Origin of the sequence: Staphylococcus haemolyticus (assembly GCF_006094395.1) — a bacterium.
In the GTDB taxonomy this organism is placed as follows: domain Bacteria; phylum Bacillota; class Bacilli; order Staphylococcales; family Staphylococcaceae; genus Staphylococcus; species Staphylococcus haemolyticus.
Window position 1 is genome coordinate 922,747 of sequence record NZ_CP035291.1, and the last position, 922,746, is coordinate 1,845,492.

At 32.3% G+C, this 922,746-nt stretch carries 854 protein-coding genes, 39 tRNA genes, 3 rRNA genes, 2 other RNA genes, 18 pseudogenes, 7 riboswitches and 4 other annotated features (1 of these 927 only partly in view); of the genes and pseudogenes, 509 read left to right on the forward strand and 407 right to left on the reverse strand.

What is annotated here, in order from left to right:
- The first annotated feature begins 469 nt into the window (after positions 1-469).
- Positions 470-2,147, forward strand: a pseudogene (locus EQ029_RS04395) (IS1182 family transposase).
- Positions 2,148-2,154: 7 nt separating this feature from the next.
- Here EQ029_RS04395 and abc-f read toward each other — a convergent pair.
- Positions 2,155-4,098: a ribosomal protection-like ABC-F family protein gene (gene abc-f, locus EQ029_RS04400; protein WP_011275293.1), complete on the reverse strand. Its 1,944-nt coding sequence runs from the start codon at positions 4,096-4,098 to the stop codon at positions 2,155-2,157.
- A gap of 240 nt (positions 4,099-4,338) precedes the next feature.
- On the opposite strand from abc-f, the gene EQ029_RS04405 reads away from it, so the two are divergent.
- The 7 genes from EQ029_RS04405 (at position 4,339) to EQ029_RS04435 (ending at position 11,477) form a co-directional block, all read left to right on the forward strand.
- On the forward strand, positions 4,339-4,977 hold the full coding sequence (locus EQ029_RS04405) for a redox-sensing transcriptional repressor Rex (protein ID WP_011275294.1): 639 nt from the start codon (positions 4,339-4,341) through the stop codon (positions 4,975-4,977).
- A gap of 195 nt (positions 4,978-5,172) precedes the next feature.
- Positions 5,173-6,270 carry a YeeE/YedE family protein gene (locus tag EQ029_RS04410; protein ID WP_011275295.1) on the forward strand — a complete coding sequence of 366 codons (1,098 nt, stop codon included), beginning with the start codon at positions 5,173-5,175 and terminating at the stop codon, positions 6,268-6,270.
- Positions 6,271-6,289: 19 nt separating this feature from the next.
- Positions 6,290-6,514 (forward strand): sulfurtransferase TusA family protein, encoded by a 225-nt coding sequence (locus EQ029_RS04415; RefSeq protein WP_011275296.1) that lies wholly within the window; start codon positions 6,290-6,292, stop codon positions 6,512-6,514.
- Between the two features lie 121 nt (positions 6,515-6,635).
- A complete protein-coding gene (locus EQ029_RS04420; RefSeq protein WP_053024112.1) occupies positions 6,636-7,880 on the forward strand; it encodes an ammonium transporter in 1,245 nt (414 codons plus the stop codon).
- Positions 7,881-7,979: 99 nt separating this feature from the next.
- Complete coding sequence (locus tag EQ029_RS04425) at positions 7,980-8,939, forward strand: LacI family DNA-binding transcriptional regulator (protein WP_016931061.1); 960 nt, start codon at positions 7,980-7,982, stop codon at positions 8,937-8,939.
- Between the two features lie 84 nt (positions 8,940-9,023).
- Positions 9,024-10,508, forward strand: coding sequence for a glycoside hydrolase family 32 protein (locus EQ029_RS04430; RefSeq protein ID WP_057504816.1), 1,485 nt, complete (start codon positions 9,024-9,026; stop codon positions 10,506-10,508).
- A 3-nt stretch (positions 10,509-10,511) separates the two neighbouring features.
- On the forward strand, positions 10,512-11,477 hold the full coding sequence (locus EQ029_RS04435) for a carbohydrate kinase family protein (protein ID WP_016931059.1): 966 nt from the start codon (positions 10,512-10,514) through the stop codon (positions 11,475-11,477).
- 116 nt (positions 11,478-11,593) lie between these two features.
- Here EQ029_RS04435 and agrA read toward each other — a convergent pair whose 3' ends face one another.
- The 6 genes from agrA to EQ029_RS04465 all read right to left on the reverse strand — a co-directional run bounded on the left by agrA (position 11,594) and on the right by EQ029_RS04465 (position 16,681).
- Complete coding sequence (gene agrA, locus EQ029_RS04440) at positions 11,594-12,310, reverse strand: quorum-sensing response regulator AgrA (protein ID WP_011275301.1); 717 nt, start codon at positions 12,308-12,310, stop codon at positions 11,594-11,596.
- 18 nt (positions 12,311-12,328) lie between these two features.
- A complete protein-coding gene (gene agrC / locus EQ029_RS04445; protein ID WP_029376653.1) occupies positions 12,329-13,612 on the reverse strand; it encodes a quorum-sensing sensor histidine kinase AgrC in 1,284 nt (427 codons plus the stop codon).
- A 31-nt stretch (positions 13,613-13,643) separates the two neighbouring features.
- Positions 13,644-13,781, reverse strand: a complete 138-nt coding sequence (gene agrD, locus EQ029_RS04450; RefSeq protein ID WP_011275303.1) for a cyclic lactone autoinducer peptide AgrD — start codon at positions 13,779-13,781, stop codon at positions 13,644-13,646.
- A 2-nt stretch (positions 13,782-13,783) separates the two neighbouring features.
- Complete coding sequence (locus EQ029_RS04455) at positions 13,784-14,350, reverse strand: accessory gene regulator AgrB (protein WP_011275304.1); 567 nt, start codon at positions 14,348-14,350, stop codon at positions 13,784-13,786.
- 729 nt (positions 14,351-15,079) lie between these two features.
- A complete protein-coding gene (locus tag EQ029_RS04460; RefSeq protein WP_011275305.1) occupies positions 15,080-15,865 on the reverse strand; it encodes a carbon-nitrogen family hydrolase in 786 nt (261 codons plus the stop codon).
- A 192-nt stretch (positions 15,866-16,057) separates the two neighbouring features.
- The gene (locus EQ029_RS04465) at positions 16,058-16,681 is read right to left on the reverse strand and encodes a nitroreductase family protein (protein WP_011275306.1); all 624 of its coding nucleotides are present in this window, start codon (positions 16,679-16,681) and stop codon (positions 16,058-16,060) included.
- A 185-nt stretch (positions 16,682-16,866) separates the two neighbouring features.
- Here EQ029_RS04465 and EQ029_RS04470 point away from each other — a divergent pair, with 185 nt between their 5' ends.
- Positions 16,867-18,549 carry an SdrH family protein gene (locus EQ029_RS04470; protein ID WP_057504815.1) on the forward strand — a complete coding sequence of 561 codons (1,683 nt, stop codon included), beginning with the start codon at positions 16,867-16,869 and terminating at the stop codon, positions 18,547-18,549.
- 61 nt (positions 18,550-18,610) lie between these two features.
- Here EQ029_RS04470 and mroQ read toward each other — a convergent pair whose 3' ends face one another.
- Positions 18,611-19,351 (reverse strand): intramembrane glutamic endopeptidase MroQ, encoded by a 741-nt coding sequence (gene mroQ, locus EQ029_RS04475; protein WP_016931054.1) that lies wholly within the window; start codon positions 19,349-19,351, stop codon positions 18,611-18,613.
- Positions 19,352-19,527: 176 nt separating this feature from the next.
- Here mroQ and groES point away from each other — a divergent pair, with 176 nt between their 5' ends.
- Positions 19,528-19,815, forward strand: a complete 288-nt coding sequence (gene groES / locus EQ029_RS04480) for a co-chaperone GroES (RefSeq protein WP_016931053.1) — start codon at positions 19,528-19,530, stop codon at positions 19,813-19,815.
- Between the two features lie 61 nt (positions 19,816-19,876).
- The gene (gene groL, locus EQ029_RS04485) at positions 19,877-21,496 is read left to right on the forward strand and encodes a chaperonin GroEL (RefSeq protein WP_011275310.1); all 1,620 of its coding nucleotides are present in this window, start codon (positions 19,877-19,879) and stop codon (positions 21,494-21,496) included.
- 68 nt (positions 21,497-21,564) lie between these two features.
- On the opposite strand, the gene EQ029_RS04490 is transcribed toward groL, so the two are convergent.
- Positions 21,565-22,740: a tyrosine-type recombinase/integrase gene (locus tag EQ029_RS04490; RefSeq protein WP_011275311.1), complete on the reverse strand. Its 1,176-nt coding sequence runs from the start codon at positions 22,738-22,740 to the stop codon at positions 21,565-21,567.
- Between the two features lie 1,118 nt (positions 22,741-23,858).
- On the opposite strand from EQ029_RS04490, the gene EQ029_RS04495 reads away from it, so the two are divergent.
- Positions 23,859-24,560: a DUF3800 domain-containing protein gene (locus EQ029_RS04495; RefSeq protein WP_011275313.1), complete on the forward strand. Its 702-nt coding sequence runs from the start codon at positions 23,859-23,861 to the stop codon at positions 24,558-24,560.
- Positions 24,553-24,993 carry a hypothetical protein gene (locus EQ029_RS04500; RefSeq protein ID WP_011275314.1) on the forward strand — a complete coding sequence of 147 codons (441 nt, stop codon included), beginning with the start codon at positions 24,553-24,555 and terminating at the stop codon, positions 24,991-24,993. Before EQ029_RS04495 ends, EQ029_RS04500 begins: the two co-directional genes overlap by 8 nt.
- A gap of 494 nt (positions 24,994-25,487) precedes the next feature.
- On the opposite strand, the gene EQ029_RS04505 is transcribed toward EQ029_RS04500, so the two are convergent.
- Complete coding sequence (locus EQ029_RS04505) at positions 25,488-26,369, reverse strand: hypothetical protein (protein WP_011275315.1); 882 nt, start codon at positions 26,367-26,369, stop codon at positions 25,488-25,490.
- A 27-nt stretch (positions 26,370-26,396) separates the two neighbouring features.
- On the opposite strand from EQ029_RS04505, the gene EQ029_RS04510 reads away from it, so the two are divergent.
- Positions 26,397-26,600, forward strand: coding sequence for a hypothetical protein (locus tag EQ029_RS04510; RefSeq protein WP_011275316.1), 204 nt, complete (start codon positions 26,397-26,399; stop codon positions 26,598-26,600).
- A gap of 78 nt (positions 26,601-26,678) precedes the next feature.
- On the opposite strand, the gene EQ029_RS04515 is transcribed toward EQ029_RS04510, so the two are convergent.
- From EQ029_RS04515 to EQ029_RS04530, 5 genes are all read right to left on the reverse strand, one after another.
- Complete coding sequence (locus EQ029_RS04515; RefSeq protein WP_011275317.1) at positions 26,679-27,296, reverse strand: DUF4352 domain-containing protein; 618 nt, start codon at positions 27,294-27,296, stop codon at positions 26,679-26,681.
- A 191-nt stretch (positions 27,297-27,487) separates the two neighbouring features.
- Entirely contained in the window at positions 27,488-27,652 is a 165-nt protein-coding gene (locus EQ029_RS12545; RefSeq protein WP_011275318.1) for a hypothetical protein, read from the reverse strand.
- Between the two features lie 66 nt (positions 27,653-27,718).
- Positions 27,719-28,057, reverse strand: a complete 339-nt coding sequence (locus EQ029_RS04520; RefSeq protein WP_011275319.1) for a hypothetical protein — start codon at positions 28,055-28,057, stop codon at positions 27,719-27,721.
- Positions 28,058-28,331: 274 nt separating this feature from the next.
- Complete coding sequence (locus tag EQ029_RS12550) at positions 28,332-28,493, reverse strand: hypothetical protein (protein WP_011275321.1); 162 nt, start codon at positions 28,491-28,493, stop codon at positions 28,332-28,334.
- A gap of 58 nt (positions 28,494-28,551) precedes the next feature.
- Entirely contained in the window at positions 28,552-28,953 is a 402-nt protein-coding gene (locus EQ029_RS04530; protein ID WP_011275322.1) for a sporulation protein, read from the reverse strand.
- Between the two features lie 898 nt (positions 28,954-29,851).
- On the opposite strand from EQ029_RS04530, the pseudogene EQ029_RS04535 reads away from it, so the two are divergent.
- Positions 29,852-30,364: pseudogene (locus EQ029_RS04535) on the forward strand (ClbS/DfsB family four-helix bundle protein).
- 398 nt (positions 30,365-30,762) lie between these two features.
- On the opposite strand, the gene EQ029_RS04540 reads toward EQ029_RS04535, so the two are convergent.
- Positions 30,763-32,049 (reverse strand): aminotransferase class I/II-fold pyridoxal phosphate-dependent enzyme, encoded by a 1,287-nt coding sequence (locus EQ029_RS04540; RefSeq protein ID WP_011275324.1) that lies wholly within the window; start codon positions 32,047-32,049, stop codon positions 30,763-30,765.
- 193 nt (positions 32,050-32,242) lie between these two features.
- Here EQ029_RS04540 and EQ029_RS12745 point away from each other — a divergent pair, with 193 nt between their 5' ends.
- The 7 genes from EQ029_RS12745 to pmtD all read left to right on the forward strand — a co-directional run bounded on the left by EQ029_RS12745 (position 32,243) and on the right by pmtD (position 36,433).
- Positions 32,243-32,338 carry a Trp-rich small protein gene (locus EQ029_RS12745; RefSeq protein ID WP_011275325.1) on the forward strand — a complete coding sequence of 32 codons (96 nt, stop codon included), beginning with the start codon at positions 32,243-32,245 and terminating at the stop codon, positions 32,336-32,338.
- A gap of 175 nt (positions 32,339-32,513) precedes the next feature.
- A complete protein-coding gene (locus EQ029_RS04545) occupies positions 32,514-32,690 on the forward strand; it encodes an SE1626 family protein (RefSeq protein WP_029376652.1) in 177 nt (58 codons plus the stop codon).
- 188 nt (positions 32,691-32,878) lie between these two features.
- Entirely contained in the window at positions 32,879-33,259 is a 381-nt protein-coding gene (gene pmtR, locus EQ029_RS04550) for a PSM export ABC transporter transcriptional regulator PmtR (RefSeq protein ID WP_011275327.1), read from the forward strand.
- Positions 33,256-34,155: a phenol-soluble modulin export ABC transporter ATP-binding protein PmtA gene (pmtA, locus tag EQ029_RS04555; protein WP_011275328.1), complete on the forward strand. Its 900-nt coding sequence runs from the start codon at positions 33,256-33,258 to the stop codon at positions 34,153-34,155. Before pmtR ends, pmtA begins: the two co-directional genes overlap by 4 nt.
- Positions 34,152-34,835 carry a phenol-soluble modulin export ABC transporter permease subunit PmtB gene (pmtB, locus tag EQ029_RS04560; RefSeq protein ID WP_011275329.1) on the forward strand — a complete coding sequence of 228 codons (684 nt, stop codon included), beginning with the start codon at positions 34,152-34,154 and terminating at the stop codon, positions 34,833-34,835. The genes pmtA and pmtB overlap by 4 nt, the downstream gene beginning before the upstream one ends.
- Positions 34,832-35,704, forward strand: coding sequence for a phenol-soluble modulin export ABC transporter ATP-binding protein PmtC (gene pmtC, locus EQ029_RS04565; RefSeq protein WP_011275330.1), 873 nt, complete (start codon positions 34,832-34,834; stop codon positions 35,702-35,704). Before pmtB ends, pmtC begins: the two co-directional genes overlap by 4 nt.
- Positions 35,705-36,433, forward strand: a complete 729-nt coding sequence (gene pmtD / locus EQ029_RS04570; protein WP_011275331.1) for a phenol-soluble modulin export ABC transporter permease subunit PmtD — start codon at positions 35,705-35,707, stop codon at positions 36,431-36,433.
- A gap of 79 nt (positions 36,434-36,512) precedes the next feature.
- On the opposite strand, the gene EQ029_RS04575 is transcribed toward pmtD, so the two are convergent.
- The gene (locus tag EQ029_RS04575) at positions 36,513-37,073 is read right to left on the reverse strand and encodes a thioredoxin family protein (protein WP_011275332.1); all 561 of its coding nucleotides are present in this window, start codon (positions 37,071-37,073) and stop codon (positions 36,513-36,515) included.
- Positions 37,074-37,285: 212 nt separating this feature from the next.
- Between EQ029_RS04575 and EQ029_RS04580 the strand changes: the two genes are divergently transcribed.
- The 3 genes from EQ029_RS04580 (at position 37,286) to EQ029_RS04590 (ending at position 39,252) form a co-directional block, all read left to right on the forward strand.
- Positions 37,286-37,771, forward strand: coding sequence for a hypothetical protein (locus EQ029_RS04580; RefSeq protein ID WP_011275333.1), 486 nt, complete (start codon positions 37,286-37,288; stop codon positions 37,769-37,771).
- 84 nt (positions 37,772-37,855) lie between these two features.
- Complete coding sequence (locus EQ029_RS04585; RefSeq protein ID WP_011275334.1) at positions 37,856-38,413, forward strand: HAAS signaling domain-containing protein; 558 nt, start codon at positions 37,856-37,858, stop codon at positions 38,411-38,413.
- The gene (locus EQ029_RS04590; protein WP_011275335.1) at positions 38,410-39,252 is read left to right on the forward strand and encodes a DUF4097 family beta strand repeat-containing protein; all 843 of its coding nucleotides are present in this window, start codon (positions 38,410-38,412) and stop codon (positions 39,250-39,252) included. Before EQ029_RS04585 ends, EQ029_RS04590 begins: the two co-directional genes overlap by 4 nt.
- A 71-nt stretch (positions 39,253-39,323) precedes the next feature.
- Here EQ029_RS04590 and EQ029_RS04595 read toward each other — a convergent pair whose 3' ends face one another.
- Positions 39,324-40,364, reverse strand: coding sequence for a C45 family autoproteolytic acyltransferase/hydrolase (locus EQ029_RS04595; RefSeq protein ID WP_011275336.1), 1,041 nt, complete (start codon positions 40,362-40,364; stop codon positions 39,324-39,326).
- A gap of 336 nt (positions 40,365-40,700) precedes the next feature.
- Between EQ029_RS04595 and EQ029_RS04600 the strand changes: the two genes are divergently transcribed.
- Positions 40,701-40,874: a hypothetical protein gene (locus EQ029_RS04600; protein WP_011275337.1), complete on the forward strand. Its 174-nt coding sequence runs from the start codon at positions 40,701-40,703 to the stop codon at positions 40,872-40,874.
- Between the two features lie 141 nt (positions 40,875-41,015).
- A complete protein-coding gene (gene pglS, locus EQ029_RS04605) occupies positions 41,016-42,050 on the forward strand; it encodes a 6-phosphogluconolactonase (protein WP_011275338.1) in 1,035 nt (344 codons plus the stop codon).
- 51 nt (positions 42,051-42,101) lie between these two features.
- Here the strand turns inward: pglS and EQ029_RS04610 are convergent, their stop codons facing one another.
- The 3 genes from EQ029_RS04610 to EQ029_RS04620 all read right to left on the reverse strand — a co-directional run bounded on the left by EQ029_RS04610 (position 42,102) and on the right by EQ029_RS04620 (position 45,191).
- A complete protein-coding gene (locus tag EQ029_RS04610; RefSeq protein ID WP_011275339.1) occupies positions 42,102-43,484 on the reverse strand; it encodes an aldehyde dehydrogenase in 1,383 nt (460 codons plus the stop codon).
- A gap of 166 nt (positions 43,485-43,650) precedes the next feature.
- The gene (locus EQ029_RS04615) at positions 43,651-44,580 is read right to left on the reverse strand and encodes a manganese-dependent inorganic pyrophosphatase (protein ID WP_016931031.1); all 930 of its coding nucleotides are present in this window, start codon (positions 44,578-44,580) and stop codon (positions 43,651-43,653) included.
- Positions 44,581-44,630: 50 nt separating this feature from the next.
- Complete coding sequence (locus EQ029_RS04620) at positions 44,631-45,191, reverse strand: cysteine hydrolase family protein (RefSeq protein WP_011275341.1); 561 nt, start codon at positions 45,189-45,191, stop codon at positions 44,631-44,633.
- A gap of 168 nt (positions 45,192-45,359) precedes the next feature.
- On the opposite strand from EQ029_RS04620, the gene EQ029_RS04625 reads away from it, so the two are divergent.
- Positions 45,360-46,442 (forward strand): glycosyl hydrolase family 28-related protein, encoded by a 1,083-nt coding sequence (locus EQ029_RS04625; protein ID WP_011275342.1) that lies wholly within the window; start codon positions 45,360-45,362, stop codon positions 46,440-46,442.
- A gap of 158 nt (positions 46,443-46,600) precedes the next feature.
- Here the strand turns inward: EQ029_RS04625 and EQ029_RS04630 are convergent, their stop codons facing one another.
- Together EQ029_RS04630 and EQ029_RS04635 are read right to left on the reverse strand one after the other, a co-directional pair.
- The gene (locus tag EQ029_RS04630; protein ID WP_011275343.1) at positions 46,601-47,401 is read right to left on the reverse strand and encodes a prephenate dehydratase; all 801 of its coding nucleotides are present in this window, start codon (positions 47,399-47,401) and stop codon (positions 46,601-46,603) included.
- A gap of 29 nt (positions 47,402-47,430) precedes the next feature.
- Positions 47,431-48,498 carry a nitric oxide synthase oxygenase gene (locus EQ029_RS04635; protein WP_016931030.1) on the reverse strand — a complete coding sequence of 356 codons (1,068 nt, stop codon included), beginning with the start codon at positions 48,496-48,498 and terminating at the stop codon, positions 47,431-47,433.
- A gap of 179 nt (positions 48,499-48,677) precedes the next feature.
- On the opposite strand from EQ029_RS04635, the gene EQ029_RS04640 reads away from it, so the two are divergent.
- The 10 genes from EQ029_RS04640 to EQ029_RS04685 all read left to right on the forward strand — a co-directional run bounded on the left by EQ029_RS04640 (position 48,678) and on the right by EQ029_RS04685 (position 60,163).
- The gene (locus tag EQ029_RS04640) at positions 48,678-50,147 is read left to right on the forward strand and encodes a nicotinate phosphoribosyltransferase (RefSeq protein ID WP_016931029.1); all 1,470 of its coding nucleotides are present in this window, start codon (positions 48,678-48,680) and stop codon (positions 50,145-50,147) included.
- Complete coding sequence (gene nadE / locus EQ029_RS04645) at positions 50,140-50,961, forward strand: NAD(+) synthase (RefSeq protein ID WP_011275346.1); 822 nt, start codon at positions 50,140-50,142, stop codon at positions 50,959-50,961. The genes EQ029_RS04640 and nadE overlap by 8 nt, the downstream gene beginning before the upstream one ends.
- 84 nt (positions 50,962-51,045) lie before the next feature.
- Positions 51,046-51,654 carry a DUF2179 domain-containing protein gene (locus EQ029_RS04650; RefSeq protein WP_011275347.1) on the forward strand — a complete coding sequence of 203 codons (609 nt, stop codon included), beginning with the start codon at positions 51,046-51,048 and terminating at the stop codon, positions 51,652-51,654.
- Positions 51,635-51,805, forward strand: a complete 171-nt coding sequence (locus EQ029_RS04655) for an NETI motif-containing protein (protein ID WP_011275348.1) — start codon at positions 51,635-51,637, stop codon at positions 51,803-51,805. Before EQ029_RS04650 ends, EQ029_RS04655 begins: the two co-directional genes overlap by 20 nt.
- Before the next feature lie 276 nt (positions 51,806-52,081).
- Positions 52,082-53,377 carry an adenylosuccinate lyase gene (gene purB, locus EQ029_RS04660; RefSeq protein ID WP_037551163.1) on the forward strand — a complete coding sequence of 432 codons (1,296 nt, stop codon included), beginning with the start codon at positions 52,082-52,084 and terminating at the stop codon, positions 53,375-53,377.
- 94 nt (positions 53,378-53,471) lie between these two features.
- Complete coding sequence (locus EQ029_RS04665) at positions 53,472-53,774, forward strand: YerC/YecD family TrpR-related protein (protein ID WP_011275350.1); 303 nt, start codon at positions 53,472-53,474, stop codon at positions 53,772-53,774.
- 276 nt (positions 53,775-54,050) lie between these two features.
- Positions 54,051-54,746: a heptaprenylglyceryl phosphate synthase gene (gene pcrB / locus EQ029_RS04670; RefSeq protein ID WP_037558839.1), complete on the forward strand. Its 696-nt coding sequence runs from the start codon at positions 54,051-54,053 to the stop codon at positions 54,744-54,746.
- On the forward strand, positions 54,743-56,938 hold the full coding sequence (pcrA, locus tag EQ029_RS04675; protein ID WP_037558840.1) for a DNA helicase PcrA: 2,196 nt from the start codon (positions 54,743-54,745) through the stop codon (positions 56,936-56,938). The genes pcrB and pcrA overlap by 4 nt, the downstream gene beginning before the upstream one ends.
- 3 nt (positions 56,939-56,941) lie before the next feature.
- Complete coding sequence (ligA, locus tag EQ029_RS04680) at positions 56,942-58,945, forward strand: NAD-dependent DNA ligase LigA (protein ID WP_057504814.1); 2,004 nt, start codon at positions 56,942-56,944, stop codon at positions 58,943-58,945.
- Between the two features lie 12 nt (positions 58,946-58,957).
- A complete protein-coding gene (locus EQ029_RS04685) occupies positions 58,958-60,163 on the forward strand; it encodes a CamS family sex pheromone protein (RefSeq protein ID WP_053021661.1) in 1,206 nt (401 codons plus the stop codon).
- Between the two features lie 58 nt (positions 60,164-60,221).
- Here EQ029_RS04685 and putP read toward each other — a convergent pair whose 3' ends face one another.
- On the reverse strand, positions 60,222-61,760 hold the full coding sequence (putP, locus tag EQ029_RS04690) for a sodium/proline symporter PutP (RefSeq protein WP_016931028.1): 1,539 nt from the start codon (positions 61,758-61,760) through the stop codon (positions 60,222-60,224).
- Positions 61,761-62,225: 465 nt separating this feature from the next.
- Here putP and gatC point away from each other — a divergent pair, with 465 nt between their 5' ends.
- The 7 genes from gatC (at position 62,226) to dinB (ending at position 69,992) form a co-directional block, all read left to right on the forward strand.
- Positions 62,226-62,528 (forward strand): Asp-tRNA(Asn)/Glu-tRNA(Gln) amidotransferase subunit GatC, encoded by a 303-nt coding sequence (gene gatC / locus EQ029_RS04695; protein WP_011275356.1) that lies wholly within the window; start codon positions 62,226-62,228, stop codon positions 62,526-62,528.
- A 1-nt stretch (position 62,529) separates the two neighbouring features.
- Positions 62,530-63,987, forward strand: coding sequence for an Asp-tRNA(Asn)/Glu-tRNA(Gln) amidotransferase subunit GatA (gene gatA, locus EQ029_RS04700; protein WP_053021660.1), 1,458 nt, complete (start codon positions 62,530-62,532; stop codon positions 63,985-63,987).
- Between the two features lie 12 nt (positions 63,988-63,999).
- Positions 64,000-65,427, forward strand: a complete 1,428-nt coding sequence (gene gatB, locus EQ029_RS04705) for an Asp-tRNA(Asn)/Glu-tRNA(Gln) amidotransferase subunit GatB (RefSeq protein ID WP_016931027.1) — start codon at positions 64,000-64,002, stop codon at positions 65,425-65,427.
- Positions 65,428-65,675: 248 nt separating this feature from the next.
- Positions 65,676-66,668, forward strand: a complete 993-nt coding sequence (locus EQ029_RS04710) for a diacylglycerol kinase (protein ID WP_011275360.1) — start codon at positions 65,676-65,678, stop codon at positions 66,666-66,668.
- 102 nt (positions 66,669-66,770) lie between these two features.
- Entirely contained in the window at positions 66,771-68,135 is a 1,365-nt protein-coding gene (gene rlmD / locus EQ029_RS04715; RefSeq protein ID WP_011275361.1) for a 23S rRNA (uracil(1939)-C(5))-methyltransferase RlmD, read from the forward strand.
- A gap of 126 nt (positions 68,136-68,261) precedes the next feature.
- Positions 68,262-68,810, forward strand: a complete 549-nt coding sequence (locus EQ029_RS04720) for a DUF3267 domain-containing protein (protein WP_011275362.1) — start codon at positions 68,262-68,264, stop codon at positions 68,808-68,810.
- A 105-nt stretch (positions 68,811-68,915) separates the two neighbouring features.
- The gene (dinB, locus tag EQ029_RS04725; protein ID WP_016931026.1) at positions 68,916-69,992 is read left to right on the forward strand and encodes a DNA polymerase IV; all 1,077 of its coding nucleotides are present in this window, start codon (positions 68,916-68,918) and stop codon (positions 69,990-69,992) included.
- A gap of 57 nt (positions 69,993-70,049) precedes the next feature.
- Here dinB and EQ029_RS04730 read toward each other — a convergent pair whose 3' ends face one another.
- Both EQ029_RS04730 and ftnA read right to left on the reverse strand, forming a co-directional pair.
- On the reverse strand, positions 70,050-70,601 hold the full coding sequence (locus EQ029_RS04730; RefSeq protein ID WP_029376651.1) for a 3'-5' exonuclease: 552 nt from the start codon (positions 70,599-70,601) through the stop codon (positions 70,050-70,052).
- Between the two features lie 243 nt (positions 70,602-70,844).
- Positions 70,845-71,345, reverse strand: a complete 501-nt coding sequence (gene ftnA / locus EQ029_RS04735) for an H-type ferritin FtnA (RefSeq protein WP_011275365.1) — start codon at positions 71,343-71,345, stop codon at positions 70,845-70,847.
- A gap of 195 nt (positions 71,346-71,540) precedes the next feature.
- Between ftnA and murT the strand changes: the two genes are divergently transcribed.
- Positions 71,541-72,851 carry a lipid II isoglutaminyl synthase subunit MurT gene (gene murT / locus EQ029_RS04740; protein ID WP_037558845.1) on the forward strand — a complete coding sequence of 437 codons (1,311 nt, stop codon included), beginning with the start codon at positions 71,541-71,543 and terminating at the stop codon, positions 72,849-72,851.
- A 2-nt stretch (positions 72,852-72,853) separates the two neighbouring features.
- Positions 72,854-73,573: a lipid II isoglutaminyl synthase subunit GatD gene (gene gatD / locus EQ029_RS04745; RefSeq protein ID WP_011275367.1), complete on the forward strand. Its 720-nt coding sequence runs from the start codon at positions 72,854-72,856 to the stop codon at positions 73,571-73,573.
- Between the two features lie 63 nt (positions 73,574-73,636).
- Here the strand turns inward: gatD and EQ029_RS04750 are convergent, their stop codons facing one another.
- On the reverse strand, positions 73,637-74,626 hold the full coding sequence (locus EQ029_RS04750) for an FUSC family protein (RefSeq protein ID WP_011275368.1): 990 nt from the start codon (positions 74,624-74,626) through the stop codon (positions 73,637-73,639).
- 151 nt (positions 74,627-74,777) lie between these two features.
- Here EQ029_RS04750 and map point away from each other — a divergent pair, with 151 nt between their 5' ends.
- The gene (map, locus tag EQ029_RS04755; RefSeq protein WP_011275369.1) at positions 74,778-75,530 is read left to right on the forward strand and encodes a type I methionyl aminopeptidase; all 753 of its coding nucleotides are present in this window, start codon (positions 74,778-74,780) and stop codon (positions 75,528-75,530) included.
- A 124-nt stretch (positions 75,531-75,654) separates the two neighbouring features.
- On the opposite strand, the gene EQ029_RS04760 is transcribed toward map, so the two are convergent.
- Both EQ029_RS04760 and EQ029_RS04765 read right to left on the reverse strand, forming a co-directional pair.
- A complete protein-coding gene (locus tag EQ029_RS04760; RefSeq protein ID WP_011275370.1) occupies positions 75,655-76,512 on the reverse strand; it encodes an SDR family oxidoreductase in 858 nt (285 codons plus the stop codon).
- Between the two features lie 71 nt (positions 76,513-76,583).
- Positions 76,584-77,596, reverse strand: a pseudogene (locus EQ029_RS04765) (HoxN/HupN/NixA family nickel/cobalt transporter).
- Positions 77,597-77,808: 212 nt separating this feature from the next.
- On the opposite strand from EQ029_RS04765, the gene EQ029_RS04770 reads away from it, so the two are divergent.
- The 4 genes from EQ029_RS04770 to vraR are packed head-to-tail and all read left to right on the forward strand — an operon-like array spanning position 77,809 to position 80,583.
- Positions 77,809-78,195 carry a hypothetical protein gene (locus tag EQ029_RS04770; protein ID WP_011275373.1) on the forward strand — a complete coding sequence of 129 codons (387 nt, stop codon included), beginning with the start codon at positions 77,809-77,811 and terminating at the stop codon, positions 78,193-78,195.
- A gap of 24 nt (positions 78,196-78,219) precedes the next feature.
- A complete protein-coding gene (vraT, locus tag EQ029_RS04775) occupies positions 78,220-78,921 on the forward strand; it encodes a cell wall-active antibiotics response protein VraT (protein WP_011275374.1) in 702 nt (233 codons plus the stop codon).
- Positions 78,918-79,964, forward strand: a complete 1,047-nt coding sequence (vraS, locus tag EQ029_RS04780) for a sensor histidine kinase VraS (protein WP_011275375.1) — start codon at positions 78,918-78,920, stop codon at positions 79,962-79,964. Before vraT ends, vraS begins: the two co-directional genes overlap by 4 nt.
- Positions 79,954-80,583: a response regulator transcription factor VraR gene (gene vraR / locus EQ029_RS04785; protein WP_011275376.1), complete on the forward strand. Its 630-nt coding sequence runs from the start codon at positions 79,954-79,956 to the stop codon at positions 80,581-80,583. Before vraS ends, vraR begins: the two co-directional genes overlap by 11 nt.
- A 63-nt stretch (positions 80,584-80,646) precedes the next feature.
- Here the strand turns inward: vraR and EQ029_RS04790 are convergent, their stop codons facing one another.
- The 3 genes from EQ029_RS04790 to EQ029_RS04800 all read right to left on the reverse strand — a co-directional run bounded on the left by EQ029_RS04790 (position 80,647) and on the right by EQ029_RS04800 (position 82,809).
- Positions 80,647-81,858, reverse strand: coding sequence for a YihY/virulence factor BrkB family protein (locus tag EQ029_RS04790; RefSeq protein WP_011275377.1), 1,212 nt, complete (start codon positions 81,856-81,858; stop codon positions 80,647-80,649).
- 196 nt (positions 81,859-82,054) lie between these two features.
- Positions 82,055-82,339: a YtxH domain-containing protein gene (locus EQ029_RS04795; protein WP_011275378.1), complete on the reverse strand. Its 285-nt coding sequence runs from the start codon at positions 82,337-82,339 to the stop codon at positions 82,055-82,057.
- A 5-nt stretch (positions 82,340-82,344) separates the two neighbouring features.
- Positions 82,345-82,809 (reverse strand): low molecular weight protein-tyrosine-phosphatase, encoded by a 465-nt coding sequence (locus tag EQ029_RS04800; RefSeq protein ID WP_011275379.1) that lies wholly within the window; start codon positions 82,807-82,809, stop codon positions 82,345-82,347.
- 141 nt (positions 82,810-82,950) lie between these two features.
- On the opposite strand from EQ029_RS04800, the gene EQ029_RS04805 reads away from it, so the two are divergent.
- The 4 genes and pseudogenes from EQ029_RS04805 (at position 82,951) to EQ029_RS04820 (ending at position 86,994) form a co-directional block, all read left to right on the forward strand.
- Positions 82,951-83,160, forward strand: a complete 210-nt coding sequence (locus EQ029_RS04805) for a DUF1128 domain-containing protein (RefSeq protein ID WP_011275380.1) — start codon at positions 82,951-82,953, stop codon at positions 83,158-83,160.
- 13 nt (positions 83,161-83,173) lie between these two features.
- Positions 83,174-84,421, forward strand: a complete 1,248-nt coding sequence (locus EQ029_RS04810) for an aminopeptidase (protein WP_011275381.1) — start codon at positions 83,174-83,176, stop codon at positions 84,419-84,421.
- 32 nt (positions 84,422-84,453) lie between these two features.
- A complete protein-coding gene (locus tag EQ029_RS04815) occupies positions 84,454-84,987 on the forward strand; it encodes an acyl-CoA thioesterase (RefSeq protein WP_011275382.1) in 534 nt (177 codons plus the stop codon).
- Between the two features lie 329 nt (positions 84,988-85,316).
- Positions 85,317-86,994, forward strand: a pseudogene (locus tag EQ029_RS04820) (IS1182 family transposase).
- Positions 86,995-87,015: 21 nt separating this feature from the next.
- Here EQ029_RS04820 and yfkAB read toward each other — a convergent pair.
- Positions 87,016-88,155, reverse strand: coding sequence for a radical SAM/CxCxxxxC motif protein YfkAB (yfkAB, locus tag EQ029_RS04825; RefSeq protein ID WP_172458790.1), 1,140 nt, complete (start codon positions 88,153-88,155; stop codon positions 87,016-87,018).
- 153 nt (positions 88,156-88,308) lie between these two features.
- Between yfkAB and EQ029_RS04830 the strand changes: the two genes are divergently transcribed.
- The 7 genes from EQ029_RS04830 (at position 88,309) to EQ029_RS04860 (ending at position 93,825) form a co-directional block, all read left to right on the forward strand.
- Positions 88,309-88,470, forward strand: a complete 162-nt coding sequence (locus EQ029_RS04830; protein WP_011275386.1) for an SE1561 family protein — start codon at positions 88,309-88,311, stop codon at positions 88,468-88,470.
- Between the two features lie 89 nt (positions 88,471-88,559).
- The gene (locus EQ029_RS04835; RefSeq protein ID WP_016931358.1) at positions 88,560-89,078 is read left to right on the forward strand and encodes a type 1 glutamine amidotransferase domain-containing protein; all 519 of its coding nucleotides are present in this window, start codon (positions 88,560-88,562) and stop codon (positions 89,076-89,078) included.
- 290 nt (positions 89,079-89,368) lie between these two features.
- Positions 89,369-90,181, forward strand: a complete 813-nt coding sequence (gene sgtB, locus EQ029_RS04840) for a monofunctional peptidoglycan glycosyltransferase SgtB (RefSeq protein WP_016931357.1) — start codon at positions 89,369-89,371, stop codon at positions 90,179-90,181.
- A 206-nt stretch (positions 90,182-90,387) separates the two neighbouring features.
- Positions 90,388-91,191, forward strand: a complete 804-nt coding sequence (gene recX / locus EQ029_RS04845) for a recombination regulator RecX (RefSeq protein WP_057504939.1) — start codon at positions 90,388-90,390, stop codon at positions 91,189-91,191.
- On the forward strand, positions 91,184-91,498 hold the full coding sequence (locus tag EQ029_RS04850; RefSeq protein WP_011275391.1) for a YfhH family protein: 315 nt from the start codon (positions 91,184-91,186) through the stop codon (positions 91,496-91,498). Before recX ends, EQ029_RS04850 begins: the two co-directional genes overlap by 8 nt.
- A gap of 15 nt (positions 91,499-91,513) precedes the next feature.
- Positions 91,514-93,025, forward strand: coding sequence for an ATP-binding cassette domain-containing protein (locus tag EQ029_RS04855; protein WP_011275392.1), 1,512 nt, complete (start codon positions 91,514-91,516; stop codon positions 93,023-93,025).
- Between the two features lie 8 nt (positions 93,026-93,033).
- Positions 93,034-93,825 (forward strand): hypothetical protein, encoded by a 792-nt coding sequence (locus EQ029_RS04860; protein WP_016931355.1) that lies wholly within the window; start codon positions 93,034-93,036, stop codon positions 93,823-93,825.
- A 56-nt stretch (positions 93,826-93,881) separates the two neighbouring features.
- Here EQ029_RS04860 and EQ029_RS04865 read toward each other — a convergent pair whose 3' ends face one another.
- Positions 93,882-94,859, reverse strand: a complete 978-nt coding sequence (locus EQ029_RS04865) for a metal-dependent hydrolase (protein WP_057504938.1) — start codon at positions 94,857-94,859, stop codon at positions 93,882-93,884.
- A gap of 143 nt (positions 94,860-95,002) precedes the next feature.
- Between EQ029_RS04865 and mutY the strand changes: the two genes are divergently transcribed.
- The 3 genes from mutY (at position 95,003) to EQ029_RS04880 (ending at position 98,615) form a co-directional block, all read left to right on the forward strand.
- Entirely contained in the window at positions 95,003-96,049 is a 1,047-nt protein-coding gene (gene mutY, locus EQ029_RS04870; RefSeq protein ID WP_011275395.1) for an A/G-specific adenine glycosylase, read from the forward strand.
- Between the two features lie 122 nt (positions 96,050-96,171).
- Positions 96,172-96,714, forward strand: a complete 543-nt coding sequence (ntdP, locus tag EQ029_RS04875; RefSeq protein WP_011275396.1) for a nucleoside tri-diphosphate phosphatase — start codon at positions 96,172-96,174, stop codon at positions 96,712-96,714.
- A 164-nt stretch (positions 96,715-96,878) separates the two neighbouring features.
- The gene (locus EQ029_RS04880; protein WP_011275397.1) at positions 96,879-98,615 is read left to right on the forward strand and encodes an ABC transporter ATP-binding protein; all 1,737 of its coding nucleotides are present in this window, start codon (positions 96,879-96,881) and stop codon (positions 98,613-98,615) included.
- 188 nt (positions 98,616-98,803) lie between these two features.
- On the opposite strand, the gene EQ029_RS04885 is transcribed toward EQ029_RS04880, so the two are convergent.
- Together EQ029_RS04885 and EQ029_RS04890 are read right to left on the reverse strand one after the other, a co-directional pair.
- Positions 98,804-99,898 (reverse strand): FUSC family protein, encoded by a 1,095-nt coding sequence (locus tag EQ029_RS04885; protein WP_011275398.1) that lies wholly within the window; start codon positions 99,896-99,898, stop codon positions 98,804-98,806.
- Between the two features lie 156 nt (positions 99,899-100,054).
- On the reverse strand, positions 100,055-101,344 hold the full coding sequence (locus EQ029_RS04890; protein ID WP_057504937.1) for a glutamate-1-semialdehyde 2,1-aminomutase: 1,290 nt from the start codon (positions 101,342-101,344) through the stop codon (positions 100,055-100,057).
- An 81-nt stretch (positions 101,345-101,425) separates the two neighbouring features.
- Between EQ029_RS04890 and bcp the strand changes: the two genes are divergently transcribed.
- The 45 genes from bcp (at position 101,426) to fumC (ending at position 120,524) form a co-directional block, all read left to right on the forward strand.
- Positions 101,426-101,881 (forward strand): thioredoxin-dependent thiol peroxidase, encoded by a 456-nt coding sequence (gene bcp, locus EQ029_RS04895; protein ID WP_011275400.1) that lies wholly within the window; start codon positions 101,426-101,428, stop codon positions 101,879-101,881.
- 5 nt (positions 101,882-101,886) lie between these two features.
- Positions 101,887-102,837, forward strand: coding sequence for an NAD(P)-dependent oxidoreductase (locus tag EQ029_RS04900; RefSeq protein ID WP_057504936.1), 951 nt, complete (start codon positions 101,887-101,889; stop codon positions 102,835-102,837).
- Positions 102,838-102,930: 93 nt separating this feature from the next.
- Complete coding sequence (perR, locus tag EQ029_RS04905) at positions 102,931-103,383, forward strand: peroxide-responsive transcriptional repressor PerR (RefSeq protein ID WP_011275403.1); 453 nt, start codon at positions 102,931-102,933, stop codon at positions 103,381-103,383.
- Positions 103,384-104,130: 747 nt separating this feature from the next.
- Positions 104,131-105,681 (forward strand): 16S ribosomal RNA (locus EQ029_RS04910).
- Positions 105,682-105,774: 93 nt separating this feature from the next.
- Positions 105,775-105,851 (forward strand) — tRNA-Ile (locus tag EQ029_RS04915).
- Positions 105,852-105,868: 17 nt separating this feature from the next.
- A tRNA-Ala gene (locus EQ029_RS04920) sits at positions 105,869-105,944 on the forward strand.
- 190 nt (positions 105,945-106,134) lie between these two features.
- Positions 106,135-109,056 (forward strand): 23S ribosomal RNA (locus EQ029_RS04925).
- Positions 109,057-109,127: 71 nt separating this feature from the next.
- A 5S ribosomal RNA gene (gene rrf, locus EQ029_RS04930) occupies positions 109,128-109,242 on the forward strand.
- Together the 16S, 23S and 5S rRNA genes with 30 tRNA genes alongside form the textbook arrangement of a ribosomal RNA operon.
- Positions 109,243-109,252: 10 nt before the next feature.
- Positions 109,253-109,328 (forward strand) — tRNA-Val (locus EQ029_RS04935).
- Between the two features lie 20 nt (positions 109,329-109,348).
- Positions 109,349-109,424, forward strand: a tRNA-Thr gene (locus tag EQ029_RS04940).
- Between the two features lie 8 nt (positions 109,425-109,432).
- Positions 109,433-109,505 (forward strand) — tRNA-Lys (locus EQ029_RS04945).
- A gap of 9 nt (positions 109,506-109,514) precedes the next feature.
- Positions 109,515-109,596 (forward strand) — tRNA-Leu (locus EQ029_RS04950).
- A 3-nt stretch (positions 109,597-109,599) separates the two neighbouring features.
- Positions 109,600-109,674: transfer RNA gene (locus EQ029_RS04955), tRNA-Gly, on the forward strand.
- A 16-nt stretch (positions 109,675-109,690) separates the two neighbouring features.
- Positions 109,691-109,779: transfer RNA gene (locus tag EQ029_RS04960), tRNA-Leu, on the forward strand.
- 11 nt (positions 109,780-109,790) lie between these two features.
- A tRNA-Arg gene (locus EQ029_RS04965) sits at positions 109,791-109,864 on the forward strand.
- An 8-nt stretch (positions 109,865-109,872) separates the two neighbouring features.
- Positions 109,873-109,946: transfer RNA gene (locus EQ029_RS04970), tRNA-Pro, on the forward strand.
- 27 nt (positions 109,947-109,973) lie between these two features.
- Positions 109,974-110,049, forward strand: a tRNA-Ala gene (locus tag EQ029_RS04975).
- Between the two features lie 24 nt (positions 110,050-110,073).
- Positions 110,074-110,147, forward strand: a tRNA-Met gene (locus tag EQ029_RS04980).
- 28 nt (positions 110,148-110,175) lie between these two features.
- Positions 110,176-110,249: transfer RNA gene (locus EQ029_RS04985), tRNA-Ile, on the forward strand.
- A 9-nt stretch (positions 110,250-110,258) separates the two neighbouring features.
- Positions 110,259-110,348, forward strand: a tRNA-Ser gene (locus EQ029_RS04990).
- A gap of 9 nt (positions 110,349-110,357) precedes the next feature.
- Positions 110,358-110,433: transfer RNA gene (locus tag EQ029_RS04995), tRNA-Asp, on the forward strand.
- A 35-nt stretch (positions 110,434-110,468) separates the two neighbouring features.
- Positions 110,469-110,561, forward strand: a tRNA-Ser gene (locus tag EQ029_RS05000).
- An 11-nt stretch (positions 110,562-110,572) separates the two neighbouring features.
- Positions 110,573-110,646 (forward strand) — tRNA-Met (locus EQ029_RS05005).
- Positions 110,647-110,657: 11 nt separating this feature from the next.
- Positions 110,658-110,733 (forward strand) — tRNA-Asp (locus EQ029_RS05010).
- A gap of 11 nt (positions 110,734-110,744) precedes the next feature.
- A tRNA-Phe gene (locus EQ029_RS05015) sits at positions 110,745-110,817 on the forward strand.
- Between the two features lie 9 nt (positions 110,818-110,826).
- Positions 110,827-110,902, forward strand: a tRNA-Thr gene (locus EQ029_RS05020).
- Between the two features lie 6 nt (positions 110,903-110,908).
- Positions 110,909-110,992 (forward strand) — tRNA-Tyr (locus tag EQ029_RS05025).
- Between the two features lie 9 nt (positions 110,993-111,001).
- A tRNA-Trp gene (locus tag EQ029_RS05030) sits at positions 111,002-111,075 on the forward strand.
- A gap of 2 nt (positions 111,076-111,077) precedes the next feature.
- Positions 111,078-111,150: transfer RNA gene (locus EQ029_RS05035), tRNA-His, on the forward strand.
- Positions 111,151-111,164: 14 nt separating this feature from the next.
- Positions 111,165-111,236: transfer RNA gene (locus EQ029_RS05040), tRNA-Gln, on the forward strand.
- Positions 111,237-111,241: 5 nt separating this feature from the next.
- Positions 111,242-111,315: transfer RNA gene (locus EQ029_RS05045), tRNA-Cys, on the forward strand.
- Between the two features lie 8 nt (positions 111,316-111,323).
- Positions 111,324-111,397: transfer RNA gene (locus tag EQ029_RS05050), tRNA-Gly, on the forward strand.
- Positions 111,398-111,411: 14 nt separating this feature from the next.
- Positions 111,412-111,486, forward strand: a tRNA-Gly gene (locus EQ029_RS12555).
- A gap of 14 nt (positions 111,487-111,500) precedes the next feature.
- Positions 111,501-111,575, forward strand: a tRNA-Gly gene (locus tag EQ029_RS12560).
- A 104-nt stretch (positions 111,576-111,679) separates the two neighbouring features.
- A tRNA-Gly gene (locus tag EQ029_RS12565) sits at positions 111,680-111,754 on the forward strand.
- 44 nt (positions 111,755-111,798) lie between these two features.
- Positions 111,799-111,882, forward strand: a tRNA-Leu gene (locus EQ029_RS05055).
- A gap of 265 nt (positions 111,883-112,147) precedes the next feature.
- Positions 112,148-113,206 carry a PTS sugar transporter subunit IIC gene (locus EQ029_RS05060; RefSeq protein WP_016931347.1) on the forward strand — a complete coding sequence of 353 codons (1,059 nt, stop codon included), beginning with the start codon at positions 112,148-112,150 and terminating at the stop codon, positions 113,204-113,206.
- Positions 113,207-113,437: 231 nt separating this feature from the next.
- Positions 113,438-114,892 carry an ABC transporter substrate-binding protein/permease gene (locus EQ029_RS05065; RefSeq protein ID WP_053019944.1) on the forward strand — a complete coding sequence of 485 codons (1,455 nt, stop codon included), beginning with the start codon at positions 113,438-113,440 and terminating at the stop codon, positions 114,890-114,892.
- The gene (locus tag EQ029_RS05070) at positions 114,885-115,607 is read left to right on the forward strand and encodes an amino acid ABC transporter ATP-binding protein (RefSeq protein WP_016931345.1); all 723 of its coding nucleotides are present in this window, start codon (positions 114,885-114,887) and stop codon (positions 115,605-115,607) included. The genes EQ029_RS05065 and EQ029_RS05070 overlap by 8 nt, the downstream gene beginning before the upstream one ends.
- A gap of 177 nt (positions 115,608-115,784) precedes the next feature.
- Positions 115,785-116,912 (forward strand): tRNA epoxyqueuosine(34) reductase QueG, encoded by a 1,128-nt coding sequence (gene queG, locus EQ029_RS05075; RefSeq protein ID WP_011275407.1) that lies wholly within the window; start codon positions 115,785-115,787, stop codon positions 116,910-116,912.
- Positions 116,913-117,383, forward strand: coding sequence for a tRNA (uridine(34)/cytosine(34)/5-carboxymethylaminomethyluridine(34)-2'-O)-methyltransferase TrmL (gene trmL / locus EQ029_RS05080; RefSeq protein ID WP_016931343.1), 471 nt, complete (start codon positions 116,913-116,915; stop codon positions 117,381-117,383).
- A 171-nt stretch (positions 117,384-117,554) separates the two neighbouring features.
- On the forward strand, positions 117,555-118,154 hold the full coding sequence (locus EQ029_RS05085) for a 6-phosphogluconolactonase (protein ID WP_011275409.1): 600 nt from the start codon (positions 117,555-117,557) through the stop codon (positions 118,152-118,154).
- Positions 118,155-118,176: 22 nt separating this feature from the next.
- A complete protein-coding gene (locus EQ029_RS05090; RefSeq protein WP_011275410.1) occupies positions 118,177-118,326 on the forward strand; it encodes an SAS053 family DNA gyrase inhibitor in 150 nt (49 codons plus the stop codon).
- Positions 118,327-118,536: 210 nt separating this feature from the next.
- Entirely contained in the window at positions 118,537-118,932 is a 396-nt protein-coding gene (locus tag EQ029_RS05095) for a hypothetical protein (protein ID WP_057504773.1), read from the forward strand.
- A gap of 206 nt (positions 118,933-119,138) precedes the next feature.
- Positions 119,139-120,524: a class II fumarate hydratase gene (fumC, locus tag EQ029_RS05100; protein ID WP_011275412.1), complete on the forward strand. Its 1,386-nt coding sequence runs from the start codon at positions 119,139-119,141 to the stop codon at positions 120,522-120,524.
- Positions 120,525-120,589: 65 nt separating this feature from the next.
- On the opposite strand, the gene EQ029_RS05105 is transcribed toward fumC, so the two are convergent.
- Positions 120,590-121,414 carry an RluA family pseudouridine synthase gene (locus tag EQ029_RS05105; protein ID WP_011275413.1) on the reverse strand — a complete coding sequence of 275 codons (825 nt, stop codon included), beginning with the start codon at positions 121,412-121,414 and terminating at the stop codon, positions 120,590-120,592.
- Between the two features lie 187 nt (positions 121,415-121,601).
- Here EQ029_RS05105 and EQ029_RS05110 point away from each other — a divergent pair, with 187 nt between their 5' ends.
- From EQ029_RS05110 to yhaM, 8 genes are all read left to right on the forward strand, one after another.
- The gene (locus tag EQ029_RS05110) at positions 121,602-122,711 is read left to right on the forward strand and encodes a GAF domain-containing sensor histidine kinase (RefSeq protein ID WP_011275414.1); all 1,110 of its coding nucleotides are present in this window, start codon (positions 121,602-121,604) and stop codon (positions 122,709-122,711) included.
- Positions 122,712-122,733: 22 nt separating this feature from the next.
- A complete protein-coding gene (locus tag EQ029_RS05115; RefSeq protein ID WP_011275415.1) occupies positions 122,734-123,357 on the forward strand; it encodes a response regulator in 624 nt (207 codons plus the stop codon).
- Between the two features lie 264 nt (positions 123,358-123,621).
- Positions 123,622-124,086: an XRE family transcriptional regulator XdrA gene (gene xdrA / locus EQ029_RS05120; RefSeq protein ID WP_011275416.1), complete on the forward strand. Its 465-nt coding sequence runs from the start codon at positions 123,622-123,624 to the stop codon at positions 124,084-124,086.
- Between the two features lie 370 nt (positions 124,087-124,456).
- Positions 124,457-125,587, forward strand: a complete 1,131-nt coding sequence (locus EQ029_RS05125) for a DUF445 domain-containing protein (RefSeq protein WP_033079568.1) — start codon at positions 124,457-124,459, stop codon at positions 125,585-125,587.
- 68 nt (positions 125,588-125,655) lie between these two features.
- The gene (locus EQ029_RS05130) at positions 125,656-126,000 is read left to right on the forward strand and encodes a YlbF/YmcA family competence regulator (RefSeq protein ID WP_011275418.1); all 345 of its coding nucleotides are present in this window, start codon (positions 125,656-125,658) and stop codon (positions 125,998-126,000) included.
- A gap of 146 nt (positions 126,001-126,146) precedes the next feature.
- The gene (locus EQ029_RS05135) at positions 126,147-127,343 is read left to right on the forward strand and encodes a metallophosphoesterase family protein (RefSeq protein WP_016931342.1); all 1,197 of its coding nucleotides are present in this window, start codon (positions 126,147-126,149) and stop codon (positions 127,341-127,343) included.
- Entirely contained in the window at positions 127,333-130,269 is a 2,937-nt protein-coding gene (locus EQ029_RS05140; RefSeq protein WP_016931341.1) for an ATP-binding protein, read from the forward strand. The genes EQ029_RS05135 and EQ029_RS05140 overlap by 11 nt, the downstream gene beginning before the upstream one ends.
- Positions 130,266-131,207 carry a 3'-5' exoribonuclease YhaM gene (gene yhaM / locus EQ029_RS05145; protein WP_016931340.1) on the forward strand — a complete coding sequence of 314 codons (942 nt, stop codon included), beginning with the start codon at positions 130,266-130,268 and terminating at the stop codon, positions 131,205-131,207. Before EQ029_RS05140 ends, yhaM begins: the two co-directional genes overlap by 4 nt.
- 163 nt (positions 131,208-131,370) lie before the next feature.
- On the opposite strand, the gene prsA is transcribed toward yhaM, so the two are convergent.
- The 4 genes from prsA to EQ029_RS05165 form a co-directional block, all read right to left on the reverse strand.
- Positions 131,371-132,345, reverse strand: coding sequence for a peptidylprolyl isomerase PrsA (prsA, locus tag EQ029_RS05150; protein WP_011275422.1), 975 nt, complete (start codon positions 132,343-132,345; stop codon positions 131,371-131,373).
- 172 nt (positions 132,346-132,517) lie between these two features.
- Positions 132,518-133,075: a DUF3267 domain-containing protein gene (locus EQ029_RS05155; protein WP_011275423.1), complete on the reverse strand. Its 558-nt coding sequence runs from the start codon at positions 133,073-133,075 to the stop codon at positions 132,518-132,520.
- A gap of 161 nt (positions 133,076-133,236) precedes the next feature.
- Positions 133,237-133,611 carry a YtxH domain-containing protein gene (locus tag EQ029_RS05160; RefSeq protein ID WP_011275424.1) on the reverse strand — a complete coding sequence of 125 codons (375 nt, stop codon included), beginning with the start codon at positions 133,609-133,611 and terminating at the stop codon, positions 133,237-133,239.
- 142 nt (positions 133,612-133,753) lie between these two features.
- Positions 133,754-134,179 carry an HIT family protein gene (locus tag EQ029_RS05165; RefSeq protein ID WP_016931389.1) on the reverse strand — a complete coding sequence of 142 codons (426 nt, stop codon included), beginning with the start codon at positions 134,177-134,179 and terminating at the stop codon, positions 133,754-133,756.
- A 130-nt stretch (positions 134,180-134,309) separates the two neighbouring features.
- On the opposite strand from EQ029_RS05165, the gene ecsA reads away from it, so the two are divergent.
- Positions 134,310-135,050, forward strand: coding sequence for an ABC transporter ATP-binding protein EcsA (ecsA, locus tag EQ029_RS05170; RefSeq protein ID WP_011275426.1), 741 nt, complete (start codon positions 134,310-134,312; stop codon positions 135,048-135,050).
- Entirely contained in the window at positions 135,043-136,266 is a 1,224-nt protein-coding gene (gene ecsB, locus EQ029_RS05175; RefSeq protein ID WP_057504774.1) for an ABC transporter permease EcsB, read from the forward strand. Before ecsA ends, ecsB begins: the two co-directional genes overlap by 8 nt.
- A 59-nt stretch (positions 136,267-136,325) precedes the next feature.
- Here the strand turns inward: ecsB and EQ029_RS05180 are convergent, their stop codons facing one another.
- Positions 136,326-136,826, reverse strand: coding sequence for a hypothetical protein (locus EQ029_RS05180; protein ID WP_011275428.1), 501 nt, complete (start codon positions 136,824-136,826; stop codon positions 136,326-136,328).
- Positions 136,827-137,113: 287 nt separating this feature from the next.
- Between EQ029_RS05180 and hemE the strand changes: the two genes are divergently transcribed.
- The 14 genes from hemE to menC all read left to right on the forward strand — a co-directional run bounded on the left by hemE (position 137,114) and on the right by menC (position 145,508).
- Positions 137,114-138,148, forward strand: a complete 1,035-nt coding sequence (gene hemE, locus EQ029_RS05185; RefSeq protein WP_057504775.1) for a uroporphyrinogen decarboxylase — start codon at positions 137,114-137,116, stop codon at positions 138,146-138,148.
- Positions 138,149-138,184: 36 nt separating this feature from the next.
- Positions 138,185-139,108: a ferrochelatase gene (hemH, locus tag EQ029_RS05190; RefSeq protein ID WP_011275430.1), complete on the forward strand. Its 924-nt coding sequence runs from the start codon at positions 138,185-138,187 to the stop codon at positions 139,106-139,108.
- An 18-nt stretch (positions 139,109-139,126) separates the two neighbouring features.
- Complete coding sequence (gene hemY, locus EQ029_RS05195; protein WP_016931387.1) at positions 139,127-140,521, forward strand: protoporphyrinogen oxidase; 1,395 nt, start codon at positions 139,127-139,129, stop codon at positions 140,519-140,521.
- A gap of 99 nt (positions 140,522-140,620) precedes the next feature.
- On the forward strand, positions 140,621-141,181 hold the full coding sequence (locus tag EQ029_RS05200; RefSeq protein WP_016931386.1) for an RBBP9/YdeN family alpha/beta hydrolase: 561 nt from the start codon (positions 140,621-140,623) through the stop codon (positions 141,179-141,181).
- 394 nt (positions 141,182-141,575) lie between these two features.
- Positions 141,576-141,649, forward strand: a tRNA-Met gene (locus EQ029_RS05205).
- Between the two features lie 15 nt (positions 141,650-141,664).
- A tRNA-Asp gene (locus EQ029_RS05210) sits at positions 141,665-141,740 on the forward strand.
- 11 nt (positions 141,741-141,751) lie between these two features.
- A tRNA-Phe gene (locus EQ029_RS05215) sits at positions 141,752-141,824 on the forward strand.
- Positions 141,825-141,837: 13 nt separating this feature from the next.
- Positions 141,838-141,913 (forward strand) — tRNA-His (locus EQ029_RS05220).
- A gap of 14 nt (positions 141,914-141,927) precedes the next feature.
- Positions 141,928-142,001 (forward strand) — tRNA-Gly (locus tag EQ029_RS05225).
- Between the two features lie 9 nt (positions 142,002-142,010).
- Positions 142,011-142,085: transfer RNA gene (locus tag EQ029_RS05230), tRNA-Asn, on the forward strand.
- Between the two features lies 1 nt (position 142,086).
- Positions 142,087-142,158: transfer RNA gene (locus EQ029_RS05235), tRNA-Glu, on the forward strand.
- 59 nt (positions 142,159-142,217) lie between these two features.
- Positions 142,218-142,307, forward strand: a tRNA-Ser gene (locus EQ029_RS05240).
- Positions 142,308-143,104: 797 nt separating this feature from the next.
- Positions 143,105-144,499 carry an o-succinylbenzoate--CoA ligase gene (gene menE / locus EQ029_RS05245; RefSeq protein WP_016931377.1) on the forward strand — a complete coding sequence of 465 codons (1,395 nt, stop codon included), beginning with the start codon at positions 143,105-143,107 and terminating at the stop codon, positions 144,497-144,499.
- A 1-nt stretch (position 144,500) separates the two neighbouring features.
- The gene (gene menC / locus EQ029_RS05250) at positions 144,501-145,508 is read left to right on the forward strand and encodes an o-succinylbenzoate synthase (protein ID WP_016931378.1); all 1,008 of its coding nucleotides are present in this window, start codon (positions 144,501-144,503) and stop codon (positions 145,506-145,508) included.
- Here menC and yidD read toward each other — a convergent pair.
- Positions 145,505-145,741, reverse strand: coding sequence for a membrane protein insertion efficiency factor YidD (yidD, locus tag EQ029_RS05255; RefSeq protein ID WP_016931379.1), 237 nt, complete (start codon positions 145,739-145,741; stop codon positions 145,505-145,507). The two genes, menC and yidD, sit on opposite strands and share 4 nt — an antisense overlap.
- 66 nt (positions 145,742-145,807) lie before the next feature.
- Here yidD and ytkD point away from each other — a divergent pair, with 66 nt between their 5' ends.
- Positions 145,808-146,281 carry an RNA deprotection pyrophosphohydrolase gene (gene ytkD / locus EQ029_RS05260; RefSeq protein WP_016931380.1) on the forward strand — a complete coding sequence of 158 codons (474 nt, stop codon included), beginning with the start codon at positions 145,808-145,810 and terminating at the stop codon, positions 146,279-146,281.
- Entirely contained in the window at positions 146,262-147,032 is a 771-nt protein-coding gene (locus EQ029_RS05265) for an alpha/beta hydrolase family protein (protein ID WP_016931381.1), read from the forward strand. Before ytkD ends, EQ029_RS05265 begins: the two co-directional genes overlap by 20 nt.
- 63 nt (positions 147,033-147,095) lie before the next feature.
- Here the strand turns inward: EQ029_RS05265 and pckA are convergent, their stop codons facing one another.
- Positions 147,096-148,688, reverse strand: a complete 1,593-nt coding sequence (gene pckA / locus EQ029_RS05270; RefSeq protein ID WP_037558865.1) for a phosphoenolpyruvate carboxykinase (ATP) — start codon at positions 148,686-148,688, stop codon at positions 147,096-147,098.
- A 164-nt stretch (positions 148,689-148,852) separates the two neighbouring features.
- Positions 148,853-148,963: riboswitch (SAM riboswitch) on the forward strand.
- Between the two features lie 115 nt (positions 148,964-149,078).
- On the opposite strand from pckA, the gene metK reads away from it, so the two are divergent.
- The 3 genes from metK (at position 149,079) to EQ029_RS05285 (ending at position 152,392) form a co-directional block, all read left to right on the forward strand.
- Positions 149,079-150,275: a methionine adenosyltransferase gene (gene metK, locus EQ029_RS05275; RefSeq protein ID WP_011275440.1), complete on the forward strand. Its 1,197-nt coding sequence runs from the start codon at positions 149,079-149,081 to the stop codon at positions 150,273-150,275.
- A gap of 93 nt (positions 150,276-150,368) precedes the next feature.
- Positions 150,369-151,277 (forward strand): hypothetical protein, encoded by a 909-nt coding sequence (locus EQ029_RS05280; protein ID WP_016931383.1) that lies wholly within the window; start codon positions 150,369-150,371, stop codon positions 151,275-151,277.
- Between the two features lie 278 nt (positions 151,278-151,555).
- A complete protein-coding gene (locus EQ029_RS05285; RefSeq protein ID WP_011275442.1) occupies positions 151,556-152,392 on the forward strand; it encodes an aldo/keto reductase in 837 nt (278 codons plus the stop codon).
- A 64-nt stretch (positions 152,393-152,456) separates the two neighbouring features.
- Here the strand turns inward: EQ029_RS05285 and EQ029_RS05290 are convergent, their stop codons facing one another.
- From EQ029_RS05290 to EQ029_RS05300, 3 genes are all read right to left on the reverse strand, one after another.
- Positions 152,457-152,810, reverse strand: a complete 354-nt coding sequence (locus tag EQ029_RS05290) for a fluoride efflux transporter FluC (RefSeq protein ID WP_057504776.1) — start codon at positions 152,808-152,810, stop codon at positions 152,457-152,459.
- Positions 152,807-153,172, reverse strand: coding sequence for a fluoride efflux transporter CrcB (crcB, locus tag EQ029_RS05295; RefSeq protein ID WP_011275444.1), 366 nt, complete (start codon positions 153,170-153,172; stop codon positions 152,807-152,809). Before crcB ends, EQ029_RS05290 begins: the two co-directional genes overlap by 4 nt.
- 92 nt (positions 153,173-153,264) lie before the next feature.
- Positions 153,265-153,570: a hypothetical protein gene (locus tag EQ029_RS05300; RefSeq protein ID WP_011275445.1), complete on the reverse strand. Its 306-nt coding sequence runs from the start codon at positions 153,568-153,570 to the stop codon at positions 153,265-153,267.
- A 263-nt stretch (positions 153,571-153,833) separates the two neighbouring features.
- On the opposite strand from EQ029_RS05300, the gene EQ029_RS05305 reads away from it, so the two are divergent.
- Positions 153,834-154,547, forward strand: a complete 714-nt coding sequence (locus tag EQ029_RS05305; protein WP_011275446.1) for a transaldolase — start codon at positions 153,834-153,836, stop codon at positions 154,545-154,547.
- Between the two features lie 220 nt (positions 154,548-154,767).
- On the forward strand, positions 154,768-155,238 hold the full coding sequence (locus EQ029_RS05310) for a membrane protein (RefSeq protein WP_011275447.1): 471 nt from the start codon (positions 154,768-154,770) through the stop codon (positions 155,236-155,238).
- On the opposite strand, the gene EQ029_RS05315 is transcribed toward EQ029_RS05310, so the two are convergent.
- Both EQ029_RS05315 and EQ029_RS05320 read right to left on the reverse strand, forming a co-directional pair.
- A complete protein-coding gene (locus tag EQ029_RS05315) occupies positions 155,222-155,668 on the reverse strand; it encodes a competence protein ComK (protein ID WP_011275448.1) in 447 nt (148 codons plus the stop codon). The genes EQ029_RS05310 and EQ029_RS05315 overlap by 17 nt on opposite strands.
- A 1-nt stretch (position 155,669) precedes the next feature.
- Positions 155,670-156,146 carry a sigma-70 family RNA polymerase sigma factor gene (locus tag EQ029_RS05320; protein WP_011275449.1) on the reverse strand — a complete coding sequence of 159 codons (477 nt, stop codon included), beginning with the start codon at positions 156,144-156,146 and terminating at the stop codon, positions 155,670-155,672.
- Between the two features lie 256 nt (positions 156,147-156,402).
- On the opposite strand from EQ029_RS05320, the gene EQ029_RS05325 reads away from it, so the two are divergent.
- The 8 genes from EQ029_RS05325 to ribH all read left to right on the forward strand — a co-directional run bounded on the left by EQ029_RS05325 (position 156,403) and on the right by ribH (position 164,790).
- Positions 156,403-156,624 carry a hypothetical protein gene (locus EQ029_RS05325; protein WP_011275450.1) on the forward strand — a complete coding sequence of 74 codons (222 nt, stop codon included), beginning with the start codon at positions 156,403-156,405 and terminating at the stop codon, positions 156,622-156,624.
- A gap of 207 nt (positions 156,625-156,831) precedes the next feature.
- Positions 156,832-157,683 carry a peptidoglycan release complex glucosaminidase SagB gene (gene sagB / locus EQ029_RS05330; RefSeq protein WP_011275451.1) on the forward strand — a complete coding sequence of 284 codons (852 nt, stop codon included), beginning with the start codon at positions 156,832-156,834 and terminating at the stop codon, positions 157,681-157,683.
- Between the two features lie 207 nt (positions 157,684-157,890).
- Positions 157,891-159,207 carry an ISL3-like element ISSha1 family transposase gene (locus EQ029_RS05335; protein WP_058646542.1) on the forward strand — a complete coding sequence of 439 codons (1,317 nt, stop codon included), beginning with the start codon at positions 157,891-157,893 and terminating at the stop codon, positions 159,205-159,207.
- A gap of 308 nt (positions 159,208-159,515) precedes the next feature.
- Complete coding sequence (locus tag EQ029_RS05340; protein ID WP_053038324.1) at positions 159,516-161,006, forward strand: FAD/NAD(P)-binding protein; 1,491 nt, start codon at positions 159,516-159,518, stop codon at positions 161,004-161,006.
- Positions 161,007-161,159: 153 nt separating this feature from the next.
- Positions 161,160-161,301, forward strand: a riboswitch (FMN riboswitch).
- 139 nt (positions 161,302-161,440) lie between these two features.
- Positions 161,441-162,484 carry a bifunctional diaminohydroxyphosphoribosylaminopyrimidine deaminase/5-amino-6-(5-phosphoribosylamino)uracil reductase RibD gene (gene ribD, locus EQ029_RS05345; RefSeq protein ID WP_011275454.1) on the forward strand — a complete coding sequence of 348 codons (1,044 nt, stop codon included), beginning with the start codon at positions 161,441-161,443 and terminating at the stop codon, positions 162,482-162,484.
- A 6-nt stretch (positions 162,485-162,490) separates the two neighbouring features.
- A complete protein-coding gene (locus tag EQ029_RS05350; RefSeq protein ID WP_053031463.1) occupies positions 162,491-163,123 on the forward strand; it encodes a riboflavin synthase in 633 nt (210 codons plus the stop codon).
- A 15-nt stretch (positions 163,124-163,138) separates the two neighbouring features.
- The gene (locus tag EQ029_RS05355; protein ID WP_037559454.1) at positions 163,139-164,320 is read left to right on the forward strand and encodes a bifunctional 3,4-dihydroxy-2-butanone-4-phosphate synthase/GTP cyclohydrolase II; all 1,182 of its coding nucleotides are present in this window, start codon (positions 163,139-163,141) and stop codon (positions 164,318-164,320) included.
- 11 nt (positions 164,321-164,331) lie between these two features.
- Positions 164,332-164,790 carry a 6,7-dimethyl-8-ribityllumazine synthase gene (gene ribH / locus EQ029_RS05360; RefSeq protein ID WP_011275457.1) on the forward strand — a complete coding sequence of 153 codons (459 nt, stop codon included), beginning with the start codon at positions 164,332-164,334 and terminating at the stop codon, positions 164,788-164,790.
- Positions 164,791-164,841: 51 nt separating this feature from the next.
- Here the strand turns inward: ribH and EQ029_RS05365 are convergent, their stop codons facing one another.
- Positions 164,842-165,843, reverse strand: coding sequence for a proline dehydrogenase family protein (locus EQ029_RS05365; protein ID WP_011275458.1), 1,002 nt, complete (start codon positions 165,841-165,843; stop codon positions 164,842-164,844).
- Positions 165,844-166,068: 225 nt separating this feature from the next.
- Between EQ029_RS05365 and EQ029_RS05370 the strand changes: the two genes are divergently transcribed.
- Positions 166,069-166,896: an alpha/beta fold hydrolase gene (locus tag EQ029_RS05370; protein WP_011275459.1), complete on the forward strand. Its 828-nt coding sequence runs from the start codon at positions 166,069-166,071 to the stop codon at positions 166,894-166,896.
- Positions 166,897-167,364: 468 nt separating this feature from the next.
- Complete coding sequence (locus EQ029_RS05375) at positions 167,365-167,766, forward strand: transcriptional regulator, SarA/Rot family (RefSeq protein WP_053038666.1); 402 nt, start codon at positions 167,365-167,367, stop codon at positions 167,764-167,766.
- Positions 167,767-167,908: 142 nt separating this feature from the next.
- Here EQ029_RS05375 and mnmM read toward each other — a convergent pair whose 3' ends face one another.
- Together mnmM and mnmL are read right to left on the reverse strand one after the other, a co-directional pair.
- Positions 167,909-168,469: a tRNA 5-(aminomethyl)-2-thiouridylate-methyltransferase MnmM gene (mnmM, locus tag EQ029_RS05380; RefSeq protein WP_011275461.1), complete on the reverse strand. Its 561-nt coding sequence runs from the start codon at positions 168,467-168,469 to the stop codon at positions 167,909-167,911.
- A complete protein-coding gene (gene mnmL / locus EQ029_RS05385) occupies positions 168,466-169,425 on the reverse strand; it encodes a tRNA modification radical SAM protein MnmL/YtqA (protein WP_011275462.1) in 960 nt (319 codons plus the stop codon). The genes mnmM and mnmL overlap by 4 nt, the downstream gene beginning before the upstream one ends.
- A gap of 110 nt (positions 169,426-169,535) precedes the next feature.
- Here mnmL and EQ029_RS05390 point away from each other — a divergent pair, with 110 nt between their 5' ends.
- The 8 genes and pseudogenes from EQ029_RS05390 to EQ029_RS12915 all read left to right on the forward strand — a co-directional run bounded on the left by EQ029_RS05390 (position 169,536) and on the right by EQ029_RS12915 (position 187,887).
- A complete protein-coding gene (locus EQ029_RS05390) occupies positions 169,536-170,723 on the forward strand; it encodes an MDR family MFS transporter (RefSeq protein WP_011275463.1) in 1,188 nt (395 codons plus the stop codon).
- 66 nt (positions 170,724-170,789) lie between these two features.
- Positions 170,790-170,975 (forward strand) — a binding site (T-box leader).
- A 46-nt stretch (positions 170,976-171,021) separates the two neighbouring features.
- The gene (gene leuS, locus EQ029_RS05395) at positions 171,022-173,436 is read left to right on the forward strand and encodes a leucine--tRNA ligase (protein WP_053031456.1); all 2,415 of its coding nucleotides are present in this window, start codon (positions 171,022-171,024) and stop codon (positions 173,434-173,436) included.
- A 20-nt stretch (positions 173,437-173,456) separates the two neighbouring features.
- Positions 173,457-173,768: a rhodanese-like domain-containing protein gene (locus tag EQ029_RS05400; RefSeq protein WP_016931328.1), complete on the forward strand. Its 312-nt coding sequence runs from the start codon at positions 173,457-173,459 to the stop codon at positions 173,766-173,768.
- 226 nt (positions 173,769-173,994) lie between these two features.
- Complete coding sequence (locus tag EQ029_RS05405) at positions 173,995-179,466, forward strand: SasC/FmtB family protein (protein WP_230197448.1); 5,472 nt, start codon at positions 173,995-173,997, stop codon at positions 179,464-179,466.
- 80 nt (positions 179,467-179,546) lie between these two features.
- Positions 179,547-180,464 carry a DUF1542 domain-containing protein gene (locus EQ029_RS12750; protein WP_230197447.1) on the forward strand — a complete coding sequence of 306 codons (918 nt, stop codon included), beginning with the start codon at positions 179,547-179,549 and terminating at the stop codon, positions 180,462-180,464.
- A gap of 287 nt (positions 180,465-180,751) precedes the next feature.
- Positions 180,752-180,842, forward strand: a pseudogene (locus EQ029_RS12905) (YSIRK-type signal peptide-containing protein); the annotation flags it as partial.
- A gap of 350 nt (positions 180,843-181,192) precedes the next feature.
- Positions 181,193-185,248 carry a SasC/FmtB family protein gene (locus EQ029_RS12910; RefSeq protein WP_428843962.1) on the forward strand — a complete coding sequence of 1,352 codons (4,056 nt, stop codon included), beginning with the start codon at positions 181,193-181,195 and terminating at the stop codon, positions 185,246-185,248.
- Positions 185,245-187,887 (forward strand): DUF1542 domain-containing protein, encoded by a 2,643-nt coding sequence (locus tag EQ029_RS12915; protein WP_115172237.1) that lies wholly within the window; start codon positions 185,245-185,247, stop codon positions 187,885-187,887. The genes EQ029_RS12910 and EQ029_RS12915 overlap by 4 nt, the downstream gene beginning before the upstream one ends.
- 96 nt (positions 187,888-187,983) lie before the next feature.
- On the opposite strand, the gene EQ029_RS05420 is transcribed toward EQ029_RS12915, so the two are convergent.
- Positions 187,984-189,234 carry a BaiN/RdsA family NAD(P)/FAD-dependent oxidoreductase gene (locus EQ029_RS05420; protein WP_046464602.1) on the reverse strand — a complete coding sequence of 417 codons (1,251 nt, stop codon included), beginning with the start codon at positions 189,232-189,234 and terminating at the stop codon, positions 187,984-187,986.
- Positions 189,235-189,507: 273 nt separating this feature from the next.
- Here EQ029_RS05420 and EQ029_RS05425 point away from each other — a divergent pair, with 273 nt between their 5' ends.
- The 8 genes from EQ029_RS05425 (at position 189,508) to EQ029_RS05460 (ending at position 197,811) form a co-directional block, all read left to right on the forward strand.
- A complete protein-coding gene (locus EQ029_RS05425) occupies positions 189,508-191,145 on the forward strand; it encodes a putative polysaccharide biosynthesis protein (RefSeq protein ID WP_016931417.1) in 1,638 nt (545 codons plus the stop codon).
- Positions 191,142-191,834 carry a pseudouridine synthase gene (locus EQ029_RS05430; RefSeq protein WP_011275470.1) on the forward strand — a complete coding sequence of 231 codons (693 nt, stop codon included), beginning with the start codon at positions 191,142-191,144 and terminating at the stop codon, positions 191,832-191,834. The genes EQ029_RS05425 and EQ029_RS05430 overlap by 4 nt, the downstream gene beginning before the upstream one ends.
- A 20-nt stretch (positions 191,835-191,854) precedes the next feature.
- A complete protein-coding gene (locus EQ029_RS05435) occupies positions 191,855-192,280 on the forward strand; it encodes a YtxH domain-containing protein (RefSeq protein WP_011275471.1) in 426 nt (141 codons plus the stop codon).
- 290 nt (positions 192,281-192,570) lie between these two features.
- On the forward strand, positions 192,571-193,980 hold the full coding sequence (locus EQ029_RS05440) for a Cys-Gly-3M3SH dipeptidase (RefSeq protein ID WP_011275472.1): 1,410 nt from the start codon (positions 192,571-192,573) through the stop codon (positions 193,978-193,980).
- Positions 193,981-193,983: 3 nt separating this feature from the next.
- Positions 193,984-194,832 carry a D-amino-acid transaminase gene (gene dat, locus EQ029_RS05445; RefSeq protein WP_011275473.1) on the forward strand — a complete coding sequence of 283 codons (849 nt, stop codon included), beginning with the start codon at positions 193,984-193,986 and terminating at the stop codon, positions 194,830-194,832.
- Between the two features lie 454 nt (positions 194,833-195,286).
- Positions 195,287-196,078, forward strand: coding sequence for a phosphotransferase family protein (locus tag EQ029_RS05450; protein WP_016930811.1), 792 nt, complete (start codon positions 195,287-195,289; stop codon positions 196,076-196,078).
- A gap of 14 nt (positions 196,079-196,092) precedes the next feature.
- Positions 196,093-196,737, forward strand: a complete 645-nt coding sequence (trmB, locus tag EQ029_RS05455; RefSeq protein WP_016930812.1) for a tRNA (guanosine(46)-N7)-methyltransferase TrmB — start codon at positions 196,093-196,095, stop codon at positions 196,735-196,737.
- Positions 196,738-196,989: 252 nt separating this feature from the next.
- Positions 196,990-197,811, forward strand: a complete 822-nt coding sequence (locus EQ029_RS05460; protein WP_057504924.1) for a YtnP family quorum-quenching lactonase — start codon at positions 196,990-196,992, stop codon at positions 197,809-197,811.
- 116 nt (positions 197,812-197,927) lie between these two features.
- Here EQ029_RS05460 and EQ029_RS05465 read toward each other — a convergent pair whose 3' ends face one another.
- On the reverse strand, positions 197,928-198,248 hold the full coding sequence (locus tag EQ029_RS05465) for a hypothetical protein (RefSeq protein ID WP_029376628.1): 321 nt from the start codon (positions 198,246-198,248) through the stop codon (positions 197,928-197,930).
- An 83-nt stretch (positions 198,249-198,331) separates the two neighbouring features.
- Here EQ029_RS05465 and EQ029_RS05470 point away from each other — a divergent pair, with 83 nt between their 5' ends.
- The 10 genes from EQ029_RS05470 to ccpA all read left to right on the forward strand — a co-directional run bounded on the left by EQ029_RS05470 (position 198,332) and on the right by ccpA (position 211,503).
- On the forward strand, positions 198,332-199,405 hold the full coding sequence (locus EQ029_RS05470; protein WP_029376629.1) for a M42 family metallopeptidase: 1,074 nt from the start codon (positions 198,332-198,334) through the stop codon (positions 199,403-199,405).
- A 13-nt stretch (positions 199,406-199,418) separates the two neighbouring features.
- The gene (locus EQ029_RS05475; RefSeq protein WP_011275479.1) at positions 199,419-199,730 is read left to right on the forward strand and encodes a thioredoxin family protein; all 312 of its coding nucleotides are present in this window, start codon (positions 199,419-199,421) and stop codon (positions 199,728-199,730) included.
- A gap of 110 nt (positions 199,731-199,840) precedes the next feature.
- Positions 199,841-200,698, forward strand: a complete 858-nt coding sequence (locus EQ029_RS05480) for a DUF1444 domain-containing protein (RefSeq protein ID WP_057504925.1) — start codon at positions 199,841-199,843, stop codon at positions 200,696-200,698.
- Positions 200,699-200,719: 21 nt separating this feature from the next.
- Entirely contained in the window at positions 200,720-201,316 is a 597-nt protein-coding gene (gene ytpR / locus EQ029_RS05485; RefSeq protein ID WP_016930816.1) for a YtpR family tRNA-binding protein, read from the forward strand.
- Between the two features lie 20 nt (positions 201,317-201,336).
- A complete protein-coding gene (locus EQ029_RS05490) occupies positions 201,337-205,230 on the forward strand; it encodes a DNA translocase FtsK (protein ID WP_053022792.1) in 3,894 nt (1,297 codons plus the stop codon).
- Positions 205,231-205,250: 20 nt separating this feature from the next.
- A complete protein-coding gene (gene murC, locus EQ029_RS05495; protein WP_011275483.1) occupies positions 205,251-206,564 on the forward strand; it encodes a UDP-N-acetylmuramate--L-alanine ligase in 1,314 nt (437 codons plus the stop codon).
- An 81-nt stretch (positions 206,565-206,645) separates the two neighbouring features.
- Positions 206,646-207,152, forward strand: coding sequence for a DUF948 domain-containing protein (locus EQ029_RS05500; protein WP_011275484.1), 507 nt, complete (start codon positions 206,646-206,648; stop codon positions 207,150-207,152).
- Between the two features lie 71 nt (positions 207,153-207,223).
- On the forward strand, positions 207,224-208,816 hold the full coding sequence (locus EQ029_RS05505) for a YtxH domain-containing protein (protein WP_011275485.1): 1,593 nt from the start codon (positions 207,224-207,226) through the stop codon (positions 208,814-208,816).
- Positions 208,817-209,098: 282 nt separating this feature from the next.
- Positions 209,099-210,190 carry a bifunctional 3-deoxy-7-phosphoheptulonate synthase/chorismate mutase gene (locus tag EQ029_RS05510; RefSeq protein ID WP_011275486.1) on the forward strand — a complete coding sequence of 364 codons (1,092 nt, stop codon included), beginning with the start codon at positions 209,099-209,101 and terminating at the stop codon, positions 210,188-210,190.
- Between the two features lie 320 nt (positions 210,191-210,510).
- Positions 210,511-211,503 (forward strand): catabolite control protein A, encoded by a 993-nt coding sequence (gene ccpA, locus EQ029_RS05515; RefSeq protein ID WP_016930820.1) that lies wholly within the window; start codon positions 210,511-210,513, stop codon positions 211,501-211,503.
- A 146-nt stretch (positions 211,504-211,649) separates the two neighbouring features.
- On the opposite strand, the gene EQ029_RS05520 is transcribed toward ccpA, so the two are convergent.
- The gene (locus tag EQ029_RS05520; RefSeq protein ID WP_016930821.1) at positions 211,650-212,807 is read right to left on the reverse strand and encodes an acetoin utilization protein AcuC; all 1,158 of its coding nucleotides are present in this window, start codon (positions 212,805-212,807) and stop codon (positions 211,650-211,652) included.
- Between the two features lie 34 nt (positions 212,808-212,841).
- The gene (locus EQ029_RS05525; RefSeq protein WP_057504711.1) at positions 212,842-213,474 is read right to left on the reverse strand and encodes a GNAT family N-acetyltransferase; all 633 of its coding nucleotides are present in this window, start codon (positions 213,472-213,474) and stop codon (positions 212,842-212,844) included.
- 164 nt (positions 213,475-213,638) lie between these two features.
- On the opposite strand from EQ029_RS05525, the gene acsA reads away from it, so the two are divergent.
- On the forward strand, positions 213,639-215,348 hold the full coding sequence (gene acsA / locus EQ029_RS05530; RefSeq protein ID WP_016930822.1) for an acetate--CoA ligase: 1,710 nt from the start codon (positions 213,639-213,641) through the stop codon (positions 215,346-215,348).
- Between the two features lie 333 nt (positions 215,349-215,681).
- Positions 215,682-217,349, forward strand: a complete 1,668-nt coding sequence (locus tag EQ029_RS05535; RefSeq protein WP_011275491.1) for a formate--tetrahydrofolate ligase — start codon at positions 215,682-215,684, stop codon at positions 217,347-217,349.
- 142 nt (positions 217,350-217,491) lie between these two features.
- Here the strand turns inward: EQ029_RS05535 and EQ029_RS05540 are convergent, their stop codons facing one another.
- On the reverse strand, positions 217,492-218,406 hold the full coding sequence (locus EQ029_RS05540; RefSeq protein WP_011275492.1) for a biosynthetic peptidoglycan transglycosylase: 915 nt from the start codon (positions 218,404-218,406) through the stop codon (positions 217,492-217,494).
- A 382-nt stretch (positions 218,407-218,788) separates the two neighbouring features.
- On the opposite strand from EQ029_RS05540, the gene tyrS reads away from it, so the two are divergent.
- From tyrS to EQ029_RS05555, 3 genes are all read left to right on the forward strand, one after another.
- Positions 218,789-220,051: a tyrosine--tRNA ligase gene (gene tyrS, locus EQ029_RS05545; RefSeq protein ID WP_011275493.1), complete on the forward strand. Its 1,263-nt coding sequence runs from the start codon at positions 218,789-218,791 to the stop codon at positions 220,049-220,051.
- A 124-nt stretch (positions 220,052-220,175) separates the two neighbouring features.
- Positions 220,176-220,646 (forward strand): MarR family transcriptional regulator, encoded by a 471-nt coding sequence (locus EQ029_RS05550; protein ID WP_016930823.1) that lies wholly within the window; start codon positions 220,176-220,178, stop codon positions 220,644-220,646.
- Between the two features lie 119 nt (positions 220,647-220,765).
- Positions 220,766-222,175, forward strand: coding sequence for a DHA2 family efflux MFS transporter permease subunit (locus EQ029_RS05555; protein ID WP_037558113.1), 1,410 nt, complete (start codon positions 220,766-220,768; stop codon positions 222,173-222,175).
- 79 nt (positions 222,176-222,254) lie between these two features.
- Here EQ029_RS05555 and EQ029_RS05560 read toward each other — a convergent pair whose 3' ends face one another.
- A complete protein-coding gene (locus tag EQ029_RS05560) occupies positions 222,255-223,532 on the reverse strand; it encodes a S1C family serine protease (RefSeq protein WP_016930825.1) in 1,278 nt (425 codons plus the stop codon).
- A 167-nt stretch (positions 223,533-223,699) separates the two neighbouring features.
- On the opposite strand from EQ029_RS05560, the gene EQ029_RS05565 reads away from it, so the two are divergent.
- The 3 genes from EQ029_RS05565 (at position 223,700) to EQ029_RS05575 (ending at position 227,463) form a co-directional block, all read left to right on the forward strand.
- Positions 223,700-224,323, forward strand: coding sequence for a lysophospholipid acyltransferase family protein (locus EQ029_RS05565; RefSeq protein WP_011275497.1), 624 nt, complete (start codon positions 223,700-223,702; stop codon positions 224,321-224,323).
- Between the two features lie 335 nt (positions 224,324-224,658).
- Positions 224,659-226,122, forward strand: a complete 1,464-nt coding sequence (gene nagE / locus EQ029_RS05570) for an N-acetylglucosamine-specific PTS transporter subunit IIBC (protein ID WP_046464762.1) — start codon at positions 224,659-224,661, stop codon at positions 226,120-226,122.
- A gap of 216 nt (positions 226,123-226,338) precedes the next feature.
- The gene (locus tag EQ029_RS05575) at positions 226,339-227,463 is read left to right on the forward strand and encodes an HAD family hydrolase (protein WP_049426362.1); all 1,125 of its coding nucleotides are present in this window, start codon (positions 226,339-226,341) and stop codon (positions 227,461-227,463) included.
- Between the two features lie 128 nt (positions 227,464-227,591).
- Here EQ029_RS05575 and serA read toward each other — a convergent pair whose 3' ends face one another.
- The 3 genes from serA to EQ029_RS05590 form a co-directional block, all read right to left on the reverse strand.
- The gene (serA, locus tag EQ029_RS05580) at positions 227,592-229,190 is read right to left on the reverse strand and encodes a phosphoglycerate dehydrogenase (RefSeq protein ID WP_037558120.1); all 1,599 of its coding nucleotides are present in this window, start codon (positions 229,188-229,190) and stop codon (positions 227,592-227,594) included.
- Positions 229,180-230,340 (reverse strand): pyridoxal-phosphate-dependent aminotransferase family protein, encoded by a 1,161-nt coding sequence (locus EQ029_RS05585; protein WP_037558122.1) that lies wholly within the window; start codon positions 230,338-230,340, stop codon positions 229,180-229,182. Before EQ029_RS05585 ends, serA begins: the two co-directional genes overlap by 11 nt.
- A gap of 115 nt (positions 230,341-230,455) precedes the next feature.
- Positions 230,456-230,896, reverse strand: a complete 441-nt coding sequence (locus EQ029_RS05590) for an OsmC family protein (protein ID WP_011275502.1) — start codon at positions 230,894-230,896, stop codon at positions 230,456-230,458.
- Between the two features lie 78 nt (positions 230,897-230,974).
- Between EQ029_RS05590 and EQ029_RS05595 the strand changes: the two genes are divergently transcribed.
- Positions 230,975-231,721: a glycerophosphodiester phosphodiesterase gene (locus EQ029_RS05595; protein ID WP_011275503.1), complete on the forward strand. Its 747-nt coding sequence runs from the start codon at positions 230,975-230,977 to the stop codon at positions 231,719-231,721.
- Between the two features lie 73 nt (positions 231,722-231,794).
- On the opposite strand, the gene rpsD is transcribed toward EQ029_RS05595, so the two are convergent.
- Positions 231,795-232,397 (reverse strand): 30S ribosomal protein S4, encoded by a 603-nt coding sequence (gene rpsD, locus EQ029_RS05600; protein WP_057504710.1) that lies wholly within the window; start codon positions 232,395-232,397, stop codon positions 231,795-231,797.
- A 224-nt stretch (positions 232,398-232,621) separates the two neighbouring features.
- Positions 232,622-233,089, reverse strand: a complete 468-nt coding sequence (locus tag EQ029_RS05610; protein WP_011275506.1) for a GAF domain-containing protein — start codon at positions 233,087-233,089, stop codon at positions 232,622-232,624.
- A 130-nt stretch (positions 233,090-233,219) separates the two neighbouring features.
- Here EQ029_RS05610 and ezrA point away from each other — a divergent pair, with 130 nt between their 5' ends.
- The 7 genes from ezrA to EQ029_RS05645 all read left to right on the forward strand — a co-directional run bounded on the left by ezrA (position 233,220) and on the right by EQ029_RS05645 (position 241,411).
- Positions 233,220-234,914: a septation ring formation regulator EzrA gene (gene ezrA, locus EQ029_RS05615; RefSeq protein ID WP_011275507.1), complete on the forward strand. Its 1,695-nt coding sequence runs from the start codon at positions 233,220-233,222 to the stop codon at positions 234,912-234,914.
- A gap of 375 nt (positions 234,915-235,289) precedes the next feature.
- Positions 235,290-236,426, forward strand: a complete 1,137-nt coding sequence (locus tag EQ029_RS05620) for a cysteine desulfurase family protein (RefSeq protein WP_011275508.1) — start codon at positions 235,290-235,292, stop codon at positions 236,424-236,426.
- On the forward strand, positions 236,427-237,650 hold the full coding sequence (gene thiI / locus EQ029_RS05625) for a tRNA uracil 4-sulfurtransferase ThiI (RefSeq protein WP_057504709.1): 1,224 nt from the start codon (positions 236,427-236,429) through the stop codon (positions 237,648-237,650).
- A 41-nt stretch (positions 237,651-237,691) separates the two neighbouring features.
- Positions 237,692-238,468, forward strand: coding sequence for a sulfite exporter TauE/SafE family protein (locus tag EQ029_RS05630; protein ID WP_011275510.1), 777 nt, complete (start codon positions 237,692-237,694; stop codon positions 238,466-238,468).
- Between the two features lie 90 nt (positions 238,469-238,558).
- Complete coding sequence (tpx, locus tag EQ029_RS05635) at positions 238,559-239,053, forward strand: thiol peroxidase (RefSeq protein ID WP_011275511.1); 495 nt, start codon at positions 238,559-238,561, stop codon at positions 239,051-239,053.
- 132 nt (positions 239,054-239,185) lie between these two features.
- Positions 239,186-240,133, forward strand: a complete 948-nt coding sequence (locus tag EQ029_RS05640) for a class I SAM-dependent methyltransferase (protein WP_011275512.1) — start codon at positions 239,186-239,188, stop codon at positions 240,131-240,133.
- A gap of 81 nt (positions 240,134-240,214) precedes the next feature.
- Positions 240,215-241,411 (forward strand): acetate kinase, encoded by a 1,197-nt coding sequence (locus EQ029_RS05645; RefSeq protein WP_011275513.1) that lies wholly within the window; start codon positions 240,215-240,217, stop codon positions 241,409-241,411.
- A 74-nt stretch (positions 241,412-241,485) separates the two neighbouring features.
- On the opposite strand, the gene EQ029_RS05650 is transcribed toward EQ029_RS05645, so the two are convergent.
- Positions 241,486-242,802 carry an ISL3 family transposase gene (locus EQ029_RS05650; protein WP_011275929.1) on the reverse strand — a complete coding sequence of 439 codons (1,317 nt, stop codon included), beginning with the start codon at positions 242,800-242,802 and terminating at the stop codon, positions 241,486-241,488.
- Positions 242,803-243,055: 253 nt separating this feature from the next.
- Complete coding sequence (locus EQ029_RS05655) at positions 243,056-243,553, reverse strand: universal stress protein (protein ID WP_011275514.1); 498 nt, start codon at positions 243,551-243,553, stop codon at positions 243,056-243,058.
- A 143-nt stretch (positions 243,554-243,696) separates the two neighbouring features.
- Here EQ029_RS05655 and ald point away from each other — a divergent pair, with 143 nt between their 5' ends.
- Positions 243,697-244,818, forward strand: a complete 1,122-nt coding sequence (gene ald, locus EQ029_RS05660) for an alanine dehydrogenase (RefSeq protein WP_011275515.1) — start codon at positions 243,697-243,699, stop codon at positions 244,816-244,818.
- A gap of 73 nt (positions 244,819-244,891) precedes the next feature.
- Here ald and EQ029_RS05665 read toward each other — a convergent pair whose 3' ends face one another.
- The gene (locus EQ029_RS05665; protein ID WP_011275516.1) at positions 244,892-245,947 is read right to left on the reverse strand and encodes a M24 family metallopeptidase; all 1,056 of its coding nucleotides are present in this window, start codon (positions 245,945-245,947) and stop codon (positions 244,892-244,894) included.
- Between the two features lie 154 nt (positions 245,948-246,101).
- On the opposite strand from EQ029_RS05665, the gene EQ029_RS05670 reads away from it, so the two are divergent.
- Entirely contained in the window at positions 246,102-246,791 is a 690-nt protein-coding gene (locus tag EQ029_RS05670; protein WP_011275517.1) for a metal-dependent hydrolase, read from the forward strand.
- Between the two features lie 123 nt (positions 246,792-246,914).
- Here the strand turns inward: EQ029_RS05670 and EQ029_RS05675 are convergent, their stop codons facing one another.
- Positions 246,915-247,328 carry a universal stress protein gene (locus tag EQ029_RS05675; protein WP_011275518.1) on the reverse strand — a complete coding sequence of 138 codons (414 nt, stop codon included), beginning with the start codon at positions 247,326-247,328 and terminating at the stop codon, positions 246,915-246,917.
- 228 nt (positions 247,329-247,556) lie between these two features.
- Here EQ029_RS05675 and EQ029_RS05680 point away from each other — a divergent pair, with 228 nt between their 5' ends.
- The 9 genes from EQ029_RS05680 to EQ029_RS05720 all read left to right on the forward strand — a co-directional run bounded on the left by EQ029_RS05680 (position 247,557) and on the right by EQ029_RS05720 (position 260,682).
- On the forward strand, positions 247,557-248,861 hold the full coding sequence (locus EQ029_RS05680; protein ID WP_016930827.1) for a DRTGG domain-containing protein: 1,305 nt from the start codon (positions 247,557-247,559) through the stop codon (positions 248,859-248,861).
- Between the two features lie 37 nt (positions 248,862-248,898).
- The gene (locus EQ029_RS05685; RefSeq protein ID WP_016930828.1) at positions 248,899-249,837 is read left to right on the forward strand and encodes a DHH family phosphoesterase; all 939 of its coding nucleotides are present in this window, start codon (positions 248,899-248,901) and stop codon (positions 249,835-249,837) included.
- Positions 249,838-249,858: 21 nt separating this feature from the next.
- The gene (locus EQ029_RS05690) at positions 249,859-253,062 is read left to right on the forward strand and encodes a DNA polymerase III subunit alpha (protein WP_016930829.1); all 3,204 of its coding nucleotides are present in this window, start codon (positions 249,859-249,861) and stop codon (positions 253,060-253,062) included.
- 156 nt (positions 253,063-253,218) lie between these two features.
- Positions 253,219-254,448 (forward strand): NADP-dependent malic enzyme, encoded by a 1,230-nt coding sequence (gene ystJ, locus EQ029_RS05695; protein WP_016930830.1) that lies wholly within the window; start codon positions 253,219-253,221, stop codon positions 254,446-254,448.
- 126 nt (positions 254,449-254,574) lie between these two features.
- A complete protein-coding gene (accD, locus tag EQ029_RS05700) occupies positions 254,575-255,441 on the forward strand; it encodes an acetyl-CoA carboxylase, carboxyltransferase subunit beta (protein WP_011275523.1) in 867 nt (288 codons plus the stop codon).
- Positions 255,434-256,381 (forward strand): acetyl-CoA carboxylase carboxyltransferase subunit alpha, encoded by a 948-nt coding sequence (locus tag EQ029_RS05705; protein WP_011275524.1) that lies wholly within the window; start codon positions 255,434-255,436, stop codon positions 256,379-256,381. Before accD ends, EQ029_RS05705 begins: the two co-directional genes overlap by 8 nt.
- A 286-nt stretch (positions 256,382-256,667) precedes the next feature.
- Positions 256,668-257,636 (forward strand): 6-phosphofructokinase, encoded by a 969-nt coding sequence (pfkA, locus tag EQ029_RS05710; protein ID WP_057504841.1) that lies wholly within the window; start codon positions 256,668-256,670, stop codon positions 257,634-257,636.
- An 18-nt stretch (positions 257,637-257,654) separates the two neighbouring features.
- Positions 257,655-259,415 carry a pyruvate kinase gene (pyk, locus tag EQ029_RS05715; RefSeq protein WP_016930832.1) on the forward strand — a complete coding sequence of 587 codons (1,761 nt, stop codon included), beginning with the start codon at positions 257,655-257,657 and terminating at the stop codon, positions 259,413-259,415.
- A 289-nt stretch (positions 259,416-259,704) separates the two neighbouring features.
- Positions 259,705-260,682: a tRNA dihydrouridine synthase gene (locus EQ029_RS05720; protein WP_011275527.1), complete on the forward strand. Its 978-nt coding sequence runs from the start codon at positions 259,705-259,707 to the stop codon at positions 260,680-260,682.
- A 111-nt stretch (positions 260,683-260,793) separates the two neighbouring features.
- Here the strand turns inward: EQ029_RS05720 and EQ029_RS05725 are convergent, their stop codons facing one another.
- Together EQ029_RS05725 and EQ029_RS05730 are read right to left on the reverse strand one after the other, a co-directional pair.
- On the reverse strand, positions 260,794-262,110 hold the full coding sequence (locus EQ029_RS05725; protein ID WP_011275929.1) for an ISL3 family transposase: 1,317 nt from the start codon (positions 262,108-262,110) through the stop codon (positions 260,794-260,796).
- Positions 262,111-262,296: 186 nt separating this feature from the next.
- Positions 262,297-263,655 (reverse strand): amino acid permease, encoded by a 1,359-nt coding sequence (locus EQ029_RS05730; RefSeq protein ID WP_011275528.1) that lies wholly within the window; start codon positions 263,653-263,655, stop codon positions 262,297-262,299.
- A 349-nt stretch (positions 263,656-264,004) separates the two neighbouring features.
- On the opposite strand from EQ029_RS05730, the gene EQ029_RS05735 reads away from it, so the two are divergent.
- The 28 genes from EQ029_RS05735 (at position 264,005) to EQ029_RS05870 (ending at position 296,198) form a co-directional block, all read left to right on the forward strand.
- Positions 264,005-265,123 (forward strand): citrate synthase, encoded by a 1,119-nt coding sequence (locus tag EQ029_RS05735; protein WP_057504827.1) that lies wholly within the window; start codon positions 264,005-264,007, stop codon positions 265,121-265,123.
- Positions 265,124-265,166: 43 nt separating this feature from the next.
- A complete protein-coding gene (gene icd / locus EQ029_RS05740; protein WP_016930833.1) occupies positions 265,167-266,435 on the forward strand; it encodes an NADP-dependent isocitrate dehydrogenase in 1,269 nt (422 codons plus the stop codon).
- Positions 266,436-266,804: 369 nt separating this feature from the next.
- Positions 266,805-267,515, forward strand: a complete 711-nt coding sequence (locus EQ029_RS05745; RefSeq protein WP_011275531.1) for a response regulator transcription factor — start codon at positions 266,805-266,807, stop codon at positions 267,513-267,515.
- Positions 267,515-269,212 carry a two-component system histidine kinase PnpS gene (gene pnpS, locus EQ029_RS05750; protein WP_011275532.1) on the forward strand — a complete coding sequence of 566 codons (1,698 nt, stop codon included), beginning with the start codon at positions 267,515-267,517 and terminating at the stop codon, positions 269,210-269,212. Before EQ029_RS05745 ends, pnpS begins: the two co-directional genes overlap by 1 nt.
- Before the next feature lie 243 nt (positions 269,213-269,455).
- Positions 269,456-272,086: a DNA polymerase I gene (gene polA / locus EQ029_RS05755; RefSeq protein ID WP_037558148.1), complete on the forward strand. Its 2,631-nt coding sequence runs from the start codon at positions 269,456-269,458 to the stop codon at positions 272,084-272,086.
- A 15-nt stretch (positions 272,087-272,101) separates the two neighbouring features.
- Positions 272,102-272,974 (forward strand): bifunctional DNA-formamidopyrimidine glycosylase/DNA-(apurinic or apyrimidinic site) lyase, encoded by an 873-nt coding sequence (gene mutM, locus EQ029_RS05760; protein ID WP_011275534.1) that lies wholly within the window; start codon positions 272,102-272,104, stop codon positions 272,972-272,974.
- Between the two features lie 16 nt (positions 272,975-272,990).
- A complete protein-coding gene (gene coaE, locus EQ029_RS05765; RefSeq protein WP_011275535.1) occupies positions 272,991-273,599 on the forward strand; it encodes a dephospho-CoA kinase in 609 nt (202 codons plus the stop codon).
- A gap of 220 nt (positions 273,600-273,819) precedes the next feature.
- Positions 273,820-274,845, forward strand: coding sequence for a type I glyceraldehyde-3-phosphate dehydrogenase (gene gap, locus EQ029_RS05770; protein WP_016930835.1), 1,026 nt, complete (start codon positions 273,820-273,822; stop codon positions 274,843-274,845).
- Between the two features lie 255 nt (positions 274,846-275,100).
- On the forward strand, positions 275,101-275,571 hold the full coding sequence (nrdR, locus tag EQ029_RS05775) for a transcriptional regulator NrdR (RefSeq protein WP_011275538.1): 471 nt from the start codon (positions 275,101-275,103) through the stop codon (positions 275,569-275,571).
- Complete coding sequence (gene dnaB, locus EQ029_RS05780) at positions 275,572-276,957, forward strand: replicative helicase loading/DNA remodeling protein DnaB (protein WP_011275539.1); 1,386 nt, start codon at positions 275,572-275,574, stop codon at positions 276,955-276,957.
- Entirely contained in the window at positions 276,958-277,878 is a 921-nt protein-coding gene (gene dnaI, locus EQ029_RS05785) for a primosomal protein DnaI (protein ID WP_011275540.1), read from the forward strand.
- A 303-nt stretch (positions 277,879-278,181) separates the two neighbouring features.
- A complete protein-coding gene (gene thrS / locus EQ029_RS05790) occupies positions 278,182-280,119 on the forward strand; it encodes a threonine--tRNA ligase (RefSeq protein WP_011275541.1) in 1,938 nt (645 codons plus the stop codon).
- Between the two features lie 49 nt (positions 280,120-280,168).
- A riboswitch (Lysine riboswitch) is annotated at positions 280,169-280,344 on the forward strand.
- 159 nt (positions 280,345-280,503) lie between these two features.
- Complete coding sequence (locus tag EQ029_RS05795; protein ID WP_016930836.1) at positions 280,504-281,997, forward strand: amino acid permease; 1,494 nt, start codon at positions 280,504-280,506, stop codon at positions 281,995-281,997.
- Between the two features lie 63 nt (positions 281,998-282,060).
- Positions 282,061-282,188 (forward strand) — a sequence feature (ribosomal protein L20 leader region).
- Positions 282,189-282,210: 22 nt separating this feature from the next.
- Entirely contained in the window at positions 282,211-282,738 is a 528-nt protein-coding gene (gene infC / locus EQ029_RS05800; protein ID WP_029376631.1) for a translation initiation factor IF-3, read from the forward strand.
- Between the two features lie 27 nt (positions 282,739-282,765).
- The gene (rpmI, locus tag EQ029_RS05805; protein WP_002448990.1) at positions 282,766-282,966 is read left to right on the forward strand and encodes a 50S ribosomal protein L35; all 201 of its coding nucleotides are present in this window, start codon (positions 282,766-282,768) and stop codon (positions 282,964-282,966) included.
- Between the two features lie 54 nt (positions 282,967-283,020).
- Positions 283,021-283,377 (forward strand): 50S ribosomal protein L20, encoded by a 357-nt coding sequence (gene rplT / locus EQ029_RS05810; RefSeq protein ID WP_011275545.1) that lies wholly within the window; start codon positions 283,021-283,023, stop codon positions 283,375-283,377.
- A gap of 150 nt (positions 283,378-283,527) precedes the next feature.
- Positions 283,528-284,136 carry an NUDIX domain-containing protein gene (locus EQ029_RS05815; RefSeq protein WP_037558152.1) on the forward strand — a complete coding sequence of 203 codons (609 nt, stop codon included), beginning with the start codon at positions 283,528-283,530 and terminating at the stop codon, positions 284,134-284,136.
- A 12-nt stretch (positions 284,137-284,148) separates the two neighbouring features.
- Complete coding sequence (locus EQ029_RS05820) at positions 284,149-285,072, forward strand: hypothetical protein (RefSeq protein WP_057504826.1); 924 nt, start codon at positions 284,149-284,151, stop codon at positions 285,070-285,072.
- A gap of 158 nt (positions 285,073-285,230) precedes the next feature.
- Positions 285,231-286,535: a trigger factor gene (gene tig, locus EQ029_RS05825; RefSeq protein ID WP_016930839.1), complete on the forward strand. Its 1,305-nt coding sequence runs from the start codon at positions 285,231-285,233 to the stop codon at positions 286,533-286,535.
- Positions 286,536-286,692: 157 nt separating this feature from the next.
- Entirely contained in the window at positions 286,693-287,955 is a 1,263-nt protein-coding gene (gene clpX / locus EQ029_RS05830; protein ID WP_016930840.1) for an ATP-dependent Clp protease ATP-binding subunit ClpX, read from the forward strand.
- 207 nt (positions 287,956-288,162) lie between these two features.
- Positions 288,163-288,750, forward strand: a complete 588-nt coding sequence (yihA, locus tag EQ029_RS05835; protein WP_011275552.1) for a ribosome biogenesis GTP-binding protein YihA/YsxC — start codon at positions 288,163-288,165, stop codon at positions 288,748-288,750.
- 170 nt (positions 288,751-288,920) lie between these two features.
- Entirely contained in the window at positions 288,921-290,267 is a 1,347-nt protein-coding gene (gene hemA, locus EQ029_RS05840) for a glutamyl-tRNA reductase (RefSeq protein ID WP_016930841.1), read from the forward strand.
- A 21-nt stretch (positions 290,268-290,288) separates the two neighbouring features.
- On the forward strand, positions 290,289-291,101 hold the full coding sequence (locus tag EQ029_RS05845; protein WP_057504825.1) for a cytochrome C assembly family protein: 813 nt from the start codon (positions 290,289-290,291) through the stop codon (positions 291,099-291,101).
- 30 nt (positions 291,102-291,131) lie between these two features.
- Complete coding sequence (gene hemC / locus EQ029_RS05850) at positions 291,132-292,064, forward strand: hydroxymethylbilane synthase (protein WP_011275555.1); 933 nt, start codon at positions 291,132-291,134, stop codon at positions 292,062-292,064.
- 26 nt (positions 292,065-292,090) lie between these two features.
- Positions 292,091-292,771, forward strand: a complete 681-nt coding sequence (locus EQ029_RS05855) for a uroporphyrinogen-III synthase (RefSeq protein ID WP_011275556.1) — start codon at positions 292,091-292,093, stop codon at positions 292,769-292,771.
- On the forward strand, positions 292,761-293,735 hold the full coding sequence (hemB, locus tag EQ029_RS05860) for a porphobilinogen synthase (RefSeq protein WP_011275557.1): 975 nt from the start codon (positions 292,761-292,763) through the stop codon (positions 293,733-293,735). Before EQ029_RS05855 ends, hemB begins: the two co-directional genes overlap by 11 nt.
- A gap of 22 nt (positions 293,736-293,757) precedes the next feature.
- Entirely contained in the window at positions 293,758-295,041 is a 1,284-nt protein-coding gene (gene hemL, locus EQ029_RS05865; RefSeq protein ID WP_011275558.1) for a glutamate-1-semialdehyde 2,1-aminomutase, read from the forward strand.
- Between the two features lie 80 nt (positions 295,042-295,121).
- Positions 295,122-296,198: an AbrB family transcriptional regulator gene (locus tag EQ029_RS05870; protein WP_033080135.1), complete on the forward strand. Its 1,077-nt coding sequence runs from the start codon at positions 295,122-295,124 to the stop codon at positions 296,196-296,198.
- Positions 296,199-296,324: 126 nt separating this feature from the next.
- Here the strand turns inward: EQ029_RS05870 and EQ029_RS05875 are convergent, their stop codons facing one another.
- Complete coding sequence (locus EQ029_RS05875) at positions 296,325-296,879, reverse strand: DNA-3-methyladenine glycosylase I (RefSeq protein ID WP_011275560.1); 555 nt, start codon at positions 296,877-296,879, stop codon at positions 296,325-296,327.
- A gap of 56 nt (positions 296,880-296,935) precedes the next feature.
- Positions 296,936-297,154 (forward strand) — a binding site (T-box leader).
- A 43-nt stretch (positions 297,155-297,197) separates the two neighbouring features.
- Here EQ029_RS05875 and EQ029_RS05880 point away from each other — a divergent pair.
- The 4 genes from EQ029_RS05880 (at position 297,198) to radC (ending at position 302,693) form a co-directional block, all read left to right on the forward strand.
- The gene (locus EQ029_RS05880; RefSeq protein WP_011275561.1) at positions 297,198-299,828 is read left to right on the forward strand and encodes a valine--tRNA ligase; all 2,631 of its coding nucleotides are present in this window, start codon (positions 297,198-297,200) and stop codon (positions 299,826-299,828) included.
- Positions 299,829-299,839: 11 nt separating this feature from the next.
- Positions 299,840-301,102 carry a bifunctional folylpolyglutamate synthase/dihydrofolate synthase gene (locus EQ029_RS05885; protein ID WP_011275562.1) on the forward strand — a complete coding sequence of 421 codons (1,263 nt, stop codon included), beginning with the start codon at positions 299,840-299,842 and terminating at the stop codon, positions 301,100-301,102.
- 192 nt (positions 301,103-301,294) lie between these two features.
- Positions 301,295-301,492 carry a prepilin peptidase gene (locus EQ029_RS12920; RefSeq protein ID WP_080388604.1) on the forward strand — a complete coding sequence of 66 codons (198 nt, stop codon included), beginning with the start codon at positions 301,295-301,297 and terminating at the stop codon, positions 301,490-301,492.
- Positions 301,493-302,006: 514 nt separating this feature from the next.
- Positions 302,007-302,693, forward strand: coding sequence for a RadC family protein (gene radC / locus EQ029_RS05895; protein WP_011275564.1), 687 nt, complete (start codon positions 302,007-302,009; stop codon positions 302,691-302,693).
- A 406-nt stretch (positions 302,694-303,099) separates the two neighbouring features.
- Here radC and EQ029_RS05905 read toward each other — a convergent pair whose 3' ends face one another.
- Complete coding sequence (locus EQ029_RS05905) at positions 303,100-303,279, reverse strand: hypothetical protein (protein ID WP_011275566.1); 180 nt, start codon at positions 303,277-303,279, stop codon at positions 303,100-303,102.
- A gap of 168 nt (positions 303,280-303,447) precedes the next feature.
- On the opposite strand from EQ029_RS05905, the gene EQ029_RS05910 reads away from it, so the two are divergent.
- From EQ029_RS05910 to EQ029_RS06025, 24 genes are all read left to right on the forward strand, one after another.
- Positions 303,448-303,924: a DUF4930 family protein gene (locus EQ029_RS05910; RefSeq protein WP_011275567.1), complete on the forward strand. Its 477-nt coding sequence runs from the start codon at positions 303,448-303,450 to the stop codon at positions 303,922-303,924.
- Positions 303,925-304,004: 80 nt separating this feature from the next.
- Entirely contained in the window at positions 304,005-304,127 is a 123-nt protein-coding gene (locus EQ029_RS12755; RefSeq protein ID WP_011275568.1) for a hypothetical protein, read from the forward strand.
- Positions 304,128-304,323: 196 nt separating this feature from the next.
- Positions 304,324-305,160: a rod shape-determining protein MreC gene (gene mreC, locus EQ029_RS05920; RefSeq protein ID WP_011275569.1), complete on the forward strand. Its 837-nt coding sequence runs from the start codon at positions 304,324-304,326 to the stop codon at positions 305,158-305,160.
- Positions 305,160-305,669, forward strand: a complete 510-nt coding sequence (mreD, locus tag EQ029_RS05925) for a rod shape-determining protein MreD (RefSeq protein WP_011275570.1) — start codon at positions 305,160-305,162, stop codon at positions 305,667-305,669. Before mreC ends, mreD begins: the two co-directional genes overlap by 1 nt.
- Before the next feature lie 46 nt (positions 305,670-305,715).
- Positions 305,716-305,793: a sequence feature (ribosomal protein L21 leader region), on the forward strand.
- A 13-nt stretch (positions 305,794-305,806) separates the two neighbouring features.
- Complete coding sequence (gene rplU / locus EQ029_RS05930) at positions 305,807-306,115, forward strand: 50S ribosomal protein L21 (protein ID WP_011275571.1); 309 nt, start codon at positions 305,807-305,809, stop codon at positions 306,113-306,115.
- Positions 306,116-306,118: 3 nt separating this feature from the next.
- Positions 306,119-306,439: a ribosomal-processing cysteine protease Prp gene (locus tag EQ029_RS05935; RefSeq protein WP_011275572.1), complete on the forward strand. Its 321-nt coding sequence runs from the start codon at positions 306,119-306,121 to the stop codon at positions 306,437-306,439.
- A gap of 11 nt (positions 306,440-306,450) precedes the next feature.
- Positions 306,451-306,735 (forward strand): 50S ribosomal protein L27, encoded by a 285-nt coding sequence (rpmA, locus tag EQ029_RS05940; protein WP_011275573.1) that lies wholly within the window; start codon positions 306,451-306,453, stop codon positions 306,733-306,735.
- A 152-nt stretch (positions 306,736-306,887) separates the two neighbouring features.
- A complete protein-coding gene (gene obgE / locus EQ029_RS05945) occupies positions 306,888-308,180 on the forward strand; it encodes a GTPase ObgE (RefSeq protein WP_011275575.1) in 1,293 nt (430 codons plus the stop codon).
- Between the two features lie 11 nt (positions 308,181-308,191).
- Positions 308,192-308,647, forward strand: coding sequence for an ACT domain-containing protein (locus tag EQ029_RS05950; protein ID WP_011275576.1), 456 nt, complete (start codon positions 308,192-308,194; stop codon positions 308,645-308,647).
- A gap of 12 nt (positions 308,648-308,659) precedes the next feature.
- A complete protein-coding gene (gene ruvA / locus EQ029_RS05955) occupies positions 308,660-309,265 on the forward strand; it encodes a Holliday junction branch migration protein RuvA (protein WP_011275577.1) in 606 nt (201 codons plus the stop codon).
- A gap of 54 nt (positions 309,266-309,319) precedes the next feature.
- The gene (gene ruvB / locus EQ029_RS05960; protein WP_011275578.1) at positions 309,320-310,315 is read left to right on the forward strand and encodes a Holliday junction branch migration DNA helicase RuvB; all 996 of its coding nucleotides are present in this window, start codon (positions 309,320-309,322) and stop codon (positions 310,313-310,315) included.
- Positions 310,316-310,325: 10 nt separating this feature from the next.
- The gene (queA, locus tag EQ029_RS05965; RefSeq protein ID WP_011275579.1) at positions 310,326-311,351 is read left to right on the forward strand and encodes a tRNA preQ1(34) S-adenosylmethionine ribosyltransferase-isomerase QueA; all 1,026 of its coding nucleotides are present in this window, start codon (positions 310,326-310,328) and stop codon (positions 311,349-311,351) included.
- Positions 311,352-311,370: 19 nt separating this feature from the next.
- A complete protein-coding gene (gene tgt / locus EQ029_RS05970) occupies positions 311,371-312,510 on the forward strand; it encodes a tRNA guanosine(34) transglycosylase Tgt (protein WP_037558157.1) in 1,140 nt (379 codons plus the stop codon).
- Between the two features lie 15 nt (positions 312,511-312,525).
- Entirely contained in the window at positions 312,526-312,786 is a 261-nt protein-coding gene (gene yajC, locus EQ029_RS05975; protein WP_011275581.1) for a preprotein translocase subunit YajC, read from the forward strand.
- Between the two features lie 224 nt (positions 312,787-313,010).
- Positions 313,011-315,296, forward strand: a complete 2,286-nt coding sequence (gene secDF / locus EQ029_RS05980) for a protein translocase subunit SecDF (protein ID WP_057504824.1) — start codon at positions 313,011-313,013, stop codon at positions 315,294-315,296.
- A 141-nt stretch (positions 315,297-315,437) separates the two neighbouring features.
- Positions 315,438-317,711 (forward strand): single-stranded-DNA-specific exonuclease RecJ, encoded by a 2,274-nt coding sequence (gene recJ / locus EQ029_RS05985; protein ID WP_033080139.1) that lies wholly within the window; start codon positions 315,438-315,440, stop codon positions 317,709-317,711.
- A gap of 21 nt (positions 317,712-317,732) precedes the next feature.
- Entirely contained in the window at positions 317,733-318,251 is a 519-nt protein-coding gene (locus EQ029_RS05990; protein ID WP_011275584.1) for an adenine phosphoribosyltransferase, read from the forward strand.
- A gap of 368 nt (positions 318,252-318,619) precedes the next feature.
- Positions 318,620-320,809, forward strand: coding sequence for a RelA/SpoT family protein (locus tag EQ029_RS05995; RefSeq protein WP_011275585.1), 2,190 nt, complete (start codon positions 318,620-318,622; stop codon positions 320,807-320,809).
- A 15-nt stretch (positions 320,810-320,824) separates the two neighbouring features.
- Positions 320,825-321,277 (forward strand): D-aminoacyl-tRNA deacylase, encoded by a 453-nt coding sequence (gene dtd / locus EQ029_RS06000; protein ID WP_011275586.1) that lies wholly within the window; start codon positions 320,825-320,827, stop codon positions 321,275-321,277.
- Positions 321,274-322,149, forward strand: coding sequence for an N-acetylmuramoyl-L-alanine amidase family protein (locus EQ029_RS06005; RefSeq protein WP_037558159.1), 876 nt, complete (start codon positions 321,274-321,276; stop codon positions 322,147-322,149). The genes dtd and EQ029_RS06005 overlap by 4 nt, the downstream gene beginning before the upstream one ends.
- A gap of 360 nt (positions 322,150-322,509) precedes the next feature.
- Entirely contained in the window at positions 322,510-323,781 is a 1,272-nt protein-coding gene (hisS, locus tag EQ029_RS06010) for a histidine--tRNA ligase (protein ID WP_011275588.1), read from the forward strand.
- A 17-nt stretch (positions 323,782-323,798) separates the two neighbouring features.
- Positions 323,799-325,565 carry an aspartate--tRNA ligase gene (aspS, locus tag EQ029_RS06015; RefSeq protein WP_011275589.1) on the forward strand — a complete coding sequence of 589 codons (1,767 nt, stop codon included), beginning with the start codon at positions 323,799-323,801 and terminating at the stop codon, positions 325,563-325,565.
- Between the two features lie 228 nt (positions 325,566-325,793).
- Positions 325,794-325,984: non-coding RNA, 6S RNA (gene ssrS / locus EQ029_RS06020), on the forward strand.
- A 91-nt stretch (positions 325,985-326,075) separates the two neighbouring features.
- Complete coding sequence (locus EQ029_RS06025) at positions 326,076-326,852, forward strand: tRNA threonylcarbamoyladenosine dehydratase (RefSeq protein ID WP_011275590.1); 777 nt, start codon at positions 326,076-326,078, stop codon at positions 326,850-326,852.
- Between the two features lie 62 nt (positions 326,853-326,914).
- Here the strand turns inward: EQ029_RS06025 and EQ029_RS06030 are convergent, their stop codons facing one another.
- Positions 326,915-328,183 (reverse strand): replication-associated recombination protein A, encoded by a 1,269-nt coding sequence (locus EQ029_RS06030; RefSeq protein ID WP_011275591.1) that lies wholly within the window; start codon positions 328,181-328,183, stop codon positions 326,915-326,917.
- A gap of 85 nt (positions 328,184-328,268) precedes the next feature.
- Between EQ029_RS06030 and cymR the strand changes: the two genes are divergently transcribed.
- Together cymR and EQ029_RS12760 are read left to right on the forward strand one after the other, a co-directional pair.
- The gene (gene cymR, locus EQ029_RS06035; protein WP_033080142.1) at positions 328,269-328,691 is read left to right on the forward strand and encodes a cysteine metabolism transcriptional regulator CymR; all 423 of its coding nucleotides are present in this window, start codon (positions 328,269-328,271) and stop codon (positions 328,689-328,691) included.
- A 141-nt stretch (positions 328,692-328,832) separates the two neighbouring features.
- On the forward strand, positions 328,833-328,967 hold the full coding sequence (locus tag EQ029_RS12760) for an SAS049 family protein (RefSeq protein WP_011275593.1): 135 nt from the start codon (positions 328,833-328,835) through the stop codon (positions 328,965-328,967).
- Positions 328,968-329,188: 221 nt separating this feature from the next.
- Here the strand turns inward: EQ029_RS12760 and EQ029_RS06040 are convergent, their stop codons facing one another.
- Positions 329,189-330,202: an LLM class flavin-dependent oxidoreductase gene (locus tag EQ029_RS06040; protein ID WP_080388603.1), complete on the reverse strand. Its 1,014-nt coding sequence runs from the start codon at positions 330,200-330,202 to the stop codon at positions 329,189-329,191.
- 280 nt (positions 330,203-330,482) lie between these two features.
- Here EQ029_RS06040 and EQ029_RS06045 point away from each other — a divergent pair, with 280 nt between their 5' ends.
- The 33 genes and pseudogenes from EQ029_RS06045 to holA all read left to right on the forward strand — a co-directional run bounded on the left by EQ029_RS06045 (position 330,483) and on the right by holA (position 361,043).
- Entirely contained in the window at positions 330,483-331,622 is a 1,140-nt protein-coding gene (locus EQ029_RS06045; RefSeq protein ID WP_016930850.1) for a cysteine desulfurase family protein, read from the forward strand.
- 2 nt (positions 331,623-331,624) lie between these two features.
- Positions 331,625-332,737: a tRNA 2-thiouridine(34) synthase MnmA gene (gene mnmA / locus EQ029_RS06050; protein WP_011275596.1), complete on the forward strand. Its 1,113-nt coding sequence runs from the start codon at positions 331,625-331,627 to the stop codon at positions 332,735-332,737.
- A 201-nt stretch (positions 332,738-332,938) separates the two neighbouring features.
- Positions 332,939-333,610 (forward strand): tetratricopeptide repeat protein, encoded by a 672-nt coding sequence (locus EQ029_RS06055; protein WP_172458791.1) that lies wholly within the window; start codon positions 332,939-332,941, stop codon positions 333,608-333,610.
- Position 333,611: 1 nt separating this feature from the next.
- Entirely contained in the window at positions 333,612-336,050 is a 2,439-nt protein-coding gene (gene recD2 / locus EQ029_RS06060) for an SF1B family DNA helicase RecD2 (protein WP_011275598.1), read from the forward strand.
- Between the two features lie 298 nt (positions 336,051-336,348).
- On the forward strand, positions 336,349-338,979 hold the full coding sequence (alaS, locus tag EQ029_RS06065; protein ID WP_057504822.1) for an alanine--tRNA ligase: 2,631 nt from the start codon (positions 336,349-336,351) through the stop codon (positions 338,977-338,979).
- Between the two features lie 66 nt (positions 338,980-339,045).
- Positions 339,046-339,306 (forward strand): IreB family regulatory phosphoprotein, encoded by a 261-nt coding sequence (locus EQ029_RS06070; protein ID WP_011275600.1) that lies wholly within the window; start codon positions 339,046-339,048, stop codon positions 339,304-339,306.
- A gap of 3 nt (positions 339,307-339,309) precedes the next feature.
- Positions 339,310-339,738, forward strand: coding sequence for a Holliday junction resolvase RuvX (gene ruvX, locus EQ029_RS06075; RefSeq protein ID WP_011275601.1), 429 nt, complete (start codon positions 339,310-339,312; stop codon positions 339,736-339,738).
- Between the two features lie 14 nt (positions 339,739-339,752).
- Complete coding sequence (locus EQ029_RS06080; protein ID WP_011275602.1) at positions 339,753-340,067, forward strand: DUF1292 domain-containing protein; 315 nt, start codon at positions 339,753-339,755, stop codon at positions 340,065-340,067.
- Between the two features lie 399 nt (positions 340,068-340,466).
- A complete protein-coding gene (locus EQ029_RS06085) occupies positions 340,467-341,102 on the forward strand; it encodes an O-methyltransferase (protein ID WP_037558167.1) in 636 nt (211 codons plus the stop codon).
- Positions 341,103-341,104: 2 nt separating this feature from the next.
- On the forward strand, positions 341,105-342,028 hold the full coding sequence (locus EQ029_RS06090; RefSeq protein ID WP_016930855.1) for a peptidase U32 family protein: 924 nt from the start codon (positions 341,105-341,107) through the stop codon (positions 342,026-342,028).
- A gap of 17 nt (positions 342,029-342,045) precedes the next feature.
- Complete coding sequence (locus EQ029_RS06095; RefSeq protein WP_011275605.1) at positions 342,046-343,314, forward strand: peptidase U32 family protein; 1,269 nt, start codon at positions 342,046-342,048, stop codon at positions 343,312-343,314.
- A complete protein-coding gene (gene udk, locus EQ029_RS06100; RefSeq protein WP_011275606.1) occupies positions 343,314-343,937 on the forward strand; it encodes a uridine kinase in 624 nt (207 codons plus the stop codon). The genes EQ029_RS06095 and udk overlap by 1 nt, the downstream gene beginning before the upstream one ends.
- A 75-nt stretch (positions 343,938-344,012) precedes the next feature.
- The gene (gene greA, locus EQ029_RS06105) at positions 344,013-344,489 is read left to right on the forward strand and encodes a transcription elongation factor GreA (protein ID WP_011275607.1); all 477 of its coding nucleotides are present in this window, start codon (positions 344,013-344,015) and stop codon (positions 344,487-344,489) included.
- A gap of 534 nt (positions 344,490-345,023) precedes the next feature.
- Positions 345,024-345,752 (forward strand): 5-oxoprolinase subunit PxpB, encoded by a 729-nt coding sequence (pxpB, locus tag EQ029_RS06110; RefSeq protein WP_033080144.1) that lies wholly within the window; start codon positions 345,024-345,026, stop codon positions 345,750-345,752.
- Positions 345,742-346,746 (forward strand): 5-oxoprolinase subunit C family protein, encoded by a 1,005-nt coding sequence (locus EQ029_RS06115; protein ID WP_011275609.1) that lies wholly within the window; start codon positions 345,742-345,744, stop codon positions 346,744-346,746. Before pxpB ends, EQ029_RS06115 begins: the two co-directional genes overlap by 11 nt.
- Before the next feature lie 3 nt (positions 346,747-346,749).
- Positions 346,750-346,860: pseudogene (locus EQ029_RS12925) on the forward strand (acetyl-CoA carboxylase biotin carboxyl carrier protein subunit); the annotation flags it as partial.
- Positions 346,861-346,968: 108 nt separating this feature from the next.
- A pseudogene (locus EQ029_RS12930) lies at positions 346,969-347,199 on the forward strand (acetyl-CoA carboxylase biotin carboxyl carrier protein); the annotation flags it as partial.
- Between the two features lie 14 nt (positions 347,200-347,213).
- Entirely contained in the window at positions 347,214-348,575 is a 1,362-nt protein-coding gene (locus EQ029_RS06125) for an acetyl-CoA carboxylase biotin carboxylase subunit (protein WP_011275611.1), read from the forward strand.
- Entirely contained in the window at positions 348,575-349,327 is a 753-nt protein-coding gene (gene pxpA, locus EQ029_RS06130; protein ID WP_011275612.1) for a 5-oxoprolinase subunit PxpA, read from the forward strand. Before EQ029_RS06125 ends, pxpA begins: the two co-directional genes overlap by 1 nt.
- A 12-nt stretch (positions 349,328-349,339) precedes the next feature.
- Positions 349,340-350,596, forward strand: a complete 1,257-nt coding sequence (locus tag EQ029_RS06135) for an NRAMP family divalent metal transporter (RefSeq protein WP_011275613.1) — start codon at positions 349,340-349,342, stop codon at positions 350,594-350,596.
- Positions 350,597-350,839: 243 nt separating this feature from the next.
- The gene (locus tag EQ029_RS06140) at positions 350,840-351,526 is read left to right on the forward strand and encodes a 5'-methylthioadenosine/adenosylhomocysteine nucleosidase (RefSeq protein ID WP_016930856.1); all 687 of its coding nucleotides are present in this window, start codon (positions 350,840-350,842) and stop codon (positions 351,524-351,526) included.
- A 23-nt stretch (positions 351,527-351,549) separates the two neighbouring features.
- A complete protein-coding gene (locus tag EQ029_RS06145; RefSeq protein ID WP_011275615.1) occupies positions 351,550-352,077 on the forward strand; it encodes a YqeG family HAD IIIA-type phosphatase in 528 nt (175 codons plus the stop codon).
- Positions 352,078-353,178 (forward strand): ribosome biogenesis GTPase YqeH, encoded by a 1,101-nt coding sequence (gene yqeH / locus EQ029_RS06150; RefSeq protein WP_037558169.1) that lies wholly within the window; start codon positions 352,078-352,080, stop codon positions 353,176-353,178.
- 12 nt (positions 353,179-353,190) lie between these two features.
- The gene (aroE, locus tag EQ029_RS06155) at positions 353,191-353,997 is read left to right on the forward strand and encodes a shikimate dehydrogenase (protein ID WP_011275617.1); all 807 of its coding nucleotides are present in this window, start codon (positions 353,191-353,193) and stop codon (positions 353,995-353,997) included.
- A 1-nt stretch (position 353,998) separates the two neighbouring features.
- On the forward strand, positions 353,999-354,289 hold the full coding sequence (gene yhbY, locus EQ029_RS06160; protein ID WP_037558171.1) for a ribosome assembly RNA-binding protein YhbY: 291 nt from the start codon (positions 353,999-354,001) through the stop codon (positions 354,287-354,289).
- Positions 354,290-354,868 carry a nicotinate-nucleotide adenylyltransferase gene (locus tag EQ029_RS06165; RefSeq protein ID WP_011275619.1) on the forward strand — a complete coding sequence of 193 codons (579 nt, stop codon included), beginning with the start codon at positions 354,290-354,292 and terminating at the stop codon, positions 354,866-354,868.
- Entirely contained in the window at positions 354,858-355,442 is a 585-nt protein-coding gene (gene yqeK, locus EQ029_RS06170) for a bis(5'-nucleosyl)-tetraphosphatase (symmetrical) YqeK (protein ID WP_011275620.1), read from the forward strand. The genes EQ029_RS06165 and yqeK overlap by 11 nt, the downstream gene beginning before the upstream one ends.
- Positions 355,443-355,796, forward strand: a complete 354-nt coding sequence (rsfS, locus tag EQ029_RS06175; protein WP_033080146.1) for a ribosome silencing factor — start codon at positions 355,443-355,445, stop codon at positions 355,794-355,796.
- Complete coding sequence (locus EQ029_RS06180; RefSeq protein ID WP_016930859.1) at positions 355,797-356,522, forward strand: class I SAM-dependent DNA methyltransferase; 726 nt, start codon at positions 355,797-355,799, stop codon at positions 356,520-356,522.
- 43 nt (positions 356,523-356,565) lie between these two features.
- Entirely contained in the window at positions 356,566-357,279 is a 714-nt protein-coding gene (locus EQ029_RS06185; RefSeq protein ID WP_029376636.1) for a helix-hairpin-helix domain-containing protein, read from the forward strand.
- A gap of 70 nt (positions 357,280-357,349) precedes the next feature.
- A complete protein-coding gene (locus tag EQ029_RS06190; protein ID WP_011275624.1) occupies positions 357,350-357,808 on the forward strand; it encodes a ComE operon protein 2 in 459 nt (152 codons plus the stop codon).
- 316 nt (positions 357,809-358,124) lie between these two features.
- Positions 358,125-359,993: a DNA internalization-related competence protein ComEC/Rec2 gene (locus EQ029_RS06195; RefSeq protein WP_227528410.1), complete on the forward strand. Its 1,869-nt coding sequence runs from the start codon at positions 358,125-358,127 to the stop codon at positions 359,991-359,993.
- Between the two features lie 75 nt (positions 359,994-360,068).
- Positions 360,069-361,043, forward strand: a complete 975-nt coding sequence (gene holA / locus EQ029_RS06200) for a DNA polymerase III subunit delta (protein WP_033080148.1) — start codon at positions 360,069-360,071, stop codon at positions 361,041-361,043.
- A gap of 118 nt (positions 361,044-361,161) precedes the next feature.
- Here the strand turns inward: holA and rpsT are convergent, their stop codons facing one another.
- Positions 361,162-361,413 (reverse strand): 30S ribosomal protein S20, encoded by a 252-nt coding sequence (gene rpsT, locus EQ029_RS06205; protein ID WP_011275628.1) that lies wholly within the window; start codon positions 361,411-361,413, stop codon positions 361,162-361,164.
- Between the two features lie 336 nt (positions 361,414-361,749).
- Here rpsT and lepA point away from each other — a divergent pair, with 336 nt between their 5' ends.
- The 19 genes from lepA to recO all read left to right on the forward strand — a co-directional run bounded on the left by lepA (position 361,750) and on the right by recO (position 379,836).
- The gene (gene lepA, locus EQ029_RS06210) at positions 361,750-363,573 is read left to right on the forward strand and encodes a translation elongation factor 4 (RefSeq protein WP_011275629.1); all 1,824 of its coding nucleotides are present in this window, start codon (positions 361,750-361,752) and stop codon (positions 363,571-363,573) included.
- A gap of 132 nt (positions 363,574-363,705) precedes the next feature.
- Positions 363,706-364,827, forward strand: a complete 1,122-nt coding sequence (hemW, locus tag EQ029_RS06215) for a radical SAM family heme chaperone HemW (RefSeq protein WP_011275630.1) — start codon at positions 363,706-363,708, stop codon at positions 364,825-364,827.
- A 101-nt stretch (positions 364,828-364,928) separates the two neighbouring features.
- Positions 364,929-365,906 carry a heat-inducible transcriptional repressor HrcA gene (hrcA, locus tag EQ029_RS06220; protein ID WP_053019541.1) on the forward strand — a complete coding sequence of 326 codons (978 nt, stop codon included), beginning with the start codon at positions 364,929-364,931 and terminating at the stop codon, positions 365,904-365,906.
- Positions 365,907-365,937: 31 nt separating this feature from the next.
- Positions 365,938-366,564 (forward strand): nucleotide exchange factor GrpE, encoded by a 627-nt coding sequence (grpE, locus tag EQ029_RS06225; RefSeq protein ID WP_011275632.1) that lies wholly within the window; start codon positions 365,938-365,940, stop codon positions 366,562-366,564.
- 50 nt (positions 366,565-366,614) lie between these two features.
- Positions 366,615-368,450 carry a molecular chaperone DnaK gene (gene dnaK, locus EQ029_RS06230; protein WP_037558181.1) on the forward strand — a complete coding sequence of 612 codons (1,836 nt, stop codon included), beginning with the start codon at positions 366,615-366,617 and terminating at the stop codon, positions 368,448-368,450.
- Between the two features lie 152 nt (positions 368,451-368,602).
- On the forward strand, positions 368,603-369,736 hold the full coding sequence (gene dnaJ, locus EQ029_RS06235; protein ID WP_029376661.1) for a molecular chaperone DnaJ: 1,134 nt from the start codon (positions 368,603-368,605) through the stop codon (positions 369,734-369,736).
- Between the two features lie 4 nt (positions 369,737-369,740).
- Positions 369,741-370,679: a 50S ribosomal protein L11 methyltransferase gene (gene prmA, locus EQ029_RS06240; protein WP_011275635.1), complete on the forward strand. Its 939-nt coding sequence runs from the start codon at positions 369,741-369,743 to the stop codon at positions 370,677-370,679.
- Position 370,680: 1 nt separating this feature from the next.
- Complete coding sequence (locus tag EQ029_RS06245; RefSeq protein WP_011275636.1) at positions 370,681-371,433, forward strand: 16S rRNA (uracil(1498)-N(3))-methyltransferase; 753 nt, start codon at positions 370,681-370,683, stop codon at positions 371,431-371,433.
- Positions 371,434-371,438: 5 nt separating this feature from the next.
- The gene (gene mtaB / locus EQ029_RS06250; RefSeq protein ID WP_033080110.1) at positions 371,439-372,785 is read left to right on the forward strand and encodes a tRNA (N(6)-L-threonylcarbamoyladenosine(37)-C(2))-methylthiotransferase MtaB; all 1,347 of its coding nucleotides are present in this window, start codon (positions 371,439-371,441) and stop codon (positions 372,783-372,785) included.
- A gap of 129 nt (positions 372,786-372,914) precedes the next feature.
- Entirely contained in the window at positions 372,915-373,091 is a 177-nt protein-coding gene (gene rpsU, locus EQ029_RS06255) for a 30S ribosomal protein S21 (protein WP_000048060.1), read from the forward strand.
- 157 nt (positions 373,092-373,248) lie between these two features.
- On the forward strand, positions 373,249-373,959 hold the full coding sequence (locus EQ029_RS06260) for an NfeD family protein (RefSeq protein WP_011275638.1): 711 nt from the start codon (positions 373,249-373,251) through the stop codon (positions 373,957-373,959).
- A 12-nt stretch (positions 373,960-373,971) separates the two neighbouring features.
- Positions 373,972-374,958 (forward strand): flotillin-like protein FloA, encoded by a 987-nt coding sequence (floA, locus tag EQ029_RS06265; RefSeq protein ID WP_011275639.1) that lies wholly within the window; start codon positions 373,972-373,974, stop codon positions 374,956-374,958.
- A gap of 18 nt (positions 374,959-374,976) precedes the next feature.
- Entirely contained in the window at positions 374,977-375,666 is a 690-nt protein-coding gene (locus EQ029_RS06270; RefSeq protein ID WP_016931117.1) for a hypothetical protein, read from the forward strand.
- A gap of 312 nt (positions 375,667-375,978) precedes the next feature.
- Positions 375,979-376,926 carry a PhoH family protein gene (locus EQ029_RS06275; protein WP_057504821.1) on the forward strand — a complete coding sequence of 316 codons (948 nt, stop codon included), beginning with the start codon at positions 375,979-375,981 and terminating at the stop codon, positions 376,924-376,926.
- The gene (gene ybeY / locus EQ029_RS06280) at positions 376,927-377,388 is read left to right on the forward strand and encodes an rRNA maturation RNase YbeY (protein ID WP_011275642.1); all 462 of its coding nucleotides are present in this window, start codon (positions 376,927-376,929) and stop codon (positions 377,386-377,388) included.
- A gap of 4 nt (positions 377,389-377,392) precedes the next feature.
- A complete protein-coding gene (locus EQ029_RS06285; protein WP_029376660.1) occupies positions 377,393-377,728 on the forward strand; it encodes a diacylglycerol kinase family protein in 336 nt (111 codons plus the stop codon).
- A 19-nt stretch (positions 377,729-377,747) separates the two neighbouring features.
- A complete protein-coding gene (gene cdd / locus EQ029_RS06290; RefSeq protein WP_011275644.1) occupies positions 377,748-378,152 on the forward strand; it encodes a cytidine deaminase in 405 nt (134 codons plus the stop codon).
- The gene (gene era, locus EQ029_RS06295) at positions 378,153-379,052 is read left to right on the forward strand and encodes a GTPase Era (RefSeq protein WP_011275645.1); all 900 of its coding nucleotides are present in this window, start codon (positions 378,153-378,155) and stop codon (positions 379,050-379,052) included. It abuts the gene before it with no gap.
- A 31-nt stretch (positions 379,053-379,083) separates the two neighbouring features.
- On the forward strand, positions 379,084-379,836 hold the full coding sequence (recO, locus tag EQ029_RS06300) for a DNA repair protein RecO (protein WP_011275646.1): 753 nt from the start codon (positions 379,084-379,086) through the stop codon (positions 379,834-379,836).
- A gap of 77 nt (positions 379,837-379,913) precedes the next feature.
- On the opposite strand, the gene EQ029_RS06305 is transcribed toward recO, so the two are convergent.
- Entirely contained in the window at positions 379,914-381,305 is a 1,392-nt protein-coding gene (locus tag EQ029_RS06305; RefSeq protein WP_011275647.1) for a glycine--tRNA ligase, read from the reverse strand.
- Between the two features lie 338 nt (positions 381,306-381,643).
- On the opposite strand from EQ029_RS06305, the gene ccpN reads away from it, so the two are divergent.
- The 30 genes and pseudogenes from ccpN to gcvPB all read left to right on the forward strand — a co-directional run bounded on the left by ccpN (position 381,644) and on the right by gcvPB (position 409,158).
- Complete coding sequence (gene ccpN / locus EQ029_RS06310; protein WP_075140644.1) at positions 381,644-382,267, forward strand: transcriptional regulator CcpN; 624 nt, start codon at positions 381,644-381,646, stop codon at positions 382,265-382,267.
- 11 nt (positions 382,268-382,278) lie between these two features.
- Positions 382,279-383,094, forward strand: a complete 816-nt coding sequence (locus EQ029_RS06315) for a pyruvate, water dikinase regulatory protein (RefSeq protein WP_011275649.1) — start codon at positions 382,279-382,281, stop codon at positions 383,092-383,094.
- 59 nt (positions 383,095-383,153) lie between these two features.
- Complete coding sequence (gene dnaG / locus EQ029_RS06320) at positions 383,154-384,959, forward strand: DNA primase (protein WP_016931115.1); 1,806 nt, start codon at positions 383,154-383,156, stop codon at positions 384,957-384,959.
- A 300-nt stretch (positions 384,960-385,259) separates the two neighbouring features.
- On the forward strand, positions 385,260-386,366 hold the full coding sequence (gene rpoD, locus EQ029_RS06325; protein ID WP_011275651.1) for an RNA polymerase sigma factor RpoD: 1,107 nt from the start codon (positions 385,260-385,262) through the stop codon (positions 386,364-386,366).
- Between the two features lie 188 nt (positions 386,367-386,554).
- Positions 386,555-387,244: a tRNA (adenine(22)-N(1))-methyltransferase gene (locus EQ029_RS06330; RefSeq protein WP_011275652.1), complete on the forward strand. Its 690-nt coding sequence runs from the start codon at positions 386,555-386,557 to the stop codon at positions 387,242-387,244.
- Positions 387,234-388,334 (forward strand): Nif3-like dinuclear metal center hexameric protein, encoded by a 1,101-nt coding sequence (locus EQ029_RS06335; protein ID WP_011275653.1) that lies wholly within the window; start codon positions 387,234-387,236, stop codon positions 388,332-388,334. The genes EQ029_RS06330 and EQ029_RS06335 overlap by 11 nt, the downstream gene beginning before the upstream one ends.
- 47 nt (positions 388,335-388,381) lie before the next feature.
- Positions 388,382-389,728 (forward strand): DEAD/DEAH box helicase, encoded by a 1,347-nt coding sequence (locus EQ029_RS06340; RefSeq protein ID WP_016931113.1) that lies wholly within the window; start codon positions 388,382-388,384, stop codon positions 389,726-389,728.
- Positions 389,729-389,737: 9 nt separating this feature from the next.
- Positions 389,738-390,628, forward strand: a complete 891-nt coding sequence (locus EQ029_RS06345) for a deoxyribonuclease IV (protein WP_011275655.1) — start codon at positions 389,738-389,740, stop codon at positions 390,626-390,628.
- 248 nt (positions 390,629-390,876) lie between these two features.
- Positions 390,877-391,653: a metal ABC transporter ATP-binding protein gene (locus EQ029_RS06350; RefSeq protein WP_011275656.1), complete on the forward strand. Its 777-nt coding sequence runs from the start codon at positions 390,877-390,879 to the stop codon at positions 391,651-391,653.
- Between the two features lie 62 nt (positions 391,654-391,715).
- Positions 391,716-392,578 (forward strand): annotated as a pseudogene (locus EQ029_RS06355) (metal ABC transporter permease).
- Positions 392,565-392,987: a Fur family transcriptional regulator gene (locus EQ029_RS06360; RefSeq protein ID WP_011275658.1), complete on the forward strand. Its 423-nt coding sequence runs from the start codon at positions 392,565-392,567 to the stop codon at positions 392,985-392,987. Before EQ029_RS06355 ends, EQ029_RS06360 begins: the two are co-directional and overlap by 14 nt.
- Positions 392,988-393,442: 455 nt before the next feature.
- Positions 393,443-394,042, forward strand: coding sequence for a superoxide dismutase (locus EQ029_RS06365; protein ID WP_037558187.1), 600 nt, complete (start codon positions 393,443-393,445; stop codon positions 394,040-394,042).
- A 127-nt stretch (positions 394,043-394,169) separates the two neighbouring features.
- Positions 394,170-396,215 (forward strand): peptidoglycan D,D-transpeptidase FtsI family protein, encoded by a 2,046-nt coding sequence (locus EQ029_RS06370; protein ID WP_011275660.1) that lies wholly within the window; start codon positions 394,170-394,172, stop codon positions 396,213-396,215.
- 116 nt (positions 396,216-396,331) lie between these two features.
- Positions 396,332-396,481, forward strand: a complete 150-nt coding sequence (gene rpmG / locus EQ029_RS06375; protein WP_057504820.1) for a 50S ribosomal protein L33 — start codon at positions 396,332-396,334, stop codon at positions 396,479-396,481.
- Positions 396,482-396,717: 236 nt separating this feature from the next.
- Positions 396,718-397,254 carry a 5-formyltetrahydrofolate cyclo-ligase gene (locus EQ029_RS06380; protein WP_011275662.1) on the forward strand — a complete coding sequence of 179 codons (537 nt, stop codon included), beginning with the start codon at positions 396,718-396,720 and terminating at the stop codon, positions 397,252-397,254.
- Between the two features lie 15 nt (positions 397,255-397,269).
- Positions 397,270-398,727: a rhomboid family protein gene (locus tag EQ029_RS06385; RefSeq protein WP_011275663.1), complete on the forward strand. Its 1,458-nt coding sequence runs from the start codon at positions 397,270-397,272 to the stop codon at positions 398,725-398,727.
- Complete coding sequence (locus tag EQ029_RS06390; protein ID WP_011275664.1) at positions 398,711-398,914, forward strand: YqgQ family protein; 204 nt, start codon at positions 398,711-398,713, stop codon at positions 398,912-398,914. Before EQ029_RS06385 ends, EQ029_RS06390 begins: the two co-directional genes overlap by 17 nt.
- Positions 398,911-399,897 (forward strand): ROK family glucokinase, encoded by a 987-nt coding sequence (locus tag EQ029_RS06395; protein WP_037558191.1) that lies wholly within the window; start codon positions 398,911-398,913, stop codon positions 399,895-399,897. The genes EQ029_RS06390 and EQ029_RS06395 overlap by 4 nt, the downstream gene beginning before the upstream one ends.
- On the forward strand, positions 399,897-400,220 hold the full coding sequence (locus tag EQ029_RS06400) for an MTH1187 family thiamine-binding protein (protein ID WP_011275666.1): 324 nt from the start codon (positions 399,897-399,899) through the stop codon (positions 400,218-400,220). Before EQ029_RS06395 ends, EQ029_RS06400 begins: the two co-directional genes overlap by 1 nt.
- 1 nt (position 400,221) lies before the next feature.
- Positions 400,222-400,848, forward strand: coding sequence for an MBL fold metallo-hydrolase (locus tag EQ029_RS06405; protein ID WP_011275667.1), 627 nt, complete (start codon positions 400,222-400,224; stop codon positions 400,846-400,848).
- Positions 400,849-400,899: 51 nt separating this feature from the next.
- Entirely contained in the window at positions 400,900-401,874 is a 975-nt protein-coding gene (comGA, locus tag EQ029_RS06410) for a competence type IV pilus ATPase ComGA (RefSeq protein WP_011275668.1), read from the forward strand.
- On the forward strand, positions 401,846-402,910 hold the full coding sequence (comGB, locus tag EQ029_RS06415; protein ID WP_037558195.1) for a competence type IV pilus assembly protein ComGB: 1,065 nt from the start codon (positions 401,846-401,848) through the stop codon (positions 402,908-402,910). The genes comGA and comGB overlap by 29 nt, the downstream gene beginning before the upstream one ends.
- 13 nt (positions 402,911-402,923) lie before the next feature.
- Positions 402,924-403,244 (forward strand): competence type IV pilus major pilin ComGC, encoded by a 321-nt coding sequence (comGC, locus tag EQ029_RS06420; protein WP_057504819.1) that lies wholly within the window; start codon positions 402,924-402,926, stop codon positions 403,242-403,244.
- 64 nt (positions 403,245-403,308) lie between these two features.
- The gene (comGD, locus tag EQ029_RS06425; RefSeq protein ID WP_123955564.1) at positions 403,309-403,677 is read left to right on the forward strand and encodes a competence type IV pilus minor pilin ComGD; all 369 of its coding nucleotides are present in this window, start codon (positions 403,309-403,311) and stop codon (positions 403,675-403,677) included.
- On the forward strand, positions 403,658-403,957 hold the full coding sequence (locus EQ029_RS06430) for a hypothetical protein (RefSeq protein WP_037558199.1): 300 nt from the start codon (positions 403,658-403,660) through the stop codon (positions 403,955-403,957). Before comGD ends, EQ029_RS06430 begins: the two co-directional genes overlap by 20 nt.
- Positions 403,896-404,366 (forward strand): prepilin-type N-terminal cleavage/methylation domain-containing protein, encoded by a 471-nt coding sequence (locus EQ029_RS12935; RefSeq protein ID WP_046464809.1) that lies wholly within the window; start codon positions 403,896-403,898, stop codon positions 404,364-404,366. The genes EQ029_RS06430 and EQ029_RS12935 overlap by 62 nt, the downstream gene beginning before the upstream one ends.
- A gap of 159 nt (positions 404,367-404,525) precedes the next feature.
- Positions 404,526-405,044: a shikimate kinase gene (locus EQ029_RS06445; RefSeq protein ID WP_037558203.1), complete on the forward strand. Its 519-nt coding sequence runs from the start codon at positions 404,526-404,528 to the stop codon at positions 405,042-405,044.
- A riboswitch (glycine riboswitch) is annotated at positions 405,041-405,156 on the forward strand. Its footprint overlaps the gene before it by 4 nt.
- A 76-nt stretch (positions 405,157-405,232) precedes the next feature.
- Positions 405,233-406,324 (forward strand): glycine cleavage system aminomethyltransferase GcvT, encoded by a 1,092-nt coding sequence (gene gcvT, locus EQ029_RS06450; RefSeq protein ID WP_011275675.1) that lies wholly within the window; start codon positions 405,233-405,235, stop codon positions 406,322-406,324.
- Positions 406,325-406,340: 16 nt separating this feature from the next.
- Positions 406,341-407,693: an aminomethyl-transferring glycine dehydrogenase subunit GcvPA gene (gcvPA, locus tag EQ029_RS06455; protein WP_037558205.1), complete on the forward strand. Its 1,353-nt coding sequence runs from the start codon at positions 406,341-406,343 to the stop codon at positions 407,691-407,693.
- Positions 407,680-409,158, forward strand: coding sequence for an aminomethyl-transferring glycine dehydrogenase subunit GcvPB (gene gcvPB, locus EQ029_RS06460; protein ID WP_037536554.1), 1,479 nt, complete (start codon positions 407,680-407,682; stop codon positions 409,156-409,158). The genes gcvPA and gcvPB overlap by 14 nt, the downstream gene beginning before the upstream one ends.
- Positions 409,159-409,334: 176 nt before the next feature.
- Here the strand turns inward: gcvPB and EQ029_RS06465 are convergent, their stop codons facing one another.
- Positions 409,335-409,721 carry a rhodanese-like domain-containing protein gene (locus tag EQ029_RS06465; protein ID WP_011275678.1) on the reverse strand — a complete coding sequence of 129 codons (387 nt, stop codon included), beginning with the start codon at positions 409,719-409,721 and terminating at the stop codon, positions 409,335-409,337.
- A 151-nt stretch (positions 409,722-409,872) separates the two neighbouring features.
- Between EQ029_RS06465 and EQ029_RS06470 the strand changes: the two genes are divergently transcribed.
- Complete coding sequence (locus EQ029_RS06470; protein ID WP_011275679.1) at positions 409,873-410,703, forward strand: lipoate--protein ligase family protein; 831 nt, start codon at positions 409,873-409,875, stop codon at positions 410,701-410,703.
- 43 nt (positions 410,704-410,746) lie between these two features.
- On the opposite strand, the gene EQ029_RS06475 is transcribed toward EQ029_RS06470, so the two are convergent.
- Both EQ029_RS06475 and EQ029_RS06480 read right to left on the reverse strand, forming a co-directional pair.
- Complete coding sequence (locus tag EQ029_RS06475) at positions 410,747-410,962, reverse strand: SA1362 family protein (protein WP_011275680.1); 216 nt, start codon at positions 410,960-410,962, stop codon at positions 410,747-410,749.
- Positions 410,963-410,976: 14 nt separating this feature from the next.
- Complete coding sequence (locus EQ029_RS06480; RefSeq protein ID WP_011275681.1) at positions 410,977-411,558, reverse strand: putative periplasmic lipoprotein; 582 nt, start codon at positions 411,556-411,558, stop codon at positions 410,977-410,979.
- A 103-nt stretch (positions 411,559-411,661) separates the two neighbouring features.
- Between EQ029_RS06480 and EQ029_RS06485 the strand changes: the two genes are divergently transcribed.
- The 18 genes and pseudogenes from EQ029_RS06485 to EQ029_RS06570 form a co-directional block, all read left to right on the forward strand.
- Positions 411,662-412,720: a M24 family metallopeptidase gene (locus EQ029_RS06485; protein WP_011275682.1), complete on the forward strand. Its 1,059-nt coding sequence runs from the start codon at positions 411,662-411,664 to the stop codon at positions 412,718-412,720.
- Between the two features lie 27 nt (positions 412,721-412,747).
- Positions 412,748-413,305, forward strand: a complete 558-nt coding sequence (gene efp / locus EQ029_RS06490) for an elongation factor P (protein ID WP_011275683.1) — start codon at positions 412,748-412,750, stop codon at positions 413,303-413,305.
- A gap of 216 nt (positions 413,306-413,521) precedes the next feature.
- Positions 413,522-414,007 carry an acetyl-CoA carboxylase biotin carboxyl carrier protein gene (gene accB, locus EQ029_RS06495; protein WP_011275684.1) on the forward strand — a complete coding sequence of 162 codons (486 nt, stop codon included), beginning with the start codon at positions 413,522-413,524 and terminating at the stop codon, positions 414,005-414,007.
- Positions 414,007-415,362: an acetyl-CoA carboxylase biotin carboxylase subunit gene (gene accC, locus EQ029_RS06500; RefSeq protein WP_011275685.1), complete on the forward strand. Its 1,356-nt coding sequence runs from the start codon at positions 414,007-414,009 to the stop codon at positions 415,360-415,362. Before accB ends, accC begins: the two co-directional genes overlap by 1 nt.
- Before the next feature lie 13 nt (positions 415,363-415,375).
- Positions 415,376-415,735 (forward strand): Asp23/Gls24 family envelope stress response protein, encoded by a 360-nt coding sequence (locus EQ029_RS06505; RefSeq protein ID WP_011275686.1) that lies wholly within the window; start codon positions 415,376-415,378, stop codon positions 415,733-415,735.
- 31 nt (positions 415,736-415,766) lie between these two features.
- Positions 415,767-416,153, forward strand: a complete 387-nt coding sequence (gene nusB / locus EQ029_RS06510) for a transcription antitermination factor NusB (protein WP_011275687.1) — start codon at positions 415,767-415,769, stop codon at positions 416,151-416,153.
- A gap of 18 nt (positions 416,154-416,171) precedes the next feature.
- A complete protein-coding gene (gene xseA, locus EQ029_RS06515) occupies positions 416,172-417,509 on the forward strand; it encodes an exodeoxyribonuclease VII large subunit (protein ID WP_037558207.1) in 1,338 nt (445 codons plus the stop codon).
- The gene (locus EQ029_RS06520) at positions 417,502-417,732 is read left to right on the forward strand and encodes an exodeoxyribonuclease VII small subunit (RefSeq protein WP_011275689.1); all 231 of its coding nucleotides are present in this window, start codon (positions 417,502-417,504) and stop codon (positions 417,730-417,732) included. The genes xseA and EQ029_RS06520 overlap by 8 nt, the downstream gene beginning before the upstream one ends.
- Positions 417,710-418,591: a polyprenyl synthetase family protein gene (locus tag EQ029_RS06525; RefSeq protein ID WP_011275690.1), complete on the forward strand. Its 882-nt coding sequence runs from the start codon at positions 417,710-417,712 to the stop codon at positions 418,589-418,591. Before EQ029_RS06520 ends, EQ029_RS06525 begins: the two co-directional genes overlap by 23 nt.
- 296 nt (positions 418,592-418,887) lie before the next feature.
- Positions 418,888-419,340, forward strand: a complete 453-nt coding sequence (gene ahrC / locus EQ029_RS06530; RefSeq protein WP_011275691.1) for a transcriptional regulator AhrC/ArgR — start codon at positions 418,888-418,890, stop codon at positions 419,338-419,340.
- Between the two features lie 15 nt (positions 419,341-419,355).
- On the forward strand, positions 419,356-421,041 hold the full coding sequence (gene recN, locus EQ029_RS06535; protein WP_057504818.1) for a DNA repair protein RecN: 1,686 nt from the start codon (positions 419,356-419,358) through the stop codon (positions 421,039-421,041).
- A 176-nt stretch (positions 421,042-421,217) separates the two neighbouring features.
- On the forward strand, positions 421,218-422,642 hold the full coding sequence (lpdA, locus tag EQ029_RS06540; RefSeq protein ID WP_011275693.1) for a dihydrolipoyl dehydrogenase: 1,425 nt from the start codon (positions 421,218-421,220) through the stop codon (positions 422,640-422,642).
- A 17-nt stretch (positions 422,643-422,659) separates the two neighbouring features.
- Positions 422,660-423,661, forward strand: coding sequence for a thiamine pyrophosphate-dependent dehydrogenase E1 component subunit alpha (locus EQ029_RS06545; RefSeq protein WP_011275694.1), 1,002 nt, complete (start codon positions 422,660-422,662; stop codon positions 423,659-423,661).
- The gene (locus tag EQ029_RS06550; RefSeq protein WP_011275695.1) at positions 423,654-424,637 is read left to right on the forward strand and encodes an alpha-ketoacid dehydrogenase subunit beta; all 984 of its coding nucleotides are present in this window, start codon (positions 423,654-423,656) and stop codon (positions 424,635-424,637) included. The genes EQ029_RS06545 and EQ029_RS06550 overlap by 8 nt, the downstream gene beginning before the upstream one ends.
- A gap of 12 nt (positions 424,638-424,649) precedes the next feature.
- Positions 424,650-425,978, forward strand: coding sequence for a dihydrolipoamide acetyltransferase family protein (locus EQ029_RS06555; RefSeq protein ID WP_011275696.1), 1,329 nt, complete (start codon positions 424,650-424,652; stop codon positions 425,976-425,978).
- 102 nt (positions 425,979-426,080) lie between these two features.
- Positions 426,081-426,518, forward strand: coding sequence for a bacilliredoxin BrxB (gene brxB / locus EQ029_RS06560; RefSeq protein WP_011275697.1), 438 nt, complete (start codon positions 426,081-426,083; stop codon positions 426,516-426,518).
- A gap of 12 nt (positions 426,519-426,530) precedes the next feature.
- Positions 426,531-427,508 carry an aromatic acid exporter family protein gene (locus EQ029_RS06565; protein WP_011275698.1) on the forward strand — a complete coding sequence of 326 codons (978 nt, stop codon included), beginning with the start codon at positions 426,531-426,533 and terminating at the stop codon, positions 427,506-427,508.
- 410 nt (positions 427,509-427,918) lie between these two features.
- Positions 427,919-428,416 (forward strand): annotated as a pseudogene (locus tag EQ029_RS06570) (transposase); the annotation flags it as partial.
- A 20-nt stretch (positions 428,417-428,436) separates the two neighbouring features.
- On the opposite strand, the gene prli42 reads toward EQ029_RS06570, so the two are convergent.
- Positions 428,437-428,532, reverse strand: a complete 96-nt coding sequence (gene prli42, locus EQ029_RS12570; protein WP_011275700.1) for a stressosome-associated protein Prli42 — start codon at positions 428,530-428,532, stop codon at positions 428,437-428,439.
- 158 nt (positions 428,533-428,690) lie between these two features.
- Here prli42 and EQ029_RS06575 point away from each other — a divergent pair, with 158 nt between their 5' ends.
- From EQ029_RS06575 to EQ029_RS06595, 5 genes are all read left to right on the forward strand, one after another.
- Positions 428,691-429,818: a M20/M25/M40 family metallo-hydrolase gene (locus EQ029_RS06575; RefSeq protein ID WP_011275701.1), complete on the forward strand. Its 1,128-nt coding sequence runs from the start codon at positions 428,691-428,693 to the stop codon at positions 429,816-429,818.
- Positions 429,819-429,891: 73 nt separating this feature from the next.
- Entirely contained in the window at positions 429,892-431,298 is a 1,407-nt protein-coding gene (gene gndA, locus EQ029_RS06580) for an NADP-dependent phosphogluconate dehydrogenase (protein WP_011275702.1), read from the forward strand.
- 176 nt (positions 431,299-431,474) lie between these two features.
- Positions 431,475-432,470, forward strand: coding sequence for a LacI family DNA-binding transcriptional regulator (locus tag EQ029_RS06585; protein ID WP_029376657.1), 996 nt, complete (start codon positions 431,475-431,477; stop codon positions 432,468-432,470).
- A gap of 12 nt (positions 432,471-432,482) precedes the next feature.
- Entirely contained in the window at positions 432,483-434,129 is a 1,647-nt protein-coding gene (locus EQ029_RS06590) for a glycoside hydrolase family 13 protein (RefSeq protein WP_011275704.1), read from the forward strand.
- 173 nt (positions 434,130-434,302) lie between these two features.
- Positions 434,303-434,398: a type I toxin-antitoxin system Fst family toxin gene (locus tag EQ029_RS06595; protein WP_011275705.1), complete on the forward strand. Its 96-nt coding sequence runs from the start codon at positions 434,303-434,305 to the stop codon at positions 434,396-434,398.
- Between the two features lie 161 nt (positions 434,399-434,559).
- Here EQ029_RS06595 and EQ029_RS06600 read toward each other — a convergent pair whose 3' ends face one another.
- Both EQ029_RS06600 and zwf read right to left on the reverse strand, forming a co-directional pair.
- A complete protein-coding gene (locus EQ029_RS06600; protein WP_011275706.1) occupies positions 434,560-435,423 on the reverse strand; it encodes an AraC family transcriptional regulator in 864 nt (287 codons plus the stop codon).
- 281 nt (positions 435,424-435,704) lie between these two features.
- Complete coding sequence (zwf, locus tag EQ029_RS06605; protein WP_011275707.1) at positions 435,705-437,189, reverse strand: glucose-6-phosphate dehydrogenase; 1,485 nt, start codon at positions 437,187-437,189, stop codon at positions 435,705-435,707.
- Between the two features lie 235 nt (positions 437,190-437,424).
- On the opposite strand from zwf, the gene rnz reads away from it, so the two are divergent.
- On the forward strand, positions 437,425-438,345 hold the full coding sequence (gene rnz / locus EQ029_RS06610; protein ID WP_011275708.1) for a ribonuclease Z: 921 nt from the start codon (positions 437,425-437,427) through the stop codon (positions 438,343-438,345).
- Between the two features lie 113 nt (positions 438,346-438,458).
- Here the strand turns inward: rnz and proC are convergent, their stop codons facing one another.
- Positions 438,459-439,274 (reverse strand): pyrroline-5-carboxylate reductase, encoded by an 816-nt coding sequence (gene proC, locus EQ029_RS06615; RefSeq protein ID WP_011275709.1) that lies wholly within the window; start codon positions 439,272-439,274, stop codon positions 438,459-438,461.
- Positions 439,275-439,477: 203 nt separating this feature from the next.
- On the opposite strand from proC, the gene EQ029_RS06620 reads away from it, so the two are divergent.
- Entirely contained in the window at positions 439,478-440,233 is a 756-nt protein-coding gene (locus tag EQ029_RS06620) for an SDR family NAD(P)-dependent oxidoreductase (protein WP_011275710.1), read from the forward strand.
- A 14-nt stretch (positions 440,234-440,247) separates the two neighbouring features.
- Positions 440,248-440,490 carry a hypothetical protein gene (locus EQ029_RS06625; RefSeq protein WP_011275711.1) on the forward strand — a complete coding sequence of 81 codons (243 nt, stop codon included), beginning with the start codon at positions 440,248-440,250 and terminating at the stop codon, positions 440,488-440,490.
- A 98-nt stretch (positions 440,491-440,588) separates the two neighbouring features.
- Here EQ029_RS06625 and EQ029_RS06630 read toward each other — a convergent pair whose 3' ends face one another.
- Positions 440,589-441,497 carry an aldo/keto reductase gene (locus tag EQ029_RS06630; protein ID WP_016931103.1) on the reverse strand — a complete coding sequence of 303 codons (909 nt, stop codon included), beginning with the start codon at positions 441,495-441,497 and terminating at the stop codon, positions 440,589-440,591.
- An 81-nt stretch (positions 441,498-441,578) separates the two neighbouring features.
- Between EQ029_RS06630 and EQ029_RS06635 the strand changes: the two genes are divergently transcribed.
- The 3 genes from EQ029_RS06635 (at position 441,579) to xerD (ending at position 443,659) form a co-directional block, all read left to right on the forward strand.
- Entirely contained in the window at positions 441,579-442,121 is a 543-nt protein-coding gene (locus EQ029_RS06635) for an NUDIX domain-containing protein (RefSeq protein ID WP_011275713.1), read from the forward strand.
- 104 nt (positions 442,122-442,225) lie between these two features.
- Positions 442,226-442,672, forward strand: coding sequence for a ferric iron uptake transcriptional regulator (gene fur, locus EQ029_RS06640; RefSeq protein WP_011275714.1), 447 nt, complete (start codon positions 442,226-442,228; stop codon positions 442,670-442,672).
- 99 nt (positions 442,673-442,771) lie between these two features.
- Positions 442,772-443,659, forward strand: a complete 888-nt coding sequence (gene xerD / locus EQ029_RS06645) for a site-specific tyrosine recombinase XerD (RefSeq protein ID WP_037558723.1) — start codon at positions 442,772-442,774, stop codon at positions 443,657-443,659.
- A 102-nt stretch (positions 443,660-443,761) separates the two neighbouring features.
- Here xerD and EQ029_RS06650 read toward each other — a convergent pair whose 3' ends face one another.
- Entirely contained in the window at positions 443,762-444,283 is a 522-nt protein-coding gene (locus tag EQ029_RS06650) for a DUF309 domain-containing protein (RefSeq protein ID WP_037558725.1), read from the reverse strand.
- A 93-nt stretch (positions 444,284-444,376) separates the two neighbouring features.
- Between EQ029_RS06650 and EQ029_RS06655 the strand changes: the two genes are divergently transcribed.
- The 6 genes from EQ029_RS06655 to EQ029_RS06680 all read left to right on the forward strand — a co-directional run bounded on the left by EQ029_RS06655 (position 444,377) and on the right by EQ029_RS06680 (position 449,871).
- Positions 444,377-445,108: a segregation and condensation protein A gene (locus EQ029_RS06655; RefSeq protein WP_011275717.1), complete on the forward strand. Its 732-nt coding sequence runs from the start codon at positions 444,377-444,379 to the stop codon at positions 445,106-445,108.
- A complete protein-coding gene (scpB, locus tag EQ029_RS06660) occupies positions 445,101-445,640 on the forward strand; it encodes an SMC-Scp complex subunit ScpB (RefSeq protein ID WP_011275718.1) in 540 nt (179 codons plus the stop codon). The genes EQ029_RS06655 and scpB overlap by 8 nt, the downstream gene beginning before the upstream one ends.
- On the forward strand, positions 445,637-446,374 hold the full coding sequence (locus EQ029_RS06665; RefSeq protein ID WP_011275719.1) for a pseudouridine synthase: 738 nt from the start codon (positions 445,637-445,639) through the stop codon (positions 446,372-446,374). The genes scpB and EQ029_RS06665 overlap by 4 nt, the downstream gene beginning before the upstream one ends.
- 151 nt (positions 446,375-446,525) lie before the next feature.
- Positions 446,526-447,251 (forward strand): response regulator, encoded by a 726-nt coding sequence (locus EQ029_RS06670; RefSeq protein WP_011275720.1) that lies wholly within the window; start codon positions 446,526-446,528, stop codon positions 447,249-447,251.
- A complete protein-coding gene (locus EQ029_RS06675; RefSeq protein ID WP_037558727.1) occupies positions 447,232-448,989 on the forward strand; it encodes an ATP-binding protein in 1,758 nt (585 codons plus the stop codon). Before EQ029_RS06670 ends, EQ029_RS06675 begins: the two co-directional genes overlap by 20 nt.
- A gap of 148 nt (positions 448,990-449,137) precedes the next feature.
- Positions 449,138-449,264, forward strand: a riboswitch (FMN riboswitch).
- 64 nt (positions 449,265-449,328) lie between these two features.
- Positions 449,329-449,871, forward strand: coding sequence for an ECF transporter S component (locus tag EQ029_RS06680; protein WP_016931096.1), 543 nt, complete (start codon positions 449,329-449,331; stop codon positions 449,869-449,871).
- Positions 449,872-449,942: 71 nt separating this feature from the next.
- Here the strand turns inward: EQ029_RS06680 and EQ029_RS06685 are convergent, their stop codons facing one another.
- Positions 449,943-450,191, reverse strand: a complete 249-nt coding sequence (locus EQ029_RS06685; RefSeq protein ID WP_002449743.1) for a ferredoxin — start codon at positions 450,189-450,191, stop codon at positions 449,943-449,945.
- 109 nt (positions 450,192-450,300) lie between these two features.
- On the opposite strand from EQ029_RS06685, the gene EQ029_RS06690 reads away from it, so the two are divergent.
- The 4 genes from EQ029_RS06690 (at position 450,301) to ypdA (ending at position 455,552) form a co-directional block, all read left to right on the forward strand.
- On the forward strand, positions 450,301-451,254 hold the full coding sequence (locus EQ029_RS06690) for a YpbB family protein (RefSeq protein WP_037558731.1): 954 nt from the start codon (positions 450,301-450,303) through the stop codon (positions 451,252-451,254).
- Positions 451,247-452,626, forward strand: coding sequence for a RecQ family ATP-dependent DNA helicase (locus EQ029_RS06695; RefSeq protein ID WP_016931095.1), 1,380 nt, complete (start codon positions 451,247-451,249; stop codon positions 452,624-452,626). The genes EQ029_RS06690 and EQ029_RS06695 overlap by 8 nt, the downstream gene beginning before the upstream one ends.
- A 143-nt stretch (positions 452,627-452,769) precedes the next feature.
- A complete protein-coding gene (gene ebpS, locus EQ029_RS06700) occupies positions 452,770-454,404 on the forward strand; it encodes an elastin-binding protein EbpS (RefSeq protein WP_230197441.1) in 1,635 nt (544 codons plus the stop codon).
- Positions 454,405-454,565: 161 nt separating this feature from the next.
- Positions 454,566-455,552 carry a bacillithiol disulfide reductase YpdA gene (ypdA, locus tag EQ029_RS06705; RefSeq protein WP_011275727.1) on the forward strand — a complete coding sequence of 329 codons (987 nt, stop codon included), beginning with the start codon at positions 454,566-454,568 and terminating at the stop codon, positions 455,550-455,552.
- A 177-nt stretch (positions 455,553-455,729) separates the two neighbouring features.
- On the opposite strand, the gene EQ029_RS06710 is transcribed toward ypdA, so the two are convergent.
- Complete coding sequence (locus EQ029_RS06710; protein ID WP_011275728.1) at positions 455,730-456,704, reverse strand: asparaginase; 975 nt, start codon at positions 456,702-456,704, stop codon at positions 455,730-455,732.
- A 75-nt stretch (positions 456,705-456,779) separates the two neighbouring features.
- On the opposite strand from EQ029_RS06710, the gene cmk reads away from it, so the two are divergent.
- The 25 genes from cmk to EQ029_RS06835 all read left to right on the forward strand — a co-directional run bounded on the left by cmk (position 456,780) and on the right by EQ029_RS06835 (position 481,871).
- Complete coding sequence (gene cmk / locus EQ029_RS06715) at positions 456,780-457,436, forward strand: (d)CMP kinase (RefSeq protein ID WP_011275729.1); 657 nt, start codon at positions 456,780-456,782, stop codon at positions 457,434-457,436.
- A gap of 311 nt (positions 457,437-457,747) precedes the next feature.
- A complete protein-coding gene (rpsA, locus tag EQ029_RS06720; protein ID WP_011275730.1) occupies positions 457,748-458,926 on the forward strand; it encodes a 30S ribosomal protein S1 in 1,179 nt (392 codons plus the stop codon).
- A 224-nt stretch (positions 458,927-459,150) separates the two neighbouring features.
- Positions 459,151-460,461, forward strand: coding sequence for a ribosome biogenesis GTPase Der (gene der / locus EQ029_RS06725; protein WP_011275731.1), 1,311 nt, complete (start codon positions 459,151-459,153; stop codon positions 460,459-460,461).
- A 15-nt stretch (positions 460,462-460,476) separates the two neighbouring features.
- A complete protein-coding gene (locus EQ029_RS06730) occupies positions 460,477-461,475 on the forward strand; it encodes an NAD(P)H-dependent glycerol-3-phosphate dehydrogenase (RefSeq protein ID WP_011275732.1) in 999 nt (332 codons plus the stop codon).
- A gap of 168 nt (positions 461,476-461,643) precedes the next feature.
- Complete coding sequence (locus EQ029_RS06735) at positions 461,644-461,916, forward strand: HU family DNA-binding protein (protein WP_011275733.1); 273 nt, start codon at positions 461,644-461,646, stop codon at positions 461,914-461,916.
- A gap of 210 nt (positions 461,917-462,126) precedes the next feature.
- Positions 462,127-462,714 (forward strand): heptaprenyl diphosphate synthase component 1, encoded by a 588-nt coding sequence (locus EQ029_RS06740; RefSeq protein WP_037558735.1) that lies wholly within the window; start codon positions 462,127-462,129, stop codon positions 462,712-462,714.
- Positions 462,707-463,426, forward strand: a complete 720-nt coding sequence (locus EQ029_RS06745; RefSeq protein ID WP_011275738.1) for a demethylmenaquinone methyltransferase — start codon at positions 462,707-462,709, stop codon at positions 463,424-463,426. The genes EQ029_RS06740 and EQ029_RS06745 overlap by 8 nt, the downstream gene beginning before the upstream one ends.
- A 12-nt stretch (positions 463,427-463,438) precedes the next feature.
- Entirely contained in the window at positions 463,439-464,395 is a 957-nt protein-coding gene (locus EQ029_RS06750) for a polyprenyl synthetase family protein (protein ID WP_011275739.1), read from the forward strand.
- A 147-nt stretch (positions 464,396-464,542) separates the two neighbouring features.
- Positions 464,543-464,992 carry a nucleoside-diphosphate kinase gene (gene ndk / locus EQ029_RS06755; protein WP_016931256.1) on the forward strand — a complete coding sequence of 150 codons (450 nt, stop codon included), beginning with the start codon at positions 464,543-464,545 and terminating at the stop codon, positions 464,990-464,992.
- 312 nt (positions 464,993-465,304) lie between these two features.
- Positions 465,305-466,471 carry a chorismate synthase gene (gene aroC / locus EQ029_RS06760; protein WP_037558737.1) on the forward strand — a complete coding sequence of 389 codons (1,167 nt, stop codon included), beginning with the start codon at positions 465,305-465,307 and terminating at the stop codon, positions 466,469-466,471.
- Positions 466,472-466,503: 32 nt separating this feature from the next.
- A complete protein-coding gene (gene aroB / locus EQ029_RS06765) occupies positions 466,504-467,568 on the forward strand; it encodes a 3-dehydroquinate synthase (RefSeq protein ID WP_053020444.1) in 1,065 nt (354 codons plus the stop codon).
- A 12-nt stretch (positions 467,569-467,580) separates the two neighbouring features.
- On the forward strand, positions 467,581-468,879 hold the full coding sequence (aroA, locus tag EQ029_RS06770) for a 3-phosphoshikimate 1-carboxyvinyltransferase (RefSeq protein WP_011275743.1): 1,299 nt from the start codon (positions 467,581-467,583) through the stop codon (positions 468,877-468,879).
- 6 nt (positions 468,880-468,885) lie between these two features.
- Positions 468,886-470,130, forward strand: coding sequence for a tetratricopeptide repeat protein (locus tag EQ029_RS06775; protein WP_033079942.1), 1,245 nt, complete (start codon positions 468,886-468,888; stop codon positions 470,128-470,130).
- A 35-nt stretch (positions 470,131-470,165) separates the two neighbouring features.
- Entirely contained in the window at positions 470,166-470,681 is a 516-nt protein-coding gene (locus EQ029_RS06780; protein WP_011275745.1) for a YpiB family protein, read from the forward strand.
- A 22-nt stretch (positions 470,682-470,703) separates the two neighbouring features.
- Entirely contained in the window at positions 470,704-471,303 is a 600-nt protein-coding gene (locus EQ029_RS06785) for a DUF1405 domain-containing protein (protein WP_033079941.1), read from the forward strand.
- A 44-nt stretch (positions 471,304-471,347) separates the two neighbouring features.
- The gene (locus EQ029_RS06790) at positions 471,348-472,046 is read left to right on the forward strand and encodes a zinc metallopeptidase (protein WP_029376682.1); all 699 of its coding nucleotides are present in this window, start codon (positions 471,348-471,350) and stop codon (positions 472,044-472,046) included.
- A 290-nt stretch (positions 472,047-472,336) separates the two neighbouring features.
- The gene (locus tag EQ029_RS06795) at positions 472,337-472,654 is read left to right on the forward strand and encodes a nucleotide pyrophosphohydrolase (protein WP_011275748.1); all 318 of its coding nucleotides are present in this window, start codon (positions 472,337-472,339) and stop codon (positions 472,652-472,654) included.
- A 27-nt stretch (positions 472,655-472,681) separates the two neighbouring features.
- Positions 472,682-473,812 carry an N-acetyl-alpha-D-glucosaminyl L-malate synthase BshA gene (bshA, locus tag EQ029_RS06800; RefSeq protein WP_011275749.1) on the forward strand — a complete coding sequence of 377 codons (1,131 nt, stop codon included), beginning with the start codon at positions 472,682-472,684 and terminating at the stop codon, positions 473,810-473,812.
- Between the two features lies 1 nt (position 473,813).
- On the forward strand, positions 473,814-475,016 hold the full coding sequence (locus EQ029_RS06805) for a CCA tRNA nucleotidyltransferase (protein ID WP_037558740.1): 1,203 nt from the start codon (positions 473,814-473,816) through the stop codon (positions 475,014-475,016).
- Positions 475,003-475,974, forward strand: a complete 972-nt coding sequence (locus EQ029_RS06810) for a biotin--[acetyl-CoA-carboxylase] ligase (protein ID WP_011275751.1) — start codon at positions 475,003-475,005, stop codon at positions 475,972-475,974. The genes EQ029_RS06805 and EQ029_RS06810 overlap by 14 nt, the downstream gene beginning before the upstream one ends.
- A 32-nt stretch (positions 475,975-476,006) precedes the next feature.
- A complete protein-coding gene (locus EQ029_RS06815; protein ID WP_011275752.1) occupies positions 476,007-478,709 on the forward strand; it encodes a helicase C-terminal domain-containing protein in 2,703 nt (900 codons plus the stop codon).
- A 110-nt stretch (positions 478,710-478,819) separates the two neighbouring features.
- Positions 478,820-480,112, forward strand: a complete 1,293-nt coding sequence (gene asnS / locus EQ029_RS06820) for an asparagine--tRNA ligase (protein WP_011275753.1) — start codon at positions 478,820-478,822, stop codon at positions 480,110-480,112.
- 89 nt (positions 480,113-480,201) lie between these two features.
- Positions 480,202-480,888: a DnaD domain-containing protein gene (locus tag EQ029_RS06825; RefSeq protein WP_011275754.1), complete on the forward strand. Its 687-nt coding sequence runs from the start codon at positions 480,202-480,204 to the stop codon at positions 480,886-480,888.
- Positions 480,878-481,537, forward strand: coding sequence for an endonuclease III (nth, locus tag EQ029_RS06830; protein ID WP_011275755.1), 660 nt, complete (start codon positions 480,878-480,880; stop codon positions 481,535-481,537). Before EQ029_RS06825 ends, nth begins: the two co-directional genes overlap by 11 nt.
- A 4-nt stretch (positions 481,538-481,541) precedes the next feature.
- Positions 481,542-481,871, forward strand: coding sequence for a YpoC family protein (locus tag EQ029_RS06835; RefSeq protein WP_011275756.1), 330 nt, complete (start codon positions 481,542-481,544; stop codon positions 481,869-481,871).
- A gap of 162 nt (positions 481,872-482,033) precedes the next feature.
- Here the strand turns inward: EQ029_RS06835 and EQ029_RS06840 are convergent, their stop codons facing one another.
- Together EQ029_RS06840 and recU are read right to left on the reverse strand one after the other, a co-directional pair.
- Positions 482,034-484,313 (reverse strand): transglycosylase domain-containing protein, encoded by a 2,280-nt coding sequence (locus EQ029_RS06840; RefSeq protein ID WP_016931250.1) that lies wholly within the window; start codon positions 484,311-484,313, stop codon positions 482,034-482,036.
- Positions 484,310-484,936 (reverse strand): Holliday junction resolvase RecU, encoded by a 627-nt coding sequence (gene recU / locus EQ029_RS06845; protein WP_016931249.1) that lies wholly within the window; start codon positions 484,934-484,936, stop codon positions 484,310-484,312. Before recU ends, EQ029_RS06840 begins: the two co-directional genes overlap by 4 nt.
- Before the next feature lie 304 nt (positions 484,937-485,240).
- On the opposite strand from recU, the gene EQ029_RS06850 reads away from it, so the two are divergent.
- The 10 genes from EQ029_RS06850 to EQ029_RS06895 all read left to right on the forward strand — a co-directional run bounded on the left by EQ029_RS06850 (position 485,241) and on the right by EQ029_RS06895 (position 509,365).
- A complete protein-coding gene (locus EQ029_RS06850; RefSeq protein WP_011275759.1) occupies positions 485,241-485,579 on the forward strand; it encodes a DUF1798 family protein in 339 nt (112 codons plus the stop codon).
- Positions 485,580-485,589: 10 nt separating this feature from the next.
- The gene (locus EQ029_RS06855; protein ID WP_011275760.1) at positions 485,590-486,153 is read left to right on the forward strand and encodes an SLOG family protein; all 564 of its coding nucleotides are present in this window, start codon (positions 485,590-485,592) and stop codon (positions 486,151-486,153) included.
- Positions 486,154-486,163: 10 nt separating this feature from the next.
- Positions 486,164-486,502 carry a cell division regulator GpsB gene (gene gpsB / locus EQ029_RS06860; RefSeq protein ID WP_011275761.1) on the forward strand — a complete coding sequence of 113 codons (339 nt, stop codon included), beginning with the start codon at positions 486,164-486,166 and terminating at the stop codon, positions 486,500-486,502.
- 133 nt (positions 486,503-486,635) lie between these two features.
- An RNA gene (gene rnpB / locus EQ029_RS06865) (RNase P RNA component class B) lies at positions 486,636-487,019 on the forward strand.
- A gap of 116 nt (positions 487,020-487,135) precedes the next feature.
- Positions 487,136-488,269, forward strand: a complete 1,134-nt coding sequence (locus EQ029_RS06870) for a THUMP domain-containing class I SAM-dependent RNA methyltransferase (RefSeq protein WP_037558748.1) — start codon at positions 487,136-487,138, stop codon at positions 488,267-488,269.
- A 165-nt stretch (positions 488,270-488,434) separates the two neighbouring features.
- Entirely contained in the window at positions 488,435-489,073 is a 639-nt protein-coding gene (locus tag EQ029_RS06875; RefSeq protein ID WP_011275763.1) for an SDR family oxidoreductase, read from the forward strand.
- A gap of 232 nt (positions 489,074-489,305) precedes the next feature.
- Positions 489,306-492,749 (forward strand): dynamin family protein, encoded by a 3,444-nt coding sequence (locus tag EQ029_RS06880; RefSeq protein WP_016931247.1) that lies wholly within the window; start codon positions 489,306-489,308, stop codon positions 492,747-492,749.
- Between the two features lie 16 nt (positions 492,750-492,765).
- Entirely contained in the window at positions 492,766-493,644 is an 879-nt protein-coding gene (locus EQ029_RS06885) for a 5'-3' exonuclease (RefSeq protein ID WP_057504885.1), read from the forward strand.
- A 387-nt stretch (positions 493,645-494,031) separates the two neighbouring features.
- Positions 494,032-505,965: a YSIRK-type signal peptide-containing protein gene (locus tag EQ029_RS06890; protein ID WP_115172238.1), complete on the forward strand. Its 11,934-nt coding sequence runs from the start codon at positions 494,032-494,034 to the stop codon at positions 505,963-505,965.
- 568 nt (positions 505,966-506,533) lie between these two features.
- Positions 506,534-509,365: a YSIRK-type signal peptide-containing protein gene (locus tag EQ029_RS06895; RefSeq protein WP_037570636.1), complete on the forward strand. Its 2,832-nt coding sequence runs from the start codon at positions 506,534-506,536 to the stop codon at positions 509,363-509,365.
- 81 nt (positions 509,366-509,446) lie between these two features.
- On the opposite strand, the gene EQ029_RS06900 is transcribed toward EQ029_RS06895, so the two are convergent.
- Both EQ029_RS06900 and EQ029_RS06905 read right to left on the reverse strand, forming a co-directional pair.
- On the reverse strand, positions 509,447-509,848 hold the full coding sequence (locus tag EQ029_RS06900) for a ribonuclease HI family protein (RefSeq protein ID WP_011275768.1): 402 nt from the start codon (positions 509,846-509,848) through the stop codon (positions 509,447-509,449).
- A 118-nt stretch (positions 509,849-509,966) separates the two neighbouring features.
- Entirely contained in the window at positions 509,967-510,671 is a 705-nt protein-coding gene (locus tag EQ029_RS06905; protein WP_011275769.1) for a queuosine precursor transporter, read from the reverse strand.
- A 204-nt stretch (positions 510,672-510,875) separates the two neighbouring features.
- Between EQ029_RS06905 and EQ029_RS06910 the strand changes: the two genes are divergently transcribed.
- The 27 genes and pseudogenes from EQ029_RS06910 to brnQ3 all read left to right on the forward strand — a co-directional run bounded on the left by EQ029_RS06910 (position 510,876) and on the right by brnQ3 (position 534,719).
- Complete coding sequence (locus EQ029_RS06910) at positions 510,876-511,070, forward strand: zinc-finger domain-containing protein (RefSeq protein ID WP_011275770.1); 195 nt, start codon at positions 510,876-510,878, stop codon at positions 511,068-511,070.
- Between the two features lie 12 nt (positions 511,071-511,082).
- A complete protein-coding gene (locus tag EQ029_RS06915) occupies positions 511,083-511,334 on the forward strand; it encodes a NifU N-terminal domain-containing protein (protein ID WP_011275771.1) in 252 nt (83 codons plus the stop codon).
- A 24-nt stretch (positions 511,335-511,358) separates the two neighbouring features.
- On the forward strand, positions 511,359-512,471 hold the full coding sequence (locus tag EQ029_RS06920) for a conserved virulence factor C family protein (RefSeq protein ID WP_011275772.1): 1,113 nt from the start codon (positions 511,359-511,361) through the stop codon (positions 512,469-512,471).
- Positions 512,472-512,507: 36 nt separating this feature from the next.
- Positions 512,508-512,942 carry a bacilliredoxin BrxA gene (gene brxA / locus EQ029_RS06925; RefSeq protein ID WP_011275773.1) on the forward strand — a complete coding sequence of 145 codons (435 nt, stop codon included), beginning with the start codon at positions 512,508-512,510 and terminating at the stop codon, positions 512,940-512,942.
- Positions 512,943-513,178: 236 nt separating this feature from the next.
- On the forward strand, positions 513,179-514,135 hold the full coding sequence (locus EQ029_RS06930; RefSeq protein ID WP_016931303.1) for a thymidylate synthase: 957 nt from the start codon (positions 513,179-513,181) through the stop codon (positions 514,133-514,135).
- 60 nt (positions 514,136-514,195) lie between these two features.
- Positions 514,196-514,675, forward strand: coding sequence for a dihydrofolate reductase (locus tag EQ029_RS06935; protein ID WP_011275775.1), 480 nt, complete (start codon positions 514,196-514,198; stop codon positions 514,673-514,675).
- 26 nt (positions 514,676-514,701) lie between these two features.
- Positions 514,702-515,547: a fatty acid kinase binding subunit FakB2 gene (gene fakB2 / locus EQ029_RS06940; RefSeq protein WP_011275776.1), complete on the forward strand. Its 846-nt coding sequence runs from the start codon at positions 514,702-514,704 to the stop codon at positions 515,545-515,547.
- A gap of 113 nt (positions 515,548-515,660) precedes the next feature.
- The gene (gene msrA, locus EQ029_RS06945; RefSeq protein ID WP_011275777.1) at positions 515,661-516,188 is read left to right on the forward strand and encodes a peptide-methionine (S)-S-oxide reductase MsrA; all 528 of its coding nucleotides are present in this window, start codon (positions 515,661-515,663) and stop codon (positions 516,186-516,188) included.
- The gene (gene msrB / locus EQ029_RS06950; protein ID WP_011275778.1) at positions 516,181-516,609 is read left to right on the forward strand and encodes a peptide-methionine (R)-S-oxide reductase MsrB; all 429 of its coding nucleotides are present in this window, start codon (positions 516,181-516,183) and stop codon (positions 516,607-516,609) included. Before msrA (EQ029_RS06945) ends, msrB begins: the two co-directional genes overlap by 8 nt.
- Positions 516,610-516,621: 12 nt before the next feature.
- On the forward strand, positions 516,622-517,122 hold the full coding sequence (locus EQ029_RS06955) for a PTS sugar transporter subunit IIA (protein ID WP_016931302.1): 501 nt from the start codon (positions 516,622-516,624) through the stop codon (positions 517,120-517,122).
- The gene (locus tag EQ029_RS06960) at positions 517,122-517,343 is read left to right on the forward strand and encodes a YozE family protein (RefSeq protein ID WP_011275780.1); all 222 of its coding nucleotides are present in this window, start codon (positions 517,122-517,124) and stop codon (positions 517,341-517,343) included. The genes EQ029_RS06955 and EQ029_RS06960 overlap by 1 nt, the downstream gene beginning before the upstream one ends.
- 278 nt (positions 517,344-517,621) lie before the next feature.
- On the forward strand, positions 517,622-519,094 hold the full coding sequence (locus EQ029_RS06965; protein WP_057504843.1) for a S41 family peptidase: 1,473 nt from the start codon (positions 517,622-517,624) through the stop codon (positions 519,092-519,094).
- An 18-nt stretch (positions 519,095-519,112) separates the two neighbouring features.
- The gene (locus EQ029_RS06970) at positions 519,113-519,616 is read left to right on the forward strand and encodes a GNAT family N-acetyltransferase (protein WP_011275782.1); all 504 of its coding nucleotides are present in this window, start codon (positions 519,113-519,115) and stop codon (positions 519,614-519,616) included.
- A gap of 18 nt (positions 519,617-519,634) precedes the next feature.
- Entirely contained in the window at positions 519,635-520,702 is a 1,068-nt protein-coding gene (locus EQ029_RS06975; RefSeq protein ID WP_011275783.1) for an undecaprenyldiphospho-muramoylpentapeptide beta-N-acetylglucosaminyltransferase, read from the forward strand.
- Between the two features lie 18 nt (positions 520,703-520,720).
- Positions 520,721-521,344, forward strand: a complete 624-nt coding sequence (locus EQ029_RS06980) for a phosphatase PAP2 family protein (protein ID WP_016931301.1) — start codon at positions 520,721-520,723, stop codon at positions 521,342-521,344.
- A 235-nt stretch (positions 521,345-521,579) separates the two neighbouring features.
- A pseudogene (locus tag EQ029_RS12765) lies at positions 521,580-521,686 on the forward strand (hypothetical protein); the annotation flags it as partial.
- 191 nt (positions 521,687-521,877) lie between these two features.
- Positions 521,878-522,537 carry a response regulator transcription factor gene (locus EQ029_RS06985; protein ID WP_011275785.1) on the forward strand — a complete coding sequence of 220 codons (660 nt, stop codon included), beginning with the start codon at positions 521,878-521,880 and terminating at the stop codon, positions 522,535-522,537.
- Positions 522,534-523,895 carry a HAMP domain-containing sensor histidine kinase gene (locus EQ029_RS06990; RefSeq protein ID WP_016931300.1) on the forward strand — a complete coding sequence of 454 codons (1,362 nt, stop codon included), beginning with the start codon at positions 522,534-522,536 and terminating at the stop codon, positions 523,893-523,895. Before EQ029_RS06985 ends, EQ029_RS06990 begins: the two co-directional genes overlap by 4 nt.
- A gap of 282 nt (positions 523,896-524,177) precedes the next feature.
- Positions 524,178-526,986 (forward strand): annotated as a pseudogene (locus tag EQ029_RS06995) (2-oxoglutarate dehydrogenase E1 component).
- An 11-nt stretch (positions 526,987-526,997) separates the two neighbouring features.
- Positions 526,998-528,269, forward strand: a complete 1,272-nt coding sequence (gene sucB / locus EQ029_RS07000; RefSeq protein WP_011275788.1) for a dihydrolipoyllysine-residue succinyltransferase — start codon at positions 526,998-527,000, stop codon at positions 528,267-528,269.
- A gap of 170 nt (positions 528,270-528,439) precedes the next feature.
- A complete protein-coding gene (locus EQ029_RS12820; protein WP_255201528.1) occupies positions 528,440-528,568 on the forward strand; it encodes a hypothetical protein in 129 nt (42 codons plus the stop codon).
- Positions 528,569-528,665: 97 nt separating this feature from the next.
- On the forward strand, positions 528,666-528,878 hold the full coding sequence (locus EQ029_RS07005; RefSeq protein ID WP_011275790.1) for a hypothetical protein: 213 nt from the start codon (positions 528,666-528,668) through the stop codon (positions 528,876-528,878).
- Positions 528,879-529,361: 483 nt separating this feature from the next.
- A complete protein-coding gene (locus tag EQ029_RS07010) occupies positions 529,362-530,168 on the forward strand; it encodes a VOC family protein (protein WP_037559239.1) in 807 nt (268 codons plus the stop codon).
- Positions 530,169-530,204: 36 nt separating this feature from the next.
- Entirely contained in the window at positions 530,205-530,408 is a 204-nt protein-coding gene (locus tag EQ029_RS07015; RefSeq protein ID WP_029376685.1) for a DUF6501 family protein, read from the forward strand.
- Between the two features lie 145 nt (positions 530,409-530,553).
- Complete coding sequence (locus tag EQ029_RS07020) at positions 530,554-531,345, forward strand: ATP-binding protein (RefSeq protein WP_011275794.1); 792 nt, start codon at positions 530,554-530,556, stop codon at positions 531,343-531,345.
- 12 nt (positions 531,346-531,357) lie between these two features.
- The gene (locus tag EQ029_RS07025) at positions 531,358-533,247 is read left to right on the forward strand and encodes a vWA domain-containing protein (RefSeq protein ID WP_057504842.1); all 1,890 of its coding nucleotides are present in this window, start codon (positions 531,358-531,360) and stop codon (positions 533,245-533,247) included.
- Between the two features lie 128 nt (positions 533,248-533,375).
- Positions 533,376-534,719 (forward strand): branched-chain amino acid-like transporter carrier protein BrnQ3, encoded by a 1,344-nt coding sequence (gene brnQ3, locus EQ029_RS07030; RefSeq protein WP_037559230.1) that lies wholly within the window; start codon positions 533,376-533,378, stop codon positions 534,717-534,719.
- 75 nt (positions 534,720-534,794) lie between these two features.
- Here brnQ3 and EQ029_RS07035 read toward each other — a convergent pair whose 3' ends face one another.
- From EQ029_RS07035 to EQ029_RS07045, 3 genes are read right to left on the reverse strand one after another with little or no spacing between them, the layout of a single operon-like run.
- Positions 534,795-535,964 (reverse strand): toxic anion resistance protein, encoded by a 1,170-nt coding sequence (locus EQ029_RS07035; RefSeq protein ID WP_011275798.1) that lies wholly within the window; start codon positions 535,962-535,964, stop codon positions 534,795-534,797.
- 26 nt (positions 535,965-535,990) lie between these two features.
- The gene (locus tag EQ029_RS07040) at positions 535,991-536,617 is read right to left on the reverse strand and encodes a 5-bromo-4-chloroindolyl phosphate hydrolysis family protein (RefSeq protein WP_011275799.1); all 627 of its coding nucleotides are present in this window, start codon (positions 536,615-536,617) and stop codon (positions 535,991-535,993) included.
- A gap of 21 nt (positions 536,618-536,638) precedes the next feature.
- Complete coding sequence (locus EQ029_RS07045; protein ID WP_011275800.1) at positions 536,639-536,908, reverse strand: acylphosphatase; 270 nt, start codon at positions 536,906-536,908, stop codon at positions 536,639-536,641.
- 163 nt (positions 536,909-537,071) lie between these two features.
- Between EQ029_RS07045 and msaA the strand changes: the two genes are divergently transcribed.
- Both msaA and cspA read left to right on the forward strand, forming a co-directional pair.
- On the forward strand, positions 537,072-537,380 hold the full coding sequence (gene msaA, locus EQ029_RS07050) for a regulatory protein MsaA (protein WP_011275801.1): 309 nt from the start codon (positions 537,072-537,074) through the stop codon (positions 537,378-537,380).
- A gap of 204 nt (positions 537,381-537,584) precedes the next feature.
- Positions 537,585-537,785: a cold shock protein CspA gene (gene cspA, locus EQ029_RS07055; protein WP_002433901.1), complete on the forward strand. Its 201-nt coding sequence runs from the start codon at positions 537,585-537,587 to the stop codon at positions 537,783-537,785.
- A 105-nt stretch (positions 537,786-537,890) separates the two neighbouring features.
- On the opposite strand, the gene EQ029_RS07060 is transcribed toward cspA, so the two are convergent.
- The 10 genes from EQ029_RS07060 to EQ029_RS07105 form a co-directional block, all read right to left on the reverse strand.
- Positions 537,891-539,207 carry an ISL3 family transposase gene (locus EQ029_RS07060; protein ID WP_103416051.1) on the reverse strand — a complete coding sequence of 439 codons (1,317 nt, stop codon included), beginning with the start codon at positions 539,205-539,207 and terminating at the stop codon, positions 537,891-537,893.
- Between the two features lie 176 nt (positions 539,208-539,383).
- Positions 539,384-540,649, reverse strand: coding sequence for a diaminopimelate decarboxylase (lysA, locus tag EQ029_RS07065; protein WP_011275803.1), 1,266 nt, complete (start codon positions 540,647-540,649; stop codon positions 539,384-539,386).
- 1 nt (position 540,650) lies between these two features.
- Positions 540,651-541,727, reverse strand: coding sequence for an alanine racemase (locus EQ029_RS07070; protein ID WP_011275804.1), 1,077 nt, complete (start codon positions 541,725-541,727; stop codon positions 540,651-540,653).
- 6 nt (positions 541,728-541,733) lie between these two features.
- Positions 541,734-542,885, reverse strand: coding sequence for an amidohydrolase (locus EQ029_RS07075; protein ID WP_011275805.1), 1,152 nt, complete (start codon positions 542,883-542,885; stop codon positions 541,734-541,736).
- Between the two features lie 312 nt (positions 542,886-543,197).
- A complete protein-coding gene (gene dapD / locus EQ029_RS07080) occupies positions 543,198-543,917 on the reverse strand; it encodes a 2,3,4,5-tetrahydropyridine-2,6-dicarboxylate N-acetyltransferase (protein WP_011275806.1) in 720 nt (239 codons plus the stop codon).
- A gap of 39 nt (positions 543,918-543,956) precedes the next feature.
- Positions 543,957-544,682, reverse strand: a complete 726-nt coding sequence (gene dapB, locus EQ029_RS07085; RefSeq protein ID WP_057504810.1) for a 4-hydroxy-tetrahydrodipicolinate reductase — start codon at positions 544,680-544,682, stop codon at positions 543,957-543,959.
- Positions 544,682-545,566 carry a 4-hydroxy-tetrahydrodipicolinate synthase gene (gene dapA, locus EQ029_RS07090; RefSeq protein ID WP_037558089.1) on the reverse strand — a complete coding sequence of 295 codons (885 nt, stop codon included), beginning with the start codon at positions 545,564-545,566 and terminating at the stop codon, positions 544,682-544,684. The genes dapB and dapA overlap by 1 nt, the downstream gene beginning before the upstream one ends.
- 1 nt (position 545,567) lies before the next feature.
- Complete coding sequence (locus EQ029_RS07095) at positions 545,568-546,557, reverse strand: aspartate-semialdehyde dehydrogenase (protein ID WP_011275809.1); 990 nt, start codon at positions 546,555-546,557, stop codon at positions 545,568-545,570.
- Positions 546,558-546,622: 65 nt separating this feature from the next.
- On the reverse strand, positions 546,623-547,825 hold the full coding sequence (locus EQ029_RS07100) for an aspartate kinase (RefSeq protein ID WP_016931092.1): 1,203 nt from the start codon (positions 547,823-547,825) through the stop codon (positions 546,623-546,625).
- An 81-nt stretch (positions 547,826-547,906) separates the two neighbouring features.
- A riboswitch (Lysine riboswitch) is annotated at positions 547,907-548,083 on the reverse strand.
- Between the two features lie 195 nt (positions 548,084-548,278).
- Positions 548,279-549,883 carry an ABC-F family ATP-binding cassette domain-containing protein gene (locus EQ029_RS07105; protein ID WP_037558087.1) on the reverse strand — a complete coding sequence of 535 codons (1,605 nt, stop codon included), beginning with the start codon at positions 549,881-549,883 and terminating at the stop codon, positions 548,279-548,281.
- Between the two features lie 153 nt (positions 549,884-550,036).
- Here EQ029_RS07105 and cvfB point away from each other — a divergent pair, with 153 nt between their 5' ends.
- The 6 genes from cvfB (at position 550,037) to phoU (ending at position 555,931) form a co-directional block, all read left to right on the forward strand.
- Positions 550,037-550,936 (forward strand): RNA-binding virulence regulatory protein CvfB, encoded by a 900-nt coding sequence (cvfB, locus tag EQ029_RS07110; RefSeq protein WP_037558084.1) that lies wholly within the window; start codon positions 550,037-550,039, stop codon positions 550,934-550,936.
- 370 nt (positions 550,937-551,306) lie between these two features.
- Positions 551,307-552,257 carry a PstS family phosphate ABC transporter substrate-binding protein gene (locus EQ029_RS07115; protein ID WP_033080051.1) on the forward strand — a complete coding sequence of 317 codons (951 nt, stop codon included), beginning with the start codon at positions 551,307-551,309 and terminating at the stop codon, positions 552,255-552,257.
- A 185-nt stretch (positions 552,258-552,442) separates the two neighbouring features.
- Positions 552,443-553,369 carry a phosphate ABC transporter permease subunit PstC gene (gene pstC / locus EQ029_RS07120; RefSeq protein WP_011275815.1) on the forward strand — a complete coding sequence of 309 codons (927 nt, stop codon included), beginning with the start codon at positions 552,443-552,445 and terminating at the stop codon, positions 553,367-553,369.
- Position 553,370: 1 nt separating this feature from the next.
- Positions 553,371-554,291, forward strand: coding sequence for a phosphate ABC transporter permease PstA (gene pstA, locus EQ029_RS07125; RefSeq protein WP_011275816.1), 921 nt, complete (start codon positions 553,371-553,373; stop codon positions 554,289-554,291).
- A gap of 110 nt (positions 554,292-554,401) precedes the next feature.
- Positions 554,402-555,277 (forward strand): phosphate ABC transporter ATP-binding protein PstB, encoded by an 876-nt coding sequence (gene pstB, locus EQ029_RS07130; protein WP_011275817.1) that lies wholly within the window; start codon positions 554,402-554,404, stop codon positions 555,275-555,277.
- A gap of 12 nt (positions 555,278-555,289) precedes the next feature.
- On the forward strand, positions 555,290-555,931 hold the full coding sequence (phoU, locus tag EQ029_RS07135; RefSeq protein ID WP_029376655.1) for a phosphate signaling complex protein PhoU: 642 nt from the start codon (positions 555,290-555,292) through the stop codon (positions 555,929-555,931).
- Between the two features lie 111 nt (positions 555,932-556,042).
- On the opposite strand, the gene pepF is transcribed toward phoU, so the two are convergent.
- Positions 556,043-557,854 carry an oligoendopeptidase F gene (pepF, locus tag EQ029_RS07140; RefSeq protein ID WP_016931089.1) on the reverse strand — a complete coding sequence of 604 codons (1,812 nt, stop codon included), beginning with the start codon at positions 557,852-557,854 and terminating at the stop codon, positions 556,043-556,045.
- A 170-nt stretch (positions 557,855-558,024) separates the two neighbouring features.
- Here pepF and EQ029_RS07145 point away from each other — a divergent pair, with 170 nt between their 5' ends.
- On the forward strand, positions 558,025-558,366 hold the full coding sequence (locus EQ029_RS07145) for a membrane protein (protein ID WP_011275820.1): 342 nt from the start codon (positions 558,025-558,027) through the stop codon (positions 558,364-558,366).
- Positions 558,367-558,470: 104 nt separating this feature from the next.
- On the opposite strand, the gene EQ029_RS07150 is transcribed toward EQ029_RS07145, so the two are convergent.
- The 4 genes from EQ029_RS07150 to EQ029_RS07165 all read right to left on the reverse strand — a co-directional run bounded on the left by EQ029_RS07150 (position 558,471) and on the right by EQ029_RS07165 (position 563,757).
- Positions 558,471-559,487 (reverse strand): siderophore ABC transporter substrate-binding protein, encoded by a 1,017-nt coding sequence (locus EQ029_RS07150; protein ID WP_037570776.1) that lies wholly within the window; start codon positions 559,485-559,487, stop codon positions 558,471-558,473.
- An 88-nt stretch (positions 559,488-559,575) separates the two neighbouring features.
- A complete protein-coding gene (locus EQ029_RS07155; protein ID WP_011275822.1) occupies positions 559,576-560,352 on the reverse strand; it encodes an HAD-IIB family hydrolase in 777 nt (258 codons plus the stop codon).
- Positions 560,353-561,217: 865 nt separating this feature from the next.
- On the reverse strand, positions 561,218-562,477 hold the full coding sequence (locus EQ029_RS07160; RefSeq protein ID WP_016931087.1) for an aminoacyltransferase: 1,260 nt from the start codon (positions 562,475-562,477) through the stop codon (positions 561,218-561,220).
- A 17-nt stretch (positions 562,478-562,494) separates the two neighbouring features.
- Positions 562,495-563,757, reverse strand: coding sequence for an aminoacyltransferase (locus tag EQ029_RS07165; RefSeq protein WP_057504809.1), 1,263 nt, complete (start codon positions 563,755-563,757; stop codon positions 562,495-562,497).
- Positions 563,758-564,095: 338 nt separating this feature from the next.
- On the opposite strand from EQ029_RS07165, the gene EQ029_RS07170 reads away from it, so the two are divergent.
- Entirely contained in the window at positions 564,096-564,416 is a 321-nt protein-coding gene (locus tag EQ029_RS07170) for a nuclear transport factor 2 family protein (RefSeq protein ID WP_016931085.1), read from the forward strand.
- On the opposite strand, the gene trpA is transcribed toward EQ029_RS07170, so the two are convergent.
- From trpA to EQ029_RS07210, 8 genes are all read right to left on the reverse strand, one after another.
- Complete coding sequence (gene trpA, locus EQ029_RS07175) at positions 564,413-565,144, reverse strand: tryptophan synthase subunit alpha (RefSeq protein ID WP_011275827.1); 732 nt, start codon at positions 565,142-565,144, stop codon at positions 564,413-564,415. The genes EQ029_RS07170 and trpA overlap by 4 nt on opposite strands.
- Positions 565,137-566,348 (reverse strand): tryptophan synthase subunit beta, encoded by a 1,212-nt coding sequence (gene trpB, locus EQ029_RS07180; protein WP_011275828.1) that lies wholly within the window; start codon positions 566,346-566,348, stop codon positions 565,137-565,139. Before trpB ends, trpA begins: the two co-directional genes overlap by 8 nt.
- A gap of 1 nt (position 566,349) precedes the next feature.
- Positions 566,350-566,976 carry a phosphoribosylanthranilate isomerase gene (locus tag EQ029_RS07185; protein ID WP_011275829.1) on the reverse strand — a complete coding sequence of 209 codons (627 nt, stop codon included), beginning with the start codon at positions 566,974-566,976 and terminating at the stop codon, positions 566,350-566,352.
- Positions 566,973-567,755 (reverse strand): indole-3-glycerol phosphate synthase TrpC, encoded by a 783-nt coding sequence (trpC, locus tag EQ029_RS07190; RefSeq protein ID WP_011275830.1) that lies wholly within the window; start codon positions 567,753-567,755, stop codon positions 566,973-566,975. The genes EQ029_RS07185 and trpC overlap by 4 nt, the downstream gene beginning before the upstream one ends.
- Complete coding sequence (gene trpD / locus EQ029_RS07195; RefSeq protein WP_011275831.1) at positions 567,739-568,755, reverse strand: anthranilate phosphoribosyltransferase; 1,017 nt, start codon at positions 568,753-568,755, stop codon at positions 567,739-567,741. The genes trpC and trpD overlap by 17 nt, the downstream gene beginning before the upstream one ends.
- Positions 568,730-569,329 carry an anthranilate synthase component II gene (locus EQ029_RS07200; RefSeq protein WP_011275832.1) on the reverse strand — a complete coding sequence of 200 codons (600 nt, stop codon included), beginning with the start codon at positions 569,327-569,329 and terminating at the stop codon, positions 568,730-568,732. Before EQ029_RS07200 ends, trpD begins: the two co-directional genes overlap by 26 nt.
- Positions 569,326-570,735 (reverse strand): anthranilate synthase component I, encoded by a 1,410-nt coding sequence (locus EQ029_RS07205; protein ID WP_011275833.1) that lies wholly within the window; start codon positions 570,733-570,735, stop codon positions 569,326-569,328. The genes EQ029_RS07200 and EQ029_RS07205 overlap by 4 nt, the downstream gene beginning before the upstream one ends.
- A gap of 502 nt (positions 570,736-571,237) precedes the next feature.
- Positions 571,238-572,275: a M42 family metallopeptidase gene (locus tag EQ029_RS07210; RefSeq protein WP_057504808.1), complete on the reverse strand. Its 1,038-nt coding sequence runs from the start codon at positions 572,273-572,275 to the stop codon at positions 571,238-571,240.
- 152 nt (positions 572,276-572,427) lie between these two features.
- Between EQ029_RS07210 and EQ029_RS07215 the strand changes: the two genes are divergently transcribed.
- Complete coding sequence (locus EQ029_RS07215) at positions 572,428-573,519, forward strand: prephenate dehydrogenase (protein WP_011275835.1); 1,092 nt, start codon at positions 572,428-572,430, stop codon at positions 573,517-573,519.
- Between the two features lie 73 nt (positions 573,520-573,592).
- Here EQ029_RS07215 and EQ029_RS07220 read toward each other — a convergent pair whose 3' ends face one another.
- Entirely contained in the window at positions 573,593-574,855 is a 1,263-nt protein-coding gene (locus EQ029_RS07220; RefSeq protein WP_011275836.1) for a Y-family DNA polymerase, read from the reverse strand.
- 152 nt (positions 574,856-575,007) lie between these two features.
- On the opposite strand from EQ029_RS07220, the gene EQ029_RS07225 reads away from it, so the two are divergent.
- Positions 575,008-575,196, forward strand: coding sequence for a 2-hydroxymuconate tautomerase (locus EQ029_RS07225; RefSeq protein ID WP_011275837.1), 189 nt, complete (start codon positions 575,008-575,010; stop codon positions 575,194-575,196).
- A gap of 87 nt (positions 575,197-575,283) precedes the next feature.
- On the opposite strand, the gene EQ029_RS07230 is transcribed toward EQ029_RS07225, so the two are convergent.
- Complete coding sequence (locus EQ029_RS07230) at positions 575,284-576,261, reverse strand: LCP family protein (RefSeq protein ID WP_057504807.1); 978 nt, start codon at positions 576,259-576,261, stop codon at positions 575,284-575,286.
- Positions 576,262-576,407: 146 nt separating this feature from the next.
- Here EQ029_RS07230 and msrA (EQ029_RS07235) point away from each other — a divergent pair, with 146 nt between their 5' ends.
- On the forward strand, positions 576,408-576,914 hold the full coding sequence (gene msrA / locus EQ029_RS07235) for a peptide-methionine (S)-S-oxide reductase MsrA (RefSeq protein WP_011275839.1): 507 nt from the start codon (positions 576,408-576,410) through the stop codon (positions 576,912-576,914).
- 73 nt (positions 576,915-576,987) lie between these two features.
- Here msrA (EQ029_RS07235) and mprF read toward each other — a convergent pair whose 3' ends face one another.
- The 6 genes from mprF to parE all read right to left on the reverse strand — a co-directional run bounded on the left by mprF (position 576,988) and on the right by parE (position 588,144).
- Positions 576,988-579,510, reverse strand: a complete 2,523-nt coding sequence (gene mprF, locus EQ029_RS07240) for a bifunctional lysylphosphatidylglycerol flippase/synthetase MprF (RefSeq protein WP_011275840.1) — start codon at positions 579,508-579,510, stop codon at positions 576,988-576,990.
- A gap of 241 nt (positions 579,511-579,751) precedes the next feature.
- The gene (locus tag EQ029_RS07245) at positions 579,752-580,981 is read right to left on the reverse strand and encodes an AI-2E family transporter (RefSeq protein ID WP_049395760.1); all 1,230 of its coding nucleotides are present in this window, start codon (positions 580,979-580,981) and stop codon (positions 579,752-579,754) included.
- Positions 580,982-581,057: 76 nt separating this feature from the next.
- On the reverse strand, positions 581,058-581,912 hold the full coding sequence (gene glcT / locus EQ029_RS07250; RefSeq protein ID WP_011275842.1) for a glucose PTS transporter transcription antiterminator GlcT: 855 nt from the start codon (positions 581,910-581,912) through the stop codon (positions 581,058-581,060).
- A gap of 161 nt (positions 581,913-582,073) precedes the next feature.
- Positions 582,074-583,531 carry a glutamine transporter AlsT gene (gene alsT / locus EQ029_RS07255; protein ID WP_011275843.1) on the reverse strand — a complete coding sequence of 486 codons (1,458 nt, stop codon included), beginning with the start codon at positions 583,529-583,531 and terminating at the stop codon, positions 582,074-582,076.
- 216 nt (positions 583,532-583,747) lie between these two features.
- On the reverse strand, positions 583,748-586,147 hold the full coding sequence (parC, locus tag EQ029_RS07260) for a DNA topoisomerase IV subunit A (RefSeq protein ID WP_057504806.1): 2,400 nt from the start codon (positions 586,145-586,147) through the stop codon (positions 583,748-583,750).
- The gene (gene parE, locus EQ029_RS07265; protein ID WP_053021270.1) at positions 586,144-588,144 is read right to left on the reverse strand and encodes a DNA topoisomerase IV subunit B; all 2,001 of its coding nucleotides are present in this window, start codon (positions 588,142-588,144) and stop codon (positions 586,144-586,146) included. Before parE ends, parC begins: the two co-directional genes overlap by 4 nt.
- A gap of 202 nt (positions 588,145-588,346) precedes the next feature.
- Here parE and plsY point away from each other — a divergent pair, with 202 nt between their 5' ends.
- Entirely contained in the window at positions 588,347-588,955 is a 609-nt protein-coding gene (gene plsY / locus EQ029_RS07270) for a glycerol-3-phosphate 1-O-acyltransferase PlsY (protein ID WP_011275846.1), read from the forward strand.
- A 166-nt stretch (positions 588,956-589,121) separates the two neighbouring features.
- A complete protein-coding gene (locus tag EQ029_RS07275; protein WP_011275847.1) occupies positions 589,122-589,421 on the forward strand; it encodes a HesB/YadR/YfhF family protein in 300 nt (99 codons plus the stop codon).
- Positions 589,422-589,669: 248 nt separating this feature from the next.
- Here EQ029_RS07275 and menI read toward each other — a convergent pair whose 3' ends face one another.
- The 3 genes from menI to EQ029_RS07290 form a co-directional block, all read right to left on the reverse strand.
- The gene (menI, locus tag EQ029_RS07280; RefSeq protein WP_011275848.1) at positions 589,670-590,140 is read right to left on the reverse strand and encodes a 1,4-dihydroxy-2-naphthoyl-CoA hydrolase MenI; all 471 of its coding nucleotides are present in this window, start codon (positions 590,138-590,140) and stop codon (positions 589,670-589,672) included.
- Positions 590,141-590,234: 94 nt separating this feature from the next.
- Positions 590,235-592,940: an aconitate hydratase AcnA gene (gene acnA / locus EQ029_RS07285; protein ID WP_011275849.1), complete on the reverse strand. Its 2,706-nt coding sequence runs from the start codon at positions 592,938-592,940 to the stop codon at positions 590,235-590,237.
- Positions 592,941-593,235: 295 nt separating this feature from the next.
- Positions 593,236-594,873 carry a BCCT family transporter gene (locus EQ029_RS07290; RefSeq protein WP_011275850.1) on the reverse strand — a complete coding sequence of 546 codons (1,638 nt, stop codon included), beginning with the start codon at positions 594,871-594,873 and terminating at the stop codon, positions 593,236-593,238.
- Positions 594,874-595,061: 188 nt separating this feature from the next.
- Here EQ029_RS07290 and mscL point away from each other — a divergent pair, with 188 nt between their 5' ends.
- The gene (gene mscL / locus EQ029_RS07295) at positions 595,062-595,415 is read left to right on the forward strand and encodes a large conductance mechanosensitive channel protein MscL (RefSeq protein WP_011275851.1); all 354 of its coding nucleotides are present in this window, start codon (positions 595,062-595,064) and stop codon (positions 595,413-595,415) included.
- A gap of 54 nt (positions 595,416-595,469) precedes the next feature.
- Here mscL and sbcC read toward each other — a convergent pair whose 3' ends face one another.
- The 7 genes from sbcC to sosA form a co-directional block, all read right to left on the reverse strand.
- On the reverse strand, positions 595,470-598,505 hold the full coding sequence (gene sbcC / locus EQ029_RS07300) for an exonuclease subunit SbcC (RefSeq protein ID WP_057504805.1): 3,036 nt from the start codon (positions 598,503-598,505) through the stop codon (positions 595,470-595,472).
- Positions 598,506-598,509: 4 nt separating this feature from the next.
- The gene (gene sbcD, locus EQ029_RS07305) at positions 598,510-599,634 is read right to left on the reverse strand and encodes an exonuclease subunit SbcD (protein WP_011275853.1); all 1,125 of its coding nucleotides are present in this window, start codon (positions 599,632-599,634) and stop codon (positions 598,510-598,512) included.
- 360 nt (positions 599,635-599,994) lie between these two features.
- Complete coding sequence (locus EQ029_RS07310; RefSeq protein WP_011275854.1) at positions 599,995-600,462, reverse strand: CcdC family protein; 468 nt, start codon at positions 600,460-600,462, stop codon at positions 599,995-599,997.
- Between the two features lie 158 nt (positions 600,463-600,620).
- Positions 600,621-600,863: a YneF family protein gene (locus EQ029_RS07315; RefSeq protein WP_011275855.1), complete on the reverse strand. Its 243-nt coding sequence runs from the start codon at positions 600,861-600,863 to the stop codon at positions 600,621-600,623.
- Positions 600,864-601,083: 220 nt separating this feature from the next.
- Positions 601,084-603,072 carry a transketolase gene (tkt, locus tag EQ029_RS07320; protein ID WP_011275856.1) on the reverse strand — a complete coding sequence of 663 codons (1,989 nt, stop codon included), beginning with the start codon at positions 603,070-603,072 and terminating at the stop codon, positions 601,084-601,086.
- A gap of 103 nt (positions 603,073-603,175) precedes the next feature.
- Complete coding sequence (locus EQ029_RS07325) at positions 603,176-603,409, reverse strand: DUF896 domain-containing protein (protein ID WP_011275857.1); 234 nt, start codon at positions 603,407-603,409, stop codon at positions 603,176-603,178.
- A gap of 123 nt (positions 603,410-603,532) precedes the next feature.
- A complete protein-coding gene (sosA, locus tag EQ029_RS07330) occupies positions 603,533-603,766 on the reverse strand; it encodes a DNA damage-induced cell division inhibitor SosA (protein WP_057504804.1) in 234 nt (77 codons plus the stop codon).
- A 142-nt stretch (positions 603,767-603,908) separates the two neighbouring features.
- Here sosA and lexA point away from each other — a divergent pair, with 142 nt between their 5' ends.
- Positions 603,909-604,532 carry a transcriptional repressor LexA gene (lexA, locus tag EQ029_RS07335; protein ID WP_011275859.1) on the forward strand — a complete coding sequence of 208 codons (624 nt, stop codon included), beginning with the start codon at positions 603,909-603,911 and terminating at the stop codon, positions 604,530-604,532.
- Between the two features lie 229 nt (positions 604,533-604,761).
- Here lexA and EQ029_RS07340 read toward each other — a convergent pair whose 3' ends face one another.
- From EQ029_RS07340 to EQ029_RS07360, 5 genes are all read right to left on the reverse strand, one after another.
- Positions 604,762-605,787, reverse strand: coding sequence for a CAP domain-containing protein (locus EQ029_RS07340; RefSeq protein WP_016931076.1), 1,026 nt, complete (start codon positions 605,785-605,787; stop codon positions 604,762-604,764).
- Between the two features lie 14 nt (positions 605,788-605,801).
- Positions 605,802-606,779, reverse strand: coding sequence for a GMP reductase (gene guaC, locus EQ029_RS07345; protein ID WP_016931075.1), 978 nt, complete (start codon positions 606,777-606,779; stop codon positions 605,802-605,804).
- A 146-nt stretch (positions 606,780-606,925) separates the two neighbouring features.
- Positions 606,926-607,195, reverse strand: a complete 270-nt coding sequence (rpsN, locus tag EQ029_RS07350) for a 30S ribosomal protein S14 (protein WP_011275862.1) — start codon at positions 607,193-607,195, stop codon at positions 606,926-606,928.
- Positions 607,196-607,375: 180 nt separating this feature from the next.
- Entirely contained in the window at positions 607,376-607,525 is a 150-nt protein-coding gene (rpmG, locus tag EQ029_RS07355; RefSeq protein WP_001265708.1) for a 50S ribosomal protein L33, read from the reverse strand.
- Between the two features lie 92 nt (positions 607,526-607,617).
- Positions 607,618-609,129 (reverse strand): catalase, encoded by a 1,512-nt coding sequence (locus tag EQ029_RS07360; protein WP_016931074.1) that lies wholly within the window; start codon positions 609,127-609,129, stop codon positions 607,618-607,620.
- Positions 609,130-609,342: 213 nt separating this feature from the next.
- Here EQ029_RS07360 and EQ029_RS07365 point away from each other — a divergent pair, with 213 nt between their 5' ends.
- Entirely contained in the window at positions 609,343-610,797 is a 1,455-nt protein-coding gene (locus EQ029_RS07365; RefSeq protein ID WP_057504803.1) for an amino acid permease, read from the forward strand.
- Between the two features lie 140 nt (positions 610,798-610,937).
- Positions 610,938-611,252 (forward strand): hypothetical protein, encoded by a 315-nt coding sequence (locus EQ029_RS07370; RefSeq protein ID WP_016931073.1) that lies wholly within the window; start codon positions 610,938-610,940, stop codon positions 611,250-611,252.
- 87 nt (positions 611,253-611,339) lie between these two features.
- Here the strand turns inward: EQ029_RS07370 and EQ029_RS07375 are convergent, their stop codons facing one another.
- The 4 genes from EQ029_RS07375 to EQ029_RS07390 are packed head-to-tail and all read right to left on the reverse strand — an operon-like array spanning position 611,340 to position 615,460.
- Positions 611,340-612,143 (reverse strand): Cof-type HAD-IIB family hydrolase, encoded by an 804-nt coding sequence (locus EQ029_RS07375; RefSeq protein ID WP_016931072.1) that lies wholly within the window; start codon positions 612,141-612,143, stop codon positions 611,340-611,342.
- Positions 612,144-612,195: 52 nt separating this feature from the next.
- Positions 612,196-613,113, reverse strand: a complete 918-nt coding sequence (thrB, locus tag EQ029_RS07380) for a homoserine kinase (protein WP_016931071.1) — start codon at positions 613,111-613,113, stop codon at positions 612,196-612,198.
- A 2-nt stretch (positions 613,114-613,115) separates the two neighbouring features.
- A complete protein-coding gene (gene thrC / locus EQ029_RS07385) occupies positions 613,116-614,177 on the reverse strand; it encodes a threonine synthase (RefSeq protein WP_011275868.1) in 1,062 nt (353 codons plus the stop codon).
- A gap of 5 nt (positions 614,178-614,182) precedes the next feature.
- Positions 614,183-615,460 (reverse strand): homoserine dehydrogenase, encoded by a 1,278-nt coding sequence (locus EQ029_RS07390; RefSeq protein ID WP_011275869.1) that lies wholly within the window; start codon positions 615,458-615,460, stop codon positions 614,183-614,185.
- A 198-nt stretch (positions 615,461-615,658) separates the two neighbouring features.
- On the opposite strand from EQ029_RS07390, the gene EQ029_RS07395 reads away from it, so the two are divergent.
- Positions 615,659-617,041, forward strand: a complete 1,383-nt coding sequence (locus EQ029_RS07395; RefSeq protein WP_053021263.1) for an aspartate kinase — start codon at positions 615,659-615,661, stop codon at positions 617,039-617,041.
- A gap of 65 nt (positions 617,042-617,106) precedes the next feature.
- Here the strand turns inward: EQ029_RS07395 and EQ029_RS07400 are convergent, their stop codons facing one another.
- Complete coding sequence (locus tag EQ029_RS07400) at positions 617,107-617,688, reverse strand: hypothetical protein (protein WP_011275871.1); 582 nt, start codon at positions 617,686-617,688, stop codon at positions 617,107-617,109.
- A 285-nt stretch (positions 617,689-617,973) separates the two neighbouring features.
- Between EQ029_RS07400 and EQ029_RS07405 the strand changes: the two genes are divergently transcribed.
- On the forward strand, positions 617,974-618,831 hold the full coding sequence (locus tag EQ029_RS07405; RefSeq protein WP_011275872.1) for a hypothetical protein: 858 nt from the start codon (positions 617,974-617,976) through the stop codon (positions 618,829-618,831).
- Positions 618,832-618,892: 61 nt separating this feature from the next.
- On the opposite strand, the gene nucI is transcribed toward EQ029_RS07405, so the two are convergent.
- The gene (gene nucI, locus EQ029_RS07410) at positions 618,893-619,429 is read right to left on the reverse strand and encodes a thermonuclease NucI (protein WP_011275873.1); all 537 of its coding nucleotides are present in this window, start codon (positions 619,427-619,429) and stop codon (positions 618,893-618,895) included.
- A 167-nt stretch (positions 619,430-619,596) separates the two neighbouring features.
- Between nucI and EQ029_RS07415 the strand changes: the two genes are divergently transcribed.
- Both EQ029_RS07415 and EQ029_RS07420 read left to right on the forward strand, forming a co-directional pair.
- Positions 619,597-619,788: a hypothetical protein gene (locus EQ029_RS07415; RefSeq protein WP_037558044.1), complete on the forward strand. Its 192-nt coding sequence runs from the start codon at positions 619,597-619,599 to the stop codon at positions 619,786-619,788.
- A gap of 239 nt (positions 619,789-620,027) precedes the next feature.
- Positions 620,028-620,207, forward strand: coding sequence for a hypothetical protein (locus EQ029_RS07420; protein WP_011275875.1), 180 nt, complete (start codon positions 620,028-620,030; stop codon positions 620,205-620,207).
- A 153-nt stretch (positions 620,208-620,360) separates the two neighbouring features.
- Here the strand turns inward: EQ029_RS07420 and EQ029_RS07425 are convergent, their stop codons facing one another.
- From EQ029_RS07425 to EQ029_RS07450, 6 genes are all read right to left on the reverse strand, one after another.
- Positions 620,361-620,963 (reverse strand): response regulator transcription factor, encoded by a 603-nt coding sequence (locus EQ029_RS07425; RefSeq protein WP_011275876.1) that lies wholly within the window; start codon positions 620,961-620,963, stop codon positions 620,361-620,363.
- Positions 620,960-622,057, reverse strand: coding sequence for a sensor histidine kinase (locus EQ029_RS07430; RefSeq protein ID WP_057504802.1), 1,098 nt, complete (start codon positions 622,055-622,057; stop codon positions 620,960-620,962). The genes EQ029_RS07425 and EQ029_RS07430 overlap by 4 nt, the downstream gene beginning before the upstream one ends.
- The gene (locus EQ029_RS07435) at positions 622,058-622,795 is read right to left on the reverse strand and encodes an ABC transporter permease (protein ID WP_011275878.1); all 738 of its coding nucleotides are present in this window, start codon (positions 622,793-622,795) and stop codon (positions 622,058-622,060) included. It lies immediately after the preceding gene.
- 3 nt (positions 622,796-622,798) lie between these two features.
- A complete protein-coding gene (locus EQ029_RS07440; protein ID WP_011275879.1) occupies positions 622,799-623,665 on the reverse strand; it encodes an ABC transporter ATP-binding protein in 867 nt (288 codons plus the stop codon).
- A gap of 188 nt (positions 623,666-623,853) precedes the next feature.
- The gene (cls, locus tag EQ029_RS07445; protein WP_011275880.1) at positions 623,854-625,335 is read right to left on the reverse strand and encodes a cardiolipin synthase; all 1,482 of its coding nucleotides are present in this window, start codon (positions 625,333-625,335) and stop codon (positions 623,854-623,856) included.
- A 38-nt stretch (positions 625,336-625,373) separates the two neighbouring features.
- On the reverse strand, positions 625,374-625,568 hold the full coding sequence (locus tag EQ029_RS07450; RefSeq protein ID WP_011275881.1) for a hypothetical protein: 195 nt from the start codon (positions 625,566-625,568) through the stop codon (positions 625,374-625,376).
- A gap of 212 nt (positions 625,569-625,780) precedes the next feature.
- Between EQ029_RS07450 and EQ029_RS07455 the strand changes: the two genes are divergently transcribed.
- Entirely contained in the window at positions 625,781-626,806 is a 1,026-nt protein-coding gene (locus tag EQ029_RS07455) for a threonine aldolase family protein (RefSeq protein WP_011275882.1), read from the forward strand.
- Positions 626,807-627,369: 563 nt separating this feature from the next.
- Here the strand turns inward: EQ029_RS07455 and EQ029_RS07460 are convergent.
- From EQ029_RS07460 to hflX, 10 genes and pseudogenes are all read right to left on the reverse strand, one after another.
- Entirely contained in the window at positions 627,370-627,612 is a 243-nt protein-coding gene (locus EQ029_RS07460; protein ID WP_041615161.1) for a hypothetical protein, read from the reverse strand.
- Positions 627,613-627,995: 383 nt separating this feature from the next.
- Positions 627,996-628,169, reverse strand: a complete 174-nt coding sequence (locus EQ029_RS12940) for a capsid assembly scaffolding protein Gp46 family protein (RefSeq protein WP_080366936.1) — start codon at positions 628,167-628,169, stop codon at positions 627,996-627,998.
- Positions 628,170-628,287: 118 nt separating this feature from the next.
- A complete protein-coding gene (locus EQ029_RS07470; protein ID WP_011275886.1) occupies positions 628,288-628,506 on the reverse strand; it encodes a hypothetical protein in 219 nt (72 codons plus the stop codon).
- Positions 628,497-628,590: pseudogene (locus EQ029_RS12945) on the reverse strand (hypothetical protein); the annotation flags it as partial. The gene EQ029_RS07470 and the pseudogene EQ029_RS12945, both read right to left, overlap by 10 nt.
- Positions 628,591-628,666: 76 nt before the next feature.
- On the reverse strand, positions 628,667-628,861 hold the full coding sequence (locus EQ029_RS07475; protein WP_011275887.1) for a hypothetical protein: 195 nt from the start codon (positions 628,859-628,861) through the stop codon (positions 628,667-628,669).
- A pseudogene (locus EQ029_RS12775) lies at positions 628,858-630,149 on the reverse strand (minor capsid protein). Before EQ029_RS12775 ends, EQ029_RS07475 begins: the two are co-directional and overlap by 4 nt.
- Before the next feature lie 291 nt (positions 630,150-630,440).
- A complete protein-coding gene (glnA, locus tag EQ029_RS07490) occupies positions 630,441-631,781 on the reverse strand; it encodes a type I glutamate--ammonia ligase (RefSeq protein WP_011275890.1) in 1,341 nt (446 codons plus the stop codon).
- Positions 631,782-631,801: 20 nt separating this feature from the next.
- Complete coding sequence (locus tag EQ029_RS07495) at positions 631,802-632,167, reverse strand: MerR family transcriptional regulator (RefSeq protein ID WP_011275891.1); 366 nt, start codon at positions 632,165-632,167, stop codon at positions 631,802-631,804.
- A 202-nt stretch (positions 632,168-632,369) separates the two neighbouring features.
- Positions 632,370-633,608, reverse strand: a complete 1,239-nt coding sequence (locus EQ029_RS07500; RefSeq protein ID WP_011275892.1) for a methionine gamma-lyase family protein — start codon at positions 633,606-633,608, stop codon at positions 632,370-632,372.
- 19 nt (positions 633,609-633,627) lie between these two features.
- The gene (hflX, locus tag EQ029_RS07505) at positions 633,628-634,866 is read right to left on the reverse strand and encodes a GTPase HflX (RefSeq protein ID WP_033079987.1); all 1,239 of its coding nucleotides are present in this window, start codon (positions 634,864-634,866) and stop codon (positions 633,628-633,630) included.
- Positions 634,867-634,975: 109 nt separating this feature from the next.
- On the opposite strand from hflX, the gene EQ029_RS07510 reads away from it, so the two are divergent.
- Positions 634,976-635,452 carry a glutathione peroxidase gene (locus EQ029_RS07510; protein ID WP_033079986.1) on the forward strand — a complete coding sequence of 159 codons (477 nt, stop codon included), beginning with the start codon at positions 634,976-634,978 and terminating at the stop codon, positions 635,450-635,452.
- A gap of 192 nt (positions 635,453-635,644) precedes the next feature.
- Here EQ029_RS07510 and hfq read toward each other — a convergent pair whose 3' ends face one another.
- From hfq to EQ029_RS07595, 17 genes are all read right to left on the reverse strand, one after another.
- Entirely contained in the window at positions 635,645-635,887 is a 243-nt protein-coding gene (gene hfq, locus EQ029_RS07515) for an RNA chaperone Hfq (RefSeq protein WP_011275895.1), read from the reverse strand.
- Positions 635,841-636,839 (reverse strand): tRNA (adenosine(37)-N6)-dimethylallyltransferase MiaA, encoded by a 999-nt coding sequence (miaA, locus tag EQ029_RS07520; RefSeq protein ID WP_011275896.1) that lies wholly within the window; start codon positions 636,837-636,839, stop codon positions 635,841-635,843. The genes hfq and miaA overlap by 47 nt, the downstream gene beginning before the upstream one ends.
- 15 nt (positions 636,840-636,854) lie before the next feature.
- Positions 636,855-637,778, reverse strand: a complete 924-nt coding sequence (locus EQ029_RS07525; RefSeq protein ID WP_011275897.1) for an alpha/beta fold hydrolase — start codon at positions 637,776-637,778, stop codon at positions 636,855-636,857.
- A gap of 292 nt (positions 637,779-638,070) precedes the next feature.
- Entirely contained in the window at positions 638,071-639,744 is a 1,674-nt protein-coding gene (locus EQ029_RS07530; protein WP_011275898.1) for a glycerol-3-phosphate dehydrogenase/oxidase, read from the reverse strand.
- 152 nt (positions 639,745-639,896) lie between these two features.
- Complete coding sequence (gene glpK, locus EQ029_RS07535; protein ID WP_138927305.1) at positions 639,897-641,396, reverse strand: glycerol kinase GlpK; 1,500 nt, start codon at positions 641,394-641,396, stop codon at positions 639,897-639,899.
- Between the two features lie 130 nt (positions 641,397-641,526).
- Positions 641,527-642,345 (reverse strand): MIP/aquaporin family protein, encoded by an 819-nt coding sequence (locus EQ029_RS07540; protein ID WP_011275900.1) that lies wholly within the window; start codon positions 642,343-642,345, stop codon positions 641,527-641,529.
- Positions 642,346-642,571: 226 nt separating this feature from the next.
- Complete coding sequence (locus EQ029_RS07545; protein ID WP_011275901.1) at positions 642,572-643,105, reverse strand: glycerol-3-phosphate responsive antiterminator; 534 nt, start codon at positions 643,103-643,105, stop codon at positions 642,572-642,574.
- A 15-nt stretch (positions 643,106-643,120) separates the two neighbouring features.
- Positions 643,121-645,148: a DNA mismatch repair endonuclease MutL gene (gene mutL, locus EQ029_RS07550; RefSeq protein WP_016930677.1), complete on the reverse strand. Its 2,028-nt coding sequence runs from the start codon at positions 645,146-645,148 to the stop codon at positions 643,121-643,123.
- 12 nt (positions 645,149-645,160) lie between these two features.
- Positions 645,161-647,812 carry a DNA mismatch repair protein MutS gene (gene mutS, locus EQ029_RS07555; RefSeq protein ID WP_011275903.1) on the reverse strand — a complete coding sequence of 884 codons (2,652 nt, stop codon included), beginning with the start codon at positions 647,810-647,812 and terminating at the stop codon, positions 645,161-645,163.
- Between the two features lie 266 nt (positions 647,813-648,078).
- A complete protein-coding gene (gene thiW, locus EQ029_RS07560; protein ID WP_011275904.1) occupies positions 648,079-648,570 on the reverse strand; it encodes an energy coupling factor transporter S component ThiW in 492 nt (163 codons plus the stop codon).
- 21 nt (positions 648,571-648,591) lie between these two features.
- Positions 648,592-648,957 carry a YlbF/YmcA family competence regulator gene (locus EQ029_RS07565; RefSeq protein ID WP_011275905.1) on the reverse strand — a complete coding sequence of 122 codons (366 nt, stop codon included), beginning with the start codon at positions 648,955-648,957 and terminating at the stop codon, positions 648,592-648,594.
- Positions 648,958-650,502 (reverse strand): tRNA (N6-isopentenyl adenosine(37)-C2)-methylthiotransferase MiaB, encoded by a 1,545-nt coding sequence (miaB, locus tag EQ029_RS07570; protein WP_011275906.1) that lies wholly within the window; start codon positions 650,500-650,502, stop codon positions 648,958-648,960.
- Between the two features lie 298 nt (positions 650,503-650,800).
- The gene (locus tag EQ029_RS07575; RefSeq protein ID WP_011275907.1) at positions 650,801-651,097 is read right to left on the reverse strand and encodes a thiamine-binding protein; all 297 of its coding nucleotides are present in this window, start codon (positions 651,095-651,097) and stop codon (positions 650,801-650,803) included.
- A 60-nt stretch (positions 651,098-651,157) separates the two neighbouring features.
- Complete coding sequence (locus EQ029_RS07580) at positions 651,158-651,769, reverse strand: poly-gamma-glutamate hydrolase family protein (protein WP_011275908.1); 612 nt, start codon at positions 651,767-651,769, stop codon at positions 651,158-651,160.
- Positions 651,770-651,995: 226 nt separating this feature from the next.
- Positions 651,996-652,862, reverse strand: a complete 867-nt coding sequence (locus EQ029_RS07585) for a 2-oxoacid:ferredoxin oxidoreductase subunit beta (protein ID WP_011275909.1) — start codon at positions 652,860-652,862, stop codon at positions 651,996-651,998.
- Positions 652,863-654,623 carry a 2-oxoacid:acceptor oxidoreductase subunit alpha gene (locus tag EQ029_RS07590; RefSeq protein ID WP_011275910.1) on the reverse strand — a complete coding sequence of 587 codons (1,761 nt, stop codon included), beginning with the start codon at positions 654,621-654,623 and terminating at the stop codon, positions 652,863-652,865.
- A 134-nt stretch (positions 654,624-654,757) separates the two neighbouring features.
- Positions 654,758-655,552 carry a TIGR00282 family metallophosphoesterase gene (locus EQ029_RS07595; RefSeq protein ID WP_011275911.1) on the reverse strand — a complete coding sequence of 265 codons (795 nt, stop codon included), beginning with the start codon at positions 655,550-655,552 and terminating at the stop codon, positions 654,758-654,760.
- A 158-nt stretch (positions 655,553-655,710) separates the two neighbouring features.
- On the opposite strand from EQ029_RS07595, the gene EQ029_RS07600 reads away from it, so the two are divergent.
- Positions 655,711-655,926 (forward strand): hypothetical protein, encoded by a 216-nt coding sequence (locus EQ029_RS07600; RefSeq protein ID WP_011275912.1) that lies wholly within the window; start codon positions 655,711-655,713, stop codon positions 655,924-655,926.
- Between the two features lie 271 nt (positions 655,927-656,197).
- Here EQ029_RS07600 and rny read toward each other — a convergent pair whose 3' ends face one another.
- The 43 genes from rny to ylqF all read right to left on the reverse strand — a co-directional run bounded on the left by rny (position 656,198) and on the right by ylqF (position 708,141).
- A complete protein-coding gene (gene rny / locus EQ029_RS07605; protein ID WP_011275913.1) occupies positions 656,198-657,757 on the reverse strand; it encodes a ribonuclease Y in 1,560 nt (519 codons plus the stop codon).
- Between the two features lie 386 nt (positions 657,758-658,143).
- On the reverse strand, positions 658,144-659,190 hold the full coding sequence (gene recA / locus EQ029_RS07610) for a recombinase RecA (RefSeq protein ID WP_011275914.1): 1,047 nt from the start codon (positions 659,188-659,190) through the stop codon (positions 658,144-658,146).
- Positions 659,191-659,365: 175 nt separating this feature from the next.
- Positions 659,366-660,508: a CinA family nicotinamide mononucleotide deamidase-related protein gene (locus EQ029_RS07615; protein ID WP_011275915.1), complete on the reverse strand. Its 1,143-nt coding sequence runs from the start codon at positions 660,506-660,508 to the stop codon at positions 659,366-659,368.
- A 154-nt stretch (positions 660,509-660,662) separates the two neighbouring features.
- On the reverse strand, positions 660,663-661,238 hold the full coding sequence (gene pgsA, locus EQ029_RS07620) for a CDP-diacylglycerol--glycerol-3-phosphate 3-phosphatidyltransferase (protein ID WP_011275916.1): 576 nt from the start codon (positions 661,236-661,238) through the stop codon (positions 660,663-660,665).
- Positions 661,239-661,271: 33 nt separating this feature from the next.
- On the reverse strand, positions 661,272-661,664 hold the full coding sequence (locus tag EQ029_RS07625; RefSeq protein ID WP_033080070.1) for a helix-turn-helix domain-containing protein: 393 nt from the start codon (positions 661,662-661,664) through the stop codon (positions 661,272-661,274).
- A gap of 21 nt (positions 661,665-661,685) precedes the next feature.
- Entirely contained in the window at positions 661,686-662,516 is an 831-nt protein-coding gene (locus EQ029_RS07630) for a YmfK family protein (protein ID WP_016930681.1), read from the reverse strand.
- Between the two features lie 173 nt (positions 662,517-662,689).
- Positions 662,690-663,394, reverse strand: coding sequence for an elongation factor P 5-aminopentanone reductase (ymfI, locus tag EQ029_RS07635; RefSeq protein WP_011275919.1), 705 nt, complete (start codon positions 663,392-663,394; stop codon positions 662,690-662,692).
- Positions 663,394-664,683, reverse strand: coding sequence for an EF-P 5-aminopentanol modification-associated protein YfmH (yfmH, locus tag EQ029_RS07640; protein ID WP_016930682.1), 1,290 nt, complete (start codon positions 664,681-664,683; stop codon positions 663,394-663,396). Before yfmH ends, ymfI begins: the two co-directional genes overlap by 1 nt.
- Entirely contained in the window at positions 664,683-665,957 is a 1,275-nt protein-coding gene (gene yfmF / locus EQ029_RS07645; protein WP_011275921.1) for an EF-P 5-aminopentanol modification-associated protein YfmF, read from the reverse strand. The genes yfmH and yfmF overlap by 1 nt, the downstream gene beginning before the upstream one ends.
- Positions 665,958-665,982: 25 nt before the next feature.
- Positions 665,983-666,699 (reverse strand): GntR family transcriptional regulator, encoded by a 717-nt coding sequence (locus EQ029_RS07650; RefSeq protein ID WP_011275922.1) that lies wholly within the window; start codon positions 666,697-666,699, stop codon positions 665,983-665,985.
- A gap of 3 nt (positions 666,700-666,702) precedes the next feature.
- Positions 666,703-669,120 (reverse strand): DNA translocase FtsK, encoded by a 2,418-nt coding sequence (locus EQ029_RS07655; protein WP_011275923.1) that lies wholly within the window; start codon positions 669,118-669,120, stop codon positions 666,703-666,705.
- A 235-nt stretch (positions 669,121-669,355) separates the two neighbouring features.
- Positions 669,356-671,029 (reverse strand): ribonuclease J2, encoded by a 1,674-nt coding sequence (gene rnjB, locus EQ029_RS07660; protein WP_016930684.1) that lies wholly within the window; start codon positions 671,027-671,029, stop codon positions 669,356-669,358.
- A 207-nt stretch (positions 671,030-671,236) separates the two neighbouring features.
- Positions 671,237-673,339 (reverse strand): polyribonucleotide nucleotidyltransferase, encoded by a 2,103-nt coding sequence (gene pnp / locus EQ029_RS07665; protein WP_016930685.1) that lies wholly within the window; start codon positions 673,337-673,339, stop codon positions 671,237-671,239.
- 135 nt (positions 673,340-673,474) lie between these two features.
- Complete coding sequence (gene rpsO, locus EQ029_RS07670; RefSeq protein WP_011275926.1) at positions 673,475-673,744, reverse strand: 30S ribosomal protein S15; 270 nt, start codon at positions 673,742-673,744, stop codon at positions 673,475-673,477.
- Positions 673,745-673,857: 113 nt separating this feature from the next.
- Positions 673,858-674,829 (reverse strand): riboflavin biosynthesis protein RibF, encoded by a 972-nt coding sequence (gene ribF, locus EQ029_RS07675; RefSeq protein WP_057504883.1) that lies wholly within the window; start codon positions 674,827-674,829, stop codon positions 673,858-673,860.
- Positions 674,830-674,843: 14 nt separating this feature from the next.
- Entirely contained in the window at positions 674,844-675,761 is a 918-nt protein-coding gene (gene truB / locus EQ029_RS07680; RefSeq protein WP_011275928.1) for a tRNA pseudouridine(55) synthase TruB, read from the reverse strand.
- Between the two features lie 228 nt (positions 675,762-675,989).
- Positions 675,990-676,340, reverse strand: a complete 351-nt coding sequence (rbfA, locus tag EQ029_RS07685; protein ID WP_011275930.1) for a 30S ribosome-binding factor RbfA — start codon at positions 676,338-676,340, stop codon at positions 675,990-675,992.
- A 161-nt stretch (positions 676,341-676,501) separates the two neighbouring features.
- On the reverse strand, positions 676,502-678,652 hold the full coding sequence (gene infB, locus EQ029_RS07690; RefSeq protein WP_053017402.1) for a translation initiation factor IF-2: 2,151 nt from the start codon (positions 678,650-678,652) through the stop codon (positions 676,502-676,504).
- A 4-nt stretch (positions 678,653-678,656) separates the two neighbouring features.
- Complete coding sequence (locus EQ029_RS07695; RefSeq protein WP_011275932.1) at positions 678,657-678,974, reverse strand: YlxQ family RNA-binding protein; 318 nt, start codon at positions 678,972-678,974, stop codon at positions 678,657-678,659.
- Complete coding sequence (rnpM, locus tag EQ029_RS07700; RefSeq protein ID WP_011275933.1) at positions 678,971-679,255, reverse strand: RNase P modulator RnpM; 285 nt, start codon at positions 679,253-679,255, stop codon at positions 678,971-678,973. The genes EQ029_RS07695 and rnpM overlap by 4 nt, the downstream gene beginning before the upstream one ends.
- 25 nt (positions 679,256-679,280) lie before the next feature.
- Entirely contained in the window at positions 679,281-680,513 is a 1,233-nt protein-coding gene (gene nusA, locus EQ029_RS07705) for a transcription termination factor NusA (RefSeq protein ID WP_011275934.1), read from the reverse strand.
- A 20-nt stretch (positions 680,514-680,533) separates the two neighbouring features.
- Positions 680,534-681,001, reverse strand: coding sequence for a ribosome maturation factor RimP (rimP, locus tag EQ029_RS07710; protein WP_011275935.1), 468 nt, complete (start codon positions 680,999-681,001; stop codon positions 680,534-680,536).
- 168 nt (positions 681,002-681,169) lie between these two features.
- Complete coding sequence (locus EQ029_RS07715; protein ID WP_016930687.1) at positions 681,170-685,486, reverse strand: PolC-type DNA polymerase III; 4,317 nt, start codon at positions 685,484-685,486, stop codon at positions 681,170-681,172.
- Between the two features lie 260 nt (positions 685,487-685,746).
- Complete coding sequence (locus EQ029_RS07720) at positions 685,747-687,447, reverse strand: proline--tRNA ligase (protein WP_011275937.1); 1,701 nt, start codon at positions 687,445-687,447, stop codon at positions 685,747-685,749.
- Positions 687,448-687,465: 18 nt separating this feature from the next.
- Positions 687,466-688,752, reverse strand: coding sequence for an RIP metalloprotease RseP (gene rseP / locus EQ029_RS07725; protein WP_011275938.1), 1,287 nt, complete (start codon positions 688,750-688,752; stop codon positions 687,466-687,468).
- Positions 688,753-688,962: 210 nt separating this feature from the next.
- Entirely contained in the window at positions 688,963-689,745 is a 783-nt protein-coding gene (locus tag EQ029_RS07730) for a phosphatidate cytidylyltransferase (protein ID WP_037537321.1), read from the reverse strand.
- A gap of 3 nt (positions 689,746-689,748) precedes the next feature.
- The gene (uppS, locus tag EQ029_RS07735) at positions 689,749-690,519 is read right to left on the reverse strand and encodes an undecaprenyl pyrophosphate synthase (RefSeq protein ID WP_011275940.1); all 771 of its coding nucleotides are present in this window, start codon (positions 690,517-690,519) and stop codon (positions 689,749-689,751) included.
- 225 nt (positions 690,520-690,744) lie between these two features.
- Complete coding sequence (frr, locus tag EQ029_RS07740) at positions 690,745-691,299, reverse strand: ribosome recycling factor (protein WP_011275941.1); 555 nt, start codon at positions 691,297-691,299, stop codon at positions 690,745-690,747.
- A gap of 17 nt (positions 691,300-691,316) precedes the next feature.
- Positions 691,317-692,039 (reverse strand): UMP kinase, encoded by a 723-nt coding sequence (gene pyrH, locus EQ029_RS07745; protein ID WP_011275942.1) that lies wholly within the window; start codon positions 692,037-692,039, stop codon positions 691,317-691,319.
- Between the two features lie 136 nt (positions 692,040-692,175).
- Positions 692,176-693,054, reverse strand: coding sequence for a translation elongation factor Ts (tsf, locus tag EQ029_RS07750; RefSeq protein ID WP_011275943.1), 879 nt, complete (start codon positions 693,052-693,054; stop codon positions 692,176-692,178).
- 157 nt (positions 693,055-693,211) lie between these two features.
- The gene (rpsB, locus tag EQ029_RS07755) at positions 693,212-694,000 is read right to left on the reverse strand and encodes a 30S ribosomal protein S2 (RefSeq protein ID WP_011275944.1); all 789 of its coding nucleotides are present in this window, start codon (positions 693,998-694,000) and stop codon (positions 693,212-693,214) included.
- A 266-nt stretch (positions 694,001-694,266) separates the two neighbouring features.
- Entirely contained in the window at positions 694,267-695,040 is a 774-nt protein-coding gene (codY, locus tag EQ029_RS07760) for a GTP-sensing pleiotropic transcriptional regulator CodY (protein WP_011275945.1), read from the reverse strand.
- 21 nt (positions 695,041-695,061) lie between these two features.
- Positions 695,062-696,465, reverse strand: coding sequence for an ATP-dependent protease ATPase subunit HslU (gene hslU / locus EQ029_RS07765; protein WP_011275946.1), 1,404 nt, complete (start codon positions 696,463-696,465; stop codon positions 695,062-695,064).
- 58 nt (positions 696,466-696,523) lie between these two features.
- The gene (hslV, locus tag EQ029_RS07770; protein WP_011275947.1) at positions 696,524-697,069 is read right to left on the reverse strand and encodes an ATP-dependent protease subunit HslV; all 546 of its coding nucleotides are present in this window, start codon (positions 697,067-697,069) and stop codon (positions 696,524-696,526) included.
- On the reverse strand, positions 697,070-697,933 hold the full coding sequence (gene xerC / locus EQ029_RS07775) for a tyrosine recombinase XerC (protein ID WP_222127965.1): 864 nt from the start codon (positions 697,931-697,933) through the stop codon (positions 697,070-697,072).
- Between the two features lie 174 nt (positions 697,934-698,107).
- On the reverse strand, positions 698,108-699,415 hold the full coding sequence (gene trmFO / locus EQ029_RS07780; protein ID WP_011275949.1) for an FADH(2)-oxidizing methylenetetrahydrofolate--tRNA-(uracil(54)-C(5))-methyltransferase TrmFO: 1,308 nt from the start codon (positions 699,413-699,415) through the stop codon (positions 698,108-698,110).
- Between the two features lie 23 nt (positions 699,416-699,438).
- The gene (topA, locus tag EQ029_RS07785) at positions 699,439-701,508 is read right to left on the reverse strand and encodes a type I DNA topoisomerase (protein ID WP_011275950.1); all 2,070 of its coding nucleotides are present in this window, start codon (positions 701,506-701,508) and stop codon (positions 699,439-699,441) included.
- A gap of 178 nt (positions 701,509-701,686) precedes the next feature.
- Positions 701,687-702,553 (reverse strand): DNA-processing protein DprA, encoded by an 867-nt coding sequence (dprA, locus tag EQ029_RS07790; RefSeq protein ID WP_011275951.1) that lies wholly within the window; start codon positions 702,551-702,553, stop codon positions 701,687-701,689.
- Positions 702,554-702,771: 218 nt separating this feature from the next.
- Entirely contained in the window at positions 702,772-704,001 is a 1,230-nt protein-coding gene (locus EQ029_RS07795; protein ID WP_011275952.1) for an aminoacyltransferase, read from the reverse strand.
- Positions 704,002-704,300: 299 nt separating this feature from the next.
- Positions 704,301-705,206: a succinate--CoA ligase subunit alpha gene (gene sucD / locus EQ029_RS07800; protein WP_011275953.1), complete on the reverse strand. Its 906-nt coding sequence runs from the start codon at positions 705,204-705,206 to the stop codon at positions 704,301-704,303.
- 21 nt (positions 705,207-705,227) lie between these two features.
- Positions 705,228-706,394 carry an ADP-forming succinate--CoA ligase subunit beta gene (sucC, locus tag EQ029_RS07805; RefSeq protein WP_011275954.1) on the reverse strand — a complete coding sequence of 389 codons (1,167 nt, stop codon included), beginning with the start codon at positions 706,392-706,394 and terminating at the stop codon, positions 705,228-705,230.
- Between the two features lie 111 nt (positions 706,395-706,505).
- Positions 706,506-707,273, reverse strand: a complete 768-nt coding sequence (locus tag EQ029_RS07810) for a ribonuclease HII (RefSeq protein WP_033080068.1) — start codon at positions 707,271-707,273, stop codon at positions 706,506-706,508.
- Positions 707,257-708,141 (reverse strand): ribosome biogenesis GTPase YlqF, encoded by an 885-nt coding sequence (gene ylqF, locus EQ029_RS07815; protein WP_011275956.1) that lies wholly within the window; start codon positions 708,139-708,141, stop codon positions 707,257-707,259. The genes EQ029_RS07810 and ylqF overlap by 17 nt, the downstream gene beginning before the upstream one ends.
- Before the next feature lie 242 nt (positions 708,142-708,383).
- On the opposite strand from ylqF, the gene EQ029_RS07820 reads away from it, so the two are divergent.
- Together EQ029_RS07820 and EQ029_RS07825 are read left to right on the forward strand one after the other, a co-directional pair.
- The gene (locus tag EQ029_RS07820; RefSeq protein WP_011275957.1) at positions 708,384-710,978 is read left to right on the forward strand and encodes a YfhO family protein; all 2,595 of its coding nucleotides are present in this window, start codon (positions 708,384-708,386) and stop codon (positions 710,976-710,978) included.
- A gap of 1 nt (position 710,979) precedes the next feature.
- Entirely contained in the window at positions 710,980-713,589 is a 2,610-nt protein-coding gene (locus EQ029_RS07825; protein WP_037557998.1) for a YfhO family protein, read from the forward strand.
- Positions 713,590-713,746: 157 nt separating this feature from the next.
- Here EQ029_RS07825 and rplS read toward each other — a convergent pair whose 3' ends face one another.
- From rplS to EQ029_RS07915, 18 genes are all read right to left on the reverse strand, one after another.
- Entirely contained in the window at positions 713,747-714,097 is a 351-nt protein-coding gene (gene rplS / locus EQ029_RS07830; protein WP_037537864.1) for a 50S ribosomal protein L19, read from the reverse strand.
- Between the two features lie 104 nt (positions 714,098-714,201).
- Complete coding sequence (trmD, locus tag EQ029_RS07835) at positions 714,202-714,939, reverse strand: tRNA (guanosine(37)-N1)-methyltransferase TrmD (RefSeq protein WP_037557997.1); 738 nt, start codon at positions 714,937-714,939, stop codon at positions 714,202-714,204.
- A complete protein-coding gene (gene rimM, locus EQ029_RS07840; protein WP_037557996.1) occupies positions 714,939-715,442 on the reverse strand; it encodes a ribosome maturation factor RimM in 504 nt (167 codons plus the stop codon). The genes trmD and rimM overlap by 1 nt, the downstream gene beginning before the upstream one ends.
- A 118-nt stretch (positions 715,443-715,560) precedes the next feature.
- Positions 715,561-715,836: a 30S ribosomal protein S16 gene (gene rpsP / locus EQ029_RS07845; RefSeq protein WP_011275962.1), complete on the reverse strand. Its 276-nt coding sequence runs from the start codon at positions 715,834-715,836 to the stop codon at positions 715,561-715,563.
- Between the two features lie 245 nt (positions 715,837-716,081).
- Complete coding sequence (ffh, locus tag EQ029_RS07850; protein WP_037557994.1) at positions 716,082-717,452, reverse strand: signal recognition particle protein; 1,371 nt, start codon at positions 717,450-717,452, stop codon at positions 716,082-716,084.
- A gap of 25 nt (positions 717,453-717,477) precedes the next feature.
- Complete coding sequence (locus EQ029_RS07855) at positions 717,478-717,810, reverse strand: putative DNA-binding protein (protein ID WP_037537868.1); 333 nt, start codon at positions 717,808-717,810, stop codon at positions 717,478-717,480.
- Complete coding sequence (gene ftsY, locus EQ029_RS07860; protein ID WP_053017389.1) at positions 717,797-719,020, reverse strand: signal recognition particle-docking protein FtsY; 1,224 nt, start codon at positions 719,018-719,020, stop codon at positions 717,797-717,799. Before ftsY ends, EQ029_RS07855 begins: the two co-directional genes overlap by 14 nt.
- Positions 719,017-722,586 carry a chromosome segregation protein SMC gene (gene smc / locus EQ029_RS07865; protein ID WP_053017387.1) on the reverse strand — a complete coding sequence of 1,190 codons (3,570 nt, stop codon included), beginning with the start codon at positions 722,584-722,586 and terminating at the stop codon, positions 719,017-719,019. The genes ftsY and smc overlap by 4 nt, the downstream gene beginning before the upstream one ends.
- A gap of 84 nt (positions 722,587-722,670) precedes the next feature.
- On the reverse strand, positions 722,671-723,423 hold the full coding sequence (gene rnc / locus EQ029_RS07870; protein WP_210423027.1) for a ribonuclease III: 753 nt from the start codon (positions 723,421-723,423) through the stop codon (positions 722,671-722,673).
- 70 nt (positions 723,424-723,493) lie between these two features.
- Positions 723,494-723,727, reverse strand: coding sequence for an acyl carrier protein (locus tag EQ029_RS07875; RefSeq protein ID WP_001830184.1), 234 nt, complete (start codon positions 723,725-723,727; stop codon positions 723,494-723,496).
- Positions 723,728-723,839: 112 nt separating this feature from the next.
- A complete protein-coding gene (gene fabG / locus EQ029_RS07880) occupies positions 723,840-724,577 on the reverse strand; it encodes a 3-oxoacyl-[acyl-carrier-protein] reductase (RefSeq protein WP_011275968.1) in 738 nt (245 codons plus the stop codon).
- Positions 724,567-725,496 (reverse strand): ACP S-malonyltransferase, encoded by a 930-nt coding sequence (fabD, locus tag EQ029_RS07885; protein ID WP_011275969.1) that lies wholly within the window; start codon positions 725,494-725,496, stop codon positions 724,567-724,569. Before fabD ends, fabG begins: the two co-directional genes overlap by 11 nt.
- A complete protein-coding gene (gene plsX / locus EQ029_RS07890; RefSeq protein ID WP_011275970.1) occupies positions 725,489-726,475 on the reverse strand; it encodes a phosphate acyltransferase PlsX in 987 nt (328 codons plus the stop codon). The genes fabD and plsX overlap by 8 nt, the downstream gene beginning before the upstream one ends.
- A gap of 1 nt (position 726,476) precedes the next feature.
- Positions 726,477-727,037, reverse strand: a complete 561-nt coding sequence (gene fapR / locus EQ029_RS07895; RefSeq protein ID WP_011275971.1) for a transcription factor FapR — start codon at positions 727,035-727,037, stop codon at positions 726,477-726,479.
- Positions 727,038-727,172: 135 nt separating this feature from the next.
- The gene (recG, locus tag EQ029_RS07900) at positions 727,173-729,224 is read right to left on the reverse strand and encodes an ATP-dependent DNA helicase RecG (protein ID WP_016930693.1); all 2,052 of its coding nucleotides are present in this window, start codon (positions 729,222-729,224) and stop codon (positions 727,173-727,175) included.
- A 154-nt stretch (positions 729,225-729,378) separates the two neighbouring features.
- Positions 729,379-730,179, reverse strand: a complete 801-nt coding sequence (locus tag EQ029_RS07905) for a thermonuclease family protein (protein WP_011275973.1) — start codon at positions 730,177-730,179, stop codon at positions 729,379-729,381.
- Positions 730,180-730,364: 185 nt separating this feature from the next.
- The gene (fakA, locus tag EQ029_RS07910; RefSeq protein ID WP_011275974.1) at positions 730,365-732,023 is read right to left on the reverse strand and encodes a fatty acid kinase catalytic subunit FakA; all 1,659 of its coding nucleotides are present in this window, start codon (positions 732,021-732,023) and stop codon (positions 730,365-730,367) included.
- Positions 732,024-732,043: 20 nt separating this feature from the next.
- A complete protein-coding gene (locus EQ029_RS07915; protein WP_011275975.1) occupies positions 732,044-732,412 on the reverse strand; it encodes an Asp23/Gls24 family envelope stress response protein in 369 nt (122 codons plus the stop codon).
- A gap of 282 nt (positions 732,413-732,694) precedes the next feature.
- Here EQ029_RS07915 and rpmB point away from each other — a divergent pair, with 282 nt between their 5' ends.
- Entirely contained in the window at positions 732,695-732,883 is a 189-nt protein-coding gene (gene rpmB, locus EQ029_RS07920) for a 50S ribosomal protein L28 (RefSeq protein ID WP_011275976.1), read from the forward strand.
- Positions 732,884-732,943: 60 nt separating this feature from the next.
- Here rpmB and EQ029_RS07925 read toward each other — a convergent pair whose 3' ends face one another.
- From EQ029_RS07925 to EQ029_RS07965, 9 genes are all read right to left on the reverse strand, one after another.
- Positions 732,944-733,585 (reverse strand): thiamine diphosphokinase, encoded by a 642-nt coding sequence (locus EQ029_RS07925; protein ID WP_011275977.1) that lies wholly within the window; start codon positions 733,583-733,585, stop codon positions 732,944-732,946.
- 7 nt (positions 733,586-733,592) lie between these two features.
- A complete protein-coding gene (rpe, locus tag EQ029_RS07930; protein ID WP_011275978.1) occupies positions 733,593-734,237 on the reverse strand; it encodes a ribulose-phosphate 3-epimerase in 645 nt (214 codons plus the stop codon).
- Positions 734,237-735,112 (reverse strand): ribosome small subunit-dependent GTPase A, encoded by an 876-nt coding sequence (gene rsgA, locus EQ029_RS07935; RefSeq protein WP_011275979.1) that lies wholly within the window; start codon positions 735,110-735,112, stop codon positions 734,237-734,239. The genes rpe and rsgA overlap by 1 nt, the downstream gene beginning before the upstream one ends.
- Before the next feature lie 198 nt (positions 735,113-735,310).
- The gene (gene pknB / locus EQ029_RS07940) at positions 735,311-737,338 is read right to left on the reverse strand and encodes a Stk1 family PASTA domain-containing Ser/Thr kinase (RefSeq protein ID WP_011275980.1); all 2,028 of its coding nucleotides are present in this window, start codon (positions 737,336-737,338) and stop codon (positions 735,311-735,313) included.
- A complete protein-coding gene (locus EQ029_RS07945) occupies positions 737,335-738,078 on the reverse strand; it encodes a Stp1/IreP family PP2C-type Ser/Thr phosphatase (protein ID WP_011275981.1) in 744 nt (247 codons plus the stop codon). The genes pknB and EQ029_RS07945 overlap by 4 nt, the downstream gene beginning before the upstream one ends.
- A 5-nt stretch (positions 738,079-738,083) precedes the next feature.
- Positions 738,084-739,178: a dual-specificity RNA methyltransferase RlmN gene (gene rlmN / locus EQ029_RS07950; protein WP_011275982.1), complete on the reverse strand. Its 1,095-nt coding sequence runs from the start codon at positions 739,176-739,178 to the stop codon at positions 738,084-738,086.
- A gap of 1 nt (position 739,179) precedes the next feature.
- Positions 739,180-740,487 carry a 16S rRNA (cytosine(967)-C(5))-methyltransferase RsmB gene (gene rsmB / locus EQ029_RS07955; protein ID WP_011275983.1) on the reverse strand — a complete coding sequence of 436 codons (1,308 nt, stop codon included), beginning with the start codon at positions 740,485-740,487 and terminating at the stop codon, positions 739,180-739,182.
- Positions 740,484-741,416 carry a methionyl-tRNA formyltransferase gene (gene fmt, locus EQ029_RS07960; RefSeq protein ID WP_029376616.1) on the reverse strand — a complete coding sequence of 311 codons (933 nt, stop codon included), beginning with the start codon at positions 741,414-741,416 and terminating at the stop codon, positions 740,484-740,486. The genes rsmB and fmt overlap by 4 nt, the downstream gene beginning before the upstream one ends.
- Positions 741,409-741,897, reverse strand: coding sequence for a peptide deformylase (locus tag EQ029_RS07965; protein WP_016930694.1), 489 nt, complete (start codon positions 741,895-741,897; stop codon positions 741,409-741,411). The genes fmt and EQ029_RS07965 overlap by 8 nt, the downstream gene beginning before the upstream one ends.
- Before the next feature lie 177 nt (positions 741,898-742,074).
- Here EQ029_RS07965 and EQ029_RS07970 point away from each other — a divergent pair, with 177 nt between their 5' ends.
- Positions 742,075-742,278, forward strand: coding sequence for a TM2 domain-containing protein (locus EQ029_RS07970; protein WP_011275986.1), 204 nt, complete (start codon positions 742,075-742,077; stop codon positions 742,276-742,278).
- A 62-nt stretch (positions 742,279-742,340) separates the two neighbouring features.
- On the opposite strand, the gene priA is transcribed toward EQ029_RS07970, so the two are convergent.
- The 4 genes from priA to gmk all read right to left on the reverse strand — a co-directional run bounded on the left by priA (position 742,341) and on the right by gmk (position 746,946).
- Positions 742,341-744,749 carry a primosomal protein N' gene (gene priA, locus EQ029_RS07975; protein ID WP_016930695.1) on the reverse strand — a complete coding sequence of 803 codons (2,409 nt, stop codon included), beginning with the start codon at positions 744,747-744,749 and terminating at the stop codon, positions 742,341-742,343.
- The gene (gene coaBC, locus EQ029_RS07980; RefSeq protein ID WP_011275988.1) at positions 744,749-745,948 is read right to left on the reverse strand and encodes a bifunctional phosphopantothenoylcysteine decarboxylase/phosphopantothenate--cysteine ligase CoaBC; all 1,200 of its coding nucleotides are present in this window, start codon (positions 745,946-745,948) and stop codon (positions 744,749-744,751) included. Before coaBC ends, priA begins: the two co-directional genes overlap by 1 nt.
- A 162-nt stretch (positions 745,949-746,110) precedes the next feature.
- Positions 746,111-746,323: a DNA-directed RNA polymerase subunit omega gene (gene rpoZ, locus EQ029_RS07985; RefSeq protein WP_011275989.1), complete on the reverse strand. Its 213-nt coding sequence runs from the start codon at positions 746,321-746,323 to the stop codon at positions 746,111-746,113.
- Complete coding sequence (gene gmk / locus EQ029_RS07990) at positions 746,323-746,946, reverse strand: guanylate kinase (RefSeq protein WP_016930696.1); 624 nt, start codon at positions 746,944-746,946, stop codon at positions 746,323-746,325. The genes rpoZ and gmk overlap by 1 nt, the downstream gene beginning before the upstream one ends.
- 158 nt (positions 746,947-747,104) lie before the next feature.
- Between gmk and EQ029_RS07995 the strand changes: the two genes are divergently transcribed.
- Positions 747,105-748,802, forward strand: coding sequence for an Rqc2 family fibronectin-binding protein (locus tag EQ029_RS07995; RefSeq protein ID WP_016930697.1), 1,698 nt, complete (start codon positions 747,105-747,107; stop codon positions 748,800-748,802).
- Between the two features lie 77 nt (positions 748,803-748,879).
- Here the strand turns inward: EQ029_RS07995 and EQ029_RS08000 are convergent, their stop codons facing one another.
- From EQ029_RS08000 to bshC, 32 genes are all read right to left on the reverse strand, one after another.
- A complete protein-coding gene (locus tag EQ029_RS08000; protein ID WP_011275992.1) occupies positions 748,880-749,284 on the reverse strand; it encodes a VOC family protein in 405 nt (134 codons plus the stop codon).
- A 336-nt stretch (positions 749,285-749,620) separates the two neighbouring features.
- Positions 749,621-749,851, reverse strand: coding sequence for a hypothetical protein (locus tag EQ029_RS08005; RefSeq protein ID WP_057504813.1), 231 nt, complete (start codon positions 749,849-749,851; stop codon positions 749,621-749,623).
- Positions 749,852-749,878: 27 nt separating this feature from the next.
- Positions 749,879-750,487 carry an orotate phosphoribosyltransferase gene (gene pyrE / locus EQ029_RS08010; protein WP_011275994.1) on the reverse strand — a complete coding sequence of 203 codons (609 nt, stop codon included), beginning with the start codon at positions 750,485-750,487 and terminating at the stop codon, positions 749,879-749,881.
- Between the two features lies 1 nt (position 750,488).
- Positions 750,489-751,181: an orotidine-5'-phosphate decarboxylase gene (gene pyrF / locus EQ029_RS08015; protein ID WP_057504812.1), complete on the reverse strand. Its 693-nt coding sequence runs from the start codon at positions 751,179-751,181 to the stop codon at positions 750,489-750,491.
- A gap of 96 nt (positions 751,182-751,277) precedes the next feature.
- A complete protein-coding gene (carB, locus tag EQ029_RS08020; RefSeq protein ID WP_011275996.1) occupies positions 751,278-754,451 on the reverse strand; it encodes a carbamoyl-phosphate synthase large subunit in 3,174 nt (1,057 codons plus the stop codon).
- Positions 754,444-755,544, reverse strand: a complete 1,101-nt coding sequence (locus tag EQ029_RS08025; RefSeq protein ID WP_011275997.1) for a carbamoyl phosphate synthase small subunit — start codon at positions 755,542-755,544, stop codon at positions 754,444-754,446. Before EQ029_RS08025 ends, carB begins: the two co-directional genes overlap by 8 nt.
- A complete protein-coding gene (locus EQ029_RS08030) occupies positions 755,545-756,819 on the reverse strand; it encodes a dihydroorotase (protein ID WP_011275998.1) in 1,275 nt (424 codons plus the stop codon).
- Between the two features lie 3 nt (positions 756,820-756,822).
- Positions 756,823-757,716 carry an aspartate carbamoyltransferase catalytic subunit gene (locus EQ029_RS08035; RefSeq protein ID WP_016930698.1) on the reverse strand — a complete coding sequence of 298 codons (894 nt, stop codon included), beginning with the start codon at positions 757,714-757,716 and terminating at the stop codon, positions 756,823-756,825.
- Between the two features lie 32 nt (positions 757,717-757,748).
- Positions 757,749-759,059, reverse strand: a complete 1,311-nt coding sequence (locus EQ029_RS08040) for a uracil-xanthine permease family protein (protein ID WP_011276000.1) — start codon at positions 759,057-759,059, stop codon at positions 757,749-757,751.
- A gap of 232 nt (positions 759,060-759,291) precedes the next feature.
- Positions 759,292-759,819, reverse strand: a complete 528-nt coding sequence (pyrR, locus tag EQ029_RS08045) for a bifunctional pyr operon transcriptional regulator/uracil phosphoribosyltransferase PyrR (protein WP_011276001.1) — start codon at positions 759,817-759,819, stop codon at positions 759,292-759,294.
- A 445-nt stretch (positions 759,820-760,264) separates the two neighbouring features.
- Positions 760,265-761,182 carry an RluA family pseudouridine synthase gene (locus tag EQ029_RS08050; protein WP_011276002.1) on the reverse strand — a complete coding sequence of 306 codons (918 nt, stop codon included), beginning with the start codon at positions 761,180-761,182 and terminating at the stop codon, positions 760,265-760,267.
- 11 nt (positions 761,183-761,193) lie between these two features.
- On the reverse strand, positions 761,194-761,670 hold the full coding sequence (gene lspA, locus EQ029_RS08055) for a signal peptidase II (protein ID WP_011276003.1): 477 nt from the start codon (positions 761,668-761,670) through the stop codon (positions 761,194-761,196).
- Positions 761,671-761,785: 115 nt separating this feature from the next.
- Positions 761,786-762,265 carry a CHAP domain-containing protein gene (locus EQ029_RS08060; protein ID WP_011276004.1) on the reverse strand — a complete coding sequence of 160 codons (480 nt, stop codon included), beginning with the start codon at positions 762,263-762,265 and terminating at the stop codon, positions 761,786-761,788.
- 4 nt (positions 762,266-762,269) lie between these two features.
- On the reverse strand, positions 762,270-763,064 hold the full coding sequence (locus EQ029_RS08065) for a VOC family protein (RefSeq protein WP_011276005.1): 795 nt from the start codon (positions 763,062-763,064) through the stop codon (positions 762,270-762,272).
- Between the two features lie 436 nt (positions 763,065-763,500).
- Positions 763,501-765,006 carry an NAD(P)H-binding protein gene (locus EQ029_RS08070; protein WP_011276006.1) on the reverse strand — a complete coding sequence of 502 codons (1,506 nt, stop codon included), beginning with the start codon at positions 765,004-765,006 and terminating at the stop codon, positions 763,501-763,503.
- A gap of 358 nt (positions 765,007-765,364) precedes the next feature.
- On the reverse strand, positions 765,365-768,115 hold the full coding sequence (gene ileS / locus EQ029_RS08075; protein ID WP_011276007.1) for an isoleucine--tRNA ligase: 2,751 nt from the start codon (positions 768,113-768,115) through the stop codon (positions 765,365-765,367).
- Positions 768,116-768,339: 224 nt separating this feature from the next.
- Positions 768,340-769,032: a DivIVA domain-containing protein gene (locus EQ029_RS08080; protein ID WP_016930700.1), complete on the reverse strand. Its 693-nt coding sequence runs from the start codon at positions 769,030-769,032 to the stop codon at positions 768,340-768,342.
- A 42-nt stretch (positions 769,033-769,074) separates the two neighbouring features.
- Entirely contained in the window at positions 769,075-769,902 is an 828-nt protein-coding gene (locus EQ029_RS08085) for a YlmH family RNA-binding protein (protein ID WP_011276009.1), read from the reverse strand.
- Between the two features lie 33 nt (positions 769,903-769,935).
- Positions 769,936-770,226 carry a YggT family protein gene (locus EQ029_RS08090; RefSeq protein ID WP_011276010.1) on the reverse strand — a complete coding sequence of 97 codons (291 nt, stop codon included), beginning with the start codon at positions 770,224-770,226 and terminating at the stop codon, positions 769,936-769,938.
- 12 nt (positions 770,227-770,238) lie between these two features.
- A complete protein-coding gene (locus tag EQ029_RS08095) occupies positions 770,239-770,832 on the reverse strand; it encodes a cell division protein SepF (RefSeq protein ID WP_011276011.1) in 594 nt (197 codons plus the stop codon).
- 11 nt (positions 770,833-770,843) lie between these two features.
- The gene (locus EQ029_RS08100) at positions 770,844-771,512 is read right to left on the reverse strand and encodes a YggS family pyridoxal phosphate-dependent enzyme (protein WP_011276012.1); all 669 of its coding nucleotides are present in this window, start codon (positions 771,510-771,512) and stop codon (positions 770,844-770,846) included.
- A gap of 98 nt (positions 771,513-771,610) precedes the next feature.
- Positions 771,611-772,402 carry a peptidoglycan editing factor PgeF gene (gene pgeF / locus EQ029_RS08105; protein ID WP_011276013.1) on the reverse strand — a complete coding sequence of 264 codons (792 nt, stop codon included), beginning with the start codon at positions 772,400-772,402 and terminating at the stop codon, positions 771,611-771,613.
- A gap of 232 nt (positions 772,403-772,634) precedes the next feature.
- A complete protein-coding gene (gene ftsZ / locus EQ029_RS08110; protein WP_011276014.1) occupies positions 772,635-773,816 on the reverse strand; it encodes a cell division protein FtsZ in 1,182 nt (393 codons plus the stop codon).
- 29 nt (positions 773,817-773,845) lie between these two features.
- On the reverse strand, positions 773,846-775,279 hold the full coding sequence (ftsA, locus tag EQ029_RS08115; RefSeq protein ID WP_011276015.1) for a cell division protein FtsA: 1,434 nt from the start codon (positions 775,277-775,279) through the stop codon (positions 773,846-773,848).
- A 103-nt stretch (positions 775,280-775,382) separates the two neighbouring features.
- Positions 775,383-776,711 (reverse strand): cell division protein FtsQ/DivIB, encoded by a 1,329-nt coding sequence (locus EQ029_RS08120; protein ID WP_011276016.1) that lies wholly within the window; start codon positions 776,709-776,711, stop codon positions 775,383-775,385.
- A gap of 15 nt (positions 776,712-776,726) precedes the next feature.
- Entirely contained in the window at positions 776,727-778,076 is a 1,350-nt protein-coding gene (murD, locus tag EQ029_RS08125; protein WP_011276017.1) for a UDP-N-acetylmuramoyl-L-alanine--D-glutamate ligase, read from the reverse strand.
- Position 778,077: 1 nt separating this feature from the next.
- Complete coding sequence (gene mraY / locus EQ029_RS08130) at positions 778,078-779,043, reverse strand: phospho-N-acetylmuramoyl-pentapeptide-transferase (RefSeq protein WP_011276018.1); 966 nt, start codon at positions 779,041-779,043, stop codon at positions 778,078-778,080.
- Positions 779,044-779,335: 292 nt separating this feature from the next.
- The gene (locus EQ029_RS08135) at positions 779,336-781,654 is read right to left on the reverse strand and encodes a penicillin-binding protein (protein ID WP_037557958.1); all 2,319 of its coding nucleotides are present in this window, start codon (positions 781,652-781,654) and stop codon (positions 779,336-779,338) included.
- Positions 781,635-782,036, reverse strand: coding sequence for a cell division protein FtsL (gene ftsL, locus EQ029_RS08140; RefSeq protein WP_016930703.1), 402 nt, complete (start codon positions 782,034-782,036; stop codon positions 781,635-781,637). The genes EQ029_RS08135 and ftsL overlap by 20 nt, the downstream gene beginning before the upstream one ends.
- A gap of 13 nt (positions 782,037-782,049) precedes the next feature.
- Positions 782,050-782,985, reverse strand: a complete 936-nt coding sequence (gene rsmH / locus EQ029_RS08145) for a 16S rRNA (cytosine(1402)-N(4))-methyltransferase RsmH (RefSeq protein WP_033080059.1) — start codon at positions 782,983-782,985, stop codon at positions 782,050-782,052.
- Between the two features lie 14 nt (positions 782,986-782,999).
- Positions 783,000-783,431: a division/cell wall cluster transcriptional repressor MraZ gene (mraZ, locus tag EQ029_RS08150; protein WP_011276022.1), complete on the reverse strand. Its 432-nt coding sequence runs from the start codon at positions 783,429-783,431 to the stop codon at positions 783,000-783,002.
- Between the two features lie 141 nt (positions 783,432-783,572).
- Positions 783,573-785,186 carry a bacillithiol biosynthesis cysteine-adding enzyme BshC gene (gene bshC / locus EQ029_RS08155; protein WP_057504811.1) on the reverse strand — a complete coding sequence of 538 codons (1,614 nt, stop codon included), beginning with the start codon at positions 785,184-785,186 and terminating at the stop codon, positions 783,573-783,575.
- Positions 785,187-785,376: 190 nt separating this feature from the next.
- Here bshC and EQ029_RS08160 point away from each other — a divergent pair, with 190 nt between their 5' ends.
- A complete protein-coding gene (locus tag EQ029_RS08160) occupies positions 785,377-785,820 on the forward strand; it encodes an N-acetyltransferase (protein WP_011276024.1) in 444 nt (147 codons plus the stop codon).
- An 82-nt stretch (positions 785,821-785,902) separates the two neighbouring features.
- Here the strand turns inward: EQ029_RS08160 and EQ029_RS08165 are convergent, their stop codons facing one another.
- The 6 genes from EQ029_RS08165 to EQ029_RS08190 all read right to left on the reverse strand — a co-directional run bounded on the left by EQ029_RS08165 (position 785,903) and on the right by EQ029_RS08190 (position 787,612).
- A complete protein-coding gene (locus tag EQ029_RS08165; RefSeq protein WP_011276025.1) occupies positions 785,903-786,595 on the reverse strand; it encodes a YjjG family noncanonical pyrimidine nucleotidase in 693 nt (230 codons plus the stop codon).
- A gap of 110 nt (positions 786,596-786,705) precedes the next feature.
- Entirely contained in the window at positions 786,706-786,840 is a 135-nt protein-coding gene (locus EQ029_RS08170) for a phenol-soluble modulin PSM-beta-1 (protein WP_011276026.1), read from the reverse strand.
- A 63-nt stretch (positions 786,841-786,903) separates the two neighbouring features.
- Complete coding sequence (locus EQ029_RS08175) at positions 786,904-787,038, reverse strand: phenol-soluble modulin PSM-beta-2 (protein WP_011276027.1); 135 nt, start codon at positions 787,036-787,038, stop codon at positions 786,904-786,906.
- Between the two features lie 56 nt (positions 787,039-787,094).
- Positions 787,095-787,229, reverse strand: a complete 135-nt coding sequence (locus tag EQ029_RS08180) for a phenol-soluble modulin PSM-beta-3 (RefSeq protein ID WP_011276028.1) — start codon at positions 787,227-787,229, stop codon at positions 787,095-787,097.
- A 54-nt stretch (positions 787,230-787,283) separates the two neighbouring features.
- Positions 787,284-787,418, reverse strand: a complete 135-nt coding sequence (locus EQ029_RS08185) for a phenol-soluble modulin PSM-beta-2 (protein ID WP_011276027.1) — start codon at positions 787,416-787,418, stop codon at positions 787,284-787,286.
- 59 nt (positions 787,419-787,477) lie between these two features.
- Positions 787,478-787,612 (reverse strand): phenol-soluble modulin PSM-beta-3, encoded by a 135-nt coding sequence (locus EQ029_RS08190; protein ID WP_011276028.1) that lies wholly within the window; start codon positions 787,610-787,612, stop codon positions 787,478-787,480.
- A gap of 828 nt (positions 787,613-788,440) precedes the next feature.
- Between EQ029_RS08190 and EQ029_RS08195 the strand changes: the two genes are divergently transcribed.
- A tRNA-Arg gene (locus EQ029_RS08195) sits at positions 788,441-788,514 on the forward strand.
- Between the two features lie 215 nt (positions 788,515-788,729).
- Here EQ029_RS08195 and EQ029_RS08200 read toward each other — a convergent pair.
- The 30 genes from EQ029_RS08200 to EQ029_RS08330 all read right to left on the reverse strand — a co-directional run bounded on the left by EQ029_RS08200 (position 788,730) and on the right by EQ029_RS08330 (position 817,927).
- A complete protein-coding gene (locus EQ029_RS08200) occupies positions 788,730-789,128 on the reverse strand; it encodes a hypothetical protein (protein WP_080388597.1) in 399 nt (132 codons plus the stop codon).
- Positions 789,118-789,651: a Panacea domain-containing protein gene (locus EQ029_RS08205; RefSeq protein ID WP_057504744.1), complete on the reverse strand. Its 534-nt coding sequence runs from the start codon at positions 789,649-789,651 to the stop codon at positions 789,118-789,120. Before EQ029_RS08205 ends, EQ029_RS08200 begins: the two co-directional genes overlap by 11 nt.
- 221 nt (positions 789,652-789,872) lie before the next feature.
- Complete coding sequence (locus tag EQ029_RS08210; protein ID WP_057504743.1) at positions 789,873-791,582, reverse strand: N-acetylmuramoyl-L-alanine amidase; 1,710 nt, start codon at positions 791,580-791,582, stop codon at positions 789,873-789,875.
- Positions 791,582-791,881, reverse strand: coding sequence for a hypothetical protein (locus EQ029_RS08215; protein WP_057504742.1), 300 nt, complete (start codon positions 791,879-791,881; stop codon positions 791,582-791,584). Before EQ029_RS08215 ends, EQ029_RS08210 begins: the two co-directional genes overlap by 1 nt.
- 136 nt (positions 791,882-792,017) lie before the next feature.
- Positions 792,018-792,317 (reverse strand): DUF2951 family protein, encoded by a 300-nt coding sequence (locus EQ029_RS08220; RefSeq protein WP_057504741.1) that lies wholly within the window; start codon positions 792,315-792,317, stop codon positions 792,018-792,020.
- A 53-nt stretch (positions 792,318-792,370) separates the two neighbouring features.
- On the reverse strand, positions 792,371-792,643 hold the full coding sequence (locus EQ029_RS08225; RefSeq protein WP_057504740.1) for a hypothetical protein: 273 nt from the start codon (positions 792,641-792,643) through the stop codon (positions 792,371-792,373).
- Between the two features lie 4 nt (positions 792,644-792,647).
- A complete protein-coding gene (locus EQ029_RS08230) occupies positions 792,648-794,630 on the reverse strand; it encodes a phage tail protein (RefSeq protein ID WP_057504739.1) in 1,983 nt (660 codons plus the stop codon).
- 47 nt (positions 794,631-794,677) lie between these two features.
- Entirely contained in the window at positions 794,678-796,465 is a 1,788-nt protein-coding gene (locus EQ029_RS08235) for a hypothetical protein (RefSeq protein WP_057504738.1), read from the reverse strand.
- A gap of 11 nt (positions 796,466-796,476) precedes the next feature.
- On the reverse strand, positions 796,477-797,313 hold the full coding sequence (locus EQ029_RS08240; protein WP_057504737.1) for a phage tail domain-containing protein: 837 nt from the start codon (positions 797,311-797,313) through the stop codon (positions 796,477-796,479).
- Positions 797,314-797,315: 2 nt separating this feature from the next.
- The gene (locus EQ029_RS08245) at positions 797,316-803,708 is read right to left on the reverse strand and encodes a phage tail tape measure protein (RefSeq protein WP_428843963.1); all 6,393 of its coding nucleotides are present in this window, start codon (positions 803,706-803,708) and stop codon (positions 797,316-797,318) included.
- Between the two features lie 85 nt (positions 803,709-803,793).
- Positions 803,794-803,961: a phage tail assembly chaperone GT gene (gene gpGT, locus EQ029_RS12580; RefSeq protein ID WP_154392159.1), complete on the reverse strand. Its 168-nt coding sequence runs from the start codon at positions 803,959-803,961 to the stop codon at positions 803,794-803,796.
- Between the two features lie 35 nt (positions 803,962-803,996).
- The gene (gpG, locus tag EQ029_RS08250) at positions 803,997-804,359 is read right to left on the reverse strand and encodes a phage tail assembly chaperone G (protein WP_037557862.1); all 363 of its coding nucleotides are present in this window, start codon (positions 804,357-804,359) and stop codon (positions 803,997-803,999) included.
- A gap of 61 nt (positions 804,360-804,420) precedes the next feature.
- A complete protein-coding gene (locus EQ029_RS12585) occupies positions 804,421-804,588 on the reverse strand; it encodes a hypothetical protein (RefSeq protein WP_170177295.1) in 168 nt (55 codons plus the stop codon).
- Positions 804,589-804,604: 16 nt separating this feature from the next.
- Positions 804,605-805,222 (reverse strand): major tail protein, encoded by a 618-nt coding sequence (locus EQ029_RS08255; RefSeq protein ID WP_037557860.1) that lies wholly within the window; start codon positions 805,220-805,222, stop codon positions 804,605-804,607.
- Complete coding sequence (locus EQ029_RS08260) at positions 805,223-805,630, reverse strand: hypothetical protein (protein ID WP_037557857.1); 408 nt, start codon at positions 805,628-805,630, stop codon at positions 805,223-805,225.
- A complete protein-coding gene (locus EQ029_RS08265) occupies positions 805,627-806,049 on the reverse strand; it encodes an HK97 gp10 family phage protein (RefSeq protein WP_037557855.1) in 423 nt (140 codons plus the stop codon). The genes EQ029_RS08260 and EQ029_RS08265 overlap by 4 nt, the downstream gene beginning before the upstream one ends.
- Positions 806,039-806,410, reverse strand: a complete 372-nt coding sequence (locus tag EQ029_RS08270) for a hypothetical protein (RefSeq protein ID WP_057504735.1) — start codon at positions 806,408-806,410, stop codon at positions 806,039-806,041. The genes EQ029_RS08265 and EQ029_RS08270 overlap by 11 nt, the downstream gene beginning before the upstream one ends.
- Positions 806,394-806,690 (reverse strand): phage head-tail adapter protein, encoded by a 297-nt coding sequence (locus tag EQ029_RS08275; RefSeq protein ID WP_053040410.1) that lies wholly within the window; start codon positions 806,688-806,690, stop codon positions 806,394-806,396. The genes EQ029_RS08270 and EQ029_RS08275 overlap by 17 nt, the downstream gene beginning before the upstream one ends.
- Before the next feature lie 17 nt (positions 806,691-806,707).
- A complete protein-coding gene (locus EQ029_RS08280) occupies positions 806,708-807,895 on the reverse strand; it encodes a phage major capsid protein (RefSeq protein WP_053040409.1) in 1,188 nt (395 codons plus the stop codon).
- A 63-nt stretch (positions 807,896-807,958) separates the two neighbouring features.
- On the reverse strand, positions 807,959-808,822 hold the full coding sequence (locus tag EQ029_RS08285; RefSeq protein ID WP_057504734.1) for a head maturation protease, ClpP-related: 864 nt from the start codon (positions 808,820-808,822) through the stop codon (positions 807,959-807,961).
- The gene (locus EQ029_RS08290) at positions 808,803-809,969 is read right to left on the reverse strand and encodes a phage portal protein (RefSeq protein ID WP_057504733.1); all 1,167 of its coding nucleotides are present in this window, start codon (positions 809,967-809,969) and stop codon (positions 808,803-808,805) included. Before EQ029_RS08290 ends, EQ029_RS08285 begins: the two co-directional genes overlap by 20 nt.
- An 18-nt stretch (positions 809,970-809,987) precedes the next feature.
- Complete coding sequence (locus tag EQ029_RS08295; protein ID WP_057504732.1) at positions 809,988-811,649, reverse strand: terminase TerL endonuclease subunit; 1,662 nt, start codon at positions 811,647-811,649, stop codon at positions 809,988-809,990.
- A complete protein-coding gene (locus tag EQ029_RS08300) occupies positions 811,646-812,005 on the reverse strand; it encodes a hypothetical protein (RefSeq protein ID WP_011276054.1) in 360 nt (119 codons plus the stop codon). The genes EQ029_RS08295 and EQ029_RS08300 overlap by 4 nt, the downstream gene beginning before the upstream one ends.
- Before the next feature lie 211 nt (positions 812,006-812,216).
- Positions 812,217-812,543 carry an HNH endonuclease gene (locus EQ029_RS08305; RefSeq protein ID WP_057504731.1) on the reverse strand — a complete coding sequence of 109 codons (327 nt, stop codon included), beginning with the start codon at positions 812,541-812,543 and terminating at the stop codon, positions 812,217-812,219.
- Between the two features lie 138 nt (positions 812,544-812,681).
- Positions 812,682-813,080, reverse strand: coding sequence for a hypothetical protein (locus EQ029_RS08310; RefSeq protein WP_048668027.1), 399 nt, complete (start codon positions 813,078-813,080; stop codon positions 812,682-812,684).
- A 13-nt stretch (positions 813,081-813,093) separates the two neighbouring features.
- Positions 813,094-814,461 carry an SNF2-related protein gene (locus EQ029_RS08315; protein WP_103261990.1) on the reverse strand — a complete coding sequence of 456 codons (1,368 nt, stop codon included), beginning with the start codon at positions 814,459-814,461 and terminating at the stop codon, positions 813,094-813,096.
- Positions 814,454-814,732: a VRR-NUC domain-containing protein gene (locus EQ029_RS08320; protein ID WP_057504729.1), complete on the reverse strand. Its 279-nt coding sequence runs from the start codon at positions 814,730-814,732 to the stop codon at positions 814,454-814,456. The genes EQ029_RS08315 and EQ029_RS08320 overlap by 8 nt, the downstream gene beginning before the upstream one ends.
- A 356-nt stretch (positions 814,733-815,088) precedes the next feature.
- Positions 815,089-817,536, reverse strand: coding sequence for a virulence-associated E family protein (locus EQ029_RS08325; RefSeq protein WP_057504728.1), 2,448 nt, complete (start codon positions 817,534-817,536; stop codon positions 815,089-815,091).
- Positions 817,537-817,550: 14 nt separating this feature from the next.
- Positions 817,551-817,688, reverse strand: coding sequence for a DUF1514 family protein (locus EQ029_RS12590; RefSeq protein WP_154625793.1), 138 nt, complete (start codon positions 817,686-817,688; stop codon positions 817,551-817,553).
- A complete protein-coding gene (locus tag EQ029_RS08330) occupies positions 817,688-817,927 on the reverse strand; it encodes a hypothetical protein (protein WP_053016403.1) in 240 nt (79 codons plus the stop codon). The genes EQ029_RS12590 and EQ029_RS08330 overlap by 1 nt, the downstream gene beginning before the upstream one ends.
- A 71-nt stretch (positions 817,928-817,998) precedes the next feature.
- Between EQ029_RS08330 and EQ029_RS08335 the strand changes: the two genes are divergently transcribed.
- On the forward strand, positions 817,999-818,214 hold the full coding sequence (locus EQ029_RS08335) for a hypothetical protein (protein ID WP_048668022.1): 216 nt from the start codon (positions 817,999-818,001) through the stop codon (positions 818,212-818,214).
- Positions 818,215-818,281: 67 nt separating this feature from the next.
- On the opposite strand, the gene EQ029_RS08340 is transcribed toward EQ029_RS08335, so the two are convergent.
- The 21 genes from EQ029_RS08340 to EQ029_RS08435 all read right to left on the reverse strand — a co-directional run bounded on the left by EQ029_RS08340 (position 818,282) and on the right by EQ029_RS08435 (position 827,532).
- Complete coding sequence (locus tag EQ029_RS08340) at positions 818,282-818,515, reverse strand: hypothetical protein (RefSeq protein WP_057504727.1); 234 nt, start codon at positions 818,513-818,515, stop codon at positions 818,282-818,284.
- A gap of 16 nt (positions 818,516-818,531) precedes the next feature.
- Positions 818,532-818,948 carry a hypothetical protein gene (locus EQ029_RS08345; protein WP_057504726.1) on the reverse strand — a complete coding sequence of 139 codons (417 nt, stop codon included), beginning with the start codon at positions 818,946-818,948 and terminating at the stop codon, positions 818,532-818,534.
- A gap of 3 nt (positions 818,949-818,951) precedes the next feature.
- On the reverse strand, positions 818,952-819,131 hold the full coding sequence (rinB, locus tag EQ029_RS08350) for a transcriptional activator RinB (RefSeq protein WP_057504725.1): 180 nt from the start codon (positions 819,129-819,131) through the stop codon (positions 818,952-818,954).
- Complete coding sequence (locus EQ029_RS08355) at positions 819,124-819,402, reverse strand: hypothetical protein (RefSeq protein ID WP_057504724.1); 279 nt, start codon at positions 819,400-819,402, stop codon at positions 819,124-819,126. Before EQ029_RS08355 ends, rinB begins: the two co-directional genes overlap by 8 nt.
- Positions 819,395-819,544: a DUF1381 domain-containing protein gene (locus tag EQ029_RS08360; protein ID WP_115172240.1), complete on the reverse strand. Its 150-nt coding sequence runs from the start codon at positions 819,542-819,544 to the stop codon at positions 819,395-819,397. Before EQ029_RS08360 ends, EQ029_RS08355 begins: the two co-directional genes overlap by 8 nt.
- 15 nt (positions 819,545-819,559) lie before the next feature.
- The gene (locus EQ029_RS08365; RefSeq protein ID WP_057504723.1) at positions 819,560-819,763 is read right to left on the reverse strand and encodes a hypothetical protein; all 204 of its coding nucleotides are present in this window, start codon (positions 819,761-819,763) and stop codon (positions 819,560-819,562) included.
- A gap of 36 nt (positions 819,764-819,799) precedes the next feature.
- Positions 819,800-820,222 carry a dUTP diphosphatase gene (dut, locus tag EQ029_RS08370; protein WP_048668103.1) on the reverse strand — a complete coding sequence of 141 codons (423 nt, stop codon included), beginning with the start codon at positions 820,220-820,222 and terminating at the stop codon, positions 819,800-819,802.
- Entirely contained in the window at positions 820,223-820,522 is a 300-nt protein-coding gene (locus EQ029_RS08375) for a hypothetical protein (RefSeq protein ID WP_057504722.1), read from the reverse strand.
- Entirely contained in the window at positions 820,519-820,917 is a 399-nt protein-coding gene (locus EQ029_RS08380) for a hypothetical protein (RefSeq protein ID WP_057504721.1), read from the reverse strand. Before EQ029_RS08380 ends, EQ029_RS08375 begins: the two co-directional genes overlap by 4 nt.
- Complete coding sequence (locus EQ029_RS12780; RefSeq protein ID WP_057504720.1) at positions 820,904-821,101, reverse strand: hypothetical protein; 198 nt, start codon at positions 821,099-821,101, stop codon at positions 820,904-820,906. The genes EQ029_RS08380 and EQ029_RS12780 overlap by 14 nt, the downstream gene beginning before the upstream one ends.
- Positions 821,098-821,562, reverse strand: a complete 465-nt coding sequence (locus tag EQ029_RS08390) for a nucleoside 2-deoxyribosyltransferase (protein ID WP_057504719.1) — start codon at positions 821,560-821,562, stop codon at positions 821,098-821,100. Before EQ029_RS08390 ends, EQ029_RS12780 begins: the two co-directional genes overlap by 4 nt.
- A gap of 2 nt (positions 821,563-821,564) precedes the next feature.
- Positions 821,565-822,026, reverse strand: a complete 462-nt coding sequence (locus EQ029_RS08395) for a DUF3310 domain-containing protein (RefSeq protein ID WP_057504718.1) — start codon at positions 822,024-822,026, stop codon at positions 821,565-821,567.
- Positions 822,027-822,030: 4 nt separating this feature from the next.
- Complete coding sequence (locus tag EQ029_RS08400) at positions 822,031-822,255, reverse strand: hypothetical protein (protein ID WP_048668014.1); 225 nt, start codon at positions 822,253-822,255, stop codon at positions 822,031-822,033.
- Entirely contained in the window at positions 822,230-822,559 is a 330-nt protein-coding gene (locus EQ029_RS08405; protein ID WP_057504717.1) for a hypothetical protein, read from the reverse strand. The genes EQ029_RS08400 and EQ029_RS08405 overlap by 26 nt, the downstream gene beginning before the upstream one ends.
- An 11-nt stretch (positions 822,560-822,570) precedes the next feature.
- On the reverse strand, positions 822,571-824,523 hold the full coding sequence (locus EQ029_RS08410; RefSeq protein ID WP_103261992.1) for a DNA polymerase: 1,953 nt from the start codon (positions 824,521-824,523) through the stop codon (positions 822,571-822,573).
- A gap of 63 nt (positions 824,524-824,586) precedes the next feature.
- Complete coding sequence (locus EQ029_RS08415) at positions 824,587-825,141, reverse strand: DUF2815 family protein (protein WP_057504716.1); 555 nt, start codon at positions 825,139-825,141, stop codon at positions 824,587-824,589.
- Positions 825,142-825,162: 21 nt separating this feature from the next.
- Entirely contained in the window at positions 825,163-826,329 is a 1,167-nt protein-coding gene (locus EQ029_RS08420) for a DUF2800 domain-containing protein (protein ID WP_048668010.1), read from the reverse strand.
- The gene (locus EQ029_RS08425) at positions 826,326-826,703 is read right to left on the reverse strand and encodes a hypothetical protein (protein ID WP_048668009.1); all 378 of its coding nucleotides are present in this window, start codon (positions 826,701-826,703) and stop codon (positions 826,326-826,328) included. Before EQ029_RS08425 ends, EQ029_RS08420 begins: the two co-directional genes overlap by 4 nt.
- Positions 826,704-826,788: 85 nt before the next feature.
- Positions 826,789-826,962: a hypothetical protein gene (locus tag EQ029_RS12595; RefSeq protein ID WP_154392785.1), complete on the reverse strand. Its 174-nt coding sequence runs from the start codon at positions 826,960-826,962 to the stop codon at positions 826,789-826,791.
- A 5-nt stretch (positions 826,963-826,967) separates the two neighbouring features.
- Positions 826,968-827,279, reverse strand: coding sequence for a DUF771 domain-containing protein (locus EQ029_RS08430; protein ID WP_053025720.1), 312 nt, complete (start codon positions 827,277-827,279; stop codon positions 826,968-826,970).
- A gap of 40 nt (positions 827,280-827,319) precedes the next feature.
- Complete coding sequence (locus EQ029_RS08435; RefSeq protein ID WP_053025721.1) at positions 827,320-827,532, reverse strand: helix-turn-helix transcriptional regulator; 213 nt, start codon at positions 827,530-827,532, stop codon at positions 827,320-827,322.
- Between the two features lie 151 nt (positions 827,533-827,683).
- Here EQ029_RS08435 and EQ029_RS08440 point away from each other — a divergent pair, with 151 nt between their 5' ends.
- The 5 genes from EQ029_RS08440 to EQ029_RS08460 are packed head-to-tail and all read left to right on the forward strand — an operon-like array spanning position 827,684 to position 830,830.
- Positions 827,684-827,998, forward strand: a complete 315-nt coding sequence (locus EQ029_RS08440) for a helix-turn-helix domain-containing protein (RefSeq protein WP_053025722.1) — start codon at positions 827,684-827,686, stop codon at positions 827,996-827,998.
- A 13-nt stretch (positions 827,999-828,011) separates the two neighbouring features.
- Positions 828,012-828,476, forward strand: a complete 465-nt coding sequence (locus tag EQ029_RS08445; RefSeq protein ID WP_053025723.1) for an ImmA/IrrE family metallo-endopeptidase — start codon at positions 828,012-828,014, stop codon at positions 828,474-828,476.
- Positions 828,477-828,491: 15 nt separating this feature from the next.
- Positions 828,492-829,094, forward strand: a complete 603-nt coding sequence (locus EQ029_RS08450) for a hypothetical protein (protein ID WP_053025724.1) — start codon at positions 828,492-828,494, stop codon at positions 829,092-829,094.
- Between the two features lie 43 nt (positions 829,095-829,137).
- Positions 829,138-829,746, forward strand: coding sequence for a hypothetical protein (locus EQ029_RS08455; RefSeq protein WP_057504715.1), 609 nt, complete (start codon positions 829,138-829,140; stop codon positions 829,744-829,746).
- 58 nt (positions 829,747-829,804) lie between these two features.
- The gene (locus EQ029_RS08460; protein ID WP_057504714.1) at positions 829,805-830,830 is read left to right on the forward strand and encodes a tyrosine-type recombinase/integrase; all 1,026 of its coding nucleotides are present in this window, start codon (positions 829,805-829,807) and stop codon (positions 830,828-830,830) included.
- Between the two features lie 496 nt (positions 830,831-831,326).
- Here the strand turns inward: EQ029_RS08460 and EQ029_RS08465 are convergent, their stop codons facing one another.
- From EQ029_RS08465 to zapA, 12 genes are all read right to left on the reverse strand, one after another.
- The gene (locus EQ029_RS08465; RefSeq protein ID WP_011276086.1) at positions 831,327-831,836 is read right to left on the reverse strand and encodes a YfcE family phosphodiesterase; all 510 of its coding nucleotides are present in this window, start codon (positions 831,834-831,836) and stop codon (positions 831,327-831,329) included.
- The gene (locus EQ029_RS08470; RefSeq protein WP_011276087.1) at positions 831,836-832,417 is read right to left on the reverse strand and encodes an XTP/dITP diphosphatase; all 582 of its coding nucleotides are present in this window, start codon (positions 832,415-832,417) and stop codon (positions 831,836-831,838) included. Before EQ029_RS08470 ends, EQ029_RS08465 begins: the two co-directional genes overlap by 1 nt.
- Positions 832,418-832,433: 16 nt before the next feature.
- Positions 832,434-833,234 carry a glutamate racemase gene (racE, locus tag EQ029_RS08475; RefSeq protein WP_011276088.1) on the reverse strand — a complete coding sequence of 267 codons (801 nt, stop codon included), beginning with the start codon at positions 833,232-833,234 and terminating at the stop codon, positions 832,434-832,436.
- A 175-nt stretch (positions 833,235-833,409) separates the two neighbouring features.
- The gene (gene sdhB, locus EQ029_RS08480) at positions 833,410-834,258 is read right to left on the reverse strand and encodes a succinate dehydrogenase iron-sulfur subunit (protein ID WP_016930705.1); all 849 of its coding nucleotides are present in this window, start codon (positions 834,256-834,258) and stop codon (positions 833,410-833,412) included.
- Entirely contained in the window at positions 834,258-836,024 is a 1,767-nt protein-coding gene (sdhA, locus tag EQ029_RS08485; protein ID WP_011276090.1) for a succinate dehydrogenase flavoprotein subunit, read from the reverse strand. Before sdhA ends, sdhB begins: the two co-directional genes overlap by 1 nt.
- A 124-nt stretch (positions 836,025-836,148) precedes the next feature.
- Positions 836,149-836,763 (reverse strand): succinate dehydrogenase cytochrome b558 subunit, encoded by a 615-nt coding sequence (locus EQ029_RS08490; protein WP_011276091.1) that lies wholly within the window; start codon positions 836,761-836,763, stop codon positions 836,149-836,151.
- 381 nt (positions 836,764-837,144) lie between these two features.
- Complete coding sequence (gene uvrC / locus EQ029_RS08495; RefSeq protein ID WP_057504746.1) at positions 837,145-838,932, reverse strand: excinuclease ABC subunit UvrC; 1,788 nt, start codon at positions 838,930-838,932, stop codon at positions 837,145-837,147.
- Positions 838,933-839,029: 97 nt separating this feature from the next.
- Positions 839,030-839,344 carry a thioredoxin gene (trxA, locus tag EQ029_RS08500; RefSeq protein ID WP_011276093.1) on the reverse strand — a complete coding sequence of 105 codons (315 nt, stop codon included), beginning with the start codon at positions 839,342-839,344 and terminating at the stop codon, positions 839,030-839,032.
- 198 nt (positions 839,345-839,542) lie between these two features.
- A complete protein-coding gene (locus tag EQ029_RS08505) occupies positions 839,543-841,894 on the reverse strand; it encodes an endonuclease MutS2 (RefSeq protein ID WP_037557943.1) in 2,352 nt (783 codons plus the stop codon).
- A 9-nt stretch (positions 841,895-841,903) separates the two neighbouring features.
- Positions 841,904-843,616: a DNA polymerase/3'-5' exonuclease PolX gene (gene polX / locus EQ029_RS08510; protein WP_033079885.1), complete on the reverse strand. Its 1,713-nt coding sequence runs from the start codon at positions 843,614-843,616 to the stop codon at positions 841,904-841,906.
- Between the two features lie 74 nt (positions 843,617-843,690).
- Entirely contained in the window at positions 843,691-844,212 is a 522-nt protein-coding gene (locus EQ029_RS08515; protein ID WP_011276096.1) for a CvpA family protein, read from the reverse strand.
- A complete protein-coding gene (zapA, locus tag EQ029_RS08520) occupies positions 844,213-844,479 on the reverse strand; it encodes a cell division protein ZapA (RefSeq protein ID WP_011276097.1) in 267 nt (88 codons plus the stop codon).
- A 280-nt stretch (positions 844,480-844,759) separates the two neighbouring features.
- Here zapA and rnhC point away from each other — a divergent pair, with 280 nt between their 5' ends.
- Entirely contained in the window at positions 844,760-845,692 is a 933-nt protein-coding gene (gene rnhC, locus EQ029_RS08525) for a ribonuclease HIII (protein WP_011276098.1), read from the forward strand.
- A 51-nt stretch (positions 845,693-845,743) separates the two neighbouring features.
- Here rnhC and pheT read toward each other — a convergent pair whose 3' ends face one another.
- From pheT to EQ029_RS08555, 5 genes are all read right to left on the reverse strand, one after another.
- The gene (gene pheT, locus EQ029_RS08530) at positions 845,744-848,146 is read right to left on the reverse strand and encodes a phenylalanine--tRNA ligase subunit beta (protein ID WP_057504713.1); all 2,403 of its coding nucleotides are present in this window, start codon (positions 848,144-848,146) and stop codon (positions 845,744-845,746) included.
- Positions 848,146-849,204, reverse strand: coding sequence for a phenylalanine--tRNA ligase subunit alpha (pheS, locus tag EQ029_RS08535; RefSeq protein ID WP_011276100.1), 1,059 nt, complete (start codon positions 849,202-849,204; stop codon positions 848,146-848,148). Before pheS ends, pheT begins: the two co-directional genes overlap by 1 nt.
- Before the next feature lie 363 nt (positions 849,205-849,567).
- Positions 849,568-850,308 carry a TrmH family RNA methyltransferase gene (locus tag EQ029_RS08540; RefSeq protein WP_011276101.1) on the reverse strand — a complete coding sequence of 247 codons (741 nt, stop codon included), beginning with the start codon at positions 850,306-850,308 and terminating at the stop codon, positions 849,568-849,570.
- Between the two features lie 202 nt (positions 850,309-850,510).
- On the reverse strand, positions 850,511-850,684 hold the full coding sequence (gene rpmF / locus EQ029_RS08545) for a 50S ribosomal protein L32 (RefSeq protein ID WP_002435373.1): 174 nt from the start codon (positions 850,682-850,684) through the stop codon (positions 850,511-850,513).
- 82 nt (positions 850,685-850,766) lie between these two features.
- Positions 850,767-851,321: a YceD family protein gene (locus tag EQ029_RS08555; protein WP_011276102.1), complete on the reverse strand. Its 555-nt coding sequence runs from the start codon at positions 851,319-851,321 to the stop codon at positions 850,767-850,769.
- Between the two features lie 126 nt (positions 851,322-851,447).
- On the opposite strand from EQ029_RS08555, the gene EQ029_RS08560 reads away from it, so the two are divergent.
- A complete protein-coding gene (locus EQ029_RS08560; protein ID WP_011276103.1) occupies positions 851,448-852,590 on the forward strand; it encodes a nucleotidyltransferase in 1,143 nt (380 codons plus the stop codon).
- Between the two features lie 125 nt (positions 852,591-852,715).
- On the opposite strand, the gene coaD is transcribed toward EQ029_RS08560, so the two are convergent.
- Both coaD and rsmD read right to left on the reverse strand, forming a co-directional pair.
- Positions 852,716-853,201 (reverse strand): pantetheine-phosphate adenylyltransferase, encoded by a 486-nt coding sequence (coaD, locus tag EQ029_RS08565; protein ID WP_011276104.1) that lies wholly within the window; start codon positions 853,199-853,201, stop codon positions 852,716-852,718.
- Entirely contained in the window at positions 853,194-853,745 is a 552-nt protein-coding gene (gene rsmD, locus EQ029_RS08570) for a 16S rRNA (guanine(966)-N(2))-methyltransferase RsmD (protein WP_037557937.1), read from the reverse strand. The genes coaD and rsmD overlap by 8 nt, the downstream gene beginning before the upstream one ends.
- 69 nt (positions 853,746-853,814) lie before the next feature.
- On the opposite strand from rsmD, the gene EQ029_RS08575 reads away from it, so the two are divergent.
- Complete coding sequence (locus EQ029_RS08575) at positions 853,815-854,204, forward strand: DUF7147 family protein (RefSeq protein ID WP_011276106.1); 390 nt, start codon at positions 853,815-853,817, stop codon at positions 854,202-854,204.
- Positions 854,205-854,206: 2 nt separating this feature from the next.
- Here EQ029_RS08575 and EQ029_RS08580 read toward each other — a convergent pair whose 3' ends face one another.
- Positions 854,207-854,458 (reverse strand): DUF2129 domain-containing protein, encoded by a 252-nt coding sequence (locus EQ029_RS08580; protein ID WP_037536213.1) that lies wholly within the window; start codon positions 854,456-854,458, stop codon positions 854,207-854,209.
- A gap of 169 nt (positions 854,459-854,627) precedes the next feature.
- On the opposite strand from EQ029_RS08580, the gene EQ029_RS08585 reads away from it, so the two are divergent.
- Entirely contained in the window at positions 854,628-855,557 is a 930-nt protein-coding gene (locus tag EQ029_RS08585) for a lysophosphatidylglycerol phospholipase D (RefSeq protein ID WP_053021124.1), read from the forward strand.
- 60 nt (positions 855,558-855,617) lie between these two features.
- Here EQ029_RS08585 and EQ029_RS08590 read toward each other — a convergent pair whose 3' ends face one another.
- The 4 genes from EQ029_RS08590 to cyoE form a co-directional block, all read right to left on the reverse strand.
- A complete protein-coding gene (locus tag EQ029_RS08590; protein WP_011276109.1) occupies positions 855,618-856,055 on the reverse strand; it encodes a YlbF/YmcA family competence regulator in 438 nt (145 codons plus the stop codon).
- A gap of 27 nt (positions 856,056-856,082) precedes the next feature.
- The gene (locus EQ029_RS08595) at positions 856,083-857,141 is read right to left on the reverse strand and encodes a CAP-associated domain-containing protein (RefSeq protein WP_011276110.1); all 1,059 of its coding nucleotides are present in this window, start codon (positions 857,139-857,141) and stop codon (positions 856,083-856,085) included.
- Between the two features lie 195 nt (positions 857,142-857,336).
- Positions 857,337-857,798 (reverse strand): DUF420 domain-containing protein, encoded by a 462-nt coding sequence (locus EQ029_RS08600; protein WP_011276111.1) that lies wholly within the window; start codon positions 857,796-857,798, stop codon positions 857,337-857,339.
- A gap of 29 nt (positions 857,799-857,827) precedes the next feature.
- Positions 857,828-858,739, reverse strand: coding sequence for a heme o synthase (gene cyoE / locus EQ029_RS08605; protein ID WP_057504712.1), 912 nt, complete (start codon positions 858,737-858,739; stop codon positions 857,828-857,830).
- Positions 858,740-858,986: 247 nt separating this feature from the next.
- On the opposite strand from cyoE, the gene EQ029_RS08610 reads away from it, so the two are divergent.
- On the forward strand, positions 858,987-859,901 hold the full coding sequence (locus EQ029_RS08610; protein ID WP_011276113.1) for a COX15/CtaA family protein: 915 nt from the start codon (positions 858,987-858,989) through the stop codon (positions 859,899-859,901).
- A gap of 167 nt (positions 859,902-860,068) precedes the next feature.
- Here the strand turns inward: EQ029_RS08610 and EQ029_RS08615 are convergent, their stop codons facing one another.
- The 3 genes from EQ029_RS08615 to EQ029_RS08625 form a co-directional block, all read right to left on the reverse strand.
- A complete protein-coding gene (locus EQ029_RS08615) occupies positions 860,069-863,518 on the reverse strand; it encodes a pyruvate carboxylase (protein ID WP_037557933.1) in 3,450 nt (1,149 codons plus the stop codon).
- A 346-nt stretch (positions 863,519-863,864) separates the two neighbouring features.
- Positions 863,865-865,091, reverse strand: coding sequence for a cell division peptidoglycan polymerase FtsW (gene ftsW / locus EQ029_RS08620; RefSeq protein ID WP_011276115.1), 1,227 nt, complete (start codon positions 865,089-865,091; stop codon positions 863,865-863,867).
- Between the two features lie 325 nt (positions 865,092-865,416).
- Positions 865,417-865,695 carry an Fpa/YlaN family protein gene (locus tag EQ029_RS08625; RefSeq protein WP_011276116.1) on the reverse strand — a complete coding sequence of 93 codons (279 nt, stop codon included), beginning with the start codon at positions 865,693-865,695 and terminating at the stop codon, positions 865,417-865,419.
- Positions 865,696-865,835: 140 nt separating this feature from the next.
- Here EQ029_RS08625 and EQ029_RS08630 point away from each other — a divergent pair, with 140 nt between their 5' ends.
- Both EQ029_RS08630 and EQ029_RS08635 read left to right on the forward strand, forming a co-directional pair.
- Positions 865,836-866,321 carry a hypothetical protein gene (locus EQ029_RS08630; RefSeq protein ID WP_011276117.1) on the forward strand — a complete coding sequence of 162 codons (486 nt, stop codon included), beginning with the start codon at positions 865,836-865,838 and terminating at the stop codon, positions 866,319-866,321.
- A gap of 1 nt (position 866,322) precedes the next feature.
- Positions 866,323-866,514 carry a YlaI family protein gene (locus EQ029_RS08635; RefSeq protein ID WP_011276118.1) on the forward strand — a complete coding sequence of 64 codons (192 nt, stop codon included), beginning with the start codon at positions 866,323-866,325 and terminating at the stop codon, positions 866,512-866,514.
- A gap of 119 nt (positions 866,515-866,633) precedes the next feature.
- On the opposite strand, the gene typA is transcribed toward EQ029_RS08635, so the two are convergent.
- Complete coding sequence (typA, locus tag EQ029_RS08640; protein WP_011276119.1) at positions 866,634-868,478, reverse strand: translational GTPase TypA; 1,845 nt, start codon at positions 868,476-868,478, stop codon at positions 866,634-866,636.
- Between the two features lie 97 nt (positions 868,479-868,575).
- On the opposite strand from typA, the gene EQ029_RS08645 reads away from it, so the two are divergent.
- Complete coding sequence (locus EQ029_RS08645; protein ID WP_011276120.1) at positions 868,576-868,767, forward strand: DUF5325 family protein; 192 nt, start codon at positions 868,576-868,578, stop codon at positions 868,765-868,767.
- A gap of 71 nt (positions 868,768-868,838) precedes the next feature.
- Here the strand turns inward: EQ029_RS08645 and EQ029_RS08650 are convergent, their stop codons facing one another.
- Positions 868,839-869,654, reverse strand: a complete 816-nt coding sequence (locus tag EQ029_RS08650; RefSeq protein ID WP_011276121.1) for an inositol monophosphatase family protein — start codon at positions 869,652-869,654, stop codon at positions 868,839-868,841.
- 179 nt (positions 869,655-869,833) lie between these two features.
- On the opposite strand from EQ029_RS08650, the gene EQ029_RS08655 reads away from it, so the two are divergent.
- Together EQ029_RS08655 and EQ029_RS08660 are read left to right on the forward strand one after the other, a co-directional pair.
- Positions 869,834-870,445 carry a YktB family protein gene (locus tag EQ029_RS08655; protein ID WP_011276122.1) on the forward strand — a complete coding sequence of 204 codons (612 nt, stop codon included), beginning with the start codon at positions 869,834-869,836 and terminating at the stop codon, positions 870,443-870,445.
- A gap of 350 nt (positions 870,446-870,795) precedes the next feature.
- Positions 870,796-872,136, forward strand: coding sequence for an Nramp family divalent metal transporter (locus EQ029_RS08660; protein ID WP_011276123.1), 1,341 nt, complete (start codon positions 870,796-870,798; stop codon positions 872,134-872,136).
- A gap of 57 nt (positions 872,137-872,193) precedes the next feature.
- Here the strand turns inward: EQ029_RS08660 and EQ029_RS08665 are convergent, their stop codons facing one another.
- Positions 872,194-872,679: a DUF4064 domain-containing protein gene (locus EQ029_RS08665; RefSeq protein ID WP_011276124.1), complete on the reverse strand. Its 486-nt coding sequence runs from the start codon at positions 872,677-872,679 to the stop codon at positions 872,194-872,196.
- Positions 872,680-872,891: 212 nt separating this feature from the next.
- On the opposite strand from EQ029_RS08665, the gene EQ029_RS08670 reads away from it, so the two are divergent.
- Positions 872,892-874,208, forward strand: a complete 1,317-nt coding sequence (locus EQ029_RS08670; protein ID WP_011275929.1) for an ISL3 family transposase — start codon at positions 872,892-872,894, stop codon at positions 874,206-874,208.
- A 108-nt stretch (positions 874,209-874,316) separates the two neighbouring features.
- Here the strand turns inward: EQ029_RS08670 and auxB are convergent, their stop codons facing one another.
- The 12 genes from auxB to EQ029_RS08730 form a co-directional block, all read right to left on the reverse strand.
- Positions 874,317-875,519 (reverse strand): lipoteichoic acid stability factor AuxB, encoded by a 1,203-nt coding sequence (gene auxB, locus EQ029_RS08675; RefSeq protein ID WP_046464737.1) that lies wholly within the window; start codon positions 875,517-875,519, stop codon positions 874,317-874,319.
- A 72-nt stretch (positions 875,520-875,591) separates the two neighbouring features.
- The gene (locus EQ029_RS08680; RefSeq protein WP_037557927.1) at positions 875,592-876,665 is read right to left on the reverse strand and encodes an ABC transporter substrate-binding protein; all 1,074 of its coding nucleotides are present in this window, start codon (positions 876,663-876,665) and stop codon (positions 875,592-875,594) included.
- Positions 876,662-877,474: an ABC transporter permease gene (locus EQ029_RS08685; RefSeq protein ID WP_046464736.1), complete on the reverse strand. Its 813-nt coding sequence runs from the start codon at positions 877,472-877,474 to the stop codon at positions 876,662-876,664. Before EQ029_RS08685 ends, EQ029_RS08680 begins: the two co-directional genes overlap by 4 nt.
- A 5-nt stretch (positions 877,475-877,479) precedes the next feature.
- Positions 877,480-878,283, reverse strand: coding sequence for an ABC transporter permease (locus tag EQ029_RS08690; protein ID WP_037535609.1), 804 nt, complete (start codon positions 878,281-878,283; stop codon positions 877,480-877,482).
- Positions 878,276-879,370, reverse strand: coding sequence for an ABC transporter ATP-binding protein (locus EQ029_RS08695; RefSeq protein WP_011276129.1), 1,095 nt, complete (start codon positions 879,368-879,370; stop codon positions 878,276-878,278). The genes EQ029_RS08690 and EQ029_RS08695 overlap by 8 nt, the downstream gene beginning before the upstream one ends.
- 15 nt (positions 879,371-879,385) lie before the next feature.
- A complete protein-coding gene (locus EQ029_RS08700; RefSeq protein ID WP_011276130.1) occupies positions 879,386-879,925 on the reverse strand; it encodes a helix-turn-helix domain-containing protein in 540 nt (179 codons plus the stop codon).
- 170 nt (positions 879,926-880,095) lie between these two features.
- Entirely contained in the window at positions 880,096-880,368 is a 273-nt protein-coding gene (locus EQ029_RS08705) for a UPF0223 family protein (protein WP_011276131.1), read from the reverse strand.
- A gap of 188 nt (positions 880,369-880,556) precedes the next feature.
- Positions 880,557-881,963, reverse strand: coding sequence for a dihydrolipoyl dehydrogenase (gene lpdA / locus EQ029_RS08710; RefSeq protein ID WP_011276132.1), 1,407 nt, complete (start codon positions 881,961-881,963; stop codon positions 880,557-880,559).
- 3 nt (positions 881,964-881,966) lie between these two features.
- Positions 881,967-883,268: a dihydrolipoamide acetyltransferase family protein gene (locus EQ029_RS08715; RefSeq protein ID WP_011276133.1), complete on the reverse strand. Its 1,302-nt coding sequence runs from the start codon at positions 883,266-883,268 to the stop codon at positions 881,967-881,969.
- Between the two features lie 202 nt (positions 883,269-883,470).
- Complete coding sequence (locus tag EQ029_RS08720) at positions 883,471-884,448, reverse strand: alpha-ketoacid dehydrogenase subunit beta (RefSeq protein WP_011276134.1); 978 nt, start codon at positions 884,446-884,448, stop codon at positions 883,471-883,473.
- Positions 884,449-884,451: 3 nt separating this feature from the next.
- A complete protein-coding gene (gene pdhA / locus EQ029_RS08725) occupies positions 884,452-885,564 on the reverse strand; it encodes a pyruvate dehydrogenase (acetyl-transferring) E1 component subunit alpha (protein WP_011276135.1) in 1,113 nt (370 codons plus the stop codon).
- Positions 885,565-885,736: 172 nt separating this feature from the next.
- Positions 885,737-886,360, reverse strand: a complete 624-nt coding sequence (locus tag EQ029_RS08730; protein ID WP_057504917.1) for a YkyA family protein — start codon at positions 886,358-886,360, stop codon at positions 885,737-885,739.
- 130 nt (positions 886,361-886,490) lie between these two features.
- Between EQ029_RS08730 and def the strand changes: the two genes are divergently transcribed.
- The 4 genes and pseudogenes from def to EQ029_RS08750 form a co-directional block, all read left to right on the forward strand.
- Complete coding sequence (def, locus tag EQ029_RS08735; protein ID WP_011276137.1) at positions 886,491-887,042, forward strand: peptide deformylase; 552 nt, start codon at positions 886,491-886,493, stop codon at positions 887,040-887,042.
- Positions 887,043-887,531: 489 nt separating this feature from the next.
- Positions 887,532-887,750: a DNA-dependent RNA polymerase subunit epsilon gene (locus tag EQ029_RS08740; RefSeq protein WP_057504916.1), complete on the forward strand. Its 219-nt coding sequence runs from the start codon at positions 887,532-887,534 to the stop codon at positions 887,748-887,750.
- Positions 887,750-889,429, forward strand: a complete 1,680-nt coding sequence (gene rnjA, locus EQ029_RS08745) for a ribonuclease J1 (protein ID WP_011276138.1) — start codon at positions 887,750-887,752, stop codon at positions 889,427-889,429. The genes EQ029_RS08740 and rnjA overlap by 1 nt, the downstream gene beginning before the upstream one ends.
- A 310-nt stretch (positions 889,430-889,739) precedes the next feature.
- A pseudogene (locus EQ029_RS08750) lies at positions 889,740-889,919 on the forward strand (transposase); the annotation flags it as partial.
- Positions 889,920-889,937: 18 nt separating this feature from the next.
- Here EQ029_RS08750 and EQ029_RS08755 read toward each other — a convergent pair.
- The 4 genes from EQ029_RS08755 to EQ029_RS08770 form a co-directional block, all read right to left on the reverse strand.
- On the reverse strand, positions 889,938-890,333 hold the full coding sequence (locus EQ029_RS08755) for a YbaN family protein (RefSeq protein ID WP_057504911.1): 396 nt from the start codon (positions 890,331-890,333) through the stop codon (positions 889,938-889,940).
- A gap of 159 nt (positions 890,334-890,492) precedes the next feature.
- The gene (locus EQ029_RS08760; protein WP_011276142.1) at positions 890,493-891,152 is read right to left on the reverse strand and encodes a potassium channel family protein; all 660 of its coding nucleotides are present in this window, start codon (positions 891,150-891,152) and stop codon (positions 890,493-890,495) included.
- Positions 891,153-891,277: 125 nt separating this feature from the next.
- A complete protein-coding gene (locus tag EQ029_RS08765) occupies positions 891,278-892,294 on the reverse strand; it encodes a cytochrome d ubiquinol oxidase subunit II (RefSeq protein WP_011276143.1) in 1,017 nt (338 codons plus the stop codon).
- Positions 892,294-893,646: a cytochrome ubiquinol oxidase subunit I gene (locus tag EQ029_RS08770; protein ID WP_016930740.1), complete on the reverse strand. Its 1,353-nt coding sequence runs from the start codon at positions 893,644-893,646 to the stop codon at positions 892,294-892,296. Before EQ029_RS08770 ends, EQ029_RS08765 begins: the two co-directional genes overlap by 1 nt.
- 203 nt (positions 893,647-893,849) lie before the next feature.
- Between EQ029_RS08770 and EQ029_RS08775 the strand changes: the two genes are divergently transcribed.
- Positions 893,850-894,083 (forward strand): glutaredoxin family protein, encoded by a 234-nt coding sequence (locus EQ029_RS08775; RefSeq protein ID WP_016930741.1) that lies wholly within the window; start codon positions 893,850-893,852, stop codon positions 894,081-894,083.
- 191 nt (positions 894,084-894,274) lie between these two features.
- Here EQ029_RS08775 and tnpA (EQ029_RS08780) read toward each other — a convergent pair.
- A pseudogene (tnpA, locus tag EQ029_RS08780) lies at positions 894,275-894,757 on the reverse strand (IS200/IS605-like element ISSep3 family transposase).
- Positions 894,758-895,172: 415 nt separating this feature from the next.
- On the opposite strand from tnpA (EQ029_RS08780), the pseudogene EQ029_RS08785 reads away from it, so the two are divergent.
- Positions 895,173-896,895 (forward strand): annotated as a pseudogene (locus EQ029_RS08785) (IS1182 family transposase).
- Here the strand turns inward: EQ029_RS08785 and ptsP are convergent.
- The 5 genes from ptsP to auxA all read right to left on the reverse strand — a co-directional run bounded on the left by ptsP (position 896,853) and on the right by auxA (position 902,431).
- A complete protein-coding gene (gene ptsP, locus EQ029_RS08790; protein ID WP_057504945.1) occupies positions 896,853-898,568 on the reverse strand; it encodes a phosphoenolpyruvate--protein phosphotransferase in 1,716 nt (571 codons plus the stop codon). The pseudogene EQ029_RS08785 and the gene ptsP overlap by 43 nt on opposite strands.
- Positions 898,569-898,570: 2 nt before the next feature.
- On the reverse strand, positions 898,571-898,837 hold the full coding sequence (locus tag EQ029_RS08795; RefSeq protein ID WP_011276148.1) for a phosphocarrier protein HPr: 267 nt from the start codon (positions 898,835-898,837) through the stop codon (positions 898,571-898,573).
- A 334-nt stretch (positions 898,838-899,171) separates the two neighbouring features.
- Positions 899,172-899,714 carry a DUF697 domain-containing protein gene (locus EQ029_RS08800; protein ID WP_011276149.1) on the reverse strand — a complete coding sequence of 181 codons (543 nt, stop codon included), beginning with the start codon at positions 899,712-899,714 and terminating at the stop codon, positions 899,172-899,174.
- Between the two features lie 57 nt (positions 899,715-899,771).
- Complete coding sequence (locus EQ029_RS08805) at positions 899,772-900,944, reverse strand: class I SAM-dependent rRNA methyltransferase (protein WP_057504946.1); 1,173 nt, start codon at positions 900,942-900,944, stop codon at positions 899,772-899,774.
- A gap of 191 nt (positions 900,945-901,135) precedes the next feature.
- Positions 901,136-902,431 (reverse strand): lipoteichoic acid stability factor AuxA, encoded by a 1,296-nt coding sequence (gene auxA / locus EQ029_RS08810; RefSeq protein WP_011276151.1) that lies wholly within the window; start codon positions 902,429-902,431, stop codon positions 901,136-901,138.
- Positions 902,432-902,580: 149 nt separating this feature from the next.
- Between auxA and graF the strand changes: the two genes are divergently transcribed.
- The 4 genes from graF (at position 902,581) to EQ029_RS08830 (ending at position 905,969) form a co-directional block, all read left to right on the forward strand.
- Complete coding sequence (gene graF / locus EQ029_RS12675; RefSeq protein ID WP_011276152.1) at positions 902,581-902,700, forward strand: glycopeptide resistance-associated protein GraF; 120 nt, start codon at positions 902,581-902,583, stop codon at positions 902,698-902,700.
- Between the two features lie 289 nt (positions 902,701-902,989).
- A riboswitch (TPP riboswitch) is annotated at positions 902,990-903,089 on the forward strand.
- 86 nt (positions 903,090-903,175) lie between these two features.
- Positions 903,176-903,751, forward strand: a complete 576-nt coding sequence (locus EQ029_RS08820) for an ECF transporter S component (RefSeq protein ID WP_011276153.1) — start codon at positions 903,176-903,178, stop codon at positions 903,749-903,751.
- A 12-nt stretch (positions 903,752-903,763) separates the two neighbouring features.
- Positions 903,764-905,167 (forward strand): ABC transporter ATP-binding protein, encoded by a 1,404-nt coding sequence (locus tag EQ029_RS08825; RefSeq protein ID WP_053022617.1) that lies wholly within the window; start codon positions 903,764-903,766, stop codon positions 905,165-905,167.
- Positions 905,160-905,969 (forward strand): energy-coupling factor transporter transmembrane component T family protein, encoded by an 810-nt coding sequence (locus tag EQ029_RS08830; protein WP_011276155.1) that lies wholly within the window; start codon positions 905,160-905,162, stop codon positions 905,967-905,969. The genes EQ029_RS08825 and EQ029_RS08830 overlap by 8 nt, the downstream gene beginning before the upstream one ends.
- 49 nt (positions 905,970-906,018) lie before the next feature.
- Here EQ029_RS08830 and purD read toward each other — a convergent pair whose 3' ends face one another.
- Genes purD through purE form a run of 11 tightly spaced genes read right to left on the reverse strand, consistent with a single transcriptional unit; the run spans position 906,019 to position 917,257 of the window.
- Positions 906,019-907,260 (reverse strand): phosphoribosylamine--glycine ligase, encoded by a 1,242-nt coding sequence (gene purD / locus EQ029_RS08835; protein ID WP_011276156.1) that lies wholly within the window; start codon positions 907,258-907,260, stop codon positions 906,019-906,021.
- 33 nt (positions 907,261-907,293) lie between these two features.
- Positions 907,294-908,772 carry a bifunctional phosphoribosylaminoimidazolecarboxamide formyltransferase/IMP cyclohydrolase gene (purH, locus tag EQ029_RS08840; RefSeq protein WP_011276157.1) on the reverse strand — a complete coding sequence of 493 codons (1,479 nt, stop codon included), beginning with the start codon at positions 908,770-908,772 and terminating at the stop codon, positions 907,294-907,296.
- Between the two features lie 15 nt (positions 908,773-908,787).
- On the reverse strand, positions 908,788-909,354 hold the full coding sequence (gene purN / locus EQ029_RS08845; protein ID WP_011276158.1) for a phosphoribosylglycinamide formyltransferase: 567 nt from the start codon (positions 909,352-909,354) through the stop codon (positions 908,788-908,790).
- Positions 909,354-910,385: a phosphoribosylformylglycinamidine cyclo-ligase gene (gene purM / locus EQ029_RS08850; RefSeq protein ID WP_011276159.1), complete on the reverse strand. Its 1,032-nt coding sequence runs from the start codon at positions 910,383-910,385 to the stop codon at positions 909,354-909,356. Before purM ends, purN begins: the two co-directional genes overlap by 1 nt.
- Positions 910,378-911,862: an amidophosphoribosyltransferase gene (gene purF, locus EQ029_RS08855; RefSeq protein ID WP_057504947.1), complete on the reverse strand. Its 1,485-nt coding sequence runs from the start codon at positions 911,860-911,862 to the stop codon at positions 910,378-910,380. Before purF ends, purM begins: the two co-directional genes overlap by 8 nt.
- Positions 911,841-914,030: a phosphoribosylformylglycinamidine synthase subunit PurL gene (gene purL / locus EQ029_RS08860; RefSeq protein ID WP_057504948.1), complete on the reverse strand. Its 2,190-nt coding sequence runs from the start codon at positions 914,028-914,030 to the stop codon at positions 911,841-911,843. Before purL ends, purF begins: the two co-directional genes overlap by 22 nt.
- Complete coding sequence (gene purQ / locus EQ029_RS08865; protein WP_011276162.1) at positions 914,023-914,694, reverse strand: phosphoribosylformylglycinamidine synthase subunit PurQ; 672 nt, start codon at positions 914,692-914,694, stop codon at positions 914,023-914,025. The genes purL and purQ overlap by 8 nt, the downstream gene beginning before the upstream one ends.
- Before the next feature lies 1 nt (position 914,695).
- Positions 914,696-914,956, reverse strand: coding sequence for a phosphoribosylformylglycinamidine synthase subunit PurS (gene purS, locus EQ029_RS08870; protein ID WP_011276163.1), 261 nt, complete (start codon positions 914,954-914,956; stop codon positions 914,696-914,698).
- Complete coding sequence (gene purC, locus EQ029_RS08875; RefSeq protein ID WP_011276164.1) at positions 914,956-915,660, reverse strand: phosphoribosylaminoimidazolesuccinocarboxamide synthase; 705 nt, start codon at positions 915,658-915,660, stop codon at positions 914,956-914,958. The genes purS and purC overlap by 1 nt, the downstream gene beginning before the upstream one ends.
- 3 nt (positions 915,661-915,663) lie before the next feature.
- Positions 915,664-916,788: a 5-(carboxyamino)imidazole ribonucleotide synthase gene (purK, locus tag EQ029_RS08880; RefSeq protein WP_029376687.1), complete on the reverse strand. Its 1,125-nt coding sequence runs from the start codon at positions 916,786-916,788 to the stop codon at positions 915,664-915,666.
- Positions 916,775-917,257, reverse strand: a complete 483-nt coding sequence (gene purE, locus EQ029_RS08885; RefSeq protein ID WP_011276166.1) for a 5-(carboxyamino)imidazole ribonucleotide mutase — start codon at positions 917,255-917,257, stop codon at positions 916,775-916,777. Before purE ends, purK begins: the two co-directional genes overlap by 14 nt.
- 211 nt (positions 917,258-917,468) lie before the next feature.
- Between purE and folD the strand changes: the two genes are divergently transcribed.
- The gene (gene folD / locus EQ029_RS08890; RefSeq protein ID WP_016931330.1) at positions 917,469-918,326 is read left to right on the forward strand and encodes a bifunctional methylenetetrahydrofolate dehydrogenase/methenyltetrahydrofolate cyclohydrolase FolD; all 858 of its coding nucleotides are present in this window, start codon (positions 917,469-917,471) and stop codon (positions 918,324-918,326) included.
- A 194-nt stretch (positions 918,327-918,520) separates the two neighbouring features.
- Here folD and tnpA (EQ029_RS08895) read toward each other — a convergent pair.
- The 3 genes and pseudogenes from tnpA (EQ029_RS08895) to EQ029_RS08905 all read right to left on the reverse strand — a co-directional run bounded on the left by tnpA (EQ029_RS08895) (position 918,521) and on the right by EQ029_RS08905 (position 922,278).
- Positions 918,521-919,003: pseudogene (gene tnpA / locus EQ029_RS08895) on the reverse strand (IS200/IS605-like element ISSep3 family transposase).
- 74 nt (positions 919,004-919,077) lie between these two features.
- Positions 919,078-920,809 (reverse strand): annotated as a pseudogene (locus EQ029_RS08900) (IS1182 family transposase).
- Positions 920,810-921,132: 323 nt separating this feature from the next.
- Positions 921,133-922,278 (reverse strand): globin domain-containing protein, encoded by a 1,146-nt coding sequence (locus tag EQ029_RS08905; protein WP_037557890.1) that lies wholly within the window; start codon positions 922,276-922,278, stop codon positions 921,133-921,135.
- Positions 922,279-922,542: 264 nt separating this feature from the next.
- Between EQ029_RS08905 and EQ029_RS08910 the strand changes: the two genes are divergently transcribed.
- Positions 922,543-922,746: the 5' portion of a DUF5011 domain-containing protein gene (locus EQ029_RS08910; protein ID WP_011276172.1), read on the forward strand. It continues 114 nt past the right edge of the window; only the first 204 of its 318 coding nucleotides appear in the window; it begins with the start codon at positions 922,543-922,545; the stop codon falls past the right edge of the window.

Consider the following 922,746-nt stretch of genomic DNA (forward strand, 5'->3'; position numbering starts at 1 on the left):
AACGTTTGTACTTATCAACATTAAGTGTATAAGTTGTGGATAAACCGTTCTTAACAATGTGGATATGAATTTAATTTTGTGTAAAAATCTTGTAAATGAATTTAAAATAAGTTGTGGATAAGTGGGATAACTATGTGGATAGCTGATAATATCGTATTTTAGCTGTTTATAACTTTTGTTGAAATTTGTATAAAAAAATGAGTCTGGGACATAAACCCTAGAGAAATAGCCAGTAAATGAGTTTTAACAAATTCATTTACTGGCTTCTTTATTTACAATACTCCGTATTGTTGGCTCGCTTTCTTAGGGGACAGCTTCAGCCTGTAGTCTTCAGCTTGTCCTGTTCCCTCAAGAGTCTCGCCAAAATACTTTGTATTTATATGTAATTTTACATTGTAATACTTTAAAAAAATAAAGCACTTTCGTATAATTTAATAAACATCACTAAACTAAATTAACGAGGTGCCTTATGTATAAAAATTATAACATGACTCAACTTACTCTACCAATGGAAACTTCAGTTCTTATCCCCACAAATGATATTTCACGACATGTAAATGATATTGTTGAAACAATTCCTGACAATGAATTCGACGAATTCAGACATCACCGTGGTGCAACTTCGTACCATCCTAAAATGATGTTAAAAGTGATTCTATATGCCTACACACAATCTGTATTCTCAGGTCGTAAAATAGAAAAAATGCTTAATGATAGCATCCGAATGATGTGGCTATCACAAAATCAAAAACCTTCTTATAAAACAATTAATCGATTTAGAGTAAATCCAAAAGTAGATGCTTTATTAGAATCTTTATTTATTCAATTTTACAGTCAGTGTGTAAAACAAAATCTTATAGATGATAAAGCTATTTTTATTGATGGTACAAAAATTGAAGCAAATGCCAATCGATATACATTTGTATGGAAAAAGAGTATTCAAAACCATGAATCAAAGATGAATGAGGATTCTAAAGCCCTCTACCATGAATTGGTAACCAATAAAATCATACCGGAAATTAAAGAAGATCATGATAATGAATTAACAAAAGAAGAAATAGATTTGATTGGTAGTCACTTAGATAAAGAAATCGAAGATTTAAACCAACATATCAACAATGAAAAATGTACTAAAACAAGAAAACAAATACGTCTCAAAAGAACTAAAATCAAAAAATACAAAAAGCAAATCAATGATTATTTTGAGCGAAAGTATCGATACGAATTTCAAAAATCTATTTTAAAGGATAGAAATAGTTATTCTAAGACAGATCATGATGCGACATTTATGAGAATGAAAGAAGATCACATGAAAAATGGACAACTTAAGCCAGGGTATAATTTACAAATAGCGACAAATTCCCAATTTGTTTTATCTTATAATGTGTATCAAAATCCAACGGATACTAGAACGATGATTCCATTTTTAAATTCAATTCAAGAGACCTACGGTCATTTACCTGAATATATTGTAGCTGATGCAGGTTATGGTAGTGAATCAAATTATAAGGCAATTATAGATGACTTTAATCGAACGCCACTCATAACATATGGAATGTTTATAAAAGATAAAACTAAAAAATATAAAAGTGACATCTTTAATACTCAAAATTGGAACTATGACGAAATTAATGACGAATTCATTTGTCCGAATAATAAACGGCTAGGTTTTAAAAGATATGCCTATCGTCATGATAAGTATGGTTATAAGCGAGACTTCAAATTATATGAATGTGATGATTGTTCAGAATGTCCTCTGAAAAATCAATGTATGAACTTCAATTCAAAAACAAACAAAAAAATAATGAAGAATTATAACTGGGAATATTTTAAATCCCAAATTAACAAAAAGCTTTCAGAACCAGAAACAAAAAATATCTACAGTCAAAGAAAAATTGATGTGGAACCTGTTTTTGGATTTATGAAGGCTATTTTGGGTTTCACTCGGATGTCTGTCCGAGGACTCAATAAAGTCAAAAGAGAACTTGGTTTTGTATTAATGGCACTTAATATAAGAAAAGTAGTAGCTCAACGAGCTGAAAATAATCAAAAAATTTATAAAAAAGACAATTTCTATATTATTTCAATAGAAATTGTCTTTTTTTCACTTATCCAAGAACTTTATGTCCCGGACTCTGGTAAAATAATGAGTCTTTAGATATTTTCTTGTAAATTTTCCCATTCCGACATAACCTGTTCTAACATTTGTTCGGTTTCAAGTTTCTGATTCGCTAATGATGAGGCTTTTTCAGGATTATTGAATACGTCAGGCTGAGTGAGTTGTTCATCAATGCGTGCTATTTCATTCTCAAATGCTTCAATTTTGGCTTCACAGTTCTCAATGAGACGTTCTAATTTTCTTTGCTCACGACGTTGTTGCTTTTGAGAATCATAGGTATTTACATTTTCATTAGCTTCATTTTGATTTGAAGTATCCTCTTTACTAAAATCATTGCGCTCATTTTTAAAAGCTTCAAGTGCCGCTGCTTCTTCTGTTTTCTCGATGTAATATTGATAATCTCCCAAATACATTTGGCCACCGTCATAATTTAAGTCGAATACTTTATTTGCCAATTGATTAATAAAGTAACGATCGTGTGATACAAAAAGAATGGTTCCTTCAAAATCTTTTAGCGCTTGTTCTAACATCTCTTTAGAATCTATATCAAGATGGTTTGTTGGTTCATCAAGAATTAATACATTATCTCTTTGAAGCATAAGTAGCGCTAATTGCAAACGAGCTTTTTCTCCACCAGATAAATCATTGATTACTTTCTTTACATCATCTTGCACGAATAAGAAACGTCCGAGTATAGCGCGAATATCTTTTTCATTCATTGTTGGATATTGATCCCAAACATAGTCGATAATTGTTTTATTAGATTTAAATTCAGCTTGCTTTTGATCGTAATAACCAATTTGAAGATTTGCACCAAAGGTAATTTCACCTTCTAATTGATTTTGACGTTGAGCGATGGTCTTGATTAGAGTAGTTTTACCTACGCCATTTGGGCCAATAATGGCAATATGATCCCCCTTACTTACTTCAATATTAATAGGAGATGTAATAGGCGAGTCATAACCAATTTTCAGATTACGTATATTCATAACGTCATTACCTGTATTACGATTAAAGCCAAATTGAATGTTAGCACTTCTTGCGTCCAACATAGGTTTGTCAATACGTTCCATTTTTTCTAGTGTTTTTCGACGACTTTTTGCCATTCCACTAGTTGAAGCACGTGTTATATTTTTCTCTACAAATGTTTCTAATCTTTTAATTTCATCTTGCTGACGTTCATATTCTTGCATTCTGCTTTCGTAATATTTATCACGTTGCTCAATAAATTGTTCATAATTTCCGACGTAACGTTTAACATCGCCAAGTGCAACATCATATATTTGAGTGACTATTTTATCTAGGAAATATCTATCGTGACTGATAATAACAATGGCACCTTTGAAATATTTTAAATAATCTTCTAACCACTTCGTCGTTTCTAAATCTAAATGGTTTGTAGGTTCGTCTAGTAGTAATAAATCTGGCTCATTCAATAGCATTTGGGCTAAGGATAATCGCGTTTTTTGACCACCACTGAAATCATTGATAGGTTTATCGAAATCATCTTCATTGAAATTTAAACCATGTAGAACAGTTTTGATTTTACTTTCATACTGATAACCATCAAGTTGTTCGAATTGATTAGTTAAAGATTCATAGCGTTCCATATGTTGTTGATATTCTTCGGAATAGTAGTTAGATGCATGATCAGCTAGCCAATTCGTTTCTTCTCTAATTAGAAGTTCCATTTTTTTTAAATGTTCAAACGGTTTTGACATTTCTTCGAAGACTGAAGCAGATGAATTAAGTGTCATTTGCTGTGTTAAATAACCCATACGTAAATTTTTGATTTTTGATATATGACCGCTATCATAGTCTTCAACACCGGCAATGATTTTCATTAAAGTCGATTTACCAGCACCGTTTCTGCCTACGACACCAATTCGTTCGCCTGTTTTTACTTCGAAATTCACACGCGTGAAAATATCTTCGCCATCAAATGATTTCGAAATATCGTTTAATTGCAAGAGTATCATTCAGGTTTCACCTTTCTATTTATAAGTTTATTACTCGAAATTAGATTGTATATTACTCTATATTTTACCGTATTACTTAGTTTCTTGAAACTAAGTTATTTATTTTTAAAATATGTTAGGGTATAATATTCCAGTATTCATAATAGGACATAACGACATTTTTAAATTTAAAACGTATAGCACTCAAAATAGTTTGGATACATAGATTATAAAATTCAAACATAAAGGGGGGCATTTTAAATGGCTCATAATAAATCTAAAATTCCACGGGCAACTTTGAAGCGATTACCTTTATATTACAGATTCGTTAACACACTCAAGTCAAAAGGCATTGATAGGGTTAATTCTAAGGCTATTAGTGAGGCACTCAATATTGAATCAGCAACCATCCGAAGAGATTTCTCTTATTTTGGAGAATTAGGCAAAAAAGGCTACGGTTACAATATAGATAGTCTATTAGAATTCTTTAAAACAGCATTAAGTGATAGTGATAATATACACATAGCTTTAGTAGGTGTTGGTAATTTAGGTCGAGCACTTTTGACATATAACTTTTCAATTCATGATGAAATGACAATAACTGAGGCTTTTGATATAGATGAACAGATTGTCGGAACAGAGATTGGTGATGTATCTGTGCATCATATGAACGATTTGAAGAAAGTACTCAATGCTCAAAATATCAATGTTGTAATATTAACTACACCAGAGGAAGCAGCACAACGCGTTGCAAATCAGTTGGTTGAAGCTGATATTCAGGGTATACTAAATTTCACACCAGCTAGAATAGAAGTACCTAATACCGTACAAGTGCATCATATTGACTTGGGCATAGAATTGCAATCATTGCTATTCTTTATGAAAAACTATTCTAATTAATTTTTATATTTATATTCTTGCATCCTTCTTTATAAGAGGGGTGTTTTTAATTTGCGTTTAACATTCATTAATTTCATTTAGTTTTTAAAACATCATATTATTAAAATCAAAAGCGTTTAATTTTAAGATGTTGCAAAATTTAGTACAATTGATTATAACACCTTAGTAAAACAATCGGGAAAGGATGAATTGATAGTGATATGGATGATCATTAGTGGTCTTATAGTAGGTATATTATTAGGGTTTGTGATGCAACGTACACGCTTCTGTTTAGCTGGTGGCTTCAGAGATATGTACGTTCAAAAAAATAATAAAATGTTTTATGCCTTATTAGTTGCTATTACTGTCCAAAGTATTGGACTACTTATTTTAACTGGATTAAATGTTATATCTATCCCAGATAGTACATTTCCAATTATAGGTACAATTATTGGTGCTTTTATATTTGGAATCGGTATTGTATTAGCAGGAGGATGTGCTACAGGTACATGGTATCGAGCTGGTGAAGGTTTGATTGGCAGTTGGGTAGCGCTCGTACTATATGCTGTAACTGCTGCTATTACTAAAACTGGTATATTACTTCCAGTAATGTCATGGATTAATAAACCTACAAACATTAATGCAAATATGTCTCAGACTACCGGTATTCCTATGTGGGTGTTTACGTTAGTATTAACAATTATAACTATCATTTTTGTAACTAAAACATTACGTAAACCAAAACCCAAATTTGCAGTTCCAAAGCTTAAACAAAAATATAGTGGCTTGAGACACTATTTATTTGAAAAACGATACCATCCATTTGTAGCTGGTATTGCAGTAGGATTAATTGCTTTGATAGCTTGGCCAATGAGTATTTCTACTGGAAGAGATTACGGCTTAGGCATTACCACACCTTCAGCAAATTTAATTACTTTTTTAATAACAGGTGATACTAAGCTAATTGATTGGGGAGTTTTATTAATTTTAGGTATATTCTTAGGTTCTTATATTGCTGCTAAAGGATCACGTGAATTTAAATGGCGATTACCTGATAAAAAGACCATTCGCAATAGTGCTATTGGTGGTATTTGTATGGGATTTGGTGCTTCAGTAGCTGGAGGATGTTCAATTGGAAATGGTTTAGTAGAAACTGCTATCATGTCTTGGAAAGGATGGATAGCACTTGGTTCTATGATTTTAGGTGTATGGTTTATGAGTTACTTTATATTTATAAGACCAATGAAAAAATTAGAAAAACAAACATCTAAGTCTCAAGCAACAACAGCGACAAAACAAGTACAAACAACTTAATTAATTTGGAGGTAATACAATGTTATATGAATTAGGTACTGTAGGTATGGTTTGTCCATTCCCATTGATAGAAGCGCAAAAGAAAATGCAAACACTAGATAATGGTGATGAACTTAAAATTGATTTTGATTGCACACAAGCAACAGAAGCTATTCCTAATTGGGCAGCTGAGCAAGGTTATCCAGTTACGAATTATGAACAATTAGACGATGCTTCATGGACAATTACAATTCAGAAAGCTTAAAACAAAATAGGCATGCAAAATGTCTTTGTTATATTATGTAACATATTGTGTCATTTTATCTTACACATTTTTGCTATTTCAATTTAGTATCATTATGATATTTTTAAAGGAAGTGGTAATTATGAAGATGGATGACACAATTTTTTTATTTCTTTGCACTTTACTTGTATGGATTATGACACCAGGTCTTAGCTTGTTTTACGGTGGTCTAGTTCAATCAAAGAATGTTTTGAATACAGTAATGCAAAGTATGGCAGCAATGGTTATCGTGACTTTCACATGGGTTGTATTAGGATTTTCATTAAGTTTTGGAACGGGAAATGCTTTGATAGGAAATTTCGATTTAATTGGACTACAGCATGTCGGATTTGCAGTTAATGATCAATTAAGTCCACATATTCCATTTGCATTATTTATGCTATTCCAAATGATGTTTTGTACAATTGCAGTTTCAATACTTTCAGGTTCAATCGCTGAACGTATGAAATTCTTTCCATTTATTATCTTTATCTTTTTATGGGTGATTTTAATATATAGTCCAGTTGCACATTGGGTGTGGGGCGGAGGTTGGATTCAACAACTTGGTGCCCTTGATTATGCAGGTGGTACAGTTGTACATATCACATCTGGACTCTCAGGACTTATTTTAGCTATCATGATAGGTAATGGTAAAAAAATTGAAAAAATACAGCCACATAATCTTTTAATCACTTTAATTGGCGGTATTTTAGTATGGATAGGTTGGTATGGCTTTAACACAGGTAGTGCTTATACTTTAAATGATGTCGCATTAACATCATTTGTAAATACGATTATTGCTGCAAGTGGTGGTGCTTTTAGCTGGTTAGTAGTTGAGTACTGTATTACTAAGAAATTAAGTTTACTTGGGTTGTTATCAGGCGTGTTAGCAGGGTTAGTCGCTATTACACCGGCAGCAGGCTACGTTAGTTATTTCAGTGCTTTTATTATTTCATTTGCAGGTGGAATCGTTTGTTATCTTGTTATTAATGTAATCAAAGTGAAGTATAAATATAACGATACACTTGATGCATTTGGTATCCATGGCGCTGGAGGCATTGTTGGTGCTATTCTTACCGGTGTTTTTCAATCACAACATGTTAATAATGATGTATCAAATGGTTTAATTTATACAGGAGATGTACACTCTGTCTTAATTCAAATACTAGCTGTAATCGTGGTATTGTGTTATACCATTGTTTTAACATGGATTATAGGAAAAATTTTACAGAAAATAATGCCTATCGCTACTACGGAAGAAGAAGATAAAGCAGGTTTAGATCAACTTGTTCATGGTGAGAAAGCCTATTTTTATGGAGAACTAAACAAATTAAATAAGAGATATTGATAATATTATTAGTCTAATACATATTAAAAAGTTACTTTGAGAGATTATTTCTGTGATAAAATAATTCTTAAATGAAAACTAATTTAGGTGATTAATCTAATGAAAAATATATCAGATATCGCAAATTTAGCGGGAGTATCTAAAAGCACGGTCTCCCGCTTTTTAAATGGTGGCTCAGTAAGCCCCCAAACTAAAGAAAAATTAAGTCGAATTATTGAAGAACATGATTATCAGCCAAATCAGTTTGCTCAAAGTTTAAGAGCTAAGCATACGAATCTAATTGGTGCTATCATTCCAAGGATGAATTCACATGCGGTTGATGAAACTGTGAAAGGAATTGTATCTGTATGCCATCAACATCAATATCAATTATTACTTAACTATACTGGTTTAGATATACGTGCTGAAATAGAGGCCTTGGAGACATTTTCAAGAAGTAAAGTGGATGGCATCATATTAATGGCTACTACTTTGACTGATGAACACTTGGAAGTAATTGAAAAATTAAATGTACCGGTAATTCTAGTTGGACAATCCTATCCCAATTTACATAGTATAATTCATGATGATTATCAAGCAGGTTTTATAGTAGGGGAACAGATAGGGAGTAAAAAGCATAAAAACGTTGTATTCTTTGGTGTAAGTGAGGAGGACGTTGCTGTAGGCGTCAAACGTAAACAAGGTATTATTGATGGTTTAAAAAAATACGATGTTTATCCTGAAATTTATTTAACTTCTTTTAAATATGAAGAGGCAAAAAATGATGTTTCTGAGAAGTTAAAAAATGCTAGTGGTATCGATGCGTTAATTGGAGCAACAGATCCTATTGCATTAGCAATTCATAAATTTTATTCTCAACAAAACAATGCTACTGGAAATTATCAAATTTTTGGATTTGGGGGAGACCCAATGACACAACTTGTTACACCCGCTATTACGACAGTTAAATTCAATTATTTTAAAGCTGGCACGTATGCTATGAACCAATTGAATGAATTAATTTTTTCTAAAAATGCAGTATCTAAAACTGTCATTCCTGTTGAAATAGAGAATTTTTAAAAATATTTAAAACTATGGAACCGATACCATAATCAATGATAAAATTATATTAAATTTAGATTTAAATTATTTTGGAGGAATAATATGGCTGAATGGTCAAGAGAAGAACGTTATCGTTGTATTGAAGACGTTGATAAAAAGTACTTAGAAATTCTCAAGCAACAAGTTAAAGCGTCAAGATTTCGTCAAACATTTCATATTCAACCTGAAACTGGTTTGCTAAATGATCCTAATGGATTAATTTATCATAATGGCAAATATTATATTTCACATCAATGGTTCCCATTAGGAGCAGTGCATGGATTGAAATATTGGTTTAATTATACTAGTGATGATTTAGTGACGTTTGAACCACAAGATACCTTAATTAAACCCGATACATATTATGATAGCCATGGTGTTTACAGTGGTAGTGCTTTTGAGCATAATGGAGATTTATATTACATGTATACAGGCAATCATCGTGATGAACAATGGAATCGATATGCTAGTCAGATGATCGCTAAAGTTCAAAATAACGGAGCGATTACTAAATTTGATGCACCCGTAATTCCTTCACAACCTGAAGGGTACACAAGTCATTTTAGAGATCCTAAAGTATTTGAATTAAATAATGAATATTATGCGATTATAGGTGCTCAAACAAACGAGGAACTTGGTTGTTGCCTAATTTATAAAACGAATGATAAGCAACTAAATCAATGGTCATATTGTGGAGAAATTGATACTAAATTAAAAAACTTTGGTTATATGTGGGAATGTCCCGATTATTTTAAATTAGATTCTAAGGATATCTTACTTTTCAGCCCTCAAGGAATAAAACCACAAGGGGATCAGTTTAGAAATATATATCAATCAGGCTATTTAATTGGGGATTTAAATTTTGATTCATTATCCTTTGATCATAGTGAATTTGTAGAACTGGATAATGGTTTTGATTTTTACGCACCCCAAACTTTTTTAGATGAAAATGGCAATCGAGTTTTAATAGGTTGGATGGGCTTACCAGAAATAAATTATCCTACTGATGAAGAAGGATGGGCACATTGTTTAACGATACCTAGAGTACTATCAATAGAGAATGATCAATTACGACAACGCCCGTTTAAAGGTCTTGAACGATTACGTAAAAATAAAGAAACGGCATTAGGTTATGCAAATAAATTTAACCGAAAATTACATCCATATGAAGGCAAACAATATGAACTAATTATTGACGTTATTGAAAATGATGCTTCAAAAATTTATTTTGAATTACGTACCTCAAAGCAAAATAACACCAAAATTATATATAATACAGGGGATCAAAAAATTACATTAGATCGCTCAGAAAGTGGATTATTGCCTGAAAATGTTCAAGATTTAACGAGAAGTACCGTATTGGATTCTCCTCTTACACGTTTGCAAATATTTGTTGATACATCTAGTATTGAAATATTCTGTAATGATGGGGAACGTGTTTTAACATCAAGAATATTTCCAAATGAAAATGCTACAGGTATAGAAACTTCAACAGAGACTGGACAAGTATATTTAAAATTCACTAAATATGAACTTAAGGATGAGTAAAAAATGAGAAAGTTATATGGGATAGGTGAAGCATTAATAGATTTTATTCCAAATGTTAAGAACTCTGAACTTAAAGATGTTGAACAGTTTAGTAGGCAGGTTGGAGGTGCACCAGCTAATGTTGTGAGTGTAGCTCGTAAAATGGGTGCCTCCACTGAAATGGTCACTCAATTAGGTAATGATGCATTTGGAGACATTATCGTAGAAACTTTAAAAAATATTGGTGTAGGTACTCAATTTATAAAGCGAACAGATGAAGCTAATACTGCACTAGCATTTGTGAGTTTAAAAGAAGATGGGCAAAGAGATTTTTCATTTTATCGTAAACCCTCAGCTGATATGCTTTATAAAGCTGAATATCTAAATGAAATTACAATCAATCCAAACGATGTATTACATTTCTGTTCTGTTGATTTAGTTGAAAGTAATATGAAAGAAGCTCACAAAGCTATGGTAAATAAATTTAAGTCAGCAAATGCAACCATTGTTTTTGATCCTAATGTTCGTTTACCTCTTTGGCAAAATGCTGAAGCATGTAAAGAAGCAATACATGAATTTTTACCGAAAGCTAATGTGATTAAAATTTCAGATGAAGAGCTAGAATTTATAACTGGTGAAGCGGATGAAGATAAAGCTATTCAATCATTATTTGAGGGTTCTGTAGAAGCAGTTATATATACTCAAGGTGCTGCAGGTGCAAGTATCGTTTTAAAAGATGGGACTAAGATACATCATAAAGGATTTAAAGTAAAAGCAATTGATACAACTGGCGCAGGGGATGCCTTTATAGGAGCTGCAATAAGTAGAATGCTATTGAGTGACGAATTAAATATTACTAAGTTGCTTAAAGAAGAAGGACAGGACATTCTCAGATTTAGCAACATGGTTGCCGCACAGGTTACAACTAAATATGGTGCAATAGAGAGTATTCCTACAATTGAAGATGTTACAACTGAATTAAATAAATGATAAAAATTGCCAGCAAATGATTTTAGTAATTCATTTACTGGCTTTTTTATGCCTGATATTCTCAATTATTTTTGCTTCTCTGATGAAGTTATAATTAAATAGTTTGATAGACATAACTATATTTTTTTTACATTACGAACGGAAGCAAAACAGTGCTCACCGTTTTTAAAATTGACAATACGTTCTTTTGAATCTATGGATTCAATATTATGTCTATTAACAACGAAGCTGTTGTGACATCTAAAGAACCGCTCATCAAGTTGTGCAAGTTCTTTTAAATTGCCATAGAACTCAATTTGACGATTATCTAAATGTGCGATTAACCGATGTGATTTTGTAGATGATTCGAAAAACATTACGTCATCATATTGAACATAAATTGAATTACTTCCTCGTTTCAATTCAATCGTCTCAACAGTACTTTCTTTAGATAATAATTTTAAGCGGGTATGTGCAGTTTCTAAGCAATCAATAATTCTGGACTGTAATTGGCTTGGATCATCTTTAAAGATAAAATCCATCGCTGACACTTTGTAAACAAAGGTTAGGTACGTTAACTCACTATGACTTGTAACGAATATGATATTCCCAATTGGGTCATACTTACGAATTTCACTACCTAATTTAATACCGTTGATATCAGCCTCTAATTGAATATCTAGAAAGTAACATCCGACATCATTCATCTCTTTAGATTTTTCAATGACTTCATAAGGATCGTCTGTTGCAAGCGCAATCTCCATAGGTTTTTCTTCAATCATAATGTAATTATTAATAATTGAAACCATATTTTCGCGTTGTTTTACATCATCTTCACAAATGAATATTTTCATGATTACACATCCTTATGACTATTTGTTAATGATTTCTACTTTTTGTATAAAGTAGCCATTTTCTATTGTAGTATCTAGTAATACATTTTCGGTAGAATCAGTAATCTCCTTTAAAGTACTTAATCCTAAACCTCTATTTTCACCTTTAGTTGAAAAGCGCTCTTGAAATAACTCATGAATACGTGGCATATCTTCTTTACATTTATTCATAACAATAAACATGACGGACGAGTCTGTATTAATAAAAGCGATACGTATTAACGCATCTTCAAGTGCTTCAGATGCTTCAATTGCATTATCAGTGATAATTCCAATAATACGACTAAGGTCAATCGTGTTCATTTCAATATGTTCTACTAACTCAGGAACTTCTATACTAATCGGAATATTTTTCTCTTGAGCTTGTAAAATTTTAGTGGTAACCAAGCCTTTAATCGCACGTACTTTTAAATTCTCAGTTCCATTAATTTTAATAGACTTCATTTGAAGGTTATCTTTCATAGGTACGATATTTTCATTAAAATATTGTCTTAATCCTGGCATATCATCTTCTCGAATATATTCAGACATTGTCGTTAAGATGTTCACATAATCATGTCTAAACTTACGCATTTCATTGTTAATTGATTCAATTTGTAACGTATATTCATAGTACGTTTCAATCTCTTCCATATTGCGTTTATAACGAAGTTCTTTAATCATGTAGTTAGATATGAAAATAATTAGAACAGTAAAGAAAAGAATAATTCCAATAAAAATTAAACCGTACATTTTTAAAGACGAAGTATCTAGCTTCGGTGTTTGAGAGTAAACGTATAATATTATAAAAGATAAAATCAAGACAAGCGAAATAATTGTAAGATACGTTTTGTTGATAGATAAATATGATTGTTTTAATTTATTTAATAAAAAGCGGAAAAAAACACCAAACAGAATTGAAAAGCTGCTAAATATTGTTATGTATACAATAAATATTAAAAATTTAGTGTTTAAGTAATTTTCAAAAAGCACAAATGTAATAACTGTTACAAAATTACTAAAAAACATTATGATAGCACAACTTAGTACAGTCAAAATAGAATAAAATTGAACTTTTGAATATAAAAAAATGGCACATCCTACTAATAAAATAATCAATGCAAAGCTATCAAAAAAATAATATAGAATAGAAGAAGGGATTATTATTCCTGCAATTAGTAAATAATCCCTTAATGAGTATTTTAAATTTAAAATTATATTTGAAACTATAAATAGTAGTATTCCTTGGAAAACTGCTAATGGCACATTTGATAAAAAATCCATACTTATACACACTTTCTACACTTTTTTATCATTATTTAGCGTTTGTTAGCTCCTCAGGTACTTCTGGTTCATCAAAATAAGTAGTACAAGGAGTGAATGAAGCTATTGTACCAATTGATTGTAAAAGAAATGTAAATAATTTAATGATTAAATCTACTAATACTGTCATAATTAATTATCCTCCCTAGGAAAAAAGATTGGTAATAATGTAATGCTCTCAAGTGTAATTCCTAATAAAATTAATTGCTTAAACGGTTCTGGTGCTAAAAATGAAATTATTAATAAAACCATTGTTATGATGATTGATAATAACTTCTTTTTCATTTTTAAGTGACTAGGAATTGGTTGTTTCTTAGTTGCTGAAGGAGCATAGTAAATAATTAAAACCGTCCCAATTGCAACTACAGAATACATAATACCCAGATTCACTTGAAAATATACTAGCAACCAGGGTAACGCTACAAATAAAGCTAAATTTTGAACATGACATAGCAATGATGATTTTGCATGTGCACCGTGTGCATAACGTCTAACTAAAAAATAACTAACATGTGTAAATAAAGTGTATAGAAATGTATGGAAGATAAGTGCAACACCATATGTCACAATTGTTTTTGCTAGATTGCTTACAACAACTTGTAATCCCAATCTTACTTTCAAAAATTGAATATGATCAAGATTATTTTTGCGTTGTAAATATAATGCGAATTGCTCAATCTTATTATCAATTGCTTTCAATGGTGTGCCACTCTCCTTATATCAATTATACAATTTAGTGCAATTGGTCTGGGTACTTATGCTTAACTGTTCAAAATAAATACTTAACTGTTATATTGAAATTACAAGTAATATTTTAACATATAAAATATTACAGTTATGTATAAAAAAATGCGATTTAAGAAATAATTAATTATTTATTAATAGGTTGTGTTTAAATAGACTCATATCACTTACAAGTGATAAAAACTTAATAATCTTAGTCTTTAAATTTAATAGTTATTGTTTGGTAATTGAGTTAAATAATTTTGTTTGTAGTTGCGAAATTATTGACACCTTTACCATATGTTGTAAGTGTTATTAATGGTTATGAAACCATTGCAATAGTAGTAATGTCCCATTGGTTATTATTACTAAAGTGACTTCTTGTTTATATGAAGTTTCTTAGTTTGTTTTCTTCGTGTAGTTAAAAGAGTTAATTAATAAGCCATCCCAACTTATTAATTAACAAAGTAAAGTTACTGAAGTTTAAACTCAGTGGAAAGTGTTTAACTTAGCTATTGTAAGATATAGAAGTTAAATATTTTCAGGATGTAAGCTATAGTAAAATTTTCATAATTAATAACATCCCCAAAAGATTGAAATAACTGTAAAAACATTCCCTTAATATGAAAGTCGCGAGTTCCTCCCAAGCTCGTGACTTTTTTTGTAAAAAAAACTGTATCCATAAAATTGGATACAGATTAGTAACTATTTATATAGATTTGGTTTTAAATTTTTGAATACAGGAATATTTTCACGTTGAACATCAACTTCATTTAAATCAATATTAAATGCGATTGTGTCCTCATCCTGGCCTAATTCAGCTAATATATCACCATTTGGATTGATAATCATTGAATGACCAGCGTAATCAGTATTACCGTCATTTCCAGTACCGTTACAAGCAATAACAAACATGTCATTTTCAATTGCACGTGCTTGAAGTAAGACTCTCCAGTGATTCAATCTAGGTGTTGGCCATTGAGCTACAAAAAAAGCTATCTGCGCACCATTACGCGCGGGATATCTTAATAACTCTGGAAATCTTAAATCATAACAAATAATTTGTGTAGCTTGAGTACCTGAAGATAGAGGAAATGGTTCTGGTACCGCTTTGCCATCTTCTAAATATGTCGGCTCATCTAGCATAGGGACTAAGTGAACTTTATCGTACTTATTTATTCTATGTCCGTTTTTAGAAACGGTAAATGCAGTATTATAAACTTTGCTATTTCTAATATTTGATACAGATCCAGCTACAATATCGACGTTATATTGTTTAGCTAAGGATTGAATAAAGGGAAAGCTTCTACTAAGTTCTCTATCTGCTTTCTCATTTAATTCATCTAATGCATATCCGTTATTCCACATTTCAGGAAGAACAACAACCTCTGTATCTTCCTCCAACTTATTTTCGAACCAATTTTTTATTTTATTTTCATTTTTTTCTACATTGCCGTATGATACATAAAATTGAAATAATTGTATTTTCATTTAAAAATCTCCTCATCCCATGATTATCTCTAATTTACTAAAATAGAATAAGAAAATCAAAATTTGAAAGTCATGATTAAAATGCTTTATTTTTGAAAATAAATATAAAAAGGACTCAATTTCAACATAGAAATGAATCCTATAGAAACTGAGTCTTGAATTGTTGATCTAATCGATATCAATTAATGTAGATTATTTTTTAACTATTAATCTATTGTTAGTTGGTTGTATTTCTTTTTCACCAGCTTTTTCACGGATGTCACCAAATGGCATTTGAGCAACAAGTTTCCATGAAGCAGGGATGTCAAATTCTTGTGTAGTGATTTGATCTACTAAAGGATTGTAATGTTGTAATGAAGCGCCAATTCCTTTTGAACTTAATGCAGTCCAAATTGCAAATTGATGCATTGCGTTTGTTTGAACTGACCAATTAGCAAAGTTATCAGCATAATTTGGCATTTGTTCTTGTAAACCTTTAATAACATCTTCGTCTTCGAAATAAAGAATTGTGCCATATGCATGTTTAAATCCGTCGATACGTTGTTCAGTTGGAGTGAAATCACGGTCAGGTCCCATAACATCTTTTAATACTGTTTTAGTATTGTCCCAGAATTTGTGATGTTGGTCATTTAATAACAATACGATTCTAGTAGATTGAGAATTAAAAGCTGAAGGTGTGTATTTAATAATATGTTCTATCATATCTTCTAGTTCTTTATCACTAATTGAAATTGTTGTTTCAGTGCTATAGATAGTACGTCTATCTTCGATTTCTTGTAAAAATGGTTTTGTTTTTGATTTGCTAAATAAGCCCATATTAAATCTCCTTTGTTTATATAAGTTATATCTCTAGTATAAATATTATACTTAAATATGTAAAATGTTTTTTAACAAAAAATGTCAAATATATTAATATTTTTTATCATTAACCTTATTTCAATGCATTATATGTAAATATTCTTTATACTGTAAGTGTTATAAAACAAGGAGGTGGAAGATTGATGAAAAAGAAAATAGCTCATACAGGTCTCATTTTAGCTATAGGCACATCTATGCTAGGGCATGAGAGCATCGTAAAAGCTGCAGAAAGTAATCAACAAGCTACGAATGAAGTTGATAGTAGTAATGTTAGTTCTGATACTGATACCCAAGAACGTCAAAATAGTAGTAATGACATCAATGAAAATCATCAATCTGATACCCAAGATTCAACTGAATTAGGAAAAAATAATAATAATCAAAATAGCGATGAAAGCAATTCATCATCAAATAACGAGAATGATGCTAATGAAAATAGTGATAATACTGTGGATCAAAGTGACTCATCTGATAATAGTAACTCAGGCAGTAATACTGATTTAAATAATGGTGATGACACAAATAATTCTGGAGACAACGATACAAGCAATCCGGATAACGGAGAACAACCAGGAGATAATGATTCATCAAGTAATCCTGATGATGGAGAACAACCAGGAGACAATGATTCAGGCAACCCAGATGACGGAGAGCAACCAGGAGATAATGATTCAGGAAAACCGGATGACGGAGAACAACCAGGAGACAATGATTCATCAAGCAATCCAGATGGCGGAGAACAACCTGGAGATAATGATTCAGGCAAACCCGACAATGGAAACAATCCAGGGAATAATGACTCAGGCGAGCAAGATGATGGAGGAAATAAACTAGGAGACAGTGGTAATCATCAACAACCACCTAAACATGATGGGAATTCTCGTTCGAATCAAGGTGATCATCATTCAAATTCTGGATCAAATGGATCAAATAATGGTTCGCAAAATAATTCCAATAGCAATTCAAATAATAATAGTAATTATCCTGGCAATCATTCAGGACACTCAAGTACCAATGATACAGTAAAACCTAATAAACCCGTTTTTAATAATAATAATGGTTCAACAAACGGAAACCATTCAACTGGTTCTAATCACCACAACAACAGTGTATCTGATTCTATAATTCATCAAATTTACCCACATAAAAATAATGGCAACTCGACATCTCATTCTAACAGAAATCAAAATCAATCAATTATGAGTGGGTCTAATACTAATCAATGGCACTATGGCGATAACTTACAACAAAATCATCGACAAAGTCATATTGAAACTTATTCAAATAATGACAATATGCAAAGTGAAGTTCCGTTTTATAGCAAGTCAATGCTATTAAATAGACTAAATAGTTTAGCAACTGGTTCATATAAATACAATCCATATATTATAAATCAGGTAAACCGGTTGGGAAATAATAATGAGTATATCTCGAATCAAGATTTTTACAGGCTTTTCCGAAAACAATCATTTAATAATGAATACTTAGATTATTTACAAAAAGGCTCTAACTATTTCAGATTTGAATATTTTAACCCTTTAAATTCGAAAAAGTATTATAAAAATTTAGATGAGCAAGTATTGGCACTTATAACTGGAGAAATCGGATCTATGCCTGAATTGAAAAAGCCAAGTGATAGAGAAAAAAAAGAGGATGCAGATTTTCAGAGCCATGATGATGATAAAATTATAGATACCAATGAAAAAAGTAAAGAAGCGGAAAATAAAGCCAAATATAAAAACATAAATATTGCTTTAATTACATCTATAATTATGATTTTCGTAGGTGTTACAGGTAGGTTTATTTATAGGAAAATTAAAAACTAAAATAGAAAACGCATCTATTATTGTCATTTGAAATGATGAGATTAATAGATGCGTTCATTTATTAAAATAGAAAATGAATTATAAAATTACTTTGTTCTTGTAAATGTTTAACTGTGTCACCAAAGAAAAATTGGACTGCCACTACAAAACCATTTTGTAACATATGAATGATAATTGGAACCGCAATACGTCTAGTTAAAACATAGGCAAGAGAGAATAACATACCCATACCAAAATATATGAAGAAAAATTTAATATCGTTATGTGCTATCGCAAATAAAATTGAACTTACTATTGAAGCGATTAAGAACGCAACAATTCGATTTCCTTTAATTTTATTATAGATTTCACCAAATATAACTTTTCTAAATATGTATTCCTCTAGAATTGGGCCAACTATTGAGATTAATAATATGAAAACTGGAAGCTGTTTTGCAATTGCCATAATTCTTTCAGTATTTGGACTTTGTTGTGGTTGTCCAACTAACCACATAGTGATTAGACTAGCTACCATTTGATAAATCATCACGACAACAAATCCTAATAAAGCCCAAGGTAAAATGTAGCGTTTAGGTTCTTTATAACCTCGCTCCAGTGCTGTTGGATTTTTTATAATACTATTTAACCAAATTATTAATAATGCTGCTATTACAAATAAAATAACCTGAGTGTATACGCCAGCTTTTGCAAGTTCCATCCCTTTTAAATCTTTAAAGAAAGGTAATTGCTGTGCAAGTAAGGGTAAGAACTGTGCTAATGCATAAATAACAATGGTAAGAAATGCTACCCAAATTCTCTTCATTCTATTCCTCCAAAAATAATAATCAACATTAGTTAGTTTATCGTAAATTTGTATGTTATACAAAATATAGATAACCTTTTCGCTTGAAAAATTGACCAAATTTGATTAATATAAAATATAGATTAGCACTCATTATATTTAAGTGCTAAAAAGGAACCTGTTAAGGAGGAACGATCATGCTTAAACCATTAGGAAATCGTGTGATTATTGAACGCAAAGAACAAGAACAAACAACTAAAAGTGGTATTGTACTTACTGACAGTGCAAAAGAAAAGTCTAACGAAGGTATAGTAGTAGCTGTTGGAACTGGACGAGTTTTAGACAATGGTGAAAAGGTTGCTCCAGAGGTTAAAGAAGGAGATCGAGTTGTATTCCAGGAATACGCTGGCTCAGAAGTTAAACGTGGAGATGAAACATACTTAATTTTAAATGTTGAAGATTTACTTGCTATAATTGAAGACTAAAATTTATAAATAATAATTAATAAGTAATAATAAACTATTTTAAACAATGGAGGTATAATCAATGGCTAAAGACCTTAAGTTTTCTGAAGATGCAAGACAAGCTATGTTACGTGGTGTCGATAAATTAGCTAACGCCGTTAAAGTTACAATCGGACCTAAAGGACGTAACGTTGTATTAGATAAAGAATATGTAGCACCATTAATTACAAATGATGGTGTCACAATTGCTAAAGAGATTGAATTAGAAGATCCCTATGAAAATATGGGAGCTAAATTAGTTCAAGAAGTTGCTAATAAAACAAACGAAATTGCTGGTGATGGTACAACAACTGCAACTGTATTAGCACAAGCAATGATTCAAGAAGGATTGAAGAACGTAACAAGTGGTGCTAACCCAGTAGGATTACGTGAGGGTATTGATAAAGCAGTAAGAGTAGCTGTACAAGCTCTACACGATATTTCTCAAAAAGTTGAAAATAAAAATGAAATCGCACAAGTAGGTGCAATTTCTGCAGCAGATGAAGAAATTGGTAAATACATTTCTGAAGCAATGGATAAAGTTGGTAATGATGGTGTTATTACCATTGAAGAATCAAATGGACTAGATACAGAATTAGAAGTTGTTGAAGGTATGCAATTTGATAGAGGGTATCAATCACCATACATGGTTACAGATTCAGATAAAATGATTGCTGAGTTAGAAAGACCATATATTTTAGTAACAGATAAAAAAATCTCTTCATTCCAAGATATCTTACCTTTATTAGAACAAGTTGTTCAATCTAGTCGTCCAATCTTAATTGTAGCAGACGAAGTTGAAGGAGACGCTTTAACAAATATCGTATTAAACCGTATGCGTGGAACATTTACTGCAGTTGCAGTAAAAGCACCTGGATTCGGTGATAGACGTAAAGCAATGTTAGAAGACTTAGCTATTTTAACTGGAGCTACAGTTATTACAGATGATTTAGGTTTAGAATTAAAAGATGCTTCAATTGATATGTTAGGTAGTGCTAATAAAGTTGAAGTAACAAAAGATAATACTACAGTTGTCGATGGTGATGGAGATGACAATAGTATTGATGCACGTGTGAGTCAAATTAAAGCTCAAATTGAAGAAACTGATTCTGATTTTGACAGAGAGAAATTACAAGAACGTTTAGCTAAATTAGCTGGTGGCGTTGCAGTCATTAAAGTAGGTGCTGCATCTGAAACTGAATTGAAAGAACGTAAATTACGTATTGAAGATGCCTTAAACTCTACACGTGCTGCAGTTGAAGAAGGTATAGTTGCTGGCGGTGGTACTGCATTAGTAAATATTTATAATAAAGTAGATGAAATCGAAGCTGAAGGTGACGTTGCAACAGGTGTTAACATCGTACTAAAAGCTTTATCTGCTCCTGTACGTCAAATCGCTGAAAATGCTGGGCTAGAAGGTTCAGTTATTGTTGAAAGATTAAAACATGCAGATGCAGGTGTTGGATTTAACGCTGCGACAAATGAATGGGTAAACATGCTTGAAGAAGGTATTGTAGACCCAACTAAAGTTACACGTTCAGCTTTACAACATGCGGCAAGTGTTGCTGCGATGTTCTTAACTACAGAAGCAGTAGTTGCAACTATCCCTGAACCAGATAATAATGATAATCCAGGTATGGGTGGCATGCCAGGCATGATGTGAAAAGACCAATAAACACCGTTATATCAACGTTTGAATTGTTTAATGGTCATAATTTGGTCGTAGAAATTTTAAAATAATCCTTTTGAGACGTTTTCCATGAGTTTACTAAACTTTTGGGAAGCGTCTTTTTTGTATGAGTTGGTAATCTTTGCGTATATGTTCATTGTGGTATTTATATCTTTGTGGCGTAAGCGTTCTTGTATTTCTTTGATGTGTACGCCAGCCTCAATAAGTAGGGCGTAATGTGTGTATCTGAACGAGTGGGTACTTATTTGCTTGTTCGTTATGTCAGTCTTTTTAAGTATAGCTTTTATCCATAATTGCAGTTTTTTAATTACAAGTGGATAACCATTCACATCAGTAAACACAAAATTATTATCTACATAAAGCTCATTTTTCCATGTGTCCTGGACGTTTACCTTATAATCTTTGAGTAATTGAATCACGTGGGGATCGACTGTGATTTTACCGATTGAGCTTTCAGTTTTCCGTGTAAGTATCTGATAATGCTTTTTATTATTATTCGGATTGTAATAAGTCTTAGTAATGCTAATCGTGTTGTTCTCAAAGTCTATATCAGACCATTTTAACGCTAATAATTCGCCTGCTCTCATGCCTGTATATGCCAATGTGGTAAATACTTCAAAGCTATTTTGTGGTGAATGGTGATACTTAGCAACCTTCAGGAATTGAAATAACTCATCTTTTTCAAGAAACTTTTTGTGTATCTCAATATCTTCTAATTCTTCCACGCTTACTTTCTTTTTAGGTCGTTTAATACCCTCACTAGGCATAGCTTTTATTAATCTCGTATCATACGCATACTTAAATATCATATTTGTAGAAGCCACAATACTATCAACATAATTCTTGCTATACTGTGCGCTTATATCGTCTACAAAGCGTTGATAATCATGTTTCTTGATAGTTTGTATTGGTTTAGTATTAAAACGCTCTATGGCGTGTTGTATGGCTTTCTCACGTGCTCTCACACTACTTACTTTTACATCATTAGCATACTGTTTAAGCCAATCATCAGCTACTTGTTTAAACGTGCTAGAAGAAGGGGCAATATAGTCACCATTTCTTAATTGACGCCCTATCATCTCAGCTTGATGTTTAGCGTCTGATTTACGTTTAAAGCCAGTCTTAGAGATGTATTCATATTTGCCAGTTTCTGCATTTTTACCAAGTGAAATACGATAACGCCAATTGTTTTTAGATATCTGATCGTAACTTGCCATAGGAACACCTACTTAATATATCGCTTAATAGTTTCTATCTCATCAAGTATCTTATTGTACTTGTCTTCACTTATAGTTTCACTATTATATAAAGCGTTTAATTGCGACTTTAAAATATCATATTTTGTATTTAGATAGTTATATATCAATAGTTTAATTCGTTGACTATCTTCAGCATCTAGAGGGACACGACCATAATAGGTTGTGTTTTTTTCATCTTCAAGATGATATTTCAAATCATTAACTGAAAAATCATAATAGTTACCATTATGCGTATGTGATTCAGTTAGGACATAATATTTAAGCGAATTTGAAACGAGTTTCTTCTTATCTTGATACTATATAGAAATAATGCAAAGTTGAAAAATAATGTAAGTATGACGTGAAAAATTTTTACTTATAAAAAGTAAGCGTTTGCTATTTGCATTTGGAGCCATTTATAAGATAATTTATATAGCTACTAAAATTTACTATTCAAAATGAGTATCCTTTAATAAATTGACTGTATCCTTTGGGTGCAGTTTTTTTAATTTATAACTTGTCAAAACTTTATATTTCATAAAGTTACAAACGGACTTAAAAGTACTCTTGTAAGCAGTACCTTAAAATAGGGAAGTAGTTTGATAAAAACAAAAAGAATACCCCACAGATATGTAAATGAAACTTTCCTCATATGTCGCAACTTGCGACGTTAGGTAAATGAATATAGCAACCGCTTCGATATTCACAAAAAAAGATGTAGCTCTGAACTGGGACTACATTTATTAACGAACAACTCATATTATTTACGTTATTAAATATTTAGGTTAAAAGTAAAGAACGATATAACATAGTAGGAAGAACTCATAAATAAGGTTCTAAAACTCATCAAATTTATATGAAATAGTACTAAATAAATGAAAAGGAGTTAACAAAATAACATAATGGTTATATCAAAATTAAAACATCTTTTATTTGACAATACATATTTACAACAATTATTTAAATAAAAGTTTAAAAAATATGATTAAAGTGAGTAAGAAAATGATAGAAATTGCTAAATAAGGTTTAGTTATATTTATTATTTTTATTATACTTGATATAATATTTAAAAGATTTATATTAAAGTGGTGAAAATTATGGTTAGTAGGAATCTTGAAGTTTATTGTGATGAAAGCAGTTTAGAAAATTTATTTAAAGATAATAAAAGTGGATATATAGTAATTGGTGGTATATGGTTAGATAAAAAAGATCATAAGATAGTAAAAAAAGAAATTGACCATTTAAAGCGAAAACATTCAATAGGTGGAGAATTTAAATGGAATAAAGTTTCATATTCCAGAAAGCAATTCTATTTTGAAATCTTAGACTACTTTTTTGGCAATAGGAAGATTAGATTTAGATGTATTGTAGTAAATACAAAAAAAGTTAACACAGAGAAATATCATAATTCTGATAATGAATTAGGTTTTTATAAATTTTATTTCAATTTACTGGATAAATGGTGTATGAGTAATGACAATTATTATATTTACTTAGATTATAAAAGTAATAAAGATAATAATAGACTACCAAAGTTAAAAGAAATTTTGAATTATGTGTCTGAAGGAGAAATAATAGATGTTTTACCAATCCGTTCAGAAGAATCAGTTTTTATTCAATTAGCAGATTTGTTAAGTGGTGTTGTTAGCTTTCATTTTAATAATAATGATGTAAAAGATAATACGAAATATGAATTTAAAAAAAGATTAGAGGAACATATTGGTGAGAGTATTAAATCTAGTCCTTCGAGTGAAAAAAAGTTTAATGTATTTCAAATAAGGTTGAATGAAAATGTATAGCGAACTTACTTACTTAAAAAACGAAGAAAAATATCGAAATTTATTTGAAAGAGAATATTGTCAAAAAGAAATTATAACTTGTCATAATATTGTCGTTAAATTCTATGCTAGACATTTTGACCATGCTTTTTTTAGTAGAAGTAATAGAAGAAGTAATAAGAAAGATGTATTTGACTCAAATAGAGCACAAAGAATATTATGGATAAAACAAGTTTTACAAGATAATAATATACCAATTTATCAGGGACATAATAGTAAAACCAAAAAAAGCGATAAGAGTAGAAGAGTTTCTTTATTAACACCAGATGGATATGTCGTGGTGATACGTATGACTGGTGAAGATAAGGCAGAATTTTTAACAGCATTTGTAATAAATGATTCTGCTGTAATAGGTAAAATAAGAAGTAATCCTTTGATATATGATCCAACCTAATAAATATTTTACTTGTCATTAGTTGTCTGTAATGATAATATATATTTGAAATACGTCCTTTACTTATGGTTTGGGATACACAAAGGCTTTGTGTAATGAGCCCGATAATCAGTGCACAAAAGGCCCTTTAAGGGTCTTTTTTATTTAGAAAGTATCTTAAATTCTATATAAAACTAAAATTTAAAAAATTAATTTATTTTTAATCTAGTATTTTTTATTATTTCCTTTGTTTTCAAACAATTTTTCTTAATGTATTATATGTTCTTAATTTCTGTTTATTTATTAAATTGTATTATTTTTCTCCATTACTCGATAATAAAGAAAATAGTTTATGATAAATATATTAATAACTTAATTACATTTTAGTAATTTATAGTTAGCATGCAAGCAAGCAAGTTAAATATCTCATTTCAAACGTCACTTTTAAAGTGGCGTTTTTTTGATAATTAGAAAGGTAAAAAATAATAAGGGTAGGCGGACTACCCCGAAATTCATTAAATGTTACTGTAAATTAAAATAGGTTTGAAATAATATATTGATTCATTCGGTAACAATTCATTTAATAATGGTCCTTGTAATGAAACGTCTAATTGTATAACTTCAAACACATTTTCATATTCAAATTTATTGAATTCGATTTTGCTAGCTTTTATTCCGACAACGTTTAATTTACTTTGAGCATAAAAGTATTTTAGCTCTTTAAATGGCACGTTTAAATTTTCTTTGTAAAGTGAACCGATTAAAGATTGTTTGTCGTGATCGAGTATTATTTTATAATCTCCAGGAACCAATTTATCTATAATCGCGCTCATTTTTTCTAAGGGTTTCAAATCTTTTTTCATACCTGTGAATTCTTCTCGGGTGTTTTTATCGATACCAATAAAACTTGATGTTTCAGATTTTATATAAATATCCATTAATTGTTCTAAAAACTTGAAATGATTGCCATCCAATTCAGCAATTGTTAATTTTTTGTCTGGATATAAAGAAATTTTATCACCTTTACCCATAGCGGTATTTTCAAATATTTCATAAAGATAATCGTGCAATTCAATTTTATACAATTCTGATTGAGCTTCACTTTTCGAATCAATAAAATTTAAAGTTTCTCTCAAAGAATTTTTATTGATTTTTAGTTTATAATTAGTACCATCTGAAAATGAGCCTTTTGCAATACCCGCACTTATTTCTAAACCAAACTCTCCTGTTGAATTTCCATCAATTTTATCTTTTGATTTTGTGTTAGCAGTGCTTTTACTTTCGCTCTCTGTACTTGTGTTTTTGTTCATTTGACTGTAAGATAGATTTAAACCTTTTCCGTGTTGACTTAAATAAGAATATATAAATTCTTTGTCGGTATATAGATAATGTTTCAATAAGATTCCTCCTTAGGTGGTGATTGTATGTTTAAAACTTTAAAAAAAATGAAAATTAAAGACGATATTGAATTCAAACAATTTTCAAATGAAGTCGATTATTGTTATCGTAAATTCAGTGAAGAAAATGATAAAAGAATGAAAGACCTCAACAACCAAAGAAAATTAGATAACAAGAATAAACAGCAATCATCTTTATGGGCAAATGCAATTAAAAATGGTAAATTTTAACGTCTACTTATGTAGGCGTTTTTTTATACCAAATCGTCCCAGATTGGAGGGAAAAATAGGGCAAGTGAATGCCCTCAATTATTCTGGTTTAACATCATAAATATAACGTTTGTTAGAAAATGACGTTAAAGGTTGGAACTCTAACTCGATTTTTTCTGGGTTGCCATTGATTGCAAAACCTTCAGAACCGCTAATTTCTCTATTAGGTGATAATGAATCCATCAATCCGTCAGTGATAGGGTAAGATTTAGCTTGTTTTCCATCTACATAAACTTTTACATCTCCGCCCACTGGAATTTCTTCTTTAGAGTTGTTTTTAATAGTCATGTCTACTTTTAAGACTTTATCAGCTTGAACTTCTGCAAATTCATTTCTTTCATCTGTATAAGAAGCACTGTCTAATGTGAATGACACTCCATCTATTTCAGTAGTTTCACCTACAGATTTAATTTTTGTATCCTTATCTTTGTCAAGCTTACCTTCTTCATTTATTTCTTTATCGACCTCATTCACGAAGGATCCAGTACACGCAGTTACGCCAATAATAATTAATATTAATAAAACTAAACAACCACCGCAGCCGAATAGCCAACTTTTTTTACGTTTTTTCTTTTTCTCTTCTTCTTGTTGTTTTTGGTATTCTTGAAATTGTCTAAATTGTCTTTCTTCTTGTTCGTTATTAAATTTTTCTTCCATGATTTTTCTCCTATATGTAGATTAAGTCTTTATATTCATTTGTATTCTAAGGTGCATTGTCCATTTGTTTATAGCACCACCGCCTTTAAATATGTAATATTCATATATCTTTATATTCAAACACTCGTAAAGACTCAAACGTAATAGCGTATTACCGTAATGAATAAGGGTAAACCTGCTACCCTGGAATATTAATCTTCGTCTTCATCTACTTTGCTCTCAATAATTTTAAGCACCTTTCTTACTTTATAAGATGTGATATCTTTAGGTAAAGAATAGGTGAAGCAATTATTTTTATTCGTTTTAACTTCGTAAACAATTTCATTTAATTTTATTTTGCAATTTAAAATTATCATCCATTGTCTCCTTAAAATAGATAAATTTAATACACCTTATATAACCTAAATACTCGCAATGAAATATTAATATCCGTTTTCTTCATACGCTTCATCAACAAGTGCGTTATATTCTTTAAGCAAAGTGTTATATTTAGACTGAGAAACACTATTTGATACTTTTGATTTACTTTCTGGTTTGTTTATCATAGTATTATAATCATCTACTAACGCGTTATATTGTTGAGCGGTATACGTACGGCTTTGTTTTTTACTAGATTGATTTTCTGATTTAGCATCTGAGTCCTTATTTCTCTTCGGAGCGTTTGACTTCTTATTATCATTTTTAATCGAGTTATCCCCGACTTGTCCACATGCGCCTAATATTAATAAACTTGAGAAAATTAAAAACAAAACCCTTTTCATTCTAAATTTCTCCCTTTATTTAATATTTTTATATTCAAACACTCGTAACGGTTCAAACTGAATAACATATTTACCATACCGAGTGGAATAATCATATTTTTGAGCTTCTTCTTTGGAACGTCATTTAAATCGTTATAGTTCAAACTTATATTACTAGTGTGTTGACTATGTTGATTAGAAGCATTTGTTGCTTCTGGTTCTGTTTCTACTTCTGAATTTTCATTTCTCTTTTATCCCACCATTGGTATAGTAAAATAATTAATTTGTGTAAATGTTATTTTAGCTCTTTTTCAATCTTTTCTCCCTTAACTCTACCTTTATCATCTACTTCAGTTTTAGGATCTTTCCTTTTCTTTGCGCTCTCTTCTACATCTTTAGTGCCACATGCTCCTAAAATTAATGTGCTTGCGAAAATTAATGCTAAGAATTTTTTCATAATATATATCCCCTTTGGTTTGTTTTTAATAATAAGATTTTATAAAAACATCAATTTCTTATTTGAAAACAATTTTATCTTCATCATAAGCATCAACTGAATAACCTACATATGCATGTGTTTTTAATATTAAATGTTTTGGTTCGCTTTTAAATTCATATTCATAAATATTAAATTTGAATTCTTCTGTTATTGTTTGGTGTTCTTTTAATTCAACATTTGTGTGTAATGTAAATGTTTGTAATTCATTTTCTAAAACAGGAAATTGACTATTTTTATCAGGATTTTCATATCTTTCTACTAAAGTTAATGAAATTTTGTTAATAGTTTGAGCAGAACTACCACCCTCTATTCTTACAATTCCTTCCAAAGTATCATTACTATGAATACTTTTGTTTTTTACTAAAGTTTCAACCTTCACAGAGTTTATTCCAATAGAAGCAAGAATGTTTTCAAACATAGAATCAAATCCTTTCTGATTAAATATTTTAATTAAACAATTACCATAACACTAATCCACTCTATGCAATTTAAAAACTCTCAATGGCTCAAACTGAATAACGTATTTGCCATATCGAATATATAAATAATTCTATCATTTTACTAATTTAAAATGTATAACGTATATAAAATATTAAGTTATTAATTATTTTAAGACGCTGATAGAAGCTCTGTGTTGCATTGAGAAATGCAAAGACGGATAACTTAATCACAAAAGGTTTAGTATAGTGAATGCATATAACTAAATTATTCAAATATAGATAAATATTTACAATTTAAAGAATGATGAAAACTTTTAACTAACATCAGATATAAGTCAGTTAGTCCAAGACAAAATATACATAACAATCTTTCATTGATCGGTACACCTTAAAAAGGATATATTGATACTAAAGAAGTTAAATATGCATATCCACATTCTGAAAGAGTAACAAATGTTAAAGTAGATAACATACATATGATTTAATAGTTTCTGACGGTGCAAATTATGTATTTGTTGGTAAAACAACTGTGGTAGTTAAGGGCAGCGACATCTTTTACTTAGAGTTTATGTCATGACATAATTATGACATAACGGATTGGAAAAACTAAAAAATATGGTATAATAAAATTACGGAAACGGCTTTAAATAGGGATTGTTAAGAGTTATTTTATAGTATTTTTAGGTGTACTTAATGCCAGGCATGATGTAAGTCATACAAACTTAACTAAATTAATTAATTTAGACGCTTTTCGAAAAATAATCACATTCGAAAAGCGTCTTTTTTAATGGGAAATCTTAATATAAATGTTTATTTAAACTGAGTAAATGTGCATTACAATATATAATAAATATATAAATGCTAGGCGGTGATAACATGCAGACTTATTCAAATAAAGATGATTTAATATTTGAAATTAGTAAGAGGGCTGAACTTTTTATTAATGAATTTAGTGATGTATCAGAATCAGATAAGGATGTATATAAAATTGGTGTCAATAGAACACCTGCACAGATGATCGCATACCAGCTTGGATGGTTAAATTTAATTCAATCGTGGGAGAATGATAATAAAAATAATATACCAGTTGTAACTCCCAGTCCTGACTATAAGTGGAATAATTTAGGAGGATTATATCAAGAATTTTATAAAACTTACTCAAATTACACATTAGAACAACTTATTAATCAGTTCAATAAGGAAGTAGATAGCATTATTGATTTAATTAAAAGTTTAGATAATGAAACATTATTTGAGAGTGGAAAAAGGCAATGAGCTTCATCAACGCCTTCCAAATGGCCAGTTTGGAAATAGATTCACATTAACACCGTAGCACCATTTAAGTCATTTAGAACTAAAATTAGAAAATGGAAGAAAACAGAAATATAAAGATAACTTAACTTTCGAAAGATTATAACAATATGAAAAACCATATTATCTAAAAATAAAAACGAGTCTAGGAATTATATCCAAGACTCGTCTTTTAATTAAGAACTATAATCCGAAAATTTATAATAAATCTAATAACCATGCTCCAAATAAGATAAATAGAATGAGTAATCCTATGAACAAATATAAATTTTTGGATACATGTCCTTTCGAAGTAAAAGCGTAAAGATACAAATAATACGAAGTGGAGATTAATGTAATAATAAGCAATATTGAAAAAATAATTACCATTTAGATCACAGCTTTCGAGTTATTTTTAATTTCGATAGAATGAATAAATCGAATATAAATACTTCTTCAATGTCATCCTAATTACTCTTTTTATTTATATCAATCGCTTACTTTAAATCATCGATTGCTTTTGCGATTGATTCAAAAACATGTGGAATGTCATCTTTTTCAATGCAACTAAAAGCAATACGGATATCTGAGTCATTTAACGCTATAATACCGATTGAATATTCGTTAATTAAATGGGTACGTAGTTCTTCAGGATTTACGCCATTGACTTTGACTGCCATGAAATAACCAGAATTAAAATCATAGGCTTGCCAATGATTTTTATATTTATCGTCATAAACAACAGATTTTGTAACTTCATATCTTTCTTGTAATGTATCTATATTTTGTTGAATTTCTTTATCAAATTCATCATGATTTTCTAAAACGTATTTAATAGCACTTTGAGAAGGCATTGGTCCACTTGAAATATTACTTCTTATTAAACCTTTAACTTTCGCTTCTAACACTTCTTTAGCAACATTATTATTTAATCCAAATGTAAGGAAACCAACACGTAGCCCCCACGCAAAGAATTCTTTAGTAGCACCATCTAAACGAATTGGTAAAATATTGCTTGATTCAATTTGATTTAGTGCAGTAAAAATAGACTGACGATAAACATCTTCATAGAATAAACCATAATATGCATCGTCTACTACAGCTATAACTTTTGTTCCTTTTTCAGCTAGTGAACGAACCGCTGAAACTATAGTTGTAACTTCATCGTTGTTCGGTGTATAGCCGGTAGGATTGTTTGGATAATTTAAAATTAAAATGACTTTGTCTTGATTGAAATTTTCTAAAGTAGTAACTAAATCATTTGTTGTGTAATGTCCTTCTTGGTTAAAGATTGAATATGTCTCAATATTTGCAGAATGACGTGTTTCATAAATTAGTTTGTAGTTACCCCAATTATGTGTTGGTACTAAAACAGTATCTCCACTCTCTACAAATAAATCAGCTATTAAAGATAACCCGTGAGTTAACGCATTAGTGACAATAGGTCTAGTAATTGTCTCTTTCGATAAATCAGGGTTTTCTTTTAGCATTTTGTCTTGCCATAAATCCCTTAAAGCTTCTAATCCTTGAGGTGGGGCGTATGGAAAGACTTCATCTGGAGATAAATGATTATAGACATCAAATAAAGTATCAGCATACATTTTCCCGTTTTTATTAGTAGCCATTCCAATTGTAGCGTTATATTTAGTTTTTTTAGCATCAGCAGATTGAGATAAAATGCCTTTTGGATAATACATTGATTGACCTAGATTTGATAACATACTTAATATTTCTGGACAATGATCAACAAGTTGATTATTTAAATTTTGTGCTAATGGGTTCATTTATTTAACCTCACTTTATTTTAGTGTTTAATAATATATTATCTTTAAATGCCTTAAAGATAAAGTGTTCCTATAATGATTACAAAGAATTGCTAATTAGGTTTATAAAAAGCGAACGTTTGTTCGTTTTTTATGTTAGAATAATGTCAGGTCATCATAAGATATGACACTTTTCATTTGGAGGTGTAGTGTAATGTCGTGGCTATTAGATGGTATGGTGACATTAATTTCGGGTGGTATACTCGTTATATTTCGTGTTTGGTTAGAATCTAAGTGGAAAGATAAATAGATGACCATACACAAAAACCCCTAACTTGCCGTCACAAGTTAGGGGTTGTGTAATGTAATTCGTGGATACAATTAAATTGTAACACATGGATTAATATTTTCAATTTTAAATGTATTTAGTAAGCAAATTTATAATTTTAATTTGTTATAATACATGTATTGAGGTGTTGATTATGATGAAACATTTAACTAAGATTTTCGTTAGTTTGGCAATTATCTTATTTGTTATTGGATATTATTTACAGGCTACAGGACACGAGAATCAAGGTGTTAAATTATTATTAGCAGCAATTATGTTTATCATATGTGCTTTTATTAATCGTAATAATGATAGAAAGAAAAACAGAAAATAACATTTTAGACTCTATATTAGCGTTTGACGTTAGATATAGAGTTTTATTTTTTAAATAGAATTGTATCTATAATGTATATACAGTTTGTAGCTTTAATACCATCAAATACAAGTATTTGCAAAATTACCTTTACAAAAGTATATATAGTGTGTATACTATTTATATACAGTTATAAAAGGGGGACATCAATGAAAATTATATTGAAGAACACCAGTGAACAACCCATTTATGAACAAATCAAACAACAAATAAAAGAGAATATTTTAAAGGGGTATGTTGAAGCTGGTAGCCACTTACCTTCGATGCGTGAGCTTGCAAAAGATTTACAGGTGAGTTTAATTACAACTAAAAGAGCTTATGAAGATCTTGAGAAAGAGGGATTCGTAACAACTGTCCGAGGAAAAGGTACATTTGTTAAAGAACAAGATAGTTCCATATTAAAAGAAAAGCAATTCTTTGTAATTGAAAATCTTGCTCGATTAATGATTAAAGAAGCTAAAACAATAGATATGCCTCTCAAGGAATTAAAAGAAATACTAGCTTTAATTTATGAGGAGGAAGAAGAATGAATGTCATTGAAGTAAAAGATGTATCGTTTCAAAGTAGTGCATTTTCAATAAACAATCTTTCATTCAGTATTCCTCAAGGATTTGTAACTGGATTCATTGGGGCTAATGGGGCAGGGAAAACAACGATAATTCGTATGATAATGGATATTATAGAACCTAAGCAAGGTCATATATCAATATTTGGTGAAAAAATAGCAAATAAACCGAAATGGATAAAAAATAAAATAGGTTTTGTTTATTCAGAAGTTTATTTTAACCAACAATGGACTGCAAAAAAACTTGAAAAAATGGTTTCACCATTTTATACCGATTGGGACTCACAAGCATTTAAAAATTATTTAGAAAAATTCAATTTACCTTTCGATGAAAAAATAAAACATTTTTCTACAGGTATGAAAATGAAATTGTCTTTAGCACTAGCTTTGAGTCACCATGCTGAATTGTTTATATTAGACGAACCAACTGCGGGGTTAGACCCTATTGTTCGTAATGAAGTGTTAGAAATTTTACAAAGTGAATTACTCGACGAACATAAGACTTTATTTATTTCAACCCATATTATTTCGGATTTAGAGAAAATTGCTGACTATCTTGTACATATAAAAGATGGAGAAGTTATTATGCAAGGTTTTCGTCATCAACTTCAAGAACAATACTCAATTGTACAAGGTGATAATCAAGATTTAGACGAGGAATTAAATCGCTTGTTCCTTTATAAAGAAGTGAAGTCGACAGGTTTTGTTGGTTTTACTAAACAGGCCCAAGTGTTTAAAGAATTGTTCGGAAAAAAAGTTAATATTAAACAACCTACGATTGAAGAACTTATGATCTACATCGAAAAGTCTAAAAGTAATGACAATCAAATAGATTTTCAGCAAAGTAGGTTGATAAAATGAAGCAATTACTAATTAGAAATTTTAAATGTAGGAGTATAACGATTGCCATTTATATCTTATTACTTCTATTAAATCCGTTATATGCTTTCGTATTTTCTAAAACAGAACTTTATTTTTTATTCTATGCACCGATTGCAATCACATTAATGGCGGTTAGCATATTAGACTCTGGACACTTGTTTAGACTACATAGAAGATTAGGAGGTAAAAGTTCATATTTGTTTTACGAAAGTTTACCTGTCTCTAAAAAAGACATGCTTAATGCGAATTACATTACCTGTATCGTATTAACACTTTTTGGTGGTTTTATTATCGCTTTGTACAATTTTCAATCTTCTAATATTGATTTTGGGGATTTAAGATACTCAACTGCGATTGCTTTTATATTTGTAAATTTTTTAAGTATTCCAATTGCATTTAGTAGGAATACTGAAAAGAAACGCGAAGGGATATCATATGCACCTTATATCTTGATAATGATGTTAGTTATTCCATTTGCTATTACAATAGTTTTTACACTAATTAATGCATTCGTTTTTCATCATCATATTTCTTATAATATCTTTGGCATATATTACAATTATGGTTTATTAAGCTTAAGTATTGTTTGGATGATTTTAAATTATTTGATTCAATTAAAACGTATAATTCAGCGTGAAAATAAAGGAGGGCCTATATGAAATTAGAAAATATTACAAAAACATATGGAGATAACAATGTTTTAGATAATATCAATTTTGATTTTGGAAATAGCAAAATTGTAGGTTTAATTGGTAAAAATGGTGTTGGTAAAACAACATTAATGAAAGTCATGAATGGCAATATTATTAATTTTAAAGGAAAAGTTCAATTAAATGATAACGAGAACGTTGGCTATCTTATTGAACATCCGAAATTATATGATAATAAAACAGGATTAAATAACTTGAAATTATTTGCTCAAGTTCTAGGCAAAGGTTTCGACAAGGAATATACAGATAAAATCATAGACGCATTTGGCATGAGACCTTACATTAAGAAAAAAGTGAAAAAGTATTCAATGGGTATGAAACAAAAACTTGCGATTGCAGTTTCATTAATGAACAAACCCAAATATCTAATTCTTGATGAACCGACAAACGGTATGGATCCAGATGGCTCAATTGATGTATTAGAGACAATTCAATCATTAGTGAATGATTTAGAAATGAAAATTCTAATTTCAAGTCATAAATTGGAAGATATTGAATTGATTTGTGATAGAGCTGTCTTTCTACGTGATGGAAACTTTGTACAAGATGTCAATATGAAAGATGGTAGTGCGCAAGATCATACATCGATTAAATTTGAAGTTAGTGAATTTAATACAGCACTAGATTATTTAACAGAACATTTTAACGTGCTTCAATCACACAAAGATAGTGGAGAAATAATGATTAAAGCACAAAAAGATTATAAACAATTACTCAAATCTTTAGCACAAAAAGATTTATATCCTAAGTATATTGAAACAAGAAAAAGTTCGCTTCGTGATACGTACTTTAATATTAATCAAAGAGGTGACAAATAAATGAGAAGTTTACAATTAGTTAAATATGATATATTGAGTTTTTGTAAAAGCTATTTAACATATATAGCACTAATTTTAATCTGGTTAGTATTAGGATTAATAACGTTCTTAATGGCACGAAATAATGATCAAGTAAATTATTCATCTATTTTATCTATGGCAAATTGGATGTTCTTATTCTTTGGCTTGTTAGTAGTGATTAAGACAATTACACGCGATTATTCACAAGGTACGATTCAACTTTATATGAATAAAGTGAAAAATAGAATTGGGTATATTATTGCTAAAACAATTTCAATTATTTTATTTTCATTCATTTTTGCATTCATCACATATATCACATTAATGTTAGTACAAGCATTTACAGAAGGAAAAAATTTAGACGGAGATAAGTTCTTAACGAACATTTGGTTCTATCTTATCTTCTTACTGTTCTTTGGTTTACTCTTATTCTTAGTTACATTAATTGTTCAAAAACCGGCAGTAATCTTTACACTAGGTATATTCTTAGTATTTATAGTTCCATTTATTCAACCTTTTATTGGTTTGATTCCTGACTGGGGAGAAAAAATTCAAAAATCATTAAAGTATATTCCGTTTAGTTATTTAACTGAGAAATCTCAAACGGATAGTATTAAATTTTCAAATTGGCAATGGTTTATTTCTTTAGCATCAATTGTTATTTTATTCATTGCGAATATTGCTTATGCAGCTAAAAGGGATATATAATATATGCCAAGAAATTGATATCCAAAAAAGAGGGTAGTAAAACAAATTTTGTTTTATTACCCTCTTACTATATATACTTTTATAGCATTAACTTACTGATTATAGAGTCATAAACTTGATTCCATAAGTCAGTATCTGATTTATATTTAGAAGTGATTTCATGATGTACTTCTTTTTCTTTATCCTCATAATTGTGTGCATCTTTAGGTGGTAGTTTTTCAGCTCTAAGTTGAGTAACAAATTCTTGGGCTTCACGAGCTCTAGGGCCCCAAACACTCACCTGTTCAAATTGATCATTCATAAAGATAAAGATTGGAATCGAGCGTGCTGTACCATTTGTTAAATATTGATCAATGAGATTTGTGTCTTCATCTCTATGGAATACGCGTACTTCTAGCTGTAGTGATTCACTTATACGCTTTAATATAGGTAAGTTCATCATAGCGTCGCCGCACCAATCTTCACTTATAACCAAGACTTTAGAATAAGAACTATCTTTAAGTTGATTGATTCTATCGTCAGACGAAGGTAGTGTGAATGCATTGTAAATTGTTAGTACATTATCTTTATTCACAGTCATGCTATCGATATATTCATCAAGTGGCTGACTATTATTAAAATATGTTTCTAAATTAGCCATAAATAAAACCTCCCCGTTAAATTTATATCATTATAACAATTTTTACTAAGAATGAATAATTATAAAACTTAAAATATATTAGTTTTATCACAATTAATAAGAACGTTAAAACAACGTTACAATTCTGTAAGAAATGATTGTAGTGGTTTAGATGTTTCTCAGTAAGTGGTTATGATATATTTAAGTTAATAAGAATAGAAGTGGTGGTACGGTTGCGCATTCAAAATCGATGGATAATCTTTAGTATTTTTACAATAATAGCTTTTATAGTGGTTACGTGTCTTACAATCTATAAAAATGAAAAAACAATTAATCTTACTGAAGTGAAGATAAATGATATTCAATTAAATGAACCATTTAATGAAAATGATTATGAGATAAATCATCACATAAAGTTGGATAGATACAAATTCTATAATGATAAAAAACATAAAGATTTAACTGTAAAAGTAAAAAATAAACACCAAACAGTAAAAGGGATCGTATTGATTAATGATCATGATGTAACAACAAACTTTGGTGTTAAAATTGGAGATAGAGTGGATCATGCAATCAATTATTTAGGTGATAATTATCGTAAAGATAAAGTAGGTAAGGGATATGATGCGTTAATTTATGTTGATAAAGAGCACCATATGAAGCTATCCATTTTATATAAGGATAATGTGGTTAAACGAATAGAATTTTTTAGTCGTTAAAAAGTGATACTTTTACAATGCACTTCAAAATAAGCTACTTTTCGATAAGATAGAGATAATTCAATTAAGAAAGTAAGTGAAATAATGGATAAGATTACCTTTTTAAATGAACTTGAATTAGAACTTGATGAATTACCAAGAAAAGAAAAAGATAAACTCATGGATGATTATGAAAATCATTTCTATGAACAAGAATCGAAAGGGAAATCAGAAAAAGATATTATATCGGATTTAAGAGAACCACATGATATAGGTATAGAAGTTAAAGCCAAAGAAGCAATATCCTATGCTAAAGTAACACCTAACCTACGTAATATTATTAGGGCTATAATGGCTTCATTAAGTCTTGGCGTGCTTTCTTTTTTCTTCATCATCATCCCTATTGTAATATTTATAGCATTATTGATTGTAGTGTTTATATTCTCTGTTTTTTTAATTTCTCTTCCATTAATAATAATATCAATGAGTATCATTAAAGGGATTGTTGATTCGTTTAGCAATTTCTTATTTAGCATTTCATATGCCGGATTAGGTATCGTCTTATTTGTAGTTACCATGAAAATTACACAAAATTTATATCGACTTGTATTAAAATATTTAACTTGGTATATCCAAACGGTTAAAGGAAGAATTAAACAATGAAGAAGGCAATGATAACAGGCATAGTAATATTTGTAGGATTTTTCTTAGCAGCAACTTTAGTCTGGTTTGTGCATGATAAAGATGAATATAAAAAGCTAAAATATGATAGAGCATACAGTAATGTGAAAATGAATAATTTAAATATTGACAGCTATAATTCAGAACTCACAATTAAGCAAGGAGAACATTGTGGTGTTAAATATTATGGTGATAATGATGTTAAGGTATATCGCACAAAAGATACATTATATATAAAAGAGCATAAATCTGATAAGAGGGGTTATAGCGTTAATATTAATCCTTTTAATCAAAGTAAATCAAAAATTGAAGTTACACTTCCAAATAAAAACATTAATAATTTAGATGTATATTCAGGATTTGGAAATGTGAATCTTGATGGCATTAACGCGAAGAAAGGTTCGATTTATCAAGACAATAAATATTTAAAAATTCAAAATTCAAAATTTGATAATCTTTCCTTCAAGAGCGATGCTGGTGGAGTAAAAATTAAAAACAGTGATATCTTTAATAGTGAATTTAAGACAGGGGTAGGTAACGTCGAAGTAAATAATTCAAAGTTAAAAAAATCGTTATTTGTAAGTGAACTTGGTTATCTTAATTTCACAAACATGAATAGTGAAACAGATGTAAAAGGCTCAAGTAAGCTTGATTATATTCATTTGGACTATAAAGATGAACCTAAAAATACTTTATTAAAATTACACCCAGGTACAGGAGAGGCAAAAGTTGAAAATAAAGCTTTTAATAAAGGTAAGGTAGGAAATAGTAATAATGTAATTGAATTTTACACGGTAAAAGAAGATATCACAATAAAGTAAAATGATTGCCTACACAATAAGAGGCAATCACTTATATAAGTCGACGAACGATTTTAAAGTTCGTCTATTTTTTAATAATTTGCGAATGTTAAATCGGTATCAATTAGACCATTAAATTGTTGGATAGTTAACTCATTTCCATCTAACCAAGATTGAAAATTTATTGATGTGGGTGATTGATTTTCACCTAGTGTCATCCAAGCGGTTAAGTTTTGCGGTTCATACATTGAAGTGTGTATCGTACCTGACCAACTTTTAAATAATTTGCTATATATTTCGAATTTTGGATCATTAAATAATTTAAAAGCTGTATGTTTATCTAAGCTTTGTGAAGTTTGTGAGACAGTACGTTCTAGACGTTCACGTGATTCTTTTGTGTAATTTCGGTTTTCATGCGTTAAGATTTCGAAATGATTTGTACATACTTTATCATATCTGACATCAAAAGAACGTGGTGTAACCTCAACGATTGCGTGATTAAGCTTTCTATCCATTAAAATATAACTGAAAGAGCTTCTATGAGGGAGTTCTTTCAAGAATCTAACGGCTTCATCAACGTCTTTACAATATTCTAAAACAAGACGACCAATCATATAACATACAAAGCCATTAGCAGGGTGTTTACGATGCATAAAGTTATAGCCCATCGTCAAACCAGCTTCATTCATACCATCCATACGACCTGTTACTCTAGACGTAGGCCCAATTTGCGCTAGCCCTCCGTCATTAGGTTGGAATAATAAATATCTCCCATCGTATGTGGCAGGATGATAATCATAATTGCGCACCATAAAATCCTTACCTTGAAATACAGTACATCCACTTTCTTTTAAATCTGTGAAACGATAATGTGCAAAATTTAATATCATTTGTTTTGTAGGTAAGTTCAGTACTTCTTGCATACCCATTAACTCTTCCCATATTTCTGGCGCGTATGTTTGAAATACTTGATACGTTTCGTTAACATCTATATCAAATCGGGGCATACGTTTTTTCCATTCACGTTCACGATTTTGCAATAAGGGTGTTTGTTTTAGCCATAGCGCTGTTATGACCCCTAAATCATAATGCGATCCTCTAAACGTCATTATATCTGATTTCACTTGTTGCATGAGAAGGCCTCCTGAAAATTCTAAATATTGTAAAATAGCATTAATTGAAAACTAATATAATTATTATTATACTGAACATGATAGCAAGAAAAATTTAAAAAACAAGGAGGGGTACTATGTTTCAAGACGCTTATTTAAAAGTATATAACAAAGTAAAAGCTTGGTGGTTGTATTAAACTAATTTACAATTGAAAATTTATGAAGTTTTTGAATTTTGAAATTTATTTTATAGTTATTATTATAAGACGAAAAAAGGTATCTATTTAACCATAACAGTAAGTATGATAATATATAATATTGTAAACATACTTATATCTATTTAGAGGTGAAACATACATGTGGGATTTAATTAAAGGTTTATTCAAATTCTTATTAAGCTTAGTAGTTATTACATCAGTAGTAGTTGGTGTAGGTGTTGTAGCATTTGCTTACATCTTCAAGAAAGACTTTGAAGATATCGAAAGAAAAACTAAAGAAATCGTTTCAGATATCGAAAGTAATAACGCGTAATAATAGTAATTTAACCAGTGACTTCCGTTTTGAAGTTACTGGTTTTTTATTTCAATAAATTCAAACAATGATTAAGAATAATTGTCATAGACACCAATCTTTTAATAAAATAAAGGTAATTAGACAATAGGAGGTATTCTGATGACGACGAAGGGTTATATTGGTTCATACACAAAAAAAGAAGGTAAAGGTATTTACTTATTCGAATTAAATGAAGATAGTGGACAAATTAGTTCTGTTAATACTGGTTATGAGATTGAAGCATCTACTTATCTTGCTCAAACAGATGATTATTTATACGCAATCACTAAAGAAGGTGAACACTGCGGGGTAGCTGCTTTTAAAAAAGAAGCTTCTGGTTCGTTAACATTAATTAATAAATGCTTAGAATCTGTAGAGGGTACAGGTTGCTATATATCGGTATCATCTGACCACAATTTTTTATTTGAAGCAGTGTACGGCGCTGGTATCGCTAGAATATATCAATTGAATAAAGATACAGGTGAGATCATTAAGTTAATTCAAGAATTAAATCACGACTATCCACTTGGAAGTCATGAACGTCAAGAGCATTCACATGTCCACTATATAAATGAAACACCCGATTGCAAATATGTTGTAGCTACTGATTTAGGTACAGACAGAGTTGTAACTTATGAATTCAGTAATGAAGGTCTTAAAGAATACAAAGTTTCTAAATTTAAAGATCAAGATGGTCCAAGACATATTGCATTTCACAATAATGGTGAATATGCCTACATTGTTCATGAATTATCTAATTATGTTAGCGTAGCTAAATATAAAGATGGTCAATTTGAAGAACTAGAACGTCATTTAACTGTTCCTGAAGATTTTAATGATGACACTAAATTAGCGGCTGTTCGCTTATCGCATGATCAACAAACTTTATATATTAGTAACCGTGGTCATGATAGTATTGCGGTATTCACGATTACAGAGAATGGCGCGGGACTAAACCCTGTAGAAATCGTTAAAAGTGGGGACCAATTCCCAAGAGATTTTAATATTACTGAATCAGATGACTATCTAGTTTGTGCCCATCAAGAGGGTAATTATGAAATTACAGTTTTTAAAAGAGACACAAATACTGGTAAATTAACGCCAACAGATAATCAACAAATTGCACCTGAAGGTGTACATGTTAGTTTTATTTAAGTAAAATACTAAGCCACGGCAGTGTAAAATGTCGTGGCTTTTTGCAAATTTTTATAAGTTTTTAAAAAATGTTCTAATATATTTAAATTTACCTTTATAAGGCGGATACATAACACTTGAATCTAATCGCGTAGACCTAAAGATGTATGACTTGCTATGGCTAAAGGTTTGGAAAGTATATTTACCATGATATTGTCCAATGCCAGACATTCCGACACCACCAAATGGTAAATTAGGATTAGCAAGATGCATTAAAGTATCATTAATTGCACCGCCACCGAAAGATAATTCGTTTAATACACGGTGTGTAGTATTCTCATCTTCACTAAATAAATATAAACTTAACGGTTTAGCTTTACTCTGAATAATATCTACTGCCTCATTAAAATCATCATAAGTAATAATAGGTAATATAGGTCCAAAGATTTCATCTTGCATGATTTTAGAACTTGACGTAATACTATCTAAAATAGTTGGTTCTATATAGCGTGTTGTAGCATTTGCATTACCACCGAAAATAACATGGTTTTGGTGCACGTTAAGTAATTCATTTAAGCGATTAAAGTGTTTATCATTAACTATGCGACCAAAATCTGGACTTTCCTCTATGTTAGTACCATAAAATTCTTGAATACTTTGTTTAAGTGCTTCAATCAATTCGTTTTTGACCTTCTTATTAACTAATATATAATCCGGAGCCACACATGTTTGTCCTGCATTAGTAAATTTACCGAAACTAATACGATCACTAGCAACTTTAATATTAGCAGTATCATCTACAATAACTGGAGATTTACCGCCTAATTCAAGGGTAACAGGAACTAAATTTTTGCTTGCTGCTTCATACACGATTTGACCAACCTTGTCACTACCTGTAAAGAATATGTAGTCAAATGGCAGATTAATTAATGTTTGTGTTTCTTCTATACCACCCTCGATAACACCTATATAATCAGTAGTAAATACGTCTTCAATAATTTGACGAATGACCGTGGCAACGTGAGGTGTTAATTCAGATGGTTTTATAATAGCAGTATTTCCAGCTGCAATAGCCCCAATTAAAGGTTCAAATAGTAACTGTACAGGATAATTAAATGGACCAATGATTAATACTGTGCCATATGGTTCTTGTTTGATATAACTTTTTGCCGGAAACATAAATAGAGGTGTATCAACTTGTTTTGTTTTAGACCAATTTTTAAGTTCTTTTCTCGCAGTTTTAATACTTTTTAGTGTGATACCAATTTCTGTGGCATATGCTTCAACAGGACTTTTTCCCAAATCAGTCTTTAGAGCATCTAGTAAATCATTTTCATGATTTTTAATACTTTTACTTAGAAGTTTTAATTGATGTTTTCGAAATTTTAAATCTTTCGTTTTATGTGTTTTGAAAAAAGCTTTACTTTCTTCAAATTGTTGCTCAATGCTTGGCAATGTGTGATACCTCCTAAATAGTAAAATCTATATTAAAGAATTAAATTAAAATAAATGATGTAATTCATCATATCTATACCCTAAATATTTTTCAATAAAAAACAGTTGAATGAAAAGATTCATTCAACTGCGTATATAAAGGCGATAACTAAATTGCCAATATGTTTTATTTAATTAGAGCATCTGTGATTTGAGGTACCACTTGTTTTTTACGTGATACAACGCCTGATAAGAATGCCATGCCATCATCTAATTGAACTTTAAATGCCTCGCCGACTTTATCTTTTTCAGCACCTACTACTAAGATTTTAGAATCACTATTAATAATGTCAGTAACTACTAATACAAATAAATCATACTTTTCATTAGCACTTGTTTCTAACATTGCTTTTTCAAGATCTTCTTTACGATTTAATACTTCATCAATGTCGACAGTATTTACTTGGGCAATGCGTGTAACATAGTCGCCCATATTAAATGATTTAGCATCCATGTCTAATAATTCCTCTGCAGATTTATCAGTAGTTGATGCACCAGCTTTTAACATTTCTAAGCCATATTCATCTAAATCAACATTTGCTAAATCTTTTAAATCTTTAGCAGCATTTACATCCTCATCAGTACAAGTAGGAGATTTGAATAATAAGCTATCAGAAATAATTGCTGAAATCATCAAACCTGCGATATGCGGTTTAATTTCAAAGCCACGTTCTTTGTACATTTTGTAAAGAATAGTAGCAGTACAACCAACTGGTTCTGCGCGGTACCAAAGCGGTGAAGCAGTTTCGAAATTAGCGATTCTATGATGATCCACAACGTGTTTAATCTCTGCGTCAGAAATTGTTTCAGCACTTTGTTGGAACTCATTGTGATCGACTAAGATTACTTCTTGACCATCTAAATTATCACTTAATAATTCTGGTGCTTTAACTTCAAAATGATCTAAAGCAAATTTAGTTTCAGGATTAATATCTCCTAAACGATATGGCGTCGCTTCAGAGTTACCAGTTAATTGTTCAAAATCAGCCATGATGATAGCTGATGCTATTGCATCTGTGTCTGGATTTTGATGTCCAAAAATATAAGTTTTTGCCATTGTTATTATCCACCCTTATCATTTAATTTTTCATCTTATTTTATCATGTTTCATTTAGCTACATCTACCTCTGCGCCTAATGAGTTTACAAAATGTCCTAAAGCCCATTTATGACCACTCTCATTGAATGAAGCAACACCATCTTTCGGAATAGTAATGTTATACCCCAAATTATAGGCTGAAACAGCAGTGTGTAAAATACAAATATCTGTACAAACACCCACAATTTCAATATCTTTTATATTTCTCTCTCTCAATAGACTATCTAGAGGTGTACCATAGAATGAATCATAACGACGCTTATTTAAATAATGAATATTACTGTTTCCACTAATGTTATTATAAAAGGCTTTAATCTTACCATATAATTCACGTCCTGCTGTGCCCTCAATATTGTGAGGAGGGAATAACTTTGTCTCAGGATGGAACATATCGTTCTCATAATGTAAATCCATCATAAAGAAAATATCTTGGCCTTCAGACTGATATGTCTCTAAACGTTTCAGTATAAAAGATTCAATATCTTGCCCAGGTTTACCACATGTTAATCGACCATCATCTGCAATGAAGTCATAAGAATAATCTACTACTATTAGTGCTTTTCTAGTCATAATCAATCTTCCTCTCTATTAAATGTTTGAGCTATTTAAAAATTGTATAATTATATAGAAACGATTAAATTATTACCTCATTAATCATTATATATATTATAGCTAATCCCATTCTAAAATGGTATATAGCAATAAAATAGGTTTGAAAGTTTAGATAGGGGATACGTTATGTTAATAAATGCTCAAGATTATGGATTAAAAGGATGTAATAAACGCAAAGACACTAAAGCAATACAACGAGCACTGAATAAAGCAAGATATGGTGAACACACTGTACTTATACCTAGCGGTACATATTATATTTCGAAAGCACTCATCATTTATGACTCAACAACTTTATTACTAGAAGATGATACGACATTACTAAGATGTGGTAAGGATGCACTTTTAAAAAATGGCCATCGTTTTGGTTTTTATAAAGGATATCAAGGTAATAGTCATATTTATATTAAAGGTGGAACGTTTGATATGAATGGCTCTAAATATCCATACAATAATACTGCGATGTCAATTGGACATGCAGAAGATATTCAATTAATAGGTGTAACAGTATTAAACGTAGTTGGCGGACACGCTCTAGACGCTTGTGGTATCAATGGTTTGTATATCAAAAATTGCAATTTTAAAGGTTTTAATGATTTTGATGGGGATCGTTCATTTTCTGAAGCAATTCAATTAGATATTCAAGTACCTGGTGCGTTTCCTAAATTTGGGACGACAGACGGAACCATCACTAAAAATGTAGTCATTGAGAATTGTTATTTTGGGAATTCAGATGACCATCAAATGCGTCCATGGAATAGAGCAATTGGCTCACATGCAAGCAGGTATAATAAGTTCTACGAAAATGTGCATATAAAAGATAATTGTTTTGAGGGGACTGAAGACTATGCACTAACACCCCTAAAAGCTAAAAATATGATTATTTCACGCAATAAATTCAAAAATTGTAAAGGTGGTATTCGATTTTTAGGGGTAAAAGATGGAAAAAATGCTGCTGATCCTGTTACTGGCAAAGTCATGGAATCTCAAGCTGGTGAGAATTTCAGTGTGATTGGTAATCACTTTATTGGAGAAATGAAAAAAGATGCCATTCACATTAGAAGCTATAATAATGTAAAACATCAGCAAGTGTTTATCGCCGGTAATACTTTTGATAAAGCATCACAAACTATACATTTAGAAGATATAGAAGATTTAACCCTAAACCAGGGTGAAGATGTTACCATTAAAAAAATTAATGTAGACTGAGTAGAGATAATGTTTTCGAACACAACCCAACAATAAATAGCCAGTAAATACGTTTTGAAGACGCATTTACTGGCTATTTAATTTCGATACATCAGTGTTAAATAAGGACAAGACAGCAAATTTTTTATAATTTCGTCATAATGCCTTTCGATATTTATCTAATGGTGATTAAATGCACCTATAATTTTAACTTCAAAATCTAAAGTCTGTAATATTGTGATAACCTTATTGAGTTTTTCATTTTTCCCAATATCGGTTTGAACAAAAAATCTGTACATACCTAACTGCGTCTTAAGAGGTCTAGACTCAATCCATGACAAGTTAATATCAAATAAAGCAAATGTGTTAAGTATACTAGCTAATAATCCAGCTTTATCGTGTTTAGGTGTTATCAGTAATAGCGTACTAGAAGCAGATTCATTGTAGTGCTCGTTACTTTTTACTACTAAAAAACGAGTGACGTTATGTGGATAGTCTTGTATATGTGTATCTATCGGTTCGAAACCATATGACTCTCCGCTTCCTAATGGTGCAATAGCAGCGACATGTGTGTCAATTTTTTCTAAACTTTGAATCGTACTATCAACATAATCATATAAGAAATGATGTCGATGGATATATTGACTCGTTTGACTTATTGCAGGTGCAATGGAATAAACCTTTTTAATATCATCCAGTGAAGTACCTTTATTAGCGTATAAACCAAAATTAATATCTAAATGGATTTCGCCATGAGCGTATATATCTTCTTGTGCAAGTGCATCCGCAACAATATTAATAGTACCTTCAATTGAGTTCTCAATAGGTACGATACCTACAGCATCACTATGACTATTAACGGCTTTAATTACTTCATAAAGATTTGATTTAGGTGAATATGTAACTTCTTCCTCAGATAAATAAGTTTTTGCAGCTAAATAAGAAAATGTTCCCTTAGGGCCTAAATAATATAAACGCATCTTTGTTCGTCACCTCGTATTATCGAACACTAGTGAAATGGACATTTCATTGACTGTTTCTTTTTATAATGAAAATTAGGATCCTTGATTTCATTATTATAACCATGATGATAATTTGAAGTTAGGGTCGGTGAAAGTGGTGGGGCTAACCAAGACCATTTACCTGTGACATCACGGTTATTTGCTAGTTCCTTTTCTTCAAATAATTGAAATTGTTTTGATGCAGTAAGGTGATCAACAATAGAAACACCTTGAGATTTAAATGAATGGTATACAGCATAATTAAGTTCAACGAGTGTTCGATCTTTATTAAAAGAATTATTTTTTAGTGTACCAAATTCAAACGCTTCTGCAATACTTTCCAATAAATTATAGCGGTAAGAGTCAGTGAAATTGCGTACTGCAATTTCTGTTACCATATACCATCCATTAAACGGGGCAGTTGGATAAGTAATGCCACCAATTTTCAAATCCATATTAGAAATGATTGGAACACCATACCATTTTAAATTTAAATCCTTTAACTTTGGATAATGTTCATGTTCTATTTCAACTTCTTTTATTAATTCATGGGGTAACTCAAACCATTTTATAGAATCATTAGGTAATTGATAAATGAGTGGTAGTACATCGAAATCAGTACCTTTGCCTTTCCAACCTAAATGCTCAGCTAATTGTGTGATTTCACGTTCAGATGGATCACCGGCATGTTCATAACCAGCATATCTAATAAGTTGATTATTATAGATACGAGGTGCTTGATTAGGTGAAAAAATCGTTATATAAGGCTTGATCTTACCATTATTCGTCGCATGTTCAAGATGATGATTGATTGTATCTATAAAATCACGCTCATTATCAACGTTTCTAGCATCTTCTACATTTAAAGAATCCCAAAATAAGCGTCCAATACAGCGATTAGAGTTACGCCAAGCAAGTTTAGCGCCATACGACAACTCTTCCAAAGTATGCGTATATGTACCAGTATGTTCAATTTCTTTTTCTATCTCTTTTATTCTTTTATCAAAAATAGATGGATTGTAATTAAGTTCACGATACATCGTTTCGATAAAACTTCTTGCTTCTTCCAATAACATATAACCACCTCGGTTCATATTATAATCTAGACAATAAATTAACTCATTCAATTACATAGATTGTCACGAATTTGTCTTATTGATACTTATTTAAATTTTAATTGTATCAATAGGATGTGAATACGCACTTCTACTGAATTATGATAAAATGTACTAAAACATCGTTAGGAGAGATTGTGGTGTATCGTTACGAAGATGACAGTTTAATGTTACATAATGACTTATACCAAATTAACATGGCAGAGAGCTATTGGAATGATGGTATTCATGAACGAAATGCAGTATTTGATTTGTATTTTAGAAGTATGCCATTTGAGAGTGGATATGCAGTTTTTAATGGTTTAAAAAGAGTAATTCAATTTATTGAACATTTTCATTTTAGTGATTCTGATATTGAATATTTACAGTCAATAGGTTATAAAAATGATTTCTTAAACTATTTAAAAAATTTAAAGTTCACTGGTAATATTCGCTCAATGCAAGAAGGTGAATTGTGTTTTGGAAATGAACCATTACTTAGAGTGGAGGCACCATTAATTCAAGCGCAACTTATAGAAACCGTATTACTTAATATAATCAACTTCCATACATTAATTTCGACTAAAGCAAGTAGAATTCGTCAAGTAGCACCTGATGATACATTAATGGAATTTGGAACTCGCCGTGCACAAGAGTTAGATGCTGCGTTATGGGGGGCTAGAGCTGCTTATATCGGTGGTTTTGATTCTACTAGTAATGTGCGTTCCGGTAAATTATTTGGTATACCCGTTTCTGGTACGCATGCACACGCTTTAGTTCAAACATATGGTGATGAATATAAAGCTTTTAAAATTTATGCAGAACGCCATAAAAATTGTGTGTTCTTAGTTGATACGTTCCACACGCTTAAATCAGGTGTTCCTACAGCTATTAAAGTAGCGAAAGAACTAGGGGATAAAATCAATTTCATTGGTATCCGTTTAGATTCTGGAGATATTGCTTATTTATCTAAAGAAGCACGCAGAATGTTAGATGAAGCGGGATTCAAAGATGCTAAAATCATCGCATCTAATGACTTAGATGAACAAACGATAATGAGTTTGAAATCTCAAGGAGCTAAAGTTGACTCATGGGGTGTAGGTACGAAATTAATTACTGGTTATGACCAACCAGCACTTGGTGCAGTATATAAACTAGTAGCAGTTGTAGATGACAACGGCCGATATGTTGATAGAATTAAACTGTCCAACAATGCAGAAAAAGTGACAACACCTGGTAAGAAGAAAGTGTATCGCATTATAAATACTAAAACAGGTAAAGCAGAAGGCGACTATATTACTCTAGAACATGAGAATCCTAATAATGAAAAACCTTTAAAAATGTTCCATCCAGTTCACACGTATAAAATGAAACATATCAAACACTTTGAAGCGATTGACTTGCATCATTCAATCTTTGAAAATGGGAAACTTGTTTACCAATTACCGAGTGAAAAAGAGGCACAAGAATACTCTAAAAAGGCATTATCTAAATTATGGGATGAAAATAAACGTTATTTAAATCCTCAAGAATACCCTGTGGATTTAAGTACAGCTTGTTGGGACAACAAACATAAGCGTATTTTCGAAGTTGCAGAACACGTAAAAGAGATGGAGGAAGACAATGACTAATTTACAAGATATTGTAGTCAATGAAATGAAAGTGAAGAAACATATTGATAGTGAACAAGAGTCACGTGAAATTATTCAATTTATTAAAAGCTATGTGCAATCACATTCATTTATTAAATCTTTAGTGTTAGGTATTTCTGGTGGTCAAGATTCTACTTTGACTGGTAAATTAGCTCAGCTAGCAGTTGAAGAATTACGTAATGAAGGGCGAGATTGTCAATTTATTGCTGTGAAATTACCATATGGTGTGCAGAAAGATGCAGAAGAAGTTGAAGATGCATTAAACTTTATTCATCCCGATGAAATCATTACTGTCAATATTAAACCTGCTGTTGATCAAAGTGTTAAATCTTTAAACGAGGCTGGTATTGAATTAACAGATTTTCAACGTGGTAACGAAAAAGCACGTGAACGTATGAAGGTTCAATTTTCAATCGCATCAAATCGTAGTGGTATTGTTATTGGTACGGATCATTCTGCAGAGAATATTACAGGATTTTATACTAAGTACGGTGATGGTGCTGCTGATATCGCACCTATCTTTGGTCTAAATAAAAGACAAGGAAGACAGCTACTTAAATATTTGAACGCACCAAAGCATTTATACGAAAAAGTTCCCACAGCAGATTTAGAGGATGATAAACCACAATTACCTGATGAAGAAGCTTTGGGTGTTACTTATGATCAAATTGATGACTATTTAGAAGGTAAACATATATCTAGTGAAGCCCGTGATACGATTGAAAATCACTATGTCAAAAATGCACATAAACGTGAATTAGCCTATACGCGTTATACTTGGCCTAAAAATTAAAAAAAGATTTTCTAGTGACAAAATAAAAATTCACTGATAAAATTATTTCGATTTTAGATATCCATGTAAGAAAAGGGGATTAGTATGTCAGTGATAACTTCAAATCCATGGTCAATGGTATTAGCGATATTCGTCATCAACGTTTTTTATGTTACATTTTTAACAATGCGTACAATATTAACGTTAAAAGGTTATCGTTATATGGCGGCTGCAGTAAGTTTCCTTGAAGTGTTAGTATATGTAGTTGGTCTTGGTATGGTAATGTCTAGTTTAGACCAAATTCAAAATATCTTTGCTTATGCGTTTGGTTTTTCGATTGGGATTTTAGTAGGTATGAAAATTGAAGAAAAACTCGCATTAGGTTATACAGTCGTAAATGTAACCTCATCAGAGTATGAAATTGATTTACCAAATGAGTTAAGAAATTTAGGTTATGGTGTTACACACTATGCAGCACATGGTCGCGATGGTAGTCGAATGGTAATGCAGATTTTAACGCCAAGACGTTATGAACGTAAATTAATGGAGACAGTACGAAATTTAGATGAGAAAGCGTTTATTATAGCGTATGAGCCAAGAGCGATTCACGGCGGTTTCTGGACTAAAGGCGTTCGAACTCGAAAAGTAAAAGCATACGAAGTAGAAGAAATAGAAAGTGTTGTGGAGCATGACGATGAAGTTCAAAGTAAATGAAAATGAAACAATCTCAGAATGTTTAACACGTATGCGTGAAGAAGGCTATATGCCAGTTAAACGAATTGAAAAACCTATATACACTGAAGATGAAAAAGGTAATGTAGTAGTATTAAGACAGGATATTCAATTTGTTGGTAAAAAGCTTTGATTTAATAATATAAATTACAACTCAAATTAATTTTATTAAGAGTGAAAAGAAGCTAAAGTACAACTTCTTTTTACTCTTTTTATTATCGGATTATTGTTAGATAAGTGTATTATTTAGATAAAATCCATTATACTAAGTTTGTAAAAAAAGATTTATACATTTGATTAATTATCTGTTAAACTAAAAATGAAGTTTTAAAAACGAACTTTTCCCAATAATTTACGTTTAATGTACAGTTTTGAATTATAAATTTATACATAGAATAGGAGATTAGAAATGATTGATCGTTATTCAAGAGAAGAAATGGCAAATATTTGGACTGATCAAAATAGATATGAAGCTTGGTTAGAGGTTGAAATCTTGGCCTGTGAAGCTTGGAGTGAATTAGGCCACATTCCTAAAGAAGATGTAAAAAAAATAAGACAGAACGCTAAAGTAGATGTGAAACGTGCTCAAGAAATCGAACAAGAAACAAGACACGATGTTGTGGCATTTACTAGACAAGTATCGGAAACGTTAGGTGACGAACGTAAATGGGTTCATTATGGCTTAACTTCTACAGATGTAGTTGATACAGCGCTAAGTTATGTTATAAAGCAGGCCAACGAAATTATTGAGAAAGATATTGAACGTTTCATAAAAGTTTTAGAAGAGAAAGCTAAAAATTATAAATACACATTGATGATGGGGCGTACACATGGTGTACATGCTGAACCGACTACATTTGGTGTTAAAATGGCATTATGGTATACAGAAATGAAACGTAATCTAAAGCGTTTCAAAGAGGTACGTAAAGAAATAGAAGTTGGTAAAATGAGTGGTGCAGTTGGTACATTTGCTAACATTCCTCCTGAAATAGAACAATATGTATGTGACCATTTAGGCATTGATACTGCACCCGTTTCTACTCAAACATTACAACGTGACCGTCATGCATACTATATCGCTACACTAGCACTAGTAGCTACATCTCTTGAAAAATTTGCGGTAGAGATACGTAATTTACAAAAAACAGAAACACGTGAAGTTGAAGAAGCATTTGCAAAAGGTCAAAAAGGGTCATCAGCTATGCCTCATAAAAGAAATCCTATTGGTTCAGAAAATATAACAGGTATTTCAAGAGTGATTCGAGGTTACATTACAACGGCTTATGAAAATGTGCCTTTATGGCACGAACGTGATATTTCTCACTCTTCAGCTGAACGTATCATGTTACCAGATGTTACAATTGCTTTAGATTATGCTTTAAATAGATTCACTAATATTGTTGATAGACTAACTGTTTTTGAAGACAACATGAGAAATAATATCGATAAAACATTTGGACTAATCTTCTCACAACGTGTATTACTAGCGTTAATTAATAAAGGCATGGTTCGTGAAGAAGCATATGATAGAGTGCAGCCTAAAGCAATGGAATCTTGGGAAACTAAAACACCATTCCGTCAATTAATAGAAAAGGATGAGTCTATCACTAATGTGCTTTCTAAAGAAGAATTAGATGAATGTTTCAACCCTGAACATCATTTAAATCAAGTTGATACAATCTTTAAACGTGCAGGTTTAGAGTAATAAGTTAACGGTTTTCAATAAAAATACTACACTTTAACTATTTAATGCGTTAAAATGAGATTATATTGAAAACGGATTATAGGGGTTGTTTGAGATGCAAATAGAGAAATTACGAGGACAAGCGTTAGATGAACTTTTTGATGCGATTCTTACACTTGAAAATAGAGAAGAATGTTATCAATTCTTTGATGATTTATGCACTGTCAATGAATTACAATCATTATCTCAAAGATTACAAGTTGCTAAGATGATTAAACAAGGGTATACTTACGCAACAATCGAAAAAGAATCTGGTGCTTCTACAGCAACAATATCTAGAGTAAAACGATCATTACAATGGGGTAATGACGCATATACAATGATATTAGAACGATTAAATATAGAAACAAAAAAATAATATTACGTTTAACATATATTTATAAATTGAAATGCTCCCTTCAAAATTGACAATAATTTGGATATTTTGATGGGAGCGTTCTGTTTTATATTGAATTTATACAGGCTAATAGTAAGTAAACAACTTTTAATTTACTTAATTTTTAACAAATAAACTTATAAGATATTAGGTCTTTCGTTCTTTAATAGACAGTATAGATTCTAATGATTCTGTTTAGAATTGGTACACTAAAAATGATATAATTTAGTGTATGTTAAAAAAAGGAGTTAAAGGATTATGTATGACATTAAAGCGTGGCAACATGTGTTTAAATTAGATCCCGCCAAAGAAATAAGTGATAATGATTTAGATGCACTATGTATGTCAGATACTGATGCTATCATGATTGGTGGCACAGATAATGTTACCGAAGATAATGTCATTCATTTGATGAGTAGAGTAAGAAGATATCCATTACCATTAGTCCTCGAAATATCTAATATTGAGAGTATTATTCCTGGTTTCGATTTTTATTTTGTACCAACAGTTCTAAATAGTCAGGATACTACATATCATAATGGAATGATGCATAAAGCTCTAAAGCAATTCGGATTCATGGTTAATTTTGATGAAGTCGTATTAGAAGGGTATTTAGTTTTAAATCCTGATAGTAAAGTAGCAAAATTAACGCAATCAAATACTAATATAGATATTGAAGATGTAGAGGCATATGCGCAAATGGTTAATGAGATGTACAAACTACCGTTGATGTACATAGAATATAGTGGTCAGTATGGCGATGTTGAAAAAGTGGAAGCCGCATCCAGATTATTAACGAATACACAATTGTTTTATGGCGGTGGCATTACATCTATAGAACAAGCCAGAGAGATGGCACAATATGCTGACACTATTGTAGTAGGTAATATTATTTATGACGATATTAAAAAGGCTATTAAAACAGTAAAAATAAAAAAGGAGTCTAATAAATGAATTCATTAGTTAATAATATGAATAAAGAGCAAAGTGAAGCGGTAAGAACTACAGAAGGTCCATTACTAATTATGGCCGGCGCTGGTTCAGGTAAAACGAGAGTATTAACACATCGTATAGCCTATTTATTAGATGAAAAAGACGTTTCTCCTTACAATATATTAGCAATTACTTTTACAAATAAAGCAGCTAAAGAAATGAAAGAACGTGTTGAACAATTAGTAGGTGAAGAAGCACAAGTGATTTGGATGTCTACATTCCATTCTATGTGCGTAAGAATATTAAGACGTGATGCAGATAGAATAGGCATTGAACGTAATTTTACTATTATTGATCCTACTGACCAAAAATCCGTCATAAAAGACGTTCTAAAAAATGAAAATATTGACAGTAAACGCTTTGAACCAAGAATGTTTATTGGGGCGATTAGTAACTTAAAAAATGAACTTAAAACACCAGATGATGCAATTAATGAGGCTAATGACTTCCATTCGCAAATGGTAGCTACTGTTTATAGTGGATATCAACGTCAATTGACTCGAAATGAAGCACTTGATTTTGATGATTTAATTATGAAAACAATTCAGTTGTTCGAACGCATTCCAGATGCACTTGAATATTATCAAAACAAATTCCAATATATTCACGTAGACGAATATCAAGATACAAATAAAGCACAATATACATTAGTAAAGTTGTTAGCTAGTAAATTTAAAAATCTTTGTGTGGTTGGTGACTCAGATCAGTCAATTTATGGTTGGAGGGGTGCAGATATACAAAATATCCTATCTTTTGAAGAAGATTACCCTGATGCTAAAACGATATTTTTAGAACAAAATTATCGTTCTACAAAGACCATCCTAACTGCTGCAAATGAAGTCATTAAACATAACTCAGAAAGAAAGCCTAAAGGCCTGTGGACTGCAAATACAGGTGGTGAAAAAATTAAATATTACGAAGCAATGACTGAGCGTGATGAAGCTGAGTATGTGGTTAGAGAAATAATGAAACACCGTAAAGCTGGAAAAGATTATAGTGATATGGCAATACTTTATAGAACCAATGCACAGTCACGTGTTTTAGAAGAAACATTTATGAAATCTAATCTTCCTTATACGATGGTTGGAGGCCAAAAATTCTATGACAGAAAAGAAATTAAAGACTTATTAAGTTATTTGAGAGTAGTAGCTAATAGTAATGATGAAATTAGTTTACAACGCATAATCAATGTTCCAAAACGAGGGATAGGACCTTCATCAGTTGAGAAAATTCAACGCTATGCGAATGATAACAATATAAGTATGTTTGACGCATTGGCAGAAGTAGATTTTATTGGTCTTTCAAAAAAAGTAACTCAAGAGTGCATTAAATTTTATGAACTAATTCAAAACTTAATTAAAGAACAGGAATTTTTAGAGGTAAGTGAAATTGTTGTTGAAATATTAGATAAATCTGGGTATAGAGATATGCTTGAACGTGAACAAACACTGGAATCACGTAGTAGACTTGAAAATATAGATGAATTTATGTCTGTGCCTAAAGATTATGAAGAGAATACACCATTAGAAGAACAATCCTTGATTAACTTTTTAACGGATTTATCACTAGTAGCAGACATCGATGAAGCTCAAATTGAAAGTGGCGTAACCCTTATGACAATGCACTCGGCGAAAGGTTTAGAATTTCCAATTGTGTTCCTTATGGGAATGGAAGAATCGCTATTTCCACATATACGTGCAATTAAGAGTGATGATGACCACGAAATGGAAGAAGAACGTCGGATTTGTTATGTAGCAATAACAAGAGCTGAAGAAGTTCTATATATTACGCACGCAACGTCTAGAATGTTATATGGACGCTCACAATCTAATATGCCTTCTAGATTTTTACGTGAAATCCCGGAAGATCTATTAGAAACACCATCTAAGCAGCAGCGTCAAACGATTACCCCAAAAACTTCAACCAAACAACCTAAGCGTGGATTTAGCAAACGTACAACGTCTTCTAAAAAACAAGTTTCTGCTTCTGATTGGAAAATAGGAGATAAAGTTACGCATAAATCATGGGGTGAAGGCATGGTAAGTAACGTTAATGAGAAAAATGGCTCAGTTGAATTAGATATTATATTTAAATCAGAAGGACCAAAGCGCCTGTTAGCTCAATTTGCTCCAATCGAGAAAAAGGAGGATTAATTTATGGGCAATATCAAAAGTCGTGTGAATGAATTACATGATTTATTAAATCAATATGGTTATGAATATTATGTACAAGATAATCCTTCAGTGCCAGATAGTGAATACGATAAATTATTAAGAGAATTAATAGATATAGAAGAGGCACATCCTGAATTTAAGTCACCTGATTCTCCTACTGTACGTGTAGGAGGAGAGGTGCAATCTTCTTTCGAAAAAGTCAACCATGATACACCAATGTTAAGTTTAGGTAATGCTTTCAATGAACAAGAATTACGTCGTTTTGATCAACGTATTCGTGAACAAGTCGGTAGTGTTGAATATATGTGTGAATTGAAAATTGATGGATTAGCTGTGTCTCTTAAATATGTAGAAGGTCGCTTCGTTCAAGGTTTAACTCGAGGTGATGGTACTACAGGTGAAGATATCACTGAAAATTTACGCACCATTCATGCTATTCCATTAAAGATTAATGAACCATTAAGTTTTGAAGTGCGTGGCGAAGCTTACATGCCTCGTAGTTCTTTTATAAGACTAAATGAAGAAAAAGAAAAGAATGAAGAACAACCATTCGCTAATCCACGAAACGCAGCAGCGGGATCGTTAAGGCAACTTGATCCCAAATTGGCAGCTAAACGTAAATTAAGTGTATTCTTATATAGTGTTAATGATTTTACAGATTTTGATGCAACTACTCAGAGTGGTGCGTTGGATGAATTAGATCGTTTAGGATTTAAGACAAATCATGAGCGTATGCGTGTGGGTGATATTGAAGGTGTATTAGAATATATTGAGAAATGGACAAAACAACGTGAACAATTATCCTATGATATTGATGGCATCGTTATAAAAGTGAATGACATTGAACAACAAGATGAAATGGGATACACGCAGAAATCTCCAAGATGGGCGATTGCATATAAGTTTCCTGCCGAAGAAGTGGTAACAACATTACAAGATATTGAGTTAAGTATTGGTAGAACAGGTGTTGTAACACCAACTGCGATTCTTGATCCTGTAAGAGTTGCTGGGACAACTGTATCTAGAGCATCTTTACATAATGAAGATTTAATACATGAGAGAGATATCAGAATTGGGGATAGTGTAGTAGTTAAAAAAGCTGGCGATATTATACCAGAAGTAGTGAAAAGTATTACGGAACGCCGACCTGAAGGTACATTACCGTATTCAATGCCAACACATTGTCCGAGTTGTGACCATGAGTTGGTAAGAATTGAAGGGGAGGTTGCATTACGTTGTATAAATCCAAAGTGTCAGGCTCAACTTGTAGAGGGGTTGATTCACTTTGTATCACGTCAAGCCATGAATATTGATGGCTTAGGAACTAAAATTATACAACAACTCTATCATCACAATGTGATTAATGATGTGGCCGACATCTTCTACCTAACTGAAGACGATTTATTACCTTTAGAGCGTATGGGTTCCAAAAAAGTTGAAAATCTACTAAAAGCGATTGAAGATGCTAAAGCCAATTCTCTAGAGTATCTATTATTTGGTTTAGGAATACGTCATCTAGGAGTTAAAGCAAGTCAAGTTCTAGCTGAAAAATACGAAACAATGGATAGACTACTTGAAGTAACTGAAGAAGAACTTATTAGTATTCATGATATTGGAGATAAGTTAGCTCAATCTGTTGTAACATATTTAGAAAATGAAGATATTAAAGCATTAATTGAAAAATTAAAATATAAAAATGTCAATATGGTTTATAATGGAATTAAAACTTCTGATATAGAAGGTCACCCTGATTTTAAAAATAAAACAATTGTTTTAACAGGTAAATTACAACAACTGACACGAAAAGAAGCATCTGCCTGGTTAGAATTACAAGGCGCAAAAGTTACAAGTAGTGTAACTAAAAAAACAGATTTAGTAATTGCTGGTGAAGATGCAGGTTCTAAATTAACTAAGGCAGAAAAGTTTGGTACTGAAATTTGGACAGAAGAGCAATTCGTGGCTAAACAAAATGAAATATCTAGTTAGAGGAGAACGGCAATGAAGCGGACCCTATTCTTAATTATAACGTCGATTGTGTTGTTAACGGCATGTGGCAATAACAATGATAATAAAAATAACCAATCTGTGAATAAACAAGAAACTAAAACTGACTCAAATAATGTGAAAACAATAGCAACAGATAAAAACGTACAAGGTGATAATTACCGCACGATTTTGCCATTCAAAGAAAGTAAGGCCCGTGGTGTATTACAAGATAACATGGCAAATAGTTACAATGGTGACGATTTCGAAAGTGGTTTATTGACACTAAGCAAAGATGTATTTCCAACTGATGATTACCTTTATCAAGACGGCCAATATCTAGATAAAGATACTCTTAATAGTTATTTAAATCCCAAATACACTAAAAAAGAAATAGATAAAATGAGTGAAAAAGAGAAAGAATCCAATAAAGCGAGTGAGAATTTAGGATTAAATCCATCACACAAAGGTGAGGATGATCCAGAAAAAATCGCAGAACAATCTCCAGCTTATTTATCTAATATTCTTGAACAAGATTTTTACGATAGTGGGGATACTAAAGGAAAAAATATTAGAGGTATGACAATTGGCTTAGCCATGAATAGTGTTTATTATTATCAAAAAGAGAAAGATGGAGAGACTTATAGCAAAGAACTTGATGATAAGGAAATTGAAAAACAAGGTAAACAAATGGCTTCAGAAATCTTAACAAGATTAAGAGCCAATGATGATTTAAAAGATATTCCTATTCATTTTGCAATTTATAAACAATCCGATCAAAATTCAATTACACCAGGAGAATTTATTGCTAATACTACAGTTGATGATGATCAAACTAAAATTAATAAATGGAAAAAAATTGATCAAGTGTTAGCATTATTACCATCTTCAACAGCAAAAAAATACAATGAAAATTTGAATAATAATTTTAAACAATTCAATGACAACCTACAATCTTACTTTACTAACTTCACTCAAGCAGTAGGTAAAGTTAAATTTGACGGTAAAAAACCAACACAATTAACTATAGATTTACCTATTGATTATTATAGTCAAGCTGAAACGATTGGTATTACCCAATATGTTACAGAACAAGCTAGAAAATATTTTGACAATATCGATAGCTATGAAATTCGAATTAAAGACGGAAATACACCAAGAGCTTTGATTAGTAAATCTAAAGAAGATAAAGAGCCTCAAGTTCATATTTATAATAATTAACATAAAACTACGGATAACGCCTACAAGTTGGGTTATCCGTAGTTTTTGTTTAATATTATTATTTTTCACGAACAATAGATTTAACTTTTTCAATATCTCTTTCAACAAAGTCACCTGGATGTTGAGTCAATAAACTCACTACATATGTAACGATGACACTAATAATGAATCCTGGAATAATTTCATACATTCCGAAAATTTCATTTATACTCGCTAAAGGTTTAATCCAAGCAATCCATATAATTACCACAAGGGCACCTGCTACCATACCGCTGATAGCACCAGCTCGTGTAAGCTTTTTCCAATAAAGTGAGAATAATACTAATGGACTGAAAGAAGCTCCAAAGCCGGCCCATGCGTTACCAACTAAGTTAAGTATTGTATCATTTGGAGACCAAGCAATCGCAATTGCTACAATTGCCACAACTAATACAGACAATCTACCAACTAACACGAATTCTTTTTGATGTGTTTTCACACGCTCTTCACCACGTATTAATTTATAAAAGTCTTCAGTTAATGAACTTGATGTTACTAATAGTTGTGATGAGATAGTGCTCATGATAGCTGCAAGAATGGCAGCTAATAAGAACCCGCCTACTAAAGGATGAAATAAAATTTGACTCATAATGATGAATAGTGTCTCAGGATCATCCATCTTAATATGATTATCTGGAATGAATGCGATACCAGTTAACCCTACGCCTACAGCACCAAGTAACCCTACAGTCATCCAACTTATACCTAAACGGCGAGCTTTGGGTAGCATTTTTTGTGACTTTATAGACATAAATCTTACGATGATATGAGGTTGTCCAAAATAACCTAGACCCCATGCAAATAATGAAACAATGCCAAGAAAAGTTGTCCCTCTAAATAAATCCATATTTGTTGGCTTCATTTCAGCAACTCGAGAAAACGTATCCCACCCATTAAGTTGTAACATTGCAACAATAGGGACCATAACCATTGCAATTAACATGATTACACCTTGGAAGAAATCAGTTATAGATACGGCTAAATATCCTCCGAAAAAAGTATAAGCGATAACGATAACTGCAACTAAAATTAATCCAAAATGGTAATTTAGTCCAAACGCACTTTCAAATAGTTTACCACCTGATACAAACCCAGAGTGTGTATAAAGAGTAAAGAATACAACTATTATTAAACCAGAAATGATTTTAATAATATTTTCTTTATCGTTAAGTCGATTTTTGAAGAAATCAGGAAGGGTGATTGCATCACCTGCCACTTCAGTATAAACTCTCAACCTTGGTGCAACGACAAGATAGTTAACATATGCACCTAATGTGAGACCAATTGTTATCCATATTGCTGATAAACCAGTGCTATAGACAGAACCAGGTAGTCCCATTATCATCCAGCCACTCATATCTGATGCACCTGCAGATAAAGCAGTGATATATGGTCCGATACTACGTCCACCAAGCATATATTCACTTAAATTACCTGTAGCTTGTTTGTAGCCGTAATATCCAATGATAAGTAAAATAATAAAATAAATCGCAATCATTATGTATGTTTGCCAATTGGTATTAACTTGACTAGGCAAGCTTGCTCCTAAAATAAGCATAAAGAAATACCCCCTTTTTTTATATGGTGTAAAGACTTAGATGACTTATAAACATTAGTAAATTTCAATTACATGAGTATGCAACTTTTTTAAATAATTTAGTTACATGTAATATTATACAATGTGGTGAATGGTTTAGAGAAGTATAAATTTTAAATTTTAAAAAGAAAAATACTTTCAAAGCAGAGTAGTAAGCGTTTTCAAAATGTAAAAAAGTTTATTGATTTTATTATACGTAATATGCATATAAAAGATTATAAATATTTTTTATATATAATTTAGGTCAGTATTTTCGTTAAATTAATAATTGAGTTACATTATTTATAAAGCGTTTATTAATTACTTATCTATGAATTAATCATCAATAATGTCATGAAGTTATGTTGTCTCAATAAATATTTAGATTTTTAAGTGAAAATTTGATACAATTTTATGATGAATGAGTAATAAGGAGGCTTTTAATAAATGACTAAAGTTACACGTGAAGAGGTTGAACATATAGCACATTTAGCAAGACTTCAAATTTCTGAAGAAGAAACTGAAGAAATGGCTAATACACTTGAAAGTATCTTAGATTTTGCTAAACAAAATGACACAGCAGATACAGAAGGTATTGAACCAACTTATCATGTATTAGATTTGCAAAATGTGTTACGTGATGATGAAGCAATCGAGGGCATTCCTCAAGAACTTGCATTAAAAAATGCTAAAGAGACAGAAAATGGTCAATTTAAAGTACCAGCTATCATGAATGAGGAGGAAGCTTAAGATGAGTATTCGTTATGAATCAGTTGAAAAATTATCAGAAATGATTAAAAACAATGAGATTAAGCCTTCAGAAATTGTCAAAGACATCTATGATGCAATTGAAGAAACGGATCCTACTATTAAATCATTTTTAGCACTAGATAAAGATAATGCTATTAAAAAAGCGAAAGAATTAGATGAATTACAAGCAAAAGGTCAAATGGAAGGTAAATTGTTTGGTATTCCTATGGGAATTAAGGACAACATCATTACTAAAGATGTGGAAACAACATGTGCTAGTAAGATGTTAGAAGGATTTGTTCCAATCTATGAATCTACTGTAATGAACAAACTACATGATGAAAATGCGATTCTAATCGGTAAACTGAACATGGATGAATTTGCTATGGGTGGTTCAACTGAAACATCATATTTCAAACAAACTGTTAACCCATTCGATCATACAGCTGTACCAGGTGGTTCGTCAGGTGGTTCAGCAGCAGCAGTTGCAGCAGGTTTAGTACCATTTAGTCTAGGTTCAGATACTGGTGGTTCAATTCGACAACCAGCAGCATATTGTGGTGTAGTTGGTATGAAACCAACTTACGGACGTGTATCACGTTTCGGTTTAGTTGCTTTTGCATCTTCATTAGACCAAATTGGTCCAATTACAAGAAATGTTAAAGATAACGCTATCGTTCTAGAGACAATTTCAGGCGTTGATAAAAATGATTCTACAAGTGCACCAGTTGAAGACGTTGACTTTACTTCAGAAATTGGTAAAGACATTAAAGGCTTAAAAGTTGCTTTACCAAAAGAATATTTAGGTGAAGGTATCAATGAAGATGTTAAAGAAGCTGTTAAGAATGCAGTTGAAACACTTAAATCTCTAGGTGCAGAAGTTGATGAAGTATCACTTCCAAATACGAAATATGGTATTCCATCATATTATGTTATCGCGTCATCAGAAGCATCAGCGAACTTAGCTCGCTTTGATGGTATACGCTATGGCTACCATTCAAAAGAAGCCCAATCATTAGAAGAATTATATAAAATGTCTAGATCTGAAGGATTTGGTGCTGAAGTTAAGCGTCGTATCTTCCTAGGTACATTTGCATTAAGTTCTGGTTATTATGATGCTTACTATAAAAAATCACAAAAAGTTAGAACATTAATCAAGAATGACTTTGATAAAGTTTTTGAAAACTATGATGTTGTTGTAGGTCCAACTGCACCAACTACTGCGTTTAACTTAGGTGATGAAATCGATGATCCATTAACTATGTATGCTAATGACTTATTAACTACACCTGTTAACTTAGCTGGTTTACCAGGTATTTCTGTTCCTTGTGGGCAATCAAACGGTAGACCAATTGGCTTACAATTTATCGGTAAACCTTTTGATGAAAAGACGTTATATCGTGTGGCATATCAATATGAAACACAATTCAATTTACATGACGCATATGAAAAATTATAAGGAGTGGAAATAATGCATTTTGAAACAGTTATCGGACTTGAAGTTCACGTTGAGCTAAAAACAGACTCAAAAATGTTCTCTCCATCACCAGCACACTTTGGAGCTGAACCTAACTCAAATACAAATGTTATTGATTTAGCATATCCTGGTGTATTACCGGTTGTTAATAGACGTGCTGTAGACTGGGCTATGCGTGCATCAATGGCTTTAAATATGGATATCGCTACAAATTCTAAATTTGACCGTAAAAACTATTTCTATCCAGATAATCCTAAAGCTTATCAAATTTCTCAATTTGATCAACCAATTGGTGAAAATGGTTATATTGATATTGAAGTAGATGGTGAAACAAAACGTATCGGAATCACACGTCTTCACATGGAAGAAGATGCTGGTAAATCAACACATAAAGATGGATACTCTTTAGTAGACTTAAACCGTCAAGGTACACCATTAATTGAAATTGTATCTGAACCAGATATTAGATCCCCTAAAGAAGCTTATGCTTATTTAGAAAAATTACGTTCAATTATTCAATATACAGGTGTATCAGACTGTAAAATGGAAGAAGGCTCATTACGTTGTGATGCCAACATTTCATTACGTCCTTATGGACAAGAAGAGTTCGGTACAAAAACTGAATTAAAAAACCTAAATTCATTTAACTATGTTAGAAAAGGTTTAGAGTACGAAGAAAAACGCCAAGAAGAAGAATTATTAAACGGCGGTACAATTGGACAAGAGACGCGCCGCTTTGATGAATCAACTGGTAAAACAATCCTTATGCGTGTTAAAGAAGGCTCAGATGACTACCGTTACTTCCCTGAACCTGACATTGTACCTTTATACGTAGATGAAGAATGGAAAGAGCGTGTACGTCAAACAATCCCTGAATTACCAGATGAGCGTAAAGCTAAATATGTAAATGATTTAGGTTTACCTGAATACGATGCGCACGTATTAACACTTACTAAAGAAATGTCTGATTTCTTTGAAGGTGCTATTGAAAAAGGTGCAGACGTTAAGTTAACTTCAAACTGGTTAATGGGTGGCGTTAATGAATATTTAAATAAAAACCAAGTTGATTTACAAGATACTAAATTAACACCAGAAAACCTTGCTGGTATGATTAAACTTATTGAAGATGGTACGATGAGTAGTAAAATCGCTAAAAAAGTTTTCCCAGAATTAGCTGAAAATGGTGGCGATGCTAAACAAATTATGGAAGATAAAGGTTTAGTTCAAATTTCTGATGAAGCTACTTTAACTAAATTCGTCACTGAAGCTTTAGATAATAATCCTCAATCTGTTGAAGATTATAAAAATGGTAAAGGGAAAGCAATGGGCTTCTTAGTTGGTCAAATTATGAAAGCATCTAAAGGCCAAGCTAATCCTCAAAAAGTAAACCAAATATTAAAACAAGAATTAGATAAACGTTAATTAAAGATTTAAACATAATGAATTAAAGCATCATTTAAGGTTTGTTTCCTATCATGGTTAGGGAACAAGCCTTTTAATTTTGGTGTGTGGTGTTTTTAGTTCAATTATTTTTAATGTTATAACTGCTTTGATTATTTAATTGTAAATAGTGTAATAAATGTATTTTAAAGATTATTGATTTAAATACTTCCAACTCTCCTATAAATCATTTAATATAAGAATATGTATAAAAAGATGAGGGATAATTTATGAGAAAATGTGCAAGAATCATTTATAATCCAACTTCTGGAAAGGAACTTTTTAAAAGAACTTTACCAGATGTTTTAATTAAATTAGAACGTGCCGGTTATGAGACAAGTGCTTATGCTACTGAGCGTGAAGGCGATGCAACGCTTGAAGCTGAACGTGCACTTAAAAGAGATTATGATATTATTATAGCAGCTGGTGGAGATGGCACACTTAATGAAGTTGTTAATGGCATAGCTGAACAACCCAATCGTCCTAAATTAGGTATCATCCCTATGGGGACAGTGAATGATTTCGGTAGGGCCTTACACTTACCAAGTGATATTATGGGTGCTGTTGATGTTATTATTGATGATCACACGACAAAAGTTGATATAGGAAAAATGAATAATCGTTATTTCATCAATTTAGCAGCTGGTGGTCAATTAACTCAAGTTTCATATGAGACGCCAAGTCGATTAAAATCAATTGTAGGTCCCTTTGCGTATTACATTAAAGGATTTGAAATGTTACCTCAGATGAAAGCTGTAGATTTGCGTATAGAATATGATAATCAAGTTTTTCAAGGTGAGGCATTATTATTCTTATTGGGACTGACAAACTCAATGGCAGGATTTGAGAAATTAGTTCCAGATGCTAAGTTAGACGACGGGCATTTCACATTAATTATTGTAGAAAAGGCTAACCTTGCTGAATTAGGACACATTATGACTTTAGCATCTCGCGGAGAACACATTAAACATCCAAAGGTTATTTATGAGAAAGCTAAATCAATTAATATCTCATCCTTTACTGAAATGCAACTGAATGTAGATGGTGAATATGGTGGTAAATTACCAGCTAATTTCTTGAATTTAAAAAGACATATCGAAGTATGTACGCCAAAAGATATATATAATGAAGAATTAACTGAAGATCAACAAGTCGAAGATGGCATTATTGAAGAGAAGCCATCGAATGAAGAAATTATTAAAAACAATGAAATATCAGAGTAAATTATACAGTTGAAGAGGTTGAGCAATAGTTTTGATGTCTTAGGTATGAAAAACAAAACCAAGATTAAACTACTCTAACCTCTTTTTATGTGGGGTGAAATAATGGAAACCATAAATAAAAATGAAATAAAACAAGGTAACGTTGTTGATTTAACACATGAAGGGCATGGTGTCATTAAAATCGACCGTTATCCGATATTTGTGCCAAATGCGTTAATTGGTGAAGTAATTAAATACAAAATTATTAAAGTGAAGAAAAATTTTGCTATTGGTAAGCTTCTTCAAGTTATTAAACCAAGTGAGCAACGCGTGGAACCGCCATGTAAATACTATTGGAAGTGTGGTGGTTGTCAATTGCAACACATGACTTATGATGCCCAATTGGCTATGAAGCAGTCACAAGTTACCAACTTATTCCATAGAAAAGCACAATTTAGCAATACAATCATTAACAAAACTATCGGTATGGATCATCCTTGGCATTACAGAAATAAATCACAGTTGCCAATTGGTAAAGATAGAGATGGAAAAGCAATTATAGGATATTATCGACAAAGAAGTCACGATATTATCGATATGGATAGTTGCTTAATTCAAGATGATGTACACCAAGACATTATGAATCACGTCAAACAATGGATTATTGATTACGATATTAGTGTTTATAATGAGAGTACAAAAAAAGGACTTTTAAGACATTTAGTTATTCGCACAGGTTATTATTCTGATGATAAGATGGTAGTTTTTGTAACAAATGGTAAAAATTTCCAGCAAGCTTCAATTTTAGTTGAAAAACTGAAAGAAACTTTTCCTAACATAACTAGCATTAAACAAAATATTAATAAAAGTCATTCTAATGTTATTATGGGGGAACAGTCTGTAACGTTATACGGCAAAGATAAGATTGCAGATCAACTTAGTGATACTACATTTAAGATAAGTGACCAATCATTCTACCAAATAAATTCTTCACAAACTGAAAAATTATATCAACAAGCAATAGAGTATGCGCAATTGACAGGTGAAGAAACAGTTCTTGATACATATTGCGGTATTGGTACGATAGGTTTATATATGGCTCCAGTAGCGAAACATGTTTATGGTGTTGAGGTTGTACCGTCAGCGATTAAAGATGCACAACAAAATGCGACTTTAAATGGATTTGAAAATACAACTTTTGTCTGTGGTAAAGCAGAAGAAGTCATTATAAAATGGAAACAACAAGGTATCAAACCAGATGTTGTTATGGTAGATCCACCTAGAAAAGGGTGCGATGAAACCTTCTTACAAACACTGCTCAAACTAAATCCTAAGCGTATTGTCTACATCTCTTGTAATCCTTCTACGCAACAAAGAGATGCTCAAATATTAGATTCACAATATGAATTGCAAGAAATTACACCTGTCGATATGTTTCCTCAAACAACACATGTAGAGACAGTTGCATTATTTGAAAGAAAATCTTAAACGTGAAATTTTAATACAAATATTAAGAAATGGTTACAGAGCATTAAATCTTATAAAAAAGTTTTTTTCTCAACATCGACTGTGTATACTATGGTTGAAAATTAACAGAGATTGGAGGTTATTATTGTGCAGAAAATTGATTTTTCACCAAATAGAATCAACTTACCTAAATTTATGGCAACTCAATTAGTAGTAATTTTATTTATGATAGTGTTTACTTATAAATGGGCATTTATGTTTACAACTATTCATGAACAAACATTTTTAGCTAACTTATTATACGGTATTTTAGGGTTTATAGTTATTTTAGGACTACATGAACTCATTCATAGAATTTCATTTTTTATTTTTTCAAGAGGGGAACAGCCTCATTTTAAATATAAAAAAGGTTTTCTTTTAGTACATATTTCCAAAAAATATTTTAATAAATGGCAATTTTGCACAATAATGCTAGCTCCAATGTTTATATTAACAGGATTATTAATGTTTATATTCAGTATTTACGCATACTCCTCAATTATTATTATGTTAAGTATACATATTGGATATTGCTTAATCGATTTATATTTAGTAGGTATTACATTTACTAATAAATTTGAATATGTACATCCATCAGATGAAGGTTTAATTATGTATCATCAACGACCAATACAAGCTAATAACGAATTTGAATAAATAGTGAGTCTCAATATAATTATTTATGTGCACATTTCATGAGTTTTGTTGCTAGTCACATTATAATTATATTGAGGCTTATTTTATTTTAAAAGAGGTGAGACTATGGCTGAAAGAAGGATTATTCATATTGATATGGATTACTTTTTTGCACAAGTAGAAATGCGAGATAACCCTACATTAAAAGGTAAACCTGTAATTGTAGGTGGTAAGGCAAGTACTCGTGGCGTGGTTTCTACTGCTTCTTACGAGGCTAGAAAATATGGGGTTCATTCTGCAATGCCAATGTCTCAAGCGCATAAATTATGTCCTAATGGATATTATGTAAGAGCAAGATTTGACGCTTATAGAGAAGCCTCTGCCGTGATTATGTCTATATTTAAAAGTTATACAGATATTGTAGAACCAATGTCATTGGATGAAGCGTATTTAGATATTACTCACCTTGTTAGACCTGACTTGTCTGCATCTAAAATCGCAACGTTTATTCGACGCGATATATTTGAACAAACTGGTTTAACTTCTTCTGCAGGTGTATCTTATAATAAATTTTTAGCAAAATTAGCAAGTGGTATGAATAAGCCTAATGGCATGAAGGTTATCGATTATAATAATGTAAACGATATTTTAATGAATCTAGATATTGGTGACTTTCCAGGTGTGGGTAAAGCGTCGAAAAAAGTCATGCATAACCATGATATTTATACAGGTAAAGATTTGTATGATAAAACTGAATTTGAATTAATACGTTGGTTCGGAAAAAGAGGTCGTGGCTTATATCTTAAAGCGCGAGGAATTGATCATAGTGAAGTAAAAGCAACGAGAGTGCGTAAATCTGTGGGTACTGAACGAACATTTTCAACTGATGTGAATGATGATGAAGAAATTTTACAAAAAATATGGGAACTATCTGGCAAGACAGCAGAACGTTTATCCAAGTTACAAAAATCAGGTAGTACGGTAACAGTTAAATTAAAAACTTATCAATATGAAACATTTTCTAAACAAAGAAGTTTAAGAGAGGCAGTAAGTAGAGATATTGATATATATAATGTAGCTTATGATTTGTATAATGATTTGAAGGATCCTGATGTTCCAATAAGGTTAATCGGTGTAACGGTTGGCAATTTAGAACAGTCAACATATGAGAATATGACGATTTATGATTTTATAGAAAGATAAAAAGGTTCATGATGACATTAGCAATTAAACTAAACCAGTAATTGCAATTCATGTGGGTTAACCTTTATCTTTTAAATTTTTGCCATAAATTTGGAGCATACTTTGTAAATTGTCATAGTGTTTTAATAATCTAAACGTAATCATTGCACATGCTTTAGCATCGTTGAGTGCATCATGATGACCGTGAAAATCTAATTTATAATGTTTCATTAAATGTTTTAGTCCGTAACGATATGCATCAATTGTACGTTTAGCAAGTTGATATGAACAGAAATAAATCATGGAGGGTGTTTCTATATTTAACTGTTTTAAACTTTGATGAAGTACATTCATATCAAAAGCAGCATTATGAGCAACAACAGGTAATTTATCAATAAATTGCATCATATAGGGAAATACATATTCAAAACTGGGAGCATCGATTACGTCTTCAGGTGTAATACCATGAACCTCAATATTCGTCTGAGAGAAATAATCAAAAGGGTTAACTAAAGTATAAAAAGATTCCACAATCTCATTGTTAACTACTTTGACCATACCAACAGAGCAAATACTTGTACGTTTACCGTTTGCAGTTTCGAAGTCTAATGCAATAAAGGCATTTTCCATTCCTAACACTGTCCTTTCAAGTATTGATTCTTTTATTTTAGCTAAAAATATAAATATTTTTCCAGAATGTTGCATTCTTAAAATAAAATAGAGTGGAAATGAATTCATTTCCACTCCAGTTATATTTATGAGTATTGAGAATAGCTAGCATCATACCTTTTTGTGCATGTTAGTTACTTACAATTTACTAAGCAAGCACTAAAAATCATTTGTCTCAATCATAATTAAAACTTGAGATAAAAGTTATTCTTCATCAAATGAACGAGCTGCTAATTCTTTTTCATATAAATATAAAGTATTGCAGTCATCGCCAATACGGTTTAAATAATCAATATGTGTTTCAAATGTTGATTCTTCTTCAACTTGCTCATCTAAGAACCAGTTTAAGAAAGAAATCGTAGCATAGTCTTTATCTTTTTGAGCTATTTCAGATAAATTGTAAAAACGACGAGTAACATCTTGTTCCTGTGCTAATCCATCTTTAAATGTTTCAAGGATAGATTTAAATTCAGTTTTAGGAGCTGGTATTGATTTAAATTCAGCATGTTCACCACGATCGTTGATATAATCATAGATTTTTTTACCGTGGAAACGTTCTTCTTTAGCTTGTTGGATATAGAAGTTAGCGAAACCTTCATATGAAGCATCATCGCAATAAGCAGCCATTGCCATATAAGCATGAGCTGCGAAATATTCATGGTTCATTTGATCATTAAGTGCTTCTAACAAGTCTTTACTTAGCATAATTAAGTCACCTCTATTAAAAATTTTATAATTGATTTTGACTTTGTTCATTAAGAGTATAACAAATCTATTCTCATTAGTAAATAATAATTATTATAATCTAGAATGTAACTTGTTATTTTTAATTGAGAATGTTTTTTGTTATACCCTTTACGTGTTATAATTATTCAAGTGATTTATATGAGGAGGAAGCACATGAGACAATGGACTGCAACGCACTTAGCGAAATTGGCTCGTAAGGCTAGTATCGCTGCTGGGAAAAAAGGTACAGATTTACCTGGACAAGTTGCCCGCAAAGTGGATCAAAATATATTAAGAAAATTAGCTGCACAAGTAGATGACATCGTTTTTATTAGTGGGACTAATGGTAAAACGACGACATCTAATCTTATAGGACATACATTAAAAGCAAATCATATTGATATTATACATAATAATGAAGGTGCTAATATGGCAGCAGGCATCACATCTGCCTTTATCATGCAAAGCACTAAAAATACTAAAGTAGCGGTTATTGAAATCGATGAAGGATCTATTCCTCGAGTTTTAAAAGAAGTCACTCCATCAATGATGATATTTACTAATTTCTTCCGTGATCAAATGGATCGCTTTGGCGAAATAGATATAATGGTAAATAACATAGCTAAGTCAATTAGTAATAAAGGAATTAAATTGTTACTCAATGCGGATGATCCTTTTGTAAGTCGACTTAAAATAGCTAGTGACTCTATCGTTTATTATGGTATGAAAGCACACGCGCATGAGTTTGAACAAAGTACTATGAATGAGAGTAAGTATTGCCCAAATTGTGGCAAATTATTAGTATACGATTACATTCATTATAATCAAATCGGTCATTACCATTGTTCATGTGGATTCAAACGTGAATTACCTAAATATGAAGTTTCATCATTCACAGTATCTCCGTTCTTAGCATTAAATATAAATGAAACAACATTTAACATGAAAATTGCCGGAGACTTCAACGCTTATAATGCATTAGCTGCCTATACTGTGTTGAGAGAATTAGGACTCAATGATGAGTCTATTCGAATTGGTTTCGAATCATATACTTCAGATAATGGTCGTATGCAATATTTCAAACTTGATCATAAAGAAGCCATGATTAATTTAGCTAAGAATCCTGCAGGTATGAATGCTAGTTTATTAGTAGGAGAACAGTTAGTAGGTAAAAAAGTATATGTCATTAGTCTAAATGATAATGCAGCTGATGGTCGTGATACTTCTTGGATTTATGATGCCGATTTCGAGAAATTAAGCGAACAAAATATTGAAACGATTATTGTTACAGGGACTCGAGCTGAAGAATTACAATTACGTCTGAAATTAGCCGAAGTAAATGTTCCAATTATACTTGTAAAAGATATTTATAAAGCAACTGCGATGACAATGAATTATGAAGGTTTCACGGTAGCTATTCCTAACTACACATCTTTATCTCCAATGTTAGAACAACTTAATCGTTCATTTAAAGGAGGGCAATAAATATGAATGAATTAACCGTTTATCATTTTATGTCAGATAAATTAAATTTATATAGTGATATAGGAAATATTATTGCACTCAAACAAAGAGCAAAGAAACGTGGTATTCAATTAAATGTAGTAGAAGTTAACCAAACTGAAGGTGTGACGCTTGATAATTGTGATATATTCTTTATCGGCGGTGGCAGTGATAGAGAACAAAGTATTGCTACTAAGGAATTAAGCAAGATAAAGACTACACTTAAAGATGCTATTGAAGATGGTATGCCAGGATTAACGATTTGTGGTGGTTATCAATTTTTAGGAACAAAATATATTACGCCTGATGGAACTGAACTTGAAGGTTTAGGTATCTTAGATTTCTATACTGAGTCACGAACTGAACGATTAACTGGTGATATAGTAATCGAGAGTGACACATTTGGAACGATAGTCGGCTTCGAGAATCACGGTGGTCGTACACATCATAATTTTGGTACGTTAGGACACGTTACGGTTGGTTACGGTAATAATGATGATGATAAACAAGAAGGTATTCATTATAAAAATTTATTAGGAACATATTTACATGGACCTATCCTTCCAAAGAATCATGAACTGACTGATTATTTATTAGAAAAAGCCTGCGAACGTAAAGGTATACCTTTTGAACCTAAACAATTAGATAACACTGAAGAAGAAGCAGCTAAACGAGTTATTATAGAAAGATCATCAAAAAAGTAACAAATATAATAAGCAATTAAAAATGACGTACCGGATCTATAGAATTTTCCAGTACGTCATTTTTTATTTGTCATTATATCTACTATCTAATAATTTATAGATTAGAAGTATTTCATAAATAACATGACTTTTGATTTGATTCTGATCAAATTCTTCTAAGCGTTTGACAGAAGATTTAAGTGTTGATGCAGATGAGCGGTGAGGTTCAAAATGATTGCTTTTGATAATATTATTGACGCTATTACTAATTTTAATAATAGCTATCTTTTCCTCAGGCGTAAAAACTAAATGTATGTGCTTAGGTAAATATATAATATTTGATAGGTGAGTAGCCAGTAATCTATCGATATAGGAACGGTTCGAAATATTTTTTAATCGTTTCCATTCATCTTCTTTGTTTTTATGATAACGTAATTCGTCTTTTTGATAACCGGTTAAAGTTTCAGTCTTGTTTATAACACCCATCAACTTATTTAAAAGATCATTACTATGATCAGAATCAAATTTTCCTAATAATAATTCGTTACATCTTGAAGAGAACAACTCATACATTTTATATTCAGATTGCGTTAAATTATCTTCAATTTGTTGATAATATTTAGGAGGCAGAACTATAAAATTGACCAATCCTGCTGTAACCAAACCGATTAATGCAGTTAATAACCTTGAAAAAAAGTTGAATAAATAGGCGTCGTGTATGCCAGGAATCATGGCAACTGATGTTAACACCGCAACAGTAGTACCAACTTGTAAGTTTAATTTAGTACAAACTAAGATAGTAAAAAGTGCACTGAACGTATACGTTAAAGCCGATGGGTCACCAAAAATAAAAGTAAAAAGTACAGCAAATAGTGCACCAATTACAGTTGCGGGCAATCTTCTATAACCTTTTTTTAATGATGCCTTTGCAGTAGGTTCGATAGTTACAATAGCAGTTAATATAGCGAAGATTGGAGTGAGATCAAGCATTAAACAAAATAGCGATGTTAAAAAGGTTGCTAAGCCAGTTTTGATTGTTCTCGCTCCTATAATTTTCTTGTACCATTTATCCATATGATAAATCCTCTCGTTGTACGAAAATAACAATTAAAATTTTATCTTTTGAACAGAAATTATTTTGCGCTTCATTTTTTGTATGTTTAGTATATCAAAATTTTTTTGGTATAATAAGATGTAATCACAATTTAAAAAGGAACGGGATATTATGATTGTAAAAACAGAAGAAGAATTACAAGCCTTAAAAGAGATAGGTTACATTTGTGCTAAGGTTAGAGATACTATGCAAGAAGCTACTAAACCAGGTATTACAACTAAAGAATTAGACAATATAGCTAAAGATTTGTTTGAAGAACATGGTGCTATTTCAGCACCTATTCATGATGAGAATTTCCCTGGACAAACATGTATTAGTGTTAATGAAGAAGTAGCGCATGGCATTCCTGGCAAACGAATCATTCGTGAAGGAGATCTAGTTAATATTGATGTATCAGCTTTGAAAAATGGTTATTACGCTGATACAGGTATTTCTTTTGTTGTGGGTGAAGCAAGTGACCCACTTAAACAAAAAGTATGTGATGTTGCACTAATGGCATTTGAAAATGCAATGGCAAAAGTTAAACCTGGAACTAAATTAAGTAATATCGGTAAAGCAGTACATGCAACAGCACGTCAAAATGATTTAACTGTAATTAAAAATCTAACTGGGCATGGTGTAGGTCAATCATTACATGAGGCGCCTAACCATGTTATGAACTATTATGACCCTAAAGATAAAACTTTACTTAAAGAAGGAGTTGTAATTGCAGTAGAGCCATTTATTTCATCTAAAGCAACTTTTGTAACAGAAGGTAAAAACGAATGGGCCTTCGAAACTAGAGATAAGAGTTTTGTCGCTCAAATTGAACATACGGTTATCGTTACTAAAGATGGACCATTATTAACTACAAAAATTGATTAATTTCATATTAAACTAATATTAATTAAAAATTCGATATCTAAAATATATATAATGAAAACCAGTAAAATGAGATGACAACGCTCATTTACTGGTTTTTTAGTTTATACTAGTTAGTTTTATAAAGTTATTTACCTAATAATTTATAGACTTGTTTCTGCTGTTGTTTGCCATCTGGGTCTAGTTTGATTTTAATATTTGTGAAAGTTTCAGACCAATCAGACGTACGAGTTCTAATAGGTGGTTCTTTCATTTCAATTGTTTTTAAAATGACTTGCGCAACTTCATGTGTACTTTGAGAAGCATCATGCCCATAATTTTCTTTAATATCACTAACATATGAATTGTATAAGTGCGTATATTCATCTTCTTGTATGCCACCAGTTTGAGTTAGGTGGTTCATAATGTTGGGCATAAATTCAGATTGTATGCCACCGGGTTCAATAATAGTAAATTTAATATTGAATTCAGGTTGAATATAACTTGCTAAAGATTCTGTATAACCTTCAACACCAAACTTAGCGGCACAATATATTTCATTGAAAGGTTGTCCAACTAGGCCTCCAACTGACGAAATATTGATAACACGACCTTCTCTTTGTGATCTCATGATTGGTAATACAGCTTTGGTCATTCGAATAACACCCATTAAATTTAAATTAAGTTGCCAATTTATTTCTTCATCTGTTGCTTGTTCTGTAGTTTTATTAAAGCCGGCGCCAGCATTGTTAATCAAAATATCTATACGACCTTCTTCTTGTATGATGAATTCAACAGCAGATTTAATACTATCTAATTTGGTTACATCCAATTCTAAAATGGTTAGGTCTACATTTCTTTTAGTCGCTTCAATTTTTAAATTCATTTGATTTTCTAAGTTACGCATCGTGGCATATACTTGAAATCCTTTTTCAGCAAGCATGAGCGATGTTTCAAATCCTAGTCCTGATGAAGCACCAGTAACTAGAGCAATAGTTTTATTCATATCATAATCTCCTTTTTGAAAGTCACTAAAGTATTAACTATTCTACGAATAATGTTAAAGAAATGAATCTATTAAGACCATCGTTGTTCAACTTTGCCAAATTTCCAAATTAAAGTGGAAATGAGCCAACTAATAATAAATAAAATCACTAAAATATAACCTATATTATCAAATTGTATGTTTTCAATAAATTCCCAGAAAGAACCTTTCAATTGAAGCTTATCAACTAGTATTTGTAGTAATTCAACAGTGCCAATTAATAGCGCAGCGATAATAGATATTGCAGTAATTGTAATATTGTAATATTGTAATAAATTTTTCGAATAGGATTGAAGAATGCCCAATTATAAGCAGAAGTCATCAGTATACCGTCCAATGTATCTAGCAAACTCATACCGGCAGCGAACAATATAGGTAAAGATATTATACCTACGAATGAAATTGCTTTCTGTGACGCACCTGAAGATAAAGCTAGCAATGAGATTTCACTAGCAGTATCAAATCCTAAACCGAATAGAAAGCCTAGTGGCAAGACATGCCAACTATGACTAATGAATTTAAAGTATGGTCCGACCATACGAGAAACAAAGCCGCGTGTATCTAATAAATCATTTAACTTCTCATCATTAATTTTGTCTTTGCGAAACTTTAAAAATAAAGTTATTAAAGAAATTAATATCATTAGATTTAATATACCTATGAGAATTAAAAATGTTCCTGAAACGAGAGTGCCAATAATTTCACCAATTTCTTGAAAGTGGGGTAATGCATCTTTAGCCCATTTAATTGAAATGCCTAAAAAGGCAGCCATAAAAAAGACTACTGTAGAATGTCCAATTGAGAAGTAGAAACCTACACCTAATGGATTACGTTGTTGTTGGATTAATTTACGCACTGTATTATCAATAGCAGCAATATGGTCTGCATCAAAAGCGTGTCGTAGTCCTAGTGTATAAGCAAGTAGTCCCATACCTAGTAGTAGATGATTAGTATTTGCTAAATAGAGGAGGCCAAAACCCAGAATGTGAAGTGAAATCACAATAAGCACATAAGGAAGCCAATTAAGACGATGTGTGTTAATCATTGATGTTACCTTCTTTCAAAAATAAATATAATTAATCATACACCTGTTTAAGTTGAATATAAAATTTGAGGTATAACTTACATGAATTTATATAAATTCTATAGAAATAATAAACATCGTACTAAAGTATGAGAGTAAGATGGTCCTAGAGCCTATATGAGTTTAAGCTATTTTAAATTATAATTGAGCTTAATCAAGGACGAGGTGGTTCTATGAATTATATGGACTTATATTTACAACACTTTCTTAAAGTAGTTATTAAACGAAACATTAATGATTACAAAATCAGTTTAGATCGTAAATTAAAGAGCATTGAAAATTATATTGAATATTTAAAAGAAAAGAAAACACAAATGAATAAGTTGATTGACAGTTTAACTGCAACATTAGAAAATAAATATATTGATATTACTAATACGTATAATATTAAACATGCACAAGAAATTAATAATTATGAAATTGAAGGTCTTAAAAGACAGCTTGATTTATTTGAAGCCTATTGTGCAAGAATTGAAGCGGATATTCATCGTTGCTCAAAAGAAAAGATCACAACACAAGGGCAATGTGACATAATTGAACAAATGAGTGTAGTAGCTTAATTGAGAGGAATAGGGGGCGACACATTGACTCGAAAATATATATCGACAGAGTTATTAATCATATTTACGGCATTAATGATTATTGCCAATTTTTATTACATCTTTTTTGAGAAAATAGGCTACCTATTTGTATTACTTTTAGGATGTATATTAGTTTATGTAGGCTACCTTTACTTTCATAAAGTAAGGGGTCTCTTAGCGTTTTGGATAGGTGCATTGCTTATAGCATTTACTTTATTGTCGAATAAATATACCATCATAATATTATTTGTCTTTCTAGTTATCGTAATCATTAGATATCTCATTTTTAAGTTTAAACCTTTAAAAGTGATTGCTTCAGAAGATGAAGTTACATCACCTCAATTTATTAAACAAAAGTGGTTTGGAGAGCAACGCACACCAGTATATGTTTATAAATGGGAAGATGTACAAATTCAACATGGTGTTGGTGATATACACATCGATATGACAAAAGCTGCAAATATTAAAGAGAATAATACAATAGTAGTAAGACATATTTTAGGGAAAATTCAGTTAGTGGTACCATTGAATTATAATATTAATTTACACATGGCTGCTCTATATGGAAATGCTTATTTAAATGGCCAATCTTATAAAGTTGAAAATAATCATATCCAAGTTGAAGAGAAGCCTAAAGAAGAGAATTATAATGTCAATGTTTATGTTTCAACATTCATAGGAGATGTTGAGGTGATTTACCGATGAACCACTACTTAAGAGCTATCGGTTCAATGCTTATACTAGTTTATAGCATGTTAACCGCGTTCTTATTTATAGATAAAGTATTTGTTAATATTATCTATTTCCAAGGTATGTTTTATACTCAAATTTTTGGGATACCTGTTTTTCTATTTTTAAATTTAGTCATCATTTTACTTTGTATTATAGTAGGTTCAATTCTCGCATATAAAATTAATCAACAAAATCAGTGGATTAAGTCGCAAATTGAGCATGCCATTGAAGGAGAAACAGTAGGTATCAATGATCAAAACATTGAGCTCTATAACGAAACCATAGATCTTTATCAAACATTAGTTCCTCTAAATCAAGAGTTGCACCGTTTACGAATGAAAACGCAAAACTTAACTAATGAAAATTACAATATGAATGATGTCAAAGTTAAGAAAATCATTGAGAATGAACGACAGAGATTAGCTCGCGAGTTACATGACTCTGTAAGTCAACAACTTTTTGCAGCAAGTATGATGTTATCTGCTATAAAAGAAACAAAATTAGAGGCACCGCTTGATCAACAAATACCAGTTTTAGAGAAAATGGTTCAGGAATCTCAACTTGAAATGCGCGCATTATTACTTCATTTGAGACCTTTAGGACTAAAAGATAAATCACTAGGTGAAGGTATCAAAGATTTAGTTATTGATTTGCAAAAGAAAGTGCCTATGAAAGTCATACACGATATTCAAGATTTCAAGGTTCCTAAAGGTATAGAAGATCATTTATTTAGAATTACACAAGAGGCTATATCAAATACGTTAAGACATTCTAATGGAACTAAAGTCACAGTGGAATTATTTAACCAACAAGATTATCTATTACTTCGAATTCAAGATAATGGTAAGGGATTCAATGTTGACGAGAAATTAGAACAAAGTTATGGATTAAAAAATATGAGAGAACGCGCATTAGAAATTGGTGCGACATTCCATATTGTTTCGTTACCGGATTCTGGAACGAGAATAGAAGTTAAAGCACCATTAAATAGGGAGGATGATAATAATGACGATTAAAGTTTTGTTCGTTGATGACCATGAAATGGTTCGAATTGGGATATCAAGTTATCTATCAACACAATCTGACATTGAGATAGTTGGAGAAGGGGAATCTGGTAAAGATGCCATTGCAAAAGCTCATGAATTAAAACCTGATTTAATTCTTATGGATTTATTAATGGATGATATGGATGGCGTTGAAGCAACTACTCAAATCAAAAAAGATTTGCCACATATTAAAGTTGTAATGTTAACTAGTTTTATTGAAGATAAAGAGGTATATAGAGCATTAGATGCTGGTGTAGATAGCTATATTTTAAAAACGACTAGTGCTAGTGATATAGCCGACGCAGTACGCAAAACTTTTAATGGTGAATCCGTATTTGAACCAGAAGTTTTAGTTAAGATGCGTAACAGAATGAAGAAACGTGCAGAATTATATGAAATGCTGACTGAGCGTGAAATGGAAATTTTATTATTAATTGCAAAAGGTTATTCAAATCAAGAAATAGCGAGTGCTTCTCATATTACAATTAAAACCGTTAAAACTCATGTAAGTAATATATTGAGTAAATTAGAAGTACAAGATAGAACACAAGCCGTAATTTATGCATTCCAACATAATTTGATTCAATAAAAAAAGGTTGAGGCAATAAACCGATGCCTCAACCTTTTTTTAATTTAATTAGTCATTAAACACTTATTTTTTATTATCATCGTCATTATTAGTAAATTTATCTTTAATTTTCTCAGTTAATGAAGCATCTTCTTCATGTTTATCTTCAGGATCTTTATCGACTTTATAGTCTTCATCTTTGCCAGTAGCTGTATGTTTATATTCATAAGTAGTATCTTCATTATAGTGGTTTTGGTTATTATCATCATGGTCGAGCGCTGCTTCTTCAGGAGTTTGTCCATTAATGACATGTCTTTGGTGGATGATTGCATTAATTTCAGCACCAATAATAATGATAAAACTTGTTAAATATAACCAAATTAATAAGATAATAATACCTGCGATACTGCCATAAGTCTTAGAGTAGTTTCCAAAATTTGAAATGTAGAAACCAAATGCGAAAGACCCAAGTAACCAGATAACTGATGTAAATATAGCTCCTGGTAATACTGATTTTAGTTTAGTTTTAACGTTTGGAGCTACTGAGTATAGAATTGTAAATAGAATCAAAATAATAATTAATGGTAATACAACTCTTATTAAACTAAAGATCCATTTAACTTGACTATCCAATCCAAGAGGACCGAATAAGAAATGAGCAATAACTGACCCCATAGTAGGTAATGCCATCGCAACTAAAAATACGACGCCTAACACAATTGTGAAAATAACACTTAGTATCTTTAAAAGAATACCATTTCTATTATCTTCAACATCATAAGCTACATTGAATGAATTCATAATTGCAGTCATACCATTTGAAGCTGACCAAATTGCTAAGATTAACCCGATAGAAAGTAAACCGCCACTAGAATTTTTAGTAACATCGCTAATTACACCTTTAATAAGACTCGATGTGTCAGCAGGTGCATTACTTAATAAACCGGTGATTTGGCTTTGGTCTAAGTTAAATAATGGTAACAATGTTAATAGGAAAATTAACATTGGGAACATAGCTAATACAAAATGGTAAGTCATTTGTGCTGCTAAACCTGAAGCGTCATCTTTGCCTATTCGATAAATTAAATAAGAAAGAAAATTAGATTTTTTTGTATACTTAGCTGGTTTGTTTAACCGTGAAACGAAAAAGACTTGATTGTCTTTTTTTGGTTCTTTAGATTGAAATTCTTGAGGCTCTACATATGTACGATCAACATTTATTTTATCTTGGTTCTTCTCTTGCTCGTCTTTAATAGAGTTAAGATACTTCGAGTTTGATTTATTTTCTTTTGACATAACAATCTCCTTTGCTTTAACCACATACATTAATTTAAATAGTAAAATAAGCGGGACAGAAACCTGTTATATAATAAAGATTTCATTGTCCCGCCTTACTATGAGTGAAAAACAAAAATATTTTACTTTTCACTTTCAGTTAGTTTCTATTTTAACTAAAGTTATAAAAAAAGATTTAGCTAAAATAAACAATCAATTATTGACCAATGCGGTTATTCTTACGTTCAACGAAAGTATCTTTAGCATCTTTAATTGATTTTTCTAATTCTGGGTTATTACGACGAATTTCTTCAATTGTATCTTTCCAATATAAAACTTCGTCTTTAATAGAATTGAATTTAGAAGGTTTGCGTGAACGATTACCTTCTTTAACATCTTTTACAGATTGAACTAAAGCGTTACGTGTTGATTTATCAGCTAAAGTAGCAGCACCACCAACAATAGCGCCAATTAAAATACCAGGAATTAATTTGTTTTCCATTTTATTTACCCCTCTTTCAAATTTGCATCTTTGACGATGAAATCAATTAGATTGTCACAAGATGATTGTACCATTTCATATACACCTTCAAAATTATTAGTGTAATAAGGATCTGGCACATCACTCTCTTCCATGTTACTAAATTCGAGCAATTTGAACAATTTTCCTTTTATATTAGGATTGATGTTTTGGATATTATCAACATTGCTTTGATCCATAGCAATAATATAATCAAAATCATCACTTGATTCAAATAACTCACTAATCATACCATCAAAAGGTATATTATGGCGATTAAGAATATCTTGAGTCCCTTCATGGGGAGGTTCTCCAAGGTTCCATTTACCTGTTCCTTTTGAGTAAACGTTAACGCCTGAAATGTTTCTATCTATCAAACGTTGACGCATGATTGCTTCAGCCATAGGAGAGCGACATATGTTTCCTAGACATACAAATGCTACATCTACCATATTCTATTCCCCCTATTTAATCCTATATAAACCATTTTATAGTTATTTTAAAATTTTATAAAGACATAATAATACTATATCCGATAAAAGTTTGTTAAATTATCATACTTTGATAGAATATTGTATTAAAGAGGTGATAACGTGAGTCAAAATAATAATGAAACAATGATTGCAGATATTAGAAAAAAATTAAATATTGTTAATCAAGGTTTGTTAAATCCAGATAAATTTAAAAATGCTAATCAGCAAGATATAGAAGAAATTCATAATTTTGTTATGTCTAAAGATTCTTTTTCACCAAGCGAAGTTACAGCAATTGCTGATGAGTTGGGGAACTTACGTCAAGATTAGGGAGGATGATGATATGACTTCATTAAGTTATAACGAGAAATTACAACAGTATGCAGAATTATTAGTTAAAATAGGTATGAATGTACAACCTAAACAACCTGTTTTTATTAGATCTTCAGTTGATGCCATCGATTTAACACGTTTAATTGTTGAAGAATCATATAAAGCTGGAGCTTCAGACGTAAAAGTAAATTATTCAGATTCTAAATTAAATAGACTTAAATTTGAGTATGAATCAGTAGATTACTTTGAAAATCAGGCAGTTAAATCGTATGAAGTAGATGAACGAATGGATTATGCTAATCGTGGCGCTGCAAATTTAGCTTTACTTAGTGGTGATCCAAACTTGCTAAATGGTATAGACCCTGAAAAACTCAAAGCCAATCAAATAAGTTATAGTCAAGCATTCAAAGGATATATGGAAGGAAGTCAGAAGAATCGATTTCCATGGGTTGTTGCTGCTTTTCCTTCTAAAGATTGGGCTAGACGTGTTTATCCAGATTTAGATGAAGAAATTGCATTAGAAAAGTTTATTGATGAAGTGTTTGATATCGTAAGAATTGATGGGAACGATCCTATTGAAAATTGGAAAAAACATATAGAAAACTTAAGTGTACATGCTAAATTGATGCAAGAAAAAAATTATAAAGCGTTACATTATCAATCCGAAGGAACAGACTTAGTTGTAGGACTTCCTAAAGGACATATTTGGGAAGATGCTACGAGCTATGTTAATGGTAATCAACAAGCTTTTATAGCTAATTTACCAACTGAAGAAGTTTTTACAGCTCCTGATCGTAACAACGTTAATGGATATGTAACAAATAAATTACCATTAAGTTATAATGGTACAATCATTGATGGCTTTACATTAACGTTTAAAGATGGACAAATCGTAGATTTCAAAGCAGACAAAGGCGAAGATATGCTTAGAGATTTGATCAATACTGATGAGGGTTCTAAGCGACTAGGAGAAGTCGCTTTAGTACCTGATGATTCTCCAATTTCAAATCGTAATACTATTTTCTACAACACGTTATTTGATGAAAACGCATCATGTCATTTAGCTATTGGTTCGGCATATGGCTTTAATGTTGAAGGTGGTACTGAAATGACGACTGAAGAAAAAATTGCCAGTGGTCTTAATGATTCAAATGTCCATGTTGACTTCATGATAGGAAGTGCAGATTTAACGATTTATGGAATTAAACAGGATGACACTAAAGAATTAGTGTTTAAAAACGGCAATTGGGCTCAATAAAAATAGAAATTAAAATAAAAGGGGTATAACGCATGTCAAATTCTCAAGGTATTCGTAAATCAATGTCTGAATCAAAAAGTTATAAAGCTAAACAAGTATTTCCTCAAGACACCAATCATCACCACACAATGTTTGGTGGTTCATTGATGGCTAACATAGATGAAATTGCAGCCATTACTGCAATGAAACATGCTAATGCCCAAGTAGTTACAGCATCAACTGATTCTGTAGATTTTTTAAGACCAATTAAAACAGGTGATATTACTTCTTATGAAGCGATGGTTAGTTATGCAGGTACAAGTTCAATGGAAGTTTGTGTTCAAATAATTATTGAGGATGTATTAAATAAAGAAAGACATTTAGCAGCCTTAAGTTTCTTAACTTTTGTTGCATTAGATGATAATGGTAAGCCAGTCCAAGTACCAGATGTCTATCCGGAATCAAAAGTTGAAAAATGGTTCTATGAAAGTGCGCCTAAGCGTGTACAACGTAGAAAAGATAGAAGAGAAGAAAGTAAAAATACGATTGAATTTTTATCAAATGCACAACATATTGAAGAATTATAAATCACGGACAAGTTAAACGTTGTAACTAGTATATTATAATTCTCATAAAACAGAACTAAGAGTCTGGGACATAAACCCTAGAGAAATAGCCAGTAAATGAGTTTTAACAAATTCATTTACTGGCTTCTTTATTTACAATACTCCGTATTGTTGGCTCGCTTTCTTAGGGGACAGCTTCAGCCTGTAGTCTTCAGCTTGTCCTGGTCCCTCAAGAGTCTCGCCAAAATACTTTGTATTTATATGTAATTTTACATTGTAATACTTTAAAAAAATAAAGCACTTTCGTATAATTTAATAAACATCACTAAACTAAATTAACGAGGTGCCTTATGTATAAAAATTATAACATGACTCAACTTACTCTACCAATGGAAACTTCAGTTCTTATCCCCACAAATGATATTTCACGACATGTAAATGATATTGTTGAAACAATTCCTGACAATGAATTCGACGAATTCAGACATCACCGTGGTGCAACTTCGTACCATCCTAAAATGATGTTAAAAGTGATTCTATATGCCTACACACAATCTGTATTCTCAGGTCGTAAAATAGAAAAAATGCTTAATGATAGCATCCGAATGATGTGGCTATCACAAAATCAAAAACCTTCTTATAAAACAATTAATCGATTTAGAGTAAATCCAAAAGTAGATGCTTTATTAGAATCTTTATTTATTCAATTTTACAGTCAGTGTGTAAAACAAAATCTTATAGATGATAAAGCTATTTTTATTGATGGTACAAAAATTGAAGCAAATGCCAATCGATATACATTTGTATGGAAAAAGAGTATTCAAAACCATGAATCAAAGATGAATGAGGATTCTAAAGCCCTCTACCATGAATTGGTAACCAATAAAATCATACCGGAAATTAAAGAAGATCATGATAATGAATTAACAAAAGAAGAAATAGATTTGATTGGTAGTCACTTAGATAAAGAAATCGAAGATTTAAACCAACATATCAACAATGAAAAATGTACTAAAACAAGAAAACAAATACGTCTCAAAAGAACTAAAATCAAAAAATACAAAAAGCAAATCAATGATTATTTTGAGCGAAAGTATCGATACGAATTTCAAAAATCTATTTTAAAGGATAGAAATAGTTATTCTAAGACAGATCATGATGCGACATTTATGAGAATGAAAGAAGATCACATGAAAAATGGACAACTTAAGCCAGGGTATAATTTACAAATAGCGACAAATTCCCAATTTGTTTTATCTTATAATGTGTATCAAAATCCAACGGATACTAGAACGATGATTCCATTTTTAAATTCAATTCAAGAGACCTACGGTCATTTACCTGAATATATTGTAGCTGATGCAGGTTATGGTAGTGAATCAAATTATAAGGCAATTATAGATGACTTTAATCGAACGCCACTCATAACATATGGAATGTTTATAAAAGATAAAACTAAAAAATATAAAAGTGACATCTTTAATACTCAAAATTGGAACTATGACGAAATTAATGACGAATTCATTTGTCCGAATAATAAACGGCTAGGTTTTAAAAGATATGCCTATCGTCATGATAAGTATGGTTATAAGCGAGACTTCAAATTATATGAATGTGATGATTGTTCAGAATGTCCTCTGAAAAATCAATGTATGAACTTCAATTCAAAAACAAACAAAAAAATAATGAAGAATTATAACTGGGAATATTTTAAATCCCAAATTAACAAAAAGCTTTCAGAACCAGAAACAAAAAATATCTACAGTCAAAGAAAAATTGATGTGGAACCTGTTTTTGGATTTATGAAGGCTATTTTGGGTTTCACTCGGATGTCTGTCCGAGGACTCAATAAAGTCAAAAGAGAACTTGGTTTTGTATTAATGGCACTTAATATAAGAAAAGTAGTAGCTCAACGAGCTGAAAATAATCAAAAAATTTATAAAAAAGACAATTTCTATATTATTTCAATAGAAATTGTCTTTTTTTCACTTATCCAAGAACTTTATGTCCCGGACTCTTAGTTTATAGATATATGTGAATTATTGATGCTTAACTAAAAATATTTTCTGTGTGCATTTCTATTTCTTTCTGTTTGAAATCAGTGTTTGGATAATACATGTTTTTCACTAATACATTAGGGCCTAAACAATGAAATGCCTCACAATGACAATTTAACGATTTTGCTAAATCTGAAGTGAGCCATTTATTAAATACATCAGTCAATTTGTCTGTTTTTATATTTGAGATGGTACCATTTTCATCTCCAAAGTCTGTTACAATGACATCTCCGCTAAACACATTTACATTTAAGCGACTTCGTCCATCTGGATCATTTCGTGTTGTCACATTTTTTGCATCTCTTAAGCGTTGTAATAGTGCTTGATCATTTTCGTCATTAATACATGGATAGATAGGTAACGTACCAAACAGCATCCATACATTCTCATCTCGAATATCTAATAAATGATGAATTGCTTGTTTCATTTCTTTTAGAGAAAGCACATTTAATTGACTTGCGAAATCCGCTGGGTACATAGGATGAACTTCATGACGACTGCATTTCATATCATTAACGATTTCTTTATGAATTTTATCTAAGTAAGGTAAAGTACTCTGATTTAACATCGTTTCAGCTGATACAAACATACCTTGACTTGATAGGGTGCTCGCATTGTCTAACATCTGTTCATATAATTTTAATTTTGCTTTTAAAGGTGGTTGTTTTTTCATGGCGCCAAAGCCAACATCAGTAAATTCTTGTATAGTTCCCCAATTATGTGAAATGTGCATAACATCTATGTATTCCGCGATATCTAAATAACGATCTTGTGGCAACGTTAAATTAGAATTCATTTGAACATAAATACCTCGATCTTTCGCGTATTTTAATAAGGGTTTAACGATATTTTTAATTGATTTCTTTGAGAACATTGGTTCTCCGCCCGTGATTGATATTGTTCTTAATTGAGGTATTTCATCTAAACGACGATAAATAATATCCATAGGTAATGCATCCGGATCTTTGGTTTGTAATGTATAACCAACTGCACAATGGCTACATCTCATATTACATAGCGTTGTGGTTGTAAATTCTATATTACTCAACGTCAACTGTCCGTAGTCTTCAATATCGTTATAAGTTTCCCAAGGATCATTTGAAATTGAAATGGGTTTTTTCTGATTTGTCATCCACATATTTATTACTCCTAAACTAAAAAAATTCCTCTATTCGTTGCAAAAGTACAGTAAACATTATTAAGATTATATCCCTTTTTGTCAAATTCTGTTAGGATAAAATTAACGTATTGTTAAATAAACTCATATAAAAAAGGAGAAACATTTATGAATGAACAACAAACAATGGAACAAATTAAAACGAGATTATCAAAATTCTTAGAAGATATTGATCATGTTAATCCTGATGAAGTAAGTGTTGAAGACATTGATGAATGGATTGGCTTACTAGATCAATTAGAAGAAAAAGTAAAGCAAGTGTCTAACTAAATAATAGCCGTTTAAGTTCAACTATGTTTAATATCCTTCTATTTCGTCTATATAATAAATATAATTCGAACAAGAAAGGTGATTAATACATGACTAAAAAAGTAGCAATTATCTTATCAAATGAATTTGAAGATATTGAATTAACTAGCCCTAAAGAAGCAATTGAAGAAGCTGGTTTTGAAACAGAAATCATTGGTGATACTGCAAATGCTGAAGTAGTAGGTAAGCATGGTGAAAAAGTTACTGTAGACGTAAGTATTGCTGATGCTAAACCAGAAGATTATGATGGACTTCTAATACCAGGTGGATTCTCACCAGACCATCTTCGCGGAGATGCAGAAGGTCGATATGGTACGTTTGCTAAATACTTCACTAAAAATGATGTTCCAGCATTTGCAATTTGCCACGGACCTCAAATATTAATTGATACTGATGATTTAAATGGACGCACGTTAACAGCTGTACTTAATGTACGTAAAGATTTATCAAATGCTGGTGCAAACGTAGTAGATGAATCAGTTGTAGTTGATAAAAATATCGTAACTAGTCGTACACCAGATGACTTAGACGATTTTAACAGAGAAATTGTTAAACAACTTCAAGCATAAATCTTGTTGATGTAAAGCTTGAATATTATTCGATATATTCTTATACGTCAATTTTACAAATTCGCAATATTTAATGAACTGAGAAGAGACTTTAATATGTCTTTTCTCGGTTCTTTTTTGTATTCAAAAATTTAGTTATAGTAATTTAATGACTTAACTTCAGATATAGGTCTCATAGCCATATATTCTCATACACCCTGGGACCGATTTTTCACTTTAAGTATGGCTTATTATAAGAACTACTGTTAAACTCTCAAATATAGAGTGAGTTTAAGTAAAGGAGCTACCGCATGAAAAGAAGCCAAAGAATGAACAACTCGCCTGAGAGACATTCACAATACCGTAATGAACCACATTACAATACGTATTATCAACCTGTAGGTAAACCACCTAAAAAGAAAAAGAATAAACGTATATTTTTACGTCTGTTTATTATATTTGTCTTCATATTTGCATTGTTTATCGGATTAATGTATTACTTATCTTCTAGAGCAAATGTTGATGACCTTAAAACTATTGAAAATAAAAGCAGTTATGTATCTGCAGACAATATGCCTGATTATGTAAAAGGTGCATTTATTTCAATGGAAGATGAACGTTTTTATAAACACCACGGTTTTGATGTAAAAGGTACAACACGAGCATTGTTTTCAACGATTGGGGATAGAGATGTTCAAGGTGGAAGTACAATTACGCAACAAACTGTGAAAAATTATTATTATGATAATGAACGTTCTTTCACTAGAAAATTAAAAGAATTGTTTGTAGCACATAAAGTAGAACAACAATATAGTAAAAATGAAATATTGAGTTTCTATTTAAATAACATTTATTACGGTAGCGATCAATATACAATCGAAAGTGCCGCCAATTACTATTTTGGTACGACAGTAAATAAAAATAGTGATAGTATGTCTCAAATTACAGTATTACAAAGTGCGATATTAGCTAGTAAGGTCAATGCACCTAGTGTTTATGATATAAGTAATATGTCTGATAACTTTAAAAATAGAATTAAAACAAACCTTGAAAAAATGAAACAACAAGAATATATATCTGATAGCCAATATCAAGAGGCATTAAGTCAACTAAATAACTATTGATTTGTTTTGCATGCGTACAGACAAAATTCGTAATTATAATTTAGTCTTCATAAAGTATTCATTATATAAATGAACTTTATGAGGACTTTTTATATAGGTAAAACATTTTGTGTAATGCGATAAGTGATATAAAATAATGTTTGTTAGAATATCTTAAACTGAATGAGTTAATAGAGAACATATTTATAAGTGAAGGTGGTGGGTGTATGACAAAAATTACGAAAATAGAAGTACAAAAGAATAATAAAGAGCGATTTAATTTATTCTTAGATGAAGTATTTGAAATGGGAATAGATATTGATACACTTGTAAGGTTCAATTTAAAAAAAGGTCAAATTCTTGAGCCATCAGATATGGAGAATATTCAAAAATATGAGCATTATCGTTTAGGTATTAATATGGCAATCCAATACTTATCATATAAAAAAAGAACTGAAAAAGAAGTGCGACAACATTTGCAACAAAATGAAATAAGTGACATAGTAATCCAACAAGTTATAGATTATTGTTACAGAGAATCGTATATTAACCATGAAGATTATGCTGAAAGCTTAAAGAATACGATGATAAACACTACTGACAAAGGTCCTGAAATTTTTAGACAGAAATTATATCAAGTTGGAATTGAACCTAATATTATAAATACATATGTTCCGATTTACGAAGAAGAGCAATCATTTGAAGCAGTTATTGAGGTTGCCAAAAAAATTATGAAAACTAAAAAAGGCCCTGAAATTAAAATACGTCAAAAGGTACTTCAAAGTCTAATTCAAAAAGGATATTCTATGGATGTTGTACAACAGGCAATAGCTGAATTAAATTTTGAACAAGATGAAAATATATTAGATGATTTATTGCAAAAAGATCTTGAAAAAGTATATACAAAGCAAAGACGTAAGTATGACGGACAACAATTAGTAATGAAGACGATAGAGTCACTTATGAGAAAAGGATATAAATATGATAAAATTAAATCAAAATTAGAAGAAAGTGGTATTTTAGATGAATGATAAAAAGCTAAGTGAAATGTCTGAGCAAGAATTAAGACATGAAATACAAACATATAAAGAAAAAATGCGTAAAGCTGAAATGAATGGCATCATGAATGAGTACGATGTATATCAAAGTAAAGTCATCATTGCTGAAAGTTACTTAGTCGATCGTACTAAGGTAGTGCTTGGTAGAATGTATAAACTTAATGATGGAAGCGACCAATACTTCAAAGTCGAACGATTAAAAGGTGTATTTGCATGGGGATATAGAATTAATAGTAAGATCCCTGAAGAAGGATTGCCACTCGCTTTATTAAAAATTTAGAAGGATGTAACATGAATGGGAAGTTCAATAGTCTTAAAAATGCTCAATGTCACGCATTATTATAGAAGTAAGAAAAATAGAAAGTGGTATTTACCATTTGGTTATGCCGCAGAAGACATAGAATTAAACAATATTTCACTACATATATATCAAGGTGAGGCTTTAGCCATTATTGGCGAGCCGGGGGCTTCTAAAACTTTATTAGGTAGGATAATTGCTGGTGACATTAAACCTGATAGAGGTAAAATTAATAAATCGGTCTCTACTTATTATGGTGATATAAAAGACAAACATTTAATACATTTAACAGTGCGACAATATGTAAAAGAAATTCAAAGATTATTTTCTTACGAAACAACATCACACAGTGTTGATCAAATTATCAAATTTGCACATTTAGATGATAAGTCTACGTTTAATATAAATATGCTTAGTCATTCTGATTTTGCACAATTAATCTTAAGCATTGCACGTGTATGTCGAAAAGAATTGATTATTTTGAACCATATCATTGAACATCTTGATGAAGATTTTTTAGAAAAAGCAAAACAATTATCGAAAGACTATGTTAACGATAATAATTCGTTAGTATTCATCGATAATGATCTTGAAAAAGTTGAAAAAGTAAGTAATTATGTAGCATGGATTTCACATGGCCAAGTGAGGATGGAAGGTTCACTAAATCAAGTTTTACCTGTGTTTAAAGAACATGAGCAAGATCGAATGAGTATAGGAAATGATGAAGAACAGCAAAATTTTGATTTAGATTGGAAAGAAAGTCGTAGTAGACTCCCTGAAATGAGCTATAACTTTAAAAGAGTAGAAAGATATAGACATGCGAAAGTTCCTGATTTTGTCGTGAGGTTTTGGACGATTTTAATTGCAAGCTTGATTTGTTTGGCCATCGTTGGAGCATTAGTCGTTAACAACATTGGACGCTTTGATGTTCCTATAATAGAAGCTCAAAAGAAAGTTGAAAATAAAGACCCATTTGAGGAAAAATTGGCATATGGAATCGTATTAGACGACTCGATAACGTTAAATGGTGATTCTAATACAAAAGTTCCTAAATACGCATTTTTAACAATAACAGGTGAAAATTCAAAAAAATACCGTGTTAATATCGATAATCAAGATTATGTTGTAGAAAAACATAAACTACAATATTTTAACCCAGCAGCTTTATATGAGTCGCATTCATTTAAAAAATTATCTCCATATATGAAATCAAATTATAGTAATTTTGTAGATTATTATAATAGCCATTTACATAAAAAACATGATCGAGTTAAAAAAACACTTGTTCCCAATAAGGATTCTAGATATGTTGTAGGAGTAACGCAACAACCAGTAGAAATGTTATTTAATGATCAAGATAAATTAACAGGATTTGTTTTTCCAATAATTAATAAAGACGAACTTAAAGATAAATATCATATTAATCAAGATTTATGGATTGTTAAGTCAGGTGATGGATATTTAATCGCGGATATGAAAAATAGTAAGTGGATATACATTGAATTGTAGGTGTAAAAATGATAGATAACATTTTATTATATATAAAACTTTTCCCATCACTAATAAAGTTTACTAAGCAACGTATAATAGATACTTGGAAACGGTTTGCAATTCTCTTCATTGCTGAACTTGTCTTAGTATTAATAGCACTAATTACGTTGTCGTTTATCGAGATTGAAGATATTAGTAAAGCTAGGTGGTTATATAGAATTGTTGCTATGATTACATTTGCTACAATGTTTGCAACAATTTTTAAATCTTTTAAAGAGTATAGTCAAGATTATTTAATAACTAAGTCGTTTCAATCAACACCATTGATAACAACAGTTGCGAACGCACTTATCGGAAGTTCTATTTGTTGTATATTATCAATTATTACTTTATTGTTTAAACCAGTGAATTTCGATGCATCTTTCACTGCATTTATTGTATTTTATATAATGATGATTCTATTTATAATATTCATATCTGTTACTTTAGGATTGTTAGATATTATATATAAAAATATGACTATGATATTCTGGTTAGCTGTAGTTATAAACTTTTTTATAGTACCTATTATTTTTATTCCTTCTGCAAATGAGAATTTAATGATTCAATTGTTAAAGTTAAATCCTCTGTTTTATTTAATTGATGGATTAGCGACTTCTACGATTTATGGTGTAGTGAATATGTATAATATTTCATATCATATCTATTTTATTTTAATAATAGTAACGATTGGAGCAATTAATTTTATGCTTATGAGATATGTAGCACATTCAAAATATAAATATTCTTCTAATATAATTGCGACAAAAAATAAATAAAAGAGTGAATCAGAATCATAGTGTAGTTTATGGTTCTGGTTCACTCTTTTTAAAAATTATTTAGAATATAATTTTTTTTGTAATTTTTCTTCAGTGAAAACCCATCCTATATATGAGTGATCTATATTGTTATCATTATCGACATGTGCTATTGCAGCAAAACTATAATGCCCTTTATTTAAATAGCGTAAATCTATTAGACGAACTTCTGTAGTGTCGTCATCTAGCTTACGAGTTTGCCATCGATAAATTGATGAGAAGTTCAGAAATGTTCTAATGTCGTTATTACTTTTAATCTGCCAGAGTAGAGTGTCTGGAGAAAATTTCTGTCGTTTAACTTTATCACTAAAGACAACATTTCGACCAAATGCTCTTCCAACATAATCATGTTCTTCAGTTTGAATAGCAACGCGCCATTCCATGAATTTCATCGTAGGTGCCACAAATATTTTAACAGGATTATGCTGTGCTTTAATCTGGCTTAATGCTTGCTTTTTAATGATACTCTGCATTTTGAAACGAATAATATAATAAATGATGAGTATACTAATAATTGGAAAGAATACTACGAATGGATGTACACCGAATAACCAAACGACAATCCCTGCACAAAGTATAATAAATATGATTGGATCGAAAGTATTAATAACACTTAATTGAATCCACTTGTTTGTGAGTGGACGCAAAGCTTGAGTACCATAAGAATTAAATATATCAACAAATACATGTAAAAATACTGCTAACTGTGCCCATAACCATATATGCGTTGTATCTACTCCTGGGAATAAAACATAAATAATAAATGTGATCAGTATAGGCCACAAAATTGTAAATGGTATAGAATGAGTGATACCACGATGGTGTGAAATATATGTGGCGTTATTTTTCAATTTTAAAACGGTGTCACCATCTGGAATTAACGATCCGGCAATTAATGTTGTAGCAGTAGCTGCCATAGTATTTGCCATAGCTGGATCTTGACTAGCTAGAGCAGTTAATCCAACACCTATTGCTATATGCGTGGCTGTATCCATAACGTTCACTCTTTTCATGTTAATTTAATATATATTATAATCTAAAAATTGAAATAACGAAATTAAGAAACTTATTAAAATACTATTAGTTTGCTATAAACCGATTAGATGAAATAAATAATGAGAGTGGAAAGGATGTAAGTATGTTAAATGAATCTACATTTAAAAAGAATTTAATAAAGTGGTTTAATGAAAATCAAAGAGAAATGCCTTGGCGTGAGACTTCTAATCCTTATTATATTTGGTTAAGTGAGGTTATGCTTCAACAAACACAAGTTAAAACCGTTATTGACTACTATCACAAGTTTATTAGCCGTTTTCCAACTATAGAAGACTTGAGTCAGGCAAATGAAGATGAAGTGCTTAAATATTGGGAAGGTTTAGGTTATTATAGCCGTGCACGTAACTTTCATACTGCTGTAAAAGAAGTGGCATCTGAATACAAAGGCGTCGTTCCTTCAACACCAGATCAATTTGGAAAACTTAAAGGCGTTGGTCCATATACACAAGCAGCTGTATTGAGTATAGCGTTTAATAAACCTTTAGCAACCGTTGATGGTAATGTCTTTCGAGTATGGTCTAGATTAAATAATGATCAACGAGATATTAAATTGCAATCAACACGAAAGGCATATGAAAAAGAATTACAGCCCTATGTTTATCATCATTCAGGTACTTTCAATCAAGCAATGATGGAATTAGGCGCATTAGTTTGCACACCTAAGAACCCATTGTGTTTGTTCTGTCCTGTTCAAGACAATTGCAGTGCTTTCAAAGAAGGCACTGTGCTAGATTTACCAGTAAAAACTAAAAACATAAAGAAGAAAACGATTCAGCAACATGTGTTTTTACTTAGAAATGCAAAAGGGGAATATTTAATTGAGCAACGACAAGAGAGATTGTTAAATGGTATGTGGCAATTTCCTATGTTTGAAGCACCAAATACATTGGAACAATTAGAGAATAAATTAGGAATGTCACTGTCAATAGCTGAGGAAATAGTATTTAAGCTTAAACATCAATTCACTCATATGACTTGGGATATTAGTGTATTTAGTGTAATTGAGACAGTATCTCTTTCTAAAAAAATGATGGAAGACTATAAACTTGAGTGGATGAATTTAAATCGCCGTGATGAATATACATTACCTGTATCAATGGATAAAATATATAAACATATAAATGGTTGAAAACTTAAATTTATAAGTAATTTTTGGAAGCTATATTAAAAATAGTAACGCTTCTTTAAAGACTTAATTAAAATTATGATATAATCTAAAGTGCGAAAATTACTAAAAGGGTGGTGTGGAGTATGGTAAAAGAATCCATACCTAAAGAAGGCGAAAATATAAAAATTCAAAGTTACAAACACGATGGTAATATTCATAGAGTATGGTCAGAAACGACGATTTTAAAAGGAACAGATCATGTTATTATCGGTGGAAATGATCATACTTTAGTTACTGAAAGTGATGGTCGCACGTGGATTACTCGAGAACCGGCAATCGTTTATTTTCACTCAGAATTCTGGTTTAACGTTATTTGTATGTTTAGAGAAGATGGTATTTATTACTATTGTAATCTTTCATCACCATTCGTTTGTGATGAAGAAGCTTTGAAATATATTGATTATGATTTAGACATTAAAGTTTATCCTAATGGTAAATATCATCTGCTAGATGAAGATGAGTATGAACAACATATGAATCAGATGAATTATCCACACGATATCGATGTTATTTTACGCCGTAATGTAGATATTTTACAGCAGTGGATAGAACAAAAGAAAGGTCCGTTCGCCCCTGATTTTATAAAAGTTTGGAAAGAGCGTTACAAAAAAATTAGAAATTACTAAGCATAAAAGATGTAATTGCTACATATATGTTTTATAGTACTTGAGTAATAATAAGCAGAGGTTGAATTTACTTTAAAGTTGCAAAAGGAAATGCTTGCAATTGAAAGTTTCAACCTCTATTAATTTTCTAAAAAATTGAATTGAAAATTATAGGGGGGACTAGTATGATACGACGCTATTTAGAATTTGTTAAACCTTACAAATATCGTATAATAGCGACGATAATTATCGGGATTATAAAATTCGGCATTCCTATGTTAATTCCTTTACTTATCAAATATGCAATTGATGGCGTTATTAATAATAGTGCACTTTCTACGAATGAAAAATTTCAACATCTAAGTGTAGCTATCGGCATAGCTTTATTTATATTCTTGATTGTGAGACCACCAATTGAATACTTACGTCAATATCTTGCACAATGGACGAGTAACAAGATTTTATATGATATTCGAAAACAATTATATAATCATTTGCAAGCTTTAAGTGCTAGATTTTATGCGAACAATCAGGTAGGGCAAGTTATTTCAAGAGTGATAAATGACGTAGAACAAACTAAAGATTTTATTTTAACCGGTTTAATGAACATATGGTTAGATTGTATAACAATTGTCATTGCACTATCCATCATGTTTTTCCTAGATGTTAAGTTAACTTTCGCAGCTATATTCATCTTTCCATTCTATATTTTGACAGTGTATTTCTTCTTCGGTCGTTTAAGAAAATTGACTCGTAAACGTTCGCAAGCTTTAGCTGAAGTACAGGGCTTTTTACATGAACGTGTACAAGGTATGTCCGTCATTAAAAGTTTTGCGATAGAAGATAATGAAGCTAAAAACTTTGATCATAAAAACCAACATTTCTTAAATCGAGCATTTCAACATACGTCATGGAATGCCTACTCATTTGCAGCAATTAATACTGTGACAGATTTAGGACCAATTATCGTCATTGGCTTCGGTGCCTATTTAGCCATTAATGGTTCAATCACTGTTGGTACACTTGCTGCATTTGTAGGATACTTGGAACAATTATTCGGACCACTGAGAAGATTGGTTTCTTCTTTTACGACACTAACTCAAAGTTTTGCATCAATGGATAGAGTATTCCAATTGATGGATGAAGATTATGATATAAAAAATGGTATTGGCGCTCAACCTATTGAAATTAAACAAGGACATATTGAGTTGAAGAATGTAAGTTTTAAATACAATGAAGATGAATCAACTATACTAAAAGATATAAATCTTAATATTAATAAAGGTGATACAGTAGCTTTTGTTGGTATGAGTGGTGGTGGTAAGTCAACCTTAATTAACTTGATACCTCGCTTCTATGATGTGTCTGAAGGTGAAATATTAATAGATGATTATAATGTTAAAGATTTTCTTACTGGTAGTTTAAGAAATCAAATTGGTCTAGTCCAACAAGATAATATTCTTTTCTCAGATACAGTGAGAGAAAATATCTTACTAGGTCGCCCAGATGCTACTGAAGAAGAAGTTATTGAAGCGGCTAAAATGGCAAATGCGCATGAATTTATAATGAATCTTCATGATGGCTATGATACTGAAGTAGGGGAGCGAGGCGTAAAATTATCTGGTGGTCAAAAACAACGTCTCTCAATTGCAAGAATCTTTTTAAATAATCCACCAATTTTAATTTTAGATGAAGCCACATCAGCATTAGATTTAGAAAGCGAAGCAATTATACAGGAAGCATTAGATGTATTAAGTAAAGACAGAACTACACTCATTGTTGCGCATAGACTATCAACAATTACACATGCAGATAAAATAATTGTAATGCAAAACGGTGAAATAGTAGAAACAGGAACGCACAAAGAGTTGATTGAAAAACAAGGTGCTTATGAGCATTTATATAGTATACAAAATTTATAGTAAAAAAATGAGCCTGTGGCATAATTCAATGCCTCAGGCTTCAAATATATATTGGCAGTAGTTGACTGGCTAAAAATGCACTTGTAACAATCTTTTTTAATTCTAGTCAACCTTGCCGGAGTGGTCGGGGGTCAGCAAAGAGAATTTCATAAAGAAAATTTTACAAGCTTCGTAACCCCATTTTTTTGTTATAAATCAAAATCCTCATCAGCAATATCTATATCAGTGTCATTGCGGTGATAAGTGAAGAAACTTAATCTTAATCGATCTAAATGTTCTAAATAATAACGATATTCTTCTATTGTAGCAATGATTTGCATGATATTTGAATATGAATATTCTACTTGATAAGGGTTTTGAATTAACTGTTGTTGAAAAGCATCCATTAGGTCTTTCTTTTGAGGATTCATGATTTGATTATCAAAATGTTCCACATTGTAACGAGCTTTTTTCGACAAGCTTTTTAAAATTTGTTCGTGATAGGCTGTTAATGAATCTAATTCTAATTTTATCTGGAAAATTAAATTGTAATTTAGATTGTGAAGATCATTCTGATATCTAGCCATACGATTTAGTACTTCATAAGCTTGTCTTGTAGTGCCTACAACTTCTTTAAATAAGATTTTCTTTCTATTTTGTTGGAAGGCAGCCTTTCTAGTTAATGCTTTTTCTTCATTATAGTAATTAAAAATCTGTTCGAGTTTTGATATACGTGATTCAATTTGTTCTCCATCTTCTTTTATCTGATGATAGTCAGATGCGTCATTTAATACGAGTTTAAACCAAATGAAAATATCAGAAGCAATATTCACTGAGTTGTGATATATCTTAGTTTCAAATTTGGGTGGTAAAAATATTAAGTTAACTACAGAAGCGCTGACAACACCAATCATTACTAGTATAAATCTAAATGCTGCAGTGACATAGAATGACCCAGTATGTTGTCCCATTATAATAAGCGCTGTTACGCCAGCTAATGTAGCAACGTGTGCTAAATTTAATTTATATAAGATGGCAATTAATAAAATGACAGTAACACCCATAATAACGATATTCTTCCCAAATATTGTCACCATTATGACTGCTAATAAAGCACCAATGACATTACCTGTAGCTTGTTCTGAAATAGTTTTAATAGAACGGTAGATATTAGGTTGCATAGCAACAATCGCACTAATTCCTGCTACAGATTTTAAACCGACATTATCAGGTAAGAATGACGCTATAAACAAAGCAAGAATAATTGCAATACCAGTCTTTAGTATACGAGCTCCTAGCCTCAACTATAACGCTCCTTTAAATATATTTTTTATAATAATATTTTAAACTAGTATACACTTGAAGACTGAATAGATACAAGTTTTTGTTTTGATTAATAAAAAAACTACAATAAAGGCAACGTTATAATTCACGCTCCTTTATTGTAGGTTATAAATTTACTATTTCATTTGACTAAACGCATAATCAACAGCTTTAAGTGTCTCATCAATGTCTTCTTCAGTATGCTCTGTAGTTAAGAACCATGCTTCAAATTTTGATGGAGCTAAATTAATACCTTGGTTCAACATTAATTTAAAGAACTTAGCAAATGCTTCTCCATTTGAATTCTCAACTTGCTCATAATGTGTGATTTTTTCATCTGTGAAGTAAAGTGTTAAAGAGCCATATACTCTATTAATAGTTGCTGTAATATTATGTTTATCAATTAGCTCTAATAGACCATCTTCAAGTCGTTTTCCTAATTGATCTAATCTTTCATAAACACCATTTTGTTCTAGTACTTCTAGTAATGCGATACCTGCTCTCATAGAAAGTGGATTACCTGCCATCGTTCCAGCTTGGTATGCCGGACCTAATGGGGCAACGTGTTCCATGATATCTTGTCGGCCACCATAGCCTCCAATTGGAAGGCCACCTCCAATTATTTTTCCGAATGCAGTTAAGTCTGGGTATACATTTAATAGATCTTGGGCTGCACCATAATGGAAGCGGAATGCAGTAATAACTTCATCATAAATCACCAATGCACCATAATCGTGAGTAATTTCATTAACTTTTTCCAAGAAACCTGGTTGTGGTTCAACCATTCCAAAATTACCAACAATTGGCTCAACTAGCACAGCAGCTACTTCATCTCCCCAATGTTTCATAGCTTCTTTATATGATTCAATATCATTAAACGGTACTGTAATTACTTCTTTAGCGACACTTTCAGGAACACCTGCAGAGTCAGGAGATCCTAATTGTGATGGACCACTACCAGCAGCTACTAATACTAAATCAGAATGACCGTGATAGGAACCTGCAAATTTAATAATTTTATTTCTCTTTGTATAAGCTCTAGCAACACGAATCGTTGTCATAACTGCTTCAGTTCCAGAGTTTACGAATCGTATTTTTTCAAGTGACGGAATAGCTTCTCGTAATTTTTTACTAAATTCAATTTCTAATTCTGTTGGCGTGCCATAAAGTACACCTTTAGCTGCTTGATCTTGAATAGCTTTAGTTATATGAGGGTGAGCATGACCTGTGATAATAGGACCATATGCTTGTAAATAATCAATAAATTTATTGCCATCAACATCATACAAGTATGCGCCATGTCCTTCGCACATTACAACAGGAGCACCTCCACCAACTGCTTTATAAGAGCGTGATGGTGAATTAACGCCACCCAAAATATATTCATTTGACAATTGTTGTAGACGTTCACTCTCAGTGAATTTCATCTTATTTCAACCTCTCTTATTTTAATATTATTCCTTACTATCGTATCATATAATTAATATAATTAAGAAATAGGTGATATGATGCTTAAAAAGGGACAAAAATTTCCAGAATTTAAATTAGAAAATCAGAATGGTGAATGGATTACTAATGAGACAATAAAAGGAAGCAAAACAATTATTTATTTTTATCCACGTGATAATACTCCAACTTGTACAACAGAAGCATGTGACTTTAGAGACAACATAGAACAATTTAATGACTTGAATGTTCAAATATATGGAGTCAGTGGTGATACTAAGAAAAAACATCAAAATTTTATTGCAAAACATAATCTTAATTTTGATTTATTAGTTGATGAGGATTTTCAATTATCTAAAGCAATAGGTGTCTATCAATTGAAAAAATCATTTGGTAAAGAATCTATGGGTATTGTTCGCACAACATTTATTATTGATGAGGATGGCGTTATCATCGATGTCATTGAAAAGGTTAAAGTAAAAACACAAATTGAAGAACTAAATCAAATTTTGGGGTGAAATCAATGAAAATAGTTAGTTTAAAGCGATTAGGAGAAATAGAAGCTTCACTTATAAACAGCTACCCGGATTTAGATTTTTATTTTTTCAAGAAAGCAGTAGATATACCGACAGAACTTAAAAATGAATTAGAGATATTGATTGGCTATGATAGTGGCGTTGATAAGAACTTTATTAATGCTTGTCCAAACTTAAAATGGATCTCCTGGTATGCTACAGGTGTTAATAATCTACCATTAGAAGTTATTAAAGAAAGAAATATTATTTTAACTAATACTAGGGGAATACAGGCTAAACAAGTTTCAGAATTTGTTTTATCCTTCATACTTAATGACTATAAGAAAATGCGCACATCATATGTTAATCAAGTAAATAAAGTGTATGATTCTAAACTAACTGGTAAACGATTGAGCGATGAAAAAGTATTAATACTAGGAACAGGATCGTTAGCTCAACAAACCGTCAAATTACTCAAACCGTTTGAATTGGAAATAATCGGTATAAGTAAATCCGGTCATCATAAAGATGGTTTCGATAATATTTATACAATAGAAGATTTAGAATCACATTTAAATAAAGCTGATATTATTATTAATACATTACCTGAAACTCAAGAAACATATCATTTATTGTCGGAAAGACATTTCAAAATTATGAATGATAAATGTTTATTTATTAATGTAGGTAGAGGAACAATTGTTGAGGAAAAAATACTCATAAAAGTATTAAATCATAACTTAATTCGCCATGCATATTTAGATGTATTTGAAAATGAACCATTAGATGCAAACAATGAATTATATAAATTAGATAATGTGACGATTACAGCACATATAACAGGAAATGACAAAAATATAAAAAGTGATGCTACAAAACTATTTGAGAGGAATTTGAATGATTTTCTCAATAAAAATGATGTAATTGAGAATAGAGTCGATTTATATAAAGGTTATTAACGGAAATCGTTCGTACTTATTGACATCACACTTTTGAAACAGTTATATTAATATCAAGTAATAATTATTATTAAGTAGAAAGTGGTGAATCATATGAGTGCAGAACTGGAGTCTATTGATCATGAGTTAGAAGAGTCAATTGCAGCCCTAAGAAGAGCTGGTGTAAGAATCACACCACAACGTCAAGCCATCATTCGTTATCTCATTGCATCTCATTCACATCCAACTGCGGATGAAATTTATCAAGCACTTTCACCTGATTTTCCAAATATTAGTGTTGCGACTATATATAATAATTTAAGAGTGTTTAAAAGTATTGGCATAGTTAAAGAGTTAACATATGGAGATGCATCAAGTCGATTTGATTTTAATACTCATAATCATTATCACGTTATTTGTGAGAAATGTGGCAAGATTGTAGACTTCCATTATCCTCAACTTGATGAAGTTGAACAACTTGCACAGCATATCACAGAGTTCGACGTAACACATCACCGTATGGAAATATATGGTATTTGTAAAGAATGCAAAGATAAAGAAGAATAATAGAATGGAAGAAATAGTGGGAGTGGGACAGAAATAATATTTTCTCAAAATTTATTTCGTTGTCCTACCCCGGCAAGGATGACTAGGTTTGAAAAAAGCTTGATTCAAGCGCATTTTCAAATCAGTCAGCTACTGACAAAATGATAAAAGAGGCTGAGACATTTTATTTTGTCCCAGCCTCTTTTTTATTAATCTAGCTATAAGTGAAAAATAAACACACTTTAAATGATTTATTAAGCACGAAAATCATATACACTAGTATTAAAAATAGATCTCTCGACAAAATAATGCTAAAAAATATGTAAATTATACTCTTAATTCAAAACAATACATTAGAGGTGAAAATTTAGCCATTATTATGATACAAAAATGATTGACGCTCCTTTGCAAACTTGCTATTATATAAAAGTCGTCAAAAACGAATGTAAACTTTCTTGTTTCAGAAATTAATTTCATTAAATTAATGTTAAGAAAGTGTAATTTTGACTATTGAAAAACTTTGCAAGACAATATAAGATATTATTTGTTGAAATAATCAATTAAGTTTTGAACAGAAGGATTTTTGAATAAAATAAAATTTAAAAAGTTCTTGACATGATATAAAGATTATTGATATAATTAATAAATGTAATTGCTTTAAATGAACATTGAAAACTGAATGACAATATGTCAACGTTAATTCCAAAACAGTAACTTAAATGTTACAAAAACTATTTAGTATTATGAGCTAATCAAACATCATAAATTTTTATGGAGAGTTTGATCCTGGCTCAGGATGAACGCTGGCGGCGTGCCTAATACATGCAAGTCGAGCGAACAGACAAGGAGCTTGCTCCTTTGACGTTAGCGGCGGACGGGTGAGTAACACGTGGGTAACCTACCTATAAGACTGGGATAACTTCGGGAAACCGGAGCTAATACCGGATAATATTTCGAACCGCATGGTTCGATAGTGAAAGATGGTTTTGCTATCACTTATAGATGGACCCGCGCCGTATTAGCTAGTTGGTAAGGTAACGGCTTACCAAGGCGACGATACGTAGCCGACCTGAGAGGGTGATCGGCCACACTGGAACTGAGACACGGTCCAGACTCCTACGGGAGGCAGCAGTAGGGAATCTTCCGCAATGGGCGAAAGCCTGACGGAGCAACGCCGCGTGAGTGATGAAGGTCTTCGGATCGTAAAACTCTGTTATTAGGGAAGAACATACGTGTAAGTAACTATGCACGTCTTGACGGTACCTAATCAGAAAGCCACGGCTAACTACGTGCCAGCAGCCGCGGTAATACGTAGGTGGCAAGCGTTATCCGGAATTATTGGGCGTAAAGCGCGCGTAGGCGGTTTTTTAAGTCTGATGTGAAAGCCCACGGCTCAACCGTGGAGGGTCATTGGAAACTGGAAAACTTGAGTGCAGAAGAGGAAAGTGGAATTCCATGTGTAGCGGTGAAATGCGCAGAGATATGGAGGAACACCAGTGGCGAAGGCGACTTTCTGGTCTGTAACTGACGCTGATGTGCGAAAGCGTGGGGATCAAACAGGATTAGATACCCTGGTAGTCCACGCCGTAAACGATGAGTGCTAAGTGTTAGGGGGTTTCCGCCCCTTAGTGCTGCAGCTAACGCATTAAGCACTCCGCCTGGGGAGTACGACCGCAAGGTTGAAACTCAAAGGAATTGACGGGGACCCGCACAAGCGGTGGAGCATGTGGTTTAATTCGAAGCAACGCGAAGAACCTTACCAAATCTTGACATCCTTTGACAACTCTAGAGATAGAGCCTTCCCCTTCGGGGGACAAAGTGACAGGTGGTGCATGGTTGTCGTCAGCTCGTGTCGTGAGATGTTGGGTTAAGTCCCGCAACGAGCGCAACCCTTAAGCTTAGTTGCCATCATTAAGTTGGGCACTCTAAGTTGACTGCCGGTGACAAACCGGAGGAAGGTGGGGATGACGTCAAATCATCATGCCCCTTATGATTTGGGCTACACACGTGCTACAATGGACAATACAAAGGGCAGCGAAACCGCGAGGTCAAGCAAATCCCATAAAGTTGTTCTCAGTTCGGATTGTAGTCTGCAACTCGACTACATGAAGCTGGAATCGCTAGTAATCGTAGATCAGCATGCTACGGTGAATACGTTCCCGGGTCTTGTACACACCGCCCGTCACACCACGAGAGTTTGTAACACCCGAAGCCGGTGGAGTAACCATTTGGAGCTAGCCGTCGAAGGTGGGACAAATGATTGGGGTGAAGTCGTAACAAGGTAGCCGTATCGGAAGGTGCGGCTGGATCACCTCCTTTCTAAGGATATATTCGGAACATCTCGTAGAGATGAGGAATAACGTGACATATTGTATTCAGTTTTGAATGTTTATTTACATTCTAATATTTAATGGGCCTGTAGCTCAGCTGGTTAGAGCGCACGCCTGATAAGCGTGAGGTCGGTGGTTCGAGTCCACTCAGGCCCACCATTAAATAAAATAGTTATGGGGGCTTAGCTCAGCTGGGAGAGCGCCTGCTTTGCACGCAGGAGGTCAGCGGTTCGATCCCGCTAGTCTCCACCATTAATTATTTGTACATTGAAAACTAGATAAGTAAGTAAAAATAGATTTTACCAAGCAAAACCGAGTGAATAAGAGTTTTAAAAAAGCTTGAATTCATAAAATATAATCGCTAGTGTTCGAAAGAACACTCACAAGATTAATAACAGGTTTCTTAAGATTAGAACTCACGTTCTAATATGGTGGAAACATAGATTAAGTTATTAAGGGCGCACGGTGGATGCCTTGGCACTAGAAGCCGACGAAGGACGTTACTAACGACGATATGCTTTGGGTAGCTGTAAGTAAGCGTTGATCCAGAGATTTCCGAATGGGGGAACCCAGCACGAGTTATGTCGTGTTATCGACAAGTGAATTCATAGCTTGTCAGAAGGCAGACCCGGAGAACTGAAACATCTTAGTACCCGGAGGAAGAGAAAGAAAAATCGATTCCCTGAGTAGCGGCGAGCGAAACGGGAAGAGCCCAAACCAATAAGCTTGCTTATTGGGGTTGTAGGACACTCTATACGGAGTTACAAAGGAATATATTAGACGAATCATCTGGAAAGTTGAATCAAAGAAGGTAATAATCCTGTAGTTGAAAATATATTCTCTCTTGAGTGGATCCTGAGTACGACGGAGCACGTGAAATTCCGTCGGAATCTGGGAGGACCATCTCCTAAGGCTAAATACTCTCTAGTGACCGATAGTGAACCAGTACCGTGAGGGAAAGGTGAAAAGTACCCCGGAAGGGGAGTGAAAGAGAACTTGAAACCGTGTGCTTACAAGTAGTCAGAGCCCGTTAATGGGTGATGGCGTGCCTTTTGTAGAATGAACCGGCGAGTTACGATCTGATGCAAGGTTAAGCAGGAAATGTGGAGCCGTAGCGAAAGCGAGTCTGAATAGGGCGTTGAGTATTTGGTCGTAGACCCGAAACCAGGTGATCTACCCATGGTCAGGTTGAAGTTCAGGTAACACTGAATGGAGGACCGAACCGACTTACGTTGAAAAGTGAGCGGATGAACTGTGGGTAGCGGAGAAATTCCAATCGAACTTGGAGATAGCTGGTTCTCTCCGAAATAGCTTTAGGGCTAGCCTCAAGTGATGATTATTGGAGGTAGAGCACTGTTTGGACGAGGGGCCCCTCTCGGGTTACCGAATTCAGACAAACTCCGAATGCCAATTAATTTAACTTGGGAGTCAGAACATGGGTGATAAGGTCCGTGTTCGAAAGGGAAACAGCCCAGACCACCAGCTAAGGTCCCAAAATATATGTTAAGTGGAAAAGGATGTGGCGTTGCCCAGACAACTAGGATGTTGGCTTAGAAGCAGCCATCATTTAAAGAGTGCGTAATAGCTCACTAGTCGAGTGACACTGCGCCGAAAATGTACCGGGGCTAAACATATTACCGAAGCTGTGGATTGTCCGTAGGACAATGGTAGGAGAGCGTTCTAAGGGCGTTGAAGCATGATCGCAAGGACATGTGGAGCGCTTAGAAGTGAGAATGCCGGTGTGAGTAGCGAAAGACGGGTGAGAATCCCGTCCACCGATTGACTAAGGTTTCCAGAGGAAGGCTCGTCCGCTCTGGGTTAGTCGGGTCCTAAGCTGAGGCCGACAGGCGTAGGCGATGGATAACAGGTTGATATTCCTGTACCACCTAGCATCGTTTTAATCGATGGGGGGACGCAGTAGGATAGGCGAAGCGTACGATTGGATTGTACGTCTAAGCAGTGAGATTGAGTGTTAGGCAAATCCGGCACTCTTAAGATTGAGCTGTGATGGGGAGAGGAAATTGTTTCCTCGAGTCGTTGATTTCACACTGCCGAGAAAAGCCTCTAGATAGATAATAGGTGCCCGTACCGCAAACCGACACAGGTAGTCAAGATGAGAATTCTAAGGTGAGCGAGCGAACTCTCGTTAAGGAACTCGGCAAAATGACCCCGTAACTTCGGGAGAAGGGGTGCTCTTTAGGGTGCAAGCCCAGAAGAGCCGCAGTGAATAGGCCCAAGCGACTGTTTATCAAAAACACAGGTCTCTGCTAAACCGTAAGGTGATGTATAGGGGCTGACGCCTGCCCGGTGCTGGAAGGTTAAGAGGAGTGGTTAGCTTCTGCGAAGCTACGAATCGAAGCCCCAGTAAACGGCGGCCGTAACTATAACGGTCCTAAGGTAGCGAAATTCCTTGTCGGGTAAGTTCCGACCCGCACGAAAGGCGTAACGATTTGGGCACTGTCTCAACGAGAGACTCGGTGAAATCATAGTACCTGTGAAGATGCAGGTTACCCGCGACAGGACGGAAAGACCCCGTGGAGCTTTACTGTAGCCTGATATTGAAATTCGGCACAGCTTGTACAGGATAGGTAGGAGCCTTTGAAACGTGAGCGCTAGCTTACGTGGAGGCGCTGGTGGGATACTACCCTAGCTGTGTTGGCTTTCTAACCCGCACCACTTATCGTGGTGGGAGACAGTGTCAGGCGGGCAGTTTGACTGGGGCGGTCGCCTCCTAAAAGGTAACGGAGGCGCTCAAAGGTTCCCTCAGAATGGTTGGAAATCATTCATAGAGTGTAAAGGCATAAGGGAGCTTGACTGCGAGACCTACAAGTCGAGCAGGGTCGAAAGACGGACTTAGTGATCCGGTGGTTCCGCATGGAAGGGCCATCGCTCAACGGATAAAAGCTACCCCGGGGATAACAGGCTTATCTCCCCCAAGAGTTCACATCGACGGGGAGGTTTGGCACCTCGATGTCGGCTCATCGCATCCTGGGGCTGTAGTCGGTCCCAAGGGTTGGGCTGTTCGCCCATTAAAGCGGTACGCGAGCTGGGTTCAGAACGTCGTGAGACAGTTCGGTCCCTATCCGTCGTGGGCGTAGGAAATTTGAGAGGAGCTGTCCTTAGTACGAGAGGACCGGGATGGACATACCTCTGGTGTACCAGTTGTCGTGCCAACGGCATAGCTGGGTAGCTATGTATGGACGGGATAAGTGCTGAAAGCATCTAAGCATGAAGCCCCCCTCAAGATGAGATTTCCCAACTTCGGTTATAAGATCCCTCAAAGATGATGAGGTTAATAGGTTCGAGGTGGAAGCGTGGTGACACGTGGAGCTGACGAATACTAATCGATCGAAGACTTAATCAATTTATTTCAATGTTTTGCGAAGCAAAATCATTTACTTACTATCTAGTTTTGAATGTATAATCATTCTCTTGTCTGGTGACAATGGCAAGGAGGTCACACCTGTTCCCATGCCGAACACAGAAGTTAAGCTCCTTAGCGCCGATGGTAGTTGGATTTACGTTCCGCTAGAGTAGGACGTTGCCAGGCATAATATAATGGAGAATTAGCTCAGCTGGGAGAGCATCTGCCTTACAAGCAGAGGGTCGGCGGTTCGAACCCGTCATTCTCCACCATTTTATCAAAACAATATATTGCCGGCCTAGCTCAATTGGTAGAGCAACTGACTTGTAATCAGTAGGTTGGGGGTTCAAGTCCTCTGGCCGGCACCATCTATTTTGAGCCATTAGCTCAGTTGGTAGAGCATCTGACTTTTAATCAGAGGGTCAGAGGTTCGAATCCTCTATGGCTCACATGTATACGCGGGTGTGGCGGAATTGGCAGACGCACTAGACTTAGGATCTAGCGCCTTACGGCGTGGGGGTTCGACTCCCTTCACCCGCATACGCGGAAGTAGTTCAGTGGTAGAACACCACCTTGCCAAGGTGGGGGTCGCGGGTTCGAATCCCGTCTTCCGCTCCATTATTTTTAATATAGTGCCGGGGTGGCGGAACTGGCAGACGCACAGGACTTAAAATCCTGCGGTGAGAGATCACCGTACCGGTTCGATTCCGGTCCTCGGCACCATATATAATTTTGCGCCCGTAGCTCAATTGGATAGAGCGTTTGACTACGGATCAAGAGGTTATGGGTTCGACTCCTATCGGGCGCGTTCTCTTACGGGAAGTAGCTCAGTTTGGTAGAGCACTTGGTTTGGGACCAAGGGGTCGCAGGTTCGAATCCTGTCTTCCCGATAGGAACTTTAATTATATAAAAAATATGGGGGCTTAGCTCAGCTGGGAGAGCGCCTGCTTTGCACGCAGGAGGTCAGCGGTTCGATCCCGCTAGTCTCCACCATATTAAATTTACAAACTAGATAACGGCGGTGTAGCTCAGCTGGCTAGAGCGTACGGTTCATACCCGTGAGGTCGGGGGTTCGATCCCCTCCACCGCCACTACTTATTAGTTGTAGAATTATAATTTGGACCTTTAGCTCAGTTGGTTAGAGCTAACGGCTCATAACCGTTCGGTCGCAGGTTCGAGTCCTGCAAGGTCCATATAATTTTGGAGGAATACCCAAGTCCGGCTGAAGGGATCGGTCTTGAAAACCGACAGGGGCTTAACGGCTCGCGGGGGTTCGAATCCCTCTTCCTCCGTATTTTATTGGTCTCGTAGTGTAGCGGTTAACACGCCTGCCTGTCACGCAGGAGATCGCGGGTTCGATTCCCGTCGAGACCGCCATTTAATAATTTTATAGTAATTTACATTTAATTAGTGGAGGAATACCCAAGTCCGGCTGAAGGGATCGGTCTTGAAAACCGACAGGGCCTTAACGGGCCGCGGGGGTTCGAATCCCTCTTCCTCCGCCATTAATTATTATCGCGGGATGGAGCAGTTCGGTAGCTCGTCGGGCTCATAACCCGAAGGTCGGTGGTTCAAATCCGCCTCCCGCAATTTATCTTTTAGGTCTCGTAGTGTAGCGGTTAACACGCCTGCCTGTCACGCAGGAGATCGCGGGTTCGATTCCCGTCGAGACCGCCATTACAAATAATGGTTCAGTAGCTCAGTTGGTAGAGCAATGGATTGAAGCTCCATGTGTCGGCAGTTCGACTCTGTCCTGAACCATTTTGTTATGCCGGCCTAGCTCAATTGGTAGAGCAACTGACTTGTAATCAGTAGGTTGGGGGTTCAAGTCCTCTGGCCGGCACCATCTCATGGAGGGGTAGCGAAGTGGCTAAACGCGGCGGACTGTAAATCCGCTCCTTCGGGTTCGGCAGTTCGAATCTGCCCCCCTCCACCATCTTAATTTAGGGACATAGTTCAACGGTAGAATAGAGGTCTCCAAAACCTTTGATGTGGGTTCGATTCCTACTGTCCCTGCCATGGCGGTTGTGGCGAAGTGGTTAACGCATCGGATTGTGGTTCCGACACTCGAGGGTTCGATTCCCTTCAACCGCCCTTAATTTTATTAATGGGCTATAGCCAAGCGGTAAGGCAACGGACTTTGACTCCGTCACGCGCTGGTTCGAATCCAGCTAGCCCAGTTATTGGCGGCATAGCCAAGTGGTAAGGCAGAGGTCTGCAAAACCTTTATCACCGGTTCAAATCCGGTTGCCGCCTCCATGCACGATGCGGGAGTAGTTCAATTTTAGAACACATTCCTTCCCGGAATGAGGTATAGGTGCAAGTCCTATCTTCCGCTCCATAATTCTTAATAATGCGGGAGTATTTCAACTGTTAGAATATGTTCCTTCCCGGAACAAGGTATAGGTGTAAATCCTATCTTCCGCTCCATAATTCTTAATAATGCGGGAGTATTTCAACTGTTAGAATATGTTCCTTCCCGGAACAAGGTATAGGTGTAAATCCTATCTTCCGCTCCATAATTCTTAATAATGCGGGAGTATTTCAACTCTTAGAATATGTTCCTTCCCGGAACAAGGTATAGGTGTAAATCCTATCTTCCGCTCCAATAAATTTTAATAATGCGGGAGTATTTCAACTTTTAGAATACGTTCCTTCCCGGAACGAGATATAGGTGCAAATCCTATCTTCCGCTCCATGTTTTTGCTTCCAAATGGAAGTTTTTTATTTATCAAAAATTGAGCCGGCGTGGCGGAATTGGCAGACGCGCGGGACTCAAAATCCCGTTCCTGTATTGGAGTGTCGGTTCGACCCCGACCGCCGGTATAATTCTTAATGTGGAAATGTTGTTTTAGCAACGTTTCCACTTTTTTTGTTTTTTAATTGATTTCAATTTTTCAATTTTCTAGTCAGTGGTTAAGTATCAGTTATTGAACTATTATATTTATAATTGTTTAACTTCTTATGTTAAGTTTTAGCAATGGTATTTTTTAAAATTAGCATTAATTTTTGATTAAAAAAGAAATGTTCATATTGTTAAACACATTAGTTTGTACTAAGATAAAGCTAATGTTTAAAAACGGAGGCTACTATGAGTAAACAACGTGTAAGTTTAAAGTATTTTTTTAGTAATATTCTAAATGCGGTAGGTGCTGGAGTAGTATTAGCTTTATTGCCAAATGCGTTATTAGGAGAATTTTTGAAATTATTTATGGATGCACATCCAATGCTCGAAACTGTGTTTCAATTAGTAATGATAATTCAATCATTCATGGCATTTATTATCGGTGTTTTAGCTGCACATCAATTTAAGTTTAATGGGGCAGGTTCTTGTATGGTAGGCATAGCCGCAATGCTTGGATCTGGAGCGGTTCAATTTACAGCTAAGGGCATTGTTTTAAAAGGGATTGGAGATATAATCAATATCATATTAGTTGTAATTATAGCTTGTGCAATATATATGTTTTTACAAGGAAAATTAGGCTCACTTGAAATGATTATATTACCGGTTGTAATACCTGTATTAAGTGCATTAATTGGTTTATTAACTTTACCTTATGTACAAACAATTACTAAAGGACTTGGCCATATGGTAAATTCATTCACTGATCTTAATCCTTTAATTATGTCTATACTAATAAGTGTGACTTTCTCATTGTTAATGGTTACACCTATTTCATTAGTCGCCATAGCAACAGCTATAAGTTTAACTGGTTTGGGAAGTGGTGCTGCTAACATGGGCATTGTCGCAGCTTGTGTGACTTTTATATTCGGTTCAATAAGAGTTAACTCTATGGGGGTTAATATTGTTTTACTTATAGGTGCAGCGAAGATGATGATTCCAGTCTATTTAAAACATTTAATTATTGCAGTTCCTTTAACTTTAAATGGTATCGTTTCTGGTGTATTGGCATATGCTATAGGTATTAAAGGCACACCTTTATCTGCCGGATTTGGTTATACAGGCTTGGTAGGACCGATTAATGCATTTAATAGAATGTCTGGAGACGCTACTATAATTATTATTTTGCTCGTTTTCGGCTATTTTGTTATTCCATTTGTGAGTGCATTCATTATACATGAAATATGCAAAAAATTAATACCAAGCTATCATGATGGTATATACAAATTCGAAATTCCTAAGCAATAATAGCAATTAAGATGTATGTACAAAAGTTTAATTTATATAATGAAATAAATTTAATTCAAAGCTTTTAACTGAATTGAGAAAGTGTTTATATTGACCTTTTCTCAACTCTAGTTAACCTGTCAGGGTGAGACAAAGATTCAAATCGAATTTTGTTTCACTCTTTTTTAAAATTTTTATTGTATATTAATGCGATTATGTGTATAATAATGAATTAATTAAAGGAGGTTGCTTATGAAAAAATTAACAAAAGTACTTGCGATAGCAATCTTAATTAGTTTGACATTGATATACATACAACCAATGGCATTAGCTGATGAAGATGCAACTTGGAATAAAATTAAAGATAGGGGTGAATTAAGAGTAGGATTATCAGCTGATTACGCACCATTAGAATTTGAAAAAACTAAAAATGGTAAAACAGAGTATGCTGGTGTAGATATTGAATTAGCAAAAAAAATTGCCAAAGATAATCATTTAAAGTTAAAAATAGTGAATATGCAATTTGATAGCCTACTTGGAGCTTTGAAAACTGGAAAAATTGACGTAATTATATCAGGAATGACAACAACACCTGAAAGAAAAAAAGAAGTTGATTTTTCCGAGCCATATATGGAAACAGGAAATGTTATGTTAATTAGAAAAAATAATAATGATACCTACCATAAGTTGAGTGATTTTAATAATAAAAAAATAGGAGCTCAAAAGGGAAGTGAACAAGAAAAAATTGCACAGCAAGAAATAGAAAATGCACAAATAAGTTCATTAAATCGTTTACCAGATGCAATTTTGGCACTTAAAAGTAAAAAAATTGATGGTTTAGTAATCGAAAAACCAGTAGCAGATGCTTATGCTAAGCAAAATAAGGATTTAAATATTGCCCATGTTTCTTTCAATGAAGAAAAGAAACCCACAGTTATAGCACTACCGAAAGACTCACCAATTTTATTAGAACACTTAAATCACTCTATTAAAGATGTTAAAGATAAACATTTAATTAATAAATATATGGATATTGCTTCAGAACAAATGGTTAATGATGGAAGCTTTATTCAAAAGTATGGAACTTTTTTCTTAAAAGGATTACAAAACACTATAATAATCTCTTTAATTGGTGTTGTATGTGGAGCAATAATCGGGTCATTTATTGCACTTGCAAAATTAAGTAAGTTTAAAATTATTTCTTTACCCGCAACAATATATATAGAATTTTTAAGAGGAACACCGATGTTAGTGCAAGTGTTTATCGTATTTTTTGGCACTACCGCGCTTTTAGGATTAGACATTTCTGCTTTAATTTGTGGGACGATTGCCTTAGTTATTAATTCTTCAGCCTATATTGCTGAGATAATTAGAGCTGGAATTAATGCAGTTGATAAAGGCCAAACTGAAGCTGCACAATGCTTGGGGTTAAACTACTCAAAAACAATGATTCATATCATATTGCCTCAAGCTTTTAAAAATATATTGCCAGCGCTAGGAAACGAATTTGTAACTTTAATAAAAGAATCATCAATCATATCTACAATTGGGGTTGGTGAAATTATGTTTAATGCACAGGTTGTTCAAGGTATTTCATTTGATCCATTTACGCCATTAATCATAGCAGCATGTATGTACTTTGTATTAACTTTTTCATTATCAAGATTAATGAGTTTAATCGAAGGGAGACTGAAAGCAAGTGATTAAAATTGAAAATTTAAATAAAAAATTTGGAAAAAATGAAGTGCTTAAGGATATTAATTTAGAGATTAAAAAAGGTGAAGTATTAGCGATTATAGGACCATCAGGAAGTGGAAAAAGCACTTTATTAAGATGTATGAATTTGTTAGAAACACCGACAAATGGAAGGGTTATATTCGAAGGTAATGAACTCTCTAATCACAAAAATAACTTAAATAAATTACGTCAAAAAATGGGCATGGTCTTTCAAAATTTTAATCTATTTCCACATAAAACTGTATTAAATAACATCATATTGGCACCTAAGTTATTAAATAAAAGCGATTTAAATCAATTGAAACAAGAGGCATTAACTTTATTAGAAAAAGTTGGACTTGAAGATAAGGCAAATGTATATCCTTCTCAATTATCTGGAGGACAAAAACAAAGAGTTGCGATTGCAAGGGCACTGGCTATGCATCCAGATATTATATTGTTTGATGAACCTACGTCTGCATTGGATCCAGAGGTAGTGTATGATGTGCTAAAGGTAATGAAAGATTTAGCTAAAGAAGGAATGACAATGGTTGTTGTTACACACGAAATGGGATTTGCAAAAGATGTGAGTGATAAAGTTATATTTATGGCAGATGGGTATGTTATTGAAGAAGGTTCACCTCAGCAAATATTTCAATCACCAACACATCAAAGAACGCAAAACTTTTTATCAAGAGTTTTATAATAAGTAAACAAATAACAGCGAGTCTGAGACATTATTTCATGTTTCAAACTCGCTATTTTTAAATTGAACTGGAATATTTACTAGGAAAGTGTTCAATTATTATATAAATAAATAACGATTTCATAATGTGGATTATGTTAAAATGTCATATGTATCATTTTTAAGGAGGCAAATAAATTGGATTATAATTGGCTTAAACAAGAAATCATCGATTATGCATATTCAATAGGTATTGATAGTATAGGTTTTACTACTGCCGATCCATTTGATGAACTTAAAAAGAAATTAGAAGATTATCATGCAAATGGCTATGCTTCGGGTTTTGAAGAGTCAGATATTTCATTAAGAACTGAGCCAAAATTAAGTTTGCCTACCGCACGCTCAATTATAGCAATTGCTGTTGGATATCCGAATAAGCTTAAAGGTGCGCCTAAAAGTGTCAGAGGTGATCGCCGAGGTATGTTTGCTCGTGCCTCTTGGGGGCAAGACTATCACTCTATTATGCGTAAACGTTTAGATAAACTTGCTGATTTTATTCAATCTAAAGTTCCTGATGTAGAATTAAAAAGTATGGTTGATACTGGTGTATTATCAGATAGGGCCGTTGCTGAACGAGCAGGTTTAGGATTTGCTGGACGTAATGGTTTTATTATTAATCCAGATTTAGGAACATGGAGTTATTTAGGTGAATTGTTAGTGAGTATCCCATTTGAACCTGATGATCCATTACTTGATAGCTGTGGAGATTGTACAATTTGTGTAGATAGATGTCCTACAGGGGCGCTTGTTGGAAATGGTCAATTGAATTCTCAAAAATGTATTAGTTTTTTAACTCAAACTAAAGGATATTTGCAAGATGAATATAGATATAAGATAGGCAATCGCTTATATGGATGTGACACGTGCCAACAAGTTTGTCCTAGAAATAGGGGAATCAATACAACACATGATGACATTATACTAGAACCTGAGATTCTAAAACCAAGATTGGTACCGTTATTACAAATGAGCAATAAAGAATTCAAACAAACATATGGGCATTTAGCTGGTGCTTGGCGAGGTAAAAAACCAATTCAACGTAATGCAATCATAGCTTTAGCACATTTTAATGAAGAGACAGCAATACCAGAACTTAAGGAAGTTGCATTAAATGATCCAAGACCTATGATAAGAGGGACGGCATACTGGGCGATTGGCCAAATTCAAGGTGAAGATGCACGTGAATTTATAGTTGCAAACTATGAAAATGAAATTGAGGAAGTTCAAAATGAAATGATAAAAGGACTAGAAATGAGGAAACTTTAAATGACAAACCATATTGTTTTATTTCAACCAGAAATTCCTGCAAATACTGGTAATATTGCACGTACCTGTGCAGGAACGAACACACATTTACATTTAATTAAGCCTTTGGGCTTCAGTACTGATGATAAAATGTTAAAACGTGCTGGCCTTGATTATTGGGAGCATGTAAATATTACTTATCATGAGAGTATTGAAGACTTTTTCGATGCTACTCAAGGTGAGTACTACTTACTAACTAAATTTGGAAAACAAACGTATAGTGATTTTGATTTTTCTAAAGAAGATACAGATTATTATTTTATATTTGGAAGAGAAACGACTGGATTACCGGATTGGGTAAAAGACAAATACGCTGACACGGCATTAAGAATTCCTATGAGTGAAAATATCAGATCGTTAAATTTATCTAACACAGCCGCTTTATTAATTTATGAAGCATTGCGACAACAAAATTTCCCAGGCTTATCCTAATAAGTAGTTTGTTAGTTAAAATTCAATGCATCTATTTAATAAAAAATGTTATATTTATTAGTGATTTATAATAACATTTTTAAAATAGTTTCATTTAGTGTCTAATAGGGTAATTTAACGAATAATACGTTATTTATATGACATTGATGAACTAAGAGGAGTGTAATGACAATGGCAATGAACTTTAAAGTATTTAATGATGTAGAACATGTAGCTGAGTACACAGCAGATATCATTAGAAAGCAATTTAATAATAACCCTACAACTATTGCGGGAATTCATTTAACAAAGGATGCTGCACCTGTTTTAGATGAGTTAAAGAAAGATGTAGATCATAATGCGGTTGATTTTAGTCAAGTAAATATCTTAGATTATGACGATAATCGCTCTTACTATGAAGCATTAGGTGTACCTGCTAGTCAAATTTATCCAATTAATCTTGACGATGATGCAGAATCTTTAATTGATGACAAAATTAAAACTAAAGAAAATAAAGGTAAATTAATTTTACAAGTTACTTCTATTGATGAATCAGGTAGTTTAAATGTAAATGTAAGACAAGGATTATTAAAAGCGCGTGAAGTAGTATTAGTTGTGACTGGTGCTAATAAACGTGAAGTTGTTAAAAAACTTTATGAAGAAAATGGTAAATCTAGCTTTGAACCATCTGATTTAAAAGCTCATAGAATGGTAACAGTTGTTTTAGATAGAGCAGCTGCAGAAGGTTTACCTGAGGATGTTAAAGAATATTTCACTGCTAGATTTGCTTAAATTTAAAAGTGAGGTCTGAGTTATGACTAAAAATAAAGATTCAGAATTAAATTATCATGAGGAAGAAAATGCGATGGTTCAAGATTTAGATGACTTGAAAACCTTGGGTAAAGAAATGGAACAAATTTCTGAAGAAAACGACGAGGACAAGTTGAATCAATCGCATGAGTAAATTAAAACTTGATGATAATTAACAAAATAAATATTAGTTATGAACTAAGTAACCTAAGATGTTAAAGATGTCTTAGGTTATTTTTTTAATGAAGCAATATATATTGTCATTTGAGTGCGTAATTTGATCAATCAATCATTTAATTCAATTTAATGCTATAAAAATTATGGTAAAATAAAATTCAATGAAAATGTATAAGGAGAGCTTAAAATGTTACATAAATATTGGCTTCCACTTACGATTGCCACAATTATAATTAGTTTACTTTCTATCAAAGGATTTCCAATAGCATTCGGTGCACTTTACTTACCTATTTTGTTTAAAATCATAAAATTACAATTAAATTTATCTAAAGGCTTAATTGATAATATTAGTGCTCAGCCTTTTATTAAGAGTAATCAAACAGGAGTGTTCATAAGTGTGTTGTGTTGTATTTTAATAACTGGTATTTTAATTTATTCTTTAAATGATATTTATACGCAATTCACTGGTTTTATAGGATTTCTAGTTCAAATAAGTCCTATTACAATAACTTTAAGTATTATATTTTATATTTTGAGTGCTTTAGCTGTTATTAAAGTAGTAAAAGTTAAATATCAAGTCTAACTTAAGCGAGCAACGGTCAATTACGATAAGACAAAATTTTTTCAAAGATAGTAGCGATTGGGACATTAAATCATTGTTTCAATCGTTATTTTTTTATATCTATGATATAAATTTGTATTATTGAAACCGCTTTAGTAATGCATTGCCCCTTTAATTTAAATAATGCTATACTATGAATAAATAATTGTATAAGGGGAGATTATCGCATGTCAGTAAGAATTGAACACGATACATTCGGAGAAATTGAAGTACCTGGTGATAAATATTGGGGTGCACAAACGGAGAGAAGTAAACGAAACTTTCCTGTAGGTAAAGAACGTATGCCAATTGAAGTAGTATATGGATTTGCTCAATTAAAACGAGGTGCAGCATTAGCAAATCATGAACTAGGAAAACTAAGCGATGCTAAAAAAGATGCAATCGTTTACGCTTGTGATTTAATTTTAAAAGGGGAATTAGATGAACATTTCCCACTAGTTGTTTGGCAAACAGGAAGCGGTACGCAAAGTAACATGAACGTTAACGAAGTAGTCAGCTTCGTAGCAAATAAATATTTAAAAGAACAAGGTATCGATGAATCGATTCATCCTAATGATGATGTGAATAAATCTCAAAGTTCAAATGATACATTTCCAACAGCAATGCATGTTGCATTATATCATGAAGTTGAAACAAAACTTGAACCTGCATTAAAACATTTACGTGATACTTTTAAAGAAAAAGAAGATAAATACCAATCAATTATTAAAATTGGACGTACACACTTACAAGATGCGACACCAATTAAATTAGGTCAAGAAATTAGTGGCTGGCGTTATATGTTAGATAAATGTGAAGAATTATTAGCTGAATCAAAAAAACATATCTTAAGTTTGGCTATCGGTGGAACTGCCGTAGGTACAGGTATTAATGCACATCCAGAATTTGGTAATAAAGTTGCTAAATTTATCTCAGAGAATACTGGATATAACTTTGTATCATCTGAAAATAAATTCCATGCGTTGACTTCACATGATGAAGTCGTGCAATTACATGGTACGTTAAAAGCCTTAGCAGCAGACTTAATGAAAATCGCCAATGATATTAGATGGTTAGCTTCTGGTCCTAGAGCGGGACTTGCAGAGATTTCAATTCCTGAAAATGAACCAGGATCATCTATCATGCCTGGTAAAGTAAATCCAACACAATGTGAAATGTTAACTATGGTTGCAGTACAAGTTATGGGTAATGACACTACAGTTGGTATTGCAAGTTCTCAAGGTAATTTTGAATTAAATGTATTTAAACCAGTAATTCTTCATAATACATTACAATCAATTTACTTACTTGCAGATGGTATGCAAACGTTTAATGATAATTGTGCAGTCGGCATTGAACCAATTGAAGAAAACATTAATAATTATTTAAATCAATCATTAATGTTAGTTACTGCACTAAATCCACACATTGGTTATGAAAAAGCTGCTCAAATAGCTAAGAAAGCACATAAAGAAGGGTTAACTTTAAAAGAATCTGCTATTCAATCTGGTCATGTTACAGAAGAGCAATTTGAAGAATGGATTAAGCCTGAGGATATGGTTGACCCACACTAAAAAGCAACCACATATAACTAATAAAAGGAGTAACTGTCTATGAATCGATAGTTACTCCTTATTAATTATTCATCATCCAAACTAACTGATATTAATTCTTGAGTGAGTGGATGTTTAAACTCAATTTTATGACTATTAAGTTCTAGTTGGCGTAATGTAGAATCACCATACAAAGGATCGCCTATAACAGGATGACCAATTTCAGCTAAATGAACCCTAATTTGATGGGTACGACCCGTATCTAGTTTAATATCCAATTGACATACGCCTTCTTTAATCATTTTAGAGGAAAGAATATGCGTAATCGCTCGTTGACCTGTATTAGAAATTCGTCGTTTATTAGGATGGAATTTATCCTTACCTATAGGACTATCAATAGTTTGAGGTTTAATTGGTAATAATGACTTAACATTAGCCTTATATATTCTAGTAATTTCATTTTCTTCCAACATACGATCTAGAATTTTTTTCATTAGAGGATTCTTAGCTACAATGAGTAAACCAACTGTTTCTTGGTCTAAGCGATGAATAGGTTCGACATAATCACTTTCTAATGTATAAATAACATGATTCATTAAAGTGTTACTCTCTTTTAAATCATTTGGATGCGTCTTAACGCCTTTAGGTTTCATGACAATAGCTAAATCATCATCTTCATAACTAATTTGTGCGTAACGATAACTAGGTAAGTAATTACTTTTTTCTACTGGTGTTGGAATGTAGATATCATCCCCGATAACCACTTTATCTGTTAATTTCGCAGGGTGATTGTTAATAGTTATATCTTTTGACATATTTAACTGATGTAAGTCTTTCTTAGGCAATTTCAATGATTGAAAAATTTCTCTCAAAGTATTTTGATTATAATTCTCATGTATTTTAAACTTCATAATTTCCTCCTAATAGCATTCGCATTAATCATACCATATCTCAGATTGCTAATAACGTATATTAATCACAATCTTACGAATTTCATAATAAATAATAATATGTAACTTAAACATTTTTACATTTTTAAAAATGTAAATCTCACTGTATAATAAGACTAATGCAAATATGAGTAACTGAGGCGATTTCATGGAAAAACCAACACGCTTAGCATTATTAAAAGAAATAGCAGAATATCTCAATGAGGAAACAGAATTATATAATATGATGCACGGTGCTTTAAATTATTTAATAAATGGTAGTAACTTTACAACTGGTTGGATCTTCTTTATAGATAATAATGGCCATCATGAGATGGTAGCTGATGTTGATCTTCCAGGTGCATTAAAGAAGGATAATTGCTGTTATATGAAAGAGGGATCTTGTTGGTGTGTCACTGCGTATCATAATGAGCGTTTAACGAAGGCTTCTAACATAATCAATTGTTCTAGAATAAATTTAGCAAATCAAGCATATAAAGCAGAAACGGAAGGTGTAACACACCATGCTACAGTGCCACTACGCTCTGGCACAGAACAATATGGTTTACTCAATGTTGCATCACCATATACTACGCGTTATAGTGAACAGGATTTAGCCCTATTAGAATCGGTCGCTTTACAGATAGGCTCTGCAATTAAACGCATATATTTAACTGATCAAGAAAAAGAGGCAGCTAGATTAAATGAACGTAATCGTTTAGCAAGAGACTTACATGATTCAGTAAACCAATTATTATTTTCATTAAAATTGACCGCTCATGCAGCACATGACATAACGACAGATGAAATTGCGAAAAAAGCTTTTAAGACAATTGAAGAAACAAGTCAAAATGCGGTTAATGAAATGCGTACACTAATTTGGCAACTTAAACCAGTAGGTCTTGAGCATGGTTTGGTGCAGGCATTAAATCAATATGCGCAAATTCTAAATATAAAACTAACAATAAATGTTGAGGGAATTATTAGTTTATCGAATATCGTAGAAGAGAACGTTTATAGGATATTACAGGAATGTATAAATAATACTAAAAAACATGCTAAAACTAATTCAGTGCATATTATTTTAAAACAAGATAAAGAAAAGTTGATCATTATTGCAAAAGACGAAGGAATTGGTTTCGATATGAACAAAGAAACTAATACTTCATCACAAGGGTTAAAAAATATAAGTCAACGAATTTATGCATTAAATGGACAAGTTAAAATAGATACAATGCCTAACAAAGGAACAACGCTTTCTTTAAAGCTTCCTTTGTAAATTGGTGAAAGGAGAAAAAATTGTGGCTAAGGTCATATTGATTGATGACCATCATATTGTAAGACAAGGATTGGAATTCCTTTTATCGACGGTGGCTGATTTGGAAGTTTTGGCAAGCTTATCGGATGGTCAATCTTTAATTAATTATTTAAATGAAAATGATATACCAGATATCATCCTTCTTGATTTGGTAATGCCTGAAATGAATGGTATTGAAGTGACAGAATACGTGAAATCTCATTTCCCTGATATTAAAGTATTGGTATTAACAAGTTATGTTGATGATGAACATGTTATTTCAGCTATTAATAAAGGGGCTGATGGATATGAAATGAAGGATGTTGAGCCTCAAAAATTAATTCAAACCATACATGACGTTTTAAATAATAAACGGATTATTCATCCAGAAGCACAAAGTGTAATAGAGACCGTGTCTTCAAAACCTCATAACACTAATAAGCTATCTAAACGAGAAATAGAAGTATTAGCTGAAATGGTAAAAGGTAAAACGAACAAAGAAATTGCAAATACGTTATTCGTTTCTGAAAAAACAATAAAAACACATGTTAGTCATATATTTAATAAGTTAAGTGTAACAGACCGTACACAAGCAGCAATTTATGCTATTGAAAATAAACTTGTATAGAGTGTAATATAATAAATCGTGAAAGAGGTAGGAATGAAAATACAATTAAAATGTAAAGGCTTATTAGAAGTGAGTTAGCAAATAAATTAATTTAATTATTTTGATAATTTCGCCATTAATGAAATTGTATACAAAAACAAAAATTCCTCTTTTCATTTTATTGAAAATATATTAAGATGTAATTTGTGTTTCAAGAAATGTGTATTATTGCAATTTCTTGTGTCCGGATAAATTAACCCCTATTAGAAAGGTAGAGAATAAAATATGGATAGACAGAGTTTCACAGATTTAATTCAAACAAAATTTAAAATGGTAAGAATTGAAGCGGGCTATACGCAAGATACTATGGCTCAAACAATTGGCCTTTCAAAAAAAACATTAGTTCAAATTGAGAAAGAACGTGTGTTACCAAACTGGACAACATGTGTTTCAATTTGTGCATTATTCAGAGATTCAGATGTTTTAAATAATACGTTTGGTTGCGATCCTTTAGAAATTGTTCAAACTATTTCACGTAATCATTGTGCATATCCAAATCATTCAACAACAAGTGATATTTATTGGAATACTATCGAAACACGTAATGGTTTTATGTTACAAAGTAATAAAGTAAGCAACATATATAGAGTTTTAAATTCTGAAAAGCAACCTATCTTTGGCACTTCAAAATTAAGAGAAGCTGAAACATACTTTAACAGAAATGCTAAAGAAGAATTAATGCACGTTTAATAGTAGTTAAAATATTATGATTTAATATGAAAGTGATAGAAGAATCACACCAGATTTAATCACTTTTAATTTATATACATTCAAGGTGTGTGGTTATTACTTATGGCGAACATAATGTTCTGAGACTACATAGCTTAGTTGTAAAACTGACTGAACTGAGATTAATCTTATATCAAGAAATTCTCAGCTTAAGTTTAACTTGATATTAATTAAAAGACGAGCCTAAGATATTTGATATCGCGGCTCGATTTTTTTATTTTCAAAACAATTCAGCATTTTCAATTTTAATGAAAAGTAAAATTAAGGAACCATATATTCTAAAATGATATAATCATCATATTGTGAAAATAATTTTTAAGGAGAAATCGAGATGCAAGCTTTTTTAGTTATCCTATTTATGGTAGTAGTAGGGGCTGTAATTGGAGGTGTAACAAATGTAATTGCAATAAGAATGTTATTCCATCCATTTAAACCATATTATATATTCAAGATGCGTATACCATTTACACCTGGTCTAATTCCTAAAAGAAGAGAAGAAATTGCTACTAAGATAGGTCAAGTGATTGAAGAACATTTGATAACAGAGTCAGTTATACTTCAAAAGTTAAATGAACCAAATACGCGTGAAGCAATCAATGATTTAGTAATAAAGCAATTGTCTAAACTAAAAAGTGACGATGCTACAATACGAAAGTTTGCAAATCAATTTGAGTTTGATCTTGATGACCTCATTAACAATAAGTTAGATAAAACTATAATAAATAAATTGAATAATTATTACTATGATAAACAGGCAACATCAATTAATGAAATTCTTCCTGCAGACGTAATAACTATGGTCGATGAAAAATTAGACCAAGCAGGAGATTTAATTCGAGAACGTGCACGTAATTATCTTTCTTCAGATAAAGGTGCTAGAGATATTTACGATATGCTAGATACATTTTTTGCTGAAAAAGGTAAAATCGTTGGATTATTACAAATGTTTATGACTAAAGAAAGTATTGCTGAACGTGTTCAACATGAATTAATACGTTTAACAAGACATCCTAAAGCAAAAGTTATTATTGACAAAGTGATTCGAGATGAATATGAAACATTAAAATCTCAACCTTTAAGTCATGTTGTTAAAGAAGAACAATTTACAAATATAAGTGAATCCTTGGTGCATTTAGTCATTACAAATATACAATTAAATGAAAAAATGGATACTCCAATCAGTAAGTTAACACCAAAATTAGTTGATCAAATTCAAGTAGGAGTTGCTAATACAATTACTGATTTAATAATTAAACAAGCATCTAATCATTTATCAACGATAATGACAAAAATAAATTTACGTCAGATGGTTGAAAATCAAATTAATACCTTTGACTTAGATTATATTGAAAGATTAATTATTGAAATCGCTAATAAAGAGTTAAAACTTATCATGTCTTTAGGTTTCATTTTGGGTGGTATTATAGGATTCTTCCAAGGTATAGTCGCAATCTTTGTCTAACTATAAATAATATGTTATGGTAATAAAGAGTTGTCAAAATTACTTTTCACTAAGGAGTGCAAACAAACATGGCAGTAAATTTATATGATTATGCAAATCAACTAGAACAAGCATTAAGAGATAGTGATGAATATAAAGCTATTAAAGATGCTTTTTCTAAAGTTAAAGATAATGAAGAATCAAAAAAATTATTTGATGAGTTCCGTGAAACTCAATTAAGTTTCCAACAAAAACAAATGCAAGGTGAAGAAATTCCTGAAGAAGATTTAGCAAAAGCTCAAGAACAAGCTCAAGCAATTGAAAAAGATGAAAATATTTCTGAATTAATGCAAGCTGAGCAAAAAATGAGTCAAGTATTCCAAGAAATTAACCAAATCATTGTTAAACCTTTAGATGAAATTTACGCTGACTAATTGTTAGCACAATAAGCTACAAAGCTTTCAATTGAAAGCTTTGTAGCTTTTTTAATATATAAGTTCATCGACCCAAATAAATAAGTTATGGTAAAATATAGGAATACATAAAGATAAACGAAGATGCAATTAAGGAGCTAATTTCAATGATAAAATTTATTCACTGTGCAGATTTACATCTCGACAGCCCCTTTAAATCTAAAAGTCATTTGGCGCCATCAATTTTTGAAGATGTTCAAAACAGTGCTTATGAAAGCTTTAAGAAGATTGTCGATACAGCATTAAAAGAAGAAGTTGATTTTGTTCTCATCGTTGGAGATTTATTTGATAGTGAGAATCGTACGTTGCGTGCTGAAGTATTCTTGAAAGAACAATTTATGCGATTAGAAAAAGAACAAATTTTCGTTTACATAAGTCATGGTAATCATGATCCACTTACTGAAAAAATTACTAATGATTGGCCAGATAATGTTTCGGTCTTCTCAAATAGAGTAGAAACATATCAAGCTATCACTAAAGATGGAGAGACAATTTTTGTACATGGTTTTAGTTATCAACATGATACAAGTTATGAAAATAAAATTGATGAGTATCCATCTAGCCAAGGTAAAAAAGGTATTCATATTGGAATGTTACACGGTACTTATAGTAAATCTTCAACTAAAAATCGCTATACTGAATTTATTTTAGAAGATTTGAATCAAAAACTATATCATTATTGGGCACTTGGCCATATTCATGAAAGACAAGAATTAAGTGATATGCCTCCAATTTACTATCCTGGAAACATTCAAGGACGTCATTTTGGTGAGCAAGGACCTAAGGGATGTTTATTGGTAGAAGGCGACCATTTACGATTAAACGCTACTTTTATTCCAACGCAACAAATTAGATTTGAAGAAGCTACTATCAAAACTGACAAACTTACAAAACAAGGTATCTATGAAGCAATTCAATCCTTCAAAGAAAGTGTACGTTCTGATGGAAAGGCTTTTTATAGATTAACTGTAAATGTTGACAGTGATAGACCCATTTCTTCACAAGACATTAGTCAAATTAAAGAAATGATTGATGACTATGAAGAAAATGAACATCATTTCGTAATCATAGAAACGCTCACATTTAATTATATGCAAATGGATGAAGTACCTCTTGTAAGAGAATTTTCAGCTGATTTAATCAAAGATAATAAAGTGTTTGAAGAGGCGATGACTGAATTATATTTAAACCCTAGAGCATCCAAATATTTAGAAGATTATACTGAGTTTGATACTGTTGAACTTGTTAATCGCGCTGAGAAAATTTTAAAGGCAGACATGAGAGGTGAAAGTGATGATCATTAAATCTTTAGAGATTTACGGCTATGGCCAATTTGTGCATCGCAAAATAGAGTTCAACCGTGAATTTACTGAAATTTTTGGTGAGAATGAAGCTGGTAAATCAACGATTCAAGCTTTCATACATTCTATACTTTTTGGCTTTCCAACGAAAAAAGAAAAAGAACCTCGACTTGAACCCCGTATGGGTAATCAGTATGGGGGAAAACTTACGCTTATACTAGATGACCAATCAGAGATCGTAGTAGAGAGAGTTAAAGGTAACATTTCAGGTGATGTAAAAGTTTACCTAGAAAATGGTTTGATTCGAGACGAAACTTGGCTCAAGAAAAAATTAAATTACATTTCTAAGAAAACTTATCAAGGTATATTCTCGTTTAATGTGCTTGGATTACAAGATATTCACCGTAACTTAGATGAGGACCAATTACAAAGTTATTTACTTGAAGCAGGTGCATTAGGTTCTTCTGAGTTCACAATGATGAATAAAATGGTCAGTCAAAAGAAAACCACGCTTTATAAAAAGGCTGGAAAAAACCCAATACTCAATCAACAGCTTGATGAATTGAAAAGCCTTGAAGCCCAAATAAGAGAAGAAGAATCTAAGTTAGATGAATATCATCGTTTAGTTGATGATAGAGATAAATCACAACGTCATTTGGAACATTTAAAAGCCAATCTAAACCAATTATCAAAAATGCATGAAAGTAAACAAAAGCAACTTGCTATTCATGAACAAGCCCAAGAATGGAAAGATTTAGAGCAAAAACTTAATATTGAGCCATTAAGTTTTCCGGAAAAAGGGATCGAGCGTTATGAAACAGCTTCAAATTACAAACAATCTCTAGCAAGAGATATAAGTTTGCGTGAAGAGAAATTAAAACAATTAGAGAATGAATTTAATGCAATTCCTGCTTTGAACGAAGATACAGCTAATCATATTTATCATTTAACTCGTGATGAAAATGAAATTCAACAAGCTGAAATGAAATCTTCTTCACTTAAGCAAGAAATTGATGATTACGAGCGTCAAGAAGCTGATTTGAAAACAAGTATTGGTTGGCAAGAAGTTTATCACAATACAGATACCTCTGAATCTATGAAAAATTATGTTAGTAAAACCATCAAGACGCGAAATGAGCAAAAAGTGTTAAAACAACAAATTGAAAGAGCTATTGATGAAAACCAAATTGAACAAAATACGCTATCTCAGGAAATAGAAAACTTGGAAAAAGATTTGGTTTCTGAAGATTCACTGGATAAAAAGAAACATTATAATCAACAAAAGTTAGAACTACATGAGAAAGAGAATCTGTATAACAAACTTAAAGATACTTTTAATTCTGATAAAGAAAGAAAACAAAAGCGAAATTGGTGGCTTAGATTAAGTTTTATAGTGTTATCTATAGTTGGTCTGGGTTTAACACTATTCTCATTTGTGACTCAAAATTTAATTTTCGGAGTTATATTTGCAATCTTAACTGTCATATTTATTGTTGGTACTTTCTTGGTTAAGACAAAAGAAATTGATTACAGTGAATCAATTAGTGAAGAGATTAATGATTTGGAACAACAAATTAATGATTTGGAATCTAATTACGATTTAAACTTCGACTTAGATCAACAATTTCAACTTCGTGAACGTTGGAGTAATGCAAGTAACAATAAGAGTGTATTAGCTAATAAATTAAATCATCAAGAGAATTTACTGCAAAATACAGAACAACAAATCAATGACTTAACTCAAAAATTAAATGCAGTTAAAGAAAATGTGAAAGTACCTAATGAAATGACAGATGATTTATTAATAGATAGCTTTAAAACAATGAATCAACTTAAATCAAATGACAGTTACCGTAGTAAATTATTGGATCAACATCAACAAGTAAATCAAAAATTGACGCATTTTTATGATAAAGCGCTTAAAAATACTGAAAATGAGATCACACCATTTAATAAAGCTTCACTATTTAATGATATGAAGAACTGGATTTCTAAATACGAAAGTAATAAAGAGAAGAAAGAACAACTTAAAAGTCAAATTGAGTTATTAAGTAATGAATTGAAACAATTAAAAGAACAATTAGAAGAAAATGAAAAAACTATTAATACATTATTTACTTATATCAATGTTTCAAGTGAAGAAGCATATTATCAATCTTACGAGCAATATCAATTGTATCACCAACAACTTGCAAGATTTAATGATTTAACTGCGTATCTCGAAAATCAAAATTTCTCTTACGAAGATAGTTCGAATTTGAGCGAAAAAACAACTGCTCAATTGGAAGAAGAAGATGCGCTTCTTGCTAAACAAGTTGATGCATATAACGATCAGTATTTAGATAAACAAACTGAAGTTAGTGACTTAACCGCTCAAATTAATTACATGGAGACAGATAAAACATTATCTAAGTTAAGACATGAGTATTATAACTTGAAGAATAGAATGAATGATTTAGCTAAAGATTGGGCTAGTTTAAGTTACTTAGAAGCATTAATAAATGAACATATTAAGCAAATTAAAGATAAACGATTACCTCAAGTTATAAATGAAGCTGTAAATATATTTACGGCTCTTACACAAGGGAATTATAATATGATAACTTATGAAAATGATACAATAATGGTTAAACATAATAATGGCCAAATGTATCATCCACTTGAACTAAGTCAATCAACGAAAGAATTATTATATATTGCACTTAGAATTAGTTTGATTAAGATTTTAAGACCTTATTATCCATTCCCAATAATTATTGATGATGCTTTTGTTCATTTTGATAAACAAAGAAAATCAATGATGTTAAACTATTTAAGAGAATTAGCGAAAGATTATCAAGTGTTATACTTCACTTGCATGAAAGATACTGCAATTCCTTCTAAAGAGATGCTAATTTTAAATAAACTAGAGGAAGGCGGAAAACGATGAGAAATGTAGAAAAGTTAAATCCAGGAGACTCGGTTGAAAATTTCTTCTTAATTCATAGAGCTACACAAGGTGTTACTGCTCAAGGAAAAGACTATATGACTTTATTCTTACAAGATAAAAGTGGTGATATTGAAGCCAAACTATGGACTGTTAGTAAAGAAGATATGCAGATTCTTAAACCTGAGACAATTGTTTGGGTTAAAGGTGACGTGATTAATTATCGAGGTCGTAAACAGATGAAAGTCAATCAGTTTAGATTAGCTAAACCAGAAGACGGATTTAAGACTCAAGATTTCGTTGCTGGTGCACCTTTATCTCCGGATGAAATCCAAGAAAACATTTCACACTATATATTAGATATTGAAAATGCTAATTTACAACGTATAACACGTCATTTATTGAAAAAATATCAAGATAAATTCTTTACGTATCCTGCAGCAAGTTCACACCATCATAATTTTGCAAGTGGACTAAGTTATCACGTGCTTACAATGCTAGAAATAGCTAAGTCATTATGCAACATTTATCCATTGTTAAACCGTAGTTTGTTGTATAGTTCAATTATTTTGCATGATTTAGGTAAAGTAAGGGAATTAAGTGGTCCAGTGGCTACAACATATACAGTTGAAGGTAATTTGTTAGGACATATATCAATTGCAAGTGATGAAGTTGCGGAAGCGGCGAAAGAGTTAGGAATTGATGGTGAAGAAGTGATGTTACTTCGTCATATGATTTTAGCACATCACGGAAAAATGGAATTTGGATCACCTAAATTGCCACATTTAAAAGAAGCGGAAATATTATTCTTTATCGACAATATTGATGCAAAAATGAATATGTTTGAAAAAGCATTTAAGAAAACAGATAAAGGTCAATTTACTGAAAGAATTTTTGGTATGGAAAATCGACAATTCTACAATCCGGAAAAATTAGACTAATTTAAAAGCGTTTTTACCTTACAATGTCAATTAATGAATAGACAATGTAGTGGGTAAAAACGCTTGTTTTATACAATTTTGAACACGAGAAAGGGAGCAAGTCAATCAATTCGTTAAGAATTAAGACTTGCTCCCTTACGATTTAATGTTAATACTATGAAAATTATGAAGATAAACCTGATGCAGCTGAAGAACTATCTGAAGATGACTGTTGTTGTTTAAGTTTCTCAGGATTTAAAATAGTGTTTTCTACAGCTTTCTTGATATCACTGTCTTTATAATCTACATCATATTCTTTCAATAAATCTTTATACGCATTTGTTAAAATCTTAGGATCTTTTTGTACCTTTTGTTCGATTAGTTTAGCTTTAAGTTTAGATTTTTGTTTATCAAAATCACTCTCTTTATCGGCTTTAATGACATGGTAACCATAGTCCGTTTTAACCACATCTGAAACTTGACCTTCTTTTAGTTTAAATAGTGCTTTTTCAAATTTACTTACCATTTGTCCTTTAACTACATAACCTAGAGAACCATCTTTTTTGGCACTTGAAGAATCCATAGATTCTTTCTTAGCAATTTCTCCAAATTTATCTGGGTTCTTTTCAACTTCTTTTTGAATTTTTTCAGCTTTCTCTTTAGCTTTTTTGTCTGATAAACCTTCTTTATCACTACTGCTTGATTTAACTTTTATTAAAATATGAGAAGCTTTTTTAGTGTTTTCTTTAAGTTCTTTGTCTGACACTTTAACTTTATCAGCTAATAATTGTTTTTGATATGCGGCAAGTTTTTTCTGTTCTTTATAATCATCTAAAGACATACCTTGCTGTTTAAGCATACTTTCAAATTGATCTTTGCCACCATATTGTTTTTGTTCTTTTTTAATTTCATCATCGATATCTTTTGTATCGACTTTATCTTTATATTTATCAGCTAGAATTTTATTCAACGCAATGCTAAATGACGTACTAGCAATTTGTTCGTCACCAATTTTATTCATTACATCTTTTACTTTTACATCTCCAGCTTTAGAAGAGATTAATGTATTACTTTCTGAATCTGTTGCATTTGAACCGCATGCACCTAAAAGTAAAGCACTCGCAGTTACTGGAACAATTAATTTATTCATAATTTTCATAGTTGATAGCTCCTTTTACATTAATAACAACGTTACTATAACATATTATGAAAACATCACCAATTAGAAATAGGCTAGATACTGCCAAAGTATGAGATTAAGTAGGGCTTAAGCATTAAAAAAGTATCGAACTTGAGGCATTATATATGTTTCAAGCTCGATACTATGATACTCAGTGAAAAGATTGATAAGGCACTTTATTTAATATATTTATACCTGTTTGATGTTCCTCGATAAAATGACCTTCATTTGAAAAAATAATAATTTTAAGATATAAAAAATCCATTACAGATATGCCAAAATTTAACGCAAGTAAAAACATAAAATAATGTCCATATTGCGGAAAATGCATCGTTAGAAAAATCAAAAATATAGTTATTAAAATAAAAGGTAAAATTAAATTAATACAAAAGTATATCTTATGTACAGGCGTACTTACATACGTATTAAAATAGGGTAACCAGCGCTTTTTGTTTAATTTATGAATTCTAAATGAATTAACATAAGGTAAGAAAAAGAGAAGGTGTAATGCTTTATGGATAGGGTACATAAGTGCAACAATTATTAATAAGATAATAAAATGTCGATCTGACAAAGGTGTATTTACAAAATAATACATTATTTCATAACTAATTAAAAATGCAATGACTGTAATAGTAAAACTTAAAAATGCAATTCTTGGTACACCAAATCGTGCATGAATATCAATTTGACGTTTACATAGAAACATACTGACACCTCTTAATAGGTCTTATTTATATACGCTACGTATTATCTAACTATCAGTAAAAACAGTCAAGTCAATTTTGGCATTAATAAAGAGAGTAGCGAAATATTCATAATGAATTCAACGCCACTCCCGTATCACAGTTTAATCTAATGATTAAAACTTTATTTATTATCTTTTGAAAAAGTATTACTTATTTCTTCGCCACGATTTTGTAGATTTTCAATGTGTGATTGTAATTTTTCGATATTAGGATTAATATCCGATTTAAAATCACCAATTAGTGTTTTAAATTCATCACCAATTTCGCTACCATATGAGACACCATCATTTTTAACTTGCTTGCCATAATCAATAATATTAAAGAAATTACGTTTAAGTGACTCAATTTCACGTTCTAATTCAGAGCGAGACCCAGTAGGTTCTTTAGCATCAATCGTGTTATTTTTTACGCTTTGATCATCACGGTTTAACCAAGAAACAGCAATTCCAGATGCTACTCCCGCAGTAATACCAAATAATACGCGTGATATTTTCATGTTCTATTCTCCTCACTTATTATGTCGTTACAGGATAATAATAGAATAAGAAATGAAATAAATTTCAGATTCTACAACAATCATATTTCGACAAGTTAATTATAATTGTATATTACCCTATAATGACATTCAATATGCAGAATTAATCAAATTGCGCTTTGATTTGATTGGCGATAGCTTGTTTTTGTTCATCATTAATTTCGTTCTCATGTGTTTCCCAATGGTATCCGAAACCGTCGATATCATTTTCGTATCGTGGCAAGAAATGGAAATGAATATGGAATACTGATTGATCTGCGAACTCACCATTATTTTGTATGATATTTAGACCATCAGGATTAAAAGCTTTCTTAATTGCATTAGCGACTTTAGGTAAAGCTGCACCAATATGAGCCATTGTCTCTTCATCAGTTTCAAAAATATTTGGTGACGCTTTTTTAGGAATTAATAGCGTATGACCTTTAGTCACTTGTGAAATATCTAAAAATGCATAAACAAAGTCATCTTCATAAACTTTAAAGCTTGGAATCTCTCCAGATAAAATTTTACTAAATACAGTTTCAGCCATTTGAATGCACTCCTTTTACGTATTTATAGCTTATTATAGCATTAGTAAAATAAAATTTCGTTAGTGAAGTAAATGTAATTTTAGTAGTTAAAAGCTAATTTTGGTACAATGTTATTCATGGAGGTGCCTTATGACAGTAAAAGTTGAACATTTAACAGGTGGTTATGGAAAACGTCCTGTTATTGAAGATATAAATTTTGAATTAAAAGCAGGGGAAATTGTTGGTTTAATTGGATTAAATGGTGCAGGCAAAAGCACAACTATTAAACATATGCTAGGTTTATTAACGCCAACTGAGGGTAATCTCTCTATCTCAAATACAGAAATTACAGATGACATCGAAGTTTATCGAAAAAAGTTATCTTATATACCTGAATCACCAATTATTTATGAAGAATTAACATTAGAAGAGCATATTGCGATGACTGCAATGGCATATCAATTGAGTAAAGAAGAAGCAATGAAACGTGCAAGACCTTTACTTAAAACATTTAGATTAGAGAATGAATTAAAGGTCTTTCCTAGTCATTTCTCTAAAGGTATGAAACAAAAGGTGATGATAATATGTGCATTTATTGTCAATCCAGAATTATATATTATTGACGAACCATTTTTAGGACTTGATCCACTAGGGATTCAATCCATGTTGGATTTAATGGTAGAAAAGAAAAATGAAGGACGTACTGTTTTAATGAGTACGCATATTTTGGCAACTGCAGAACGTTATTGTGATCGTTTTATTATTTTAGATAAAGGTAAAGTGGTTGCTTTCGGTGATTTAGAGGAGCTACGTAAACAAACTGGTTTAAGTGGTCACACACTTGATGACATCTATATACATGTCACACAAGGTGGTCAAGAAAATGGATAATTCAGCTACTTCATTATTTAAATCTAGATTAAACACCATTCAAAAAGAAAAGCGTTATTATAATAAATTTATTTTTAATGGCCATTTTTCAGTATTTTTATTAATTTTATTGGGAGCATTTATATTAGGTTATGGTCAATGGTTGCAACATATACCTAAACATATAGATTATACGTTATGTGCAAGTATAATATTAGCTGTAACATCTATCTTTCCAATACGAACATTTTTAAAAGATGCGGATAGAATATTTTTATTGCCTTTTGAAAAACATATGAAAAATTATATGAACCTAAGCATTCGCTACAGCTATTTTAATAGAATAGCGATACAATTAGTAATACTCATTATCTTGTTTCCGTTATTTTCTAAATTAGATGGTGATTTCATAACACCATTTATCATTTTGAGTATTTTAACATTGATACATCCATGGATTGGATTGAAAGTGAGATGGCAATGGTATCAACTAAAGCAATCAAGTTGGAGTATAAGTTTAATTTTATTTTTGATTAATTTAGTAACATATGACTTAGTATTGGGTTACCAAATGTACTGGGGAGTTATCTTTACGTTTATATTACCTGGTGGAATGTTAGCGTTACCTAAATTAAATCGAGTTAATTTATATCCATGGGAACGAATGATAAATATTGAAGAAAGACACCATACAAATTATTATAAATTCGTAAATATGTTTACGGATGTTAAACATTTAAAAGAGTCTGCAGTTAGACGTAGATATTTAGATTTCTTATTACCTACACCTAAAGGCCGGAAATTTAATTCTAAAAATATGTATTTATATCTGTTTACACGTAGCTTTGTAAGAGGTAGAGATGCTTTTAGTATTATATTTAGACTGATTGTCATTGCTTTAGTGCTAATGATTTGGCTATCGTTTCCGATTGTTTCAGCAATTATTGGATGTCTGTTTATGTACATTACATTATTGCAAATGTCTCAATTTTATACGCAACAAGCCTATGGATTATGGCCTCAAGTTTGGCCAGTATCAGATGTCGAAGTGATTAAAGGCTATGAAAAATTTCTTTATCGCTTGATGTTAATTATAGGAATAATTTTTTCAATTGCATTTATCAGTATTTACCCACAATATTTCTTTTTCGCTCTAATCTTCTTTATAGTAGGGTGGTTAACGATTAGAAGCACAATTAAGAAATTACAATATCAAGAATCACTACTTAAAGATTAAAAAGGTTGCCTATGACTAGAACAAGTTAAACTAAATCTAGTTAACAGGCAACCTTTTTATTATTCCTTGATTGGATATAAATATCTCTCAAAGTAGCTAGAATGTTGACTACTAGAACCAAAATAATGTCTTAATGCATCTTTTGAAAAATAATCCTTAAATGTATCTGTTTCTTTAAAATCTTCGTAAGTTTGGCGATTAGCAAAACCAAAATAAACTTTGTAAGTTGTTCCTTGCACTGGCTTTAAAAAACGATAACTCTTAAAACCGGCAAACTTATCGAAATTTAATTCCAAATTTGCAATACGTTTTTCTAATTGATGGACATGATCATCAGAAGAAGGGATAAATATTGCTGAGTAAAAATGTGTTTGATCTAAGTCATTAATAGCATTAACAGTTGTATAAACAGTTGGATGTTTTAAAATTGATTTTTCATCAGATTCTTCAATAATTACAGAAGAATCATTTGTTGAAAATAAAAATAGATTTCTATCAGTATTATTTGTTCGGATTTGATTTAAATAACCATAAGTCCCATAAGTTGTATATATGTTCATGACTCATACCTCCTTTATTGTTTATATTATACGATTAATTAATGATACTAGCTATAATAATTGTATGTATTGTTTAAATATTTTAAAAATTCATTTAGTCTTATTGAGGGATATTTTTAAGCATATAAATATACTATAATTTTGTTTAATAAATTATTATAATTTAATGAATTGAAATGTACATTTATGCTTTGTCTTTTTTATGACATTTAAGTGTAGATAAACGATAATTATATCAGCATATGATATTATAGATAAGAATGATTTTAATTTAGGAGGACTATAAGGTGCATAATAAAAATAATTCAATTTTACAAACAATTAAAGGTGAAAAAACATCTCATACACCTGTATGGTTTATGCGCCAAGCTGGCCGTTCACAACCAGAATATCGAAAATTAAAAGAGAAATACTCACTTTTCGACATCACACACCAACCTGAATTATGTGCTTATGTAACTCAATTACCAGTTGATAATTACAATACTGATGCAGCAGTTTTATATAAAGATATAATGACACCTTTGAAACCAATTGGTGTTGATGTTGATATTAAATCAGGTATTGGACCAGTGATTAGCAATCCAATTAAATCTGTATCTGATGTAGATAAATTAACTCAAATTGATCCAAAACGTGATGTACCGTATGTACTTGAAACAATTCAATTGCTAACACAAGAGAAATTGAATGTACCATTAATTGGGTTTACAGGTGCGCCATTTACATTAGCTTCCTATATGATTGAGGGCGGCCCTTCAAAAAATTATAATTATACTAAAGCAATGATGTATGGGGATGAGGCAACATGGTTTGCTTTAATGAATCATCTCGTACAAGTATCAATTGACTATGTGGTTGCTCAGGTGGAAGCGGGCGCAGAGCTGATTCAAATTTTCGACTCATGGGTTGGAGCTTTAAATGTTCAAGATTATCGCTATTATATTAAACCCTCAATGGATAAATTAATTAACGGAATTAAAGCTAAATATGATGTTCCTGTCATAATGTTTGGAGTGGGTGCAAGCCATTTAATTAATGAATGGAATGACCTAGCAATAGATGTCCTAGGATTAGATTGGCGTACGTCTATCTCATCAGCTACAAAAATGGGTGTTAATAAAACGTTACAGGGTAATTTAGATCCGTCATTGTTACTCGCGCCTTGGGACGTAATAGAGCAAAGAGTACGTGAAATTCTGGACGAGGGCATGGAAAGAGGTAAACACATTTTTAATTTAGGACACGGTGTTTTTCCTGAAGTACAACCTGATACATTAAAGCGAGTTACTCAATTTGTTCATGATTATACAAGTAAATAGTATTAAGAATACAAAGATTAAGGAAGGTTTTATTTAATGACTAAGACAGTAGGTTTATTAGTTATGGCATATGGAACACCATATAAAGAGAGTGATATTGAACCATATTATACAGACATTAGACATGGTAAGAGACCAACTGATGAGGAATTACAAGATTTAAAAGACCGATATGAATTTATTGGTGGTCTTTCTCCTTTAGCTGGCACTACTGATCGTCAAGCTGAAGCATTAAAAGATGCTTTAAATCAAGTTTATGAAGATGTGGAATTTAAATTGTATTTAGGTCTAAAGCATATTTCTCCTTATATTGAAGAAGCTGTAGAAAAAATGTATAAAGATGGTATTAAAGAAGCTGTTACTGTTGTTTTAGCGCCACACTATTCTAGTTTCTCAGTTGGATCATACAATAAACGTGCTAAAGAAGAGGCCGATAAATACGATATTGCTTTACATCATGTTGAACATTATTATCACCAACCTAAATTTATTGAGTATTGGACTAATAAAATTAATGAAACTTTAGAGCAAATTCCTCAAGATGAACATGATGAGACAATCTTAGTTGTATCAGCTCATAGTTTGCCTAAAGGTTTAATTGAAAAAAATAATGATCCATACCCTGATGAATTAAAAGATACAATGAATCGTTTACAAACATCTTCAAATATTAAACACGTTGCTCAAGGCTGGCAGTCTGAGGGTCACACAGGTACACCTTGGTTAGGACCCGATGTACAAGATTTAACAAGAACGTTGTACAACGAACATCAATATAAACACTTTATCTACACGCCAGTAGGTTTTGTATGTGAGCATTTAGAAGTACTGTATGATAATGATTATGAATGTAAAGTTGTTTGTGATGAGATAGGAGCAAATTACTACCGTCCAACAATGCCTAACACGAATCCATTATTTATTAATGCTATCGTGGATGAAATAAAAACAGTTTTTTAATAAAGGAAGGGACTCAATGTGAGTAAAAAAGTTGCAATTATTGGTGCAGGAATAACTGGCCTCTCAAGCGCATATTATTTAAAACATTATAAACCAGATATAGATGTAACCATTTTTGAAGCGACAAATCGACCAGGTGGAAAGATACAGACGTATCGTAAAGATGGATATACTATAGAACTTGGCCCTGAATCTTATCTTGGACGAAAAACAATCATGACTGATATAGCAAAAGATATTGGACTTGAAGATGATTTAATTACTAATGAAACAGGTCAATCATACATTTTCGCTAAAAATAAATTGTATCCTATACCAGGTGGTTCGATTATGGGCATCCCAACTGATATTAAACCGTTTTTAAAAACAAGACTTATTTCACCAATAGGTAAGCTAAGAGCGGGACTAGATTTGGTAATACCCCCAATAAAAATTGAGGATGATATATCAGTTGGAGCGTTTTTTAGAAGACGATTAGGAAATGAAGTGCTTGAAAATTTAATAGAACCCCTCATGGGTGGTATCTATGGTACCGATATAGATCGATTAAGTTTAATGAGTACATTTCCTAATTTTAAAGAACAAGAGGAAAAGTATGGTAGTTTAATCAAGGGTATGCAACACGAAAAGGCTGAACGTATTAAACAACGTCAATTATATCCTGGTGCCCCTAAAGGTCAGTTTAAACAATTTCGTCACGGATTAAGTTCATTTATTGAAGCATTAGCTAAAAATGTACAAGATAAAGGCGTAAAGATGAAATATCAAACACATGTAGAAGATATCATTATTAAAAATGACAATTATGAAATAGTAACTGATCAATACAGTGAACAATTTGATGGTATTTTAATTACTACGCCTCATCAAACATTTATGAAATGGTTCAATCACGATCAAGCTTTTAAATACTTTAACGAGATGGATTCTACTTCAGTTGCAACGGTTGTATTTGCATTTGATGAGAAGAATATTGAAAACACATATAACGGTACTGGTTTTGTCATCGCGAGAACAAGTAATACAAATATTACAGCTTGTACTTGGACTAGTAAAAAATGGCCTTTTACTACACCGCAAGGAAAAGTTTTAATTAGAGCATATGTAGGTAAACCAGGTGATACGGTTGTTGAAGATCATACTGATGATGAAATTGCGACTATCGCACGTCGTGATTTAAATAAAATGATGACTTTCCATGGAGATCCGGAGTTTACAATTGTCAATCGTTTGACTAAAAGCATGCCTCAATATCACATTGGTCATATTGGTCAAATAAGAAAAATTCAACAACACGTTAAAAATAATTATTCTGCACTCAGAATTACAGGTGCACCATTTGAAGCGGTTGGGCTTCCAGATTGTATTCAACAAGGTAAAAATGCTGTGGAAGAATTGCTTGATGAAATATAATAATTTAAACACTTTTTTTGAGGTGAAATTGCCTCTTTAAAAGTGTTTTGTTATATAAATTGAGAATTATTATTTAAGTTTGAGGAGGTAAAAATATTAATGACTAATGTAATTATAGTTCATTCACAATTAGGGAATTCTCATAACCACTGGTATAAGTGGTTGCAACATAATTTAGAACTAGAAGGTTACGATGTTCAATTATTCCATTTAGATGAAAGTAAGAATGATAATATAGACAATTGGGTCTTCGAATTAAATCAACAAATTGAACTTTTATCTAAAGATACTTATTTTGTCACTCATGGGTATGGTTCATTGGCTACTTTGAAATACATTGAAGGTCTATCAATTGACGGACCATTTGAGGGGTTCTTCAGTATAGCAGGATTTAAAGAAGATGCGAAGAAAATAGACGATTCAATAAATGTAGGGGAGTTTAATGTTGATTATGATTTAATTAAAACTAAAGTTAATCACTTTTATGGACTAGCTTCAAAAGATGATTCTTATGTTTCTTACATAGAAACCCAAAACTTAATTGACGAATTAGGTGGTAAGACTAAAATTGTTGATGAAGGTGGACATTTCTTAGAAGAAGAGGGCTTTGTATCTTTTACTGAATTACAAGAAAAAATGCAACATTACATGACTAAATAATAAAACATATGATTTTATTATTAATACGTTCTACATTTAAACTAATTTAAGTAGGGAGTTAAAGCTACCTACTTTTTATTATTAATAAGGTTGATAATTAAATATAGAGATACTTTCAAGTGTAATTAGATATCCAATTGGTATCTTTAATTAAAATATTTTAAATGTAGCGTTTTTTTACACAAAATAGTTTAGAATACTTATTGACTAAGTTAATGATACTATATATACTAATAAAGTATTCGAAAGGCGATTACTATTAGTCAATTGTCCCATTTCAATATGAAGATTCGATTAAATGAATGTAAAATTTATTTAAAATTATTATTGACATTAGATAATATAAAATGATATACTTGTTAAGTACTGATTTTTGAGACGTAAATAATATTAGCGCGGGATGGAGCAGTTCGGTAGCTCGTCGGGCTCATAACCCGAAGGTCGGTGGTTCAAATCCGCCTCCCGCAATACATAGTTTTAATAGGTCTCGTAGTGTAGCGGTTAACACGCCTGCCTGTCACGCAGGAGATCGCGGGTTCGATTCCCGTCGAGACCGCCATTACTTATTACGGTTCAGTAGCTCAGTTGGTAGAGCAATGGATTGAAGCTCCATGTGTCGGCAGTTCGACTCTGTCCTGAACCATTCAATCATTTTGGCGGTTGTGGCGAAGTGGTTAACGCATCGGATTGTGGTTCCGACATTCGAGGGTTCGATTCCCTTCAACCGCCCCATAATCGTTTACTACGCGGGTGTAGTTTAATGGCAAAACCTCAGCCTTCCAAGCTGATGTTGTGGGTTCGATTCCCATCACCCGCTCCATCATATTATTCCGCAGTAGCTCAGTGGTAGAGCTATCGGCTGTTAACCGATCGGTCGTAGGTTCGAATCCTACCTGCGGAGCCATGGCTCCTTGGTCAAGCGGTTAAGACACCGCCCTTTCACGGCGGTAACACGGGTTCGAGTCCCGTAGGAGTCATACAAACAGAAGTGAAATATCGCTTCTGTTTTTTTATGTAATTTAGTTATTAATATTGAGGAGAACTGTCCGAGTCTGGCCGAAGGAGCACGCCTGGAAAGTGTGTAAGCGCCACAAGCGCTTCAAGGGTTCGAATCCCTTGTTCTCCATTATAAAAGTCTATCATAATATGGTTTAGAGTGAGCAAGTGTCAAAGAAGTGTCTAGAAAATAAAATTTCTGGCACGTTGACCTTGCTTTTTTTATCGTTAATAAGTGATAATACATGCTACTTAAATTAATTAGAATCTATGTGATTAGTTATTATAAAAATTTTGATTTTATTGTATAAATATATTATAATATTCATAGGTAAACGACAATGCGTGGAGCTTATAAAACGAAATACATTGAATTTCGAGGATTTGAAATGAAAATTTCAACACAAGCAGAAAAAAGGAGCTAGAGTAGTGGATACGCTAGCTCTTTTCTCATATCATATTAATATTAAAAAGTATTAAAAAATTAGATAAATGCAATAAACATGTTCAGTTTTTAATCATGTTGCTGTCATTCAACTATTAGATTATGGATCGAGATACGAAAATTTAAGAACAATCAAATTTTTATACTTACATTATTATATAAATATATTATAATATTATTGGGTCAACGACAATGCGTGGAGCTTATAAAACGAAATACATTGAACACAGTAGCCAGCCTGCTATGAGGCTTGGCAATAATTGAATATCATAGTTTATCAGAGTTTGAAGTGGTGATTATCACTTTAAACTCTTTTTATTTTTTAAATAAAAAGTAGCTTATTATTTAATAGTTGAAATGCACTTTAAATCTTTATACTTATAAGTTAACGTCATTTAAATATGCTACTTCTTAAACACAACCAATGCTAACTAACTCAAATATCGTTATAATTAGAATGTATCTATATGGAGGAATGAATAGTGGATTTTTGGTTAAAAGAACAAAGTATTAAAAATAGAGATAAGGTAGCAGTTACAGATGGAAATCATTCTATAACTTTTAAGGAATTGTATGATAAAGCATTTTCAATATCAGAACAAATTCTTTCTTTAAATAATAATAGAGTAGGATTGTATATTAAAAACGATATTGCGTCTATCACGCTGATTAACGCTTGTTGGTTAGCTAATGTTGAAATAGCAATGCTAAACACGCGATTAACAGAAACTGAAATGATAAATCAAATGAATTCCATCAATGTATCAACAATATTAACGACGCAACCATTTCACTTGTCGGATTTTAATGTAATACATATATCTGAAATAGAACAATATTCAAAACGTATCAATAATCAAACATGTAATTATGATCGAATTGCTTCGATTATGTTTACATCTGGAACGACAGGTCCTCAAAAAGCAGTACCACAAACCTTTAAAAATCATTATGCAAGTGCAATTGGGTGTAAAGAAAGTTTAGGATATGATGAAACCACTAAATGGTTATCTGTTTTACCGATATATCATATTTCAGGTCTTAGTGTTTTATTACGTTCTATAATTGAGGGTTTTACGGTACGTATATTGGAAAAATATAATACACAAACGATGTTATCGATCATTAAGGAAGAAGGACCTACCCATATATCACTAGTCCCACAAACGCTTAAATGGCTTATGGATGCAGGATTAAACCAACCGTTCTCAATTGAGAAAATATTACTTGGAGGTGCCAAATTATCAACTACATTAATTGATGAAGCCCTAAATTATCAGTTACCGATATACAATTCATTTGGAATGACAGAAACGTGTTCTCAATTTCTAACTGCTACACCCGAGATGCTTGCACAACGGTATGATACTGTCGGCAAACCAAGTGAAAACGTTAATGTACGTATTAAACATCCAAATAGTGAAGGTCATGGCGAACTTCTCATAAAAGGGAATAATGTAATGAACGGTTATTTATATCCAGCAGGGTTGAGCGATACTTTTGAGGATGGATACTTTAAGACTGGTGATATAGCAGAAATTGATGAGGAAGGATTTGTGATGGTTTATGATCGTCGCAAAGATTTGATCATAAGTGGTGGGGAAAATATTTATCCATATGAGATTGAATCAATTGCTAAAACACATTCAGATATTAATGACGCTGTATGTGTAGCGCAAGAGGATGAGACATGGGGTCAAATACCAGTACTATATTATGTTTCGGATGATACAATTCCAGAAATAGAATTAACTAAATATTTGAAAACGTATTTGGCAAAATATAAAGTACCCAAAGCCTTTCATCAGGTTGAAAGTTTACCGTACACTTCTACAGGTAAATTACAACGCAACAAAATGATTAATAAAGGACAATAATATGAGGATTAAAGCAGTAAATTTTTATCTTTACAATCATGAATTTAGAGATCCAATTGTAACTCCCAAAGTTAAATTGACATACCGAAAAGCACTTATTGTTGAAATTTTAAGTGAAGAGGATCAATCTTTTTTTGGAGAGTGCAATGCATTTGAAACAAATTGGTACAACGAAGAAACGATTGAAACTGTACAAGAAATACTTTCACAATGGTCAGAAAGTATTGTTAAAAAGTCTGTTCATAAATATGAAGATTGGAAACCATATTTAGATATACTTGACAATTATCCCACAGCGAGAAGTACTGTAGTTATGGCGATTTATCAGATGTATCATGATTTACCGAAGTTTAAAGTAGCGTATGGTGCAACGATAAGTGGCATAAGTGCACAACAACTTGATTATTTAAAACAAACTCAACCCAAACGTATAAAGTTAAAATGGACAGGTCAACTGAATGATGACATCTCACTTTTAGATGACATATTGCCTTATGATTTTGAATTAGCATTAGATGCTAATGAGTCACTAGATGTTTCTGATTTTCAAAAATTAGAATCTATAAATGACCAAAATATACTTTATATAGAAGAACCATTTAAATCGCTTTCTTCAACTTTACACATTGATCATACACAATACCCTGCAATTGCACTCGATGAAAAAGCTACTGATATCAATAGTATTATTTCAATTGTTAACCAATTCCCGGTTAAAGTAGTGATTGTTAAACCATTTAGAGTTGGTGGTCTTGATAGAGTACAATCATTGATTCGTGAATTGAAATCAATTGATATTAAAGTGGTTATAGGTGGAATGTACGAATATGGACTAAGTCGTTACTTTACTGCATTATTAGCTCGAGAAGGTGATTATCCTGGGGATGTAACTCCAGATGGTTATTATTTTACTGACGATTTCACGCAAGGTGTCGGTAAATTAAAAGAGGGGATGATTTCATTTTCCCCCCCTCAAATCGATAAATCAAAATTACTTAAATTAAATTAGTGTCTATGTTTATCCTTTTTTAAAGGAACTGGATCAAATCCACCTTTATGTAGTGGATGACATTTAAGAATGCGACGTATTCCCATGTAGCCGCCTTTGAGTGGGCCGTAAACTTCAATCGCTTCTCGTGTATATTCTGAACACGTAGGATAAAATCGGCATGTGGGTGGTGTCATAGGTGAAATATAGCGTTGATATATATGGATTATTCCAAGAAATAATTTTTTTAACATTATAGGCCTCCAACAAGTAATACGATTATAAATAAGTTTAACATATTGAAGGGAGTAGTATGGAACATGGAGTTTCTAGATAAAGATAATAGACGTGTCACAATGTGTTACAAAACGAACAACGACCATCCAGATGGTAATCATGTTTTAGCTATTCCGTTATATCAGAGTCAGTTACTATTTACCCATCATAAATTACGTGGCATCGAGTTCCCGGGTGGTAAGGTTGAAAAAGGAGAAGAAAGCATACAAGCTATCAAGAGAGAGCTTTTTGAAGAAACAGGAGGCATACCTGAAACGATAGATTATATTGCTCAATATCAGGTTCATACATTCGATAACTCAATTTTCAAAAAAGATGTATATATCGTGAAGGTTAAATCATTTAAAGAGAAAAGTGATTATTTAGAAACGAGAGGGCCATTATTATTTGATAATATTAATTCTATTCCATTAGATAAACAAAGTTATTTAATACAAGATAATGCAATTCTTAAATGTGTTGAGAGGATGATAGAACTTGGATATTATCGTGACTAAGAAAATGCCTATAGCATCAAGAACACACCAATTCGATGAAATTACTTATAAAGTTGATGGCTTAAAAGTAAAAGCATTACAGATGTGTCCTTTAACGAAGACAGTAAAAAGAATCGTAGTATATTTGCGAGGAGGTAAGGGACAAGTCGGACGTGTACGTGCAGCAAGACTAATGCAGTTTGCAAATGATAATACCTTAGTTGTAGGTCCTTATTATAGAGGAAGTAATGGAAGTGAAGGTAGAGATGAGTTTGCTAACGCTGATTTAAAAGATGTTACCTATCTCATAAAGATACTTAAACAACGATTTCCTAATGCATATATACACATGATTGGTTTTTCAAGAGGTGGAATACAAGGACTACTTACATATCAAGATTACCCAGTCGATAGTTACATCATCTGGGGTGGTGTATCAAGTATGCACTTGATGTATGAAGAACGTACTGATTTAAGAGGGATGTTGCGTCGAATGGTAGGACATCCTTCCAAAAATAAAGAATCTTATGACCAAAGAGATGCGATAAAACTTATTGATTCTAATAGTCCACCAATTTTAATCGTTCATGGTGGCAAGGATAAACAAGTAGGTATTCATCATGCCAATTACTTGGAAGAACAATTGAAATTAAAAGGTGTTGTTCATGATACATTTTATCAACTTGATGAAGGGCATGTACCTAGACCACAAGCAATGAAATTAGCGCTCGATTATGTGCATCAATGGATGACGAAATGTGAAGAAATATAATAAGACAACGTATAAGGTTTCAGTATAGTATGCCTTATACATTGTCTTTTTAATAAATATTAATTATTTGTTAAAGCCACCAGTGTTAGCAATTTCTTCAACTTCTGGACCGAATTTCTTGAAGTTTTCTTCAAAACGTTTAATTAAGTCATCCGCTTGAGCGCGATATTTATCAGAATCACTCCAAGCATTAATTGGATTCAGTATTGTTTTTGGAACATCTTCCATTTCAGTAGGAATACTTAAACCAAATTTCTCATCTTTTGTGAACTCTGCATTTTTCAATTTACCTTTAATTGCTTGATCTACCATATAACGAGTGTAATGTAGACTAATACGTCTACCTACGCCGTATTTACCACCAGTCCAGCCAGTGTTAACTAAATATACATCAACCTCATGTTTATCTATTAGCTCACCTAATAAATCTGCATATTTAATAGGATTAAGTGGTAAGAAAGGTGCACCAAAACAAGTTGAGAATGATGGTTCTGGTTCAGTAACGCCACGCTCAGTTCCAGCTAATTTAGAAGTGAAACCACTTAAGAAATGGTACATCGCTTGAGATTTAGTTAATTTAGCAATAGGTGGAAGTACACCAAATGCGTCAGCAGTTAAGAAAATTATTGTATTAGGATGTGCTGCTTTAGATGGTAATACAATATTATCAATGTGATGAATTGGATAAGCAGCACGTGTATTTTCAGTATATGAATTATCATCGAAATCAACAACACCACGCTCGTTAACCACAGTATTCTCTAATATAGTACCGTATTGAATCGCGTTATAAATTTGAGGTTCTTTTTCTTTAGAAAGGTTGATTGCTTTTGCGTAACAACCACCTTCAATATTGAAAATACCGTTTTTATTCCAACCGTGTTCATCATCACCAATCAATTTTCTATCAGGTGCTGCTGATAAAGTTGTTTTACCTGTACCTGATAATCCGAAGAATAAGGCTACGTCTCCTTTATCTCCAACATTCGCAGAACAATGCATACTCATAATATCTTGCATTGGAAGCAAATAGTTCATTACTGAGAAGATACCTTTTTTCATCTCACCAGCATACTCTGTACCACCAATTAAAATGGTTTTATGTTTGAATGAAATGATAACAAAAGTTTCAGATTTAGTTCCATCAACTTCAGGATCAGCTTTAAAGTGAGGTGCTGAAACAATTGTGAAGTTAGGTTTTATATTACTAGCTTCTTCTTTAGAATCTGGGCGGATAAACATGTTTTGAGCAAAAAGGTTGTGCCATGCAAGTTCATTGATAACTGTAAGTTTCAATTGTGTGTCTTTGTCACTACCTGCATAACCATTAAAAACGTAAAGTTCGTCTTTTTTATCAAGATAGTCTAAAACTTTAGAGTAGAGATTTAAGAAAGTTTCTTCATCGATAGGTTGGTTGATATCTCCCCAATGAATATTATCTTTATAAGAAGGTTCTGTAACAATGAATTTATCTTTAGGTGAACGTCCAGTGTATTTACCTGTGCTCGCATTGATAGCACCAAGTTCAGTTAATTCTCCTTCATTATTATCCATAATTTTGTAATAAAGTTGAGTTGTTGAAAGCTGAAAAAGAGAGCTTTCTTTTTCCAATAATTTTTTAATTTTAGGTGTTTCGCCGTATGTATCTACTGACATACCCAATCCCTCCAGCGTGTGTTATAGAAATTCAATATTGTAAGCCTTTACATGAAAATAGTATAACATAATGCCGTAATTATTCCACCTGGAAAAAACAAAAACCATTTAAAAACAAAATTGACATTAATAAATGAATTAGGTAGTATAGTTCTTAACGGATTCTCTTATCCTGAGTGGTGGAGGGACATGGACCCAATGAAACCCAGCAACCTCTTTTTTAAAAGAAAGGTGCCAAACCGTTTGCAGACATATATTCGTCTGAACGATAAGAGCGAATGGACGTTTAAGAGCCTTCTCTCTGTCTTGAATAGTGAAGAAGGCTCTTTTATTTTTGAGCTCACATTTAAAAGAGAATTTTCGTAAATATAGTTATAAAAGGAGCAAATCATGACTTACAATAAACGTTTATTTACTTCAGAATCAGTGACAGAAGGACATCCAGATAAGATTGCTGACCAAGTATCTGATGCCATTTTAGATGAAATCTTAAAAGATGACCCCAATGCACGTGTTGCTTGTGAAACTACTGTAACAACTGGAATGGCTCTAATTTCAGGTGAAATATCTACATCAACCTATGTAGATATCCCTAAAGTTGTAAGAGAAACAATTAAAGGTATTGGCTATACTCGTGCTAAATATGGCTATGATTACCAAACTATGGCAGTTTTAACTGCAATCGATGAGCAGTCACCTGATATTGCACAAGGTGTTGACAAAGCACTTGAATACAGAAATGATATTTCAGAAGAAGAGATTGAAGCTACTGGTGCCGGTGACCAAGGTTTAATGTTCGGATATGCTACAAATGAAACAGAAACATATATGCCTTTACCTATCTTTTTATCTCATCAATTAGCTAAACGTTTATCTGATGTACGTAAAGATGGAATTTTAAACTATTTAAGACCGGATGGTAAAGTTCAAGTAACAGTTGAATACGACGAATCAGATAAACCTAAGCGTATTGACACGATTGTAGTATCATCTCAACATGCGGATGATATTGAATTAGAACAAATTCAAAGTGACATTAAAGAACATGTCATATACCCAACAGTTCCTGAAGGATTAATTGATAATGAAACGAAATTCTTTATCAATCCTACTGGAAGATTTGTTATCGGTGGACCTCAAGGTGATGCTGGATTAACAGGACGTAAAATCATTGTTGATACTTATGGTGGTTATGCACGTCATGGAGGAGGTTGCTTTAGTGGTAAAGACCCAACTAAAGTAGACCGATCAGCAGCTTATGCGGCAAGATATGTAGCTAAAAATATTGTTGCTGCAGGACTAGCAGACCAATGTGAAGTACAACTTGCTTATGCTATTGGCGTGGCTGAACCAGTTTCAATTTCAATTGATACATTTAAAACGGGCAAAGTTTCTGAAGCTCAACTTGTTGAAGCTGTTAGAGCTAACTTTGATTTACGTCCAGCAGGTATCATTAAAATGTTAGATTTAAAGCATCCTATATACAAACAAACTGCTGCTTATGGTCACTTTGGTAGAACAGATGTATTGTTACCATGGGAGAAATTAGATAAAGTCAATGTATTAAAAGATGCTGTTCAAGCTTAATAAACGCTTTAAATAATATAAAGAAATTGTCGAAATTATAGATAGTTTCCATTATAATTAGATTTACTGATAGATTAAAGGAGCGTTGATTTAATGAATTCATTTGGACCAATCGAAATTGGTTTAATCGTAGCAATTGTAGTTGCAATTATCTGTTTAATATTATTCTTAGTTACACTTAAAAGTAAAAACAATATTAAACAGAAAACAAAAGAAGAATACGACTTAAAAGAAAAGCAAATGAAAGCGTCACATGACGAAGCCCTAGAGAAAGAACGCATACAAAATAAAAAGCAAGTTACTAAACAAAAAGAAGATTTTGATGCAACTGTAAGCGGTAAAGATCGTGAAATTGATGCATTGAAACTATTCTCAAAAAACAAAAGTGAATATGTTACGGATATGCGCTTAATTGGAATTAGAGATCGTTTAGTGAAAGAAAAACGTATTAGACCTGAAGATATGCATATTATGGCAAACATCTTTTTACCAAGTAATGAATTCAATGATATTGAACGCATTAGTCACCTTGTACTTACGCGTACAGGCCTATATATTATAGATTCTCAACTATTAAAAGGGCATGTTTATCAAGGTATAAGTGGTAAGCAATTTAACGAATTGCCTATGATGGAACAAGTATTTAGTACTTTGGATTTAGATGTTAAGTCACCTCAAACACTAGTACTCGATCAAAATGAAGATAAATCTTCATTGTCATTCGTTAATTACTCAGAACAACTTACTTCAATTGAAAAGCTAGCGTCAGACTTGCAAACACAATTAGGGGCTAAATATACGCCAACTGCGATTTTATACTTTAATCCTAAACACGATGGAGACGTAACGATTTCAAATTATGCACAAAGTTCAAGTGTTAAAGTTCTAGTTGGACCTGATCAATTAGATGAGTTCTTTAATAAATTTGTATTCCATGGACGTATTCAATATAACGTAGATGAATTACAAAATGTTATGGATAAAATTGAATCATTTAATTAGTATTAGAGCCTGGGACATAAATAATATGATGATGCTATTTTGCAAATTCGCAGTAGCTGACTGAACTGAAAATGCGCTTAACTCAAGCTTTTTTCAGTTCTAGTCATCCTTGCGGGGGTGGGACGACGAATTTAAAAAGAATTCTGTCCCACTCCCTTTTTAATTTTGAGGAGAAGCTTATTAAAATAATAAACTAAACTAATATTAAAGTTTTCAATAATGACAATTATGGGAATAGAGTAGTAATTATTAAAATATAAAGAAAAGAGGTTTCTTTTATGGAAACAATTGAATTTTATAATGGTCACACAATGCCTAAAGTTGGAATTGGTACTTTTAGAGTAGAAAATAACGATGAATGTAAGGAGGCAGTTAAGCATGCAATTGTCTCAGGTTATCGTAGTATTGATACAGCTAAAGTATATGGTAATGAAGAACAAGTTGGTTTAGGAATTAAAGAAGGTCTAGAAGCTACTGGGTTAGAACGTAAAGATTTATTCATTACATCAAAACTATATTTTGAAGATTTTGGGCGCGAAAATGTTGCAAATGCTTATGAAACAAGTATCAATAAATTAGGACTAGATTATTTAGATTTATATCTTGTTCATTGGCCTGGTACTAATGAAGCAATAATGATTGATACATGGAAAGGTATGGAAGATTTATATAAAGATGATAAGGTTAAAAATATTGGTGTAAGTAACTTCAATGCAGAACACTTTGAAGCATTATTAGCTCAAGTTTCTATTAAGCCAGTCATCAACCAAGTAGAATTTCACCCATATTTTACTCAAAATAAACTACGTAAATATTTAGAAGTACAAAATATCCATATGGAGTCATGGTCACCATTTATGAATGCCCAAATCTTAGGTGATGAAACACTTAATCAAATTGGCAAAGAAGTTAATAAATCGGCAGCACAAGTCGTCATTCGTTGGAACATGCAACATGGTGTCATCGTTATTCCTAAATCAGTTACACCTCAAAGAATAGAGGAAAATATTAATGTTTTTGATTTCGAACTAACAGATGAACAAATGGAACAAATTGATTCTCTAAACAAAGATCAACGCATTGGTCCTGATCCAGCAACATTTGAGGGACATTAATAAAAATATAAAAATACACTTCATAGTTGCAAGATTTAATCTTAAAACTATGAAGTGTATTTATTTATATCGAATAACCAATAAAGCAAGAGATAAACCCTATTACAAATTGTAAAATAGAATAACTAAAAAATTGAACAGGTTTAAAACTTGGTGAAATAAATTGGACGATTTCATAAGACAGAGTTGAAAAGGTTGTTAATCCTCCAAGAGCGCCAGTTATAAAAAACAGTGAAAATAATTGATAATCTTGAGCTATCCCATACACGAAGCCAATTAAGAAACTACCAACGAGATTGACTATTAAAGTTGCAATCGGTATAGGTGACGTTATTTTACTTTTAAAGACATCTGTTAACCAAGCTCTGATAACAGCACCAATACCACCACCTACCATAATAAATAGTATATGTATCATGTAGGTTGCCCCCCTAATTTAACACCAAACCAGCAGAAAAGAATGCCTCCTATATAACTGGTTAAGCCATAGATAAAGAGCAAAGCGATACTATTATTTTGCGACATTGTAACTAACTCAAATTGGAAGGTTGAAAAGGTAGTTAAAGCACCTAGTAATCCCGTTGTGACACCTTTTTTAATTAATGGGTTATTTTTAAAAAAATGAATGGATAAAGAAGATAAATATCCCATTAAAAATGCACCCACAATATTCGCAATTAATGTACCGAGTGGTAATCCAGAATCGACATTAAGAGTTGATAAGACATATCTTAGTAATGCTCCAAATAAGCCCCCAATAAACACAAATAAATATTGCATTTTGTCACACCTATTCATTATTTTTATTACGATAAACACTAATCGATAATTATTTTTTAACTTAGAAAGTTAGTTCTGGTATTTAAAAAAGTTTACGACAATATACCAAATGTCTTAATTGAGGCATAGATATGGAATAAGATAACAAACAAGATAATTATTGGCAAAATTTTACTCGCAATTCTTATCCATCCTTGTTTATCACCTAAATGTTTAATCGCTTTATCTGAAAATATAATAGAAGCAATTAATATAATCACATTAATGATACTGCACGCAATAAGTAAATATTTAACAGAAGTAATTTGCTGACTTAATAGTGGGTTGAATGTATTAAAATAAAAACTTATGATGAGTAAAATTATTGAGATATAGAAGTATTTTTTTGGCTTAGACATAATGTTCCTCCTACCTAATATCATATAATCATATTACCATATTTTAATTAACATTTAATAGTGACTAGTGAATTTGACAATTAATTTTGTTAAAAAGCAAAACATTCGCCAAGTGTTTCTAAGAATGATATAAATAATTTATAAATATTTTATTGATGCGGAATAGTCTGATCATCATATGAAAAGAAGCATATACATATAAGAAATCTATTGTGATGTAATTTAACTATCATCGTAATCGAACTTAAAGGAGGAAGAATGAAATGGCAAAATTAAATGTCGAAGTATTTGCAGATGGCGCAGATATTGAACAAATGAAAGCAGCATATAAAAATAAAGAGGTAGACGGATTCACTACTAATCCTAGCTTAATGGCTAAAGCGGGTGTAACAGACTATAAATCATTCGCTGAAGAAGCGGTTAAAGAAATTCCAGATGCATCTATTTCATTTGAAGTATTCGCTGATGATTTAGAAACTATGGAAAAAGAAGCTGAAATATTAAAACAATATGGTGATAATGTTTTTGTCAAAATTCCAGTTGTGAATACTAAAGGCGAATCAACAATTCCGTTAATAAAAAAATTATCAGCGGACAATGTGCGTTTAAATGTTACTGCAGTTTACACTATTGAGCAAGTAAAAGAAATTACTGAAGCGGTAACTGAAGGAGTACCTACATATATTTCAGTATTTGCAGGTAGAATAGCTGATACTGGTGTTGACCCATTACCTTTGATGAAAGAATCAGTAGATGTGGCGCATAGTAAAGAAGGCGTTAAATTATTATGGGCAAGTTGTCGTGAACTATTTAATGTTATTCAAGCAGATGAAATTGGTGCCGACATTATTACATGTCCAGCAGATGTAGTTAAGAAAGTAAATACTAATTTAGGTCGAGATATTAATGAATTATCAGTTGATACTGTAAAAGGTTTCGCTAAGGATATTCAAAGCTCAGGTTTATCTATTCTTTAAGATTTAAAAATTAAAATAACTCCGTTCTATAAGATATTGCTTAGAACTTCTACACACAATTAACACTTTCATGTCTATGTGTAGATTCTCTAAATCAATCTCTTTCATATAGAAACGGAGTATTTTTATATAGTAAAGCTTTTGATTTTTAACTTGTAAGTAAATGAGAACTTCGCTAAAATTTAAAAGAAATAATATTAGAAGGAGATAACCACATAGTATGAAACATACAGAATTTGAAGAGAAAGTTAAAAAGCAATTGTGGTTTTTAAATAAAAAGGAAAAAAAGCTATTACAAAATAATTTAACGCATTACCATAATGAGGTAGAGGGTAATGAAGGGGATATTCAGTCAAAGAAATATCGCAAACCAATTCAGTACGCAAATCAATTTTTAAAAAATAACATATTTAAACAAAAAGAAGTAGCAAGTTCCACATTGTTATTTTTACTAATAGGAATGGTACTCATTTATGCTTTCTTGCTAGGGTTATTTTTAACAGGATTTATTACAAGTCTTACTGCAGTGAATTATTTTATAAATCCACAAGTTTCAATGCCAGTTATAAATGTGATCTTAATTTTAATAGGTGCAGTACTTCTTGCAATCGTAAGTTTATTACTCATTAAATCAGTTACTGCATTTTTCACAAAAAAATTGTTAGAATACAAATTTAATAAATCTGCATAGTTTTTTGTACTAAATGATACAATAATGTACTTTCTTGCCATTTTTTATAAATTAACGAATAGGGTTCATCAACATGTAATTGAATATTATTTTCAAAAGTAATGATAACGCCATTTGTAGTAGATGTTAATCCAATAATTGTTAATGCGTTGATGTAAGTTTGTAAAGGTGCACGTTGATGTTTAATAGGGAAGAGGACAACCTGGTCAGATATATATAAAGGTACTAATTTATTAATTGCTAATAATCGTTTTGCCAACTTTAGCCTTTGCAAATACGATTGATTATGCTGTTCGAAATAATAAATTAGTACCTTTTTAATTGGAAAAGGTAGCACCATGTCATAAGTCGAAAAGCAGCATTTAGTTTTATGTTCACTATGTTGCAATGTTTGAATATAAAGCAAATGGTAAGAATTGTGTGGAATCATATTATTCACCTTTAAAATAATAATCGGTGAGCTTTTTTATAGAAGAGGATTTATACTTTTTAATACTCGATAAAGAGACATGCATTAAGTCGGCAATTTCGAATTGTTTATAGCCTTGGATAAAATAGTTATACCATGCCAGTTCTTGTGTATTTAAAATTTTGGAAATGTCATTATAGTTGAAGAAAGTTGTCTCTGTATTAATAGAAGTAATTTGAGGAGTTTGCAAATCATCGACTTCAACTAATTCTGGTTTTAAATTTTCTTTTCTAAATAAGTCAATTAAGTAAAAATTGAGCCGCTGATAGAGATAAGAGGATAAACAAATATTTGAATTCTTATTGTAATTCTTAGATAATTGCCACAGTTTAATTAGCAATAACTGATAAAATTCATCATAATTATACTTGACGTAATAACGCTTTAACAAATAATGAATAAATCTATGATATTTATGATAAATCTCGTCAAAATTCATTTTGATTGGAATTCGCTCCTAGTTTAAGTACTTAAACAAAATTTCCGGATATCTAAAATTTAAACTAACTTATATAAATTATCATTTGCGTAATTTGAAAAAAGGGTGTTAAATAGTAAACATAGAATAATGAAAGTATGCAAAATAATGATTTAAGACATAAGTAACTCAGTAATGCGACAATTAATTATGAACATACCTAACATTCATAAATATATTTAAGTTCTAGTCAATTTGTAACGTGGGAGGTATAAATTTGGATTACGCACATTTAAATCTAGAGCATTTTTTTGCAAGAAATGATGATTTAGACATAATTAGGGATCGTTCTGAATTTGTAATGATTAATAATTTCACAAATGAAATGATGTATCGAGATGGTGAAATAGAAGGAACAGTTGATTTAAATCAATATTATTACAAGAATAGATCTCAAGCAGCTAGTTTTATCATGATGGATTATCGCAAAGATAACTAACAATTACTAGTTATGCTTTATAGAATCAAGTAATGAAATTCTATAGGTTTCATTACTTTTTATTTTGCAAAGTTTCATTTTGATTACTTTTATTTTATGAATATGTAACATTGCAAGTATAAAATTGTTTATAAGAATTAATAATGTTAAACTTTATTATCATAAAGATTTTAAAGAAAAAACAACATTGACCTAAGAGGTGTGAATATGACGAAGCACAAAAAAGGCTCAATTATTAGCCTAGTGGGGTTATTGATTGTTTTAGTCGCAGCAGGTTTTATTTTCTTTACTATGATTTCAGATCAAATATTCTTTAAAAAAGTAAATGAAGAAGAAAAAGTAGAGCATTTAAACGTTACACTAAATAAAGCTGCCGATAAACAAATTGATAACTACACAAGTCAACAAGTCTCTAACAAGAATAATACTGCTTGGAGAGATGCTTCAGATAATGAAATAAAAGCTGCAATGGACAGTAGTAAGTTCATTGATGATGACAAACAAAAGTATCAATTTTTAGATTTATCTAAATATCAAGGTATTGATGAAAACCGTATTAAGCGTATGTTATTCGATCGACCTATGTTATTAAAGCATACTGATGCATTTATTAGTGCTGCTAAAGAGAAACATGTGAATGAAGTTTATTTAATTTCTCACGCTTTATTAGAAACTGGTTCAGTTAAAAGTGAATTAGCCAATGGTGTAGAAATTGATGGTAAAAAATATTATAACTTCTATGGTGTAGGTGCTCTTGATAGTGATCCTATTAAAACTGGTTCAGAATACGCAAAAAAACACGGTTGGGATACTCCAGAGAAAGCTATCAAAGGTGGGGCTGATTTTATTCACCAACACTTCCTATCACATGATGATCAAAATACGCTATACAGTATGAGATGGAATCCTAAAAATCCAGGTGAACATCAATATGCTACTGATATTAAATGGGCAGAAAGTAATGCTCAAATCATCGCAGATTTCTATAAAGAGATGAAAACAGAAGGTAAATATTTTAAATTATACGTATACAAAGATGATAATAAACATCAAAAATAAATAATTGTAAGTAAACTAAAGCCAACGATCACACTGATTCAAGCAAGTGATAACGTTGGCTTTTTCTTTAATATAATGGCTCTATAATAAATTGGACTGATGACTAAAAATCATCAGTCCAATTTTTATGTTTGAATACAAAAATGGCGCAATTACCTCTATAATTATTAGCTACCAAACAAAATAAAAAAGAAAGGTAATGCGCCTATGTGTAAGTCTATATTAAATACATTAAGAATTAAAGATAAAAATCTAAATTTTTCAGATGAAGTGATTGAGAAAAAACATAAAGGACGAATGAGCTTGTTTTACTATGCCGAGCTCACTTATCAACCTACACATTGTGAAAATTGTTCAACTAAAAATGAAAATTTCTCAATAGTAAAAAATGGTAAGAAAACCTCAACGATTACTTTACTTAAAATTATGGAAATGCCCGCTTATTTAGAACTTCAAAAACAAAGATTTTATTGTAAATCATGTGACAGTCATTTTACTGCTAAATCTAATATTGTCGACGCTCATTGCTTTATTTCTAATAAAACAAAACTTGCAGTTTTAGATAAAGCACAAGAATACCGCTCTCAAAAATCTATCGCTAAGTCATGCTTAGTATCATCAATGACTGTGTCTAGAGTGATTAATCAAGCGGCAAGCGACGTAGGTCAGTCTTCTTTTGATGCTTTACCTGAACACTTAATGATGGACGAATTTAAAAGTGTTAAAAATGTTATCGGAAAAATGAGTTTTATTTATGCAGATGCTGTATCGCACCGCATCGTAGATGTGGTAGCGGATCGTAAGTTAAAATCGCTAAAAGATCATTTTTATCGCTATTCTTTGAAACTCAGACAAAAAGTCAAAACAGTCACGATTGATATGTATGAACCATATATGTCACTAATCAAACAATTATTTCCTAACGCGAAGATTATTATTGATCGTTTTCATATTGTTCAATCTTTAAATCGAGCGTTAAATATGTCTAGAGTTCATGTAATGAATTGTTATAGAACCTCTAATAGACCGCTTTATAATAAATATAAAAGTTATTGGAAACTATTTCTTAAACCTTTTGAAACGCTAGAAGCATTTAATTATCATAAAGTCCATTTATTTAAAGAGTGGAAAACCGAAAAAGGCATTATAAATTACTTATTAGGTGTAGATGTAGAACTATTTAATACATATCACTACGTTCATGAGCTAAGAAGATTATTAAAAGAAAATCAAATAGAGAAATTTAATCATAAACTCTTTTCTATTCATCTTTCAGATGTGTGTCCTAAATTACGCCCAGTCATTAGAACTTTAAGACGATTAGCTACTTTCATTGAAAATACTATGACATATTCTAACCTGACCAACGGCCCGTTAGAAGGAATTAATAATAAAATCAAACTCATTAAAAGGGTATCTTTTGGTTATAGAAATTATGATAATTTACGTAATCGAATTATTATAACTTCGCGACTATTTGTCTCAACAACAAAAAAAGAGATTAAACAACTTAAAGTTGCTTAATCTCAATATTTGGACTCATCAGTCCGATTTGACGTAGAGCCAATATAATTTGTGTTCACAAATAGTTATTCGGCTTTATTTTTTCGAGTTATCCAACTAAATGCTATAACAAATACGACGACAACTTTTAAGAGAAATTTCATTTTAGTTCACCTCAATAACTTAATACTAACATATAAATATAGGATAAATAAAAATAGGGAATGCTAATTGCATATAAGTATAAATTATTTTAAGCAAATTATGATATTGATATAATAAAATTATTAAAAATTCTTGATAGAGAAAATTAGAAGGATGATGAATATATGCGTGTAGCAATTATAGGAGTGGGTACAGCTGGTGTTAGTGTACTAAGGCAATTAGTCAAAAATGAAGCGTTTAAAAATCTTGAGGTTGATGTATATGATCATGATAAGAATATGGGGCAGGGTGTACCTTTTCAAAATGACAGCAGCCAATTATTAATTAATTTGCCAACTAAGCAAATGAGTTTAAATTTGGATGATGATGAAGAGTTCTGGAAATGGTATCAAGAGCAATCAGAATTTAAATTCGATAATCCAAAATATCTTCCTAGGTTTGTATTTGGTCATTATATGAAGTCATACCTATCTAACTACGACTTGTTGTTTGATAATTTAACCATTATTAAGCATCCAGTTCGCGAAATTTTTACAAATTCAGAAATTGATGAGACTACATTAAAATACTATGTATGTACTTCAGAAGATATGAGTGAATGGAAAGAGTATGATTATATATTTTTAACGACTGGCACATTTGCTTATCATGACCCATATAATCTAAAAGGGAATAAAGGTTATATTCAAACACCTTATCCTACATATAATACATTAGATGAAGTGTCTCAATCAGACGATATTGCAATTATAGGCACCGGATTAGCCAGTTTAGATGTAGTTAGATACGTGGCTACACATCATCCTAAATTACCAATAACTATGACTAGTCGCTCAGCACATTTACCTAGTGTTAGAGGAAATATGATAGATGTTGAGTTTAAACATTTAACTAAGCAAAAGTTTAATGAATTGAAATCGCAATATTATGGAAATGTACCTTTAGAATTAGCTTTTGAATTATTCATATTAGAATGTAAAGATCATAATATTGATTTAGAGAAACTAGTATATCGTCGCACAGGAAATACAATTCAAGATTTACAGTATGATCTTGATAGACCTGATGAAATTGGTGTGTTTCAAAGTTTAATTGAAAATATTAAAGAAAATCTAAACTGGATATGGAATAGCTTTAGTCGAGAAGATCAGAAAGACTTTGATAAACGTTTCTCAAAAATTATTCAATTAAATTCTAACCCTATGCCACCTCGTACTGCAGAGTTAATTATAGACTTAATAAATAATCAATCATTAATTGTTAAAAGCGGAATAGAAGATATTACTTATAAAGACAACCATTATTTATTGAAATTCAACAATGATGATTATTATTATCAATATGATGTCATTATTAATTCGACTGGATCAAAAACACATTTATCAGATTTAGATGAGGAAGATCAGCTTATTCTTAACCTCCAAAACAGACAAATTGTTCAACCACATCCAATGGGAGGTATACAAATTATTCCAGAAACCAATCAAGTCATAAGTCCAAGATATGGAACTCTTAACAATATGATAGCTATTGGACAAGTAACTAATGGCGTTAATAAATTGCGTAACGGAGTGAAGATGATCGTTGATCAAGCGGTCAATTCTGTAAATTATTTATATGAAAACCAAAGTAAATTTGACCATTTTAATTCATAATGTAGACATTTACACTTAAATAACCCAATTCCGTTATTAGTTACTCTATTTAACAATATACAACGTTCAAGGTTTGTATTTTTTAAACAATAAGCGTATGATAAATGTTGTAGTTATTAAACTACGTTAACTCAAACAATCACAATTTCATATGAATTCTTTCGGGGCGGGGTGCAATTCCCAACCGGCAGTAATATAAGCCTGCGACCTGTCAAAGTGAAAGGTAATAACTTTGATGGCTGATCTAGTGAGATTCTAGAGCCGACAGTGAAAGTCTGGATGGGAGAAAGAATGAGACGTCTTTATTTGATAATTATGACGGTTATTTAGCATACACATTTCTAATGTTGTAAGCTTATTTGAATATACATTTGGTCTCCCTATGCCTTTAAGCACTTTATTGGTATAGGGAGTTTTAATTTTGAGGTGATTTATTGAGTAATTTTATGGAATACGCTATACAACTCGCACAAATGGTTAAAGGACAAACGGGTATCAATCCTCCAGTTGGTGCAGTCGTTGTTAATAACGGCCGAATAGTTGGACTCGGTGCTCATCTAAAACAAGGTGAGAAACACGCAGAAGTACAAGCACTTGATATGGCTGGAAAGGAAGCAAAAGGTGGAATAATCTATATTTCGCTAGAACCATGTACCCACTTTGGCTCAACACCACCATGTGTGAACAAAATTATTGAATTTGGACTTAGCAAAGTTATTTATGCTGTTAAAGATACGACATTACCGTCTGAAGGTGATGCTATATTAGAACAAGCTGGGATTGATGTAGAATATCAATACTCTGAAGAAGCAGCTGCCTTATATAAAGACTTTTTTAAAGCTAAGTCAGGGCAAATCCCTGAAATAACGATGAAAGTGTCTGTGTCATTAGACGGTAAACAAGCAACAGATTTAGGTCAGAGTAAATGGATTACTAATTCAGAGGTTAAACAAGATGTCTACCATTTAAGACATACGCATGATGCTGTGTTGACAGGAAATGGCACAATTAATGCTGATAACCCACTTTACACGACTCGTATTCCGAATGGTAAAAATCCAATCCGAATAGTGTTGGCTAAAAGTGGCAATGTTGATTTTACGAAACAACTTTTTCAAGATTCGTCGAGTGAAGTGTGGATTTACACTGAAAATCAAACGCTTGAAAGTCCAAATCGAAACATAAAGGTTATCTGTATAGATAAATGCTATTTAAAAGATATACTTAAAGATATTTATAAGCGAGGTATTGGTTCATTATTAATAGAAGCTGGTCCTCGTATAACTTCCAAATTTCTTCAAACTGATTTTATTAATCAACTTATTATTTATTACGCCCCGAAAATAATAGGTGGTTCTGGAAAAAATCAATTCTATCAAACTGCGGATATTATTGATTTAAATGAAACCACGCAATTTGAAATTTCTTCTACTGAGTTAATTAATCAAAATTTAAAAATGATTTTGCGAAAGAAGTGACAACTTATGTTTACAGGTATTGTTGAAGAAATAGGTACCGTCAAAAATATTCGTACTCATCAATCGGTTAGAACATTGGATATAGCTTGTCAAACTATCACAGAAGACATGCATATCGGTGACTCTATCAGTGTGAATGGAGCTTGTTTAACAGTGATTGACTTCACAAGTAATTATTTTTCTGTTCAAGTCATAAAAGGTACTGAAGATAAAACATATCTATCTCAAATCAATAAAAATGATGAAGTCAACTTAGAAAGAGCAATGTCAGGAAATGGACGTTTTGGAGGTCATTTTGTTTTAGGTCATGTTGATGACAAAGGTGTTATAACACAAGTTAAAGAAACTCCTAATTCTAGAATAGTTTCGATTAGAGCATCTTCAACTATCATTAATCAAATGGTCAAACAAGGATCAATCACTGTGGATGGTGTGAGTTTAACAATTTTCGATTTACGACATGATAGTTTTGATATTCATTTAATACCTGAAACAAGACGTTCAACGATTTTATCTTCTAAACAAAATGGCGACCAAGTTCATTTAGAAACGGATGTTCTTTTTAAATATGTTGAACGAATGGTAAGTAGAAATGAGTCAGAGCTTACATTAGATAAGTTAAAAGCATTTGGCTTTTAGGAGGCGTAATTATAGATGGAATTTGACGAAATTAAGGATGCATTAAATGCTTTAAAACGTGGTGAAAGTATTATTGTTGTGGATGACGAGGATCGTGAAAATGAAGGAGATCTTGTAGCTATAACACAATGGATGAATGATAATACTATTAATTTTATGGCTAAAGAAGGTAGAGGGCTAATTTGTGCACCAATTAGTAAAGACTTGGCACTCAAATTTAATCTAATGCCTATGGTAGAACATAACACAGATGGTTTTGGAACTAATTTTACAGTAAGTATCGATCACGCTACAACGTCAACCGGTATAAGTGCATTTGATAGAATGGCAACGGCACGCGCTTTAATTAATCCAGAATCAACTCCTGAAGATTTCCATAAACCTGGTCATCTTTTTCCACTAATAGCTAAAGAAAATGGTGTCTTGGAACGTACTGGTCATACAGAAGCAGCTGTAGATTTAGCGAAATTAACGAAAGCAGCTCCAGCAGGTGTTATATGTGAGATCATGAATGAAGATGGGACAATGGCTAAAGGTGAGCAACTAGAAGCGTTTAAACATCAACATGGTCTTAAAATGATTACTATTGAAAGTTTAGTTAATTATCAAAAAGACAAAGACACTAGTGTTGAGTTAAAAGCAAAAGTTAATATGCCGACAGATCATGGAGCTTTTGAAATGTATGGATTCGAATCATCATTAACTAAAGAAGAAATTGTTGTACTTGCTAAAGGGGAACCACGTGTCACAGAGAATGTGCGTATTCATTCTGCATGTTTAACAGGTGATATTTTCCATAGTCAAAGATGTGATTGCGGTGCACAACTAGAATCAGCGATGAAATATATTAATGAGCATGGTGGCATGATCATTTATTTGCCTCAAGAAGGAAGAGGCATAGGGTTAATCAATAAATTAAGAGCATACGAATTAATTGAACAAGGTCATGATACAGTAACTGCCAACCTAGCTTTAGGATTTGATGAAGATTTAAGGGATTATCATATAGCTGCTCAAATTTTGAATTATTTCAATGTACAACAAGTGAATTTGTTAAGTAATAATCCTAAAAAATTTGAGGGATTATCTGAGTATGGTATTAAAGTTGCGGACCGCACACCAATTATTGTAGCTGAAACTGAACATAATCATGATTATATGAATACTAAAAAAATAAAAATGGGACATTTAATTTAGGAGGAATAAAGATGAATTTTGAAGGTAAATTGGTAGGAACAGATTTAAAAGTAGCTATTGTAGTAAGTCGATTTAATGATTTTATTACGAACCGTTTATTAGATGGTGCAAAAGATACACTTGTTCGTCATGGTGTGGAAGATAGTAATATAGATGTTGCTTATGTACCTGGTGCATTTGAAATTCCTTTAGTTTCTAAAAAACTAGCTCAAAAAGGTGAATATGACGCAGTCATCACTTTAGGTTGTGTAATTAGAGGTGCAACATCTCATTATGATTATGTATGTAATGAAGTTGCAAAAGGAGTATCAAAGGCAAATGATGTAAGTGATATTCCAGTTATATTTGGCGTATTAACCACTGAAAGTATTGAACAAGCGGTTGAAAGAGCTGGAACTAAAGCGGGTAATAAAGGTGCTGAAGCAGCAGTAAGTGCTATTGAAATGGCAAATTTATTAAAACAATTTTAATTAAAAATACAAATCCTCGACAAAGTATTAGCAGTGTCGAGGATTTATTTTTTATCTTTTTAATAATCTTGTGAGACCAGAAATAATAAATGCAGCTCCAAGGCCTAGGCTAGTGAAAACGCCAATTTTCTTCAATGTCTTAGTTGAAACAAATTCTTGATAAGCAAGAGCAAGGTTTTGAGGGCGTTCAGCTAATCTACGCATGAAGTAACCGAACCAATCATTGCCATAAGGAACATAAATTGTGAAATGGTATCCTTGTCGAGAAATATCCTCAGCTAATTCACTACGGAATCCGTATAACATTTGAAATTCAAATTGATCTCTGTCAATATTATGTGATTTAACAAATTGTTTAACGTGATTAATTATTTGATCGTCATGTGTAGCGATTGATGTATAGTTTTTAGCAGTTAAAAGACGCTTCTCAATGATTTTTATGTAATTTGCATCAATCTCTTCTTTAGTTTGATATGCAATTTGTTCATCTTCTTTATAGGCACCTTTAACTAATCTCAAGCGTAAATTAGGATATTTATCAATTAAATCAACTGCATCATAAAGATAAGCTTGTATTACTGTTCCAACGTTTCTGAATTCCCCTTTAAGTCTATCTAACACTTCAACAATTTGCTGTAAACTGTCATATTTTTCAGTGTCGATATTAATATGCATATTATCAAATTCGTTGGCTTTAAGTAGAATCTCTCTTAAATTATTATAAGCTAGCTCAGTATCAAATTCACCACCAAGAGAACTTAATTTTACAGACATATGAGCATCAACATTATAATCTTTAATAGCTTGCATAACTTCTAAAATTTCATTCTTAGCTTGAGTAGCTTCTTCAACCGTTCCTACAAACTCGCCAAGATTATCAACTGTAACAGCTATATTTTTATCGTTTAGTCTCTCAATTGTGTCAATCAATTGCTCGATAGTATTACCAGCCACAACTTTATTTGCACCCATTTTAGGACCTACTTTTTTTGCTGTTTCATTTAAATAAGTGCTATTTGATAATGCAATAAAAAAATTCTTAAAAAGTGACATATCCCATTCCTCCATGTTACATAAAACTTATAATTTAATAATAGTTTAGCATGAATATGTGATTGTAGAAAGCGTTTTCAATTGTCTGAATACTATAAAAAAAGGTATAATTACAATATCGAACTAAAATTTGTAATCACTTTGTCTCTAAGATTTACACCAGTCCAAACAAATAATCTGATATAATACATTTATCGAAATATAAGTTAGAGAGGAATTATACATATGTGGAAATGGGAAACTGAACACGATGCTAAAGGTGTCGTGGTTATAGTACATAACATTTTAGAACACACTGGCAGATATGCATACGTTATTACGATGTTAAGACGTAATGGTTATCACGTTATAATGGGTGATTTACCTGGACAAGGTCAAACATCTAGAGCAAACAAGGGACAACTTGAGCATTTTGATATATACCATGAAACACTAATAGAATGGGTTAGAATTGCTAATGAATACAAGATTCCTACTTTTGTCATGGGTGTTGGACTAGGTGGATTAATTTTATTAAATGTACTTGAAAAAACAGAATTGCCTATCGAGGGTATGTTACTCCTTTCTCCATTGTTAGAATTTAAAAGAAATAATAAGACACGTAAAAATATGTTAATTTCAAATGTAGGTAAAGGATCTAAGGACGCACGATTCAAATTAGGTATTGAAACTAAAGATTTAACGCGAAATGATGAAGTTATTGAAGAAACTAAACAAGATGGATTAATGCTAAGAAAAGTAACCTACAAGTGGTATAACATTTTGTTGGAAACAATGAAAGATACAGTTCAACATTTCAAGGATATACAATCTATGCCAACGTTACTAATGTATGGAACTGAAGATAAATTATTGGAATTACGTTCATTCAATGAACTTAAAAATAATTTAAACACTAATGAATTTTATTTTAAAGTATGGGAAGGCTTCTATCATGAAATTCATAATGAACCTGAACGTGATCAAGTGATGCGTTACGTGTTGACATTTTTAAATAATAGTGTGAATACAATGGGGTTTATTGTAAATGAAGAAGAAATCGAAGAAGTTTAAAAATTAGAGTGTGTAATGAAGTAATATTTAATGACTACAACGCATATTCGTCATAGTTGATCAAATTAAGAAATTATTTATAATATTTCTTCAATTTTAGTCTTCCTTGAGGAGCTGGGACTAAGAATTCGATAAGAATTCTGTTCTAGCTCTTTTTTGGTAAACAATTATATGTAATGCAATTGATTAATGCGCAAAGGTAATTCAAAATTTAGAAGTTGACATCTTTTAAATTAAAGTAAAAATATAATATAATGTAAATAGTATATGTTTTTAATTTTAATTACATATAGTTGAATTACCAATAAAAATTTAAAGTAATTTAACATATGCTTTAATGTAAGTTAATTTTTAGGAGTTATTATAAATTGTTTAATTACAAAGAGAATAATTGGGTAAATATATAATGATAGTTAATTCTATAATTATTTAATCGGGATGTGTACAATTATTTAGGGAGGGAGCAGCATGAATAATCAAGCAGGCGAGAATGTTTCTATGATTTTGCAGCTTGAAGAAGTGTGTAAAGAAATCAATTCGATTTTTAAAGTGATTTATGAAACTTATGATTTGACCAAAGAAGAGGTTCTAATTTTACTAACTTTATGGGACAAAGGGTCCATGACGTTAAAAGAAATGGATAGTTACGTTAATATTAAATCGTATAAACGTACACGTACATATAACAAACTTGTTCAATCTGAATGGATATTTAAAGAGAGACCATTAGATGATGAACGAAGTGTAATTATACATTTTAATAAAGAGAAGCAAGAACTAAAAAATGAATTATTAGATTTCATTACTGCTACTATAAAAAAACGATATGAAATACTTGAAAATAGTCTAAATTCATTAATGCGTGTTTAATCGATTTGATGTTTTAGTTTATATCGTTTTAAATATAATTTAGAGAGATTTTTCGACAAAACAATCCACTCCATAATTAAAACTATGGAGTGGATTTTTTATATTATTTAAAATTTTGTTAGAGATGATGATGATGTTAGGTTTAGCGTTTCTCAATCGCACATATAAATGGCGCGTGATTCACTTGATTCATAAATTGATATTTAAGAATATGAGCTTTCTCTTGATCAAAATGTTCTAAAAAATCTAATAAGGCATCTCGTTCAACTTGTCCTTCAGCATGCCCATGATATATAACTAGCACTATAATTCCCTCGACACTTAAATAATCAAAAATAGCATTTATTGCTTTAATTGTAGTTTCAGGTCTTGTAACAATAGATTTATCACCCTTAGGTAAATAACCAAGATTAAAAATTGCCGCATCTATTTGACCTTTAAATTGAATGTCAATATGTTTCTTAATGTTCTCATGGCCATCTTGAATTAATGTTACATTATTAAATGCTTTTACTTTTTCGAAAGTTGATTGGATTGCTGTATCTTGTATATCGAAACCAAAAACATGGCCATTAGAAACTTGCTGTGCAAGAAATAACGTGTCGTTACCATTGCCACAAGTAGCATCAATGACAATACTATCTTGCTTAATATGTTCTTTTATTAACGTTTTTGAAAAGGGGAGAATTCGTTCTAATTTCATGATTTAACCTTTACTTCAGATGAATAATGTTTACCTTGATATGAATTGCGTCGTGCTAATTCATCATCAATTTCATTTAAAACTTCCCATTTATTAACACTCCACATAGGGCCCACCATTAAATCAATTGGACCATCTCCAGTAATTCGATGAATAATCATTTCTGGTGGTAAAATTTCTAATTGATCACAGACTAACTTGGTATAATTCTCTTGCGACATAAACTCGAGCATTCCTTTTTCATACTGTTTAACCATTGGTGTCCCTTTTAATAAATGAAGTAAATGTATTTTTATGCCTTGAACATCCATTTGAGCCACTTCACGTGCTGTTTCCATCATCATTTCATAGTCTTCACCTGGTAATCCATTAATAATATGCGTACACACATTAATGTTGTGCTTTCTTAATTTAGCAACACCATCGTAATATGTTTGCATATCATGAGCACGATTAATTAAATCTGTAGTTTCTTGATGAACAGTTTGTAAACCTAATTCCACCCATAAATAAGTACGTTCATTTAGTTCGGCTAAATACTCTACAACATCATCAGGTAAACAGTCTGGTCTTGTTGCAATTGACAAACCAACTACGCCTTCTTCCTTTAGGACAGGTTCATATTTTTCTTTAAGAACTTCTACAGGCGCATGAGTGTTAGTAAAGGCTTGGAAGTAAGCAATATATTTACCCTCACTCCATTTTTCATGCATTCTATCTTTAATTTGTTGAAATTGAACTTCAATTGGATCAGCTCTGTTGCCAGCAAAGTCACCGCTACCTGCGGCTGAACAGAACGTGCACCCACCATGTGCAACAGTGCCATCACGGTTAGGACAGTCAAATCCACCATCAAGTGCTACTTTAAAAATCTTTTGACCAAATTTATTTTTTAAATGATAATTCCATGTATGATATCGTTTATTTTCAAAGGCATACGGGAAATAGTTACCCATAACACATTTTCCTTTCTATCTAACTTAGTTCTAAGTAAAGATTTTAACATACTTTAATGTTATAGTGTTTAATGTAGTTCAACAAAAATATAAAGAGGGGACTAATAAATATGAATATACCTAGATCAGTATGGTGGCTAGTTATAGGCATGGCGCTAAATATAACTGGCTCTAGCTTTTTATGGCCTTTAAACACAATTTATATGAAAGAAGAGCTTGGTAAGAGCCTGACAATTGCTGCGATTGTTCTAATGGTTAATTCATTTGGAATGGTAGTCGGAAATTTACTAGGAGGTTCATTGTTCGACAAGTTAGGTGGTTATCGAACAATAATGATAGGTACCGTTACATGTTTAATCAGTACTACACTTTTAAACTTCTTCCATGGTTGGCCATGGTATGCGATTTGGTTAGTATTGTTAGGCTTTGGTGGCGGAATGATAGTTCCCGCAATTTATGCAATGGCTGGTGCAGTTTGGCCTAACGGGGGGAGAACGACATTCAATGCAATATACTTAGCTCAAAACATTGGTGTAGCAACAGGCGCAGCAATGGGTGGTTTCGTTGCTGAGTTAAGCTTTAATTATATTTTCTTAGCTAACCTGATTATGTACGTCTTATTTGGGATTGTAGCGATAACGCAATTTAATCTTGAATATCACGCTAAAATTAGAACACCAGACAGCCTAGACATTCATAGTAAAGAAAATAAAAAACGCTTTATTGCACTCTTATTATTATGTGTAATGTTTGCTATTTGTTGGATTGCTTACATTCAATGGGAAACTACAATTGCATCATTTACACAAGAATTAAATATTTCTATGTCACAATACAGTATATTATGGACAGTTAACGGTATTATGATTTTAGTTGCTCAACCGTTAATAAGACCAGCAATTATTTTATTAAAAGGGAATTTAAAATATCAAATGTTAGTTGGTATTTTAATTTTTATGCTGTCTTTCTTTGTAACTAGTTTTGCTGAACAATTTACTGTATTTTTAATAGGAATGATTATATTAACTTTTGGTGAAATGTTTGTTTGGCCAGCAGTACCAACTATAGCTAATTATCTGGCACCAGAAGGAAAACAGGGTCAATATCAAGGAGTCGTTAATTCAGCTTCAACTGTTGGTAAAGCATTTGGACCACTAATAGGTGGTGTATTGGTTGATACTTTCAATATGAGTGCGATGTTCATTGGCATCATGTTCTTATTAATTGTTGGAATTATCTTCCTTTCAATCTTTGACAAAGGTCTACCTAAAGGAAAACAATCACGACAATCTAGATAGATATGATATATACATGAGTTGAAATAAAATAGTAACTACCACTTGCAATTAGTGCTTGAATCTCATAATATTAAAATGTATTGGAGTAGTAACTTAAGTACTTTTCATCAGAGAGCTAGTGGTGGTGAAAACTAGTGTTAAGAATTAAGTGAACTTACCGTTATTCGATTAAATTATAAACATCTCTTACTATTATAAAGTGCACATATTATGTGAATTAGGGTGGTACCGCGGCAAGAAGTCGTCCCTGTAATAAATAATAGTTTGAGGTGTTTTTTATTTATAGGAGGAAAAAGATTTGGGATATAATCATAAGGAAATTGAGAAAAAATGGCAAAATTATTGGGCAGACAACAAAACGTTTAAAACGAGTGATAATTTAGGACAAAAGAAATTTTATGCATTAGATATGTTCCCTTATCCATCTGGTGCGGGTTTACATGTAGGGCACCCAGAAGGTTACACAGCTACTGATATTGTATCTAGATATAAACGTATGCAAGGTTATAATGTACTACATCCAATGGGATGGGATGCTTTTGGATTACCTGCTGAACAATATGCATTAGATACTGGTAATGACCCTAGGGAATTTACTAAGCAAAATATTCAAACGTTTAAACGTCAAATTCAAGAATTAGGTTTCAGTTATGATTGGGATAGAGAAGTAAATACTACAGATCCTGAATATTACAAATGGACACAATGGATTTTTATCCAATTGTATAATAAAGGCTTAGCCTATGTTGATGAAGTTGCTGTAAACTGGTGTCCAGCATTGGGAACTGTTCTATCAAACGAAGAGGTCGTTGATGGCGTATCTGAACGAGGAGGACACCCAGTATATAGACGACCTATGAAGCAATGGGTATTAAAAATTACTGAATATGCTGACCGATTATTAGAAGATTTAGATGAACTTGACTGGCCAGAATCTATTAAAGACATGCAACGTAATTGGATTGGACGTTCAGAAGGTGCAAGTGTATCTTTTAAAGTAGATAACAGTGATGAAAGTATTGATGTGTTTACTACAAGACCGGACACAATTTATGGTACGACTTTCCTAGTATTAAGTCCTGAACATTCATTAGTAAATGAAATTACGTCTGAAGACAAATTAGAAGCGGTTAAAAAATATCAAGAAGACTCATCTAAAAAATCTGACCTTGAGCGTACAGATTTAGCTAAAGATAAATCTGGTGTGTTCACAGGTGCTTATGCTATAAATCCATTAACAGGTAAGAAATTGCCAATTTGGATTGCAGATTATGTACTATCTAGTTATGGTACAGGCGCAGTCATGGCTGTACCTGCGCATGACGAACGTGATTATGAATTTGCATCTAAATTTAATTTACCAATTAACGAAGTGATTGCTGGTGGAGATATTCAAAAAGAAGCATACACAGGTGTTGGTGAACATATTAATTCAGGTGAATTAAATGGATTAGATAATGAAACGGCGATCTCTAAAGCAATTGAACTATTAGTTGCTAAAGGTGCAGGCGAAAAGAAAGTAAACTACAAACTAAGAGATTGGTTATTCAGCAGACAACGTTATTGGGGAGAACCAATACCAGTTATTCACTGGGAAGATGGTACTATGACTACAGTTCCAGAAGAAGAGTTACCACTTTTACTACCAGAAACTGATGAAATTAAACCTTCAGGTACAGGTGAATCACCATTAGCTAATATCGACGAGTTTGTAAATGTAATTGATGAAAAGACTGGAATGAAAGGTCGTCGTGAAACTAATACTATGCCACAATGGGCTGGAAGTTGTTGGTATTATTTAAGATATATCGATCCACATAATAGTAATATGTTAGCTGACCCAGAAAAATTAAAACATTGGTTACCAGTAGATTTATATATTGGTGGGGTAGAGCATGCCGTACTCCATCTACTATATGCTAGATTCTGGCACAAAGTGCTTTATGATTTAGGTGTCGTGCCTACGAAAGAACCTTTCCAAAAATTATTTAACCAAGGCATGATACTTGGAGAAGGTAACGAGAAAATGAGTAAGTCTAAAGGGAATGTAGTTAACCCTGATGATATTGTAGATTCACATGGTGCTGATACATTGCGTTTATATGAAATGTTTATGGGACCATTAGATGCAGCAATTGCATGGAGTGAAAATGGTCTTGATGGTTCAAGACGTTTCTTAGACCGTGTTTGGAGACTATTCATCAATGAAGACGGTTCATTATCAAATAAAATAGTTGAAAATAATGATAATGGATTAGATAAAGTGTATAACCAAACTGTTAAAAAAGTTACAGAAGACTTCAACACATTAAACTTTAATACTGCGATAAGTCAATTAATGGTATTTATTAATGATTGCTATAAAGCAGAAACGATTTATCAACCATATGCTGAAGGCTTTGTAAAAATGTTGGCTCCAATTGCGCCACATATTGGTGAAGAATTATGGGACCGCTTAGGTAATGAAGACACTATTACTTATCAACCATGGCCAACTTATGATGAATCTTTACTTGTAGATTCAGAGGTTGAAATTGTAGTACAAGTTAATGGTAAAGTAAGAGCAAAATTAAATATACCTAAAGATACTTCCAAAGATGAAATGGAAGCATTAGCATTAAAAGATGAAAATGTTAAACTATCTATTGAGGGTAAAGACATTAAAAAAGTAATCGCAGTCCCTCAAAAACTTGTTAATATCGTTGCAAAATAATAATATAAGGAGTTTTAGAAATGGAATCTATTACAGTAGATCAATTAAAAGAAAAAGTATTAGAGTCTAATCCAGTGAATATTGTAGACGTTCGTACAGATGAAGAAACTGCAATGGGAGTTATTCCTGGAGCAAAAACAATTCCTATGGATCAAATTCCTGACAACTTAAATCAATTTAATAAGAATGAAACATATTATATTATTTGTGCCGCAGGAATGCGTAGTGCAAAAGTTGTGAAATATTTAGAAGACCATGATATTCATGCTATTAATGTAGAAGGTGGTATGAACGAATGGGGCACTGCAGGTACAGAAATAAATAGTATTTAATCATGCATAAGCGACTGACAAATTCAAATGTCAGTCGCTTTTTTGATTTTTAAGAGGACTAAATTATATTTTATAAAATATTCATCATAATAATTTAAAATACACTAGCGTACAATAATTAATAGTGATAGAATAATTTAGTAAATCGTCAAATAGGATTTAGACTATATTTTGACTAATTCATTAAATCAATGACATCAAGATCAGACTACAAGGAGGATATTTAATGAATCTATTTAAAAAACAAAAATTCAGTATACGTAAATTTACAGTTGGTACGTTCTCAACAGTGATTGCTACATTATCATTTATCACACATACAGGACATGCAGCTGAATTGGATGAGCAAAGTCAATCTGCTCAACAAAAGGTTACTGAAACAAGCGGTACAGATGATACTAATCAAAAATCAACTGCTCCAGACAATGCATCTTCACAAGTAGAATCTAAAGAAGACACAAGCTACCCATCTTCTAAAGTGGAAACGAAAGCAGATAATAATCCTGCACCAAAACAAAACTCAGTTGATGATACAAGTGCTAAATCGAGCAAGTCTGAAACTTTAAGTAACAATAAAAATTCAAACAAAGATTTAGCTGAGACAAAGTCCGAAGCTAATAATGTTGACACTAATCAACCATCAACAGAAGAAAAAACATTATCAAATGGAAAGAGTATTAAGGCCAAACACAAACGAGTGAAACGTGATGCGAATGATACATCTTCAAATCCTCAAACTCAACCAGATCCAATGGCAATCAATGAAACAAACTCTGGACAGATTGTTAATGGTAATTTTACTGATACATCTAACGGTGCGGAAATTCCAACGGCTGCTACAGAATCTGCTATGGATGCTGCAAGCACAATACCAGGATGGCAAGTAGTAAATAGTCAACAGACACAAATCCCATTGGTGTGGGGACCTAAAGTTTTACCATCATACACGTATGTCACTTTCGATAAGACTAATAACAAAATTGGTGCTGTATTATCTAAGTATAGTGATAACTTATCGTATGGTAGACCCGATAATAATGTAGGTCCGATTTATCAAGATATCGATGTTACACCAGGTTCTGAATTGCAATTCCATTTTATTGGTACTTCTATGGGAAATATTTCAGGATTTAACAGTGCTCGTTTATTTGTCTATGATGCAAATAATCCTTCAACTTTATTATATAAAGGTACACCTAAAACAAGTAGCCAACCTTTTGGTATTTTTAAAGGGGTATTTAATGTACCTGATAATATCTCAAGAATTAGAGTACAATTTGAATCTTTAGTAAATGTAAGTCATGACACTTATAGTGGACATCGATTACTTAAGGGCCCAAATAACTTTGGTGGTGGTGTAGTTGCTGATGTTTCTGTTAATACTGGTGCATACTTAAAAGTGAGTCCAGCTCAAACAGAATATCAAGCAAACTCTACTTCTGCGACATCACCTAATGTTAATGCTAAATTAAATTTTTCTATTGAAAATAAAGGTCATTCAAGTTCTAACAAAACTCAATATAAAGTTGTATTACCAGAAGGGGCAACTTTTGTAACTGCTGAAAATGCAACTGGTTCATTTAATGAAGATACAAGAGAATTGACACTTAGTATTAATCCAATAGATGCTGGTACAACAAGAGACGTTTCTTATACTGTATCATTACCTACTTCAGTACCAATTAAAAAAGATTTTAATGCGAATCTAATCTATCAAACTGAAGGTATTAATATGAACCGAAAAAATGGTTCAAGAGACCTTGCTACGCAAACACCTGGTGATAATAACTACCTTCGATATGGTGGTAATAATGAGTTTATTATCGCTGAGAGTGATCAAAGACAAGGTACTACAAATGCACCAACACAATCTGTCACTGTCTTCATGTATAAAGATGCTATCAATAATAAAATAAGTGAAATTGAAACAGAACTTGCTCAAGCAAATCAAAATGATTATTCCGTAGAGGCTTGGAACAACTTACAAACAGCACTTACAAACGCAAAAGTTGTTAAAAATGAAACTGATGCAACCCCAATAACAGATAGAAAGAATCAAGCTGAAATTAATAATTTATTATTAAACTTGGAAAAAGCAAAAGCAAAATTTGATGTAGATAAAGCTGCTAAAGCTAGAGAAAATGTCATTAATAATAACACTGAAGCTACTACTGAAGAAAAACAAGTCGCTTTAACTAAACTACAAAATAAATATAATGAGAAAAAAGGTGAAATTGATAATTTAATTAGTAGTAGTGATATCGCTCCTTTAAAAGAAAGCAGTATCGCCCAAATTAATTCAATTAATGTACGTGCAACTAAGAAAGCCGCTGCGAAACAAGCAATTGAGGCAGCTTTAACGGATCGCAAAGTTTTTATCGATAGTCACTATGATGCTACTCAGGAAGAAAAAGATGTCGCTATGGCTAAAGTAACTGAAGAAGCTAATAAAGCGAAAGCGTTAATTGATCAATCTACATCTAATAATGACGTAGATCAAGCTCAAACTAATGGCATCAACATCATTAATAGTATTGATGCTGATGTAATCAAAAAAGCAAATGCAAAAAAAGCTATAGAACAAGCTGCAGAAGCCAAAAAGGCGCTAATTAATCAAAATAGTGATGCAACACAAGAAGAAAAAGATGCAGCGATTCAAAGAGTTACAGATGAAGTTAGAAATGCTGATAGACTTATTGACCAATCTACAAATAATGATGGTGTTGATGAAGTACAAGCGCACAGTATTAGTTCAATTAATAATATTCAACCTGAAATAGTTAAAAAATCAGATGCAAAACAAGCAATTGATACAGCAGTCTTAAACCAAAAATCATTAGTCAATAATAACAATGAAGCCACTCAAGAAGAGAAAGATGTAGCTTTAGCCAAAATTGATGAAGCAGCAAAACAAGCTAAAGCTGCCATAGATGCTGCAACTACAAATAATGCTGTAGATGAAGCAACAAACAATAATACTACAATTATTTCTGGAATACTTCCTGATACGGTGAAGAAAGCAGCAGCAAGAAAAGCGATTGATGATGCAGCAACTGCTAAAAAAGAAGCGATAAATAATACGTCAGATGCAACACAAGAAGAAAAAGATGCAGCAATAGCGAAAGTTGATGCAGCTGTAACAGCTGCAAAACAAGCAATTACACAAGCAACAACAAATGATAATGTAGACCAAGAACAAAATAGCGGTACTTCGACTATTACTGGTATACAACCAGAAGTTACTAAAAAAGCAGCAGCAAGAAAAGCAATTGATGATGAAGTCGTTGCTAAGAAAGCAGCAATTGATACTGTTGCCGATGCTACAGATGAAGAAAAACAGGCAGCTAAAGATAAAGTTGATGCTGAAGCTACCAAAGCAAAAGCAGCGATTGATCAAGCTACTACAAACAACGATGTAGAGCAAGCCAAATCATCTGGTGTAACAACTATTGAAGGAATACAACCTGATACGATTAAGAAATCGTCAGCAAAACAAGCAATAGATGATAGTGCAAATGCTAAAAAAGCAGCAATTGACAATAATAGTGATGCAACTCAAGAAGAGAAAGACGTAGCAAAAGCAAAAGTAGATGTCGAAGCTGCTAAAGCTAAAACAGCGATTGATCAAGCAACAACGAATGATGGTGTAGACCAAACGAGAGACTTAGGCAACAATTCAATTTCAGTAATTCAGCCTGATATTGTTAAAAAAGCAGCAGCAAGAAAAGCAATTGATGATGCAGCAACAGCTAAGAAACAAGAAATTGATCAACACCCAACAGCTACACAAGAAGAAAAAGACGCAGCAAAAGCTAAGGTAGATGCTGAAGTACAAAAAGCGAAAGATGCAATTACTCAAGCAAATTCAAATAATGATGTAGATCAAGTACAAAATTCTGAAACTGCTACAATAGCAGGTATTCAAGTAGATGCAGTTAAAAAAGCAAATGCTAAACAAGCAATTGATGATGCAGCAGCTAAGAAAAATGAAATTGACCAACATCCAACAGCTACACAAGAAGAAAAAGATGCAGCAAAAGCAAAAGTGGATGAAGAAGTAGCTAAAGCAAAACGAGCAATTGATTCATCGACTACGAATGACGCGGTAGATCAAGCGAAAGACTCTGGTGTAACTACTATTAATAATATTCAACCAGAATCAATAGAAAAAATTAAAGCGAAGCAAGCGATTGATGATACTGTTACAGCCAAAAAGAACGCCATAGATCAAGATGGTACTACTACACAAGAAGAAAAAGATGCAGCTAAAGCAAAAGTAGATGAAGAAGCTACTAAAGCGAAACAACTTATAGATCAAGCTAGTACTAATGATGCTGTACACGAAACTCGAGATAATGAAATAACTGCTATTAACAAAATTCAACCTGAAGCAATCAAAAAAGCTGAATCGAAACAAGCAATCGATGATGCTGCTACAGCTAAAAAAGCAGCAATAGATCAAGTTTCTGATGCTACACAAGAAGAGAAAGATGCAGCGAAAGCTAAAGTTGACGAAGAAGTAACAAAAGCTAAGTCAGCAATCGATAAAGCCAACACAAATAATGATGTTGACCAAGCAAAAACGAATGGAACTACAATAATTTCTTCAATAGAACCAGAAGCTATTAAAAAAGCTGAGGCGAAACAAGCCATCGATGTGGCAGTGTCAGCTAAGAAACAAGAAATTGATAATAATGAAAATGCTATACAAGAAGAAAAAGATGCTGCTAAAACAAAAGTAGATGAAGAAGCAACAAAAGCAAAAGCAGCGATTGATCAAGCTTCTACTAATAATGGTGTAGATCAAGCAAAAACATCAGGTGAAACAACAATTTCTTCAATCCAACCAGAAGTTGTTAAAAAAGCAGAAGCAAAACAAGCAATTGATGATGCAGTGACTGCTAAAAAAGCAGAAATTGATCAAAATCAAGAAGCTACTAAAGAAGAAAAAGACGCAGCGAAAGCAAAAGTAGATGAAGAAGCAACAAAAGCTAAAAATAACATTGACCAATCTACAACGAATAATGATGTCGATCAAGCTAAAACAGACGGTGCTTCAGCTATAACAAAAATTCAACCAGACGTTGTTAAAAAGTCAGAAGCAAAACGCGCAATTGATGATGAAGTAATAGCTAAAAAGGCTGAAATTGATCAAAATCAAGAAGCAACTAAAGAAGAAAAAGATGCAGCTAAAGCGAAAGTAGATGAAGAAGCAACAAAAGCAAAACAATCTATTGATAATGCGACAACAAATGAAGCAGTAGATCAAGCTAAAACTCAAGGCGTTACAACTATTACAGCAATTCAACCTGATACCATTAAAAAGGCAGAAGCGAAACGCGCAATTGACGAAGTCGCTAAAGCTAAGAAACAAGAAATTGATAATAACACAAATGCAACAAAAGAAGAAAAAGATGTAGCAAAATCAAAAGTAGATGAAGAAGTTACTAAAGCTAAAAGTGCTATTGATCAAGCAACTACTAATGACCAAGTTGACCAAGGTAATAATAATGGTCATACAGCTATTGCTCCTATTCAACCTGAAACAATTAAAAAACCAGAAGCTAAACAAGCAATAGATGAAGTAGCAAAAGCTAAAAAAGATTTAATAGATCAAACACCTAATGCAACAAAAGAAGAAAAAGATGCAGCAAAATCAAAAGTAGATGAAGAAGTCACTAAAGAAAAAAAGAGATAGATCAAGCTTCTACAAATAGTGATGTTGATCAGGTCAAAGATAAAGGTACAAATGGCATTAATAGTGTTGTAGTTGAAGTAGTGAAAAAAGACGCAGCTAAAAAAGCGATTGATGAATTAGTGAAAGCTAAAAAATCAGAGATTGATAATAATCACAATGCGACTAGAGAAGAAAAAGACTCAGCAAAATCAAAAGTAGATGAAGAAGCTAAAAAAGCTAAAGATAATATAGATAAAGGAGCTACTAATAATGATGTAGATCAAGCTAAAAATAGCAGTAGTAACATCATTAAAAAAATACAACCTGATACTACTAAGAAAACTGTTGTGAAACAAACACTTTTAGATCAAGCGAAAGCTAAAAAAGCAGAAATCGATAAGGATAATAAAGCAACTAAAGAAGAAAAAGACGCAGCAAAAGCAGAAGTTGATAAAATAATCGATAAAGCTAATAAAGCAATAGACAATGCAAATAGTAATGACGATGTTGATAAAGTTCAAGTTACTTTTACTTCTAAATTAAAAGAAGTTAAAGTTAAAATTGTTAAAAAACCTAAGGCTCAAGAGACTATCTTAAATGTAGCTAGAAAGCAAAAAGCTAAAATTGATGCATTAGTAGGTTTAACAGACGAACAAAAAAATAAAGCGAAGAACATGATTGATGAAATTGTTAAAAATGCTTTAGAAAAATTAGATAATGATATTAATAACAACGACGTTGATTCAATTACAAATAAAGCTATTGAAGAAATAGAAAAGGTAAACCCAGAAGTTTCAAAAGGTAAGAAAGCTTTAGCAAGTGGCAATAATAATGATGGGTATAGAAATAATAATTCAAGTGATAATTATAATACTAGCTCAGGTAATAACAAAGATTCTATTAAATTGCCAAGCACTGGTAAAGAAGGTCAAAATCAATCACCATTAGCAGGTTTAGCATTGATAAGTGGTTTATTCTTATTCTTGAAAAATAGAAAAAGAAACAAAGAAAATAGTTAATCAATGAATTTATTTGGAAATCAGACTTCACATAATAGTGGGGTCTGATTTTTTAGTATTAATTTGAAAACAACATGTAATTATTTAAAATATAATTTTTAAAAGCTTTATGCTATACGAAAATCTTATTTAATGAAAAATTTATTCTGGTTATTTCAGATGATATTTGATATTATAAAAAGGTATGATAACAATTGCATAAAATCATATAATACAATTTAATATCAATATACATTACTATTCATTATTACTATTACAACAAGACAAGAACATCAAGGAGGACAATAATGAATCTTTTTAAAAAACAGAAATTTAGTATTCGTAAATTTAGTGTAGGAATATTTTCCACTGTCATAGCTACACTGACTTTCTTATCACATCCAGGTCATGCAGCAACTCAAGAAGAAGAAAGTAATTCTTCGCAAGCTACCTCGCAAAATGTTAAATCTCAAACTGATGATAAATCAATACATAATAATGATAATTACATAGAAAACGAAAAAAATAGTAATGATTCTATAAAAGAAATAGCAACCGCTATTAAAATTAATAATAGCGAAATTAATTCTAAAGTAGATAATGCTAATGGTACATATAGAATAGATAATGAAGAGATTAAGGAAAATTCTATAGAGACAAATCAAGACGAAAAAACTATAGAACCAGAATTATCACATCAAAATATTTCGAAAAATGATAGCAATAATACATTTAATGAAAATAAATCAATTCATAAAAGAACAAAGCGATCTACTGATAACAATGTTGATAATAACCAAGACCAAATGAGTATAAATGAAACTAATTCTGGTCAAATTATTAACGGTACTTTTACAGATACGTCTAATGGTGCAGTTATTCCTACTAATCAAACAGTGTCTGAAATGAACCAAGCAGGTAAAATCACTGGATGGCATGTGAAAGATAATGATCAAACAGAAATTCCTCTTGTGTGGGGACCTAAAGCATTACCACCATATAATCCATACGTTTTTGATAAAACAAACAATAAAATTGCTGCAGTACTTTCAAAATACCCAAATAATTTAGGTGGCGTAGCGGGAGATAAAACTGTAGGTCCAATTTATCAAGATGTTGATGTAACACCAGGGTCAGAAGTTCAATTATATTTTATTGGTACTTCAATGGGTAACACAAATGGTATAAATGGTGTTAAAGTTTCAATTTATGATTCTAATAACCCTACAGATTTACTTTATTCTGGTAGACCAAACACAGCAAGTAAATCCTTTGGTGTGTTCACAGGTGTTTTTAATGTGCCTAATAATGTATCGAGATTAAGATTTATGTTTGAAACATTTGAAAAGAGAAGTTATGAAAGTGCCAATGGAGGTAGAATTTTAAAAGGGAAGAATAACTTTGGAGGAAGTGGATTAGCAGATGTGAAAGTCAATAGTGGTGCTTATTTAAAAGCTACTACTACGCAAACAAAATACACTGTTACATCACCATCAACTTCTACCTCATTAATAAATGCTACATTAGAAGTTTCTCTAGAAAATAAAGGTCATTCCCGTTCAAATAAAACACAGTATAAAGTTGTTTTACCTGAAGGAGTACAATTCATATCAGCTCAAAATGCTAGAGCAAATTATAATTCATCGAACAGATTATTAACATTAAATGTAGATAGAATTGAACCAGGAACAATTAAAAACATTACGTATACAGTTTCTTTACCAACTTCAGAACCCATCAAAAAAGATTTTGATGCTACACTAGTTTATGTTACAGATGGCATAAACATGAATAGAAGAAATGGAAGTCGTGATTTTGGATCTAATGCTGATGATAATTATTTCAGATATGGCGGTTATAACGAATATGTTAAAACTGAATCTAATCAAAGAAGAGGAAATGTTACTGTCGCAACACAATCTGTTACGGTGGAAATGTATAAAACTGATTTGCAACAAAAATATAATCAAATAAGTGCTCAAATAGAGCATCTGAACCCAAGTGATTATTCACAAGAGGCTTGGTCATCGATGCAAAATGTGCTTAATGCATCAAGACAAATTTTAAATGAAAATGATAATACACCTATCAATGATAGAAAAAACCAAGCAACGATTAACGATTTGACTTTAAGATTGGATAAAGAAAGAGCAAAATTAGATGTTGATCAAGCCGCAAAGTCACGTAAAGAGGTAATTAATAACAATAATGACGCTACAAGAGAAGAAAAAGATACTGCATTAACACTTTTAAAGGCTACTTTTGATGAAAAAGTTAGAGATATTGAAAGCGCAACAAATATAAATGAAATTTCTGAAAGAAAAAAGCAAGCAATCGTTGATATTAGTCCCATAGATGTTATTCCGACAATTAAGCAACAAGCGATACAATCTTTGAATGATAAAGCTGATGAAAAACTTATTGAAATAGAAAATGACACGAATGCTACTTTTGAAGAAAGAGAAGAAGCTAAAACAAGTGTTAATGAAGCTCTAACTAATGCTAAAAATGCTGTAAGAAATGCTACAACTAATCAGTTAGTAGAAACAGTTTTAACTTCTAATAGTAACAACATTAGTCAAATTTCAACGCATGCGATTGCTAGAGATAAAGCAAGACAGGAATTAGATAGAGTTATTGCTTCTAAAATGTCAGAAATTGATAATGATCATAGCGCAACTATTGAAGAAAAAAATGAAACTAAAGCCAAAATTGATGAAATTGCAAAGCAAGCACGATTAAATATTGAACGAGGCGTTCACAATGATGATGTTAAGGTTGCTAAAGACAAAGCATTAAACCAACTTCACAATGTTCAAGTTGATGCTATTAAAAAGAATCAAGCGAAACAAATAATAACAGATCAAGCTAACTCTAAAAAAGCAGAAATTGATCAAACGCCTAATGCAACAGACGAAGAAAAAGCAGCAGCAAAAGCAAAAGTCGATGAAGCAGTGACAACAGCTAAGAATGCGATAGACCAAGCAACGAATAATGACGGTGTAGACACTGCAAAAACAAACGGTGTAGATACGATTAACAATGTGCAACCAACGGTTGTTAAGAAAGACGAAGCAAAAACAGCGATAGACAAAGCGGCCGAAGCTAAGAAAGCAGAAATCGATCAAACACCTGATGCGACAGATGAAGAGAAGGCAGCAGCAAAAGCGAAAGTCGATGAGGCCGTAAATAATGCGAAAGCGTCAATAGATCAAGCTACAAATAACAATGGCGTAGACACTGCGAAATCTGAAGGAACGGACGCAATTAATCACGTTCAACCAGTGGTTGTTAAGAAAGATGAGGCAAAAGTAGCGATCAATAAAGCCGCGGAAGCTAAAAAAACGGAAATCGATCAAACACCTAATGCGACAGATGAAGAGAAGGCAGCAGCAAAAGCTAAAGTTGATGAAGCAGTAACAATAGCTAAGAATGCGATAGATCAAGCGACAAATAATAATGGCGTAGACACTGCGAAAACAAACGGTGTAGATGCGATTAACAATGTACAACCAACGGTTGTTAAGAAAGACGAAGCAAAAACAGCAATAGAAAATGCAGCTAGAGCTAAAAAAGCAGAAATCGATCAAATGCCTAATGCGACAGATGAAGAGAAGGCAGCAGCAAAAGCAAAAGTCGATGAGGCAGTAAATAATGCGAAAGTGTCAATCGATCAAGCGATAAATAACAATGGCGTAGACACTGCGAAAACAAATGGCGTAGATTCAATCAACAATGTGCAACCAACGGTTGTTAAGAAAGACGAAGCAAAAACAGCGATTGATAAAGCGGCGGAAGCTAAAAAAACGGAAATCGATCAAACACCTAATGCGACAGATGAAGAGAAGGCAGCAGCAAAAGCTAAAGTTGATGAAGCAGTAACAACAGCTAAGAATGCGATAGACCAAGCAACAAATAACGCAGGTGTAGACACTGCGAAAACAAATGGCGTAGATTCAATCAACAATGTGCAACCAACGGTTGTTAAGAAAGACGAAGCAAAAACAGCAATAGAAAATGCAGCTAGAGCTAAAAAAGCGGAAATCGATCAAACGCCTAATGCGACAGACGAAGAAAAAGCAGTAGCAAAAGCGAAAGTCGATGAAGCAGTGACAACAGCTAAGAATGCGATAGATCAAGCGACAAATAATAATGGCGTAGACACTGCGAAAACAAACGGTGTAGATGCGATTAACAATGTACAACCAACGGTTGTTAAGAAAGACGAAGCAAAAACAGCGATTGATAAAGCGGCGGAAGCTAAAAAAGCAGAAATCGATCAAACACCAAATGCGACAGATGAAGAGAAGGCAGCAGCAAAAGCGAAAGTCGATGAAGCAGTGACAACAGCTAAGAATGCGATAGACCAAGCAACAAATAACAATGGCGTAGACACTACGAAAACAAACGGTGTAGATGCGATTAACAATGTGCAACCAACGGTTGTTAAGAAAGACGAAGCAAAAACAGCGATAGACAAAGCGGCCGAAGCTAAGAAAGCAGAAATCGATCAAACACCTGATGCGACAGATGAAGAGAAGGCAGCAGCAAAAGCGAAAGTCGATGAGGCCGTAAATAATGCGAAAGCGTCAATAGACCAAGTAACAAATAACGCAGGTGTAGACACTGCGAAATCAAATGGTTTAGATTCAATTAACAATATCCAACCAACGGTTGTTAAGAAAGACGAAGCAAAAACAGCGATTGATAAAGCGGCGGAAGCTAAGAAAGCGGAAATCGACCAAACACCAAACGCGACAGACGAAGAAAAGCAGCAGCAAAAGCGAAAGTCGATGAAGCAGTGACAACAGCTAAGAATGCGATAGACCAAGCAACAAATAATGCAGGTGTAGACACTGCGAAAACAAACGGTGTAGATACGATTAACAATATCCAACCAACGGTTGTTAAGAAAGACGAAGCAAAAACAGCAATAGATAAAGCGGCGGAAGCTAAAAAAGCGGAAATCGACCAAACACCAAACGCGACAGACGAAGAAAAAGCAGCAGCAAAAGCGAAAATCGATGAGGCAGTAAATAATGAGAAAGCGTCAATAGACCAAGCAACAAATAATGACGGTGTAGACACTGCGAAATCAAATGGTTTAGATTCAATTAACAATATCCAACCAACGGTTGTTAAGAAAGACGAAGCAAAAGCGGCAATCAATAAAGCGGCGGAAGCTAAGAAAGCAGAAATCGATCAAACGCCTAATGCGACAGATGAAGAAAAGGTAGCAGCAAAAGCGAAAGTCGATGAGGCAGTGACAACAGCTAAGAACGCAATAGACCAAGCAACAAATAACAATGGCGTAGACACTGCGAAAACAAACGGCGTAGATGCGATTAACAATGTGCAACCAACGGTTGTTAAGAAAGATGAAGCGAAAACAGCGATAGACAAAGCAGCGGAAGTTAAAAAAGCAGAAATTGATCAAACGCCTAATGCGACAGACGAAGAAAAAGCAGTAGCAAAAGCGAAAGTCGATGAAGCAGTGACAACAGCTAAGAATGCGATAGATCAAGCGACAATTAATAATGGCGTAGACACTGCGAAAACAAACGGTGTAGATGCGATTAACAATGTACAACCAACGGTTGTTAAGAAAGACGAAGCAAAAACAGCAATAGAAAATGCAGCTAGAGCTAAAAAAGCAGAAATCGATCAAATGCCTAATGCGACAGATGAAGAGAAGGCAGCAGCAAAAGCGAAAGTCGATGAAGCAGTGACAACAGCTAAGAATGCGATAGACCAAGCAACAAATAGCAATGGCGTAGACACTGCGAAAACAAATGGCGTAGATGCGGTCAACAATGTGCAACCAATGGTTGTTAAGAAAGACGAAGCAAAAACAGCAATAGAAAATGCAGCTAGAGCTAAAAAAGCGGAAATCGATCAAACGCCTAATGCGACAGACGAAGAAAAAGCAGCAGCAAAAGCGAAAGTCGATGAAGCAGTGACAACAGCTAAGAATGCGATAGACCAAGCAACAAATAACAATGGCGTAGACACTACGAAAACAAACGGTGTAGATGCGATTAACAATGTGCAACCAACGGTTGTTAAGAAAGACGAAGCAAAAGCAGAAATCGACAAAGCAGCGGAAGCTAAGAAAGAAGCAATCGACCATACGCCTAATGCGACAGATGAAGAGAAGGCAACAGCAAAAGCTAAAGTTGATGAAGCAGTAACAATAGCTAAGAATGCGATAGACCAAGCAACAAATAACGCAGGTGTAGACACTGCGAAAACAAATGGCGTAGATTCAATCAACAATGTGCAACCAACGGTTGTTAAGAAAGATGAAGCAAAAGCGGTGATCGATAAAGCGGCGGAAGCTAAGAAAGCAGAAATCGATCAAACGCCTAATGCGACAGACGAAGAAAAGGTAGCAGCAAAAGCTAAAGTTGATGAAGCAGTAACAACAGCTAAGAATGCGATAGACCAAACAACAAATAACGTAGGAGTGGACGCAGCAAAAGAGAGTGGAGTCGAATCAATCAATCAAGTGCAACCAGCGGTTGTTAAAAAAGATCAAGCAAAAGCAGAAATAGACAACGTTGCACAAGCTAAGAAAGCAGAAATCGATCGAAACTCAAATGCGACAGAAGAAGAAAAAGTAGCAGCAAAATCAAAAGTAGATGAAGCCGCAACAACAATAAAACAAGCGATAGATAAAGCGGTTAACAACTCTGAAGTCGATAATGCGATTGATGTAGGTAAAACGGCCATCAATAATATTGAAGCTGATAATTCAGCAAAATCAAAAGCAATTAAGCACTTACAGGAATTAGTCAAACAACAGATGACAAAAATAGATTCTAATCATTTGGCAACTGAAGAAGAAAAAGCCAAAGCAAAACAAATGATTAAACTACTTTTTGAAAAAGCTAAAATTGAAATAGAAAAAGCTAAAACATCTTATGAAGTGACTAAAATAGATGCAGAATATAGCAAATTAATTACTAAAACTTTACCTGAAAATAAAGCTAAATTAAATGCAAAGAAAAAAATTGAAAAAATAGCTAGACAATTGAAAAATAAATTAAATAATATGAATGGCGTTTCAAAAGAGGAAAAAGATAGAATTAAAGTCATCATTGAACAAATAGTTAAAAAATCATTCAAAGATATTGATCTTGCTTCAAGAAATAATACAATAAATAAGATAGTAAATGATGTTAAAATTCAATTTGCAAATATTAAAATTAACAAGCAAAATAATAAAAAATCACTTATCAATAATGAAAATGCATCTGTGATAATAACTACTGAGCAACATAAAACTAATAAAGCTTATCATAAAGTTAGAAATGAAAAAGGAAGATATCAATTACCAAACACTGGTATAAATAATGATACATCAAGTCCATTAATTTCATTCACATTTGTAAGTGGTTTATTCTTAATTTTAAGATCAATGAGAAGAAGAGCGTCGAAGTAAAAAATCACATTTATATTTAATGGATTGCAAGATGAATAGTAAACTCCCTAAGATTATTCTACATATTACTAGAATAATCTTAGGGAGTTCTTTTTATTAAAATTTACCTGCTTCGTAACCTGCTACATGTCCTGTAACAAGTGCACTTGTAATATTATAGCCACCTGTATAACCGTGAATATCTAATACTTCTCCACATAAAAATAATCCAGGTTGTAATTTTGACATCATCGTTTTTGGCCAAATTTCTTTTAAACTTACACCACCACCAGTTACAAAGGCTTTATCAATTGGTAAAGTGCCGTTCACTTTAAAGGTAAAGGCTTTAAAACAGTCAACTAATTGTTTTAGTTGTTGGTTTGATAGGTGATGATATGTAGTATTTTCATCGATTTGAGCTTGATTCAGCATAAATAACAAATAGCGTTCTTCTATAAGTCCTCTTAAACTATTTTTTATATACTTATCAGGTTCTTCATTTAAAATAGATGTTATTTTTTCCTCTAGAACATGATTTTTGTATTCTGGAAAAACATCTAATTGCATATTAATTTCTTTTGTCTTTTGGTTTTTTTGTTCTTTATAAACAAATTGACTACATCTTAACGCTGCAGGACCACTTATACCAAAATGAGTGAATATCATATCCATTTTATGACTTATTCTTTTTTTACCATTTTTCTTAAGTACAGATAATTCTACGTCTTTTAGGCTTAAACCTTTAAGTTCTTTGGATTTAATAAAGTGCTCTGCTGAAGTGATAGGGACTTCAGTAGGGAAGAGTTCAGTGATACTATGTCCTAATTTTTTAGCAAACTTATAGCCGTCACCCGTTGAACCTGTTTGAGGCACACTAGTTCCACCAGTTGCAATAATGACACTTTTACTTGAAAAAATACCTTTATCAGTTGTAACTTCAAAAGTTCCGTTATCTTCTACATTAATCTCATTGACGATAGTTTCCTCTTTTATGTCAACTTTGTTTTGTTTTATGGTATTTACAAGTGTATCAACTACATCTTGAGATTTATTTGAGACAGGGAACATACGGCCATGGTCTTCTTCTTTTAATTTGACGCCTCTAGATTCAAAGAAGTCGATTATCGATTCATTATCAAATACTGAAAAGGGACTATATAAAAATTTTCCATTACCAGGGATATTTTTTATAATTTCTGCGTAAGGTAAACGATTTGTAACATTGCATCTACCACCACCTGAAATTTTAAGTTTTCTACCCAGACCCTTTTTCTTCTCTAATAAGAGTACATTTTGACTTTGTTCTGATGCAGCAACCGCTGCCATAAGCCCACTAGGTCCACCACCTATAATAATCGTTTGATACATAGAGTAACCTCCATTTGTTAATCATAGTTCTCTTATTATAAATTAAAATACGTTTGAATTCTCAATAAATTTAGTTATAATTTAAGATTGGTTCATCATTAATTAATTATATATCTTGATTTATTATGCGTTTAAACTTAAATTTAGTAAAACTATTAAAGTAATTAGTAAACAATTAGTATTTTGTGATATATTTTATAGTAATGCAAGCCCTTAAAAATTACAGTTTTTAAATTAAATAATTTGATTATTAAAAAGGCAGGAAGATTAAATATGAGTGAAAATAAGGAAATGGTAAGAGGTACCTTTCTCATTACATTAAGTATTCTTATTACTAAAATTTTAGGTGTACTTTTTGTAATTCCTTTTTATGCCATTATGGGTGCAAATGCGGAAGAAAAGTTAGCACCATTTAACTATGCTTATGTTCCATATAATATTGCAATTGCAGTAGCAACCGCAGGCATACCGTTAGCGGCTTCAAAATTTGTAGCTAAATATAATGCCTTAGGTGCGTATAAAGTTGGACAAAAATTGTATAAATCGAGTTTTATAGTGATGTCCATTTCTGGAATAATTGGATTTTTAATATTATTCTTCTTAGCACCAGACATTGCTGCTTTAACGTTAGGACGTAAAGAAGGCAAAGGCGGTTGGACAATAGATGATATCACATGGATTATCCGAGTTATTAGTATGGTAGTTATGTTCATACCATTACTTGCTACTTGGCGTGGAGTATTTCAAGGTTATGAATCTATGGGTCCTACAGCAGTTTCAGAAGTAACAGAACAAATTGCTAGAATAGTTTTTATTCTTATAGGTAGTTTTTTAGTATTAAATGTTTTTCATGGTTCTTATCTACAAGCAAATGGTATAGCAACATTTGCAGCTGCTATAGGTGCAATTGCTGGTTTGTTAACGCTTTGGTATTACTGGCGTAAACGTAAACCACATATACAGAAAATGGTAGCTTCTGATCATACCGGTTTGGACGTGCCATACACAAAAATGTATAAGGAAATTATTTCATATAGTGTTCCATTTGTTATTGTAAGTTTGAATTTCCCTTTATTTAATTTAGTGGATCAATTTACACATAATAATGCACTAGATGCAGCAGGATTTCATGCGAATAAAGACTATTTCTTTACAATTTTAAACTTTACAACAAATAAAATTGTCATGATACCAACATCTTTAGCAGCTGGATTTGCTGTTAGTTTAATACCATTTATTACCAAAACTTTTGCAGAGGGTCGCTTAAATGAAATGCATCGCCAAATTAAAACTTCAATTGGTGTATTAATGTATATAACAGTTCCGGCTAGTCTAGGTATAATGGCATTGTCTTCACCATTATATACAGTATTTTACCAGTACAATCCAGATGGTAATAAAATATTATTTTATTATGCGCCTGTTGCAATATTAATTTCTTTATTGAGTGTTACTGCCTCAATGTTACAAGGAATAAACAAACAAAAATTAACAGTTTTTGTAATTTTAGGCTCAGTATTTGTTAAATTAATCTTAAATATTCCTTTAATTATGATATTCCATACATCAGGAGCTGTTTTAAGTACTGCAATCGCATTAATGGTTGCCAATGTTGCAAACTTAATGATTTTAAAAGTTTATGCCAAGTTCCACTTTACAGATACATTGGTTCAAGTTGCTAAAATTTTCATTTATAGTTTAATCATGATGATAAGTGTTGAAGTAGTATACTTCTTACTAAGCTTATTTATTTCTGTAGATCGAAAATCTGGTGCATTTATAATACTAATTATAGGTGTTATAGTTGGTGGACTGATTTATGGAACAATAACAATTAAGAACAGATTAGCTGATGAGTTTTTAGGGGATTTACCTGGTAAGATTCGTCGTAAAGTTGGATTCCTAAGATGAGACTAGATAAATTTTTAGCAAATATGGGTGTTGGAACGCGTACTGAAGTTAAACATCTTTTAAAAAAAGGAAAGGTCACAGTTAACACCTCAGTTGAGAAGTCACCTAAATCTCACATTAATCCTACAGAAGATATAGTTCATGTAAATGGCAAGCAAGTTGAGTTCGTTAACAATGTTTATATTATGCTTAATAAGCCAAAAGGTTATATTTCAGCTACACACGATGAATCAAATCGTACTGTAATTGATTTAATTCCGGAATACCAACATCTAAATATCTTTCCTGTTGGAAGGCTAGATAAGGATACTGAAGGTTTACTACTTATTACTAATGATGGTCAATTTAGTCATGATTTAATGAGTCCCTCTAAACATGTTTCTAAGACATATGAAGTGACATCGAAAAAACCCGTTACTAAAGTTGATATTGACGCATTTAAGAAAGGCATCATCCTTTCTGACGGTCCAGTCAAACCAGCACAATTAACTAGAATAAATGAAACTATATCACATGTTACTATCTATGAAGGTAAATATCATCAAGTTAAAAGGATGTTTCACGCCATTGAAAATGAGGTATTAGAATTAAAACGTCTTAAAATCGCTAATTTGGCGTTAGATGAAAATCTCAAATCTGGAGAGTATAAGTTACTTTCAGATAAAGAATTAAAACTTTTACAGCATTAACAAAGGAGAAGGTGTTTAATATGGCTAAAACTACAGGTTTATTTAGAATAATTGCTGGTGTTGGCGCTGCAGCTGTAGCAGTAGTATTATCTCGAAAAGAAAGCAGAGATAAATTAAAAGAACAATATAATAAATATAAAGAAGATCCAGAGGGTTACAAAGAAAATGCAAGAGGCTTAGCAAGTCAATTAAGTTCTAAAGCTAATGAAACAATTCAAGAAGTTAGAAATAATCCTCAAGACTATGCTAATCGTTTAAAAAATGATCCAAAATCATTTTTAGAAGAAGAAAAATCAAAATTTACTAATTTAGATGCTAATAAAGAAGATTCATTAGAAGAAGGTAAATTTGATGATGAAGGTGGCGCAACTGTTAATAACAATTTAAGAGTTGTCACTGAAGAAGACTTAAAGAAAAATAATAATGCATTAGAAGATAAAGACTAATCTTGATTTTATCTAAGATGTTTTTGAACCTGAACATTGAAAAATGTATCAGGTTCTTTTTTATTTAATAAGAAGATACGTTTGAAAATAAGTAACTATAATTATTACTAAACATGCTAACGTACAATCTTGTTAAATATAACTACATAAAAGGGTGTCAAATGTATAAACTCAATATAGTTAATAATATTTTTTATAAAATCTATAAATATTCTGACATCTTACTGTAATTTATCGCCATAGTTATGTAAAATAAAATGTATATCTATTGAAAAGGAAGTTGATCTCGAATGTGGAAAGAAAAAGTTCAAGAATATGAAGGTCAAATTATCGATGATTTGAAAGGTCTGCTTTCAATTGAGAGTGTCAGAGATGATTCAAAAGCATCTGATGAAACTCCAGTTGGTCCTGGACCACGACAAGCACTCGATTATATGTACGAAATTGCACAAAGAGATGGTTTTTCTACCCATGATGTAGATCACATTGCAGGCAGAATTGAAGCGGGCAAGGGTGACGATGTATTAGGCGTTTTATGCCACGTTGATGTTGTACCCGCCGGAGATGGTTGGGATTCAGACCCATTTAACCCAGTTGTAACTGATGATGCAATTATTGCTAGAGGTACGTTAGATGATAAAGGCCCTACAATAGCTGCTTATTATGCAGTTAAAATTTTAAATGACATGAAAGTTGATTGGAAGAAACGTATTCATATCATTATAGGTACGGATGAAGAATCCGATTGGAAATGTACTGAAAGATATTTCCAAACTGAAGAAATGCCTACATTAGGATTTGCACCGGATGCAGAATTTCCAGCTATTCATGGTGAAAAAGGTATAACAACTTTCGATTTAGTCCAAAATAGCACTTCTGAAGACCAAGATGAACCAGATTATGAATTAATATCGTTTGAATCTGGACAACGTTATAATATGGTGCCAGATCATGCACAAGCTAGAGTATTTGTAAAAGAAAATATGACAGACGTTGTACAACATTTTGAACACTACTTAGACCAACATAAATTACAAGGTGAGAGTGTTGTTGATAGTGGTGAGTTAGTTTTAACGCTTGAAGGTAAAGCTGTTCATGGTATGGACCCTTCATTAGGAGTTAATGCTGGTTTATATTTATTAGATTTCATATCAACATTAAATTTAAATCAAACGGCAAGAGAGTTTGTAGACTTTAGTAATCGTTATCTTCATGAATCACACTTTGGTGAGAAAATGGGTATGAAATTCCATACGGACGTCATGGGTGATGTAACAACAAATGTTGGTATAATTTCTTACGATAACAAACAAGGTGGACGTTTTGGCATAAACTTACGCTATCCTCAAAAATTTGAGTTTGAAGAAGCAATACAACGATTTACAAAAGAAATTAAAGCATATGGATTTGACCTTGAATTAGGAAAAGTTCAACAACCTCATTTTGTAGACAAAAATGATCCATTTGTACAAAAATTAGTTAAAGCTTATAGAAATCAAACTGGTGATATGTCTGAACCATATACAATAGGTGGGGGAACATATGCTAGAAATCTTGATAAAGGTGTAGCGTTTGGGGCTATGTTTGAAGATTCAGAGGATTTAATGCATCAAAAGAATGAGTATATTACTAAAAAACAATTGTTCAACGCGACAAGTATCTATTTAGAAGCAATTTATTCACTATGTGTGGAGGGATAATCTATGACAAAAGTTTTTATTAACGGCGAATTTATCGACCAAAATGAAGCTAAAGTATCTTATGAAGACCGTGGTTATGTATTTGGTGATGGAATTTATGAATACATTAGAGCATATGATGGGAAATTATTTACAGTAACAGAACACTTTGAACGATTTATTAGAAGTGCAAGTGAAATTCAATTAGATTTAGGCTATACTGTCGAAGAATTAATTGATGTAGTTAGAGAATTATTAAAGGTAAATAATATTCAAAATGGTGGTATCTATATTCAAGCTACGCGTGGTGTAGCACCAAGAAATCACTCGTTCCCAACTCCAGAAGTAAAGCCAGTTATTATGGCATTTGCTAAAAGTTATGACCGTCCATATGATGATTTAGAAAATGGTATTAATGCAGCTACTGTTGAAGATATTAGATGGTTACGTTGTGATATTAAAAGTTTAAACCTTCTAGGAAATGTACTTGCAAAGGAATATGCGGTTAAATACAATGCTGGTGAAGCAATTCAACATAGAGGGGAAACTGTTACAGAAGGCGCTTCTAGTAATGTATATGCGATTAAAGATGGTGCTATTTATACGCATCCCGTTAATAATTACATTTTAAATGGTATTACTCGTAAGGTTATTAAATGGATTTCTGAAGATGAAGATATTCCTTTTAAAGAAGAAACATTCACTGTTGAATTCTTAAAAAATGCTGATGAAGTCATTGTTTCTAGTACATCTGCTGAAGTGACACCAGTTGTTAAGATTGATGGTGAACAAGTTGGTGACGGTAAGGTAGGTCCTGTGACTCGTCAATTACAAGAAGGCTTTAATAAATATATTGAATCTAGAAGTAGTTAATTCATTAAAATAATTAATTGAAGAGCGTACTAATTCTTAAAAGATAGAATTTTAGTACGTTCTTTTTTATTTTTCAGTGTGAATAAATTAAATGAATTAAATTAAAAATACTCAGTTTAAAGATATGAAAATGTGTTATAATGAAACCAAAAGATTGAATCGAATTTTAGCAAGTATCGACTAGTAAAATGTATCTTTTTGTTTCTCATTTTCAGTTGAAAAAGAAGGCTAAAAATTATAAAATCAACATTGAGTGATAAAAGAGACGTATTTATTTAAATAAGTGTTAGGGGACAATAACATATTATTTAAAATTATGACTTATATGTAAAAACATAACTATTTTGAAATAAATAATCTATTTTCCAACAAATGATTATAATAAATTAGAATATATGGCTCTTGAAAACTATATTTCTCGAGCCATTTTCTAATTGAAAGTGAGGTGAACGAGTTGGAGCAGTTTTATCAATTAGGGTGGACACTTGATTCTGCAGGTGGCGCTTCAGGTGAAGCATACATGGCTGAACAAGATGGACAAAAGCTATTTTTAAAGCGTAATTCTAATCCATTTATAGCAGCGCTTTCAGCTGAGGGGATTGTACCTAAATTAGTTTGGACTAAACGTATTGAAACAGGTGAAGTAGTTACAGCACAACATTGGAAAAATGGCCGAGAATTAGAACCTGATGAAATGTATCAATCACGAGTTGCTGCATTATTAAAAAAGATTCATGGTTCAAAACCTTTACTCAATATGCTTAAACGAATGGAAATGGAACCAATCACACCTAATATTATGTTAAAAAAGATTAATGCTTCATTATCAAGAGAAGTATTAACACATCATATTATTCGTAAATCATTAACATATTTAGAAGAACACATACCTAACCTAGATTCTCGCTTTTTTACTGTTGTACACGGAGATGTGAATCATAATAATTGGTTATTATCTGATAGGGATGAGTTGTTCTTAGTAGATTGGGAAGGTGCAATGATTGCTGATCCTGCAATTGATATTGGAATGCTGCTTTATAACTACGTTCCCGAAAAAAACTGGTCAGACTGGTTTAAAACATACGGTGTAGAAGAGAACATTGAATTAAATAAGCGTATGAAATGGTATACGGTAATTCAATCAATCGGAATGGTTCAGTGGTATGAAGAACAGAAAAGATTTAAAGATATGAATAATTGGTTGAAATTCTTAAATGAGGTTATGAATAGTAATTTATTTATCTAAGGGAGATTTCGTGTATGAGAGTTCGCTATAAACCATGGGCGGAAGATTATTTAAAAGAACATCCTAATTTAGTTGATATGGATGGGGCGCATGCTGGAAAAATGTCAGAGTGGTTTGATAAAGAGCAACCGATTTATATAGAAATTGGATCTGGTATGGGGCAATTTATAACAACACTAGCTTCTAAATTCCCAGAAATAAATTTTGTTTCTATGGAACGTGAGAAAAGTGTAATGTATAAAGTGTTGGATAAAGTGAAGGAACTAAACCTGACAAATTTAAAAATGATATGTAATGACGCTATAGAATTAAATGAGTATTTTAATGATGGTGAAGTCTCTCGAATCTATTTAAATTTCTCAGATCCTTGGCCAAAGAAAAGGCATGCTAAACGTCGATTGACATATCATACTTTTTTAGCTTTATATCAACAAATTTTAAAAGAAGATGGAGAAATTCATTTTAAAACGGATAATAGAGGTTTGTTCGCTTTCAGTTTAGAAAGTATGTCGCAATATGGGATGTACTTTACGAAGTTAAATCTAAATCTACATGATGAAGATGATGAAGATAATATTTTGACAGAATATGAAAAGAAATTTTCTGAAAAAGGTTCTAGAATTTATCGTATGGAAGCAAAATTTCATAAATCTATTTAACATTAGTTAGTAAAGTTTCAATAGTAAGTATTATTGAAATAATGTATTACAAATATTAAATTAGTGATAGAAAAGTGAAGTTAACACCAATAAAATTTACTCAGTTCTAATCACCCTACAGGAGTGGTACAATGATTCATTATGAATGATGTGCCACTCCTGTTTATTTATTTTTAAAGTGGATATTGTATTGTAAGTTAGTTTGATATGTGAACACTTGATAGATAAAAAGACAAATGGAGGGTGTTTAATATGAAATTAGGCGCATTTAACATCAATTATTTAAATGGTGGTATAACACAAATGGATGGTGGGGCCATATTTGGAGTAGTTCCTAAACCATTATGGACTAAACGATATGCTGTTAATGAGAAAAACCAAGTTCCAAATTTAACTTATCCAATTTTAATTCAAACAGGGGATAAAAATATTTTAATTGATGCTGGAATTGGTAATCATAAATTAACTGATAAACAACTTAAAAATTATGGTGTCACGTATGAAAGTCAAATACATGATGAACTAGAAAAATTAAATTTAAATGTTGAAGATATAGATATGGTACTTATGTCCCACATGCATTTTGATCATGCAACTGGTCTAACAGATGTTGACGGCAACTCAATTTTTTCGAATGCTACTCATTTTGTGCAACAAGACGAGTGGCATGAATTTACAAGTCCTAACATCCGTAGTAAGGCAACTTATTGGGAAATCAATAGAGGTACTTATGAAAATAAATTAATACTTTTTGATAAAGAGGTTGAAGTCTATCCAGGCATTCATATGAAACATGTTGGTGGTCATAGTTATGGACAATCAATTATTACGATTGAAAGTGAAGGAGAGAGAGCTGTCCATATGTCTGATATATTGCCTACGAATGCACATATTAATCCGTTATGGGTTATGGCATATGACGATTATCCAATACAATCCATTCGAGAAAAAGAAAGATTAATTCCATATTACATTTATCAAGATTATTGGTTCTTGTATTATCATGATAATGTATTCTTCGCGGCTCAATATGAACGTGATGGCAAAACAATTAAGCAGTCAATTGAGCGTTAATGATTGACTAGTGAAATGTTGGTTTTAGGATTGCTTTAATAATAGAAATTACATGTAAAAAAATGGTAAGAGGAGTGGGCATATTTTATTTCCCACTTCTCTTGCCTTTTACTTTATTATAATTCTACAATATTAATGATTTCTCCCGATTTAGCATCCGCATAAAATATATATTCAACTTGCTGATTATTCTTAATTTGAGTTATGCCACCTTGAAAGATTAATCTGTTTGGATATAAATTGTCATCTACATACGGCTCATGAAGAATAAATGAGCCTTTAACATTCATAAAATAAGATTTGGCTTCTTTCAGAACATTACTAGGATTTTGGATTTTATTCTTTTCTCTAAGAAAATAAATAAATGTAATAGTAGCAATACTTGTAAGTAAAGCAACTGAAATTGAGATGTATTTGTAAGTTTGACGTGTCATAATCTTTACCTCTCTATTAATAGTTCTTATCATTAGTGTACCATATTCAAAATGATATAATACATTTAAGGAGTGTGTTAGTTAAGATGGACAAGAAAAAAACTTTAGAGCGAATTAAATCATTAACTGAATTACATGGTGCGCCTGGTTTTGAAGAAGACGTACGAAATTATATGAAAAAAGAAATGGCACCATATGTTGATGAATTTATTGTAAATCATATGGGTGGTTTCTATGGAGTCAAAAAATCTAAGAAAGCTAACGCCAAGAGGGTAATGATAGCTGCACATATGGATGAGATTGGATTTATGATTACAAATATTACAACAAATGGTATGTTACAGTTCACCAATCTTGGAGGAGTAGCAAATGATATATGGCAGGGTCAACGCCTTCAAGTTAAAAACAGAAAGGGAGATATAATTGTAGGGATTGTTTCTAATATACCTAAACACTTTAGAACTGGAAATGAAGCGGTACCTGAAATCAAAGATTTATTGTTAGATATAGGTGCAAGTTCTGATGAAGAAGTAAGGGAATTAGGTATTGAAATAGGAGATACAATAGTTCCAAATACTGAATTGACGCAGTTATCTGAATATCGATATAGTGCTAAAGCATGGGATAATCGATATGGTTGTGTCATTGCAATTGAAATACTAGAATTGTTGAGTGATGTAGAATTGGATGTCGATTTATATGTTGGTGCTAACGTCCAAGAAGAAGTAGGATTACGTGGTGCTAAGCCAGCTGCTGAATTAATTCAGCCTGATGTTGCTTTGGTTGTAGATTGTTCACCTGCGAATGATATTAAAGGTGTAAATCAATTATCAGGTGAATTAGGTGGTGGAACATTAATCCGTATTAAAGACGGTACTATGATTCTACAACCAGAATTTAGAGATTATCTAATTAAGTTAGCTGAAGACAATCATATAAATTATCAATACTACATATCTCCAGGCGGTACAGATGGTGGAGAAATACACAAAGCTAATATTGGTATTCCAACTGCAGTAATTGGTGTTTGTGCTAGATATATTCACAGTACGAATGCAGTTTTTGATATTAGAGATTACTATTCTGCTAGACAATTACTTGAACAAGTTATATTAAATTTAAATATAGAACAAATTAACAAATTACAATTCCAAGATTAAGGAGTAGATTAAAATGATAAAATTAGAATCTGAATCTCAATTTAATTCACTTAAGAAAGAAAACACAGTATTTGAATTTACAGCAGGATGGTGCCCTGACTGTCGTATCATCGAACCTGATTTACCACGTTTAGAAGAGAAGTATAATCATTTTAATTTTGTTTCAGTTGATAGAGATGAATTTATAGATTTAGCTATTGAAAATGATATTATGGGTATCCCAAGCTTTTTAGTGTATAAAAATGATGAATTAGTAGGTAGTTATATTGGAAAAGAACGAAAATCTATTGAACAAATTGATGAATTCTTGAGTAAATATGTTTAATTAAAAAGTAATTTAAAAAATAGTAGAATTTAAACTCTAACTTATTTTTTTGTAATTGACTACAAATTTATTGTAAAATAGCATAAGGTGCGAATATAGGAGTGTTAAACATGAATGTTTTTCAAATAAGAGATAAATTAAAACAACGTTTAGCGCATCTAAATGTTGATTTTAAATTTGATCGTGAAGAGGAAACATTACGTATATATAGACAAGACAATTATAAAGGTGTAACAATCAAATTAAACGCAATTGTCGCTAAATATGAAGTCCAAAAAGAGAAAATTATAGATGAAATTGTTTATTATGTCGAAGAAGCAATCGCTCAAATGGATGATGAAAGCATTGAAAAAATGACTAACATCCAGATTATGCCTGTCATACGTGCTACAAGCTTTGATAAAAAAACAAAAGAAGGTCATCGTTTTATCATTGAAAAGCATACAGCTGAAACCAATATTTATTACGCACTTGATTTAGGTAAATCTTACCGACTAATTGATGAAAGTATGTTGGAGTCACTTGGTTTAACTGAACAACAAGTTAAAGAAATGTCATTATTCAACATACGTAAACTCAAAAATGAATATAAAACAGATGAAGTTAAAGGAAACATTTTCTATTTTGTAAATTCAAATGATGGGTACGATGCTAGTCGTATCTTGAATACGAAATTTTTAGATGATATCTATCAACAGTGTGAAGGTGAAATGTTAGTAGCTGTTCCACATCAAGATGTCTTAGTTATTGCTGATATACGTAATAACACTGGTTATGATGTAATGGCTCATTTGACAATGGAATTCTTCACTAAGGGATTAGTTCCAATTACATCATTATCATTTGGTTATGAAAAAGGACATTTTGAACCTATATTCATTTTGGGTAAAAATAATAAACAAAAGCGAGATCCAAATGTTATTCAACGATTAGAAGCAAATCGAAAAAGATTTAATAATAAGAAATAATTGATATAGAGGAGATTTTAAATGAATTTATTTTACAATAAAGATGGAGTAGGGGATGTAGCTTTTCTACAAATAGAACCTACTGATGGACCGTTTGAATATAAAAAACAAGGCGATATTGTTGAAATTAGTAAGGAAGGAACAATAGTCGGTTTTAATATATTTGAATTTTCAAGATATAACAAAATAAGTGGAAACGGACATATTAAATTAACTTCTGAACTAGTGGATGCTGTTCAGAAAGCCATAAATAAATCAGGATTAGACTATCAATTAAATGCAGATTTATCTCCTAAGTTTGTAGTTGGATATGTTGAAACTAAAGAAAAACATCCAGATGCTGATAAATTAAGTGTTTTAAAAGTAAATGTTGGTAATGAGCATTTACAAATCGTATGTGGTGCACCAAATGTTGAGGCAGGCCAAAAGGTGGTTGTCGCAAAAGTAGGAGCAGTAATGCCAAGTGGTATGGTTATTAAAGATGCTGAATTACGTGGTGTAGCTTCTAGTGGAATGATTTGTTCTATGAAAGAATTAAATTTACCAAACGCACCTCAAGAAAAAGGTATAATGGTATTAAGTAATGACTATGAAATTGGTCAAGCATTTTTCGATTAATATAGGAAGGAAGTGAATTTATGAGTTGGTTTGATGATTTATTTAGTAATAAAGAGAATTCTGATGAAGAATTGCTCAGACGCAAAAGTAAACGTCGTAATGGCGATCTAACTCAAAATAAAGATGATTCATTACTTCCTGAAAACAACGATATATATGATCGTCCAAGAGGTAAGTTTCGTTTCCCTATCGATGTGGGTCAAGACGAGAATTATGAAGAAGCAATTTATCGTGACAGTAATGATGATATTGGTAGTTATAGACCACATTCTAGTAATGACCATAGTTCATATGATTCATTTGATTACGAAGGTCATACAAATCAATCTAATAATTATGCTAAGTATGATAGTTCAGAAGATTCAAGAAGACGACGTAGAAGAAATCATATAAATCAAGATGATACTGGTATACCTTCTATTAAATCAAGAAGCCCTAAGTCATCAAATAAATATATTGATACACGTGAGTCACAACGCTTTAATAAACATCAAAACAATTACTCTAGTACCAATGTTTCAAATTATTCAAAAGCTAATTCAAATCACCAATCTAGAGTTAAGTTACAATCAGAGAGATTTAAATCAAACTATCATTTAAGTTCTGAACCTACATATCACCGTTCAAGTTTTAAAACATCGGAAGTACCATCTGCTATTTTTGGAACTAAAAAGCGTAGACCAATCGAAAACGGTGTAATACCACCTGTTAAAGATGATGAAGATTCAAAAGAGTCTATAACAAAATATAGTTCAAGCACAGTTGAACATGTTCCCCATGAAAGTAATCATGCTATAGCTGACAATTCAAATAAGGAAGATACTAAACGTTCCTCACAATTAGATTCATCAATTACCATTGAAAATGAATCAACTATAGAATCAAGTTCTAATACCTCTAATAATAATGAGCGTACTCCAAATTATTCAAAACGTGATAACACGGTGAATATTGAAAATATTTATGCTTCTCAGATTGTAGAGGAAATTAGAAAAGAAAGAGAGCGTAAAGTTCAACAAAAGCGTAAATTTAAAGAAGCCTTACAAAATAAACGACAACAAACTGATGAAGAAGATAGTATACAAAGAGCAATCGACGAAATGTATGCTAAGCAAGCAGAACAATATACTGGTGAAAGTTCACTTAATCAAGGTGACAATGTAAGCAACAAATCGAATGAAAGTGAAATCGATAAAAGCAAGCATAGTTATCATAGTAAGGACAAATCATTAGCTGATGAGCATAATAGGCTAGTTCAAAATCAAACTGATGAACAAACTAATAGTGATAATGTTGATAATCAAACAGAAGTTTCAAATGAATCTCTTGAACCCTACAATTATGAAGAAATTGATTTAAATCAAGTTTCAAGCGTCCAACAAGTTAGACAGGATGATGTACAAGTTAAAGATGTATTAGAAGAACAATCGTCAAAAATTAACAATAATAAAGTGGAAAGTTATTCAAATGAAAAATTTGATGACTACTTAGAGGACACCAATAGTCATGAAGAAATGCTTCATGATGATGATTTACATGAGCAAGTCATGGATGATGATGAAAATGAAGGTATTAGTAATAAAACAACTGATGAAAACAATGATGAAAAAATAGACGATGCTAATTATAGAGAGATTAATGAATCAGAATCACTTATGCAAGATAAAGCGAATGATTTAAAATTTAATGATGAAGTGAATAACTCTGAAAATCAACAAAATTCATCTGAAAATAATATCAATAATGCTGTTCGAAATGCTGTTTCTTCTGATATAGAATACGCAACTAATGAAGATGAAGAAAATGATGAAAGATTGGCACAAGATACGAATAAAGAAGATCAAAAGTTATCACAATCAGAAGATATACAACATGAATCTTTAAATAACGAAGATGTATCATTAACGTCTAATAAAACAGATGATTCAGAACATCTTGAAAAAGATAGTTTAAATGAAGATAAAAAAGCTGAACCATCATTTAATAAAACTAATAAAGCACCACAAAAAATGTCAATCAAGCCTGGTAGTAAACCATTTAATGTAGTAATGACACCTTCTGATAAGAAACGTGTAATGGATGCTAAAAAAAATTCAGTTTCAAGAAACAAAGTTAATGTGCCTGAATTAAAACCAGAAACAAAAAAAGAAGCACAAGATGAGAAAATGAATGCAGAATTCGACAATCATTTAAATGAGTCACAATTAAATTCTGACGAATCATCTGATTTTAATGTGGCATCACTTGAATACAATGAAAGTTCCGAACATTCGGTTGAAAAAGACAATATTATTAATGACGAAAACACAAGAGAAAATGAACATCAAGATGTTGATAATAGTCAAAACAATGATATGCCTAAAGGAAATCAATTTAGTAAAGTTCAAAATTCAAATAATCAAAATGATAATAAACATGATATTAATGAGTTTGTTTCTAAAGAGGGTTATTCCGAAGTTACTTCAACAAAGAATCATAAAGATGGAGATGACGCTAATCATAAGGCTCCTATAAGAAGAGGACCTAATATTAAGCTACCAAGCCTTGATCTATTAGAAGATCATGAAGAACATGAAATAGATGAATCATGGATTGAAGAAAAAAAACAAGAATTAAATGACGCTTTTTATTATTTTAATGTACCTGCTGAAGTTCAAAATGTTACAGAAGGACCAAGTGTAACTCGTTTTGAATTGGCGGTAGAAAAGGGTGTCAAAGTTTCAAGAATTACAGCTTTACAAGATGATATTAAAATGGCTCTAGCTGCTAAGGATATTCGAATTGAAGCACCAATTCCTGGAACAAGTTTAGTTGGTATTGAAGTACCGAATTTAAATCCTACGAAAGTCAATTTAAAATCTATTTTAGAGAGTCCAAAATTTAAAAATGCCGAGTCTAAATTAACAGTAGCAATGGGTAATCGAATCAATAATGAACCATTATTGATGGACATAGCTAAAACACCTCACGCATTAATTGCAGGGGCGACTGGTTCAGGTAAATCTGTGTGTATCAATAGTATTTTAATGTCATTACTTTACAAAAATCATCCTGAAGAATTAAGATTATTACTTATTGACCCTAAAATGGTAGAACTTGCACCATATAACGATTTACCACATTTAGTTTCACCAGTTATTACTGATGTAAAGGCAGCTACACAAAGTTTAAAATGGGCAGTAGATGAAATGGAAAAACGTTACAAATTATTTGCGCAATTCCACGTAAGAAATATTACTGCTTTCAATAAAAAAGCACCATATGAGCAAAGAATGCCAAAAATTGTTATTGTAATTGATGAGTTAGCTGATTTAATGATGATGGCACCTCAAGAAGTAGAACAATCAATTGCTCGAATAGCTCAAAAGGCTCGTGCATGCGGAATACACATGTTAGTTGCAACACAACGACCTTCTGTCAATGTCATTACTGGTTTAATAAAATCTAACATACCTACACGTATTGCATTTATGGTATCTTCAAGCGTTGACTCAAGAACGATTTTAGATAGTGGCGGTGCAGAACGCTTGTTAGGATATGGGGATATGCTTTATTTAGGTAGCGGAATGAATAAACCAATTCGTGTCCAAGGTACTTTTGTTTCGGATGATGAAATTGATGATGTAGTTGATTTCATTAAAGATCAAAGAGAACCTGACTATTTATTCGAAGAAAAGGAATTACTTAAAAAGAATCAAACACAAGCTCAAGATGAATTATTTGATGATGTGTGTGAATTTATGGTTAAAGAAGGACATATATCTACTTCATTAATTCAAAGACATTTCCAAATTGGTTATAACCGTGCAGCTCGAATTGTAGATCAACTTGAACAATTAGATTATATTTCAGGTGCAAACGGTTCTAAACCTAGAGATGTATTTATAACTGAAGCAGACTTAAAGAAAGAATAATTTAAAGGAGTTTTATGTATATGACGCATTATCATTTTGTTGGTATTAAAGGCGCTGGAATGAGTTCATTAGCACAGATCATGCATGATCTTGGTCATGAGGTGCAAGGGTCTGATATTGAAAAATATGTATTTACCGAAGTAGCATTGAAAAATAAAGGAATTAAAATACTACCATTTAATGCAGATAATATTAAAGAAGGGATGGTAGTAATACAAGGTAATGCGTTTCCAGATACTCATGAAGAAATTGTTAAAGCGCATGATTTAAAATTAGATGTTATTCGCTATCATGACTTCTTAGGTCATGTAATTGATCAATATACATCAGTTGCAGTTACAGGTGCTCACGGAAAAACGTCAACAACTGGTTTATTATCACATGTTATGAATGGTGATAAAAAAACGTCATTCTTGATTGGTGATGGAACTGGTATGGGATTACCTGCGAGCGATTATTTTGCATTTGAAGCATGTGAATATCGTCGACATTTCCTAAGTTATCATCCAGATTATGCAATTATGACAAATATTGACTTCGATCATCCTGATTACTTCAAAGATATTGATGATGTAGCAAGTGCTTTCCAAAGCATGGCGCACAATGTCAAAAAAGCAATTATTGCTTGGGGTGATGATGATCATCTAAGACAACTTAAAGCTGATGTTCCAATTTATTACTATGGATTAAATAAAAATGATGATATTTACGCAGATAACATTCAAATCACGGATAAAGGCACTCAATTTGATGTTTATGTTAATGGTGAATATTATGATCAATTTTTATCACCTCAGTACGGTGATCATAATATCCAAAATGCATTAGCTGTTATCGCAATTAGTTACCTAGAAAAGATGGACGTTAACAACATTAAAGAGGCATTAGAAACATTTGGTGGTGTAAAACGTCGCTTTAATGAAACAAATGTTGCTAATCAAGTATTAGTAGACGATTATGCTCACCATCCAAGAGAAATTAGTGCTACAATTGAAACAGCACGTAAAAAATATCCAAATAAAGATATTGTGGCAGTTTTCCAACCACATACTTTCTCAAGAACACAAGCCTTCTTAGATGAATTTGCAACATCATTAAGTAAAGCGGACCATGTTTATTTATGTGAAATATTTGGTTCCATTCGTGAAAATACTGGCGATTTAACGATTCAAGATTTGATAAATCGTATTGACGGATCTGCGCTTATCGAAGAAAATAATATTGACGTATTAGATCAATTTGATAATGCAGTCATCTTATTCATGGGTGCTGGTGACATTCAAAAGTTACAACGTGCATATGAAGAACATGTCGGCATGACAAATGAATTTTAATATGTTTATATATAATTATGTTGGGTATTTATAATTAATAGCTTTTATTTAAAAGTAAATGGTAATTAGGAGGCGTTTTTAATGGATTGGATTTTACCAATTGCTGGAATTATCGCTGCGATTGCATTTTTAGTATTATGTATTGGAATCGTTGTTGTTTTAATTTCAGTTAAAAAGAATTTAGATCACGTTGCTAAAACACTTGATGGTGTTGAAGGCCAAGTTCAAGGTATTACTCGTGAAACAACTGATTTACTTCACAAAGCTAATCGCTTAACTGAAGATATTCAAGGAAAAGTTGAACGTTTAAACTCTGTTGTCGATGGTGTTAAAGGCATCGGTGATTCAGTACAAAACTTAAATGGTTCAGTTGATCGTGTAACTAACTCAATTACACATAATATTTCTCAAAATGAAGATAAAATTTCTCAAGTAGTTCAATGGTCAAATGTTGCAATGGAAATTGCTGACAAATGGCAAAATAGACACTACCGTAGAGGAAGTGCAAACTACAGAAACACATCTGTAGGTAATGATGCAAATCATTCTAACGAAAATTACACTACTAACGTTGAGAAAAACTTTTAATATGATTCAATCAAATGCACTTAAATGAGGTTTTTACTTATTTAAGTGCTTTTCTTATAGGAGGAGTTAATATGAGCAAGAAATATAATCGCGACGCATTTGAAACTACAAATTCTGGTAATGATTTACATGGAAAAGGTGCTAATCAACAAGACAACACATCACAATCAAATGCGACAAAGCATTATGACAGAGATTCATTTGCAACATCTAATACAGGTAGTGATTTGCATGGACAAGGTGCTAATCAACAAGATAGTGCAGCACAATCAAATGCGACAAAACATTACAACAGAGATGAATTTGAAAAAAATAATTTTGGTCATGATTTACATGATAATGGACCAAACCAAAAAAATGGTAAATCTAGACAAGGTTTAAATACAGAACATTATAATAGAGACGAGTTTGTGACTAACAACACTGGTAAAGATTTACACGGTCAAGGTGAAAATCAAAATTCTAATAATTATGATGTTTCAAATTCTCAATATAGTCACAACAAGTTCAGTTCTCATCCTTCACGTAAGGACTTTGTAATTAGTTTTATTACAGGTGCTTTAATCGGTTCAGCTGTAGGTTTATTTTATAAAAATAAAGCTGAAGAAAAAATTGATGGTGCGAAGACTAAAGAAAAAGAATTGAGAAATCGTTACCAAAATATTAAGCAACAAACTGAAAGTAACATCGAAAATGTTAAGCAAAAAATTGATGACTTTAAAAACAGAGACAATTCAGAAGTTAGCAATGATGAACTTGTAGCTCAACAAAATGCAATCAAAGCTGAAACGTCGAATAATTTAGCAGATCAATCACCACAAGCGCAAGAAATACAAGAAGCTAAAGCTGAAGCTAAAAAAGATTCAAAATCGAAAGAAATTAGTGCTACAGAATTAGCTGCACAACAAAATGCAATCAAAGCTGAAACGTCAGATGATTTATCAGACCAATCACCACAAGCACAAGAAATACAAGAAGCTAAAGCTGATGAAATTCAGAATTTAAGAAATAATGAAGATAATAGTGCTGAAGAAATTGTAGCTCAACAAAACGCAATTAAAGCTGAAACGTCAGATGATTTATCAGACAAGTCACCACAAGCGATAGAAATACAAGAAGCTAAAGCTGAAACAGAGAAAGAAGAAGAAAATGAACCTAAAGAGGTTAAGGTTAGTGCAACTGAATTAACAGCACAACAAAATGCAGTAAAAGTTGAATCATCAAATAATAATTTATCAGATTCTTCAATTAAGGATAATGCAAGCCATAATAAACATGTTACTGCGAAAAATCTAGCATCAGCTGCTAAAACAAAAAAAAGTAAATTAGATAATGACTTAAACGTAGCCAATAAAACAAAAACTTTATTAGAAGAGCCTTCTGTTGCTAAATCAATTGGTAATAAAACTGTACCTAATTTAGTAACAAAAAATAATAATACTTTTAACAATGATGAAGATCAAGTTAAAAATAATCAAGCTCACGCTACTTCTAAATTTGAAAATGGTGTTATCACACACGATACAAAATCAAACAATGAAAAATCAACAGGGAATAGTAAGCAATCACAAAACGAACCAAAAGCTAAAAATAAAACACCTAAACAACAACAAAGAGCTGAAAAAGCTAAAAGTAAAATAGATAAACGTACTTTTAATGATTAATGATACTTTAACTTATTGATTAAGTTAATATTCATTCATTATATGGAGTGGATTCAGAAATCTATATATATTAGATTTTTGATTCGCTCCATTTTTTATATCGAAAACGATTAATTAAACATTTCACAATAATAATTAGATAATTCATAAATTTTAGAAAATTTTTGGACTTCTAAGGTTGAACTATTATTTTTAAATTGTTAGAATATTATCTAACTAATATTATTTTATCGCTTTAAAGTAATATAATTGATTAAGTAACTTTTATTGAGGTGAGTAGTAATGTCAACGAAATTAGAACAATACAGAGAAGAAATTGTTTCGATTAATAATCAAATTTTAGAATTATTATCTAAACGTGGAGAGTTAGCTCAAAAGATTGGTGAAGAAAAAATAAAACAAGGCACAAAAGTTTATGATCCACAGCGCGAAAAGGAAATGATTAATGAATTAATGGATCGTAACCAAGGACCTTTTAATGATAATGTTATTAAGCAATTATTCAAAGAAATCTTCAAAGCGTCAACTGACTTGCAAAAATCTGAGAATGAAAAACATCTATATGTATCACGTAAATTAAAACCTGAAGATACAATTGTTAAATTTGACAACGGTGGCATTATTGGCGATGGGAATAAATCATTTGTATTCGGTCCTTGTTCGGTAGAATCTCAAGAACAGGTGGATGCAGTTGCAAAAGATTTGCAAGCTAGGGGAGAAAAATTTATTCGTGGTGGCGCATTTAAACCTCGTACATCACCTTATGATTTCCAAGGTTTAGGCATTGAAGGACTTAAAATTTTAAAAAATGTTAAAGATAAATTCGGTCTAAATGTTGTTAGTGAAATTGTAAATCCTGCTGATTTTGAAGTTGCTGATGAATACCTAGATGTATTTCAAATTGGCGCGCGTAACATGCAAAACTTTGAATTACTGAAAGAAGCTGGCAGAACCAATAAACCTATCCTATTAAAAAGAGGATTGTCTGCCACTATTGAGGAATTTACTTTTGCAGCTGAATATATTGCATCACAAGGGAATAAAAATATTATCCTGTGTGAAAGAGGCATCCGTACTTATGAAAAAGCAACACGTAATACTCTAGATATATCTGCTGTTCCAATTTTAAAACAAGGAACGCATTTACCTGTAATGGTAGATGTAACGCATAGCACAGGACGCAAAGATATTATGTTACCAACTGCAAAAGCTGCTTTAGCTGTTGGTGCAGATGGTGTAATGGCAGAAGTTCATCCAGACCCATCTGTTGCACTAAGTGATAGTGGTCAACAAATGGATTTAAATGAATTTGATCAATTTTACAATGAATTAAAACCATTAGCTGAATTATATAATTCAAAAAAATTAAAATAATAAGTTCACCTAATAAGATAATTGATATACATGAGCTATTCGTTTTACTGAATTATAAGTATGTTTTATAATACTTATTCTGGTAATAATGAATAGCTCTTTAAATTGTCAAACTTTAGCTATTCAATTTATTAATCAACGATTTCATTTTTATTTAATAATATGACAAATCACTCTTTTGTAATTAAAATAATATAAAATATGACATAAATGTGAAATTATTAACAATAGGTTTGAATGAAAGCGATTTTGTGGTAAACTTTGAAAATGAAATGAAAACACGTTATAATAACAAATAAAACGCTTACAAGGAGGAAATTATGACAGTAACTATTTATGATGTTGCTAGAGAGGCCCGAGTATCTATGGCAACCGTTTCACGAGTAGTGAATGGTAATCAAAATGTTAAACCTGAAACTAGAAAAAAAGTTAATGAAGTAATCAAAAGATTAAATTATCGACCAAACGCTGTTGCAAGAGGACTAGCTAGTAAACGAACAACAACAGTAGGCGTTATCATTCCTGACATATCCAATATCTATTATTCTCAATTAGCTCGTGGTATTGAGGATATAGCAACAATGTACAAATATCATTCTATAATTTCTAACTCAGATAATGATTCTGAAAAAGAAAAAGAAATATTTAATAATTTATTAAGTAAACAAGTAGATGGTATTATCTTTTTAGGTGGAACGATTTCTGATGAAATTAAAGATTTAATTAATCAATCATCTGTTCCAGTCGTTGTATCAGGTACGAATGGAAAAGATGACAATATCGCTTCCGTTAATATCGATTTCAAAACTGCAGCAATGGAAATTACTGAGCAACTAATTCAATCAGGTGCTAAAGAATTTGCATTAGTAAGCGGTGATTACTCTAAAAAAGCTCAAGAAGATGTATTTAATGGTCTTAAAGAAGTAGTGGATTGTCATCAATTAAAATTAAATGAAACTGTGCAATTCTCTGGATCTGAAAGTTATAAAGACGGCATTAAAGTATTCGAGGATTTGAAAGGGAATTTACCTGATGCCATTTTATCAATAAGTGATGAACAGGCAATAGGTATTATGCATAGTGCATTAGATGCTGGTATTAGAGTACCAGAAGATTTACAAATTGTTAGCTTCAACAATACACGATTAGTAGAGATGGTAAGACCAAAACTATCTAGTGTTATTCAACCATTATATGATATCGGTGCTGTAGGTATGCGTTTATTAACAAAATATATGAACGAAGAAGAAATTGAAGAACCTAATGTTATTTTACCTCACCGTATTGAATACAGAGGTACAACCAAAGACTAGTAGTAAAAAAATAATTTATTATTAATAGTTACAATTTCAACACATATTAACTGACTAACAGAGAAGGTATGTTATAAACTTTTAAGTTATAGTTGTTTTAAGGGAGCGGTATGATGATTTTAAAATTAAATCATCATACCGCTCCCTTAGTGTGTATACCAATGAACGATTCTACTTGCTCGTTCGTTGTTTTTCTGTGAGATTTCATATGTTCTGGGTATTGTTTGATAGTCGCGATAATCTTCTGTCCAATGTTTAGGTAGGTTTACTGGTGAGTACGCACGCCATTTTTTAATCCATTGTTCTGGTAAAGGACCTTCTTGAATAGGTTTATTAATTAATGCTAAAAATATATGACTCCACGCTCTTGGGACTACTTGCCAAATATTATAACCTCCACCACCAAACATTAAAACTTTTCCATCTGTAAATTTGTGCGCTAATTTATTAATTATATACGGAATTTCGTATAAAGTTTCTAATGAACAACTCATGTGTGTTAAAGGATCTAAGTAATGAATATCCACACCATGTACACTAAGTAGGATATCAGGTTTATAAGCCTCAATAACACTTGTCACGGATTCTTCAAAGACTTTTAAATAATTATCATGTTCAGTATAAGGTTCTAACGGTAAATTTACTGTATAACCATAACCCAAATCTTCGCCACGTTCAGTGTAATGTCCTGAACCTGGAAATAAAAATTTACCTGTTTCATGGATGGAATAACACATGATCGTATTATCAGTATAAAGGCTCCATTGAGTCCCATCACCGTGATGCCCATCAGTATCAATGACCATCACACGCTGGTTATATTTAGTAGCAAGATATTTTGCTGTAATGGCAACATCATTATAAATGCAAAATCCATTGGCACGTCCGGGTAAACTATGATGTAATCCGCCACCTAAGTGACAACCATTTAATATATTTTCATTCATTATTTCATCTGCCAAATTAAGTGCACCGCCAACAATCCTTGCGCTATGTCTGTGCATATGTCGAAATTGGAATGTATCATCTGTATTTAATCCATATTTATTAGCCTCCGATGGACTTAAAATTCCATGAGACGCATGTTTAATTGCTTGTATATAATCATATTTATGAATTAAAGCCAATTCCTCTTCAGTGGCTATTCTAGGATAAATAATTTGATCATCCTTCAACAATTTCATCATTTGGAGTAATTCTGTAGTTAATTTTAATCGCATTTGATTAAAAGGGTGGTTATCATTAAAACGATATTTTAATAGTTCATCTGAATAGACATAACCCGTTCTTAAATTATTTTGCATAAATATCATACCCCTTAAATTTTTAACAGAAATCTTAAAATAAAAATCGATTCTTATAACGTAAATCATCAAAAGACTGTTGCTGATCTAATGTAATTCTGTTACCAATTCTCGCCATTAAACAATTAGCTGGATGACTCGTAATTTCTGGATCATCAGTAGCAAATACTTCTAATCCACCTTTAGACATTAATTTTTGCATCATTTTTTTATATTCAAAAACATCTAATTTAGCTGATTTCAAATCCCAATGCCAATAATACTCAGTTGTCAAAACAATATAGTCTTCAAACTCATCTTGAGAAAGACTTAATGAAATAAGTTCACCACCAAGATGAAACTGTCTAAAATCACGATGTACTTCTATTGCACCTAACTCAATTAAATAGGGTAGCTGTCCTTCAGCCCATCTTTCAAATTCATCGGGATAGTGATATGTTACATACCCTATGACGTGTTTGTTTTCTCGAGCAATATAAATACGACCTTCAGGTAATTGCGTAATTTCTTTCAAAGCGTCAAATTGATCTTTTGCCGGTCTAAAGGCATTTAAGGACTCATCGAAAGAAAGCGTTTTCAAATAAGTGCATGAAACAGGGCCTTCAATAGTGAAATGCTTATTGTTAATTATAAGGTGCTTGGTTACGTTTGTTTTAATGTGTTTCATTCATCTCACTCCCAATATGAACTACTATTATAGTTATTTTATATTTATTTAGAGAAATAAACAAATTAAATTGTAATAATTATCTAAAAATTTTGAATAACACAAAAATTAATGTATAATACTTTTTAAAGAAAGCGATTTCATTAAACAAGGGGGAGTTTACAATGAAAGTAGAAGTATTTGAAAGCGAGCAAGGTAATTATAATTTACAAGACTATGAAAAGACATATCAGGACTTTGATTGGGATAAAGTGAAAAAAGCTTTCTCATGGAATGAAACAGGAAAAATAAATATGGCTTATGAGTGTATTGATCGTCATGTTGATAATGGTAAAGGCGATAAAATTGCACTTAATTATAGAGATGAAAAACGTAAAGAACAATATAGTTTTAATGAGTTGAAAGTGCTATCAAATAAGGCTGCCAACGTTTTAGTAGATAAAGCGAATGTTCAAAAAGGGGATCGTGTATTTATCTTTATGCCAAGAACGCCTGAACTATATTTTGCCTTTCTGGGTATTCTAAAAATTGGTGCTATCGTTGGTCCATTATTTGAAGCTTTTATGGAAAAAGCGGTAACTGATAGATTAGAAAATAGTGAAGCAAAAGTCATTGTTACTACAAATAGTTTACTAGGCAGAATTCCTAAGGATAAATTACCTCACTTAGAAACAATAGTAGTTGTTGATGATGAAGTTGATGAACAATATGTTGATTTCAATAAAGAATTGAATCAAGCAAGTGAAGAATTTGATATTGAGTGGTTAAAAGAAGATGATGGTTTAATCTTACATTACACATCAGGTTCTACTGGTCAACCTAAAGGGGTATTACACGTTCAAAAAGCAATGTTACTTCATTATATTTCAGGTAAATATGTATTAGATTTAAAAGAAGACGACATTTACTGGTGTACAGCTGATCCTGGTTGGGTTACAGGTACATCTTATGGTGTGTTTGCACCGTGGTTAAATGGTGTTACAAATTGTATAGCTGGTGGTCGATTCTCCCCTGAACAATGGTATAGCATGATTGAAACATTTAAAGTAACAATTTGGTATACTGCGCCTACAGCATTAAGAATGTTAATGAGCGCTGGTGATGATGTAGTAGAAAAATATGATCTATCATCATTACGTTCAATTTTATCTGTTGGTGAGCCACTTAACCCTGAAGTTATTAAATGGTCTAAAGATGTATATGATAAACGTGTATTAGATACATGGTGGATGACAGAAACAGGGGGCCATATGATTGTGAATTATCCTGCAGTTGACGTTAAATTAGGTTCTATGGGTAAACCATTACCGGGAATAGAAGCTGCTATTATAGATGACTCAGGTAATGTATTACCACCGAACAGAATGGGTAATTTAGCTATTAAAAAGGGTTGGCCATCTATGATGTATTCAATTTGGAAAAACCCTGAAAAATATAATTCTTACTTTATTGGAGATTGGTACGTTTCTGGTGATTCAGCATATCAAGATGAAGATGGTTATTTCTGGTTCCAAGGCCGTGTTGATGACGTTATTATGACTGCTGGTGAGCGTGTAGGTCCATTTGAAGTAGAATCGAAATTAGTTGAGCATGAAGCAGTAGCTGAAGCGGGTGTTATCGGTAAACCAGATCCTGTCAGAGGCGAAATTATCAAAGCCTTTATTTCATTACGCCAAGGCTATGAACCTTCTGATGAGCTAAAAGCAGATATTCGTAAATTTGTTAAAGAGGGGCTATCAGGTCATGCAGCACCAAGAGAAATAGAATTTAAAGATAAATTACCTAAAACACGTTCTGGTAAAATTATGAGACGTGTGTTAAAAGCTTGGGAGCTTAATTTAGATGCAGGCGATTTAAGTACGATGGAAGATTAAACTTTAATGAATATAAGTAAGCTAGGACAATTATTGGTCCTAGCTTTTTTAATGATTAAAGTTGACCTAAGACGAAATAAAGGTTTTTGAGTTCATACTATGATGTATTTTTACTTTAAATGTTTATATTTATAAAATAAATTTATTTAAATTAGCAGATTTATCATAAAATTAAGTTAAATTTTACACAAATCATTGGAAACGCTCTCAAAAATTCGACATCGCTTACATTGTTAGTTATTATTAATATGTAAGATTAAAAGAAACCTTAAGCAACTGATTTGAGGTATTCTTACATAAATCAAATTATAATTAACAAGGGGTTGAAATAAGTTGGCACATTTATCAGATTTAGATATTGCTAATCAATCAGAACTAAAACCTATTGGAGAAATCGCTGAAAAAGCTGGAATCCCAGCAGACGCATTAGAACAATATGGTCACTATAAAGCTAAGATTGATATCAATCAAATCAAACCAAAAGACAACAAAGGGAAAGTCGTTTTAGTAACTGCAATGAGTCCAACACCAGCAGGTGAAGGTAAATCTACAGTTACTGTTGGATTATCTGATGCGTTCAACGAATTAAAGAAAAATGTAATGGTAGCTTTACGTGAACCAGCATTAGGACCTACATTTGGTATTAAAGGTGGGGCAACTGGTGGAGGTTATGCGCAAGTATTACCAATGGAAGATATTAACTTACACTTCAATGGTGACTTCCACGCAATTACTACTGCAAATAATGCTTTATCTGCATTTATCGATAACCATATACATCAAGGTAATGAATTAGGCATTGATGTACGTCGTGTTGAATGGAAACGTGTATTAGACATGAACGACCGTGCATTACGTCATGTAAATGTTGGTTTAGGTGGACCTACTAACGGTGTACCTCGTGAAGATGGTTTCAATATTACAGTTGCCTCAGAAGTAATGGCAATCTTATGTTTAGCTCGTAATATTAATGACTTAAAAGAAAAAATTAGCCGTATTACTATTGGTTACACTCGTGATCGTAAACCAGTTACAGTTGCAGACTTAAAAGTTGAAGGCGCATTAGCAATGATTCTTAAAGATGCTATTAAACCTAACTTAGTTCAAACTATTGAAGGTACACCTGCATTAGTTCATGGTGGACCATTCGCTAACATTGCACATGGTTGTAACTCAATTTTAGCTACTGAAACAGCACGTGATCTTGCAGACATCGTTGTAACAGAAGCAGGATTCGGTTCAGACCTTGGTGCTGAAAAATTCATCGACATTAAAGCTAGAGAAGCTGGTTTTGAACCTTCAGCAGTAGTTTTAGTTGCAACAGTCCGTGCCCTTAAAATGCATGGTGGCGTAGCTAAAGATGACTTAAAAGAAGAAAATGTTGAAGCAGTTAAAGCTGGTATTGTTAACTTAGAACGTCATGTTAACAACATCCGTAAATTTGGTGTTGAACCAGTTATCGCATTAAATGCATTTATTCATGATACAGATGCTGAAACTGAAGCTGTAAAAGCTTGGGCTAAAGAAAATAACGTTAGAATCGCTTTGACTGAAGTATGGGAAAAAGGCGGTAAAGGTGGCGTTGAATTAGCTAACCAAGTACTTGAAGTTATTGAACAACCAAATGATTTCAAATTCTTATATGATTTAGATCAATCATTAGAAGAAAAAATTGAAACAATCGTTAAAGATATCTATGGTGGTTCTTCAGTTACATTTAGTAAAAAAGCTAAAAAACAACTAAAAGAATTTACTGACAATGGTTGGGGTCAATATCCAATCTGTATGGCTAAAACTCAATATTCATTCAGTGATGATGCAACTGCTTTAGGTGCTCCAACTGATTTTGATATTACTATTAGAGAATTAGAGGCTAAAACAGGTGCAGGATTTATTGTTGCATTAACAGGTGCAATCATGACTATGCCTGGATTACCTAAAAAACCAGCTGCATTAAATATGGACGTTACAGAAGACGGCCATGCAGTAGGCTTATTCTAGTAGATTGAAGTACCGACTATTATAATGTACTATTATGTTACGTTGAAAACTGTCGACAAAGCGCAAAACTTTGTCGGCAGTTTTTTTATGAATTTGCTTTTGAAACAAAATATGAATTTAATTAAATAAGATATTTCATCAGTTATGCAGATTGATTATTATTTAATTGCGGTTTTGTAAGTAAATGGTCATAGATATGATAACGTTTAGCGTGGCGGTATTCCTCTTTATCGATTACACCTTCAACAAGCATTCGTTTTAATACATAATGTTGACGATCAACACTGATTTTGACTTCTTTATAAGTTTTTAATTCACCATTCTCTTCATACGGTGTATACATATACGGGCTTTGTAATAAACCAATAAGGTAAGCAGACTGTGCAATATTTAAATCTTTCGGTGGAATACCGAATAAACTATAGGACGCAGACGCAATACCTGTAATATTGTTACCTTCATAATCTCTACCGAAAGGTACAATATTTAAATATGTATAGATGATTTCATTTTTTGACAATAAATTTTCAAGACGCATTGCTAAAATAAGCTCATTTGCTTTTCGACTATATGTTTTTTTACTTGATAGCACTTGGTTTTTAACTAATTGCTGAGTAATTGTACTACCACCAGTGCTTTGATCAAGATTAAATACATCTTGTATCATTGCTCGTACGAGTGCTTTTGGAAGGATACCTTTATGTTTATAAAACATGGTATCCTCGGAAGAGGTAAGGGCTTTAATGACATTTGGATTGACGTGTTTAGGACCTACTATTAGAGAGTTCTCAGATTTATCATATTCACTTAAGACATCAGAATTTTCATGATTTATTAAATCGTCACCTGCAAAATGCAAGACTTTCTGTTTTAATTCACGGTCACTTATTTTAGACGATTCATGCGTTAAATGATTAAAATAAATAACTGTACCTATAAATCCTATTAAACATATAAATAACCCAACACTAAATAATCCTACAATTGCATGTTTCGTTTTTTTGTAGAACTTTTCAAATGAATTAAACTTAGTATCTCTATTAATGTTGGTTAACATCTCTTTCACCTTAAGCTTCCTGAAATTTAAATATAGTATACCATAATCACTGATTTGACTTTTATATTTTTAATACTTATAATTAATTACAATTCAATATATTTTGGATAAGAGGACAAGTAATATATTTGTGATTTCCAGAGAGTTAGTGGTAGCTGTGAACTAATAGTTGCACTTATATGAATACACCTCATTATGAATTGTCCAACGTTTATTAATGAACGTATCATTGATAGAGTGAATAGCAATATGCTATTTAAGTATGGTGGTAACGTGCTCAAGCGCCCTTACATTTAACGATGTATGGGTGCTTTTTATTTTTCATAAATAGAGTATAGATCACTAAATATTAAAAATAAGTCTTTGTTTAGGAGGAATATAGATGTCAAACGCTTTAATTGAAGAGTTACAATGGAGAGGTTTAATTTATCAACAAACAGATGAAAGTAGCATTGAAGAATTATTAAATAAGGAACAAATTTCTTTATATTGTGGTGCTGACCCTACTGCTGATAGTCTGCATATTGGTCATTTACTTCCCTTTATGACTCTAAGACGTTTCCAAGAACATGGTCATCGACCTATCGTTCTAATTGGTGGGGGAACTGGTATGATTGGTGATCCATCCGGTAAATCTGAAGAACGTATACTACAAACAGAAGACCAAGTAGAGGCTAACGTTGAGGGTATTAGTGCTCAAATGCATAAATTATTTGAATTTGGTACTGATAAAGGTGCCATTTTAGTTAATAACAAAGATTGGTTGAGTCAAATCTCATTAATTAGTTTCCTAAGAGACTATGGTAAACATGTTGGTGTGAACTACATGTTAGGTAAAGATTCTATTCAATCTCGCCTTGAGAATGGTATATCTTACACTGAATTCACTTATACTATACTTCAAGCTATCGACTTTGGTCATTTAAACCGTGAATTAAATTGTAAATTACAAGTTGGTGGTTCAGATCAATGGGGTAATATCACTAGTGGTATTGAATTAATGCGACGTATGTATGGACAAACTGAAGCATATGGTTTAACAATTCCTTTAGTTACGAAATCGGATGGTAAGAAATTTGGTAAATCAGAATCAGGTGCTGTATGGTTAGACGCTGACAAAACAAGCCCTTATGAATTTTACCAATTTTGGATTAATCAATCAGATGATGATGTCATTAAATTCTTGAAATACTTCACATTTTTAGATAAAGATGAAATTAATCGTCTCGAAGAATCTAAAAATCAAGAACCTCATTTAAGAGAAGCGCAAAAAGCCTTAGCGGAGAATGTTACAGAATTTATTCATGGTAAAGAGGCATTAGATGATGCCATTCGTATTTCTAAAGCTTTGTTTAGCGGCGATTTAAAGTCATTATCAGGCAAAGAATTAAAAGAAGGCTTCAAAGATGTTCCTCAAGTTGAATTATCAACTGAAACTTCAAATATTATTGATGTCTTAATTGAAACAGGCATTGCGACGTCTAAACGCCAAGCACGTGAGGATGTTAATAACGGTGCTATATATATTAATGGGGAAAGACAACAATCAGTAGACTATGAATTAAGCAATGAGGATAAAATAGATGATGAATTTACAATCATTCGTCGTGGTAAGAAAAAATATTTCATGGTTAACTATAAATAATAAGGTGTAATTTTATTGGCAATGTAGCGAAATCTTATAGACTTTGCGCATTGCCCTTTTTATGAAAAATAAATAGAGTACGGGTATAATAAATGTGTTATAAAGATTAAAAAGAAGTGATGAAATGACCAATAATAAAGAAGAAATTTTAATGAGTAGCTTTAGAGATTTGTTTAATAAAATAGGTTGGCTAAATAAGGATAAAATGGAACAGGCACTTAAGGGGTTCAAATCATCTGAAGTTCATTGCGTTGAAGCGATTAAAGAATATCAGAATCCCAATGTACAATATTTGGCGAATAAGCTATTTATGACAAGAGGTGCAATTAGTAAATTAACAAAACGTTTGCAGCAAAAAGGTTTAATTGAAAGTTTTAAAAGTAAAGACAATAAAAAAGAAATATATTTTAAGTTAACTACACAGGGTGAAAGCGTTTATCAAATTCACTCTGAATTACATGAAACGTTTCAAAAAAGAGATCAAAGTGTTTTTGACAGCATGACAGAAGATGAATTTAACAATATGATGACCTTCATTAATAGGTATAATCAACATTTGGATCAACTAATCGAACAAGAGCATCGATCATTATAAGAGATTAAACTTAAAAACTCGCTTACAGGTTAAGCGAGTTTATATGTTATATATTGTTGACAAGGAAACAAAAAGAGAGTGTATTTTGTTGACGTGGAAACAATATATAGGAGGCACATATGTCAAAATTAAATGATAGTCAAGTATCTAGAGAAATTATGATAGCTGCTTGGGCAATAGCATTGGGAGCTATAGCACCTATGTTAGATTCAACAATGATTAACATTGTAATCAAACAGCTTAACAACACATTTAATACAACAATTGAAATCACTCAGTGGGGGATAACAGGATATGTCCTTGCTTTAGCGCTAGTTATTCCAATAGCAGGATGGCTGGTTAATCAATTTAATGGTAAGTATGTATTTATCGGAGCCTCAATTCTATTCGGAATTACATCTGTATTAGCTGGTATTAGTTGGAATGCAGAGAGTTTTATTGTGTTCAGAATAATTCAGGGAATGTCTGCGGGCATAATTACAACGTTAATGTTCACGCTATTGATTAAGACAACGGGTCAAGACAATATTGGGAAAGTCATGGCTGTCGTAAGTACACCTATGATATTCGGGCCCATCTTAGGACCAGTTATTGGTGGATTTATAATTCATATTGTGTCTTGGCGCTGGATGTTCTTTATTAATGTCTTAGTCGTAATCATCGCTATATTATTGCAAATTAAATATTTACTGAACTTTGTCCCTTTTAATAAAAGTAAGTCCATTGACATTTTAGGAATGATACTGTTAGGTCTTATTAGCATATCAACCATATACGGCTTAACAAAAGCAAGTGATTACCATAGTTTTTATAATAGAACTACTATTCTTCTTTTAATTATTGGTTGTATTATGATACTTATATATTATATTCATAATAAAGTTAAACATGATAATACTATTTTGCCGTTGTCACTTTTTTGTAAGGGAAATTATACAGCATCGTTTATAGGCTTATTTCTCTCAAACATAGGTATAATGGGACCTATGGTCATAATTCCGTTATATTTTCAGACATTTAAGCATTACACTCCTATTGAAGCAGCTTTAGCTCTGATACCACAGGGAATAGGAATGCTTATTACAAGACCATACTTGGGGAAATTAATCGATCAGTATGGAGCGAAATGGGTGGTTTTAATAAGTGTTATAATCTCGATGTTTGGATCAATACCTTTATTATTTATTACAGATCATACTAGTATCATTGCTCTATCCATCATCTTATTTTTAAGAGGATGTAGTATTGGGGGCATTAATTTAGGTTTAACTACTGATACATATATGGGCATTAAAGAGAGCGTATTAGCTGAAGCGGGTGTGGGAATTAATATGATTGAAAATATTGGTTCGAGTTTTGGAACAGCTTTCATAGCAACAATTATTAGAGTTGTAATAAATCAATTAGGTAAATCCTTGATGCACAATATAATCGCTTATCATGCTAGATTCTTAGTATCAGTCATTACATTATTTTTAATCATCGTTCCAGGACTATTTCTTACCCAGAAGTCAAAGGCGACAATTTAAGCATTAAGAAGGCCAGTAATTGATTTTGAATAATCATTTACTGGCCTTATGAGTAAATTCTGTTCTTTTGTTAGAAAAACTATTGTATAAATTGACTGTTTCGACTATTGTCTGATTCAGAGTCAGATGATTGATTAGATGATATATCGGACTGGCTTTTTAGATTAACATTAACTGTTAGCGTTTTTCCATCACGTATGACAGTTAGTTTAGCAGTCTCACCAGGCTTCTTATTTTGATACAGATAAGTTCTTAAATCAGTATCTTCTTTTACAGTTTTATCATCTATTTTAGTAATGATATCTCCTGTTTTTAATTCACTTGAGCGACTTACTTTAGCAACATAAATACCATCATCACGATCTGTGTTTAATTCTTTTTTATAAGAATCAGGAATATCACTTAAATTTAGTAAACCAATTCCTATAGAAGGGCGTTCAATTTTACCGTTTTTAACAAGTTGTTCAATAGTTACTTTAACTTCATTACTTGGAATAGCAAAACCAATACCTTCTACTTGCTCAGCGGCTATCTTCATAGAGTTGATACCAACCAAGTTACCATTAATATCTACTAATGCACCACCAGAGTTACCAGGGTTTATTGCAGCATCAGTTTGCAAGACGTTAACTTTAGTACCACCAGAAGTAGTATTTGACTCAATTGTACGCTCATTCGCTGAAATAATTCCAGAAGTAACTGAATTAGCAAATTCCAAACCTAGAGGATTACCCATAGCGAATACACTATCTCCTGTTTGCACTTTAGAAGAATTAGCAAATTTAATTGATTTGATACCCTTAGTATTATCTATTTTCAAGACAGCTATATCTGATACAGTATCCTTCCCAATTAACTTCGCTTTAACTTGTTTACCACTATGTAATTGGACTTTAATTTCAGAAGCACCACTTATCACATGGGTGTTTGTCACAATATAAGCAGAATTATTATTGATTTGATAGATGACACCAGAACCAATACCTGCTTCTTCAGATTCGGATGATGATTTACCTTGTAAAAAATCTTCTAAGCCATTAGCTTTTTGCATATTAATGACACCTACTATCGCAGGTGATACATCTTTAATCATTGCATTAACAGATTTATATTTATCACTTTTTCCGTCTAATACATTTCCACCTTTACTATTATTGGCTTCTTGAACTTGGGCACCACCATTATCTATTCCAACTAAACCCATTATTTTACTAGCACCTAAGACAAGTAAAGCACCTATCACACCAGCAATCAATGCAACGATAATTGTTTTAAACCATGGGAATTTAGGTTTTCCAGGTTGAGGTTGCTGATAGTTGTTATAAATTGATTGATTCTCTTGATTAAATTCAGACATATTTAACCTCCATTATAATATTAACCCTTTATTTAATTATGAAAGGTTTAATTAAATTTTGCCAGTAATCCACCATCAGACTTTAGATGTATCTTTTGATTAGTTGTTCATAAATAAGGATAATGATAAAATCAATAAAGTATAGAAATCAATAAGCAGGTGACATGATGTATCAATTTATAAGTAGACTATTAGATTTGATATTAGTCAAAATGGCTAAATCATTGTATGTTATTGGAAAGGAGAATATACCTAAAGATAACAAATACGTAGTAACATGTACTCATGAAAGTTATAATGAAGTGATTATGTTAGGTATGGCATTAGTTCCTAATGAAATTCATTACATGGCTAAAAAGGAATTATTTAATAACAAGTGGTTTGGACAATTTTTAACTTCATTGAATGCTTTTCCTGTTGACCGTGAAAATCCAGGACCAAGTACATTGAAAAGACCAGTTAATTTGTTAAAAGAAAATAAAACTGTTGGTATCTTCCCAACGGGACATCGTACATCAGCTGAAGGGGCTCCATTAAAAAGAGGCGCTTCAACTATTGCAATGTTAGGCAAAGCGCCAATTTTACCAGCAGCCTATGTTGGACCTAAAAAATTACATGGCTTAATTACTGGTCAGGCACTTATTAAATTTGGTGAGCCAATTTATCAATCAGATATTCCTAAAGATTTAAAAAGAAATGAAAAAATAGATTATTTAACACATGAAATTGAAAGACGTACAGCACAATTACAAAAAGAACTACACTTAATTCAAGATAGTTTAGAAAAATAAATTATAGTAACTAATTAACAATAAACACTCTATTTAATGACTCTAATAGTTATTTTAATAGGGTGTTTTTGTTTTTAAATATACACTTAATTAATTTCGGTGAGTTTAATATGTGAATTGTTATTTTTATAAACTTATTTAAATTTAAAATTTTACATTTATATGTTTAAGAGCTTTAACGTGTTAGATACCTATATGCTCATTATATTTTTAAAATGATTTAAAATTGACACATCAAAAGCGCTTACATTTATGATAAATTAATAAAGGAACTATATACATAACTTAGTTATATATAAATTATTTGAATAATACGTGTTTTGGGAGTGAGTAGAATGTTTAAGTTTTTTCAAAATTTAGGTAGATCTTTAATGCTACCAGTAGCTGTTTTGCCCGCTGGCGCAATTATCGTAGGTATAGGTAATTTGCTTAAAGCATTAAATTTATTACCAACAGTGTCGTTGTTCTTCACTACTGTGGGGACAGCAATACTAGGTCAACTAGGGCTTATCTTTGCAATTGGTGTAGCAATAGGCATGGCTAAGAAAAACGATGGTGCAGTGGCTTTAGCAGGTGCATTAGGATATGCACTGGTTGTAAAAGTTTTATCTCCAGAGTTTATAGCACCATTATTTAATATAAAAGAAAGCGCTGTGAACGATGGATTTAGTAAGATGGATAATTCAAATGTGTTTATAGGGATTATTATTGGATTAATCGCGGCTTATTGTTATAACAAATTCAGTGATGTTGAATTACCAACAGCGTTATCATTCTTTAGTGGTAAGCGATTAGTTCCAATCATGACTGTTTTCTATTGTACGTTCTTAATTGCGATTTTATTATTTGCTTGGCCATTTATATATTCAGCAATTGTAGCTTTTGGTAAATGGCTAATTGGTTTTGGACCATTCGGTGCATTCCTATACGGCTTCTTTAACCGACTATTAATTCCTACTGGGCTTCACCATGCATTAAATGCTGTGTTCTGGTTTGATACAGCAGGAATTAACGATATCGGTAAATTCCAAACTGGACAAGATGCAATCAAAGGTATTACTGGTCGATATCAAGCAGGGTTCTTCCCAATTATGATGTTTGGTATGCCAGCTGCAGCGTTGGCGATGTATCACACCGCTGAATCTGCTCAGAAAAAACAAGTATATGGTTGGTTTATAGCAAGTTCCATTTCTGCATTTATGGTTGGTGTAACTGAACCGATTGAATTTGCATTTATGTTTGTTGCACCGGTATTATTTGTAATCCATGCATTATTAACCGGTTTGTCATTATTTATAGCTGCACTATTCCATTGGACAGCAGGATTCTCATTTAGTGCAGGTTTAATTGATTACGCATTATCACTAATCAATCCAGTGGCTAATCATCCGTTAATGATTTTAGTTCAAGGCATTGTATTCTTCGCTTTATATTACTTTATCTTTAGATTTGTCATTAAAATCTTTAACCTCAACACAATTGGTCGTGGTGACAATTTATTAGCTGATCCAACTGTTAATACGACTGAGAAAGATGGGGCAGAAACTACAAGTAAAAGCAAATATCATCACACAGCAAGTCAAATCTTAGAAGGATTAGGTGGTAGTGAAAATATTACTACATTAACCAATTGTGCTACTAGATTAAGAATGGAATTAAAGGATAATTCTATTATTGACGAACAAAAAATTAGAAATGCAGGAGCGGTAGGCGTAACCAAAAATGGTCAACACTCAGCACAAGTTATAATTGGCACTCATGTACAGCAAGTCGCAGATGAAATTGAAAAGCAAATGTAAAATTTATAGTTTCATTTTTTAAAAGTATTAAGACAGACAAAATATGTCTTACTGATTTGATAAGATATAACCATATTGATAAATATCTGTTGTTCAATTAACTGATGAATTTTAGGAGGCTACCTAGAATTCATCAGTTTTTTATTATTGACATTGAGATATAAGACGTTAAGATTATAAGTATCAGAATATTCAAAAATAATGGAGCGAAAAGTCATGAAATCAATTTTGTTTGATGTAGACGGTGTATTCTTAAGTGAGGAACGTTGTTTCGATACGTCAGCTTTAACTATAGAGACATTACTCAAAAGTGAACATTTTTTAGGTTTAGATAAATCATTTAAATTAAATGCGTTAAGTGACGAAACTATAAATGATATTCGCAGTAAAGTATTTAATGATGATATCATTCTTAATCGATTAAAATCAATGGGATTAAATTCAAATTGGGATATGTTATTTGTCGTTTTTTGCATACATTTTATCCATTTGATGAAAGAATTTACAGTTCAAGAGATTAAAGACATAATAACTGATAATCATTTTTCAGTAAAAAGTATTCAAGAAATTCAATCAATGATTAACAAAAATTTTAGAATTGATTATGAACTTCCTATGAATTTTATTAGTCAAAGTCTAGGTGGTAAAGATAATATTTATGCCGAGTTGCAACAATATGCTAGAGAAGAATTAAATGTTAATGATGCAAGCCTCTTTAAACTTAAAGGACCTCTATGGTTTGTTGCAAGAGATTTATACCAAGAATTATACTTAGGTTCTGAATTATTTAAGCAAGTTGAAGAAAAGCCATCTATTCTTGAGGGCATTAATGGTTTTATTTATCACGAAACTGTTCTTAGACCTGTTGAAGAGATTAAGTCCTTGCTTAGTACTTTAAAAGAAAGAGGCTATCATCTTGCAATAGCTACAGGTAGACCTAGAACTGAAACATTAGTTCCATTTGAATCTTTAGGTTTAAAAGCGTTCTTTTCAGATAATCACATTGTTACTGCAAGTGATGTTATGGAAGCTGAAAATGAATATCCTGACTTTATACCTCTAGGTAAGCCTAATCCTTTTTGCTATATTGCTACTCTATATGGAAATAACAAGGAGAATTATAAACAATTCATTAGCCAACAAGATCAAATTGTAAATAAAGAAGATGTAATCATTGTTGGTGACTCACTGGCTGATTTATTCTGTGCTAAACAAATAGGTGCTACTTTTATAGGAACATTAACAGGTTTAAAAGGGCAAGAGGCTCGTAAAGAATTGGAGCATCATGAAGCGGATTATATTGTTGATCATATAGGTTTGATTAAAAATATTTTATTGTAAGGTTAATTCACCATAAATTGATATTAAATCATTAGTATTAATACGCCCCTCAGTGATGAAGTAAAATCCATCATAGAGGGGCATAATTATTTCAAGTAGATATAGTAGTGATTCTTCAAAAAGATTAGTTATTTGACTGAGAGTGTAGTTCCATATATTTTATCGAAACCACCCACATCATATAGTTCATTGATAATATCCTCAGTAACAGGTTGATCAATTGATAATACCATCATCGCTTGGCCTCCTTGTATATTTCTGCCAAGTGACATTGATGCAATATTAATATTTTGTCTACCTAGTAGCTGACCAGTTAAACCGACCATACCAGGCTTGTCACCATGATAAGAAACAAGTTGATAGGCATTAGGTTTAAAGTCAACAGAGTAATCATTAATACGTACAATACGAGCACCAAAGCCAGCTATTACCGTGGCACCAATTTTTACTTCTTCCGTATCACTTACTAAATGAACTTGAATATAATTACTAAAAGTACCTTGTGATGCTCTTTTTTCAACGTTACGTGTTACACCTTGTTCATTTAAAAGTGCAAAAGCATTAATGATATTAACACGATCTCCTAAATCCTGTTGTAAAATTTGTTTTACAATTGACCGTGTAATTAAGTCAGTTTCCTGTTTAGCGACATCACCATTAAAAGTCACCTTGATTTCTCTCGGTGCACCTTCAATTAATTGAATGGCTAATTCACCAGATAACTCACCTATTTCAATCCATTGTTGTGTTATTTCATCTATATCATTGAAACTAATTTTTGGCGCATTGACTGCGTGTGTTACATTACCGTTTTCCAGTATATCTATAATTTCTTCTGACACTGATACTGCAACTTTCTCCTGAGCCTCAATAGTTGATGCACCTAAGTGTGGCGTAACAATGATTTTATCATGCTCAATTAATGGTGAATCGGTAGGGGGTTCATGTTCAAATACGTCTAATGCAGCACGTGCAATCTGATTATTATTTAGTGCATTTAATAAATCATCTTCATTGATGATACCGCCTCTTGCGACGTTAATAATTTGCAATGTTGGTTTTGCTTTTGAAAAGAAATCAGCATTCACAATACCTCTTGTTTTAGGTGTTAATGGCGTATGAACTGTTACAAAATCAGCTTGTCTAGCTATTTCATCTATGGTAGCAAGTTTAACGCCTAATTGCTGTGCTTTATCTTCAGTAAGATAAGGGTCATAAGCTAACACTTTCATACCGAAACTTTGAAGACGTTGTGCTACACCAATACCTATTCGTCCTGCACCTATGACACCTAATGTTTTCTGATAAAGTTCGACCCCCTTAAACGCTTTTCTATTCCATTCCTTATTTTTTAAAGATGCATGCGCTTGAGGAATATTTCTAGCCATCGCTAAAATCATAGCTACTGAATGTTCAGTTGCAGAAATAGTATTACCATCAGGTGCATTAATGACTAAAATACCTTGGAGAGTAGCAGCGTCAATATCAATATTGTCTACGCCAACGCCAGCACGGGCGATAACTTTCAAATTACTAGCCTTTTCAATGACTTGTTGAGTAACTTGCGTCTGACTACGAACAATTAAACCCTCGTAATCACCTATAATATCTAATAGTGATTGTTCATCTAAATCCGTTTTAATATCGACGTTAAAATCAGAATGGTTTAATAAACTTTGTAATCCATCTGTTGAAATAGGGTCTGACACTAGAATATTATGCTTCACTATGAATCACCTCTGAAAATTTTGTTAAGCCTTTACCAATATAATTCGTTTGACGGTAATCTGTAAGTATAATCTCTAAAGTACTTATCACTGAAAGCATATCGAAAGGTGAGACTTTACCCATATGTCCGATACGTAAAATCTTTCCTTTCAATTTACCTTGACCACCAGCAATTGTAATATTAAATCTTGTTTTTAAAGTTGATTTAATATGAGTTAATTCATCTTTGGATGTTGGTATAAATGATGTTACCGTAGGGGAAGCGAAATCATCTTCTACTAAAAGTTCCAAATCTAATGCATTTAAAGCTAATCTTAGACCGTCTCTAATAATATAGTGACGTTTAATGGTATTTTCAAATCCTTCAGAATGAATTAATTCAGCATAAGCGTTTACAGCTCTAAATAACCCGACATTTGGTGTAAAAGGAGTAGAATCTTGTTGAAGTGAGTCAAAGTATTTATTTAAATTTAAGTAAAAGCGTGGTGTAGTCACTTCTTTGAAACGTTTCAATGCACGATCATTATAAGCTACGAATGCTAGACCAGGTGGCAACATAATTGCTTTTTGACTCCCAGAAACTAACACATCTATGTAGTCACGCTCTAAATTAACATCTACAGCACCAATACAACTCACACCATCTACAACAAAGTAGATATCTTGATTGAATGTTTTCAATGCTTTACCAAGTTCACCTACAGGATGTAGGACAGCTGTTGACGTTTCGCAGAATTGAGTAAATACAGCACTGATTTGATGATTTAAATTGTTAAGATATGTTATGAATTCTTTAACATCAATGGATTGTCCCCATTCCACATTATATATGTGTACATTTTTATAGTATGTCTCAGCAATTTGTTTAAAGCGATTGCCAAATGCGCCTGACACTATAACGACAAAATGATCATCGGGATTAACTATATTTAACATACTTGCTTCTAAGACACTAGTGCCACTTGATGTTAAAATCATAACTTCATTTTCTGTACCAAAAATGGGTTTTAAATTGTTAAATGCTTTTTTAGCTATAGATTCAAAATCTGGTGAACGGTGACCAACCATAGGTAAACCTAAAGCATGATTGATTTCCTTTGGAACTGGAGTAGGTCCTGGTGTTAATAAAAGTGGTTCATAATAATTCATTAAATTTCCTCCCACGGTATAAGATTTAATCATTTTACCAAATATTCTGATAATTTAAAAGAGTAATCACCATGTTTATATGAGATTCATGGTGAAACTAGCGCAATTCTAACAATTATTGAATTGACGCTTGAATTTTAATTTCTACATTATTACGTATAGAATTCGAAATCATACAATTATTATCAGCTATTTCTAATAATTTAGGAAGCCGTTTCTCAAGATTCTCTTTGTCTTCCGCAGTCACTGAAATTTTAGGATAATGTGTTATTGTTACCATTTTAAACTTACCATTCTCGAATAGGGCAGTACCTACTGAATTATTTATCAGATTGATGTCGGTAAATTTTGCTCTTTCTAACGTTGCTGCCAATGAGATGATATAACAAGACGATGCAGCTGAAACTAATAATTCATCAGGATTTGTACCTACTCCATTACCACCGAGCGGTGCAGGTATAGAAATTTGTTCAGAAATAATGTCTCCATTAACAGTTCCAACTTCTTCTCTTCCACCACGCCATTTTGTTTGTACTTTAAAATCATGCTTAACCATTTATGTTTAACCTCCACTTATAATATGGTAATTTAAGTGTAGTTTAAAGTGTGACATAATTAAAGAAAGGTGACTTTTATGAAAATTAATAAACCTAATCAAGCATTTCAAATAGTTGCTCATCGTGGTTTATCTAATCATTTTCCAGAAAATACTCTTGTTGGTTTTAAGGCGGCTTTAATGCAACATGTTGATATGTTAGAAATAGATGTACATTTCAGTAAAGACAATCATTTGGTTGTTATACATGATGACACTATTAATCGAACTTCGAATGGTGAAGGAAAAGTAAAAGACTATACACTTGAAGAATTGTTAAAATTTGATTTTGGAGTAAAACATGATAAATCCTTTCAAAATACTAAGATTTCGACATTTGAAGAGGTGTTATCCTTAATTAAAAATTTTTCAAAAAAGTTACTTATTGAGATTAAAGTTCCACATCAATATCCAGGAATTGAAGAAGCTGTATTGAATGCTTTAGAAATATATAAAGTTCCTAAATACAAAGCAATCATTCAATCTTTTGATGAAGATTGTGTGAAACGTTTAAACTCATTGGATAGTGAGTATCAATTAGGGCTGCTTATTAGTAGAAAGAAATATTGGTATAAATCTCCAAATTTTGAAGAAATATCTGATTATGCAAATTTTATTAATCCTAATTACAAATTAGTTAATTCTAGATTTATAAAAAATGCACATAGTCAATCATTGAAGGTTATTCCATATACTGTGAATAAACCGAAAGACGCTAAAAAACTTATCAACCTTGGCGTAGATGGCATTATTTCTGATTTACCAGAGGATATCTTTAGATTATAAAATCACTTAGATCATCTATGAATAAAAAAACCACCCATTCCATAAGGAAGGGTGGTTGTTCATTATCATGAACTTATCTTGAGTAGTACTCAACGATTAATTGTTCATTAATTTCAGCTGGTAATTCGCTACGTTCAGGGAAGCGTACGAAAGTACCTTTTAAGCTATCTGCATCAAAGTCTAAGTATTCTGGTACGAAATTATTAATTTCAACAGATTCTTTGATGATGTCTAAGTTTTGTGATTTTTCACGTACAGTGATAACTTGACTAGGTTTTAATGAATATGATGGAATATCAACACGACGACCATCAACTTCAACGTGACCGTGACCAACTAATTGACGTGCTTGACGACGAGTGCGAGCTAAACCTAATGAATAAACAACTGCGTCTAAACGACTAGCTAATAAAATCATGAAGTTTTCACCATGTACACCATGTTGTTTACCAGCGATGTCAAATGTGTTACGGAATTGTCTTTCAGTCATTCCATATAAATAACGTAATTTTTGTTTTTCACGTAATTGTAAACCATATTCTGATAATTTTTTACGTTGGTTTGGACCGTGTTGTCCTGGTGCGTAAGGACGTTTTTCTAATTCTTTACCAGTACCGCTTAATGAGATACCTAAACGACGAGATTTTTTCCAGTTTGAACCTCTGAATCGAGCCATATTAAGACTCCTCCTTTTTCTTTTTTGTTGTTATGAATAAACAAAAAAGAGTGTTGCATGCCCAATAGGATATGTTGTTTTATGTGTCTTCACCTTATAGCGTCAGTTACGCGACACGTCCTCATCGGGAACAACATAGAGCTTATTGATATGCAACTGCTATTTTCGTTAATTCACACAAAGTTCATTGTAACAGTATTTTACAAAGTGTCAATACTTTTTAGTTATTTAGTTAGCTGTTTTTCAATAACTTTGACAATAACTTCTAAACCTTCCTTGTCTTCATTAGTAAATCGATCTGTGATAGGTGCATCAATATCTAGAACCCCAATTATTTCATCATTGACATGAATTGGAATAACTATTTCTGATTTACTATTTGCATCGCAAGCAATGTGGCCTGGGAACGCGTGTACATCTTTAACTAACTGAGTTTTATCTTCTGCAACTGCAGTACCACAGACACCTTTGCCAATTGCAATATGAACGCAAGCTGGATGACCTTGGAAGGGTCCAAGAATGAGTTCTTCATTTTCAATTAGATAAAAACCAACCCAATTAATTTGATCTAAATTATCATTTAATATAGCTGATGTATTGCTTAGAATTGCGATAAGGTTCTGTTCGTCTTCGATTAAACTTTGAAGCTGTTTCGTTAATAAATTATAATTTGTTTCTTTTATCAATGGCATATGCTTACCTCATTTTGTTATTTTTAATAAAAGTATAAATGGAAAAATTTATTCTATCAATTCATTCATTTACTATTTTAATGAAAGCGGTATTTGCGTTATAATAATGATAATATAGGAGGAGAATGAGATGGTTTTATACACAATATTAGCAATAATTATCATTGTTTTAATCATTGTAGGAATCATGTTTTATTTACGTTCTAATAAACGAAAAATTGTTGAAGAAGCTGAAGAACGTAAGTTAAAAGTTCAAAGATTACCTTTTGAAGAAAATTTAAAACAACTTTCTGAATTAAATTTAAAAGGTGAAACTAGAAAAAAATATGATGCCTTTAAGAGAGACACCTTAGACTATACAAATAACTATTTAGCACCTGTAGAGGAAAAAATCCACGATGCTGAAATTCAACTTGATAAGTTTCAATTTTCTGGAGCTCAAAGTGACATTGATGATGCACATGAATTAATGGATAAATATGAAGCTGGGTATCAACAACAAGTTGAAGACGTTAATGAAATTGTTTCTTTACATAAGGAAAATGAACAAGTTTATGAAAAGTGCAAGACTAATTATCGAGAAATGAAGCGTGATGTGTTAGCTAACAGACATCAGTTCGGCGATGCAGCTTCACCACTTGAAAAAAGAATTGAATCATTTGAGCCAGAACTTGAACAGTATGAAGAACTTAAAGAAGAAGGTAATTACGTTCAAGCACATAACCACATTATGGGTCTAAATGAATCTATGAATGAAGTCCAAAAGTATATGGATGAAATTCCAGAACTAATTAGAGAAGCCCAAAAAGAACTACCTGGACAATTTCAAGATTTGAAATATGGTTGTCGCGACTTAAAGATGAACGGTTATGATCTAGATCACGTTAAAATCGATGGTACGCTACAAAGCTTAAAGACAGAGTTGAATTTTGTAGAACCTATGATCAGTCGTCTTGAGTTAGATAATGCAAACGATAAACTTGAACAAATTAATGATAAGCTTGATGAAATGTATGATTTGATTGAGCATGAAGTTAAAGCTAAAAATGAAGTGGAAGAAACTAAAGAACAAATTACTGATGAATTGTTCAAAGCACGTGAGATGAATTACACATTACGTACAGAAATTGACTATATTCGTGAAAATTATTTCATAAATGAAAGTGATGTTCATAGCATTAGACAACATGAGAACGAAATTCAAAATTTAGTAGCTGTATATGATGAAATTCTTAAAGAAATGGCTAAATCTGCTGTACGTTACAGCGAAGTTAAAGACAACCTAGAATATTTAGACGATCACGTTAAAGTAATTAATGAGAACCAAGAAAAATTACAAAATCATCTTATTCAATTGAGAGAAGATGAAGCTGAGGCAGAAGATAATCTTTTAAGAATTCAATCTAAAAAAGAAGAAGTTTATCGTCGACTTTTAGCTTCAAATTTAACAAGTGTACCAGAAAGATTCATTATTATGAAAAATGAAATTGACCATGAAGTTCGTGAAACTAATGATCAATTTAGTGAACGTCCAATTCACGTTAAACAACTTAAAGATAAAGTTGCCAAAATTGTTATTCAAATGAATACTTTTGAAGATGAAGCAAATGATGTGTTGGTGAATGCCGTATACGCAGAACGTTTAATTCAGTATGGTAACCGTTATCGCAAAGATCATAATAATGTAGATAAGAGTTTAAACGAAGCAGAACGCTTGTTTAAAAATAATCGTTACAAACGATCAATTGAAATTTCAGAACAAGCACTTGAAAGTGTAGAACCTGGAATTACTAAATATATTGAAGATGAGGTAGCCAAAGGTTAATTACGCTTGTCTTATTGACAATAAAAATTTATAACTTTGGTAAGTAATAAATGTTAGGTTAAAGCAAATAAATAGTAGTCTATTTTGAGGTGGGATAATGAATTCGTAATGAATTCTATCCCATCTTTTTTGATTTGTTTAAAGTTATAGTAAGTTATTGAATTCAAGGGGGAGTTACTTTAATTCAGAACGCTTAATAAATAATGCTAAATAAGTTTTCAACTCAAAATCATTTAATTTGAGTTCGACGCCTTTTATTTTTATTTAAAAATAGTATAATGCTTTAGTATCTATTTTTGAATAATATGTCTATAAAAGATAAATTTACTAAGGGTAAATAAATAATTTAATAGAGAATGAAAGAGAGTGTTTTAAGTGATCTATTTTGATAATGCAGCCACTACAAAGCCTCATAAAGATGTACTCGATTCATTTAATAAAGTAAATGAAACTGTTTATTTCAATCCAAATAGTCCTCACAAGTGGGGGTTGCAAGCGGAGAAGGTGCTTCTACAAGCAAAGGAACGTATATCATCAATGCTATCTATAGGACAAAAAACAGATGTTATTTTCACAAGTGGTGCCACTGAATCGAATAATATAGCTTTAAAAGGTATTGCTTATCGTAAAAAGCAATTTGCAAATGAAATTATTACTTCCGTTTTAGAACATCCATCTGTCTTAGAAGTTATGAGATATTTAGAAGAAGATGGGTTTGTATTAAAATATGTTGATGTTAATGCGGATGGCCGTGTTGATATTGAACATTTAGCTTCATTGATGAATGACAAGGTCGGTCTTGTTTCTTGTATGTATGTGAATAATATTATGGGTCAAATTCAACCTATTGATGAAATAGTGGACATATTAAAAGATTATCCTAAAGCACATTTACACGTTGATGCAGTTCAAGCTTTAGGAAAAGTAACAATGAACCTTGAAGGTGTTAATAGTGTAAGCTTTAGTGGTCATAAATTTAATGGACTAAAAGGACAGGGTCTCCTATTAATTGATAATAAAGATAAATTAGAACCTATTGTTCACGGCGGAGGACAAGAATACGGCGTAAGAAGTGGAACAGTGAACTTACCGATGAATGTGTCACTAGTTAAAGCAATAACTTTAGCAATAGATAATTTAAATGAACGTCATCAACGATTAAGTGATTACAACCATGAATTACGTGAATTTTTAAAAGAGTTTAGAGGTGTATATATCAATTCTCCTTTGGATTGTGCACCGCAAATATTAAATATTGCGTTTCCAGGTGTGAAGGGTGAGGTCTTAGTTAATGCATTTTCTAAATTGGATATCATGGTTTCAACTACAAGCGCTTGCTCATCTAAAAGAGGAAAACTAAATGAAGTTTTAATGTCAATGGGACTCCCGGATAATAAAATTGAAGGAAGTATTAGATTATCCTTAGGAGATATGACTACTCAAGAAGATATTGATCAATTTAAAGTGAAATTTGAAACGATATACAAAGAAATTAAGGAGTTGTTAAAGTAAATGGAGTTTGATCATTTATTAGTTAGATATGGTGAACTAACTTTAAAAGGAACAAATCGGAAAAAGTTTGTAAATGCTTTGAAAGATAACGTCATTAAGTCTTTACAAACTATAGAAGGAACGCATGTTAAAGGCAAGAGAGATAGAATGTATATCTCATTAACTGAAGAAGCAGATGCACAGGAGGTAATCAATCGTTTAACTAAAATATTTGGTATTAAATCTATTAGTCCTGTTCATAAAACCTCTCAAGAATTAGATGAAATAAAAAAATTATGTGTTGATTTAGCTCAAGATTTTAAACCGGGAGAGACATTCAAAATTGATGTTAAACGTGTAGATAAGTCATTTCCAATGGACACATATGCTTTACAACGTGAACTTGGAGGTGCGATTTTACAAGCAACTGAAGATATATCGGTTGATGTGAAACAACCCGATTATAACGTAAGAGTTGAAGTAAGAATGGATGGTGTGTATGTATTCACACAAATTTATGAAGGTGCTGGTGGTTTACCAGTTGGCACTGGCGGTAAAACACTCTTAATGTTGTCAGGAGGCATAGACTCTCCAGTAGCTGGGATGGAAATTATGAAACGTGGTGTTTATATAGAAGCGATTCATTTCCATAGTCCACCTTTTACTAGTGAAAAAGCTAAAGACAAAGTGATTGAACTTACACGTATCCTCTCTGAAAGAGTGGGACCAATAAAATTGCATATAGTGCCATTTACAGAATTACAAAAACAAATAAATAAAGTAGTTCATCCTAGATACACAATGACATCTACGCGTCGCATGATGTTACGTGTAGCGGATATTGTATTAGAAAAAGTTGGGGCTAATGCGATTGTTAACGGTGAAAATTTAGGACAAGTGGCAAGTCAAACATTAAAGAGTATGTACGCAATTAATGATGTGACTTCTACTCCGATTTTAAGACCACTTGTTTCGCTTGATAAGGAAGATATTGTCAAGAAAGCACGAGAGATTGGTACATTTGATGTTTCGATTCAACCTTATGAAGACTGTTGTACTATTTTCACTCCTAAAAATCCTGTAACTGAACCAGATTTTGATAAAGTAATTAAATATGAAAGTGTATTTAACTTCGATGAAATGGTTCAACGTGCAGCAGATAATATTGAAATATTAACTATTAATAAAGATTATAAGAGCGAAAAAGACCAAAACACTGATGCATTAATTGATGAGTTATTCTAAAATAGAATAATCAAGTATTAAGAACAAAGGGGATATGCATCATGGAGATAACGCTAAATATTATATTAATTATTATAGCATTTGGATTTTTAGCTGCTTTTATCGATGCAGTAGTAGGTGGTGGGGGCCTAATTTCAACACCAGCTTTATTAGCTATAGGAATGCCACCTTCATTGGCGCTTGGTACTAACAAATTAGCCAGTTCATTTGGATCGCTTACAAGTGCAATTAAGTTTATACGTTCAGGCAAAGTAGATTTAAATATTGTACTTAAGTTATTTCCATTTGTGTTTATATTTGCAGCAGGCGGTGCTAGTTTAGCTACTATGTTGCCTGCACAAATTTTAAAGCCTTTAATTATCATTATATTGAGCCTTGTACTGATATATACAATTATGAAAAAAGATTGGGGAAATGTGCGCACATTTTCTAAGCTAACAATTGGTAAAGCTGTCATTTTTGTATCTTTAATGTTAATAATTGGCTTTTATGATGGTTTCTTAGGTGGAGGCACTGGCTCTTTTATGTTATTTGTTTTGCTTATGTTTGGATTTGATTTTTTGAGTGCAGCAGGTAATGCGAAAGTCTTAAATTTTGCTTCTAATTTAGGTGCATTAGTTCTTTTTATTATCTTAGGCCAGGTTGATTTTGTGTATGGCTTAATTATGGCTGTAAGTATGATTATAGGTTCATATGTAGGTGCACAATTTGCCATAAGCAAAGGTGTTGGTTATGTAAAGATACTTTTTATTATCGTTACAGCAGTTCTAATTTTGAAAAACACATATGACTACATTTTACAACTGCTTCAACATTAGATATGATTCAGTTTTAAATGATTGATTTAAGTTTTACCACTGTCGTATGATAACAATATAATGATAAAAATTATAGGAGGTCATTTCATCATGACACAAATTACTTTTAAAAATAATCCAATTCATTTAGCTGGTTCTGAAGTATCAGAAGGGCAACATGCTCCTGACTTTAAAGTATTAGATAACGATTTAAATGAAGTTAGTTTAGAAAATTATAAAGGTCAAAAGAAATTAATCAGCGTTGTACCTTCTATTGATACAGGTGTGTGTGACCAACAAACTCGTAAATTTAATGAAGAAGCGGCGCAAGAAGACGGTGTTGTTTTAACGATTTCTGCAGATTTACCATTTGCTCAAAAAAGATGGTGTGCATCAAATGGTTTAGATAACGTTATCACTTTAAGTGACCATAAAGACTTATCATTTGGTCAACAATATGGTGTCGTTATGGAAGAGTTAAGATTATTAGCTCGTTCTGTATTTGTATTAGATAGCAATGACAAAGTTGTATATAAAGAATTAGTTAGCGAAGGTACTGATTTTCCTAACTTTGATGCTGCATTAGAAGCATATCGCAACATTTAATATCAATTTTTAGATGATAGATATAACGTAAAAGTGTCCATATTTATTTCAAAAATGCTACTTTAAATTAGCGTTGATTATTTTTAAGAAATAAACCGAATGGACACTTTTTTAATGGAGAGGATTAAGTTTATGAGTGAAGAACAAACAATCATGGAAAAGCTTTTTAAAACATTAGATGAAAAAGCTAAAGTTTTAAATGAACAAAACGGTCAAAGTTTTATTGAGAATTTAGGATTAGCAATGGAAGATGTTTATAGTAATAAACGTGAATTACTAGAACAAGCCACATTACAAGATCGTAGAAAAGCATTTCAGTTCGCTTATTTAAGTTTAATGCAAGAAGAAACAATTCAAGCCAATCACCAAATAACACCCGATTCTATAGGTTTAATTCTCGGATTTTTAGTTCAAAAATTTACTGAAAACAACGAAGAATTACATGTTGTAGATATCGCTAGTGGTGCAGGCCATTTAAGTGCATCTGTTAATGAAGTGCTTAAGGATACTACAATAATGCATCATCTTATTGAAGTTGATCCGGTACTTTCAAGAGTTAGTGTACATTTAGCAAATTTCTTGGAGATACCGTTTGATGTTTATCCTCAGGATGCAATTATGCCGTTACCTTTAGAAGAAGCGGATATTGTTATTGGTGATTTACCGATAGGATATTATCCTCTAGATGAACGAAGTCATGAAATGCAATTAGGTTTTAAAGAAGGGAATAGCTATTCACATTATTTACTAATTGAACAAGCAATTACTGCCTTAAAACAATCTGGTTTCGCATTTTTAGTAGTTCCAAGTAATATTTTTGAGAATGACAATGTAAAACAGTTAGAAAATTTCATTGCTACAGAAACAGAAATGCAAGCATTTTTAAATTTACCTAAGACGTTATTTAAGAACGAAAATGCGCGTAAATCAATATTGATTTTACAAAAGAAAAAATCGAATGAGACTAAGCCAGTTGAAGTGTTATTAGCAAATATTCCTGATTTTAAAAATCCTAATCAATTCCAAGGATTTATTGGTGAATTAAATACTTGGATGAAAGACAATCATCCTCAAAAATAAACTGTGATATTCTTGAATTATGGCTGTATTAATGGTTAAATAAATATGGATATTAATTAATAAATTGGAGGACAATAATATATGTCTAGTTTAGTTTTAGCGATTAACGCTGGTAGTTCTTCTTTAAAATTCCAACTAATAAGAATGCCTGAAGAAACTCTAGTAACAAAAGGTTTAATCGAACGTATCGGTATTAAAGATTCAATCTTCACAATTGAAGTGAATGGTGAAAAAATTAAAGATGTTAAAGATATCAAGGATCATGAAGAAGCTATTAACATCATGTTAGACAGTTTCAAACAACATGGCATCATTGATGACATTAATGATATTGCTGGTACAGGACATCGTGTCGTGCACGGTGGTGAGTTATTCCCAACGTCTGCATTAGTTACAGATAAAGTGGAAGAACAAATTGAATCATTAAGTGAATTAGCACCATTGCATAACCCTGCTAACTTAATGGGTATCCGTGCATTCAGAAAATTATTACCAAACATTCCTCATGTAGCAGTGTTTGATACTTCATTCCACCAATCAATGCCAGAACAATCATATTTATATAGCTTACCTTACCAATACTATAAAGATTATGGCATTCGTAAATATGGTTTCCACGGTACAAGTCACAAATATGTATCACAACGTGCTGCTGAAATCATGAATAAACCAATTGAAGAGTTACGCATTATCTCTTGTCATATTGGTAATGGTGCATCAATTGCTGCCATCGATGGTGGTGAATCAATCGATACATCAATGGGGTTCACTCCATTAGCGGGTGTAACAATGGGTACACGTTCAGGTAATATCGACCCTGCATTAATTCCATTCATTATGCAAAAGACTGGTCAAAACGCCGAAGAAGTTCTTAATGTATTAAACAAAGAATCAGGTCTACTTGGTATTTCAGGTACATCAAGTGACTTACGTGACCTTGAAAGTGATGCAGAAGAAGGAAAAGAACGTGCACAATTAGCACTAGACGTATTTGCTTCAAGAATTCATAAATATATTGGTTCTTATGCTACAAGAATGCATGGCGTGGATGTCATTGTATTTACAGCTGGTGTAGGAGAAAACTCTTCAACAGTTCGTGCTAAAGTATTAGAAGGCTTAGAATTCATGGGCATCTATTGGGATCCTAAGAAAAATGAAACAATCCGTGGTGAAGAAGGATTTATCAATTACCCACACTCACCAGTTAAAGTTATTGTTATTCCAACAAATGAAGAAGTTATGATTGCTAGAGATACAGTTAAATTTGGCGAATTATAATTTATTAATACTGACAACATGCATTGTAATTAGGGCTCTATGTCAAATCGGACTGATGAGTCCTAATATTGAGATTAAGCAACCTTAGGTTGTTTAATCTCTTTTTTTGTTGTTGAGGCAAATAGTCGCGAAGTTATAATAATTCTATTACGTAAATTATCATAATTTCTATAACCAAAAGATACCCTTTTAATGAGTTTGATTTTATTATTAATTCCTTCTAACGGACCGTTGGTCAGGTTAGAATATGTCATAGTATTTTCAATGAAAGTTGCTAATCGTCTTAAAGTTCTAATGACTGGGCGTAATTTAGGACACACATCTGAAAGATGAATAGAAAAGAGTTTATGATTAAATTTCTCTATTTGGTTTTCTTTTAAAAATCGTCTTAGCTCATGAACGTAGTGATATGTATTATATAATTCTTCATCTACATCTAATAAGTAATTTACAATGCCTTTTTCAGTTTTCCACTCTTTAAATAAATGGACTTTACGATAATTAAATGCCTCTAGCGTTTCAAAAGGTTTAAGAAATAATTTCCAATAACTTTTATATTTATTATAAAGCGGTCTATTTGAGGCCCTATAACAATTCATTACATGAACTCTAGACATATTTAACGCTCGATTTAAGGATTGAACAATATGAAAACGATCAATAATAATCTTCGCGTTAGGAAATAATTGCTTGATTAGCGACATATATGGTTCATACATATCAATCGTTACTGTTTTGACTTTTTGTCTTAGTTTCAAAGAATAGCGATAAAAATGATCTTTTAACGATTTTAACTTACGATCCGCTACCACATCTACGATGCGGTGCGATACAGCATCTGCATAAATAAAGCTCATTTTCCCAGTTACATTTTTAACACTTTTAAATTCGTCCATCATTAAGTGTTCAGGTAAAGCATCAAAAGAAGACTGACCTACGTCGCTTGCCGCTTGATTAATCACTCTAGACACAGTCATTGATGATATTAAGCATGACTTAGCGATAGATTTTTGAGAGCGGCATTCTTGTGCTTTATTTAAAACTGCAAGTTTTGTTTTATTTGAAATAAAGCAATGAGCGTCGACAATATTAGATTTAGCAGTAAAATGACTATCGCATGTTTTACAATAAAATCTTTGTTTTTGAAGATTTAAATAAGCGGGCATTTCCATAATTTTAAGCAAAGTAATCGTTGAGGTTTTCTTACCATTTTTTACTATAGAGAAATTATCATTTTTAGCTAAACAATTTTCACAATATGTAGGTTGATAAGTGAGCTCGGCATAATAAAACAGGCTCATTCGTCCTTTATATTTTTTCTCAATCACTTCGTCTGAAAAATTGATATTTTTATCTTTAATTCTTAATGTTTTTAATATAGACTTACACATAGGCGCATTACCTTTCTTTTTTATTTTGTTTGGTAGCTAATAATTATAGAGGTAATTGCGCCTTTTTTCTATTCAAAAACATAAAAATTGGACTGATGAATTTTGTCATCAGTCCAATTTATTATAGAACCTAATTAGACAATGTATGTTGTCTTTTTTAAATAAAATTGTGACAAATAAATAATGACGATAAAGTCAAAGACCTTATCGCCATATTAAACTCACTTTGTAAATGAATAGTTAGATATAACTATTATGAATATTGTTTTCTAAATTCTGGAGTTGCAACTTCAGGTTGGAAATCTTCAGGAATTTCTTCTGTACGCACTACTAATACATCACATGGTGCGTGACGTACAATTGCTTCAGATACAGAACCGACAATAAATCTTTCAACGGCATTTAAACCTGAAGTACCACACATAATTAAATCTACACCTAATTCACTTGCTAATTTTTTAGGGATAATTGCTTTAGGAGAACCAAACTCTAAACGAGTTTCAACGTTAGTTACTCCAGCACGCGTTGCAACTTCTTGATAACCTTTTAATAATTCTTCAGAGAAACTTCTAGACTTCTCAGTGAATTGTGCATCGTATACTTCATAAGAAGAATACGTTCTTGAATCGATAATGTTCACTATAGTTAATTTAGCGTCATTACGTTTAGCTACGTCTACTGCTTTATTGAAAGCCCACTCAGCTTCGTGTGAACCATCAACTGCGATTAAAATGTTTTTGTATGTTAACATCTTAATAACCCCCTTAGCTTTTCTTACTTATATATTACCACAAATTTCAGAATTTTTACTCTTTATATTTTAACAATAATGTGTACTTTTTCTGATTGCGCTTTCATTGGTTTAGCGTTACGATAGTGATGGAGGTGGATGGAATGAAAATTGGTATTCCAAAAGAGATAAAAAATAACGAAAACAGAGTTGGTTTGTCACCAAGTGGTGTACATGCATTAGTTGAGCAAGGACATACAGTACTTGTTGAGAAAGATGCTGGTTTAGGTTCATTCTTTGAAGATAAAGATTACAAAGATGCAGGTGCTGACATTGTATCTGAACAGTCATCTGTATGGGATGTAGAAATGGTTATTAAAGTTAAAGAACCATTGGAAGAAGAGTATAAATATTTCAAAGAAGGACTCATCTTATTTACATACCTACATCTTGCTAATGAAGAAAAATTAACTCAAGCGTTAGTTGATAATAAAGTCGTAGGTATTGCCTATGAAACGGTTCAATTACCTGACCGTTCATTACCATTATTAACACCAATGAGTGAAGTTGCAGGACGTATGTCTGCTCAAGTTGGTTCACAATTCCTACAAAAATTTAACGGTGGAATGGGTATTTTACTTGGAGGCGTTCCTGGAGTACCAAAAGGTAAAGTATCTATCATCGGTGGCGGTCAAGCTGGTACAAATGCGGCTAAAATCGCACTAGGTTTAGGTGCTAATGTTACAATCTTAGATGTAAACCCTAAACGATTAGCTGAATTAGATGATTTATTTGATGGCCGTGTGAACACAATTATGTCTAACCCATTAAATATTGAAAATGCAGTAAAAGAAAGTGATTTAGTTATTGGTGCCGTATTAATCCCTGGTGCAAAAGCACCTAGCTTGGTAACTGAAGATATGATTAAACAAATGAAAGATGGTTCAGTGATTGTTGATATCGCTATTGACCAAGGTGGTATTTTTGAAACTACAGATAAAATTACGACACACGATGATCCAACATATGTAAAACATGGTGTTGTTCACTATGCAGTTGCGAATATGCCAGGTGCAGTACCTCGTACATCTACAATTGCATTAAATAATGCAACATTACCTTATGCGCAATTATTAGCAAGTAAGGGTTACCGTGAAGCATTCAAAGCAAACCACGCATTATCTTTAGGTTTAAATACGTACAAAGGTCATGTAACTCATAAAGGTGTAGCTGAAGCGTTCGGTTTAGAATACACATCTGTTGAAGATGCATTAAAAGAAGATTAATAATTGATTTAATATAAATAATCCAGTTGAGTACATAGTTATTTTACTATTAACTCAACTGGATTTTTAATTTTTATTTATCATAGTGTGTTAGTATTTCATAACCATTTTCAGTTACTAAAATATCATCTTCAATACGTACGCCAGCAACATTAGGTACATATATACCAGGTTCTATCGTAATAACCATTCCCGCTTCAAGTAGGTTTGAATTTGTACTTGAAACATCTTGATATTCATGCTCTTCTAAACCAAGGCCATGTCCTAATCTGTGAGGGAAATAATCACCGTATCCAGCATCACTTATAATGTCTCTAGCGATTTTATCAATATCTTGTAAAGGGACGCCTGCTCTAATTGCCTCAATTGCATTGGTTTCTGCTTCTAAAACAATATTATAAATTGTTTGAGCTTCTTCAGAAGGGGTTCCGAATTTTACTGTACGTGTCATATCGCTACAATAATGATTATATATAACCCCTAAATCAAATAATACATATTCATCTTTAACTAGTTTTCTTTCTCCTGGTGTTCCGTGAGGTGATGCAGCGTGATCTCCAAATAATACCATTGTGTCAAAACTCATCTCACTAACACCAAATTTTTTGATTTCATTTTCAATATGATTGACTACTTCACGTTCTGTTACACCGACTTTAAGGAATTCGGTACCAATTTCGATGCATTTGTCAGCGAGCTTTGCCGCTTCGCGAATATTTTCAATTTCGGATTCGTTTTTAATATTACGTAATTCTTTAATTGTTTGATCAATATCGCCATAGTGCTGAACACCAAAGTTTTGAGTTAACTCGCGTTGACGTTTTACTGTTAAGTGTTCACTTTCAATCAATAACTTATTAAAAGATAACGGATCAATTTCAAAAGGATTCTCAGTATCTAAGTAACCAATGATTTTTCCTTCAAATGGAGAATTCTTAACTTCTTCAACTTCCATCTTTGGACAATATAAGGTTTGATCTCCATTTGCTGTAATTAATAGTGCAAATAGTCTCTCGTGAGGTTCGCTTCTATACCCAGTGAAGTAGAATACATTGAGAGGAGTTGTTATCCATGCAGCGTCAGCTTGTTCATGTTGTAATTGTTTAGTTATTTTTTCGATTTTACTCATTCAATCATCTCCATTAAGTATTTATGTTAATTTTACGTCTAATCAGCTTAGAATTCAAAATTATTTAATATAATAAGCGATTATTTTAGTTTCATGTTATATCTTTAATAGCTAGGGTATAATTATAATAATCAAGCAATAGGAGGCTATAATTATGAAACTTTCTTTTCATGGGCAATCAACGATTTATTTTGAAGGTAATGGTAAAAAAGTAATTGTAGATCCATTTATTTCGGGTAATGACAAATGTGATTTAGATGAACAAACATTAGATGTAGACTATATAATTTTAACTCATGGTCATGCTGATCACTTTGGCGATGTAGTTGAATTAGCAAATCGTAATCACGCAACGGTTATAGGTTCTGCTGAATTACAAGGGTATTTAAGTACTTATCATGGTGTAGAAGATGTTCATGGTATGAATATCGGTGGCAAAGCTAAATTTGATTTCGGTAGCGTTAAATATGTTCAAGCTTTCCATAGTTCAAGTTTCACACATGAAGATGGTATCCCTGTTTACTTAGGAATGCCAATGGGACTTATATTAGAAGTTGAAGGTAAAACGATTTATCACATGGGTGATACAGGATTGTTTAGTGATATGAAGTTAATTGCTGAAAGACACCCTGTAGATGTATGTTTTGTCCCAATTGGTGATAACTTTACTATGGGTATTGATGATGCAAGTTATGCAATTAATGAATTTGTTAAACCTAAGATTTCAGTTCCAGTTCATTACAATACTTTCCCATTAATTGAACAAGATCCACAACAATTTAAGGATGCAGTACATGAAGGTGAAGTACAAATATTAGAACCTGGTGAGTCTGTATCATTTTAATAGATTTTAAATAAATATGAAGTGATTAATTAGTTAAATGAAATTAATAAGCACAAAGGTGATTTATACATGAACAATCATCTTTGTGCTATTATTTTGACGCATCTTTTGAAATTTTACTAACTATTTTACAATCAGTACAGGGATGGTAGCACGTTTTGCTACTTTATGACTTACACTACCTAATACGAATTTTTTCTGAGATTCAGCTTTACGGTTACTTAATACGACGATTTCATATTTACCACTATTAGCGTGTTTCACTAATTCGTCCTTAGGGTTACCACGTACGATGATTTGATCATAATCAATGCCATAGTCTTCTAAAGTAGTTCGTGTTTTTTCTAGCAATTGACTACGTTTTTCAGTCAATTCATTAATATGCGTACCAGCTTTAATTGATGCTTGTGCATCCTGTTCGCCAATCGCATTTAAAATAGTTACTACGGTATCTGGACCTGCTAATTTTGATACTTCCTTCAACGCTTTCTCATTTTTTAATTGAGTATCTACACCTAATAAAATATTTTTATACATAGGTCATCCCTCCTCATAAACAATTATATATAAAATGTTTTAATTTTACCAATGTATATAATTAAAATAATTAAAGATTTAATTAACATAACTTGATTTATTAATTAATAAAAAATCAAACTGATGAAGCGTTTCTAAAACTAATTAATTTACATTTTCTAAATCGATTTTTTATGATTAAAAAGTTATAATAAATAAAACACTGTACATTATAAAGAGGTATTATCAATGACTAAACATGAACAAATCATAGCATACATAGAATCGTTAAATGTTGGCCAAAAAATTTCTGTCAGGAAAGTTGCCAAAGTAATGAAAGTATCTGAGGGAACGGCATATAGAGCTATAAAAGATGCCGGACAACTTGGGTTAGTAACTACCATTGATAGAGTAGGTACAGTACGTATTGATAAAAAGAATCGTGAGGAGATTGAGAACCTTACGTTTAATGAAATTTTAAATATCATTGATGGAGATATCATTGGTGGCAAAAATGGATTAAAAAAAAGTGTTTCAAAATTTGCGATAGGTGCAATGGAACTTAAAGATGTGGTTAAATATTTAAGTCATCATACATTGTTAATCGTAGGTAATAGGCCGGATGTTCAGTTAGAAGCGTTAAAAAGAGGTAGTGGCGTACTTATTACTGGAGGTTTTAAAACGACACAAAAAATTATTGATTATGCTAATAATCATGATTTACCAATCCTGTCTTCAAATTATGATACATTTCTTGTAGCGAATATTATCAATAGAGCAATGTATAATCAAATGATTAGAAAAGAAATTTTAATAGTTGAAGATATAGTGAAACCAATTAACGATATGACGGTAATTTTTGATGAAATGGGTATTGAAGATTATAAATCACGTGCCAAAGTTACAGGTCATTCAAGGTTTCCAGTTGTAGATAAAGATTGGCGATTAGTTGGTATCGTTACGAGTAAGGAAGTCATCCAAATGAACTCGGATGATACCATTGCTAAAGTAATGACGAAACGTCCTATCAATGTTGAATTAAATACTACGGTAGCGAGTTGTGCTCACATTATGATTTGGGAAGGGATTGAGATATTACCCGTAACTCAGAATAAAAGAGCAATAGGTGTAATAACGAGAGATGACGTATTAAAAGCGATGCAACTTATTGGCAGACAACCTCAAATAGGTGAGACGATTAATGATCAAATAGCGAAACATATTACGATTTCACAAAGTGACATTTCGGTTGAGGTTTCTCCGTTATTAACCAATCAATATGGAACATTAAGTAAGGCTGTATTTGTCGCTATTATTGAAGAAACAATAAAGCATGAATTGCGAAAATATAAAAAGGTAGATGTTATGATTGAAAGTTTAAATATCATCTATATTAAAACTGTGCCAATTGAAGCATCAATTAGAGTACAATATGACATGCTCGATGTTGGAAGGAACTTTGCAAAATTGGAAGTCGCGATGGTAAGTGGTAATGAAAAAGTCGCAAATGCAATGATAATTTGTCAGATGTTTGAAGATATGCAAAGTATTTAATTTTAAAGTAATAAATCTAATTTAAGGAGATATAACAATGGTAGAAATTTTTAATGAAATCATGCAAAGAGTTAAAGAGGCAGAAACAATTATTATTCATAGACATGTGAGACCTGATCCAGACGCTTATGGCTCACAACTTGGATTAAAGTTATATCTTGAACGAAAATTCCCTGAAAAAAATATCTATGCTACAGGTGAAGCTGAACCATCATTATCATTTATAGGAGACTTAGATGAAATTGATGACAGTGTATATAGTGATGCACTTGTAATTGTATGTGATACTGCAAATGCACCACGTATTGATGATCAAAGATATTTAAATGGACAGTCATTAATTAAAATAGATCATCATCCTGCTACTGATCAATATGGTAATGTAAATTTTGTTAATACTGAAGCATCTTCTACAAGTGAAATTATATTTGATTTCATCTCACATTTTAATGATCTAAGTATAATTGATGAACATGTAGCTCGAGTATTGTATTTAGGTATTGTTGGAGACACAGGGCGATTCTTATTTAGTAATACATCACCTCATACAATGGAAGTTGCTAGTCAATTATTGGCATATCCATTCAATCACAATGCTGAATTAAATAAAATGTCCGAAAAAGATCCTAAGTTAATGCCTTTCCAAGGATATGTTTTACAAAATTTTGAACTATCAGATTCACATGAATATTGTCAAATTAAAATAACTAATGATGTTTTAAAGCAGTTTGACATTCAGCCTAATGAAGCTTCTCAATTTGTAAATACAGTTGCGGATATTAGCGGTTTGAAAATATGGATGTTTGGTGTAGATGAGGGAGATCAAATTAGATGTCGTATTCGATCTAAAGGGATCACTATTAATGATGTCGCTAATCAATTTGGTGGGGGAGGCCACCCAAATGCATCAGGTGTGTCAGTCTATAGTTGGGATGAATTTGAAGAATTAGCACAAGCTTTACGTCAGAAATTATAAATTTAAGAAAGGAAGTCATTCATGGTTGCTCATTTAAATCTTCATACAACATATGATTTATTAAATTCTAGTTTGAGAATCAATGATGTAGTTAAAAAAGCACAAAATAATCATTATGATACATTAGCGATTACTGATACTAATGTCTTATATGGCTTCCCTAAATTTTATGATGCTTGTATTAAAGCCAATATTAAACCAATTTTTGGAATGACAGTTAACGTTACGGATGGTTTGTATACAATTGAGACTGTGGTTTTAGCTATAAATAATGATGGCTTAAGATCACTATTTCAACTCTCTTCTGCAATTAAAATGAAGCAAAAAGAGGTTATATCAGTTGAGTGGTTAAAAAAGTATTCAACAAATTTTGCAATCATATTTAAACAAGCAAATCAACCTCATTATTCTATAGTTGAACAATTTCAAAACCATCAAAATATATTTATAAATCATTCAAGCGACTTAGCATTTTATAATAATATAAGAGTAGTTTGGTTTAAAAATGCACGATACTTAAATCAAGAAGATGTTGAGACGATTCCAGCACTTGAAGCAATTAAAAATAATACTAAGATAGATCTGGTTAATGATACTGAAGATATTGGGGAACATTTTCCTAAACAAAATGAATTAGAAACATTAAATATAGATAGAGAGGTATGGAATAATACACTTGAACTAGCTAGTTTATGTAATGCAAGCTTAGAATATCATCAAAATTTACTACCTAAATTCGATGCACCATCAGGTAATTCTTCAAAAGAGTATTTATGGTCACAACTCCAATCAAGTTTAAAAAAGATGGAATTAAATCATGATGAACGCTATACAAAAAGATTAGAACATGAATATCGCGTTATAACTGAAATGGGTTTTGAAGACTACTTTTTAATTGTGAGTGATTTAATTCACTACGCTAAAACACATGATGTTATGGTTGGTCCTGGGCGGGGGTCCTCAGCTGGTTCATTAGTTAGCTTCCTGCTCGACATTACTACAATAGATCCAATTAGATTTAATTTATTATTTGAACGTTTTTTAAATCCTGAACGTGTAACAATGCCTGATATAGATATTGATTTTGAAGACACGCGTAGGGAAAGAGTCATTCAATACGTTCAAGACAAATATGGAAAACATCGTGTTTCGGGTATTGTCACATTTGGACATTTATTGACTAGGGCTGTTGCAAGAGATGTAGGTCGCATAATTGGATTTGATGATAAAACTTTAAATGAAATTTCTAAGTTAATACCTCATCAACTTGGTATAACTTTAGATGAGGCATATGAGGATGAGCAATTTAAGCAATTTGTACATAGAAATCATCGACATGAAAAGTGGTTTGAATTAAGTAAGAAATTAGAAGGCTTACCTAGACATACTTCAACACATGCAGCAGGTATTATTATTAACGATCAACCTCTATATAATTATGCACCACTAACATTGGGCGATACTGGTTTATTGACGCAATGGACGATGACAGAAGCAGAGCGAATTGGTTTACTTAAGATTGACTTTTTGGGGTTAAGAAATTTATCTATCATACATCAAATTATCACTCAAGTAAAAAAAGATTTAAATATTTCTTTAGAGATTGAAGAGATACCGTTTAATGATGTAGACGTATTTAAGTTATTATCTAGAGGAGATACAACTGGAATCTTCCAACTTGAATCTGAAGGTGTAAGAAAAGTATTAAAACGACTTCAGCCTGAACATTTTGAAGATATCGTTGCGGTTACGTCTTTATATAGACCAGGACCTATGGAGGAAATTCCGACTTATATTTCACGACGACACAACGAAAGTGAAATTAAATACTTACACCCTGATTTAGAACCCATACTTAAAAATACGTATGGTGTAATAATTTATCAAGAACAAATTATGCAAATCGCTAGTCAATTTGCTAGCTTTAGTTATGGACAAGCAGATATTCTACGTCGTGCCATGAGTAAAAAGAATAGAGCAGTATTAGAAAGTGAAAGACAACATTTTGTTGAAGGTGCGATAAAAAATAAATATGATGAGAAGATAAGTAAACAAATATTTGATTTAATTCTTAAGTTTGCTGATTATGGATTTCCTAGAGCACATGCGGTAAGTTATTCAAAAATTGCATATATCATGGCATATTTGAAGGTTCACTATCCTAATTATTTTTATGCTAATATTTTAAGTAATGTCGTTGGTAATGAATCTAAAACAGCGGCCATAATTGATGAAGCTAAAAATCAAAAATTGAAAATTTTGCCTCCTAATATTAATGAAAGCCATTGGTATTATAGAGCAACTAAATCAAATATTTATCTATCCTTAGGTGCTATTAAAGGTGTTGGTTATCAGAGCGTTAAATCAATTGTTGATGAAAGGTATCAAAATGGTAAGTATAAAGATTTCTTTGATTTTACTAGACGAATACCAAATCGCATAAAGACTAGAAAATTACTTGAATCATTAATATTGGTAGGCGCTTTTGATACTTTTGGAAAAACACGTTCAACTTTATTAAGTTCTATTGATCAAGTTTTAGATGAAGTGTCAAATGTAGAACAAAACGATTTATTATTGGATATTTTAACACCTAAACAATCCTACGCTGATAAAGATGAATTTAGTGATCAAATGATTAGTAGTTACGAAATGGAATACTTGGGATTTTATGTTTCTAATCATCCAGTCGAAAAGCAATTTAATAAAAAGCAATATTTAGGTATCTATACACTAAGTAATGTTGTAAATCACAAACCTATTTTGGTTCAAGTAGATCAAATCAAACAAATAAGGACCAAGAATGGTCAAAATATGGCATTTTTAGTTCTAAATGATGGACGACATACGATGGATGCAGTTTTATTTCCAGATAAATTCAAACGTTATGAAACTCAATTAAATGAGAGAGAAATGTATGTTGTTTGGGGAAAATTTGAAAAGAGAAAACAACAATTGCAGCTCATTTTAAATCAAATGGATTCAGTTGAACATTTTGAAGTAACTAAAATAAATGAGGCATCTCAAATTATTTTAAGAAACATTCAAAACTTAGATGAAATTAAACAAATTCTTAATGATCATAAAAACAACCATATGATTAAAGTGAATATATATAATGAACAAACTGGAGAACTTGATTATTTGGGTAGTATGGATAAAACATCGAATGAAATTAAAAACTTTGTTGAGGCTTTTGATCCAAAAGATATAAGAATTTTATAACTTTTATGTATAAAAAAATTATGATATAGTAAACTGATGATTTATAAAATAAAGTCATCAGTTTATTTTATCTTAAAAAATTTTAAATGCAGAGAATATATATTCATTATACTGATGAACTTTCGATATTTTAGTAAATAAACAGGGGTTGATTTAATGTCTTTAAGAGATGATGCATTACAAATGCATAAAGAAAATCAAGGTAAGTTGGAAATTACACCTAATATCAAAGTTACTAATAAAGAAGAATTAAGTTTAGCTTATTCACCAGGCGTAGCAGAACCGTGTAAAGAAATACATGAAGATCCAAGAACTGTATATGATTACACGATTAAAAGAAATACTGTGGCTGTTGTTACTGATGGCACTGCAGTTTTAGGTTTAGGTAATATTGGTGCCTCAGCTAGTATTCCTGTTATGGAAGGTAAAGCTGTTCTTTTTAAAAGTTTTGCAGGTATAAACGGTGTACCTATCGCTTTAGATACTAAAGATACAGAAGAAATTATTAGAACAGTTAAATTAATTTCACCTAATTATGGAGGAATTAATCTAGAAGATATTTCAGCGCCAAGATGTTTTGAAATAGAAGATCGTCTTAAAAAAGAAACTAATATTCCAGTCTTCCATGATGATCAACATGGTACAGCGATTGTTACTATGGCTGGTTTAATCAATGCACTAAGAATTGTCGATAAAGATTTATCTGATATTAAAGTTGTGTTAAATGGTGCAGGTGCAGCAGGTATTGCAATTGTTAAATTATTAGATTCTTATGGTGTCAGAAATATGATAATGTGCGATTCAAGAGGTGCTATTTTTGAAGGTCGATCTTATGGTATGAATGACACTAAGGATTATGTAGCTAAATTCACTAACAAAGATAAAATTGAAGGTTCATTACAAGATGTAATTAAAAATGCTGATGTATTTATAGGTGTTTCAGTTGCTAGCTTACTATCACAAGACATGGTTAAATCAATGGCGGATGATGCAATCATCTTTGCAATGGCTAACCCAGATCCAGAAATCAAGCCCAATGATGCTAAAGAAGCAGGCGCTAAAGTTGTAGGAACAGGTCGTTCAGATTTTCCAAACCAAATTAATAATGTACTTGCGTTCCCAGGTATTTTTAGAGGTGCATTAGACACTGAATCAACACACATAAATGAAGATATGAAGAAAGCGGCGGTTGAAGCGATTGCTAATCTTATAGATGAAGATGAGTTGAATCCGGATTATTGTATTCCTGGTCCTTTCGATAAAAGGGTAGCTCCTTCAGTTGCACGTGAAGTTGCAAAAGCAGCAATGGAAACTGGCGTGGCAAGAATTGAAGTGGATCCTCAAAAAGTTTATGATAAAACAATGCAATTAACAGACTTGAAATAACCTAGAATTGCAACAATTTTAAAAAAACAAAGACATGTATTATTTCTAACTCATATTTTATGTTCGATCATATATTAAATTGAGATGTAATAAATTAAGGTTGTATGGTTAGGTGGAGGTTTACGAATGTTTAAAGACTTTTTTAATCGTAGTAGTAAAAAACGAAAATATTTAACAGTTCAAGATTCGAAACAAAATGAAGTACCAGCAGGTATTATGACTAAATGTCCAAAATGCAAAAAAATAATGTATACAAAAGAATTAAATGAGAATTTAAATGTATGTTTTAACTGTGATCACCATATTGCATTACCTGCATATAAGAGAATTGAAGCAATCACTGATGAAAATAGTTTCGTTGAATTTGATAAGGGAATGACATCAGCAAACCCTTTAGACTTTCCTGGTTATCAAGAAAAAATTGAAAAAGACCAACAAAAAACTGATTTAAGCGAAGCGGTTGTAACCGGTACTGCCAAACTAGATGGTGTTCAATTTGGTGTAGCTGTTATGGATGCTAGATTTAGAATGGGAAGTATGGGTTCAGTTGTTGGTGAGAAAATATGTCGAATTATTGATTATGCAACAGAACATAGACTACCATTCATATTATTTTCTGCAAGTGGTGGTGCTAGGATGCAAGAGGGTATTATTTCATTGATGCAAATGGGTAAAACCAGTGTTTCACTGAAACGTCACTCAGATGCCGGACTACTTTATATTTCTTATCTTACGCATCCAACAACTGGTGGTGTTTCTGCTAGTTTTGCTTCTGTTGGGGATATCAATTTAAGTGAACCTAAAGCCTTAATTGGATTTGCTGGTCGACGTGTTATTGAGCAAACTATTAATGAGAAACTTCCAGATGATTTCCAAACTGCAGAATTTCTTCTTGAGCATGGTCAACTTGATAAAGTTGTTCACCGTAAAGAGATGAAAGAAACACTTGCTCAATTATTAAAATTGCACCAAGAGGTGAAAAAAGATGCTTGATTTTGAAAAACCACTTTTTGAAATAAAAAATAAAATTGAATCTCTTAAGCAATCTCAAGAAAAAAATGATGTAGATTTACAAGATGAAATTGATTTACTTGAAGCATCACTTGAAAGAGAAACCAAAAAAATATATACCAATCTTAAGCCTTGGGATAGAGTGCAAATTGCACGTCTTCAAGAACGACCTACGACATTAGACTATATTCCATATATCTTCGATTCATTTATTGAATTACATGGAGATCGTAATTTTAGAGATGACCCTGCAATGATTGGTGGAATTGGGTATTTAAACGGTACCCCTGTTACAGTTATAGGCCAACAAAGAGGTAAAGATACTAAGGATAATATATATCGAAACTTTGGTATGGCGCATCCTGAAGGTTATCGTAAAGCGTTAAGATTAATGAAACAAGCCGAGAAATTTAATAGACCTATTTTTACTTTCATTGATACTAAAGGTGCTTATCCAGGTAAAGCTGCCGAAGAACGTGGACAAAGTGAATCTATTGCTAGAAACTTAGTTGAGATGGCATCTCTAAAAGTGCCAGTGATAGCTATCGTTATCGGTGAAGGTGGTAGTGGTGGTGCACTAGGAATTGGTATAGCCAATCGAATTATGATGCTTGAAAACAGTACTTATTCTGTTATTTCTCCAGAGGGAGCAGCGGCACTGTTATGGAAAGATAGCTCATTAGCAAAAATGGCTGCCGAAACTATGAAAATTACTGCAAAAGATTTACATCATTTAAACGTTATTGATAGTGTGATTGACGAACCTTTAGGTGGAGCACACAATAATATAGAACAACAAGCTATTGATATTAAGCAAGCATTCGTAGATCAATTAGAACAACTTCAACAACAAAGTGCAGATGAATTAGTTGAAGATAGATTTAATAAGTTTAGAAATATCGGTGCTTTTATTGAAAAATAGCTTGAATGTGACACATACAAATTAATATTTAAAACTACTTTGAAAAACACAGTTGCAAATTAAGTTGTGAAGGAACCTTTATTGTATTTTTCTAGCTGTAGTTTTCCTTATAGGGGTGAAACAATTGATTCTTGTTGAATATTGTTCACCCTTTTTTTATTTCGAAAAGAAATATTGATTATAAAACGTTTACATGATTTTTGTGCACCTATATTGATGGAACACTAAAAAAAATTGTGGTAATTTATTATTAAAGAGAAATCTAGTTAGGAAAGGGAATGTCGTCATGAAGAAAATTGCGGTTTTAACTAGTGGTGGAGATTCACCAGGCATGAATGCTGCTGTTAGAGCAGTTGTGCGTAAGGCGATTTATAACAACATTGAAGTTTATGGAATTTATCAAGGTTATCAAGGATTACTTGATGACAATATTCATAAACTTGAATTGGGTTCAGTAGGGGATACAATTCAACGTGGAGGAACTTTCCTTTACTCTGCAAGATGTCCACAATTCAAAGAGGCGAGTGTAAGACAAAAAGGTTTAGAGAATTTACACAAACGTGGTATTGAGGGACTAGTAGTAGTTGGGGGAGATGGTAGTTACCGAGGTGCCCAACGTATTAGTGAAGAAACGAAAGATATCAAAACAATAGGAATTCCAGGTACTATTGATAATGATATTAATGGTACTGACTTCACTATTGGGTTTGACACAGCGTTGAACACGATTATTGATAGTGTAGACAAGATTAGAGACACTGCTTCAAGTCATGCTAGAACTTTTATTGTAGAAGTTATGGGTCGTGATTGTGGTGATTTAGCACTTTGGGCTGGATTATCAGTAGGTGCTGAAACAATATTAGTTCCAGAAGCTAATACAGACATTAAAGATATCGCTGAAAAGATAGAAAGTGGTATCAAGCGTGGTAAGAAACACTCAATCGTGATGGTAGCTGAAGGAAGTATGAGTGGTCAAGAATGTGCGGATCAATTGATGAAATATATTAATGTTGATGCACGTGTATCTGTATTAGGTCACATTCAACGTGGCGGTAGCCCATCAGGTGCCGATAGAGTATTAGCATCACGTTTAGGTGGTTATGCTGTTGAACTATTAATGCAAGGTCGTTCTGGACAAGGTGTTGGTATCATGAATAATAAATTGACTGCTACACCATTTGATGAAATCTTCAATGGCAACGACCATAAATTTAATACAGATATTTATGAATTAGCGAAAGAGTTATCTATTTAATTTAGGAGGCTTTTTAAAATGAGAAAGACTAAAATTGTATGTACAATTGGACCTGCATCAGAGTCTGAAGAAATGTTAGAAAAATTAATGAAAGCTGGTATGAACGTAGCGCGTTTGAACTTCTCTCATGGTAGTCATGAAGAACATAAAGCACGTATTGATACGATTCGTAAAGTAGCAGACAGATTAGGTAAAACAATAGGTATCTTATTAGATACAAAAGGACCTGAAATTCGTACTCATGACATGAAAGATGGCTTAATTATGCTTGAAAAAGGCAAAGAAGTAATCGTAAGTATGTCACAAATTGAAGGTACACCTGAAAAATTCTCAGTAACTTATGAAGACTTAATTAATGATGTGCAAGTAGGGTCATACATCTTACTTGATGATGGTTTAGTTGAATTACAAGTTAAAGACATCGATAAAACTAAAGGCGAAGTTAAATGTGATATCTTAAACACTGGTGAATTAAAAAATAAAAAAGGTGTTAACTTACCTGGCGTAAAAGTTAATTTACCTGGTATTACTGATAAAGATGCTGACGATATCTTATTTGGTATCAAAGAAGATGTTGATTATATCGCAGCAAGCTTTGTACGTCGTCCTAGTGATGTTTTAGATATTCGTGAAATTTTAGAAAGAGAAAATAATCATAACATTACTATTTTCCCTAAAATTGAAAACCAAGAAGGTATTGATAATATCGAAGAAATATTAGAAGTATCTGACGGTTTAATGGTAGCTCGTGGTGACATGGGAGTTGAAATACCACCTGAATCAGTACCAATCGTACAAAAAGATTTAATTAGAAAATGTAATAAATTAGGTAAACCAGTTATTACTGCAACACAAATGTTAGATTCAATGCAACGTAATCCACGTGCAACTAGAGCAGAAGCAAGTGACGTTGCCAATGCAATCTATGATGGTACTGACGCTGTGATGCTTTCAGGTGAAACCGCTGCAGGTTTATATCCTGAAGAAGCTGTTAAAACAATGAGAAATATTGCTGTTTCTGCTGAAGCTGCTCAAGATTACAAAAAATTATTATCAGACCGTACTAAATTAGTAGAAACTTCATTAGTTAACGCTATTGGTGTATCAGTTGCACATACTGCATTAAACTTAAATGTTAAAGCGATTGTTGCGGCAACTGAAAGTGGTTCTACAGCTGTAACGATTTCAAAATATCGTCCACATTCTGATATTATTGCGGTTACTCCTAGCGAGCACACTGCACGTCAACTTGCTTTAGTTTGGGGTGCCTATCCTGTAATTAAAAAAGGGCGTAAAACTACTGATGACCTATTAAATAATGCAGTTGCTACAGCAGTAGAAACTGGAAGAGTTACTAATGGTGATTTAATTATTATTACTGCCGGTGTACCTACTGGTGAAAAAGGTACAACTAATATGATGAAATTACATTTAGTTGGAGATGAAATTGCAAAAGGACAAGGTGTCGGTCGTGGATCAGTAGTTGGTAAAACTGTAGTAGCTAACAGTGCTAGTGATTTAGAAGGTGTAGACTTAAGTGAATCAGTTATTGTCACTAATTCTGTAGATGAGACATTAGTGCCTTATATTGAGCAAGCAGTTGGATTAATTACAGAAGAGAATGGTATCACATCACCAAGTGCGATTATTGGACTTGAAAAAAGTATTCCAACCATTATAGGTGTTGAAAATGCTACTAAAGAATTAAAAGATGGTATTTTAGTAACAGTAGATGCTGCCCAAGGTAAAATATTTGAAGGGTACGCTAACGTACTTTAATTCATTAAATTATTATTAAGAATGATGGCTAACTTAGTAAGAAAAGAGATCCAGAACAGATAATATTTCAAAACGATATTGCAAATTCGCAATAATTGATTAAACTGGGAATAAGCTCGTGAAGAGTTTTTCTCAGTTTTTTCATTTCATTAGAAAGAAATTCATTAAATGAGAATTTCAAATAGGAAAGTTAATTGAGTTATAAAATTTCATTTTGAATAAGGTTATAATTTGTGGTAATATAACATGGATTAATTGAGATATACTATTATAAGAAGGTTTAATTATTATGAAAGAAAATTTTTGGAGTGAATTACCACGTCCTTTTTTTATTTTAGCACCTATGGAGGACGTTACTGATATCGTTTTTCGACATGTTGTAAGTGAGGCTGCTAGACCTGATGTTTTTTTCACTGAATTTACAAACACTGAGAGTTATTGCCATCCGGAAGGTATTCATAGCGTCCGTGGAAGATTAACATTCAGCGAAGATGAACAGCCTATGGTAGCACATATATGGGGCGATAAACCCGAGCAGTTTAGAGAAATGAGTTTTGGTTTAGCTGAAATGGGTTTTAAAGGTATAGATTTAAATATGGGATGTCCAGTAGCTAATGTTGCAAAAAAAGGTAAAGGTTCCGGTTTAATATTGAGACCTGAAACAGCTGCTGAGATTATTCAAGCTACTAAAGCTGGTGGATTACCTGTTAGTGTTAAAACCCGTTTAGGTTATTATGATATTGAAGAGTGGAGAGATTGGTTAAAACACGTTTTTAAACAAGATATCGCAAATTTATCTATACATCTTCGAACACGCAAAGAGATGAGTAAAGTAGATGCGCATTGGGAATTAATCGCAGCAATTAAACAATTAAGAGATGATATCGCACCTAATACATTACTAACGATTAATGGAGATATTCCAGATAGAAAAACTGGACATGAACTTGCGATGAAATATGGTGTTGACGGCGTGATGATAGGTAGAGGGATCTTTAATAATCCGTTTGCTTTTGAAAAAGAACCCCGTGAACATACTAGTAAAGAACTATTGAATTTGTTTAGATTGCATTTATCATTGTTTGAGAAATATTCAAGTGATGAAAGTCAACAATTCAAAAGATTAAGAAGGTTTTTTAAGATTTATGTGAAGGGGATTAAAGGAGCTAGTCAATTACGTCATCAATTAATGAGTACAGAATCGGTTGATGAAGCACGCGATTTATTAGATGAATTTGAGTCTAAAATTGAAGAGGATGTAAATTAATTTTCTAAAACATTAGATATAGTTATTAGATAATTGGTTTATTACAAAAACAAGCCAGTAAATGAATTTTGGCTCTATGTCAAATCGGACTGATGAGTCCTAATATTGAGATTAAGCAACCTTAGGTTGTTTAATCTCTTTTTTTGTTGTTGAGGCAAATAGTCGCGAAGTTATAATAATTCTATTACGTAAATTATCATAATTTCTATAACCAAAAGATACCCTTTTAATGAGTTTGATTTTATTATTAATTCCTTCTAACGGACCGTTGGTCAGGTTAGAATATGTCATAGTATTTTCAATGAAAGTTGCTAATCGTCTTAAAGTTCTAATGACTGGGCGTAATTTAGGACACACATCTGAAAGATGAATAGAAAAGAGTTTATGATTAAATTTCTCTATTTGGTTTTCTTTTAAAAATCGTCTTAGCTCATGAACGTAGTGATATGTATTATATAATTCTTCATCTACATCTAATAAGTAATTTACAATGCCTTTTTCAGTTTTCCACTCTTTAAATAAATGGACTTTACGATAATTAAATGCCTCTAGCGTTTCAAAAGGTTTAAGAAATAATTTCCAATAACTTTTATATTTATTATAAAGCGGTCTATTTGAGGCCCTATAACAATTCATTACATGAACTCTAGACATATTTAACGCTCGATTTAAGGATTGAACAATATGAAAACGATCAATAATAATCTTCGCGTTAGGAAATAATTGCTTGATTAGCGACATATATGGTTCATACATATCAATCGTTACTGTTTTGACTTTTTGTCTTAGTTTCAAAGAATAGCGATAAAAATGATCTTTTAACGATTTTAACTTACGATCCGCTACCACATCTACGATGCGGTGCGATACAGCATCTGCATAAATAAAGCTCATTTTCCCAGTTACATTTTTAACACTTTTAAATTCGTCCATCATTAAGTGTTCAGGTAAAGCATCAAAAGAAGACTGACCTACGTCGCTTGCCGCTTGATTAATCACTCTAGACACAGTCATTGATGATATTAAGCATGACTTAGCGATAGATTTTTGAGAGCGGCATTCTTGTGCTTTATTTAAAACTGCAAGTTTTGTTTTATTTGAAATAAAGCAATGAGCGTCGACAATATTAGATTTAGCAGTAAAATGACTATCGCATGTTTTACAATAAAATCTTTGTTTTTGAAGATTTAAATAAGCGGGCATTTCCATAATTTTAAGCAAAGTAATCGTTGAGGTTTTCTTACCATTTTTTACTATAGAGAAATTATCATTTTTAGCTAAACAATTTTCACAATATGTAGGTTGATAAGTGAGCTCGGCATAATAAAACAGGCTCATTCGTCCTTTATATTTTTTCTCAATCACTTCGTCTGAAAAATTGATATTTTTATCTTTAATTCTTAATGTTTTTAATATAGACTTACACATAGGCGCATTACCTTTCTTTTTTATTTTGTTTGGTAGCTAATAATTATAGAGGTAATTGCGCCTTTTTTCTATTCAAAAACATAAAAATTGGACTGATGAATTTTGTCATCAGTCCAATTTATTATAGAACCTGAATTTTTATGTTAATTCATTTACTGGCTATTATAATCTCGTAAGAATTTTAAATTATTTATTCTTAGCAACTTGTCTATATCTCAAATACATTAAACCTAGTAATATAAACCAAATTGGAGTTAAGAAAATAGCATTTCTAGTTGTTTCATTTACAAATAGTAAACAAAATACTAAGAAGAAGAATACTAATATTGCGTAACCCATATATTTACCACCAGGAAGTTTATAAGATACAGTTTTATGTAGCTCAGGATTTTTTCTGTGATAGTTAATATAAGCAATAATAATTAATGCCCATACGATAATAAATAATACAGTCGAGATTGTTGTTACATAAGTAAACACTAACGTAGCATCTGGGAAGATGTAGTTTAATAATGCTGTTACTAATAATAATGCAGATGAACCAATAATAGCAAAATGAGGAACACCATTTTTATTAGTACTTCTAAAGATAGGTGGTGCTTGATCTTGTTCTGATAAACCAAATAACATACGACTATTTGAGAATATACCACTATTACAAGATGATGCTGCAGCAGTTAATACTACAAAGTTGATCAATCCAGCAGCGAAAGGAATTCCAATTAATGAGAATAATCTAACAAATGGACTTTCACTAGGGTCAACTTTATCCCAAGGAATAATAGACATAATTACTGCTAATGCACCAACGTAGAATACTAAAATTCTTAACGGTACAGCATTGATAGCTTTTGGAATTGTTTTCTGAGGATCTTTAGTTTCTCCTGCAGTTACACCAATCATTTCAATACCAACAAATGAGAACAATGCCATTTGGAATGACATAAAGAACCCAGATGCACCGTGAGTAAAGATGCCATGTTTATATAAATTTGTAAAACTCGCATGTCCAAATTGTGTTTTATATGCCATTAAAATCATGACTAAACCTACAACGATTAAAGCGATGATAGTTATAATTTTAATAATAGCGAACCAGAATTCTAATTCACCAAATAATTTAGCACTAAGCAAATTAAATAGCATTAATATAAGCACACAGAATAGTGCACTAATCCAGTTTGGAATTGCAGGGAACCAGAAACTAACATATTTAGCAACGGCAGTTACTTCAGCCATACCGGTAATGATCCAACATAACCAATAAGTCCAACCAGTCACAAAACCAGCAAACGGTCCTATGTATTCATTTGTCACATCGGCGAAAGATTTGAAGCGAGTATTTTGAATTATAATCTCACCTAAGCCTCTCATAAACATGAACAACATGAAACCTATAATAATATAAGTCAATAGAATAGATGGACCAGTCATTGCTATTGTTTGACCTGCTCCCAAGAATAATCCGGTACCAATAGCGCCGCCAATAGCAATCAATTGCACATGACGATTACTCAATCCTCTTTGTAATTTTTCTTCAGCCATAAGACAACTCCCTTACATTTAATTAATATTATTATGCACTTATAAATTCAATTCGACAATTATTTTTCTAATATTTTCTAAAAATTCCTTTAAATTTTGATTAAATAATTGTAATCAAGCTTGATAATTAAATTGAAATTTTCAATATTTTCTCACTAATTACATAATTTGAATTGGATTAAAAGCTTATATAATGGCGTTTATTGGGTATTTAAGTATATATAAGTTTAAAAAATTAAATTTAATAAGCATTTATTAAGCGATATATAATCGTTCACAAAACTTATCTGATTGGCTATAATAGTATTTGGAAGCCATTACATTATCTATAAGAAAAGGGGAATTACTTATGGCAGAATTACAAAAAGGTTTAGAAGGGGTAATTGCAGCTGAAACTAAAATCAGTTCAATTATTGATAGTCAATTAACGTATGCGGGATACGATATTGATGATTTAGCAGAAAATGCTTTGTTCGAAGAAGTAGTGTTTTTATTATGGAATTATAGATTGCCTACTCAAGGTGAACTAGATGCATTAAGAGAAAAATTTTATCATTATATGACTTTAAATCCAAGAGTTTATAAGCATTTTGAAGAATACGCAACTGATAATGTACACCCTATGACGGCACTACGTACATCTGTATCATATATTGCTCATTTTGATCCTGATGCTGAAAATGAAACAGAAGAAAATAGAAAAGAAAGAGCAATACGTATTCAAGCTAAAATTGCATCTTTAGTTACAGCATTTGCGCGTGTTCGTGAAGGTAAAGAACCAGTTAAACCTAATCCTGAATTAAGTTATGCAGCTAACTTCTTATATATGTTGAGAGGGGAATTACCTACAGATACTGAAGTTGAAGCATTTAATAAAGCATTAGTATTACATGCTGACCATGAACTTAATGCTTCTGCATTTACTGCACGTTGTGCCGTTTCTTCTTTATCTGATATGTACTCAGGTATTGTAGCTGCTGTAGGTTCATTAAAAGGACCATTACATGGTGGTGCAAATGAACAAGTAATGAGCATGCTTGCTGATGTTAAATCAGTGGATGAAGTTGATGCTTATTTAGATGAAAAATTCAAAAATAAAGAAAAAATCATGGGATTCGGTCATAGAGTATACAAAGACGGAGATCCAAGAGCCAAATATTTACGTGAGATGAGCCGAAAAATCACTTCTGAAACTGGTAGAAGTGAATTATATGATATTTCAATAGCTATTGAGAAACGTATGAAAAAAGAAAAAGGACTCATTCCTAATGTCGATTTCTTTAGTGCTACTGTATATCACAGTATGGATATTCCACACGATTTATTCACGCCAATTTTCGCGGTAAGTCGTACATCTGGTTGGACAGCACATATTCTAGAACAATATCGTGATAATAGAATAATGCGTCCTAGAGCTAATTACGTCGGTGAAACTAATCGTAAGTATTTACCAATTGAAGAAAGATAAATTTTAAACTTTAATAGATTTCACAATATTTGGAGGTAAAATTATGTCAGCTGAAAAAATTACTAGAATTAACGATGGATTAAATGTACCTAATGAACCAATTATTCCTTTTATTATTGGTGATGGTATTGGACCAGATATTTGGAAAGCAGCGAGTCGCGTTATTGATGCAGCTGTTGAAAAAGCATATAACGGCGAAAAACGTATTGAATGGAAAGAAGTACTAGCAGGTCAAAAAGCTTTTGATGAAACAGGTGAATGGTTACCTCAAGAAACGCTTGACACGATTAAAGAATATTTAATCGCTATTAAGGGACCATTAACTACACCAATTGGTGGTGGTATTCGTTCATTAAATGTTGCATTACGTCAAGAATTAGACCTATTTACATGTTTACGTCCAGTTCGTTGGTTCAAAGGTGTCCCTTCACCAGTTAAACGTCCACAAGATGTTGATATGGTCATCTTCCGTGAAAATACTGAAGATATTTATGCAGGTATCGAATTTAAAGAAGGTACTGATGAAGTTAAAAAAATTATTGATTTCTTACAAAATGAAATGGGTGCTACTAACATTCGCTTCCCAGAAACTTCAGGTATTGGTGTGAAACCAGTTTCTAAAGAAGGTACTGAACGTTTAGTTAGAGCTGCAATTCAGTATGCAATCGATAATAACCGTAAAACTGTTACGCTTGTTCACAAAGGTAATATTATGAAATTCACCGAAGGCGCATTTAAGCAATGGGGCTATGATGTAGCTCATAATGAATTTGCTGATAAGGTATTTACTTGGCAACAATATGATGAAATTGTTGAAAAAGATGGTAAAGATGCAGCAAATCAAGCTCAAGAAAAAGCTGAACAAGATGGAAAAATCATTATTAAAGATTCTATCGCTGACATTTTCTTACAACAAATTTTAACTCGTCCAGCAGAACATGATGTAGTTGCTACAATGAATCTAAATGGTGACTATATTTCAGATGCTTTAGCAGCTCAAGTGGGCGGAATTGGAATTGCACCTGGTGCAAACATTAACTATGAGTCAGGACACGCTATTTTCGAAGCAACACATGGTACTGCACCTAAATATGCTGGTTTAAACAAAGTTAACCCATCTTCTGAATTATTAAGTTCAGTTCTAATGTTAGAACATTTAGGTTGGCAAGAAGCCGCTGATAAGATTACTGATGCAATTGAAGCTACTATTGCTTCTAAAGTTGTAACTTATGATTTTGCTCGTTTAATGGATGGTGCTACTGAAGTATCAACTTCAGAATTCGCTGATGAGTTAATTAAAAACTTAAAGTAATTTATTTACACATTAATATATTATAACTTTAAAGAATTAATAGATTGATGATGCATTGCACTAATGTATTAGTTAACACAATAGCGCAAGTTTTAAAGGATTCTCAATCATAGCAATTTTTAACAAAAGTGGAACATTGAATTTATATTAAATTCTGTTCCGCTTTTTTATTATGAAGTAAAACAAATAACTTTATTTTGTTTATAATTTATTAATAATTTTTTAAAAATAATAAAATTAATACTCAATATGTGGAAAATAATCATATGATTGTTAAGATTATGTAAATTTAATATGTTGTATGTTATTTTTGTTTTAACTTCCGTTATAATGAAAATGAAATGTTATATTAATTCAGGGAGGCACATTATGTCACAAAAAGTATTAGTGGTTGACGATGAGCAATCAATTGTAACTTTACTTAAATATAATCTTGAAACGGCTGGTTACATCGTTGAGGTAGCTTACGATGGTGAAGAAGCTTTGGAAAAGGTGAATGAAATTCAACCAGAACTTGTCGTTTTAGATGTAATGTTACCTAAAAAAGATGGTATTGAAGTATGTAAAACAATACGTTCTGATAAAAATTTAGTACCTATTTTAATGTTAACTGCAAAAGATGATGAGTTTGATCGTGTATTAGGATTAGAATTAGGTGCCGATGATTATATGACAAAACCTTTTTCTCCTAGAGAAGTTGTGGCGAGAGTTAAAGCTATCTTGAGAAGATCTAAATTTGCTAGTGAAATTGAAAAAGCAGATGTTGATGATGAGGATATATTGATTGAAAATATTAGAATCAGACCTGAATTCTTTGAGGTATATAAAGATGATGAATTATTAGAACTCACTCCTAAAGAATTTGAACTATTGTTGTATCTAATAGAAAGACAAGGGCGAGTAATCACTCGAGAACACATGTTAAATTCTGTATGGAATTATGAATTCGCAGGCGATTCTCGAATTGTTGATGTTCATATAAGTCATTTAAGAGACAAACTCGAAGAGAATCCGAAACAACCTAAATTAATTAAAACTGTTCGTGGACTCGGTTATAAATTAGAGAGACCTAAAGCTTAATGCTTAAATTTCATCATAGATTATTATTGCTATTAAGCACAATTACTATAATCAGTTTTATTGGTTTAGGCGTCATTATTCATCATACAATTTATCAAATATTATCAACAGCTCAGGTTACAGAACTCAAACATGTATCTGAAAATTTTTTGAAATTAAACAAGCAAAATGAGAATAATGAAATTAAAAATATTTCAGCTAATCAAAATTTAATTGTTAGAATTTCTGAAAATGGTAAAGTGATATACCAAACTGGTAACCAAAATAAAATAAATGATAACATTGATAATGAAGCTAATCCATCAAATATCATTTATAAAAGAGAAAATGGTCAGGTTAGATATACATTTAAAACAACTGTCAATGACAAAACGATATACATAAGTGGGATGAATACTGAGATTCTTGAATTACAGAAGAGTATGTGGAAGTATTTATCTTTAATAGGAATTATTGTTCTTTTAGCGATTTATTTAGCTGTTAGAAGTATCAATCGTACATATATTAGACCGATTAATGAAGTGACTTATGCTACCTCGTTAATTGCTGATGGATACTATCATGTTAGAGTACCTGAAAGCAATGTTAAGGAGACAAAAGCGCTATTTGTCACGACTAACGATCTTGCAAGACGGTTACAAAAGCTTAATAATAAACAAAAAATGCAATCAAATCGATTAAAAACAACATTAGAAAATATACCAAGTTCAGTATTAATGATTGACAAACATGGTGAAATTGTTGTGGCCAATCATGCATACTATGAGTTGTTTAGGCCAAACGGTAAGGTTGAAAATAAAAACTATACATCATATTTAGATCCTAAAATTCAACAATTAATTCTAGAAAGTTTCAAAACTGAAAAGCCACTATATGATCAGATAGAAATTTTATTAAATAATGTTCATCATAAATATTTCGATTTGTCATGTGTTCCAATACTAAGTAAATCTAAGAAAAAGTTACAAGGTATGGTTGTAGTAATGCATGACATTACAAATTTGAAAAAATTGGAAAACTTGCGTCGGGAGTTTGTTGCAAATGTATCTCATGAGCTTAAAACACCTATTACATCTATTAAAGGCTTCGCTGAAACACTCATAGAAGGTGCGAAAAACGATGAAGAATCACTTGATATGTTCTTAAATATTATTTTAAAAGAATCTAATCGTATTGAGTCACTCGTTATGGATTTATTGGATTTATCACATATCGAACAACAAACAGAGATAGAAACAGCATTTATGAATTTATCAGAGCTTGCTTACACAACTATTGATAACTTACAAAACCAGGCAAGATATAAAGATATTAAAATAGTATCCGAAATAGAAAAAGATGTCATTATAGAAGCACATGAAAACAAAATTGCACAAGTCATTACTAATTTACTATCAAATGCAATTAATTATTCACTTGAGAATAATGAGGTTATTGTAAGAGTGTATAGAGAAGGACATGAAGTAAATTTAGAAATACAAGACTTTGGTATTGGAATAGATAAAAGTGATCAAAAGCATATTTTTGAAAGATTTTATCGGGTGGATAAAGCAAGAAGTAGAGATTCAGGTGGTACAGGTTTAGGTTTATCTATAACAAAACATATAGTGGAGGCACACCATGGAACGATTAATGTCGAAAGCAATATTGGTGAGGGCTCGCTATTTAAAGTTTCATTTTTAGATGAAAAAGAATGATATCGTTCAATAAAGAATGACTATAATATCGCGGTACAAGAACTTTTATTTTGATTAGTAATTAATACAATTATTTTAAGGCCTTTCGTATACTTGCACCAAAAATTTGGTTGAGGATATGAAAGCCCTTTTTTTATTTAAATAAGTAATGGAGAGTGTGAAAAGTTTTTGTATAAACCATACATTCGTTATGGTTCAGGTTATATGCTAAAATATAATAAAATCACTCTGGAGGTATACGCATTGAATAAATTAGTTTTAATTGATGGTAATAGTTTAAGTTTTAGAGCATTTTATGCATTACCACTACTTTCTAACAAAGCAGGAATACATACGAATGCAGTATACGGTTTTGCTATGTTATTGGAAAAGATTATGAGAGAAGAACAACCATCGCACTTTTTAGTTGCGTTTGACGCCGGCAAAACAACATTTAGACATTCAAAATATAGTGAATATAAAGGCGGAAGACAAAGTACACCACCTGAGTTAAGCGAACAGTTCCCATACATTCGACAATTATTAGATACTTACCATATCAAACACTATGAGTTAGAAAATTATGAAGCTGACGATATTATAGGCACATTAAGTAAAGAAGCTAATGACCAAGGGTTTGAAACGATTATAGTTACTGGGGATCGAGATTTAACACAGTTAGCAACTGATAATGTTACTATTTATTACACAAAGAAAGGTGTAACAGATGTTGATCATTATACGCCAGAATTCATTGCTGAAAAATATGATGGACTTAATCCCAATCAAATTATAGATATGAAAGGACTAATGGGGGATGCATCTGATAACATCCCTGGCGTTGCTGGTGTAGGCGAAAAGACAGCTATCAAGCTATTGAAACAATTTAATACAGTTGAAGGTGTTTATGACAATATAGATTCAGTCTCTGGAAAAAAATTAAAAGAAAAACTCGAAAATAGTCGTGAAGACGCATTCATGAGTAAAGACTTAGCAACGATTAATAAAAATAGTCCAATTGAAGTAACATTACAAGACACTGTGTTAAAAAATCAAGATGATAATAAAGATAAAATTGAATTATTCAAAAAGTTAGAATTCAAACAATTATTATCTGATATAGATAGTAATAATACTGAAGAGAAACACGAAGATAAAGTCATTGAAGTGAGTAATGATTTTAACAACATAAATTTTAAAGAATTAAAAGAAGCTGTGATTCACATCGAAGTAGATGGTACCAATTACTTACAGGATACAATTTTAAAATTTGGATTTTATGATGGAGTGGACCATGTTGTAATAGCTTCCGATCAACTAAAGGAATATCCTGAATTGATTAAATGGCTAGAGAATGAGACTACAGAAAAAATTGTTTATGATGCTAAAAAAACATACGTTGTTGCGCATAGATTAGATATAGATATAAAAAATATTGTATTTGATGTTATGTTAGCAAGTTATATTATCGATCCATCAAGAACGATAGATGATGTAAACTCTGTAGTAAGTAATTATAATCAAAATTTTGTCCAAGATGATATTTCAATTTATGGAAAAGGGAAAAAGAGACATGTCCCAGAAGACACAATATTAAATAAGCATATTGCTTCAATCACAGAGGCAATTTATGCCTGCAAACCTGAAATGGTTGCTGAATTAGAATCGCACCAACAAATTGATCTATTGTTGAATTTAGAACTTCCACTTGCACGTATCTTAAGTGAAATGGAAGAAACAGGAATTTATACGGATATTAATGACTTAAGACAAATGCAGTCAGAAATCCAAGGAAAATTAGATTTACTAATAAGTAATATTCACGAAGCGGCTGGGGAAGAATTTAACATTAACTCTCCTAAACAATTAGGTGTAGTATTATTTGAAACGCTAGAACTACCAGTCATTAAAAAAACAAAAACTGGATATTCTACTGCAGTTGATGTGTTGGAGCAATTACAAGGTCAACACCCAATAATTGACTATATACTTGAATATCGTCAATTATCAAAATTACAATCCACTTATGTAGAGGGATTACAAAAAGTCATAAGTAAAGATAACAGAATTCATACTCGCTTCAATCAAACATTAGCGCAAACTGGTCGTTTATCAAGTGTAGATCCTAATTTACAAAATATACCAGTCCGTCTTGAAGAAGGACGTAAGATTAGAAAAGCTTTTAAGCCTACTTCAAATGATAGTGTGATATTATCAGCTGACTACTCTCAAATTGAATTACGTGTACTCGCTCATATTACCCAAGATGAAAGTATGAAAGAAGCATTTATCAATGAAAAAGATGTTCATACTGCTACTGCGATGAAAGTATTTGATGTAGAAGCGAATGAAGTTAACGCTTTAATGCGAAGACAGGCTAAAGCTGTTAACTTTGGAATAGTGTATGGTATTAGTGATTATGGTTTGAGCCAGAGCTTAAACATTACTCGAAAAAAAGCAAAAGCATTTATAGATGATTATTTGGCAAGTTTTCCAGGTGTAAAACAATACATGTCTGATATTGTTAAAGATGCGAAAGCAGATGGATATGTTGAAACATTATTGCACCGTCGCAGATATATACCAGATATTAATAGTAGGAACTTTAATTTGAGAGGTTTTGCTGAACGTACGGCAATGAATACTCCAATACAGGGTAGTGCAGCAGATATTATTAAATTAGCAATGGTAGAATTTGATAGACAAATTAAACAAACGTCTTATCATGCTCAGTTATTACTACAAGTACATGATGAATTAATTTTCGAAGTACCTGCCAATGAAGTTGAAGATTTTAGTTTATTTGTTGAGGAAATTATGGAACACGCATTACAATTAGATGTGCCGTTAAAAGTAGATTCTAACTATGGATCTACATGGTATGATGCAAAATAGAAAGAGGAATTAGAAATGCCAGAATTACCAGAGGTTGAACACGTTAAAAGGGGTATAGAGCCTTATATATTGAATGCAACTATTAAAAGTGTGACATTTTCAAACAAAGTTATTGAGGGCAAACAACAAGGAAAAGAGACAATTATTAAAGGAATTAATTTGGATGGTTTCAGATTGAATAGTGAAAGTTTTAAAATAAAATCCATTGATAGAAGAAGTAAATATATTGTCTTCACTATTGAAAAAAATAACAACCAGCGTATTATATTAAGTCATTTAGGTATGGCAGGCGGATTTTTTATTGTCGATAAATTATCAGATATTAGTACACCTAATTATCGAAAACATTGGCATGTCGTGTTTCATTTAGATAATGGTAAACAACTCGTTTATTCTGATATTAGACGATTTGGTGAACTAAGAAATCTGGCTACTTATAATGATTATCCAGCTTTTCTTGAAATTGCGCCTGAACCGTTTGATGACAATGCATTAAACTATTTTTTAGACCGGATTAAACTTAAGAAATACCAAAACAAACCTATTAAACAAATGTTGCTTGATCATAAAATGATAGCAGGTTGTGGAAATATTTATGCATGTGAAGCGTTATTTAGAGCAGGCGTTTTACCTGAGAGGAAAGTAAAAGATGTATCTAATCAAGAACGACAAATGTTATTTTATTATGTTCAAGAAGTATTAAATGAGGGTATAAATAATGGCGGTACTAGCATTTCTGATTATCGTCATGCTGATGGCAAGACAGGAGAAATGCAATTACACTTAAATGTATATAAACAAAAGACATGTAAAATATGTGGTCATGACATTGAGCAAAAAGTCATTGCATCGCGAAATAGTCATTTTTGTCCACATTGTCAGAAATAAAGGTGAGTGAATATTTATGCCAAAAGTTATTGGATTAACAGGTGGTATTGCCACTGGAAAGTCAACGGTTTCTGAGTTATTAACAGCATTTGGTTTTAAAGTTGTAGATGCTGATATAGCTGCAAGAAAAGCTGTTGCAAAAGGAACTAAAGGTTTAGAACAAGTTAGAGCAGCTTTTGGTGATAGTGCTATCACTGAGGAAGGTGAAATGGATCGCAAATATGTAGGTGAAATTGTTTTTAATCACCCAGAGAAACGTTTAGAGTTAAATGATATTGTGCATCCTATAGTTAGAGAGATAATGGAAGAAGAAAAGCAATCATATCTTAATCAAGGTTATGATGTCATTATGGATATTCCACTTCTTTTTGAAAATGAATTACAAAATACAGTTGATGAAGTATGGTTAGTATACACGTCTGAAAGTATTCAAATTGAGAGGTTGATGGAGCGAAATCAATTGTCACTAGAGGATGCGAAAGCGCGCGTTTATAGTCAAATATCAATAGATAAAAAGAGTAGAATGGCAGACCATGTTATAGATAACTTAGGAGATAAGTTGGAACTGAAACAAAACTTAGAACAGCTATTGACTGATAAAGGTTTTATTAACAAAGAAAGATAAAATTTGCTTAAGCAATTATTTATGCTTCGGCTCTAATAGATGAATGATGTAAATGTTAAATTTTACATAGATAAGTCTATTAGAGCTTTTTTTGTTAACCAAATATTGTCGATTAAAAAATTTTTTAAAATTAATGGAAAACGCTTTCAAATTTAAATTAATATGTTACACTATTTTTATAAAGTATAACATATAAACAAACAATCAAGGGGTGCTTTAAATGTCAACAAATATTGCAATTAATGGTATGGGTAGAATAGGTAGAATGGTGTTAAGAATCGCATTACATAAAGAAGATTTAAACGTTGTAGCGATTAACGCAAGCTATCCACCTGAAACAATTGCGCATCTAATAAATTACGATACTACTCATGGTAGATTTGATAAAAAAGTTGAACCAATTGAGAACGGTATCCGTGTCGATGGACAAGATATTAAACTTGTTTCTGACCGTAACCCTGAAAATTTACCTTGGAAAGACTTAGACATTGATATTGTAATTGAAGCTACAGGTAAATTTAACCATGGCGATAAAGCAATTGGCCATATTAATGCAGGTGCTAAAAAAGTATTACTAACTGGTCCTTCTAAGGGTGGCCATGTACAAATGGTGGTTAAAGGGGTAAATGATAACCAATTAGATGTAGATACATATGACATTTTTAGTAATGCATCTTGTACAACTAACTGTATTGGTCCGGTAGCAAAAGTGCTTAATGATAAATTTGGCATCGTTAACGGTCTTATGACAACAGTACATGCGATTACTAACGATCAAAATAATATTGATAATCCGCATAAAGATTTACGTCGTGCACGTTCATGTAATGAAAGTATTATTCCAACTTCAACTGGCGCAGCTAAAGCTTTAAAAGAAGTACTTCCAGAATTAGAAGGTAAATTGCATGGCTTAGCTTTACGTGTGCCAACTAATAACGTGTCACTTGTAGACTTAGTTGTAGATTTAAAAGAAGATGTTACAGCTGAACAAGTCAATGACGCATTCAGAAATGCTGGACTAGATGGTATTCTCGATGTAGAAGACGAGCCACTAGTATCAATGGACTTCAATACAAATCCTAATTCAGCAGTTATTGACGCTCAAAACACAATTGTGATGGATGATAATAAAGTAAAAGTGATTGCATGGTATGATAATGAGTGGGGTTACTCAAATAGAGTAGTTGAAGTTGCTCAACAAATTGCTAAATTAATTGGCTCTGAAAATGTTGCAACGGCTAAATAATAAGATATCACTATAAATTAAAACGAGACTGTTAAATCTTTTGACTAAGATTTGATAGTCTCGTATTTTATTTTTATGTGATTTTGTATTAAAACTTTCACGCATTCTTGTCATTAAAGAAATATATTATGCATAAAACTAGATTTTTATTAAGATACTTTTGTTTTAGTTTAATTTAAATGAGAATTAGACTTCTTTTGTCAAGAATGCTTTTATAGTATAATGAATCATAATCTATTCAAGAGGGTGAAAGATATGAAATGCCCAAAATGTAGTTCAACACATTCGCGTGTAGTTGATTCTAGACATGCGGATGATGCAAATGCAATTAGAAGAAGAAGAGAATGCGAAAATTGTGGTACTCGATTTACGACGTTCGAACATATAGAAGTAAGTCCATTAATTGTCGTAAAAAAAGATGGAACTCGAGAACAATTTTTAAGAGAGAAAATTTTAAATGGTCTTGTTAGATCTTGTGAAAAGAGACCAGTACGTTATCAACAATTAGAAGATATTACTAATAAAGTTGAATGGCAGCTACGTGATAGCGGACAAACTGAAATATCTTCGCGAGATATTGGTGAACATGTTATGAACCTGTTGATGCATGTCGATCAAGTTTCTTATGTGAGATTTGCTTCAGTTTATAAAGAGTTTAAAGATGTTGATCAATTGTTAGCATCAATGCAAGGTATCTTGAACGATAATAAACGGAGTGATCTATAAATGAGTTTACAATCGTATGAGTATGGTTTGAGTCCACATGACGGTTTTAAAGTGTATCGTCAGTTCCAATTTAATCATAATCATTTGGAAATACTTAATAGATTGTATATGCCATTAATTGGCGCGCAAGCGATAGGTACATATCACTTTATGAACCAATTCGTGAATAGTGATGACACATTAACGCATTACACAATAATGAATGAATTGAAAATGAATTTATCAGAATTTAGACAGTATATGGATTTATTGGAAGCAATCGGTTTATTTAAAACATATGTAAAGCATGATGAACGACAATCATTTTTTATTTACGAATTGATACAACCACCAACTGCCTATCAATTTTTTAATGATCCTATGTTATCAATTTATCTATATAACCAAGTCGATAAACAACGTTTTAAAAGCTTAAAAAATTATTTTAAAAAGCATGATTTTGATTTAAGTGGGTTTCAACAAGTAACTCGCAAGTTTACTGATGTTTTTAAAATTCCACACTCAAGCGTTACTATTGATGCTTCATCAATTAAAAAAGAAAAACCATATCATGGTATTGATTTATCCAATGTATCATTTGATTTTGAGATTTTAAAAGAAATGCTACGTCATCATTTTATTAGCGATGAAATTATAACTAAAGAAGCTAGAGATTTAATTGTTCAATTGGCTACATTGTATGGTTTAACAGAAGATGCTATGAAACGAATTATATTGAATTCTATTACAAGTAATCAACAATTATCATACGAAGAAATGAGAAAGCATGCACGTTCGTATTATTTAATTGAACATAATCAACAATTACCTGAATTAGAGCCTAAGGCAAGTAATCATAATGAAGTGAATAGTAACAATCAATCTGTGTCTTCAAGTCAACCAACTTCCAATGATGATTGGTTTCAATTGTTAGAGGAAACAAGTCCAGTAGATATGTTGGCGTCATGGTCAGAATCAGAACCAACATTTCAACAAAAGAAAATGATTGAAGAGTTAGTCGAAAGAGAAAAATTAAGCTTTGGTGTAATTAATATTCTTTTACAATTTGTAATGCTAAAAAATGAGATGAAACTACCTAAAACATATATTTTAGAAATCGCATCTAATTGGAAAAAATTAGGTATTAAGACTGCAAAAGAAGCATATAACTATGCGTTAAAAGCAAATGAATCAAAATCAGAATATAAAGGTAATGACCAACGTCAATCAAGAAAGCGTTATTCAAAATCACGTGAGATTGTATCTAGAGAAAAAACACCTAAATGGTTAAAAAATAGAGGTCAAGAAAAAACTGATAAAGAAACGACTAAAGAAGAACAAGAACAGTTTGAAAAGGAAAGAGCTGCGTTTCGTGAACAACTAAAACGCGATTGGGAGGAGGATTAAATGAAATCATTCAATAGTATTATCAAATCAAATGGCGATTTAGAAAAAAGAATTGCTAAAATTAAAAAACAAGTCGTTAACGATCCTGATGTTAAATCATTTTTAAATGAACATCAATCTGAATTGACCAATGAAATCATTGATAATGACTTAAATGTGTTGCAAGAGTATAAAGATCAACAAAAAAATTATGATGGGCATGATTATGAAAATTGTCCGAACTTTGTTAAGGGTCATGTTCCTGAATTATATATCGACAATAATAGAATTAAAATACGTTATAACATGTGCCCTTGCAAAATTAAACACGATGAAGAAAGATTTAATTCTCACTTAATCACATCACACCATATGCAACGTGATACATTAAACGCTAAGATGAAAGATATTTATGACACTGATTTGAACCGATTAGTTATTGCTAAAAATGTAAATGATATCTGTAAACAATTAGTTAATGGAGAAAATGTAAAAGGAATGTATATTCACGGCCCATTTGGAACAGGGAAATCATTTATTCTAGGTGCAATTGCCAATCAACTTAAAGCTAAAAGTGTTGCTTCTACGATTGTTTATTTACCTGAATATATTCGCACACTCAAAAGTGGTTTCAGAGATGGGAGTTATGAAACAAAGTTACAACGAATAAGAGAGGCAAATATATTAATGATAGATGATATAGGTGCGGAAGAAGTAACACCTTGGGTTAGAGATGAAGTAATTGGACCATTATTACACTATCGCATGGTTCAAGAACTACCAACGTTTTTCTCATCGAATTTAAATTTTGAAGAGCTAGAACATCATTTATCTATTACACGTGAAGGTGCGGAAGAAACAAAAGCCGCTAGAATTATTGAAAGAATTAAATCTTTATCAACGCCATATTATTTGGATGGTAAAAATTTAAGAAACAATTGAAATTTAAAATAACTATTGTATAATTAAGATAAATCTTAATCGTTGAAATAGTTGAAGATATGATAATTTAATCCATGTTATACAGCGAGCTAATGTATGATGAGAGATTAGCTAATAAATTAAATTATTACTCCTTCATCATTAGGTGTTGGTAATCAATGCCCGGCTCAAGACCGTTATCTTAAGTAGAGATATTTAGCTATTGCTAAATAACTAGGGTGGTACCACGACGAACTCGTCCCTTTTTTTAGGGGCGAGTTTTTTATTTCAACGAAATTAGAATTTAATTATGGAGGTTTTCTAATGGATCAAATAAATGTTCAATTCCCAGATGGAAATTCGAAAGCGTTTGATAAAGGCATTACAACTGAAGAAATTGCACAATCAATTAGCCCTGGATTAAGAAAAAAAGCGGTTGCTGGTAAATTTAAAAATCAAATGGTCGATTTAACTAGACCGTTAGAAGAAGACGGTTCAATTGAAATTGTGACTCCAGGTAGTGATGAAGCGCTTGAAGTTTTACGTCATTCTACTGCCCATTTAATGGCCCAAGCTTTAAAACGTTTATATGGGGATGTTAAGTTTGGAGTTGGCCCTGTTATAGACGGTGGATTCTATTATGATTTTGATATGGATGAAAAGGTTTCGTCAGATGACTTTGAAAAAATTGAAAAAACGATGAAACAAATTGTTGATGAAAATCATAAAATTGAACGTAAAGTTGTATCAAGAGAAGAAGCTAAATCATTCTTCAAAGATGATCCTTATAAATTGGAATTAATAGACGCTATACCTGAAGATGAAAGTGTTACTTTGTATTCGCAAGGTGAATTTACTGATTTATGTCGTGGTGTACACGTTCCTTCAACTTCAAAAATCAAAGAATTTAAATTACTTTCAACTGCCGGTGCATATTGGCGTGGTGACAGCAATAACAAAATGTTACAGCGTATTTATGGTACAGCATTCTTTGATAAAAAAGATTTGAAAGCACATTTAGAGATGCTTGAAGAGCGTCGTGAGCGTGATCACCGTCGAATTGGTAAAGATTTAGAGCTATTCACTAATAATCAATTAGTAGGTGCAGGTCTTCCATTATGGTTGCCTAATGGTGCTACAATTCGTAGAGAAATTGAACGTTATATAGTTGATAAAGAGGTAAGTATGGGTTATGACCACGTATATACTCCAGTGTTAGCAAATGTTGAGTTATACAAAACTTCTGGACACTGGGATCATTATAGAGATGATATGTTCCCACCAATGAAATTAGATGAAACAGAAGAAATGGTATTACGACCTATGAATTGTCCACATCATATGATGGTCTATAATAATCGTCCTCATTCTTATCGTGAACTACCTATCCGTATTGCAGAATTAGGAACTATGCACAGATATGAAGCTAGTGGTGCTGTATCAGGATTACAACGTGTACGTGGAATGACATTAAACGATTCACACATATTTGTTAGACCTGATCAAATTAAAGATGAATTTAAACGTGTTGTTAACATGATTCAAGAAGTATATAGTGACTTTGGCTTTGAAGATTACACATTCAGATTAAGTTACAGAGATCCAGAAGATAAAGAGAAGTATATGGATGATGATGAAATGTGGAACAAAGCTGAAACTATGTTAAAAGAAGCAGTCGATGAAATGGGATTACCATATGTTGAAGCAATTGGTGAAGCGGCATTCTATGGTCCAAAACTAGATGTTCAAGTTAAGACTGCTATGGGTAAAGAAGAAACTTTATCAACTGCTCAAATTGATTTCTTATTGCCAGAACGTTTTGAACTAACATACATCGGTAGCGATGGTGAAAATCATCGTCCAGTAGTTATTCATCGTGGCGTAGTTTCAACTATGGAACGATTTGTAGCGTTCTTAACTGAAGAAACTAAGGGTGCATTCCCAACTTGGTTAGCACCTAAACAAGTTGAAATAATACCTGTTAATGTTGACTTACATTATGACTATGCTAGAAATTTACAAGATGAATTAAAATCACAAGGTGTACGTGTAGAAATTGATGACCGTAATGAAAAAATGGGGTACAAAATTCGTGAAGCACAAATGCAAAAAATACCTTATCAAATAGTTGTTGGTGATAAAGAAGTTGAAAACAATCAAGTCAATGTACGTAAATACGGCTCTCAAGATCAAGAAACAGTTGAAAAAGATGAATTTATTTGGAATTTAGTAGATGAAATTCGTTTGAAAAAACATAGATAGTCTTGATAAAAATGATAGCTTAATGTATATTACTATATAGTTAATTAAAAAAAGAGTTAGAGGTTGCGTCTTTAATTAGTAACACTTCAGAAGTTATTAAGGAACGTATGTTGAAAGTGTGGAAGGTAAAGATGCCGAAATGAATGATACCCTTAATTATCATTTGTTGGGACAGTTATCGAAAAGAAACTGTACTGTCACAATTTGTGATGTGCTACCGACATAGATTAAGCAGATGGTTGCATATCTAAAGGTATGCAACCATTTTTTTATGCTTTAAAGAATTATAAACTATTTGGAAGTATAATTTGAATGCGTTCATAATCATCGCATAACACAACAAAACTATTTTAGTTAGCCTCTACTGTAAGAAAGGGAGCTTCTATGAAAAAAGTCGAAAATCAAGATGATGGAATCAAAAGAGGACTGAAGGACCGCCATATTTCTATGATAGCAATGGGTGGTTGTATCGGTACCGGATTATTTATGACCTCTGGGGGAGCAATACACGATGCAGGGGCATTAGGTGCTTTAATTGCATATGCGATTATTGGAGCTATGGTATTCTTCCTCATGACATCTTTAGGTGAAATGGCAACGTATTTACCAGTGTCTGGTTCATTTAGTACTTACGCAACACGTTTTGTAGATCCATCTTTAGGATTTGCGTTAGGTTGGAACTATTGGTTTAACTGGGTTATTACAGTTGCAGCAGATGTAACCATTGCTGCACAAGTCATTCAATATTGGACACCTATGGCTGGTATTCCAGCATGGGTTTGGAGTTGTATATTCTTAGTTATTATATTCGCACTAAACTCTTTATCTGTTAGAGTTTATGGTGAAAGTGAATATTGGTTCGCTTTAATCAAAGTTGTAACAGTCATTATCTTTATCATTATTGGTCTTTTAACGATACTAGGTATTATGGGTGGAGAATTTGTAGGTTTCGAGACATTTACGAAAGGTGACGGACCAATTCTAGGTGGTAACTTAGGTGGAAGTTTATTATCAATTCTAGGCGTCTTCCTAGTTGCTGGATTCTCATTCCAAGGTACAGAGTTAATTGGTATTACAGCTGGAGAATCTGAAAATCCAGAACGCGCTGTACCTAAAGCTATTAAACAAGTATTCTGGAGAATATTATTATTCTACATATTAGCAATATTTGTTATAGGTATGTTAATCCCTTACGATAGTAATGCATTGATGGGTGGCGATGATAATATTGCTACTTCTCCATTTACACTCGTGTTTAAAAATGCTGGGTTAGCTTTTGCGGCATCATTTATGAATGCAGTTATTTTAACATCAGTTTTATCAGCAGGTAATTCAGGTATGTATGCATCAACACGAATGTTATATTCTATGAGTAAAGATAAATTAGCTTTCCATTCATTTGGTAAAACGAATAAATATGGTGTGCCATACTTATCTTTATTTGCGACAGCGATTTTAGTTGTTATTATTTTCTTAGTGCAAAAACTAAGTGGTGACGCATATGAATATATTGTTGCTGCAAGTGGTATGACAGGCTTTATCGCATGGGTAGGTATTGCAATTAGTCACTACAGATTTAGAAGAGCTTTCGAAAAACAACATCATAGTAAAAGGGAGTTGAAGTATAAAGCTAAATGGTTCCCATTCGGTCCTATATTCGCAGGCTTGCTCTGTGTGATTGTCATAATCGGGCAAGATGTTGATTTTATTAAAACAGGTCATTTCGATTTAAATCGCTTCATTATCACATATATGGGAATCCCAGTTTTCTTAGTATTCTTTATTTATCATAAATTGAGATATAAAACGAAGATAATTCCATTAGATAAAGTAGATTTAAGACAAGATGTTTCAATGGATGAAGTAAAACATCACTAATATTAAAATAATTGTTGACTTATATGATATACACTGATATGATTATTAACGTTGAATACGAAACGTACCAAGTAGAAACACCCGTTTCTCACCTGTAGCGACGCATCAAGCAGTTGGCAGGTTAATCATGTCACACATTATATGTGTATGAGAGAAGAGCGGGCATTCTATGCTCGCTCTTTTTGCTTGGAAAATTTCGTAAAATTTTGGGAGGTGTCAACCATAGCAAAAGATCAAACGCAAGTTAACGAAAAGATTCGCGCTAAAGAATTACGTTTAATTGGCCAAAATGGTGACCAAATTGGTGTTAAATCAAAACGAGAAGCATTAGAAATGGCTGAACGTGTTGAATTAGATTTAGTAGTTGTAGCACCAAATGCTAAACCACCTGTTGCAAGAATTATGGATTATGGTAAATACAAATTCGAACAGCAGAAAAAAGAAAAAGAAATGAAAAAGAAACAAAAAGTTATCAATGTTAAAGAAATACGCCTAAGTCCAACTATTGAGGAACATGATTTCCAAACTAAGTTGAAAAATGGTCGTAAATTCTTATCTAAAGGCGATAAATGTAAAGTTTCTATTCGTTTCAGAGGTCGTGCAATCACTCATAAGGAAATTGGTCAGCGCGTATTAGAAAAATTCGCTGACGAATGTAAAGATATTGCCACTGTTGAACAGAAACCTAAAATGGAAGGGCGTCAAATGTTTATCATGTTAGCGCCTATTAACGAAAAATAATTCACTATTATTAGGAGGAAATGAATCATGCCAAAAATGAAAACTCACCGTGGAGCAGCTAAACGTGTTAAAAGAACTGGTTCAGGTCAATTAAAACGTTCAAGAGCTTTCACATCACACTTATTTGCAAATAAAAACACTAAACAAAAACGTAAATTACGTAAAGCTAAATTAGTTTCTAAAAGCGATATGAAACGAGTAAAACAATTATTAGCTTATAAAAAATAATTGTAATTGATAAATGTACGATAATTAATTGTTATATCTAAGGAGGAATTTAATATGCCACGAGTTAAAGGTGGAACAGTAACAAGAGCACGTCGTAAAAAAACGATTAAATTAGCTAAAGGTTACTTCGGTGCTAAACACACATTATATAAAGTAGCAAAACAACAAGTAATGAAATCAGGTCAATACGCTTTCCGTGACCGTCGTCAACGTAAACGTGATTTCCGTAAATTATGGATTACACGTATTAACGCAGCTGCACGTCAACATGACATGAGCTATTCAAGATTAATGAACGGCTTGAAAAAAGCTGACATCAATATTAACCGTAAAATGCTTTCTGAAGTTGCTATTTCAGATGAAAAAGCTTTCGCAGAGTTAGTTTCAAAAGCTAAAGAAGCTTTAAAATAATTGATTTATAAAAGATGACTTTGAAGTCATCTTTTTTTGTTTTCAAATAATTAAGAATTGAAATTATAAATCGTTAATGCACCTTTATTTGTTCTTTGGTGATCGAGTTTGATAAAATGCTAATTAAGAAATTATTGTAAGGAGAACACTATGTCTAAATATGATGAGCAAATTATAGTTGTACCAAGAGATATCCTTTTTGAACAAGAGTCAAATGCTTTTAACGGCTTTTTAACTAAAAATGATCCACAAGGTGAAGCGATATTTAATACTTTTTCTAATTATGAAGTTAAAAGACGTGGAGATATGGAAGAAGATCCTTCATATAAACAATTAATATCATATTGTCTTTTAGAAAATGAGAAAAATGAAATATTAGTATACAAAAGATTAAGTGGTGGTGGAGAGTCACGTTTACATGGTCAATCTTCTATCGGTGTAGGTGGACACATGAATGATGTGATTGGCGCAAATTCTGTAAATGAAGTTTTAAGGGTAAATGCTCAAAGAGAGCTAGAAGAAGAAGTCGGTTTATTAGAAGCTAATTCTCAGAATTTGGAATATATAGGTTTTATAAATGATGATACAAACGATGTGGGTAAAGTACATATAGGTGTAGTTTTTAAAATTAAAGTTAACTCAAATGATATTGAAGTACGTGAAACAGATACATTAAAAATTCAATGGTTAGAAAAAGAGCGTATTGATAATAATGATGAATTTGAAACATGGAGTGCATTAATTTTAAAAGATTTATAGGAGGGATACAACATGTCAGACATCATCCCTTTTCCAAAACTACAACAAAAATTGTATAAAGATATTAAATCATCTCATAACAGTCAACATTACGAAACAGTATATCAATTAATTGAAGATTATGAAGCACAATTTGAACTAGATGAGACATTAGCCTTAATTAAATGTGATATGTTATATCATTTGAATTCGTTTTTGGAGTTAAGAGAAGAAGCTATTGTACTTTTAAAAAGAGGCATTCAAGCGTATGATGAGTTAATGTTATATTATATCAAGGCGTTAAATGGCTTAGGTCAGTATTATGAGTCTGTAAATGTTATCAATCAAATTATAGACGAAGTTCAAAGTCATAAAACAAGAATGGCGTTATTTCCATTAAAGGAATATGCTCAATCTCAACTCAATGAAGATAAACATATCACAAGCCAATCATTGGCTAAATTTAATACACTCAATGTGAATGAACAAATACAATTAGTTCTTAAATTAATTGATAATGGGCATTATGAATTTAAAGAAACTATAGCCTTTTTATTATCTAATGAGGTTGAGGCAGACAATTTAAAAAGTTTAATGTTAGAATTTTTAAGATTTGCTGGCTACAATACACCAATTAATATTAACAAGATGAATTATTCAGTTAACGTTATTCCTAATGAGCTTAATGGTTTGGAACATACTGAACTTAAAACTCAAGTAATTCCTCGAGTAATTGATAAGCTAGAAAATGGAGCACTCAATATCATTGATGAAGCAATACATACCATGAATAATCATGCTATATTACTATATCCACTTAATGTATTCGATTTATACACTTGTGATGATTGGATTACTGGTTATGATGTTTACTTTAAATCAATGATTGGTATACAAACTAATGAAGATAGTTTAAAAATATTAAATTTTATTAATAGTCTTGATGGTCAAATTTGAGCAAATTATTTTATATTGTTAAATTAATTCGTTAAAGTTAGATTATTGAATTTTAAAAGTGTTTTAAACCCTATAAAAGACTGTTTGTGTCCGTATAGGACGTGTGCTATAATAGGGAAGTTGAAAAAATAAAAATGTAATCATGGAGGTATTTATACATGACAGCAACTTGGGAAAAAAAGGAAGGTAACGAAGGATTATTAAAAGTTACAGTTCCAGCAGAAAAAGTAGACAAAGCATTAGATCAAGCATTTAAAAAAGTAGTTAAACAAATTAACGTGCCTGGTTTCCGTAAAGGTAAAGTGCCTCGTCCTATCTTTGAACAACGTTTCGGTGTAGAAGCATTATATCAAGATGCGGTAGATATTCTATTACCTGAAGCATATGGTGAAGCTATTGATGAAACTGGAATCAATCCAGTAGCTCAACCAGAAGTTAATGTTACACAAATTGAAAAAGGTAAAGATTTTGAATTTGAAGCTACTGTAACTGTTGAACCTGAAGTTCAATTAGGTGATTACAAAGGTTTAGAAATAGAAAAACAAGATTCAGAATTAACTGATGAAGATTTACAAGAAGCAATTGACCATAGCCTAGGACACCTAGCTGATATGGTAGTTAAAGAAGATGGTGCTGTTGAAAATGGAGATACAGTAAACATTGACTTTGATGGCTATGTTGATGGCGAGCAATTTGAAGGTGGACAAGCAGATGGTTATGATCTTGAAATTGGCTCAGGCTCATTTATTCCTGGATTTGAAGATCAATTGGTAGGCGTTAAAACAGGTGAAGAAAAAGATGTAGTTGTAACTTTCCCTGAAGAATATCATGCTGAAGAATTAGCTGGCAAAGAAGCTACTTTCAAAACTAAAGTAAATGAAATTAAATATAAAGAAGTACCTGAATTAGATGATGAAATTGCAAATGAATTAGATTCAGATGCTAACAGTGTTGATGAGTACAAAGAAAACTTACGCAAACGTTTATCAGAACAAAAAGCTGAGGAAGCTGAAAATGTTGAAAAAGAAGAAGCAATTAATAAAGCAACTGATAATGCTACAATCGATATTCCTCAAGCAATGATTGACACTGAATTAGATCGTATGGTTCAAGAATTTGGTCAAAGAATCCAACAACAAGGATTAGATTTACAAACTTACTTCCAAATTTCAGGTCAAGATGAATCTCAATTAAGAGAACAAATGAAAGATGATGCAGAACAACGCATTAAAACAAACTTAACACTTTCAGCTATTGCCGATAAAGAAAATATTGAAGCAAATGATGAAGATATCGATAAAGAATTAGAAAAAATGAGTAAACAATTTAATATCTCAGTTGAAGATATTAAAAATACTTTAGGTAATACTGACATTATTAAAAATGATGTACGTATCCAAAAAGTAATTGACTTACTTAGAGACAATGCTAAATACGTTGAATCTACTAAAGAAGATAAATAATAATTCATTGTTAAATTAATAATTAAAATTTAAAGTAGCAGGTGCATCAATATATGTAACCTGCTACTCTATGTTTTAAGCATTTTAGTTGTTAACCATGAATTTGCATTGTAGAATGCTATCTAGTATAGTCGTTTAAGAATAGAGGTGTAAATGAATGTTTAAATTCAATGAAGATGAAGAAAATTTAAAATGTTCTTTCTGTGGTAAGGACCAAGACCAAGTTAAGAAATTAGTCGCAGGAAGTGGCGTATATATCTGTAATGAGTGTATCGAACTATGTTCAGAAATTGTAGAAGAAGAGTTAGCTCAAACGACTTCTGAAGAATTTACTGAACTGCCTACACCGAAAGAAATTATGGATCATTTAAATGAATATGTTATTGGTCAAGAAAAAGCTAAAAAATCTTTAGCAGTTGCAGTATATAATCACTATAAACGTATCCAACAATTAGGACCTAATGAAGATGAAGTTGAGTTACAAAAAAGTAATATTGCGTTAATAGGACCAACTGGTAGCGGTAAAACACTATTAGCACAAACATTAGCTAAAACTTTAAACGTTCCATTTGCTATTGCAGATGCTACAAGTTTAACTGAAGCAGGTTACGTTGGTGACGATGTAGAAAATATTTTATTACGATTAATTCAAGCAGCTGACTTCGATATTGATAAAGCTGAAAAAGGTATTATCTATGTTGATGAAATTGATAAGATTGCTAGAAAATCTGAAAACACATCAATTACACGTGATGTATCTGGTGAAGGTGTTCAACAAGCCTTACTTAAAATTTTGGAGGGAACGACTGCAAGTGTGCCTCCACAAGGTGGACGTAAACATCCAAACCAAGAATTAATACAAATTGATACAACAAATATCTTATTCATTCTAGGTGGTGCGTTTGATGGCATCGATGAAGTAATTAAACGTCGCTTAGGAGAAAAAGTGATTGGATTTGCAAGTAATGAAGCGGATAAATACGATGAAGAAGCATTGTTAGAACAAATTCGCCCAGAAGACTTACAATCATATGGTTTAATACCTGAGTTTATTGGTCGTGTGCCAATAGTTGCTAACTTAGAAACATTAGATGTAGAAGCGCTTAAAAACATTTTAACGCAACCTAAGAACGCTTTAGTAAAACAATATACTAAAATGTTAGAACTTGATAATGTTGAGTTAGAATTTACCGAAGAAGCATTAGCTGCGGTAAGTGAGAAAGCTATTGAGCGTAAAACAGGAGCACGTGGATTACGTTCTATCATTGAAGAAGCATTAATCGATATCATGTATGATGTTCCTTCATCAGAAGACGTAACTAAAGTTGTTATTACTGATAAAACAATTAATGATGAAGTTGACCCAGAATTATACGATTCTGAAGGTAACATATTAAATGATAGTAAAACATCAGCATAATTAAGTTTGAGTACGCTTTGTAAAGATTGCGCCGAACAGTTGAAATAATTTTAAGATTTTATAAACAATTAAAGTTGGAGTGGAACATCGAATTCTATTTGAATTCTGTTCTGCTCCTTTTTTAATTAAAAAATTGCTTATTTAGATATAATGAAATATATATTATAATGAAACAGTTAAATTTAATTACTAAAGAGAGGATAATTTATGAATATTAATCCTAATAACATTGATTTGATTATAAGTGCTGTACAAGAAGCTCAATATCCTGATACAGGTTTATCTGAAGTAGCATTAAGTGGACGTTCAAACGTTGGTAAATCTTCTTTCATTAATAGTATGATTGGCAGAAAAAATATGGCTCGCACGTCGCAACAACCAGGCAAAACACAAACATTAAATTTCTTTAATATTGATGATCAATTAATATTTGTCGACGTCCCTGGGTATGGCTATGCAAAAGTGAGTAAATCACAACGTGAGAAATTTGGTAAAATGATTGAAGAATATTTGACTAAGAGAGAGAGTTTAAAGCTAGTCATTCAATTAGTTGACTTACGACACAATCCTACTGAAGATGATGTTTTAATGTATAATTACTTAAAACATTTTGATATACCTACACTAGTTATTTGTACTAAAGAGGACAAGATTGCAAAGGGTAAGATTCAAAAGCATATTAAAAATATTAAAGAGAAATTAGATTTAGATCCAGATGATACGATTATTAGTTACTCATCAATTCAAAATACAAAGCAGCAACAAATATGGGATTTAATTGCTAATTATTTATAATTATTTTAATCTAAGCAGAGGTCAAACTTCTGTTTAGATTTTTTAATGGGATAAGTGTCAAAATTTTGACTTTAAATTAGAATCTTTCTAATTTGTTTGAGCAATCAACTTAAAATCATTAAATTATGTGTTATACTAACTGTATTGTTAGTATTTGGAGGGCGTTATAAATGCATTTTATTGCTATAAGTATAAATCATCGCACTGCCGATGTAGCACTTAGAGAGCAAGTAGCTTTTAGAGATGATGCCTTACGATTAGCCCATGAAGATTTGTTCGAAACTAAATCTATTTTAGAGAACGTCATTTTATCTACATGTAATCGTACTGAAGTATATGCTATTGTTGATCAAATTCACACAGGTCGTTACTATATTCAAAGATTTTTAGCGCGTTCATTTGGATTTGATGTAGATGATATAAAAAATATGTCAGAAGTTAAAGTGGGGGACGAAGCAGTTGAACATTTACTGCGTGTCACTTCTGGCTTGGATTCAATTGTATTAGGTGAAACTCAGATTCTTGGACAAATGAGAGATGCATTCTTTTTAGCTCAAGACATTCAAACAACTGGTACAATTTTTAATCATTTATTTAAACAGGCTATTACTTTCGCTAAAAAGGCGCATAATGAGACTGACATAGCAGATAATGCTGTGAGTGTTTCATATGCAGCAGTTGAATTAGCTAAAAAGGTATTTGGTAAACTAAAAGGTAAACAAACTATTATTATAGGTGCAGGGGAAATGAGTGAATTATCACTCTTAAATTTATTAGGTTCTGGTATTGATGATATTACTGTCGTTAATAGAACTGAAACTAATGCGTATAAATTAGCAACGAAGCACGGCGTAAATTATAATACACTTGAGTCATTACCAACTCTTTTGACTAATGCTGATATTGTTATCAGTTCAACAAGTTCGCCAGATTTTATTGTTACAAAATCTATGATTGAGTCGGTCAATCTTAAGAGAAAAGCTTCTTCATTATTGTTAATAGACATTGCGGTTCCTAGAGATATTGAACCAAATGTTAATATCAGCGAAAATATTTTTAGCTATGACGTGGATGATCTTAAAGGTTTAGTTGATGCTAACTTGCGAGAACGTCAGATGGCTGCTGACTTTATAGCAAGTCAGATTCCTGATGAAGTCCAGGCTCATAATGATTGGGTAAATATGTTAGGTGTTGTACCTGTAATTAGAGCATTGCGTGAAAAAGCAATGACAATCCAGTCAGAAACAATGGATAGTATTGATAGAAAGCTACCTGATCTTAGTGATAGAGAACGTACAATCATTTCGAAACATACTAAAAGTATTATTAATCAAATGTTGAAAGATCCAATAAAACAGGCCAAAGAATTGAGTAATGATAAGAGAAGTAATGAAAAATTAGAGCTATTTCAAAACATATTTGATATTGATACTGCAGACCCTTACGAGGATATTAAAGCTCGTAAAGCACAAAAAGAAAAAGAAGTTTCTATCCGTCACATCTTTAGTTTTGAATAAGCATATTAATATGGTGATAATATGCAAGAGACCCTGTTTATTAGATTTCATGAAATAATATTAATTATATATTTAATTAGTATTCTCTGTTATTTTATAGATTTCGTTAAAAAGAGTCATAAAATTAGAGAATTAGGAATTTATACATTAGGGATTGTTTGGATATTGCAAACAATCTCTTTATCTGTTTATATCACTTCGCATAATGAAATTCCGTTGAGTTCATTATTTGATGTATTTTTCTTTTTATCATGGATAACTATATGTATAGCACTGGTTTTAAATGTAGTTAAAGTATTAAGTTTTTCAGTATTCTTTCTCAATGTTATTGGATTTATATTATTGATGATGAATACTTTTCAACCTGAGCATTACTCAACAAATGTGCAACGCATTGCAGTTATAAATGAATTGTTATTAGTGCATATAGGCTTAGCGGTATTAAGTTATGCTCTTTTTGCACTAGCTTTTGTAAATTCATTACTTTATATTATTCAATACCGCAATTTAAGGGAAAAGAATTTTGATCAAAAATACTTTAGAATTGGTAGCGTAGCCACACTTGAAACGGTTGTTTTTTATTCATCTTTAAGTGGTTTCATTATATTAATTTTGAGTGTTATTTTAGGCGCACAGTGGGGTGTCTATGCAATTGGACATAGTATTTTTGCTGACCCTAAAGTAGTACTATCTTCTATTATTACAATTTTTTACGCTATTTATTTACTAAGTCGTATTAATCGATGGTTTAAAACAATTTATTTAATTTACTTTAATATTATGTTATTTTGCTTATGCATGATTAATCTATTTTTTACAACACATTTCACTTGAATTTTCAAATGTCATTAGGAGGCAACAATTATGCGCAAATTGGTTGTAGGCTCACGTAGAAGTAAGCTTGCCTTAACTCAGAGTCAACAATTTATAGATAAGTTAAAAGCGGTGGATCCAACACTTGAAATAGAAATTAAGGAGATTGTCACTAAAGGTGACCGCATCGTAAATAAACAATTATCTAAAGTGGGCGGTAAAGGACTATTTGTTAAAGAAATCCAACAAGAACTTTTTGACAAAGAAATTGACATGGCAATACACTCACTTAAAGATGTACCAAGTATCATTCCTGAAGGTTTAACACTAGGTTGCATACCTGATAGAGAAGTTCCATTTGATGCTTATATTTCTAAAAATCATATACCTTTAAATGAATTACCGGATGGTAGTATTATTGGTACGAGTTCATTAAGACGTGGTGCTCAAATTTTATCTAAATATCCAAACTTAGAAATTAAATGGATAAGAGGAAATATTGACACTCGACTTAAAAAATTAGAAATAGAAGATTATGATGCAATTATTTTAGCTGCTGCAGGACTTAGACGTATGGGTTGGTCAGATGATATTGTAACGACTTATCTGGACAAAGATATTTTATTACCAGCTATTGGACAAGGTGCATTAGGTATAGAGTGTCGTAGTGATGATGTCGAACTATTGGAATTATTAAGTAAAGTTCATAATCAAGCAGTAGCGAATTGTGTTACAGCTGAAAGAACATTCCTTTCAGCTATGGATGGTAGTTGTCAAGTACCTATTGGAGGGTATGCAACTAATAAGGAAAATGGTGAAATTGAATTTACTGGGTTAATTATGACTCCAGACGGTACAAAGAGATATGAGCACACAGAAGTTGGTAAAAATCCTGTTGATTTAGGTGAAGCAGTCAGCCGTGTTTTAAAAGAACAGGGTGCTTATGAAATAATCAAAAAACTAAATGAAGAGCAAGCGCATTAAACCAGATTATTGAGGTGTAATGAAATATGAAACCAGTTGTAGTTATGACGCAATCGAGTGAATTTAATAGTGATTTAGTGGAAATAATGCATAAGCCATTTATAGAAATTCAATCACTTGAATTTGATACTCAAGTTTTGCATCATAAATATGACTGGATTATTTTTTCTTCTAAAAATGCGGTTCGCATATTTTATAAATATTTAAATCAATTAGATGTTAAATATGTGGCTGTCATTGGACAGAAAACTGCCGAACTTTGTGAAGCGCTTAAAATTAATGTTGATTTTATACCTAATGACTACTCTCAAGAAGGATTTTTGAATCAGTTTAAAAAGGATCAACAAAGCATTCTCATACCGAGTAGTGCTGAAGCGCGTCCCAAACTCCAACATACATTAGCACAAAACAATATAGTGACTAAAATCGATTTATATAAACCTATTCCTAATGATAGGAATATTAGAGAAGTCATTCAATTGATAGAACATCACAAAGTTCATGCGTTAACATTTTCAAGTTCTTCTGCAGTAAATGCATATATAAAGCATGACGTTCCTTGTGGTTTTGATAAGTATGTTGCTATTGGGGCCCAAACTGCTAACACATTACGAAAGAACGGTCTCAAGCCATTAATAGCTGATAAACAAACTTCGGAATCACTTATAAATAAAATTATTGAAAGTTGGTATAATAATGAAATTTGATAGACATAGACGATTACGCTCATCAGAGTCAATGCGTAATTTAGTTAGAGAAAACCATGTTAGAAAAGAAGATTTAATTTATCCAATATTCGTAGTTGAAAAAGATAACGTAAAAAGTGAGATTAAATCACTTCCAGGCGTTTACCAAATAAGCTTGAATTTATTAGATGATGAAATAAATGAGGCATATGAACTAGGTATTAGAGCAATCATGTTCTTTGGTGTACCAAATGCTAAAGATGACGTAGGTTCTGGTGCATATGATCATAATGGTATTATCCAAGAAGCAACACGAAAGGCTAAAGAATTGCATAAAGATTTATTAATTGTAGCAGATACATGTTTATGTGAATATACAGATCATGGACATTGTGGTGTTATTGATGATCACACTCATGATGTAGATAATGATAAATCATTACCTTTACTTGTTAAAACAGCTATCTCACAAGTTGAAGCGGGAGCAGACATTATCGCACCAAGTAATATGATGGACGGTTTTGTTGCAGAAATTCGTAAAGGTCTAGATAATGCCGGCTATTACAATATTCCAATTATGAGTTATGGTATCAAATATGCATCAAGTTTCTTTGGTCCATTTAGAGATGCGGCTGATTCTGCACCTTCTTTTGGTGACAGAAAGACTTACCAAATGGACCCAGCGAATCGCTTAGAAGCATTTCGTGAACTTGAAAGTGACTTAAAAGAGGGCGCTGATATGATGATAGTAAAACCTGCGCTAAGTTATTTAGATATTGTAAGAGACGTTAAAAACAATACAAATATTCCTGTTATTGCTTATAACGTAAGTGGTGAGTATGCAATGACAAAAGCAGCAGCACAAAATGGTTGGATAGATGAAGAACGTGTTGTTATGGAACAAATGGTTTCAATGAAACGTGCAGGTGCAGATATGATTATTACTTACTTTGCGAAAGATATTTGCCATTACTTAGATAAATAATTAATTTTAGGAGGATTTTGATATGGGTTACGAGAAATCGATTGAAGCGATGAAAATTGCTGAAAATTTAATGCCAGGTGGCGTTAATAGTCCTGTAAGAGCATTTAAATCAGTAGATACACCAGCGATTTTTATGGATCATGCAAAAGGATCAAGAATTTATGATATCGATGGTAACGAGTATATTGACTATGTATTAAGCTGGGGACCTTTAATTCTAGGTCATAAAAACGAACAAGTTATAAAAAAACTACATGAGGCTGTTAATAGAGGAACAAGCTTCGGAGCATCTACCTTAGAAGAAAACAAACTTGCAGAATTAGTAATCGAACGCGTACCATCAATTGAAAAAGTGCGTATGGTTTCATCAGGAACTGAGGCAACGTTAGCAGCGTTAAGATTGGCTCGTGGTTATACTGGAAGAAATAAGATTATTAAATTTGAAGGATGCTATCACGGTCATAGTGATTCTTTATTAATTAAAGCGGGTTCTGGTGTTGCAACACTAGGATTACCAGACTCACCTGGTGTCCCAGAAGGTACTGCTAAGAATACGATTACAGTTCCGTATAATGATTTAGAAGCAATTAAAATTGCTTTCGAAAATTATGGAGATGATATCGCTGGAATTATCGTAGAACCAGTTGCTGGTAATATGGGCGTTGTACCTCCTAAAGATGGATTCCTACAAGGGTTACGTGAGATTACAAATGACTATGGGGCGCTATTAATATTTGATGAAGTAATGACAGGTTTCCGAGTAGGGTACAATTGTGCGCAAGGTTACTTTGGTGTAACACCAGATCTTACATGTTTAGGTAAAGTTATTGGTGGTGGATTACCAGTAGGTGCGTTTGGCGGTAGAAAAGAGATTATGGACAAAGTTGCTCCAGTTGGAAATATTTATCAAGCTGGAACATTATCCGGGAACCCATTAGCAATGACGAGTGGTTACGAAACTCTAAGTCAATTAACACCTGAATCTTATGAGTATTTCCAAGAATTAGGTGATATCTTAGAAGAAGGACTAAAAAAAGTATTTAGCAAACATAATGTCCCAATTACTATTAATCGAGCTGGTTCTATGATTGGATATTTCTTAAATGAAGGACCAGTAACTAACTTTGAAGAAGCAAATAAAAGTAATTTAGAATTGTTCAGTCAAATGTATCGTGAAATGGCTAAAGAAGGTGTATTCCTACCACCTTCTCAATTTGAGGGAACATTCTTATCTACAGCACATAGTAAAGAAGACATTGAAAAAACAATCCAAGCATTTGATACTGCTTTAAGTCGTATTGTATAATGTTATGAAATAAAATGAGGTTAGGACTTTCAACTAGATGACGTCTTAACCTCATTTTTAATGAAAGAAGTGGCTACATAATGAAAAATGTATGGACCAATAACTTTATTCTATTAGTGACTGCTATTGTTATAAGTTTGTTATTACATGTTGCGCACGTTCTTTTACCATTTATGTTCGGTCCGATTATTGCATCGATAATCGTCATTAAAGTATTTAAATTAGAGGTTAAATGGCCATTCTGGCTTAGTCAAATTGGATTGATTCTATTAGGGGTGCAAATTGGATCAACATTTACGTCTGAAGTGTTGCATGATATTAAAAATGATTGGTTGATAATTGTTGTTATTACACTATTACTATTAGTTTTATCTCTATTGATCGCCTTCTTTTTCAAAAAAATAGCAAGAGTAAACACTGAGACAGCTATATTAAGTGTCATTCCAGGTGCTTTAAGTCAAATGCTAATTATGGCAGAGGAAAATAAAAAGGCAAATATTCTCGTAGTGAGTTTAACTCAAACGTCTCGCGTTATATTCGTCGTGATATTAGTACCCTTAATTTCTTATTTCTTTAGTAGTGATGGTGGAAATGAAACAACTTCTATTAAATCACCTCCATTAACGGAAGTACTAAACTTATCACAAATAATAATATTAATGTGTTGTATTGCAATCATTTATAGCCTTATGGCTAAAATTAATTTTCCTACTAAGCAATTATTGGCCCCTATTGTCGTGTTAGTAATATGGAATTTAACTACACATCACACATTTACATTAGATAATTATATTCTTGCTACTGCACAAGTGATTTATATGATTAGAATTGGATTGCAGATTGCCAATTTACTTTCCGATTTAAAAGGTCGAATTGCCGTTGCAATCATTTATCAAAATGTCTTTCTAATTATTGGATCATTTATCATGGTATATATTGTGCACATATTTACAAATAATAATATTAATGAGTTGTTTTTAGGCGGAGCGCCAGGAGGTATGAGTCAAATTGTTTTAGTTGCTATGGCAACTGGGGCAGATGTGGCTATGATTTCTAGTTTCCACATATTTAGAATCTTTTTTATTTTATTTGTAGTAGCGCCTGTCATTGGCTTTTTCTTACGTGGTGGTATATCAAAATTTCATCAAAAAAGATAGGTTGTGTCATGTAAAGTTTAAGCGTTAGTATACTTGAAATAAGAGAGGATTGATAAAACCTTCTACGTACAATAACTATTCGACTCATTTCTTAAATTGCACTCTATGACACAACCTATATTAATTTTAAGAAGGTTTAGATGGGCATCCTTTCAAATGGGCATCATATAGACCTGCCGCTTCTAAAAATGAAAAAACAGTTACTGGTCCTAAAAATTTAAAACCATATTTTTTTAAGTCTTTAGATAATTGTTTAGCACGATCGTCAACTGTAATTCTTTCTGAGGCAGTTGTATAGTTCAAATCTATAGGTTGATGATTAACATATGACCAAAGGAAATTACTAAAACTACCAAAGTCCTTTTCTATTTCAAAATAACCTTGTGCTTGTGATACAATCGCTTCTAACTTTTTACGATTATGAACAATGTTAGGAAATTCCATTAAATCATCTATATCTTTCGTAGACATCTGAGCAATTTTGCTTGGCTCAAAGTTGTAAAATGCCTGTTCGTAAGATTGTTTCTTTTTTAAAATGGTTAGCCAAGATAATCCAGCATGTTGAGATTCTAAAGCCATTAGTTTAAATAGGGCTTTGCTATCATATATAGGTTGACCCCAAACATTGTCATGATAATCTAAGTAAGTCGGGTCTTTTGTGCTAAATGCACATTCATTCATAAATATACCTCCAAGAGATTGACTTATCACGATTTCCATTATACTATAATTAAGTAATGAAATATATTATTGGGAAGAGTAAGTTTGAATGATAGCACAGAGAGCATATGGTTGGTGTAAATATGTATAACATTCAATCTGAAGGTAGCCCACTTGAACTTTTATTGAACCATTAATTAGTAGATAAAAGCGTGTTTGAGCGTTAATCAAATTAAGTGCAAGTATATTAATTTATACTTGAATTTAGGTGGTACCACGGAACATCCGTCCTATATTATTTAGGAGGATGTTTTTTTAATTATTAGGAGGTTTTAATCGATGAATATGGAGCCTAAGTATAATCCACGCGAAGTTGAGGCTGGGCGTTATGAAGAATGGGTAAAGAATGATTATTTCAAACCCTCAGAAGACAAGTCAAAAGAGACATATACAATTGTAATTCCACCACCCAATGTGACAGGAAAATTACACCTTGGACATGCATGGGATACAACTTTACAAGATATTATTACGCGTATGAAACGTATGCAAGGGTATGACACACTATATCTACCTGGTATGGACCATGCAGGTATTGCTACTCAAGCAAAGGTAGATGCTAAATTAAAAGAACAAGGTATTTCTCGTCATGATATCGGACGCGAGAAGTTCCTAGAACACGCTTGGTCATGGAAAGAAGAATATGCGTCATTTATACGCCAACAATGGGCTAAATTAGGTTTGGGGCTAGATTATAGCAGAGAGCGTTTTACTCTAGATGATGGGTTAAGTAAGGCAGTAAGAAAAGTCTTCGTTGACTTATACAATAAAGGCATAATTTATCGTGGTGAACGTATTATTAACTGGGATCCTGAAGCTAGAACGGCTTTATCAGATATTGAAGTAATTCATGAGGATGTGCAAGGTCATTTCTATCATTTTAAATATCCTTACGCTGATGGTGATGGCTATATTGAAATTGCGACAACAAGACCTGAGACAATGTTAGGAGATACTGCCATAGTTGTTAATCCTAATGATGATCGCTACAAAGATGTAATTGGTAAGAAAGTTATATTACCAATTGTTGGTCGAGAGTTACCGATATTAGCTGATGAGTATGTTGATATTGATTTTGGTAGTGGTGCTATGAAGGTAACGCCTGCACATGATCCAAATGATTTTGAGATTGGTCAACGACATAGTTTAGAGAACATTATTGTCATGGATGAAAATGGTAAAATGAACGATAAAGCTGATAAATATGCTGGATTAGATCGATTTGAATGTCGTAAACAATTAGTTGAAGATTTAAAAGCGCAAGATCTAGTCATTAAGATTGAAGAACATGTTCATTCAGTTGGTCATTCTGAACGCTCAGGTGCTGTTGTTGAACCATACTTATCAACGCAATGGTTTGTAAAAATGAAACCGTTAGCGCAACGTTCACTTGATAATCAAAAAACAGATGATCGCATCGATTTTTATCCACCACGTTTTGAGAACACTTTCAATCGTTGGATGGAAGAAATTAGAGACTGGACAATTTCTAGACAATTATGGTGGGGTCATCAAATACCTGCTTGGTACCATAAAGAAACTGGTGAAATTTATGTTGGTGAAGAAGCGCCTAAAGATATTGATAATTGGGTGCAAGATGAAGATGTTCTAGATACTTGGTTCTCTAGTGCATTGTGGCCATTTTCAACTTTAGGTTGGCCGAATATTGATGCAGATGATTTTAAACGTTACTATCCAACTAATGCACTTGTTACTGGATATGACATTATTTTCTTCTGGGTTGCAAGAATGATATTCCAAGGTCTTGAATTCACTGACAGAAGACCATTCAATGATGTTTTACTTCATGGTTTAGTTCGAGCTGAAGACGGTCGGAAAATGAGTAAATCTTTAGGTAATGGTGTAGATCCTATGGATGTAATTGAAGAATATGGAGCAGATAGCTTAAGATATTTCTTGGCAACAGGATCATCACCTGGTCATGACTTACGTTATTCTACTGAGAAAGTAGAGTCTGTTTGGAATTTCATTAATAAAATATGGAACGGTGCGCGTTTTAGCTTAATGAATATAGGTGATGAATTTAAATTTGAGGATATCGATTTAACTGGAAACCTTTCTTTAGCGGATAAATGGATCTTAACTCGTTTGAATGAGACGATTGAAACAGTTACTAATTTAAGTGAAAAGTATGAGTTTGGTGAAGTTGGTCGTGCGCTATATAATTTCATTTGGGACGAGTTCTGTGATTGGTATATTGAAATGAGTAAAATACCAATGAACGGTGAAGATGAAGCACAAAAACAAACGACACGGTCTGTTTTAAGTTATACACTAGATCAAATTATGAGAATGTTACATCCATTTATGCCTTTTGTTACTGAGAAGATATGGCAAAGTCTTCCACATGAAGGAGAAACAATTGTAAAAGCATCATGGCCAACGGTTAGGGAAGAGCTTGTATTTGAAGAAAGTAAGCAAACGATGCAACAATTAGTTGAAATTATCAAATCTGTAAGACAATCTCGTGTTGAAGTAAATACGCCACTTTCTAAAGCTATACCTATTTACATTCAAGCCAAAGATGAAAATATTAAAGCAACACTAATTGAAAATGAAGATTATATTCATAAATTCTGTAATCCTAGTGATTTAACGATTGATACACATATTGATATTCCTGAAAAAGCAATGACTGCAGTGGTAATCGCTGGTAAAGTTGTATTACCTTTAGAAGGTTTAATTGATATGGATAAAGAAATTGCACGCTTAGAAAAAGAATTAGATAAATTACAAAAAGAACTTGATCGTGTTGATAAAAAATTATCTAATGAAAATTTTGTTAATAAAGCGCCTGAAAAAGTTATCAACGAAGAAAAAGAAAAACAACAACGTTATCAAGAAAAATATGATGGTGTGAAAAACAGAATTGAACAATTAAAAGCATAGGAGAATCGCCAATGAATTACCTAGAGAGTTTGTATTGGATACATGAGAGAACTAAATTTGGTATCAAACCTGGTGTAAAACGTATGGAGTGGATGCTAGATCGTTTGAATAACCCTCAATTAAATATTAGAGGCATACATGTTGGTGGTACAAATGGTAAAGGCTCAACTGTAGCTTATATTAGAGCCGCTTTAGTGGAAAATGGTTATGAGGTAGGAACGTTTACTTCTCCATTTATTGAAACTTTTAATGAAAGAATTAGTCTAAATGGACTTCCAATTACAAATGACGAGATTGTTGAATTAGTCGAAATAGTTAAACCAATTAGTGAAGTCTTAGAGCAGGAAACTGAACTAGGTGGTGCTACTGAGTTTGAAATCATTACAACAATGATGTTTGTATACTTTGGACAAATTCACCCAGTTGATTTTGTTGTAGTTGAAGCGGGGTTAGGTATAAAAAATGACTCCACTAATGTGTTTAACCCAATTCTCTCAGTACTTACAAGTATTGGATTAGATCATACTGATATTTTAGGTAACACTTATTTAGATATTGCAAAAGACAAAGGTGCCATTATTAAACCTAATATACCTGTGATTTATGCTGTTAAAAACGAGGAAGCATTAAAATATATTAGAGACCTAGCTGAAAGTAGTGAGGCTAAACCAATTGAATTAGACCGTGAGATTGTGGTTGTTTCACAAGACGATGAATTTACTTATCGTTATAAGGACTATGAGCTAGAAACAATTATTTTAAACATGCTTGGTGAACATCAAAAAGAAAATGCAGCGCTTGCAATTACTGCATTGATTGAGCTATATGAACAAGAAATTATTACGTTAGATTTTAATAAGATGATTGATGCTATTGAGAGTGTTAGTTGGACTGGTCGTATTGAACAAGTAAAAGAGAATCCATTAATCATTATAGATGGAGCCCACAATAACGAAAGTATTGAAGCTTTAATTGATACGATTAAGAATTATTACGATAACGAAAAAATGGACGTTCTTTTCTCGGCGATAAAAGGTAAACCAGTGCATGGCATGCTTAATAAACTAGAAGAGATCTCAAATCACCTATATTTCACTGAATTCGACTTCCCTAAAGCATTGACTAAAGATGAGTTGTCAGAACAAGTAAATTTAGAGCATATTGAATTTATTGATGATTATGTTTCTTTTATAAACAATTATGATGGCAATGGGTTATTAATTACAGGTAGTTTATATTTTATAAGTGAAGTAAAAAGTAAAACTGAATTTTAAATTTGAAATAGTATATCCTCAAGTCATTTAGGCTAACTTTATACCTATGTGACTCGGGGATATTTGTTTATCACTAAATTTTAGTTATTGATAATGAGATTAACATTTTTATTAAATACTATTATTTATTTATAAAATAAATGATACAACTCATTTACTTTCAAGATTAAATAGTTATAATTAATTTAGGTGATGCTAGTATTTTTAATATCTTATGTTTGTAGTGTTTTGTTTAGTTTTTTATACCATCTTACCAATACTAACAGTTTGAATTTGAATTATCTGGTTAGGCGTTCCAAGTGTGATCATTGCGGTCGTAAATTAGGTTGGTTCGAATTAGTACCTATATTTAGCTTTTTTTATTTTAAAAGGAAAATCTCATTGTTGTAATCAAAAGTTAAAACGTCATTATATTTTTGGAGAATGCTTTGCCTTCTTAATTATCCCTTTAATAATTAATTTTGATACTAATGTACACTTCTCTCTGTTTATTACTACTTATTTATTCCTTCTTACAATGGCATTATATGACCTTCAAACATTAACAATTAATATAGTCATGATAATTCTATATACTATTGTATGTGCAAAAATCACGATGATTTATTTTTCAACCTTTATATTCTTCACTTTAATATTTCATCTATACTATTTTCTTTTTCCAAGACAAATAGGATATGGTGATATATTACTTTTAAGTATCTTATCTTGTTTTTTTCCATATCACTTTTATTTGATATTTCTCCTTTATACGCTTTTAATCGCTATTATAGTTTCTTCAATTTTATTAATAATGAAACAGCAAACTTATATTCCATTTGTACCATTCATGTTTATTGGTTTTATAATGACAAATTATTTATACCAGAACACGCTATTATACATTTAGAAAGGTTGATCTAGTTTGAGAATTAAAAGTATGGCAAAGTCTGAATTACCTAGAGAGCGTCTTATTCACAATGGAGCAAAAAGTTTATCCAATAGTGAGTTATTAGCAATTCTTATAAATACAGGAAGACACGGATTTTCAAGTTTAGATATTGCTAATGAATTACTGATTAGCTTTAATGGTTTGAAAGAACTAAAACATTTATCAATTAATGATTTAACAACAATTAAAGGAATTGGACTCTATAAAGCAGTCATCCTTAAAGCTGCTTTTGAATTAGGTGAAAGAATGTATGCTAGAGATTTTAATGAAAAAATTAAAATAACATCACCAAGTGATGTATCTAATATTATGATGTCAAAAATGAAAGATTTGACTCAAGAACATTTTGTAGTACTTCTATTAAACTCTAAAAATATTGTGATAAAAGAAGAAACGATTTACAAAGGGACATTGAATTCTTCAGTAATACATCCACGCGAAGTTTTCAAAGCAGCTATTAGAGCATCTAGTAATGCGATTATAGTTTTGCATAATCATCCTTCTGGCGATGTCACACCTTCTAAAGAAGATATAGAAACAACAATTAGGTTAAAGGAATGTGGTGAATTACTAGGAATTCAAGTCCTTGATCATATAATTATTGGTGATCAAAAATATGCTAGTTTAGTAGAAGAAGGTTACTTTGACTTGAGAAATTAATGGTATCATTTGTTTAAAATATTAGTAATCCTGTATAATTATGGTTGAAAAATTTTATAGAGGTGCATTATGACATTATTTTTAATAATAGGGATTTTGATACCAGTAGTTTATGTTCTTAGACTGACAATCAAAGAACATACGATTGGACTCAAGGAAATGTTCACGACAATTGTTTTATCTATGATAGGAATTGTCATATTTACTGTGATAGGTGTACTAATTAGCGGTCAAAATATTAATATAGCATCATTAATTTTTGCCTCGTTAATTACAGGGGTAATATGGGGACTATTATTATCAGGTGTATATAAATTATTTAACTATCTGACACATACATTTAAAAAATAAAACTAGCCATTGCAATATCAATCCTACAAAATTGAGACATGGCTAGTTTAATAATTTATTGAATATAGGCTGATAGTACTTGGAAATTTTCCATAATCCAAAGTATGCCTTGATATCCTAAATATAATCCTAATAATATTAAGGCTGCAGATATTATAAATCTAAGAATTGCAAACCCAACTCTAAATAACAATATCACAAGTAATGCAATTAAAATGATACTCACAATACTCATTATCAACACTCCTCATGAATATCCATAAACGATAATATAATCTTATTATAAAGCATCCATGATTAATTTGGAATCATACTTTAGTACATACCATTATCATGCTAAAGACTGATGTTGATATTATATTGTTCTATTATAATAATAAAGATTACTATTGGAGGGTATTTAATGCGGTTTTTTCTTAGTATTATAAAAAATACCATTGCAGTTATAGCTATTATTTGTATTATATATTTTGCATTAAAATATGCACCATTTCTAAGAGATCAAGATTGGAATCCGATAAATCATTCTATAAACAATGAGCAGTTGAATAACTTACCAAACAATTTAGATCGTCCTCATAACATATCAACAAATGGTAAGCGTTATGTGCTTGAGGATAATGATATTTTACAAAATATCCCGGCAAGTCAAACAAGAAATGTATTTAAATACATAGATAAGAAAGAGTTTATGGCGGTATCAGGCTTAGGAAGAATGGGATATAATGAAAATTACATTGCTGGACAACGTAATGACGAATTCATTATTTATAAATTTGGTAGTGATCAGATAAAAGTATATCGAACTGAAATAGAAATGGAACAAGATTTGAATGCACTTGGTCAATATATTGAATTAAAGCCTTTTGATGCATATTAATTAAGTTTTCATAATTGAACTAGTTTATTTTCTACGTTATGGTTAAGTTATAAACTATATTTCAAAGGTTGGTGTGATACATGTCTGAACAATCTAAAGAAAAACAAGCAAATGAACAAGCTAAAGCACAAAATCTTTTCGCTAAATGGAGAAAAGATGAAAAACTTTATAGTGACGATGATAAAAAGGATAAAGATAAATAACTAAATTGAGTTCATACTGAGTTTATTAAGATTAGGTACCACTAACTATTTTACGCATTGCGAAATAGTCGTGCTATCTAATCTCTTTTTTATTCAAAGATGTTGATATAGAATGAACTTAGTGCTTTATTTCAAACAACGAGTAATATAAAATAATAAAGGATGATTTAAATTAGAATTTGTAGAGGTGTTATGAGTGCAAAAGTTTTTTAAAAATAACAAATTAATTGTTGTTTTTTGTGCTGTTATAATTTTTATTGCACTGATTGGTTTGTCCTTAAGGTCACATACACAATCACCTCCTGAACAATATGTGGGGGATTCTGTTTCTCTTGGGCAAAGAGTCGTGAGCTATCCTGTCAATTTTGTTACTGGAGCGATAAATAATCTTTTTAGCTCAAATAAAACAACTGACAACAAGAAAATAAAACAACTAGAGGCTAAAAATGAAAAGTTAGAAGCGGAAAATAAAGATTTAAAAAAAGAATTAGATATGACTGATATTTCTAAATATGATCCAATTTCTGGTGCTGTAATCGCTAGAAATGCTGATCAATGGATGAATACAGTAATCATTGATAAAGGAAATAAAGACGGTGTTAAATCAAATATGGCTGTAATGACAGCTGAAGGTTTAGTTGGAAGAGTAACGAAAGTTAACCAATTTTCAGCACAAGTAGACTTATTATCTACTAACACTAGAACAGGTAAATTGTCTGTTAACATTCAACACGATTCTAAAAATGTATTTGGTTTAATCGATCACTATGATAAAAAGAATCAAGAACTAATCATTGGCAATATCAATAATAAAAATAAGATTTCAAAAGGCGATAAGGTCGTAACTAGTGGGTTAGCCGATCAATTACCAAGTGATTTATACATAGGTGAAGTGACCAAAGTTGAAAATGATGAGTACGGATTAGCAAAAGAAGTTAGAGTTAAAACAGGCGCTAATTTATCCGATATTAGCCATATATATATCGCCAAAAAAGATCCTGACAATGCTTCCGATGAAAGCAGGGACAATTGATGAGAGTATTTTTGTACTTAATCGTTGGTGTAGTACTGTTTTACATTGACAGTATCATTGGACTTCTAATCCCAATGCATTTTGGTCATTTCGAGTTTAATTTTATTCCTCATTTAATTTTGTTGTATATATTGTTGATAACGATTTATCGTGGCTTTGGAATCGGATTAATATTCGCAATTCTGTTTGGAATCGTAACTGATATATATGTCGGCAGTGTCTATGGATTATATATGTTTGGTTACTTAGCACTTGTCGTTATATTTGATAAATTTCTCAAAGTTTTTTATCGAGACTATACAATGATTTGTATTTTGAGTATTATTAGTATTATTGTTTTCGAAATTTACGTAGCAATTATTTATGGTGTGATTGGATTCGCTAATATTGATATAATCAATTTCACTTTATTAAGAATGATTCCAACTATTATATTAAATGTCATTTTACTTATTATACTTTTCCCAGCTTTTATAAAATTTATGAAAAAAACTCATATACAAGATTGACACCGGTATTTAGTAATGGTAAGATGCAATAGTTGAGTAGTTTTATAGCTACATACAACCGCTCAAATATAGGTTTAAGAACATTTTTTTATGTCACCTATATATGGCGTGACTTATTAATATAGGAGGTGCAAAGTATGTTTGCTATTATCGAAACAGGCGGTAAACAAATTAAAGTAGAAGAAGGTCAAGAAATCTTCGTTGAAAAATTAGATGTTAATGAAGGTGACTCATTCACATTTGATAAAGTATTATTTGTAGGTGGCGATTCAGTTAAAGTTGGTGCCCCAACTGTTGAAGGTGCTACTGTTACTGCTACAGTTAACAAACAGGGTCGCGGTAAAAAAATCACTGTATTTACGTATAAACGTCGTAAAGACTCTAAACGTAAAAAAGGCCATCGTCAACCATATACTAAATTAACTATTGATAAAATCAAGGCTTAATTTATGATTACAATTGACATCACTATTAATGATAGTGGAAAAGTAACAGACGTTATTATGGATGGTCATGCTAATCATGGTGAATATGGACATGACATTGTTTGTGCAGGTGCTTCAGCGGTTTTATTTGGAAGCGTTAATGCAATTCTAGGTTTAACTTCTGAGAAACCAGACATTGACTATGAGGATGATGGAGGTCATTTTCATATTAGAAGTGTAGATACAAACAATGAACAAGCGCAATTAATTCTTCAAGCAATGTTAGTTTCTTTACAAACGATTGAAGATGAATATAATGAAAATATCAGATTAAATTACAAGTGAGGTGTATCCCGATGTTAAAATTAAACTTACAGTTCTTCGCATCTAAAAAAGGGGTAAGTTCTACTAAAAACGGTCGTGACTCAGAATCAAAACGTTTAGGTGCTAAACGTGCTGATGGTCAATACGTTACAGGCGGTTCTATTTTATACCGTCAACGTGGTACAAAAATTTATCCTGGTGAAAATGTAGGTCGTGGTGGCGATGATACATTATTCGCTAAAATCGACGGCGTTGTTCGTTTCGAACGTAAAGGTCGCGACAAAAAACAAGTTTCTGTATACGCAGTAGCTGAATAATTTTTGTCTAGTTAACACCAGAAGTGAATGCTTCTGGTGTTTTATTTTGTTTTAATACAAAAGTGTAACTTTATAGTGTTAATTTTTCATGCTTTAATGGATAATGATATAATGTTGTCATTAAAGAACAAATCGTAAAAGAGGTGAGATATATGTTTGTCGATCAAGTTACAATATCTCTTAAAGCTGGTGATGGTGGTAATGGTATCACTGCCTATAGAAGAGAGAAATATGTACCATTTGGAGGACCAGCTGGTGGCGACGGTGGTAAGGGCGCATCAGTTGTTTTTGAAGTAGATGAGGGATTAAGAACATTATTAGACTTTAGATACCAACGTCATTTTAAAGCTAAAAAGGGCGAAAATGGGCAAAGTAGTAATATGCATGGTAGAGGTGCAGACGATTTAGTGTTAAAAGTACCTCCTGGTACAATAATCAAAAGTGTGGAAACTGATGAAGTATTAGCTGACCTTGTTGAAGATGGCCAACGTGCTGTCGTAGCTCGTGGTGGACGAGGTGGACGAGGTAATTCTCGTTTTGCTACACCTAGAAACCCAGCACCAGACTTTAGTGAAAATGGTGAGCCAGGTGAAGAATTAGATGTAACATTAGAGCTTAAATTATTAGCAGATGTTGGATTAGTTGGATTCCCTAGTGTTGGTAAATCAACATTATTGTCAATAGTTTCAAAAGCTAAACCTAAGATTGGTGCGTATCATTTTACTACAATTAAGCCAAATTTAGGTGTCGTTTCAACACCCGACAATAGAAGTTTTGTTATGGCCGATTTACCAGGTTTAATTGAAGGCGCTTCAGATGGTGTTGGATTAGGACATCAGTTTTTAAGACATGTTGAACGTACAAAAGTGATTGTTCATATGATAGATATGAGTGGGTCAGAAGGTAGAGATCCATTTGATGATTACCAAATTATAAATAAAGAATTAGTAAATTATAAACAACGATTAGAGGATAGACCTCAAATTGTAGTAGCTAATAAAATGGATATGCCCGATGCACAAGATAATTTAACTTTATTTAAGGAACAAGTAGATGATAGCGTTACGATTATTCCTGTTTCTACAATTACAAGAGATAATATTGAACAGTTATTATACGCTATAGCAGATAAATTAGATGAAGTTAAAGATATTGACTTTAGCGTTGATAACGATGAAGAAATAGGTGTTAACCGTGTACTTTATAAACACACGCCTTCTCAAGATAAATTCACTATCACTAGAGACGACGATGGTGCGTATGTAGTAAGTGGTAATGCAATTGAGAGAATGTTTAAAATGACAGACTTTAATAGTGACCCAGCAGTAAGAAGGTTTGCTAGACAAATGCGTTCAATGGGTATTGATGATGCATTGAGAGAACGTGGCTGTAGTAATGGAGACATCGTTAGAATTTTAGGTGGAGAATTTGAATTTGTAGAATAGGAGTGCTAACAGTGGACAACAATGATTATAAAAAGTTTTACTTGATACGTGAAGATGTCTTGCCTGAATCAGTGGTAAAAACATTAAAAATTAAAGATGCTTTAAAAAATAATCCGGAATTGTCCATTTATGAAGCTGTTAAATTATTTGATCTTTCACGTAGTGCATTTTATAAATATAGAGAAACAATCTTCCCTGTAGATGAAAAAATGTTAGATCATCGTGAATTTACGCTTATTCTTTATGTTAATGATATTGTAGGGATGTTAGCACAAGTACTTAATACGGTTTCTAAATTGCAATTATCTGTTCTTACTATACATCAAAGTGTACCAATGGAAGAGAAAGCTACGATAACATTATCACTTAGCGCAAAAGATACCACCATTTCAATTGATGAAATTATAAAGGCACTAAGAAATATTGAACATGTTTCTAAAGTTGAATTAATAAGTATGAGTATGTAAGGAAGGTAACGAATGTACGCTTATATTAGAGGTAAATTGACGCAATTATTTCCAACGCATGTAGTTGTTGAATCAATTAATGGGGTTGGATATGAAATTCAGACTCCAAATTCCTATCGATTTCAAAAATATTTGGAGAAAGAATTAGTAATTTATACATCTTTAATTGTTAGAGAAGATGCTCAGTTACTTTATGGATTTATTAATGAAGAAGAAAAAGATATGTTCTTAAGTTTAATCAAAGTTACAGGTATAGGTCCAAAGTCTGCATTAGCAATTTTAGCTACTAGTACACCAAATGAAGTTAAAATGGCAATTGAAAATGAGAATGATGCTTATTTGACTAAGTTTCCAGGTATTGGTAAAAAAACTGCACGTCAAATTGTGCTAGATTTAAAAGGCAAAGTTCAAATTACAAGAGAAACAACTGAGACACTTTTAAGTATGAATGAAGAAAATTCAAATAGCGAAAACCTAGTTAAAGAAGCATTACTCGCCCTAGAGGCTTTAGGTTACTCAAAACGAGAAATTTCTAAAGTTGAAAAAGTACTCAACAAATCAACATTTGATTCTGTTGATGAAGCAGTAAAACTAGGACTAAAAACACTTGTGTCTTAAATTATAAAAAAATCATATTATTTACAACTACTAATGTAACTGGGGGGAGAAACTATGGATGACAGAATGGTTGATCAAGCTTTGCATAGTGAAGAAACTTCTTTTGAATTATCACTTAGACCAACAATGTTAAAACAATATATTGGGCAATCATCAATAAAAAACAACTTAGAAGTATTCATTAAAGCAGCTAAACTACGTGAAGAGCCATTAGATCATGTACTTCTATTTGGACCACCAGGATTAGGTAAAACAACACTATCCAATATTATCGCTAATGAAATGAACGTTAATATAAGAACTGTCTCAGGTCCATCATTAGATAGACCAGGTGACTTAGCAGCAATACTATCTGGTTTGCAACCTGGGGATGTACTATTCATTGACGAAATTCATCGTTTAAGCAGCACAGTTGAAGAAGTTTTATATTCAGCGATGGAAGATTTCTTCATTGATATTATCATTGGAAAAGGTGATGAGGCTCGTAGTATTAGAATAGATTTGCCTCCATTTACGCTAGTAGGTGCGACTACACGGGCTGGAAGCTTAACTGGTCCACTAAGAGATAGATTTGGCGTTCATTTGAGATTAGAATATTATAATGAGAATGATTTAAAAGAAATTATAATTCGAACAGCAGAAGTGTTAAACACAAAAATTGATGATGAAAGTGCAACTGAGTTAGCTAAACGTTCACGAGGAACGCCTCGAGTCGCAAATCGTTTATTGAAACGCGTTAGAGATTTTCAACAAGTCAATGAAGATGAACAGATTTATATTGAGACTACTAAACAAGCTTTACAATTGCTTCAAGTAGATGCAGAAGGTTTAGACTACATTGATCATAAAATGATGAGATGCATCATTAATCAATATGATGGTGGTCCGGTGGGTCTTGATACCATAGCTGTTTCTATCGGTGAGGAGCGTATAACAATTGAGGATGTCTACGAGCCTTTTTTAATTCAAAAAGGATTTATAGAACGTACACCTAGAGGTAGAAAAGCTACTGCATTTGCATACGAACATTTCAAAAATTTTAATAAATGAGGGATAAAAAATGAATGTTGAGGAATTTGATTATGACTTGCCTGAATCATTAATTGCTCAGACCCCTTTAAAAGATAGAGACCAAAGTAGATTGTTAGTGTTAGGTAGAAACAGTGGTAATATTGAACATAAACATTTTAAAGATGTCATTAATTACTTGGAAACTGGTGATACACTTGTCTTAAATGATACACGTGTTATGCCTGCACGATTATTTGGTTTAAAAGAAGAGACTGGTGCAAAAGTTGAAATGCTAATGCTTACTCGAATTGAGAATAATGATTGGGAAGTTTTACTTAAACCAGCAAAGCGAATTAAAGTGGGGAATAAGTTGTCTTTCGGAGAGGGTAAGATTATAGCTGAATGTATAGAGGAATTGGATCAAGGTGGACGTATCATGCGTTTGCATTATGAGGGAATTCTTGAGGAAAGATTAAATGAACTCGGTGAAATGCCTTTACCACCATATATAAAAGAACGATTAGATGATCCTGACCGCTATCAAACTGTCTACGCTAAAGAAAGTGGTTCTGCAGCAGCACCAACAGCAGGGTTGCATTTTACAGATGAACTTTTAGATGAAATTAGAGCAAAAGGTATAAATATTGCATTTATAACATTGCATGTTGGATTAGGAACATTTAGACCTGTAAGTGTTGAAGATATTAATGACCATGAAATGCATAGTGAATATTATCAAATGACCCAAGAAACAGCTAACTTATTAAATCAAACAAAAAAAGAAGGTCATAGAATCATTTCTGTAGGTACAACCTCAACAAGGACTCTAGAGACTATTCGTCGTGATTACAATGAATTTGTAGCTGTTAGTGGATGGACTGATATTTTTATATATCCAGGATTTACATATAAAGCTATAGATGGTTTAATTACTAATTTCCATTTACCTAAATCAACTTTAGTTATGCTTGTATCAGCATTTAGTAGTCGAGAAAACATTTTAAACGCATATAAAGAAGCTGTTAAACTAGAATATAGATTTTTCAGTTTTGGAGATGCGATGTTAATTATTTAATGAATGAGAGGTATTAAATATGCCAGCAGTAACTTATGAACATATAAAGACTTGTAAACAATCAGGTGCACGTTTAGGTATCGTTCATACACCGCACGGTTCTTTTGAAACGCCTATGTTTATGCCAGTAGGAACAAAAGCAACTGTTAAAACAATGAGTCCTGAAGAATTAAGACAAATAGAAGCGAAAATAATATTAGGAAATACATATCATTTGTGGTTACAACCTGGAAATGATATTATCAAACAAGTTGGGGGTCTACATAATTTTATGAATTGGGATGGCCCTATTCTTACTGATTCAGGTGGTTTCCAAGTATTTAGTTTGAGTAATCTTCGTAAGATAACTGAAGAGGGTGTTGAGTTTAGACACCATACAAATGGATTGAAGTTATTTTTAAGTCCAGAGAAATCAATGGAAATACAAAATGACTTAGGTTCAGATATAATGATGGCTTTCGATGAATGTCCACCTATGCCTTCTGAGTATAAGTATGTTAAGGATTCAATTGAACGCACTACGAGATGGGCTGAGCGTTGTTTAAACGCACATAAGCGCCCAGAGGACCAAGCACTCTTTGGTATTATTCAAGGTGGCGAATATAAAGATTTAAGAGAACAAAGTGCTAAGGAATTAGTCGCTTTAGATTTTCCTGGATATGCTATTGGTGGGTTGTCGGTAGGCGAACCTAAACCAGTTATGTATGAAATGGTTGAACATACAGTGCAATATATGCCAGATGATAAACCTCGTTATTTAATGGGCGTAGGTTCCCCTGATGCATTAATTGAATGTAGCATACGTGGCATGGATATGTTTGATTGTGTATTACCAACGCGTATTGCTAGAAATGGTACATGTATGACTTCAAACGGAAGATTAGTAATTAAGAATGCTAAATATGCAAACGATTTTAAACCACTAGATGAAAATTGTGATTGCTACACATGTAAGAATTATTCACGTGCTTATATCAGACATCTGATTAAAGCTGAAGAAACTTTCGGTATCCGTCTTACTACTATTCATAATTTACATTTTCTGCTAAAATTGATGGAAGATATTAGACAAGCTATTCGAGAAGATCGTCTTTTAGATTTTAAAGATGAATTCTTTGAACAATATGGGCTTAATGTAGAAAACCCTAAAAATTTCTAATAAGGAGACAACATAATGAACGTTTCAGCACTTATTTTACCTATAATTTTAATTATAGTATTTTATTTCTTTTTAATTCGACCTCAACAAAAACGTGCAAAAGAACATCGTGAAATGATTAGCCGAATCGAATCTGGTCAACGTATTACTACTATTGGTGGCTTGAAAGGAACTGTTAAAGCTGTTGATGAAACTACAGTTGTTATCACAGTTAATGGTCATGGAACAGAAATGACTTTCGAAAAACCAGCAATTAAACAAGTAGACCCTTCTTAAAGTTAAGGGGAAATGAAATTTATTTATTTAAAACTGTCGACAAAGTTCATACTATGTTGACAGTTTTTATATTATATGTATATGTGTAATAATCTTAATTTCACTAAAAGATGTAGTATGTTAATATAGATAGGTCATGTAATAACTATGTAATTTTTAATTAACTTGCACATGGTTTGTTAAAAGATTATTCTTAGTACATAAGTAAACAATGAGGTGTTCATGTGAAGAAATTTAGTAGGATAATTGCATTCATACTAATTGTAGCCGTTTTGTTTGTCGGAATGGGGCTTACATATAAGAATGTAGTTAAAAATGTAAATCTCGGACTAGATTTACAAGGTGGATTTGAAGTTCTTTATCAAGTTAAACCACTTGATGGGGATAAAAAAATCGATGAAAAAGCCTTGCAATCTACTGCTAGAACTTTGGAAAACCGTGTTAACGTGCTAGGTGTTTCTGAGCCTCACATTCAAGTTGAGGATCCAGATCGTATCAGAGTTCAATTAGCAGGTGTAAAAGATCCTGATGAGGCACGTAAAATATTATCTTCTCAGGCTAATTTAACTATTCGTGATGCCAATGATAAAGTTAAATTAACTGGTAAAGATATTGTACAAGGTTCAGCTAAACAAGAATTTAAGCAAGGTACTAATGAACCAGCTGTTACATTTAAATTAAAAGATCGTGCTAAATTTAAAAAAGTAACAGAAGAAATTTCGAAAAAACAAGAAAATATGATGGTAGTATGGCTTGATTATAAAAAAGGTGATAGCTACCATAAAGAGATAGAAAAACCTGAAGATAAACGTAAATACGTTTCAGCTGCATCAGTAGATCAACCTATTAATTCTGATAGTGTTGAAATTTCAGGTGGATTTCATGGTCAACAAGGTGTGGAAAGAGCTAAACAAATTGCAGAATTACTGAATGCTGGTTCACTACCTGTTGATTTAAAAGAAATTTATTCTAATTCAGTAGGTGCACAGTTTGGTCAAGATGCACTTGATAAAACAATATTTGCATCAGCGATAGGCGTAGCAATTATATATCTATTTATGGTCGGTTTCTATAGACTACCTGGTTTAGTTGCTATCATCGCATTAACTGTTTATATTTATCTTACATTAGTAGCATTTAATTTCATTTCTGGTGTTCTTACATTACCAGGATTAGCAGCTCTCGTACTCGGTGTAGGTATGGCTGTCGATGCTAACATAATTATGTATGAACGGATAAAAGATGAATTACGAATTGGTAGGACGTTAAAACAAGCCTACTCTAAAGCAAACAAGAGTTCTTTCTTAACGATATTTGACTCGAACTTAACTACAGTTATTGCTGCAGGTGTATTATTCTTCTTCGGTGAAAGTTCAGTAAAAGGTTTTGCGACAATGTTACTTTTAGGTATTCTTATGATATTTGTAACAGCAGTATTTTTATCAAGAGGTTTATTATCATTACTTGTATCATCTAATTACTTTAAGAAGAAATTCTGGCTATTTGGAGTTAGTAAGAAAAATAGACATGATATTAATGAAGGTGTAGATGTTCATGATCTTAAAACTTCATATGAAAAGTGGAATTTTGTTAAATTAGCCAAACCATTAATCGGATTCAGTATTCTGATTTTGATTGTTGGTATTGTGATTTTAAGTATATTCAAATTAAACTTAGGTATTGATTTCTCTGCAGGTACGCGTGTTGATATCGACTCTGATACAAAATTGTCTCAACCTAAAGTTGAACGTACGATGAAAGACATGGGATTAACTCCAGATCAAGTTCAAATTAATGGTAGTGACAATAAACAAGCAACTGTGCAATTTAAGAAAGATTTATCTAAAAATGAAGTTGTAGAACTTAACAAAAAAGTGAACAATGAATACGGTCATAAACCAACTGTAAATACAGTATCACCAATGATTGGACAAGAATTAGCTAAAAACGCTATGAAGGCTCTTATCTATGCGGCAATAGGTATTATTATCTATGTTTCACTAAGATTCGAATGGAGAATGGGTCTATCATCAGTATTAGCATTACTGCATGACGTCTTTATGATTGTTGCATTATTCAGCTTACTTCGTTTGGAAGTTGATATTACATTTATTGCAGCAGTACTAACTATCGTAGGTTATTCAATTAATGATACGATTGTAACATTTGACCGTGTAAGGGAAAATCTGCATAAAATTAAAGTCATTACTAAACCAGAGCAAATCGATTACATCGTTAATCGCTCTATTCGTCAAACAATGACTCGTTCCGTTAATACTGTTTTAACGGTAATTGTTGTCGTAGTTGCGATTTTAATATTTGGGGCATCAAGCTTATTCAATTTCTCATTAGCATTATTAATTGGATTAGTATCTGGTGTATTCTCTTCAGTATTTATCGCTGTTCCTTTATGGGGTATAATGAAGAAACGACAACTTAAAAAAGCAGATAACGGTAAATTAACGGTATACAAAGAGAAAAAATCAAATGATGAAAAGATTTTAGTATAAATTATTAGGGAGTAGGACATTGCATTCAATGTTCTACTCTTTTTCTAGTATCATTAATAGTTTTATCAACTAAACGTTGTTTACTTTTTATTTAGTTGAATTTTCGGTATAATGGCTTTTGGAAAAAGGGAGGATAATTACATGATTAAATCTAAATATAACTGGCTCTATGAACCTCCAACAGAATACATAAATGAAACTTTAATAAAAAAATATCAATTAACACCGATTATAAAAAAACTGCTTGAAAGTAAATCGATAACTGATGATGAGTCAATTAAAGCCTTATTAGATGAAACTATCATTAACCACGATCCATGGCTATTAAGTGATATGGAAAAAGCGGTGACTCGAATCAATGAAGCAATTGATAAAAATGAGCGTATATTGGTATATGGTGATTATGATGCCGATGGTGTCACTTCTACAACTATATTAGTTAAAACATTGCAGACATTAGGGGCTGAAGTGGGTTGGTATATTCCTAATCGATTTTCAGAAGGTTATGGTCCTAATGAACTTGCATTTAGAAATGCATATGATGAAGGCGTGTCTCTCATCATAACTGTCGATAATGGCATACAAGGTCATAAAGAGATTGAAATGGTACAAAAGCTAGGAGTTGATGTCATAGTAACTGATCATCATGAAATTGGACATACTTTGCCTGAAGCGTATGCCATCGTACATCCAATGCATCCAGAGTATGAATACCCATTTCACTTTTTATGTGGTGCTGGTGTAGCTTACAAACTGTCTCAAGTTTTATTAGACAATCCTCCTAATTATTTTGTAAGTTTAGCTGCGATTGGTACTATAGCAGATTTAGTGTCAATGACAGATGAAAACCGCTCTATAGTAAAACAAGGTTTATCATTTTTAAATCAAAGCTGCCCGATTCAAATTAAAGCATTACTTAACCAAGCTGGTTATAATGACACGATTAACGAAGAAACTGTAGGTTTTATTATAGGGCCGCGACTTAATGCCGTTGGTAGATTAGAGGATGCATCATTAGCTGCTGAGTTATTAATGACCGAAGATGAAGAAGAAGCTGAATTTCTTGCTGAACAAGTAGAACATTTTAATGTTGAACGTAAAGAAATAGTAGCTCAGATAACTGATGAGGCACTAGCCATTGCTGAAGAAAAAGTAAATAATGGCAATCAATTTTTACTATTAGCTAAAGAAAATTGGCATGAAGGTGTCTTAGGTATAGTAGCATCTAAAATTGTTGAGACATATGCATTACCTACCTTAATTTTGAATATTGATTTAGAACAAAATCATGCTAAAGGATCAGCTCGTAGTATAGAACAAGTTTCAATGTTTGAAATTTTGAGTGCACATCAAGATTTAATTTCTAAGTTTGGTGGTCATCATATGGCTGCGGGTATGACTATGGAGATAGATTATATTGAAGCATTAGAGCAAGGATTAAATGACTGGATGTTTAAATTATCAGAACATACGTCACTAGAGCCGACAAAACATGTATCAGTTAAATTAGAAGAGAATGATATTTCTATAAATAACATTCGTGATATTCAAAGACTAAGTCCATTTGGCACAGACTTTGAAAAACCATTATTGGAAATTGATGATAATGAAGTCGTTGATGTTAGAGCAATTGGAAAAGATAAAAACCATTTAAAATTAGTAACCGGTCAGTTACAATTACAAAGCATATTTTGGAAAAATGGTCAGTTAGCAACTCAAATTGAACCTGGTCAACCAATCAATCTACTAGGAAATTTACAAATCAATGAATGGAACGGAAATCAATCACCACAGTTTATTATTCAAGATATAGCAACGAATAATGAACAAATATTAGATTACCGAAGTAAACGTAAACAATTAAATATAGACCCAAACGATACTAAAGTTGCTTTTTTAATACACCCTAAAAAAGAAAAATTGAATCATAATTACTATTATTATGGTGATAAAATCGATCAAGAACATGAAGTAGTAATTTTAAGAGACTTGCCCAATGATTTAGACAGTCTTAAAGATAGTCTCAAAAACTTAAATTATTCACAACTCTATTTAGTACTGCAACATCAGCAGAGTATATATTTTGATGGTATGCCCACGTCAAATCAATTTAAAAGCTGTTTCAAAGCGCTAATGACCAAAAAAGAAACCAATCTTGAACAAGAGGGTATGTTACTGTGTCAACATTTGAATGTTAAACCTAATATTTTAAAATTTATGCTTAAAGTATTTTATGAGTTAGGTTTTGTTACAGAAGAAAATGGTATAATTAAAATTGTAGATAATGCTAACAAACAAAATATTGAAACAAGTCGCGTTTATCAATTAAGACAATCAAGAATGGAAGTTGAGAAACTTTTACTATATGATGATTTCACGCAACTAAAAACTTGGATCAAATCACAGAAGGGTTAGTAAATAGGAGGAAATAGATAAATGGATTTAAAGCAATATGTTTCGGAAGTGCAAGATTGGCCTAAACCGGGGGTAAGTTTTAAAGATATAACTACAATTATGGATAACGGGGAAGCTTATGGTTATGCTACCGATCAAATTGTAAAATATGCTAAGGACAGAGATGTAGATGTTGTTGTAGGTCCGGAAGCTAGAGGATTTATCATTGGATGTCCAGTAGCGTATTCAATGGGCATTGGTTTTGCACCTGTTAGAAAAGAAGGTAAATTACCTCGTGAAGTCATCCGATATGAATATGACTTAGAATATGGTACAAATATTTTAACGATGCACAATGATGCCATTAAACCAGGGCAGCGTGTACTTATAACTGATGACTTATTAGCTACTGGTGGTACTATTGAAGCAGCTATTAAATTAGTTGAAAAACTAGGAGGCATCGTCGTAGGTATTGCATTCATAATCGAACTTAAATATTTAAATGGTATCGAAAAAATTAAAGATTATGATGTTATGAGTTTAATTTCATATGATGAATAGATGACTAGAATAAAAAGACATATTAACATGTTTTTAATGTCTAACAATTTTTGGGAATGAGATAATGAATTCGTAATGGGATTCTATCTCATTCCCATTTTTTCGTTAAATTGTTTACTTGATTTGATTTCAGCGTAACACCATTTATTTATTTAAAAACTTGTAGTATCATAGAACTATTATTTATAAAAATGTTAAGGCTTTTGTAGTTCTTTTAACATTTGATAAAATTAAAGTAATACTCGCATTTCTATATCTAAATAGATGATATACTCGGATTAATGAAGGACAATGTATGTTTTCTTAATTTTCAAAAATTCGAATATGAGTTGAGTATTTGAAATACAAATGAGTTGGGGTGTCATATATTGAATAACGAGTATCCATATAGCGCTGATGAAGTGCTAAATAAAGCTAAATCATATTTATCAACTGACGATTATCAATATGTTCTAAAAAGTTACCATATAGCTTATGAAGCCCATCAAGGACAGTTCCGCAAAAATGGTCTTCCGTATATCATGCATCCTATTCAAGTAGCGGGCATATTAACAGAAATGCGTTTAGATGGTCCAACGATAGTGGCAGGTTTTTTGCATGACGTCATTGAAGATACGCCGTACACATTTGACGATGTTAAAGATATGTTTAATGAAGAAATAGCGCGTATTGTTGATGGTGTTACTAAACTTAAAAAGGTAAAATACCGCTCTAAAGAAGAACAACAAGCAGAAAATCATCGTAAATTATTTATTGCAATTGCAAAAGATGTTCGAGTGATACTTGTCAAATTAGCCGATAGATTACATAACATGAGAACATTAAAAGCTATGGCTAGAGAAAAACAAGTGCGTATCTCAAAAGAGACACTAGAAATTTATGCACCGTTAGCACATAGATTAGGTATTAATACGATTAAATGGGAATTAGAAGATACTGCACTAAGATATATAGACAGTGTTCAGTATTTCCGTATTGTCAATTTAATGAAGAAAAAGCGTAGTGAACGGGAAGCTTATATCGCTAATGCAATAGATAAAATTCAAACAGAAATGATTAAAATGGACATCACTGGAGAAATTAGCGGTAGACCTAAACATATTTATAGTATATACCGAAAAATGATGAAGCAAAAAAAGCAGTTTGATCAAATATTCGATTTATTAGCTATTCGTGTAATTGTTAATTCTATTAATGATTGTTATGCAATTTTAGGGTTAGTCCATACATTATGGAAACCAATGCCCGGAAGATTTAAAGATTATATTGCAATGCCTAAACAGAATATGTATCAATCTCTCCATACCACTGTAGTTGGTCCTAATGGAGACCCTTTAGAAATACAAATTAGAACGTATGAAATGCATGAAATAGCTGAACATGGTGTTGCAGCTCATTGGGCATATAAAGAAGGAAAAACAGTTAATGAAAAGAACCAAGATTTTCAAAATAAATTAAATTGGTTAAAAGAATTAGCTGAAGCTGATCATACATCATCTGACGCACAAGAATTTATGGAATCACTGAAATATGATTTACAAAGTGATAAAGTATACGCTTTTACACCTGCAAGTGATGTTATTGAATTGCCTTATGGAGCAGTTCCAATAGATTTCGCTTATGCTATTCATAGCGAAGTCGGAAATAAGATGATTGGTGCAAAAGTTAATGGTAAAATTGTTCCTATTGATTATGTTCTTCAAACCGGAGATATTATTGAAATTCGTACAAGTAAGCACTCTTATGGACCTAGTAGAGATTGGCTTAAGATAGTTAAATCATCAAGCGCTAAAAGTAAAATTAAGGGTTTCTTTAAAAAACAAGACCGTTCATCTAACATTGAAAAAGGTAAGTTTATGGTCGAAGCAGAAATTAAAGAACAGGGCTTTAGAGTAGATGATATTTTAACTGATAAAAATATAGAAGTTGTTAATGAGAAATACAATTTTGCAAATGATGATGACCTATTTGCAGCAGTTGGATTTGGTGGTGTAACAGCATTACAGGTTGTTAATAAATTGACCGAAAGACAACGTATACAAGATAAACAAAAAGCGCTAAACGAGGCACAGGAAGTTATTAAATCACTTCCGATTAAAGATGATATCATCACTGATAGTGGTGTATATGTCGAAGGTATAGAGAATGTATTGATAAAGCTTTCAAAATGTTGTAATCCAATCCCTGGAGATGATATTGTAGGATATATCACTAAAGGACATGGTATTAAAGTGCATCGTACAGATTGTCCTAATGTTAAAAATGAAACAGAACGATTAATAGCAGTTGAGTGGGTTAAATCTAAAGATTCTACTCAACGATACCAAGTAGATTTAGAAGTTAGTGCATATGATCGTAATGGTTTATTAAATGAAGTAATACAAGCCGTTAATTCTACAGTTGGAAGTATTATTAAAATCAATGGGCGGTCTGATACTGATAAAAATGCAATTATCACTATTAGTGTTATGGTGCGTAATGTTAATGATGTATTCCGTGTAGTTGAAAAACTAAAACAATTAAGTGATGTATATACAGTGTCAAGAGTTTGGAATTAATGAGGTGCTATTAATATGAAAGTAGTTGTACAAAGAGTAAAAAGAGCAGCAGTTACAAATAAAAGCATTCACAATGAAATCGACAAGGGTTTCTGTCTTTTAGTCGGAATAGGTAAGGATACAACAGAAGCAGATATAGATGCAGTTGCTAAAAAGATTATTAACGCTCGTTTGTTTGAAGATGAGAATGGCAAACTTAATTTAAATATCCAACAAGTTGAAGGTCAAATTTTATCTATTTCACAATTTACTTTATATGCTGATGTACGTAAGGGTAATAGACCAGGATTTTCAAATTCAAAAAATCCTGAAGAAGCTAATGTGTTATACGAAAAATTTAACACTGCTTTAAAAGCTTATGACGTTGAAGTGAAAACAGGTGAATTTGGTACTGATATGGAAGTTGAAATTATCAATGATGGTCCAGTTACTATTATCTATGAAAGTCAGGATGGCAAAATAATATGAACAAAGTAGATGCATGGTTATCTAAACATGACCTTAAAAATCTAACAACATTGATAGTTGTAGGTGCTTTTATATTATTTTTAATATTATTATTTATGTTAATGAATCATAGTGATCAAGGGAGTAATAGAATTACAGTTTCAGAGAATGCTGAGTTACGAACTGGTCCAAATGCTGCTTATCCTGTGATTTACCAAGTCGAAAAAGGTGATACGTTTACTAGATTGAGTAAATCAGGTAAATGGATAGAAGTTGAAAGCAGAGATGGTTCTGAAAAAGGTTGGATAGCTGGATGGCACACAAGCTTAAATATTGAAGCGGGTGCGAATAAAAAAGTAAACCCTTTGAAAAATAAGGTCATTGTCTTAGATCCTGGCCATGGAGGCAATGACCAGGGTGCATCCAGTAATACTTCAAAAAAGAGTTTGGAGAAGAACTATACTTTAAAAACAGCTAAAGAACTGAGACGTGCTCTTGAAAAAGCGGGGGCAACAGTTAAATTAACACGTTCTGATGATACATATGTTAGCTTAGATGATAGAAAACTTAATGGTGATGCATACATTAGTATACATAATGATTCTCTTGATAGTCCTAATGCTAATGGTGCAACTGTTTATTGGTATAAAAATAATCAAGAAGCTTTAGCTGAAACGTTAAATACAAACATACAAAAGAAAGCCATGTTGTTTAATAGAGGAACTCGACAAGAGAACTTCCAAGTACTCAGACAAACCAATAAGCCAGCCGTATTATTAGAATTAGGATATATAAGTAATCCAACAGATGAGGTAATGATACGAAATCAAATCCATCGACAAGTTGTAGAGGAAGCTGTAGTGGATGGTTTAAAACAATATTTTGCATCTTAAAGCTTGCAAACTATGCATAAACTCGTTATTATAATTAGTGAACTTTATATATAATACCGTTATGATTCTTGAAAGTATAAATGAAAGAGGTAGCAATAATTGATATTGTGAAGAGATATAATCCATGGCTGGAAGATTATACTGAGTAATTTATTACTTTGAACACAAGAACAGGTGCTTTAATAGATTAAGCCGTTTGACGTACGTTACACGTTTTGAGTGGTAATTAAGTTTTACTAACGAATTTAATTACAATTAGGGTGGCAACACGGCGATTCGTCCCTTGTATAGTAGAAATGCTATATAAGGGACTTTTTTTATTAAAGAGAGTTTGTAAAAATACAAAGAAGGAGTGATTGTGTGATTAGAATTCCTAGAGGTACACAAGATATCTTACCTGAAGATTCTAGTAAATGGCGTTACATTGAAAATCAACTTGATAAATTAATGAAATTATACAATTATAAAGAAATCCGCACGCCGATATTTGAAAGTACAGATTTGTTTGCACGTGGCGTGGGTGACTCTACAGATGTCGTACAAAAAGAAATGTACACTTTTAAAGATAAAGGTGACAGAAGCATAACTTTAAGACCAGAAGGAACTGCAGCTGTTGTACGTTCATACATTGAGAATAAAATGCAAGGTATTCCAAATCAGCCTGTTAAATTATATTATAATGGGCCAATGTTCAGATATGAACGTAAACAAAAAGGACGATACCGTCAATTCACTCAATTCGGCGTTGAAGCGATTGGCGCTGAAAATCCGAGCATGGATGCTGAAGTTCTAGCTATGGTGATGCATATCTATGAATCATTTGGTCTTAAACATTTAAAATTAGTTATCAATAGTATTGGTGATGCTGATTCACGTAAAGAATATAATGAGGCACTAATACGTCATTTTGAGCCAGTGATAGATACATTTTGTGATGATTGTAAATCAAGATTACACACAAATCCAATGAGAATACTAGATTGCAAAATTGATAGAGATAAAGAAGCGGTTAAAAATGCGCCAAGAATTACTGATTACTTAAATGACGATTCAAAAGCTTACTTTAATGAAGTGAAGACTCACTTAGATGATTTAGGTATTTCATATGTTGAAGATCCTAACCTTGTACGTGGCCTTGATTATTACACACACACTGCTTTTGAGTTAATGATGGATAATCCTAATTATGATGGTGCAATAACTACCTTATGTGGTGGTGGTCGATATAATGGACTGCTTGAATTATTAGATGGACCAAATCAAACGGGTATTGGTTTCGCTTTAAGTATTGAAAGATTGTTATTGGCGCTTGAAGAAGAAGGAATTGAATTGGACGTCGAGGATACGTTTGATCTTTTTATCGTTACTATGGGTGAAGAAGCTGAACGATACAGCGTTAAGCTTTTAAATCAACTCAGAAAATCGGGTATAAAAGCCGACAAAGATTATTTACAACGTAAAGTTAAAGGCCAAATGAAACAAGCTGATCGCTTGAATGCTCAATATACTGTTGTTATCGGTGATCAAGAGCTTGAAAATGAAGTGATTGATGTCAAAGACATGTCAACAGGTGAAACAGAAACTATTAACTTAAATAACTTAGTAAATTATTTTCAAGAAAAAAATAATTAATAAAAAGGAGAATATAAATGAGTAAAAGAACAACGTATTGTGGTTTAGTTACAGAAGAACTTTTAAACCAGAAAGTTACTTTAAAAGGTTGGGTTCATAATCGTCGTGACTTAGGTGGTTTAATCTTTGTCGATTTACGTGACAGAGAAGGTATCGTGCAAATCGTCTTTAACCCTGATTTCTCTGAAGAAGCTTTAAGTGTTGCTGAAACAGTAAGATCAGAATATGTAGTTGAAGTTGAGGGAACAGTAACAAAGAGAGATCCTGATACTGTGAATTCTAAAATTAAAACTGGTCAAGTAGAAGTACAAGTTTCTAATATATCAATTATCAATAAATCAGAAACACCACCATTTTCTATTAATGAAGAAAATCAAAATGTTGATGAAAACATCCGTTTAAAATACCGTTATTTAGATTTAAGACGTCCAGAGTTGGCACAAACATTCAAAATGAGACATCAAACAACACGCGCTATTCGTGAATATTTAGATAACAATGGTTTCTTCGATATTGAAACTCCTGTTTTAACTAAATCTACACCAGAAGGTGCCAGAGATTATTTAGTACCTTCTCGAGTTCATGAAGGAGAATTTTATGCATTACCACAATCACCTCAATTATTTAAACAATTATTAATGATTAGTGGTTTTGACAAATATTATCAAATTGTTAAATGTTTCCGTGATGAAGACTTACGTGCAGATCGTCAACCTGAATTTACTCAGGTCGATATTGAAATGAGTTTCGTTGATCAAGAAGATGTGATTCAAATGGGTGAAGAAATGTTACGAAAAGTTGTTAAAGATGTTAAAGGCATTGACGTATCAGGTCCTTTCCCTAGAATGACTTATGAAGAAGCGATGAGACGCTATGGTTCAGATAAACCTGATACTCGTTTTGAAATGGAACTTAAAGATGTATCACAGTTAGGTCGTGAAATGGACTTTAAAGTATTTAAAGATACTGTAGAAAATAACGGCGAAGTAAAAGCCATTGTAGCTAAAGGTGCAGCCGACAATTATACTCGTAAAGACATGGACGCATTAACAGAATTCGTAAATATTTATGGTGCTAAAGGACTTGCATGGGTAAAAGTTGTTGATGATGGATTGAGTGGTCCAATCGCTCGTTTCTTTGAAGATTCAAATGTTGCAACTTTAAAAGATCTTACACAAGCTGAATCAGGAGACTTAGTAATGTTTGTCGCTGATAAACCAAATGTAGTAGCTCAAAGTTTAGGTGCTTTACGTATTAAAATTGCCAAAGAATTAGGTTTAATTGATGAAAATAAACTTAATTTCTTATGGGTAACAGATTGGCCGTTATTAGAATATGATGAAGATGCTAAACGTTATGTAGCTGCACATCATCCATTTACTTCACCTAAACAAGAGGATATTAGTAAATTAGATTCAGAACCTCAAAACGCACAAGCGAATGCATATGACATCGTTTTAAATGGTTATGAATTAGGTGGGGGATCAATCAGAATTGCAGACGGTGAATTACAAGAAAAAATGTTTGAAGTATTAGGATTCACTAAAGAACAAGCTAGAGAACAATTTGGATTCTTATTAGATGCATTTAAATATGGTGCACCACCACATGGCGGTATTGCACTAGGCTTAGACCGTTTAGTAATGCTACTAACTAATCGTACAAACTTACGTGATACAATTGCATTCCCTAAAACAGCTTCTGCGACTTGCTTGCTTACAGATGCACCAGGTGAAGTCTCAGATAAACAATTAGAAGAGCTTTCTTTACGTATTCGTCATTAGATTTAACATATAGAAGGATATAAATACATTAGTCATCGAAATCACAATAGATTTTGGTGACTTTTATTTAGTGTTTTTCTTTTAGAATTATATTCAGTCTTTAAAAAACTATAATAATATTATTTAAACTTAATTTTATTATAGTTTTGCTTCACAAAATATACATTTCTATCTAGTTCATAAGGATTTCTTTATTTATACCTCTGTGGTAATATATAAACATAAGGTAGTCATCTGTATTGTTCGTACGTTTGCTTTTTATTTGGGCCTAACACTTTTTGATCAGGGAGCCCAATAGGTTTTCTTGCAGCGCACACGCCTCAATTGGAGGACTTGCAAAACAAGAAACAGGGCACCCACCTGTATATAGCAGGCCGAATGATCAAGCTTTTTATAACTACGGCAATCACGGACTCTACCGGTACGCAAGGCTTTATGTCTTGCGTATTTTTATTTGTCTTTTTCTGTTAATATAAAGTTATCGTATTGTTTTTTATAAAGGAGTTTAAAATGAAACATCAATTTTCAAGAAACGAATTAGCATATGGACAAGAGGGTTTAGATCTATTAAAAGAAAAAACAGTTGCAGTTCTTGGGGTAGGTGGTGTTGGTTCATTTGCTGCCGAAGCATTAGCAAGAACCAATATTGGTCATATTATTTTAATCGATAAAGATGACGTAGATATCACAAATGTCAATCGTCAAATACATGCACTCACTACAACTATCGGACAAAGTAAGGTCACTTTGATGGAAGAACGTATTAAACTTATTAACCCTGATTGTAAAGTAACACCACTTCACATGTTTTATACTGAGGAGACATATGAGGATTTATTTAATAATTATGATATTGATTACTTTATCGATGCAAGTGATACTATAATATATAAAGTTCATCTGATGAAAGAGTGTTTAGAACGAGGAATTAAGATGATTTCAAGTATGGGGGCAGCTAATAAAACTGATCCTACACGATTTAAAATAGCAGATATTTCTAAAACTTATATGGACCCTATGGCTAAAATTATTCGTAATAAACTAAAGCGTCAAGGTATAAAAAAGGGTGTACCTGTCGTGTTTTCTGATGAAAGTCCTATTGTAATTCGTGAAGATGTAAAAGCAACCGTTGGAGATGCAAACGCTATTAATCGTAAAGGGCAAATGCCTCCATCATCAAATGCATTTGTACCAAGTACAGTAGGATTAATCTGTGCGAGTTACGTAGTAAATGACATTTTAAAAAATATACCTGTACGCCGTATTAAAGATAAAGGGAATATATAAATAATAGACTATGAATCAAATTTAAAAGTCATTTATAATGGCTAATTGATTCATAGTCTTTTTTATTTTTTGTTTCTTAAATTATCATAAATAGTTTTAAATTGTTGTTCACTTTTTGATGTTGATTTAGGCTCATAATAAATTTTATTTTTGAGTTTATCTGGCAAGTATTGTTGAATGACGTGTCCATTTTCATAGTTATGAGGGTACTTATAACCTATGGCACGACCTAAATCTTTAGCTCCAGCATAATGTCCATCTCGTAAATGGTCAGGAATTTGGCCTATATTACCTTTACGTATGTCACTAAGTGCACTGTCAATCGCAGTGATTGCTGAGTTGGATTTAGGTGATAATGAAAGCTCAATTACAGCTTGACTAAGAGGTATTCTCGCTTCCGGGAACCCCAGTCGCTCTGCCGATTGAATGGCTGCAAGCGTACGTTGTCCCGCATTAGGTGAAGCCAATCCTACATCTTCATAACTAATGACTAATAAGCGTCTTACAATAGTCGGTAAATCGCCAGCTTCAATTAATCTTGCTAAATAGTGTAATGCAGCATTTACATCACTACCTCTTATTGATTTTTGAAAAGCACTCATAACATCATAGTGCATATCTCCATCTTTATCGCTTACGAAAGCACCTTTTTGCAAACAATCTTTAGCATCTTGGAGAGTAATATGTCTAATTTCATTTTCAACTGAAGCACTTAAAACAGCCAATTCAAGAGCATTTAAAGCACTTCTAACATCTCCTTGGCTTTGCGTAGCAAAATATTCTAATGCATCTTCATCTACTTTGGGATGATAATTAGCTAAGCCACGTTGAGAATCATTTAATGCTCTATTGATTGCGAGTCGCACATCATCATGATCTAATGAATACAGTTCGAATATTTGAGCTCTTGAGCGAATAGCTGGGTTGATTGCATGATATGGATTTGAAGTTGTTGCACCAATCAAGACGATCTTACCATTTTCTAAATGTGGTAATAAGAAATCTTGTTTAGCTTTATCTAACCGGTGAATTTCATCTAATAAAAGAATGACTTGACCAGACATTTTGGCTTCTTCGACTACCATTTGCATATCTTTTTTTGAATTTGTAACTGCATTTAATTGTCTAAATTTATAGTCAGTGCTACCAGAAATTGCTTTCGCAATACTCGTTTTACCAATGCCTGGTGGCCCATAAAATATCATTGATGATAATCTTTTGGTTTCAACCATTCGTCTAATAATGCCTCTAGGTCCTACTAAATGTTGCTGCGAAATGATTTCGTCAATGTTAGTAGGTCTCATTCTTGAAGCTAAAGGTTCTGTAATCACTATTTTCACACCTTTCTAATACTATCTTAACTGAAAAAATGCTAGAATGGTATTATATATTATTCGAATTAAGTGAGGTAATGTTATGAAAATATCAACGAAAGGGAGATACGGCTTAACTTTAATGATTTCCCTTGCTAAAAGAGAAGGGCAAGGATGCGTATCTTTAAAGTCAATTGCTGAAGAAAACAGTTTGAGTGATTTATATCTCGAACAATTAGTTGGTCCTTTAAGAAATGCTGGTTTAATTCGAAGTGTTCGTGGTGCCAAAGGTGGTTATCAACTTAGAGTACCAGCTGACGAAATTAAAGCAGGCGATATTATTCGTTTACTAGAAGGTCCTATAACGATAGTCGAAAGTATTGAATCAGAACCACCTGCACAAAAACAGTTATGGTTAAGAATGAGAGATGCTGTTAGAGAAGTATTAGATAATACTACTTTAAAATATCTAGCAGACTATGTCGAAACTGATGATAAACTTGATGGTTACATGTTTTATATTTAATTTTAAAAAATATGTTTATATACAAATGTGTGTGGTAAATAATAATTACAACAGTACGGTACATTCTTTATTTTGTATCTCAGAATTAACTTGATACTTGATCGATAAAAATATTCTTAAATTTGAAAGGAGAATTTCATTATGGGATTCATGGATAAAGCGAAAGATGCAGCAGATAAATTTAAAAATAGCGATAACGAACAAGTTGATAAAGCTAAAGACAAAATCAATGAATATACTGAAAAAAACAACGATGACAAAAAAGATGATAAATAATTAAATTTTTGAGCGATAACATTTGATGTTATCGCTTTTTTATGTGTAAATAAATATTTATAAATTAGGTAATTCAAAACATTTTTATTAAATTTAATGTTGTTTTAGCACTAATACCTAAATGTTTATAAGCAAATAAAAGGAGTGAGATTAAATAATATCCCACTCCAAATTATACCTTAATTCTCTCACTATCCATCAATTTTAAATTTTAATATTGATTATTGATTCAATTTTTCAATAATATTCTGTAAACGAGTGAAGGATTCAAATTGCTTTTCTTGATCATAAATATAGCTGATTCCCATGATTTCATCAATTTCACCATATTCTTCAATAAATGCTTCTAACTTCTCTTTAACTGTTTCCTCTGAACCTATTAGCGAATCATTAAATCTTTGTTTAGCCATTTCAAATTCTCTAGGTGTTAGAAGAGCTTGTAAGTCATTTGTAGGTGGTTGTACTGGTTGCATTCTACCACGAGCAATACCAATAAATACTTGAGCTAAAGTGCTTGCTAGGTATTCAGCTTCTTCATCACTTTCAGCTACTATCACATTCAAGCATACAATCATATAAGGCTTATCTAATACGTCAGAAGGTTCAAATAGTTCTTTATATATTTGAATAGCCTCTTTCATTTGCTGAGGTGCAAAATGACCTGCAAAGACATAAGGTAATCCCTTACGTGCAGCTAAATGAGCTGAATCAGTAGATGATCCAAGAATGTATAATGGTACATTTTTACCTACAGCAGGATAAGCTCTTACATAAGCTTGTTTATTTCCAGGTCCAAAATAAGTTTGTAATTGTTCAACTTCTTCAGGAAACTCATATACGCCATTATGCTGATCACGTCTCAATGCGCTAGCTGTCATCATATCAGTCCCTGGAGCTCTACCTAAGCCTAGATTAACTCTGTTTGGGAAAAGTGTTTCCATTGTTCCAAATTGCTCCGCAACTATTAGAGGAGCATGGTTTGGTAACATAATCCCTCCAGATCCAACTTTAATACGTTTCGTATGTTCAAGTGTATGTTGAATCAATAGAGAAGTTGCAGAACTTACTAAATTTGGTGCGTTATGGTGTTCTGCAATCCAGTATCTTTCATAATTAAGTGAATCTAACTTTTGAGCTAAACTAATCATATCCTCAATTGCTTCTTTATCACTCTGACCTTCTCTTATTGGAACTAAATTTAATGCAGATACCTTTAGATTACCCACAGTTTTCATCTCCTCATATAAAATTAATATGGTTCAGTTTAACAAAATATGTAGTTTAATTTATATTGAAATGCTCATAATCGATAATGTTAGTGAAAAAATATTAATAATTTAATTAAAGTACATTTAAAAATATTTATAAGTTAATGTGGGGTTAATTTTGAAAGTGGTTGAGTGTTAAAATATTAAATAATGGAAAAATTTATGTTTATGAACAACTATATAGAAAAATTTCTATTCAGGTGCTATTATAGGAACATTGATAATATTGTGAGGAGTGTACTTAAAAATGGAAGTATATGCAGATTATGCTGCAACTACACCTGTCAAACCAGAAGTAATTGAAGAGATGATGACAATTTATAAATCACATTTTGGTAATCCATCGTCTATTCATTCTATAGGAAGAGATGCACGTCGTTATCTAGATGAATCAAGAAGAACAGTTGCTAAATTATTGAATGCTAAGCCTAGCGAAGTCATTTTTACAAGTGGCGCAACTGAATCAAATAATACAGCCATTAAAGGATTAGTATACGCAAATGAACATCTTGGAAATCACATTATTACAACTAAAATTGAGCATCATTCTGTCTTACACGTGTTTGAACAATTGGAAAAAGAAGGATATGATGTCACTTATTTAGATGTAGATGATACAGGTGCAATAGATTTGCATCAACTTAAAGAAGCATTAACGAATGACACTATTTTAGTTTCAATAATGTTTGTTAATAATGAAGTTGGAACTGTTGAACCTATGTATGATATAGAAGATATTGTTAGTGAGTCAAACGCATTATTTCATGTAGATGCAGTTCAAGCAATCGGACACTTAGATGTTAATTTTGAAGATTTTAAAATGGATACTTTAAGTTTGACAGCACATAAATTCGGCGGTCCTAAAGGTGTAGGTGTCTTATTAGTTAGAGATAAAACCCCAATAGAGTACTCTCAACTAGGAGGAGAACAAGAAACTAAACGACGTGCAGGAACAGAAAATTTAGCACAAATTGTTGGTTTAACAAAAGCACTAGAATTAGCACATAAGAATAGAGATGATAATAATTTACATTTAATGCAATTAAAAGAATTATTCTTAGTTAGTCTACAAGAACGTGCGATTCCTTTTGAGGTAAATGGTTCTATGATCGATACAACAGGACATATTCTAAATTTATATTTCCCATTCATAGACGTGGAAACTTTGCTAACACTTTTAGATCTAGCTAACATTTATGTATCTTCAGGCTCTGCATGTACAGCTGGTTCAACAACACCTTCTCATGTTTTAGCAGCAATGTATGAAGATGAAGAACGTGCTAAACACTCAGTAAGATTTAGCTTTAATGAATTAACAACAGATCAAGAAATAAAATATATCGTAGCTGAAATTCACAAAATATATCATAAATTTAAGGAGGAATAAATGTGTCTAATAAAGATATACGTGTAGTTGTAGGTATGTCTGGCGGTGTTGACAGTTCAGTCACAGCTCATGTGCTAAAAGACCAAGGGTATGATGTTATTGGAATATTCATGAAAAACTGGGATGACACTGATGAGAATGGTGTTTGTACTGCAACAGAAGACTATAATGACGTTATCGCAGTATGTAATCAAATTGGTATTCCATACTACGCCGTTAATTTCGAACAAGAATATTGGGATAAAGTCTTTACTTATTTCTTAGATGAGTATAAAAAAGGTCGTACGCCTAATCCAGATGTAATGTGTAATAAAGAAATTAAGTTTAAAGCTTTTCTAGAGCATGCACTTAAATTGGGCGCAGATTACGTAGCAACAGGACATTACGCAAGAATACGTCGTCATGATGATGGCCATGTAGAAATGTTACGAGGTGTAGATAATAATAAAGATCAAACTTATTTCTTAAATCAACTATCTCAACAACAATTGTCTAAAGTTATGTTTCCAATTGGAGATATTGATAAAAAAGAAGTTCGTAAAATAGCAGAAGAGCAAGATTTAGCAACAGCTAAAAAGAAAGACTCTACAGGCATCTGTTTTATTGGAGAGCGTAATTTCAAAACATTCTTATCACAATATTTACCAGCTCAATCTGGAGAAATGCGTACGTTGAATGGCGATAAAATGGGAATGCATAGCGGATTAATGTATTACACTATTGGTCAAAGACATGGACTTGGTATCGGCGGAGATGGTGATCCATGGTTCGTTGTAGGTAAAAACTTAGAAGACAATATTTTATACGTTGAACAGGGTTTCCATCATGATGCTCTCTATAGTGACTATTTAATAGCTTCCGATTTTTCTTTCGTAAATCCAGTTGATTTGGACAACGGATTTGAATGTACTGCTAAATTTAGATATCGTCAAAAAGATACTAAGGTTTTTGTTCAACGTGAAAGTCAAAATGCTTTACGCGTTACATTTGATGAACCAGTACGTGCTATCACACCTGGACAAGCCGTTGTATTTTATGATGAGGAAGTTTGTCTAGGTGGAGCAACTATCGATGATGTATTTAAAACAACAGGTCAGTTAAGTTATGTTGTTTAATTAAACCAACAAAAGATGGAGTTGTTAAGAGCCTGGGACATAATTCAATGCCTCAGGCTACAAATATATATTGGCAGTAATTGACTTAAAATAAATTTTGCAAAAATATTGTTTATGTCTTGCTCCAAAATACTACTACATCTTTATTTTATTAAATACTGCGTTTCTCGTAAGATAATTTTAAGATTGGGTGGAATCATGATAACGAAACAAGATACGATTTATGAGTGGATTCAAAATGGTCAACTTGAAGATGCTTTAAAAGCTTTATTTCAAAACATAGAAGAAGAACCAAATACCATTGAAAATTATATCAATGCAGGAATAGTATTAGCTGATATTAATGAAATTGAAAAGGCTGAGCGTTTCTTTCAACGAGCAATTACGATTGATGATAAAAATGGTGCAGTGTATTACAACTTAGCCAATCTTTATTACGATCAAGGTAAATACCGTGATGCTATTAAACTATATCAATTGGCATCTAAATACAATATGGATAAAATAGATACTAATTACATGATTGGTATGTCATTTAACCAATTAGATGCACCAACAGAATCTTTACCTTACTTTATGACTGCAGCAGAATTAGATAAGAATCAAGATGCAGAAGTTCAATTTCAATATGGTCTGGCACTATGTCATTTAGAAATGTTTAACCAAGCTATAAATCAACTAAAAATTGTTTTAGATATAGATTCAAAGCATGTCGATGCTTTATATAATCTTGGTTTAGCCACTTACATGGATACTGAAGATCTTGATTTAGCTATGTCTTATTTTGACAAGGCTATATCTATAGATCCAAATCACTTGCTAAGTCAACATGCTAAGAAAACGTTTGAAGCTATAAAGAATGAGGAGGAGTAATATGTCTGACCCTACACTATTTGATTATTCAATGATTAAAGGTACTGTAGATGCTATTTTATTTCAAAATAATGATAATTTCTATACAGTCATTAAAGTGGAAACAATTGAAACTAATGAATCATTTGGTAATTTACCAACAGTTGTAGGGTTCTTTCCAAATATTGTGGAAGGAGATGTATACACTTTTAAAGGACAAGTGGTAGAGCACCCACGTTATGGCAAGCAATTGAAAGCCGACACTTTTGAAAAAGAGGTCCCTCAAACTAAGGATGCTATTATTACATATTTATCAAGTGACTTATTCAAAGGTATAGGTAAAAAAACTGCTCAAAATATTGTAAATACACTTGGTGAAAATGCGATAAATGATATTATGACAGACGCATCAGTTTTAGAGAAGGTTTCAAATTTACCGAAAAAGAAACAAAAGCAAATTGCTGATCAAATTAATGCCAATCAAGAGTCCGAAAAAATTATGATTCGATTACATGATTTAGGCTTCGGACCTAAATTATCAATGGCGATTTATCAATTTTACCAATCCGAGACTTTAAATGTGCTCGAAAATAACCCTTATCAACTCGTTTATGATATTAAAGGAATTGGTTTTAATAAAGCTGATACTTTAGCTAGAAATAATGGCATCAGTTTTAATGATCCAGAACGATTGAAAGCAGGATTATTATATACGCTAGAAGAAGAATGTATAAAACAAGGTCACACCTATTTATCACTAGATTATGCCATTGAAGTGACATTAGACATGCTAATGGATGCTCATTCCAGTGATAGTATCGATTCAAAACAGCTTGAAAATATTCTCGAATTATTAAATGAGGAACAAAAAATTATTGTAAACAATGAGCGAGTCGCCATTCCTAGTCTTTATTACTCCGAACTCAAAAGTGTTCAAAATTTATATCGAATTAAAACATACAAACATAAGCTAAAAGAAATAGAACAATCTGATTTACAGATACATATAGGGGATATAGAGACTAGTAATAATGTACATTATGCACCATCTCAAAAAGAGGCCTTACAAACTGCAATTAATTCTAAAATTATGCTTTTAACCGGTGGTCCTGGTACAGGTAAAACAACAGTAATCAAAGGAATCGTTGAGCTTTATGCAGAGGTACATGGTCTTTCTCTTAGTTACTCAGACTATCAAGAAGATGACTATCCTATTGTCCTTGCAGCACCAACAGGTAGAGCATCTAAACGATTACAAGAATCTACAGGGTTGGAAGCAATGACAATTCATCGTCTAATTGGATGGAATCAAGAAACACAACCAGAAGACATTCTAGATAATGAAATTAAAGCAAAGCTCATAATTATTGACGAAATGTCGATGGTAGATACATGGTTGTTTCACCAATTTTTAAGTGCAGTTCCCCTAGATGCACAAATTATTTTAGTCGGTGATGAAGATCAATTACCTTCAGTTGGACCAGGTCAAATATTTAAGGATCTTATTGATTCGAAGGCAATACCTCGAGTTAATCTAACTGAAGTTTATCGTCAACAAGATGGTTCAAGTATCATCGATTTAGCGCATCGTATGAAACACGGTGAGCCAATAGATATTACAAAGCGTTTTCATGATAGGAGTTTTATAAGTTGTAATGTCGATCAAATTCCTAAAGTAGTTGAAAAAGTAGTTTCAAGTGCAGTTAATAAGGGTTATGATATGAGTGATATTCAAGTCTTGGCGCCTATGTATAAGGGTAACGCAGGTATTAAAAGATTAAATCAAGTATTACAAGATATTTTAAACCCTAAGGCACAAGATACACGAGAAATTGAATTTGGTGATATAAAGTTTCGTAAAGGTGATAAGGTTCTTCAGTTAGTTAATCGTCCTAATGATAATATCTTCAATGGTGACATAGGAATAATTGTTGGTATATTTTGGGCTAAAGAAAATGCTTTAAATAAAGATGTTATGGTTGTTGATTTCGAAGGTAACGAGATTACTTTCACTCGTCAAGATTTATTAGAATTAACACATGCTTATTGCACATCTATTCATAAATCACAAGGATCTGAATTTCCTATTGTAATTATGCCTATCGTCAAGCAGTATTTTAGAATGTTACAGCGACCAATACTTTATACAGGACTTACACGTGCTAAACAATCATTAGTATTACTTGGAGATTCAACCGCATTTGAAATTGGATTAAATACGCAAGGACAATTACGACATACACAATTGCAAGAGCTAATCTTGTCATATTTTGATATAGACCATAAACAAAGTGATGTAACAATTTCAAATACTGTGAGTAAAGATGAAGAGGCAATGAATACAATTCACGACGTTGATACTAAAGATGATCAAGTCATTTTAAGTGAATCTACGTTATATCAAATCAATCCAATGATTAATATGGGGGATGTTTCTCCTTATGATTTTGTTGAGCGTTGACATTTAGTTTGAAAATACTTAAAATAATCTTAAGTTCGCATGAAGATGAGTAGGCAATTATTACTTATATAGAGATGTACTGGTTGGTGAAAAGTGCAATGTATATTGTTGAACGCTACTTCATGTCATTTTTATATTTTAATTGAGTGATAAATGTTTTCTATCAAGCGATAATTTTTGCAGCTTAAAGATAGATTGTTTATAACTAGGGTGGTACCGCGAAAACGTTCGTCCCTTTTTTTGAGGATGAACGTTTTTTTGTTTTTAGTTAAAATATGTTGATATAGGAGTGTCGGAAATGAAAAATTTAAAAGCTAGTGAAATTCGTCAAAAATATATTGATTTCTTCGTCGAAAAAGGTCATATGGTTGAACCTTCAGCCCCTTTAGTGCCAATTGATGACGATTCATTATTATGGATAAATTCTGGTGTAGCAACTTTAAAGAAATATTTCGATGGTAGAGAAACACCAAGAAAGCCTAGAATAGTCAATTCTCAAAAAGCAATTAGAACAAATGATATTGAAAATGTAGGATTTACTGCACGACATCATACATTTTTCGAAATGCTTGGTAACTTTTCAATTGGTGATTATTTCAAAAAAGAAGCAATCCACTTTGCGTGGGAATTTTTAACTAGTGAAAACTGGATGGGCATGGAACCTGAAAAATTATATGTAACTATTCATCCCGAAGATTCTGAAGCTTATCGTATTTGGAATGATGAAATTGGATTAGAAGAAAGTCGAATTATTAGAATAGAAGGTAATTTCTGGGATATCGGTGAGGGTCCATCTGGTCCTAACACTGAAATTTTCTATGATCGTGGAGATGAATATGGTCAAGATGATCCATCAGAAGAGATGTATCCAGGTGGGGAAAATGAAAGATATTTAGAAGTTTGGAACTTAGTTTTTAGTGAATTTAACCATAATAAAGACAACACTTATACACCATTACCAAATAAAAATATTGATACAGGTATGGGGCTTGAACGAATGGCCTCTGTTTCTCAAAACGTAAGAACAAATTATGAAACAGACTTATTTATGCCAATCATTAATGAAGTTGAAAAAGTAGCTGACAAAAAATATTTAGTAAACAACGAACATGATATTGCCTTTAAGGTAATAGCGGACCATATTCGTACAATTGCATTTGCTATTGCTGATGGCGCTTTACCTGCAAATGAGGGAAGAGGTTACGTTTTACGTCGACTTCTACGTAGAGCAGTCAGATTTAGTCAAACTCTCGACATTAATGAACCATTTATGTATAAGTTAGTTGACATCGTTGCAGAGATAATGGAACCATATTATCCAAATGTTAAAGAAAAAGCTGATTTTATTAAGCGTGTTATTAAATCAGAAGAAGAACGTTTCCATGAGACACTTCAAGAAGGTTTAGCAATTTTGAATAATTTATTAGCAAAAGCTAAATCATCTAATAATGAAATTAACGGTTCAGATGCGTTCAAATTATACGACACTTATGGATTCCCAATTGAATTGACAGAAGAATTAGCTAGTCAAGAAAACATCTCTGTGGATATGGCAACGTTTGAAAAAGAAATGGATCAACAACGTACACGAGCTAGAGAAGCTCGACAAAGTTCACAATCAATGCAAATCCAAAGTGAAGTTCTTAAAAATATTACCACTGAAAGCAAATTTGTCGGATATGAAACTACAGATTATCAGACTACGTTAACTGATTTAATTTATAATGGAGAGAAAGTTGAATCTGCTGAACCAGGAGAAACTGTATATTTCATTTTAAAAGAAACTCCATTTTATGCAGTTAGTGGTGGGCAAGTAGCTGATAAAGGAACAGTAGGTAATGAGAACTTTGAGATTGAAGTAACTGAAGTAACTAAAGCACCTAATGGTCAAAACTTACATCAAGGTGTCATCCAATTTGGTCAAGTTACAATTAATAGTGATGTAGATGCAAGTGTTAATAGGGATGAAAGAAAAGACATCCAAAAAAATCATAGTGCCACTCATTTACTTCACGCTGCATTAAAAGAAGTATTAGGTGAACATGTAAATCAAGCAGGTTCGTTAGTTGAAAGTGAGCGTTTGCGTTTCGACTTCTCACATTTTGGTCCGATGACTCAAGACGAAATTGATCAAGTTGAAAGACGTGTAAATGAAGAAATTTGGAGAGGTATTTCAGTTAATATACAAGAGATGCCTATTAATGAAGCAAAACAAATGGGTGCTATGGCGTTATTCGGAGAAAAATACGGAGATATTGTGCGCGTTGTTAATATGGCACCGTTCTCAATTGAGCTATGTGGTGGTATACATGTTGATAATACTGCAGAAATTGGACTTTTCAAGATTATAAGTGAATCAGGTACAGGTGCAGGCGTTAGACGTATTGAAGCATTTACTGGTAAGTCAGCATTCTTACATTTAGAAGATATTCAAAATAAATTTAATTCTATTAAAGATCAAGTTAAAGTTAAATCTGATAATCAAGTATTTGATAAAATTGTCCAGCTACAAGAAGAAGAAAAGAACCTTCATAAACAATTAGAACAGCGAAATAAGGAAATCACTTCACTTAAAATGGGCAATATTGAGGATCAAATTGAAGAAATTAATGGCTTTAAAGTATTAGCTACAGAAGTTGAAGTTTCTAATGCTAAAGAAATAAGACAAACTATGGATGATTTCAAATCTAAACAACAAGATGCTATTATAATCTTAGCAAGTGATTTAGGTGAAAAGGTATCACTAATAGCAACTGTACCAAAAGAACAGACAGATAAAATTAAAGCTGGAGATATCATTAAGAATATGGCGCCATTAGTTGGTGGTAAAGGTGGCGGTCGTCCAGATATGGCTCAAGGTGGCGGTACGCAACCAGAGAATATCTCAGAAGCATTACGCTTTATTAAAGATTACATTAAAAAAATATAACTTTGTAATCAACTAGTGTAAAATTGGTGTATGTAAGATAATTCGTTTTAGAGGAGTGTCGCATCTATGGATAATATTGATAAAACAATGAAGTTTGACTATGAAGAAATTCCGAAAGATAATGTTGAAACAGTGTTAAACAACGTACACCGAACTTTAGAAGAGCGTGGTTACAATGCTGTAAATCAAATTGTAGGATATTTACTCTCAGGTGATCCTGCATATATACCTCGTCAAAATGATGCTCGAAATCAAATTCGCCACATTGATCGTGACGTTATCATGGAAGAACTCGTTTCAAATTATTTAAAAGAGAATAAGAAATAGTATATGTTAACTCACAAAATTTTGGGTTTGGATGTAGGTAGTAAAACAGTTGGCGTAGCTATAAGCGATTTAATGGGTTGGACTGCCCAAGGATTGGACACTCTAAGAATTAACGAGGAACTAGAAGATTATGGTATAGAGCAATTAGTGACCATCATTAAAGAAAATAACGTTGGTTCTGTAGTGATTGGTTTACCTAAGAATATGAATAATTCTATTGGCTTTCGTGGAGAAGCTTCGTTAAGATATAAGGAGTTACTCAAAGAAAGCTTACCTGATATAGAGATAATTATGTGGGATGAACGATTAAGTACTATGGCAGCAGAGCGTTCATTACTTGAAGCAGATGTATCTAGACAAAAAAGAAAAAAAGTAATTGATAAAATGGCAGCAGTGTTTATATTGCAAGGCTATTTAGATTCAATCCAATAAAGGAGTAATAAACAATGACTGAACATAATCATAACCACGATGTAGAATTAGATATTAGTAATGAAGAAGAGTTATTAACTTTATTCGATGAAAATGGTAACGAAGTTTTATATCGTAAAATGTTGGAATTTTACCATCCAGAATTTAAAAAAGAATATGTTATTTTAGCTGAGGAAGGTGCTCAATCTGACGATGATGACATGATTGAATTGATTCCAATGATTAATGAACCTGATGAATCAGGCGATGGTGGTAAATTAGTACCTATCGAGACTGACGAAGAATGGGACATGATTGAAGAAGTAGTTAACACAAACATGGAAGAATAGTTTTCTAGATTTAATACTTAATACTAAAACTAATTTAAATTAGCTGACTGAACTATCAATATGTGATTTAATTTATAATTCAGAACAGTAATTTTGTATAGGGAGTGGGATAATGAATTCAATTCGAGTTCTATTCTGCTCCTTTTTTGATTGATTAAATCATGTTTTTTTTACATATTACATCTTAAATTACAAACAAATATATGATAAAATATTTAAAGTTAAATTCTTATAGGTAGACAATGAGTTTTAATAAATATTTAAATCAGTCATACATTTATAAGTATAAGTTATCCTAGCACGGTTAAGTTTATTTAAATTTTTAAAGTTTAGCGGATAACTCTATATCGACTGGTTTATTTTTTAATGTCATTTTGTCTTTAAAAAGGAAGTAAATAAATGGAAGCTAACCAGCAGTATTTATTGGATAAACATCGTAAAACAGATAATAAAATTGAAACGTTAAGAGAATATGCGGAGCAAAATGCTGTACCAATTGTTGATAGATTATCCCTAGAGATGATTAAACAATTAATTCGGATACATCGTGCAAAAAACATTCTAGAAATTGGCACTGCAATAGGGTATAGTTCAATGCAATTTGCATCCGTATCAAATGATATACATATTACGACTATAGAGCGTGATGAGGAAATGATTACACAAGCTAAATCAAATTTCGAAACTTATGGCTACTCATCACAAATAAGACTTATAGAGGGAAATGCTTTAGAGCAATATAATGAAGTCAATGATAAACAATATGATATTATTTTTATTGATGCAGCAAAAGCTCAATCAAAGAAATTTTTTGAATATTACACACCACTATTAAGAAATGGTGGACTAGTCATTACAGATAATGTTCTATACCACGGTTTTGTATCGAATATAGATATCGTACGCTCCAGAAATGTTAAGCAAATGGTTCAAAAAGTTCAAAAATTTAATGATTGGCTAATTAGTCTAGAAAATTACAGTACTAACTTTATAAATATGGATGATGGGTTAGCTATATCAATTAAAGGAGAATAATTATGACGGAATTACTCGTTACTCCTAAATCATTAAGTCATTTAGAAACACTAATAGATATTGGTGCAGATGCATTTGTCATTGGTGAACAAAAATTTGGGTTAAGATTACCAGGAGAGTTTAATCGTGAGGATATTAAACAAGCAGTCAATTTAGCGCATGAGCATGATAGAAAAATATATGTTGCTGTAAATGGCATTTTCCACAATTATCATTTAAATGCATTGGAAGACTATATTAATTTCTTACATGAAGTTAGAGTAGACCGAATTATATTTGGTGACCCTGCTGTCGTCATGAATGTCAAAAATCAACATAATCCGATACCACTAAATTGGGATGCTGAAACTATAGTAACTAACTATTTCCAATGTAACTATTGGGGAAAAAGAGGTGCCAAACGAGCGCTTCTAGCGAGAGAATTAAACTTAGATGAAATAATAAATATAAAAGAGAATGCAAATGTTGAAATTGAAGTTCAAGTACATGGGATGACTTGTATGTTCCAATCTAAACGCATGTTGCTTGGGAACTATTATACTTTCCAAGATAAACAAATGAAGATTAAACGTGAAAATGATGATAAAGAGTTACTACTATATGACGAAGAACGTGATAATAAATATCCTGTATTTGAAGATTTTAATGGTACACATATAATGTCTCCAAATGATATCTGCTTAATTGAAGAACTCGAGCCACTATTTGAAGCTGGAATTGATTCATTTAAGATAGATGGAATTCTGCAAAGCGAAGAATATATAAACACTGTTACAGCTCAATACAGAGAAGCAATAGATTTATATAATGAAGATCCTGAAGCATATGAAGATGAAAAATTCATGTTAGTAGATCCAATTGAAGCAATTCAACCAGAACATCGTCCATTTGATGAAGGATTCTTATACAAACAAACAGTTTATTAAAAAGGAGGCGCTAAAAAATGAAAACATTGACTGAAATTCAAACGAAAGTTAAAAGTAAAATTAAAAAGCCCGAATTATTAGCGCCTGCTGGTAATTTAGAAAAATTAAAGATTGCAGTACATTATGGTGCAGATGCAGTATTTTTAGGTGGTCAAGAATATGGTTTGCGTTCTAATGCTGATAATTTTACTATGGCTGAAATTAAAGAAGGCGTTGAATTTGCAAATCAATATAATGCAAAAATATACGTAACTACTAATATTATCGCTCATGACGAGAATATTAAAGGTCTGGAAAATTATTTAATTGAATTAGAAAAAACGGGTGCTACCGGAATCATTGTTGCAGATCCTTTAATTATTGAAACTTGTAAGCAAGTTGCTCCTAAATTAGAAATACACTTATCGACACAACAGTCATTGTCTAATACTAAAGCGGTTCAATACTGGAAAGAAGAAGGTTTAGATCGAGTGGTATTAGCACGTGAAACTGGTGCGATGGAAATGAAAGAAATGAAAGAAAATGTAGACATTGAAATTGAAGCATTTATACATGGTGCAATGTGTATTGCATATTCAGGTCGCTGTACACTAAGTAATCATATGACAGCTAGAGATTCTAACAGAGGTGGTTGTTGTCAAAGTTGTCGTTGGGATTACGATTTATTAGAAGTAGATAATGACGGTGAACTTGATCTTTATTATCAAGATGGAGACACCGTACCATTTGCTATGAGTCCTAAGGATTTAAAATTAATTGAATCAATACCTCAAATGATGGAAATCGGTATCGACTCTTTAAAAATAGAAGGGCGCATGAAATCTATTCATTATATAGCTACAGTTGTATCAGTTTATAGAAAAGTTATTGATGCTTATGCTGAAGATCCTGAGAATTTTAAAATTAATCCTGAATGGTTAAAAGAATTAGATAAATGTGCTAATAGAGATACTGCACCAGCATTTTTTGAAGGTACACCAGGATATGAAGAGCAAATGTTTGGTGTTCAACAAAATAAAAAATCACCTTACGATTTTTGTGGATTAGTAATAGATTATGATGAAACTACTCAAATTGCTACAATACAACAAAGAAATCACTTTAAACCAGGTCAAGAAATTGAATTCTTTGGACCTGAAATACAAAGTTTTAGACAAGTTATTGATGCCATATATGATGAGGAGGGCAATAGTCTAGATGCTGCTCGTCACCCACTTCAAATTGTACAAATTAAAGTAAATCATCCAATTTATCCTAAGAACATGATGAGAAAGGAAATTAGATAATGGCAAACACAACAATTATTGGTATTGCCGGTGGTTCAGGATCTGGTAAAACAACAGTAACAAATGAAATCATGAAGAATTTAGAAGGCCATAGTGTCGCATTACTTGCTCAAGACTATTATTATAAAGATCAATCACATTTAACTTTTGAAGAGCGTCTTGAAACAAATTATGACCATCCCTTTGCATTTGACAATGATTTGCTAATAGAAAATTTAAAAGATTTACGAAATGGTCATGCAGTTGAAGTTCCAACGTACGATTACACAAATCATACACGAAGTAATGAAACCATTGCATTTGAACCTAAAGATGTTATTATCGTAGAAGGTATATTTGCTTTAGAAAATAAAACACTTCGTGATATGATGGATGTCAAAATATACGTTGATACTGATGCAGACTTAAGAATTCTAAGACGACTCGTACGTGATACTAAAGAACGCGGTCGATCTATGGAATCAGTAATTAACCAATATTTAAATGTTGTCAAACCAATGCACAATCAATTTATTGAGCCTACTAAGAAGTATGCAGATATTATCATTCCAGAAGGTGGAAGTAACAAGGTTGCAATTGATATAATGACCACTAAAATTCAAACATTGGTTAGTAAACAATAAGTAAGTTACAATATGTATCAAAAAACAATATATTTAATGACTAAACCATATTAAATGAAAAAGGAAGATGACATAATGGAAAATCAAAAACAATATCCAATGACTCAAGAGGGTTATGAACAATTAGAAAAAGAATTAGAAGAATTAAAAACGGTTAAGCGTCCTGAAGTTGTAGAAAAAATTAAAGTGGCACGTTCATTTGGTGACCTTTCTGAGAACTCTGAGTATGATGCTGCTAAAGATGAACAAGGATTCATTGAACAAGACATTCAACGTATCGAACATATGCTTAGATATGCATTAATCATTGAAGATACAGGTGATAATAATGTTGTTCAAATTGGTAAAACCGTGACTTTTATTGAGTTACCTGGAGATGAAGAAGAAAGTTACCAAATCGTTGGTTCTGCTGAAGCAGATGCATTTAACGGCAAAATCTCAAACGAATCACCTATGGCTAAAGCATTAATTGGTAAAAGTTTAAAAGATGAAGTGCGTGTGCCTCTACCAAATGGTGGAGAAATTAATGTTAAAATTGTAAATATTAAATAGATAAATTTTTTCTGAATAAAGTTTTACAAACTCTTTAAATATCTTGGTATTTATATTAATAAAATACATATTTATATCGGCTATGAAGAAATCAAGTAACAATGATTTCTTCATAGCTTTTTTAATAACCTAATAATGCTATTGTATTAGTTTTAATTAAGTGATATTAAAAAACTTAATAGCTAGAATATGATATTTTTAGATAAAATTATACCTTATGTTACAAAAATTCATATATATTTTATCAAATTAATTTGAAAATCTGAACTTTTTCATGACAAAATTAGTTTTATATGCTTAAATAACAATGTAAATACAATTGAATCATTTGCTAATTACACTATAAAGTAAGCGATTACATTTCGTCTCGCTTTTTTTATTATTCATAATTTGAAATACTTATTAAACAACTAAGATATTATAATGTTATAATTTTTTTATACATATCAGTAAAATATGATTATTTAAAATATTGAATCATTATTTTTTAAGGCGCAAATATACAATTATTAAGATTAAAGGGGAGGCAATGGATTGGAAGTTAAAGTTATAAATGAGCAATCGCTATTGCTTTATTTCAAAGAAGAAATAAGTGAAGTTAATTATCAAGAGGTTGATTTAACTACACAACATATTCTGTCCAAAAATATTCCAGATATTAGAGATGTTATCCCATCATATCGAGCTATTATGATTAATTTCAATAATGATTCAATCGATTACAAACAATTGATTGAAAAATTAGAATTAGATAAGCTCAACGTTTCAAAAGATGATACATACTCTAAAAAAAATGTTATACATATTCCTGTACTATATAACTTAGAAATGGGACCCGATTTAGAAGAGGTAGCTAGTTATAACAACTTAACTATAGAAGAAGTTGTTCAAATCCATACAACTAATGAATACCTTGTATATATGCTAGGTTTTATGCCCGGTTTCCCATTCTTAGGTGGTTTAGACGAACGTATTCATACACCTAGAAGATCTGAACCAAGAGTTAAAATTAATGCTGGTTCAGTTGGAATAGCTAACAATCAAACAGGTTTATATCCTTCTGATTCACCTGGAGGATGGCAAATTATTGGAAGAACACCTTTAAAAGTCTTTGATCAATATTCTGAACCGATGACATTGTATGAAGCTGGTGATTATATTAAATTCTACTCGATAGATGAGACGACATATAATCAAATTGAAAGTGAAATCAATGACGGAAGATTTAATAAAGAAAAGTGGGTGACTCGTAGTGGGCATTAAAATTTTGAAACCAGGTCTTTTCACTACCGTTCAAGATAAAGGCCGTTTTGGATATCAACATTTAGGTTTCTCCGGGTCTGGGGCAATGGATCAATTTAGTTATAACTTAGGACGTAAACTAATCGGAAATAGCGGTCCTAGCCTAGAATTTACTATCATTGGTCCAACATTGACTTTTACTCAAGCTAACACTTTTGTAATAACAGGTGGTCAATTTAATGCAAAATTAAATGATATTAATATTTCCAATAATAATGTCTTATTAGCGAATAAAGGAGATGTACTTGAATTTGGGCCAGCAATAAAGGGTGCACGTGGTTATATTTTCTTTGGCCATCCTCTTGATATTGAGATGGTTGCTGGTAGCTACTCTACACACACAAGAAGTAAAATAGGCGGTTTTAATGGTAGAGCTTTGAAAAAAGATGATCATATTCAAGTTGTGCAAAATAGCAACTTTAAGGTTAATCTTGGAAAAACAAGCGACTATGATGCAATAGAACAAGACAATATTATTCATATTATAGAAGGTCCTCAAGTAAATGCTTTCTCACATGAAAAAAGAAAGACCTTAGTTGAATCGGTGTATAAAATATCTGACCAATCAGACCGAATGGGATATAGACTTATAGGTGACAACATTCCACCAGATAATGGAGCTGATATCATATCAGAACCTGTAGGGTTGGGTAGTATTCAAGTACCAAATGATGGCAATCCGATAATACTTTTAAATGATAAACAAACAGTTGGTGGTTATACAAAAATTGCTACAGTTAGTCAATTAGACCTTAAAAAACTAGCACAATTTAAGCCAGGTGATGTGATACAGTTTAAATGGATATCTGTGGATGAAGCGAATGCTATGTTAAAAAACTTTAATCAACAATTTGAAGAGAAGTTAGAATCAGTGACAAAGGCTCCAATATTTAATATGCATTCAATGCGAGCAACATCAAAAAAATTAGCAAAATTAATTGAAGAGGAGAAATAATAGATGAATATAAAAAAAATAGAAGAAGTTATTAACTTAGTTAAATCAAATGGCGTTAAGCGTTTTAAATTTAAGGATAATAAAAGCGAATTAGAATTAGATTTCACTGAGGGTTATCAATCATCTAATGTGTCTTCAAACCAAAACTTAGTAAGTACAAACACTGTAAATGATGAAAGTCTGCAACAAGTTCAAACGAGTGCAAGTGAAGAAACTTCTAAAGAAATCTCTTCACCAATGGTGGGTACTTTCTTCTTACAAGATAGTAAAGAATTAACTGATCCCCAAATTAAAGTTGGAGATAAAGTTAAATCTGGAGATATCATCGGTTATGTTGAAGCAATGAAAGTTATGAATGAAATTACAAGCGATGTAGATGGAGAAGTCGTTGAAATAGTAGCAGATCATGGTACAAATGTTGAATATGATCAAGTACTAGTTAAACTTAAATAAAGGGGGACAGCTAAATGTACCGTTGTTTAGTAGCAAATAGAGGAGAAATTGCAGTCCGTATCATTAGAGCCTGTCGTGAAATGGGCATAGAGACTGTTGCGATATATGCTAAAGGAGATGAGCAAAGTTTACATGTTAGCTTAGCTGATCAAGCAGTTTGTATTGGAGAAGCCAATCCTTTAGATAGTTATTTAAATATTGAACGTATCATTGGTGCAGCTGAAATAACAGGTGCGAATGCGATCCATCCAGGGTATGGATTTTTATCAGAAAGTACAACTTTTGCTGAAAAAGTAGAAGAAAATAATATTCAATTCATTGGTCCAAGTAAGAAAACAATGGAACTAATGGGTGATAAAATAACTGCTCGACAAACTGTAGATGATGCAGGTGTTCCTGTAATTCCAGGGTCTAAAGGTGCAGTTAATTCAGTTGATGAAATAAAGGAACTAGCTGAAGAAATTGGCTATCCTGTTGTTTTAAAAGCAGCAAGTGGTGGTGGAGGTAAAGGCATCCGTATAGTAAAAGAGCCAGAACAACTTGAAAAATCCCTTAAAGAAGCGAAAAGCGAAGGTCAAAAATACTTTAACGATGACAGAGTTTATGTTGAAGCATTTATACCTGTAGCGAAACACGTGGAAGTACAAATTATTGGTGACGGTAAAGGTAATTATGTACATTTAGGCGAAAGAGATTGCTCGGTTCAACGTAAAAACCAAAAATTAATAGAGGAATGTCCTTGTGCCGCTTTAACTGAAGAGAGACGCCAACAGATATGCGCAGATGCAGTTGCAGTCGCTAAAGCATCAAATTATCGAAGTGCAGGTACAATTGAATTTTTAGTAACTAAGGATGCACACTACTTTATTGAAATGAACGCACGTATTCAAGTGGAACATACTGTTACAGAGATGCGCGCTGATAGAGATTTATTACAAGCCCAATTATACTTAATGCAACATGATAAATTACCATTCTCTCAAGATGATATTGTGTTTAATGGACATGTAATTGAAGCGCGTATCAATGCTGAAAATCCAGAAAAGAAATTTCAACCTACCCCTGGTAAAGTTAAAAAGTTACATTTACCTCAAGGTTTCAACATACGTGTCGATTCTCTGCTTTATCCTGGGTATCAAGTATCACCTTATTATGATTCGCTAGTTGCTAAAGTTATAGTAAAAGATACTAATCGAAAAACAGCTATAAACAAATTAAAAGTAGCACTTGATGAAATGGTTATAGATGGATTTACAACAACTGCAAACTTTTTATATGCAGTTTTAAGTTACCCACTTTATGCAGATGATGACGCAAGTGAAGTAGATATTAAATTCCTTGAAAAACATCAAATAATTGAAGGGGTGGAGTTATAATGCGCATAGACTTAAATTGTGACTTAGGTGAAGCGTTTGGAAATTACTCATTCGGTGGAGATAATCAAATCATTCCATTAATTACATCAGCTAATATTGCTTGTGGCTTCCATGCTGGCGATGAAAATGTCATGTATGACACAATTAAACTTGTTAAGGATAATGGTGTAGGTATTGGAGCTCATCCTGGATTACCAGATTTAAAAGGATTTGGTCGTCGCAACATGGATATTACACCAAAAGAAATCTATAATTTAGTTGTTTATCAACTTGGTGCGTTAGATGGATTTTGTAAGGTACATCAAACACGTATTAATCATGTTAAACCTCACGGTGCTCTCTACAATATGGGTGCAAAAGATAAAAACATTGCACATGCAATTGCTCAAGCTGTATATGATTTTGATTCTTCACTAATCTTAGTAGGGTTATCAAATACATTATTAATAACTGAAGCTGAATCATTAGGATTACGTACTGCATCTGAAGTGTTTGCTGACAGACGATATGAAGACAATGGTCAACTCGTTAGTCGTAAAGAGGCAGATGCAGTAATCACTAATACTGAAGAAGCCTTAGATCAAGTTTTAAAAATGGTAATTGAAAACAAAGTTGTTAGTAAAAACGGAAAAGAAATTGATTTAAAAGCTGATACGATTTGTGTGCATGGAGATGGGGCTCATGCTCTAGAATTTGTATCACAAATTAGAGAAAAATTAACGAAGGAAGGCATTGATATTCAATCCTTATAAGGGGGAGCTATTATGGGAGAAAACTTAAACCAAAATCCAAATCAAGAAATTAATCCAAATGAAAAGGAATTTAAATTCACAAAAAATCATAGACGATTACTGTACGGTTCTGTATTCCTAATGGCAACTTCAGCCATTGGACCAGCTTTTCTAACTCAAACCGCTGTGTTCACTGCAGAATTTTACGCTAGCTTCGCATTCGCAATATTAATTTCCATTATAATTGATATTGGAGCACAAATTAATATTTGGCGTGTGCTTGTAGTAACTGGACTTCGTGGACAAGAAGTATCTAATAAAGTTATGCCAGGTCTTGGTACTTTAATTTCCATACTAATTGCATTTGGTGGACTGGCATTTAATATTGGTAATATTGCCGGTGCTGGTCTAGGGTTAAATGCTATGTTTGGATTAGATATTAAATGGGGTGCTGCAATTACAGCTATCTTCTCAATATTAATCTTTGTAAGTAAAAGTGGACAAAAAATCATGGATGTTGTATCGATGATTTTAGGTGTTGTTATGATACTAGTAGTTGCATATGTTATGGTTGTTTCAAATCCACCATATGGAGATGCATTAGTTCACACATTTGCTCCTGAACATCCAGTTAAGTTAATTTTACCAATTATTACACTAGTCGGAGGAACAGTGGGTGGATATATTACATTTGCTGGTGCACACAGACTTTTAGATTCTGGTATGAAAGGGAAAGAATTCTTACCATTTGTAAACCGTTCTGCTATTGCTGGTATATTAACAACTGGTATTATGAGAACATTGTTATTCCTTGCAGTATTAGGAGTTGTGGTTACTGGAGTAACATTAAGCGCTGATAACCCACCTGCATCTGTATTTCAACATGCAATAGGACCTATTGGTAAAAATATTTTCGGTGTAGTTATTTTTGCTGCTGCTATGTCATCTGTTATAGGATCAGCATATACAAGTGCTACATTCTTGAAAACATTACATAAATCATTATTGACTAAAAATAATCTTATTGTAATTATCTTTATTGTTGTTTCAACTCTAATTTTCTTATTTATTGGTAAACCTATTAGTTTACTTATTATTGCTGGTGCAATAAATGGTTGGATTTTACCTATTATACTTGGGGCTATTTTAATTGCAAGTCGTAAAAAATCTATAGTCGGAGATTACAAACACCCTACATGGATGCTTATTTTCGGTATAGTAGCAGTGATTGTAACAATTGTAACTGGTATTTTCTCACTACAAGATTTGGCTACGCTTTGGAAAGGCTAAATTTTCAATAATTTGCACACTCGTAAAGTGCTTATATAATTCTTTAAGGCTGTTTCTATTAAATTTCAATAGAAATGGTCTTTTTTACAAGTTTATATTAATTTAGTACATTAATTTCATGACCTTAAAAGATTTTATATTAGATGAATTTATTTTTTTAATTAAAGAGTAAATAACATTGTCGTGATGAATAAAAATATATGATAAAATAGCAATTGCTAAGATAAAGACTGAGGTGTTAATATGATTGGAATTATAGGAGCTATGGAAGAAGAAGTAGCTATACTAAAAGACAAATTAACAGATATGAATGAAATTTCTGTTGCACATGTAAAGTTTTATAGAGGGAAATTAAATTCAAAAGAAGTAGTGTTAACTCAAAGTGGTATTGGCAAAGTAAATGCTGCTATTTCAACTACGTTATTAATTGAAAAATTCAATCCAAAACTAATCATCAACACTGGATCTGCCGGTGCATTAGATGAGAGTTTATCTGTTGGAGATATGTTAATTAGTAATGATGTTGTTTATCATGATGTTGATGCAACAGCATTTGGCTATAAACTGGGTCAAATACCTCAAATGCCTTTAGAATTTAAGTCGGATCAAGAATTACTTAAATCGGTAGAAACAGTAATTAATAAAAAAAATTATAATGCTAAAATTGGCCAAATTGTTAGCGGTGATAGCTTTATTGGTAGTGTTGATCAGCGACTAACAATTAAACGACAGTTTCCTGAGGCTATGGCTGTTGAAATGGAGGCAACTGCAATTGCACAAACTTGCCATCAATTTCATGTTCCTTTTATAGTTACACGTGCAGTCTCAGATCTAGCTAATGGCAAAGCAGACATATCTTTTGAAGAGTTCCTTGGTGAAGCCGCAAAATCTTCAAGTTCAATTGTTGAATCATTAATCAAAGTTTTATAAATAATAATAAAGGTGATAAATAAATGGGATTAATAAAAAAATTTTTTATGCCAAACGATTACGTTAAGTCTGTATTTCAAATCGACATTGAAAAGTTGGCTGAGGCTGGATTTAAAGGCATTATCACAGATTTAGATAATACTTTAGTGGGTTGGGATGTTAAATCTCCTACTATAGAGATACAGCAATGGTTTAAAAGAGCAAATGAGTTAGGTATCACAATTACAATTGTATCTAACAACAATGAAGATAGAGTGTCTAGTTTTTCTAAAGATCTAGATGTGGATTTTATTTTCAAAGCAAGAAAACCTGTGGGCAAAGCATTTAAAAAAGCTATTAAACATATGAATATTAAACCAGAAGAAACGATTGTCATTGGAGACCAAATGTTAACTGATGTATTTGGAGGCAATCGAAATGGTTTATATACAATTATGGTGGTTCCTGTTAAACGTACAGATGGTTTTATTACAAAGTTCAACCGTATTATTGAACGTCGCTTATTAAATTACTTTAAAAATAAAGGCTATATCACATGGGAGGAAAATTGATTGGATGACACATTAAAATGTATTGGCTGTGGCGCGCCACTTCAGTCCGAAGATAAAAGTGCACCTGGTTATGTTCCTGAACATAACCTTTTTAGAGAGGATGTTATTTGCCAACGTTGTTTTAGATTGAAAAATTACAATGAAATTCAAGATGTTGGAATGGATAGTGAAGATTTTTTAAATTTATTAAATGAACTGTCTGACCGAAAAGGCATTATTGTTAATGTAGTTGACATATTTGACTTTGAAGGAACATTTATTAATGCTTTAAAACGGATAGTTGGTAACAAGAAGATTATTTTAGCAGCTAATAAACTGGATCTTCTACCTAAACAGATTAATAAACGACGAGTAAAAGATTGGCTTAAGAAAACTGCTAGAAAATATGGCTTAGATGCTGACGATGTTATATTAATATCTGCTCAAAAAGGTTGGGGAATCGATGATCTTCTAACATCAATTGAACAAAATCGAAATAAACAAGATGTTTATATAGTCGGCACAACGAATGTAGGTAAATCTACACTTATAAATAAATTGATTGAACAAAGTGTAGGAGAGAAAGATGTAGTTACGACATCACGATTTCCTGGTACTACATTAGACTTAATTGACATACCTTTAGATGAAAAAACGTTTATGTATGATACTCCTGGTATTATTCAATCTCATCAAATGACACACTATGTTTCTGAGAAAGAGCTAAAAACAATCGTACCTAAAAATGAAATAAAACAAAGAGTTTTTCAACTTAATGAAGGACAAACGTTATTCTTTGGTGGACTGTCTAGAATTGATTATGTTTCAGGTGGAAAAAGACCGTTAGTTTGTTATTTTTCAAATGATTTGAATATTCACCGTACCAAAACAGAAAAAGCTAATGATTTATGGCGAAATCAAATTGGAAATGTTTTAACACCACCAAATAATCCTGACCACTTCGATATGAGTGATACAAAAGCTGTACGTCTTGAAACTGGTAAGGAAAAGAAAGACATAATGATATCAGGTCTAGGATTTATAACGATTGAAGCAGGTGCAAAAGTCATTGTACGCGTCCCTAAAAATGTTGATGTAATCCTAAGAAATTCAATTATGTAAGGTGGGTTATTTATGAAGTATGCAGTAATAGGTGATCCCGTTTCACATTCATTATCACCAGTCATGCATCAAGTTAATTTTAAATCATTAAATATGGAAGACACATACGAAGCGTTGCATATTCCCACACAAGATTTCCATGATATTAGACACATTATTGAAGATAACCATATTAACGGATTCAATGTTACGATTCCGCATAAGGAAAGAATTATTCCTTATCTGGATGAAATTAATGACCAAGCAAAAGCTGTTGGAGCCGTTAATACTGTGAAAATTATTAACAATAAATGGATAGGTTATAATACAGATGGTATTGGTTATGTGATGGGCTTGAAACAAGTTTATCCCGATTTAGAAAATGCTTATGTTTTAATCCTTGGTGCTGGTGGTGCTAGTAAGGGAATTGCAAATGAACTCAGTAAAATTGTACAACCAAAATTAACAATCGCTAACAGAACAATGAGTAGATTTGAGACATGGGATATGGATATTAATGCAATTTCATTAGAACAATCAGAACAATATTTAGATGAATTTGATATTATAATCAATACGACATCTGCTGGATTAAATAATAACGATGATATTGTTATTAGCTTAGATAATTTATCATCAAGTACACTCGTTAGTGATATTATTTATATTCCATATAAGACTAAATTTTTAAAAGAAGCAGAATTCAAAGGCAATACGGTTTATAATGGCCTGGATATGTTTATAAACCAAGGCGCTGAAAGTTTTAAAATTTGGACCGGCAAACAGCCTAATATACTAGAAATGAAATATGCAGTACTAAACAAATTAAAAGGAGTTTAATATGTTAACTGGAAAACAAAAAAGATATTTAAGAAGTTTAGCTCACAATATAGATCCTATTTTTCAAATTGGTAAAGCAGGCATTAATGACAATATGATTGCTCAGATTGATGATACACTTGAAAATCGCGAGTTAATTAAAATACATGTGTTACAAAATAACTTTGATGATAAAAATGAATTAGCGTCAACACTAAGTGATGCAACTAAAAGTGAAGTTGTTCAGGTGATTGGTTCGATGATTGTCATTTATAGAGAATCAGTTGATAATAAAGAAATCACATTACCATAAATGATGAATAAAAAAGCAATAGTGCTTTATGGTGGTCAATTCAACCCAATTCACACTGCACACTTGTTAGTTGCAAATGAAGTCTATCATCAACTTAAACCTGACAAATTTTATTTTTTACCAAGTTATATGGCACCTTTGAAAACGCATGATGACTATTTAGATGCTAAATATCGAATCAAAATGATTCAACTTGCAATTGAAGAATTAGGTTTTGGTGAAATATGTCAAATTGAACTTGAGAGAAAAGGTCAAAGTTACACTTATGAAACGCTAAAAGATATCGTTAATAATGAAAAAGATGCGGATATCTATTTCATTATTGGAACAGATCAGTACAAACAATTAGATAAATGGTATAAAATTGAAAAGTTAAAACAACTAATTACGTTTGTAATTGTGAACAGAGATGTTAATTATCAAGAGGTCGACGAGTCAATGATATCGGTTAATATACCGCGAATGGATATTAGTTCATCATTGATTCGAAATCGTGTAAAAAATAAACAACCAATAAATATCTTGGTTCCTCGTAGTATTCACGACTATATAAGAGAGGAAGGATTTTATGAAAATTGATAAAGCGATTGAACTTGTTAAAGATAAACTACCGGAGAAACGTTTTAAGCACTCATTGAGAGTAGCTGAAACCGCAGTAAAACTTGCAGAAATTTATGATGGTGATAAAGATAAAGCTAATTTAGCTGGTGTATTACATGATTATTGTAAGTATGATGACCTAAGCACAATGTACCAAATTGTAAGACAACACGATTTAGATAGTGAATTATTAAGTTATGGTGGAGAAATCTTACACGGACCAGTCTGTGCTGCTATCATGCAATCAGAATTTGGTATTGAAGACGAGGAAGTGCTTCTTGCAATCAAGAATCACACAACTGGTCGAAAAGAAATGACTAAAACTGAAAAACTTGTATTCATTGCTGATTATATTGAACCAGGGAGAAAAACCCCAGGAGTTGAAGAAATAAGAGATATGGCATACAATCAAGGTAGCTTAGATAAAACGATTTATGAAATTTCTAAGCGAACGGTACTTTTCTTAATCAGTAAGGATATTACAGTTTATGGCACAACGATTTCATGTTTAAACTATTATAATTATAGTGATCAAAGAATAAAGGATGATTAAATGAATTCAGAAGAATTATTAAATATTGCTGTCGATGCGACAGAAAACAAAAAAGCAGAAGATATTGTTTCTCTAAATATGAAAGGCATCAGTGATATGACTGATTATTTTGTGGTTTGTCACGGTAATAATGAACGTCAAGTTCAATCAATTGCTAGAGCAGTTAAAGAAGCTGCACATGAACAAGCTATTGATGTTAAACGTATGGAAGGGTATCAAAGTGCCAGATGGGTTTTAATTGATTTGGCAGATGTAGTTATCCATGTCTTCCATAAAGACGAACGCAATTATTATAATATTGAGAAGCTATATCAAGATGCACCAATAGAATCATATGGTCAGGTTGCTTACTAAATGACCCAATATGTTGGAATGAGTCAAGTATATGATCAACTAACACAAGACCAACCTTATGATAAGTGGTTTGAGATAGTACAACATTATTCTCAAAATTTCAATCATAAGCCTAATATTCTTGATCTTGGTTGTGGGACAGGCAGTTTAACTGCTCAACTTAATACTATTGGTTCGGTTACAGGAATGGATTTAAGTTCTGATATGCTGGCCATTGCTGCAAACAAATCTAATCAAGTATCATGGTTAGAGGGAGATATGACCGATTTTTCATTTAATAATGAATTTGATGTAATAACAATATTTTGTGATTCACTGAATTATTTACCTGATATAGAAGATGTAAATAAAACATTTATAAATGTTTTCAATCATTTATCAGAAAATGGCGTTTTTATATTTGATGTTCACACTATTTATAAGATGAGTACGTTGTTTCATAATCAATGTTATATTGATGAAAATGAGTCAACCTTTTTAGCATGGGAAGCCATTCAAGGTGATGAACCTTTTAGTGTTTATCACGAAATGAGTTTCTTTATTGAAGACAATAATGGTACTTATCAACGTTTTAATGAATCTCACTATCAAAGAACCTTTGAAAAAGAAACTTATATAAACATGTTAAATCAAATAGGTTTTAAAAACATCGAAACATTTATTGACTTTAACCGAAATAATCACGATGATCATGGTGAGCGCCTGTTCTTCGTAGCTTTTAAATAAATAAAGTAAACTCATCTCCTTGCACGTTTATACATATAAGGAGATGAGTTTTTTGTTTAAAGATAAAAAAGAGTTATTATATGCTATTAAGCAATGGAAATTTCAATTGAGTATCATTATATTAGTGATTATATCTATAGCTTTATTTCTAATTTATTCGAAATCAGATGAAGAAACAAATGATACTAAACCTATTGTTACATCTCATGTAAACTCTAATCAAAAAGGAAAAAATCATGATGTGTTGAAAAATGATGATAAAACTAATAATAAGATAGAATCTAATACAATTCAAAACGGAGACGAAATAGTTTTTGTAGATATTAAAGGTGCAGTAGAACACCCTAATGTTTATAAAATGAAAAGTTCAGATCGAATAAAAGATGTATTAGATAAAGCTAAATTGCTTACTGACGCGGATTTGAGTCAAGTCAATTTATCTGAAAAGTTAACAGATCAAAAATTGATATATATTCCCTTTGCTAATGAAAATAAAAATCCCATTACCCAAAATGACGCTAATAATAAAAGTGGCCATAGTAAATCTTTAAATTCATCATCTACTAATAAGGTGAATATAAATACTGCAAGCGAAGCAGAATTATTAAAAATCCCGGGTGTTGGTCCTGCTAAAGTAAGAGAAATTATTGATTACAGACAAAAAAATAATACGTTTCATTCAATTGAAGATTTGAAAAATATTAAAGGCATTGGTGATAAAACTTTTGAAAGAATTAAGGAATATATAACAACTTAATATTGATTATTGGCTTCTATTTAAGGATACTTTATAATATTTATAACAATTACGTATTGGAGTGAAGAAAATGGAAAGATTGAAATGGGATGAATACTTTATGGCACAAAGTCATTTATTAGCTTTGCGCTCAACTTGTCAAAGATTGTCAGTAGGGGCAACAATCGTTAAAGACAATAGAATTATTGCTGGCGGTTATAATGGGTCAGTAGCTGGAGAAGTTCATTGTATTGATGAAGGATGTTTAATTGAAGATGGCCACTGTATTAGAACCATTCACGCCGAAATGAATGCTTTATTACAATGTGCTAAACAAGGTGTATCGACTGATGGAGCTACTATATACGTTACTCATTTCCCATGCCTTAATTGCACAAAATCTATTATTCAGGCTGGTATTAAACAAATATACTATGCTGAAGACTATCACAATCATAAATACGCACTAGAACTTTTAGATCAAGCGGGTATTGATTATAAAAAAATACCTTTTTCAGCACAAAATGTAGCTCGATATTTGACTAACTAAATATATGATATTTTATGCACTATCTTTTCTATCAGGTATTTTATGGATACATATAAAATGGGTTGCCTTTCTTATTAATCTATTGTTAATTATTATCTCGCTACAAAAGAGATTAAAGTTACTACATATTTTCATTTTGATTATTTGTTTATTTTCCGGCTTAACTTTAGAACACTTTCATAATGAATATAATTTAAATAAAGACAAATTTCTTAAGTCAAATTCTAATATATCTACCGAAGTTCAATTTGTTTCCAGGATAGAGAAACAAGAGAGACAACTAAAAGGTATATTTGAACTTAGGCATCAACCTTTCGTGTATTACCTCTATTCTAATAATCTAAAAGAAAAGGATCTAGAAAATAAATCTTGTGTTATTAAAGGCAAGGTAATTAGTGTTTTAAATCATACTCCTTATGTCTCTATAAGTAATGTAGACTTAAATTCGTGTCATATTACTAAAAGAAAAAATATAATTGAAAAACAAAGAGACTTTATTATTAAAAAATTAAACAATTCAAGTTTATCTCATCCTGAATATGTTATCGCTTTAGTAACTGGAGATGTAAATGGAATCAATACTGATTTCATTGATAAAGTAAAAGATATCGGTATCTACCATTTATTAGCTGTTAGCGGATCACATATTGCAACCATTTCATTTCTCATTTATCAACCTCTTGTAAGATTAAACATTCCTAAAGTAATTATTAACGGTTTAATCATCTTATTTTTATCAATATTTGCATATTATACTGGATTTGCACCAAGTGCACTAAGAGCAATTTTAGCAACAACTACTGTTATACTTATTTCAAATAAAACAAAAATAGCTTCTATTGATATACTAGGTCTCATATTTTTAGTTATGATCATTTTCAATCCTGATTATCTATATGATATTGGTTTCCAATTTTCATTTATAATCTCATTTTTTATTATTCTTTCATTTCCTCTTATTAAAAAATTAACTTTCTTTAAAAATATTTTTGTACTTACATTTATCGCACAACTTTCTTCAACTATAATTTCAATCTATCATTTTAACCAAATTCAATGGATAGGATTACTATCCAATCTCATTTTTGTTCCATTTTATAGTTTTATCATTTTTCCGTTATCCATATTTTTATTCTTTGCTTATCATTTTGTAAGTGATATGACATTGATTAATTTAGTTTTTGACAAAATATATATAGTTCATAACAAACTTTTAGATTTATTTTTAACTTTTAAATATTATCAAATTTTTATATCACCTAAATCAGCAGTAGAATTTTCTATTTTCGTATTATTGATAGTACTCATTTATATCTTTTTCTGTTATAAAAAATTGAAAATTTTATTTTTATTCGTTATCGTGTTTATAGTTTTATGTGTTTTTAACGTTCGACCAAATGTTAGCACGATAACCTTCTTTGATGTTGGTCAAGGGGATAGTCTAATCTTTCAAACAACGAAACAAGAAACTGTCATGGTTGATACCGGTGGTAAAGAGATTAAAATAGGTAATATTGATAATCATAATATTGCTAAGTATCATATAATGCCAACATTAAAGCAAAAAAGAATCACAAAAATTGATCATCTAATTATTACTCATCCGCATGCCGATCACATTGGTGAATTACCATATATCGCCCAACACATCAGAATCAAGAAGTTATATATTAACTTATATAGCTATTCTGAAATAGAATTAATAAAAATAAAACGTTTATGTAAGATCAATAATATTGAATTAATAGATGCTACAACGATACAATTTATTCAACTAAAAAATTCTAAAATTTCATTTTTACATGGAGATATTCCTAACAGTAATGATAAAAATGAACATAGCATCATTTTACTTATTGAATATCAAAGATACAAAATGCTTTTAATGGGTGATGCAACTAAAAATAATGAATCAAAATTAATGAAAATATATCAATTACCAAAAATTGATATACTGAAAGTTGGTCATCATGGAAGTAAGACTAGCAGTTCTGAATCATTTATTAACTTAATAAAGCCAACAATAAGTATCATTTCAAGTGGTAAAAACAATAAATATCACTTACCTAATCGAGAAACGTTACAAACGCTAAGATCTACAAATAGTTCAATCTTGAACACACAAGATGTTGGAGAAATAACGCTAGACTTAGATCATGATTTAGATATAAAATCCAAAAATTAGCTATTTATCTATAGAGGCTTTAAACAGACGTGGTATAATTAGAAATGTTTGATATTTGAAAGGGAGTTCACAATTATGGCAAATAATATTATGGCAATATATGGTGAAGTGCCTGAATTAGTTGAAAAGAAAAGTAATGAACTGACACATTCATTCTTAAATGAAGATAAAGATGATTTTAACTATGTTAAATATAATCTATATGAAACTGACATGTCTACAGTTATTGAAGAAGCTTTAACTATGCCTTTTATATCTGAGAAGAAAGTCATTGTTGTTAAAAATTCATTCATATTTACTGGAGAAAAAGTTAACAAAGATATTACACCAAATAATGAACAAGTTATTGAATTCTTAGAAAAATACGATGGTGAAAACTTAGTCATTTTTGAAATATACAGTAATAAATTAGATGAGAGAAAGAAATTAACTAAATCATTAAAGAAAAGTAGTAAACTTTCAAAAGTAGACCAAATGTCAGAAGAAGAAATTAAATCATGGATACAAAATCAGTTACACGAGAATTACAAAGATATAAAACAAGATGCATTAAATCTGTTTATAGAATTAACTGGTGTTAACTTTAATATAGTTTCTCAAGAATTAGACAAAATTTCTTTATTCCTAGGTGATAGAACCACTATTACTAAAAATGATGTTAGTTTAATAATAAATAGAAGTTTAGAGCAAAATGTTTTTCTTTTAACAGAATTCATTCAGAAGAACCAGAAAGATAAGGCTATACAATTAGTAAAAGATTTAATAATTATGAAAGAAGAACCTATAAAATTACTGGCGCTTATTACAAGTAATTATAGATTATATTATCAATGTAAAATTCTTGCTCAAAAGGGCTATAGTGGCCAGCAAATTGCTAAGACCATAAATGTTCACCCTTATAGAGTTAAACTAGCACTAAATCAAGTACGTCATTACGAGTTAGGTCAACTACTAAATATTATTAATAACTGTGCCGAAACAGATTATAAACTAAAATCTTCATATATGGACAAACATTTAATTCTTGAATTATTTATTTTATCACTTTAAATATTAATCAGATTCAAATATTTAAATTAAATCAGTGATAAACACATAATTAATATTATATGGGAATTTGTCTAACAATAAAAAAAGCACGGAACATTGTTCCGCGCTTTTTAACAAATTATTTACTTGAAGACATTAATTGTGATTTAATGCGATCAGCTTTATTTGAATGAATTAAGTTACTTTGTGAAGCTTTATCAACTGATTTGATAGCGAAGTTAACTAATTCAGCTTTGTTATCAGCATTATTGTTGATTGCTGTTTTAGCATTTTTCACAGCAGTACGCATAGCGTTTTTTTGTGAAATATTACGAGCTTCAGCGTTTTCAGTTGTTCTAACACGTTTAATAGCAGATTTAATATTTGGCATTACTGTCACCTCCTAAAAGTGATCTTAAGCATATCAAATTTTATTTTGATTACAACAAGAAATATTTTATCAAAACATACATATTTGTGCAATCATTAATTAAGTATAGTGTAATTAAAATCTGAATTAAATCATAATTACTGTTGGAATGCACTCTTTAACACTTTATAATTAGTATGTAATCTAAATGAAAAAGTAATGTAAGTAATGAATTATTAAGCTTATGCTCAAATTTTTAATAGCACAATTAAGTTTGCAATTAAGCATTAAAAACGTTATTATATCAAAGATGTATACATATACGGGCTAATTTTATGAAAGCGAGAATGATAGGCTATGGATATGCAAGAACGCTATAACAGAAGAGAAAATATACGAAATTTTTCTATTATTGCTCATATTGATCATGGTAAATCAACATTAGCAGATAGAATTTTAGAAAATACTAAATCTGTAGAAACAAGAGAAATGCAAGATCAATTATTAGATTCAATGGATCTTGAAAGAGAACGTGGCATCACAATTAAATTAAATGCCGTGCGATTAAAATATGAAGCAAATGATGGTCAAACATATACATTTCATTTAATTGATACACCAGGGCATGTAGACTTTTCATACGAGGTTTCACGATCTTTAGCAGCATGTGAGGGTGCAATATTAGTGGTGGATGCAGCACAAGGTATTGAAGCACAAACATTAGCAAACGTATACTTAGCACTTGATAATGATCTAGAATTATTACCTGTTGTAAATAAAATTGATTTACCTGCAGCTGAACCTGAAAGAGTAAAACAAGAATTAGAAGATGTAATTGGTTTAAATCAAGACGATGTAGTACTGGCAAGTGCAAAGTCAAATATTGGTATTGAAGATATTTTAGAGAAAATTGTAGAAGTTGTCCCACCACCTGAAGGTGACCCTAGTGAACCATTGAAAGCATTAATTTTTGATTCAGAATACGACCCTTATAGAGGTGTTATTTCATCAATACGTGTGATGGAAGGCGTTGTTAAAGCTGGTGACAAAATTAAAATGATGGCTACAGGTAAAGAATTTGAAGTTAGTGAAGTAGGCATTAATACTCCTAAACAACTACCTATAGAAGAACTAACTGTAGGTGATGTAGGGTATATTATTGCAAGCATCAAAAATGTTGATGACTCACGTGTGGGTGATACAATCACTCATGCTAATAGACCAGCTGAAGCACCATTAAAAGGTTATAAAAAAATGAACCCAATGGTATATTGTGGTTTGTTCCCAATTGAAAATAAAGACTATAATGATTTAAGAGAAGCGCTTGAAAAATTACAATTAAATGACGCTTCATTAGAATTTGAACCAGAATCTTCTCAGGCTCTTGGTTTTGGTTTTAGAACAGGTTTCTTAGGAATGCTTCACATGGAAATCATTCAAGAAAGAATTGAAAGAGAATTTGGTATTGAATTGATTGCTACCGCGCCATCAGTAATTTATCAATGTATTATGAAGGATGGATCAGAGGTTACAGTAGATAATCCGGCTCAAATGCCAGAAAGAGATAAGATTGACTCAATTTATGAACCATATGTGAAAGCTACAATGATGGTTCCAAATGATTACGTTGGAGCAGTTATGGAGTTATGCCAACGTAAACGTGGACAATTTATTAATATGGATTATTTAGATGATATTAGAGTTAATATCGTATACGAGATACCACTTTCTGAAGTTGTTTTTGATTTCTTTGATCAACTTAAATCCAACACTAAAGGTTATGCTTCATTTGATTATGAATTTATTGAAAATAAAGAAAGTAACTTAGTGAAAATGGACATCCTACTTAATGGGGATAAAGTTGATGCTTTAAGCTTTATTGTCCATAAAGACTTTGCATACGAACGTGGAAAAGCATTAGTTGAAAAATTAAAAACGCTTATACCACGTCAACAATTTGAAGTACCTGTACAAGCAGCTATTGGCCAAAAAATTGTTGCAAGAACAAACATCAAATCAATGGGTAAAAATGTATTATCTAAATGTTATGGTGGGGATATTAGCCGTAAACGTAAGTTACTTGAAAAACAAAAAGCAGGTAAGGCTAAAATGAAAGCCGTTGGTAGTGTTGAAATTCCTCAAGATGCTTTCCTAGCTGTACTAAAAATGGATGATGAATAGAACATAAAAGAGGTCGAGACGAATATAAATTGGTAGATATCATAACAATAATGAATATTATTGATAAAGAAGCTACTAACTTATATTACAAAGTCTCAATCTCTTTTTTAAGTTATAAAAAGGGGTGTAACATTGGAAGTTAAAAGTGCGTACATACACATACCTTTTTGTGTGAGAATTTGTACTTATTGTGATTTCAATAAATATTTTATTGATAAACAGCCAGTAGATGAATACATTGCTGCCTTAATAAAAGAAATGTCATTTAGTAAAACAAAACAACTAGAGACAATGTACGTTGGAGGAGGCACACCCACTGCACTAAGTGAAATGCAATTAGAACGTTTATTACAAGCGATAAATTCAAAATTCTCGATAAATGGCGAATTTAGTTTTGAAGCAAATCCAGATGAACTTACTTTAAATAAAGTTAAGTTACTTAAACAGTATGGTGTTAATCGAATTTCAATGGGTGTGCAAACGTTTAAACCTGAGTTATTAAAAATATTAGGACGAACGCATAACACTCAAGATATCTATAATGCAGTAAATAATGCTAGGAAAGCTGGTATTAATTCAATAAGTCTTGATTTAATGTACCATTTACCTGAACAAACGATAGATGATTTTGCAGATAGTTTAAACCAAGCAATTAATATGGATATTGACCATATTTCAAGTTACGGTTTAATACTTGAACCAAAGACACAGTTTTATAATATGTATCGTAAAGGGAAATTGAAATTACCGAATGAAGACTTAGGCGCTGAAATGTACCAATACCTAATGAAAACATTAAATCAAACCGACTTTAAACAATATGAAATTTCCAACTTTGCTAAAACTAATCATGAATCCGATCATAATAAAGTGTATTGGTTTAATGAGGAATATTACGGATTCGGAGCAGGTGCAAGTGGATATGTTGAAGGTGAACGCTATACAAATTTAAATCCAGTTCGCCACTATATTGATGCTATTAATAATGGAAAACGACCTGTTTTAACCTCTAGTTGTCCAACCTTGAACGAAAAGATGGAAGAAGAAATGTTTTTAGGCTTGAGAATGAATCAAGGAGTCAATCGTGAACGTTTCAAGTTAAAATTTGGTCAAACATTAGATGACATATTTGGAGAAACAATATATGATTTGAAATCAAAACAACTTTTGATTGAAACGGACGGAAACATATCACTTACTGAAAGAGGAAAGGTTATAGGCAACGAAGTATTTGAAGCTTTCTTATTAAATTAATAAAAAATCCAAAAAGTAAAGCTTTAACGTTGACTTACTTTGACCAATTTGATAAATTATAATTAGCACTTAGGACAAAAGAGTGCTAATGAGGTGAAAACATGATTACACAAAGACAATTAAGCATTTTAAATGCAATTGTTGAAGATTATGTTGATTTAGGACAACCTATAGGTTCTAAAGCTTTAATTGATAGACATCATTTAGATGTCAGTCCTGCAACAATAAGGAATGAGATGAAGCAACTTGAAGATTTGAACTTTTTAGAGAAGACGCATTCTTCTTCAGGGCGTTCACCTTCCGAAGAAGGGTTTAGACTTTATGTCGATCAATTGTTAAAACAAACCTCTCGTCAAAACAAAAATAAAATACAACGTTTAAATCAACTATTAATTGAGAATCACTATGATATTTCTTCAGCATTAAGTTACTTTGCAAATGAGTTATCAATGAAATCTCATTATGCAACATTAGTTGTTCGTCCAAAACATAGTGAAGAAATGATTAATAATGTTCATTTAATTAAGGCAAATGATTCAATCATGATTTTAGTAATTATTTATAATTCTGGTCATGTTGAGCATTTTCACTTGAATTCTGCACTTGAGTTATCATCCGATAGATTAATCGCCATTTCTAATTTTATTAGTAATAATAATATAGAAATAAGCGGTAAACTATCAGATAAAATTCGTTCTTTCGCCAACTCAAATGAAGAAAATCAATTCATTAATGACATTGTTAAGATGATAAATTCTCATATTAGCAAACAAAGTAATAGCATTTTCTTAGGTGGAAAGGTTAAACTAATTGATGCGTTAAATGAATCTAATGTTTCGTCAATTCAACCAATTTTGCAATATCTAGAATCTGAAAGAATCACTGAATTACTACAGACAATTTCAACTAATGATATTAACGTTAAGATTGGAAAAGAGATTGATGAAAGCCTTAGTGATATATCGATTGTAACGAGTCAATATCACTTCGACAATTCATTGAAAGGTCAAATTGCGGTTATTGGACCTACAGCAATGCGTTATCAGAATGTGATTCAATTACTTAACCAAATATGGTGATTTTAATTGTAATTATATTGGAGGGTAAAAAATGACAGAAAAAGATGAATCAGTAAAAAGTAATTCTGAATATACTGAAGAACAAGAAGTAAAGAATGAAGACACATCAACAGTTGAAAATGTTGAAGATACTACTTCTGATAGTGATAATTCATCTAACGACAGTTCGAACGAAGAAAGTTCTGAAGAAACTGCAGTTGATCCTAAAGATGAAGAAATTCAGCAATTACAATTAAAAGCTAATGAAAATGAAGAAAAATATTTAAGATTATATGCTGAATTCGAAAATTATAAAAGACGAATTCAGAAAGAAAATGAAACAAATAAAACTTATCAATCTCAACGTGTTTTAACGGATATTTTACCAACGATTGATAATATTGAACGCGCACTACAAATTGAAGGTGATGATGAATCATTTAAATCACTTCAAAAAGGTGTTCAAATGGTACACGAAAGTTTACTAAGAGCACTTAAAGATAATGGTTTAGAAGAAATTGAATCTGAAGGTCAAGCTTTTGACCCTAACTTCCACCAGGCTGTTGTTCAAGATGATAATCCAGATTTCAAATCTGGTGATATTACTCAAGAACTACAAAAAGGTTATAAGTTAAAAGATAGAGTATTGAGACCATCTATGGTAAAAGTAAATCAATAAATTGACGAAAAATACCATATATTAAATTTTAAAATTGGAGGAATTTTATTATGAGTAAAGTAATCGGTATTGACTTAGGAACAACAAATTCATGTGTAGCTGTTTTAGAAGGCGATGAACCTAAAGTAATTCAAAACCCAGAAGGTGCTAGAACAACTCCATCAGTTGTGGCATTCAAAAATGGTGAAACACAAGTCGGTGAAGTAGCAAAACGACAAGCTATCACTAACCCAAATACTGTACAATCAATAAAACGTCATATGGGTACTGACTATAAAGTAGATATTGAAGGTAAATCTTATAAACCTCAAGAAATTTCAGCTATGGTATTACAAAACCTTAAAAACACTGCTGAAAGTTATTTAGGTGACAAAGTAGATAAAGCTGTTATTACAGTTCCTGCATATTTCAATGATGCTGAACGTCAAGCAACTAAAGATGCTGGTAAAATTGCTGGTTTAGAAGTTGAGCGTATTATCAACGAACCTACTGCAGCTGCATTAGCATACGGTTTAGATAAAACTGATCAAGATCAAAAAGTATTAGTATTTGACTTAGGTGGCGGTACTTTTGACGTATCAATTCTTGAATTAGGTGACGGTGTATTCGAAGTACTATCAACTGCAGGTGACAACAAACTTGGTGGTGATGACTTTGACCAAGTAATTATTGACTACTTAGTATCAGAATTCAAAAAAGAAAATGGCGTAGATTTATCTCAAGATAAAATGGCGTTACAACGTTTAAAAGACGCTGCAGAAAAAGCTAAAAAAGACTTATCTGGCGTTTCACAAACTCAAATTTCATTACCATTTATTTCAGCTGGTGAAAGTGGTCCATTACACTTAGAAATTAGTCTTACTCGTTCTAAATTTGAAGAATTAGCTGATTCATTAATCAGAAGAACTATGGAACCAACTCGTCAAGCATTAAAAGACGCTGGTTTATCAACTTCTGAAATTGACGAAGTTATTCTTGTAGGTGGTTCAACACGTATCCCAGCAGTTCAAGAAGCTGTTAAAAAAGAAATTGGTAAAGATCCTCATAAAGGTGTAAACCCAGACGAAGTAGTAGCAATGGGTGCTGCAATTCAAGGTGGCGTTATCACTGGTGATGTTAAAGATGTTGTGTTATTAGACGTAACACCATTATCATTAGGTATTGAAATTATGGGTGGACGTATGAATACGTTGATCGAACGTAATACTACAATCCCAACTTCAAAATCTCAAGTTTATTCAACTGCAGCTGACAATCAACCAGCAGTGGATATTCACGTATTGCAAGGTGAACGTCCAATGGCATCTGATAACAAAACTTTAGGAAGATTCCAATTAACTGACATTCCACCGGCTCCACGTGGTGTGCCACAAATCGAAGTAACATTTGATATTGATAAAAATGGTATCGTAAATGTTACTGCGAAAGACTTAGGTACTAATAAAGAACAAAATATTACTATTCAATCAAGCTCTGCGCTTTCTGATGAAGAAATCGATCGTATGGTTAAAGATGCCGAAGAAAACGCTGAAGCAGATAAAAAACGTCGTGAAGAAGTAGATTTAAGAAATGAAGCAGATAGCTTAGTATTCCAAGTTGAAAAAACAATTACTGACCTTGGCGACAATATTAGTGAAGAAGATAAATCTAATGCGGAAAGCAAAAAAGATGCTTTAAAATCTGCGCTTGAAGGACAAGACATCGAAGATATTAAAGCGAAAAAAGAAGAACTTGAAAAAGTAATTCAAGATTTATCAGCAAAAGTATATCAACAAGCTCAACAAGCTCAGCAACAAGCACAAGACGGTGCTCAACAAACTCAAAACGATAGCAATGTTGAAGATGCTGAATTTAAAGAAGTTAATGATGATGAAGATAAAAAATAATTGCTAACCGTTTGTAAAGTATGCTTTAATTAGCAAACTATTATGAATGTAAGCCAAAAAGTCAAAGTCAATTGAACATTGGCTTTGACTTTTTCTTTTATAACTTCGTTCTTTTAAACCTAGTTAATAATTAAGTTAAGGGAGAGATGATTGTGGCTAAAAGAGACTATTATGAAGTCCTAGGTGTAAGTAAAGATGCATCTAAAGATGAAATCAAAAAAGCATATCGTAAATTATCAAAAAAATATCACCCTGATATCAATAAAGAAGAGGGTGCAGATGAGAAATTTAAAGAGATTTCAGAAGCTTACGAAGTCCTAAGCGATGATAATAAAAAAGCAAATTATGACCAATTTGGTCACGACGGACCTCAAGGTGGTTTTGGTGGTCAAGGATTTAGTGGCCAAGACTTTAGTGGATTTGGTGGAGGTGGATTTGAAGACATCTTCAGTTCATTCTTTGGTGGCTCACGTCAAAGAGATCCTAATGCACCAAGAAAAGGTGATGATCTACAATATACAATGACACTAGAATTTGAAGAAGCTGTATTTGGGACTAAAAAAGAAATCTCAATTCGTAAAGATGTGACATGTCACACTTGTAATGGCGATGGTGCTAAACCAGGTACTAGTAAAAAAACATGTAGTTATTGTAATGGGGCAGGTCACGTGTCAGTTGAGCAAAATACAATTTTAGGCCGTGTACGAACGCAACAAACATGTCCAAAATGTGATGGAACAGGTCAAGAATTCGAAGAACCATGCCCAACTTGTCATGGTAAAGGTACAGAAAATAAAACAGTTAAATTAGAAGTAACTGTACCTGAAGGTGTAGATAATGACCAACAAATTAGACTTGCTGGCGAAGGAACACCAGGAGAAAACGGCGGACCACATGGCGACTTGTATGTCGTATTTAGGGTCAAACCATCTGATAAATTTGAACGTGACGGAGACGATCTTTATTACAATTTAGATGTTAGTTTCCCTCAGGCTTCTCTTGGGGATGAAATAAAAGTTCCAACACTCAATGGTAATGTTATGTTGACAATTCCTTCTGGCACTCAAACTGGTAAACAGTTCCGATTAAAAGATAAAGGTGTCAAAAATGTTCATGGATATGGTCATGGTGATTTATTTGTTAATATTAAAGTAGTTACACCTACAAAACTAACAGATAGACAAAAAGAAATAATGAGAGAGTTTGCTGAATTAAATGGTGAATCGATTGAAGAACAACCATCTAATTTTAAAGACAGAGCACGCAAATTCTTTAAAGGAGAATAACCGAATGAACTGGACAGAACTTTCGATTGTTGTAAACCATGAAGTTGAACCTTTAGTAACTGATATATTAGAAAATTATGGATCAAATGGTGTTGTAATTGAAGATTCTAATGATTTAATTAATCAACCTGCCGATAAATTCGGTGAAATTTATGAACTGAAACAAGAAGATTATCCTGAAAAAGGTGTCCGATTAAAAGCTTATTTCAACGAATTAAAGTTTGATGATTCTCTAAGAAATAAAATTAAGACAGCTGTTACTAACCTTGAAAATATTGATTCAACTGTTTTAAATTTTTCTGAGCAAACTATAGCTGAAGTAGATTGGGAGAACGAGTGGAAAAATTATTTTCATCCCTTTAGAGCCTCAGAAAAATTCACAATTGTGCCAAGTTGGGAACAATACACTAAAGAAGATGATTCTGAAATGTGTATTGAATTAGACCCAGGTATGGCATTTGGAACTGGAGATCATCCAACAACAAGCATGTGTCTAAAAGCAATTGAGACCTATGTTGATTCTGACAATTCCGTCATTGATGTTGGAACAGGTTCTGGTATATTAAGTATTGCCAGTCATTTACTTGGAGTTAAAAGAATTAAAGCTTTGGATATTGATGAATTGGCTGTTAACGTTGCTAAAGAAAACTTTGCTAAAAATCATTGTGAAGATGCAATTGAAGCTGTACCAGGAAACTTATTAAAGAATGAAACTGAAAAATTTGATATTGTTATTGCAAATATTTTAGCTCATATTATTGAAGATATGATTGAAGATGCTTATAATACTCTAAATAAAGATGGTTATTTTATAACATCAGGCATTATAGAGGAAAAACATAAACAAATATTAAATAAAATGCAAAATGTTGGATTTGATATTAAATCAGTAAATCATGACAATGGTTGGGTATGTATTGTAGGTCAGAAAGTGAGTGAATAATTTGCAAAGATACTTTATCGATCAAAACGCTGATGAAAGTCAGCGTTTTTTTATAACAAATAAAGAAGATATACATCATATTACTAATGTGATGAGAAATACAATTGGTAATCAGATTATTATAACATTTAAAGATAAAATAGTTTTTAAATCGGAAATTATTACTATTGAAAATGAATCAATTGAAATTAAACTAATAGAGCAGATTGATATCAATTCAGAGTTACCAGTACAAGTTACTATATGTAGTGGATTAATTAAAGCCGATAAATATGAATGGCTAATTCAAAAAGCTACTGAATTAGGTGCTGATAGTTTTATAGTTGTAGAAATGGACAGATCTGTAGTAAAACTTACCCCAAATAAAGTTCAAAAAAAATTAGAACGCTGGCAAAAGATTATTAAAGAGGCTGCTGAACAAAGTTATCGCTTAATTATTCCTAATATAATTTTTAAGTCGAATTTAAATGAGATTTATGATACTATTAATCATTATGACTATATCTTGTTAGCATACGAAGATGAAGCAAAACGTGGTGAAGTTAGTCTTTTTAAAGAAACCTTGAAAAAGTTTAAAACTAACGATCGTATTTTATTAATATTTGGTCCTGAAGGCGGCTTTTCAGAAAAAGAAATCACTTTATTAAATGAAACGAGTTTCAATGTTGGTTTAGGACCTCGAATTTTACGGGCAGAAACGGCGCCACTTTACGCTTTAAGTGCTATCAGTTATGAAAATGAATTAATGGGGTGAATATTATGTCAACAGTTGCGTTTCACACATTGGGTTGCAAAGTAAACCATTATGAAACTGAAGCAATTTGGCAATTATTTAAAGACGCTAATTATGACAGAGTTGATTTTGAAACTAATGCAGACGTCTTCGTAATCAACACTTGTACAGTAACAAATACTGGAGATAAAAAAAGTAGACAAATAATTAGAAGAGCAATTCGACAAAATCCAGACGCAGTGGTATGTGTGACAGGGTGTTATGCTCAGACATCTTCTGCAGAAATCATGGAAATTCCTGGCGTAGATGTAGTGGTGGGTACACAGGATAGACATAAACTATTAGACTATATCCAACAGTTCAGAGAAGAACGTCAACCAATCAATGGTGTTGGAAATATCATGAAAAATCGTACGTATGAAGAATTAGATGTACCATATTTTACTGATAGAACAAGAGCTTCACTAAAGATCCAAGAAGGGTGTAATAATTTCTGTACATTTTGTATCATACCATGGGCGCGTGGACTAATGCGTTCACGTAATCCAGAAAAAGTGGTTGAACAAGCTACTCAATTAGTTAACGCTGGTTATAAAGAAATTGTTTTAACAGGTATTCATACCGGTGGCTATGGTCAAGATTTAAAAGATTATAATTTGGCACAGTTACTCCGTGATTTAGAAGAAATTGATGGACTTGAACGAATTAGAATTTCTTCTATTGAAGCCAGTCAATTAACTGATGAGGTCATAGATGTTCTAAAACGTTCAAATAAAGTTGTTAGACATTTACATGTTCCATTACAATCAGGTTCAGATACTGTTTTAAAACGAATGAGACGTAAATATACTATGGAACATTTTTCAGAAAGAATCACGAAATTACATGATGCGCTACCAAATTTAGCTGTTACAAGCGATGTTATAGTTGGATTTCCAGGTGAAACGGAAGAAGAATTCCAAGAAACTTATGATTTTATTGTTAAACACAAATTCTCTGAATTACATGTCTTCCCTTATTCAGCTAGAATTGGTACACCTGCTGCTCGTATGGATGATCAAATTGATGAAACTATCAAAAATGAACGTGTGCATAAATTAATCACGTTAAGTGATCAATTAGCTAAAGAATATGCCTCTAAATTTGAAGATGAAGTTTTAGAAGTTATTCCTGAAGAAGCTGGTGAGATAGAAGGAACATTGGTGGGATATGCTGACAACTATATGAAAGTACAATTTGAAGGCAATGACTCTTTAATCGGTCAAATTGTAAAAGTAAAAATCGCTAAAGCTGATTATCCTATTAATAAAGGTAAAGTCGTGAGAATTGTGGAACACGCAACGAACAAATCTGAAGAAGGTGTATTATTATAATTTTTAAAATTTATAATAATTTGGAATTGACCATAATAAATTCATATATTATACTAAGTAAAGCATAGTTGTATCTTACTATGCAATGACTTTAAAGTTCCGTTGATATTTGGAGGGAGGGAAATACAGATGTCTAAAACAGTAGTACGTAAAAATGAATCACTTGAAGATGCATTACGTAGATTTAAACGTTCAGTATCTAAAAGTGGTACTATCCAAGAAGTACGTAAACGTGAATTTTACGAAAAACCAAGTGTTAAACGTAAAAAGAAATCAGAAGCAGCACGTAAACGTAAATTCAAATAATTAATAACTCTGTTGACTCCCTCAACAAGAATATTAATTATATATATGCTCTCGATTAGTTAAACTAGTCGAGAGCTTTTTTATGTTAAAGATTCTACTATCACTATTATAACTAAGTGTATTCATGTATAATCGAAATTGAGAGCGAGGTGAAATTGTGAACTATTTCAATGCAATACATACAGTTATCAATTCCATTTTAACTACTAATAATTTATTCAATAATCTATCTCAGATTGTAACGAGTCCATTAATATCACTTATATTAACGTGTATCATTTTTTTAGGCTTTTTATATCAATTGTATTCGAAGCGTATTAATTTTGCAGGAATTATCGCAATGCTTGCACTTTTAATTCTCTTCCTCGGCTTTTTAATTAACGGTGATGTTAATCTTATTTCTGTATTGCTATTCTTCGTTGGAGCAATACTCGTTATTATCGAATTATTTGTCATTGGCGCAATCATAGGTATTATTGGCATATCATTGATTATACTTAGCATCATTATGTTAGGAGATAACATTCTTCTAATGCTATTAAATGTTGTGATTGCATCAATATTGGCAATTATTGAATGGGTGATATTAGTGAAATGGTTTAAAAGGAAAATTCCATTTTTAGATAAAGTTGTGTTAAAAGATTCTACTAATTCAGAAGCAGGATATAGATCTCACGATGATCGTTCTCATTTAGTTGGTCAAACAGCTCGTACTGTGACAGATTTAAGACCTGCAGGAATTATAACGCTTGATAATGAAAGAATAGATGCCGTATCAGATGGCGCTTTTATTTTAAGAAATAAGGAAGTTAAAATTCTTGAGGTAGAAGGATCTAGAGTTGTTGTTAGAGAAATTGAAAATACATAGAGGAGTGGTTAAATGTTTGGATTAGGCATTATAGTTATAGCAGTTATCATTGTTATTGCTTTACTAGTGTTATTCTCATTTGTCCCAGTAGGACTTTGGATATCAGCAATTGCTGCTGGAGTTAAAGTAGGTATTGGAACATTAGTAGGTATGAGATTACGTCGAGTATCACCGCGTAAGGTAATTGGTCCATTAATTAAAGCACATAAAGCAGGTTTGAACCTTACAACAAATCAATTAGAATCACATTACTTAGCAGGTGGTAATGTAGATAGAGTAGTCGACGCTAATATTGCTGCTCAACGTGCAGATATTAACTTACCATTCGAACGTGGTGCAGCTATTGACTTAGCTGGACGTGACGTTCTTGAAGCAGTTCAAATGTCTGTAAACCCTAAAGTAATTGAGACACCGTTTATTACTGGTGTTGCAATGAACGGTATAGAAGTAAAAGCGAAAGCTAGAATTACTGTACGTGCAAACATCTCTCGTTTAGTTGGTGGTTCCGGAGAAGAAACAATCATTGCTCGTGTAGGTGAAGGTATTGTTTCTACTATTGGTTCAAGTGAGCATCATACACAAGTACTTGAGAACCCTGATAACATTTCTAAGACTGTCTTAAGTAAAGGTCTTGATTCAGGTACAGCCTTCGAAATTTTATCTATTGATATCGCTGACGTAGATATTGGCAAAAATATCGGTGCTGACTTACAAACAGAACAAGCACTTGCAGATAAGAATATTGCACAAGCTAAAGCTGAAGAACGTCGTGCTATGGCCGTAGCTTCTGAACAAGAAATGAAAGCGCGTGTTCAAGAAATGCGTGCTAAAGTGGTTGAAGCAGAATCTGAAGTTCCACTTGCGATGGCAGAAGCATTACGTGAAGGCAATTTGGGTGTCAAAGATTACTACAATTTAAAAAACGTAGAGGCTGACACTGGCATGAGAAATGCGATAAACAAACGTACTGAACAAAATGAAGATGAATCACCAAAGTAAAATTTAAGGGGTGATTAGATGAATATTGGTATTATAATTTTTATAATATCCATAATTGTTACAGGTATTAGTGCGATGAGGGATAAAAGTCATGAACATAGAAAAAATCAAAGACCCCCTCATCCAAAAAAGTCAACTTCTGACAAAAAAGAAACTCATGAAAAAGGGTTTTTTGAGCAAATTGAAGAAGCATTTAGTGAGTTAGAAAAGGAATTTACAAACGAAGATAAAACAACTAACCAACAAAAGAAAGATAAACAAACTAACACTAAACGTGTTTATCAGGATCAAAAACTTGAAAAAGAAATCGAAAAAGAGAGCGTACCAGAGGAATTAGAGCGTTCTGCAAGACAACGTGGCAGAGTTGAAAGAGAAACACGTCAATCTGCCAATTCACGCGAGAGCAATAGAGACTCGAATAAACTTCAAAAAGAATTAGAAAAACAACTTGTAGACGATTTATATAACGTACGTACAGAAATCGACCGTGAAAAAGAAAAACAACTTTCTAGAATTGAAAATAATGCAAGAGCTATTATCAATGATAAAAATCTATCTGAACGTACCAAACGCTATAGATTAAAACAATTGTTAAATAGTAAAGCAATAGAACAAGATATGACACATCAAAGTTTTCAGTTTGATAATGATCCTGTTGTAAATGGTATTCTATGGCAAGAAATTCTCAATAAACCTAAACAATTATAATTTGAAGAAATGTTATTATTTTATAATTAAAGATTATATTTAACCCGAATTTCATTTTTAAATGATTTTCGGGTTGTTTTATTTAATTAAAAAGAAAAGGCTCATATTACAATTTAATAAATCAGCACATAAAGCCAATTAAATTTGTATACTTTAACAGACTTTAGTAAAATTTAAATGAAAGTAAATTTACTAAACTCAATTAAGTTTTATTTTTTTGAAGATTAACAAATCATGTTTAATTTTTGAATCTTAAGTGAAACTGATATAATCAAAAGATTTTACATTGTTTAAGTGAAAAGGAGCGCTTGTATGCCAGGAATAATTCAAATAGACGATATTAACCATTCTCAAGCATTAATTGGTAATAATGATGAACATATTAATGCGATTGAGGAGGCATTTGATGTCGAAATACATGCTCGTGGCCAAGAAATAGCAGTCAAAGGCCAAAAAATAGAGCCTGTAGAAAAGTCAGAATTAGTTCTTAAAAGTTTATTAAAAGTAATTGAAATGGGTAACACAATTACATTAAAAGATGTAGAAGCTGCAATAAAAATGGCTAAAAATGATACAATACATCACCTTATTGATTTATATGACGAAGAAATTACAAAAGATGCTTACGGAAAAACTATTAGAGCAAAAACTATGGGACAAAGACTATATGTTAATGCAATGAAGAATAATGACTTAGTCTTTGGCATTGGGCCTGCAGGTACTGGTAAAACTTTTTTAGCAGTGGTATATGCAGCTAAACAACTAAGAAAGGGCTCAGTAAAACGTATTGTATTAACAAGACCAGCTGTAGAAGCAGGAGAGTCTCTTGGATTTTTACCCGGTGATTTAAAAGAAAAAGTAGACCCTTATTTAAGACCTCTTTATGACGGATTAAACACTGTATTAGGAAGAGAACAAACTGCCCGATTTATAGAGAGAGGTACTATTGAAATTGCGCCTTTAGCCTATATGCGTGGTCGTACACTTGATGATGCGTTTGTAATTTTAGATGAAGCTCAAAATACAACGCATGCTCAAATGAAAATGTTCTTAACACGACTTGGGTTTAGTTCTAAAATGGTAGTAACAGGAGATCAAACTCAAATCGATTTACCAAAAGGTGTTAAAAGTGGATTAAAAGAAGCTGTCAAAAAATTACATGGTGTCAAAGGAATTAATATTATGCAATTAGATCAAAGTGATGTTGTAAGACACCCATTAGTAAGTAAAATAATTGATCGCTATGAAGGAGACATTTAAATGTTTACAATTGATTTTAATGATCATACAGACCTGGTAAATGAATCTTGGTATCATCAGATTGAAGATTTACTAAATTTTGCTAAAGAACAAGAGCAAATTAACGAGGATGCTGAACTTTCAGTCACATTCGTAGATAAAAATGAAATTCAAGAAATAAATAAAACTTATCGCGATAAAGATAAAGTAACAGATGTTATTTCATTCGCTCTTGAAGAAGACGAACCAGAAATTGTTGGACTAGATATGCCTAGAGTTCTTGGTGATATTATTATCTGCACTAATGTAGCTGAAGAGCAAGCTGACTCATTTGGGCATTCATTTGAAAGAGAACTTGGATTTTTAGCGCTTCATGGATTTTTACATTTATTAGGTTATGATCATATGAATGAAGAAGATGAGAAAGTAATGTTTAGCCGTCAAGACACTATACTAAACGCATATGGATTGACTAGAGATTAAACATATTAAACGTTTTAAACATACGTATGATGGGTTAAAAACGCTTCTTCTAAAAGATCATAATTATTTACTACATATCATTATTGCTTTTATAACAATTATTTTAGGTTATATTTATCAATTGAGTGCTATAGAATGGTTATTTATATTATTAGCCATCTTTTTAGTATTAACCTTAGAAGCAGTTAATACTGCAATTGAATGTGTAGTTGATTTAGTTACAATGGATTATCATGAACTTGCTAAACAAGCTAAAGATATTGCCGCATTTAGTGTTATGTTGGTATCAATATTTGCTTTAATAACTGGATTAGTTGTATTTTTACCTCATATTTTCTAACTATAAAGGGGATGTTTAAATGACTTATCAATCACATTATTTTCAAGAAGCTAGAGAGGCTCAGAGCCGTGCGTATGTACCATATAGCAACTTTAAAGTAGGTGCTTATTTAAAGACCAAAGACGGCCGTACGTTCTATGGCGCTAATGTTGAAAATGCAGCTTACCCTGCTACCATTTGTGCTGAACGTTCTAGTTTAGTGGCCGCAATTTCTGAAGGTTATCGACCTGGAGATTTTGAATCAATAACAGTAACTGTTGATTCTGAAAAACCTTCTTCTCCTTGCGGAACTTGTAGACAGGTACTTAAAGAATTATGCGATGATGATATGCCGGTATATATGACAAACCATAAAGGGGAATTACTTGAGTCAACTGTGGGTGATTTATTACCACATGGCTTTTCAGGAAAGGATTTAGAATAAATGACAGAACATAAGTCAGGATTTGTATCAATAATAGGAAGACCGAATGTAGGAAAATCTACATTTATGAATAGAGTTATTGGCCATAAAATTGCAATTATGTCCGACAAGGCTCAAACAACTCGAAATAAAATTCAAGGTGTAATGACTAGAAATGATGCGCAAATCATATTTTTAGACACACCAGGTATTCATAAGCCTAAACACAAATTAGGTGATTATATGATGCGTGTTGCAAAAAATACTCTATCTGAAATTGATGCAATCATGTTCATGGTTAACGTCAATGAAGAAATTGGTCGTGGCGATGAATATATCATGGAAATGCTAAAGAATGTTAAGACACCCGTTTTCTTAGTATTAAATAAAATCGATTTAGTTCATCCTGATGCTTTAATGCCAAGAATAGAACAATATCAAAAATACATGAATTTTACTGAAATTGTACCAATATCTGCATTAGAAGGACTAAATGTCGACCATTTTATAGATGTGCTAAAAACATATTTACCTGAAGGTCCAAAATACTATCCGGATGATCAAATCTCAGATCACCCTGAACAGTTTGTAGTCAGTGAAATCATACGTGAGAAAATTTTACATTTAACTAGTGAAGAAATCCCGCATGCAATAGGCGTAAATGTAGATAGAATGATTAAAGAAAATGACGAGCGTGTTAGAGTTGAAGCTACTATTTATGTTGAGAGAGACTCACAAAAAGGTATTGTTATCGGTAAAGGCGGCAAAAAACTAAAAGAAGTCGGTAAAAGAGCAAGACATGATATTGAAATGTTACTAGGCTCAAAAGTTTATTTAGAACTTTGGGTAAAAGTTCAAAAAGATTGGAGAAATAAAGTTAATTTTATTCGTCAAATGGGATATATTGAAGATCAAGATTAAACTTATTTGATTTTAGAAAGGTCGTGAAACTATGCTCGAAAAGCAAAAAGGTATCATCATAAAGTCCGTAGATTATGGAGAATCTGATAAAATTATTACAATATTAAACGAGCATGGTGCAAAAATACCATTAATGGTTAGACGAGCTAAAAAATCAAAAACAGGTTTACAAGCCCATACGCAACTATTTGTGTATGGCTTATTTATTTATAATAAATGGAAAGGTATGGGTACATTAAGTTCAGTTGATGTTATCAATCAATATTATGATTTACGTTTAGATATATTTAATAGTAGTTATGCTACGTTATGTACAGAGGCAATTGAACGTTCTATGGATAATGATGACATTTCACCATTCCATTACAAACTTTTACACTTCGTACTTGAAAAGATCTCAAATGGTGATTCAGCTCAATTAATGTCAATTATAGTTCTTTTAAAATGTATGAATCGTTTTGGGTTTACAGCATTTTTTAATCACTCAGCTATTTCAAATAGCTATGATCAATCAAAATTAGTTGCGTATAGTTTTGTATATGATGGAACTATTCTTGAATCAGAATTATATAAAGACCCACATGCCTTTCGAATATCTAACAAAACGTTATACTTATTAGATGTTTTACAAAAATTACCCATTGATAAAATGAATCAATTTAACATTAGTCAAGAAATATTAGATGAAATGTCTGAATTAATATTATTAATCTATAAAGAATATGCAGGCATGTACTTTAAAGGTCAAAAGCTAATTAACCAACTTAAACGTATAGAATATTAATATACAACAATACTCACACTTAAAACCCCACCACAAAGAAATTTGAGGTGGGGTTAGTACTAATTATTCATTTTTTATTAGAATGCCACTTTTTCTGCTAAAAATGTTTCTAACTCTGAAATAGGCATACGCACTTGTTCCATTGAATCACGGTCACGTACTGTAACTTGATTATCTTCTAATGAGTCAAAATCAAATGTAATACAATATGGTGTACCAATTTCATCTTGTCTACGGTAACGTTTACCAATTGATTGAGACTCGTCAAAATCAATTGCAAATTTAGAACTTAATTGTTCGAAAATCTTAATAGCTTCTTCAGATAATTTTTTACTTAATGGTAAAACAGCCGCTTTATAAGGTGCTAGAGCAGGGTGGAAATGCATCACTGTACGAGCATCTTTGCTTCCTTCAACACCTTCTTCTTCATATGCATCACATAAGAATGCTAATGTAACACGATCAGCACCAAGAGATGGTTCAATACAGTATGGAACATACTTTTCGTTTGTTTCAGGGTCGTGATATTTAAAGTCTTCACCTGAATGTTCACTATGTTTTTTCAAGTCAAAGTCAGTACGGCTTGCGATACCCCATAATTCACCCCAACCAAATGGGAAGCGATATTCGATATCTGTCGTAGCATTAGAGTAATGAGATAACTCTTCTTCGTCATGGTCACGTAATCTCATGTTTTCTTCATTGATATTTAAATCTTTTAACCATTGACTAGCAAATGTTTTCCAATAATTTTGCCATTCAATTTCTTCACCAGGTTTACAGAAGAATTCCAATTCCATTTGTTCGAATTCTCTAGTTCTGAAGATGAAGTTTCCTGGTGTAATTTCATTACGGAATGACTTACCAATTTGGCCAATACCAAATGGTAATTTTTTACGCATAGAACGTTGCACGTTTTTGTAATTCACAAAAATACCTTGTGCTGTTTCTGGTCTTAAGAAGATTTCATTTGTAGAATCTTCTGTAACACCTTGGAATGTTTTAAACATAAGATTAAATTGACGAATATCTGTCCAATTAGCAGTTCCACTTACCGGACACACAATACCTTCATCATCAATAATACGTTTCATTTCATCGAAACTCAAACCATCAGCGATAAAGTTTTCGTCGCCTTTTTCTTTTTGCATGTAATCTTCAATTAATTTATCTGCTCGATAACGAATCTTACTATCTTTATTGTCAATCATAGGATCATTAAAGTTACCTAAGTGACCTGAAGCTTCCCAAGTTTTAGGATTCATTAAAATTGCAGCATCAATACCAACATTAAATGGTGATTGAGTTATGAACTTCTGCCACCATGCTTTTTTTACGTTATTTTTTAATTCAACACCTAATGGGCCATAATCCCATGTATTTGATAATCCACCATAAATATCACTACCAGGAAATACAAATCCTCTGTGTTTCGCTAATGATACAATTGTTTCCATATCTTTAACCATATAATCTCTCCTTATTTAATACATAAAAACGCCCCAAGACAATAAATAAATGTATTAATTACATTTATCATTATCTTGGGACGAGTTAATTTATTATACTATATTGTTTTAATATAGTTGATACCTTAATAACCCGCGGTTCCACCCAAATTAGTGTAGCCACTCTCTTTTATAAAGTTTTAATATTAGCCAAATTAAAATTGTTAAGCTTACACCATCCTTAACTCGCTTACTATTAGTTTAATAGATTGATTATTTAATAGCAAGAAATTATATGTATTTGTAGCTACATTAATAAATAGGTATAATAGACGTGAATAAAAAAGGGGTGAAGACCTATAGAACTTAGTAAAAGACAAGAGCAAATCATTGAAATAGTCAAAAGCGGTGGACCAATCACTGGAGAACACATTGCCGAAAAATTAGATTTAACGCGTGCTACTCTAAGACCTGACCTAGCAATTTTAACTATGTCCGGTTTTTTAGAAGCTAGACCTCGAGTTGGTTATTATTATTCAGGAAAATCTAAAAACAAATTAATGACCGATAAATTACGCCAATATGTTGTTAAAGACTATATGTCTCCACCAGTCATTGTAAAAGAAGATATGACTGTTTATGATGCAATTTGTACCATCTTTTTAGAAGACGCAGGCACTTTATTCATTACAAATGAGCATAATGATTTTATAGGCGTTTGTTCAAGAAAGGATTTGTTACGAGCATCTATGATTGGAGAGGATATTCATACAATGCCTATCAGTGTAAACATGTCTAGAATGCCTAACTTAACTTATTTAGAAGAAGATGAACTTATTATATATGCTGCAGATCAAATGATAGAAAAAGAAATCGACTCAATACCCATTGTGAAAAATAAAGGTAATAATAAATATCAAGTCACTGGTAGAATTTCAAAAACAACAATTGCAAAATTATTTGTATCATTATTTAAAGAATAGGTGGTAGAACGATGGAGAATATAAAGATAATCATCGCATCTGATTCAATTGGAGAAACTGCTGAATTAGTAGCAAGAGCATGTATTTCTCAATTCAATCCAAAGGAATGTAAACATGAATTTTTAAGGTATCCCTATATCGAGACAAAAGAGGACATTGATGAAGTTATTCAAGTAGCAAATGACAGAAATGCAATTATAGTTTATACGCTAGTTAAACCAGAAATGAAAACTTATATGGAAAGTAAGATAGGTACTAATAAGTTACGTTCTATTGATATTATGGGACCATTAATGGGCTATTTGAAAGATGCTTTTGAAGAGAATCCATATAATCAACCTGGTAGAGTCCATCGTTTAGATGACGCATATTTTAAGAAAATTGATGCAATTGAATTTGCGGTAAAATATGATGATGGAAAAGACCCTAAAGGATTACCTAAAGCGGATATAGTATTAATTGGTGTTTCAAGAACATCTAAAACTCCTTTATCTCAATATTTAGCCCATAAAAGTTATAAAGTAATGAACGTTCCAATTGTACCTGAAGTAACGCCACCGGACATGTTATTTGACATTGACTCATCAAAATGCATCGCTTTAAGAATTAGTGAAGAAAAATTAAATCGTATTAGAAAACAACGTTTGAAACAACTTGGATTAGGTGATTCAGCAAGATACGCTAATGAAATACGTATTAAAGAAGAGATTAAATACTTCGAAGATATCGTAGACAGAATTGGATGTGCAGTCATTGATGTATCAGATAAAGCAATTGAAGAAACAGCTAATGATGTTATTAACATAATCGAAAGCCAATCAAAATAGTTTTAATTTATCTTTAAACAAAGTATAATATTATGACTACAATTTATAGGTGATATATATTGCGTATTGAACAATCAGTAATTAATGAAATTAAAGATAAGACCGATATTTTGGATTTAGTAAGTGAATATGTAAAATTAGAAAAGAGAGGACGCAATTACATTGGTTTGTGTCCTTTTCATGATGAGAAGACTCCTTCGTTTACTGTATCTGAAGATAAACAAATTTGTCACTGCTTTGGTTGTAAAAAAGGTGGTAATGTCTTTCAATTTACTCAAGAGATAAAAGATTTATCATTTGTAGAGGCTGTAAAAGAGTTAGGAGAAAGAATTAACATTTCAGTTGATATTGGTAATAGTAGTGACTATACAAGTCAAATAGCATCGAATGATTTAACAATGATTGAGATGCATGAATTAATGCATGAATACTATCAATATGCTTTGCTTAAGACAGTAGAAGGTGAAGAGGCATTAAATTATCTAACAAAACGTGGTTTTACTGAAGAGCTTATTAAATCACGTGGTATTGGTTATGCTCCTAATCATACTCACTTTTGTCATGACTTTTTACAACAAAAAGGTTATGATATAGAACTCGCGTACGAAGCTGGTCTTTTATCGCGAAATGAAGAAAATTTCAGCTATTTTGATAGATTTAGAGATCGCATTATGTTCCCTTTAAATAATGCTCAGGGTCGTATTGTGGGCTATTCAGGTAGAACATACAATAATCAAGAACCTAAATACTTAAACAGCCCGGAAACACCCATATTTCAAAAGAGAAGATTATTATATAATCTTGATAATGCTAGAAAACATATACGAAAAAATGATGAAGCCATATTATTAGAAGGATTTATGGATGTAATTAAATCCGATTCATCAGGACTAAAACCAGTCATTGCAAGTATGGGAACAGCTATATCAGATGAACACATTACTGTTCTTAAAAAATTAACATCTCATATTACTCTAATGTTTGATGGTGATTTCGCTGGTCAAGAAGCAACAATTAAAACTGGGCAACACCTTCTACAACAAGGATTCAATGTTTTTGTTGTTCAATTACCTAAAGATATGGATCCAGATGAGTATATAACAAAATATGGTAATGAAAAATTTCTTGAATATGTAAATAATGAAAAGAAATCATTTATCATTTATAAAGTAAATAAACACAAAGATGAAATTGCTAATAATGACTTAGCTTATGAACGCTATCTTAAAGAAGTTACCCAAGATATTGCATTAATGAATTCTCAAATTTTGCAGAATAAGATAATCAAAGATGTAGCACATTTATTTAATGTGGATTCTAATACTCTAAATAGCAATGTATTGAATCAACAACAATATATTCCTAGCGAGCCTTATATTAATGATTATCAATCATATGATATTGAAATACAAAATAACTCAAATAATTTATTTAGTCATTTATCAAAACATGAAAGTGCTGAAAGAGCCTTACTTAAACATTTTATGAATGATAAAGACTTATTCTTAAATTATCATAAGCAACTTGAAAGTGATGACTTTGATAATCAATTTTTCAAACGTATATATAGTGTTTTAGAAGATTTTTACGCTGAAAATGACAGCTATACAATTAGCGATATGATACTTTACACAGATAATGATAATTTGAGAGATGCAATTATCGCTTTGGATAATTATGATATAAATCAAGAACCTTATGATAGTGAAATAGAAGATTACATGAATGTCATCAATGAATCAAAGTATGGAGATACACTTGAAGAATTAAATCATAAATTACGTGAAGCGTCACGGATAGGCGACGTAGAATTGCAAAAATATTATTTGGAACAAATCGTTAATAAAAATAAAGCTCGTATGTAACTATTACTATAAAACTGCTATGAAAATGCATACTTTAATAAATCATATAAATAGTATTTCTATTTAATAACCATTATTGTATAATGGTTATTATGCGTTTTTAACGGGTAGATATGGAACATAAGTAATATTTAATTAATGTGATGTCGTTTAAATATAATTGATATTAAACATTCAAATATTGAATATGAAATGTTACCATTATTATGAATTTTTATTAATACTTTTCTTATTATATTGAAATATTATATAATTAAATATCTTGTTTGAAAGCATATATTACTATTGGGAGGCCTTTTCATGTCTGATAACCAAGTTAAAATTAAAAAACAAACAATAGATCCGACATTAACATTAGAAGATGTTAAGAAACAATTAATCGATAAAGGTAAAAAGGAAGGTCACCTTAGTCATGAGGAAATAGCCGAAAAATTGCAAAATTTCGATATGGATTCTGATCAAATGGATGATTTCTTTGACCAATTAAATGATAATGATATTAGTTTAGTAAATGAGAAAGATAGCTCAGATACTGATGAAAAATTAAACCCAAATGATTTAAGTGCCCCTCCAGGTGTCAAAATTAATGACCCTGTAAGAATGTACTTAAAAGAAATTGGCCGAGTTAATCTACTAAGTGCTCAAGAAGAAATTGAATTAGCTAAACGAATTGAGCAAGGTGATGAGATTGCTAAGTCTCGTTTAGCAGAAGCTAACCTACGACTTGTTGTAAGTATTGCAAAAAGATATGTAGGTCGTGGCATGTTATTCCTAGATTTAATTCAGGAAGGTAACATGGGATTAATAAAAGCTGTTGAGAAATTTGATTTTAGTAAAGGATTTAAATTCTCCACTTATGCAACTTGGTGGATTCGACAAGCAATTACAAGAGCGATTGCCGACCAAGCACGTACAATTAGAATTCCAGTTCACATGGTTGAAACAATTAATAAGTTAATACGTGTTCAAAGACAATTATTACAAGATTTAGGTCGTGATCCTGCACCTGAAGAAATCGGAGAAGAGATGGATTTACCTCCAGAAAAAGTACGTGAAATTCTTAAAATTGCTCAAGAACCAGTATCATTAGAAACGCCAATAGGTGAGGAAGATGATAGTCATTTAGGTGACTTCATTGAAGACCAAGAGGCGCAAAGTCCATCTGATCATGCAGCTTACGAACTTTTAAAAGAACAATTAGAAGATGTTTTAGATACGCTTACTGACCGTGAAGAAAATGTTTTACGCTTAAGATTTGGTTTAGATGATGGTCGAACAAGAACACTTGAAGAAGTTGGTAAAGTCTTTGGTGTTACGCGTGAAAGAATTCGTCAAATTGAAGCTAAAGCTTTAAGAAAGCTTAGACATCCAAGTCGTAGCAAGCGACTAAAAGACTTTATGGATTAATAAATAAAATAATTCGAGTTTAAATTGATTTATTTTTCATTACACATTATAGATTGAACACTTATATACGAGTCGAATTAGTAATGATTACACTTTGTTATAGGTGTTACTATAATGTGCTTTAGAAAAATGCTAGACTGAGACACTTAACTTTGTCCCAGTCTCTTTTTATAGTAAAGGAGATATCTATGATAACTTTAAACCAAAGATTAACTACTGTGTGCAACTATCTTGTTCCGGGAAACTTAGCTGACATTGGTTCAGACCATGCCTATCTTCCTATCTATGCGATTCAACATGGTCTAATTACACATGCTATTGCAGGTGAAGTCATAAAAGGGCCTTTTGAAGCAGCGAAAAAGAATGTGTCAGATAATCAGCTCAATAATGTTATCGATGTTCGATTAGGGGACGGATTAAGTGTACTTCGTCAGAATGAATCTATTCAAAATATAACAATTTGTGGCATGGGTGGTCCGCTTATAGCAAGAATATTGAATGAAGGACGCATTCACTTAGCAAATGGTCCTAGATTAATCTTACAAAGTAATATTCAAACTGAAGTATTAAGATACACGCTCATGACACTGAATTACCAAATCATAGAAGAAGTCATTTTAGAAGAGAAAGGACATATCTATGAAATTGTGGTTGCAGCGCATATGGGTCATCAGGATCATTTAGACAAAAAAGAATTAAAATTTGGACCGAAATTATTACAAAATAAAAATGAAATATTTTATAAAAAATGGCGTCATGAATTAGAAGCTTTAAATCACATTCGTAATCAATTGAATTCAGAGTTACATCATGAGAGACTTAAAGAGATAGATAATGATATATCATTAATAACAGAGGTGTTAAATAATGAAAATTAAACAATTAATGTCTATTATCGATACACATGTGCCATTAGAGACAGCTGAGAATTGGGACAATGTTGGATTACTTATAGGTAATCATGAATCTGAAATCAATGGTATATTAACGACTTTGGATTGTACAGATGTGATTGTTAACCAAGCTATCGACAAAGGCTATAATACGATTATTGCTCACCATCCTTTGATTTTTAAAGGGGTAAAATCAATCATTGATGATGGCTATGGTCAATTAATTAAAAAAATAATTCGTCACAATATCAACCTTATTGCGTTGCACACAAATCTAGACAATTACGTTTACGGTGTTAACCAAATGTTGGCTAATAAATTAAAATTGCAAGATATACAATTTTTAAATCAAGAGAATGAAACGTATTATAAAGTTCAAACATATATACCTAAGGATAATGTAGAAAACTTTAAAGATAGTCTTGATAAACATGGACTTGCCAAAGAAGGTAATTACGAGTATTGTTTTTATGAAACTGAAGGTAAAGGCCAATTTAAACCTGTAGGAAATGCTAATCCACATCTAGGTCAGCTGAATAACATAGAATATGTAAATGAAGTTAAAATTGAATTCATGATTAAAGCTAGCCAATATGCATTAGCTGAAAAAGCAATTATAGACAATCATCCTTATGAAACTCCTGTCTATGATTTTATTAAAATGACTAAAACTGCAAATTATGGTCTTGGCAAAATTGGCACTTTAGAAGATGCGATGTCATTAACAGACTTTGTAAAATTTGTGAAACATGAACTTGATATCCCAAGTGTTCGATATACAGGCGATGCTAATAAACATATCCAAAAAGTAGCTATCATCGGTGGTGCGGGAATTGGTTATGAGGCACTTGCATTTAACAAAGGTGCAGACATCTTTATAACTGGAGATGTTAAACACCACGATGCATTAGATGCACAAACGTATGGTATGACCATTTTAGATATCAATCATTACAGTGAGTATGTGATGAGAGAGGGACTTAAAGAATTATTAGAACAATGGCTATATGATGAAAGTATAGATTTTCCAATTGATGCTTCTAATATCAATACCGATCCATTCAACTACATGTAAATTGAATTAAAACAACTTCAACTGAATATTTTAAGGAGGCCAAATCGATGGCAACTCACCCATTTGAATTATTTAATTTAGACTCAAAACTTATAGAAGCAATTAAAGACTTAAAATTTGATAAACCAACTGAAATACAAAATAGAATAATTCCAAGAATTAAAAAAGGCGTAAATTTAATAGGTCAATCTCAAACAGGTACAGGGAAATCGCATGCATTTTTATTACCGTTAATAGATAAAATAGACGTTGAAAATAAAGAACCTCAATCTATCGTGGTGGCACCTACAAGAGAATTAGCACAACAGTTATATCAGGCAGCAAATCATCTAGCTACTTTTAAACAGGGCATTAAAGTTAGTTTGTTTATTGGTGGTACAGATATTGAGAAAGATAGACAGCGTACAAGTAATAAACCGCAATTAGTAATAGGAACACCGACTAGAATTAATGATCTAGCTCAAAGTGGGCATCTACATGCGCATTTGGCATCTTATCTTATAGTGGATGAAGCTGATTTAATGATTGATTTAGGATTAATTGAAGATGTAGATTTAATTGCTTCACGCTTAGATGAAAATTCACATATAGCTGTCTTCAGTGCTACAATTCCTAAATCATTACAACCATTTTTAAATAAATATCTAAGCAATCCGGAATATGTAGAAGTGGATTCCAAGTCTCAAAATAAAAAAAATATTGAATTCTATTTAATTCCAACTAAAGGAACTGAAAAAGTAGATAAAACACTTCAATTAATCGATATTTTAAATCCATACCTATGTATCGTTTTCTGTAATAGTAGAGATAATGCGGATGAGCTGGCAAATTCACTCAATGCTGCTGGAATTAAAGTTGGCATGATACACGGAGGTTTAACACCAAGAGAGCGTAAGCAACAAATGAAACGTATACGCAATTTAGAGTTTCAATTTGTAATCGCAAGTGATCTAGCTTCTCGAGGTATAGACATTGAAGGCGTTAGTCATGTTATTAATTTTGACGTACCTAAAGATATTGACTTCTTTACACACCGTGTGGGCAGAACAGGTAGAGGTAATTATAAAGGTGTGGCAATAACACTCTATAGTCCGGATGAAGAACATTTAATCACACTAATTGAAGATAAAGGCTACCATTTTGAAAATGTTGATGTTAAAAATAATGAATTAACACCAATTAAAGCACATAATACTCGACGTAAGCGTGTAAGAAAAGACGATCACTTAACGAACGAAGTGAAGCATAAAGTGCGAAGTAAGACTAAAAATAAAGTCAAACCAGGTTATAAAAAGAAATTCAAACAAGAAGTCGAAAGAATGAAGAGACAAGAAAGAAAACAATTTAGTAAAAGACAAAATAGACAACAACGAAAAAATAATAAAAAGGGTTAGGTGAAAGCAATGTTACTTGGGTCACATGTTTCCATGAGTGGTAAAAAGATGTTAGAAGGTTCTGCAGAAGAAGCACACAAATTTGGTGAGTCTACATTTATGATTTATACTGGCGCACCTCAAAACACAAGAAGAAAGAGCATAGAGGATTTAAATATCGAAAAAGGACATGAGGCCATGGATAAATATGGTTTATCTAATTTAGTCGTCCATGCTCCATATATTATAAACATCGCTAACACTACAAAACCGGAAGTCTTTCAATTAGGGGTAGATTTCCTTCAAAATGAAATTGAACGAACACAAGCTTTAGGTGCTAAAGATATTGTTCTACATCCTGGTTCACATGTGGGCGCTGGTGCTGATAAAGGTATTCAACAGATTATTAAAGGTTTGAATGAAGTTTTAACTCATGATAATGATGTGCGTATCGCTCTAGAAACTATGGCTGGAAAAGGATCTGAAGTAGGACGCACGTTCGAAGAAATTGCTCAGATCATTGATGGCGTCACACATAATGATCGATTATCAATCTGTTTCGATACATGTCACACTCATGATGCTGGATATAACATTAAAGAGGATTTTGATGGTGTATTAAATGAATTTGATAAAATTATTGGCTTAGATCGAATAAAAGTGGTTCATGTTAATGATAGTAAAAATGAGCAAGGTGCTCATAAAGATAGACATGAAAATATTGGATTCGGTCACATTGGATTTGACGCATTAAATTATGTAGTACACCATGATGTTTTCAAAGATATTCCTAAAATTTTAGAAACACCCTATGTTGGTGAAGATAAAAAAAATAAAAAACCACCTTATAAATTTGAGATAGAGATGTTAAAAGCACAACAATTTGATTCAGAATTAAAAGATAAAATTCTTCAACAATAATTACTATTAATTGGAAGCTGAATCAACTATTAATATTTAGGGCTATGATGAAATAAAGCAATAGCTGTATAACCTTAAGAAGCGTTAGACCTTAACTTTTCACAGACTTAATAATTTTCACAGGAGTGATACATTGAATTTTACAATAATTCTGTATCGCTCCATTTTATTATCTTTCAAATCAAGTCGTAAACATTACTATTTACAACTTCCAAACTTAATTGTATAGTATTAAACGAGGTGAAATAATGAATCAACCTGTTTTTGAATTAAAAAATATCGATTATCAATTTGATAATAAACAAGTTTTAGAAAATATTAATATACACATAAATAAAGGTGAATTTTTAGCAATTGTGGGTCCCAATGGAGCAGGTAAGTCTACTTTACTAAAAATCATATTAGGGTTGCTTCCGTTGCAAAAGGGCGAAATATATATAGATGGTAAATCATATAAAAAGCAAAATCAATCTGCTTTAAAGATAAGTTACGTATCACAAAAAGCTACAGCTTTTAATGCTGGATTTCCAGCAAGTGTTAAAGAAGTGGTACTTAGTGGTCTTACTAAAACTAAAAAGTTATTTCAAAAATTTAATAAAAAAGATGAAGCACTTGTCGATAAAGTTTTAACAAGATTAAATATCAATCATCTTATCAACAAAAATATTGCAGAACTTTCCGGCGGACAACAACAGCGTGTATTAATTGCGAGAGCTTTAATCTCCAATCCTTCTGTCTTAGTTTTAGATGAACCTACAAATGGTATTGATGCAAAACATGTAAGTGAATTTTATGAAACGCTTGAAAAATTAAAAGATGAAGGTATAACGATTATATTAGTAACACATGACATTGGCGTTGTAGCTGATACAGCAACAAAAGTAGCATGCTTAAATAAACATTTACATTTCCATGGATCAACCGAGGACTTCAAAAAACTAGACGAAGTTGAAATTTCTAAAATTTATGGTCACCCCATTAAATTTGTAGATCATCAACATAATAGAGAATGTTGTGAAGTTTAAAATTTAATATATTAGGAGTAACAAAATGAATGTATTAATTAAACAAGTAAGTGGTGATATCTATGATTGAAGCGTTATTAAATTTCGACTTCATGAGATATTCATTACTTAGTGGTATTTTAATTGGATTTATTGCACCTTTAATTGGGGCTTTTATAGTTGTAAGAAGATTATCTTTGATTGCAGATGCGCTTAGCCATGTTACATTAGGCGGCATCTCATTTGGCATGTTTATACTAACTTTGTCACCCGCACTAGCTATTATTAATCCTATGTGGTTTGGTATATTATTTGCTATCGTAGGTGCGCTTTTAATTGAAAAGTTAAGAACATCGTATTCTAATTATCAAGAGATTGCCATACCAATTATTATGAGCGCAGGGATTGCACTAAGTGCCATTTTTATTTCTCTTGCAGATGGATTTAACCAAGAAATTGTAGGTTTACTATTTGGTTCCATAAGTGCGGTCAGCCTTAGTGATTTATTAACGGTTGTAGTTATATCAATTGTCGTTGTTTTATTTATTACTTTATTTTATAAAGAATTATTTATACTTTCATTTGACGAAGAATATAGTAGAGTTATAAATATTCCTAAATGGATTCAATTTTTATTTATAGTTATAGTGGCTATGGTAATTTCTGCTTCAATGAGAGTGGTTGGCATACTTTTAGTCAGTGCATTAATAACATTACCCATTGCTATAGCAATGAGAATAACTAAAGGTTTCAAACAATTAATCATTTTAAGTGTCATAATTGGCGAATTTTCAGTTATAATGGGCCTTGTTTTAGCATTTTATATGAATATTTCACCAGGTGGTGTTATTGTAGTACTATTAGTTTTATTATTAGGACTTACAATGTTATTCCAAAAATCAATTGTAAGACTTAAAAAGGGGCAATAACTTATGAATACAAATGATGCAATTAAAATTTTAAAAGATAATGGTTTGAAATATACTAAGAAACGTGAAGATATGATTAATATTTTTGTTAAAGAAGATAAATACATTAATGCAAAACATATTCAACAACAATTAGACAAAGATTATCCAGGTATCTCTTTCGATACAATTTATCGTAATTTACATTTATTTAAAGACTTAAAAATTATTGAGAGTACTGAATTAGATGGTGAAATGAAATTTAGAATTGCTTGTATGAATCATCACCATCATCACTTTATTTGTGAAAATTGTGGTGATACTAAAGTCATTGATTTTTGCCCAATTGATCAAATAAAGGTGTATCTACCTAATGTAGATATTCACACCCATAAATTAGAAGTTTATGGCGTATGCGAAGAATGTCAAAAACAAAACTCAAAATAAAATTTTATGAATTATAAATATCAATTGTTTTTGCTAATATACTTAAATAATTTAAAAATGAATTATTGTAAGACAAAATTGCAAATATATATTAGCAATCTAAACTGAGAAAGTGTTAATTGTAGCTTTCTCAGTTTTTTTGAGTCAGTTGACTGAAATTCCATTAAAAATTTAATAGATTTACAAAATAGAAAACAATTCATACTCCAGTTTAATTTAACAATCTTAAAATTAAATGTAATTAAAAAAATTTGATATACATAGGTCAAAAGTAGGAATTATTTAAAAATAACCAATTATAGTCTGTAATTATGTTTAAAAGTTATCATTTTGAGTTATATTATAAAAGTAAGATGATAATAAGCGTATTAATATTAGTTGCAAGCAAATATTTTGTTGCTTAGTTAATAACTTGTTATTATAAATGTAACGAATTTTTAGGAGGATGATTAATTATGGCTTTTGAATTACCAAATTTACCATATGCAGCAGATGCATTAGAACCACACATTGACAAACAAACTATGGAAATCCATCATGACAAACACCACAACACGTATGTTACCAAATTAAATTCTGCAGTTGAGGGAACAGATCTTGAATCTAAATCAATTGAAGAAATTGTTGCTAATTTAGATAGTGTACCTGAAGATATTCAAACAGCTGTTCGTAATAATGGTGGCGGACACTTAAATCACTCATTATTCTGGGAATTATTAACTCCTAATTCTGAAGAAAAAGGTACTGTTGTTGATAAAATCAAAGAACAATGGGGCTCTTTAGATGAATTCAAAAAAGAATTCGCTGACAAAGCAGCAGCTCGTTTCGGTTCAGGTTGGGCATGGTTAGTAGTTAACAATGGTCAGTTAGAAATTGTTACTACACCTAACCAAGATAACCCATTAACGGAAGGTAAAACACCTATCTTAGGTTTAGATGTTTGGGAACACGCATATTACCTTAAATATCAAAACAAACGTCCAGATTATATTAGTGCTTTCTGGAATGTTGTTAACTGGGAAAAAGTTGACGAATTATACAATGCAACAAAATAATTCTATATCTCCTATTTAACATGTGGTCTCTATAAGAGGCCACTTTTTTTATTAAAATGATGGTAATATGTTTGATTTTCATATATCATTTATGAGTAAACATGTTTAATAATTGAGGTAGGTTATCTTGCTTAAAAGGTTAAAGGAAAAGTCTAATGACGAAAAAATAAAGCACACAATGAATAAACGAATAAGTTTTGTGTTTGGTGCTATTGTAGTTATATTTGGAATTATAGTTTTAAGGTTAGGATATTTACAAATTGCGCAAGGCTCCCAATACAGCCAACTAGTTAAAAACGATGAAAACATAACTGTAAATGAATCTGTTCCTAGGGGAAGAATTCTTGATAGGAATGGAAAAGTATTAGTAGATAATGCTTCTAAACTAACGATTACATACACAAGATCTAGGAAAACAAGTCAAAAAGATATGCTCGATACTGCAAAAAAATTGTCATCTCTCATTACTATGAAAACTGACAAAATTACTGAAAGAGATAAACAAGATTTTTGGATTCAGAAACACCAAGATGAAGTAGACAAATTAATGAAAAAAGAAACTTCAATGTTAAATGAAGGTAGTATTACCCAAGATCAATATGATAAACAATTATATAAAAAGGTTGGAGACAAACAAATTAATAGTTTATCAAAAAAAGACTTACGAGTTTTAGCAATTTATCGTGAAATGTCTGCTGGTTCTACCATGAACCCGCAAACAATTAAGAATGAGGATGTAAGTGAAAAAGAATATGCTGCAGTGTCACAACAACTTGATAGTCTTCCAGGTGTAAATACAACTATGGATTGGGACCGACGCTATCCTTATGGTGATACATTAAGAAGTATATTTGGTAGTGTATCTACATCAAGTGAAGGTATTCCTAAAGAATTGACCGAACAATATTTAGCTAAAGGTTATTCTCGGAATGATAGAGTTGGTAAATCCTATTTAGAGTATCAATATGAAGATATTTTACGTGGTAAGAAAAAAGAAATGAAATATACTACTGATAAATCTGGAAAAGTCATAAACTCTGAAGTCATTAATCCTGGATCTAGAGGCGATGATTTACAGTTAACAATTGATATAGACTTACAGAAGAAAGTAGAATCTTTATTAGAAAATCAAATCAAGACGTTACGCAGTCAAGGTGCTAAAGATATGGATAACGCGCTTATTGTAGTGCAAAATCCTAAAAATGGCGATATTTTAGCTATGGCAGGAAAACAAATCGATAAAAATGGTAAGCTAACAGATTATGATTTAGGGAACTTTACTGGTCAATTTGCAGTTGGTTCTTCAGTAAAAGGTGGAACCCTATTAGCTGGATATCAAAATAATGCGATTAAAGTTGGCGAGGAAATGATAGATGAGCCACTTCATTTTAAAGGTGGATTAACAAAGCGCTCATACTTTAATAAAAATGATAAAGTCAGAATTAATGATAAAGAAGCATTAATGCACTCTTCAAACGTATATATGTTTAAAACTGCTCTTAAATTAGCCGGAGATCCTTACTATAGTGGAATGGGCTTACCTACAGATATAAGTGAAGCTGGCCAGAAATTAAGAAAAGGGCTTAATCAAGTCGGATTGGGAGTTAAAACAGGTATTGACTTGCCAAATGAAACAATAGGTCAAATTGAACCATTAACAAACAATTCAGGCAATTATCTTGATTTATCAATTGGTCAATATGACACATATAGTCCAATTCAATTATCACAGTACGTTTCTACAATAGCTAATGATGGTTATAGAATTCAACCACACATTGGATTAGCAATTCATGATGCTACAAATAGTGATGACATAGGTCCAGTTAAACAAAAAATTAAAGGCAATGTCTTAAACAAAGTAAATAATTCAGAAGATGAAATTAAAGAAGTACAAAAAGGATTTGAAATGGCATTCAATGAAAAAGATGGAACAGGCTATTCAAGTTTCCACAAAACAAAAGTACCTTCTGCAGGGAAAACTGGTACTGCCGAAGTATTCCAAGATGGTGAATCAAGAGTTAATTCAACTTATATAGGTTATGCACCAATCAATAACCCTAAACTATCATTTTCAATTGTTTACACCAATCAACCTGTTCCACCACCATGGTTAAATGGCGGAGATTTAGGTAGAGACGTCATTAATTATTATTTTGATGATAAAAAGTAACCAATTCACTTTTAATTGATTGAAATTATTAATGTATAAAAAATAATACTTTTCAATTATTGTACTAAGTGGTATGATAATAAAGTCGTATTTAGAAAAGGTAAGGAGGATTTAACATGCGCGTAAATGTAATATTAGCTTGTACAGAATGTGGAGATAGAAACTACATTTCTACTAAAAACAAAAGAACTAATCCTGAACGTGTTGAAATGAAAAAATATTGTTCACGTGATAATAAACACACTTTACACCGTGAAACTAAATAATAACTCATCTAAAGAGTTTGTTTCAAAAATAATATTATAAGACTACATTGCTAATTTGCAGTAGCCGACTTGATAGTTAAACGCTAGAGTTGCGTTTTTCGGCTCAAGTCATCCTTACAGGGGCAAGACTATGAATCCATAATGGATTCTGTCTAGCTCCTTTTTTTATTTCATCTAAATGACATCATCTTTTAATAACGTTATAATATATATAGTGTTTAGAGAGTGGGGATGTTATGAGTAAAAAAGAGATTAGAAAAGAAATATTATCTCAAATGAAACAATTAGATAAAGAACACAAACTTCGTGCAGACGCATGGTTGAAGAATCAATTAATCAATAATACTGAATATAAAAATGCGAAAAGAATAGGTATTGTTTTATCTATGACTCATGAAGTAGATACTTATCCCATCATCGAAACGATGTTATCTGATGGTAAGAAAGTCTTTGTTCCTAATACAAACTACAAATTAAAAGAAATGAATTTTAAACAACTATTATCTTTAAACCGTCTTGAAAAAGATGAAAAAGGCTTATTATATGTTAATGATGACACTGAAATTACTGATCAATTAGATTTAATTGTTGTTCCTGGAGTTGCTTTTAGAGATGATGGTTATCGAATAGGTTATGGTGGAGGATATTATGATCGCTTCTTAAGTGATTCAAATGCCAATACTATTAGTTTAATTTATGACCTACAATTAACACAGTTTGAAATCGAATCCCATGATCAACCTGTTGAAAAATTAATAATTTTCAATACTTAAATTTTGGAGGAATTAATGGATACAGAAAAATACTTCTGGAAGTCAATCTATTATTTTATAAAATATCACAATTATCACATTGTAAATATTGATAAAAATGATAGTGAAATTTGGCTTATACATAAAAAGAAAAACAAGCTAGTGATATTTAGGAAAGATATCGCTTCGAACCAAGAAATTCAGTTTGATAAAGCTAAAATGTTGGATAATTATCAACAATATGAGGATGACCTCAATTTTAAATTGAAAAGCGTTAAATATTATTATTTCACAGATCAAATATTTGATAATATCAAATCCGCTGACTCTAGTCCCATTAAAATAGAAAGCATGTGTATTTCAAATAACAATGATTTACATAAATTGATTCATAATAATATATTAACTAAATTAATGTTTAGACAAGATAACAAACTATCAAATTACTATAAGCGACGTGTATTGTCACAAAATCCAATTGATAAACATATGTTGCGTTTTACACCTATGACATATGGGTTAATCATAATTAACGTTTTAATATGGCTAATAATGATTCTTTATCTAAATCATTTTTCCGATGTTAAATTGTTAGATTTAGGTGGATTAGTACACTTTAACGTCGTTCATGGCGAATGGTATCGTCTTATAACATCCATGTTTCTACACTTTAATTTTGAGCACATTCTAATGAATATGCTGTCATTATTTATTTTCGGTAAGATAGTCGAATCTATAGTCGGCCCATTAAGAATGTTAGGGATTTATGTGATTTCTGGTTTACTCGGAAATTTTATTTCACTATCATTTAATCTTCATACTGTATCTGTAGGTGCTAGTGGAGCTATTTTCGGGCTAATAGGCTCAATTTTTGCAATGATGTTTGTAAGTAAGACCTATTCTAAAAAAACAATTGGACAAATGTTAATCGCATTATTAGTGCTAATTGTTTTATCATTATTTATGTCTAATATTAATATTATGGCTCATCTAGGAGGATTTATTGGTGGTGTTTTAATCACTTTAATTGGTTATTATTTCACACACAATCGTAATTTATTTTGGATTTTCTTAATTATATTGCTTGTTTTGTTTGTTGCATTACAAGTAAGAATTTTTACTATTAAAGAAGAAAATATTTATGATAAATTAATTGAGGATGCTATATTAGACTATAATTATAAAGAGGCAAGTTCAATTGTAAACCATACAATTGACAAAGGTTATGATGACGATCGAACGTATTATTTAAAAGGGCTTATAACTGCAGCTACAAGTTCTAGAGCAGAGGGCATGGCGGATTGGGAACGTGGTTTAAAAAACCATCCAAATTCTGGTCTTTTGAACTATGAACTTGCAATTGCAAATAGAGCACTTGATGATAATGAAAAAGCACTCAAATATGTAAAAAAAGCTTTAACTATTAATTCTGACGATAATGATTATAAAAATTTAAAAAAAGAGTTGGATCAATCAAATGAATCGAGAAATTAAAAATTTCTATGATGTATTACAGCTTTTAAAGCGTTATGGATTTATTATCTATTTTAAAAATCCAAACGACATGTATGAAATGATGCTACAAGAAATAAAATCATTATATCATTATGAACTATTATCTAAAGATGAATACCTAAAATGTATTTTATTAATTAACCAAAGAAGGAATGAGGATAAATGAAAAATATTATTTTAGCAGCAGATATTGGTGGGACAACTTGTAAACTGGGAATATTCAATGGCGAACTCGAACAACTACACAAATGGTCTATTAAAACAGATACGTCTGACCACACGGGTAAAACATTATTAAAGAATATCTATGATTCATTTAACGAAACACTTTCAACTCACCAATTAAAAATTGATGATGTCATTGGCGTTGGAATTGGTGTACCAGGGCCTGTTGATTTTGAAACTGGCATTGTTAATGGGGCAGTTAATTTGCATTGGCCAGGTAGTGTAAATGTTCGACAAATATTTAGTGAATTTATTAACTGTCCTGTGTATGTTGATAATGATGCTAATGTAGCGGCATTAGGAGAAAAACATAAAGGTGCAGGTCAAGGTGCTGACGATGTAGTTGCTATAACATTAGGTACCGGTTTAGGCGGAGGTATTATCTCTAATGGTGAACTTGTCCATGGCCATAATGGATCAGGAGCAGAAATAGGTCACATCAGAACTGATTTTGATCAACGCTTTAATTGTAATTGTGGTAAATCAGGTTGTATAGAAACTGTTGCTTCAGCTACTGGTGTCGTTAATTTGGTTAATTTTTATTATCCAAAATTAACGTTTAAATCATCAATATTACCGTTAATAAAAGACAATAAAGTTACAGCTAAAGCCGTATTTGATGCCGCTAAAGCAGGTGATCAATTCTGTATCTTTATTACTGAAAAAGTGGCAAACCACATCGCTTATTTATGTAGTATTATTAGCGCAACAAGCAATCCCAAATACATCGTTTTAGGTGGAGGTATGTCAACAGCTGGTTTGATTTTAATCGAAAATATAAAAACTGAGTACCACAACTTAACATTCACTCCGGCTCAAAAAGATACTGAAATTGTTCAAGCTCAACTAGGTAATGATGCAGGAATAACTGGTGCAGCAGGGCTAATTAAAACATATATATTAGAAAAGGGTGGTGTTAAATAATGGCTATTGTTGATGTAGTTATTATTCCAGTTGGAACTGAAGGACCAAGTGTTAGTAAATATATTGCAGAGATACAAATGAAATTAGAAAGTTTTAAACAAGAAGGCAAAATTGATTATCAATTAACTCCAATGAATACTCTAATCGAAGGGGATTTAAAAGACTTATTCGAAGTAGTACAAGCAATCCATGAATTGCCGTTTAATAAAGGTATTGATAGAGTTTGCACAAACTTACGTATAGATGATAGACGCGATAAATCTCGTAAAATGAACGATAAACTAAAATCAGTTCAAAAACATATCGATAATCAAGGAGAATAATATGAAAATCTCAAGCTTAACTTTAGGATTGGTAGATACTAATGCATATTTTATTGAAAATGAAGAAAGTGTTATATTAATCGATCCAGCTGGTGAACCTGATAAGATTTTTAAAAAATTAAATCAAATTAACAAACCATTAAAAGCAATTTTATTAACACATGCGCACTTTGATCATATTGGTGCATTAGACGATGTCGTTAATAAATATGAAGTACCTTTATACATGAATAAAGAAGAGTTTAGTTTTCTAAAGGATCCTGATAAAAATGGTTCTGCTAAGTTTAAGCAATATGGTATGCCTTTAATTACTAGTGACGTTAAACCAAACCATTTAGATGAAGGTGAGTACAATATTGAAGGATTTGAATTCAATGTACTGCATACTCCTGGTCATTCTCCTGGAAGTTTGACGTATGTATTTGAGGATTTCGCTGTAGTCGGTGACACGTTATTTAACAATGGTATAGGTCGTACTGACTTATATCGCGGTGATTATGAAACACTGGTTGATTCTATTAAAGATAAATTATTTGAATTAGAAGGCGATTTACCATTATTCCCTGGCCATGGTCCTTATACAACAGTAGATGATGAGCAATTAAATCCATTTTTAGATGGCCAATAAAATAAAGTAAATTCTTCACCTCTTACGTTTATATATGTAGGAGGTGTTTTTTTGAAACTATTATTCAGAGAGATAGTTAATAAAGCTATTTCAAAAAATGCGAGTGACATACATTTTATTCCTACAGTTGATGAAGTTCATATTAAATTTAGAATTAATGATTACCTTGAACTTTATGAAATATTCAACTTAGATGTATATCAAAAATTATTAGTATTTATGAAGTTCAAATCAGGTTTGGACGTTTCATCTCATCAATCCGCTCAAAGTGGTCGTTATACTTATCAAGCTAAATCTACTTTTTATTTACGGATTTCAACATTACCTTTGTCTTTAGGTATAGAAAGTTGTGTAATTAGGATAATTCCTCAATATTTTCAAGCAAAAAAAGAATATAAAGAATTTAACGATTTTAAACACTTAGTAAATAAAAAACAGGGATTAATTCTATTAACTGGACCCACAGGATCCGGAAAAAGCACTCTGATGTATCAAATGGTTCTACATGCATATAAAGAATTAAATCTTAATGTCATCACTATCGAAAACCCAGTTGAGCAATTACTAAAGGGAATTACTCAAATATCAATTAATAAAAAAGCAGGTATCGACTACGTAAGTTCATTTAAAGCTATATTAAGATGTGATCCTGATATTATTTTAATAGGTGAAATAAGAGACGCAGAAGTTGCTAAATGTGTAATTCAAGCTAGTTTGAGTGGACATCTTGTATTATCAACTATGCATTCCACTAATTGTAGAGGTGCATTACTTCGATTACTTGAGATGGGAATTTCAATTCAAGAATTAACTCAATCGATCAATATCATTTCTAATCAAAGATTAATAACGACTACTCAGAATGAGCGTCGCTTAATTTGTGAAACAATAGATAAAAAGCAGATACAATTTTTCTTCGAGCATGAACAAACAATGCCACATAATTTTAATAATTTACAACAGCAATTAAATTTATTATCTAAAGAAGGAACAATTTGTGAAGATACTGCAAGTAAATATTTTTAAATTGTCATCTAAGAATTTAACGAGTGCACAAATGATTCACTTACTTGAAACACTGTCAAACTTATTAAAAAGTGGCTTCACACTTTTAGAGAGTTTTGAGTTCATCAACCTATATTTCAAATACAGAGATAAAGAATTAAAAAATAAAATCATAGCATCTATTAAGTCAGGTGAAACATGTTATGAAGTATTAAATTTGATAGGTTATCCAAATTCAATTACAACTCAAATCTATTTTTCACAAAAATATGGTAATTTAGAAAACGCTTTAGAGGAGTCCATTAAATATTTAAAGACAAATTTATCTGCAAAACAGCAAGTAATTAAAGCTGTTCAATATCCACTCTTATTATGCTGTATTTTTATGTGTATGATAGTAGTTTTAAACTATACTGTCATTCCACAATTTGAACAACTATACATTTCTATGGATGTAAATTTATCATTTTACCAGAAATTCTTAACCTCAATGATTACTTCTTTTCCCGCTTTTTTAATCTTTTTCATTACTATTTTAATTTTAATCTTTGTAATTTTAACCATAGTATTATTACGAATAGAAACTTCTAAAAAAATAATTATTTTATCATCAATACCTTTGTTTAATAGCTATTATAAAATTTTTAAAACTTATCAAATATCTAATGATTTAAGTCTATTTTATAAAAATGGCGTAAGTTTACAGGACATTGTTACAACATATATTAAACAAAATGATAATGAATATTTAAGGTTTCTAGGAGAATTTTTAATGGATAAAACTAATAGAGGTGAAACTTTAGCAAATAGTTTAGCTATGATGCCGTGTTTTCAAAAAGACTTAATTAAATTTATAAAGCAGGGAGAAAAAAGTGCCAAATTAGATATAGAACTTAAAATTTACTCAAGTATTTTAATTAATAGATTTAAAGAAAAATCACTTCTTCATACAAAAATCATTCAACCAATTATTTTTCTGTTTCTAGGCTTGTTCATTGTTAGTTTGTATTTAGTAATTATGTTACCAATGTTTCAGTTAATGCAAAATATTAAATGATAAGGAGTTTAATATGAAGAATCACTTTAAAAATTTAAAAAAGTTAAAAGCCTTTACTCTAATAGAAATGTTATTAGTATTACTAATTATCAGCGTATTACTAATATTAATTATTCCAAACATTGCAAAACAAACAGCTCATATCCAGTCCACAGGTTGTGAAGCTCAAGTCAAAATGATAAATAGTCAAATAGAAGCATATACATTAAAACATAATCGAACACCTTCTAATATAAATGATCTTATAAATGATGGCCTTATAAAAGAAGAACAAAAACAATGCAGATCGGGAGAAACAATTACAATATCTAATGGTGAGGCTATTGCGAACTAGTAAAATTAATGCGTTTACTCTTCTTGAAACATTGCTTACCTTATTAATTTTAATAATAATTATTATGATTTCCCCAAGCATTTATACAAAAACTAAATTAGATTTAATCGAAAGTGAATTAAAAGTAAAAAATATTATCACCCAATTAGAGTATATAAAATCAAAAGCAATTGCTGAGAACCAATCAATTACAATTGTATTTAGCAAACAAGCCACAGAAATGAATATTATTGAACAAAATGGAAATAAATACAAATTAGGATTATTTGGCACTAAAATTATTTCAGTTGCAAAAGTACACACCATAACATTCAATAATGAAGGTAAAATCAATCGTTTTGGATCAATCATTTTGAAAGCTAAAGAGAATATTTACAGAGTAATTTTTAACATTGATAAAGGAAGGATAAGATTTGTTAAATTATCAAATTAGGGGAAGTTTATTAATTGATAGTTTATTAGGCTTTATGATTATAACTATTATTACTTTAATTTTTTTACCTCTATTACAACAATTAAATTTCAATTTACGTAATCAATACGAAATTTTAGATATGAAAAGTGCTATCATCACAAGTCAAAAATATTATAATATTAAAGAATTAAAAAAGGGGATTACTATAGGAAAATATGAAATTAAAATTTATAAAAATGCGATATGCAATAATAATAGTTTATCCAAGAATAAGGTCTGTGTTCACCTCAGTAACTAAAGGATTTACTTTTATAGAAATGCTAATATCCTTATTAATTACTATAATTATTTTAACTATAATACCCCATCTATTTCGTTTGACTGATACTTACTTAAGTGCGGCCTATGAATTTGACCAATTAGAATATTCATTTTTTCAATTGGACCTTAATAAAATGACCAATTCTAAAGCAATATCTTTAAAATTAATTGATGAACATTCAATTTTACTCAAACAACAAAATCAAAATAGTTTCATTAAATATCAAAATCATAAAATTATTTTTGTAAGTAACAATAGAGGAAATATTACACTACTAAATAATGTTTTAAATGCGAAGTTCATTTCCAATCATAAAGGAATTATAGGAGTGTTTCTAAGGATTGGAAGTAGGGAGAATTACTATGACAAATCACTTTACTTATAATTATAAAGGTTTTATAAGCATATATACTATGCTCATATTTATCATATATTTATCAATCATCTCTTTTTATACAACTCAATATAGTTTAAAATTGAAGACAATTCATAACATTAATAGTTATTATGATTTGAAGATAAATCAACTATTTGAAAAAGGGTGATGCTATTGAACAAAAAAAATTCGCCAATAATTCTTATCGGCTTTATGGGCACAGGTAAAAGTACTATTGGAGAATACTTATCATTAGAAAAACAATTAAGTTTCATAGATTTAGATGTATACATAGAAATAAAGGAAAATAAAACAATACCAGAAATCTTTGAAGAAGTTGGAGAAATCGGTTTTAGGAAGATAGAATATAACTATTTAACTGAATGCACAAAAAAATACGATGTTATTGCAACAGGTGGTGGCGTTATCGAATATATTGAATCACTAAATTATTTGAAACAGTATAAATACATTTTTTGGCTAGATTGTGACATAGATGTCATCGTTAAGAGAGTAACAAACGACAAACATAGACCAAATGCAATTGATAAATCCAAAAAACAGTTAAATAACTTGTATTTATCAAGGATTTCAAGATATAATGAAATCGCATTCATGAAAGTGAATAGTGATAAAACAATCAGAGAAATTTATAATGAGATTATAAATTATCTTACTTGCGGTTGATCAGTATTAGAGAGAATAAAAATATTGTACTTAAATTTAAGTACAATGATTTTTATCGCCGAAGGTGCAAGTTAACTACTAAACTCTCAGGCAAAAGGATAATACTGCTACGCATTCCTGGATTAAGTGTATAAACAGGGTAGCTATTTGCTACTCTGTTTTTTATAAAAATTATAGGGGGTTTTCTAATGACAAGCGAATTAAAAAAAACACCATTGTATCAAAATTATGTTGACAGTGGTGCAAAAATAGTAGAATTCGGTGGATGGGCAATGCCTGTTCAATTTACAAGTATCAAAGAAGAACATAATGCTGTTAGATATGAAGTAGGTATGTTCGATGTAAGCCATATGGGAGAAATCTCTATAAAAGGCAATGATGCAAGTAAATTTGTCCAATACTTACTTTCAAACGATACTAACAACCTTACTGATACTAAAGCTCAATATACTGCTTTATGTAACGAAGAAGGCGGTATTATTGATGACTTAGTAACATACAAAATTGGCGACAATGATTATCTATTAATTGTTAACGCTGCAAATACAGATAAAGATTTTGCTTGGGTACAAAAACATGCACCTAAATTTGATGTTGAAGTATCAAATGTATCTAATCAATTCGGTCAGTTAGCTGTTCAAGGTCCTAAAGCAAGAGATTTGGTAAGCGGGTTAGTTGATATAGATGTAAGTGAAATGAAACCATTTGATTTCCAACAAAACGTTACTCTATTTGGAAAAAATGTTATCTTATCTCAATCTGGTTATACAGGTGAAGACGGATTTGAAATCTATTGTGAAGCAAAAGACACAGTAGACATTTGGAACGGCTTCATTGAACATAATGTAGTTCCATGCGGTCTCGGTGCACGTGATACATTAAGATTAGAAGCTGGCCTACCATTACATGGTCAAGATTTAACAGAATCTATCACACCATATGAAGGCGGAATTGCTTTTGCTGCTAAACCACTGATTGAAGAAGACTTCATCGGTAAATCAGTGTTAAAAGACCAAAAAGAAAATGGTTCAGAACGTAGAACTGTTGGCTTAGAGTTACTTGATAAAGGTATTGCAAGAACTGGTTATCCTGTTTTAGACCTTGATGGTAATGAAATTGGGGAAGTTACTTCAGGAACACAAGCACCATCTTCAGGTAAATCAATCGCTATGGCAATTATTAAGCGAGATGAATTTGAAATGGGACGTGAATTATTAGTTCAAGTACGTAAAAGACAGCTTAAAGCTAAAATTGTTAAGAAAAACCAAATTGAAAAATAATTAAGGGGTGTGTATTGTGAGTCATCGTTATATACCATTAACTGAAAAAGATAAAAAAGAAATGCTAGATAAAATTGGCGCAAGTTCAATTAATGAATTGTTCGGAGATGTGCCTAAAGATATTTTATTAAATAGAGATTTAAATATTGCTAGTGGTGAAGCTGAAACTTCTTTATTAAGAAGACTTAATACAGTTGCAAATAAAAACGTAACTAAAGAAACTCATGCATCTTTCCTAGGTGCTGGCGTTTATGACCATTATGCTCCAGCTATTGTAGATGCAATGATTTCACGTTCTGAATTCTATACAGCATATACACCGTATCAACCAGAAATTTCACAAGGTGAATTACAAGCGATTTTTGAATTCCAAACATTGATTTGTGAATTAACAGATATGGATGTAGCTAACTCATCTATGTATGATGGTATTACTAGTTTTGCTGAAGCTTGTATCTTAGCATTCAATCATACTAAGAAAAATAAAATTGTAGTATCTAAAGGTCTTCATTATCAAGCACTTCAAGTGTTAAAAACTTACGTTAAAGTTAGAGAAGAATTTGAAATTGTTGAAGTTGATTTAGATGGAACAATTACAGACTTAGAAAAATTAGAACAGGCTGTAGACGATGAAACTGCTGCAGTAGCAGTTCAATATCCTAACTTCTATGGTTCAGTGGAAGACTTAGAAAAAATCCAATCATTTATTGAAGGCAAAAAAGCATTATTTATCGTTTATGCTAATCCATTAGCATTAGGCCTATTGACACCTCCAGGTTCATTTGGTGCTGATATTGTAGTAGGAGACACACAACCATTTGGTATACCAACACAATTTGGTGGACCACACTGTGGTTATTTCGCAACTACAAAAAAATTAATGCGTAAAGTGCCTGGTAGATTAGTAGGACAAACACAAGATGATGAAGGTAACCGTGGATTCGTTCTAACTTTACAAGCCCGTGAACAACATATTCGTCGTGATAAAGCCACTTCTAATATCTGTTCAAACCAAGCATTAAACGCACTTGCATCATCAATTGCTATGTCAGCTCTTGGTAAACAAGGTATTTACGACATTGCAGTTCAAAACTTAGAACACGCAAATTATGCTAAAAATCAATTTAAAGACAATGGTTTTGAAGTGCTTGATGGTACTTCATTCAATGAATTTGTTGTCAAATTCGATCAACCAATCAAAGATATAAATAAAAAATTAGCAGAACATGGATTTATTGGAGGCTTTGATTTAGGTGAAGCCTCAGCAGATTTCGAAAATCATATGTTAATTGCTGTTACTGAATTAAGAACTAAAGATGAAATTGATACATTTGTTAAGAAAGCTGGTGAGCTAAATGGTAGTAAGTAAGTCAAGTCCATTAATTTTTGAAAGATCTAGAGAAGGTAGATATGCATACTCATTACCTCAAAGCGATATAAAAACAGATTCAGTTGAAAGTATTCTTGATGATAAATTTATTCGTAAAAATAAAGCAGAGTTTCCTGAAGTTGCAGAATTAGATTTAGTTCGTCATTATACTGAATTATCAAATAAAAACTTTGGTGTAGATTCAGGGTTTTATCCACTCGGATCATGTACTATGAAATATAATCCTAAAATCAATGAAAAAGTTGCTCGCATACCTGGATTTGCAGAGTCACATCCTTTACAAGAAGAAGAGCAAGTTCAAGGTTCTTTAGAAATTGTGTATAGTTTACAAGAAGAACTTAAAGAAATTACTGGTATGGATGAAGTTACATTACAACCAGCTGCAGGTGCTCATGGTGAGTGGACTGCTTTAATGATTTTCAAAGCGTATCACTTAGATAATGGTGAAGGTCATCGTGATGAAGTTATTGTTCCTGACTCAGCTCATGGTACAAACCCTGCATCTGCGTCGTTTGCTGGTTTTAAAGCTGTTACAGTTAAATCAAATGAACGTGGTGAAGTTGATATTGAAGACTTAAAACGCGTTGTTAATGAAAATACTGCTGCAATTATGTTAACTAATCCTAACACTTTAGGTATTTTCGAGAAAAACATCATGGAAATCCGTGAAATTGTACATGAAGCAGGCGGATTATTATACTATGACGGTGCAAACTTAAATGCCATTATGGATAAAGTACGTCCTGGAGATATGGGATTTGATGCGGTTCATTTAAACTTACACAAAACATTCACTGGTCCTCACGGTGGCGGTGGTCCAGGTTCAGGTCCAGTTGGTGTAAAAAAAGAATTAGCTAGTTATTTACCAAAACCAATGGTAATCAAAGATGGAGATACTTTTAAATACGATAATGATATTAAAAACTCAATTGGACGTGTAAAACCATTCTACGGTAATTTTGGTATTTACTTAAGAGCATACACATATATAAGAACTATGGGTGCTGAAGGTTTAAGAGAGGTTTCTGAAGCAGCAGTTCTTAATGCTAATTATATTAAAGCTAGCTTAAAAGACCACTATGAAATTCCATATGAGCAATATTGTAAACATGAATTCGTATTAAGTGGTTCTAAACAAAAAGAACATGGAGTCCGTACCTTAGATATGGCAAAACGTTTATTAGACTTTGGTGTTCATCCACCAACAATTTATTTCCCACTTAACGTTGAGGAAGGTATGATGATTGAACCAACTGAAACAGAATCTAAAGAAACGTTAGATTACTTTATCGATGCTATGATTCAAATTGCTGAAGAAGCTAAAAATGATCCAGATAAAGTATTAGAAGCACCACATAGTACAATAATTGATAGATTAGATGAAACTACCGCAGCGCGTAAACCTGTTTTAAAATTTGATAATCTACATGAAGAAAAAGAATAATTTAAAACTTTGACCCTGTAACCAATTTAATTGATTACAGGGTCTTCCCTATTTTAAACTTAAGTGAAATATTTTATGTTTATTCTATTTTTAGAAAACGTTTCTAAATGATTTTCACATAAATAATTAAAAAACTCTTAAAGAACATCTTTAAGAGTTAGTAAGCAGACAAGAGATTATTTTTTAGTTTTAATCTTACCTGTCCATTTTTTGTATCCACCTTTTAACATATAAATATCTTTATAGCCATTTTTTTTAAGGATACGTGCTGCACGATACCCTGCGACACCGTTTGCATCACAAAGATAAATAGGTTGATCTTTACGTAAACCTTGATATCTTTGACTAAACATTGATATTGGAATGTTACGAGCGCCATTAATATGTCCGTAATCATAGTCTACTTTCTCACGAACATCAATCACTTGAGCTTTTCTTAAACCTTTGTGAAATTCATTCTGCTCAAGTTCAGTGACTGCTCGTTTATTCATAAACCAATTTCCAAGCATATATAAAATAATTATGACTATAATAGCTAAAGCTATAATCAAAGATACATTCATATTGCATCCTCCCTAATTAACCGATATTATAATTATAAGGCTGTTAGCTAAATTTATCAAAATTTTTTATTGGCTATTTTTATCAAAGATTTATATGTAAAATTTAATATTTTTCTATAGATAATTATATGTTGTGATTGGAGATTATTTTATGACAGAGACATGGAATTTTATAAATACAGGAAGCCATGATCCATATTATAATATGGCAATGGATGAAGCACTCTTAAACTTCGTATCAAGAGGGGAAATTGACCCTGTTGTCAGATTTTACACTTGGAATCCTGCAACGTTATCTGTAGGGTATTTTCAAAGATTAAAGAAAGAAATTGACATTGATAAAGTTAATGAAAAAGGATTTGGATTAGTAAGAAGACAAACTGGTGGTAGAGGGGTTCTTCATGATAAAGAATTAACATATAGTGTTATTGTTTCGGAAGAACATCCTAATATGCCTTCTACCGTAACTGAAGCATATCGTGTCATTTCAGAAGGATTACTTGAAGGATTTAAATTATTAGGTTTTGAAGCATATTTTGCGATTCCACGTTCCAAAGAAGAACGAGAAAAATTAAAACAACCTCGAAGTGCTGTTTGTTTTGATGCACCTAGTTGGTATGAATTAGTTGTTGAAGGTAGAAAAATTGCAGGAAGCGCTCAAACTAGACAAAAAGGCGTTATTTTACAACATGGTTCCTTATTACAAGATGTTAACGTTGATGAGCTTTTCGATATGTTCATTTTTAAAAATGATCGTCTAAAAGATAAGATGAAAAAAGCGTTTGTTGATAAAGCTGTAGCGATTAATGATATTTCTGATAGACATATATCAATTGAAGAAATGGAAAAAGCATTTGAAGAAGGATTTAAAAAGGGGTTAAACATAGAATTCAAACCACTTACTTTATCAGATGAACAAATAAAAGAAGTAAAAGAATTAGAAGAAAAATATCGTTCTGATGAATGGTTATATAAAAAATAAAAAATCATAGGATGGCTAATATTTGGTCATCCTATGATTTTTTTTATTTTCTATTTCTCTTTTTATATTTTCTTGCTGCTCTTCTATATTTACGTTGATCTTCAGTTAAGAAAAAGAAATAGTATATTAAATAAATAATTAACGCAATGATTAAAAAGGTGAAAATCGTTTTAGCAAAAGACATCATAAATACATTTAAATTCAAAATCAAGCCAATTGCAGCAATTAAAATTACTAAATAAAACAATATATTTTTCAAATCAAAAACTCCTATTATGAATTGTTAGACATGTTCACTTGAGATAGTTTAGTCTTGCCTTTATTCAACTTATTCGTATTATTATTTTCATATCCGCTCTTAATATCTTTAAATGCCGATTGTAACTCTTTGTTAATTTGTCTAATATTTTTATCTTCATTTTTATTTGCACTAGATAAATCTTTTTTAGTCACGGCACCCTTATACTTACCATAAGCATCATCAATACCATTAGCAATAGTATTTAATTTTTCAAGATTTTGCTTTTTGTCTTCTTTCTTATTTTTAGACAAATCCAACTGATTATAATTACTAATAACTTTAGTAATATCTTGATAATATTTAGACGAAGCATCTAAAAATTTAGCTTCTTTATTATTATCAACTGTTTTGGAAACATTTTTTTTATCTTTATTAAGAGCCTCAACTTGTGCTTTTTGATTACTTATATCTTGATTTAGCTGTTGAATATCTAACTTCAAGTTATGGTTTTGATCTCTTAATTTGGTTGTCTTATCTTCCAATGGTCCTAAATTTTGAGAGCCACAACCAACCAATAAACATGAAGCTCCAATAATAACGATTAATTTTTTCATTAAAATCTCCCTAAACCAAAATCTCTTTATTTCTAAAATAATTATGCTATTATTTTAATGTAAATAGAGCAAATGTACAAACGTTATACTAGGAGTGATTTGTATGAATAAATTAGCAAAAGTTCAAGACTTACTAGATGTTCAACAATTGGATGCTTTAGTTATTTTATCAGATTATAATCGTAGATATTTATCAGATTTCACTGGTACAAGTGGTGCATTAATAATTTCAAAAAATAACTATCAATTAATTACTGATTTTCGATATATTGAACAAGCAACTAATCAAGCAACTAAATTTAACATCATCAAACGCAGTGGTGGTTTAATTGAAGCGATTGTAGAAATTATTAATCATGAACAATTTAATCATGTTGGTTTTGAAGGACACTTAGTGAGTTATGATACATACCAAACATTAGATCAATCGAAAGCTAAATTAATCTCTATTGGAAATGAGATTGAAAAAATCAGAGAAATAAAGACACCCGAAGAGATAGAAAAGATTAAATACGCTGCTAAAATAGTTGATGATACATATAACTATGTATTAGATATTGCAAAGGTTGGAATGACTGAAAGAGAATTAAAAAGTAAATTAGAAGCTAAAATGTTAGAATTAGGCGCAGATGGCCCTTCATTTGACACAATTGTAGCATCTGGTTATAGAGGCGCTTTACCTCATGGTGTAGCAAGTGATAAAGTCATAGAGCAAGGCGATATGATTACGCTTGATTTTGGGGCATACTATAGAGGATATTGCTCTGATATAACAAGAACATTTGCTATAGGGGAACCTGACTCTAAGATGAAAGATATTTATAACATTGTTCTCAATTCCCAAATTAAAGCAATCAACGAAATAAAAGCTGGAATGACTGTAGCTGAGGCTGACGCGTTATCAAGAGACTATATTGAATCTCATGGTTATCGGGAGGCATTCGGTCACTCTCTTGGACATGGAATTGGATTAGACATTCATGAAGGACCATTATTATCTAAAAATGCAAAGGGTATAATACAAGTAAATAATTGTGTTACTATTGAACCAGGTATTTATGTTGATGGTCTTGGTGGCGTACGTATAGAAGATGATATTTTAATAACTGAAAATGGTTGTGAAGTCTTTACTAAATGTACAAAAGACCTTATTATTTTATAGAAAGCGCATATTTGAGGAGGAAACTGAATGATTTCGGTTAATGATTTTAAAACAGGTTTAACAATTTCAGTAGATAATGGCATTTGGAAAGTTATCGATTTCCAACATGTAAAACCAGGTAAAGGTTCTGCATTTGTACGTTCTAAATTACGTAATTTAAGAACAGGTGCAATTCAAGAGAAGACATTTAGAGCTGGGGAAAAAGTTGAACAAGCAATGATTGAAAATCGTCGTATGCAATATTTATATGCTGATGGAGATAATCATGTATTCATGGATAATGAGACGTTTGATCAAACTGAATTATCAGCTGATTATTTAAAAGATGAATTAAAATATTTAAAAGCTAACATGGAAGTTCAAATCCAATCATATGAAGGTGAAACAATCGGAGTTGAACTACCTAAAACTGTTGAATTAGAAGTTACTGAAACTGAGCCAGGTATCAAAGGTGATACTGCCACTGGAGCAACTAAATCAGCTACAGTTGAAACAGGTTATACTTTAAATGTACCTTTATTCGTTAATGAAGGTGATGTATTAGTTATCAACACTAGCGACGGAAGCTATATCTCAAGAGCTTAGTTAACAGTAGCTAAAGTCTTTCTAATTACTAATTGGAAAGACTTTTTTTAATATCTAAATCATTATTTTATATAAATTACAAAAGTCCATTTATCAATAATAATAAGCATTAAATAGTAAGATGTAATTCCCTAAAATGACACATGCTTGAATTGGCAAGTTCAGTCAAGTAAAATAGATTGGTAGATGAAAACTAATTCGAGGAGTCAGTAACTTATGAATTTTAAAGAAATAAAAGAATTAATCGAAATTCTTGATCAATCAAGTTTAACTGAAATTAATATTGAAGATAACAAAGGTAGTGTAGTCAACCTAAAAAAACAGAAAGAGACAGAAATAATCACACCACAATATACACAACAAGCACCATTAGCACCAGCAACATCAACGATGGCAACACCAAATCAAAGTGCAACAGAATCACCTGTTCCACAAAATAATGATCAAATCGATAAAGATGATTCATCATATCAAACAATCAATGCACCTATGGTGGGTACATTTTATAAATCGCCATCTCCAGAAGAAGATGCATATGTTCAAGTCGGAGATAAAGTTACCAATGAATCTACAGTGTGCATCTTAGAAGCAATGAAATTATTTAATGAAATACAAGCTGAAGTTTCTGGAGAAATAGTTGAAATATTAGTAGAAGACGGACAAATGGTAGAGTATGGCCAACCGTTATTTAAGGTGAAATAATGAAAAAAATCTTAATCGCTAATCGTGGAGAAATTGCGGTTAGAATCATTAGAGCTTGTCATGATTTAGGCATACAAACTGTTGCCATTTATTCTGAGGGAGACAAAGACGCGTTACATACTCAAATTGCTGATGAAGCATATTGCGTTGGTCCAACTCAGTCTAAAGATTCTTATTTGAACATTCCAAATATATTATCAATTGCGACTTCAACTGGTTGTGATGGTATTCATCCAGGTTATGGCTTTTTAGCTGAGAATGGTGATTTTGCAGAGCTGTGTGAAGCATGCCAATTGAAATTTATCGGTCCTAGCTATGAGTCTATCCAAAAAATGGGCATCAAAGACATTGCAAAAGCAGAAATGATTGCAGCTAATGTCCCAGTTGTTCCAGGTAGTGATGGGCTAGTTACAACCATTTCGGATGCAAAACAAATTGCTAAAGAAATTGGATATCCAGTAATTATTAAAGCTACTGCAGGTGGTGGTGGAAAAGGTATACGAGTGGCTAGAACAGAGAAAGAGCTTGAGAATGGCTATCGTATGACTCAACAAGAAGCAGAAACTGCTTTTGGTAATGGCGGTCTTTACCTTGAAAAATTTATTGAGAACTTCCGTCACATTGAAATTCAAATTATTGGAGATCAACATGGAAATGTCATTCATCTCGGAGAAAGAGATTGTACGATTCAAAGACGCATGCAAAAGTTAGTCGAAGAATCTCCATCTCCTATTTTATCTGATGAACAACGTGAAGAGATGGGTAATGCAGCTATAAGAGCTGCAAAAGCAGTTAATTATGAAAATGCAGGTACTATTGAATTTATATATGATTTAAATGATAATCAATTTTATTTTATGGAAATGAATACACGTATTCAAGTTGAACATCCTGTCACTGAAATGGTTACTGGCATTGATTTAGTAAAATTACAACTAAAAGTTGCGATGGGTGAAGCACTCCCATACACTCAAGAAGATATTACTATCAATGGTCATGCAATAGAATACCGTATAAATGCTGAAAATCCATATAAGAACTTCATGCCATCTCCTGGTAAAATCACACAATACCTAGCTCCAGGCGGATATGGTGTAAGAATTGAATCAGCTTGTTATACAAATTATACAATTCCTCCATATTATGATTCTATGGTAGCTAAACTCATTGTTCATGAACCAACGCGTGATGAAGCAATTATGACTGGTCTTAGAGCATTAAGTGAGTATTTAATTTTAGGAATCGATACAACAATTCCTTTCCATTTAAAACTTATGAATAATGATATATTTAGAAGTGGATCTTTTAATACTAACTTCTTAGAACAATATAATATTATGGATGACGAGGAGTAGGAGGTTAAACCAAATGGTTAAAGTAGCAGATTATTCAAATTCAAACTTAGGTAAAATTGAAATTGCACCTGAAGTTATTTCTGTAGTTGCAAGTATAGCTGTTTCAGAGGTAGAAGGGGTAACTGGACATTTTTCAGAATTGAAAAATAGTAACATTGAAAAAATAAGTCGTAAAAACCTCAATAGAAATTTAAAAATTGATGTTAAAGAAGATGGCATTCAAATTGATGTATATTGCTCTATTAAGCACGGTATAAATATTTCAAAATTTGCAAGTAAAATTCAAACATCTATTTTCAACTCAATTAAAACAATGACTGCTATTGAGCCAAAAGAAATTAACGTTCACATCATGCATATTACTGTCGAATAATATATAGATTACATTTAACAAGGAGTTATTTATGAGTCGTAAAGAATCAAGAATGCAAGCATTTCAAACTTTGTTTCAGTTAGAAATGAAAGACACAGAATTAACAATCAATGAAGCCATTAATTTCATAAAAGATGATGAGCCTGAATTAGACTTTGATTTTATACATTGGTTAGTAACAGGTGTTAAAGATCATGAGCCAGTTCTAGATGATACTATTAAGCCACATCTTAAAGATTGGTCACTTCAACGTTTATTAAAAACAGACCGAATAATATTACGAATGGCTACATTTGAATTATTGCATAGTGATACACCACCAAAAGTAATCATTAATGAAGCTGTAGAATTAGCAAAGCAATTTAGCGACGATGAGCATTATAAATTTATAAATGGTGTGTTGAGTAACATAAAATAATTAATTTGAGTGATGACAATGTCTGAATACTTAAGCGTTACAACTTTAACGAAATATATTAAATATAAATTTGATCAGGACCCACATTTGCAATCTATCTTACTAAAAGGTGAGCTTTCTAACTTTAAAAAACATTCAAGTGGACATCTTTATTTCAACGTTAAAGATAAGGATAGTGTGATAAGTGCAATGATGTTTAAAGGTAATGCGAACCAGCTTACTTTTGAGCCAAAAGAAGGTGATGAAGTCCTTTTAGAAGCACGTGTTTCAGTATATGAACGACGTGGAAATTATCAAATTTATGTGAATAAAATGGAATTAGATGGTATAGGGAACTTGTATCAAAAGTTAGAACAATTAAAGCAAAAATTAAAAAAAGAAGGCTTTTTTAATAATGAACATAAAAAGCCTATTCCTCGATTCCCTAAAAAAATCGCAATCTTAACTGCTAGTACTGGTGCCGCAATTAGAGATATTCAATCTACAATAAATAGTAGATATCCTTTGGCCGAAAAAATCCAAATAAGTACTTTAGTACAAGGTACACAAGCCAAAGAGGATATTATAAAAAATATTAAATATGCTGATTCACTTGGCGTTGATACTATTATTGTAGGCCGTGGTGGTGGATCTATAGAAGATTTATGGAACTTTAATGAAGAAGATGTTGTTAAAGCGATTTTTGAGTGTCAAACACCCATTATTTCAGCTGTTGGACATGAAACCGATTTTACTCTCAGTGATTTCGTAGCAGATGTCAGAGCAGCAACACCAACACAAGCTGCAGTTATGGCGACTCCAGATCAGTATGAATTGATGCAACAAATTAAGCAATACCAATTTTCATTATCAAGGTATATTAAACAGTATCTTGAAAAACAATATAAACAACTAGATCATTTAGCATCTTATTATAAGTTTAAACAACCCTCATTATTATACGATCAACAGATACAACGCAAAGATGACTTAGAAAGACAACTAACTCAATTATTATTATCCAAAATTGAGAATAAAAAATATCAATTAAAAGTTCTTCATCAGAATTTTAATGTAAAAACATTAAATCAAACTATATTACAAAATAAAAGGCAACTAATGAATGTTAAAAATCGTTTATCAAATCTAACAATGAAAAACATTCATAATAATAAATTAGAGCTCAAAAATAAAGTTGAACTATTAAATAATTTAAGTCCTACTAATACTATGTTGAGAGGCTATTCTATTATTAATAAAGATGATAAAGTCATTACAAGTACACAGGATTTAAGTAAAGATGATGAAATTACATTAGCAATGAAAGATGGTAACGTAGATGCCATCGTTAAAAAGGTTAGGTGTGAACATGAGTAAAGATCAACAAAGTTTTGAAGAAATGATGCAAGAATTAGAAAATATCGTTCAAAAGTTAGATAATGAGACTGTATCATTAGAAGAATCATTAGAGTTATATCAACGTGGTATGAAACTTTCAGCAACATGTGATGCAACACTTAAAGATGCTGAAAAGAAAGTCAATCAACTTATTAAAGATGAAGCAGAGGATGAAGAAAATGGCAAAGAAGTCAATGAATGAATTAATTAATCAAATTAATAGCGCTCTTGACGGTGTAATCGAAACTTCACCACTAAATACGAATCTAGAAGAAAGTATGCAATATTCTCTCAATGCGGGTGGTAAAAGAATAAGACCACTTCTTGTATTTTTAACATTAGATGTATTAAATCAAGATTATAAAAAAGGTAAAAAAACTGCATTGGCATTGGAAATGATTCACACGTATTCTTTAATTCATGATGATCTTCCTGCGATGGATAATGATGATTACCGTCGTGGTAAACTTACCAATCACAAAGTCTATGGTGAATGGAAAGCTATTTTAGCAGGTGATGCACTACTAACTAAGGCATTTGAAATCATTGCTGATGATGAATTATTAGAATCTGACGTTAAAGTTAAAATACTTTCCAGATTAGCGCATAATAGTGGTCACTTAGGCATGGTCGGAGGACAAACATTAGACATGCAAAGTGAAGATAAACCTGTTGATTTGGATACGCTTGAACAGATACATAAAGCTAAAACAGGAGCATTACTTCAATTCGCAGTATTAAGTGCAGCTGATATTGCTAAAGTAGATAAGTCTACATCACAAGCTCTTGAAGATTTTAGTAATCATATGGGTTTGATGTTCCAAATTAAAGATGATTTGCTCGACGTATATGGTGATGAATCTAAATTAGGAAAAAAAGTTGGTAGTGACATCGAAAATCACAAAAGTACGTATGTTTCTTTATTAGGTAAAGATGGAGCTGAAGATAAATTAAATTTCCATAAAGATGCTGCCATAAAATCAATAGAACAACTTTCTTCACACTATGATATTAAACCTCTATTAGATATCGTTGAGCTTTTCTACACACGTGATCATTAATTATCATTAGTATTAACCCTTCAAAGCTACTGTTTAAAAACTGGCGTTGAAGGGTGTTTTAGTACACTATTTTAAATTGAGGCAATACATTTATATCATAATTTTAATTTACATATTTATTTATTTGTTTATACATTTTTACAATACAAATTAACTAATTGTACCTATTAGTATTTAAATAAAACAATTTACGATTATTGAGTTATCAGTTACGTATGCATAATAACAATAGTAGTAGTAAAAAAAATGATGTGTTAAAATCATTGTATAATTATTCGAAACTAGGAGTGTTCATAATGGCAAAAAAATCTGTGAGACACATAAAGATTAGAGAAATTATCTCAAGCGAACAAATAGAAACTCAAGACGAACTAGTAAAACGTCTTAATGAATACGACCTTAATGTTACGCAAGCTACCGTATCACGTGATATTAAAGAATTACAATTAATCAAAGTTCCTGCACCATCAGGTCAGTATGTATATAGCTTGCCTAATGATCGAAAATACCATCCATTAGAAAAATTGGGTCGTTATCTCATGGACTCATTTGTAAATATAGAAGGTACAGGTAATCTACTTGTGTTAAAAACCTTACCTGGTAACGCTCAATCTATCGGCGCTATTTTAGACCAAATCGATTGGGATGAAGTTCTCGGTACTATATGTGGTGATGATACTTGCCTTTTAATTTGTAAAGATGAAGACGCAAGTAATACAATTAAAACAAGAATTTTCAATTTATTATAAGGATGCGATGAATTCATGTTACAAACCTTATCAATAAAACAATTTGCAATTATTGATGAATTAGAAATTCATTTTTCAGATGGATTAACAGTTCTAAGTGGTGAAACGGGTTCAGGTAAATCAATCATCATAGATGCGATTGGCCAGTTAATTGGAATGCGTGCATCATCAGATTATGTTCGACATGGTGAAAAGAAAGCGATTATTGAAGGCATATTTGATATAGATGAAAGTAAAGATGTTATTCATATACTTCATAACCTTGATATAGAGATCGACGAGGACTTCTTATTAGTAAAAAGAGAAATATTTAGCACTGGTAAAAGTATTTGTAGGTTGAATAATCAAATTGTTACGCTTCAAGATTTGCGAAAAGTTATGCAAGAACTATTAGATATTCATGGTCAACATGAAACACAGACACTTCTTAAACAAAAGTATCATTTAAAATTATTAGATGATTATGCAGAAGACAAGTATTTATCAACTAAAGAAAAATATAAAAATGTGTTTAATCAGTATAAAAGTAAAACAAAGGAATTAGAAGAATTAGAGTCTGCCGACCAAGCATTACTTCAACGTTTGGATTTAATGAAATTTCAATATGAAGAATTAGAAGAAGCTTCTTTAAAAGAGGGCGAAATTGAGCAATTAGAAGTCGATATACGTAGAATTCAAAATTCCGAAAAACTAAGCATGGCGCTTAATAATGCGCATGTCACTTTGACTGATGAGCATGCAATTACAGATAGACTATATGAATTAAGTAATCATTTACAATCCATAGATGATATTTTGCCTGATAAATTTAGTAAATTAAAAGAGGATATTGATCAATTTTATTACACGCTTGAAGATGCTAAGCACGAGTTATATGATGAAATGTCAAACACTGAATTTGATGAGCAAATGCTAAATGAGCTAGAATCTCGAATGAATTTATTAAACAATCTTAAAAGGAAATATGGCAAAGACATTAATGAATTAATTACTTACAAAGATAAGCTTCAAAATGAAATAGACAAAATCGAAAATTATGAAGAAAGTACATCACAATTACGTGAGGAAATTAGTCAATTATATGATGAAGTGATGTCAAAAGGCAAATTGTTATCTAAAGAGCGTCGCACAGTAGCTCGAACATTAAGAGACCGTATCGTTTCTGAAATACAAAATTTACAAATGAAAGATGCTAATTTAGAAATCTCATTCCAATTATTAGATAAACCAACAATTGATGGTATAGAATTTGTAGAGTTTTTAATCAGTCCGAATAAAGGTGAACCACTCAAAAGTTTAAATAAAATTGCATCTGGCGGTGAACTATCTCGTATTATGCTCGCTTTAAAAAGTATTTTTGTACAATCAAGGGGACAAACTGCAATTTTATTTGATGAGGTAGATTCAGGAGTGTCAGGACAAGCTGCTCAAAAAATGGCTGAAAAAATGAGAGATATAGCTGAATATATTCAAGTAATATGTATTTCGCACTTACCACAAGTTGCATCTATGAGTGATCATCATTTATTAATTAGTAAAGCATCCAATGATGATCGCACAACAACTCAAGTTAAAGAATTAGAAAATGATGATAAAATTGATGAAATCGCACGAATGATTTCTGGTGCTAGTGTTACTGAATTAACTAGAGAAAATGCAAAAGAAATGATTAGCCAAAATCAAAGAAAAAGTAGTAAGTAATTCATTGAATTTATTAATAATTATTTTTGCTGTAAAATAATTATTAACATTATAAAATGAATATTTTAATTTTATATGTAACCTACTCATTAAGTTACTAAATGCATTTAAAATTTAAAGTCACTTACACATTAACGTTATTAAATCCAATCGCAAAGCAAGTTAGGAGTAAAATTATGAGTGAAAATCAATATGACCTAGTCATCTTAGGTGGAGGAACCGCTGGTTATGTAGCGGCAATTCGAGCATCTCAATTAGGTAATAAAGTAGCTATAGTAGAGAAATCTTTGTTAGGTGGCACTTGTCTTCACAAAGGATGTATTCCTACAAAAGCTTTATTAAAATCTGCTGAAGTTTTAAGAACAGTTAAAGATTCAGTTCATTTCGGAGTGAATGTTGGTCAATATTCATTTGACTTAAAATCCATGATGAAACGTAAAGACAAAATTGTTAATCAAATGCATCAAGGTATTGAAAGTTTAATGCAGAAAAATCACATAGATATATTTAATGGCACAGGTAGAATTATGGGGACATCTATTTTCTCACCTCAAAGTGGTACCATTTCAGTTGAATATGATAATGTAGAATCTGAATTATTACCTAATCAGAATGTACTGATAGCTACAGGTTCACTACCAACTCAATTACCATTCTTGCCTTTCAATCACAATACAGTTCTATCTAGTAATGACATATTGCAACTCACTGATTTACCTGCAAGCATAGCAATCATTGGCGGTGGAGTGATAGGTCTTGAATTTGCTTCTTTATTAATTGACTTAGGTGTAAATGTTAGTGTGATAGAGGCTGGTGAACGAATCTTGCCTAATGAGAGTGCTCAAATTGCAAATTTTCTAAAAACATCACTTATAGCAAGAGGAGTAACGTTCTATGAAAATTGCGCATTAAATGAATCTGCAGTTAAAGTCAACTCTAATTCTGTAACTATTCAAGTAAATAAAGATAAAACTATAGAAGTTGAAAAAGTTTTAGTATCAATTGGTCGCAAGCCTAATACTGATGATATAGGATTAAATAATACTAAAATTAAAACTGATGATAATGGTAATATACTTGTTAATGACTTTTTACAAACCGAAGATAAGCATATTTATGCTGCAGGTGATTGCATAGGTAAGCTTCAATTAGCACATGTATCTTCTAAAGAGGCAATACTTGCTGTTGAACACATGTTTAATGGCAATGGACTACCTCTAAATTATGACAAGATGCCGAAATGCATATATACACACCCAGAAGTTGCTTCAATTGGTTATAATAAAGAATCAGCCGAAGCCAAAAACATTAAGACCAAATCATTTAAAGTAAGCTTTAATGCAATTGGTAAAGCAGTAATAGAGGAAACTACTAATGATAGAGGATTTTGTGAAATGATAATTAATGATGAAACTAATGAAATTATCGGTATTAATATGATAGGCCCTCAGGTTACTGAATTAATCAACGAAGCCTCATTATTGCAATTTATGAATGGTTCAGCAATTGAGTTAGGTCTGACAACACATGCACATCCTTCTATATCAGAAGTACTTATGGAATTGGGATTGAAAGTAGAAAATAGAGCAATACACGTTTAACAGGAGGAACATAAAAGATGATTGATTATAAATCTGTCGGACTTTCAGAAGAAGACCTTAAAGAAATCTATAAATGGATGGATTTAGGTAGAAAAGTAGATGAACGATTATGGTTATTAAACCGCGCTGGTAAAATTCCATTTGTTGTTAGTGGACAAGGACAAGAGGCTACTCAAATAGGAATGGCTTACGCTATGAAAGAAGGAGATATTTCATCTCCATATTATAGAGATTTAGCATTTGTTACTTTTATGGGGATTTCCCCATATGATACAATGCTAGCTTCATTTGGAAAAAAAGATGATATTAATTCCGGAGGAAAACAAATGCCTTCCCACTTTAGTCATCGTGAAAAGGGCATATTATCACAAAGTTCTCCAGTTGCTACACAAATACCACACTCAGTTGGAGCTGCATTAGCTTTAAAAATGGATAAAAAACCAAATATTGCTACGGCAACTGTCGGAGAGGGAAGTTCAAATCAAGGAGATTTTCATGAGGGTTTAAACTTTGCAGGCGTTCATAAATTACCATTTGTTTGTGTCATCATCAATAATAAATATGCGATATCTGTGCCTAATACTTTACAATACGCTGCAGAAAAACTTTCTGATAGAGCCTTAGGATATGGCATATATGGTGAGACAGTAGATGGGGATGATCCGATAGCAATGTATAAAGCTATGAAAGAAGCTAGAGAACGTGCACTAAATGGTGAGGGTGCCACTCTAATTGAAGCTATCACACATCGTATGACGCCACATTCTTCAGATGATGATGATACATATCGTACGAAAGAAGAAAGAGAAGCATTAAAAACTTATGATTGTAATCTTAAGTTTAAAGATTATTTATTAGAAAAAGAGATTATTAATCAAGAATGGTTAGACAATATAGAGCAAGAGCATAAAGAAATTATTAATAAAGCCACTAAAGATGCAGAAAAAGCGCCATATCCATCTGTAGAAGAAACATATCAATTTGTTTATGATCCAGAAGGAGGTATGGGCAATGAGTAAAATGAGTTATATTGAAGCAATACAACAAGCGCAAGACCTAGCCATGGAACATGATAATAACGTATTTATATTAGGTGAAGATGTAGGACGTAAAGGTGGCGTTTTTGGTGCAACTAGAGGTCTTCAAGACAAATATGGTGTTGAAAGAGTAATAGATACACCTTTGGCTGAATCTAATATTGTAGGAACTGCTATTGGAGCAGCAATGATTGGTAAACGACCAATTGCAGAAATTCAATTCGCAGATTTTATACTTCCTGCAGTTAATCAAATTATTAGTGAAGCAGCTAAAATGCGCTATCGTTCAAATAATGACTGGCAATGTCCTATCACAATCAGAGCACCCTTTGGTGGTGGGGTACATGGTGGTTTATATCATTCTCAAAGTATCGAGAGCATCTTTGCGTCTACACCGGGGTTAACTATTGTCATACCTTCATCCCCTTATGATGCTAAAGGATTATTATTATCCTCTATTGAGTCAAACGATCCAGTATTATTCTTTGAACATAAAAAAGCATATCGCTTCTTGAAAGAAGAAGTGCCAGAAGATTATTATACAGTTCCTCTCGGAAAAGCTGATGTAAAACGTGAAGGGAAGGACATAACTGTATTTACATATGGATTGTGTGTAAATTATTGTATGCAAGCTGCTGATATTTTAGCAGCAGATGGTATTAGTGTTGAAATAGTTGATTTGAGAACTGTTTATCCTCTAGATAAAGAAACAATTATTGAACGTGCTAAAATGAATGGCAAGATTTTATTAATAACTGAAGATAATCTTGAGGGCAGTGTCATGTCAGAAGTCTCTGCTATCATAGCTGAAAACTGTTTATTTGAACTTGATGCACCTATTATGAGATTAGCAGGACCAGATGTTCCTTCAATGCCATTTTCTCCTAATCTTGAAAATGAAGTTATGATGAATCCTGATAAAATCTTAGAAAAAATGCGAGAACTTGCACAATTTTAAGGAGGAAAAGTTATGGATATAAAAATGCCAAAACTAGGCGAAAGTGTTCATGAAGGTACTATTGAGCAATGGCTTATTTCAGTTGGTGACTATGTTGATGAATATGAACCCTTATGTGAGGTAATTACTGATAAAGTAACTGCTGAAGTACCTTCAACTGTATCTGGTACTATCACTGAAATTTTAGTTTCAGAAGGTGAAACAGTTCAAATAGATCATGTTATTTGTAAAATTGAAACTTCTGAAACAGATAATTCTACCAACACTAAAAATACCGATATTGAAACCGTTAAGGATTCAACAGATTTAAATATAAATGGTAATGATACTTTAACAGTCGAAACGTCAGCATCAGCTTCAAAAAATACTTCTGATAAAGAAGTAAGTCATTCTGTTAAATCAAATGCACATACACAAGCATCATTACTTAATAACGGTCGATATTCACCAGTAGTTTTTAAAATTGCATCTGAAAATGATATTGATTTATCATCAGTTCCTGGCACGGGTTTCGAAGGACGTGTGACTAAAAAAGATATTGAAAATTATATTAATTCAAGTCATCAGAAACCGAAAATAAATAACAATTCACAATCTAATTTTGAACATACGAAATCCAACGTGTATTCTACTCAGAGTCAGATTGGTCAATCTATACCAGTCAAAGGTGTTCGTAAAGCAATAGCTCAAAACATGGTGACAAGTGTAACTGAAATCCCTCATGGTTGGATGATGCTTGAAGTAGATGCAACTAACTTAGTAAAAACTAGAAATCATCATAAAAATTCGTTCAAAGAGAACGAAGGTTATAATTTAACTTTCTTTGCATTCTTTGTAAAAGCTGTTGCTGAAGCATTAAAATCAAACCCACTATTAAATAGTAGTTGGGATGGAGAAGAAATTATTCTTCATAAAGATATTAATATTTCAATTGCTGTAGCAGATGAAGATAAATTATATGTGCCTGTTATTAAACACGCTGATGAAAAATCAATCAAAGGGATTGCTCGAGAGATAAATGAACTAGCACTTAAAGCAAGAAATAAACAATTATCACAAGAAGATATGTCTGGTGGAACATTTACTGTTAATAATACCGGTACATTTGGGTCCGTTTCATCAATGGGAATTATAAATCATCCACAAGCAGCGATTTTACAAGTAGAATCTATTGTAAAAAAACCAGTCGTTATTGATGATATGATTGCAATTAGAAGCATGGTTAATTTGTGTATTTCGATTGATCATAGAATACTTGATGGTGTTCAAACAGGGCGCTTCATGTCTCAAGTTAAAGAACGTATTGAACAATTCACAATAGAAAATACAAGTATTTACTAGTTTAAAATGATATATCATATTCCCTGGACAAGCTATTTGAACTCTAACACTTATATTTAGTAGAATAGCATTGAATAAATAAAAGATTGAAAGGTGATTTAAATGGATTTAAATTTTGATTTATATATGAATGGCGTGGTTGAACAAGCTCGTAATGAAATTGAAAATGCGGGATATGAACAGTTAACAACTGCAGATGAAGTTGACAAAGTATTACAACAAAATGGAACTTCATTAGTAATGGTTAATTCAGTTTGTGGATGTGCGGGAGGAATTGCACGTCCAGCAGCATCACATGCGTTACACTATGATAAACTACCTGATAGACTTGTTACAGTATTTGCTGGACAAGATAAAGAGGCTACGCAACAGGCTAGAGACTATTTTGAGGGTTATGCACCTTCAAGTCCATCATTTGCATTAATTAAAGATGGTAAAATCACTGAAATGATTGAACGTCATCAAATTGAAGGCCATGATGTAATGGATGTTATTAATCAGTTACAAGGCCTATTTGATAAATATTGCGACGAAAGATAAGAGGATTTACTAATGTTAAAGTTAAATCCTTATAAGATTGGATTTAGAACGCTTAAAACAGCAGTAGGTATCACATTAGGTGTTATTTTAGCTAAATGGATAGGGCTTGATAATTATGCATCAAGTGCTATCCTCATTGTATTATGTATTAAACATACTAAAGTTCACTCAGTACAAGCTATCGTATCAAGATTTGTATCTTGTATACTAATTCTACTGTTTGGTTCATTGGTTTTTAGCTTATTAGGTCAGAATGCGCTTGTTTTGGGATTGATTGTATTATTATTTATTCCGATAACTGTTATGTTGAAAGTTCAAGAGGGTGTTGTAACTAGTTGTGTTATATTATTACATGTTTTCAATGCAACAACGATTAATTTACATTTAATCATTAATGAATTACTCTTATTAACTATTGGATTAGGAATCGCATTCATTATGAATTTAATTATGCCAAGTTTAGACAAAACATTAGTTTCTTTTAAGAAAGATATAGAAAAAGGCTTTAAAGAAATCTTTATGACATATAGCGAAGCTTGCTCAAATTATAATAATGATTTTACTTTATCTTTCGAAAAACTTCAATTAGACATTCGAAAGGCCAAATCTATCGCATTTAGAGATGTTAAAAATCATTTTATTAGAAATGAAAATTCATATTATCACTATTTTGATATGAGACAAGAACAACTTGAATTATTGCGTAGAATTAAACCGTTATTAAATCAAGTCACTGTCGATGACCCATTATTGACTGATGTATCTCATTTAATGTCAGAAATTGGTAATAACGTAAATAGTAATGATTATACTGCTTTACGATTACATTCACTGTATGAAATCCGTTTATCACTAGACGAATTACCACTTCCTAAATCTCATCAATCTTTAAAATCACGTTCAAGTATGATGCAAATATTAAATGAACTAGAAGAGTATTTAAACATTAAATCTCAATTTGGATCACTACGATTACACAATGAAATATAATTAGTACTTAAATAAAAAGAGGCTAGTACATAATTCCTAGCAAAATAGCCAGTAAATGAGTTTTTATAAATTCATTTACTGGCTTCTTTATTTACAATACTTCGTATTGTTGGCTCGCTTTCTTAGGGGACAGCTTCAGCCTGTAGTCTTCAGCTTGTCCTGTTTCCTCAAGAGTCTCGCCAAAATACTTTGTATTTATATGTAATTTTACATTCAAATACTTTAAAAAATAAGGCACTTTCGTATAATTTAATAAACTTCACTAAACTAAATTAACGAGGTGGCTTATGTATAAAGATTATAACATGACTCAACTTACTCTACCTATGGAAACTTCAGTTCTTATCTCAACAAATGATATTTCAAGAAATGTAAATGATATTGTTGAAACAATCCCTGAGACCGAATTCGATGAATTCAATTGTCCGAACAATAAAAGAATAGGATTCAAAAGATATGCCTATCGCCATGATAAGAATGTTTTTAAACGAGACTTTAAATTATATGAATGTGATGATTGTTCAGAATGTCCGCTGAAACAACAATGTATGAACTTCAATTTAAAAACAAATAAAAAAATAATGAAGGACTATAATTGGGAATATTTTAAAGCCCAAATTAATAAAAAGCTTTCAGAACCAATAACAAAAACCAACTACAGTCAAAGAAAAATTGATGTGGAGCCTTTTTTTAGATTTATGAAAGCTATTTGGGGTTTCCCTCGAATTTCCGTTCGAGGGATAAATAAAACCAAAAGAAAACTAGGATTTGCGCTAATGGCACTTACTATAAGAAAAGTAGCAGCTCAACGAGCTGAAATTAATCAAAAACATTATAAAAAAGACAATTTCTATATAATTCCAATAGAAATTGTCTTTATTTACTTATCCTGGAAATTTATGTCCTGAACTCTTTTTTATTGCGAAGATTAATGCATTAGTGGCACTAAACTTGTGAGTAGTAATGCTGCAACAATTGCAATCAACATTACAATTATTATAATTCTTAATACTTTATTATTCACTATTTAACGCTCCTTATTTAAAAACACTTACATAATACACTTTACTTAATATATAAATTAACCATAAATGATTTTTATACAAATGGCAATCAATTTATTTTTGATATTGTAGAAAATTAGTTAAAATAGAAATCAAATGAGAAAGGGGTTTTGTCATAATGATAAACAGTCAACGATTACTTGAAACATTTTTAGAATTAGTCCAAATAAATTCTGAAACAGGACATGAGGAAGTCATTCAACCCATTTTAAAAAAGAAATTTGAAGAACTAGGTTTAAATGTAACTGAAGATCATGCATCAGAAAAGTCATGGTTAGGTGCTAATAATCTTATCTGTACTTTACCAGCCACTAGTGCGAAAGAAGATGTGTCTAAAATTTACTTCACAAGTCACATGGACACTGTTGTACCTGGAATAAATATTAAACCTCAAATTAAAGAGGATGGTTATATTTATTCTGATGGTAGTACCATTCTAGGTGCTGATGATAAGGCGGGATTAGCAGCAATAATTGAAACCATTCAATATCTTAATGAAAATGAAATTCCACATGGCCAAATCCAATTTATAATTACTGTTGGTGAGGAATCTGGTCTTAAAGGGGTTAAAGAACTAGATTCAACATACATTGACGCTGAGTTTGGTTATGCAGTTGATGCTAGTCAACCCGTTGGCACAACAGTAGTAGGAGCACCAACTCAAATGGTCATAAACACGACTATTTTAGGGAAAACAGCTCATGCTAGTACACCTTCAGAAGGAATTAGTGCAATAAACATTGCTGCAAAAGCTATTAGTCGCATGAAGTTAGGACAAATTGATGACTATACTACTGCTAATATAGGTAAATTTCATGGCGGCTCTGCTACAAATATCGTTGCTGATGAAGTAGTTTTAGAAGCTGAGGCACGCTCACATGATAATCAAAGTATTGAACAACAAGTTATTCATATGAAGGAAACATTCGAGACTACCGCACAAGAATTAGGTGGTGAAGCAAAAGTTATCATTGAGAAGAGCTACCCTGGTTTTAAATTAGAAAATGATGACAAAGTAACTCAATTTGCTATCAATAGTGCTAGAGAACTTGGATTAGCAGGGGATACTGTTATTGCTGGAGGCGGCTCAGATGGCAGTATTATTAATACATTTGGAATCCCTACAGTCATTTTAGGTGTGGGCTACGAACATATTCACACGACATCTGAACGTATTTCAGTAAATTCACTTAATCAATTGGCTAAACAAATTGTCAAAATTATTGACTTAGTAGCTAAATCGTAATTTAGTTTAGTGAAGTACTTTCAAGTTTTATGATACAATACTATTGAAAAATTGAATGAGAGAGGTAAGTAATATGACTCAACAAATAGGTGTAGTAGGTTTAGCAGTAATGGGTAAAAACCTCGCTTGGAATATTGAATCACGCGGTTATAGCGTTTCTGTATATAACCGTTCAAGCGAAAAAACAGATGAAATGGTTAATGAATCTAAAGGTAAACAAATCCACCCAACATATTCTTTGGAAGAATTTGTTAATTCATTAGAAAAACCACGTAAAATTTTATTAATGGTTAAAGCAGGTCCTGCAACAGATGCAACAATTGACAGTTTACTTCCATTGTTAGACGATGATGACATTTTAATTGATGGTGGTAACACTAATTATCAAGATACTATCCGTCGTAATAAAGCCTTAGCTGAAAGTGGTATTAACTTTATTGGCATGGGTGTATCTGGTGGTGAAGTAGGTGCCCTTACTGGTCCTTCATTAATGCCAGGTGGTCAAGAAGCAGCTTATAATAAAGTGAGCGATATATTAGATGCAATTGCTGCTAAAGCAAAAGATGGTGCATCATGTGTAGAATATATTGGACCAAATGGTGCTGGACATTACGTTAAAATGGTTCATAATGGCATTGAATATGCAGATATGCAACTTATTGCAGAGAGCTATGCGATGATGAAAGATTTATTAGGTATGTCACATGAAGACATTTCTAAGACATTTAAAGAATGGAATGCTGGTGAGTTAGAAAGTTATTTAATTGAAATCACTGGTGATATCTTTACTAAATTAGATGATGACAATGAAGCACTTGTCGAAAAGATTTTAGACACTGCGGGTCAAAAAGGTACAGGTAAATGGACTTCTATCAATGCCTTAGAATTAGGTATTCCTTTAACGATTATTACTGAATCAGTATTTGCTCGTTTCATTTCATCAATTAAACAAGAACGTGTGAATGCTTCTAAGGAATTAAACGGTCCTAAAGCAGAATTTACTGGTAATAAAGAGGAATTCTTAGAAAAAATCCGTAAAGCTTTATATATGAGTAAAATTTGTTCATACGCACAAGGATTTGCGCAAATGCGTAAAGCTAGTGAAGAAAATGAATGGAATTTAAAATTAGGCGATTTAGCAATGATATGGCGTGAAGGTTGTATTATTCGTGCTCAATTCTTACAAAAAATTAAAGACGCTTATGATAACAACTCAGAATTACAAAACCTTTTATTAGATCCTTATTTCAAAGGTATTGTTACAGAATATCAAGATGCATTGAGAGATGTAGTAGCAACAGGTGTACGTAACGGCGTACCAACACCTGGATTCTCTGCCAGCGTAAACTACTATGATAGTTACCGCTCTGAAAATTTACCAGCGAACTTAATTCAAGCACAACGTGACTATTTCGGTGCACATACGTATGAACGTAAAGATAAAGAAGGTATCTTCCATACTCAATGGGTTGAAGAGTAATCGCATACTAGTTACAGAAGTAAACCAATTCAATGGTTTACTTCTTTTTTAAAAAATTATGCAAACGATTGCATTAAATGATTGACTTCCTAATATGAATTCTATACCATGAAAATATAAGTTAATTGAAAGCGTTTACTAAAGTTTTAAGATTGAGGTGATATGCAACGGTTACAATTAAAGATGTTGCCAAAGAGGCAAATGTAGCTACATCAACAGTATCGAGGGTGATACGGAACAATGCGAAAATTAGTGAGTCAACTTCAAATAAAGTCAAAGCAGCTATGTCCAAATTAGGATACATACCTAATCAAGCTGCAAGAACATTAATAACAAATAAAACATTGACCATTGGATTAATACAGAAAAGTTCCGCCCCTGAAATACGTCAAAATCCATTTAATAGTGATGTTCTTAATGGTATTAATCAGGCATGTAATGTAAGAGGCTATTCAACTAGAATGACTGTGTCGGAAAATAGCGGGGACTTATATCATGAAGTAAAAACAATGATTCAATCTAAAAGTGTGGATGGATTTATTCTTTTATATTCACTGAAAGATGATCCTATTGAGCACCTACTTAATGAGTTTAAAGTTCCTTATCTTATAGTTGGGAAATCTTTGAACTACGAAAATATAATACATATTGATAATGATAATATCGATGCAGCTTATCAATTAACACAATATTTATATCATTTAGGACACCGACATATATTATTTTTACAAGAATCTGGACATTATGCAGTTACAGAAGACAGATCAGTAGGATTTAAACAATACTGCGACGACGTTAAAATTTCAAATGACTGTGTCGTAATAAAGTCCATGAATGATTTACGTGATTTTATAAAGCAATATTGTATTGATGCTAGTCATATGCCTTCAGTGATTATAACGTCTGATGTTATGTTAAATATGCAATTATTAAATGTGCTTTATGAATATCAACTACGCATTCCAGAGGATATACAAACTGCCACGTTTAATACATCTTTTCTCACTGAAAATGCAACACCATCTCAAACAAGCGTAAACATTAACCCAGATGTATTAGGCTTCACAGCAGGGAATACAATCATTGATGTATTAAGAAATGAAACTATTTCTTTTAGAGAAAAATTGATTTCAACACAAATAGTTGAAAGGGTATCAACTACAAAAATATAAAGGAGCATAATTATGAATAAAAATTGGTGGAAAGAAGTAGTAGCGTATCAAGTTTATCCAAGAAGTTTTAATGATAGTAATAATGATGGTATTGGTGATTTACCAGGTGTAATCGAAAAATTAGACTATTTTAAAGACTTAGGTATTGATGTTATTTGGCTAAGTCCAATGTATAAATCACCTAATGATGATAATGGATATGATATCAGTGATTATCAAGATATTATGGATGAATTTGGTACAATGGAAGATTTTGATTGTCTATTAAAAGGTGTACATGACCGTGGTATGAAACTAATATTAGATTTAGTCGTTAACCATACATCTGATGAGCATCCCTGGTTTATTGAATCAAAATCTAGTAAAGATAACCCAAAAAGAGACTGGTACATATGGGCAGACCCTAAGGATGATGGTTCTGAACCAAATAATTGGGAGAGCATTTTTAATGGTTCAACATGGCAATTTGATGAAACCACTAATCAATATTACTTCCATTTATTTAGTAAAAAACAACCAGATTTAAATTGGGATAATCCTGAAGTACGTGAATCAGTATTTAACATGATGAATTGGTGGTTTGAAAAGGGTATTGATGGATTCCGTGTCGATGCTATAACCCATATTAAGAAAACATTTGAAGCTGGTGACCTACCTGCACCAGAAGGAAAAAAATATGCTCCAGCCTTTGATGTAGATATGAATCAACCTGGTATTCAGAATTGGCTACAAGAAATGAAAGATGAGTCACTAAGCCAATATGATATTATGACTGTTGGAGAAGCGAATGGTGTAAATCCAGATAATGCAGAAGAGTGGGTTGGAGAAGATAAAGGTAAATTCAATATGATCTTCCAATTTGAACATTTAGGTTTATGGAGTACAGGTGATTCTCAATTTGACGTTAAATCATATAAAGAGGTGTTAAACCGCTGGCAAAAGAGACTAGAAGGAATTGGTTGGAATGCACTTTTCATAGAAAACCATGATCAACCTCGTCGTGTATCAACTTGGGGTAACGATAAAGATTACTGGTTTGAATCTGCTACAAGCCACGCCGTTGTGTATTTCTTACAGCAAGGTACACCGTTTATCTATCAAGGACAAGAAATTGGTATGACCAATTATCCTTTTGAAAGTATTGAAACGTTTAATGATGTTGCGGTTAGAAATGAATATCAAATTGTAAAAGAACAAGGTGGAGACGTTGATCAATTATTAGATAAGTATAGAATGGAAAATCGTGATAATTCTCGTACACCTATGCAATGGAATAATTCTACAAATGGTGGCTTCACAGAGGGAAAACCTTGGTTCCCAGTTAATCCAAATTATAAAGATATTAATGTAGCTCATCAATTAGAAGACGAGCATTCTGTACTTAATTTTTACAAAAAATTGATTCAATTAAAAAAATCGCATGATATATATATGTATGGACAGTTTGATTTAATTGATGCAGAAAATGAAAATGTGTTTGCTTATACTAGACAATTAGAAGGCAAAACTGTAGTGGTTGCAGGTAATTTAACTGATAAACAAAGTTCATTAACATTACCTTTTGATATCGAAGAGGATGCAATCAAATTACATAACTACAATAGTCAATTAGATGCAACATCACTTAAGCCATTCGAAGCATTTGTAGCAGAAATATAATTTATAAGCAAAGTTAGGACATACTATTTTTGTCCTAACCTCTTTTTCATTGGAAGAATAAAAAATCATTTTACAGCCATAAATAATTACATGACTCATATATTAGAGATGATATAATAAATAAGTCGCCTATCTCTCAGGCGTTTATCTATACGCAGGGAGGGGGTGCTAAAATGGCAGATATTCTTGTGCACATCATAGCCACAGTAACAAGTGGTTGTATTGTTACGTTATTTTCGTATTGGCTTCGAAACCGTAACAATAAGTAAATAGGCGACAAGCCACACCAAAAAATCCCCTCACTACTGGCATAGTGAGGGGATTGGTGCATAAAATGCAGATATTCTTGTTAGTTAAATTATAACATTTATCGTTATAGATTTGCAAAAAGATATGGTGTTTTGATTAGAGAATGTATTTCTTTGATTTTTTACAAATCATAATTTTCTTGTTCAATTGGCAACCATAATTGAATTTTAGTGAATGGGTCCTCAAATGAGATATCAAAGGGATATATTTCAACATATAAGCTATCTCTTTCATAAGGTAAAGTAAGTTGTAAACTTGATTCGATATAATACCAAGCTTCATTAACCGCATAGTCTATTTCACCTTGGAGATTAAATTTCGCATAATGTCTTCCAGGTAATATTCTACTTTCTAAATGAGATGGATATCTATCACTTGGAACACCAATAAATAATTCCAATCCATTATCTAATGGACAAGTGATTACAAATAACTCATATGGACTTATATTATTATACCTTTTTAAATCTTTAATTTTACCATCAAGAATTAAATCTTCTAAAAAATCAGGAACTTTATAAGGATTAGATAAATTATTTGATTCAATATAACGTACATAACCTACTAATGCTATATCTTCCGTGGTATCTAGTCTATATGGATAAGGTGCTCGTTCAGTAGTTGTCAACTTTATATATAAACGTTCTTGTAATTTTAATTCATCTTTTTTCGTAGATGCTTGAATTGGTGAAATCCCATGAAAATCACTAAAATCATTCGCAAAATCATTTGAACTATGATAGTTATACTTTTTTGCGACATCTACTAACCTCGAAGAACTTTGAACCATTTCTTTAGCAGCTGCAGTCATTTTTCTTGCGTGTGCGTACTGTTCAGGTGATTGTCCAACAATCATTTTAAATGATTGATCAAGATGGTAAGGAGAAAGACCAACGTAATCACTCAAATCTTGCAAATTAAACGGCTCTAATAAACGATCTTCGATAAATACAATTGCCTGTTGTATCTGCTTGATAACGTCCAAAACTCTCACTCCAATAAATTTACAATCATTAACTTTTATTTTACCTTATTTTTAGAAAATATACATCTTAACATGTGCCATATTGAAAATTTTTTAATAAAAAAGGGTGGTAGGACAGAATTTAAAATCAATTCATTGTCCCACCACCATAAGAATGAATATAGTTGATAGAGGATGGCTATGAGCACATGCTCAATTTAGGTAGCGACTATTAAAATAATACTAACTCAAAATATTACTTTAGTCCAAAAGGCTTCACTATAGGCTTATCAATTCTCTGTTTACTGAATATCATCCCACCAATGATTACCATCTCTACTTAATAGTAAATCACTTTCTAATGGTCCATTTGTACCTGACTCATAGTTAGGGAAGTTAGGTTCATTCATTGTCCATTCATCTTGTATAACATCAACAAACTTCCATGTAGATTTTAATTCTTCCCAATGTGTAAAGTTTGTAGCATCACCTTTTAAACAATCGAATAGTAAATTTTCATAGGCATCAACAGTGTTCATCTTATCTTGAGCACTCATTGCATATGATAATTGAACGGGTTCTGTATCAATACCTTGGATGTTCTTTTTCGCGTTTAAATGAAGTGATATACCCTCATTGGGTTGAATATTAATAACTAATAAGTTTGAATCCAACAATTTATCGGTCTGATAGTATAAGTTCATTGGTACTTCTTTGAACTCAACTACAACTTGAATCGATTTAGATTTCATACGTTTTCCCGTTCTAATATAAAAAGGTACGCCAGCCCAACGGAAGTTATCAATTGTTAGTCGGCCTGATACAAAAGTTGGAGTATTTGAATCTTCGGCTACTCGATCTTCATCTCGATAAGCAATGACTTTTTCACCTTCAACAAATCCTTCATCATACTGTCCACGTACAAAATTTTGTTTTACTTCTTGAGGATCAAGCTGTCTAAGTGATTTCAATACTTTAACTTTCTCAGCACGTATATCTTCACTATTTAAGCTGATTGGCGCTTCCATAGCTAAAAGGGCAACCATTTGTAACATATGATTTTGTACCATATCTTTTAATGCGCCACTAGATTCATAATAACCTCCACGGTCCTCAACACCTAATACTTCTGAAGACGTTACTTGAATGTTTGAAATGTATTTATTATTCCATAATGGTTCAAACATCGCATTTGAAAAGCGCAAGACTTCTATATTTTGAACCATATCTTTACCTAAATAATGATCAATTCTGTATATTTCTTCTTCTTTAAATGAGCGTCTTAATTGATTGTTTAATTGCTCAGCCGATTTTAAATCACTGCCAAATGGTTTTTCAATAACTAATCGTTTAAAACCAGTAGTATCGGTTAAACCAGATGATTTTAAGTAATCCGAAATAATACCAAAGAATTGAGGTGCCATTGCTAAATAAAACAAGCGATTTCCTTTTAACTGATATTGTGAATCTAATTCATTTGAAAAACTCAATAATGAATCATAACTTTGTTCATCACTTACATCATGTTTAAAATAATAGACATGTTCCATAAATGCATCAATTTGATCCGTATCTTTGACATGCTTTTGGATAGAACTTTTAACTTGTTCACGAAAGACTTCGTTCGTGTAATCTCTACGTCCAATTCCAATTATTGCAATATGTTCATCTAAATTATCTTGTTGAAATAAGTGGAATAGTGATGGAAATAATTTTCTATGACTTAAATCTCCGGTAGCACCGAAAATAGTAATTAAACAAGGAATATGTTTAGAATGTTTACTCAAGTTCAAAACCTCAATTCTATTAATACTATGATTGTATTATTATAAATTATATTTGCACCGCTTCAAACTTATTTGCCTAATTTTTCTTATTTTGCTAGGGCATTTATATAATGGAATGATGCACAATTTAATATCATTATAACTCAAAATGTATCTCATGCATTTAATTTATGTCTTTTTATAGCAAAAATAACCACATATGATAAAATATAATGAAGGAAAAGGAGGCATATGCATGGAAGTTACATTCTTCGGAACAAGTGCTGGGTTACCTACTAAAGAGAGAAATACTCAAGCTATAGCTTTAAACCTTGAGCCTTTTTCGAATAGTATATGGCTATTTGATGTCGGAGAAGGCACACAACATCAAATATTACATCATTCAATTAAGCTAGGAAAAGTTGACCATATTTTTATAACGCATATGCATGGAGATCATATTTTTGGATTGCCTGGACTACTAACAAGCCGTTCTTTTCAAGGTGGAGAAGACAAACCACTGACAGTTATTGGTCCTAGAGGTTTACAACAATTTATTGAGACTACTCTAAGATTATCTGAATCTCATCTAAACTATCCGATTACTTATATAGAAATTGATAATCATTTCACATATCATCATAAAGGATTCTCAATTAGTGCACATTTGTTAAATCATGGTATCCCTTCTTATGGTTATCGCATTGAATCTCCGACAACACCAGGAACAATTGATGTTGAGGCACTTAAATCAATTGGTTTATATCCTGGACCAAAATATCAAGAAGTAAAATCTTATGATAATTTTGAACATGAAGGACAAGTATATAATTCGGATGATTTTAAAGGACCAGCTAAACCCGGACCAATTATATCCATCTTTGGTGATACAAAACCATGTCAGTCAGAATTGAGCATTGCTAAAGATTCTGATGTAATGATTCATGAAGCTACATACATTGAAGGCGAAAAAACATTAGCAAATAATTATCACCATAGTCATATTGAAGATGTTTTTGAATTAATAAAGCAAGCTAATGTTAAAAGATGCTTAATCACACATTTAAGTAATCGCTATAATCACGAGAATATTCAACTTATTAAACAACAATTAAAAACACATGAGGATGTTCCAAATTTTGAATTTGTTAAAGATTTTGATACGTTTATAATTTAAATACTACTAATACTTTAACTTTTTAAAATAAGTATAATTAAAATTACAAAGTAAGAGACTAGGATTTAGAATTCACATAGAAATCATTATCCTAGTCTCTTTTACATTAAAATTTAATTATCTTCATTTTTAGATAATTCAACGCTACGATGAACTGCCGCATTCAAACAATCCTTAAAGATTGCTTCAATATCATGTTGAGCTAATGCATTTAAACCCGCTTGAGTTGTTCCACCTTTAGAAGTAATATTTTTACGCAACTGTTCCATACTTAAATCTGATCTTTCAATCATCTTACTTGTACCAATAATTAAATTTTTAATTGATTCTTCAACTTGATCTTTCTCAAGACCTAAATCTGTACCTGCTTTAACATATTGTTCAAAGACATGATATAAAAATGCAGGACCGCTTCCTGTAATCGCAGTTACTTGATGTAAGTGGTCTTCATCCACCTCAATTACTGAACCAAAAGCATTTACTAAATCGTTAACCTCTTCTTTTGATTTAGGTCCAAAATTTCCTGAAAAGCTAATACCTGTTACAGAATGACCAACTTGTGCATTTGTATTAGGCATAATTCGAGCGATAGGATTTTCAACTTGTAATTGTTCCTGAATATAATTGATAGGTAAACCAGCCATAATAGAAATAAAGCGATTGTTTTCATTGATGTATGGTTGAATTCTTTGTGCTACTTTTTCGAAATCATAAGGTTTAGAACCTAAAAAGACATAATCTGCGTCTTGTAATAATTTTTCATCATCGTAGCTGTATTCAACACCTAATTCCTCAGCGAAATTTTTTAAAGCTTCTTCATTCGATTTATTCGTTAAGTAAATATCATGTGACTTTAATTTTTTTGAATTAATTATACCTTTGAAGATTGCTTGTGCCATATTTCCTGCACCATAAAATACTAATTTCATTGACAACATCATCCTCACTTTTTAATTTATAAAACCATAGTAACATATAAGTAGCACTTCTTTTTATAAAAGTTAGTGCTACTATACGCATGAGCTTTAGCTCAGGTGGTCCCTGGGCACTTCTTTTTATATCAATAGATAACTTTATGAATGAAATGATTTAAGTTATTATAATCTTAATCATAATTAAAGAGGGTATTACTATGTTAGGTAAACATTATATCGTTACTGGAGGCACTAGTGGATTAGGGCTTGAAATCACTAAGCGACTTATCAAAAAAGGGGCTCATGTTACAATTCTTGCTAGGAACAAAGAAAAGTATAAACAAATCAACTTCAAACCATTTGAAAAGAGAGTACAAATGCTAACTTGTGATTTGCAAGATAAAAATGCTATTAGCATGTTACCACAATATATCGATACTCAAATTGACGGTATCATTTATAGTGCTGGGCTTGGGTATTTTAAATCGATAAGTCAACATTCCACTAATGAAATGTTAGAAACTTACGAAGTTAATATCATCGGTTTTAATTTATTACTGCATGCTTTACTGCCATATTTATCCAAACATGCGAGTATTGTAGGAATTTCGAGTCAAGCAGCATTCATCACACAAGCAAATGCGGCTCATTATGGTGCATCTAAAGCGGCTTTTAATGCAGTTCTAAATGCACTTCGTTTAGAACATCCATCTTACCATGTCATGTCAGTTAATCCCGGACCTGTTCGAACGCCTTTTCACGAAAAAGCAGACCCAAGTCTTGCATATGCACACAAGTATGACGCAATGATGTTAGATCCAACTTTATTAGCTAAAGATATTATTGACGGTATTATTAAACGTAAATGTGAAATCAATCAACCTAAATGGATGCACTCCACTTTAAAATTTTATCAAATATTTCCTAGATTTATTGAATCGCTTTTTCCATTTTTATTTAAAAACAAACAGTAAATAGGAGTGATGGTATGTTATGTTGTGTGAACCGAGATGTTAAACAATGTATTGAGAATGTGAATGCACTATCACCACAATCAATTTTTACTATTACAGATTTATTAGGGCAAGACTATTATGATTCATTAGATTCTGCCGAACAATCATTTATAGATTTTAAATTTCATGAACTAATATTAAGAGGGGAAATCATGAATGTAGTCATTAAAGAAGAAAGTGAACATGATAAACATAGATATTTAAAGCAGTATTAAATTAATTCAAATTGAAACAAAAAGGTGTTTAGGACAAGTTTTTAATTTAATGTCCCAAACACCTAAGTGATTATTTAAAAATTAATTAAGCATGTTATCTATTTTAAATGTTGAGTATATTCTAAGTTCTTAACTCTTTCTCGAGCTGCCTTCACTTGATCAAGACTTACTTTTTTATTGTAATTATTAACGTTTTCTTCTAATTGTTGTGGCGAACTAGCGCCAACGATAATTGCGCCAAGTGCATCATGAGATTTTAAATATTCAAAAGATAAAGCACTAAGATTACTTTCTATTTCTTTAACAGAGGCAATAGTTTCTCCTAAATCATGATGTGTATACTCAAATATGCCCTCACTAAATTTATGATCTAAAGCATCAATACTATTGGAAGTTAACAACCCTTTAAATACAGGTCCGCGTGCTAACACTTTAACGCCTTTCGCATGGATGTCATTCAATAATTGTTCTGGACGATTATCAATTAAATTAAATTGTGACATAATTGTCTCGATTTCACTATGTTTTAAATAATAATCAATAACATTTGGGCGTATTGAAGAAATACCATATGCCTTAATGATACCTTCTTGCTTTAATTCATTAAATGCACTAATCGTTTCATCCAATGGATCATCTATTGTACCACCATGCAATTGATATAGATCTATATGATTTAGTCCTAATCGTTTTAATGATCCCTTTACACTTTCTTTAATATATTTCTTAGAAGGGTCCCATGTTGTACCTCCATCTTCAGTAGGGCGATTTCCAACTTTTGTTCCAATTACAATATCATCACGATTTTGATATTTTTTTAAAGCTTTGCCCACAATTTCTTCATTAGTCCCTTTATCATAAATATCAGCAGTATCAAAATAAGTGATACCACTTTCGATTGCTTTTTCAATGATAGGTTCAGCATTAGCATACTCTGTACCTAAACTCATACAACCTAACCCTAATTCTGAAATTTCGATGCCACTCTTTAAAATATTCTTTTGCATGTCCAATCTCCTTTCGATACACTTTAGGTAACGCATTCATCTTACCAATTTATATAATGAATTAAAAGGGACGTGAATTTAATGGAATTTAATGAAAAGACGTTTGATAGAACAGTAATTTATAATGGCAAAATTATAGATTTAGAAATTCATGATGTGGAGTTGCCTGATGGCAATACATCCAGAAGGGAATTAGTCTACCATAACGGTGCAGTGGCAGTCTGTGCAATAACGTCTAATGACGAAGTATTACTTGTTAAGCAATTTCGTAAACCAGTTGAAAAAGCTTTGTTAGAAATACCCGCTGGAAAATTAGAACAATATGAAGTTCGTGAAGAGGCTGCCAAACGAGAATTAGAAGAAGAAACAGGTTATGTGGCAAATAATTTAAAATTTATAACAGACATGTATGGTTGTCCTGGATTCACTAATGAAAAACTCACTATATACTTCAGCAATAATCTAAGCGAAGGGCAACTTAACCTAGATGAAGATGAATTTGTTGAATTGCATAAAGTACCGATTTCAGATATAAAAGCATTGCTTGATAATCATGAAATAGAAGATGCTAAAACCATAATTGGTTTACAATATATATTACTAAATTATAATCATTCTAATTAAGTGCTGTAAATCTCTTGCATTTAATTGAAAATATTGGTAGTTTAGTAATTGAAATATTTTCAATTTAAAATGATTATAATTATTGATAGAGGAGTGTCGCTCCCATGGAAGAACGATTAAATCGAGTTAAACAACAATTACAACAATCTTCATATAAATTAACACCACAAAGAGAAGCCACAGTACGAGTTCTAATTGAAAATGAAAAGGATCACCTAAGCGCGGAAGATGTTTATTTAAAAGTGAAAGACAAAGCACCTGAAATAGGACTAGCCACTGTTTATAGAACATTAGAACTTTTAGCTGAAATAAAAGTAGTTGACAAAATTAATTTTGGTGATGGTGTTGCACGCTTTGATTTAAGAAAAGAGGGTGCTAAACACTTCCATCACCATTTAGTGTGTATGGAATGTGGTAAAGTTGATGAAATTCATGAAGACTTATTACCTCAAGTTGAAGAAAGAGTAGAAACAGAATATAACTTTAAAATTCTTGATCACAGATTAACTTTTCACGGCGTTTGCGCTGAATGCCAAGCTAAAGGAAAATAGATTAACTAATAGGCTAGGACAATTTTAAATCATTGTCTTAGTCTTTCTTAATACTATTACATGAAAATGATTTGAGTTTATTCAAATAGAGGTGTTGTCATGGAAACAATTATCGAGGAATATTTAAAATTTATACAAATTGAAAAAGGGTTAAGTGAAAATACGATTGGCGCTTATCGCAGAGATTTGAAAAAATATCAATTATATATGCAAGAACAAAAAATTGCTCATATTGATTTTATAGATAGACAAACAATACAAGAATGCCTTGGTTCTCTAATAGATCAAGGTGCTTCCGCAAAATCCATTGCAAGATTTATTTCAACAATACGTAGTTTTCATCAATTTGCTTTACGCGAAAAATATGCTGCTAAAGATCCTACCGTTTTAATTGAAACACCTAAGTACGAGAAAAAACTTCCAGATGTTTTAGATGTTGAAGAAGTAATTCAGTTACTAGAAACACCGGATTTAACTAAAAATAATGGGTATCGCGATCGTACAATTTTAGAGTTATTATACGCAACAGGCATGCGTGTTACTGAATTAATACAAATCGAGATAGATGATGTCAACTTAATTATGGGATTTGTTAAAGTTTTCGGTAAAGGGAACAAAGAGAGAATCATTCCATTAGGTGACACTGTCATTGAATATTTAGATACTTATATCAATAATGTTAGATCTCAATTACTTAAAAAAACGGTAACGAATGTACTGTTTTTGAACTTGCATGGTCGACCTTTGACACGTCAAGGTATATGGAAGCTAATTAAACAATATGGTTTAAGAGCGAATATTAATAAATCTTTGACCCCACACACATTAAGACACTCGTTTGCTACACATTTACTAGAAAATGGCGCAGATTTACGAGCAGTTCAGGAGATGTTAGGTCATTCTGATATTTCTACCACTCAGTTATATACACATGTTTCTAAAACTCAAATCAGACAGATGTATAACCAATTTCATCCAAGAGCCTAGTACACAAATAAATACTCTTAAATTGGGAGTGGATTAAGAGTACTTTCATAAAAGTTTCCAAAAGATATTTTATAATTAATGTAAGTAGAGCTACACTACATTTTATTTTAAATCTTTTCCACTCCTAATATTTTGTTTTTTAATCATCGCTTGATGTCTTGCACTGATTACATCACTTCTATCTCGATTTTTATGATGATTAACTATATATTCATCTTGAGTTGAAAGTGTTGTAAATTTGTAATCTGGATAAGTATTAATAATCTGTTTTTCAAAAACATTATTTACCGGTATGTATACAGGTTTAAATGATTTTGAATCTTCAATGGATTTAATTTGACTTAAAATTAATATTTTATAATCTTGCTCATTAAGTTGCAACAACGCTTTATCCTTTGCTTTTTCAAACGTGCTCAATGACTTTTTCAAAGTTACAAGTGCACCTTTTGTATTACCTCTTCTATAATGATACATAGCAGTTGAAAATAAAATTAAACTCACTATGCCATCCTTTTTAGAAAAATTTATATTTGATTTCCATGCTTCTTCCAAAATATCATGACATAAGAAATAATGTTGCTGTTTGTGAAAATAATAATAAAAATCGATTAAGGCTCTGTCCAATCCATCTCATCCTTAATTTAATGTTTGTATTATTCATGCTATAATATTTTAGTAAATTATGCACGATAGAGATTCAAAATGAGGACGATTAATATGTATGAAGTAAAATTAGATGCCTTTAATGGCCCGTTAGATTTGCTACTCCACTTAATTCAAAAATATGAAATTGATATTTATGATATACCAATGAAATCATTAACAGAACAATATATGCAATATGTCCACGCTATGAAGCAACTAGAAATTAATGTAGCTAGTGAATATTTAGTTATGGCTTCAGAGCTATTAATGATAAAAAGTAAATTATTACTCCCTCAACATGATGTAGACGATAATCTTGAAGAAGATCCACGTGAAGATTTGGTAGGTCGATTAATTGAATATCAAAATTATAAAGAATACACACAATTGTTAACTGAGAAAAAAGAAGAGCGAGAGCACTATTTTACTAAACACCCAACTGACTTATCCCATCTTGAGAAAAACGTCACATGGGATGAATGCCAAACCTTAGATTTAACGGATTTAATTGTTGCTTATCAACGTGTTAAAAGCAGATTAGCTCTTAATAAGCCTAAGACAGTTGAAATAATTAAAGAAAGCTTCACTATTCAACAAGCTACTGAAAAGGTAACGACACAATTAAGGCATCATACATCTTTTAACTTCTTCAGTTTATTTACTTTTAGCGAGCCAATAGAACAGGTGGTTACTCACTTTTTAGCTATATTGGAAATGTCTAAATCAGGAGTAATCAACATTGAACAGGTTAGAAGTTTTGATGATATACGTATCATTAGAGGAGTGAATTTTAATATTGGATAAACACGGAATCATAGAATCATTACTATACACAGCTGGGGATGAAGGGCTTGACGAAAAACAGTTATTAGAAATTCTCGAGATTAATCAAGCTAAACTATCTGAATTAATTTCATCATACACCTCTAGTGGTTTAATAATTCAAAAATTTGGTTCAACATATATTTTAACTTCAAAAAAAGAAGCTTCACCTTATATTGAACAATTAATTGAACAAAAATCTAATATGAAATTATCTCAAGCCGCAATGGAAACATTATCAATTATTGCATATAATCAGCCATTGAGTCGTAGTGACATAGAATTAATTAGAGGAATTAATTCTGATGGTGCAGTTAGAACATTAATTGCACGTGGATTAATTGAAGCTAAAGATGTAGAAAATTCTCGTAGTCATGCTTTACAAACAACGGATTTGTTTTTAAATGTATTTGGAATAGAAAAAATTGAGGATTTACCAACAACTGAAGAAGATGAAGAAGAAATGGATGATTTCTTTAGTAATTTAGTGAATCAAAAAGGAGATACAAAATGAGTAAAGAATTAGAAAGGCTTCAAAAACGAATTGCTAATAGTGGATACACATCACGAAGAAAAGCTGAAACTTTAATTACCGAAGGCAAAGTTAAAGTTAATGGGCAAACCGTTACTGAATTAGGTACTAAAGTAAAAAGTTCTGATACAGTTGAGGTTGAAGGAATTAAAATTGAACAAGAAGACAAAATGTATATTTTGTTCTATAAACCAACTCAAGTTATTACAAGTGTGTCTGACGATAGAGGACGAACTGTAGTTACTGACTACTTTAAAGATTTAGAGACAAGAATTTATCCTGTTGGTAGATTAGACTATGATACATCAGGATTATTGTTACTTACTAATGATGGTGAATTTACAAACTTAATGACTCACCCAAGATATCATATTCAAAAAAAATATGTGGCTAAATTAAAAGGTTACCTCATGAGAGAAGAAGTTAAAGCTTTAGAAAATGGGATTGAACTTGAAGATGGTTTTACGCAACCAGCTCAAGTCAAAGTAAAAAAGCAAGATAAAGATAAAAATATTACACTTGTAGAAATCACTATTAGTGAAGGACGAAATCGACAAGTTCGTCGTATGTTCGAGCATTTTGGACATCAAGTTGATAAATTAACAAGAATTGAGTTCGGCAACTTGAACCTTAAAGGATTAAATGCAGGTGAGGGCAGAGTACTGACACCTCATGAAGTTAAAGTACTAAGACATATGGCAGAAAATGGAAAATAAATGAAGTATATTTTACAATAGCAAGAGAAATTAAATGATATTAATTTCTCTTGCTATTTTTTTCACAAAGTTAACTTTAAAGTAAAGCTTTCAATCATGCTGTATGCTATAATAATGAGTGTATTGAGCATGTGTAGGAGGTATAAACAAAATGACAAATGAAATATTAATTGTAGACGATGAGGATAGAATCAGAAGATTATTAAAACTATACCTAAAGAGAGAATCGTTTACGATTCATGAAGCAAGTAATGGCAAAGAAGCTTATAATCTTGCTATAGAAAATGACTATGCGTGCATACTTTTAGACTTGATGTTACCAGAAATGGATGGTATTGAAGTAGCATCCAAGTTACGTGAACATAAAGACACACCTATTATTATGCTTACAGCTAAAGGCGAAGAAACGAATAGGGTAGAAGGATTTGAGTCTGGTGCAGATGATTATATCGTCAAACCATTCTCACCAAGAGAGGTTGTTTTAAGAGTAAAAGCATTATTACGTAGAACGCAATCTTCTAAACCTGAACAAAGTGAACCTCATGCAAGAGATGTTATTGAATTTAATCATTTAATTATTGATAATGATGCGCATCGTGTATTAGCAGATAACCAACAAGTTAATTTAACTCCTAAAGAGTACGAATTACTTATTTATTTAGCTAAGACACCTAATAAAGTGTTTGATCGTGAACAACTTTTAAAAGAAGTATGGCATTATGAATTTTATGGTGATTTAAGAACAGTAGACACTCATGTTAAACGCCTGCGTGAGAAACTAAATCGTGTATCAGAAGATGCTGCACATATGATTCAAACTGTTTGGGGTGTTGGTTACAAATTCGAGGTAAAGTCTAATGACGAACCGACTAAATAGTGTGGTAATAAAACTGTGGTTAACTATACTTTTTATAGTAACGACAGTTTTAATTTTATTAAGTGCGGCATTAATTACTTTTATACAATACTACTACACACAACAAACTGAAAATGCTATAAGAGAAGATGCGTCTAGAATCAGCCACTTAGTTGAACAAGCTGATAATAAAACTTTAGCCATAGAACACAGCCAACAATTAATAGATGGATCAGGTGGCGTTATTATAATGGCTAATAAGTCTTCAAGTATTAAAAGTTCAAATAGCAATACTAAAGACAAAATGCTTGAAGAGATACACAAGAATTCGCAATTCCAACGCGTCTTTTCTCAAGGAAAGTCTACCACTCAAAATATAACAATAAGTAATAATGGTAATTCCCATTCTTATATTTTGTTAGGCTATCCTATGAAAGCTCAAGAAAATGCAAATTCAAAATATAGTGCAGTATTCATTTATCAAGATTTAAAGTCTATTGAAGATACTAATAATGCAATTACCATTATCATTTTAATCACCGCCATTATATTTATCGCTGTTTCAACAGTATTTGCATTCTTTTTATCAAATAGAATTACTAAACCTTTACGACAACTTAGAACTCAAGCTATTAATATTTCTAAAGGTGATTATTCAAAACAGACAAGTGTCTCAACTAAAGATGAGATAGGCGAATTATCACATACGTTTAATAATATGAGTTCTGAAATACAAGAGAATATAGAGGCACTTTCAACTCAAAAAAATATAAGAGATAGTTTGATTAATTCTATGATTGAAGGTGTATTGGGTCTAAATGATAAGAGGGAAGTTATTCTTTCAAATAAAATGGCTGACGATATTATTAAATCAATAGACAAAACTGTATATAAAGAAATTGAAAAGCAAATTGAAGCTACATTTGTTTCAAAAGACACCGAATTCCAAGAATATGAGATTAACAATAAATATTACGTCATTATCATGAGTTATGTAGAGAGAATTCAACAAGATGGCCGTAGTGGAATTGTAGTCATTATAAGAGATATGACTAATGAACATAATTTAGATCAGATGAAGAAAGATTTCATTGCCAATGTTTCACATGAATTACGTACACCTATTTCGTTATTACAAGGTTACACTGAATCAATTGTAGATGGTATTGTCACTGAACCAGAAGAAATTCGAGATTCTTTATCAATTGTATTAGATGAAACGAAACGTTTAAATCGATTAGTAAATGAATTATTAAATGTGGCTCGCATGGATGCAGAGGGTTTAACTGTTAATAAAGAAAAACAACCTATTAAACCTTTACTATCTAAAATGCAAATGAAATATAGACAACAGGCTGAGGATTTAGAATTGAATATGTCATTAGAACCAAACATCGATGATGAATTGTGGGAATACGATGCCGATCGCATAGACCAAGTTCTAACAAATTTAATTGACAATGCCACACGTTATACTCAACCAGGTGATTCAATATCAATTACAACAACTACGGATGATTCCTATCAAACGTTGTACATTAAAGATACTGGTAGTGGCATATCTCCAGAGCATCTTGAACTCGTATTCGACAGATTTTATAAAGTAGAGGCTTCAAGAACTAGAGGTAAACAGGGAACTGGTTTAGGACTATTTATCTGTAAAATGATAATCGAAGAACATGGTGGTACTATTAAAGTTGAAAGTAAAGTAAACAAAGGTACAACATTCATAATTAAGTTACCAAAGCCTAAAAATTAATATGCCTATTAATATGTTTATTTTAACTAAGAGCAAACATCATCAACTTAAGAATGGTGTATTGCTCTTTTTTAAATAAGTCTAAGCACCATTATTGCGCAATGCTTTCATATAAGGTAATATAAAAATTAAATTAATCAATTATATAATTCATCTTCGGGGTAGGGTGCAATTCCCAACCGGCAGTAAATTAAGCCTGCGACCCGCTTCTTTGAAGTGGCTGATTCAGTGGAAATCTGAAGCCGACAGTATAGTCTGGATGGAAGAAGATGGAGGTTTTTTTGTTGTGCAAAATTATCTCCTATTCTATGTAAGATGAATGGAAGGAGAAAATTAAATATGCAACAAAACAAACGTCTTATCACTATTAGCATGTTAAGTGCCATAGCGTTTATTTTAACATTCATTAAATTTCCGCTACCTTTTTTACCACCATACTTAACATTAGACTTTAGTGATGTTCCAACTTTATTAGCAACATTTCTTTTAGGTCCCGTTGCTGGTATTTTAGTAGCACTTATCAAAAATATACTTAATTTTTTATTCAATATGGGAGATCCGGTTGGTCCAGTTGCCAATTTTTTAGCAGGTGTTAGTTTCTTGTTATCCGCTTATTATGTAACTAAGCGTCAGGGAGATACACCACGTTCATTGGTTGTGGGGCTAGCAATAGGTACTATAGTGATGACTATCGTACTTAGTATACTGAATTACTTTGTTTTACTTCCATTATATGGAATGATTTTTAATTTAGGTGATGTCTTTAATAATCTAAAAATTATCATTTTATCAGGTGTTATACCTTTCAATATTATAAAAGGTATCGTGATTTCAATTATATTTGCGCTTTTATACAGAAGATTAAAACGCGTATTATCATAAAAAACCTCCTAATGTTGAACTTATTATTCAACATTAGGAGGTTTCATTATTGATTCACTCATAATAAGTGACTATTCAAATTTAAGAGCATCACCATCAAATGGTTCTTCTTCAATCTTAATTGAATCAGTTGGACAACCTTCAAGTGCATCTTCCATATCTTCATATAATTCTTCTGGTACTTCTGCAGTACCTTGATTATCATCAAGGATTACGAAAGCAATACCTTCGTCGTCATAATCGTAAATGTCAGGTGCGGCAGCACCACATGCTCCACAAGCAATACATGTATCCATATCAACGATTGTATACTTTGCCAAATTCTTCGCCTCCTTTGATAAAAATGCTACACTAGTATAACAAATGTTTAATAACACTTCGATTAATTTATTTACTATTCTATTAGTTATATAAAGTGAGGATTCATTAATGCATTCAATTATTACATATGCATCAAATCATTCATTCGATTATAAAACCAATAAAAGTATTTATAACATTTTGAATGGAAAAAAATCACATCAAACATTTTTTGATGCATGTTCCCAACAACTTTTATCATTATATCATAGTTTACCTAAATTAAAATATCCGTCTTTTGAGCGATTTTTAGATACCTATGATAATCAAAATACTGACATTTCAATACATCCAAGATATACATACGATAGTATGATTCAAACTTTTAGTTGTATTCAATTACTAATACAAACTATAACCCATTTTAAAAACAACCACTTGAACTTTATACCAATTACACAACAAATAACTGTTCAAAGTAGAGTGAAACAAATCTATTCAAAAATACTGGAACAAAATTTAGTTGATGATTTTGAAAAAGAAATCGAGCAAATCTTTCATTTTATTGATGAAAAATGTAGTAACAACTGTTTAATCCATTATTACCTACAAGGTTATGAAGAACCTATGTATACGCGACAGCAGGTTTCATTAATAGAAGGTATACCTGTAACTAAGTTATTTGTACTTGAACTCAATAATTTAGTGCAGATGATGTTCGCATTAGAAAATGATAAACAATTTCCTATATTAACTCAAACCATCATATTACCGACTTTGTTAAATAAAACGACAATTACGTATCATCAATTACTCAAAGGGCTTTCTATGGATGAGGTTGCAGTGACCCAAAATGTTAAAATTAACACAATCGAAGATCACGTTCTTGAATTATTTATAAAAGGATATTTTTCAGAATACCAAACCTTTGTTAATGGCCCACAAACAAGTGAATTTATAGCATTTTATGATCAAAACAGAGGACAAAGATTAAAATTATATAAAGAAGAATTTGATCGATTAACTTATTTTCAAATTAAATTGTTAATAGTCGGTATTGAAAGAGGTGAATTGATTGCTTGAAGAAAAATTGAAAGAATGGTTCGGATTCTCATCATTTAATCCTGGTCAAAAAGAAATAATCGAAAGTGTAGTTAATAAGAAAGATACTCTAGGTATTCTTCCTACGGGGAGTGGTAAAAGCTTATGTTACCAAATGCCAACCTATATGAAAGGAAAGCCAACATTAATAATATCTCCCTTAATTTCTCTTATGGATGACCAAGTGATGCAATTGAAAGCTCAAGGTGAGAAATTTGTTACTTCTATTCATTCAGGCATGGATGAAAATGAAAAACAACAAAATATAAATTCGTTACACAAAAGTCGCTTTGTTTTTTTAAGTCCAGAATTTATTTTACAAACACAAAACTTTAAATTAATTAGGAATATTGACTTCGGATTAATTGTACTTGATGAGGCGCATTGTTTATCTGAATGGGGTTATGATTTCCGACCTCATTATGCATTAATAGGGGAGATAACATCTCATTATAAAAATGCATCGATACTGGCTTTAACAGCTACAGCACCACCTCATTTAGAAAATGACTTAAATCTTATCTTATCTAGGAAATTAAATGTAATTAAGACTTCAATGAATAGAGAGAATATATCTTTTTCTCATCTCAATTTTGAAAATGATGCTGAGAAAATTAAGTGGCTGTTAAACTTTTTAGATCAATCTGGGCCAACTATTATTTATGTTTCATCTAAAAAGGTCTGTTTAGAATTAGCCAATATGATATACCACCATGGTTATTTAACCGGTATTTATCATGGTGATTTATCTTATCAAGAACGACATACTGTACAAAATCAATTTATGGAGAACTTTATACCCGTCATCGTGGCTACTAGTGCTTTTGGCATGGGCGTTAATAAAAAAGACATTAGAACAGTCATCCATTTTCATTTATCAACAAGTCCTTCAAATTACTTACAAGAAATTGGTAGAGCCGGGAGAGATAATTTGCAAAGCCAAGCAATTAGTCTATATCAACCAGACGATAGCTATATATTAGAGACATTATTGTTTAGTGATGCGATAACTACTGAAGACATCGATGCTTTTGATATAGGTGCTTTTTTACCTCCTCAAAAGCAAGAAATACTAACCATATTGAGCCAAAGATATTCATCCAACGTACTCAAAACAATTTTTGATAATTCATTAATTCGAAAAAAATTAGGTTATCAAAGAATGATCGGTTATACATCCCTAGATCAATGTAGACGTCGTTATTTATTAGAATTTTTTGGTGATAATCCAACTCAACCTCAACAATGTTGTGATATAGATTCTAATTTGATGACTATAAAAGTTACCAATAGAAAAAAAGTTAAAAGAAAATTAAGTTATACTGAAAAATTAAAATATTTATTTAAAGTATAGTTGCTTTTCTTTACTAAATTTATTTTAAGAGGATATAATTATAATACTTAAAGTTTTTCAAGAAATATTTAAATACTATACATATTTCACGCTTTGTGGGGTATATGGTATGTGATATTTAAATAATTATTTAAGAGAGGATGATGAACGTGTCTAAAAATAATTTTAGAGATGATTTCGAAAAAAATCGTCAGTCTATTAATTCTGATGATCAATTCGAAGATAATACAAACGAGTTTGATGAAAATTCAAATGAGTCCAATGATTTTGATAATCAATCAGACCAACAATTCCCACCTAGAAACGCACAAAGACGTCAAAGAAGACGTAACCAAGCTACTAATAAAAACAGAAAATTTGATAATCAAAATTCTGATTCAAATGCTAATGGTTCACTTGATGATCGACACGATGAAGACTCTTTCAATGAGTTACAACACAATCAACAAGAAAATCATTTAGATAACGAGCCAATACATAAGGATGATAAACGTTCTTCTGAAAAAGACTTTAATAATGATGCTTCACGTAGAAATAATCGTCATGAAGCATCAAATAGAAAACATGATAAAGACTATGATAATGGTAGTTTGAATGATGATGATCGTCATCGTCGTAATCATGAAGAAGGTATCGATGAGCGTCAAGATAATCGAAATCACAAAGATCAACAAAACAAAAAGTCTCGACATGGCAAAGACGCTGCAATAGCTGGAGGTGCCGGAGTCGCTGGAGCTGCTGGTGCTAAAGCTGCAAAAGACAAACGTAAAAAAGATGAACATCATGACTCAAAATACAACGAACATAAAGATGATCGTGATTTAAATAACGATAATCAATTTGATCAAAACAGAAAACATGATAAAGACCTTCATGACGACCATCGTGACGCTAAAGATAACCATTCTAAAGAAGAACCAAAAAAAGGTAATAAAGGTAAAAAAGCAGCAGTTGGTGCAGGTGCAGCTGGTGCGGCTGGTGCAGCTGGAGTAGCTGGGGTAGCAGCTGCAAAACATAAAAAAGACCATAAAAATAATAATCATAAAGATAATCATAGCCATAACAGAGATCATCAAGACGATCATAGAAATCATAAACATGAAGATGGTAATGATGGATTCCAAGCTCACAATGGTAAAAAGAAACGTGGTCTAGCTGGTATTTTACTTCCACTTATAGCTTTATTACTTATTCTAGCAGCACTTGCTATCTTTATTGGAATGTATTTAAACAACGATAAAAAAGATAGTAACCAAGCTGATAACAAAACAGAACAAACTGCTAACAAAGATAACAACAAAGATAGTAAAGACAAAGCTAGTAATGATAGCGACAAAGACAAAGCTAGCAGTGACAAAGATAAAGATAAAGCAACTAATGATGACGACTCAAATGACAAAGCTACAACAGACAATGATTCATCTAGTAATTCAAATGATGATAATAGTAGCTCTTCAGATAATAGTACTTCTTCAAATTCATCTGATAACAGTTCATCATCAGATAATAATGGTAATAACTCAAATAGTGACAATAACAATGGTAACTCTCAAGCTACTTCAAACAATAGCAGTCAAAGTAACAGCAATAATAATCAATCAAATAGCTCTAATTCAGGACAACAAACTCACGTAGTATCAGGTAATGAAAACTTATACCGTATCGCTATTCAATACTACGGAGAAGGTACTGTTGAAAATGTAAATAAACTTAAACAAGCTAATGGCTTATCAAGTAATAACATTTCTAATGGTCAAAAATTAAAAATCCCACAATAACTTAGTTATCATTCAAAAGAGACTGAAACAAAATTGTTTCAGTCTCTTTTGTTTCAATGCACATATAATTTTAATTTTATATAAATATTGTGAGTGCTATTCTATTTAGAAATAGCGAAACAACTGCTATAATATATGGGTGATTAAAGGAGGCCAATGACATGCAAAGCATAGAAAGTATTATTATCGGCGGAGGCCCATGCGGTTTAAGTGCTGCTATTGAACAAAAAAGAAAGGGTATTGATACATTAGTCATCGAAAAAGGGAATGTTGTAGATGCTATATATAAATATCCAACACACCAAACATTTTTCTCATCTAGTGATAAATTAAGTATCGGTGATATTCCTTTTATCGTCGAAGAAAGTAAACCTCGACGAAATCAAGCACTAGTATATTATAGAGAAGTTGTTAAACATCATCAGTTAAATGTTCGTGCATTTGAAGAAGTACTCACTGTTAAAAAAATTGACAATAAATTCACTATAACAACTACTAAAGATGTTTATGAGTGTAAATTTTTAACTGTTGCAACCGGTTATTATGGTCAACATAATAAGTTAGAGGTTAAAGGAGCAGAACTTCCTAAAGTACAACATTATTTTAAAGAAGCACACCCATTTTTTAATTTAGATGTTACTGTCATAGGTGGTAAAAATTCTGCTGTTGACGCTGCATTAGAATTAGAAAAAGCTGGTGCAAATGTAACTGTACTATACAGAGGTGATCGATATTCAGCTGCCATTAAACCATGGATATTGCCAAATTTTGAATCATTAGTCAATCATGAAAAAATCACTATGGAGTTCAATGCGAACGTTACTGAAATAACAGAGAATAGCGTGATTTATGAAAAGAACGGTAAAGTTACAGAGATACCTAATGATCATGTATTTGCAATGATAGGGTATCACCCTGATTACGACTTCTTAGAATCTATTGGAATTGAAATTAATACAAATGAATATGGAACTGCTCCAGTTCATAACAAAGAAACTTTTGAGACAAATGTTGAGAATTGCTATATTGCTGGCGTAATTGCTGCAGGTAATGATAATAATGCAATCTTTATTGAAAATGGTAAATATCATGGCGGAATTATTACTCAAAGTATTTTAAGCAAAAAGCAAACACCACTTGAAAGTTAAGGACAGAAGTATAAAACAGCGGTATAGTTAATAAGAGCTGAGAACGACGCAACATTAGTGTCTTCTCAGCTCTTATCATCCTTATGAAGATAAATTAAGATGATTCAAAAAGATTACTAAGTAGTAACTTCTCAAGCAAAACCAATTAAATTACATTATTTTTCTAAAATCTTGTAATTAATTTTGTTTTTCAAAATAATTTTTTAATTCGACAATATTGAGTTGATTACTTAGGCCAATTAGTAACTTAAGTCTTGCTTTAGGACCATTTAATCCATTTGAAAATATTAAACCTTTATTCGCTAATTGAAAGCCACCACCTTCATAGGCATATACTGGACTTACAATCCCATTAAAAGATCTAGAAACTAACACAATAGGTATATTATTATCTAAACAAGTTTGGACACCTTTCAAGCAACTTGGAGGTAAATTTCCTTGGCCTAAAGCTTCAATGACGATACCATCTACGTTTTGTTGCGCATAAAAATTAAATATGTCACTTTCCATGCCCATATAAGCTTTTATCAATGGTACTTTCAACTGATAATTTATTATTTTAAATGACTGTTGTTTATAAGGTTGATTATAGAATTGAACATTATCTTTAGTTAATATTCCTAATGGTCCTTGATTTGGACTTTGGAAGGTATTGATATTAGAAGTATGCGTCTTCGTTACATTTCTAGCAGTATGTATTTCATCATTGAATACGACCATAACGCCTTTGTCATTTGCATCACTAGAAGAGGCTACACGAATTGATGAAATGAAATTATATAATCCATCGGAACCAATTTCATTAGAAGATCTCATTGCACCAGTTATAACCACAGGACATCTAATGTCTAATAATAAATCTAAAAGGTATGCGGTCTCTTCAAGAGTATCAGTACCATGTGTAACTACAAAACCATCATATTTACCTGTCTTATTAGCTTCAATAATTATATTTCTCAACTTCTCGACATTTTGAATCGTTATATGAGGAGACGGAATATTAAATGGATGAATTTCATCAACATTAGCGTATTGGCCAATAATGTCTCTATGAAGAGATATTGGATTTACATCATTTGTTACTACCTGACTAAATTGGTTTTGCGACATACTTATTGTGCCACCAGTATGTATAACTAATAATCTTTTCATTTCGTTCCTCCTATTTTTAATTTACATATTTATGATAAAATAATACAAATAAAACAACAAGGAAGGATAAATAATATGGACTTAATAAATATTGCCTTGGATGGTCCTGCAGCTGCAGGTAAAAGTACTATTGCACGACAAGTAGCTAGTAAATTGTCTATGATTTACGTTGATACAGGTGCAATGTACCGTGCGATTACTTATAAATATCTTCAAAATGACAAACCAGAGGATTTTAAAACACTCGTTAATCAAACGACGTTGGAATTAACCTATGACAAAAGTAAAGGACAACGAATTTTATTAGATAATCAAGACGTCACTGATTTTTTAAGAGAAAATGATGTAACTCAAAATGTATCTTATGTTGCTTCTAAAGAACCTGTTAGAACATTTGCAGTTGAAAAGCAGAAAGATCTAGCAGCTAAAAAAGGAATTGTTATGGATGGCCGAGATATTGGCACAGTAGTATTACCAGATGCAGAATTAAAAGTGTTTATGATCGCTTCAGTTGAAGAAAGAGCTGAAAGACGTCAAAAAGAAAATGAACAACGAGGTATCCCATCAACATTATCACAATTAAAAAAAGAAATAGAAGAAAGAGATCATTACGATATGAATCGGGACATTTCACCTTTAAAAAAAGCTGATGACGCCGTCACAGTGGATACAACTGGTAAAACGATTGAAGAAGTAACTGAAGAAATAATGACTTTGGTTAACAATATTTAGACAAATAAGGACAGCTATTTAGAGTGATTCGTATTTAACTAAGTTTAAAGTGCGAATTATTTTAAATAGCTATTTTTATTCTATATAATTAAAAGTGGTAACTATTAAGCACTTTTTTAATCGTATAGCATATATTTAGTTCGTATAAAAATTATAAATTTTCAAAAGTTATAAATTAGTTAAATTTTCATTTTATAATTTTAATAATTGATAATTTTTTTAAGAACTTATGAAACTAAAGGGGAATTTCTTGACAATTCTACTGGTTTATAAGATGTTATATGTATGTAGTGTATAAGGAGGCAAACAAGATGACTGAAGAATTCAATGAATCAATGATTAATGATATTAAAGAAGGTGACAAAGTCACTGGTGAGGTTCAACAAGTTGAAGACAAACAAGTCGTAGTTCATATTAATGGTGGCAAATTCAATGGAATCATTCCAATTAGCCAACTTTCAACTCATCATATTGAGAACCCAAGTGAGGTAGTTAAACAAGGTGATGAAATTGAAGCATATGTTACTAAAATCGAAGTTGATGAAGAAAATGACTCAGGTGTGTATATTCTTTCAAAACGTCAACTTGAAACTGAAAAATCATATGAATATTTACAAGAAAAACTTGATAATGACGAAATTATTGAGGCTAAAGTTACAGAAGTAGTTAAAGGTGGCCTGGTTGTAGATGTAGGTCAACGCGGTTTTGTACCAGCTTCACTAATTTCAACTGATTTCATTGAAGATTTCTCTGTATTCGATGGACAAACTATTCGCATTAAAGTAGAAGAATTAGATCCTGAAAATAATAGAGTCATTTTAAGCCGTAAAGCAGTAGAGCAAGCTGAAAATGATGTGAAAAAAGCTTCTTTATTAGAATCACTTAATGCTGGTGATGTTATTAAAGGTAAAGTTGCTCGTCTAACTAACTTTGGTGCTTTTGTTGATATCGGTGGCGTAGATGGTTTAGTCCACGTTTCTGAATTATCACATGAACATGTTGATTCTCCAGAAGATGTAGTTTCTGTAGGTCAAGAGGTAGATGTAAAAGTTAAGTCTGTAGAAAAAGATGCTGAACGTATTTCACTTTCTATCAAAGATACTTTACCTACACCATTTGAAAGCATTAAAGGACAATTTCATGAAGATGATGTTATTGAAGGTAAAGTTGTGCGTTTAGCTAACTTCGGTGCTTTCGTTGAAATTGCTCCAGGTGTTCAAGGTTTAGTGCATATTTCAGAAATTGCTCATGAACATATTGGCACACCAGGTGAAAAACTTGAGCCAGGACAACAAGTTAATGTTAAAATTTTAGGTATAGATGAAGAAAATGAACGTATCTCACTTTCAATTAAAGCTACATTACCTAAAGAAGACGTTGTTGAGAGCGATGATGCTACAACTCAATCTTATTTAAGTAATGATTCAATTGAAGACAATCCAACATTAGGTGATGTCTTTGGCGATAAATTTAAAGACTTAAAATTTTAATCTCAAGTTATCATACAAACTCATTCCCAATTAAAGTTTAAGACTTTAATTGGGAATTTTCATTTTCTCACAATTTAATGGATCATAATGGTAATTAAATTATGAAATGTAGCGAGATTTATTGTTTTAAAAACCATATTTTTGCTTAACTTACATACTTTGTTTGAAATAAGTAGGTCATATGATAAAATTATAGAGATTTTAGAAAGAGAGGAAGTTAGCTTATGACGAAACCTATTGTAGCTATTGTAGGTAGGCCTAATGTAGGGAAATCTACAATATTTAATAGAGTAGTAGGTGAACGTGTTTCAATTGTCGAAGACACACCTGGTGTTACACGTGATAGAATTTATTCATCAGGCGAATGGTTAACACATGAATTTAATATTATTGATACTGGTGGAATAGAAATAGGAGATGCTCCATTTCAAACCCAAATAAGAGCACAAGCTGAAATCGCAATTGATGAAGCAGATGTCATTATCTTTATGGTTAATGTTCGAGAAGGTTTAACCCAAAGTGATGAAATGGTTGCACAGATGCTATATAAATCTAAAAAGCCTGTTGTATTGGCTGTTAATAAAGTAGATAACCCTGAGATGAGAAATGACATTTTTGACTTTTACTCATTAGGTTTTGGAGATCCATATCCAATATCAGGATCACACGGCTTAGGTTTAGGGGATCTATTAGATGAGGTAGTTAAGCACTTTGACGAAGAAACTGAAGATTCATATGATGAAGATACTATAAGGCTATCAATAATCGGTCGCCCTAATGTAGGAAAATCTAGTTTAGTAAATGCAATTCTTGGTGAAGATCGTGTTATTGTATCAAATGTTGCCGGAACTACTAGAGATGCTGTAGATACCGAATACAGTTATGATGGACAAGATTATGTTTTAATAGATACAGCAGGTATGCGTAAAAAAGGAAAAGTGTACGAATCAACTGAAAAATATTCAGTACTACGTGCACTTAAAGCAATTGAGCGATCTAATGTAGTCTTGATTGTAATCGATGCTGAGGAAGGTATAATCGAGCAAGATAAACGTGTTGCAGGATATGCTCACGAAGAAGGTAAAGCAGTTGTCATTGTAGTGAATAAATGGGACACAGTTGACAAAGATAGTAACACAATGAAGAAATTTGCTGATGATGTCAGAAATCAATTCCAATTTTTAGATTATGCTCAAATTGCTTTTGTTTCTGCTAAGGAAGGCACTCGTTTACGCACGCTATTCCCATATATTAATGAAGCAAGCGAAAACCATAAAAAACGTGTTCAAAGTTCTACTTTAAATGAAGTTGTCACTGATGCTATATCTATGAATCCTACTCCAACAGATAAAGGCCGTCGTTTAAATGTATTCTATACTACTCAAGTAGCTAACGAGCCTCCAACATTTGTTGTATTCGTTAATGATGTCGAACTAATGCATTTTTCTTACAAACGTTACCTTGAAAATCAAATCCGTCATGCATTTGGTTTTGAAGGAACACCTATTCACATCATTCCAAGAAGAAGAAACTAAGAAGGAGTTAAAACTATGACTAAAATTACTGTTTTTGGTATGGGAAGTTTTGGTACTGCATTAGCTAATGTATTAGCTGAAAATGGACATACTGTTTTAATGTGGGGAAAAAATGAAGATAGTGTGAAAGAATTAAATGATCACCATCAAAATAAACGTTATTTAAAAGATGTCGTTTTAGATAGTAGAATTAAAGCAACTAGTGATATTAAAGAAGCCGCGAATTTTACTGATATATATTTAATGGCTCTACCAACTAAAGCAATGCGCGAAGTTACAAGTGAAATTGATAGTTTAATTGATTCTAAGAAAACTTTTATTCATGTTGCAAAAGGTATAGAAAATGATACATTCAAACGTGTTTCAGAAATGATTGAAGATTCAATTTCAGAAGATCACAATGGTGGTATCGGGGTTTTATCAGGTCCTAGTCACGCAGAAGAAGTAGTGATTAAACAACCAACTACAGTCGCCGCATCATCAAAAGATGAAAAAGTTAGTAAACTGATTCAAGATTTATTTATGAATGATTATTTACGTGTATACACTAATAATGATTTAGTCGGTGTTGAACTAGGAGGAGCATTAAAAAATATAATTGCAGTTGCAAGTGGTATTGTAGCAGGCATGGGCTATGGTGATAATGCTAAAGCTGCTTTAATGACACGAGGTTTAGCTGAAATAAGCCGATTAGGTGAAAAATTAGGTGCTGATCCAATGACATTTTTAGGTCTTGGTGGTATTGGAGATCTAATTGTTACTTGTACATCAACGCATTCACGTAATTACACTTTAGGATTTAAATTAGGACAAGGCCAAACAATGGATGAAGCTTTAAATGAAATGAATATGGTAGTAGAAGGGATTTATACTACTAATTCTGTATACCATTTAGCTAAACAACAAAATGTTGATATGCCTATAACTAATGCACTTTACAAGGTTTTATTCGAAGATAATCCGGTTAAAGACAGTGTTAAAGATTTAATGGGAAGAGATAAAAAATCTGAATAAAGTGTAATATTACTCATTATCAAAAATTTTTCGCAGATTTGTACATAAAATACTGATATTTCAGTGTTTTAAGTGCATAAATTATTGCGGTAACATTAATTGTTGTGTTAAAGTCATAGCATAATGATATAAAGATATCATTATCATTCATCTGGAGGTGAACTCGTAATGAATAAAACTGATTTAATTAATGCAGTTGCAGAACAAGCTGATTTAACTAAAAAAGAAGCTGGTTCAGCTGTAGATGCTGTTTTCGAATCAATCCAACAATCACTTTCTAAAGGTGAAAAAGTTCAATTAATTGGTTTCGGAAACTTTGAGGTTCGTGAACGTGCTGCACGTAAAGGTCGTAACCCTCAAACAGGTAAAGAAATTGAAATTCCTGCAAGTAAAGTTCCAGCATTTAAAGCTGGTAAAGCATTAAAAGATGCTGTTAAATAATTTACTTAAAAGCCCTATAAAGGGCTTTTTTTTATACATAAATCATTATAGAGAATTAATGCATATAATTTATTACTATATTATATAAGTTGTTATTCCTTAATAGCTTTTCAATTCAATAAATAAAGTAATTGTAACGTTAAGTCGCTATATTTTATTTTTATTCATATAATGTTAAGATGTATAGTGATAATAACGTGAGGTGTGAACATGGAAAGAACTATAAGCAAATTAAATAGACAAATTAATCATAAGCTTACGGGAATTCATGACTATGAAGCTATTAACATAAACTCTAGATTGGGTGGATTATTAGATTGTTATGATATTCCTGAGAATGCTAAACTTGCTTGCCTCACTATCGATACTTCAATGAAACATCTTGATGAAATTACTCAAAATCAAAAGTCAAAGAAATCTATTTTGATTGGTGATTTGCTAAGTGCTCATTTTTATACGTTGTTAGCTGAAATAAATGATTCAACTTTTCAATTAGCAATGAGTAAAGCAATCGTTAAATCTAATGAATTAAAATCATCATTACATCATCAAGTAATAGAAACTGAAGATATCTATGATGCAATTATTGAAATAGAAACAATCTTCCCATATATAACTTTGTCTCATTTCAGTAAAGAACAAGTAACTCCTTTAAATTTGTATCAAAAATTAATTCCTGAGGTTGATGATTACTATCCACCTTACCTTAAAATGTATCAAGCCGCTGATGTACATCAGTTTTTAAAAGATATCAATCAAAGTTATATAGAGAAAAGTAGAGGTAATATTAATGACTGAAAATAATGCAAAAAAAGAACAAGTTCATACAGTCTTTCAAAATATTTCAAGTAAATATGATCGTTTAAATAACATAATTAGTTTCGAACAACACAAAGTATGGCGTAAACATGTAATGAAAGATATGCACGTTAAAGTTGGTAGTAAAGCACTTGATGTTTGTTGTGGTACCGCTGATTGGACAATAGCCTTAAGTAAAGCAGTTGGTGCACATGGTGAGGTGACGGGTTTAGACTTTAGTGAAAACATGTTAGAAGTTGGTAAAGAAAAAACTAAACACATGAACAATATTCATTTAGTACATGGCGATGCAATGAATTTACCGTTTGAAGATAATTCATTTGATTATGTAACTATTGGTTTCGGTCTACGTAACGTACCTGATTATTTAGTTGCATTAAAAGAAATGAACAGAGTCTTAAAGCCAGGTGGAATGATTGTTTGTCTGGAAACAAGTCAACCAACAATGCCTGTGTTTAAACAAGTTTATAAATTGTACTTTAAATTTGTAATGCCAGTATTTGGTAAATTATTTGCCAAATCAAAAGAAGAATATGAATGGTTACAACAATCTACGTTCGATTTTCCAGACAAGGATAAGTTAAAACAATTATTTGAACAAGCTGGCTTTAATAAAATTAAAATTCGTAGCTTTACAGGTGGCGTTGCTGCAATGCATCTAGGCTATAAACAAAAAAGTTCGACTAAATAAAAGGTGATTAACGTGGCAAAGTTAAACATGAATAGCGAGATAAAAAATGTAGAAAAACGCCTTCAAAAAGCTATCGAAAGCAATGATCCGATATTACGTGAAGCCTCATCACATTTGCTTTCTTCAGGAGGTAAAAGAGTTAGACCTGCATTTGTTATATTAAGTAGTCAATTCGGTCCACAAAAGAAAACAGAAGACACGTATCGCGTTGCAGTTGCATTAGAGTTAATTCATATGGCAACGCTCGTTCATGATGATGTCATAGATAAGAGTGACAAACGACGTGGACGATTAACCATAGTAAAGAAATGGGATGTTACTACTGCAATACTAACTGGAAACTTTCTACTAGCATTAGGACTGGAACATTTATCTGAAATTCGTGACAATCGAATTCATCATATAATTTCAAATTCAATTGTAAATGTTGGACTTGGTGAGTTATTCCAATTTCAAGATCAATTTAATAGCGAACAAAGTATTACTAACTATCTGAGACGTATCAATAGAAAAACAGCTTTATTAATTCAGCTAGCAACTGAAGTAGGAGCAATTACTTCAGAAGCTAATGATGAAACTATTCGAAAACTTAAAATGATAGGTCATTATATTGGTATGAGTTTCCAAATAGTAGATGATATTTTGGATTTCACTAGCACTGAAAAGAAACTTGGCAAACCAGTTGGTAGCGATTTAATGAATGGACATATAACGTTACCAGTATTACTTGAAATGAAAAAAGATACGTCATTTAAGAAAAAAATTGCTGCACTAAATCATCAATCTGAATCTCAAGAGTTTAAACCTCTAATTGAACAGATTAGAAATTCTTATAGTATTAAAGAATCAAAAGCAATTAGTGATAAATATTTAGCTAAGGCGCTTAAGTTAATTGATGAACTTGATGAACCCAATGCTCAAAGTCTTTTTATTAAATTAATAAAGAAAATGGGATCACGTAGTGTTTAGAATGAAAAAATATTGAAAGCGCTTTAACAACCTGTTACTATTAAATAGTAGCAGGTTGTTTGTTACACAAAATTACTATACATAAATAAACATTTATATTTTAAGTCTTATATTAATCAGACTTAATTCACAGGGGGATCAATTACGATGGAAAGAACTTTCTTAATGATTAAACCAGATGCAGTACAACGTAATTTAGTGGGAGAAATTATTTCACGTATTGAAAGAAAAGGGTTAAAACTTGTCGGTGCTAAATTAATGACAGTTCCTCAAGCTCTAGCTGAAGAACACTATTCCGAACATACTGACAAGCCATTCTATGGTAAATTAATTTCATTTATTACTTCAGCACCTGTTTTTGCAATGGTTGTCGAAGGTGAAGACGCTGTAGATGTATCAAGACATATTATAGGTAAAACAAATCCTTCTGAAGCTACGCCAGGTTCTATAAGAGGAGATTTAGGTTTAACAGTAGGAAGAAACGTAATTCATGGTTCTGATTCAGTTGAATCAGCACAAAGAGAGATTAATTTATGGTTCAAAGAAGAGGAATTAAGTAGCTACGAAGCACCTAGAGATACTTGGTTATACGAATAGTAAATTGAAATATTTTATTAAGAGTTTACAATTCAAATTGGCTTTAGTTGATTGAAATAAGTAATCTCTTAAATCAAGCATATATCTTTTTAGTCAACATTTTAAAGGTAGGACAATGAATTCAAAATGAATTCTGTCCTACCTTCTTTTTTTAATTTGAATATTAAATCACTAATCTATCGTTTGATAATTATTAAAATATTCTAATAAATTAAAAAATAACTGTAACACACTAGTTATGTTATAAGGTTGAATGTGATATGATAACACATATCACAATTTAACGTAGTAAAGGGAAAGGAGCGTATTCTCATGAGATATTTAACATCTGGAGAATCACATGGTCCTCAATTAACAGTAATTATTGAAGGTGTACCTGCTAATTTAGAAATTAAAGCGGAAGATATTAATAAAGAAATGTTTAAACGTCAAGGTGGCTACGGTAGAGGACGTCGTATGCAAATTGAAAAAGATGCAGTAGAGATTGTATCAGGAGTCAGAAATGGATATACACTTGGTAGTCCAATTACGATTGTTGTCACAAATGATGATTTCACACATTGGAGAAATATTATGGGAATTGAGCCTATTTCTGATGAAGAAAGAGATAATATGAAACGTACGATTACAAAACCCCGTCCTGGACACGCAGATTTAATCGGTGGTATGAAATATAATCATAGAGATTTAAGAAATGTTTTAGAACGTTCATCGGCTCGAGAGACAGCAGCACGTGTTGCAGTAGGTGCAGTATCTAAAATTCTTCTAGAACAATTAGACATTCACATGTATAGTCGTGTTGTTGAAATTGGTGGTATTAAAGATGAAGGTTTATATGATACTGAAACATTCAAACAAAATATTGATAAGAATGACGTACGTGTAATTGATGAAACGATCGCTCAAAAAATGAGAGATAAAATTGATGCTGCTAAAAAAGATGGCGATTCCATTGGTGGTGTTGTTCAAGTTATGGTTGAAAATATGCCTGTTGCAGTCGGTAGTTATGTGCAATATGATCGTAAATTAGATGGTCGTATAGCACAAGGTGTTGTAAGTATTAACGCATTTAAAGGAGTAAGCTACGGTGAAGGATTTAAAGCTGCTGAAAAACCAGGTAGCGAAATTCAAGACGAAATTTTATATGATAATGAAATTGGATTCTATAGAGGCTCCAATCATTTAGGTGGCTTTGAAGGTGGAATGACAAATGGTATGCCGATTATTGTTAATGGTGTTATGAAGCCAATTCCTACTTTATATAAACCACTTAATTCCGTTGATATTAATACTAAAGAAGACTTTAAAGCCACGATTGAACGTTCTGACAGTTGTGCAGTGCCTGCAGCAAGTGTTGTTTGTGAACATGTTGTTGCTTTTGAAGTTGCTAAAGCCATTACAGAAGAGTTTCAATCCAATCATATCGATCAGCTAAAAGCCCAAATTGATGAACGAAGACGCCTTAATATTGAATTCTAGTAAAATATTAGGTAAGGAACGAGGTATTTCATATGCAATTACAAACAACCTATCCAAATAATAATTATCCAATTATAGTTGAACATAATGCTTTCGAGGAGTTATCTGAATATATACAAGACTATGATAAAGTGTTTCTTATCATTGATGAATACGTCGATTTTAACTTTAAAACTAAGTTTATGCCATTTCTTGAATCAACACACATATATAAGATAATAGTTCCAGCTGGTGAGAAGATGAAGTCGTTTGAACATTATCAACAAACGCTAGAGCACCTTCTTGAATACAATTTAACACGTAATACTTGTTTAGTTGCGATAGGTGGCGGTGCTACTGGAGATTTCACTGGATTTCTTGCTTCATCTTTATTAAGAGGTGTTGATTTCATACAAGTACCTACAACAATACTTGCCCATGACTCTAGCGTGGGAGGTAAAGTAGGGATTAATTCCATTCACGGTAAAAATTTAATTGGCGCATTTTATAGACCAAAAGCTGTGATATACGATTTAAATTTCTTAGCAACATTGCCTTATGACGAAATACTAAGTGGGTATGCTGAAGTTTATAAACATGCACTATTAACAGGTCAAGTTGCAGTAGATGACATTGAAAAACACTTCTCCACAAAAGAAAAACTACAATCTTTGAATGATATAGATCAGTTTATCTTCAAAGGAATTAAAGCTAAACTAAACGTCATCATTAAAGATGAAAAAGAGCACAATATGCGAAAGTATTTAAATTTAGGACATACTTTCGGTCATGCCGTTGAGTACAAGACTAAAATACCACATGGTCATGCTGTTATGATTGGAATCATTTACCAATTTATAGTGGCTAATATTTTACTCGATACACAATTCGACATCTCGTATTATGCTAACTATTTAAAGAAACTTCATTATCCAGTTCAAATTGTTCAGCAATTAAACTTTGATGATATGTATCACTATATGTTAACTGACAAGAAAAATAATGGTGAAGGTATTCAAATGGTATTACTTGAAGAACTTGGAAAACCACGAGTATGTCACGTTGAAAAAACTATATTAATAAAAGCATTTAACGATTTACAACTAGTATTAAAGTAGGTGGATTACAGTATGTCAAATGAGCAAATGATAGATATAAAGGGGCCTTTAATTGGAGAAATTGAAGTGCCCGGAGACAAGTCAATGACCCATCGAGCGATTATGTTGGCGTCTTTAGCAACTGGTCAATCGACTATATATAAGCCTCTTTTGGGAGAAGATTGTTTACGCACAATAGAAATATTTAAATTATTAGGTGTTAACATAGAGCTTGCTGAAGAAAAGATTATAGTTGATTCACCTGGTTATAATAAATTTAAAACACCACATCAAACACTATATACTGGAAATTCTGGTACTACAACACGATTATTAGCTGGTTTACTAAGTGGGCTCAATCTAAATTGCGTTTTGTCCGGTGATGCTTCAATAGGTAAGCGACCTATGGATAGAGTAATGAAGCCACTCAGATTAATGGGGGCTAATATTACAGGCATCGATGATAATTTTACACCATTAATTATAAAACCCGCTTCAATTAATGGTATTACCTATAAAATGGAAGTAGCCAGTGCACAAGTCAAAAGTGCATTATTGTTTGCAAGTCTATTTTCTAATGACAGTTCTAAAATTACTGAGTTAGATGTAAGTCGAAATCATACTGAAACAATGTTTGAACAGTTTAATATTCCGATTAGCATTTCTGGTAAAGAAATTACTACTCAACCAAATGCTATCGAACATATAAAAGCTAAAGATTTTTATGTGCCTGGTGATATCTCTTCAGCAGCATTCTTTATAGTGGCGGCACTTATTACTCCTGGTAGTGATATTACAATTCATAATGTTGGCATCAATCCGACTCGTTCAGGTATTATAGATATCGTTAAACAAATGGAAGGAAATATTGAATGTTTAAATATCACAGATACATCAGAACCTACTGCATCAATCCGTGTTAAATACACACCAAACTTAAAACCTGTTCTTATTGAAGGTGACATAGTTCCAAAAGCTATTGACGAGTTACCAATTATTGCACTATTGTGTACACAAGCAAGTGGTACTAGTATTATTAAAGATGCAGAAGAATTAAAAGTGAAAGAAACTAATCGAATTGATACGACTGCAGATATGCTCGGTTTATTGGGGTTTGAATTGCAACCCACTGATGACGGACTTATTATTCATCCTTCAGAATTTAAAAAATCGGCAACCGTAGATAGTTTAACAGATCACCGAATAGGGATGATGTTAGCTATTGCATCATTATTAAGTGATAAACCACTGAATATCCGTCAGTTTGATGCAGTAAATGTATCGTTCCCAGGTTTCCTTCCTAAATTAATGCTTTTAGAAAATGAGGGATAAAACAGTATGGAAGATATCTATAAATTAATAGACGATATCAATCTTCAAAAATTAGATAATTTAGATTCTCGTGTAAATGATGCTTTAACTTCTAATAATGACGATGCATTATTTATTCTTGGTGAAACCCTATATAATTTTGGTTTAACACCTCAAGGTCTAGAGGTATTTAGAACTTTATATCATAAATATCCAGATGAAAGTGAATTACTTATATATTTTATTGAAGGTCTAATGTCAGAGAATCAAACTGATGAAGCATTAGAATATTTAAGTCAAGTAGCAATATCAACAGAAAAATTAATGTTAGAGGCTGATTTATATCAGCAAATTAATATGACAGAAGTTGCCATTGATAAGTTGATTGAAGCTAGGGAATTAGAGCCAAATGATCCAATCATCCATTTCGCATTAGCTGAGATGCTATATTTTGATGGTCAGTACTTGCGTGCCACACGTGAATATGAAGTCGTATTAGGTACGGGTGAATACGAAGTGAATGGTATTAATTTATTTGCTCGTATGGCAGATTGTGCATTACAAAGTGGTAACTATAGTGATGCGATTAATCTATATGATGAAATTAATGAAGATGAAATGACTTCTGAAGATTTCTTCAAAAAAGCAATCGCGTATGAAAAAAATGATATCACTCATGAAGCCATTAAAATTACAAAAAACCTTCTATCGAAAGATCCCGATTTTATTCAAGGATATTTCTATTTACAATCACTTTATGAAAATGAAAAAAATTATCCTGATGCCATTGAAACAGGCAAAGAGGGGTTACGTTTAAATCAATTTTATAAAGAATTGATGGTTTCAACAGGAAGTTTAGAAATTGAACATGGTGATGCAAATGAAGGTGTTGAATTACTAAAACAAGCACTTGAAGTGGACAATGCTTATCATGAACCTTTATTAATTTTGAGTGATTTGTTCCGAAATGAAGAAGATTATGAAGCAATCATCGCATTGCTATCATATGTGGATGAAGATGATTTGGACCCCGTATTCATGTGGCACTTAGCCCATGCATTTGGCCAAGAAGAACGTGATAAAGAAGCACAACATTTCTTTGAACTAGCTTATCCTACAATGAAAACTCAAAGCGCTTTCTTAAGTGACTATTACTATTATTTAATCGAAATCGGTTATAAAGAAAAAGCGAAAACAATATTACAACAATTAATAGAAATGGATCCTAGTAATGAGACATGGCAAGAAGAAGCCAATCGTCTTGATTATTAATGTAGGTGATTCATTTGACTCAAACACTTACACAAATGAAACAAAGTTATATTGAATATGCTTTGTTTCATTATCATTTTAAATCACGAATTAGCGTCTGGATTTTAAATTATATTAAATCTCATACCGAGTTACTTGAACATGTACATTTTGTAAATCAAAGAATATTTAACCATAAAACGTTAGAACTTGCTTTAACAAATACAGATGCACCAGCAATTAGATTAGTTAAAAATAACCACTTACTTATCAATACAAATGAGATATTCGAATACGTAACAACTCACCAAAACGACTTCGATATTCTTATTCATTTTTCAGACCAACACACAATAGATTTTAGATTCAATGATTTAATTATTCATCAATTAATGTACTCTCCTCAGTACATGGCTTATCTAAACACAATTTATAATTTATCTCTCGATTCTACAAGAGTGCATTCTCTAGTAGAGCACTTACGACATAATATAGATTTAAGCTTACAACTTAATGATCGAGAACAATTTTACCAATTAACACAGATTTTAGAAGTCCTTGAAAACCGATAAAGTCACAAAGGAATTTAATCACATGCTTACATTAAAACAGATGTGGGAGTTAACCTTATATCGACACTCTTGCTTAATCTTTTTACTTATTTGCAACATACTCGGTACCTTATATGGATTTATTTGGTATGGTGATCAATTAGCTAAAACACCTTGGTATTTCTTGCCATTTATACCAGATAGCCCAATCGCTTCACTTTTTTTGTGTATTGTTATTATTTGTCTCATTTTTAATAAGCATATCCCATTTGTAGAGGCGCTTGCATTCGTAACCTTACTTAAATATGGACTTTGGGCAGTAATAATGAATATTCTCATGATTAATCTTGATCATAACATTACCATAATGAATGTTTTTTTGATTATGAGTCATGGTATTATGGCGATTGAAGCCATTTATTTCTATCCTCGTTTAAAAATTAGGATTAGTGGTCTATTAGTGGCAATGATATGGGTATTTAACAATGACTATATGGATTATGTTTTAAATAAGTATCCTTACTATGATTTTATTGAACAGCACAAAGAGATAGTAGGCTATATTGCTTTCTGGCTAAGTGTTTTTGCACTAAGTTTATATTATAATTTACAAAAAATCTTATCGGTTAAATTATTTGATTAAATACAGGATAGTCAGTAGAATATGATTAAAGGAGAGTGGAATTATTGTCTATAATGTCTTATATAATATATATCGTCATTATTATGCTCATTCCTATGTGGGCACAACACAAAGTAAAATCTAACTATGAAAAATATGCGCAAGTAAGATCAACAAGTGGTAAAACGGGTCGCGAGGTAGCAGAAGAAATACTTCATGCAAATGGTATTTATGATGTAGATGTAGTAAAGGGTGAAGGTTTCTTAACAGACCACTACGATCCTAAAAAGAAAGTTGTTTGTTTATCTCCTGCAAACTTCGATAGACCTTCAGTAGCTGGTACAGCTATTGCTGCACACGAAGTTGGACATGCGATTCAACATCAACAAGGGTATGCATTTTTAAGATTTAGAAGTGCATTAGTACCACTAGCTAATTTAGGTAGTTCATTAAGTTACATGATTATCATGTTAGGTATCATCTTAACAGCTATGGGTAGTGCGTTTGGCTCAACAGCCTTATGGATTGGTGCTGGCTTAATGTCACTTGCAGTTTTATTCTCAATCGTAACTTTACCTGTTGAATTTGACGCAAGTTCAAGAGCAATGAAACAAATAACTGCATTAAACATTGTAAATGAAAAAGAATATAAACATGCTAAAAAGGTTCTTTCAGCCGCTGCAATGACTTATGTTGCTGCTACTGCGACAGCTGTTGCAGAACTAGTAAGAATTATACTAATCGCTAGAGCAAGTGATAATTAATGAAGTTAGGTTTATAGGTATAAAAATCAATGCTTTAAAAACTACTTTAAATTTTTAGTAGTTATTTAAAACTATGAATTTTCAAGTACCAAAATTTTTAACTTTAGATATCCTTATAAGAGAGTAGAACAATGAATTCAAGATGAATTCTGTTCTGCTCCTTTTTTATTTTTTAAATATAGCAGTATGATTTAAAATATAGTCTGCTCTTTTTATATTCATAAAATGCATGATTTTTTAATATGATATATACTAAATAAGAGTTAATAATAAAGGAGAAAGTGATCATAATGAAATCTATGAAAGAAATGCAAAATGAAGTGGATGCGTACATTGGACAATTCAAAGCTGGTTATTTTTCTCCACTGGCAAATTTAGCACGTTTAACAGAAGAGGTTGGAGAACTTGCTAGAGAGATAAACCACTATCATGGTGAAAAGAAAAAGAAAGAAACTGAAGAAGATAATACAATTAAAGCTGAATTAGGAGACAATTTATTTGTTTTACTTTGTATAGCTAATTCATTAGATATTGATATGACTGAAAGTTTTAATGAAACAATGGAAAAGTTCAACACTAGAGATAAAAATCGTTTTGAACGTAAATAAATATAAACAAGAGGAGGATAGATTTTCATGAAAATAGGTATCACATGTTATCCATCTATGGGCGGTTCTGGTATTATTGCTACTGAATTAGGAATAAAAATGGCAGAGAGAGGCCATGAAGTACATTTTATAACTTCCAATATTCCTTTTAGAATACGTAAACCTTTACCTAATATTACTTTTCATCAAGTTGAAGTAAATCAATATGCCGTCTTTCAATATCCTCCATATGATATTACTTTGAGTACTAAAATTTCAGAAGTTATAAAAGAATATGATTTAGATGTATTACACATGCACTATGCAGTACCTCATGCAGTTTGTGGGATTTTAGCACGTCAAATGTCTGGAAAAGATATTAAAATAATGACCACGTTACACGGTACTGATATCACGGTACTAGGTTACGACCACTCTCTCAAAGGCGCCATTAAATTTGGGATTGAACAAAGTGATATTGTTACGAGTGTGAGTCACTCTTTAGCACATCAAACTAAATCTATCATTGAAACCGAGAAAGAAATTGTTCCTATTTATAATTTTGTGCGTGAAAATGAATTTCCAACGCGTCATGATGAAACGCTTAAAGAAGTATATGGTATTAAACCTGATGAAAAGGTACTTATACATGTATCTAATTTTAGAAAAGTGAAACGCATAGATACTATATTAGAGACATTTGCTAAAGTTCGTAAAAACATACCTAGTAAATTAATCTTGTTAGGAGACGGTCCCGAATTATTAGACATGAGAAAGTTAGCGCGTCACTTAGGTATCGATAGTGATGTACTATTCTTAGGCAAGCAAGACCAAGTTAGTGAATTTTACCAAATGTCTGATTTAGTACTTCTATTAAGTGAAAAAGAAAGCTTTGGATTAACTTTGCTTGAGGCAATGAAAACAGGAGTAGTGCCGATAGGTTCTAATGCTGGTGGTATTAAAGAGGTTATTAAACATGATGAGACTGGTTTCATTGTGGATATAGGAGATAGCACTAGTGCAAGTGAGTATGCGTTACAACTGCTTTCAAATAAAGAATTATATAATAAAATGCAAACTGCTATGTTAAAGGATATTGACGAACGATTTGGTTCAGAATTAATAACAGATCAATATGAACACTACTATAGAAAAATGTTAAATCAAAAAGAGGATTAGTATGGGAACAGAACTATTTAATCAAGCAAAACCCATTTTAGAAAAAATAGAACAACATGGATTTGAAGCATATTTCGTTGGTGGATCGGTGAGAGATTACTTAATGAACAGACACATTCACGACATCGATATTACTACTAGTGCTACACCAGATGAAATAGAATCAATATTTGAAAAGACTATCCCAATCGGGAGAGAGCATGGCACTATAAATGTGGTGTATCAAGGAACTAATTATGAAGTAACAACCTTCAGAGCTGAAGCAGAGTATGTTGATCATCGTAGACCTAGTGAAGTCTATTTCGTTCGTGATTTAAAAGAAGATTTACAACGTCGTGACTTTACAATTAATGCAATTGCCATGGATAAAAATTTTAATATTTATGACTATTTTGAAGGTGATGTAGCATTAAATCAACATATTATTAAAACTGTTGGTGATGCTAAAGAACGGTTTAAAGAGGATGCATTACGCATTTTAAGAGGCTTACGCTTTCAATCCCAATTGAATTTTACTATAGAAGGTGATACTTTTGAGGCGATGAAACATCAAATCGCAGATGTAGAACATTTATCTATAGAACGCATTGTCGTGGAATTAAAAAAATTAATTAAAGGCCAAAATGTAAGCCAAAGCTACTTAAACCTAATAGATTTGAATTTCTTTAATTATGTACCTTTCTTTAGAAGTCTTGATATGAAGCAAACTAAAGTTAATTCACCAATAAGCTTTGAATTATGGATAGCAATATTATTGACTGTTGAACAAACAAACACTTCACTTTCTGACTTAAAAATAAGCAACAATGAGAAAACTAAAATCAATCAATATCATAAAATAATGATAGAGATGCCTCAAGTTTCATCTAAAGAACAATTAAAATTATTCGTTTATGACTATGGTATAAATAATATCATAGATATCATTGCTATTAATTCAATACTTGAAGACAATAACATTAAAATAGCCTCTCCGTTAATATTTAATCTTCAATCAATAAAAGAAATTGATCAACATTTACCTATTAGAAGTCGTAGAGAGCTAAATATTAATGGTGGAGATATACTTAGAATTACGTCTAAAAAAAGTGGTCCTTGGCTGAAAGAAGTTCTTAGACAAATAGAAATTGATGTGTTAACAAATAAAGTTCCAAATTTAAAAGATGAATTATTGAAGTGGGTGAAAGAGAATGTCAAAATATAGTCAAGATGTTATACGTATGCTATATATGCATCAATCTGAATATATTTCGGGACAATATATTGCTAATCAGCTAAACATTTCTAGAGCAGCTGTTAAAAAAGTCATTGATCAATTAAAAAAAGATGGTTGCAAAATCGAATCAATCAATCATAAAGGCCACCAATTAAATGAACTCCCAGATAGTTGGTATAATGGAATCGTATCTTATATTTTAAAAAATTCACAACTAGCTTCGGAGATAAAAGTATTTAAAAGTGTTGAATCAACTCAGATTATTGCTAAGCAAGAATTGGTAGATAATAATAAGTCTATGATTATATTAAGTGACGAACAAACAAAAGGAAGAGGTCGATTTAATCGTAATTGGGCTTCTTCAAAAGGAAAAGGCTTATGGATGTCTCTAGTATTGCGTCCAAATGTACCTTTTTCAATGATTCCAAAATTCAACTTGTTTGTTGCTTTAGGAATTAGAGATGCAATACAATCTTTCACGAATGATAAAGTAGAAATTAAATGGCCGAACGATATATATATTGCTGATAAAAAAGTATGTGGTTTTTTAACTGAAATGATAGCAAATTACGATTCAATTGACGCTATTATTTGTGGTATTGGTATTAATTTAAACCACAGTGACAGTGATTTTTCTGATGATATTAAACAGAGAGCAACAAGCATTCGTTTACATAGTAATAATAAAATTAATCGATACTCATTTTTAAAAAAGCTCATTTCATCAATCGAAAAACGATATTCACAATTTTTAACAAAGCCTTTTACAGAAATTCGAAATGAGTATATTGAAGCCTCAAATATATGGCAACGCCAATTGCGTTTCACTGAAAACGACAAACAATTTATAGGTGAAGCAATCGATATTGATAACGATGGTTTCTTAATAGTTAGAGATGAAAATAATGACGTTAGACGCCTTATTAGTGCGGATATAGATATATAAAGCGAATGACATGAAGATAAGGAGAGTTAGTTATGGGACACACAAGTTATGCAGTTGTAGATCTAGAGACAACTGGCAATCAACTTGATTATGATGAAATTATACAAATTGGTATTACTTTTGTAAGTAACAATAAAATATCTGGGACTTATCATTCTATGATTCGTACCGATTTGGATATTCCACCATTTATCCAAGCATTGACTTCTATTGAAGATACCATGTTAGAGCAAGCCCCTTATTTTCATGAAATTGCACAAGAAATTTACAAACAATTGAAAGATCGTGTGTTCGTTGCTCATAATGTTGATTTTGACTTAAATTTTATAAAAAAGGCCTTTCAAAACTGTAATATAGATTTTAAACCTAAAAAGGTCCTGGATACGTTAGAATTATTTAAAATTGCTTATCCTACAGATAAGAGTTATCAACTTAGTGAATTAGCAGAGGCACACGACATACCCTTAGACAACGCACATAGGGCTGATGAAGACGCTACTACTACTGCATTACTAATGATTAAAGCCTTTCAAAAGTTTGAACAACTACCTATAGATACATTAAAACAACTCTATTATTTAAGTAAAAATTTAAAATATGACTTATTTAATGTCTTGTTTGAAATGGTACGTCAACATGAAAATTCACCTTTAGATAATCAATACGGTCAATTCGAACAAATAATTTATAAAAAGCAAATTGATTTAAAAGCGCCTAAAACATCATTTAATGGATCACTTAAAGATTTGTATAGTGAAGTAGTTAAATCACTTAATCTAACATATCGTCCACAACAACTATATTTATCTGAAATCATCCTAGAGCAACTCATGCACAATGATAAAGCGATGATTGAAGCTCCTTTAGGTAGTGGAAAGTCATTGGCATATCTTTTGGCAGCATTGATGTATAACATTGAAACTGGACGTCATGTCATGATTTCGACTAATACTAAACTGTTGCAAAATCAACTTTTGCTAAAAGATATTCCGAGTATCAATCAAGCACTAAACTTTAAAATTAATGCCACACTTATAAAAAGTAAATCTGAATACATTTCACTTGGCTTAATTAGTCAGATTTTAAAAGATGAAACTACCAACTATGAAGTTAATATTTTAAAAATGCAATTATTGACCTGGATTATCGAAACGGAAACTGGAGATATTCAAGATTTAAATCTTAAAGGTGGTCAGAAAATGTATTTTGACCAAAAGATTGAAACTTATGTACCAGTTAGACATGATATGCATTATTACAATTACATCAAACGAAATGCACATCATATTCAAATCGGAATCACTAATCATGCACATCTCATACACTCAGACCAAGAGAATTCAATTTATCAACTTTTCGATGATTGTATAATTGATGAGGCACATCGTTTACCTGACTATGCATTAAACCAAGTCACTAATGATCTCGATTATTCAGATTTAAAATATCAACTTGGTTTAATAGGAAAAAATGAAAATGAAAAATTATTAAAAGCGATTGATAAACTAGAACAACAACGAATTTTAGAACGTTTAGATATCGCACCGATAGATGTATTCGGTTTAAAAATGAATATATCAGAAATACATGATTTAAATGAACGTCTATTTAATCATATATTCGAAATCATTCAAAACTCTGACGTTTATGATGATGATATACATCGACACCATTATGTATTTGAATTTGATTCAACTCAGATACTTAAAGATTTGCATTTGATTGTTGATAAGATAAATAAGACATTAGAAATTTTTAATGGTATGACGCACAAAACGATTAAGACTTTACGCAAACAACTTTTATATATTAATGATACTTATCGAAATATAGAGCAGAGTTTAAAAGATAAACATACTGCGTACTTATCCATTAGGAATCTAACTCAAAAGTCAACTATTAAATTGATTGTTAAAGATTATGCAGTTCGTGATATTTTAACGACTCGCGTTTTAGATAAATTTAATTCATTAACATTTATTTCTGGAACATTGACGTTTAATCATAAGTTTGATGCCTTTAAAAATTGGTTTAAAGAAGATGTGCATTTTAACACGTATCAAGTTCCATCGACACTATCTAATCACGCGAATACGAACGTGTATATTCCTAGTGATGTTAGTTCTTATAACTTCAAAAATATCGATGATTACGTAGCATCTATAGTGGATTATATTCAAGAGTATGTAACAATCACTGATTCGAAATGTTTAGTGTTATTTACAAGCTACCGTATGATGCACATGGTACAAGAGTTATTAAATGAATTACCCACTTTTGAAGACTATGTAGTACTTACACAACAACAAAATCAAAACTATAAAATTGTTCAACAATTTAATAATTTTGATAAGACAATTTTACTTGGCACATCAACGTTTTTCGAAGGTTTTGATTATCAAGCTAAGGGTATTAAATGTGTTATGATAGCTAAACTTCCATTTATGAATAAATACAATACGAAACATTGGCTTATGGATTCTGAATTTGATTCTACCTTTAAGGACTATGTTTTACCTGACGCAGTTACTCGTTTTAGACAAGGTTTAGGTCGTTTAATTCGCAATGAAGATGATCAAGGGTTGATTGTCTCTTTTGATGATCGTCTTGTAAGCAGTAACTATAAAAACTTTTTTGCTCAAACTTTAGAAAATTATAAGCAAAAAAAGGGCGACATTAAACAATTCAGCAAACTTGTTAACAAAATCCAACATAATATTGATGCTAATAAATGATTCAAACTGTTATACATTGAGATAGCGTGTTCACATGCTAGAACTTCACAATTTATTTTGTTAAAATAAATAAGTATTGATTACAAAGAATGACAATTAGGAGATTGGTTATGAAAACAACGATTAAACAAGCTAAACAACATCTTAACCAAGAAGTGACTATTGGTGCTTGGTTAACAAATAAACGTTCAAGTGGCAAGATTGCCTTTTTACAATTACGTGATGGTAGTGGCTTTATGCAAGGTGTAGTGGTTAAATCAGAGGTTTCTGACGAAACATTCCAACTAGCTAAAGAAATTACACAAGAATCATCACTTTATGTGACTGGTGTTATAACAGAAGATAACCGTTCAGATTTAGGCTACGAAATGCAAGTGAAATCAATTGAAGTTATTCACGAAGCACATGATTATCCAATTACACCTAAAAATCACGGTACTGAATTTTTAATGGATCATAGACATTTATGGTTGCGTTCAAAAAAACAACATGCTGTTATGAAAATCAGAAATGAAATTATTAGAGCAACATACGAATTCTTTAATGAAAATGGATTCACTAAAATTGATCCTCCAATCTTAACAGCAAGTGCTCCAGAAGGAACAAGTGAATTGTTCCATACTAAGTACTTTGATGAAGATGCATTCCTTTCTCAAAGTGGTCAATTATATATGGAAGCAGCTGCAATGGCTCATGGTCGTGTATTCTCATTCGGACCAACTTTCAGAGCTGAAAAATCTAAAACTCGACGCCATTTGATTGAATTCTGGATGATTGAACCAGAAATGGCATTTACAAATCACGTGGAAAGTTTAGAAGTTCAAGAACAGTATGTATCACATGTCGTTAAATCTGTACTTAAAAATTGTCAATTAGAACTTAAAGCACTAGATCGAGATACGAGCAAACTTGAAAAGGTTTCAGCACCTTTCCCAAGAATTTCTTATGATGATGCAATTAAGTTCTTAAAAGAAGAAGGTTTCAATGATATTGAGTGGGGCGAGGATTTCGGTGCACCACATGAAACTGCTATTGCAAATCATTATGATTTACCGGTATTTATTACAAATTATCCAACTAAAATTAAACCATTCTATATGCAACCAAATCCAGAGAATGAAGAAACTGTTTTATGTGCAGATTTGATTGCACCAGAGGGTTATGGTGAAATCATTGGTGGTTCTGAACGTATTAATGATTTAGAATTATTAGAACAACGTATAGATGAACATCAATTAGACGCTGAAAGTTATAACTATTATTTAGACTTACGTCGTTATGGTAGTGTGCCACATAGCGGATTTGGATTAGGGTTAGAAAGAACTGTTGCTTGGATTTCTGGTGTGGAACACGTAAGAGAAACTGCTCCATTCCCACGATTATTAAATCGTTTATATCCATAAGTTCTAATCCCACATACCATATTAATTTACTCGTCCAGTCAGCATGTTGACTGGACGCTTTTTCAACTTTAAAGAGGAGGAATATCAATTTGAATAAAATTCAACTCAAAACACGTCCTGTCGTCGTTAGAAGAGAATTATTTGACCATTATAGTGAATTAGGACTGACAGAAAAAGATTTAATTGTTTTAATTAAATTGATTTATGCCTCTGAAACATCAAATAAACAACCATCCATCGATGAATTGAAATTAGGCTCAGATATGGAACCACGTGAAATAACTAGCATCATTCAGCATTTAATTCAAAGGGATTTATTGCAACTTCATGTGAAAAAGGACGAAGAAGGTAAATTTACGGAATATATGAATTTAGATGGTTTCTATGAAAAATTAAGCAATATTTTATCTCAAGATCATTCAAAACAACTAACAAATCAAGCTCAACAAAATTTTAAAGATCTTTTCCAATATATAGAATCCTTGTTTGCTAGACCTATTTCACCATATGAAATTGAAACACTTAATCAATGGATTGACGTAGACAAGCATGACTTTACTTTAATTAGAGCAGCGTTAGATGAAGCATATAGTCATGATAAACTTAGTTTCAAGTACGTAGATCGTATATTGTTAAATTGGAAAAAGAATAATGTCACAACTACTGAAGAATCTAAGAAAATAAGAGAACAATTTAACAAGCCATCTATGACACATACGGTTAATCATATACCAAAATTTGATTGGTTAAATGGGGAGAAGTTAGATGATAAGTAAGAAGAAAGCACTAGAAATGATAGATGTCATAGCTGATATGTTTCCAAATGCAGAATGCGAGCTCAAACATGATAATGCTTTCGAATTAACAATTGCAGTCCTTTTATCAGCTCAATGTACCGATAATTTAGTAAATAAAGTTACACGTACGCTTTTTCAAAAGTATAAAACGCCTCAAGACTATTTAAATGTGGATATCGAAGAACTGCAAAATGATATACGTTCGATTGGCTTATATCGTAACAAAGCGAAAAATATACAAAAGCTATGTCAGTCACTACTCGAACAATTCAATGGTCAAATTCCGAGTACTCATAAAGAATTAGAAAGTTTAGCTGGAGTCGGTCGTAAAACAGCAAATGTTGTTATGAGTGTAGCTTTCGATGAGCCATCATTAGCAGTTGATACGCATGTTGAACGTGTTTCTAAGCGACTAGGAATTAATAGATGGAAAGATAATGTAACACAAGTAGAGGATAGATTATGTAGTATCATTCCAAAGGAAAGATGGAGTAGAAGTCATCATCAACTTATCTTCTTTGGTCGCTACCATTGTTTAGCTAGAAAGCCTAAGTGTGACATATGTCCCTTACTAGATGATTGTAGAGAAGGGCAAAAACGTATGAAAGGACAATTAAAGGAAGCTTGATTAAATGATTAATAAACAAGAATTTGAAGAAATTGAAGAGTTACTTGATGAATACACTAAACAAAGAGCATTAAATTCACCAAACGCTAAGCCAGTAATCGATAAGTACTTTGACTTAATAATTCGATTTTTTAAAGAAATTAATGAAGTTGAAACTATTAATTTCAAATTATTAGATCAATACCCAGTAGTTCCAATGAACTTTGAAGAACGCTATCAATATATGTTAGTTAGAAAATATCACTTTATGGGTTATAGTCAAATGAAGACTTTAAAAAGTGAGTTAATCAAAATGAATGCGTCTTACCAAATTAGAAGAAAGCGACAAAGTTAATACTATAACAGTAAGTAGCCAGTAAAATGAGTTATTTAATTCATCTACTGGCTATATTTATATTCAAATAATTAATTTTGTATCAATGAATATAAAGAAAGGCAATTTCTATTTGATGTAATAGAAATTGCCTTCTTTTAATTATTTAACATTTCAAAAACACTATGAGGACTTTTTAAAATCGAAAATACTATTTAAATTAAAGATGTTTGAAAGTGTACTTCCGACAGTATTAGTACCTTGTGTTGTTGAATTATTGTTTGTAGTTCCTGAATTAGTATTGCCACTATTATTAGTGTTACTAGTATTAGAATTACTTGAGTTATTTGAATTATTTGAGCTATTTGATGAACTTGAGCCACTGCTACCATTTACTTCACGATTAGTCGTGTTGTTATCTGGATGACCACTTACTGATAAATTATCAGCACTTGAGCCGTTAACTGAATCTGGTTTCTTGAAGTCACCATCATCACTTGAAGTAATATCAGACATAACATCCTCATATAAATATTGTGGATATTCTTGTTCTGAGTGACCTAAGAATGAGTTAACGCCACCTTCTTTAATTTCACTGAAGCCCATCCAGATAGACATTGTGTATTTAGGTGTGAAACCATTAATCCAAACGTCTTTTGCAGCGTTATCAGGTAGGTTATATTGTTGGTTAATTTCAGTACCATAAGTACTTGTACCAGTTTTAGCACCCATAGTAACGCCTGATACGCCATGTCCATAGGCTGAACCATAGGCTTTGAATGTACCTGTAAGCATTTCAGCTAACATATAAGAAGTGTAGTCTTTCATAGCTTTATGACTTGTATGGTCAAACTCAATTGTGTCATCATCAGCTGTTACAACTTTTTGGATAGAATGTGCGTTATTGTAAGTACCACCGTTAGCAATTGCTGCGAAAGCAGATGCTAATTGAGTAGGTGAGAACTCAGAAGCGCCACCACCAAGTACATCAGAAGGACCGATGTCACTTTGATAATCTAATCCAACTTTTGATGCGAATTTCTTAACTGCATTATCTCCAGCTTGTGAATTAACTTGTTGCCAAGTTTTAAGCGCTGGAATGTTGAAACTTTGTCTTAACGCATCATACGCAGTTACAGTACCATGTCCATTTCCATCATAGTTACGGAATGTACCACCATCAATTGAATAGCTTGATTCGTCTTGAATTGCATGATTCGTAGCCCATTGCATGTTTTCAATAGCTGGACCATAAGCTAAGAACGGTTTCAATGATGAACCAGTTAAATGCGCATCAGTTGCAGCGTTATTGTCAACAACGTCTTTGAAGTTACGACCTCCAGAAATTGCGACTAAGCCACCAGTCTTACTATCAAGAATTGTAGAACCAACACGTTGGTCTTCATTTTTATAGTAATTACCGTTATCTATACGATCTTGTAATGTTTTTTGAACATCTTTGTCCATATTTGTGTAAATCTTAATTCCACTTTGAAGAACATCACTCAAGTTTTTATTCTTGAATTCTTTATTATTCATCAATTCAGATTTAACAAAGTTTACATATGAATCGTATTCTGAATCAGAGTTATCAGTGCCAATTTGACGTTCCTTAGCTGTACGATCTACTAAATTAGCTTTTAAGTTAATTTTTTTAGCAGCATTATACTCTTTATCAGAAATTCTGTTGTGATAATGCATTAAGTAGAGTACAGTGTTTTTACGATTTTCCGCTTGTTTAGGGTTGTCGTAAATATTATAAAGGTTAGGCACCTGTGGTAAACCTGCTAAATATGCTTCTTCCGCAAGATTTAAATCTTTCAAATCTTTATTGAAGTAATATTTAGCTGCAGCTTTAACGCCATAAACACCATCTGAATAATAAATTTTATTTAAGTACATTTGGAAGATTTCATCTTTACTGTACTCTTGTTCTAGACGGTAGGATAGGTAAGCTTCTTGTGCTTTACGTCCGATAGATTTCTCTTCACTTAAGAATGCTCGTTTAACTACTTGTTGTGTTAAAGTAGATGCACCTTGTGAACCAAATCCACCAGTCAAGTTTTTACCAATGGCACCAAATAAACGTTTATAGTCAATTGCACCGTGGTCATAGAATCGGTTATCTTCAGTTGCTAACACAGCATTTCTCATATTTTTAGGAACATCTTTTAACTCAACATGTTCTCTTCTTGCGCCGTTATCTAATTTTTTTACTAAGTCACCATTTCTGTCGTAAATTTCTGCCGGTTTAGGATCTTGTAATTTAGATTCGGTAAATGCAGGAGCTTTCCATGCATAATACGCAAATAATAAAATGCCTAATAGAACTAAAACGATAAAGGCAATTAATAAAAAGCCAATAATCTTGATAATCGTTCTTTTCACATTCTTATTCTTTTTTGCTTTGGACTTCCCATTTTTACCATTTTTAGGTTGAGAAGATCCTTTATTTTCCGTCATACGCGGTCCTCACTTTCATCTAATATCAACTTATCAACTGCATTGAGGTAATTTAATCTTGGTTGATACTGATAAGGAATATAGTAACTATTTTTTCTTATTTCTTCAACTGTTATTGATTTTTTTATTTCATTTTTATATCTATCCCAATATTTTTGAAATTTGGAAAATGGCAATAAATATACTTCATCAAGTAATTTAAATCTTATAATTAAAAATACAATTCCTTTTTGAAGAAATGCATTTTTCATATGTTCTACTTGATGATCATGAATATTATTCAAAGGAAAAGATGTTTTATTTTTAGTTTCCTTTGCTTCAAAATCAATATAATAGCCATTATATACGCCATTATAATCAGTAGTTGAAGGTGTACGAAAGTAAGCCTCATTTATAACTGCTTTACTTCGCTTGGGATAATGAACATTAACGATTTGAACAGGTGTTGGCTTTTTATGAATAACCGCTTTACCATGTTTTAAATAATAATCATTAGAAAGTTCAATATCCTTTTCAAGAGTCATACCACGGCCACCATATTCTATATTACTAGAATTCGATTTACCATTTCTTCCGACCATAGTCGTATTTCCCTTAAAAGGTTTACCATTAGGGTAATTCATTTAATTCACCACACAAGTTTGAATTCATATAATAGTGGTTATGTAAAACTTACACTAACTAATACTATTAATAATCATTTACGAAAAAATGATTATATGTTCAAACTATGATAGATAATAATAGAAATAGACAAATAAGTCTTTAATCTTATCTATGAATTTCATTATTAATCTACTTTATTTTAACGTTAATTAACTAGTAAAACAATATTTCAATGTATTTATCCTGTTTATATGGCTAGCAATTTGAATGACGGTTAGATTAAATTATGATAAATTAAATTGAATATAAGGGGGCGTCTTCATGGATACTATGTTGATAAATGATTTAATCAATGAATTACATACAATAGAAGATCGCTATAATATTGTTAAAAATTCCGAGACGAACTATGATTTTTATGAAGTAGTTTACCCTTATTCGCAAGCGATAGACACTAAGTTAGAAAATCTCATTAAATTAAAACCCCAGATTATTCAATTGAGTTATATGAATGCTAATAAGTTTGATTTACTAATTAAGTCATATAAAGAACTATCAGTAGATTGTCACTTTTATAGAACAAGCAAAAAGCTTTTTAATGAGAAGTTAAAAGCTGTTAACTACGATTTAAATTATATTTATCAAACTATTGAAGGGTGATGTTGAGCATTTGAAAACTGTGTATGTAACAGGGTATAAATCTTTTGAACTAAATATTTTCAAAGATGACGCACCTGAAGTGTATTATTTAAAAGCTTTTATCAAACATAAATTATTACAATATATTGATGAAGGGCTTGAGTGGGTACTTATTCAAGGACAACTTGGTATTGAATTATGGACTGCTGAAGTAGTTATTGATTTGCGAGTTGAGTATCCCGATTTAAAATTAGGAATTATAACGCCTTTTTATGGGCATACTTCTAAGTGGAATGAACAGAATCAAATGAAGTATAATAAAATTGCTCAAGAAGCTGATTTTATGGAAAGTGTACATCATACCGAATATGAAGGACCATTTCAATTTAAACAAACAGATCAGTTTATGTTAGATCATACAGATATGACTATACTTATTTATGATGAAGAGCAAGAAGGAAGCCCAAAATTCTTTAAAAGGATGTTAGTTGATTTTATAAATAAAACAAACTATACTTGTGATATTGTGGCATTTGATGAACTCACTGATTTTATAAATGATATGCAGTGGGAGCAAGATCAAAGTTTCGAATGAGGTGGAAAAAATGGCAGATGTTTCTTTAAAGCTTTCAGCAAAAGATATCTATGAAAAAGATTTCGAAAAAACTATGGCCCGTGGTTATCGTCGTGAGGAAGTAGATGCTTTTTTAGATGATATCATTACAGATTATCAAAAAATGGCTGATATGAATAATGAAGTTGTAAAATTGTCTGAAGAAAATAACAAATTAAAAAAAGAAGTTGAAGAATTAAGACTAAGAGTGGCAACATCAAGACCTTCTGACAATAAATCATTTTCTTCAAACAACTCAAGTTCATCAAACAATAATGTTGATATTTTGAAACGAATTTCAAACTTAGAAAAAGCTGTTTTTGGAAAGTAATTTAACTTAGCTTAATTAATGAGTGTTATCAATTGGATATTTATTGAAAAATGTTAAGTATTCAATTAGCAACAGATATTCTATAAAAATATCTGTTATAGTATAAAATATTATGATATAATCGCAAAAGTGATATTTTGGGTAATCGCTATAGAAATATAGAGGAAAGTCCATGCTCACACAGTCTGAGATGATTGTAGTGTTCGTGCTTGATGAAACAATAAATCAAGGCATTAATTTGACGGCAACGAAATAACCTAAGTCTTATGATATGGTTAAATTAGTTTGAAAGTGCCACAGTGACGTAGCTTTCATAGAAATATGAAGGGTGGAACGCGGTAAACCCCTCGAGTGAGCAATCCAAATTTGGTAGGAGCACTTGTTTAGCGGAATTCAACGTATAAACGAGACATCTTTATTCGAAATATAAAGATTTGTAGACAGATGGTTACCACCGACGTACCAGTACAACTAGTGTACGTTATGAGTACAACGGTACAGAACATGGCTTACAGAAATATCATGAACTAGTTTAGCTCTCCCATTGATTGGAGAGCTTTTTGTTTTTTACTCATACATAATAAATAAATTTTGTTAACATATAAATATATTTATAAAAAAGGAGAAAACGTAATGTTCCAATTATTAGCAGTTTGTCCAATGGGATTAGAGGCTGTTGTAGCCAAAGAAATCCAAGAACTCGGTTATGAAACACAGGTTGAAAATGGACGTATCTTTTTTGAAGGTGATGCTAAAGCTATTGTGCAATGCAATTTATGGTTACGCACAGCTGATCGTATTAAAATTGTTGTAGGTCGTTTCAACGCTTCAACATTTGATGAACTTTTTGAAAAAACAAAATCGCTACCTTGGGAAAACATTATTGATAAAGAAGGGCAATTCCCAGTTCAAGGTAGAAGTGTTAAATCAACACTGTATAGTGTACCAGACTGTCAAGCTATTACTAAAAAAGCAATTGTTGAACGTTTAAAGAAAGCTTATGATGAAAAAGGCTGGTTAAATGAAAGTGGTGCTAAATACCCTGTTGAGGTAGCTATTTTAAAAGATAATGTATTATTGACTATCGATACCTCAGGTTCAGGTTTGAACCGTCGTGGATATCGTATTGCTCAGGGGGAAGCTCCTATTAAAGAAACCTTGGCAGCGAGTCTAGTACGACTTGCCAATTGGAAGGGAGATACGCCTTTTATAGATCCTTTCTGTGGTTCAGGTACTATTGCCATAGAAGCATGTTTAATCGCTCAAAATATTGCACCAGGGTTCAATCGAGATTTTGTTTCTGAAGAATGGAATATTATGCCTCCCAATATTTATGATGATATGCGAGATGAAGCTGATCAACAAGCTAATTACGATAAAGACATTCGAGTGTTTGCATCAGATATAGATCCTGAAATGGTTGAAATTGCTAAACGTAATGCTGAAGAAGTCGGTTTGGCAGATATAATCCAATTTAGTGTTAAAGATGTGAATACATTAACAATTGATACCGATGAACCAGTAGCTTTAGTTGGAAACCCTCCATATGGTGAACGAATTGGAGATAGGGAAGAAGTCGAAGAAATGTATCGTTATATTGGTAAATTAATGAATCAACATTCACATTTATCAACTTACATCTTAACTAGTAACAAGGAATTCGAATTTTTAGTTAATCGAAAAGCTACTAAAAGAAGAAAATTATTTAACGGCTACATTGAATGTACTTATTACCAATATTGGGGTAAAAAGCCAACTACTATATAATTTTTATTAAATTTGTAAATTTTTCTTAATGTATCTAATAATATTTAATTAATTTAATCAATTCATTAGCACTCTTATTATTACTGATGTAAAGTGATAATAAGAGTGTTAAATATAGATACAAATACATAATTTTATATACATCTTAGTAAGGAGAGAAAAAATATGCAAACAGTATTAATAATAGGCGCAAATGGTAAGGTCTCTATCGAGGCTACTAAATTATTTTTAGAGGATTCTAATTTTAATGTCGATTTATTTTTAAGAAATGCGCATCGAATTCCTGATTACGCATCAAATCGAGTAACAGTTTATGAAGGTGATGCTAAAAACTCAAAAGATTTAGAGCAAGCACTTGATAAAGTTGATGTTGTATTTGCTAGTCTATCTGGATCACTAGATATCGAAGCACAAGCTATTGTAGATGCTATGTCTAAAAAAGATGTTAAACGATTAATCTTTGTAGCTGCCCCTGGTATTTACGATGAATTACCAGCTAAATTTAATGAATTTAATAAATCTCAATTTGGAGATAAATTGACAAAATATCGTAAAGCTGCAGATATTATAGAAGCATCAACATTAGATTATACAATTATTCGTCCAGCATGGCTTACATTTAAAAATGAGACAGATTACGAAGTTACATCGAAGGATACTCAATTTAGAGGAACAGAAGTTTCAAGACGCAGTATTGCAAGTTTAGCTGTACGTATAGCGAAAAACCCAGAACTATATTCTAAAGAAAACATAGGTGTTAATAAACCAAACACTGATGGAGATAAACCAGCTTGGTTCAAATAACTATTCTTTATATTTGTTTCAAACTATTGTTGTGATAAAATTTAATAAATAGGTAGCTAGTCAGAAATAATAATTAAAGTTTTTACTTTAGTAAGTATAATTTTTGTTGAGTAAACTTAAATAGTATATTTAATTTTAAATCTGCCTACCAGATTAAGAATAGCCTGTTACATTAAGTATGTCTCAGGCTGTTACTTTTTTATTTGAATGTTTGAAACAAAGGGGACTTAGCATGACTAATAATGAACAATTAGATATTTTATATAAATTAAAAAAAGAAGTTGAAAAATCAAAAAATTCAACTTTAATACATACTATTAATCAAGTAATAAAAAAGGTATATTTAAATCAATATACCGCTTCTTTTGTTGGTCACTTTTCGGCGGGGAAATCCACATTAATTAACTTATTATTAGAACAGGATATTCTTCCAAGTTCACCAGTACCTACCACAAGTAATACTGCAATCGTATCTGTTGCAGATAAACAAGAAATTATAGCTAATTTAGAAAATCAGCAATATACAAAATTAAAAACATATGACGAAGTCAAAAAAATGAATCGTTTAAATGTAGATGTAGAGTCTGTTGAAATTAATTTTCCTTCTTCAAAATTCAAAAATGGTTTTACGCTTCAAGATACACCTGGCGTAGACTCAAACGTAGCTACACATCAGTCTACAACTGAACAATTCATGTATACCAGCAATATTTTGTTCTATACAGTAGATTACAATCATGTACAATCTGCATTAAATTTTCAATTTATTAAAAGAATGAATGATGTAGGTATACCAGTCATTTTTATCATTAATCAAATCGACAAACATAATGAAGATGAAATTACTTTTGAAACTTTCAAACAAAGAGTCAATAAATCAATAGAAGATTGGGACATTAAACTTACAGATATTTTCTATGTGACAAAATTTGATCATCCCGAAAATGAACTTTCACGTCTTTCTCAATATTTAGTAGAGAAAGATAATTATAGAGAACCTATTGAGAACTATGTAAATCGTACAGTTAAGTTTATTACAGAGGCTCAATTAGGATATATTCAAAATGAACTACAATACATTCTAGAACAGCTTAATATAAATGAAGATGAATTTGAACAAGCCTATGCTAAATTTCAACAAAATCAAGCCGTTAGTGAAGAAGCTCGACTCTTAAATAATCCTGATCAATTACTAAGTTTTTTAAAGCAAAAGCGAAAAGATATATTAGATAATGCATACATTATGACACATGACATGCGTGAAGATATTAGACATTATCTTGAAAGTATGAGTGATGATTTTAAAGTTGGCGGCCTTTTAAATAAAAAGAAGAAAAAGCAAGAGGAACAAGAAGCACGTTTACAGAATGTTGTTTCAAAACTTCAAGACAAAGTTAATCAACAAATTCGACAACCATTGCGAGAGGACATGTCATTTTTAACGCGTTTTATTAATAGCTCTGAGGTTAATCATGATGTATTAAATCAACATTACGAAATAGATTCAAGTTTATTTTCCAATTTATATCAACCTCAAACGAGTATAAGTAATACTTATGTACTTACTTTTAGTGATGAAGTGCTTAAAGCAATTACTAATTTTGTAGAAAAACAATCCAATCCGTTATTTAATCAAGCGATTGATCATACACAAGCTCAAGGTTTAACAGAAGAAACTAATGATGATCTACAGATATATGAGCATTATATTGAATTACAAAATTTAAAAGAATCTCTAACTACTAAAAATTATCAACATTATTATATCCATATGGATGACTCTTTAGATAAATTAATAGGTAGAACTGAAGCAAACTATATAGTAGAAAGCAATGATCAAGTTTTAGAAAAAGAAGAGAAAGCCTCTGATGAAAATTCAAATGAGCGTAATACTAAAAAGGTTAACATTCAAGAAGCATTAAACATTATTGAACCTGTACCATTATTTGATAGAACAAAAAATGATATTAAAGATACGTTAGAACGATTAGAAAATAAACTTGTCAAAATTGGTGTATTTGGTACGTTCAGTGCAGGAAAAAGTAGTTTAATTAATGCCTTATTAGGTGGGCAATACTTAGTAAGTTCACCGAATCCTACAACTGCAGCTACGACTGAATTATCTTACGGTGAGGATAGTCAAATCACACTTAAAACTGAAGAACAACTATTAAATGAACTTAATCAACTCATTGAATACCATAATGTTTCTTTCGAATCACTCGAAGCATTTGTCCAATCTGATGTACAACAATTAAAAAACAAATTAGAAAAGAACCAACTTGCTTTTGTAAGTGCAGCTCACAAACATTTTTCTATGTATAAAGATATGTTGGATGAAGGTGTGAAACATACGATTTCTCAAGAGGAAATAAAAAAATGGAGTGCTGAAGATGAGTTTGCTACTTTTGTTAAAACTGTGCACATCAATTTACCATTAGAATGGTTGAAAGGAAAAATAATCGTTGATTCATTAGGCTTACATTCAAACAATCAACGTCATACAAATGAAACTGAACAAATTTTAACTTCATCCGATTTAATTTTATATGTGAGTTATTTTAATCATTCATTTACAGATAATGATAAAAACTTCATCGAACATATGAAAGAGATGAATCAACTTAATGAAAATCAAGCATTTAAAATGGTTATCAACGCTGTAGACCTTGCAGAAAACAGTGATGATTTAGCTGCGGTAAAACATTACGTTAAAGATGCTTTAACTCAAGTAAACTTGAAGTCAGATATCTTTGGTGTTTCAAGTAGACAAGCATTGAGAGGGAACGATGAAGGTATTAATCAGCTGCGTCATAGCATTGACCAATTTGTAGAAGTTGATTCAAATATAATTTTAGAGCAACAAATGGTTAAACAACTTGAGCAAATCAATATTTCTTTCGAAGAGATGATTCATGATTATAAAACTAACCAATCTCATATTGAACAACGCCAGCAACAATTGAAGAAATATCAAAATGAACAAAGGTTACCGAATCAATTGCTATTTACTACCGAACAACATACTAATAATGAAGTTGAAGATCAGATTTATCATTTAAATGGCAGATTAAAATTACAATTATTGGATGATGTTAAAAGTATATATAATAGTCAGATGACTCAAAATAGTGATTTTAATGACGAAAAGAAAATTTCTTCTAAAGCATTTTTAGATCAAATACATCAACGACTATATTTAGAACAAAGTTTATTAGTTGAACGAATTAAGAAATATTATAATCGTCAACTTAGCGAACAAGTCGCACCGACAATCCAAAAATTAAATCAATTGCATGTATTTATTAATACTGATTTTTCAATTATGCCTAATTTTACCGAAAAGGCATTCTTGCGTGTTGATTTAAATGATATGATTAATGCTTTACCTAAACAATTAACGAAACGTCGAATTTTGAATCCAAATACTCAACGAGAGTTACAAGAACTAATCAGTTCAAATACGTTAGAGTTATTGCAAAATCAAATTAGTGAATTTAGACAGGCATTGATTCAGTATGTTGCTTCAATGAATAAAGAAGCTGAAGAGAAATTAGCGCAAATTGAGGATGAGATTCAAGATCAAATCGATGAATTATTATCATTTAATTTAGACAATACATTAATCGAGCAATTACGTATTGCGAATCAAAAATTAAACGCACTATTAAAATAGAAGGAAGGCACAAAATATGGAAAATCGTGTCCTATTAGTAGATGGAATGGCTTTATTATTTAGACATTTCTATGCTACAAGTTTACACAATCAATTTATGTATAATTCAAAAGGTATACCAACTAACGGAATTCAAGGTTTCGTTAGACATATCTTCACAGCAATAAATGAAATCAATCCTAGTCATGTAGCCGTATGTTGGGATATGGGACAATCCACTTTTAGAAATGATATGTATACTGACTATAAGCAAAATCGTCCAGCACCACCAGAAGAGCTTATTCCACAGTTTGACTACGTCAAAGAAATTTCAGACCAATTTGGATTTATAAATGTTGGAATGACTAATTATGAAGCTGATGATGTGATAGGAACTTTGGCAAGAACATTTTCTGATAATAACGAGGTCCACATCATCACTGGAGATAAAGACTTATTACAATGCATTAATAATAATGTAGAAGTTTGGTTAATAAAGAAAGGATTTAATATTTATAATCGTTATACCTTAGCTCGTTTTAATGAAGAATATCAGTTAAATCCACAGCAACTAATTGATATTAAAGCTTTTATGGGTGATAGTGCAGATGGATATCCCGGTGTAAAAGGAATAGGGGAGAAAACAGCCCTCAAATTAATTCAAACCTATGGAAGTGTTGAAAATGTACTTTCAAATATAGATCAATTGACACCTGCACAACGCAAAAAAATTGAAGCTGACAAAGATAATTTAACTTTATCTAAGCGATTGGCTGAAATATATACCGAAGTGCCACTTAATAGTGTGGAGATTTATAGAGATATGGCTTATGCACACTCATTAAATCAGATACTTTCAATTTGCAATGAACATGAACTTTATGTTTCTGGAAAATATATATCAACAAAGTTATAACTTAGGACAAAGACTCGAGACTGTAATATGTTTCGAGCCTTTTTTAACTACATTTAAATGATGTTCAATATATATTTATTTTTATATTAATAATTAAAATTCTAATTCACACACAATTAAATTAATGCTACAATTAAACAGAACAACTATTGAATTGTTCATTTCAAAAATGATAATTGAAATTTAATACCCGAGAGGAGTTATAAAACTTTTGTCGAGTAATTTTTTATGCTCTAATATTAAGCAAAAATTCAGACAATATTCATGGTAACTTAATTATCAATCCATTTGATATTGAGCTATGTGTTATCGGAATTCCTTTTCAAAAAAATACTCATAACATCAACATCAAGAATATACAACATAGAATAGGAGAGAAGCGCATCAATGAATTATCGAGATAAACTGCAAAAGTTCAGTATTCGTAAGTATGCAGTAGGAACTTTCTCAACATTAATCGCCACGTTAGTATTTCTAGGAACGCATACTGATCAAGCCCATGCGAGTGAAAATACCAACGCGGCAGTTGAAAAAGCACAGCAAAATACTGAATCCCAAACATCACGAGACAAAAATAGTAATCCAAATGATGCAATAACAATTCAAAATGATCAAACTTCTGATCAAACTGTAGAAATTAATAAGCAGTCAAAATTTGTAGACAAAACATCTACAGAAAAAAAGGCTTTAGAAACTCAAACAAGCGAAAAAGAAATTACTAATTCGACATCAACATCTATTAAAGAAAAAATAGAAGAAAGTTCGCCAGTTACTAAAGAAGAAAAAACAAATGAACTGAAAGAAAAATCTTCACCAATCGTAGGGAAGCAATCTTCGAATCAAAGTAAACAGAAAGTTAAATTCTCTAGTTCAAAATCAGTTAAACAAATTGATGATAAGATAGATACACCTAGAGAATCTAAGTCGGATAACAGACAGAAAATTGATAGCAAAAACATTTCTAAACTGACAAATCTTACTCAAGAAATTCAAAGTAAATTATTAGAAGTTGAAACTATAGAACCTTCAAATCCTCACATTGAAGAAGCGAAAAAATTAACTGTAGAAAGTAGTAGTTTCACTCAATCTAGTAATGTTTCGCAACAATCACTTTTAGACTTAGTTACAAGATTAGAGCAAACACGTAATTCATTAGCAAATGTGATTACTCGTTCTCAATCAGGTAAACGCGATCCAAGAAACGGTCAACAAATTGAAAAGGGGACTAATTTTAGATTTACAACTTTAAATGGTCGTTGGAATGCCGGTAGAAACGTCATTGTGTACCAACGTAACTATGCGTCATTACCTGATGGTAGGGCGTTAGGTACTGGTCAACAAAAAAACGGTGTAGAAGGTATAACTTCTAGAAAGACCGTTATGCGTGCTTATTATAAACATGAAGGTAATTCAAAATACTTAGTTTATGATGTATTCTTCAATAATGACGGCGTTAACTTTATATCACCTGGATCACAACAACGTTTAGGTATGGCTTTGCTATTACCATATAAAGTAATGAAATTAAATTCAGATGGTTCGTTCGCTAGCGATTCAGTTAGAAATCTATCTTACGCAGCTTACGAAAAAAGAAGTGGTAGAAATAGTCTATTAAGTGAATCACCTAGCGATTTTATTATCGATCCAGATAATAGTACGCAAATGATTGATATGCTAAGAAGTAATCAGCATGATTTTGGTCATACAACATTTTATCTTAGTTTCGGTGTTCGTCCAGGTAGAAGCTTTAATAGTGATGCGAACGAATATTTCCATTCTAATAGAAATAACCCTGATTTGAGAAAAGCTGTTGAAGACCAACGAGGCATTTTTAGTGGATGGAACTATGGTATTGGTATTCAAGTCGACCCTAACCATCCAGAAGGTGCTAATCGAGCGTATCACATGCATCTTGAAGTTAAATTAAGAGATAATGTAACAACTGCCGAGCTTGAAAATGCTTGGTCATATGCCAATACAGCTGCTATGGGTGGTGTAAGTAAATCTGCTTATACAGTTTTATCAGGTCGTATATTACCTGAAGATGGTGCACTGCCATCTATCGAGAACCAACCACCTGTGAAACCAACAATTAACTCTGATTTAGTAGGCAAAGCAACAACGACAACAGTTATTGATGTATCTACAGATCCGAATACTAAAGTAGAAATTTTCGATAAAAATGGCAATAAAATTGGTACAGGTACAACAGATTCTAGTGGACATGCATACATTACGCCAACTCGTCCTATACCTGAAGGTAATGTCACTGCGAAAGCATATAATCACAGCGATGAATCAAAAGTTTCAACATCTGATCCTAAATTTGCAACTGACACAATTCCACCTACAACACCTGTAATTAACACAAGATTAGTTTACAAAGCTGGTACATTAACACCGATTGATGTTTCTACTGATCCAAATACACAAGTTGCATTAATAGATAAAAATGGTCGTATTTTTGGTGCAGGTACAACAGATAGTAGTGGTCATGTAATAATTACGCCAGATCGTGTTATTCCTGAAGGTAATGTGACTGCCAAAGCAACTGATAATGCTTTACATCCAAATAGTTCGGTTTCGATACCTGTTCAAGCAACAACGCTTATACCTGTGATGAAACCAGTAATTAATACAGATGTTGCGGGTAAAGCTTTCTCTTCACCAGTTATCGACATTACATCTACTCCAAATACGCGAGTTGAGCTATTAGATAAAAATAATAATGTCATCGGTCGTGGTATTACTGGCTCTAACGGACATGTTAATATTACACCTGATCATTATCTTTTCGAGGGTAATATCACAGCGAAAGCATATGATCAAACTGATGAAACTAATAATGCAACATCTGATCCAAGACACGTTACAGATACAACACCACCTAGAAAACCAGTAATTAATACTAACTTAGTTAATAAAGTAGGGACACGAACACCTATAGATGTTTCTACAGATGTATTGACTAGAGTAGAGATTTTTGATGAAAATGGTAAAAGTTACGGTGTAGTTCTTACTGAAATGGACGGTCACGGTATTATTACGCCAAGAGAGCCACTACCTTTAGGAAAAATCTATGCACGTGCTACAGATGGTGCAGAAACACCTAATTCAATTGATTCTGATCATGTACCAGTAACAGATACTATTCCACCAACAGTTCCAACTGTTGATACAGATTTAACAGGAAAAGCGACTACTTTAACTCCTATAACTGTCACTACTGATCCAAATACACGAGTGGATTTAATTGATAAAAATGGGCATATTATAGGTACTGGCACAACAGACGGAAATGGTCATGTCATCATTACTCCTACAACTCCAATTGTCGAAGGTAATGTCATTGCTAAAGCTTATGACCCTGCTAACAACGTTTCAACGTCTGCACCTAGAAAAGCGACGGATACTACACCACCAACTAAACCTAGAGTTACTTCACCTTTAGGAGGAAAAGCAGGTACGACTGATCCTGTTACAGTTACAACTGATCCGAATACGAATGTTCAATTATTAGATAAAAATGGGCAGATCATAGGAACTGGAACTACAGATAGTTCAGGTCGTGTCAATATTACACCAACAAGACCTATTCCAGAAGGTAATGTTACGGCTAAAGCAATTGATAATGCGGAACATCCGAATAGCTCTACATCTGATCCTGTTAAAGCAACTGATACAACGCCACCGACTAAACCTAGAGTTACTTCACCTTTAGGAGGAAAAGCAGGTACGACTGATCCTGTTACAGTTACAACTGATCCGAATACGAATGTTCAATTATTAGATACAAATGGGCAGATCATAGGAACTGGAACTACAGATAGTTCAGGTCGTGTCAATATTACACCAACAAGACCTATTCCAGAAGGTAATGTTACGGCTAAAGCAATTGATAATGCGGAACATCCGAATAGCTCTACATCTGATCCTGTTAAAGCAACTGATACAACGCCACCGACTAAACCTAGAGTGACAACACCGTTAGGTGGAAAAGCGACTACTTTAACACCTGTTGAAGTAACTACGGATCCAAATACAAGTGTTCAATTATTAGATAAAGATGGTCGTGTGATTGGTTCGGGTACGACTGGTGCTAATGGACGTGTTACAATCACGCCAACTCGTCCTATTCCGGAAGGTAATGTCACTGCCAAGGCGACTGATAATGCAGAACATCCGAATAGCTCTACGTCTGATCCTGTTAAAGCAACTGATACAACGCCACCGACTAAACCTAGAGTGACAACACCGTTAGGTGGAAAAGCGACTACTTTAACACCGATTGAAGTAACTACGGATCCAAATACAAGTGTTCAATTATTAGATAAGGATGGTCGTGTGATTGGTTCGGGTACGACTGGTGCTAATGGACGTGTTACAATCACGCCAACTCGTCCTATACCGGAAGGTAATGTAACTGCGAAAGCTTACGATAATGCAGAACACCCAAATGTCTCAACTTCTGAACCTAAAAAAGCGACTGATACTACACCTCCTACGGAACCAGTTGTGACAAATGATTTAACTGGTAAAGCGACTACTAAAACACCGATTACGGTTACAACGGATCCAAATACCCATGTTGATTTACTTGATAAAGATAATCATGTAATAGGTTCAGGTACGACGGATAGTAATGGTCGAGTTACAATTACACCAACGGTGCCTATTCCTGAAGGTAATGTACGCGCTAAAGCGACTGATAATGCGGAACATCCAAACAGTTCACTTTCTCAACCGAAGAAAGCGACTGATACTACACCGCCAGGTAGCCCAATCGTTAATACTGATTTAACTGGTAAGGCGACTACTCGAACACCTGTTGACGTATCTTCTGATCCGAACACTCGTATTGAGTTACTAGATAAAGATAATCACGTGATTGGTTCTGGTACGACGGATAGTAATGGTCGAGTTACAATTACACCAACGGTGCCTATCCCTGAAGGTAATGTACGTGCTAAAGCGACTGATAATGCGGAACATCCAAACAGTTCACTTTCTCAACCGAAAAAAGCGACTGATACTACACCGCCAGGTAGCCCAATCGTTAATACTGATTTAACTGGTAAGGCAACAACTAAAACTCCAGTTGATGTGTCTTCTGATCCGAACACTCGCATTGAGTTACTAGATAAAGATAATCATGTGATTGGAACAGGTACGACTGGTGCTAATGGTCATGTCATCATTACGCCAACTCAACCTATACCGGAAGGTAATGTTACTGCGAAAGCTTACGATAATGCAGAACATCCAAATAGTTCTACATCTCAACCGAAAAAAGCGACCGATACTACACCTCCTACGGAACCAGTTGTGACAAATGATTTAACTGGTAAAGCGACAACTAAAACACCGATTACGGTTACAACGGATCCAAATACTCATGTTGATTTACTTGATAAAGATAACAACGTGATTGGTTCTGGTACGACGGATAGTAATGGTCGAGTTACAATTACACCAACGGTGCCTATCCCTGAAGGTAATGTACGTGCTAAAGCGACTGATAATGCGGAACATCCAAACAGTTCACTTTCTCAACCGAAAAAAGCAACTGATACAACTCCGCCAGGTAGCCCAATTGTTAATACTGATTTAACTGGTAAGGCAACAACTAAAACTCCAGTTGATGTGTCTTCTGATCCGAACACTCGTATTGAGTTACTAGATAAAGATAATCATGTGATTGGTTCTGGTACGACTGGTGCTAATGGTCATGTTATCATTACGCCAACTCAACCTATACCGGAAGGTAATGTAACTGCAAAAGCTTACGATAATGCAGAACACCCAAATGTCTCAACTTCTGAACCGAAAAAAGCGACTGATACAACTCCGCCAACGGCGCCTGTAGTTACTAGCGATTTAACTGGTAAAGCGACAACTACTGATCCTGTTGAAGTTACTACAGATCCAAATACGAAAGTAGAATTACTAGATAAAGATGGCAATGTTATCGGTTCAGGTACAACCGATAATACGGGGCATGTCATGATTACACCGACGAAACCTATTCCTGAAGGTAATGTTACTGCGAAAGCTTACGATAATGCAGAACATCCAAATAGTTCTACATCTCAACCGAAAAAAGCGACCGATACAACTCCGCCAACGGCGCCTGTGGTTACTAGCGATTTAACTGGTAAAGCGACAACTACTGATCCTGTTGAAGTTACTACAGATCCGAATACGAAAGTGGAGTTACTAGACAAAGATGGCAATGTTATCGGTTCAGGTACAACCGATAATACGGGGCATGTCACGATTACACCGACAAAACCTATTCCTGAAGGTAATGTCACTGCCAAAGCGACCGATAATGCAGAACATCCAAATAGTTCTACATCTCAACCGAAAAAAGCGACTGATACAACGCCGCCAACGGCGCCTTTAGTTACTAGCGATTTAACTGGTGAAGCAACAACTACTGATCCTGTTGAAGTTACTACGGATCCGAATACGAAAGTGGAATTATTAGATAAAGATGGCAATGTTATCGGCTCGGGTACAACTGATAATACGGGGCATGTCACGATTACACCGACGAAACCTATTCCTGAAGGTAATGTTACTGCGAAAGCTTACGATAATGCAGAACATCCAAATAGTTCTACATCTCAACCGAAAAAAGCGACCGATACAACGCCGCCAACGGCGCCTGTGGTTACTAGCGATTTAACTGGTAAAGCGACAACTACTGATCCTGTTGAAGTTACTACAGATCCGAATACGAAAGTGGAGTTACTAGACAAAGATGGCAATGTTATCGGTTCAGGTACAACCGATAATACGGGGCATGTCACGATTACACCGACAAAACCTATTCCTGAAGGTAATGTCACTGCCAAAGCGACCGATAATGCAGAACATCCAAATAGTTCTACATCTCAACCGAAAAAAGCGACTGATACAACTCCGCCAACGGCGCCTTTAGTTACTAGCGATTTAACTGGTAAAGCAACAACTACTGATCCTGTTGAAGTTACTACGGATCCGAATACGAAAGTGGAATTATTAGATAAAGATGGCAATGTTATCGGCTCGGGTACAACTGACAATACTGGTCATGTCATGATTACACCGACGAAACCTATTCCTGAAGGTAATGTTACTGCGAAAGCTTACGATAATGCAGAACATCCAAATAGTTCTACATCTCAACCGAAAAAAGCGACTGATACAACGCCGCCAACGGCGCCTGTGGTTACTAGCGATTTAACTGGTAAAGCAACAACTACTGATCCTGTTGAAGTTACTACGGATCCGAATACGAAAGTGGAATTATTAGATAAAGATGGCAATGTTATCGGTTCAGGTACAACTGACAATACTGGTCATGTCATGATTACACCGACGAAACCTATTCCTGAAGGTAATGTTACTGCGAAAGCTTACGATAATGCAGAACATCCAAATAGTTCTACATCTCAACCGAAAAAAGCGACTGATACAACGCCGCCAACGGCGCCTGTGGTTACTAGCGATTTAACTGGTAAAGCAACAACTACTGATCCTGTTGAAGTTACTACGGATCCGAATACGAAAGTGGAATTATTAGATAAAGATGGCAATGTTATCGGTTCGGGTACAACTGACAATACTGGTCATGTCACGATTACACCGACAAAACCTATTCCAGAGGGTAATGTCTCTGCGAAAGCTTATGACAATGCGGAAGTTCCTAATGTTGCGACTTCTCAACCGAAGAAAGCAACTGATACGACACCTCCGACAACACCGACATTAGATACTGATTTAGGTGGTAAAGCTGGTACTCAAACACCTATTACAGTGACAACAGATCCAAATACTCATGTTGATTTACTTGATAAAGATGGTAATATCATTGGTTCGGGTACGACAGATGATACAGGTCATGTAACAATCACACCGACAAAACCTATTCCTGAAGGTAATGTCACTGCCAAAGCGACTGATAATGCAGAACATCCGAATAGTTCTACATCTCAACCGAAAAAAGCAACTGACTTAACACCTCCGGTGAAACCTTCTGTTGTTGGAACACTAGATGGAAAAGCGGGAACGAAAGATCCTGTTGAAGTAGTAACCGATCCAAATACAAAAGTGGAATTACTTGATAAAGATGGTAATGTTATCGGTTCGGGTACGACAGATAGTACGGGTCATGCGACAATTACATCAACGGTGCCTATTCCTGAAGGTAACGTCACTGTGAAGGCCACTGATAATGCGGAACATCCAAATAGTTCTACGTCTGATCCTGTTAAAGCAACTGATACAACGCCACCAACTGTTCCAACACTTGATACAGATTTAGGTGGTAAAGCTGGTACTCAAACACCTATTACGGTGACGACAGATCCAAATACAAAAGTGGAATTACTTGATAAAGACAGTAATATTATTGGTTCGAGTACGACAGATGATACGGGTCATGTCACAATTACACCGACAAAACCTATTCCTGAAGGTAATGTCACTGCCAAAGCGACTGATAATGCAGAACATCCGAATAGTTCTACATCTCAACCGAAAAAAGCAACTGACTTAACACCTCCGGTGAAACCTTCTGTTGTTGGAACACTAGATGGAAAAGCGGGAACGAAAGATCCTGTTGAAGTAGTAACCGATCCAAATACAAAAGTGGAATTACTTGATAAAGATGGTAATGTTATCGGTTCGGGTACGACAGATAGTACGGGTCATGCGACAATTACACCAACGGTGCCTATTCCTGAAGGTAACGTCACTGTGAAGGCCACTGATAATGCGGAACATCCAAATAGTTCTACGTCTGATCCTGTTAAAGCAACTGATACAACGCCACCAACTGTTCCAACACTTGATACAGATTTAGGTGGTAAAGCTGGTACTCAAACACCTATTACGGTGACGACAGATCCAAATACTCATGTTGATTTACTTGATAAAGACGGTAATATTATTGGTTCGGGTACGACAGATGATACGGGTCATGTCACAATTACACCGACAAAACCTATTCCTGAAGGTAATGTCACTGCTAAAGCGACTGATCATGCAGAACATCCGAATAGTTCTACATCTCAACCGAAAAAAGCGACTGATACAACGCCGCCAACGGCGCCTGTGGTTACTAGTGATTTAACTGGTAAAGCAACAACTACTGATCCTGTTGAAGTTACTACAGATCCAAATACGAAAGTGGAATTATTAGATAAAGATGGCAATGTTATCGGTTCGGGTACGACAGATGATACAGGTCATGTAACAATCACACCGACGAAACCTATTCCAGAGGGTAATGTCTCTGCGAAAGCTTATGACAATGCGGAAGTTCCTAATGTTGCGACTTCTCAACCAAAGAAAGCAACTGATACGACACCTCCGACAACACCAACATTAGATACAGATTTAGGTGGTAAAGCTGGTACTCAAACACCTATTACGGTGACAACAGATCCAAATACTCATGTTGATTTACTTGATAAAGACGGTAATATTATTGGCTCGGGTACGACAGACAGTACGGGTCATGCGACAATTACACCAACGGTGCCTATTCCTGAAGGTAACGTCACTGTGAAGGCCACTGATAATGCGGAACATCCAAATAGTTCTACATCTCAACCGAAAAAAGCAACTGATACAACGCCACCAACGGCGCCTGTGGTTACTAGTGATTTAACTGGTAAAGCAACAACTACTGATCCTGTTGAAGTTACTACAGATCCAAATACTCATGTTGATTTACTTGATAAAGACGGCAATATTATTGGTTCGGGTACGACAGATGATACAGGTCATGTCACGATTACACCGACAAAACCTATTCCTGAAGGTAATGTCACTGCCAAGGCGACGGACGATGCAGAATATCCGAATAGTTCTACATCTCAACCGAAAAAAGCGACTGATACAACGCCGCCAACGGCGCCTGTGGTTACTAGTGATTTAACTGGTAAAGCAACAACTACTGATCCTGTTGAAGTTACTACAGATCCAAATACGAAAGTGGAATTATTAGATAAAGATGGCAATGTTATCGGTTCGGGTACGACAGATGATACAGGTCATGTGACGATTACACCGACAAGACCTATTCCTGTGGGTAATGTCTCTGCGAAAGCTTATGACAATGCGGAAGTTCCTAATGTTGCGACTTCTCAACCGAAGAAAGCAACTGATACGACACCTCCGACAACACCGACATTAGATACTGATTTAGGTGGTAAAGCTGGTACTCAAACACCTATTACAGTGACAACAGATCCAAATACTCATGTTGATTTACTTGATAAAGACGGTAATATTATTGGTTCGGGTACGACAGGTGATACAGGTCATGTAACAATCACACCAACAAAACCTATTCCTGAAGGCAATGTCACTGCCAAAGCGACTGATAATGCAGAACATCCAAATAGTTCTACATCTCAACCGAAAAAAGCAACTGACTTAACACCTCCGGTGAAACCTTCTGTTGTTGGAACACTAGATGGAAAAGCGGGAACGAAAGATCCTGTTGAAGTAGTAACCGATCCAAATACAAAAGTGGAATTACTTGATAAAGATGGTAATATTATCGGCTCGGGTACGACTGATAGTACGGGTCATGCGACAATTACACCAACGGTGCCTATTCCTGAAGGTAACGTCATTGTGAAGGCCACTGATAATGCGGAACATCCAAATAGTTCTACGTCTGATCCTGTTAAAGCAACTGATACAACGCCACCAACTGTTCCAGCACTTGATACTGATTTAGGTGGTAAAGCTGGTACTCAAACACCTATTACAGTGACAACAGATCCAAATACTCATGTTGATTTACTTGATAAAGACGGTAATATTATTGGTTCGGGTACGACAGGTGATACAGGTCATGTCACGATTACACCGACAAAACCTATTCCTGAAGGTAATGTCACTGCCAAAGCGACTGATAATGCAGAACATCCGAATAGTTCTACATCTCAACCGAAAAAAGCAACTGATACAACGCCGCCAACGGCGCCTGTGGTTACTAGCGATTTAACTGGTAAAGCAACAACTACTGATCCTGTTGAAGTTACTACAGATCCAAATACGAAAGTGGAATTATTAGATAAAGATGGCAATGTTATCGGTTCGGGTACGACTGATAGTAATGGTCATGTCACGATTACACCGACAAGACCTATTCCTGTGGGTGATGTCTCTGCGAAAGCTTATGACAATGCGGAAGTTCCTAATGTTGCGACTTCTCAACCGAAGAAAGCAACTGATACGACACCTCCGACAACACCGACATTAGATACTGATTTAGGTGGTAAAGCTGGTACTCAAACACCTATTACGGTGACGACAGATCCAAATACTCATGTTGATTTACTTGATAAAGACGGTAATATTATTGGTTCGGGTACGACGGACAGTAATGGTCATGTCACAATTACACCGACGAAACCTATTCCTGAAGGTAATGTCTCTGCCAAAGCGACGGATAATGCAGAACATCCGAATAGTTCTACATCTCAACCGAAAAAAGCGACTGACTTAACACCTCCGGTAAAACCTTCAGTTGTTGGAACTCTAGATGGAAAAGCGGGAACAAAAGATCCTGTTGAAGTAGTAACCGATCCGAATACAAAAGTGGAATTACTGGATAAAGATGGTAATGTTATCGGTTCGGGTACGACAGATAGTACGGGTCATGCGACAATTACACCAACGGTGCCTATTCCTGAAGGTAACGTCACTGTGAAAGCCACTGATAATGCGGAACATCCAAATAGTTCTACGTCTGATCCTGTTAAAGCAACTGATACAACGCCACCAACGGCGCCTGTGGTTACTAGTGATTTAACTGGTAAAGCAACAACCACTGATCCTGTTGAAGTTACTACAGATCCAAATACACATGTTGATTTACTTGATAAAGATGGTAATATTATTGGTTCGGGTACGACGGACAGTAATGGTCATGTCACGATTACACCAACAAGACCTATTCCCGAAGGTGATGTTTATGCTAAAGCAATAGATAACGCTGAACATCCAAACATCTCTATATCTAAGCCTGTAAAAGCTACTAAATTGATTGTAAAATCTCATAAAAAAGAAGCTAAAAATGGCCATTCAAAAGAGAATGAAAACCACAATTCAAGAAAATCTAAAAATACAATACGTGATGAAAAAGGAAATAAAATTAATACTAGTACTAAAAAGAAAGTAAAAGATTTACCAAGTACTGGTAAAAAAGAGTTAACTAATAATTCTTTACCATATATAGTTACACTACTAGGTAGCTTTGCTTTACTAATTAGTAGAAAAAGAGAAAGAAAAGATAACAACAGAAATAAGTAATTTTAATATAGATACTAATTAGAAAAATCCACTGAAATCTTAAATGATTTCGGTGGATTTTTGATTTTAAATATATTCATATTAGACTATAAAGTTCATATAGAAGTATCAATTGAGAACATGATTTTATCAATGTAAATTAATGAAGATTAATTAAAGGAAAAAATATTTATCCTAAAGATCTTTAATTGAAATTTAACTGATAAAATATTCTAATGTTTTATGCTTTAAAAAACTATTAATTCACGTCAAAAAATTCTGTAATTTTTAATTGTATAAACTTACATCTACACATATTTTTGTCGAATTATTTCATAAATACTAATTTAGTTAAAAATCCACCTCATTTATCAATGTATTAAAAAGGGACTACTATTTTTAAATGTCACAACATTTATTATTAAATGAATGATATAATAAAATTATATAAATTAAGTTTGATTTCTATCTTTAGTATGAAATTAAACTAACAGATATATGTAAAGAGTTAAATTGAAATGTTTTAAATATTAACTGTTATTAATTTAATTAATTTTCATTAAAAATTGTAAAGGAGAATATCGCACCTATGAATCAACATAAAAAATTACAAAAATTTAGCATTCGTAAATATGCAATCGGTACTGTTTCAACCTTAGTAGCGACATTCGTGTTTTTAGGAGTAAATCATGATGCTCAAGCTAGCGAACATTTAAATCCCACTCAACAACATACGAATAACAATCCAGAAAATTCAATTAACGAAAGCTCTAATACGTCAATCAAACCTTCAGATAATAAAAATACCACAGGTCAGGTTCAATCAAATCAAACAAGTGACACTATTAGAGAAGCTAAATTAATTCAACAAACTAATAATAAACCACAATTCAATAAAGATTCAAGTGTATCAAAACAACCATCAAACACGCATGTTAGAAAAAAGAGAGCTAGTAATTCAGATGAAATTGAATTTAATAGAGTAGTAACAGGAACAGTTGATAATCCATCTAATGCTGCAACAACTAATTCATCATTAACGCCAAATGATCAGCAAGCACCGCTTATTAAACCAACATTCATTACAAGTGTGGGAGATGCAGCTAATACGAAAAGACCAATTGAAATTTTGACTTCTCCTAATACTGACGTAGCTCTATTAGATAAAGATGGTGCAACGATGGGTACTGGAAGAACAAATGAAACTGGTCATGTCACTATTATTCCACAACAATGGATTCCTAAAGGTGATGTTTCAGCGAAAGCCACACGTGGTTCAGAAAGCGTAACATCAGATCCTGTGGAAGCGTTAAATACAGACCCTCAACATAGACCATTTGTAATTGAAGTCACAACAGATCCTTTTACAAGAATTGAATTAAGAGACAAATATAATAAACCACTTGGAGCTTCTAGAACAAATGATAAAGGGCACGCATACATTGTACCTACAAGACCTATACCAGAAGGAAATGTAACAGCAGTAGCTACCGACGATAGTGGAAATTCATCTACTTCAGATCCTAAAAAAGCAACCGACACTACGCCACCTGATAAACCAATTATTCATACAAATTTAGTGGATAAAGTAGGTACACTAACTCCTATAGAAATCACTACTGACCCTGATACTAAAGTGGAATTGTTTGATAAAGATAATCACTTAATTGGTAGTGGGATGACAGATCATACTGGACACATAACAATCACTCCTAGTAAACCATTAGTTGAAGGAACTATTACAGCAAAAGCTACTGATGACGCTGAAACGCTAAATAGTAGTTATTCAGATCCGGTAAATGTAACGGATTTAACACCACCAATTTTACCTAATTTAGAAACTGACCTAACTAGTAAAGCGGGTACTCAAACACCGATTACAGTAACAACTGATCCTAACACAACAGTAGAATTGTTTGATAAAGATGGTAACAGTTTAGGAAAAGGGACAACTGATACTGATGGACACGTAACGATTATACCTAATCGACCAATTCCTGAAGGCGATGTTACTGCTAAAGCGACTGATAACGCAGAACATCCGAACAGTTCTACTTCTCAACCTAAAAAAGCAACTGACACAACACCACCTATCGTTCCAACATTTAATACAGATATAGCTGGTAAAGCGGGTACCCAAACACCAATCACTGTAACGACTGATCCAAACACTACGGTAGAACTGTTTGATAAAGATGGTAACAGTCTCGGTTCAGGTGAAACAGATGGTACAGGTCAAGTGACAATCATACCTACGAAACCAATTCCTGAAGGTAATGTCACTGCTAAAGCGACTGATCATGCTGAACATCCAAATAGCTCAACATCTGATCCAGTGAAGGCAACTGATACAACGCCACCTACAAAGCCATCTGTTGTAGGTAGCTTAGATGGTAAAGCGGGTACTACTGATCCAGTAGAAGTTACGACTGACCCAAATACAAAGGTCGAACTTTTAGATAAAGATGGTAACGTCATAGGTTCTGGAATTACTGATGGTACTGGTCATGCTTTCATTACACCAACAAAACCAATTCCTGAAGGCAATGTTTATGTAAAAGCAACTGACAATGCAGCACGACCAAATAGTTCGGTTTCTAAACCTGTTAAAACAACTGATACAACACCACCACCTAAACCAGTAGTAAAAGGTAGTATGAATGGTAAAGCAGGTACTAAAGATCCAATTGAAATTATCACTGAACCGTACATTAAAGTAGAAATACTTGATAAAGATGGACATGTCATTGGCTCTGGAAAAACTGATAAAAACGGTCATGTAATAATTAAACCAAACAAACCATATCCTGAAGGTACAATTATTATTAAAGCTACAGATAATGCTCAGCCACCGAACAGTTCATTCTCAGATCCAATTAAAGTAACTGATACAACGGCACCAACAGAACCAAAAATTCATACAACACTGATTCATAAAGCTAATACTAAGACACCAGTGAAAGTTACAACCGATCCTTATACACTTGTCGAATTGTTGGACAAACATGGACATGTCATTGGTAAAGCTACGACTGATGGTAACGGTAATGCTACTATAAAACCAACAACACCAATACCAGAAGGTGAAGTAACAGTAAGAGCTACTGATAATGCTCAACATCCAAATAGTTCTTTATCTAAACCAGTTAAAGTAACATTAGCAGATAATGATAGAGCACATAAAAATGGTCGTCGTACTAACAATACAAATCAAAAAGATTCAAAACACAATAGTGGAAATACAGGTGATCAAGGTGATAATTTGAGTGGCTATAATCAAAATGATAGCAATCAAAATACTGTTAGATCTTTACCTAACACAGGTTACAGCAATAGTGAATCATCAACTGCATTCTTAATGACTTCACTATTGAGTGGTATCGCATTATTATCAAGAAAATTTAAAAAAGAAGAGAAGTAATGGCTTTTTTAATTGACTAAAAAAACACCCCTTTATTTAATGTCAAAATTAAATAAAGGGGTGTTATGTATTTAAATAATGTTATATTTTCTTTTTAATTAGTTTAAACAATGCTTGTTGTGCCATTTGATTTGCTTCTTTATTTTGTTCTCTAGGTACCCATTTTACAAACACCAATTCAAAACTTTTTTCGAGTATTTCCAAATTCTCATAATATGGTTTAAATCGTGCGCTTTTTACAAATCCTTGATTAACACTATCTTCAATTAATTTTGAATCAGTATATAATAAAGCATTAACAACATTCAGTTCACGAGCATGTTCAAGTGCATGAATAAGGGCAGCCCATTCCGCACTGTGATTATCTAGTTCGCCTAAGTCGTGCGTATATACATACTTTTCATCATTTTCTTTGATAACTATTCCACATGCACTTCGCCCAGGATTACCTCTGGTAGCTGCATCAAAGTAAATTTTTGCCATATAAAATTAACACCTTTTTAATTTTTATAATTTCACTATTCTTATCGTATTACAAAATAAGAAAATAAGGAATGGCATAGATTTCATTAAGAAATCATTTCCATTCCCATAATATTCTTTAATATCCCTTATCTAGTTTATGAATTTGACCTTTACGATACATAGACTTAGCTATATAACCGAATGGTACATTAAATATAGTAGAAATAAGTTTTAATAAATAAGTTGTAATGAATATTTCGAATACAACCATATTTGGTAAAGTTCCTGCAAACGCAATTGTGACAAACAGTGCTGTGTCAATAATTGAACTTAACATGGTACTACCATAAGCACGAATGATAAATGTTTTATCTGAGCTGAATACCTTTTTAATTGTAGAGAAAATAAATACATCGACGTGTTGTCCAATAATATACGCAATAATGGAACCTACTGCAATTCTTGGCACTAAATCAAATATTGTTGATAATGATTTTTGAGCCATATCTTCAGGTGCAGGTATAAAATGTAGTGACATTTGCATAACAATAATCATAACCAATGTAGAAGAGAATCCTAACCATACAGCTCTCTTCGCAACTTTACGACCATATATGTCATTTAGTATATCTGTAGCTAAATAAATAGACGCAAACATCACATTACCCAAAGTAGCAGAAATACCAAAAATATGAACTGTTTTGATTACTTGAATATTAGCAATAATTGTACCAATTGCTACCCAAGCAATTAAGCCCTGTTTGCCAAAACATCGAAACATTATAACCATTAATATAAATGTAACAAGAAATGTTGCTACACCGAAAATTTCATTATACATAAATATCCTCCTAAATTTTGATGATGCGGGTGTTTAGAAACCGCAAAAACAACTTAATCATTTTATAGTAATTACTACATAAATGCAATACGACTTACCATTTTCATCAACACTTATTATTTATTAAATCGATTATTTCAAAATAAATACAAATTAAGTTATACTTATTCCATGCTTATATTAAGACAATACTGTACTTAAGGAGTGACTGTTATACTTACACATTCCGAACAAGAAGCAATTGATAAAATTGATGAATTAATGAATACTTATTGTGACAAATGTTTACTAAAAACACATATCAGAAAGACCGAAGGTAAGACACAAGCACACCATTTTTGTATATCTGAGTGTTCAATAGGTAAACAAATCAAACAATTAGGTAATGAACTTCAATAGGAGGTAAGGACTATGCAAATTGTTTCAATTGAAGAAACACCAAATCATAAGACTATGAAAATTAACCTAAGTGAAAAAAGAGAAGATAATAAATCTAATACATTTACTTCTGCACAAGAAGGACAACCTGATTTCATAAATAAACTGTTCGATATTGATGGTGTAAAATCAATATTCTATGTTATGGATTTTATTTCTGTCGATAAAGAAGATAATGCAGATTGGAATAATATTCTTCCTCAAATTCAATCTACTTTTGAATAAATATTTACAAGGGGACATGCACTTATGGAAATATTAAGAGTAGAGCCGACACCAAGCCCTAATACTATGAAAATCGTATTATCTAACAAAAGGGAAGACAATAAATCTAATACATTCACATATATAGAAGAACAACAACCACAATTTATTAATGATTTATTAGCAATTGACGGTGTCAAATCTATATTTTATGTGATGGACTTCTTAGCTATTGATAAAGAGCCTAAATCCGATTGGGAAGTGGTCTTACCTCAAATCACTTCAACTTTAAATAATGAATCATTTATAGATTCATCACATAAGCCCGATGAACACTATGGAGAGATTAAAGCTGAAGCACTTATGTTTAAAGGTATTCCATATCAAATTAAACTCACTACGACTTCAGATGAAAGTCGTAAACAGTTGCCGGACTATTTTGTTGAGAGTATGTTAAAAGCTCAAAAAGATGGAGACAATGTTGTGTTTTTACGTAAATGGCAAGATTTGGGAGTTAGATACGGTGATTTAGAAGAAGTTATGAATGAAGTGTACGAAGAAATCATTGCTTTATATCCATCTGAAAAGTTAGCATCTCTAGTTCAAACTGCATTAGAAACTGATATTGTTATTCCTCAGCAACAATATCACCATGTAACTTTAAATGAATATAAAGAGGCTACTGATTGGAAAGATAAATTAAGAATGTTAAAAGAATTTCCAACACCTACACTTCAAGATATTGACCTATTAGATGAAGCTTTACAAGAAGATAAAGCACCCCTAAGACGACAAGCTATAGTATTAATAGGCATGATTGAAGAAAAAGAAATTCTGCCATACTTATATAAAGGCTTGCGTGATAAGAATCCAGCTGTTAGACGCACTGCTGGAGATTGCTTAAGTGATTTAGGTTTTAAAGAGGCTCTGCCTGAAATGGAAAATGCCTTAAATGATCCGCAAAAAATTGTACGTTGGAGAGCTGCTATGTTCCTATTTGATGAAGGCGGACCTGAACAATTACCTAGTCTAAAGTCACACGCTAATGATCCTGCTTATGAGGTCAAACTTCAAATTGAGATGGCAATTTCTAGAATTGAAAATGGTGATGAGGCACTAGGTTCTGTATGGAAACAAATAGCTAATCGAAATAAATAATTATGTTAAAGTAAAACTAAATTAGGAGTGAAAATTATGAATCCTTATGAACAATATATGCAAGAATTAGCACAACAAATGAGAGCTGAACTCACTGAAAATGGTTTTGAAAGTTTAGAAACAAGTGAAGATGTATCAAATTATATGAAAAATGTTAACGAAGAAGATACAACATTTGTAGTAATTAACTCTACATGTGGTTGTGCTGCTGGCTTAGCCAGACCTGCAGCTGTTGCCGTAGCAGAGCAAAATGATAAAAAACCAACAAATAAAATCACTGTATTTGCTGGACAAGATAAAGAAGCAACTCAAACGATGCGAGAGTACATTCAACAAGTTCCATCAAGTCCATCCTACGCTTTATTTAAAGGAACAGAATTAAAACATTTTATCCCTAGAGAACATATCGAAGGTCGTGACATTCAAGATATCTGTATGGATATTAAAGATGCATTTGACGAAAACTGCTAAGCAGTATAATTTTAAATAATTTGAATCATCCATATTAGAGAATACACTCAGAGTTACTATTATCAGCCTAAATTAAGGGTATAAACTTGAATTGAGTAAATAAGTACTCACTTTTCAATCCCAAATATAAAATTAAAAACTAATTTTATATTTGGGATTTTTTTATTTTAATTTTATAAATACGCATTATCTAGTATAATATTCATTAATATAAACAATTCTAGGAGATGAGCAAAATGTTAAATTCCTTTGATTCAGCTTATCATGCTTTATGCGAAGAAATATTAGAAATTGGTAATCAACGGGATGATCGTACTCATACCGGTACTATTTCTAAATTTGGTCATCAGTTACGATTTGATTTATCTAAGGGTTTCCCATTACTTACAACAAAAAAAGTATCTTTCAAACTTATCGCTACAGAATTATTATGGTTTATTAAAGGCGATACAAATATACAATACTTACTAAAATATAATAATAATATTTGGAATGAGTGGGCCTTCGAGAAATATGTGCAATCTAATGATTATCATGGTCCTGATATGACTAATTTTGGTCATAGAGCACTACAAGATGATGAATTTAATGAACTGTATAAAGAAGAAATGTCTAAATTCAAACAACACATTTTAAATGATGACTCATTTGCAAAAAAATACGGAGATTTAGGTAATGTATATGGTAAACAATGGAGAGATTGGGTAGATAAAGAAGGTAACCACTTTGATCAACTTAAAACCGTTATTGAACAAATTAAAAATAGTCCAAATTCTCGCCGACATATTGTCTCAGCATGGAATCCAACAGAAATAGATAGCATGGCTTTGCCACCATGCCATACTATGTTCCAATTTTATGTTCAAGATGGCAGATTAAGTTGTCAATTGTATCAACGAAGTGCAGATATTTTCTTAGGTGTACCATTTAATATTGCTAGCTATGCATTATTAACACATTTAATAGCAAAAGAGTGTAATCTTGAAGTTGGAGAATTTGTGCATACTTTTGGTGACGCACATATTTACTCTAATCATATTGAAGCAATAAAAACACAATTGTCTAGAAACAGTTTTGATCCGCCAACTTTAAAAATTAATTCAAATGCATCTATTTTCGATATCAATTACGAAGATTTAGAATTAATTGGATATAACTCACACCCAGCAATTAAGGCACCAATTGCAGTATAATATGCTGGAATTTTGCGATTATTAATATAAACAATTTTTCATACGGAGGGGAAGGGAAATATGACTTTATCAATTTTGGTAGCACATGATGAACAACGCGTTATTGGATATAATAATGATTTACCATGGCATTTACCTAATGATTTGAAACATGTTAAAAAATTATCAACTGGAAACACGCTAGTGATGGGGAGAAGAACATTTGAGTCAATTGGTAAACCGCTTCCTAACAGAAGAAATGTAGTGTTAACGAGTGACACAACGTTTAACGTTGATGGTGTAGATGTGATTCATTCTATAGATGATATTTACAAATTAGAAGGTCATATTTTTATCTTTGGTGGTCAGTCATTATTTGAAGAAATGATTGATAAAGTAGATGATATGTACATTACTGTTGTTAATGGTAAACACCAGGGCGATACATTTTTCCCACCTTATACTTTTGAAGAATGGGAAGTAGAGTCATCGGTAGACGGAGAGTTAGATGAGAAAAATACAATTCCACATACGTTTTTACATTTAGTACGTAAACATTAAATTAAATTGATAAACCGGAGGCACTTATGACTAAACAAATTATCGTGACTGATTCTACATCAGATTTATCACATGAGTATCTAAAACAACATAATATACACGTAGTACCTTTAAGCTTAACGATTGACGGAAAATCATTTGTTGATCAAATAGATATTACATCTGAGGCTTTTATTCAACGAATTGAGGAAGATGCCGACGTAAAAACAAGCCAACCACCAATCGGGAAATTTATTGAACTATACGAAGAACTTGGTAAAGAGGATGTTGAAATCTTTAGTATCCATATGTCATCAGGCCTAAGTGGTACATACCAAACTGCTTTGCAAGCTAGTGATATGGTTGACACTAAAGTAACCGTAATTGATTCCAAATCTATTTCATTCGGACTCGGCTACCAAATCCAACGACTTGTTGAATTAATTAATACGAATCTTTCGTCTAATCAAATCGTAAACAAACTTAAAGAATTACAAAAGAACATTAAACTCTTTGTTGTAATTGGACAATTAAATCAATTAATTAAAGGTGGACGCATAAGTAAGACTAAAGGTTTTATTGGTAATATAATGAAAATTAAACCCGTCGGCACTTTAGAAGATGGATATTTAGAAATCGTACATAATGCACGTACACAAAATTCTAGTATTCAATATCTAAAAAAAGAAATTTCAGAATTTATCGATAAACATAAAATTAAATCGATTGGTGTTGCTCACGCAAACGTTCTTGACTTTGTTGACAAGCTTAAGTTGCAATTTGATGAGGCATTCGGCCAACAGAAATATGATGTTAATGTAACGACACCAGTTATTTCAACCCATACCGGTCAAGGAGCAATCGGCTTGGTTGTCGTTCGTGAATCAAATTAATCTTATTGCTTACTTCCTAATGTTCTTTTAATAAAATTCATCATTGTGAGTAGATTACTTTAAATAAAAGTATTTATATCGTAAATTTAAATAATGACAGAGGAGGTAATAATATGGCATATGCAACTTTAGCTGGAGGATGTTTCTGGTGTATGGTTAAGCCTTTTACATCATATCCCGGTATTGAAGAGGTAGTATCTGGATATAGTGGAGGTCATGTTGAAAATCCAACCTATGAACAAGTTTGTACTAATCAAACTGGACATAGGGAAGCTGTTCAAATTCAGTTCAACTCAGACATTACGTCCTTTGAAAATATCTTAGATGTATATTTTAAAACTTTTGACCCTACAGACGGCGGTGGTCAATTCTTCGATAGAGGAGAAAGCTATGAACCGGCTATCTTTTATCATGATGAAGAGCAAAAGAAAGCAGCTGAACTTAAAATACAACAATTAAATGAAGAAGGTATTTTTAAAAAACCTGTTATAACGCCGATTCTTCCATACAAAAACTTTTATCCTGCGGAAGACTATCATCAAGATTATTACAAGAAAAACCCTGCTCATTATGAGCAATATCAACGTGGATCAGGAAGAAAATCATTTATCGAAACACATTGGGGGTCTCAAAATGATTAAAAAAGATAAAAATGAATTAAATGAAATGGAATATTTAGTTACTCAAGAAAATGGTACTGAACCTCCATTTCAAAATGAATATTGGAATCATTTTGATAAGGGTATTTATGTAGATAAAATTTCAGGCAAACCATTGTTTACTTCAGAAGAAAAGTTTGAATCTAACTGTGGATGGCCTAGTTTTTCTAAATCAATTGATGATGATGAAATCATTGAACTCGTAGATAAAACATTTGGTATGATTAGAACAGAAGTCAGATCAGAAGATGCTAACAGTCATTTAGGTCATGTATTCAACGATGGTCCGAAAGAAAGTGGTGGACTACGTTATTGTATTAATTCTGCAGCGATTCAATTTATCCCTTATGATAAGTTAGAAGAACTTGGATATGGAGATTTAATTCCGCATTTTGAAAAATAGGAGTGACTAATTATGTTTAAAAAATTATTTGGTAAAGGTAAAGAAGTTAATAAAGAAATTGAAATTTATGCACCATTAACTGGCGAATATATTAATATTGAGAATATTCCAGATCCAGTATTTGCACAAAAAATGATGGGCGAAGGCTTTGGTATTAACCCAACTGAAGGAGAAGTTGTTTCTCCAATTGAAGGTAAAGTTGACAATGTATTTCCAACTAAACACGCAATAGGACTTAAAGCAGATAATGGTTTAGAAATATTAGTTCATATTGGTTTAGACACTGTTCAATTAGATGGTCAAGGTTTCGAAATCTTAGTAAGTAGTGGCGACACTGTTCAAGTTGGTGATCCATTACTTAAATTTGATCTAGAATATATTAGAAATAATGCGAAAGATGTTATTTCACCAATTATTATTACAAATTCAGATCAAACTGAATCAATTCACGTCAATGATGTTAAAGCAGTCATTAAAGGTGAAACTAAAGTTGTTGATGTGACTATGAGCTAATGAAAGAACATTCATTCTATCAATTTGCTCTAACGGTTAGAGGCCGTAAAGATAGCAAGGGAGACTTAGCTGAAGAAATATTTAATGATTTGTCTTTTCCAAAACATGAAAAAGATTTCAATCAATTGTCTGACTATATTGAAATGCAAAGCGACATATCAGTACCCATGTCAGAGTTTGATGATTTATATGAAGAGTATATAGAATGGTTAAAATTCTGACTTACTCAGTAATGTGATTAGCACATGTATCATATTAAAATTGCATTAAAAATTTCATAACAGCTGGCTAAATGAGTAGTATATCAAATTTTCTCAATTCTAGTCATCTTAGCGGGGGTGGAACGAATTCTTTACGAATTCTGTCCCACTCCTTTTGTGCTTTTTTATTCAACTTATTTCTTAAAAGTTGCGTTTGTATTTAAATAACGACATACTTATATTATCTTTTTAGATAAAATTATAAATACATAAGATGTTATATGAGGAAGTGTTTTTTTATGAGTCATAATCCTGAGGAAAAACAAAGTAATTTAGACTCCAATCATAAAAACGAATCATCTTCTAATAAAAGAATTAAATTTAAAACTTGGCAGTTCATATTACTTTTATTAGGAGTTGTGATTATTACAGCTGGGATTACAGTTGCAGCAACAATTGGCATTAGTCACAAAATAAGCGGATTAACTAAAGATGAGCGTCAAGAAATTAAAAAAATTGAATATGCTTATAAGACACTGAATAATGATTACTATAAAAAACAAAATGCTGGTAAATTATCTGAGGCTGCTATAGATGGCATGGTTAAAGAACTTAAAGATCCGTATTCTGAATACATGACTAAAGACGAAACGAAAAGCTTTAATGAAGATGTTTCAGGCGACTTTGTAGGCATTGGTGCAGAAATGCAAAAAAAAGATAAACAAATAATGATTACTAGTCCTATGAAAGATTCTCCTGCTGAAAAAGCCGGTATCCAACCAAAAGATGTTGTTACTAAAGTGGATGGAAAATCCGTAGTAGGTAAACCTTTAGATCAAGTAGTAAAATTAGTACGTGGTAAAGAGGGAACAACTGTCAAACTAACAATAAAACGTGGTTCTCAAGAAAAAGAAATTAAAATAAAACGTGGTAAAATCCATGTAAAAAGCGTGGAATATAAGAAGAAAGACAACATTGGAGTATTTACTATAAACAAATTCCAAGATAATACTGCAGGCGAACTTAAATCTGCTATTATTAAAGCTCATAAAGACGGTGTTCGTAGTATAGTATTAGATTTAAGAAATAATCCTGGTGGTCTACTTGATGAAGCAGTAAAAATGGCTAATATCTTTATAGATAAAGATCAGACAGTTGTAAAACTTGAAAAAGGCGATGACACAGAATCAATCAAAACGTCAAATAACGCTTCTAACGAAGCTAAAGACATGAAAGTTAGTATACTAGTAAATGAAGGTTCTGCCAGTGCATCAGAAGTATTTACTGGTGCAATGAGAGACCACAAAAAAGCTAAAGTTTACGGTTCAAAAACTTTTGGTAAGGGAATAGTACAGACAACTCGTGAATTTAAAGATGGCTCATTATTGAAATATACACAAATGAAATGGTTAACACCTGATGGTCATAATATTCATGGGAAAGGTATACAACCTGATACAAAAATAGCTTCACCTCAATATCAATCTATCAGTGTCATTCCAACTGATAAATCTTATTCTGTTGGTGATAATACAAAATACGTGAAATCTATCAAAATCGGTTTAGATGCATTAGGCTACAACGTTAACAATGATTCTAAACAATTTGATACACAGTTGGAATCAGCTATTAAAAAATTCCAATCAGAACATGAATTATCAGTAAATGGTAAATTTGATAAAAAAACTAATGAGAAATTTACACAGTTATTAGTTGAAAAAGCTAATAAAGAAGATAAAGTTTTAGATGAATTAATTAATAAACTAAAATAAAGAGGTGTGTCACAAACAATGATAAGACTAGGTAATATGCAAGATATTTCACAAATAGAAACTTTAGTTGAAGAAGCCAAAAAATTAATGAAAGAATTTAATAATAATCAATGGGATGATAAATATCCCGTTACAGAACACTTTGAAGAAGACATCAATACCGAAACACTATATGTGTTGGAAGAAAATGACACAATTTATGGCTTTATCGTGGTCGACCAACAACAATCAGAATGGTATGATGAGTTAGAATGGCCAATCGATCGTGAAGGCGCCTATGTCATTCATAGACTTGCTGGATCACAACAGTATAAAGGAGCAGCTACAGAGTTATTTGATTTCGCAGTTAAGTTAGCTGAAGAACATAATATCCATGTTCTTTTAACTGATACTTTTGCTCTAAATAAGCCAGCACAAGGATTATTTGAAAAATTTGGTTTCATAAAAGTCGGTGAAGCAGAAATTGACTATCATCCATTTGATAGAGGCGCACCATTCTACGCATATTATAAAAACATTTAAGAATAGAGGTTAATTACTATGTCTAAAATAGCATTTACCGGTGGCGGTACTGTTGGACATGTATCGGTCAATTTAAGTTTAATTCCAACAGCTACTGATAAAGGGCACGACGCATTTTATATTGGTTCTAAAACAGGTATAGAACGTGAAATGATTGAATCACAATTACCTAACATTGAATATTATCCAATATCTAGTGGTAAATTACGTCGATATCTATCAGTTGATAATGCGAAAGACGTATTTAAAGTTTTAAAAGGTGTTATTGATGCACGCAAAGTATTAAAAAGAGAAAAACCAGACCTATTATTTTCTAAGGGAGGATTTGTTTCAGTACCCGTAGTAATAGCTGCACGCTCACTAAACATTCCAACAATTATACATGAATCGGATTTAACACCAGGCTTAGCTAATAAAATTTCACTGAAATTTGCTAAAAAAATCTATACAACATTTGAAGATACATTAAAATATTTACCTAAAGATAAAGCAGACTTCGTTGGCGCTACCATTCGACAAGACTTAAAAGAAGGTAATCAATCACGTGGATACCAGTTAACAGGTTTCGACGCCTCAAAAAAAGTATTACTCGTCATGGGTGGTAGCTTAGGTAGTAAAAAGCTTAATCAAGCTATACGTGAAAATTTAGAAGCATTACTTCAAGACTATCAAATTATTCATTTAACAGGTCATGGACTAGTTGATTCTAGTATTGATGCTAAAGGCTATGTTCAGTATGAATTTGTTAAAGAAGAGTTAACAGATTTATTAGCTATTACAGATACTGTAGTTAGCCGTGCAGGATCTAATGCTATTTATGAATTTTTAACATTGCGTATTCCTATGTTATTAATACCTTTAGGACTTGATCAATCACGTGGTGATCAAATTGATAATGCTGAGAATTTTGAATCCAAAGGGTATGGTAGAACCATCCCTGAAGATCAACTTACACAGGTTAAATTATTAGAACAACTTAAAGAAATTGAAAATGATCGAGAGTCAATCATTAAACAAATGGAGACTTACAGAGAAAGTTATACGAAAGAAGATCTATTTAATAAAATTTTAAAGGACGCTCTATAAACTCAGGAGGTGCAGATAATGAATCGTACAAAACGTATTACTTTGCTAATCGTTTTCACCTTAATATTTGGTATCATTGCATCCTTCCATGAGTCTAGACTGGGTAAATGGATTGATACTGAAGTATATGAATTTATTTATTCATCTGAAAGTTTCATCACTACTTCTATCCTTTTGGGTGCCACTAAGTTAGGAGAAGTATGGGCAATGGTCTGTCTATCTCTAATGTTAGTCGCATATTTAATGTTAAAACGCTTTAAAATCGAAGCGCTATTCTTTGTGATTGTTATGTCTCTTTCAAGTATATTAAATCCATTACTGAAGAATATTTTTGACCGAGAGCGCCCAACATTATTACGATTAATTGATATATCTGGATTTAGCTTTCCTAGTGGCCATGCTATGGGGTCAACATCATTCTTTGGTAGTGCGATGTTCATAGCCAATAGAAAAGCATCAGGTCATAATAAAGGAATTATTATAGGATTATGCGCATTATTTATTCTTCTGATTTCTATTTCAAGAGTATATTTAGGTGTGCATTATCCTACAGATGTCATTGCTGGTATAATTGGCGGTGCTTTCTGTATTGTTCTTTCAACTTTAATACTTAAAAATCATTTATATCCAACAGCTACGTAAAATATATCGAGATACATTCTTAAAATGCGAGATTGTATCTCGATTTTTTTAAAGGATTAAAAATAAGCTATTTGATTTGGTAGATATTCAAAAGATTTAATCAAATCAGTAAAACTAAATAAAAAAGCAGTGAACCTCGGCATTAGATTCACTGCTTTTTATTAAAACGTTTAAAGTAAGTTTGAAACTTTAACGTTAGTCTTTTACGGGCATATAAAAGGGGAATAACTTGAAAATGACCAATCCTTTAAGAACGAAATATATGTGGGGGGAATTGTCTTATTCGGTATTGATAATCATTTTCAAATACTATTATACATCATTGATAATCATTGTCAATTATAATTGCGAAAAATTCTCATTTAAATTTGATTATATCATTACAATTTTAATCCATTCTCTATTTTCAGTCTTTACTGTGATAAAATATAGCTTATATTATAAGAATATGTATTCAAAAACGGATCATTGATTTAACTCATTCTAGCTATTTAAAATATGATTAATGCATAATAAAAGAGGTGAAAATAATAATGACTAATATACTTATTGTGGAAGATGAACAAAATTTAGCCCGCTTCTTAGAACTAGAACTAACTCATGATAATTATAGTGTAGATATAGAATATGAAGGACAGGCAGGGCTCGATAAAGCACTAAGTAATAATTACGATTTAATTATATTAGATTTAATGTTACCAAACATAAATGGCTTAGAAATATGTCGCCGTGTCAGACAGGAACAATCAACGCCTATCATTATTATTACGGCTAAAAGCGATACATATGACAAAGTGACCGGTTTAGATTATGGTGCTGATGATTATATAGTAAAACCCTTTGAAATTGAAGAACTATTTGCACGCATTCGTGCAGTACTCCGTCGTCAACCTCAAAAGGATATCATTGATATCAATGGCATTAAAATAGACGTCGATGCTTTTAATGTCACAATTAATGGAGAACAGTTAGATTTCACTAAAACTGAATATGACTTACTTTATTTATTAGCAACTAACAGAAACCGTGTGCTACAAAGAGAACAGATCTTAGATCATGTTTGGGGCTATGACAGTGAAGTTGAGACGAATGTCGTAGATGTTTATATTCGATATTTACGCAACAAACTTAAACCTTATGGTAAAGATAAAACGATTGAAACCGTTCGTGGTGTTGGGTACGTGATCAGATGATTAAAAAGGGTACTTTAAAATATAAGTGGATGATGATTACAACGTTAATCATGTTTAGCACAATTATTCTTTTCTGTCTTGTTATAATCTTCTTTTTAAAAGATACCTTAAGAGACGGTGAGATTGATGAGGCTGAACACAGTTCAAGTGAGATCGTTAATTTAGTAGAATCACGATCTATGAATAATATTACTACATTAGATTTGACTGCTATGTTGGAGAATTTTGAAAAAGCCATCATTTACGATCGAAATGGTAAACAATTAATGCAATCCTCAAATGAAAATATGATTAATTTTAAACCTGATATTGATTTTGTTGATCCTGAAACGATTCAAATTTCAAAACATAACGGAATCCCTTACTTAATTATTACAGAACCAATACATAGTGAACGTTTTGAAGGCTATAGTGTTTTAATTCACTCCCTTGAAGGATATAACAATGTCGTTCGTTCTTTATATTTTGTAGCCATTGCATTTGGTTTGTTAGCAACTTTCATTATGGCGGGTATAAGTTATATTTTTTCAACGCAATTAACTAAGCCACTTGTAACCATGTCGAACAAGATGATTCAAATACGACGAGATGGATTTCAAAATAAACTTGAACTCAAGACGAACTATGAAGAAACAGATAATTTAATCGATACCTTTAATGATATGATGTACCAAATTGAGGAATCATTTAACCAACAACGCCAATTTGTTGAAGATGCTTCTCACGAGTTACGCACGCCGCTACAAATCATTCAAGGTCATTTAAATTTAATTCAACGTTGGGGTAAAAAGGACCCAGCTGTACTTGAAGAGTCTCTTAATATTTCATTAGAGGAAATGAATCGAATAACGAAGTTGGTTGAAGAATTATTATTATTGACTAAAGACAAAGTTAATATTCAGGCATTAGAATTTGAAGAAGTAAATATTAACGAAGAAATTCGTTCACGTATTAAATCTTTAAAACAATTACATCCTGATTATCAATTTAAAACGCATCTATCAAAGAAACCATTAACATTACAGATTAATCGTCATCAGTTTGAACAGTTATTACTTATTTTTATTGATAATGCAATGAAGTATGACAAAGATAATAAGCAAATCGAGATAGCTACTCAATTAAGAAACAAACAAATTAGTATTGAAATTACAGACCATGGTCTTGGTATTCCTAAAGAAGATCAGGAGTTCATTTTTGACCGTTTTTATAGAGTTGATAAATCCCGCGCAAGAAGTCAGGGTGGTAATGGCTTAGGTCTTTCTATTGCTGAGAAGATAGTACAACAATATGGTGGTTATATAACTGTTGACAGCGAAGTAAATCAATATACAACGTTTAAAATTATATTTAAATAAATATTTAAATCGAAACTGGGACAATTAAGTTGTTCCGGTTTTTTAATGCATAACTTTCTTTCAAATAATCATCTACAATTAAAACACTCATTCAAACTATTTCTATTTCACATTTTCAGTAAAATTTTCCATCAATTTTCACACAAAATCATATAAATTCAAATTACTAGATTTGGTATTTTTGTTTTTTCCATAATATTCAGTCAATGGACTTTATCAAAGCCACAAATAGTGCTATTATTGACCTGTAAGCGGTTTAACTATTTTGTGGAGGGTAATACTATGGCAAAGGATAACAAGGATGTTACAGAAGCTCCTGTAAACTTCGGTGCTAACCTAGGTTTAATGTTAGATTTATACGATGACTATCTACAAGACCCTAGTTCAGTGCCTGATGATTTACAAGTTCTTTTCAGCACTATTAAAAATGGCGAAGCTCATGTCGCAGCTAAGTCAACCACTGAAGGGAGTGGTTCATCAGCAGGCGATGGTACAATTAAGCGTATTATGCGCTTAATCGACAATATAAGACAATACGGTCACCTTAAAGCTGATATTTACCCTGTTAATGCTCCTAAAAGAACTAATCTTCCTAAGTTAGAAATTGAAGAGTTTAACTTAGATAAAGAAACATTAGAAAATGTCTCAGCTGAAATTGTATCTGATCATTTCAAAGATATATATGATAATGCTTACGAGGCAATTGAAAGAATGGAGAAGCGTTATAAAGGGCCGATAGCCTTTGAATATAATCATATTAATAATAATAAAGAACGTACGTGGTTAAAACGACGTATTGAAACACCATATAGAGCTAATATCAATAATGATGAAAGAAAAAAATTATTTGATACTTTAGCGCATGTAGAAGGCTTTGAAAAGTATTTACACAAAAACTTTGTTGGTGCTAAACGATTCTCTATTGAGGGTGTTGATACATTAGTTCCAATGTTACAACATACCTTAAAACGTGCTGCTGAAATTGAAATTAACAATATTCAAATTGGTATGGCACACAGAGGTCGTTTAAATGTTTTAACTCACGTGCTAGAAAAACCATATGAAATGATGATTTCTGAGTTTATGCACACAGATCCTATGAAATTCTTACCAGAAGATGGCAGTCTTGAACTAACTGCTGGATGGACAGGAGATGTGAAGTATCACTTAGGTGGTGTGAAGACAACTTCTTCATATGGTATTGAACAACGAATTTCATTAGCTAATAACCCAAGTCACTTGGAAATTGTTGCGCCAGTGGTAATTGGTAAGACACGTGCATCACAAGATGACACAAAACACGCTGGTAAACCAACTACAGATTTCCATAAAGGTATGCCAATTATAATTCATGGGGATGCTGCATACCCAGGACAAGGTATTAATTTTGAAACAATGAATTTAAGTAACCTAGATGGTTATTCAACTGGTGGTGCCTTACACATCATCACAAATAATAGAATTGGATTCACTACGGAACCAGTTGATGGACGTTCAACAACATATTCAACTGATATTGCGAAAGGTTATGACGTACCAATTTTACATGTAAACGCAGATGATGTTGAAGCAACAATTGAAGCTATTGATATTGCAATGGAATTCCGAAAAGAATTTCATAAAGATTTTGTAATTGATTTAGTTGGCTATCGTCGTTACGGGCATAATGAAATGGACGAACCTTCGATTACAAATCCACTTCCATATCATAATATTCGCAAACATGATTCAGTTGAAATTATTTATGGTAATAAGTTAGTTGAAGACGGCGTTATTTCTAAGGAACAAATGGAAGACGTAATGGATAAAGTTCAAAAAGAAATGCGTGCTGCTCAAGACAAAATTGATAAATCAGATAAAATGGATAATCCAGATATGGAAAGACCTGAGTCATTGCAAGAACCTTTACAAAGTGATGATAAGGATTTCTCAGTAGATCATCTTAAAGAAATTAATGATGCTATGCTTACATATCCTGAAGATTTCCATGTACTTAAAAAGCTAAATAAAGTTTTAGAAAAACGTAGAGAGCCTTTCGAAAGTGAAAATGGTTTAGTAGACTGGGCTCAAGCTGAGCAACTTGCATTTGCAACGATTGTTCAAGATGGTATATCTGTTCGATTAACTGGACAAGATAGTGAGCGTGGTACATTCAGTCATAGACATGCTGTATTACACGATGAAGAAAATGGTGATACATTCACACCATTACATCACGTGCCTAATCAAAAAGCCACATTTGAAGTTCACAATAGTCCATTATCTGAAGCAGCTGTCGTTGGCTTTGAATATGGCTATAATGTTGAAAATAAAAATAGCATGAATATTTGGGAAGCTCAATACGGAGACTTTTCTAATATGGCTCAAATGATGTTCGATAATTTCATGTCATCAGCACGTGCTAAGTGGGGAGAAAGAAGTGGTTTAACGCTATTCTTACCTCACGCATTTGAGGGTCAAGGACCTGAACACTCTTCAGCACGTTTAGAAAGATTCTTACAACTAGCAGCTGAAAATAATAGTACAGTTGTTAACTTATCTAGTTCAAGTAACTATTTCCATTTATTAAGAGCACAAGCTAAAAGTTTAGGTACTGAAGCTATGAGACCATTAATTGTAATGTCTCCAAAAAGCTTATTAAGAAATAAAACAGTTGCTAAACCAATAGATCAGTTCACTTCAGGTGGTTTCAAACCTATTATTGTCGAGGATGGAAATAAAGAGAAAGTGACTAAACTTGTATTAGCATCAGGTAAAATGTTCATAGATTTAAAAGAACATTTAGCTAAAAATCCTGACGATTCAATTTTATTAGTTGCAGTTGACCGTTTATATCCATTCCCTGAAGGGGAAATTAAAGAAGTATTAAATGAATTACCTAATCTTGAAACAGTATCTTGGGTTCAAGAAGAACCTAAAAATCAAGGCGCTTGGTTATTCGTTTATCCTTATTTAAAATCACTTGTAGGTAACCAATTTAATTTAAGTTATCACGGCAGAATTCAACGTGCAGCGCCAGCTGAAGGTGATGGAGAAATTCATAAACTTGTTCAAAATCAAATTATTGAAAGTAGCATTGAAAAATAACTAGGGGGAAATATTATGCCAGAGGTAAAAGTTCCAGAATTAGCAGAATCTATAACAGAGGGTACCATTGCAGAATGGTTAAAAAATGTGGGAGATAGCGTTGAAAAAGGCGAAGCTATCCTAGAATTAGAGACAGATAAAGTAAACGTTGAAGTTGTTTCTGAAGAAGAAGGTGTACTTCAAGAACAATTGGCTTCTGAAGGCGACACTGTGGAAGTTGGCCAAGTTATCGCAACTGTTGGCGAAGGTAGTGGTAATGCTTCTTCAAGCAAAGAAGAATCTTCAGACCAATCTCAATCTGCGAACAATGACGAAGCGACTAAAGAATTAGCTCAACCAACAGAATCTCAATCAAATAATGAAGAAACGCAATCTAATCCTAACAATCAACGTGTTAATGCAACCCCATCAGCTCGTCGCCATGCACGTGAAAACGGTGTAGATTTAAGCACTGTTTCTGGAAAAGGAAACGATGTTGTACGTAAAGATGATGTTGAAAATAGTCAAAAAGCAGCTCAATCTCAATCTTCTCAAGAAACAAGCAAAAAAGAAGAACCTAAAAAATCTTCAGGTGCACCTAATAAACCTGTAATTAGAGAAAAAATGTCTCGTAGAAAGAAAACAGCTGCTAAAAAATTATTAGAAGTTTCTAATAATACAGCAATGTTAACTACATTCAATGAAGTAGATATGACAAACGTAATGGAATTACGTAAACGTAAGAAAGAACAATTTATTAAAGATCATGATGGAACTAAATTAGGTTTCATGTCATTCTTTACTAAAGCTGCTGTAGCTGCATTGAAAAAATATCCGGAAGTAAACGCTGAAATTGACGGCGATGACATGATTACTAAACAATATTATGACATCGGTGTTGCGGTTTCTACTGATGATGGATTATTAGTTCCTTTCGTAAGAGATTGTGACAAGAAAAACTTTGCAGAACTTGAAAGAGCTATTGCTGACTTAGCAGTTAAAGCAAGAGATAAAAAACTTGGTTTAGATGATATGGTTAATGGATCATTTACAATTACTAATGGTGGTGTATTTGGTTCAATGATGAGTACTCCAATTATTAATGGTAACCAAGCAGCTATTCTTGGTATGCACTCAATCATTACCCGTCCAATTGCAATTGATAAAGATACAATTGAGAATAGACCAATGATGTATATTGCTTTAAGTTATGACCATAGAATTATTGATGGTAAAGAAGCAGTAGGATTCTTAAAAACGATTAAAGAATTAATCGAAAGCCCTGAAGATTTACTTTTAGAAAGCTAATCTTAAAGGAATATAACCTCAAACTAATATTGATACAACGGCGTCACATCGTCGTTGTATTTTTTATCTTAAATTTTCAAAAATTAAAAATCATAAATAGAAGTTCAATCAATAAAATAGGCTAATCTTTGTAAGTAGTTGAATTTAAGATGACAAAAAAAGGGAAATCAATGCTAGATCGTTGGGAAGATGACAAGAAAATGTTTGAAGAACAAGCACCTAAAGAGAGTAAAGAAATAATTAAGAAACGTGAAGATGACTTTATTAAAAGGCTTAGAGAAATGCAAAAGAAAAGCTAAAGAAATAAGTGTTACACATAAAAAAATTAAAGATGTTATTCAATTAATATTATACAAGTAATGTACAATGCCCTTAAAATAAATCGAGGTGTTATAAATGGATTTAACTTTTGAAGAACAAATAAAATTAAGAGATATAGCTCGCAAAATGACAAGAGCACGAACAATTGAGGAAAAATGGAAAAGAGAACAAGAAATGGATAAGTTGCTCGGTATATATAAATCAAACACAAAAAATGCTGATTTACCTAAATTTGTACCAGAAGTATCAGATGAAGAGTTAGAAGATATATTACTTGGCCGAAAATAAATAACACTTATTTATAAAAAGTTCTTAGGACAATTGTATAGAGAATTCAGATTGTAATTTTTTAGAGAATAGCAAATAAAGTATTAAAGTAATTAGCGGTTATATTATAGACTAATAATGGAATAGATAAATCTCACAATTATTATTACATCTCATCATTAATACAACTATTAAAATTAAAGTATAAGCATTGTCAATTGACTAAAAACGAACTATTTTCAATTATATAAAATTAAATCATCAATTAAATGGCACAATTCAAATCATCCCCCTATCTTATAAAATAAGGGTAGGGGAGGGCTTGTTGATATTTATTATAAAATTTTATTTAAATTCATTATACGTATTTTTTGAATTACAATGTCTCTTCATATGTATTTTTGAACTCATTAAATTAAGGGTCCATTATGTAGTTCATGATATAAATCATATTTAAAATGCGTTATAATAATTAGGAAAAGACAAATATTAGGGGTGTCATGCATGAGTGGACTTAGAAGTGTCACATTAGGGACAAGTGATCTTTCTAAAACAAATAAACTATTTAAAGATATTTTAGGACTAAACGTAGCATCTAAAAATCAAGCTTTACGTTTTGGTGATGCAGATTTGAGTCCAGGTACACGAATACATTTTGTTGAAGTGCCAAATCCTGAATATGAAAATCAACATATCGCTAGTGTTGGTTTGAGAACGCCGACAGATTCAGGATTGGATGAGTATCAAACGATATTAAAAGAAAATCAAATTCAAGCGAGTGATGTTACTGAGTTAAACGGTAATAAGCATTTTAACTTCGAGGATAGCAACCATCAAATTTTTGATATTTATTCGAATGAACATAATACGGGCGTAGGTCTAGGCACACCTACTTTTGATAGTACAGTAAATCCGCTACATCAAATTCAGGGACTTGGTCCTATTATTATTAAAGTTAATGAACTGCCAGTTACTGCATCTATCCTAAAGAATGTATTTAACTTAACGCATTATGCTGAATATGAATCAACAGAGTTTCCCGAACAAGTGATACAAGTATTTCAAATCGGCGAAGGTGGTTTAGGTGGTGAACTTCATTTATATCAGCCTAATGAACCTATTGAATTAAAAGAAGAAGGTATCGTTGAACAAATTGAATTTAATGCAAATTCAGTTGAAGCATTCAACAATGCACAAAAGGAATTAGATGACATTGGTATTCCTTATCAGACGTTAAATCAAGGCGATGCTCAATCACTACGTATTACAGAGAATAGTGGCATCTCATTTATTTATACATTAGAAAAGTAAAGACAATAATTATATGGAGGCATGAAATTTATGGCAATGTTACATGAAACATGGAAAACACGTACACCTATTAAAAAAGTTGAAGTGATTAATACAGATGCTAAGAAATTCACAGTTTCTGATATGTTAACTGTTGGAAAGCAATATGATGTTATTAATGAAACTGAGGAATACTATCAAATTATTGATAATTCTGGTTTAGTCGGTGGTTATTATAAAACGTACTTTAAAGAAGTTTAGTATCAATAATTAAGTATGTTCATGATTTAATCAAGACTTGGGGGTTATTTTGAAAAAGTAATCGTTGAAATATACTCAACATTACTTTTTTAATGCAACTTCTTAGTCTATTTTTCATTTTAAAGAAGGAGAGTAAATTACAAAAATGATTAAGAATCAATATATTAATTCAGATGAGTCCGTATTTAATGATGCTAAAGCATTATTTAATTTAAATAAAAATATATTACTTAAAGGGCCAACAGGTTCTGGTAAAACCAAATTAGCGGAAACACTTAGTGCAGCTGTTAATACACCAATGCATCAAGTTAACTGTTCAGTAGATTTAGACGCTGAAAGTCTACTTGGTTTTAAGACAATTAAAACAAACGAACAAGGTCAACAAGAAATTGTTTTTATAGATGGTCCTGTAATTAAAGCAATGCGTGAAGGACATATCCTTTATATTGATGAAATAAATATGGCCAAACCTGAAACATTACCAATACTAAATGGTGTTCTAGATTATCGTCGCCAACTTACAAACCCATTTACTGGAGAAGTGATAAAAGCGGCGCCAGGATTCAACGTTATTGCGGCAATTAATGAAGGCTATGTAGGTACACTTCCTATGAATGAAGCTTTGAAAAACCGTTTTGTTGTTATTCAAGTAGATTATATAGACGGTGATATATTAAAAGACGTTATTAAGCAACAAAGTCAACTTCAAGATGATGCTATTATTGAACAAATCATCAAATTCAATGAGGATTTACGTACAATGTCTAAACAAGGACAAATTTCTGAAGAAGCAGCTAGTATCAGAGCATTAATAGATTTAAGTGACTTAATTACTGTAATGCCAATAGAGCGTGCTATTAAACGTACAATTATCGATAAATTAGAAGATGAGCGTGAACAACAAGCAATCAAAAATGCGATTGAATTAAACTTTTAGAGAGGGATTATTATGAGCGATCGTTTTATCAAATTTAATGATGAGCAATTAGATGCTAAGCAAGTTATGATGCTACAAGACTTAGCGCGCTTACTTCTTAAAAATGAGCAAACACAAGTTAAAATTCAAAAATTCCCTTACTACGATCCAATTAATAACACATTGATCACAAGTTGGTTCTGGTCGCACCGTCCCGAGCATATAGAGAAAGCCGGTCTTAAAACTGACGTGATGCTCGCAGCCTATGGGTATCAAATGATGGATGAATCTATTGTGAATGAAGTATTACATGATGATGAGTTTGAACACCCTAAGTTTTATCAGCAAATCTTTAGATTACTAGAAGATATGCGCGTGTTTAATCATATTCGTAATGAACGCCCAAGTACGTCTAAATTAATAGATTTACGTTTACAAACGAGATTGTCTTATACTGAATCTCAAATTAAATTCTATAAAACTAAAACTGTTTATACTGATTTACTATTTTTATATTTAGAAAAAGCATTTCTCAGTCAGAATTTCTTTGATATTCCAATGATGCATTCACAATTAGACGATATTTTGAATTCTATGTTTCAATATCTGCCTAACTTTTTCCAAAATGAAACATCAGAAGATAATATGTACTTAGCTCAACGTATTATGTTTCAAATTGATGATATGCTAACCAAAGATATGTTAAATGAATATTATCATCTCCCTCGTCGTGTATATGAGGCAATCCATGAAATGACGTTTGATGAGTTAAAACGTACAGATGCGAGTAATGTAGATGGAAAAGACAATACCTCTGAGGATACGGACTCTGAGACTGCTGAAGCTGAAACGAATGCCCAAGATAGTAAATCAGAAGGCGGTGCTTACCTTGAAATGGAACTTCACGAGGGCGAGAATAGTGAGGTAATAAGTGATAATGATACTGCTCGTGAAGGTGATTCTACAGACGATATGACAGACATGATGACTAAAAAGGGTCGTGGTTCTGATAATACATTAAATAATGATGAAGGTGGCTCTATAGGAGAGAATACGTCATTCGCACTTAAAGGGATTAATGAAAATGTAGAAATTAAATGGAATGTTCCCGATATCGAACCGGATTACTTATTAGAGTATCAAAATGTTAAAAACGATGTTCAATTTGAAACTAAGGATTTAATTCAAATTATCAAGAGAACCATTGATCGCGAGCACGTTGATGAGCGACATAACCTTACTAAAGGTCGTTTGCAAAGAGATTTAACAAATTGGTTTATCGATGATCAATATAAATTATTTTATAAAAAACAAGATTTAAGTAAAACGTTTGATGCCACTTTTACTTTATTAATTGATGCATCTGCAAGTATGTTCGATAAGATGGAAGAGACAATCAAAGGTGTTGTTCTTTTCCATGAAACATTGAAAGCATTAAATGTCAAACATGAAATACTTGCGTTCAATGAAGATGCATTTGATTCTGATGATCGTAAACAGCCTAACATCATTGATGAAATTGTTCATTATGATTATTCAACCATGGAAAAAAGTGGCCCACGAATCATGTCTTTACACCCACAAGATGATAATCGTGATGGCGTAGCTATACGTATTGCTAGCGAACGTTTGCTAAGAAGAAGTCATAATCAACGTTTCTTGATAGTATTTTCCGATGGTGAACCTTCAGCATACAATTATGCGCAAGATGGTATTTTAGACACTTATGAAGGTGTAGAAATGGCCCGCAAATACGGTATTGAAGTATTTAATGTGTTTTTAAGTCAAGATGTTATAACAGAGGATATCGAACAAACCATTCATAACATTTATGGTCAGTACGCGTTATTTGTAGAAGGTGTAGAAAATTTGCCGAGTCATTTATCGCCATTACTAAAAAAATTACTTCTAAAATCATTTTAAAGAATATAAGATTTCTATTTTAAATATTTATCAACTTTTCAAATTTTCTGAAATCACATAGACTTGTAAATCCTTTTTATGCTAGAATGTTTAATATTGCAAACATACACATAAAAAGGAGCAATTCTATGAATAAGAATACTTGGATAGTAGGATTTACATTATTCGCTATGTTTTTTGGCGCAGGTAATCTTATTTTCCCACCAAATTTAGGCCAAGATAGTGGTCATTTCTTTTGGCCAGCAGTTATCGCATTTTGTTTAACAGGAATTGGCTTACCATTGTTAGGCGTTATCGTTGGCGCATTAGATAAACAAGGGTATGTAGGTTCATTAAATAAAATATCACCTAAATTTTCTGTAATATTTTTAATAATTATATATTTAACAATAGGACCTCTGTTTGCAATTCCGCGTACAGCTTCGACTTCATTTGAGATGACTGTGACACCAATTGCTCATACAAATAGTAATTTGGTGCTATTTATATTCACCCTTATCTATTTCCTAGTCGTTCTTTACCTATGTATAAATCCAGGTAAAATTGTAGATCGTATAGGATCTCTATTAACACCATTATTATTAATAACAATTTTAGCAATGATAATTAAAGGATTTGTTGATTATAGTGGTAATGCACCATCTCATGGAAACCAGGTTGATTACAATTCAGCTATTGGAAGTTTCTCAAAAGGCTTTACAGAAGGGTACTTAACTATGGATGCAATCGCAGCAATTGCTTTTTCAATGATTGTAGTTAACGCGATAAAAGCCACAGGGGTTAAACATGCAAATCAAATATTTAAACAAACTGTTATGTCAGGATTAATTGCAGCCATAGCGCTTGTATTTATATATGTTTCATTAGGTTTTATAGGCAATCATATGAACGTTGACAACGCGACACTCAAAAATCTGACAGCTAAAGATCAAAATGTTGGCGCTTATTTATTAACAACAATGGCGGCGAATAGTTTTGGTGTCTTCGGTAAATATTTATTGGGTATTATCGTTGCACTCGCTTGTTTAACAACTGCTTGTGGCTTAATTGTATCTGTAAGTCAATATTTTAATAGAATATTCCCTAAAGTTTCATACAAAGCTTATACAATATTTTTTACTTTGATTAGTTTCATACTGGCAAATTTAGGTTTAAATGCTGTAATTTCTATGTCAGTACCAGTATTGAGCGTCATCTACCCAATTGCAATAACTGTTGTGTTACTAATTTTACTTGCACGATTCATTCCAACTAAACCAATTGCACAGCAAATACCAATTGCAGTTATTAGTATTGTTTCAATATTAAGTGTTATAAGTACCAATGGTTGGGTGAAGATGTCATTTATTGAGGCTTTACCGTTAAAGCAATATTCTTTAGAATGGTTCCCAATAGCAGTAGTCGCAACTATTATTGGATATGTCGTTGCTAAATTCGTAAACCAAGACCATATTGTTTATCAAAAAGAATAGCTATCTAAACGAATTAATTATATTAAAAAAGCACATCAAACTCATTTTGAGTTGTGATGTGCTTTACTATTTTAGTTATTCCTTCTTCATCGAAAGTAAGTGTTGTTTTAATTCATCTTCTAAGCCAACAAGTTCTTTCTCAGCTTCTTTACGTTTTTGACGACCATTTTGTTGGATTTGAAGTGTTTGTTCAATTGTTTCAATAATATCACTTTGCGTTGTTTTAAGTGTTTCAATGTCTACAATGCCACGCTCATTTTCCGTAGCAGTTTCAATAGCATTTTGTTTTAACATAGCCGCATTCTGAGTAAGTAAATCATTGGTTGTATCTGTTACAGCACGTTGCGCAGACACTGCATTACGCTGTCTCATTAACGTAAGGGCAATTGCCATTTGATTTTTCCAAAGTGGAATACTTGTAAGTATAGAACTTTGAATTTTCTCAGCCAACGCTTGATTAACATTTTGGATCATTCGAATTTGTGGTGCAGTTTGTATAGCAATTTGACGAGACAATTGTAAATCATAGATACGTTTATCTAAACGATCAACAAATTGTTCCATATCCGCTACGGCTTGTATATCCATTTGATTACCAGTTTGATTGGCATGTTCTTGTAATTTTGGAATGTCGTTCGTTTGTATTTCGTGTTTTCTTCTTTTAGCGGCGGCGATATATAAATTAACATCATCAAAGTAATCTTTATTTTGTTGATATAATCCGTCTAATAATTTGATATCTTTTGATAGATTATTTTTATGTCTATCAAGCTGAATTGTAATTCTATCAATCTGGGAACTTACTGATTGCATCCTAGAAAATACTTCATTAATTGAAGCTTTTGTACGTTTAAAAAAGCGCTTAAGTTTTGATTGTTTCTCTGGATTTAACTCATCAGGATTTACAGCTTTTAACTTAGTCATTAATTGATTAAGTGAATCTCCAACAGGTCCAATATCTTTCGTCTGCACTTCATCCAACATTTTATGTGAGAATTTAGACATATTTTCTTGCAAATGTGAGCCATATGATAATAGACCATCATTGTCTAAAGGTTTAATTTGTTGACTAATACTTTCAATTTTTTGCATTTCTTTATCACTGAATTGTTGCTGAAAATCATCTAAAACTGTATTTTGATTCGCTAGACTGACATTACTATTATTATCTAGGTTATTTAGTTGCTGTTGTTCTATATAATCATCTAATGGATGTGAGTTGTTAAATTGATCATTTCGAGGCATTTAAAAAATCGCTCCATTTCTATATTCTAGTTATCTTTATGACGTTTTTGTTCTAATTTATTAAGTTCCATTTCAACATCTAGACGCTCATAATCATCTTCATTGATTCTCTTCAAATCAGCAATCAACGTACGTTTAACTTCATCTAAAGTTATACGAGTTTGTTCTAATTTTTGCTTTTCTTCAATCGTTTTTTTTGGCATTTTTGCTAATCGAGTATACGACTCTATTAAATTTAGCGCATTATCTATATGCGAATAAAAGAAACTCTCTACTTTAAAAAACATTGCTGGCCTTTGTTTAACAGCAAAATGAATTGATTTTGAAATTCTATATATATCATTGATTTGTCTAAAATCTTGAATAGATCTTACATTGACAAATGATTTTAATATTGTTCTAATCTTATCTTGCGCTTGCTTTAAATGGTTGCTTACGTAATGATAGTCTCTTCGTGAAAGACCAATTTCGGTTAAATACTTCCTAGACGTGAGTCGTTGAGTAGGAAAGTAGGACACAAAAAACATCCCAATACCAACCAAAGCATCAATAATAAATGAGAGATCAAAGCCAAATACGCTGACCATCCAAGATATCATAGCTACTGGAATCCCTACAATTACGCCTAAAAGTCGAGAAATATTATATCTCAAATTACATCTTCCTTTTTATATTTAAATCGATTTAAAATCAGAAAAATCTTCACTCACATTAGTATCTTCAAGCTCATAGTGTGTAACATGTGAAGCAGGTGATGCACCTTCAGTCACAGCATTAATAAACTGTTCGAGGTCATCGTCATTACCTATTGCATATATTTCAACATAATCATCTACATTCTGGACAGTGCCTAGAATATTATACTTATTCGCTAATCTTTGTGTATAATATCGAAAGCCTACACCTTGAACTGTCCCAAACACTTGTAAATGCTTTTGCTTCATAGTATCACTCCTTATATATATTATACGAAGTTTTATACTAAAAAACTAATATTTACTATGGAATAAACAGGCTATCGGACAAAAGTATGAGACATTATATTTTTAATTCAGATATAAAATAGTTAAAATGATTATTATAGGCTAATTGAGAGGGGAAATATACATGTGGACAGTTGCCAAAATTAGAGCTGACTATGAGGGATGGTGGTTATTTAGTGACTGGACAGATAAAATTATAGAGCAATATCAATTTACTTCATATGATGAAATGCTAAACTACTACAAAAATATAATTTCAAAAAGTAAAGATTATTACGATAATTATGTTGTTGGAAAATACAATATTCATGCGTTTTATAACAATTGCGATTTAAACTTTTGTGAAGATTGTGAAGAAGATTTACAAATATTTTATAGTTTTATTGTATTAAATAATAAAGAAGTATATTATAATCTACCAAAAATTAATTAAAAGACAATTTTCTATAATTGTATTGCAATTTGGTAAGAACTAACATATAATTATTATTAAGCAATGGTTTTATTCCATATTGCAAAGAATATCTGTAAGAGTTATTTATAGCGTTTTGTTATTAATACATAATTGTCACATGTATTTTTTGTAATATGCGAATAATGCATATTGAAAGAATTTAGTCTTGGAGGTTTCAGAATTATGAAACAAGGTACAGTTAAATGGTTTAACGCTGAAAAAGGTTTTGGTTTTATCGAAGTTGAAGGTGAAAACGACGTATTCGTACACTTTTCAGCAATTAACCAAGATGGTTACAAATCATTAGAAGAAGGTCAATCAGTTGAATTTGAAGTAGTTGAAGGCGACCGCGGTCCTCAAGCTGCAAACGTTGTAAAACTATAATAAATAGATTGTAAAATATTGACTTTAGTAACACCTTACCAAGATGTAAGGTGTTTTTTATTTTGGCTCTACGTCAAATCGGACTGATGAGTCCAAATATTGAGATTAAGCAACTTTAAGTTGTTTAATCTCTTTTTTTGTTGTTAAGACAAATAGTCGCGAAGTTATAATAATTCGATTACGTAAATTATCATAATTTCTATAACCAAAAGATACCCTTTTAATGAGTTTGATTTTATTATTAATTCCTTCTAACGGACCGTTGGTCAGGTTAGAATATGTCATAGTATTTTCAATGAAAGTAGCTAATCGTCTTAAAGTTCTAATGACTGGGCGTAATTTAGGACACACATCTGAAAGATGAATAGAAAAGAGTTTATGATTAAATTTCTCTATTTGATTTTCTTTTAATAATCTTCTTAGCTCATGAACGTAGTGATATGTATTAAATAGTTCTACATCTACACCTAATAAGTAATTTATAATGCCTTTTTCGGTTTTCCACTCTTTAAATAAATGGACTTTATGATAATTAAATGCTTCTAGCGTTTCAAAAGGTTTAAGAAATAGTTTCCAATAACTTTTATATTTATTATAAAGCGGTCTATTAGAGGTTCTATAACAATTCATTACATGAACTCTAGACATATTTAACGCTCGATTTAAAGATTGAACAATATGAAAACGATCAATAATAATCTTCGCGTTAGGAAATAATTGTTTGATTAGTGACATATATGGTTCATACATATCAATCGTTACTGTTTTGACTTTTTGTCTGAGTTTTAAAGAATAGCGATAAAAATGATCTTTTAGCGATTTTAACTTACGATCCGCTACCACATCTACGATGCGGTGCGATACAGCATCTGCATAAATAAAACTCATTTTTCCGATAACATTTTTAACACTTTTAAATTCGTCCATCATTAAGTGTTCAGGTAAAGCATCAAAAGAAGACTGACCTACGTCGCTTGCCGCTTGATTAATCACTCTAGACACAGTCATTGATGATACTAAGCATGACTTAGCGATAGATTTTTGAGAGCGGTATTCTTGTGCTTTATCTAAAACTGCAAGTTTTGTTTTATTAGAAATAAAGCAATGAGCGTCGACAATATTAGATTTAGCAGTAAAATGACTGTCACATGATTTACAATAAAATCTTTGTTTTTGAAGTTCTAAATAAGCGGGCATTTCCATAATTTTAAGTAAAGTAATCGTTGAGGTTTTCTTACCATTTTTTACTATTGAGAAATTTTCATTTTTAGTTGAACAATTTTCACAATGTGTAGGTTGATAAGTGAGCTCGGCATAGTAAAACAAGCTCATTCGTCCTTTATGTTTTTTCTCAATCACTTCATCTGAAAAATTTAGATTTTTATCTTTAATTCTTAATGTATTTAATATAGACTTACACATAGGCGCATTACCTTTCTTTTTATTTTGTTTGGTAGCTAATAATTATAGAGGTAATTGCGCCATTTTTGTATTCAAACATAAAAATTGGACTGATGATTTTTAGTCATCAGTCCAATTTATTATAGAGCCATTTTTCTTTGAACATTCTTAAGAATTATTTTCAAAATTGGTAATTGTTATTTAGTATCGTTAATAATCAATTGACGTAATGATTGGCGTTTAATAACTTCACGTGCTTTACCATCTTTTAAGAAAAATACAGGTGGTTTCTGCATTTGGTTGTAATTAGAAGCCATTGAGTAATGATATGCTCCTGTAGATAAAATTGCTAGGTAATCACCACGTTGAACAGAAGAAGGGAGTTTTGCATCACGAATAATGATGTCACCTGATTCACATAATTTACCAGCAATTGTTACTGTTTCATCAGCTTCTTCATGACGGTTTACTAATAAAGCTTGATATTTGGCACCATATAATGCAGTTCTAATGTGATCGCTCATGCCACCATCAATTGAAACATATTTGTTTACTTCAGGAATTTCTTTAATTGTACCTACTTCGTATAAAGTAATTCCAGCTTCTCCAACAATAGAACGGCCTGGTTCAATACCAATTTCCGGTACTTCATAATTTAGACGTTCAGTTTCAGCTTTGATTGCATCTGTAATTTCTGCAATACCTTCTTCAATAGGGAAGCTTACGTCTCCTTCAACGTATTTGATACCGAAACCTCCACCTAGATTAAGTAATTCAACTTTGATATCATTTTCAGAAAGCCAGTTAAGCACAATCTTAGCAGTTTCAATCATCGCTTCAGTTCCTTCGATTTGAGAACCAATATGGAAGTGAATACCTTTTAAATGTAAACGTTTAGAGTCGCGCACTTTATTGACCGCTTCAATCGCTAAGCCATGGCGAATTGATAAACCGAATTTACTATCTTCTTGGCCAGTTTGAATAAACTCATGCGTATGTGCTTCAACACCAGGGTTAACGCGTAATACTACATTTACAGTGTCGCTCGCGTATCTGTCGATTAAATCAATTTCCTCAAGTGAATCGATAACAAAATAACCAACGCCACTTTCTAAAGCGTATTGTATTTCACGTTTGGTTTTGTTATTCCCATGGAAGTGGATCTTACTTGGGTCAAACTTTGCTTCTAATGCAGTATATAATTCACCTTCAGAAACTACATCTAATTGTAAGTCTTCTTCTTGTACTAATTTGACCATTTGGATACATGTAAATGCTTTCGAAGCATATGAAATATTATATTTTAAACCACTTTTTTGAAAAGCTGAGTGATATCTACGCATTTGATTGCGGATTTCATCTTCATCATAAACAATAGTAGGGGTACCAAAGCTTTGTGCAAGTGTCTTTAAACTTGTACCCGCCATTGTTAACTCACCATAATCATTATATTTTACTGCCATTTTATCTATACTCCTTTATGAGAGAATCATGATTCATAGCACTAAGTTGTTCTGAATTAGCGCCTACACCTTTGAATGTATATTCATCAATGCGTATATCGTTATTATATAATATCACTTCATCTTGTGCATCGACTTCCTCATCAACTTCAACAAACATATGGCTCATCATTAGTGCGCGAATAGGGTAGCGTTTACCTTTAATTAATGCTTCATGTTTAGCTCTCGATTTAAGAATACCATCTCCATAGCCTACATCTACAACTGCTAATCGCGTATGGTCTCTAGTAGCTTCAAAGGCAAAGCTATACCCACAATTATCTCCAGCATTCACTTCACGCACTTGTATCACATTACCTTTTACAGTAAGAGATTGTTTAATACTATATTCATTTAAAGCACTATATGGTCGAGACCCATACAATGCAATGCCTACACGTGCATGTGTATGATGTGGTAAAAGTTTCTGACCTTCACGATAATAACTTGCACTATTTTGCGCATGAATTAAATCAAAGTGATAACCTTCATCTAATAAGGTATCTACTATATTTAACCATGCCTCACGTTCTATACTATACTCAGGCACATCAAATTCATCTGCATAACCAAAGTGCGTCCACAATCCACTAATAATCATTTTGTCTTCATTTGAGTTAATATGATGATCATTGAGTACTTCTCTAATTTCTTCTAATGTTCTAAATCCAGAACGATGAAGTAAGTTTTCAAATTCTAAATGTACTTTGATACCACTTAAATCATTCTTATATTTATAATAATAGGCTAATGATGGTAGGGTCATTTGAATTTGATAATGTCTTACTTTTTCAAAATCATAAACGGCATTCATCAAGAAAATAGTGGCATCAGGCGCTATTTCTCGTACTTTAATGGCTTCTTTTAAAGAGGTAGTACTGAAAGTATTAATTCCAGCTTTTAAGAAAGAAGTAACAGCAAACTCCAAACCATAATGATAAGCGTTGTTCTTCACTACAGCCATAATTGAATTACCATTTTTAACTTTAATAGCATTTTGTAAAAACGCTTCTTTATCGACGGACCATATTGCTGTCAATGTGAATTACTCCTCTCCATAATGCATTAATAATTGTTCATAATAATTTGCCACATAGATTAATACTTTTTCATCAAAATTAAGATGAGATGTATGAAGTCCAGTCACAAAACCTTTGTCTTCGTTTCGAGTACCTACAAATGCAAAGTATGCTGGGGCCAACTGTTGACCATAGAAGCTAAAGTCTTCACCAAATAAGAATGGAAGAGGCTTATCTATAACTTCTAGATTTGCAGCATTAATCGCTTGTTCTACACTCGCACGCAATTTAGGACTATTCATCGTAGGTGGGTAGCCTTCTTCAAATTTCACTTCACAATCCACATTAAATAATAAGCTTACACTCTCAGCAATTTTATGCATTTGTGTTTTTACTACATTTAAATCATTTGGATCATAAGTTCGAATCGTTCCTTCTAAATATCCATGGCTAGCTACAGTGTTAATAGCTTCTCCAGCTTCAAAATGACCCATATGAACAATATTTCGTTTTAAGCCATTGAGATGATACTGTTGTATTTGTCCTACTTGATTTAGAACGTGTAGAAGGGCTTCACCACATGAATGACCTTGCTCTTTATCTGCAACATGACTTGATAATCCTTTTAAGAAGAAGCGATATTCAGTTGCACTTGCTGTAATTTCTTCATCACGGATAACAACTTGTCCTTCATCGGCAAATGGATTAACATGGATGCCAAAAACAGCTTCTATTGGATAGTTATTAAACGCACCTGCTTTAATTAGACGATTCGCTCCGCCACCAGTTTCTTCGGCAGGTTGGAAGATGAATACAACGTTGTGTGGAAGCGTTCCTTTATCGAACATTTCTTTGCATCGTTTAACAAATAACATTAATGCCGTTGTATGTCCGTCGTGACCACATGCATGCATTACATTATCCGTTTGACTTCGATAATCGACATCATTTTCTTCAAAAATTGGTAACGCATCGATATCCGCACGAAATGCAATGGTATGATCACTATTACCGTTTAAGTATGCTATTGCACCAGTTTCAAGAGGGCGCTCATATGACACTCCTAATTCTTCTAAAAACTGTGTGATATATTTTGTCGTCTCGAATTCATGTAAACTTAATTCTGGATGTTGATGTAAATGTCTTCTATGTTTAGTTACAAACTCTAATTCACTCATCATATCATTCCTTTATTAACTTAATTAGTCTTATTAATATTGTAACTTATTTCATCTTTTTATGTATGACGTGATATTAATTTAAATAGTTTTAATTTTGAAATAGAGGCGTATGGATTATTTGCCCATTGCTTGGCCTGTTGGTAAAAATTCTAAATACTCTTTACTATGCCCAATCCACTTTTCATAAGAATAACTAAAACTGAGAAGGGCTCAGTTAAGCGCCTTCTCAGTTCAGTAAGCTATTGTGATTATGCAATACAGCTATAAAATAGTTTTTTTGACATAGCCACTCATCAAACACTCATATCATTAGTCATTTAATTTTCTTAATGCTGAAACAATTTCACGTTTAGAGTCTTCTACTTCCGAAGTTTGTTTAATCACTTTAGCAGGGGTACCAGCTACGACTGCACCAGCTGGAACATCTTGAGTAACAATTGCACCCGCAGCGACAATTGCGCCTTCGCCAACATGAACACCTTCTAAAATGACTGCATTAGCACCAATTAATACATTATCATCTATGACTACTGGTGAAGCACTAGGAGGCTCAATTACGCCAGCTAGAACGGCGCCAGCACCTACATGCACATTTTTACCAGTTGTCGCACGACCGCCTAATGTAGCATTCATATCAATCATAGTTCCTTCACCAACTACAGCACCAATATTGATTGTTGCGCCCATCATAACGACAGCACCGTCTTCAATAATTGCTTGTTCACGTATAAATGCACCTGGTTCAATACGCGCATTTGTATTTGTTAAGTCTTTAAGTGGAATTGCTGAATTACGTCGATCCATTTCAATTTCTAACTCAGTAATTGTAGATTGGTTTGATTCATAGAATGGTTTCCAATCATCGGCTTCACAAAAGATTACTTTAGAATTGTCGGAACCAAATACTTTAAAAGAATCAGGGAAGGTAACACCATCAAAATTACCATTAACATATACTTTTAATGGTGTAGATTTTTTGGCGTCACTAATATATTGAATAATTTCCTCAGCTGATAAATGTTGTACCATAATTTAAGTCTCTCCTTAATATTTGCTAGATTTTATAACTTATAGGTTGTCAAACGTGTAATAACCGTTAGATTGGTTTATTAATTTTTCAGCAGCAGTGATTGCTCCATTTGCAAAAATATCTTTAGACTGTGCTTTATGTGAGATTGTAATGGTTTCATCTGTTCCTGCAAATAATACATCATGTTCACCTACAATAGTCCCACCACGAATTGAGTGAATGCCAACTTCGTCTTTAGTGCGTTGTTCTGTAAGTTCATGTCGATCATAAACTGTTGTGATATTTTGGCGTAAGTCTTTAATAACATCATATAATTTTACTAATGTCCCACTAGGAGCATCTACTTTTTTATTATGATGTGCTTCAGTCAACTCGATATCATAATCTTGCAGAAGTGGGACAGCTGCTTCTAATATTTTAGTTAGAGCATGTACACCATAACTCATATTTGCACTAAAGAATACTGGCATGTTATGGCTTAATTCATTTAACTTTTCAATTAATTTTTCCTTTTCACCTGTAGTAGCTATAACTAAAGGTAATTGAAACTCTTCTTCAAGAAGTGGGAACAATAGATTAGGATTTGAAAAATCAATCGCTACATCCGCTTCATTTTGTGCATCAGCAATGTGATCATAGTGTGTATATGGTGTTGTCTCATTTTTTTGAGGCTCAATAACCCCTATAATTTCATGACCTTTTTCCTCTGCTAATCGAGCCACTCTTTGATTCATTGCACCGTAACCAATAAGTAAAATTTTCATTAAAGTTCACCTGCTTTAAACTGTTCAAATACATTGATTAAGACTTTGGCATCTGCATCTTCTAACGGAAGAAGTGGTAAACGCAATTTATAATTACCAAAACCTAAATGACTTGTTAACGCTTTAATCGGAATAGGATTAACATCTACAGAAAGCGCATCTAATAATTTACTAATTGGTTCGAAATCGTTTGAAATATCTTGTCCACTTTGTTTAGCATCATATAAAGCTTGGAATTCTTTAGGAATTGCATTAGCAATGACTGAAATAACACCATTGCCACCTCTTTGATAAAATTCGACAACATTATCATCGTTACCACTATATAAAGCGAATTCTTCTTGATTGATACGACTTTTAACGTCTTCATAATATTCAAAGTCATTTGTGGCATCTTTGATTGCAACAATATATTGGTTATGACTTAATGTTTCAACTGTCTCTGGTTCAATTGTCATGTTTGTACGAGAAGGCACATTATATAGTACAACTGGCAATTCAACTTCATTCGCAATCGTTTCGAAGTGTTTAACTAAGCCACGTTGATTTGTTTTATTGTAGTAGGGGGTAATCAACATAATTGCATCTGCACCAAGTGCTTTAGCGCGTTGAGATGCTTGAATTGATTTAGCAGTATTATTCGTACCTGTACCTGCAATAATAGTCACACGATGATTAACTTGCTTTATAACTGACTCCAATACTTGTTCTTTTTCTTCTTCAGTTAAAGTAGGGCTCTCAGCTGTAGTTCCATTAACAATAATAGCTTTTACACCATTGTCTAATAGGAAATCTACGTGTCTCTCTAATGCATTATAATCAACTTCATTATTTGTGAATGGGGTAGCAAGTGCTACTCCTACACCTTCGAATAAATGTGGCATATTATCTAGCTCCTTTTAAATTGATTACTTGCTCTAATACTTGTACTGCATTCAATGCTGCACCTTTTAATAAATTGTCAGATGTGCACCAAACGTGGAATGTATTATCTAATGAGTCATCTCTACGAATACGGCCTACAAATACTTCATCTCTACCAGTAGAGTTAAGTGCCTGAGGATATTCATTTTTTTCAGGGTTATCAACTAATACAACACGTTCGTCTTTATCAAATAAATCTTTAATTTCTTGTACAGTTGCTTCCTTATCTAAAGTAACGTCAATTTCAACACTATGACTATCTTGTACTGGAACACGTGCACATGTCGCAGTTACTTTTAATTCAGGTTCATGTAAAATCTTGCGTGTTTCATCAATCATTTTTTGTTCTTCTTTTGTATATCCATCCTCTAAGAACACATCAATATGTGGTAACACATTATTATAAATAGGGTGAGGATACGCTTCTGGTTCTTTACCATTTGCACCTTCAGCTAAATCTCTTTTACCTTTAATACCTGAACCTGAAACAGCTTGATAAGTAGTATATGCAACACGTTTTAAACCAAATTGATCTTGTAATACTTTTAATGGTACTACTGATTGAATTGTAGAACAGTTAGGGTTGGCAATAATGCCGCGCTTAAATTCAGGTTGATTTACTTCAGGTACAATTAAGTCGATATCTTCAGTCATGCGCCATTGACTAGAGTTATCGATGACAATTGCACCTGCTTTTTCAAAGATTGGGGCGAATTGTGCACTTGTGCCACCACCGGCACTCATTAGAACGTAGTCAAATTTTTCACTTGCTGCTTCTTCTGTTAATTCTTGTACAACATACGTTTGACCTTGAAATTGAACTTCTTTACCTGCTGATCTAGCTGATGAGAATAATACTAACTCATCGAACTTGATGTTTTTGCGATCAATTGTTTCTAACATTTTTGTTCCAACTAAACCTGTTGCTCCGACTACTGCTAATCTTGTCATAAAAGTCACTCCAATATCATTTGTTTGAATTTTAAAAAAATTATTTATAAATAGCATGTTGATGTTTAAATATCAAATGCATTGTATAATACTTCAACCGCTTTTTCTCCATTATCAGCATCTATCACATATGAAATACTAATTTCAGATGTTGTAGTTTGATAGAATGGGATATTTGCATTAATTAAAGTAATGAAAGCCTTTGATGCAACGCCCGACATATCTCTCATACCAGAACCAATAAGCGAAATTTTAACGTATTCTTCATTAATTTTATAATCCAATGCGTTAAATGAAGAAGAAAGATTACTCAAAATAGTTGAAATTTGTTGTACATCACTATCTTTAATAGAGAATGATAGCTGCAATCCTTCAATGTTAATTATTTGGGATATCATATCCACATTTACTGAACCTTCTTCTAATGCTGTGAACAATTGCGTTAAAAGACGATTATCAGGTAGGGGATAACTAATTGTAACGTGCATCATATGTTTATCTAATGCTACACCTGTTACAGCTTTCTTCTCTAATAAATCTGTTCTTGACATAATCCATGTTCCTTTCTCATTTGATAAAGTTCTACCGAGATACAATGGGATATCATAGTTCTTAGCAAGTTCTACGCTTCGAGTTTCAAGAACGCCTGCACCTAATGCACTCATTTCCATCATTTCTTCATAAGAAACATAATCTAACCGTTTTGCCTTACTTAATATTCGAGGGTCAGTGGCATAAACTCCATCAACGTCAGTATATATTTCACATGGAATTTGATTACTTGCAGCAATTGCAACTGCCGTTGTATCTGATCCTCCACGTCCTAACGTTGTAAGTTCAAATGCATCATTGATACCTTGGAAACCAGCAACGACTAATACATCTTTGTCGGTGAATGCTTTATCAAATGTTTCTGGATTGATTTCAGCAATTCTGCTCTTTAAATGATGGCCAATCGTTTTAATACCTGCTTGATAACCAGTCATTGCTCTAGCATTAACACCGATATCATTTAACACCATGGATAAATATGATACAGTCTGTTGTTCACCGGTCGTTAAAAGTAGGGCGAGTTCCTCATCTTTAGGTGTAGCAGTAAGATTTGATACATTATCCATTAATTGATCTGTTGTTTTACCCATAGCACTAACAACTACAATTAATTGTTCACCGTCATCCACACGGTTCTTAAGCATTTCTGCAATATTTTTTATCTTTGTAAAATCAGCGACGGATGAACCACCGAACTTCAAAACACTTCGTTTCAAAACTTTACCTCCTAAAATATAGGGAGGCACACGCTATAAAAAAGAACAAGTTCGGAAGTGCGAACTTGTTCGTGATTTATATACAAGTGATGCACTCCATTATTAAATAATAATGACAAACTTTCAGCTCTTAACCACAAAGTCCAACAAATCATAGCTGCGATTATGATTCATTTCGGCATCGCACCCTTTCTATATTAGCTGTTGCAGACAGTTTATCTAATATATACTGATGATTGATGCGCCTCATCAATTTCTTATTCAATTGCTATGTTTTATATTATACATATGGCAATTGTGTCTGTAAACCGATAATTGTGATTTTTTGAAATAGACTGAAAAATTAGAAAGTACTTTTACTATATGTAAGTAAAGATTTATCAAATGAGTAATATGATAGTAAAAAACGCACTCCCCAATTTAGTAATAGGGAAGTGCGTATGTGCTTATATATTATTTTTGTAATACGCCAATTTCTTGTAAATATTCTTCATAAGGAACTTCTTTAGATAAACCACCTGATTGATTTAGATCAATCACACGATTTGCAATAGTATTGATAAATTCAAAGTCATAAGATGTAAAGATGATTGATCCTTTGAAAGAAGCTAATCCATCATTTACTGCTGTAATACTTTCTAAGTCAAGATGGTTAGTAGGTTCGTCTAATAGTAAAACATTAGCACTTGATAGCATCATTTTACTTAACATACAGCGAACTTTTTCACCACCAGAGAGCACACTAGCTTTCTTTTTAACTTCTTCACCACTAAATAACATTCGTCCTAAGAAACCACGTAAGAAAGTTTCTGTTTGTTCATATTCAGGTGCATATTGACGTAACCAGTCTACTAAATTCATGTCTACGCCTTCAAAGAACTCTGAGTTATCTTTAGGGAAGTAACTTAATGAAGTTGTTACACCCCATTTAAATGTACCTTCATCAGGCTCCATTTCACCAGCTAAAATTTTCAGTAATGTAGTTTTTGCAATTTCACTATCTCCAATCAAAATTGCTTTATCATTAGGATTCATAGTGAATGAAATGTTATCAAGTACTTTTTCACCATCAATTGTTTTAGAAAGTCCTTGAACAGTCAATAAATCATTACCGATTTCACGCTCTGGTGTGAATTTAACATATGGATAACGTCTTGAAGATGGTTGAATATCATCTAATTCAATTTTTTCTAATTGTTTCTTACGACTTGTTGCCTGTTTAGACTTAGAGGCATTAGCTGAGAAACGTACAATAAAGTCTTGTAACTCTTTAATTTTTTCTTCTTTTTTCTTATTTTGTTCTTGAGCCATTTTTTGAGCTAATTGACTAGATTGATACCAGAAATCATAGTTACCTACATATAATTTAATCTTACCGAAATCTAAATCAGCAATATGTGTACATACATTGTTTAAAAAGTGACGGTCATGAGATACCACGATGACAGTATTATCGAAGTTAATTAAGAAATCCTCTAACCAACTAATGGCAGGAATATCTAGACCATTGGTAGGCTCATCAAGTAAAAGTACATCAGGCTCACCAAATAAACTTTGAGCTAATAAGACTTTCACTTTTTGATTATTTTCCAATTCTGACATTTGCTTATCATGTAAATCAGCAGATATGCCTAAACCTGAAAGTAAAGAAGCAGCGTCAGCCTCTGCGTTCCAACCATTCATTTCGGCGAATTCACCTTCTAGTTCAGCGGCACGTATACCATCCTCATCACTGAAATCAGGTTTCATATAAATTTCATCTTTTTCTTTCATGACTTCATATAAGCGTTCATGTCCCTTGATAACAACATCTAATACACGTTCTTCTTCATAGGCGAAGTGATCTTGTTTCAAAACAGCTAAACGTTCATCTTTACCCATTGAAACATGTCCTGTTTGAGAATCAATTTCTCCTGATAAAATTTTTAAAAACGTTGATTTACCAGCACCATTAGCACCGATAAGCCCATAACAATTTCCTTCAGTAAACTTAATATTTACATCTTCAAAAAGTTTACGATCGCCAAAACGTAAACTTACATCAGTTACTTGTAGCATGCATTTACTCCTTTATTTATCGTTTATCTAACGGAAAAATTATATCATATTCTTTATATAGTTTCGACCTAATGCAAATCTAAACACGTGAATGATAGTTTTTAGTATGCATGTTATAATAATGAAGAATACAAACCCTCGAAGGAGAATATTATGGCATTAGATAAAGATATTGTTGGTTCAATTGAATTTTTAGAAGTCATTGGCTTAGAAGGTTCTACATACCTTTTAAAAGGTCCTAATGGTGAACAAGTAAAATTAAATCAATCAGAAATCAATGATGAAGATGAATTAGAAACAGGTGAAGAGTATAGTTTCTTCATATATCCAAATCGCTCAGGCGAATTATTTGCTACTCAAAACATGCCTGACATTACTAAAGATAAATATGATTTTGCAAAAGTGTTAAAAACAGACCGAGATGGTGCACGTGTAGATGTAGGTTTACCAAGAGAAGTGCTAATCCCATGGGAAGATTTACCGAAAGTAAAATCACTATGGCCACAAACTGGAGATTATGTACTAGTAACATTACGTATAGATAGAGAAAATCAAATGTTTGCTCGTCTTGCTAGTGAAACAATAGTAGAAAAAATGTTTACACCTGTATATGATGATGAAAAACAGAATGAACTTATTAAAGCTAGACCATATCGACTATTAAGAATTGGTAGTTTCTTATTATCGAAGGAAGGCTATAAAATCTTTGTGCATGAATCAGAGCGTAAAGAAGAACCCCGATTAGGTGAAGAAGTAGAAGTACGTATTATTGGTCATAATGATAAAGGTGAACTCAATGGTTCATTTTTACCTTTAGCTCATGAACGTCTTGATGATGATGGTCAAGTAATCTTTGATTTATTAGTAGAATATGAAGGTGAATTACCTTTTTGGGATAAATCAAGCCCAGAAGCAATTAAAGAGGTGTTCAATATGAGTAAAGGCTCTTTTAAACGCGCAATTGGTCATTTATATAAACATAAAATTATTAATATTGAAACAGGTAAGATTTCTTTAACCAAGAAGGGTTGGAGTCGAGTAGAAGATAAATAACCATAAATATAAACAATTTCCTTCTATTAAAATAGTTGTTTTAATAATACTAAGTTATAACGTTAAAATTTAAGTAATCTTAAGTCAAAAAATTAATTTAAAGTCATATTACTTATTCAAAGTAAAATACAGCACTAACAATATATTATACGCTTTCAGTCACCTTTACGGGAGTAATACAGTTTTTCATTATAAATTCTGTATCACTCCCGTCTTTTTTATAGATAATTTTTATAAAAAATATTGATGTTCCTGCAATCTTAACAAAACCTTTACATTTAAACTATTTTATATTAACAAAAGGTATGTATTATAAGCATTGTAAGAAATACATATAACATTTTGGGTTATCTATTAGGAGGATATTTTAATGAAAAAATGGCAATTAGTTGGTACAACTGTTTTAGGCGCTTCAGTATTATTAGGCGCATGTGGCGGTGGAGATAGCAGTGGAAGTGGTTCTGGAGATGGCAAAGACCTTAAAGGTGAAGCCAAAGGTGAAGGTTCATCAACAGTAGCTCCAATCGTTGAAAAATTAAACGAAAAATGGGCTAAAGATCATCCAAACGCTACTATTTCATCTGGTCAAGCAGGTACTGGTGCTGGTTTTGAAAAATTCATCGCTGGCGAAACTGATTTCTCACAAGCTTCTAGACCTATTAAAGATGAAGAAAAACAAAAATTAGAAGACAAAGACATTAAATATAAAGAATTCAAAATTGCACAAGATGGTGTAACTGTTGCAGTTAACAAAGACAACGACTTTGTTAAAGAATTATCTAAAGATCAATTGAAAAAAATCTACAACGGCGAAGCTAAAACTTGGAAAGATGTAAATTCTAGCTGGCCTGATAAAAAAATCAAAGCTTTCTCTCCAAACTCAAGTCACGGTACTTATGATTTCTTTGAAGAAGAAGTAATGGATAAAGAAGATATCAAAGCTGAGAAAAACGGAGACACTAACGTAATTGTTCAATCAGTTGAGAAAAACAAAGAGGGTATCGGTTACTTCGGTTATAACTTCTACGAACAAAACAAAGATAAATTAAAAGAAGTTAAAATCAAAGACGACAAAGGTAAAACAACTGAACCAACTAAGAAAACAATCAAAGACGGTTCATATGCTTTAAGTAGACCATTATTCTTATATGTAAAAGAAAAATCATTAAAAGATAATGATGTTATGAGAGAATTCATCAAATTCACATTAGAAGACAAAGGTAAATCTGCTGAAGATGCTGGTTATGTAGCTTCTCCAGATAAAACTTACAAAGATGAACTTAAAGATTTAAAAAAATACGATAAAAAATCAGATAAATAATAATCATTATTAATATCAAAGGGCTGGGAATTATTCAAGGGGTATTACAAGGTAGCAACACTGCTACCTTGTTCTCGAATATATGGGTGATTGTTAAAATGTTTTAGGTTAATTTGAACTCATTGTTTACCTGATAATTTCTAGCGCTTTTTTAAATTTATTGGGAGAAAAAGAGAGGGTTATATATGGCATCGGAAACTAATGTTAGAGACTTGATAGCTAAAAATAACGCTAAAAAGGGCGGTTTCAGTGATAAAATCGTACCTATTATTTTAGGAATTATAGCTGCAATCTCAATTTTAACTACAATCGGTATTCTTTTCACTTTGATAACTGAGACAATAACATTCTTCACACGCGTATCTATTGTTGAATTTTTATTCACTAAAGACTGGAACCCAACTGGTTCTGATCCTAAATATGGTATTTGGGCATTAGTTATTGGTACGTTGAAAATTACTGTTATCGCAACTATCGTCGCAGTTCCAATTGGATTAGGTGCTGCAATTTACTTAAGTGAATACGCAAGTGACAAAGCAAGACGTATTATTAAACCAATTCTTGAAATTTTAGCAGGTATTCCAACAATTGTATTTGGTTTCTTTGCTTTAACTTTTGTAACACCTGTATTAAGAACTATTATTCCAGCACTTGATAGTTTCAACTCAGTCAGTCCAGGAATTGTAGTAGGTATCATGATTGTTCCAGTAATTACAAGTATGAGTGAAGATGCAATGGCATCTGTTCCTAACAAAATTCGTGAGGGTGCTTATGGTTTAGGTTCAACAAAATTTGAAGTTGCTACTAAAGTAGTATTACCAGCCGCAGCTTCAGGTGTTGTAGCTTCAATTGTATTAGGTATTTCAAGAGCTATCGGTGAAACTATGATTGTTTCATTAGCTGCAGGTAGTTCACCAACAGCTTCATTAAACTTAACGAATTCAATTCAAACTATGACTGGTTATATTGTTGAAGTTGCAACTGGAGATGCTACATTCGGTTCTGATATGTACTATAGTATTTATGCAGTAGGTTTCACATTATTTATTTTCACATTAATAATGAACTTAATTTCTTATTGGATTTCGAAACGCTTCAGAGAGGAGTATTAATATGACAGCTACTACAAATCCTAAAGCTAAAACACTAATTGACCAAAACAAAGTAGAAAAAAACATCTCAAGTCGTGGTAAAACAAATAAATTAAATAAATGGTTATTCTTTACATGTATTGTAATAGCTTTATTAGTACTTGCAGCATTATTGATACAAACATTTGTTAAAGGTGTTGGCTATCTTACACCAGATTTCTTTACAAATTTCTCTTCTTCTACACCTTCACAAGCAGGTATTAAAGGTGCGTTAGCAGGGACAATTTGGTTAATGATAAGTATTATTCCAATCTCTATCGTTCTTGGTGTAGGTACAGCGATTTATTTAGAAGAATACGCTAAAGACAATTTCTTTACTAGTTTCGTTAAAATTAGTATTTCTAACTTAGCTGGTGTACCTTCTATCGTATTCGGTTTACTTGGATTAACATTATTCGTTCGTGGTGGCGGTATTCAAGCATTAGCATTAGGAAATAGTGTTATTGCTGCCGCGTTAACAATGTCATTGTTAATTCTACCGATCATTATCGTATCAAGTCAGGAGGCAATCAGAGCAGTTCCTAATTCTGTTCGCGAAGCTTCTTATGGCTTAGGTGCAAATAAATGGCAAACTATTCGTCGTGTCGTATTACCGGCTGCTTTACCTGGTATTTTGACTGGATTCATCTTATCACTATCTCGTGCATTGGGTGAAACAGCACCATTAATCTTAATTGGTATACCAACTATTCTATTAGCAACACCAACAAGCATTATGTCTATGTTCACAGCATTACCAACTCAAATTTACACTTGGGCTAAAATGCCTCAAGCTGAATTCCAAAATGTTGCATCAGCAGCAATTATTATATTACTTGTAATCTTATTACTAATGAACGCAGTAGCCATTTTCTTACGTAATAAGTTCTCTAGAAAATATTAATCCAATCAAATACAACATAATTTAGGGAGTGAAGGTTGAATCGATAATATCATGTTTTTAGTAGAGCATAACTATCGTTTCAATCTTACAGATATAAAGGAGTTTTAATTATGGCAAATACAAATGTTAAAGAAAAAGAGTTAGCAAAACATACTGATCAATCTCAAGAATCAATTTCAACAGTAGTTTCATCAAATGAAGTTAAGCACAATAAAGAATCAGATAGTAATAAAAAAGTAGTTTATTCAACACAAAACTTAGATTTATGGTACGGAGATACACATGCGCTACAAAACATTAATTTAGATATTTTAGAAAATAATGTTACTGCTATTATTGGACCATCTGGTTGTGGTAAATCAACTTATATTAAAACATTAAACCGTATGGTAGAATTAGTACCTTCAGTAAAAACTGCTGGTAAAATTTTATACCGTGACCAAAATATTTTCGATGAAAACTATTCTAAAGAAAAATTAAGAACAAATGTAGGTATGGTATTCCAACAACCAAACCCATTCCCAAAATCAATTTACGATAATATCACTTATGGTCCTAAAACACACGGTATTAAAGATAAAAAATTATTAGATGAAATCGTAGAAAAATCATTACGTGGCGCTGCAATTTGGGATGAATTAAAAGATAGATTACACACAAACGCATACGGTTTATCTGGTGGGCAACAACAACGTGTTTGTATTGCTAGATGTTTAGCTATTGAACCAGATGTTATTTTAATGGACGAACCTACATCAGCATTGGACCCAATCTCTACATTAAGAGTTGAAGAACTTGTTCAGGAATTAAAAGAAAATTACTCTATTATTATGGTTACACACAACATGCAACAAGCTGCACGTGTATCTGATAAAACTGCATTCTTCCTTAATGGTTATGTTAACGAATACGACGACACTGATAAAATCTTCTCTAATCCTTCTGATAAACAAACAGAAGACTACATCTCAGGACGTTTTGGTTAATATTCTGTAATGATGACCATTATTAGACATAAATACGAAGGTCAATTAGGTGAATTAATTAAAGATATCCGTCACCTTGGTCTTCGTGTTTATTTTAATCTCGAACATGCATTAGTGTCGTTAAGTGAAGATGATAAAAATTATGCAAGACAAGTCATTGAGAATGATAAAGATATCAATAATTTAGATTATGATATCAATGAAAAAGTAATTATGTTAATCACAAAACAACAGCCGATTGCTACGGATTTAAGAATGATGATGGCGGCTTTAAAAATTTCCACAGACTTTGAACGTATGGGTGATAACGCAGCACACATAGCTCATATTCGTCTTCGAGTAAAGATTACAGATCATTATGTATTAACTCGATTAAAAACGATGGGGAAATTAGCAATGCTAATGTTGCAAGATCTTAATACAGCTACGAAACAAGAGGATATAACGTTAATCAAAGAAATTATTGAGCGTGATAAAGATATTGATGATCTTTATGCAAATATAGTTAACACAACATATTTAATAGATAATGACCCTTTTGTAGCTGGCCAAGCACATTTAGCTGCAAGAAATCTTGAAAGAGTCGGAGACCATGTTAGAAATATTGCAGAGAGCGTTTATTATTTCTATACTGGTGAACATTATGAAAAATAATATAGTATCAAACCTAAATAACCCAAAATCAAACAATTAAACCCTGATAAGACTGATTAAATCAGTTATTATCAGGGTTTTACTATAAATCAAAATATATTCATAGTTTAATTAGTCTTGTTGCTCAATTTCATTTGTTAATTGTTCCGCTTCATTAACTAAATCAGAGATATATTTAATAGTAGCTTTAAGTGGTGCATCTGTAGTGATATCAACACCTGCAATTTTTGCTAATTCAATAGGAGATTGACTTCCACCTGCTTTTAAAGTTTCAAGCCATGCATCTACAGCTGGTTGTCCTTCTTGTTTAATTTTTTGTGAAACAACTGTACCAATTGTTAATCCAGCAGAGTAAGTGTAAGAGTATAATCCCATATAATAATGTGGTTGACGCATCCATGTTAATTCAGTTCCATCTGTTAATTCAACAGCATCGCCAAAGAATTGTTCATAAACGTCTCTCATAATGTTATTAAGCACGGGTCCTGTAAGTGACTCACCATTATCAACTTTGCGATATACTTCACGTTGGTAAGCAGCTTCTAGCAAGTGAGTTACCATATTATGATAATATGTGCGTGATAAAATAGATCCAATTACCCAACGTTTAAATTTAGGATCTTCACTGTTACTGAATAGATAATTTGCCATTAACATTTCATTCATTGTAGATGGTGCTTCAACAAAGTACATTGAAGCTTCAGAATCTAATAAATTTTGATGTTGTTGTGCCAATGTAAAATGACCTGCATGTCCCAATTCGTGTGCTAGTACAAACGTTTCAGTCATCTTTCCAGTCCATGAAATAAATACATATGAATGTGTATAATAAGGGCTAGCACAGTAAGCACCTGTGTCTTTTCCTTTATTTTGTGCAAAATCTATCCAACGATCACTATATGCTTGCTCAACCATTTGTATATAATCTTCACCCAGTACATTTAAAGCACCATGAATATATTGTTTAGAATCTTCGATTGATATTTCAGGTTCATAGCTTGGATCAACAGAAACCTTTAAATCCTCAAAGCGCATTTTATCTAAACCGTGTATACGTTGTAATAATTTAGCATATTTTTGCATTACAGGTGCTAAATCACTCATAATTACGTCGATTTGTCTGTCATACATTTCTCGTGTAACTTCTTGATCATGTAATAAATAGTCTATGACAGAATCATATCCTCTTAAATCAGCCTCAATTTTTTCTTGTTGCACATGTTGATTGTAAGTTGCAGCAGTAGTATGTTGATATTTTTTCAGAGCATCACTAAAGCTTTTAAAACTTTTTTGTCTAAATTCTGGATTAGCATTATCCTCGTATTCATTTTCAAATGTTGCGTAATCCATAGGGTATGTCACATTGTTATGTTCAAATGATTCGAAGGCAATATCAAGCATTTTCGTTGTGCCATATAATTCATAAGCACTTTGAAAAGTAGGCGATAAACTCGCCATTACTTGTTCCACTTCAGGTGACAATTGATATGGCTTACTTTCAATTAATTTCTCTAAGTAGTGAGGCACATCAGATTCTTCTATTGCTTGTTTAATAACCTCTTCAGGTAACATTAATATTTCAGATTCTACAAAGGATAACTGACTTGAAATCTTACCATAATTTGTCGATAACTTTGCGCTTAATGTTTGTGCATCAGTATTAGCAGTATCAACGCTTAGTCTTAGTTCCGCATAATTACCAAGACGATCAAGTTGAATAAGAATATTTTCAAATTCTGATAATACTTTTTTTATCATCTTAGCATCTGAAATTTTCCCTTTATATTGTTGATTAAATGACTTCGATTGATTTAGTACATTATCTAAAGTGTCATAAAATTGTTCATCACTATTAAACAAATCATTTAAATTCCATTTTTCTAGTTCTGGAACATCTTTTCTAAATGGTAAACCTGACGTCATAAATTCCACTCCCTTAAAAATCATTTCACAATCATTATACACAATATCATTTTCAAACTCATTATTAAGCCTCAAGGCCGAGTTATGCTTATAGGCAAAGGGGTATAATTTAATTACATATTATTGTATAGTATTTAAAAGAAAGATTTTTATTATGATAGGAGATATACATGACTATTTTTGATATGCCGAACTATTTATGGATTACAATAGTTGCAATGATAATTTTAACTGTCTTCTGTGCTTTAGTACTTAAGAAATGGTTTGTATCCGCAGTAATTACATTTGTTGCGTTAGCTGTCTTAGCATTTTTTATTCCTAATTTTTATGACATCTCATTTCAACCATTACTAGGATATGCTGCTTTTCTAGCCATTATCAGTTTAATTATCAGCTTTTTATTATGGTATTTCACTAGAAATTGGCGTCGCGAACGTAAAAAGAAACAACTAGAAAAAGAAATTCGTAAATATGAAGATGATGACGAAACAATACGTCGTCTTAGAAGATAATAAATAAAGGCGTTTGAAACATTTTAACATGCTTTTTTGCATATATGTTTCAAACGCCTTTTATTTACTATTCTAAAGAGAGGGGGATTGAAATCTAGTGCTACTTATTTTTTAAAAGCTTTTTCAATTTTGTCTAATTGTTCAATGGTAGTTTCAATTCCACCCTCAGAAAAATACCATGCGTTAGATTCAAATTGATAAACTTGATCGTTCTTAATAGCTTTTAAATTTTTTATAACGTCGTTATTTAATGCAGAAGGTAACGACTTATCATTTCCTTTTTGAGTACGATCAATTACAAATAGTTTATCTGGGTTTACTTTGTTTAAATACTCATAAGTAATAGAATTACCAGCAGAATTGGCTTTCATGGCAGTGTCAGCATGTTTTATTCCTAAATCTCTATTTAAGAATCCACCGAAACGACCAGTAGGTCCAAATGCTTTAACACCTTTATCATCCACATTTAAAAACAAGACCGTATCGTTATTAATAACTTTTTTAGTTTCAGCAACTTTTTTATTGAGTTTCTCATTTAGCATTTTAGCCTTGTTTTGTTGTTTGAATATTTTCCCAAACAAGGTCGTATTATCTTTAATAGAATCAATATAATGATCATTATTAGGACTTACAAATAATATTTTAGCGTTAGGGGCAGCTTTTTTTATTTCATCTAGCGTTTTAGTATGAGCTTGTCTAAATGATGTGAAGATAACTTCCGGTTTAGCATTAGCTAAATTATCATAATTAGGTTGTCCAGGGTTACCTAAATTAGTATATTTATCTTTTTTAAATTCTGAAAGGGAAGAGGGTAAGAAAGCAGCACCTTTACCTTTCGCAATTGCCACAATTTTATCTTCCAATCCCATCTGTTTCATAATATCTAATGCACCATAATCTAATACAGCCACTCTATCTGGATTAACTGGAACCTTAACTTTCTCAGTTTTCATTTCTCCTTTAGTATGTGTATTATTCTTATCTTTAAACTCGTATGTATTCTCAACTGTAATCGTATCCTTTGAAGATGACGACGATTCAGAAGTTGAATTCTTACCGCACGCAGATAATAATACGATTATAGTGAAAAGTATAGCTATAAATTTAAATGAATTTTTCATAATTAACCTCCTATAAAATCATTATACTTGCAATTGATAATCATTTTCAATAAGAAGTTATTTATATTTCCTTATAAATGTAGCTATTTTAGTAATCTTTGCTTAATTCATCTAAAGATAAACATAGCGCTTCCGTATTCGCATTAATACAACGGATATTTTTATTATTTTTTAAAATAGAAACATCCATTGATTCATTATTTACAAAATAACCAACTTTAGCATGTTGCAACATTTCAATATCATTATGATCGTTACCGAATGCAACATATGTAGGATATTTACCGAGTATATGCTCAATAGCAGTAAATTTATTAATATATTTAGCTGTAATATCAATATTAAGTTCATTTGAATGATTAATTAGTGAAAGACTAGGTGCATTGGTAGCCAGATATGTTACAACTTCGTCAAAGTCTTTTTCATCTATGTTCAATAAAATCGTCTTAATAGGTGAAGTAATGTCATTAATGGTTAATTTTTGTGCTAATCGATGAGGATCTAGGCGTTGATAAATTGTATTTGTAGCATCAACACGTGCTGCATAATTCCATTTATCATCAACAATGTAATTCAAGTCATATTGATTAATGACATGTTTTATAACATTAAATGATTCAGGCTGAATAGTTGCAAGTGTCTGTATCTCATTATTATCAGAAACGATTGAACCATTACCACCGATTAGCGTAAATCTATGAAATTGTGAAGGTAAAACAGGCAATAAGTCTCGTATCGGTCTTGCTGAAGCAAAAATAATTCTATGACCTATATTATGTAAACTAATCAAACGGTCGATAATATCTTGATTAATTTGTTGTCCATCAAAACATATCGTACCGTCAATATCTAATATGATATTCATATGTAACTCCTTTGTATATAAGTATGCATTTAGTTTAACATGTATAATAGTATGTATGATTAATTTATATTAGTGTGCGTACATATTAATAAAGAAAGGAATCATAAATGTTACTAACTGAAAGTGGATTGAATCATAGGAGAATAGGTCCCCTGGAGTTCAATATATATAACTTCCTATAATATATATTATGTAAACTAAAATGAAACACAAATAATTATCTTCAATAAAACCTTTAAATTAATACACTGTCAGGACGATTTCTGAACATGTTTTATTATTGTTACGTATGATTGATTGTTATCATACAATATTTAGATTAAATAAATTGTTCATCCTTAGTTTCTTAATTTAAAACCCATAAATACTCGTGGTTATATATTTGTCTATACGTTTAGAGATATTAATCCTATGATAATATATATAATCTTTCTCAAAGCTAACTACTAACTAATTAAGTACTGTAGCAATTATTAATATCATGTACATAAAACGAGGAATCAAGAAGTCTTATATTATAGACTTAAGTAAATGTAATAATCTCAATTTTAGATATTAGAATTGATTATTACATTTTATTAAATCGTAACTCTTTCGTATTAATCTTGGTATCTATTTATGTAAATTGTTAGTTTTAACTAAATTTGCTAAAGAATAATAATGCAAATATTTTAAATTTAGCAAAATAAATTTGTTTTGTAATATCATTGCTAAAAATTAGACGTGTGGTAATATTAAATTGTAGGGGGCAACATGAAAATCAACTTAGAATTTACCTACACTGTATTGTAACTTGTCTCTATCACTAGTTACGATAAATAAAGGCTGCGACATCCACCATGTCACAGCCTTTAATAACATCAATTTATTTTTTTACTTTTTTGCGAATTGTATTAAGTGTATTAAACAACCAATATTTAACCTTATTTATAGGTTTATAGAAGTCCCCGATTAGCTCTTCAATGTAAACATTAAATCCTCTTTTAAAGCGATAAACACCATAATCTTCACTGTTCTCTGTAAAATCACCAGATAAACCATAAAAATTATATCGATCATATCCGTGTTCGAAGCAATAGTTCATCATATGCCAATGCATCATATATGGTCCCATATAATTATTATATTTTTCAGATGAACCTCCAGAGAAGTAATTCACTTCATATGAATTTGCAAAGAAAATTCCTGATGCCAAATTCAAGATTTGGCCATCTGTCTGACGTAATTCGCTTGCTTGTAAGAGTTCTTTTTTATCGTGTTCAATTTGCTTATCTAATTCTGCAATTTTTCTAAGTTGTTTATCATTTTTGTTTTCTTTTGCCATCATTTGATCACGACGGTTTTCTTTATCATTTAAAGCGTCTTGCAATGATTTTATGTATTCATCTAAATCAATGTACGCAAGTGGAACAAGCACTTTATCTCCATAAGTATCAAAGAAGTTATAGAAATATTCGTCTGTTTTTGATACGAAACCTGTTCTTGCTTCTGTTTCACGGTATAAGTCTAAGAATATATGAAACTCATCTCTACCAAGGAATCTTACTTTCACCCCATAGTTTATCGCTTTATTAATATTTCTTTTACGTTGGCTATCAAATTGTTTTCTTAATGAAGCAGGTGTTTCCCCTTTTAGATAGCTAACACCCATCCATCTTGCTTGACTTGATGTGTCATATTCAGTAGTAAATCCATGGTGTTCATATCCATGTGATTTAAACAAATTAATTATAGCATCATTTTTCTCTCTATCTTCAAGTGGATTAATATCTTTATCATAAATTTGATAAATCCAGTATGGATCAATTTTAACGTATAAACATTGGTGTTGATGTAAATACTTTTCTAATTCGCGTAAGTAAAAATCAACTAAGCCTAAATCAGAATAGTCCATTACTGGGCCTCGATTTGAGTAATATACATAACTTCCCATGGTCGGTATTTTAGAGAAAAGACTAGCAGCTAATACTTTATTGCTTTCATCTTTTACACCTAGTAACACTACTTCAAAGCCATCATTTTCACGTGTTTGAATATTCTCTTTCATTTGGAAGTAATGGCTTTCTAATGATGGGTTTTGTACAAAGTTTTCGAATTCTTTAACTGTTAACTCTGTAAATTTCATATTCGTCTATTCCCCTCTTAATTAAATCTTTTTTTAATCTTTTTGAGTGTCTTATACACTGAATACAAAGGTTTGTTAATAGGTTTCACAAAGTCTCCAACATACTCAATTACGTCTGCATTGAAACCTTTTTTAAATTTAATGACTCCAACATCTTCAGCGTCTTCACTAAAATTACCGCTAATACCATAGAAATTGTATCTATCAATACCATGATCAATTGCATAGTTAATCATTGTCCATTGAATAGCATAACTGCCTGCAAAATGTCTATATTTATTAGAAGTTCCACCTGCATAATAAACAACTTCAAATGGATTAATAAAGAAGAAACCTGCTGAAATTGGTAATTCATTACCATGTTCGGCTTGTAATTTTTTAGCCTCGTCTAATTTTTGTTGATTGGCATCTAATTGTTTTTCAAGATTTTCTTTTTTATTAAATGCCTTTTTATTGTCTGGTCGTTTTTCAATATCTTTTAAAGCTTTATTAACATCTTTATTTAAAGTTTCACGTTCATTTTGTAATTCTTCGATGTACTCATCAAACTTAATATAAGCTAGTGGTACAAGCACGTGATCTTTGAAATGTCTATAGCGATTATAATAGAAACTATCATCTCTATCTTGGAATTCTTTCGTTTCGGTTGTATCTTCCATAAATGAACGGAAGATTGGAAGTTCTTCTTCTGATAAGAACTTAACTTTCACACCATTTTTTTGAACTTTTTTAGTATTACGTTTACGTAGACTATCCATTCCATTTAATATATCTTTAGATGTTTTATTTTTTAAATCTAAAACAGAATGATATCGGATTTGTTTAATCGGATCAAAACCTTTAGTAAAGCCTTCATGTTCAAATCCGAGATGCTTCATCTTATCAAAGAACCAATCATTACCAGCATTACCTGTAATTTCACCATCATGATTTAAATATTGATATGGTAAATAAGGGTCAACTCGAACATATAGACAATTATGCTGTTTTAAATACTTTGTTAACTCATTAAAGAAAAAGTGAACAAGCTCTCTATTATCATAATCAATTACAGGTCCTCGGTTAGAATAAAAGTACTTAAAAAATTTCATGACTGGTACTGCTGTCAACATGCAGGCTGCAATAACCTCATTATCTTTATTTTTTATACCAACTAAGTGAGTTTCTGTTTTATTTGCAACTTTCATCTCATAGTTTTCAGTCATTTGTGTGAAATGACTATATGGCATCTTATCTGTATAATTGCCAAACTCTGTAGCTGTTAAATTTGTAAACTTCATTATTTATTGCTCCTACTTCAAAGAATCTTTATCTACTTTTAGTTCAAAATTTAAATTATAATTTTCAATAATATCTTTATCTTCAACCAAAAATTTATATATCCAGTTTTATTAAGTATACAATAGAAATTAACAAAACTAAAATACAAACCATTTATTAGATTGAAATATTTTGTAAAATATATGATGTAATTCTAATTGAGTGAGCTATTAAAATACAAGTTTTATATAAATAAAAGAGATTAAGACATCTGCCATTGTCTTAATCTCTAAAAGAATTCTTATATAAGCTTAATAATGAATAATAATTAGTACTGTTTTAATTAGGAGGTTAATGAATGTTTAATTATGAACAAGTCCATTTAAATTCAAAACATCGTTTAGATAAGACATATTTAGACTACTTACATCCAGATTTCAAGGAAATTGGTCATTCTGGAAATATAATTACTAAAAATGATTTATATTTTATTGAATTGAACACTTTTGATTATGAAATCATCGATTTTGAATATAAATCATTATCTGATAATTGTCGGTTAAGTGTTTATACACTGATTAACTACACCACAAATAGAAATAGCCGAAGAAGCTCGTTATGGCTTTGGTATGATGATGATTGGAAATTATATTTCCATCAAGGGACACCTTTAAACTAAAGCGTATCTAGCGTTTCTCTTACTTGTTTCAAATAGTGAATCGTATCCTCGTTATTATCTTGACAAAAGCGTTTTACAATTTCACTACCAATGACTACGCCGTCAGCAACAGTAGCTAAATCCTTAATATGTTCTTTAGTTCTGATGCCAAAACCTGCAACTACAGGAATATCCGTATGTGCTTTTAGATGTTTTAATTTATCTTTTAATTGAGGATGAAACGTTCCATTTTTGCCTGTTGTTGCATTCATAGTTACAGTGTATATAAACCCTTCAGCATGCTTAACGATTTCTTTTATACGGTCATCATTTGCAGTCATTGATATGAGAGATATCACTTTAACATCAAATTTGGATATTTTATGCTTTAATTTTTGAGTTAATTCGTAAGGCAAATCCGGAATAATCACGCCGTAAACACCTACTTTTTCACATTCTTTAAAGAAAGCTTCTTCTCCATAAGAAACAATGATATTGTAATACGTCATTAGTACATATTTGCAATTAATTTCATCTTTATTATTGGATAATTCATTAAAAATGTAATTAATTGTCACGCCTTGCTTGATAGCTCGGTTGCCTGCTTCCATTATTATGGGACCATCAGCTACTGGGTCAGAGAATGGTACACCAATTTCTATTATATCAGCACCATTCTCATCTAAGATTTTCATATTTTTAATAAATGACTTATTCCCCATAATGTATGGAATAAATAATTTAGTCATGTGACTCACCTCTTGTTTGCATATAGTGTCTAATTGTTTCCATATCCTTGTCACCGCGACCTGAAATAGTAACTACTAAAATTTCATCTTTATTCATTTTAGGTGCTAACTTTTCAACATAACTAAGTGCATGTGCACTTTCAATGGCAGGTATGATTCCTTCCATTTTGCTGAAGCGGATGAGCGCCTCCATTGCTTCTGTATCAGTGGCATGTTTATATTGCACACGTCCAATATCGTGATAATATGAATGTTCAGGACCTATACCTGGATAATCTAAACCTGCAGATATAGAGTGTGCTAATTCTACTTGTCCATTTTCATCTTGAATTAAGTACATTTTTGAACCATGAAGTACGCCTGGACGTCCTTTTCCAATTGCAAGTGCGTGCTTAACAGTATCAATCCCTTGTCCTGCAGCCTCTACACCATATAATTTGACCTTATCTTTAATAAATGGATAAAAGGTCCCTATTGCATTAGACCCTCCACCTATACATGCAACAACTGCATCTGGTAATCGACCAGTTTTTTGAAGTAATTGTTCTTTAATTTCTTGACCTATAACACTTTGAAAATCTCTGACCATCGTTGGAAAAGGATCAGGTCCTAATGCTGAACCTAGTAAATAGTGAGTATCTTCAACATGACTAACCCAATACTGTAATGCCTTGTTTACCGCATCAGAAAGTGTTCCTTGACCTTCATCCACTGCTTCAACTTTAGCTCCTAATAATTCCATGCGAAATACATTAAGCTGTTGACGTTTGATATCTTCTCTTCCCATAAATACGATTAATTCCATATCAAATAATGCAGCTACTGTGGCACTAGCAACACCATGCTGACCTGCGCCCGTTTCAGCAACTAATTTATTTTTGCCCATACGTTTTGCCAATAAAGCTTGCCCTATCGCATTATTAATTTTATGTGCGCCGGTATGGTTCAAATCCTCACGTTTTAAATATATTTGAGCTCCACCCAACGCTTCACTATATGATTTTGCATAAGTCAATGAGGTTTCTCTCCCTACATATTCTTTCAAATAATAAGTTAATTCATCTTGAAACGATTGATCTTGTTTAGCCTTGTTATACGCTTGTTTTAATTCTATAATTGCTGGCATTAATGTCTCTGGAACATATTGCCCACCATATTCTCCGAAAAAACCTAATTCATCTGCTTCAGTTTGTATATTATACATATTATAATTCTCCCTTCACTTGTTGTATCACAGTTAACATTTTATTTTTGTCTTTCATACCATCCGTTTCAATACTGCTTGAAATGTCATAACCTAAGTGATTCAACTTCAATGTTTCAATTTGTTTTATCTTATCAACGTCAATACCTCCAGCAATTAAAAACGGTATAGATTGATCTAAGCCCTTAAGCAATGTCCAATCAAAAGATTGTCCAGTCCCACCATATTGCTCTGATGGCGTATCTATAATAAATAAGTCAATATGCTCTTTGAATTGATTGATATCATTTATTATATTTTGAGTAGCTGGTAAAGCTTTAATTATCTTAATATTCTTAAAATTTAAACGAAGTTGTTTGATAAAATCTATTGTCTCATCACCATGGAGTTGGATAGCATTAATATTAGTAGCATTAATAATTTTCTTTATTAATTGCAATGTTGGATTAACTAATACGACTACTCTATCTATTTCGTCTGGCAACAATCTAGATAGTTTATTTATTTGTTCAATGTCCAAATGTCGTTTACTTTTGGGATAGTGTATAAATCCCACCATGTTTATATTGAGTGGTCGAATGCTTAATGCTTCTACTTTAGTTTTGATACCGCAAAATTTTAAAATCATTGTTTCACCTTTTTTAATTTAAGTGAGGGTATAAAATGTTCTAACTCATTACAATTCATTAAGGCTCCACCAACTAATAAACCATCGATCCCGCTTTTTACTATTTGCTTAACCTCTTGTTGTGAATGAATTCCACTTTCAGAAATATATAAATAGTTCTCTTTCTTACACTTAAGTATTTGATTAGTATGTTTAACATCGGTGTTGAATGATTTTAAATCACGATTGTTTACCCCAATGATTTGTGGATTTAACTGATAGGCACGTTGTAACTCAATACCATCATGTACCTCTACTAACACTTCTAGTCCCTTAGAACTTGCATATTGATAGAGTTGTCGTAACTTTTCGTCGGTAAGAATATTTACAATGAGTAAAATAATTGAAGCACCTGCTTTTTGTGCAACATCAATTTGAAGCGGATCAATGATGAAATCTTTACATAAAACAGGTAATTGTGTTGTTTCTGATATTTGCTGTAATCTTTCAAAGCTACCACCGAAATATCGTTCGTCTGTTAATACGGAGATAGCATTTGCTCCATAACGTTCATAATCACTCACTTGTTTAATTATATTTGTTTGTTGAAAAGCTTTTACAGATGGACTCTTTGATTTAATTTCAGCAATTAATGTTAAATTGTCATTTTTAATTAAAGCATCCGTTAATCGCGATTTATTTTTATGTTTTACCCCTTTCAAATTTTGTAATTTATCATGATAATAGCCGTCTTTTAATAATTGCTCTTTATAATCCACTATTTCACTTAATATCGTCACAGATATCACCTCTCATTTTCATAAATTGTACCATCGCTCGACCACTATCAATTAAGATCGTAGCTAAACTTATTCCAGATGCTATCGTATCTACCTTTTCAGAAACGTATAACGCAAGTGCAGCATTTAATACAACAACATCTCTTCTACAAGTTTTATCATCTCCACTTAAAATATCTAATGTAATCATTTTGTTTTCTTTCGGACTCCCACCCTGTAAATCTTGATTACTTGCAACCTTTAAACCATAATCTTTAGCATTTATAAAATAATGCGTTATGTCTCCATTTTCATTTAATTCATAAACTTCATTGTTTCCTGAAAGTGTAGCTTCATCCATACCATTTGCTCCATGTAACACTATTGCCCTCCGTCGTCCTAAATCTTTCAATGTTTGTGCTATCATGTACAATCGACTTGGGTCATACACTCCTAACACTTGATAGGTCAATTTAAATGGATTGATAAGTGGCCCAACTATATTAAAGATGGTCGGTGTAGAAATCATTTTTCTAACAGGTTGAATATATTTCATTATTGGATAAGACTCCATTGCGCTAATAAATGCCAATCCCTGTTCTTCAATTTGTAATGGGACTTCTGAAACTTTTGTCGTCTTTATTCCCAATTCATTTAACAAATCAGTACTTCCTGAATGGGATGTTATACTTCTATTTCCGTGTTTAATGACTGGAATACCTGCGCTTGCTACTATAAACGATACTGTTGTAGAAATATTGAAACTGTTTGACTTATCCCCTCCTGTACCGCATACACATATACTTCCTTCATATGTTGGTTGATTAGGATACATGGTTTGAATTAAGCTATTGACGACATAGGTTAATTCTTGTTGTTTAATTTCCTTTTTCGTAAATTGCGTTAATAAGTCGACTTTGTCTTCCACATTAATTTCAGGGTTTGTTAGATAGGTTATGAATTGTGTTGTCTCTGATTGCGTTAAAGTTATGTTATTATCCAATTGTTTTAATAATCTCATTAAAATTCACCCTTTCTTTTACAATACGAATGAAGTTTTCAATAATTTGTGAACCAAACTCAGTAGCAAATGATTCTGGATGATACTGTATACCGAAATGAAGATGTTGTTTGTCCTCGAAGGATTGTATTGAATCTGATGTACTTCCCGTAATGATTAAATTCTTAGGAAAAGACTTCATCTCACTTACAAGTGAATGATATCTCATAATTCTGAATCGGTGCGGTATCGTCAAATAGAGTTCTGACTCGTTTTTAACTTCAAGTGTATCTACCTTTCCATGCATGACTTTCTCTCCTTGAATAACTTTGCCACCGTAATAACACGTTAATGCTTGAGCACCTAAACAAATACCTAAAATTGGTAAAGTATGATATTTATCGATAATTTTTACCAATTCATCGTCATCTAAAGGATGACCAGGACCTGGTGAAATGATTACCCCATCAATTTTCTCTAAATAGTTGAATACATCTTTATCATCTGGATATTTAATAATCACTTCATCAATTTGACTAACTATATCAACCAAGTTATACGTAAACGAATCGTAATTATCTATAATTAATATCATGGTGTTACCTCCAATAAGCTTTTTGCTTTAAGTCGTGTTTCTTCGAGTTCCTTTTCAGGTATAGAATCGTACACAACACCACAGCCTGCCTCGACATTAACAGTGTCGTCATCAATCAACATGGTTCGTATTGCCAATGCAAAATCTAAATTTTGATTATAATTGATATAACCAACGCCACCGCTATAGACGCCTCTTTTATATGGATAGGATTCATATATGCGTTGAATAGCTCTTAGTTTAGGTGCTCCCGATACTGTCCCAGTTGGTAAAAGACTTGCTATGGTCGTCATTGGAGATATATCTTTTTTAATTTTTCCTTTTACTTCGCTAACGATATGCATGACATGTTCATATTTTTCAATCACCATCAGTTTTGATATTTCAGATGTCCCCGTAATACTTACTCTATGAATATCATTTCTACCTAAATCCACAAGCATACTATGTTCGCTTATTTCTTTCTCGTCTGTAATTAATTGGTGTGCATTGCATTCATCTATCTCTGGGGTAGTGCCACGTCTAATCGTTCCTGCAATTGGATTAGTTGTTACTTCGCCGTTATGAACTGCTACAAAGCTTTCTGGTGAACTTCCAACTACAATCTCATTTTCCATGTTCATGTAATACATATATGGACTAGGGTTCTTACGTTTTAAATTTTGATAAAGCTGATAACTCAATTGGTTTTTATTTTCTCCGAAATGATGTTGGTAGCTATATATTCTAGAGGGTACTACTTGAAACATATCTCCTTCAGTAATCCGTTGTTTCATTTGAGTAACAATATCGATAAATTGTTTATCAGAAATATTTGCTTTTATCTCTGATCTCTTAGGCACCATTTTATTATTCTCTTGGTAAACTTTAATTTGAGACAATGCTTGAATTCTATGCTTCACTCTTAATTTTAATTCTGCATTACTTGCTTTTGAAAATTGATTAGAAGCAATCACGTATAATTCATCCTTGTAATGATCAAATACAAATACATCCTCTATCATGTAGAAAGACACATCTGATATTGTTTTCATACTCTTAATAGCTACTCGTTTTAAAATTGGAAATTCATGTCGCACTAAATCAAAACTACACGTTCCCATAAAGCCAGAAATAAATGGCAGTTGCTTTAATTTTTCATCATTTATGACACAATCAAATTGATTGATGAATGTTTTTAAATAATTATATGGCTCAGTAGTTATAACTTTATCTTCTTTCAAAGTCTTAATAATTAATTCATTATCATTTAATTTGACGGTGCCATAATAATCGAATGCTACGATAGAGTATCTGCCTTTTAATTTTTGTTGACTTGCGCTTTCAAATATAATTTTATGTTCATTTAGCTGTCCTAAAGCTTCAGGCGTTATGTGAGCTTTCAATACTTCGTAATAAAATTCCATTTTCTCATCCCTTTCACTAAAAAACGTCAGCCTCCTTATGTAAAGGACGCTGACGCGCGGTACCACCTTAATTAACGAAATATTCCGAATAATCAAAATATTAAGCGTTCACTCATTCTTATTGATTTGTCTTTCAACATAAACCCAAATTCATGATAAGGGGTGTTGATTTGCATCTACCATCAACTTTCTGTCACTACCTTACTCACCACTACTTCATTTATGCCTATTTAATTGTACATAAAAACACCACAGCATACGCGCTTTACTCTATAAGGACGCGTTACCGTGGTGCCACCTTAGTTAACAATACTTTGTTCACTCTTACTTTATTAAAGTTTAAAATTCTAGACCCAATTCGATTAATATGTAGTGCCAATTTACATCACCCATTGGCTTTCTATTTGCTACAAATCATATTATCTACTTCATTCATAGAATTGTTTGATATTTCTTATATTTCAGTATAATACAAAACTCTATTTTATTTGTCAACGATCAATTATAAATTTATTGGAGATAAACAATATGCGTATAAAAGATTTTGAGTTGCATCAATAGACTCAATATGAGTTCTTTCAAGCGCGTGAGATGACTCTATACCAGCACCAAATAAACCATGACGAATGTCTGCACCTGCTTTTAGTGCTGCTGATGCATCAGAGCTATAATAAGGATAAATATCAACTTTATAAGGTATGTCATTGATTTTACATAAATTTATTAAATGAGATTTTAATTCTTTATGATAAGGACCTGATCCATCTTTAGCACAAATCGATACAGTATATTCATCTGAGGTTTGACCATCGCCTAGCGCTCCCATATCAAATGCAATAAACTCTACTATCTTATCCGATATTGATGCATTTGCACCATATCCTATTTCTTCGTTATTAGAAATATAAAACTGAGTCGTATGTGGCAATTGCGTTTCTTCTTGTTTAAGTTTTTCAAGCAGTTCTAGTATCATTGCTACACTTGCTTTATCATCTAAGTGTCTTGATTTAATAAATCCTGATGATGTAATTTCAGTTCTGGGATCAAAACTTACAAAATCTCCCACTTCAATCCCTAAATCTCTTGTCTCTTGATCAGACGTTGTTTTTTCATCGATACGAATTTCCATATGTTCGCCATCTCTAGGTATTTCATGATTATTTCTGTAAACATGGACACTTGTTTCATGCAAACAAATCGTTCCTGTATATACTTGTCCTGAATCAGTTTGTATTTCACAATACTCCCCTTCAATCGCGTTATATGTAAATCCACCTATTAAACTAATAGATAATCGACCATCTTCTTTAATTTCTTTGACCATCGCGCCTAGTGTATCTACATGGGCATTAATGCATCTTTGTTGTTCATCATTTTCACCTTGAACTTCGATAATTAAGGCACCTTTATTTGTTGTCTTAGTATCATAACCTAACGCTTCAACTTTGTTCTTAACATAATTAATTGCTTCCGTAGCATTACCAGATGGGCTATTTATTTCTGTAAGTTCTTTTATTGTTTTCAATACTTTTTGCGTCATCATTATCTCCCCTTTTTTAAAATAATTATTGATAACATTTTATCGTATTTTTAGAACTATCACTATTAATTCATTCATTTTGCTATTGTTTATCTGCACACTCTACCTTACAATGTACATATTCTGAAAATTTTGAAATAAGGTGATTCATCATGAAAAATATTTTATTTATAGGACTCGGTTTGATTGGTGGCAGTTTAGCTAGCAATTTAAAATATTATCAACCTAATCTTACAATATCAGCATTCGACGCTGATAAAGATCAACTTGAAAAAGCATTATCAATAGGAATAATTGATAAAAAAATTGAGGACTATAGTGAAGGCGTAAAAAATGCAGATATTATCATTTACGCTACTCCAGTACAACAAACTGAATTATACTTAAAAGAATTACCTAATTATCAAACACAATCTCATTTAATTGTAACTGATACTGGTAGCACTAAATCTAATATTCAAAGCTATGAAAAGTTTCTCTTAAACAACGACATTCATCTTGTAGGTGGCCATCCTATGGCTGGAAGTCATAAATCTGGCGTTCTAAATTCAAAAAAACATTTATTCGAAAATGCTTATTACATTCTCGTTTATGATGATGCACGTAATGCTGAATCGGCTAAAAAGTTACAAACATTGTTATCAACTACATCTGCAAAATTTATAACAACATCAGCACAAGAGCACGATTATGTTACTGGAGTTGTGAGTCATATTCCCCATATCATCGCTTCAAGCTTAGTTCATTTGAGTGAAACAAACTCAAAGAATCATACTCTAGTAACACAATTAGCAGCTGGTGGCTTTAGAGATGTCACACGTATAGCTAGTAGTAACGCAGATATGTGGAGAGATATTACGTTTAGCAATCAAGAAAATATATTACACCTATTAGAAATGTTGCAACAACAATTAGATTCAATTTCATCCCATATTCGTTTAAATGATACTAATGAAGTCCATAGTTTCTTTTCAGGTGCTAAAAAGTTTAGGGATCAACTTCCCGTTAAACAACAAGGTGCACTGAGTATTGCGTATGATCTCTATGTAGATATTCCAGATAAATCAGGTATGATTAGCAAAGTAACTTCCATTTTGAGTTTACATAATATTTCTATAAGTAACTTAAAAATCCTTGAAATTCGTGAAGATATTTTAGGTGCTTTGCAAATTAGCTTTAAAACTCCTGAAGATCGTGAACGAGGCATTAAGGCGCTCAGTGATTTTGAAACATACATTCTATAATAATGTCCTCCTAATACAATGAAGTGCGCTCGATTTCTTTTAAATGCGCATTTCATTGATAGGAGGATATATTTTACATTTTATGCCCTGCCATTAAGCCCAAGCGACCATGCTTTGTTCCAGCATCAGTGTAAGATATCGCTTTAGATACGATTCCCTTACCATATTTGTTTTGTAAGTAATCAATGGTTTTAGCTAGCTTTTCATCTCTTCTTCTTTCATATTCGTCTATAAATAAGTTAAGCTGGCGGTCTTCCTCATTAATAAGTTGTGTCAATGATACGCTCAATGTTCGATACAGTGCATTCTTATCACACAATTGATTCGCATAATAATTAACTACTTTATAGATGTCGCGTTCTAAGTTTGTCGCATCTGTTAGTGTATATTGCTTATGAACACCACCGCCTTCTGTATAACCAAATGAAAAGTGAATTGTTCTTGCCAATTGTTTACGTGCTCTTATTCTACTAGCAACGTCTTCTATCAATTCTTGCATTACAATTTTCGATTCCTCAAACCGATAATCTCTCATCAGTATTTGGCTTTTACATATGGATGGATTAGTAACATTATATTTTTCTCTCAATTTACTTTGATCAATACCATTAGCATGTAAATGCATATCTATCCCTAATACACCAAAATCTCTTTTAAGAAATCTGTATGGATATTGAGCTAAATCTCCAACAGTTACAATCCCTTTCTTATTGAGCTTTGCTTCTGTTTTCTTGTTAATGCCCCAAAAATCACGTAATGGCGTAATTTTCCACATTTTTTGTGGGACATCATGATATCTCCATTCTGTAATACCGTTGGATGTATGTTTTGCTTCAATATCCATTGCGACCTTACTTAATAACATGTTTGATCCTATACCAATAGTGCAATATATCCCTGTTTTATCTTCTATTTCCTTTTGTAATCTTTCTGCAAATGATTGTACAGTAGAGTTAAATCGATGATAGCTATCAGTCACATCTAAAAAGAATTCATCTATACTGTATTGATGTAAATCTTCTCCCGGTACATATTTAAGCGCAATTTTAGAAATTGCTATTGAAACTTCTAAATATTTTCTCATGCTAGGATTGATAATATAAATATCATTACGATGCGGAATCTCGAATAGTCTTGACCCTGTTTTGATACCAATTTCTTTTAATTTAGGTGTAGCTGCTAAAACAACCGATCCTTGTCTTTTAGTGTCTGCAACTACTGCTAACTTTGTTTCTAGAGGATTCAATCCCTTTTGGATACATGATACACTAGCAAAAAAACTCTTTTGATCGATACATAATATGTCTCTTTCTTCCAATAAATTATAATCATACATGCCAAGATACCTCCCTTAGTCATTTTTATTATATACGAACATTTGTTCTGTTTCAATAAAAATAAGAACTAATGTTCTTTATTTTGTTTTGGAGTACTGTCCTAAAACATGCTATACTATGGATGAAATTACTAATTCAAGGAGGAAATAAGATGCCAATCATCAATGTTAAATTGTTAGAAGGACGCTCAGATGAACAATTAAAAAATTTAGTAACAGAAGTAACAAATGCAGTTGAAAAAACTACTGGAGCTAATAGAGAGGCAATTCATGTGATTATTGAAGAAATGCAAAAAAATCACTATGGCGTTGCAGGAGTTAGAAAATCAGACGCAGAATAAAACTTTAATTAGTTTACATAATAATATTATGGTGTTTATTAAAGTCGTAAAAAAGAGTGCACCCAATCGAGTGCGCTCTTTTACGTTTTAGTTATTTAGAAATTCTTTGACAGCTTTTTTATTTTTCTCCTTATCAATCTCTAAGGCACTGCCATCGTTATTTGTATTAATATTCTGGTACGAATTATTAATTGGAACCGTAAGAGATTCTACGTTCTTATCTCCTCTTATACCGTAACTAATACCTGTTTGGAAGATAGCTGAATTTGGCATACTTGTATTAATATAGCCCCTTAATATACCAGCTACTTTAGGCAATTTTATTACTGAGCTAGGTGTAACTAACTCTTTTTTCAACGTCTGCATAACTTGTTGTTGACGTCTAACTCGCCCAAAATCTCCTTCCTCATCATGTCTAAATCTCGCATATCCAAGTAATTCTTTACCGTTTAAACGATGATGACCTTTTTTAAGAGATACGCCAATATTTTCAGACATATCTTTTTCTACGTCCATAGGAACGCCGTTAGGTTCTAATTCATCAATCATCTTTTCAAAGCCCGTAAAATCAATGACTGCATAATATTCAGGATTAATACCTAAATTCTTATTTAAAGTCTTTCTAAGAAGTTCAGGTCCGCCAAGTGAATAGGCTGCATTAATTTTATAATTCTGATATCCAGGTATTTCCGCATAAATATCACGCATCACTGACATCATTTTCATTTTCTTATGAATATAATCATATTGAACTACCATGATGGAATCTGAACGCGACTTACCACCGCTAGCTTTGTCAGCACCTAACACAAGTACAGAAATCTTACCGTCATTTTTTACTGGTCCATTAAACTTATGTACTTTGATATCTTTTGCATGTTTCTCAGCGTAATTAACACCACTACGATAACCATGGACAATATAGATAATAGCTGCGATTAGCAATATCAATATAATCAAAATGATAAAAGGTAATTTACGTAGCTTTTTCTGATTCCGTCGTTTAGAAGGTGTCTGCGCGTCTGCTTGTCGTCTGTATACTGTCTTATCCTTCTCTTCTGTCATATTTACCTACCTTACGTCTAGTAAAAATCTTCAAAATTGTATATCTATGTACTATAATTATATATAATTAAATTATAGAAGTTGCTTTGAAAAATCAAGCGATTTTTAAATAAATGGTACTAAGGTCCAATGAAAGGATGGCATAAATGAATATTAATACAGCATATTTTGCTGGTGGGTGTTTCTGGTGTATGACCAAACCTTTCGATCAATTCGATGGTATAGAAACAGTAACATCTGGCTATATGGGTGGTTCAACTCACAATCCTACTTATGAAGATGTGAAAAGTGGGACCACAGGACATTATGAAACTGTAAAAATTGAATATGATGTTGCATTGTTTTCTTATAATAAATTATTAGAAGTATTTTTCTCGGTTATTGATCCCATTGATGATGGTGGCCAGTTTCAAGATAGAGGTTCACAATATAGAACAGCTATATTCTACACGAATGAGGATCAAAAAAGACTTGCTGAGCAATACGTTCACCAACTCGAGCAAACAATTCATTCAGAAAAAGCAATAGCGACTAAAATATTACCCGCTTCAACTTTTTACAAAGCAGAAGAATATCATCAAGATTTTTACAAAAAGAACCCTGAGCGTTATGCTCAAGAACAACAAGACCGAGCAAATTATAAATCCAATTAAAGTTTTAAATAATCAAAGGCACCCTTCAAAGTGATTATCACCCATTCACTTGTTGGATGCCTTTTTTTAACAATTATTTATGACGAATAACTCTCATTACTTTTAACATACTATACCATAGTGAACTATCTTTTCTATAAACCAAAAATCTTGGTTCCCAATTTGGACTATATTTTTCTTTATACTTACGTAGTCCTTGAAAGCGATATAGACCATTGAAGTGTTCAAACACACGCCCAGCTACACGCTCTCGTGGGTAAGAATAATTTAATTGACCTACATTTGATAAAGTTGCCATACCCATGTTAAATGCTTTATAGCCTTTATCTTTACCCCAAAGTAACATATGTAGATATAGGCCATCCATTAAAGGTAAATCTAAATCAGGTAACCAACGAATTAAATCTACTGAAATAGCTTCATTATAATAAGTAGGCATTAAAGTGCAAAACGCAATGACTTTACCTTCCTCATTCTTCATTATTCCAATAGGTGCTTGTTGTAAATACTCTTCTGTAAATTGACCTACTGAAAAATGCATTTCATTACGTCCATCTAGCCATTGATTACTAACTTGTTTTAATTGAAAAATGAGATCTTTCGAAAAAGGTGGCTCTAAAATTTCAAATTGAATATTTAAATCATCAAATTTATTAAGTGTTGCTCGGAAACCACGACGTTTCTTTCCTGATGTCGTAAATTGAGTTAAATCTATAATGGCCTCTTCACCAAGTTTGAAAAACTGATTACCAAAATTATGATATAGCGGCATAAAGCGATCTGACACTTGATAGAATATAATGTCATAGCCTAACTTTTCACCGTAGTTATAAAAATCAATAAGTAAAGACTGAAACGCCTTCGTATCACCGATTGGATCTCCTAACACAACAAGAGCGTTACCTTTGTAGCGATACATTAAAAAAGCTTGTTGCGCTTCATGCATAAAGACATCTTTATCTCCACTATAGATTAAATGACTTAAATAATTGCCACCATACGTTTCAATAATTGATTTACATCTCGATAAATCTTCTAATTGATGTGGTCTAGTGTATCTAGACCCCAATAACCATGCGACGATACCTACAAGTATGACTACGACAAGAATAGTTAACCAGAAATAATATTTCAATAAAGAAGTATCCATTTCAATGTGGTAAATATCAAGTGCATATAAAGTTTCTGAAATTATAAAATGATTAACATACAATACCAGCATACTTAAAATAATTGTAAAAATTAAACGTTTTAATCTGAATGGTCGTTTCATCACTTTAGAACGACGATAAGCGAGAATAAGTAATATAAATATTAATAAAATCCATGATAAAAGAATTAAAGATGCATAAGTATATATTGTTGCACTAAATATTAAAACAAGTGAAATCATTACAAACAAAATAGCACGTCGGCTTTGTTTAAATACACCTCTAACATTGATAAGTAATAATAAGCAAGCACTTGTATGTACAGATAACATAATATAATATGCGAAATGATGATCATCGTATAAACCATCATAAACAATTGTAATGTTATTAATAAAGAAAACAAAACTTGTTATTAGTACTAACGTAGCTAAGGCAAATGATGGAATCTTGGCAATAATATCTTTTTGATAAGAGAATAAAAAAGATGTTACATCTCTTGCAGGTACAAAATATTTAGATTCTTCGAAGTATTTTCGCGCAGATGATCCAAACTCAAATGTAGATAAAATAAGTGCAATAATAACTGGTACAAAGTAATAAGCGAAACGATATAATAATAACGCTAATAATACTTTTTCTTCAGGAACGCCTAAAGACTTAAGACCTAATAATACAACTAAATCGAAAGCACCGAAGCCACCTGGTATGAAACTAACCAATCCAGAAAGAGCAGCAATGATGAATATACCGATAACAGTCGTGAATGCTATGTTAATATCTACAATAACTGTTGATAAATAGAGTACTGTCGCAGCTGCCAGCCACTCAAAACTTGATACTAATGTGCAATAAACACCTAAATATTTATTGTTACGATCAATAGGGTTAATCATGGTATAGGCAATAAATAAAGGTAAAAATAATGCAACAACATATAAAATCCATCGAACCCAACTTACTTTATTTATTATATGGGAAGCATCAAAGATATGTAACACGACAAGGATTGATAAAAGACTCAAACCCATTAACATAGAAATCAGTATGATTGAAATGGCATGAACTAATTTTTTTCTATCAGTTGTATAATTTTTATAAATAAATGCTCTAAAACCAGCCCCTATAAATCCACCAAAGCCAACAATGGCATTAAGTGCATTAATGATATAGCTGATTTTAAAAACCCTAATAAGTGGTATATCAAGTTTTAACCCTTTTACTAAGATAAGATCATACAAACTTAGTAAAATCATAGCTGAACCACCGCAAATGAATAAGCCAACTAGATACCAACGATTAATTTTGCTAAATGCTTCAAGTGTTTGTTTAAAATTAATGTGTGCTAATTCATGATATAGCGTTGCAACAACTGCTATAAATAAAACTGCAGCAAAAACAAATTTGAGTATTGATAATAATCTATTCTTAAGTTCTTCAGTCATGTCATACCTCTACCTTTACCTACGATTATTTAAAAATATATCATACCTTCATTTGAATGAACATATGAATATGTATAACTCATACTAACAGTATTGTAATGTGTGTAAGATTAAATACTTTCTTAAAAAAGACGGGAACGAGACAGAATCCAAAAATGAATTCATTATCTCATTCCCGCTAGGTAACTAAAACTGAGAAAGCTAGATAAACTGGCTTTAACACTTAATACTCTTTTAGAGTTTATTCAGCTTGAGTACATTCTTTAGTTTCTTCTTTTTTAATTTCATATTCTCCTGAATCATCACCATAATACTTGTTATAACGACGTTTAAATAATAAGAATAGGTGTGAGACTAATACTTTAAGTATTGCATAACCAGGAATACCTAAAATAACACCAACAATACCTAATAAATTACCAGCACTCAATAAGATGAAAATAATCGTTAAAGGATGAATTTTCAATGTTTTACCCATAACATTAGGTGAAATGAAATGTCCTTCAATAAATTGAACAAGCGTCCATACTACAATTAATTTCAATAACATGAAAGGCGATGTAATAATCGCTATGATGATGGCTGGTGAAATAGCAATCGTTGGTCCTAGATAAGGTACAACACTTGTAACAGCAGCTATACAAGCAAGTACAAGACCGTAATCAAGACCAATAATTGAATAACCTATAAAGAGTAAGATACCAATACAAAATGAAACAATAATTTGACCTTGGATATATGATCCAACTTGTACACTCATTTTTTCCATTAAATCATGGTAATCTTTTCTAAATTTAGGTGGCATAATCTTCGTTGAATACTCTTTAAATTTGTGACCATCTTTTAACATGAAGAATAATACAAAAGGTGTTGTGACAAGAACTACACCTACATTAACAATAGCTTCTGCAAAACTTCTAATTTTAGTTCCAAATCCATCAAAATAACTCGAAACCATAGAAGGTATCTTATTGGAAACTGAGTCTAACCAATCTTGTATTTGAGTATAAAATGATGATAAGAAAGAAAAATGTGTGACTTGATCTATAGCGTTATTAAATTTATCTACATATTTAGGGAAGTTGTTAGCTAAACGTGTGATTTGATCTCCAATAAGCGGAATTAATAAATTAATAATTAATGTCGCTCCACCAACAATAGCTAAAAATACAATAATGATTCCTAGTAATCTTGGAATATTATATCTCTCCATCAAATTAATCACTGGATTAATAAGATAGAATAAAATAAGCGATAAAATAATTGGTGCTACAATTGTATTAAATATGATGATAAATGGTTCAAAAACATAAGAAATTTTATCAAATATAAATATTACAATACCTATGAGCACTAATGAAAGCAAAGCAAATAATAAATCTTTACCGCCTAAGAATTTCATAAAACGCGTTTCTGTAAAACTAAATTTTTTTGCGTTTTTTTCTTCAACTTGCTTATTTTCAATTGCCATGTTTTTCACCATACCTTAACTTACTATTAAAACTATAGCTATTTTACATCATAACACAAAAATAATTAAGTGTTCCTTAGTTATGCGATGAACTTATTTGATTTTCAAAATGATAAATATGTAAAGCAAGATACACAATTTCGGAATCATCGATAGGAATATTCAAGTGCTTTTGAATCATTTTTGAAATTTTAAAAGCAGTATTATATGCATTTGGGTAATGATTTTTAACCATATCTATAAAAACATCTTGAGCATATATATATTCTTTTTTATTAAGTCGTCGAATTAAAAATTGAATATGTCTTATAAAACGTTGATATTGAACCGTATGATTATCGATTTCATGATTTAAATCATTTTCAATAATAAGTATACTTTTACTAATCAATTTATTGATCAAAGACATCTCATGTATCGTTAAATCCTCTGTGTTTGAAGCAATGTGTAATGCAATAAATCCAATTTCATCAGGTGGGAACTTAACATCTAGTCGTTGATTCAATTTATCAATAACTTGACTTGCAATAGCATACGCATCACTATATAAATGTTTGGTTTCGATAGCAAATGGATTACTAATAATTTGATTTTGTTTTAATCTTTTATATGCAAATATAATATGATCAGTCAATGCAACAACAAGGTTTTTATCATCTGTAGTATGAGTTGTACTTGTAATAAAATTGACTGATTCAATAATCGCTTGTAGAACATCTTCATCGGCAATTTCAACTAAAGATTTGTAATATTCTTGTTGCTGTTTTTGCTCTAATTTATAAACCTTTTCTATTGAAGCACTTTCATCTAGGGTCATTCCAGCCTTTTTATTAAAGCCAATACCTTTTCCAATGAGAATGACCTCTTGATTATTATAAGTGCATATGATGACGTTATTATTTAAAGCTTTAGAAATGGTATACTCACCCATCATAATCACCTTTCTCTGTAATATATGAATTATAAATCTATTTATTAAAAATGAAAAGATTTCTAACTTAATGTAAAAACTCCTTTCAACGTTTTGAATGAGAGTTTCAACACATTGAAAGGAGTATGAATAAATTCTATTTTAATCAATCACTTAAGTGATTATTTTTTAGGTAGTTGATTTTCTCTACCCCAAGTTTCAATACCAAATAAGTTAATTTCAAGATTCTCTGGTTTAAACACAGGTTTCATACCAGCTTTACGTTGTTTTTGGTAATCTTTCATTACAGCTATCGCTATATTTGAAAGACCAATTATAGAAATCAAGTTAACAATTGCCATTAATCCCATGAATAAATCGGCAGTACTCCATACAGTTTCAGTTTTTACTACTGATCCAACAAATACTAATAAGACAACTAAACATCTAAAAACAAACATAACTACTTTGTTTTTAGATAAGAACTCTATGTTAGATTGACCATAATAATAGTTACCAACAACAGAAGAAAATGCAAATAGCGTAATTGCGATTGTTAAGAAGATACCTCCAGCTGAACCTAAATGTTCATTTAATGCTGATTGTGTAACTTGAACACCTTGAGGTGCATTTTCTCCAAATTTTAATCCTGAATATAAAAGAATCATAATCGCTGTGGCTGTACAAACTAACATTGTATCGAAAAATACACCAAGTGATTGAATTAAACCTTGTTTAACTGGATGTGGCACTGCCGCTGTTGCTGCTGCGTTTGGCGCAGAACCCATACCAGCCTCGTTAGAGAATAGACCACGTTTAATACCTTGAAGAATCGCTGCACCTACAGCGCCTCCTGTAACTTGCTCGAAACCAAATGCACTCTTAATGATTGTGCCAATCATCGGAACAATTTGATCGATATTTAATAATAAGATAACTAAAACCATACCGATATAAATAATAGCCATGATTGGAACAATCAATGAAGATAATGTCGCGATACTGCGGACACCACCAAAAATGATTGCTGCAGTAATAACAGCTAAAATAATACCTGTTACAACTGGACTTACGTTGTACTGTGTATTTAATGATTCTGCAATCGTATTAGATTGAACAGTATTAAATACAAACGCAAATGTTATAGTAATTAATATTGAGAATAAGATACCTAACCATTTTTGGTTCAAACCTTTAGTTATGTAATATGCTGGGCCCCCTCGGAATCCACCTTCTTTGTCATGAACTTTATAAATTTGAGCTAAAGTTGCCTCCATAAATGCACTTGCAGCACCGATAAAAGCAATTACCCACATCCAAAATACTGCACCAGGACCACCTAGTACAATTGCCGTAGCTACACCTGCAATATTACCAGTACCTACACGGGAACCAGCACTAATTGCAAATGCTTGGAATGGTGATATACCTTTTTCACCACTATTTAATGTTTCAGGTTTCTCGGTTAAAGCTCTAAACATTTCCGGCAACATACGTAATTGCACGAATTTAGAACTAATAGTAAAGAAGAACCCTACAGTTAATAGCAATCCAATTAAATATTGCGACCAAATTAAATCATTACCTACCTGAACAATTGTTTTAAACCATCCAGGTATTAAATTATCGAAATCACTCATTAAATCCCTCTCATCTAAAATAATTTAATATCCTAAGATATACTACAAGAGATTTATACTGTATTGAATAAACCCAATAAAATAATACTAGTACATATTACGTTTGAGTGTTATACAACATCAATATAAATCTCTTGAAAGATTAAAATTGGTTAAAATAACAAGTTCAATTTTATCATTTTCCTTTAAAATTGAAAATATAATTTTTATAATCCATTAGTCGATTGTCATATCTAAGACGTCTCCAAAATCTTTAACATCAACAACAAATGACCCATTTGTGTATTGTTCAGATAAATGAATATCAGTGATTTGTCCTTCTTCAGAGTGACTTTCAGAATATAGAGTATACATACTTTCATCTTTAACAACATAACCTGCAACAACACGATGCGGATTTTTCTTCAACTCTTTAAGTAATGTAATACCTCTTTGTGCTCTTTTAGCTTGTTGTAAAATCTTATAGCTAATTCGTTTTACAGCACCTCTTTGAGTAGCCATTATAATTGAGCTATCACTATCTACAACATCCGTCATAACGACAAAATCTTCATCTTTTAAGTTGATAGATTTCACCCCAGCTGCTCGTAATCCCGTATCAGATAGTTCTTCACTTGAATACGTTAATGACATACCTTTATGTGTTAATACACTGATGAGTTGATCTTCATTTAATCGAATGACGTTTATTAATTCATCATTATCTTTAACTTTCATAGCAACTAATGGTTTATTGTAACGAGTCGTTTTAAATAAGCTAACGTTACTTTTTTTAATCATTCCATTTCGAGTCGCTAGTACATAAAATGCGTCATCTTTAAAACTTTGTTCATTGTAAACATCAACTACAGTTTCATAATCATCTAGGGGAACAATTTGAGATACATGCTGTCCAAGTTCTTTCCATCTGATATCTGCTAATTTATGAACCGGAATGAATAAATACCTTCCTTTATTTGTAAAAACAAGTACCGTATCTTGCGTGTTAACTGTTTGATATTTGAGTAAACTGTCTCCATCTTTAAGCCCTACTTCAGTGACACCACTGGCATTAAAACTACGTGTAGATGTCCGTTTAATATATCCTTGACGTGTAATACTTAAAACAACATCTTCACTTGGAACCATAACTTCTTTATCAATTTTGATTTCTGCGATTTCCGCTTCAATTGATGATAAACGCTCAGATTTAAATCGTTTTCTAATATCAGTCAATTCACTTTTAATTACTTGTAACAATGCATCATGATTATCAAGTATATGACGATATTCTTTAATCAAATTAGCTAACTCATTATGTTCATTTTCCAATGCAACGATATCTGTATTAGTTAAACGATAAAGTTGAAGCATAACAATAGCCTCTGCTTGAGCTTCCGTAAATTCAAATTCAGCAACTAAATTGTCTTTAGCATCTTTTTTATTTTTAGAGTTACGAATTAACGTGATAACCTCATCCAATATTGATAGTGCTTTCATTAAACCTTCCACAATATGCATGCGTTTTTCAGCATGATCTAAATCATATTTCGTACGATTTGCCACAACTTCAATTTGATGATTTAAGTAACTATCAATAATTTGGCGAATACCCATTAATTTTGGACGACCGTCACTAATTGCAACCATATTAAAGTTATAAGCAATTTGTAAATCAGAGTTTTTGAATAAATAGTTTTTTATAGCTTCTGCATTTACATCCTTTTTCAGTTCGATTGCTATTCGTAATCCAGTGCGATCAGTTTCATCACGGACTTCGATAATACCATCTACTTTTTTATCTGCTCTTAACTCATCGATTCTTTTGACTAGTGAACTTTTATTCACTTCGTAAGGAATCTCAGTAACGATAAGTTGTTGACGACCATTACGAAGGGTTTCTTCATCTACTTTAGAACGCACAACAATTTTACCTTTACCAGTCTCATAAGCTTTCTTAATGCCATCCACGCCTTGAATAATACCGCCAGTAGGGAAATCTGGACCTTTTATATATTTCATTAGTTGAGTGACAGTAATATCAGGATTATCGATATATTTCAATGTTGCTTGAATTACCTCTGCTAAATTATGCGGTGGGATGTCAGTCGCATAACCTGAAGAAATCCCTGTTGAACCATTAACTAATAAATTAGGAAACCTTGCTGGTAAAACCATTGGTTCTAAAGTTGTATCATCATAGTTTGGAACAAATGCAACAGTTTCCTTGTTAATATCTCTGACAAGTTCTTCCGATAATTGGCTTAACTTCGCTTCAGTATAACGCATGGCTGCAGGAGGATCATTATCGATACTACCGTTATTACCATGCATTTCAATTAAAACATGACGTAATTTCCAATCTTGACTTAAGCGCACCATTGCATCATATACTGATGAGTCGCCATGAGGATGATATTGACCAATAACGTCACCGACTGTCTTCGCACTCTTACGGAAATTCTTATCATACGTATTCCCACTACTATGCATTGCGAAAAGAATTCTTCGTTGTACTGGCTTCAAGCCATCACGAACATCCGGTAATGCACGTTCTTGAATAATATATTTACTATATCTTCCAAAACGATCGCCTATCACATCTTCAAGTGATAAATCTTGAATTATCTCACTCAATTTGTTTCCTCCTCAGTATATTCTTCAGTTTCTAGTACTTGTACTTCAGTATTATCTAATATACTCTGATCTTCTTGCATGCCAAATTCAACGTGACTTTCAATCCATTCACGACGTGGCGCAACTTTATCACCCATTAAAGTTGTAACTCGTTTAGATGAACGCATTTCATCTTCAATTTGAACACGAATTAATGTTCTAGTTTCAGGATTCATAGTTGTTTCCCATAACTGTTCAGGGTTCATTTCACCTAGACCTTTATAACGTTGCAACATAAATCCTTTTCCTAATTTCTTCTGAAGTTTTTCAAGTTCATCATCAGTCCATGCATATTCAACTTGCTTAGATTTACCTTTTCCTTTTTCCAGTTTATATAATGGCGGCAATGCGATAAATACTCTACCAGCTTGTACAAGCGGTTTCATATACTTAAAAAAGAAGGTTAATAATAATACTTGAATATGCGCACCATCTGTGTCGGCATCAGTCATGATAATAATTCTATTATAATTACTGTCTTCTATTTTAAAGTCGTTTCCAACACCAGCTCCAATTGTATGAATGATAGTATTAATTTCTTCATTTTTAAAAATATCTTCAAGTCTTGCTTTTTCAGTATTAATAACTTTACCTCTTAAAGGTAAAATCGCTTGGAATTTTCTATCTCTTCCAAGTTTAGCTGAACCGCCTGCTGAGTCACCTTCGACTAGATATAATTCATTTTTCTCAGTATTTTTACTTTGAGCAGGTGTTAACTTTCCTGATAATAAAGTGTCTTTACGTTTATTCTTCTTACCTGAACGTGCATCTTCACGTGCTTTACGCGCAGCTTCCCTAGCTTGTTGTGCTTTAATTGCTTTCTTCACTAGAGATTTAGAAAGTTGACCTTTTTCTTCTAAATAAAATGGCAATTTATCAGAAACTACTGAATCAACAGCACTACGAGCTTCTGAAGTACCCAATTTAGATTTAGTTTGCCCTTCAAATTGTAACAATTCTTCAGGTATGCGAACTGATATAACTGCAGTTAAACCTTCACGGATATCATTACCGTCTAAATTTTTGTCTTTTTCTTTCAATTCATTGATTCTTCTTGCGTAATCGTTGAACACACGTGTCATTGCAGTTTTAAATCCTACTTCATGTGTTCCGCCGTCTTTGGTACGTACGTTATTTACGAAGCTTAATATACTCTCTGAATATTGATCATTATATTGAAAAGCGACATCTACTTCTATACCATTTGAAGCACCTGTAAACATAGTTACGTCGTGAAGAACCTCTTTGCCTTCATTTACATAACTAACAAACTCTTTAATCCCCTCTTCGTAATGATAAACATCTTCACGTTCTTTGCCATTACGTAAATCTTTCAATGTTATTTTAAGATTCTTTAATAGGAAGGCAGATTCTTGTAACCTCTCACTTAAGGTTTCAAAATTAAATGTAGTTGTAGCTTTAAATATTTCGGGATCTGGTTTAAATGTAACTTTAGTTCCTGTTTTTTTTGTTTTACCTGATTTAACTAATCCAGATGCTGGCACTCCACCATTTTTAAAGCTTTGCTTGTAAATATTCCCGTCTCTATGTATTTCTACTTCTAACCATTCGCTTAATGCGTTAACTACAGATGCACCAACCCCATGCAATCCACCTGATGTTTTATATCCGCCTTGGCCGAATTTACCACCGGCGTGCAATACTGTGAAAATAACTTCTACAGTAGGTTTACCTGATGCATGCATTCCTGAAGGCATACCACGACCATTATCTTCAATAGAAATACTATTATCTTGATTTATTGTTACATTTATTTCATTACCATATCCGTTTAAAACTTCATCTACGGAGTTATCTACTACTTCATACACTAAATGATGTAGTCCTCGTTTATCAGTAGATCCTATATACATACCTGGACGCTTTCTTACAGCTTCCAATCCCTCTAATACTTGAATAGAATCATCTGAGTAATGATTTGAATTTTTTGTTGCCAATGCGTTCGCCTCCTACAAACGTACGTTCGTTTTAAAAACTATACAATAGTTATTCTTATATAAATTGGTCTAAATTGCAAGCGTGAGTTAAAAACTAATCTATTTAAAGTTCCTGTTAAGAACAAATTTTTAAAATTGGTCGTTGTTATCTATTAGATTATGGTAAAATATAGCTACGTTATTAAAGGATGTGTAAAGTTATATGATGATAGTAGTCATGCTCATATTAAGCTATCTCATTGGTGCTATTCCTAATGGATATGTTATAGGAAAGCTTTTTTTCAAAAAAGATATTAGACAATATGGCAGTGGTAATACTGGCGCAACTAATAGTTTCCGAGTTCTAGGTAAACCAGCAGGATTTATTGTAACCTTTTTAGATATATTTAAAGGATTTATTACTGTGTTCTTTCCTATTTGGTTTCCAGTGCATGCAGATGGACCGCTTAGCACGTTCTTCACACATGGGTTAATTGTAGGTTTATTCGCAATACTTGGCCATGTATATCCAATATATCTTAGATTTAAGGGTGGAAAAGCTGTAGCTACAAGTGCTGGTGTTGTCTTAGGCGTAAATCCTATCTTGCTACTTATATTGGCAATTATATTCTTTGGAGTATTATATATATTTAAATATGTTTCACTCTCAAGTATTATTGCAGCAATTTGTTGCGTTATTGGCTCTCTCATCATACAAGATTACATATTATTTGGGATGAGCTTACTCGTTTCAATAATTTTAATAGTAAGACATCGCACCAATATTGTAAGAATTTTTAAAGGCGAAGAGCCAAAAATAAAATGGATGTAAATCCAATACCGATAATAATGCATTAAGCGTATCAATTCGCTTAGTGCTTTTTTATATCTTCATTGAAATTTTATGGATTATCTCAAAATATGAATATGTTATAATTCTAAGAGTTCCATTTTAAAAAAATCCAAGTAATAGATAAATAAGGTAGGAGGATAATGTAATGAAAATTAAACTAACAGATCAAGCTGTAGAATGGTTTAAAGATGAACTAGACTTACCTGAAAATAACAAAGTTTTACAGTTTTACGTTCGCTATGGTGGTGAATTTCAACTTAAACAAGGTTTCAGTCCTGCCTTTCGCGTTGAACCAAGAGAAGATGTAGAAATTGGTTACGAAGAAAATTATAATGATTTGATATTAGTCGTTTCAGAAGAAGATCTATGGTATTTTGAGGATAATGAAGTCCTCGTTGAAAAAGTAGATCATGATGATGAAATTGCCTATTCTAAATTGAAGTAAGTCATAAAAACCGTTGAATTTAACTAAGCATATATAAAAGAACTGAGAAGACGCTCCCATGTAGCATTTCTCAGTTTTTTTAATACATATTAGTGATAAATCTAAACGCTTGAAATCACAATAAAAATTTTAAAGGTAAGGTAAATGATAGTCGGCCCCCACATAGAGAATTTCGCCCTGAAATTCTTCAAGCAAAGCAAGCTGGGTTAAAATGAATACATTCCTCTCACATAAGTCTTGTATATCATCTATATTTCAAGGTCGCTTGATTGAGTCACTTCAAAATCTTTTCCATCTTGATTTAATTTATCTACATGACTATAAACCTTATGCCATTCTGGGAAGTAACGGTCTAATCTAATTGGTCGAAAATTACTTGATTTCATACAAATTAATTGAGTTGAACCAGTTGTAGCAAGTTCTCCATTCTCATTATATACTTCATAACAATAAACTGATTTAAGTCTCGAATATTGCTCAACCCATGTTTTAATTGTCACTTTTTCAGGATAAAAAATTGATTTTCTATATTTTATTTGAAGGTCTACAACTGGAGAAATGATGCCCTCTTTTTCCATATCTGCATAACTAAAACCCAACTTTCGGATGTAATCTGTTCGTGCAACCTCAAACCATGTAGCATAATTACCATGATAAATCACACCCATTTTATCTGTTTCTTGATATCTAGCTTCAATTTCAGTCATACTGTATATCATTCTTAAGTACCTCTTTTCCAAAATCATTCATATTTCATATTAACATAAAAAAGCCATGCCAACATAAAGTCAGCATGGCTTCAAAGTTCATATATTATTGCGCTAATTTATTTCTTAGAACCATTTGTAAAATACCACCATGACGATAGTAATCTAATTCTACTAGTGAATCAAATCGTACAATTGCTTCAAAATCAACGACTTCACCATTTTCTTTTTTAGCATGTACTTTCACAGTATCACGTGGACTTACTGTTTCGTCAATATCAACAGAAATAGCTTCTTTTCCATCTAATCCTAATGATTCAGCTGATTCACCATCTTTAAATTGTAATGGTAAAACACCCATCATAACTAAGTTAGAACGGTGAATACGTTCATAGCTTTGAGCGATAACAGTTTTCACACCTAATAAGTTTGTACCTTTTGCAGCCCAGTCACGAGAAGAACCCATACCGTAGTCGTTTCCTGCTAAAACAGCTAAACCAGTACCGTCTTCTTTATATTTCATAGCTGCATCATATATAGGCATTACTTCATCTGTAGGCCAGTAAGTAGTGAATCCACCTTCAGTACCTGGGGCTAATTGGTTTTTAATACGAATATTAGCAAATGTACCTCTTACCATTACTTCATGGTTACCACGTCGAGAACCGTAAGAGTTAAAGTTTCTAATAGGTACATCATGATCTAATAAATATTTACCAGCTGGTGTGTCTTTACCGATTGCACCGGCAGGAGAAATATGGTCAGTCGTAACAGAATCGCCAAATTTACCCATAACTCTTAAATCTTTAAGTGGTTCAATTGTACCAGGCTCTTTTGATAAACCTTGGAAGAATGATGGATTTTGGATATATGTTGAATTAGGATCAAAGTCATATAATGGTGCATCTGTTACATCAATTTCATTCCACATTTCATTGTTATTATACACGTTTTTATATTCTTCTAAGAATAGTTCAGGTGTTACAACACTATCTACAGTATCTGCAACTTCTTGAATAGTTGGCCAGATATCGTTTAAGTAAACATCTTGACCATCTTTACCTTTACCAATTGGCTCATTTTGTAAATCAATATCAACTGTACCAGCTAATGCATAAGCTACTACTAATTGAGGAGAAGCTAAATAGTTTGCTTTAACTAATGGATGGATACGACCTTCAAAGTTACGGTTACCAGATAATACTGATGTAACTAGTAAATCTTCTTCAGCCACTGCTTTTTCGATTTCAGGTAATAATGGACCAGAGTTACCAATACATGTAGTACAGCCGTAACCAACTAAGTTAAACCCTAAGTCATCTAAATATTCTTGAAGACCTGAATCTCTTAAGTATCCAGTTACAACTTTTGAACCTGGCGCTAATGAAGTTTTAACAAATTCAGGAACTTTAAGACCTTTTTCAACAGCTTTTTTAGCAACTAAGCCTGCCCCTAACATTACATAAGGGTTAGATGTATTTGTACATGATGTGATTGCTGCAATAGCAATATCACCTGTTTTCATTGTTGCAGTTGAACCGTCAGCAAAATTGATATTTGCTTTTTTATCAAATTCACTTTTATCTAGTCCATGTCCTTGGTTACCAGCAGGTGCTGTAACAGATTTTTCAAATTCTTTCTTCATATCACTTAAGAAAATTAAATCTTGTGGACGTTTTGGACCTGATAATGAAGCTTCAACAGTAGATAAATCTAAGTCGATGACATCTGTATATTCAGGGTCTTCTTTATCTACAGTGAAGAACATATTATTTTGTTCTAAATAAGCTTTAACTAATTCAACATGCTCTTCTTTACGTCCAGTTAATCTCATATATTTAAGAGATTCTTCATCAACTGGGAAGAAACCACAAGTTGCACCATATTCAGGCGCCATGTTAGCGATTGTTGCACGATCTGCTAATGGTAAGTCAGTTACACCAGGACCGAAGAATTCAACAAATTTGCCAACTACACCTTTTTTACGTAGTTCTTGAGTCACACGTAATGCTAAATCAGTAGCTGTTGAACCTTGTGGTAATGAATTAGTTAATCGAACACCAATTACTTCAGGGATTGGGAAGTAAGAAGGTTGTCCTAGCATACCCGCTTCGGCTTCAATACCACCAACACCCCAACCTAATACACCAATACCATTGATCATTGTTGTATGAGAGTCAGTTCCTACAAGTGTGTCAGGAAATGCCGTCTGTTCTCCATCAACATCGCGAACGTGTACAACATTTGCAAGATATTCTAAGTTTACTTGGTGAACAATACCAGTTGCAGGGGGAACAGCATTATAGTTATCAAATGCTTTAGTCGCCCAATTTAAAAATTGATAACGCTCATAGTTACGTTCGAATTCTAATTTCATATTTCTTTCTAATGCATCTGGATTAGCATAGCTATCAACTTGAACAGAGTGGTCAATGACTAAGTCAACTGGCACTTCTGGGTTGATTTTATTAATATCCCCACCAACATCGTTCATTGCTTTACGTAATGATGCTAAATCAACAACCGCAGGAACACCTGTGAAGTCTTGCAGAATAACACGAGATGGTTTGAAAGGTACTTCACCTTCATTTCCTTCATTGCCAAAGTTACCCAACGCTTTAATATGTTCATCAGTAATGACAAATTCATCTTCTTGTCTTAATACTGATTCTAATAAAACACGAATTGAGTAAGGTAATTTACTTATTTTTGTTAAACCTTGTTCTTCTAAACTTTTTAAATCATAGTACGTATATGACTGGCCATTTGCTTCAAATGTCTTTTTAGCTTGTTGCTTAATGTTAGAAGTCATTTATATATCCCCCTTGAATATTAAAATTCATATTTATATGCCTTTAAATAAATTGTATAATTATATGTTTTTCAAAACAACTGTATATACCTACATTTCACGTGATTTAGCTTTCGCATTTATAATCAGTGTATATAAGTTATTCTTATCATATGAGCTTACCACTATAAGTAAATATTATTAATTGAGAATGATTTTCATTAATATATAACATGATTTCTTTTAAATTCATAAAAAACCCTCAAGTACTTTTAAAAGCACTTAAGGGTAATAATGTTATTATGATGCCTTCATATTATTTTTCAGCGTTTCTTCTTGATTCACGCTTTTCTAAAATATCAGATTCATAATCTTGTTGTTGATATTTAACATAATCTTGAAGTCTATGTTTGTTTGGTTGAAGTGTTAATCCTAAGAATTTACGTTCTTGGTTTGCATCTTTATAGAAACTAATCATCATCATTATAACTACAAAGGAGAATGGGAACGCACTTATAATTGCCGCACTTTGAATAGCGTTTAATGCGTCAGCACCGTTTCCCCCACCTGCTAGTAATAAGATGAATGCGATTAATGATTGAGAAACACCCCATGTTACTTTCACAGCACTAGAAGGTTCAAGAGAACCAAATGTTGTTTGCATACCCAACACAAATGTAGCTGAATCGGCAGATGTGATAAAGAATGAAGCAATTAGTACTAATGCTATAAGTGATAATGCCATTCCTAATGGAACGTGGTGGAATACACCGAACAACTGAGTTTCAGGTGTCATTTTAAATAATTCTGGGTGTTTTTTACCTGTTTCAATACCTAACACACCAAATACACTGAACCATAAGAAACTTACGATTGCTGGTACTAGTAAAACACCTGAGATAAATTCACGAATTGAACGTCCTTTAGACACACGTGCAATAAATACACCTACGAATGGACTCCAACTTAACCACCAACCCCAATAATAAAGGGTCCATGAAGACATCCATTCACGTTTTTGACCATTTAATGCTGCAGTGTCAAAACTGTTGAATAAGAATGAATTTAATAAGCTACCAGTTGAACTAGTAAACATATTTAAAATAAGTACAGTAGGTCCAATAATTAAAGCAATAATCATTAAAACAGTACCTAAACCAATATTTAGGTTACTTAAATATTGAATACCTTTACTTAAACCAGACCATGCACTAGCAAGAAATAATATTGTAACTACGACAATTATAATAGATTGAACCCATACATTATTTGGAACACCAAATAAATAATGAAGTCCACCATTAATTTGTAACGCACCCATACCAAGTGAAACGGCTACACCTACAACAGTCGCAAATACTGAAAGAACGTCAATAATTGTTCCTATAGGTCCTTCCACTTTGTCACCTAAAATAGGGCGTAGTGTACGTGAAATTAAACCTGGTTCATTTTTTCTAAATTGTGCGTAAGCTAAAGCTAATGCAACTACACCATATACAGCCCAAGCATGGAATCCCCAGTGGAAAAATGTAGAACGTAATGCTTCTGTATATGCTTCAGTAGTTTTAGGATCAGCATTAGGAGGTGAAGCAAAATCTGCCATAGGTTCAGCTGCACCGTAGAACACTAAACCTATTCCCATACCAGCACTAAATAACATCGCAAACCATGAAACAGTATTAAATTCAGGTTTATCATTAGGTTTACCTAGTTTAAGTTTACCGATTGGACTAAAAATTAAAAAGATACAAAAGAACACTATTACAGTAGTCAAAATCATGTAATACCAGCCAAGCTTTTCAGTAATCCAACTACTGATGTCGCCTGTAATTTTACCGAATTGCTCAGGTAAAAATGCACCGATTGATACAACAATGGCTACTACGATAGCACTGTAAATAAAAACCGATGAAAACTTCTTGTTTTGTTTTGTTTCTTCAGAAGAAGAATTCATAATTTACTTACTCCTTTCCTATAATAAATTTAAAAATTAGTTTGAAATAACTATGAAGTAATTTAAGACGCTATATTAAAGGATAACAAAGCCTTTATACAATATCAAATTTCTTTTAAATTAAACATTTACTAAAATATTTATATGTTGTATAATATATTTTATTCTTATGTGAGGGGTATTGAATTATGTTAAAAGAATTTAAAGAGTTTGCTCTTAAAGGTAATGTGCTAGATTTAGCAATCGCTGTAGTTATGGGTGCAGCATTCAATAAAATTGTTACATCATTAGTTACATACATTATCATGCCATTAATTGGTAAAATTTTCGGTTCTGTTGATTTTGCTAAAGATTGGGAATTCTGGGGAATTAAATATGGCCTATTTATCCAATCAATTATTGATTTTATAATTGTAGCAATCGCATTATTTATATTTGTTAAAATCGCAAATACTTTAGTGAAGAAAGAAGAGCCTGAAGAAGAAATCGAAGAAAATACTGTTTTATTAACAGAAATCCGCGATTTGTTAAGAGCTAAATAATCATATTTTAAGACCGTATGACAATATTGAATTAATTTTGCCATACGGTCTTTTTTAATTCCACTTAAATCGAGTATGACTTTGATATTGATTCGATGTTACCTCAAGTATTAATGGAATGCGTTGTTTAAGTTCACTAACGTGAGATATGATACCAACCATCCTGCCTGAAGTTTTTAATTTCACCAAAGTATCTAAAGCAGTTTCTAATGTTTCTTGATCTAACGTACCAAAGCCTTCATCTATAAACATTGACTCAAGGGTAATACCTCCAGATTCTTGTTGAACTACTTCACTCAATCCTAGCGCTAAAGCTAGAGATGCTTGGAACGTTTCACCACCTGATAATGAACTAATATGTCTAGATTTATTTGAATGAAAATCAAACACTTCAATTTCTAAACCACTATAACCATGAGATATAGATTCTCTTCTTTTTAGCTGATATCTTTCCCCACTCATGCGTTCCAAACGAATATTTGCTTGATGGATGATTCGTTCTAAGTAATAAATAAGCACATAGTTTTCAAGCGTCAATTTTTTACTATTTTTTCCTGATAGTACCTCTGATAATTCAAAGATTTCTTGTTGTTCTTTTAATTCTTTCTCTAAATAATTTATATGATCCATTATACTATTAAATTTGTCTTTATTATTCTGTACTTGATATTGAATTGTAGCACTCGCTTCAACGTACTTATTATAGTTGGATTCAATTTCAGTTTTTGTAGCTTCCAATTTTTCAACTGATTCAGACTTATTATCTTTTGTAAGTTTAGATAGTCGTTCAATCTCTAAAGTAAGTTTTTGATGATCATGCTCATATTGCTGAATTTTCATTTCAATTTGCTCTTTGTTTTCTAATTTAGATAATAAAATTTCAACATCCTTGTATGAATTTAGTCCAATTCGCTTCATTTCTTGATTAATTTCATCGCTATGACCACTAATTTCTTGTTCAAGTTCTTTAATAGCTAATTTATTATTGTTTAAATTATTTGTTTCGATTTCAATTTGTTGTTTTGTTTGATTTATTTCTTTCTCTAATACTTCGCTCTTAGATACATAATCAGTTACTATTTGTTCATATTGCTTAAAGCACTGTTCAAATTTATTAGTTTCATCATAATTAGTGTAGCTTTTAAATTCATTTATTAGTGTTTCAAATTGATGCTTCAATGATAAAAGTTTTTCATGCTTAATTTGTAAGCTATGTTTAATATCTTTATGCTTATCTAGTGCACTTTTTAACTTTTCACGTTGCTTAATTTGAATTTGTAGTTTTTCTTTTTCCTTATTTTTAGTTCTTAATTGTTGTTCTATTTCGTTGATATCACTAATTTCATCATCATTTATTTCTAACTCACTCATTTGATTACTAATATAATCAGAAGTGGTTTCAAGTTTAGTTAACTCATTTATTTTTTTATTTAACTGATTATTGACCTCTTTTATTAAATTTTGATTCTTAGCAATTTCATCAAACTTAATATGTTCATTGAGAGACTCAATTTCATTACCACATATAGGACATGTATCTCCAACATGAAGTGCATTTTGAATTTCTTGAATAAATGTTTGTTTATCATTTAAATCTATATTTGACTTGTCTATATTTTCTAATTGAAGTTTTAAATCTGAAATTTGTTCTTTAGTCTTTTTAATACTATTCTCTGTTTCGTTGTATTTTTGACTTAAAGATTGGTATTTTTTCTTGTTTTCTCTCAAAGTCACTTTTTTATCAAAAGTGTTTGTTAATTGGAATATCTCCTGTGTTATTTCGTCAATATTCTCGTTATTAACATCTATTTTAGCTATATCATTATTTAATTTATCAATTAAATTCTTATTTTCTTCTTGCTTTTGATTATTCTCTTTTAAGTATGTTTCATTTTGTTTAATTTCGTTAAAAGCTTCACGATACTTATTTATGTTTGAATAAAACTGTTTAGTTTTATCAATATATTCAGACTTAATGTTAATATCTTCTAATTGTTCATTTAAAATTTCTTTTTCTTTCTTAAATTTCTCTAATTTAACATTAAGTTCATTTAACTCTTCAAGAATAGAATTTAGCTTAACCTTAGTATTTTCATATTTTTGTTCTTTTGTGTTTCTTTGATTATACAATTGACTCAAGGGTTTAATTTCAATAATTTTACGTAATTCAGCTTTTAATTTTTCAATACTATCTTTGTTTTTTTCTAGTTGCACTTTCTTATCTTTATTTCGATCGAGTTCTTTAAGTGATTCTATTAATTTATTGTTTTCTTCAATTTTTCTTTTTATAGCTTCAAGCGCATCATTGTGTTCAGATTTTAATTGTTCATATTCTTCATTTAAGTGTTGACCTACTAGTTCAAACTGAGGTATTGCTTTAATAATGTCTTTGGTTTGCATACTATTCAAAGATTTAAATTGAATTAATTCATCATTCTCAAATGTTTCAATATCTTCCCAAAGTATTTGAATCCGACTATAACGTGATTCTATTTGTTTCTTCTCGTCTTTAACTTGATTTAACAATAAATTTTGCATCTCTTCAAAACGGATACTATTGAATAATGTTCTTAAAATACTTTGTTTATCGGAACTATTAGATACTAAAAATTTCTTAAATTCTCCTTGAGGTAATATGAATAATTGTCTAAATTGTTCAGCGTTGATACCTAACAAATCTTTGATAAAACCATTACCAGAGCTGATTTTACTCTCTCGTAGTTCGTAAAGCTGACTTTCTTCATCAAATTCAAAAACATCAAGTTTACCAGGTGTTAAGGAAGTATTCCCCTCTTTAATAAATCCAGCCTGTCTAGATATTTTAAATTTTTTATCGTTAATTTTAAATTCATATTCTACACTCATTGGGGATTTACCATCTGCAAAATGACTTCGTAATTCCCCCTCATTTCTACCTTCTGTAGAAGCCTTACCAAATAGCGCATAAACAATGCCATCAAATAACATAGTTTTTCCCGAACCAGTTTTTCCACTTATTAAAAATAACTGTTCTTTATTTATTTGTTCAAAATCAATAACTTCATGTATGAAAGGTCCAAAATTATTAAGTATTAATTTAGTTGGTCTCAATTATTTAGTCCTCCCTATTGATAACTTGATTTAATAATTGATGTATTTTCTTCTCTTGATAGTTTGTTAAATCTTCATCCGTAATTGTTTTGTAGAAATTTTTAATTATTGTAGGGTCATCTGTAGTTTTAAAATCTGCGTACGTTGATTTATTATGATTTTCAAAAGTGATATTACTAAGCGAAAGTGTATTTGGGTATATCTGTTTAAGGTGGATGATAGGGTCGGTAACATGAGACATATTTTTAAGTTTGAAGTGAAAATAATTATCTTTATTTTTCACAGGAACGTCGCCTTGTATAACAGCCGAGTAGTCACCTTCAATTTCCTCTAACTCTCTTAAAGGTTTTAATTGTACAAACTTAGTATTTATGTCACCTTTTGAATTAATCATTAATTTTTTGTATCCTTTGGCCTGGTTCACTTCAGAAAATGAGTATTGTAATAACGAACCACTATAATCAACAATATTATCTGTAATACTAAATGGATGATGAAGATGTCCTAATAGTACTTTGTCAAAAATATTGAAGTTAGCGCTTTCTACACTTTCAACTGTTCCAATTGTAAGTGGCCTTTCAGATTCTGATGTTTTACCACCTTTTATAGTTAAATGGCCAATTAAAATATTAATTTGATTCGGGTCTATAATCTTCGAAATGTGGTTAATACACTTTTGAGTTGCTTGCTCATATGTCTTGATATCATCATCATCGAAGTAAGCCTTAATTTCACTAATAGTGGCAAAAGGAAGTGTGTAAAAGTTAATATTATTAATAGTTATAGGTGTAGACATTAATTCTAGTTGCGTTCTAATATATAATTGTGAAAACTCAAACCATGTTGACCCATAATTTAATCTTTCTCTACCATCATGATTCCCATTGGTTATAATTGTAGGAATTTTCATATTTACATTTATAATTTTAATCGTTTCTTCAAAAAGTCTAATGGTCTCCTTACTAGGATAAGACGTATCATATATATCACCCGAAATAACCAGAACATCTGGTTTCTCTTCCTTCAAATTATCAATAAGTTTGTTCAATATATAATGTTGATCTTCTAAAAATTGCTTACCATTTAAAATCTTACCTAAATGCCAATCAGCAGTGTGAATAACCTTCATAATGGCCTCCCTTTAGAACATTTGTTCGTGTATATTATATCTTGAATCACACTATTGTTCAAACTAAAAAAGATGGAACAATGATTAATTTAAATTCATTGTCCCACCTATGTTATTAAGCAGCTATTAATAACCCCAACTTGCATCACTTGTAGAATTTCTAATTTGAAATTCTCTTTGTTGGGCCCCGCTCAACCCCGCAAGGTTGACTAGAATTAAAAAAGTTAGTTACAGGTGTATTTTTAATTCAGTCAACTACTTCCAATATGTAATTATAGCCTGAGATATTGATTTATGTCCCAGGCTATACTAAAATTTTCAAAGTAATTTAAAATACATCATTTTTTAATCATTATTCAATTATTTGACAGTTGCTCTTTTCAACTTTTTATATTTATATAACATAGCTAATCTCCAAGGAACAATCATGCTAAACGCAAGTAAGAAGAACATGCCGCCAATTTCACCTGGATCAATTTTACTACTGATAAATATTTTAATTACAGTACGTATAATTAATAAAGAAATTAAAATGATTGGAAATGCTTTTGAGCGCTTCATATAAATTTCAGTACCGTGTACCTCAAAGTGACTTGTCCATATAAGAACAGATGAGAATAAGACACCTAGAATAATTGACTCTAAAATTTCAGTACCAGTCAATCTAAAGTACGGAATCACATACATCAATGCGCCTGTAGCCATGAAAAATGGAGGTAATATAATTTTCTTTTCATTAACAGGAAAGTTTTGAGCTTTCATTCGAATAAAAATTACTACTATACCCATAAATAAAGCAAATACAACAGAAAAAATTAAATACGCCAACGTTACACCTTCTTATATATTCATAAACCCTTACTCTTTATTACTCATTGTAATTTATTTAGATTTTTAAATATTTTTCTTTTTAAATAACACTAAAGTTGTTTTACTACAAAAATAAAGGATTGTAAACCTTAAAGGTACTACAATCCATTTAAAAATTATTTTTTTGAACTTTTCATGTTTTGATCCATGTTTTTATTCATCATTGTCATCATTTGATTGATTTTCTTTTGCGATGGTTTTTGACCCATTTGCATCATCATCATACGTAACATTTCTTCATTAATAGGTGGGTTTTTTTTCAAATAATCCATCATATATTTACGTGCTAAAAAGAAACCACCAACTAGTCCACCGATAAGCGCTACAATGATTAATAAAATTGCTAACCATGTTGCCATTGTTTCACCCACTTTCTATATCCTACTGAATTTTACTAAATTACTATTCTATTTTCAAGAGCTAGTTAGTAATTCTGCATCCATTTGTTATCATAACAAATACTTAAACAAATGTAATACTTATTTTTAGTTAACTTAAAAATTATTTTGTATTGCTCATTCAAATTAAAGAAGACTTTCCAATGAAAGCCTTCTCAGTTCTCTAATTTCTTATCTAATATTAAAATGTGCGAATTTGATTTAATACATTTTCTTTAGTGAAACCATATTTTTCTACGACTAAGTCGCCAGGGGCACTTGCACCAAATTGGTCAATACCTATCACTTTACCTTCAGTGCCTACATATTTGTGCCAACCTAATGGTGATGCCATTTCAATTGCAACACGTTTAGTAATTTCTTTAGGAATTACAGACTCTTTATATTCTTCTGGTTGTTGTTCAAAAGCAAACCAGTTAGGCATTGATACTACACGTACACCTTTACCTTGTTTATCTAAATCTTTAGCTGCTTCAATTGCTAAGCTAACTTCTGAACCAGTAGCAAGTAATAGATACTCAGGTTTAGTTTCAGTTTCGAAAACAACATAAGCACCTTTACGAACACCTTGTTCAACTGTCTCTTCATCTACATCTAAATATGGTAGATTTTGACGAGTTAATACTAAAGAAGTTGGTGTTTGTTCTGATTCAAGAGCTACTTCCCATGCTACTCTTGTTTCATTTCCATCAGCTGGACGAATGACATTCATATTTGGTATTGATCTTAAGCCCGCTAATTGTTCAATAGGCTCATGAGTAGGTCCATCTTCACCTACAGCGATTGAATCATGTGTGAAGATGAATGTTGAATTTAATCCCATGATAGCTGATAAACGCAACGCTGGTTTTAAGTAGTCACTAAATACAAAGAATGTTGCACCATAAGGGTGTAATCCACCATGTGCTGCCATACCATTTACAGCTGCACCCATTGCGAACTCACGTACACCAAACCATATATTTTTACCTTCAGGTGTATTTCTATCATAATCAGTCGCTTCTTTAACGTTAGATTTGTTAGAACCAGCTAAGTCAGCAGAACCACCAAAGAATGACGGAACTGATTTACTTAATGCTTGAATTACTTCACCTGAATCAGCACGTGTTGCTGCATTATGATCGCTATCAAAGCGTGGTAATTCATCTCTATAGTTTTTAGGTAGTTTACCACTAATAGCTAATTTAAATTCATCTGCTAATTCTGGATATTGTTTAGAATAATTTTCTAGTAATGCTTTCCATGCATCTTCATGCTCATTTGCACGTTTTAACATAGTTGTTTGGAAAATTTCATATACTTCTTCTGGCACATTGAAACGTTTCTCAGGATCTAAACCATATGCTTCAAAAGTTAATTTTCTCTCATCTGAACCTAGTGGTGCACCATGAACACCATTAGTACCACTCACGTTTGGAGCACCATAACCGATAATTGTTTTAACTTCAATCATAGTTGGACCATTTTGAGATTTAGCTTTAGTTATTGCTTTATCGATAGCGTCTAAATCATTACCATCTTTTACTAATATGTGATTCCAACCGTAACTTTCAAATCGTTTCTTAACATCTTCAGAGAAGGCTTTATTTAATTCGCCATCTAATGAAATATCGTTTGAATCATATAAAACAATTAGTTTATCTAATTGGTTATGGCCAGCAAATGAAGCAGCTTCATGAGAAATACCTTCCATTAAATCACCATCAGAAGCTAGCACATAAGTATAGTGGTCAACTATATTGAAATCATCTTTATTAAATTTACCAGCTAAATGGTCTTCAGCTAAAGCCATACCTACAGACATAGCAAAGCCTTGTCCAAGTGGGCCAGTAGTAACTTCAACACCATCAGTATGTCTAAATTCTGGGTGTCCAGGTGTTTTAGAACCCCATTGTCTAAATTGCTTTAATTCTTCTAATTCAAGACTGCCTGAAACATGTAACAAGCTGTATAATAGCGCAGAGCCATGTCCAGCCGACAATACGAAGCGGTCTCTATTAAAATAGTCTTTAGATTGAGGATTAAAATTTAAGTGGCGTGTCCATAAAGTATAAGCCATTGGTGCTGCTCCCATAGGTAATCCAGGGTGACCTGAATTAGCTTCTTCGATTGCATCAATACTTAAAGCTCTAATCGTATCAATCGCTAGTTGATCTTTCTCGTTAAACATCTCTAATACTTCCCTTCTACTTTAATCATCTTTCGTATATTATAACTTAAAAATATTGAAATTGATAATCGTTTAAACTGAACGAACTATAATCTAATATTTACTAATCTTTATTTTGTTCTTGTATCTTTTTTAATTTTTCAGGTGTTACATCATTACCTTCAGGATCTATCACCTTTGTACTCTCAATTTGTTGTTTAAACCCTTTTCTAAATGCTTCGAGGTATTTCTTACGTAATTTCGATTGCTCTTTAGCTTCAGCTTCAGTTAAACCTTGTTCCTTTTTCTTTTTAGCAAGCTCATTAATTCTATCTATATTTAAATTATCATTAGACATAACTATCACTCTTTCTATATTCCCATTAATATTTTCTCTTTTACTTCATAAAATATAACAAAAAAGAGGTCTGGACAAAAGCTATTGACATTTAAATAGCTTTGACAGACCTCAAATTTATAATCATCTTACAAATGCGAACACTTTGTAGTTATTTTGTTCCCCATTTGTAGTATTTACGTTCTTATTATCATCTTTAATAATTGCCTTTTTAGAAATAGTATGGTCAGTTATTTCGTACGTTCGTTCCATTTGAGCGTTATGATATAAATTCATGAAAAATACTATAAAAACAACACAAGATATTGATACAACAGCTATATTAGTTAATAATTTATTTTTATATTTATTAAACATTACTTTCACCTCTAGAACATTTGTTTGTATAAATACTTTAACAGAACATCTGTTCTTAGTCAACATAAAAACGAACAAATGTTTGTTCAATATTAAAATCAGTGCTATAATATAGTTAAATAAAATTAGGGAGTGCCTATATATGAGAGAATTAACTAAACGTCAAAGTGAAATATACGATTATATTAAACATGTAGTACAAACTAAAGGATATCCACCAAGCGTACGAGAAATTGGTGAAGCAGTAGGGTTAGCGTCGAGTTCAACTGTTCATGGTCATTTATCTAGACTGGAAGAAAAAGGATATATTAAACGAGACCCTACGAAACCGAGAGCCATTGAAATTGTTAGCGAACAAACTAACGATGCAGTTAATATGGAGGAAACAATTTATGTTCCTGTAATTGGTAAAGTTACTGCCGGAATTCCGATTACTGCAGTTGAAAATATTGAGGAATATTTCCCTTTACCAGAACATTTAACATCAACTCACAATAGTGATATTTTTATTTTAAATGTTGTGGGTGAAAGTATGATTGAGGCAGGTATTTTAGATGGAGATAAAGTTATAGTTAGAAGCCAAACCATTGCTGAAAATGGAGACATCATTGTTGCGATGACTGAAGATGATGAAGCAACAGTTAAACGCTTCTATAAAGAAAAAACACGTTATAGATTACAACCTGAAAATAGTACAATGAGTCCTATTTATCTTGATAACGTTACTGTTATCGGTAAAGTTATTGGTTTATACAGAGAACTGTAGTTTTAATTTCTAAAATTTACGTTAACCTCTCTCTTATATATTTCTATATAAAAAGAACTAGCAAAGTCTACAATGTAAACTTCGCTAGTTCTTTTGCTTTTCATTTTCTTTTTTATTCAAAATTTCTTTAACCTTATCTAGAATATCTAGTTTATTAACATCTTTAGTTGTCATAATATCAACTTCCTTATCAACAAAAAGATACCCTTAATAAGTCTCGTTAAAACACTTAGCCCGTATAATTTTCTGTCCAATATGGTTGTCGTTTTTCATTAAAATCAACGCCTACGCCTAGAGTACTGAAATTTGTATTCAATATATTCTTTCTATGACCAAGTGAATTCATTAACCCCTCATGAGCAAATATACTATTTTGTTGCCCATACGCTAAATTTTCACCTGCCACATTGAAATCAATGTCATCATCTTTTAATCGATCAAAAGGAGATTCACCATCTAAATTGTTATGATCAAAGTAATTTTGTTTTACCATGTCTTCACTATGATTTCTTGCTGTATTGGAGACATCTTTTGAGTAACTAAGTGTATTCAACCCATGCTGTTTACGCTCAGAATTAACTAAATCATAATTTTGATATTCAAAGCTTTGTTCTAATGTTGAAGATGGCGCACCGTAATGTTGAGTCAACCTTTTTTCCATGGCATCACTAACTTGAAGTAATGCAGTAACACCATTGTCATTATGTTTATCATAAAAAACAGTTGTATAAATATTATCTTCATGGAAAACATCATACTCATCGCTACTTATATCAACACGGTATCTACCTTTAACAATTTCCTTTAAAGGTTTACCAAGTCTATCCTCAACAACATTTTTAGGGGTGTTATATTTTACCTTAGATTTAGATGTAATGACATTTTGATTACTATATAAAGCATTGACTTTATTTCCTAAATAGCTAACCATTATGAAATTATCGTAATCATTATTGTAATAGGTATACCATTTAGCGCCATATTCATTAGATGTTACTCTTTTAGGTTTCCCCAATTGATTTTCAACTTTGTCTTTAGACATATTCATCTGAATATTATTAATAGCAAAGTCCTGTTCTGTAGGTGTTTTGAGCGTATTGTTTTTTAAACTCGAATCTTGATTCATAACTTGCTGAACTTTACTTCTTACGTCATTCTGTAATTTTACTAGTGTTTGATTTTCCTTTAATGGTATGAATAAAGCTACAACTAATAACACCAAAGAAAACAAAAGAAATTTTTTAATAACATACACCTACCACTCAAGTTTTAATCCTTGTCCCCATTAAAAATTGAATTTCGCACTATAACATAATCGACAGTTGTTAATGATTTTAAATCTTTTCCACCTGCATATGAAATCGAGCTTTGTAAGTCTTGTTGCATTTCAACTAAAGTATCTTTTAATGATCCTTTATGTTCAACAAACATTTTTTTACCTTCAACATTCTTGTGTTCACCTTTTTGGAATTCAGATGCACTACCAAAATACTCTTTATAACGTTTGCCGTCTAATTCAACTGTTTCACCTGGCGATTCTTCGTGAGCCGCAAATAGAGATCCTATCATTACCATGCTTGCACCAAATCGAATTGATTTAGCAATATCGCCATGTGTTCTTAAGCCACCATCAGCGATTATAGGTTTACGCGCTGCTTTACTACAAATATTTAATGCTGCTAATTGCCAACCACCAGTGCCAAAACCAGTTTTTATTTTTGTGATACAAACTCTACCTGGTCCGATACCAACTTTAGTTGCATCTGCACCTGCATTTTCAAGTTCTCTAACACCTTCTGGCGTACCAACATTTCCAGCAATTACAAATGTTTTTGGAATATATTTTTTTATGTGTTTAATCATTTTAATAACTGAATCTGAATGACCATGAGCTATATCAATCGTAATATATTCAGGAACTAATTGTTTGTCAGCTAATTCTTCTATAAACTTAAATTCATTTGCTTTAACACCTACAGAAATAGAAGCAAACAATCCGTCTTTTTGCATTTTTTGAATAAATGGAATACGAGCTGCTTCGTCAAATCGATGCATAATATAAAAATAATCATTTTTTGCGAACCAATGAGCTAATTCTTCACTCATAACAGTTTGCATATTCGCTGGAACAACAGGTAATTTAAATGTTTTCGGTCCAAATTGGACAGTTGTATCACATTCTGAACGACTTTCAACTATACATTTATTTGGAATTAATTGAATATCTTCATAATCAAAAATTTTCATACTTTTTAGCCCCTATACAATCTTATTTATTAAGTAAAAACGAACGTTTAGTATATTAAATATAAAAATCATTCATTTTCTCACCCTTATATACTTTACAATTTTTTAATTGTCTTGTAAATGGACTAAAGTACTAGATTTGCATTTTACCAACTTGATTTTTTGACACCAGGTATTTGTCCTTTGTGTGCATGTTCTCTAAAAGCAATTCTAGACATTTCAAATTTTCTTAATACACCTCTTGGACGTCCTGTTACTTTACATCTTCGAGTTAAACGCGTTGGTGAAGAATCACGTGGCAACTTACGTAATGCTTCATAATCTCCTTTAGCTTTTAATTCTTTACGTAATTCATAATATTGATTAACTAATTTTTCTCTTTTCATTTCTTTAGCAATTTTAGATTTTTTTGCCATATATTTCACTCCTGTTTTTTAAATCGTAATTATTACGTTTTATATAATAACACATGATTTTAAATTTACAAGACTGATGACTTAATTTCATTTAAATAATTAAAAAAACCGAAGTATAAGATTATTATACTTCGGCAAGCTCTAAGTTTATCTTTAATGTCGTATTTAAAAGATAAGAGATTATTTAGTTTCACGGTGTAGCGTGTATTTATTTAATCTTGGGCAATATTTTTTCATTTCAATACGCTCAGGATTATTACGTTTATTTTTAGTAGTAATATAATTACGATCGCCACATTCTGTGCAAGCTAATGTTACATTAACGCGCATAATTAACATCCTTTCTCATTTAACTAGGAATACTTACGATTTAAAATTTTACCATATTAAAATGCTCTACGCAATCTAATTTTTTAGTACTATTAAAAATTCTCGTAAGTTTCGTCGTTAGTACCTTCTAAATCAACATCATTAATATCGATTTCTAATGCTTTGGCAACACCTTTACCATATTCTGGATCAGCTTTATAACAATGACGAATATGTCTATGTTTAACGTCTTCACTCACACCATCCATTGCATTTGCTGTGTTAGTAAAGATTCTTTCTTTAGCATCATCAGATTGTAAACGGAACAATTTACCAGGTTGTTCAAAGTAATTATCATCATCTTGTCTTTGATTGTACTCATAACCGTCTCCATCTACTGGGAATGCTGGTTTTTTATATTCAGGTTGTGATTGGTAAACACCTTTATTATTTGGATAATAATGAGGTCCACCACCTTGATTTCCATCAAGGAATCTCATTTGACCATCACGACTAAATGGACACATATTTTCAATGCCAACACCTTTAGGTTGGTTAACAGGAATTTGCCAATGATTGACACCTAATCTATAACGTTGCGCATCACCATATGAGAATAGACGTCCTTGTAACATTTTATCTGGTGAGAAATCTAGACCAGGAATAATGTTTGTTGGAGCAAAAGCAGCTTGTTCAACATCCATGAAATAATTCTCAGGATTTCTATTTAGCTCAAATTCACCCACTTCAATTAATGGGTAATCACCTTTATACCAAACTTTAGTTAAATCAAATGGATTATCTGGATGATTTTTAGCTTGTTCCTCTGTCATAACTTGAATGTACATTTTCCATTTTGGATAATCGCCATTTTCGATTGCATCGTATAAGTCACGTTGTGATGACTCTCTATCTTGACCTACAATTTCAGCCGCTTCATCATCTGTATAATTTTCAATGCCTTGTTGTGTTCTAAAATGATATTTAACCCAAACACGTTCACCCTCATCATTGTACATAGAATACGTATGTGAACCGAAGCCGTGCATATGACGGAAGTCTTTAGGCATACCTCTATCTGACATTAAAATTGTAACTTGGTGTAGTGCTTCCGGTACGCCAGTCCAGAAGTCCCAGTTATTTTGAGGGCTTCTCATATTTGTTCGTGGATCTCTTTTTACGGCACGGTTTAAGCTCACAAATAATTTTGGATCTCTAAAGAAGAATACAGGTGTGTTATTACCTACTAAATCCCAGTTACCGTCTTCAGTATAGAATTTAAGTGCAAATCCTCGGATATCTCTTTCTAAATCAGCAGCGCCACGTTCACCCGCAACTGTTGAGAAACGTGCAAACATTTCTGTTTGTTTTCCTACTTCTGAAAAGATTTTAGCATTTGTATATTTCGTAATATCATTTGTTACTGTAAACGTACCGAATGCACCTGAACCTTTCGCGTGCATACGTCGTTCTGGAATTACTTCACGATCAAAATGTGACATTTGTTCTAAGAAATATGCATCTTGCATTAACAACGGACCTCTAGGACCAGCTGTCATACTGTTTTCTCTATCTGAAACTGGGTGCCCAAACAAACCAGTTAATCTTTTATCATCTTTCGCCATAGTTAATTCCCCTTTCACTTATTTATAATAATTATAATGTAGAATCTACTAATAATAAACCCATAACCCCTATAATTAAAACATTTTTAATAACCTATAAAATTTCAGAAAATTTAAAATTTTTAAGCTGATTTGTTGAAAAGTTATTGAATACTGTCCTTAAAAGGATTAAAATGGTTTGTATATTTTAAATTTAGAATTAGGAGACATCATATGGAAGATAACAATATGAAAAGAGGTCTTAACTCAAGACACATATCTATGATTGCTATAGGTGGCGCAATTGGTACGGGGCTCTTTGTAGCAACAGGTAGTGTTGTTGCTCAAGCCGGTCCTGGTGGCGCTATATTAGCTTATTTATTAATTGGCATAATGCTTTACTTTTTAATGTCGTCAATTGGTGAATTGGCAACATTTTATCCTGTTTCAGGATCGTTCAGTTCATACGCAACGCGATTCGTAGACCCTTCTCTAGGTTTTACTATGGGATGGTTATACTACATCATGTGGGCATTAGTATCCAGTGTAGATGTTATGGTAGCTTCAAACGTTTTATATTATTGGGATATATTTAAATTCTTTAGTCCACTTACTTGGAGTTTAATCTTTATCACAATTGTATTTTTATTAAACATCTTCACGGTAAAAGCTTTTGGGGAAACTGAATTTTGGTTATCTTTAGTTAAAGTATTAACTATTATTATATTTATTATTGTTGGTTTCTTGATGATCTTCGGTATATTAGGTAGCCATACTTACGGTTTTGAAAACTATACTAAAGGCGAGGCACCATTCGTAGGTGGTTTATCTGGTTTCTTAGGCGTTTTACTAGTAGCCGGATTCTCAGTTGGTGGTACTGAAGTTGTAGCAGTAACTGCTGGCGAATCTGATAATCCAGAAAAAACAATGCCTAAAGCTGTTAAACAAGTTTTTTGGAGAATTTTATTATTCTATGTATTATCAATTGGTGTTATTGCAGCTATCATTCCTTATACAGATCCATTATTATTAAATGAAAATGAATCAGTAACACAAAGCCCTTTCACAATTGTATTTGACAGAATTGGTGTTGCTTTTGCCGCTTCAGTTATTAACGCTGTTATATTGACATCATTATTATCTGCGACAAATTCAGGTGTTTACACCACTAGTAGAATGTTATTCTCTTTAAGTGATGAAAAACAAGCACCAAAGTTCTTAAGTAAGCTTAATGAAAAATCCAAATTACCTTTAAGAGCATTAGTTACAACATATATTCTAATCGTTGCAATTATCATTATTGCTAATTTTTATTCAAATGCTGTATTTAGTTTATTAAACATTATAGGTTCATTGGTAATCATTGTTTGGGCAGCTAGTTCATGGGCACAAGTGAGATTGCGTAAAGCTATTAAACTTCAAGGACAAGATATCAATCAACTTTTACCTTATAAATCACCATTGTACCCTCTTGGACCAATTTTAGTATTTGCAACTTTAATTTTCTTATACTTTGGTAATTCAATTGGAGATTTATTCGATGGTAATATAGGTAAATTTTTCGTTAACATCTTACCTATTATTATTTTAGGACTCATTTTCTTAGCTCATAAATTAATAAGAAAAACGAAGTTCGTTAAATTAAATGATATGGATATCACACCACATCATTATCATAAAGAAAATTAAATAATAAAATGCGAGCACTAAAAGTATAGTAAATCCTTTTTAGTGACTCGCATTTTTTTGTTTCAACATATTGATATTTTCGAAAAAACAGTTATCTAGTATAATAGTAGTAAAGATAATGACTTAGAGGTGAAAGCAAGATGGTTGGTCAAACAAACTTATTTGATGATGTCATTAAGAGTGAAGAACGTTTCGTTATAGTAGTACAATCACTAGAAGAAAAAAATGGTCAATTACTAAAACGTACATTAAGAGAGTACCCTAGTCTTGAACATGACCAAATGGAAAATTTATTTACACATTTAAAAGATGTATTTAGTACTGAACCTTTCAGAGAAAACCAGTCTGCATTTACAATTACAGTGTATACAAATTTAGATTATGCTGCTGATCAAGTTTACGCTTATGTAAAGCGATCAAAAGGGAAGCACGAATGGACACATACTGCTAAATAATAAAAAAGGCATGAGATCGAATGGATCATTCATCATGGTAATTATGATGAAATAAACTACATTCGTATACTCATGCCTTATTTTGTATTACAAAAGTGTTTTTAAAGCTGCGGGAATACCATTAGAATCGTTATCTAACGTTATTTTGTCTGCAATAGCCTTCAGTTCCTCATTTGCATTTCCCATCGCGATAGCACAACCCACTACTTCAAACATTGATTGATCATTTAAACTATCACCAAAACAAATTACTTCAGATAATGATACATTTAATTTTTCACATAATGCTTTAATCGCATTACCTTTTGAAACATCCTTTGCCATAAATTCTAAAAAGAATGGTTTACTTGTTGTTACATCAATTTCTGAATTAAAACTTCCATGCATATCATCACGTACTTTAGCAATATTTGTTGCGTAATCAACGCCCATCGCTTTTGGAACGCTATCGTTAATATAAGCTTTAATATCATTTACACGTTTCATAGGTAGCCCGGTAAGTTCTGATTCAATATCTCTATATTCATGATCACCATCATGGATAATATGACCATCTTGATATGTCAGGATTAAAAAGTTATGTTCACGACAAAAATCCACAATAAGGTCAAAATTCTTCTTAGATACACTTTGACTCACTTCTACTTCTTCTGTTGCTACTTTGATTGTTTTACCGCCGTTGTAACTGATGATATAACTATCATGAACATCTAATTCTAATTCTTTTGCAATTGGTAGCATACCTTCAGTTGGTCTTCCTGAAGCTAACACTACTTTATAGCCTTGGTTTTGAATATCTATCAAGTAATTTTTAGTTTCTTTACTTACTTTATTCTCACTATTAATTAAAGTATCGTCCATGTCCATAACGATCATTTTATAATTACTCATATCTGAAGTGTACTCCTTTCGAAATTTACTCGTTTATATTTTACAATAAATTTTATGAAGGATACACAATTTCTTCAACAACGCCAATTTCATTGATTGTTGCTAATTCTGAATGACATGTTGTAACGGCTTTTCTTAACGCTCTAACTAATTGACCACTCTTCTCCTTAGAACTCATTGTTAATATGGTAGGTCCTGCACCACTAATAACTGTCGCATATGCATCATATTGTTGAGCTATAGCTTTAACCTCTTTAAATTCAGATATTAAATGTTGGCGATATGGCTCATGGAAGCCATCCTGTGACATCATTTTCCCAGCAAGTCCATAATTATGTTGAATTAATGCACACAGCATCGTATTACTTATTGCACTACTTTGAACCGCGCGCTTATGAGAAAATTGATCAGGTAAAACGTTACGAGAATCTTCAGTCTTTAATTCATATGGAGGTATAGTTAGAATTATATCAACATCTGGCACATCAATATGTGCTACATTCGTTTCTTTTGTATCTGGATTATAAAAGCCTGCTAATAAGCCACCATAAATTGTAGGCGCAACATTATCTGGATGACCTTCTATTTCTGTAGCTAATTGAAGTAATTCATATTTAGAAAGCTGAATATTGCCAAAATAATTTGCAATGTATAAAGCGCCTACCAATGCAGACGCCGATGAGCCTAAACCTCTAGCTAATGGTATATCACTTCGCATTTCAACACTTAAACTAGGTAATTTTACATTATATTTAGATGCGACTTGCTGAGCCACTTTAAAAACATAATTGTCTTTGTTCTTAGGAAGTGAATCTAATTCAGAATTTAAATATGTAAATTCCCATTCTTCCTCTTCAATTCGTTTCACATAAAGATGTAAATATTTATCTATAGCCATACCTATCGAATCGAAACCAACGCCTAAATTAGCAGTAGACGCTGGTATCTTTAAGTGCAACTGTTCAGTCATTTTTACAAAGCTCCTTTAATGTAATCAATAATACTTGATTTATCGTTAGGAAGCGGTTGAATAGGGTTATCTAATATTGAAATAGCAGTATCAGGATCTTTTAATCCATTACCAGTTAAAATAGCTACTATTTTTTTGCCTTTAGGTAATTGTCCTGCTCGATGTAATTTAATCAGACCTGCAATTGAGGCGTTACTAGCTGGTTCGCTAAATACACCTTCTTTAGAAGTCATTAATTGATAAGCTTCTAAAATTTCTTCATCAGTAACGCTATCAATCAATCCATTAGATTCGTCTAACGCATTCGTAGCTTTAGTCCAACTAGCTGGATTACCAATTCGAATAGCTGTAGCAATTGTTTCAGGGTTTTTAATCACTTTATTTTGAACAATTGGTGACGCACCTTCTGCTTGGAAGCCAAATAATCGAGGTAATTGACTACCTTTTTTCTCATGGTATTCTTTAAAACCTTTCCAATAAGCAGTAATATTGCCTGCGTTTCCAACTGGAATTGCGAGTACGTCTGGAGCTTGTTCCAATTGTTCAACAATTTCAAATGCACCCGTTTTTTGTCCTTCAATACGATACGGATTCACTGAATTAACTAACTCAATTTCTTCATCATTTTCAGCAATTTCCTTAACAATTTCTAAAGCCTCATCAAAGTTTCCTTCAATAGAAACAATTTCAGCACCATACATAACAGCTTGCGATAATTTACCGAGTGCAATCTTACCCTCTGGAATAACTACAATTGCTTTTAATCCAGCTCGTGCAGCATATGCAGCTGCTGAAGCTGATGTATTACCAGTAGATGCACAGATAACAACTTTTTTCCCTTGTTCTTTTGCTTTAGTAACTGCCATGACCATACCTCTATCTTTAAAAGAACCTGTAGGATTTGCACCTTCATATTTTACATATAAATCAATATCCAACATCTTAGACAAGTTCTCACAATGAATTAATGGAGTATGTCCTTCATTTAATGTTAACTTTGGTGTGTCGCTGTTAACTGGTAAATATTCTTTAAACTCTTCAACTAAACCTTGCCATCTTTTCATAAACATTAAACCCCTTCAACTGGATAAATTTTCTCGATATTAAAATCAGCTTTACTTAAAACGTCCTCTGGTGACTGATCTAAACCTATAATAACTACACCATACGTTTGTTCATCACGTTGTTCAACTTGTAGTGATTTATGGAAAGGTAACGTTTCTTTCAATAATGATTTAAATTTTTCTTTTGATAAGTCACTATTAAGAACAATATAATAGTTTAACTTCTCTTGAATAGCTACGACATCTTCCGTATCCATAATTTCGCGAGTTGCATCGGTTTTCAATTCAAAATGAGGTGGTAATGTATGCGTATTTGATTCAAAGAATAATGCCACATTTAGTAAATCACTTACAACAGCACTTCCAGTAGCTAAGCTACCTGCACCTTTCCCATAGAACATTGTATCGCCCACTGCATCGCCTACGACATAGATTGCATTATATTCATCTTCAACTGTAGCTAGTTGATGGGATTTATGTATTAATGTTGGTTCAACTGATGCGTTTACTTTACTATTTTGATAAGTTCCCTTACCAATCAATTTAATTTTATAACCTAATTTGTCCGCGACATTGATATCAGATAAAGTTGTCTGACTTATACCACGAACTTTAACATCATTTAGTTTAATGACTTGGTTAAATGATAAATAAGAAGTGATAACAACTTTACGTGCTGCATCAATACCTTCTACGTCATCAGTCGGATCTGCTTCAGCAAAACCTAGCCTTTGCGCTTCATCAAGAGCATCTTCAAACGTTGTTTGTTCACGTGTCATTTTAGATAAGATGAAGTTAGATGTACCATTTAGTATTCCCATAAATTTAGAAATGTTATTAGCATTCAATCCATTATTAATAGCATTTACTATAGGGATACCACCGGCAACACTCGCTTCGAATTTCAACGCAAGTCCCTTTTCCTCAGCTAAATCTTCTAGTAGCTTCAAATGTACGGCTAATAAATCTTTGTTTGCAGTAATTACATGTTTACCGCTTTTCAAAGCATCTCTTAACCAATCAACAGTAGGTTCAATGCCCCCCATTACTTCAATGACGATATCGATAGAATCATCATTTAAAATTTCATTAACATCTTCAGTTAAATGATATCGACTAATATTTATAGGTCTTTTCTTAGATTTATCACGCACTAAAATATGCTTTATAACAATATCTTTGTTTAACGTATCTATAATTTGTTGTCGATTCTCTTCAATTATTTTAACTACACCCGATCCCACTGTTCCTAGACCAAGCAAAGCAATATTTAATTCTTTCATATTTTTATCTTCCTCCATTTGTATAACTGAGAAATACAATTGTTTTATTGAAATATACTTTATTTTAGTATACTATTAAACCATATTAAATTAATAGGACTTTTTAGCATAAAATGTAAATACTTAGCTTTATATTATCATGTGGTATCAGAAAATTAAATAGAATTTTCTGATTTTTTAGAAAGGTTGATTAGGTATATGAAAGTGGCAAAATTCGGCGGTAGTTCAGTTTCAAATGCAACACAAATCAAAAAAGTCCTAGATATCGTTAATAGCGATTCAGATCGTAAAATTATTATTGTTTCTGCACCAGGCAAAAGACACAAAGATGATGTTAAAACGACCGATCTTCTAGTTCGATTATATGAAAAAGTAATGAATAATCTTAATTATCAAGATAAAAGGAAAGAAATTATTCAACGTTATGCAGATATTTTACATGATCTTGATATGGATGATTCATTATTAAAAGTAATTGATGACACATTAGAAGAGATTATTTCAACTTTAAAAGATAAGCCTTTAAGATTATACGATGCAATTCTTTCTTGTGGTGAAAATTTTAATGCGCAATTAATTGCATCTTATAATGATTCGCAAGGTTTTAAAACGACATACCTTTCTCCAAAAGATGCAGGTATTCTAGTTACAGATTTACCGCAACAAGCTCAAATCTTGGAAGAAGCTTATGAGAAGATTAGTAAATTAAAAGATATTGAAGGTAAAATTATTATCCCAGGATTCTTTGGTGTTTCTAAAAATGATTATGTCGTTACGTTCCCAAGAGGTGGTTCTGACATTACAGGTGCAATCATTGCTAGAGGAATTAGAGCATCTTTATATGAAAACTTCACTGATGTATCAGGTATTTATAAGGCAAACCCTAATATAATTAACAATCCGGATCTTATTGAAGAAATTACGTATCGTGAAATGCGAGAACTTTCATATGCTGGGTTTAGCGTCTTCCATGATGAAGCATTGCAGCCACTCTATAAACACAGAATTCCAGTGGTTATTAAAAATACTAATCGCCCTCAAGATAAAGGTACATTTATACGCCATGATAGAGATGTAAGTGATAAAAATGTCATTATAGGTATAAGTTGTGATAAAGGATTTAGTGTTATTAATATTAAAAAATATCTAATGAATAGACAGGTCGGCTTCACACGTAAAATTCTTGAAATATTAGAAGATTACAATATTTCTTTCGACCATATGCCTTCAGGTATTGATAGTATTAGTATCATCCTTCGAACACATCAATTAAAAGGTAAAGAAAAAGATGTACTTAACGCTATACGTAAACGTTGCGATGTTGATGAATTAAGTATTGAACACGACTTAGCGATTTTAATGATTGTTGGTGAAGGAATGAATAAAGCAATCGGTACTGCTAACACTATTACCCATGCGTTAGCAGAGTCTAATATCAATTTGAAAATGATCAACCAAGGCTCGTCTGAAATATCAATGATGTTCGGTATTTCAATTGAAGATGCAGATAAGGCTGTTTTATCTACATATGAATATTGTTATCATGGCATTTGTTTGAAAAATCTAAATAAGCAAGCATAGTTAAAAAGCATCTAGTATTTAAGTAGTCATGTTTTGTACATTCCACTTAAATATTAGATGCTTCTTTATAATTTGTTATGAGCTAATGCCTCATTGATACGTTGCTCCCCTACGACAACTTTTAATATAACAAATTGATAATAACTTAATGAGTCTAAAACCATTTTATAATTAGGTAATTGATGGTAATTTTGATTATCCAATAAGTCGTACATTAGCACGATTTCTGGTTTAATATAATCTACTCCCCATGTCAGCGAATGAAAATAAATACTATTCTTAGGAATTCTAATATTACTATCTAATCTAAATATCCACTCTTCATTTACGACATCATAAATAAAGATATTCATTAATAATTCTCCGTTAAAAGTAATATCTATGTGTGCAATTTCGGGTACACTTAATTGGTCTCGATTCATTAAATTATTATTTTTATCATAATAATTTAAATGATACGTGGACGAAATTACTTTTAATACTTCAACTAGTTGTTTACGCTCTACGCATATGTCGACTCTAGAAGGTAGAATAAAATTATCACTTAAAAATAGCTGCATTGCGACTTCCCCATGAAATTTGAATGAAGTACGACATTCATTTTTTAATATTTTAACTAGCTCTTCTACATGTTGTTGATGTTCCATATTACTACCTCCAAAGGAAACGCTTTCATACATTAATTATACATATCCTTATTTCTGATTTCAATTTACGAATTGTGAAGGATTGTAAATTTGATAATAAACAAAATAATAATATTGCTAAAATTAGGTAATATTTATTATTTTAATAATTTAACTTAATTTACATTTTGTTGAACTACGCAATTATAATAGATATAATTTATATGTTATTTCATATCGCTCACATTATTACTATTTATATAAAAGAGTGATATAAAATTAAAATTCGAACATAGGTGATGAATTATGACATTAACAATTATCTTAATTGTTATCATCGTTATACTTATTTTGGCGTTCATCTTAAATCAACGTTACATGCAAGATAGAGTTGATACAGAAGTGTACGCAAGAAATCAGATGGTAACTAAGAATGCGACGCTTAGCAATGAAAATTTAGAACTTAAAAATCAAATGCTTAGTTCTAATAATGATGTTAGTTCACATGCAAAGCGCAACGCAAAACACGTTTTAACTAGCATTCTTGATAAGTATAAAGACGAAGGCAAGTTAAAGTATTACGATATTATAACGACAAGTAATTTAGCTACGAAACACCCTTTCTTTGAGTACGCTAGAACATTTGATTATATTGTCGTTTCAGATGTTGGCTTAATCAATATTGACGTCAAAAACTGGAAACAAAAAACGTTCTACCATTTTGATGCACCGGTAGATGACGATATGCAAATTGATACAAGTGATGTTAATCAGATTGTCGGTCATTATGTAAGCAAACAATATCACAGTCAGTTTGATTCACCACGTAGTGAAATTTATACTTTCGTTGAAAAAATCCAAAACAATCGCGTAATTTATGAATTTTATGATCATGATCCGTATGAACAAGCGGCGATTAATTCTAAAGTTTTAAAAGATGGTATTGAAAATCATTTCAATCATAAAGTACAAAGCATCGGTGTCGTTTACTTTAGCGATGGTAGCGTAAATATCATTGAGGGATCTGAGGAAAGAGCTCAATATGTAGACACCGTTTCAACTAAATCATCACTTGAAGCGGTAATCAAAAATGCAATTGATTTATCTAAACACCCACTTTCTGAAGACCAAGTTAACAAAATCGTAAATAGCTTTAATAATTAATTCATTAAGTAAGCGATTGACAGTGAATCTACATACTGATACACGTGTCAATCGCTTATTTTTAACTCCATAAATTCACTTTATCCTTTTTAGCTTGTTGCTCATCTTTTTCAAAGAGAGAACGATATTTGCCATTCGGTGAGAAGTACTTTTCACGTGCTAATCCATTTTTAACTAATTCTTCGTTGTACATAATGTTCTCATCTAACCACACATAAGCAAGTGTCCGACCATATCTATCTTCTTTTTCTTTGTCATATTCTAAATATACATCTTTCCCATTTAAGTGTTGTTTACTATAATTAGATGCTTCTTTACCATATGGTTGAACTGGTGTGTTAGGTTTGACTGTTTCTGGAGTATCTATACCTATAAGTCTAACTTTAATTTCTTTCCCTTCGCTATTTGTTGCAACAAATGTATCACCATCTACGACTCGATCTACATGTACTTTTTCTTTGTCTTTAATGTTAGTACTGTTTGATGACTGTGAACCATTATTTTTAAAAGGCCCAGTGTGATTAATAAATTGAAAGGCTAATACGCCTACCACTAAAACAGCTAAAACTATGATACTTAATGATTTTTTCGAATTCAAAGATGTCACCTACGCTTTTAATTTCAATAATAAATATAATATATAAATTAAAATTAGTCGTCAATGACTTCTTATTTTAGTTAGACGATGATAGTATCTACTTTTATCGCAAAAAGTGAAAAAATTAGAGCTATCATGCTATAATAAATGCGTTAGGAGTGACATCAATGTCTGAGAAAAATGAAAATTTATTGACAACCGTAGCTGTAATTATAGCTATAATAGTCGGTGTAATACTTCAAATTGTCTATAAGTTACCTATTATTGTTTCTGTCGTAGTAGCTGTATTATTAGGCGTCTTAGTAGGATTTATTGCTTATATCATTCAATCTATAATACGCAAAAGAAAGAACAAGTAGCTTGATATAAAACATTAAATGAAATTTTACTTGCAAAAATAATGGGAGTAAGACAAAGAATTCAAACTGAATTTTTTATCTTACTCCCAACTTTTTTTATATTTAAGGTTAACTTCTTAATATTGTGGTATTTATAAGGAACACCTTAAATGTATAAAATTAATTTTAAAAAATGATTAATTTATCACAATTTTAACTAACAAAAAGCCTCATCATTAAACAATTAGCGAGGTGTTATTATGGAAATTCTAGACGTAATTATAGATAATCACGGTCTAATTTATAAAGTACAAACACAAAATGGCCATGTATTCGAACATACTTTGGCGAAAGATACACCTCCAGATAAGGTTGCTCAAGTGTTAAGGTTATTAGCCACTCATGTTGACAATCTAGAAACTCAAAAAAGAGATAATTAATGAATTTACCAAGCCAAATCTCAAATTTTAAATTATAGTATTATATTTCACAAAAGTCAGGACATAAAGTGTTTTGGTTCTTGGAAACCATTCTCTTAAGAGCAAACTTATGTACTGACTCTTTTCTTCATATTTAACTACAACCATTAAATTTTATATCCAACCTTTTTCATTTGCTTTTTTCCATGCATCAAAACGATTCTCCGCTTCAAGTTTATCAATTATATTAGAAGTGTAATTTCTTACAGTACCGTTTGAAAGATAGAGTTTATCAGCGACTTCTTTATTACTTAATCCTTCTCCTATTTCACGTAACACGACTTGTTCTTTATGCGTTAATGGATTAGCCTCTTTAAACAAAGATGTCATTAAAGACGTACTATATTCTTTTTCGCCATTTAAAACTTTATGAATGGTTGCAACTAAATCATCTACCGATCGTTCTTTTAACACATAGGCATCAACATCGTTTGCAACAGCTCTTTCAAAATAACCAGGCCTTTTAAAAGTCGTGACAATAATCACTTTTGTATTAATTTTATTTTCTCTTAATTGCGATAATACTTCTAAACCCGTCATTCCTGGTATCTCAATATCTAAAATAGCAATGTCAGGCTGTTGACTATTAATAGATTGTAATGCGTCAATACCATTATCAAAATCATCTATCACTTTTAAATCGTCGTGAAATTCAATTAATTGTATCATTGCTTTACGCAACATATTTTGATCTTCTGCAATTACGATTGAAATCATTTTACACCTTCTCTCGGAATCATAATATCGATAGTCGTACCCTGTTTAGAAGTGATATTAACTGTCCCGCTCAATAACGCTACCCTATCGTTAATACTCTTTAATTTTACTTCGCTAGGTTGTTTCAGACCTATACCGTTGTCACTAATGATTAATTTAATACCATTGTCGTAACTTTCTATTTTCCCATTAATTTCAGAGGCTTCCGCGTGCTTAATTACATTGTTAACCGCTTCTCTAAGTATCATTGATAATATCGTCTGTTTAGTTGGGTTGAGGGAACTCGCACCTCTTATATTTTCAAAGTTAAAGTGAATATTTGCATCCTTTAAGAATTGTTCTATAGATTGAATTTCTTCTTCAAAAGTTTGAACTTTTAAATTTTCAATAATATGTCTTACTTTCTCTAATGTATCTTTCGAAATTTCGTTTATATTTAGTATTTCTTTCTTAGCTGCTATCGGATCTTTATCGATTAGTTTTGCAGCTAATTCTGATTTAACACTCAAACTTGCAAATACATGTCCTAACGTGTCATGTAAGTCTTGACCTATTCGATTACGTTCTTGTTCCGCAATCAAAATATTAATATATTTATTTTTTTCTTCAATTTGTTGACGATATTGTCTCTCTTTCATTATTTTAAAATTACCAAATAATATTGCTAAAATAACAATATAATAAATAATAATACTCACGACATAAAAGTGATTCGTTTGTATAATCGTTATGATGATACATGTAATCATTGAGCTTATTAATAACATAAACTCTATTGATTTTACTCCCCTTTTAAATAAAAATGGTATAGCAAATGCACTAAAGAAGAAAAATAAACTCAATGTTGGATTGTATGCATATACAAAGTAAATAATCGCTAGAAAATGAATAAAAAATAACATTAAATTGATACGATGGCTTAATGCTTCATGAAAAAGAATTAAACTAGCATATGCAAATGTAAAAATGATTACAATAAATAAATTTAATAAAAAGCTATCATCTTGCCATGTTAAATACAAACCATAATATGAAAATATTAAGTAAATTAAAGATGAAATCTCTCCCATTTTAGCTCCTAAACTACGCTTCATTTATTCCACCTCTTTGCTCTTATTAATTAATAATGCAATAATTAAGAAAATAATGCTATAAATACCTAAAATTATGAATGATTGTACATTAAAGCCATTACCTTTACCAAATTCAAGTGCCAAATGACGTAAATGATACGTTGGTGTTAGTTTAGCAATTGTTTGCATCCAATCAGGAAATGTACTAACAGGGAACCACAATCCACCAATAATGGCTAATACAATATTACATAGATTAGCTACGCTGCTTGCTTTCTGTGTTTCAGTAAATTGCGTAATGATTAAACCTAATGTCAAAAACATGCTAGCACCTAACCATAAAGAGACACCAGATAAAATCCATTCACTTACACTTAGATCTACCCCTTTATAGAAGTGTGCTACGCAGAATAAAAGCAATATTGAAGCTAAAAATAAAGTCATAGTTTTAATAATCTTAGCTAAATAATAATTTAACACTGTGATCGGTGTAGAAATTAATCTTTTATACCAACCACTGTTTCTTTCCTCGATTATTTCTAATGGAAATTGCATCAGGCAAAATCCCATTAAACTGAATACCGTCATACTATACATATACTCTTTGTAAAATACTTTTTTCGCATCTGCTGGCATATCAATTAATGATGTAAACAATAAATAGAATGCCAAAGGGAAGATGAAAGCCATAAATGATGATAATTTGCGTCGAAATAATAATTTATATTCAATATCAAGTAACGTTATAATGTTCGTCATAGTCTATTGCACCACTCTTTCTTCTTTTGAAAACATGAGTTCCAATAAAGATTTTTTATAAATTGTGATTTGATTTAAATCTACATTTATTTTAATTAGATTTGTAATAACTGCTTCAACATTTTCTGTTTGAATTTTTAAGTTACCATTCGTAATTTCTATATCATATGTTTCTGAAAGTATTTGATATTGTTCTTCCGTAAAGGTCATTATTTCAATAATTGAATTATTTTGACTAAATAAGATATTATGTGGTGTATCATTAATTTTGATACTTCCTTGTTCTAAATAGACAACTTTATCAGCCATTCTTTCGACTTCTTCAATATAATGAGAGGTGTAAAGTATAGTTATACCATCTTCTTTAAGTTGTTCAATTAGATTCCAAAAGTGTTCTCTTGTTTCAATATCCATTGATGTTGTTGGTTCATCTAATATTAAAAATTGAGGTTTGCCTATTAAAGTTAGAACAAAGTCTAGTAATCTCTTTTGACCTCCTGATAATTTATTAGCATATTGTTCCAATTGAAGATTAGAAAATTGAGTTAATTTTTGAAACTCATTAAATGTCATAGGATTGGTATATAATTGTTGATATAAATGATATAGTTCTTTTACTTTAATGAGCTTAGGTAAATTCGTAGTTTGAAATAATATGCCCATATTATGTGAGGATATTAAATTAAGTTTATCTTCGACTGTTCCACTATTCGCATGCTTATGACCAATAAGTATATCTATTAAAGTGGACTTTCCTGCACCATTTTTTCCGATTAATGCAGTACACTTTCCTTCCTCGATATCTAATGAGATATTATTCAAAACTGTCTTTTTACCAAACGATTTCTTTAATTGATTAATATATATCATAACGACCTCACATCCTTTTAATTTATATATCTACTTTATCTTTTAATCGAATTTAAAATTAGTTCAAATTGTCACGATTTTAATATGACATTTGTCATATTAACTACGACGAGGTAGCAAAAAAGAGATTAAGCAACATTAAATTGCTTAATCTCATAATTTTTAACTATTATAATAGATTCTATATGCTATAAAATTGGTGATACTAATTTAGCAATATCTTCTTTAACTTTAATTGAAAGCGAACGGTTATTGTATTTTTCTAAAGTTAATAATTTTGATTTTTTAATGTCATCTTCATATGCAACTCTGATTTCTTTAGCGATTTCTTCATCATAAATAAAAGCATTCACTTCAAAGTTTAACGCGAAACTACGATAATCCATATTAGCTGAACCGACACTACAAATTTCATCATCAATCATCATAACTTTAGAGTGGATAAATCCATTTTGATATGTATAGATTTTCACACCACTATTTAACAATTCAGCAGCATATGAAAATGTCGCCCAATATACAAACGGATGATCTGGTTTACATGGAATCATCAAGTGTACATCAACGCCAGCATTCGCTGCCATTTTAAGTGCATTGATATACGATTGATCTGGAATAAAGTAAGGGCTTTGCATATATATAGATTTTTTTGCACTCATAATCATTTTAGTATATCCATATTCAATCTGATGTAAATCAAATGCTGGACCACTTGAAGCAATTTGAATCGCTGATTTCCCTTTATGCTGTCTTTTTTTAGGGAAGTATTTATCATCATATTCAAATTGTGGGCGGTGCGCTTGTGAATTCCAATCTAATATAAAACGTATTTGTAATGCGTCTATAACGTCACCTTCAACACGTATATGTGTATCTCTCCAATATCCTAGTTTACCAAGTCCTAAATAATCATCGCCAATATTAAACCCTCCGATGTAACCAACTTGACCATCAATCACTATAATTTTTCTATGATTACGGTTATTCATTCTAAAATTGATAAGTGGAAACTTAGATGCAAAAAAAGCTTCAACTTCGCCACCTAATGATTCAAAATGATGAAATTTCGACATTCTTACTTTTTTAGAGCCTACATCATCATATAATATTTTTACTTCTAGCCCTTCTTTGAGTTTCGTTTCTAATGCATCTAGAATACGATGACCTAAGCCATCAAGTTCAAATGTATAATACTCTAAATGTATGTAGTTCTTAGCGTTATAAATGTCTTCAATGACTTTCTCATATAGCTTATTACCATCTGTAAATAAGTCAATGTGATTATCTTCGGTTAAAAATGCATCTTGTTTGTTTAATAACATTCTAATTAAATCTCTGTGTTTTGTTACTTGTTGATTATCAGTTTGATAATTGTGTGCATCAAATTGTTTAACTTGATCCTTTATAACACTTTTAAATGTATCTAATTCCTTACCATTATTTTTCTCCATTTTTCTTTTTGAAACAGTTCTGCCAAAAAATAAATAAAGAATAAACCCGATTAATGGTAAAACAAACAATACAAAGAGCCACGCCCATGTAGAAGACGCACTTCTTCTATTTCTTTCTAAAAAGATGATAATAAAAGCTAATACTAGATTTATCACAAAGCCTAGTGCTAATAAAATCGTAAAAACAGTTCCCAAATCTGGGCCGAACATGAATTTCATAAAATAATACTCCTATTTAATTTTATAATTTAAATTATTTACTTAGCATTTAAGATCAAGATGGCATTTAGCACTTCTTCATTATTTGGAAATTTACGTTCTTCTATTTTGTCTATTGAAATATTTAGAACTTCAAATTGACTTCCTTCATCACTTTCAAGATACATATTAATTTCTTTTTCTAACTCATCCAGTGTTTTTTCTTGAATCTTTTTAAATTTGATTTTACTCATTCTACAACACTCCATTTCAACTTATTTGATTAAATCATAGTCTTTTTACATTTAAATCGCAAATTAATTCATTCTATAACTTATATTTTATTAAAACGCTTACAATTATATATTTAAAATATTAAATTCACATAAGAGATAAATTATTGTATACTAAAGTCATTCTATTGAATTTTCAGAATAATTAAATTATTTAGATTGTGGGGTATTATATGATTTCTTTTGAAAATGACTACCTTGAAGGTGCACATGAAAACGTATTACAACGATTATTTGATACCAATTTAATCCAGGCCTCTGGCTATGGTGATGATCAATTTTCAAAGCAAGCAGCAGAACAAATAAAATCTGTTATCAATTGTCCAGAAGCGACTGTACGATTCTTAGTTGGTGGTACGCAAACCAATCAAGTTGTTATTAATTCGGTACTAGAGCCATATGAAGGTGTGATTTCAGCTGACACTGGTCACGTAGCTGTACATGAGGGCGGTGCTATTGAATTTAGTGGTCATAAAGTTTTAACTGTCCCATCTCACGAAGGTAAAATTAGACCAAAAGAAGTTAATGCATATCTAGATACGTTTTACAATGATTTTAAACGTGAACACATGGTCTTTCCAGGAATGGTTTATATTTCACACCCTACAGAATACGGTACTTTGTATAGTAAAAAAGAATTGAAGAATCTTGCTGACGTGTGTAAAGAACATAATGTACCTTTATTTATGGATGGTGCGCGTTTAGGCTATGGTTTAATGAGTGATCAAAGTGATTTAACATTTGAAGACATTGCTAAATACTGTGATATCTTTTATATAGGTGGTACTAAAATAGGTGCGTTATGTGGTGAAGCCATCGTATTCACTAAAAATAATGAGCCAAAACACTTTACCACTCGAATCAAACAACATGGTGCTTTACTTGCTAAAGGTCGTTTAGTAGGTGTACAATTTCTGGAATTATTCACTAATAATTTATATTTAGATATTAGCCGTCATGCCATTAATATGGCTAATAAAATGAAAAAAGGATTTCTTGAAAAAGGCTATCAACTTTACTTTGATTCACCTACTAATCAACAATTTTTTGTACTTAGTGAAGAAAAGATTAAAGCGTTGAAACAAAAAGTAAAGTTCGCGATTTGGGAGAAATATGATGATAATCATCGTGTTGTTAGATTTGCGACAAGTTGGGCTACTACCGAAGAAAATGTAGATAAGTTATTAGAGTTAATTTAACATCTGAAAAACAGGACTTCCTAAAAGGAAATCCTGTTTTTTAATGTAGTTTATAATAAATACAGCATATTAATACAATTAAACTGATGAACGCTATTATCTTGTCTTTTTTAGTTGTTTTACCATTTTCAACAGTAATTTCAAAATTAAATTCCATGTTTATTCCCCTTTAAAAAGTATTTTGTAATACTGCTAATTTTATTAGTTGCCCCTATTAATATTTACATTTTAGGTTGCATACCAGAATATTATACTTTGTTTTTTATATTCGTCATCTAAAAGTTTATTAAATTTTTATAATTTAAACTACTAATTTAATAAGTAATTGCTATAAAAGTGAAAAATAAGGTGGAGAATTTTATGACTAAACACAAAAACATGTAATTCATAATTCTTATAGCACATTGGGGTAAAATAAAAGTTCTAAACGTAACCGCAAAAACTAAAATATAAAATAGCATTGGTACTCAATCATAAAAGAAATTAAAACTAGAATTGCTTGTTCATAGTGAAAATGCAAAAAATTCAAGTAGTCAACTCTTTTAAAAATCTCTGCTCATTTATTAAATGCCTATTCTATTAATAACTTTTTGATAAGCATCAAGCACTTCTGGATAAAGATATATTACTCTAAATCCCATCCGGCGAGTTACTTCGACTATTTCAGGTTTACAAACTATTTTATTTTGAAGGGTTGATTTACTTAACCCTGTTAAAGTTGCTAAATCTTTAATACCTACTGAAACATATTGCCTCTTATAATTTTTCAGTAAGTTTTCTAGTTTATATTCAATCAATTTATTCATAAATATTAATTTATAAAGCTAGATATTAAAGCAAGTAATACTAATATAAAAATCCCTATTGTTAAATATAGAGATATTTGATCCCTGTTGATTTTCATAATGTTAAACACTCCTTTTATTTCTTAAAGAAGTTAACCATAGCTAACAATAAAGTAACTACATTAATATAAAAAGTTAACTTTCTTCTCAATTCTCTACTCATAAAACTCATCCCCTTATAAATTATTAACTATTACATACTTCTTACCTGCGTCGATTACTCTCAGACTTCAAGATCATCCTTTAATTTAATTATATTATATTAATTTTATAATATAACGAAAAAGTATAAATTTAAATTTTATCGCAAGATATTAAAAACGCATTTTAGTTCAGCAATTAAATTAGGGTTTTCCTATTATGTCTACAATTTGATCATCAAAGTTTTCTACACCTGATTCACTAAGCATTGAACGCGTTTCATTTCTCATTTGAGATAATGCCTTTTCAGCTTTTAATGCTTCATTCTCTTTCAAAAGTTTTTCTATCTCATATTGACTTTTTTGGTCTTTATTCATCTTGGCCAGTTTTTCAGCTTCTTGAATGGGAGTGGGACAGAATTCTTTTAAATTCGTCGTCTCAACCCTGCAAGGATGACTAGAACTGAGAAAAGCTTGATTTAAGCGCCTTCTCAGTTCAGTCAGCTACTGTGAATTTGCTAGATAGCATTATTATATTATTTATGTCCCAGACTTCATCAGATTTTCTTCTTTCTCTAGCTAGACGGTCTTTAATCATTTGAGATACTTCTTCTTGGGAAAATGTTTTCTCATTTTGTTGGATTTGTTCATTAGGTGTTTCTAAATTCTCATTGCTTTTTGCTTCTTCAGTAATATTACTTTGGTTGTTTTCCATGAGATATACCTCCGTTTATAGTCTGTCGACTTTTCATTCCATACTTGCTTTTATAACGTCATCAGCACGTTTTGGACATAAAAAATAACCTTCCGTAGAAGGTTGAAAAAGTGTATAAAAATAGCACCACTTTCTATTTATATGGGTAGAAAGGATGCCATTAAGATATTATTCTTATTTCTTTAATTTCAGAGTCATCAATAGAGTAAATACCTAATTCAGTTTCTAAATCCATTACAAAATTTGCTGAATCACTTTCATATGGATTTTCAAAATTTATTACATCTCCAAAAAGTTTATTATCATCATTTAAAACTACGTTTACTTTATGTCCGTAAGACCTAGCTATTCTCATTTTTTCATCTCCTTCTTAATATAAGGAACTACATGTGTACCTGTCTTAGAATAATGTACTTTCCCTAATTTAGTATTAATATAACGACCATTTACAAAAGCTTTTCCAATTACAACACCAAAGTCTATAATTTCTTTTTTATTAAATTTATTGTTAACTAATAACATTATACCAGTATTTGATTTTTCCATAAGTAATTTATTCAATTCTCGATTAGGTATAGTAGTGTAGCTTGGAAGCATATAATTATTTTTAATGGCTTTCGATTTACTTTCTTCAAAAAGTCTATGATTTTTACAATGTCTATTTTGTTTTTCAGGATTTATATCTATTCTTATTTTACCACTATGTATCATATCAAGCATTTCTTTTTTTGCCTGTTCTTGTAATTTTTCTTTTTCAATTACTTTATTCTCTGTCTGATACTTACCTTTACGCTCATTAAAGAATTTATTCCGCCAGTTTCCCACATGTGGTACTGTAGTACTTCTGCGGTAGAGCATTAACTCCAGGTATCATATCTTTAAATTTAAATACATTGCCATTTAATGAGTGACAAATTTTAGATGTTTTTTTATCAATTTTAGCCACATATTTATATTCCCCATCTTTACCTAATTCTTTAAGATAAGTTAGCTTCTGTGATTCAGCCTGCACACGTGCTGATTCAGTAACTAATAATCTACTAGCATTATAAGTAGTGGAATTTGTTTGCTTTTTAAACTCAGATACATACTCATTAGGATGTCTCCCTCTAAGTAATACATTGCTCGTCGTTGTTTCCACTTCTTTTTGAACTAAAGCCATATCTTGCCATAATCTAGTTGACCAGTTAACGCCTTTGAAGTTACTATTCACAACTGCTTTTACTTCATTGTCATCAATTTTTACATGTTCACCAAGAATGTGTGCCTGTCTTTCAACTTCTCTATCCACTGCCTCAACTAACTTATTTTCTAGCTTATCTTGAATATCCAAAGTAGAATCTTTGACCATCAAATCTAATTGTTGCTTTAATAATTTTTCTCTAGATACTTTCATAGTCAAGTTATACAGTTTAAGTGCTTTGTTTGCTTCATCGCTAAAATCTATACGCTTCACATATTTTTTAGCTTTGTTTCGAAACACATATACATCAAAGTCATCTGCTTTTTTCACGACTTCTTGAATGGTTAAACCCAGTATTCGTTGCATATTTTTCATAAAAAGCGAGTAGTTCTCTCATTATTTCTGCATACATTAACATAATAATGAGTTCTATTTCTGAAGTAGCTTGGGCATCACAAATTAATGATTAGTAATATACCTATGAAATTGATTGAAGAGGTTAATCCACAAATCTAAAAGTATTATTAATGAAAAGTATAGTCATCTAACAAAAATGCATGATAATGATAAAGAAAATTTTGAGAAGTATATTAAGAATGTTTTTTAAAGTGTACTTGACCAAAACTTGACCAATTTCAATTTCTTCACAAAAATGGTCAAGTAAATTTAGCTTTTCCAACACAAAAAAGAAGCTAAGGCAAGATGCCTTAACTCCTTGTACCACTAAGTCTTTCCCCTTTTTGCTTAGCGATTAGTATTGTTTCATATATTGATCGCGTTCCCACTCAGAAACTTGAGTTCTATAATAATCCCATTCAATTGATTTAGAGTTTATAAATTGATTGTAAATGTGATTACCTAACGCTTTTTTAACTGTGTCATTTTCACGCATAGCTTTTAAAGCAGTGTAAAGTGTTGAAGGTAAGTCTTGGATACCTACAGCTTCACGTTCTTCACGGTTCATTTCATAAATATTTTGGTTGACTGGTTCTGGAACTTTAGTTTTGTTCTTAATACCATCTAAACCAGCTTGTAGGATTGTTGCTAATGCCATGTAAGGGTTAGCAGCTGGGTCTACTGAACGTACTTCAATACGAGTTGATAATCCTCTTGAAGATGGCACACGTACTAATGGTGAACGGTTTTTACCACTCCAAGCGATATAACAAGGTGCTTCGTAACCAGGAACTAAACGTTTATAAGAGTTTACTAATGGGTTACACACAGCTGTGAATCCACGTGCATTATTTAAGATACCTGCAGTAAAGTGATAAGCATCTTCAGTTAATTGCATTTCACCATTTGGATCGAAGAATGCATTTTCTTTACCTTTAAATAATGATACGTTGAAGTGCATTCCGCTTCCGTTAACACCGAATAATGGTTTTGGCATGAATGTTGCATGTAAATTATGCTTACGTGCAATTGTTTTAACAACTAATTTAAATGTTTGGATGTTATCACAAGCAGTAATCGCATCTGCGTATTTAAAGTCAATTTCATGTTGTCCTGGCGCAACTTCGTGGTGACTTGCTTCGATATCAAATCCCATATCTTCAAGTTCTAACACAATGTCACGACGGCAATTTTCACCTAAGTCTGTTGGTGCTAAATCGAAGTAACCACCATTGTCATTTAATTCTAATGTTGGTTCACCTTTTTCATCTAATTTGAATAAGAAGAACTCTGGTTCAGGCCCTAAGTTGAAATCTGTATAGCCCATATCTTCCATTTCTTTCAACACACGTTTTAAGTTGTTACGTGGGTCACCAGCAAATGGTTCACCGTCAGTAGTATAAACATCACAAATTAAACGAGCTACTTTACCTTGACCGGCAGTCCATGGGAAGATAACCCAAGTATCTAAATCTGGGCATAAATACATGTCAGATTCTTCGATACGTACGAAACCTTCGATTGATGAACCATCAAACATCATTTCGTTATCTAATACTTTTTCTAATTGGCTAACTGGTACTTCAACGTTCTTGATTGTTCCTAAGATATCTGTGAATTGTAATCTTAAGTATCTAACGTTTTCTTCTTTTGCAAACTTACGAATGTCATCTTTACTAAATGTACGTTTAGGCATGGTAGAAATCCTCCAAAAATTTATTTAATAAACCGTGATAAATCCCCACGATTTATTGGCAAAGCTTCACCAGGTGGTTTCTGCGTTGCGTCTACAATCATTCTTTTTCTAATCTCTTGTTCATCTGATGTTAAATGCCCTTGATTATTAGTTATGATTTGTTTAATTCCTTTAAGGTTAAATCCCTTTTCAATCAAAGATTTAATTTCAAGGAGTCTTTCTAAATCATTTAACGAGAATAATCGCTTATTTCCTTCTGTACGCTCGGGCATGACAAGTTCATGTGTTTCATAGTAGCGGATTTGTCTTGCAGTGAGTTCTGTTAATTTACAAACAACACTCATAGAGAACACGGCCATATTACGTCTGATTTTATCGTTAGACATTAATAACCTCACCTCTACTTTTGAACTTGATACTAATTTAGCATAGTTTAAAGCGTATTACAAAAATATGTTAGGTTTTCTTACATAGATTTATAAAAGCTATATTTGATAGTAATTACAATGTCTTTTATAACAAGTAATTTATATTGAATTATAACTTTTTTCAAAAAATCCCTACTCAACTCAAGTAGGGATACATTTTCTATATCAAATTTTGTTCTTTTAAATAAGTAACTGCACGTGTAACAGCTAATTTAACATGTTCATATGTTAATCCGCCTTGTACATAAGCTTCATACGGTGGTCTAATAGGTCCATCTGCAGACAATTCAATTGAAGACCCTTGAACAAAAGTACCGGCTGCCATAATGACATCATCTTCATAACCAGGCATATAGCTTGGTTCTGGACTAAAATGAGCATTAATTGGTGAAGCATGTTGAATACTTTGGCAAAATGCTATCATTTGTTCTTTTGCATCAAATTGAACAGTCTGTATTAAATCGGTACGTTTAACATTGTATTTAGGAACTGTTTTCATTTTCATTTTTTCAAGGAGTAAGCTTGTAAATAATGCACCTTTCAAACTCTGACTAACTACATGTGGTGCTAAGAAGAAGCCTTGATACATCTCTTGTAACGAATACAATGATGCGCCTGCCTCTTTACCAATTCCAGGCGCTGTTAATCGATAGCCACAACGTTCGATTAAATCTTTACGTCCAGCGATATAGCCACCAATTTTAGCTAGGCCGCCACCTGGGTTCTTAATTAATGAACCTGCTATCAAATCTGCACCAACTTCAATAGGTTCACGTTGCTCTACAAATTCTCCATAACAATTATCCACAAAGACAATGACATTGGGGTATTGTGATTTAATTGCATGGATAGCAGATTCAATTTCATCGATAGTAATTGAAGGTCTTTGGTCATACCCTTTTGAACGTTGAATGGCTACTACTTTCGTCTTTTCTGAAATGGCTTCAATTGAGGATTGAATATCTATTTGTCCATCTTTTAAAGGGACCTCTTTAAATTCGACACCGTGTTCTTTCAAGCTTTCAATGCCATTTCCATTTACCCCTATAACTTCAAGCAACGTATCATATGGACTTCCAGTAATATATAATAGTTCATCTCCGTATTTAAGTGTACTTTGAAGTGCTAGAGTAATCGCATGTGTACCAGAAATGATTTGCGGGCGCACAATAGCATCTTCAGCTTTAAATGTATGTGCATAGATTTCTTCCAAATGGTCCCGACCAAAATCATCATATCCATATCCTGTACTTCCAACTAAATCACTCTCAGTAGCTTTAACGTAATGAAAAGCATTCAGAACTTTTTCTTGATTACTATATGCAATTTCTTCTATTTCTTTAAAATATGGTGCCAACGTCTTCTCTACGTCTTTAACCATTGATGTAATATCTGACATTTTCATATACTTCCTTTTATCATTTTTTATATCCAGTAATGATGTAAGTTTCATTTTCAGGATTAAAATTCATTTCTTCAATGAGTGTATGCTGCTTTAAGAAATAAAGTCTATCTGCGTTTGTACTAGGGACAATCTCTTCATAGAAACTTAGTGTTGATTTAACTTGATCTATTAAAAGTGCCTTTACTTTTAATTTATCTTCTTCATCACGGCTAGAGACAAAGATGGATGGAGACGCAGATAATGGTTTATCATCACTATCACCACATTGATCCTTCTTATTAAATATAACCTCTTGTGGTATTTGATTCATATCTAAATCATTAATCAATTGATTTACTGTATCATATTGAGAACGATATTCTGGATGACTCGCATCAACAACATGTAATAATAAATCTGCACCTTTTGCTTCTTCTAAAGTTGATTTAAAGGCTGCAATCAAGGTCGTTGGTAACTTTTGAATGAAACCTACAGTATCTGAAATAATTAAATTAAATCCTTCATTTATTTGAATTTGACGTGTTTTAGGATCTAATGTTGCAAAAAGTAAATCCTTTTCAAAGGTTTCTTCGCCAGATAATACATTGAACCATGACGATTTCCCCGCATTTGTATAGCCTACGAGTGCAATCTGAAAGACTTGATTTTGTTCACGTTTGCTACGATAACGTTCCCTGTGTTCCACTACAGTTTTTAATTGATGTTTAATTTCATTCATACGTGTTCGAATGTGACGTCTGTCCATTTCTAACTTCGTTTCACCAGGACCACGTGTACCTATGCCACCACCTAGTCTTGATAAACTCTTACCATGTCCTTGAAGTCTTGGCAATAAATAATCTAATTGCGCTAATTCGACTTGTAATTTACCTTCGCGACTGCTAGCTCTTAAGGCAAATATTTCTAAAATCAATTGTGTTCTATCGATAATTTTAATGCCCAAATTATCATTTAATGTTTTTGATTGAGCGGTAGTTAACTCATCATTCGTTACTACGACGTCTATATCATGGAATTCAATAAAAGCTTTAAGTTCATCAATCTTACCTTTACCAACGTAATATTTATGATCGACTTGTTCTCTATTTTGAGTAACTTGTCCTTTAACATCTAGCTGACAAGTCAAAGATAGGGCTTTTAATTCTTCCATTGTTGAATCAAAATTAAATTCGTTATCATTTTGAGCATGTACACCGACTAATACAGCAGTTTCCAATTTTTTCTTTGTTTCATGAGTAATTTGCTGAGTCATGTTATACATCTCCTTCTTATATGTTTCTCAAATATTCTATCATAGTGTCTATGCAAAGACTATCCACTAAAATTATGTTACATTAAACTTATATCGAAAGGGTGATACTATGGAAAATATATATGATTTTGTTGTACAAAAGTCCAATGGTGAAGATTATAAATTAGAAGAATACAAAGGCAAAGTAATGCTAATCGTTAATACTGCTAGTGAATGTGGTTTCACGCCACAATTTGAAGGCTTACAAGCATTGTATGAAAAATACAAAGACCAAGGTTTTGTGATATTAGGTTTTCCATGTAATCAATTTGGTGGCCAAGAACCTGGTTCAGGTGCAGAAGCTAATCAAAACTGTAAAATTAATTACGGTGTGACTTTCCCTATCCATGAAAAAGTAGATGTCAAAGGTGAAAATCAACATCCTTTATTCCGCTACTTAACTGATGCAGCTAAAGGAATGTTAAGTGAAAAAATCAAATGGAACTTCACTAAATTCTTAGTTGATCGTGATGGTAACGTTGTAAGTCGTTTCTCACCTCAAAAGAAACCAGCTCAAATCGAAAAAGATATTGAAAAATTATTATAGATATTGTTTTAATACAATAAAAAGCTTCATTATAGAGTGAAATAGCAACTCTATAATGAAGCTTTTTATATTACAAACATTCCTCTATTTGTCAAAAGTGCTAAAATTTGATGAGTTTATTACAAGTTACACTGTCATTAAGACCGTTGTCTACGCTCTTAAGAACTTGCAACGTTGCACTTTAATTACAACTTATTCTTCACTATTTACTGATTCTTCAGAATCTGAAACTTCAGTCTCTACAGTAAATGTGCTGATCGCATGTTTGTATATCAAATGTTGTTTACCTTGAGAAACTAAACTTACAACATATTTGTCAAAGTCTTCAATAACACCTTTCATTTGAAAGCCATTTAAAAAGAAAACTGTAACTTCTGTTTGTTGTGATTTAAAGTTCTCTAGTGCTTGATCTTGGATGTTGTGGTTTGCAATCATGTTTAGAACTCCTTTTATTTATTTGGGTTGTAATCTCATCTAACATCATTTGAAGTGACATTGTCTCTCTATTAAACCATTGAACAGTCAATTTATTCTTGAACCATGTCAATTGTCGCTTAGCATATTGTCTAGAATGTTGTTTTAACGTTTCAACTGCTTGGTCTATTGATAACTCACCATTCACAACAGGTACCAGCTCTTTATAACCAATTGCTTGCATACTTTGAGTAGATTCATAACCCTGTTCTACTAGGTTCTTCACTTCATTAAATAATCCGTGGCCCAACATAATATCTACACGTTTATTTATTCTTGAATATAATGTTTTGCGCGACATTTCAATCCCTATTAATAATGTATCATAATTTTCTGTAAATTGTTGTACTTTCTTGCGAGAACTTATAAGTTTTTTTGTATTTAAGTAATATTCAATAGCTCTAAGCACTCTTTTTCTATTATTTGGATGTATGTCTTTAGCAGATTGTGGATCAAATGTAGCTAAATAGTCATGCACTTCTTGATTAGTTAATGGTTCTAATTTTTGTAATTGTAACTGTGTTTTCTGTTCGACTTCTTTTGAAACTGTCTCATCATCAAAAGGATAATCATATATTAACGATTGTATATATAACCCTGTTCCTCCTGCTATGATCGGTATCTTTCCTCTTGAAGTTATATCTTCTATTAGTGCTTGAGCTCGTAATTTGAAATCGTACACAGAAAATGAGTCATCTGGATTTAAAATATCAATCATATAATGAGGAATTCCATCCATCTCTTCATTAGTAACTTTAGCTGTACCAATGTCCATTTGTTTATAAACTTGCATGGAATCCCCACTAATGATTTCACCGTTAATTTGTTTAGCAAGTTCAATACTTAACTCTGTTTTACCTGATGCAGTTGGACCTACTATAACTACCAAAAACGGTTTATTGATGTCACTCAATAGTTATCCCTCACTTTATTTTTTCTTTAACACTTGTTTTTGGATCCATTCAAACATATGACTCCAAATCATTTCTTTTTCATCTTCAAATAAAATTTCATGTCTTCTATTTGCATAAAGTTGGACTGTTATATGATTTATTCCAGCACGTTTGAATTTCTTTCCTAATTTACGTATACCTTTACCATAATCTCCAAATGGATCATCCTTACCAGAAATAAGAAGTATTGGTAATTGTTCATTCATTTTTTTTAGTTGATTATTATTTGCCGTACGTATCATATTCTTAACGGTTTGGTAAATTAATTGATTTGACACTAAGAAACCAGTGTAATCATCCTTAACAAATTTATTAATTTCATCGCGTTTAGATGATAGCCAATCACTACTTGTTTCAGGTTGGTCTATCTTTTTATTAAACGATTTATAAACAAATTGATTTACCCATTCTAGGCGACTACGCTTCCCAAAAATTAAAGTTATTAATTTTAAAACGATGATGGCTGGTATCCCTTTATATTTTGGATATTGACCAGTACCAGTGAGAATCAAACCTTGCGCAATGTCTGGATATTTCTCTACAAATAAACGCGCAATAATTGAGCCCATTGAATGTCCCAAAACGATATATGGAATATTGTTATTTGAACCGTGAAGTGTTTGAGCTATTTCATATGCATCTTGTGCAATGATATTCATATCATCGTAATGACCTCTTTCATTTTCATCAATATCAATACCATGCCCTCGATGATTATGTCGAATAACATCATATCCTTGATGTGTTAAAGCTTGCACAAGTGCTTCATATCGATCCATATGCTCAGCCATCCCGTGAAAGATATGGACGACACCAAATGTTGCAATCTTAGCCTTATCTACTTTTACTTCAATCATAGTGCCGTCTTCAACGGTAATTTTGAATGATTGTTGACTCACGCATATGCCTCCTTGTGAAATTATAACTTAATCAATAAAGCTTATATTCCTTTAAATATACCTTTCATTCTTAATGTTATCAAATTGTTAGACTCATTTTAACAACTAATGCTTTATAACATAAAATTACTTTATTTTATAAAAAATGAACTGAGATGAGCTTCATATTAAAGCTCTCTCAGTTCAGATATTAACTGCGAATTTGAAGTTTAAAATTAATTTACTAGTTAGTTATCAGTGTCATATTTGAATTTAATCAAAAATGTTAAATTTCAAAACATAAATACTAATTTTATTTTAATACTGCAAGTTGTTCATTTCCACGAGTCGCTTCTTCAATTGCAATATTAATTTCTTTAGTGAATTCGTTTTGTTGACTTTGTGTATAGTTTAGTAATTTAGCAAGTTCTTCAACGACTGCATCTTTATATTGTTTAACTTCATTGATATTGAAATAAAGTTTACCAGATCTACGAATTAAGAAATCAGTTGGTTTAAACACCATTTCATTTTGTACACTATATACTAACTCAACGTACAATTCTAAAGGTAATTTTAAATCTTTATCTTGTGCAATTTGTGCGATGTTATATAGTTTATCTACGTTAGAACCATATTTAGAAGCTAAACGTTTGGCAACATCGGCTTGAAGTCCGATCGCTTTACCTTCTTCAACTTTGCGTTCCACGAAACTTTCAAAGTTAGCGCTACCACCTACATCACCACCAGAAATTGGTGTATGTTTTGTTTTACATTCAGCAAATGTCAATTTATATTCTTGTTTCAAGCGCTTAGCTAATAAATCTACGATTTCAAGCGCCATATGACGATAACCTGTTAATTTACCACCAGCGATTGTTAATAAGCCTGATTTACCTTCCCAAATTTCATCTTTACGTGAAATTTCAGAAGGGTCTTTTCCATCTTCTAAAATTAAAGGTCTAACTCCTGCCCAAGTTGATTCGATATCTTCATCTTTCACATTAACATCTGGGAACATATAGTTAATCGCATCAATTAGATAATCTCTATCTTCCTGTGTTGTTAAAGGTTTTGTTTTGTCATTATCATAGAAAGTATCTGTAGTTCCAACGTATGCTTTACCTTCACGTGGAATTGCAAAGATCATTCTACCATCTTTTTCAGTGTCAAAATAAACAGCTTGTCTTAATGGAAACTTAGATTGATCAATGACTACATGGACACCTTTAGTTAAACGTAATTGTTTATTGTTACGTGTATAATCTTTTTTACGAACTTCATCTACCCAAGGGCCTGCTGCATTAATAACTTTTTTAGCGTTAATTTCATACATTTCACCAGTAAGTAGATCTTGAACTTCAATACCTCTTACTTTTGATTTAGAATCGTAAATGAAATCTGTAGATTTCGTGTGATTTAAAATTTCTGCACCATTTTCTTCAGCACGTTTCATAACTTCAATTGTTAAACGTGCATCATCAGTACGGTATTCAACGTAATAACCGCCACCTTTAAGTCCATCTTTTTTAACCAATGGCTCTTTGTTTAATGTTTGTTTTTTGCTTAACATTTTCTTGCGTTCATATTTTTTTACGCCTGCTAAACGGTCATAAGCAGTTAAACCTAAGTTAGTTGTGAATTTACCAAACGTTCCGCCTTTGTGCATTGGTAATAACATCCATTCAGGAGTAGTTACATGAGGGCCATTTTCATAAACAATCGCACGTTCTTTACCCGTTTCAGCTACAACTTTGATTTGAGCTTGTTTTAAATATCTTAAACCACCGTGAACAAGTTTAGTAGAACGGGAACTTGTACCTTGAGCAAAATCTTGCATTTCTACTAAAGCTACTTTCATTCCTCGTTGAGACGCATCTAATGCAATACCTGCACCTGTAATACCACCACCGATAATAACGACATCGTATTCTTCATTTTGTAAATTTTTCTTAATTACTTCTCTGTTTAATGTTGATAAAGCCATAAATATACCCCTCCGATATTTTATTTATGCGAAAAAAGAGAGACCTATCCATACAGAATCAAACTGTATGTAACAGGTCTCTCAAATCTCGACTGATGTATTAACTTAATTTAATCATATCACACTTCAATAAACTAAGCCATGTTTAGAGATTAATCTTCCAATTTAAAGACCTGAGTAGCTTCAACTGCTTTTTTCCAACCTTTATATAACTTAGTTCTGTCTTCTTCAGACATCTGTGGTGTAAATTCTGTTTCTAATTGCCATCTATTTGCTATTTCATCTTTACTATCCCAGAAACCGACAGCTAATCCTGCTAAATAAGCTGCACCTAATGCTGTTGTTTCTTGTATTTCAGGGCGTTCTACAGCAGTATTTACAATATCAGCTTGGAATTGCATGATAAAGTTATTTTTAACTGCGCCACCGTCAACACGTAAATTGTTCACTTCAATCTTAGAGTCCTTAGACATAGCTTCCATAACATCACGAGTTTGGTAGCATAAAGATTCTAAAGTCGCACGAATAAAGTGTTCTTTTTCAGTACCGCGACTTAGACCAAATATAGCACCTCTGGCCTCTGAATCCCAATAAGGTGTACCTAATCCTACAAATGCTGGTACGAAGTAAACATTATCTGTAGAATCAACACGTGTAGCATAATTCTCTGATTGAGGTGCAGAATTTATAATTCTTAGTCCATCACGTAACCATTGAATTGCTGAACCTGAAACAAAGATAGAACCCTCAAGTGCATAATTGACTTTACCGTCTAAGCCGTATGCAATAGTAGTTAACAATCCACTTTCAGATTTAACTGGTTCTTCACCAGTATTCATTAACATAAAGCCGCCTGTACCGTAAGTATTTTTAACATCTCCACGTTCGAAACAAGCTTGTCCAAATAGTGCAGCTTGTTGGTCACCATCGATACCTGAAATCGGTACCTCTTGACCAAAGAAATGATAATCTTTAGTGTGAGCGTAAATTTCACTAGATTCTTTAACTTCCGGTAATAATTGTTTAGGTACATTTAATAAATCAAGTAGCTCATCATCCCATTGTAAATCGTAAATATTATACATTAAAGTACGACTAGCATTTGAATAATCTGTAATATGTGCTTCTCCACCAGATAACTTCCAAACTAGCCATGTATCAATTGTACCGAATAATAAATCACCATTTTCAGCTTTTTCTCTAGCTCCATCAACATTATCAAGAATCCATTTAACTTTTGTACCAGCGAAGTAAGGATCTAACAATAATCCAGTTTTATTACGGAATGTTTCTTCATGACCTTGTTCCTTCAATTCATGACAAATTGATTGTGTTTGACGGGATTGCCAAACAATTGCATGGTATATTGGACGTCCAGTATTTTTATCCCAAATGACTGTCGTTTCACGTTGGTTGGTAATTCCAATACCCTCAATTTGGTCAGCGTTAATTTCATTTTCATTTAATACTTCAGTCATAACTGCTAATACCGAAGTCCAAATTTCATTAGCATCGTGCTCTACCCAACCTGATTTAGGGAAATATTGCTTAAATTCTCTTTGTGCAACACCTTTAATATCGCCTTCTTTATCAAATAGAATGGCTCTTGAACTTGTTGTTCCTTGGTCAATCGACATGATGTATTTTTCCATAAATTTTCTCCCTTTCTGCTATGTGAATAAAAACATTTATTTTTTAATTTTGAATAATAAGAAAGCGTACTATATGTATAGCACTTTTCCAAAAAAATTAACCACAAATTTAAGATATTTATTAAATTAATTAATATATAGACTCAATATCATTTGATTTATTAGATTTGTTTAATACTAAACCTAATACTAATGTTGCTATTACTAGTAAAATACCTACAGCACAAATTAAATCAAATTGTCCTTTATAAAAGACTTTATATATAACTGCTCCGAGCATACCTCCAGCAATAGGTCCTAATACAGGTACGATCGCGTATCCCCAATTAGAACCACCTTTGCCTGCAATTGGTAATATTGCATGAGCGATTCTTGGTCCTAAATCACGTGCTGGATTAATTGCATATCCAGTCGGACCACCTAAACTCAATCCAATAGCTACGATTAAACCACCAACAATAAGTGGATTCATTCCATCCGCAATTTTATTTACGCCAATAAATAAGATACCTAAACATAAGATTGCTGTCCCAATAATCTCACTTAAAAAGTTTGCAAAATAATTCTTAATTGCAGGTGCTGTAGAGAATACACCTAACTTTGCCCCCTGATCTTCAGTTGCCTTCCAATGTGGTAAATACATTAACCAAACTAATACACCGCCAAAGATACCTCCAAGCATTTGACAGATAATATAGCCAGGTACTTGAGCCCAACTAAAACTTCCATCCATCGCTAAAGCAATTGAAACCGCTGGATTTAAATGTGCGCCTGAAAACTTACCAACTGCGTATGCGCCCATTGACACGGCTAATCCCCAACCTGCTGCAATTACTATCCAATCAGAATCCTGTCCAGCACTTCGCTTTAAATTGACGTTAGCACAAACGCCACCACCGAAAAGGATTAGAATAGCAGTACCAATAAATTCTGCTAAATATACATTCATGACGAATCCTCCTATAAGACAAAAAGATTCCTACAAAAGCGCTAATAAAGGCATTGCAGAAATCTCTTCGTCTCTTAATCTAATATTAACTTATTTAAATCATACAGAAAGTTTGTAAGCGTTGTCAATACTTTCGTTAAAAAATTGTCACATTTAAATTGTTTGAAAAATTGTTTTGATCTTTTTTTATGCTTTTTAATTATAGCAAAATTGTTAAGGATGCTAACTACCATAACAAGCGATTGCTTGTTGTAACGTAACTAGCACCGCTATCAAGTGCTTGTACAATTTCACTTTCTTCATTAATTAAACCACCTGCTATAACTTTTGAAGGAGTCTCTTCATCAATAATTTTAACTACTTTATGTGCAATCCCAGGTAATACTTCAACGAAATCTGGTTCAACCTTCTTAATTAAGTTGATGCTTCTACTTAATGCTTGGCTATCTATAATAAACACCCTAAAAATCGTTAACTTATTTAACGATTTAGCCTTCTGAATTACTTTAGATTTGGTAGAAACGATCCCTTTAGGTTTATAAGTTTGAATTATATACTCACAAGCAAATTCATCAACAGCCATCCCTTTAATTAAATCAATATGAATATAAGTTTCAATTTGATTCGCTTTAAGTAATGCCATAACACTTTTTAAATGGCCGATATGCATATCTAATAATACGCATATCTTATAATCTGTTTTTATTAATTTCTCTAAATCTTTCATGTTGCGTATCGCTGGTAAAACATATTCCTTCATACGTCATTTTCCTCTCTACATTACACGTTTAAATAGTTTTTCAAGTTCATAATTTGAGAAATTGATGATTATAGGTCTGCCATGAGGACAAGTGAATGGATCTTCTGCTTCACGTAACTGATCAATCAAATCCGCCATTTCATTATTTTTTAAATAGTGATTTGCCTTTATAGATTTTTTGCAACTCATCATGATGGCAGCATCTTCACGCATTTTTTTAACATTTACTTTTTTATCGTTTAATACTAACTCAACCATATCTTGAATAATTTCTTCAGCTTCAGCTTTTGGGAACCAAACTGGGTAACTATTAACGATATAATCATGACCGCCAAAGTGCTCTAAATGAACACCCACTTTATCTAATTCATCTTGATATTGATCAATAATCATTTGTTCATCTTTTGAAAAGTGGAATGTCAGTGGTATTAATAAATCTTGAACTTCATTAGTCACTTCGCCAATTTTTTCTCTAAAATATTCATATTTGATACGTTCTTGTGCAGCATGCTGATCTATCATAAACATGCCATTCTCATTTTGAGCAATGATATAAGTGCCATGCACTTGTCCTACGACTTCCATATATGGAACTCGTCGAGATGGTGTGTTACTTACTTTACCTTTAATATCATTATTATCTTGCTTACTGTATAATGTTTGATAAGTTTTTGATGACGCTTCATCATTATTGCTTTGTTCAGTTACAACTTCTTCTGAATCGTTTGTAGATTCGTCATTTAATAATGATGCATCACCATTGTCTAAGTCATTCAAAATTTCTTTTTGAATTTGGAAGTAATCTTTGTCATCTGAACGTTTATTATTATGTACGAAATTTTCCGTACTTTCATTAATTAACTCATTATTATCTAAATCGTTTTTTTCTAAATTTGGATTTTGTAATTTAGATTCACTCATACCATAATAATGAGAATTTGTTTTGTCTTGATTTGAATTCTGTTGTCTTCTTTCAAAGTCTAATTTTTGTTGTTCAAATTGATTTAAGACTTTATTTTTTTTAGGTGTTCTATCCAAATCGTTCTGAGGAATTAAAATTCTATCCTTGAAAGCATATCGAATTTTCTCAACGATTAATTGATATAATTGCTCTTCTTTAGATAATCTTACTTCTAGTTTAGTTGGATGGACATTCACATCTACTAATATAGGATCCATTTCTATGTTTAAATAGCATATCGGGTAGCGTCCTATTGTCAGTAATGTATGATACCCTTCAATAATAGCTTTATTAAGTACAAAATTCTTAATATATCGTCCATTGATAAAAATTGAAATATAATGTTTATTACTTCTTGAGTGTTCTGGCTTAGCCACAAAGCCTTCAAGGTGATAATCACTTGTATCACCTTGAATATGCACTAAATCTTTTGCTACTTTTATACCATAAATCTCTGACATAACTTCATTTGTTTTACCTGAACCATTAGTTTTTAATAACGTTTTACCATCAGATATTAAAGAAATTCGTATATAAGGATGACTCATTGCCATTCGATTCACAATATCTGTAATTTTACCTAACTCTGTGTATAAGCTTTTAATATATTTTAAGCGAGCTGGTGTATTGTAGAAAAGTGATGAAACAGTTATATCTGTACCTTTTTTAGCTTTAGCAGGTTTACGACTTAAAATCTCTCCGTTTTCTGCATAGATTTCATGTCCATTTTCACTATCAGTGCAAGTTTTAAGTGTGACTTTAGCAACTGAAGATATACTTGCTAATGCCTCACCACGAAATCCTAACGTTCTGATATGAAATAAATCGTCATCGGCATCCAATTTACTCGTGGCATGTCTATGAAACACTAAATCTAAATCATCTTGTTCTATTCCAGTACCGTTATCTACTACTCTAATTGAGGATATACCTGATTGTTCTACCTCAATATTAATTTCTGTCGATTTAGCATCGATTGCATTTTCTAGTAATTCTTTCACAACTGAGCTTGGACGCTCTACTACTTCACCTGCTGCTATTTTATTAGCTAAAGAGGTTTGTAGTTCTTTAATTTTGCCCATTTTCAATCACCTCTATCTCAATTGATTTTGTAATTCACTTAGCTTAAGTAATGCTTCAATAGGCGTCATGTTTGATATATTAAGATTTTTAATCTGTTCCTCAATTTCACTAGTCATTGCTTCAGAATCAAATAAATTGAAAGACGCTTGCTCAAATTCATTCTCAATTGCATTCTTTGTTGTTTGAGACTTTTTATCAGAGTTGTTTGCATTTTGTGCGTCATCATCTGTAAACCCTTCGACTGAGGCTGAATCTTTAAGAACAGTAATGTTAGAATGCTCTTCATTATCGGAAGTATTTTGACTTTGTTCAAAAGCATCTAATATAACTTGTGCACGGTTAATAACTTCATCTGGCAAATTAGCTAGTTTCGCTACTTGAATACCATAACTATCATCTACAGCGCCATCTTTTACTTTATGTAAAAAGATTAATTCACCTTGATATTCATCTGCAGCCACATGAACATTTTTAAGACTTGGTAGTTCTTGATCTAAAGTCGTAAGTTCATGATAGTGTGTTGAGAATAAAGTTTTCGCATGAGATGTTTGAGCAACATATTCAATCATTGCTTGAGCTAACGCTAGCCCATCATATGTTGAAGTTCCTCTACCAATTTCATCGAAGATTATTAAACTATCTTCTGTTGCGTAAGTTAATGCTTTTTGTGCTTCTAACATCTCTACCATAAATGTACTTTTTCCTGATACTAAATCATCTGCAGCACCTATACGAGTGAATATTTGATCAAATATTGGTAATTCTGCTTTATTACAAGGAACATAAGCCCCCATTTGAGCCATGATGCTTATGATTGCTACTTGCCTCATGTAAGTTGACTTACCAGACATGTTAGGACCAGTTATTAGATATATAAAGTTATCTTTATCTAATTTACAGTCATTAGGTACATAGTCATTGTAGTCCATCACACGTTCAACAACAGGATGGCGAGAGTTCTCTAAGCTTAGCGTTTTATTATCACTAAATTCAGGTTTAACATAGTTGTATTTTTGTGCAATTTCAGCAAAACTTTGTAGGCAGTCAAGTTCAGAAATGATTTTAGCCTGTTTTTGTAGTCTTTCAGTATATGTTTTAATGTGTTCTCTTAGTCGAACAAACAGTTGATATTCAAGATCTACCGCTTTATCTTCTGCACCTAAAATAATATCTTCTTTTTCTTTCAATTCATCTGTAATGAAGCGTTCGGCATTGGACAATGTTTGTTTACGGTGATAGCCAAATTTACTAGGTTCAAATCCTTGTAAATTTGCTCTTGTAATTTCTATAAAATAACCAAACACTTTGTTAAAACTAATTTTAAGAGATTTAATACCTGTACGTTCTCTTTCTTTAGCTTGTAATTGTGCTAACCAATCTTTTCCATTTTTAGAAGCTTCTAGGTATTCATCTAATTGTTTACTAAAGCCTTGTTTAAATAGACCACCATCTTTAATGGAAATAGGCGGTTCTTCGATTAAACTATCTTCTAACACTTGTAATAAGTCTTCTAATGGTTCAAGGGAACTAAATTGATTTGATGCTACGTCATTCATACTTTCAAGTAAAGATTTAATATTAGGTATCTCTGAAATTGAATGTTTAAGTTGAATTAAATCACGCGCATTGACATTGCCATAACTGACACGGCCAACAAGTCTTTCTATATCATATACTTGATTTAAATATCCTCGTAATGTGTCTCTCTCAATAAAGTGATTCATGAATGATTCTACTATACTTAGTCTTTCTTCAATTCTTTCTTTATTGATTAATGGTCTGTCTATCCATTGCTTAAGGCGACGTGCTCCCATCGGCGTTTTAGTTTCATCCATTAACCATAAAAGTGTTCCTTTTTTAGATTTTAGTCTAATACTTTCGGTTAATTCTAAATTTCTTTTAGCATAGTAGTCCATCTTCATAAAATCCACTGCAGCATACGTTATTGCAGTTTCTAAGTGAGACAAATCTCGTTTTTGAGTATGATAAACATAATCGAGTAATAGTTGTGTTGCTAGATACATATGATTATTAGTTAATTGATTCACTTCATAGCTTGCATCGGAAATAGATTCTCTAATTGTTATAGTTTCTGTAGTTAAATAGATTTGCTTTTTAAGATTTTCATCAATTTCTTGGTTAACAACGATTTCATTAGGATTAATAGTTACAATTTCATTAATCAATGTATCTTCATCTTCAATTTGAGTGGCTTTTAACTCTCCTGTAGAAATATCACAATAACTAAGGGCGTAGTTACTATCTTGTTTAATAAAACTTAAAATGTAGTTATTTTGATTTTCATCCATACCACCTTGTTCCATAACTGTTCCAGGTGTTACAACTCTAACTACTTCACGTTTTACCATACCTTTAGTTTGTTTAGGATCTTCCATTTGTTCACAAATTGCTACTTTATAACCATTATTTATCAATGTCTCAATATAGCTATTAGCGGAATGATACGGAACGCCACACATAGGTATTGGATTCTCTTTTTTAGCATCTCTTTTAGTTAATGTAATTTCTAATACCCTTGAAGCTTCTTTAGCATCTTCAAAAAACATTTCATAAAAATCGCCTAATCTGAAGAATAATAAGCAATCTTGATATTGCGATTTAATTTTTAAATATTGTTGCATCATCGGTGTCGTGTTAGACATATTTTCACAACCTTACTAATTTTTTCCGATTTATTACATGCTTTTAACTCATATATTTTAACATATGAAATGTTACAACGCTCGTGAGTTCATTTTATTGATTTTATTTATTTTTTAGAGTTAAGTTAAAAAATGATTCATCTTAATTTACAAATAAAAAAGATTATCACAACAAAATAAAGAACACATACGTTTCATAAACGACTGAACTTTATTTTACAATGATAACCTCAAATCAACTAAAACAATCTCTTATTTCCAAACTATTATTTTTTAAATCTATCTAGTAATCCTCTCTTTTTCAACATTATAAGTAAGAAATAACTAATTGCAGCTCCGATAAAACTTGAAATAATAAACGCTATCATTAAGGGTTTGACGAAGAAATCTTGCATACCTAAAACCCAGGCCATTGGTATACATAAAAGACTTCCTATAATGCCTGTACCAATCACTTCACCAACAGCAGCCATAAAGATATGTTTTCTATACATATAGAACACACTAGCCAATAGCACGCCAATCATACTTCCAGGAAATGCAAAAAAACTACCAGTACCAAATAAATTTCTTATGATTGATGAAATTAATGCTTGGGCTAAACCGTACCATGGTCCTACAAATACTGCACATAACACATTGATGAAATGTTGAACAGGTGCTGCTTTGACAGGACCTAATGGTATGATAATGATACTGCTTAATACAACATTAGTGGCAATTAACAGTGCAGTAAGTGTCAATTTTCTATTGTTCATAGTGCTTATCCCTTTCTTCCATTAATCCTTATGTTCTTCTTCATTATGTTCATTTAAACGATCTTCCATTGTGCTTATCATTAGTTGTAATAAATCATTTGCTTCATACTGAGCAGAACGAAATTCTTCAACTATTGGTAATTCATTAATTTCATCTTCTAGCGCTTCAATTTCATCTTCTGATTGTTGATAAGCATGTTGTTTCCCATAATTTTGAAAATTAACAGATTGCTTTTGTTGTTTTTTCAAGCGATTCATTTTACTTTCAATATTACGATTTTCATGAATTTGTTTCTCTATATTTTGATAAGATTTTATAAGATCTAAATCTTGAATTTTACTCGTGAGTTGATCGGCTTGTTTTAAAATATCATCTTTACTATACATTTAATTTGTCACCAATGGTGCATCGTTAAATTCTTTGAATGTACCATTTAATGAATATTGTTTTGTTTCATCAATTTCAACATTTACTAACTTACCGATTGCCTCACGTGGACCTTTAAAGTTAACTAACTTATTCTTTTCGGTATAACCTGCTAAAACCGTATCATCTTTTTTACTTGAACCTTCACATAAAACAGTTACAGTTTTGCCTTCATATTGATTCATGGCTTTTTCTGAATAATGTCCTACTTTTTTATTTAAACGTTGTAATCGTGCTTTTTTAACGTCTTCAGGTACATTATCTTTCATTTTTGCGGCAGGTGTACCATCCCTTTGAGAGTATAAATACGTATAAGCATGCTCAAATTGAACTTCGTCATATAGTGATAATGTCTCTTCAAATTGTTCTTCAGTTTCGTTTGGATATCCAACAATAATATCAGTAGTTAAAGCTACATTAGGTATTGATTTTTTTATTCTATTAACTAGATCTAAATAACTTTCTCTAGTATATTTACGTCCCATAATTTTCAATACAGCATTATTTCCTGATTGTACGGGTAGATGGATATGAGGTACAATATTGCCACCTTTAGCTATTACTTCAATCATTCTATCTGTAAAGTCCCATGGGTGACTAGTTGTAAAACGTACTCTTGGAATATCAATTTTGGAAATGTCTTCTAATAAATCTCCTAATCCATATTCTAAATCTTTAATATCTTTACCATATGAATTTACATTTTGACCAAGTAAAGTTATTTCTTTATAACCATCTCTCGCTAAACCGCGAACTTCTTCAATAATATCTTCTGGTCTACGACTACGTTCTTTACCCCTAGTAAAGGGTACAATGCAATATGTACAGAATTTATCACAGCCATACATAATGTTAACCCATGCTTTTGTACTGCCTTCACGTACTTTAGGAAGATTTTCAATGATGTCGCCTTCTTTAGACCAAACTTCGACAACCATTGCTTTAGAAAGGTATGCTTCTTCTAAAATTTCAGGTAATTTGTGAATATTATGAGTTCCAAAAATCATATCCACATTTTGGTATGATTTAAGTATTTTATTTACTACTGACTCTTCTTGTGACATACATCCACATACGCCAATTAATGCTTCTGGTCTATTCTTTTTTAAATGTTTTAAGTTACCGATTTCACTAAACACTTTATTTTCAGCATTCTCACGAATCGCACATGTATTTATCAAAATAACGTCCGCTTCATTAATATCTTCTGTTGCAGTATATCCTAAGGCCTGTAATATTCCAGCCATTACCTCAGTATCATGTGCATTCATTTGGCAGCCATATGTTTTTATTAAGAATGTGCGACCTTTGCCCATCCCTTCAAACTTGTCTTCTATATGAAAGTCACGATTATAATTTATATCTTGTTTCCCACGTTTGCGTGCTTCTTTTAAACTAGGTGGTTGATAAATATTTTCGAAATATTTACTATAATCTTTTTCTACTTTTCTATCGCGTTCATCAAGGATATTTATCGTACCAGCTTTTCTTTGTTCTTCGTTCACTTTAAAAAATTCCTTTCTATATGCCCTTATATCATTAGTTCATTATATTAAAATTAATAATAAAGTGCAAAAAGAGTTGAAATAGTTAATAAATTTGTCATTAAAAAAATGGAATGGGGTGGGATAGAAATAATATTTTTACAATATTTATTTAGATGTAATGCCAGCAAAGAAAGATTGACTAGCATTATAAAAGCTTGTTATAAGTATATTTTTAGATCAGTCAACTACTGCCATTATAAAAAATATAGCCTAAGACACAGATTTATGTCCCAGACTTATCTCATTTAAACTTTACTTACTCGTTATCATATTTTCCTGTTAACGTTTCAATTGTGATACCAGCTGGTACATGATAAAACTTAACTTGACTAATAATACTTGGACATTCTAATTCAACCATTCGTTCATGTAATTTCTGAATTAGGATTAAACATTCACTCATATCGCCTTGAACTGTCGTTTCAAGAGGACCCACTCTAAAATGAAGACCAGAATCATCAATAATTTTTATTGCCTCATCTACATAAGGTATAACGTCTTCATTGTTTGGCGTTTTCGGAACGATTTGAATACTCATTAATGTGTCTTGCATTAACAATCACCTCATTCAATATTATTACCTTAATTTTACCACGCCCTTATTTAACTTGCCTTAATTAATTGCCGAATTAATTGCTTGGCCAAAATCATACATTTTATCATCCCAATTTGATTCATCCATTCTACTTTTACGATTAAACTTATTATTTTTAAATAAAGACTTTCTTAAACTAGACGTTAACTCTATTTGCACACCTACACCATTTTTTGTACAATTCACGATATTATTATCTTGAGTACCAGACATATGACTAGGTGCTTCTTTTACTTCTATACCAATTTGACTTAATTCTTCAACAATACGCTCTTTTAAAAGATTATCTTTACCACCGATATAAGCAATTTCATCTTCACCAAGACATCCATGAATTGTGATTGCACTTTCACTTGTTTTTACTAAATCCATAGCAATGTCATTATCATAATTAATAGATGTTACGTGCAACTCATTGTTTCCTTTTGTTCGCATACCATTAAATGCAAAATAATTAAATTGTCCATCATTAGCAATAACACGCGCAAGTTCAGTAGTAGCAGGTTCAATTCCACCACCATGTATTGCCAAAATCGTTACGTTACTATCTCTATCTTCAGTAATTATCTCCCAATCCTCATTCTCAATTGTCTCATTTTGTAATTCTTTCATAGAATGATATTTATCCATTTTAAAAACCTCTCTTAGGTATAGTGTTATTATTATTCTTTCCCATTTTATAGGTTCTAAAAAGTATTTAAATGATTTTTAACAATGATTACTTAAACTAAAATATTTTAATATTTTCTATACATCATTAAGCAATGGTGTTATTATTTTCAATAAAAAAACTCTTAAGTTATAAAAAAAACTCACTTCAAAACTTAAAGCGTTTTAAAGTGAGCTCCTACAATTTCTATACAAATTGAGCAGTTAAGTTATTAAAATCTTCTTCTGTTATATGAATATCGCGTTTAGATAATGCACTTTCATTTAATTCTTCAATTTGAGACTCATATGATGGTGTTTCAGTATCTTGATATACAATACCTTTAACTAGTGATTCATAATCTAGAACAGTCTTCATTGCTAATTGTTTATCTGAAGTATCATAGCCTTCGATATCTTCTAAACTAGTTAAATGTTCTTTAAACCAATCATATGTGTTTACTTTGTTGTATGTTACACATGGTGAAAAGACATTTACAAAAGAAAAACCATCATGGTTAATCGCATCCTCAATTAGTTTAGTTAATGCTTTAATATCACTAGAAAAGCCTTGTGCTACAAAAGTAGCGCCTGATGATAAAGCTAATTCGAGTGGTGCAACATTCTTCTCGATATTACCTTTAGGGGTAGATTTAGTAACAAAACCAACCGCAGATGAAGGCGACGTTTGACCTTTAGTTAAGCCATAAATTTGATTATCCATAACAATATAAGTCATATTCATATTTCGTCTTAATGCGTGTATGGTATGACCCATACCAATAGCGTATCCATCACCATCACCACCAGAGGCAATGACAGTTAAATCCTTGTTCGCCATTTTAACCCCTTGTGCTAGTGGTAATGCGCGTCCATGTATACCATGTACGCCGTATGAATTAATATAACCAGATAATCGGCCTGAACAGCCAATACCAGTAATGATTGCTACTTCCTCTGGCTCTAACCCTACATTAGCTGCCGCCTTTTGAATAGCTGCTTGAACTGAGAAATCACCACAACCGGGGCACCAATTTGGCTTCACATTATTTCGAAAATCTTTAAATGTAGCCAATTATACCAACTCCTTACTTTCGCTTACTACTTTTTGTCCTTTAGATTCAATTTCATGAGGTAAGAAAGGTGTTCCATCATACTTAGTTTGATTAATCAATTTATCTTGAATAGTTGTATTCATTTTAAGGATATTTGAAAGTTGACCTTGATAATTATGTTCAACAATAATAACTCTAGATGCTTTATCGATAGCTGCTTGAATGACATCTTTCGGCATAGGATGTAGTTGTCGAATCTGCATTGTATTTACTTTTATACCTTGAGCGTTTAATCTTTCAGCACCTTCTTGAATAGCACCTTTACTAGATATGAACCCTATAAATAGAATATCTGCTTCTTCATGATGCTCATCTAACTCAACAGGCTTTTCAATTAGTAAATTTGATGTTTTACGCATTCTTTTTTCCATTTGTTGACGTCTATTTTCAGCCGCTTCACTCGGTTTACCTTCTTCATTATGTTCAACGCCAGTTACATGGTGTATGCCACCTTTAACGCCCGGAATTGGTCTAGGTGATACTCCATTTCCTGTTAATGCATATCTTCTAAAGTATTGTTTATCATCTTCTTCACGTTCAATATCAGATTGTAATAACTCGCCACGGCGTATTTGAATTTTATTATAATCTAAGCGTTCAACTGTTTGTTTACCTAACGATAATTGTAAGTCACTCAATATAATTACTGGGCACTGATATTCTTCGGCTAAATTAAAAGCCTCAATAGTTAAATAAAATGCATCTTCAGCATCTGTAGGAGCAACTACTATTTTAGGTATATCTCCATGCGTACCATAAATCATTTGCATTAAATCTGATTGTTCTTGCTTGGTTGGTAAACCTGTAGATGGACCACCACGTTGAGTATTAATAATGACTAAAGGTGTTTCAGTCATACCTGATAGGCCTATGGCTTCCATCATAAGTGATAAACCTGGGCCAGCACTAGCAGTGAATGCTCTGACACCTGCATAATTAGCACCAATTGCCATATTGGCTGCAGCAATTTCATCTTCAGTTTGTACTACTGTGCCACCTACTTTTGTGACGTTTGCAATCATATATTCCATAATTTCAGATGCCGGTGTAATTGGATAAGCAGCCATAAAACGAGAACCAGCTGAAATCGCACCTAATCCAATAGCATCATTACCAATCATATATAAATGTGGATTCTCTTCAGTCGTTTGTAGTTTGAAGTCTCCTTGTAAATCATTTAATTGTTCTTTCATCAATGTATAACCTTGATTTAGAGCTTCAATGTTCATTTCTACAACTTTTTCACCTTTTTTAGTAAACATATTAGTTATAAGGGTTTCAAATGTTGCAGTATCTAAATCCATGATTGCACATGTTGCTCCTACAGCAACCATATTTTTCATTAATGCAGTACCTAATTCTTTAGCTGTGCTAGTAAAAGGTAATTCAATAAGTTGAGCACGACATTGTTCAGGTTTTGTCGGTTTAGCTTTTGCATCAGCAATAATAATGCTATCTTCACGCATTTCATGATGATTCAATTCAATCGTTTCTTGATCAAAAGCCACTAAAATGTCTAAATCATCACTGATTGCATGTACAGGCGCAGTAGATACTCTAATTTTGTTATTAGTATGTCCACCTTTTATACGACTTGAGAAATGTCTATATCCATATAAATAATAACCTTTACGGTTCATTGCTGTGGCAAAGATTTCTCCAGTCGATTCGATACCTTCACCTTGTTGTCCGCCCACTTTCCATGATATTTGTGATTTCATATCATATGCCTCCTGTGGAATTAATTCATAATAAATCATAACAAAAATAACCACCGTCTTACTATGACAACAGTGGCAATTATTTAAATTCATACTAATGGACTATATTCGTTCTTCTACAAATTTCTTTTAAATTATTTATTAAATGGATGATCGTCATTAATTAAAATTCTTTCAATTTGTTTTGTTTTTCCATCTTTATCTAAATCTATAATAACACCAGATAGAACACTTCTTCCATCATCCGGCACAACATGACGTTGTGGTAAGCTTGTGATAAATCTCTCTATTACTTCATCACGATTAATACCTAATATACCATCGTAATATCCTGTCATACCAACATCAGTAATATACCCTGTGCCATTCGGTAGTACTCGTTCATCTGAAGTCTGAATGTGTGTATGCGTACCAACTACCGCACTTACTCTACCATCTAAATACCATCCCATTGCATTTTTTTCTGATGTCGTTTCTGCATGAAAGTCAACAAATATAAAATTAGTCTCTTTTTTAGCCTCTTCAATAAGTTGATCAGCTTTTTTAAAAGGGTCGTCGATATCTTGCATAAATGAACGGCCTTGCAAATTAATAATTGCTAATTTAATATCATTAATTTGAATAAATCTCATGCCTACACCAGGCGCTTCACTTGGAAAATTAGCAGGTCTTACCATTCTGTTCGCATCATCAATAAAGTCATATATTTCACGTTGACCGTATGTATGATTACCCATCGTCATGAAATCTACGCCATCTCTTAATAATTGTTTATATAACTTTTCAGTTAGACCCTTACCGTGCGCTGCATTTTCAGCATTAACTATACTTACAGTAGGTCTATATGATTGTTTTATTTTAGGTAAATATTCAGCAATTGCATTTCTTCCAACTTTACCTACGATATCTCCAATAAATAATATCCTCATTGAATGTTCATCCTCTCATAAAAATAGTTTAATTCATATAGGTCTATATTAAAAGAGGATATTCATACTCTTTTTAAATTTGATATCTATTTGCTTTAGCATGTATACAACATATGTTAAGATATGTTTATCAAAGTAATAGGAGTTGTAAAATTTACATGTCAATTAATATTGATCCAGAGAAGTTTGCAGAATTAGTGGTAAAATCTAATCCATCTAAATCTAAAGATGCAGAAGATATCGCTAAAGAAAGTCTTGAATTATACATCAACGCTTATCGTTTAGCTGAAAGATATTCAAATATTGCTACTAATTGCTATGATACAGCAGAAATAATTTCTGAATTAAGAAAAACAGATTTACAACTTAAATAATTTATAAGACTATCAATTAAGGATAAGCATAAACATCAAATAGTTTAAGTTTACAATGAAAATTTATATCAAATGATTGAACTTTGAGTATGTCCTCAATTAGTTTGTACTTTGGTTCTAATCATCTATTTGGAGTGAGACTATGAATTCGTAATGAATTCAATCTCACTCTTTTTTAATGACAACATTTCACCTACTTTATTATTATCAATTAATAATTGAATTTTAACTGAAAAGAAAAAACAGACCCAAAATTTGGATCTGTTAAAAATTATTTCGCATACTCTACTGCTCTTGTCTCTCTTACAACTGTCACTTTGATGTGACCAGGATATTGTAATTCATCTTCTATTTGCGTTTTGATGTCTCTAGCCAGTCTGTATGACTTCAAGTCATCTATTTCATCAGGGGAAACAATAACTCTAATTTCTCGACCTGCTTGAATAGCGAATGCTTTTTCTACACCATCATAACCTTCAGAAAGTGTTTCTAAGCGTTCTAATCTACGTATATAGTTTTCAAGCGTTTCTTTACGAGCACCTGGTCTAGCCGCAGATAATGCGTCAGCAGCTGCTACCAGAATTGAAATAATAGAAGTAGGTTCAACATCACCATGATGAGAGTGAATAGCATTAATTACAGTTTCATTTTCTGCATATTTTTTAGCTAATTCAACACCTATTTCTACGTGGCTACCTTCAACCTCATGATCTATCGCTTTACCAACATCGTGAAGTAATCCAGCACGTTTGGCCAAGCTAACATCTTCTCCTAGTTCAGCAGCTAGCATTCCAGATAAATGCGCCACTTCAATAGAATGTTTCAAGACGTTTTGACCATAACTAGTTCTATAATTTAGACGACCTAAGACTTTAACTAAGTCTGGGTGCATATTATGAACATTGATTTCGAATGTTGCTTGTTCACCAGCATCTCTAATAATGTCATCTACTTCTTTTCTAGCTTTATCTACCATTTCTTCAATTCTGCCTGGATGGATGCGTCCATCTGAGACTAAATTAACTAATGCTGTACGCGCGATTTCACGTCTAATTGGATCAAAACCAGATAAAATAACCGCTTCTGGTGTATCATCAATGATTAAATCAATACCTGTTAATGTTTCTAAAGTTCTAATATTTCTACCTTCTCTACCAATGATACGACCTTTCATCTCATCATTTGGTAAATTAACTACTGAAACTGTTGATTCAGTTGTATGGTCAGCAGCTAATCTTTGAACGGTAGTAGCTAATAATTCTTTTGCTTTTTTATCAACTTTTTCTTTAGCTTCTTTCTCTTTTTCTTTAACAAGTACTGCAATATCTTGTGACAGTTCTTCTTCAACCCTTTGAAGTTGTTCATTTACAGCTTCTTCTTGAGTGAGACCGGAGATGCGTTCTAATTCTTGTTCATGCTTCATTATTAATGTCTGAACACTACTCTCTTTTGCATCTACTTGTTGTTGTCTTTCTTCAAGTTTAGATTCTTTTTGTTCTAAAATCTCATCTTTTTTATCGAGAAGATCAGATTTTCGATCTAAATTTTCCTCTTTTTGAAGAAGTCGGGCTTCTTGTCTTTGAAGCTCACCACGTCTTTCACGTAGTTCTGATTCAGTTTGTTCTCTTATGATTTGGTTTTCTTCTTTTGCCTCTAATAATTTTTCCTTTTTGATATTATCTGCTTCTTTTTGACCTTGCTTAATAATATCATCAGCAGTTTGTCTAGCTTGTAATTGCTTTTGATGCAATAAATTTCGGGCTACAAAATACCCCACAACAACCCCTAGAATAATCCCCAGCAAAATGAGTAGGAGGTTTAATAAATTCACATAAACACCTCCTTTTTCTAGGTATTTGCTTTGTATATCAAAATCTCTTCATGATTTTTATAAATGTATAATAATTATACATATTAATTGTACGTTTATTAACTTGTTAGTGTCAAGATATGAAATTGCACTGTATTTCGAATTTACATACATTACTTATTTTATGTAAGTTTATATAAAAACAAAAAGCCTACTACAATGTTAAGTGATAAAAACTGACTCCTAGTATTTCATTTATTCAATGCTTAATACTGGAGTAGCTTATCAAATGTAGCAGGCTTATTTCATATACTAAAAGTGAATTTTAGTGAACTGATGTATTTTACTAAAACTTTATCGCTATATAGTTAGCGAAATATTCACTTCAATAATTAAAATTGTACATACTATTCTTCAACGAATAATGTTTGAGGTGCATCTTCTTCTTTTTCATCAACATCTCCATCGAAAATACCTAGTTTTTCTCGTAACTTACGATCGATTTCTTCTTTAACTTGAGGATTTTCTTTGAGATATGTTTTTACATTCTCTTTACCTTGACCCATTCGATCACCATTATATGAGTACCATGCACCTGATTTATCTACGATGTCATTTTCAACACCAAGATCAATCACTTCACCTTCTTTAGAGATACCTTGACCATACATAATATCTACTTCAGCGACTCTAAAAGGCGGTGCAACTTTGTTTTTGACAACTTTAATTTTAGTTCTGTTACCAACAATTTCTTGGCCTTGTTTTAACTGCTCAGCACGACGAACTTCTAAACGAACAGAACTATAGAATTTTAATGCACGTCCACCAGGTGTAGTTTCTGGGTTACCAAACATTACACCAACTTTTTCACGAATTTGGTTAATGAAAATAGCTGTTGTATTTGATTTTGAAATTGCACCAGATAATTTACGTAACGCCTGTGACATTAAGCGAGCTTGAAGTCCTACATGCGTATCGCCCATTTCACCTTCAATTTCCGCTTTAGGTGTTAATGCGGCAACAGAGTCAACTACTACAATATCAACCGCACCACTTCGAACGAAAGCTTCAGCAATCTCTAAACCTTGTTCACCATGGTCTGGTTGTGATAGATATAAATTATCAATATCTACACCTAATGCTTCTGCATATACCGGATCAAGCGCGTGTTCAGCGTCGATAAATGCAGCAACGCCACCGTTCTTTTGTACCTCTGCAATAGCATGTAAAGCTACTGTTGTTTTACCAGAACTTTCAGGTCCATAAATCTCTATAATTCTACCTTTAGGATAGCCACCTACACCTAATGCGTTATCTAATGTAACTGAACCACTTGAAACACTTGAAACACGGCGTCCTTTATTATCGCCTAGTTTCATAACGGCACCTTTACCGAATGATTTTTCCATATTTTTTATAACTGTATCTAAAGCTTTTTGACGATCATTATCCAAAGCGAAACCTCCTATTAACGAGTTAATCATCGTATTAATATCTTAATTAATACTATACATTTAATTGAATCTAATTACAAGTATTTTGCGAATATTTGTTCGCTTTTAACGATAAAATACAAGACAAAATCGAACAAACGTACTAAATAAGTGCTCTAGTTTTCAAAAATATTAACTATTTAAACCAATTTATTAAATTTATCATGGCATAATTTTGACTTCTGCTTTTTAAAATATTTCGTTTTAGAGGCATTTTAAATGTCTCATATTTAAACACACTGTCATCATAGTACCCAAGATAAACTTGTTCTTGATTGTGTAATAACGCTATACCCCAATCAGTTTTATATAAATCTTTTACATATTGAGATACATATTTTAATTTATCTAGAATATCATCAAAATCAGAAACAAAGACTGATGAATCAGGTAGTTGTCCTTTCAATAAATGATTTAAATCTTGGTTTTTCAAACGTGTATATAGTGCACCATTTGTCACACCATCATATATACTGAAACTTTTATTTATAATATTCATCAAAGCTTGTTCTATAACGATATCATCCGAACCGTAATAATAGTCACCTATTCTTGCAAGAATCTTCTCTTTAGTAGGTTCAATTAACTTTTTGCATTCATTTTCTGTATTGGCATTAGCAGTTAATCTAATATAAACTTCATGCGTACCAGCTAATGGAGCAATAGTTGGATTTTCTTGACTATCAATTAAATCCATTAACTCTGTTTCAACTTTAGATTCTCCAATTCCAGCGAATCTTAATTGTTCTGAGTGTATAACTCTATCTTCATCCATTAAATAAGGTAATAACTCATTCTTTGCCATTGGTTGCATTTCACTTGGTGGGCCAGGTAACAAAATGACTTTCTTATCTTCATATTCCACCAACATACCAGGTGCCATCCCATAATTGTTTTGTAATACTTTTGCACCTTCAATAACCAAAGCTTGTTGCTTATTATTGGGCGTCATTTCTTGTCCTTGTTCTTTAAAATAATTCTCAATATATTCTAATGCATTCGTATCTGTCACAAGATTTTTACCAAGCACCTTCGCAACAGTATGCTTTGTTAAGTCATCTTTTGTAGGTCCTAATCCCCCAGTAAACACGAGTGTATCAAAACGTTTTAACCCCTCTTTGATAACATACTCTAATCTTTGAGGATTATCGCCAATCACAGTATGTTCGACTACGCTTTTACCAATACTATTAAATAATCTTGATAAATATTGTCCATTCGTATTAGCAATTTGTCCTAATAATAACTCAGATCCAACAGCTATTATTGAAATATTCATGTCCATTTATCCCCCTAACGATAATTCTTGCACAACATCTATCATTATAATGCAAAGTATGACATTTATTCTAAAAATTGAACTAAAAAACCAAGAATAAATAGGAATAGAATTATCTTTCTATCACTATCATTCTTGGTTATATTTCACTAATTTAATGTTTGAAAACATCTCTACCTTTATAAAAGTATTCAATACCAGATAAAATCGTGAATAAAACACCAATATAAAGTAATACTTGTCCAATTTGAATGCCTATCCATGTTGCTAACAAATCACCTAATAAAATCCAAATAATTGCAACCATAGTTACAGCAGTTTTAATTTTACCTAATTGACCAGCAGCACTAACAAACCCTTGTTCAATCTGTAATAGACGTAATCCTGTAACAGCAAATTCACGTGCAATTATAATGATTGCTACTACTGAATTTGTAAGTCCTAATTGAACCATAACAATTAATGCACTGGAAACTAATAATTTGTCAGCTAGGGGATCTAAGAATTTACCCATATTAGTTACAAGTTGCCATTTTCTAGCTAAGTACCCATCTAGGAAATCACTTAAAGAAGCTACAATGAAAATGATAGCAGCAATAAGTTGTTCAATACGGATTTCAAATCCACCTAAAATAGATACATTGCCAAATCCAAAGTTTACTAGAGCAAATAATATGAAAAGCGGAATTAATATTACTCTGAAAACCGTAATTTGATTTGGAATATTCATGTTAAAGCCTCATTTCTAAATTTATCTCTCATTTTATAATAGTAACACAGCTAAGACCCATAAGATAAAAGTTATTATAATAATGCCACCAATAATTATCATTAATTGTAAATGTTCTTTACTCTTAGTACGATATGTAGGCGCGTCATCATTATGATATCTATATAAAAGTTCATTCAATTGATGTTGACTATCTGGTATTTCCTCTTGATGCGCTTGAATCAGTTGTTGTGAATCAATATTTACCACACTCGCATAACGTCGAATAAAACCCTCTGCGTAATCAACTTTAGCTAATTTATCAAACTGATTTTGTTCGATTAATTTCAACGTATCACGTTTAATTTGAGTGCGCTCTTCTAATTCTGCTAACGTCATTCCTAGCCTTTCACGTCTACCTTTTAATGTTTCACCAATTGTCTTCACTTTTAAAAGCCTCCACAACCACTATTCAAAAAATCCAAATCCTCCGCCAAACATGTCTTCTCCAAAGTCTAGCGAGTTTTTACTTTTAACTGTTTGTTGTTTCATTTGATCATATTCAATTTCTTGATTTTCATTTTCTCTTAATTCAATAATATAATCAAAATCATCCATGCTATAATTACCCGATTCCACAAATAAATCTGGATGTTCAACCACTTTGATTGATGGTAAGGTCATTACTTCACGCACTAATTCTTGATGCTTAGGGTTTGATTCTCTAGCAGTGACAGCGCCATCAATAATATAAACATGGTTAGAATCATATTCTCCTTTAATAAGAGAGCTTCGTACAGTTTGCTTAATCAATGTAGAACTAATAAATAGCCATCGCTTATGCGCACATACACTTCCTGCTACGATTGATTCCGTTTTTCCGACACGTGGCATACCTCTGATACCAATTAATTTATGACCTTCCTCTTTAAAAAGTTCTGCCAAAAAATCTACCAATAAACCTAAATCTTCACGTTCAAAACGAAAAGTTTTTTTATCATCGGCGTCTTGTTCAATATAACGTCCATGTCTAACAGCCAATCTATCACGTAATTCAGGTACTCTTAATTTAGTAATTTCTATCTCACTAAGCTCATTGATTATATGTTCAAAGCGATTAACTTTCTCAAGACTGTCCGTTTTAATTAATAACCCTCGTCGACCTTGATCAACCCCGTTAATCGTAACGATACTTATACCTAACATACCAAGTAAACTCGAAATATCACCCAGTAAACCTGCTCGGTTAACTGTGATTTCATATTCAAGATACCATTCTTTCTTTTCGGCTACTGTCATCAATATCCGCCCCTTGTTTTAAATGGTAACCTACCATCGGAATATTAAAATTAGTAATCATATTATAGCATTTAGAACTTGGTTCAAAAATCTTTTTTTAATGTGTAAGGGAAATTTACTATAGCTAATAGAATAGTGACGTTAAATGCTATCACATCCTCAATTGTCACAACTTAAATGTACCAAGCGCCGTTTACTTTTTGAACAGTTCCAGTAATACTTTTCGCCAAAGGATTCCATAGATAAGCACACGTATGCGCAATTTCACAAGGATTGATCATTCTTTGCTGAGGTAATTCTTCTAATATAGCTTTCAATTCATCTGAATTAAAAACTTGTGACATATTCCCACTTACAAAACCAGGCGTGATAGCATTAACAGTGACATTAGTCATCGCTAATTCTTGACTTAACGCTTTGACGAAACCGATTTGTGCACTTTTCATTGCCGAGTAAATTGTTTCCATACTCGCACCTGTTTCACCCCAAATGGATGAAATAACAATAATTCGACCAAACTCACTTTGACGTATTAAGTCTATAAAATAACGACAACATCTAATTAACTGCTTAACATGAATGTTATAACTAAGATCAATATCTATATCTGACATATCTTGCAATAAGCCATACAAAGCTGTACCACTACTGTATATCAAACAATCTAAATATTTGATATGAGCAAAGGTAGTTTCCAAATCAATATTTTGCGTCAAATCAGCTTGTATAAATTCGACTGCTTCCCCTTTGTACTTATCTTGTAATGCTTTTAAATCTGATTGAAAATATTGAATAATTACTTCATTACCTTCTTCTAATAAACGCTCTACAATTGCTGTTCCAATAGTGCCTGACCCACCAAGTACTAACGCTCTCATTAAGCTTTAGGCTCCAATCGACTATCAACCATATTATTGATATTTAAAAATTTAGTGGCAGTTTCGTTAATACTATCTAATGTTATATTATCTATAATATCTAACATATCGAATACACTGACGCCCTCAAAGTATAATTTAGAATATTGGTTTGCAATATATTCAGGTGAATTCAAACTTGAAATAAATTCCCCAATAAATTGTTTTTTCAACAATTCAAATGCTTCTTGATCATCAAGATTACCACAATACTTGTTTAGCTCACTTAACAACACTTCTTTTAACTTATCTGGATATTGCGTTGCACTTGTAATAATTGAAAAACAATATGTAGGTTCGAGTACAAATTGATATCCAAAAGTTTCGTCTATCAAATCTTCATTTAATAAAGTCTGATAAAATTCAGTTTCCTCACCAAATATTAATTCGAAAAATAGTGTCATTTCTAAATCATGTTGTACATATTCATGTGGTGACGCTTCAGTTGGTTCATTTTTAAAACCTAACATTAATCTAGGAGATTGTAATTTCATTTCTTCTGAAACAAAAGGTGTTATAACATTTGTTGGTTCATCAACAGTTGCTCGTTCAATGCTAGGCTGGTTCGTCTTATCCCTTTTATTTTCATGAGTTTCAACTATGTCACGTATGTTTTCAGGATTGACATCTCCGACGACAAATAACACCATATTTGATGGATGATAAAATGTTTCATAACATAAATATAAATCATCTTTAGTAATGTTATAAATGCTTTCAACGCTTCCTGCTATATCAACTTTAATAGGGTGCTTTTGATACATAGCACGTAAAGTATTAAACATAATTTTATAACCAGGTTGCTCCTGATACATCTTTATTTCTTCAGCAATAATACCTTTTTCTTTATCTACCGTTTCCTTAGAAAAGAAAGGCGTTTCAACCATTTCTAGTAATCTTAAAATATTCCTTTCAACATTATCTGTTGCACTGAACAGATAGCTAGTGCGATCAAAACTAGTAAATGCGTTTACTTGAGCATTGTCATTGGCAAATGCAGTGAATAAATCTTCAGTATCATCTTTCTCAAATAACTTATGCTCTAAAAAGTGAGCGACACCGTCTGGTACGGTCACAAAATCATTTTGATTATGAGGTTTGAAAGTATTATCAAGAGAGCCAAATTGAGTAGTATACGTTACAAATGTCTTTTGGAATCCATTTTTGGGGATAACAAATAAACGTAAACCATTAGTTAATTCATGTTCAAAAACACGTTCATCAATCAGTTCATAGTATGTTTCCCTCATTAAGAATGATCCCCCTTTGTAAGTACATATATGGTATCTAGTTCTGCTTTATTAGCCATTGATATCACATCATCCTTTGTTACTTTTTGAATGTGATCTATGTAGTTTTCATCTGTTTGCTCATAATCTAAAAGCAATTGATTCTGCATGACCTCGATAATACTTTTCGGTCGATCAGCAATTTCATGTCTATGTGAAATAATAATTTTTTTAGCAAGTTCTAATTTATCCACGTCAAATTCACCACGTTTAAACTTATCAAACTCCTCTAAAATTGTATCTTTAGCAAGTTCATATTTATCTGCTGAAACACCGCTTAATACAAAAAGATAACCGTTTTTACCATCTAATTGAGAGTGTATTGAATATGCTAGACTTTGCTTTTCACGCACTTCATTAAATAATACAGATGATGGATCGCCACCGAACATCGTGTTTAATACAACCAATGCATAATAATCATTTGACCCGAATCGTGTTGGAAAACGATAACCCATATTTAATTTAGCTTGATCGACTTCATCTTCTTCAACTATATATTGTGTTTCAGAACTTGTATCTTTTAAATTAAGTTGATTAGTTTTCGCCATTTTAAATGGATTAATCGTAAATTTAAATTGAATTAATTGTTCAACTTCTTGTTTATTTACGTTACCTACTACATAAACGGAACATAGGTCATTACTAATCATGTTTTGATATGTATCATACAAATTTTCAGGTGTGATTGTACTTATTTTTTCAATCTGACCTGTCGCTAAGTGACGATAAGGTTCATCTTTAAACATATATTTTAATAAATTCAAGAAAGAATATTGTGCTTTATTATCAATTACAGCTTCAATTTTCTTTGATAATAATGATTTTTCTTGATTTACAAACGTTGTGTTAAAGGCATTATTCTCTATAAGTGGATTCATTATCACTTCATATAGTACATTTAGCCCTTTTTCAAATAGAGGTGTTGAATCTTTTAAATAGCGTTCATTAACTATTTCTAACGAGATAGTGATAACGTGTTTATCTTTAAATTTTGAGACAAAACTATGTATGTATGCACCATATAGTTCAGATAGATGTTTACTAAATGCTTTATCCGTGGACCATTTTTTTGTAGCACGTATTAACAACTTGCTTAACAATGATCGCGCTGTAATAGTTTCATATTCTAAAGGTGCCATAAATTTAAAGGTAATCATAGTTGTCTTAAATTTATCTGTAGGTAACACATCAATATGTATTTGATGCTCATTATTGGTTTGTTGTTCTATCATTCATCCACACTCCTTAATATTGTTTCTATATTTTTGTGCGCGTCAGTTTAAATTTAACTAGACTGCTTTTCACATAATTTAATGAGTATAAAATAGGTTTACCCATTTCGTCATAATGTACAACCTTTAATAGCATTAAACCTTCATGTGGATATGCGTTTAGAATATCAGAAATATGTGGTTCATAACTAATGGCTTCAACCTCTGTTTCAGCTGAAGCGACTTTATGTCCCGTATTAGTCTCTATTGCATTTAACATAGAACCATCGCTCACTTGATAATCTGAACATGTTAGATAATCTTCTGCGATTTTATCTAAACAATAAATTACTGGTTGATGATTGGCAGTACGCAATCGTTCAATGATTGTAATAGGTTGTTTATCATTGATACCTAACATTTGTGCATCCAGTATGGAGGCAGGCTGTTGCTCTAAACTTAAATATTCCGTACCTGAGTGGTAGCCAGCTTCTTTGATCATATCGTTGATGCTAAATAATTTATTCAATGGATAGAAGAAAGGGTGCAATGTTTTTACGCTTGGTCCTTCTTCAAAGTTATCTGTCAAAACTTGTTCAGTTATGAGTTCACCAATCGCTTCATAGACATCATCAGTTTTTACATTTAATTCTCTAGCAATCGATAAATTGCTAGGTAGTTTATCACCAGGTTTTAAAGATTGTTCTTTAATCTGCTTAAGAATATATTCTTTCACTTTAAAAGCTGAGTTTAACTCTGTCATCATTTACACCTCTTCATCATCTAAATTTACTAATACTTGTCTAGGTTTACTGCCCTTTTGTGGTCCGATAACTTGGTTACGTTCCAAATCGTCCATTAATCTAGAAGCACGATTATAGCCAATCCTAAATTGTCGTTGCAATAGTGAAGTACTAGCTTTCTGTTGTTCAATTACAAATATATATGCATCTTCATATAAAGCATCTTCACTCTTCATTTCTGATTTATCTACTGGCGCATCTGGTTCCATTTCTTTCACATAATTTGCTTTTTGTTGTTCAACAACATAGTTAACTACATCTTGCACTTCTTGATCACTTAAGAAAGCACCTTGTACACGCGTTTGAGCTGATTCACCATTTCCTACATATAGCATATCACCTTTACCAAGTAATTTCTCAGCTCCACCAGAGCCTATAATTGTTCTAGAGTCAGTTTGAGAACTTACTGCGAACGCAATACGTGATGGTATATTATTTTTGATTATACCAGTGATTACATCTACAGATGGTCTTTGAGTAGCAACAATTAAATGAATACCTGCTGCTCTAGCCATTTGAGTGATACGTTGAATTGCGTTCTCTACTTCTTTTCCTGCAACCATCATTAAATCAGCTAACTCATCTACAATGACTACTATATAAGGTAATTCTGCTTGTTTTTCATCAAGTTCTTCATTCTGACGGCGTATAAATTTATTATACCCTTCAATATTACGTGTAGATGAATGCTGGAATAAATCATATCGTCGTTCCATTTCAGCAACTACCTTCTCTAATGCTTGAGAAGCTTTGTGTGGATTTGTAACTACCGGTATTAATAAATGTGGCACCCCATTATAAACATTTAATTCCACCATTTTAGGATCAATTAACATAAGTTTAACTTCATGAGGTTTTGCATTTAAAAGAATACTAGTAATAATGCCATTGATACATACTGATTTACCACTACCAGTTGATCCTGCAACTAATAGGTGGGGCATTTCATTTAATTGAATTGTCATTGGTTCACCAGAAATATCTCTACCAAGTCCAACTTCCAGCTTATTACTCGCTGGGAATTTAGATTCAAGAACTTCTTTAAGCGTAACTAAAGAAATCTTATCATTTGGTACCTCTATACCAACAGCTGAGCGACCTGGAATTGGTGCTTCAATTCGTACATCTTTTGCTGCCAAAGCGAGTGCAATATCATTATGCAAATTAACAATTTTACTAACCTTAACCCCTTGGGCTGGTTGGATTTCATATTGTGTAACAGCTGGACCAATTTTAATTTGCTTAACTTTTGCATTTACACCAAAATTTTTCATTGTTGATTCGAGTATCTGGCCTTTACGTTGAACTTCAGACTTAGATGTAGATTGCTGCTTAGCTGGCTGATTAAGTAATGATAATGGAGGAATGTGATATGCCACATTTGACTCTTCACCAGCTTCGGAAATTGTTCCATTCATTTGATGATTATCATTTGAATTCGACTCTGGTAAATTTTCATCCTCTAGATTTGTTCCATCGTTACTACTATTCTCTTTATCAATATCTTCACTATTTAAACCAAAACGTCTTTTCTTACGTTTATTAGTAGTTGTTTGTTTACTTTCTTGCGATTCACTAGGTCCATATATAGGAATATCTTCTGGTTCAGTACTAACTTCAGGGAAGTCACTAACATCTTTGATTTGTTCTGACTCAAGTTGTTCTTGTTCTAATTGATGTTGTCTTAGGCGTTCACGCTCTTCTTCTTTTTCACGTTGACGTTCTTCTTTTTTAAGTCTGTTTTGCTCTCTTTTTACTTTGAAATTAGATGATGCACTTTGACTTGAGTTTCTCATTTTATCAATTGATGCTTTAACAACATCTCTATGTCTAAGTTTAAGCAATAAAATAATACTAGAACTTAATAAAATTAATGTAAGGATTATGACACCGGCAATTGAAATGAGTGGAATAAATATTTTAAGTAAATAAAATCCTATTAATCCCCCACCAAAATTCGGAAAATGACTATGTTCATAAGCCTTATACACATAGGATAAAACAGGTTCTCTTTCAGATGCTGCACCTTTTTGAAAATGATAAATAATTTGTGTTGTAATCAATAAGACAAATTGTAATGATATTAACCCAAAAGTCCGTCTTGTTTTAGGAAATTTCTTCTGCATTGCAATATAGACTGTAATCAAACTTAGTAATATGTATGTTAAATAGCGACTCATTCCAAACAAATAATTGAAAAAGCTATCAATCATTCGACCAACAATTCCTAATTGGAACATTCCCAAAACCGACAAAATGACTATAATGATTGCAACGATATAGCGAATTGAGCTATCTTTTTTCTGTTGCTTTTTCTTAGTCGATTTACGAGCTATTGCACCCTTTTTACGAGTTGTTGTTTTTTTCTTAGTTTGTGGCAAAATAGTACACCTTCTTTATTTCTCACTTAATATTTCTTCAAATACAAATATTTATAGTATTCCGATATGTATTAATAGTATTTTTAAAAGTATGAAAGAGGTTGGAACAATACCAACCACATTTAGACTTATCGTCATAAACTAAAGTGAATAATTTAAGTAATGAGTTTACATAACCTTTTAAATTATTACACAACTGTGATGTTGTCCCGACCTCTTTTTGATTGTATATATCTTAAATTTCTGAAATAACTGGAATAATCATTGGACGACGTTTTGTACTTTCAAATAGTAATTTACTGATTTGATCTCGCATATTCTGTTTGATGTCAGACCATTCAATACGTTTCTCTTGAAGACCTGCTTCAACAATTTCACGAACCTTATCTTCTGCTTCCTTCATTAGTTCTTCACTTTCACGGACGTATACAAAGCCACGTGATTGAATTTCAGGACCAGCAGCAATTCGTCTATTTTTCGGATCCAATGTAACAACTGCAATAAAAATACCATCTTCTGCAAGTAAATGACGATCTCTCAATACGATATTACCGACATCTCCTACACCAATACCATCGATAAGAATATTGCCAGAATTAACTTTCTCGTTTAATACCATATCTTTACCATCGTAATGAATAACGTCTCCCTTTTCGACTAAGAAAATTTTCTCCGGCGCCACACCAGATTCGTTAGCCAATTTAGCATGCGCAATTTGCATTTTAAATTCACCTTGAACAGGGATAAAGTATTCAGGTTTCATAATATTAATCATCATTTTTAATTCTTCCATGCAACCATGACTAGATGCATGAATCTTTTTATTGTTAGGAATAATATATGCACCTGCGCGCACTAATTCATTTAGTGTATCAGCAATGATAACTTCCATATTAGCTGATGCTGTGATTGCTAAATATACTGAATCGCCTTCTTCAATATTCATTATTTTGTGTTTCTGTTGGGCCATTTGGCTCAATGCTTCGATAGGTTCGCCTTCCATACCAGTGGCAATAATTACGACTTCATTTTTAGGATAATTTCCAACTTCGTTAATAGGGATTAACAAGTCTTTAGGAATGTCAAAATATCCCATTTTACGTGCAATATTAAACGAACTTTCAAGCGAACGACCTAAAAAGGAAACTTTACGATTTAGTTTACTTGCAGTGTTCAAAACTTGTTGAATTCTAATAAAGTTTGAAGCATAGCATGACACAATTAAGCGTCCTTTTACTTTCGCAAAAGCATCGTAAATGTGTGATTCTATAACATTCTCAGGTGTATTATATCCTGGTTTCTCAGCTTCTGTAGAGTCACTGATTAATGCGAAGACACCTTCTTCACCTATTTCAGCCATACGTTTGATATCTGGCGTGTAGTGTCCTTGTAAACTTTGATCAAATTTAAATTCACCTGTATAAACGATTGAACCGTATGAAGTATGAATGCAAATTCCTAAACTATCAGGAATGCTGTGTGTAGTGTTAAAGAAAGTAATATTAACATTTTTAAATCTCATTACTGAATCATGATTTACAGTATAATAACGTACTTTCTTTTTAACATTACGTGACTTCATATTTTCTTTAACAAGTGCTAACGTTAATTTAGAGCCATATACTGGTGCATCAATTTGTTCTAAAATGTAGCTAACTGCACCAATAGCATGTTCATGACCATGGCTTAGAAAGATACCTTTTAGTTTTTCTTTATTTTCAATGACATATTGAATGTCAGGAATTACAATATCTACACCTAACATTTCATCTTCTGGGAACATTAACCCCGCATCTAACATAAACATTTCATCGTCTACTTCAACGATATACATATTTTTTGCGATTTCGCCGACACCACCAAGTGGAATGATGCGAATATCGTCATTCTTTTTTTTCACTAAACTCAAAATGTTACCTCCTATTATAAAATCCCCGTCCATATAAACTCATAATTTATTATAGTTTAATTTATGTTGGATGTACACTATTAAAGTATTTCTTAAGGCATTATAGTAACAATCGAATTTAGTATTAGATATTATATAATTCTTAATTTTAATGATTTCTGTAAACTAATAAAAGACTAGGATGATAATCTCCTAGTCTTAAAATTATTATTTATTTTCATCTAATGCTTTATGAGAAGCATTTACGCGACCTTGTTTGTCAATTTCAGTTATTTTCACTTCAATTGAATCGCCTATACTTAATACATCCTCTACTTTATTAATACGCTCTTTTGAAATTTGAGAGATGTGTAATAAAGCATCTTTACCGGCAAACAATTCAACAAAAGCACCATACTTTTCAATACGTTTAACTTTTGCATTGTAAACTTGGCCTACTTCCGCTTCACGTGTGATATCTTCAATAATTTCACGAGCACGGTTAATCATGTCTTGATCGATTGCACCTATGAAGATTGTACCATCTTGTTCAATATCTAATTTAACCCCAGTTTCATCAATGATTTCATTAATTTTCTTACCACCTGGTCCAATTACGTCTCTAATTTTTTCAGGTTTAATATGCATTATTTCCACTTTAGGAGCATAAGCACTTAATTCTTTACGAGGTTGATCAATTGTTTGTAACATGTGATCCATTATCGCTAATCGACCTTGTCGAGCTTGTTCTAGAGCTTCTTCAATGACTTCACGTGTTAAACCATCAATTTTAATGTCCATTTGTATCGCAGTGATACCTTCTTTTGTACCTGCAACTTTAAAATCCATATCTCCTAAAGCATCTTCCATACCTTGAATATCCGTAAGAATCGTATAACTATCTTCACGTGTGACTAGTCCCATTGCTATACCTGCAACAGGCGCTTTAATTGGCACACCAGCATCCATCAAAGCTAAAGTTGAACCACAAATTGATGCTTGTGAAGATGAACCGTTAGATTCTAATACTTCACTTACAATACGTACAGTGTAAGGGAATTCAGTTGTATCTGGAATAATGTATTTTAGTGCTCTCTCGCCTAATGCACCATGTCCAATCTCACGACGACCAGGTGCTCTAACTGGGCCTGTCTCTCCAACAGAGAAATTAGGGAAGTTGTAATGATGCATGAATCGTTTTTCTTGTTCAGGACCTAGTCCATCAATAAGTTGATAATCACCTAATGCTCCTAATGTTAATACAGATAAAGCTTGAGTTTGTCCACGTGTAAATAAACCTGAGCCATGTGCTCGTGGCAATAAACCAACTTCAGATTCAAGTGGTCTAATTTCATCTGGTTTACGCCCATCAGGTCTAATTTTTTCATCAGCGATAAGACGACGTACTTCTTCTTTAACTAAGTCATTTAAAATTGCATAAACTTCATCAATTAACAATTCATTTTCAGGATCTGCTTCGTCAACAAATTCAGTTGCAATTTCAGCTTTTAACGTATCCAAGTTTTCGTCACGTTGTTGTTTATCAAATGTTAGAACTGTTTCTTTTAAGCCTTTTTCTTCAGTAAGTGTTTTAACTCTTGAAACCAGTGCTTCATCACGTTCTACAGGTACAAATTCTTTTTTAACAGGCTGAATGTGAGCTACCACTTCTTCTTGGAATGCTACTAAACGTTTGATTTCATCATGTCCGAAGAAAATAGCTTCTAACATTTCTTTCTCAGTTATTTCACTTGCACCAGCCTCTACCATGTTTACAGCGTCTTTATGGCCGGCAACTTCTAGGTCTAGACGTGAAACTTCTTTTTCCTCAACGGTAGGGTTAATTACATATTTACCATCAACATAACCTACATTAACACCAGCAATTGGTCCTTGGAAAGGAATATCTGAAACACTTAATGCCATTGAAGAACCTATCATAGCAGCCATTTCAGGCGAACAATCTGGATCAGCGCTTAGTACTGTGTTCATAATTTGAACGTCATGTCGATATCCTTTAGGGAAAAGTGGTCGAATTGGTCTATCAATTAAACGTGCAGTTAATGTTGCTTCGTCTCCTGGACGACCTTCACGTTTTTTAAATCCTCCTGGAATTTTACCAGCAGCATACATTTTTTCTTCATAGTTAACTGTTAATGGGAAAAAGTCACCATCACGAGGTTCTTTAGATGCTACAGCCGTAGATAATACAACCGTATCTCCATAACGTACTAAAACTGCACCATTAGCTTGTTTTGCTAATTGCCCTATCTCAATCGTTAACGATCTTCCAGCCCACTCAGTTTTAAACACTTTCTTTTCTTGAGACATTATGAATCTCCTCTCTGAAATCTATTAACTACATCATATCATTTATTTTTCAAATTTTATATTAGTGATTTATATTAAACGATAAAAAAAGGAAAGTACCAAACTAAATGGTGCTTTCCTCTTAATATATAAAAATTAACGACGAATACCTAATGATTTAATTAATTCACGGTAACGTTGAATATCTTTACCACGTAAGTAGTTTAATAAGTGACGACGACGACCTACCATTTTTAATAATCCACGACGTGAATGGTGGTCTTTTTTGTGTTCACGTAAGTGTTCGTTTAACGCAGCGATTTCTGCTGTTAAAACAGCGATTTGTACTTCTGGTGAACCAGTGTCAGTTTCGTGCACGCGATATTCTTTGATAATTTCATTTTTACGTTCTTGAGTGATTGCCATAATTAAATTCCTCCTAAAATTTGTATACACCTTAATCTGAGCTAGGCGTCGGAGTCTCAACCCGCCAAGATAAAGGAATAATATTTATGAATTCTATTTTCTAGAACTCAACTTTAAATATTATACGATACATCATCACCGAAATCAACTGAAAGTAAGTATTTCGCTTTTTCTTTATCATTATTCATTTGTTCAACTAATGGATCAATACCATCAAATTTAACTTCTGGTCTTAAGTAATGATGCCAATAAACAATAACACGTTCACCATATATATTGTCATTAAAATCAAAGATATTAACTTCAATCACTACTTCAGCTTTAGAAGGATCGTGAAAAGTAGGTTTAACACCAACATTAGCTACACCACGATAGATTTTATTTTCAGCACCTATTGCCATACTAACAGCATAAACCCCTTTTTTAGGTAAAACATAATCATCACTAGGTTGAACATTTGCCGTAGGAAAGCCAATTGTACGTCCACGTTTCTCTCCTTGAACTACAGTGCCTTTAATTCGATAGAGATAACCTAACTGTTCATTTACCTTTTTTAAATTCCCTTCTTTCAAAGCTTCCCTAATTGCAGTAGTAGAGATTTTTTCAGTTTCCATTTCTTGTTTACCAACTATTGTAGTACTAAATTCATCCATTTCATTTAATACGGACATGTTACCTTTTCCGAATTTACCGTAAGTAAAGTCAAAACCAGCAATTACTTCTTTAACACGATTATTAATAATATAGTCTTGAACAAACTCTTCTGCTGTTACACTCGCAAATCGTGAAGAAAAATTAATAACAATACAATAATCCACGTCGTGCTGTTCAATCATTTCAAGTTTATCTGAAAGTGGTGTTAAATAATCCGTGCGTTTACGTTCAGGATTTAACACAACAGAAGGATGAGGATCGAATGTTGTTACTGCCTTTTTTAGATTTTGCGCTGCAGCACGTTCATCCAATGCTTCAAACACTTTATGATGACCACGATGCATGCCATCAAAAAAGCCAAATGCCATCGCAACGTCTTCTTTTATCAATTGATCTTCTTGAATTGGATGGGTTACTTCTATCACTTTCATAACTTTAGACTCCTTTAATTAAATACTTTTTTAGGTTTTATTTCATGATTTTTTTCCGGATGTTGAATATAAATTGCCATTACTTTCTCCGTCTCAGAATCAATAAAGACAAGTTGTTGTTCAATCGTTTGATTAAATTGTTTTTTATTAAACTTTTGTCCATTTAATATTCTAGTTTTTATATTTTCATCAGAAACATAAATTTTCGGCAAACTTTTCAAACCATATTCTAAAGGAAATAAGTGTGGTTGTAATGTGTCTTGCTCATGTAATTGAGAGATTTGATCTAATGTTATACTATCTTTAATGTCAAACCCACCTGAATTTATTCGTGTCAATAGCGACATGTGAGCTGGATACCCTAATTGTTTACCAATATCCGTTGCTAATGTGCGAATATATGTACCTTTACCACACTTAACCTCAATATTAAAATGACATTTCCCATCTTCGAATTGAAGTTCAGAGGTGCGTGCTATCGAATCTATATTTACTTTACGAATTGGTCGTTCAACAGTTTCACCTTTACGTGCATACTCATATAACTTTTTACCATTTACTTTAACAGATGAATACATAGGTGGAACTTGTTCTATAATTCCTTCAAATTGTTTTAAAACAGCGTCTACTTCGTTTATATTTATTGCGTTTGCTTGTACATCTATTTTATCAATAACTTCTCCTGTTTGATCTTCCGTTGTCGTACTTTCCCCTAGAGTTATGGTAGCGTTATAAGATTTTCCCATATCCATCACATAATCACTTACACGAGTGGCAGTACCAATACATACTGGCAATACCCCAGAAACTTCAGGATCTAATGTCCCAGTATGACCTATTTTCTTAGTTTTTAAGATTTTTCTTAGCTTAAAGACGACATCATGACTCGTCAATCCACGCTCTTTATATACAGGTAAAATACCATTATACATTTTTTCACGTCCTTCAGTTTTAAGTACACTTATGTATCATAACTTATCTGACTTAACTTGTGTTATTTAATATAAAAGTAATAACACTAATTCGTATATCATATAGCTAAATTGGTAAATTTTTAATTACTTTAATTTTAAAAAAAGAGTAGAACTGAAATTATACTAATTTCAATGTCCTACCCCTTAACTATTTAGTAAATTTGCTGTAATTAAGATAATAAATAATTATCTATCTTGCTTATGCAAATCTTGAATCATTTTCTCGATTTTATTACCATACTCAATTGATTCATCATATTCAAAGAATAATTCTGGAACGATACGCAATCTCATTCTTGAACCTAATTCAGATTTAATAAATCCTTTCGCTTTGTCTAAAGCTTTAAACGTATCATTAACTTCTTTTTCGCTACCTAAGACTGTAAGGTAAACTTTTGCTTGAGATAAGTCATTTGTTAAGTCAACGTCAGTAATAGTGATAAACCCTACTCTAGGATCTTTAACTTTATTATTAACGATATCCATAATTTCTTTCTTCATTTGTTCGCCTACGCGTTCTGCTCTCATGTTATTCATTTATGTCACCTCAATATTTGATGTTACTCTTCTTTGTTATTTTATTCACTATTTAAGTTAGATTCAAACGCATTATCTTAAAGAAGTAATATATTGTAAAGTTTATCATTTAAAAAGGTGGACGGTTTCTCCACGTCCACCTATACATATATTGTTAAGTCTTATCTTTCGATTTCAACCATTTCGAATGCTTCGATAATGTCGCCTTCTTTAATATCATTGAATTTTTCAATTGTAATACCACATTCATAACCTTGAGCTACTTCTTTCGCATCATCTTTGAAACGTTTCAATGTATCTAATTCACCTTCAAATAGAACAATTCCGTCTCTAATAATACGAACACCCGCATTACGAGTAATCTTACCTTCAGTAACATAACTACCAGCAATTGTGCCAACTTTAGACACTTTGAATGTTTGACGTACTTCAGCTTGTCCGATAACTTGTTCTTCGAATTCAGGATCAAGTAAACCTTTCATAGCTGATTCAATTTCTTCAATAACATTATAAATAACGCGATGTAGTCTCATATCAACGTTTTCAGCTTCTGCAGCACGTTTAGCACCTGCGTCTGGACGCACATTGAAACCGATAATAATACCATTTGACGCATTAGCTAATGTAACATCTGATTCATTAATAGCCCCAACAGCAGTGTGAATAATACGTACATTAACGCCTTCTACATCGATTTTCATAAGAGAAGCTGCAAGTGCTTCAACAGAACCTTGAACGTCACCTTTGATAATCACGTTAAGATCTTTCATTTCACCTTGTTTCATTTGTTCAAATAAGTTGTCTAATGAAACATTTTTACTTTCTTGACGTTGTTGGATAACGCTTGCTTCATGACGCGCTTCACCAATGCGACGTGCTTGTTTTTCGTCTTTGAAGATAACGAAGCGATCACCAGCTAATGGCACATCATTGATACCTGTAATTTCTACAGGTGTAGAAGGGCCTGCTGATTTAATTCTTTGACCTAAATCATTAACCATCGCTCTAATTCGTCCATATGTGTTACCTACAACTATTGAGTCACCAACATTCAATGTTCCGTTTTGAACTAATAATGAAGCAGCTGGACCACGTGATTTATCTAACTCCGCTTCAATCACAGTACCTACAGCTTGTTTATCAGGATTAGCTTTTAATTCTTGGACTTCAGCTACTAAGCCAATCATTTCTAATAAATCATCAATACCTTCACCACTTAATGCTGAAAGTGGAACAAAAATTGTTTCACCGCCCCAATCTTCAGGGATCAAACCGTACTCAGTTAATTCTTGCATAACACGGTCTGGGTTTGCAGTAGGTTTATCAATTTTATTTACAGCTACTATAGTAGGAACGTTAGCCTCTTTTGCATGGTTAATTGCCTCAATTGTTTGTGGCATTACACCATCATCAGCTGCGACTACTAAAATTGTGATGTCCGTTACTTGAGCACCACGTGCACGCATTGTAGTAAATGCTGCGTGTCCAGGTGTATCAAGGAATGTAATTTTTTTACCAGCATTTTCAATTTGATAAGCACCAATATGTTGCGTGATACCGCCTGCTTCTCCAGCTGTAACTTTAGTATGACGAATTGAATCAAGTAATGTTGTTTTACCATGGTCAACGTGTCCCATAATTGTAACTACCGCTGGGCGTTCAATTGCATCTGGATCAGCTTCTTCTTCATCAAAGTAAATTGATAAATCTTCTTCATTTACCACCACTTCTTTTTCAAGTTCAACACCATAATCATCCGCAATCAATTCTAGTGTTTCTTCATCAAGTGCTTGGTTAATATTAGCAACGATGCCTAATAAGAATAATTTTTTAATAATTCCTGATGATTCAATATTTAATTTATCAGCTAACTCGCCAACTGTAATGCCTTCCTCATATGTGATTTTAGAAGGCATTTCTTTTGGTTCAGCTGCCGGTTTGTTATTTTTGTTACCTTTGTTGTTTTTATTATTTTTATTGTTCTTATTGTTTTTGTTATTTTTATTATTTTTGGCATTATTTTTGTTATTATTATTGCCTTTTTGATTCGCGTTACCTTTGTTGCTTTGTTTGTTATTATTTTTATTGTTGTTTTTGTTTTGTTGTTTTTGGTGATTATTTTGAGTGTTTTGTTTTGTATTATTGTTACTTTCTTGTTGTCTAAACTTTTTATCAAGCGTTTTAATTTGATCGTCCTCTAACGCTTGCATATGGTTTGAAACTTCTACATTCATATTTTTCAACTCGTCTATAATCTCTTTACTCTTAACATTTAATTCTTTCGCATATTCGTAAATTCTTTTTTTACTCATATAATCACTCCTTACAATATTCATCTATCATCGACGTAAGCTTAGTCGCAAACCCAGAGTCTATAACTCCAATGTTTACACGTTCTGACTTGCCTAAAGATTGTCCTAATTCTGCTCTTGTACTAAAGATTCTAAATGGAACATGATATGATTCACATTTATTTTTTATATTCTTTACAGTATTTTCTGAGGCATCAGATGCCATGATAACAAGCTTTATATTATTTTTCTTGATTTCAGTAAGCAATACAGACTCGCCAGACTTTACTTTACGGGCTCTCATTGCTAAACCTAAAAAGTTTAAAATTTGTTCTTTGCTCATTTAGGAATCTCTTCTCTATATATCAAACGTATAATTTCTTTATAAACAGGGTCTAGCTTCTCAGAATCTGCATTAAAATATCTTTCAAGTACGCCTTTTTCTTGGGCTGCTTCTACACTTTGAACATCTTTTGAAACATAAGCGCCTCTACCTTGTTGTTTGCCAGTACCATCAGCAAAAATGTCGCCTTCTTTGTTAATAACAACGCGAATCATATCTTTTTTGGGACGCATTTCATTTGTAATAATACATTTACGCATTGGAATCTTTTTCTTCTTCACTTAATTACTCACCCCAATTATCTGCTTATACGTCTTTTTCTTCACTGTCTGCTTCTTCATTATTTTCAGAAGTTTCATCGATATCTGCCGCTAATTCTGCAGTAGTTAAATTTGATTCCTCTAAATTAACATCATCAATTTCAATATCTTCATCATCTGATTCTGATAAAACGATGTCTTCAGCTAATTCTTCAGATTCAATCACAGGATAAATTCCCGCATCACGAGCATCAGTTTCTGATTTAATATCAATTTTCCATCCAGTCAATTTTGCAGCTAATCGTGCATTTTGACCTCTCTTACCAATAGCTAGTGACAATTGATAGTCAGGAACTACAACAACAGTAGATTGATTGTCTTCGTCAACGATAACTTCCAATACTTGTGAGGGACTTAAAGCATTACGTACAAATACTTTAGGATCTTCATTCCATTGAACGATGTCGATTTTTTCTCCACCAAGTTCTTCAACTACAGCTTCAACTCGAGCACCTTTTGCACCAACACATGCGCCTACCGCATCGATATCTGGATTATCAGAATAAACACTAATCTTAGAACGATCACCAGCTTCACGTGCTACTGATTTCACAATAACAGTTCCATCATAAATTTCAGGAACTTCTTGCTCAAATAAACGTTTTAACAAGCCTGGATGACTTCTAGAAACGTAAATTTGTGGTCCCTTAGTTGTCTGTTCCACTTTATTAACATAGACTTTAATACGTTCGTTAGGAATATATTTTTCGTTAGGACTTCTTTCAGCTTCAGATAAGACCGCTTCAATTCTACCTAAGTTAACATAAACGTAACGATGGTCAACTCTATCGATAACACCTGTTAAAATATCATCTTCTTTATCAATAAATTCAGTATACAGAATTTCTCTTTCAGCATCTCTTAGTCTTTGCATTACTGCTTGTTTAGCAGCTTGTGCACCAACACGACCAAAATCTTTTGGTGTAACATCTTCTTCGTAGATATCACCAACTTCATATGCTGGATTTTTAACTAATGCTGTACTTAAATCTACTTCGTCTCTGTCATCAAATACTTCTTCTACAACTTCTTTACGTGCTATAACTTTAAAAGTACCTTCATCCATATTTAATTCTACACGTACGTTTCTAGCACTATCATAGTTCTTTTTATATGCAGTTATTAAAGCTGCTTCAATAGCATCGATTAATACTTCTCTAGGGATTTTCTTTTCTTTTTCTAAATATTCAGTTGCTAATAAAAGTTCATTACTTGCCACAATTATTCCTCCTCATCACGTTAAATCATTACAGCGTGACGTGCTTTTGCAATTTTATTTCTTGGTATTTCAATTTGTTTTGTTTTAGCTTTTTCTTTAACTTCCATCGTGATTGTGTCATCATCAACAGCTTTTAAAATTCCAAGCCACTCTTTATCGCCTTCAATTGGCGCATATAATGATACAAATACTGGTTTATCAATTGCATTGTGATAATCTTTTTCTTTTTTAATTGGACGTTCCGCACCTGGTGATGCTACGTCTAAGTAGTACATATCTGGAATTGGATCATTCTCATCCATTGCCTCGCTGATTTTTTCAGAAGCAAGTGTGCAATCATTTAAATTGACACCGCCCTCTTTATCAATAGAGATTCTTAAGAAATGATCTTTCCCCTCTTTAGTGTATTCAACTTCAACTAATTCAAAATTCAATTCGTCTAAAATAGGAGTTATGATTGTTTCTACTTCCTCAGTGATTTTACTCATACAGGCCTCCTTTTTCGGCAAATAGAAAAGAGCGGGTATATGCCCACTCTTTCTGCCTGAGTCTAATTTTTTACGCAACTTAAGTATATCACACTTTAATTCCTTAAACAAATGTCTATATCTTGCGTCACAGAGACTACTAAAATACTTTTGATCTTGGAATATAAATTACATATCAAAAATAGACAATTGTGCCTTATCTGGAAGATTAGGTAAAGAACCTAAATCATCAAGATACTCAATTATTTTTTGAGATAATCCAGCCTTTTTATTTAAATCTTCTTTAGATAGGAATGGACCATCTTCTCGCGCTTCAACAATACGTTTAGCAACATTCTCTCCAAGTCCAGGTACAGAAATAAATGGAGGAATTAAAGTATCTCCTTCAATAATAAAGTCAAATGCCTGACTTTTCTCTAGACTGATTGGTTGCATACGGAATCCGCGGTGAGCCATTTCATTCATAATTTCTAAGACAGTAAGAACATCTTTTTCTTTTTTACCGAGGTCCATGTATCTTGAATACATATCTTTGACTGTATTCTTTATGCTTTCTTTGTCTTTAATCATAGTAATTAAATCAAAGTCTGATGCACGAATTGTGAAATAAGATGCATAATAATAAAGCGGATGATGTACTTTGAAATATGCAATTCTCACTGCCATTAGTACATATGCGGCTGCGTGAGCTTTAGGGAACATGTACTTAATTTTCAGACAAGAATCTAAATACCAATCTGGTACATTATTCTCTTTCATAGCGTCTATCATTTCTTCAGTTAGACCTTTACCTTTACGCACTGATTCCATTGTTTTAAAGGCCATTGACGGTTCTAATCCTGCATACATTAAATAAACCATGATATCATCACGACAACCTATAACGCTTGATAAATCACAAATACCTGAACGAATCAATTCTTGTGCATTACCTAACCAAACATCAGTACCATGAGATAGTCCTGATATTTGTACAAGTTCTGAAAAAGTTGTTGGTTTCGTATCTTCTAACATTTGTCGAACAAATCCTGTACCAAATTCAGGTACACCGAATGTTCCAGTCTTACAAAGTATCTCCTCTTCAGTTACACCTAATGATTCAGGACTACTAAAGATTTGCATTGTCTCTTTATCATCTACTGGAATGGTCTTAGGATCTATACCAGATAAATCTTGTAACATACGAATCATTGTAGGATCATCATGTCCTAATATATCAAGTTTTAAAACATTATCATGGATGGAATGGAAGTCGAAATGCGTTGTCATCCAAGAAGCGCTTTGATCATCTGCAGGATATTGTATCGGGGTGAAATCATAAATATCCATGTAATCAGGAACTACTATAATCCCACCTGGATGTTGTCCTGTTGTACGTTTTACACCTGTACATCCTTTAACCAGACGATCGATTTCCGCACCACGTTTATGGATACCTTGGTCATTTAAATAGCCTTTAACATATCCAAACGCCGTTTTTTCGGCAACTGTACCTATTGTTCCTGCACGGAAAACCTTGTCTTCCCCGAAAAGCACTTTAGTATAGTTATGAGCGTTTGGTTGGTACTCACCACTAAAGTTCAAGTCAATATCGGGAACTTTATCTCCCTTAAATCCTAAGAATGTTTCAAATGGTATGTCTTGCCCTTCTTTAATAAGTTCAGCACCACAAGTGCTACATTGTTTATCAGGTAAGTCAAACCCTGAACCTACAGACCCATCATCAAAGAATTCACTCGTTTTACAGTTAGGACAAATGTAATGAGGTGGCAATGGATTAACTTCAGTTATTTCAGTCATTGTTGCCACAAAACTAGATCCAACCGAACCACGCGAACCTACTAAATATCCATCATCTAGAGATTTTTTAACAAGACGTTGTGAAATTAAATAGATAACCGAGAAACCATTTCCGATGATACTTGCTAGTTCTTTTTCAAGACGATCGATTACGATTTGTGGTAAATCTTCACCATATAATTTTTTGGCATTCGTGTAGCTTAGTTCACGAATTTCTTCATTTGCTCCATCCATACGTGGCGTAAACAATTGATCTTTAATTGGAATAACTTTTTCAATTCGGTCCGCTAATTCATTTGTGTTTTTAACAACTATTTCATGTGCTTTTTCTTCGCCTAAAAAGTGAAACTCATCTAACATCTCATCTGTCGTTCTAAAATGCGCTTCTGGTAAAGTTGAGCGATTCAAAGGATTACCAGGTTGAGATGCGATTAAGATTTTACGAGCAATTGCGTCATGTTCATATAAATAATGCGCATTTCCTGTCGCTATTACTGGAATACCTGTACTTTCTCCAGCTTTTAATATACGTTCATAAATTTCATAAAGTGTTTCAGTATCTCTAATGAGTTCTCTATCAATAAGATCTTGATACAGTTTAGGTGGTTGTACTTCAATAAAATCATAATATTTAGCGATTTTTTCAACTTCCGATTGGTCTCTCTGCATTACAGCAGTGAATAATTCACCTTCATCACAAGCTGTTCCAACTAGTATGCCTTCACGGTATTCATTTAATAATGAACGTGGAATTCTAGGAGTTCGATAATAGTATTTAACTAATGAGGCACTTACAATTTTAAATAAGTTCTTTAAGCCTTCCTGTGTTTGAACAATTAATGTCACATGTGTCGGACGTGCACGTTTATATGCATCTTCATTAGACAGTTTTTGATTAATGTCTTTATGATTTGTAACTCCTAACTCTTTCATTTGCTGAACCATCTTAATGAAGATATAAGCTGTAGCCTCAGTATCATAAATAGCTCTATGGTGTTGAGTTAATTCTACACCATACTTTTTCGCTAAAAAGTTTAATCCGTGTTTACCATATTCAGTATTAATCGTACGTGATAGTTCTAAAGTATCAATGACACCATTCGTTGATGGCCCAAAGCCAAGTCTTTCATAGCCAGTGTCAATAAAGCCCATATCAAATGATGCATTATGTGCTACAAATATAGCATCCCCAACCCACTCTTTAAATTCAGTCAATACTTCCTCAATCTCAGGTGCATCAGTCAACATATCATCAGTAATGTGAGTTAAATTAATGATTGTTTCTGATAATTTTTCGTGTGGATTACTAAATCGTTCAAATTTATCAATAATTTCCCCGTCTTTAACTTTAACGGCGGCCAATTCTATAATTTGATCGTATTGGTTTGAAAGTCCAGTTGTTTCAACGTCAAATACAACATAAGTTGCTTCTTTAAGATCTCGATCTGTTGGTTTGTAAGCAATAGGTACTCCGTCATCTACGAGCATACCTTCCATACCATAAATCATTTTAATACCATTTTTTTCAGCGGCACCATGAGCATCAGGAAAGGCTTGAACGACATTATGATCTGTAACTGCTATCGCTTTATGTCCCCATTTTGCAGCTTGATTAACATATGCACTTATATTAGGAATACCATCCATTTGACTCATTGATGTATGTAAATGAAACTCTACACGCTTTTCTTCAGCTTTATCTTGCTTAGGTGTCTTTTTGATTTCTTCTATATCAGTCATCATCATTACTAAATCTCTTACAAACGTGTCTTCTTCAATACGTCCTTGAGCGCGTACCCATTTACCTACACTTAGTGCCTTAAAGTGATCTAAATCATCTTTATTTTTTCTTGTAAACATCTTAAGTACAAGAGAATCTGTGTAGTCTGTGACTTTTAACTCAACAATATGACGACCACTCTTTAATTCTTTTAGGTTAATATCAAATATAACCCCTTCAATCGCTACTTTGAACTCTTCCTCAATGATTGATTCAATTGGTTTTATATTATCAATTTGTATCGGTTTACCAATTTGACACTTATCAACATTACTTTCATTGTTATCTTGTTGTTTCGCTTTTTCTGCTTTGATTTTTTCAATTTTTTCAGTTGCTTCACGAGCACTTTTTTCATCTTCTTCTTGAATATGTGCTTCTAATGAAGCTAAATCATCATAAGAACTTGAGTCGTCTGTTTCAAAAACAACTTTATCAATATCAAAACCACATTTACGAAAAGCTTTTACTAAGCTACCATTACATACTTTGTCAAAGTGATTTCTTTCGATGTCATTAGAGGTCATTACTTTCAACACATTACCAGACATAATTAAACGCTTCTGTTTAAGTTGACCTTTTACTTTAGGTGAAAGTGCAGTGTGTTCTATACAATGACCAAAATATTTGATAGCATGCTCATCTTGATTACTTGTATCTTGAATTGTAAAATGCCAATCAACTTTGGCAATTTCTTTAAATTCTTCAGTAATCGCATTAGTGAATATTAAATAATCTTCATGTGATAGAAAATATGGCAATGTAATTTGAAATTCCCACGTTCTATTTTTATTTGACACATCTACTCGCGTTAATTCACCTTTTTCAATTATTGTTTGATCTAGTTGATTGGAAACTTTAATCTGGTCAGCGAGTACTTTGAATTTTTCTTGATTCGTCATTGCCATGACAGATAACCACCCTTATATCTAACTAATTTCTCAATTATATGTATACGCAACGTGTTATTGATCTAACTGCAAACTTGATATCCATTATACTACTTTGCCATGTGCTTTTCATATGTTTCGTTTTAAAATTTTTAGTAAAAAAAGAGGTTTAGACAAATATGAAATTGTCTTAACCTCATTTAGCATTATGCATTGAAAATCCATGTTGAACAAGTGAAATCAAGTACATTCATCAAATTCAACTTAGTCTTAGCAAATTATAAATTACTATAAAGTGTAGCGATATGAGTGTTTAAATCGTTAATATGAACTTCTTCGCTTTCACCAGTTTGACGTACTTTAACTTCAACGATACCCTCACTAGCATTTTTACCAACTACAATTCTTATTGGAAGACCGATTAAATCTGCATCATTAAATTTAACGCCAGCTCGATCTTTACGATCATCATAAAGTACATCATATTGTTGTTGTAATTCTTTATACAATTGATCACCTAATTCTAGTTGTTCATCCTTTTTAGGATTAATAGTAATTAGATGTAAATCAAATGGTGTAACTGATTTAGGCCAAATAATACCATTTTCATCATTATTTTGTTCAACAATAGCACTTAGCGTTCTTGAAACGCCTATTCCGTAGCACCCCATGATTAATGGCTTAGCTTTACCTTGGTTATCTAAGAATGTTGCGTTCATTGCTTCTGAGTATTTAGTTCCTAACTTAAATACTTGACCTACTTCAATGCCTTCTGCAAATTTCGCTTCGCCAGAGCCATCGCTTAATGTTTCTCCTTCTAAGATAAAGCGGAAATCTCCAAACTCATCAACCTTGAAATCTCGATCTAAATTAGCATTAATATAGTGGGATCCATCCTCATTAGCACCAACGACTAAATTATTTAAATCTCTGACATAATTATCTGCAAAAATTCTAATATCTTTATCATGAACTGGTCCCAGTGAACCAGGATTAGCACCTAATAAGTTAACAATCTCTTCTTGAGTAGCCATTTCAACATTATCTGTTTCAAAAAATGCTTTTACTTTGACATCATTTAATTCATGATGACCACGTATTAAGAACATAATGAATTCTCCATCAATTTTAAAAATCATTGATTTAACAATTTCATCAACCGGACGGTTTAAAAAATCAGCTAATTCTTGAGCAGTTTTAACATTAGGTGTTTCAACCTTTTCTAGTTCTGCTACTTCTGTATGCTTTTCATTTGGATGATAAACGACTTCCGCTTTTTCAATATTAGCTGCATAATCACTATGCTCACTATATACGATAGTATCTTCACCAATTTCACTTAAGGCCATGAATTCGTGTGTGTGGTTACCGCCAATTGCACCTGAGTCTGCAACCACTGGTCGAGCATTGATGCCAACACGTTTGAATATACGGTCGTAAGCATTGTACATATCTTGATATGTTTCATCTAAAGATGCTTCATCAGCATGAAATGAATACGCATCTTTCATAATAAATTCTCTACCTCTTAACAAACCAAAGCGTGGACGTTTCTCATCTCGAAATTTAGATTGTATTTGGAATAACGTTAAAGGCAATTGTTTATATGATTTAAGTTCATCTCTAACGATAGAAGTCACTACTTCCTCATGTGTAGGACCTAAAGCAAATTCACGTCCATTACGATCTTTTAAGCGCATTAACTCTGGACCGTATGCACCCCAACGACCTGATTCTTCCCAAAGTTCTGCTTGTTGAAGTGCAGGCATTAAAATTTCAACGGCATCAATGCTTTCCATTTCTTCACGGATGATTTTAGAAATATTATTTAACACACGAGATGCTAATGGTAAATAGCTATAAATACCACTTGTACTTTGTTTGATTAATCCTGCTTTTAATAATAATTGGTGACTCAATGCTTCTGCTTCAGCAGGGACATCTCTCCTAGTTGGTATGAAAACTTTCGATTGTTTCATCACTTAATCCTCCTTATTTTACAAGAAATAACGTTGTATATCGTTCCAAGTTACTAGAACCATTATAATTAAGACAAAAATAGCACCAGCAGCTATTATAATTGTTTCTGCTTTTTTATTAACTGGTCTTCTGAAAATTGCTTCATAGATAACAAATAAAATTCGACCACCATCAAGTGCTGGAATTGGTAATAAGTTCATTATACCTAAGTTAACACTTAATAGTGCAGTGTAGTATGTTAAAGCAATGATACCCTGCTTAACTACAGAGTCAACATTATGATAAATACCCACTGGACCATTTAACATATCAAATGAGAATTGACCTGTGAATATACTTGCAATCATTGTTCCTACAGCTTTAAAGATTAATGTACTGGCACTAACAAACTGATCAAATCCTAGCGCAATTGGTTTTATTAAAGTATGTTCTTTCTCTGGTTGGAAACCTAAAATGTACGTCGTCTCAGAATTTAATTTAGTTTGCTTAATAACTTGCTTTTTAGGAGTTATGTCCACTGTCTTTGTTTGATTATCTCTTTCAAATTTTATAGTTGTTTTATTATCTTTAATTTTATTTGCTGCAGACTGAATGTCATCAAAACTCTTTGTTTTATATTGACCTACTTGAACGATTTTATCTCCGGATTTTAATCCTGCTTGTTGCGCTGGATAGTGATCAGCTAATTGCCCCACTGAGGTAGTAGGTGTTCCTTGGAAATAAGCTAATGCGATAAATAATATTAAGGCTAATATAAAGTTAAATAATGGTCCTGCAAATAACGTTAAAAATTTGGGTAAAGGTTTCTTATGTGCAAATTGTCGATGTCGCGGAGCGATTTGAATTAAACTACCATTCTCAACAAAATATGCTTTTTCAGCAATATTAAAATGATGTCGCTCATTATCATATGAAGTAATACCTTCAATGTACAAATCATCCTTGAAGTCACATTGTTTAACTTCAATTGCTTCTATCTTTTGAAATTTATGCTGATCATCTAAAATTATGTGCGTAATCTCATCTTTATCATTAAGTTTTACTTTAACATTCATACCTGGTTCAACTGGTGGCTCTTCTAAACCGTCTCCAGCCATTCTTACATAACCACCTACAGGTAATAAACGGATGGTATACAAAGTTTCGTTCTTACGGAAACTAAATATTTTTGGTCCCATACCTATCGCGAATTCAGGACACATTATTCCAGCACGCTTAGCAAAGAACATGTGACCATATTCATGTACCGTAACAAGTACACCAAACACGATCATAAATGAGACAATAGTGATTAAATAGCTCACATGATACACCTCAATTAAATTAAATTTCTACTTTTTTCATTAGAACGATGTAGATTATCTATGATTTGGTTAAATTATTCAAGAATTTTACTTTTAATAAAAGGAGTTAAGAATTACATCATCTACTATGTCTAGTCAAATGTGCACTCAATAACTCCTCAATTATAGCACTATACATTTTTCATATATAAATAAAACATTAAAATCGCACTACATTTGTATTAATAAAATGTTGAGTAATGGTAAAACAAACATGAAACTATCAAATCGGTCTAATATACCACCGTGCCCCGGTAAAATTCTACCAGAATCTTTAACACCAAAATGACGTTTAAATCCTGATTCAACTAAATCTCCAAGTTGACCAAAGATACTCAAGATGATAGTTACTAATAATAGTAACCAAATATTTAAGTTGAAATCAACGAAGAACAACATAACAATTGGCACAATTAAACTACAAATTAATCCGCCAATAAAACCTTCAATAGTTTTATTCGGACTAATTACTGGCCATAATTTATGTTTACCCATTAGTCGACCGAAAATATAAGCACCTGTATCTGTTAACCACACCACTAAGAATGCATAAAGTATGTAATGTAAGCCATCTGAACGTGTTGCATAGAAATACATAAATCCAATACCGACATATGCAACTGACATAAGACAGAAAGCAGCATCCATAAAACTAAATCTGTTTTTTGACAGTACAGTGTAACTTAGTAAAATAAAACTCATTGCGATTAAACTTTTTAATTGAATGTCACTAACCCAGTCACCTGCAGATTGAGGTAACATAATAATTATTAATGCTAAAGCACTGAAAATACCAGGGACTGAAATTAATTTAATCATATTCATATTTAAAAGTTCTTTTAATGCAATTAAAGCTAGTAAGTACGCAAACAACATTAACGTTGTACCACCCATCAATAGAATGGGTAGAAAAATTAACAATGCTATAATTGCGGTTAAAGTTCTAACTTTCATACGCTACTCCTTACTTAACCCTCCAAAGCGTCTTTGGCGAGATTGATATATTTTTAAGCAATTTTTAAATTCTTCACCGTCAAAGTCTGGCCACAATTTCTCATTGAATATAAATTCACTATAAGAAGACTGCCAAATAAGGAAATTACTAATACGTTGTTCACCAGAAGTGCGAATTAATAACTCAGGATCTGGGTATGAATGTGTCATTAAATGCTTGTTAATCATTGATTCATCAATATCTTTACTGTCCTGACCATTGCGTTGAAGTTCATCATAAATTGATTTCATACTCTGAACAATTTCAGCTCGTCCACCATAATTGATGGCAAATATTAATTTCAGACCTGTATTATTTTTTGTTTTTTCTTTTGCATGTTCTATTGCTTCAATCGTCGATTTAGGAACTGCATCTAGAAATCCAATCGTTTCTATTTGAACATTTTTTTCAATGAGTTCGGGTAAAAATGTTTTTAAAAAATTAACAGGCAAATTCATGATATAATTAACTTCATTTTCAGGTCTAGACCAATTTTCAGTTGAAAAAGCGTATAGTGTTAAGTATTTAATACCCAAATCACTTGCTTCTCGCGTTACAGTTTTAATGGTTTGCATACCTTCGTAATGTCCTTTAATTCTAGGCATTTTACGCTTTTTGGCCCAACGTCCATTTCCGTCCATGATAATCGCTACATGTTCAGGTAAATTATGTAAATCTAAATCATCGTTATGACTGATTTTAGTCTTATTTCTTTTTATTAGCTTTTTAAACATGGTCTTTCCTCCGAGCCTGATCATCTCTATTATATTATATTAGTTATTTAAGAAATCATCTATCATTTTATCATACTCGATAATGGCATTGAATAAGCAAATGAAAAAACTGTACCAAAGTCTGAATTGGCACAGTTTAGACTAAAATAATTTATAGTAATGTAGAAAGTATATTTATAATAATACTTACACATTATTAAATGAATTAATTTATTGTCGAACTAATTAAACAGACATAATGTCTTTTTCTTTGTCCTCTACTAATTGATCAATTTCTTTAATAGAATTATCTGTAGCTTTTTGAACATCTTCTGTTTGACTTCTTAAATCATCTTCAGTAATGTCACCATTTTTTTCATCTTTTTTCAATTGATCATTAATATCACGACGGATGTTACGGATAGATACTTTCGCATCTTCACCAATTTTCTTAACGTTTTTCACTAATTCTTTACGACGTTCTTCTGTTAAAGCTGGGACAGTGATACGAATAACTTCACCATCACTTGTAGGATTTACACCTAAATTTGCTGCATAAATTGCTTTTTCAATATCAGCTACTGAAGATTTATCATAAGGAGAAATAACTAATAAACGTGCTTCAGGCACATTGATGCTCGCTAATTGTTGAACTGGTGTTGGTGCACCATAATAGTCAACAGTTACGCCACTTAATAAATTTGAATTTGCTCTTCCAGCACTGATATTTGCTAATTCTCTTGATAAATTATCGATAGATTTGCTCATTCTAGCTTTAGTGTCTTGAATTATGTCACTCATATTGTTTACACCTCTAATTATTTAGTTATTAACGTACCTATTTTTTCACCCATAACTGCACGTTTAATATTGCCTTCTTCCATAATTGAAAATACATTTAAAGGAATATTATTATCCATACAGAATGATGATGCAGTTGAGTCCATTACTTGTAACCCTTCTTGTAACATTTGAATGTGCGTCAAGTGTTCATATTTAACTGCATTCTTATCTACTTTAGGGTCTGCTGAATATACTCCATCAACATTATTTTTACCCATTAAAATAACATCGGCTTCGACTTCTGCTGCACGTAACGCTGCAGTTGTATCTGTAGAGAAGTATGGATTACCGATTCCTGCTGCAAAAATAACAACACGTTTCTTCTCTAAATGTCTAATAGCTCTTCGACGGATATATGGTTCAGCAACTTGTTTCATTTCAATTGATGTCAACACACGTGTGTCACATTCTAATTGTTCTAAGCTATCTTGGAGTGCAAGAGCATTCATAACTGTAGCAAGCATACCCATGTAGTCTGCTGTACCACGGTCCATACCTAAATCACTACCAGTTTTACCTCTCCAAATATTGCCACCACCAACGATAACTGCGATTTCGCAATCCATCTTAGCAACTTCAGCTACTTGCTGTGCCACGCTTTTAATAATGATTGGATTAATACCAAAACCTTTGTCTCCTGCGAGTGCTTCACCACTAAGTTTTAATACTACACGTTTATATTTAGAAGTTTGCGCCATTGTTTTTTCCTCTCTATTGTAAAAATATGTAATATATACAAGTAAAGAAGACACTGACGCGCCTTCTAACATAAAGTATCACTTTATAATAGAAAACCTCAAAGGTGTCTTCTTTCTTGTAAATCTTGTCGACAGATTATTTCATTTGACCTTTAACTTCATCTGCGAAGTTTTCTTCACGTTTTTCCATACCTTCGCCTACTTCATAGCGAACGAAGTCAACAAGTTTACCACCTTTAGATTTTAAGAAAGCTTCAACTGTTTGATCTGGATCTTTAACGAAGTTTTGATCAACTGCACAAATTTCTTGAAGATATTTACGTAAACGACCTTCAACCATTTTTTCAACGATGTTTTCAGGTTTACCTTCATTTAATGCTTGTTGTTTTAATACTTCTCTTTCGTGATTGATTTCTTCTTCTTTAACTTGTTCTGAAGAAACATATTTTGGATTGATAGCTGCGATGTGCATAGCAACATCTTTAGCAGCTTCTTCATCAGTAGAACCTTCAACTACAGTTAACACACCGATACGTCCACCCATGTGTAAGTATGCACCAAATGCATCGTTATCAGATTTTGTTCTGATTTCGAAACGACGGATACTTAATTTTTCACCGATTGTTGAGATTGCTTCTTTCATTCTTTCATCAACTGTTTTACCACTTGATAATTTAGTTTCTAATAAAGCATCTACTGTTTCAGCTTTGCTATCAAGAACTTGATTAGCAATTTCTTTAACTAATTCTTGGAAGCCTTCATTACGAGCTACGAAGTCAGTTTCAGAGTTGATTTCAACGATAGCAGCTTCATTTCCTTTAACTTCAACATGTACTAAACCTTCAGCTGCGATACGGTCTGCTTTTTTAGCTGCTTTAGCGATACCTTTTTCACGTAAGTAATCAATCGCTTTATCGATGTCACCATCAGTTTCTGTTAGCGCTTTTTTACAATCCATCATACCAGCGCCAGTTCTTTCACGTAATTCTTTAACAAGTTTTGCTGAAATTGCCATTAATTATTCCTCCAATATTTCTAATTGTAATAATAGATGATACCTAAATATTACCATTAAAGTCACTATAATTTCCAATACTCTAGTAAACTTTAATCATTATTATTTGAAAAAAGGGCGATAAGCATTACATCTTATCACCCATTTAAACTATATCTTAGTTTGATTCAACAGTAGTATTTTCTTCAGTTGATTCTGCTTCTTGAGATTCTTCTTTTTCATCTAAATTGATGTTTTGCTCTGCAGCTACTTCATCGTTAGAAACACCTTGTTGACCTTCTAAGACAGCGTCAGCCATTTTACCAGTTAATAATTTAACGGCACGAATAGCATCGTCGTTCGCTGGGATAACGTAATCAATTTCATCTGGATCACAGTTAGTGTCAACAATACCAACGATTGGAATATTTAATTTACGTGCTTCAGCAATCGCGTTACGCTCTTTACGAGGGTCAACTACGAATAATGCTTGAGGCATAGATTTCATATCACGAATACCGCCTAAGAATTTGATTAAACGGTCGTATTCTTTTTTAAGTTCAACAACTTCTTTTTTAGGTAAAACGTCGAATAAACCGTCTTCTTCCATTTTTTCGATTTCAGAAATACGTTTAATACGTTTAGAAATTGTTTTGTAGTTAGTTAAAATTCCGCCTAACCATCTTTGGTTAACGTAGAATTGTCCAGCACGTTCTGCTTCAGCTTTAACTGACTCTTGTGCTTGTTTTTTAGTACCTACGAATAAGACTCTACCGCCATCTTCAGATACTTGTTTGATGAAGTTATAAGCTTCTTCAACTTTTTTCACTGTTTTTTGTAAGTCAATGATATAGATACCATTTCTCTCAGTGAAGATGTATTTTTTCATTTTTGGGTTCCAACGGCGTGTTTGGTGACCGAAGTGAACACCGGCTTCTAGTAATTGTTTCATTGAAATTACTGCCATTTTAAATTCCTCCTAGTGGTTATTTACCTCCATAATAAACTCATATAAAGACAATTAATTTAATTGCACCCTTTAAATGTACGTTTATCATGTGTGTATTGGCTTTTATAGCCGAAAACAATAATATCATATTTCTATATAATGCGCAATGTTAATTTCACTAAAGAAATAATGCTATACACATTTTTCATAATAAAAACTGTTACAAATAATATATACTTGCAACAGTTGAATGTTGGTTATTGCATTATCGATTTAAATCATAATTATTTATTTCGTTCTAATTCATCAAGGAATTTTTCTTTTTTAACTTTAATAAAGGTACCCTTCATCCCTAAGGATCGTGATTCGATTACACCAGCACTTTCAAGTTTACGTAACGCGTTCACGATTACTGAGCGAGTGATACCTACTCTATCTGCTACTTTTGAAGCTATCAATAGGCCTTCATTACCACCTAATTCTTCAAAAATATGCTCAATTGCTTCTTTTTCAGAATAAGATAATGAATTAATTGCCATAGTGATTGCCGCTTTATCACGTGCCTCTTTCTCAACTTCATTATGTTTCTCACGAAGTATTTCCATTCCAATAACTGTTGCAGCGTATTCGCCTAATACTAAATCATTTTCGTTAAAGTCATCTTTAACACGACCAAGTACTAATGTTCCTAATCTTTCGCCGCCACCAAGTATTGGAAATACAGTTGTACGACTGCTACTAAATACTTCTTTATCTTCAGGTGGGAATACAGTTAATTCATTATCAATATCAATATTAGATTCAGTTTGTTTAACGTCCATTAATAGTTCTGTATATTCACTAGGAATGTGTTTACTTTCTAACATTTCGTTAATTCTCTGACTTTTTAAAAGTTCATTTAAACTTGAACCTAGAATTTTACCTCTACGTGAAACAATAAATACGTTCGTTACTGTAACGCTACTAATTGTTTGAGCAACGTCTTTAAAGTCGACCGCAATACCTTTATGTTTTTGTAATAGTGTATTTAATTCTCTAGTTTTAGATAATAAGCTCATAAAATTTCTCCTTTATTTATATTATAAAATAAATGCACTTAAATCTTTATTTGTTGAAATAGATTTCAACTTATCATCAACATATTGTGGTGTTATATCTACTACAGCATTTGGCATGCTAGGGGCTTCGAAAGATAAATCCTCAAGCATTTTCTCTAAGATTGTGTGTAAACGACGTGCACCAATATTATCAGTGTCTTGGTTAACTTGATATGCCATTTCAGCTAATCTTGTAATCGCTTCCTTAGTAAAGTTCACAGTGACCTCTTCTGTTTGAAGCAATGCCTCATATTGTTTGATAAGTGATAGCTTAGGTTCAGTTAATATTCTATAAAAATCGTCAACAGTTAAACTTTCTAATTCTACTCTAATTGGGAAGCGTCCTTGTAATTCAGGTATTAAATCACTTGGTTTCGATACGTGAAACGCGCCAGCACCGATAAACAGCATATGTTCAGTATTTACAGTACCATACTTAGTTTGAATCATGCTACCTTCTAAAATTGGTAAGATATCTCGTTGTACACCTTGTCTTGAAACATCTTGACCACTATTAGCGTTATTCGTTGCTACTTTATCGATCTCATCGATGAAGATAATACCCATTTGTTCTGCTAACTCAAGCGCTTCTTGATTTGCAGTTTCTTGGTCAATTAATTCATCAGCAAAATCATCAGCCAAAATCTTACGAGCTGTTTTAACTGGTACCTCACGCTCAACTTTACGTTTAGGCATGAGTTGATTCATCATGTCTTGCATTTGTTGGTTTTGATTTGTACCGAGCATGCCTAGCGCACCTGGATCTTGTTCTACCTTAATTCTAACTTTCTCTTCTTCAAGTTTACCATCTAATAATTGTTTTTTGATTTCTGAACGCTTGGTTTTAATCTCTTCTGTAGGTGTTTCCTCTTCTTCATCATCATTGTTACCAAAGTTTGGAATTGCACCACCAAGTAATGATTCTAAAGGATTACTATTATTTGACGCTTTTTTCTTCATACTAGGCACAAGTAATTTAACTAACTTTTCATTAGCTTTATTAACTGCTTCGTCTTTAACCAAACCTTTCTTTTGATCTTTAACTAGTCTTACAGCTACATCGACTAGATCACGAACCATACTCTCAACATCGCGTCCAACGTATCCTACTTCAGTAAACTTAGTAGCTTCCACCTTAATAAATGGCGCTCCTACAACTTTAGCCATACGTCTTGCTATTTCAGTTTTACCAACACCAGTTGGACCAATCATCAAGATATTCTTAGGTGCGATTTCTTGTTTGGTTTCTTCATCTAGCAAACTTCTTCTATAGCGATTTCTTAGAGCAATGGCAACTTTTCGTTTAGCATCATCTTGCCCAACTATATATTCATCTAATTTAGATACGATATCTTTAGGTGTTAATTTTATACCGTTTGCATCCATATATTTTACCTCCAACCTAATTAACGTCCATTTATATTCATTTCCATATTTTTAAAAGTTAAAGTGTTTCCACTATAATATTATCATTTGTGAACACACAAATGTCAGATGCAACTTTTAAACTTTCGTAAGCCATTTCTTTAGCAGATAATTGGCTTGCATGACGCTTCAATGCTCTTCCAGCACTTAAAGCATAGTTGCCTCCTGAGCCAATCGCAATTAAATCATCATCAGGTGCAATGACTTCTCCAGTCCCGCTGACCACTAATATTGCATCTTTGTCCATTACAATTAACATAGCTTCCAATTGACGTAATTGTTTATCACCACGCCACTCTTGAGCTAGCTCAACAGCTGCACGTTCCAAATTACCACTAAATTGTTGTAATTTTGTTTCAAACTTTTCGAACAAAGTGAAGGCATCAGCTACACTACCAGCAAATCCAGCTAACACTTTTCCTTCATATAATCTGCGGACCTTGCGCGCTGTTTGCTTCATAATAACTTGCTCACCTAGTGTAACTTGTCCATCACCAGCCATCGCTGCTTCACCGTTGTGTCTAACGGCATAAATAGTTGTTGCATGTAATGATGTTTTACTCATTTATTTACTCTCCTTTTTCGCTCGAGGATGTGCATTTAAATACACTTTACGTAATTGTTGGTTAGAAACATGTGTATATCTTCCAGTTGTCGAAAGATTAACATGTCCTAACAAAGATTGTACCGTTCTTAAATCCGCACCTTGATTGAGTAAATGTGTTGCAAACGTATGTCTTAGTTTGTGGGGGTGAATTTCCGTAACCCCTGCTGTACGTTTAACAACATCATTTAAAACATACCTAACGCCTCTCTCTGTTATAGGGGCGCCATTCATGTTAACTAATAAAAATGAATGTTTGGTATGTTGTATAGGCTTAAATTCTCTTAAGTATTGTTCAATGCTTTGACGACAAAATTCTCCAAACGGAACAAAACGTTCTTTATTTCCCTTTCCTAGTACTTTCACACCAGGTAAAGACATATCAATATCTTTGAGTTGGATATTTACTAGTTCAGAAACACGTATACCCGTTGCATATAATAATTCTAGAATAACGCGATCCCGTAATCCTTTTTTAGTATCTTTTGCTACAGTTTCGAATAATGCTTCCATCTCTTCTTCATAAAAAAACTGTGGCAAGTAGTTCTCCTTCTTAGGATGAACGAGTTGTACGAAAGGATTTATGATTGTCTCGTCTTGTGTCATCCAAAACTCATAGAAAGTTCTTAAAGTAGAAATCTTCCTTGATACAGTAGTACGTTTCAAATTTTGTGAATATAAATAGCTTAAATAATTTCTAGCATCTTTATATTCAAATGTTCTTAGATTAAGTAATTCTTGTTCTAAAAAATGATTAAATTGTACTAAATCATCATGATATGATTTTAATGTATGGGCGGAGAAATTTCTCTCAACTTTGAGCATATTTAAGAATGTAACCTGGATTTCTTCCACTTAAAAATCCCCTCCATCATATGCATTGTAGCATATAACATGAAGGGGACTAAAATAATTAGCTATAGAATTCAAAATCTTTTGAGAATTCTTTAAAACTTTGAATTGACACATTTTCTATCAATTATAAAGTTTATATTATTTTTAAAGTGTTTTCTTATAATTCTCTAAATATTCGAGCGCTCTGTTAGCTTGTGCCTCGTAACGCTCTTTTTTATCTTTAATACGCTTTTCAAGTGAAGGTAATAAACCAAAGTTAGCATTCATAGGTTGGAAGTTCTTTTCATTTTTAGCATGTGAGATGTAATATGCCATACTACCTATCATTGTTTCTCTTGGGAATATTACTTCACCTTTATCAAGTAATTTGTGAGCTAGGTTAATCCCAGCAACAAGTCCACTTGCTGCACTTTCAACATATCCTTCAACACCAGTCATTTGACCTGCAAATTGAATTCGATCTTCTTTAATCAATTCATACTTTTCATTTAACACGTCAGGAGAGTTAATAAAAGTATTTCGATGCATGACACCATATCGAACGATATCTACATTTTCTAAACCAGGGATAAGGCGAATGACTTCTTTTTGAGCGCCCCATTTTAAATGAGTTTGGAAACCAACAATATTATATAGCGTTCCAGCTGCATCATCTTGTCGTAATTGAACGACAGCAAATGGACGTTTACCTGTTTTTGGATCTTCAAGGCCAACAGGTTTCATAGGACCAAATAATAGTGTTTTGCGTCCACGTTCAGCCATTACTTCAAAAGGCATGCATCCTTCGAAATATTTTTCTTTTTCAAATTCATTTGTTGGTGCAACTTCTGCTTCAAGTACTGCATCATAAAAGCGATTAAATTCTTCTTCTGTCATAGGACAATTAAGATAGGCGGCTTCACCTTTATCGTAACGTGATTTTAGATACACTTTATCCATATCAATCGATTCTTTTTCAATAATTGGAGCAGCTGCATCATAAAAATAAAGTTGATCCTTACCTGTAATATCTACGATTTCTTTAGCTAAATTTTCTGTAGTTAATGGACCAGTAGCAATAATTGTATATCCTTCAGGGATACTATTAATTTCTTCATTAATAACAGTAACATTAGGATGATTTCTTAAAGTTTCAGTGATATAACCAGAAAAATCATGTCGATCAACTGCTAATGCACCACCGGCAGGAACTCTTGCTTTGTCAGCAGCAGAGATAATTAGTGAGTCTAATCTTCTCATTTCTTCTTTTAATACACCCACACCATTCGTTAATGCATTGCCTCGTAGTGAGTTTGAACATACTAATTCAGCAAATTTATCAGTATGATGTGCTGGCGTTTGTTTAACTGGGCGCATTTCAATTAAATTCACTTTGATGCCTCGTTGTGCTAATTGATAAGCGGCCTCTGAACCAGCTAGTCCAGCGCCAACAATATTTACAGTTTGACTCATGGTTTTCCTCCTTCAATTTTTATCTATTTTTGAACTTCTTCTTTATAGTCACAGTTAGAGCAAATTACTTGTGAACTACGTCCTTTCTTATGTTCCATTAAATAATGATTACATTTAGGACAATCACGACCTACAGGTTTGTCCCAAGAAATAAAGTCACATTCAGGATAGTTTGAACAACCATAGAAAAGTCTATTTTTCTTAGATTTTCTTTCAACGACATCTCCATCTTTGCATTTAGGACATGTCACGCCTATTGTTTTCACTATTGCTTTCGTATTTCTACAATCTGGGAAGTTTGAGCACGCCATAAACTTACCATATCGCCCCATTTTAATAACCATAGGAGAGCCACAAACTTCACAATCTTCGCCGGCAGGTTCATCTTTAATTTCAACTTTTTCCATTTCTTCTTCAGCACGTTCAACGTCTAATTTGAAACTTCCATAAAAGTTATCAATTACTTTTCTCCAACCAATATCTCCTTCAGCAATTTTATCCAATAGTGTTTCCATATTTACAGTAAACTCTACATCAATTATTTCTGGGAAGTAATCTTTTACTTGTTCATAAACAATTTCACCTAATTCAGTAGGTACGAATCGTTTACTTTCAAGTTTTACATAATTTCGTTTTTGTATTGTGTCAATCGTAGGTGCATAGGTAGACGGTCTACCGATTTTTAACTCCTCTAACGTTTTAACTAAACGAGCTTCAGTATAACGTGGTGGTGGTTGAGTGAAGTGTTGTGCTGGCTCTATTTGAGTTGCAGTGACTTCATCACCTTTACTTAAGTTAGGTAATTTATTTTCTTTTTCATTATCTTTATCGTCTTTGGCTTCTACATAAAGCGTCATGAAACCTTTAAATTTGATTGTTTGACCATTCGCTCGGAATTTAATGTTGTTTTGGGTAACATCTAAAGCAACTGTGTCTAAAATAGCTGGTGCCATTTGACTTGCTACAAATCTTTCCCATATTAACTTATACAATCGATGCTGATCTCTAGTTAAGTATGCTTTCATTTCATAAGGTGTACGTAAAGTACTTGTTGGTCGAATTGCTTCGTGGGCATCTTGGTCACCCTGTTTACCCTTAGCAGTTCTATTAGAAAGATAATCTTTACCATACTTATCTTCAATATATTGTTTCGCTTCGTCTTTAGCGGTTTGTGATATACGTGTAGAGTCAGTTCTCATGTATGTGATTAATCCAACTGTACCTTGTCGTTTTAAATCAATACCTTCATATAATTGTTGCGCGAGCATCATAGTTTTACGCGCTTTGAAATTTAATTTACGAGCTGCCTCTTGTTGTAATGTTGAAGTGGTAAATGGATTAGCAGGATTTCTAGTTTTTTCTTTTTTATTAACATTTGTAATTTCAAATTTGTCTCCATCTAATTCAGCTGTAACTTTTTCAACATCTTTTTTTGTTTTTAATTTAAATGGTTTATTTTTATAATGAAGAAACTTAGCAGTAAATTTAGATTTCTTATATCTAAACTCACCTTCTATAGACCAATACTCTTCAGGCTTAAAGTTACGAATCTCATTCTCTCTATCTATTACTAATCTTAAAGCTACAGATTGAACTCGCCCTGCAGACAGCCCCTTTTTCACTTTCTTCCATAATACTGGTGAAATATTATATCCAACTAATCTATCTAATATACGGCGTGCTTGTTGTGCATCGACTAAATCCATTTCTATGCCACGAGGATGCTTAAAACTTTCTTTTACCGCATCTTTTGTAATTTCATTAAATACTACTCTGTTTTCTTTTGAATCATCAAGTTCTAAAATTTTTGATAAATGCCAAGCAATCGCTTCACCTTCACGGTCAGGGTCACTCGCAAGAAAGACATTTTTTGCTTTCTTAGCATATTTCTTTAAGTCTTTAACAACTGGACCTTTACCGCGTATCGTAATATATTTCGGTTCATAATTATCTTCTACATCGACACCCATTTGACTTCTTGGTAAATCTCTAACATGTCCCATAGAAGCTATAACTTTATATTTTTTACCTAAATATTTTTCAATGGTTTTCGCTTTTGCAGGCGACTCAACTATGACTAAATTATCTGCCAAAGTGAATTCCCCCTTGCTATTTCAATTACTAAAGATAAATGATAAACGGTCAGTTTTGTTTTTGTCAATGTTTAAATTCTATTAACGTGCATTTTAAACGCTTTTTAATATTATTTTTAGCTATCAATTAGAATTAAATATAGATTTTTATTACTCTAGAATGAATCATTAATGATATCTATTTATAATCACATAGAATATCATCAGCTGAGGTTACAATCATCGCACCTTCTTGAGCTCGTTTCAAATTACCTTTAGTTAGTGGATTAAATATTGAACCTGGTAATACATATATATTTCTATTTTGGTCTAATGCGCAATCAATTGTAATTTGACTACCGCTTCTAACACTTGCTTCAGTTATTAAAACCCCTTGTGAAAGACCGCTTATCAAACGATTGCGTTGCGGAAAGTGATATCGCCTAACACTAGTGAATGGCGGATATTCACTAATAACTAAACCTTTTACTTCAATTATGTTGCGTAATTTTTGCGTTTCTCTAGGGTAATGCATCATATGACCAAAACCTAAAACAGCTATAGTAGGTAATTGATACTCTATAGCAAAATGATGTGCAATGCTATCAGCACCTTTTGCCAAACCGGAAATAATGGTTAGTGGAATTTGTTTAAATTTAGGAAATAAGTATTGCATGGCTTTAGCTGAGTACTCTGTTGCATTTCTTGAGCCCACCACACCTAATGTATTGGGGGATGTTAATAATTGGGGGTCACCTTGGTAAAATAGGACAAACGGATAATCATAAATTTCTTTTAATAGTCGAGGATAATTAGCGTTAAACGGTGTTACAAAACTTATCTTGTGTTGATTCAAAAATGACAAAATTTCTTTATCATTTAAATGATTATATCGATCAATAAAATCACCTTTATGAAATAACTTGTCCCAATTTTTTATTGAATCTATTTGATCAGTATAAGAGAATTTAAAAAATTCAGGATTTAATTTTAATAAATGATGAATATGTTGGGTCGTATAACCTAACCAAATTAATTTCAAAAGTAATATGTTGTTGTTAGTCATGAAGTCGTCTCCTTTAACAACATTATAAGACAAATATTTAGTACACCACATTTCAATTAAAAGACATTTGAGGGAAAAATTTAATAACTTTTAATGAGTAATTTTAATATTGAATTATGTAAACAATCCACTCTCTCAATTCAAACAAAAATCTGAGACCCTTAAAGCCTCAGAATTTTTTATATTATATGACGTTAGCACTAGCTATATCATTACACTTACTTTTGATATAATTTATAGAGCAATTTATTTACTGGCTTAATAAAATTACCAACATATTCTTCTACAAACGCATTGAATCCTTTTTTAAATTGTTGAACACCATAATCTTCTGCATCTTCACCAAAGTCGCCAGTTATACCGTAGAAATTATAACGCTCTATTCCTTTCTCTTTTGCGTATCTTATCATATCCCATTGTAGACAATAGGCTCCCATAAATTCATTGTATTTAGGATTAGAACCACTTGATAAATAGTACATTTCGTGATTGTTATAAATAAACAATGCAGCAGCTAAATCAAGTAATGTACCATCCGTAATGATTAATTGTTCAGTTTTTGCTATTTTTTTATTAAGGCTCTCTAGTTGTTGATTTAATTGGTGATATTTTGTTTTTGTCTTTTTTGAATTAGCATTCACTTTTAATGATTGTTTAATTTCAGTCACTTTCTCTTCTAATTCTATCGCTCGTTGCTTTAATAAATTTATATACTTATTTAAATCAATATAAGCTAACTTCATACATGCTTTATCACCATAAATTTCAAGCATTTGTTTAAAATAAGGTTCTTCTTGAAAATGAAAACCATGTTTTTCTTCAGCCATGTGATACAGTCGATAAAATCTATTCGTTTCTTTAATTGATAAAGTTTTAATTTGCACACCCATTTCAATTGTCTTCATAATGTTACGTCTAGTTTGATATGACATATCTTTTAATAATTGTTGTTCACTTTTATCTTTTAAATCTAATATAGAATGCCATCTTATTTGACTCATAGCTGAATAGCCAGTTGTAAAACCTTGGTGTTGGTATCCTAATTTATTCATCACCTTGAACCACTGTTTATTGTTAAAGTGTTCTATAATCTCACCATCAGCACTTCTTATATTCTCCAAGACATAAGGGTCAACTAATATGAAAACACCTCTTCGCATACTTACATAATGCGTTAATTTTTTAAAGAAAAATTCTACTAACGCTAAATTAGTAAAATCCATCACTGGTCCTCGATGGGTATAAAAGTATTTAAACACCTTAAATATACGAGCATCAGTTAATAAACAGGCAGCAACAACGTTACCGTTTTCTTTAACACCGACAATATGAACCCCACCTGCACGATTTATTCGATAATCATATAAATCCATCGACTGTGTATAATGAGAAAATTGTTGTTCTACAAATGATCTATATTCGTTAATGTTCAATTTAGTAAATTTCATTTTTTGAGCTCTCTTTCATTTATTGATGTTTTGTTCATTGATTATTTCTAAATGAAAGAAAATAATTATCTGTGTTGTTTTAATATCATGATGTTTGCTCCTTAATACTTATTTATAATTAGAATATCACTATTCAATAAAATTGTTAATAAATTTTACAAAACTATATATAAAAACACAAAAAACTAGACTCTTTAACAATTGATGTTCTCCATTCGAAATTAATAAATTTAATATCAACTTCGAATAGAGACTGTCAATAAGAGTCTAGGCAATGTTTAATTAGAATTTAATCAAATTTACTTAATTGTTAATAATTCTTCGTAAATGCCAGCTTCTTTAGCTGCTTCGATTAATGTAGTACCAATTTCTGAAGGTGTGTCCGCAGTTTTAACACCACATTCATTTAATGTTTTAATTTTTTCATCTGCAGTACCTTTACCGCCAGAAATAATCGCACCAGCGTGACCCATACGTTTACCTGGAGGGGCTGTTTGACCTCCAATGAAGCCAATAACCGGTTTAGTCATATTAGCTTTAATCCATTCCGCCGCTTCTTCTTCAGCAGTACCACCGATTTCACCAATCATTACAACAGCTTTAGTATCTTCATCTTCATTAAACGCTTTAAGTACATCGATAAAGTTAGTACCGTTGACAGGGTCGCCACCAATACCTACAGCTGTAGTTTGACCAATGCCTTCTTCAGTTAATTGATGAACCGCTTCGTAAGTTAACGTACCAGAACGTGATACAACACCTACATGACCTTTTTTATGGATATATCCTGGCATGATACCAATTTTACATTCATCAGCAGTAATAACACCTGGGCAGTTTGGTCCAACTAAACGTGTTTTTCTTCCTTCTAAGTAACGCTTAACTTTAACCATGTCAACAACAGGAATATGTTCAGTGATACAAATAACCATATCTAAATCTGCATCTGCTGCTTCCAAAATAGAATCTGCTGCGAATGGCGCCGGAACATAAACTACAGATACGTTAGCACCTGTTTCTTCTTTAGCTTCAGCAACAGTATTATATACAGGTACACCTTCAACAACTTGTCCACCTTTACCTGGTGTTACCCCTGCAACAATTTGTGTACCATAATCAAGCATTTGTTTTGTATGGAAAAGGGCAGTAGACCCTGTAATACCTTGTACCATTACTTTAGTATTTTTATCTATAAATACACTCATCTTAGTGTTCCCATCCTTTCCTTACGCTTCTTTAACAAGCTTAACAATTTTTTGAGCGCCTTCAGCCATTGTAGCTGCTGGTTCAATTGCTAAACCTGATTCGTTTAAGATTTCTTTACCGCGTTCTACATTTGTACCTTCTAAACGAACTACTAATGGTAAAGTTAATTCAACTTCTTTAACTGCTGCTACGATACCTTCAGCAATAACATCACATTTCATGATTCCACCGAAGATGTTTACAAAGATACCTTTAACATTGTCATCACCTAAGATGATTTTGAATGCTTCAGTAACTTTTTCTTTTGTAGCGCCGCCCCCTACGTCTAGGAAGTTAGCTGGATTTCCACCAAAATGATTAATAGTATCCATTGTAGCCATCGCTAAACCAGCACCATTAACCATACAACCAATATCTCCATCTAATGCAATATAAGATAAGTCATATTTAGATGCTTCAATCTCTTTAGGATCTTCTTCTTCTAAATCACGTAATTCTTGGATATCTTTATGTCTGAATAATGCATTGTCATCGAAGTTGATTTTAGCATCTAAAGCTAAAACTTCACCTTCACCAGTAGTAACTAATGGGTTAATTTCAACGATAGAACAATCTTTTTCGATAAATACATTGTATAAAGAAATTAAGAATTTCGCTGCTTTATTAATAGATTCTTTTGGAATATTAATATTGAAAGCAATACGACGCGCTTGATAAGGTGATAAACCAACAACTGGGTCGATTGTTTCTTTAAAGATTTTTTCTGGTGTTTTAGCAGCTACTTCTTCAATTTCAGTACCGCCTTCTTCTGAAGCCATTAAAGTAATACGATCAGTTGCACGGTCAATTACAAAACCTACATAATATTCTTTTTGAATATCGCAACCTTGTTCAATATACAAACGTTTAACTTCTTTACCTTCAGGTCCAGTTTGATGTGTAACTAATTGTTTACCTAATAATTCATTGGCATAAGTTTCAACCTCAGATAATGATTTAGCAATCTTAACTCCACCTGCTTTACCTCTACCCCCAGCGTGGATTTGTGCTTTAACCACATAAATCTCTGTGTCTAATTCTTTAGCCTTTTCCACTGCTTCTTCAGCAGTAAATGCAACTCGTCCTTCTGGAACGGCTACGCCCATAGAACGAAATATTTCTTTACCTTGATATTCGTGGATATTCATCTTCCATCCTCCTACTTCTTAGGTTAAGTTCAGTTATAATTATAGAAAATGAAAGCGCTATTGTAAACTGAAAGTGTTCCACTTTTTGCAATTAATTTAAAATTCAAATAATTACGTCATAGATTTGATTGGTTCAAAGCTTTTACGATGATAAGGTGTAATACCGAGTTTATTTAGGCCATCTAAATGTGCTTTAGTTCCGTAACCCACATTTTTCTCAAATTCATATCCTGGATATTCATCTGCAATCTCTTTCATTAAATCATCTCTGTACTCTTTTGCCATTATACTTGCTGCAGCAATAGACACACTCTTTGCGTCGCCTTTAATAATAGATGTTTGAGGAATTGTTGTATCTAAAGACATTGCATCTATTAATAAATGATCTGGACGATTTACTAATTGACTCAAAGCTCGATTCATTGCTACTTGAGTTGCATTATATATATTCAATTCATCGATCTCTTCTGGACTAGCTAAACCATAGGCATACTCCAACACCCCATCTTTAAGCTTTTTATTAAGTATTTGTCTTTTACTCGCTGTTACTTTTTTAGAATCATCAAGTCCTAAATAGCGATGCCCTTCATTTAAAATCACCGCACATGCAACAACAGGACCTGCTAACGGACCACGTCCAACCTCGTCAATACCACAGATTAATGCTTGAGGATTGTTATTCAGCAACTCACTTTCAAATTTATTCATTGTATTGTAATGGTCTAAAATTTCTTGTTCTTTTAAAAGTTGTTTACGACGTCTTGTAATAGCTTGTTGTATCCCTTTACGAACGTCTTGATTTAATTCATGTTTTTCTAAAACTTCAATTGAGTTAATTTCAGACAATATGTGCTTTGCTTCATTAATTGTTTGTGTCATTATCTAATTCACTCTTCATTTCTGAATATAAGTCAAAACTGTATGTTCCAATTTTGGCATTTCTAACGTCATTAATTATCAGTTCAATAACCGCTTCGTAATCTACTTCATTGCCTCTTTGTAAAAGTCCACGTCGACGTCCAATTGCATCAAACCATTCTAATATTTCAGCATCTGCAGATACATCAATCTTATAATGTTGCTTAAAACCTTCTAAATCATGGTTAATTAAAAACTGTAAACCATAGATAGCAACTTCATCTAAATGTACAATACTGTCTTTTATTGCGCCAGTTAAACTTAATTTTTTACCAACAATTTCATCTTCAAATTTAGGCCATAAAATTCCAGGTGTATCTAATAATTGTAGAGATTGCCCAACTTTAATCCACTGTTGTTGTTTGGTTACACCTGGTTTATTACCAGTTTGTGCAATATTTTTACGTGCTAATTTATTAATCAAAGTTGATTTACCAACGTTAGGTATGCCAACAATCATTGCTCTAATTGCTCTAGGTTTAAGTCCTTTAGCCTTCTCACGTTCAAATTTTTCTTTTGTTGCTGCTATAGCTGCAGTTTCTACACCTTTTAAATTTTTGCCATGCTTAGCATCTACTGATACAGGATAATATCCTTTATCTATAAAGAAGCTTTCCCATTTCTGCATTTCATTTAAATTGGACATATCTTTTTTATTAAGAATAACTACGCGCGGTTTTTGTTTGATTACTTCATCAATCATTGGGTTACGAGAACTATATGGAATACGTGCATCAACTAATTCAAATACAACATCTACTTTTTTTAATTGTTCTGTTACCTCTCGTTTAGCTTTTGCCATATGTCCTGGATACCATTGAATTGCCATTAATTGTCACCTTACTTTCGATATATTTTAATTCAATTCAACCTGTTGATTATAATTGAATTTTTATTTGAGAGCCACTTTTTTTCTAAGTTCATCATTTATTTTATCATTCATTAAATAAAACGATAAAGTACAATAAGTTTATAATGTCAGAAAAGCATAATTACTTTTAATCGCACAATCAATCCCCTACAATTTAAATATACTCTTACAATTATAATCCTATCGCTTAGAGGTAAGTTATGAAGAAAATATTAATATATATATGTATATTCTTAACTCTGTCTTTCTTAGGACATAGCTATATTATTTATCGCTTTATTCACGACGGCGTATTATTTACAGGACCCAACGATGGTATCGAACAGATGATACCTATTCAAATGTTTCTATTTGATAAATGGAGCGTTGGCAATCTTTTTTATGCTACTGATTTTGGTCTAGGTGGAGATTTTTTTACGGATTTAAGCTATTATTTCTCAACAAACATACTATTTATTATTAATGTACTATGTATCATTCTATTAAAAACATTTATACATATAAATACTCAGGGATTACTATTTTGGATGGTAAATGCGCTAGTTATTTCCACTATTAAAGCTGCATTAGCGATGTATTGTACCTATCTTTATAGTAAATTTATTTCACGTAATACTTGGATTAGTATTATTATGGCATTTCTATTTGTTATGTCGCCGCTTTATTATCGCTTTACTGTTTATTGGCCATTCTTTAGTGATGTTTTTATTTGGATGCCATTGTTACTATTTTCTATAGAACGCACACTTCAAAAACAAAAGTTTGGTCTATTTATAGTTACAATTACACTAATAATGATAAATAATTTCTACTTTGCATATTATCTTTGTCTTATAGGTGCAGGTTACATACTTCTTCGAATAATTTTTAAACACTCTAAAGATATTATTCCACGTGGCAAAGCTTTACTATTATTTGCTATCAGTGCCATTTTAGGGTTAGGTAATAGTTTATTTATGTTCTTCCACGGTGTTCAAAGTTTTTTAAATAACCGTCGTGTCCCTTTTTCAGGAACAGTAAATACCTTCGAAAAGCTAGATATTAACACAAATATCTTCTTTGATAATTATTTAATCGTATTGCTATTTCTAACTATTCAAGCATTATTATGTATTAAACTTTATAAACACTTTTATTATCGCTTATTCGCAATTTTAACTCTCGCATTTATTCTATTAAGCTTTGTACCATTTATCGATCAATTGTTTAATGGATTTTCTGCACCACAAAAACGTTGGCATTTTATATTGTCTTTTAATTCAGCAATATTAATTGGTCTATTTCTAAAATATTTTAGAACACTAAAAATCAAATCATATTTAATTAGTAATATTATTGCTGAAATTATCATTTTCGCTAGTGCTATTACATATCATAAATTTGTAGCTTGGCTTGTACTTGTACCAATCGTTTCTTTAATAGGGTTACTTATTTTAATTTTAAAAGATAGACGTTATCGCATTAATCTAAGCTATATATTCGGTATTTCTATAATCTTACTCAATTTAATGGTTTCTTTCGTATTTATTAAAAATCAAATTTATTTTAAAGATCATCAAGAACGAGCTAATACATTTTATATTAATTCAAGTTTATATAGTTCAGACTTACAGCGTTCATTAGTTAATACAATGAAGAATAGTAAGCGAGAAGATGAACGTATCGATTGGCGAGTGAATGAGCAAGATAACACACCTATGTACCAACACTTTAAGGGACTAAGTTTATATTCAAGTATCTTCCATCATAATATTCTCGATTACTATTATGATGCACTAAAGATTAATCTTGCCGAGGAGTCACTAAGTCGCTATCAATCAATAAATGGTCGACAAAATATAGCGAGTCTTTTCTCAGTACGTTATATGATGCTTAAAGATTATCAAGGAAATTTACCCCCCTATTTTAAAAAGGTTAAAACAAGTGGACAATATTCTATCTATGAAAATACACTTACTTTGCCGAGTGTTAAAGTTACGAAAAATGTTTATAATAGTAAATCTTTAAAAACAGCTATAGATCGTGAGCATGCGATGTTAAATGGTGTGATCATGGATAATGCAGGAAAATCTTTCAAACAACCAGCATCTAATTTACTATCAAAAGTTGATATGCAACAACAAAATATTAAGCGAATTGGAAAAAATCGCTATAAGGTCATTGGTGGCAAAGGTGGTACTATAAAATTACATCTTCCAAAACAAATACGTGATAAATATGATGATTTTTATTTAACGATGAAGATTAAGAGAGGTAATCCAGATAGTAATTACACTGTCGCTATTAATAATTACGCTAATCATCGATTGTTTAATAATTCTACCTATCGAACAGGTGTAGACACTCAACTTTATCGCACTCAACCAGATAAAAATGGTGATATCACTATTACCCTTTCGCCTGATGGTGAATTTTATGTCGATTTACAACAATTAAATGGCGAGAATTATGATACGCTTAAAAAGGTGCATGATAATGCTAATTTTGATACAAGTTATCATGATATTAAAAATGGTATACAAGTCCAACTCAGTCACCATGAGAGTGGTGTAGCCTCAATAAACATTCCTTATCGAAAAGGAATGCAAGCGTATGTTGATGGTCAACCTGCAAAAATCCAAAAAGTAAATTATATGATGACCGGTGTTCCAGTCGACAAAAATGCAAAACAAATTGTCATTAAATATCAACCTCCTTACTGGAATACTATGATATTCATTTCATTAATGAGTATGATTCTTAGTGCTATTTTTGTAAAAATTTTTAATTCAAAAAAACGAAAGATGAGGAAGTAAATTGATTAAAAAAATATGGTCTAAACCCTTATGGACGTTTGGTTTCATTTTCATCATAGCTAATATCGTAACACTAACCATTTATTATCCATTTATCCGGGATTACATAAAAGATGGCGTGGTATTTAGTGGCTCTGGTGATGGTTTTAGACAAATGATGCCGTTCCAATTATATTTATATGAACACTTCACACAATTAAAAGGATTTTACGATCATTCATTTGGACTAGGCGGAGATTATGTTAAAGGGTTAGCCTATTATTATTCCCTTTCACCAATCATGTGGGTCAATTTTATTATTGTATGGATCGGTGAACATATATTCCATTGGCAACCGCAAAACATTCGCTTTTGGCCAACAAATCAATTAATTGTTGCTTATGTACGAACAATAATTACTTTTATTTGTGCATTTTATTATTTTAGATATTTAAAGTTAAGTTCTACACCTCTGTTGATAGCAACAATTTTATATGGGGCATCAACAGTAGTGTTATATTACAATTTTACTTGGTCATTTTATGGAGATTTGTTAATTATATTGCCATTATCATTATGGGGAATGGAACGTTTCTTTCAACGAAGAAAGATAGGTTTGTTCATCTTTGCGGTGGCAATCACACTATTTTCAAATTTTTACTTTACTTATTATCAAGCCATTGTGTTAGGTATTTATTTTATATTACGTGTCGTATTCCAATATCGCCATGATATCGTATCTCGTTGGCAAAAATGTTATTTACTAATTATAGGGGCTATGTTTGCGCTCCTATCAAGCATATTAGGTTTTTACACTGGTGTATCATCTTTCCTAAATAATGATCGCCAACAAAATTCTGATTTCAACATCTCTCTATTTACTGATTTAACTAAAAATAATTATTATATATTTTCAAATGGCTTTTATGTAACAATATCACTTATTGCATTGGTGGCTTTATTAACGCCAAAGTTATATAAACACTATTACTATAAAATTTTTGCTATTATAACGTGGTTCTTACTTATTGGTTCATTATCACAGTACTTTGATAGTGCTTTTAATGGATTCTCATTACCACAACGACGTTGGGTTTATTTCTTAGTGTTATCTACAAGTGGACTGATTGCTTTATATATTCATCACTTATCAGAGTTGACTATGAAACAGTTTCTATTTGCAGCTGTGTCCGTATTTATTGCTGGTTTGTGTAGGTATATCATAGCTGACAACTTTGTAGATTGGATGGTAATTGCTTTAATTATCATCGTTGTGCTAGGAATATTTATCTATCGCAAATCTTTACTAAAACAACCAATTATTATGTTATCGTTGATTGTGCTATTTTTCGGTCAACAAATTATAATGACACATGATTCAAGACAAAGAACGATAGACCCATATTCAACGACAATCAATACATTGAGCGATCCTTCATACTATAATGATACTATTGCTAAAAAAATTAATTCTATCAAAGAACATCATGATGATCCATTTCATCGTATTGATTATATGTCGGCATATGCATTAAATTCTCCTTTTCTTTATCACTACAATGGTATTTCGCTATACTCAAGCATTTTTGATGGAGGAATTTTGAAATATTATGATAAATTAATGCAAATTAATATGCCCGTTGATAAAAATAGTACGTATCGCTTTTTAGGAAATCGTGCAAACTTAACTGCTTTATGGAATGTTCAAGATCGACTACGTCATCCTGAAGATCAAAATATGACTTACGGTTTTGAAAAGAAAGATACGATATTAAATGGTAAACATACGCTTATCCATTCTAAAAACATGATTGACTATCCATCAGCTCATGTAACTAATCATATATATAATAGTGATGATTTAAAATCACCTTTAGATCGTGAACAAGCTATGTTAAAAGGGATCGTATTAAACGACAATTCAGAAAAAGCTAATACTTCATTTAAACCTAATAAAAATCTTTTAACCGAGTCAAAAATGTCTACAAAAGATGCGACTTGGAAAAATCAAAATCATCTTAAAGTACACAAGGATAATGGTGGAGTTACATTAAAATTACCTGAATCTGTCGCGAATCAATATAAAGATATGTACGTAGAAATGGATGTTGAACTACTTTCTCCTGACAAAGCGCATTCTGTAAGTGTTAATGAATATTCGCAAAATCGAAATGAACTGAGCTACAAATATCGTCGTTTAGTTACACCAGTTACAATGCGTGTTAAAGCATCTGATAAGCTAAATATTCATCTATCTAAAGGGAATTATCGTTTATCTGTGAAAGGTATTTATGGCGAGGACTACAGCACACTTAAAAAAGCTTCAAAAGAATTAACACCTGTGAAAGTTAAAGATATGAGAAATGGTTATGTCGTCAAGAAACCTAAGAACGCAACAGGATATGTCATTTTACCAACTGTATATGCAAAAGGTATGCATGCGCAAGTCGATGGGAAAGAAGTACCTGTTCACCAAGCTAATGGTATCATGACAGCAATACCAGTTAATAAAGGAGATAAAGTGATTAAACTCACATACACCCCTCCTCATTTCTATCTACTTGCAATTATGAGTTTCATTGGTGTCATCGGTAGTATATTATTTAGTTTATGGGTTAAGAAAAAACACTAAATTAAGATAATTAATAAATTAAACTTTAATTGCTTTAAAATGTGAATACAAATAATAAAGCTTCCAATCTCCACTTGAAAGAAGAAGATTGGAAGCTTTATTTGTAAGACAAACGTTGTATCTAACCTCTGTCTTATTATTATACTCAGTTTGCTGATTAACGAATTTCTTGGATTCTAGCAGCTTTACCACGTAAACTACGTAAGTAGTATAATTTAGCACGACGTACTTTACCACGACGTTTAAGTTCGATTTTTTCGATTTTTGGAGTGTGTAATGGGAATGTACGTTCCACACCTACACCTGAAGAAATTTTACGAACTGTGAAAGTTTCAGAAATTCCTCCACCACGACGTTTGATTACAACACCTTCGAATACTTGGATACGTTCACGTGAACCCTCTACGATACGTACGTGTACACGTAAAGTATCACCTGTACGGAATGCTGGTAAGTCTGTGCGTAATTGTGATTTTGTAACTGCTTCGATTAACTTATGATTACTCATTGATATACTCTCCTTCAACCTATGTTCTTGCCTAGACATTCATATAGCAGCGGATCATAGTGATAATTAGTGTCTTTTCACACTTGATATATATTAGCATAATACTAATTGTTTTTCAATTGCTTTTTATAGCTTTCTAAAAATTTTTCATCGTCTTCCGTTAAAGGATATCGATCAAGTAAGTCCGGTCGCTTATGATAAGTACGGATTAATTTTTGTTCATGTCGCCATTGTTCAATATTTGCATGATTACCTGATAATAATACATCTGGAACGGTCATACCTTCAAATTCTCTTGGACGTGTATATTGAGGGAATTCTAATAGACCATCTGAGAACGAATCATCTTGATGTGATTGTTGATTTCCTAATACACCTGGTATTAATCGCACAATCGCATCTGTCATCGTCATCGCTGGCAATTCTCCTCCAGTTAATACATAATCCCCCATTGAAATTTCATCCGTCACTAGGTGCGTTCTTATACGTTCATCATAACCTTCATAATGTCCACAAATAAATACGATATGCTCAGCTTCGCTTAATTCTTGTGCAATTTCTTGTGAAAAAGGTCTACCTTGAGGACACATTAAAATGACACGCGTTTGATCAGTTCGTTGTAAATCTTTCATAGCATTGAAGACCGGTTCAGGTTTTAGGACCATACCCTGTCCACCACCAAATGGGTAATCATCCACTTGATTATGTTTATTAATGGCATAATCTCTAAAATTTACTGTATTCACACTAATGATTTCTTTATCCTGTGCCCTTTTTAAAATGGAGTGATTGAGCACGCCATCAAACATCTCAGGAAATAAAGTTAAATAATCAATTTTCATTAATCTAACAACCCTTCCATAGGTGTTATATGAATCGTTTTATTTTCAATATCAATATCTTTAACTACATCAGCTATATAAGGAATGAGATATTCCTTTTCTCCTTTAACAACCCAAACATCATTTGCACCTGTTTCAAAAATATTGATAACTCTGCCGATAGGTTGATTGTCATCATCAAATACAGTACTTCCAATGATGTCAGAGTAGTAATATTCATTTTCAGCTAATTCAATATCTTCATGATCACGTTCTTGGTACAAATAGTCACCTTTATATTGTTCGACGTCATTAATGTTATTTATTCCCTCAAATTTCAACATATGGAATCCTTTATGAACACGGTAAGATAAGACCGTCAATTGTTCTTCATGATTTTGATGATTTACCGTCAATACTTCACCTGGTTGGAAACGGGTATCCGTAAAATCGGAATTAGATTTCACTTTAACTTCACCTTTAATTCCATGTGTATTTACGATTTGACCAACTTCAACTTGCATATTTGCACCTCATTTAATCCATTAATGTCATTTTATTTATCATATCATGATTTTTCAGTATTTAAAAAGGCGCCATCAGTTGGCGCCTCTATTACTTTACTTATAAAGTTTAAGCTAATTATTTAGCGTGTTTTTGTTCATCAAAAGTTTTTAAAATACCTTGTTTAGATAAGATATTATGAACTGTATCAGTTGGTTTAGCACCGTCTTTTAACCATTTTAATGCTAATTCTTCATCAATTTTAACTTCTGGAGCATTAACACTAGCTGGGTTGTAAGTACCGATTTGTTCGATAATACGACCATCACGTGGTGAACGTGCGTCTGCTACTACGATACGATAGAATGGATTTCTTTTTGAACCTAAACGAGTTAAACGAATTTTAACTGCCATATATAAAACTCTCCTTTAAATCTTTTACTTTTTATTTTCTACAAGAAATAATATTAACAGTAACTTGATGTTTTGTAAAGACTTTTTTCTTTACCAAATCTAGGTTTTTTCAAAACCGTAGATTTGGTTATGGACTAGCTTTAGCTAGGCCGAACCTTTCGCTAAATATATGATAGTACATTTATTTTTCAATAAACATCAAAATATCGAACGCTCTTCAAAGAGCGTTCGATATTTTCACTTAATTAAAATGGTAAGTTCATACCTTTTAACATATTTTCCATTTGACTACGTTTACCTTTTTTACCTTTACGTCCAGCGCCACTGAATTGCTTCATCATTTTCTTCATATCATTAAATTGTTTCATCAAGCGATTCACTTCTTGTAGTGAACGACCAGAACCTTTAGCGATACGTTTTTTTCTAGAAACATTCAGAACTGCTGGGTTTTCTCTTTCACTTGGTGTCATAGACTGGATTATCGCTTTAATATGGTCAATTTGCTTTTCATCCATATTTAACTTATCCATGCCTTTCATCTTATTCATTCCTGGAATCATTTTCATGATGTCATCAAGTGGGCCAAGATTTTTAACTTGGTCCAATTGTTCAAGGAAATCGTCCAATGTGAACGTAGAATTACGCATTTTTTGTTCTAAATCTTTAGCTTTTTCTTGGTCGACGTCTTGCTGAGCTTTTTCGATAAGACTAAGAACATCACCCATGCCTAATATACGAGATGCCATACGTTCAGGATGGAATAATTCCAGTCCATCCATTTTCTCACTCATACCAACAAATTTAATTGGTTTTTGAGTTACTGAACGAATAGATAAAGCAGCACCACCACGAGTGTCCCCATCTAATTTAGTCAACGTAACACCAGTAACGTCTAATTGGTCATCAAATGATTGCGCAACGTTAACTGCGTCTTGCCCAGTCATAGCATCTACAACTAACATGATTTCATTAGGTTTAGAAATTTCTTTAACTTCTTGAAGTTCATTCATTAACGCTTCATCAATATGCAAACGACCTGCTGTATCAATGATTACAAAATCTAAATGTTCTTCTTTGGCATGTTTTAATGCATTTTCAACGATTTGTTGCGGTTTAACTTGGTCCCCTTCACTATAAACAGGAACGTCAAGTTGTTTACCTACCGTTTGTAATTGATTAATTGCGGCTGGTCGATAAATATCCGCTGCAACTAACATTGGCTTTTTATTATATTTTTTACGCATTAATAATGCTAGTTTACCGGCTGTTGTTGTTTTACCTGCACCTTGTAAACCAACCATCATCACAACAGTTGGTGGCTTGTTTGCCATTTTAATCGTTGAGTTTTCGCCACCCATTAATTGAGTTAATTCATCTTGTACAATTTTAATGACTTGTTGACCAGGTGTTAATGATTGCATTACATCTGATCCTAAGGCACGATCTGACACTGTCTTAACAAATTCTTTAACTACTTTAAAGTTTACATCGGCTTCTAATAATGCTAATCGTACTTCACGCATCATTGCTTTAATATCCGCTTCAGTAACTTTACCTTTACCACGCATTCTCTGCATCGTAGCTTGCAAACGATCGGATAATCCTTCAAATGCCATATCAATTGCCCTCCCTTATCTCTATTTATTCTAATTCTTCTAATTGATTAATGTATTGTTCTAACTTCTTAGAATCATTTAATGTTTGTTTCATATCGTCATAAATTTTACGACGTTGTTCAAATTTTTCATACAAATTCAATTTAGCTTCATAATCTTCTACTAAATCGCCAGTTCTTCTTATATTATCATAAACTGCTTGTCTACTCACATCAAATGTCTCTGCAATTTCACTTAGTGAATAGTCTCTCAAATAAAACAGTTCCAAATAATTTCTTTGTTTTTCAGTTAATAATGTTTGATAAAAATCAAACAAATAATTCATTCGCAAAGTTTTAACTAAATCATTTTTCCCCATTTGGATTATCCTCATTATTAAAATCTAATTCAGCAACTTCATCTGGAATATCTTCATTTTGTTCAATCATATCTGCAAATAAGCCATATACATAACTTTCTGGGTTAAATGGTTGTAAGTCATCAAGTTTCTCACCTAATCCTACATATTTCACAGGTATGTGAAGTTCATTTCTAATCGCAAGTACAATACCACCTTTAGCAGTACCATCTAATTTAGTTAATACTATACCTGATACGTTTGTAACTTCTTTAAATGAACGTGCTTGAGATAATGCGTTTTGACCTGTTGTTGCATCTAAGCATAATAAAGCTTCATGTGGCGCATCTGGCACAGCTCGGCTAATGACACGTTTCATTTTATCCAATTCTTGCATTAAATTAGATTTGTTTTGTAAACGTCCTGCAGTATCACAAATTAATATATCGACACCTTTATTTTTAGCGGCATTAATTGCATCATATACAACTGCAGCAGGATCTGAACCTTCACTTTGACGAATTACTTCAACACCTACACGGTCACCCCAAACTTGTAGTTGATCAATTGCACCAGCTCTAAATGTATCTCCAGCGACAAGCATTACTTTTTTTCCTTCCATTTTATATCTGTGTGCTAATTTACCGATTGTAGTTGTTTTACCAACACCATTTACGCCAACCATTAAAATGACATTCAAACGGCCGTCTTCAAGATTCATTGCTTCTGATTGGTCATCTTCTTGATGATAGATTTCAACAATCTTTTCAACAATAACTTCACGTAAATCTTCAGTTTCTTGTATATTTCGACGTTGTGCTTCAGTACGTAATTCTTCTGTTAATTGCATTACTGTGTTGAAACCAACATCTGCAGTGATTAACATTTCTTCAAGTGCTTCGAAGAAATCTTCATCTACTGTTCTATAACGTGCGATCAAATTATTAAGTTGTTCTTGGAAGTTCTGACGTGATTTTTCAAGACCTGCTTTAAATTTAGCCCCCATTTTTTGTGCTTCAATTTCTTCAAAATCTTCAATTGAAATTAATCCATCGTCATCAAAATCCGCTTCACTTAATTTACGCGGTTTTTTCTTCGGTTCTATCTGTGCTTCATCATTGTCATCATGAATTGTGCTACTCTGATTGCCTTCTTCTTCTGATAATTCTTGTTCTATATCTTCAGTAGATTTCGTTGAAAATTTGTCTTTTAATCGTTTAAAGAAACTCATGCTTGTTCCTCCTTCATAACCTCATCAATTGTATTTAAGTTGACACTTACTAATTTTGAAACACCTGACTCTTGCATCGTCACACCATATAAACGGTCTGAATATTCCATAGTTCCTTTTCGATGTGTAATAACAATAAATTGAGTTTGAATAGATAATTCTTTTAAAAATTGAGCATATCGAATTACATTCGCTTCATCGAGTGCAGCCTCTACTTCATCTAGTATAACAAATGGAGCAGATCTTACTTTCAAGATAGCAAATAGTAGTGCAATAGCACTTAATGCACGCTCACCACCACTTAATAAAGATAAGTGTTGCAATTTCTTACCAGGTGGTTGAACAATAATATCAACACCAGCTGATAAATAATCATCATCTGTTAACTCTAATTTAGCATGTCCACCTCCAAATAACGACTGAAATACTGTCGTAAAATGAGCTTGCACTTGTAAAAACGTTTCTTTAAAACGACCTTTCACTTCTTGGTCCATCTCACTTATAATTTGTTCAAGTGTTTGTTTCGCTTCACGCAAGTCTGTACGTTGTTCATCGAGGAAAGTATAACGCTCATTTAATTCTTCAAATTGCTCAATAGCATTAATATTTACTGACCCTAGTTCTTCAATTGACATTTTAGTTAGTTTGACTTTCTTTCTCAGCGCATCAATTGGCGTTTCTGAAGAGAATTCACTTCTAGCCCGCTCAACAGTTAGTTGATATTCATCATTCAAATGATCAATTGCATGGTTAATCAATACATCTAATTTCGATTGTTGTGCTTTTATATCTTGATAAAAACTTTCAATTGACAATAAATCTTGATGACATTCTTGCAATGTAGCTTCATGTGACTCAACATCTTCATTGACATCAATACGTTCTTTTTTCAATTGTTTTAACTGATCAGTGATGGATTGTCGGTCATTTTCTTTAGATTTTATCTGTTGTTGTAATTTTTCAAATGCTTGTTCCCCCATCATTTCGTCAGAATTGAAGAGTTTAATTTTATCGTCAACATTTGTTAATTGTTTGTTAATCGTCTCTATCTGTTTATCTGTACGTTCTAATGACGCTTTTTGAGCATTTATTCGTTCTTTAATTACAGCTAAGTCAGAGCGTTTTTGGTTTAATTGTTGTTGCACTTGAGTGGTATTCTCTTTACCTTCTTTAGATAATTGAGTATAACGTTCAATATCTGTTTCAAGTTGTTTTAACTTACCTTGAATAATAGTTAATCGCTCTTGTTTTTCAGTTAAAGTAATGCGACTATTTTCACTTTGGTAGCCATCATTTTTCTCGAATTCAAATTCCTCATGTTCATCTTTAATGTGCGCTTCTTGTGTTTTAAGTCGATCTAATTCTAACGCTTCATTATGAGATTGTTCTTTTACTTCGTTATATTGCTGACTCATTTTAAAATAAGTTTCGCTGAGATGTTCAACTTCATTTTTGTGTTTTTGTAACTGTTTCTCGAAATCTTGTGTTTGTGATTCATAATCTTTTAATTGATTACGCATAGTTGTCAGTTCATCTTTTTGTGATAGAATACTCTTCGTCTTGCGCGCACCACCACCGGTCATAGAACCACCAGGATTAACAATATCTCCTTCTAAAGTTACAATGCGTGTTTTATATTGGATAGCTCTTGCCAGTTCATTAGCATGTTTCAAATTGTCTACGATAATAGTAGTACCTATTAAATTTTCAACTACAGCTTGATATTGTGAATTAACTTTAATCGCATCTGAAGCTACATTGATAAATCCATTTGTATTTTCAGCGATGTGCCTAATATTATTAGATAATTGTCTCGATTTTATAACATTTAATGGTAAGAATGTGGCTCTACCAAGACCCTTTTGCTTTAAAAATTGTATTGCCTGGCGTCCATCTTTTTCACTATCAACTATGATATGTTGTAATGAAGCACCTAATGCGGTCTCAATCGCTTGAGTCAATTCAGATGGCACATTTATCACTTCTGCAACAGCACCATGAATACCTTGTAGGTTATCATTTTTAGCTTTTAACACATGTTTAACACCATTAAAGAAATAAGTATAATCCTCTTCTTGAGTTTCTAAACTCTCTATTCTAGCTCTCATTTTATCAGTGTATCGATAAGCCTGATAAAGTTTATCTTCATATTCAGTTTGAGTTTGTTTAGCTTTTGATAACTGCTGTTCTAGTTGACTTATTTGAGTCTCAATATCGCTCAATTGTTTAACAGTAGCTTGATGGTTGCGTTCTGTATTAGAAATTTCACTTTGCAACGCTTTAAGTTGATTGAAAGCTTCAACCAAGCGAGAATCTAAGCGTGATTTTTTCGCTTCATTCTCTTTAATCGTATGCTCTAAAAAGCGAATATCATTATTTACATCTGATTGTTCAGACATTAATTCATAGTATTCATTTTTGATTGATTCCAATTTTTCGTCATGTTGTTCATCAGAAACATACAGTTGTGATTCTAATTGATGAATACTACTATTCAACTCTTTTTGTTTTTCTTTTAAAGCAGTAATTTGTTGAGTAATATCAGCTTTTTCATTATGAGCATTTTTTAATTCTTGATGTAAATTATCTAACTCTTCTTCAAAACGAGCATTCGTTTCTGATTGATTTCGTTTTCTTTCTTCTAAAACATTCAATCGACCTGTGAACTTTTCATATTCTTCAGTAGCTTTGATTAAATTATAGTTTAATTGTTCAATGTCATTATCAATTTGTTGACGTTGAGACTTTTGCTTTTGAATATATTTATTAATCTGAGCTTGTTTTGCTTCTTTATCCGCTTGTTGGCTTTTTAAATCATTTAATTTTTGATCCAGTTGACGATTATCCTCTGAATATTGGTCGATATCATTTACAGTAACAATAACATCACTTTGTTTCATCTCTTCAGACAATTTTAAATACTCTTTTGCAATTGATGCTTCAGCTTTTAATGGTTCAACGCGTCCTTCTAAATCATATAAAATATCTTCTACGCGCGTAAGATTATCTTCAGTGTGGTCTAACTTTTGTAATGATTCAGCTTTTCGCTTCTTATATTTTAATACACCAGCTGATTCTTCAAGTATTTGTCGTCTATCAATAGGTTTAGCATTTAAAATTTCATCTACTCTACCTTGAGATATAATACTAAATGCTTCTTTTCCTAAACCAGAATCCAGGAATAGTTCAGTGATATCCCTTAAACGCGCTTTATCATTATTAAGATAGTATTCGCTCTCACCACTACGATATAAACGACGTGTCACGACGATATCATCTGAATCAACTTGTAACTTTCTAGCTTTATTGTCAAGTTTCAATTGTACTTCTGCATAATTCTGAGCGTTTCGATGTTCTGCTCCTGAAAAAATAATATCTTCCATTTTAGAGCCACGTAATGATTTGGCGGACTGTTCACCTAATACCCATTTAATGGCATCAGTGATATTACTTTTTCCGCTACCATTAGGCCCAACAATTGCAGTTACACCCTTGTCAAATTGAACATCTGTGTGATCTGCAAATGATTTAAAACCTATGGCATCAATTGATTTTAAATACACCATACTATTCTCCTTGTTAATCATTCCACTCATTCTAGTTGAGAGGAGGACAATATTTTACCGTTTAATGGTTTTCTTTAATATATGTTAAAGATTATTATTGCTTTTTAATTTTGAATAAGCGCTCTCTGCCGCTTTTTGTTCTGATTCTTTTTTAGTTTTACCTTGACCTGTTGCTACTGCTTCATTCTCTAAAATGACTTCCGACGTAAACAATCGATGATGCGCTGGACCTTCTTCTTTAATTAAACGATAAGTCACATCTCCACGATTTTGACTATGAACATACTCTTGAAATTGTGTTTTAAAATCAACAACACCAACCAATTCATCATCCTCAACATATGGAAAAATCACTTTCTCAGCAAATTGCCAAACTACATCTAATCCTTGATCAAGATATAAAGCCCCGACAAAAGCTTCAAAGGCATCGGACACTAATGAAGGGCGTGTTCTCCCACCCGTTTTTTCTTCACCTTTACCTAATAAGATAAGTTGATTTAACTCGATTTTGTTAGCAAATATTACAAGTGAGGGCTCACATACAATTGTTGCACGCATTTTTGTTAAATTACCTTCTGGTAGATCCGGATGTTTATCAAAAAGGTAGCGTGATACCGTCAATTCTAATACCGCATCGCCTAAAAATTCGAGTCGCTCATTATGCGCCAAACGGTCCATATTAAAGTCATTGATAAAACTTGAATGAGAAAAAGCTTGTTGATACAAGTCAATATTTGAATATGTAAATCCCAACTCATTCATTTTCTTCGCAAACTGTTGTTGAAAGTCATTAACCATTTCTATTTTTTTTGGATTTGTCACATTAGAACCTCCCATATGTTTATTCTTTGTTTGATTCTTAAGAAAAAAATCTGAGCCATCTTGTAGACGACTCAGATGTAAGTTTTTATTTTTCAAGACTATTGATGTATTTAACTGCATCACCAACAGTATTGATTTTTTCAGCTTCTTCATCAGGAATTTCAGTACCAAATTCATCTTCTAATTCCATCACTAATTCAGCGATATCAAGTGAGTCAGCGCCTAAATCATCTTTGAAAGATGCGTCTTCAGTTACTTTATCAGCATCTACACCTAAACGGTCAACGATGATATCTTTTACTTTATCGAAGTTTTCCACGTCGATTCACCTCCTTTAAAAGTGTCTATCCATAGACTACTTTATTTTCCCATTTTAATGGGTAAAATACAAGCATTTCTTAAACACTGATAATAAAATTCAAGTACTTCATTTACATGTACATGCCACCATTGACATGGATTGTTTGGCCAGTAATATATTTCGCTCTATCAGATGCTAAAAATGCTACTGTATTCGCTATATCTGTATCTTCACCAAATCGAGATAGTGGTATTTGTTCCAACATTTGTGATTTTAAATCATCACTCAGTGCGTCTGTCATATCCGAAACAATGAAACCAGGTGCTACCGCATTGACTGTAATACCACGTGATGCAAGTTCACGTGCGCTTGATTTCGTTAAACCTTCTATACCTGCTTTAGTAGCAACATAGTTAGCTTGTCCTGGATTACCCATGGCACCTACAATACTTGATAAGTTAATGATTGCACCACCACGTTGACGAAGCATTTGAGGTGTAGCTTTTTGAATGCAATTAAATGTACCTTTAAGGTTAGTATTGATAACATCATCCCATTCATGTTCTTTCATGCGCATTAATAAGTTATCACGAGTGATACCAGCGTTATTCACAAGTACATCTAACGAACCAAATTGACTAACGACTTCTTTAATCATAGCTTTAACTTCGTCGCCTTCAGCTACATTTGCTTGAATCGCAAAACTTTCAACACCTTTAGCTTTAATTTCAGAAACAACTGCTTCAGCTTTTTCTTTATTACCTGCATAGTTTACGGCTACATTGAAACCATCTTCAGCCAATTGTAATGCGATACTACGACCTATACCTCTTGAAGCACCAGTCACTAATGCATTTTTATTCGTCATGATTATTCCATCCTTTCACATCTTCTAATGTTTGAATTGATGTCAATTTAACATCGCGATTTATTTTCTTAATTAAACCAGATAAGACCTTACCAGGACCAATTTCTATAAAATGATCTACACCTTGAGCAATTAACCATTCTGCTGAATCGATAAATTCAACGGGTGAATATAATTGCTTAATCATATTAGACTTAATTGTTGTTGCATCAGTTTCACCTTGTGCATTAACATTTTGAACTATCGGGAACGATGCATCATGCCACTCGAATTGATTAATGAAAGACTCAAAGTCTTTTTCAATCACTTGCATCATTGAAGAATGGAAAGGTCCAGAAACCGCTAAAGGTAAGACGCGTTTAGCACCTAACGATTTACCTTCTTCAACAAATTTATCAATAAGTGATTTGTGACCTGACACTACAATTTGACCTGGACAATTAATGTTTGCTGGTTCGACCAATTCATCATTTGTAGATAATTCTTTACAAATTCGGTCTACTTCTTCATAACTCAAACCTAATACTGCTGCCATACTACCAACACCATTTGGAAAAGCTTGAGCCATTAATTGACCACGTTTGCGAACAATCTTAACTGCATCCTCAAATTTTAATACTCCCGCAGCAACTAAACTAGAATATTCACCTAAGCTGTGTCCCATAGTATAATCAGCATTAATATTATCTAATGCACTATATAACGCTATACTATGCGTCAATAAAGCTGGTTGTGTATGTTCAGTTTCACCTAGTTTGTTCTCATTATCTGTAAACATCGTTTCCAATAAATCAAAGTCCATTGCTTCTTGAGCTGAATTTAGAATATTTGTCGCTTTCTTATCCTCATTAAACAAATCACTTGCCATGCCAACTTTTTGTGCACCTTGACCTGGGAAAATAATTGCTACTTTACTCATCCTTACCACCTACCGTCTCTCTCATAATATCGACAATCTTTTCATCGCCAGCAATTTTAGCTTGTCGAATCGCAGAATAAAACGCGCGAGCATTAGATCCACCATGCGCTTTAACAACCGTTCCGTCAAGACCTAATAATACTGATCCACCGTATTCTGCATAATCCATCTTCTTAGTAAAAGTGTCTAAGTCTTTTTTTAATACTAAAGCTGCTAGTTTGTTTTTTAAACTTCCTAAAAATGTTTCTTTCAACATTTTACCTATTGATTTTGCAGTACCTTCGATATTTTTAAGTACCATGTTACCCGTATATCCATCAGTTACCACTACATCAGTATTACCTTCCATTAACGTTTTAGCTTCAATATTACCATCAAAGTTAAAGCTTTGATCGTCTTTAAGTAGTTGGTAAGACTTCTTAGTCAATGTATTACCTTTAGCTGGTTCTGTACCGATATTTAATAATGATACTTTAGGATTTTGAATGCCACGTATTTTTTTAGCATAAATATTACCAAGTTGTGCATATTGCAATAAATGTTCAGGTTTCGCATCTGCATTGGCACCCACATCTAAAAATACAAATCCTTTTCCATCAATTGTTGGTAAAGTGACTACAAGTGCTGGTCTTGCCACACCTTTAATACGACCAACAATGAATAAACCTGCTGACATAAGCGCACCGGTATTACCTGCAGACACACATCCATCCGCTTCACCATTTTTCACTGCTTCTGCCATTCTTACCATTGAACTGTCTTTCTTACGTTTAATAGCTCTTACAGGTTCGTCTTCCATTTCTATTTTCTCAGAACAATGTCTAAATTCTATACGTTCATGATTGAGTGTGTATTGATTTTGATCACCAAATAAAATAATCTCTAAATCTTTAAAATCATTAACTGCTTTCTCAACCGCTTCTAAGACGATACCGGGTGCGTCATCTCCACCCATCATATCAATAGCAATTTTAACCATGTCATTCATCCTCGCTTATATAAAACATTTTAAACGTTCCTTTAAACACTATTGTGTCTCTTACGTATGAGTTTACTTCTATAACATAATGGTGCGAAGTTTTATTTACAACGTGTGCTTCTGCCCTTACTGTATCATTAAGTTTAACTTTCTCAATGAATGCTACATTACTTTCCTGTGTTAACACTGTTGATTTATGTATTAAAGCTACACAAAGCGAATTTGCTTGAGCAAATAACACATGACCTCGTGCTATCTGAGTCTTCGTAAAAACGGATTCTTCAGTAATTTCAATGAGGGATTGAGCGGATATATTTGGTTCAACTTGAATTAAATCTCCAACCACTTCATTTGCCTCTAGAGCACGAATTTGTTCATAATTTTGCTCAGCTACTAATTTAATACGCTTTCGTAGTTCTGGAATACTTAGGTTTGTTCTATCTAACCTTATGGTTTGAATACTAACTTCAAACTGTTCACATAATTCACTATCCGTAATAAAGGGATTTAATTCAATTGCTTTTTGAATCGCCTGACGACGTTCTGCTTTTTTCAATTTCAATTAAATCCCTCCTTAAAAGTGAAATTAGTACCAAGTCTTAAACATTCCTCACATATCATAACACTTTCCGTTTGATAAGCTCAACAAATATCATAGTGCTATATTTTACTTTTTGACAATAGTGACTTTTAAGCATCAATCAAAACTCATATGTAGCAAGTTCTGATCAATGAATTCACGTAAATGCTGATATGTTTCTGTGAAAAATTCACCTGATTGTATTAACTCTGCCGCCTCGTCTCGAGCTACTTCAAGCATTCGATAATCTTCAACAATATTCGCTACCATAAAGTCAGGCAAACCACTTTGTTTAACTCCAAAGAAGTCACCAGGACCACGCATTTCTAAATCACGCTCACTCAATTCAAAACCATCCGTTGTTTGCGTCATAATAGTCATGCGTTCTATGCCAGTTTCTGTCTTGGGAGATGCGATAAGGACACAGTAACTTTGGTGTTCACTACGTCCTACACGACCTCTTAATTGATGCAACGTTGATAAACCAAAGCGGTCTGCATCATATATCATCATAAATGTCGCGTTTGGTACATTGACGCCAACTTCAACTACAGTTGTTGAAACTAGTATATCTATTTCATGTTGACTGAAACGCGTCATAACCTCATCTTTTTCTTCAGCTGGCATTTTACCATGTAATAATCCTACTTTTTTCTCGCCATAATGCAGTTTGAGTGATTCATACAACTCGACTACATTTTGCACATCTTCAAGATGCTCTGAACTCTCTATCAATGGACATATTACATAGGCTTGACGCCCTTTCTTAAGTTCAGACGTCATTTGCGATAGCACTTGCTCATATTGTTCATGCTTTGCCCAATTTGTAATAATTGGCTTGCGCCCTTTAGGTAGTTGCTTAATTGATGACACATCCATTTCACCAAATACAGATATAGCAAGTGTTCTAGGAATCGGTGTTGCTGTCATAAAGAGTACATTCGTCATTGCACCCTTCTCTCTTAAAAGTTGACGTTGATTGACTCCGAAGCGATGTTGTTCATCTGTTATGACAAGTCCTACATTTTGAAATGTTACATCATCTTGAATCAGCGCATGTGTACCTATTAAACAATCAATAGTACCATTTTCTAATTGCTCTAATAGAACTTTTCTTTTTTTACCTTTAACAGAACCTGTCAGCAATGCTACATTCATATACTCACCGAACAGTTCAGTTAAACTATTTGCATGTTGTTCAGCTAAAATTTCCGTTGGGACCATTAATGCTGATTGATAGCCCGCTGTTTTCAACGCATACATACATATTGCTGCAACAACTGTTTTACCTGACCCCACATCACCCTGTAGTAATCGGTGCATACGTATCGGTGCTTTTAAATCTCTAAAGATTTCATTCACACTCTTTTTTTGTGCATCAGTTAATTCAAAAGGTAAAGTTTCTATAAAATCTTTCACTTTTTGAATATCGTAATTTATCTCAATAGCTTCGTCAGATGACTTTTCTAAACGATTTAACCACTGCATTCTTAATTCAAACATAAATAACTCAGTAAAAGCATATGTTCTTCTAGCACGTAATAAGTCCTGTCGATCCTTTGGACGATGTAAGGCATGTAATGTATCCTCTAAGGATTCTAATTTATATTTCTGTTTAAGTTCTTCTGTAAGCCATTCATGGATTGTAACATCATCTAAAGTTTGATAAATCATATCCCGCATTTGTTTTTGTTTAATGCCCTCTTTAATGCGATAAACAGGTTCTAACTTAATTTCACTTGTATCTTGTGATTGCTCATTAAAAAACATCCTGTTTCCATTTATTTCTTGTTTTGCACGATTCCATTTTCCTTTAACAGTTACCGTCCCATGAAGTTCAATTTTCTTTTTCAAGTATGGTTGATTAAAGAAGATACACTTGACCGCGATGTTATCTACCATCAAGTGTACTGTTAACTTTGATTTATTTCTGCCGAAAAATGCGACAGTTGGCATCGAATAAACTTCGCCGACAATTGTAACTGTAGATTGATCTTCAGCCATATTTAAATCTACAACTGTATTATCTTCGTATCGAGTCGGTAGATAGAGTACTAAGTCTTCAACCGTATTAATATTCAGTTCTTGCAATAAAGCAATTCTTTTTGGTCCTAGTCCTTTGATACTTTGAAGCGGATACGGACTTTCTATTAAATTGACTTTAGTCATAACTTCTCACCTAGTATTTGTAATATTAATTTTTATTTTATCATGATTAGGCTGATTAATTGATTGTTACGCCTTTTGCACTATAAAAAAGGTACGAAACAATATTCATTACGAATTTCTTGTTCCGCACCCTAATTTACTATATGATTAATGCTTATCTTTCACATGCCCATCCATCTTTATCACGGTCTAACTTAGATTGATAAGCAGGATGTCCTTTTTTAACTCCATTGGGATATTTCTTTCTCATCAAAGTACAATTTTTATAATATTCTTTAGATTGCTTTTTTGTTGTTTTTGAAGGTGAGGTCTTTGGTATTGTTGGCTTCACAGTAGACTTGGCAGTTGATGTCTGACCCGTCTTGGTTTTAGAGTTCGATGTTGTCGTACTCCAAATATTTAACTTTTCAGCTTGAGCTTTCGATTGACTCACCTTCAACATCTGTTCGAACGTATTATTAGGTGGATAAATGTATGTTACTCGTGCTAATCCTTGTCTTACAACGGCTTCGTTAACCATTCTACCATCAGCATAAACATACGCTAAATAACGACCATATTTATCTGTGCGTTGCCCCCTATCAAACTGCACTTGAATAGTACGAGCATTCGCTAACATATTTGTCGTGAAACGACTAGCTTCTGGACCATATTTTTGAACAGGTTTACGTGGATCTTTAGTTTCAGGTGTATCGATAAGCAACAATCTAAAAGTTAATTTCTTTCCTTTGTAAAGAAGTTGAACAGTATCTCCGTCGATACCCTTTACAAATTTAACTTTCTCTTTTGTTAATACATTACTTTGCGCATTAACTATGTGCTGTGGCATTACTACTAGTATTGAGGTAAATGCTATTAAAATCGACAAACTTGCAATGGCAACCTTCTTTTTAAAAAGAAATAACATAAGACTTATAGTAATAAGACAAATAAATACTAAATAAATGTTCCCCATAAGTATTCTCCTAATAATTAATATACATATATTTTATACTAAATATCATAAAAAATACTATTAAAATTTTTAATATTTTTATCTTTTAAATCATCTATAAGAAAATGAAAGTTTAGCTCCATATGAAAAATAGCTATGAAGCATTCTATAGTCATAGATTACTTCATAGCTATTTTAGAAATTAGTTATTCAACTGAGAATAAATATTGATAAATCGGTTGTCCACCATTATGTTCTTCTACTTCAACATCTGGGTATTCACTTTCAACCCATTCTACTAATTTGTCAGAGATATCATCATTTGCATCCTCACCAGCAATGATAGTTAAAATTTCACTATCTTCATTAAGCATAGATTTAAGCAAACCAGTGACGGTAACAAATTCATCATCATTGCTTGTAACAATTTTGCTTTCTGACAATCCCATGAATTCGCCTTTTTTAATTTCTACACCATCAATTTTAGTGTCACGAACAGCAAATGTTACTGAACCAGATTTCACTGATTCTAATGCTGTTGTCATATGAGAGTGATTATCTTCAAGTGATGATGAAGGATCGTATTGGAACAATGCCGCAATACCTTTTGGAATAGATGTTGTAGGAATTACAACTGTATCTGCTTCAACTAAAGTTGCTGCTTGATCACTCGACATTCTTATATTTTTATTATTTGGTAGAATAATGGCACGTTTACATTGAGATTGCTCAATTACTTTCACAATATCTTCTGTTGAAGGATTCATTGTTTGGCCACCACTTATGATATGTGTCGCACCCATAGATGTAAATAATTCAGAAATACCATCACCCATTGAAATCGCGATAATGGCAGTCTCAACTGTTTTTGATTCTTCTTGCTCATCAGAATGATGATTTAGTTTCTCTTTTCTAATCACTTCACGATGTTGTTCACGCATATTTTCAACTTTTAATTTAATAAGTTCACCATACTCTTGACCATAGTTGAACACTTCACCAGGCGTTTCAGTATGTACGTGCACTTTAACAATTTCATCATCATTAATCACAAGTAAAGAATCACCGAATTGACTCATATCTGTTCTAAATGTTTGTTCATCAAATGCTCTTTTATCTTTTCCAAAGCGAACCATCATTTCAGTACAATAGCCGTATTTAATATCTTCTGTATTTATTACACCGTGGAAATCATGTTCTTCATGTACTAATTCTTCTGTGTTTAACTTTTCTTTTTTAGCTTCAATAGTTTGACCTGTCAATCCTTTTAAGAAGCCTTCATACACACATAGTAAGCCTTTACCACCACTATCTACTACACCAACTTCTTTTAATACGGCAAGTAGATTTGGCGTATTATTTAATGATTTTTCAGCTTCCGCAATTGTATATTCCATAACTTCAACGCAGTCATCTGTTTCTTCGGCTTTATTAACCGCAGCTTTTGCAGCATCTTTAGCAACAGTTAAGATCGTACCTTCAACCGGTTTCATCACTGCTTTATAAGCTGTATCAACTCCCGCTTGAAAACTACTTGCAAGTTGTTGCGCATTTATTTCATTTTCAGTTTCGATATTTTTACAGAAACCTCTAAATAATTGAGATAGAATAACACCTGAGTTGCCACGAGCACCCATAAGTAATCCTTTAGAGAATGTCTTCCCTAATTCACCAATGCTTTGAGATAAATTGTTTTCAACTTCTTCACGTCCAGAAGTAATTGTAAGATTCATATTAGTTCCTGTGTCGCCATCTGGCACAGGGTATACATTTAAAGAATCCACTAAATCTGCATTATTAGATAAATTTTGTGCCCCTTGTATTATCATGTCGGCAAATAATTTACCATTAATTTTGCTAATCATCCTGCTAAGTCCTCCTATACCTACTTGCCCTTATTATTAAGTCTTACACCTTGTACAAATATATTAATTGAATTCACTTTAACATTTAGTGAGTTTTCAAGTGTATATTTTACTGATGATTGTACGTTGTTTGCTACTTCTGAAATTTTTACACCATAGCTTACAATAATATACATATCTATATCAATGACACCATTGTTTTCTTTTACTTCAATGCCTCTAGCATAATTTTCATGTCCTAAAATTTCGGCAATGCCATCTCTAACTTGTTGTCTAGATGCCATACCTACAATACCATAGCTTTCAACAGCTTTGCTGCCTACTACTGAAGCAATGACTTCATTTGAGATATCGATTTTACCATAATCATTTGAGATTTCTATTGTCATCTTTATATTCCTCCTGAAATTTGTTTAAAAATGACGAAACTATAAAAATTTACAATTAAATTCATAAAAGAAAATAACCGATTCTTCCATAAATAAGTCTTAATAACTTAATTAAATATATTACATAACTCCTCAGCTTACAATTATACCATAAATTATAAATTTCAAAACATTTTTAAAGAAAACGACTTTAATTTCATTGCTTTAAAATTTCATATATGGTATCTTATTTAAGTATATAAGTAGTCAAGTGTATTTATATTTATTAAAGGAGGTACTTTGATGGGTAAACAATGTTACGTAACAGGTCGTAAAGCATCGACTGGTAATAATCGTTCACACGCTTTAAATGCGAATAAACGCAGATTTAATGCTAACCTTCAAAAAGTTAGAATTTTAGTTGACGGAAAACCTAAAAAAGTTTGGGTTTCTGCTCGTGCTTTAAAATCTGGTAAAGTTACTAGAGTTTAATAAATATAATGCACTAAAAAATGCCTTCATATGTGGTGAAGGCATTTTTTTTGCTTAATTTTAATTTGCATCTCTACTTCTAATTTGTAAGACTTGTCCATCATGTACTTCGATTTGTGCAACTTTCTCTTTAACCTCATTCGATAATGTAAGTGTAGATCCTTTTTCAAGAGGTTGATTATTTAAATTGTATTTAAATCCATTTAATGATAAAGCAACTACTTCATTAACTGGAATAAATGAAACATATGGATAACTTTGTAATTTGTGAATTTCGTGAATGCCTTGTTTCAATAACTTAATTTCATTTTGTAGATCTTCAACAATAATTATGATGTTTTGCTCTATATATTTGGGCTTTTGTAGTATTTGTAAAACACCCATAAAATGATCTAATCTACCACCTGTTGCGCCATATATATGTATTTCTGTAAATCCTCTATTTACAGCTTCCTCTACACCTAATGCCAAATCAGTATCATCTTTTTCAGCCTTAACTGGTTTGATATTTAATTCGTGTTTTAATTGAAGACGTTCTTCCTCTGAAACTGAATCGAAATCTCCAACTGAAAAAACTGGATTAATAGAATGATTGATAAGAATAAGTGCACCTCTATCAATCCCGCCCCAGTGGTCTTGTTTCAATGTGGCTAAAACATCTGATGGCAAATGACGATCACTACATAATAAATTGATTCGCATAATTATATCAGCCTTTCAATAATTGTGTTACCTTACCATAATCTTCCTGTTTAAAGAAATAAGAACCAGTAACAAACATATCTGCCCCATTATCAACACATATTTTAATAGTTTCATTGTTGATACCACCATCAACTTCGATATTAAAATTTAAATTTAATGATTGTCTTAAATCTCTTAAAATTTTCACTTTTGCTGCACATGCTTCTATAAATGATTGACCACCAAATCCTGGATTCACAGTCATAACAAGTACATAATCAACAATTTCAAGTACAGGTAATAATGACTCAACTGGTGTACCAGGATTAATTACAACGCCAGCTTTCTTTCCGGCATTTTTTATCATTTGTAATGCTCTATGAATATGCTGTGTAGCCTCAACATGTACTGATATCATGTCAGCACCGTGTTCAGCAAAGGTATTAATATATTGTTCAGGTTGTTCAATCATTAAGTGAACATCAATCGGTAATTGAGTAGCTGCTCTAACTGAATCAAGAATAGGAATACCAATAGAAATATTAGGTACAAATTGACCATCCATTACATCAAAGTGCAGACCATCAATTTGTGCTTCTTCTAAAGCTTTAATTTCATTCTCTAAATTTAAAAAATCGGCTGATAAAAGTGATGGGTAGATTTTCTTCATTAATATCTGACCTTTCTATTTGAGATTTCATTATATAATTGAATATAGTGATCATAGCGAAATTGTGCTAAATAACCATTTTCCAATTGCTGTTTGACATGACACTTTGGTTCCTTAATGTGGTTACAATTTCTAAATTTACATTCCTCACCAAAGCGATTCATTTCTATAAAATAATGCTTCAATTCATCTTTATCAATATGACCGAAATCTAGCGCACTAAATCCAGGTGTATCCGCGATAAAACCAGATTCTCTTTCAAACAACTCTACATGTCTAGTTGTATGTTTACCACGATTAAGTGATTTAGAGATATGATTAGTTTCTAAATTTAGTTCTGGTTTAAACGCATTGATAAACGTCGATTTACCTACACCTGATTGACCACTTAATACAATGAGCCCTTTAGGCCATGTTGCCACAACTTCTTGTTGACTCGTATGCTTGCCTACAAATTGCGTATTGTAACCAATTTCTTCATAAATTTTTAACCAAGCATTAATTTGTTCAATTTCATTTTCAGAGGCTAAATCCTTTTTAGTCACTAGAATACTCGGTTCTAAATCATACGAATGCGCAATAACCAAGAAGCGATCTAACAATTGCGTTGAAAAATCTGGTTCTACAGCGCTCATCACGATGATTAAGCCATCAATATTACTAACTGGTGGTCGTTTCAATTCATTATGACGCTCATGAACGTGATGAATATAGCCTTCACTTGTGTTTTGGATTTCAAAATCAACAATATCCCCCACAATTGGTGAAAATTTCTTCTTTCTGAAAAGACCGCGTGGTTTAGTATCATATAAAGTTCCATCAACATCTACTTGATAGACACCACTAATTAGTTTGATAATTCGTCCAGTTTCCAAAATGACACCTCTTAATCATTATTTATATTAAATTATTATAGCAAATGCTTGAAGATTATTATATGCAGAAGTGAATTGAAGAAATAATTTATCATTATATATTTATTTTTAGTTTACATAACAATTTTATGGTATGTTTTTTTACTAAGAAACCCTTTTAGCGAATGTGCATTATTCCATTCACTAAAAGGGTTAAATTTAATATTCTATATCTTTATCTGCAATTACATCGCCATCAACTCTGATCGTATAGCCCGCGTCTGAGCCTTGCTCAATTTTAAGCGGAATCGTTATCGTTTTGTCATCTTTTATACTAAACGTTTGGCTAGCAGATGTGCCACTATTGTCCTTATCTCTAATGTAAACTTGAACTTTTTGACTTTCGTCATCTCCCGTATATGGGATGTGATATGTTTCTGTATAATTCTTAACTTTTTGTGTATCATCAGACTTGTCTTCACTAGAAGATTTAGATTTCTCTGAATCTTTGTCTTCATCTTTTGAAGATGTTTTTCCTTTTGAAACAATGAATTGAACTGTACTTCCCTCTTCAACCTCTGTATTTTTAGGGCTTTGTGAAATAATATTATCTTTTTTAACATTATTACTTGATTCTGTCGTCATTTGTACTTTCAGACCATTTTTTTCAAGTTCTTTCTTTGCAGTTTGATAATTTTTATTTTCATAATTTTTAACATATACCTTTTTAACACCTAATGATTCGGTTAAAGTAATTTGATGATCGTTTATGCGAACATAACTATCAGGATTAACACTTTGCTTAGCTATAGCACCTTTAGGTACTTGATTATTATATTCTTGATTGACTGTCACATGATCAAGTTTAGATTGTTTCAATTTATCTAATGCATCTACTTTTTTCATGCCTATAACATTAGGCATTTTAGCACGTTCAGGCCCTTTTGAAAGCACAATATCTACTTTTTCATGCTGATTAACTCTTTCACCTTGTTTTGGTTTAGTCTTTATTATTTTATTTTCCGGATAATCATCACTGTAATCTCTAGAGATATTACCAATTTCTAAATGAGATTGTCGCAGTATTTTTTCCGCTTCTTTTTCAGTTTTACCTTTAAGATCAGGCACTTCCGCATATTTACTACCAAACATGCCCATCGCTATAAAACCAAATAAACTTGCGACTAATAAAAGTAAAATAAGCGCAATAGCGAATTTCTTCTTTTTTGAACGTTTTTTCTTAGGTGGTTCATAGATTTGTGCTTCGCTCGTTTGAAAATGATGCTCATTAACAATCGGTATTTGCATCGTTTGTGCAATTTGTTTTTGTTCATTTTCTTCTTTTATTTTACTTTTAATATCTTGTCTATCAATCGATACCGTATTAGTCTCATCTTCTTCAATAGAATGCTTCTTTTCATTAGCACGACTAGACACAAGCACACTACTTAAATCTTCTTTCATATCTTTAACACTTTGATAGCGATCAGAGGCTTTCTTCTCCGTTGCTCTAAGTACGACATTACTTAGTGATTGAGGTATTTCAGATCTTAACTCCGTTACGTTTGGAATTGAATCTTGAATATGTTTTATTGCGATACTAACGGCTGTCTCACCATTAAAAGGCGGTTCACCAACTAACATTTCGTAAAGAACGATACCGATGGAATAGATATCAGTTGCTTCATTCGTAGTTTCACCTTTAGCTTGTTCTGGTGAAAGATACTGAACTGTTCCTAATACATGATTCGTCTGTGTCATAGATGTTTCACTTAACGCCTTTGCAATTCCAAAGTCAAAGATTTTTAGTGTTTTGTTCTTATCAATTAAAATGTTCTGAGGTTTTATATCTCTATGTATGATAAGTTTTTCATGCGCTTGTGCCACACCTTTTAAAATCTGATTCGTGAAATCAATGGCTGTATCTACACTTAAAGGTCCATGGCTATGTATATATTCTGATAAAGTAGGTCCATCTATATATTCCATAATTAGAAAGAAGCACTCTTCATCTTCTTGAACATCATATACTTCAACAATGTTTTCATGTGAAAGTTGTGTCGCATTGTTAACTTCTCGTTCGAAACGCTTCATCGTTTCTTCTTTTTCATTCTGAGGAATAGAGATTGCTTTAATCGCTACTTCACGATTTAAAATGGTATCTTCTGCTAAGTAAACGGTACTCATACCCCCGCCACCAAGCTTATCTACTATTTTGTAACGTTCACTAACTATCTTTCCAATCATAGACGATCACCTTCAATAGCTGCTATTAAGACACTGATGTTATCTTTTGAATCATGATTTAATGCTAATTGAATTAGTTGCTCCCCATGTTCTTCTAATGATAATGATTCATTAAAAGACTCATGAATACTTTCACCTCTGACATAGTCCGTTAAACCATCAGAATTTAACATTATAAAGTCATAATGATTAAATCGTTTTGTAAATATATCTGGACTCACTCGTTTATCTGTCCCCATTACTTTAGTAATAATATTACGTTGCGGGTGTGTAAAAGCTTCTTCTTCAGTTATTTGACCTGTCATCACTAAGTGATTTACAAACGAATGATCGTAAGTAATTTGTTCAATTTCTCTAGAGTTAATTAGATAGGCTCTAGAATCCCCTATATTGGCCACTACCAATTGTTTATCGAATACAAGGGCACAAACGCATGTTGTACCCATACCTTTGTATTCTTCATTAGTTTGAGCATATTCAAATAGTTCACGATTAATCTCTTTTAAATTAAAACGCAACCAAGTTTCGGCTTGTTCATACTCTATAAAATTCTCATCTTCAAAACGTTTTTGAAGTTCATAAGTAACAAACTGACTTGCAATTTCCCCCGCTTTATGACCACCCATACCATCACATAATACTAATAACTGTTGTTGGGTTTGGTTATAAAAAATACCTCCTGCATCTTCATTTTTATTTCTATGTTGTCCAGTATCTGTGAAAAATTGTGCGTTTAGCATTGTGATTACCTCGTTTCTACTTGTCGTTCCTTCGCTCTTAATTGTCCACATGCTGCGTCAATATCTGATCCTTGTTCTCTTCTAATTGTAGCATTAATACCTAATCGTTTTAGTTCTTTTTCAAATTTAAAAATATCGTCTTTAGGTGTTTTGACGTAATTTCGTTCTGGAACATGATTAACTGGGATTAAGTTAACATGACAATTCAAATCTTTAATAAGATGCGCTAAATCACGTGCGTGCTCTAGTTGATCATTTACGCCACCGAACAATCCATATTCAAATGTCACACGGCGATTTGTTTTTTCTTGATAATATTTGATTGCTTCCATTAATTTATCTACATGATATGCTCTGTTAATCGGCATTAATTTAGATCGAATTTCATCCTTAGCTGCATGCAAACTTACGGCAAAGTTAATTTGAATGTCTTCTTCGGCAAAATCATAAATACGTGGAATAATACCTGATGTTGAAACTGTAATATGGCGTGCACCGATGTTTAAACTGTTGTCATCATTAACTATACGTAAGAAATCCATCATTTCATCATAATTCTCAAAAGGTTCACCAATACCCATTATAACAATTTGTGATACACGTTCATCCGTTGCATCTAATGCTTTTTGAACTGTTAAGACTTGTGAAACAATTTCTCCAGCTTCTAAATTACGTTTTAAGCCTCCTAATGTTGAGGCACAGAATGTACAACCGATACGACAACCAACTTGAGTTGTCACACAAACTGAATTCCCATAGTCATGACGCATTAATACGGTTTCAATAGTATAGCCATCTTGTAGTTCAAATAGGAATTTAATTGTTCCATCTTTACTTTCTTGTTTAACAACAGTAGTTAATGTTGTCATTGCAAAATTATCTTTTAAAACTTGACGCAAATCTTTGGATAAATTTGTCATGTCATCAATGCTATCTACGCGCTTTTGATATAACCATTCAAATATTTGTTTGGCTCTAAATTTTTGTTGGCCGTGTTCTACTAACCATTCTTGCATTTCATCATATCTTAATGAGTAAATCGACTGTTTTTCAAAATCAGGCAAGAATTTATTTTTCTTCTTTTTTTCAGTAGTTATCATCTTAACTTTCCTTTCTTTTTATTTTAGTGATGAAAAAGCCATCCGAATTAAAGTCTTGGGGTAGAATTTGTATTGTCTTCACTTGTTCACCGGTAACTGGGTGAGTCATAAGTTCAAATTCGAAGTCTTTATTATTTTTTAAAAATGTATAAATAACATTTTCATTTTCAAGTTGTTCAATAGTGCATGTTGAATAAACTAGTGTACCACCAGGTTTCAAGTTATCTTTTACATTGTCTAATATCTCTAATTGTAATTCAACTAAGTCTTGAATATCTTGTTGCGTTTGAACATATTTAATTTCTGGCTTATGTCTAAGCACACCTAAACCACTACACGGTGCATCGACGAGAATTTTGTCATATACATCTTTGTAAGGTTTTGTTGCATCATGATCAAAAGCTTTAATGTTATTAAGTTGTAACTTTACAATGTTTTCTTTTATTAAACCAATTTTATGCTTATGGATATCTGTGGCATCCACGTGACCACTTGGCGCCAATAACTCAGCTATGTGACACGCTTTACCTCCAGGTGCACTACAAGCATCTAAAATAACGTCATTTTCTTCAACACCCATCAAATATCCTACAAACATTGAGCTTTTATCTTGAATAGAAATATTACCATTCTTAAAGTTTGAAGATTCAATAATTGGATGCCCTTTTAAATGTAAACAATATGGAATCAATTCATCGACTTCAACTTCATATCCTTCACTTTGTAAACTTGACACGACATCTTCAACTTTATTTTTACTTGTATTAACACGTACTGTACCCGCAGTTTGATCAAAAAATGATGATGCCATCTTTCGTGTCGTTTCAACACCATAGTGCGTAATCCAATGTTCAATAATCCACTTTGGAATGCTATATTCAACGGCCATACGTTGTTTATCATTCTTAATAGATTCTAAACTTGGCAATTCACTTCTAAATATTGTTCTCAATATTGCATTTACAACGTTACCGTTATGAGGGCCCCCACGATGTTTTGCAATATTTACCGCTTCATTGATAATGGCATGATTGGGTACTTTATCTAGATAAATATATTGATACAAACTCATCCATAATAGCTGTCTGACCCAACTTTTTATTTTAGTCTTTACAAAAGGTCTAAGATAGAAATCCAATGTCATTTTTCTCTTTACAGTCCCATATACGAGTTCAGTATACAATGGTTTATCAATATCAGAAACGTCGCCAGTTGACAATACTTCATTGATTCTCAGATTACTGTATGCGTAGTCATTAAATATTTCTTGAATTGTTTGAAACGCTAATTCTCTCACTGATTGTGTCATTTTAATATTTTCCCAACTAGCGATTCTTGAACACCGCTTAAATAATTTGATGCCAACATACGTTTCTTGCCGGCTAATTGAATATCTGTTAAAGCAATTGCATCATCTGAGCCTGTCGCAACAATGATTGCCTTTTTAGTCGTTTCGACGATTTCCCCTGGTTGCCCTTTTTTGTTATGCACGATATGTGCAGCATACAATTTCAAGTTTGTATCATCCATTGTAGTGTAGCCAACTGGCCATGGTGATAAGCCACGAATATGATTATGAATATCTTTTGCATTCATAGTCCAATCAATTCGTTCGTCTTCTCTGCTAATATTTGAAGCGAATGTTGCTTGTGTGTCATCTTGTGAAATACTATCATTAGTACCATTTACAATTGAAGGTAGCGTTTCTTTTAGTAGATTAGCACCGAGTACACTAAGCTTATCATGCATCGTACCTACATCGTCATTATCTTCAATATTAATAGCTTTCTGTGAAATAATATTTCCTGCATCTAACTTTTTAACCATATACATGATCGTGATTCCTGTTTGAGCTTCACCATCAATAATTGCTTGATGTATGGGCGCACCACCACGGTATTTAGGTAATAATGATGCATGGACATTAATAGCACCTAATTTAGGTAATTGTAATAACTGATCAGGCAATAACTGTCCGAATGCTGCAGTGACTATTAAATCAGGTTCTAACTGTAACAGTTGTGCCAATTCGTCAGATTGCGCTAATTTTTCTGGTTGAAACACAGGTAAATTGTGTTCTTCAGCCACTCGTTTAACAGGTGGTGGTGTTAATACACGTTTACGTCCCACTGGTCTATCAGGTTGCGTTACGACTGCGATAACGTCGTGTTCTTCTATTAACATTTCCAATACCTTAGTTGAAAAATCAGGTGTCCCCATAAATATCACTTTAGTCATTTTCAAAATACGCCTCCACTTCTTCATCAGTTAATAAATGCTGTGCACGTTTTGTAAATGGTATACCATTCATTTGATCGACTATGTGCAGTATCATTCTAGCTACATCGTCATATGCAGTTAGTTCAATCGTATTACCTTCTAAATCATTCGCTTCAATTGTGATCATTTTACTACGTTCAACTTCTCCATATATACCCGGTAAATTTACAGAGCCTTCAAGATCGATTATTTTATCATTGGATTCTGATTTAATTTTAGGATTGATTAGTTGCAATAATCCTTCAACTTCCATATCAATGATAGCTACTTGTTTACTTATGCCGATTTGAGGCGCACATAAAGCTGAGGCCTCTTCTGCATATAATGTATCTTCCAAATCTAATAATAAATCTTTTAATGTAGCATCATACGCTTTAATAGGTTGTGCTTGTTTAGTTAATACAGGATGCGTTGACTGGACTAATTTTTGTATCGCCATTAAATATGCTCCTCTTGAAAAATTCATCATATAATTATAACTTAATTCACTTTGAAATGCGACCTTAGTCTTAAATTTAGACACTTCAATCTGTTTTAATTGCTTTTATTTTCTATACCTTTAAAATATATATTAAGGATACCAATAAATACAATATTTAACAGTGGAGGTGTAAATATGGAAGTAAATAAAATTATATACATTGTGCTTGCATTCTTTTTAGGCGGTTTCGGCGTTCATAAATTTTATGCCGGTAAAACAATGTCAGGATTTTTACACTTAGCCTTTTTCTGGACAGGAATTCCACACATTATCGCAATTATTAGTGGCGTTCTAACATTATTAAGACCAGCAGATGAAAACGGAAATGTTGTAATGTAATTAAAGTAAAAGAGTTACGCAATTTAGGATTCCATCTCTAATAATTGCGTAACTCTTATTTTTTACATTAATATTTGCGGATTAATGTCTATTTTTAATGCTAGCTTATTCTTTAAATAAGCTTCATGATAATAATCATCTAAATATTGAAGTGCTTTCAGTAATTCTGGTTCGCTCTTATATTTAACTAAAATTTGAAAACGATGTTCATTGTTGATTCGTGCGATGGCTGCTGGAGATGGCCCTAATACTAACGCGCGATCCGTTAGATGTTGTAATAAAATTTGATGAATATGTTTGGAGGCCTCCATCACTTTTTTCATATTTTTATGAGATATCGTAAAATTAATTAAGAAGTAGTATGGTGGATATTTACCTATCTTTCTGTATTCCATCTCTTTTTGATAAAAGGTTAGATAATCATTCTTTTGAACATCTTGAATAGCATAGTGTTCTGGGTTGTATGTTTGAATAATAACTCTACCCGGTTTATCATGACGCCCCGCTCTTCCAGCTACTTGCGTTAATAGTTGATACGTTCGTTCACTAGCACGAAAATCAGGTAGATTTAACATTGTATCTGCGTTCAAAACACCTACTAATGTAATATTGGGATAGTCCAACCCTTTTGCAATCATTTGCGTACCTAATAAAATATCGCCCTTACCTTCTTCAAATTCATTAAGTAATTTCTCGTGAGCACCTTTTCTAGAAGTCGTGTCAACATCCATTCGTATAATACGCGCTTCTTCAAATTCTTGTTGTAGGATTTCTTCTACGCGTTGTGTACCAGTCCCTACCTGACGTATATGCGAACTCTCACAATTAGGACACTTATTCGGAGGCACCTCATGATAACCACAATAATGACATTTTAATTGGTCCGTAGACTTATGATAGGTTAATGAGATATCACAGTGTGGACATTGTGGTACATAACCACAATCTCGACATAACATAAATGATGCATATCCTCGACGATTAAGAAATAATACGATTTGCTCATTTTTACGTAATCGATCTTCAATGGCCTCTCGTAATTCATTTGAAAACATCGAACGATTGCCAGCGCTTAATTCTTCTCTCATGTCAACAATATCTATTGAAGGTAAAGCCTGTTGATTAACCCTTGTAGGTAACGTTAGTAGCTGATACACACCTTTTTCAGTACGCGCATATGATTCTAAACTTGGTGTTGCACTTCCTAAGACTAGTGGACATTGATGAAATTGACTTCTCCATTCAGCAATATCTCTCGCGTGATATCGGGGATAATCCTCTTGTTTATACGTTGATTCATGTTCTTCATCTATAATGATAATTCCTAAATTTTTAAAAGGGGCAAAAATGCTTGAACGAGCTCCCACGCTTACACGGGCTCTACCGTCTCTAATCTTTTGCCATTCGTCGTACCGTTCACCATTAGATAAGCCAGAATGTAATACTGCTACATCATCACCAAAACGACGCTTAAATCGTAAAACCATCTGAGGTGTTAAAGCAATTTCAGGGACTAACATCATTGCTTCTTTACCTTTATTAAGTACTTCTTCAATTGTTTGCAAGTAAACTTCAGTTTTACCTGAACCTGTCACGCCATGTAGTAAGAATGTTCGTTGTTCACTATTATTAATTTTCTCTTTAATATTTTCATAAGCAATACGTTGTTCTGAAGTCAGTTCTCGTTTCTCTTCTTGTTCAAACACTCGATTAGCAAAAGGATCACGCTCTACTTCAGCATTATATTTTTCAATAAAACCTTTTTTAACTAATCCATCAATACTTGATTTAGAAAAACCCATTTCTTCCATATCTTTTAAAAAGACAGTTTTATGGCGCTCATCTAGAAGGTAAGCATATACATCATATTGTTTGAATTTTTTCTCAAGTTTAGCAAGGACTTCATCTGGATGATATCCATCTATAATACGTACAGCTTTCTGTGTTTTCTTTTTAATGTTTTGAGATAATAGAGTTACTTCTTTTACAGTCCCAGCCTTTAAGAGTTTATTTAAAATAGGAAGATGGTCATTTTTTTGAGCATCTTTATACTTATATTGACCGTCGGAATCAAAAAATTTCAGCAACTGCTCATCCATATCATTATGTTTCACAACTTCAAAGACTTTAGTATATTTAGCTTTGATAGCACTCGGTAACATGACCTCTAATACAGAAATACTTTTTGATACATGATAATGGCTAATCCATTCACTTAATTGAATTAATTCAGAAGTTAATTCAGGCTTTATATCTTGGACTTCTTTGATTTCTTTAAGTTTTTCAAGATTAATATCATCACTTGGTTCGGTTTCAATATTCATCACGTATCCTTGAATTGTACGAGGACCGAATGGAACTACAACTCTGACGCCAACTTGAATAAACGCTTCTAAATTTTTAGGTATAAGATAATCAAATTTGAAGTCAACGCTCTTAGAAGGAATATCTACTATTACCTTTGCAATCATTATTGCCACCTAGTTTCTAATTCATCTAAAATTTGTTCAGCTAATTGAACTTTTTTGCCTCTCTTAATATTAATCATTTCTTTATTTTTAAAATGCATTGTCAATTCATTATCATCTGATTTAAAACCAATCGTCTTGTCACCTACATTATTTGAAATAATGACATCTGCATTTTTTCGTTTTAACTTATCTTGTGCATATGCTTCTATATTTTGCGTTTCAGCAGCGAACCCAACTAAGTATTGTTGTCTTTTATGTTCACCTAAATATTTCAGAATATCTTTAGTACGTTTAAACGTCACAGCTAAATCGCCATCTTGCTTTTTCATTTTATGATCTAATACTTCCATTGGCGTATAATCTGAAACAGCTGCTGCTTTAATAACTATATCTTGCTTATCAAAACGTGTCGTCACCGCTTCAAACATTTCCTCTGCACTTTCAATATGAATAACATCTACACCAATCGGATCAGCTAGTTGTGTTGGTCCAGTTACTAATGTAACGTGTGCGCCTCTATTTCTTAATGCCTCAGCTAAAGCGTAACCCATTTTTCCTGAAGAACGATTTGATACAAAACGAACTGGGTCAATCACCTCGACAGTTGGTCCAGCTGTCACTAACGCATGTTTACCTTTAAATGAACTCTCTTCTTTTATCTTTTGAGAATTAAAAAAATCATTCAAGACTTTAACAATCTGCAAAGGTTCTTCCATTCGTCCTTTAGCAACATAACCACACGCTAAATAACCATCCCCAGGTTCAATAAAGTGATATCCATCTTCCATTAAAACGTTAATATTATGTTGCGTGCGGTTGTTCTCATACATATGTACATTCATTGCTGGGGCAATAAACTTTGGCGTCTCAGTAGCTATCAAGGTTGATGTCAGAATATCATCTGCTATTCCCACACTTAATTTAGCTATCACATTGGCAGTAGCTGGGGCAACTACAATCGCATCTGCCCAATCACCTAGTGCGATATGTTGAATTTCTTGTGGATTCTCTTCCTTAAACGTATTAGTATATACTGGATTTCTACTAATAGCTTGGAAAGCGAGTGGAGTAACAAATTCTTGAGCATGTTCTGATAACATCACACGTACATCGTAACCGGCTTGTGTTAATTTGCTCGTTAAATCTATTGCTTTATATGCTGCAATACCACCTGTAACAGCTAGTAAAATGTGTTTCATAATCGTATTTCTCCCTTTTACTATCTCGATTATTAATCATAATTTATATTAAATTTATTATACACAAATTAAACGTTTAATTAAAAAGACACATCTTATTGAAAAGTGGTTATACTTAAATCAATAAGATGTGCATATAAAAAATTATATTTAATTCGTTTTTTACATTGTGAATTCATCAGAAACTACTGGTGTAATTTTACCGCTAGCAATTTCTTCTAACGCTTCACCAACAGGTTTAGCTGAATGATATCCACTTAATAAAGCAGTTTCAGGTCTTTCATCTAATTCACGTGCACGCTTAGCTGCAGTCGTAGCAATTAAATATTTAGAATTAATTTTAGATTGTAACTGGTTTAATGGTGGGTTTAACATTATTTTTTGGCCTCCAATAACATTTTTCTATATATAGCTTCAACACGTTCGCGTTTTAAGTGTTCTGCTTCAACAATTGATTGAATACGTTCTTTCGCTAAATGGACTTCATCGTTTACCACAACATAGTCATAAAGATTCATCATCTCTACTTCTTTACGTGCTTCATTAACTCTGGATTGTATCTTCTCGTCTGATTCAGTGCCACGTCCAACTAAACGTTCTTTCAAATGATCTAAGCTAGGTGGTGCAAGGAAGATAAATAATGCATCTGGAAATTTCTTTCTTACTTGTTTGGCACCCTCTACTTCGATTTCTAAGAACACATCATGTCCAGCAGCCATCGTATCCTTAACATATTGAACAGGTGTACCATAGTAATTTCCAACGTATTCAGCATATTCAATAAATTGATCTTCCTGAATTAAAGCTTCAAATTCTTCTTTCGTCTTAAAAAAGTAATCTACACCATCAACTTCACCTTCACGCATATTTCGTGTCGTCATTGAAATAGAGTACTTATATGATGTAGTTGGATCATCAAATATCTCTTTGCGAACAGTTCCTTTGCCTACTCCTGAAGGACCTGAAAGAACAATTAGTAATCCTTTTTCATTATCCATGCCTTACGACCTCTCTAAGCTATTCTTCTATTATTTAAATATAATATCATATTGTAGTTAAAATTGTATAGAGTATGCAACATAAACTTAAATCATGACGCTATCATTCTACCATGTTACAATATACTGAATGATTAAATTGAAGGTGGAAATTATTTATGGCATATGATGGCTTATTCACTAAAAAAATGGTTGAATCAATACAGTTTTTAGTTTCAGGACGAATTCATAAAATCAACCAACCTGAAAATGACACTATCCTTATGGTTATACGTCAAAATCGCAAAAATCATCAACTATTACTATCTATACACCCTAGTTTTTCAAGAATGCATATTACGACTAAAAAATATGATAATCCATTTGAACCACCAATGTTTGCTCGTGTTTTTAGAAAGCATCTAGAAGGTGGCATTATTAAAGCTATACGTCAGATTGGCAATGATCGTCGTATTGAAATCGATATTGAAAGTAAAGATGAAATTGGTGATACCATTTACCGCACGGTTATCTTAGAAATCATGGGTAAACATAGTAACTTGTTACTTGTTGATGACAATTACAAAATAATTGAAGGGTTTAAACATTTAACCCCTAATACCAATCAATATCGTACTGTTATGCCAGGATTCAAATATGAAGCGCCACCTACTCAAAACAAATTGAACCCTTTTAATATAACAGGCGAAGAAGCTTTAAAATATGTAGATTTCAATAGTGGTAAAATTGCGAAACAATTATTAAACACTTTCGAAGGCTTTAGTCCACTCATTACTAATGAAATCGTTAATCGCTATCAATTTATGACAACGGAAACGCTACCTAAAGCATATGACGAAGTTATCAACCAGACATTGAAAACACCCGTCCCTATTTTCCATAAAAATCATGAAACTGGAAAAGAAGATTTTTATTTTATGAAATTAAAGCAATTTCATGATGACATGGTTGAATATGCGTCCTTACATGAATTATTAGATCGCTACTACGATGCACGTGGTGAAAGAGAACGCGTTAAACAACGCGCAAATGATTTAGTTCGATTTGTGCAACAACAATCTCAAAAATATCAACATAAATTAAGTAAACTTATAGATGAATATGAAAGTGCTAAAGATAAAGATAAGCAACAACTTTACGGTGAATTAATTACTGCTAATATTTATCGTATTAATCAAGGTGATGACGCTGTAACTGTATTAAATTACTACACCAATGAGGAAATAACGATACCTTTAAATCCTACTAAATCACCATCAGTTAATGCGCAATATTACTACAAGCAATATAATCGTATGAAAACACGTGAACGTGAATTAGACCATCAAATTCATTTAACACGTGAAAACATAGACTATTTTGCAAATATTGAACAACAATTAGAGCATATTACAGTTGATGAAATTGATGATATTCGTGATGAATTAGCAGAACAAGGATTTATGAAGCAACGTAAAAACATCAAAAAGAAAAAGAATGATAAAATTCAACTTCAAACATATATCTCTACGGATGGCGATACTATATTAGTAGGTAAAAATAATAAGCAAAATGATTATTTAACTAATCGTAAAGCTCAAAAGTCCCATATATGGTTCCATACAAAAGATATTCCAGGTTCACACGTTGTCATTTTGAATGATGCACCAAGTGAAGAAACGATTAAAGAGGCAGCTATGTTAGCTGGTTATTTCTCAAAAGCGGGTAATTCTGGTCAAATTCCCGTAGACTATACGGAAATAAGAAATGTTCATAAACCTTCAGGCGCTAAACCAGGATTTGTAACTTATGACAATCAAAAAACATTATTTGCAACTCCAGATTATGACAAAATACAAAGTATGAAAGTCAAATAAAAACGACAAAATTACTATATAATAAAAATAGGATTAGAACCAAATGCATTTATACATTCGGTTCTAATCCTATTTTTTTATTTTTCAGGTAACGCAAGTTGAAAACTAACGCCAAATTTATCTTGCACCCATGCGAATTCGCGGAATGGTGGCATTGCAGTTTTAGGCATCAATATAGCGCCTTCTTTCTTCAAACCATTAAATAGTCGTTCCATTTCCATGGCATTATCTACAGTTATATATAAAGAAATGGATGGATTCATAGGTAAATCTTCTCCATTATCAGCATCTATTGCCATAAATACTTGTCCATTCAACGTAAATATAGAATGTTGTACTGTTCCAGGAACGCCTGGTCCCTCTTCACCATACTTCACCATAGTTAAAATTTCACTGTTTTCAAATAGACTCGTATATAAATTTATTGCTTCTTCTGCTTGATTATTAAACATTAGAAATGTTGTTATTTTCGGTATTTCCACAATAATTCCCCTCTCTATATCTTCAATACCTATTTTAGACTAATTTTAATTATTTTGAAAAAATTTGAATATTTGATTCTTTTAATCTAAATTTTTGACTTATACTATTTTCAAGTTAAAATTAAACTAAAGTTCAATTGGAGGCTTTCTATTATGATGCATCTTATTATACCGATTTTATCTATGCTTATTGTCTTACTTATCGGATGGGTACTAATTAAAATTTTTATTCGCTAATTTATAGTTTTAGATTTTCTTTTTATAAACAAAAAACGTGGTATACACGACTACTTTTTAACTATTTATGAAAAAGTATTTGTCATATATACCACGTTTTTAAACTATTTTACCTTTTTGCCTTAACGTATCTTTAGCTTTTTTAAAGAAATCACTCGTATGCCCAAATGAATCCATACTCACTTTTGACTGAGTTCCACTCATTTCTCTAATACTATTGTCAATCGACATTATGTTATCCGGGGATTTAAAGTCTTCTTCTCTGTATAAGAATTCGTTAACGTGCTTCATATTATCATAGAAACGATTAGCCTCACTATCGGTCATCATAATCAATCCCCCTTTTGACATAGCATATTACAAGTTATCTCTCCATTCAACTAAAGTCTGTATATCATTCTCAGAAATTTTTCCTTCTTCACGAGCCACTTCAATTAACTCATTATAATTACTTAGTGTATAAAATGGAACATCAATTTCATTAAACATGTCATCTGCTTTCTTTAAACCATAAGTAAAAATAGCAACGACACCTAAAACATCAGCACCAGCATCCTTTAAAGCTTCAACTGCTGTAATTGAAGATCCACCTGTAGAAATTAAATCTTCTACTACTACCACTTTCTTCCCTTTACTTACTGCTCCTTCAATTTGATTTTGTTTACCATGACTTTTACTTTTAGAGCGAACATAATTCATAGGTAAATTTAACTTTTCAGAGATGTAAGCGGCATGAGGAATACCTGCTGTGGCTGTACCAGAAACAATATCTACGTTACCAAATTGCTCAATAATCATTTGACTTAATCCATCACGAATGGCACGACGTACTTCTGGATAACCTAATGTTACGCGGTTATCACAGTAGATAGGAGATTTGATGCCTGAACTCCACGTATATAAGTCATTCGGAGATAATGTTACCGCTTCAATATCTAATAAAGATTTTGCTATTTCTTTAGCCATATTAACCTAACCAACTTTCTTTAATAGTATGATAACTTTCCACAGGATTCTCGCTTTGGGTGATAGGTCGCCCAACTACGATATGTGTTGCCCCTAATTGTTTAGCATCTTCAGGTGTAGTAATACGTTTTTGATCATCTACAGCTGCCCCCTGTGGTCTAATGCCTGGTGTAACTTTTAAGAAATTAGAACCTAATTTGTTTGTTAGCAATTCTGCTTCAAGTGGAGAACAAACCACACCATCTAGACCTGCTTGTTGTGTTAAAGTAGCATAGTTTAACACTGCTTCTTCAATCGTCGTCTGAATGTTTTGTTCATTACGTAGCATTTCTTCTGTTGTAGATGTTAATTGCGTCACAGCAATGATCTTTGTATCATTACTATATTTGTGCAAACCCCTTACTGCAGCTTTCATCATGTCTGTACCTCCAGCTGCATGCACATTAACTAAGTCTACATCTAACTTTCCTAAGCCTTCCATTGCTTTTTCAACCGTGTTTGGAATATCATGTAGCTTCAAATCTAAGAATATGTCATGGCCACGAGGTTTAATCGATTTAATCAAATCGGGGCCCGCTTGATAGAAAAGTTCCATTCCAATTTTCACGAAAAGTGGTTCATCAAATTGGTCCAAGAATGTATTAACTTTAGTTGCCGATTCGAAATCTAATGCTATGATAGGTAAATCTTTCATATTATAGCTCCTTTGAAAATGAACGACTTGGTCGCCATAATCAGTTTAAAAATATCCACTGACTTATAACGCCCTTGTCGTTCTCAAGTTGTAAATCTACATAGTTCTCATTGAAAATGTCATACTTTCAATTACATTTGTTAAAGCATTAGCCGTATCTAATGAAGTTAGACAAGGCACACCATTCTCAACTGTTGTACGACGAATTTGGAACCCGTCTCTTTCTACTTCTTTACCCTTAGTCATCGTATTAATGACAATTTGTACTTCGCCATTTTGTATACGTGTTAGTAAATCATCGTCGCCACCAATTTTGCCTACAACTTCAACTGGAATGTTGTCTTCTTTTAATTTTTCCGCAGTACCTTGAGTTGCTAAAATTTTATAGCCTACTTCATTTAAACGGTGTGCTATTTTAACAATTTCATCTTTATCTTTATCACTTACAGTCATAAGAACAGTACCATGATCTTTAACTTCCACACCACTACCTGTTAAACCTTTGTAAAGTGCTTTTTCTAAAGTTAAATCTTTACCCATAACTTCACCGGTAGATTTCATTTCTGGCCCCAATGTCACATCAACATTTTTTAGTTTATTAAAACTAAATACTGGTGCTTTAACAAACACACCTTCTGAATAAGGTTGTACACCTTGTTTATAGCCTAAGTCTTTAAGACGAGTACCCATAATGGCTTGCATAGCTAGTTGTGCCATTTGAATATCGGTAATTTTACTTAAGAAAGGTACGGTACGACTTGCACGAGGGTTTACTTCTAATACGTAAACACCGTCATGTGCAATAACAAACTGAATATTAATTAGACCAACGATGTTCAACCCTTTTGCTAATTTGATAGTATAATCCTCTAGCGTATCGATATCTTCTTGACTTAACGTTTGAGGCGGATATACAGCTATTGAGTCACCACTATGCACACCAGCACGTTCTATATGTTCCATAATACCTGGAATGATAACTGTTTCTCCATCTGAAATTGCATCGACTTCTATCTCTTTACCTGTTAAGTATCTATCAACTAACACTGGGTGCTCAGGGCTAGCTTTAACAGCTTGCTCCATATAATTTTCTAATTCTGCATCGCTATTCACGATTTCCATTGCACGTCCACCTAAAACATATGATGGACGAACTACTACTGGATAGCCAATTTCACGAGCATTTTCTAGTGCTTCTTTTGGAGAAGTGGCTGTCTTACCTTTAGGTTGTGGCACATCAATTGTATGCAATAATGCTTCGAACTCTTTTCTATCCTCAGCACGATTTAAATTTTCTAATGTAGTACCTAATATTTTGACACCATGTTTAGCTAGTTTATCTGCTAAGTTAATTGCTGTTTGACCACCAAATTGCACTACAACACCTTTAGGTTGTTCTAAATTAATAATGTTCATTACATCTTCTTCAGTTAGCGGTTCAAAGTATAACTTATCTGAAATTGAAAAGTCAGTAGATACTGTTTCAGGGTTATTATTCACGATAATTGCCTCATATCCAGCATTTTGAATTGCCCATACAGCGTGTACAGTAGCATAGTCAAATTCTACCCCTTGTCCAATACGAATAGGACCTGAACCAAGCACTAAGATTTTTTCTTTATCAGTTACAATTGACTCATTTTCAGTTTCATATGTTCCATAGTAGTATGGCGTTGTTGATTCAAACTCTGCAGCACAAGTATCAACCATTTTGTATACTGGTTTAATATTATTATCTTGGCGTAATTGATATACTTCTGATTCTGTCATGCCGAATCGATGTGCAATTACTCTATCACTAAATCCATAATCTTTAGCATATTTAAGATAATCCAAATCTCCTGGGTGATTTTTTAATTCATGTTCAATATTAATGATATTTTGGAATTTATTTAAGAAGAAATAATCGATTTGCGTCATATTGTGTATCTCTTCAAGTGTTGTACCACGTCTAATTGCTTCACCTATAAAGAAGAGTCTTTCATCATCTTGATGACTGATGCGTTCTTTAATATAGTCTAAGTCAAAACTCTCTCCATTTGGTAAACCTAAATGATGTACACCGTATTCAAGTGAACGTATCGCTTTTAATAAAGATTCTTCATATGTACGTCCTATAGCCATTACTTCACCAGTGGCTTTCATTTGAGTACCTAATTCACGTTCACCTTTTTCAAATTTATCAAATGGGAACCTTGGAATTTTGGAAATAACATAATCTAGTGTTGGTTCAAAGGCTGCATATGATGTGCCTGTAACTGGGTTTAGCATTTCATCCAACGTTAAGCCCACTGCAATCTTCGCTGCTAATTTCGCTATTGGATATCCAGTTGCTTTAGATGCAAGCGCTGATGAACGAGATACACGTGGATTCACTTCAATAATATAGTAATTAAATGAATGTGGATCTAATGCAAGTTGAACATTACATCCTCCTTCAATACCCAATGCTCTAATAACTTTTAAAGATACATCACGTAACATTTGATATTCAACATCTGATAAAGTTTGACTTGGCGCAACGACGATAGAGTCCCCTGTATGAATACCTACAGGATCTATATTCTCCATATTACAAACCACAATAGCATTGTCATTTTTATCGCGCATTACTTCATACTCAATTTCTTTGTAACCAGCAATTGACTTTTCAATTAAGCATTGTGTAGCTGGGCTGTAATGCAATCCATTACTCACTACTTCTTTTAATTCTTCATCATTGTAGCATATGCCACCACCTGTACCGCCCATAGTAAATGCTGGACGAACGATGAGTGGATAACCTACTTCATCTTTGAATGCAAATGCTTGTTCAACAGTATTCACAATATCACTTTCAGGAACAGGTACATTCAAATCATTCATTAATGATCTAAATAGCTCTCTATCTTCTGCTTGTTGAATTGATTTTAATTCTGTACCAAGTAATTTCACATTATTAGCCTCTAATACACCACTATCATGTAATTGAATAGCCATATTTAATCCTGTTTGACCACCTAAAGTTGGTAGCAATGCATCAGGTTGTTCTTTACGTATGATACGTGCAATAAAGTCGTGTGTTAACGGTTCGATATAAACTTTATCTGCAATTTCTTTATCCGTCATAATTGTTGCTGGATTAGAATTTACTAATATGACACGGTAGCCTTCTTCTTTTAAGGCTAGACACGCTTGTGTACCTGCGTAATCAAATTCTGCAGCTTGTCCGATGATAATTGGACCTGATCCAATCACTAGAATCGTTTGTATATCGTCACGTTTAGGCATTTGCTGTTTGCTCCTTTTCTTTAAATTCTTTCATCATAGTCATAAATTCATCGAATAAATAATTTGAGTCACTTGGACCTGGTCTTGCTTCAGGATGATATTGTACAGAGAATGCTGGTAAGGTTTTATGTCTTAATCCTTCAACAGTACCATCATTAAGTGCAATATGAGTTACTTCTAAGTCAGTATTTACCAATGAATTTTTATCGATAGCATAACCATGGTTTTGACTTGTAATATCTACTTTCCCACTACGTAAGTCTTTTACGGGGTGATTAGCGCCACGATGACCGAATTTCATTTTAAATGATGTTCCACCTTGAGATAATGCAAATAATTGGTGTCCTAAGCAAATTCCAAAGAATGGAATTTTACCTAAAATACCTTTAATCATTTCTATTGCAACCTCTACAACATCTGGATCACCAGGACCATTTGATAACATGACACCATCTGGTGACATGGCTAATATTTCTTCAGCAGTGGTGTTATATGGTACTACAGTTACGTTACAGCCACGCATATTTAATTCTCTAACAATATTTTGTTTTTTACCAAAGTCTAATAAGACCACACTCAAGTCTGAACCTGTTGAAACATAAGGTGTTTTAGTAGATACTGTTTCCACTTCATCACGAGGTAATTCAGTACTTTTTAATGTGTTAATTAATGAATCAATGTCATCTCGGTTATCAGTAAACCCAGCTTTTAAAACACCGTGTTGTCTAATTTTACGTGTGATGCTACGTGTATCCACACCTGAAATGCCAGGTATCTTGTATTGAACAAGCACATCATGTAACGTCTTTTGGTTTCTAAAGTTACTAGGATGTGTGCTTGCTTCTTTCACTACTACACCATTCAAAGTTGGTGTAAGTGCTTCGAAGTCATCTCTATTGATACCGTAATTACCGATTAATGGGTATGTGAATGTAATGATTTGACCAGTATATGAAGGGTCTGATATCGTCTCTTGGTATCCAGTCATCGCTGTGTTAAATACGATTTCTCCCACAGATAAATCATTAGATCCTAATTTATACCCTTCATAATAAGTCCCATCCTCTAATACAAGATAACGTCGCTCAAGCATTTATTTATCCTCCTTAAATTTAACTTCGCCTTCTACCATTGTTAAAATTGGATTACCATAAACTTTGTAACCAATGAATGGTGTGTTGTCTGCTTTAGATAAGAAATCTTCACCTTTGATTTCACGTTCTTCATCTAAATTGATAATCGTTAAGTCAGCAAAGCAACCTTCTTCCAATTTGCCATAAGGTAAATCAAATGTTTGTGCTGGTTTAATTGTTAGGTAGTCAACTAATTGTTGTAATGACCAGTCACCATTTTTTACAAAATGCGTGTAAAGTAATGGGAAAGCTGTTTCACTTCCTACTATGCCAAATGGCGCTTTAGTCATTGGCTGTGCTTTCTCTTCTTTAGCATGTGGTGCATGGTCTGTTGCGATACAATCAATTGTGCCATCTAATAATCCTTCTAATAATGCGTCTCTATCTTCTTTACTTCTTAAAGGAGGATTCATTTTAAAGATTGCGTTATCCCCTGGAACATCATCTTCAGTTAACAGTAAATGATGTGGTGTAACTTCAGCCGTCACATGAATACCTGCTGCTTTAGCATCACGAATAGCTCTGACACTCTCTTTTGTCGATACGTGACATACATGATAATGACAGTTAGCTGCTTCAGCTAATAATACATCTCTCGCTATTTGTACCGCTTCACAAATATTTGGAATACCAGGTATACCAAGTTCTTCACTGCGTTTACCTTGGTGCATAGCACCGCCATAAATTAAACTATTATCTTCACAATGTGCTACAACTGCTTTGTTGACCTTTGCAGCTTGTTGCATTGCTTCATACATCATTGCTGATTCCTGCACACCAACGCCGTCGTCAGTGAAAGCAAACGCACCTTGCTTTGCTAATGCATCAAAGTCAACATGTTCTTTACCAGCTTGACGCACAGTTATTGAAGCATATGGTAATACACGGACTTGCGCATTATCTTGAATTAATTGTTGTAATCGATCCATATGTTCAACTGAGTCTGGTACTGGACGTGTATTAGGCATTGGACATACGGTTGTGAATCCTCCACGTGCTGCAGCTTTTGTACCTGTTTTAATTGTCTCCTTATGTTCCCCACCAGGCTCACGTAAATGAACATGAACATCGATTAAACCTGGTGCTACAAAATGACCTTGTGCATCAATTACTTCAACATTTTCATCTACTTCAATGTTATTGTTAATTTCTTTGATGTGCTGACCATCTATTAAAATGGATGCTTGTTTAAGTTCACCGTTATCTAAAATTTGAGCATTTTTAATTAATTTCAATGTTTACGCCTCTTTTCCTGATAATAGTTTATTGATTACTGACATTCTTAAATACATGCCATTAGTCATTTGTTTAAAGATTCGTGCCTTTGGTGCTTCAACTAATTCACTATCGATTTCTACTCCTCTGTTAACTGGTGCAGGGTGCATTACGATTGCTTTATCTTTTAACTTATTGTATCTATCCATTGTCAAACCATATTGTTCATGGTAATCATTTGCCTCAAAATTAGCTTCTCCAGTAATACCATGACGTTCATGTTGAACACGTAATAACATAACAATATCTACTTGGTCAATGACATCATCAATTTGAACATATGGTGCATCTAATGAGTCGTCCACCCATTCATCTGGACTTGAGAACATTACATTTGCGCCTAATGAAGTTAGACTTATAAAATTACTTCGAGCTACACGTGAATTTTTAATATCACCACATATTAAAATGTTTAATCCTTCAAAAGAACCGTATTCCTCATAGATTGTCATAATATCTAACAGACTTTGTGTAGGATGTTGGCCACTTCCATCTCCAGCATTAGCAATTGGAATATTAAGATTTTCTAATTCTTCATAGTATGCATTTTGAGAATGTCTGATTACTAGTAAATCAACACCTATACTTTCAAGTGTTTTACATGTATCATACAGTGATTCGCCTTTTTGTACTGATGAAGTACTTGTTTCAAAATTAACTTCTTTAAGTCCTAATTTTTGTTCTGCTACTTCAAAGCTACACTTTGTTCGAGTTGAATTTTCGAAGAATAAATTAGAAACAAACTTCCCTTCGAATTGTGGTAAGGTTTGCTTTCCTGATTTGTAATCACAAGCTGTTTGAATTAATTCGTAAATGTCCTCGTTAGATAAATGTTCCATAGATAATAAGTTATTCATAAAGCGCCTCCTGATAAATAATCCTTGTTAAATTAGTTTTTTGAATCCTGTTTTTCTTTTGGCAAAATTAAATTTAAGATAATACCTGAAAGTGCTGCTAGTGCCATACCTTCGATTTGAAGGTTTACACCTAAACCTTTTAAATTAATGAGTAAGTTACCTATACCTACAACTAAGATGACTGAAGCGATAACTAGGTTGCGGTTGCTTGCAAAATCAATGTTGCTTTCAACTAACATTCTTAGTCCACTTGCTGCTATAATACCGAACAATAAGATGGACACGCCGCCCATTACCGGTGTCGGTATTGAAGAAATCAACGCTGAGAACTTACCAATAAATGATAAGACAATCGCTATAACCGCTGCACCGCCAATAACATAGATACTGTATATCTTTGTTATTGCTAGTACACCGATGTTTTCTCCGTATGTTGTGCTTGGTGGCCCACCAATAATACTTGCGAACATTGTTGAAACACCATCTCCGATTATTGAGCGATGTAAACCTGGATCCTCGAAGAAGTTTCTACCTACGATTTTGTTGATAACCATTTGGTGACCGATATGCTCACTTACGGTTACGAAAACGATTGGTAACATAACGAGTATTAAACCAAGGTGAATCGATGGCACATAATCTTTAAATGGTAAATAGATATGTGGGAAATCAATCCAATTTGCTTTAGCAATATTCGAAAAGTTAACTAATCCCATAAAGATTGAAACAATATAACCAACAATGATACCAATAAGTACCGGTATAAGTGATAAGAAACCTTTGAAGAACCCTTGCACAATTATTGTTACAAGTAATGTAATAAGCGCGACAACCAGATAGCTTAAATTGTACCCTTTCATATCTCCTGAGTTCTCGTACATTGCCATATTGACCGCTGTTGGTGCTAAACTTAATCCAATTACCATGATTACTGGTCCCACAACTACCGGTGGAAGTAAATGCATTAACCATCCTGTACCACTGATTTTGATTAGGATCCCGATGATGGCATACATTACGCCACTAGCGAACAGTGCTACTAACATGTCTCCTAAGCTATGTGTGCTTAATCCAGTAATAATTGGTGTGATAAATGCGAAACTTGATCCTAAATATGCTGGAATCTTTGCCTTAGTAATTAATATATAAAGCAATGTTCCTATCCCGGATGCAAGTAAAGCAGCTGATATTGGCAAGCCAGTTAGGAATGGCACTAATACTGTAGAACCAAACATTGCAAATAAATGTTGCAAACTCAGTAGCGCCCATTGTGTTGCTTTAGGTTTGTCTTGTACGTCTAACACCGGTTTAACGGTGCGTTCAAACATTTGTTCATTTTCCACCTTTTTTCTTCCTCTCATAAAAAAAGTCTCTTTTACATTTAAATGTAAAGAGACTAAAAAATCGTAGCAAACATACAGATAAGCACTTATACTTATCGTTATCCGTATCTACGTGACAAAGCATTCAATTATAGTGAGATGATTATTAGTACTGACCATTCTATCATCGTAATCCACACTCACTTTTGAATACTTTACCTTTTTCAGTCTCTCGTACTGATTTAAAAGGTCTTTATTCAATTATTACTGCATTCTGTGAATCTTTTTCGTTTAAATACACTAAAACAGATTCTTCTTTAGAAGTTGGTATGTTTTTCCCTACAAAATCTGCTCTTATTGGTAATTCTCGATGTCCTCGATCTACAAGTGCCGCTAAGCCAATTTTAATCGGTCGAGAATGAAGCAGAATTGCATCTAATGAAGCTCTAACAGTTCTTCCTGTATAAAGTACATCATCAATGATGATGACTACCTTATCGTTAATATCAGCATCAATTTCTATTGCATCTTGAGTGATTTGCTTGTTAGCAATTTCAATATCATCTCGAAAGTGTGTAATATCAATTGTACCTGTCGGAACTATTTTTTGTTCAATTTGATTGATTTTGTCTTGTATACGTATTGCTAAAAATTCGCCTCTCGTTTTAATTCCGAGTAACACAAGATTTTCTGTACCTTTGTTATATTCAAGAATTTCATGCGCCATACGCGTTACAGTACGTTGTATTGCAGCTTCATCCATGATGATTCGCTCAGACATTATCTCACCTCTTAAAATTAAAAACCCTCATGCCTTTTTCAAAGACATGAGGGCAAATTTATATACGCACATGTAACGTTATACATTACATGATAAAGCCATTCTAGTAAAACAATTCATATATTTCGCTGAATTATTTTAAGAAAGTATATAGAATTATACTCATTGTCTTTGAAGCCTCTCTGGACTCTCTTTTAAAGACACCGATTTCTTTTTTGAACTGTTACTAGCTTAAAACTTTTTGAGCTATAAGTCAATGCAATTTTTAAAATTATCAATTGTAAATAAATAATACTTTTACTGTAGTTAATCGAATTTGAGAAATACTAAAAAATTAGACCAACTTTTTCAAAAATACATATTAAAGAATCATTGATTAAATGTGAAATTAGAAAAAACACCCACAAAGCGTTGAAACTTTGCGGGCTACCAAACTATTCTTTTCTTATGCATCTCTTAAGCGAATATCTTCTAAAAGTGTTTCAAATTCTTTAGGTAGTTCTGCTTGACGTTCAATGTATTCATGAGTAACAGGGTGTTCAAATCCTATAACACCTGCATGTAATGCTTGTCCACCAATATCAAGTGTTTTTCGTGGACCATACTTTGGATCTCCAACAAGAGGGAAACCAATATATTTCATATGAACACGAATTTGGTGCGTACGCCCTGTCTCTAATTGACATTCGATTAATGTGTAATCATTAAAATGTTCTAAAACATTAAAGTGTGTAACCGCTTCTTTACCGTTATCTACGACATCCATTGATTGTCGATCTTTCTCGTTACGTCCGATAGGCGCATCAATAGTGCCATAATCATGTGGAATATTTCCATGTACTAAAGCGGTATATTTTCTTTTAACGGATTTATCCATTAATTGTTCCACTAACCCTCTATGAGCAATATCATTTTTGGCAACCATTAATAACCCTGATGTATCTTTATCGATACGATGAACTATACCTGGGCGAATTTCACCATTAATTCCAGATAAATCTTTAATTTGATACATTAAACCATTAACTAAAGTACCAGAATAATGACCTGGTGATGGATGTACTACCATGCCTTTAGGTTTATAAACTATCGCTACATCTTCATCTTCATAATAAATATCTAAATTTAGGTTCTCTGGCTGAATATCAGCTTCGACAACTTCCTTCTCTGTAACGATAATAAGATCATTTAATTTAACTTTGTAATTAGACTTAATCACTTTTTCGTTAACTGTTACTAAATCTTCTTTAATCAAATCTTGAATTTGACTTCTAGACCATTCATTGTTGAATTCAGGTAATAATTTATCAATACGCTGTCCAACAAGCTCTTGGTTTTCAATTTTAAATTCATGTGTTTTCAAATTATAGCCTCCTATTCTTTTGAATTCGCATCTTTAAGTAAGGCAATGATTATGAACAATACACCTATTGTTAAACTTGAATCCGCAACATTAAATATTGGGAAATCATATCCAAAAATATTAGTGTCAACAAAATCAACTACTTCACCATTTACTAATCGATCAATAAAGTTTCCTAATGCACCTGCAAATAGTAAACTTATTGCAACTTGCATAAATAGATTATACTTTGCTTCTTTAATATAAAATAGTACAAGTACGATGAGAATGACTATCGTAATAATATAAAAGAATCCCATTTTCCCACTAAGAATTCCCCATGCAGCACCATTGTTTCTATGTGATGTTATATTTAAAAAATTAGGAATAACTTCATATGAATCACCAATATTCATTGTTGTAGCAATAATCCGTTTTGTGACTTGGTCAATAATTAATATAGCGATTGCTACTATTAAAGATATGGTTATATAATATTTCTTTTTCATTCACGTGCCTCCATTCACACACTACACTTTGACAACACTCTACATTATAGCTTACTCCTCTATATAAAAAAAGCTACAGTTACAAATAGATGATGATATTAGTAACTGTAGTTCATTATGCGTTTTCACTTTGATTTTTCTTAGGATGAATATAATTAAATTCATCTACTTGATATTCGTAAACTGTGCGCTTAGTAACTTCATATGGTTTACGATAATTCATATCAAAAACGGTTAACGAGCCATCATGATTAACTTTGTCTACATATGCAACATGACCATGTTGACCTTTTGGATATTGAAGAATTGAACCAACACTTGGATTATCATTAACTTTATATCCTTCTTTGCTTGCTTCATTAGCCCAATATTTGGCATCTCCCCATCTATTACTAATCATATTGCCATCTTGTCTAATTCTATCAAACACATAATACGTACATTGGCCTTTAGCATATAAGTTTAATTTCATTGGGTTCTTTTCCCAAAAATGAATTGTCGGTTGCGTCATATCTTGATTATCAATTCCATCATATATAGCTCCACCAGTGAAAAGTGCACTTCCTAAAACCATTATAAGTATAAATTTCTTCATTAAATCACACTACTTCTATAAAATTAAATCTAAAATGAAGCCCATCTGGACCTTTAACATCGATATGCGTTGTTTCGGGATAATAATAATCAATTAAAGCAAGACCATATGTTACGTTATTCATCACACGTTTAGTACTTGATAACCATTGATTAACAGCCAAATGATGATGGTATTGATTTGAAGACATATAGAGTGAAAACTGATCTAAATACGCAGATAGTTCAAGTCCAAAATATCTTAAATAATAAGATTCAACCTCTGACATACGTATCGTTTTAAGTGATAAATTTCCTATTTTAGTGCCTTTAGGAATCCCTTGCCAAGTTTGTTCTGATACATTAGTTAGTAAACGTGGAACATTGATTGCTTCAATATCTAACTTCACATTTTCATTATCGTACACCCAGTAATCCATATCATGGTCGACATAAAACTTGTACGCATTCCCTTCTGGATCTTCAAAAAAGAGGGACATACAAACACTTTGTTCTCCACCATTTACCGGAATTTCAAAGTCTGTCATTTGTACAAGTAAATCGGCTAAATCTGTAATACTAGGAAGCAATATACCTACATAAAATAATCCTGCTTCAGATAAAAGTGGTTCCCTACCATTTATAACTTCATTTAATGTTAAAAAATGATTTGACTGACCTATCTCGTACCGAACAGAATGATTTGTTTCTGTAATAACTTCAAATCCCAATATAGTTTCATAAAATGGTCTTAAGTCAGCTAAATTTCTAACATTTATAGTTATACCATTTACAAAATGTGAATGTTTTGAATGAAACATTATGGCCTCCTAATACTGCATTACTAAATAGAACTTGCTTCTTTTACTGGATGAAAAATACAATTCAATGAAAATAATACCTAATATTTTAACTTAAAATATATAAAATTTTATCAGTCTTTGTATGTATATTGCAATTTATTAACTTCTAAAGTAGTACTTTAAAGTAGTGTCTTAGAAATTGGGTTCATTATTTCACTTAAGTCGAGATGCTTGCTTAAAAGTTTCACAACTATGTTTTGTTATCTATTTTAGAACGCCTTACACAAGTACAGTTGCACTCAAGTTTAATAAAGTTATACATCTTAATTCAAACATAAAAAAAGAAAAGGCAATTTCTATAATATATTCATAGAAATTGTCTTTCTCTCACTAATTCTAAAGCTATTAATCGTAGATTATATTTAGCTTAAAATTAATACTAATTTTTCGTCATTTAAGCTTTAATCAAATGATAAATTTTTGATCCAACATATGCACCTATAACTGCTCCTGTAGTCATCGCGATTGTACTAAACAATTGATCACTTTGTGTTGTCGCTTCTTTATCTTTGTCTGCAAGATTATTCATATGATTAACAAATAATTCCATTACAGATTTATGGATATTAGCCTGTGTAAACTTATAAACAGACCAAGGTAACGTCGGTTCATATTCTTGTAGTGCAATAATAGCTTCATTTGAATCCAAGATGCGTCTAAATTCAAATCTAGCATTACCACCATTATTAGATAATGCTAAATTACCACCTACGATTTTATAAACAATCATATCTTTAGAAGAATCTTGCATATCACGCTCCATTTTCAAAATAAATTGATTAGTAAATGGCAAACTAATATTAAATTCATTTTCATTTATAGTTCCATTAATTAAATGTAACGTAATATTATTTATAAACTTCGCATATGTTTTTGAGACATCTTCCATTGAATAATTTTCTGGAATTCTAAAGCGTGATATTGCTCTAACATCTTTAATTTGTTCTTTACTATTAGAACTAGATGATTTTTTTGATTTGTTTTGATTTTCATTCATTTCATTTTCTTCATCTAGCGCTTGTTGCACACTTTCTTCATACGTCATCTCTCCAATAGAAATATCAGGATGCGTGCGCTCTGGTTGTGGAATCATATCATGAACTAAACTATTCATAAGTGGGTAGACCATTTCTTTAGGTACTTTTGAAATGAGTTGTACCCAATATCTACTTACCCAAATAGGTATAATTGGTAAATCAACGATTGGTAAACGCTTATTTAGCACTACTGCTGTACGTTGTATTAATTCTTTATAATTCATAATTTCAGGACCTGTTATGTCAAAAGACTCATTATGTTGTGGTGTTCGCTCTACTAGTAATGCCAGTTTATTAATTACATCATTAATTGATACTGGTGCTATCATATTGTATGCCCAACTAGGTAATACCATACCAGGCAATCGTTCAACTAAACGTTTTAAAATAGGATAAGAACTTCCCTTAGCCCCAATAATTAATCCAGCTCTTAATGTACTTACAGGTATACCATAAGAACCTAAAATTTTTTCACATTCCAAACGACTACGTAAATGAGCAGATAGTTTATCTTCATTTGGAATTAAACCACTCATAAATACAATATGTCTAACGCCTTGTTTCTTTGCAGCTCTCGCAAAATTATCTGCTAATAAAGCATCCATATCTTCAAAGTTTGCTTGCGTTAACTTGGCGTTTGGCATCATAGAATGGACAAGGTAAATTGCAGTATCTACCCCTTCCATTACTTCTGTTATCTCATCTAAATCAAATAAATCAGCAGCTTTCCAAGTAACATTCTCTTCATTTTCTTTGTTACTAGTATTTCTTGAAGTTGCTATAATATCATGATGTATTTTTAATTGATCTTTTAAATGTCCTCCAATATAACCCGATGCACCTGTTAATAAGATTTTACTCATGATTCACCTCTATTTATTAAATAGTCGAATAATCTTGATTTAATGAATATATCTATTTAAATAGCCTTTTATTAAAAAGTGAAACATTGCATATCGTCATTGTTTTTACTTATAAATTATATTGTAAATACAAAAAGAGAGTCGGACAGAATTCTTCTCAAATTCGTTGTCCAACTCCCAACTTGCTTTGCTTGTAGAATTTCTTTATGAAATTTTCTTTATTAGGGCCAGCTCACAAAGATGACTAGAACTGAGAAAAGCTTGATTGAAGCGTTTTATCTGTTCAGTCAGCTACAGTAAATTGCAAAATAGGATTATTATATTATTTATGTCCCATGTGTTTTCAATAATTTATTTATTAAACTAAAGTTTTAACTACTTCTTGGCATCGTGGACATAAGTGTTCTAATTCACCTACTGAACCTAATTCTTCAGTATAGTTCCAACATCTTTCACATTTTTCACCTACTGCATGGTCAATTCTAATATCACCATGTTGATAAGCCTCTGCATTGTCTACAGAATCTGAAACTTCAACTTGTGAAACAATGAATAATTGTTGTAAATCTTCAAATTGTTGTAAGAACTCTGCAGCTTTAAAGTTGTCGTTATTACCAATTACAACTTTTGCTTCAAGAGACTTACCAATAACTTTATTATTACGTGCAACTTCTAACGCACGGTTTACATCATCACGTAATGCCATGAATTGATTCCATTTGTCAAGCAATGCTTGATCAACTTCAACTACCTTAGGCATGTCAGCTAAATGAACACTTTCTTCTTTTACATGCGGTGTGTGTGTCCAAACTTCTTCAGCTGTGTGAACTAAAATAGGTGCTAATAATTTAGTCATATCAACTAAGATTTGGTATAGAACAGTTTGCATACTACGACGTTTATGCGCATTTTTCTCTTCAATATAAAGAATATCTTTACCGTAATCTAAGTAGAAATTACTCAATTCAACATTTATAAAGTTTTGTACTTCTTGATAAATATTTAAATAATCAAAGTTATCATAATGTTCAATTGTGCTAGCAGTAAACTCACGTAAACGATTTAGTAAATAACGATCGACTTCAAGTAATTCTGCTTCAGGAATTACATCAGTATCAGGATTAAAATCGTTAATATTACCAAGCATAAATCTTAAAGTATTTCTAATTTTACGATAAACATCAGAAGTTTGTTTTAAGATTTCATCCGAAATACGAACGTCTGCTAAATAATCAGTACTGCTTACCCATAAACGTGCAATGTCAGCACCTTTTTGTTTTACAACTTGGTCAGGAACAATAACATTACCTAGTGATTTACTCATTTTCTTACCTTCACCGTCCATTACAAAGCCGTGTGATAATAAGAATTTATAAGGCGCTTGACCTCTAGTTGCTACAGCAGTTGTAATTGAAGAGTTAAACCAACCACGATATTGGTCACTACCTTCAAAATATAGATCAGCTGGGAAACTTAATTCTGGACGATTTTCTAATACACCACGATGTGACGAACCAGAGTCAAACCAAACATCCATAATGTCCATTTCTTTTGTAAAAGTACCATTTGGACTACCAGGGTGTGTAAAGCCTTCAGGTAATAAGTCTTTTGCTTCTCTTTCAAACCAAATATTTGAACCATGCTCTTCAAATAAATCAGCTACGTGGTTAACTGTTTCTTTCGTCATAATGATATCGCCATTCTCGGCATAGAATACAGGTAGTGGAACTCCCCATACACGTTGACGAGAAATAACCCATTCTCCACGATCACGGATCATATTGTAAATACGTGTTTTACCCCAATCCACTTTGAAATCTGTTTCTTCAATAGCATCTAAAATATCTTGTCTTACTTTATTAATAGAGGCAAACCATTGTGGTGTAGCACGGAAGATAACTGGTTTCTTAGTACGCCAATCATGAGGGTAACTATGTGTAATAAAGTTTAATTTTAATAAAGCGTCTTTTTCAGTTAATAAGTCAGTAACTGCTTTGTTAGCTTTATCATAAAACATACCTTCAAATTGTCCACCTTCTTCAGTAAACACACCTTTATCATCTAAAGGACTAATAACTGGTAAATCATATTTTTGCCCAACGATATAGTCATCTTCACCATGACCAGGAGCGGTATGAACACAACCTGTACCAGCATCAGTTGTAACATGATTACCATTAATTACAAGTGAGATTCTATCTAAGAAAGGATGTTGCGCTTCAACATACTCTAACTCTTTACCTGTAAATTCTTTTTCTAATTGAATGGCATCTTTATCCCATTCTAAAGCTTCTGCTACATCTTCAGATAATGCTTGTGCGATAATATATTTCTTGCCATTCACATTATATTGACCATATTTTAAATCAGGATGAACTGTAATTGCTACGTTAGATGGAATAGTCCATGGAGTAGTTGTCCAAATAATGAATTGAGCATCCTGATCTACTACACCTTTAGTATCTTTCACGTCAAATGCTACATAGATAGATGCTGAACGTTTATCATGATATTCAATTTCAGCTTCGGCTAAAGACGATTCACTTGACGGTGACCAATAAACTGGTTTCTTACCTTTATAAATTAATCCTTTATCCGCCATCTCACCAAATAAACGAATTTGAGCAGCTTCATATTCAGGTTTAAGCGTGATATAAGGATCATTAAAATCTCCTCGTACACCAAGACGTTTAAAGTCTTTCTTTTGTAATTCGATTTGTTCTAACGCAAATTCCTTACATTTTTCTCTAAATTCAGCAATTGACATTTTTTTGCGATCTACGCCCTTTTTAGTCAAAGCTTGTTCAATTGGTAAGCCATGTGTATCCCAACCTGGAACGTATGGTGCGTAAAAACCTTGCATCGTTTTATAACGTACAATAATATCCTTAATGATTTTGTTTAACGCATGCCCCATATGCAAATTACCATTCGCATACGGTGGTCCATCATGTAAGATGTAAGATTGGTTACCTTTATTTTTTTCTAATGCTTTTTGGTATTGATTGTTAGCTTCCCATTGTTCTTGGATTTGCGGTTCTTTATTTGGCAATCCACCACGCATAGGAAAGTCAGTCTTTGGCATTAATAAAGTATCTTTATAGTTCATAATTGATTTCACTCCTTAAATGTAAAAGAACTCTAAGTTCAATTAAAAAGGGACGGAATTACCGCGGTACCACCCTTGTTAACTCAACTTAGAGTTCTCTCATATATAATATTACTTTGTAAAAATCAGTGATATAAGAGATAGACTTTTATTAGGCTTTCACCAACCCTAATTCGCTGTAAAAAGTTTATTATCTCCTACTTGTCTGACTTATTTTATAACAATTATTTATTTGATGTTGATTCGCTTTGACTCACGCTTGATTGTGAAGTAACGTTCTCACTTGTACTAGTTGCGTCACTTGTACTTAGTGAATTTGTTTTACTGTTATTACTCTCGCTTGCAAGCACGCTTTCAGATTGTTGAGATTGAGCGCTAAGTTGTTCTTCAGGTGTAATGTCTTGGCTATTTAAATGTTGGAAATTTTCTTGTGTGACTTTTTCTGCATCGATATCATAGTTTAATAAATAATCCCAATCATCATTTTTAAGTAAATCTAATTGAGCTTCAACTAGCATGCGGAAACGTGATCTGAATATTTTAGATTGACGTTTCATATCTTCAGTTTGGAATGATAAATGACGTGCTTTTTCGATAGCGTCATTAACAATTAAATCTGCTTGTGCTTGAGCTTTACTGATAACAGCTTCAGCTTCTTTATTAGCAGCCAATTTAGTCTCTTCTCCAGCTTGTTGAGCTTGAACAAGGGCATCACTTACTGATTGATGAACTTGTTGATAAGATTTAATATTAGTATCTCTCTCTTCAATTACTTTTTCAAGCTGTTTTTTTTCTTCTTTTAAACGTTCAATTTCATTACTTAATTGATTTAAGTAATCACTTACTTCAGCTGGTTCTAAACCATTTTTCACTTTTGTAAATTCTTTATTTTTAATTTCACTAGGTGTAAAAGGCATCCTACATCCTCCTTAAATCAACATTAAATTGACTTATATTTATTACTTAAATAGCGTTCGATAATTTATGTGTATTTTGTCTTTTTTAGTCCTACCACCTATATCAATGATTTGAGCTCTTCCAAATCCTTGAATAGATAATAAATCATTAGTTTGAACTTGAAAATCTGGTGAATCAATAATTGTGTGATTAACTTTCACACGCTTCTTTTCAATTAATTGTTTTGCTATTGTTCGAGATTTATGAATCATTTCTTTTAAAACGACGTCTAATCTCAATGCACTTACAGTACTACCTTGAATTTTCCAATTCTCTACTGATTGTATCATATCTTTAAATGGAATAGAATTAAGTTTAACTGTAGCACCTTTTATCTTTGTTAATTCCAACATAATATACGATTCTAATTGCTTTGTCAAAACAAATTGAATACTGTCACCGACAATAATATCACCAACTTGTTCCCTTTCTATTCCTAATGACATAAGTGTTCCTAGGACATGTTGATGTTGTATATTAACAAACTTCTCTGGATAGTTGATTTGAATTAATACTTCTTCAAAGTCAGCTTCCCCAGGTTCAAAATAATTAGGGGCAATGAGACCTCGTTTTCTCTCTGCGTTATCTCCACCAAAAAAAGTCACTTCCATATCTTCATAACTACCTGATATGACTTCAAGTATATATTGTCCTCTCGGATCAAGAAAGTTTGTCAGAATTGGCGCATACTGCTGTTCAACTTGATCACACTTATCTATTAATTGATCTATTAATCCTTGCTCTTCGTCTCTAAAATGCTGATAAATATCGATTATCTTACACCTCTCTGATTCTAAATTAAATGATAAAAGAGGTTGAAACAACCTCATGTATTGTCTCAGCCTCTTAAACGCCATATATTATTACATTAAATGAACTATTATCATATTAAAGATGCTTCTTAACCCAGCTTGGAATAATACAAGTACAAACAAAGCTACAAGTGAAGAAATATCAATCATTCCTATTGGTGGAATAATCTTTCGAAATGGTTCTAAAAATGGTTCATATAATTTACCAAGTATTTCACCGAACTTAGATTCTCTAATATTAGGTACCCAAGATGTAAAGAAATAAATAATCATTCCAAAGTAATATATTTGAACTAGAAAAATTATAAAATTAAAAATGGTAGCTAGTAAACCTACATCCATATAATGTTCTCCTTATTCGTAGTGTTGCGATTCCATTTGTTCAATATGATCTGTAATACTTCCCGCAACTTCTACATTATCAGGTGTACAAAGGAATATGTCAGTACCTACGCGTTGAATATCTCCACCAATCGCATAAACTGTTCCACTTAAGAAATCAATAATGCGTTTAGCTGAAATTTTATCAATCCGTTGTAAATTCACTAAAGTAGCACGGCGGTTTTTTAATTCATCCGCGATATCTTGTGTATCTGAAAATACTCGTGGCTCGAATAAGCACATTTTTGAACTTTCATAACCACTATAACTTTGCGACGTTTGATTCATTGTAACAACATTTTTGCCGTTTGACTTTGATGGGGGTTGATTCATACGCACATTCCTTTCTTCTGAGTTATAATTTCTTGTTGTTTTCTTTTGTGGTACTGTTTTCAATTTACTTTGATTACTATATGAACGTTCTGATTGTTGCGGTTGATTCTGTTGAACATTGTTTGTTTCATTTTCTTCATTCTGAACTACACGACGTTGTCGCTCTTCAGGGCTTTCTACTTCTTCTTCATCATCCATTAGAAAAAAATTATTAAATAAATCTTTAATAGCCACGGGGCTCACTCCTATTCTCCTACAAGTTTAGTCCCAATTCTTATAAATGAAGCACCTTCTTCTACAGCAATTGCATAATCATTACTCATTCCCATAGATAAATAGTGACATGGTGCATAATCTAAATTAAGATCTTTAATTTCATCTCGTTTTACTCGTAATTGTTTAAATAACTGTCGAATATATGCAGTGTCTTCTGTATAAGGTGCCATTGTCATTAATCCGACAATTTTTATTTTATCATATTGTTGAATTTGTTCTATAAAGTGATTAACTTCATTCAAAGCAATACCATGCTTAGATTCTTCTCCTGAGACATTGACTTGTATGAAGCAAGCAATCTCATGATCCGCTCTTTTATTAATTTCCTTAGCTAGACTAAGTCTATCTAGTGCATGTAGGTAATCAATTTCGTTAATGACTTCTTTTACTTTTCTAGATTGTAAAGAACCTATAAAGTGCATAGTAACATCGTTAGGCAAAGCAGATTTCTTTTCTAAAAAGCCTTCTAATCTATTTTCACCAAAATGTCTAAGTCCAACATCATAAGCTTCTTTAGCACGGTCTATTGTAACATATTTTGTTACTGCAATCACGTTTGGCAAGGTAGACGCTTCACTATTTTTAAAGTGTGACTGTATTTCACTTTCAATATTTCTTAAATTTTGTTTTACATCCATATTCTACTCAACCTCTTCACCATTTGTTAAGTTCAGTTATCACTAATAAATACATATGCCTTTAAATATTTATTATTTATATGACTAATCTAATGAGATTATTTTTGGCCTATAAAAGCCAACATTCTACCTGTTTGACCTTTTTCAACTCGATATGAGAAGAAAAGTGATAAATCCTCTGATGTAGCATAATCAGTTATATATATATTGTCGAATGGTACACCATAATGATTAAGTAATAGCGCATTAGCACGTTTTAAATCAATACCATGTCGATTCTCTCCACGAGTTTCAATATAATCTTTAACATTAATTGGCAATGTTTCAAACTTCGCTTTAATATCATCATTAATTTCATATGTAGTTGATGTAGATGGTCCAATTACAATCTTTAGATCATTATAATCAAAATCAATTTGCTTTAACATTTCACTAACAATTTGACCATATGTACCTCGCCAGCCAGCATGTGCTAATCCTACATAGTGATGTTTTTCACTATAGAAATAAACTGGTACACAATCAGCGTAGCACATCGTTAATAACGTATCAGGTTCATATGTATAAATCCCATCAATACCATACATATCATCTGTTAATGTATCGATGTTAGTTCCACGATGACTTTGCGAAATTTCCATTACTCGATTTTCATGAGTTTGAATTGGAAATACCCATTGTGCTCTTACAAACCCAATCGCGTCCGCCAACATTTCTTGGTGTTTAGTAATATTTTCAGGATTATCATCCACATATCTTGCCATATTGAATGATGATTCTGGATATAGACTATAGCCACCTTCTCTTGTAGTGAATCCTAATTTAACATGCTTCAAGTCTTGAGATTCATATTTCAAGTGATGTGGATACTTTACAAATTTCTCTGACACGAAATCAAACCACCTTAATTAAAAGTTTTATTTTTGTCGATTTTTAAAAAGCTTACTCTAAAATTGAATATAGCTATATTATATAACAATCTTTACTTTACTTAAAAGTAAATAAAAAAGGGAGAGAACATGAATCCACAAGTGAATTCGCCGTTCTACTCCCAATTAGGAATGATTAAGACGATAAATACACTTAATCATACAACGAAATATAGACAAAACTTATTTTCAATTAACGTCTAGTTCTTCTAGAACGTCTTTCTTCTCTATTTCTGATAAAGCTAGGAATATCGTCATCTTTAGTAGTATGACTTCTTTCTGATACACTTTCAGAAGAACGAGAGCTTGATGAGCTTTGAGAGAATGATTCTTCTCTTGGCGTACTTGTTTGTGTTGAAGTGCTTGAAGTTGCACTTGTTCCGAAACCAGTACTTGAAGCTTTACGTCCTTGTGAAGTTGGTTTATCTTCAAAACCAGTAGCAATTACAGTTACTACGATTTCATCTTGTAGTTCAGGATTGATAACTGTACCAAAGATCATATTTACATCTTCATCTGCAGCATCTTGTACGATGTCAGCCGCTTCTTGAGCTTCAAATAATGATAGTGATTCCCCACCAGTGATGTTCATTAACACACCTTGAGCACCAACGATTGAAGTTTCAAGTAATGGTGATGAAATTGCTTTTTTAGCTGCTTCAACTGCTCTGTTCTCTCCAGAAGAGACACCAATACCCATTAAAGCAGAACCTTGGTTAGACATAATTGTTTTAACGTCAGCAAAGTCTAAGTTTACTTCACCTGATACAGCGATTAAGTCAGAGATACCTTGAACACCTTGACGTAATACATTATCTGCTTCTTTAAATGCTTCCATCATTGGAGTTGATTTATCAACGATATCTAATAAGCGATCGTTAGGGATAACAATTAGTGTATCTACTGCTGCTTTCATAGATTCAACACCAGCTGCTGCTTGAGTTGAACGTTTACGTCCTTCAAAACCGAATGGACGTGTTACTACACCAACAGTTAATGCTCCCATTTCTTTAGCAATCTTAGCTACTACTGGTGCAGCACCTGTACCAGTTCCGCCACCCATACCAGCAGTTACGAATACCATATCTGCACCTTGGATTGCATCTTCAATTTGTTCACGTGACTCTTCAGCTGCTTTTTTACCAATTTCTGGATTTGCACCAGCACCAAGTCCGCGTGTTAATTTCTCACCAATTTGGATTTTAGATTCTGCTTTAGATAAGTTTAAAGCTTGTCCGTCTGTATTAATTGCAATAAATTCTACATTGTTCATGCCATGGTCGATCATACGGTTAACAGCGTTGTTACCACCGCCACCTACACCGATGACTTTTAATGTCGCTAAATGATTAAATCCTTGTTCAAATTCTAACATTTATATTTCCTCCTAGTCTTTTTGGCCCATCATTCAAATAGAGATTTCATAAGTTTTTTAAATTTGCCCTCTTCTTTTTGAGGTTGCTCTTGATCATCATAATGTTCTGTCGTATCGTGATGACTTTCATTGCTATCATACTTATCATCGTCGTCTACTTTATCTGTTCTTTCATGTGGTTCGTTGTAGTCTTCTTCATAAGTATTTTCATTTTTATTTGACTTACGTTTAAACCAGTCAAATCCACCTGATTTAGAAGTATGTTCTCTCTCGTTATCTTCAATAACTTCTTCTTCAAACTCATCATTATCTTGATAACTCATTGTAACATAATCGAGCAACTCATCAAAAGTGATGCTACTAGATATAGTAGAAATAGCTGATGTGAATTCTGGCTTTCTGATACCCATTTGTGACGGTGTATGAACTCTAATCTTTTCATTTACCATCGTATTAAGTAATTCTTTAACTCCTAATAAGTTTGAAGAACCGCCAGTTACAATGAAACCACCGTTCACTCTAGTTAACCCTAAGTCAACTAATACATCAAACACCTCATCAAAGATATCTTGCATTGTTCTCTCAATTACAGCACTTAAATCTTTCTGAGTATATTCAACTAATTCATCACTGTCTACTTGATCTACACTAAATACATCTTGATCTGATGCAGAGTTAGCATAAGCATGACCATATTGATGTTTTATCTTTTCAGCCGTTTCATATGTAGTATTTAGTTCTTCAGCAATATCATCAGTAATATCGCGACCTGCTAATTCTATTGAATCAGCGTCTACTAATTCTCCACGTTCATAAAAGGCGATTTGAGTTAAATCTTCACCAATATCTATTACACATGCTCCTAATTCTTTTTCAGTAGCTGTAAGAATTGAGCCATAATTATAAGCATCTGAATAAACATCTAAAACATCTACGCCACATGATTCTACACATTTAATCATGTTGATTAAGATAGATTTATGAATTGCAATAACTCCTGCTTCAACTCTTAATGAGTGTCTAGCAATCAATTCTTTAGGGTCCGATACTTCATTATCCCCATCCACAATAAAACGAATAGGGAATACATCAATTACATCAGTATCCGCTACATCATTTTTTTGGCGAATGCCTTCTAGCACTTCTTCAATGTGTGTGCCGTTTATTTCAGTATCTTCATAAAAATCAATTTCATTTGCTTCATCATATACTTCAGTACCTATGATAGGTAATTTTAAGAAAACTTCTTTAATGTCTACACCTGATGCGATAGAAGCTTTTTTAATTGTATCTTTAACTGCTTGTTTAGCAATGTCGAAATCATCAATTAATCCGTTCTTGATACCGCTAGTGTAGGTTTGTCCTGTACCTATCACATTTATTCCATTGTGAAATTTTTCGCCTACTATTGTTTTTACACTTGATGAACCAATATCTATGCTTACATAGTAATGTTCCTCCATAGATAGGCACCTCCTGACAAATTACTATTAAAATACACTATGTTTAGTTTACAATACGTCGAAAGGCTTGTGAACTATAAACACATATTAATATCGAAATTTTTTAATTATTTGAATCTGATTGTTCGTTAATTTTATTTAAAGCGCTTTGTAACTCATCTTTTGCATCAGTTTCTTGTTGTGATTTTTGACGAACATTTTGATCGGATTTTGAATCTCCGCTACTGTTTTCATTATACGGTATAAATGATGCACCTACAGATAAATCTATATAACCTTGGGTTTTCAAGTTGCCAGAGTCGTCTTTTGATAAAGATTGTGACATTTGAGGATAATATTTAATTTTATTAGCAATCGTTTTTATGTTGCCAACTACTTGCATATCATCTTGCATATATAAAAGAATTCGATTAGGGCTATTTTGCTTAGGTGCGTACTTAATTTCTGAAATCATATCTCTAATTTCTGGAGACATCTTAGATAAAGATTTAATCATATTGCTTTTTTCTTCACCTTTAAATCCTTCTAAAATAGGTCCACTTCCGGCAATATTACCATCAAAGTTTTTCAATTCTTGATTTCCTTCTATAATTGGCACATATTTATTCTTTTCTTTAACAACACCTACAACTTGATTTTCAGTTATTTGCACTTTTAACGTATTCGGTAATTGCTTTTTAATTTTTACGTCTTTTATTAAATCATTCTTCTTCAGATTTTGAATACCTTTACGTTTACTATACGTATACATTCTTGAATTATCTTTTACATCCAAAGCTTTTTCAACTTGACTGTTACTCACATTGTTATTTCCACTAATTTTAATATTAGAAATTCTACTTAGTGGTGTAAACATGTAGAGTAAAAATAAAATTATTAATAATACTAAAAATGTAATGATAACGTACTGAATTCTTTTTTGACGCTTCCTTCGCTGAATTCTTAATTGTTCTTTTCTCTCTTGTGGTGATAAATGATCAAATTGTGTACTCTTGGCATGTTTTTTTCTTTTACGATTGTCATTGAACTCTTTAACTCTATCTTTAATAGATAGCTTATATGTGTTTTCACTAGAATTAGTGGAGAGTCTGTGACTATCATTCGTTTTGGTACTTTCAACGTTTTGAGCATTTTCATCTGATGTTTCATTAGATTGTTCAATTGCTTCATTTTGTTCCAATTGTTCGGATTCATTGGATTGATTATTAAAGTTATCTTCATCTATTGATTGATTTTGATCTTGTTGTTTAGAAGTCTCATTAGGCTTATTAATTTTATACAATTGAGCGTCATCTGTGGAAATTTTATTCTTATCCTTATGATTAGCATCATGATTTGAAAGGTGTTCTTCATTGTTTAATTCTCGATTTCTTTTTTCAATAAGACTTTGAATCGAGCTCACCTTATTATCTTTACGTCGTTTATCTTTCACTTGATTTCACAACCTTTAATAAGATGGTAAGTGGGCACGGAAACTTTCTATAAATCTTTCTCCACGTTCTTCAAATGTTTTATATTGATCCCAACTTGCACATGCAGGTGATAGTAAGACAACGTCATTCGGTTCGACTACATCTTGTACCTTTTTAACAGCGTCTTCAATATCTGTAGCTTTCACCACTAACTTACCTTGACTATTGCCAAGCTTAGCAAATTTTTCTTGAGTTTGACCAAAAACAACCATGACACGTACATTCTTCATATAAGGTATTAATTCATCGAAATCATTACCACGATCTAAACCACCACATAACCAAACGATTGGTTGCTTGAATGAATTTAATGCAAATTGTGTAGCAAGTGTGTTTGTAGCTTTAGAATCATTGTAATACTTGTTAGTGCGATTTGTACCTATATATTGTAATCTGTGATCTATACCAGAGAATGTCGTTAAACTATCTATAATTGCTTTTATTGGAACACCAGCTAAGATTGAAGCTAACACTGCAGCTAGAATATTTTCTAAATTATGTTCCCCAGGTAATACTAAATCATCTATATTAATGATTCTTATTCCTTGGTAAACAATAAACCCATCTTTAATATAAATACCGTCTACTTCTTGTTGAGTAGAGAAATACAATGTTTTAGCTTTCAAATTTTCAGACTCAATTAAATGTCTTTGATGATAATTACATATTAGGTAATCATTTTCTGTTTGATTTTTGTAAATCTGTTTCTTTGCATTTTGGTAGTTTTCAAGCGTTTCGTGATAATCTAGATGAGCAGAATATATATTTGTGATAATCGCAATATGCGGACGATATTGCTCTACACCTAGTAATTGGAATGAAGATAATTCAGTTATTAGATATTCATTAGGTGATGTTTCTTGTGCTACTTTAGATGCTACATAACCTATATTTCCAGAGAGTCTACCAGTCAATCTACTTTTCTTAAACATATCGCCAATTAAAGAACTCGTAGTTGTTTTACCATTAGTTCCAGTTATAGCTATAATCGGTGCTTCTGATATTAAATAACTTAATTCTACTTCAGTTAATATTTTTAAATGTCGCTGATATGCTTCTTGAATTATAGAAACTGTATAAGGAATACCAGGATTTTTTACTATAATTGGCTCATTATCTAATAATGATAAAGGATGTCCACCATCAACTATTTTAACTCCTAACGCCTCTAAATCCTTGGCATGAGGATCTTGTGACAAGTCTTTACCATCATTTACAGTCACATTGGCACCTAATTTGATTAATAACTTAGCTGCTTCATATCCGCTTTTGGCTAGTCCTACTACAAGAACATCTTTATTTTCTAATCCTGTATAATTGAGCATGCTAATGCACTCCTATCCATAATCCGATTAATCCTGAAATTAAACCTGCTGTCCAGAACACTGTCACTACTTTCCATTCTCCCCAACCACTTAATTCAAAGTGATGATGAATCGGGCTCATCTTAAAGATACGTTTTTTTGTAAGTTTATATGAAGCAACTTGCAACATAACTGAAGCTGTTTCAATTACAAATACCAGCCCAATTAGTAACAATGATAATTCTTGATTTAGCATAATTGAAATTGTTGCGAAAATTCCACCTAAAGCTAAACTACCAGTGTCTCCCATAAATACCTTTGCGGGATTAAGGTTATACGGTAGAAATCCTAATAATGCAAAAATCATTATAATACAAAATGCTCCAATTGCTGGTGAATCTAAAACAAAGCTCATAATGGCGTACATTGTAAAACCAATGATTGATAATCCTGTTGCTAAGCCATCTAAACCATCTGTTAAATTCACAGCATTTGAGAATCCAACTTGCCAAAAAACAATAAAAATCACATATGCAAAAGATAATGGAATACTAATATTTGTAAAAGGTATGTTTAGATTAGTTGAAAATTCTACAAGATGGAAAACATCACTTAGTAAAAAGAATACAACTGCAATTGCAATTTGTGCTAGAAATTTCTGCTTACTTGTTAAACCTTGGTTATTTTTCTTAACGACGATGATGTAATCATCAATAAAACCTATTAAACCAAAACCAATTGTTACAAATAATAATAAAATGATTGGATTTGAATTATCTACAAAGAAAATTGCAATAATTGAGGTAATGATAATACTAATTAGAAAAGTCAAACCACCCATTGTTGGTGTGCCTGTTTTTTTCATATGGCTTTGTGGACCTTCTTCACGAATGCTTTGTCCAAATTTCATTCGCTTCAGCGTTGGAATTAAAATAGGTACTAAGATAAAAGTAATTAATAGTGCGATAACCGCAAGTATAAAAAGCATAATTGTCTCCTTTATATATTTAATTTTTAGTTTTGTCTTCTGAGTTTATTAATTGATAATATCTCGTTCATTTTATCAATATTTTAAAGTAAATTCATTTAAAATTTGTATGAGATCGAATGACGCCTTTTGAAGTAACACGAGCTAAAAAGAGAATGATATAACTACCCACTCACTTCTATTTGCTACTAAAGTTCTATTTTGTAACCTATGCTCACTGTGCTTGTCACAACTTTTAGACGTTCATTCAATTCTCATAACTTATCATCTACTTTTTTAAGTCAAATCATAATTACTCGTTAGAATCTTGACTATTGTTTGTCTGTTGTTCTTGTTCAGAAGAGCTAGAAGTATCATTCTTATTGTCTTTTTCCTTATCGTCTGAAGAAGAACTAGCTTTATCTTTATTAGAAGAGTCATTTGATGCTGTCTCATTGTCATTCGTATTCGTCGATGTATCGTCAGGATCTTCTGGAGATAATTCAATTTCAACCTTACTATTGTCTTTTAATGTGGTTCCATTGTTAACCGATTGTTTTGTTACATAGCCACTACCTTTAGTTGTAACGTTAATGCCAGTTAATTCTTGGAAGGCAAGTACATCATCTTTTGTCCAACCTTTCATATTTGGCATTGTAATATCACCATCAGTTAATAAGAGCACCTTACTATTAGGCAATAATTTTTTATTTGCTTTAATGGATTGAGATTTGACGTTATCTCCATTACCAATAACTGTTGCTTGTAAATCTTCAGATTTCAAACTTTCCTTTGCTTTATCAGTAGATTGTCCAGTTACATTTGGTACTTTTGAATATTGTGCAGATTTTGTTTCATCTTTTTTAGAACCTACATTTAAATATTTAAGTGTATTTTCCATAATTGGTTTAAAAGCCTTACTTACACCCATTTCATAAGCTTCTTGATCATTCTTTTGAGCTAAGCTCATACCGGCATAAACAATAACTTTGGGATTTTTCTTAGGCGCATCACCAATGAAACTTACAAAGTATGGATTTTCACCCTTAACATATCCGCCGCTCTTTTCATCCGCCACTTGGGCAGTACCTGTCTTACCTTCAATATCATAACCATCTACTCTATAATTCATCGCATGACTCTTCTTACTATTAACTACTTTATCTAATTCTGTTTCCACTTTACTTGCGGTAGAAGCAGTAATTGGTTTGCCAGCAATTTCTTTTTCGCCTTGATAGAACGTCTTTTTGGAAATTGGATTTTTAATACTATCCACAAACCACGGTTTAAGCATATTCCCTTTATTAAAAAAGGCAGATTGTGCCTGAATCATTTGTACCGGCGTAACAGTTGTAGATTGCCCGAATGCTGACGTTTTTTGTTGCAATTCATTCGACCAAGCGATATTACCTTCTGCTTCGCCATCAAATAGACCACCAGTTGGTTTACTAAAGCCAAATCTTTCGTACCATGATTTCATTTTGTCAGCACCTACTAAGTCTTGTAAGTGCATCATCAGTGTATTTGAAGAATAAGTAAAGCCTAATGACATTGGAATTTCGCCCCAACCAGTTTTATTCCAGTCGGAAATTCTAGAACCCATGATATCACGATGTCCAGACTCATATTTTTTCTTAGGATTAAACTTACCTTCCTGTATAGCTGCCGCTAAACCAAATGATTTAAAAGTAGAACCTGGTTCATACGTATTTTGATATAAATCATTCGCCCATTTTTTCCCGAAATCTTCACCTGTCTCAGGATTAAACGTAGGACGTTGACTGAATGCTAAGATTTCACCTGTTTTAGCATCCATGACAACAGCAAATAAATCTTTTGGTTGATACCTCTTAACCATATCATCCAATGCTTCCTCAACGAATACTTGAATATTTGAATCAATTGTTAAATGAACATCATCACCACGTTTAGGTGATTTTTCATTTTTAGTATTTGGAGCAATATATCCCCAAATATCTTGTATATAAGATAATGCACCTTTAGTTCCACTTAAATAACTATCAAAGATTTTTTCAACACCAAGTGCACCTTTTAATTCGCCTGTATCTGGATTTTTTTGTGCCATTCCTATTAAGTGAGACGCAAAATTACCATTTGGATAAAAGCGTTCAGTTTCTGGATATAATGTAATACCTGGTAAGTCCATTTTTTCCAGTTTTTGTTTATCTTGATAAGTTAAATTAGTTCCTTTTTGACCAAATTCCACTTGGAAAGCTTTTTTCTGATTAAGTTGTTTTTCAATTTCTTCCGGTTTCATGTCTATAATTTTAGAAAGTTCTTTAGCTGTCTTCTTTTTATCCTCTACATAGCGAGGTTTGTCTCCACTTTTACCTGCGCTTTTATCGACTACCGCTACAACTTTATATCTTTCGACATCTTCGGCAAGAATTTTACCGTTTCTATCATAAATCTTGCCTCGTTCAGCTTGTTCATTGTTTTGAACTAAATATTTTTCATTCGCTCGCATTACTAAATCTTGTCCATCAGAATGCCCTGTGATCATAATATATGAATATCTTAAAACCAATATAAAAAAGAGCAGTCCGAATATACCAACAAGGAGGACTGCTCCTAATTTATTTTTTCTAATTTTAATTTTTCGCTTCGCCATTTGTACGCACTACCTTTACATTGTCGTTATTTAGGCTCATACCTTGTGCTTTAGCCTTGTCGTAAATGCGTTGGTAAGAAGAACTTTTCTTAATTTCAGATTGAATTGCGCTATTTTCACTTGATTGTTGTTCAATTTTGGAGTCTAAATCTGCAATCTTTCCATTCGTATCATACGCATCCATTTTTAAAGATAGCATATAAATAGCAATAACTGCAATTGCAGTAACAAGTGTTATGTATAAGTATTTCTCAAATCTTGTGAGTTGAACTACAACCTTCTTAGTAACTGTTCTTGTTTGTGGTTCCGATTGAGGTTGTTGTTTCGGTATACTATTGTGCTGGACGTCTTCATATGGTTCATATATTTCTTCTACAGCCATCGTCAATTACTCCTTATTTTAAAATTTCTGCAACACGTAATTTTGCACTGCGCGCTCTGTTATTTTCATCCAAATCTGTATCCGTTGCCGTAATTGGTTTACGATTTACTCTTTTGAGTTTAGGTGTGTAAGCTTCAGGAATAATTGGTAACCCTCTAGGCACATCAGGACCCTTTTCATACTCTTGAAACATTTGTTTGCATAATCTGTCTTCTAAAGAGTGGAAAGTGATTACTGAAATTCTGCCTCCAACTTTTACAAGCTCGATTGCCTGCTCAATTGAATCTTCGAATGCAGATAATTCGTCATTAACAGCAATACGTATAGCTTGAAATACACGTTTTGCAGGATGACCACCTTTTCTTCGAGCTTTAGCAGGAATGCCCTCTTTAATGATGTCAACTAGCTCTAATGTAGTTTCGATAGGCTGATGTTCACGATGTGCTTCGATTCGTCTCGCTATTTGTTTAGAAAATTTCTCTTCACCATAGCGATAAAAAATCTTAACAAGTGCTTCATATGGCCATTGATTGACTACTTCGTATGCGCTAAGTTGCTGCGTTTGATCCATTCTCATATCAAGTTTAGCATCATGATGATAACTAAATCCTCGCTCTGGAACATCCAATTGTGGACTAGAAACGCCTAAGTCATAATAAATCCCGTCTACCTTTTCAATGTTTAAGTTTTTTAAAATGTCAGTTAATTCTCTAAAATTACTATGCACGAACGTGACTTTATGTAGATGATCTTTCAATACCTCTTTAGCATTATCTAATGCTGTAGTGTCTTGATCAATCGCAATTAATCTACCGTCATCGTTTAATTGATTTAATAAATAGAGTGCATGACCCGCGCCACCAAGCGTACAGTCTACGTAAATACCATCTTCTTTGATGTCTAAATAATCAATTGTTTCGTTAAGCATGACGCTAATATGATGAAACACGACTTATTCCTCCATTAAAAATCAAAATCTATTAAATCTTCAGCAATATCTTCGAAACTCTCTTCAGATTCATCATAAAAATCATTCCAAGTTTCTCTATCCCAAATTTCAATTCGATTTGAAACACCTATTACTGTACATTCTTTAGTTAAACTAGCGTACTTCCTCAAATTTTGAGGAATGTTAATACGCCCTTGCTTATCCAATTCCACTTCGATGGCACCTGAGAAGAACATACGCATAAACTTACGTGCGTCTTTCTTTGTCATAGGTAAGGTTTTCATTTTTTCTTCTATTTGTTGCCACTCTTCAAGTGTGTAACCGAATAAACATTTATCAAGGCCTCGCGTGATAATAAAACGTTCGTTTAAGTCATATCTAAACTTAGATGGAATTATCATACGTCCTTTAGCATCAAGTTGATGTTCGTATTCTCCCATGAACATTATTATCACCTCACCTTATTTATAATTTACCACATATCCCCACTATCCTCCACTAATTCTGTAAAATATCTTAAAATTCTTTTTTTTATACAAAAAAACCTATTTTATCATTTCGATAAAATAGGTCTAAAGCTTGATTTATTAAGGTTTAATAATGATTTGATCAAATGTATATTCAAGTGGTGGGAAAGTGGAGGGACTAAACACATCAATCCCAAAATCATTCATAATTTGTAATGGATTCCAGATTCTTTCTTGTAATCCGTGGTGAGGATGTAATACTAAATCCAATTCTCTAAATTGTCTCATACTAATATCATTCTCACGTTCAATATTTAACAAATAGCGTTTCAGTAAATAATCAAATTGTTTATTATGAATTTCTTCATTTTTAGTTACTAAATTGAAATTATCTTGATTTTCCTTAACTTCATTTAATAATTGTTGATACACATTTTCATGTTTTGCTTTCAATTCTTCTACTTGTTGTATAAACGTATCGGAAGCTTTTTCACGTACAAATTCATTTTTGTCATCATCGATACCATTTTGAATAACTTTTTCAACATTTAGGCTGTATTGTTTAAGTAGTTTTTGTGTTCTTTCCATCATATATGTCATCTTCATACGTGGAAGAACGATCGGCATTTCTACATTAAGTAATTTGAATACATTATTTAGTTCTGCCCAATATTTAATTTCACTTGAACCACCTATGAATGCTACTGTATTAAATAACCATTCTTCCATGACTGGTCTCGTAACGACGTTGTTTGAGAAACGCTCCGGTTCTGTCTCTATTAATTCAATTAATTCCTCTTCAGAGTAAGTAATATCAGATTTACTTAATTTAAAAAGATTATCTTCTTTTGATATTAATTGACGCATACCATCCTCATGAAGGAACAAATGTACATTAGTATCTGTCTGTATCATTTGTGTTAATCCCGATGCAATGGTTTGCTCTTGTGTTTGTCTGAATACTTGATTAATTTTAGAATGATTAGTTACTATTTGTTTGAGTAATGGCTTTTCAAGTTGTCTAAGCTTATCGTTCTGTGCATCGATGAGTAGCACACCGTGTTCTTTAAAGACCGCATGCAATAAAGCCTTAAATATATCAGTCCAAGTATCAAACTCATTAATTATATCCACGCATAATTTATATAAAGGTTTAGAATGATTAGTTTCTTTTAATTCTTCGAAGAAAAGATTTAATGCATTAAGCATAGCTTCCTTATCAGGAGTATATCTTGAAACATTTGTTTCTGGAGGTGTCATTGTATGGTACTTCACTTTCTTTAATTGCGCCTCTTTTGCATTATAAACATACGTATGATTCACTTCATCAAAATCATGATCCTCTCCAGCAATCCAAAACACAGGAACAACCGTTTCACCGTATTCTTTAGTTAGTTGACTACTTAACGTTACTATCGAAAGAATTTTATGGAAAGTGTATAAAGGTCCCCCAAACAATCCTGCTTGTTGACCTCCAATAACTACTTTAGCTCCTTGTTCAAGCGCCTCAATATGCTCTAGCTGAGAAGTAGTTAATTTCAAATCGGCCATATAGTCTTTAATGATTTGTGCTAATTGTTTTTCTCTACCATTATTAGGACGTTTCATCTTAGTCGTGAAACTAGCTGTCTCAACTGGGTTATATTGATAAAATTCTAATAAACTTTTATCACTTTCTTTTAATTTTGAAATAAATGAATCTTTTTCTTTAAAATGAGTTACTCGACAGTCCATATCTATACTCCTTCAACATAGCTATTACTCATATAGTATAAAGATTATAGCATTGTATGACAATTTAACGGCTTAAAAATTTGTAATTTTTGAAGTGAAATTTACCCTTTCGTCCTGAAAATACAATTGAATGAATTTTACATATTATTTAAGTTATAATATAACAAAAGAAATAAGGGGGATAACGCAAATGAGTGAAGTAAAACATCTTGAAATTAATTATAAAACAGACGAATTGTTTGAAGCTTTTAGAGAATTCGGTAACAAAGATTTATACATGGTTGAAGAACTACAAGGCCAAATGATCGATGCCAGTTCTGAATCACCATTCTATGGCATCTTTCACGGTGAAAACCTTGTTGCCCGAATGGCTTTACTAAAAAAGGGTGACGTTGAAGAAATTTACTTCCCAGAATTCGATGATTATTTACTACTTTGGAAACTAGAAGTTTTAGATAACTATAAAAATAAAGGGTACGGTCAGTCACTTATTGATTATGCAAAATCTTATAATATGCCTATCAAAGCCATTGCACGTCAAAATTCTAAAGAATTTTTAATGAATCAAGATTTTGAGGATGTACACGCTAAAAATCCTGAAGGTCATGATGTACTCGTATGGGCTCCTAAATAATTAAATAGAATATGGAAAAGCTATGGAGTGATAAAAGTTCTATCAGAATCTTTACCACTCCAACTTTTTGCATAAAATGTTTTTACTCATTTTCAATTAAATCAACTAATTCACGCAATGATTTAATTTCGTAATCTGGATTTATACCAGAATTATTCTTTTTATTTCTTACATTAAACCAGCATGTAGCTATTCCCGCATTTTTTCCGCCTAATACATCTGAAGTTAATGAATCACCAACAATAATGGTAGATTTTCGTTTGTCCTTACCAATTTTTTCAAAAACATAATCAAAAAACTCAATCATTGGCTTTTGATAACCGGTTTCCTCTGATATAAATACACCATCAAATATGTCTTTAAATTGTAATTGAGCGATACGTCTTTTTTGAGTATCTGTAACACCATTAGTAACAATATAAAGTTTATTGTTTTGAGCTAATCGATCTATCGTTTCTAGAGTGGAATCAAAATGCTTAATGGGTGCTTTAGCTAATTCATCCCTAAAAGTAACATCTGCTTGTTTACCATCCACTTCAATACCATAATGATTAAAATATTCAATGAATCTGTGTGAAAGAACTTCATCTTTAGTTAGTTTATTCTTTTGAAAAGCCTCCCAATGTGCCTGATTAATTTGTTTAAAAAATTGAAAGTCTTCTGCTGTTGGGTAATGATGATAATGTTTGGCCATATTGTGAAAAGCTTTATCTTCGGCATCATAAAAATCAACTAATGTATCATCGAAGTCTAATAATATTGTATTATATTTCATATTTTCATCCTTAACGTTTATTTTCTAAAATCTATTTTAACAGAAATATATTTATAAATTAAAAAAAGACCAGAGCGCTTGCCCTGGTCCATGATAATTAGAATTTCAAATTAGAAGCCGAAAATTTTACCTAAAACACTGATTCCGTTTTCTACGATACCTACGATGCTTGTACCCATTTTACCCCAGTCTTTATCTTGTCCTGCTTGTACTGCTGCTGCAATTGCTTCTGCTAATTTTTGCATATTTATCTCTCCATTTCTCTATAATTTTTATGATTTAAACTAAGTTTTAAAATAAACGTTAAATTAGAAACCAAAGATTTTACTTAATTCAGTTACACCGTTTGAAACGATATCTAAGATACTTGTACCTAATTTAGTCCAGTCTTGGTTTTGACCTGCTTCAATTGCACTTTTAACTGCGTTTGCGATTTTTTCCATGATATTTATCTCCTTTGTATTGTTTATTTATATTAATAAAATGTTGTTAGTCGAACTTAGAATCCGAATAATTTACCTAGAATGCCAACACCGTTTTCTACGATACCTACAATGCTTGTACCTAATTTAGCCCAATCTTGGTTTTGGCCTGCTTGAACTGCATCTGAAATTGCTTGTACTAATTTTGACATTTAAATCGCTCCATTCTTTTAATTTTATATATTTAAATTGTTTGATTTTTAAATTTAGAAACCAAAGATTTTACTTAATTCTGTAACACCGTTTGAAACGATATCTAAGATACTTGTACCTAATTTAGTCCAGTCTTGGTTTTGACCTGCTTCAATTGCACTTTTTACTGCGTTTGCGATTTTTTCCATGATTACTATCTCCTTTATAATGTTTATTTATATTTTCAATAAATGTTATATGTGGAAACTTAGAATCCGAATAATTTACCTAAAATGCCAACACCGTTTTCTACGATACCTACAATGCTTGTACCTAATTTAGCCCAATCTTGGTTTTGGCCTGCTTGAACTGCATCTGAAATTGCTTGTACTAATTTTGACATTTAAATCGCTCCATTTCTTTTTATTTAAAGTATTTAAATCTTAATGTATGAAATTCAATAGATACATTAAGCTATTTCTTAAAACCAAAAACGATTAATTGGTAAGTTTTTGTTTACCTATCGTTTTGTTACTTATACTATATAGTGATTTATGCTATTTGCGTTCTATCTTTCTTAACTTATAAATTAGACATCAAAACTGTAGACCTTTGATTATATAAAACACACTTAGGCATTCAAATATGTTGTGCAAAATCTGACAATTCTGCAAACGTTTACAATACCTTTACATTAGCTTTATATTTCTTTAAAATTCACCTTGTTTTATAAACGCTTTAACCTACTAAGAGACCATTGCAAGTCTAGGATTCTCAATACAACCATTTATTTAAACAGACAAGTGAATATACTCTAGTCCTTTTCAACTATTTAATTAATCGTAATGTTGGTCATTGCAACTTTATTAATTTCTGTATTTCACTATTTATCATGGTACTTTTATTTAGTAATTGGATTGAGTATATGAATAATAGATGAGAATAATTTCAACACTTGTGATCTATTTATTACTTTATTCATAAATGTTTATAGTTTGTTCATAGTTGCTTATAATGCATCCTATTGGTTCTATACATTTGATTACTTCTGCGTCCATATGGCTTGAAGATATTAATTCAATTGCTCGACTTTATGTGTTATTGCACTTGCACATCGTCGATATGAGTTACAAATACACATAATTAGTGAAAAATATAAACTTTTTTAATATTAAAGCTATTGCTAAATAAGGTTTCTTTAGCTATAATAATTCTTGTGTTAAAAATTCATGTCCTGGTAGCTCAGCTGGATAGAGCAATGGCCTTCTAAGCCATCGGTCGGGGGTTCGAATCCCTCCCAGGACGCTATTAACCGAAAATTAAACACTTTTCGAAATTAAGAATCCCATAACGACGGGGTTCTTTTTATTTTGCCTATTAATAACACACCATATAATACAAATTTTTAGGGACTTTTTAGGGACCCGAGTCCCTCGCGTAAAAACCACGCTCATAAGAACGTGGTTTGTGTTTTTTTGAAAATTACGCATAAAAAAATAACCGTACCTATTAAGATACGGTTAAAATAAATCATTCGTAAACATTTTAAAAATAGATTTAATGTCATTAAAAAGTTGCGGGTTTAAATCGTTCAAATCACTAATTTCATTTCTATGAACATTAGTACAGTATATAGTACCTACTTTGTGGCATCTAATAAATGAAGGAATATGATTCAGGCTTAACAAGTTACAGTTTTCTTTACCTATTTCTAAATCGTACATAAAGTGTCTTTTAGTTTGATCATCGATTTTCGAGACCGGCAAATAAGTAAAATCACATGGAAAATGATTTTTCTCACAACCTATTATTAAACCGGGTCTAACCTTAAAAGATATTTTTGATTTTTTTGTATCATAATAAGGTAATCTGATTTTAACAATTTTACCTATATAGTCATGAGGAGAATTAGTAAACACTAATAAATTCCTCCTCATCTAAATCTTCAAATTCATCTAGATACATATCATATTTAAAGTCGTATAACCTAACCTTTTTCGCATCTTCTTTAATGTCTTCAATTGAAAGTTTATTATATCCTCGTTCATTAGAACTTAAACCTTTACGACTATTAAGCCACGAAAATTCATTATGAGATTTTTCTCTAAGGGCCCATGTTGCATATTTACCGTATTGATAAATAGCATTTTCAATTATAAATTCTTCGGTATCGTCAATTTTATTTTTAGAGGTAATATCTTCCACAAAATAGTCGAACAAACCTCTTAAGGACGGTAAAACTGGACCATGTACCCAACCTTCAAATTCTTCATCGATTATAGTATCTCCGGTTAACGCAATTGAGGTTTTTTGAATATAGTACATTAATTTTTGTACCTTCATCTCATCACCTACTATACTGTTACCGGTAATTTCTTGGTATTTTGATATTAAATTTTGCGCTATAACATGTGATTTATCAGGTTGTAAATTTAGTTCCATAATATTACCTCCCTTCATTTCTTAAATAATATACCCTTTTTCTTGCTAAAAGTAAACTATGGCAAAATAAAAAATAGGCCAACCGTCGCAACAGTTAACCTCAAGTACACTCCGCAGATGTGTACCGCTATTTCTATTTAATTATAACATAAAAAAAAGAGGGACAAGCACTAAACTTGTCCCGATGAATAAAATGAAAATCGGTTTTTTATTATAACATACTAATATACTTCTACAATTCTTAAACGTTCATGCCATATCCAACCATTATTATTTCTAGAATAAACACGACACCAACCATTTTTAATTTCAAAGATATAGAATTGATCATATCCTGCTCTATAAGTATTGTTTGTCACATACCATTCTTTGCCTTTGAATTTAACTAATGATGCACCGTAATAATCAACACGCGCTCTAAATTTAGCTTTAGATGATTTCTTCATATTTAAAGGTGGAATACTATTTACTTTTAAACCTGTTGTATCTTGAATGATATTACGTTGTGCTACTGCTTGTTTATCATCTTTTTTAGCAAACTTCTTACCACCTGCTGTTTTATAAATATCTTTAACGATTAAGCGTTCATACCATACATAACCGTCATTGCTAGGACTGTAAACTCTAGCCCAACCATCACGGATTTCATATACATAGAATACGTCTCCTGGTTTATATTCTTCGTTTGTTGTAACCATCACATTATTGTGGTTAGGTCTACAAATAGTGACACCTGCATTATCAGCAATTGCTTTGAAATATGCTTGGTTACTCCAAGTCAATTTCTTAGGTGGCTTTTTGTTTACTGAAATTGAACTGTTAGATTTACGTTCTGATTTTTTCACTTCTTTAATATCCGTTAAATCAACGCTATCATCAGCAAAGTCTGGCACAATGAAGTGTGTTAAACCTGTATAATCATCTTCACGTAATTTAGCTGGCGAATCTGCTTTACTATCGAAGTTTTGCTCTAATATTGTGAATGTTCTAGTACCGCCACTATTATCCCAAACTAAACCAGTATGTCCCCAACCACTATAAACACCTTCTGTGTAAATAGCGATTGCACAAATAGGTGGCACGTAATCTCTAGTGTTTTCTACAACTTTCCATCCTTTAGGCATAGCATTTACTGTGTGTAATTGTTTAGCGTTACCATAGAAACGAACGCCACCTGTTACATGATAAATGAAGTCTACAACGACATCAGCACATTGGAAAGCGAACTCTTTATCAAAGTCGATATATTGTCCTTTTAAACTGTGCATGTATTCGATTGCTTGTTTATACTTAACCACACTTTGTGGCGAAGGTGTCGGCTTTTTGCTTGTTTTCGTTGATAATTTCTTACTTGGTGCAGGTTTAACGCCATTAATGTATTTAGCAATCTGTTTATCTAAATACTTAACGTTTCGTGAATATCCACACGCTTCTAATAAGTTACCAGGATCAATTTTATCTGCTTGAATATCTTGGTGGCCTGGCACTTCTGTTTTGTAATCAATGTTCCAATAATTACATAAATAAGCAAGCACTCGTGCCATGTTATCTAATGACTTACGTGAACGTTCAATATTGCCTGGGAAGTAACTACCTTCTACACCAAACGCAACGTCGTTAGCGTCAGCATTGTACCATTGATTGTCGGTAGGTGTGTTATATAACACATGCCATGCCTTTTCTGTGACTGGAATACATACAATGCACTCTTTGTCATCAACGAATATGTGAGCGCTCGCAACAATTGACCAATCAATCATATAAGTATTTTTATAATAATTCACGTTCGTTTGTGCTGTTGTGTGAGGGTTTCCAGTGTCATGTGCTACTGCAAATAAAGGTTTTTTACTTGTTAAAGGTTGCCCACTTCTACGTGTTCCAATCGGTAAAAAATCATATTTAACTGGAACACCATTCCATTTTTCTGCCATTATGCACGACCTCCACCAATTTTATTATTTTTGTCTTTAGTTGATCCTGTACGTGGTCGAACTGTTTCCCAAATACCAGTAGCCATTAGACCACTAATTAAACCAGCAAGCAATCGACCACCAATTGATAATTCGGTAACAATTTCAGGAATAAAAGCTGTAATACCACCTAAAACAATACCAATACCAATAGCAATTAAAGGTACAATATTTTTAGGTATACCAGCTTGCTTAACTAATTGCGTTAATGCGATTGTGATAACTGAAATTACTGTTGCAAATGCAATAATACTTTCCATTTCTTCCACTCCTTATTCAAAATAAAAAGCCGACGCCTAGCGCCGACTTAACTCATCCTTATTTACATTTACCAAACCAATAACAAGTCCAAAAACTTGCACCAAAGATAAAGTTAAACATAGTATTTCACCTCCTTTAAATACCGAACAACATTCTTAACGCTGCGATGATCAAAGAACCAATGATTGTCCCGACTAAACCGAGTACCCACATTTTGATGTCTTTAATATTTTTTTGGTTTTCTTGTTTGCTCTTTTTTTCGTTTTCTCTTTCTCTGTTGATACTATCTAGCGTGAAATTCATTTTTTGATTGACTAGATTTTGATTGTGTTGTCCATCTTTAATACCGTCCAAAGAGGCAAATATTTTTTCGTCATTTTTTTCAAGACGATCAACTCTTCTTTCTAAATCTCCTCTTTGGTTATTTTCTGACATACCATCACCTACTTTAAGTAAAATTAAAAGCCATAACCTCCACTGGCTATGGCTTACTCAATATCAAATATAACTGGTTGTGTATTTCTTTCTATTTCTTCTAACGGACTTCCTTTTAATTCGTTTAATTCTTCTACAGATAATAATGTTTCTCCGTCTTTTAATTTTAATTTCTCACCATCAAAGTAGACTTTGTCCGATTGACGAGCAATTCGTTCGGTTGTGGGTAGCACTTTATCAAAATCTTCTGTAGGTACAATATCTGAACCTGCTTGAACAATATGGTATTTATCATCAATATATCTTAAAAATAATAACCAGTTCATTTAATCATCCTCTCATACACACTCTAGTGCTTCGTGCAGTAACTTTATCTTTGGAAGTGCCACCAATACGTCTCACTTTTAAATAACAGTTAAGTGGTTCATACGTTGGCACACCTAAATCAATTTGAATAACACCATACACTTCATCATCAGTACGCTTGGCAATCGTTTTATAACTAGCTGTTCTATTTTTATCGCCATTACCAAATTCTTCAACAATAATTTCAACGGCTCCAACATCACTTTCATTATTGTAGTCCCAACCAATTGCATAAGATACATTTAAATAACGTGCTTTATGTTGCGTATAGAAATATTCAAATACCTGTGGCTCAGTTTCAGATGTCAAACTATAACGTCCGTTGTTCTCTACTGCGGAATAATGAAATAAGTTTTTTTGAACTTCTAAGTCCATTTTTGGTACACCATTCACCATGTAGACTGCGCCGTCTGGACGTGTGATCGTTAATCCAGTAGGACTTAATACAGTTCGAGATAAACTGTTAGGATCAATTGACATCAATTCATTGCCTATTATTGACATGTAACCTTTCGGTCCAATCACGTTCACGTTTTCAGTCCAAATTGAACCTGCCGTGATTGCATCTGCTACAATACCTTCAGCAGTAATCGCTGTTCTTGCAGTATTTCCTGCGTCAGTCGAAAGCATTAGGCCACTACTATTTAATGTCATTTGGTTGTTAGGATTATTCTTATCTACGGCATGAATACCATTCACATCAAAAGCTAATTCACTTGATGTGTTTGTTAGTTTATTAACCATTGATTGACTACGCTTATCTAGCACATCAAACTTAATCTTTTTACGACCTTCCAATAAATCTTGAATATCTTTAACGGCTGTACTCATGTTACCACTGTACGTTTCACCACTCGTTTGTGTACCGAAAGTAATCTCAATGTTAGTTAAATAACCTTCACTATTAACTTCTCTATCTATTTTAACCACTCGTATTTCTGTATCTAATCCGATACGTTCATCAACTAAAAATACACGGTCGCCGAGTTCTGCATGTTGAAACCTATAACCGTGTTTAGTCATGTCATAAATATCAGCTGTGAATGAGATATTAACGCTTTTATCCACTGCATCTTTTAATCGCTTATCCATAGTTTCTTGCTTTTTAATATTTGCATTCATAATTGGTGGGCCTTCACGTATACCAATAATTTCTGCAAGTGGTGATGTGTATTCACGTTTGAGTTTAGCTTTTTTAGTTACATCTTCTTCGCTTTCGTTACTTTCTACAACTTTTACGCTTGTCTTTTTGTAGCCAGATGATGTTGTAGACGTTGATGTTGAAGTCGCTTTATCTTCGGTATCATCAACGCCACCTTCTTCACGATAATCACCATACCCACGCATATAAGTCCACATTTCTGATGCGTCGACTTCTTTTTCAATATCTTGAGTGTTTACTTTGTGACGATACTCAAAGTTTGCGTCATTACCAATTTGATTGTACAGATAACAAACATTACCGACTAACTTCATTTCATATTCAAAACGCTCAATAAATGTTTTAAACGCTTCTAATTTCGTCTCACCTTCGCCAATTCCCTCAAATTGATTACTTGGTGCTGTATCTACAGTCACATAATCAAAAGGCGTGTCATTAAATACTAAGTCAAAGGCTTCTTTGGTTGTTAGGCTAGCGTCGATACGCTCATATATTCTGTGAGTATTTAACCAGTCAAGCATGTGTAAAATACCTGTGACGCTTACTTTATATTTATCACCATAACCACTCAATTTACTGTTGATAATTCTGTACTCTTTACCTTCAAAAAGGATGACCCACATTTTTAAATCGTCTTGTTGATCTAAAAAGATACTATTCATTTTTGTGTAAGGTATATCCATGTCGATACGTTCGTCACCGTTTAATTCTTGTTCATGCTTTATCGTACCCTGCAAATAATATTCTTCGCCTTCTAAATCTCTGATAAAAAATAGGTTTTCCAACTTTCCACCACCTCAAAATAAAAAGCCGGCATAATAGCCGACTTGAATTAACCTAATAACGCATTGACCATAGGTAACTTACCAAAACCGAAGTAGCCTTCAAATTGATACACTTCGCTTTTTTGTGTCTTATGGTTGGTATATGTTTTAGGATATAGCTTTTGTAAATCGTTGTTACGGTGTTGTAATGCAAACAAACCTTTACCGTATAAATCACCGTCACGGTCTGTATATCCCATACGCAACGTGTCATAAGCGTTATTGTTATGACAAATTAAATATAAATCATTAAAGAATGATGATACTGCCGCAAATGAATACGGCGCCTCATCTTGCAAATATTCATAATTATTATCAAATATTTGCGTTGTGTACTTAGTGCCGTAGGATGTAACAATGTCTGTTGCGAAATTAGGGTTTACTGTAAACATATTCACATACCCACTTTTTACCGTTGTTTCTTTTAGCCACTTTACTTTAGTATTAAATTTAACTCCACGAGATGTGATTGTAGTTACAATGATAAACTCACAATACTTTTCATCTGTTGTAGGATGTACACCAAATAAATTTTGAAGTATTTTAACTTCTGTAAATGATGTTTCAGATAAACTTTGAGCCATACTCACTTCTTTGTTGTCAATAAGTAGTGTTTGTTTGCCTTTATCACTTAGTTTTAAAGTACCTGTGCTATTGTGTTCTGGCATCCATTCCGTACGGTCGCCAAAGTCCACAGAAAAAGCAAATTCTTTGTTACTATCATATAAAGCGTTTTGTGTTTTAGTCACTGTTGCTCCTTTAACAACATAAACAAAAGTATCAAAATCATATCCCGGTTTTGATGTTGCGGATTTCATACGCAACCAACCACGAGGTGATGATGTTGGATATTTATCATCTTGTCCTAAAAATTCAAGTGTTAAAGTGTGTTGCTTGTTATCCATTCCATTAGCAATGTTCACTTCGTACACACCAGCACCTAAACTACTACTTGTATCATGCGCACCTAAATTGGTAGATATATTTTTAACAAATGTACCGTCAATTGATGCTTTCCAAATACCTCCGCGAGCGTCTGCATAAATACGCAATGTGATTGATGAGCCTGTAAACGTATAATTTACTTTTGTACCGATTGTTGATGCATACCAGTTATCTCCTGAACCTGTTACAGTACCGTCGCTAACCATTGATTGAGCAAAGTTATCTGTTACTGATTGTGCAGATGATGATGTCACTTGACCCACATAGTCCATATTTTTAAACTTAATAAAATCGTCGTTTAAATTTTTCCCAAAGTTTAAAATGAACTTATCTTTCGTGCTTAAAGCGATAGATAGAGTTAAATCTCTATCTTTATTGACTTTGATTGTATTATCTGACAATTGAGCGCTATTTTCTTGATGAAAATCTAAAAAGTTACGTTCACTATCTTTTTTTAGTGCAAAGTTTCTTTTCTTATCATAATCTGATAAGCGTTCGCTCAATACTTTATATGATCCACGAGCGTCTACTATTTCTGTGCTAGAAGTACCACTTGATGCGATAATATTATCTAGTCTTTCATTTGTTCTATCACTTTGTTCTTTCAATTCTTGAGCCTCATTTAAAGCGTCATTTGCTTTTTTTGATAACCCTTTAACTTCTCCAATATTCTCAAATAGATAACCCATTTTATTGTCAGTATCAACTTTTGAATTATTGTAATCATTAACTAAGTCTTTTACATCACTTTGAGCTGTTTCCACACCATCAAATAAATATTTAAAATTGTTATTCGCACCTGTTAAATTGCTTCTATCCCAAATGCTGTCAAGTACGTGTCTCCCAGCCATATTATCACTCCTTATTTAAAATAAAATGGGAAGTCAAACTGAATATCATCCATTGTTCCACCACTATATTCAATTTCGTTAATACCAGGAACAAGACTTATATATTTTCTGTTTGTTTGTCTTAATCGGTTTGCTTGATAACCGACAAATGCTTGTACACCGTCTAAGTCAACAGTATTACCGGTTCTAGGTGTGTAGTATTCAAACGTTTCTCCTGTTGTTTTATTAGTAAGTTTGAAATTACCATCTGTTAACAAATGTTTTAACTTTATCTTTAAAGGCATATTACGAGGATCTAATGTGACGTTTCCACCATTCCACACGGTAAATTTGTTCTCTGTGAATGTGTATTTTGGATAATCAATATTTAATCCATCAGCTAAGCCAAACTGTTCAGCGATTGCTTCAAACCCTTTTGTTTCTATATCTTGAGTTGTATATTTCGTTCTCCAAAATGGTAGACCAATCACCTGAGCTTTAAATTCTAAAGTGTGAATGTTTATACCATTTATCCTATCTGGCATATAAGGTTCATCTATTGCTACTTTAAGTACTCTTGTAGGAAGACGGTCATCACTAATATAAAAATACGGTTGGCTATCCAACATAGCATATAATTCACTTTTTAAAAGCTTTTGGTCGTGCTCTCCATGATAATGCCGTAACCAAAAGTTTAAAGTGACTTCTCTTTCTTTATAATCAAATCCGTAATTCACAGCTCCAGGAATACCTTTAATGTTTTCAACATATCTTTCTTTTTCTATCGCAGACACTAAAAAATCCAGTGGCAAAACGCCAACTGGATAATCAATCTTATTCATGTCTGGATCATGTATGGTAAATGGCAAGATTATCTACCTCCCATTAATTTAGTTTTCATATTTAAAGCCTGTTGTTCATTGTTACTTTTATTGAGTTCTCTAGGATTTAAATAAACGTTTGTATCCTTATTCTCAATACCTTTGTTACTTCTAGCAATTTCCATAAGCAAGTTAATCTGTTGTTGTTGTTGCTCAATCATCTGTAATAGTAAGTCTGTATTATCGCCTGAAGCGTTATTAGGTACTTTCAGATTATTAGGTCGCTTATTACCTGTTGATTTCCCTTTATCGATATCATGTGCTGCAAGCGCTAATAGCTTCATAGCATCACTGCGTCTAGCAGGGTCTGTTGGAATTACCCATTCAGGATAGCCACCTTCTGCAATGTTGTACCAACCTGCATTTTTGATTAGACCACCTGTGGCGTAACCGTGACCATGACCTATTACAGATAACATTCCTGATTTGCCATATCTAACTTTTGCCCAATGAATACCGGCTAGCAAGTTATCAAGTGGGTTAAATACATTACCGTGTCCTGGGAATTTCATTGACTGGAATGTACGTTTTGCAACTTGTACTAAACCTTTGGCTTCGTTTCCTCCTGTGTTAGCGTCAACATAGCCACCTTGAACTGCTCTAGGGTTACCAGAACTTTCACTGTCAATTTGTCTAGCCCATGCATTTACATATTCTGAAGTTGTAGGTAACCCATTCATTCGTAAGGCTTGTTTGATTTGTGGTGCCCATTTTCTTCCAGCTTTTGGAGAACCGCCTCCACCTTTTAATTTTTTAAGCCAACTTTCAGGGTTAACTGCAGTATCGTTACCTGCATGGCTACCACGCATTAATTGGAAGTGAAGGTGAGCACCACGAACGAAGTTACCTGTAGCACCGGATTTACCAATCAACTGACCTGCACGTATCTTTTGCCCTTGTTTTGCAATTTGTTTAGATAAGTGCATGTACCAGTTCCACTCATTAGCACCTGTCTTGATTTGAACAGAATTACCACCACCGTAGTCAGTCCAAACCTTATCTGCTACACCGCCTTTTACCGCATAGATAGGTGTTCCAGTTGGCATACCGAAGTCCATACCATAGTGTTTACCACCGTTAAATGATAAGCCACCAGTATAATTACCAAAGCGTTGCCAAACTGGATAGTCGAATAAGTACCCACCGTCGCCACCACCCATGTCTTCAAGCCAACCTTTAACTAAATCTTTAACACCGTTTTTCAGTTTCTTGAACATGGCTTGCATAAGTTTGTATGGTAATTCGGCACCTTTAAGGAAATCGAAATTGACACCAAATTTATCAATTACTTTATTTATCAAGTCCATTGGGTTATCAATATATTCAAATATATCTTTACCAAAGGCGATTGCATCACTTACGGCATCTTGAGCAACTTCAGCCACATCACTGATTTTCTCTTTACCAACTTTTGCAGCACTATGTGCAGTGTTTTTTACACCCTTACCAAAGTTACCTGCAACATCTTTAACAGTATCAATCGCGTTGCTAAAGAATCCTTTTTTCTTAGTCCCTTTAGCAAATTTAGGTATAGTTCCCATATTGAATTGTGGTCGTGTTAACATCGCATGTGTTTGTGCACCATTCAAGATACGAGTACCCTTTGATAAAGGCATTGTTGTATCTTTAGCAGGTGTGATAAAAGGTTTACCTTTAGGTGGTATTATAGTTTCATGTCTGAAACCACCAGGACCATTACCTTTACCTTTATCACCTACGGTAGCAAGTGTGTTACGGTTCAATTTACCATTCGTTACATAATTTTGTGTGTGGGTGCTTTCAGTACCTGTATGCAATTTAATTTTAGGTAATTTATCCATACCTATTTTATCTGCAACCCAGTTAACACCTTCAATTAATTTATTTAAACCGCTTTTAACTTTGTTAACCATACCACTGATATGGCCTTTAATTTTGCCAATTATAGACTTCAGCCCGTCACGCATATTTGTGAAAGTTGATCTAACCTTAGACCACAAAGCTTTAGACATATCAACAACAGAATTTTTCATACCACGCCAACTAGCTTTGGTACTACTAGCTATTTTAGACATTGTGTTATGTGTACCGGATTTCATACGATTCCAAGTTCCACGTACACCGTTCCATAATGATTTAGCTAAATCAGTGACTTTATTTTTAATAGAACGCCACGTATTAACGAGCCAATTTTTTAATTTGCTAAAGATACTCTTAGTACTAGACCACAGATTATTAAATGTATTTTTAACACTTGAATATAAAGACTTAGTAAGTTTTACAACATTATTTTTTAAAGATCTCCAAGTATTTACTAACCAGTTTTTCAATTTAGAAAAAATATTTTTCGTGCTAGACCATAAACTAGAGAACGTTTTTTTTACACCCGTGTACAGACCTTTAGCAAGTGCCACTACTCTATTTTTAATAAAGTTCCAACTTGAAACCATCCAAGCTTTTAAAGTAGTTATCGTTTTTCGAACACTAGTACTCATTAATTTAATCGCATTTATAACGCCAGTTTTAATAGCTCGCCAAATTCTTAATGTTGTATTTTTAATAAAATTCCACAAATTTACTAGGAAATTTTTCAAACCATTAAAAGTTGCTTTACTTGTAGCAATCCAAGCACGAATAATTGCAACAACTCCATTTTTCAACGCAGTCCAAATTCTAATAGCTGTTGCTTTTATCACATTCCATAAGGCAGCTAAAAAGGCTCTTAAAATTGCAAAGTTATTTTTAGCAATCAGAACAAAACCGCGTACTATCGCTATTACGCCATTTTTAAAGCCATTCCAGATTGCAATAGAGAGATTTTTTAAGCCCGTGAATATTGCAATCACTGCATTTTTCATTCCAGTAAATAATGCTTTAACCACAGTAACTGAAACTCTAACACTTAATGTGACTACATTTTTAATTACAGTCCAAATAGTACGGAACGCATTAATTAACAAAGCACCTAAGGTCTTAGCAATAATCACTAAATTACCTAAGGCAAATCTAAGAATACCGGCTATAACTTGTAATGCACCTGAAAAGACCTGTTTAATACCTTGCCACATTAATGAGAAGTCGCCTGTAAACAAACCTTTAAAGATGTTGATAATACCACGAATAACATTAAGTCCACCTTGTACAACCATTCGAATTGATGTAAATACATTAATTACTATCTGTTTAAGCCCATTAAATACAATACTAAAGCTTGTTTTAATAGCACCTAAAATAGGCTTAATTATAGCGTTATACAACGTGCTTAAAACTATTGATACAGTTGCTTTCACGATTTGGAAAGCTGCAATAATGCTATCTCCATTTTCTTTCCAGAAAGCTTTGAAGTAAGCGCCAACTGCTATTGAGATACTTTTAATGAAGTTAACAAAATCATTATAAGCACCACGTATCATTAGCAACGTTGAAGTGAATTGTCGAGCTGCTTCATCAGGTAGTATTTTTTTGAAGATGTTTAATCCTTCACCAGTGTTTCCACTAAATACTGCTTTTATACCAGCGCCGAATTGTTTAATGATATTCCATAACCCAACGAACGCATTCTTAACTGGATTGATTACTGCATTAACAATGTTTCTGAAAGTCTCTGATTTTTTATAGGCAACTACAAACGCTACACCTATTGCTGCAATAGCTGCAACTGCAATTCCTATTGGTCCAGTTAAGGCAGTCATCAGTCCACCTATTAATGGTATTCTAGTAATCAACCCACCTATCTTAGGTAGGATTCCTTTAATATTCGCACCAAATTTAGTAAAAAAGGCTTGTCCGCCTTCTGTAGCGGTTAATATTTTAACTGCTTCTGAAATACCTACAATACTATGTGCTAGTATTCCAGTTAGTACCAGTAAAGGTCCTATTGCAGCACCTAAACCAACAAATATCGTAGTTAAAACAATCAATGGTGTTGGCATATTGTTGAACTTCTCTACTAAGAAGGTTACCGCTTTAGCTAATCCTCTTAATACTGGTGCAAATGCAGTTCCAATTGTAATACCTAGTGATTCAAAAGCACCACCTAATTGTTCAAGCGACCCTTTTAAATTATCTTTCATCTTATCGGCCGCTTCTTTTGATGCACCATTTGAGTTTTTCAATGAGTCGCTATACTTTTTAAGTTTAGCTGGACCTGCGTCAATCAATGCTAAGAAACCACTTGCTGCTTCTGTACCAACAATTTGTGCTACATATGCAAGTTTTTGATCTTTAGTCATTCCTTGCAAGGCATCTTTAAACTGACCTATCAAATTAGGCATACCAACAAATTCACCTTTAGAATTTGATAAAGAAATGCCTAATTTATCAATAGCTTTTTGTGATTGAGCAGAAGGTTTTGCTAATTTTATAAAGGATGCACGTAAAGCAGTACCAGCTTGTGAGCCTTCAAGCCCACTATTACTCATAACTTCGATTGCTGCAGAAGTATCTTCTAAAGTAACACCTAAAGAATGTGCAGGTGTACCCGCATATTTAAGTGCATCTCCCATATACTGAACGTCTGCTGCACTGTCATTAGCTGCAGTTGCTAATAAGTCGGCTACATGACCTGAATCAGAAGCTTTTAAGTTAAATGAGTTTAAAGATGATGCCATAATTGTTGCAGTTGTCGCTAAATCTGAACCACTTGCTTCTGCTGCACTGATAACACCAGGCATAGCTTTCATGATTTGGTTAGTATTCATACCTAATGCTGCTAATTCTTCCATACCTTTCGCTACTTCTGAAGCAGAAAGTGATGTTTTAGCACCTAAATCAACTGCTTGGTCACTCATAGCTTTTAATTGCGATTTAGAAGAACCCGCAATAGCACCAACTCGTGACATTTGGCCTTCAAAGTCTGCTCCAGTTTTAATTGCAGCACCAAAACCAGCTACAACTGGCAATGTGAAGTACATTGACATGTTCGAACCAACATTACGCATTGATGATCCTACGTTATTAATCGAGTCTTTGTACTTGTTTACTGTTTGAATACCTTTACCAAATCCTGAACCACTCAAATATTGAGCCTGTTTTTGCTCTTGTGCCAATCGTTTATAGCTTTGAGTTGTTTCATCAATTTCGGTTTCAAGTTCATTCATCTTGATTTTTTGTTGTGTAATAGCACTAGCCAATTCTCGTGCTTCTTGACTGTTTTCACCTTGCGCATTAGCAACATGCTTATATTGAGCACTTAATTCACGTAACACTGTTCGTTGTTTAGTTAAGTTTCCACTTAAGGTGTCTAAATGAGCTTTATAAGCTTTAACGTTTTCGCCTGCACGTGATAAATTACTTCTCGATAATGCTAAGGTATCATTAAATTGCGTCATCTTTGCTCTGATTTGAGACATAGACGATATACCTTGCTTTTGTTCCATCTCAAGACGATTGTGTGCTTGTGTTGTTTGTGTGAGTTGACCATTTAACTCTTTCAACTTCACAAGTTCTTCAGTTAATTTAGCATTCAGCTGTTGCGCTTCTTGACTTGTAGCACCGTATTGCTTTTTAGCATAATCATATTGTCTAGATAAATTTTGAACAATGAGTTGTTGTTGCTTCATGCCATTATTTAATTCGGCTATGCGAGCTTTATAAGCCTGTGCAGTTTGTCCGCTCAACTTAAATTTGTTAGCACTGATAGATAGCGATTGGGATAACTGCGTCATCTTCACTCTAATTTCAGACATAGACGAAGTTAGTGTTTTTTGTTCAAACGAGAATCGCTTAGCTTCTGCAGTAGTCTTTTTATACTGATTATCTAATTGGTTTAAAGAGTTCTTCTCTTGCAAGATCTTCTCTTTCAATTCAAGAGCTTCTTTACTCATAACGCCTTGTTCCCGTACCACTTTTTGATAGCGACTTTCTAAAACTCTAATCGTGTTTTGATGCTTTTGAATAACTGTGTTTAACTGAGTTAAATAGTTTTTATAACTTGTAGTTGACTTCTCTGCACTTTGAAATGCCATGTTTGCGATATTCAATTGACGTTTCATTGTACCTAACACTGTGTTTATTTTTTCCATTGAGAACAAAGTTTGTTTAGAAGTTGTACCAAATTGTTTCATTTCGGATTGCGTAGAGTTTAATTGACGTTGATACATTTGTAATGCTCTATGCTGCTTACTGTATTCTTGACGTAACTTCTCTGCTTCCACACTTGTACGTTGCTCTTCTAGAGTCATTTTTTTCAATTGACTTGAGATATCTTTCATTGAATTTTCAGTCACGTCAATTGCTTTATTTAACTCTTTGGTTCTTGTTTGGAAAGACTGCATAGACTTTTCAGAGTTTTTAAAGTTAGCATTAGAACGACGCATTTCAGTATCTAAGGTTTTAAATTGACTACGTATCTGTTTCATTGTTCTATCAATACCAACATCACGCATATTCATTAATATGGACATGCCTTTAAATCTTGATTCCGCCACTCATTGTCACTCCTTTCTTATTTTAGGTATAAAAAATAAGCCTTAGTGTTGATAACTAAGGCTATAAGGCTGTAAATAACGCATCTGCTCTATCATCAGTATCAACAGTATTTAGATGACGTTCATCTAAAATTTGAAGTATATAATAAAATGGCATCTTGAGTACTTGGTCGGCCGGTGTGCCATTCTCAATCATCTGTTTAACAACTTTATCCAAGTTCTTTTTCATACCACGATACGTTAAATCTTCGTCTTTTATTTTATTTAACTGATGCTCTGAATAAACTTTTTTGTCTCTTCGTCTTGTTGGCCATTCGCAATAAACTCAACTTGTTTTTGTAAAGTTGGGATTGCATCCGGTGCGTGTAAACGTGTTCTAATATCTTTAGCTGCAAATTGTCCACCATAAATTTTTACAACTACATCAATTAATTTATCTAGTTGATCTTTGAATGATAATTCAATTTCGCCATTTTCTGCTTGTTCTAATTCTGACATTACGTCAGTTGCTTCATATAATACATCTAATGGAATAAAGTGAGGTGTTAAATAAGTTTCTAATTTAATTTCTTCTGCTTCAGGATTTTCCACTAATCTAATATAATTACGTTTTAATTTGTTTGACATGTCTAAAAAACTCCTTTTATTTCGAAATAAAAGGACGGCTCTTACACCGTCCTAAGCTTTACTATTCTTCTTCAATGCGTTCAAAAAATGGTAATTCATACCCTTTATTTTTCAAACGCTTTTCAAAGTCGTTTATATCTTTAACTTTCTCTTCTACAACTTCGTCTTTACGATACTCTTTATCGGTTTTTAAATTAATTGCATCTTTTAAAACTTTAAATTTAGCCATAAGTCAAAACTCCCTTTTAAGCTGATGCAGTATCAGCACTTGTTTCAACTTTTTCGTCGTAAGCACCTTTTAATAATTTTTCAAAGAATGAATCTACTTTAGCACCTTCACGTGCGCTATCGAATAAGATTTTACGTACGTCATCATTGATACGATGCATTGCAGTACCTTCTGATTCTTCTGAACTGAATTCCCAATCATCTTCTGCGGTTTTACCTTCTAAGTTTGGATCTCCGAATAACACTTTAGTTAAACCAACCATTTGGAAAGTACCATCACGACGCTCACGTTTGAACCAAACTGCAACATATTTATTTTGTTTACCTTTAATTTCTTGGAATACGCCATTCTCATCATAAATTTCATTGAAAATTAACTCACGGATAGATTGTGGGAATGCGTGCATTGTCATTGAGATTTTACCTTCACCATCTGTTGTACCTGATTCAATGATAGTACCATCTGCATAAGCGTTTACTGTTTCCCCACCAGTTTCAACTGAAATCTCTTGTAAACCACGTGTTTGTGTTACGTTTGTGTATTTAACATTATCTTGCTCATCTGTATCTAATAAAGCGAAACCTAAATCTTTAATATTAATAAAAGCTTTTGGTGTTTTTGCATATTTGACCATTTAATTTTCCTCCTCATAAAAAATCGCCTCATACCGTCTAGTTGAACGATATAAAGCGAACTGTTTATCATATTCATTACCTAAATTACTTGTTTGCCCTGCTTTCAATTCTTTCCAGAGCAAGTCACTAATACGTTGTGATATTTCATTTCTTCGTAATCTTGCATTGTATTTATCATTTGCTTTAACAAAAACATCAATTTGAACAATGTAGTTATAAGCTACTCGGTCTCCGTCATAATGTAATTCCGGTATAGGATCATCAAAATCATCAAGCACTACATAAGGTTGCGTAATATCCTTAACATCAGGATAATCGTTGAATTTGATGTTATTAACATTGAGTAACTTCATTAGTTTTTCGTCATTTTTTAAGACGCTATAAATTGTATTTAAAATATCAATCATAATAACTTTTCAACTTCTTCCTGTACTTTTTTATAAAACGCAACTTCTGCAGAACGTAATGCTTTTTCAATCGCCCCAAAGCCTTTAGGTCTAACAAACTTACCGTTTTTAGCATAAAAACCTTTTTCGTTTAAATGCACGATTGAATACCTATGATGTGGACCTTCCCAATAAATACGGACAGAGCGCACACCTTTATCCCAATAAGGTTTTGAGATTTTAGCTTCTGCATATTCGGCCCCTGTGTCTCTGAAATATCGGATATTCGCTTTAATCGCATCTAAAACTATTTGACCCGCTTCTAAAAGTGCATCATCAATAATCTTTGTAATGCGTTTGCGATTAAAACGTCTATCAAGTTCTTTTTGCAATTCATCTAATCCTTCTGCACGAATGCCTGAAAAGTTTTTACTCGCCATTAGCTACCACCCCTGCAGTTAGCATTAAAAATTGTTCGTTCTCTACATCAGGTTGTACTAATTTAATGTTCAAATCTTGATGAATATATGGCGACTCTATTTCAACGTAATGCTTTTCATTCGGAACGTACTGACCATGGGTTTCTCTTATAAAGATTTTAACGTCGTGCTCAGTTCCATTTGATATAGCTTGTTGAAGTTCAGTCATTTTCCATTGGGGTACATAGCCCCAACAACTGTAGAGTTTAACTTTACGTTTGACACCAGCTTCAGGTCCTACATTCTCTTGATATGAATAAAAATGAACACGAGTATTTAATTTTTTAGTAGTAATGAAAGGTTTTTTAAATGTTGTTTTCATTGTTAACACTTCCAATCACATTATTCAGACCAAAACTAATTAAATCATCCTGGTAATTATCATTAAAATACTCAAGCAAATCTTCATAAGCATAACGTGATCTGGCAAATACTAAGTCTTGACCTTCTAAATTTTCATATATATCAAACTCACCAAATCTCGACACTAGATTACTGTATGACTTCTTTAAAAGATTTTTTAAATACTCGTCTTCTGTGTCATGTGAGATTTTGGTGTATTGTTTAAATTCAATTAGCAAATCATCTGTGATGTTTTCCACTTACATCACCTCATTTATTACGCTTCCGCTCTTCCATCAGTTGTACCGCCTGCAGCTGTTTGTGATTTAGGACCATTAGCCACTTTTAAATCATAAACTGCAGAAGCTTTGTTATCTGCTGGTTGACCGTATGCGAATGTTTTAGCAGTGAATAATACTGCATCTTCTAAAGCTAGAGTTTCATTAAATTTCTTCACTGTTAAACCACCACCACGAACTGCGTCATAACGATCAGTAACAAAAGCAACTAATTTCTTTTCAGGAACGAATTCTGAAGCAACAACAGATACGTTATAAGGTAATACCGTTACAAAACCACCGTTAGCTGTTAAGTACGTGTAACGTGCTTGGATATCCCACTCGTCTTGAGGGTTTACAACTAATGTTACTTTACCATCAATTTTTAATTTTTTACCTCTAGCATCGACAGATAAGTTTTTCAACACATCTTTTAGTTCTAATACAGTAGTATCCGCGTCAGCAAATGTTAAAGTTCCTAAAGCTTTCTTGTCCGTAACTGCGCCATTATCTGTGTTGATGTCTTTCATTAAACCAACAGGTTGTAATTTAGACGCGCCACCACCATTGATAACTGCAGCTTCTAATGCTACTGAAATAGCCTCTTGAATTTGAGTACGTACAAAACGTTCAATCCAGTTAGGACCAAAGATTGATAAGTCATCCGGTAAAACTACAAAACAAGTCAGTTTGTATTGAGTAAAGTCTTCTTCACGGAATGCAGCATCTAATTGGCCTTTAATTTCTCCAAAGATTTTACCCCATACCGCTTGACCTGCTGGGTCCGCTTTAATTACACGTGTTTTAATTCCTGCATTTTGGAAATTGATTTTAGATAATAACGGATGTTCTTTCTGTAGATCATCAAACACGCGTTCAACCACTGTTTCAGGTAAGATTTTGTCGTCTGTATATCCCACTTCATAATTAATTTCGTTGAAGAATTTACGTTCTTCAGACGTTAATGGGTCTTGAGAACGTTTTGCTAAGATTCCATTATCTACAACACGGTTGTTTACTCTGTTCTCGATTTCTTCTTGTAAATCATTTGATAATGCGTCAAACATAGCACCAAATGCTTTTGATTGTTCTTCATCACTTGCACCATTTTGTACTAAATTAGCAAATTTTTGCTTGTGCTCATGATAGTTTTTGAGCTTTTGCTCATTTTGTTTCATGTCTGCCATATTTTTATTTCCTCCTTAATTTTAAACATTAAAAATAGCCTCCCGTTACTCACGAGAAGCTAGTTAAAATGTAAATCGATTAAATTTGTTATTTTGTGGTTGCTCTGGCGGTTTTGGTGGATTATCTTCTTGTTTTGAGTCATCCTTGACCACACTCTTTGCAACATCTTTTAATAAAGTGAAAATATCATCTAATTTGTCATTAACGACTTTAGCGTCGATACCCTTTTCCTCAGGTTTCTTTTCTTCTTGTGGCGGTGTATCTTGTTCTTGCGGTAAATTGTCCGCATTGTAATGTTTGAATTTGTTTGGCATATTCTTAAACTGTGCCTCCATTTCCGGTGAGATTTTTGCTGCTATTGGGGTTGCATTCTGAATTTCATCAATAAGTCCTAAGTCTTTACATTCTTCGGCACTTAACCATGTTTCTTCGTCTAGCATCTTTTGAAGAAGCGCATGATCAATATCAGGGTTTTTAGCAACATAGCTATTGAATACAGTATTATTAATTTTATCCAAGTCATCTGCATGTTTTCTTAAATCATTGGCATTACCCATTGCGATCGTCCACGCATTATGAATCATCATCATACTATTGGACGGCATTACAACTTTATCAGCTCCCATAGCAATAACCGTAGCTATACTTGCAGCTAAACCTTGTACATTGGCAGTAATATGCGACTTATGATTTTTAATCATATTGTAGATAGCTATACCACTAAAAACTGAACCACCTGGAGAGTTAATATTTAGGGTAATATTTTCAACATCTCCTAAGTCTTTTAAGGCTTGTTTAAACGATACCGCGCTTGTTTCAACATCATTCATACGTTCATCTACAATTTCACCATACATATCTATACTTGCTGATGTGGGTGACGTTTTCTTAACATTGAAAAAGCCTTTACTCTTGTCCACTTGCATTAGTCTCACCTCCTTTAAACGCCTCTGCACTTTGGAGATTTTTCGTAATGATAAATTTATCGAGTTCTGGGTCGTTGGCAGGGTCTTCTCCTGTCATAATACGAACTTGGTTTCGAGTAAATGTACCAGAAGAAACTAATTTATCAATAGATTCAGACATTTGTAGTGGGTCTCGCTTATCAATACCTACTACTTTAATATGTTTATCTTGATTTAAGTATTCATCTTCATAGAAGAATTTTGCGTTTAATTCTGCTTCGATTTTTCTAAGCATTGGATTGATACAGAATTTCAAATATGAATCAATAGCTTTATCTAAATCTGCCATTTCACCTATAACAAGAGAAGGTGGTACACCTATCATTCTTGCGATATCTGTTAATATAGTACGTTTTAGTTCTTCTAGTTCTTTAAATTCTTGTGAACCCTGTGACGCGCCTTTACTCGAATGTTCTTCATAATCTAAACCTTTTGTAAGTGGTGCGATAGCAATAGAATTGTTTTTAAACGCCTCAAACATCATATCTATATACCCTTGCAGTTTTTCTCTTCCACCTTCGGCTTTGAATTGAGTGGTATCGATATTTAGGACGCCTCTTACTTGATTATTCATCAATTGCAGGTCAATCATACGACCAAATATTTCACCATAATCTTCAAATAGCCCCAAAGAATACTGTTCGAGTTCCTTATTACTATAATTGAGATATATTACATCATCCATCGAAAATACACGTTTAAATTCGAAATTATTAACCATAACATTTGTGAATTTATGTGGATATAAACCCATTTCATCTTCCTTCACGAAGTCATCGGCAACAAAAAAGTACCCATCATCATTTTTAACAACAAGTACTTCATTATCCATAATTAACTTATAAATAAACTTTTGCCAAAAATCGACTGCATTTTGATTTTTGTTAGGATGAACATTCAACTTGTAATGCAGGTCATCTTTTTCTCGCTTGTTCCCCGTCATCACTCTAAATTCACTTTGTGATATAGTTCTAGCAACCATTTCAACAACGGTATTTAAAGCAATTTGTTTTAGGTAAGTTTTTTTACTTTTATCTTGAAGAAACTCAAGATCGTACATCCAAGATAATTCAGAATGTCTTTTAAACACACTATCAAATAGTCCCATTTTCTAACCTCCCTTCAGTTAAAATCTCAAACCACTTAATAGATTGATTTCTTCTTCTAAATTAGAATCTTTCAAATCATCTGCACGGTACAATGCATGTACTAAGGCTTGGAAACCGTCAGTTTTACGTCTTATCGGCTCTTTCTTTTCATATTCTTTGTTGCCATCTTTACGTATTTTGACGGCCACGTTCTGCGTATACCATCTCATCAATGGATTATCACCAAAGATAATATGATGTTGCGCAAACATGTCTTCAATTCTAGGTGCAAGTAATGATTGAATTGCTCGAGTATTTTTAATCACTTCATATTCAATACCTGCGTCTTCAAATAATGGTCTAAGCAAGTCCATTCTGAAGTTATCAGCTACTACCTTTTGTAAACCGTAACTTTTTTGTGCTTCACTGAACCAATCGATGATGTGTTTAGGGTTGATAGTCGGCTCATCTACAATTGTGAGCAAGCCTTTCTTTTCCCATTCATGAATAGGTGGTTTTAATTTGTACTTATCCAAGAACTCTTTTCTTGCGAACGAATGAGTTTTCCAAATATAATCATCACCCGATCTAAACAACAAACCTACTGCTGCAAAGTCTTTTAAACTTGCATAGTCAAGACCACCAATACATTCATTGTTTTCAAGTGGTGGTATTGGTCGATTGGTTGCCATGATGTCATCCCAAGGCGCTACCACACTTTGAGAGTCTGTTTCAGGCATATTCATCCGTTTAGTCATAAATTCAGGTCGGTTTGATGGGTTGAATTGAAGTCCTAAATATTGTTGATGCACTTCTTTAAATAACTGACTTCCATATTCACTTTGTGGTTGTTCAAACATTGGATTAGCTTTTTCCCACATTTCAGGCTTATCAACTTCTTCTTTATCATCAATTTTGCAAATGAACGGGAATAATCTATCTTCAGGGCTTATACCTTTCAACACATTATCTGCACGTTCTTTCAACCTATCTAAAAAGCCTTCTCTGACATAGCCATCAGTTCCAATATAAAATGTTCTAGGATGAGCAACCTTACCTAAACCGCTTCGTTTGATGTTAATGATTGAGTCTTTCTCATAAGCATGTACTTCATCAAAAAAGATACAACCTTCACGAGCACCATCTTTTGTTTTTTCATTAGACGTATCAAATAAGAATTGCGATTTAGTCTCAATACCTTCAACTGCAACTTTACTTAAGTAAAATGGATTATTGGGACGATCACCAGTTACATAAAGATTATTACTTTCCACCATATCGTATATTTCTCTAAAACTAACTAGTGCTTGTTTCTCGCTATTAGCAACAACTGACATATTATATTTAGGTATGCCGTGTAAAGGTGTCATAAAGAATGCTGCTAAAGTACTAATGTAGCCATTCTTACCACCACCACGAGCCATTGATATAAAGAATTCTGAGAAATAAGGCGTTTTGCTTTCTTCTTCATATAAAAAAACGAAGCATGAAATAAATTTTTGAAAATCTTGCAATGGGAAAAACCATTTTTCACTAAACTTGATGTAATCTTCTATGCGTTGATCATCAAAATATAAATCATCTCGTTGCAAAATGTTATCTTCTAAAAAAGATATAAGCTTAATTCGTTCTTTATTAAAAATAATCTGACCTGACTTAGCTTTTTCAATGTAATCTGTAACATAACTAGGTATCTTCATGTTAAATCAGGTCCTTTCGCTTGTTCTAATTTGCGACGCTCTTCAGCTTTTTTATCTAAATGGAATGATTTTTCTAAAGCTAACAATGAGCCACTCACTTTATTCTTTTCTGCAATAGCTGGATTAGCTTTCACAAATTCTTGACTTGCGTTTTTAACAATTGTTATCGGTCCTGACTGCTCAATGTATACATCCAAAGCATAGAATAGTCTTAATAAGTTGATATATCGCTCAACTTTTTCAACTTCAACATTATTTTCTTTATCAATTTGACTCGTTAAATAATCTTCTGTCTCATTAATTTTCTTGATTTGATTTTTAGTTAGCTTGTCTTTTAAATACTTGTCATTTTTCAAAGTCCCTCCCCCTTTCTGCAAAATTTATTTTTAATGATTTTCGGTTTGTCAAGTCCCCTAATGTATGTTTTCGAGAAGTAAATCTGCGAAGTTGAGCCAAGCGCCGGTTTCCGCGAAGCCTTTAGTGGCGCGATTATTGAAGGCGGGGGTATTTGACACATTTTACACTTTTGTTATTTTGAATTAAATAATATTTTTATGCAATTTCACTTTACCAGTTTTCATCATCAAATTTATTCTTTCTATTATTTGGATTATGTTCAAATCTTCCATGACGTTTGTTGTGATGAAATTTACATAGTGTTCTTAGATTAGAAAGTTCATATGCTAAATCTGCTCTTACTTCTAACTCTTTAATATGGTCCACTTCTAGTGATTGTTTCTGATTAATCGTCAATCTACCTTCTGCATTACACATGACACATTCAAAATGATCGCGTGCTAATACCTTTAGTCTTGTCTTACGCCACTTCGCATTAGAGTAGAAACCTTTATTCTTTGTACGTTGTTCTATATAGTCTGCATATGCTTTACTCATCTTCATTAACTCCAAACAAAAAGACACACCACCTATGTGATGTGCCTGTATATTCATATCGTGTTAACTCAATTATATAAAATGATTTAATATATTTATAATAGTGTGTCATGTGTGGCATATGTGACATTTGTCCCATTAGGTTTGTGCTTTCATATATATGTTCACAATGATATCTAGCTTTCTATATATTTCTTTTCTATCTACTCTCATTAACATTGCAATGGTATTTATTTTCTCCCCTTGTTTAAGTAATTGAAGTATGTGATAGTTCTTATCATTCGTTATCTTATCTTCATGCTCATCAATGAATGATACTTTATCAATCAACTCTTGTGTCTTACGTCTATCTTTATCATTACGTATCACTCTTACTAATACCTTATCTCCTGTTGTACCTTGAGCCTTAGGCATAGCAGACTCTATACCATACTGGCCTATTGATGTACTATCATACTCATATACTTGATGGTCTATTAGTCTACGCATCCAATGATAGTCTGTGATTAATTGTTTAACTTCTGTTGGTGTATACAAATGATTACCTCCATTACTTATACTTATCTATTCTCGCTTTAATAGCTTTCATCAATTCATCTTGTGTTAGTTCTTTATTCTGTAGTGCTTGATACACTCTTTGGTCTATTGTATTCTCTGTCATAATATGATGAATGATTGTTGTATGTTCTTGACCCTGTCTGTACAATCTAGCATTGGCTTGTTGGTATAACTCTAGTGACCATGTTAAGCCGAACCACACAATGATGTGCCCACCTTGTTGTAGGTTAAGTCCATGACCTGCACTTGATGGATGTGCTAATAGTATCTTAGCTTTACCACTATTCCACTTATCTTTGTAGCCTTTATCATCTAGTGTTAGTACATCATCAAAGCATTCAAGTATTCTAGCTCTATCATGTTTGAAGTTATAGAATAAAAGAATTGGTTGTCCTTGCGCTTCGTCGATTATCTCTTCTAACTTATCTAGCTTTCTATCATGTATCTGTCTAACATCTTCATCATCTGTATATACCGCACCATTCGATAACTGCAGTAACTTCTGACTAAGCGACGCACCACTTTGTGCTACGATTGTTCCATCTGTTTCATCTTCTAAGATGTAGTACTTCTCAAGCTCGTCATATAGCTTACGTTCTTTATTAGATAAAGTAACAACTTGTTTCGTATCTATACGTTCAGGCATATCTAAGTAATCACTAGCTTTCATACTCAAAGCAATATCTTCTATCTGTTTATAGATTAAATCTTCTGAGCCTTCTCTTAGTTCCCAGTTATAAACATGATCACTTACTTGATGTGTAGCTCTGAAGTATCGTTCACGATATCGACTGAATGCAGTTTCTAGTCTTTCGCCTCTATCGATTAAATAAACTTGTGCCCATAAATCAAGTAAGCTATTTGGACTTGGTGTTCCTGTTAATCCAACAAACCTTTTAACTAACGGTAGTTTCTTCTTTATTGCTTTAAATCTTTGACTAGATGGATTCTTAAATGTTGATAGCTCATCAATCACAACCATATCAAATGGCCATTCCTTTTTATATTGATCACATAACCATTTCGTATTTTCTTTATTAGTTATATAGATGTCTGCATCTTTATTAAGTGCTGCTAATCTTTGCTTAGGTGTTCCCAGTATTTTAGATACACGCAAATGCTTTAAATGGTCCCACTTGCTAATCTCATCTGCCCAAGTATCTTTAGCAACATTCAAAGGTGCAATGACTAACATCTTTTCAGTATCTAACAATTGTAATTCACTAAACGCTGTTAAGGTTGATACCGTCTTGCCTAAACCCATATCAAGAAAAAGTCCATACTTTTCATTCTCGATTACTTTATCGATTGCATGCTTTTGATAGCTATGTGGTTGAAAGGTAATTGCCAATTCAGTCACCTACTTTTTTTATAAATTCATTTACTTGTTCTTTAGTCCATAACGTAAAAACTTGATGATCTCTATTGGTTAATTGCTTATGCATGTATTGCTGCAATGGATCAACGCGTCCATTCGGTTGTTTCATCTCAACATAATACGTTTTGCCTTTAGGCATGATGATAATTCTATCTGGCACACCTCTAGTTCCAGGTGATACCCACTTCAAACATAAGCCATTTAACTTTTTAACTTCTCTGACTAAATAGCTTTCGATTTTCGATTCTCTCATTTTCTCACCTGCATAATGAATACATAATTTATATAGGTGTTACTAGTGTTACTGAAAAAAACGTTTCTATATACTTATATGCTATTAGGGGCGCCCTATACTACTACTTACTCCCTAACATTAATTATTAATCTATTAAGCAAAAATAAAGTAACATTAGTAACACTAAAGTCCGAACCCTAGAGCCACAAAGGTTAGAGGTGTTACTTTAGGTGTTACATTTCAAGTAACAGTGAAGTAACACAAGTAACGCCTAGATGTAATATTACAATTTTACTGTTACTTTTGATTTTTAAAAGTAACACCAGTTGTAACAATAAAGTAACACCTAAAAATGAATATTTATACATTTATACTTATATTAAATCGTTTATATCTTCATCTCTAATATAAGCTTTTTGCAATCCATACTCTTTGCCAAAGCGTAATTTGCCTTGTTGATTCCCGTCATATACCTGCCAAGTACCTAACTGTCTTAAAGCATTAGTAATCTTTTTAAGTTCCATTGAACCTCGGCTATCACCTTTATCTTTTCCAAAGCACTCAACAAATATTTCTAAAGCACACACTTTGTCTCTTTGAACTAATTCGCTACTCTGCTCACTAATCGACGCATCACCAAACTTATAAAAATCTCGACGCTCACCTATAGACATGTCTTGCCAGTTCTTAGGAATAGGCGTATTTAGAAACTCTTCAATAATACCTACATAAGGTGATTCTTCAGTATGCTTACTTTGAATAGCGTTCATCTCTTCTTCAAGTTCAGGATCAAGATATAGTTCTTCGCCTTTATCATAATAATGCTTTGCTTCTGCCCAAATTTGGTCGATTTCTTCTTTAGTTAGTTTTGACCATTTAACTTCTACTTTGTCAGGGTTGACAGTCATAGGCCAAAAACGACGACCACCAGTTTCATCTCTTAGGAAATCTACTTTATTTGTAGTACCAATGAAGATACATTGACGTGGAAAGTCTTCTATATAATGGCCATATGCTACACGGAAACGGTCTATTTGTTTTGATATGAAGTGTTTAATCGCTTCAACTTCTGCTTTACGTGTTGCAGCAAGCTCTGCCATTTCCATGAGCCATACACCTTGTAATGCTTCATAGGCTTCTTTACCTGTCACAGATACCAAACTGTCTGAGAACCAAGCACCACCAAGCTTTTTAAGAATGGCTGATTTACCGACACCTTGTGGGCCATAAAGTGTAAGCATATAGTCGAATTTGCATCCAGGCTCCATAACTCTTGTAACACCTGCAGTTAATGCTTTACGTGTTGTCGTGCGATTAACTTCTGTATCTTCAACACCTAAATACTTAATAAATAGACGTTCAAGTCTAGGCTCACCATCCCAAGTTAAACTATTAAGGTAGTTTCTAACTGGATGATAAGCATTTTGGATAGCTACACTGATAATGGCATCTTTTGTTTTGCCGGAATGATGAATTTCATACACTTTTTCAATATAACTACGTAATGCGCTATCATCTCCGTCTTGCCATTGTCTGTGTCGGCTTTCTTTGTTCCATGGTGTTTTCCCTAAGCATTCAATTTGTTTCGTAAATTCATTAAATGCAATCTTGCCTTTTAAGTTAGGATCATTACGTAAAATAATCTCGATATTAGGGATGCTTGCTTTGAAGTTACCTTTTGATGTGATTTCTAACGTTTCATCCCATTCATCATTTGCAGTTTCGATAACGTCGAAGTCATCCATTACATTGCTCATCTTGTCATTGATGAGTTGCTTTTTAACCTGTTCATCATTCTGTGCTTTCGTCTGCATAGCCTTATAACTAGGTAAGCGGTTAATTGGCGTATCGGCTTTCATGTTTTCATCTTGTGCACCATATAGGTGTATACGTATTAAGTCAAAACTGTTAACAAGTTGACCACTGATTGGGTCTGTATTGTGATGTGAATAAGCGAATTTACCGTCTTCATACAAGACTAAACCACCTGCAGTTGACCCTTCATGATACGTGTATCGGTCTGTATTATGTTGGTCGTATAAATCAGGTATAAAAGTCTCAATCGCTTCTTCGATTGTATAAGCTCGACAAAATGCACCAACGATGCCTGGTTTCTCTTCCGGGTTACCTTGCTTGTCTGCTAAATGCTTGGTCTTGCTTTGCTCACGATTAGATGTTGGCCATTCTAATGTGTCGGTCCAATCAACATAATCATTTAAAATCTCATCAGGATCTAATAGTGGTAAATCTTCATAAGTGAAAAAGAACTCAGCATCATTACTTGTTGATGGCCAATACATTAAACGGTGTGGTTGATAGGTTGTATCATCAAAGTATTCCATTCCAACCATATCTGCGACTTTACGACCAACCGCTTCATACTCATCTGCGTTGACGTTACGTTTAAGTGGAATGACTAAGCGTAATCTTGGGCTAATTTCTCTGTGCTTATGTGTTGAATAGACACAATAAGCAAAATCATAGAACATAGAAAGTATGTCGGTCATATCTTGTGCTGCAAAGTCCAAGTCAAGCGTTAACATTGAGCGGTTCATCACTTGTCCGGCTTTACGTTTGCCTTCTTTTAGGTAACCACCAACAAAGCCACCAACGTCTTTAACATCTGCTTGTTCAGATTTAGACATTTTGTTGTAGTCGGCTAAGTCTTCTTTTGTTCTAACCGTTTGAGCAAGCTTTTGCATGAAGTCGGACCAAGCCATGTTGTGATTGTTCCAATGCTTTGATAAACGACTTGCTGCATAAGCATAAGACACATCACGGTCATATTTGAGTTGTTTGATTTGTGTGACTTTGTCCTGCATAATAAGCTCCTTTCTTATAGCTTTTCATGTAGTGCATTTCTAAGCATGTGGTTAATAGTTTCTAGCGTTTCGATTTCTTTCTTTTGTTCGTGTTGTACCATGATTGATATTAGGTATAGTAGCGCTAATAGAATTGTTAATATTGGCCACATTAGTTATCCTCCTTTTCACTTGAGTTGAATGCATCTTCAAATGCTTTAGCAATGTCATTTTCAATTTGACGTCTGAATGAACGGTTTAAATCAATTTGATCATCAAGGATAGAAAAATCATCCGGTGCCGTATCAACTTCATCAGGTTTGTATTTGAAATGTTCATATACTTTAATAAGTGTTTTATATAATACGATTGCTGCGATTGATGTTAAAAATGTTTCGATATATTTATTCATAAGGTATCGTTCCTTTCATAAATGTTTTGGTATACTTAAATTACTTTTTATAGAAAGTGAGGTGATGAGTATTGAGTACTCCTATTAGAGATATAGTTAAAGAAAATCTTTCCAAAGATAAAGGAACGATATTAGTTACAACTGACGGAAAACAATATCCCGATATTGATATTGTTTCTGAAAGTAGTGAATTTATAGTTATTTATCCGATTAAAGGCATTACTGATAAACAAACATTGATTTATACTAAAGATATCGAAAAGCTTAAAACTTTTGACTATGAATAGAGGGCCTAATCGCCCTCATTTTATTTTTCTAATACTTCCTTAACTTTCTCTAAAATATCCTTACTCTTTAAGGTCTGCTTCTTTGATGAATGTGCCATTGATTGTCTTTCCTTTCCTCGTTAAATCCTATAGCTAAATTTTCAATTGCGAACACTAAGATAGTACGCCACTGTTCAGAGGTTAAGTTGGTATGTCTATTATTAATTCGAGTTAAATAATTTATTAAGTCGTTAGGATTATCATACGTTACACCATCAATGGTAATTCCTAAACCAGATATACAATTAGAATTTATTCTCATTATCTTCTCACCCCATTTAAATATATTTATCTTTAAGTTTTAATAACTCATTATAATTAGCTTTGAGTTTTGCTTCTGATACTTCGGTGTCAGTTGAAAACTCATCTATGATCATTTCGGAACTGTGATAGTATTCTTCTAGTAAATAATCAACCAAACTTTCTTTACTGTTTATACGTTTAATATCTTCATTTATATTTGGATTTTTAATTTCTTTTTCCCTTGCTGCTTGTACTTCTTGTTCAGCTTTCTCCATTTCTATTTCTAAGCTTTTATAAAACTCGTCATAAGGTTTATAGTAAATTTCCAATTCACCATTATTATTCGAATACTTTTCTTCAAATAACTTTCTGTTTTCAGGTTCGTCTAAAACTACAACCCATTTTTCTTTTTGTTTAGCAAACATTATTGGTTGTTTTATTCTTTCGAACACTACTCACTCACCTTCTCCTTTAATTCCGTTAATATCGTATTGATCACTCTCCCTAGCAAAATCCTTAGGTGCAGTATCCACATCATCTTCACTCTGCAACTTAACGATAAGTTCGTTAGTTAGATATTTGCTTAGTTCATACATTCCGATGATGAACCATATTTTTAGTATGCGTTTAAACATTCCTACGCACCTCACTTTTAAAATTAATATCTTTTACAGTGATACTATTATGATCTTCTAATAAGTAATAATAACTAGCTAAGAAATCTGCTATAACTATAGGATGCTTAACAGCCATTCCTTGTTGAGTATTAACTCCGGACAATTTTAAAAAATACACGTCGCTATAATTGATTACTGAACAATCACCAACAATCAAGGTGTCATCTTCTATTTCAAACTCAATGCCTTTGCTAATTAATTCTGAAGTTATTATTTTGAAATCACTCATTCCGTTCACTCGCTTTCTTCTTAGCTTCTTCTTTATCCTCTGCCTCTACAATAGAGAGAGTTTCGTTTGTGCGTGCTTTCTCTATATCCGTGTGAATGCGACCTGTGCTATCTGTGAATTCTCTGATTAGGTATTGTGTCACTTCCCCACCACCTCTTTACTCTTTCTTTTTAAATTTCAAAGTCACTACATCTCTAAAATGTTGATTTCTTGTATGAGTTTCTGACAGTTTATAATTAGTTATCATTTCAATAACTTCATAATCTACTAGGTTCAGATGAGATATATGAATATTAGTTTCATCTTTACCGTTAAATAATCTTTTTAATATTTTTATCGTTGGTTGTTCGAAATCTCTCACTTCCCCAGCACCTCTTTTACACGTTGATATATGTCCTTACTCCCCTGTGCTTCCGTATGCTCCACGTTCTGATTCTTCGTCAAACTCTTGCACCTCCGTTGGCTCTGGCAACATCACTGGTGTAACGACTAACTGTGCTAAACGTGTGCCTGCTTTAACTACGATTGCCTCATCACCGATATTGTCTGTGATAATTCCAATTTCTTTGTTATACGTGTGATCAATTGTTCCAAGCGCTACACGTAACTTAGTTTTAAGTGAATTACCTGAACGTGGTCTCACTTGCGCCTCATATCCATACGCTAAATCAATAGCAATGTGTGTAGGTACTACGACTGTACTATGTGCTGGAATAGTTGTATCTTCTGCTACATATAAATCTAATCCACTATCTGTCGGATTTGCTCTTGTTGGCAAGATTGCATTTTCTGATAATAATTTAATTGGTAAAATTGACATTTATTGTTCCTCCCTGTATTTATCTACAATTTTTGTGATTTCATGTGCATAATCATCAGGAGCTACTATATAGTCAACGTTTAAAATCTCATCAAACACCTCTGCCTTCCTTTTCACTTCTGCCATATCATTGATTATCTTGTCGCGTTCTTTTGATACATCATATAAATTACCTTCTATTTCATAACTTAATTTAACTTCTTTATCTAATTTTCTCTCTAACTCTGCATTACGCTCACGCAATTTCTCAAGGTCATCAAGCAATGCGTCATAACTTTTTTGTGATAATGTTACTGTCATTCCACCATAGCACCGTCCTTCCAAATTAAAGTCATTGTGCCGTCGTTATTAATTAAATTAAATGTTTTAGTTTTTGCGCGACTAGAGTTAATTTCGAGTACTTCCTTGATGTTTTCATTCTCGTGATAATCTATAAAAATTTCGTCATCGACACCTGTAAAAATTTCAATGAACATAGGCAAAACTGTATCCTCGTCGATTTCTTTTTCAATTTCGACTGTGAAAGTTTCATTTATAGCAATTTCATGCTCTATCGACAAATTTTGAATTTTATCGAAATACACAGAACCACCATCAAGATTGCTATAAAAAGCCTTATCACTAACTTCATTCTCCCACGCCCACTCAATTAATTCTGGTAATGTCATCTCTACCTTATGTTTAATCTTTGCCATTCCTTACACACTCCCTGTTCCTTTTAATATCGTTCTCATTTACCAACATCGTCACTCTACTTCCTGCTACCTTAACCACAAAGCCATTGACACCTAGCTTGCGTAACTCCTGTTGTATCTGTGTAGGTGTCTTGCCTTGTGTAGCATAGCGATAGCGTTGGTTGATTGTATCGCTAAGTATCATGAGATTAACTCCCTGCATATCTCATCAAACGTTTGAATACCTCTGCCATCAGTGACATCCATGATTACGCCATACACATATTGATTGATACTGAACTCTGCACGATCTTGTTCATCTGAAATATGTCCCGTTCCTTGTCTAATGTCAGTACATTGGACGTAAACCTTAATATCCTTCTCACTTGCTCTTTTAAGGTGCTGTGCGTACCCCATTTCGCAAATTGTCCCTTGTGCATGAGGTAAGTAGTCGAATATCATTACATCGCTTGTTTCCATGCCTAATGTGTCATTAAACACAATGCGTTCTGCTAGTTTATCTTGCTTAGCGTTTTCTTTATCATTGATATCCTTATCGTCGTGTGGTGCGTAGACTTTAAAGCCTAATCGCTGTAATTCTTGTTTCTCCCACTCACGACGCATCTGTTGCCCTATACTTAGCATGTCGCCACCTAAATAGATCATTGTTAGTCCACCCACTTTTCAAATGCACGATTTAAGTACCAACGTGCCTTGTCTAAATCTTCTTTACCATTTTTATGATTGGCACGACTGATATATTTGATTGCATTACCGATACTAAACGCTAATTCTGGTTTGTAATCTTTCGTTACTTGTTCAATAAAATCTATGACTTCGATGTCGCCGTATGTGTAATGTTTTGGCTTATTCACCATGTCTTGTCCTTCCTTCATGTCCACTTTACGTGTGAATGGCTCATCAACTCTCACAAAGTCATCGTTATCTGTAAGTGTGAATTTATAACCACCTGCATTCTCTACCTCTGCATACCAAATTGTTTTCAAACCTTTTTCTTTTGCATACACACGATTGACTATGGCCGTTTGCATAGCAGTAACACCTTTAAATGTTGCTTGGAACTGAACAATATTATCTACTTTCAAATCAATTATTCTTACATTTTCCATTCCGCTACCCCCTTACCTTTGGAAATATGTCATTCTCCGATAAGTATCTAAACCACTTACTGTTCACTCTATGCTTAGCAACCTCACGTTCTGCACGTTTAGCCCTAGCAATACGTTCTTCTCTACGTTTACGTTTCAACGCTCTTTCGTGTCTAATTTCTGCTTGCTGTATCTCGTATAACTGCTTAGCTGTTAATTGCTTTTCATTTCTTTCGTACGTCTGCACCATATTCATATACTCCCTTACCATGTATTAATTCTGGACCGCGTAATCCTTCGTCATATCTCTTACGAACCGTACTATCTGATACATCAAAATATTTGTACACATCACACAATCTGTAACGTTTACCGTTTAAATTCACTTTCGGCATTTCTTTTTTAACTTCTATAACGGCAGTAGCTCCAGGTTGGTATTTAAAAATATGTTTTAACTCGACATCTTGCCCGTCTTCAGTTTTAATATCGAAATTGCCATAATCTTCCATCGCTTCAACTAAATCAGTAATTAATTCAACTGCTGTTGTTGCCATATCAATCACTCCTAATCTTTCATATAGAACGGGCTTGTAAATCCATCACTATTAAGGTTTAAACCTTTAGCCCATTCCACTGGTTTGCTCATTAATTTTTCTATTTTTTCAAGTCCATTAGATCCTACTGGTACTTCAACGATAATCTCATCATGTACATGACCTACGATTTGAAAGCCTGCATGTTCTATTCGATACATTGAGATAGCTAATAAATCTCTTGCCGTTGCTTGTACAATGTTCTCCACAAGTTTCCCACCGTATGTTGATAACTTTGTCCATTTGCGATTTAGGTCTAATCCCATGAAGTTAACAACTGGTGCGCCCCAATCGTTCTCACCTAGTCGCGCTTTCGGATAAGCTAATGCTCTGCCACTTGGTAGCTCTATCATTAAAAAGCCTTTATTCATATAGAACGTTAAGCCGTGCGTCTTATGGCGTTGGCGGGTTTCTACCGTTTTAATTGCAGCATCTTGGCACGCTTTCCAAAAGTTAACAATGTTAGGGTTAGCTTTACGCCAACTATCAACCAAGCCTTGTAACTCACTCTCATCAATGCCCATATCCAGTGCGCCCATAGCTTTTAAAGCACCAGGCCCACCTTGATAACCTAATGCAAGTTCTGACACTTTACCTTTTTGTCTGAGCGGGTCGCCTTTTTTAATTGATTCAACAGGGACGCCAAACATTTGAGATGCAGACGCTTCATAAATCTTGCCGTGTGTGTTAAACACATCTAAGCGCCATTGTTCTTTGGCATACCAAGCAATAACTCGAGCCTCGATGGCTGAGAAGTCACTAACTGCTAACTCATGACCGTTTTCTGCGGTAAACGTTGTTCTAACTAACTGACTTAATAAGTCTTGTGGGTGTACATCTAATAGCAGTTCTAAGTCATCAAACTTTTGTTCTTTGATAAGTTCTCTAGCTATATCAAGTTCTGTATCAGAGATGTAGTGCTTGGTTAAGTTTTGCAGTTGTACGCCCCGGCCTGCCCATCTGCCAGTGCCTGCACCGTAGAACTGGAATAAGCCACGTACTCTTTCATCACGACACATCATGTCATGCATTTTGTTGTATTTTTTAACGCTTGTTTTAGCCATTTGTAGCCTAATCTCTAGCATTTGTTTTGCTTTGCCTGTGGCTTTCTTTAGATACTCTTGAACGGTTTTCTTTTGTAAGTTTGGAATGTCTAAGCCTTGTTCATTATTGAGCCATTCAAGTAATTGACTTGGACTGTTTGGATTGTCTAATCCAGTTATCTGCGTTGCTTGTTTAAGTAATTCATCTTTACTTAACTTATCTAGCTCATTAGCACCTTCCATTAAAGTCTTTGATAACTTAATGCCTCTATCATTAATACGTTGATCTAAAGACCAGTATTTTTGTTCTGTCTCAGTTACTTCAAAATCACTTATCTTTTTAGCAATATTCATTTCTACTTCAACATCTCGAATACAGTAATCAATAAATTGTTGCCACTTTTCAGGATCATGTTCAGGTAAGTTACGAGTACGACCGCCATTCACTTTTGTTGGTTTACATGGAATTGAGAAATATCGAATTAAATTCTTGCCTGTTTTATCTTTTTGTTCCTGTAAATGGAGAACGGATCCAACCTTATCAAGTGATGCAGGTAAACCAATGCGTGTTGCGTTAACCATAGTGCATATCCATTCTTCAGGTGGCATAGGTTCATTAAAATGTTTTGCTAAACACGTTCTTTCGAAATTTGCGTTAAAGGCATATTTTTTTACGTTAGAGTCAAACAAAGCAATTTTGAATGTTTCAAAGTCTGCATGATAGGGTTCGTTATCAACTTTCGTCATATCAATAGCACTAACAGGTCCACCATCAATTGAGTAAGCAATGATTAAAATTTCAAAGTCTTCCGCTTCTGTATATTTATAGGCACCACACTTTGAGATGTCGTTACTACTATAGGACTCGATATCAATGTTCATGTACTCCATGTGCGTTCACCTCTTAAGTTTTAAAATTAAAGCGGGGAAAACCCCGCTAGTGTGCTAAATTAAATCGTCTTCATCTGTGTCTAATTCGTCGAAGTCATCTTCTGCAGCACTTGCACCGCCTAAAGGTTCTCCTTTTTCAACCAATTGAATGTTATTAAGCCCTACTGCAATTCCTTTATTACCATTGGTATTAAATGGATATAAGTTTAGTGATGCTCTAATGTAATCTCCACTTACAACCGTACTAGCGTCTGTAAGTCGGATTTTATTTTGGTCAACAATACCAGGTGCGCTTTTGCTTGATGCGTTTAAAAAGTATGCATCTTGATAGTTAAGATCATCTTCACGTTCAATGTCTCCATCTCTTAAAGGGGTTTTTAAGTTTCCGGGTACCTTACCGCCAAACTTAGACGCTTTACCATTTTCAATTGCTTCATCAACTGCTTTTTCAATTGCATTGATTGTGCTTGTTTCTGACTTTGGAATGATTAAACTTACTGAGTATTTAGCGTCTTGCCCTTCTTGCATACTATGAGGTTCAAAGATATGTGCGTATGATGCTCTCACTTTACCTGTAATCACTTTTGTTCCATTTTGTTTTGCTTTCATAATTAAAATTCTCCTTTTGTTTTATATTTGGTCAAAATCATCTTCGGCACTTTGCTTAATTGCTGGTCGTCTATCAGACGCTTTGGCAAGTGTGAGCTTACCTTGTGGCTTAACAATGTAGTCACTGGCTAAAGTGTTAAATGATTTTTTACCGACTAATTTTTCTAATTTCGTTAGGCTAAGTAACTTTGTTTCTGTAACGTTTTCAGGCTTATAGCCCTCTTTAATTAATAAATCTTTAATTGCTTTTTCATCTGTCATCTTACGTTGTGAACGGCCTTCAACGAGTTTCCAACCGTCATATGATTTATCGTGCTCAGACATCTGTTCAAGCGCATAGCTTTCAACTTCATCTGCCCATTTCTTAATATCAGGTAGCTTATAAAGCAGCTCGGCTATTTCATCATCACTTAATAAGTGAGCCGGTTTATTTGGTACATCTTGCATGTATCGAGCACGTTCTCTACATGAATGTTTAATCTTACAGAACCTACAATGCTCACCTGCTTTAAATTCACCCTCACCATTAAAAGCAAGTTCTGCTCTAGGCCTTACATACTCTAAGCCCCAATCAACGAGTGTATTGATTTGAAGTTCTTCAGTTGAAAAGTTGTCGAGTCTAGGTTGAATAATCGTCATTTTTACTGTGTGGATGTCATATAGCATGCTTAAAAGTTCATAAGCACCTAAGCCGTAAAGTCTAAGTTGTGGGTTATCGATTGCTGATACTTCAACACCTTTACCATATTTCAAGTCAATGATTTCTAGCACACCGCCTGAATAGATGATGACGTCACCTGTGCCGAACGATTCAGGAACGTATCGACCTAAATCCAATCTTGTTTCGAACATGGTAATGACATCACTATCTCTTGCTAAAGCTTCGTTGTATTTTTCTTCAACTTGATCAACATATTCTTCAACATATTCTCGTAATTCTTCTGAATAATATTGATTGTGTTGATAGTTGTTGAAAGCTTTATTAAACTCAAAGTCTGTTAAATCTTCATATTGATGTTTGAAATACAACTCACTTAATTCATGTGCAAAGGTTCCTTCTTCTGCAAAGACTGAAGTCTTATCACCTATACCTTCACTTGCTTTAATACTAGGTGGGCAGTTAAGCCATTGTTTAGCACCACTTGCACTCAATTTGGCATGAGCACGATTTGTGTGGTCTAACTTCATGCGCTTAATCTCGCTTTCATGAAATCAACTATCTCAGGGAAATCTTTTTCGGCAACAGTTGATAGCTTGTTAGCGCCTAATTCTGATAGCTTTTCTTTAAATGCAGCTTTATCTGATTGGTCGCCTGATTTCAGGAATTCTTTTCCGAGATTTAGAACGTAATCTTTTGAGAATGATGCGTCATTTTCTTGTTCAGGTTCTTCTTTAGGTGTTTCTTCCTTTTTAGGTTCTTCAGTTTGTGGTTTTTCTGATGGTGCTTCTTTAACTACGTTTTGCACTGTACTTGTATCTACAGTTGACATTTCTACTCGAATTGCACTTAAGTTTTTATTTAGTAGTTTTATTTCTTTTAGTAATTCTTCTAATACGCCCATTGCGCATACCTCCTAAAAATTGTAATATTAGGGTATATATGAATTTGAAACCCTTTAATTTGACTAATGCGTTCTGCCAAACGCGTTAGTCTTTTTTTACGTAGTAACAAGTGTCAAAAAACAAATATGTTAGCATTGATGTTAATAGCGCATATGCAGCTGCACTAGTGATAAATACATTCAATGCAATTAGCAGTAAGAAAAACACTGCAATAAACATAAAGCCTGTTAATATAAACGTTTTGTCATTTTTAGACATCTTTATCACCTCCTTAAAATAGCTTCGAAATGTTCATCTATAAATGCGTTCATCTTCCTAGCATTAAATCGCCAACGGTTAAAATCTTCATTAGGATAATGAACAATCCCTTTTTCTTTGAGCTCTTTCATGAATTTAGGATTGTAAAGCAACTTATCTTTAACCGTGTCATCAGATGACATCTTGAGTTTTTGCTTTAAATCTTTCATGTCCCATATCGGATTTAATGTTAGATTTTGTAAATCTTCATATTCCGTTTTCTCAATTAATACATGTGTGTCGGGTATTGGAATTGAAACACTTAATGTTTGTTGCATTTATTACACCTCCTTAACTTCACTAAAAGTGAAGTGTGATTTAAAATTTTTTGCTAACTCTTAACAAGTCAGCGTTAATACCATAAATGTAAGCTAAAGCGTAAACAACCATGCTTTTAGGCGTTACATCCCCTTTTTCCCACGCAATATATTGCGCCCTAGAAACCCCTAGTTTATCAGCTATTTGCTCTTGCGTATAATCAAATTCGTTACGAGCGCCCTTGAGCGAAAAAGTCTCTATTGTGTCAGTCATGTCTCCACCTCCTGTAAGGTATGTACCTAATTTACTACACTAAAAGTAAAGTGTCAACACATTAAGTAAACTTTTTCAGAAATATACTTTACTTTTTGTAAACTTTTTAATATACTTTAGACAACACTTAAATAAGAAGAGAGGCAACAAAATGGCTAAAGAAATTCTTTCACAAAATTTAAAAAATCTTTTAGAACGTAAAGGTAAAACACAAACTGATATGGCAAAAGATTTGAATTTAAAAGAATCGACTGTAAGTAGTTGGATCAATGCGGTTAAATATCCCCGAAGAGACAAAATCGAACTACTAGCAGATTACTTTGGCGTTATGCCCTCTGATATCACAGAAGATAAAGCTTTACAACAAGACACAGTTGCAGCACATTTTGATAAAGAAGATTTAACAGAAGAAGAAATGAAAGAAGTTCAAGATTTTATTAAATTCATTAAAAGTAAAAGAAATTAAAAAGGGTGTTTTGATGGGGAGATATGAAGAATTAGTAGCAAAATATCCAAATTTACATATAAAAGAAACAAGTATGCTACCCTGCTTTCAATCCGGGATGTATGTTAATGGGGAAATATACATTAATAAAGACAGAGATACAAGTACAAAACTAGAAACACTAGCTGAAGAAATAGCGCATCATAAAATATCTTACGGCAACATACTAGATACTAGTAAAACCATGAACCGTAAATATGAACTCAAAGCACGACGGCTTGCAAGTGAAATGCTAGTCACGCTAAATGATATCGTGGAAGCTTTTAAATTTGGCGTTCATAATTTATTTGAACTTGCTGAGTATTTAGAAGTGACTGAAGAATTCATATTAAATGCAATACAACACTATAAAAAGAAATATGGTTTAACAGCTCAATGTGGAGATTACGCAATTCAATTTGAACCACTAAGAGTTTTTAAATATGAAAATATAGAATAAAGGAGGGTAGCTAAAATGAAATGGTATAAAAGCAATTGGTTTGTTATTTTAAGTCTTATATTTTTCTTCCCCTTAGGTTTATTCTTAATGTGGTATTTTAAGAAGTGGAGTCTTATGGCTAGAATAATTGTGACTATCGTCATAGCTATAATATCAGTTATTAGCTTTTTAGTAGATCCACCAGAGAGTAATAACACTATTAATTTTGATACACCAAAAGAAGTAAGCACTAAAAATGAGAAAAATAATAATGCTAAACCCAAGACTAGCAATGAAGAAAAAATAAAAGCAAGCGTTAAAAAAGAATTAAACACGGGTGAAATTGAAATTATCGGCTATTCAGAAGGTCATGCCAATATCTTAATTAGCACTTCATCCAATGTTAGTGAAAACATGACAAGTAAAGAAGTTAAGCATATTTTAGGCGACACCTTAGTAGGTTTACAAAAATCTAAAGTAGATTTAAATAGCGCAAATGTTGGCGTAAAAGTGGACGGCTCTCGTGTGGTTTCAAGCAAATGGTCTAAAAAATCTATTCAAAAAGCAGAAGATTATAAGTACAAAATATATAAAGACCCGAGTAATTTTGCAGACCAATATACTAACAATATTGAATAATGCTCTATTAGATAGTACATAACAAAATTAAAGGAGATATAAAATGAAAAAGTTTTTGTTTTTAGTTTTCGCAAGTTTATTAGTCTTAGGTGCATGTGGTAACAGCGACTCATCAAATGAAGATGATTCTGATAAGAAATCAGAAACAAAATCGAATGATCCTAATAAAGATAAAGACAAGTCAAAGGATAAAGATAAAAAGAAAGAAGATAAAGAAAAATCTTCTAATGAAGAGAATCAAAATAGCCAAGAACAGTCACAAGAACAGCAAACTAACACACAAGAACAACAGCAGACACAACAAGCGGCAACTCAGGAACAACAAACGCAACAAAACAATGAGTATGATAGCACAAAACACAGTGACGAATACAATGCCAGTCACCCGGTTTCAACTGATGACGATTGGACACCAGAAGAAAAACAACGCGCTCAACAAGGTTCACAACAAAGTTCTCAAGGAGATGGTTATGACCCTAATAATCCATATATGAACATGCCTAACCAAGAATGGAGAAAAAATACTGGTGGTGGATTGTCTTCAGGAGAAATGCAAACAAGAAATGAAATTTTAAAAGGTACTTATCAAGGTGATGACGCACAACAAGTACTGGATGCTATAAATTATTACGAACAAAAGTACAGCAAATAAATATTGGGGTAGCCCGCCTACCCTTATTATTTTTTTACCTTTTTTGAGGAGGGATAACATGCAAACACGATGTTATGACGGTAAAAAATGGCAATATGAATTTAAATATGAAGGTAAACGATATCGTAAGAAAGGTTTCAGAACAAAACGTGAGGCAAATTCTGCAGGGTTAGATAAGTTAAGTGAGTTAAAGCAAGGTATTGAGTACGAACCTAATTTAACACTATATGACTATTTTAAAACCTGGTGCGAAACGTTTAAAAAGTCAACAGTGACGCCTAAGACATACAAGTCTTATACTTCTGCTATAGAACACATCAATAACCACCCTATTGGTAAGAAGAAATTAAAAGACATTTCAAGATACCACTATCAAGATTTCATCAATGAGTTTTCAAAACATCATTCTAAAGAAACTATTAGAAAACTAAACGGCTATCTTAGAACGTCATTAGATGATGCAGTATATGAGGGACTTATATCTAAGAACCCAACTTTTAAAGTGAGTTATAAAGCTAATAACCCAAATAAAAGTGAAGATAGTAAGTATATCAACCTAAAAGACTATGAATTGTTAAAACAGCATTTGATGACTAAAGACAATGCGTCATCACTTGTATTATTCATCATGATTTGTACTGGTTGTCGCATAAGTGGTGCTTTGAATCTAAAACGTGAATATATTAACCAAGTTAAAAGTGAAATATATATTGATGAGCATAAAACGGATTCGTCACCTCGTTATGTGTCCATTAGTCAAAAGGATATGAATCATATTATTAAGTCTATTGATCAATTACCTAGAACAATTGACGGAACTATATTTGGTGAACTAACAAACAATGCAGTTAACAAACGTTTAAAAATATATTGTAACAATTTAGGTATCAAAGAAATCACTTCACATGCTTTACGTCATACTCACTGTTCCTATTTATTAGCTAAAGGTATTTCTATATATTACATTTCGAAAAGACTAGGACACAAAAATATATCAGTAACCACAGAAGTTTATTCACATTTACTTGAAGAAACTTACAAAGAAGAAGATGAAAAAGCAACGCAAATAATAAGCGCAATGTGATTTTTAGGGACCCATTAGGGACCCAAAACCCCATGAAACCCGTCGTTATAAGGTTTATAGTATCCCTCCCAGGACGCTATTAACTAAAAATTACATATATTTTTAGGTTGAGAACGCTGTTATGACGGCGTTCTTTTTATTTTGTCTTGTAATTAGATACCATAGAAACTAAGCTAAACTGCACCAAAAATAGAAAAACCCGCCATGTTATGACGAGTTTCTGAGATAATATTGTTATACTGTTAGTTTAAAAATTTTCGACACATATTTGACACGTGATCAACAACTTTTTTACCTAAATAATTTAGTTTTTAATGTAAGTATTAAATTAATTATTGAAATGACTAAAGTGACTATTGCTAAATAAAACGTTAAAGACGTTAGTTTTTCACTTCTCAATTTAAAAAACTCCTTCAATATTAATATTCTATTAACCAATATTGTATTCATTGGAATAAACACTTAGGAGTTAATTAAATGCTTAAGTGTCTATAGATCAAACTTCAAATTCAATCGTTTCTATAATATGATTATCTCGATTTCTATAATTTAGAATAGCACTACCATTTACTTCATCAATAACGAGTTCGGCAAACGTTTCTTCAATACTACTGCGAGATTGTGATATACTGCCTGGATTTATGACATGTACACCATCTAAATACTCATATTTTGCAACATGAGTATGACCATAAAATGCAAATTGACATCCCTGAGATTTAGCTTTTTGTGCTAAATGCATACGAGTTTGATTAACTGAATACAAATGACCGTGAGTATATATAGCCTTTATACCTTTAATTTCCACTTCTTCTTCATTAGGAAATTCAGGATAAAAGTCACAATTCCCTTTTACTCTTCTATATAGGCTTAGTTCAGTATCATTATATTCAAATTCTGAATCCCCTAAATGTAATAAAACATCAGCATCCTTATGCACTTCATATAAGTGATATAAAATACCAGATTCTGTATGATTGTCACTGACGATAAGCCACTTTGTCATTACTTCTCACTCTCCAAATAAGCATTCAATTTCTTAATTGCATTACCTCTATGACTGATTTCACTCTTTTCTGTTGTAGTAAGTTGAGCCATAGTTTTACCTTTTTCAGGCACATAGAAAATAGGATCATAACCAAAACCATGTTCACCCTGTCTTTCAGTAGTAATCACTCCAGAAACAGTACCTTTGAAAGTTTGAGTAGTTTCATTAGGTGCACTCATACTAATGACGCAAACAAATCGTGCATCTCGATTTTCGATACCATCTAAATTTTTTAATAATTTATCAATATTAGCATCATCACTCTTATCTAATCCTGCATATCTAGCTGAATAAACGCCAGGTTCGCCATTTAGAGCAAATACCTCTAATCCACTATCATCTGCTATCACACGTTTATTCAATACTTTTGCAGCTTCTTCAGACTTTAATCGTGCATTCTCTTCAAAAGTTGTTCCCGTTTCCTCTACATCAAAGTCTTTTATTAGTTCTGATATACCTATCACATTGTCATTGGGAAAAATTGATTTAAAATCATTAATTTTACCTTTATTATTTGTAGCAATTACGATGTCTGCCATTCATATTCCTCCTTGATTATTCATCTACACTGATGCGTTCAACTTCAACATCTAATTTTAACCATTGTAAAATGATATTTTTAATATGTACTGTATCTCCAGTAGCAAAGAATCTATGCTCTGGATGTTGTGTATAGCTCGCATGTTCATTACTAAAAGTTAATAAAGCACTAACTTCACGTGCTGTTTCTAATCCAGAGGAAATAACCTTTTTCTCTCCTCCAAAATAATCATTTATAGGCTTATATAACAATGGATAGTGTGTGCAACCTAAAATTATCGTATCTGCATCAGTATTTCTCCACTGCTTTAACGTTTGATGAATGACAATACTTGTAATTGTAGGATCATCGTAGCGCATTTGTTCAACTAGTGGAACAAACCCTGGGCAAGCTACACCATAAACATGGACGTTTGGATTAATGTGCTTAATATGATGTCTATACGCCTCAGATTTAATAGTTCCTTCAGTCCCTAAAATTAAAACATTTTGATTTTTAGTAGTCATAATAGCTGTTCTTGACCCTGGCTCAATAACTCCAATAACTGGAATAGGCAACATTTGTTGCAAATGTTCTAATGCTACAGCGGTAGCTGTATTACAAGCTATTACAAGCATTTTAATATCAAATTGCATTAATTTATTAGCAAGTTGAGTAGTAAATTGTTTAACTTCATCACCAGGTCTTGGACCATAAGGACATCTTGCAATATCCCCTAGATAGTAAATTGTTTCGTTGGGTAATTGACGCATGATTTCTTTAGCAACTGTCAACCCACCAACACCTGAATCTATAACACCAATTGGTTTATTCATCTTCATTCATCCTTATAACACATAATACATTTATTTTATCATATACATGCTAAGAGTTTGACTAATCCGATTAAGCATTCATATACATAACTTAAAATGCTTTATAAAGAAAAAAGTAGTTAATCAATTCAATTAAGAATCATTAACTACTTTTCAAATTATAATTAAATGTATATTAATCTACTTTGTGGTCTGAACCGAAGAATGATTTAAACATATGGAATGTTGTTTCTCTGTTCATAGCTGCGATAGAAGTTGTCAAAGGAATACCTTTCGGACAAGCATTTACACAGTTTTGAGAATTACCACATTCTTGCAAACCGCCAGCACTCATTAAAGCGTCTAATCGTTCGTCTTTAGTCATTGCACCAGTTGGATGTAAGTCGAATAAACGAACTTGAGAAATTGCCTGAGCACCAACGAATTTATTATTTTGCGTAACATTAGGACAAACTTCTAGACAAACACCACACGTCATACATTTAGATAACTCATAAGCTGTTTGACGTTTTTTCTCAGGCATACGTGGTCCTGGTCCTAAATCATACGTACCATCAATCGGAATCCAAGCTTTCATACGTTTTAAGTTATCAAACATTCTAGTACGATCCACTTGTAAATCACGAATAACAGGGAATGTACTCATTGGTTCAAGACGAATAGGTTGTTCTAATTGATCAACAATTGCTGAGCATGATTGTCTAGCACGTCCATTGATAACCATTGAACAAGCACCACAAACTTCTTCTAAACAGTTCATATCCCATGTAACAGGTGTTGTTTTTTCACCTTTGTTATTTACTGGATTACGTCTGATTTCCATTAAACATGCGATTACGTTCATATTTTCTTTATAAGGAATTTCAAACGTTTCTTCATACGGTTTAGAATCTTGATTATCTTGTCGTTTGATAATCAACTTAATTGATTTTTGTTTTGGCTCTTTTTGCTCTTTTTCATTTGTATTGCTATCATTTTGGCGAAGTTCTTCGGGAGTGTCTTTTACTGATTGATTGTCAGCCATTATTTTTTACCTCCTTTAGACTTACTTGTATAGTCACGTTTACGTGGTGGAATTAAACTTACATCAACTGGTTCATAAGTAAATTTAGGCGCTTCTTCTCTACCTTGATATTCAGCTAATGTTGTTTTTAACCATTCATCATCATTACGGTCAGGGAATTCTGGTTTGTAATGTGCGCCACGAGATTCGTTACGATTGTAAGCCCCAATTGTAATTACACGTGCTAAAACTAACATGTTCCACAATTGACGAGTGAAGAATACAGCTTGGTTACTCCAAGTTTGTGTATCTTCCATATCAATATTTTCATAACGTTTCATTAATTCGACGATTTTTTTATCAGTTTCTAATAATTTATCGTTTTCACGAACAACTGTTACGTTCGCTGTCATAATTTCACCAAGTTCACGGTGAAGTTTATATGCATTTTCAGTTCCACGCATATTTAATAATTTATCAAAGCGTTCTTGCTCTTCATCGACACGTTTTTGATAAATGCTGTCATCTAATTCAGTATATGTTGTTTCTACATTCTCAACATATTTTATTGCATTAGGACCAGCTACAGTACCACCGTAGATTGCAGATAATAATGAGTTGGCACCTAAGCGGTTACCACCATGTTGAGAGAAATCACATTCCCCAGCAGCAAATAATCCTTTAATATTAGTCATTTGATCATAGTCTACGTATAAGCCACCCATTGAATAGTGAACGGCCGGGAAGATTTTCATTGGTACTTTACGTGGGTCATCACCCGTAAATTTCTCATAAATTTCAATAATACCACCAAGTTTAACATCTAATTCATGTGGATCTTTATGAGATAAATCAAGGTAAACCATGTTTTCCCCATTTATACCTAATTTCTGATTGATACATACATCAAAAATTTCGCGCGTTGCAATATCACGAGGTACTAAGTTACCATAATCAGGATATTTCTCTTCTAAGAAGTACCAAGGTTTACCATCTTTGTATGTCCAAATACGGCCACCTTCACCACGTGCTGATTCACTCATTAAGCGTAATTTATCATCACCAGGAATAGCTGTTGGGTGAATTTGAATAAATTCACCATTTGCATATTTAGCACCTTGTTGATATACAATTGATGCCGCTGAACCTGTATTAATCATTGAGTTTGTTGTTTTACCGAAGATGATACCAGGTCCACCTGTTGCCATAATAACGGCATCTGAACCAAATGATTTAATTTCAGAAGTTGTCATATTTTGAGCTACAATTCCTCTTGCAGCATTGTCCTCATCTTTGACAATTCCTAAGAATTCCCAACCTTCATATTTAGTTACTAATCCATCTACTTCAAATGAACGTACTTGCTCATCAAGCGCGTACAATAATTGTTGTCCAGTAGTTGCACCTGCAAAAGCAGTTCTGTGATAAAGCGTACCACCGAAACGTCTAAAGTCTAATAGACCTTCTTTAGTTCTACTAAACATAACGCCCATACGGTCCAATAAATGAATGATTGATGGAGCAGCTTCAGCCATAGCTTTAACAGGTGGTTGGTTTGCTAAGAAGTCCCCACCATAAACAGTATCATCAAAGTGAATCCAAGGAGAATCCCCTTCACCTTTGGTATTTACCGCACCGTTAATACCACCTTGGGCACAAACAGAGTGCGAACGTTTAACAGGTACAATTGAGAATAAATCTACATGTGCACCTTGTTCTGCAGCTTTAATTGTTGACATCAGACCGGCAAGTCCTCCACCGACAACAATAATTTTTTTCTCTGCCATAGAAAAGTCACTCCCCTAAAATATATCGATAACTTAACGTAATTGCTTAAGCTTATTTGATAAGTACTTGATATAAAATACTTATCTAAAATTCAACGTACTATATATGATTACTAATTGTGTTTTATACAAATGCGAAAATTGCAGATACTCCAATGTATCCTAAAACTAAGAATACGATTAAAGAGATCCAAGTGAATACACGTTGTGATTGTTTAGATTGTAAGAATCCCCATGTTACAAAGAATGACCATAAACCATTTGAGAAATGGAAAATAACACATAAAACACAAACGATATATACGATAACCCAAATTGGATTTTCAAGTGTTTTGTGCATCAATTCAAAATCAACTGCTTTACCAAAGAAGTATTTTTGAATTGTAGTTTGCCATAAATGCATGAAGATAAATACGAATGTCACAATACCTGAAAATCTTTGTAATGCAAACATCCAGTTTCTAAATAAAGAATAATGACCGATATTTTCTTTAGCTGTAAATGCAATGTGAATACCATACAAACCGTGATATAAAATTGGAATATAAATTAATAAAAATTCAACTGCTAATAAAAATGGAATTGATTCCATAAAGCCAGCTGCCTTATTAAAAGCCTCTGCCCCTTGTGTTGCTTGATGGTTCACAATTAAATGAACAACTAAAAATGCACCAATTGGAATAATACCTAGTAACGAGTGAACGCGTCTAAGGTAGAATTCATTTTTAGACTTTGCCAAAAGGAGTCCCCCCTGTAAAACTATTGATTTAAATAGTTTATTTATAAGAAAGTCTTTTCAATCAAGAAACATCATAATGATTTACTATTTTATTTAGTACTTGTCCATTGTTAAATTATTGTGACAATAATCAATAAATATCGGTTCTATTAAGAACTATGTAAACAAGTAGGACTTAAAAAAGTAAATAAATCATATTTGTTTTAATGAGAAATGCTAGTATTACATTAATCATTAATAAAAACACTTTAATGATAATGTTTCTCAATTAGAAAACGCTTCCATACTTTCTTAAAAAAATAAACTTTTTGTTAACTGTATTGTAACATTTTTTATATGTTTTTGGGCTATGAGAATAATTCTCATAGCCCCTTTTTTTAATTAATCATTTGATAATGCTTGTTGCAAGTTTAGTGCAACCTTCTCAGGAAGACCCGCTTTCTTCAAATCCACTACACTTGCTTCCTTCATTTTCTTAATCGAGCCAAATGTTCTTAATAAACTTGTCTTGCGTTTACTTCCAATACCATCAACTGTGTCCAGTACTGATTGTAATCCTGTTTTTTGACGTGTTTGGCGATGGAATGTAATTGCGAAACGGTGTACTTCATCTTGAATTCGATGTAATAAATAGAATGCTTGACTATTCTTCTTCAATGGTACAACTTCTGCATTTGGTCCATAAAGTAACTCTGACGTTTGGTGTTTATCATTTTTTCTTAATCCAGCGACAGGAATATCCAGTCCTAGTTCATTCTCAAGAACATCTAATACACCTGACATATGTCCTTTCCCACCATCAACTATAATCAAATCAGGTAATGGTAAGCCTTCATTTAGAACACGTGTGTATCTACGACGAACAACTTCTCTCATTGATTTGTAGTCATCAGGTCCGTCAACTGTTTTAATTTTATATTTTCTATATCCTTTTTTATCTGCTTTTCCATCAACAAAGGTTACCATAGCAGACACAGGGTCTACACCTTGTATGTTAGAGTTATCAAATGCTTCAATACGAATAGGTGTTTGTATACCCATTCGTTCACCGAGCTCCTCTATTGCCTTTATTGTACGTGATTCATCTCTAGCAATTAGCTCGAATTTATTTTCAAGAGCGACTTCAGCATTATGGTTTGCTAAATCTACCATTTCTTTTTTTGCGCCACGAGCTGGCTGTACAATTTTAGTATCTACTACGGATTGAATCATATCTTTATCTAAATTTTTAGGAACATGTACTTCTTTGGGTAATATATGCTGATTTAAACTATAGAATTGACCTATAAATGTATAAAATTCTTCTTCTTCAGATTGCTGTTGTAAAGGAATCATTGTAGCATCTCTTTGTATCAAATTTCCTTGACGGATAAAGAAGACTTGAATGCACATCCATCCTTTAGAGACATTGTAACCAAACACATCTCGAATCGTATTATCAGATGACATAATTTTTTGTTTTTTAGTTAAATTATGAATATGTTGTATTAAATCACGATATTCTTTTGCACGTTCAAAATCTAATTTTTCACTAGCATCCATCATACGATCTTCTAAATTTTTAAGTATAGTTTTATCTTCACCATTTAAAAAATCACTTATTTCACGAGTCATTTGCGCATAAACTTGTTGATCCACATCATATACACATGGTCCCATACATTGTCCAATGTGATAATAAAGACATAATTTATCAGGCATTTTATCACATTTTCTAAAAGGATAAATACGGTCTAATAACTTTTTTGTCTCTTGAGCTGAATAAGCATTAGGGTATGGTCCAAAATATTTTCCAGTACCTTTTTTAACTGTACGCGTAACAATTAACTTTGGATACTTTTCTTTAGTAATTTTTATAAATGGATAACTTTTATCATCTTTTAATAGAATATTGTAGCGAGGCTGATACTGTTTAATTAAATTTAATTCTAAAAGCAAGGATTCGGTTTCGCTTGAAGTTACTATAAATTCAAAATTTCGGATTTCTCCTACCAACCGAGTAGTTTTTGCATCATGTGCACCTGTGAAGTATGAACGTAATCTATTTCTTAAACGCTTGGCTTTGCCGACATAAATCACTTGATCATTACGATCTTTCATTAAGTAACAGCCCGGTTCAAATGGAACTACACTTAATTTATTTTTAATTTTCTCTTTGTAGTCTGACAACATTTATCCTCCTTCCCATAAAATTAACTACACATAAAAAAGACGGAGCTATTACATTCTATGTAATGCCCCAGTCTCATATAAGTTCAAATTATTCTTAAAGATGTTTATCTAATACTTCAGCTAAGTTTTCTTTAGGTTGGAAACCTACTACTTTATCAACTGGTTCACCGTCTTTAAATACGATTAAAGTTGGGATACTCATCACTTCAAATTTAGCTGCTGTTGATGGGTTTTCATCAACATCTAATTTTAAAATATCAGCTTTTCCATCATAATCTCCAGCTAATTCTTCTAAAACTGGTGCGATCATTTTACAAGGTCCACACCAAGTTGCCCAGAAATCAACTAATTTAACGCCTGATTGAATATTTTCATCAAAGTTTGAATCCGTTACTTTTACGATTGCCATAAATGCCAATCCTCCTTAAATTTTGAATGATGAGCAAATTATAACAGACTTTAGTAGTACGTGCATTGCAGTTGCTCACTACTTACTAACTATCTGTCAATAATCGTCGAATCTCGCTCATATCATTTTATTTTCACTGGCTTAATTGTACGTTATTTTCTAAAAAAATCAACAACACTGCTTACACTTTAATATTCCTTATTTAAGTTCAGCTACTGTCACACCAAAGCCGCCCTCACTTGGCATACCGCCACGATACGATTTCACACTTTTATGTTTCTTTAAGTGGTTTTGAACGGCTTTTTGAAGTGCCCCAGTGCCTTTACCATGAATAATATAAACTTGTTCATAATTGCTGAGAACGGCTTGATCAATATATTGATCTAATTCGCTTACTGCTTCTTCATAACGATAACCACGTAAATCTAATTCCGTTTTAATCGTTTGACGATTTTGTCTAGTGACCATTTTAGATGGTTTTTCTTTTTTCTTTTTAGTCTTTTCAAGATCTTCAATAGGTAATTTCATTTTAATGATACCCATTTGAACCACTGCTTCTTCTTCACTTACGAGTTCTAAGACTTCACCTTTTTGACCATACGATAACACTTTAACCTCGTCACCTGCATGGATTTCATCATATTTTTGTTTTTGAACATTTTGTTTTAACGATTTTGCTTCATATTGATCATCTAATTGTTTCTTCTTATCAATAAGCTCATGTTCTTTAACGTCGGCACCTTTTTGATCACGTAATGTTCTTAATTCTTTTAAGATTGAATCCGCTTCTTTAGTCGCAGATTTGACACGTTGATTTGCTTTTTCTTTCGCTTCATCCATCAATTTCTTCTCGTAACTTTTATATTGTTCATACTGGTGTTCTAAATCATCATGCGTTTTTCTCGCTTCTTTTAACAGTCTATCTAATTCAATTCGTTGTTCGTCGACACGTTTTGAATTCTTTTCAAGAGATTCAATCATTGAATTAATTTCTTGTTCGTCTGTTCCAATCATCGTCTTAGCTTTATTAATAATACCTAAGCTAAGTCCTAATTTACGAGAAATATCAAATGCATTTGAACGACCAGGTACACCCATTAATAATTTATAAGTTGGGCTTAACGTATTAACATCAAATTCAACACTAGCGTTCATGACACCTTCACGATTATAACTATATGCTTTCAATTCTGGATAATGTGTTGTAGCCATTACTAATGAACCTATTTCACGAACGTGATCTAAGATACTCATCGCCAACGCTGCACCTTCACTTGGATCAGTACCTGCACCTAATTCATCAAATAAAACTAAACTATTTTTATCTGTCTCTTGCAAAATTTCCACAATATTCTTCATATGTGAAGAAAAAGTGGATAGTGATTGTTCAATTGATTGCTCATCACCTATATCACAATAAACATTTTCAAAGACACTTAACTGACTACCATCTAATGTCGGAATTAGCAATCCTGATTGAGCCATAATAATAATTAATCCAAGTGTCTTTAATGTAACTGTTTTACCACCCGTATTTGGACCTGTAATTATGACAGTTTCAATATCATCAACAAATTCAATTGTATTAGCTACAACCGTATCTTTATTTAATAGTGGGTGATATGCATTAGGTAAATAAACAGTTCTATCTTTGTAAAATGTAGGTTTCGTTCCTTTAATTGAGCGTGCATATCGTGCTTTAGCTGTTAAAAAGTCAATTTGTCCCATGACTGATTCAGCAATTAAGCAACCATCTGCTTCGGCAGCAACCATACCTGTTAATTCTGTTAAAATACGCTCACGTTCTACTGCTTCATCATTTCGTAAACGACTGATTTGATTATTCATTTCTACAATTGATGATGGTTCGATATAAAGCGTTTGTCCAGAGGCAGATTGATCGTGAACAATCCCTTTGAAATCTTGGCGATATTCAGCTTTAACCGGTATAACATTACGGTCATTGCGTACCGTTATAATAGCATCAGATAATTTCTTCTGATTGGCTTGGCTTTTAACGATACGGTCTAAATTTTGTCGTATGCGTTGGTTTGTACTTGAAATTTTACTTCGTATACCTTGCAATTCATAACTTGCGCTATCATATAAATCGTGTGTATCACATTTTTCATTTATCTCTTGGAAAAGATCCGATAAAATTGGTAATTGGTTCATTTTATCATTCAAAATTGGATACTTAACAACTTGTTCATCTTCTTCTAATAATTGATTATAAAATGTCTTAAATTGATTTTGAACTTGAATTAAACGTTTAACTAAATTTAGCTCTGTAACATTTAATACGCCACCTATATTTGCACGATGAATCAATGGTGAAATTTTGGCTAAACCACTTAAACTTGGTAAACGATGTTTGTTATAAATTTGTGAAATTTCATCTGTCTCATTCATTTGAAATTCTACTGTTTCAAAGTCAGTGGCTGGAGACATCTTAGACACTTTTTCACGCCCTAAGTCACTTATTGTTTCCGAAGCTACAAATGACTTGATTTTATCAAATTCTAAGACGTCTAATGTTTTTTGTCTCATACAATCCCTCTATTTCTTCAACTTTTTATTATTTCCAACAAAATCCTTAAATGCTTGACGAGACATTGTGTTAATTACTCGATCTTTATTAACAAACCCTTTTTGAGCAGTGGCTACACCATATTTCATAAAGTCTAAATGTTCAATATGATGAGCATCTGTATTAATTGTTAATGTTACATTAGGATATTTTTTAACTGTTTCAGCATTTAAGTCTAATCGCTTAGGATTTGCGTTAATTTCCATTATTGTATTTGTTTCTTCTGCTAACTTCATTAATCGATCGATATTCGGTTTGTACCCTTCTCTTCGACCGATAATACGTCCTGTTGGATGAGCGATGTGTCGTACATATGGATTTCGACATGCATTTTCCAAACGTTTCATAATCTCTTCTTCTGATTGATTAAAGCTTTGGTGAATCGCAGCTATAACATAGTCAAGTTGTGATAACACATCATCATCATAATCTAACGAGCCATCAGGAAGAATATCCATCTCTGTGCCTGAATAGATATCTATTTCTGAATATTCTTCATTTAGCTTCTTGATTTCTTCATTTTGACGTAATAAACGTTCAACTTGTAACCCATTTGCTACTTTAAGGCTTTGTGAATGATCAGTAATCACCATGAATTGATAGCCTTTGTTAATATTTGCTTCAATCATATCTCTAATAGAAAAAGCACCATCACTATATGTGGTATGCATATGAATATCTCCGTTAATATCATCCAAAGTAATAATATCACTTAAATCTTTATCAAATTCGCTACCGTCTTCACGTAAAGCGGGTGCAATCCATTCCTTACCGAAATGTTGATAAATCTCTTCCTCACTCTGTAACTGTAGTAACGAACCATCTTGTTGTTCAATTCCATATTCACTTATTTTTTCATTTTGCGCTTTAGCCATTTGTCTAATACGAATGTTATGATCTTTAGAACCAGTAAAATGTTGTAATGTGTGATAGAACGCAACTGGCTCAATAAGGCGAAAATCTACGCCAATAGTCTCATCATCGTATGTCAACTCTAATGAAACTTTCGTTTGGCCAACAACAACATCTTTCACTTTATTAGGTATATTTAAAAGTTGTTGTTGTACTTCGTCTGGATGCTCCGTACTAATAATATAATCCAAATCTTTACTCATTTCTTTATAACGACGGAAGCTTCCTGCTTCTGAGTATCTCTCAATACTATCAATTGTTTCTAAATAATCGATAATGATACCATTTAAACCTCGTATAGTGTCTATTGGATAGCTATCTTTTTTTGCTCCTAAAGCTTTAACTGCTTCAAGTATATTTTGTTCAGTTTTTTTAGCAAAACCACTTAGTTCGCTCACTTTTCCACTTTCACAAGCCAATTGTAAACTTTCTTTATCTGTAATATTAAGTTCTTTATATAATTTAGCTATTTTTTTACTACCTAATCCTTGAATCTTCATTAAAGGAATCAAGCCTTCTGGAACAAGTTGTTGTAATTCTTTTAAATAACTTGATTCACCTGTTTTACGATATTCATCAATGACTTCCCCTACACCTTTACCAATACCTTTTAATTCAGTAACATCTTCAATTTCATCAAGAGGCCGTTCATCAATTTCTAAGCTTTGAGCTGCTTTTCTATACGCAGATACTTTAAAAGTATTTTCCCCATTTAATTCCATATATATAGCAATTTTTTCTAATAATTGAATTACATCTTTTTTTGTCATTCCAATCACTCCATAAAAAGAAGACCAGGACATTTAACAAAGAAGCCTTGTCCTGACCTTATATCAGTTTAGTTTTATAAATTTAAAATATAAGACGAGAAAAATGGTGTATGAAACAAGATAAGTTTGCCTATGTACGCATGTTGTAAATTGTGTTGTAACCACTCAATTGGATACAATGCTAGCACATAGATTGATAACTGTATTGCAACGACTGCCATCACTACACTAATTAAACTACCAAATAGTCTACTGATTTGGTTAATCATTCGATACGTCACTATATTATCAAAAGTAATTATTATAAGATATAAAATCAACTTACAAAGTGAGGCAATTAGTAAAAATGCAATAATTGTATCAAAGCGTTGCTGCAAATCATTAAAATGAAATGCGTACTTCATATCATATGCAATTGTCTTTGGAAAAGGTATAAATACAATTAACTGCGAACTAATTCGCTGATAAAATTGATGTGCTATATTTAATGAGACTATCGTTGAAAATAAATGTAAACTATTCAACCATACCCCTCTTCTATACCCTATAATAAGACCATATACAATAATAATAGCTATCGTAAAATCAATAATCATCTATTCTTCTCGTTGTTTTAATTGTTGAATTTCTTGTAATAGCTTGCGGTTTTCTTCTTCTAATTTAACCTTTTCATGCATAATATTAACCGCTGTTAGGATTGATTTTCTTGTAGTATCTAATCCTGTTGATTTACGTCCCATTTCTTTTAATTTTTCATCAACTAAATGTGCTACGTAACGAATATGCTCGGGGCTGTCTTCACCAATGATAGTATAATTCTGATCGTTAATCGTGACATTGATTCGATTTCTAAATTCTCCCATAGCAATAACTCCTGACATTATTTATTCTTAAAGCCTATCAATGGTTACATGTAAATAACCACCTCATCTTGTACTTCAATTTAGTATGCACTTTACGCAATTTATGTAGTAGAATATCACAACTTATTATACATTAGGATATGTTGTTTGGTAAGTAGCTAACGCGTAATCATTTTAATTAATGTAAATTTGAACTATATAACTGTTCTGATGAGCGTCCTTAATATGTTATGCTTATCTATGTTTTATTATATTTTGAAAAGTGAGGATCAACTAGCGTATGGCAAACATCGTTTATAAATTATCAGAATCTGAAATCCAACATCTCTTACAACAAATTACATTTGAAACATCTCAATTATCTCCAGGTATGAAAGCGAGAACTAAATACAAACAATCTGTGATAAATATTTATAATTCAGGCAAAGTCATGTTTCAAGGAAAAAATGCGGAAGCTGTTGCCCAACAATTACTTCCAGATCATACCACTACTTCCAAGAATTCATCATCTTCTAACCAATCTTCAGGTGAAACATTAGCTTATAATCATTATAATTGTATAGGAAGTGATGAAGCAGGAAGTGGAGACTACTTCGGTCCTCTAACTGTTTGTGCTGCTTATGTTTCTAAGGAGAATGTTAAAATTTTAAAAACACTTGGTGTGGATGATTCAAAAAAATTAAATGATCAAAAAATAATCGAACTTGCTGAACAATTGATTACATTTATTCCTCATTCACTTTTAACGCTTGATAATCCAAAATATAACGATAGACAGGCTATTGGTTGGTCCCAAGTTAAAATGAAAGCTGAATTACATAATGAAGCTATCAAAAATGTTACCCAAAAAATTAATTGCAATGAGTTAAATTATATCGTTATTGATCAATTTGCAGTACGTGGTGTTTATCAACGTTACGCTTTAAGTTCACTACCCTACCCAGAAAAAACTAAATTTGAAACAAAAGGTGAATCTAAATCATTAGCAATTGCAGCAGCTAGTATTATTTCAAGATATGCCTTTGTTAAACATATGGATCACATTTCACATAAAATGAAACAAGATATTCCTAAAGGTGCTAGCAATAAAGTAGATTTGATAGCTGCTCAAATTATTGATAAACATGGAATAGAAACGTTAGATTTAATCTCAAAAAAACATTTTAAAAATCGAGAAAAAGCCCAAAATTTAGTAACTAAAAAATATAAATAAATTTATAAAGAGACGAATTCCATTAATACAGAATTCGTCTCTTTTACTTCATTATCTAATTGTAGCACCTTGAGCTTGTAATGCTTCCAAAATCTTATCATGAATTTTAGATACGCGTTCATCAGTTAAAGTGTCTTCTGTATCTAAATAATTTAATCGGATTGCTACTGATTTTTTGCCTTTTTCTAAATGTTCACCTTCATAAACATCGAATACTAATGTACTTTGTAAGATGTCTTCACCATTATTATGAATAATTTGTTTTAATTCAGAAGATGGTACATCATGATTAACTTCTAATGCAATATCTCTAGTCACACCAGGGAATTTAGGAATTTGTTCATAATTAATATATCCAACCGCTACTTGCATCATTGCATCATAATTTAATTCAAACACATACGTACGTTTTAAATCATTATCTGCTGCAACTTGTGGATGTAATTCACCAATGAAACCAATGTCTTGTCCTTCTAAAGATACAATCGCTGTACGTCCTGGATGTAAACCTTCAATTTTTCCAGCTTTATAACTAAATTCTAAATTTAATTTTTCCGCAACTCGGTCTACAACACCTTTAGCGATAAAGAAGTCAATTTCTTCCTTTTTACCTTGCCAAGCATTAACAACATATTCTCCAGTTAAAATACCACTTAAATATTCAACTTCATCTGGAAGTTCGCCTTCACCATTGCCAAAGAATACACGACCAATTTCATATAATCTAACATCTTTATTTTTACGAGCTACATTATATGCAGTTGCTTCAATTAAATGTGGTAATAAGCTCTGACGTAAAGTAGCATGTGCTTCACTCATAGGCATTAATAAACTGATTGTTGGACGTTCTTGAAGTGCGAAGTCCTTAGCATGATCTTTAGAAACTAATGAATATGTGATTGCTTGGTTTAACCCAGCACCCTCAAGCGTTTCCTTAAGGGTACGTGTTTTATGTTGACGATCCGTTAATTCTCCACTTGTTACTTCGCCAAATACGGGTAGTGATGAAGGGATTTCATCGTAACCATAAATACGTGCGACTTCTTCAATTAAGTCTTCTTTAATAGTAATATCTTTACGACGTGAAGGCACATTGACCGTTAATGTTTCGCCTTTTAATGTTGTTTCGAAGCCTAATTGTCTAAAGATAGATTGAATTTCGTCATTAGACAAATTAAAACCGATTGTTTTGTTTACTTTTTCAGCTGTAATATCGATTGGTGTCACAAATGATCCTAAATCTCCTGAAGATACTCTATCTTGTAGTACTTCACCAGAAGCTAACTCTTGTAATAAGTAACATGCTCTGTCAACCGCTTCGTCAACAAATTCTGTTGCGATACCTTTTTCAAAACGACTAGAGGCTTCACTACGTAAGTTTAAACGACGTGAAGTGTGACGAATTGATACTGGGTCAAATATTGCACCTTCTATTACCACATTAGTAGTTTGTTCAGTTACTTCTGAAAAGTCGCCACCCATTACGCCAGCTAATGCAATAGGTTCTTGACCATTAGAAATAACGATATCAGTGTCTACTAGCTTGCGCTCATTATTGTCTAATGTAGTCATTGTCTCTTCATCTTTCGCTTGTCGTACAACAATTTCTTTAGAGCCGATATGATCTTGATCAAACATGTGTAACGGTTGACCATATTCTAATAAAACATAGTTTGAAATATCTACAACATTATTAATAGGTCGTATGCCTGCTTTTATTAAACGTGCTTGCACCCATATTGGAGATGGTTCTATGCTTACGTTTTTAACAACACGCGCACTATAATATGGGACCTTTTCAGGATTATCGATTGTTACTGATAATTCATTAGTTGCAGATTCTGAAGTTTCGTTACTTTGAGTTTCTGGTTTTGTCATTTCAGTTTGATATAATGCTGCCACTTCATATGCAGTACCTACCATACTTAATGCATCGGCACGGTTAGGTGTTAAATCAAATTCCATAACTTGATCATTTAAATATAGTGCTGTTAAAGCATCCGTTCCCGGCTCAACTTCAGTTGGGAAGACAAAAATGCCATTCTCATATGCTTTAGGTACCACATTACTTGAAATACCAATTTCTTGTAATGAACAAATCATACCTTCCGAACGCTCACCGCGTAATTTAGCACGTTTAATTTTAATGCCTCCTGGTAAGCGACCACCAACTTTCGCAACAATGACGTGTTGACCAGCATCTACATTTGGTGCACCGCAAACGATTTGAACAGGTTCTTCCTCACCAATGTCTACTTGGCATATATTTAATTTATCTGCATCAGGATGCTTTTCTTTTGATTGAATATAGCCGACCACTAGATTTTTAATATCTTTTGAATAATCAATCATGTTATCTACTTCAATACCTGTACGGGTAATACGTTCTGCTAAATCTTCAACCTTAACCCCTGCATCTACGTAATCTTTTAACCATTCATTAGAAATCAACATTATGCTTCACCTCTATCTTCAACAGCTTTAAATTGTTCAAGGAATCGAACATCATTTGTATAGAAATAACGAATATCTTCAATACCATATTTCAACATCGCGATACGGTCAGGACCCATACCAAATGCGAAACCAGAATACTCATTAGAATCGAATCCGGCCATTTCAAGTACATTCGGGTGTACCATACCCGCACCTAAAATTTCAATCCATCCTGTATGTTTACATACGTTACAGCCTTTACCTTTACATTTGAAACATGATACGTCCACTTCTACAGAAGGTTCAGTGAACGGGAAGTAACTAGGACGTAATCGAATTTCACGGTCTGCACCGAATAATTTTTTCGCCACTAATTCTAATGTTCCTTTTAAATCACTCATTTTAATATTTTTATCAACAACTAGTCCTTCAATTTGTGTGAACTGGTGACTATGTGTCGCATCATCTGAATCACGGCGATAAACTTTACCAGGACAAATAATTTTAACTGGTCCTTGTCCATTGCGTTTTTCCATTGTGCGTGCTTGTACTGGAGATGTGTGTGTACGCATTAAGATTTCATCAGTAATATAAAAACTATCTTGCATATCACGTGCAGGATGGGATTTAGGTAAATTTAAAGCTTCAAAGTTATAATAATCTTGTTCTACTTCATAGCCATCAACAATTTCGTAACCTAGACCTAAGAATAAATCTTCAATTTCTTCAACTGTTCGTGTTAAAGGATGTTTAGAACCTATACTAATTTGTCGACTTGGCAATGTTACATCGATTGTTTCTTCTGCTAATTGTTGATTTAATTTTTCGTTTTTTAACAATTCTTGCTTCTCATCTAATTCTTTTTGAATTGTTTGACGTAGTTCATTTACTTTTTGACCATATGCTGGCTTTTCTTCATTAGGTAAATCTTTCATATTTTTCATTAATCCACTTACTGAGCCTTTTTTACCTAAGTATTTAACTTTAACATCTTGTAATTCGCGTTCATTTTGAGCTTCATTAATATCAACAAGTGCTTGTTGTTTTAATTCTGCCATTGAATCGTTTTGAGTCATTTACTTACACCTCTCACATTATATTCACTATTTATTGTTAACTTTTTTTCATAAAAAAAGACTTCCATCCCAAAACTGGGACGAAAGTCTTTCCGTGGTACCACCCAAATTTATGCATATGCATACACTTGTAAACGTTGCTAACGAAGACGTACTCCGACTTAAATTTCTTTAAGTAACCAAAAAGATGAAAGAAACTAATACATGTTGGAGTAAATTGCAGTCACGTTTACTCTCCCTGTACAACACTTTATATCAGTTAAGGTCTTTTTATCGGTTATATTTTCAATTTTTATAACTTAAGTTATTATTTTACATTGATTATTGTGTACATCTAAGTATAGCCGATTTTATTTCTCAGGGTCAACCTTTCAAATGATAAAGTAAAATACTTCCAGCAATAGCTACGTTTAAGCTTTCCGCCTTGCCGTAAATTGGTATTGTTAAATTTTGTGATGTTTCATTTAATAATGCTTTGTTCACACCTTCACCTTCATTACCTAGTAATAAGGCAAATATATCTTGAGATGCTACCTCCTTATATGGTTGTGCATTCTCAAGCGCAGTACCATAAACTGGTCCATTAAAACCTGCGATAAATGTTTTCAAATCTGCGGTAATAACCGGAATATGAAATACACTACCTTGACTTGCTCGTAAAACCTTGTCTTGATATGGATCGGCTGTACCTTTTTCCATTACAATCAAATCTATTCCCGCTGCATCAGAAGTACGAATTAATGTCCCTAGATTACCCGGATCTTGAATCCGATCGATTAATAATACTTGTTTTGCTTGCTTAACATCATATTTAGGCTTTTCAATTACAGCAAAAAAGCCTTGAGGTGTTATCGTACCTGATAATGATTCTGCAACTTTCATATTAATTTCAAATGTCTCTTCAGCATAATCCTTAAGCGCTTCATCTGTTCTATTTGGTTCAATTACAAATAGTTGCTTAATGGCAATGCCGCTTTGGTAAGCTTCTTCGATTAAATGAATACCTTCAATCAATGCTTGTCCAGTTTTATCACGATCTCGCTTTTTCTTTAATTTATTCGCATTTTTTATCTTACTGTTTTGCGCTGACGTAATTTGTTCCATATAGTTCTCCATTTTATAGTAGCTATTATTGATATTGTTTACTAATTTATATTAACATAACTAAATCGATCATAATGGAAACTTAAACATTATATGTATAACCATTTTTATCGCCGATTATTATTAAATTTTGATTATTGATAAAAAAAGAAGCATCGAACAACATTAAATTGTCCATGCTTCACTAAAATCATTAAGTCGATTATTTAGAAACGACTTCTTCACCGTTGTAAGAACCACAGTTTTTACATACGCGGTGAGATAATTTGTATTCTCCACAACTTGGGCATTCAGTCATACCAGGTACTGAAATTTTGAAGTGAGTACGACGTTTGTTTTTTCTAGTTTTAGACGTTCTTCTTTTTGGTACTGCCATGATATATCCTCCTTAATATTAAACACATTTCTTAAGTGTTAGGTCATTAAATCATTATACAATAATTTAAAACAACCTGCTATTACTCTTTATCGTATAATTGTTGTAATTTTTGAAGCCTAGGATCAACTTGTTGCGTTTGGGAATTATCATTGTCTTTTTCTTTTTCAAGTTCGATCATTTGATCTTCGTCAATAACTTCCCAACCATTACCTTCTGTAAGCATCTGATCGCTATTCTCAGAGAAAGCTCTCATCGGTTTCTCAATGATTACCAATTCTTCAGCAATGTCTCGAATATTAATCATACCATCAGTAGCTAGATGATAGTGTTCATCCTCTTCTACTTCTTCATCGGTATAACTATCATAACCTTCCAAATCAAATATTTCAGATGTTCTTACATCTAAAGGAACTTCTACAGGTACAAGCGTACGAGCACAAGGCATTGTATATGTTCCAGTTAAATGAATATCTGCAATAACTTCATTGGCTTTAACGGTTAATTCACCTTCAACATTGATTTCTGATAAATCAATCAAGCCTAAAGGTTCTATTAAATGTTCAAAATTTGCCGTTTGATTGAATTCAAATGGCTTACCTTGATATTTTCTTAATTGCGTTATTGACCATTTCATATGGCTTCACCTCTAACAAACACAAAATTTATTTTAACTTTACAAGTATAAGTTGTCAAGATTTTTTCTTAACATACTTTCATCTGTTACAATACTAATAATGAATATCGAAAGGATGAATTGCAAATGAAAAGTGTTGGACTAATCACAGAATATAATCCATTTCATAATGGCCATTTATATCACGCTCAACAATCTAAGTTACAGTCCGACGCGGAGATAAGTATTGCAATTATGAGTGGCAATTTCGTCATGCGTGGCGAGCCAGCAATTTATAATAAATTCCTGAGAACGAAGATGGCTTTGTCAGGTGTTGATTTAGTTGTTGAACTTCCAGCGATTGCTAGTCTGTCATCGAGTGATTATTTTGCAACTTTTGCAATTAAAGTAGCTCACTATTTAGATATTGATACTATTGCATTTGGTAGTGAAATCAATGACATTTCACGCCTTGAGAACGTAGCATCTAATATTAATTCGCTTGAACAATCGTCATATTTTCAAGACTTAATTAAACAAGGGAACAGTTACGCCAAAATTGTACATGACCTAATTGATGATCAACAAGTGTTACGCTCTCCTAACAATATATTAGGTGTAGCATACATAAAAGCCATTAGTAATATAGCTCCAACTATAAAAAGAATCGCTATTCAACGTCAATCTACCGCACATCACGATCAAGAGATTAAACATGACAATTTCGCAAGTGGCTCAGCTATTAGACACGCTTTATTAAATAAAGAAAACACCTGGAAAGATGTCGTACCAGCAGATATAAAACATTTATATGAAACGCCTCACCTCTTGAAGAAGCAAACGTTCAATTTTATTAAATATAATATTTTAAGTCGTTCCTCTGAAGAATTATCACACATTTATACCATGTCTGAGGGCTTTGAACATCGTCTCAAATCAAACATTCAAAATGCGCAAGATTTTGACACGTATATGTCTTTAATTAAAACTAAACGTTTCACATACACGCATATACAGCGCGTTCTGATGCAAATATTACTAAACATTAATAAAAGTGATTTTGATGATGAAATTCGAGGAGTGCGAATTCTAGGCATGAATCAAAGAGGGCAACAGTATTTAAAGTACCTAAAAAAACAATTCCCTAATCGCTTGTATGTAACAAATATTAACAAGGAAAGTGCCTCTTTATTAAAAAATGAAATTAAAGCAACTCATATTTATAATTTAATATCTGGTCAAAGGGCTAATGATTTTAATACACCTGTGATAATTAATAAAAAGAACTAGGACTGAGAAAAGCTTAATTTAAAGCACTTTCTCAGTCCTAGTCGGCTAATGCGGATTAAATGTAGACCTATACAAATTAAATTTGCCTCGTACAGTTTTGAGTAGAATTATTTTAACCTCATCTATTACTTTTTAAATTTTTCTTTTAATGCTTTCTCAACATTTGGAGGTACAAAATCTGATATATCAGCTTTATATTGCGCCACTTCTTTTACGACGCTCGAACTAATAAAAGAATAGTTTGTACTAGTCATCATATACATCGTTTCTACATTACTATTTAGTTTTTTATTCATTGATGTTAGTCTCAATTCATACTCAAAATCACTGACTGCTCTCAAGCCTCTAATGATTGTTTGAGCACCAATTTTATCACAAAAATCTACTAACAAACCATTATAATTATGTACTTCAACATTTGATAAATGTTTTACAGATTCTTCAATTAATGCCATTCGCTCGTCAATATTAAACGTCCCAGTTTTATTACTATTCTTTAGCACACAAATATGTAATTCATCAAAGCGCCCTGCACTTCTTTCGATGATATCGATGTGTCCATATGTAATAGGATCAAAACTACCAGGAATGACCGCCTTCGTTTTAGCCATTTTGCTCTCCTTTTTCTAGTAACAAAGTATCAGTAAGACCATAGTGATATTGTTTAATCACTTTAAATCCATTTGTGTTGATTTGCTCATGATTGCTAAACTCACAAATGATGATACCATTTTCTTTCAATAAATTAAACTCTGCAATTTGCTCTAAAGCTTTATCAATCAAACCTTTATTATATGGAGGGTCAAGAAAAATATAGTCAAATTGAATCTCTCTCTTATTTAGAGCTTTCAATGCACGATCAGCGTTATTTTTATAAACTTCAGATTGATCACGTAAATCTAATTGTTTTAAATTAGCCTGAATAACTTTAACAGCTTTAAAATTTTGGTCTACAAAAATCACTTTTTCCATACCACGTGATAATGCTTCTATACCTAATGCGCCACTTCCAGCGAATAAATCTAAACCTAATCCATGTACTTCTTGTAAGCTATTAAATATACCTTCTTTCACTTTATCCATAGTTGGACGTGTATTACGACCTTCTAAGCTTTCTAAGGCTTTACTTTTATGTTTTCCAGCAATAACTCTCATCTTGACTTACACTTCCATTTCTCTAGGTAATTTATTATAATTTGTTGTAAAAAGGAGAAGGATTATATTATGAAACAGTCATTTATCGTATTGGGAGAAGGATTAACAGATTTATTTGAATTTAATACCTTAATAGAATACAACCATCTCCGAATAAATAAAATTGTATACTTTCATACACCACAATCTTCAAAACAACTTTCATCTGTTGCAATGATTATGAATCCAACTTCAGGTAATCATTTCCAAGCTATGTACATCATGCTTGATGCGCTTAAATATCCATTTCCTAACAGTAATAAAAAATTTGAACTCATTAATAATCAAGCAAATCAATATAATGTACCTATATTCGGAATAGATGTACAACCACCAGAAGCATTCCACACGTTAGACCAATACTTCAAGTATTTGATAAGTGTATTACGACTTCAAAATTGGATTCCACCTATGCAATAAAATTATAGAATTTCATGTTTTTCTTTTTCATAAGTTTTTTTCAAATATTTATAAGGTGATCCGTCTATATCCACAACGTATTTTAGTTTCATTAATTTATGAACAATAGCATCTGCGTCATTCTCATTAACGTATAATACAACATATTTACGTTGCTTATTCGTATAAATAATATGCCCATACTTTCTAATTTGACGCTCATGCTTAATATGTTTTAAATAGACAATCAAACTCACTCTAGGAATTAATTCCATACTATATACACACTCCATTTATTATGCATAATAACTATACCACGACTATTAATTTTATAAAATCCTTTAAACCCATGAACTGCATACTTGAGTATTAAATATCTATTTACTTTTGCGTTAGTGTGAATTTTGGTACGCTTAATTCAATAATAACAAGGAGGCATTATTAATGACGATCAAAAAACGATGGGTTCTTAATTTAAGTTTAGCGAGCGTTAGTTTTTTGGGTAGCTTATTTTTTATAAATAAAAGTAGTAAAGCAGATCAAACTAAAGAAATCCCTAAACTCTTTAATGGTAAGGCACCATACATTTTTGCACATAGAGGCGGCATGGCAGTGAGACCTGAGCAAACACAATTGGCATTCGATAACGCCGTCGCTAACAACTTAGATGGTTTTGAAACGGATGTTCGACTTACTAAAGATGAAAAACTAATTGTATTTCACGACGCCACTGTAGATCGTACTACAAATGGTTCAGGCAAAGTAAGTGATCATAGAGTTTCAGAATTAAAGCGTTTAGATGCTGGTTATCACTTTAAAGATATTAATGGCCAATTTCCATATCGTGGTCATCAAAAAGCAAAAATTTTAACTTTTGATGAGCTTTTAAAAATGTATCCTAATATGTATATTAATGTTGATTTAAAAGATGCACCAGATAGTTATGAAGGAACAGTTGCGCCAACAAAAATGTATGAAGATATTATTAATAATCAGGCACAAGATCGCGTACTTGTAACTAGCTTTTACAAAGAACAAAATGTTCGCTTTAGAGAAATAAGTAAAGGACAAGTTGCTATTGGAGCAAGCCAAAAAGAAGTTGCTGAAGGGTTTATCAAATTTAATTTAGGATTAGGGAATAAGTATCAACCTATTGCTGATACATTTCAAATGCCGACCCAATTCAAAGGTATTCCATTAACCTCTAAACGTTTTATTCAATGGTTAAACTTATTAAATATAGTGCCTGGATTTTACGGAATTAATAGCACTGACTTGATGACTGATTTATATCATAAAGGTGTTCATACATTAGTAACAGATCGCCCAGATTTGGGTAAACAATTCAAATCAAGTCTCAATATTGAGAAATAAACGCGCTATAAAGTAAAAGGAGAAAGAAATCAAATGCATTACGATTTCTTTCTCCTTATTTTATGACAAACTACAATTACAAGTGCCACCTGTCGCACATCCATCATGACCTGTTTTGAAGAATGGATTTCCCGCTTCAATTTTCACATTTTTCGAAACTGAAAATGCTATTTTACTTACTACTTCATCAATTAAATTTTGTAGCGCTACCTCTTTAGATTTGTAATCCATGACGACTGGTAACATTTCATAAGCTCTTTTACGTCTTCTTGTTTCTAACATAACCTTTTGATAATCAGGATGATATTTCCCAAAACGCATAACTTCATCATAAGCAACTTTAGATTTCAAAAAAGCCTGATACATAAGATGTGCTTCATCATCATTGTTTAGCATCTCTTGTGCTGCACGAAAATCATGATAAAGTTCAGATTGAACAATCATATCCGATAGTCCTTCTATATCATCAAGAATTGACATTGTTTCTTCTGTATACAATGTATGGTTCCCCCTTCCATAAGTAGATTATTTTTCCAAGAAAATAAGTGAATAATAGTCTTTCATAACTTCTCCACCCATTTCCTCATACTTAGTATTCAACATTCTAGAACGGTGCATATCAGAATTCATCCAACTATGAATTAGTGTCGGCACATCATCAAAATCATATCCGACATTTTGGCTTGTAGAAATAAATGAAATGTTTTCATTACTTAATTGGCTTTTCAAAGCATCCTCAGTAAATTCAACATCATTAGAACCTGTTGCTTCATATAAGTTTACTGATGCAATGTGAGCTATATCTGAATTGACTTTTAGTGGTTTAATATTTTTTAACTTTCTCATCTCATTCGTAATTTCATATAGCGTCATTAATTGATTAGGATTTTGTTCATAAGGAAGATTATCTTTCTTAGCTTTATCAAAATCTTCTTCATTATAGTTATCATCAGATTCATTAGCTAAAGGATATGGCTTAAGAAATGCTAGTGCCTCTTTATCAAGAAAGCGAATACCCATAATTTGATTCGATTGCTGATCCACATAAACCTGTGCATAAACATTTCCATATTTAATCAATGTTTGCGTTTTTATATCTTCATCAGATAATTCGAAATTATAACTTTGACCATTCACTTTAATAGAAGGATCCGGGTTAATACTTGTATTTTCAAAAATATGTGATGCACTCTCATTAATTTTTAAAGGTGCAACATTAGCATTGTTTCCCGTTGCATAAACTGATTTTATTTTATTCTCTTTAGTTGAAACAATATAATATTGTTCATCTTTTTTAAATACGTAATTCATATAGTGCCCTTTAAATGGATATGTACGACTTGCTTGACCGTATTTATCAGTTAAATCATCTATATCTTTACCAATCCAAGTACCTACGCCCTCTTTTGGTGATGGATTTTCACTGGTGTTATGAGTCTTAGGCGCTTGTTCTGAATGATTAGTTGAAACAGTTTTATTTGGATTTTCTAATACATCAAATTTAAGTCTTGGTGAGTAAAATAAATATATAAGAAATAATACTAAAAATATTACACCTAAAACCTTAATTATTAATTTTGCCATCTTTCACCCACCTATTTTGAATTATATCTATTGTACAAAATAACTATTTTATTAATCAAGACATCCTACTTAGTATTACTACTTTTACCAAGTCATCCTTTTACAAATAAATTGATATTAATGTTACAAAAAAGACTAAGACAATGATGTCTTAGTCTCAATCAATTTGTATTTAATTTGTTACGCTAAATTCGATTATAATCCTAATGTTGCTTTAATTAGTGAAGTCGTTTCTCCACCCGGGTAAAATACATATAAAAGTAAGTAAACTGCTACACCAGTGATAGCTGTAAAGAACCATATAACTGATGCAATTGGACCTGCTTTTCTATGCCATTTAAATTTATCTTTATATGCTGTAATAATTTGAATTAACCCTAGAACGCCACCAATTGTAGCTAAATTAATGTGGAAAATTAAGAAAATTTTATAATATGTTCTAACTGAGTCTGGTCCCCCGAAATCTGTATTACCTATAAAAATAGTTCTTGATGCATAGATAATAAAGAAAGTTAATGCAAAGATTGCTGCCCATAACATTGTTTTCTTGTGCTTATCTATATCTCTATGCCAGATTTGCCACCATCCAATGGCAACAAAGATAGCACTAATCACAATACAACTTGTACTAATCGTCGGTAGAATTGGTAAATTCATATGTTTCATCCTTATTTAATTTGTATATTTTAAATCATTTTTATCAGTGAGATAACAACAACTAAAACGAAAAATACTACTAAATAATTTAGGGAGTAAATAAACATTTTTGTTGCCCATTTAGTTTGATCTGTCGCTTTCTTAAAAGAAGTTAAACCAACATATAGCCAACCTAAATTAAGCAATGTAGCTAATACTACAAATGTTGTCCCGAGACTTGATATTAGAAATGGTAGTGGAAGTAAAAAGACTAACCATATAAACATACTTATTCTAGTACGTTTAAATCCTTTAACAGATGGTAACATGGGTATATTAGCTAATGAATATTCATCACTTCGCTTAATTGCTAGAGCATAGAAATGAATTGGTTGCCAACAAAAAACAACTAAAAATAATGCAATTGCAATAAGACTTATATTTCCATCAATAGCAACCCAACCAATTAATGGTGGTACTGCACCCGGAAAACTCCCAACTACTGTGTTCCAAGTTGTATGTCTTTTAGACCAAATTGAATAATAAGACACATAACCCACAATGCCGATGAGTCCTAGTACACCTGATGGTACATTTAATAAGAATAAACAAGCTTCTCCTAATAACATCATACCAAAACTTAAAATTAATAAATTTTTATCTGAAATTCTATCATTAACTGTCGGTCTATTTTGCTTACTTGGCATTATTCGATCAATATCTTGATCATAATAATTATTTAATGCACAAGCGCCACCCATAATTAATGTTGATCCAATCAACATTAATAGAATTTGAGGTATTGACGATAGGAAGGAATGATTGCTCATCACAACAGCTAACCAAGCACCTGCAAATGCAGGAATTAAGTTACCTTGAACTAAACCCATCTTGATAATTTGTTGTAACTCTTTAAACGATACACGGCTCGATGGTTGTGACAAAGTTTGCTCTTTGCTCATGATCCCCCTCCTTAAAATTTTCATATAATACTATGATATAGCAATTACTAAAAATTGACTAGTTTATATCAAATTTAATTGTGACACTTTAACGACATTCTACTTCACTAATTTTTTGTTAGTTCCTATTGTTGTATAATTATTTTAATAATAAAATTGTAATAAAAATAGACATTAATTAAGAGCATTCAGTACTAATTAATCTACACTGTCAAAATACTCTTGATTAATGATGGGGTGTATAACATTGTTTAACAAACGAAACCTTAAATGGTTATCTGTATTAGCAACTATCATAATGGCATTCGTACAACTTGGTGGTGCATTAGTTACTAAAACTGGCTCTGAAGATGGATGTGGATCATCTTGGCCTTTATGTCACGGTGCATTACTCCCTCAAAATTTACCTATCGATACAATTATCGAATTAAGTCATCGTGCCGTCTCTGGTTTATCATTAATCGTTGTACTGTGGTTAGCTATTACAGCATGGAAACATATTGGCTATATTAGAGAGGTAAAGCCATTAGCAATTATCAGTATTGCATTTTTACTAGTTCAAGCATTGATTGGTGCAGCAGCTGTCATTTGGCAACAAAATTCATACGTATTAGCACTGCACTTCGGTATATCTTTAATCAGTTTCTCTTCAGTGTTTGTTTTAATGCTTATCATTTTTGAAGTCGATAAAAAATATGAAGCTGATGAACTATATATCAGAAAGCCATTAAGAAGATTAACATGGATAATGACAGGTATAGTATATTTAACGATTTATACTGGCGCTTTAGTTAGACATGCAAAAGCAAGTTTAGCATATGGAGGCTGGCCTTTACCTTTCCATGACATCATTCCACATACAGAGCAAGATTGGGTACAATTTGCGCATCGTGGTATGGCATTTATAACGTTCTTCTGGATAATGATAACGTTTATTCATGCAGTTAAAAATTACTCTGAGAATAGAACAATTCGATATGGGTATACAACTGCATTTATCCTTATCATCTTACAAGTAATTACTGGGGCTCTATCTGTAATGACTAATGTAAATTTATTCATCGCACTTTTACACGCTTTATTTATCACAATATTATTCGGTATGATAGCTTACTTTATTATGTTAATGCTACGTACGATTAGAAGTGAAAAAATCAAATAACCTATTAGTATAAAAGGAGATGTGAATGGTTCATTCACATCTCCTTTTTAATTAAAAATTTTATTAACGATGACGTTTATAAATATTAATTACTCCATTGAATCAATCTATTCAAAATTCAATATGAAATCTATTAATTAGCTTATTTTTTAAAATGAATTTTGATTTTAATCTGCTTTTTCAATTTCAATAAGTAAGTCCCCTGTTGCAATCGCATCGCCATTTACAACCGTTACTTGTTTTATAGTTCCATTGAATGGTGCTTGAATCGTTGTCTCCATCTTCATCGCTTCTGTAATTAATAAAGGTTGGTTTACTTTTACTTCTTCACCAACTGTAACTTTAACTTCAGTTACCGAACCAGGCATTTGAGCACCAATATGACTAGGATTTGATTTGTCAGCTTTAGGTTTCAAGTTCGTATTTGTTTTAATATTTTCATCTTTTATAGAAATACGACGTGCTTGACCATTCATAACATAATAAATTGTTCGATAACCATTTTCATCCGGCTCACTAATTGTTTCAAGTTTAATAATTAATCGTTTACCAGTATCAATCTCTATTTCAACTGTTTCACCATTACGCATACCGAAGAAGAACGTTGGTGTATCTAATAATGATAAGTCACCATATTGTTGTTTTGTTTGCATAAACTGATCAAATACTTTTGGATATAATACATAACTGATTACATCTTGTTCAGTCACTTCACCATAATCTTTTGCTTCAAGTTCTTGTCTGATTTCATCAAAATTCACAGGATCTAAATACTCACCTGGACGTTCTGTTAGTGGTTGTTGACCTTTGAGGATGACATCTTGCAATTCCTTATTAAAGCCATTGACTGGCTGACCTATATCACCTTTGAAATAAGATACAACCGATTCAGGGAAATCTAACTTATGGCCCTCTTTGATGACTGATTGCTCATCCAAGTCATTTTGAACCATATAAAGGGCCATATCTCCTACAACTTTAGATGATGGCGTTACTTTTACGATATCGCCAAATAAGAAATTAACACGACGATACATATCTTTGACCTCGTGGAAACGTTCACCTAAACCTAAACTTTTTGCTTGTTGTCCTAAATTTGAATATTGTCCTCCAGGCATTTCATGATGATAAATTTCGGTATTAGGAGACTTAATGTCACTTTCAAAGTCACTGTAGTATGGACGCACAGTACTCCAATAGTGACTGAGTTCTTCTAATCCTTCAATATCTGCTCTTAGATTTCGATTAAAACCATTTAATCCATAATACAACGAATTGGCGCTAGGTTGACTTGTTAAACCACTCATTGAAGCAACAGCTGTATCAATGATATCTACACCTGCATCTATCGCTTCTTTATAGATAAGTAGACCATTTCCACTTGTATCGTGTGTGTGTAAATGTATCGGTAAATTTATCGCAGATTTTAATTCTCCGATAAGTTCATATGCTGCTTTAGGTTTTAACAATCCTGCCATGTCTTTAATAGCTAAGATATGGAACCCTTCACGTTCAAGTTCTTTTGCTAATTTTACATAGTATTCAAGTGTAAATACATTTGAACGTTCAGGATTTAATATATCACCGGTATAACAGATTGCACCTTCAGAAATCTTACCTGCATTTTGAACCGCTTCATTTGCAACTTTCATTTGATCTACCCAGTTAAGTGAGTCGAAAATTCTAAAGACATCTACGCCTGCATTCGCACTTTCTTTCACGAACTTTTCAATCACATTATCAGCATAATTTTTATAGCCAACTGCATTTGAAGCACGTAATAACATTTGGAATAAAATATTGGGAATTGCTTTACGTAATCTTTCAAGTCGTTCCCATGGATTTTCTTTTAAAAAGTTGTAAGCGACATCAAATGTTGCGCCTCCCCACATTTCTAAAGAAAAACTATCTTTAAACACTTCAGCAGTTTTAGAAGCAATATTCATCATATCCTTAGTACGAACGCGAGTTGCTAAGAGTGATTGGTGTGCATCACGAAAAGTAGTATCAGTAACCAATACGTCGTTTTGCTCTCGTACCCAATCGGCTACTGCTTTAGGTCCTTTACTATCTAGCAGCTGTTTCGTTCCGTTCAAGGTATTAATTTTACTATGTGGCACTTGTGGTATAGCTGTCGATTCATAATCAGGTTTGAGTCTTTTTTCAACATTAGGAAAACCGTTAATCGTTACATTACCGATATATTCTAACGTTTTAGTACCACGATCTAGAGTCGGTGCAATATTAAATAATTCGGGTGTTTCTTCTATAAATTTAGTCGTATAATCCCCACTGCGGAATTGATCATTACGCATCACATTAATCAGAAACGGAATATTAGTTTTCACACCACGTATACGCATTTCACGAAGAGAGCGTTCCATCTTTTCTTCAGCTTGTTTAAATGTAACCGCATGTGTTGATAACTTAACCAATAGTGAATCATAATAAGGAGATATTTCTGCACCTTGGAAACCGTCACCAGCATCTAAACGTACACCAAAACCACCACTAGATCGATAAGCGATAATAGTACCTGAATCTGGCATAAAGTCATTAGATGGATCTTCAGTTGTTATACGACATTGAATTGCATAACCTAATGTTTGAATTTCTTCTTGTTGTGGCATAGAAACGCGTTCATCAAATAAGTTAGCACCATCAGCAACTAAAATTTGAGTTTTAACAATATCTATACCAGTAATCATTTCAGTTATTGTATGTTCTACTTGAACCCGAGGATTAACTTCAATAAAGAAGAACTCATCCCCTGATACTAAGAATTCTACCGTACCTGCGTTAACATATCTGATATTATTCATTAATTGTAATGCTGCATCACAAATTCGTTCTCGTAATTCTTTTGATAAGCCAACTGAAGGAGCTACTTCCACTACCTTTTGATGACGACGTTGCACCGAACAATCACGTTCATATAAGTGAACAATATTACCATATTCATCCCCAATAATTTGTACTTCAATATGTTTGGGATTATCTATGTATCTTTCAATATATACTTCACTATTACCAAATGACTTTTCGGCTTCAGATTTAGCTCGATGGAATGCGTCTTCTAATTCTCCTTCTTCACGTACGATACGCATCCCTTTACCGCCACCACCACTCGTAGCTTTAATCATTAAAGGAAAGCCAGCTTCTTGAGCAAAGGCTTTTGCTGCTTCAAAGTTTTCAATCGGTCCATCTGTACCGGGAATAACAGGCAATTTAGCATTTATTGCAGTTGTTCTAGCTTTGACTTTATCTCCAAACATATCTAAATGTTCTATATGCGGACCAATGAATTTAATTCCTTCTTCATCACAACGTTGTGCAAATTGTTTATTTTCACTTAAAAAACCATAACCAGGATGAATGGCATCTACACCAGCTCGTTTAGCCACATCTATAATACGTTCAATGTTTAGATAACTTTCGGCTGGCCCCAAATCCTTTCCTACTAAATAAGATTCGTCTGCTTTATATCTATGCAAAGCGTTTTTATCTTCATTTGAGTATATTGCCACTGTTTTAATATTTAATTCTGTTGCTGCCCTAAAAATTCTAATTGCAATTTCGCCACGATTAGCTACTAATAATTTTTTTATATTTTTCAAAAAAGGCACTCCCCTTTTAAAGTTTGAATATTCTAACTAATTAGATAATAAAATTTTATACTAACTCAAATAATAAAGCTATATTTATTTATTAAATAGTTGTTATAAACTTTGTAAAGTAACTAAAATGAATGAAAATGATTTCCGTATTAATAAACTATTAAAAATAAATATTTCTGTGGTAATCACTAAAAATTATCATTAGTTATAACTTTATATTATCATTTTAAATGATAATACTCCACTTACAATGACGTTGTATATTATATTTTCATAAAAATGTAAAAAACCTTTACATGAAATCAAGCTTTATTTCACGTAAAGGTTATCATCCTTATTTAAGAGATTATCTAGTTATACCTAGTTTTTGTTTTCTAGCTTTTTGTGATCGTTTTTCATCAATTTTTATTTGTTTTGCGACTAATAATAGAAGACCCATTGCGATACTTAAACTCAACATAGATGAACCACCAAAACTTATAAATGGTAGAGGTACACCAGTTAATGGAATCGTTGCTGAAATACCACCTAAATTGACAAAAGTCTGACTGCCAATATAACTAGCAACGCCTACACAAATTAATTTATAGAAATATGATGGTGTTTTAGTAGCTAATACGAAAGCACGATAAACTATGAAGAATAATAAGCAAATGACGAATAATCCACCTACTAAACCAAGTTCCTCACAAATGACTGCAAATATAAAGTCAGTATGTGCTTCTGGTAAATAACCAAGTTTCATAATTCCATTGCCTAAACCACGACCAAATAATCCACCATTACCAATTGCCATCAATGAGTTAGTTAAATGATAACCTGTACCGGCTTCTGAACTAAATGGGTTCATTAATGTACTAAAACGCGCTTTTAAATAATGTGGCATCATTCCACTTACAATAAAGAGCGATGCAATCGCGATGAAACTTCCTGCAATAAGCAAAACCGGTCCTCTTACTAATTTTTGGACACCGATACCTGCAAAAATAAACATTGAAACAATAATAATCATGATTAACAACGTTTGACCAATATCACCTTGCAATAATACTAAAAATAAGCATACGCCTATTAAAAATAGTGGCGCAGCAATTACTTTAATTTTCTCTCTTACTTGCGGTAATTTTCTACTTATTACATATGAAATATACAATATGAATGCAATTTTCAATAATTCCGATGCTTGTAAGTTCATAAATCCAAGATTTATCCAACTTTTAGATCCGTTAATATTTTTACCTATAATAAGTGTTAAAAATAGTAATATGAAGATTATAATCATAATCCATTTTTGAATATTGGGTTGTTGTAATATTTTAATATTCAACATAAAAGCGATAAAAAATACGACAATAAAACTCATAATAACGTAAATGAGTTGTCTATTATAAAAATACGTGCCAGATACTTCAAGTCCACCTGTTAACGTCCCTTTAGTTGCAGCAACCATACTCGCACTATAAACCATGATTAAACCGAAAAGACATAAAACAACGTATGTAATTAATAATGGATAATCGATGAACTTAGCAGTTCTACCTATGTATCTAAATATATTTTTTAAATTACTCATAAAAATGATCATCCAATTCTAGAATTTTAAAATTATAATGGTTAATAAAAATTACGTTTTAAACCAAATTTTCTGTCTAAACTATTATATACTTTGTGCTCATCGTTTAACAAATATAAACTAAATTTAAATCTACTCATTACTTTCAATATTTCTAAACTTAATATGATAATAATGCTTAAAATATAAAATGACTGAAAATATTATAAACATAATATTTCAGTCACAATGGTGAGATAATTTGTATGTAATTAATATTACAAATAACTCAAATTTATAAACGAAAAGTAAATAAATAAACTTTACTTATATATTTAATCGATAGTTATTTTACATTAGTAAATGCTTCATGAAGTTTAGATAATTCTTTTTCTAAACGAAGCATTAAATTTTTGCCGTCTTCTTTATCAACTAAGCCAAGCTTAACTGCAAAATCAACTTCTTTTTGTAAACCAAACATTTGTGTGTCGAGAACTTCTTCATATAACGGGCATGAAGGTAAAGTTAAATTATCCATTTGAACTTTAATTAAATGTAAGATTCTATCAGCATCTTGATTTAATTGCTCATAAGCCACGTTACTCATCTTCGATTGCTTCGGCATCACATACTCCCCCTATCATTAAATATCTTCATATCAAAAGTTTATCTTACTACTTTTTAAAAAGCAAGTTTATTCAGTGAATACAAGAATTTAATTGTGATAAAATAATGACTAGAACGAAATTAGGGAGTGGGCAAAAAATGATTCAAATCAAAGGCTTAGTCAAGTTCCCTATCACTTTAGATAGTACAACTTGGATATTCGATGATAGAAAAGTAAAAATTGAAGACATTGAAAGTGGTGTGTTTGAAGGAACGAAACCAATTAGATTCGAAGATAATCGCGAATGGAATAGAGCGATTCTTGAAGGTCAAACGAATCCACCTACTTTAAACTCAGAGATAAAATATCGTAAGCGTTCTGTATTAGAAGATTCATTTGCAATCAATATGACACCTTTCTTTAAAATTACAGAACCAAAAGACAATGCTACTGCGATAAAATTATTTAATGATGAGTCCTCAATTGAAGTTCCAATAGAATTATTACCTTATCTATTTTTCCAATTTGCGAAAGATGGAAAGCGTATGTATGATGATAATGCAGTAGACAGCTTTGTTTTTAACCCAGATAAAAAAGGATACTCACATGAATTTAAGTATGTTACGCATATAGAGGTGATCTAATTTGCGTGAAGTTCAGTGTATCATTTGTGATACAAAGGTTTTAATTGATGAAAATACGGTTGAAGCCAAACGACTTCGAAATAATCCTATAAGAACTTTTATGTGCGATGATTGTAAAAGTCGTTTAGATAGACCAAAACAACGTCTTAACAAACACCAACCGTTTAACTTTATTAAGAGTGAAGAATTGTAATTATTTTAGTAAATTTAATTAGGTTTTACTCAAAAAAGCCAGTAAATGAAATGACAAAATCTCATTTACTGGCTTTCAAATTTAATGTTTCAAACTATATTTTACGTTATAAACTTTAATTACTCATCTTGCATCATTTGTTTAACACGTTTAGCTTCTTTTTCACGTAATGATTTATTTAAGATTTTCTTTCTTAAACGAATACTTTGAGGAGTAACCTCTACTAGTTCATCATCATTAATATATTCTAAAGCTTCTTCAAGCGTAAGAATTCTTGGTCGGTTCATAGTTTGTGTTTGATCTTTAGTTGCTGAACGTACGTTTGTTTGATGTTTCGCTTTAGTAATATTAACAGTTAAATCATTTTCACGATTATGTTCACCAACAATCATACCTTCGTACACTTCAGTACCTGGCTCCATGAAGTTAACACCACGATCTTCTAAATTGATGATAGCGTATGCAGTTGCTTGACCTTGGTCCATTGAGATAAGCGCACCATTACGTCTACCTCCAATTTGTGCTTTAACACGAGGTCTGAACTCTTCGAATGTATGGTTGATAATACCATATCCACGAGTCATAGACATAAATTCAGTTGTGTATCCAATCATACCACGTGCAGGTACCATAAAGATTAAACGCGTTAATCCGTTATCAGTAGTCGACATGTCTAACATTTCACCTTTACGTGCACCTAATGATTCAATTACTGAACCTGCATTTTCAGAAGGCACTTCACATTGAACACGTTCGAAAGGTTCACTTAGAACACCGTCAATTTCACGTAAAATAACTTGTGGCTTAGATACTTGAAGTTCAAAACCTTCACGTCTCATATTCTCAATTAAGATAGATAAATGTAACTCACCACGACCTGCAACTACCCATGTATCAGGAGAATCAGTTGGCGTAACTTTTAATGAAACGTCTGTTTCAAGTTGTTGATCTAGACGTTCTTGGATTTGACGTGCAGTGACATAATCACCCTCACGTCCTGCAAATGGTGAATTATTTACTTTGAATGTCATTTCAAGAGTTGGTTCATCAATACGTAATACAGGGAGAGCTTCTTGGTGGTCTGTAGGTGTAACTGTTTCACCTACGTTAATATCTTCCATTCCTGAAACCGCAATTAAATCACCAGCTTGTGCTTCTTCGATCTCTTCACGTTTCAATCCAAAATAACCGAAGATCTTAGTCACACGGAAATTCTTAACTGTACCGTCTAATTTAATAAGTGACACGTTATCACCGACACGCATTTTACCTCTAAATACGCGTCCTACACCAATACGTCCTACATAATCATTATAGTCTAATAATGCTACTTGGAATTGTAATGGTTCATCATGATTATCTAATGGCGCTGGAACATAATCTATGATTGTTTCATATAATGATTGCATGTTTTCATCTTGTTTCTCTGAATCAAGACTAGCAGTACCATTGACAGCTGATGCATATACTACTGGGAAGTCTAATTGTTCATCATTCGCTTCTAATTCGATAAATAAATCTAAAACTTCATCTACTACCCCTTCAGGTCTAGCTGATGGTTTGTCAATTTTATTTACTACTACAACGGGTTTTAAATCTTGTTCTAATGCTTTTTTTAGTACGAAACGTGTTTGAGGCATTGTTCCCTCGTAAGCATCTACAACAAGTACAACACCGTCAACCATTTTCATAATACGTTCAACTTCGCCACCAAAGTCAGCATGTCCAGGTGTGTCTAAGATGTTAATTCTTGTACCTTTATAGTCAATAGCAGTATTTTTAGCAAGAATTGTAATACCACGTTCTCTTTCTAAGTCATTAGAGTCCATTGCTCTTTCGTCAACATGTTCGTTCTCTCTGAAAATTCCAGATTGTTTTAGTAATTCATCTACTAAAGTAGTTTTACCATGGTCAACGTGCGCAATGATTGCAATATTACGTACATCTTCTCTTCTATTAGTCATTTTATTATTCCTTTCTCGAGTAAACTCCCACTTTTAATTACAACTTTTTTATTATATCATATTATTAGTAAAAGATAACAAAAAGGTGGGGTATGGGATGGAAAAACCTAAGTCTAAAGGTATATTTTGGGTGCTATCTATTATAGCAGTAATATTTTTAGTGCTTTTTAGTTTCAGCGTTGGAGCTGGTAGTATTCCAATGATGATTTTAACATTTATACTTTTCATTGCAACTTTTGGCGCTGGTTTCACGCTTAAAAAGAAATATCGTGAAAATAACTGGCTTTAATATAGAAAAATGTCTCGGTAGTAAAATTTGGAAGAAATTCACCTTTCAAAGTTGACTGACCGAGACATTTTTTATTTTCTAAAACGTTGATGTAACTCTGTTAATACTTCATTATGAGGATTTAAATAATTTTCTAGAATCTCATTATGCGTTGCTTTATTTCCAACTAAAATAGAATTAGCACTTTCAATAGTGAGTGGTTCCCCCATTAAATTACTTCCAATTCCACCAACTTCATTTAAAATAATCAAACCACCTGCAAAATCCCATGGTTGCAATCGCGGTGTAATATATGCAGCCAATTGCCCTCTAGCTACACTTATGATTTCTAACGCCGCACTTCCAAAAGCTCTACAACTTCTTGCTTGGTTTACAATTTCTGAAAAAATGGGGCCCATTTTTGGCTTAGTAACCCAGTTTGGATTAATTCCTATTAAACTTTGGTTAAGTTGCGTGTTATCAATGGTTTTTAATTCATGATTGTTTTCAAAAGCACCTTCGCCAACTTTAGCATGGTATAGTACATCCTTCATTACATCATAAACTAAACCTGCATATGGCTTGCCATCTCGATAAATACCTATGGAAATCGCAAAGCCCTCTTGTTGATGAACAAAATTTAAAGTTCCATCAATTGGATCAACAACCCATACCACACCATTGATGTCTTCCATATGATGTCCATGTCCTTCCTCACCAATGACGCGATGATCAGGATAACTTCTTAAAATTGCATCGTATATATAGTTTTCAGTTGCTTTATCAACATTTGTTACTAAGTCGTTTGGGTTCGATTTCGTTTCAATACTTAAATCTTCTTTCATCATTATTCTAACTTTGTTGCCCGCTTCTAGTATTAAACCTTGTGCAAATTCATATAGTGACATATCATCATCTCCTGTTGTCTTCTATTATACAGAATTTCTGGCAATATAATCTATACATCATTGTATACCTTATAATTGTGAGTTTAAACGCTTGAAACCTTAATTTTGCTTTTGGAATGATTGAGTCATTCTGTGCTACAATAACTTTAAATTAATTATTCTGAAAAGGAGCAACGCTAATGACACAATATACATTTAAACCTAAAGATTTCAAAGCGTTTGAAGTTGAAGGCTTAGATGCTCGAATGGAAGCATTAAATGAATATGTAAGACCTCAACTTAATCAATTAGGAGATTATTTTAGTGAATATTTCACTTCTCAAACTGGAGAAACTTTTTATGCACATGTTGCAAAACATGCTCGTAGAAGTGTAAATCCCCCTGTAGATACATGGGTAGCTTTTGCTCCAAATAAACGTGGATATAAGATGCTACCTCATTTCCAAATTGGTTTATTTAAAGACCATTTGTTTTTAATGTTCGGTGTTATGCATGAAGGTAAAGATAAAGCTGAACGTGTAAAAGTGTTTGATAAACACTTTGATGTGCTCAAACAATTGCCTGAGGATTATCAAGTGAGTTTAGACCACATGAAACCTGAAAAATCCTACATTAAAGATTTAAGTGACGATGAATTACATAAAGCAATTGATCGTGTTAAGAATGTTAAGAAAGGAGAGTTTTTCGTTGCACGCTCCCTCTCTCCTAAAGATGCTGAATTAAAATCTGATAAAGCCTTTCTATCTTTTGTAAAAGAAACTTTTGATGAATTTTTAAAATTCTATGAATAAATAAAACATTTAATTCAATATGAGTTGTAAACTATGTTTACCTTAGTAAAAGCCTGGGCCAATAATTCAATGACTCAGGCTATAAATATATATTGGCAGTAGTTGACTGATTTAAAAATGCACTTGTAACAAGCTTTTTTAATTCTAGTCATCCTTGCCTGGTGGGCGGGGCCACAGCAAAAAGAATTTCCTAAAGAAATTCTACAAGCTAAGCGAGTTGGGGGTACAACGAAATAAATTTTGAAAATATTATTTCTGTCCTACTCTCTTTTTTTACGTCCAATTTTATTAGGTTGACCTAAAAATAAAGTTGGATTATTATAAAATAAATTAGTTTAAGGAGTTTTTTCATGGGTGTAATAGACAACAAAGAACAACGTAGTTTAGATGAAATTAATAGCACAATCGAATTTAATGACTCGCAACGTACTAGTCAGAAATTTTTAGCTTTTCTAGGACCAGGTTTACTTGTAGCGGTTGGTTATATGGATCCAGGAAATTGGATTACATCAATGCAAGGTGGCGCACAATTTGGTTATACTTTATTATTTGTAATTTTAATATCTAGCTTATCAGCAATGTTGTTACAAAGTATGACTGTTCGTTTAGGTATCGCTACTGATAAAGATTTAGCACAAATGACTCGTCACTATTTAAACAAACCAACTGCAATTATATTTTGGGTGATTGCTGAACTTGCAATCATTGCCACTGATATTGCTGAAGTAATCGGAAGCGCGATTGCTTTGGATTTACTTTTTAATATTCCTTTAATCATAGGTGCTTTAATAACAGTTTTTGACGTATTTTTATTACTTTTTATAATGAAATTTGGTTTTAGAAAGATTGAAGCAATCGTCGGTACTTTAATCTTTACTGTACTAATGATTTTTGTATTTGAAGTTTACATTTCATCTCCAAATTTAATTGAAATACTTAACGGATTTGTTCCACATTATCAAATTATTGCTAATCATAGTATCTTGTATATTGCATTAGGCATTATTGGCGCTACAATTATGCCTCATAATTTATATTTGCACTCATCAATCGTGCAATCACGTAAGTATAATCGCCATAGCTTTACTGAAAAAGCTCAAGCGATTAAATTCGCAACAATTGATTCTAATATTCAATTAAGTATCGCATTTATTGTAAATTGCTTACTACTTGTTCTAGGGGCAGCTTTATTTTATGGCGTCAATTCAAATAACATAGGTGGTTTCTATGATTTATATCAAGCTTTAAGAACACAACCTGTGTTGGGTGTTGTAATGGGAAGTATAATGAGTACACTATTCGCAATAGCATTATTAGCATCTGGTCAAAATTCAACAATCACTGGTACACTCGCAGGTCAAATAGTTATGGAAGGGTTCTTAAAACTTTCTATACCAAATTGGATGAGACGCTTAGTCACAAGGAGTTTGGCTGTCATTCCTGTTTTACTATGTCTTGTTATTTTCCGGGGCAATGAGTCTAAAATGGAACAATTGCTAGTATTTTCACAAGTGTTCTTAAGTATTGCACTACCTTTCTCATTAATACCTCTGCAATTAGCCACAAGTAATGAAAAATTAATGGGTCCGTTTAAAAATAAAAAGTGGGTTAACATATGCGCTTGGGGTTTAATCATCATACTGAGTTTCCTCAACATTTATCTAATAATAGAAACCTTTAAAGAATTATAAAAAAATCTAACGATTTAGCATTATAAATACTAAGTCGTTAGATTTTAGTTTTATATTTTAATAAATATATGGATCATCTTTCTTACGTTCATTATATGATTTTTCAGTTTGCCATTCATCCATTTTTACTTTTGTTGATTTAGGTTTTTGTTTTGGTTGATTAGGATCCTTTTTAACAAATAGCATGATTGCTACAACAATCCACAATATTCCTGCAATTAAACTCATATTAAATATACCTACTAATGCTGCGACAATTAAAAGACAACCTGCTAAAATAGGACGACCTTTAATGATTAACATACCAATAATGCCTAACAACGTTGAAAAGATTAATGTTCCCATAGAAAAAGCCATAGCAAAGTTGACCATTTCAGGTGTAACTTTAACATCTTGATTTCCAAATTGTTTTAGCATTTGTTGATATTGTTCAGTATTATTGTTATTTCTAACCATAAAGTAAGATAGTGATGACATAATTAAATAAATAATACTTAAACCACAAGCAATCCATCCAAGAATTAACTCTACTTTTCTACTCACTTTCTTAGCCTCCATTATTAAAGTATTTAATTAAATCATACTAAAATTGTAATCTATTTGCGACTAACTTCATGAATTAAAGGTTCTATAATAAATTGGACTGATGACAAAATTCATCAGTCCAATTTTTATGTTTTTGAATAGAAAAAAGGCGCAATTACCTCTATAATTATTAGCTACCAAACAAAATAAAAAAGAAAGGTAATGCGCCTATGTGTAAGTCTATATTAAAAACATTAAGAATTAAAGATAAAAATATCAATTTTTCAGACGAAGTGATTGAGAAAAAATATAAAGGACGAATGAGCCTGTTTTATTATGCCGAGCTCACTTATCAACCTACATATTGTGAAAATTGTTTAGCTAAAAATGATAATTTCTCTATAGTAAAAAATGGTAAGAAAACCTCAACGATTACTTTGCTTAAAATTATGGAAATGCCCGCTTATTTAAATCTTCAAAAACAAAGATTTTATTGTAAAACATGCGATAGTCATTTTACTGCTAAATCTAATATTGTCGACGCTCATTGCTTTATTTCAAATAAAACAAAACTTGCAGTTTTAAATAAAGCACAAGAATGCCGCTCTCAAAAATCTATCGCTAAGTCATGCTTAATATCATCAATGACTGTGTCTAGAGTGATTAATCAAGCGGCAAGCGACGTAGGTCAGTCTTCTTTTGATGCTTTACCTGAACACTTAATGATGGACGAATTTAAAAGTGTTAAAAATGTAACTGGGAAAATGAGCTTTATTTATGCAGATGCTGTATCGCACCGCATCGTAGATGTGGTAGCGGATCGTAAGTTAAAATCGTTAAAAGATCATTTTTATCGCTATTCTTTGAAACTAAGACAAAAAGTCAAAACAGTAACGATTGATATGTATGAACCATATATGTCGCTAATCAAGCAATTATTTCCTAACGCGAAGATTATTATTGATCGTTTTCATATTGTTCAATCCTTAAATCGAGCGTTAAATATGTCTAGAGTTCATGTAATGAATTGTTATAGGGCCTCAAATAGACCGCTTTATAATAAATATAAAAGTTATTGGAAATTATTTCTTAAACCTTTTGAAACGCTAGAGGCATTTAATTATCGTAAAGTCCATTTATTTAAAGAGTGGAAAACTGAAAAAGGCATTGTAAATTACTTATTAGATGTAGATGAAGAATTATATAATACATATCACTACGTTCATGAGCTAAGACGATTTTTAAAAGAAAACCAAATAGAGAAATTTAATCATAAACTCTTTTCTATTCATCTTTCAGATGTGTGTCCTAAATTACGCCCAGTCATTAGAACTTTAAGACGATTAGCAACTTTCATTGAAAATACTATGACATATTCTAACCTGACCAACGGTCCGTTAGAAGGAATTAATAATAAAATCAAACTCATTAAAAGGGTATCTTTTGGTTATAGAAATTATGATAATTTACGTAATAGAATTATTATAACTTCGCGACTATTTGCCTCAACAACAAAAAAAGAGATTAAACAACCTAAGGTTGCTTAATCTCAATATTAGGACTCATCAGTCCGATTTGACATAGAGCCGAATTAAATTGTGGATATTGACACAAAAACGGTTAAGCCATATATGGTTAACCGTTTTAAGTGTATATTAGTTTTTATTATCTTCTTCTTGGTTATTGACGTCTTTCTCTGATTCGATATCATCTTTATTCAAGATTTGTTTACGTTCTTCATAGTTCATACGACGTTGACTAACAGCACTTGGTTGATTTTTACGACGCTCTTTCATACGTTGATTATAAGCTTTGCGCTTTTCTTTTTTCTTAGCTTTAAGTTCAGCTTTTTCTCTCTTACGTTGTGCTTTTTCTTCTCTTTTATCAACTTTTGGCTCAGTATCTACTACATTTTCAGCAAAATCGTAAGACTCTTCATCACTAGTGTTATCAAATTGTGATTTTTTATTCGCTTTTTTGTTGTATTTAGCCTGTCTAGAGAGTACTCCCGTTGCTTCAACATCATCAGCATCCGATTGATACTCTCCAGTAATTGCACGTTTTGGATATTGATTATATTTATCTTCCTCAGTATCAGTTGCTAAATCTTGCTCTTCATCTTTACGAATCGTTGTTTCATCGTAGTTGTTATCTCGATAATTACTATCGATATCATCATTGTAATAAGGTTTTTTACGACGTGTACGACGTTCAGATTTTTTGGTTTTAGGTGGTGATTCAACATAGTCTTCATCATAATCATTATATTGATTATGATCGTCGTAATCATAGTCATCATTAATATTTCTATTAGATCCATAATATCGATCATCATATTCATCTCTAGGATAATATTGATTTTCATAACCATGTGATGGACCATACATAGGTACTGTCTCGACCTTGCTCTTCCTTGCAAACATCATGATTGCAATAATAAAGAAGAAAATAGGAATAATTAATGTTACGAAAAATAAAACTAATGGCAATGTAATAATTGAGGCAATTAAAAACAAGAATCCAGAAAGTATTCTCATATTCATAGATATAAGTGCTAAAAATGAAATAAGCAAACACACTATGAAATAAACTATAATTGCCCATACACCATTTTGTAACCAAATTACAAATTGTGTTGTATTTAAACTATTATTTGTTAAAATTTGCTGAATTAGTTCATTACTATTCATTGAGTTTTCAAGATTTTGAATTGATGTATCATTACTAAATGACACGAGTGCAATAAACATTGTAATAACCGTCAATATAAGTAAGAAAATCCAACTAAACCAACCTAAAAGTTTTTCAGTCAGACGACTCACAGGCCGTTTGATTTGCGTGTAACGTTCTCCTGACATGTATTACAACTCCTTATTTTACTTATCAAATAATTATATCTAATTCATTATAAAATAACTACTATTTATAGTCTATTTTAAAGACATTTTAAAGTTTAAGAAACTTTCGTTATATTCTCCCAAAGTTTTAGGACCTAAATCTTTGTAGACTTCTAATCGTGATTGCTCTTTTTGGGTAGGATAAAAACGATGATCATCTCTAACTTCTTTAGGTAATAACTGACGAGCCGCTTTATTTGGTGTAGCATATCCGACCCATTCTGTATTTTGTTTATTATTTTTAGCATCAAGAAGGAAATTCATAAATTTATAAGCCCCTTCTTTATTCTGGGCGGTTTTAGGAATAACCATATTATCAAACCATAGGTTAGATCCTTCTTTTGGAATAACATAATTATATTTATTACTATCTTGCACTAAAGGAGCTGCAACACCACTCCATACTACTGCAATATTTCCCTCATTTTGTTCAAGCATCATTGTGACTTCGTCTCCAACAACGCCACGAACTTGTGGTGTAAGGTGATTCAAATCTTTCTCTGCTTCTTTTAAATGACTTGGATTTGTATCATTTAAACTATATCCTAATTTGTTCAAAGCTAATCCCATAATTTCTCGTGCACCATCAACTAATAAAATGTCATTTTTATATTTAGGCTGATATAATGCTTGCCAACTACTAAAGTCTTCATTTGGGTAAACCTTTTTATTATATAAGATGCCTACAGTACCAAAGAAATAAGGTAGTGAATACTTATTATGTCTATCATATGACATGTTCATGTAATCAGAATCTAAATTTTTTATATTTGGAATTTTACTATGATCTAGTGGTTCCAATAAATTTTCACGCTTCAATTTCTGAACGGTATATTCACTAGGAAATGCCACATCATAATGGGTTCCACCATTTCGAATTTTAGCTTCCATGGCCTCATTAGAATCAAACGTTTCATATATAACTTGAATACCAGTTTCTTTCTCAAATTGTTTAATTAAAGCGGGGTCTATATATTCTCCCCAATTATACACGTATATCTTTTCACCAGTACCAGTATTATCCTGCGATTTAAACCAGTGACTTATACCTAAGCATATTAATCCAACGACAATTGCACCTAATATTAACTGTAAAAATTGCTTCACTGATTTACACCTCGCTTAGTTAATTGTCGTCTCTTAACTGTACGTTGTATTGCATAATAACCAACAATTCCTAATACAATAGCTGCAAATAAAATAGTTGAAATTGCATTTATTTCCATACTAATACCTTTACGTGCCATAGCGTAAACTTCTACAGATAATACACTAAAACCATTACCGGTTACAAAGAAACTTACTGTAAAATCATCTAATGAGTATGTTAGCGCCATAAAGAATCCACCTATAATTGAAGGCATTAAATTAGGTATTAATACACGTCCAAATATTTGTGATTCCGTAGCACCTAAATCACGTGCAGCATTTAAAATATTATTATTCATTTCATTTAACTGTGGTAACACTACGATAACTACGATAGGAATACAAAATGCAATATGCGACGCTAACACTGTTCCAAAACCTAGACCTAAACCAGTTAAATGCCCTATTGCTGTAAACATAATTAAAAAAGAGGCCCCAATAACTACATCAGACGAAACCATTAGCACATTATTAAGCGTTAATAATGTTACTTTAAATTTTTTATTTCTTAAATAATATAATGAAATGGCACCAAATGTTCCTATTATGGTTGAAATTGCAGCTGCTAATAGCGCAACTGCTACAGTATTAAAAATTACAGACATCAGACGATCATTCTGAAATAGACTTTGGTAATGTTCCAAAGTAAAATGCTCAAAATGAATCATATTTCCCGCTGAATTAAATGAATAAAACATAAGGAAAAATATCGGAATATATAATATAGCTAATAAAATGCCAATATATAATTTTCCATACCACTTCATTTAATTCACCTTCTTTCGTCCGTAGATTTCGATTTAGTAATGATTAAAATAAATGCCATAAATACAATCAAGAATATGGCGATTGTAGAACCCATACCGTAATTCTGAATAACTAGGAATTGTTCTTCAATCGATGTACCAATATTGATAACTTTATTACCTGCAATTAATCTTGTAATCATGAATAGCGATAATGCTGGAATAAAAGTTACTTGAATGCCTGTCATGACACCTTCTTTAGTTAGAGGTACGATAACTTTTCTAAATGTAGTAAATGGACTAGCCCCTAAGTCACTAGAAGCTTGTAACAAATTATTTGGGATAGCTTTCATACTATTAAATATAGGTAAAATCATAAATGGTATATAAATATAGCTTGCTACTAATAAAAATGCACCCGGTGTAAATAATAGATTAGCCGAAGGTAAATGAATAAAATTTAGAAATCTATTTATTAACCCCTCATGGCTTAGTAAACCAATAAAAGCATATGTTTTAAGTAATAGATTTATCCAAGTCGGAATAATTAAAATGAGCAACCACATATTTTGATTTTTTGACGAACGAATAAAATAAGCAGCAGGGTAGCTAATTAATAGAGTGATTATAGTAATTAATGCTGCATAAAAAATCGAATCCCACATCATTTTTAAATATTTCATTGATAATATTTGTTCATAGTTTGTCAAACTAAAATGACCATTTAAATCAGTGAATGAGAAATACACAAGTAAAATAACCGGCACTATTATGAATAACACCATCCATAATAAATATGGAATGATTAGTACTTTATTTATATTACGCATTGTCAAACTCCTCATAACTTTCAATACGTTTATCAAATTCCTCTTCTGTTTCACCTGGAACCATGATGTGTATTGCCTCAGGGTCAAAATAGAGTCCTACTTCGCTTCCAACTTCTGCTTTTTTAGTTGTCTGTATGACCCATTCATATCCTTTTCTATCAATGCAACAAATTTCATAATGAACGCCTCTAAATAGCATTGAATCAACAGTAGCTTTAAATAACCCTTTGTCTGCTTCTATTAATGAAATATCTTCAGGTCTAATGACGACTTCGACATTTTTGCCTGAAGGTATACCAGCATCTACACATTCAAAATCTTGACCATATATATTTACTACGAAATCCTCAACCATTTTACCCTCAACAATATTGGATTCACCTATAAAATCAGCTACAAAACGATTGACCGGTTCATCATAAATATCTGTAGGTGTACCAAATTGTTGAATTTTACCATCTTTCATAACAAATATGTAATCACTGAGCGCTAATGCTTCTTCTTGATCGTGAGTAACAAATATGAAGGTAATTCCTAAACGTTTTTGTAATTCACGTAATTCATACTGCATTTCAGTTCTTAATTTTAAATCCAAAGCAGATAGAGATTCATCTAATAATAAAATTTCTGGCTCATTAACTATTGCTCTTGCGATAGCAACGCGTTGCTTTTGACCGCCACTCATTTCATTAATATTTCGTTGTTCATACCCTGATAATTTCACTAGTTTTAATGCATCTATTACTTTTTTATCAATATCTTTTTTGGAATGCTTTTTCAACTTTAAACCAAAAGCAATATTGTCATAAACATTCAAATGCGGAAATAAAGCATAATCTTGGAAAACAGTATTTACCTTTCTTTTATTTGCAGGTAATTCACCTATTGATTTATTTAAATATATAATATCTCCATCATCTGGTTGTTCGAACCCAGCTATAAGTTTTAAAATTGTGGTTTTACCACAACCTGAAGGACCTAGTAATGTATAAAAATGTCCTGACTCAATCTCTAAATCCATTTTGTTTAATATCGTTACATCGTCAAAACCTTTTGTCACACCTTTAAAAGATAACAATGGCTCCATTACTATACTCCCCCTTTATAAATATGATGCTGTCGCAACAATTAAAATTTCAATTTCATCGGTTGTTTCATTATGTAATTGATGTATTTCATTAGCCCTAAAATATAAAACATCTTGTTCATTTGCCTGATATCGTGAATTTCCTAATGTAAGTGTTACACACCCTTTTAAGCAATAAATAAATGTATCTGACTCAGATGGATCAAAATGTTTATAAGACGCACCTGGTTTTAATGATAATATGAGCGGTTCCATTTCAAATTCATTAGATTTCATTACCAACCAATTAAGGACATAACCTCTATCATATTCATCATAAATAGTTCGTTCATTTTTAGTGTATAGCACTTTTTCTTTTGACTTCTCTTTAAAAAAATCACTAGGAGAAGTACCTAATACTTCTAGAATATTTAAAAATGTTTCCATACTAGGAGAAGCATGTTGACTCTCAATTTGAGATATGTACCCTTTTGATAAATCTGTTCGTTCTGCTAGCTCTTCTTGAGTTAAATTCTTTTGACGTCTTAAATTACGTAATTTATTTCCAATTTGCATCGCTAATCACCTTAAAAAAGCTATACTTTGTTTAGTAATATTAAACATTTTGTTTAATGCTTAATAAAAGTAACAAAATATAGCTTTAACTTCAATACTTTTTTGAAATTAATTAAAATTAATGATGTAGATATTATGATTTTTAATAATTAACGTTAAATCATTATAAGTTATTTTGCACTGAATGATGTTAATTCGGGATTATTCTTTACTTCTTGTACAACTTTATAACTATTATAATTACTTTTTTCTTCAAATTCTTTAAATAATTGCTTTTCTTCTGCTTTGCTGGGAACAATTTCTTTGAATCGTTTATAATGATTCATTAAGTCTTGACCGTTAACCGAGTTTTCATAATAATTTTCAATTTTATTAAAAAAAGCAATCACATCAACCATTTCTTCATTAGACCAATCTAAGTCTAGTGGATATTGGTATTCCATTTTATTCCTCCATTCCTTGTATTAGCTATTAGTAATCTATTACCCTTTTTTGGTTAAATAATTATAAAAAAGGGGTGAAACTAAGTTCAAACATGAACTTGAGTTGCACCCCTCTTGGATGTCAAATAACCTCAATCAAATCTAATTAAAGTTATTCGATCTATATAGTTAGTCAGTTTGACTAAAAATTACATTGTGTGGATTGGCATTCCAATTGCTTTTTCAGCAGCTTCCATAGACATTTCACCTAATGTTGGGTGAGCATGTACTGTTAATGCGATATCTTCAGCATTCATACCAGCTTCGATAGCTAAACCTAATTCAGAAATGATATCTGAAGCGCCATTACCGGCAATTTGTGCACCGATAACAGTATCGTCTTCTTTAAGTGTGATAAGTTTAACGAAACCAGTTGTATCATCTAATGATAAAGCACGGCCGTTACCAGCATAAGGGAATTTAGAAGCTTTGTAGTCTAAACCTTCTTCTTTAGCTTGTGCTTCTGTGTAACCTACTTGAGCTAATTCTGGTTCAGTGAAACATACAGCTGGCATACCGATGTAGTCTACTTCTGATGCTTGACCAGAGATAGCTTCAGCAGCTACTTTAGCTTCATAACTTGCTTTATGAGCAAGTGGTAAACCGGGAACGATATCACCAATTGCATAAATATTGTCGATAGAAGTACGGCTTTGTTTATCTACTTCTAATAATCCACGATCTGCGAATTTAAGTCCTAACTCTTCTAAACCTAATTCGTCTGTGTTTGGACGACGACCAACAGTTACTAATACATAATCAGCTTCGATAGTTTTTTCTTCACCTTTAGCTTCATAAGTAACTTTAACGCCATTTTCAGTTTCTTCAGCATTTTTAGCCATTGCTTCAGTAATGATTTCAACGCCTTTTTCTTTCATGCCTTTTTTAACTGGTTGAACCATTTGTTTTTCGAATCCGCCAAGAATTTCTTTAGCGCCTTCTAAAATTGTAACGTCTGAACCAAAGTTAGCAAATGCTGTACCAAGTTCTGAACCAATGTAACCGCCACCTACAACGACTAATTTGCCTGGAACTTCTTGTAAGTTTAATGCACCTGTTGAATCGATAACACGTTTACCAAATTCAAAGTTAGGAATTTCAATTGGTCTAGAACCTGTTGCGATAATAGCGTGTTTGAAATTGTAAGTTTGTGCACTTTTTTCATCCATAACGCGTAAGCTGTTATTATCAACGAAATAAGCTTCACCTTTTACAATCTCAACTTTATTACCTTTTAATAAGCCTTCAACACCACCAGTTAATTTGTTTACAACTGATTTTTTGAATTCTTGAACTTTGTCGAATTTAAGTGATACGCTTTCAGCGATAACACCTAGGTTTTCAGAGTGTTGAGCTTCTACAAAGCGGTGTGAAGCGTGTAATAATGCTTTTGAAGGAATACAACCAACGTTTAAGCATACACCACCTAAGTTACCTTTCTCAACGATAGTAACTTTTTGTCCTAATTGTGCTGCGCGAATTGCTGCAACATATCCACCAGGACCTGCTCCGATTACAATAGTATCTGTTTCAATTGGGAAATCTCCAACTACCATGTTTTACCCCTCCATTAATAATAATTCTGGATTATTTAATAAGCGTTTGATGTGATTCATAGCGTTTTGTCCAGTTGCACCATCAATTTGTCTGTGGTCAAAGCTTAATGATAAAGCTAATACTGGAGCTGCTACGATTTCACCATCTTTAACGATAGGTTTTTGAGCAATACGGCCAATACCTAAGATAGCTACTTCTGGGTGGTTGATAACTGGAGTGAACCATTGTCCACCAGCTGAACCGATATTACTGATTGTGCATGTTGCACCTTTCATTTCATCAGATGTTAATTTACCATCACGAGCTTTAACTGCTAATTCGTTGATTTCATCTGAAATTTGGAAGATTGATTTACGGTCTGCATTTTTAACTACAGGAACTAATAAGCCTCTGTCAGTATCAGCAGCAATACCAATATTCCAGTAATGTTTGTGTACAATTTCGCCAGCTTCTTCATTGAATGAAGTGTTAAGTGCTGGGTATTTTTTAAGTGCAGAAACTAATGCTTTAACAACATAAGGTAAGAAAGTTAATTTAGTACCTTGTTCAGCTGCAACTTCTTTGAATTTTTTACGGTGATCCCATAAATCTTGAACATCAATTTCATCCATTAATGTTACGTGAGGAGCAGTGTGTTTTGAGTTAACCATTGCTTTCGCAATTGCTCTACGCATTGCTGGGATTTTTTCAGTAGTTTCAGGGAAGTCTCCTTCAGGTACTGATTGAGTTTGAACTGCAGAAGTATCCTCTGATGTTGAAGCAGCTGCACTTTCATTTGAAGCTGTTGCTGCTTGAGCACCGCCACCATTTAAGTGGTTATCGATATCTTCTTTAGTAATACGACCATTTTTACCTGAACCAGCTACTGCTTTGATGTTAACGCCTTTTTCACGTGCATATTTACGAACAGATGGCATAGCTTTGATTTGTCTATTTTCATCTACTTCTTCATCTTGTGAAGCTGATGCTGCTGGTGCTTCTTCAGTTTTAGCTTCTTCTTGAGCTGGTGCTTCTTCAGATGAAGCATCGTCATCGTGACCACCTTTAAATTGCATATCTTCTGCATCAGGTGCATCGATTTTGACAATAACATCACCTACAACTGCTACAGTACCTTCGTCAACTACAACTTCTTCAACAGTACCGCTAACAGGAGATGGGATTTCAACTACAGATTTGTCATTTTGAACCTCTGCTAATACATCATCTTCTTCAATTGTATCTCCGGCTTTAACAAACCATTTTACAATTTCACCTTCGTGGATACCTTCACCAATGTCGGGTAATCTAAATTCAAATGCCACGTTCTTGTCCTCCTAGATTTCTTATTCATCATTTAATAAATTTATAACATAGAGCAAGGACAGAATAATTTGAAAGCCTAAACTCAAACTATTTTGCCCTAAATCCCTAGTTTACACTTACTTATTCACACATAGAGTAAAAAGTAAACATTTTACTTACTTCCTATAAGTCTGCTTGCTAGCTAATTGATAAGCTAAAATATTAAAATTCTAAAGTTGCTTTAGCTTTTTCAATGATGTCGTTTTTGTTTGGTAACCAAACATTTTCAGCTTGTGTAAATGGATATACTGTATCAGCAGCAGCCACACGAGCGATTGGTGCTTCTAATGAAAGAATAGCACGTTCAGCTAATTCAGCAGCTACAGTAGCACCAACACCAGCTTGACGTTGAGCTTCTTGAACTACTACAGCACGGCCAGTTTTTTCAACTGATGCAACTAAAGTATCGATATCGATAGGTTGTACAGTACGTAAGTCAATAACTTCAACTGAGTAACCTTCCTTTTCTAATTCTTCAGCAGCTTTTTCAGATTCTTGAACCATTGCACCGTAAGCGATTAATGTGATGTCGTTACCTTCTTTTTTCACATTAGCTTTACCGATGTCAATTGTATATTCTTCTTCAGGAACTTCTTCACGGAATGAACGATATAATTTCATATGTTCTAAATATACAACTGGGTCATTAGATCTGATTGATGAAAGTAATAAACCTTTAGCATCATATGGACCTGAAGGAATAACTACTTTAATACCAGGTGATTGAGCTAAAATACCTTCTAAGTTATCAGCGTGAAGTTCAGGAGTATGAACACCACCACCGAATGGCGCACGGATTGTAACAGGTGCTACTTTTGAACCACCTGAACGGAAACGTGTACGAGCAATTTGACCAGCAACTTCGTCAAATACTTCAAATACGAAACCAAGGAATTGGATTTCCATTACAGGACGGAAACCTTCAACAGTTAAACCAAGAGCTAAACCACCGATACCTGATTCAGCTAATGGTGTATCGAATACACGGTCTTCACCGAATTCTTTTTGTAAACCTTCAGTTACACGGAATACACCGCCGTTAACACCAACGTCTTCACCGAAAACTAATACGTTTTCGTCATTTTGCAATTCAGTTTTAAGCGCATTATTAATCGCTTGAACCATTGTCATTTGTGCCATGGCTTATTTCGACTCCTTCTCTTTGTAAATTTCATATTGTTCAGCTAAGTTTTGAGGCATATCTTCGTACATGATATCCATTAAGTCAATAACTGTTTGTTTTGGAGTATTATCAGCCTCTTTGATAGCTTTCTTGATGTCGTCTTTAGCACGTTCAATAACTTCATTTTCTTTTTCTTCGTTCCATAATCCTTTGTTTTCAAGGAATTTTCTGAAACGAACTAATGGGTCTTTTTTCTCCCAATCTGCATCTTCATCTGAAGTTCTATAACGAGTTGGGTCATCTCCAGCCATTGTATGTGGACCATAACGGTAAGTCATAGTTTCAATTAATGTTGGACCTTCACCATTAATAGCACGATCGCGAGCTTCTTTAGTAGCTTGATATACAGCTAATGCATCCATACCATCAACTTGGATACCTGGGATACCTACTGCAATAGCTTTTTGAGCTAATGAAGTTGCTGCTGTTTGTTTACTACGTGGTGTAGAAATAGCATAGTTATTGTTTTGGATAACAAAAATTGCTGGCGCTTTATAAGCAGAAGCAAAGTTGATACCTTCATAGAAGTCACCTTGTGAAGAACCGCCGTCACCAGTGTATGTGATAGCAACTGCTTTTTTACCACGTTTTTTAATACCGAATGCTACACCAGCAGTTTGAATGTATTGAGCACCGATAATGATTTGTGGACTGAATGCATTAACACCTTCAGGGAATTGATTTCCTTTGAAGTGTCCTCTTGAGAATAAGAAAGCTTCAGTTAATGGTAAACCATGCCAAATGATTTGTGGCACATCACGGTAACCAGGTAAGATGAAGTCCTCTTTTTCTAAAGCATATTGTGAAGCTAATTGAGAAGCTTCTTGTCCAGCTGTAGGCGCATAGAAACCTAAACGTCCTTGTCTGTTTAATGAAATAGAACGTTGGTCAAGAATACGTGTCCATACCATTCTTTCCATTAATTCTACTAGTTGTTCATCAGTTAAATCAGGTACTAAGTCTTCATTTACGACATTACCATCTACATCCAAAATTTGAACCATTTCAAATTTCGACTGAGTATCATTTAATACTTTTACTGCATCGAATTGGGCTTGTAACTTAGGAGCCATTCAATTCACCATACCTTTCCCATATAATAGAAATTCATTTTATCCTCTCATAGTGTACCACAATTTATTTATACTGTTAAATATTTTAGTAAAGTTCTGTATTACTAAAAAAGATACAGTTTTTTACAACTGTATCATTCCAATCAACTAATCTGTACTAATGCTTATATTGCTAAAGATTATCAACATCTTGTTTTTCTTTATTCACTGTATTCATAGCTTTTGAATAATCTTTAAATTTATTTTGGAAATTCTTCTGAGCTTTATTCAATGAATCATTTTTTTCATCAACTTGTGATTGAGTTACACCATCTTGTTTAATAAGTTCGAACAAGTCTTTTTCTTTTTCCAATACATTTTTATACGCACTTGCATATTCATCATGTACTTTATATTTATTTTTTACAGCATCGTCTAATTGTTTAACTTCTTTTTTCTTATCATCACTTTTAATTTCATCAATATGTGACTTGCCTTTTTTAAACTGTTTTTCAGAATCATTTAGAGTTGATACTTCTTTATCGAATGTTTCTTGTCTCTGTTTGATATTCTCAAGAATATCATCAGCAGCTTTCTTACGAGTATCCTCATTATCACTATTAGCTTTTTTATATAAACCTTGCTTCTTTTCCTCAAGTGAGTTTAATTTTTTGCTAATGCTATTAATTGATTGCTCTTTATCAAAAGCTTTTTGAATATTTTCATTATAAGCTTTAACTTCTTTTTTATCTGTTGTACAGCCTGCTAATAAAATAGTTGATGCTGCTACTATCGCAACTGTTTTACGTAGTTTCATTGAGTGTAAACCTCCTAGTAGTCATTCGACTGTAATAATATAGAATTATACTTTATAAATCAAATGAAATAAGATAATGTACTTATTATTCATTTTTCTGTTATATTTTATTGTAAGGAAGGTGTATGACATGTTAACAATGAAAGATATTATAAGAGATGGTCATCCAACGTTACGTGCTAAAGCTGAAGACGTAAGTTTGCCTCTTTCTGATGAAGATAAAAATACATTAAAAGAAATGCGTCAATTTTTAATTAATAGTCAAGATGATGACATTGCAAAAAAATATGGTTTACGTTCTGGTGTAGGTCTAGCCGCCCCACAAATTAATGTTTCAAAACGAATGATTGCTGTCTATTTACCTGATGATGGAAATGGAAAAGCTTATGACTATATGCTAGTTAATCCTAAAATTATGAGTCACAGTGTTCAACGTGCTTATTTACCTACTGGAGAAGGTTGCTTAAGTGTGGATGAAAATATCCCTGGTTTAGTTCATAGACATTTCAGAGTAACTATTAAAGCGTTAGACATTGATGGTAACGAAGTTAAATTGAGATTAAAAGGTTACCCAGCAATTATATTCCAACATGAGATTGATCATTTAAATGGTGTTATGTTCTATGATTATATAGATCAAGATAATCCATTAACTCCATTACCTGATTCTGTTGAAGTATAACTTTTTAACAATTTTATTTTGCTCAAACTACTTTCAACGATGAAACTAGTTTGAGTTTTTTTTATTTGTATTATGGTTGTTAAATTGAATTTATTCCTTTTAATTATTTTAAAAAATATATATCGTTAATGAAGTAATGAAGAGATATAAACTGCTTTATTTATTTATATACATAATGTAAAATGAGTAGTAACTGAAATCTTAGTGTAACGCTAATTTTCAAATAATGAACGACATTAACAATTACCTTAGTGAAAACTTGAGAGTCAAATTTACTAGATATTTGTATGAATGAATATCAATTAGGTCGATAATCATCAAATGATTTTAAAATCATCATTTATACAGATTAATTTATCTTCTTATTTATGATTTATGAAGCAATTTCTATTGTCGTAATCAACAAGATTTGATGTATCAAGTTAATATATTAGGGTTCAGATTAATATAATCAATTTAGATGTTTAAATTTAGGAGGAACTATCCAATATGGCAGTATTTAAAGTATTTTTCCAACATAATAAAGATGAAGTAATCGTTCGTGAAAACACAAATACGATTTATGTTGAAGGTGAAACAGAAGAACAAGTAAGACGTTATTTAAAAAACCGCAATTACAATATCGAATTCATTACTAAATTAGAGGGCGCACATTTAGAATATGAAAAAGAACATTCTGATCATTTTAACGTGGAGAATGCTCAATAATGAAGCAATTACATGCTAACGAAGTAGGTGTATATGCTTTAGGTGGCTTAGGTGAAGTCGGTAAAAACACTTATGCTATCGAATATAAAAATGAAATTGTTATCATTGATGCCGGAATAAAATTCCCTGATGATAATTTATTAGGGATTGATTATGTTATTCCTGATTACACTTACCTCGAACAAAATCAAGACAAAATTGTCGGTCTATTCATTACACATGGACATGAAGACCATATAGGTGGTGTGCCCTACCTATTAAAACAAATTAATGTACCTATCTATGGCGGTCCATTAGCATTAGGATTAATTCGCAACAAGTTAGACGAACACAATTTATTACGTAACGCTTCACTAAATGAGATTACAGAAGATAGTGTTATTAAGTCTAAACACTTTGAAATATCATTTTACTTAACTACACATAGTATTCCTGAAGCTTATGGTGTAATAATTGATACACCTGAAGGTAAAATTGTTCATACAGGTGACTTTAAATTTGATTTCACTCCTGTAGGCGAACCTGCGAATATTGCTAAAATGGCAGAATTGGGTAAAGAAGGCGTATTATGTCTATTATCTGACTCAACAAATGCATTAGTACCTGATTTCACATTAAGTGAACGTGAAGTAGGTCAAAACGTAGATAAAATTTTCCGTAACTGTAAAGGACGTATCATATTTGCTACATTTGCTTCTAACATTTACCGTGTACAACAAGCGGTTGAGGCTGCTATTAAATATAATCGTAAAATAGTAACATTTGGTCGTTCCATGGAAAATAATATTAAAATCGGTATGGAATTAGGCTATATTAAAGCACCGCCAGAAACTTTTGTTGAACCAAATAAGATTAACAACATTCCAAAACATGAATTACTAATTTTATGTACAGGATCTCAAGGTGAACCGATGGCGGCTTTATCACGAATTGCAAATGGAACTCATAAGCAAATTAAAATTATACCTGATGATACTGTTGTATTTAGTTCATCACCTATCCCAGGGAACACTAAAAGTATCAATCGCACGATTAATGCATTATACAAAGCTGGTGCTGATGTTATCCATAGTAAAATTTCAAATATCCATACATCAGGTCACGGTTCTCAAGGCGATCAACAACTTATGCTTCGCTTGATTCAACCGAAATATTTCTTACCAATTCACGGTGAATATCGTATGCTTAAAGCGCATGGACAAACGGGTGTGGACTGTGGTGTTAAAGAAGAGAACGTCTTTATCTTTGATATCGGTGATGTACTCGCATTGACACATGACTCTGCTCGTAAAGCCGGTCGCATACCTTCTGGTAATGTGTTAGTAGATGGTAGTGGAATTGGTGATATAGGTAACGTTGTTATTCGTGATCGTAAATTATTATCTGAAGAAGGATTAGTCATTGTAGTGGTTAGTATTGATTTCAACACTAATAAATTACTTTCAGGTCCAGATATCATTTCTCGTGGTTTTGTGTACATGCGTGAATCAGGTCAATTAATTTATGACGCTCAACGCAAAATTAAAACCGACGTAATTTCTAAATTAAATGCTAATCCAAATATTCAATGGCATCAAATTAAATCTTCAATCATTGAGACATTACAACCTTATCTATACGATAAAACTGCTCGTCGCCCAATGATTTTACCTGTAATTATGAAAGTAAACGAAGATTAAATATAATGATGTAATCACATAGAGAAAGAGTCTGGGACATAATTCCTAGAGAAATAGCCAGTAAATGAGTTTTAACAAATTCATTTACTGGCTTCTTTATTTACAATACTTCGTATTGTTGGCTCGCTTTCTTAGGGGACAGCTTCAGCCTGTAGTCTTCAGCTTGTCCTGTTCCCTCAAGAGTCTCGCCAAAAAACTTTGTATTTATATGTAATTTTACATTGTAATACTTTTAAAAAATAAAGACTTTCGTATAATTTAATAAACATCACTAAACTAAATTAACGAGGTCCTTTATAAAAATTATAGCATGGCTCAAATTACTCTACCAATGGAAACTTCAGTTCTTATCCCCACAAATGATATTGTTGAAACAATTCCTGACAATGAATTCGATGTATCCAGACATCACCGTGGTGCAACTTCGTACTATCCTAAAATGATGTTAAAAGTGATTCTATATGCCTACACACAATCTGTATTCTCAGGTCTTATTTTTTTTAGAATTTCACCTATGAATCTTTTTCTTGATTAAAATAAAATTTGCTGGCAACGTTTTAACAAATGTAAATAATACAATTGTTTGAATCACGACCATTATCATTAATCCAATTCGAATATATAAGTTTGAAATCATAAAAATAGAAAAACCAACTACAATATATAAACTTATAAGTATTCTTATTTTTTCTTTCATAGTATACCCTTTGTATTTTTTTAAATTTTCAACATAATTTTTATAAATTTGAGTGCTTTCAAGCCATATTTTGAATTTCCGGGAACTATTAGTAAAACAAATCGCTGCTAAAATTAGAAAAGGTGTCGTAGGTAGTAATGGTAATACTGCCCCTGTAAATGCGATTACAGTAAATACTATTCCTAATGCTATTAATACATATCTCATGTAGTAGAATCATCACTCCATCATCTTATTCTCAAAAAATTGTTGCTGATTTTTAAATTCTTCTAACTGTTCATAAAAACATCACAAATATCAATGTTACTAAATATTAAATCAATAGCTTTTTTATTTAGTAGTCATTTAATAGTTGTGATGCAACATTTATCTTACAATTTTCTTTTCAAAACGATTTAAATCATTATCGTGTCCGATCATAATCAATATATCTCCAAATTCTATATTCATAGACGGGTCTGGTGATACAACAATCTCCTTGCCTCGTTTAATTGCTATAATATTGATTCCAAATTGCGCACGAATATCCAAATCAATAATCGATTGTCCTGTCATTTTTTCGCTTGCTTTTAATTCAACTAGTGAATGCTCATCTGCTAATTCAAGGTAATCTAAAACACTAGCACTTGCGACATTATGAGCGATTCGTCGTCCCATATCTCTTTCAGGATGGACAACTGTATCGGCACCAATTTTATTTAAAATTTTAGCATGATAATCGTTTTGAGCTTTAGCTGTAACTTTCTTAACACCTAACTCTTTGAGAATTAGCGTAGTTAATGTACTAGATTGAATATTTTCACCAATCGCTACTATAACATGATCAAAGTTACGTATACCTAAACTTTTCATCACTGCTTCATCAGTAGTATCAGCTACTACAGCATGGGTTGCAATATCACTATATTCATTGACGCGTGCCTCATCCCTATCAATTGCCATAACATCCATATCTAATGCATTTAATTCTCTTACAATACTTCCACCAAATCGGCCTAACCCAATAACAACATATTCTTTCTCCATTTAATGGCTACCCCTATCTATAAAAAATAAGGAAAAAGCTGAAACAATCGACATCATGTAGATTACTATTAACCAAGTTAATGTACATAGATGTTAATTATTTCAGCCCCCTTTTATTATTATAATTATTTTTTTCCTTCAACATATTCTTTATCGAATACAAATAATCTTAATAATAATATTAACGATGGAACTAATAAAAGTAAACCTAAAATAAATACAATCACTAGTGCTAAGCCCATTGAAGCATTAACACCTGAATCACTCACTTTGATATATGGATATAACAAGTAAGGTAATTTGCTAATTCCGTATCCATAAAAAGCGAATGCCATTTGTAATATAACCATGATAAATGCTAGACCATGATATTTCTTGATGAAGTTTAAAATTCCGGCTACTACAAAACAAATGAAGCTTAATGCAAACATCCACCAATAATTTTGAACTGCATTATTAAAATGATCTGCATTTTGAATTCTTAGAGATAAGAACACAAATAGAGAAATAATAATCATTGGAGGTCCCCAGAAAATAAACCATTGTCGCATATATTTATAAGCTACTTCGTCTTTAGCTTTCGAAGCATAATATGTTAAAAATCCAGAAGAAATATATAATACACTTATGATTGCTAGAAAGACGACTGACCATGCAAATGGACTTAGTAATAATTGAAACCAATCTAAATCAAAATGAGAACCACGTTCAGTAATATAGCCACCTTCAGATATAGTTAATACCGTTGCCAATGAAGCTGGTATTAACAAACCTGTAAGTCCATACATGATAATCCATGGTAATTTAGTATCCTGACCATAATGTTCAAACGCGTAAAAGCTTCCTCTAATAGAAATTAAAATCAACGCAATTGAACCAGGAACTAATAGCACAGTACCAAAGTATAACGCTGAATCAGGGAAAAATCCTACGAATCCGACAAAGAAAAAAACAAAGAAAACATTAGTAACTTCCCAAACAGGATTTAAGTAACGCTCTACTAAGTGATTTATCTTTTTCTCTTCCCCAGTTAATTTTGTGTGTAAGGTAAAGAAACCTGCACCAAAGTCAATTGAAGCAACAATGATATATAAGAATAAGAAAGTCCAAAGTACGGTAATACCTATAGTTGTGTAATCCATTAAGCATGACCTCCTTTTTCAATGACTTTATCTACATCATCTTGAGCAGGCTTGTCTTTGAACATGCGAATTAAAACATATGCAGATGTAAAAAGTAATACTAGATAAAGTAGCCCGAATAGAATTGTTACAAGTGTTATTCCTCCTGCCTGTGTAGCAGCTTCACTTACTCGCATATATCCTCTAACAATCCAAGGTTGACGGCCTACTTCAGTTAAAAACCATCCAAATTCAATTGCTAACATTGCAGCTGGTCCTGTGAGAAGAACAGCATATAACATACCTTTATGCGTAACGTATTTACGCAGTTTTTTAATCATTAAAGTTAAAATAAAGGCTCCTGAAATAACAAAACATAACACACCCATCGTTACCATTAAGTCAAAGAAATAATGAACGATTAATGGAGGTAATTCATTTTTAGGGAAGTCATTAAGACCCTCTACTTTAGTATTTACATTGTTATCCGCCAAGAAACTAAGCATACCTGGAATCTTGATTGCACCTTCAACTTCTTGAGTCTTTTCATTTAGAACTCCGAAAAATACTAAATCAGCCTTAGATTGTGTATCAAAATGCCATTCGTAAGCTGCAAGTTTTTCTGGTTGAACTTGATGTAAGAATTTAGCAGATAAGTCTCCAGCTAACATTGACAATAATGTTGATATGAAACCAACAATCATAGTCATCTTTAAGGCCTTTTTATGATATTCTGCATCTTTGTTGTATTTATTTTTCAATAATTTAAAAGCTGCAATAGATGCAAGAATAAACGCCATTGTCATACCTGCTGTAGCTACTACATGAAACGCCCTAACTAGGAATGATGAATTGAACATTGCTTCAAGTGGTTGTACATTAACCATTTTGCCATCTTTCATTTCAAAACCTGCTGGTGTATTCATAAATGAGTTTACAGAGGTAATAAAGAACGCGGAGAATGAACCACCAATGATGACTGGTATACTAATAATGAAGTGTGTCCATTTATTTTTAAAGCGATCCCATGTGTATAAATAAATACTTAGGAAAATGGCTTCAAAGAAGAATGCAAAAGTCTCCATAAATAAAGGTAAAGCAATCACATGCCCACCCATTTTCATAAATGTTGGCCAAATTAATGATAATTGTAAACCGATAATCGTACCAGTTACAACACCAACAGCCACAGTAATGGTATAACCTTTCGACCAACGCTTAGCTAGTGCTATATATTTAGGATCCTTGTTTTTAATTCCTAAAAATTCTGCGATTGCGAACATTAAAGGCATACCAACACCGACAGTCGCAAAGATGATATGTACTGCTAGAGTCATACCTGTTAGGAAACGACTAATTTCAACGGAATCCATAATTTTATCACCTTTTCTATATCTAATTTTTAAAAAGCAATTAATTTAAATTATATTATGTTCTAATTTCTAACTAAATCCTTTTGCTTAAATTTAAGAAAGATTTTTAATATGTAATTCACATAATTTTCACAGTTTGCAATTGAATCAAAAATTTTATATAGTAATTTTCATGATAATAACCATATTGGGAGTGAACTAAATTGACGGAATTAGTTATTTATACTCAAAATGATTGTCCGCCTTGTACATTTGTAAAAAATTATCTTACAGAACACAAGGTAGATTACATTGAAAAAAATATCTCGAATAATGAGTATCGTTCAGAGATGATTGATTACGATGCATTTGCTACACCTTTTATACTCTTAGATGGTGAACCAATGTATCAAGTTGATTTGTATAAAATCAACACTAAGTGTCACATTAAATCATAAAGTCATCACACTAATAACCTAACACTAAAAAGGAACTATTTAGTTGTTAGGTTTTTTTATTTTGTAATCAAAACCACCCGTGTGAACGGGTGGTTTGTTCTACGGCTATAAGCCTTCCTTACTGGCCAGCCCTAAAAGGGCGCTGACAGGTCAGCCAACTGCACTACTTTCCCAGCACCCCTAAAGGGGTACTATTTTTTTCGTCTTTTTTTAATTTCTTCTCCTGTAAAAGGATCAAGATATTCTTCCATTGAAATTTGATCTGCAACGATATCTTCTTGTAATTGATTACGAATATAATTTTCAATTACCTTTTTATTTCTACCTACTGTATCGACATAAAATCCTTTACATCAAAACTTTCTATTACAATATCTATATTTTAAATTAGCATGTCTATCAAAAATCATTAAACTACTTTTACCTTTTAAATATCCAACAAATGAGGATACTCCTAATTTAGGCGAAATACTAACTAACATGTGAATATGATCTTTACATGCTTCTGCTTCTATTATTTCTACGCCTTTTCTTTCACATAGTTGACGCAAAATAACTCCAATATCCCTTTTTATCTTTCCGTATATCACTTGTCTTCTATATTTTGGTGCAAAGACTATGTGATACTTACAATTCCATTTTGTATGTGCTAAACTGTTTGTGTCGGATGACATTAAATAGCATCTCCTCGTGTTGAATATTTGGTTGGCTGACCAATATATATTCTAGCACGTAGAGATGCATTTTTTTAGATAACGGTGAAACCTTTTCTGAACCATACGCATAGCGTATGGTTTTCTTTATACAACTAATATAAAAGAGTCTGGGACATAAACCCTAGAGAAATAGCCAGTAAATGAGTTTTAACAAATTCATTTACTGGCTTCTTTATTTACAATACTCCGTATTGTTGGCTCGCTTTCTTAGGGGACAGCTTCAGCCTGTAGTCTTCAGCTTGTCCTGTTCCCTCAAGAGTCTCGCCAAAATACTTTGTATTTATATGTAATTTTACATTGTAATACTTTAAAAAAATAAAGCACTTTCGTATAATTTAATAAACATCACTAAACTAAATTAACGAGGTGCCTTATGTATAAAAATTATAACATGACTCAACTTACTCTACCAATGGAAACTTCAGTTCTTATCCCCACAAATGATATTTCACGACATGTAAATGATATTGTTGAAACAATTCCTGACAATGAATTCGACGAATTCAGACATCACCGTGGTGCAACTTCGTACCATCCTAAAATGATGTTAAAAGTGATTCTATATGCCTACACACAATCTGTATTCTCAGGTCGTAAAATAGAAAAAATGCTTAATGATAGCATCCGAATGATGTGGCTATCACAAAATCAAAAACCTTCTTATAAAACAATTAATCGATTTAGAGTAAATCCAAAAGTAGATGCTTTATTAGAATCTTTATTTATTCAATTTTACAGTCAGTGTGTAAAACAAAATCTTATAGATGATAAAGCTATTTTTATTGATGGTACAAAAATTGAAGCAAATGCCAATCGATATACATTTGTATGGAAAAAGAGTATTCAAAACCATGAATCAAAGATGAATGAGGATTCTAAAGCCCTCTACCATGAATTGGTAACCAATAAAATCATACCGGAAATTAAAGAAGATCATGATAATGAATTAACAAAAGAAGAAATAGATTTGATTGGTAGTCACTTAGATAAAGAAATCGAAGATTTAAACCAACATATCAACAATGAAAAATGTACTAAAACAAGAAAACAAATACGTCTCAAAAGAACTAAAATCAAAAAATACAAAAAGCAAATCAATGATTATTTTGAGCGAAAGTATCGATACGAATTTCAAAAATCTATTTTAAAGGATAGAAATAGTTATTCTAAGACAGATCATGATGCGACATTTATGAGAATGAAAGAAGATCACATGAAAAATGGACAACTTAAGCCAGGGTATAATTTACAAATAGCGACAAATTCCCAATTTGTTTTATCTTATAATGTGTATCAAAATCCAACGGATACTAGAACGATGATTCCATTTTTAAATTCAATTCAAGAGACCTACGGTCATTTACCTGAATATATTGTAGCTGATGCAGGTTATGGTAGTGAATCAAATTATAAGGCAATTATAGATGACTTTAATCGAACGCCACTCATAACATATGGAATGTTTATAAAAGATAAAACTAAAAAATATAAAAGTGACATCTTTAATACTCAAAATTGGAACTATGACGAAATTAATGACGAATTCATTTGTCCGAATAATAAACGGCTAGGTTTTAAAAGATATGCCTATCGTCATGATAAGTATGGTTATAAGCGAGACTTCAAATTATATGAATGTGATGATTGTTCAGAATGTCCTCTGAAAAATCAATGTATGAACTTCAATTCAAAAACAAACAAAAAAATAATGAAGAATTATAACTGGGAATATTTTAAATCCCAAATTAACAAAAAGCTTTCAGAACCAGAAACAAAAAATATCTACAGTCAAAGAAAAATTGATGTGGAACCTGTTTTTGGATTTATGAAGGCTATTTTGGGTTTCACTCGGATGTCTGTCCGAGGACTCAATAAAGTCAAAAGAGAACTTGGTTTTGTATTAATGGCACTTAATATAAGAAAAGTAGTAGCTCAACGAGCTGAAAATAATCAAAAAATTTATAAAAAAGACAATTTCTATATTATTTCAATAGAAATTGTCTTTTTTTCACTTATCCAAGAACTTTATGTCCCGGACTCTTCGAATACATCATTATTTAGAAATGTTATTAACTAAATCTTTTACTTCTTCTTGAGTAGCACAATTAATTGCACGATTTGCTAATTCAGACATTTCATTTTTACTTAAACCATTAATTTGTCTTCTAGCTTTTAAGATAGATGTCGCACTCATTGAGAATTCATCTAATCCTAAACCTAATAATAATGGGATAGCTGTTTCGTCTCCAGCCATTTCACCACACATACCAGTCCATTTACCTTCTTTATGAGAAGCTTCAATGACTTGTTTAACCAAGCGTAAAATAGCTGGGTTATAAGGTTGGTATAAGTATGAAACGCGTTCTGACATACGGTCAGCTGCCATAGTATATTGAATTAAATCATTAGTACCAATACTGAAGAAATCCATTTCTTTAGCAAAGATATCAGCTAAAGCAGCTGTAGATGGAATCTCAACCATGATACCTAACTCAATTTCATCAGAAACGTCATGACCATCATTTTTAAGATTTTCTTTTTCTTCTAACAGAATGGCTTTAGCATCACGGAATTCATTGATTGTAGCTACCATTGGGAACATAATGTTTAATTTACCGTAAGCTGACGCGCGTAATAATGCACGTAATTGTGTTCTGAAAATATCTTGTTGATCTAAGCATAGACGAATTGCTCTGTAACCTAAGAATGGGTTCATTTCTTTAGGTAGATTTAAATAAGGTAACTCTTTATCGCCACCAATATCTAAGGTACGAACTACAACTCGTTTGTCTTTCATTGTTTCTAGCACTTTTTTATAGGCTTCAAATTGCTCATCTTCAGTTGGCATTTGATCTCTACCCATATATAAGAATTCAGTTCTATATAAACCGATTCCTTCAGCACCATTTTCCATTACACCGTATAAATCATCAGGTGTACCGATATTAGCAGCTAATTCAGCATGTTCACCGTCGATTGTTACCGTTTCAGCATCACGTAATTTTTGTAATTCTTTTTTATCTTCAAAGAAACGTTCACGTTTGTTTTGATAAGCAATTAACTCATCTTCTGTAGGGTCAACAATAACGTCACCTGTGATTCCGTCAACGATAACCATATCGCCTTGTTTAACTTCTTTAGTAACTGATTTTGTACCAACAACTGCAGCAATTTCTAATGATCGACTCATAATTGCTGAATGGCTCGTACGACCTCCAATATTTGTTACGAAACCTTGAACAAATTCTTTATTTAATTGTGCAGTATCTGAAGGCGTTAAGTCGTTACCAACAATAATAACACTTTCATCAATCATACTTGGATTTGGTAATTCAACACCTAAAAGATGTGCTAGCACACGTTTAGATACGTCTCTAATATCTGCTGCACGCTCTCTCATGTATTCATTATCCATAGATTCGAAGATTGTAATAAATTGTGAAGTTACTTCATCAAGCGCTTCTGGGGCACTTACTTTTTCGTTCGCAATTTTGTCTTCGATTGGTTGAATCAACTCTGGATCATCAAGTACTAATAAATGCGCATCAAAGATTGCGGCTTTATCAGGACCTAATTGTTTTTCAGCATTATTTCTGATTTTTGTTAATTCAATTTTAGAAGCTTCTAACGCATTTTTGAATTTTTGGATTTCGGCATCAGTATCAGTGACTTTTTCATTAGTGAATGATAAATCAGGTTCTACTAATAAATAAGCTTTAGCAATTGCGACACCGTCTGATGCCGCAATACCATTAATTAATTTTGACATAATTATTCAGTTAAACCTTCTTTAGATAAGACATCACTGATAGCTTGAATTGCGTCTGCTTCATCGCTTCCATCAGCATAGATAGTGATTTCAGCATCTTTACCTACACCTAAACTCATAACACCCATGATTGATTTTAAGTTAACTTTTTTACCGTTATATTCTAATTGAATATCTGAATCAAATTTTGATGCAGTTTGAACTAACATAGTTGCAGGACGTGCATGAATACCAGTTTCATCGATAATTACATAAGATTTTTGTTCCATAATCTATTTCTCCTTCGCAAAGTTAGAATATTCAAATTTGTCATAATCTAACATAATTTTATACCATAACACTACCAAAATATAATACTAAATTCAATTCTAATAGGATTGAAAAACTATTATAATCGGTTTTTATAGAAATAAACAAGTGTTTCAAATTGTATAAATTAGATTCTAATCTTCAATATTTATTACTTACTTATGATATGCACAAAACACTAATTAAAATCTCTATAACAACTTCGGTTTAAATGATAATTTAAGACAAATTTGTATGATAATTATTTTAGCTTTATCACTAAGCTCACTTCAATTATACTACAACATTTTCAATTTAAATAATATCATGAAGCACTTTTTCACATTTTTCGATATGTTCACGTCCAAGTTTATTCATGAAATAATAGCTTATTGATGCTGAGACAGCTTGTCCCACAACTGGGAACCATTTAGTTTGTTTTGCTGCCGCACGTTTTGCCATATCTCTAATGATCACTTTAAGCACTGCACTAGACACTTTTTTACCGATAAATGAACTACCTTGTATAGCAGCTGCTGCAAGAATTCGTTCTTTCACATCATCGCCAAGTGTATTAACTTGTTTGTGATCTAAACCATAAATTTTATTAATATCTTCAATAATATCTCTCATTAATTTAATATCTACACCGAAATCTAATCCTGGAATTGGTACAACACTCATACCTGAAGATAAAAGTGACTTCTTCTTCACAATTGTTTCTGCTTTAGCTCTGCGCTCAGCTATTTCTTCTTTAGTTGTTGGCAAAATACTTTTTTCTTTAATTTCTTCAATGTTTAGAACTTTATTACCAACTTTGTTTGTAACTCCACTTGAAAATCTATTCATAATGCCCATTAATAGACACACCTTTCATAATTCATTCATTACACATTTATACCCACTTTTTATTATTTAATACTTGATATTAATGAATACAGCTTTTAAATATTTTGAGGGTTTATAGTGCGGATGTGTTTTAAAGTCCTTAGGTAAGCCCATTACTTCCTCAATTTCGTATGTTACACCCGCTTCGTTAAGTGTTGTTTTAATAACATTTTTAAATGCTTTTAATGAGAAAGTACTTGAATTTGTACATAATAATAACGAGCCATTTGGAGCAAGTATACTTAATGCACCATTAATTAAATCATCATAATTCTTTTGTACTGAGAATGTTTTCTTCTTATTTCTTGCAAAACTTGGTGGATCAATAACTATTGTGTCGAATACTTTACCATGTCGTGCAGCATAATTGTAAAAATCAAATGTATCCATGACATATATATATTGACTTTTAGGGTCAATACCATTTAAACCAAAGTTTTCTTCAGTTAAACTACGTGAACGGTTGGCTAAATCCACACTTGTCGTTGATTTAGCATTTTGAGCAGCCACTACTGAAAACGCACCTGTATAACTAAATAAATTTAGTATATCTTTCTCTTTTGCAAAATGATCACGTAATTTCTTACGTACTTCTTTTTGATCTAAGAATATACCTGTCATCAAACCATCATCTAGGTCTACATTGTAAAATGTAAAATTCTCCTCTATAACTATTGGAAAATCAGGTGCTTCACCGATTACATGTCCACCGGTGTATTCAGAGTCTTTAAAACGCATTTTTTCATAAATTGACTTAAATGGAAATACTTGTTGAATGGCTTCAATGACATTATAGCGAAACTTATATATCCCCTTTGAATACCATTGAATCAATAAGTGGCCATCGTAATTATCGATTGTTAAACCTCCAACACCATCGCCTTCAGCGTTAAATAGTCTAAACGCATTGGTTCCTTCAATGTGATAGTAATAATCACGCTCTTGTAATGCAATTTGAAATTGTTTTTCGAAAAAAGAAGTATTAATGGCTTCGTTTTGATCATAACTCAATACCCAGCCTAAACCCTTATGTTGACGTCCTACATATGCAGTAGCAATGTACTGTTCTTGACCGTTCATAAGATAAAATAAATCGCCTTCTTTTAAATGATCATTTTTATAAATATCATCTTCATCCACAAGTGGATATTGATTTAAATACTTTGATTCCTTACCTCTATTTAAAGTTGCTATTTTCATTTTTTAAACGCTCCTAATTAGAATGCTTTTGTAGTTTAAAGTTTATAAAAAATTTCTAAATATTATTCGTTATTATTTTAACAAATATGAATTTGTCATTACACAAAATAACATAAACAAAAAAGGTGGATCGCGAAGTCTATTTTGTCACCATAGATTTCACGCTTCCACCTAAGTAAAATTTGAAATAATTAAGGTTTTTCTCTCAATTGTAACGTAAATGCGATAATAACCGCCATCAACATTAAGATTAGAGTTGGAGTAATAAAAATCGATAATAATAATCCATGAATCATAATGTTTACGAATTCAGTTAACAATTTAAAGAATAGAATACTAATCATAAATAATTGTAAATAATAATATTTACCTCTTAAGAAATGTGTAAATGTAGTTGCAATGTATGTAATGATTACAAACATTAACAATAACAATGTTACCCATTCAACAACATATTGCGTTTGAGATAGTTCCCATTCACCAGAAACAAACAATGCGTTTCTGTTATTAAATTCAATAAATGTAAATAAGAATAGAATGAAGCCACAGAATATTTCTACATATGCTGGTTTAATCCATTTAGGACGTCTCATCCAATTTGGTATATCATCTTCTTCAATATTAAATACATTTTTGAATTTATTTTTAAATTTATCACGTTTTGATCTGATTTTTTCTAAATCGACACTTCTTCTCGTCTTACGTGCATATTCTGATGTTTTATCTTGAAGTTGTTTAAAATGAACTTTAGACTGATTCGAAACATTTCCCTTACTTGTTCTTGATAATTCAGGTTCTTCTTCACCCAATTCTTCTTTAGTTAATGGTAAAGCTCTTCTTAAGAATAGGAAATTCCATATTGAAGCTTGCGCTAATAACCACATAACTAAGAAAAATGTATTTACACTTAAGATATCTATTGGTGCAATTTCATTGGCATCAATTTTACCGTATAGAGAAATTTGAGTAATTAAATAACTTATTCCGTATGAAAAGATAATCCATAGATAATGGCTTTTTCTATTAGCAACATTAAGTTCATCTTTATATACAATGTAGCCTGTGTGAATTATAAAAGGAATAATAAAGATAATTGCCCAAAAACTGTACACTTGAGTCATTAAAGTAATTGAAATGAGGAAGTATAAAATCCCAATAATTAAAAAGAAAATTGAGATGTCGTAATCATATTTCGTAGTTCTAAATAATGCATATCCAATAAGCATTACAAGAATACCAAACAGAATAATTATGACTGCACTAATAATAGGAAAGCTGCCTATGAACCTACTCATCACTCTAATTATTTCACTGAAGAATGCATTAAGAAAATCCCATAAATTATGAATTTTCAACTCAACTTTTTCTTTATCTTTTAATTGATTGATTAAAGGTAAGTTTATTAATATTATGAGACCCGTGAAGAGTGAAACGATACCGATAATATAACTAAAAATTATCTCGGTGTGTTTCTTAAGAAAAGACATACTGTTCACCTCAAAATTCATTATATAGTAAGATGTTCATCTTGTCTTTATTAAACAATAAAATACATCTCGAGACCTATATAAGTTTATCCTACTTTTATGTGGGTAAACTTAAATTGTAATCATTAATCTATCAAGGAGTGTTAATTATGACAAACGAAGATGCTAAAAAAGCAAAAGAAGTAGAAGAAAAATTAAAAGAACAAAAAGAAGAAAAAACTGATGACATCGAACAAACTAAAAAAGATGTTCAAGACACTTTAGATTAATTATTAAGAAATCTCAATTCGCAGGAGTTGAGAACAATATACTATTTAACCGCTACACTGCTAAAAAGTAGTAGTTAACTAAAAACTGAGAGAACGCTCTTTCCGAGCTTTTCTCAGTTTTTATTTTTAATACAAGGTTTAAACATTTTAGAGATTTCACTAGTTAAGTGTATTAGGGAATAGCGTATTCAGAGTAAAACCAAATCAAATCCCCTTTTTTATTTGTAACTTAGCAAAATCATCTTGACATTAAATCTTAAAAGTCATACATTTAAAATAAATTAAATATAAAATGCACTAGGGGTGTGTATACTGAGATGAGGTTTAACCTCGAACCCTTTGAACCTGAACTAGTTAAAACTAGCGTAGGAAAGTGTTGCTAATATAAATAATTGTGGTAAATACATATAGCATTTTATTTAAATTCACGCACAACTTTCTACGGATGGTTGTGCGTTTTTTAGGAGGAAATAACATGTCAAAAGGTTTAAAGCTTTCAGAAATATTAGTAACTGTTCTGATTGCAGTAGTATTTGCTATTATTTATAACTTATGGTGGTTTGCATATAATGTGGCCCAAGTTGCCGGTGTTCACATTGAGCAATTAACTTATGGCGTTTGGTTTATGGCAGCTATCGTTGCGTATTTAATAATTCCTAAACCTGGTATTGCACTAATTGCAGAATTTGCCGCAGGTGCTGGTGAAACAATTGTTATGGGTAAATTTGATATCCCTACAATTGTATATGCTATCCTTCAAGGTTTAGCTTGTGAAATTATTTTTGCTATTTTCAAATATAAATCTAGATCATTAATGGTTGCTATATTAGCAGGATTAGCAACTGCATTAATTTCATTTCCAGTTGATTATTATTACGGTTATTTAGCTGAAGTCGCAGGATGGAATCTTCTTTTATTCATTATCTTCCGTTCTATTAGCGGTATTGTCATTGCAGGCTTATTATCTTATCTGATTGTTAAAGCATTAGATCAAACAGGTGTAACGAAATTATTCCGCCCTGCATCTCAAAAAGACTACGACAACCTATAAGGGGAAATTAAAGTGTTAAAAGCGAAAAATTTACGTCTAAAATATCCTAACGGCGAACGTAAAATCTTCGATAATTTAAATATTGAAATTAAAGATAAAGAAAAAGTGCTTTTACTAGGTCCTTCTGGATCTGGTAAGAGCACATTGCTTAATGTTTTAAGTGGTATCGTTCCAAATCTAATTGAATTACCGATGAAATATGATGAGCTTGAAATTGACCCACACTCCGGCGTCATTTTTCAAGATCCAGATACGCAGTTTTGTATGCCTAAAGTGTATGAAGAACTTGCTTTCGTTCTAGAAAATAAGCAAGTACCACACAATGAAATGGACGCACTTATAGAGAATGCTTTAGCATCGGTTGATTTAAATGTTACGGACAATACTTTTGTCAATCATTTAAGTGGTGGCATGAAACAAAAGCTCGCTATTGTTGAAACTATTTTACAAGAAGCTAATACGCTTTTCTTAGATGAGCCTACTGCCATGTTAGATGTAGATGCTACAGCTGATTTGTGGCAACGACTTATTCAGTTATGGTCCGATCAAACTGTGCTTATTGTCGAACACAAAGTTGAACATATTTGGGAGCATGTCGATAGAGTCATCTTATTGAATTATGAAGGGCAAATCATAGCAGATGGCACACCGGATTACATATTAAACAACTGTGAGCATTTACTCACTGAATTTGGCGTTTGGCATCCTCATGCTTGGGATTATGCGCCAAAGCCGATTACATTTCCATCTAATGAAGCTGAAACATTATTTACTTTTAAGAATGGTCAAGTTATTCGTGGTAAAAAACAATTATTCCAGACATCCGAATTAAATGTTCATTCTGGAGAATGGATTACGATAACTGGGAAAAATGGTACAGGTAAAACAACGCTGTTAGAATCAATGATGCAACTTATAAAATATGAAGGCACGATGGCTTATAAGAATACAATATTGAAGAAAATTAAAGATGCAGCCAAGCATATGTATCTCGTTTATCAAAACCCTGAATTACAATTTATAACAAATTCAGTTTATGAAGAAATATATATACATTATAATCATCAAGAACCTTCAATCGCTGAAAATGAAACGATGAAACTTTTAAAATTATTGCATTTAGAAGCTATTAAAAACCAACATCCATTTGAATTATCTATGGGTCAGAAACGACGTCTTAGCGTAGCTACTGCACTAAGTTCAAAAGCCGACATCATCTTGCTAGATGAACCAACATTCGGACTGGATAGTCACAATACATTCCAATTGATTGAACTTTTCCAAGAAAGCGTCTCTAGTGGTCAAACCATCATTATGGTTACACACGACCCGGAAATCATTCATCGCTATCCAACACGTCGTTTAATCGTCGAAGATAACCAACTCATTGAAGAGGAAGGTGAATCACATGTTTGAACGTTGGAAGAAACACTATTCCTTTGTAGATGACGTTAATATCATTACGAAACTTTTACTTGGTGTAGCGCTATTCATTTTCATTATATTTGTCCATAATTTTGATTATATGATTTACATTACCATTATTATGTTTTTATTTTTAATGGCATTTAATGGTACGCAGTTTAAAATTACCGGAGCCTTTATTTTAGCCACTGTGCTATTTGCGCTATTATCGTCATTATTTATGATTCTTTACGGCGATGGTACACATATGTTATTTAAATGGGGCATTATTCAAATTAGTACTGAAAGTATTGTACGTGGCTTGCATTTATCATTACGTACAATTACAGTGTCGATGTTTGGTATTTTATTGGCCCTCACATCCGAAATTGTCATGATTTTTTATAGCCTAATGCAACATTTAAAAGTAAAACCTAAAATTGCATATGCGTTTATGGCTGCGATCAGAATGGTCCCTCTCATTTTCACATCACTCATTCAATTGAGACGTTCGCTTAAAATGCGTTATCAAATGATTGATGCTTCAAATTATAGAGGGCTTAAACGTCTAAAACATTTATTAATACCTATCTTAAGTCAAAATATCCGTCGTGCGCATCAATTGTCTGTTGCGATGGAATCTAAAGGCTTCAAAGATGGCCCAAGAACATATTATTATAAAGCACCGTTTTCTTATAAAGATATTTTATTTGTAATTTGTGTTGTGGCCATATTAATCATCGCATTTTATCTTTCACAATACTTCCCTATCACTGGGATTACTGATGCTCGTGTATCAGGTTATACCTCATAAAAAAATAGGGCGTATCACTGTCCATCAGGATACGCCCTATTTTTTACATTTACTTATTCAATGCCTTATTTCCAATATCATGACGATAAAATAGGTTATCACTCTTAATTTTTTCTACATTGTTATAAGCTACTTTCTGTGCATCTTCAATTGTTGCACCTTTTCCAAGAGCTAATATCACTCTGCCTCCTGAAGTAACAAATGCATCATCTTCTTTACGCAATCCACTCACAAAATAAGTATCATTTAATTCAAAGCCTGCTACTTTAGTTCCTTTAGCGTAACTTCCTGGATATCCTTTAGAAGCTAACATAACTCCTACAACAAAATCATCTTGCCATTGAAATAGAATAGGTTCTTTACGATCTAAAGCAACAATTTGAGCCATTAAATCACTTTCCAAACGACTTAATAAGACTTGAGCTTCAGGATCACCAAAGCGCGCGTTAAATTCAATTACTTTAGGGCCTTCTGACGTTAAAATCGCACCAATATAAAGTAATCCAAAGTAATCATAACCTTCAGCTTTCATCGCTTTTGCAATAGGCTGTGCAATATCTTTATTCGTACGTGTTAAAACATCTTCAGTTATATGTGGCACCGGACAATATGCACCCATTCCTCCAGTGTTTGGTCCTTCATCATTATCAAAAGCACGTTTATGGTCTTGCGCAATACAATCAAATGGAACTGCATAATCCCCGTTAATAAAAGTCATTAATGAAAATTCTTCACCCTCTAAAAATTGCTCAAAGACCACTTCACCATGTTCTTCAGGATAAAGTGTTTCTACTGCTTTAATTGCGTCTTCACGTGTTTCAGCAATGATTACACCTTTACCAGCAGCTAAACCATCTTTTTTAACTACAATTGGTAAATCACAATGATTTACATACGCCAGCGCATCTGTTTTGTTATTAGTTTCTTTATATTCTGCTGTTGGAATATTATATTTTTGCATAATTTTTTTAGCGAATAGCTTAGATCCTTCAATTTGAGCTGCATCCTTATTAGGACCAAACACTTTAACTCCAGTTTGACGTAATTTATCTGGCAATCCATCAATTAATGGTTGTTCAGGACCAACAACCACCCATTCAATCTTATTTTCTTGAACAAAGTTTAAGATGGCTTCATGATCACTTTCCGCAATGTCAGTATGCACTTCTGCAACATTAACCATAGCGTCATTACCTGGAATTGCGTGTAATTGATCAATTAATGGTGATTGACGCAATTTATTAGCTAAAGCGTGTTCTCGGCCACCCGCTCCGATAACTAAAACATTCATCATTATTACCCCTTCCATTATTTAAATGATAAATTAATGCTTGAAGTGACGCATACCAGTTGTCACCATAGCAATGCCATATTTATTCGCCATATCAATTGAATCTTGGTCTTTAATTGAACCACCAGGTTGAATAATAGCTTTAATACCATGCTGTGCAGCCAATTCAACGGTATCATCCATTGGGAAGAAACCATCTGAAACTAGGGCAACATTGTCATTGATTTCTATTGCACGCTCTAACGCAATTTTTGCAGAGCCAACACGATTCATTTGACCAGCACCAATCCCTACCGTTTGTTTCGTATTACTCAAGATGACAGCATTACTTTTTACAGAAGGGATTACTTTCCAACCTAATAGCATCGCATCCCACTGATCGTCGGTAGGTGCCTTGTCAGTTACAACTTTCATATCTTCTTTAGCAACTTCAAAGTTATCTTTGTCTTGGACTAAATAGCCACCAGATACAGAAACAAATTCTTCTTCACGATTATCAATCGTCATATCAATTTCTAATAGACGTATGTTTTTCTTTTTAGTTAAAATGTCTAAAGCTTCATCAGTAAATCTTGGAGCAATCACTACTTCTAAAAATATAGCATGTAATGTTTCAGCTAAATCAGAAGTTACGGTTCTATTTAATGCAATAATGCCACCAAAGATCGATTGGTTATCTGCATCATAAGCATGTTTAAATGCAGTTTCAATATTATCTCCAATACCAACACCACAAGGGTTCATATGTTTAACTGCAACGGCAGCAGACTCTTTAAATTTCTTAACAAGTGAAAGTGCAGAATCAGCATCTTTAATATTGTTAAAACTTAAAGCTTTACCATGTAATTGTTTAGCACCTGCAATTGTGTGTTTGCTATTCGAAGTACGAACAAAACGCGCTGATTGTTGAGGATTTTCACCATATCTTAATTGTTCGCTATCTCCTTTAAAGAAGCTTACAATAGCATGATCATATTCGTTCGTATGTGCAAAAACTTTGATCATTAATTCTTTACGGAAATCCTCATCGAGTCGGTCTTCCTTTATGCGTTCAATGACTTCATTATAATCAGCTGGATGTACAATTGTAGTCACATGTTTAAAGTTTTTAGCTGCAGCACGTAACATAGTAGGTCCGCCAATATCGATGTTTTCAATTGCTTCTGCTTCAGTTACATCTGGTTTTGCGACTGTTTTTTGGAAAGGATATAAGTTAACTACTACCATATCGATTAAATCAATATGTTGTTCTGATAACTGTTCTAAATGTTCAGGTTTATCACGATCTGCTAAAATGCCACCATGTACTGCCGGGTGTAATGTTTTAACACGGCCATCCATAATTTCAGGAAATTGTGTTAATTCTGAGACAGATTTCACCGGTACAGAAGCATCTTCTAAAGCACCTTTAGTTCCTCCAGTTGAATATAATTCATAATCTAATTTGATTAAAGATTTAGCAAACTCCACTATTCCACTTTTGTTTGAGACACTTAAAATTGCTTTTTTCATGATTAGATTAACTCCTTATTTAATAACTTTAGCTATAACACTTGGATAAAGTTCATACTCCAAACGCTTTACACGTTCTTCCAAATTCTCTTTAGTATCGTCCTGTTTTATATCACATTGTCGTTGTTCAATAATTTCTCCCGTATCCATACCACTATCAACATAATGTACAGTTGAACCAGTTACCTTATCGCCACTATTAAACGCTTGTCCAATAGCATCTTTCCCCTTATATTTCGGTAATAGTGATGGATGGATGTTTAAAATTTTACCTTCGTAAGCGTCTAATAAATCAGGTCCAATTAATCGCATATAGCCAGCAAGTATTATCCACTCAACTTCTTCACGTTGTAACAGTTCTATTAAATGTTGTTCGTAATCTGCTTTTGATTCGAAATCTTTAGGTTCATTAATATTGACAGCTACTTTTAATTGTTCAGCACGTTTGACGCAGTAAGCATCGTGATAATCAGTATATAAAGATGTAATTTCTATATTATTGAGTTCCCCTTTATCTGCGTATAATACAATATTTTCGAAATTACTACCTGAACCAGATGCAAATATTGCTACTTTAGCCACTACTCTACCCCCTCAAGATGAATAGGCGTGTCTTTGTCTTCAATAATTTCACCTATTTCGAAAGCAGATATACCCTCTTGTTTTAAAATATCGAGTGTTTGCGCAACATCTTTTTTATCGATTATGACAGTGAAACCAATCCCCATATTAAAGACATTGTACATTTCTTTAGTATCTATATTGGCTTGTTGTTGTAGCCAATTAAATACGTTTGGTGTTGGAAATGCTTGTGTATCAATGTTAGCTGCTAAACCTTCTGGTAACCCACGTGGAATATTCTCATAAAAACCACCACCAGTGATATGATTCATTCCTTTAATTTGAACAGCTTTTTTTAGAGCAAGAATAGGTTTTACATATAGCTGCGTTGGTGCTAGAAACGTTTCTAAGTACGTACGACCATCAAAATCGTCATTTAAATCTATACCAGATTCTTTAATTAATTTACGTACTAAGCTATAACCATTTGAATGTATTCCGTTAGAGGCTAAACCAATGATGGCTTGACCTTCTTGAATTGCTGATCCATCAATATAGTCGTCTTTCTCGACTGCTCCAACAGCAAATCCGGCAAGGTCATATTCACCTTCATGATACATTTCACCCATTTCAGCTGTTTCTCCACCAATAAGTGCAGTGTTAGTCTCTTCGCATCCATCACTCACACCTTTAACAATCTGTTCGATTACTTCTGGAACAACTTTATTCGTTGCAATATAATCTAAGAAATATAATGGCTCAGCACCAGTAGTCAAAATATCGTTTACACACATCGCTACTGCATCAATTCCGATTGTGTCGTGTTTATCATTATCAATAGCCAATTTCAATTTAGTACCAACACCATCTGTACCAGAAACTAGTACGGGTGCCTTCATATTTAATTGAGACAAATCAAAGGTAGCACCAAATCCACCTAAACCACCTAGTACCTCTTTACGCATTGTTCGTTTAACATGACTAGACATTCTCTCAACCGCTTCATAACCTGCATGAATATCAACACCTGATTGTTCATAAGCTTTAGACATGAATATTACCCTCTCTATCAAAGTAGTGTTTATGATTATTAATATAATCCTGTTGACGTTGACTTAAGTTCTTATAATATTTATCTTCATAATCAAATAGTCCTGCTGGATAATCACCTGTAAAGCTCTCTACACATAAACCACTATACGGTGCGTCATAATCTAATCCAATCGATTCAATTAGACCGTCTACGCTTAAATATGATAATGAGTCTGCACCAATATAATCACAAATTTCTTTAGGTGACTTACTTGCAGAAATGAGTTCAGCAGTCGTTGAAACATCTATACCGTAAAAGCTTGGGAACATAAATTCTGGAGAAGCGATTCTTACATGAACCTCTTTAGCTCCGGAGTCCTTTAACATTCTGACAATACGTTTACTCGTTGTTCCACGCACAATTGAATCATCAACTAATACAATTCGTTTACCTTCTACGATATCCTTGACTGCCGACAATTTAACGCGGACACCTTGTTCTCTTAACTCTTGAGTCGGTTGGATAAATGTGCGAGCTACATATTGGTTCTTCACCAACCCCATTTCATAAGGTAGGTGACTTTCTTCAGCATACCCACTTGCAGCTGATAATGATGAGTTGGGTACACCAATAACCATATCTGCATTTGCAGGGCTTTCTTGTGCTAATTTTTTTCCAGATGCTTTACGAACAGCATGAACATTTTTGCCAGCAATAGTAGAATCAGGACGAGCGAAATAAATATATTCCATAGCTGAAATAGACGTATTTGTATGACTCGTATATGATTTCACTTCAATACCTTCATTATTAATAACAACATATTCTCCAGCATGGATATCTTGCACATATTCAGCACCTAATACATCAATGGCACATGTTTCACTAGCTAAGATGTACGTGTCATCTTGCATTTTACCTACTACCAGTGGACGGATAGCGTTAGGATCTACTGCTCCATATAATGCATCTTTAGTAAGTATTGCAAATGTGAATCCGCCTTTAATTTGTCGCAAGCTCTCTTTTAACGCTTCTTCAAAAGTTGGTGCTTTACTTCTGCGTATTAAATGCATAATCACTTCAGTGTCAGATGAAGAATGGAAGATTGCACCATGTTTTTCCAAATATTGACGTAACGTCTGGGCATTAATTAAATTACCATTGTGGCAAATCGCAACGCTCATATCGTAAAAGTGATATAAAAATGGTTGTATATTTTCAATCCCTTTATTACCTGATGTGGCATAGCGAACATGGCCAATGGCGTTGTGTCCATCTTTAAGTTGATCCATTTGATCACCTTTAATTGCTTCTGTTAACAATCCAAGACCTCGTTCACCTTTTAAAATTTCTCCATCTGATACAACAATACCTGCACCTTCTTGACCACGATGTTGTAAACTGTGAAGTCCCATATAGGTTAATTGAGCGGCTTCTGAATGATTCCAAATGCCGAACACACCACATTCTTCGTTTAATCCACTGTAGTTAAACACTTTGCAATTGCTCCTTCCCAACTTTCTTTAATCTCTGAGACTTTTTCAACAATCGAACTTTGAGCATTAGTAACTTTAAATTCATCAACATCTGTCAATTGACCAATTTCTATAGCTTCATCAATATTTAACGTCTGTCCTTCTTTAACAACAATAATATATCGACCTTGCGTTTCACTAAACAATTGTGCATCTGAAAGGTCAATTGAAGCTTCTAATCCTAAACCATAATGGGCACTGATACGCGCTAAAGTAATTAATAAGCCACCTTTACCAACTGTTTGTACGTGAGAAGCCACGCCACTTCTAATCGTATTCTTGACTGCTTCTCCTTTATTAACTTCATCGCTTAAATCAATTGCTTCAAATTCATGATTGACTTTACCGTATAATAATTTTTCAACTTGGCTACCACCAAAATCATCTCTTGTTTCACCAACTAAATATAATTTATGACCAGCTTCAGGATGGAAATCCTTCAGATAATCAATATCCTCTATCAAACCTACCATTCCTACGACAGGCGTTGGGAAAATAGATGTGCCACGTGTTTCGTTATAAAGTGATACATTACCTGAAACTACCGGTGTTTTTAATACTTCACACGCTTCTGACATACCTTTCGTTGAATCAATTAACTGCTGATAGATTTCTTTCTTTTCAGGAGAGCCATAATTTAAGCAATCCGTCATAGCAAGTGGAGTTGCACCTACTGCTATTAAATTGCGATAGGCTTCAGCTACGACCATTTTTCCACCTTCATAAGGCTGATTAAACACATAACGTGCTTCGCCATCAATTGTAGAGGCTACAGCTTTATTCGTACCTTCAACACGAACAACTGAAGATTGTAAACCTGGTTTAATGATAGTATTAGCACCAACTTGTTGATCATATTGCTCATATAAATAATGTTTTGAGGCAATCGTTGGATGTATTAGAAGTTTCTTAAATGTTTCTTCGACATTTATAGAGCTATAGTCATTTTTAGATGTGTTGTACTCTTTCTCTTCACCTTCTAAAACATAGACCGGCGCTTCATCTGCAAGTGATTGAACCGGTATATCCGCGAATACTTCATCTTCATATTTAAGTACGAAGCGGTCAGTATTTGTTACTTCACCAATTACCGCACTATCAAGTTCATGTTTTTCAAATAAATCTAAGAATTTTTGTTCAGTACCTTTTTCAACAACTAATAACATTCTTTCTTGTGTTTCAGAAAGCATCATTTCATAAGGTGAAATACCTGGTTCACGTGTAGGCACTTGATCTAAATGTAATTCCAGACCACTGCCACCTTTAGCTGCCATTTCTGATGATGAAGACGTTAAACCAGCGGCACCCATATCTTGAATACCAACTAATTCGTCGAAAGTAATCGCTTCTAATGTGGCTTCCATTAATTTTTTACCTACAAAAGGGTCACCAATTTGAACAGATGGTCGTTTACTTTCACTTTCTTCAGTTAACTCTTCAGATGCAAAAGTTGCACCATGAATACCATCACGACCTGTTTTTAACCCTACATAAATGACTGAGTTACCTTCACCTTTAGCAGTCCCTTTTTGAATCATGTCATGATCAATAACACCTACACACATGGCATTAACCAACGGATTTCCATCGTAACGATCATCAAATTCAATTTCTCCAGCTGTTGTTGGGATACCGATACAATTTCCATAACCGCCAATACCACGTACTACACCTTTAAGTAAACGTTGGTTCTGTTTAACTGACAATTCACCGAAACGTAGACTGTTTAACAGATTGATTGGTCTAGCTCCAATTGATACGATATCTCTAATAATGCCACCTACACCAGTTGCAGCACCTTGATAAGGTTCGATAGCTGACGGATGGTTATGTGATTCAACTTTAAATACTACTGCTTGATTATCACCAATATCCACAACACCTGCGCCTTCACCTGGTCCCATTAAGACATGCTCACCAGTAGTTGGAAATTGTTTTAAGAATGGTTTAGAGTGCTTATAAGAACAGTGCTCACTCCACATAACCGAGAAGATGCCTACCTCTGTAAAATTAGGTTCTCTTCCCAATATTTCACAAACTTTGTTATATTCTGCGTCACTTAAGCCCATATCTTGATATAATTTTTCAAGCTTAATTTCTTCAATACTAGGTTCGATAAACTTAGACATTTTGTTCCCTCCAACTATTAACCATTGCTTCAAATAATTTCACGCCACTGTCAGTTCCAAGAATTTTTTCAAGCGCACGTTCAGGGTGTGGCATCATTCCGCAAACATTACCTGCTTTATTTACAATACCTGCAATATTTTCATGAGAGCCGTTTGGATTATCTTCATATGTTAAGATAATTTGATTATTTTCAACTAATTCGTTATATATGTCATCTGTACAATAATAATGACCTTCGCCATGCGCTACTGGATAAACTACAATTTCATTTTCACCATACAAATTTGTAAAAGGAGTTTGATTATTGGCAATTTTTAGATTTTCATTTCTGCTAATAAATAAATGAGAATCATTATGGAGTAATGCACCAGGTAATAAACCAATCTCAGTGAGAATTTGGAATCCGTTACATACACCTAGAACGGGTTTGCCATCATTTGCCAAGCGTTTTACTTCGTTAATTATTGGTGCTACACTAGCCATTGCACCTGAACGTAAATAGTCTCCAAATGAAAAACCACCAGGAATTAATACGCCATCGTAACCATCCAATGACGTCTCACGATAATCAACATAATCTGCTTGCGCACCTGACTTAATCGCTGCGTTGTACATATCTCTATCACAATTAGATCCTGGGAATACGAGAACTGCAAATTTCATCTTATGCATTCTCCTTTTCGTCAACAATTTTATAATTATATTCTTCAATTACAGTATTTGCGAATAACTTTTCACTTAATGTCGTCACAATGTTATCAACCGCTTCATCAGTTGCTTCGTCAACCGTCATGTATAATACTTTACCTACACGAATATCATTAACTTGTTTATAACCTAAGTCGTGAACAGCTCGATTTAGTGCTTGTCCTTGAGTATCTAACACCTGTGGTTGTAATGTAATGTGAAGTTCAATCGTTTTCATTATTTTAGTTCCTCCAATTTATTTAAAAATGTTGTATAAGTGTCAATAAGTGAACCTGTATCATTGCGATAGACGTCTTTATCAAAGTTAGTATCAGAATATTTATCCCAAATACGACATGTATCTGGAGAAATTTCATCAGCTAATAAAATTTTACCGTCAGAAGTTTTACCAAATTCAACTTTAAAATCAACTAATCTTAAATCCATCTCATCCATCAATTGAACTAATACTTTATTAATATCTTTAGCCATAGTTTTTAATGTTTCAATTTCACTCTCGCTCGCTATTTTTAAAAGTTTAACGTGATCATCTGTAATTAATGGGTCATTTAAGTCGTCATTTTTATAGAAAAATTCAACTAACGGTGCTTCGAATTCATAACCTTTGTTAAAGCCTAAGCGTTTCGTTATAGAACCTGTTGCTATGTTACGTACTACAACTTCTAGTGGAATGATTTTAACTTCTTCAACTAATTGTTCCGTTTCCGAAAGTTGCTTAATAAAATGACTCGCAATTCCATGATGAGCTAAATATTCAAATATTATAGAGGTAATTTGATTATTTAATCGTCCTTTACCTTCCATTTTGTCTTTTTTTGCACCATTACCAGCCGTAACTTCATCTTTATACTCAACTCTCAATTGACCTTCATTGTCTGTTGAGAAAATTCTTTTCGCTTTTCCTTCATATAATAGCGCCATTAACTATTCTCTCCCTTCAAACTGTTTAAGCATAGCTTTCTCAGTTTCATCTACATTATTCGTTAAAATTGTCATATGCCCCATTTTACGATTAGGTTTACGTTCAGGTTTCCCATAAATATGAACATGCCATTCTGGATGATTAGCAAACTTATCTTCTAATAAATCTAAATCGCGCCCCAACAAATTCATCATTACTGCAGGTTTTAAAATCTCAATTTCTTTTGGAAGATTTTGTCCAGTAACTGCTAATATATGTGTATCAAATTGTGAATAATCACAAGCTTCAATTGAATAATGTCCGGAATTGTGTGGACGTGGTGCAATTTCATTTACATATAAATTATTTGATTTATCGATGAAGAATTCGACTGTAAATGTACCTACAAAATGTACCTCATTAATAATTTTATTTACTTCATCTCTAGCTTCTTGTTCCTTATCACTTCTCGCAGGCACAATGGTTTTAAATAATATTTGATTTCGATGTTCATTTTCTTGAAGAGGGAAATACGTAATTTGTTTTTGGTTACCAATCGTAACAGTTAAAGAAACTTCGAGTGCAATATCAAGAAATTGTTCTGCTACACACTCTTGTTGTGAAATGAGATCTTTAGCTTCTTGAATTGATTCTTCATTTTTAACTAAGACTTGTCCTTTACCGTCGTATCCACCAAAACGCGTTTTAACTATAAATGGATATCCTAATTGATTAATCACAACATTTAGGTCTTTTTCCTCTTTAATAGGTAAAAAAGGAACAATTTTAGATCCCGCTTTTTGTAATGTTTGTTTTTCAGTTAAACGATCTTGTAATAATTGAATAGCTTGATAACCTTGAGGAATATTGAATTTTTGAGTTAGACGAATAAGTTGTTCAGCTGAAATATTTTCAAACTCATAAGTGATAACATCAGATTTCTCACCGAGTTCATGCAAAGCTTCTTCATCGTCATAAGCAGCAGTTATAAATTCGTGAGCTACTGATTTACACGGACTATCAGGGTTAGGATCTAAACAAATGACTTTAAAGCCCATTTTTTGAGCAGATTGTGCCATCATTTTACCTAATTGACCGCCACCGATAATACCGATTGTGTCACCGAACTTTAATTTATTGAAGTTCATTTTGCATTTCACCAACTTTATCTACTAGACTTTGCTCATATTCATCTAAATGTTTACGAACCGATTCATTACTAATACTTAAAATTCTCGCAGCTAGTATCCCAGCATTTTTTGCACCTGCATTACCTATTGCAGTTGTAGCTACTGGAATACCTCCTGGCATTTGAACAATCGATAATAAAGAATCCAATCCTTTTAAACTCTTGGACTCAATCGGTACACCTATAACAGGTATTGTTGTCATTGATGCAACCATTCCTGGTAGATGCGCAGCACCACCTGCACCAGCAATAATGACATCGTATCCATTTGTTCTAGCTTGACTTGCAAATTCATACATTAATTTAGGCGTACGATGTGCCGAAACGACTTTCTTTTCGTACGGTATTTCGAATTCATCTAACATCGCACAACTTTCTTGCATAACCTTCCAATCTGAAGAACTACCCATAATAACCGCTACTTTCACGTTGTACACCCTTTCAAAAGTTTGAAATTTAGTTACGATTAGTTGTATATTACAGATATAGCATAACAATCATGAGATGCTTTTTCAATCAAAAATCGAACTTTAACTTAATTTTTACTTTTAATTTACGTCTTTTGGCTATCAATTGACGTGACCAAAGATTTAAAGTTAAGGTATAAGTATGATTTAAACAAACAAGGAGGAATTTTTTGTGGTTGCAAAAATTTTAGATGGGAAACAAATTTCTAAGGACTACAGACAAGGTTTACAAGATCAAGTTGAAGCTTTAAAAGAAAAAGGTTACACACCAAAATTATCCGTAATCTTAGTAGGTAATGATGGTGCTAGTCAAAGCTATGTAAACTCTAAAAAGAAAGCTGCTGAAAAAATCGGTATGATTTCTGAAATTGTTCATTTAGATGAGGATACTTCTGAAGAAGATGTATTAAAAGAATTAGACCGTTTAAACAATGATGATTCAGTAAGTGGAATATTAGTTCAAGTACCTCTTCCTAAACAAGTAAGTGAACAAAAAATCTTAGAAGCGATTAATCCTGAAAAAGACGTTGATGGCTTCCACCCTTCAAATATCGGTAAGTTATATATTGATGAGCAAACTTTTGTTCCATGTACACCACTAGGCATTATGGAAATTCTTAAACATGCTGATATTGATTTAGAAGGTAAAAATGCAGTTGTTATTGGCCGTAGCCATATTGTTGGTCAACCTGTATCAAAATTATTACTACAAGCAAATGCTACAGTAACTATTCTACATTCACGTACTAAAGACATGCATAGCCATTTGAAAGATGCTGATGTTATTGTCAGCGCAGTTGGTCAACCAGGTTTAGTAACTAAAGATGATGTAAAAGAAGGCGCTGTTATTGTTGACGTTGGTAATACTCCAGATGAGAATGGTAAATTAAAAGGTGACGTTGAATTTGAAGAAGTTAAAGAAGTTGCAGGTGCAATTACGCCAGTTCCAGGTGGTGTTGGCCCATTAACAATTACTATGGTGCTTAATAATACATTATTAGCTGAAAAAATGCGTCGTGGCATTGAATAATGTAATTATTCTTACTTAAACTATATGTATGTTGAGTAATTCGTTTAAACTTCAATTAAACAAAGCGAAATCAAAACCACCCGTGTGAACGGGTGGTTTGTTCTACGGCTATAAGCCTTCCTTACTGGCCAGCCCTAAAAGGGCACTGACAGGTCAGCCAACTGCACTACTTTCCCAGCACCCCTAAAGGGGTACTATTTTTTTCGTCTTTTTTTAATTTCTTCTCCTGTAAAAGGATCAAGATATTCTTCCATTGAAATTTGATCTGCAACGATATCTTCTTGTAATTGATTACGAATATAATTTTCAATTACCTTTTTATTTCTACTTACTGTATCGACATAAAATCCTTTACATCAAAACTTTCTATTACCATATCTATATTTTAAATTAGCATGTCTATCAAAAATCATTAAACTACTTTTACCTTTTAAATATCCAACAAATGAGGATACTCCTAATTTAGGCGAAATACTAACTAACATGTGAATATGATCTTTACATGCTTCTGCTTCTATTATTTCTACGCCTTTTCTTTCACATAGTTGACGCAAAATAACTCCAATATCCCTTTTTATCTTTCCGTATATCACTTGTCTTCTATATTTTGGTGCAAAGACTATGTGATACTTACAATTCCATTTTGTATGTGCTAAACTGTTTGTGTCGGATGACATTAAATAGCATCTCCTCGTGTTGAATATTTGGTTGGCTGACCAATATATATTTTAGCACGTAGAGATGCATTTTTTTAGATAACGGTGAAACCTTTTCTGAACCATACGCATAGCGTATGGTTTTCTTTATACAATAAAAGAGTCCGGGACATAAAGTTCTTGGATAAGTGAAAAAAAGACAATTTCTATTGAAATAATATAGAAATTGTCTTTTTTATAAATTTTTTGATTATTTTCAGCTCGTTGAGCTACTACTTTTCTTATATTAAGTGCCATTAATACAAAACCAAGTTCTCTTTTGACTTTATTGAGTCCTCGGACAGACATCCGAGTGAAACCCAAAATAGCCTTCATAAATCCAAAAACAGGTTCCACATCAATTTTTCTTTGACTGTAGATATTTTTTGTTTCTGGTTCTGAAAGCTTTTTGTTAATTTGGGATTTAAAATATTCCCAGTTATAATTCTTCATTATTTTTTTGTTTGTTTTTGAATTGAAGTTCATACATTGATTTTTCAGAGGACATTCTGAACAATCATCACATTCATATAATTTGAAGTCTCGCTTATAACCATACTTATCATGACGATAGGCATATCTTTTAAAACCTAGCCGTTTATTATTCGGACAAATGAATTCGTCATTAATTTCGTCATAGTTCCAATTTTGAGTATTAAAGATGTCACTTTTATATTTTTTAGTTTTATCTTTTATAAACATTCCATATGTTATGAGTGGCGTTCGATTAAAGTCATCTATAATTGCCTTATAATTTGATTCACTACCATAACCTGCATCAGCTACAATATATTCAGGTAAATGACCGTAGGTCTCTTGAATTGAATTTAAAAATGGAATCATCGTTCTAGTATCCGTTGGATTTTGATACACATTATAAGATAAAACAAATTGGGAATTTGTCGCTATTTGTAAATTATACCCTGGCTTAAGTTGTCCATTTTTCATGTGATCTTCTTTCATTCTCATAAATGTCGCATCATGATCTGTCTTAGAATAACTATTTCTATCCTTTAAAATAGATTTTTGAAATTCGTATCGATACTTTCGCTCAAAATAATCATTGATTTGCTTTTTGTATTTTTTGATTTTAGTTCTTTTGAGACGTATTTGTTTTCTTGTTTTAGTACATTTTTCATTGTTGATATGTTGGTTTAAATCTTCGATTTCTTTATCTAAGTGACTACCAATCAAATCTATTTCTTCTTTTGTTAATTCATTATCATGATCTTCTTTAATTTCCGGTATGATTTTATTGGTTACCAATTCATGGTAGAGGGCTTTAGAATCCTCATTCATCTTTGATTCATGGTTTTGAATACTCTTTTTCCATACAAATGTATATCGATTGGCATTTGCTTCAATTTTTGTACCATCAATAAAAATAGCTTTATCATCTATAAGATTTTGTTTTACACACTGACTGTAAAATTGAATAAATAAAGATTCTAATAAAGCATCTACTTTTGGATTTACTCTAAATCGATTAATTGTTTTATAAGAAGGTTTTTGATTTTGTGATAGCCACATCATTCGGATGCTATCATTAAGCATTTTTTCTATTTTACGACCTGAGAATACAGATTGTGTGTAGGCATATAGAATCACTTTTAACATCATTTTAGGATGGTACGAAGTTGCACCACGGTGATGTCTGAATTCGTCGAATTCATTGTCAGGAATTGTTTCAACAATATCATTTACATGTCGTGAAATATCATTTGTGGGGATAAGAACTGAAGTTTCCATTGGTAGAGTAAGTTGAGTCATGTTATAATTTTTATACATAAGGCACCTCGTTAATTTAGTTTAGTGATGTTTATTAAATTATACGAAAGTGCTTTATTTTTTTAAAGTATTACAATGTAAAATTACATATAAATACAAAGTATTTTGGCGAGACTCTTGAGGGAACAGGACAAGCTGAAGACTACAGGCTGAAGCTGTCCCCTAAGAAAGCGAGCCAACAATACGGAGTATTGTAAATAAAGAAGCCAGTAAATGAATTTGTTAAAACTCATTTACTGGCTATTTCTCTAGGGTTTATGTCCCAGACTCTTTATTCATTTATAATTTATACAAAATCTTATTAATAAATATCTATTTCAATATTAAACTGCAACACTTAATTTTGGTACAAATGTTTCATAATGAATATGACTTTGATCAACATCTAATGCTTTTAATACTTCAATAACTGATTGTATGAATTTAGCACCACCACAAACATAAATCTCTGTATTTTCACTTATATATTTTTCTAAGTATTCTTTAGTTAAATAGCCATTTTTTTCGCGATCATAAAGTTCATATTTTGCTTTGTCTGATTTTTGACTAATATTTTCTAAATATGAAGTGAATGGTGTATCGTTGACATCTCCAGTTACTTGAATAAATTGAGCATTGCTATCTTTAACAATCACTTCATTAAACATTGAAACTAATGGCGTAACACCGATACCCGCACCAATAAATAATTGAGGGTTTTCAGGATTTGCAACCGCAAATGGACCTACAGGTGCTGATAAATTAATTTTGTCTCCTTCGTTTAATTCATCATGCAATATAGTTGAAACTTCACCTTCATGGTCAGTTGTCACATCACGTTTAACAGCAAATGTTAAGCGCTCTTTTTCTCCAGATACAATTGAATAATGTCGTTTTGCACGATAAGGTATTTTTTCACTACTTACATCCACAGTGATGTATTCACCAGGTGTAAATTGACTTAAATCATAGTCAGTAGATTTAACTGTGAAAGCTTTGATATCTGAAGATAATTGTTCGATTTTTTCGATTTCAAAAGGTTGGAAACCTTCCCAAAGCATACTAGCATAGATATCTTTTTCAACTTGAATAAACACATCTGCGATTTCTTGATAAGCTTTCTTCCAAGTTTGGATAATTGGATGATCATCTTCTAGTCCTACTACTGCCTTAATTGCTTCTATTAAATTTTCTCCAACAATGTCATAACCTGCTGGAGGAACTTCTAATGCACAATGTTTATAAGCGATTTCTTTAACTACAGGCATGATGTTGCCTAAATTATCAATATTAACAGCTGCTGCTAAAACACTTTGTGCTAATGCAGTTGATTGAAATCCTTTTTGTTGGTTCGTTTGGTTAAACATATTTTTTAATTCTGGATGTTGATTAAACATTCTATTGTAAAAATATGATGTTATTTCAGTGCCTTTCTCTTGTAATACAGGTACCGTTTCTTTGATAATGCCTTTTTCTTTTTCATTTAACATGAAAGTCACTCCCATTTAGTTAAATATTTCAAACCTTTTCCAAGTTCATTCTATTCCAATTTGCAAAATTTTTAAATCAATTGTAATTAAATTCACAAATTGTTCATTTTACATAATCTTAATATATATTTTTCTTCTTATTATTTAAATTCTTAAAATAATACGATATATTAGGACTATAGTATGATGTTTATTTTCAGCATATATTGTATAGTTTAATTAAATTACTCAATGACTTTATTTTTTTTAACGGAGGTTAACTTAATGAATAAACTAATCCAGTCACTTTCAGCGCTAGGCGTCTCCGCAACTCTAGTTACCCCCAACTTAAGTGCAGAAGCAACAACTAATCACTCCCCTGAGCTTAGAGGTGTGAATGATATCGTAATCGAAAAAGGCCAAAATTATAATCTACTAAATGGAATTAGTGCTTATGATAAAGAAGATGGTGATTTAACACATAAGATC

What these genes read in the sequence shown, in the direction of transcription:
- abc-f (WP_011275293.1), bottom strand. Translation starts at nt 4,098, where the DNA reads ATGATACTCTTGCAATTAAACGATATTTCGAAATCATTTGATGGCGAA.
- EQ029_RS04405 (WP_011275294.1), top strand. Translation starts at nt 4,339, where the DNA reads ATGGCTCATAATAAATCTAAAATTCCACGGGCAACTTTGAAGCGATTA.
- EQ029_RS04415 (WP_011275296.1), top strand. Translation starts at nt 6,290, where the DNA reads ATGTTATATGAATTAGGTACTGTAGGTATGGTTTGTCCATTCCCATTG.
- EQ029_RS04420 (WP_053024112.1), top strand. Translation starts at nt 6,636, where the DNA reads ATGAAGATGGATGACACAATTTTTTTATTTCTTTGCACTTTACTTGTA.
- EQ029_RS04425 (WP_016931061.1), top strand. Translation starts at nt 7,980, where the DNA reads ATGAAAAATATATCAGATATCGCAAATTTAGCGGGAGTATCTAAAAGC.
- EQ029_RS04430 (WP_057504816.1), top strand. Translation starts at nt 9,024, where the DNA reads ATGGCTGAATGGTCAAGAGAAGAACGTTATCGTTGTATTGAAGACGTT.
- EQ029_RS04435 (WP_016931059.1), top strand. Translation starts at nt 10,512, where the DNA reads ATGAGAAAGTTATATGGGATAGGTGAAGCATTAATAGATTTTATTCCA.
- agrA (WP_011275301.1), bottom strand. Translation starts at nt 12,310, where the DNA reads ATGAAAATATTCATTTGTGAAGATGATGTAAAACAACGCGAAAATATG.
- agrC (WP_029376653.1), bottom strand. Translation starts at nt 13,612, where the DNA reads ATGGATTTTTTATCAAATGTGCCATTAGCAGTTTTCCAAGGAATACTA.
- agrD (WP_011275303.1), bottom strand. Translation starts at nt 13,781, where the DNA reads ATGACAGTATTAGTAGATTTAATCATTAAATTATTTACATTTCTTTTA.
- EQ029_RS04460 (WP_011275305.1), bottom strand. Translation starts at nt 15,865, where the DNA reads ATGAAAATACAATTATTTCAATTTTATGTATCATACGGCAATGTAGAA.
- EQ029_RS04465 (WP_011275306.1), bottom strand. Translation starts at nt 16,681, where the DNA reads ATGGGCTTATTTAGCAAATCAAAAACAAAACCATTTTTACAAGAAATC.
- EQ029_RS04470 (WP_057504815.1), top strand. Translation starts at nt 16,867, where the DNA reads ATGAAAAAGAAAATAGCTCATACAGGTCTCATTTTAGCTATAGGCACA.
- mroQ (WP_016931054.1), bottom strand. Translation starts at nt 19,351, where the DNA reads ATGAAGAGAATTTGGGTAGCATTTCTTACCATTGTTATTTATGCATTA.
- groES (WP_016931053.1), top strand. Translation starts at nt 19,528, where the DNA reads ATGCTTAAACCATTAGGAAATCGTGTGATTATTGAACGCAAAGAACAA.
- groL (WP_011275310.1), top strand. Translation starts at nt 19,877, where the DNA reads ATGGCTAAAGACCTTAAGTTTTCTGAAGATGCAAGACAAGCTATGTTA.
- EQ029_RS04490 (WP_011275311.1), bottom strand. Translation starts at nt 22,740, where the DNA reads ATGGCAAGTTACGATCAGATATCTAAAAACAATTGGCGTTATCGTATT.
- EQ029_RS04495 (WP_011275313.1), top strand. Translation starts at nt 23,859, where the DNA reads ATGGTTAGTAGGAATCTTGAAGTTTATTGTGATGAAAGCAGTTTAGAA.
- EQ029_RS04500 (WP_011275314.1), top strand. Translation starts at nt 24,553, where the DNA reads ATGTATAGCGAACTTACTTACTTAAAAAACGAAGAAAAATATCGAAAT.
- EQ029_RS04510 (WP_011275316.1), top strand. Translation starts at nt 26,397, where the DNA reads ATGTTTAAAACTTTAAAAAAAATGAAAATTAAAGACGATATTGAATTC.
- EQ029_RS04515 (WP_011275317.1), bottom strand. Translation starts at nt 27,296, where the DNA reads ATGGAAGAAAAATTTAATAACGAACAAGAAGAAAGACAATTTAGACAA.
- EQ029_RS12545 (WP_011275318.1), bottom strand. Translation starts at nt 27,652, where the DNA reads ATGATAATTTTAAATTGCAAAATAAAATTAAATGAAATTGTTTACGAA.
- EQ029_RS04520 (WP_011275319.1), bottom strand. Translation starts at nt 28,057, where the DNA reads ATGAAAAGGGTTTTGTTTTTAATTTTCTCAAGTTTATTAATATTAGGC.
- EQ029_RS12550 (WP_011275321.1), bottom strand. Translation starts at nt 28,493, where the DNA reads ATGAAAAAATTCTTAGCATTAATTTTCGCAAGCACATTAATTTTAGGA.
- EQ029_RS04530 (WP_011275322.1), bottom strand. Translation starts at nt 28,953, where the DNA reads ATGTTTGAAAACATTCTTGCTTCTATTGGAATAAACTCTGTGAAGGTT.
- EQ029_RS04540 (WP_011275324.1), bottom strand. Translation starts at nt 32,049, where the DNA reads ATGAACCCATTAGCACAAAATTTAAATAATCAACTTGTTGATCATTGT.
- EQ029_RS12745 (WP_011275325.1), top strand. Translation starts at nt 32,243, where the DNA reads ATGTCGTGGCTATTAGATGGTATGGTGACATTAATTTCGGGTGGTATA.
- EQ029_RS04545 (WP_029376652.1), top strand. Translation starts at nt 32,514, where the DNA reads ATGAAACATTTAACTAAGATTTTCGTTAGTTTGGCAATTATCTTATTT.
- pmtR (WP_011275327.1), top strand. Translation starts at nt 32,879, where the DNA reads ATGAAAATTATATTGAAGAACACCAGTGAACAACCCATTTATGAACAA.
- pmtA (WP_011275328.1), top strand. Translation starts at nt 33,256, where the DNA reads ATGAATGTCATTGAAGTAAAAGATGTATCGTTTCAAAGTAGTGCATTT.
- pmtB (WP_011275329.1), top strand. Translation starts at nt 34,152, where the DNA reads ATGAAGCAATTACTAATTAGAAATTTTAAATGTAGGAGTATAACGATT.
- pmtC (WP_011275330.1), top strand. Translation starts at nt 34,832, where the DNA reads ATGAAATTAGAAAATATTACAAAAACATATGGAGATAACAATGTTTTA.
- pmtD (WP_011275331.1), top strand. Translation starts at nt 35,705, where the DNA reads ATGAGAAGTTTACAATTAGTTAAATATGATATATTGAGTTTTTGTAAA.
- EQ029_RS04575 (WP_011275332.1), bottom strand. Translation starts at nt 37,073, where the DNA reads ATGGCTAATTTAGAAACATATTTTAATAATAGTCAGCCACTTGATGAA.
- EQ029_RS04585 (WP_011275334.1), top strand. Translation starts at nt 37,856, where the DNA reads ATGGATAAGATTACCTTTTTAAATGAACTTGAATTAGAACTTGATGAA.
- EQ029_RS04590 (WP_011275335.1), top strand. Translation starts at nt 38,410, where the DNA reads ATGAAGAAGGCAATGATAACAGGCATAGTAATATTTGTAGGATTTTTC.
- EQ029_RS04595 (WP_011275336.1), bottom strand. Translation starts at nt 40,364, where the DNA reads ATGCAACAAGTGAAATCAGATATAATGACGTTTAGAGGATCGCATTAT.
- EQ029_RS04600 (WP_011275337.1), top strand. Translation starts at nt 40,701, where the DNA reads ATGTGGGATTTAATTAAAGGTTTATTCAAATTCTTATTAAGCTTAGTA.
- pglS (WP_011275338.1), top strand. Translation starts at nt 41,016, where the DNA reads ATGACGACGAAGGGTTATATTGGTTCATACACAAAAAAAGAAGGTAAA.
- EQ029_RS04615 (WP_016931031.1), bottom strand. Translation starts at nt 44,580, where the DNA reads ATGGCAAAAACTTATATTTTTGGACATCAAAATCCAGACACAGATGCA.
- EQ029_RS04620 (WP_011275341.1), bottom strand. Translation starts at nt 45,191, where the DNA reads ATGACTAGAAAAGCACTAATAGTAGTAGATTATTCTTATGACTTCATT.
- EQ029_RS04625 (WP_011275342.1), top strand. Translation starts at nt 45,360, where the DNA reads ATGTTAATAAATGCTCAAGATTATGGATTAAAAGGATGTAATAAACGC.
- EQ029_RS04630 (WP_011275343.1), bottom strand. Translation starts at nt 47,401, where the DNA reads ATGCGTTTATATTATTTAGGCCCTAAGGGAACATTTTCTTATTTAGCT.
- EQ029_RS04635 (WP_016931030.1), bottom strand. Translation starts at nt 48,498, where the DNA reads ATGTTATTGGAAGAAGCAAGAAGTTTTATCGAAACGATGTATCGTGAA.
- nadE (WP_011275346.1), top strand. Translation starts at nt 50,140, where the DNA reads ATGACTAATTTACAAGATATTGTAGTCAATGAAATGAAAGTGAAGAAA.
- EQ029_RS04650 (WP_011275347.1), top strand. Translation starts at nt 51,046, where the DNA reads ATGTCAGTGATAACTTCAAATCCATGGTCAATGGTATTAGCGATATTC.
- EQ029_RS04655 (WP_011275348.1), top strand. Translation starts at nt 51,635, where the DNA reads ATGAAGTTCAAAGTAAATGAAAATGAAACAATCTCAGAATGTTTAACA.
- purB (WP_037551163.1), top strand. Translation starts at nt 52,082, where the DNA reads ATGATTGATCGTTATTCAAGAGAAGAAATGGCAAATATTTGGACTGAT.
- EQ029_RS04665 (WP_011275350.1), top strand. Translation starts at nt 53,472, where the DNA reads ATGCAAATAGAGAAATTACGAGGACAAGCGTTAGATGAACTTTTTGAT.
- pcrB (WP_037558839.1), top strand. Translation starts at nt 54,051, where the DNA reads ATGTATGACATTAAAGCGTGGCAACATGTGTTTAAATTAGATCCCGCC.
- pcrA (WP_037558840.1), top strand. Translation starts at nt 54,743, where the DNA reads ATGAATTCATTAGTTAATAATATGAATAAAGAGCAAAGTGAAGCGGTA.
- ligA (WP_057504814.1), top strand. Translation starts at nt 56,942, where the DNA reads ATGGGCAATATCAAAAGTCGTGTGAATGAATTACATGATTTATTAAAT.
- EQ029_RS04685 (WP_053021661.1), top strand. Translation starts at nt 58,958, where the DNA reads ATGAAGCGGACCCTATTCTTAATTATAACGTCGATTGTGTTGTTAACG.
- putP (WP_016931028.1), bottom strand. Translation starts at nt 61,760, where the DNA reads ATGCTTATTTTAGGAGCAAGCTTGCCTAGTCAAGTTAATACCAATTGG.
- gatC (WP_011275356.1), top strand. Translation starts at nt 62,226, where the DNA reads ATGACTAAAGTTACACGTGAAGAGGTTGAACATATAGCACATTTAGCA.
- gatA (WP_053021660.1), top strand. Translation starts at nt 62,530, where the DNA reads ATGAGTATTCGTTATGAATCAGTTGAAAAATTATCAGAAATGATTAAA.
- gatB (WP_016931027.1), top strand. Translation starts at nt 64,000, where the DNA reads ATGCATTTTGAAACAGTTATCGGACTTGAAGTTCACGTTGAGCTAAAA.
- EQ029_RS04710 (WP_011275360.1), top strand. Translation starts at nt 65,676, where the DNA reads ATGAGAAAATGTGCAAGAATCATTTATAATCCAACTTCTGGAAAGGAA.
- rlmD (WP_011275361.1), top strand. Translation starts at nt 66,771, where the DNA reads ATGGAAACCATAAATAAAAATGAAATAAAACAAGGTAACGTTGTTGAT.
- dinB (WP_016931026.1), top strand. Translation starts at nt 68,916, where the DNA reads ATGGCTGAAAGAAGGATTATTCATATTGATATGGATTACTTTTTTGCA.
- EQ029_RS04730 (WP_029376651.1), bottom strand. Translation starts at nt 70,601, where the DNA reads ATGGAAAATGCCTTTATTGCATTAGACTTCGAAACTGCAAACGGTAAA.
- ftnA (WP_011275365.1), bottom strand. Translation starts at nt 71,345, where the DNA reads ATGCTAAGTAAAGACTTGTTAGAAGCACTTAATGATCAAATGAACCAT.
- murT (WP_037558845.1), top strand. Translation starts at nt 71,541, where the DNA reads ATGAGACAATGGACTGCAACGCACTTAGCGAAATTGGCTCGTAAGGCT.
- gatD (WP_011275367.1), top strand. Translation starts at nt 72,854, where the DNA reads ATGAATGAATTAACCGTTTATCATTTTATGTCAGATAAATTAAATTTA.
- EQ029_RS04750 (WP_011275368.1), bottom strand. Translation starts at nt 74,626, where the DNA reads ATGGATAAATGGTACAAGAAAATTATAGGAGCGAGAACAATCAAAACT.
- map (WP_011275369.1), top strand. Translation starts at nt 74,778, where the DNA reads ATGATTGTAAAAACAGAAGAAGAATTACAAGCCTTAAAAGAGATAGGT.
- EQ029_RS04760 (WP_011275370.1), bottom strand. Translation starts at nt 76,512, where the DNA reads ATGAATAAAACTATTGCTCTAGTTACTGGTGCTTCATCAGGACTAGGA.
- EQ029_RS04770 (WP_011275373.1), top strand. Translation starts at nt 77,809, where the DNA reads ATGAATTATATGGACTTATATTTACAACACTTTCTTAAAGTAGTTATT.
- vraS (WP_011275375.1), top strand. Translation starts at nt 78,918, where the DNA reads ATGAACCACTACTTAAGAGCTATCGGTTCAATGCTTATACTAGTTTAT.
- vraR (WP_011275376.1), top strand. Translation starts at nt 79,954, where the DNA reads ATGACGATTAAAGTTTTGTTCGTTGATGACCATGAAATGGTTCGAATT.
- EQ029_RS04790 (WP_011275377.1), bottom strand. Translation starts at nt 81,858, where the DNA reads ATGTCAAAAGAAAATAAATCAAACTCGAAGTATCTTAACTCTATTAAA.
- EQ029_RS04795 (WP_011275378.1), bottom strand. Translation starts at nt 82,339, where the DNA reads ATGGAAAACAAATTAATTCCTGGTATTTTAATTGGCGCTATTGTTGGT.
- EQ029_RS04800 (WP_011275379.1), bottom strand. Translation starts at nt 82,809, where the DNA reads ATGGTAGATGTAGCATTTGTATGTCTAGGAAACATATGTCGCTCTCCT.
- EQ029_RS04810 (WP_011275381.1), top strand. Translation starts at nt 83,174, where the DNA reads ATGACTTCATTAAGTTATAACGAGAAATTACAACAGTATGCAGAATTA.
- EQ029_RS04815 (WP_011275382.1), top strand. Translation starts at nt 84,454, where the DNA reads ATGTCAAATTCTCAAGGTATTCGTAAATCAATGTCTGAATCAAAAAGT.
- yfkAB (WP_172458790.1), bottom strand. Translation starts at nt 88,155, where the DNA reads ATGACAAATCAGAAAAAACCCATTTCAATTTCAAATGATCCTTGGGAA.
- EQ029_RS04830 (WP_011275386.1), top strand. Translation starts at nt 88,309, where the DNA reads ATGAATGAACAACAAACAATGGAACAAATTAAAACGAGATTATCAAAA.
- EQ029_RS04835 (WP_016931358.1), top strand. Translation starts at nt 88,560, where the DNA reads ATGACTAAAAAAGTAGCAATTATCTTATCAAATGAATTTGAAGATATT.
- sgtB (WP_016931357.1), top strand. Translation starts at nt 89,369, where the DNA reads ATGAAAAGAAGCCAAAGAATGAACAACTCGCCTGAGAGACATTCACAA.
- recX (WP_057504939.1), top strand. Translation starts at nt 90,388, where the DNA reads ATGACAAAAATTACGAAAATAGAAGTACAAAAGAATAATAAAGAGCGA.
- EQ029_RS04850 (WP_011275391.1), top strand. Translation starts at nt 91,184, where the DNA reads ATGAATGATAAAAAGCTAAGTGAAATGTCTGAGCAAGAATTAAGACAT.
- EQ029_RS04855 (WP_011275392.1), top strand. Translation starts at nt 91,514, where the DNA reads ATGGGAAGTTCAATAGTCTTAAAAATGCTCAATGTCACGCATTATTAT.
- EQ029_RS04860 (WP_016931355.1), top strand. Translation starts at nt 93,034, where the DNA reads ATGATAGATAACATTTTATTATATATAAAACTTTTCCCATCACTAATA.
- EQ029_RS04865 (WP_057504938.1), bottom strand. Translation starts at nt 94,859, where the DNA reads ATGGATACAGCCACGCATATAGCAATAGGTGTTGGATTAACTGCTCTA.
- mutY (WP_011275395.1), top strand. Translation starts at nt 95,003, where the DNA reads ATGTTAAATGAATCTACATTTAAAAAGAATTTAATAAAGTGGTTTAAT.
- ntdP (WP_011275396.1), top strand. Translation starts at nt 96,172, where the DNA reads ATGGTAAAAGAATCCATACCTAAAGAAGGCGAAAATATAAAAATTCAA.
- EQ029_RS04880 (WP_011275397.1), top strand. Translation starts at nt 96,879, where the DNA reads ATGATACGACGCTATTTAGAATTTGTTAAACCTTACAAATATCGTATA.
- EQ029_RS04890 (WP_057504937.1), bottom strand. Translation starts at nt 101,344, where the DNA reads ATGAAATTCACTGAGAGTGAACGTCTACAACAATTGTCAAATGAATAT.
- bcp (WP_011275400.1), top strand. Translation starts at nt 101,426, where the DNA reads ATGCTTAAAAAGGGACAAAAATTTCCAGAATTTAAATTAGAAAATCAG.
- EQ029_RS04900 (WP_057504936.1), top strand. Translation starts at nt 101,887, where the DNA reads ATGAAAATAGTTAGTTTAAAGCGATTAGGAGAAATAGAAGCTTCACTT.
- perR (WP_011275403.1), top strand. Translation starts at nt 102,931, where the DNA reads ATGAGTGCAGAACTGGAGTCTATTGATCATGAGTTAGAAGAGTCAATT.
- EQ029_RS05060 (WP_016931347.1), top strand. Translation starts at nt 112,148, where the DNA reads ATGAGTAAACAACGTGTAAGTTTAAAGTATTTTTTTAGTAATATTCTA.
- EQ029_RS05065 (WP_053019944.1), top strand. Translation starts at nt 113,438, where the DNA reads ATGAAAAAATTAACAAAAGTACTTGCGATAGCAATCTTAATTAGTTTG.
- trmL (WP_016931343.1), top strand. Translation starts at nt 116,913, where the DNA reads ATGACAAACCATATTGTTTTATTTCAACCAGAAATTCCTGCAAATACT.
- EQ029_RS05085 (WP_011275409.1), top strand. Translation starts at nt 117,555, where the DNA reads ATGGCAATGAACTTTAAAGTATTTAATGATGTAGAACATGTAGCTGAG.
- EQ029_RS05090 (WP_011275410.1), top strand. Translation starts at nt 118,177, where the DNA reads ATGACTAAAAATAAAGATTCAGAATTAAATTATCATGAGGAAGAAAAT.
- EQ029_RS05095 (WP_057504773.1), top strand. Translation starts at nt 118,537, where the DNA reads ATGTTACATAAATATTGGCTTCCACTTACGATTGCCACAATTATAATT.
- fumC (WP_011275412.1), top strand. Translation starts at nt 119,139, where the DNA reads ATGTCAGTAAGAATTGAACACGATACATTCGGAGAAATTGAAGTACCT.
- EQ029_RS05105 (WP_011275413.1), bottom strand. Translation starts at nt 121,414, where the DNA reads ATGAAGTTTAAAATACATGAGAATTATAATCAAAATACTTTGAGAGAA.
- EQ029_RS05110 (WP_011275414.1), top strand. Translation starts at nt 121,602, where the DNA reads ATGGAAAAACCAACACGCTTAGCATTATTAAAAGAAATAGCAGAATAT.
- xdrA (WP_011275416.1), top strand. Translation starts at nt 123,622, where the DNA reads ATGGATAGACAGAGTTTCACAGATTTAATTCAAACAAAATTTAAAATG.
- EQ029_RS05125 (WP_033079568.1), top strand. Translation starts at nt 124,457, where the DNA reads ATGCAAGCTTTTTTAGTTATCCTATTTATGGTAGTAGTAGGGGCTGTA.
- EQ029_RS05130 (WP_011275418.1), top strand. Translation starts at nt 125,656, where the DNA reads ATGGCAGTAAATTTATATGATTATGCAAATCAACTAGAACAAGCATTA.
- EQ029_RS05135 (WP_016931342.1), top strand. Translation starts at nt 126,147, where the DNA reads ATGATAAAATTTATTCACTGTGCAGATTTACATCTCGACAGCCCCTTT.
- EQ029_RS05140 (WP_016931341.1), top strand. Translation starts at nt 127,333, where the DNA reads ATGATCATTAAATCTTTAGAGATTTACGGCTATGGCCAATTTGTGCAT.
- yhaM (WP_016931340.1), top strand. Translation starts at nt 130,266, where the DNA reads ATGAGAAATGTAGAAAAGTTAAATCCAGGAGACTCGGTTGAAAATTTC.
- prsA (WP_011275422.1), bottom strand. Translation starts at nt 132,345, where the DNA reads ATGAAAATTATGAATAAATTAATTGTTCCAGTAACTGCGAGTGCTTTA.
- EQ029_RS05155 (WP_011275423.1), bottom strand. Translation starts at nt 133,075, where the DNA reads ATGTTTCTATGTAAACGTCAAATTGATATTCATGCACGATTTGGTGTA.
- EQ029_RS05160 (WP_011275424.1), bottom strand. Translation starts at nt 133,611, where the DNA reads ATGAAAATATCACGCGTATTATTTGGTATTACTGCGGGAGTAGCATCT.
- EQ029_RS05165 (WP_016931389.1), bottom strand. Translation starts at nt 134,179, where the DNA reads ATGGCTGAAACTGTATTTAGTAAAATTTTATCTGGAGAGATTCCAAGC.
- ecsA (WP_011275426.1), top strand. Translation starts at nt 134,310, where the DNA reads ATGACAGTAAAAGTTGAACATTTAACAGGTGGTTATGGAAAACGTCCT.
- ecsB (WP_057504774.1), top strand. Translation starts at nt 135,043, where the DNA reads ATGGATAATTCAGCTACTTCATTATTTAAATCTAGATTAAACACCATT.
- EQ029_RS05180 (WP_011275428.1), bottom strand. Translation starts at nt 136,826, where the DNA reads ATGAACATATATACAACTTATGGGACTTATGGTTATTTAAATCAAATC.
- hemH (WP_011275430.1), top strand. Translation starts at nt 138,185, where the DNA reads ATGACTAAGACAGTAGGTTTATTAGTTATGGCATATGGAACACCATAT.
- EQ029_RS05200 (WP_016931386.1), top strand. Translation starts at nt 140,621, where the DNA reads ATGACTAATGTAATTATAGTTCATTCACAATTAGGGAATTCTCATAAC.
- menC (WP_016931378.1), top strand. Translation starts at nt 144,501, where the DNA reads ATGAGGATTAAAGCAGTAAATTTTTATCTTTACAATCATGAATTTAGA.
- yidD (WP_016931379.1), bottom strand. Translation starts at nt 145,741, where the DNA reads ATGTTAAAAAAATTATTTCTTGGAATAATCCATATATATCAACGCTAT.
- ytkD (WP_016931380.1), top strand. Translation starts at nt 145,808, where the DNA reads ATGGAGTTTCTAGATAAAGATAATAGACGTGTCACAATGTGTTACAAA.
- pckA (WP_037558865.1), bottom strand. Translation starts at nt 148,688, where the DNA reads ATGTCAGTAGATACATACGGCGAAACACCTAAAATTAAAAAATTATTG.
- metK (WP_011275440.1), top strand. Translation starts at nt 149,079, where the DNA reads ATGACTTACAATAAACGTTTATTTACTTCAGAATCAGTGACAGAAGGA.
- EQ029_RS05280 (WP_016931383.1), top strand. Translation starts at nt 150,369, where the DNA reads ATGAATTCATTTGGACCAATCGAAATTGGTTTAATCGTAGCAATTGTA.
- EQ029_RS05285 (WP_011275442.1), top strand. Translation starts at nt 151,556, where the DNA reads ATGGAAACAATTGAATTTTATAATGGTCACACAATGCCTAAAGTTGGA.
- EQ029_RS05290 (WP_057504776.1), bottom strand. Translation starts at nt 152,810, where the DNA reads ATGATACATATACTATTTATTATGGTAGGTGGTGGTATTGGTGCTGTT.
- crcB (WP_011275444.1), bottom strand. Translation starts at nt 153,172, where the DNA reads ATGCAATATTTATTTGTGTTTATTGGGGGCTTATTTGGAGCATTACTA.
- EQ029_RS05300 (WP_011275445.1), bottom strand. Translation starts at nt 153,570, where the DNA reads ATGTCTAAGCCAAAAAAATACTTCTATATCTCAATAATTTTACTCATC.
- EQ029_RS05305 (WP_011275446.1), top strand. Translation starts at nt 153,834, where the DNA reads ATGGCAAAATTAAATGTCGAAGTATTTGCAGATGGCGCAGATATTGAA.
- EQ029_RS05310 (WP_011275447.1), top strand. Translation starts at nt 154,768, where the DNA reads ATGAAACATACAGAATTTGAAGAGAAAGTTAAAAAGCAATTGTGGTTT.
- EQ029_RS05315 (WP_011275448.1), bottom strand. Translation starts at nt 155,668, where the DNA reads ATGATTCCACACAATTCTTACCATTTGCTTTATATTCAAACATTGCAA.
- EQ029_RS05320 (WP_011275449.1), bottom strand. Translation starts at nt 156,146, where the DNA reads ATGAATTTTGACGAGATTTATCATAAATATCATAGATTTATTCATTAT.
- sagB (WP_011275451.1), top strand. Translation starts at nt 156,832, where the DNA reads ATGACGAAGCACAAAAAAGGCTCAATTATTAGCCTAGTGGGGTTATTG.
- EQ029_RS05335 (WP_058646542.1), top strand. Translation starts at nt 157,891, where the DNA reads ATGTGTAAGTCTATATTAAATACATTAAGAATTAAAGATAAAAATCTA.
- EQ029_RS05340 (WP_053038324.1), top strand. Translation starts at nt 159,516, where the DNA reads ATGCGTGTAGCAATTATAGGAGTGGGTACAGCTGGTGTTAGTGTACTA.
- EQ029_RS05350 (WP_053031463.1), top strand. Translation starts at nt 162,491, where the DNA reads ATGTTTACAGGTATTGTTGAAGAAATAGGTACCGTCAAAAATATTCGT.
- EQ029_RS05355 (WP_037559454.1), top strand. Translation starts at nt 163,139, where the DNA reads ATGGAATTTGACGAAATTAAGGATGCATTAAATGCTTTAAAACGTGGT.
- ribH (WP_011275457.1), top strand. Translation starts at nt 164,332, where the DNA reads ATGAATTTTGAAGGTAAATTGGTAGGAACAGATTTAAAAGTAGCTATT.
- EQ029_RS05365 (WP_011275458.1), bottom strand. Translation starts at nt 165,843, where the DNA reads ATGTCACTTTTTAAGAATTTTTTTATTGCATTATCAAATAGCACTTAT.
- EQ029_RS05370 (WP_011275459.1), top strand. Translation starts at nt 166,069, where the DNA reads ATGTGGAAATGGGAAACTGAACACGATGCTAAAGGTGTCGTGGTTATA.
- EQ029_RS05375 (WP_053038666.1), top strand. Translation starts at nt 167,365, where the DNA reads ATGAATAATCAAGCAGGCGAGAATGTTTCTATGATTTTGCAGCTTGAA.
- mnmM (WP_011275461.1), bottom strand. Translation starts at nt 168,469, where the DNA reads ATGAAATTAGAACGAATTCTCCCCTTTTCAAAAACGTTAATAAAAGAA.
- mnmL (WP_011275462.1), bottom strand. Translation starts at nt 169,425, where the DNA reads ATGGGTAACTATTTCCCGTATGCCTTTGAAAATAAACGATATCATACA.
- EQ029_RS05390 (WP_011275463.1), top strand. Translation starts at nt 169,536, where the DNA reads ATGAATATACCTAGATCAGTATGGTGGCTAGTTATAGGCATGGCGCTA.
- EQ029_RS05400 (WP_016931328.1), top strand. Translation starts at nt 173,457, where the DNA reads ATGGAATCTATTACAGTAGATCAATTAAAAGAAAAAGTATTAGAGTCT.
- EQ029_RS05405 (WP_230197448.1), top strand. Translation starts at nt 173,995, where the DNA reads ATGAATCTATTTAAAAAACAAAAATTCAGTATACGTAAATTTACAGTT.
- EQ029_RS05420 (WP_046464602.1), bottom strand. Translation starts at nt 189,234, where the DNA reads ATGTATCAAACGATTATTATAGGTGGTGGACCTAGTGGGCTTATGGCA.
- EQ029_RS05425 (WP_016931417.1), top strand. Translation starts at nt 189,508, where the DNA reads ATGAGTGAAAATAAGGAAATGGTAAGAGGTACCTTTCTCATTACATTA.
- EQ029_RS05430 (WP_011275470.1), top strand. Translation starts at nt 191,142, where the DNA reads ATGAGACTAGATAAATTTTTAGCAAATATGGGTGTTGGAACGCGTACT.
- EQ029_RS05435 (WP_011275471.1), top strand. Translation starts at nt 191,855, where the DNA reads ATGGCTAAAACTACAGGTTTATTTAGAATAATTGCTGGTGTTGGCGCT.
- EQ029_RS05440 (WP_011275472.1), top strand. Translation starts at nt 192,571, where the DNA reads ATGTGGAAAGAAAAAGTTCAAGAATATGAAGGTCAAATTATCGATGAT.
- dat (WP_011275473.1), top strand. Translation starts at nt 193,984, where the DNA reads ATGACAAAAGTTTTTATTAACGGCGAATTTATCGACCAAAATGAAGCT.
- trmB (WP_016930812.1), top strand. Translation starts at nt 196,093, where the DNA reads ATGAGAGTTCGCTATAAACCATGGGCGGAAGATTATTTAAAAGAACAT.
- EQ029_RS05460 (WP_057504924.1), top strand. Translation starts at nt 196,990, where the DNA reads ATGAAATTAGGCGCATTTAACATCAATTATTTAAATGGTGGTATAACA.
- EQ029_RS05470 (WP_029376629.1), top strand. Translation starts at nt 198,332, where the DNA reads ATGGACAAGAAAAAAACTTTAGAGCGAATTAAATCATTAACTGAATTA.
- EQ029_RS05475 (WP_011275479.1), top strand. Translation starts at nt 199,419, where the DNA reads ATGATAAAATTAGAATCTGAATCTCAATTTAATTCACTTAAGAAAGAA.
- EQ029_RS05480 (WP_057504925.1), top strand. Translation starts at nt 199,841, where the DNA reads ATGAATGTTTTTCAAATAAGAGATAAATTAAAACAACGTTTAGCGCAT.
- ytpR (WP_016930816.1), top strand. Translation starts at nt 200,720, where the DNA reads ATGAATTTATTTTACAATAAAGATGGAGTAGGGGATGTAGCTTTTCTA.
- EQ029_RS05490 (WP_053022792.1), top strand. Translation starts at nt 201,337, where the DNA reads ATGAGTTGGTTTGATGATTTATTTAGTAATAAAGAGAATTCTGATGAA.
- murC (WP_011275483.1), top strand. Translation starts at nt 205,251, where the DNA reads ATGACGCATTATCATTTTGTTGGTATTAAAGGCGCTGGAATGAGTTCA.
- EQ029_RS05500 (WP_011275484.1), top strand. Translation starts at nt 206,646, where the DNA reads ATGGATTGGATTTTACCAATTGCTGGAATTATCGCTGCGATTGCATTT.
- EQ029_RS05505 (WP_011275485.1), top strand. Translation starts at nt 207,224, where the DNA reads ATGAGCAAGAAATATAATCGCGACGCATTTGAAACTACAAATTCTGGT.
- EQ029_RS05510 (WP_011275486.1), top strand. Translation starts at nt 209,099, where the DNA reads ATGTCAACGAAATTAGAACAATACAGAGAAGAAATTGTTTCGATTAAT.
- ccpA (WP_016930820.1), top strand. Translation starts at nt 210,511, where the DNA reads ATGACAGTAACTATTTATGATGTTGCTAGAGAGGCCCGAGTATCTATG.
- EQ029_RS05520 (WP_016930821.1), bottom strand. Translation starts at nt 212,807, where the DNA reads ATGCAAAATAATTTAAGAACGGGTTATGTCTATTCAGATGAACTATTA.
- EQ029_RS05525 (WP_057504711.1), bottom strand. Translation starts at nt 213,474, where the DNA reads ATGAAACACATTAAAACAAACGTAACCAAGCACCTTATAATTAACAAT.
- acsA (WP_016930822.1), top strand. Translation starts at nt 213,639, where the DNA reads ATGAAAGTAGAAGTATTTGAAAGCGAGCAAGGTAATTATAATTTACAA.
- EQ029_RS05540 (WP_011275492.1), bottom strand. Translation starts at nt 218,406, where the DNA reads ATGTTAACCAACATTAATAGAGATACTAAGTTTAATTCATTTGAAAAG.
- tyrS (WP_011275493.1), top strand. Translation starts at nt 218,789, where the DNA reads ATGTCAAACGCTTTAATTGAAGAGTTACAATGGAGAGGTTTAATTTAT.
- EQ029_RS05550 (WP_016930823.1), top strand. Translation starts at nt 220,176, where the DNA reads ATGACCAATAATAAAGAAGAAATTTTAATGAGTAGCTTTAGAGATTTG.
- EQ029_RS05555 (WP_037558113.1), top strand. Translation starts at nt 220,766, where the DNA reads ATGTCAAAATTAAATGATAGTCAAGTATCTAGAGAAATTATGATAGCT.
- EQ029_RS05560 (WP_016930825.1), bottom strand. Translation starts at nt 223,532, where the DNA reads ATGTCTGAATTTAATCAAGAGAATCAATCAATTTATAACAACTATCAG.
- EQ029_RS05565 (WP_011275497.1), top strand. Translation starts at nt 223,700, where the DNA reads ATGTATCAATTTATAAGTAGACTATTAGATTTGATATTAGTCAAAATG.
- nagE (WP_046464762.1), top strand. Translation starts at nt 224,659, where the DNA reads ATGTTTAAGTTTTTTCAAAATTTAGGTAGATCTTTAATGCTACCAGTA.
- EQ029_RS05575 (WP_049426362.1), top strand. Translation starts at nt 226,339, where the DNA reads ATGAAATCAATTTTGTTTGATGTAGACGGTGTATTCTTAAGTGAGGAA.
- EQ029_RS05585 (WP_037558122.1), bottom strand. Translation starts at nt 230,340, where the DNA reads ATGAATTATTATGAACCACTTTTATTAACACCAGGACCTACTCCAGTT.
- EQ029_RS05590 (WP_011275502.1), bottom strand. Translation starts at nt 230,896, where the DNA reads ATGGTTAAGCATGATTTTAAAGTACAAACAAAATGGCGTGGTGGAAGA.
- EQ029_RS05595 (WP_011275503.1), top strand. Translation starts at nt 230,975, where the DNA reads ATGAAAATTAATAAACCTAATCAAGCATTTCAAATAGTTGCTCATCGT.
- rpsD (WP_057504710.1), bottom strand. Translation starts at nt 232,397, where the DNA reads ATGGCTCGATTCAGAGGTTCAAACTGGAAAAAATCTCGTCGTTTAGGT.
- EQ029_RS05610 (WP_011275506.1), bottom strand. Translation starts at nt 233,089, where the DNA reads ATGCCATTGATAAAAGAAACAAATTATAATTTATTAACGAAACAGCTT.
- ezrA (WP_011275507.1), top strand. Translation starts at nt 233,220, where the DNA reads ATGGTTTTATACACAATATTAGCAATAATTATCATTGTTTTAATCATT.
- thiI (WP_057504709.1), top strand. Translation starts at nt 236,427, where the DNA reads ATGGAGTTTGATCATTTATTAGTTAGATATGGTGAACTAACTTTAAAA.
- EQ029_RS05630 (WP_011275510.1), top strand. Translation starts at nt 237,692, where the DNA reads ATGGAGATAACGCTAAATATTATATTAATTATTATAGCATTTGGATTT.
- tpx (WP_011275511.1), top strand. Translation starts at nt 238,559, where the DNA reads ATGACACAAATTACTTTTAAAAATAATCCAATTCATTTAGCTGGTTCT.
- EQ029_RS05640 (WP_011275512.1), top strand. Translation starts at nt 239,186, where the DNA reads ATGAGTGAAGAACAAACAATCATGGAAAAGCTTTTTAAAACATTAGAT.
- EQ029_RS05645 (WP_011275513.1), top strand. Translation starts at nt 240,215, where the DNA reads ATGTCTAGTTTAGTTTTAGCGATTAACGCTGGTAGTTCTTCTTTAAAA.
- EQ029_RS05650 (WP_011275929.1), bottom strand. Translation starts at nt 242,802, where the DNA reads ATGTGTAAGTCTATATTAAAAACATTAAGAATTAAAGATAAAAATATC.
- EQ029_RS05655 (WP_011275514.1), bottom strand. Translation starts at nt 243,553, where the DNA reads ATGTTAACATACAAAAACATTTTAATCGCAGTTGATGGTTCACACGAA.
- ald (WP_011275515.1), top strand. Translation starts at nt 243,697, where the DNA reads ATGAAAATTGGTATTCCAAAAGAGATAAAAAATAACGAAAACAGAGTT.
- EQ029_RS05665 (WP_011275516.1), bottom strand. Translation starts at nt 245,947, where the DNA reads ATGAGTAAAATCGAAAAAATAACTAAACAATTACAACATGAACAAGCT.
- EQ029_RS05670 (WP_011275517.1), top strand. Translation starts at nt 246,102, where the DNA reads ATGAAACTTTCTTTTCATGGGCAATCAACGATTTATTTTGAAGGTAAT.
- EQ029_RS05675 (WP_011275518.1), bottom strand. Translation starts at nt 247,328, where the DNA reads ATGTATAAAAATATTTTATTAGGTGTAGATACTCAATTAAAAAATGAG.
- EQ029_RS05680 (WP_016930827.1), top strand. Translation starts at nt 247,557, where the DNA reads ATGACTAAACATGAACAAATCATAGCATACATAGAATCGTTAAATGTT.
- EQ029_RS05685 (WP_016930828.1), top strand. Translation starts at nt 248,899, where the DNA reads ATGGTAGAAATTTTTAATGAAATCATGCAAAGAGTTAAAGAGGCAGAA.
- EQ029_RS05690 (WP_016930829.1), top strand. Translation starts at nt 249,859, where the DNA reads ATGGTTGCTCATTTAAATCTTCATACAACATATGATTTATTAAATTCT.
- ystJ (WP_016930830.1), top strand. Translation starts at nt 253,219, where the DNA reads ATGTCTTTAAGAGATGATGCATTACAAATGCATAAAGAAAATCAAGGT.
- accD (WP_011275523.1), top strand. Translation starts at nt 254,575, where the DNA reads ATGTTTAAAGACTTTTTTAATCGTAGTAGTAAAAAACGAAAATATTTA.
- EQ029_RS05705 (WP_011275524.1), top strand. Translation starts at nt 255,434, where the DNA reads ATGCTTGATTTTGAAAAACCACTTTTTGAAATAAAAAATAAAATTGAA.
- pfkA (WP_057504841.1), top strand. Translation starts at nt 256,668, where the DNA reads ATGAAGAAAATTGCGGTTTTAACTAGTGGTGGAGATTCACCAGGCATG.
- pyk (WP_016930832.1), top strand. Translation starts at nt 257,655, where the DNA reads ATGAGAAAGACTAAAATTGTATGTACAATTGGACCTGCATCAGAGTCT.
- EQ029_RS05720 (WP_011275527.1), top strand. Translation starts at nt 259,705, where the DNA reads ATGAAAGAAAATTTTTGGAGTGAATTACCACGTCCTTTTTTTATTTTA.
- EQ029_RS05725 (WP_011275929.1), bottom strand. Translation starts at nt 262,110, where the DNA reads ATGTGTAAGTCTATATTAAAAACATTAAGAATTAAAGATAAAAATATC.
- EQ029_RS05730 (WP_011275528.1), bottom strand. Translation starts at nt 263,655, where the DNA reads ATGGCTGAAGAAAAATTACAAAGAGGATTGAGTAATCGTCATGTGCAA.
- EQ029_RS05735 (WP_057504827.1), top strand. Translation starts at nt 264,005, where the DNA reads ATGGCAGAATTACAAAAAGGTTTAGAAGGGGTAATTGCAGCTGAAACT.
- icd (WP_016930833.1), top strand. Translation starts at nt 265,167, where the DNA reads ATGTCAGCTGAAAAAATTACTAGAATTAACGATGGATTAAATGTACCT.
- EQ029_RS05745 (WP_011275531.1), top strand. Translation starts at nt 266,805, where the DNA reads ATGTCACAAAAAGTATTAGTGGTTGACGATGAGCAATCAATTGTAACT.
- pnpS (WP_011275532.1), top strand. Translation starts at nt 267,515, where the DNA reads ATGCTTAAATTTCATCATAGATTATTATTGCTATTAAGCACAATTACT.
- mutM (WP_011275534.1), top strand. Translation starts at nt 272,102, where the DNA reads ATGCCAGAATTACCAGAGGTTGAACACGTTAAAAGGGGTATAGAGCCT.
- coaE (WP_011275535.1), top strand. Translation starts at nt 272,991, where the DNA reads ATGCCAAAAGTTATTGGATTAACAGGTGGTATTGCCACTGGAAAGTCA.
- gap (WP_016930835.1), top strand. Translation starts at nt 273,820, where the DNA reads ATGTCAACAAATATTGCAATTAATGGTATGGGTAGAATAGGTAGAATG.
- nrdR (WP_011275538.1), top strand. Translation starts at nt 275,101, where the DNA reads ATGAAATGCCCAAAATGTAGTTCAACACATTCGCGTGTAGTTGATTCT.
- dnaB (WP_011275539.1), top strand. Translation starts at nt 275,572, where the DNA reads ATGAGTTTACAATCGTATGAGTATGGTTTGAGTCCACATGACGGTTTT.
- dnaI (WP_011275540.1), top strand. Translation starts at nt 276,958, where the DNA reads ATGAAATCATTCAATAGTATTATCAAATCAAATGGCGATTTAGAAAAA.
- thrS (WP_011275541.1), top strand. Translation starts at nt 278,182, where the DNA reads ATGGATCAAATAAATGTTCAATTCCCAGATGGAAATTCGAAAGCGTTT.
- EQ029_RS05795 (WP_016930836.1), top strand. Translation starts at nt 280,504, where the DNA reads ATGAAAAAAGTCGAAAATCAAGATGATGGAATCAAAAGAGGACTGAAG.
- rpmI (WP_002448990.1), top strand. Translation starts at nt 282,766, where the DNA reads ATGCCAAAAATGAAAACTCACCGTGGAGCAGCTAAACGTGTTAAAAGA.
- rplT (WP_011275545.1), top strand. Translation starts at nt 283,021, where the DNA reads ATGCCACGAGTTAAAGGTGGAACAGTAACAAGAGCACGTCGTAAAAAA.
- EQ029_RS05815 (WP_037558152.1), top strand. Translation starts at nt 283,528, where the DNA reads ATGTCTAAATATGATGAGCAAATTATAGTTGTACCAAGAGATATCCTT.
- EQ029_RS05820 (WP_057504826.1), top strand. Translation starts at nt 284,149, where the DNA reads ATGTCAGACATCATCCCTTTTCCAAAACTACAACAAAAATTGTATAAA.
- tig (WP_016930839.1), top strand. Translation starts at nt 285,231, where the DNA reads ATGACAGCAACTTGGGAAAAAAAGGAAGGTAACGAAGGATTATTAAAA.
- clpX (WP_016930840.1), top strand. Translation starts at nt 286,693, where the DNA reads ATGTTTAAATTCAATGAAGATGAAGAAAATTTAAAATGTTCTTTCTGT.
- yihA (WP_011275552.1), top strand. Translation starts at nt 288,163, where the DNA reads ATGAATATTAATCCTAATAACATTGATTTGATTATAAGTGCTGTACAA.
- hemA (WP_016930841.1), top strand. Translation starts at nt 288,921, where the DNA reads ATGCATTTTATTGCTATAAGTATAAATCATCGCACTGCCGATGTAGCA.
- EQ029_RS05845 (WP_057504825.1), top strand. Translation starts at nt 290,289, where the DNA reads ATGCAAGAGACCCTGTTTATTAGATTTCATGAAATAATATTAATTATA.
- hemC (WP_011275555.1), top strand. Translation starts at nt 291,132, where the DNA reads ATGCGCAAATTGGTTGTAGGCTCACGTAGAAGTAAGCTTGCCTTAACT.
- EQ029_RS05855 (WP_011275556.1), top strand. Translation starts at nt 292,091, where the DNA reads ATGAAACCAGTTGTAGTTATGACGCAATCGAGTGAATTTAATAGTGAT.
- hemB (WP_011275557.1), top strand. Translation starts at nt 292,761, where the DNA reads ATGAAATTTGATAGACATAGACGATTACGCTCATCAGAGTCAATGCGT.
- hemL (WP_011275558.1), top strand. Translation starts at nt 293,758, where the DNA reads ATGGGTTACGAGAAATCGATTGAAGCGATGAAAATTGCTGAAAATTTA.
- EQ029_RS05870 (WP_033080135.1), top strand. Translation starts at nt 295,122, where the DNA reads ATGAAAAATGTATGGACCAATAACTTTATTCTATTAGTGACTGCTATT.
- EQ029_RS05875 (WP_011275560.1), bottom strand. Translation starts at nt 296,879, where the DNA reads ATGAATGAATGTGCATTTAGCACAAAAGACCCGACTTACTTAGATTAT.
- EQ029_RS05880 (WP_011275561.1), top strand. Translation starts at nt 297,198, where the DNA reads ATGAATATGGAGCCTAAGTATAATCCACGCGAAGTTGAGGCTGGGCGT.
- EQ029_RS05885 (WP_011275562.1), top strand. Translation starts at nt 299,840, where the DNA reads ATGAATTACCTAGAGAGTTTGTATTGGATACATGAGAGAACTAAATTT.
- EQ029_RS12920 (WP_080388604.1), top strand. Translation starts at nt 301,295, where the DNA reads ATGCTAGTATTTTTAATATCTTATGTTTGTAGTGTTTTGTTTAGTTTT.
- EQ029_RS05905 (WP_011275566.1), bottom strand. Translation starts at nt 303,279, where the DNA reads ATGAGTATTGTGAGTATCATTTTAATTGCATTACTTGTGATATTGTTA.
- EQ029_RS05910 (WP_011275567.1), top strand. Translation starts at nt 303,448, where the DNA reads ATGCGGTTTTTTCTTAGTATTATAAAAAATACCATTGCAGTTATAGCT.
- EQ029_RS12755 (WP_011275568.1), top strand. Translation starts at nt 304,005, where the DNA reads ATGTCTGAACAATCTAAAGAAAAACAAGCAAATGAACAAGCTAAAGCA.
- mreD (WP_011275570.1), top strand. Translation starts at nt 305,160, where the DNA reads ATGAGAGTATTTTTGTACTTAATCGTTGGTGTAGTACTGTTTTACATT.
- rplU (WP_011275571.1), top strand. Translation starts at nt 305,807, where the DNA reads ATGTTTGCTATTATCGAAACAGGCGGTAAACAAATTAAAGTAGAAGAA.
- EQ029_RS05935 (WP_011275572.1), top strand. Translation starts at nt 306,119, where the DNA reads ATGATTACAATTGACATCACTATTAATGATAGTGGAAAAGTAACAGAC.
- rpmA (WP_011275573.1), top strand. Translation starts at nt 306,451, where the DNA reads ATGTTAAAATTAAACTTACAGTTCTTCGCATCTAAAAAAGGGGTAAGT.
- obgE (WP_011275575.1), top strand. Translation starts at nt 306,888, where the DNA reads ATGTTTGTCGATCAAGTTACAATATCTCTTAAAGCTGGTGATGGTGGT.
- ruvA (WP_011275577.1), top strand. Translation starts at nt 308,660, where the DNA reads ATGTACGCTTATATTAGAGGTAAATTGACGCAATTATTTCCAACGCAT.
- ruvB (WP_011275578.1), top strand. Translation starts at nt 309,320, where the DNA reads ATGGATGACAGAATGGTTGATCAAGCTTTGCATAGTGAAGAAACTTCT.
- queA (WP_011275579.1), top strand. Translation starts at nt 310,326, where the DNA reads ATGAATGTTGAGGAATTTGATTATGACTTGCCTGAATCATTAATTGCT.
- tgt (WP_037558157.1), top strand. Translation starts at nt 311,371, where the DNA reads ATGCCAGCAGTAACTTATGAACATATAAAGACTTGTAAACAATCAGGT.
- yajC (WP_011275581.1), top strand. Translation starts at nt 312,526, where the DNA reads ATGAACGTTTCAGCACTTATTTTACCTATAATTTTAATTATAGTATTT.
- recJ (WP_033080139.1), top strand. Translation starts at nt 315,438, where the DNA reads ATGATTAAATCTAAATATAACTGGCTCTATGAACCTCCAACAGAATAC.
- EQ029_RS05990 (WP_011275584.1), top strand. Translation starts at nt 317,733, where the DNA reads ATGGATTTAAAGCAATATGTTTCGGAAGTGCAAGATTGGCCTAAACCG.
- dtd (WP_011275586.1), top strand. Translation starts at nt 320,825, where the DNA reads ATGAAAGTAGTTGTACAAAGAGTAAAAAGAGCAGCAGTTACAAATAAA.
- EQ029_RS06005 (WP_037558159.1), top strand. Translation starts at nt 321,274, where the DNA reads ATGAACAAAGTAGATGCATGGTTATCTAAACATGACCTTAAAAATCTA.
- aspS (WP_011275589.1), top strand. Translation starts at nt 323,799, where the DNA reads ATGAGTAAAAGAACAACGTATTGTGGTTTAGTTACAGAAGAACTTTTA.
- EQ029_RS06025 (WP_011275590.1), top strand. Translation starts at nt 326,076, where the DNA reads ATGAAACATCAATTTTCAAGAAACGAATTAGCATATGGACAAGAGGGT.
- cymR (WP_033080142.1), top strand. Translation starts at nt 328,269, where the DNA reads ATGAAAATATCAACGAAAGGGAGATACGGCTTAACTTTAATGATTTCC.
- EQ029_RS12760 (WP_011275593.1), top strand. Translation starts at nt 328,833, where the DNA reads ATGGGATTCATGGATAAAGCGAAAGATGCAGCAGATAAATTTAAAAAT.
- EQ029_RS06040 (WP_080388603.1), bottom strand. Translation starts at nt 330,202, where the DNA reads ATGAAAACTGTGGGTAATCTAAAGGTATCTGCATTAAATTTAGTTCCA.
- EQ029_RS06045 (WP_016930850.1), top strand. Translation starts at nt 330,483, where the DNA reads ATGGAAGTATATGCAGATTATGCTGCAACTACACCTGTCAAACCAGAA.
- recD2 (WP_011275598.1), top strand. Translation starts at nt 333,612, where the DNA reads ATGTCTGACCCTACACTATTTGATTATTCAATGATTAAAGGTACTGTA.
- alaS (WP_057504822.1), top strand. Translation starts at nt 336,349, where the DNA reads ATGAAAAATTTAAAAGCTAGTGAAATTCGTCAAAAATATATTGATTTC.
- EQ029_RS06070 (WP_011275600.1), top strand. Translation starts at nt 339,046, where the DNA reads ATGGATAATATTGATAAAACAATGAAGTTTGACTATGAAGAAATTCCG.
- ruvX (WP_011275601.1), top strand. Translation starts at nt 339,310, where the DNA reads ATGTTAACTCACAAAATTTTGGGTTTGGATGTAGGTAGTAAAACAGTT.
- EQ029_RS06080 (WP_011275602.1), top strand. Translation starts at nt 339,753, where the DNA reads ATGACTGAACATAATCATAACCACGATGTAGAATTAGATATTAGTAAT.
- EQ029_RS06085 (WP_037558167.1), top strand. Translation starts at nt 340,467, where the DNA reads ATGGAAGCTAACCAGCAGTATTTATTGGATAAACATCGTAAAACAGAT.
- EQ029_RS06090 (WP_016930855.1), top strand. Translation starts at nt 341,105, where the DNA reads ATGACGGAATTACTCGTTACTCCTAAATCATTAAGTCATTTAGAAACA.
- EQ029_RS06095 (WP_011275605.1), top strand. Translation starts at nt 342,046, where the DNA reads ATGAAAACATTGACTGAAATTCAAACGAAAGTTAAAAGTAAAATTAAA.
- udk (WP_011275606.1), top strand. Translation starts at nt 343,314, where the DNA reads ATGGCAAACACAACAATTATTGGTATTGCCGGTGGTTCAGGATCTGGT.
- greA (WP_011275607.1), top strand. Translation starts at nt 344,013, where the DNA reads ATGGAAAATCAAAAACAATATCCAATGACTCAAGAGGGTTATGAACAA.
- EQ029_RS06125 (WP_011275611.1), top strand. Translation starts at nt 347,214, where the DNA reads ATGTACCGTTGTTTAGTAGCAAATAGAGGAGAAATTGCAGTCCGTATC.
- pxpA (WP_011275612.1), top strand. Translation starts at nt 348,575, where the DNA reads ATGCGCATAGACTTAAATTGTGACTTAGGTGAAGCGTTTGGAAATTAC.
- EQ029_RS06135 (WP_011275613.1), top strand. Translation starts at nt 349,340, where the DNA reads ATGGGAGAAAACTTAAACCAAAATCCAAATCAAGAAATTAATCCAAAT.
- EQ029_RS06140 (WP_016930856.1), top strand. Translation starts at nt 350,840, where the DNA reads ATGATTGGAATTATAGGAGCTATGGAAGAAGAAGTAGCTATACTAAAA.
- EQ029_RS06145 (WP_011275615.1), top strand. Translation starts at nt 351,550, where the DNA reads ATGGGATTAATAAAAAAATTTTTTATGCCAAACGATTACGTTAAGTCT.
- aroE (WP_011275617.1), top strand. Translation starts at nt 353,191, where the DNA reads ATGAAGTATGCAGTAATAGGTGATCCCGTTTCACATTCATTATCACCA.
- yhbY (WP_037558171.1), top strand. Translation starts at nt 353,999, where the DNA reads ATGTTAACTGGAAAACAAAAAAGATATTTAAGAAGTTTAGCTCACAAT.
- EQ029_RS06165 (WP_011275619.1), top strand. Translation starts at nt 354,290, where the DNA reads ATGATGAATAAAAAAGCAATAGTGCTTTATGGTGGTCAATTCAACCCA.
- yqeK (WP_011275620.1), top strand. Translation starts at nt 354,858, where the DNA reads ATGAAAATTGATAAAGCGATTGAACTTGTTAAAGATAAACTACCGGAG.
- rsfS (WP_033080146.1), top strand. Translation starts at nt 355,443, where the DNA reads ATGAATTCAGAAGAATTATTAAATATTGCTGTCGATGCGACAGAAAAC.
- EQ029_RS06180 (WP_016930859.1), top strand. Translation starts at nt 355,797, where the DNA reads ATGACCCAATATGTTGGAATGAGTCAAGTATATGATCAACTAACACAA.
- EQ029_RS06185 (WP_029376636.1), top strand. Translation starts at nt 356,566, where the DNA reads ATGAGTTTTTTGTTTAAAGATAAAAAAGAGTTATTATATGCTATTAAG.
- EQ029_RS06190 (WP_011275624.1), top strand. Translation starts at nt 357,350, where the DNA reads ATGGAAAGATTGAAATGGGATGAATACTTTATGGCACAAAGTCATTTA.
- holA (WP_033080148.1), top strand. Translation starts at nt 360,069, where the DNA reads ATGGCAAATAATATTATGGCAATATATGGTGAAGTGCCTGAATTAGTT.
- rpsT (WP_011275628.1), bottom strand. Translation starts at nt 361,413, where the DNA reads ATGCCAAATATTAAATCTGCTATTAAACGTGTTAGAACAACTGAAAAC.
- lepA (WP_011275629.1), top strand. Translation starts at nt 361,750, where the DNA reads ATGGATATGCAAGAACGCTATAACAGAAGAGAAAATATACGAAATTTT.
- hrcA (WP_053019541.1), top strand. Translation starts at nt 364,929, where the DNA reads ATGATTACACAAAGACAATTAAGCATTTTAAATGCAATTGTTGAAGAT.
- grpE (WP_011275632.1), top strand. Translation starts at nt 365,938, where the DNA reads ATGACAGAAAAAGATGAATCAGTAAAAAGTAATTCTGAATATACTGAA.
- dnaK (WP_037558181.1), top strand. Translation starts at nt 366,615, where the DNA reads ATGAGTAAAGTAATCGGTATTGACTTAGGAACAACAAATTCATGTGTA.
- prmA (WP_011275635.1), top strand. Translation starts at nt 369,741, where the DNA reads ATGAACTGGACAGAACTTTCGATTGTTGTAAACCATGAAGTTGAACCT.
- mtaB (WP_033080110.1), top strand. Translation starts at nt 371,439, where the DNA reads ATGTCAACAGTTGCGTTTCACACATTGGGTTGCAAAGTAAACCATTAT.
- rpsU (WP_000048060.1), top strand. Translation starts at nt 372,915, where the DNA reads ATGTCTAAAACAGTAGTACGTAAAAATGAATCACTTGAAGATGCATTA.
- floA (WP_011275639.1), top strand. Translation starts at nt 373,972, where the DNA reads ATGTTTGGATTAGGCATTATAGTTATAGCAGTTATCATTGTTATTGCT.
- EQ029_RS06270 (WP_016931117.1), top strand. Translation starts at nt 374,977, where the DNA reads ATGAATATTGGTATTATAATTTTTATAATATCCATAATTGTTACAGGT.
- EQ029_RS06275 (WP_057504821.1), top strand. Translation starts at nt 375,979, where the DNA reads ATGCCAGGAATAATTCAAATAGACGATATTAACCATTCTCAAGCATTA.
- ybeY (WP_011275642.1), top strand. Translation starts at nt 376,927, where the DNA reads ATGTTTACAATTGATTTTAATGATCATACAGACCTGGTAAATGAATCT.
- cdd (WP_011275644.1), top strand. Translation starts at nt 377,748, where the DNA reads ATGACTTATCAATCACATTATTTTCAAGAAGCTAGAGAGGCTCAGAGC.
- era (WP_011275645.1), top strand. Translation starts at nt 378,153, where the DNA reads ATGACAGAACATAAGTCAGGATTTGTATCAATAATAGGAAGACCGAAT.
- recO (WP_011275646.1), top strand. Translation starts at nt 379,084, where the DNA reads ATGCTCGAAAAGCAAAAAGGTATCATCATAAAGTCCGTAGATTATGGA.
- EQ029_RS06305 (WP_011275647.1), bottom strand. Translation starts at nt 381,305, where the DNA reads ATGGTTAAAGATATGGAAACAATTGTATCATTAGCGAAACACAGAGGA.
- EQ029_RS06315 (WP_011275649.1), top strand. Translation starts at nt 382,279, where the DNA reads ATGGAGAATATAAAGATAATCATCGCATCTGATTCAATTGGAGAAACT.
- rpoD (WP_011275651.1), top strand. Translation starts at nt 385,260, where the DNA reads ATGTCTGATAACCAAGTTAAAATTAAAAAACAAACAATAGATCCGACA.
- EQ029_RS06330 (WP_011275652.1), top strand. Translation starts at nt 386,555, where the DNA reads ATGATAACTTTAAACCAAAGATTAACTACTGTGTGCAACTATCTTGTT.
- EQ029_RS06335 (WP_011275653.1), top strand. Translation starts at nt 387,234, where the DNA reads ATGAAAATTAAACAATTAATGTCTATTATCGATACACATGTGCCATTA.
- EQ029_RS06340 (WP_016931113.1), top strand. Translation starts at nt 388,382, where the DNA reads ATGGCAACTCACCCATTTGAATTATTTAATTTAGACTCAAAACTTATA.
- EQ029_RS06345 (WP_011275655.1), top strand. Translation starts at nt 389,738, where the DNA reads ATGTTACTTGGGTCACATGTTTCCATGAGTGGTAAAAAGATGTTAGAA.
- EQ029_RS06350 (WP_011275656.1), top strand. Translation starts at nt 390,877, where the DNA reads ATGAATCAACCTGTTTTTGAATTAAAAAATATCGATTATCAATTTGAT.
- EQ029_RS06360 (WP_011275658.1), top strand. Translation starts at nt 392,565, where the DNA reads ATGAATACAAATGATGCAATTAAAATTTTAAAAGATAATGGTTTGAAA.
- EQ029_RS06365 (WP_037558187.1), top strand. Translation starts at nt 393,443, where the DNA reads ATGGCTTTTGAATTACCAAATTTACCATATGCAGCAGATGCATTAGAA.
- rpmG (WP_057504820.1), top strand. Translation starts at nt 396,332, where the DNA reads ATGCGCGTAAATGTAATATTAGCTTGTACAGAATGTGGAGATAGAAAC.
- EQ029_RS06380 (WP_011275662.1), top strand. Translation starts at nt 396,718, where the DNA reads ATGAGTAAAAAAGAGATTAGAAAAGAAATATTATCTCAAATGAAACAA.
- EQ029_RS06385 (WP_011275663.1), top strand. Translation starts at nt 397,270, where the DNA reads ATGGATACAGAAAAATACTTCTGGAAGTCAATCTATTATTTTATAAAA.
- EQ029_RS06390 (WP_011275664.1), top strand. Translation starts at nt 398,711, where the DNA reads ATGAATCGAGAAATTAAAAATTTCTATGATGTATTACAGCTTTTAAAG.
- EQ029_RS06395 (WP_037558191.1), top strand. Translation starts at nt 398,911, where the DNA reads ATGAAAAATATTATTTTAGCAGCAGATATTGGTGGGACAACTTGTAAA.
- EQ029_RS06400 (WP_011275666.1), top strand. Translation starts at nt 399,897, where the DNA reads ATGGCTATTGTTGATGTAGTTATTATTCCAGTTGGAACTGAAGGACCA.
- EQ029_RS06405 (WP_011275667.1), top strand. Translation starts at nt 400,222, where the DNA reads ATGAAAATCTCAAGCTTAACTTTAGGATTGGTAGATACTAATGCATAT.
- comGC (WP_057504819.1), top strand. Translation starts at nt 402,924, where the DNA reads ATGAAGAATCACTTTAAAAATTTAAAAAAGTTAAAAGCCTTTACTCTA.
- comGD (WP_123955564.1), top strand. Translation starts at nt 403,309, where the DNA reads ATGATTTCCCCAAGCATTTATACAAAAACTAAATTAGATTTAATCGAA.
- EQ029_RS12935 (WP_046464809.1), top strand. Translation starts at nt 403,896, where the DNA reads ATGCGATATGCAATAATAATAGTTTATCCAAGAATAAGGTCTGTGTTC.
- EQ029_RS06445 (WP_037558203.1), top strand. Translation starts at nt 404,526, where the DNA reads ATGCTATTGAACAAAAAAAATTCGCCAATAATTCTTATCGGCTTTATG.
- gcvT (WP_011275675.1), top strand. Translation starts at nt 405,233, where the DNA reads ATGACAAGCGAATTAAAAAAAACACCATTGTATCAAAATTATGTTGAC.
- gcvPB (WP_037536554.1), top strand. Translation starts at nt 407,680, where the DNA reads ATGGTAGTAAGTAAGTCAAGTCCATTAATTTTTGAAAGATCTAGAGAA.
- EQ029_RS06465 (WP_011275678.1), bottom strand. Translation starts at nt 409,721, where the DNA reads ATGAATGTATCTTTGATTATAGCTTTAGCTATTATAGTCATAATTATT.
- EQ029_RS06470 (WP_011275679.1), top strand. Translation starts at nt 409,873, where the DNA reads ATGACAGAGACATGGAATTTTATAAATACAGGAAGCCATGATCCATAT.
- EQ029_RS06480 (WP_011275681.1), bottom strand. Translation starts at nt 411,558, where the DNA reads ATGAAAAAATTAATCGTTATTATTGGAGCTTCATGTTTATTGGTTGGT.
- EQ029_RS06485 (WP_011275682.1), top strand. Translation starts at nt 411,662, where the DNA reads ATGAATAAATTAGCAAAAGTTCAAGACTTACTAGATGTTCAACAATTG.
- efp (WP_011275683.1), top strand. Translation starts at nt 412,748, where the DNA reads ATGATTTCGGTTAATGATTTTAAAACAGGTTTAACAATTTCAGTAGAT.
- accB (WP_011275684.1), top strand. Translation starts at nt 413,522, where the DNA reads ATGAATTTTAAAGAAATAAAAGAATTAATCGAAATTCTTGATCAATCA.
- accC (WP_011275685.1), top strand. Translation starts at nt 414,007, where the DNA reads ATGAAAAAAATCTTAATCGCTAATCGTGGAGAAATTGCGGTTAGAATC.
- EQ029_RS06505 (WP_011275686.1), top strand. Translation starts at nt 415,376, where the DNA reads ATGGTTAAAGTAGCAGATTATTCAAATTCAAACTTAGGTAAAATTGAA.
- nusB (WP_011275687.1), top strand. Translation starts at nt 415,767, where the DNA reads ATGAGTCGTAAAGAATCAAGAATGCAAGCATTTCAAACTTTGTTTCAG.
- xseA (WP_037558207.1), top strand. Translation starts at nt 416,172, where the DNA reads ATGTCTGAATACTTAAGCGTTACAACTTTAACGAAATATATTAAATAT.
- EQ029_RS06520 (WP_011275689.1), top strand. Translation starts at nt 417,502, where the DNA reads ATGAGTAAAGATCAACAAAGTTTTGAAGAAATGATGCAAGAATTAGAA.
- EQ029_RS06525 (WP_011275690.1), top strand. Translation starts at nt 417,710, where the DNA reads ATGGCAAAGAAGTCAATGAATGAATTAATTAATCAAATTAATAGCGCT.
- ahrC (WP_011275691.1), top strand. Translation starts at nt 418,888, where the DNA reads ATGGCAAAAAAATCTGTGAGACACATAAAGATTAGAGAAATTATCTCA.
- recN (WP_057504818.1), top strand. Translation starts at nt 419,356, where the DNA reads ATGTTACAAACCTTATCAATAAAACAATTTGCAATTATTGATGAATTA.
- lpdA (WP_011275693.1), top strand. Translation starts at nt 421,218, where the DNA reads ATGAGTGAAAATCAATATGACCTAGTCATCTTAGGTGGAGGAACCGCT.
- EQ029_RS06545 (WP_011275694.1), top strand. Translation starts at nt 422,660, where the DNA reads ATGATTGATTATAAATCTGTCGGACTTTCAGAAGAAGACCTTAAAGAA.
- EQ029_RS06550 (WP_011275695.1), top strand. Translation starts at nt 423,654, where the DNA reads ATGAGTAAAATGAGTTATATTGAAGCAATACAACAAGCGCAAGACCTA.
- EQ029_RS06555 (WP_011275696.1), top strand. Translation starts at nt 424,650, where the DNA reads ATGGATATAAAAATGCCAAAACTAGGCGAAAGTGTTCATGAAGGTACT.
- brxB (WP_011275697.1), top strand. Translation starts at nt 426,081, where the DNA reads ATGGATTTAAATTTTGATTTATATATGAATGGCGTGGTTGAACAAGCT.
- EQ029_RS06565 (WP_011275698.1), top strand. Translation starts at nt 426,531, where the DNA reads ATGTTAAAGTTAAATCCTTATAAGATTGGATTTAGAACGCTTAAAACA.
- EQ029_RS06575 (WP_011275701.1), top strand. Translation starts at nt 428,691, where the DNA reads ATGATAAACAGTCAACGATTACTTGAAACATTTTTAGAATTAGTCCAA.
- gndA (WP_011275702.1), top strand. Translation starts at nt 429,892, where the DNA reads ATGACTCAACAAATAGGTGTAGTAGGTTTAGCAGTAATGGGTAAAAAC.
- EQ029_RS06590 (WP_011275704.1), top strand. Translation starts at nt 432,483, where the DNA reads ATGAATAAAAATTGGTGGAAAGAAGTAGTAGCGTATCAAGTTTATCCA.
- EQ029_RS06595 (WP_011275705.1), top strand. Translation starts at nt 434,303, where the DNA reads ATGGCAGATATTCTTGTGCACATCATAGCCACAGTAACAAGTGGTTGT.
- rnz (WP_011275708.1), top strand. Translation starts at nt 437,425, where the DNA reads ATGGAAGTTACATTCTTCGGAACAAGTGCTGGGTTACCTACTAAAGAG.
- proC (WP_011275709.1), bottom strand. Translation starts at nt 439,274, where the DNA reads ATGAAATTAGTATTTTATGGTGCAGGAAATATGGCACAAGCAATCTTC.
- EQ029_RS06620 (WP_011275710.1), top strand. Translation starts at nt 439,478, where the DNA reads ATGTTAGGTAAACATTATATCGTTACTGGAGGCACTAGTGGATTAGGG.
- EQ029_RS06625 (WP_011275711.1), top strand. Translation starts at nt 440,248, where the DNA reads ATGTTATGTTGTGTGAACCGAGATGTTAAACAATGTATTGAGAATGTG.
- EQ029_RS06630 (WP_016931103.1), bottom strand. Translation starts at nt 441,497, where the DNA reads ATGCAAAAGAATATTTTAAAGAGTGGCATCGAAATTTCAGAATTAGGG.
- EQ029_RS06635 (WP_011275713.1), top strand. Translation starts at nt 441,579, where the DNA reads ATGGAATTTAATGAAAAGACGTTTGATAGAACAGTAATTTATAATGGC.
- fur (WP_011275714.1), top strand. Translation starts at nt 442,226, where the DNA reads ATGGAAGAACGATTAAATCGAGTTAAACAACAATTACAACAATCTTCA.
- xerD (WP_037558723.1), top strand. Translation starts at nt 442,772, where the DNA reads ATGGAAACAATTATCGAGGAATATTTAAAATTTATACAAATTGAAAAA.
- EQ029_RS06655 (WP_011275717.1), top strand. Translation starts at nt 444,377, where the DNA reads ATGTATGAAGTAAAATTAGATGCCTTTAATGGCCCGTTAGATTTGCTA.
- EQ029_RS06665 (WP_011275719.1), top strand. Translation starts at nt 445,637, where the DNA reads ATGAGTAAAGAATTAGAAAGGCTTCAAAAACGAATTGCTAATAGTGGA.
- EQ029_RS06670 (WP_011275720.1), top strand. Translation starts at nt 446,526, where the DNA reads ATGACAAATGAAATATTAATTGTAGACGATGAGGATAGAATCAGAAGA.
- EQ029_RS06675 (WP_037558727.1), top strand. Translation starts at nt 447,232, where the DNA reads ATGACGAACCGACTAAATAGTGTGGTAATAAAACTGTGGTTAACTATA.
- EQ029_RS06680 (WP_016931096.1), top strand. Translation starts at nt 449,329, where the DNA reads ATGCAACAAAACAAACGTCTTATCACTATTAGCATGTTAAGTGCCATA.
- EQ029_RS06690 (WP_037558731.1), top strand. Translation starts at nt 450,301, where the DNA reads ATGCATTCAATTATTACATATGCATCAAATCATTCATTCGATTATAAA.
- ebpS (WP_230197441.1), top strand. Translation starts at nt 452,770, where the DNA reads ATGAACGTGTCTAAAAATAATTTTAGAGATGATTTCGAAAAAAATCGT.
- ypdA (WP_011275727.1), top strand. Translation starts at nt 454,566, where the DNA reads ATGCAAAGCATAGAAAGTATTATTATCGGCGGAGGCCCATGCGGTTTA.
- EQ029_RS06710 (WP_011275728.1), bottom strand. Translation starts at nt 456,704, where the DNA reads ATGAAAAGATTATTAGTTATACATACTGGTGGCACAATAAGTATGTCG.
- cmk (WP_011275729.1), top strand. Translation starts at nt 456,780, where the DNA reads ATGGACTTAATAAATATTGCCTTGGATGGTCCTGCAGCTGCAGGTAAA.
- rpsA (WP_011275730.1), top strand. Translation starts at nt 457,748, where the DNA reads ATGACTGAAGAATTCAATGAATCAATGATTAATGATATTAAAGAAGGT.
- der (WP_011275731.1), top strand. Translation starts at nt 459,151, where the DNA reads ATGACGAAACCTATTGTAGCTATTGTAGGTAGGCCTAATGTAGGGAAA.
- EQ029_RS06730 (WP_011275732.1), top strand. Translation starts at nt 460,477, where the DNA reads ATGACTAAAATTACTGTTTTTGGTATGGGAAGTTTTGGTACTGCATTA.
- EQ029_RS06735 (WP_011275733.1), top strand. Translation starts at nt 461,644, where the DNA reads ATGAATAAAACTGATTTAATTAATGCAGTTGCAGAACAAGCTGATTTA.
- EQ029_RS06740 (WP_037558735.1), top strand. Translation starts at nt 462,127, where the DNA reads ATGGAAAGAACTATAAGCAAATTAAATAGACAAATTAATCATAAGCTT.
- EQ029_RS06745 (WP_011275738.1), top strand. Translation starts at nt 462,707, where the DNA reads ATGACTGAAAATAATGCAAAAAAAGAACAAGTTCATACAGTCTTTCAA.
- ndk (WP_016931256.1), top strand. Translation starts at nt 464,543, where the DNA reads ATGGAAAGAACTTTCTTAATGATTAAACCAGATGCAGTACAACGTAAT.
- aroC (WP_037558737.1), top strand. Translation starts at nt 465,305, where the DNA reads ATGAGATATTTAACATCTGGAGAATCACATGGTCCTCAATTAACAGTA.
- aroB (WP_053020444.1), top strand. Translation starts at nt 466,504, where the DNA reads ATGCAATTACAAACAACCTATCCAAATAATAATTATCCAATTATAGTT.
- aroA (WP_011275743.1), top strand. Translation starts at nt 467,581, where the DNA reads ATGTCAAATGAGCAAATGATAGATATAAAGGGGCCTTTAATTGGAGAA.
- EQ029_RS06775 (WP_033079942.1), top strand. Translation starts at nt 468,886, where the DNA reads ATGGAAGATATCTATAAATTAATAGACGATATCAATCTTCAAAAATTA.
- EQ029_RS06780 (WP_011275745.1), top strand. Translation starts at nt 470,166, where the DNA reads ATGAAACAAAGTTATATTGAATATGCTTTGTTTCATTATCATTTTAAA.
- EQ029_RS06785 (WP_033079941.1), top strand. Translation starts at nt 470,704, where the DNA reads ATGCTTACATTAAAACAGATGTGGGAGTTAACCTTATATCGACACTCT.
- EQ029_RS06795 (WP_011275748.1), top strand. Translation starts at nt 472,337, where the DNA reads ATGAAATCTATGAAAGAAATGCAAAATGAAGTGGATGCGTACATTGGA.
- bshA (WP_011275749.1), top strand. Translation starts at nt 472,682, where the DNA reads ATGAAAATAGGTATCACATGTTATCCATCTATGGGCGGTTCTGGTATT.
- EQ029_RS06805 (WP_037558740.1), top strand. Translation starts at nt 473,814, where the DNA reads ATGGGAACAGAACTATTTAATCAAGCAAAACCCATTTTAGAAAAAATA.
- EQ029_RS06810 (WP_011275751.1), top strand. Translation starts at nt 475,003, where the DNA reads ATGTCAAAATATAGTCAAGATGTTATACGTATGCTATATATGCATCAA.
- EQ029_RS06815 (WP_011275752.1), top strand. Translation starts at nt 476,007, where the DNA reads ATGGGACACACAAGTTATGCAGTTGTAGATCTAGAGACAACTGGCAAT.
- asnS (WP_011275753.1), top strand. Translation starts at nt 478,820, where the DNA reads ATGAAAACAACGATTAAACAAGCTAAACAACATCTTAACCAAGAAGTG.
- nth (WP_011275755.1), top strand. Translation starts at nt 480,878, where the DNA reads ATGATAAGTAAGAAGAAAGCACTAGAAATGATAGATGTCATAGCTGAT.
- EQ029_RS06835 (WP_011275756.1), top strand. Translation starts at nt 481,542, where the DNA reads ATGATTAATAAACAAGAATTTGAAGAAATTGAAGAGTTACTTGATGAA.
- EQ029_RS06840 (WP_016931250.1), bottom strand. Translation starts at nt 484,313, where the DNA reads ATGACGGAAAATAAAGGATCTTCTCAACCTAAAAATGGTAAAAATGGG.
- recU (WP_016931249.1), bottom strand. Translation starts at nt 484,936, where the DNA reads ATGAATTACCCTAATGGTAAACCTTTTAAGGGAAATACGACTATGGTC.
- EQ029_RS06850 (WP_011275759.1), top strand. Translation starts at nt 485,241, where the DNA reads ATGGATACTATGTTGATAAATGATTTAATCAATGAATTACATACAATA.
- gpsB (WP_011275761.1), top strand. Translation starts at nt 486,164, where the DNA reads ATGGCAGATGTTTCTTTAAAGCTTTCAGCAAAAGATATCTATGAAAAA.
- EQ029_RS06870 (WP_037558748.1), top strand. Translation starts at nt 487,136, where the DNA reads ATGTTCCAATTATTAGCAGTTTGTCCAATGGGATTAGAGGCTGTTGTA.
- EQ029_RS06875 (WP_011275763.1), top strand. Translation starts at nt 488,435, where the DNA reads ATGCAAACAGTATTAATAATAGGCGCAAATGGTAAGGTCTCTATCGAG.
- EQ029_RS06880 (WP_016931247.1), top strand. Translation starts at nt 489,306, where the DNA reads ATGACTAATAATGAACAATTAGATATTTTATATAAATTAAAAAAAGAA.
- EQ029_RS06885 (WP_057504885.1), top strand. Translation starts at nt 492,766, where the DNA reads ATGGAAAATCGTGTCCTATTAGTAGATGGAATGGCTTTATTATTTAGA.
- EQ029_RS06890 (WP_115172238.1), top strand. Translation starts at nt 494,032, where the DNA reads ATGAATTATCGAGATAAACTGCAAAAGTTCAGTATTCGTAAGTATGCA.
- EQ029_RS06895 (WP_037570636.1), top strand. Translation starts at nt 506,534, where the DNA reads ATGAATCAACATAAAAAATTACAAAAATTTAGCATTCGTAAATATGCA.
- EQ029_RS06900 (WP_011275768.1), bottom strand. Translation starts at nt 509,848, where the DNA reads ATGGCAAAAATTTACTTTGATGCAGCTACCAGAGGTAATCCTGGGCGA.
- EQ029_RS06905 (WP_011275769.1), bottom strand. Translation starts at nt 510,671, where the DNA reads ATGTATAATGAAATTTTCGGTGTAGCAACATTTCTTGTTACATTTATA.
- EQ029_RS06915 (WP_011275771.1), top strand. Translation starts at nt 511,083, where the DNA reads ATGCAAATTGTTTCAATTGAAGAAACACCAAATCATAAGACTATGAAA.
- EQ029_RS06920 (WP_011275772.1), top strand. Translation starts at nt 511,359, where the DNA reads ATGGAAATATTAAGAGTAGAGCCGACACCAAGCCCTAATACTATGAAA.
- brxA (WP_011275773.1), top strand. Translation starts at nt 512,508, where the DNA reads ATGAATCCTTATGAACAATATATGCAAGAATTAGCACAACAAATGAGA.
- EQ029_RS06930 (WP_016931303.1), top strand. Translation starts at nt 513,179, where the DNA reads ATGTTAAATTCCTTTGATTCAGCTTATCATGCTTTATGCGAAGAAATA.
- EQ029_RS06935 (WP_011275775.1), top strand. Translation starts at nt 514,196, where the DNA reads ATGACTTTATCAATTTTGGTAGCACATGATGAACAACGCGTTATTGGA.
- fakB2 (WP_011275776.1), top strand. Translation starts at nt 514,702, where the DNA reads ATGACTAAACAAATTATCGTGACTGATTCTACATCAGATTTATCACAT.
- msrA (WP_011275777.1), top strand. Translation starts at nt 515,661, where the DNA reads ATGGCATATGCAACTTTAGCTGGAGGATGTTTCTGGTGTATGGTTAAG.
- msrB (WP_011275778.1), top strand. Translation starts at nt 516,181, where the DNA reads ATGATTAAAAAAGATAAAAATGAATTAAATGAAATGGAATATTTAGTT.
- EQ029_RS06955 (WP_016931302.1), top strand. Translation starts at nt 516,622, where the DNA reads ATGTTTAAAAAATTATTTGGTAAAGGTAAAGAAGTTAATAAAGAAATT.
- EQ029_RS06960 (WP_011275780.1), top strand. Translation starts at nt 517,122, where the DNA reads ATGAAAGAACATTCATTCTATCAATTTGCTCTAACGGTTAGAGGCCGT.
- EQ029_RS06965 (WP_057504843.1), top strand. Translation starts at nt 517,622, where the DNA reads ATGAGTCATAATCCTGAGGAAAAACAAAGTAATTTAGACTCCAATCAT.
- EQ029_RS06970 (WP_011275782.1), top strand. Translation starts at nt 519,113, where the DNA reads ATGATAAGACTAGGTAATATGCAAGATATTTCACAAATAGAAACTTTA.
- EQ029_RS06975 (WP_011275783.1), top strand. Translation starts at nt 519,635, where the DNA reads ATGTCTAAAATAGCATTTACCGGTGGCGGTACTGTTGGACATGTATCG.
- EQ029_RS06980 (WP_016931301.1), top strand. Translation starts at nt 520,721, where the DNA reads ATGAATCGTACAAAACGTATTACTTTGCTAATCGTTTTCACCTTAATA.
- EQ029_RS06985 (WP_011275785.1), top strand. Translation starts at nt 521,878, where the DNA reads ATGACTAATATACTTATTGTGGAAGATGAACAAAATTTAGCCCGCTTC.
- EQ029_RS06990 (WP_016931300.1), top strand. Translation starts at nt 522,534, where the DNA reads ATGATTAAAAAGGGTACTTTAAAATATAAGTGGATGATGATTACAACG.
- sucB (WP_011275788.1), top strand. Translation starts at nt 526,998, where the DNA reads ATGCCAGAGGTAAAAGTTCCAGAATTAGCAGAATCTATAACAGAGGGT.
- EQ029_RS12820 (WP_255201528.1), top strand. Translation starts at nt 528,440, where the DNA reads ATGCTAGATCGTTGGGAAGATGACAAGAAAATGTTTGAAGAACAAGCA.
- EQ029_RS07005 (WP_011275790.1), top strand. Translation starts at nt 528,666, where the DNA reads ATGGATTTAACTTTTGAAGAACAAATAAAATTAAGAGATATAGCTCGC.
- EQ029_RS07010 (WP_037559239.1), top strand. Translation starts at nt 529,362, where the DNA reads ATGAGTGGACTTAGAAGTGTCACATTAGGGACAAGTGATCTTTCTAAA.
- EQ029_RS07015 (WP_029376685.1), top strand. Translation starts at nt 530,205, where the DNA reads ATGTTACATGAAACATGGAAAACACGTACACCTATTAAAAAAGTTGAA.
- EQ029_RS07020 (WP_011275794.1), top strand. Translation starts at nt 530,554, where the DNA reads ATGATTAAGAATCAATATATTAATTCAGATGAGTCCGTATTTAATGAT.
- EQ029_RS07025 (WP_057504842.1), top strand. Translation starts at nt 531,358, where the DNA reads ATGAGCGATCGTTTTATCAAATTTAATGATGAGCAATTAGATGCTAAG.
- brnQ3 (WP_037559230.1), top strand. Translation starts at nt 533,376, where the DNA reads ATGAATAAGAATACTTGGATAGTAGGATTTACATTATTCGCTATGTTT.
- EQ029_RS07035 (WP_011275798.1), bottom strand. Translation starts at nt 535,964, where the DNA reads ATGCCTCGAAATGATCAATTTAACAACTCACATCCATTAGATGATTAT.
- EQ029_RS07045 (WP_011275800.1), bottom strand. Translation starts at nt 536,908, where the DNA reads ATGAAGCAAAAGCATTTACAAGTGTTTGGGACAGTTCAAGGTGTAGGC.
- msaA (WP_011275801.1), top strand. Translation starts at nt 537,072, where the DNA reads ATGTGGACAGTTGCCAAAATTAGAGCTGACTATGAGGGATGGTGGTTA.
- cspA (WP_002433901.1), top strand. Translation starts at nt 537,585, where the DNA reads ATGAAACAAGGTACAGTTAAATGGTTTAACGCTGAAAAAGGTTTTGGT.
- EQ029_RS07060 (WP_103416051.1), bottom strand. Translation starts at nt 539,207, where the DNA reads ATGTGTAAGTCTATATTAAATACATTAAGAATTAAAGATAAAAATCTA.
- lysA (WP_011275803.1), bottom strand. Translation starts at nt 540,649, where the DNA reads ATGGCAGTAAAATATAATGATTATGGTGAGTTAACAATGGCGGGTACA.
- EQ029_RS07075 (WP_011275805.1), bottom strand. Translation starts at nt 542,885, where the DNA reads ATGAGTGAATTAGAGTTTGTAACTAAACATAGAAGACATTTACATCAA.
- dapD (WP_011275806.1), bottom strand. Translation starts at nt 543,917, where the DNA reads ATGGTACAACATTTATCAGCTGAGGAAATTATTCAATATATTAGTGAC.
- dapB (WP_057504810.1), bottom strand. Translation starts at nt 544,682, where the DNA reads ATGAAAATTTTACTTATTGGTTACGGTGCAATGAATCAAAGAGTGGCT.
- dapA (WP_037558089.1), bottom strand. Translation starts at nt 545,566, where the DNA reads ATGCCACATTTATTCGAAGGTGTAGGAGTAGCACTTGCTACCCCATTC.
- EQ029_RS07095 (WP_011275809.1), bottom strand. Translation starts at nt 546,557, where the DNA reads ATGACAAGATTAGCAGTAGTCGGAGCAACAGGTTTAGTTGGAACAAAA.
- EQ029_RS07105 (WP_037558087.1), bottom strand. Translation starts at nt 549,883, where the DNA reads ATGCTACAAGTAACTGATGTAAGTTTACGTTTTGGCGATCGTAAACTT.
- cvfB (WP_037558084.1), top strand. Translation starts at nt 550,037, where the DNA reads ATGGCATTAGATAAAGATATTGTTGGTTCAATTGAATTTTTAGAAGTC.
- EQ029_RS07115 (WP_033080051.1), top strand. Translation starts at nt 551,307, where the DNA reads ATGAAAAAATGGCAATTAGTTGGTACAACTGTTTTAGGCGCTTCAGTA.
- pstC (WP_011275815.1), top strand. Translation starts at nt 552,443, where the DNA reads ATGGCATCGGAAACTAATGTTAGAGACTTGATAGCTAAAAATAACGCT.
- pstA (WP_011275816.1), top strand. Translation starts at nt 553,371, where the DNA reads ATGACAGCTACTACAAATCCTAAAGCTAAAACACTAATTGACCAAAAC.
- pstB (WP_011275817.1), top strand. Translation starts at nt 554,402, where the DNA reads ATGGCAAATACAAATGTTAAAGAAAAAGAGTTAGCAAAACATACTGAT.
- phoU (WP_029376655.1), top strand. Translation starts at nt 555,290, where the DNA reads ATGACCATTATTAGACATAAATACGAAGGTCAATTAGGTGAATTAATT.
- pepF (WP_016931089.1), bottom strand. Translation starts at nt 557,854, where the DNA reads ATGACGTCAGGTTTACCATTTAGAAAAGATGTTCCAGAACTAGAAAAA.
- EQ029_RS07145 (WP_011275820.1), top strand. Translation starts at nt 558,025, where the DNA reads ATGACTATTTTTGATATGCCGAACTATTTATGGATTACAATAGTTGCA.
- EQ029_RS07150 (WP_037570776.1), bottom strand. Translation starts at nt 559,487, where the DNA reads ATGAAAAATTCATTTAAATTTATAGCTATACTTTTCACTATAATCGTA.
- EQ029_RS07155 (WP_011275822.1), bottom strand. Translation starts at nt 560,352, where the DNA reads ATGAATATCATATTAGATATTGACGGTACGATATGTTTTGATGGACAA.
- EQ029_RS07160 (WP_016931087.1), bottom strand. Translation starts at nt 562,477, where the DNA reads ATGAAATTTACAGAGTTAACAGTTAAAGAATTCGAAAACTTTGTACAA.
- EQ029_RS07165 (WP_057504809.1), bottom strand. Translation starts at nt 563,757, where the DNA reads ATGAAGTTTACAAATTTAACAGCTACAGAGTTTGGCAATTATACAGAT.
- EQ029_RS07170 (WP_016931085.1), top strand. Translation starts at nt 564,096, where the DNA reads ATGTTTAATTATGAACAAGTCCATTTAAATTCAAAACATCGTTTAGAT.
- trpA (WP_011275827.1), bottom strand. Translation starts at nt 565,144, where the DNA reads ATGACTAAATTATTTATTCCATACATTATGGGGAATAAGTCATTTATT.
- trpB (WP_011275828.1), bottom strand. Translation starts at nt 566,348, where the DNA reads ATGTATAATATACAAACTGAAGCAGATGAATTAGGTTTTTTCGGAGAA.
- EQ029_RS07185 (WP_011275829.1), bottom strand. Translation starts at nt 566,976, where the DNA reads ATGATTTTAAAATTTTGCGGTATCAAAACTAAAGTAGAAGCATTAAGC.
- trpD (WP_011275831.1), bottom strand. Translation starts at nt 568,755, where the DNA reads ATGAGATTATTAAAACAATTGGATAATAACATAACTTTAACGCAATCA.
- EQ029_RS07200 (WP_011275832.1), bottom strand. Translation starts at nt 569,329, where the DNA reads ATGATATTAATTATAGATAATTACGATTCGTTTACGTATAACTTGGTT.
- EQ029_RS07205 (WP_011275833.1), bottom strand. Translation starts at nt 570,735, where the DNA reads ATGGAATTTTATTACGAAGTATTGAAAGCTCACATAACGCCTGAAGCT.
- EQ029_RS07210 (WP_057504808.1), bottom strand. Translation starts at nt 572,275, where the DNA reads ATGACGCAAAAAGTATTGAAAACAATAAAAGAACTTACAGAAATAAAT.
- EQ029_RS07215 (WP_011275835.1), top strand. Translation starts at nt 572,428, where the DNA reads ATGAAAAATATTTTATTTATAGGACTCGGTTTGATTGGTGGCAGTTTA.
- EQ029_RS07220 (WP_011275836.1), bottom strand. Translation starts at nt 574,855, where the DNA reads ATGTATGATTATAATTTATTGGAAGAAAGAGACATATTATGTATCGAT.
- EQ029_RS07225 (WP_011275837.1), top strand. Translation starts at nt 575,008, where the DNA reads ATGCCAATCATCAATGTTAAATTGTTAGAAGGACGCTCAGATGAACAA.
- EQ029_RS07230 (WP_057504807.1), bottom strand. Translation starts at nt 576,261, where the DNA reads ATGACAGAAGAGAAGGATAAGACAGTATACAGACGACAAGCAGACGCG.
- msrA (WP_011275839.1), top strand. Translation starts at nt 576,408, where the DNA reads ATGAATATTAATACAGCATATTTTGCTGGTGGGTGTTTCTGGTGTATG.
- mprF (WP_011275840.1), bottom strand. Translation starts at nt 579,510, where the DNA reads ATGACTGAAGAACTTAAGAATAGATTATTATCAATACTCAAATTTGTT.
- EQ029_RS07245 (WP_049395760.1), bottom strand. Translation starts at nt 580,981, where the DNA reads ATGGCAATTGAAAATAAGCAAGTTGAAGAAAAAAACGCAAAAAAATTT.
- glcT (WP_011275842.1), bottom strand. Translation starts at nt 581,912, where the DNA reads ATGGGTGAGTATACCATTTCTAAAGCTTTAAATAATAACGTCATCATA.
- alsT (WP_011275843.1), bottom strand. Translation starts at nt 583,531, where the DNA reads ATGAGTGATTTCGATAATTTAATACCTGGATGGTTTAAAACAATTGTT.
- plsY (WP_011275846.1), top strand. Translation starts at nt 588,347, where the DNA reads ATGATGATAGTAGTCATGCTCATATTAAGCTATCTCATTGGTGCTATT.
- EQ029_RS07275 (WP_011275847.1), top strand. Translation starts at nt 589,122, where the DNA reads ATGAAAATTAAACTAACAGATCAAGCTGTAGAATGGTTTAAAGATGAA.
- menI (WP_011275848.1), bottom strand. Translation starts at nt 590,140, where the DNA reads ATGATATACAGTATGACTGAAATTGAAGCTAGATATCAAGAAACAGAT.
- acnA (WP_011275849.1), bottom strand. Translation starts at nt 592,940, where the DNA reads ATGACTTCTAACATTAAGCAACAAGCTAAAAAGACATTTGAAGCAAAT.
- EQ029_RS07290 (WP_011275850.1), bottom strand. Translation starts at nt 594,873, where the DNA reads ATGAATTCTTCTTCTGAAGAAACAAAACAAAACAAGAAGTTTTCATCG.
- mscL (WP_011275851.1), top strand. Translation starts at nt 595,062, where the DNA reads ATGTTAAAAGAATTTAAAGAGTTTGCTCTTAAAGGTAATGTGCTAGAT.
- sbcD (WP_011275853.1), bottom strand. Translation starts at nt 599,634, where the DNA reads ATGAAGGTTATTCACACTGCTGATTGGCATTTAGGTAAGATTTTAAAT.
- EQ029_RS07315 (WP_011275855.1), bottom strand. Translation starts at nt 600,863, where the DNA reads ATGGCAACATGGTTAGCAATTTTATTAATCATTGTAGCGCTTATCGGT.
- tkt (WP_011275856.1), bottom strand. Translation starts at nt 603,072, where the DNA reads ATGTTTAACGAGAAAGATCAACTAGCGATTGATACGATTAGAGCTTTA.
- EQ029_RS07325 (WP_011275857.1), bottom strand. Translation starts at nt 603,409, where the DNA reads ATGTCTAATGATAATTTAAATATAGATAGAATTAATGAGCTTGCTAAA.
- sosA (WP_057504804.1), bottom strand. Translation starts at nt 603,766, where the DNA reads ATGTTTAATAAATATAAAAATAAATTATTAACTAATATAGCTGTTGTA.
- lexA (WP_011275859.1), top strand. Translation starts at nt 603,909, where the DNA reads ATGAGAGAATTAACTAAACGTCAAAGTGAAATATACGATTATATTAAA.
- guaC (WP_016931075.1), bottom strand. Translation starts at nt 606,779, where the DNA reads ATGAAAATTTTTGATTATGAAGATATTCAATTAATTCCAAATAAATGT.
- rpsN (WP_011275862.1), bottom strand. Translation starts at nt 607,195, where the DNA reads ATGGCAAAAAAATCTAAAATTGCTAAAGAAATGAAAAGAGAAAAATTA.
- rpmG (WP_001265708.1), bottom strand. Translation starts at nt 607,525, where the DNA reads ATGCGCGTTAATGTAACATTAGCTTGCACAGAATGTGGCGATCGTAAT.
- EQ029_RS07360 (WP_016931074.1), bottom strand. Translation starts at nt 609,129, where the DNA reads ATGGCGAAAGATGATAAAAGATTAACTGGTTTGTTTGGGCACCCAGTT.
- EQ029_RS07365 (WP_057504803.1), top strand. Translation starts at nt 609,343, where the DNA reads ATGGAAGATAACAATATGAAAAGAGGTCTTAACTCAAGACACATATCT.
- EQ029_RS07370 (WP_016931073.1), top strand. Translation starts at nt 610,938, where the DNA reads ATGGTTGGTCAAACAAACTTATTTGATGATGTCATTAAGAGTGAAGAA.
- EQ029_RS07375 (WP_016931072.1), bottom strand. Translation starts at nt 612,143, where the DNA reads ATGAGTAATTATAAAATGATCGTTATGGACATGGACGATACTTTAATT.
- thrB (WP_016931071.1), bottom strand. Translation starts at nt 613,113, where the DNA reads ATGACTGAACAGTTGCACTTAAAGATACCAGCGTCTACTGCTAATTTA.
- thrC (WP_011275868.1), bottom strand. Translation starts at nt 614,177, where the DNA reads ATGAAAAGATGGCAAGGTTTAGTTGAAGAGTTTAAAGAATATTTACCA.
- EQ029_RS07390 (WP_011275869.1), bottom strand. Translation starts at nt 615,460, where the DNA reads ATGAAAGAATTAAATATTGCTTTGCTTGGTCTAGGAACAGTGGGATCG.
- EQ029_RS07395 (WP_053021263.1), top strand. Translation starts at nt 615,659, where the DNA reads ATGAAAGTGGCAAAATTCGGCGGTAGTTCAGTTTCAAATGCAACACAA.
- EQ029_RS07400 (WP_011275871.1), bottom strand. Translation starts at nt 617,688, where the DNA reads ATGGAACATCAACAACATGTAGAAGAGCTAGTTAAAATATTAAAAAAT.
- EQ029_RS07405 (WP_011275872.1), top strand. Translation starts at nt 617,974, where the DNA reads ATGACATTAACAATTATCTTAATTGTTATCATCGTTATACTTATTTTG.
- EQ029_RS07415 (WP_037558044.1), top strand. Translation starts at nt 619,597, where the DNA reads ATGTCTGAGAAAAATGAAAATTTATTGACAACCGTAGCTGTAATTATA.
- EQ029_RS07420 (WP_011275875.1), top strand. Translation starts at nt 620,028, where the DNA reads ATGGAAATTCTAGACGTAATTATAGATAATCACGGTCTAATTTATAAA.
- EQ029_RS07425 (WP_011275876.1), bottom strand. Translation starts at nt 620,963, where the DNA reads ATGATTTCAATCGTAATTGCAGAAGATCAAAATATGTTGCGTAAAGCA.
- EQ029_RS07430 (WP_057504802.1), bottom strand. Translation starts at nt 622,057, where the DNA reads ATGAAGCGTAGTTTAGGAGCTAAAATGGGAGAGATTTCATCTTTAATT.
- EQ029_RS07435 (WP_011275878.1), bottom strand. Translation starts at nt 622,795, where the DNA reads ATGACGAACATTATAACGTTACTTGATATTGAATATAAATTATTATTT.
- EQ029_RS07440 (WP_011275879.1), bottom strand. Translation starts at nt 623,665, where the DNA reads ATGATATATATTAATCAATTAAAGAAATCGTTTGGTAAAAAGACAGTT.
- cls (WP_011275880.1), bottom strand. Translation starts at nt 625,335, where the DNA reads ATGAAATTCATGTTCGGCCCAGATTTGGGAACTGTTTTTACGATTTTA.
- EQ029_RS07450 (WP_011275881.1), bottom strand. Translation starts at nt 625,568, where the DNA reads ATGAGTAAAATCAAATTTAAAAAGATTCAAGAAAAAACACTGGATGAG.
- EQ029_RS07455 (WP_011275882.1), top strand. Translation starts at nt 625,781, where the DNA reads ATGATTTCTTTTGAAAATGACTACCTTGAAGGTGCACATGAAAACGTA.
- EQ029_RS07460 (WP_041615161.1), bottom strand. Translation starts at nt 627,612, where the DNA reads ATGAATAAATTGATTGAATATAAACTAGAAAACTTACTGAAAAATTAT.
- EQ029_RS12940 (WP_080366936.1), bottom strand. Translation starts at nt 628,169, where the DNA reads ATGAATAAAGACCAAAAAAGTCAATATGAGATAGAAAAACTTTTGAAA.
- EQ029_RS07470 (WP_011275886.1), bottom strand. Translation starts at nt 628,506, where the DNA reads ATGGAAAACAACCAAAGTAATATTACTGAAGAAGCAAAAAGCAATGAG.
- EQ029_RS07475 (WP_011275887.1), bottom strand. Translation starts at nt 628,861, where the DNA reads ATGAGAATAGCTAGGTCTTACGGACATAAAGTAAACGTAGTTTTAAAT.
- glnA (WP_011275890.1), bottom strand. Translation starts at nt 631,781, where the DNA reads ATGCCTAAACGTACATTTAGTAAAGATGACATTCGTAAGTTTGCAAAA.
- EQ029_RS07495 (WP_011275891.1), bottom strand. Translation starts at nt 632,167, where the DNA reads ATGTCTAACGATAAAATCAGACGTAATATGGCCGTGTTCTCTATGAGT.
- EQ029_RS07500 (WP_011275892.1), bottom strand. Translation starts at nt 633,608, where the DNA reads ATGTCAGATATTACATCAATGGTTAAAGACGTAGAGAAGACGTTGGCA.
- hflX (WP_033079987.1), bottom strand. Translation starts at nt 634,866, where the DNA reads ATGACTCAGCAAATTACTCATGAAACAAAGAAAAAATTGGAAACTGCT.
- EQ029_RS07510 (WP_033079986.1), top strand. Translation starts at nt 634,976, where the DNA reads ATGGAAAATATATATGATTTTGTTGTACAAAAGTCCAATGGTGAAGAT.
- hfq (WP_011275895.1), bottom strand. Translation starts at nt 635,887, where the DNA reads ATGATTGCAAACCACAACATCCAAGATCAAGCACTAGAGAACTTTAAA.
- EQ029_RS07530 (WP_011275898.1), bottom strand. Translation starts at nt 639,744, where the DNA reads ATGGCTTTATCAACATTAAACAGAGAAGTAATTAAGAAAAATTTACAA.
- glpK (WP_138927305.1), bottom strand. Translation starts at nt 641,396, where the DNA reads ATGGAAAAATACATCATGTCGATTGACCAAGGAACAACAAGTTCAAGA.
- EQ029_RS07540 (WP_011275900.1), bottom strand. Translation starts at nt 642,345, where the DNA reads ATGAATGTATATTTAGCAGAATTTATTGGTACTGCTATTCTAATCCTT.
- EQ029_RS07545 (WP_011275901.1), bottom strand. Translation starts at nt 643,105, where the DNA reads ATGAAGGAATATGTTTTACCAGCGATACGCAACATGAAAGATTTAGAG.
- mutL (WP_016930677.1), bottom strand. Translation starts at nt 645,148, where the DNA reads ATGGGCAAAATTAAAGAACTACAAACCTCTTTAGCTAATAAAATAGCA.
- mutS (WP_011275903.1), bottom strand. Translation starts at nt 647,812, where the DNA reads ATGTCTAACACGACACCGATGATGCAACAATATTTAAAAATTAAATCG.
- thiW (WP_011275904.1), bottom strand. Translation starts at nt 648,570, where the DNA reads ATGAACAATAGAAAATTGACACTTACTGCACTGTTAATTGCCACTAAT.
- EQ029_RS07565 (WP_011275905.1), bottom strand. Translation starts at nt 648,957, where the DNA reads ATGTATAGTAAAGATGATATTTTAAAACAAGCCGATCAACTCACGAGT.
- EQ029_RS07575 (WP_011275907.1), bottom strand. Translation starts at nt 651,097, where the DNA reads ATGCAAGACACATTAATGAGTATTCAAATCGTTCCGAAAACGCCAAAC.
- EQ029_RS07580 (WP_011275908.1), bottom strand. Translation starts at nt 651,769, where the DNA reads ATGGATAAATATCATTCTATGAAAGAATTACAAAATGAGACAATTGAG.
- EQ029_RS07590 (WP_011275910.1), bottom strand. Translation starts at nt 654,623, where the DNA reads ATGAAATCACAAATATCATGGAAAGTGGGCGGACAACAAGGTGAAGGT.
- EQ029_RS07595 (WP_011275911.1), bottom strand. Translation starts at nt 655,552, where the DNA reads ATGAGGATATTATTTATTGGAGATATCGTAGGTAAAGTTGGAAGAAAT.
- EQ029_RS07600 (WP_011275912.1), top strand. Translation starts at nt 655,711, where the DNA reads ATGTCAATTAATATTGATCCAGAGAAGTTTGCAGAATTAGTGGTAAAA.
- EQ029_RS07615 (WP_011275915.1), bottom strand. Translation starts at nt 660,508, where the DNA reads ATGAATATTTCAATAATAGCTGTTGGATCTGAGTTATTATTAGGACAA.
- pgsA (WP_011275916.1), bottom strand. Translation starts at nt 661,238, where the DNA reads ATGAATATTCCAAATCAAATTACGGTTTTCAGAGTAATATTAATTCCG.
- EQ029_RS07630 (WP_016930681.1), bottom strand. Translation starts at nt 662,516, where the DNA reads ATGACAGTAGCCGAAAAGAAAGAATGGTATCTTGAATATGAAATCACA.
- ymfI (WP_011275919.1), bottom strand. Translation starts at nt 663,394, where the DNA reads ATGAGAGCGTTAGTACTTGGTGGGTCAGGCACTATTGGAACAGCAATT.
- yfmH (WP_016930682.1), bottom strand. Translation starts at nt 664,683, where the DNA reads ATGAGGGAAACATACTATGAACTGATTGATGAACGTGTTTTTGAACAT.
- yfmF (WP_011275921.1), bottom strand. Translation starts at nt 665,957, where the DNA reads ATGATAGAACAACAAACCAATAATGAGCATCAAATACATATTGATGTG.
- EQ029_RS07650 (WP_011275922.1), bottom strand. Translation starts at nt 666,699, where the DNA reads ATGACAGAGTTAAACTCAGCTTTTAAAGTGAAAGAATATATTCTTAAG.
- pnp (WP_016930685.1), bottom strand. Translation starts at nt 673,339, where the DNA reads ATGTCTCAAGAAAAGAAAGTGTTTAAAACTGAGTGGGCTGGAAGATCG.
- rpsO (WP_011275926.1), bottom strand. Translation starts at nt 673,744, where the DNA reads ATGGCAATCACTCAAGAACGTAAAAATGAAATTATCAAAGAATATCGC.
- ribF (WP_057504883.1), bottom strand. Translation starts at nt 674,829, where the DNA reads ATGAAAGTGATAGAAGTAACCCATCCAATTCAAGAAGATCAATTGATA.
- truB (WP_011275928.1), bottom strand. Translation starts at nt 675,761, where the DNA reads ATGTATAATGGTATTTTACCTGTATATAAAGAGCGTGGATTGACGAGT.
- rbfA (WP_011275930.1), bottom strand. Translation starts at nt 676,340, where the DNA reads ATGAATAACATGAGAGCAGAACGCGTAGGCGAACAAATGAAGAAAGAA.
- infB (WP_053017402.1), bottom strand. Translation starts at nt 678,652, where the DNA reads ATGAGTAAAAAAAGAATTTACGAATATGCGAAAGAATTAAATGTTAAG.
- EQ029_RS07695 (WP_011275932.1), bottom strand. Translation starts at nt 678,974, where the DNA reads ATGAGCAAAGAACAAATTTTAAACTTTTTAGGTTTAGCAATGAGAGCC.
- rimP (WP_011275935.1), bottom strand. Translation starts at nt 681,001, where the DNA reads ATGAGTAAAATCACTGAGGAAGTAGAAACAATCATAACTCCTATTTTA.
- EQ029_RS07715 (WP_016930687.1), bottom strand. Translation starts at nt 685,486, where the DNA reads ATGGCAATGACGAATCAAGAAAAATTCAAAGTACTCGCTGACCAGATT.
- EQ029_RS07720 (WP_011275937.1), bottom strand. Translation starts at nt 687,447, where the DNA reads ATGAAACAATCGAAAGTTTTCATACCAACTAGGAGAGATGTCCCTGCT.
- EQ029_RS07730 (WP_037537321.1), bottom strand. Translation starts at nt 689,745, where the DNA reads ATGAAAGTTAGAACTTTAACCGCAATTATAGCATTGTTAATTTTTCTA.
- uppS (WP_011275940.1), bottom strand. Translation starts at nt 690,519, where the DNA reads ATGTTTAAAAAGCTAATAAAAAGAAATAAGACTAAAATCAGTCATAAC.
- frr (WP_011275941.1), bottom strand. Translation starts at nt 691,299, where the DNA reads ATGAGTGACATAATTCAAGACACTAAAGCTAGAATGAGCAAATCTATC.
- pyrH (WP_011275942.1), bottom strand. Translation starts at nt 692,039, where the DNA reads ATGGCGCAAACTTCTAAATATAAACGTGTAGTATTAAAACTTAGTGGT.
- tsf (WP_011275943.1), bottom strand. Translation starts at nt 693,054, where the DNA reads ATGGCAATTTCAGCAAAACTTGTTAAAGAATTACGTGAAAGAACTGGC.
- rpsB (WP_011275944.1), bottom strand. Translation starts at nt 694,000, where the DNA reads ATGGCAGTAATTTCAATGAAACAATTACTAGAAGCCGGTGTTCACTTC.
- codY (WP_011275945.1), bottom strand. Translation starts at nt 695,040, where the DNA reads ATGAGCTTATTATCTAAAACTAGAGAATTAAATACACTATTACAAAAA.
- hslU (WP_011275946.1), bottom strand. Translation starts at nt 696,465, where the DNA reads ATGGATGCAAACGGTATAAAATTAACACCTAAAGATATCGTATCTAAA.
- hslV (WP_011275947.1), bottom strand. Translation starts at nt 697,069, where the DNA reads ATGAGTAAAACATCATTACATGCAACAACTATTTATGCCGTTAGACAC.
- xerC (WP_222127965.1), bottom strand. Translation starts at nt 697,933, where the DNA reads ATGCTCAAAGTTGAGAGAAATTTCTCCGCCCATACATTAAAATCATAT.
- trmFO (WP_011275949.1), bottom strand. Translation starts at nt 699,415, where the DNA reads ATGAGTCAAACTGTAAATATTGTTGGCGCTGGACTAGCTGGTTCAGAG.
- dprA (WP_011275951.1), bottom strand. Translation starts at nt 702,553, where the DNA reads ATGACTAACAACAACATATTACTTTTGAAATTAATTTGGTTAGGTTAT.
- EQ029_RS07795 (WP_011275952.1), bottom strand. Translation starts at nt 704,001, where the DNA reads ATGAAATTTACTAAATTGAACATTAACGAATATAGATCATTTGTAGAA.
- sucD (WP_011275953.1), bottom strand. Translation starts at nt 705,206, where the DNA reads ATGAGTGTATTTATAGATAAAAATACTAAAGTAATGGTACAAGGTATT.
- sucC (WP_011275954.1), bottom strand. Translation starts at nt 706,394, where the DNA reads ATGAATATCCACGAATATCAAGGTAAAGAAATATTTCGTTCTATGGGC.
- EQ029_RS07810 (WP_033080068.1), bottom strand. Translation starts at nt 707,273, where the DNA reads ATGACACAAACAATTAATGAAGCAAAGCACATATTGTCTGAAATTAAC.
- ylqF (WP_011275956.1), bottom strand. Translation starts at nt 708,141, where the DNA reads ATGGCAATTCAATGGTATCCAGGACATATGGCAAAAGCTAAACGAGAG.
- EQ029_RS07820 (WP_011275957.1), top strand. Translation starts at nt 708,384, where the DNA reads ATGAAGAAAATATTAATATATATATGTATATTCTTAACTCTGTCTTTC.
- rplS (WP_037537864.1), bottom strand. Translation starts at nt 714,097, where the DNA reads ATGAGTAATCATAAGTTAATCGAAGCAGTTACAAAATCACAATTACGC.
- trmD (WP_037557997.1), bottom strand. Translation starts at nt 714,939, where the DNA reads ATGAAAATTGATTATTTAACTTTATTTCCTGAGATGTTTGATGGCGTG.
- rimM (WP_037557996.1), bottom strand. Translation starts at nt 715,442, where the DNA reads ATGCAAGTTGAAGTTGGTCAAATCGTAAATACACATGGAATTAAAGGT.
- rpsP (WP_011275962.1), bottom strand. Translation starts at nt 715,836, where the DNA reads ATGGCAGTTAAAATTCGTTTAACTCGTTTAGGTTCAAAAAGAAATCCA.
- ffh (WP_037557994.1), bottom strand. Translation starts at nt 717,452, where the DNA reads ATGGCATTTGAAGGATTATCCGATCGTTTGCAAGCTACGATGCAGAGA.
- EQ029_RS07855 (WP_037537868.1), bottom strand. Translation starts at nt 717,810, where the DNA reads ATGGGGAAAAATGATTTAGTTAAAACTTTGCGAATGAATTATTTGTTT.
- ftsY (WP_053017389.1), bottom strand. Translation starts at nt 719,020, where the DNA reads ATGAGTTTCTTTAAACGATTAAAAGACAAATTTTCAACGAAATCTACT.
- smc (WP_053017387.1), bottom strand. Translation starts at nt 722,586, where the DNA reads ATGGTGTATTTAAAATCAATTGATGCCATAGGTTTTAAATCATTTGCA.
- rnc (WP_210423027.1), bottom strand. Translation starts at nt 723,423, where the DNA reads ATGGGAGGTTCTAATGTGACAAATCCAAAAAAAATAGAAATGGTTAAT.
- fabG (WP_011275968.1), bottom strand. Translation starts at nt 724,577, where the DNA reads ATGACGAATAAAAATGCATTAGTGACTGGTGCTTCAAGAGGTATAGGT.
- fabD (WP_011275969.1), bottom strand. Translation starts at nt 725,496, where the DNA reads ATGAGTAAAGTAGCAATTATTTTCCCAGGTCAAGGTGCACAAAAAGTT.
- plsX (WP_011275970.1), bottom strand. Translation starts at nt 726,475, where the DNA reads ATGGTTAAAATTGCTATTGATATGATGGGTGGAGATGACGCACCCGGT.
- recG (WP_016930693.1), bottom strand. Translation starts at nt 729,224, where the DNA reads ATGACTAAAGTCAATTTAATAGAAAGTCCGTATCCGCTTCAAAGTATC.
- EQ029_RS07905 (WP_011275973.1), bottom strand. Translation starts at nt 730,179, where the DNA reads ATGGGGAACATTTATTTAGTATTTATTTGTCTTATTACTATAAGTCTT.
- fakA (WP_011275974.1), bottom strand. Translation starts at nt 732,023, where the DNA reads ATGATTAGCAAAATTAATGGTAAATTATTTGCCGACATGATAATACAA.
- EQ029_RS07915 (WP_011275975.1), bottom strand. Translation starts at nt 732,412, where the DNA reads ATGACAATAGAAATCTCAAATGATTATGGTAAAATCGATATCTCAAAT.
- rpmB (WP_011275976.1), top strand. Translation starts at nt 732,695, where the DNA reads ATGGGTAAACAATGTTACGTAACAGGTCGTAAAGCATCGACTGGTAAT.
- EQ029_RS07925 (WP_011275977.1), bottom strand. Translation starts at nt 733,585, where the DNA reads ATGCGAATCAATTTATTATGTAGTGATCGTCATTTGCCATCAGATGTT.
- rpe (WP_011275978.1), bottom strand. Translation starts at nt 734,237, where the DNA reads ATGAAGAAAATCTACCCATCACTTTTATCAGCCGATTTTTTAAATTTA.
- pknB (WP_011275980.1), bottom strand. Translation starts at nt 737,338, where the DNA reads ATGATTGGAAAGATAGTTAGTGAACGTTACAAAATAGTAGATAAGCTT.
- EQ029_RS07945 (WP_011275981.1), bottom strand. Translation starts at nt 738,078, where the DNA reads ATGCTAAACGCACAATTTTTCACAGATACTGGACAACATAGAAATAAA.
- rlmN (WP_011275982.1), bottom strand. Translation starts at nt 739,178, where the DNA reads ATGATAACTACTGAAAAAAAGAAGAAAAATAAATTCTTGCCTGATTTT.
- rsmB (WP_011275983.1), bottom strand. Translation starts at nt 740,487, where the DNA reads ATGACACAATCAGTGAGAGAATTAGCGTTTCAAACAATTCAAGAAATA.
- fmt (WP_029376616.1), bottom strand. Translation starts at nt 741,416, where the DNA reads ATGACTAAAGTGATATTTATGGGGACACCTGATTTTTCAACTAAGGTA.
- EQ029_RS07965 (WP_016930694.1), bottom strand. Translation starts at nt 741,897, where the DNA reads ATGGCGATACAAAAATTAGTCCAGTCAACGCATCCTGTATTAACTAAA.
- EQ029_RS07970 (WP_011275986.1), top strand. Translation starts at nt 742,075, where the DNA reads ATGGAAGTAAATAAAATTATATACATTGTGCTTGCATTCTTTTTAGGC.
- priA (WP_016930695.1), bottom strand. Translation starts at nt 744,749, where the DNA reads ATGATTGCAAAGGTAATAGTAGATATTCCTTCTAAGAGCGTTGACTTC.
- coaBC (WP_011275988.1), bottom strand. Translation starts at nt 745,948, where the DNA reads ATGAAACACATTTTACTAGCTGTTACAGGTGGTATTGCAGCATATAAA.
- rpoZ (WP_011275989.1), bottom strand. Translation starts at nt 746,323, where the DNA reads ATGTTAAACCCACCATTAAACCAGTTACAATCTAAAATTAATTCTAAA.
- gmk (WP_016930696.1), bottom strand. Translation starts at nt 746,946, where the DNA reads ATGGATAATGAAAAAGGATTACTAATTGTTCTTTCAGGTCCTTCAGGA.
- EQ029_RS07995 (WP_016930697.1), top strand. Translation starts at nt 747,105, where the DNA reads ATGGCATATGATGGCTTATTCACTAAAAAAATGGTTGAATCAATACAG.
- EQ029_RS08005 (WP_057504813.1), bottom strand. Translation starts at nt 749,851, where the DNA reads ATGATGACCGATAGTGAGGCTAATCGTTTCTATGATAATATGAAGCAC.
- pyrE (WP_011275994.1), bottom strand. Translation starts at nt 750,487, where the DNA reads ATGGCTAAAGAAATAGCAAAATCTTTATTAGATATTGAAGCGGTAACA.
- pyrF (WP_057504812.1), bottom strand. Translation starts at nt 751,181, where the DNA reads ATGAAAGATTTACCTATCATAGCATTAGATTTCGAATCGGCAACTAAA.
- carB (WP_011275996.1), bottom strand. Translation starts at nt 754,451, where the DNA reads ATGCCTAAACGTGACGATATACAAACGATTCTAGTGATTGGATCAGGT.
- EQ029_RS08025 (WP_011275997.1), bottom strand. Translation starts at nt 755,544, where the DNA reads ATGCTTGAGCGACGTTATCTTGTATTAGAGGATGGGACTTATTATGAA.
- EQ029_RS08035 (WP_016930698.1), bottom strand. Translation starts at nt 757,716, where the DNA reads ATGAATAACTTATTATCTATGGAACATTTATCTAACGAGGACATTTAC.
- pyrR (WP_011276001.1), bottom strand. Translation starts at nt 759,819, where the DNA reads ATGTCTGAGCGAATCATCATGGATGAAGCTGCAATACAACGTACTGTA.
- lspA (WP_011276003.1), bottom strand. Translation starts at nt 761,670, where the DNA reads ATGAAAAAGAAATATTATATAACCATATCTTTAATAGTAGCAATCGCT.
- EQ029_RS08060 (WP_011276004.1), bottom strand. Translation starts at nt 762,265, where the DNA reads ATGAAGAAATTTATACTTATAATGGTTTTAGGAAGTGCACTTTTCACT.
- EQ029_RS08065 (WP_011276005.1), bottom strand. Translation starts at nt 763,064, where the DNA reads ATGTTTCATTCAAAACATTCACATTTTGTAAATGGTATAACTATAAAT.
- EQ029_RS08070 (WP_011276006.1), bottom strand. Translation starts at nt 765,006, where the DNA reads ATGAGTAAAATCTTATTAACAGGTGCATCGGGTTATATTGGAGGACAT.
- ileS (WP_011276007.1), bottom strand. Translation starts at nt 768,115, where the DNA reads ATGAACTATAAAGATACTTTATTAATGCCAAAGACTGACTTTCCTATG.
- EQ029_RS08080 (WP_016930700.1), bottom strand. Translation starts at nt 769,032, where the DNA reads ATGCCTTTTACACCTAGTGAAATTAAAAATAAAGAATTTACAAAAGTG.
- EQ029_RS08085 (WP_011276009.1), bottom strand. Translation starts at nt 769,902, where the DNA reads ATGAGGTTGTTTCAACCTCTTTTATCATTTAATTTAGAATCAGAGAGG.
- EQ029_RS08090 (WP_011276010.1), bottom strand. Translation starts at nt 770,226, where the DNA reads ATGGATGTAGGTTTACTAGCTACCATTTTTAATTTTATAATTTTTCTA.
- EQ029_RS08100 (WP_011276012.1), bottom strand. Translation starts at nt 771,512, where the DNA reads ATGGATGTAAAACAAAATTTAAGAAATATTGAAAGTGAAATACAGTCA.
- ftsZ (WP_011276014.1), bottom strand. Translation starts at nt 773,816, where the DNA reads ATGTTAGAATTTGAACAAGGATTTAATCATTTAGCGACATTAAAAGTC.
- ftsA (WP_011276015.1), bottom strand. Translation starts at nt 775,279, where the DNA reads ATGGAGGAACATTACTATGTAAGCATAGATATTGGTTCATCAAGTGTA.
- murD (WP_011276017.1), bottom strand. Translation starts at nt 778,076, where the DNA reads ATGCTCAATTATACAGGATTAGAAAATAAAGATGTTCTTGTAGTAGGA.
- mraY (WP_011276018.1), bottom strand. Translation starts at nt 779,043, where the DNA reads ATGCTTTTTATACTTGCGGTTATCGCACTATTAATTACTTTTATCTTA.
- EQ029_RS08135 (WP_037557958.1), bottom strand. Translation starts at nt 781,654, where the DNA reads ATGGCGAAGCGAAAAATTAAAATTAGAAAAAATAAATTAGGAGCAGTC.
- ftsL (WP_016930703.1), bottom strand. Translation starts at nt 782,036, where the DNA reads ATGGCTGTAGAAGAAATATATGAACCATATGAAGACGTCCAGCACAAT.
- mraZ (WP_011276022.1), bottom strand. Translation starts at nt 783,431, where the DNA reads ATGTTCATGGGAGAATACGAACATCAACTTGATGCTAAAGGACGTATG.
- bshC (WP_057504811.1), bottom strand. Translation starts at nt 785,186, where the DNA reads ATGGACTGTCGAGTAACTCATTTTAAAGAAAAAGATTCATTTATTTCA.
- EQ029_RS08160 (WP_011276024.1), top strand. Translation starts at nt 785,377, where the DNA reads ATGAGTGAAGTAAAACATCTTGAAATTAATTATAAAACAGACGAATTG.
- EQ029_RS08165 (WP_011276025.1), bottom strand. Translation starts at nt 786,595, where the DNA reads ATGAAATATAATACAATATTATTAGACTTCGATGATACATTAGTTGAT.
- EQ029_RS08170 (WP_011276026.1), bottom strand. Translation starts at nt 786,840, where the DNA reads ATGCAAAAATTAGCAGAAGCAATTGCAGCAGCAGTACAAGCAGGACAA.
- EQ029_RS08175 (WP_011276027.1), bottom strand. Translation starts at nt 787,038, where the DNA reads ATGGAAAAAATCGCAAACGCAGTTAAAAGTGCAATTGAAGCAGGTCAA.
- EQ029_RS08180 (WP_011276028.1), bottom strand. Translation starts at nt 787,229, where the DNA reads ATGTCAAAATTAGTACAAGCAATTTCAGATGCAGTTCAAGCAGGCCAA.
- EQ029_RS08185 (WP_011276027.1), bottom strand. Translation starts at nt 787,418, where the DNA reads ATGGAAAAAATCGCAAACGCAGTAAAAAGTGCAATTGAAGCAGGTCAA.
- EQ029_RS08190 (WP_011276028.1), bottom strand. Translation starts at nt 787,612, where the DNA reads ATGTCAAAATTAGTACAAGCAATTTCAGATGCAGTTCAAGCAGGCCAA.
- EQ029_RS08205 (WP_057504744.1), bottom strand. Translation starts at nt 789,651, where the DNA reads ATGGAACTAAATTTACAACCTGATAAATCACATGTTATAGCGCAAAAT.
- EQ029_RS08210 (WP_057504743.1), bottom strand. Translation starts at nt 791,582, where the DNA reads ATGGCAGAAAAATGGAATGGTGTTCCAGTTAAATATGATTTTTTACCG.
- EQ029_RS08215 (WP_057504742.1), bottom strand. Translation starts at nt 791,881, where the DNA reads ATGGAAAGTATTATTGCATTTGCAACAGTAATTTCAGTTATCACAATC.
- EQ029_RS08220 (WP_057504741.1), bottom strand. Translation starts at nt 792,317, where the DNA reads ATGTCAGAAAATAACCAAAGAGGAGATTTAGAAAGAAGAGTTGATCGT.
- EQ029_RS08225 (WP_057504740.1), bottom strand. Translation starts at nt 792,643, where the DNA reads ATGAACTGGTTATTATTTTTAAGATATATTGATGATAAATACCATATT.
- EQ029_RS08235 (WP_057504738.1), bottom strand. Translation starts at nt 796,465, where the DNA reads ATGGCTGGGAGACACGTACTTGACAGCATTTGGGATAGAAGCAATTTA.
- EQ029_RS08245 (WP_428843963.1), bottom strand. Translation starts at nt 803,708, where the DNA reads ATGTCCATATTAATGAATATGCGTGATGTTGGTATTGATAGAACAATG.
- gpGT (WP_154392159.1), bottom strand. Translation starts at nt 803,961, where the DNA reads ATGAAAAAGAACTTGGATAAAGTTGTTAAACAGATGATTGAGAATGGC.
- gpG (WP_037557862.1), bottom strand. Translation starts at nt 804,359, where the DNA reads ATGTCAAACAAATTAAAACGTAATTATATTAGATTAGTGGAAAATCCT.
- EQ029_RS12585 (WP_170177295.1), bottom strand. Translation starts at nt 804,588, where the DNA reads ATGGCTAAATTTAAAGTTTTAAAAGATGCAATTAATTTAAAAACCGAT.
- EQ029_RS08255 (WP_037557860.1), bottom strand. Translation starts at nt 805,222, where the DNA reads ATGGTCAAATATGCAAAAACACCAAAAGCTTTTATTAATATTAAAGAT.
- EQ029_RS08260 (WP_037557857.1), bottom strand. Translation starts at nt 805,630, where the DNA reads ATGATTGATATTTTAAATACAATTTATAGCGTCTTAAAAAATGACGAA.
- EQ029_RS08265 (WP_037557855.1), bottom strand. Translation starts at nt 806,049, where the DNA reads ATGGCGAGTAAAAACTTTTCAGGCATTCGTGCAGAAGGATTAGATGAA.
- EQ029_RS08270 (WP_057504735.1), bottom strand. Translation starts at nt 806,410, where the DNA reads ATGAAAACAACATTTAAAAAACCTTTCATTACTACTAAAAAATTAAAT.
- EQ029_RS08280 (WP_053040409.1), bottom strand. Translation starts at nt 807,895, where the DNA reads ATGGCAGACATGAAACAAAATGAGCAAAAGCTCAAAAACTATCATGAG.
- EQ029_RS08285 (WP_057504734.1), bottom strand. Translation starts at nt 808,822, where the DNA reads ATGCAAGTGGACAAGAGTAAAGGCTTTTTCAATGTTAAGAAAACGTCA.
- EQ029_RS08290 (WP_057504733.1), bottom strand. Translation starts at nt 809,969, where the DNA reads ATGGGACTATTTGATAGTGTGTTTAAAAGACATTCTGAATTATCTTGG.
- EQ029_RS08295 (WP_057504732.1), bottom strand. Translation starts at nt 811,649, where the DNA reads ATGAAGATACCTAGTTATGTTACAGATTACATTGAAAAAGCTAAGTCA.
- EQ029_RS08305 (WP_057504731.1), bottom strand. Translation starts at nt 812,543, where the DNA reads ATGAGTAAAGCATATGCAGACTATATAGAACAACGTACAAAGAATAAA.
- EQ029_RS08320 (WP_057504729.1), bottom strand. Translation starts at nt 814,732, where the DNA reads ATGAGAGAATCGAAAATCGAAAGCTATTTAGTCAGAGAAGTTAAAAAG.
- EQ029_RS08325 (WP_057504728.1), bottom strand. Translation starts at nt 817,536, where the DNA reads ATGCAGGACAAAGTCACACAAATCAAACAACTCAAATATGACCGTGAT.
- EQ029_RS12590 (WP_154625793.1), bottom strand. Translation starts at nt 817,688, where the DNA reads ATGTGGCCAATATTAACAATTCTATTAGCGCTACTATACCTAATATCA.
- EQ029_RS08330 (WP_053016403.1), bottom strand. Translation starts at nt 817,927, where the DNA reads ATGAATAAATATATCGAAACATTTTTAACATCAATCGCAGCAATCGTA.
- EQ029_RS08340 (WP_057504727.1), bottom strand. Translation starts at nt 818,515, where the DNA reads ATGAGAATAAATTCTAATTGTATATCTGGTTTAGGAATTACCATTGAT.
- rinB (WP_057504725.1), bottom strand. Translation starts at nt 819,131, where the DNA reads ATGTTTAAACGCATACTAAAAATATGGTTCATCATCGGAATGTATGAA.
- EQ029_RS08355 (WP_057504724.1), bottom strand. Translation starts at nt 819,402, where the DNA reads ATGAGTGATTTCAAAATAATAACTTCAGAATTAATTAGCAAAGGCATT.
- dut (WP_048668103.1), bottom strand. Translation starts at nt 820,222, where the DNA reads ATGTCAATTTTACCAATTAAATTATTATCAGAAAATGCAATCTTGCCA.
- EQ029_RS08375 (WP_057504722.1), bottom strand. Translation starts at nt 820,522, where the DNA reads ATGACAGTAACATTATCACAAAAAAGTTATGACGCATTGCTTGATGAC.
- EQ029_RS08380 (WP_057504721.1), bottom strand. Translation starts at nt 820,917, where the DNA reads ATGGCAAAGATTAAACATAAGGTAGAGATGACATTACCAGAATTAATT.
- EQ029_RS12780 (WP_057504720.1), bottom strand. Translation starts at nt 821,101, where the DNA reads ATGATACTTAGCGATACAATCAACCAACGCTATCGCTATGCTACACAA.
- EQ029_RS08390 (WP_057504719.1), bottom strand. Translation starts at nt 821,562, where the DNA reads ATGATCTATTTAGGTGGCGACATGCTAAGTATAGGGCAACAGATGCGT.
- EQ029_RS08395 (WP_057504718.1), bottom strand. Translation starts at nt 822,026, where the DNA reads ATGGAAAATGTAAGAATAATTGATTTGAAAGTAGATAATATTGTTCAG.
- EQ029_RS08400 (WP_048668014.1), bottom strand. Translation starts at nt 822,255, where the DNA reads ATGGTGCAGACGTACGAAAGAAATGAAAAGCAATTAACAGCTAAGCAG.
- EQ029_RS08405 (WP_057504717.1), bottom strand. Translation starts at nt 822,559, where the DNA reads ATGGCAACAACAGCAGTTGAATTAATTACTGATTTAGTTGAAGCGATG.
- EQ029_RS08410 (WP_103261992.1), bottom strand. Translation starts at nt 824,523, where the DNA reads ATGAACATTGATATCGAGTCCTATAGTAGTAACGACATCTCAAAGTGT.
- EQ029_RS08415 (WP_057504716.1), bottom strand. Translation starts at nt 825,141, where the DNA reads ATGAAAGCAAAACAAAATGGAACAAAAGTGATTACAGGTAAAGTGAGA.
- EQ029_RS08420 (WP_048668010.1), bottom strand. Translation starts at nt 826,329, where the DNA reads ATGAAGTTAGACCACACAAATCGTGCTCATGCCAAATTGAGTGCAAGT.
- EQ029_RS08425 (WP_048668009.1), bottom strand. Translation starts at nt 826,703, where the DNA reads ATGGGCGTATTAGAAGAATTACTAAAAGAAATAAAACTACTAAATAAA.
- EQ029_RS12595 (WP_154392785.1), bottom strand. Translation starts at nt 826,962, where the DNA reads ATGTCTAAAAATGACAAAACGTTTATATTAACAGGCTTTATGTTTATT.
- EQ029_RS08430 (WP_053025720.1), bottom strand. Translation starts at nt 827,279, where the DNA reads ATGCAACAAACATTAAGTGTTTCAATTCCAATACCCGACACACATGTA.
- EQ029_RS08435 (WP_053025721.1), bottom strand. Translation starts at nt 827,532, where the DNA reads ATGACTGACACAATAGAGACTTTTTCGCTCAAGGGCGCTCGTAACGAA.
- EQ029_RS08440 (WP_053025722.1), top strand. Translation starts at nt 827,684, where the DNA reads ATGGCTAAAGAAATTCTTTCACAAAATTTAAAAAATCTTTTAGAACGT.
- EQ029_RS08445 (WP_053025723.1), top strand. Translation starts at nt 828,012, where the DNA reads ATGGGGAGATATGAAGAATTAGTAGCAAAATATCCAAATTTACATATA.
- EQ029_RS08450 (WP_053025724.1), top strand. Translation starts at nt 828,492, where the DNA reads ATGAAATGGTATAAAAGCAATTGGTTTGTTATTTTAAGTCTTATATTT.
- EQ029_RS08455 (WP_057504715.1), top strand. Translation starts at nt 829,138, where the DNA reads ATGAAAAAGTTTTTGTTTTTAGTTTTCGCAAGTTTATTAGTCTTAGGT.
- EQ029_RS08460 (WP_057504714.1), top strand. Translation starts at nt 829,805, where the DNA reads ATGCAAACACGATGTTATGACGGTAAAAAATGGCAATATGAATTTAAA.
- EQ029_RS08465 (WP_011276086.1), bottom strand. Translation starts at nt 831,836, where the DNA reads ATGACAAAGTGGCTTATCGTCAGTGACAATCATACAGAATCTGGTATT.
- EQ029_RS08470 (WP_011276087.1), bottom strand. Translation starts at nt 832,417, where the DNA reads ATGGCAGACATCGTAATTGCTACAAATAATAAAGGTAAAATTAATGAT.
- racE (WP_011276088.1), bottom strand. Translation starts at nt 833,234, where the DNA reads ATGAATAAACCAATTGGTGTTATAGATTCAGGTGTTGGTGGGTTGACA.
- sdhB (WP_016930705.1), bottom strand. Translation starts at nt 834,258, where the DNA reads ATGGCTGACAATCAATCAGTAAAAGACACTCCCGAAGAACTTCGCCAA.
- sdhA (WP_011276090.1), bottom strand. Translation starts at nt 836,024, where the DNA reads ATGGCAGAGAAAAAAATTATTGTTGTCGGTGGAGGACTTGCCGGTCTG.
- trxA (WP_011276093.1), bottom strand. Translation starts at nt 839,344, where the DNA reads ATGGCAATCGTAAAAGTAACGGATTCAAACTTTGATGAAAATATTCAA.
- EQ029_RS08505 (WP_037557943.1), bottom strand. Translation starts at nt 841,894, where the DNA reads ATGAGACAAAAAACATTAGACGTCTTAGAATTTGATAAAATCAAGTCA.
- polX (WP_033079885.1), bottom strand. Translation starts at nt 843,616, where the DNA reads ATGACAAAAAAAGATGTAATTCAATTATTAGAAAAAATTGCTATATAT.
- EQ029_RS08515 (WP_011276096.1), bottom strand. Translation starts at nt 844,212, where the DNA reads ATGATTATTGATTTTACGATAGCTATTATTATTGTATATGGTCTTATT.
- zapA (WP_011276097.1), bottom strand. Translation starts at nt 844,479, where the DNA reads ATGGGAGAATTTAGAAATCGAATCAATGTCACGATTAACGATCAGAAT.
- rnhC (WP_011276098.1), top strand. Translation starts at nt 844,760, where the DNA reads ATGGCAAACATCGTTTATAAATTATCAGAATCTGAAATCCAACATCTC.
- pheT (WP_057504713.1), bottom strand. Translation starts at nt 848,146, where the DNA reads ATGTTGATTTCTAATGAATGGTTAAAAGATTACGTAGATGCAGGGGTT.
- pheS (WP_011276100.1), bottom strand. Translation starts at nt 849,204, where the DNA reads ATGACTCAAAACGATTCAATGGCAGAATTAAAACAACAAGCACTTGTT.
- EQ029_RS08540 (WP_011276101.1), bottom strand. Translation starts at nt 850,308, where the DNA reads ATGGAACAAATTACGTCAGCGCAAAACAGTAAGATAAAAAATGCGAAT.
- rpmF (WP_002435373.1), bottom strand. Translation starts at nt 850,684, where the DNA reads ATGGCAGTACCAAAAAGAAGAACGTCTAAAACTAGAAAAAACAAACGT.
- EQ029_RS08555 (WP_011276102.1), bottom strand. Translation starts at nt 851,321, where the DNA reads ATGAAATGGTCAATAACGCAATTAAGAAAATATCAAGGTAAGCCATTT.
- EQ029_RS08560 (WP_011276103.1), top strand. Translation starts at nt 851,448, where the DNA reads ATGAAAAGTGTTGGACTAATCACAGAATATAATCCATTTCATAATGGC.
- coaD (WP_011276104.1), bottom strand. Translation starts at nt 853,201, where the DNA reads ATGGCTAAAACGAAGGCGGTCATTCCTGGTAGTTTTGATCCTATTACA.
- rsmD (WP_037557937.1), bottom strand. Translation starts at nt 853,745, where the DNA reads ATGAGAGTTATTGCTGGAAAACATAAAAGTAAAGCCTTAGAAAGCTTA.
- EQ029_RS08575 (WP_011276106.1), top strand. Translation starts at nt 853,815, where the DNA reads ATGAAACAGTCATTTATCGTATTGGGAGAAGGATTAACAGATTTATTT.
- EQ029_RS08580 (WP_037536213.1), bottom strand. Translation starts at nt 854,458, where the DNA reads ATGGAATTAATTCCTAGAGTGAGTTTGATTGTCTATTTAAAACATATT.
- EQ029_RS08585 (WP_053021124.1), top strand. Translation starts at nt 854,628, where the DNA reads ATGACGATCAAAAAACGATGGGTTCTTAATTTAAGTTTAGCGAGCGTT.
- EQ029_RS08595 (WP_011276110.1), bottom strand. Translation starts at nt 857,141, where the DNA reads ATGGCAAAATTAATAATTAAGGTTTTAGGTGTAATATTTTTAGTATTA.
- EQ029_RS08600 (WP_011276111.1), bottom strand. Translation starts at nt 857,798, where the DNA reads ATGAATTTACCAATTCTACCGACGATTAGTACAAGTTGTATTGTGATT.
- cyoE (WP_057504712.1), bottom strand. Translation starts at nt 858,739, where the DNA reads ATGAGCAAAGAGCAAACTTTGTCACAACCATCGAGCCGTGTATCGTTT.
- ftsW (WP_011276115.1), bottom strand. Translation starts at nt 865,091, where the DNA reads ATGAGTAATTTAAAAAATATATTTAGATACATAGGTAGAACTGCTAAG.
- EQ029_RS08625 (WP_011276116.1), bottom strand. Translation starts at nt 865,695, where the DNA reads ATGCCGAAGCAATCGAAGATGAGTAACGTGGCTTATGAGCAATTAAAT.
- EQ029_RS08630 (WP_011276117.1), top strand. Translation starts at nt 865,836, where the DNA reads ATGATTCAAATCAAAGGCTTAGTCAAGTTCCCTATCACTTTAGATAGT.
- typA (WP_011276119.1), bottom strand. Translation starts at nt 868,478, where the DNA reads ATGACTAATAGAAGAGAAGATGTACGTAATATTGCAATCATTGCGCAC.
- EQ029_RS08645 (WP_011276120.1), top strand. Translation starts at nt 868,576, where the DNA reads ATGGAAAAACCTAAGTCTAAAGGTATATTTTGGGTGCTATCTATTATA.
- EQ029_RS08650 (WP_011276121.1), bottom strand. Translation starts at nt 869,654, where the DNA reads ATGTCACTATATGAATTTGCACAAGGTTTAATACTAGAAGCGGGCAAC.
- EQ029_RS08655 (WP_011276122.1), top strand. Translation starts at nt 869,834, where the DNA reads ATGACACAATATACATTTAAACCTAAAGATTTCAAAGCGTTTGAAGTT.
- EQ029_RS08660 (WP_011276123.1), top strand. Translation starts at nt 870,796, where the DNA reads ATGGGTGTAATAGACAACAAAGAACAACGTAGTTTAGATGAAATTAAT.
- EQ029_RS08670 (WP_011275929.1), top strand. Translation starts at nt 872,892, where the DNA reads ATGTGTAAGTCTATATTAAAAACATTAAGAATTAAAGATAAAAATATC.
- auxB (WP_046464737.1), bottom strand. Translation starts at nt 875,519, where the DNA reads ATGTCAGGAGAACGTTACACGCAAATCAAACGGCCTGTGAGTCGTCTG.
- EQ029_RS08685 (WP_046464736.1), bottom strand. Translation starts at nt 877,474, where the DNA reads ATGAAGTGGTATGGAAAATTATATATTGGCATTTTATTAGCTATATTA.
- EQ029_RS08690 (WP_037535609.1), bottom strand. Translation starts at nt 878,283, where the DNA reads ATGCGTAATATAAATAAAGTACTAATCATTCCATATTTATTATGGATG.
- EQ029_RS08695 (WP_011276129.1), bottom strand. Translation starts at nt 879,370, where the DNA reads ATGGAGCCATTGTTATCTTTTAAAGGTGTGACAAAAGGTTTTGACGAT.
- EQ029_RS08700 (WP_011276130.1), bottom strand. Translation starts at nt 879,925, where the DNA reads ATGCAAATTGGAAATAAATTACGTAATTTAAGACGTCAAAAGAATTTA.
- EQ029_RS08705 (WP_011276131.1), bottom strand. Translation starts at nt 880,368, where the DNA reads ATGGAATACCAATATCCACTAGACTTAGATTGGTCTAATGAAGAAATG.
- lpdA (WP_011276132.1), bottom strand. Translation starts at nt 881,963, where the DNA reads ATGGTAGTTGGAGATTTCCCAATTGAAACAGATACTATTGTAATCGGA.
- EQ029_RS08720 (WP_011276134.1), bottom strand. Translation starts at nt 884,448, where the DNA reads ATGGCACAAATGACAATGGTTCAAGCGATTAATAATGCGCTTAAAACT.
- pdhA (WP_011276135.1), bottom strand. Translation starts at nt 885,564, where the DNA reads ATGGCTCCTAAGTTACAAGCCCAATTCGATGCAGTAAAAGTATTAAAT.
- EQ029_RS08730 (WP_057504917.1), bottom strand. Translation starts at nt 886,360, where the DNA reads ATGAAACTACGTAAAACAGTTGCGATAGTAGCAGCATCAACTATTTTA.
- def (WP_011276137.1), top strand. Translation starts at nt 886,491, where the DNA reads ATGTTAACAATGAAAGATATTATAAGAGATGGTCATCCAACGTTACGT.
- EQ029_RS08740 (WP_057504916.1), top strand. Translation starts at nt 887,532, where the DNA reads ATGGCAGTATTTAAAGTATTTTTCCAACATAATAAAGATGAAGTAATC.
- rnjA (WP_011276138.1), top strand. Translation starts at nt 887,750, where the DNA reads ATGAAGCAATTACATGCTAACGAAGTAGGTGTATATGCTTTAGGTGGC.
- EQ029_RS08755 (WP_057504911.1), bottom strand. Translation starts at nt 890,333, where the DNA reads ATGAGATATGTATTAATAGCATTAGGAATAGTATTTACTGTAATCGCA.
- EQ029_RS08760 (WP_011276142.1), bottom strand. Translation starts at nt 891,152, where the DNA reads ATGGAGAAAGAATATGTTGTTATTGGGTTAGGCCGATTTGGTGGAAGT.
- EQ029_RS08765 (WP_011276143.1), bottom strand. Translation starts at nt 892,294, where the DNA reads ATGGATTACACAACTATAGGTATTACCGTACTTTGGACTTTCTTATTC.
- EQ029_RS08770 (WP_016930740.1), bottom strand. Translation starts at nt 893,646, where the DNA reads ATGGATTCCGTTGAAATTAGTCGTTTCCTAACAGGTATGACTCTAGCA.
- ptsP (WP_057504945.1), bottom strand. Translation starts at nt 898,568, where the DNA reads ATGTCAAAATTAATTAATGGTATTGCGGCATCAGACGGTGTCGCAATT.
- EQ029_RS08795 (WP_011276148.1), bottom strand. Translation starts at nt 898,837, where the DNA reads ATGGAACAAAAATCTTATGTAATTATCGATGAAACTGGTATTCATGCA.
- EQ029_RS08800 (WP_011276149.1), bottom strand. Translation starts at nt 899,714, where the DNA reads ATGGGCATTATGAATAGATTTTCAAGTGGAGTTACAAACAAAGTTGGT.
- EQ029_RS08805 (WP_057504946.1), bottom strand. Translation starts at nt 900,944, where the DNA reads ATGAAAATAGCAACTTTAAATAGAGGTAAGGAATCAAAGTATTTAAAT.
- auxA (WP_011276151.1), bottom strand. Translation starts at nt 902,431, where the DNA reads ATGTCTTTTCTTAAGAAACACACCGAGATAATTTTTAGTTATATTATC.
- graF (WP_011276152.1), top strand. Translation starts at nt 902,581, where the DNA reads ATGACAAACGAAGATGCTAAAAAAGCAAAAGAAGTAGAAGAAAAATTA.
- EQ029_RS08820 (WP_011276153.1), top strand. Translation starts at nt 903,176, where the DNA reads ATGTCAAAAGGTTTAAAGCTTTCAGAAATATTAGTAACTGTTCTGATT.
- EQ029_RS08830 (WP_011276155.1), top strand. Translation starts at nt 905,160, where the DNA reads ATGTTTGAACGTTGGAAGAAACACTATTCCTTTGTAGATGACGTTAAT.
- purD (WP_011276156.1), bottom strand. Translation starts at nt 907,260, where the DNA reads ATGAATGTTTTAGTTATCGGAGCGGGTGGCCGAGAACACGCTTTAGCT.
- purH (WP_011276157.1), bottom strand. Translation starts at nt 908,772, where the DNA reads ATGAAAAAAGCAATTTTAAGTGTCTCAAACAAAAGTGGAATAGTGGAG.
- purM (WP_011276159.1), bottom strand. Translation starts at nt 910,385, where the DNA reads ATGTCTAAAGCTTATGAACAATCAGGTGTTGATATTCATGCAGGTTAT.
- purL (WP_057504948.1), bottom strand. Translation starts at nt 914,030, where the DNA reads ATGTCTAAGTTTATCGAACCTAGTATTGAAGAAATTAAGCTTGAAAAA.
- purQ (WP_011276162.1), bottom strand. Translation starts at nt 914,694, where the DNA reads ATGAAATTTGCAGTTCTCGTATTCCCAGGATCTAATTGTGATAGAGAT.
- purS (WP_011276163.1), bottom strand. Translation starts at nt 914,956, where the DNA reads ATGAAAACGATTGAACTTCACATTACATTACAACCACAGGTGTTAGAT.
- purC (WP_011276164.1), bottom strand. Translation starts at nt 915,660, where the DNA reads ATGGCGCTATTATATGAAGGAAAAGCGAAAAGAATTTTCTCAACAGAC.
- purK (WP_029376687.1), bottom strand. Translation starts at nt 916,788, where the DNA reads ATGAACTTCAATAAATTAAAGTTCGGTGACACAATCGGTATTATCGGT.
- EQ029_RS08905 (WP_037557890.1), bottom strand. Translation starts at nt 922,278, where the DNA reads ATGTTAAATGAAAAAGAAAAAGGCATTATCAAAGAAACGGTACCTGTA.